The organism is Pantoea sp. B_9, assembly GCF_008632015.1.
Classification (GTDB): domain Bacteria; phylum Pseudomonadota; class Gammaproteobacteria; order Enterobacterales; family Enterobacteriaceae; genus Pantoea; species Pantoea dispersa.
Map to the genome: position 1 here is coordinate 1 of NZ_VWVL01000001.1, position 919,081 is coordinate 919,081.

870 protein-coding genes, 11 tRNA genes, 2 other RNA genes, 3 pseudogenes and 2 other annotated features (1 of these 888 cut by a window edge) are annotated in these 919,081 nt (G+C 57.7%); of the genes and pseudogenes, 439 read left to right on the top strand and 447 right to left on the bottom strand.

Annotated features, from left to right (window positions below):
* The 3 genes from F3I21_RS00005 to F3I21_RS00015 all read left to right on the top strand — a co-directional run.
* Positions 1-143, top strand: a 143-nt coding sequence (locus F3I21_RS00005) for a flagellin (protein ID WP_255467564.1), incomplete at its 5' end; no start/stop codon positions are given.
* Positions 144-313: 170 nt separating this feature from the next.
* Positions 314-3,826 (top strand): glycosyltransferase, encoded by a 3,513-nt coding sequence (locus F3I21_RS00010; protein ID WP_150057834.1) that lies wholly within the window; start codon positions 314-316, stop codon positions 3,824-3,826.
* Positions 3,827-4,010: 184 nt separating this feature from the next.
* On the top strand, positions 4,011-5,162 hold the full coding sequence (locus F3I21_RS00015) for a DegT/DnrJ/EryC1/StrS aminotransferase family protein (protein ID WP_058757416.1): 1,152 nt from the start codon (positions 4,011-4,013) through the stop codon (positions 5,160-5,162).
* A gap of 32 nt (positions 5,163-5,194) precedes the next feature.
* Here the strand turns inward: F3I21_RS00015 and rfbD are convergent, their stop codons facing one another.
* From rfbD to rfbA, 3 genes are read right to left on the bottom strand one after another with little or no spacing between them, the layout of a single operon-like run.
* Complete coding sequence (gene rfbD, locus F3I21_RS00020; protein WP_088517719.1) at positions 5,195-6,076, bottom strand: dTDP-4-dehydrorhamnose reductase; 882 nt, start codon at positions 6,074-6,076, stop codon at positions 5,195-5,197.
* A complete protein-coding gene (gene rfbC / locus F3I21_RS00025) occupies positions 6,061-6,609 on the bottom strand; it encodes a dTDP-4-dehydrorhamnose 3,5-epimerase (protein ID WP_021509897.1) in 549 nt (182 codons plus the stop codon). The genes rfbD and rfbC overlap by 16 nt, the downstream gene beginning before the upstream one ends.
* A 1-nt stretch (position 6,610) precedes the next feature.
* Positions 6,611-7,477, bottom strand: a complete 867-nt coding sequence (gene rfbA, locus F3I21_RS00030) for a glucose-1-phosphate thymidylyltransferase RfbA (protein WP_150058548.1) — start codon at positions 7,475-7,477, stop codon at positions 6,611-6,613.
* 320 nt (positions 7,478-7,797) lie between these two features.
* Here rfbA and F3I21_RS00035 point away from each other — a divergent pair, with 320 nt between their 5' ends.
* The 8 genes from F3I21_RS00035 to F3I21_RS00070 all read left to right on the top strand — a co-directional run bounded on the left by F3I21_RS00035 (position 7,798) and on the right by F3I21_RS00070 (position 15,166).
* Entirely contained in the window at positions 7,798-8,766 is a 969-nt protein-coding gene (locus tag F3I21_RS00035) for an HNH endonuclease signature motif containing protein (protein WP_150057836.1), read from the top strand.
* A gap of 143 nt (positions 8,767-8,909) precedes the next feature.
* Positions 8,910-9,632, top strand: coding sequence for an RNA polymerase sigma factor FliA (locus tag F3I21_RS00040; protein ID WP_021509900.1), 723 nt, complete (start codon positions 8,910-8,912; stop codon positions 9,630-9,632).
* Between the two features lie 49 nt (positions 9,633-9,681).
* Positions 9,682-10,185 carry a flagella biosynthesis regulatory protein FliZ gene (fliZ, locus tag F3I21_RS00045; protein ID WP_031280184.1) on the top strand — a complete coding sequence of 168 codons (504 nt, stop codon included), beginning with the start codon at positions 9,682-9,684 and terminating at the stop codon, positions 10,183-10,185.
* Between the two features lie 131 nt (positions 10,186-10,316).
* A complete protein-coding gene (locus F3I21_RS00050) occupies positions 10,317-11,303 on the top strand; it encodes a D-cysteine desulfhydrase (protein WP_150057838.1) in 987 nt (328 codons plus the stop codon).
* Positions 11,304-11,453: 150 nt separating this feature from the next.
* Positions 11,454-12,254 (top strand): cystine ABC transporter substrate-binding protein, encoded by an 801-nt coding sequence (gene tcyJ / locus F3I21_RS00055; protein WP_021509903.1) that lies wholly within the window; start codon positions 11,454-11,456, stop codon positions 12,252-12,254.
* The gene (tcyL, locus tag F3I21_RS00060) at positions 12,254-12,922 is read left to right on the top strand and encodes a cystine ABC transporter permease (RefSeq protein WP_058757420.1); all 669 of its coding nucleotides are present in this window, start codon (positions 12,254-12,256) and stop codon (positions 12,920-12,922) included. The genes tcyJ and tcyL overlap by 1 nt, the downstream gene beginning before the upstream one ends.
* Entirely contained in the window at positions 12,919-13,671 is a 753-nt protein-coding gene (gene tcyN, locus F3I21_RS00065) for an L-cystine ABC transporter ATP-binding protein TcyN (protein WP_021509905.1), read from the top strand. Before tcyL ends, tcyN begins: the two co-directional genes overlap by 4 nt.
* A 412-nt stretch (positions 13,672-14,083) precedes the next feature.
* Complete coding sequence (locus F3I21_RS00070) at positions 14,084-15,166, top strand: acyltransferase family protein (protein WP_150057840.1); 1,083 nt, start codon at positions 14,084-14,086, stop codon at positions 15,164-15,166.
* A 155-nt stretch (positions 15,167-15,321) separates the two neighbouring features.
* Here F3I21_RS00070 and putA read toward each other — a convergent pair whose 3' ends face one another.
* Positions 15,322-19,266, bottom strand: coding sequence for a trifunctional transcriptional regulator/proline dehydrogenase/L-glutamate gamma-semialdehyde dehydrogenase (gene putA, locus F3I21_RS00075; RefSeq protein WP_150058549.1), 3,945 nt, complete (start codon positions 19,264-19,266; stop codon positions 15,322-15,324).
* 446 nt (positions 19,267-19,712) lie between these two features.
* Between putA and putP the strand changes: the two genes are divergently transcribed.
* The 7 genes from putP (at position 19,713) to F3I21_RS23105 (ending at position 27,542) form a co-directional block, all read left to right on the top strand.
* Entirely contained in the window at positions 19,713-21,197 is a 1,485-nt protein-coding gene (gene putP, locus F3I21_RS00080; protein WP_150057841.1) for a sodium/proline symporter PutP, read from the top strand.
* Between the two features lie 256 nt (positions 21,198-21,453).
* On the top strand, positions 21,454-22,287 hold the full coding sequence (gene efeU, locus F3I21_RS00085; RefSeq protein WP_058757424.1) for an iron uptake transporter permease EfeU: 834 nt from the start codon (positions 21,454-21,456) through the stop codon (positions 22,285-22,287).
* Positions 22,288-22,338: 51 nt separating this feature from the next.
* Positions 22,339-23,457, top strand: coding sequence for an iron uptake system protein EfeO (efeO, locus tag F3I21_RS00090; protein ID WP_132462272.1), 1,119 nt, complete (start codon positions 22,339-22,341; stop codon positions 23,455-23,457).
* A gap of 2 nt (positions 23,458-23,459) precedes the next feature.
* Positions 23,460-24,740: an iron uptake transporter deferrochelatase/peroxidase subunit gene (efeB, locus tag F3I21_RS00095; RefSeq protein WP_132462274.1), complete on the top strand. Its 1,281-nt coding sequence runs from the start codon at positions 23,460-23,462 to the stop codon at positions 24,738-24,740.
* A gap of 574 nt (positions 24,741-25,314) precedes the next feature.
* On the top strand, positions 25,315-26,103 hold the full coding sequence (gene phoH, locus F3I21_RS00105; RefSeq protein ID WP_021509913.1) for a phosphate starvation-inducible protein PhoH: 789 nt from the start codon (positions 25,315-25,317) through the stop codon (positions 26,101-26,103).
* 97 nt (positions 26,104-26,200) lie between these two features.
* On the top strand, positions 26,201-27,205 hold the full coding sequence (locus F3I21_RS00110) for an XdhC family protein (protein WP_170264767.1): 1,005 nt from the start codon (positions 26,201-26,203) through the stop codon (positions 27,203-27,205).
* A gap of 199 nt (positions 27,206-27,404) precedes the next feature.
* Complete coding sequence (locus F3I21_RS23105; protein WP_021509915.1) at positions 27,405-27,542, top strand: hypothetical protein; 138 nt, start codon at positions 27,405-27,407, stop codon at positions 27,540-27,542.
* Positions 27,543-27,703: 161 nt separating this feature from the next.
* On the opposite strand, the gene hxlB is transcribed toward F3I21_RS23105, so the two are convergent.
* Both hxlB and F3I21_RS00120 read right to left on the bottom strand, forming a co-directional pair.
* A complete protein-coding gene (gene hxlB / locus F3I21_RS00115) occupies positions 27,704-28,264 on the bottom strand; it encodes a 6-phospho-3-hexuloisomerase (RefSeq protein ID WP_125310822.1) in 561 nt (186 codons plus the stop codon).
* 664 nt (positions 28,265-28,928) lie between these two features.
* Positions 28,929-29,016: transfer RNA gene (locus F3I21_RS00120), tRNA-Ser, on the bottom strand.
* 245 nt (positions 29,017-29,261) lie between these two features.
* Here F3I21_RS00120 and phoA point away from each other — a divergent pair.
* Complete coding sequence (gene phoA / locus F3I21_RS00125; RefSeq protein ID WP_058771178.1) at positions 29,262-30,668, top strand: alkaline phosphatase; 1,407 nt, start codon at positions 29,262-29,264, stop codon at positions 30,666-30,668.
* A gap of 5 nt (positions 30,669-30,673) precedes the next feature.
* Here phoA and F3I21_RS00130 read toward each other — a convergent pair whose 3' ends face one another.
* Positions 30,674-31,849: a YbfB/YjiJ family MFS transporter gene (locus F3I21_RS00130; RefSeq protein ID WP_150057845.1), complete on the bottom strand. Its 1,176-nt coding sequence runs from the start codon at positions 31,847-31,849 to the stop codon at positions 30,674-30,676.
* Between the two features lie 86 nt (positions 31,850-31,935).
* On the opposite strand from F3I21_RS00130, the gene F3I21_RS00135 reads away from it, so the two are divergent.
* Positions 31,936-32,730, top strand: a complete 795-nt coding sequence (locus F3I21_RS00135; RefSeq protein ID WP_150057847.1) for a helix-turn-helix transcriptional regulator — start codon at positions 31,936-31,938, stop codon at positions 32,728-32,730.
* Positions 32,731-32,768: 38 nt separating this feature from the next.
* Here F3I21_RS00135 and gap read toward each other — a convergent pair whose 3' ends face one another.
* The 5 genes from gap to F3I21_RS00160 all read right to left on the bottom strand — a co-directional run bounded on the left by gap (position 32,769) and on the right by F3I21_RS00160 (position 39,594).
* Entirely contained in the window at positions 32,769-33,779 is a 1,011-nt protein-coding gene (gap, locus tag F3I21_RS00140) for a type I glyceraldehyde-3-phosphate dehydrogenase (protein ID WP_127834258.1), read from the bottom strand.
* 77 nt (positions 33,780-33,856) lie between these two features.
* Positions 33,857-34,837, bottom strand: a complete 981-nt coding sequence (locus F3I21_RS00145; protein WP_058757529.1) for a GlxA family transcriptional regulator — start codon at positions 34,835-34,837, stop codon at positions 33,857-33,859.
* 378 nt (positions 34,838-35,215) lie between these two features.
* Positions 35,216-35,467: a hypothetical protein gene (locus F3I21_RS00150; protein ID WP_150057849.1), complete on the bottom strand. Its 252-nt coding sequence runs from the start codon at positions 35,465-35,467 to the stop codon at positions 35,216-35,218.
* Positions 35,468-35,887: 420 nt separating this feature from the next.
* Complete coding sequence (locus F3I21_RS00155; protein WP_150057851.1) at positions 35,888-38,281, bottom strand: TIM-barrel domain-containing protein; 2,394 nt, start codon at positions 38,279-38,281, stop codon at positions 35,888-35,890.
* An 11-nt stretch (positions 38,282-38,292) separates the two neighbouring features.
* Entirely contained in the window at positions 38,293-39,594 is a 1,302-nt protein-coding gene (locus tag F3I21_RS00160; RefSeq protein ID WP_021509925.1) for an MFS transporter, read from the bottom strand.
* 364 nt (positions 39,595-39,958) lie between these two features.
* On the opposite strand from F3I21_RS00160, the gene uxuA reads away from it, so the two are divergent.
* The 4 genes from uxuA (at position 39,959) to uxuR (ending at position 44,949) form a co-directional block, all read left to right on the top strand.
* Positions 39,959-41,137 carry a mannonate dehydratase gene (uxuA, locus tag F3I21_RS00165; RefSeq protein WP_150057853.1) on the top strand — a complete coding sequence of 393 codons (1,179 nt, stop codon included), beginning with the start codon at positions 39,959-39,961 and terminating at the stop codon, positions 41,135-41,137.
* 64 nt (positions 41,138-41,201) lie between these two features.
* Entirely contained in the window at positions 41,202-42,683 is a 1,482-nt protein-coding gene (locus tag F3I21_RS00170) for a fructuronate reductase (RefSeq protein WP_150057855.1), read from the top strand.
* Positions 42,680-44,098, top strand: coding sequence for a glucuronate isomerase (uxaC, locus tag F3I21_RS00175; protein ID WP_150057857.1), 1,419 nt, complete (start codon positions 42,680-42,682; stop codon positions 44,096-44,098). Before F3I21_RS00170 ends, uxaC begins: the two co-directional genes overlap by 4 nt.
* A 74-nt stretch (positions 44,099-44,172) precedes the next feature.
* Complete coding sequence (gene uxuR / locus F3I21_RS00180) at positions 44,173-44,949, top strand: Uxu operon transcriptional regulator (protein WP_031280188.1); 777 nt, start codon at positions 44,173-44,175, stop codon at positions 44,947-44,949.
* A 103-nt stretch (positions 44,950-45,052) separates the two neighbouring features.
* On the opposite strand, the gene ychF is transcribed toward uxuR, so the two are convergent.
* Together ychF and pth are read right to left on the bottom strand one after the other, a co-directional pair.
* Positions 45,053-46,144 carry a redox-regulated ATPase YchF gene (gene ychF / locus F3I21_RS00185; RefSeq protein ID WP_021509931.1) on the bottom strand — a complete coding sequence of 364 codons (1,092 nt, stop codon included), beginning with the start codon at positions 46,142-46,144 and terminating at the stop codon, positions 45,053-45,055.
* A gap of 107 nt (positions 46,145-46,251) precedes the next feature.
* Positions 46,252-46,839, bottom strand: a complete 588-nt coding sequence (pth, locus tag F3I21_RS00190) for an aminoacyl-tRNA hydrolase (RefSeq protein WP_021509932.1) — start codon at positions 46,837-46,839, stop codon at positions 46,252-46,254.
* A 261-nt stretch (positions 46,840-47,100) separates the two neighbouring features.
* Here pth and ychH point away from each other — a divergent pair, with 261 nt between their 5' ends.
* The gene (ychH, locus tag F3I21_RS00195) at positions 47,101-47,379 is read left to right on the top strand and encodes a stress-induced protein YchH (RefSeq protein WP_021509933.1); all 279 of its coding nucleotides are present in this window, start codon (positions 47,101-47,103) and stop codon (positions 47,377-47,379) included.
* Here the strand turns inward: ychH and F3I21_RS00200 are convergent.
* The 4 genes from F3I21_RS00200 to lolB all read right to left on the bottom strand — a co-directional run bounded on the left by F3I21_RS00200 (position 47,376) and on the right by lolB (position 51,336).
* A complete protein-coding gene (locus F3I21_RS00200; protein WP_058757486.1) occupies positions 47,376-48,545 on the bottom strand; it encodes a GGDEF domain-containing protein in 1,170 nt (389 codons plus the stop codon). The two genes, ychH and F3I21_RS00200, sit on opposite strands and share 4 nt — an antisense overlap.
* Before the next feature lie 225 nt (positions 48,546-48,770).
* Positions 48,771-49,718, bottom strand: a complete 948-nt coding sequence (gene prs / locus F3I21_RS00205) for a ribose-phosphate diphosphokinase (protein WP_006118899.1) — start codon at positions 49,716-49,718, stop codon at positions 48,771-48,773.
* 137 nt (positions 49,719-49,855) lie between these two features.
* Positions 49,856-50,713 (bottom strand): 4-(cytidine 5'-diphospho)-2-C-methyl-D-erythritol kinase, encoded by an 858-nt coding sequence (ispE, locus tag F3I21_RS00210; RefSeq protein ID WP_150057859.1) that lies wholly within the window; start codon positions 50,711-50,713, stop codon positions 49,856-49,858.
* A complete protein-coding gene (gene lolB / locus F3I21_RS00215) occupies positions 50,710-51,336 on the bottom strand; it encodes a lipoprotein insertase outer membrane protein LolB (RefSeq protein WP_021509937.1) in 627 nt (208 codons plus the stop codon). Before lolB ends, ispE begins: the two co-directional genes overlap by 4 nt.
* A 216-nt stretch (positions 51,337-51,552) precedes the next feature.
* Between lolB and hemA the strand changes: the two genes are divergently transcribed.
* The 6 genes from hemA to kdsA are packed head-to-tail and all read left to right on the top strand — an operon-like array spanning position 51,553 to position 56,859.
* The gene (hemA, locus tag F3I21_RS00220; RefSeq protein WP_021509939.1) at positions 51,553-52,809 is read left to right on the top strand and encodes a glutamyl-tRNA reductase; all 1,257 of its coding nucleotides are present in this window, start codon (positions 51,553-51,555) and stop codon (positions 52,807-52,809) included.
* A gap of 41 nt (positions 52,810-52,850) precedes the next feature.
* On the top strand, positions 52,851-53,933 hold the full coding sequence (gene prfA, locus F3I21_RS00225; protein ID WP_021509940.1) for a peptide chain release factor 1: 1,083 nt from the start codon (positions 52,851-52,853) through the stop codon (positions 53,931-53,933).
* A complete protein-coding gene (gene prmC / locus F3I21_RS00230; protein WP_150057861.1) occupies positions 53,933-54,763 on the top strand; it encodes a peptide chain release factor N(5)-glutamine methyltransferase in 831 nt (276 codons plus the stop codon). The genes prfA and prmC overlap by 1 nt, the downstream gene beginning before the upstream one ends.
* A gap of 9 nt (positions 54,764-54,772) precedes the next feature.
* Positions 54,773-55,171: a SirB2 family protein gene (locus F3I21_RS00235; protein WP_058757490.1), complete on the top strand. Its 399-nt coding sequence runs from the start codon at positions 54,773-54,775 to the stop codon at positions 55,169-55,171.
* A complete protein-coding gene (sirB1, locus tag F3I21_RS00240; protein ID WP_021509943.1) occupies positions 55,168-55,977 on the top strand; it encodes an invasion regulator SirB1 in 810 nt (269 codons plus the stop codon). Before F3I21_RS00235 ends, sirB1 begins: the two co-directional genes overlap by 4 nt.
* Positions 55,978-56,004: 27 nt before the next feature.
* Positions 56,005-56,859 carry a 3-deoxy-8-phosphooctulonate synthase gene (kdsA, locus tag F3I21_RS00245; RefSeq protein WP_021509944.1) on the top strand — a complete coding sequence of 285 codons (855 nt, stop codon included), beginning with the start codon at positions 56,005-56,007 and terminating at the stop codon, positions 56,857-56,859.
* 299 nt (positions 56,860-57,158) lie between these two features.
* Here kdsA and F3I21_RS00255 read toward each other — a convergent pair whose 3' ends face one another.
* Together F3I21_RS00255 and chaA are read right to left on the bottom strand one after the other, a co-directional pair.
* Positions 57,159-57,848, bottom strand: a complete 690-nt coding sequence (locus F3I21_RS00255; RefSeq protein WP_021312832.1) for a hypothetical protein — start codon at positions 57,846-57,848, stop codon at positions 57,159-57,161.
* Positions 57,849-58,530: 682 nt separating this feature from the next.
* A complete protein-coding gene (gene chaA, locus F3I21_RS00265) occupies positions 58,531-59,622 on the bottom strand; it encodes a sodium-potassium/proton antiporter ChaA (protein WP_021508693.1) in 1,092 nt (363 codons plus the stop codon).
* 369 nt (positions 59,623-59,991) lie between these two features.
* Between chaA and chaB the strand changes: the two genes are divergently transcribed.
* Together chaB and F3I21_RS00275 are read left to right on the top strand one after the other, a co-directional pair.
* Positions 59,992-60,222: a putative cation transport regulator ChaB gene (gene chaB / locus F3I21_RS00270; protein ID WP_021313035.1), complete on the top strand. Its 231-nt coding sequence runs from the start codon at positions 59,992-59,994 to the stop codon at positions 60,220-60,222.
* A 238-nt stretch (positions 60,223-60,460) separates the two neighbouring features.
* Positions 60,461-61,132 (top strand): gamma-glutamylcyclotransferase, encoded by a 672-nt coding sequence (locus tag F3I21_RS00275; protein ID WP_021508695.1) that lies wholly within the window; start codon positions 60,461-60,463, stop codon positions 61,130-61,132.
* A gap of 2 nt (positions 61,133-61,134) precedes the next feature.
* Here the strand turns inward: F3I21_RS00275 and F3I21_RS00280 are convergent, their stop codons facing one another.
* The 9 genes from F3I21_RS00280 to F3I21_RS00320 all read right to left on the bottom strand — a co-directional run bounded on the left by F3I21_RS00280 (position 61,135) and on the right by F3I21_RS00320 (position 70,603).
* Positions 61,135-62,544 carry a serine/threonine-protein kinase gene (locus F3I21_RS00280; RefSeq protein ID WP_150057863.1) on the bottom strand — a complete coding sequence of 470 codons (1,410 nt, stop codon included), beginning with the start codon at positions 62,542-62,544 and terminating at the stop codon, positions 61,135-61,137.
* A gap of 66 nt (positions 62,545-62,610) precedes the next feature.
* Entirely contained in the window at positions 62,611-63,561 is a 951-nt protein-coding gene (locus tag F3I21_RS00285; RefSeq protein ID WP_058757494.1) for a hypothetical protein, read from the bottom strand.
* Positions 63,562-63,575: 14 nt separating this feature from the next.
* Complete coding sequence (locus F3I21_RS00290) at positions 63,576-64,352, bottom strand: PP2C family serine/threonine-protein phosphatase (RefSeq protein WP_058771213.1); 777 nt, start codon at positions 64,350-64,352, stop codon at positions 63,576-63,578.
* The gene (gene tagH, locus F3I21_RS00295) at positions 64,349-65,479 is read right to left on the bottom strand and encodes a type VI secretion system-associated FHA domain protein TagH (protein WP_125310408.1); all 1,131 of its coding nucleotides are present in this window, start codon (positions 65,477-65,479) and stop codon (positions 64,349-64,351) included. The genes F3I21_RS00290 and tagH overlap by 4 nt, the downstream gene beginning before the upstream one ends.
* Positions 65,480-65,512: 33 nt before the next feature.
* On the bottom strand, positions 65,513-66,211 hold the full coding sequence (tagF, locus tag F3I21_RS00300; protein ID WP_058771215.1) for a type VI secretion system-associated protein TagF: 699 nt from the start codon (positions 66,209-66,211) through the stop codon (positions 65,513-65,515).
* 13 nt (positions 66,212-66,224) lie between these two features.
* Positions 66,225-68,339: a type VI secretion system membrane subunit TssM gene (tssM, locus tag F3I21_RS00305; protein ID WP_150057865.1), complete on the bottom strand. Its 2,115-nt coding sequence runs from the start codon at positions 68,337-68,339 to the stop codon at positions 66,225-66,227.
* Positions 68,339-69,550 (bottom strand): type IVB secretion system protein IcmH/DotU, encoded by a 1,212-nt coding sequence (gene icmH / locus F3I21_RS00310; RefSeq protein WP_058780675.1) that lies wholly within the window; start codon positions 69,548-69,550, stop codon positions 68,339-68,341. Before icmH ends, tssM begins: the two co-directional genes overlap by 1 nt.
* An 85-nt stretch (positions 69,551-69,635) precedes the next feature.
* Positions 69,636-70,127 (bottom strand): hypothetical protein, encoded by a 492-nt coding sequence (locus F3I21_RS00315; RefSeq protein ID WP_021509952.1) that lies wholly within the window; start codon positions 70,125-70,127, stop codon positions 69,636-69,638.
* Positions 70,128-70,306: 179 nt separating this feature from the next.
* Complete coding sequence (locus F3I21_RS00320; RefSeq protein WP_150057867.1) at positions 70,307-70,603, bottom strand: hypothetical protein; 297 nt, start codon at positions 70,601-70,603, stop codon at positions 70,307-70,309.
* Between the two features lie 163 nt (positions 70,604-70,766).
* On the opposite strand from F3I21_RS00320, the gene flhB reads away from it, so the two are divergent.
* Genes flhB through F3I21_RS00335 form a run of 3 tightly spaced genes read left to right on the top strand, consistent with a single transcriptional unit; the run spans position 70,767 to position 74,405 of the window.
* The gene (gene flhB, locus F3I21_RS00325; RefSeq protein WP_021509953.1) at positions 70,767-71,918 is read left to right on the top strand and encodes a flagellar biosynthesis protein FlhB; all 1,152 of its coding nucleotides are present in this window, start codon (positions 70,767-70,769) and stop codon (positions 71,916-71,918) included.
* The gene (gene flhA, locus F3I21_RS00330) at positions 71,911-73,998 is read left to right on the top strand and encodes a flagellar biosynthesis protein FlhA (protein WP_021509954.1); all 2,088 of its coding nucleotides are present in this window, start codon (positions 71,911-71,913) and stop codon (positions 73,996-73,998) included. Before flhB ends, flhA begins: the two co-directional genes overlap by 8 nt.
* Complete coding sequence (locus tag F3I21_RS00335) at positions 73,998-74,405, top strand: flagellar protein FlhE (RefSeq protein ID WP_104188954.1); 408 nt, start codon at positions 73,998-74,000, stop codon at positions 74,403-74,405. Before flhA ends, F3I21_RS00335 begins: the two co-directional genes overlap by 1 nt.
* Positions 74,406-74,455: 50 nt before the next feature.
* On the opposite strand, the gene argS is transcribed toward F3I21_RS00335, so the two are convergent.
* Positions 74,456-76,186 carry an arginine--tRNA ligase gene (gene argS, locus F3I21_RS00340; protein WP_150057869.1) on the bottom strand — a complete coding sequence of 577 codons (1,731 nt, stop codon included), beginning with the start codon at positions 76,184-76,186 and terminating at the stop codon, positions 74,456-74,458.
* A 166-nt stretch (positions 76,187-76,352) separates the two neighbouring features.
* Entirely contained in the window at positions 76,353-76,475 is a 123-nt protein-coding gene (locus F3I21_RS23485; RefSeq protein WP_007889544.1) for a hypothetical protein, read from the bottom strand.
* Positions 76,476-76,788: 313 nt separating this feature from the next.
* On the opposite strand from F3I21_RS23485, the gene F3I21_RS00345 reads away from it, so the two are divergent.
* Positions 76,789-77,349 carry a VOC family protein gene (locus tag F3I21_RS00345; protein ID WP_058774574.1) on the top strand — a complete coding sequence of 187 codons (561 nt, stop codon included), beginning with the start codon at positions 76,789-76,791 and terminating at the stop codon, positions 77,347-77,349.
* Here F3I21_RS00345 and F3I21_RS00350 read toward each other — a convergent pair.
* Positions 77,346-78,485 (bottom strand): MalY/PatB family protein, encoded by a 1,140-nt coding sequence (locus tag F3I21_RS00350; protein WP_150057871.1) that lies wholly within the window; start codon positions 78,483-78,485, stop codon positions 77,346-77,348. The two genes, F3I21_RS00345 and F3I21_RS00350, sit on opposite strands and share 4 nt — an antisense overlap.
* Before the next feature lie 85 nt (positions 78,486-78,570).
* On the opposite strand from F3I21_RS00350, the gene cutC reads away from it, so the two are divergent.
* The 3 genes from cutC (at position 78,571) to F3I21_RS00365 (ending at position 81,006) form a co-directional block, all read left to right on the top strand.
* Positions 78,571-79,323 (top strand): copper homeostasis protein CutC, encoded by a 753-nt coding sequence (cutC, locus tag F3I21_RS00355; protein WP_021509959.1) that lies wholly within the window; start codon positions 78,571-78,573, stop codon positions 79,321-79,323.
* A gap of 168 nt (positions 79,324-79,491) precedes the next feature.
* On the top strand, positions 79,492-80,340 hold the full coding sequence (locus F3I21_RS00360) for a hypothetical protein (protein WP_150057873.1): 849 nt from the start codon (positions 79,492-79,494) through the stop codon (positions 80,338-80,340).
* Positions 80,341-80,385: 45 nt separating this feature from the next.
* Positions 80,386-81,006, top strand: coding sequence for a LysE family translocator (locus tag F3I21_RS00365; RefSeq protein ID WP_150057875.1), 621 nt, complete (start codon positions 80,386-80,388; stop codon positions 81,004-81,006).
* A gap of 3 nt (positions 81,007-81,009) precedes the next feature.
* Here F3I21_RS00365 and cmoB read toward each other — a convergent pair whose 3' ends face one another.
* The 3 genes from cmoB to F3I21_RS00380 form a co-directional block, all read right to left on the bottom strand.
* Positions 81,010-81,978, bottom strand: a complete 969-nt coding sequence (cmoB, locus tag F3I21_RS00370; RefSeq protein WP_150057877.1) for a tRNA 5-methoxyuridine(34)/uridine 5-oxyacetic acid(34) synthase CmoB — start codon at positions 81,976-81,978, stop codon at positions 81,010-81,012.
* The gene (gene cmoA / locus F3I21_RS00375; protein WP_058757507.1) at positions 81,975-82,703 is read right to left on the bottom strand and encodes a carboxy-S-adenosyl-L-methionine synthase CmoA; all 729 of its coding nucleotides are present in this window, start codon (positions 82,701-82,703) and stop codon (positions 81,975-81,977) included. Before cmoA ends, cmoB begins: the two co-directional genes overlap by 4 nt.
* Positions 82,704-82,781: 78 nt before the next feature.
* Positions 82,782-83,603 carry a DUF72 domain-containing protein gene (locus F3I21_RS00380; protein ID WP_150057879.1) on the bottom strand — a complete coding sequence of 274 codons (822 nt, stop codon included), beginning with the start codon at positions 83,601-83,603 and terminating at the stop codon, positions 82,782-82,784.
* A 230-nt stretch (positions 83,604-83,833) separates the two neighbouring features.
* Between F3I21_RS00380 and aspS the strand changes: the two genes are divergently transcribed.
* From aspS to ruvB, 6 genes are all read left to right on the top strand, one after another.
* Positions 83,834-85,615 carry an aspartate--tRNA ligase gene (aspS, locus tag F3I21_RS00385; protein ID WP_058757509.1) on the top strand — a complete coding sequence of 594 codons (1,782 nt, stop codon included), beginning with the start codon at positions 83,834-83,836 and terminating at the stop codon, positions 85,613-85,615.
* Entirely contained in the window at positions 85,615-86,046 is a 432-nt protein-coding gene (nudB, locus tag F3I21_RS00390; protein WP_058771222.1) for a dihydroneopterin triphosphate diphosphatase, read from the top strand. The genes aspS and nudB overlap by 1 nt, the downstream gene beginning before the upstream one ends.
* A 241-nt stretch (positions 86,047-86,287) precedes the next feature.
* Positions 86,288-87,031 (top strand): YebC/PmpR family DNA-binding transcriptional regulator, encoded by a 744-nt coding sequence (locus F3I21_RS00395; RefSeq protein WP_021509967.1) that lies wholly within the window; start codon positions 86,288-86,290, stop codon positions 87,029-87,031.
* Between the two features lie 37 nt (positions 87,032-87,068).
* Positions 87,069-87,596, top strand: a complete 528-nt coding sequence (gene ruvC, locus F3I21_RS00400; protein ID WP_021509968.1) for a crossover junction endodeoxyribonuclease RuvC — start codon at positions 87,069-87,071, stop codon at positions 87,594-87,596.
* Positions 87,597-87,750: 154 nt separating this feature from the next.
* Positions 87,751-88,365: a Holliday junction branch migration protein RuvA gene (ruvA, locus tag F3I21_RS00405; RefSeq protein WP_021509969.1), complete on the top strand. Its 615-nt coding sequence runs from the start codon at positions 87,751-87,753 to the stop codon at positions 88,363-88,365.
* 8 nt (positions 88,366-88,373) lie between these two features.
* Complete coding sequence (gene ruvB, locus F3I21_RS00410; protein ID WP_021509970.1) at positions 88,374-89,378, top strand: Holliday junction branch migration DNA helicase RuvB; 1,005 nt, start codon at positions 88,374-88,376, stop codon at positions 89,376-89,378.
* 6 nt (positions 89,379-89,384) lie between these two features.
* Here ruvB and znuB read toward each other — a convergent pair whose 3' ends face one another.
* Entirely contained in the window at positions 89,385-90,170 is a 786-nt protein-coding gene (gene znuB / locus F3I21_RS00415) for a zinc ABC transporter permease subunit ZnuB (RefSeq protein ID WP_104093220.1), read from the bottom strand.
* On the bottom strand, positions 90,167-90,922 hold the full coding sequence (gene znuC, locus F3I21_RS00420; RefSeq protein ID WP_150057881.1) for a zinc ABC transporter ATP-binding protein ZnuC: 756 nt from the start codon (positions 90,920-90,922) through the stop codon (positions 90,167-90,169). The genes znuB and znuC overlap by 4 nt, the downstream gene beginning before the upstream one ends.
* Before the next feature lie 77 nt (positions 90,923-90,999).
* On the opposite strand from znuC, the gene znuA reads away from it, so the two are divergent.
* The 3 genes from znuA to lpxM all read left to right on the top strand — a co-directional run bounded on the left by znuA (position 91,000) and on the right by lpxM (position 94,416).
* On the top strand, positions 91,000-91,971 hold the full coding sequence (gene znuA, locus F3I21_RS00425; RefSeq protein ID WP_150057883.1) for a zinc ABC transporter substrate-binding protein ZnuA: 972 nt from the start codon (positions 91,000-91,002) through the stop codon (positions 91,969-91,971).
* Between the two features lie 14 nt (positions 91,972-91,985).
* Positions 91,986-93,314, top strand: coding sequence for a murein DD-endopeptidase MepM (gene mepM, locus F3I21_RS00430; protein ID WP_031280193.1), 1,329 nt, complete (start codon positions 91,986-91,988; stop codon positions 93,312-93,314).
* A 127-nt stretch (positions 93,315-93,441) separates the two neighbouring features.
* Entirely contained in the window at positions 93,442-94,416 is a 975-nt protein-coding gene (lpxM, locus tag F3I21_RS00435; RefSeq protein ID WP_058757512.1) for a lauroyl-Kdo(2)-lipid IV(A) myristoyltransferase, read from the top strand.
* Positions 94,417-94,460: 44 nt separating this feature from the next.
* Here lpxM and F3I21_RS00440 read toward each other — a convergent pair whose 3' ends face one another.
* The 3 genes from F3I21_RS00440 to F3I21_RS00450 all read right to left on the bottom strand — a co-directional run bounded on the left by F3I21_RS00440 (position 94,461) and on the right by F3I21_RS00450 (position 98,208).
* Complete coding sequence (locus F3I21_RS00440; protein ID WP_058757513.1) at positions 94,461-95,696, bottom strand: MFS transporter; 1,236 nt, start codon at positions 95,694-95,696, stop codon at positions 94,461-94,463.
* Between the two features lie 92 nt (positions 95,697-95,788).
* Positions 95,789-97,231 carry a pyruvate kinase gene (pyk, locus tag F3I21_RS00445; RefSeq protein ID WP_021509977.1) on the bottom strand — a complete coding sequence of 481 codons (1,443 nt, stop codon included), beginning with the start codon at positions 97,229-97,231 and terminating at the stop codon, positions 95,789-95,791.
* Between the two features lie 107 nt (positions 97,232-97,338).
* A complete protein-coding gene (locus F3I21_RS00450; RefSeq protein WP_150057885.1) occupies positions 97,339-98,208 on the bottom strand; it encodes a MurR/RpiR family transcriptional regulator in 870 nt (289 codons plus the stop codon).
* Between the two features lie 373 nt (positions 98,209-98,581).
* Here F3I21_RS00450 and zwf point away from each other — a divergent pair, with 373 nt between their 5' ends.
* Both zwf and F3I21_RS00460 read left to right on the top strand, forming a co-directional pair.
* Positions 98,582-100,057, top strand: a complete 1,476-nt coding sequence (gene zwf, locus F3I21_RS00455) for a glucose-6-phosphate dehydrogenase (RefSeq protein WP_150057887.1) — start codon at positions 98,582-98,584, stop codon at positions 100,055-100,057.
* Positions 100,058-100,335: 278 nt separating this feature from the next.
* Positions 100,336-100,983, top strand: a complete 648-nt coding sequence (locus F3I21_RS00460; protein ID WP_058757515.1) for a bifunctional 4-hydroxy-2-oxoglutarate aldolase/2-dehydro-3-deoxy-phosphogluconate aldolase — start codon at positions 100,336-100,338, stop codon at positions 100,981-100,983.
* 85 nt (positions 100,984-101,068) lie between these two features.
* Here the strand turns inward: F3I21_RS00460 and purT are convergent, their stop codons facing one another.
* Positions 101,069-102,247, bottom strand: a complete 1,179-nt coding sequence (gene purT / locus F3I21_RS00465) for a formate-dependent phosphoribosylglycinamide formyltransferase (RefSeq protein WP_150057889.1) — start codon at positions 102,245-102,247, stop codon at positions 101,069-101,071.
* A gap of 161 nt (positions 102,248-102,408) precedes the next feature.
* Between purT and F3I21_RS00470 the strand changes: the two genes are divergently transcribed.
* Positions 102,409-103,050 (top strand): tellurite resistance TerB family protein, encoded by a 642-nt coding sequence (locus F3I21_RS00470; protein ID WP_021509983.1) that lies wholly within the window; start codon positions 102,409-102,411, stop codon positions 103,048-103,050.
* A gap of 119 nt (positions 103,051-103,169) precedes the next feature.
* On the top strand, positions 103,170-105,233 hold the full coding sequence (locus F3I21_RS00475) for a prolyl oligopeptidase family serine peptidase (protein WP_150057891.1): 2,064 nt from the start codon (positions 103,170-103,172) through the stop codon (positions 105,231-105,233).
* On the opposite strand, the gene exoX is transcribed toward F3I21_RS00475, so the two are convergent.
* Together exoX and F3I21_RS00485 are read right to left on the bottom strand one after the other, a co-directional pair.
* Positions 105,227-105,895, bottom strand: a complete 669-nt coding sequence (gene exoX, locus F3I21_RS00480; protein ID WP_021509985.1) for an exodeoxyribonuclease X — start codon at positions 105,893-105,895, stop codon at positions 105,227-105,229. The genes F3I21_RS00475 and exoX overlap by 7 nt on opposite strands.
* A gap of 3 nt (positions 105,896-105,898) precedes the next feature.
* Positions 105,899-106,129, bottom strand: coding sequence for a DNA polymerase III subunit theta (locus F3I21_RS00485; protein WP_010616356.1), 231 nt, complete (start codon positions 106,127-106,129; stop codon positions 105,899-105,901).
* Positions 106,130-106,282: 153 nt separating this feature from the next.
* Here F3I21_RS00485 and copC point away from each other — a divergent pair, with 153 nt between their 5' ends.
* From copC to F3I21_RS00500, 3 genes are read left to right on the top strand one after another with little or no spacing between them, the layout of a single operon-like run.
* Positions 106,283-106,660 (top strand): copper homeostasis periplasmic binding protein CopC, encoded by a 378-nt coding sequence (gene copC / locus F3I21_RS00490; RefSeq protein WP_150057894.1) that lies wholly within the window; start codon positions 106,283-106,285, stop codon positions 106,658-106,660.
* Positions 106,660-107,541, top strand: coding sequence for a copper homeostasis membrane protein CopD (gene copD / locus F3I21_RS00495; RefSeq protein ID WP_150057896.1), 882 nt, complete (start codon positions 106,660-106,662; stop codon positions 107,539-107,541). Before copC ends, copD begins: the two co-directional genes overlap by 1 nt.
* 28 nt (positions 107,542-107,569) lie before the next feature.
* Complete coding sequence (locus tag F3I21_RS00500) at positions 107,570-107,917, top strand: YebY family protein (protein ID WP_059009741.1); 348 nt, start codon at positions 107,570-107,572, stop codon at positions 107,915-107,917.
* A gap of 469 nt (positions 107,918-108,386) precedes the next feature.
* Here the strand turns inward: F3I21_RS00500 and F3I21_RS23295 are convergent, their stop codons facing one another.
* Complete coding sequence (locus tag F3I21_RS23295; RefSeq protein ID WP_150057898.1) at positions 108,387-108,611, bottom strand: hypothetical protein; 225 nt, start codon at positions 108,609-108,611, stop codon at positions 108,387-108,389.
* A gap of 324 nt (positions 108,612-108,935) precedes the next feature.
* Here F3I21_RS23295 and F3I21_RS00510 point away from each other — a divergent pair, with 324 nt between their 5' ends.
* The 4 genes from F3I21_RS00510 (at position 108,936) to F3I21_RS23490 (ending at position 110,238) form a co-directional block, all read left to right on the top strand.
* Positions 108,936-109,094, top strand: coding sequence for a hypothetical protein (locus tag F3I21_RS00510; RefSeq protein ID WP_223815598.1), 159 nt, complete (start codon positions 108,936-108,938; stop codon positions 109,092-109,094).
* Between the two features lie 379 nt (positions 109,095-109,473).
* A complete protein-coding gene (locus F3I21_RS00515) occupies positions 109,474-109,686 on the top strand; it encodes a cold shock domain-containing protein (protein ID WP_150057903.1) in 213 nt (70 codons plus the stop codon).
* 20 nt (positions 109,687-109,706) lie between these two features.
* Entirely contained in the window at positions 109,707-109,856 is a 150-nt protein-coding gene (locus F3I21_RS23300; RefSeq protein ID WP_223815600.1) for a hypothetical protein, read from the top strand.
* Positions 109,857-110,109: 253 nt separating this feature from the next.
* Positions 110,110-110,238: a hypothetical protein gene (locus F3I21_RS23490; protein WP_021510004.1), complete on the top strand. Its 129-nt coding sequence runs from the start codon at positions 110,110-110,112 to the stop codon at positions 110,236-110,238.
* A gap of 110 nt (positions 110,239-110,348) precedes the next feature.
* Here F3I21_RS23490 and F3I21_RS00520 read toward each other — a convergent pair whose 3' ends face one another.
* The 4 genes from F3I21_RS00520 to F3I21_RS00530 form a co-directional block, all read right to left on the bottom strand.
* On the bottom strand, positions 110,349-110,909 hold the full coding sequence (locus F3I21_RS00520) for a diguanylate cyclase (protein WP_223815606.1): 561 nt from the start codon (positions 110,907-110,909) through the stop codon (positions 110,349-110,351).
* Positions 110,910-111,086: 177 nt separating this feature from the next.
* Complete coding sequence (locus F3I21_RS23110; RefSeq protein WP_058774586.1) at positions 111,087-111,257, bottom strand: hypothetical protein; 171 nt, start codon at positions 111,255-111,257, stop codon at positions 111,087-111,089.
* Between the two features lie 69 nt (positions 111,258-111,326).
* Complete coding sequence (locus tag F3I21_RS00525) at positions 111,327-111,719, bottom strand: YgiW/YdeI family stress tolerance OB fold protein (protein WP_058757753.1); 393 nt, start codon at positions 111,717-111,719, stop codon at positions 111,327-111,329.
* 75 nt (positions 111,720-111,794) lie between these two features.
* A complete protein-coding gene (locus F3I21_RS00530; protein ID WP_021510007.1) occupies positions 111,795-112,025 on the bottom strand; it encodes a hypothetical protein in 231 nt (76 codons plus the stop codon).
* A 386-nt stretch (positions 112,026-112,411) separates the two neighbouring features.
* Between F3I21_RS00530 and F3I21_RS23115 the strand changes: the two genes are divergently transcribed.
* Positions 112,412-112,582 carry a hypothetical protein gene (locus tag F3I21_RS23115; RefSeq protein ID WP_165899336.1) on the top strand — a complete coding sequence of 57 codons (171 nt, stop codon included), beginning with the start codon at positions 112,412-112,414 and terminating at the stop codon, positions 112,580-112,582.
* Positions 112,583-112,816: 234 nt separating this feature from the next.
* Here the strand turns inward: F3I21_RS23115 and F3I21_RS00535 are convergent, their stop codons facing one another.
* On the bottom strand, positions 112,817-113,548 hold the full coding sequence (locus F3I21_RS00535) for a trans-aconitate 2-methyltransferase (protein WP_058757750.1): 732 nt from the start codon (positions 113,546-113,548) through the stop codon (positions 112,817-112,819).
* 251 nt (positions 113,549-113,799) lie between these two features.
* Here F3I21_RS00535 and F3I21_RS00540 point away from each other — a divergent pair, with 251 nt between their 5' ends.
* On the top strand, positions 113,800-114,447 hold the full coding sequence (locus F3I21_RS00540; RefSeq protein ID WP_127834766.1) for a metallophosphoesterase: 648 nt from the start codon (positions 113,800-113,802) through the stop codon (positions 114,445-114,447).
* A 6-nt stretch (positions 114,448-114,453) separates the two neighbouring features.
* Here F3I21_RS00540 and rsmF read toward each other — a convergent pair whose 3' ends face one another.
* The 3 genes from rsmF to yebS form a co-directional block, all read right to left on the bottom strand.
* Positions 114,454-115,878 carry a 16S rRNA (cytosine(1407)-C(5))-methyltransferase RsmF gene (rsmF, locus tag F3I21_RS00545; protein ID WP_150057905.1) on the bottom strand — a complete coding sequence of 475 codons (1,425 nt, stop codon included), beginning with the start codon at positions 115,876-115,878 and terminating at the stop codon, positions 114,454-114,456.
* A 113-nt stretch (positions 115,879-115,991) separates the two neighbouring features.
* A complete protein-coding gene (locus F3I21_RS00550; protein WP_058757747.1) occupies positions 115,992-118,625 on the bottom strand; it encodes a PqiB family protein in 2,634 nt (877 codons plus the stop codon).
* Complete coding sequence (yebS, locus tag F3I21_RS00555; RefSeq protein ID WP_058771236.1) at positions 118,594-119,838, bottom strand: membrane integrity lipid transport subunit YebS; 1,245 nt, start codon at positions 119,836-119,838, stop codon at positions 118,594-118,596. Before yebS ends, F3I21_RS00550 begins: the two co-directional genes overlap by 32 nt.
* Positions 119,839-120,056: 218 nt before the next feature.
* Between yebS and F3I21_RS00560 the strand changes: the two genes are divergently transcribed.
* The 4 genes from F3I21_RS00560 to htpX all read left to right on the top strand — a co-directional run bounded on the left by F3I21_RS00560 (position 120,057) and on the right by htpX (position 124,486).
* A complete protein-coding gene (locus F3I21_RS00560; protein ID WP_150057907.1) occupies positions 120,057-120,557 on the top strand; it encodes a GAF domain-containing protein in 501 nt (166 codons plus the stop codon).
* A gap of 96 nt (positions 120,558-120,653) precedes the next feature.
* Positions 120,654-121,334 (top strand): RNA chaperone ProQ, encoded by a 681-nt coding sequence (gene proQ, locus F3I21_RS00565; RefSeq protein WP_010616374.1) that lies wholly within the window; start codon positions 120,654-120,656, stop codon positions 121,332-121,334.
* Positions 121,335-121,354: 20 nt separating this feature from the next.
* Positions 121,355-123,394 (top strand): carboxy terminal-processing peptidase, encoded by a 2,040-nt coding sequence (gene prc / locus F3I21_RS00570; protein WP_021510017.1) that lies wholly within the window; start codon positions 121,355-121,357, stop codon positions 123,392-123,394.
* 210 nt (positions 123,395-123,604) lie between these two features.
* A complete protein-coding gene (htpX, locus tag F3I21_RS00575) occupies positions 123,605-124,486 on the top strand; it encodes a protease HtpX (protein ID WP_021510018.1) in 882 nt (293 codons plus the stop codon).
* Between the two features lie 42 nt (positions 124,487-124,528).
* Here the strand turns inward: htpX and F3I21_RS00580 are convergent, their stop codons facing one another.
* Positions 124,529-125,911, bottom strand: coding sequence for an MFS transporter (locus F3I21_RS00580; RefSeq protein ID WP_150057909.1), 1,383 nt, complete (start codon positions 125,909-125,911; stop codon positions 124,529-124,531).
* A gap of 162 nt (positions 125,912-126,073) precedes the next feature.
* Between F3I21_RS00580 and kdgR the strand changes: the two genes are divergently transcribed.
* On the top strand, positions 126,074-126,865 hold the full coding sequence (kdgR, locus tag F3I21_RS00585; RefSeq protein ID WP_150057911.1) for a DNA-binding transcriptional regulator KdgR: 792 nt from the start codon (positions 126,074-126,076) through the stop codon (positions 126,863-126,865).
* A 40-nt stretch (positions 126,866-126,905) separates the two neighbouring features.
* Here kdgR and F3I21_RS00590 read toward each other — a convergent pair whose 3' ends face one another.
* Entirely contained in the window at positions 126,906-127,142 is a 237-nt protein-coding gene (locus F3I21_RS00590; protein ID WP_021510021.1) for a YobH family protein, read from the bottom strand.
* Between the two features lie 218 nt (positions 127,143-127,360).
* Between F3I21_RS00590 and F3I21_RS00595 the strand changes: the two genes are divergently transcribed.
* The 5 genes from F3I21_RS00595 to rlmA all read left to right on the top strand — a co-directional run bounded on the left by F3I21_RS00595 (position 127,361) and on the right by rlmA (position 130,507).
* A complete protein-coding gene (locus tag F3I21_RS00595) occupies positions 127,361-127,636 on the top strand; it encodes a YebO family protein (protein WP_021510022.1) in 276 nt (91 codons plus the stop codon).
* 18 nt (positions 127,637-127,654) lie between these two features.
* Positions 127,655-128,653 (top strand): MBL fold metallo-hydrolase, encoded by a 999-nt coding sequence (locus F3I21_RS00600; RefSeq protein ID WP_150057913.1) that lies wholly within the window; start codon positions 127,655-127,657, stop codon positions 128,651-128,653.
* Between the two features lie 539 nt (positions 128,654-129,192).
* Positions 129,193-129,267 carry a DUF2627 domain-containing protein gene (locus F3I21_RS00605; protein WP_110866451.1) on the top strand — a complete coding sequence of 25 codons (75 nt, stop codon included), beginning with the start codon at positions 129,193-129,195 and terminating at the stop codon, positions 129,265-129,267.
* Positions 129,268-129,350: 83 nt separating this feature from the next.
* Positions 129,351-129,560: a transcription antiterminator/RNA stability regulator CspE gene (gene cspE / locus F3I21_RS00610; RefSeq protein ID WP_021510024.1), complete on the top strand. Its 210-nt coding sequence runs from the start codon at positions 129,351-129,353 to the stop codon at positions 129,558-129,560.
* A gap of 140 nt (positions 129,561-129,700) precedes the next feature.
* Positions 129,701-130,507, top strand: coding sequence for a 23S rRNA (guanine(745)-N(1))-methyltransferase (gene rlmA / locus F3I21_RS00615; protein ID WP_150057915.1), 807 nt, complete (start codon positions 129,701-129,703; stop codon positions 130,505-130,507).
* Here the strand turns inward: rlmA and F3I21_RS00620 are convergent.
* From F3I21_RS00620 to manX, 4 genes are all read right to left on the bottom strand, one after another.
* Entirely contained in the window at positions 130,504-130,962 is a 459-nt protein-coding gene (locus F3I21_RS00620; RefSeq protein WP_058757740.1) for a DUF986 family protein, read from the bottom strand. The two genes, rlmA and F3I21_RS00620, sit on opposite strands and share 4 nt — an antisense overlap.
* Positions 130,963-131,054: 92 nt before the next feature.
* Positions 131,055-131,900: a PTS mannose transporter subunit IID gene (locus F3I21_RS00625; protein ID WP_021510027.1), complete on the bottom strand. Its 846-nt coding sequence runs from the start codon at positions 131,898-131,900 to the stop codon at positions 131,055-131,057.
* Between the two features lie 14 nt (positions 131,901-131,914).
* Complete coding sequence (locus F3I21_RS00630) at positions 131,915-132,715, bottom strand: PTS mannose/fructose/sorbose transporter subunit IIC (protein ID WP_031280203.1); 801 nt, start codon at positions 132,713-132,715, stop codon at positions 131,915-131,917.
* 57 nt (positions 132,716-132,772) lie between these two features.
* A complete protein-coding gene (gene manX / locus F3I21_RS00635; RefSeq protein WP_058757739.1) occupies positions 132,773-133,735 on the bottom strand; it encodes a PTS mannose transporter subunit IIAB in 963 nt (320 codons plus the stop codon).
* Between the two features lie 92 nt (positions 133,736-133,827).
* On the opposite strand from manX, the gene F3I21_RS23120 reads away from it, so the two are divergent.
* Positions 133,828-134,001: a hypothetical protein gene (locus tag F3I21_RS23120; RefSeq protein ID WP_190286063.1), complete on the top strand. Its 174-nt coding sequence runs from the start codon at positions 133,828-133,830 to the stop codon at positions 133,999-134,001.
* Positions 134,002-134,245: 244 nt separating this feature from the next.
* Positions 134,246-135,814 (top strand): TerC family protein, encoded by a 1,569-nt coding sequence (locus F3I21_RS00640; protein WP_021510030.1) that lies wholly within the window; start codon positions 134,246-134,248, stop codon positions 135,812-135,814.
* A gap of 12 nt (positions 135,815-135,826) precedes the next feature.
* Here F3I21_RS00640 and F3I21_RS00645 read toward each other — a convergent pair whose 3' ends face one another.
* The 4 genes from F3I21_RS00645 to pabB all read right to left on the bottom strand — a co-directional run bounded on the left by F3I21_RS00645 (position 135,827) and on the right by pabB (position 141,103).
* Complete coding sequence (locus tag F3I21_RS00645) at positions 135,827-137,389, bottom strand: EAL domain-containing protein (RefSeq protein ID WP_150057918.1); 1,563 nt, start codon at positions 137,387-137,389, stop codon at positions 135,827-135,829.
* Positions 137,390-137,623: 234 nt separating this feature from the next.
* Positions 137,624-138,988 (bottom strand): L-serine ammonia-lyase, encoded by a 1,365-nt coding sequence (locus F3I21_RS00650; protein WP_150057920.1) that lies wholly within the window; start codon positions 138,986-138,988, stop codon positions 137,624-137,626.
* 191 nt (positions 138,989-139,179) lie between these two features.
* Positions 139,180-139,749, bottom strand: coding sequence for a CoA pyrophosphatase (locus F3I21_RS00655; RefSeq protein WP_150057922.1), 570 nt, complete (start codon positions 139,747-139,749; stop codon positions 139,180-139,182).
* A gap of 1 nt (position 139,750) precedes the next feature.
* Entirely contained in the window at positions 139,751-141,103 is a 1,353-nt protein-coding gene (gene pabB / locus F3I21_RS00660; RefSeq protein WP_150057924.1) for an aminodeoxychorismate synthase component 1, read from the bottom strand.
* 115 nt (positions 141,104-141,218) lie between these two features.
* On the opposite strand from pabB, the gene F3I21_RS00665 reads away from it, so the two are divergent.
* Entirely contained in the window at positions 141,219-141,404 is a 186-nt protein-coding gene (locus tag F3I21_RS00665; protein ID WP_021510035.1) for a YoaH family protein, read from the top strand.
* Positions 141,405-141,417: 13 nt separating this feature from the next.
* Here the strand turns inward: F3I21_RS00665 and F3I21_RS00670 are convergent, their stop codons facing one another.
* Positions 141,418-141,762 (bottom strand): RidA family protein, encoded by a 345-nt coding sequence (locus tag F3I21_RS00670; RefSeq protein WP_058757734.1) that lies wholly within the window; start codon positions 141,760-141,762, stop codon positions 141,418-141,420.
* Between the two features lie 125 nt (positions 141,763-141,887).
* Here F3I21_RS00670 and F3I21_RS00675 point away from each other — a divergent pair, with 125 nt between their 5' ends.
* The 5 genes from F3I21_RS00675 to rnd all read left to right on the top strand — a co-directional run bounded on the left by F3I21_RS00675 (position 141,888) and on the right by rnd (position 148,315).
* A complete protein-coding gene (locus F3I21_RS00675) occupies positions 141,888-143,798 on the top strand; it encodes an ATP-dependent DNA helicase (RefSeq protein WP_058771245.1) in 1,911 nt (636 codons plus the stop codon).
* A gap of 52 nt (positions 143,799-143,850) precedes the next feature.
* Positions 143,851-144,552: a tRNA (adenosine(37)-N6)-threonylcarbamoyltransferase complex dimerization subunit type 1 TsaB gene (gene tsaB, locus F3I21_RS00680; protein ID WP_058781824.1), complete on the top strand. Its 702-nt coding sequence runs from the start codon at positions 143,851-143,853 to the stop codon at positions 144,550-144,552.
* A 60-nt stretch (positions 144,553-144,612) separates the two neighbouring features.
* Positions 144,613-145,206 carry a Slp family lipoprotein gene (locus F3I21_RS00685; RefSeq protein WP_010616392.1) on the top strand — a complete coding sequence of 198 codons (594 nt, stop codon included), beginning with the start codon at positions 144,613-144,615 and terminating at the stop codon, positions 145,204-145,206.
* Between the two features lie 208 nt (positions 145,207-145,414).
* Entirely contained in the window at positions 145,415-147,088 is a 1,674-nt protein-coding gene (gene fadD, locus F3I21_RS00690; protein WP_132462411.1) for a long-chain-fatty-acid--CoA ligase FadD, read from the top strand.
* A gap of 105 nt (positions 147,089-147,193) precedes the next feature.
* Positions 147,194-148,315, top strand: a complete 1,122-nt coding sequence (gene rnd, locus F3I21_RS00695; RefSeq protein ID WP_150057926.1) for a ribonuclease D — start codon at positions 147,194-147,196, stop codon at positions 148,313-148,315.
* A gap of 55 nt (positions 148,316-148,370) precedes the next feature.
* Here rnd and minE read toward each other — a convergent pair whose 3' ends face one another.
* Genes minE through minC form a run of 3 tightly spaced genes read right to left on the bottom strand, consistent with a single transcriptional unit; the run spans position 148,371 to position 150,197 of the window.
* The gene (gene minE, locus F3I21_RS00700; protein WP_010616394.1) at positions 148,371-148,640 is read right to left on the bottom strand and encodes a cell division topological specificity factor MinE; all 270 of its coding nucleotides are present in this window, start codon (positions 148,638-148,640) and stop codon (positions 148,371-148,373) included.
* Positions 148,641-148,643: 3 nt separating this feature from the next.
* A complete protein-coding gene (minD, locus tag F3I21_RS00705; protein WP_021510042.1) occupies positions 148,644-149,456 on the bottom strand; it encodes a septum site-determining protein MinD in 813 nt (270 codons plus the stop codon).
* A 33-nt stretch (positions 149,457-149,489) separates the two neighbouring features.
* Positions 149,490-150,197, bottom strand: a complete 708-nt coding sequence (gene minC, locus F3I21_RS00710) for a septum site-determining protein MinC (RefSeq protein ID WP_021510043.1) — start codon at positions 150,195-150,197, stop codon at positions 149,490-149,492.
* A 153-nt stretch (positions 150,198-150,350) separates the two neighbouring features.
* On the opposite strand from minC, the gene F3I21_RS00715 reads away from it, so the two are divergent.
* From F3I21_RS00715 to F3I21_RS00725, 3 genes are all read left to right on the top strand, one after another.
* Positions 150,351-150,626, top strand: a complete 276-nt coding sequence (locus F3I21_RS00715; protein ID WP_021510044.1) for a YcgL domain-containing protein — start codon at positions 150,351-150,353, stop codon at positions 150,624-150,626.
* 270 nt (positions 150,627-150,896) lie between these two features.
* Complete coding sequence (locus tag F3I21_RS00720) at positions 150,897-151,556, top strand: fumarylacetoacetate hydrolase family protein (protein WP_021510045.1); 660 nt, start codon at positions 150,897-150,899, stop codon at positions 151,554-151,556.
* Between the two features lie 65 nt (positions 151,557-151,621).
* Positions 151,622-152,068: a YcgN family cysteine cluster protein gene (locus F3I21_RS00725; RefSeq protein ID WP_021510046.1), complete on the top strand. Its 447-nt coding sequence runs from the start codon at positions 151,622-151,624 to the stop codon at positions 152,066-152,068.
* A 57-nt stretch (positions 152,069-152,125) separates the two neighbouring features.
* Here F3I21_RS00725 and dsbB read toward each other — a convergent pair whose 3' ends face one another.
* On the bottom strand, positions 152,126-152,656 hold the full coding sequence (dsbB, locus tag F3I21_RS00730; protein ID WP_141495374.1) for a disulfide bond formation protein DsbB: 531 nt from the start codon (positions 152,654-152,656) through the stop codon (positions 152,126-152,128).
* 309 nt (positions 152,657-152,965) lie between these two features.
* On the opposite strand from dsbB, the gene fadR reads away from it, so the two are divergent.
* Positions 152,966-153,685: a fatty acid metabolism transcriptional regulator FadR gene (gene fadR / locus F3I21_RS00735; RefSeq protein ID WP_058757728.1), complete on the top strand. Its 720-nt coding sequence runs from the start codon at positions 152,966-152,968 to the stop codon at positions 153,683-153,685.
* Positions 153,686-153,962: 277 nt separating this feature from the next.
* Here the strand turns inward: fadR and F3I21_RS00740 are convergent, their stop codons facing one another.
* The gene (locus tag F3I21_RS00740) at positions 153,963-155,498 is read right to left on the bottom strand and encodes a SpoVR family protein (protein ID WP_031280208.1); all 1,536 of its coding nucleotides are present in this window, start codon (positions 155,496-155,498) and stop codon (positions 153,963-153,965) included.
* A gap of 499 nt (positions 155,499-155,997) precedes the next feature.
* On the opposite strand from F3I21_RS00740, the gene F3I21_RS00745 reads away from it, so the two are divergent.
* Together F3I21_RS00745 and dadX are read left to right on the top strand one after the other, a co-directional pair.
* Positions 155,998-157,299: a D-amino acid dehydrogenase gene (locus F3I21_RS00745; RefSeq protein ID WP_104093243.1), complete on the top strand. Its 1,302-nt coding sequence runs from the start codon at positions 155,998-156,000 to the stop codon at positions 157,297-157,299.
* 21 nt (positions 157,300-157,320) lie between these two features.
* Positions 157,321-158,391: a catabolic alanine racemase DadX gene (gene dadX / locus F3I21_RS00750; RefSeq protein ID WP_150057928.1), complete on the top strand. Its 1,071-nt coding sequence runs from the start codon at positions 157,321-157,323 to the stop codon at positions 158,389-158,391.
* Here the strand turns inward: dadX and F3I21_RS00755 are convergent.
* From F3I21_RS00755 to yeaG, 6 genes are all read right to left on the bottom strand, one after another.
* Complete coding sequence (locus tag F3I21_RS00755) at positions 158,384-159,577, bottom strand: multidrug effflux MFS transporter (protein WP_150057930.1); 1,194 nt, start codon at positions 159,575-159,577, stop codon at positions 158,384-158,386. The two genes, dadX and F3I21_RS00755, sit on opposite strands and share 8 nt — an antisense overlap.
* Before the next feature lie 120 nt (positions 159,578-159,697).
* On the bottom strand, positions 159,698-161,164 hold the full coding sequence (gene wbaP / locus F3I21_RS00760; RefSeq protein WP_058757724.1) for an undecaprenyl-phosphate galactose phosphotransferase WbaP: 1,467 nt from the start codon (positions 161,162-161,164) through the stop codon (positions 159,698-159,700).
* Positions 161,165-161,542: 378 nt separating this feature from the next.
* A complete protein-coding gene (locus tag F3I21_RS00765; RefSeq protein WP_021510054.1) occupies positions 161,543-161,776 on the bottom strand; it encodes a DUF1480 family protein in 234 nt (77 codons plus the stop codon).
* A 75-nt stretch (positions 161,777-161,851) separates the two neighbouring features.
* Positions 161,852-163,579 (bottom strand): potassium/proton antiporter, encoded by a 1,728-nt coding sequence (locus F3I21_RS00770; protein ID WP_021510055.1) that lies wholly within the window; start codon positions 163,577-163,579, stop codon positions 161,852-161,854.
* 231 nt (positions 163,580-163,810) lie between these two features.
* Positions 163,811-165,085 carry a YeaH/YhbH family protein gene (locus tag F3I21_RS00775; RefSeq protein ID WP_058757723.1) on the bottom strand — a complete coding sequence of 425 codons (1,275 nt, stop codon included), beginning with the start codon at positions 165,083-165,085 and terminating at the stop codon, positions 163,811-163,813.
* A gap of 90 nt (positions 165,086-165,175) precedes the next feature.
* Positions 165,176-167,110, bottom strand: coding sequence for a protein kinase YeaG (yeaG, locus tag F3I21_RS00780; RefSeq protein WP_021510057.1), 1,935 nt, complete (start codon positions 167,108-167,110; stop codon positions 165,176-165,178).
* A gap of 409 nt (positions 167,111-167,519) precedes the next feature.
* Between yeaG and F3I21_RS00785 the strand changes: the two genes are divergently transcribed.
* The gene (locus F3I21_RS00785; RefSeq protein ID WP_150057931.1) at positions 167,520-168,269 is read left to right on the top strand and encodes a MipA/OmpV family protein; all 750 of its coding nucleotides are present in this window, start codon (positions 167,520-167,522) and stop codon (positions 168,267-168,269) included.
* Positions 168,270-168,352: 83 nt separating this feature from the next.
* Positions 168,353-169,201: an aldo/keto reductase gene (locus F3I21_RS00790; protein WP_150057933.1), complete on the top strand. Its 849-nt coding sequence runs from the start codon at positions 168,353-168,355 to the stop codon at positions 169,199-169,201.
* A gap of 24 nt (positions 169,202-169,225) precedes the next feature.
* Here F3I21_RS00790 and F3I21_RS00795 read toward each other — a convergent pair whose 3' ends face one another.
* Together F3I21_RS00795 and gapA are read right to left on the bottom strand one after the other, a co-directional pair.
* The gene (locus F3I21_RS00795) at positions 169,226-170,101 is read right to left on the bottom strand and encodes a D-hexose-6-phosphate mutarotase (RefSeq protein WP_150057935.1); all 876 of its coding nucleotides are present in this window, start codon (positions 170,099-170,101) and stop codon (positions 169,226-169,228) included.
* A 74-nt stretch (positions 170,102-170,175) separates the two neighbouring features.
* The gene (gene gapA, locus F3I21_RS00800; protein WP_021510061.1) at positions 170,176-171,174 is read right to left on the bottom strand and encodes a glyceraldehyde-3-phosphate dehydrogenase; all 999 of its coding nucleotides are present in this window, start codon (positions 171,172-171,174) and stop codon (positions 170,176-170,178) included.
* 338 nt (positions 171,175-171,512) lie between these two features.
* On the opposite strand from gapA, the gene msrB reads away from it, so the two are divergent.
* Together msrB and F3I21_RS00810 are read left to right on the top strand one after the other, a co-directional pair.
* A complete protein-coding gene (gene msrB, locus F3I21_RS00805) occupies positions 171,513-171,923 on the top strand; it encodes a peptide-methionine (R)-S-oxide reductase MsrB (RefSeq protein WP_021510062.1) in 411 nt (136 codons plus the stop codon).
* 2 nt (positions 171,924-171,925) lie between these two features.
* On the top strand, positions 171,926-172,207 hold the full coding sequence (locus F3I21_RS00810) for a YeaC family protein (protein ID WP_058774606.1): 282 nt from the start codon (positions 171,926-171,928) through the stop codon (positions 172,205-172,207).
* Positions 172,208-172,242: 35 nt separating this feature from the next.
* On the opposite strand, the gene pncA is transcribed toward F3I21_RS00810, so the two are convergent.
* From pncA to sppA, 3 genes are all read right to left on the bottom strand, one after another.
* Positions 172,243-172,851 carry a bifunctional nicotinamidase/pyrazinamidase gene (gene pncA, locus F3I21_RS00815; protein WP_031280213.1) on the bottom strand — a complete coding sequence of 203 codons (609 nt, stop codon included), beginning with the start codon at positions 172,849-172,851 and terminating at the stop codon, positions 172,243-172,245.
* 16 nt (positions 172,852-172,867) lie between these two features.
* A complete protein-coding gene (ansA, locus tag F3I21_RS00820) occupies positions 172,868-173,881 on the bottom strand; it encodes an asparaginase (protein ID WP_058757717.1) in 1,014 nt (337 codons plus the stop codon).
* An 85-nt stretch (positions 173,882-173,966) separates the two neighbouring features.
* Complete coding sequence (gene sppA / locus F3I21_RS00825) at positions 173,967-175,823, bottom strand: signal peptide peptidase SppA (RefSeq protein ID WP_150057937.1); 1,857 nt, start codon at positions 175,821-175,823, stop codon at positions 173,967-173,969.
* A gap of 171 nt (positions 175,824-175,994) precedes the next feature.
* On the opposite strand from sppA, the gene F3I21_RS00830 reads away from it, so the two are divergent.
* From F3I21_RS00830 to F3I21_RS00845, 4 genes are all read left to right on the top strand, one after another.
* Positions 175,995-176,546, top strand: coding sequence for an NAD(P)H nitroreductase (locus tag F3I21_RS00830; RefSeq protein WP_058774609.1), 552 nt, complete (start codon positions 175,995-175,997; stop codon positions 176,544-176,546).
* Positions 176,547-176,699: 153 nt separating this feature from the next.
* Positions 176,700-177,743 (top strand): selenide, water dikinase SelD, encoded by a 1,044-nt coding sequence (gene selD / locus F3I21_RS00835; RefSeq protein WP_125310134.1) that lies wholly within the window; start codon positions 176,700-176,702, stop codon positions 177,741-177,743.
* Positions 177,744-177,764: 21 nt separating this feature from the next.
* Positions 177,765-179,687, top strand: coding sequence for a DNA topoisomerase III (locus F3I21_RS00840; RefSeq protein ID WP_150057939.1), 1,923 nt, complete (start codon positions 177,765-177,767; stop codon positions 179,685-179,687).
* Positions 179,687-179,983: a YnjH family protein gene (locus F3I21_RS00845; protein ID WP_150057941.1), complete on the top strand. Its 297-nt coding sequence runs from the start codon at positions 179,687-179,689 to the stop codon at positions 179,981-179,983. Before F3I21_RS00840 ends, F3I21_RS00845 begins: the two co-directional genes overlap by 1 nt.
* Before the next feature lie 33 nt (positions 179,984-180,016).
* Here the strand turns inward: F3I21_RS00845 and xthA are convergent, their stop codons facing one another.
* From xthA to F3I21_RS00875, 6 genes are all read right to left on the bottom strand, one after another.
* Positions 180,017-180,823, bottom strand: a complete 807-nt coding sequence (gene xthA / locus F3I21_RS00850) for an exodeoxyribonuclease III (RefSeq protein WP_104189042.1) — start codon at positions 180,821-180,823, stop codon at positions 180,017-180,019.
* A 418-nt stretch (positions 180,824-181,241) separates the two neighbouring features.
* Positions 181,242-181,368, bottom strand: a non-coding RNA gene (locus F3I21_RS00855) — RtT sRNA.
* A 40-nt stretch (positions 181,369-181,408) separates the two neighbouring features.
* Positions 181,409-181,493: transfer RNA gene (locus F3I21_RS00860), tRNA-Tyr, on the bottom strand.
* 44 nt (positions 181,494-181,537) lie between these two features.
* Positions 181,538-181,622, bottom strand: a tRNA-Tyr gene (locus tag F3I21_RS00865).
* Positions 181,623-181,766: 144 nt separating this feature from the next.
* Entirely contained in the window at positions 181,767-182,615 is an 849-nt protein-coding gene (purU, locus tag F3I21_RS00870; protein WP_150057943.1) for a formyltetrahydrofolate deformylase, read from the bottom strand.
* Positions 182,616-182,672: 57 nt separating this feature from the next.
* Entirely contained in the window at positions 182,673-183,128 is a 456-nt protein-coding gene (locus F3I21_RS00875) for a YchJ family protein (protein ID WP_040679954.1), read from the bottom strand.
* A 96-nt stretch (positions 183,129-183,224) separates the two neighbouring features.
* On the opposite strand from F3I21_RS00875, the gene rssA reads away from it, so the two are divergent.
* The 5 genes from rssA to F3I21_RS00900 all read left to right on the top strand — a co-directional run bounded on the left by rssA (position 183,225) and on the right by F3I21_RS00900 (position 188,735).
* On the top strand, positions 183,225-184,130 hold the full coding sequence (gene rssA / locus F3I21_RS00880) for a patatin-like phospholipase RssA (protein WP_021510074.1): 906 nt from the start codon (positions 183,225-183,227) through the stop codon (positions 184,128-184,130).
* A gap of 101 nt (positions 184,131-184,231) precedes the next feature.
* A complete protein-coding gene (gene rssB, locus F3I21_RS00885; protein ID WP_021510075.1) occupies positions 184,232-185,248 on the top strand; it encodes a two-component system response regulator RssB in 1,017 nt (338 codons plus the stop codon).
* 192 nt (positions 185,249-185,440) lie between these two features.
* Positions 185,441-186,349, top strand: a complete 909-nt coding sequence (gene galU, locus F3I21_RS00890; RefSeq protein WP_021510076.1) for a UTP--glucose-1-phosphate uridylyltransferase GalU — start codon at positions 185,441-185,443, stop codon at positions 186,347-186,349.
* Positions 186,350-186,372: 23 nt separating this feature from the next.
* Positions 186,373-187,713, top strand: a complete 1,341-nt coding sequence (locus F3I21_RS00895; RefSeq protein ID WP_058757711.1) for a UDP-glucose/GDP-mannose dehydrogenase family protein — start codon at positions 186,373-186,375, stop codon at positions 187,711-187,713.
* 14 nt (positions 187,714-187,727) lie between these two features.
* On the top strand, positions 187,728-188,735 hold the full coding sequence (locus tag F3I21_RS00900; RefSeq protein ID WP_058757710.1) for an NAD-dependent epimerase: 1,008 nt from the start codon (positions 187,728-187,730) through the stop codon (positions 188,733-188,735).
* Positions 188,736-188,833: 98 nt separating this feature from the next.
* Here the strand turns inward: F3I21_RS00900 and hns are convergent, their stop codons facing one another.
* Together hns and F3I21_RS00910 are read right to left on the bottom strand one after the other, a co-directional pair.
* On the bottom strand, positions 188,834-189,241 hold the full coding sequence (gene hns / locus F3I21_RS00905) for a histone-like nucleoid-structuring protein H-NS (RefSeq protein WP_031280215.1): 408 nt from the start codon (positions 189,239-189,241) through the stop codon (positions 188,834-188,836).
* An 82-nt stretch (positions 189,242-189,323) separates the two neighbouring features.
* Positions 189,324-189,635, bottom strand: a complete 312-nt coding sequence (locus F3I21_RS00910; RefSeq protein WP_150057945.1) for a hypothetical protein — start codon at positions 189,633-189,635, stop codon at positions 189,324-189,326.
* 10 nt (positions 189,636-189,645) lie between these two features.
* On the opposite strand from F3I21_RS00910, the gene tdk reads away from it, so the two are divergent.
* Complete coding sequence (tdk, locus tag F3I21_RS00915; RefSeq protein ID WP_058757709.1) at positions 189,646-190,266, top strand: thymidine kinase; 621 nt, start codon at positions 189,646-189,648, stop codon at positions 190,264-190,266.
* Between the two features lie 54 nt (positions 190,267-190,320).
* On the opposite strand, the gene adhE is transcribed toward tdk, so the two are convergent.
* The gene (adhE, locus tag F3I21_RS00920; RefSeq protein WP_150057947.1) at positions 190,321-192,999 is read right to left on the bottom strand and encodes a bifunctional acetaldehyde-CoA/alcohol dehydrogenase; all 2,679 of its coding nucleotides are present in this window, start codon (positions 192,997-192,999) and stop codon (positions 190,321-190,323) included.
* Between the two features lie 444 nt (positions 193,000-193,443).
* Between adhE and F3I21_RS00925 the strand changes: the two genes are divergently transcribed.
* The 7 genes from F3I21_RS00925 (at position 193,444) to oppF (ending at position 202,054) form a co-directional block, all read left to right on the top strand.
* Entirely contained in the window at positions 193,444-194,091 is a 648-nt protein-coding gene (locus tag F3I21_RS00925) for a YchE family NAAT transporter (RefSeq protein ID WP_031280216.1), read from the top strand.
* A gap of 571 nt (positions 194,092-194,662) precedes the next feature.
* Positions 194,663-196,297, top strand: coding sequence for an ABC transporter substrate-binding protein (locus tag F3I21_RS00930; RefSeq protein ID WP_058758641.1), 1,635 nt, complete (start codon positions 194,663-194,665; stop codon positions 196,295-196,297).
* Between the two features lie 158 nt (positions 196,298-196,455).
* Positions 196,456-198,096 carry an oligopeptide ABC transporter substrate-binding protein OppA gene (gene oppA / locus F3I21_RS00935; protein ID WP_021510084.1) on the top strand — a complete coding sequence of 547 codons (1,641 nt, stop codon included), beginning with the start codon at positions 196,456-196,458 and terminating at the stop codon, positions 198,094-198,096.
* An 81-nt stretch (positions 198,097-198,177) separates the two neighbouring features.
* Positions 198,178-199,098, top strand: a complete 921-nt coding sequence (gene oppB, locus F3I21_RS00940) for an oligopeptide ABC transporter permease OppB (protein ID WP_021510085.1) — start codon at positions 198,178-198,180, stop codon at positions 199,096-199,098.
* Positions 199,099-199,113: 15 nt separating this feature from the next.
* On the top strand, positions 199,114-200,022 hold the full coding sequence (gene oppC, locus F3I21_RS00945; protein ID WP_021510086.1) for an oligopeptide ABC transporter permease OppC: 909 nt from the start codon (positions 199,114-199,116) through the stop codon (positions 200,020-200,022).
* A gap of 11 nt (positions 200,023-200,033) precedes the next feature.
* Complete coding sequence (locus tag F3I21_RS00950; protein ID WP_021510087.1) at positions 200,034-201,053, top strand: ABC transporter ATP-binding protein; 1,020 nt, start codon at positions 200,034-200,036, stop codon at positions 201,051-201,053.
* Entirely contained in the window at positions 201,050-202,054 is a 1,005-nt protein-coding gene (gene oppF / locus F3I21_RS00955; RefSeq protein ID WP_021510088.1) for a murein tripeptide/oligopeptide ABC transporter ATP binding protein OppF, read from the top strand. Before F3I21_RS00950 ends, oppF begins: the two co-directional genes overlap by 4 nt.
* A gap of 59 nt (positions 202,055-202,113) precedes the next feature.
* Here the strand turns inward: oppF and F3I21_RS00960 are convergent, their stop codons facing one another.
* Positions 202,114-202,443 carry an HI1450 family dsDNA-mimic protein gene (locus tag F3I21_RS00960; RefSeq protein ID WP_013509338.1) on the bottom strand — a complete coding sequence of 110 codons (330 nt, stop codon included), beginning with the start codon at positions 202,441-202,443 and terminating at the stop codon, positions 202,114-202,116.
* A 37-nt stretch (positions 202,444-202,480) separates the two neighbouring features.
* Complete coding sequence (gene cls / locus F3I21_RS00965) at positions 202,481-203,941, bottom strand: cardiolipin synthase (RefSeq protein ID WP_021510090.1); 1,461 nt, start codon at positions 203,939-203,941, stop codon at positions 202,481-202,483.
* A 162-nt stretch (positions 203,942-204,103) separates the two neighbouring features.
* Between cls and F3I21_RS00970 the strand changes: the two genes are divergently transcribed.
* Positions 204,104-204,277, top strand: a complete 174-nt coding sequence (locus F3I21_RS00970) for a YciY family protein (RefSeq protein WP_088517180.1) — start codon at positions 204,104-204,106, stop codon at positions 204,275-204,277.
* A 16-nt stretch (positions 204,278-204,293) separates the two neighbouring features.
* On the opposite strand, the gene F3I21_RS23125 is transcribed toward F3I21_RS00970, so the two are convergent.
* Positions 204,294-204,467, bottom strand: coding sequence for a hypothetical protein (locus F3I21_RS23125; RefSeq protein ID WP_021510092.1), 174 nt, complete (start codon positions 204,465-204,467; stop codon positions 204,294-204,296).
* The gene (locus tag F3I21_RS00975; protein WP_010617723.1) at positions 204,467-204,763 is read right to left on the bottom strand and encodes a YciI family protein; all 297 of its coding nucleotides are present in this window, start codon (positions 204,761-204,763) and stop codon (positions 204,467-204,469) included. The genes F3I21_RS23125 and F3I21_RS00975 overlap by 1 nt, the downstream gene beginning before the upstream one ends.
* A gap of 205 nt (positions 204,764-204,968) precedes the next feature.
* Here F3I21_RS00975 and tonB point away from each other — a divergent pair, with 205 nt between their 5' ends.
* Entirely contained in the window at positions 204,969-205,700 is a 732-nt protein-coding gene (tonB, locus tag F3I21_RS00980; RefSeq protein ID WP_190286064.1) for a TonB system transport protein TonB, read from the top strand.
* Between the two features lie 52 nt (positions 205,701-205,752).
* Here the strand turns inward: tonB and yciA are convergent, their stop codons facing one another.
* From yciA to F3I21_RS01000, 4 genes are read right to left on the bottom strand one after another with little or no spacing between them, the layout of a single operon-like run.
* A complete protein-coding gene (gene yciA, locus F3I21_RS00985; protein ID WP_058758638.1) occupies positions 205,753-206,169 on the bottom strand; it encodes an acyl-CoA thioester hydrolase YciA in 417 nt (138 codons plus the stop codon).
* Between the two features lie 54 nt (positions 206,170-206,223).
* A complete protein-coding gene (locus tag F3I21_RS00990; protein ID WP_058758637.1) occupies positions 206,224-206,763 on the bottom strand; it encodes a septation protein A in 540 nt (179 codons plus the stop codon).
* 60 nt (positions 206,764-206,823) lie between these two features.
* Positions 206,824-207,558, bottom strand: a complete 735-nt coding sequence (locus tag F3I21_RS00995) for a YciC family protein (RefSeq protein ID WP_058758636.1) — start codon at positions 207,556-207,558, stop codon at positions 206,824-206,826.
* Positions 207,559-207,585: 27 nt separating this feature from the next.
* Positions 207,586-208,002, bottom strand: coding sequence for a YkgJ family cysteine cluster protein (locus F3I21_RS01000; RefSeq protein ID WP_150057951.1), 417 nt, complete (start codon positions 208,000-208,002; stop codon positions 207,586-207,588).
* Positions 208,003-208,247: 245 nt separating this feature from the next.
* On the opposite strand from F3I21_RS01000, the gene ompW reads away from it, so the two are divergent.
* The gene (gene ompW, locus F3I21_RS01005; protein ID WP_058771265.1) at positions 208,248-208,880 is read left to right on the top strand and encodes an outer membrane protein OmpW; all 633 of its coding nucleotides are present in this window, start codon (positions 208,248-208,250) and stop codon (positions 208,878-208,880) included.
* A 47-nt stretch (positions 208,881-208,927) separates the two neighbouring features.
* Here the strand turns inward: ompW and F3I21_RS01010 are convergent, their stop codons facing one another.
* The 6 genes and pseudogenes from F3I21_RS01010 to F3I21_RS01040 form a co-directional block, all read right to left on the bottom strand.
* Positions 208,928-209,242, bottom strand: coding sequence for a BON domain-containing protein (locus tag F3I21_RS01010; RefSeq protein WP_021510099.1), 315 nt, complete (start codon positions 209,240-209,242; stop codon positions 208,928-208,930).
* 171 nt (positions 209,243-209,413) lie between these two features.
* Positions 209,414-210,217, bottom strand: a complete 804-nt coding sequence (trpA, locus tag F3I21_RS01015) for a tryptophan synthase subunit alpha (protein WP_058771266.1) — start codon at positions 210,215-210,217, stop codon at positions 209,414-209,416.
* On the bottom strand, positions 210,217-211,410 hold the full coding sequence (gene trpB, locus F3I21_RS01020; protein ID WP_058758632.1) for a tryptophan synthase subunit beta: 1,194 nt from the start codon (positions 211,408-211,410) through the stop codon (positions 210,217-210,219). Before trpB ends, trpA begins: the two co-directional genes overlap by 1 nt.
* Before the next feature lie 46 nt (positions 211,411-211,456).
* On the bottom strand, positions 211,457-212,824 hold the full coding sequence (gene trpCF, locus F3I21_RS01025) for a bifunctional indole-3-glycerol-phosphate synthase TrpC/phosphoribosylanthranilate isomerase TrpF (RefSeq protein WP_150057953.1): 1,368 nt from the start codon (positions 212,822-212,824) through the stop codon (positions 211,457-211,459).
* Between the two features lies 1 nt (position 212,825).
* A pseudogene (gene trpD / locus F3I21_RS23305) lies at positions 212,826-214,419 on the bottom strand (bifunctional anthranilate synthase glutamate amidotransferase component TrpG/anthranilate phosphoribosyltransferase TrpD).
* Positions 214,419-215,981, bottom strand: a complete 1,563-nt coding sequence (locus tag F3I21_RS01040) for an anthranilate synthase component 1 (protein WP_031280219.1) — start codon at positions 215,979-215,981, stop codon at positions 214,419-214,421. Before F3I21_RS01040 ends, trpD begins: the two are co-directional and overlap by 1 nt.
* Before the next feature lie 23 nt (positions 215,982-216,004).
* Positions 216,005-216,109, bottom strand: a sequence feature (Trp leader region).
* A 155-nt stretch (positions 216,110-216,264) separates the two neighbouring features.
* On the opposite strand from F3I21_RS01040, the gene F3I21_RS01045 reads away from it, so the two are divergent.
* Positions 216,265-217,149 (top strand): PHP domain-containing protein, encoded by an 885-nt coding sequence (locus F3I21_RS01045; protein ID WP_058758628.1) that lies wholly within the window; start codon positions 216,265-216,267, stop codon positions 217,147-217,149.
* Positions 217,150-217,161: 12 nt separating this feature from the next.
* Complete coding sequence (locus F3I21_RS01050; protein WP_021510107.1) at positions 217,162-217,782, top strand: L-threonylcarbamoyladenylate synthase; 621 nt, start codon at positions 217,162-217,164, stop codon at positions 217,780-217,782.
* Here F3I21_RS01050 and F3I21_RS01055 read toward each other — a convergent pair whose 3' ends face one another.
* Together F3I21_RS01055 and F3I21_RS01060 are read right to left on the bottom strand one after the other, a co-directional pair.
* Positions 217,783-218,439, bottom strand: a complete 657-nt coding sequence (locus tag F3I21_RS01055; RefSeq protein WP_181444749.1) for a serine protease — start codon at positions 218,437-218,439, stop codon at positions 217,783-217,785.
* Positions 218,440-218,642: 203 nt separating this feature from the next.
* Entirely contained in the window at positions 218,643-218,909 is a 267-nt protein-coding gene (locus tag F3I21_RS01060; RefSeq protein ID WP_150057955.1) for a hypothetical protein, read from the bottom strand.
* Between the two features lie 891 nt (positions 218,910-219,800).
* On the opposite strand from F3I21_RS01060, the gene F3I21_RS01070 reads away from it, so the two are divergent.
* Entirely contained in the window at positions 219,801-220,442 is a 642-nt protein-coding gene (locus F3I21_RS01070) for a DUF4145 domain-containing protein (RefSeq protein WP_150057959.1), read from the top strand.
* Between the two features lie 63 nt (positions 220,443-220,505).
* Here F3I21_RS01070 and F3I21_RS01075 read toward each other — a convergent pair whose 3' ends face one another.
* From F3I21_RS01075 to F3I21_RS01090, 4 genes are all read right to left on the bottom strand, one after another.
* Positions 220,506-220,766 (bottom strand): hypothetical protein, encoded by a 261-nt coding sequence (locus F3I21_RS01075; RefSeq protein WP_150057961.1) that lies wholly within the window; start codon positions 220,764-220,766, stop codon positions 220,506-220,508.
* Positions 220,767-220,878: 112 nt separating this feature from the next.
* Entirely contained in the window at positions 220,879-221,064 is a 186-nt protein-coding gene (locus F3I21_RS01080) for a hypothetical protein (protein ID WP_150057963.1), read from the bottom strand.
* Positions 221,065-221,155: 91 nt separating this feature from the next.
* Positions 221,156-222,169, bottom strand: coding sequence for a major capsid protein E (locus F3I21_RS01085; RefSeq protein WP_150057965.1), 1,014 nt, complete (start codon positions 222,167-222,169; stop codon positions 221,156-221,158).
* Between the two features lie 17 nt (positions 222,170-222,186).
* Positions 222,187-222,558, bottom strand: a complete 372-nt coding sequence (locus F3I21_RS01090; RefSeq protein WP_150057967.1) for a hypothetical protein — start codon at positions 222,556-222,558, stop codon at positions 222,187-222,189.
* Between the two features lie 2,194 nt (positions 222,559-224,752).
* On the opposite strand from F3I21_RS01090, the gene F3I21_RS01095 reads away from it, so the two are divergent.
* From F3I21_RS01095 to F3I21_RS01125, 7 genes are all read left to right on the top strand, one after another.
* Positions 224,753-225,193, top strand: a complete 441-nt coding sequence (locus F3I21_RS01095) for a hypothetical protein (RefSeq protein ID WP_150057969.1) — start codon at positions 224,753-224,755, stop codon at positions 225,191-225,193.
* Between the two features lie 12 nt (positions 225,194-225,205).
* The gene (locus F3I21_RS01100) at positions 225,206-225,403 is read left to right on the top strand and encodes a hypothetical protein (protein ID WP_150057971.1); all 198 of its coding nucleotides are present in this window, start codon (positions 225,206-225,208) and stop codon (positions 225,401-225,403) included.
* Positions 225,378-226,079, top strand: a complete 702-nt coding sequence (locus F3I21_RS01105; RefSeq protein ID WP_150057973.1) for a winged helix-turn-helix domain-containing protein — start codon at positions 225,378-225,380, stop codon at positions 226,077-226,079. The genes F3I21_RS01100 and F3I21_RS01105 overlap by 26 nt, the downstream gene beginning before the upstream one ends.
* Before the next feature lie 132 nt (positions 226,080-226,211).
* A complete protein-coding gene (locus F3I21_RS01110) occupies positions 226,212-226,895 on the top strand; it encodes a hypothetical protein (protein ID WP_150057975.1) in 684 nt (227 codons plus the stop codon).
* A gap of 140 nt (positions 226,896-227,035) precedes the next feature.
* A complete protein-coding gene (locus tag F3I21_RS23130) occupies positions 227,036-227,383 on the top strand; it encodes a hypothetical protein (protein ID WP_190286065.1) in 348 nt (115 codons plus the stop codon).
* Positions 227,383-229,491: a tape measure protein gene (locus tag F3I21_RS01120; RefSeq protein ID WP_223815607.1), complete on the top strand. Its 2,109-nt coding sequence runs from the start codon at positions 227,383-227,385 to the stop codon at positions 229,489-229,491. Before F3I21_RS23130 ends, F3I21_RS01120 begins: the two co-directional genes overlap by 1 nt.
* Before the next feature lie 1,194 nt (positions 229,492-230,685).
* Positions 230,686-230,874: a hypothetical protein gene (locus tag F3I21_RS01125; RefSeq protein WP_150057977.1), complete on the top strand. Its 189-nt coding sequence runs from the start codon at positions 230,686-230,688 to the stop codon at positions 230,872-230,874.
* 27 nt (positions 230,875-230,901) lie between these two features.
* Here F3I21_RS01125 and F3I21_RS01130 read toward each other — a convergent pair whose 3' ends face one another.
* Positions 230,902-232,581, bottom strand: coding sequence for a tyrosine-type recombinase/integrase (locus F3I21_RS01130; RefSeq protein WP_150057978.1), 1,680 nt, complete (start codon positions 232,579-232,581; stop codon positions 230,902-230,904).
* Between the two features lie 112 nt (positions 232,582-232,693).
* On the opposite strand from F3I21_RS01130, the gene rluB reads away from it, so the two are divergent.
* Positions 232,694-233,572: a 23S rRNA pseudouridine(2605) synthase RluB gene (rluB, locus tag F3I21_RS01135; protein WP_021510110.1), complete on the top strand. Its 879-nt coding sequence runs from the start codon at positions 232,694-232,696 to the stop codon at positions 233,570-233,572.
* A 33-nt stretch (positions 233,573-233,605) separates the two neighbouring features.
* Here the strand turns inward: rluB and cobO are convergent, their stop codons facing one another.
* Positions 233,606-234,193, bottom strand: coding sequence for a cob(I)yrinic acid a,c-diamide adenosyltransferase (gene cobO / locus F3I21_RS01140; protein ID WP_150057980.1), 588 nt, complete (start codon positions 234,191-234,193; stop codon positions 233,606-233,608).
* Positions 234,190-234,954 carry a YciK family oxidoreductase gene (locus tag F3I21_RS01145; RefSeq protein WP_021510112.1) on the bottom strand — a complete coding sequence of 255 codons (765 nt, stop codon included), beginning with the start codon at positions 234,952-234,954 and terminating at the stop codon, positions 234,190-234,192. The genes cobO and F3I21_RS01145 overlap by 4 nt, the downstream gene beginning before the upstream one ends.
* A 174-nt stretch (positions 234,955-235,128) precedes the next feature.
* On the opposite strand from F3I21_RS01145, the gene sohB reads away from it, so the two are divergent.
* Positions 235,129-236,175: a protease SohB gene (sohB, locus tag F3I21_RS01150; RefSeq protein WP_058758624.1), complete on the top strand. Its 1,047-nt coding sequence runs from the start codon at positions 235,129-235,131 to the stop codon at positions 236,173-236,175.
* A 27-nt stretch (positions 236,176-236,202) separates the two neighbouring features.
* Here sohB and F3I21_RS01155 read toward each other — a convergent pair whose 3' ends face one another.
* Complete coding sequence (locus F3I21_RS01155; RefSeq protein WP_150057982.1) at positions 236,203-236,451, bottom strand: YciN family protein; 249 nt, start codon at positions 236,449-236,451, stop codon at positions 236,203-236,205.
* A gap of 370 nt (positions 236,452-236,821) precedes the next feature.
* On the opposite strand from F3I21_RS01155, the gene topA reads away from it, so the two are divergent.
* The 5 genes from topA to acnA all read left to right on the top strand — a co-directional run bounded on the left by topA (position 236,822) and on the right by acnA (position 244,536).
* The gene (topA, locus tag F3I21_RS01160; RefSeq protein ID WP_058774627.1) at positions 236,822-239,419 is read left to right on the top strand and encodes a type I DNA topoisomerase; all 2,598 of its coding nucleotides are present in this window, start codon (positions 236,822-236,824) and stop codon (positions 239,417-239,419) included.
* 192 nt (positions 239,420-239,611) lie between these two features.
* Positions 239,612-240,586, top strand: a complete 975-nt coding sequence (cysB, locus tag F3I21_RS01165) for an HTH-type transcriptional regulator CysB (protein WP_021510116.1) — start codon at positions 239,612-239,614, stop codon at positions 240,584-240,586.
* A 492-nt stretch (positions 240,587-241,078) separates the two neighbouring features.
* On the top strand, positions 241,079-241,237 hold the full coding sequence (locus F3I21_RS01170; RefSeq protein ID WP_071813666.1) for a YmiA family putative membrane protein: 159 nt from the start codon (positions 241,079-241,081) through the stop codon (positions 241,235-241,237).
* Positions 241,238-241,240: 3 nt separating this feature from the next.
* A complete protein-coding gene (locus F3I21_RS23135; RefSeq protein ID WP_021314644.1) occupies positions 241,241-241,417 on the top strand; it encodes a hypothetical protein in 177 nt (58 codons plus the stop codon).
* A 437-nt stretch (positions 241,418-241,854) separates the two neighbouring features.
* Positions 241,855-244,536, top strand: coding sequence for an aconitate hydratase AcnA (acnA, locus tag F3I21_RS01175; protein ID WP_150057984.1), 2,682 nt, complete (start codon positions 241,855-241,857; stop codon positions 244,534-244,536).
* Positions 244,537-244,622: 86 nt separating this feature from the next.
* On the opposite strand, the gene ribA is transcribed toward acnA, so the two are convergent.
* Positions 244,623-245,216 carry a GTP cyclohydrolase II gene (ribA, locus tag F3I21_RS01180; RefSeq protein ID WP_058758620.1) on the bottom strand — a complete coding sequence of 198 codons (594 nt, stop codon included), beginning with the start codon at positions 245,214-245,216 and terminating at the stop codon, positions 244,623-244,625.
* A 230-nt stretch (positions 245,217-245,446) separates the two neighbouring features.
* Between ribA and pgpB the strand changes: the two genes are divergently transcribed.
* The 5 genes from pgpB (at position 245,447) to yciH (ending at position 249,055) form a co-directional block, all read left to right on the top strand.
* Complete coding sequence (pgpB, locus tag F3I21_RS01185; protein WP_058758619.1) at positions 245,447-246,211, top strand: phosphatidylglycerophosphatase B; 765 nt, start codon at positions 245,447-245,449, stop codon at positions 246,209-246,211.
* A 126-nt stretch (positions 246,212-246,337) separates the two neighbouring features.
* Positions 246,338-246,643: a LapA family protein gene (locus F3I21_RS01190; protein WP_058771279.1), complete on the top strand. Its 306-nt coding sequence runs from the start codon at positions 246,338-246,340 to the stop codon at positions 246,641-246,643.
* A 6-nt stretch (positions 246,644-246,649) separates the two neighbouring features.
* Positions 246,650-247,819: a lipopolysaccharide assembly protein LapB gene (gene lapB, locus F3I21_RS01195; RefSeq protein WP_021505949.1), complete on the top strand. Its 1,170-nt coding sequence runs from the start codon at positions 246,650-246,652 to the stop codon at positions 247,817-247,819.
* Between the two features lie 205 nt (positions 247,820-248,024).
* Positions 248,025-248,732 carry an orotidine-5'-phosphate decarboxylase gene (pyrF, locus tag F3I21_RS01200; protein ID WP_150057986.1) on the top strand — a complete coding sequence of 236 codons (708 nt, stop codon included), beginning with the start codon at positions 248,025-248,027 and terminating at the stop codon, positions 248,730-248,732.
* Complete coding sequence (yciH, locus tag F3I21_RS01205; RefSeq protein ID WP_021505951.1) at positions 248,732-249,055, top strand: stress response translation initiation inhibitor YciH; 324 nt, start codon at positions 248,732-248,734, stop codon at positions 249,053-249,055. Before pyrF ends, yciH begins: the two co-directional genes overlap by 1 nt.
* Positions 249,056-249,124: 69 nt before the next feature.
* Here yciH and osmB read toward each other — a convergent pair whose 3' ends face one another.
* Positions 249,125-249,340 carry an osmotically-inducible lipoprotein OsmB gene (gene osmB, locus F3I21_RS01210; RefSeq protein WP_150057988.1) on the bottom strand — a complete coding sequence of 72 codons (216 nt, stop codon included), beginning with the start codon at positions 249,338-249,340 and terminating at the stop codon, positions 249,125-249,127.
* Between the two features lie 480 nt (positions 249,341-249,820).
* On the opposite strand from osmB, the gene F3I21_RS01215 reads away from it, so the two are divergent.
* From F3I21_RS01215 to F3I21_RS01225, 3 genes are all read left to right on the top strand, one after another.
* Positions 249,821-251,899, top strand: a complete 2,079-nt coding sequence (locus tag F3I21_RS01215) for an Ig-like domain-containing protein (protein WP_150057990.1) — start codon at positions 249,821-249,823, stop codon at positions 251,897-251,899.
* Between the two features lie 221 nt (positions 251,900-252,120).
* Positions 252,121-252,819 carry an L-ribulose-5-phosphate 4-epimerase gene (araD, locus tag F3I21_RS01220; protein WP_150057992.1) on the top strand — a complete coding sequence of 233 codons (699 nt, stop codon included), beginning with the start codon at positions 252,121-252,123 and terminating at the stop codon, positions 252,817-252,819.
* A 292-nt stretch (positions 252,820-253,111) separates the two neighbouring features.
* Positions 253,112-253,978, top strand: coding sequence for a crotonase/enoyl-CoA hydratase family protein (locus F3I21_RS01225; protein ID WP_021505954.1), 867 nt, complete (start codon positions 253,112-253,114; stop codon positions 253,976-253,978).
* A 15-nt stretch (positions 253,979-253,993) separates the two neighbouring features.
* Here the strand turns inward: F3I21_RS01225 and pdeR are convergent, their stop codons facing one another.
* From pdeR to F3I21_RS01250, 5 genes are all read right to left on the bottom strand, one after another.
* Positions 253,994-255,979 carry a cyclic di-GMP phosphodiesterase gene (pdeR, locus tag F3I21_RS01230; protein ID WP_058758614.1) on the bottom strand — a complete coding sequence of 662 codons (1,986 nt, stop codon included), beginning with the start codon at positions 255,977-255,979 and terminating at the stop codon, positions 253,994-253,996.
* A 153-nt stretch (positions 255,980-256,132) separates the two neighbouring features.
* Positions 256,133-256,429 (bottom strand): YbdD/YjiX family protein, encoded by a 297-nt coding sequence (locus tag F3I21_RS01235; protein WP_058774631.1) that lies wholly within the window; start codon positions 256,427-256,429, stop codon positions 256,133-256,135.
* Positions 256,422-258,488, bottom strand: a complete 2,067-nt coding sequence (locus tag F3I21_RS01240) for a carbon starvation CstA family protein (protein WP_021505957.1) — start codon at positions 258,486-258,488, stop codon at positions 256,422-256,424. The genes F3I21_RS01235 and F3I21_RS01240 overlap by 8 nt, the downstream gene beginning before the upstream one ends.
* 184 nt (positions 258,489-258,672) lie before the next feature.
* The gene (locus F3I21_RS01245) at positions 258,673-260,607 is read right to left on the bottom strand and encodes an exoribonuclease II (protein WP_150057994.1); all 1,935 of its coding nucleotides are present in this window, start codon (positions 260,605-260,607) and stop codon (positions 258,673-258,675) included.
* 126 nt (positions 260,608-260,733) lie between these two features.
* Positions 260,734-263,043, bottom strand: coding sequence for an FdhF/YdeP family oxidoreductase (locus F3I21_RS01250; RefSeq protein ID WP_150057996.1), 2,310 nt, complete (start codon positions 263,041-263,043; stop codon positions 260,734-260,736).
* Positions 263,044-263,290: 247 nt separating this feature from the next.
* On the opposite strand from F3I21_RS01250, the gene F3I21_RS01255 reads away from it, so the two are divergent.
* Both F3I21_RS01255 and F3I21_RS01260 read left to right on the top strand, forming a co-directional pair.
* Positions 263,291-264,880, top strand: a complete 1,590-nt coding sequence (locus F3I21_RS01255) for a PTS transporter subunit EIIC (RefSeq protein ID WP_021505960.1) — start codon at positions 263,291-263,293, stop codon at positions 264,878-264,880.
* 188 nt (positions 264,881-265,068) lie between these two features.
* Positions 265,069-265,965 (top strand): LysR family transcriptional regulator, encoded by an 897-nt coding sequence (locus F3I21_RS01260; protein WP_058758655.1) that lies wholly within the window; start codon positions 265,069-265,071, stop codon positions 265,963-265,965.
* Here F3I21_RS01260 and F3I21_RS01265 read toward each other — a convergent pair.
* The 7 genes from F3I21_RS01265 to sapA form a co-directional block, all read right to left on the bottom strand.
* Positions 265,962-267,092: an oxidoreductase gene (locus tag F3I21_RS01265; protein ID WP_150057998.1), complete on the bottom strand. Its 1,131-nt coding sequence runs from the start codon at positions 267,090-267,092 to the stop codon at positions 265,962-265,964. The genes F3I21_RS01260 and F3I21_RS01265 overlap by 4 nt on opposite strands.
* Positions 267,093-267,286: 194 nt before the next feature.
* The gene (gene fabI / locus F3I21_RS01270; RefSeq protein ID WP_021505963.1) at positions 267,287-268,075 is read right to left on the bottom strand and encodes an enoyl-ACP reductase FabI; all 789 of its coding nucleotides are present in this window, start codon (positions 268,073-268,075) and stop codon (positions 267,287-267,289) included.
* 141 nt (positions 268,076-268,216) lie between these two features.
* Positions 268,217-269,020: a putrescine export ABC transporter ATP-binding protein SapF gene (gene sapF / locus F3I21_RS01275; RefSeq protein ID WP_058758607.1), complete on the bottom strand. Its 804-nt coding sequence runs from the start codon at positions 269,018-269,020 to the stop codon at positions 268,217-268,219.
* Positions 269,020-270,015: a putrescine export ABC transporter ATP-binding protein SapD gene (gene sapD, locus F3I21_RS01280; RefSeq protein WP_021505966.1), complete on the bottom strand. Its 996-nt coding sequence runs from the start codon at positions 270,013-270,015 to the stop codon at positions 269,020-269,022. Before sapD ends, sapF begins: the two co-directional genes overlap by 1 nt.
* Entirely contained in the window at positions 270,015-270,905 is an 891-nt protein-coding gene (sapC, locus tag F3I21_RS01285) for a putrescine export ABC transporter permease SapC (RefSeq protein ID WP_104092980.1), read from the bottom strand. Before sapC ends, sapD begins: the two co-directional genes overlap by 1 nt.
* A complete protein-coding gene (gene sapB / locus F3I21_RS01290; RefSeq protein WP_021505968.1) occupies positions 270,892-271,857 on the bottom strand; it encodes a putrescine export ABC transporter permease SapB in 966 nt (321 codons plus the stop codon). Before sapB ends, sapC begins: the two co-directional genes overlap by 14 nt.
* Before the next feature lie 2 nt (positions 271,858-271,859).
* Positions 271,860-273,482 carry an ABC transporter substrate-binding protein SapA gene (gene sapA / locus F3I21_RS01295; RefSeq protein WP_150058000.1) on the bottom strand — a complete coding sequence of 541 codons (1,623 nt, stop codon included), beginning with the start codon at positions 273,480-273,482 and terminating at the stop codon, positions 271,860-271,862.
* Between the two features lie 399 nt (positions 273,483-273,881).
* On the opposite strand from sapA, the gene F3I21_RS01300 reads away from it, so the two are divergent.
* The 8 genes from F3I21_RS01300 (at position 273,882) to pqqF (ending at position 281,602) form a co-directional block, all read left to right on the top strand.
* Entirely contained in the window at positions 273,882-274,811 is a 930-nt protein-coding gene (locus F3I21_RS01300) for an ABC transporter substrate-binding protein (RefSeq protein WP_150058002.1), read from the top strand.
* Between the two features lie 83 nt (positions 274,812-274,894).
* The gene (locus tag F3I21_RS01305; RefSeq protein WP_223815637.1) at positions 274,895-275,914 is read left to right on the top strand and encodes a dipeptidase; all 1,020 of its coding nucleotides are present in this window, start codon (positions 274,895-274,897) and stop codon (positions 275,912-275,914) included.
* A 149-nt stretch (positions 275,915-276,063) separates the two neighbouring features.
* A complete protein-coding gene (gene pqqA, locus F3I21_RS01310) occupies positions 276,064-276,135 on the top strand; it encodes a pyrroloquinoline quinone precursor peptide PqqA (RefSeq protein ID WP_010617686.1) in 72 nt (23 codons plus the stop codon).
* A 55-nt stretch (positions 276,136-276,190) separates the two neighbouring features.
* Positions 276,191-277,117, top strand: coding sequence for a pyrroloquinoline quinone biosynthesis protein PqqB (pqqB, locus tag F3I21_RS01315; RefSeq protein WP_021505973.1), 927 nt, complete (start codon positions 276,191-276,193; stop codon positions 277,115-277,117).
* Entirely contained in the window at positions 277,114-277,869 is a 756-nt protein-coding gene (gene pqqC, locus F3I21_RS01320; RefSeq protein WP_021505974.1) for a pyrroloquinoline-quinone synthase PqqC, read from the top strand. The genes pqqB and pqqC overlap by 4 nt, the downstream gene beginning before the upstream one ends.
* Before the next feature lie 4 nt (positions 277,870-277,873).
* Positions 277,874-278,152, top strand: coding sequence for a pyrroloquinoline quinone biosynthesis peptide chaperone PqqD (gene pqqD, locus F3I21_RS01325; RefSeq protein WP_021505975.1), 279 nt, complete (start codon positions 277,874-277,876; stop codon positions 278,150-278,152).
* A complete protein-coding gene (gene pqqE, locus F3I21_RS01330) occupies positions 278,139-279,281 on the top strand; it encodes a pyrroloquinoline quinone biosynthesis protein PqqE (RefSeq protein ID WP_058758602.1) in 1,143 nt (380 codons plus the stop codon). The genes pqqD and pqqE overlap by 14 nt, the downstream gene beginning before the upstream one ends.
* Positions 279,281-281,602, top strand: a complete 2,322-nt coding sequence (pqqF, locus tag F3I21_RS01335; protein ID WP_150058006.1) for a pyrroloquinoline quinone biosynthesis protein PqqF — start codon at positions 279,281-279,283, stop codon at positions 281,600-281,602. The genes pqqE and pqqF overlap by 1 nt, the downstream gene beginning before the upstream one ends.
* Here pqqF and F3I21_RS01340 read toward each other — a convergent pair.
* Both F3I21_RS01340 and F3I21_RS01345 read right to left on the bottom strand, forming a co-directional pair.
* Positions 281,593-281,892, bottom strand: coding sequence for a helix-turn-helix domain-containing protein (locus F3I21_RS01340; protein WP_021505978.1), 300 nt, complete (start codon positions 281,890-281,892; stop codon positions 281,593-281,595). The genes pqqF and F3I21_RS01340 overlap by 10 nt on opposite strands.
* The gene (locus F3I21_RS01345; RefSeq protein ID WP_059012286.1) at positions 281,892-282,242 is read right to left on the bottom strand and encodes a type II toxin-antitoxin system RelE/ParE family toxin; all 351 of its coding nucleotides are present in this window, start codon (positions 282,240-282,242) and stop codon (positions 281,892-281,894) included. Before F3I21_RS01345 ends, F3I21_RS01340 begins: the two co-directional genes overlap by 1 nt.
* 209 nt (positions 282,243-282,451) lie before the next feature.
* Between F3I21_RS01345 and F3I21_RS01350 the strand changes: the two genes are divergently transcribed.
* The 7 genes from F3I21_RS01350 (at position 282,452) to F3I21_RS01380 (ending at position 289,003) form a co-directional block, all read left to right on the top strand.
* Positions 282,452-282,802, top strand: a complete 351-nt coding sequence (locus F3I21_RS01350; protein ID WP_059012283.1) for a hypothetical protein — start codon at positions 282,452-282,454, stop codon at positions 282,800-282,802.
* Positions 282,803-282,851: 49 nt separating this feature from the next.
* The gene (locus F3I21_RS01355; protein WP_150058008.1) at positions 282,852-284,855 is read left to right on the top strand and encodes a protein-disulfide reductase DsbD; all 2,004 of its coding nucleotides are present in this window, start codon (positions 282,852-282,854) and stop codon (positions 284,853-284,855) included.
* Positions 284,855-285,577 (top strand): DsbA family protein, encoded by a 723-nt coding sequence (locus tag F3I21_RS01360; RefSeq protein ID WP_150058554.1) that lies wholly within the window; start codon positions 284,855-284,857, stop codon positions 285,575-285,577. Before F3I21_RS01355 ends, F3I21_RS01360 begins: the two co-directional genes overlap by 1 nt.
* The gene (locus tag F3I21_RS01365; RefSeq protein ID WP_150058010.1) at positions 285,574-286,077 is read left to right on the top strand and encodes a thioredoxin domain-containing protein; all 504 of its coding nucleotides are present in this window, start codon (positions 285,574-285,576) and stop codon (positions 286,075-286,077) included. Before F3I21_RS01360 ends, F3I21_RS01365 begins: the two co-directional genes overlap by 4 nt.
* Before the next feature lie 259 nt (positions 286,078-286,336).
* Positions 286,337-287,173: an MBL fold metallo-hydrolase gene (locus F3I21_RS01370; protein ID WP_150058012.1), complete on the top strand. Its 837-nt coding sequence runs from the start codon at positions 286,337-286,339 to the stop codon at positions 287,171-287,173.
* A gap of 115 nt (positions 287,174-287,288) precedes the next feature.
* Positions 287,289-287,711, top strand: a complete 423-nt coding sequence (locus tag F3I21_RS01375) for a DUF2231 domain-containing protein (protein ID WP_021505986.1) — start codon at positions 287,289-287,291, stop codon at positions 287,709-287,711.
* Positions 287,708-289,003 carry a sorbosone dehydrogenase family protein gene (locus F3I21_RS01380; protein WP_150058014.1) on the top strand — a complete coding sequence of 432 codons (1,296 nt, stop codon included), beginning with the start codon at positions 287,708-287,710 and terminating at the stop codon, positions 289,001-289,003. Before F3I21_RS01375 ends, F3I21_RS01380 begins: the two co-directional genes overlap by 4 nt.
* Positions 289,004-289,530: 527 nt before the next feature.
* Here the strand turns inward: F3I21_RS01380 and F3I21_RS01390 are convergent.
* On the bottom strand, positions 289,531-290,424 hold the full coding sequence (locus F3I21_RS01390) for a LysR family transcriptional regulator (protein ID WP_088517157.1): 894 nt from the start codon (positions 290,422-290,424) through the stop codon (positions 289,531-289,533).
* Between the two features lie 102 nt (positions 290,425-290,526).
* On the opposite strand from F3I21_RS01390, the gene F3I21_RS01395 reads away from it, so the two are divergent.
* Positions 290,527-291,621 (top strand): NADH:flavin oxidoreductase, encoded by a 1,095-nt coding sequence (locus F3I21_RS01395; RefSeq protein ID WP_150058016.1) that lies wholly within the window; start codon positions 290,527-290,529, stop codon positions 291,619-291,621.
* Positions 291,622-291,807: 186 nt separating this feature from the next.
* Here F3I21_RS01395 and F3I21_RS01400 read toward each other — a convergent pair whose 3' ends face one another.
* Positions 291,808-292,710 carry a ParB/Srx family N-terminal domain-containing protein gene (locus F3I21_RS01400; protein ID WP_150058018.1) on the bottom strand — a complete coding sequence of 301 codons (903 nt, stop codon included), beginning with the start codon at positions 292,708-292,710 and terminating at the stop codon, positions 291,808-291,810.
* Positions 292,711-292,847: 137 nt separating this feature from the next.
* Between F3I21_RS01400 and F3I21_RS01405 the strand changes: the two genes are divergently transcribed.
* Positions 292,848-293,480 carry a DapH/DapD/GlmU-related protein gene (locus F3I21_RS01405; protein WP_021505992.1) on the top strand — a complete coding sequence of 211 codons (633 nt, stop codon included), beginning with the start codon at positions 292,848-292,850 and terminating at the stop codon, positions 293,478-293,480.
* 3 nt (positions 293,481-293,483) lie between these two features.
* On the opposite strand, the gene F3I21_RS01410 is transcribed toward F3I21_RS01405, so the two are convergent.
* On the bottom strand, positions 293,484-294,803 hold the full coding sequence (locus tag F3I21_RS01410; protein WP_150058555.1) for an MFS transporter: 1,320 nt from the start codon (positions 294,801-294,803) through the stop codon (positions 293,484-293,486).
* Positions 294,804-295,004: 201 nt separating this feature from the next.
* Positions 295,005-295,973, bottom strand: coding sequence for a GT-D fold domain-containing glycosyltransferase (locus F3I21_RS01415; protein WP_150058020.1), 969 nt, complete (start codon positions 295,971-295,973; stop codon positions 295,005-295,007).
* A 571-nt stretch (positions 295,974-296,544) separates the two neighbouring features.
* Between F3I21_RS01415 and F3I21_RS01420 the strand changes: the two genes are divergently transcribed.
* The gene (locus tag F3I21_RS01420; protein WP_150058022.1) at positions 296,545-298,905 is read left to right on the top strand and encodes a membrane-bound PQQ-dependent dehydrogenase, glucose/quinate/shikimate family; all 2,361 of its coding nucleotides are present in this window, start codon (positions 296,545-296,547) and stop codon (positions 298,903-298,905) included.
* A 60-nt stretch (positions 298,906-298,965) separates the two neighbouring features.
* Here F3I21_RS01420 and F3I21_RS01425 read toward each other — a convergent pair whose 3' ends face one another.
* A complete protein-coding gene (locus F3I21_RS01425) occupies positions 298,966-300,432 on the bottom strand; it encodes a catalase (RefSeq protein WP_021505996.1) in 1,467 nt (488 codons plus the stop codon).
* 476 nt (positions 300,433-300,908) lie between these two features.
* Between F3I21_RS01425 and F3I21_RS01430 the strand changes: the two genes are divergently transcribed.
* From F3I21_RS01430 to F3I21_RS01440, 3 genes are all read left to right on the top strand, one after another.
* Positions 300,909-302,330: a carbohydrate porin gene (locus F3I21_RS01430; RefSeq protein WP_370515576.1), complete on the top strand. Its 1,422-nt coding sequence runs from the start codon at positions 300,909-300,911 to the stop codon at positions 302,328-302,330.
* 166 nt (positions 302,331-302,496) lie between these two features.
* Positions 302,497-303,174, top strand: coding sequence for a glutamate racemase (locus tag F3I21_RS01435; protein ID WP_150058026.1), 678 nt, complete (start codon positions 302,497-302,499; stop codon positions 303,172-303,174).
* Positions 303,175-303,254: 80 nt separating this feature from the next.
* Complete coding sequence (locus F3I21_RS01440) at positions 303,255-303,959, top strand: pirin family protein (RefSeq protein WP_150058028.1); 705 nt, start codon at positions 303,255-303,257, stop codon at positions 303,957-303,959.
* A 116-nt stretch (positions 303,960-304,075) separates the two neighbouring features.
* On the opposite strand, the gene F3I21_RS01445 is transcribed toward F3I21_RS01440, so the two are convergent.
* On the bottom strand, positions 304,076-304,534 hold the full coding sequence (locus tag F3I21_RS01445) for an RpiB/LacA/LacB family sugar-phosphate isomerase (RefSeq protein ID WP_141495417.1): 459 nt from the start codon (positions 304,532-304,534) through the stop codon (positions 304,076-304,078).
* A 433-nt stretch (positions 304,535-304,967) separates the two neighbouring features.
* Between F3I21_RS01445 and F3I21_RS01450 the strand changes: the two genes are divergently transcribed.
* The 11 genes from F3I21_RS01450 to F3I21_RS01500 all read left to right on the top strand — a co-directional run bounded on the left by F3I21_RS01450 (position 304,968) and on the right by F3I21_RS01500 (position 316,830).
* Positions 304,968-306,302 (top strand): MFS transporter, encoded by a 1,335-nt coding sequence (locus F3I21_RS01450; RefSeq protein WP_058769829.1) that lies wholly within the window; start codon positions 304,968-304,970, stop codon positions 306,300-306,302.
* Between the two features lies 1 nt (position 306,303).
* Positions 306,304-308,049, top strand: coding sequence for a dihydroxyacetone kinase family protein (locus tag F3I21_RS01455; RefSeq protein WP_150058030.1), 1,746 nt, complete (start codon positions 306,304-306,306; stop codon positions 308,047-308,049).
* Positions 308,050-308,051: 2 nt separating this feature from the next.
* Positions 308,052-308,828: a triose-phosphate isomerase family protein gene (locus F3I21_RS01460; protein WP_058758583.1), complete on the top strand. Its 777-nt coding sequence runs from the start codon at positions 308,052-308,054 to the stop codon at positions 308,826-308,828.
* On the top strand, positions 308,825-309,643 hold the full coding sequence (locus tag F3I21_RS01465) for a sugar phosphate isomerase/epimerase (protein WP_150058032.1): 819 nt from the start codon (positions 308,825-308,827) through the stop codon (positions 309,641-309,643). Before F3I21_RS01460 ends, F3I21_RS01465 begins: the two co-directional genes overlap by 4 nt.
* Positions 309,640-310,497: a phosphogluconate dehydrogenase C-terminal domain-containing protein gene (locus F3I21_RS01470; protein ID WP_150058034.1), complete on the top strand. Its 858-nt coding sequence runs from the start codon at positions 309,640-309,642 to the stop codon at positions 310,495-310,497. Before F3I21_RS01465 ends, F3I21_RS01470 begins: the two co-directional genes overlap by 4 nt.
* A gap of 108 nt (positions 310,498-310,605) precedes the next feature.
* The gene (locus F3I21_RS01475; protein WP_021506007.1) at positions 310,606-311,571 is read left to right on the top strand and encodes a sugar-binding transcriptional regulator; all 966 of its coding nucleotides are present in this window, start codon (positions 310,606-310,608) and stop codon (positions 311,569-311,571) included.
* Positions 311,572-311,727: 156 nt separating this feature from the next.
* On the top strand, positions 311,728-312,831 hold the full coding sequence (locus F3I21_RS01480) for an ABC transporter ATP-binding protein (protein ID WP_058758581.1): 1,104 nt from the start codon (positions 311,728-311,730) through the stop codon (positions 312,829-312,831).
* A 27-nt stretch (positions 312,832-312,858) separates the two neighbouring features.
* Positions 312,859-314,136, top strand: coding sequence for an ABC transporter substrate-binding protein (locus F3I21_RS01485; RefSeq protein WP_150058036.1), 1,278 nt, complete (start codon positions 312,859-312,861; stop codon positions 314,134-314,136).
* Between the two features lie 10 nt (positions 314,137-314,146).
* Positions 314,147-315,058 carry a carbohydrate ABC transporter permease gene (locus F3I21_RS01490; RefSeq protein WP_150058038.1) on the top strand — a complete coding sequence of 304 codons (912 nt, stop codon included), beginning with the start codon at positions 314,147-314,149 and terminating at the stop codon, positions 315,056-315,058.
* Complete coding sequence (locus F3I21_RS01495; protein ID WP_150058040.1) at positions 315,055-315,873, top strand: carbohydrate ABC transporter permease; 819 nt, start codon at positions 315,055-315,057, stop codon at positions 315,871-315,873. The genes F3I21_RS01490 and F3I21_RS01495 overlap by 4 nt, the downstream gene beginning before the upstream one ends.
* Before the next feature lie 12 nt (positions 315,874-315,885).
* Positions 315,886-316,830, top strand: coding sequence for a metallophosphoesterase (locus F3I21_RS01500; RefSeq protein ID WP_150058042.1), 945 nt, complete (start codon positions 315,886-315,888; stop codon positions 316,828-316,830).
* Here the strand turns inward: F3I21_RS01500 and F3I21_RS01505 are convergent.
* Positions 316,814-317,482 carry an MmcQ/YjbR family DNA-binding protein gene (locus tag F3I21_RS01505; protein ID WP_127834765.1) on the bottom strand — a complete coding sequence of 223 codons (669 nt, stop codon included), beginning with the start codon at positions 317,480-317,482 and terminating at the stop codon, positions 316,814-316,816. The genes F3I21_RS01500 and F3I21_RS01505 overlap by 17 nt on opposite strands.
* Before the next feature lie 228 nt (positions 317,483-317,710).
* Between F3I21_RS01505 and rluF the strand changes: the two genes are divergently transcribed.
* Complete coding sequence (rluF, locus tag F3I21_RS01510) at positions 317,711-318,592, top strand: 23S rRNA pseudouridine(2604) synthase RluF (protein ID WP_150058044.1); 882 nt, start codon at positions 317,711-317,713, stop codon at positions 318,590-318,592.
* A 46-nt stretch (positions 318,593-318,638) separates the two neighbouring features.
* Here the strand turns inward: rluF and F3I21_RS01515 are convergent, their stop codons facing one another.
* Entirely contained in the window at positions 318,639-319,664 is a 1,026-nt protein-coding gene (locus F3I21_RS01515) for an NADP-dependent oxidoreductase (RefSeq protein WP_150058046.1), read from the bottom strand.
* 305 nt (positions 319,665-319,969) lie between these two features.
* Between F3I21_RS01515 and F3I21_RS01520 the strand changes: the two genes are divergently transcribed.
* The 4 genes from F3I21_RS01520 to F3I21_RS01535 all read left to right on the top strand — a co-directional run bounded on the left by F3I21_RS01520 (position 319,970) and on the right by F3I21_RS01535 (position 326,144).
* Positions 319,970-321,040, top strand: coding sequence for an amidohydrolase (locus tag F3I21_RS01520; protein WP_150058048.1), 1,071 nt, complete (start codon positions 319,970-319,972; stop codon positions 321,038-321,040).
* Positions 321,015-322,289, top strand: a complete 1,275-nt coding sequence (locus tag F3I21_RS01525; RefSeq protein WP_132462505.1) for an MFS transporter — start codon at positions 321,015-321,017, stop codon at positions 322,287-322,289. Before F3I21_RS01520 ends, F3I21_RS01525 begins: the two co-directional genes overlap by 26 nt.
* Positions 322,290-322,609: 320 nt before the next feature.
* The gene (locus tag F3I21_RS01530; protein WP_150058050.1) at positions 322,610-323,725 is read left to right on the top strand and encodes a beta-propeller fold lactonase family protein; all 1,116 of its coding nucleotides are present in this window, start codon (positions 322,610-322,612) and stop codon (positions 323,723-323,725) included.
* Between the two features lie 322 nt (positions 323,726-324,047).
* Entirely contained in the window at positions 324,048-326,144 is a 2,097-nt protein-coding gene (locus F3I21_RS01535; RefSeq protein WP_150058052.1) for an FUSC family protein, read from the top strand.
* Here the strand turns inward: F3I21_RS01535 and F3I21_RS01540 are convergent.
* Positions 326,141-330,724 (bottom strand): ATP-dependent helicase, encoded by a 4,584-nt coding sequence (locus F3I21_RS01540; RefSeq protein ID WP_150058054.1) that lies wholly within the window; start codon positions 330,722-330,724, stop codon positions 326,141-326,143. The two genes, F3I21_RS01535 and F3I21_RS01540, sit on opposite strands and share 4 nt — an antisense overlap.
* A gap of 127 nt (positions 330,725-330,851) precedes the next feature.
* Positions 330,852-332,279, bottom strand: coding sequence for a cytosine permease (locus F3I21_RS01545; protein WP_088515770.1), 1,428 nt, complete (start codon positions 332,277-332,279; stop codon positions 330,852-330,854).
* A gap of 275 nt (positions 332,280-332,554) precedes the next feature.
* Here F3I21_RS01545 and F3I21_RS01550 point away from each other — a divergent pair, with 275 nt between their 5' ends.
* Positions 332,555-333,085 (top strand): GNAT family N-acetyltransferase, encoded by a 531-nt coding sequence (locus F3I21_RS01550; protein ID WP_058769804.1) that lies wholly within the window; start codon positions 332,555-332,557, stop codon positions 333,083-333,085.
* Between the two features lie 85 nt (positions 333,086-333,170).
* Here F3I21_RS01550 and F3I21_RS01555 read toward each other — a convergent pair whose 3' ends face one another.
* Positions 333,171-333,950 (bottom strand): alpha/beta hydrolase, encoded by a 780-nt coding sequence (locus F3I21_RS01555; RefSeq protein WP_150058056.1) that lies wholly within the window; start codon positions 333,948-333,950, stop codon positions 333,171-333,173.
* A 228-nt stretch (positions 333,951-334,178) separates the two neighbouring features.
* On the opposite strand from F3I21_RS01555, the gene F3I21_RS01560 reads away from it, so the two are divergent.
* The 4 genes from F3I21_RS01560 to F3I21_RS01575 all read left to right on the top strand — a co-directional run bounded on the left by F3I21_RS01560 (position 334,179) and on the right by F3I21_RS01575 (position 337,201).
* Positions 334,179-334,910: a YoaK family protein gene (locus tag F3I21_RS01560; protein ID WP_021506033.1), complete on the top strand. Its 732-nt coding sequence runs from the start codon at positions 334,179-334,181 to the stop codon at positions 334,908-334,910.
* Positions 334,911-335,056: 146 nt separating this feature from the next.
* Positions 335,057-335,611, top strand: coding sequence for a type IV toxin-antitoxin system AbiEi family antitoxin (abiEi, locus tag F3I21_RS01565; RefSeq protein WP_021506034.1), 555 nt, complete (start codon positions 335,057-335,059; stop codon positions 335,609-335,611).
* Positions 335,586-336,503, top strand: coding sequence for a nucleotidyl transferase AbiEii/AbiGii toxin family protein (locus F3I21_RS01570; RefSeq protein WP_058769802.1), 918 nt, complete (start codon positions 335,586-335,588; stop codon positions 336,501-336,503). The genes abiEi and F3I21_RS01570 overlap by 26 nt, the downstream gene beginning before the upstream one ends.
* Positions 336,504-336,685: 182 nt before the next feature.
* Positions 336,686-337,201: a phenolic acid decarboxylase gene (locus tag F3I21_RS01575; RefSeq protein ID WP_058758650.1), complete on the top strand. Its 516-nt coding sequence runs from the start codon at positions 336,686-336,688 to the stop codon at positions 337,199-337,201.
* 628 nt (positions 337,202-337,829) lie between these two features.
* On the opposite strand, the gene F3I21_RS01580 is transcribed toward F3I21_RS01575, so the two are convergent.
* Entirely contained in the window at positions 337,830-338,273 is a 444-nt protein-coding gene (locus F3I21_RS01580; RefSeq protein ID WP_150058058.1) for an NUDIX hydrolase, read from the bottom strand.
* Between the two features lie 322 nt (positions 338,274-338,595).
* Between F3I21_RS01580 and F3I21_RS01585 the strand changes: the two genes are divergently transcribed.
* Positions 338,596-339,174: an SDR family oxidoreductase gene (locus F3I21_RS01585; protein WP_223815610.1), complete on the top strand. Its 579-nt coding sequence runs from the start codon at positions 338,596-338,598 to the stop codon at positions 339,172-339,174.
* 21 nt (positions 339,175-339,195) lie between these two features.
* A complete protein-coding gene (locus F3I21_RS23310; RefSeq protein ID WP_223815612.1) occupies positions 339,196-339,351 on the top strand; it encodes a hypothetical protein in 156 nt (51 codons plus the stop codon).
* Between the two features lie 40 nt (positions 339,352-339,391).
* Here F3I21_RS23310 and F3I21_RS01590 read toward each other — a convergent pair whose 3' ends face one another.
* Positions 339,392-340,225 carry a LysR family transcriptional regulator gene (locus tag F3I21_RS01590; RefSeq protein ID WP_150058061.1) on the bottom strand — a complete coding sequence of 278 codons (834 nt, stop codon included), beginning with the start codon at positions 340,223-340,225 and terminating at the stop codon, positions 339,392-339,394.
* Between the two features lie 109 nt (positions 340,226-340,334).
* On the opposite strand from F3I21_RS01590, the gene F3I21_RS01595 reads away from it, so the two are divergent.
* A complete protein-coding gene (locus F3I21_RS01595; protein ID WP_150058063.1) occupies positions 340,335-341,069 on the top strand; it encodes an SDR family oxidoreductase in 735 nt (244 codons plus the stop codon).
* Between the two features lie 2 nt (positions 341,070-341,071).
* Here F3I21_RS01595 and yeiL read toward each other — a convergent pair whose 3' ends face one another.
* Positions 341,072-341,764: a transcriptional regulator YeiL gene (gene yeiL / locus F3I21_RS01600; protein ID WP_150058556.1), complete on the bottom strand. Its 693-nt coding sequence runs from the start codon at positions 341,762-341,764 to the stop codon at positions 341,072-341,074.
* A 136-nt stretch (positions 341,765-341,900) separates the two neighbouring features.
* On the opposite strand from yeiL, the gene rihB reads away from it, so the two are divergent.
* Together rihB and F3I21_RS01610 are read left to right on the top strand one after the other, a co-directional pair.
* On the top strand, positions 341,901-342,833 hold the full coding sequence (gene rihB / locus F3I21_RS01605) for a ribosylpyrimidine nucleosidase (protein ID WP_150058065.1): 933 nt from the start codon (positions 341,901-341,903) through the stop codon (positions 342,831-342,833).
* Positions 342,834-342,916: 83 nt separating this feature from the next.
* Positions 342,917-344,167: a NupC/NupG family nucleoside CNT transporter gene (locus tag F3I21_RS01610; RefSeq protein ID WP_150058557.1), complete on the top strand. Its 1,251-nt coding sequence runs from the start codon at positions 342,917-342,919 to the stop codon at positions 344,165-344,167.
* 15 nt (positions 344,168-344,182) lie between these two features.
* On the opposite strand, the gene F3I21_RS01615 is transcribed toward F3I21_RS01610, so the two are convergent.
* The 5 genes from F3I21_RS01615 to F3I21_RS01635 form a co-directional block, all read right to left on the bottom strand.
* The gene (locus tag F3I21_RS01615; protein ID WP_021506045.1) at positions 344,183-345,046 is read right to left on the bottom strand and encodes a DeoR/GlpR family DNA-binding transcription regulator; all 864 of its coding nucleotides are present in this window, start codon (positions 345,044-345,046) and stop codon (positions 344,183-344,185) included.
* A gap of 128 nt (positions 345,047-345,174) precedes the next feature.
* Positions 345,175-346,122 carry a D-ribose ABC transporter substrate-binding protein gene (locus tag F3I21_RS01620; RefSeq protein WP_058758551.1) on the bottom strand — a complete coding sequence of 316 codons (948 nt, stop codon included), beginning with the start codon at positions 346,120-346,122 and terminating at the stop codon, positions 345,175-345,177.
* Positions 346,123-346,196: 74 nt separating this feature from the next.
* Positions 346,197-347,252, bottom strand: a complete 1,056-nt coding sequence (locus F3I21_RS01625; protein ID WP_058758647.1) for an ABC transporter permease — start codon at positions 347,250-347,252, stop codon at positions 346,197-346,199.
* A 22-nt stretch (positions 347,253-347,274) separates the two neighbouring features.
* Positions 347,275-348,813: a sugar ABC transporter ATP-binding protein gene (locus F3I21_RS01630; protein ID WP_150058067.1), complete on the bottom strand. Its 1,539-nt coding sequence runs from the start codon at positions 348,811-348,813 to the stop codon at positions 347,275-347,277.
* Positions 348,810-349,463, bottom strand: coding sequence for a DUF2291 domain-containing protein (locus F3I21_RS01635; protein WP_021506049.1), 654 nt, complete (start codon positions 349,461-349,463; stop codon positions 348,810-348,812). Before F3I21_RS01635 ends, F3I21_RS01630 begins: the two co-directional genes overlap by 4 nt.
* A gap of 433 nt (positions 349,464-349,896) precedes the next feature.
* Between F3I21_RS01635 and F3I21_RS01640 the strand changes: the two genes are divergently transcribed.
* From F3I21_RS01640 to F3I21_RS01655, 4 genes are all read left to right on the top strand, one after another.
* Positions 349,897-351,453, top strand: coding sequence for an FGGY-family carbohydrate kinase (locus F3I21_RS01640; RefSeq protein ID WP_150058069.1), 1,557 nt, complete (start codon positions 349,897-349,899; stop codon positions 351,451-351,453).
* 3 nt (positions 351,454-351,456) lie between these two features.
* A complete protein-coding gene (locus F3I21_RS01645; RefSeq protein WP_058758547.1) occupies positions 351,457-352,986 on the top strand; it encodes a glycerol-3-phosphate dehydrogenase in 1,530 nt (509 codons plus the stop codon).
* Between the two features lie 10 nt (positions 352,987-352,996).
* On the top strand, positions 352,997-353,932 hold the full coding sequence (locus F3I21_RS01650; RefSeq protein WP_141495441.1) for a sugar phosphate isomerase/epimerase: 936 nt from the start codon (positions 352,997-352,999) through the stop codon (positions 353,930-353,932).
* 62 nt (positions 353,933-353,994) lie between these two features.
* Positions 353,995-354,951, top strand: coding sequence for a sugar-binding transcriptional regulator (locus F3I21_RS01655; RefSeq protein WP_058758545.1), 957 nt, complete (start codon positions 353,995-353,997; stop codon positions 354,949-354,951).
* Positions 354,952-354,982: 31 nt separating this feature from the next.
* Here the strand turns inward: F3I21_RS01655 and F3I21_RS01660 are convergent, their stop codons facing one another.
* From F3I21_RS01660 to ampC, 5 genes are all read right to left on the bottom strand, one after another.
* Positions 354,983-355,678, bottom strand: coding sequence for a class I SAM-dependent methyltransferase (locus F3I21_RS01660; protein WP_223815614.1), 696 nt, complete (start codon positions 355,676-355,678; stop codon positions 354,983-354,985).
* Positions 355,679-355,788: 110 nt separating this feature from the next.
* A complete protein-coding gene (locus tag F3I21_RS01665) occupies positions 355,789-356,529 on the bottom strand; it encodes a DNA-binding transcriptional regulator YciT (protein WP_058769793.1) in 741 nt (246 codons plus the stop codon).
* A gap of 41 nt (positions 356,530-356,570) precedes the next feature.
* Positions 356,571-357,833 carry a DUF1479 domain-containing protein gene (locus F3I21_RS01670; protein ID WP_150058071.1) on the bottom strand — a complete coding sequence of 421 codons (1,263 nt, stop codon included), beginning with the start codon at positions 357,831-357,833 and terminating at the stop codon, positions 356,571-356,573.
* Between the two features lie 234 nt (positions 357,834-358,067).
* On the bottom strand, positions 358,068-358,517 hold the full coding sequence (locus F3I21_RS01675) for a GNAT family N-acetyltransferase (RefSeq protein WP_021506057.1): 450 nt from the start codon (positions 358,515-358,517) through the stop codon (positions 358,068-358,070).
* On the bottom strand, positions 358,514-359,644 hold the full coding sequence (gene ampC, locus F3I21_RS01680) for a class C beta-lactamase (RefSeq protein WP_150058072.1): 1,131 nt from the start codon (positions 359,642-359,644) through the stop codon (positions 358,514-358,516). Before ampC ends, F3I21_RS01675 begins: the two co-directional genes overlap by 4 nt.
* Positions 359,645-359,828: 184 nt before the next feature.
* Between ampC and F3I21_RS01685 the strand changes: the two genes are divergently transcribed.
* The 5 genes from F3I21_RS01685 (at position 359,829) to F3I21_RS01705 (ending at position 365,036) form a co-directional block, all read left to right on the top strand.
* Entirely contained in the window at positions 359,829-361,583 is a 1,755-nt protein-coding gene (locus F3I21_RS01685; protein ID WP_150058074.1) for a glycerol-3-phosphate dehydrogenase/oxidase, read from the top strand.
* Complete coding sequence (locus F3I21_RS01690) at positions 361,567-362,406, top strand: class I fructose-bisphosphate aldolase (RefSeq protein WP_058769789.1); 840 nt, start codon at positions 361,567-361,569, stop codon at positions 362,404-362,406. Before F3I21_RS01685 ends, F3I21_RS01690 begins: the two co-directional genes overlap by 17 nt.
* A 58-nt stretch (positions 362,407-362,464) precedes the next feature.
* Positions 362,465-363,952 (top strand): FGGY-family carbohydrate kinase, encoded by a 1,488-nt coding sequence (locus tag F3I21_RS01695; protein ID WP_150058076.1) that lies wholly within the window; start codon positions 362,465-362,467, stop codon positions 363,950-363,952.
* Positions 363,953-364,047: 95 nt separating this feature from the next.
* Positions 364,048-364,530, top strand: coding sequence for an antitoxin Xre/MbcA/ParS toxin-binding domain-containing protein (locus F3I21_RS01700; RefSeq protein WP_021506062.1), 483 nt, complete (start codon positions 364,048-364,050; stop codon positions 364,528-364,530).
* Positions 364,530-365,036 (top strand): RES family NAD+ phosphorylase, encoded by a 507-nt coding sequence (locus tag F3I21_RS01705; protein WP_150058078.1) that lies wholly within the window; start codon positions 364,530-364,532, stop codon positions 365,034-365,036. Before F3I21_RS01700 ends, F3I21_RS01705 begins: the two co-directional genes overlap by 1 nt.
* A gap of 5 nt (positions 365,037-365,041) precedes the next feature.
* On the opposite strand, the gene F3I21_RS01710 is transcribed toward F3I21_RS01705, so the two are convergent.
* The gene (locus tag F3I21_RS01710; protein ID WP_370515530.1) at positions 365,042-365,284 is read right to left on the bottom strand and encodes a hypothetical protein; all 243 of its coding nucleotides are present in this window, start codon (positions 365,282-365,284) and stop codon (positions 365,042-365,044) included.
* Between the two features lie 248 nt (positions 365,285-365,532).
* On the opposite strand from F3I21_RS01710, the gene hpxO reads away from it, so the two are divergent.
* Positions 365,533-366,690: an FAD-dependent urate hydroxylase HpxO gene (gene hpxO / locus F3I21_RS01715; RefSeq protein ID WP_021506065.1), complete on the top strand. Its 1,158-nt coding sequence runs from the start codon at positions 365,533-365,535 to the stop codon at positions 366,688-366,690.
* 51 nt (positions 366,691-366,741) lie between these two features.
* Here the strand turns inward: hpxO and dcp are convergent, their stop codons facing one another.
* From dcp to F3I21_RS01730, 3 genes are all read right to left on the bottom strand, one after another.
* Positions 366,742-368,793 carry a peptidyl-dipeptidase Dcp gene (dcp, locus tag F3I21_RS01720; RefSeq protein WP_150058080.1) on the bottom strand — a complete coding sequence of 684 codons (2,052 nt, stop codon included), beginning with the start codon at positions 368,791-368,793 and terminating at the stop codon, positions 366,742-366,744.
* A gap of 50 nt (positions 368,794-368,843) precedes the next feature.
* Positions 368,844-370,202: a guanine deaminase gene (gene guaD, locus F3I21_RS01725; protein WP_150058082.1), complete on the bottom strand. Its 1,359-nt coding sequence runs from the start codon at positions 370,200-370,202 to the stop codon at positions 368,844-368,846.
* Positions 370,203-370,326: 124 nt separating this feature from the next.
* Complete coding sequence (locus F3I21_RS01730; RefSeq protein WP_150058084.1) at positions 370,327-370,509, bottom strand: hypothetical protein; 183 nt, start codon at positions 370,507-370,509, stop codon at positions 370,327-370,329.
* 66 nt (positions 370,510-370,575) lie between these two features.
* Between F3I21_RS01730 and ydfG the strand changes: the two genes are divergently transcribed.
* Positions 370,576-371,322, top strand: a complete 747-nt coding sequence (ydfG, locus tag F3I21_RS01735; RefSeq protein WP_010618462.1) for a bifunctional NADP-dependent 3-hydroxy acid dehydrogenase/3-hydroxypropionate dehydrogenase YdfG — start codon at positions 370,576-370,578, stop codon at positions 371,320-371,322.
* Between the two features lie 45 nt (positions 371,323-371,367).
* On the opposite strand, the gene F3I21_RS01740 is transcribed toward ydfG, so the two are convergent.
* A complete protein-coding gene (locus tag F3I21_RS01740) occupies positions 371,368-371,694 on the bottom strand; it encodes a YnfA family protein (RefSeq protein ID WP_031279118.1) in 327 nt (108 codons plus the stop codon).
* Between the two features lie 133 nt (positions 371,695-371,827).
* On the opposite strand from F3I21_RS01740, the gene F3I21_RS01745 reads away from it, so the two are divergent.
* Positions 371,828-372,163, top strand: coding sequence for a DUF1283 family protein (locus F3I21_RS01745; RefSeq protein ID WP_150058086.1), 336 nt, complete (start codon positions 371,828-371,830; stop codon positions 372,161-372,163).
* A gap of 52 nt (positions 372,164-372,215) precedes the next feature.
* Complete coding sequence (locus tag F3I21_RS01750) at positions 372,216-372,512, top strand: DUF1161 domain-containing protein (RefSeq protein ID WP_058769782.1); 297 nt, start codon at positions 372,216-372,218, stop codon at positions 372,510-372,512.
* A gap of 31 nt (positions 372,513-372,543) precedes the next feature.
* Here F3I21_RS01750 and F3I21_RS01755 read toward each other — a convergent pair whose 3' ends face one another.
* A complete protein-coding gene (locus F3I21_RS01755; protein ID WP_150058088.1) occupies positions 372,544-374,004 on the bottom strand; it encodes an MDR family MFS transporter in 1,461 nt (486 codons plus the stop codon).
* Between the two features lie 119 nt (positions 374,005-374,123).
* Positions 374,124-374,369: a hypothetical protein gene (locus tag F3I21_RS01760; RefSeq protein ID WP_141097281.1), complete on the bottom strand. Its 246-nt coding sequence runs from the start codon at positions 374,367-374,369 to the stop codon at positions 374,124-374,126.
* A 17-nt stretch (positions 374,370-374,386) separates the two neighbouring features.
* Between F3I21_RS01760 and F3I21_RS01765 the strand changes: the two genes are divergently transcribed.
* Genes F3I21_RS01765 through osmV form a run of 4 tightly spaced genes read left to right on the top strand, consistent with a single transcriptional unit; the run spans position 374,387 to position 377,839 of the window.
* Positions 374,387-375,103, top strand: coding sequence for an ABC transporter permease (locus tag F3I21_RS01765; protein ID WP_021506071.1), 717 nt, complete (start codon positions 374,387-374,389; stop codon positions 375,101-375,103).
* A 16-nt stretch (positions 375,104-375,119) separates the two neighbouring features.
* Positions 375,120-376,046, top strand: coding sequence for a glycine betaine ABC transporter substrate-binding protein (locus F3I21_RS01770; RefSeq protein ID WP_088515792.1), 927 nt, complete (start codon positions 375,120-375,122; stop codon positions 376,044-376,046).
* A 9-nt stretch (positions 376,047-376,055) separates the two neighbouring features.
* Positions 376,056-376,703, top strand: a complete 648-nt coding sequence (gene osmW, locus F3I21_RS01775) for an osmoprotectant ABC transporter permease OsmW (RefSeq protein ID WP_150058090.1) — start codon at positions 376,056-376,058, stop codon at positions 376,701-376,703.
* A complete protein-coding gene (osmV, locus tag F3I21_RS01780; protein WP_021506074.1) occupies positions 376,703-377,839 on the top strand; it encodes an osmoprotectant ABC transporter ATP-binding protein OsmV in 1,137 nt (378 codons plus the stop codon). The genes osmW and osmV overlap by 1 nt, the downstream gene beginning before the upstream one ends.
* A gap of 51 nt (positions 377,840-377,890) precedes the next feature.
* Here osmV and F3I21_RS01785 read toward each other — a convergent pair whose 3' ends face one another.
* From F3I21_RS01785 to F3I21_RS01800, 4 genes are all read right to left on the bottom strand, one after another.
* The gene (locus tag F3I21_RS01785) at positions 377,891-379,267 is read right to left on the bottom strand and encodes a nucleobase:cation symporter-2 family protein (RefSeq protein ID WP_150058092.1); all 1,377 of its coding nucleotides are present in this window, start codon (positions 379,265-379,267) and stop codon (positions 377,891-377,893) included.
* 179 nt (positions 379,268-379,446) lie between these two features.
* Positions 379,447-380,148 carry a dethiobiotin synthase gene (gene bioD / locus F3I21_RS01790; protein ID WP_150058094.1) on the bottom strand — a complete coding sequence of 234 codons (702 nt, stop codon included), beginning with the start codon at positions 380,146-380,148 and terminating at the stop codon, positions 379,447-379,449.
* Between the two features lie 105 nt (positions 380,149-380,253).
* On the bottom strand, positions 380,254-381,471 hold the full coding sequence (locus F3I21_RS01795; RefSeq protein ID WP_058758528.1) for an ROK family transcriptional regulator: 1,218 nt from the start codon (positions 381,469-381,471) through the stop codon (positions 380,254-380,256).
* 135 nt (positions 381,472-381,606) lie between these two features.
* Complete coding sequence (locus F3I21_RS01800) at positions 381,607-382,503, bottom strand: LysR family transcriptional regulator (RefSeq protein WP_150058096.1); 897 nt, start codon at positions 382,501-382,503, stop codon at positions 381,607-381,609.
* A gap of 94 nt (positions 382,504-382,597) precedes the next feature.
* Here F3I21_RS01800 and F3I21_RS01805 point away from each other — a divergent pair, with 94 nt between their 5' ends.
* The 3 genes from F3I21_RS01805 (at position 382,598) to F3I21_RS01815 (ending at position 385,785) form a co-directional block, all read left to right on the top strand.
* Positions 382,598-383,854, top strand: coding sequence for an MFS transporter (locus tag F3I21_RS01805; RefSeq protein WP_058780585.1), 1,257 nt, complete (start codon positions 382,598-382,600; stop codon positions 383,852-383,854).
* 168 nt (positions 383,855-384,022) lie between these two features.
* The gene (locus F3I21_RS01810; protein WP_021506080.1) at positions 384,023-384,274 is read left to right on the top strand and encodes a hypothetical protein; all 252 of its coding nucleotides are present in this window, start codon (positions 384,023-384,025) and stop codon (positions 384,272-384,274) included.
* 326 nt (positions 384,275-384,600) lie between these two features.
* Positions 384,601-385,785 carry a sugar transporter gene (locus F3I21_RS01815; protein ID WP_150058098.1) on the top strand — a complete coding sequence of 395 codons (1,185 nt, stop codon included), beginning with the start codon at positions 384,601-384,603 and terminating at the stop codon, positions 385,783-385,785.
* Positions 385,786-385,837: 52 nt separating this feature from the next.
* On the opposite strand, the gene rhaM is transcribed toward F3I21_RS01815, so the two are convergent.
* The 4 genes from rhaM to rhaB are packed head-to-tail and all read right to left on the bottom strand — an operon-like array spanning position 385,838 to position 389,717.
* Positions 385,838-386,152: an L-rhamnose mutarotase gene (rhaM, locus tag F3I21_RS01820; RefSeq protein WP_150058100.1), complete on the bottom strand. Its 315-nt coding sequence runs from the start codon at positions 386,150-386,152 to the stop codon at positions 385,838-385,840.
* Entirely contained in the window at positions 386,142-386,984 is an 843-nt protein-coding gene (rhaD, locus tag F3I21_RS01825; RefSeq protein ID WP_104092925.1) for a rhamnulose-1-phosphate aldolase, read from the bottom strand. Before rhaD ends, rhaM begins: the two co-directional genes overlap by 11 nt.
* Before the next feature lie 11 nt (positions 386,985-386,995).
* Positions 386,996-388,252, bottom strand: a complete 1,257-nt coding sequence (locus tag F3I21_RS01830) for an L-rhamnose isomerase (protein ID WP_150058102.1) — start codon at positions 388,250-388,252, stop codon at positions 386,996-386,998.
* On the bottom strand, positions 388,236-389,717 hold the full coding sequence (gene rhaB, locus F3I21_RS01835) for a rhamnulokinase (RefSeq protein ID WP_150058104.1): 1,482 nt from the start codon (positions 389,715-389,717) through the stop codon (positions 388,236-388,238). Before rhaB ends, F3I21_RS01830 begins: the two co-directional genes overlap by 17 nt.
* A 289-nt stretch (positions 389,718-390,006) precedes the next feature.
* Here rhaB and rhaS point away from each other — a divergent pair, with 289 nt between their 5' ends.
* Both rhaS and rhaR read left to right on the top strand, forming a co-directional pair.
* Positions 390,007-390,828, top strand: coding sequence for an HTH-type transcriptional activator RhaS (gene rhaS, locus F3I21_RS01840; protein ID WP_058769862.1), 822 nt, complete (start codon positions 390,007-390,009; stop codon positions 390,826-390,828).
* A gap of 13 nt (positions 390,829-390,841) precedes the next feature.
* The gene (gene rhaR, locus F3I21_RS01845) at positions 390,842-391,708 is read left to right on the top strand and encodes an HTH-type transcriptional activator RhaR (protein ID WP_150058106.1); all 867 of its coding nucleotides are present in this window, start codon (positions 390,842-390,844) and stop codon (positions 391,706-391,708) included.
* Between the two features lie 41 nt (positions 391,709-391,749).
* On the opposite strand, the gene rhaT is transcribed toward rhaR, so the two are convergent.
* Positions 391,750-392,784, bottom strand: a complete 1,035-nt coding sequence (gene rhaT / locus F3I21_RS01850; protein WP_150058108.1) for an L-rhamnose/proton symporter RhaT — start codon at positions 392,782-392,784, stop codon at positions 391,750-391,752.
* Positions 392,785-393,151: 367 nt separating this feature from the next.
* Here rhaT and F3I21_RS01855 point away from each other — a divergent pair, with 367 nt between their 5' ends.
* The 3 genes from F3I21_RS01855 (at position 393,152) to aldA (ending at position 395,184) form a co-directional block, all read left to right on the top strand.
* A complete protein-coding gene (locus F3I21_RS01855) occupies positions 393,152-393,475 on the top strand; it encodes a hypothetical protein (protein ID WP_150058111.1) in 324 nt (107 codons plus the stop codon).
* A gap of 14 nt (positions 393,476-393,489) precedes the next feature.
* On the top strand, positions 393,490-393,588 hold the full coding sequence (locus F3I21_RS01860; RefSeq protein ID WP_150058113.1) for a YoaK family small membrane protein: 99 nt from the start codon (positions 393,490-393,492) through the stop codon (positions 393,586-393,588).
* 159 nt (positions 393,589-393,747) lie between these two features.
* Complete coding sequence (gene aldA, locus F3I21_RS01865; protein ID WP_150058115.1) at positions 393,748-395,184, top strand: aldehyde dehydrogenase; 1,437 nt, start codon at positions 393,748-393,750, stop codon at positions 395,182-395,184.
* A 40-nt stretch (positions 395,185-395,224) separates the two neighbouring features.
* Here the strand turns inward: aldA and F3I21_RS01870 are convergent, their stop codons facing one another.
* Complete coding sequence (locus F3I21_RS01870; RefSeq protein ID WP_150058117.1) at positions 395,225-396,499, bottom strand: MFS transporter; 1,275 nt, start codon at positions 396,497-396,499, stop codon at positions 395,225-395,227.
* Positions 396,496-397,917 carry a M20 family metallopeptidase gene (locus F3I21_RS01875; RefSeq protein WP_150058119.1) on the bottom strand — a complete coding sequence of 474 codons (1,422 nt, stop codon included), beginning with the start codon at positions 397,915-397,917 and terminating at the stop codon, positions 396,496-396,498. Before F3I21_RS01875 ends, F3I21_RS01870 begins: the two co-directional genes overlap by 4 nt.
* A 147-nt stretch (positions 397,918-398,064) precedes the next feature.
* On the opposite strand from F3I21_RS01875, the gene F3I21_RS01880 reads away from it, so the two are divergent.
* On the top strand, positions 398,065-398,979 hold the full coding sequence (locus tag F3I21_RS01880) for a LysR family transcriptional regulator (RefSeq protein ID WP_021506093.1): 915 nt from the start codon (positions 398,065-398,067) through the stop codon (positions 398,977-398,979).
* Here the strand turns inward: F3I21_RS01880 and F3I21_RS01885 are convergent.
* Positions 398,969-400,564 (bottom strand): ABC transporter substrate-binding protein, encoded by a 1,596-nt coding sequence (locus F3I21_RS01885; protein ID WP_150058121.1) that lies wholly within the window; start codon positions 400,562-400,564, stop codon positions 398,969-398,971. The two genes, F3I21_RS01880 and F3I21_RS01885, sit on opposite strands and share 11 nt — an antisense overlap.
* Positions 400,565-400,678: 114 nt before the next feature.
* Between F3I21_RS01885 and pepT (F3I21_RS01890) the strand changes: the two genes are divergently transcribed.
* Positions 400,679-401,905, top strand: coding sequence for a peptidase T (pepT, locus tag F3I21_RS01890; protein ID WP_150058123.1), 1,227 nt, complete (start codon positions 400,679-400,681; stop codon positions 401,903-401,905).
* A gap of 63 nt (positions 401,906-401,968) precedes the next feature.
* On the opposite strand, the gene F3I21_RS01895 is transcribed toward pepT (F3I21_RS01890), so the two are convergent.
* Together F3I21_RS01895 and F3I21_RS01900 are read right to left on the bottom strand one after the other, a co-directional pair.
* Positions 401,969-402,748, bottom strand: a complete 780-nt coding sequence (locus F3I21_RS01895) for a transporter substrate-binding domain-containing protein (RefSeq protein WP_021506096.1) — start codon at positions 402,746-402,748, stop codon at positions 401,969-401,971.
* A 13-nt stretch (positions 402,749-402,761) separates the two neighbouring features.
* Positions 402,762-403,928, bottom strand: a complete 1,167-nt coding sequence (locus F3I21_RS01900; protein WP_058774709.1) for a methionine aminotransferase — start codon at positions 403,926-403,928, stop codon at positions 402,762-402,764.
* Between the two features lie 125 nt (positions 403,929-404,053).
* Between F3I21_RS01900 and F3I21_RS01905 the strand changes: the two genes are divergently transcribed.
* Complete coding sequence (locus tag F3I21_RS01905) at positions 404,054-404,935, top strand: LysR substrate-binding domain-containing protein (RefSeq protein ID WP_150058125.1); 882 nt, start codon at positions 404,054-404,056, stop codon at positions 404,933-404,935.
* Here the strand turns inward: F3I21_RS01905 and F3I21_RS01910 are convergent.
* Together F3I21_RS01910 and F3I21_RS01915 are read right to left on the bottom strand one after the other, a co-directional pair.
* Positions 404,893-406,569 (bottom strand): methyl-accepting chemotaxis protein, encoded by a 1,677-nt coding sequence (locus tag F3I21_RS01910; RefSeq protein WP_141495461.1) that lies wholly within the window; start codon positions 406,567-406,569, stop codon positions 404,893-404,895. The genes F3I21_RS01905 and F3I21_RS01910 overlap by 43 nt on opposite strands.
* Positions 406,570-406,781: 212 nt before the next feature.
* Entirely contained in the window at positions 406,782-408,305 is a 1,524-nt protein-coding gene (locus F3I21_RS01915; RefSeq protein ID WP_150058127.1) for a carboxylesterase/lipase family protein, read from the bottom strand.
* Between the two features lie 191 nt (positions 408,306-408,496).
* Between F3I21_RS01915 and F3I21_RS01920 the strand changes: the two genes are divergently transcribed.
* The gene (locus F3I21_RS01920; RefSeq protein ID WP_058769762.1) at positions 408,497-408,931 is read left to right on the top strand and encodes a DoxX family protein; all 435 of its coding nucleotides are present in this window, start codon (positions 408,497-408,499) and stop codon (positions 408,929-408,931) included.
* A 68-nt stretch (positions 408,932-408,999) separates the two neighbouring features.
* On the opposite strand, the gene F3I21_RS01925 is transcribed toward F3I21_RS01920, so the two are convergent.
* Together F3I21_RS01925 and F3I21_RS01930 are read right to left on the bottom strand one after the other, a co-directional pair.
* The gene (locus tag F3I21_RS01925) at positions 409,000-410,340 is read right to left on the bottom strand and encodes a VOC family protein (protein ID WP_150058129.1); all 1,341 of its coding nucleotides are present in this window, start codon (positions 410,338-410,340) and stop codon (positions 409,000-409,002) included.
* A gap of 88 nt (positions 410,341-410,428) precedes the next feature.
* A complete protein-coding gene (locus tag F3I21_RS01930; RefSeq protein ID WP_150058131.1) occupies positions 410,429-411,763 on the bottom strand; it encodes an aromatic acid/H+ symport family MFS transporter in 1,335 nt (444 codons plus the stop codon).
* 323 nt (positions 411,764-412,086) lie between these two features.
* On the opposite strand from F3I21_RS01930, the gene F3I21_RS01935 reads away from it, so the two are divergent.
* The gene (locus F3I21_RS01935; protein ID WP_021506104.1) at positions 412,087-413,007 is read left to right on the top strand and encodes a LysR substrate-binding domain-containing protein; all 921 of its coding nucleotides are present in this window, start codon (positions 412,087-412,089) and stop codon (positions 413,005-413,007) included.
* Here the strand turns inward: F3I21_RS01935 and smrA are convergent.
* Entirely contained in the window at positions 413,004-413,570 is a 567-nt protein-coding gene (gene smrA / locus F3I21_RS01940) for a DNA endonuclease SmrA (protein WP_021506105.1), read from the bottom strand. The genes F3I21_RS01935 and smrA overlap by 4 nt on opposite strands.
* 297 nt (positions 413,571-413,867) lie before the next feature.
* Between smrA and F3I21_RS01945 the strand changes: the two genes are divergently transcribed.
* Complete coding sequence (locus F3I21_RS01945; RefSeq protein WP_031279133.1) at positions 413,868-414,620, top strand: FNR family transcription factor; 753 nt, start codon at positions 413,868-413,870, stop codon at positions 414,618-414,620.
* 119 nt (positions 414,621-414,739) lie between these two features.
* A complete protein-coding gene (uspE, locus tag F3I21_RS01950; protein ID WP_058769760.1) occupies positions 414,740-415,696 on the top strand; it encodes a universal stress protein UspE in 957 nt (318 codons plus the stop codon).
* A 76-nt stretch (positions 415,697-415,772) separates the two neighbouring features.
* Here uspE and pntB read toward each other — a convergent pair whose 3' ends face one another.
* Positions 415,773-417,161 (bottom strand): Re/Si-specific NAD(P)(+) transhydrogenase subunit beta, encoded by a 1,389-nt coding sequence (gene pntB, locus F3I21_RS01955; RefSeq protein ID WP_150058133.1) that lies wholly within the window; start codon positions 417,159-417,161, stop codon positions 415,773-415,775.
* 11 nt (positions 417,162-417,172) lie between these two features.
* Positions 417,173-418,705, bottom strand: a complete 1,533-nt coding sequence (gene pntA / locus F3I21_RS01960; protein ID WP_150058135.1) for a Re/Si-specific NAD(P)(+) transhydrogenase subunit alpha — start codon at positions 418,703-418,705, stop codon at positions 417,173-417,175.
* A 538-nt stretch (positions 418,706-419,243) separates the two neighbouring features.
* Between pntA and ydgH the strand changes: the two genes are divergently transcribed.
* Together ydgH and F3I21_RS01970 are read left to right on the top strand one after the other, a co-directional pair.
* Positions 419,244-420,200, top strand: coding sequence for a DUF1471 family protein YdgH (gene ydgH, locus F3I21_RS01965; protein WP_021506110.1), 957 nt, complete (start codon positions 419,244-419,246; stop codon positions 420,198-420,200).
* 206 nt (positions 420,201-420,406) lie between these two features.
* Complete coding sequence (locus F3I21_RS01970; RefSeq protein ID WP_021506111.1) at positions 420,407-421,798, top strand: basic amino acid/polyamine antiporter; 1,392 nt, start codon at positions 420,407-420,409, stop codon at positions 421,796-421,798.
* Here the strand turns inward: F3I21_RS01970 and F3I21_RS01975 are convergent, their stop codons facing one another.
* Entirely contained in the window at positions 421,799-422,212 is a 414-nt protein-coding gene (locus tag F3I21_RS01975) for a hypothetical protein (RefSeq protein WP_021506112.1), read from the bottom strand.
* 175 nt (positions 422,213-422,387) lie between these two features.
* Between F3I21_RS01975 and rstA the strand changes: the two genes are divergently transcribed.
* From rstA to F3I21_RS02000, 5 genes are all read left to right on the top strand, one after another.
* A complete protein-coding gene (gene rstA, locus F3I21_RS01980; protein ID WP_021506113.1) occupies positions 422,388-423,110 on the top strand; it encodes a two-component system response regulator RstA in 723 nt (240 codons plus the stop codon).
* A complete protein-coding gene (gene rstB, locus F3I21_RS01985) occupies positions 423,110-424,420 on the top strand; it encodes a two-component system sensor histidine kinase RstB (protein WP_021506114.1) in 1,311 nt (436 codons plus the stop codon). The genes rstA and rstB overlap by 1 nt, the downstream gene beginning before the upstream one ends.
* A 12-nt stretch (positions 424,421-424,432) precedes the next feature.
* Positions 424,433-425,920 (top strand): carboxypeptidase M32, encoded by a 1,488-nt coding sequence (locus tag F3I21_RS01990; RefSeq protein WP_150058137.1) that lies wholly within the window; start codon positions 424,433-424,435, stop codon positions 425,918-425,920.
* A gap of 203 nt (positions 425,921-426,123) precedes the next feature.
* Positions 426,124-426,597, top strand: a complete 474-nt coding sequence (gene asr, locus F3I21_RS01995; protein WP_072209965.1) for an acid resistance repetitive basic protein Asr — start codon at positions 426,124-426,126, stop codon at positions 426,595-426,597.
* A 278-nt stretch (positions 426,598-426,875) separates the two neighbouring features.
* Positions 426,876-427,682, top strand: a complete 807-nt coding sequence (locus F3I21_RS02000) for a serine protease (protein WP_021506118.1) — start codon at positions 426,876-426,878, stop codon at positions 427,680-427,682.
* A 1-nt stretch (position 427,683) separates the two neighbouring features.
* Here F3I21_RS02000 and hrpA read toward each other — a convergent pair whose 3' ends face one another.
* On the bottom strand, positions 427,684-431,580 hold the full coding sequence (hrpA, locus tag F3I21_RS02005; RefSeq protein WP_150058139.1) for an ATP-dependent RNA helicase HrpA: 3,897 nt from the start codon (positions 431,578-431,580) through the stop codon (positions 427,684-427,686).
* A gap of 254 nt (positions 431,581-431,834) precedes the next feature.
* Between hrpA and azoR the strand changes: the two genes are divergently transcribed.
* Positions 431,835-432,434, top strand: coding sequence for an FMN-dependent NADH-azoreductase (gene azoR, locus F3I21_RS02010; RefSeq protein ID WP_021506120.1), 600 nt, complete (start codon positions 431,835-431,837; stop codon positions 432,432-432,434).
* 78 nt (positions 432,435-432,512) lie between these two features.
* Here azoR and F3I21_RS02015 read toward each other — a convergent pair whose 3' ends face one another.
* The 3 genes from F3I21_RS02015 to F3I21_RS02025 are packed head-to-tail and all read right to left on the bottom strand — an operon-like array spanning position 432,513 to position 435,648.
* On the bottom strand, positions 432,513-432,833 hold the full coding sequence (locus F3I21_RS02015) for a YdbL family protein (protein WP_021506121.1): 321 nt from the start codon (positions 432,831-432,833) through the stop codon (positions 432,513-432,515).
* An 11-nt stretch (positions 432,834-432,844) separates the two neighbouring features.
* Positions 432,845-433,033 (bottom strand): YnbE family lipoprotein, encoded by a 189-nt coding sequence (locus tag F3I21_RS02020; RefSeq protein WP_010618431.1) that lies wholly within the window; start codon positions 433,031-433,033, stop codon positions 432,845-432,847.
* Positions 433,030-435,648 (bottom strand): YdbH family protein, encoded by a 2,619-nt coding sequence (locus F3I21_RS02025; RefSeq protein ID WP_150058141.1) that lies wholly within the window; start codon positions 435,646-435,648, stop codon positions 433,030-433,032. Before F3I21_RS02025 ends, F3I21_RS02020 begins: the two co-directional genes overlap by 4 nt.
* A 165-nt stretch (positions 435,649-435,813) precedes the next feature.
* Here F3I21_RS02025 and F3I21_RS02030 point away from each other — a divergent pair, with 165 nt between their 5' ends.
* The gene (locus tag F3I21_RS02030; RefSeq protein ID WP_058758498.1) at positions 435,814-436,806 is read left to right on the top strand and encodes a 2-hydroxyacid dehydrogenase; all 993 of its coding nucleotides are present in this window, start codon (positions 435,814-435,816) and stop codon (positions 436,804-436,806) included.
* Between the two features lie 15 nt (positions 436,807-436,821).
* Here the strand turns inward: F3I21_RS02030 and F3I21_RS02035 are convergent, their stop codons facing one another.
* Positions 436,822-437,094, bottom strand: a complete 273-nt coding sequence (locus F3I21_RS02035) for a DUF333 domain-containing protein (RefSeq protein ID WP_021506124.1) — start codon at positions 437,092-437,094, stop codon at positions 436,822-436,824.
* Between the two features lie 188 nt (positions 437,095-437,282).
* Between F3I21_RS02035 and F3I21_RS02040 the strand changes: the two genes are divergently transcribed.
* The gene (locus tag F3I21_RS02040) at positions 437,283-437,939 is read left to right on the top strand and encodes an MgtC/SapB family protein (RefSeq protein ID WP_021506125.1); all 657 of its coding nucleotides are present in this window, start codon (positions 437,283-437,285) and stop codon (positions 437,937-437,939) included.
* Between the two features lie 71 nt (positions 437,940-438,010).
* Here F3I21_RS02040 and F3I21_RS02045 read toward each other — a convergent pair whose 3' ends face one another.
* Together F3I21_RS02045 and iraP are read right to left on the bottom strand one after the other, a co-directional pair.
* Positions 438,011-438,211: a DUF2767 family protein gene (locus F3I21_RS02045; protein ID WP_010618426.1), complete on the bottom strand. Its 201-nt coding sequence runs from the start codon at positions 438,209-438,211 to the stop codon at positions 438,011-438,013.
* A gap of 146 nt (positions 438,212-438,357) precedes the next feature.
* Positions 438,358-438,723, bottom strand: coding sequence for an anti-adapter protein IraP (iraP, locus tag F3I21_RS02050; RefSeq protein ID WP_010618425.1), 366 nt, complete (start codon positions 438,721-438,723; stop codon positions 438,358-438,360).
* A gap of 325 nt (positions 438,724-439,048) precedes the next feature.
* On the opposite strand from iraP, the gene ttcA reads away from it, so the two are divergent.
* The gene (gene ttcA, locus F3I21_RS02055; RefSeq protein ID WP_150058143.1) at positions 439,049-439,984 is read left to right on the top strand and encodes a tRNA 2-thiocytidine(32) synthetase TtcA; all 936 of its coding nucleotides are present in this window, start codon (positions 439,049-439,051) and stop codon (positions 439,982-439,984) included.
* A 53-nt stretch (positions 439,985-440,037) separates the two neighbouring features.
* On the opposite strand, the gene F3I21_RS23140 is transcribed toward ttcA, so the two are convergent.
* From F3I21_RS23140 to F3I21_RS02065, 3 genes are all read right to left on the bottom strand, one after another.
* Entirely contained in the window at positions 440,038-440,184 is a 147-nt protein-coding gene (locus tag F3I21_RS23140; protein WP_021506127.1) for a hypothetical protein, read from the bottom strand.
* Positions 440,185-440,491: 307 nt separating this feature from the next.
* Positions 440,492-441,475 carry a zinc transporter ZntB gene (gene zntB / locus F3I21_RS02060; RefSeq protein ID WP_021506128.1) on the bottom strand — a complete coding sequence of 328 codons (984 nt, stop codon included), beginning with the start codon at positions 441,473-441,475 and terminating at the stop codon, positions 440,492-440,494.
* A 128-nt stretch (positions 441,476-441,603) separates the two neighbouring features.
* Positions 441,604-443,223, bottom strand: a complete 1,620-nt coding sequence (locus F3I21_RS02065; RefSeq protein WP_021506129.1) for an ABC transporter substrate-binding protein — start codon at positions 443,221-443,223, stop codon at positions 441,604-441,606.
* Between the two features lie 188 nt (positions 443,224-443,411).
* On the opposite strand from F3I21_RS02065, the gene mpaA reads away from it, so the two are divergent.
* Positions 443,412-444,125 carry a murein tripeptide amidase MpaA gene (mpaA, locus tag F3I21_RS02070; protein WP_021506130.1) on the top strand — a complete coding sequence of 238 codons (714 nt, stop codon included), beginning with the start codon at positions 443,412-443,414 and terminating at the stop codon, positions 444,123-444,125.
* On the opposite strand, the gene ycjG is transcribed toward mpaA, so the two are convergent.
* Entirely contained in the window at positions 444,094-445,080 is a 987-nt protein-coding gene (gene ycjG / locus F3I21_RS02075) for an L-Ala-D/L-Glu epimerase (RefSeq protein ID WP_150058145.1), read from the bottom strand. The genes mpaA and ycjG overlap by 32 nt on opposite strands.
* Before the next feature lie 151 nt (positions 445,081-445,231).
* Between ycjG and tpx the strand changes: the two genes are divergently transcribed.
* On the top strand, positions 445,232-445,735 hold the full coding sequence (tpx, locus tag F3I21_RS02080; RefSeq protein ID WP_058780606.1) for a thiol peroxidase: 504 nt from the start codon (positions 445,232-445,234) through the stop codon (positions 445,733-445,735).
* Positions 445,736-445,793: 58 nt separating this feature from the next.
* Here the strand turns inward: tpx and tyrR are convergent, their stop codons facing one another.
* The 7 genes from tyrR to pspA form a co-directional block, all read right to left on the bottom strand.
* Complete coding sequence (gene tyrR / locus F3I21_RS02085) at positions 445,794-447,359, bottom strand: transcriptional regulator TyrR (RefSeq protein WP_150058147.1); 1,566 nt, start codon at positions 447,357-447,359, stop codon at positions 445,794-445,796.
* Positions 447,360-447,572: 213 nt separating this feature from the next.
* Positions 447,573-448,646, bottom strand: a complete 1,074-nt coding sequence (locus F3I21_RS02090; RefSeq protein ID WP_150058149.1) for a YcjF family protein — start codon at positions 448,644-448,646, stop codon at positions 447,573-447,575.
* Positions 448,643-450,040: a YcjX family protein gene (locus tag F3I21_RS02095; RefSeq protein ID WP_150058151.1), complete on the bottom strand. Its 1,398-nt coding sequence runs from the start codon at positions 450,038-450,040 to the stop codon at positions 448,643-448,645. The genes F3I21_RS02090 and F3I21_RS02095 overlap by 4 nt, the downstream gene beginning before the upstream one ends.
* Positions 450,021-450,269 (bottom strand): phage shock protein PspD, encoded by a 249-nt coding sequence (gene pspD, locus F3I21_RS02100; protein WP_021506136.1) that lies wholly within the window; start codon positions 450,267-450,269, stop codon positions 450,021-450,023. Before pspD ends, F3I21_RS02095 begins: the two co-directional genes overlap by 20 nt.
* Positions 450,270-450,317: 48 nt before the next feature.
* Positions 450,318-450,665 carry an envelope stress response membrane protein PspC gene (gene pspC / locus F3I21_RS02105; RefSeq protein WP_058758492.1) on the bottom strand — a complete coding sequence of 116 codons (348 nt, stop codon included), beginning with the start codon at positions 450,663-450,665 and terminating at the stop codon, positions 450,318-450,320.
* Entirely contained in the window at positions 450,662-450,886 is a 225-nt protein-coding gene (gene pspB, locus F3I21_RS02110) for an envelope stress response membrane protein PspB (protein WP_058769745.1), read from the bottom strand. The genes pspC and pspB overlap by 4 nt, the downstream gene beginning before the upstream one ends.
* Positions 450,887-450,943: 57 nt before the next feature.
* The gene (pspA, locus tag F3I21_RS02115; protein WP_058758491.1) at positions 450,944-451,609 is read right to left on the bottom strand and encodes a phage shock protein PspA; all 666 of its coding nucleotides are present in this window, start codon (positions 451,607-451,609) and stop codon (positions 450,944-450,946) included.
* 156 nt (positions 451,610-451,765) lie between these two features.
* On the opposite strand from pspA, the gene pspF reads away from it, so the two are divergent.
* Together pspF and leuA are read left to right on the top strand one after the other, a co-directional pair.
* Positions 451,766-452,761, top strand: a complete 996-nt coding sequence (gene pspF, locus F3I21_RS02120) for a phage shock protein operon transcriptional activator (protein WP_141495475.1) — start codon at positions 451,766-451,768, stop codon at positions 452,759-452,761.
* Positions 452,762-452,880: 119 nt separating this feature from the next.
* Entirely contained in the window at positions 452,881-454,566 is a 1,686-nt protein-coding gene (gene leuA, locus F3I21_RS02125) for a 2-isopropylmalate synthase (RefSeq protein ID WP_141495476.1), read from the top strand.
* Here the strand turns inward: leuA and F3I21_RS02130 are convergent.
* Together F3I21_RS02130 and F3I21_RS02135 are read right to left on the bottom strand one after the other, a co-directional pair.
* Positions 454,517-455,299 (bottom strand): helix-turn-helix transcriptional regulator, encoded by a 783-nt coding sequence (locus tag F3I21_RS02130; protein WP_150058153.1) that lies wholly within the window; start codon positions 455,297-455,299, stop codon positions 454,517-454,519. The two genes, leuA and F3I21_RS02130, sit on opposite strands and share 50 nt — an antisense overlap.
* Positions 455,300-456,163, bottom strand: coding sequence for an NAD(P)-dependent oxidoreductase (locus tag F3I21_RS02135; protein WP_150058155.1), 864 nt, complete (start codon positions 456,161-456,163; stop codon positions 455,300-455,302).
* Positions 456,164-456,378: 215 nt separating this feature from the next.
* Here F3I21_RS02135 and pqqU point away from each other — a divergent pair, with 215 nt between their 5' ends.
* Positions 456,379-458,502 carry a TonB-dependent receptor PqqU gene (pqqU, locus tag F3I21_RS02140; protein WP_190286067.1) on the top strand — a complete coding sequence of 708 codons (2,124 nt, stop codon included), beginning with the start codon at positions 456,379-456,381 and terminating at the stop codon, positions 458,500-458,502.
* Between the two features lie 35 nt (positions 458,503-458,537).
* Here pqqU and F3I21_RS02145 read toward each other — a convergent pair whose 3' ends face one another.
* Positions 458,538-459,017 carry a DM13 domain-containing protein gene (locus tag F3I21_RS02145; RefSeq protein ID WP_132462629.1) on the bottom strand — a complete coding sequence of 160 codons (480 nt, stop codon included), beginning with the start codon at positions 459,015-459,017 and terminating at the stop codon, positions 458,538-458,540.
* A 416-nt stretch (positions 459,018-459,433) separates the two neighbouring features.
* Between F3I21_RS02145 and F3I21_RS02150 the strand changes: the two genes are divergently transcribed.
* Together F3I21_RS02150 and F3I21_RS02155 are read left to right on the top strand one after the other, a co-directional pair.
* The gene (locus F3I21_RS02150) at positions 459,434-460,444 is read left to right on the top strand and encodes a hypothetical protein (RefSeq protein ID WP_150058159.1); all 1,011 of its coding nucleotides are present in this window, start codon (positions 459,434-459,436) and stop codon (positions 460,442-460,444) included.
* On the top strand, positions 460,445-460,843 hold the full coding sequence (locus F3I21_RS02155) for a hypothetical protein (protein ID WP_223815616.1): 399 nt from the start codon (positions 460,445-460,447) through the stop codon (positions 460,841-460,843).
* Positions 460,844-460,989: 146 nt separating this feature from the next.
* Here F3I21_RS02155 and F3I21_RS02160 read toward each other — a convergent pair whose 3' ends face one another.
* The 3 genes from F3I21_RS02160 to F3I21_RS02170 all read right to left on the bottom strand — a co-directional run bounded on the left by F3I21_RS02160 (position 460,990) and on the right by F3I21_RS02170 (position 462,629).
* Positions 460,990-461,544: an isochorismatase family protein gene (locus F3I21_RS02160; RefSeq protein ID WP_150058161.1), complete on the bottom strand. Its 555-nt coding sequence runs from the start codon at positions 461,542-461,544 to the stop codon at positions 460,990-460,992.
* A 16-nt stretch (positions 461,545-461,560) separates the two neighbouring features.
* Positions 461,561-461,986 (bottom strand): MarR family winged helix-turn-helix transcriptional regulator, encoded by a 426-nt coding sequence (locus F3I21_RS02165; protein ID WP_021506146.1) that lies wholly within the window; start codon positions 461,984-461,986, stop codon positions 461,561-461,563.
* Positions 461,987-462,083: 97 nt separating this feature from the next.
* Positions 462,084-462,629: a helix-turn-helix domain-containing protein gene (locus F3I21_RS02170; RefSeq protein ID WP_021506147.1), complete on the bottom strand. Its 546-nt coding sequence runs from the start codon at positions 462,627-462,629 to the stop codon at positions 462,084-462,086.
* A 97-nt stretch (positions 462,630-462,726) separates the two neighbouring features.
* Here F3I21_RS02170 and F3I21_RS02175 point away from each other — a divergent pair, with 97 nt between their 5' ends.
* The 4 genes from F3I21_RS02175 (at position 462,727) to F3I21_RS02190 (ending at position 470,719) form a co-directional block, all read left to right on the top strand.
* The gene (locus tag F3I21_RS02175) at positions 462,727-463,905 is read left to right on the top strand and encodes a benzoate/H(+) symporter BenE family transporter (RefSeq protein ID WP_021506148.1); all 1,179 of its coding nucleotides are present in this window, start codon (positions 462,727-462,729) and stop codon (positions 463,903-463,905) included.
* 153 nt (positions 463,906-464,058) lie between these two features.
* Complete coding sequence (locus F3I21_RS02180; protein ID WP_150058163.1) at positions 464,059-465,375, top strand: SrfA family protein; 1,317 nt, start codon at positions 464,059-464,061, stop codon at positions 465,373-465,375.
* Positions 465,376-465,377: 2 nt separating this feature from the next.
* Positions 465,378-468,350, top strand: coding sequence for a virulence factor SrfB (locus tag F3I21_RS02185; protein WP_021506150.1), 2,973 nt, complete (start codon positions 465,378-465,380; stop codon positions 468,348-468,350).
* Complete coding sequence (locus F3I21_RS02190; protein ID WP_150058165.1) at positions 468,347-470,719, top strand: virulence factor SrfC family protein; 2,373 nt, start codon at positions 468,347-468,349, stop codon at positions 470,717-470,719. Before F3I21_RS02185 ends, F3I21_RS02190 begins: the two co-directional genes overlap by 4 nt.
* Here the strand turns inward: F3I21_RS02190 and F3I21_RS02195 are convergent, their stop codons facing one another.
* The 3 genes from F3I21_RS02195 to F3I21_RS02205 form a co-directional block, all read right to left on the bottom strand.
* Positions 470,720-470,989, bottom strand: coding sequence for a barstar family protein (locus F3I21_RS02195; RefSeq protein ID WP_150058167.1), 270 nt, complete (start codon positions 470,987-470,989; stop codon positions 470,720-470,722).
* Positions 470,990-470,991: 2 nt separating this feature from the next.
* The gene (locus F3I21_RS02200) at positions 470,992-471,426 is read right to left on the bottom strand and encodes a ribonuclease domain-containing protein (protein WP_021506153.1); all 435 of its coding nucleotides are present in this window, start codon (positions 471,424-471,426) and stop codon (positions 470,992-470,994) included.
* Positions 471,427-471,513: 87 nt separating this feature from the next.
* Entirely contained in the window at positions 471,514-471,864 is a 351-nt protein-coding gene (locus F3I21_RS02205; protein WP_021506154.1) for a helix-turn-helix domain-containing protein, read from the bottom strand.
* Between the two features lie 292 nt (positions 471,865-472,156).
* Between F3I21_RS02205 and F3I21_RS02210 the strand changes: the two genes are divergently transcribed.
* A complete protein-coding gene (locus F3I21_RS02210) occupies positions 472,157-473,311 on the top strand; it encodes an efflux RND transporter periplasmic adaptor subunit (RefSeq protein ID WP_150058169.1) in 1,155 nt (384 codons plus the stop codon).
* A gap of 18 nt (positions 473,312-473,329) precedes the next feature.
* Positions 473,330-476,485, top strand: a complete 3,156-nt coding sequence (gene oqxB, locus F3I21_RS02215; protein ID WP_058758475.1) for a multidrug efflux RND transporter permease subunit OqxB — start codon at positions 473,330-473,332, stop codon at positions 476,483-476,485.
* A 191-nt stretch (positions 476,486-476,676) separates the two neighbouring features.
* Here the strand turns inward: oqxB and F3I21_RS02220 are convergent, their stop codons facing one another.
* A complete protein-coding gene (locus F3I21_RS02220) occupies positions 476,677-477,162 on the bottom strand; it encodes an Rrf2 family transcriptional regulator (protein ID WP_031279147.1) in 486 nt (161 codons plus the stop codon).
* A 520-nt stretch (positions 477,163-477,682) separates the two neighbouring features.
* Here F3I21_RS02220 and F3I21_RS02225 point away from each other — a divergent pair.
* Complete coding sequence (locus tag F3I21_RS02225) at positions 477,683-477,895, top strand: hypothetical protein (protein WP_150058171.1); 213 nt, start codon at positions 477,683-477,685, stop codon at positions 477,893-477,895.
* A 45-nt stretch (positions 477,896-477,940) separates the two neighbouring features.
* On the opposite strand, the gene F3I21_RS02230 is transcribed toward F3I21_RS02225, so the two are convergent.
* Entirely contained in the window at positions 477,941-479,128 is a 1,188-nt protein-coding gene (locus tag F3I21_RS02230) for an MFS transporter (RefSeq protein WP_150058173.1), read from the bottom strand.
* 210 nt (positions 479,129-479,338) lie between these two features.
* On the opposite strand from F3I21_RS02230, the gene tus reads away from it, so the two are divergent.
* Positions 479,339-480,265 carry a DNA replication terminus site-binding protein gene (gene tus / locus F3I21_RS02235; RefSeq protein ID WP_150058175.1) on the top strand — a complete coding sequence of 309 codons (927 nt, stop codon included), beginning with the start codon at positions 479,339-479,341 and terminating at the stop codon, positions 480,263-480,265.
* Between the two features lie 49 nt (positions 480,266-480,314).
* On the opposite strand, the gene fumC is transcribed toward tus, so the two are convergent.
* Positions 480,315-481,712 (bottom strand): class II fumarate hydratase, encoded by a 1,398-nt coding sequence (gene fumC, locus F3I21_RS02240; RefSeq protein ID WP_150058177.1) that lies wholly within the window; start codon positions 481,710-481,712, stop codon positions 480,315-480,317.
* A 197-nt stretch (positions 481,713-481,909) separates the two neighbouring features.
* On the opposite strand from fumC, the gene manA reads away from it, so the two are divergent.
* The 7 genes from manA to F3I21_RS02275 all read left to right on the top strand — a co-directional run bounded on the left by manA (position 481,910) and on the right by F3I21_RS02275 (position 488,790).
* Positions 481,910-483,085, top strand: a complete 1,176-nt coding sequence (gene manA / locus F3I21_RS02245) for a mannose-6-phosphate isomerase (RefSeq protein WP_150058179.1) — start codon at positions 481,910-481,912, stop codon at positions 483,083-483,085.
* A gap of 129 nt (positions 483,086-483,214) precedes the next feature.
* Positions 483,215-484,714, top strand: a complete 1,500-nt coding sequence (locus F3I21_RS02250; RefSeq protein ID WP_058769727.1) for a YdgA family protein — start codon at positions 483,215-483,217, stop codon at positions 484,712-484,714.
* A gap of 133 nt (positions 484,715-484,847) precedes the next feature.
* Positions 484,848-485,411: a fasciclin domain-containing protein gene (locus F3I21_RS02255; RefSeq protein ID WP_150058560.1), complete on the top strand. Its 564-nt coding sequence runs from the start codon at positions 484,848-484,850 to the stop codon at positions 485,409-485,411.
* A 43-nt stretch (positions 485,412-485,454) separates the two neighbouring features.
* The gene (locus F3I21_RS02260; protein ID WP_021506166.1) at positions 485,455-486,009 is read left to right on the top strand and encodes a sigma-70 family RNA polymerase sigma factor; all 555 of its coding nucleotides are present in this window, start codon (positions 485,455-485,457) and stop codon (positions 486,007-486,009) included.
* Positions 486,006-486,653 carry an anti-sigma factor domain-containing protein gene (locus tag F3I21_RS02265; RefSeq protein WP_058758468.1) on the top strand — a complete coding sequence of 216 codons (648 nt, stop codon included), beginning with the start codon at positions 486,006-486,008 and terminating at the stop codon, positions 486,651-486,653. Before F3I21_RS02260 ends, F3I21_RS02265 begins: the two co-directional genes overlap by 4 nt.
* A 392-nt stretch (positions 486,654-487,045) precedes the next feature.
* The gene (locus tag F3I21_RS02270; protein ID WP_223815618.1) at positions 487,046-488,500 is read left to right on the top strand and encodes a methyl-accepting chemotaxis protein; all 1,455 of its coding nucleotides are present in this window, start codon (positions 487,046-487,048) and stop codon (positions 488,498-488,500) included.
* 53 nt (positions 488,501-488,553) lie between these two features.
* Complete coding sequence (locus F3I21_RS02275; RefSeq protein WP_021506169.1) at positions 488,554-488,790, top strand: hypothetical protein; 237 nt, start codon at positions 488,554-488,556, stop codon at positions 488,788-488,790.
* An 80-nt stretch (positions 488,791-488,870) separates the two neighbouring features.
* Here F3I21_RS02275 and F3I21_RS02285 read toward each other — a convergent pair whose 3' ends face one another.
* Both F3I21_RS02285 and malI read right to left on the bottom strand, forming a co-directional pair.
* Positions 488,871-490,061 (bottom strand): glycosyltransferase, encoded by a 1,191-nt coding sequence (locus tag F3I21_RS02285; RefSeq protein WP_150058181.1) that lies wholly within the window; start codon positions 490,059-490,061, stop codon positions 488,871-488,873.
* Between the two features lie 402 nt (positions 490,062-490,463).
* Complete coding sequence (malI, locus tag F3I21_RS02290; RefSeq protein WP_031279152.1) at positions 490,464-491,489, bottom strand: Mal regulon transcriptional regulator MalI; 1,026 nt, start codon at positions 491,487-491,489, stop codon at positions 490,464-490,466.
* 177 nt (positions 491,490-491,666) lie between these two features.
* On the opposite strand from malI, the gene malX reads away from it, so the two are divergent.
* The 3 genes from malX (at position 491,667) to add (ending at position 495,548) form a co-directional block, all read left to right on the top strand.
* The gene (malX, locus tag F3I21_RS02295) at positions 491,667-493,253 is read left to right on the top strand and encodes a maltose/glucose-specific PTS transporter subunit IIBC (protein ID WP_031279154.1); all 1,587 of its coding nucleotides are present in this window, start codon (positions 491,667-491,669) and stop codon (positions 493,251-493,253) included.
* Positions 493,254-493,255: 2 nt separating this feature from the next.
* Complete coding sequence (locus F3I21_RS02300; protein WP_150058183.1) at positions 493,256-494,431, top strand: MalY/PatB family protein; 1,176 nt, start codon at positions 493,256-493,258, stop codon at positions 494,429-494,431.
* Positions 494,432-494,549: 118 nt separating this feature from the next.
* On the top strand, positions 494,550-495,548 hold the full coding sequence (add, locus tag F3I21_RS02305; RefSeq protein WP_127834039.1) for an adenosine deaminase: 999 nt from the start codon (positions 494,550-494,552) through the stop codon (positions 495,546-495,548).
* A gap of 62 nt (positions 495,549-495,610) precedes the next feature.
* On the opposite strand, the gene F3I21_RS02310 is transcribed toward add, so the two are convergent.
* From F3I21_RS02310 to F3I21_RS02330, 5 genes are all read right to left on the bottom strand, one after another.
* Entirely contained in the window at positions 495,611-496,651 is a 1,041-nt protein-coding gene (locus F3I21_RS02310; RefSeq protein ID WP_150058185.1) for an oxidoreductase, read from the bottom strand.
* Positions 496,652-496,728: 77 nt separating this feature from the next.
* Positions 496,729-497,646, bottom strand: a complete 918-nt coding sequence (gene araC, locus F3I21_RS02315) for an arabinose operon transcriptional regulator AraC (protein WP_021506176.1) — start codon at positions 497,644-497,646, stop codon at positions 496,729-496,731.
* Between the two features lie 57 nt (positions 497,647-497,703).
* A complete protein-coding gene (gene araH, locus F3I21_RS02320; protein ID WP_021506177.1) occupies positions 497,704-498,690 on the bottom strand; it encodes an L-arabinose ABC transporter permease AraH in 987 nt (328 codons plus the stop codon).
* A 17-nt stretch (positions 498,691-498,707) separates the two neighbouring features.
* The gene (gene araG / locus F3I21_RS02325; RefSeq protein WP_021506178.1) at positions 498,708-500,228 is read right to left on the bottom strand and encodes an L-arabinose ABC transporter ATP-binding protein AraG; all 1,521 of its coding nucleotides are present in this window, start codon (positions 500,226-500,228) and stop codon (positions 498,708-498,710) included.
* Between the two features lie 174 nt (positions 500,229-500,402).
* Positions 500,403-501,386, bottom strand: coding sequence for an arabinose ABC transporter substrate-binding protein (locus tag F3I21_RS02330; RefSeq protein ID WP_021506179.1), 984 nt, complete (start codon positions 501,384-501,386; stop codon positions 500,403-500,405).
* A gap of 366 nt (positions 501,387-501,752) precedes the next feature.
* On the opposite strand from F3I21_RS02330, the gene F3I21_RS02335 reads away from it, so the two are divergent.
* Both F3I21_RS02335 and araA read left to right on the top strand, forming a co-directional pair.
* Positions 501,753-503,438: a ribulokinase gene (locus tag F3I21_RS02335; protein ID WP_150058187.1), complete on the top strand. Its 1,686-nt coding sequence runs from the start codon at positions 501,753-501,755 to the stop codon at positions 503,436-503,438.
* A gap of 11 nt (positions 503,439-503,449) precedes the next feature.
* Complete coding sequence (gene araA / locus F3I21_RS02340) at positions 503,450-504,940, top strand: L-arabinose isomerase (RefSeq protein ID WP_150058189.1); 1,491 nt, start codon at positions 503,450-503,452, stop codon at positions 504,938-504,940.
* Between the two features lie 477 nt (positions 504,941-505,417).
* Here araA and yjfF read toward each other — a convergent pair whose 3' ends face one another.
* The 4 genes from yjfF to ytfQ are packed head-to-tail and all read right to left on the bottom strand — an operon-like array spanning position 505,418 to position 509,941.
* Positions 505,418-506,404, bottom strand: a complete 987-nt coding sequence (gene yjfF, locus F3I21_RS02345) for a galactofuranose ABC transporter, permease protein YjfF (protein WP_021506182.1) — start codon at positions 506,402-506,404, stop codon at positions 505,418-505,420.
* The gene (gene ytfT / locus F3I21_RS02350; RefSeq protein WP_058758461.1) at positions 506,401-507,417 is read right to left on the bottom strand and encodes a galactofuranose ABC transporter, ATP-binding protein YtfT; all 1,017 of its coding nucleotides are present in this window, start codon (positions 507,415-507,417) and stop codon (positions 506,401-506,403) included. The genes yjfF and ytfT overlap by 4 nt, the downstream gene beginning before the upstream one ends.
* Positions 507,410-508,930, bottom strand: a complete 1,521-nt coding sequence (locus F3I21_RS02355; protein ID WP_150058191.1) for a sugar ABC transporter ATP-binding protein — start codon at positions 508,928-508,930, stop codon at positions 507,410-507,412. Before F3I21_RS02355 ends, ytfT begins: the two co-directional genes overlap by 8 nt.
* A gap of 54 nt (positions 508,931-508,984) precedes the next feature.
* Complete coding sequence (ytfQ, locus tag F3I21_RS02360; RefSeq protein WP_150058193.1) at positions 508,985-509,941, bottom strand: galactofuranose ABC transporter, galactofuranose-binding protein YtfQ; 957 nt, start codon at positions 509,939-509,941, stop codon at positions 508,985-508,987.
* Positions 509,942-510,615: 674 nt separating this feature from the next.
* On the opposite strand from ytfQ, the gene ydgT reads away from it, so the two are divergent.
* The 9 genes from ydgT to nth all read left to right on the top strand — a co-directional run bounded on the left by ydgT (position 510,616) and on the right by nth (position 518,022).
* Positions 510,616-510,831, top strand: a complete 216-nt coding sequence (gene ydgT / locus F3I21_RS02365; RefSeq protein WP_010618950.1) for a transcription modulator YdgT — start codon at positions 510,616-510,618, stop codon at positions 510,829-510,831.
* Between the two features lie 109 nt (positions 510,832-510,940).
* The gene (locus F3I21_RS02370) at positions 510,941-511,384 is read left to right on the top strand and encodes a DUF2569 domain-containing protein (protein WP_058758460.1); all 444 of its coding nucleotides are present in this window, start codon (positions 510,941-510,943) and stop codon (positions 511,382-511,384) included.
* A 123-nt stretch (positions 511,385-511,507) separates the two neighbouring features.
* Positions 511,508-512,089 carry an electron transport complex subunit RsxA gene (rsxA, locus tag F3I21_RS02380; RefSeq protein ID WP_010618951.1) on the top strand — a complete coding sequence of 194 codons (582 nt, stop codon included), beginning with the start codon at positions 511,508-511,510 and terminating at the stop codon, positions 512,087-512,089.
* A gap of 1 nt (position 512,090) precedes the next feature.
* A complete protein-coding gene (rsxB, locus tag F3I21_RS02385; RefSeq protein ID WP_021506189.1) occupies positions 512,091-512,669 on the top strand; it encodes an electron transport complex subunit RsxB in 579 nt (192 codons plus the stop codon).
* Positions 512,662-515,001, top strand: coding sequence for an electron transport complex subunit RsxC (rsxC, locus tag F3I21_RS02390; protein WP_150058197.1), 2,340 nt, complete (start codon positions 512,662-512,664; stop codon positions 514,999-515,001). The genes rsxB and rsxC overlap by 8 nt, the downstream gene beginning before the upstream one ends.
* Positions 515,002-516,060, top strand: a complete 1,059-nt coding sequence (gene rsxD / locus F3I21_RS02395) for an electron transport complex subunit RsxD (RefSeq protein ID WP_058769716.1) — start codon at positions 515,002-515,004, stop codon at positions 516,058-516,060.
* 2 nt (positions 516,061-516,062) lie between these two features.
* Positions 516,063-516,695 carry an electron transport complex subunit RsxG gene (rsxG, locus tag F3I21_RS02400; RefSeq protein ID WP_031279157.1) on the top strand — a complete coding sequence of 211 codons (633 nt, stop codon included), beginning with the start codon at positions 516,063-516,065 and terminating at the stop codon, positions 516,693-516,695.
* Positions 516,692-517,393, top strand: a complete 702-nt coding sequence (locus F3I21_RS02405) for an electron transport complex subunit E (RefSeq protein ID WP_058757701.1) — start codon at positions 516,692-516,694, stop codon at positions 517,391-517,393. Before rsxG ends, F3I21_RS02405 begins: the two co-directional genes overlap by 4 nt.
* On the top strand, positions 517,390-518,022 hold the full coding sequence (nth, locus tag F3I21_RS02410) for an endonuclease III (protein WP_021506194.1): 633 nt from the start codon (positions 517,390-517,392) through the stop codon (positions 518,020-518,022). Before F3I21_RS02405 ends, nth begins: the two co-directional genes overlap by 4 nt.
* 45 nt (positions 518,023-518,067) lie before the next feature.
* On the opposite strand, the gene F3I21_RS02415 is transcribed toward nth, so the two are convergent.
* Positions 518,068-518,754 (bottom strand): CTP synthase, encoded by a 687-nt coding sequence (locus tag F3I21_RS02415; protein ID WP_150058199.1) that lies wholly within the window; start codon positions 518,752-518,754, stop codon positions 518,068-518,070.
* Positions 518,755-519,418: 664 nt separating this feature from the next.
* On the opposite strand from F3I21_RS02415, the gene dtpA reads away from it, so the two are divergent.
* From dtpA to gstA, 3 genes and pseudogenes are all read left to right on the top strand, one after another.
* Entirely contained in the window at positions 519,419-520,924 is a 1,506-nt protein-coding gene (dtpA, locus tag F3I21_RS02420; protein ID WP_058757699.1) for a dipeptide/tripeptide permease DtpA, read from the top strand.
* Positions 520,925-521,046: 122 nt separating this feature from the next.
* Positions 521,047-521,955: pseudogene (locus F3I21_RS02425) on the top strand (LysR family transcriptional regulator).
* A gap of 73 nt (positions 521,956-522,028) precedes the next feature.
* On the top strand, positions 522,029-522,634 hold the full coding sequence (gene gstA / locus F3I21_RS02430) for a glutathione transferase GstA (RefSeq protein ID WP_031279159.1): 606 nt from the start codon (positions 522,029-522,031) through the stop codon (positions 522,632-522,634).
* 43 nt (positions 522,635-522,677) lie between these two features.
* On the opposite strand, the gene pdxY is transcribed toward gstA, so the two are convergent.
* The 5 genes from pdxY to anmK all read right to left on the bottom strand — a co-directional run bounded on the left by pdxY (position 522,678) and on the right by anmK (position 527,143).
* Positions 522,678-523,538, bottom strand: a complete 861-nt coding sequence (pdxY, locus tag F3I21_RS02435) for a pyridoxal kinase PdxY (protein WP_150058201.1) — start codon at positions 523,536-523,538, stop codon at positions 522,678-522,680.
* A gap of 53 nt (positions 523,539-523,591) precedes the next feature.
* Positions 523,592-524,866 (bottom strand): tyrosine--tRNA ligase, encoded by a 1,275-nt coding sequence (tyrS, locus tag F3I21_RS02440; protein ID WP_150058203.1) that lies wholly within the window; start codon positions 524,864-524,866, stop codon positions 523,592-523,594.
* Positions 524,867-525,005: 139 nt separating this feature from the next.
* Complete coding sequence (gene pdxH / locus F3I21_RS02445; protein ID WP_021506201.1) at positions 525,006-525,662, bottom strand: pyridoxamine 5'-phosphate oxidase; 657 nt, start codon at positions 525,660-525,662, stop codon at positions 525,006-525,008.
* A 20-nt stretch (positions 525,663-525,682) separates the two neighbouring features.
* Complete coding sequence (locus F3I21_RS02450) at positions 525,683-526,012, bottom strand: MliC family protein (protein ID WP_021506202.1); 330 nt, start codon at positions 526,010-526,012, stop codon at positions 525,683-525,685.
* A 9-nt stretch (positions 526,013-526,021) separates the two neighbouring features.
* A complete protein-coding gene (gene anmK, locus F3I21_RS02455) occupies positions 526,022-527,143 on the bottom strand; it encodes an anhydro-N-acetylmuramic acid kinase (protein ID WP_104092879.1) in 1,122 nt (373 codons plus the stop codon).
* A 285-nt stretch (positions 527,144-527,428) separates the two neighbouring features.
* On the opposite strand from anmK, the gene slyB reads away from it, so the two are divergent.
* Positions 527,429-527,896, top strand: a complete 468-nt coding sequence (slyB, locus tag F3I21_RS02460; RefSeq protein WP_021506204.1) for an outer membrane lipoprotein SlyB — start codon at positions 527,429-527,431, stop codon at positions 527,894-527,896.
* Positions 527,897-527,937: 41 nt separating this feature from the next.
* On the opposite strand, the gene slyA is transcribed toward slyB, so the two are convergent.
* Positions 527,938-528,375 (bottom strand): transcriptional regulator SlyA, encoded by a 438-nt coding sequence (slyA, locus tag F3I21_RS02465; RefSeq protein WP_010618966.1) that lies wholly within the window; start codon positions 528,373-528,375, stop codon positions 527,938-527,940.
* Positions 528,376-528,525: 150 nt separating this feature from the next.
* On the opposite strand from slyA, the gene F3I21_RS02470 reads away from it, so the two are divergent.
* Genes F3I21_RS02470 through F3I21_RS02480 form a run of 3 tightly spaced genes read left to right on the top strand, consistent with a single transcriptional unit; the run spans position 528,526 to position 531,634 of the window.
* Positions 528,526-528,762 carry a DUF1656 domain-containing protein gene (locus F3I21_RS02470; RefSeq protein WP_021506205.1) on the top strand — a complete coding sequence of 79 codons (237 nt, stop codon included), beginning with the start codon at positions 528,526-528,528 and terminating at the stop codon, positions 528,760-528,762.
* Positions 528,763-528,768: 6 nt separating this feature from the next.
* Complete coding sequence (locus tag F3I21_RS02475) at positions 528,769-529,626, top strand: HlyD family secretion protein (RefSeq protein WP_141495501.1); 858 nt, start codon at positions 528,769-528,771, stop codon at positions 529,624-529,626.
* A 7-nt stretch (positions 529,627-529,633) separates the two neighbouring features.
* Entirely contained in the window at positions 529,634-531,634 is a 2,001-nt protein-coding gene (locus F3I21_RS02480; RefSeq protein ID WP_150058205.1) for an FUSC family protein, read from the top strand.
* Here F3I21_RS02480 and F3I21_RS02485 read toward each other — a convergent pair whose 3' ends face one another.
* The 4 genes from F3I21_RS02485 to F3I21_RS02500 form a co-directional block, all read right to left on the bottom strand.
* Positions 531,635-532,102 (bottom strand): hypothetical protein, encoded by a 468-nt coding sequence (locus F3I21_RS02485; RefSeq protein ID WP_150058207.1) that lies wholly within the window; start codon positions 532,100-532,102, stop codon positions 531,635-531,637.
* A 128-nt stretch (positions 532,103-532,230) separates the two neighbouring features.
* Positions 532,231-532,749 carry a superoxide dismutase family protein gene (sodC, locus tag F3I21_RS02490; RefSeq protein WP_150058209.1) on the bottom strand — a complete coding sequence of 173 codons (519 nt, stop codon included), beginning with the start codon at positions 532,747-532,749 and terminating at the stop codon, positions 532,231-532,233.
* An 81-nt stretch (positions 532,750-532,830) separates the two neighbouring features.
* The gene (locus F3I21_RS02495; RefSeq protein WP_021506210.1) at positions 532,831-533,727 is read right to left on the bottom strand and encodes an aldo/keto reductase family oxidoreductase; all 897 of its coding nucleotides are present in this window, start codon (positions 533,725-533,727) and stop codon (positions 532,831-532,833) included.
* Positions 533,728-533,792: 65 nt separating this feature from the next.
* Entirely contained in the window at positions 533,793-534,032 is a 240-nt protein-coding gene (locus tag F3I21_RS02500; protein ID WP_021506211.1) for a DUF1289 domain-containing protein, read from the bottom strand.
* Between the two features lie 220 nt (positions 534,033-534,252).
* On the opposite strand from F3I21_RS02500, the gene eptA reads away from it, so the two are divergent.
* The 5 genes from eptA to rnt all read left to right on the top strand — a co-directional run bounded on the left by eptA (position 534,253) and on the right by rnt (position 538,959).
* Positions 534,253-535,890 (top strand): phosphoethanolamine transferase EptA, encoded by a 1,638-nt coding sequence (gene eptA / locus F3I21_RS02505; RefSeq protein ID WP_150058211.1) that lies wholly within the window; start codon positions 534,253-534,255, stop codon positions 535,888-535,890.
* 39 nt (positions 535,891-535,929) lie between these two features.
* Positions 535,930-536,526, top strand: a complete 597-nt coding sequence (locus F3I21_RS02510) for a TetR/AcrR family transcriptional regulator (RefSeq protein ID WP_150058213.1) — start codon at positions 535,930-535,932, stop codon at positions 536,524-536,526.
* Between the two features lie 49 nt (positions 536,527-536,575).
* Positions 536,576-537,673 carry an alkene reductase gene (locus F3I21_RS02515; RefSeq protein ID WP_058776267.1) on the top strand — a complete coding sequence of 366 codons (1,098 nt, stop codon included), beginning with the start codon at positions 536,576-536,578 and terminating at the stop codon, positions 537,671-537,673.
* A 101-nt stretch (positions 537,674-537,774) separates the two neighbouring features.
* The gene (gloA, locus tag F3I21_RS02520) at positions 537,775-538,182 is read left to right on the top strand and encodes a lactoylglutathione lyase (protein ID WP_021314698.1); all 408 of its coding nucleotides are present in this window, start codon (positions 537,775-537,777) and stop codon (positions 538,180-538,182) included.
* Positions 538,183-538,290: 108 nt separating this feature from the next.
* Positions 538,291-538,959, top strand: a complete 669-nt coding sequence (gene rnt, locus F3I21_RS02525) for a ribonuclease T (protein WP_021506216.1) — start codon at positions 538,291-538,293, stop codon at positions 538,957-538,959.
* 53 nt (positions 538,960-539,012) lie between these two features.
* On the opposite strand, the gene F3I21_RS02530 is transcribed toward rnt, so the two are convergent.
* Positions 539,013-539,345 (bottom strand): Grx4 family monothiol glutaredoxin, encoded by a 333-nt coding sequence (locus F3I21_RS02530; protein WP_021506217.1) that lies wholly within the window; start codon positions 539,343-539,345, stop codon positions 539,013-539,015.
* 366 nt (positions 539,346-539,711) lie between these two features.
* On the opposite strand from F3I21_RS02530, the gene F3I21_RS02535 reads away from it, so the two are divergent.
* Positions 539,712-540,503 (top strand): C40 family peptidase, encoded by a 792-nt coding sequence (locus tag F3I21_RS02535; RefSeq protein ID WP_058757687.1) that lies wholly within the window; start codon positions 539,712-539,714, stop codon positions 540,501-540,503.
* A 56-nt stretch (positions 540,504-540,559) separates the two neighbouring features.
* Here F3I21_RS02535 and F3I21_RS02540 read toward each other — a convergent pair whose 3' ends face one another.
* Positions 540,560-540,649 (bottom strand): YnhF family membrane protein, encoded by a 90-nt coding sequence (locus tag F3I21_RS02540; RefSeq protein ID WP_021506219.1) that lies wholly within the window; start codon positions 540,647-540,649, stop codon positions 540,560-540,562.
* Positions 540,650-540,921: 272 nt separating this feature from the next.
* Here F3I21_RS02540 and purR point away from each other — a divergent pair, with 272 nt between their 5' ends.
* Entirely contained in the window at positions 540,922-541,947 is a 1,026-nt protein-coding gene (purR, locus tag F3I21_RS02545; RefSeq protein ID WP_021506220.1) for an HTH-type transcriptional repressor PurR, read from the top strand.
* Here purR and punR read toward each other — a convergent pair.
* A complete protein-coding gene (gene punR / locus F3I21_RS02550) occupies positions 541,944-542,855 on the bottom strand; it encodes a DNA-binding transcriptional activator PunR (RefSeq protein ID WP_059011034.1) in 912 nt (303 codons plus the stop codon). The genes purR and punR overlap by 4 nt on opposite strands.
* A 109-nt stretch (positions 542,856-542,964) precedes the next feature.
* Here punR and punC point away from each other — a divergent pair, with 109 nt between their 5' ends.
* Positions 542,965-544,167, top strand: coding sequence for a purine nucleoside transporter PunC (gene punC / locus F3I21_RS02555; protein WP_150058215.1), 1,203 nt, complete (start codon positions 542,965-542,967; stop codon positions 544,165-544,167).
* 310 nt (positions 544,168-544,477) lie between these two features.
* Positions 544,478-545,626: a cyclopropane fatty acyl phospholipid synthase gene (cfa, locus tag F3I21_RS02560; protein ID WP_150058217.1), complete on the top strand. Its 1,149-nt coding sequence runs from the start codon at positions 544,478-544,480 to the stop codon at positions 545,624-545,626.
* Positions 545,627-545,674: 48 nt separating this feature from the next.
* Here the strand turns inward: cfa and F3I21_RS02565 are convergent, their stop codons facing one another.
* Positions 545,675-546,328 carry a riboflavin synthase subunit alpha gene (locus F3I21_RS02565; protein WP_127833971.1) on the bottom strand — a complete coding sequence of 218 codons (654 nt, stop codon included), beginning with the start codon at positions 546,326-546,328 and terminating at the stop codon, positions 545,675-545,677.
* A 198-nt stretch (positions 546,329-546,526) separates the two neighbouring features.
* Between F3I21_RS02565 and F3I21_RS02570 the strand changes: the two genes are divergently transcribed.
* The 6 genes from F3I21_RS02570 (at position 546,527) to F3I21_RS02595 (ending at position 550,599) form a co-directional block, all read left to right on the top strand.
* The gene (locus tag F3I21_RS02570; protein ID WP_150058219.1) at positions 546,527-547,900 is read left to right on the top strand and encodes an MATE family efflux transporter; all 1,374 of its coding nucleotides are present in this window, start codon (positions 546,527-546,529) and stop codon (positions 547,898-547,900) included.
* Positions 547,901-548,053: 153 nt separating this feature from the next.
* Positions 548,054-548,130, top strand: a tRNA-Val gene (locus F3I21_RS02575).
* A 3-nt stretch (positions 548,131-548,133) separates the two neighbouring features.
* Positions 548,134-548,210 (top strand) — tRNA-Val (locus tag F3I21_RS02580).
* A 12-nt stretch (positions 548,211-548,222) separates the two neighbouring features.
* Positions 548,223-548,299: transfer RNA gene (locus F3I21_RS02585), tRNA-Val, on the top strand.
* Between the two features lie 344 nt (positions 548,300-548,643).
* A complete protein-coding gene (gene pykF / locus F3I21_RS02590; protein ID WP_021506226.1) occupies positions 548,644-550,056 on the top strand; it encodes a pyruvate kinase PykF in 1,413 nt (470 codons plus the stop codon).
* Positions 550,057-550,362: 306 nt separating this feature from the next.
* Positions 550,363-550,599, top strand: coding sequence for a major outer membrane lipoprotein (locus F3I21_RS02595; RefSeq protein WP_007374746.1), 237 nt, complete (start codon positions 550,363-550,365; stop codon positions 550,597-550,599).
* Positions 550,600-550,674: 75 nt separating this feature from the next.
* Here F3I21_RS02595 and F3I21_RS02600 read toward each other — a convergent pair whose 3' ends face one another.
* The 7 genes from F3I21_RS02600 to sufA form a co-directional block, all read right to left on the bottom strand.
* Positions 550,675-551,712, bottom strand: coding sequence for a L,D-transpeptidase family protein (locus F3I21_RS02600; RefSeq protein WP_150058221.1), 1,038 nt, complete (start codon positions 551,710-551,712; stop codon positions 550,675-550,677).
* Positions 551,713-551,774: 62 nt separating this feature from the next.
* Complete coding sequence (gene sufE, locus F3I21_RS02605; protein ID WP_021506228.1) at positions 551,775-552,191, bottom strand: cysteine desulfuration protein SufE; 417 nt, start codon at positions 552,189-552,191, stop codon at positions 551,775-551,777.
* Between the two features lie 20 nt (positions 552,192-552,211).
* Positions 552,212-553,435 carry a cysteine desulfurase SufS gene (sufS, locus tag F3I21_RS02610; protein WP_150058223.1) on the bottom strand — a complete coding sequence of 408 codons (1,224 nt, stop codon included), beginning with the start codon at positions 553,433-553,435 and terminating at the stop codon, positions 552,212-552,214.
* Positions 553,432-554,709, bottom strand: a complete 1,278-nt coding sequence (gene sufD, locus F3I21_RS02615) for a Fe-S cluster assembly protein SufD (RefSeq protein ID WP_150058225.1) — start codon at positions 554,707-554,709, stop codon at positions 553,432-553,434. The genes sufS and sufD overlap by 4 nt, the downstream gene beginning before the upstream one ends.
* Positions 554,684-555,430, bottom strand: coding sequence for a Fe-S cluster assembly ATPase SufC (sufC, locus tag F3I21_RS02620; RefSeq protein WP_021506231.1), 747 nt, complete (start codon positions 555,428-555,430; stop codon positions 554,684-554,686). Before sufC ends, sufD begins: the two co-directional genes overlap by 26 nt.
* A gap of 39 nt (positions 555,431-555,469) precedes the next feature.
* Entirely contained in the window at positions 555,470-556,963 is a 1,494-nt protein-coding gene (sufB, locus tag F3I21_RS02625) for a Fe-S cluster assembly protein SufB (RefSeq protein ID WP_021506232.1), read from the bottom strand.
* A 7-nt stretch (positions 556,964-556,970) separates the two neighbouring features.
* Positions 556,971-557,345, bottom strand: coding sequence for a Fe-S cluster assembly scaffold SufA (sufA, locus tag F3I21_RS02630; protein WP_150058227.1), 375 nt, complete (start codon positions 557,343-557,345; stop codon positions 556,971-556,973).
* A gap of 390 nt (positions 557,346-557,735) precedes the next feature.
* Between sufA and F3I21_RS02635 the strand changes: the two genes are divergently transcribed.
* Positions 557,736-558,140 (top strand): hypothetical protein, encoded by a 405-nt coding sequence (locus tag F3I21_RS02635; protein WP_021506233.1) that lies wholly within the window; start codon positions 557,736-557,738, stop codon positions 558,138-558,140.
* A 30-nt stretch (positions 558,141-558,170) separates the two neighbouring features.
* Here F3I21_RS02635 and F3I21_RS02640 read toward each other — a convergent pair whose 3' ends face one another.
* Positions 558,171-561,224: an FAD-binding and (Fe-S)-binding domain-containing protein gene (locus F3I21_RS02640; RefSeq protein WP_132462793.1), complete on the bottom strand. Its 3,054-nt coding sequence runs from the start codon at positions 561,222-561,224 to the stop codon at positions 558,171-558,173.
* A gap of 204 nt (positions 561,225-561,428) precedes the next feature.
* Here F3I21_RS02640 and ydiK point away from each other — a divergent pair, with 204 nt between their 5' ends.
* Together ydiK and rprA are read left to right on the top strand one after the other, a co-directional pair.
* On the top strand, positions 561,429-562,541 hold the full coding sequence (gene ydiK, locus F3I21_RS02645) for an AI-2E family transporter YdiK (protein ID WP_021506235.1): 1,113 nt from the start codon (positions 561,429-561,431) through the stop codon (positions 562,539-562,541).
* Positions 562,542-562,871: 330 nt separating this feature from the next.
* An RNA gene (gene rprA / locus F3I21_RS02650) (antisense sRNA RprA) lies at positions 562,872-562,979 on the top strand.
* A gap of 140 nt (positions 562,980-563,119) precedes the next feature.
* Here the strand turns inward: rprA and ppsA are convergent.
* Positions 563,120-565,507: a phosphoenolpyruvate synthase gene (ppsA, locus tag F3I21_RS02655; RefSeq protein ID WP_058757679.1), complete on the bottom strand. Its 2,388-nt coding sequence runs from the start codon at positions 565,505-565,507 to the stop codon at positions 563,120-563,122.
* A 447-nt stretch (positions 565,508-565,954) separates the two neighbouring features.
* Here ppsA and F3I21_RS02660 point away from each other — a divergent pair, with 447 nt between their 5' ends.
* Together F3I21_RS02660 and F3I21_RS02665 are read left to right on the top strand one after the other, a co-directional pair.
* Positions 565,955-566,782 carry a pyruvate, water dikinase regulatory protein gene (locus tag F3I21_RS02660; protein WP_021506237.1) on the top strand — a complete coding sequence of 276 codons (828 nt, stop codon included), beginning with the start codon at positions 565,955-565,957 and terminating at the stop codon, positions 566,780-566,782.
* A gap of 150 nt (positions 566,783-566,932) precedes the next feature.
* Positions 566,933-567,979 carry a 3-deoxy-7-phosphoheptulonate synthase gene (locus F3I21_RS02665; RefSeq protein WP_150058229.1) on the top strand — a complete coding sequence of 349 codons (1,047 nt, stop codon included), beginning with the start codon at positions 566,933-566,935 and terminating at the stop codon, positions 567,977-567,979.
* Between the two features lie 6 nt (positions 567,980-567,985).
* Here F3I21_RS02665 and F3I21_RS02670 read toward each other — a convergent pair whose 3' ends face one another.
* The 15 genes from F3I21_RS02670 to F3I21_RS02740 all read right to left on the bottom strand — a co-directional run bounded on the left by F3I21_RS02670 (position 567,986) and on the right by F3I21_RS02740 (position 581,863).
* Positions 567,986-569,425 (bottom strand): YdiU family protein, encoded by a 1,440-nt coding sequence (locus F3I21_RS02670; protein ID WP_150058231.1) that lies wholly within the window; start codon positions 569,423-569,425, stop codon positions 567,986-567,988.
* A gap of 97 nt (positions 569,426-569,522) precedes the next feature.
* On the bottom strand, positions 569,523-570,266 hold the full coding sequence (locus F3I21_RS02675) for an EAL domain-containing protein (RefSeq protein ID WP_150058233.1): 744 nt from the start codon (positions 570,264-570,266) through the stop codon (positions 569,523-569,525).
* Between the two features lie 315 nt (positions 570,267-570,581).
* Positions 570,582-571,040, bottom strand: coding sequence for an NlpC/P60 family protein (locus F3I21_RS02680; protein WP_021506241.1), 459 nt, complete (start codon positions 571,038-571,040; stop codon positions 570,582-570,584).
* 64 nt (positions 571,041-571,104) lie between these two features.
* Positions 571,105-571,851, bottom strand: coding sequence for a vitamin B12 ABC transporter ATP-binding protein BtuD (btuD, locus tag F3I21_RS02685; protein WP_150058235.1), 747 nt, complete (start codon positions 571,849-571,851; stop codon positions 571,105-571,107).
* A complete protein-coding gene (locus F3I21_RS02690) occupies positions 571,851-572,396 on the bottom strand; it encodes a glutathione peroxidase (protein WP_058769691.1) in 546 nt (181 codons plus the stop codon). The genes btuD and F3I21_RS02690 overlap by 1 nt, the downstream gene beginning before the upstream one ends.
* 39 nt (positions 572,397-572,435) lie before the next feature.
* Complete coding sequence (gene btuC, locus F3I21_RS02695; protein ID WP_150058237.1) at positions 572,436-573,419, bottom strand: vitamin B12 ABC transporter permease BtuC; 984 nt, start codon at positions 573,417-573,419, stop codon at positions 572,436-572,438.
* 133 nt (positions 573,420-573,552) lie between these two features.
* Entirely contained in the window at positions 573,553-573,855 is a 303-nt protein-coding gene (gene ihfA / locus F3I21_RS02700) for an integration host factor subunit alpha (RefSeq protein ID WP_021506246.1), read from the bottom strand.
* A 4-nt stretch (positions 573,856-573,859) separates the two neighbouring features.
* The gene (gene pheT / locus F3I21_RS02705) at positions 573,860-576,247 is read right to left on the bottom strand and encodes a phenylalanine--tRNA ligase subunit beta (RefSeq protein ID WP_150058239.1); all 2,388 of its coding nucleotides are present in this window, start codon (positions 576,245-576,247) and stop codon (positions 573,860-573,862) included.
* A 14-nt stretch (positions 576,248-576,261) separates the two neighbouring features.
* A complete protein-coding gene (gene pheS / locus F3I21_RS02710; protein ID WP_150058241.1) occupies positions 576,262-577,245 on the bottom strand; it encodes a phenylalanine--tRNA ligase subunit alpha in 984 nt (327 codons plus the stop codon).
* A gap of 71 nt (positions 577,246-577,316) precedes the next feature.
* Positions 577,317-577,442: a sequence feature (Phe leader region), on the bottom strand.
* On the bottom strand, positions 577,393-577,437 hold the full coding sequence (pheM, locus tag F3I21_RS02715; RefSeq protein WP_121626058.1) for a pheST operon leader peptide PheM: 45 nt from the start codon (positions 577,435-577,437) through the stop codon (positions 577,393-577,395). Its footprint overlaps the feature before it by 45 nt.
* Before the next feature lie 115 nt (positions 577,443-577,557).
* Positions 577,558-577,914, bottom strand: a complete 357-nt coding sequence (gene rplT / locus F3I21_RS02720) for a 50S ribosomal protein L20 (protein ID WP_010616241.1) — start codon at positions 577,912-577,914, stop codon at positions 577,558-577,560.
* Between the two features lie 168 nt (positions 577,915-578,082).
* The gene (rpmI, locus tag F3I21_RS02725; RefSeq protein WP_006118955.1) at positions 578,083-578,280 is read right to left on the bottom strand and encodes a 50S ribosomal protein L35; all 198 of its coding nucleotides are present in this window, start codon (positions 578,278-578,280) and stop codon (positions 578,083-578,085) included.
* Between the two features lie 99 nt (positions 578,281-578,379).
* On the bottom strand, positions 578,380-578,922 hold the full coding sequence (gene infC / locus F3I21_RS02730) for a translation initiation factor IF-3 (RefSeq protein WP_058757673.1): 543 nt from the start codon (positions 578,920-578,922) through the stop codon (positions 578,380-578,382).
* A 4-nt stretch (positions 578,923-578,926) separates the two neighbouring features.
* On the bottom strand, positions 578,927-580,855 hold the full coding sequence (thrS, locus tag F3I21_RS02735) for a threonine--tRNA ligase (RefSeq protein WP_150058243.1): 1,929 nt from the start codon (positions 580,853-580,855) through the stop codon (positions 578,927-578,929).
* Between the two features lie 246 nt (positions 580,856-581,101).
* Positions 581,102-581,863 carry a YdiY family protein gene (locus tag F3I21_RS02740; RefSeq protein WP_031279185.1) on the bottom strand — a complete coding sequence of 254 codons (762 nt, stop codon included), beginning with the start codon at positions 581,861-581,863 and terminating at the stop codon, positions 581,102-581,104.
* A 332-nt stretch (positions 581,864-582,195) separates the two neighbouring features.
* Here F3I21_RS02740 and ghoS point away from each other — a divergent pair, with 332 nt between their 5' ends.
* Together ghoS and F3I21_RS02750 are read left to right on the top strand one after the other, a co-directional pair.
* Positions 582,196-582,486, top strand: coding sequence for a type V toxin-antitoxin system endoribonuclease antitoxin GhoS (gene ghoS / locus F3I21_RS02745; RefSeq protein WP_058757672.1), 291 nt, complete (start codon positions 582,196-582,198; stop codon positions 582,484-582,486).
* Positions 582,487-582,576: 90 nt separating this feature from the next.
* Positions 582,577-583,470: a fructosamine kinase family protein gene (locus tag F3I21_RS02750; protein ID WP_058769688.1), complete on the top strand. Its 894-nt coding sequence runs from the start codon at positions 582,577-582,579 to the stop codon at positions 583,468-583,470.
* Positions 583,471-583,474: 4 nt separating this feature from the next.
* Here the strand turns inward: F3I21_RS02750 and F3I21_RS02755 are convergent, their stop codons facing one another.
* Entirely contained in the window at positions 583,475-584,011 is a 537-nt protein-coding gene (locus F3I21_RS02755; protein WP_058776249.1) for a YniB family protein, read from the bottom strand.
* A gap of 144 nt (positions 584,012-584,155) precedes the next feature.
* Between F3I21_RS02755 and hxpB the strand changes: the two genes are divergently transcribed.
* The 4 genes from hxpB to F3I21_RS02775 all read left to right on the top strand — a co-directional run bounded on the left by hxpB (position 584,156) and on the right by F3I21_RS02775 (position 587,775).
* Entirely contained in the window at positions 584,156-584,824 is a 669-nt protein-coding gene (gene hxpB / locus F3I21_RS02760; RefSeq protein ID WP_150058245.1) for a hexitol phosphatase HxpB, read from the top strand.
* A gap of 201 nt (positions 584,825-585,025) precedes the next feature.
* Positions 585,026-585,613 (top strand): metal-dependent hydrolase, encoded by a 588-nt coding sequence (locus F3I21_RS02765; RefSeq protein ID WP_021506256.1) that lies wholly within the window; start codon positions 585,026-585,028, stop codon positions 585,611-585,613.
* Positions 585,614-585,799: 186 nt separating this feature from the next.
* A complete protein-coding gene (locus tag F3I21_RS02770) occupies positions 585,800-587,191 on the top strand; it encodes an L-cystine transporter (protein ID WP_021506257.1) in 1,392 nt (463 codons plus the stop codon).
* A gap of 197 nt (positions 587,192-587,388) precedes the next feature.
* Positions 587,389-587,775 (top strand): DUF6515 family protein, encoded by a 387-nt coding sequence (locus F3I21_RS02775; protein WP_031279187.1) that lies wholly within the window; start codon positions 587,389-587,391, stop codon positions 587,773-587,775.
* 54 nt (positions 587,776-587,829) lie between these two features.
* On the opposite strand, the gene osmE is transcribed toward F3I21_RS02775, so the two are convergent.
* On the bottom strand, positions 587,830-588,165 hold the full coding sequence (gene osmE, locus F3I21_RS02780) for an osmotically-inducible lipoprotein OsmE (RefSeq protein ID WP_021506259.1): 336 nt from the start codon (positions 588,163-588,165) through the stop codon (positions 587,830-587,832).
* A 192-nt stretch (positions 588,166-588,357) separates the two neighbouring features.
* On the opposite strand from osmE, the gene F3I21_RS02785 reads away from it, so the two are divergent.
* The 3 genes from F3I21_RS02785 to cho all read left to right on the top strand — a co-directional run bounded on the left by F3I21_RS02785 (position 588,358) and on the right by cho (position 591,465).
* Positions 588,358-589,548 carry a multidrug effflux MFS transporter gene (locus F3I21_RS02785; RefSeq protein WP_058769686.1) on the top strand — a complete coding sequence of 397 codons (1,191 nt, stop codon included), beginning with the start codon at positions 588,358-588,360 and terminating at the stop codon, positions 589,546-589,548.
* 117 nt (positions 589,549-589,665) lie between these two features.
* Positions 589,666-590,493, top strand: coding sequence for an ammonia-dependent NAD(+) synthetase (gene nadE / locus F3I21_RS02790; RefSeq protein ID WP_021506261.1), 828 nt, complete (start codon positions 589,666-589,668; stop codon positions 590,491-590,493).
* 111 nt (positions 590,494-590,604) lie between these two features.
* Positions 590,605-591,465 carry an excinuclease Cho gene (gene cho / locus F3I21_RS02795; RefSeq protein ID WP_058757668.1) on the top strand — a complete coding sequence of 287 codons (861 nt, stop codon included), beginning with the start codon at positions 590,605-590,607 and terminating at the stop codon, positions 591,463-591,465.
* Between the two features lie 78 nt (positions 591,466-591,543).
* On the opposite strand, the gene spy is transcribed toward cho, so the two are convergent.
* The 6 genes from spy to F3I21_RS02825 all read right to left on the bottom strand — a co-directional run bounded on the left by spy (position 591,544) and on the right by F3I21_RS02825 (position 598,453).
* Entirely contained in the window at positions 591,544-592,038 is a 495-nt protein-coding gene (gene spy / locus F3I21_RS02800; RefSeq protein ID WP_021506263.1) for an ATP-independent periplasmic protein-refolding chaperone Spy, read from the bottom strand.
* A 334-nt stretch (positions 592,039-592,372) separates the two neighbouring features.
* Positions 592,373-593,368: a succinylglutamate desuccinylase gene (gene astE, locus F3I21_RS02805; protein ID WP_150058247.1), complete on the bottom strand. Its 996-nt coding sequence runs from the start codon at positions 593,366-593,368 to the stop codon at positions 592,373-592,375.
* Positions 593,369-593,413: 45 nt separating this feature from the next.
* Complete coding sequence (gene astB / locus F3I21_RS02810; protein ID WP_150058249.1) at positions 593,414-594,742, bottom strand: N-succinylarginine dihydrolase; 1,329 nt, start codon at positions 594,740-594,742, stop codon at positions 593,414-593,416.
* The gene (gene astD, locus F3I21_RS02815) at positions 594,739-596,208 is read right to left on the bottom strand and encodes a succinylglutamate-semialdehyde dehydrogenase (RefSeq protein ID WP_150058251.1); all 1,470 of its coding nucleotides are present in this window, start codon (positions 596,206-596,208) and stop codon (positions 594,739-594,741) included. Before astD ends, astB begins: the two co-directional genes overlap by 4 nt.
* Entirely contained in the window at positions 596,205-597,236 is a 1,032-nt protein-coding gene (astA, locus tag F3I21_RS02820; RefSeq protein WP_150058253.1) for an arginine N-succinyltransferase, read from the bottom strand. Before astA ends, astD begins: the two co-directional genes overlap by 4 nt.
* Positions 597,233-598,453, bottom strand: a complete 1,221-nt coding sequence (locus tag F3I21_RS02825; RefSeq protein WP_150058255.1) for an aspartate aminotransferase family protein — start codon at positions 598,451-598,453, stop codon at positions 597,233-597,235. The genes astA and F3I21_RS02825 overlap by 4 nt, the downstream gene beginning before the upstream one ends.
* Before the next feature lie 870 nt (positions 598,454-599,323).
* Here F3I21_RS02825 and F3I21_RS02830 point away from each other — a divergent pair.
* Positions 599,324-600,412 carry a porin gene (locus tag F3I21_RS02830; RefSeq protein WP_150058257.1) on the top strand — a complete coding sequence of 363 codons (1,089 nt, stop codon included), beginning with the start codon at positions 599,324-599,326 and terminating at the stop codon, positions 600,410-600,412.
* A gap of 93 nt (positions 600,413-600,505) precedes the next feature.
* Here F3I21_RS02830 and F3I21_RS02835 read toward each other — a convergent pair whose 3' ends face one another.
* From F3I21_RS02835 to otsB, 16 genes are all read right to left on the bottom strand, one after another.
* Positions 600,506-601,945: a YchO/YchP family invasin gene (locus tag F3I21_RS02835; RefSeq protein ID WP_082678686.1), complete on the bottom strand. Its 1,440-nt coding sequence runs from the start codon at positions 601,943-601,945 to the stop codon at positions 600,506-600,508.
* A 226-nt stretch (positions 601,946-602,171) separates the two neighbouring features.
* On the bottom strand, positions 602,172-602,813 hold the full coding sequence (gene cheZ / locus F3I21_RS02840; RefSeq protein ID WP_058757663.1) for a protein phosphatase CheZ: 642 nt from the start codon (positions 602,811-602,813) through the stop codon (positions 602,172-602,174).
* Positions 602,814-602,822: 9 nt separating this feature from the next.
* Complete coding sequence (gene cheY / locus F3I21_RS02845) at positions 602,823-603,212, bottom strand: chemotaxis response regulator CheY (RefSeq protein ID WP_021506272.1); 390 nt, start codon at positions 603,210-603,212, stop codon at positions 602,823-602,825.
* A 39-nt stretch (positions 603,213-603,251) separates the two neighbouring features.
* Entirely contained in the window at positions 603,252-604,301 is a 1,050-nt protein-coding gene (locus F3I21_RS02850; RefSeq protein WP_021506273.1) for a chemotaxis response regulator protein-glutamate methylesterase, read from the bottom strand.
* Positions 604,298-605,173, bottom strand: a complete 876-nt coding sequence (cheR, locus tag F3I21_RS02855) for a protein-glutamate O-methyltransferase CheR (RefSeq protein WP_031279190.1) — start codon at positions 605,171-605,173, stop codon at positions 604,298-604,300. Before cheR ends, F3I21_RS02850 begins: the two co-directional genes overlap by 4 nt.
* A gap of 104 nt (positions 605,174-605,277) precedes the next feature.
* Positions 605,278-606,957, bottom strand: coding sequence for a methyl-accepting chemotaxis protein (locus F3I21_RS02860; protein ID WP_058785637.1), 1,680 nt, complete (start codon positions 606,955-606,957; stop codon positions 605,278-605,280).
* A gap of 153 nt (positions 606,958-607,110) precedes the next feature.
* Positions 607,111-608,772 carry a methyl-accepting chemotaxis protein gene (locus F3I21_RS02865; protein WP_150058259.1) on the bottom strand — a complete coding sequence of 554 codons (1,662 nt, stop codon included), beginning with the start codon at positions 608,770-608,772 and terminating at the stop codon, positions 607,111-607,113.
* Between the two features lie 173 nt (positions 608,773-608,945).
* Entirely contained in the window at positions 608,946-610,619 is a 1,674-nt protein-coding gene (locus F3I21_RS02870) for a methyl-accepting chemotaxis protein (protein WP_141495524.1), read from the bottom strand.
* Positions 610,620-610,791: 172 nt separating this feature from the next.
* Positions 610,792-611,289: a chemotaxis protein CheW gene (cheW, locus tag F3I21_RS02875; RefSeq protein WP_021506278.1), complete on the bottom strand. Its 498-nt coding sequence runs from the start codon at positions 611,287-611,289 to the stop codon at positions 610,792-610,794.
* A 22-nt stretch (positions 611,290-611,311) separates the two neighbouring features.
* Entirely contained in the window at positions 611,312-613,303 is a 1,992-nt protein-coding gene (gene cheA / locus F3I21_RS02880) for a chemotaxis protein CheA (protein WP_190286075.1), read from the bottom strand.
* Positions 613,304-613,313: 10 nt separating this feature from the next.
* Positions 613,314-614,345 carry a flagellar motor protein MotB gene (gene motB, locus F3I21_RS02885; RefSeq protein WP_021506280.1) on the bottom strand — a complete coding sequence of 344 codons (1,032 nt, stop codon included), beginning with the start codon at positions 614,343-614,345 and terminating at the stop codon, positions 613,314-613,316.
* A complete protein-coding gene (gene motA / locus F3I21_RS02890; protein ID WP_021506281.1) occupies positions 614,342-615,229 on the bottom strand; it encodes a flagellar motor stator protein MotA in 888 nt (295 codons plus the stop codon). The genes motB and motA overlap by 4 nt, the downstream gene beginning before the upstream one ends.
* 133 nt (positions 615,230-615,362) lie before the next feature.
* Positions 615,363-615,941: a flagellar transcriptional regulator FlhC gene (gene flhC / locus F3I21_RS02895; RefSeq protein ID WP_021506282.1), complete on the bottom strand. Its 579-nt coding sequence runs from the start codon at positions 615,939-615,941 to the stop codon at positions 615,363-615,365.
* Entirely contained in the window at positions 615,941-616,291 is a 351-nt protein-coding gene (gene flhD, locus F3I21_RS02900) for a flagellar transcriptional regulator FlhD (RefSeq protein WP_021506283.1), read from the bottom strand. The genes flhC and flhD overlap by 1 nt, the downstream gene beginning before the upstream one ends.
* A gap of 1,028 nt (positions 616,292-617,319) precedes the next feature.
* A complete protein-coding gene (otsA, locus tag F3I21_RS02905; RefSeq protein ID WP_021506284.1) occupies positions 617,320-618,756 on the bottom strand; it encodes an alpha,alpha-trehalose-phosphate synthase in 1,437 nt (478 codons plus the stop codon).
* Positions 618,753-619,541, bottom strand: coding sequence for a trehalose-phosphatase (otsB, locus tag F3I21_RS02910; RefSeq protein ID WP_021506285.1), 789 nt, complete (start codon positions 619,539-619,541; stop codon positions 618,753-618,755). The genes otsA and otsB overlap by 4 nt, the downstream gene beginning before the upstream one ends.
* Positions 619,542-619,895: 354 nt before the next feature.
* Here otsB and umuD point away from each other — a divergent pair, with 354 nt between their 5' ends.
* On the top strand, positions 619,896-620,327 hold the full coding sequence (gene umuD / locus F3I21_RS02915) for a translesion error-prone DNA polymerase V autoproteolytic subunit (protein ID WP_058757656.1): 432 nt from the start codon (positions 619,896-619,898) through the stop codon (positions 620,325-620,327).
* Here the strand turns inward: umuD and F3I21_RS02920 are convergent.
* Positions 620,324-621,229, bottom strand: coding sequence for a LysR family transcriptional regulator (locus F3I21_RS02920; RefSeq protein WP_059010384.1), 906 nt, complete (start codon positions 621,227-621,229; stop codon positions 620,324-620,326). The two genes, umuD and F3I21_RS02920, sit on opposite strands and share 4 nt — an antisense overlap.
* Positions 621,230-621,364: 135 nt before the next feature.
* On the opposite strand from F3I21_RS02920, the gene F3I21_RS02925 reads away from it, so the two are divergent.
* Positions 621,365-622,138, top strand: a complete 774-nt coding sequence (locus F3I21_RS02925) for a DeoR/GlpR family DNA-binding transcription regulator (RefSeq protein ID WP_150058263.1) — start codon at positions 621,365-621,367, stop codon at positions 622,136-622,138.
* A gap of 105 nt (positions 622,139-622,243) precedes the next feature.
* Here the strand turns inward: F3I21_RS02925 and F3I21_RS02930 are convergent, their stop codons facing one another.
* Entirely contained in the window at positions 622,244-622,897 is a 654-nt protein-coding gene (locus tag F3I21_RS02930; protein ID WP_058769674.1) for a hypothetical protein, read from the bottom strand.
* Positions 622,898-623,271: 374 nt separating this feature from the next.
* Here F3I21_RS02930 and F3I21_RS02935 point away from each other — a divergent pair, with 374 nt between their 5' ends.
* The 4 genes and pseudogenes from F3I21_RS02935 (at position 623,272) to F3I21_RS02955 (ending at position 626,049) form a co-directional block, all read left to right on the top strand.
* Positions 623,272-623,562 (top strand): hypothetical protein, encoded by a 291-nt coding sequence (locus tag F3I21_RS02935; protein ID WP_031279201.1) that lies wholly within the window; start codon positions 623,272-623,274, stop codon positions 623,560-623,562.
* Positions 623,563-624,282: 720 nt separating this feature from the next.
* Complete coding sequence (gene blaOXA, locus F3I21_RS02940; RefSeq protein WP_150058265.1) at positions 624,283-625,086, top strand: class D beta-lactamase; 804 nt, start codon at positions 624,283-624,285, stop codon at positions 625,084-625,086.
* A 214-nt stretch (positions 625,087-625,300) separates the two neighbouring features.
* A pseudogene (locus tag F3I21_RS23315) lies at positions 625,301-625,396 on the top strand (glutathione transferase GstA); the annotation flags it as partial.
* Between the two features lie 176 nt (positions 625,397-625,572).
* A complete protein-coding gene (locus tag F3I21_RS02955; RefSeq protein ID WP_150058561.1) occupies positions 625,573-626,049 on the top strand; it encodes a glutathione peroxidase in 477 nt (158 codons plus the stop codon).
* An 87-nt stretch (positions 626,050-626,136) separates the two neighbouring features.
* Here the strand turns inward: F3I21_RS02955 and F3I21_RS02960 are convergent, their stop codons facing one another.
* Positions 626,137-626,667, bottom strand: a complete 531-nt coding sequence (locus F3I21_RS02960) for a GNAT family N-acetyltransferase (RefSeq protein WP_136547191.1) — start codon at positions 626,665-626,667, stop codon at positions 626,137-626,139.
* A gap of 192 nt (positions 626,668-626,859) precedes the next feature.
* Complete coding sequence (locus tag F3I21_RS02965) at positions 626,860-627,186, bottom strand: helix-turn-helix domain-containing protein (protein WP_150058562.1); 327 nt, start codon at positions 627,184-627,186, stop codon at positions 626,860-626,862.
* A gap of 205 nt (positions 627,187-627,391) precedes the next feature.
* On the opposite strand from F3I21_RS02965, the gene F3I21_RS02970 reads away from it, so the two are divergent.
* Positions 627,392-628,171: an SDR family oxidoreductase gene (locus F3I21_RS02970; protein ID WP_150058563.1), complete on the top strand. Its 780-nt coding sequence runs from the start codon at positions 627,392-627,394 to the stop codon at positions 628,169-628,171.
* A gap of 265 nt (positions 628,172-628,436) precedes the next feature.
* On the opposite strand, the gene F3I21_RS02975 is transcribed toward F3I21_RS02970, so the two are convergent.
* On the bottom strand, positions 628,437-629,039 hold the full coding sequence (locus F3I21_RS02975; protein WP_059010376.1) for a helix-turn-helix transcriptional regulator: 603 nt from the start codon (positions 629,037-629,039) through the stop codon (positions 628,437-628,439).
* 43 nt (positions 629,040-629,082) lie between these two features.
* Here F3I21_RS02975 and F3I21_RS02980 point away from each other — a divergent pair, with 43 nt between their 5' ends.
* On the top strand, positions 629,083-629,769 hold the full coding sequence (locus tag F3I21_RS02980) for a B3/4 domain-containing protein (RefSeq protein ID WP_141495616.1): 687 nt from the start codon (positions 629,083-629,085) through the stop codon (positions 629,767-629,769).
* A gap of 29 nt (positions 629,770-629,798) precedes the next feature.
* The gene (locus tag F3I21_RS02985; RefSeq protein ID WP_150058266.1) at positions 629,799-630,692 is read left to right on the top strand and encodes a dihydrodipicolinate synthase family protein; all 894 of its coding nucleotides are present in this window, start codon (positions 629,799-629,801) and stop codon (positions 630,690-630,692) included.
* 219 nt (positions 630,693-630,911) lie between these two features.
* Here the strand turns inward: F3I21_RS02985 and F3I21_RS02990 are convergent, their stop codons facing one another.
* Together F3I21_RS02990 and F3I21_RS02995 are read right to left on the bottom strand one after the other, a co-directional pair.
* On the bottom strand, positions 630,912-631,226 hold the full coding sequence (locus F3I21_RS02990; RefSeq protein WP_223815620.1) for a hypothetical protein: 315 nt from the start codon (positions 631,224-631,226) through the stop codon (positions 630,912-630,914).
* 175 nt (positions 631,227-631,401) lie between these two features.
* Positions 631,402-632,763, bottom strand: coding sequence for an esterase-like activity of phytase family protein (locus tag F3I21_RS02995; protein WP_150058268.1), 1,362 nt, complete (start codon positions 632,761-632,763; stop codon positions 631,402-631,404).
* A gap of 287 nt (positions 632,764-633,050) precedes the next feature.
* On the opposite strand from F3I21_RS02995, the gene F3I21_RS03000 reads away from it, so the two are divergent.
* The 6 genes from F3I21_RS03000 (at position 633,051) to F3I21_RS23495 (ending at position 636,185) form a co-directional block, all read left to right on the top strand.
* A complete protein-coding gene (locus F3I21_RS03000) occupies positions 633,051-633,632 on the top strand; it encodes a LuxR C-terminal-related transcriptional regulator (protein ID WP_150058270.1) in 582 nt (193 codons plus the stop codon).
* Between the two features lie 227 nt (positions 633,633-633,859).
* A complete protein-coding gene (locus F3I21_RS03005; protein WP_021506315.1) occupies positions 633,860-634,372 on the top strand; it encodes a GNAT family N-acetyltransferase in 513 nt (170 codons plus the stop codon).
* Between the two features lie 275 nt (positions 634,373-634,647).
* Entirely contained in the window at positions 634,648-634,815 is a 168-nt protein-coding gene (locus F3I21_RS03010; protein ID WP_021506316.1) for a general stress protein, read from the top strand.
* Positions 634,816-635,001: 186 nt separating this feature from the next.
* Positions 635,002-635,199, top strand: coding sequence for a hypothetical protein (locus tag F3I21_RS03015; RefSeq protein WP_031279223.1), 198 nt, complete (start codon positions 635,002-635,004; stop codon positions 635,197-635,199).
* Positions 635,199-635,984: a hypothetical protein gene (locus F3I21_RS03020; RefSeq protein ID WP_141495534.1), complete on the top strand. Its 786-nt coding sequence runs from the start codon at positions 635,199-635,201 to the stop codon at positions 635,982-635,984. The genes F3I21_RS03015 and F3I21_RS03020 overlap by 1 nt, the downstream gene beginning before the upstream one ends.
* 78 nt (positions 635,985-636,062) lie before the next feature.
* Positions 636,063-636,185 carry a hypothetical protein gene (locus F3I21_RS23495; RefSeq protein ID WP_255412066.1) on the top strand — a complete coding sequence of 41 codons (123 nt, stop codon included), beginning with the start codon at positions 636,063-636,065 and terminating at the stop codon, positions 636,183-636,185.
* Between the two features lie 47 nt (positions 636,186-636,232).
* Here F3I21_RS23495 and F3I21_RS03025 read toward each other — a convergent pair whose 3' ends face one another.
* The gene (locus F3I21_RS03025; protein WP_150058272.1) at positions 636,233-638,584 is read right to left on the bottom strand and encodes a phosphoketolase; all 2,352 of its coding nucleotides are present in this window, start codon (positions 638,582-638,584) and stop codon (positions 636,233-636,235) included.
* Between the two features lie 282 nt (positions 638,585-638,866).
* Between F3I21_RS03025 and F3I21_RS03030 the strand changes: the two genes are divergently transcribed.
* A complete protein-coding gene (locus F3I21_RS03030; protein ID WP_072208616.1) occupies positions 638,867-639,166 on the top strand; it encodes a hypothetical protein in 300 nt (99 codons plus the stop codon).
* A gap of 193 nt (positions 639,167-639,359) precedes the next feature.
* Positions 639,360-639,560: a hypothetical protein gene (locus tag F3I21_RS03035; protein WP_021506322.1), complete on the top strand. Its 201-nt coding sequence runs from the start codon at positions 639,360-639,362 to the stop codon at positions 639,558-639,560.
* 31 nt (positions 639,561-639,591) lie between these two features.
* Here the strand turns inward: F3I21_RS03035 and F3I21_RS03040 are convergent, their stop codons facing one another.
* The 6 genes from F3I21_RS03040 to F3I21_RS03065 form a co-directional block, all read right to left on the bottom strand.
* Positions 639,592-639,858 (bottom strand): biofilm development regulator YmgB/AriR family protein, encoded by a 267-nt coding sequence (locus F3I21_RS03040; protein WP_058757637.1) that lies wholly within the window; start codon positions 639,856-639,858, stop codon positions 639,592-639,594.
* 53 nt (positions 639,859-639,911) lie between these two features.
* Positions 639,912-640,202 carry a hypothetical protein gene (locus F3I21_RS03045; RefSeq protein ID WP_021506324.1) on the bottom strand — a complete coding sequence of 97 codons (291 nt, stop codon included), beginning with the start codon at positions 640,200-640,202 and terminating at the stop codon, positions 639,912-639,914.
* Positions 640,203-640,366: 164 nt separating this feature from the next.
* Complete coding sequence (gene ycgZ / locus F3I21_RS03050; protein WP_021506325.1) at positions 640,367-640,612, bottom strand: regulatory protein YcgZ; 246 nt, start codon at positions 640,610-640,612, stop codon at positions 640,367-640,369.
* Between the two features lie 476 nt (positions 640,613-641,088).
* Positions 641,089-641,274 carry a general stress protein gene (locus F3I21_RS03055; RefSeq protein WP_071813571.1) on the bottom strand — a complete coding sequence of 62 codons (186 nt, stop codon included), beginning with the start codon at positions 641,272-641,274 and terminating at the stop codon, positions 641,089-641,091.
* 276 nt (positions 641,275-641,550) lie between these two features.
* Complete coding sequence (locus F3I21_RS03060; RefSeq protein WP_021506327.1) at positions 641,551-642,012, bottom strand: DUF421 domain-containing protein; 462 nt, start codon at positions 642,010-642,012, stop codon at positions 641,551-641,553.
* A 12-nt stretch (positions 642,013-642,024) separates the two neighbouring features.
* The gene (locus F3I21_RS03065; protein WP_104186837.1) at positions 642,025-642,531 is read right to left on the bottom strand and encodes a hypothetical protein; all 507 of its coding nucleotides are present in this window, start codon (positions 642,529-642,531) and stop codon (positions 642,025-642,027) included.
* Between the two features lie 232 nt (positions 642,532-642,763).
* Between F3I21_RS03065 and F3I21_RS03070 the strand changes: the two genes are divergently transcribed.
* The 10 genes from F3I21_RS03070 (at position 642,764) to dcuR (ending at position 651,475) form a co-directional block, all read left to right on the top strand.
* Positions 642,764-643,255, top strand: coding sequence for a nicotinamide-nucleotide amidohydrolase family protein (locus F3I21_RS03070; RefSeq protein ID WP_150058274.1), 492 nt, complete (start codon positions 642,764-642,766; stop codon positions 643,253-643,255).
* A gap of 317 nt (positions 643,256-643,572) precedes the next feature.
* Positions 643,573-643,740 carry a general stress protein gene (locus F3I21_RS03075; protein ID WP_021506330.1) on the top strand — a complete coding sequence of 56 codons (168 nt, stop codon included), beginning with the start codon at positions 643,573-643,575 and terminating at the stop codon, positions 643,738-643,740.
* A 157-nt stretch (positions 643,741-643,897) separates the two neighbouring features.
* Positions 643,898-644,371, top strand: coding sequence for a ferritin-like domain-containing protein (locus F3I21_RS03080; protein WP_021506331.1), 474 nt, complete (start codon positions 643,898-643,900; stop codon positions 644,369-644,371).
* Between the two features lie 27 nt (positions 644,372-644,398).
* On the top strand, positions 644,399-644,914 hold the full coding sequence (locus F3I21_RS03085; RefSeq protein WP_021506332.1) for a ferritin-like domain-containing protein: 516 nt from the start codon (positions 644,399-644,401) through the stop codon (positions 644,912-644,914).
* A gap of 36 nt (positions 644,915-644,950) precedes the next feature.
* A complete protein-coding gene (locus F3I21_RS03090; protein WP_058757631.1) occupies positions 644,951-645,820 on the top strand; it encodes a manganese catalase family protein in 870 nt (289 codons plus the stop codon).
* Between the two features lie 227 nt (positions 645,821-646,047).
* On the top strand, positions 646,048-647,316 hold the full coding sequence (umuC, locus tag F3I21_RS03095; RefSeq protein ID WP_150058564.1) for a translesion error-prone DNA polymerase V subunit UmuC: 1,269 nt from the start codon (positions 646,048-646,050) through the stop codon (positions 647,314-647,316).
* Positions 647,317-647,704: 388 nt separating this feature from the next.
* Positions 647,705-648,130 carry a hypothetical protein gene (locus F3I21_RS03100; RefSeq protein ID WP_223815622.1) on the top strand — a complete coding sequence of 142 codons (426 nt, stop codon included), beginning with the start codon at positions 647,705-647,707 and terminating at the stop codon, positions 648,128-648,130.
* Between the two features lie 347 nt (positions 648,131-648,477).
* Positions 648,478-649,014, top strand: coding sequence for a peptide-methionine (S)-S-oxide reductase MsrA (gene msrA, locus F3I21_RS03105; RefSeq protein WP_059010355.1), 537 nt, complete (start codon positions 648,478-648,480; stop codon positions 649,012-649,014).
* Positions 649,015-649,128: 114 nt separating this feature from the next.
* Entirely contained in the window at positions 649,129-650,763 is a 1,635-nt protein-coding gene (locus tag F3I21_RS03110; protein WP_150058276.1) for a sensor histidine kinase, read from the top strand.
* Entirely contained in the window at positions 650,756-651,475 is a 720-nt protein-coding gene (dcuR, locus tag F3I21_RS03115) for a two-component system response regulator DcuR (RefSeq protein ID WP_021506339.1), read from the top strand. Before F3I21_RS03110 ends, dcuR begins: the two co-directional genes overlap by 8 nt.
* Here the strand turns inward: dcuR and F3I21_RS03120 are convergent.
* Together F3I21_RS03120 and F3I21_RS03125 are read right to left on the bottom strand one after the other, a co-directional pair.
* Entirely contained in the window at positions 651,469-652,434 is a 966-nt protein-coding gene (locus tag F3I21_RS03120; RefSeq protein WP_150058278.1) for an FAD:protein FMN transferase, read from the bottom strand. The two genes, dcuR and F3I21_RS03120, sit on opposite strands and share 7 nt — an antisense overlap.
* A 50-nt stretch (positions 652,435-652,484) precedes the next feature.
* Positions 652,485-655,265 carry a flavocytochrome c gene (locus F3I21_RS03125; protein WP_021506341.1) on the bottom strand — a complete coding sequence of 927 codons (2,781 nt, stop codon included), beginning with the start codon at positions 655,263-655,265 and terminating at the stop codon, positions 652,485-652,487.
* Positions 655,266-655,870: 605 nt separating this feature from the next.
* On the opposite strand from F3I21_RS03125, the gene F3I21_RS03130 reads away from it, so the two are divergent.
* Both F3I21_RS03130 and fumA read left to right on the top strand, forming a co-directional pair.
* The gene (locus tag F3I21_RS03130; RefSeq protein WP_058769656.1) at positions 655,871-657,382 is read left to right on the top strand and encodes an anion permease; all 1,512 of its coding nucleotides are present in this window, start codon (positions 655,871-655,873) and stop codon (positions 657,380-657,382) included.
* Positions 657,383-657,546: 164 nt separating this feature from the next.
* Positions 657,547-659,190 carry a class I fumarate hydratase FumA gene (gene fumA, locus F3I21_RS03135; protein ID WP_141495540.1) on the top strand — a complete coding sequence of 548 codons (1,644 nt, stop codon included), beginning with the start codon at positions 657,547-657,549 and terminating at the stop codon, positions 659,188-659,190.
* A gap of 70 nt (positions 659,191-659,260) precedes the next feature.
* Here the strand turns inward: fumA and F3I21_RS23145 are convergent, their stop codons facing one another.
* Together F3I21_RS23145 and F3I21_RS03140 are read right to left on the bottom strand one after the other, a co-directional pair.
* Positions 659,261-659,425, bottom strand: a complete 165-nt coding sequence (locus tag F3I21_RS23145) for a hypothetical protein (RefSeq protein WP_021506344.1) — start codon at positions 659,423-659,425, stop codon at positions 659,261-659,263.
* A 167-nt stretch (positions 659,426-659,592) separates the two neighbouring features.
* Positions 659,593-661,113, bottom strand: coding sequence for an aldehyde dehydrogenase family protein (locus tag F3I21_RS03140; RefSeq protein ID WP_150058280.1), 1,521 nt, complete (start codon positions 661,111-661,113; stop codon positions 659,593-659,595).
* Between the two features lie 272 nt (positions 661,114-661,385).
* Here F3I21_RS03140 and F3I21_RS03145 point away from each other — a divergent pair, with 272 nt between their 5' ends.
* A complete protein-coding gene (locus F3I21_RS03145) occupies positions 661,386-661,949 on the top strand; it encodes a class I SAM-dependent methyltransferase (RefSeq protein WP_150058282.1) in 564 nt (187 codons plus the stop codon).
* Here F3I21_RS03145 and F3I21_RS03150 read toward each other — a convergent pair.
* Positions 661,937-662,650 carry a glutamine amidotransferase gene (locus F3I21_RS03150; protein WP_150058284.1) on the bottom strand — a complete coding sequence of 238 codons (714 nt, stop codon included), beginning with the start codon at positions 662,648-662,650 and terminating at the stop codon, positions 661,937-661,939. The genes F3I21_RS03145 and F3I21_RS03150 overlap by 13 nt on opposite strands.
* Positions 662,651-662,836: 186 nt before the next feature.
* Here F3I21_RS03150 and F3I21_RS03155 point away from each other — a divergent pair, with 186 nt between their 5' ends.
* Together F3I21_RS03155 and F3I21_RS03160 are read left to right on the top strand one after the other, a co-directional pair.
* Positions 662,837-663,721, top strand: a complete 885-nt coding sequence (locus F3I21_RS03155) for a DMT family transporter (RefSeq protein ID WP_058757622.1) — start codon at positions 662,837-662,839, stop codon at positions 663,719-663,721.
* 46 nt (positions 663,722-663,767) lie between these two features.
* Positions 663,768-665,129, top strand: coding sequence for a CoA transferase (locus F3I21_RS03160; RefSeq protein WP_150058286.1), 1,362 nt, complete (start codon positions 663,768-663,770; stop codon positions 665,127-665,129).
* 4 nt (positions 665,130-665,133) lie between these two features.
* Here the strand turns inward: F3I21_RS03160 and F3I21_RS03165 are convergent, their stop codons facing one another.
* Genes F3I21_RS03165 through ghrA form a run of 3 tightly spaced genes read right to left on the bottom strand, consistent with a single transcriptional unit; the run spans position 665,134 to position 667,414 of the window.
* Positions 665,134-665,691, bottom strand: coding sequence for a molecular chaperone (locus F3I21_RS03165; protein WP_150058288.1), 558 nt, complete (start codon positions 665,689-665,691; stop codon positions 665,134-665,136).
* Between the two features lie 27 nt (positions 665,692-665,718).
* Complete coding sequence (locus F3I21_RS03170) at positions 665,719-666,456, bottom strand: phosphatase (protein WP_021506351.1); 738 nt, start codon at positions 666,454-666,456, stop codon at positions 665,719-665,721.
* Positions 666,457-666,475: 19 nt separating this feature from the next.
* Positions 666,476-667,414 (bottom strand): glyoxylate/hydroxypyruvate reductase GhrA, encoded by a 939-nt coding sequence (ghrA, locus tag F3I21_RS03175; RefSeq protein ID WP_150058290.1) that lies wholly within the window; start codon positions 667,412-667,414, stop codon positions 666,476-666,478.
* Between the two features lie 207 nt (positions 667,415-667,621).
* Between ghrA and treA the strand changes: the two genes are divergently transcribed.
* A complete protein-coding gene (treA, locus tag F3I21_RS03180) occupies positions 667,622-669,298 on the top strand; it encodes an alpha,alpha-trehalase TreA (RefSeq protein WP_150058292.1) in 1,677 nt (558 codons plus the stop codon).
* Between the two features lie 243 nt (positions 669,299-669,541).
* Entirely contained in the window at positions 669,542-671,638 is a 2,097-nt protein-coding gene (locus tag F3I21_RS03185) for a TonB-dependent siderophore receptor (RefSeq protein WP_150058294.1), read from the top strand.
* A gap of 62 nt (positions 671,639-671,700) precedes the next feature.
* On the opposite strand, the gene F3I21_RS03190 is transcribed toward F3I21_RS03185, so the two are convergent.
* Positions 671,701-671,949 (bottom strand): GlsB/YeaQ/YmgE family stress response membrane protein, encoded by a 249-nt coding sequence (locus F3I21_RS03190; RefSeq protein WP_021506355.1) that lies wholly within the window; start codon positions 671,947-671,949, stop codon positions 671,701-671,703.
* Between the two features lie 184 nt (positions 671,950-672,133).
* On the opposite strand from F3I21_RS03190, the gene F3I21_RS03195 reads away from it, so the two are divergent.
* On the top strand, positions 672,134-672,868 hold the full coding sequence (locus F3I21_RS03195) for a flagellar brake protein (protein WP_058757616.1): 735 nt from the start codon (positions 672,134-672,136) through the stop codon (positions 672,866-672,868).
* An 89-nt stretch (positions 672,869-672,957) separates the two neighbouring features.
* Positions 672,958-674,085: a mechanosensitive ion channel family protein gene (locus F3I21_RS03200; protein WP_127833936.1), complete on the top strand. Its 1,128-nt coding sequence runs from the start codon at positions 672,958-672,960 to the stop codon at positions 674,083-674,085.
* A gap of 15 nt (positions 674,086-674,100) precedes the next feature.
* Here the strand turns inward: F3I21_RS03200 and emtA are convergent, their stop codons facing one another.
* The gene (emtA, locus tag F3I21_RS03205) at positions 674,101-674,730 is read right to left on the bottom strand and encodes a membrane-bound lytic murein transglycosylase EmtA (RefSeq protein ID WP_072208977.1); all 630 of its coding nucleotides are present in this window, start codon (positions 674,728-674,730) and stop codon (positions 674,101-674,103) included.
* Positions 674,731-674,893: 163 nt separating this feature from the next.
* Between emtA and ldcA the strand changes: the two genes are divergently transcribed.
* Together ldcA and F3I21_RS03215 are read left to right on the top strand one after the other, a co-directional pair.
* Complete coding sequence (gene ldcA, locus F3I21_RS03210) at positions 674,894-675,817, top strand: muramoyltetrapeptide carboxypeptidase (RefSeq protein WP_058776494.1); 924 nt, start codon at positions 674,894-674,896, stop codon at positions 675,815-675,817.
* 23 nt (positions 675,818-675,840) lie between these two features.
* Positions 675,841-676,503: an MBL fold metallo-hydrolase gene (locus F3I21_RS03215; protein ID WP_021506360.1), complete on the top strand. Its 663-nt coding sequence runs from the start codon at positions 675,841-675,843 to the stop codon at positions 676,501-676,503.
* Here F3I21_RS03215 and F3I21_RS03220 read toward each other — a convergent pair whose 3' ends face one another.
* Together F3I21_RS03220 and F3I21_RS03225 are read right to left on the bottom strand one after the other, a co-directional pair.
* Positions 676,504-676,917, bottom strand: a complete 414-nt coding sequence (locus F3I21_RS03220; protein WP_150058296.1) for a GNAT family N-acetyltransferase — start codon at positions 676,915-676,917, stop codon at positions 676,504-676,506.
* A 21-nt stretch (positions 676,918-676,938) separates the two neighbouring features.
* Entirely contained in the window at positions 676,939-677,322 is a 384-nt protein-coding gene (locus tag F3I21_RS03225; RefSeq protein ID WP_150058298.1) for a hypothetical protein, read from the bottom strand.
* A gap of 218 nt (positions 677,323-677,540) precedes the next feature.
* On the opposite strand from F3I21_RS03225, the gene F3I21_RS03230 reads away from it, so the two are divergent.
* A complete protein-coding gene (locus F3I21_RS03230) occupies positions 677,541-677,897 on the top strand; it encodes a DUF4186 domain-containing protein (RefSeq protein ID WP_010617204.1) in 357 nt (118 codons plus the stop codon).
* An 18-nt stretch (positions 677,898-677,915) separates the two neighbouring features.
* On the opposite strand, the gene F3I21_RS03235 is transcribed toward F3I21_RS03230, so the two are convergent.
* The gene (locus F3I21_RS03235) at positions 677,916-678,095 is read right to left on the bottom strand and encodes a hypothetical protein (protein WP_031279245.1); all 180 of its coding nucleotides are present in this window, start codon (positions 678,093-678,095) and stop codon (positions 677,916-677,918) included.
* 203 nt (positions 678,096-678,298) lie between these two features.
* Here F3I21_RS03235 and F3I21_RS03240 point away from each other — a divergent pair, with 203 nt between their 5' ends.
* Together F3I21_RS03240 and F3I21_RS03245 are read left to right on the top strand one after the other, a co-directional pair.
* A complete protein-coding gene (locus tag F3I21_RS03240; RefSeq protein ID WP_150058300.1) occupies positions 678,299-678,628 on the top strand; it encodes a hypothetical protein in 330 nt (109 codons plus the stop codon).
* 61 nt (positions 678,629-678,689) lie between these two features.
* Positions 678,690-679,238: a hypothetical protein gene (locus F3I21_RS03245; protein WP_150058302.1), complete on the top strand. Its 549-nt coding sequence runs from the start codon at positions 678,690-678,692 to the stop codon at positions 679,236-679,238.
* Between the two features lie 24 nt (positions 679,239-679,262).
* Here F3I21_RS03245 and F3I21_RS03250 read toward each other — a convergent pair whose 3' ends face one another.
* Positions 679,263-679,469 carry a DUF2767 family protein gene (locus F3I21_RS03250; RefSeq protein ID WP_021506367.1) on the bottom strand — a complete coding sequence of 69 codons (207 nt, stop codon included), beginning with the start codon at positions 679,467-679,469 and terminating at the stop codon, positions 679,263-679,265.
* Positions 679,470-679,649: 180 nt separating this feature from the next.
* Between F3I21_RS03250 and F3I21_RS03255 the strand changes: the two genes are divergently transcribed.
* On the top strand, positions 679,650-679,898 hold the full coding sequence (locus F3I21_RS03255) for a DUF883 family protein (RefSeq protein WP_021506368.1): 249 nt from the start codon (positions 679,650-679,652) through the stop codon (positions 679,896-679,898).
* A 34-nt stretch (positions 679,899-679,932) separates the two neighbouring features.
* On the opposite strand, the gene F3I21_RS03260 is transcribed toward F3I21_RS03255, so the two are convergent.
* Together F3I21_RS03260 and F3I21_RS03265 are read right to left on the bottom strand one after the other, a co-directional pair.
* A complete protein-coding gene (locus F3I21_RS03260) occupies positions 679,933-680,130 on the bottom strand; it encodes a hypothetical protein (RefSeq protein ID WP_150058304.1) in 198 nt (65 codons plus the stop codon).
* A gap of 100 nt (positions 680,131-680,230) precedes the next feature.
* Positions 680,231-680,428 carry a DUF6404 family protein gene (locus tag F3I21_RS03265; protein ID WP_021506369.1) on the bottom strand — a complete coding sequence of 66 codons (198 nt, stop codon included), beginning with the start codon at positions 680,426-680,428 and terminating at the stop codon, positions 680,231-680,233.
* 268 nt (positions 680,429-680,696) lie between these two features.
* Between F3I21_RS03265 and F3I21_RS03270 the strand changes: the two genes are divergently transcribed.
* The 3 genes from F3I21_RS03270 (at position 680,697) to F3I21_RS03280 (ending at position 682,652) form a co-directional block, all read left to right on the top strand.
* Entirely contained in the window at positions 680,697-680,879 is a 183-nt protein-coding gene (locus tag F3I21_RS03270) for a type II toxin-antitoxin system HicA family toxin (protein ID WP_058757609.1), read from the top strand.
* A 39-nt stretch (positions 680,880-680,918) separates the two neighbouring features.
* Positions 680,919-681,311, top strand: a complete 393-nt coding sequence (locus F3I21_RS03275) for a type II toxin-antitoxin system HicB family antitoxin (RefSeq protein WP_058776512.1) — start codon at positions 680,919-680,921, stop codon at positions 681,309-681,311.
* 84 nt (positions 681,312-681,395) lie between these two features.
* On the top strand, positions 681,396-682,652 hold the full coding sequence (locus F3I21_RS03280) for a mechanosensitive ion channel family protein (protein ID WP_021506372.1): 1,257 nt from the start codon (positions 681,396-681,398) through the stop codon (positions 682,650-682,652).
* A gap of 122 nt (positions 682,653-682,774) precedes the next feature.
* Here F3I21_RS03280 and icd read toward each other — a convergent pair whose 3' ends face one another.
* On the bottom strand, positions 682,775-684,025 hold the full coding sequence (icd, locus tag F3I21_RS03285; RefSeq protein WP_010617214.1) for an NADP-dependent isocitrate dehydrogenase: 1,251 nt from the start codon (positions 684,023-684,025) through the stop codon (positions 682,775-682,777).
* A 101-nt stretch (positions 684,026-684,126) separates the two neighbouring features.
* Between icd and rluE the strand changes: the two genes are divergently transcribed.
* The 8 genes from rluE (at position 684,127) to F3I21_RS03325 (ending at position 692,043) form a co-directional block, all read left to right on the top strand.
* Entirely contained in the window at positions 684,127-684,795 is a 669-nt protein-coding gene (rluE, locus tag F3I21_RS03290; protein ID WP_150058306.1) for a 23S rRNA pseudouridine(2457) synthase RluE, read from the top strand.
* A gap of 44 nt (positions 684,796-684,839) precedes the next feature.
* Positions 684,840-685,313, top strand: a complete 474-nt coding sequence (locus tag F3I21_RS03295; protein ID WP_031279253.1) for an NUDIX domain-containing protein — start codon at positions 684,840-684,842, stop codon at positions 685,311-685,313.
* Between the two features lie 41 nt (positions 685,314-685,354).
* Complete coding sequence (gene mnmA / locus F3I21_RS03300; RefSeq protein WP_058780735.1) at positions 685,355-686,467, top strand: tRNA 2-thiouridine(34) synthase MnmA; 1,113 nt, start codon at positions 685,355-685,357, stop codon at positions 686,465-686,467.
* 34 nt (positions 686,468-686,501) lie between these two features.
* The gene (hflD, locus tag F3I21_RS03305) at positions 686,502-687,143 is read left to right on the top strand and encodes a high frequency lysogenization protein HflD (RefSeq protein ID WP_021506376.1); all 642 of its coding nucleotides are present in this window, start codon (positions 686,502-686,504) and stop codon (positions 687,141-687,143) included.
* Between the two features lie 44 nt (positions 687,144-687,187).
* Complete coding sequence (gene purB / locus F3I21_RS03310; RefSeq protein WP_150058307.1) at positions 687,188-688,558, top strand: adenylosuccinate lyase; 1,371 nt, start codon at positions 687,188-687,190, stop codon at positions 688,556-688,558.
* Between the two features lie 173 nt (positions 688,559-688,731).
* Positions 688,732-689,400, top strand: coding sequence for a two-component system response regulator PhoP (phoP, locus tag F3I21_RS03315; RefSeq protein ID WP_010617222.1), 669 nt, complete (start codon positions 688,732-688,734; stop codon positions 689,398-689,400).
* Positions 689,401-689,403: 3 nt separating this feature from the next.
* Entirely contained in the window at positions 689,404-690,864 is a 1,461-nt protein-coding gene (gene phoQ, locus F3I21_RS03320) for a two-component system sensor histidine kinase PhoQ (RefSeq protein WP_021506378.1), read from the top strand.
* A 57-nt stretch (positions 690,865-690,921) separates the two neighbouring features.
* Positions 690,922-692,043 (top strand): cupin domain-containing protein, encoded by a 1,122-nt coding sequence (locus tag F3I21_RS03325; protein ID WP_058776487.1) that lies wholly within the window; start codon positions 690,922-690,924, stop codon positions 692,041-692,043.
* A gap of 194 nt (positions 692,044-692,237) precedes the next feature.
* On the opposite strand, the gene pepT (F3I21_RS03330) is transcribed toward F3I21_RS03325, so the two are convergent.
* On the bottom strand, positions 692,238-693,464 hold the full coding sequence (gene pepT / locus F3I21_RS03330) for a peptidase T (RefSeq protein WP_021506380.1): 1,227 nt from the start codon (positions 693,462-693,464) through the stop codon (positions 692,238-692,240).
* A gap of 300 nt (positions 693,465-693,764) precedes the next feature.
* Between pepT (F3I21_RS03330) and potA the strand changes: the two genes are divergently transcribed.
* The 4 genes from potA to potD are packed head-to-tail and all read left to right on the top strand — an operon-like array spanning position 693,765 to position 697,548.
* A complete protein-coding gene (gene potA, locus F3I21_RS03335; protein WP_021506381.1) occupies positions 693,765-694,880 on the top strand; it encodes a spermidine/putrescine ABC transporter ATP-binding protein PotA in 1,116 nt (371 codons plus the stop codon).
* Positions 694,873-695,724, top strand: a complete 852-nt coding sequence (gene potB / locus F3I21_RS03340; RefSeq protein ID WP_150058565.1) for a spermidine/putrescine ABC transporter permease PotB — start codon at positions 694,873-694,875, stop codon at positions 695,722-695,724. Before potA ends, potB begins: the two co-directional genes overlap by 8 nt.
* On the top strand, positions 695,721-696,494 hold the full coding sequence (gene potC, locus F3I21_RS03345; protein WP_088517712.1) for a spermidine/putrescine ABC transporter permease PotC: 774 nt from the start codon (positions 695,721-695,723) through the stop codon (positions 696,492-696,494). Before potB ends, potC begins: the two co-directional genes overlap by 4 nt.
* Before the next feature lie 10 nt (positions 696,495-696,504).
* A complete protein-coding gene (gene potD / locus F3I21_RS03350) occupies positions 696,505-697,548 on the top strand; it encodes a spermidine/putrescine ABC transporter substrate-binding protein PotD (RefSeq protein ID WP_150058309.1) in 1,044 nt (347 codons plus the stop codon).
* 161 nt (positions 697,549-697,709) lie between these two features.
* Here the strand turns inward: potD and cobB are convergent, their stop codons facing one another.
* From cobB to lolC, 4 genes are all read right to left on the bottom strand, one after another.
* Positions 697,710-698,543 (bottom strand): Sir2 family NAD+-dependent deacetylase, encoded by an 834-nt coding sequence (gene cobB, locus F3I21_RS03355; protein WP_150058311.1) that lies wholly within the window; start codon positions 698,541-698,543, stop codon positions 697,710-697,712.
* Between the two features lie 147 nt (positions 698,544-698,690).
* On the bottom strand, positions 698,691-699,935 hold the full coding sequence (lolE, locus tag F3I21_RS03360) for a lipoprotein-releasing ABC transporter permease subunit LolE (RefSeq protein ID WP_150058313.1): 1,245 nt from the start codon (positions 699,933-699,935) through the stop codon (positions 698,691-698,693).
* Positions 699,935-700,636 carry a lipoprotein-releasing ABC transporter ATP-binding protein LolD gene (lolD, locus tag F3I21_RS03365; protein ID WP_021506386.1) on the bottom strand — a complete coding sequence of 234 codons (702 nt, stop codon included), beginning with the start codon at positions 700,634-700,636 and terminating at the stop codon, positions 699,935-699,937. The genes lolE and lolD overlap by 1 nt, the downstream gene beginning before the upstream one ends.
* On the bottom strand, positions 700,629-701,828 hold the full coding sequence (gene lolC, locus F3I21_RS03370; protein ID WP_021506387.1) for a lipoprotein-releasing ABC transporter permease subunit LolC: 1,200 nt from the start codon (positions 701,826-701,828) through the stop codon (positions 700,629-700,631). The genes lolD and lolC overlap by 8 nt, the downstream gene beginning before the upstream one ends.
* A gap of 248 nt (positions 701,829-702,076) precedes the next feature.
* Between lolC and F3I21_RS03375 the strand changes: the two genes are divergently transcribed.
* Positions 702,077-702,286, top strand: coding sequence for a hypothetical protein (locus tag F3I21_RS03375; RefSeq protein ID WP_021506388.1), 210 nt, complete (start codon positions 702,077-702,079; stop codon positions 702,284-702,286).
* Positions 702,287-702,472: 186 nt separating this feature from the next.
* The gene (mfd, locus tag F3I21_RS03380) at positions 702,473-705,916 is read left to right on the top strand and encodes a transcription-repair coupling factor (RefSeq protein ID WP_058759482.1); all 3,444 of its coding nucleotides are present in this window, start codon (positions 702,473-702,475) and stop codon (positions 705,914-705,916) included.
* Between the two features lie 125 nt (positions 705,917-706,041).
* On the opposite strand, the gene F3I21_RS03385 is transcribed toward mfd, so the two are convergent.
* The 22 genes from F3I21_RS03385 to yceD all read right to left on the bottom strand — a co-directional run bounded on the left by F3I21_RS03385 (position 706,042) and on the right by yceD (position 724,742).
* A complete protein-coding gene (locus F3I21_RS03385; RefSeq protein ID WP_031279257.1) occupies positions 706,042-706,584 on the bottom strand; it encodes a glycine zipper 2TM domain-containing protein in 543 nt (180 codons plus the stop codon).
* Positions 706,585-706,878: 294 nt separating this feature from the next.
* Complete coding sequence (locus F3I21_RS03390; protein WP_031279261.1) at positions 706,879-708,183, bottom strand: NAD(P)/FAD-dependent oxidoreductase; 1,305 nt, start codon at positions 708,181-708,183, stop codon at positions 706,879-706,881.
* Between the two features lie 212 nt (positions 708,184-708,395).
* A complete protein-coding gene (gene ycfP / locus F3I21_RS03395; RefSeq protein ID WP_150058315.1) occupies positions 708,396-708,938 on the bottom strand; it encodes an alpha/beta hydrolase YcfP in 543 nt (180 codons plus the stop codon).
* Between the two features lie 39 nt (positions 708,939-708,977).
* Complete coding sequence (gene nagZ, locus F3I21_RS03400) at positions 708,978-710,021, bottom strand: beta-N-acetylhexosaminidase (protein ID WP_150058317.1); 1,044 nt, start codon at positions 710,019-710,021, stop codon at positions 708,978-708,980.
* A gap of 15 nt (positions 710,022-710,036) precedes the next feature.
* A complete protein-coding gene (gene thiK / locus F3I21_RS03405) occupies positions 710,037-710,852 on the bottom strand; it encodes a thiamine kinase (RefSeq protein WP_058780745.1) in 816 nt (271 codons plus the stop codon).
* A complete protein-coding gene (gene lpoB / locus F3I21_RS03410; RefSeq protein ID WP_127833923.1) occupies positions 710,839-711,435 on the bottom strand; it encodes a penicillin-binding protein activator LpoB in 597 nt (198 codons plus the stop codon). The genes thiK and lpoB overlap by 14 nt, the downstream gene beginning before the upstream one ends.
* A gap of 10 nt (positions 711,436-711,445) precedes the next feature.
* Positions 711,446-711,811 (bottom strand): YcfL family protein, encoded by a 366-nt coding sequence (locus F3I21_RS03415; protein ID WP_021506396.1) that lies wholly within the window; start codon positions 711,809-711,811, stop codon positions 711,446-711,448.
* Between the two features lie 18 nt (positions 711,812-711,829).
* Positions 711,830-712,180: a purine nucleoside phosphoramidase gene (gene hinT, locus F3I21_RS03420; RefSeq protein ID WP_058759480.1), complete on the bottom strand. Its 351-nt coding sequence runs from the start codon at positions 712,178-712,180 to the stop codon at positions 711,830-711,832.
* A gap of 333 nt (positions 712,181-712,513) precedes the next feature.
* A complete protein-coding gene (gene ptsG, locus F3I21_RS03425; RefSeq protein WP_058759479.1) occupies positions 712,514-713,947 on the bottom strand; it encodes a PTS glucose transporter subunit IIBC in 1,434 nt (477 codons plus the stop codon).
* Between the two features lie 286 nt (positions 713,948-714,233).
* The gene (locus tag F3I21_RS03430) at positions 714,234-715,025 is read right to left on the bottom strand and encodes a metal-dependent hydrolase (RefSeq protein ID WP_150058319.1); all 792 of its coding nucleotides are present in this window, start codon (positions 715,023-715,025) and stop codon (positions 714,234-714,236) included.
* A 17-nt stretch (positions 715,026-715,042) separates the two neighbouring features.
* Positions 715,043-716,032: a DNA polymerase III subunit delta' gene (gene holB, locus F3I21_RS03435; RefSeq protein WP_150058321.1), complete on the bottom strand. Its 990-nt coding sequence runs from the start codon at positions 716,030-716,032 to the stop codon at positions 715,043-715,045.
* Positions 716,029-716,664 (bottom strand): dTMP kinase, encoded by a 636-nt coding sequence (gene tmk, locus F3I21_RS03440; protein WP_150058323.1) that lies wholly within the window; start codon positions 716,662-716,664, stop codon positions 716,029-716,031. The genes holB and tmk overlap by 4 nt, the downstream gene beginning before the upstream one ends.
* Positions 716,654-717,673: an endolytic transglycosylase MltG gene (gene mltG / locus F3I21_RS03445; protein ID WP_150058325.1), complete on the bottom strand. Its 1,020-nt coding sequence runs from the start codon at positions 717,671-717,673 to the stop codon at positions 716,654-716,656. Before mltG ends, tmk begins: the two co-directional genes overlap by 11 nt.
* Positions 717,670-718,479 (bottom strand): aminodeoxychorismate lyase, encoded by an 810-nt coding sequence (pabC, locus tag F3I21_RS03450; protein ID WP_150058327.1) that lies wholly within the window; start codon positions 718,477-718,479, stop codon positions 717,670-717,672. Before pabC ends, mltG begins: the two co-directional genes overlap by 4 nt.
* Positions 718,480-718,602: 123 nt before the next feature.
* Positions 718,603-719,844, bottom strand: a complete 1,242-nt coding sequence (gene fabF, locus F3I21_RS03455; protein WP_058759473.1) for a beta-ketoacyl-ACP synthase II — start codon at positions 719,842-719,844, stop codon at positions 718,603-718,605.
* 85 nt (positions 719,845-719,929) lie between these two features.
* A complete protein-coding gene (acpP, locus tag F3I21_RS03460; RefSeq protein WP_010617251.1) occupies positions 719,930-720,166 on the bottom strand; it encodes an acyl carrier protein in 237 nt (78 codons plus the stop codon).
* A gap of 153 nt (positions 720,167-720,319) precedes the next feature.
* A complete protein-coding gene (fabG, locus tag F3I21_RS03465; protein WP_021506405.1) occupies positions 720,320-721,054 on the bottom strand; it encodes a 3-oxoacyl-ACP reductase FabG in 735 nt (244 codons plus the stop codon).
* Positions 721,055-721,064: 10 nt separating this feature from the next.
* On the bottom strand, positions 721,065-721,997 hold the full coding sequence (fabD, locus tag F3I21_RS03470; RefSeq protein WP_058759472.1) for an ACP S-malonyltransferase: 933 nt from the start codon (positions 721,995-721,997) through the stop codon (positions 721,065-721,067).
* 16 nt (positions 721,998-722,013) lie between these two features.
* Positions 722,014-722,967 (bottom strand): beta-ketoacyl-ACP synthase III, encoded by a 954-nt coding sequence (locus tag F3I21_RS03475; RefSeq protein ID WP_021506407.1) that lies wholly within the window; start codon positions 722,965-722,967, stop codon positions 722,014-722,016.
* Complete coding sequence (plsX, locus tag F3I21_RS03480; RefSeq protein WP_058759470.1) at positions 722,968-724,008, bottom strand: phosphate acyltransferase PlsX; 1,041 nt, start codon at positions 724,006-724,008, stop codon at positions 722,968-722,970.
* A 27-nt stretch (positions 724,009-724,035) separates the two neighbouring features.
* On the bottom strand, positions 724,036-724,206 hold the full coding sequence (gene rpmF / locus F3I21_RS03485; RefSeq protein ID WP_016192161.1) for a 50S ribosomal protein L32: 171 nt from the start codon (positions 724,204-724,206) through the stop codon (positions 724,036-724,038).
* A 14-nt stretch (positions 724,207-724,220) separates the two neighbouring features.
* Positions 724,221-724,742 (bottom strand): 23S rRNA accumulation protein YceD, encoded by a 522-nt coding sequence (gene yceD / locus F3I21_RS03490; RefSeq protein WP_058759469.1) that lies wholly within the window; start codon positions 724,740-724,742, stop codon positions 724,221-724,223.
* A gap of 143 nt (positions 724,743-724,885) precedes the next feature.
* Here yceD and F3I21_RS03495 point away from each other — a divergent pair, with 143 nt between their 5' ends.
* Complete coding sequence (locus F3I21_RS03495) at positions 724,886-725,467, top strand: nucleoside triphosphate pyrophosphatase (RefSeq protein WP_190286076.1); 582 nt, start codon at positions 724,886-724,888, stop codon at positions 725,465-725,467.
* 10 nt (positions 725,468-725,477) lie between these two features.
* Here F3I21_RS03495 and rluC read toward each other — a convergent pair whose 3' ends face one another.
* Entirely contained in the window at positions 725,478-726,437 is a 960-nt protein-coding gene (rluC, locus tag F3I21_RS03500) for a 23S rRNA pseudouridine(955/2504/2580) synthase RluC (RefSeq protein WP_021506411.1), read from the bottom strand.
* Between the two features lie 573 nt (positions 726,438-727,010).
* On the opposite strand from rluC, the gene rne reads away from it, so the two are divergent.
* On the top strand, positions 727,011-730,289 hold the full coding sequence (gene rne, locus F3I21_RS03505) for a ribonuclease E (protein ID WP_150058328.1): 3,279 nt from the start codon (positions 727,011-727,013) through the stop codon (positions 730,287-730,289).
* Positions 730,290-730,470: 181 nt separating this feature from the next.
* On the opposite strand, the gene flgL is transcribed toward rne, so the two are convergent.
* From flgL to flgB, 11 genes are all read right to left on the bottom strand, one after another.
* Positions 730,471-731,436, bottom strand: a complete 966-nt coding sequence (gene flgL / locus F3I21_RS03510) for a flagellar hook-associated protein FlgL (RefSeq protein WP_031279278.1) — start codon at positions 731,434-731,436, stop codon at positions 730,471-730,473.
* Between the two features lie 17 nt (positions 731,437-731,453).
* Positions 731,454-733,097 carry a flagellar hook-associated protein FlgK gene (gene flgK / locus F3I21_RS03515; protein WP_150058329.1) on the bottom strand — a complete coding sequence of 548 codons (1,644 nt, stop codon included), beginning with the start codon at positions 733,095-733,097 and terminating at the stop codon, positions 731,454-731,456.
* A 116-nt stretch (positions 733,098-733,213) separates the two neighbouring features.
* Positions 733,214-734,155 carry a flagellar assembly peptidoglycan hydrolase FlgJ gene (gene flgJ, locus F3I21_RS03520; RefSeq protein ID WP_021506415.1) on the bottom strand — a complete coding sequence of 314 codons (942 nt, stop codon included), beginning with the start codon at positions 734,153-734,155 and terminating at the stop codon, positions 733,214-733,216.
* On the bottom strand, positions 734,155-735,204 hold the full coding sequence (locus F3I21_RS03525; RefSeq protein ID WP_230201060.1) for a flagellar basal body P-ring protein FlgI: 1,050 nt from the start codon (positions 735,202-735,204) through the stop codon (positions 734,155-734,157). Before F3I21_RS03525 ends, flgJ begins: the two co-directional genes overlap by 1 nt.
* A 69-nt stretch (positions 735,205-735,273) precedes the next feature.
* Entirely contained in the window at positions 735,274-735,984 is a 711-nt protein-coding gene (locus F3I21_RS03530) for a flagellar basal body L-ring protein FlgH (protein ID WP_021506417.1), read from the bottom strand.
* A 62-nt stretch (positions 735,985-736,046) separates the two neighbouring features.
* Positions 736,047-736,829 carry a flagellar basal-body rod protein FlgG gene (flgG, locus tag F3I21_RS03535; protein WP_021506418.1) on the bottom strand — a complete coding sequence of 261 codons (783 nt, stop codon included), beginning with the start codon at positions 736,827-736,829 and terminating at the stop codon, positions 736,047-736,049.
* A gap of 17 nt (positions 736,830-736,846) precedes the next feature.
* On the bottom strand, positions 736,847-737,605 hold the full coding sequence (locus F3I21_RS03540) for a flagellar basal body rod protein FlgF (RefSeq protein ID WP_058759464.1): 759 nt from the start codon (positions 737,603-737,605) through the stop codon (positions 736,847-736,849).
* Between the two features lie 20 nt (positions 737,606-737,625).
* Positions 737,626-738,828: a flagellar hook protein FlgE gene (gene flgE, locus F3I21_RS03545; RefSeq protein WP_150058330.1), complete on the bottom strand. Its 1,203-nt coding sequence runs from the start codon at positions 738,826-738,828 to the stop codon at positions 737,626-737,628.
* A gap of 25 nt (positions 738,829-738,853) precedes the next feature.
* On the bottom strand, positions 738,854-739,528 hold the full coding sequence (gene flgD, locus F3I21_RS03550) for a flagellar hook assembly protein FlgD (RefSeq protein WP_021506421.1): 675 nt from the start codon (positions 739,526-739,528) through the stop codon (positions 738,854-738,856).
* A gap of 12 nt (positions 739,529-739,540) precedes the next feature.
* A complete protein-coding gene (gene flgC / locus F3I21_RS03555) occupies positions 739,541-739,945 on the bottom strand; it encodes a flagellar basal body rod protein FlgC (protein WP_021506422.1) in 405 nt (134 codons plus the stop codon).
* Positions 739,946-739,947: 2 nt separating this feature from the next.
* Positions 739,948-740,361, bottom strand: a complete 414-nt coding sequence (gene flgB / locus F3I21_RS03560; RefSeq protein ID WP_021506423.1) for a flagellar basal body rod protein FlgB — start codon at positions 740,359-740,361, stop codon at positions 739,948-739,950.
* 154 nt (positions 740,362-740,515) lie between these two features.
* Between flgB and flgA the strand changes: the two genes are divergently transcribed.
* From flgA to flgN, 3 genes are all read left to right on the top strand, one after another.
* Positions 740,516-741,175, top strand: a complete 660-nt coding sequence (gene flgA / locus F3I21_RS03565; RefSeq protein WP_021506424.1) for a flagellar basal body P-ring formation chaperone FlgA — start codon at positions 740,516-740,518, stop codon at positions 741,173-741,175.
* A gap of 106 nt (positions 741,176-741,281) precedes the next feature.
* Positions 741,282-741,584 (top strand): flagellar biosynthesis anti-sigma factor FlgM, encoded by a 303-nt coding sequence (gene flgM / locus F3I21_RS03570; RefSeq protein ID WP_058775421.1) that lies wholly within the window; start codon positions 741,282-741,284, stop codon positions 741,582-741,584.
* Positions 741,585-741,589: 5 nt separating this feature from the next.
* Positions 741,590-742,021 (top strand): flagellar export chaperone FlgN, encoded by a 432-nt coding sequence (flgN, locus tag F3I21_RS03575; RefSeq protein WP_021506426.1) that lies wholly within the window; start codon positions 741,590-741,592, stop codon positions 742,019-742,021.
* A gap of 67 nt (positions 742,022-742,088) precedes the next feature.
* Here the strand turns inward: flgN and murJ are convergent, their stop codons facing one another.
* The 4 genes from murJ to rimJ all read right to left on the bottom strand — a co-directional run bounded on the left by murJ (position 742,089) and on the right by rimJ (position 745,924).
* Positions 742,089-743,627 (bottom strand): murein biosynthesis integral membrane protein MurJ, encoded by a 1,539-nt coding sequence (murJ, locus tag F3I21_RS03580; protein ID WP_058759461.1) that lies wholly within the window; start codon positions 743,625-743,627, stop codon positions 742,089-742,091.
* Between the two features lie 121 nt (positions 743,628-743,748).
* On the bottom strand, positions 743,749-744,669 hold the full coding sequence (locus tag F3I21_RS03585; RefSeq protein ID WP_150058331.1) for a Gfo/Idh/MocA family protein: 921 nt from the start codon (positions 744,667-744,669) through the stop codon (positions 743,749-743,751).
* Between the two features lies 1 nt (position 744,670).
* Positions 744,671-745,315, bottom strand: coding sequence for a DUF480 domain-containing protein (locus F3I21_RS03590; RefSeq protein WP_059010451.1), 645 nt, complete (start codon positions 745,313-745,315; stop codon positions 744,671-744,673).
* A 15-nt stretch (positions 745,316-745,330) separates the two neighbouring features.
* The gene (gene rimJ, locus F3I21_RS03595) at positions 745,331-745,924 is read right to left on the bottom strand and encodes a ribosomal protein S5-alanine N-acetyltransferase (protein ID WP_021506430.1); all 594 of its coding nucleotides are present in this window, start codon (positions 745,922-745,924) and stop codon (positions 745,331-745,333) included.
* A gap of 244 nt (positions 745,925-746,168) precedes the next feature.
* Here rimJ and mdtH point away from each other — a divergent pair, with 244 nt between their 5' ends.
* From mdtH to F3I21_RS03645, 10 genes are all read left to right on the top strand, one after another.
* Complete coding sequence (gene mdtH, locus F3I21_RS03600; protein ID WP_150058332.1) at positions 746,169-747,371, top strand: multidrug efflux MFS transporter MdtH; 1,203 nt, start codon at positions 746,169-746,171, stop codon at positions 747,369-747,371.
* 89 nt (positions 747,372-747,460) lie between these two features.
* Entirely contained in the window at positions 747,461-748,108 is a 648-nt protein-coding gene (gene grxB / locus F3I21_RS03605) for a glutaredoxin 2 (RefSeq protein WP_021506432.1), read from the top strand.
* A gap of 115 nt (positions 748,109-748,223) precedes the next feature.
* Complete coding sequence (locus F3I21_RS03610; RefSeq protein ID WP_021506433.1) at positions 748,224-748,787, top strand: lipoprotein; 564 nt, start codon at positions 748,224-748,226, stop codon at positions 748,785-748,787.
* A 218-nt stretch (positions 748,788-749,005) separates the two neighbouring features.
* Positions 749,006-750,052 carry a dihydroorotase gene (pyrC, locus tag F3I21_RS03615; protein ID WP_021506434.1) on the top strand — a complete coding sequence of 349 codons (1,047 nt, stop codon included), beginning with the start codon at positions 749,006-749,008 and terminating at the stop codon, positions 750,050-750,052.
* A gap of 68 nt (positions 750,053-750,120) precedes the next feature.
* Positions 750,121-750,366, top strand: a complete 246-nt coding sequence (gene dinI / locus F3I21_RS03620) for a DNA damage-inducible protein I (RefSeq protein ID WP_021506435.1) — start codon at positions 750,121-750,123, stop codon at positions 750,364-750,366.
* A gap of 144 nt (positions 750,367-750,510) precedes the next feature.
* Positions 750,511-750,780 (top strand): hypothetical protein, encoded by a 270-nt coding sequence (locus F3I21_RS03625; RefSeq protein ID WP_010617279.1) that lies wholly within the window; start codon positions 750,511-750,513, stop codon positions 750,778-750,780.
* A gap of 287 nt (positions 750,781-751,067) precedes the next feature.
* Entirely contained in the window at positions 751,068-751,322 is a 255-nt protein-coding gene (bssS, locus tag F3I21_RS03630) for a biofilm formation regulator BssS (protein WP_021506436.1), read from the top strand.
* A gap of 106 nt (positions 751,323-751,428) precedes the next feature.
* A complete protein-coding gene (solA, locus tag F3I21_RS03635; protein WP_150058333.1) occupies positions 751,429-752,544 on the top strand; it encodes an N-methyl-L-tryptophan oxidase in 1,116 nt (371 codons plus the stop codon).
* 284 nt (positions 752,545-752,828) lie between these two features.
* On the top strand, positions 752,829-753,401 hold the full coding sequence (locus F3I21_RS03640; RefSeq protein ID WP_150058335.1) for a cytochrome b: 573 nt from the start codon (positions 752,829-752,831) through the stop codon (positions 753,399-753,401).
* A 1-nt stretch (position 753,402) separates the two neighbouring features.
* Positions 753,403-753,978, top strand: a complete 576-nt coding sequence (locus tag F3I21_RS03645) for a YceI family protein (RefSeq protein ID WP_021506439.1) — start codon at positions 753,403-753,405, stop codon at positions 753,976-753,978.
* A gap of 43 nt (positions 753,979-754,021) precedes the next feature.
* Here F3I21_RS03645 and F3I21_RS03650 read toward each other — a convergent pair whose 3' ends face one another.
* Positions 754,022-755,077, bottom strand: coding sequence for a rhodanese-related sulfurtransferase (locus F3I21_RS03650; RefSeq protein ID WP_141495574.1), 1,056 nt, complete (start codon positions 755,075-755,077; stop codon positions 754,022-754,024).
* A 267-nt stretch (positions 755,078-755,344) separates the two neighbouring features.
* Between F3I21_RS03650 and F3I21_RS03655 the strand changes: the two genes are divergently transcribed.
* From F3I21_RS03655 to F3I21_RS03665, 3 genes are all read left to right on the top strand, one after another.
* Positions 755,345-756,268: a Kdo(2)-lipid IV(A) acyltransferase gene (locus tag F3I21_RS03655; RefSeq protein ID WP_021506441.1), complete on the top strand. Its 924-nt coding sequence runs from the start codon at positions 755,345-755,347 to the stop codon at positions 756,266-756,268.
* A gap of 557 nt (positions 756,269-756,825) precedes the next feature.
* Complete coding sequence (locus tag F3I21_RS03660) at positions 756,826-757,092, top strand: hypothetical protein (protein ID WP_021506442.1); 267 nt, start codon at positions 756,826-756,828, stop codon at positions 757,090-757,092.
* Between the two features lie 121 nt (positions 757,093-757,213).
* Entirely contained in the window at positions 757,214-757,612 is a 399-nt protein-coding gene (locus tag F3I21_RS03665; RefSeq protein WP_021506443.1) for a MysB family protein, read from the top strand.
* 1 nt (position 757,613) lies between these two features.
* Here F3I21_RS03665 and F3I21_RS03670 read toward each other — a convergent pair whose 3' ends face one another.
* The 3 genes from F3I21_RS03670 to F3I21_RS03680 form a co-directional block, all read right to left on the bottom strand.
* Positions 757,614-757,853: a YceK/YidQ family lipoprotein gene (locus tag F3I21_RS03670; RefSeq protein ID WP_021506444.1), complete on the bottom strand. Its 240-nt coding sequence runs from the start codon at positions 757,851-757,853 to the stop codon at positions 757,614-757,616.
* A gap of 227 nt (positions 757,854-758,080) precedes the next feature.
* The gene (gene mdoH / locus F3I21_RS03675; RefSeq protein WP_059010463.1) at positions 758,081-760,633 is read right to left on the bottom strand and encodes a glucans biosynthesis glucosyltransferase MdoH; all 2,553 of its coding nucleotides are present in this window, start codon (positions 760,631-760,633) and stop codon (positions 758,081-758,083) included.
* The gene (locus F3I21_RS03680; protein WP_182688977.1) at positions 760,626-762,161 is read right to left on the bottom strand and encodes a glucan biosynthesis protein G; all 1,536 of its coding nucleotides are present in this window, start codon (positions 762,159-762,161) and stop codon (positions 760,626-760,628) included. Before F3I21_RS03680 ends, mdoH begins: the two co-directional genes overlap by 8 nt.
* Before the next feature lie 278 nt (positions 762,162-762,439).
* On the opposite strand from F3I21_RS03680, the gene mdoC reads away from it, so the two are divergent.
* Entirely contained in the window at positions 762,440-763,585 is a 1,146-nt protein-coding gene (mdoC, locus tag F3I21_RS03685) for a glucans biosynthesis protein MdoC (RefSeq protein WP_021506447.1), read from the top strand.
* Positions 763,586-763,625: 40 nt separating this feature from the next.
* Here mdoC and F3I21_RS03690 read toward each other — a convergent pair whose 3' ends face one another.
* The gene (locus tag F3I21_RS03690; RefSeq protein ID WP_150058337.1) at positions 763,626-765,086 is read right to left on the bottom strand and encodes a phosphatidylserine/phosphatidylglycerophosphate/cardiolipin synthase family protein; all 1,461 of its coding nucleotides are present in this window, start codon (positions 765,084-765,086) and stop codon (positions 763,626-763,628) included.
* A gap of 152 nt (positions 765,087-765,238) precedes the next feature.
* On the opposite strand from F3I21_RS03690, the gene F3I21_RS03695 reads away from it, so the two are divergent.
* Entirely contained in the window at positions 765,239-766,378 is a 1,140-nt protein-coding gene (locus tag F3I21_RS03695) for a beta-glucosidase (protein ID WP_127833908.1), read from the top strand.
* Here F3I21_RS03695 and F3I21_RS23150 read toward each other — a convergent pair.
* From F3I21_RS23150 to F3I21_RS03720, 6 genes are all read right to left on the bottom strand, one after another.
* Positions 766,375-766,551 carry a hypothetical protein gene (locus F3I21_RS23150; protein WP_021506450.1) on the bottom strand — a complete coding sequence of 59 codons (177 nt, stop codon included), beginning with the start codon at positions 766,549-766,551 and terminating at the stop codon, positions 766,375-766,377. The genes F3I21_RS03695 and F3I21_RS23150 overlap by 4 nt on opposite strands.
* Positions 766,552-766,863: 312 nt before the next feature.
* The gene (locus F3I21_RS03700) at positions 766,864-769,065 is read right to left on the bottom strand and encodes a TonB-dependent siderophore receptor (RefSeq protein WP_150058339.1); all 2,202 of its coding nucleotides are present in this window, start codon (positions 769,063-769,065) and stop codon (positions 766,864-766,866) included.
* Positions 769,066-769,246: 181 nt separating this feature from the next.
* Positions 769,247-770,617 (bottom strand): efflux transporter outer membrane subunit, encoded by a 1,371-nt coding sequence (locus F3I21_RS03705; RefSeq protein WP_150058341.1) that lies wholly within the window; start codon positions 770,615-770,617, stop codon positions 769,247-769,249.
* Positions 770,614-771,705, bottom strand: coding sequence for an HlyD family secretion protein (locus F3I21_RS03710; RefSeq protein ID WP_021508268.1), 1,092 nt, complete (start codon positions 771,703-771,705; stop codon positions 770,614-770,616). Before F3I21_RS03710 ends, F3I21_RS03705 begins: the two co-directional genes overlap by 4 nt.
* Positions 771,702-773,387, bottom strand: coding sequence for an MFS transporter (locus F3I21_RS03715; RefSeq protein ID WP_150058343.1), 1,686 nt, complete (start codon positions 773,385-773,387; stop codon positions 771,702-771,704). The genes F3I21_RS03710 and F3I21_RS03715 overlap by 4 nt, the downstream gene beginning before the upstream one ends.
* Positions 773,388-773,389: 2 nt before the next feature.
* Positions 773,390-773,821, bottom strand: a complete 432-nt coding sequence (locus tag F3I21_RS03720; protein ID WP_058769594.1) for a MarR family winged helix-turn-helix transcriptional regulator — start codon at positions 773,819-773,821, stop codon at positions 773,390-773,392.
* Positions 773,822-774,299: 478 nt separating this feature from the next.
* Here F3I21_RS03720 and F3I21_RS03725 point away from each other — a divergent pair, with 478 nt between their 5' ends.
* Together F3I21_RS03725 and F3I21_RS03730 are read left to right on the top strand one after the other, a co-directional pair.
* The gene (locus tag F3I21_RS03725; RefSeq protein WP_058759735.1) at positions 774,300-774,557 is read left to right on the top strand and encodes a biofilm/acid-resistance regulator YmgB/AriR; all 258 of its coding nucleotides are present in this window, start codon (positions 774,300-774,302) and stop codon (positions 774,555-774,557) included.
* 151 nt (positions 774,558-774,708) lie between these two features.
* A complete protein-coding gene (locus F3I21_RS03730; protein WP_058759701.1) occupies positions 774,709-776,208 on the top strand; it encodes a SulP family inorganic anion transporter in 1,500 nt (499 codons plus the stop codon).
* A gap of 41 nt (positions 776,209-776,249) precedes the next feature.
* On the opposite strand, the gene rclA is transcribed toward F3I21_RS03730, so the two are convergent.
* On the bottom strand, positions 776,250-777,575 hold the full coding sequence (gene rclA, locus F3I21_RS03735; protein ID WP_150058345.1) for a reactive chlorine resistance oxidoreductase RclA: 1,326 nt from the start codon (positions 777,573-777,575) through the stop codon (positions 776,250-776,252).
* Between the two features lie 138 nt (positions 777,576-777,713).
* Between rclA and F3I21_RS03740 the strand changes: the two genes are divergently transcribed.
* Positions 777,714-778,577, top strand: coding sequence for a helix-turn-helix domain-containing protein (locus F3I21_RS03740; protein ID WP_150058347.1), 864 nt, complete (start codon positions 777,714-777,716; stop codon positions 778,575-778,577).
* Positions 778,578-778,687: 110 nt separating this feature from the next.
* The gene (locus F3I21_RS23155) at positions 778,688-778,858 is read left to right on the top strand and encodes a hypothetical protein (RefSeq protein ID WP_058769590.1); all 171 of its coding nucleotides are present in this window, start codon (positions 778,688-778,690) and stop codon (positions 778,856-778,858) included.
* Between the two features lie 207 nt (positions 778,859-779,065).
* On the opposite strand, the gene F3I21_RS03745 is transcribed toward F3I21_RS23155, so the two are convergent.
* From F3I21_RS03745 to uvrY, 8 genes are all read right to left on the bottom strand, one after another.
* Complete coding sequence (locus tag F3I21_RS03745) at positions 779,066-779,506, bottom strand: hypothetical protein (RefSeq protein ID WP_150058349.1); 441 nt, start codon at positions 779,504-779,506, stop codon at positions 779,066-779,068.
* A gap of 17 nt (positions 779,507-779,523) precedes the next feature.
* Positions 779,524-780,252, bottom strand: coding sequence for a hypothetical protein (locus F3I21_RS03750; RefSeq protein WP_223815625.1), 729 nt, complete (start codon positions 780,250-780,252; stop codon positions 779,524-779,526).
* A 381-nt stretch (positions 780,253-780,633) separates the two neighbouring features.
* Positions 780,634-780,719: transfer RNA gene (locus F3I21_RS03755), tRNA-Leu, on the bottom strand.
* Positions 780,720-780,730: 11 nt separating this feature from the next.
* Positions 780,731-780,804 (bottom strand) — tRNA-Cys (locus tag F3I21_RS03760).
* A 43-nt stretch (positions 780,805-780,847) separates the two neighbouring features.
* Positions 780,848-780,923 (bottom strand) — tRNA-Gly (locus F3I21_RS03765).
* 151 nt (positions 780,924-781,074) lie between these two features.
* The gene (pgsA, locus tag F3I21_RS03770) at positions 781,075-781,623 is read right to left on the bottom strand and encodes a CDP-diacylglycerol--glycerol-3-phosphate 3-phosphatidyltransferase (RefSeq protein ID WP_021508275.1); all 549 of its coding nucleotides are present in this window, start codon (positions 781,621-781,623) and stop codon (positions 781,075-781,077) included.
* Positions 781,624-781,691: 68 nt separating this feature from the next.
* Positions 781,692-783,524, bottom strand: coding sequence for an excinuclease ABC subunit UvrC (gene uvrC / locus F3I21_RS03775; RefSeq protein ID WP_150058351.1), 1,833 nt, complete (start codon positions 783,522-783,524; stop codon positions 781,692-781,694).
* The gene (gene uvrY, locus F3I21_RS03780; protein ID WP_021508277.1) at positions 783,517-784,176 is read right to left on the bottom strand and encodes a UvrY/SirA/GacA family response regulator transcription factor; all 660 of its coding nucleotides are present in this window, start codon (positions 784,174-784,176) and stop codon (positions 783,517-783,519) included. The genes uvrC and uvrY overlap by 8 nt, the downstream gene beginning before the upstream one ends.
* Before the next feature lie 433 nt (positions 784,177-784,609).
* On the opposite strand from uvrY, the gene F3I21_RS03785 reads away from it, so the two are divergent.
* A complete protein-coding gene (locus F3I21_RS03785; protein WP_010616664.1) occupies positions 784,610-784,837 on the top strand; it encodes a DUF2594 family protein in 228 nt (75 codons plus the stop codon).
* 31 nt (positions 784,838-784,868) lie between these two features.
* On the opposite strand, the gene F3I21_RS03790 is transcribed toward F3I21_RS03785, so the two are convergent.
* Both F3I21_RS03790 and sdiA read right to left on the bottom strand, forming a co-directional pair.
* The gene (locus tag F3I21_RS03790) at positions 784,869-785,480 is read right to left on the bottom strand and encodes an acyl-homoserine-lactone synthase (protein ID WP_031279842.1); all 612 of its coding nucleotides are present in this window, start codon (positions 785,478-785,480) and stop codon (positions 784,869-784,871) included.
* A gap of 124 nt (positions 785,481-785,604) precedes the next feature.
* Positions 785,605-786,327: a transcriptional regulator SdiA gene (gene sdiA / locus F3I21_RS03795; protein ID WP_021508278.1), complete on the bottom strand. Its 723-nt coding sequence runs from the start codon at positions 786,325-786,327 to the stop codon at positions 785,605-785,607.
* Between the two features lie 539 nt (positions 786,328-786,866).
* On the opposite strand from sdiA, the gene F3I21_RS03800 reads away from it, so the two are divergent.
* Positions 786,867-787,541 carry a DUF4396 domain-containing protein gene (locus F3I21_RS03800; protein ID WP_127833902.1) on the top strand — a complete coding sequence of 225 codons (675 nt, stop codon included), beginning with the start codon at positions 786,867-786,869 and terminating at the stop codon, positions 787,539-787,541.
* A 1-nt stretch (position 787,542) separates the two neighbouring features.
* Here F3I21_RS03800 and F3I21_RS03805 read toward each other — a convergent pair whose 3' ends face one another.
* Positions 787,543-788,241: an extensin family protein gene (locus F3I21_RS03805; RefSeq protein ID WP_058769587.1), complete on the bottom strand. Its 699-nt coding sequence runs from the start codon at positions 788,239-788,241 to the stop codon at positions 787,543-787,545.
* A 286-nt stretch (positions 788,242-788,527) separates the two neighbouring features.
* On the opposite strand from F3I21_RS03805, the gene cycA reads away from it, so the two are divergent.
* Positions 788,528-789,919 (top strand): D-serine/D-alanine/glycine transporter, encoded by a 1,392-nt coding sequence (gene cycA, locus F3I21_RS03810; protein ID WP_021508281.1) that lies wholly within the window; start codon positions 788,528-788,530, stop codon positions 789,917-789,919.
* A gap of 41 nt (positions 789,920-789,960) precedes the next feature.
* Here the strand turns inward: cycA and F3I21_RS03815 are convergent, their stop codons facing one another.
* Positions 789,961-790,935, bottom strand: coding sequence for a metal-dependent hydrolase (locus F3I21_RS03815; protein WP_150058353.1), 975 nt, complete (start codon positions 790,933-790,935; stop codon positions 789,961-789,963).
* Positions 790,936-790,960: 25 nt separating this feature from the next.
* Positions 790,961-791,596: an HTH-type transcriptional regulator RutR gene (rutR, locus tag F3I21_RS03820; protein ID WP_127833900.1), complete on the bottom strand. Its 636-nt coding sequence runs from the start codon at positions 791,594-791,596 to the stop codon at positions 790,961-790,963.
* Positions 791,597-791,904: 308 nt separating this feature from the next.
* Here rutR and rutA point away from each other — a divergent pair, with 308 nt between their 5' ends.
* From rutA to rutG, 6 genes are read left to right on the top strand one after another with little or no spacing between them, the layout of a single operon-like run.
* Positions 791,905-792,996: a pyrimidine utilization protein A gene (gene rutA / locus F3I21_RS03825; protein ID WP_150058355.1), complete on the top strand. Its 1,092-nt coding sequence runs from the start codon at positions 791,905-791,907 to the stop codon at positions 792,994-792,996.
* Complete coding sequence (gene rutB / locus F3I21_RS03830; protein WP_058769585.1) at positions 792,996-793,706, top strand: pyrimidine utilization protein B; 711 nt, start codon at positions 792,996-792,998, stop codon at positions 793,704-793,706. The genes rutA and rutB overlap by 1 nt, the downstream gene beginning before the upstream one ends.
* A 42-nt stretch (positions 793,707-793,748) precedes the next feature.
* Complete coding sequence (rutC, locus tag F3I21_RS03835) at positions 793,749-794,144, top strand: pyrimidine utilization protein C (protein ID WP_150058357.1); 396 nt, start codon at positions 793,749-793,751, stop codon at positions 794,142-794,144.
* Complete coding sequence (rutD, locus tag F3I21_RS03840; RefSeq protein ID WP_150058359.1) at positions 794,144-794,944, top strand: pyrimidine utilization protein D; 801 nt, start codon at positions 794,144-794,146, stop codon at positions 794,942-794,944. Before rutC ends, rutD begins: the two co-directional genes overlap by 1 nt.
* 14 nt (positions 794,945-794,958) lie before the next feature.
* Positions 794,959-795,480, top strand: a complete 522-nt coding sequence (gene rutF / locus F3I21_RS03845; RefSeq protein ID WP_058769583.1) for an NADH-dependent FMN reductase RutF — start codon at positions 794,959-794,961, stop codon at positions 795,478-795,480.
* Positions 795,481-795,525: 45 nt separating this feature from the next.
* Entirely contained in the window at positions 795,526-796,851 is a 1,326-nt protein-coding gene (gene rutG / locus F3I21_RS03850; RefSeq protein ID WP_150058361.1) for a pyrimidine utilization transport protein G, read from the top strand.
* On the opposite strand, the gene F3I21_RS03855 is transcribed toward rutG, so the two are convergent.
* Both F3I21_RS03855 and F3I21_RS03860 read right to left on the bottom strand, forming a co-directional pair.
* Positions 796,848-797,762, bottom strand: coding sequence for a DMT family transporter (locus F3I21_RS03855; RefSeq protein ID WP_150058363.1), 915 nt, complete (start codon positions 797,760-797,762; stop codon positions 796,848-796,850). The genes rutG and F3I21_RS03855 overlap by 4 nt on opposite strands.
* 110 nt (positions 797,763-797,872) lie before the next feature.
* Positions 797,873-798,037: a general stress protein gene (locus F3I21_RS03860; RefSeq protein ID WP_010616548.1), complete on the bottom strand. Its 165-nt coding sequence runs from the start codon at positions 798,035-798,037 to the stop codon at positions 797,873-797,875.
* 312 nt (positions 798,038-798,349) lie between these two features.
* Here F3I21_RS03860 and wrbA point away from each other — a divergent pair, with 312 nt between their 5' ends.
* From wrbA to F3I21_RS03875, 3 genes are read left to right on the top strand one after another with little or no spacing between them, the layout of a single operon-like run.
* A complete protein-coding gene (gene wrbA / locus F3I21_RS03865; RefSeq protein ID WP_150058365.1) occupies positions 798,350-798,949 on the top strand; it encodes an NAD(P)H:quinone oxidoreductase in 600 nt (199 codons plus the stop codon).
* Between the two features lie 20 nt (positions 798,950-798,969).
* Positions 798,970-799,200, top strand: a complete 231-nt coding sequence (locus tag F3I21_RS03870) for a YccJ family protein (RefSeq protein WP_021508292.1) — start codon at positions 798,970-798,972, stop codon at positions 799,198-799,200.
* A 52-nt stretch (positions 799,201-799,252) separates the two neighbouring features.
* Positions 799,253-800,626, top strand: coding sequence for an NAD-dependent succinate-semialdehyde dehydrogenase (locus F3I21_RS03875; protein ID WP_150058366.1), 1,374 nt, complete (start codon positions 799,253-799,255; stop codon positions 800,624-800,626).
* A gap of 119 nt (positions 800,627-800,745) precedes the next feature.
* On the opposite strand, the gene agp is transcribed toward F3I21_RS03875, so the two are convergent.
* The 3 genes from agp to F3I21_RS03890 all read right to left on the bottom strand — a co-directional run bounded on the left by agp (position 800,746) and on the right by F3I21_RS03890 (position 802,839).
* Positions 800,746-802,368: a bifunctional glucose-1-phosphatase/inositol phosphatase gene (gene agp / locus F3I21_RS03880; RefSeq protein ID WP_190286068.1), complete on the bottom strand. Its 1,623-nt coding sequence runs from the start codon at positions 802,366-802,368 to the stop codon at positions 800,746-800,748.
* 256 nt (positions 802,369-802,624) lie between these two features.
* A tRNA-Ser gene (locus F3I21_RS03885) sits at positions 802,625-802,712 on the bottom strand.
* A gap of 39 nt (positions 802,713-802,751) precedes the next feature.
* Positions 802,752-802,839, bottom strand: a tRNA-Ser gene (locus tag F3I21_RS03890).
* 223 nt (positions 802,840-803,062) lie between these two features.
* On the opposite strand from F3I21_RS03890, the gene yccA reads away from it, so the two are divergent.
* Positions 803,063-803,719: an FtsH protease modulator YccA gene (gene yccA, locus F3I21_RS03895; RefSeq protein WP_021508295.1), complete on the top strand. Its 657-nt coding sequence runs from the start codon at positions 803,063-803,065 to the stop codon at positions 803,717-803,719.
* 100 nt (positions 803,720-803,819) lie between these two features.
* A complete protein-coding gene (tusE, locus tag F3I21_RS03900; protein WP_010616552.1) occupies positions 803,820-804,146 on the top strand; it encodes a sulfurtransferase TusE in 327 nt (108 codons plus the stop codon).
* Here the strand turns inward: tusE and yccX are convergent, their stop codons facing one another.
* Positions 804,147-804,425, bottom strand: coding sequence for an acylphosphatase (gene yccX / locus F3I21_RS03905; RefSeq protein ID WP_058769579.1), 279 nt, complete (start codon positions 804,423-804,425; stop codon positions 804,147-804,149).
* A gap of 82 nt (positions 804,426-804,507) precedes the next feature.
* Between yccX and rlmI the strand changes: the two genes are divergently transcribed.
* Entirely contained in the window at positions 804,508-805,698 is a 1,191-nt protein-coding gene (rlmI, locus tag F3I21_RS03910) for a 23S rRNA (cytosine(1962)-C(5))-methyltransferase RlmI (RefSeq protein ID WP_031279846.1), read from the top strand.
* Between the two features lie 59 nt (positions 805,699-805,757).
* Entirely contained in the window at positions 805,758-806,075 is a 318-nt protein-coding gene (hspQ, locus tag F3I21_RS03915; RefSeq protein WP_021508298.1) for a heat shock protein HspQ, read from the top strand.
* 31 nt (positions 806,076-806,106) lie between these two features.
* Here hspQ and F3I21_RS03920 read toward each other — a convergent pair whose 3' ends face one another.
* Positions 806,107-806,520 (bottom strand): CoA-binding protein, encoded by a 414-nt coding sequence (locus F3I21_RS03920; RefSeq protein ID WP_150058368.1) that lies wholly within the window; start codon positions 806,518-806,520, stop codon positions 806,107-806,109.
* Positions 806,521-806,694: 174 nt separating this feature from the next.
* Here F3I21_RS03920 and F3I21_RS03925 point away from each other — a divergent pair, with 174 nt between their 5' ends.
* Together F3I21_RS03925 and F3I21_RS03930 are read left to right on the top strand one after the other, a co-directional pair.
* Positions 806,695-807,321, top strand: a complete 627-nt coding sequence (locus tag F3I21_RS03925) for a DUF2057 family protein (RefSeq protein ID WP_150058369.1) — start codon at positions 806,695-806,697, stop codon at positions 807,319-807,321.
* A gap of 68 nt (positions 807,322-807,389) precedes the next feature.
* On the top strand, positions 807,390-807,851 hold the full coding sequence (locus F3I21_RS03930; RefSeq protein ID WP_021508301.1) for a methylglyoxal synthase: 462 nt from the start codon (positions 807,390-807,392) through the stop codon (positions 807,849-807,851).
* Positions 807,852-807,855: 4 nt separating this feature from the next.
* Here the strand turns inward: F3I21_RS03930 and helD are convergent, their stop codons facing one another.
* Complete coding sequence (gene helD / locus F3I21_RS03935; RefSeq protein ID WP_150058370.1) at positions 807,856-809,910, bottom strand: DNA helicase IV; 2,055 nt, start codon at positions 809,908-809,910, stop codon at positions 807,856-807,858.
* A 123-nt stretch (positions 809,911-810,033) separates the two neighbouring features.
* Here helD and F3I21_RS03940 point away from each other — a divergent pair, with 123 nt between their 5' ends.
* Complete coding sequence (locus F3I21_RS03940; protein ID WP_059008932.1) at positions 810,034-810,477, top strand: YccF domain-containing protein; 444 nt, start codon at positions 810,034-810,036, stop codon at positions 810,475-810,477.
* 8 nt (positions 810,478-810,485) lie between these two features.
* Positions 810,486-812,624, top strand: a complete 2,139-nt coding sequence (gene yccS / locus F3I21_RS03945; RefSeq protein WP_150058371.1) for a YccS family putative transporter — start codon at positions 810,486-810,488, stop codon at positions 812,622-812,624.
* Here the strand turns inward: yccS and F3I21_RS03950 are convergent.
* On the bottom strand, positions 812,621-813,250 hold the full coding sequence (locus F3I21_RS03950; protein WP_058759726.1) for a TfoX/Sxy family DNA transformation protein: 630 nt from the start codon (positions 813,248-813,250) through the stop codon (positions 812,621-812,623). The two genes, yccS and F3I21_RS03950, sit on opposite strands and share 4 nt — an antisense overlap.
* A 224-nt stretch (positions 813,251-813,474) precedes the next feature.
* Between F3I21_RS03950 and sulA the strand changes: the two genes are divergently transcribed.
* On the top strand, positions 813,475-813,966 hold the full coding sequence (gene sulA, locus F3I21_RS03955) for an SOS-induced cell division inhibitor SulA (RefSeq protein ID WP_031279848.1): 492 nt from the start codon (positions 813,475-813,477) through the stop codon (positions 813,964-813,966).
* A 348-nt stretch (positions 813,967-814,314) separates the two neighbouring features.
* Complete coding sequence (ompA, locus tag F3I21_RS03960) at positions 814,315-815,385, top strand: porin OmpA (protein ID WP_058759727.1); 1,071 nt, start codon at positions 814,315-814,317, stop codon at positions 815,383-815,385.
* A 69-nt stretch (positions 815,386-815,454) separates the two neighbouring features.
* Here the strand turns inward: ompA and matP are convergent, their stop codons facing one another.
* Positions 815,455-815,922 (bottom strand): macrodomain Ter protein MatP, encoded by a 468-nt coding sequence (gene matP / locus F3I21_RS03965; protein ID WP_021508308.1) that lies wholly within the window; start codon positions 815,920-815,922, stop codon positions 815,455-815,457.
* 53 nt (positions 815,923-815,975) lie between these two features.
* On the opposite strand from matP, the gene F3I21_RS03970 reads away from it, so the two are divergent.
* The gene (locus tag F3I21_RS03970; protein ID WP_058759728.1) at positions 815,976-817,838 is read left to right on the top strand and encodes a Lon protease family protein; all 1,863 of its coding nucleotides are present in this window, start codon (positions 815,976-815,978) and stop codon (positions 817,836-817,838) included.
* Positions 817,839-817,905: 67 nt separating this feature from the next.
* Positions 817,906-818,424 carry a bifunctional 3-hydroxydecanoyl-ACP dehydratase/trans-2-decenoyl-ACP isomerase gene (fabA, locus tag F3I21_RS03975; protein ID WP_010616565.1) on the top strand — a complete coding sequence of 173 codons (519 nt, stop codon included), beginning with the start codon at positions 817,906-817,908 and terminating at the stop codon, positions 818,422-818,424.
* A gap of 65 nt (positions 818,425-818,489) precedes the next feature.
* Here the strand turns inward: fabA and rmf are convergent, their stop codons facing one another.
* From rmf to rlmKL, 6 genes are all read right to left on the bottom strand, one after another.
* Positions 818,490-818,657, bottom strand: a complete 168-nt coding sequence (gene rmf / locus F3I21_RS03980) for a ribosome modulation factor (RefSeq protein ID WP_013508548.1) — start codon at positions 818,655-818,657, stop codon at positions 818,490-818,492.
* A 267-nt stretch (positions 818,658-818,924) separates the two neighbouring features.
* On the bottom strand, positions 818,925-819,491 hold the full coding sequence (gene pqiC / locus F3I21_RS03985; RefSeq protein WP_150058372.1) for a membrane integrity-associated transporter subunit PqiC: 567 nt from the start codon (positions 819,489-819,491) through the stop codon (positions 818,925-818,927).
* The gene (pqiB, locus tag F3I21_RS03990) at positions 819,488-821,131 is read right to left on the bottom strand and encodes an intermembrane transport protein PqiB (RefSeq protein ID WP_021508311.1); all 1,644 of its coding nucleotides are present in this window, start codon (positions 821,129-821,131) and stop codon (positions 819,488-819,490) included. The genes pqiC and pqiB overlap by 4 nt, the downstream gene beginning before the upstream one ends.
* Complete coding sequence (pqiA, locus tag F3I21_RS03995; RefSeq protein WP_150058373.1) at positions 821,103-822,386, bottom strand: membrane integrity-associated transporter subunit PqiA; 1,284 nt, start codon at positions 822,384-822,386, stop codon at positions 821,103-821,105. The genes pqiB and pqiA overlap by 29 nt, the downstream gene beginning before the upstream one ends.
* 16 nt (positions 822,387-822,402) lie before the next feature.
* The gene (locus tag F3I21_RS04000) at positions 822,403-824,310 is read right to left on the bottom strand and encodes an ABC transporter ATP-binding protein (protein WP_021508313.1); all 1,908 of its coding nucleotides are present in this window, start codon (positions 824,308-824,310) and stop codon (positions 822,403-822,405) included.
* Between the two features lie 5 nt (positions 824,311-824,315).
* A complete protein-coding gene (gene rlmKL, locus F3I21_RS04005; RefSeq protein WP_150058374.1) occupies positions 824,316-826,433 on the bottom strand; it encodes a bifunctional 23S rRNA (guanine(2069)-N(7))-methyltransferase RlmK/23S rRNA (guanine(2445)-N(2))-methyltransferase RlmL in 2,118 nt (705 codons plus the stop codon).
* A gap of 96 nt (positions 826,434-826,529) precedes the next feature.
* Here rlmKL and F3I21_RS04010 point away from each other — a divergent pair, with 96 nt between their 5' ends.
* Positions 826,530-827,639: a YcbX family protein gene (locus F3I21_RS04010; RefSeq protein WP_150058375.1), complete on the top strand. Its 1,110-nt coding sequence runs from the start codon at positions 826,530-826,532 to the stop codon at positions 827,637-827,639.
* A gap of 3 nt (positions 827,640-827,642) precedes the next feature.
* Here the strand turns inward: F3I21_RS04010 and F3I21_RS04015 are convergent, their stop codons facing one another.
* From F3I21_RS04015 to F3I21_RS04035, 5 genes are all read right to left on the bottom strand, one after another.
* Positions 827,643-828,185, bottom strand: coding sequence for a cell division protein ZapC (locus F3I21_RS04015; protein ID WP_058759732.1), 543 nt, complete (start codon positions 828,183-828,185; stop codon positions 827,643-827,645).
* Between the two features lie 150 nt (positions 828,186-828,335).
* The gene (pyrD, locus tag F3I21_RS04020; RefSeq protein ID WP_021508317.1) at positions 828,336-829,346 is read right to left on the bottom strand and encodes a quinone-dependent dihydroorotate dehydrogenase; all 1,011 of its coding nucleotides are present in this window, start codon (positions 829,344-829,346) and stop codon (positions 828,336-828,338) included.
* Between the two features lie 120 nt (positions 829,347-829,466).
* Positions 829,467-830,471 carry a glycosyltransferase family A protein gene (locus tag F3I21_RS04025; RefSeq protein ID WP_058780800.1) on the bottom strand — a complete coding sequence of 335 codons (1,005 nt, stop codon included), beginning with the start codon at positions 830,469-830,471 and terminating at the stop codon, positions 829,467-829,469.
* Complete coding sequence (locus F3I21_RS04030) at positions 830,468-831,985, bottom strand: lipopolysaccharide biosynthesis protein (RefSeq protein ID WP_021508319.1); 1,518 nt, start codon at positions 831,983-831,985, stop codon at positions 830,468-830,470. Before F3I21_RS04030 ends, F3I21_RS04025 begins: the two co-directional genes overlap by 4 nt.
* Positions 831,986-832,087: 102 nt before the next feature.
* Positions 832,088-832,882 carry a hypothetical protein gene (locus F3I21_RS04035; RefSeq protein WP_150058376.1) on the bottom strand — a complete coding sequence of 265 codons (795 nt, stop codon included), beginning with the start codon at positions 832,880-832,882 and terminating at the stop codon, positions 832,088-832,090.
* A 732-nt stretch (positions 832,883-833,614) separates the two neighbouring features.
* Between F3I21_RS04035 and ssuE the strand changes: the two genes are divergently transcribed.
* From ssuE to ssuB, 5 genes are read left to right on the top strand one after another with little or no spacing between them, the layout of a single operon-like run.
* Positions 833,615-834,166 (top strand): NADPH-dependent FMN reductase, encoded by a 552-nt coding sequence (ssuE, locus tag F3I21_RS04040; protein ID WP_150058377.1) that lies wholly within the window; start codon positions 833,615-833,617, stop codon positions 834,164-834,166.
* Between the two features lie 10 nt (positions 834,167-834,176).
* Entirely contained in the window at positions 834,177-835,136 is a 960-nt protein-coding gene (locus tag F3I21_RS04045) for a sulfonate ABC transporter substrate-binding protein (protein WP_150058378.1), read from the top strand.
* 11 nt (positions 835,137-835,147) lie between these two features.
* Positions 835,148-836,293, top strand: coding sequence for an FMNH2-dependent alkanesulfonate monooxygenase (gene ssuD / locus F3I21_RS04050; protein ID WP_150058379.1), 1,146 nt, complete (start codon positions 835,148-835,150; stop codon positions 836,291-836,293).
* A gap of 10 nt (positions 836,294-836,303) precedes the next feature.
* A complete protein-coding gene (gene ssuC / locus F3I21_RS04055; protein WP_021508324.1) occupies positions 836,304-837,095 on the top strand; it encodes an aliphatic sulfonate ABC transporter permease SsuC in 792 nt (263 codons plus the stop codon).
* Positions 837,092-837,883: an aliphatic sulfonates ABC transporter ATP-binding protein gene (gene ssuB, locus F3I21_RS04060; protein ID WP_021508325.1), complete on the top strand. Its 792-nt coding sequence runs from the start codon at positions 837,092-837,094 to the stop codon at positions 837,881-837,883. Before ssuC ends, ssuB begins: the two co-directional genes overlap by 4 nt.
* Positions 837,884-838,093: 210 nt before the next feature.
* Here ssuB and pepN read toward each other — a convergent pair whose 3' ends face one another.
* Complete coding sequence (gene pepN / locus F3I21_RS04065) at positions 838,094-840,709, bottom strand: aminopeptidase N (RefSeq protein WP_150058380.1); 2,616 nt, start codon at positions 840,707-840,709, stop codon at positions 838,094-838,096.
* Positions 840,710-840,954: 245 nt separating this feature from the next.
* Here pepN and pncB point away from each other — a divergent pair, with 245 nt between their 5' ends.
* The 4 genes from pncB to F3I21_RS04085 all read left to right on the top strand — a co-directional run bounded on the left by pncB (position 840,955) and on the right by F3I21_RS04085 (position 846,508).
* Entirely contained in the window at positions 840,955-842,160 is a 1,206-nt protein-coding gene (gene pncB / locus F3I21_RS04070; RefSeq protein ID WP_190286069.1) for a nicotinate phosphoribosyltransferase, read from the top strand.
* 155 nt (positions 842,161-842,315) lie between these two features.
* Positions 842,316-843,716, top strand: a complete 1,401-nt coding sequence (gene asnS / locus F3I21_RS04075; protein WP_031279853.1) for an asparagine--tRNA ligase — start codon at positions 842,316-842,318, stop codon at positions 843,714-843,716.
* Between the two features lie 300 nt (positions 843,717-844,016).
* Positions 844,017-845,117 carry a porin OmpC gene (gene ompC, locus F3I21_RS04080; RefSeq protein ID WP_274526761.1) on the top strand — a complete coding sequence of 367 codons (1,101 nt, stop codon included), beginning with the start codon at positions 844,017-844,019 and terminating at the stop codon, positions 845,115-845,117.
* A 200-nt stretch (positions 845,118-845,317) separates the two neighbouring features.
* Positions 845,318-846,508, top strand: a complete 1,191-nt coding sequence (locus F3I21_RS04085) for an amino acid aminotransferase (RefSeq protein ID WP_150058382.1) — start codon at positions 845,318-845,320, stop codon at positions 846,506-846,508.
* A gap of 33 nt (positions 846,509-846,541) precedes the next feature.
* Here the strand turns inward: F3I21_RS04085 and F3I21_RS04090 are convergent, their stop codons facing one another.
* The 7 genes from F3I21_RS04090 to cmoM all read right to left on the bottom strand — a co-directional run bounded on the left by F3I21_RS04090 (position 846,542) and on the right by cmoM (position 857,183).
* Positions 846,542-847,171, bottom strand: a complete 630-nt coding sequence (locus F3I21_RS04090) for an MBL fold metallo-hydrolase (protein ID WP_150058383.1) — start codon at positions 847,169-847,171, stop codon at positions 846,542-846,544.
* Between the two features lie 36 nt (positions 847,172-847,207).
* Positions 847,208-847,759, bottom strand: coding sequence for a YcbK family protein (locus F3I21_RS04095; RefSeq protein WP_031279855.1), 552 nt, complete (start codon positions 847,757-847,759; stop codon positions 847,208-847,210).
* 188 nt (positions 847,760-847,947) lie between these two features.
* Positions 847,948-849,750, bottom strand: a complete 1,803-nt coding sequence (gene ldtD, locus F3I21_RS04100; RefSeq protein WP_058757755.1) for a L,D-transpeptidase — start codon at positions 849,748-849,750, stop codon at positions 847,948-847,950.
* A 156-nt stretch (positions 849,751-849,906) separates the two neighbouring features.
* Positions 849,907-854,373: a chromosome partition protein MukB gene (gene mukB / locus F3I21_RS04105; protein WP_150058384.1), complete on the bottom strand. Its 4,467-nt coding sequence runs from the start codon at positions 854,371-854,373 to the stop codon at positions 849,907-849,909.
* Positions 854,370-855,098: a chromosome partition protein MukE gene (gene mukE / locus F3I21_RS04110; protein ID WP_031279857.1), complete on the bottom strand. Its 729-nt coding sequence runs from the start codon at positions 855,096-855,098 to the stop codon at positions 854,370-854,372. The genes mukB and mukE overlap by 4 nt, the downstream gene beginning before the upstream one ends.
* Positions 855,079-856,401 (bottom strand): chromosome partition protein MukF, encoded by a 1,323-nt coding sequence (mukF, locus tag F3I21_RS04115; protein ID WP_058757757.1) that lies wholly within the window; start codon positions 856,399-856,401, stop codon positions 855,079-855,081. Before mukF ends, mukE begins: the two co-directional genes overlap by 20 nt.
* Positions 856,402-856,412: 11 nt before the next feature.
* Entirely contained in the window at positions 856,413-857,183 is a 771-nt protein-coding gene (gene cmoM, locus F3I21_RS04120; protein ID WP_058769552.1) for a tRNA uridine 5-oxyacetic acid(34) methyltransferase CmoM, read from the bottom strand.
* Positions 857,184-857,307: 124 nt separating this feature from the next.
* On the opposite strand from cmoM, the gene elyC reads away from it, so the two are divergent.
* On the top strand, positions 857,308-858,093 hold the full coding sequence (gene elyC, locus F3I21_RS04125; RefSeq protein ID WP_021508338.1) for an envelope biogenesis factor ElyC: 786 nt from the start codon (positions 857,308-857,310) through the stop codon (positions 858,091-858,093).
* On the opposite strand, the gene F3I21_RS04130 is transcribed toward elyC, so the two are convergent.
* The 12 genes from F3I21_RS04130 to serC all read right to left on the bottom strand — a co-directional run bounded on the left by F3I21_RS04130 (position 858,073) and on the right by serC (position 872,066).
* Positions 858,073-858,966 (bottom strand): YcbJ family phosphotransferase, encoded by an 894-nt coding sequence (locus F3I21_RS04130; protein ID WP_021508339.1) that lies wholly within the window; start codon positions 858,964-858,966, stop codon positions 858,073-858,075. The genes elyC and F3I21_RS04130 overlap by 21 nt on opposite strands.
* A gap of 109 nt (positions 858,967-859,075) precedes the next feature.
* Entirely contained in the window at positions 859,076-859,825 is a 750-nt protein-coding gene (gene kdsB, locus F3I21_RS04135) for a 3-deoxy-manno-octulosonate cytidylyltransferase (protein ID WP_058757760.1), read from the bottom strand.
* Complete coding sequence (locus F3I21_RS04140; RefSeq protein ID WP_010618270.1) at positions 859,822-860,004, bottom strand: Trm112 family protein; 183 nt, start codon at positions 860,002-860,004, stop codon at positions 859,822-859,824. The genes kdsB and F3I21_RS04140 overlap by 4 nt, the downstream gene beginning before the upstream one ends.
* 78 nt (positions 860,005-860,082) lie before the next feature.
* Positions 860,083-861,300, bottom strand: a complete 1,218-nt coding sequence (locus F3I21_RS04145) for a winged helix-turn-helix domain-containing protein (RefSeq protein WP_150058385.1) — start codon at positions 861,298-861,300, stop codon at positions 860,083-860,085.
* A 20-nt stretch (positions 861,301-861,320) separates the two neighbouring features.
* Complete coding sequence (lpxK, locus tag F3I21_RS04150; protein WP_150058386.1) at positions 861,321-862,322, bottom strand: tetraacyldisaccharide 4'-kinase; 1,002 nt, start codon at positions 862,320-862,322, stop codon at positions 861,321-861,323.
* Positions 862,319-864,067, bottom strand: coding sequence for a lipid A ABC transporter ATP-binding protein/permease MsbA (gene msbA, locus F3I21_RS04155; protein WP_021508343.1), 1,749 nt, complete (start codon positions 864,065-864,067; stop codon positions 862,319-862,321). Before msbA ends, lpxK begins: the two co-directional genes overlap by 4 nt.
* 34 nt (positions 864,068-864,101) lie before the next feature.
* Positions 864,102-866,330, bottom strand: coding sequence for a DNA internalization-related competence protein ComEC/Rec2 (locus F3I21_RS04160; protein WP_223815627.1), 2,229 nt, complete (start codon positions 866,328-866,330; stop codon positions 864,102-864,104).
* Between the two features lie 232 nt (positions 866,331-866,562).
* Positions 866,563-866,847, bottom strand: a complete 285-nt coding sequence (gene ihfB / locus F3I21_RS04165) for an integration host factor subunit beta (protein WP_010618275.1) — start codon at positions 866,845-866,847, stop codon at positions 866,563-866,565.
* An 86-nt stretch (positions 866,848-866,933) separates the two neighbouring features.
* A complete protein-coding gene (gene rpsA / locus F3I21_RS04170) occupies positions 866,934-868,607 on the bottom strand; it encodes a 30S ribosomal protein S1 (protein WP_021508345.1) in 1,674 nt (557 codons plus the stop codon).
* 122 nt (positions 868,608-868,729) lie between these two features.
* Positions 868,730-869,410, bottom strand: coding sequence for a (d)CMP kinase (gene cmk / locus F3I21_RS04175; RefSeq protein WP_021508346.1), 681 nt, complete (start codon positions 869,408-869,410; stop codon positions 868,730-868,732).
* A 198-nt stretch (positions 869,411-869,608) separates the two neighbouring features.
* Complete coding sequence (gene aroA / locus F3I21_RS04180) at positions 869,609-870,895, bottom strand: 3-phosphoshikimate 1-carboxyvinyltransferase (protein ID WP_150058388.1); 1,287 nt, start codon at positions 870,893-870,895, stop codon at positions 869,609-869,611.
* An 85-nt stretch (positions 870,896-870,980) separates the two neighbouring features.
* Positions 870,981-872,066 carry a 3-phosphoserine/phosphohydroxythreonine transaminase gene (serC, locus tag F3I21_RS04185; protein ID WP_021508348.1) on the bottom strand — a complete coding sequence of 362 codons (1,086 nt, stop codon included), beginning with the start codon at positions 872,064-872,066 and terminating at the stop codon, positions 870,981-870,983.
* Positions 872,067-872,377: 311 nt separating this feature from the next.
* On the opposite strand from serC, the gene ycaO reads away from it, so the two are divergent.
* The 4 genes from ycaO to pflA all read left to right on the top strand — a co-directional run bounded on the left by ycaO (position 872,378) and on the right by pflA (position 878,610).
* Positions 872,378-874,141 carry a 30S ribosomal protein S12 methylthiotransferase accessory factor YcaO gene (gene ycaO, locus F3I21_RS04190; protein WP_150058389.1) on the top strand — a complete coding sequence of 588 codons (1,764 nt, stop codon included), beginning with the start codon at positions 872,378-872,380 and terminating at the stop codon, positions 874,139-874,141.
* A 352-nt stretch (positions 874,142-874,493) separates the two neighbouring features.
* Complete coding sequence (gene focA / locus F3I21_RS04195) at positions 874,494-875,354, top strand: formate transporter FocA (protein WP_021508350.1); 861 nt, start codon at positions 874,494-874,496, stop codon at positions 875,352-875,354.
* Between the two features lie 69 nt (positions 875,355-875,423).
* The gene (pflB, locus tag F3I21_RS04200) at positions 875,424-877,706 is read left to right on the top strand and encodes a formate C-acetyltransferase (protein WP_058769544.1); all 2,283 of its coding nucleotides are present in this window, start codon (positions 875,424-875,426) and stop codon (positions 877,704-877,706) included.
* A gap of 163 nt (positions 877,707-877,869) precedes the next feature.
* On the top strand, positions 877,870-878,610 hold the full coding sequence (gene pflA, locus F3I21_RS04205; protein WP_058769543.1) for a pyruvate formate lyase 1-activating protein: 741 nt from the start codon (positions 877,870-877,872) through the stop codon (positions 878,608-878,610).
* Positions 878,611-878,709: 99 nt separating this feature from the next.
* Here pflA and F3I21_RS04210 read toward each other — a convergent pair whose 3' ends face one another.
* The 6 genes from F3I21_RS04210 to lrp form a co-directional block, all read right to left on the bottom strand.
* Complete coding sequence (locus tag F3I21_RS04210; RefSeq protein WP_058769542.1) at positions 878,710-879,861, bottom strand: MFS transporter; 1,152 nt, start codon at positions 879,859-879,861, stop codon at positions 878,710-878,712.
* A 313-nt stretch (positions 879,862-880,174) separates the two neighbouring features.
* Complete coding sequence (gene serS / locus F3I21_RS04215) at positions 880,175-881,467, bottom strand: serine--tRNA ligase (RefSeq protein WP_150058390.1); 1,293 nt, start codon at positions 881,465-881,467, stop codon at positions 880,175-880,177.
* 97 nt (positions 881,468-881,564) lie between these two features.
* On the bottom strand, positions 881,565-882,911 hold the full coding sequence (locus F3I21_RS04220) for a replication-associated recombination protein A (RefSeq protein WP_058757769.1): 1,347 nt from the start codon (positions 882,909-882,911) through the stop codon (positions 881,565-881,567).
* Positions 882,912-882,918: 7 nt separating this feature from the next.
* Positions 882,919-883,530, bottom strand: a complete 612-nt coding sequence (gene lolA / locus F3I21_RS04225) for an outer membrane lipoprotein chaperone LolA (RefSeq protein ID WP_058758036.1) — start codon at positions 883,528-883,530, stop codon at positions 882,919-882,921.
* Between the two features lie 173 nt (positions 883,531-883,703).
* Positions 883,704-887,123 carry a DNA translocase FtsK 4TM domain-containing protein gene (locus F3I21_RS04230; protein WP_150058391.1) on the bottom strand — a complete coding sequence of 1,140 codons (3,420 nt, stop codon included), beginning with the start codon at positions 887,121-887,123 and terminating at the stop codon, positions 883,704-883,706.
* A gap of 119 nt (positions 887,124-887,242) precedes the next feature.
* Positions 887,243-887,737, bottom strand: coding sequence for a leucine-responsive transcriptional regulator Lrp (lrp, locus tag F3I21_RS04235; RefSeq protein WP_006118610.1), 495 nt, complete (start codon positions 887,735-887,737; stop codon positions 887,243-887,245).
* 521 nt (positions 887,738-888,258) lie between these two features.
* On the opposite strand from lrp, the gene trxB reads away from it, so the two are divergent.
* The 5 genes from trxB to infA all read left to right on the top strand — a co-directional run bounded on the left by trxB (position 888,259) and on the right by infA (position 894,162).
* Positions 888,259-889,224 carry a thioredoxin-disulfide reductase gene (gene trxB, locus F3I21_RS04240; protein ID WP_021508358.1) on the top strand — a complete coding sequence of 322 codons (966 nt, stop codon included), beginning with the start codon at positions 888,259-888,261 and terminating at the stop codon, positions 889,222-889,224.
* 145 nt (positions 889,225-889,369) lie between these two features.
* Positions 889,370-891,142 carry a cysteine/glutathione ABC transporter permease/ATP-binding protein CydD gene (cydD, locus tag F3I21_RS04245; protein WP_150058392.1) on the top strand — a complete coding sequence of 591 codons (1,773 nt, stop codon included), beginning with the start codon at positions 889,370-889,372 and terminating at the stop codon, positions 891,140-891,142.
* Positions 891,142-892,872, top strand: coding sequence for a cysteine/glutathione ABC transporter ATP-binding protein/permease CydC (gene cydC, locus F3I21_RS04250; protein WP_150058393.1), 1,731 nt, complete (start codon positions 891,142-891,144; stop codon positions 892,870-892,872). Before cydD ends, cydC begins: the two co-directional genes overlap by 1 nt.
* A 32-nt stretch (positions 892,873-892,904) precedes the next feature.
* Complete coding sequence (aat, locus tag F3I21_RS04255; RefSeq protein ID WP_150058394.1) at positions 892,905-893,597, top strand: leucyl/phenylalanyl-tRNA--protein transferase; 693 nt, start codon at positions 892,905-892,907, stop codon at positions 893,595-893,597.
* Positions 893,598-893,943: 346 nt separating this feature from the next.
* Positions 893,944-894,162, top strand: a complete 219-nt coding sequence (gene infA, locus F3I21_RS04260; RefSeq protein WP_002211347.1) for a translation initiation factor IF-1 — start codon at positions 893,944-893,946, stop codon at positions 894,160-894,162.
* Between the two features lie 93 nt (positions 894,163-894,255).
* On the opposite strand, the gene clpA is transcribed toward infA, so the two are convergent.
* Both clpA and clpS read right to left on the bottom strand, forming a co-directional pair.
* Positions 894,256-896,535 carry an ATP-dependent Clp protease ATP-binding subunit ClpA gene (clpA, locus tag F3I21_RS04265; RefSeq protein WP_150058395.1) on the bottom strand — a complete coding sequence of 760 codons (2,280 nt, stop codon included), beginning with the start codon at positions 896,533-896,535 and terminating at the stop codon, positions 894,256-894,258.
* A 55-nt stretch (positions 896,536-896,590) separates the two neighbouring features.
* Positions 896,591-896,911: an ATP-dependent Clp protease adapter ClpS gene (clpS, locus tag F3I21_RS04270; RefSeq protein WP_021508363.1), complete on the bottom strand. Its 321-nt coding sequence runs from the start codon at positions 896,909-896,911 to the stop codon at positions 896,591-896,593.
* Positions 896,912-897,234: 323 nt separating this feature from the next.
* Between clpS and cspD the strand changes: the two genes are divergently transcribed.
* On the top strand, positions 897,235-897,456 hold the full coding sequence (gene cspD, locus F3I21_RS04275) for a cold shock-like protein CspD (protein ID WP_058757774.1): 222 nt from the start codon (positions 897,235-897,237) through the stop codon (positions 897,454-897,456).
* Between the two features lie 90 nt (positions 897,457-897,546).
* Here cspD and F3I21_RS04280 read toward each other — a convergent pair whose 3' ends face one another.
* Positions 897,547-899,187, bottom strand: a complete 1,641-nt coding sequence (locus F3I21_RS04280) for an ATP-dependent endonuclease (protein ID WP_150058396.1) — start codon at positions 899,185-899,187, stop codon at positions 897,547-897,549.
* Between the two features lie 134 nt (positions 899,188-899,321).
* Between F3I21_RS04280 and F3I21_RS04285 the strand changes: the two genes are divergently transcribed.
* The 3 genes from F3I21_RS04285 to ltaE all read left to right on the top strand — a co-directional run bounded on the left by F3I21_RS04285 (position 899,322) and on the right by ltaE (position 903,123).
* The gene (locus tag F3I21_RS04285; protein ID WP_021508365.1) at positions 899,322-900,221 is read left to right on the top strand and encodes a lysine exporter LysO family protein; all 900 of its coding nucleotides are present in this window, start codon (positions 899,322-899,324) and stop codon (positions 900,219-900,221) included.
* A 109-nt stretch (positions 900,222-900,330) separates the two neighbouring features.
* Entirely contained in the window at positions 900,331-902,052 is a 1,722-nt protein-coding gene (gene poxB / locus F3I21_RS04290) for a ubiquinone-dependent pyruvate dehydrogenase (RefSeq protein ID WP_021508366.1), read from the top strand.
* Between the two features lie 69 nt (positions 902,053-902,121).
* Entirely contained in the window at positions 902,122-903,123 is a 1,002-nt protein-coding gene (ltaE, locus tag F3I21_RS04295; RefSeq protein ID WP_059008976.1) for a low-specificity L-threonine aldolase, read from the top strand.
* 15 nt (positions 903,124-903,138) lie between these two features.
* Here ltaE and F3I21_RS04300 read toward each other — a convergent pair whose 3' ends face one another.
* Both F3I21_RS04300 and F3I21_RS04305 read right to left on the bottom strand, forming a co-directional pair.
* The gene (locus F3I21_RS04300; protein WP_104187007.1) at positions 903,139-903,963 is read right to left on the bottom strand and encodes an N-acetylmuramoyl-L-alanine amidase; all 825 of its coding nucleotides are present in this window, start codon (positions 903,961-903,963) and stop codon (positions 903,139-903,141) included.
* Positions 903,963-904,283, bottom strand: coding sequence for a heavy metal-binding domain-containing protein (locus tag F3I21_RS04305; protein ID WP_058757780.1), 321 nt, complete (start codon positions 904,281-904,283; stop codon positions 903,963-903,965). The genes F3I21_RS04300 and F3I21_RS04305 overlap by 1 nt, the downstream gene beginning before the upstream one ends.
* A 108-nt stretch (positions 904,284-904,391) precedes the next feature.
* Here F3I21_RS04305 and F3I21_RS04310 point away from each other — a divergent pair, with 108 nt between their 5' ends.
* From F3I21_RS04310 to F3I21_RS04335, 6 genes are all read left to right on the top strand, one after another.
* Positions 904,392-904,931, top strand: coding sequence for a lipoprotein (locus F3I21_RS04310; RefSeq protein ID WP_021508370.1), 540 nt, complete (start codon positions 904,392-904,394; stop codon positions 904,929-904,931).
* Positions 904,932-905,170: 239 nt separating this feature from the next.
* Positions 905,171-905,899, top strand: coding sequence for an arginine ABC transporter ATP-binding protein ArtP (gene artP / locus F3I21_RS04315; RefSeq protein ID WP_058775358.1), 729 nt, complete (start codon positions 905,171-905,173; stop codon positions 905,897-905,899).
* A 15-nt stretch (positions 905,900-905,914) separates the two neighbouring features.
* Positions 905,915-906,646, top strand: a complete 732-nt coding sequence (gene artJ, locus F3I21_RS04320; protein ID WP_059008980.1) for an arginine ABC transporter substrate-binding protein — start codon at positions 905,915-905,917, stop codon at positions 906,644-906,646.
* A 6-nt stretch (positions 906,647-906,652) separates the two neighbouring features.
* On the top strand, positions 906,653-907,366 hold the full coding sequence (gene artQ / locus F3I21_RS04325; RefSeq protein WP_021508373.1) for an arginine ABC transporter permease ArtQ: 714 nt from the start codon (positions 906,653-906,655) through the stop codon (positions 907,364-907,366).
* 3 nt (positions 907,367-907,369) lie between these two features.
* The gene (artM, locus tag F3I21_RS04330) at positions 907,370-908,038 is read left to right on the top strand and encodes an arginine ABC transporter permease ArtM (RefSeq protein WP_059008982.1); all 669 of its coding nucleotides are present in this window, start codon (positions 907,370-907,372) and stop codon (positions 908,036-908,038) included.
* 154 nt (positions 908,039-908,192) lie between these two features.
* A complete protein-coding gene (locus F3I21_RS04335) occupies positions 908,193-908,924 on the top strand; it encodes an arginine ABC transporter substrate-binding protein (protein WP_104092759.1) in 732 nt (243 codons plus the stop codon).
* Between the two features lie 63 nt (positions 908,925-908,987).
* On the opposite strand, the gene rlmC is transcribed toward F3I21_RS04335, so the two are convergent.
* The 10 genes from rlmC to F3I21_RS04385 form a co-directional block, all read right to left on the bottom strand.
* Positions 908,988-910,124 (bottom strand): 23S rRNA (uracil(747)-C(5))-methyltransferase RlmC, encoded by a 1,137-nt coding sequence (gene rlmC, locus F3I21_RS04340; protein WP_150058397.1) that lies wholly within the window; start codon positions 910,122-910,124, stop codon positions 908,988-908,990.
* A 48-nt stretch (positions 910,125-910,172) separates the two neighbouring features.
* On the bottom strand, positions 910,173-910,637 hold the full coding sequence (locus F3I21_RS04345) for a YbjO family protein (RefSeq protein ID WP_021508377.1): 465 nt from the start codon (positions 910,635-910,637) through the stop codon (positions 910,173-910,175).
* Between the two features lie 66 nt (positions 910,638-910,703).
* Positions 910,704-911,549 carry a putrescine ABC transporter permease PotI gene (potI, locus tag F3I21_RS04350; protein ID WP_058757786.1) on the bottom strand — a complete coding sequence of 282 codons (846 nt, stop codon included), beginning with the start codon at positions 911,547-911,549 and terminating at the stop codon, positions 910,704-910,706.
* Positions 911,546-912,502, bottom strand: a complete 957-nt coding sequence (gene potH, locus F3I21_RS04355) for a putrescine ABC transporter permease PotH (RefSeq protein ID WP_021508379.1) — start codon at positions 912,500-912,502, stop codon at positions 911,546-911,548. The genes potI and potH overlap by 4 nt, the downstream gene beginning before the upstream one ends.
* 9 nt (positions 912,503-912,511) lie before the next feature.
* Complete coding sequence (gene potG / locus F3I21_RS04360) at positions 912,512-913,645, bottom strand: putrescine ABC transporter ATP-binding subunit PotG (protein WP_021508380.1); 1,134 nt, start codon at positions 913,643-913,645, stop codon at positions 912,512-912,514.
* A gap of 119 nt (positions 913,646-913,764) precedes the next feature.
* The gene (gene potF / locus F3I21_RS04365; protein WP_021508381.1) at positions 913,765-914,874 is read right to left on the bottom strand and encodes a spermidine/putrescine ABC transporter substrate-binding protein PotF; all 1,110 of its coding nucleotides are present in this window, start codon (positions 914,872-914,874) and stop codon (positions 913,765-913,767) included.
* Positions 914,875-915,245: 371 nt separating this feature from the next.
* Positions 915,246-915,725 (bottom strand): YbjN domain-containing protein, encoded by a 480-nt coding sequence (locus F3I21_RS04370; RefSeq protein ID WP_058769529.1) that lies wholly within the window; start codon positions 915,723-915,725, stop codon positions 915,246-915,248.
* Positions 915,726-915,812: 87 nt separating this feature from the next.
* Positions 915,813-916,715, bottom strand: coding sequence for a 30S ribosomal protein S6--L-glutamate ligase (rimK, locus tag F3I21_RS04375; protein WP_021508383.1), 903 nt, complete (start codon positions 916,713-916,715; stop codon positions 915,813-915,815).
* A gap of 17 nt (positions 916,716-916,732) precedes the next feature.
* Positions 916,733-917,455 carry an oxygen-insensitive NADPH nitroreductase gene (gene nfsA, locus F3I21_RS04380; RefSeq protein WP_058757789.1) on the bottom strand — a complete coding sequence of 241 codons (723 nt, stop codon included), beginning with the start codon at positions 917,453-917,455 and terminating at the stop codon, positions 916,733-916,735.
* Positions 917,456-917,467: 12 nt separating this feature from the next.
* Positions 917,468-917,719 carry a DUF1418 family protein gene (locus F3I21_RS04385; protein WP_058775352.1) on the bottom strand — a complete coding sequence of 84 codons (252 nt, stop codon included), beginning with the start codon at positions 917,717-917,719 and terminating at the stop codon, positions 917,468-917,470.
* Positions 917,720-917,927: 208 nt separating this feature from the next.
* Here F3I21_RS04385 and F3I21_RS04390 point away from each other — a divergent pair, with 208 nt between their 5' ends.
* Positions 917,928-918,191: a GrxA family glutaredoxin gene (locus tag F3I21_RS04390; RefSeq protein WP_010618314.1), complete on the top strand. Its 264-nt coding sequence runs from the start codon at positions 917,928-917,930 to the stop codon at positions 918,189-918,191.
* A gap of 33 nt (positions 918,192-918,224) precedes the next feature.
* On the opposite strand, the gene ybjM is transcribed toward F3I21_RS04390, so the two are convergent.
* Positions 918,225-918,596 (bottom strand): inner membrane protein YbjM, encoded by a 372-nt coding sequence (gene ybjM, locus F3I21_RS04395; protein ID WP_058757791.1) that lies wholly within the window; start codon positions 918,594-918,596, stop codon positions 918,225-918,227.
* 260 nt (positions 918,597-918,856) lie between these two features.
* Between ybjM and F3I21_RS04400 the strand changes: the two genes are divergently transcribed.
* Positions 918,857-919,081: the beginning of an aspartate:alanine antiporter gene (locus F3I21_RS04400; RefSeq protein ID WP_021508387.1), read on the top strand. Its footprint extends 1,464 nt past the window's final position; 225 of the gene's 1,689 nt are visible here — the first part of the coding sequence; the start codon lies at positions 918,857-918,859; the stop codon falls past the right edge of the window.

Consider the following 919,081-nt stretch of genomic DNA (forward strand, 5'->3'; position numbering starts at 1 on the left):
CTGCGCGCAGCCGTATTCAGGATTCTGACTACGCGACAGAAGTGTCGAACATGTCGCGCGCGCAGATCCTGCAGCAGGCAGGTTCTTCGGTGCTGGCGCAGGCCAACCAGGTGCCACAGACCATGCTATCTCTGCTGCGTTAATTCTTTCTTACGCAGATCAGGCCCCCAACTGGGGGCCTTTTTTATGGGCGGGATTAACCGCTTTTTTACTGGATAATGGCGCGATTGTTTCCAGGCGCGCCGCGTATTCTGAGCTGAAAGAGACGTCACACAGACGTGAGTTATCGCCGAGGCTGAGGATACAACCGACAATGAACGCGAACGCACTGGTAAGCATAATCATCCCTGCTTATAAAGCCACCTGGTTTGAACTGGCGCTGAAAAGTGCATTAGCACAGGATTACCCTCATTGTGAAATCATCATTGGCGATGATTGCCCTGATGCAAAAATCGAGGATATTGTTAGTGCGTATCAGGTAAACAGTAAATTTCCCATCTATTACCAGCATCATCATCCCGCATTAGGCGAAATCGCCAACCTCAGTCAGGCAATACGTCGCGCCAAAGGCGAATACGTAAAATTCCTTTATGATGATGATGTACTTCTGCCGCAGGCCGTGTCGCAATTAGTCGCGGCGCTGTCGCAGGTGCCGCAAGCGGTGATGGCGACAGCCAGACGTAATCGCATTGATTCCGTCGGTAAAGCGATGGCAGACGAGATTTACAGCGTATCGCCGGTATTAGAAGACACGATTTTTCATGGTCAGGATATGGCCCGCTGGCAGGCTGATTTCCTGAACAACTTTATCGGTGAACCCAGTGCCGTTTTAGTGCGCAGCGCGGCGCTGCGCAAGCTGGTGGACGAACCGCGCGAGCTGCATGCGTTGATCGATGAAGGGCTACCGTTCATTGCCGATCTGGTGATTTACCTGCGCTTGCTACGTCATGGTCATCTGGTCTATTTACCGCAGGTGCTGGCGCAGATTCGTATCTCGCGTGAGCAAACCAGTCAGGAAGCGCGCCTCGATGGCAATATAGCCAGTCAGTCTCACCAGCGCTTTCCGGAAGAGATCAAAAAACTGGGCTGGTATGATGAGCAGCTGCCGCAGGGCTGGATTCGTCACGCCACGCTGCGCAGCCAGCAGGACTTCCAGCCGTTTGACCTGACAACGGCGCTGCAGAATGCGCGGGTAGAGAGCCATTTTGCCGAGTGGTTCCGTCAACGCACACTGCGGCCCATCGAACAACAGCTGATTGCACAGCATCTTGCCAGTCAGACGGTCGCACGTATTGCCGTGGTGATTGATGTGCGCGACGCGACTGAGACCGAGTGGCTGCTGACACAGGCCAGCCTGGATGTCTCTGTGGCCGGCCTGAGCCTGCAGCCGGTGGTGCTGGCGGCACCGTATCAATCGTTTATTCCGGCCTCTGTGCAGCGTATTGATGTGCGCGACAATCAGGTAGTTGCTGCGCTCAACACGCTGACCGAAGAGGGACATTTCGACTGGCTGATAGTATTACGGGCCGGCAGTCAGCTGTATACCTCAGGTTTGCAGGCGCTGGGAACGGTGCTGCCGGAGGTCGGTCATTGCCAGTTGATTTATGCCGATGAGGTGTATCCGGTCAATGGCCGTCCGGTTGGCGCATCCTTCCGCCCTGACTTTAATCTTGACCTGCTGCTCAGTAACCCATCGAGAATGGCCTGCCACTGGCTGTTCCGCCGCGAATTTTTGCAACAGACTGGCGGGTTTGCCACGCACTGGCCGGGCTGTTTTGAACTGGACGTGATTCTGCGCACCATCGAAAGCCAGCCTTTTAATGTGATTGGGCATCTGGCTGAGCCGTTAGTGCAGACCGCCTCATTACGACAGCCGGTGGATGAAGAGCGCGCCCTCATCCGCACCCACCTGCAGCACCGCGGCTACGCACAGGCCGATGTCAGCCTGAGCCCACATAATGTTTATCAGCTGCATTATGGTCACCCGCAGTCGGCCCCGGTTTCCATCATCGTTCTGGTGAGTAATCACCTCCCGAACCTGGTGAGTTGCGTCACCTCACTGATGGAAAAAACCGCCTCACAGAATTATGAATTGCTCCTGGTTTCTGCTCAGGGCGGAAGTGCCGCCCAGGACGAATGGCTGCGCGGTATCGCTGAGATCGACCCGGCACGCATTCGCACATTGCAGATTGAGGGCGGTTTTCATCGCGCCAGAATGGTCAATGCCGCCGCCGCTGTGGCCAGAGGCGATTACCTGCTGCTGCTGAGTAGCGATTTGGCCATGCTTGATAACAGCTGGCTGGAAAACCTGCTTAACCATGCACAACGTCCGGAAGTCGCTATTGTTGGCGCCCGGCAAATCTACGCAAATGGTCAGGTACGCCACGCCGGTTATGTGCTGGGGATTAACGGCCTGGTAGGTGAGCCGTTCTATGGTGAGAGCCATGAAACCGCAGGACACATGGCGCGTTTGCAAGCCGACCAGAACTACAGCGCGGTGTCAGGCGATCTGATGATGGTGCGTACCGAGGTGTTTCGCGCCGTTGAGGGTCTGGATGAGACGCTGCAGCATTTCGACGATGTCGACTTCTGTCTGCGCGTGCGCGAAGCCGGGTTGATGACGGTCTGGACACCGTACGTGCGTATGCTGCGGCAGGTTAATCCTGAACTGACGATCGACACGCAGAGTCGAAGCCAGGAGGAAGATCGTCAGCTGCAGAAATGGCAGGCCATCGTGACCCAGGATCCGGCGTATAACCCCAACCTGACGCTCAATAACATCAACTTTAGCGTGTCCTCCGACAGCGAACTGACATGGCGTCCGCTTTCGTGGCGGCCATTGCCGGTGGTGATGCCTTTCATGGCTGATTTTGCCGGTTGTGGTTACTATCGCATCATCAAGCCCTATGAGGCGATGCGCGATGCCGGCCTGGTGGATGGCAAACTCTCCTCCACGCTGATTAATGTTGCCGAGCTCAATCGCTTCGCGCCTGATAGCCTGATTTTCCAGCGCCGGATTGACGCGGAGTTCCATGAATGGCTGGAGAAAGTCAGTAAGCATACGCAGGCGTTCAAAATTTATGAGCTCGACGACTACCTGCCCAATATTCCGCTCAAAAATCATCATCGCTCACAGTTTGGCAACGATGTTAAAAAACTGATGCGGCGCAGCCTGAGTTATATGGATCGCTTTGTCGTATCCACCGAACCCCTAGCCGAAGCGTTCGCGGATATGCACCACGATATTGTGGTGCGTAAAAACCGTCTTTCGCATGACTGGTGGGGCAAGCTGCAGTCGCTGCGCAATCAGGGAAAAAAACCACGCGTTGGCTGGGCCGGGGGCTCCAGTCATACCGGCGATCTGGAAATGATTGTCGATGTGGTGCGCCATTTTGCTAATGACGTTGAATGGGTGTTTTTTGGCATGTGCCCGCCAAAGCTGCGGCCTTTTATTCATGAATATCACCACGGTGTAGAAATTGAGCGTTATCCGGCCAAACTGGCTTCGCTTAATCTCGACCTCGCGTTAGCGCCTGTCGAAGATAACTTTTTCAACACCTGTAAAAGTAATCTGCGCCTGATGGAATATGGTGCCTGCGGCATTCCGGTGATTTGCAGTGATGTGGCGTGTTATCGCGGTGATTTAACCGTCACGCGCGTGAAGAACCGCCACAAAGACTGGGTGGACGCCATCAATATGCATCTGCTGGACCCCGCAGCGAGTGCCCAAATGGGCGCCAGGCTGCAGCAGGAAATTCGCCAGGACTGGATGCTGGAAGGCGAGAACCTGCAAAGCTGGTCACAAGCCTGGACGCTGAAGCGTTAATTTTTGACCTGCTGCACCGCAGCAGGTCAATGCAGTTTCAATCTATCTGGATAACACCACACTCTGCGGTCATGCACCGCCTCATCGCTGGCTGAGGCGAATACCTGTTCTGCAGGGAATGACCCGGCTATCAACCTTCAAAGGTGAGTTGGTGTGAAAAGGCACTCTGCTGAGGTGAACGATTATGAATAATAAACCTGTGTATGTAACCAGCCCGCTTATGCCACCGCTGGAAGAGTTCATGCCTTACCTTGAACAGATCTGGCAGAATAAAGTCCTGACCAACGGCGGGCCCTTCCATCAGCAACTTGAACAGGAACTGGCACGCTATTTAGGTGTTGAGCATCTCTGCTTATTTACCAATGGCACGCTGGCATTGCTGACGGCGCTGCAGGCGTTGCGTATTACCGGTGAAGTCATCACCACACCTTATTCTTTTGTCGCCACCTCGCATTCTCTGTTGTGGAATGGGTTAACCCCGGTGTTTGTCGATATCGACCCGATAAGCTGTAATATTGATGCCTCCAAAATAGAGCAGGCCATTACACCGCAAACCACAGCCATTATGCCGGTGCACTGCTACGGCAATCCGTGCGACGTGGAGAATATTCAGCGCATCGCTGACCTGTACGGGCTGAAAGTCATTTACGATGCTGCTCACGCCTTTGGTGTACGTAAAAACGGCAACAGCATATTGAATTATGGTGACTTGTCGATTTTAAGTTTTCACGCAACGAAGGTTTTCAATACAATTGAAGGTGGCGCAATTATCTGCCCGGATGCTAAAACCAAAAAGCGCATCGATTACCTGAAGAATTTTGGCTTTGCAGATGAAACCACCATTGTGGCGACCGGCATTAACGGCAAAATGAACGAGGTGCAATCGGCCTTTGGCCTGCTGCAGTTAAAGCACATCGACCAGGCATTAGCGGAGCGGGCGCGTATTCAGGCGCACTATTATGATTTGCTCGCGGAAATCGATGGCATTACGCTGCCGCATATTCCGGCTGATGTTGAATGGAACTACTCTTATCTGCCGGTGATGGTAACGGAAGATTTTCCGCTGAGTCGTGATGAGCTTTATGCTCATCTGCGTGAGCACAACATTATTGCCCGTCGTTATTTCTATCCGCTGATCACCAGTTTCCCGATGTATCGTGGATTACCCAGTGCTGATGAAGCGGCCTTACCGATTGCACAACAAATGTCTCAGCGCGTGTTATGTTTGCCGGTCTATCCTGGCTTAGCATTGACCGAAGTTGACAATATTGTGCAAATCATTCACCGCCTGGCTGAGCAAAAGCTAACAAGCCGCGCGTTACCTCTGGTGGGATAATAACAAGGCGTCTGAGACGCCTTGTTTTATATTTATTGCAGGGCGGTGATGTCAGGAACGGGCTGAACGGTGGCTGAATCACCGGCTAAGCAGGCGGATTGCACGCGATTTTGCCAGTCCGATGCCTCAACCCCCAGCGCCGCTATCCGCGCAGTATTCAGTACGCTGTTTGCCGGCCTTGCCGCCGCCATCGGATATTGCGCACTGCCAATCCCTTTCACCAGCACATCCCGCTGCGCGGCCACAAAAATCGCCTGGGCGAATTCGCACCAGCTGACCGCCACATCGCCACAGTAGTGATAAACGCCGGCGGCTTCCGCGCGGGATGCCAGGGTAATAATCGCCTGTGCCAGATCGCCGGCATAGGTCGGGCAGCCGAACTGATCGTTCACCACGCTGATTTCGCTGCGGGTTTCTGCCAGCCGCAGCATGGTTTTGACAAAATTTGCACCGTACTCACTGAACACCCACGAGGTGCGAATCACTACGGCGTCCGGCAGCACGGAGAATACGCGTTTCTCACCCTCCCATTTGCTCAGGCCGTAGAAATTAATCGGGCAGGGCAGATCGTTTTCGGTATAAGGCGTTTTTTTACTGCCATCAAACACGTAATCGGTGGAGAGATGAATCAAGCGGGCGCCCTGCTGGTGAGCGGCGATGGCGAGATTTTCCGGGCCGATGGCGTTGACCTTCATGGCGCGGATACGGTCGGTTTCTGCCTTATCGACCGCGGTATACGCGGCGGCATTGATGATCACATCGGGACGGAATTTCTTCACCACCCGTTCGACCGCCGGGCGGTCGGTAATATCTAACTCGGCAGAGCCACAGGCCAGCAGGATCCACTCTGCCGGCACCCGATCCAGTAAACAACGGCCAAGCTGGCCATAAGCACCGGTTAACAAAACGCGCATTGCACTAACTCCTGCAGCGAGAGTCCTTGTTGATCTTTTACCGATAGCAGAGGCGTCGCTACCGGCCATTGCACCGCAATTTCAGCGTCATTCCACATCAGGCAGGCTTCATCCTGTGGGTTGTAGTAATCAGTACATTTGTATTCGAAGTCAGCGACCTCGGAGAGCACCACAAAACCGTGTGCCAGACCCGGCGGGATCCACAACTGGGTTTTGTTCTCTTCAGACAGCTCCAGCCCGGTCCATTGGCCAAAGGTGGGCGAATCCGCACGGATATCGACGGCAACGTCAAATACCGCGCCGCGTACCACGCGCACCAGTTTGCCTTGCGGCTGGGTTTTCTGAAAATGCAGCCCGCGCAGCACGTTACGCGCCGAACGGGAGTAGTTGTCCTGCACAAAATCCAGGTCAATATCCAGCAGTTGCTGATAACGCCGCTTCTCAAAGGTTTCGAGGAAGAAGCCGCGGGCATCGCCAAACACTTTAGGCTGGATAATTTTGACATCAGCAATTTTCGTGGTGATGACCTCCATCTCACTCCTCCACCAGCATCTTCAGATAGTGACCATACTGCGTTTTGCCGAGATAGGCGGCGCGCTGCAGCAGCGACTCGCTGCCGATCCAGCGCTTGCGCCAGGCGATCTCTTCCAGACAGGCAATTTTGAAGCCCTGGCGCTTTTCAATGGTATGAATGAAGTGTGACGCTTCGAGTAAGCTCTCGTGGGTACCGGTGTCGAGCCAGGCAAAGCCACGTCCCAGCACTTCGACGTTGAGCAACCCATCGTCGAGATACATCTGATTGAGGGTGGTAATTTCCAGCTCGCCGCGGGGAGAAGGGCGAACTTCCCGCGCCATGGCGCAGACGTTTTTATCGTAAAAATAGAGGCCGGTGACGGCATAGTTCGATTTTGGCTGTGGCGGTTTTTCTTCAATGGACAGCGCGCGGAACTGCTTATCAAACTCCACCACGCCGAAGCGCTCGGGGTCCATCACCTGATAGCCAAATACCGTAGCGCCCTGAGGGCGCGCAACCACGTCTTCGAGCTTTTTACCAAAGCTTTGCCCAAAGAAAATGTTATCGCCCAGCACTAATGCGCAGCACTCACCGGCAATAAAAGACTCACCGATGATAAAGGCCTGCGCCAGGCCATCGGGCGATGGCTGCACCGCGAACTGCAGATTGACGCCGAAATGGCTGCCGTCGCCCAGCAAACGCTGGAATCCCGCCAGATCTTCAGCGGTAGTAATCACCAGGATGTCACGAATGCCTGCCAGCATCAGCACCGAAAGTGGATAGTAAATCATCGGTTTGTCATAAACCGGTAACAGCTGCTTCGATACGCCGCAGGTTACAGGATGCAGGCGGGAACCTGTCCCGCCCGCCAGCACTATACCTTTCATCATTGCCTTCCTTATTACGCGTCTCTGCTCTCCACAGAGTCATGCTGTGAGCATACGAGCGCGCAGGAATAATTGATGGCGCGAATAACCGATAAAAAAGCGGGCATTGCCGAGGATAAGCGGAAGGAGAGAAAAGCAGCGCGTGGGCATTCCTGCTGAGCTAAATCAAATTGGGCTGTTGTGCGGCAGACGATTTCCCCTTGCGCATCATAACCTCAAAAAAGTAACCATCCTGTTACAGCCTGGGTCAGAACTGCCGATAACCCTCTTCAGAATCATTCCAATTTTTACGCTCTATTTTTCCTGTTTCTGGGGTGTCTATGCGCTTCAATTATGACTTGTTACCGGGTGAGCAACTGACCTTCGATGAGATCGCGCTGCGCTATGCGCAGCAGCATCCTGATGAGAAGGAGCTCACCGCCCGCGGGTTGCTCAGCCCGTCAACCAGCTACCGCAACCTGGTGATCCGCGCGCTGTTTGCGCAGGAGGAGCTGAACAGTCCGCTGGAGGATCTGCTGTTCGTCTCCGACGATAACGAGCGCAAAAACTACCTGCGCCGCTTCGAGCATTACCTTAAAAACCAGCAGGCGTTTCTCTATTTTCGTCGTAACGATGAAGCGCGTAAAAGCGGACGCTGGAAAGTGATCGGCGAAACCCGGGTGTACGCGATGCTCGATCCCCGCTCGGCGGAAGCGCAAAACCTGCTCAACAGCCGCGGTTTCAAGCTGGTGCTGATGCGTCAGACCGAAGAGGATGAGTACTGGCAGCTGTTCGATCCGCAGGCGCATCCCTGTTTCCCGCTGTCGCGCAAGATCCAGTTTTTAGTGGTGCTCAGCACGCCGCAGCAGAAAATGCCCAGCGCGGTGATGCCGGGTACCGAAGTGGGGCGGCGCGTCAAGGCGAAAGTGTTCCAGCGCGCCAGCCAGGCGGAGTTCAGCGCGGCGGTGAAAGCGCGCTATGGTGGCTGCATTATTACCGGCACGCGCTTAACCGAGCGCCACAGCTGGCCGTGGGTGGAAGCCTGCCATATCGACACCCAGGAGAATGAAGAGGGCTTCCTGGCGGATAACAGCGTCGACAACGGCCTGTTCCTGCGCAGCGACCTGCAGCGGCTGTTTATCAACAAAATGATTAGCATTGACGCAGAAACCGGTCAGGTGCTGTTTAATTCCGCGCTGGAATGCGACGAGTCCATTAGCCCTTTTTATCAGGCGCTTGAGGGCAAAACCTGTGCGCTGTGGGACGCCGTCCCGCCTGGCACAAGGCAGCGGCTGCGTAATCTGCGCTGAACCTGCGCACAATGGCGGTGCGATCCACCGCCATCCATAACAAATTTGAAATAACCTCGCTTTTGCCTGCCTATTCTGCCAATCGAAACCGCTACAGAATTGGATAATCATGCCGATAACTTTATTAACGCAGGGTAGTCAACGTGAACGATCTCTATACCGCCGATGGCGTGATGGATAAACATTCGCTCTGGCAGCGCTACGTTCCTCTGGTGCGGCATGAAGCGCTGCGCCTGCAGGTGCGTTTGCCAGCCAGCGTTGAGCTTGACGATCTGCTGCAGGCCGGTGGTATTGGCTTACTGAATGCCGTGGAGCGCTATGACGCGCTGCAGGGCACCGCCTTTACCACCTACGCCGTGCAGCGTATCCGGGGTGCAATGCTGGATGAGCTGCGCAGCCGCGACTGGGCACCACGCAGCGTACGTCGTAATGCGCGCGAGGTGGCCGGCGCCATGCATCAGGTAGAGCAAGCGTTGGGGCGCGCGGCTACCGAGCAGGAAGTGGCTGAGCGGTTGAATGTTTCGCTGGAAGAGTACCGGCAGATTCTGCTGGATACCAATAACAGCCAGCTTTTCTCGTACGACGAGTATCGGGAAGAACACGGCGACAGTGCGGAACTGGTCACGGAGGGGCATGAGGAAGCCAACCCGTTGCATCAGTTAATGGAAGGAAACCTGCGTGAACGCGTGATTGAAGCGATTGAGGCGTTGCCTGAACGCGAAAAATTGGTGCTCACACTGTACTACCAGGAAGAACTGAACCTGAAAGAGATTGGCGCGGTGCTGGAAGTGGGGGAATCCCGCGTCAGCCAGTTGCACAGTCAGGCGATCAAACGCCTGCGGGCCCGTCTGACGGGAGCGCGCTAACAGACTCAGTTCCTGGGGAACCAAAAATAAAAAAACCGGGGACTCAGCAATGGGAGCCAAAGTTAAAGCCAGACCGTTAAGTCGCTACCTTAAAGACTACAAACACAGCCAAAGCAACTGTTCACACTGTGGCAAAGTTTTAGACCGTATGGCGTTAGTGTTCCGCGGCCAGATCATCAATAAAGAGGCCATCGCACGCATGGACCAGATGATTGACGATCAGGTATGGATGAAACTCCAGCCGGAACTGACGGCGCTGTGCCGTTTCTGCAGCGATATTTTTTGTAATACCCATCCGAATTACTTCGATATCATGGCGTTCAAACAATATCTGTTTGAGCAGACCGAGATGAGTCACAGTACCATTCGTGAATATGTGGTGCGTCTGCGTCGTCTTGATGACATGCTGAAAGCGAAAAATTTCCCGGCAGAAAGGTTACGGGGCAACAGCTGGCATGAGTGTCTGCAAAACGATCTGCCCGATGCGGGCAACAATAACTACCGTATTGCACTGCGCAAATATGACCAGTTCTTAGGCTGGCAGCGCGGCTAAGGGTGATTCAACCCCGGTTACTGGTGAGCATGCCAGCAACCGGGGCGCGTCGCGATCAATTCCGGATGCGACTTTTCTCATCTTCTGCAACACTGTAGGGATAACTGCACATTGCCCGAATGGAGGCTGCATTGTCCTTACATCTTTTGCACCAGTTTCCCCGTCTTGAACTGCTTGGCGCACCGACGCCGTTAGAGCATTTGCCACGCCTGTCTGATTACCTCGGACGCGATATCTTTATTAAACGTGATGACGTCACGCCGGTGGCGCTGGGCGGTAACAAGCTGCGTAAACTGGAGTTTCTCGCGGCCGATGCGCTGCGTGAAGGCGCCGATGTGCTGCTGACCGCCGGCGCGATCCAGTCCAACCACGTGCGCCAGACGGCAGCCGTGGCGGCGCGTCTGGGCCTTAAATGCGTGGCGCTGCTGGAGAACCCGATTGGCACCGACGCCGCCAACTACCTGAGCAACGGCAACCGCCTGCTGCTGGACCTGATGGATGTCGAGGTCGTGATGGTTGATGCGCTGCACAATCCGCCGCAGCAGCTGGCAGAGCAGGCAGAACGGCTGGAAGCGCAGGGCTTCCGGCCTTACATTGTGCCGGTGGGCGGCTCGAATGCGCTTGGCGCACTCGGCTACGTCGAATGCGCGCAGGAGATCGCCCATCAAAGCGAAGGCGTGGTGGATTTCGCTGCGGTGGTGGTGGCGTCGGGCAGTGCCGGGACGCATGCCGGGCTGGCGGTCGGTCTGGAACAGCTGCTGCCGAATAGCGAGTTGGTGGGCGTGACGGTGTCGCGCAAGGTCGAGGCGCAGCTGCCGGTGGTTGAGCGCATTCGCAGCGCGCTGGCACAGCAGCTGGAGCTGGAAGCACGTGCGCCGATAACCCTGTGGGATGACTATTTTGCGCCGCGCTACGGCGAACCCAATGACGAAGGCATGGAAGCAGTGCGCCTGCTGGCGCGGCTGGAGGGCATTATGCTCGACCCGGTCTACACCGGCAAAGCGATGGCGGGTCTGATCGATGGCATCAGCCAGAACCGTTTCCGCCGGGAAGGGCCGTTGCTGTTTGTGCATACCGGCGGCGCACCGGCGTTATTTGCTTATCATCCTTCGGTATGAGACAGCAGCAAAAAAAGGTTTATAATCCAGCGGTTATTACAAAGAGCACATGCCGGAGCGGCACCCTTTATTGCGAGATAAAGCACGCCGCGCCCAAAATGTGCGTTAATTAACCATAAGCACACAACACATCACAATAATGGGGTAAACATGGCTTTCTCTCCGATTCGTCGCCAGCTGGTGATGGGAATGATGGCGGTCGCACTGGTGGCGGGCGTGAACGTAAAAAGCTTTGCGGCAGAAGATTTGCTGGCGCAGGTCAAGAGCAAAGGTGAGCTGCGCGTCGGGCTGGAAGGCACCTATCCGCCGTTCAGCTTCCAGGATGAAAACGGCAAGCTGACCGGTTTTGAAGTCGAGTTTGCCCAGGAGCTGGCAAAACACCTCGGCGTGAAAGCGGATCTCAAACCGACCAAATGGGACGGCATGCTGGCCTCGCTGGATTCCAAACGTATCGACGTGGTGATCAACCAGGTGACCATCTCCGACGAGCGCAAGAAGAAGTATGATTTCTCCACGCCGTACACCATCTCCGGCGTGCAGGCGCTGACGCTGAAGAAAAACGCGGGCTCCATCACCAAACCGGAAGATCTGTCCGGCAAGAAAGTCGGCGTGGGTCTCGGTTCTAACTATGAGCAGTGGCTGCGCGACAACGTCAAAGGCGTCGATATCCGTACCTATGACGATGACCCGACCAAATATCAGGATCTGCGTTCAGGCCGCGTGGATGCCATTCTGGTCGACCGCTTAGCCGCGCTGGATCTGGTGAAGAAAACCGGCAATACCATGGCGGTGGCGGGCCCGGCCTTCTCCCGTCTGGAAGCGGGCGTGGCACTGCGTAAAGGCAATGAATCGCTGCTGAAAGCGATTGATGGTGCCATTGCCGACATGCAGAAGGATGGCTCGCTGAGCAAGCTGTCTGAGAAGTGGTTCGGCGCGGACGTCACGAAATAATGCAGGAAAGTTTACAGCTGGTGCTGGATTCAGCACCTTTTCTGCTGAAGGGCGCGCTGTTCACGCTGCAGCTGAGTATCGGCGGGATGTTCTTCGGCCTGATACTCGGCTTCGTGCTGGCGCTGATGCGCCTGTCACGCTTCTGGCCGGTTAACTGGCTGGCGCGTTTTTATGTGTCGATCTTTCGCGGCACGCCGCTGATTGCCCAGCTGTTTATGATCTACTACGGTCTGCCGCAGTTTGGCATTGAGCTCGACCCGATTCCATCGGCGATGATTGGTTTGTCACTTAACACCGCGGCCTATGCCTCGGAATCGCTGCGTGGCGCGATTGCGGCTATTGAGCGCGGTCAGTGGGAAGCTGCGGCCAGTATCGGCATGACGCCGTGGCAGACGCTGCGTCGCGTTATTCTGCCGCAGGCGGCGCGCACCGCGCTGCCGCCGCTCGGTAACAGCTTTATCAGCCTGGTGAAAGATACCTCGCTGGCGGCCACCATTCAGGTGCCGGAGCTGTTCCGGCAGGCGCAGCTGATCACCTCGCGCACGCTGGAAGTGTTCACCATGTATCTGGCGGCCTCGCTGATTTACTGGGTGATGGCCACGGTGCTGTCGGCGCTGCAAAACCGGCTGGAAGCGCACGTCAATCGTCAGGATCGGGAGGCAAGATGAGTGCAATTGAAGTCCGTCAGCTGGTGAAACAGTTTCACGGCCAGACGGTGCTGCACGGTATCGACCTCGATGTCGCGCCCGGCGAAGTGGTGGCGATCATCGGTCCGAGCGGCTCAGGCAAAACCACGCTGCTGCGCAGTATTAATCTGCTGGAAGTTCCGGAAAGCGGCCAGGTCAAAGTCGGTGACATCAGCATCGACGCCAGCCTCGGCCTGCATAAGCAGAAGGATAAAGTGCGGCAGCTGCGCCAGCAGGTCGGCTTTGTGTTCCAGAACTTCAACCTGTTCCCGCACCGTTCGGTGCTGGAGAACATCATTGAAGGGCCGGTGATCGTCAAAGGCGAAGCGAAGGCGGAAGCCATTGCGCGCGCGCGCACGCTGCTGGAGAAGGTTGGTCTGCACGGTAAGGAAGAGAGTTTTCCACGCCGGCTTTCCGGCGGTCAGCAGCAGCGCGTCGCAATTGCCCGGGCGCTGGCGATGCGTCCGCAGGTGATTCTGTTCGATGAGCCAACCTCGGCGCTGGATCCTGAACTGGTGGGCGAGGTGCTCAGCACCATCCGCGCGCTGGCGCAGGAGAAACGCACCATGGTGATCGTCACGCATGAGATGAGCTTCGCGCGCGACGTCGCCGATCGCGCCATCTTTATGGATCAGGGGCGTATCGTGGAGCAGGGCCCGGCTAAAGCGCTGTTCAGCAATCCGCAGCAGGCACGCACCCGGCAATTTCTCGACAAGTTTCTCAATCAATAATCTCTCCGGGCCGGTTCGCTGGCCCGAATTATTTTTCCTCTAGCAAAATATTAAATACCGCGCTTACCTTTTTGACGCATTAATAAATTTTTTTCCCGGCGATATAATTAATGCTGGTTTACTCCGCTGCGGAATGTTCTTAATTTCCACGCGGCATTACGTGCGCGGCGCACCGTCAATTTATGCCATGAAGGCTTAAATAACAGCTATTCACGGCTAACCTGCCGGGCGGTCAATTTATCTCTGGTACTGTAAAGTATTGTTATATCAGGACCAGCGAAAAAGTTTTAGGAGTTTCGCTAGAGTCAGTCCCTGCTGCTTGTTGAATAATCGTTGAATAACCATAAAGGCTTCACTGCCTGATTCTTCATTCTTCTCCTTTAAGACCTACACCGCAGCAGGAGTCAAAAATATGAATAACGCCAGGAAAGAAGATATTGCATGGGTGAATACCCTGAAAGGGGTGTGCATATTGCTGGTGGTGCTGTATCACACCGTATTACCGGGCTTTGAAGGCACGGTTAAATATCTCAGCGCCGGCTGGATCCCGGCGGAAATATGGGTGCAGTTTAATACGGTGTTATCACCGCTGCGTATGCCCGCCTTTTTCTTCGTCTCCGGCCTGCTTGCCACCAACGGCATTCTCAACCGGCCGTGGAAACAGGTATTTACCAGCCGCATTACCAATCTGTTCTATCTCTACGTGCTGTGGGGCTTTATTCAGTGGTGGTCGATTGTCGGCATTTCGACTGAAATCACCGGCCAGCGTATCTCGCAGAACCTCAACGCGGCTTACGCCGGTTCGCTGCTGGAGTTCCTTAAGCTGACCTTCCTGGCGATGAGCACCTCGTGGTACCTGTACGGTCTGGCGATCTACTTCCTGTGCGCCAAAATCTTCCGTCAGCACAAAGTGGCGCTGCTGGTGGCGGCGGTGGTGCTGAATTATCTGGCGGTGGAGAAGATCATTCCCTACTGGGGACCGCAGAGCGTGGCACAGTATTTCCTGTTCTTCCTGCTGGGCGCGTTCTGGAGCCCGCTGATGTTGCGCCTGAGTCAGCTGCGCCGCGAGAACCTTGTGCCGTGGGCCGCGCTGGCGGCGCTGTCCGGTATGCACGTGATTTTTGGCCTCGATAAGAGCCTGTTCATGTGCATCATCGCGGTGCTGGTGAGCGTGGCGGCGTGCCGCTGGCTCAACGCGCATTTCAGCATGCGTTACTTCAACTGGATTGGCCGCAACACGCTGCAGATCTACGTTATCCACCGCATTTTTATTGAGTTCTTCGGCATGTCAGCGATTCTGTTTGCGCAGCGCCATCATCTGTTTGAGCAGGCGTGGTTTGCACTACTGTGGGCGTGCTTCTATCCGCTGGCGATTGTTGGCATCTGTTCGCTGTGTTCGGTGGCGGTGTGGTCACTGACCAACCGCGGGCTGGGGCAGTCGCTGTTTGTGTTCCCGACGCTGATTGGTTTGAAACGCAGTAAGTCGGTGGCGTGATGTGCGCAGGTAAGTTTTAAAGTGGTACAAAAACGACGGAACGTTTCGTAGCGGCGCGATTCATCGCACAATGAATAGCGCCGCTACGGCCTTATTGCAACCTGCGGTGTCCTTCACCGATCTCCATTACGCCATCCATGGCGATCCTGCTTTATTTAACCAATGGTCATCAGGCTGGCGTTGCCGCCGGCGGCCGCGGTATTGACGCTCAGCGAGCGCTCAATCAGCAGACGTTCCAGCAGCAGATTGGTCTCGCCGCGGGCAAAGCCCTGCACTGACACAATCGCACCTTCGCGGGCGGCAATCTGTTCGCACAGGCTGCGCAGCTGATCGGCATCGCCGTGATAGATCACCGCATCAAACTCCGCCGCCAGCACATCTTTCGCCAGCGTGATGCGCGCCTGCACCGCGGCCGGCAGCGACTGGCGCAGCGTCCGGTGCAGCTCGTCATCCTGCCACAGTGCCTGGCTACCGACGCTGGTGACCGCCGCCAGCTGAATCAGTGCATCCTGCTGGTTATCAGCGATACACAGCACCCGATCGCGCGGCAGCAGCGTAAAGGTGTTGCGCTCACCGGTCGGGCCTGGCAGCAGTCGCACGGTTCCGGCCTGGCTCAGCGCATCGTAACGCTGACACAGCGCCAGCAGTTCCGGCTTATCCTGTGCCCAGCTCTGCAATGCCTGATGCGCGCTCAGCAGCGTGGTGCGCACGCTGCTGTCCACCGGCCGTTCGGCATCCTGACGATCAAAGGTAATGCGCAGGGCGCCGTCCGGACGATGGGCCAGCAGGCGGTAGAGATAGAGCGGGCCGCCGGCTTTCGGACCGGTGCCCGACAGCCCTTCGCCGCCGAACGGCTGCACGCCGACCACCGCGCCCACCATGTTACGGTTAACGTACAGGTTGCCGACTTTCGCCCCGGCTGTTACCTGCGCAATGGTTTCATCGATTCGGGTATGCACGCCGAGCGTCAGGCCATAGCCCGAGGCGTTGATCTGCTCAATCAGCTGCGGCAGGTTGTTGCGCGCATAGCGCACTACGTGCAGCACCGGACCGAACACCTCTTTATCCAGATCGCTGACCTGATCGAGCTCAATCAGCGTCGGTTTGATAAAGGTGCCGCTGTGCCACTCTTTGCTGTCCTGCGGATGCTCCTGCACCGCCTGATACACGGTAAAGCCTTTATTGCGCATCGCCTGGATATGGCGCTCGATGTTGGCTTTGGCTTCAGCGTCGATCACCGGACCGACGTCGGTCGACAGACGCTCCGGATTGCCCATGCGGCATTCGGCCATGGCACCACGCAGCATCTTCAGCGTGTGGTCCGCCACATCGTCCTGGATGCACAGCAGACGCAGCGCCGAGCAGCGCTGGCCGGCGCTGTCAAACGCGGACGCCACGATATCCACCACCACCTGTTCGGTGAGCGCTGAAGAGTCGACGATCATGGCGTTCATGCCGCCGGTTTCGGCGATCAGCGGCGTCGGGCGACCCTGCGGATCGAGGCGGCCAGCCAGGTTGCGCTGCAGCAGGGTGGCGACTGCGGTTGAGCCGGTGAACATCACGCCGCGCACCCGCTCGTCGCCGGTCAGCTGCGCACCCACCGTTTCGCCCTGACCGGGCAGCAGTTGCAGCACACCGGCCGGTACGCCGGCATCCAGCATAATCTGCACCGCCTGCGCGGCAATCAGCGGCGTCTGCTCGGCGGGTTTCGCCAGCACGCTGTTGCCGGCCGCCAGGGCGGCGGCAATCTGGCCGGTAAAGATCGCCAGCGGGAAGTTCCACGGGCTGATGCACACTACCGGACCGAGCGGGCGATGGGTTTCGTTATCGAAATCGTCACGCACCATGCCGGCGTAGTAGTAGAGGAAGTCCACCGCTTCGCGCACTTCGGCAATGGCGTTGTTGTAGGTTTTGCCTGCCTCACGCACCAGCAAACCAATCAGCTGCTGCATCTGGTCTTCCATCGTCTGGGCGGCACGTTCGAGGATCGCGGCGCGCTCCTGCGGCGGCGTGGCGAACCAGATCGGTCCGGCATTCACCGCGGCATCCAGCGCACAGGAGACCTCTTCAGGGGTGGCTTCCCGCACGCTGCCGACGATATCCGCCGGCGTGGCCGGGTTGATCACCGCGCGGCTGCTGCCGCTACCCAGCTCGCCATCAATGATCGGCTGAGCCTGCCACGGCTGGCTGGCGCTGGAGAGCAGGGCGCTGGAGAGCGACGCCAGGCGGTGTTCATTGGCCAGATCCAGACCGGCAGAGTTAACACGCTTGTCGCCATACAGATCGCGCGGCAGCGGAATCTTCGGATGCGGCAGGCCAATGGCGCCTTCTGCGACACCCATTTTTTCCACTGCAGCCACCGGATCGGCCACCAGCTCGTCAATCGGCAGCGTGTTGTCAGCGATGCGGTTGACGAACGAGGTATTGGCGCCGTTTTCCAGCAGGCGACGCACCAGGTAGGCCAGCAGCGTTTCGTGGGTACCGACTGGCGCATAAATCCGGCACGGCCGGTTCAGCTTGCCATCGGCCACTTTGCCCACCACCTGCTCGTACAGCGGTTCGCCCATGCCGTGCAGGCACTGGAACTCGTACTGGCCAGGATAGTAGTTGTTGCCCGCCAGCTGGTAGATCGCCGCCAGCGTGTGGGCGTTGTGGGTGGCAAACTGCGGATAAATCAGGTTAGGCACCGCCAGCAGTTTACGCGCGCAGGCGAGGTAGGAGATGTCGGTGTACACCTTGCGGGTATAAACCGGATAGCCTTCGAGGCCTTCCATCTGCGCGCGTTTGATTTCGCTATCCCAGTAAGCGCCTTTCACCAGACGGATCATCAGACGACGGCGGCTGCGCTGCGCCAGATCCACCAGCGCATCAATCACAAACGGACAGCGCTTCTGATAAGCCTGAATCACGAAGCCGATGCCGTTCCAGCCTTCCAGCTCCGGCTCAAAACAGAGTTTTTCCAGCAGATCGAGCGACAACTCCAGGCGATCGGCCTCTTCAGCATCGATGTTGATGCCGATGTCATACGAGCGCGCCAGCAGCGTCAGCGATTTCAGGATCGGATAAAGCTCTTCCATCACCCGCTCATACTGCGCGCGGCTGTAGCGCGGATGCAGCGCCGACAACTTGATGGAAATGCCCGGACCTTCATAAATGCCGCGCCCGTTGGAGGCTTTACCAATAGCGTGGATCGCCTGCTGATAGGAGATCAGATAGGCTTTGGCATCGCTGGCGGTGAGTGCCGCTTCGCCCAGCATGTCATACGAGTAGCGGAAGCCTTTCTCTTCCAGCTTGCGCGCGTTGGCCAGCGCCTCGGCGATGGTTTCGCCGGTGACGAACTGTTCGCCCATCAGGCGCATCGCCATATCCACGCCTTTGCGGATCAGCGGTTCGCCGCTCTTGCCGATGATGCGGTTCAGCGATTTAGACAGGTTGGCTTCATTGTGGGTGGAGACCAGACGCCCGGTAAACAGCAGGCCCCAGGTGGCGGCGTTGACGAACATCGACGGGCTGCGGCCCAGATGGGACTGCCAGTTGCCGTTGCTGATTTTATCGCGGATCAGCGCATCGCGGGTGGGCTTGTCAGGAATACGCAGCAGCGCTTCCGCCAGGCACATCAGCGCTACGCCTTCCTGCGACGAGAGCGAGAACTCCTGCAGCAGGCTTTGCACCATACCGGCGCGTCCGGTTGCCCCTTTTTGGTGCCGTAGCTTGTCCGCCAGGCTGTATGCCAGCTGGTGGGTTTTCTCTGCCAGCGGGGCAGGGAGACGCGCCTGCTCCAGCAGCATCGGCACCGCATCGGTCTCCGGACGACGCCACGCGGCGGTGATGGCCGAGCGGCTGACCGACTGCGGCAAAATGTGTTCGGCGAAGTCGAGGAAAGGCTGGAAACTCTCTTCCGGCACGCGCTCATCGTCTGCGGCATCATTCAGCTGCAGCGGGATCTCCGCCAGCGTTTCTCCCGCTTCCAGCTGGCCGAGATAGTTAAAAATTGCCTGCTTGATCAGCCAGTGTGGCGTGCGGTCAATCTTTTGCGCCGCCAGTTTAATGCGATCGCGGGTGGCTTCATCCAGCTTCACCCCCATGGTGGTGGTTCCCATGATTTCCTCGTCCTCAAAGTGTGAATCAACTTCAGCGTGGGCTGCACTATCACTCATGTTGCAACTTTGTGCAACCGTGTTAAATGTGACCTCGGTTGCACGTTTTTAACCGGCTTTTTTGTTAACGCAGCAAAAGCGGCACAGAACTTGCTGCAAGAATCTCGCCAGAGTTGCAACCCACCGCAACAAAACGCATCCTGGCTGATATCAGGTGCAACTTAAAATGTGAACAGGCGCAACCTGTGAGCATGAAAAATGCAAAGTCAGGTGAAACCCAGGTAACAGCTGTGTTAAATGCATTGTGCGCGTCGCACCTTTGCGGCAGGATACCGCGCCTTATGAGAAATCGCTTTCTCTGGATGCGGTAAAGCCCTGACGTTATCCCGTTCCGGTAACGCAGGAAAAAAGATTTCTCTTAAGAGATCAAATAATAAGTGGAGAGACAGATGACAGTAAGTACACCGATGCTGGTGACATTTATCATTTACATCCTCGGGATGGTGTTGATTGGTTTTATCGCGTACCGCTCAACCAAAAACTTTGACGACTATATTCTGGGCGGTCGCAGCCTGGGCAGCGTGGTAACCGCGCTGTCGGCCGGGGCCTCGGACATGAGCGGCTGGCTGCTGATGGGACTGCCGGGCGCGATTTTTCTCTCCGGGATCTCTGAGAGCTGGATTGCCATCGGCCTGACGATTGGCGCGTGGCTGAACTGGAAAATTGTTGCGGGTCGCCTGCGCGTGCAGACCGAGCATCACAATAATGCTTTAACCCTGCCAGACTTTTTCACCAGCCGCTTCGAAGACCACAGCAAAATTCTGCGCGTCATCTCGGCACTGGTAATCCTGATCTTCTTCACCATTTACTGTGCCTCGGGCGTCGTTGCGGGTGCGCGCCTGTTTGAAAGCACCTTCGGCATGAGTTATGAAACCGCACTGTGGGCTGGCGCGGCAGCAACCATTCTTTATACGCTGGTGGGCGGCTTCCTTGCGGTGAGCTGGACCGATACCGTACAGGCCAGCCTGATGATTTTTGCCCTGATTCTGACGCCGGTGATTGTGATTATCGCCGTCGGCGGACTGGATGATTCGCTGGCCGTGATTGAAGCGAAAAGCCTGGAAAACCTCGATATGCTGAAGGGCCTGAACTTCGTGGCGGTGATTTCACTGCTCGGCTGGGGGCTCGGCTACTTCGGCCAGCCGCATATTCTGGCGCGCTTCATGGCCGCAGACTCGCACCGTTCAATTCGTACCGCACGCCGCATCGGCATGGCCTGGATGATCCTGTGCCTGGCCGGCGCCGTCGCAGTGGGCTTCTTCGGCATCGCCTATTTCCAGAACCATCCGGATCAGGCGGCGGGCGTGAGCGAAAACGGCGAGCGCGTGTTTATCGAGCTGGCACGTATTCTGTTCAATCCGTGGATCGCCGGTATTCTGCTGTCAGCTATTCTGGCGGCGGTGATGTCGACCCTGAGCTGTCAGCTGCTGGTGTGCTCGAGCGCACTGACCGAAGACCTGTATAAAGGTTTCCTGCGTAAAAATGCCAGCCAGAAAGAGCTGGTATGGGTTGGCCGTTTAATGGTGCTGGTGATCGCGCTGGTGTCGATTGCGCTGGCCTCCAACCCGGAGAACCGCGTGCTCGGCCTGGTGAGCTACGCCTGGGCAGGCTTTGGTGCCGCATTCGGTCCGGTGGTGCTGTTCGGCGTGTGCTGGAAGCGCATGACGCGCAACGGCGCGCTGGCCGGCATGATTATCGGTGCCGCCACGGTGCTGATCTGGAAGCAGTACGCCTGGCTCAATCTGTATGAAATCATCCCGGGCTTCCTGTTTGCCAGCATCGCGATTGTCGTGGTGAGCCTGGCCGGTCGCGAACCGTCGGCTGAAGCGCAGCAGCGTTTCGATGCTGCCGAAGCGGAATACAACACCAAATAACGGTGATGGCCTGAGTAAAGCGGGGAGCGCGAGTGCCGTGCTCCCCGCACTGTTAGTGTCACGTCCTCTGCGCGCGATTCATCGCCTAATCTGTCACTCCGCTCTGACTTTCCCGCATCGCACCCTGACCCGCAAAAGCAAAATTAATTTCGCGCGGTGACTTGTATTTTCATCCGCGATAATGATAATCGATATCGTTCGCACTTTACGTATTTTTACCTAAGGTTTACCCTCCTTAACATTCAAGAGGTTGGTGATGTTCGTTCCCTTTCTCATTATGCTGCGCGAAGGTCTCGAGGCAGCGCTCATCGTCAGCCTGATTGCCAGCTATCTCAAACGCACCCAGCGCAGCCAGTGGTTCCCCGCGATGTGGGCCGGTGTGTTTATCGCTGCGGTGTTGTGCCTCGCGCTGGGTATTTTCATCAACGAAACCACCGGTGAGTTCCCACAGAAACAGCAGGAGCTGTTCGAGGGCATCGTGGCGGTGATTGCCGTGGTGATCCTCACCTCGATGGTGTTCTGGATGCGCAAGGTTTCGCGCAATATCAAAGCCACGCTGGAAAAATCCGTCGATCAGGCGCTGCAGAAGCCGGGCGGCAGCGGGTTGCCGCTGGTGCTGATGGTGTTTCTCGCCGTAGCGCGTGAAGGGCTGGAGTCGGTGTTCTTTCTGCTGGCGGCCTTCACCCAGGATGTCGGTTATGCGCCGCCGATTGGCGCAGTGCTGGGTCTGGCGACCGCCATCGTGCTGGGCATGCTGATTTACTACGGCGGCGTGCGTCTTAACATGGCGCACTTCTTCCGCTGGACCAGCCTGTTCATCCTGCTGGTGGCGGCCGGACTGGCGGCGGGGGCGATCCGCGCCTTCCACGAGGCGGGACTGTGGAACCACTTCCAGGCGACCGCGTTTGACTTCAGCAACACGCTCTCGACCCATTCGATCTTCGGCACGCTGCTGGAAGGCATTCTGGGTTATCAGGAAGCGCCGAGCGTCAGCGAAGTCGCGGTATGGCTGATTTACCTGATCCCGGCGCTGCTGCTGTTTTTCTTCCCGGCGCGTCCGGCACCCAGCGCCGCACGGTCGGTGCGCTAACTTTTCGCAGGCGCGCGTGCGCCTGTACCTTCATGTAACAGGGATATGACTATGACGATTCGCTTCCGCCGTAAGGCGCTGTTGCTCTCCATGCTGGCGCTGTCCGGTGCCGCTTCTGCCGCTGCCGTACCGCAGGTCACGGTGACGGTCACTGACAAGCAGTGCGAGCCGATGTCGCTCAACGTGCAGGCCGGTAAAACCCAGTTCATCATCAAAAATAACAGCCAGAAAGCGCTGGAGTGGGAAATCCTCAAAGGCGTGATGGTGGTGGAAGAGCGCGAAAACATCGCGCCCGGCTTCAGCCAGAAGCTCACCGCCAACCTGGAAGCGGGTGAATATGACATGACCTGCGGCCTGCTCACCAATCCGAAAGGCAAGCTGGTGGTCAGCGGTGACAGCCAAACCGCCAGCAGCGGCAAGCCAGACGTGCTGCAGCTGGTCGGGCCGATTGCCGATTACAAAGTCTACGTGATGGCCGAAGTGAGCGGGCTGGTGGCCGGCACCAAAGCCTTTACCGACGCGGTAAAAGCCGGTGACGTGGAAAAAGCCAAAGCGTTGTATGCGCCGACGCGCGTGCACTATGAGCGCATCGAGCCAATTGCCGAACTGTTCTCTGACCTCGACGGCAGTATTGACGCACGTGAAGATGACTTCGAGAAAAAAGCGGAAGATCCGAAATTTACCGGCTTCCACCGGCTGGAAAAACTGCTGTTCGCCGACAACACCACCAAAGGCGCGGACGCTTTCGCTGACCAGCTGTATAAGGATGTGCAGGATCTGCAAACCCGCGTCAGCGAGCTGGCCTTCCCGCCGGCGAAAGTGGTCGGTGGCGCGGCAGGCCTGATTGAAGAGGTGGCGTCCAGCAAAATCTCTGGTGAGGAAGATCGCTACAGCCGTACCGATCTGTCCGATTTTCAGGCCAACATCGACGGCGCACAGAAAATCGTTGATCTGCTGCGTCCTCTGCTGCAAAAAGCCAATCCGCAGCTGCTGGCGAAAGTGGACGCGAACTTTAAGAAGGTGGATGGCATTCTCAGCAAATACCGCACCAAAGACGGTTTTGCTTCCTATGAAAAGCTGACCACCAGCGACCGTAATGCGCTGAAAGGGCCCATCACCACGCTGGCGGAAGATCTCTCCCTGCTGCGCGGCACTTTAGGTCTTGATTAATCATGAGTAAAAAAAATGACGCGGCGCAACCGTCGCGTCGTCGTCTGTTACAGGGATTGGGCATGCTGGGTGGCGCGGCGGCACTGGGCGGCGGCTGTCCGTTCCATGCCGCCAGCGCGGCAGAGAGTTTCTCACCTGGCACGGTTGCACCCGACGCGCGCCAGCAGGCGCAACCGTTTTACGGCGCTCATCAGGCCGGCATCCTGACGCCGCAGCAGGCATCTATGATGCTGGTGGCGTTTGATGTGCTGGCCAGTGATAAAGCCGAACTGGAACGCCTGATGCGGCTGCTGACGCAGCGCTTTGCCTTTCTCACCCAGGGCGGACCGGCGCCGGCGGTGCCCAATCCGCAGCTGCCGCCGCTCGACTCCGGCATCCTGGGTGCTGACATTGCGCCCGATAACCTGACCCTGACGCTGTCGGTGGGTGATTCACTGTTCGACGAGCGCTTCGGGCTGGCCGCGCATAAGCCCAGCCAGCTGCAGACGATGACACGCTTTCCCAACGATTCGCTCGACGCCGCACAGTGTCATGGCGACCTGCTGATTCAGATCTGTGCCAATACCCAGGATACGGTGATTCACGCGCTGCGCGATATCATTAAGCACTCGCCGGATCTGCTGGCGGTGCGCTGGCGGCGCGACGGCTTTATCGCCGATCACGCTGCACGCAGCAAAGGGCGCGAAACGCCGATCAACCTGCTGGGTTTCAAGGATGGCACCGCCAATCCGGATACCCACAATACTCAGTTGATGGACCAGCTGCTGTGGGTGACACCAGAACAGCAGGAACCGGCGTGGACGCACGGCGGCAGCTATCAGGCGGTACGCATCATCCGTTTTCACGTTGAAATGTGGGACCGCACGCCGCTGGGCGAGCAGCAAACCATTTTTGGTCGTGAGAAGTTGTCCGGCGCGCCGCTGGGGATGCAGCACGAGCACGACGTGCCGGATTACGCCCGCGATCCGGACGGCGAGATTATCGCGCTGGATGCGCATATCCGGCTCGCCAATCCGCGCACGCCGCAAACCGACAGCAGCCTGATGCTGCGGCGCGGCTACAGCTATTCCTCGGGGATTACCGGGGCAGGGCAGCTGGATATGGGGCTGCTGTTCGTCTGTTATCAGCACGATTTAAGCAAAGGCTTTATTACCGTGCAGAAACGGCTGAACGGCGAAGCGCTGGAAGAATATATTCGTCCCATCGGCGGCGGATACTTTTTTGTTTTGCCCGGCGTGGCGGACAAAAATCATTATCTGGGGCAGCCGTTGCTCGAAGCCTGATTAATTAATGTACAGCGCTTGTTCGCCGTTCGCGGTGCCAGGCGCTGCTGTTAAGCCCGCCTTAAATTTCTCTTGTCTCGCTGTGATGTCCGAATTTTCTGAAACAGTTTGTTAAGTGCTGAATTACCTATCTTACTGAATATTAGTATTAATTTAATTTAAGCGCACCGGGCTAAGGCAGCGCCGCGCGGGTTTTCTTTGCCATAAAGTAAAAATAGTGTTGCAAATCGGCGGAAATATGATGAACTTTAGTCATAGCGTCGTCAGTTGTGTGGCTAAGTCCACTGGAGTTCGCGCATGGCCCGGTCCTTATACGGACAGTTAAATACACTTCAGCTAGCGCAGTACGCTGCGGGGGATTGCCTCCCGCGTGAGAATCCTCTTCACTTTTCTTTTATCGCCTTCAAATTCTTTTCCGATGTTTACCGGTGCGCGGCAGCGTTTCGGCGTTGTTGCACACTTTTCTCACTGGCTCGATACGGCTTACAAGGAAGCCAACAAAACCTCTAAAGCGTTCAAATCATCGCCGCGGGTGATCCGCCGCGATAAATGAAACCAACTGTAAGGTGCCACTATGGGAAGACAGAAAGCAGTGATCAAAGCGCGTCGTGAAGCCCGCCGAGTGCTTCGCAGTGACTCTCGCAGTCATCGTCAGCGTGAAGAAGAATCGGTCACTTCGCTGGTGCAGATGGGTGGGCTGGATGCAATTGGCATGGCGCGCGATGTGCGTGACCGGTCACCAATTGAGGCCAGAAACGATGCTCAGGCGCACTATCTTAACGCCATAGAAACGAAACAGCTGATATTCGCGACCGGTGAAGCCGGCTGCGGTAAAACCTGGATCAGCGCTGCGAAAGCAGCCGAGGCCCTGATCAATAAGGACATCGAAAGGATCATTGTGACGCGCCCGGTTTTACAGGCGGATGAAGATCTCGGTTTCCTGCCAGGAGACATCTCCGAGAAATTCGCTCCCTATTTCCGACCGGTTTACGACGTTCTGGTTAAACGTCTCGGCGCTTCCTTTATGCAGTACTGCCTGCGACCCGAAATCGCCAAGGTAGAGATCGCGCCCTTCGCTTATATGCGCGGACGTACCTTTGAGAATGCGGTGGTGATTCTGGATGAGGCGCAAAACGTCACCGCTGCGCAGATGAAGATGTTCCTGACCCGCCTGGGCGAAAACGTCACCGTCATTGTCAACGGTGATGTCACCCAGTGCGACCTGCCCGCCAGCGTCAAATCTGGCCTTGCCGATGCGCTGGCGCGCTTCGAAGAGGATGAGATGATTGGCGTGGTGCGTTTCGGTAAAGACGACTGCGTTCGCTCGGCACTGTGTCAGCGTACGCTGCATGCTTACAGTTAACCTTGAAAAAATAGCTAATCTCAACCCGGCTGCGGCCGGGTTTTTCATTGCTATGCTTACGGGACGAAAAGGGCGGAAACGATGAGCGGAGAAAGTCATGCACTCTCTTGATGTGCAGGTGGTAAGGATGGCGCAGCAGTGGGCGGAAGCGCAGCCGGTGTGGCTGTGTACCGTGCTCAGTACGTACGGCTCATCGCCGCGCCCGCCTGGCGCGATGATGGTGATTCGCGTCGATGGGCGCTACAGCGGTTCCCTTTCCGGCGGCTGCGTCGAGGAGAATTTTATCACCCGCGTTCAGCAGCAGGCGTTCTCTGCCGCCAGTCAACTGGTGCGCTACGGTGAGGGGGGCGACACGCCTGATCGCGCGCTGCCGTGCGGCGGCGTACTGGATATTCTGGTCGAACGGTTGCCTGCCGGTGCCGCCACGCTGCGCTATTTACAGCAGCTGGAGGATGCGCTGACCGGCGCGCGTGCTATCACCAAACGCCTGACGCTGCCGCAGCCGTGTCACGCGCTCGAACCGGCGCCATATACCCGCCGCACCCGCACCCAGGTCACTGACGGTGAAATCGTTCTGACCCTGAGTGCCGCGCCGCGCCTGATCCTTGCCGGACTCTCCAGCGTCGCCGTGTACTGTGCCAACTTCGCGCTGGCGCTGGGATTCGAAACCATCGTCTGTGAACACCGTGAAGAGGTGCTGAGCAATATGGCGGCCGAACTGGCGCCGGACGTCAAACTGGTGCAGCAGTTTCCGGCGGTGTATCTGGAACGCGAGGGCTGCCATGCCGCCACGGCGATCCTCTCGCTGACCCATGATGCGCGTATTGACGATCTCACCATGATGGAAGCGGTCAATCTGCCGGCATTTTATCTCGGTGCGATGGGCTCGCAGCGCAACAGCGCAAAACGCAAAGCGCGCCTGAGCGCGATTGCGGAGCTGACGCCGGCGCAGTTGCAGCGCATTCACGCACCGGTTGGGCTGGATATCGGCAGCAAAACCCCGGCGGAGATCGCGCTGGCAATCATGGCGGATATTGTGCGTCACAAAAATGGGTTAGCGGCAACGGATGCGCTTAGCCCTGTGCACGCAGCGTCTGAATGATCACATCACTCATCCCACGAAAAACCCGGATGCACCAGGACGCCAGCAGACGGGCAAACGGCTATGCCAAATTTTCGCGCCGCAAATAATCAATAAGCTGTGCTTTATGTTTCATGATGTGATCAACGCTTGCGCTTTACCGGTAACATCTTATCTTCAGAGAAGCGTGTACAAACACCTGAACTGAGAAGGGGTATTTATGGCTAAGCGTCATTGGATTAAATCAATTGAAATTACAGCAATTATTGTCTTCGCGCTGGTGATCGCCTGGCTGGCCGTCACGGGCATCCTGTCATCAACCGGCCTCGATCATGCGTGGCCTTATCCACATCAATAACTGAGTCCGACACCAGGGAAATCAATTACGCTTAAATATAAACAGAATAAATTATCTAACCTGCACACCCGTGTCAGCGGCGATACCGTATCACCACACAGGGTTTCGGTGTCAGATTTGCCGCGTATAAATCAGCGACGTTCGGGAAACACGTTATGCTGTTATTCGAAGTCCGCATGGCGGCTGAACATGCTCTCGCTGGTTTCACCGCACTGATGCATGATTTCAAGCACCATGGCGTCACAGGTGATGAAGCAAAGCTGCTCAAAGGCCGAGCCCATTGGCTGCGAGAATCGTCCGGCGCTGCGTGCGTTATCGGTTTTAACGTTGCCGGGTAACACCAACACGCATTTGGCCAGTCTGCCGATGCCTGAATCTGCTTTCAGGGTAATCAGCGCCACATCGACACCGCGCTCAACGGCGTTCAGCGCCAGTGCTTTCAGGCTCGCGGTTTCGCCACTGCCAGAACCAATAATCAATAAATCGCCAGGTCTGGAGTGGGGTGACGAGATTTCACCCACCATGCTGACAGAGAAACCCAGATGCAACAGACGGTTAGCGAACGCGCGGATAGCAATGCCGCTGCGCCCGGCACCCTGCAGGAAAATGTGTTTCGCGCTGCGAATTTGTGCGATCAATGCCTGCGCCTGGCTCTCGTCTATCTGCCGGGCGTTGTGCGCGAGTTCGTTAAGAATATGGGATACGTTTGACTGAACGGCCATGTTAACGCTCTCCCGTCAGGCGATCGTTCGTCCGTCTCATTAAACAGCGAAGAGAGTGGCCGGAACATGGCCGGTGCTTTTTCAGTCTGGTCATCGCGCATTCCCTCTTAATTCAAAGACATCATCAGTGGATGAAAAGGATACCCTGCAGAATTTCCGGTAAGAGTACACGGTCCGCTGCCCACGCGATATTGCAGCGAAAGGGGATCTTTCGATTATGCGTCCTGTGGCACAAAAGCGGTGAGTGTGCAGAGTTGTTGGGCAGATTTGTGATGGATTGTGGCATCAAATGAGGTAGCGGGGTCGCCAGATCGCGGGGTCGGTGCTGCAAGGAGAATAAAAAATGAAAAAGCTCCTGTCGATAGTCAGAGGCTTTCATGGCATCAAAGTGCACGTGCACTTCACGTGCATTTTTTTGCTGATTTTGTAGAACTGTGTCTCTGTAATCAATTCACAAGCGGTTTCGTCCGCCTGAAGTCTTGTTACAAATGGTAGAGGGGATTGATGAGCTTCGCTCACCCTGCGGGCAGCGTCGCAGGCTCCGCTGTCCAACTGGCATGCGCCAGTTGTCGAACCCCCATCGGGGATTCTCATCCCCCCCCAGGTCGGGAGAATATACAAATAAAAATGCCCAGCTATTAACTGGGCACTTTTATATAAATGATGGCGGTGAGGGGGGGATTCGAACCCCCGATACGTTGCCGTATACACACTTTCCAGGCGTGCTCCTTCAGCCACTCGGACACCTCACCACATTTTGTTTGCTGACCACACTGGGTCAACGGGGCGCTACTATAGGGAGTTCAGCGATAAGGGTCAAGGGCTATTTTCTCCTTTTTTTCTATTCGCTTAACCTCTGCGCAGATTGCCTTAAGCCTCTCCACTTTGCCGCTTTTGTCATCAAAACATTCCTTAACTGACACAAAAGTGTCACCGCACTGTCGCAGACTTGTCGGCGGAAACATTTGGTTATATCTACGGATAAGGATGCTGATAAATGAAACGCTTACCTCTTTTCACGCTCTCTCTGCTGGCTTCACTCACCACCACGTCCGCGCTGGCAGAGAGCACCAGCTATCAACGCGCAGCCACTGGCGATATTACCCAGCACGGCGGCGCGCGTCGCCTGAGCGGCGACCAGACCGAAGCGCTGAAAGCCTCATTGAGCAATAGCACGGCGAAGAATGTCATCCTGCTGATTGGCGATGGCATGGGCGATTCCGAAATCACCGCGGCGCGCAATCAGGCAATGGGGGCCGGCGGTTTCTTTCCCGGTATTGATGCGCTGCCGCTCACCGGCCAGTACACCCATTACTCGCTGGACAAGAAAACGCATAAGCCAAACTATGTAACGGATTCTGCCGCGTCGGCCACCGCCTGGGCCACCGGCACGAAAACTTATAACGGCGCGATAGGTGTCGATGTCAACGGCACAGATCAGGTCACGCTGCTTGAACTGGCCAAAGCAGCCGGTAAAGCCACCGGCAACGTCTCGACCGCAGAACTGCAGGATGCCACGCCGGCCGCGCTGATGGCGCACGTTACCTCGCGTAAATGCTACGGCCCGGAAAAAACCAGCGAGCTGTGTCCGGGTAACGCGCTGGAGCAGGGCGGGAAAGGATCGATCAGCGAGCAGCTGCTGCAAACCCGTCCCGACGTCACGCTGGGCGGCGGTGCCAAATCTTTCGCTGAGCGGGCTAAAGCGGGCGACTATCAGGGCAAAACCCTGCGCGAGCAGGCCGAAATACGGGGGTTCCAGCTGGTCGATAATCTCGCCGCGCTGAACGCGGTACAGCAGGCGAATCAACAGACGCCACTGCTGGGGCTGTTCTCGGAGGGCAACATGCCGGTGCGCTGGCAGGGGCCGAAAGCCAGCTATCACGGTAATCTGGATAAACCGGTGGTGACCTGTGAGGTCAACAAAGATCGTCCGGCATCAATGCCAACCCTGGCGCAGATGACGCAAAAAGCCATCGACCTGCTCAGCCACAACGACAACGGCTTTTTCCTGCAGGTGGAGGGCGCGTCGATTGACAAGCAGGATCACGCCGCCAACCCGTGCGGTCAGATTGGTGAAACCGTCGATTTAGATGAGGCGGTGCAGGTGGCGCTGGCGTATGCGCGCGAGCACGGCGATACGCTGGTAGTGGTCACCGCCGATCACGCGCACAGCAGCCAGATCGTCGAAAACGGCACTAAAGCGCCGGGTCTGACTCAGGCGCTCAACACCAAAGATGGCGCGGTGATGACCATCAGCTACGGTAACTCGGAAGAGGATTCCCAGGAGCACACCGGTACCCAACTGCGCATCGCGGCCTACGGTCCGCACGCGGCGAATGTGGTCGGCCTGACCGATCAGACCGACCTGTTCTTCACGCTAAAGCAGGCGATGGCATTGAAGTAAGCGCGTCAGTGCGGGCGGATGCGCAGCACCAGCAGTCCGCCCAGCACCAGTCCGCCAGCGGCCAGCAGCAGCGCGGGGTGCAGGGAAGCAAAAATCTGCACGCTGGCGGCAGAGATCAGCGGCCCGATTAGCTGGCCAGTGGCATAGCCTGACGTCAATATCGCCACGGTTTTTGCCACGCTGATATTGGAGACGGCGCGCGCCAGCTGCATCGACAGCTGCATAATCGAAAGAAACCCCAGCCCGACCATCACCGTCGAGATCAGCAGCCCGCTCACGCCCGGGATGAGCACGCCGCTGGCCACGCCCAACCCCTGCAGGATCATAACCCACGCCAGGCTGAGGCGCGTATTCAGGCGCGCAGAAAACAGCATGATCAGCACCACACCAGCCACTGCGCAAAGTCCAAACAGCGGCCAGAAAAGCGTTGCCAGCTGACCCTGCGCAAACAGGCTGTGCGCCATTTGTGACAGAAACGTCGCGGGCAAAATGTAGCCGAAACCGGCCAGCGTATAGGCCAGCCATAGCCGTTTTACCGCACTACCCGGTGCCGCCGGCGCACTTTCCCGCTGCCGGGCGGGGAGCGACGCGGGCAGCGCGCGCCACAGCAGCAGCACGCCAGCCAGCGCTACCACGCCATAGCATTGCCAGGCGCGATCGTCATTCAGGTGTAACCGGGTGATAAGCCACGCCAGCACGCCGCTCAGGGTGATGCCGGCTCCCGGGCCGGCAAATACCGCGGCGGACATGCGCGGGGCTTGCTGCTGTGCCAGCACCATCTGCGTCCAGGAGGTGACGATAATCAGGGCCCAGGCACCACCAACACCCGCCACCACACGGAACAGGCACTGCAGTACCCAGGCATGACTAAAGCCGGAGAGCAGGGTCACCAGCGCGGTGGCCAGCAAACCGGCCTTCAGGTAGCGCGCGTGATGGGCGGTGATGCGGCTCACGTGCAGTGCGCCCAGCAGGTAGCCGATGTAATTCATCGCCGCCAGCACGCCAGCGCTGGAGAGCGTCAGGTGACCGTTGGCGATCATCAGCGGGATCTGCGGCGTGAGTGAAAAGCGGCCGATACCCATTACCACAATCAGGGTCACCATGCCGGTGAGCATGGTGATCAGGCTCACCCGGGTGTGCCGGACTGCTTGCCGTCCGGCGGAAACTGAATCTGCTGACATACTTTGCTTTACTCCGCTGAGATACCTTACTCTGTCCGGTGATAGTAAATGTCAATCAGTCAGTGAAAAATGGGGTGGTTTATCCTATGACTACAGGTCATACCCAGGCCGTCAAATCGCGTGGTGAAGATGTAAAAAACTTCCTTACCCGCCAGCGCGCGCGTATTGATCCGCAGATCTATGGCTTCAGCCGGCAAAACCGGCGCGTTAGCGGACTGCGGCGCGAAGAAGTGGCACAGCTGGCGGCGGTTAGCGTCAGCTGGTACACCTGGCTCGAGCAGGGTCGCGACATCAGTATTTCGCCCGCCGCGCTGCAGCGCATCGGCAAAGTGTTACAGCTCTCGGTCATCGAGCAGGAGTATCTTGAAGCGCTGGTGTTTGGTAACGCACATTCGCAACCCTTCAGCCATGAATTGCCGCCTGAGGTGAGGGCGATGGTGGATGCGCTGAACCCGCACCCGGCGTTTGTGCGCCGCGCCAACATGGATATTGTCTACTGGAATCCGGCGGCGCAGTCGCTGATTGTCGACTGGGCGGCCCTGCCACCGGCGGATCGCAACTCGCTCAAGCTGATGTTCATCAGTGAAGCCTACCAGCAGCGCATTCATGGCTGGGAAGAGGCGGCGCGCCATACGCTGTCGGCGTTTCGCGCAGGTTATGCCGCCAGCAATCAGGCGCAGGAATTCGAAGTGGTGATCGAGGATTTGCTGGCGCGCAGCGCCGGGTTTCGCACGCTGTGGAATGACCATGATGTGGGGAAAATCGGCGCGGGCAATAAAACCCTGATTGATGTCGAGGGCAGGATGCAGACATATACCTTTACCTCGCTGCAAATTGAGCAGGCACCGGGTATGCATCTGATCTTCTATCTGGCGCATTAGCGCGGCGTGCGCAGGTCGGGCGCACGCCGCCGGGGAGATTACAGACCGCGCTGTGCCATCAGGCGCGCGAGGTCAACCAGACGGTTGGAGAAGCCCCATTCGTTATCGTACCAGGCAAGGATCTTCACCAGGTTGCCACCAATCACCAGCGTCGATAAGCCGTCGATGATCGATGAACGCGCATCGCCCTGATAATCGCTGGAGACCAGCGGCTCATCGCTGTAGCCGAGGATACCCTGTAGCGGACCCGCAGCAGCAGCGGCTTTAAAGGCGTCATTCACCTCTTCGGCCGTCACGTCGCGTTTCAGCGTCACCGTCAGATCCACTACCGAGACCACCGGCACCGGCACGCGCAGCGAGTAACCGGTTAAGCGGCCTTCCAGTTCCGGAATCACCCGGCCAAGCGCTTTAGCTGCGCCGCTGGAGTACGGCACAATCGACAGCGCCGCCGCACGCGCGCCGCGCAGATCTTTCTCTGGCTGGTCATGCAGCGCCTGGCTGTTGGTATAGGCATGGGTGGTGTTCATCAGACCGTGCTCAATACCAAACGCCTGATGCAGCACCTGCGCGGCGGGCGCCAGGCCGTTAGTGGTACAGCTGCCGTTGCTCACCACATAGTGCTGCTGCGGATCGTAGCGCTGGTCGTTGACGCCCATCACAATCGTCAAATCATCATTTTTGCCCGGCGCAGAGATGATGACGCGTTTGGCGCCGCCGTGCGTGATATGCACCGCGGCCTTGTCACGCTCGGTAAAAAAGCCGGTGGCTTCGATGACGATATCCACGCCCACGTCACGCCAGCGAATATTGGCCGGATCGCGCTCGCTGAACACCCGCACTGGTTTGCCATCAATGCGCAGCTCGCCGTCGCCAGCGCTGACTTCTGCCGGCAGTCGACCCAGCAGAGAGTCGTGCTTCAGCAGATGCGCCAGCGTTTTGCTGTCGGTGAGATCGTTAATCGCCACAATATCGATGTCGCTGCTGCCCAGCGCGGCGCGGAATACGTTACGTCCGATACGGCCAAAACCGTTAATGCCTACCTTGATCATGACTGACTCCTTAGTGAAGTTACTGCAGTCACTGTAGGCCTGGCGTGCACTGGCGTAAACGACAAAAAAGGATCACTTTACGCCATTTTGCGGCTGTGAAAGCGCTGGCGATATTCGTTGGGCGTGAGATGCAACTGGCGCTCGAAGCTGCGCCGCAGGTTGATGCTGCTGCCAAAGCCGGTGGCGGTGGCGATGCGTTCCAGCGTCTCGCGCGTCTGCTCCAGCCGCTCGCGCGCCGCCGCCAGCCGCGCTTCTGCCACATAGCGCGCCGGTGAAACGCCGGTTTCGCGGCTGAACACGCGGGTAAAGTTACGCGGGCTCATCGCCACCTGGGCCGCCAGTTTCTCCACCGACAGGTCTTCCGCCAGATGGGCGGCGATCCAGCTCTGCAACTGAGCAATCGGCCCCGACTCGCTGACGGACTGCAGGTGAAAGCGGCTGAACTGCATCTGGCCGCCGGGACGACGCAGATACATCACCATATCCTGTGCGATGTCGCGCGCCACGCTGAAACCAAAATCTTCCTCTACCAGCGCCAGTGTCAGATCGAAGCCGGAGCTGACGCCGCCAGAGGTCCAGATTGGGCCATCCTGGATATACAGCGGGCCGCCTTCAACCTGCACGCGCGGATAGCTGGCCTGCAGCGTGTCCAGCAAACGCCAGTGGCTGGTGGCGCGCCGGCCATCCAGCAATCCCGCCTCCGCCAGCAGCATCGCCGCCCCGCAAATCGACACCACGCGGCGCGCCTGCGGGGCAGCCAGCTTAATCCAGTCCACCACCATGTTGCGTTCTTCGGGGTTATCACCGCGCCCGGTAATCATGATGGTGTCCCAGCGTTCACGCGGATCGAGTTCAGCCAGTTTGAGGTCGGCGAGCAGATTGAGGCCAGACTGGCCGTGGATCACCTGGTGCGGCTGCGTGGTCGCGATGCTGATGCGATAGCGTGCGCCAGCAACGCCCACCGGCAGGTGCAGGTTGGCGTGCATGAGGATGTCGGCGATACCCGCCGCTTCGAACAGCATGCCGCCGTCCGGGACAATAATCAGAAAGGTTTTCATGGCGTAAAATGTACCTGCGCCACGAAAGAAGTCAATGTGCGATGGGCGATCAGGCGCGCGAGCTGAACACCCGGCCGCGGCCATCAGACGGGGCATTTCCGGCGGCACCGTACAGGCGCTGATCGGCTCGGGCCTGTTGGTTCAGGCGCTATATTTATATAAAATCATGATGTCGCAAATGATGCTTATTTCCCTCATCGTGCAGTTAAAAATATCTGCAGACTGAAGCGTTGGATGCCAGATTAATCAGGTGCCTGTTATTTTGGAAGTGAAATGCCAGGATAGGTTAAGAGAAACACTGTTTTATAAAGCATTCCTTTGCCATGCAGTGATAATGACTACGATAATGAGCAGCTGAGTAAATCAGGCTTAAAACCATCAATTATATTCTACCTGCAGAAAAGTCAAACCACGCTCACGGATAATGCGCGCGGTGCCCAGCGCGTAAGGTAATTCACGCGCGGCACCATTAACCTGCAGGGTTTCGCTCTTTTTAATCCCTTCGCGCGTGCAGTTCAGCGAGACGCTGCGCGTCACGGCATAATCACAGGAGGGTTCAACGATCGCGCCGACGAACGTGATTTGACCGTCGGCGGCAAGGGTGGCGTGGCTGGCAGGTAAAGCTATCATCGGTAACAGCAATCTTTTCATCACAGAGGCCCTTTAAGAAGTCGGGAATTACCCGATTAATGTCGTCTTAATGACTAATAGCGCGCCACAGTTGAATATTGCTTAAACCGCGGCGTTTCCGTGTTGAGGCATATTATTGCGATGGCTTAGCCAGTGCGTCGTCATGTTTTACGCAATCGCCTCAGCAGTAAACGCTTATGCCTGCATTAAGCGCAGCTATTATATTAGTAAGCAACCAGGATTAATCGGGTGAGCAGGGTGGTGAAATAAGCGTATTAAACCGGATAGATTTATTCGCGGGATAACGTCGGGACAGAAAACGGGCAGATAGCGTGTTGGTGTAAGCCGTCGAGGGAGAGAAGAAGGGGCTGTGATGAAGGTAATCAGGCGCACCCGACATCGGTGCGCTCTTGTGATTTATCAGCTGCGGGAAATTTGCGCCAGCGTCACGTCGGCTGACGCAGCGTCTGCGGCAACACCGTCGATAAACAGCGCACGCTGTTCACCGGCGGGCAGGGCAATCTGCAACGTTTGCCATGCCGGCTGATAGTCACCCTTGCGCCGTAACGTAAGGTGAATGGCTGTGGCTTCGCAGCGCATTTCCCACTGCAGCCACAGCGCATTGCCCTGCTGATAACCCCAGGACTCGCCATCATCTTCGAACAGTTCGCCGTGGCTAACGCCTTTGCCCTGCAACGGGTAGAGCTGCAGCGTGCGACGATCGTCTGCGGCGGCGTCGACGTGAGCAATACGCTCGCTGAGTGGCAGTGCCGCACCTGCGCGCACCAGCAGCGGCTGCGTTTCCAGGGGCGCAGGTAAGGTGATCCACTGACCCCCGCTGTACCACTGCTGCGTGGCGAAATCATACCAGCCTGTGTGGTTGTCGGGCAGCCACAGGCGGCGTTCACGCTGGCCAGGTTCCACCACGCTGGCGACCAGCAGATCGCGGCCGAGCAGGAATTCATCACACTCAGCAAAGGTCTGGGCATCGTGTTCATGATCGAGGAACGTCGGGCGCAGCATCGGTTCATTGTCCGCATGCGCCTGCCACAGCAGCGTGTAGAGATACGGCAGCAGGCGATAGCGCAGCGCGATGGCCGCCCGAATCGCGGGTGTGACCGAAGGATACATCCACGGCTCATTCACGGTGTGATCGTCATTCCACGAATGAATGGTGAAGCGCGGATGCATGACGCCATTCTGCACCCAGCGCACAAACAGCTCCGCGTCGGGTTTATCGCCCGAGAAGCCGCCGACGTCGTGACCGACGTTATACAAGCCGGACAGGCTCATGCCAAGGCCCATGCGAATGTTGTAGCGCAGCGAGGTCCAGTTGGTGCGGTTATCGCCGCTCCACGTTTGCACGTAGCGCTGCATCCCGGCGCAGCCGGAGCGCGAAATCAGGAACGGTCGCTGTTCGGGGGCAAAGCGCTGTTGCGCTTCCATCGAGGCGCGCATCATCAGCAGCGGCATCACCGGGCGAATGTGCTTGATGGCAATCGGCGTACCGAAGCCGTGGCAGCGCGCTTCACCGTCCCAGACTTCATACTCGTTGTTATCATTCCAGGTGGCGTCGATGCCTTTTTCCAGCAGCTGACGGGTGACGTTCTCCTGCCACCAGGCCACCGTTTGCGGATGGGTGAAATCGAGATGCGATCCTTCATCATCCCAGAACACCGAGCGCTCTGGCACATCCTCTTCCGAATCGCGGATAAACAGTCCCTGAGCTGCGACTTCTTCATAGCGCGGGTGATCCTGCAGCAGGCAGGGTTTGATGTTGGCCGCCAGGCGCAGCCCGGCATCGTGAAACGCCTCGCTCATCGCTTCCGGCTGCGGCACTTTGTCGTAGTTCCAGTTGAACACATAACGCTTGTTATTGATTGAGGTATAACCCGAAGAGAGCTGGAATGAGTCGCACGGAATAGCGTGCTCTTCGCACAGGCGGATGAAGTTCGTCAGCTGATTTTGCGCATCCGGCGCATCGGTATAGTGCATGGTCGAACCGCTGTAGCCCAGACTCCATTTGGGGCCAAACAGCGTTTTGCCGGTCAGGCGTACGAAGGTTTTGGTGATATCCAGCACCCGCTTACCGACAAACAGGTAGTAGTCGATGTCGCCACTCTCCGCCTGCCAGCGGCGATACGGCTGGTGATAGTTATCCAGCTCGTTACCCAGATCGAACCAGCTGGTGCTGAGATTATCGTAGAACAGGCCAAAGCTGACGTCGTTACGCCGCGTGAGGGTGAAGGGCACATGTTTGTACAGCGGATCGGTGGAGGAGGCGTTGTAACCCATGGCATCCAGATTACGCATCTCATAGCGTTTGCCGTTGCGTTGCAGATCGCCGGTTTTTTCGCCCAGACCATAGTAGCGGTCGTCCGCCATGCGGCGCTGATAGTGCGCCACGCCGTCGCCGTGTGCGTTGATCTGATAGGCGCTGGTGGGGCGATCGCCGGTCAGCAGTTGCCAGTGGCCTGCGGCATCACGGTACTGCCACTCCAGCGCCAGCGGCTGACGCACCATCACGCGCAGCGTGTCGGTACTCATGGTCAGACAATTGGCTTCTTCCTCCAGCGTAAAGCCGGGCAGGCTAAACCCGGCCAGGTTGTCGCGCAGACGCCCTTCCCACGGAACATCCTGTTCCGGCGCAATGCTCCAGGTGCGGTCCAGATTGTAGTTGCCGTGGCGCTTGATCACCACGCGGAACAGACCTTTTTCCAGCACGTACAGGCACAGATGGTGTTTGCCATCGACGTTAAGCACCACATGGTGACGATCAGAATGGGCTAAAGACCAGTTTTTTAAGGTTTTCATCGTTACCTACTTCATTGGGTCGCTGAACGACGCTCAGCAATAAACGCAATCAGGAAGACTGCACCGATCAGGTCAAAGAAGCCCATGGCGACAAACAGCGGGTTAAAGCCGATTTTGTCAGCCGTCACGCCAATCACCAGCGAAAACAGGAAGCTGGAGATCCACGCAAACGAGCCGCGCATGCCATTCACCGTGGCCATCTGGCCCTTATCAAATTTTTCCACCACCAGTGCACTTAACATGCAGGAGATGATCTGATGACCAAAACCGCCAATTGAGATCAGGGCAATCGCGACATAGGGGTCTTTGGTCATCGCCACCAGTGCCAGCGACAGCATCAGAAAGGCGCCGGTGACCGAGCTGGCAACAACGGAATTCACCTGCCTGAAGCCAAACAGCCGGGTATAGATGCGCGTCAGGTAGCCGCTGGCTGCACTGCCGAGATCCGCCGCGAGGAACGGCAGCCAGGCGAACATGGCAATCTGTTTCAGGTCCATTCCCAGGTCTTTTGCCAGATAGAGCGGTACCCAGAAGCTCAGCACGCCCCATGCCGGTTCAGCCATAAAAGCGGGAATGGCGATACCGTAAAAACGCTTGTTTCTGGAGACGGTTTTCAGGGCTTTGAAAAAGGGCAGTTTGACCGCCGGTGGCTCATTATCCTGACGAATAAAGGCCAGCTCATCGCTGCTGAGATTCGGGTTACGTTCCGGATCGCGATACAACAGCCACCACAGCACCACCCAGCCCAGAGCCAGACAGCCGGTAAACAGGAATGCGCCCTGCCAGCCGAACGAGGCGTGGGCAAAGTAGATGATGGGAGGTGCGAGCATGGCGCCAATCGAGAAGCCGACGCCGGCCCAGCCGGCCGCGATCGGACGCTCTTTTTTCGGGAACCATTCACCAATCACTTTGGCGTTAGCCGGCGTGGCGGCCGCTTCAGCTCCGCCCATGACAAAGCGCAAAATGGCCAGGTGCAACCAGCTGGCGGCGCCGGCATGGAACAGACAGGCCAGCGCCCAGATGGTGGCGCAGATGAAGAAGCCAAGTTTGAGGCCAATGACGTCAATCAGCCAGCCGCAGATCGGTTGAAAGAAGGTATAAGCCAGCTGAAAAGCGCCGACTATCCATGAATATTGTTCTGTGGTGATGCCGAGACTGGTTTTCAGCTCGGGGGCCAGAATGCCTAACGAGTTACGGGTAATGTAGTTGACGGTGACGCCGGCGAGAAACAGCACCAGCACCCACCAGCGCAGATGACGGATGACGCGTTTCGTGCCGGTTGCGGCAATCCCTGGATTCAAACTGCGGTTCATCGGATTCTCCATTCATTATTAACAGCATGTGTGAGCAACGTCTGTGACTGCCTGGCCGGAGGTGGAGTCCATACCTGCCAGCGCATAACCCCTGGCCCTTGATTGCCGGGCGTGGCGTGATGCGTCCTGTTTTACCTATCCGCCGGGAGTGAACCACAGTTAGGCCAGGTGGTCGCCAGCCTGATGCGGTATTTGTGATCTGGTTAACCAAAATCATTTATCAGGTTGACTTCCGCCGGTGAAAAGCTGAATTTGACGCTGCGCAGGCACTTTTTACGACTCAGAAAGCGCTTCGCTTGTAAAATTGGTCAACCAAAATGGAAGGGCTTTGAGAGTGATGCTCAGGCCCGCAGGAGAGAACGACATGAAGCAGACCTGGCGCTGGTATGGCCCTGACGATCCCGTTTCACTCGCCGATGCCCGACAGGCGGGCGCTACCGGCATTGTGACTGCCCTGCATCACATTCCTAACGGCGAGGTGTGGCCGGTGGAGCAGATTTTGCAGCGCAAAGCGATGATTGAGGCGGCCGGGCTGGTCTGGTCGGTGGTGGAGAGTGTGCCGATCCATGAGGAGATCAAAACTGGCAGCGGGCAGTGCCAGAAGTGGATCAGCAACTATCAGCAGTCGCTGCGCAATCTGGCGCAGTGCGGCATCCACACCGTGTGCTACAACTTCATGCCGATTCTGGACTGGACGCGCACCGACCTGGCGTTCGAGCTGCCGGATGGCGCGAAAGCGCTGCGCTTCGATCAGATTGAATTTGCGGTATTTGAGCTGCATATCCTGCAGCGTCAGGGCGCAGAAAATGATTACAGCGCTGACGAGATAGCCCAGGCCGCTGCGCGCTTCGCCAGCATGAGCAAAGAGCACAAGCTGCGGCTGACGCGTAACATCATCGCCGGATTACCTGGCGCGGAAGAGGGCTACACGCTGGCGCAGTTCCGTGCTCAGCTGGCGCGCTATGACGGCATCGACAAAGCCCGGCTGCGCGAAAACTTCGCCACGTTTCTGCGCGGCATTATCCCGGTCGCTGAAGAGGTCGGTATTCGCATGGCGGTACATCCTGACGATCCGCCGCGCCCGATCCTCGGCCTGCCGCGTATCGTCTCCAATGCCGACGATCTGCAGTGGATGATCGACACCATCGACAGTCCGGCCAACGGCTTCACGATGTGTACCGGCTCCTACGGCGTGCTGGCGGAAAATGATTTAGCCGGCATGGTGAAACGTTTTGGGCCGCGCATCTATTTTGCCCATCTGCGCTCAACCCGGCGTGAAGCCAACCCCAAAACTTTCCACGAAGCCGCGCACCTTGGCGGTGATGTCGATATGTTTGCGGTGATCAAAGCGATTGCCGAAGAGGAGCAGCGCCGTCGTAATGCGGGGCAGGAAGACCTGATCCCGATGCGGCCCGACCACGGGCATCAGATGCTGGACGATCTGCATAAGAAAACTAACCCGGGTTATTCCGCGATTGGCCGGCTGAAAGGTCTGGCTGAGATTCGTGGCGTTGAGCTGGCGATACACCGCGCCTTTTTCTGACGCCGGTCGTCCTGTACCGCTTGCCCGGCGGACGCGCAGTCGCGCCGGACACTGAGGAGTTCACATGCAACACAACCTTGCCGACGCCAGCATTAAGGTGGCGCGGCCCGCATGGCAGCAGCAGCGGCTGGTGCCGCGCATCGTGCACATCGGCTGCGGTGCGTTTCATCGCGCGCATCAGGCGCTCTATCAGCACCATCTGCTGGAGATAAGCGACAGCGACTGGGGCATTTGCGAGGTCAACCTGATGTCGGCCAGCGGCAGACAGCTGGTGGAGCAACTGCGCGCGCAGAATTTGCTCTACAGCGTCACTGAGCAAGGCGCGACGCGTCATGACGTCAAAATCATTGGTTCCGTGCATTCAGCGCTGCACCCGGCGCTGGACGGTTGTGACGGCATTCTTAACGCGCTTGCCCGCGCGGAAACCGCCATCGTCTCGCTGACGGTAACCGAAAAAGGCTATTGCACTCATGGCGCAACCGGGGAACTGGACAGTACCCATCCGCTGATCGTGCACGATCTGGCCCATCCCCGGCAGCCGAAATCCGCCATTGGCTTTATCGTTGAGGCGCTGCGCTTGCGGCGTGAAGCCGGGTTAGCGCCTTTTACCGTGCTGTCATGCGACAATCTGCGTGATAACGGCCACGTCGCGCGGGCTGCGGTCATCGGTCTGGCACAACGGCAGGATGCGGCGCTGGCGGCATGGATTGAGCAACAGGTCACGTTTCCCTGCACCATGGTTGACCGCATCGTGCCGGCCGTGACGGAAGAGACGCAGCGCGAGATTACCGGGCTGCTGGGCATCGCCGATCCCTGCGGTGTCGCCTGTGAGCCGTTTCGTCAGTGGGTGATCGAAGATAACTTCGTGGCGGGACGTCCCGACTGGCAGCGCGTTGGTGCGCAATTTGTTCCGGATGTCGCCCCCTACGAGTTGATGAAACTGCGTCTGCTGAATGGCACACACTCGTTTCTGGCGTATCTCGGCTACCTTGGGGGTTGTGAAACTATCGCTGATACCATGCAGCTGCCCGCTTACCGTCAGGCCGCGCTGTCGCTGATGCTGACTGAACAGCGTGCCACGCTGACGATGCCGGCAGGCAGCGATCTGAACGCATATGCACATCAACTGCTTGAGCGCTTCAGTAATCCGTCGCTGCGCCATCGCACGGCGCAAATTGCCAGCGATGGCAGTCAGAAACTGCCACAGCGCATGCTGGATTCGCTGCGTTATCATCTGCACCACGGCAGTGACTGCCGGCATCTGCTGCTCGGCATCGCGGGCTGGATGCGTTATATCCTCGGCGAAGACGAAAAGGGCGAGCGTTACCCGGTGGCTGATCCGCTGGTCGCTAAGTTTGAGCGGATTAATCAGCAGTTCCCTTCAGGTCCCGCCCGCGTGCAGGCGCTGCTGGGCATTAACGAGATCTTCGCGGATGACTTACCCGCCAATCCGGCCTTTGTTGCCGCCCTGCAACAAACCTATGACCGCCTGTGCCAGCAGGGTGCCAGAGCCGCGGTTGCATCCCTCAATCCGGAGGCCAAATGAAGCGTTTTATGGATGACGATTTTCTGTTGCACAGCGAGGTGGCGCGTCGCCTGTATCATGACGTGGCGGCGGGGATGCCGATCTATGATTATCATTGCCACCTCAATCCGCAGGAGATTGCAGAAGACCGACAGTTTGCCAACCTCGGGCAAATCTGGCTGGAGGGCGATCACTACAAATGGCGCGCACTGCGCGCGGCGGGTGTAGAGGAATCACTGATCACCGGTAACACCACCAGCGATTACGATAAATATCTGGCCTGGGCGCAGACCGTGCCAAAAACGCTCGGCAATCCGCTCTATCACTGGACGCATCTGGAACTGCGCCGGCCGTTCGGTATCACTGACACGCTGTTTGGACCGGAAACCGCACCGCGCATCTGGCATGAGTGTGCGGAGAAGCTGGCCACGCCTGAGTTTTCCGCGCGCGGCATCATGCGCCAGATGAACGTTCGCATGGTGGGCACCACCGACGACCCGGTTGACTCCCTGCAGTACCATCGTCAGATAGCTGAAGACAGCAGCTTTGATATTGAGGTGGCACCGAGCTGGCGTCCGGACCGGGTGTTCAAGATTGAGCTGGAAGGATTCAGCGATTACCTGACCCGGCTGGAAGCCGCCGCGGATGTCAGTATCGACAGCTTTGATGCGCTGCGTGTGGCGTTACTGCGCCGTCTGAACCACTTTTCCGCCCATGGCTGCCGCGCCGCCGACCACGGCATTGAAACGCTGCGCTATGCTGCGGTGCCTGCCGACAGCGTGCTGGATGGCATTCTCGTAAGACGCCGCAGCGGTACGGCGCTGAGCGAGCTGGAGATTGCGCAGTTCAGCACTGCCGTGCTGGTGTGGCTGGGCGCGGAATATGCCCGTCGTGGCTGGGCGATGCAGTTACATATCGGTGCAATCCGCAATAACAGCACGCGCATGTTCCGTCAGCTCGGCCCGGACAGCGGTTTCGACTCCATCGGCGATCATCCTGTTGCCTGGCCGCTGGCGCGCCTGCTGGACGCGATGGACACCAATGACCAGCTGCCAAAAACCATTCTTTACTGCCTCAATCCGCGTGATAACGAAGTGCTGGCTACCATGGCGGGTAACTTTCAGGGTGCAGGCATGGCGGGCAAGATGCAGTTCGGCTCTGGCTGGTGGTTCAACGATCAGCGTGACGGCATGCTGCGGCAACTGGAGCAGCTGGCGCAGATGGGGCTGCTCAGTCAGTTCGTTGGCATGCTGACCGACTCGCGCAGTTTTCTCTCTTATACGCGGCACGAATACTTCCGCCGCATTCTGTGCAATCTGTTTGGCGAGTGGGTGCGTGACGGCATTGTGCCGCACGATGAAGCCGCGCTGGGCGCGATGTTGCAGGATATCTGCTTCCATAACGCCCGACGCTACTTCACCCTTAACCCACGGTGAAAATCACGCCCTGTGTTATAGTGCAGGGTAGAAAATTTGGCGGCCTAATGTCTGAACCAGCAGAAAAGAGCGTTATGAAACCACAAGCTTCAGCACAGCGACCCTATCAGGAAGTGGGCGAGATGCTTCGCAATATGATTACGCAGAAACAGTACGCGATTGGCGAGCGGTTGCCGCCGGAGCGTGAACTGGCGATGCTGCTGAACGTCACGCGCACGCTGGTGCGTGAGGCGCTGATTATGCTGGAGCTGGAAGGGTTGATTGAAGTGCGGCGTGGTGCAGGCATTTACGTGATCAACGACACGCCGGCACCGCGTGCCGCTGCGCAAACCGCCTGCAATGCGGCCGGTCCGTTTGAGATGCTGCAGGCCCGTCAGCTGCTGGAGAGCAATATCGCCGAATTCGCTGCGTTACAGGCGACGCGTGAAGACATCATCAAAATGCGCCAGGCGCTGGCGCTGGAAGAGCGTGAGCTGGCGTCAGGCGCAGTGAACGACAGCGAAAACGGCGACCGCAATTTCCATCTGGCGATAGCCGAAGCCACGCACAACAGCATGCTGGTGGAGCTGTTCAAACAATCCTGGCAGTGGCGCGAAGACAACGTGATGTGGAGCCAGCTGCACCGGCATCTGATCAATACCAACTACCGCAAAAAGTGGCTCGACGATCATAAAAAGATCCTCGCCGCCTTAATCAAGAAAGACGCGCGCGCCGCGAAACAGGCGATGTGGCAGCACCTGGAAAACGTCAAGCAGCTGCTGCTGGAGTTTTCTGATGTGGACGACATTGATTTCGACGGCTACCTGTTTGAGTCATGGCCGCTGTATGCCACTAACGGATCGGATAATTAGCCTGCCGACAGGGCTTCAGCCATAAAAAATCCACGCAAATGCGTGGATTTTATTTTTGCGGGTTCATGAGATAAGTGGAACCTCATGACACCCTGGAAGCCAATCAGACGTTAAACAGGAAGTTCATCACATCGCCATCTTTCACGATGTACTCTTTACCTTCTGAACGCATTTTGCCGGCTTCTTTCGCACCCTGTTCACCTTTGTATGTGATGAAATCTTCGAACGCGATGGTCTGAGCGCGGATAAAGCCTTTTTCGAAGTCGGTGTGGATTTTACCGGCTGCCTGCGGTGCGGTGGCGCCAACCGGGATGGTCCAGGCACGCACTTCTTTCACGCCTGCGGTGAAGTAAGTCTGCAGGTTGAGCAGGGCATAACCGGCGCGGATCACGCGGTTGAGGCCCGGCTCTTCCAGGCCCAGCTCGGCCATGAACTCGTCACGCTCTTCATCTTCCAGCTCGGCGATGTCCGATTCCACTGCCGCACAGACCGGCACCACCACTGAGCCTTCGGCTTCAGCAATCGCGCGCACCTGGTCGAGATACGGGTTGTTCTCGAAACCGTCTTCATTGACATTGGCAATGTACATGGTCGGCTTCAGCGTCAGGAAGCTGAGATAGCGAATCGCCGCTTTCTCATCGGCGTCCAGCGCCAGCGAGCGCAGCATACCGGCGTTTTCGAGATGCGGCAGGCACTTCTCCAGCGCGGCCAGTTCCGCCTTAGCATCTTTGTCGCCGCCTTTGGCTTTCTTCTGGCAGCGCTGAATGGCACGTTCGCAGGTGTCGAGATCCGACAGTGCCAGCTCGGTGTTGATGACATCAATATCTTCCGCCGGGTTTACTTTACCGGAGACGTGGATGATGTTGTCGTTTTCAAAGCAGCGTACCACGTGGCCGATGGCTTCAGTTTCGCGGATGTTGGTCAGGAACTGGTTGCCCAGGCCTTCACCTTTGGACGCGCCTTTTACCAGACCGGCGATGTCCACGAACTCCATGGTGGTTGGCACCACGCGCTGTGGCTTAACAATCTCGCTCAGCTGATCGAGGCGCAGGTCAGGCATCGGCACCACGCCGGTGTTGGGCTCGATGGTGCAGAACGGAAAGTTGGCTGCTTCGATACCCGCTTTGGTCAGCGCGTTGAACAGGGTGGATTTACCGACGTTCGGCAGGCCCACAATACCGCATTTAAATCCCATGATCTTACCTTTCTCACTGAGTGTGCAGCGCTGGCAGACAGCGCCGACTGATTCAAAAATTTTCGCGCATTATACACAGAATTCCCTGCGGCGGCGCGGGAATTGGCTTAGCTGGCTTTGAAGGCGTGCAGGCGGTTCATCGCCTTGATCTTGTCCTCTTTCAGCCACAGCTCGGTGCAGCGCACCGCTTCGTCGACCGCCTCGTCAATCAGCTTCTGCTCGCTGGCCGGTGCCTTGCCGAGCACAAATCCGGTGACCTTGTTACGATCGCCCGGATGGCCGATACCGACGCGCAGGCGATGAAAATTGTTGTTATTACCGAGCTTGCTGATGATGTCTTTCAGGCCGTTATGACCGCCATGGCCGCCGCCCTGTTTGAATTTTGCCACGCCTGGCGGCAGGTCCATTTCATCGTGTGCCACCAAAATCTCTTCCGGCGTAATGCGATAGAACGTTGCCATCGCCGCCACCGCTTTGCCGCTCAGGTTCATAAAGGTGGTGGGCACCAGCAGGCGCACATCCTCGCCGGCCAGCGACAGGCGCGCGGTGTAGCCGAAAAATTTCGGCTCCTCTTTGAGGGACTGATTATGGCGCGAGCAAAGTAAATCCACATACCAGGCGCCAGCGTTATGGCGCGTTGCCGCGTATTCAGCGCCGGGATTGGCCAGCCCCACAATCAGTTTAATGCTGCTCACGATGTTTATCCTGTCTCGCTGCGAAAGGGCGATAGTTTACTGCCTGCCGGCGGGGATGACAAAGGGCGTAATGGCAGATTAATGACCTGAGGTGACTAATCAATTTCTATCGAAATCAAGGTACTGGCGGTAAAGTTTTGTCAGACATTGTGAAGGATGTGTGATCCTGTACGCATCTTAACCGCCAGCCATTGCCTAAACTTATGGCCAGTTAACCAAACGTGCTGTTTTCTGCGTTGCTGAAAAGGATGGAGGTGAATCATGAAACGTCAACACTGCCGCACCGTCGGTAATGGTTTGATGTGTCTCGGCTTGTTAACCATGGTGCTCGGGGTGGGTTATTCCATCATTAACCAGCTGCCGTCGGTCAACCTGCCGCAGTTCCTCGCGCATGGAGCGATGTTCAGTATTTTCGTGGGTGCGCTACTGTGGCTGGTCGGCGCACGTGTCAGCGGGCGGGAGAGGGTGGAAGACCGCTATTACTGGCTGCGTCACTACGGTGATAAACGCTGCCGTCGCGATCACCACTCAACGCACTAACCGGCTTCCGCCATTGCCGCCTGCGGCGTCTGATAACCTTCGACGCGGTTACGTCCGGCGGCTTTAGCGCGATACAAGGCTTCATCAGCCAGCGCCAGCAGGGCGGGAAACGCCTGATGCCGCTGGCTGGCAGTGGCAAAGCCAATGCTCACTGTATAACCGATGTCGTTGGGTAGCGACAGCTGTGTCGCCAGCCGGATACGCTCACAGATGCGCTGCGCCTGCTCACTGTCGCCAGGAAGCAACGCGGCAAATTCCTCACCGCCCAGCCGGGCAAACTGACCCTCAACCGGCATTAACGCTTTTACCACCTGACAAAAATCCACCAGCACCCGATCCCCCTGCTGATGGCCATAGCGATCGTTAATGCTTTTGAAATGATCGAGGTCGAACAGCACTGCACTGTAAATATAGGGCTGCGGCAAACGTGCGTGGCGCAGCAGCAGTTTTTCTGCGGCCTCAAACAATGCGCGCCGGTTCCAGACGCCGGTAAGCGGATCGTGCAGCGACGCCAGCTTATGGGCGATCTGCGTACGCTCATTGACCATCGCCAGGATAGTGAATGTCAGGCCGATGACGAAGAGGATCGACTCCAGAATCACATACACCGAAAAGCCGGACCCGCCAATGGCGCCCGGTACGGGGGTGGCTACCGCATCGTCAAGGAAAATGCGCGCCAGATGGAACAGTAAGTGGATCCACAGCAGTATCTGCGCGGGCCAGAAAGTGACGGTCAGCGAGGCGCGTGCCTGCCACAGCAGACGAATCAGCGCGGCGGTAAAGATGATGCACAGCAGGCACATGACCAGCACGCGTTTCGGCTGGCCGTGATAGAACTGCGGAAAGGCGCAAAGCAGGGCCCACAGCAGCGCGCCAGTGATCCAGCAAAAACCGAGCGGAAGGCGGCAAAAAGTACGAAAGGCGTTGAGCAGGGTGCCGTAGGCCAGCAGCATAATGACATTCCCGACCGCCACCGGCAAAAAGTGCAAACCGGCGCTGCGCAGGCTGCTGAGCAGCACGGCGGCAAGCGTCAGTATTAGCGTCAGGGTGGTAAAACCCAGCACCCGGTCGTACTGCGCCCCGACCCAGGCAAAAATCAAAATAATGCTCAGAAACCCCAGCACGTAGAGCTCGCAAATAAACAACGTATAAATGTCGAGTGGCATGGTGGTCGGAGTTCTCAGCAAAAGTGTGGTGAAAAATATCACTAATCACTGGACCGCTAAAGCCCGGATGCGCTTGTCTGATAAAAAGAGTGGAAGGCGGGGAGATTGGCGTATTTTGAGGCCATTTATCGCGCAAATAGTGGCGGCGGAAGCGGCTTTATCGGGATGTTACTCTGCGCACAGGCAATAAAAAACCGGGCAGGGCGCCCGGTTTTTCGCGAACAATTAATGTTCGAACATCGCCGAAATCGATTCTTCGTTGCTGATACGACGAATGGCTTCGGCCAGCATGCCAGACAGCGTCAGCGTACGCACGTTAGGCAGTGACTTCATCTCTTCCGACAGCGGAATGGTGTCGCAAACAATCACCTGATCAATCACTGATTTGCGCAGATTTTCCACCGCGTTGCCAGAGAAGATTGGGTGGGTGGCGTAAGCGAACACGCGTTTCGCGCCGCGCTCTTTCAGTGCTTCAGCCGCTTTGCACAGCGTACCGCCGGTGTCGATCATATCGTCGACCAGTACGCAGTCACGACCGGCAACGTCACCGATGATGTGCATCACCTGCGACACGTTCGCACGCGGGCGACGTTTGTCGATGATGGCCATGTCGGTGTCGTTGAGCAGTTTGGCGATAGCGCGAGCGCGCACTACGCCACCGATGTCCGGCGAAACCACAATCGGGTTTTCCAGACCAATCTGCAGCATATCTTCCAGCAGAATCGGGCTACCGAACACGTTATCCACCGGGACATCAAAGAAGCCCTGGATCTGTTCAGCGTGCAGGTCAACCGTCAGTACACGGTCCACGCCGACGCTGGAGAGGAAATCAGCCACAACTTTGGCGGTAATTGGCACGCGGGCAGAACGCACGCGGCGGTCCTGACGGGCATAGCCAAAGTAAGGGATTACAGCAGTAATACGACCAGCAGAAGCCCGACGCAGTGCGTCGACCATCACAACCAGCTCCATCAAGTTATCATTGGTGGGGGCACAGGTGGACTGGATGATGAAAATATCACCACCGCGTACATTTTCATTAATCTGTACACTTACTTCGCCATCGCTGAAACGGCCGACAGCGGCGTCTCCGAGGCTGGTGTAAAGGCGGTTGGCAATACGTTGTGCTAGTTCCGGGGTGGCGTTACCAGCAAATAGCTTCATATCAGGCACGAGAAGAACCTCAGGCTTGGCGTCCAGAGAATGAACCGCTCAAAAATAACCGGCGAATACATTTGAGCCTGTTCATACGGGTGTGTTAATGCGTCACGTGCAGTGTCTGGAACAGGGTGACACTGTCACGTTTACGCTTAGAGCCCGGAAAGGGTACGCTGTAACGGCGAGAGATTAAGCCCACGCGCCACAAATCCGCACATCCATTTCGGGGCAAGCTCCAGCACCTGACGAGCAGCGGACTCGGTGTCAAATTCAGCAAACACGCAAGCGCCGGTCCCTGTCAGGCGCGACGGCGCGTATTCTAGCAGCCAGGAAAGCAGCGCATCAACCTCACGAAAACGTTTTCTTGCTACCGCTTCACAATCATTGTGAAAAGGACGCTGCAACAGTTCATCTAATGTGCGTATTGGTGAATCGCGCGTCAGTTCAGGATCGCGAAACAGATCCGGGGTGGCGATGCTGACGCCAGGATGGGCCACCAGATACCATTTTTCCGCCGGAAACGCGGGCTGCAATTGCTCGCCGACCCCTTCGGCAAACGCCGCATGGCCGCGCACGAATACCGGCACATCGGCACCGAGGCGCACGCCAAGCGTAGCCAGCTCATCCACGCTGAGCTGGGTGCGCCACAGATGGTTCAGCGCCACCAGCACCGTCGCGGCATCAGACGAGCCACCGCCCAGACCACCGCCCATCGGCAGGCGCTTCTCCAGCGCGATCCGGGCACCGGCCTGCGGCGGCAGGGTGCCTTTGTCCGCCGCTGCGGCACGCAGCGCCAGCGCCGCCCGCACGATCAGGTTGTCTTCATCGGCCACGCCGTCGAGCGGCGTCAGCAGGGTGATATTGCCGCTGTTATCCGGGGTAATCTCCAGGGTGTCGCCAACATCGAGAAACTGAAACAGCGTCTGCAAATTGTGGTAGCCGTCTGCACGACGGCCGGTAATGTAGAGAAACAGGTTGAGCTTTGCCGGCGCGGGCCAGGTGGTGATCATTGTGTGGTCCAGCTATCCATGCGCAGTTTGATGCGCTGACCGCCTTCGGTCAGTTCGAGGTTGGCCGGCAGCGGCGGGTTCACCTTGCTGTCGTAATCGCTGATATTCACCTTCCACTGCTGGCCGTTGCGGCTGTAGGTCAGGCTTTGCAGCTGATAATTGTTGTTCAGCTGATAGTCGCTGGCGTCGCCAGGCAGACCCATCATCCACTGACGCAGGTTCGCCAGCGGAATATCCATGCCGGTGAGCTGGGAAATCATCTTCTCCGCGTCGTTGCTGACGTAGCGTTTGCCTTTGTTATCGACAATCTGCACCACCGAACCCTGCGCGTCGAGCTGCAGTTCTGTGCTGCCGAGCGGGTTAGTCAGCAGCAGACGGTAACGGTCTGCAGCAGTTTGCTGCCAGTTGAAGCGGGCATAAACCTTCTGCTTATCCGACAGATAGGCAAACGCGCCGCGCGTCTGGTACTGGGTAATTTTCGCTACCGCCTGCTGATGTTGCTGCCACTGCGGCGATGTCGTGCTGGGACCGGGACCTTGCTGGGGTTTGTTGATGCTACAGGCAGCCAGCAACACGCTGGCAAGGGGCAAAAGGCGCAACAGCTGGCGCGGGGGCAAATGCATCACGTGGTCGTCTCCTCAGACACGTTTTTACGTCGTAACCGGTAACGCTAACCATCCGTCTCTGTGCCGTCAATGGCGATGTCAGGATAATTGCGCACGATCAGTTTAATCTTATTACAGTCATAGGCTTTGTATGGCTTTTCTTGATCTGTTGCATCTTGTAGAATGCGCAGCACAAAACCTGACAATTATTGGGACTTCCCAACCCGAATCACCATGACGCTGCTTGCTCTCGGAATCAACCACAAAACCGCACCTGTTGCGCTGCGCGAACGTGTTTCGTTCACGCCAGACACGCTGGACCAGGCGCTGAACAGCTTGCTGTCTCAGCCGATGGTGCAGAGCGGGGTGGTGCTTTCTACCTGTAACCGGACGGAACTCTACCTCAGCGTAGAGCAGCAGACCGATCTGCAGGAGCAGCTGGTGCGCTGGTTGTGCGAGTATCACGACTTACGTGAAGAGGACGTGCGCAACAGCCTGTACTGGCATCAGGACAACGCGGCAGTCAGCCACCTGATGCGCGTGGCCAGCGGGCTCGACTCGCTGGTGCTGGGCGAGCCACAGATTCTCGGTCAGGTCAAAAAAGCCCATGCTGACTCCTCGCGCGACCATGCGCTGAGCAGCGAGCTGGAACGCATGTTCCAGAAAACCTTCTCGGTGGCCAAGCGCGTGCGCACCGAAACCGAAATCGGCGCCAGCGCGGTGTCGGTCGCCTTCGCTGCCTGCTCCTTAGCCCGTCAGATTTTCGAATCACTCAGCAGCGTTAACGTGCTGCTGGTCGGTGCCGGTGAAACCATCGAACTGGTGGCGCGTCACCTGCGCGAACACAGCGTGCGCAAACTGATGATCGCCAACCGCACGCGCGAACGCGCACAGCTGCTGGCGGACGAAGTGGGCGCCGAAGTGATCGGTCTCGCCGATATTGAAACCCGCCTGGCCGATGCCGATATCATTATCTCCTCCACCGCCAGTCCGCTGCCGATTATTGGCAAAGGCATGGTGGAACGGGCGCTGAAGGCGCGCCGCAACCAGCCTATGCTGCTGGTGGATATCGCCGTGCCGCGTGATGTTGAGCCGGAAGTGGGCAAGCTGGCCAACGCCTACCTGTACAGCGTGGATGATCTGCAGGCGATCATCGAGCAGAACATGGCGCAGCGCAAAGCGGCGGCGGTGCAGGCGGAAAGCATTGTGGTGCAGGAGAGCGGTGAATTCATGGCCTGGCTGCGCGCGCAAAGCGCCGGTGAGACCATCCGCGAATACCGCGCGCAGGCTGACGACGTGCGCGCCGAGCTGCAGGATCGTGCGCTGGCGGCATTGCGTCAGGGTGCTGATGCCGAAAAAGTCTTGCAGGAGCTGGCACACAAGCTCACCAACCGTTTAATTCATGCACCAACCAAATCACTGCAGCAGGCCGCGCGCGACGGCGACAGCGAACGCCTGCAGATCTTACGTGACAGCCTCGGTTTAGAGTAATCTGGTCTGTCACGACCTATCACTGGGATACCCTCTATTAGATGAAGAGCTCGATTGTTGCCAAGCTGGAAGCGCTGCAGGAACGCCATGAAGAAGTTGAAGCGTTACTGGGCGATGCCGGCGTAATTGGCGATCAGGACCGTTTCCGCGCGTTATCACGTGAATATGCCCAGCTGAGCGACGTCACCCGTTGTTTCCGCGAATGGCAGCAGGTGCAGGAAGATGTCGAAACGGCTGAAATGCTGCTCGACGATGCGGAAATGCGCGACATGGCGCAGGAAGAGTTGAAACTATCGCGCGAAAAGCGCGAGGTGCTGGAACAGCAGCTTCAGGTGCTGCTGCTGCCGAAAGATCCCGACGATGAACGTCCGTGCTTTATCGAAGTGCGCGCCGGCACCGGTGGCGACGAAGCGGCGATTTTCGCCGGCGATCTGTTCCGCATGTACAGCCGCTATGCCGAAGCGCGCCGCTGGCAGGTGGAGATCATGAGCGCCAACGATGGCGAGCATGGCGGCTACAAAGAAGTCATTGCGCGTATCACCGGTGACGGGGCTTACGGTCGCATGAAGTTTGAATCCGGCGGTCATCGCGTGCAGCGCGTGCCGGAAACCGAATCGCAGGGGCGCATTCACACTTCCGCCTGTACCGTGGCGGTGATGCCGGAGCTGCCGGAAGCCGAACTACCGGACATCAATCCGGGCGATCTGAAAATTGATACCTTCCGCTCTTCTGGCGCGGGCGGTCAGCACGTTAACACCACCGATTCGGCGATCCGTATCACCCACCTGCCAACCGGCATCGTGGTGGAGTGCCAGGATGAGCGCTCGCAGCACAAAAACAAAGCCAAAGCGCTGGCGGTGCTGGGTGCACGCATTCACGCAGCGGAAATGGCGAAGCGCCAGGCGGCGGAAGCCTCAACGCGGCGTAACCTGCTGGGCAGCGGCGACCGTTCCGACAGAATCCGTACCTATAACTTCCCGCAGGGTCGCGTCACCGATCACCGCATCAACCTGACACTCTACCGCCTCGACGAAACCATGGAAGGCAAGCTGGATACGCTGATCGAGCCGATTGTGCAGGAGTATCAGGCTGACCAGCTGGCCGCACTGGCCGGGCAGGAGTGATGAACGTCCGGCGCTGGCTGCAACAGGCGCAGGCTGCGTTGTGCGGAGGCGATAGCCCGAAGCGCGATGCGGAGATTCTGCTGGGTTTTGTCACCGGCAAGTCGCGCAGCTGGCTGATAGCGTTTGACGACAGCCCGCTCGATGATGCGCAACTGGCACAGCTGGAGACGTTACTGGCACGCCGCGTGCGCGGTGAGCCGATTGCGCATCTGGTGGGCGAACGCGAGTTCTGGTCGCTGCCGCTGCGCGTCAGTGATGCCACGCTGATTCCACGTCCGGATACCGAAGTGCTGGTGGAGCAGGCGCTGCTGCGGCTGCCCGCGACGCCCTCCGCGGTGCTCGATCTCGGTACCGGCACCGGCGCCATTGCGCTGGCGCTGGCCAGCGAGCGGCCCGATTGTCAGATTACCGGCTGCGACCGCATCGCCGCCGCGGTTGCGCTGGCGCAGGACAACGCCCAGCGCCTGCACCTCACCAACGCCGGATTTGTGCGCAGCCACTGGTTCGACGATCTGCCCGCCCAACGTTTCGATCTGATTGTCAGCAATCCGCCTTACATTGATGCCGCCGATGAACATCTGCAGCAGGGCGACGTGCGTTTTGAGCCGCTCAGCGCGCTGGTAGCGGAAGAGGCCGGGCTGGCCGATTTACGATTAATTATTGAACGCGCGCCGCACTGGTTGCAGCCGCAGGGTTGGCTGCTGCTGGAACACGGCTGGCAGCAGGGCGCGGCTGTACGCGCGCTGTTAACCCGTAATGGCTTTCAGGCGGTCACCACCGTTGAGGATTACGGCGGCAATCCGCGCGTCACGCTTGGACAACTTACTTAAGGAAGCACTATGGCCAGCTGGTATCCGCTGATTAAAAATTTCCATCTGCTGACAGTCGCGATCACCATCACGCTGTTTCTGCTGCGTTTTTACTGGCTGACCACCGGATCTGCCCTGCTGCAGCGCCGCTGGGTGCGCATTGCGCCGCACATCAACGATACATTCCTGCTGCTCAGCGGTGCACTGCTGGTGCTGATTACCCACTTTTATCCGTTTACCCCACAAGGAAGCTGGCTGACGGAGAAGCTGTTAGCGGTTATCATCTACATCGCCTTAGGTTCCGTGGCATTGAGTCGTCGCCCGCGCAGCATGGCGACCCGCTGGGTCGCCTGTTTAGTCGCCGTGGTCGCATTATTACTGGTGATTAAACTGGCGATGACCAAAATGCCGTTATTGGGGATAGTATGACCTCGCCAGTGCAACTTGATTACAGTGAAACACCGTTAAGTGAAGCGGTGATTGGCGCGACCTGCGCCATACGCAATGATTTTTCCGCGCCTTCCGTCCAGCAGCAGCTGGCTGACCTGGTTGAAGAGGCGCGGCGCTATGTCAGTAGCGAACAGGATGCGGATCTGCAGCTGGAGAAGCTGCTCGATCTGTTTTACCAGCAGTGGGGCTTTGGCGGTGCCAGCGGCGTGTACAATCTGTCAGACGCGCTGTGGATCGATAAAGTGCTGAAGAGCCGGCAGGGAACGGCGGTGTCGCTCGGCGTGATTTTGCTGCACATTGCGGATGAGCTTGAGCTGCCGCTGATGCCGGTGATTTTCCCGACGCAGCTGATACTGCGTGCCGACTGGCTCGACGGTGAAATGTGGCTGATCAATCCGTTCAACGGTGAAACGCTCGACACCCATACGCTGGAAGTGTGGCTGAAGGGCAATATCAGCCCGACGGCAAAGCTCTATTCTGACGACCTCGATGAAGCGAAAACCGTCAGCGTGATGCGCAAAATGCTCGACACGCTGAAAGCGGCGCTGATGGATGAGAAGCAGATGGAGCTGGCGCTCAACGTCAGCCAGGTACTGTTGCAAATCGACCCGGACGATCCCTATGAGATTCGCGACCGCGGTTTGATTTACGCCCAGCTGGAGTGCGAGCATATCGCACTGACCGATTTGACCTATTTCGTTGAACAGTGTCCTGAAGACCCGGTCAGCGAGATGATTAAAGTGCAGATCCACGCAATTGAACAGAAACAGGTGACGCTGCACTAAGCGTCCCCCGACATTTAAGGAAAGGGCATGACACAGAAAGTAGTGAGTATCGGCGATATCAAGGTCGCAAACGATCTGCCATTTGTTCTCTTTGGCGGCATGAACGTGCTGGAATCCCAGGATCTCGCCATGCGCATCTGCGAACATTACGTGAAGGTTACCGACAAGCTCGGCATTCCGTATGTGTTCAAAGCCTCTTTTGACAAAGCCAACCGCTCTTCCATCAAGTCTTACCGTGGCCCTGGCCTCGACGAAGGCATGAAAATTTTCCAGGCGCTGAAGCAGGCGTTCGGCGTGAAAATTATCACTGACGTGCACGAAAGTTGGCAGGCGCAGCCGGTCGCCGACGTGGTGGACGTGATTCAGCTGCCGGCCTTCCTGGCGCGTCAGACCGATCTGGTGGAAGCGATGGCGAAAACCGGTGCCGTGATCAACGTGAAGAAGCCGCAGTTCGTCAGCCCAGGCCAGATGGGCAATATCGTCGATAAGTTTGCCGAAGGCGGCAACGACAAGGTGATTCTGTGCGACCGCGGCAGTAACTTCGGGTATGACAACCTGGTGGTTGATATGCTCGGTTTCAACGTGATGAAGAAAGTCACTAACAACAGCCCGGTGATTTTTGACGTTACCCATGCGCTGCAGACGCGCGATCCGTTTGGCGCGGCTTCCGGTGGTCGTCGTGCGCAGGTTGCCGAACTGGCGCGTGCGGGCATGGCGGTAGGCATCGCCGGTCTGTTCATCGAAGCGCACCCGGAACCGAACAGCGCCAAATGCGATGGCCCGTCCGCGCTGCCGCTCGATAAGCTGGAACCGTTCCTGGCGCAGATGAAAGCGATTGACGATCTGGTTAAAAGCTTCCCGGAGCTGGATACCAGTAACTGATTTGTCATAGCAACAGCAAAGGCACCCGCGGGTGCCTTTGTAATAGAATGGTAAATTCTGTCGCAGGCGCTTAACAACGAAGGGATTACATAAAGTATCAACTGAAATTGACCGTCAAAACCATCTAAAATATTTCACGTAGATAGCACCCATGGCAATGACCCAGAGCAGAGTCAATAACAGCCCATAATGAGGGAAAAGCGCTGTCAAAAGTATTCCACCTGCTACCGCCGCAATCACCGGTATTAGTGAAAAAAAAGACTGACTTAACCATGCATAGAACCAGGAAAAGATTCGTTTCATTTTGTCAGTAACCGTTCTACTAATGCCAATATTTGCTCATCATTTGTTGAGCCGGATTTGTTTAAGTAAATAATTTTAGACATTTCAGGTTCTATGAGATAATAAAGCATTTCTAATTTCTGTTGATACAGATCGAAATAATACTCCGGATCCGCAAATTTCAAATGCTGAGCTGCTGTTGCAGCGATTTGTATTTTCCCGTAAAATTTTAAAACTGTGACACTATAAAGCGATGTCCGGTCAATCACATCAACCAGCGAGCTCTTAAAAACTTTAGATTCGGTAACTATGCGCGCGATAAGAAATGAAATGGTGAGTTTTGAAGCTTTACCGCTTGTATAATTAGCCGCCTTTTCAGCAAGTTGGCGCACCAGATTTTGAACATTATGTTCACTGAGACGCGCAAGTTTTTTTCTAAAGTAGATTTCAACCATATCAAGGATGACATCATGTCGTGAAAAAACCTGTGGCAGAGCTGAAAACATACGAACATCTTCACTTCTCAGTCGTTTACATACATCTTTGTAATCATCAAAAACGCAGGAACTATACCAGCTAGCTCTTTCAATTCCCGAGGCAACCGTAGTACTGGCGGTTCGCGTTTCTTCACGCAGTTGCGCCAGTGCTTTTTCAAAATTGAGTGCAATTGTACGATCAGCCTGAAGCTTCAATTTCAGATACGACATGGTTAATCATCCCTTACTGTAGAAATCCTTAAGAAACGATTATATACTCATCACATCTTGTTGCAAGGAGCATGCATGGAAATGAAACGGATACTATTACTCATTGTCTTAACATTAGGCTACGCAATTGTTATTCCTGAGATCATGTTCAGGTTCCTTTCCGAATCATCGTATATGCTGTTAGGTAAATTAGTGAACCCTTTTCATGTTTTTTTATCGACCATTGATGCGTTGATTATCGCAACTATTTTATTATCTGCTTTTCTCTCATGGTTGACATTAAAGCTGATAGCGTCCATCGCTAAGCGGTAAGGTTTTAACGTACAAGCAGCATTTTGATACGGTGTCGGGGCTGAAAAGAATGTAAGTCAATTGACGTATGGGTTATTTACAAGCAATCATAAATAATGACTGGCAGCCAGAGTGCATGCAGGGAACATTTTAACTTCTTCGGGTAAACAGAAAATTTGCAATAAACTATTCGATTTAAGGCTTAATTTTTAGCAAATAGCTGGCAGGGCCAGATGTGCTAACGGCTGTTATTAAGCCGTAAAGATATCTTTATCCAGGTGCGCATAAATGCGCACCCTACATTGTACGGTCGCCGCTCATGGCGACCGATTCACCTGATGCGCACCCTGCGTTGTAGGGTCGCCATTCATGGCGACCACTTCATTTAACATCACAGCATAATTGTCAGCAGATAACCGGCAAACAGGGCCAGATGCGCTGCGCCGTTGAGCACGTTGGTGCGGCCCGTGGAGAACGAGATGTGGCACAAAATCAGCACCGCGCTCATCACCACCATATGCGGCGGCTCAAGCCCGAAAATCAACTGCTGACCGGTCAGGGTGGCAATAATGGTCACCGTCGGCACCGTCAATGAAATGGTGGCCAGCACCGAACCGAAAAACAGGTTCATCGCGCGCTGCACCTGATTCATCAGCACCGCCTTGATTGCGCCCAGACCTTCCGGCGACAGAATCAGCAGCGCGACGAGGAAACCGGTAAACTGCTCCGGCGCGTTCATTTCAGTGAGCAGCATTTCCAGCGAGTTGGCGTTCATCTTGGTCACGCTGATCACCGCAATCAGATGCACAATCAGCCACGCGGTGTGCCACAGCGAGCTGTGCGCGGAAGGCTTACCGTGATGCGGGTCGCCATCATCGCTCTCGTCTTCATGCTCGTAAACAAACAGGCTCTGGTGGGTTTTGGTCTGAATCAGCAGGAACACGCCGTACATCGCCGCAGAGATCGCCGCAATGATCAGCGCCTGCGCGGTAGTGAAATTGCCGCCGGGCAGGGCATTGGGAAACACCAGCACCAGAATCGCCAGCGGGAAAATGGCGATCATGTACTGCTTCACGCCGGCCAGGTTAACGTACTGGGTGGCAAATTTACGCCCGCCAAGCAGCAGGGCACAGCCCACCAGTCCGGCGGTAACGATCATGATGATGGAGTAGAGCGTATCGCGCATCAGCGCGGGCGCTGCATCGCCGGTCGCCATCAGCGCCGAAATCAGGCTCACTTCCAGAATTACCACGGACAGGCTGAGGATCAGCGAGCCGTAGGGTTCACCTAACCGGTGCGCCAGAACGTCGGCGTGACGTACTACGCTGAAGGCGCTGCTTAAAATCGCTACCAGCGCCAGCAGATTGATGCCGATTACCGGCAGAAGCGCTGTCTGGCCGCCAAAAAAGCTCAGCACCGCCAGCGCCAGAATCGGGAAAATCAGCGAATACTCGCTGTGTCGGGTCTTCTCATGTCCAGCCATGCGCCATCCTCTTCGGCAAAAAGAACAAAAACAGGCAATTGCTGCCTGATAAATATAGTGACTCATCTGACGAAGCGCAGTGTAACTTTTCACCACTGCTCACGCAGATTTTTTACGCGTTTTTACTTTTTGTCATTTTTCTCTGAACGAAGAGAAATTCGCGTTAATCAGCAAATTAGCCCTTTTCATCAGCAGGTTAATAGTGCGTGTTTCTCATCTATCCTGCGTGAAAGGAGGAAGAACAGAACTGAATCATCTGGCCTTATCCTCACTACCCGCCTTTTTTGCTGGCAGAAGTATGAAATAGCAGGTTTGCGTTTTTGCCGTTCTCTTCCAGACTTATACAGGGAACCTGAAACAGGAGGAACTATGCCTTATTCATCGAACCGGGAACTGCCAGACAGCGTGCGCCACGTGCTGCCGGGTCATGCGCAAACCATCTACCAAAAGGCGTTTAACAGCGCCTGGGATCAGTATAAAGATGAAGACGATCGTCGCGGTGATGAATCGCGCGAGCAGGTGGCACACAAAGTCGCCTGGGCGGCGGTCAAAAAAGAGTACGCCAAAGGCGAGGACGACAAGTGGCATCCTAAACACTAGCTCCCGCGCGGGCCACTGCGGCCCGCTTCACACTTCTCCGCGCTTCGTTCAAGAATCCTGCCAGGCAGCCGATGCTATTTACAGATAATTTCCCCTTTGTGATCGGGGTCAATCTTGAAACGTTTATGGCAAATGCATTACTGTCTTGTCTTAAGTCGACGCCGCGGGCGCCGCCTGTAAAATCGCAGATTCAGGGAGCCATAACGACAGGAAGGTCAGCGCAGTAGAGGAGATCGCAGTGTTAACCCGGGAATTCTTACTAAAAGCGGATTGCAAAACTTCATTTGGTGATATTGACGAAGCGCTGCTGTGGAGCTGTGAGAAGCGCGCGGCGTCGCTCTGCGCCACGCTTGCCTGTCGTCCCGATCAAAGCCCGGTGTGGATCTTCGGCTACGGTTCCCTGATGTGGAACCCGGTCTTTGAAGCGGAAGAGGTGGCGACCGGACGGCTTGAGGGCTGGCATCGTGCTTTTTGCCTGCGGCTGACCGCCGGACGCGGCACCGTTGCCGCACCGGGACGGATGCTGGCGCTGAAAGAGGGCGGTTCTACCAGTGGTCTGGCGTTTCGCCTGCCGGAAGCGCGCCTGCATGAAGAACTTGAGCTGCTGTGGAAACGGGAAATGATCACCGGCTGCTATCTGCCCACCTGGTGTGAACTGACGCTGGAGGATGGCCGTACGGTTACGGCGCTGGTGTTTATCATGGATCCGCGTCATCCGCTGTATGAAGCCGACTCCTGCCGCAGCACCATTGCTCCGCTGATCGCTCAGGCCAGCGGCCCGCTCGGCAGCAACGCGCAGTATCTGTTCTCACTGGAACAGGAACTGGGCAAACGCGGCATGCAGGAAGAGGCGTTAACGCGCCTTGCGGCCGAAGTGCGCGCGCTGCAGCAGAGCGCCGCGCGCGGCTAACCTCAATTACCGGGATTAATCAGCCAGGTGCCCGGCTGGTTAATCGTCAGCATCTGGCTGCGCACCTGGCTGCCGTGATGCACTTCAATACGATAGCTGCCTGCCGCCAGATTCAGCGAGGCGAAACCGCTGCTGGCGGGTTTCACATCCTTCGCTTCACCGTTCAGCACGATATTTTCCCCTGCCTGCAACTGCAGATAAACCGTCGCCATGGTTGGCGCGCTGCTGGCGGGTGCGCTGCCCGCTGATGGGGTCGCTGCCGGGGCGCTGCTGGCCGCCACCGGCGGTGCGTCGCTCGGGCGATTGGCTTTCCACACTACGACCACCACGGCAAGCAACGCCACGGCAGCGGCGGCGAGCAGGGCAGGCGACAAACGGCGCACATTGCGCGGCGTCACCGGTTCAATCGCGGCGGCAGCATGATTAACCGCCATTACCTGCGGTTCGGGCACGGCCGCTACCGGCTCCGGCGCGGACTGGCTCTCCACCGGGAAGGTCGTCACCAGCGCTTCGACATCGCTCACCGGCAGATCGATCAGCCGGGCAAAAGCATCAATACTCTGTGGCCGGTCTTCCGGCTTCATCGCCAGCGCGCAGTCGATCGCGTGCAGCAGCGGCAGCGAATACCCCTCAGGCTTGCGCTCCACCAGCGGCTGGTAGTTATCTTCAATGCAGCGCACCACGCTGACCGGCGGCGCGTGGCCGGTGATCAGCGTATGCAGCACCGCGCCCAGCGCGTAGATATCGGTCCATGGTCCCTGTTCGACTTCTCCCTCTTCGCTGTACTGCTCAATCGGCGCGAAGCCCGGCTTGAGCATGATTTCGGTTTCATCCGACAGGTTGCCAATCTCTTTGCGCGCCGAGCCAAAGTCGAGCAGCACCGGCAGCTGGTTTTCCTGAATCTGAATGTTATCGAGCGAAATATCACGATGCAGGTAACCGGCGGTGTGAATGGTGTTGATGGCACCAAACAGCGGCGGTAACAGACGGCGAATCCACGCTTCGTCAATGCTGTCCGGGCTTGTGAGCTGCCACTCTTTCAGCGTCATGCCGCTGTAGTAGAGCGTGCCCATGTAAGCCGTGCCGTTCTCTTCCCAGAAGCGCAGGACGTGTAGCAGACCGGGATGATTGAAGCGCGCCAGCAGCCGTGCCTCCTGAATAAAGCTGTTGCGTCCGGCATTAAACAGTTTCTGGAAGCGCTCGCCGCGCAGTTCCAGCGCCAGATCCGCACCGCGTACTGCCAGTGACACCGGCATGTACTCTTTGATGGCGATAGTGCGTTCCAGCTGATGATCCCAGGCGCGATAGACAATGCCAAAGCCGCCGCCGCCGATCACTTCCTTGATTTCAAACTCGTTAAACCGGTAGCCCGCAGGCAGGGCATTGGGGGTATGATTTTCGTTTGCCGACATAGTGAGCTCTCTGAACACGTCCTGTAGCGCCCCGTCACGCCGGTGACGGCGGGCAACAACCGCTAATTAATTAATGTTACGCCAGGCACCAATTGCCGGATCGGCCAGATCGGCGTGCAGGGTGTCAATCAGTAACACAGTCACTTTTTGCTGTGGCATAAACTGCGGCGACCAGATGCCGCGTAAGCTATCAACTCGCGATTTCACCGCTTCGCTATCCGTGCCGGTGTTTTTATCCATTTTAATCAGCAGCGTGCCGCTGAAGCGCCAGACGTGCTGCTGAGCATCAAACGGCAGCACCAGCCAGCTATCGCTGGCATCGGGCCGCGTGACAATCATGCGCTGTTTGTTCACCGCTACCACCTCCAGTGGCGTGCGGGTCAGCGTAAGATCGGCGATGGGATAACCCTGCAGGAAGGTTACCGTCTGGCTGCGCGTTTTGCCGTCACTCAGCAGCGTCATCGCCGCCGGACCTTCCAGCCAGCCCTCGGTTGAGCAATGCTGCTGCGGGTTCTCAGGGATAAACAGCGAACCGCCGTTTTCATCCCACCAGGTACGGAAATGGCAGCCGCCGGGCAGGGCGAAGTGCTGCAGCGGCGTGCTGTCGGCCGGACGCGATAAATCCAGCGGCGCTGCGGTATTGGCGCTGGCGCTGGCGGTCGCGTCGTTGAGGATGATCGGCCGCCAGTTCTGCAGTTTTGCCGCGCTGCCGTTAGCCAGCACGCTGCCCTCTTTGCTGGTCATCTGCCAGGGGATCTCATCCAGCAGGCCGCACTGGTTCGCCAGCAGCGTACCGACGCGCGGCAGGAAGCTGGTAAGAATGCTGGTGTCGCTGCTTTTACCGGACACGATGCGCAGCGGCAGCGTCTCTTTACACCAGTCGTCGGGCGCATTACTGGCAACGTTATCGATATAGACTTCCAGCGAAAGGCTGGGCGAGTAGACCACCCGGTAATCTTCCGCCTGCGCATTCAGGGCCAGTAACAGGGCGGCAACGCCCGGCAACCACAGTTTCATAATGATCCTTGCAATCAATAACGTGACGGCAGAAAACGTGCCGCATCAGCCTGGGAATAAAGCAGCGTCGCGTCCTGCGGTTCGCCAATCCAGATTGCCAGAGCGCTGAGATTGTCGCTTTTAACACTGCGGTTTACGGCCTGTTCCATCAATGCCAGCCACTCTTCGCAGGCGTTCACCATGCGCAGTGCCTGTTCCATTTCGTCGGTGGTGAGGTTGAGCCAGAAACCGTCGGTACAGACCAGAAATGCATCACCATCGGTCAGCTCAATCACCTCGCTAAAGGTGGCCGGTCGGGCCGGCTCAATACCCAGCGCATTATAAAGTAAATTACTGTTAATGCCGGTATTTTCATAGCCGGCTTCGCGCAGCTGCTGCGCCAGACTGTGGTCACGCGTCACCTGATGCAGCACCCCGTGGCGGAAGTGATAAACCCGGCTATCACCGGCGTGCGCCCACCATGCGCGCTGCGTTGTGCGGTCAATAAACAGGGCAGCAAGGGTGGTACTCATGCGCGAAAAATTCGGATTGTTCCCCTGGGCGCTGACCAGCGTTTGCTGACACTTTTCTATCGCCGCGCGCGTACTCTCCGGCGTGAACGTGTCGCTTTGCTGCAGCTGCGTCAGCAGGGTATCGCGCACCAGCTGGGCGGCATAATCGCCGCCGGGCAGACCGGCCACGCCGTCGCACACCAGAAAACAGGCTTTCTGTTCGTCGACTTCGGCACCGGTGCGATCCTGGTTTTCGTCACGCATACCCTGCTGGCAGCGGCTGGCAAACTTCATCTTCATGCGTCTTCGGTCCGCGTCTGGGAATCTTTGTACTGATTCACTTCCATGTCGTAGGCATGCAGAAAGGCTTCACCAAACAAGGTGTGGAAGTCATCTTCAATCTCGCCCGCGGTGCGCTGATAGTGGCGGAGAAAATAGTCCCACAGCGCCGCTTTGCGTCCGCCGCTGAACGGCATCTTAGGCAGCACGCCGTCTTTGCGCGCTTCCTCTTCCAGACGCTGCGGATTAAACGACTGCAGCATCGCGGCAATGATGGCGCGAATGCCGGCAATCATCCCCAGCTGATGCGCCTGTAAATCCACCAGCGCATCGCGCACCGCTGCTTCCGGTGGCATAAAGCCAGGCATCTGGCTCTGGTACATCTGCATCAGCACGGTTTTGCCGGAAGGCAGAATTTTAAACGGGTTGTTGGCTTCGTTAAGGATCATCGTCATGTCGGCTTTCACGCCGCGCTTGAGGATGGAGCGCGAAGAGAGCAGGGCAACCGTACCCTGCGAAAACAGGCTTAGCATGCGGCCAGTGACGCGCATCTGCTCTTCGGTGATCGGCGTCTGGTGACCATTATTCAGGCCCATGCCTTCCAGCAGCGCGGCGATCAGTTTGTCCTGATCGGCGCCCGGCAGCACGGCTGGCACTACGGGCGCATCGCTTTGCGGATCGATCGCCAGGCGCGCGTCCGGGCGGCGTTCGTGACGCGGACTGTCGCTCTGCGGCAGCACTTCCGGTTCCGGCACGTTTTCGTCCTGCTGCATACCCAGCGGATCGGCGGCGCTGTCAGCAAAAAACGCCAGCGGATCATCCTGCGGTGCGTTCTGACACGCCGGGTCGCGCACTTCCAGGCCATATTCGCCAATCTGCAGCGTATCGCCGTGGCGCAGCCGCACCTGCGAGCCGCGCTGTAGCGCCACGCCGTTCAGCACCACTGAAGTGACGCTGCCCTGGTTGGTCAGGCGGCACTCGCCGTCTGGCGACAGGTGCACCAGCGCCTGCAGGCGCGAGATGGCGCGCGATTCGTCAGGCAGCACCAGGTCGTTATCCTGGCTGCGGCCGATGGTCCCGCCGGGCGGGCTAAACGCGACGGTTTTGGCGGGCACATCCGTATTGCACTGCACAATGGTAAATTGCATGAGTCATCCCGTTAACAAGGCAAGCGCACTGGCCTATTCAAACATCGGTGGATAGAGGCCATTACGTCCCGGCTGGGCACCCGCCGCCGGGTTAAACAATAACGAAAAAAGTTGCGCGGTGAGCGGGCCACTGTGTTTATGCGTGGCGTGGGCAAAGCCGTCACTGCGATTACTCCACCAGTAGCTAATGTGCTGTTGGGGATCAAAACGATCGGCCACTTCACGCCAGCTCAGGGTGCAGGGCAAATCGTCAAAACCAATCACATCCATGATGTCGCTGCGCTGCTTATCCGGCAGCAGCAGCGGAGCCAGCTGCTGAATCTGCGTCTCCAGCGCGTCCGGGCTGTGGCGATCGCGCACCGCCTGCCACAGCAGCGCGCCGAGTTCCTGATACCAGTCGCCGGAGATCGCCAGTTGTGAAGCATGCCACGCGCTGAGCGGAATGCTGTGCAGCGCCAGCAGCGGCCACGCACGGCCGACGCGATCGCACGAGGGCAGCAGACAGCCCAACTGCACCTGCTGGCGCAGCGGCGATAGCGGCAGGACAAAATTCCATACCGGCGCGCGTAAAAACTGTTGCGTACTGGCCTCTTCCTGCTGATGCCAGTGGATTAAGCCTTGTTGAAACCAGTGGCTCCACGGCGTCACCGTGGCTTCACTGAGCCGCTGGCGCAGAAAATCACCGGTGGCCGGTAATTTGCCATACCAGCCCGGCGCGGTGTAACTCGCCATGGTTACCTCACCATTACTCACTGTGTCCGGTCAATCGCTGCGATACGGTGTGTGGCGCAACCGCCAGCATACGGCCATTCTGACCGGCATTTTTCAGATTTTCCGCAAGCTTACGCATCATCAGCGCATTGTCGCGCGCATAAGGCGAAGACTGAATCTGCTGATCGAGCAGCTGGCTAAGGTGCCAGTCAAGCTGCTGCAGATCGCGCGCGCTGACGTTGTCCGGCAGCGTGCGCTGCAGATTTTGCATCAGCCAGCCGCGCAGAAATTCGCCGTCGTAGTTACGCGGCTGATACAGCATCTGATAAGCGCGCAGCGCATTGCGGCTGTAGTCATTGTCGGTGCCGGGATCGTCACGCAGCAGGTTGGTAATTTGCTGGGCCACGCGCGGCAGCAGTAAAGACTTAAGCGCATTTTGATAAAGCACCCATGCGGCATCGCTCACCTGGTTACCGCGATACAGTCCAGCGCGCATGGTAAGCGGTGGATTGTCGAGAGAAAAATGCGCCGACAGCGGCAGTTTCACCAGGTTATTTAAGAAGGGTAGCAGATCAAAAATATTATCGGCTGGCTGATGAATAACCTGCTGACTTTGCGCGGTAATCGGCCCGATACGCGCCGCGACCTGATCGAGATAACGCTGATTCTGCACGTAGCTGGTGAGCCACAAACCGGAGAGCAGCACCAGCGCGCCGGTGAGCGCGCCGTAACCGATCCAGTGCAGCAGCCGGTTACGATACTCCCAGTGACGGTTGCTGCCGGCGAGGCCGCTTTCGCGGAACACCAGGTCGCTTAACAGGTCGCGAATAAAGAAGCTCTGGCCTTTGGTACCCGGAATCGGATTGCTGCGGTTAACGCTGTCCCACGCGGCAAGGCTCGACTCGCCGGTGTGTGGCAGCTGTAGCTTACGGTTGAGTTCGCCCATGATGCGGTCAAACGGCAGGCCTTCCTGGGTACCGCTGGTGAAGAACAGGCCGCGCGCCGACCAGGCAATCTCATCCTCATGGCGGGAAAACACCACGTCGAGATATTCGTTGAGTAACGGACGCAGCGAACTGAACTCCTGCGGGAACAGGAAGCTGTCGGCGCGCTGGGTGAGATCGCGCTCGCCGGCCATCACGTCGGCCAGCTGCTGCTGCAGACGCTGCTCCAGCTGCTGAAAGCGCTCGCTAAAGCTGCGGTGCCAGTCATCTTTATGCGGCTTGCCCGGTTCCCACGGGAAGGTGAAGCCCCAGATGGCATCGCGCTGTGGCTTACTCAGGTTGCCGTAAAAGCTCATAAACCCTTTCAGCAGGTCGGTTTTGGTGACCATCACATACACCGGGAAGTGAATGCCGGTTTGCTGATGCAGCTCAACCATGCGGCTGCGCAGCGCGCTGGCCTGGGCGTGACGTGCCTCAGCGGAATCGGTCAGCAGGTCGGCCACGCTGATGGTCATGATCACGCCGTTGATCGGCTGGCGCGTGCGGTAGCGCTTTAGCAATTTAATGAAGTTATGCCACTCGGCACCGTCGCGCGCGCGCTGGCTCTCCTGCAGTGCGTAACGGCCCGCGGTGTCGATTAAGACTGCGCTGTCGGTGAACCACCAGTCGCAGTGACGCGTGCCGCCGACGCCGCGTACCGACTCTTTGCCGAGGCTGTCGGTTAACGGAAACTCCAGGCCAGCATTCAGCAGCGCGGTGGTTTTACCGGCGCCGGGCGCGCCTATCATCACGTACCACGGCAACTGATACAGATAGTGACTCTGAAAACGCGCCAGCCAGCTTTTCTGATGCCGGCGACCAAACTGGGTGCGTTTCAGCCGCAGCGCCGCTTCACTGAAGCGCTGGGTCAGCAGCGTCTCGGTCGCCTGGCGATCGGACGCTTCTTCGTGACTCATCTCCTGCAGGCGATTGAGCAGCTTGCTGTTAAACCAGCCGCGCCAGATGGCGGGAATAAACTGGAACAGCACCCAGCAGAAATAGAGCAGGCCGACCGCCAGCTGGCGCGGGAATACCGGCTCCAGTGGACGGGTGTCACCCCAGCTCCACAGCGGACCGAGCATCCACAGCACGCAGCTCAGTGCCGTGACGCCAATCAGGCCCCACAGCAGGCGATGGGTTAACAGATGTTGGAGTGATGCGCGCATCACTGGCCTCCCTGATGGTTGCCGAGGGTTTCCGGTGCCGCAAACAGGGTGATCTCCACCCGGCGATTGCGGGCGCGGTTTTCATTGCTGTCATTGGGTAACAGCGGATTGCTGTCACCGCGGCCTTCGGCTTTAACGCTGTGACCGTCCGCCAGCTGCGTATTCAGCAGTTGCGTAACGGCACGGGCGCGGGCGAAGGAGAATTCATAGCTGGAGGCGAAACGGCCATCCACCGGACGATTATCGGTATAGACCGATACCAGCACCGTGCCTTTTACCGTCTTCATCGCGCTGGCCACATGCGCCAGCAGCGCGCGGCCAACCTGGTTTACCACCGTACCGTCCGGCGCAAACAGCTTGTCCGCAGGGATGATCACTTTGCTGCCAAAGGCACCATCGCTCACTTCCAGCTGGCCTGCGGCAATCACGTCGTTAAGACGCTGATGCAGATCGAGCAGCGCCTGCGGTGAGGTGGGGCGGCGGCCCGGCATGATTTGCGGCAGCGGGGTTTGATAGATGGCGCGCAGCAGCGGTTCGGCCGCATTGCCCAGCCGCCAGTTGAGCCCGCTGTAGATCAGACAGGCAATGAGCGTAGCCAGCGTGACGCAGGCCCACAGTGGCACCATTGGCCGCGTCAGGGTGCTGACCAGCGGATGTACTTCCACCAGCGGCGCGCGCGGTGGTGTCGCCGGGCGGGTTTCCGTAATCAGCTGCGCCAGCCGTTTACGGATGCCTTCACACTGTGCGCGTCCGCTGTCGCTGCCGCGATAGCGCCCTTCGTAGCCCAGCAGCAGGCAGTAGTGAATCACTTCCAGCAGCCATAAATGCTGCTGCGGGCTTTGCGACACGCGCGACAGCAGCTGGAACACTTTTTCGCCGCCCCAGCTTTCGTTATGAAAGGTCACCAGCATGCCGTTGCCGGACCAGACGCCGCGCGTGCCCCAGGGGGTTTGCGCCGCCGCTTCGTCCAGCACGCTACACAGGCAGTAGCGTGCACCGATGATCATCTCAAATGGCAAACCCGCCTGCTTGCAGCGTTGCTCGAACTGGCGGATCTCTTCAATTAGCAGCTGACGCAGGCCGGCGGGATCGTCGTGCGTCGCCGCCTGCCGTATACGCACGACGGCATTCAGAATCGGTGCTGCGGCATTCAGCAAAAGGTTATCGTTGCCCGCGACAATGCCATCGCGGGCAAGGGAGTCCTGAGTCATTAAATCTCGATTATCCTGGCAATAACGGAACGGTTAGCCCGCAAAGCAGCGGTGTGCTGCGGGCAATATGCGCCGGATTGCATCATCAGTCTAAGATCCAGGTCGCGGTATCATTGGTGCGGCATGCTTTACTGGCGCCGCCCACGGCCACGCAGACCTGTTTAGTACGACGGGGACGCGGCCGGTCGCTGCGCAGCGTGGCATCATAGCGGCTGCTCTCCACGCCAGCTTTGGGGGGCACGTAGCCAATCAGCTGACCGCTGGGTTCTTCTGCAATCGCCAGCCAGTTGTGCTCGACGCGACCCAGCACCTCAAAGGTTTGGGCGTTATCCAGATAACGGACCACTTTGCCGCCGTAATCCGGCAGGGTCATCACAGAGGCGGCATACAGCGCGCGAAAGCTCTCATTCACCGGGGTAAATTCACCGGGTGCTGCCACTGCATGACGATGAACCAGTTTTACGCCGTTCACTTCGCTGGTGACCAGGGTGTCATCCGTCACGGGCGGTGGAGGCGCTTTACATCCCGCCAGCGTTAAAGCCGCCAGCAGCGTTAGCAAGAGACTCTTATTCACCATGATCCTCAAATTTTCATCAGTGTCGCTGCAGAGTTGTATCCGGCACGCACTCAGCGGGCGGGCAGATTATGCAGTGAGAAGGCCACTAAAAAACAGTCAAATTACAGAAAGATAGTGCTGACTTAAGTCTACCTAAGACTTTTGAGAATTCAAACCATTGCACCGCGGCAAATCCCGTGCTACCGGGCGAAAAAACGCCTTAACGGCACGCCGCGATAGTTCTGGCTGGGACGATAGATAAGCTGCATTAATTTATTTGCGTAAGCAAGCGCGGCTGGTGTGCGGCGCGACATTTGCCCCCTGATGGTGCTTAAGGGAATTGGTAAATAAGATTTATCTATTTTTTCAGATAAAAAAAGATTGCGCGGCGAAACAATTTTATGATTTTCGGAATTTCCGGGCGCAGCCACGTCTTTAACCCAGCCAGTCCGGCACGGCTTTTGCTTGCTCCACCACTTAACCGTATTACGCAGCAAAGGTCGCGGAACCGTTCGCTGGTGATTGGCCCGCACCAGGTTAGCGCAGGTCCTGATTTCACTAATGGCTAAATAAACCCATCTTTTTCTCGCTTAATCCGCGCTTTAGACCCGAAGGGTTTTGGCATCCTATGCTCAGAATTCCTGCCAGCTGAGGTATGTCGTGGCTGAAGAGAGCAACGAGGACAAAACAGAATCGCCCACCCCCCACCGACTTGAGAAAGCACGGCAGGAGGGGCAGATTCCGCGTTCGCGCGAGCTGACTTCGGTACTGATGCTGCTGGCCGGGCTGCTGATCATCTGGCTGGGCGGCCACAATATGGCGCAACGGCTGGCCAGCATGGTGGCCACCGGCTTCCGCTTCGACCACGGCATGGTCAACGACGATAAAATTATCGTCTCGCACATCGGCAACCTGGTGATGCAGGCGGTGATCGCGCTGCTGCCGCTGATGGCCGGGCTGGTGATCGTTGCCATCGCCGCGCCGATGATTCTGGGCGGAATCAACATCAGCGGAAAATCCATCAAATTCGATTTCAAAAAGCTCAACCCGTTACCGGGCATTGCGCGCATGTTCTCCGGTCAGACGTGGGCGGAACTGGTGAAGGCGATCCTCAAAGCGGTGCTGGTGGCGCTGGTGGCTGGCTGGTATCTGTGGAGTCACTGGCAGGAGATGCTGCGCCTGATGAGCGAATCGCCTGTGAATGCGCTGCAGCATGGCCTGTCGATGACCGCCATCAGCTGCGCGCTGGTGATGCTGGGTCTGATCCCGATGGTTGGCTTTGATGTGTTCTGGCAGCTCTACAGCTACTTCAAAAAGCTGCGCATGACGCGCCAGGAAATTCGCGATGAACACAAGCAGAACGAAGGCGACCCGCACGTTAAAGGGCGTATCCGCCAGGCGATGCGTGCCGCCGCCCGCCGCCGCATGATGGCCGACGTACCGAAGGCGGACGTTATCGTGACTAACCCGACGCACTACTCGGTGGCGCTGCAGTATCAGGAAGGCAAGATGAGCGCGCCGAAAGTGATTGCCAAAGGCGCCGGTGACATTGCCCTGCGCATTCGTGAAATCGCAAAAGAGCACCGCGTACCGATTCTGGAAGCGCCGCCGCTGGCGCGTGCGCTCTATCGTCATACGGAAATTGGCCAGTTTATTCCCGGCGCGCTCTATGCCGCCGTGGCAGAAGTGCTGGCGTGGGTCTGGCAGCTGCGACGCTGGAAGCGTGAAGGCGGCCTGATTCCAAACAAACCAAAACATCTGCCGGTCCCGGCAGAGATGGACTTTGCAGGAGAGAACACCAACCATGGCTAATCTGGCCGAAAAGCTGCGTTTACCGGGCAATTTTAAAGACACGCAATGGCAGGTGCTGGCTGGTCCGGTGCTGATCATGCTGATCCTGTCAATGATGGTATTGCCGCTGCCGGCGTTCATCCTTGACCTGCTGTTTACCTTCAACATTGCGCTGTCCATCATGGTGCTGCTGGTGGCGATGTTCACCCAGCGCACGCTGGAATTCGCTGCCTTCCCGACCATTTTGCTGTTCTCAACGCTGCTGCGTCTGGCGCTGAACGTCGCCTCAACGCGTATCATCCTGCTGGAAGGGCATACGGGGGCTGATGCCGCCGGGCGTGTGGTTGAAGCCTTTGGTCACTTCCTCGTCGGCGGTAATTTCGCCATTGGTATCGTGGTGTTCATCATCCTGGTAATCATCAACTTCATGGTCATCACCAAAGGTGCCGGACGTATCGCCGAAGTGGGCGCGCGTTTCGTGCTGGATGGTATGCCCGGCAAGCAGATGGCGATCGATGCCGATTTGAACGCCGGCCTGATTGGTGAAGACGAAGCCAAACGCCGGCGCACCGAGGTGACCCAGGAAGCAGATTTTTACGGCTCAATGGATGGTGCCAGTAAGTTTGTGCGCGGCGACGCCATCGCCGGCATCCTGATCATGGTGATCAACGTGATCGGCGGCCTGCTGGTGGGCGTGGTGCAGCACGGTATGGATCTCGGCCACGCCGGGGAAACCTATACGCTGCTGACCATCGGTGACGGCCTGGTGGCGCAGATTCCGGCGCTGGTGATCTCGACCGCTGCCGGTGTCATCGTTACCCGCGTCAGCACCGATCAGGACGTCGGCGAACAGATGGTGGGCCAGCTGTTTAACAATCCGCGCGTGCTGATGCTGAGCGCCGGCGTGATTGGCCTGCTGGGCCTGGTGCCCGGCATGCCGAACTTTGTGTTCCTGCTGTTCACCGCAGCGCTGCTCGGCCTGGCCTGGTGGCTGCGCGGCCGCGAAATGCAGCCGAAGAAGCAAAGTGAAGCCTCCAGCGTGGTGAAAACGCAGGAGACGCCGGCCACGGTCGAAGCCTCGTGGACCGACGTCCAGCTGGAAGATTCGCTTGGCATGGAAGTGGGCTATCGCCTGATTCCGATGGTCGATCATCTGCAAAACGGCGAGCTGCTCGGGCGTATCCGCAGTATCCGTAAAAAGGTGGCGCAGGAGGTTGGCTTCCTGCCACCGGTGGTGCACATTCGTGACAACATGGAGCTGCCGCCGGCGCGCTATCGCATCCTGATGAAGGGCGTGGAGATTGGCAGCGGCGATGCTTATCCGGGACGCTGGATGGCGATCAACCCGGGCACGGCGGCGGGCACGCTGCCGGGTGAAGCGACGGTGGACCCGGCGTTTGGCCTTGCGGCCATCTGGATCGACAGCGCGCTGAAAGAGCAGGCACAGATTCAGGGCTACACTGTAGTGGAAGCCAGTACCGTGGTGGCGACCCACCTTAATCACCTGATCGGCCAGTACGCCAGCGAGCTGTTTGGGCGTCAGGAAGCGCAGCAGCTGCTGGACCGCGTCACCCAGGAGATGCCAAAGCTGACGGAAGATCTGGTGCCGGGCGTGATTACCCTGACCACGCTGCACAAAGTGCTGCAAAATCTGCTGACCGAGCGCGTCTCGATCCGCGACATGCGCACCATTATCGAAACGCTGGCCGAACATGCGCCGGTGCAGAACGATCCGCAGGAACTGACCAGCGTGGTACGCGTCGCGCTGGGCCGCGCGATTACCCAGCAGTGGTTCCCGGGCAACGGCGAAGTGCAGGTGATTGGACTGGATGCCACACTGGAACGTCTTCTATTGCAGGCGCTGCAGGGTGGTGGCGGTCTGGAACCGGGTCTTGCCGATCGACTGCTGATGCAGGCGCAGGCCGCGCTGCAGCAGCAGGAGATGACCGGTGCGCCGCCGGTGCTGCTGGTTAACCATCCGCTGCGGGCGCTGCTGGCGCGCTTCCTGCGCCGCAACCTGCCGCAGCTGGTGGTGCTGTCCAATATGGAGCTGACCGATAACCGGCAGATCCGCATGACTGCTACCATAGGCGGCAAATAATGCGCGGCGTGACGCTCTCATGGCTGCTGGCAGCGCTGCTGGCGCTGCCGCTAACGGGCAAAGCCGCCAGCGGTGCGTGGCAGGCCAGCGCCAGCGGCCCGAGCCTTGGCGTGCGCGGCAACTGGCTGCTGTCGCCGGCGCTCAAAGCGCCCTCGGCGGCTCCAGGGACTATTTCGCTGGTGAACTGGCGCTACACGCTGAGCCGCCCGGCGCCATCTGGTCTGGTGGTGCGGCTGTGCGCCAGCCAGCGCTGCGTGGAGCTCGACGGCGCCAGCGGCAGCACACGCGGTCTCGCCAACGTGGCAGCCGATGAAACGCTGCATCTGGCTTTCGGCTTTCAGGGGCAGGGCGCGTTGCCGCCCGGCCTGCGGGTGGTGAGCAGTGAAGTGATGGTCAATTACCAATAGCAAATAGCCAATAGCCAATAAAAAACCCGCCGCAGCGGGTTTTTTTAAGCTTACATTCGCTCGACGGTTTTGATGCCCAGCGTATCCAGCCCCTGCTTCAGGGTTTTCGCCGTCAGCGCCGCCAGCTGCAGACGGCTATTGCGTACGTTTTCCTCTTCGGCGGAGAGAATCGGGCAGTGCTCATAGAAGCCCGAGAACAGACCGGCCAGATCGTACAGATAAGCACACATCACGTGCGGCGTGCCGTCGCGCGCGACCTGGGTGATGGTCTCTTCAAACTGCAGCAGACGGGTCGCCAGCAGCGCTTCGCGCTCGTCAGTCAGGATGATATCACCGTGCAGGCTGTCTGCCTCAATGCCCGCTTTACGGAATACCGAGAGCACACGCGTGTAGGCATACTGCATGTACGGCGCGGTGTTGCCTTCAAACGCCAGCATGTTGTCCCAGTCAAAGATGTAATCGGTGGTGCGGCTTTTCGACAGGTCGGCGTATTTCACCGCGCCAATGCCGACCACTTCCGCCAGCTCTTTCAGCTCTGCCGCGCTCATCTCCGGATTCTTCTCGCTCACCAGCGCATGGGCGCGCTCAACGGCTTCATCCAGCAGATCGGAGAGTTTGATGGTGCCACCGCTGCGTGTCTTAAACGGACGGCCATCTTTACCCAGCATCATGCCGAACGCATGGTGCTCCAGCGGCACTGACTCCGGCACGTAGCCCGCTTTGCGCACGATGGTCCACGCCTGCTGCAGATGCTGATGCTGGCGGGAATCGATGTAGTACAGCACGCGATCGGCATGCAGCGTTTCGTAACGATATTTGGCGCAGGCGATATCGGTGGTGGTGTAGAGATAGCCGCCATCCTTCTTCTGGATGATCACGCCCATCGGTTCACCTTCCTTGTTTTTGAACTCATCAAGGAAGACCACGGTGGCGCCTTCGCTGGTCACTGCCAGCCCTTTTTCGCGCAGATCGGCGACGATGCCCGGCAGCATGTCGTTATACAGGCTTTCACCCATCACATCCTTACGCGTCAGGGTAACGTTGAGGCGGTCATACACCTGCTGGTTCTGACTCATGGTGATATCCACCAGCTTTTTCCACATGGCGCGGCAATATTCGTCGCCACCCTGCAGTTTCACCACGTAACCGCGGGCGCGCTCGGCGAAGGCTTCGTCTTCGTCATAGGTGCGTTTCGCTTCGCGGTAGAAGGCTTCAAGGTCGGCCAGCGCGATATCTTCATGGTGCTCGTTCTGCTGCTTCTCCAGATAGGCGATCAGCATGCCAAACTGTGTGCCCCAGTCACCGACGTGGTTAGCGCGGATGACGTGATGACCGAGAAACTCCTGGGTGCGCACTGCGGCATCACCGATGATGGTGGATCGCACGTGACCGACGTGCATCTCTTTCGCCACGTTAGGCGCCGAGTAGTCAATCACGATAGTCTGAGGTGTCACTTCGCTGACGCCCATGCGTGGCAGCTGCAGCGCCTGCGCGGCCTGCTGTGCCAGCCACTGGCGGTCGAGGAAGATGTTGATAAAGCCGGGACCGGCGATGTCGACTTTGCTGGCGATACCAGCCAGATCCAGATGCTGAACTACCTGTTCAGCCAGCTGGCGCGGCACCTGACCGAGCTTTTTCGCCACGGCCATGATACCGTTCGCCTGGTAATCGCCGAACTGCACTTTTGCAGACTGACGAACCTGCGGTTCGCAATCGGCCGGTGCGCCTGCCGCCACCATCGCCTGACTGACTTTATCGGAAAGAAGAGCCTGAATATTCACCGCGTTACCTTCATATGCTGAAAAGGCCCGCCAGCTGAGGGCGAGCCGATGTCGTCATCCCGCGTGCGTGTCGGGACGGAAAAAATAAGAGGGGAAGTATACGTGAAATGTTGAGGTGCGTCAGCAATCGGTTATGGCTGCCAGTGGACGCAGGCCCGCGCGCCGGTTAACGGCGGCGCGGGTGGCGACGGGGATTTTTAACGCTTTTGTCTTCACGCACCTTCCAGTGGCGGGAAATTGCAAATCCCATCAAGGCTATCAGGACCGCGACAACAATGAGCATAGACATAGGGCCATTCCTTGTAGTTGTGAAACCCAAATTTATAAGAAAGGGTCAGCTACTGCAATTGATTGACGGGTAAATAAGAGTTATCTCATTGTATTAACTATTGTTAATAATAACAGTTGGTTAAGGCACTTTTATAAAGTAACGTGTGGACCTGATTACGCGATTAATCCGAAAGAGAGGGGCGATTTATGCGGTTTTTGAAGGTTTTTGGCGTGAAATCGGATGAATCCGAGCATTTTGTCAAGCGAAAGCTGCGGCAGCCCTGTTTTTTTATTGATTAAAAGATCTGAACTGAGTTTGAGGTATTTAACGTATGAATCTGGATTTTCCTTCAGAACTGAGTGATTTAAAACAAGACCTGTCCCGATTTGAACAGGCTTTGCAACACTTTGCGGCACGCCTCGGCCTTGACCTCACGCAGCATGAGGCGGACCACGTGGCGGTGCGCTGTCACCAGTTCGCCACGGCAGAACGCTGGAAAGCCGGGTTACTGCAAATCGGCGATCAGTTTTCCGAAGCGATGATCAACGGACGGCCGATCTGCCTTTTTAAGCTGCATCAGCCGCTGCGCATCGCGGGCTGGCAGGTGGATGTGATCGAGCTGCCTTGGCCCGGTGAGAAGCTGTATCGCCATGAGGGCTGGGAGCATGTGGAAATTGTGTTGCGCGGCGAGCCGGAAACGCTGGGCATGCGTGCGATGGCGTTGCTGGCAGATGAGGCGCTGACGCAGCCGGGCATCGCGTTTAAAACCAGCACGCCGCAGGGCGAAAATGAACGTCTGCCCAATCCGACCTTAGCGGTGACGGACGGGCAAACTACCATCAAGTTTCATCCGTGGCGGCTGGAGGAGATCGTTGCCAGCGAACAGGCTTAGCGCCGCGCTGCCACTGCCTGCTGCAGGCGCGATACCGCCTGCTGCAGGGTGGCGTGCGTGCAGCCAAAGTTGAAGCGCACGAAGCGATCGTCGCCGAAATCACGGCCCGGCGAGAAACCGAGACCGTGTTTTTCGAAATACAGCGCCGGGCTGGCGACATCCAGCTGGCTGGCGTCAATCCAGCCGAGGTAGCTGGCCTCTGGCGCGACCATGCTGAGTTCCGGCAGCGCATTCACCTGCTGCACCAGCCAGTCACGATTGGTGCGCAGGTAAACCAGCTGGTCCGCCAGCCATGCATCACCGCCGCGCCATGCGGCTTCCGCCGCTACCAGCGCCAGAATATCCACACCCGGTACAATGCCTTCACGCACCTGCTTAAAGCGTTTCCGCAGTTCGGGATGAGGGATAATGGCCATGGACGCACCCAGCCCGGCGATGTTGAAGGTTTTAGACGGCGAAATCAGGGTAATGCTGCGCTGGGCGGCGTCTTCGCTCAGCGAGGCAAACGGAATGTGCTGTACGCCAGGCGTTAACAGCAGGTCACAATGGATTTCATCGGAGCACACCAGCAAATCGTGGCGTTGGGCAAAGGCCAGCTGCGCCTCCAGCTCATCACGGCGGTAGACGGTGCCGCCCGGATTCTGCGGATTGCACAGCATGAGCAGTCGCTCGTTGCCCTGCATCTGGCTGTCATCCAGCTGCATCACCCAGCGATCCTGCTGTAACTGCAATGGCAGATTGACCTGAGCGCGCTGCGCCAGCCGCGCCGCCGCGCGAAACGGCGGATAAATCGGCGTCGGTGCCACGGTGCTCTGCGACGACTCGGTAAATGCCCGGACCGATAAATTCAGTCCGCTCACCACGCCCGGCAGCAACACAATCCATTCCGGCTCAATCTGCCAGCCATAGCGCTGGGCTAAGCGGGAAATAGTGATATCAATCAAACCGTGCGGCGTCGCGCCATAGCCGAAAACACCGTGGTCGGCACGCTGTTTAATGGCCTCAATGATGCACGGCGGCGAGCGAAAATCGGTGTCGGCAACCCACAAAGGCAACACATCGCGATCACCATATTTGTGCCATTTCAAACTATCGCTGTGACGACGGTCTATCCCTTGATCAAAATCGAATGCCATAGTGCGCTTTCCACGTAAACTGTCTGAATGAGCAGACTAACTGATGCACTCCTCCCGAGCCAGCAGTCATGAAAAGGAGCAAGGTATGACGAAACTGGAAATTTGTTGCTATGGCATCGACTGCGCAATGACTGCGCAGGCGTCCGGTGCCGATCGCGTGGAGCTGTGCAGTGCTCCGCGTGAAGGCGGACTGACACCTTCGGCGGGTATGCTGGAAGCCGCACAACGTGAACTGACCATTCCGGTCCACCCGATCGTGCGGCCGCGCGGCGGCGATTTTTGTTACACCGCACGCGAATTTGAGGTGATGAAATCGGACGTGGCGCGTATTCGCGAGCTGGGTTTTCCTGGCCTGGTGATTGGCATGCTGGACGAAGATGCGCACGTCGACACGGTACGCATGCAGCAGATTATGGCGCTGTGCGACGGCATGGCGGTGACTTTCCATCGCGCCTTTGATTTGTGCCACAGCCCGAAGCGTTCGCTGGAGGTGCTGACTGATTTAGGGATCGCCCGCATTCTGACTTCCGGTCAGCAGCAGAGCGCTGAAACCGGAATTGCATTATTACGGGAACTAAATGAATACAGCACCGGTCCAATCATTATGGCAGGGGCAGGCGTGCGCCTCAGCAATCTGCAAAAGTTCCTCGACAGCGGATTGCAGGAAGTCCACAGCTCCGCCAGCCGTGCCGTCGCGTCACCGATGCGCTACCGTAAAGCCGGTGTCTCGATGTGTTCTGAAGCGGAAACCGATGAATTCAGCCGCTCCTGTGTCGATGGCGATGTCGTCGAAGCCATGAAGAGCATGATGCAGATGAGCGTTGACCGGGTCGCCTGACCCGTACCAATTTTGCCGCGCAGCACGCCGAAAACCTGACGTGATGTTTGCAAGTACCAAACCCCAGTTCCTTGCTGGGGTTCTTTTTGTCTGCCGCTTCGCCATGAATAGCGCATTGGTGAAAAAGATGCTTTGATTACTCTATGGCTTAACGCGCGGATAACGCTGATGAAATCCCTCCCTTATGCTGTTGTGATTCTGCTGTTCCCCGTTGCCGGCGCGGCGCTGGCCGCCAGCAGCACCTGCCCGCCGCTGAGCAAAAATATCACCAGCAGCAACAACTGGATTATGCTGGGCGGCGACGCCAAAGGCGCGGTGCGCCAGGTGGTGGCCGGGGAGTTTGGTAAAGACGTCAACTCGCAGAAGCGCGTGCTCGGGCAGTTTGACCAGTGCGGCGATCTGATGGTGGCTGACATCACCTATGACAAAAGCGAAGGCAACGTGGTGCTGAGCATGGAGCAGCATATCGCGCGCGTGCAGCGCGGCTGGGTGGCTGACTATGCTTATCTGGTTAAAGTGACCCGCGCGGGCAAAGAGGAAGTGGTGGATAACCGGCAGGGCACTATCAGCTGGCAGATGGGGCAACACGGCAACATCATCAGCGCCTCGGACAAATTCACCAGCATGGGGAAAGAGGGCTTTACTGATACCACTTATCGCTACGATAAACACTTCCGGCTGGAAAAAAGTATTGCGCGCGGCAGCGATGCGCTGACTAACGGCGAGAATACCTGGCGCTGGAATCCGCAGGGGCTGGTGGTGGCATCCACCAGCGCGCGCAGTAAAGATACTTACAGCTACGATAATCAGTGGCGCGAACTGCGGCTGCACGGCACCTCGAGCACGCCGGTCAGCACTTTGCGCTCGGTGGATGAGTGCCAGTTGTGGGACGAGGTGGGCAATTGCACGCTGAGCTATTTGCATGAGACCGAAGTGTTTGCCAAAGGCACCATTGAGCGGCATCTGAGTTCGGCCTACAAATATCAGTACTGGGATCTTCCGGCGACGGACAATTGATGCGCCGTCGCGTATGCTGTTCTGTGCACAACCCGGGATCCCATCATGACACTGATCATTTCATTCCTTTTCGCCATTACCCTGCTTACGCTAACGCCCGGCTTCGATACCGCGCTGGTGCTGCGTTCAGCGGCTGCGCAGGGCTGGCAGCGTGCCTCAGTGACGGCATTGGGCGTTACGCTCGGCTGTCTGGTGTGGGGCGTGGCGGTCGGGCTGGGCTTAGGCGCGCTGCTGCTGGCTTCGGAAATGGCTTATAACCTGCTGAAAGGCATCGGTGCCGTGTACCTGCTGTATCTCGGCGTCAGACTACTGCTCAACCCGCGCAGTACGGTGGCCAGCGGGCAGGAGGGGCAAAAGCGGGAAGAGCGCTATCTTACCTGCTTCGCGCGTGGCCTGACCGGTAACCTGCTCAATCCCAAAGTCGGGGTTTTTTACGTCACTTTTCTGCCGCAGTTTATCCCGGCCGGCGGATCGGTGGCGCTGTGGTGCACGCTGATGGCGCTCACCCACATGGTGATTGGCTTAGTGTGGAACGCGGTATTGATTAGCGGCAGCCAGTACTTTGCCGGTCATCTGCGCCGTCCGGCAGTGTTAAAAGTGATGGATCGCCTGACCGGCTGCGTGTTTATTGGTTTCGCCGCGAAGCTGGAGCTGTCGCGGCATTAAGCGTCACGGTTTGCGCGCCACCAGCACGGCACGCAACGGGGCGGGATAGCCTTCAATCGTTTTGCTGCGGTCGTGCGGATCGAGGAACTCCGCCAGCGATTCGCTGGTCATCCAGTCGGTGCGACGCTGCTCTTCCACCGAGGTGATGGCGTAATCGGCGATGCGCACATCGACAAAACCGCACTTCTCCAGCCAGTTTTTCAGCGCCGCCGCAGACGGAATAAAGTAAACGTTGCGCATCTGCGCATAGCGTTCACCCGGTACCAGCACCGCGTTTTCATCGCCTTCAATCACCAGCGTCTCCAGCACCAGTTCGCCGTCGCTGACCAGCTGATTTTTCAGCTGCAGCAGATGGTCGAGCGGCGAACGCCGGTGATAGAGCACGCCCATGGAGAACACGGTATCGAACGCCTGCAGCGCCGGCAGCTGCTCAATGCCCAGTGGCAGCAGATGCGCACGGCGATCGTCACCCAGCAGCTTACGCACCGCTTCGAACTGGCACAGGAACAGCTGCATCGGATCGATACCGACCACCAGCTGCGCGCCGGCACCAATCATGCGCCACATGTGATAACCGCTGCCGCAGCCCACATCCAGCACGGTTCGACCCGCCAGCGAAGAGATATGCGGCAGCACGCGGTCCCACTTCCAGTCGGAGCGCCATTCGGTGTCGATGTCGCAGCCGTAGAGCGAAAACGGCCCTTTGCGCCACGGCATCAGGTTACGCAGCAGCTTTTCGATGCCGGCGCGCTGGCGATCGGTTAACGCGTCATGCTGCGCGCTGACGCTGTGCAGCAGATCGAGCTGCTGCGGCACCAGCAGCGGCAGATTGTCGACCGACTTCTCCCAGTTGCGAAAATGTCCGTGCAGGTTTTCACGCTGCCAGGCGGCGACCTGCGCCGGCAACACTTCCAGCCAGCTGGCGAGCGGTCCGGTAGCGATTTGCTGATAAAAACGGCCAAAATCAATCATTTCAACGCCACCAGTGAGCCAAAGTTAAAGCACTGGAACCATAGCTCGGCGTGGGCAAAGCCAGCGCTTTTCAGGCGGGCTTTATGCGTTTCCACGCTGTCCGTCAGCATCACGTTCTCCAGCATGCTGCGCTTCTGGCTGATCTCCAGCTCGCTGTAGCCGTTGGCGCGCTTAAAGTCGTGGTGCATGTTGAACAGCAGTTCGCCGACGTCGGCATCCTCAAAGCTGAACTTTTCCGACAGCACCAGCGCACCGCCCGGATTGAGGCCGGCAGCGATTTTTTGCAGCAGCGTCAGGCGCGCGTCCGGCTCGAGGAACTGCAGGGTAAAGTTGAGCACCACCAGTGAGGCGTTTTCGATGTGGATATCGCGGATATCCGCTTCCAGCACCTGCACCGGCGTAGCAGCGCGGAAGGCGTCGATGTGACGGCGGCAGCGTTCCACCATCGCCGGCGAATTATCGACGGCAATAATCTGGCAACCCGGTGCCTGAATATTGCGGCGCACCGCCAGCGTGGCCGCGCCCAGCGAGCAGCCGAGATCGTAAACCTGGCTGTTGGGCTGTACAAAGCGTTCTGCCAGCATGCCAATCATCGAAATGATGTTGGAGTAACCCGGCACCGAGCGCTGAATCATATCGGGAAAGACTTCAGCCACGCGCTCGTCAAAGGTCCAGTCGCCCAGTTTATCGATGGGCGCGGAGAATAGCGTATCGCGGTCAGACATAATGAATTATCCGGAGAGAAAACGGAAAGGGCGCTATTCTGGCAGAAACTGCCGCAGGCTGCACCCGTTTCCCTGCGTTTAGAACAGGCTGGATTGCTGTGGCCAGGCGGGCAGCGGGCGCAGCATCGGCTCCAGCTGTTGCAGCTGCGGCCAGAGCGCCTGCAGCAGCGGAAACACCGCGCCCATATCCGGCGTGTGGATGAACAGCAGCGGGTCGCTGTCGTGCTGCCAGTCCGCCAGTTTTTGCTGCCAGACATCAAACAGCGGCAGGCTCTCCTCCACGCTGTCGCTGCCGATAAAGCGCACCATCGGCTGACCGGCAGTGCGCACCGCGTGCGTCGGCACGCGCGGCTTTTGCGCGCGCGCATGCACGGCGGCCGGGCTGAGCGAGGCAGAGGCGTGCACCGGACGGCTGTCGAGAATCACCCGATTTACCCCGCGCTGATGCAGGCCGCGATTCAGCGCGCGCTCGGCTTCGCCTTTAGCAAAAAAGGCCGCATGGCGCACTTCCACGCCATAGTGAAAGCTGCGCGGCAGGCGATCGAGAAACGCCCATAAATCTGTCAGCTGCGCCGGTGAAAAAGCGGCGGGCAGCTGCAGCCAGTACTGGCCGATGCGCTGGCTGAGCGGATCCAGCAGGCGCAGAAATTCATTCACCAGCTCATCGCAGTTCTTCAGCGCCGCTTTGTGGCTGATGGTGTCAGGAAATTTAAAGCAGAAGCGAAAGGCGTCGTCAGTCATGTCATACCAGCGCTGCACCACTTCCGGTTTGGGCAGCGCGTAAAGCGTGGTGTTGCCTTCGACGCAGCCGAACAGCCGGGCGTAATCCGCCAGGGTTTCGATACCCAATACTCTCCAGTTGGCGTGCTGCCATTGCGGTAATCCAATACGAAGTGTCAAAACTGCTCCTGCCTGCTGTGGCGCGGAAAATGCGCCGTACGTTACCTGGTTTTGCCACGGGCAGGAACCGATCGCGCGGCAAACGCTGACGATTTGTCCGCTTTGCGCGGGATCTGCTTATCCTGCCTGCCATTTTCCATTATAATAGCCGCCTTTTTTGCGGCAGCATCTCAGAAGGTTACGCGGCCTGATGCTGTCTGGCAGCAGCGGCGAAGTTAAAAGGATACGTTATGCGTACAGAATATTGCGGACAGCTCAATCTGTCTCATGTGGGTCAGCAAGTTACTCTCTGCGGCTGGGTCAATCGCCGTCGCGATCTCGGCAGCCTGATTTTTATCGATATGCGTGACCGCGAAGGCATTGCGCAGGTGTTTTTCGATGCCGATCATCAGCAGGCTTTCCAGCTGGCGTCTGAACTGCGTAATGAATTCTGTATCCAGATCACCGGTACCGTGCGTGCGCGTGAAGAGAAAAACCGCAACAGCGACATGGCCACCGGTGACATCGAAGTGTTTGCCCATGAGCTGAATATTATCAACCGCGCAGAACCGCTGCCGCTGGACTCTAACCAGACCAACAGCGAAGAAGCGCGTCTGACCTATCGCTACCTCGACCTGCGTCGTCCGGAAATGGCACAGCGTCTGAAAACCCGTGCCAGAATTACCAGCTTCGTGCGCCGCTTTATGGACGGTGAAGGTTTCCTCGACATCGAAACCCCGATGCTGACCAAAGCCACGCCGGAAGGCGCGCGTGACTACCTGGTGCCGAGCCGGGTGCACAAAGGTAAATTCTACGCGCTGCCGCAGTCACCGCAGCTGTTCAAACAGCTGCTGATGATGTCTGGTTTTGACCGCTACTATCAGATCGTCAAATGCTTCCGTGACGAAGACCTGCGTGCAGACCGTCAGCCGGAGTTCACCCAGATCGACGTGGAAACCTCATTCATGAGCGCCGAGCAGGTGCGCAGCGTGATGGAACAGATGATCCGTGAACTGTGGCTGGACATCAAAGGCGTCGACCTTGGTGACTTCCCGCAAATGACCTTCGCCGAAGCGATGAACCGCTATGGTTCGGATAAGCCAGACCTGCGTAACCCGATGGAGCTGGTGGACGTTGCTGACCTGCTGAAAAGCGTTGAATTCCAGGTGTTCGCCGGTCCGGCAAACGACCCGAAAGGTCGCGTCGCGGCGCTGCGCGTGCCGGGCGGTGCCGCCCTGACGCGTAAGCAAATCGACGAATACGGCAGCTTTGTCGGCATTTACGGTGCCAAAGGTCTGGCGTGGATGAAGATCAATGCGCGCGCAAGCGGTTTCGACGGCGTGCAGAGCCCGGTGGCCAAATTCCTGACGCCAGAGATCGTTGAAGCTATTCTGCAGCGTACCGACGCGCAGGACGGCGACCTGATCTTCTTCGGCGCCGACCGTGCCAAAGTGGTGGCGGATGCGCTGGGTGCACTGCGCCTGAAAGTGGGCCGTGACCTGCAAATCACCAATGATAAAGCCTGGGCCCCGCTGTGGGTTGTCGACTTCCCAATGTTCGAAGAGGACGACGAGGGCGGCCTGGCGGCGATGCACCATCCGTTCACCTCGCCAAAAGCGTTGACGGCGGAACAGCTGGCGGCCGATCCGACGCAGGCGGTGGCTAACGCCTACGATATGGTGATCAACGGTTACGAAGTAGGCGGCGGTTCGGTGCGTATCCACAGCGGCAATATGCAGCAGACAGTGTTTAGCATTCTGGGCATCAGCGAAGAAGAGCAGCGTGAGAAGTTTGGCTTCCTGCTGGATGCGCTGAAGTTCGGTACCCCGCCGCACGCAGGTCTGGCATTCGGCCTTGACCGTCTGACCATGCTGCTGACCGGCACCGACAATATCCGCGATGTGATTGCGTTCCCGAAAACCACCGCGGCGGCCTGTCTGATGACTGAAGCGCCAAGCGAAGCCAATCCGGCGGCGCTGGCGGACCTCGGTATCCAGATCGCGCCGAAGAAAGTCACTCCAGAGACGAAATAATGGGCTATAAACACCCGGTATCGGTGCTGGTGGTGATTTTTGCGCAAGATACCGGCCGGGTGTTAATGCTGCAGCGGCGCGATGACCCCAGCTTCTGGCAGTCGGTTACCGGCAGCCTGGAGCCGGGCGAAACGCCGGCGCAAACGGCGCAGCGCGAAGTGGCTGAAGAGCTGGCGATTGATATCGCCGCAGAGGGGCTGGTGCTGGAAGATTGCCACAAACAGATTGAGTTTGAGATCTTTCCGCACTATCGCCATCGCTATGCGCCGGGCATCACGCATAACCGGGAACACTGGTTCCGGCTGGCGCTGCCCGCCGAACGCCAGCCACTGCTGAGCGAGCACCTCGCCGCACAGTGGCTGACACCGGCCGCCGCCGCCGCACTAACCCGCTCGTGGAGTAATCGTCAGGCAATCGACGAATTTATCTGAATGCCCGCCACCGCGCGTTTTTCCGGTGGTTTTATCGTTAAATTACAGACATACGGTGTAAATCGAAAGATTTGCACCGCTAAAATAGAACAGTCAGGCGTCATCAGCGCAGCAAGGTTGTTTACCGCCAGCGCACAGCAACCGGAGCGTACATGAGTACGTGAGGATTGCGCGCACTGCCGGGGGACAAGATTGCCAGCAAGATAGCCTGCACCCTGTTAAAGATCGGAGAATATGTAAGATGGCAGGACATAGTAAATGGGCGAATACAAAGCACCGCAAAGCGGCTCAGGACGCCAAGCGAGGTAAAATCTTCACCAAAATCATTCGCGAGCTGGTGACAGCGGCCAAGCTGGGCGGTGGCGATGCCGGCTCCAACCCGCGTCTGCGCGCAGCGATGGACAAAGCCCTGTCCAACAACATGACGCGTGACACCATGAACCGTGCTATCGCGCGCGGCGTCGGCGGTGAAGATGACAGCAACATGGAAACCATCATCTATGAAGGTTACGGTCCGGGTGGCTCTGCAGTCATGGTGGAGTGTCTGAGTGATAACCGTAACCGTACCGTGGGCGAAGTGCGTCACGCCTTCAGTAAAACCGGCGGTAACCTCGGCACCGACGGTTCGGTATCTTACCTGTTCAGCAAGAAAGGCGTGATCTCCTTCGCGCCAGGCCAGGACGAAGATGCCGTGATGGAAGCGGCGCTGGAAGCCGGTGCAGAAGATGTCGTGAGCTATGACGATGGCGCGATTGACGTCTTTACCGCGTGGGAAGAGCTGGGCAGCGTGCGCGATGCACTGGAAGCCACCGGTCTGAAAGCCGACAGTGCTGAAGTGTCGATGATTCCATCAACCAAAGCGGAACTGGATGCCGAGACGGCACCTAAACTGCTGCGTCTGATCGACATGCTGGAAGATTGTGATGATGTGCAGGAAGTTTACCATAACGGTGAAATTTCTGATGAGGTAGCGGAAACGCTGTAATGGCGTTACGCAAATCCCTGCAATACGGAGACGCGCTATGGCGATAATACTCGGGATTGACCCCGGCTCGCGCGTCACCGGCTACGGTGTCATCCGCCAGACCGGCCGCCAGCTCAGCTATCTGGGCAGCGGCTGTATCCGCACTAACGTCACCGATCTGCCTTCCCGCCTCAAACTGATTTACGCTGGCGTCAGCGAAATCATCACCCAGTTCGCGCCGGATTACTTCGCCATTGAGCAGGTGTTTATGGCGAAGAACGCGGATTCGGCGCTCAAGCTGGGGCAGGCGCGTGGCGCGGCAATTGTCGCAGCAGTCAACCTTGATCTGCCGGTGTTTGAGTATGCGGCCCGTCAGGTGAAGCAGACGGTAACCGGCATCGGCAGCGCGGAAAAAAGCCAGGTGCAGCACATGGTGCGCACGCTGCTCAAACTGCCGGCCAATCCGCAGGCGGATGCCGCCGATGCGCTGGCCATCGCCATCACCCATTGCCACGTCAGCCAGAATGCGGCGCGCATGAGCGACAGCAAACTGGTGCTGACGCGCGGACGTTTGCGATCCGGTTAGCAAAAGCGTGGCCATTCAATAGGCTGGATATGCATCCAGCCTTTTTTATGATATACATAGCCGACATTTTACCTCCAGCAGACGCGCGGTTTAGCGCGCTGTGGCAGGAGGCCGATGATTCAGACGCTTACACATACACTAAGGAATTGCTCAGGTGATTGGTCGTTTACGAGGCATTATTCTGGAAAAACAGCCGCCGCTGGTGCTGATTGAGGCGCACGGTGTGGGTTACGAAGTGCACCTGCCAATGACCTGCTTTTACGAGCTGCCGGACATCAACCAGGAAGCGATTATCTTCACCCAGTTTGTGGTTCGGGAAGATGCGCAGCTGCTGTTCGGGTTTAACAGTAAGCAGGAGCGGGCGCTGTTCCGGGAGCTGATCAAAGTCAACGGCGTCGGGCCCAAACTGGCGCTGGCGATTCTTTCCGGCATGTCAGCGCAGCAGTTTGTCACGGCGGTGGAGCGCGAAGAGATCGCCTCGCTGGTGAAGCTGCCGGGCGTGGGCAAGAAAACCGCTGAGCGTCTGGTGGTTGAGATGAAAGATCGCTTCAAAGGCATGCACGGCGACCTGTTTGGCGGCGACTCGGCGTTTACCCTGACCACGCCGTCGGCACAGCAGGATAACAACGACGCCGAGGCTGAAGCAGTTGCGGCGCTGGTAGCGCTGGGTTATAAACCGCAGGAAGCCAGCCGTATGGTCAGCAAGGTTGGCAAACCAGATGCGGATTGTGAAACCCTGATTCGCGAAGCCCTGCGCGCTGCTATTTGAGGTAATGCATGATTGAAGCCGACCGCCTGGTCTCGGGCAGTTCTTTCACTGAAGAAGAGAGCCTCGACCGCGCTATTCGCCCCAAACTGCTGACGGAATATGTCGGGCAGCCGCAGGTGCGCGAGCAGATGGAGATTTTCATCCAGGCCGCCAAACTGCGCGGCGATGCGCTGGACCACCTGCTGATCTTTGGTCCGCCCGGGCTGGGCAAAACCACGCTGGCCAACATCGTGGCTAATGAGATGGGCGTCAATCTGCGCACCACCTCCGGTCCGGTGCTGGAAAAGGCCGGTGACCTGGCGGCGATGCTCACCAACCTTGAACCGCACGACGTCCTGTTTATCGATGAAATTCATCGCCTGTCGCCGGTAGTGGAAGAGGTGCTGTATCCGGCGATGGAAGATTATCAGCTGGATATCATGATCGGTGACGGGCCTGCAGCGCGCTCGATCAAACTGGATTTGCCGCCGTTCACCCTGATTGGCGCTACCACCCGCGCAGGCTCGCTCACCTCACCGCTGCGCGATCGCTTTGGGATTGTGCAGCGCCTGGAGTTCTACAATGTGCCGGATCTGCAGCACATTGTCGGACGCAGTGCCGCCTGCCTGGGCCTGACGCTGAGCGAAGAGGGCGCGCTGGAAGTGGCGCGTCGCGCACGCGGTACACCGCGTATCGCCAACCGCCTGCTGCGCCGTGTACGTGACTTCGCCGAAGTGCGCGCCAGCGGCAACATGAGCGGCGAAGTGGCCGCCAGCGCGCTGGATATGCTCAATGTGGACAATCAGGGCTTCGACTATATGGACCGCAAGCTGCTGCTGGCGATCATCGACAAGTTCATGGGCGGTCCGGTGGGGCTGGATAATCTGGCGGCGGCGATTGGTGAGGAGCGTGAAACCATCGAGGACGTTATCGAACCCTTCCTGATCCAGCAGGGCTTTATTCAGCGCACGCCGCGCGGCCGGATGGCCACGCAGCACGCCTATAAGCATTTCGGCATCAGCCGCGAAGAGTAACCGGCGTCACGCCGCCGGTTTTTTTGCCATGCTGATAATGAACAGTACCGCAGCACACAGCACCACCGACGGACCGGCCGGAGTGTCGTAGCTGGCAGAAAAGGTCAGGCCACCGGTGACGGCAATGATGCCGATGAGCACCGCAAAGCCGGCCATCTGTTCTGGCGAACGCGAGAAGCGTCGCGCCGTGGCGGCCGGGATGATCAGCAGTGAAGTAATGATCAGCGCGCCAACAAATTTCATCGCCACACCAATGGTCAGCGCGGTTACCAGCATCAGCATCAGGCGGGTACGCTGAATGTTTACGCCGTCCACCTGCGCCAGCTCCGGACTGATGGTCATCGACAGTAGCGAACGCCATTGCCACGCCATCACCACCAGCACGATTGCCACGCCGCCCGCCATCAGCGACAAATCATCCGGGGTGATCGCCAGCAAATCGCCAAACAGATAGGCCATCAAATCAACGCGCACGCCCTGCATCAAACTGACCACCACCAGACCCAGCGACAGCGCGCTGTGCGCCATAATCCCTAACAGCGTGTCGATCGCCAGATGCGGGCGTCGCTCCAGCCACACCAGCCCGAGCGCCAGACAGATGGTGACCAGAATCACCGCATAATAGGGGTTCACATTCAGCAACAGACCAAACGCCACGCCGAGCAATGACGCGTGGGCGAGGGTATCGCCAAAATAGGACATGCGGCGCCAGACGACAAAAGAGCCGAGCGGACCGGCCGCCAGGGCCAGCAATACGCCGCCCAGCCAGCCGGGTAATAACAGTTCAATCATGACGGGCCGTTTCCTTTGCGCAGAACAATGCGTCCCTGTAAATCGTGACGGTGATTATGGTGATGGCGATAAATCGCCAGCTGCTGTGCGCCGCGCGGACCAAACATGGCGATAAATTCCGGATGCTGCGAGACGGCTTCCGGCGTGCCGGAACAGCAGATGTGATGGTTGAGGCACAGCACTTCGTCGGTCTTTGCCATCACCAGATGCAGGTCGTGCGACACCATCAGCACGCCGCAGTTGAGCTCGCGTCGCAGTTGATCGATCAAGTCGTAGAGCGCCACCTGGCCGTTCACATCCACGCCCTGCGTCGGTTCGTCCAGTACCAGCAGCTGCGGCTGGTTGAGCAGGGCGCGCGCCAGTAGCACGCGCTGCGTTTCGCCACCAGACAGTTTTTGCAGCGGTGACTGCAGCAGATGGCCGGCCTGCACCCGCTTCAGCGCCGGCAAAATATCATCACGGCGACTGCCGCGCGTCAGACGCATAAAGCGCTCAACGCTGATCGGCAGCGTCGGATCGATGTGCAGCTTTTGCGGCACATAGCCAATACGCAGCCACGGCGCGCGGCGGACGCTGCCGCTGTCTGGCGTGAGCAGGCCGAGTACCGTGCGCACCAGCGTGGACTTGCCGGCTCCGTTGGGACCCAGCAGGGTGAGAATTTTGCCCGGCTGCAGCGACAGGCTGATGCCTGCCAGCACCGCGCGCTGGCCAAACTTCACCGAAATGTTTTCGAGTGTAACAAGTGACGACATGATATTTACGGGTTGCATTGAATTTCGAATGTTATAATATCACATTCCATCACCTGGTCACGATGGAATGACGCATTATGTTACACAATAAAAAGCGCCTGGCTTTTACCCTTTCTGCGGCGGCGATCGGCCTCGCTACTACGTTTTCCGCGCAGTCTGCGGTGGTGGCTTCAATCAAGCCTCTCGGATTTATCGCAGCCGCCATTGCCGATGGCATTACGCCGGTTGAAGTATTGCTGCCGGACGGTGCCTCAGAGCACGATTATGCCTTACGGCCATCCGATGTAAAACGTATTAAAAACGCTGACTTAGTAGTATGGACCGGTCCGGAGATGGAAGCCTTTCTGACGAAGTCCGCCGGGGAGTTACCGGCCAGTAAAAACCTTGAAATTGCCGCCTTGCCTGGCGTAAAACCGCTATTGATTAGCGGTGGTGAAGATGAGGACGAACATGAGCACGGTCACGATCACGACCATGACTCAGACAATTCTGAGAACCAGGACCCGTCTCATACTCATCATCACCACGGCGAGTTTAATATGCACCTGTGGATGTCGCCGGAGATTGCGAAACAATCTGCTGTTGCAATCCACGGAAAATTATTGGAACTTATACCGCAAAGCAAAGCCAAACTTGACGCCAACCTGCAGCAGTTTGAGGCACAATTGGCGGACACAGACAAACGGATTGGCGCACAACTCGCGCCGGTACGGAACAAGGGTTATTTCGTTTTTCACGACGCTTACAGCTACTTTGAGAAACATTACGGTTTATCACCATTAGGTCATTTTACCGTCAATCCTGAGATCCAGCCGGGCGCCCAGCGTTTACATCAAATACGAACACAGTTGGTTGAGCAGAAAGCAGTCTGCGTTTTTGCTGAACCACAATTCAGGCCGGCGGTCATCGATGCCGTGTCTCGCGGAACCAGCGTGCGTAAAGGCACCCTCGACCCGTTAGGCATGGGAATCAGCTTAACCAAAGACAGCTACGTGAAATTCCTCTCACAGCTGTCAAGCCAGTATGCGAGCTGCCTGAATGGAGCATAGAGGAATAGGTAAAAGTGCAGCAGATAGCCCGCTCTGTCGCCCTCGCATTTAATAATTTGCCGCGCCCCCACCGCGTTATGCTGGGGTCACTCACCGTTGTTACACTGGCCGTCGCTGTCTGGCGGCCTTACGTCTATCATCCCCGCGATGTTGCGCCCATCGTGAAAGACATCACGCTGGACAAAAACGAGCTGCGCACGCTGCTGCCGGAAGCCAGTGAACCGATCGATCAAACCACGGCGGAACCGGAAGACGAGATCCCGTCGGATGACATCGATAAAGACGTGCCGGTCAATCCCGATCAGCATGATTACACCGTATCCTCAGGCGATACGCTGAGCAGCGCGCTTAATCAGTACGGTATCGATCTCGGTGACATCAACGCGCTGGTCAGCAGCGACAAGAGTTTGCGTAATCTGCGCGTGGGGCAGCAGCTGAGCTGGACGCTGGATGCCGATGGCGCGCTGCAGGACTTCACCTGGGAGATCGATCGGCGTGAAACCCGCACCTATGCGCGTCAGCCGAACGGCAGCTTTAAGATGCAGCAGGAGATGCAGAAGGGTGAATGGCAGAACAGCGTTCTGAAAGGCGAAGTGCGCGGCAGTTTCGCCGCCAGCGCCCAGCGCGCCGGCCTGACCAGCGCCGAAACCAGCAGCGTGATTAAAGCGATGCAGTGGCAGATGGATTTCCGCAAACTGCGCGCCGGCGATGACTTTAGCGTACTGATGTCGCGCGAGATGCTGGACGGCAAGAGTGCGCAGAGCCAGCTGCTCGGCGTGCGGCTGCGCACCGGCGGTAAAGATTATTACGCGTTCCGCGCGGAAGACGGCAAGTTCTACGACCGCAACGGCTCCGGTCTTGCGCGGGGCTTCATGCGCTTCCCGACGGTCAAGCAGTACCGTGTCTCGTCAAACTTCAATCCGCGCCGTCTCAATCCGGTGACCGGACGCATCGCGCCGCACAAAGGCGTCGATTTTGCGCTGCCGATTGGTACGCCTGTGCTGGCCGTCGGCGATGGCGAAGTGGTGATCGCGAAAAACGGCGGAGCCGCCGGTAACTACGTCGCGATCCGTCACGGTCGTCAGTACATGACCCGCTACATGCATCTCAGCAAAGCGCTGGTGAAACCGGGACAGAAAGTGAAACGCGGCGATCGCATCGCGCTTTCCGGTAACACCGGTCGCTCCACCGGACCGCATCTGCATTATGAAGTGTGGATCAACAACCAGGCGGTCAACCCGCTGACGGCGAAATTGCCGCGCATGGAAGGGCTGACCGGTAAAGATCGCAGCACCTATCTGGCGCAGGTGAAGAGTTATCTGCCACAGCTGACGCTGAAATAACGTTAATTTCCGGGCAAACGCGCAAAAACCGACGGATTCTTCGTCGGTTTTTTGCTATCTGGCCTGTGAAGATTGCAAAATTACCTGCCGTCACTATTATTGAGCCGTCATTGTCAGAGGCGAGTGCATGGAAACCCGAAAAAAAAATAACAGTGAGTTTATTCCCGTTTTTCAACGTTCTTTTTTAAAGCCGAAATACTGGGGCAGCTGGCTGGCGATTGGTGCGCTGGCCGGTATGGCGATGCTGCCGGCCAGGGTGCGCGATCCGGTGCTGGGCGGGCTGGGTAAGTTTGCCGGCAAGCTGGCGAAAAGTGCGCGCCGCCGTGCGCTGATCAATCTCTATTATTGCCTGCCGGAGCTCAGCGAAGCGCAGCGCGAAGAGATTGCTGATCGTATGTTTGCCACCGCGCCGCAGGCGATGGTGATGATGGCCGAGCTGGGGATGCGTAATCCTGAACGCGTGCGCCAGCGCGTTGAGTGGCACGGCCGCGAGATCATCACGGCGCTGCAGGAGAATCATGAGAACGTGATTTTCCTCGTGCCGCACGGCTGGGGCGTGGATATTCCGGCGATGCTGCTGGCCTCGGAAGGTCAGATGATGGCGGCGATGTTCCACAATCAAAGCGATCCGCTGATGGATTATATCTGGAACACCGTGCGTCGCCGTTTCGGCGGCCGCATGCACGCGCGCAACGACGGCATCAAACCGTTTATCGCCTCGGTGCGTCAGGGCTATTACGGCTACTATCTGCCGGACCAGGACCACGGTGCTGAGCACAGCGAGTTTGTCGATTTCTTTGCTACCTATAAAGCGACATTGCCGGCGGTCGGGCGTCTAATGAAAGTATGCCGCGCGCGCGTCGTGCCGCTGTTCCCGGTGTATAACAGCGCGACGCACAAGCTGGAGATTTATGTGCGCCCGCCGATGGACGATTTGCTCGATGCCGATGACACCACGCTGGCGCGGCGCATGAACGAAGAGGTGGAAATCTTCGTGCGCCCGCATCCGGAGCAGTACACATGGATTCTCAAACTGCTGAAGACGCGTAAAGAAGGGGATATTGAGCCTTACGCGCGGAAGGATTTGTACCCGCGTAAATAGCTAACGCGTGCTGAACCGTGCCGCCCGGCACGGTTCGTCATCACTCATTCGACGCTTGTCAGGCGACTGCGCCGCTTACGCTCGCGCAGGAACAGCGTCACCAGGCCAAACCACAACACGCCGGCGACGAAGTTGATTGCGCTGAACCACGGCGTACCGCCGCTGAAATAACCGCTTTTTGCCACTTCAATCCCTGCCGCCAGCGTCAGAATGCTGATCATCCCCAGCATGGCGGCGATGCTGCCTTTACCTTCGCTGCTGGAATAGAGCGTCAGCCGGTACAGCCCGGCGTTGACCATCCCGGCACCAAACGCATACAGGCTAAGGCCGGCGGTGAGCAGCAGGTAACTGTGGCTGTTGAGCAGGTTCGCCACCAGCGCGATGCTCAGGCCGAGCAGAATCGGCCAGGCGGCAAATTTAACCGGTTGCTCGATGGCCACGCGTCCCGCCAGTTTGCCCAGCGTCAGGTTACCGGCAATCATCGCCAGAAACACCGGTAATTGCAGCAATGCATACTGCAGGCGGGATAAGCCCTCTTCATGCATCAGAATCACCGGCGACAATGCCACCCAGGTAAGAATCGGGATGAACACCAGGCCGATAGCGAAGGAGCCGTACATCACCTGCTTATCGCGCGCCAGCCGTCCGTAGCCGCGCGCCAGGTTCGGTAACGCAATGGAGTGGCTGCGATCGCCGGCGGTTTCCGGCATGATGCGCCACAGCACCACAAACGCCAGCAAGCTGCAAACCGCAAACAGCCAGAACATGCTGCGCCATTCGCCCACCGTGAGCCAGGCGGCACCGGCCAGCGGACCCGCCAGCGGTGCCAGCAGCGCCACGTTAGCCATCAGCGCCATCATGCGTACAGCTAACGCCTCGTCAAACGCCTCCTGTACTGCGGCATAGCTTACTGCGCCAATGAAGCACAGGCTGATACCCTGAATAAAACGCAGCGTAACGAACTGCTCGATGTTGCTCACCCAGGTGGTGAGAACACAGGCGGCGGCAAAGAACAGAATGCCGAACAGCAATACCGGACGCCGGCCATATTTATCCGACAGCGGACCGAGCAGCCACTGCAGCACCACGCCGCCCATCAGATAGGCAGTGAGTGAGGTGGATACCCATTCCGGGCCGACGTTAAACTCGGCGGTGACCAGCAGCATGCCGGGCTGAATCATGTCATGGGCGATGTAGGTCGCGAACTCAAACAACACCAGCGCGAGCGGAAACAGCAGCACGCGCCCGGTGAGTTGACTGATGGGTTGATAGCGGGCCATCTGGCCTCCTTGTCAGTGAAAAATAAAACGCGACTGCCAGGCAGTCGCGTTTGTCCATGTTGTTACAGCCGCTGTCAGGAGGTGCGTAAAACTCAGTCTACGCGCAGGACACGGCTGGTGTTGGTGGTGCCGGTGGTCGCCATCACGTCGCCCTGGGTGACAATCACCAGATCGCCGGAGACGAGGAACCCTTTGTCGCGCAGCAGATTAACCGCATCGTGCGCGGCGGCGACACCATCGTTGTTGCTGTCAAAGAACACCGGCGTCACGCCACGGTACAGCGCGGTCAGGTTCAGGGTACGTTCATGACGTGACATTGCGAAGATCGGCAGACCGGAAGTGATGCGCGACGTCATCAGTGCGGTACGGCCAGATTCGGTCATGGTAATGATGGCCGACACGCCCTGCAAATGGTTAGCGGCGTACATCGCCGACATGGCAATCGCTTCTTCGATGTTGTCGAACTGCACGTCCAGGCGGTGTTTGGATACGTTCACGCTTGGAATTTTTTCCGCGCCGAGACACACTTTCGCCATCGCCGACACGGTTTCCGCCGGATACTGACCGGCCGCCGTTTCCGCCGACAGCATCACCGCATCGGTGCCGTCCAGCACGGCGTTTGCCACATCCATCACTTCCGCGCGGGTCGGCATCGGATTGGTGATCATCGACTCCATCATCTGGGTAGCAGTAATGATGGTGCGGTTCAGCTGACGCGCACGACGAATCAATGCTTTCTGAATGCCCACCAGCTCCGGATCGCCAATTTCCACGCCGAGATCGCCACGGGCCACCATCACCACGTCGGAGGCGAGGATGATGTCGTCCATCGCTTCCTGCGTTGCCACCGCTTCAGCACGCTCCACTTTCGCCACCAGTTTAGCGTCGCAGCCGGCATCGCGTGCCAGACGACGCGCGTAGTTCATGTCTTCGCCGTTACGCGGGAACGAGACCGCCAGATAGTCGACGCCAATTTTCGCCGCGGTAATGATATCCAGCTTATCTTTTTCGGTTAGCGCTTCAGCCGACAGGCCGCCGCCGAGCTTGTTGATGCCTTTATTGTTGGAGAGCGGGCCGCCGACGGTCACTTCGGTGAAGACTTTCACCCCCTGAACTTCCAGCACCTTCAGCTGCACACGACCGTCATCCAGCAGCAGGATATCGCCCGGCACCACATCTTCCGGCAGGCCTTTATAGTCGATACCGACTTTCTCTTTGTCGCCTTCGCCTTTGCTCAGGTTGGCATCCAGCAGGAAGCGGTCACCGACATTGAGGAAAACTTTGCCTTCTTTGAAGGTTGATACGCGAATTTTAGGGCCTTGCAGATCGCCAAGAATGGCGACGTGGCGACCGAGTTTGGCCGCAATCTGCCGCACTTTATCGGCGCGCAGTTGATGATCTTCCGGGGTGCCGTGGGAGAAATTGAGTCGCACAACGTTAGCGCCCGCCGCGATGATTTTTTCGAGGTTGTTGTCGCGATCGGTGGCTGGGCCGAGGGTTGTAACGATCTTGGTTCTTCTGAGACGTCTGGACATGAAGGACTCCGTTGACAAAGTATCGTGTCGATCACAAGTGACACGCAATGGTCACTCATTCTATATGATCGAGGGGCTGTGATTCGACTCACATTGTGAATGTGATGTTAATTATTTTGCTGTGCACGTGATTCCGGTGCCGGCTTTTCGAGGCGCGACGCTTTCAGCGCCTCTTTTACCCGCTTCAGATTCTCGCGGAAAGCGGTACCGCGCTCCAGGGTAAAACCGGTTGCCAGTACGTCAACCACGGTGAGCTGCGCCAGGCGGGAAACCATCGGCAGATAGATGTCGGTATCTTCCGGTACATCCAGCGTCAGCGCCAGCGTGGCTTCATCTGCCAGCGGCGATCCGGGCGAGGTGATAGCCAGCACGGTGGAAGCGTTTACACGCGCCAGGCGAGCCAGTTCTATCATATTTTTGGTGCGGCCAGTATGCGATATCAGAACAAACACGTCATTTGGTCCACTATTTATGCAACTCATGCGCTGGATCACAATATCATCAGACCAGATGACGGGCAGATTAAAACGCAGAAATTTATTGGTGGCATCATGCGCCACCACCGCCGAGGCGCCAAGACCAAAGAAGGCCACTTTATGCGCCTGCGACAATGCCTGCACCGCCTGAGCCACCACTTGCATATCCAGCTGCTGACGCACGCGGCTGAGTCCCGCCAGCGCGGAATCAAAAATCTTGTGGCTGTAGCGTTCTACGCTGTCATTTTCTTCGACATCGCGACTGACCCAGCTCGGTCCTTTGGCCAGACTCTGTGCCAGCTGCAGCTTGAAATCGGGAAAGCCGCGCGTGCCCATGCGGTGACAGAAGCGGTTCACCGTCGGTTCGCTGACCTGCGCCGCCTGTGCCAGCGTGGCAATGCTCGAGTGCATCGCCTGCTGCGGCGCGGCCAGAATCTGTTCTGCCACTTTGCGTTCTGATTTGCTCAGCGCGGCCAGCTGCGCCTGTATTTGATCCAGCATGTTGTTAACCCGATGACCATCAATCACTTTTTTGCGTTCACCCGTGCGTGAAATCGCTGCCAATTATGCGGAATATACCGTGTAATAGCCTGACGTACGCAGCGGCGGACAAATGTAACCGCGCTTTTTTTGTCATACTTTGATCGCTGCCGGGTTTTCGCCCGACAAACATCGAAACAGAAAAAGGCGCGTTAGCGCACTTCGCAACACGTTAAATGCGACCCGGCGGTGCAGGATTATCACCTGTAACCGACCGCAGCCGGGTTGTCCTGGCGCGGTGAAAAAAGTACATTGTGCTGTAAGAAAATTACAATAAGGACCCGGCAGGATGAGGACGCTCAGGCCGGGTATATCCTGCAACGAGGAGAGGAAAATGGCGGTAACACAAACAGCCCAGGCATGCGATCTGGTGATTTTCGGTGCCAAAGGCGATCTTGCACGCCGGAAACTGTTGCCTTCACTGTATCAGCTGGAGAAAGCCGGTCAGATTCACGATACCACACGCATTATTGGCGTGGGTCGCGCGGAGTGGGACAAAGAGGCCTACACCAAAGTGGTGCGTGAAGCGCTGGAAACCTTCATGAAGGAGAAGATTGACGAAGCGCTGTGGGGCAAACTCAGCGGCCGTCTCGACTTCTGCAACCTCGACGTTAACGACACCTCGCACTTCTCGAAACTGGGCAAGATGCTGGATCAGAAAAACCGCGTCACCATCAACTACTTTGCCATGCCGCCGAGCACCTTTGGCGCCATCTGTGAAGGCCTGGGCGCCGCTAAACTCAACGCCAAACCGGCGCGCGTGGTGATGGAGAAGCCGCTCGGCACCTCGCTGGAGACCTCGCAGGAGATCAACGACAGCGTCGGTAAATTCTTCGATGAAAGCCAGGTGTTCCGTATCGACCATTACCTTGGTAAAGAGACGGTGCTCAACCTGCTGGCGCTGCGTTTTGCCAACTCGATTTTCGTCAATAACTGGGACAACCGCACCATCGACCACGTGCAGATCACCGTGGCGGAAGAGGTGGGTATCGAAGGCCGCTGGGGTTACTTCGATAAAGCCGGCCAGATGCGTGACATGATCCAGAACCACCTGCTGCAGATCCTGACCATGATCGCCATGTCGCCGCCGTCCGATCTCAGTGCTGACGCGATTCGTGATGAGAAGGTGAAAGTGCTGCGCTCGCTGCGTCGCATCGACCAGACCAACGTGCGCGAGAAAACCGTACGCGGTCAGTACACTGCCGGTTTTGTGCAGGGCAAAAAAGTGCCGGGCTACCTGGAAGAAGAGGGAGCTAACAAGCAGAGCAGCACCGAAACCTTCGTCGCCATCCGCGTGGATATCGATAACTGGCGCTGGGCGGGCGTGCCTTTCTACCTGCGCACCGGTAAGCGTCTGCCGACCAAGTGCTCAGAAGTGGTGGTGTACTTCAAAAACCCGGAAATGAACCTGTTTAAGGACTCTTACGCCGAGCTGCCGCAGAACAAGCTGACAATTCGTCTGCAGCCGGACGAGGGCGTGGATATTGAGATCCTCAACAAGGTGCCGGGTCTCGATCACAAGCACAAGCTGCAGACCACCAAGCTGGATCTGAGCTACTCCGAAACCTTCAATCAGTCGCATCTGGCAGATGCCTACGAGCGTCTGCTGCTGGAAACCATGCGCGGCATTCAGGCACTGTTTGTGCGCCGCGATGAAGTTGAAGCGGCGTGGACCTATGTCGATTCGATTATTGAAGCGTGGAATGCGGATGGCGACGCCTCCAAACCGTATCAGGCCGGCACCTGGGGCCCGGTCGCCTCGGTGGCGATGATCACCCGCGACGGCCGTTCGTGGAACGAGTTTGAATAACCGCTCCTGCATCGCTGACTGAGAAGTTTATATTTACGCCCCTGCGCTGTTCGCCAGGGGCGTTTTGTTTTCAGTCAGCAGGGTTTATCCTGGTCGCCATGAATGGCGACTCTGCAGACGGATGCGGAATGATGCGCACCAGGCAATCATTCAAAAATGAACCGCAGTTTCAAAAATTGATGATATCCAATAGACGTCCGTCCGGCCGATCTTGTATGGTAGGGCTCTCTTTCTGACAGCGTGACCGCGCGTCGGGCTGTCTCTCCTGAGGAAACGTAATGAAGAACTGGAAAACGAGTGCGGAACAGATTCTGACTACCGGCCCGGTTGTGCCGGTGATTGTCGTCAACAAGCTGGAACATGCGGTGCCGATGGCCAAAGCGCTGGTCGCAGGTGGCGTGCGCGTGCTGGAAGTGACGCTGCGCACGCCGGTGGCGATGGATGCGCTGCGGGCAATGATCAAAGAAGTTCCGGAAGCGATTGTGGGTGCCGGCACGGTGATCAATACCCAGCAGCTGAAAGAAGTGACCGACGCCGGCGCGCAGTTTGTCATTAGCCCGGGGCTCACTGAACCACTGCTCAAGGCGGCGGTGGAAGGTCCGGTGCCGCTGATTCCAGGCATCAGCACCGTGTCGGAACTGATGGTCGGCATGGATTATGGTTTGCGCGAGTTCAAGTTCTTCCCGGCAGAGGCTAACGGTGGCGTCAAAGCGCTGGCGGCGATTGGTGGTCCATTCCCGCAGGTGCGTTTCTGCCCGACCGGCGGCATTTCACCGGCCAACTATCGAGACTATCTGGCGCTGAAAAGCGTGCTGTGTATTGGCGGTTCGTGGCTGGTGCCAAACGATGCGCTGGAGAGCGGCGACTGGGATCGCATTACGCAGCTGGCGCGTGAGGCTGTGGCAGGTGCGGCTTCACCCCGCTGATCGCGAATAGCGCTGCCGCGTAACTGCAACGCGGCAGCGGTCAATTTTTGCGGGTGGTGATGGCGCTGCGTCACCACCCGGTCAATCAGCCCTGAACCTGCACGGCTGCGGCGCTGGCAATGGCGCGGGCCACGGCATCATCGGTGCTGTCACCGGTCGCCAGCGCGACACCCAGACGGCGCTGCCCCGCAATTTCCGGCTTGCCAAACAGACGCAGCTGCAAACCGGCGCCAAGTGCGGCTTCCACATTCACAAACTGCACGTTGTGGCTATCGAGCTGTGGCAGGATCACCGCCGAAGCAGCCGGACCGTACTGGCGAATGCCGCCAATCGGCAGGCCGAGGAAGGCGCGCACGTGCAGCGCGAACTCAGAGAGATCCTGCGAAATCAGCGTCACCATACCTGTATCGTGCGGACGTGGAGAGACTTCGCTGAACACCACCTCGTCGCCGCACACAAACAGCTCCACGCCAAACAGGCCGTAACCGCCGAGCGCTTTCACCACGTTAGCGGCGATGTCCTGTGCGCGCCGCAGGGCCAGTTCGCTCATCTGCTGCGGCTGCCAGGATTCACGATAATCACCGTCTTCCTGACGATGACCAATTGGCGCGCAGAAGTGGATGCCGTCCACCGCGCTGATGGTCAGCAGGGTGATTTCAAAATCGAACTTCACGACGCCCTCGACGATCACCCGGCCCGCGCCCGCGCGTCCGCCTTGCTGCGCGTAATCCCAGGCGTGATCCAGCTGGCTGGCTTCGCGAATGAAGCTCTGGCCTTTACCGGAGGAGCTCATTACCGGTTTTACGATGCAGGGGAAACCGATCTCGTGCGCGGCCGCGACGAAACGCTCTTTGCTATCCGCAAACTGATAGGTTGAGGTCGGTAACGCCAGCTCTTCTGCCGCCAGACGGCGAATGCCTTCGCGGTTCATGGTCAGACGTGCAGCACGGGCCGTCGGCACCACTTTTTGCCCCTGCGCTTCCAGCTCCAGCAGTTTTTCGGTGGCGATGGCTTCGATTTCCGGCACCACAAAGTGGGGCTGCTCCTGCGCAATCAGCGCCGCCAGTGCGTCACCGTCCAGCATGTTGATGACGTGGCTGCGATGCGCAACGTGCATCGCCGGGGCATCGGCATAGCGATCGACGGCGATCACTTCCACCCCGAGACGCTGACACTCCAGCGCCACCTCTTTACCTAATTCACCTGAACCTAACAGCATGACACGCGTTGCGGCAGGACGCAGCGCGGTTCCAAGAGTCGTCATAATTTCACCTTAGCAGTCAAAATGCGCGCGCAGTATAAACGAAAACGTTTGCGCACTCACGCATTGCGCACGTCCGGCTTTGCCATACTTTGCCGGCTCTGACGTTAACTGACACAGCGTGCGGCAGCATAGTGAGCGGAAACTTAAACAGGAGTTAAACGATGAGTAACTGGCTGCAGCAAATTCAATCGGTTCTGGCAAAGAAGGGCGGTGACGGCAAATCAGGCGGCCTGAGCGATATGCTGGCACCCGGCGCGCTGGGTGGCCTGGCGGGTTTACTGGTTGCCAGCAAATCGTCGCGCAAGCTGTTAACCAAATACGGTGGCACCGCGCTGCTGGTCGGTGGCGGGGCGGCGGCAGGCGCGGTGCTGTGGAATAAATACAAGCAGCGCGTGCGGGAAACCCATCAGGGTGAGCCTGCGTTTGGCCAGCTGCAGACGCCGCTCGACCAGCGCGCGGAGCGACTGGTCACCGCGCTGGTGTTTGCTGCGAAAAGCGACGGGCACATTGACGATCGCGAGCGCACGGCCATCGAGCAGAATATCCATCAGGCCGGTTACGGGGCGCAGGCGGAAGCGCTGATTCAGCAGGCAATGAACCGTCCGCTCGATCCGCAGTGGCTGGCCGCCGACGTGAAAAACGAAGAGGAAGCGCTGGAGCTCTATTTCCTCAGCTGTGCGGCGATCGATGTCGATCATTTCATGGAGCGCAGTTATCTCTCCGCGCTCGGTGATGCGTTGAAAATCCCGCAGGACGTGCGCGACGGTATTCAGCGCGACATCGCGGCGGAAAAAGCGGCCTGAGTCACGCCGGAGGCGGTTGCGGCGGCCTCCGGTTACACTTCGCGTGCGTTTCCGGCTTGGCTTCCTCAGCCAGAAGTGCCACGCTTGCAGGATGTCGTCTTTCAGGGAGAAACTCTGTAATGAATCAGCCGCAAGCGAAAAAAATCCCCCACCACATGACGTTACACGGCGAAACGCGCACCGATAACTATTTCTGGCTGCGTGATGATGACCGGCAAAACCCCGAGGTACTGGCTTATCTGGAGGCGGAAAACCGCTACGGTAAAGCGATGATGGCTTCTCAGGATGCGCTGCAGGATCGGGTGCTGAAGGAGATCATCGATCGGCTACCGGCGCAGGACCACTCGGTACCGTACGTTAAACGCGGCTACCGCTATCAAAGCCGTTACGAAGTCGGCAATGAGTACGCGGCCTATTTCCGCCAGCCGGTGGATGCGCCCGCCGACCAGCCGTGGCAGCTGCTATTAGATGGCAACCAGCGCGCCGCGCACAGTGATTTTTACACCATGGGCACGCTGGATATCAGCCCGGATAACCAGGTGATGGCGCTGGCGGAAGATTTTCTGTCGCGCCGCCAGTACGGCATCCGCTTTCGTAACCTCAACAGCGGCAGCTGGTATCCGGAGGTGCTGCGCGACGCGTCCTCCAGCGTGGCGTGGGCCAACGACTCACGCACCCTCTACTACGTACGCAAGCATCCGAAAACGCTGCTGGCTTATCAGGTGTGGCGTCACGAACTGGGGCATCCGCAGTCGGAAGATCAGCTGGTGTATGAAGAGCAGGATGAGTCTTTCCACCTCAGCGTGCATAAAACCACCTCGGAACACTTCATCCTGATCGCGCTGTTCAGCACAACTACCAGTGAAATTCTGCTGATTGACGCGGAATATCCGGACGCACAGCCGCAGGTGTTTTGTCCGCGGCGGCGCGATCATGAATACAGCATCGATCACTATGATCACCAATTCTTCATTCGCTCCAACCGCGACGGCAAAAATTTCGGCCTGTACCGCAGCGCGTGGCTGGCAGAAGATCGCTGGCAAACCCTGATTCCGCCGCGCGACCACGTGGTGATGGAAGATTTCCAGCTGTTTCGTAACTGGCTGGTGGTAGAAGAGCGTCAGCGCGGGGTTAACACGCTGCGACAGATTAACTGGGCGAGCGGTGAAAGTTACGGTATTGCCTTTGACGATCCGGCCTATGTCACCTGGCTGGCCTACAACCCCACGCCGGAAAGTGACTCGCTGCGCTACGGCTACTCGTCGATGACGACGCCGACTACACTGTTCGAACTGAACATGGAGACCGGCGAGCGGCGCATTCTCAAGCAAACCCCGGTGCCGGGCTTTGACTCTGCCGACTACAAAAGTGAACACCTGTGGATCACGGTGCGCGACGGCACGGAAGTGCCTGTCTCGCTGGTTTATCACCGCAAACACTTTCAGCGCGGCGCCAATCCGCTGCTGGCGTACGGCTACGGCGCGTATGGCAGCAGCATGGAGGCCAGCTTCGGCACCAGCCGCATCAGTTTGCTGGAGCGCGGTTTCATCTACGCGATTATCCACGTGCGCGGCGGCGGCGAGCTGGGCCAGCAGTGGTATGACGATGGCCGGCTGCAACATAAAATGAACAGCTTCACCGACTTCATTGATGTCACTGAAGCGCTGGTAGCGAAAGGCTACGGCAACCCGCAGCAGCTCTACGCGATGGGCGGCAGTGCCGGAGGCTTACTGATGGGCGGCGTGCTGAATATGGCACCGCAGCTGTTTCACGGCGTAATCGCTCAGGTGCCGTTTGTCGATGTGGTCACCACCATGCTCGATCCGTCGATTCCGCTGACCACCGGTGAATATGATGAGTGGGGCAATCCGGAGCAGGCGGAATTCTATCGCTACATCCGCCAGTACAGCCCGTATGACAACGTGACGGCGCAGGCGTATCCGCACCTGCTGGTGACCACCGGGCTGCACGATTCGCAGGTACAGTACTGGGAGCCGGCGAAGTGGGTGGCAAAGCTGCGTGAGCTGCGCACCAACGATGCGCTGCTGTTACTCTGCACCGATATGGATTCCGGCCACGGCGGCAAGTCAGGACGTTATAAATCCTATGAAGGCGTGGCGCAGGAGTTCACTTTCCTGATCGCTCTGGCGCAGGGCACGCTGCCGCCACGCAGCGATTACTGAGTGTCCTTAACGTATTTGCGCAGCGTCTGCCGCAGCGGCGCGCGCAAATCACGTACGTTTTCCAGTACCCAGCGCAAATAGCCCGGATCTTTACGCGCGATGCTGCCGATGCTCTGACCGCGATACTTACCAAACGGGAACACCTCGTCGCTGACCGGCGCCGGCTGGCAGCGACTCACCATCTCGCTGGCGCTCCAGCCGGAGGTTTCCATAATGCGGATCAGCAGCGCGGCGGTGACGTAGCAATCGTACAGCGCGCGGTGCGCGTGCAGATCATCCGGCGGCGACACCTCAAGTTTGAGGCTGTGGCGCAGCGCCTGATTACCGTATTTAATGCCCGGCCACAGCTGGCGCGCCAGCGTCATGGTGCAGATCCATTCGCCCGGCATCGTCGGCAGCATGCGTCGGTCAAAGCTGGCGTTATGCGCCACATAGTGCGGGCTACCGTGATAGCGGCCAATCGCCTCTTCGATGGTCGGTTTGCCTACCACCATGGCTTCAGTGATGCGGTGCACCGCCATCGCCTGACGACTGATGGGCCGATCCGGGCAGATCAGATCGCTCATCGGATTGACGATCTGGCCGTCAATGACATCCACCGACGCCACTTCCACCACGCCGCCCTGCAGGCCACAGGTTTCCGTATCGATTACGCGTAACATAAATTATTTCTGCTTAGGTTCGTAGGGCAGGCGGGAGAGACTGAGCGATGCCTGGCGATAGGCCATCAGGCGCTGACGGAACCAGTCGCGCAGCGCTTCCGGCTGCTCGCGCTCCACCATCTCGGCGATCACCGGCATGTTATAGCGCTCTTTAAACGCCACGCCAGCGGCGGCGAGATCGACGTTTACTTTGTCTTTCTCTTCCTGCGACAGCAGGGCAAGGTTTTGGCTCATGCTTTTCTCCTGATAAACAGGGGCAAAAATAATGGTTTCGCCCTGCTGGATCAAGGGAATTGGATCGCACCGCAAGTCTCGACAGCCTAAAAGCAGCGGCGTATCCTGCTGCCACATTTGCGGCGCAGTGCCGCAGTTAAAAGGGAATACGTGATGATGAAAACTGCATCCAGGCGCGTTATCGCGCTACTGCTGGCGGGCGCGACGCTGGGCTTCAGCCAGCTGGCTCTGGCACATGCCCACCTGAAAGCCCCGGTGCCGGCGGACAACGCCGTGGTGGAGCGCGCGCCGCAGCAACTCACCCTGACATTCACCGAAGATATTGAACCGGCATTCAGCGGCGTGGAAATGATCAACGCGCAGCAACAACCGGTGGCGCTGGAGAAAGCCCAGCTGAATCCGCAGCAGCACGATCAGCTGATTGTGCCGATCGCCCAGCCACTGGCGTCGTGCCAGTATCAGGTCAACTGGCACGTGCTGTCAGTGGACGGCCACAAAACGAAAGGTAGTTACAGCTTCAGCGTGAAGTAATGAGTCTTAGCGCGTTATGGATCGGCCTGCGGGCGCTGCATTTTCTGGCGCTGTTTCTGCTGACCGGCAGTGCATTTTATACCGCGCTGCTGGCGCCGGCGCGCTACCGACCGGTGCTGGCACAGCGCTGGCGGCGGCTGATGGGATACAGCGCCGTGCTGAGTTTACTCAGTGCGCTGTTGATGCTGGCGGCGCAGACCGGGCTGATGAGCGGCGACTGGCGCAGTATCGCCAGCATCGACGTCTGGCTGGCGGTGCTGGGCACGCGCTTCGGCGCGGTGTGGCGCTGGGTTATCCTGTTTGCCCTGCTCAGCACGCTGGCGCTGCGCCTGCGTGGTAATTTGCGCCAGCAGGCGTTACTGGCGACTGCGCTGTTGCAGCTGGTGGCACTGGCGGGCGTCGGCCATGCGGCGATGCGCGACGGCATGGCGGGACTGCTGCAGCAGGGGAATCATGCGCTGCACTTGATCGCGGCCGCCTTCTGGGCCGGTGGTCTGCTGCCGCTGCTGCTATTAATGCGCGAGGCGCGTAACATTGCCTGGCGCACCGATGCCATTCGCAGCATGATGCGCTTTTCACGCTATGGTCATCTGGCCGTGGCGCTGGCGATTGTTACCGGCACGGTCAACAGCCTGCTAATTGCCGGTACGCCGCTCAACTGGACCGCCACGCTGTGGAGCGAGCTGCTGGTGAGCAAAGCGTTGCTGGTGGCACTGATGGTGCTGATTGCGCTGCTTAATCGCTATCTGCTGGTGCCGCGTTTTCGCCTGGCCGCCAGCCGGGCACCGAAACTTTTTATCCGTCTGACGCAGCTCGAGCTGCTGCTGGCGTTGATTGTTATCGGGCTGGTGAGCGTGTTTGCTACGCTTTCGCCGGCCTGAATCTGTTAAAAGATGAGATGAGGTCGAGATTTTGCTGAAGAAACTGATTCCAGCTGGGTTATTGATGGCGTTGTGCAGCCAGGCGTTCGCCGGGCAGATTATCACCGTCAGCCGTTTTGAAATGGGCAAAGATAAGTGGCCGTTCACCCGCGAAGAGGTGATGCTGACCTGCGAGAAAGATGGCGCGCTGTTTGCCATTAACCCCAGCACGCTGCTGCAGTATCCGCTGAATGATAAAGCGCTGGCGCGCGGCAATGCCGGGCAGGGCACATTGCAGTCCATCGATACCATCCTTGCCGCCGATAAAGCGCATCCCGGACAAAAGATGAGCCTGCAGCCGATCGTCGATCGCGCCCAGCAGCTGTGCGGTAAATAATCCCTGCATTTTCAGGCGTAGCGCACATTTTTGCCGCTGCGCCTGCCAGCCGTTAGTGCCAGCCCGATCACAGAGTTGGCAGCTTTTGCCGGCGGCGAAGCCCGCTGGCTGGAAAATCACCGATGCTGGTCTACTTTTAAAAGGCAAGGCGTCCTCGCCTGCAAAAATGCCAACTTTTAGCGCACGGCTCTCAACGAGCCATTTCCCTGGACCCGATACAGGAATCGTATTGGGTCTTTTTTTATATCTATGTTATTAAAGGATATTTTTCAGGTTTGTGCTAAGATGTCCGAAATTTTCCGAAATATTCATACACGGGTTAAATCATCACGTATTCCTGACCGCGTCAATCCCGATACTTTTTGGTCCTGGACATGTTCTTGTAGCCTGGCAACCTTTGCGCAAATTTTCCCTAATTCTCCGCTGCGTATAAGCGGCATGTATTTCACTGACACCAGACTCTTAGACGCTACTTATCGCTCCTGAATGCCAACCACTCTGCCCAGCAATTTTCAGGGTCTATATCCCGGTAGCCGCGGCTCTCCGCCATCGCCAAAGCAGTTTCACTATCCAGACTGATAGCTGTCGCATCGTCTCTGATGCTATTTACTTCATCCTCAGTCAGTGGGCTGCCTTTCTCACTCTCCCTGCTAAGTAGAAGCGTGATAAGCGGGGGAACAAAAATTATGCTCATTTATCCGCATCCTTATGACAAATCGGGTTGGTGTGCAGATTCTGGGTTTTTCTGGGCTTCATAATTTCGTCGTATATTTATTATCATGATGTAAAAGTCGTACAGATCCTACGCGTCTTCCGCTTCATTTCATAAGGTAACGGTACCTGCAACTTAAAGATAAAACGGGTCAATGCCGCGCGGACACTGCAGCGCGATACTTCTGTAATGCTCCGGGTAAAGCATGGCATGAAAGATTGCATTTAAGTAAGTTTTTTATTGCCTCAAACTACATTATTTCTGCGCTAAGCGATTGTTGCAATTCATAATTGCTTTCAGCAAGTGGTGAAACGCGACGTTGCCGGTCGCTATATCATCAGCACCTTCGACCTCATCAAAGAACTTGACCGCCTGAGCTGGCATCAAACACTGCGGGTGGCCAATCAGTGGATCGAGATGCACACCACGGTGCTCCGAGACATCATGACCACAGCAAAACTCTAAATGCCATGTACATCTACTCTTTATCAGACAAAATGGCAGTCGTGGCCGCAGCAAAATAATTATTTTAAATGCCTGAGGCTTTCAGAGATTAAAATAGTGACTGATTCTATCCACTTAAGACTTTAAACGCGGTGCGTTGACCGTTTCGTTACACCTTTAATTGGCCATTAAATTTTATTAGCGCTTGTGTTTACCCGCCAGACGTGCGTTAATGCGTCTCCGGTCTGATAAGCAGACAGTCCCATAGTTAGTTCGTTTTGTATCTCTCATCTGTGTTAGTGCCTTTCCTGTGCCTTTCTCTTTGAGTTTTATCTCAGGTTCTGATGTGTCGCTGCGGTTCAGCCTCTAATGCCATATGGCTCATTATCAAGGTATAAACATGTCAAATAAAATGCTCGGTACAGTAAAATGGTTCAACGCTGAGAAAGGTTTCGGCTTCATTTCTCCGGAAGACGGCAGCAAAGACGTTTTCGTCCATTTCTCTGCCATTCAGGGAACTGACTACCGTTCACTCGATGACGGTCAGAAAGTTGAATTCTCTGTGGAAAACGGCCCTAAAGGTCCGTCAGCTGTTAACGTTACAGGTCTCTGATTATTACAGTAATTAATGCTATGAGATGCCCACAATGTCAGGGCTCTCAATATCGCCAGTCCGTTTTTGACAGGAACAGGCAAAATCCACTCGGCGCAAAATGTATTTTTTGTAAGTCGATTATGATTGCCATTGCCTCGTCGTTGTATGTGATGAAAGAAGCGAATTAATTCAGTTGTGTTATTCATGTGGCGAAATAAATTAATAACCACACCTGATGACTAACGCAGCGAGTACCCTATTATTGGTCACCTTCGGGTGGCCTTTTTTATGGTTACTAGCTGAAGCCTGGCGATAAGCAAAGCGTAAATCGCTGACTAATTTACTTCTTACGCTTAATTCACAGATGCGTGATAAACCCGCCGGGCTGAAGGATAACGCTACTAAACTAGTTATTACCCAATGTGGGGTATGGAGGTGCTTATGTCAGAACGACCCGATGATGTCACTCCGCTGCCTGATGATGCGCAGGTGCCCGGCGAAGAGCCGCTTGATGACGATGATGATACCGGCACCGGATTGCCTGAAGACGATGGGCAAAAACCGATCTAATCGATAAACCTCCCGCGGGAGGTTTTTTTATCATGTGGGTATTGGCTGTGGTGGAATCAATAGCTTCCCCAATCATCCACATTTCCATTCAGCGCGGTGGTTTATGCTGTTCACGTTGAGGCGTTTTTCTTCGCGCGCCGGGTACGCAGATATTCTTCCAGATAAGGCAGCAGTTCAAACACCACGATTGCGCACAGTACGCCAATAATATAACCCTGCGGCAGCGGATCGGCACGTAGCGTAAGAGTAAACCGGGGCGCTTCATTGCCGACCCCAATTAGCGCGAGAAATTGCGGCCAGTGACGGGAGATCACCAGTAGCAGCGCCATCAGCGGCACCATTTCGAGAAAACTGTGGATGTGTTGTTCGACCGGCGTCACTTTTCTGCTTTTCACCGCATAGCTGACGTCCCACAACGCAGTGGCTTCATGACAAAAAAACAGCACGATCATTAGCGCAATAATCAGCGCATTCACCTCAAGAAATAATGCCAGCAGCAGCGGAGTGCCCATCTCCAGAAACATTAAAATATGTATCCACGTTTCTTTAACGCCGGAGGTATGCTCTATTTCTGTTGCACGATGACAAAGCCAGTCGGCAAAGCCAGCAATAAGCCAAACCGGTAGGGCAAAATAGAGTAACAGCAAAATTTGTGGATCAAGACTGTGCATCAGCATATCCTTTATTTCAGCGTAATAACCAAGCATAGCCATGAAAATTTAATCAGGGTAATGGTGGTGGGCGTTAATTAAGCCAGACGTAAAAATGCCGCCGGTAATAATACCCGGCGGCAATAAGGACAATAAATTTTCAGGGCAGGGCGCGGTAAGTACTGATGCCGCTAACGGTCAGGCCTGCGGTTGGCCTACCGGTCCCTTACTCATTGGACCGCCGGGCACCGGTTGTTCTGCAGGGACATTAGGACGTCCGTCCGGACCAATTGGCCGTTCAGGTTGCTGACAGCCAGCCAGCGCGGTCAGGGTGGAGAGGATTAACAGACTGGCAAACAGGCTCTTCATGCAATGATTTCCTGCGAAGGGGATGATAATGTCCGCCGCACACGCGACGGCGGACCGGAGAATAATGCATTAAGGTTCTTCGATACGTGCAACATCCACACGGGTATTCTCGCCCCGGCCATAGACTTTGCCGCTTACCCGTACCTGATCCTCGGCGTTATAGGTTTTGCCTTTGAAGGTATCGGCTGCAGCCTTAATGGTCACGGTGCCGGTGCTGTCGCGAAACTGATAATTATCACCGCTTAGCTTTTTAACGATATAACCTTCCAGCGTGACATAGCCGCCCTGACGAAAATCCCGAATCTGTTCGATATGCGTCTGGCCAGTGTCTTCAGAACCTTTATAACCGGCGTCCTGTTGTTTCTGCGGCGGCGGGGTTTTACCGCCCTCAAAGCCGCCCTGTTCAGCGATAGCGCCCAGACTAAACACCATCAGCAGTGACGCCAGTACCGTTTTTTTCATCATAATCATTCCCTCTTGATTGCAACATTCCACAATGACTTAAGCCTGGCACAGGATCGCGCATCGCGGGAGCCGTTACGCTGAATCGTTATTTAGCACGCTGGCCGGAATGTCGATGCGATCGCCCAGCGACCAGCGTTTCTGCCCTAGCACGCGCTGCGGCGTGGTGTCCGGTACGTTGAAATAGTAACCGGCGGCGCCGTTATCGTCGGGCTGCGCTTCGAACAGCGTGTCCGGACGGATGCCCATCTCATTGAGGTCGTCGTCGCTTAACGCAAGGTAGGTGGCTAATGCAGACTGGCTCATGGCTTTCCTCCTGTCTTATGGGTACGTATTCAGTTAAGCATCGATTGGTATTTATGCCATCGGCTGCGCTTAATGCAGGCGGTGATGATTTGACGAACGGCAGATGCTGTTCTTGACTGAGTCGTACAGGCATTAAATTGAGGTCGCTACCATGACTGAGCTATTCCATATTATTTCCGTCGGTACCCTTGTTGCCGGACTTTATTTGCTCAATTAGCGCATTTATTAAGCGCAATAACATTGCGTGAGATAATACGCAAGTGACGTTGTCACATACGATGCATTGGCATGCTGAGCGCAACGCAGCGGATATTTGCAGCAGCCAGCCACAGCGAAAAATGGTATAACAGGGCGCATTGATTGATGGCCGCTTAACAGGATTTCGCATGGCAGCAAATACACACTATCTTCTCTGGGTAATGATTGGCACGCTCACCATTCTGAGCATTTTTATCGGCGCGATTGTCGGTCAGGCCAAAACGCCGCGCACCGGTTTGCTGACCTTTGCCGGTTTGTTTGTCGGTTTTATGCTGGCGATCTTTTTAATCACGCGTTAGGCATAGATTGGCCATAGCAGTAGTGTGATTGTGATATGCACCGTTGACTCAGCCAGACAGCGTGCCAGATCAATAGTTGAGAATGATAGTTAATATCATTTAACTTGTTCGGAATAATCTTAAGCGTTACAGTAGGTGCCGTCCCTTACAGAGCTAACACCTTGATTGAGTGCCGGAGATAAGCGCCGGGGGGAATTTTCACAGGGCTGCAGGATGCAGCCACTGCTGAAAACCTTACAGCGGCCTGCGCGCCGCCAGCAAAAACAGCATCGGACGCTCGCGCTCCTCGTCCAGCGCCGGATTCTCCGCTACCTGCTGTACATCCGGACCCCACTCATCCAGCCGTTCAATCACCAGACCGGCGGCAATCAGCGCATTGATCCACGTTGCCAGCTTGCGGTGCTGCTTCTTCACGCCAGCGGCAAACCAGTTGCTGATCCTTTCCCCTTCCTGCTGATACTGATTGACTGGCCAGCTGCGCTGCCCGGCATCATCAATGAACCACTCCTGCTGACGCGGAGCGGTATAGATCGGGTGCTCGCATGAAAACACCAGCGCGCCGCCGGGACGTAACGCATGAAAAATTGTGGCAAACAGGGCGTCGATATGACTGAGATAGTGCAGTGCCAGCGAACTGTACACCACGTCAAAAGTGCTGCTGAGCTGCAGGGTTTCGAGATCAGCGCGCTGATAAGTGATGCCGGGCCGATCGGTCATGGCAGCGGCCTGCGCCAGCATTTTTTCTGACACATCCAGCCCCACAACTTCACGCGCGCCTTGCTGCTGCGCGTAACGACAAAACCAGCCGTAGCCGCAGCCCAAATCCAGCACGCGCTGGTCACGCAGCTCAGGCAGCATTGCCCGCAGCGCGGGCCACTCGGGCGCGCCGTCCAGTCCGTTGACCGAACGCGGCAGGGTGGCGTAGCCAGCAAAAAATTCGGGGTTATCGTAGATATTCTGACTCATGGCGACTCCTTTCAGTAAGATGCAAAGGAGTGTAAGCGTTTAGCGCGGCATGAAACACCGCTCAGCCAACAAAAAGCAGATGCACCAGGCGCGCGAGCGACTCCAGCAGCAGCAGGCTGCCAATAAAAATCATCACGAGGATGCCAACAAACTGTTTCCGACTGCTCACGCTGATGCCTCCGCGGCTACCCCTCACCGGACTATACTTTATGCCGGGTTTACTAAACTTCCAGTCAACCGGGGCAGATTACATGTTTTATCAGACGCTGCGTGCAAATAACTGGCGCAATATTTGGGTGGTCGGTGATTTGCACGGCTGCCGCGCGCAGCTTGATGCGCAGCTGCTGCGGCAGGGCTTTGATCGGCAACAGGATCTGCTGCTATCGGTCGGGGATTTAATCGACCGCGGGCCGGACAGCCTCGGCTGTCTGCAACTGCTTGAAGAGCCGTGGTTCCGCTGCGTGCGCGGTAATCACGAGCAGATGGCGCTCGATGCGCTGCAGGGCGACGATCCGATGCTGTGGATGATGAACGGCGGGGACTGGTTCTGGCAGCTGAGCGGTGCGCGGCTGATTGCCGCGCGTCATGCGCTGAAGCGCTGTGCCGAACTGCCGCTGATATTACATCTGCAATTCGAGGAGCGCGTCATCGTCATTGCTCATGCCGACTATCCTGCCAGTGCCTATGCACTGGGACAGGATGTCGACTGGCATCAGGTCGTCTGGAGCCGCGACCGGCTCGCTCGCCATCAGCGCGGCCGCTCGCAGCCGATCGCCGGCGCCAGTGCGTTCTACTTTGGCCATACGCCGCTGGAGCAGCCGCTTAACGCCGCGAATCAGCATTACATTGATACCGGCGCGGTATTTGGCAACCGGCTGACGCTGGTGCAATTGCAGTAATGGTTGTTAACGGAACAGCCGGCCGTCGCGCACCAGTTCACGCGGATAGCTGTTTTTGATGCGGCTTCCGACGCGTTTCGCCAGGCCCAGCGGCTGCTGCTGGTAAGTGACAATCACCTCATCGCGCACGGGCGGCGTGTCGGGATGGATATCCTGACCGCGATACCAGCTTTCCGCCTGCGCTTCGTCCAGTTCGAACGCCAGCGCGCTGTCCGGTTGCGCCAGCGCCACCACCGCTTCATGCTGCCAGCGAAAGCCTTTCGGGAAGGTTTCCGCCAGTTTGAGACCGATACGTGAGAAACGCACTTTGCTGAGCCAGCTCTCCAGCGCCGCCGGGAACAGCCACAGCTCTTTGTCGCGCTGCCACAGCGTCAGGCTCTCATCCCAGTGCAGTCCCACCTTGTGCGCGGCCTGCGCCACCTCCGCCACCAGCTTGCGGCTGGCAGGCGAGAAGGGCAGCTTGCCGAGTTTGTAGGTCGGCGCCGGCAATGGCGGCACGCTGGCAGTTTTGCGCAGCCGCGCGACGAAAAAGCCTTCGCTGTCGAAGATATGCGGAAACACGTGCAGGAAGCCTTCCGGCGTCAGCGCGCGTTCGGCGCCAGCGAACAAATCGTTGAGCGGCACAATTTCCAGCGCCTGCGGATAGCGCTGCTGCAGCCAGGCAATCACCTGCTGGTTTTCGATAGTATTGAGCGTACAGGTCGAGTAAATCAGCGTGCCGCCCGGTTGCAGCGCGTGAAAAGCGCTGTCAATTAAATCGCGCTGGGTGGCGGCGATGGCCTCGGTGCTGGCCAGCGTCCAGTTGCGCAGCGCGTCAGCATCTTTGCGCACCACACCCTCGCCGGAGCAGGGCGCATCCAGCAGAATGGCATCGAACTGTTCCGGCAGCGCGGCACCAAAGACGCGCCCGTCAAAATGGGTCAGCGCCACATTGCTGACGCCGCAGCGGCTGATATTGGCATGCAGCACTTTCACCCGGCTGGCGGAGTATTCATTGGCGAGGATCGCGCCCTGATTGCGCATCAGCGCGGCCATCTGCGTGGTTTTAGAGCCCGGCGCAGCGGCCACATCCATCACCTGGCGGACATCCGGCGCGGCGTCAAACAGCGCGCTGACCGGCAGCATTGAGCTGGCTTCCTGAATATAGAACAGACCGCTGAGGTGTTCCGCGACGCTGCCGAGCGGCAGCGATTCGTCATCACGCGCAATCCAGAAGCCTTCCCGACACCACGGAATCGGCGTCAGCTGCCAGCCGTAGCCCGCCACGCGCGTGAGAAAATCCTCCACGCTGATTTTCAGCGTATTGACGCGCAGACTGCGGCGCAGCGGCTGCTGACTGATGGCGAGAAAGCGTTCGAGTTCGGCCTCGTCGGCCAGGCTGGTGCGCATCAGCGCGAGAAAATCTTCAGGAAAACGATCGGACACGGATATCTACCGGACTAACAAAGTGAGGGCGAAGTGTAACGCCGAGCCCGGCTCAGGTACAGCCGTGCGCAATATCCCCGGCGCAAATAAGTCGGGCAGCCCGCAGGCTGCCCGTTGTCTTAGTTTGGCGACGGAATCGCCGTGCCCCAGTTGCGCCACTCTTTTGGCGCTTCATCCTGCAGCAGGAAGTGCTTGTCGGCACCGGCCTGTGGCGCCAGCGGCACCGTCGGTGGTGTGGCAAACTGGATGCCGCCGCGAATGAACTGCTGGAAGGTGCCGGTTTTCACCACGCCGCCAATCAGGCCAAAGTCGAGGTTATAACCGGAGGCCAGCCAGAACACCGAATTGTTGCGCACCAGATGCTGATACTTTTTGCTGATGCGCAGCGCGATTTGCACGCGGTCGGCCATGTTACCCAGCGAAGTGCCGGTTACCGTGCCGACTTCTACACCGCGGAACAGCACCGGCGTGCCAATCGACAGCGATCCGGCTTCGGTAGTATCCACATAGATGTTCAGCCCGTTAAGGTAACGCGAGTCGGTAATGGTGCTTTCCTGCAGCTCAAAGCTGCGCGCCAGCGCGCCTTTGCCCGGGTCCACGTTCACATACGGCTGCAGCAGCGTTTCCAGGTGATTAACGCCGGCGGGCGAAATCTCCGGCGAGACAACAGAGAAGCGGCTGCCGATGCGCGCGAAGTCCTGCACATACTCCGGATAGAGCACCGCTTTCGCCACCACCTGGTTGTTATCCTGGCTCAGCGCCAGCGACTCCACCTGACCGACGTTGATGCCGAGGTAGCGGATTGGCATGCCTGCCGACAGTTTGCTGGCATCAAAGGTGTGCAGGGTAATCTGGCTGCCCACCGCACGCGCGGCGGTTTCAGACGGATAGAGCACGCGCTTAGCGCCTTTCGCCGCCTGCGCGCCCGTCAGGTTATCAAAGCTGATTGCGCCTTTCAGCGCGCGGTTCAGCGGTGAAGCCTGCACGGTCAGACCGCTGCCGTTAAGCTGGACTTTGGCACCACCTTCGGCCCAGAACACGCTTTCGCTGGTCAGCAGCTTGCGATACTGCGGCTGGATATGGACCGAAATCTCAAACGCATCGGCGCGCGGCACCACATCCACCACTTCACCGACCTGGAACTTGCGGTACAGCACCACCGAGCCGGCCTGTACATCCGGCAGGCTGTTGGCGGTCAGTTTGAGCGTGGTCGGCGGCTGATCGCCGGTAATGCCTTCCGCCGCGCGCTCTGAGTCGGCGTACAGCGGATAGCGGCTGGACGGCTGACCTTTCGCACCCGGCACCAGCCGGATACCGCCGTCGACCCATTCGCGCGCGCTGGCACCCAGCACCTGCATGCCGTCGAGGCCAAATTTAACGTCGAGACGGCTGTTAACGATGAACTTACTGTCGGCGTGTACCAGCTGGCGGTGCTCCGGATTGATGGCCGCCACAAAGCTGATGCCGTTTTCATCCAGCCGGCGCGAAATTACCTGGCCGATCTTCACGCCATACAGCATTACCGGCTGTCCGGCGTCGATACCGTAGGTTTCCGGCGCGCTGAGCTGAACGGTGAGCACATCCGGCTTCTGCAGCAGCGTTTCGCTGGCCGGCAGCACGCTGAAGTGATCCTGCGGCTCACCCTCGCCCGGGACCAGTTCCAGCGTATTACCGGTCAGCAGGCTGCTCAGGCTGGTGTCGGTCAGGCTGAGTTTCGGCGCGCGCATCTCAATCCGCGTGCCGCTGCGCATCAGGCCGGTGACGGAGGGATCGATCGTCAGCTCGCCGGACACTTTGCCGCCCGGCAGCAGCGTCAGTTTGGTCAGGGTGCCCACTTCCAGCCCCTGATACATCAGCGGCGTGCTGTCGGCTTTCAGGTTGTCGCCGTTGGGCAGATCGAGCGAAATCAGCACGCCGCGCTGGCTGTGTGCCAGATCCGAATAGAGCTGATAGTTTTGATCGCTGTTGGCCTGTTCGCCGCTGTCCGGCGAGTCAAAGGCAATCGCGCCATTCACCAGCGCGGCCAGGCTCTCCAGCTTCACTTTGGCGCCGCTCAGGCTGACATCGGCGTCAACGCCCGAGACATTCCAGAAGCGGCTCTGTTTTTTCACCAGGTTGGTAAAGCGCCGCTCAATCAGCACATCGATGGTCACGCCATCGGTATTACCGTTGATGCTGTAGTCATAGACGCGGCCGACCGGAATTTTACGATAATAGACCAGCGAACCGGTGTTGAGCGAGCCGAGATCGGGCGCGTGCAGGTGAATCAGCAGTTCGCCGGTGTTTACCCGGTATTTCGGCTGGGTATCCAGCGCGGTGAAGTGATCGCGCTCTTTGCCGTCGCCGGGCATCATGCCGATGTAGTTACCGCCCACCAGCGCATCCAGCCCGGAGACGCCCGCCAGCGAGGCTTTTGGCGTCACCAGCCAGAACTGGGTGTTCTCCCGTAGCGCATCGCGCATGTCGCTCTTGATGCTGGCTTTGATCTGAATGCTGCGATAGTCATCGCTCAGCACAATGCCCTGCACGGTGCCCACTTCCACGCCCTGATAGCGAATCGGCGTGCGGCCCGGCACGATGCCGTCCGCGGTCTGGAAGTTGATGGTGATGGTGGTGCCGCGCTCCTGATAATTGGTCCATAACAGCCAGCCGGCAATCAGCAGGGCGATAATGGGCAAAAGCCAGAACGGCGAAATCTTGCGTTTATTACGCAGATTAGCGCTAGTCGGTGTAGTCGGCGTTTCCTGTTGCATGTGCATCCCAGATCAGGCGGCTATCGAGCCACTCAACGGCCATAATGGTCAGGATGACTGCCGCGCCAAAGTAGAAGGCGGCAGGTCCCATGGTAAAAGCCAGCAGCTGGTCACGATTGACCAGCGACATGGTTAAAGCAATGACGAACAGATCCAGCATCGACCAGCGGCCCACCCAGGTGACGGCACGCAGCAGACGGATGCGGGTTTTCAAACCCTGTTCACACTTAAAATGGATGCTAAGCAACAGTGTCAGCATCACTAACACCTTGGTAAACGGCACCAGAATACTGGCGATAAACACCACTGCCGCCACCGGCACGTTACCGGAGGCGAGGCCAAGAATCCCGGAGAAAATGGTGTCTTCGCGCCGCGCACCGTTGACGTACACCACCGAAATCGGCAGCAGGTTAGCCGGGATCAGCAGCACAATCGAGGCGATCAGCGCCGCCCAGGATTTTTGCAGGCTGTGGCGGCGGCGAAAATCGAGCGGCGTATGGCAGCGCGTGCAGCGTCCGCGTTCATCGGGCATACCGGTATGGTGGCAGTTCAGGCAAACCTGCCACCGCTCGGGCGGTTCGTGCGGCACCGACTGCGGGTAATAATGTTCCCACAGCTCCTCCACGTTGAGATGAATCAGCGTCAGGAGGCTCATGATGGTCAGCGCGATATAGGCGACCAGCCCGTAGCCGACTTCCAGCGCGGCATAATCCTGCACCTTAATCGATGCCACCGCCACGCCGACCAGATAGATATCCAGCATCACCCACTCTTTGAGCTTCTCCAGCATCAGCAGGACCGGGCGCAGGTTCATGCCGAGCGCGTGGCCAATCCACAAATAGCAAATGCCAGCCACCAGCGTCACCGGCGCGCCAATCGTGCAAAACGCCACCATGGCGGCTGTAAGCACGTTGCCCTGTTGCGCCATCTGCAGCACGCCCTCCAGCAGGCTGGCGTTGATGCGCATGCCAAGCAGGCGGATATCCACCAGCGGCAGGCTGAAGGCGAACGGCATTAGTACGATCATCGTGACGGCCATGGCGGTGAGCCGCGTCATTGACCAGTCGCGACCGTTCTGAATACGGGCATGACAGCGCGGGCAATAAGCCGACTGATGCGATTTCACATCCGGTAAGGAAAAAAGGGTATCGCATTGCGGGCAACGCTGATAACGTGCGTGGGGCAACGTCTGGCTGATGGCGTGAATTTTCATAAATGACGCAAGGGGCCCATTGTTCGTTACAGTTACCGGCATGCGGAGCAGAGCTCGTCTGTCTGCATCAATCTATGGTACGAGAATAGTCTCAAGCATAGCGTGCTAAGGGTATAGTAACTAACACAATGATTCACCTTGTGGGGTTGGATTATTAGTGCTTATTTTAACAACTGAGTGACAACAAGGTCACGCCAGTGATGAGTTATGGTTAAACAATGAACAAAAAAGCCTTTTACGAGGATTTAAATCGCGATGTCCGCGCACTGTTAGCGGGCGAAACTTCTTTCCTGGCGGCGCTGGGCAACTGCAGTGCGCTGCTGTTTGAACGCCTGGAAGGGGTTAACTGGGCAGGCTTCTATCTGCTGACCGAGCCGGAGACGCTGGTGCTGGGTCCGTTCCAGGGCAAAATCGCCTGCGTACGCATTCCGGTGGGTAAAGGCGTATGTGGCACCGCGGTTGCGGAGGATCGCGTGCAGCGGGTTGAAGACGTGCACGCTTTCCCGGGGCACATTGCCTGCGACGCCGCCAGCAACGCGGAAATCGTGATTCCTCTGAAAGTGAATGGCACGATGGTCGGTGTTCTCGACATCGACAGTACGGTTTATTCTCGCTTCGATAGCGAGGATGAAGCGGGGCTGGTAGCCCTTACCGACGGGCTTTGTGCAGTGCTGGCGAACAGCGACATTGAAAAATTTCTTCAGCTGACGCGCAGCTAATCGACTGGATCACATAGCATTTGGCGATGTTGTCATTATAATGTCGCCTGTTCATGCCTGCTCTGGTCGGCAAACCCGTTGTAATCAGGAAATTTCATGGAAAATCAACCTAAGTTGAACAGCAGTAAAGAAGTCATCGCCTTTCTGGCGCAGCGTTTTCCGCACTGCTTTAGCGCCGAAGGTGAAGCGCGTCCGCTCAAAATCGGTATCTTTCAGGATCTGGTGGAGCGCGTTCAGGGCGAAAACAGCCTGAGCAAGACGCAACTGCGTTCGGCCTTACGCCTTTATACCTCAAGCTGGCGTTATCTTTACGGCATTAAAGCCGGTGCCACCCGTGTCGATCTCGACGGCAACGCCTGTGGCGTGCTGGATGAGCAGCACGTAGAACATGCGCGCAAGCAGCTGGAAGAAGCCAAAGCGCGCGTGCAGGCGCAGCGCGAGCAGCAAAAAGCGAAAAAACGTGAAGCCGGTGAAGAGACCGCTGAGCGTCGTCCGCGCAAGCCTGCTGCCCGTAAAGCGGCGGAGGGTGACGCACCGCGTAAGCCACGTCCACAGGCACCGCGTGCTGCGGCCGGTGAGCGTCAGGCTGCTCCGCGTCCACCGCGGGCAAAACCCGTCACTGACACTTCAACGTTGCAAGCGGGTCAAAACATCAAAGTCAAAGCAGGCAAAAGTGCAATGGACGCTACCATCCTGGAAATTACCAAAGATGGCGTCCGGGTCCAGCTCGCTTCCGGCCTGGCAATGATTGTGCGCGCAGAACACTTGCAGTTCTGAAACGGAGGCCCGACCCTGGCATGAACAGCATTTTTAAGATCGGTATGATCGCGGGCCTGCTGCTGGCAGGCCCCACCTTTGGCGCGGACAACATTACCCGCGCCGACCAGATTCCCCAGTTACACGAAGAAGCACAGCATCCTACCGTCAGTGAACGCGTCACTTCGCGTTTCACCCGCTCTCACTATCGTCAGTTCGATCTGAATCAGGATTTTTCGGCGAAAATTTTTGACCGCTACCTGAATCTGCTCGATTACAGCCATAACGTGCTGCTGGCGTCGGACGTGGCACAATTCGCCGACAAGAAAACCACGCTCGGTGATGAGCTGCGCAGCGGCAAGCTGGATGTGTTTTACGATCTCTATAATCTGGCGCAGAAGCGCCGCTTCGAGCGCTATCAGTATGCGCTCAGCGTGCTGAACCGCCCGATGAACTTCACCGGCAATGACACCATCGATATCGATCGTGCCAAAGCACCGTGGCCGAAAAGCACAGATGAGCTAAACGCGCTGTGGGATGCCAAGGTGAAGTATGACGAGCTGAGCCTGAAGCTGGCCGGGAAAGATGATAAAGAGATTCGCGAGACGCTGACCAAGCGCTACAACTTTGCCATCCGTCGTCTGGCACAAAGCAACAGCGAAGATGTGTTCCAGCTGGCAATGACCGCGTTCGCGCATGAAATCGACCCGCATACGAACTATCTGTCACCGCGCAACACCGAGCAGTTCAACACCGAAATGAGCCTGTCGCTGGAAGGTATCGGTGCCGTGCTGCAGATGGATGACGACTACACGGTGATCAACTCGATGGTGGCCGGTGGTCCGGCGGCCAAGAGCAAATCCATCAGCGTGGGCGACCGCATTGTGGGCGTCGGCCAGCCGGGCAAGCCCATGGAAGATGTGATTGGCTGGCGTCTGGATGATGTGGTGTCCAAAATCAAAGGGCCGAAGGGCAGCAAAGTGCGCCTCGAGATCCTGCCAGCCGGCAAGGGCACCAAAACCCGTACCGTGACGCTGACGCGTGAGAAAATCCGTCTGGAAGATCGCGCGGTGAAGGGCACCGTGCACAACGTCGGCAAAGAGAAAGTCGGCGTGCTGGATATCCCGGGCTTCTACGTTGGCCTGACCGATGATGTGAAAGTACAGCTGCAGAAACTGCAGAAGCAGAACGTCGACAGCATCGTCATCGATCTGCGTACCAACGGCGGCGGCGCGCTGACCGAAGCGGTATCGCTCTCCGGCCTGTTTATTCCGAGTGGTCCGGTGGTGCAGGTGCGTGACAATAATGGTCGCGTGCGTGAGGACAGCGACAACGACGGCATCGTTTACTACAAAGGTCCGCTGGTGGTGCTGGTCGATCGCTTTAGCGCCTCGGCGTCGGAAATCTTTGCCGCGGCGATGCAGGATTACGGCCGCGCGCTGATTGTCGGCGAACCGACTTTCGGTAAGGGCACGGTGCAGCAGTATCGCTCACTCAACCGCATCTACGATCAGATGCTGCGTCCGGAATGGCCGGCGCTGGGCTCAGTCCAGTACACCATTCAGAAGTTCTACCGCATCAACGGTGGCAGTACTCAGCGGAAAGGCGTCACGCCAGACCTGCTGATGCCGACCGGTGTGGAAGCGGCAGAGACCGGCGAGAAGTTTGAGGATAACGCGTTGCCGTGGGACAGCATCAACGCGGCGACCTACACCAAAACCGGCGATATCACGCCGCTGGTGCCGCAGCTGACCAAAGAGCACGCCGATCGCATCGCCAAAGATCGCGAGTTCCAGTACATCATGAAAGACATCGCGCGTTTCAACGCGATGAAGGACAAGCGTAACATCGTGTCGCTCAATCTGGCTCAGCGCGAGAAAGAGAACCACGAAGAAGATGCGCTGCGTCTGGAACGTATCAATGCGCGCTACCAGGCGGAAGGCAAAGCGCCGCTGAAGAGCCTGGACGATCTGCCAAAAGACTACAAAGAGCCGGATCCGTATCTGGATGAAACGGTGAAAATCGCTAACGATTTGGCCCAGCTGGAAAAAGATCAGCCAGCGCCGGCGGCAGCGAAGTAACCCTTCGGCCTGAAATCACAGCACCGCTGCGGCGGTGCTTTTTTTTGCCTGCAAATCGCCGCCCGGCAGGCTGCAGCCGCTACCATTACCAAATGTAAAGTTATGTCTTTTTAGGCACTTAAAGATTAAGGTCGCTTGAAAAGCGCCACAATGGACATAGGATGTATATCCGCGCATGAGCGCGAGCACAACTGAGGAAGATTAACGTTTATGATGCGTATTGCGCTTTTCCTGGTCACCAACCTGGCGGTGATGTTGGTATTCGGACTGATTCTGAGTCTGACAGGAATCCAGTCAAGCAGTGTTCAGGGTCTGATGATTATGGCAGGTCTGTTTGGCTTTGGCGGTGCGTTTGTTTCACTGCTGATGTCCAAATGGATGGCGTTACGCTCGGTCGGCGGTGAAGTGATTGAACAACCCCGTAACGAGACGGAACGCTGGCTGATGGAAACCGTCGGCCGCCAGGCTCAGCAGGTCGGCATTGCGATGCCGCAGGTGGCGATTTACCACGCGCCCGATATCAACGCCTTTGCCACCGGCGCACGCCGTGACGCCTCGCTGGTGGCGGTCTCCACCGGTTTGCTGCAGAACATGAGCCGCGACGAAGCGGAGGCGGTGCTGGCGCACGAGATCGCCCACATCGCGAACGGTGACATGGTCACCATGACGCTGATTCAGGGTATCGTGAACACCTTCGTGATCTTCATTTCGCGTATCATTGCGCAGGTGGCGTCTGGCTTCCTGTCCGGCAACCGCGACGGTGAAGAGAGCAGCAACGGCAATCCGCTGGTCTATTTTGCCGTGGCGACGGTGCTGGAACTGGTGTTTGGTATTCTCGCCAGCATCATTACCATGTGGTTCTCGCGCCATCGCGAATTCCACGCCGACGCCGGCTCTGCGAAGCTGGTGGGTCGTGAAAAGATGATTGCCGCGCTGCAGCGCCTGAAAACCAGCTACGAACCGCAGGAACCCAGCAGCATGATGGCGTTCTGTATTAACGGTAAAGGTAAGTCGCTGAGTGAGCTGTTTATGTCGCACCCGCCGCTCGACAAGCGTATCGAAGCGCTGCGCAGCGGTGCCTACCTTAAGTAAGCTACATAGAAAATGAACAGGGCGCCTGCGGGCGCCCTTTTTTTATGACTCTGCCGGCTGACGGCTTTGCGTCATGCGCAGCATACTGACGATCGCCGCCACGCTGGCAAAGGTCCCGGCCAGCAGCAGCGAGGCATGGGTGCCGCTGTCGTTGAACAGGTTAAACATCAGCGCCACCAGCGCGGCACCGGTGCTTTGCCCGACCAATCGCGCGGTGCCGAGCATGCCGCTGGCACCGCCGCTGCGCTGGCGCGGAGCCGACGAGATGATGGTGTGATTGTTGGGTGACTGGAACAGCCCGAAGCCGGCACCGCACAGCATCATGCGCCAGATAATATCGGCATCCGTGGGTTGTGCAGGCAGCAGCGCCAGCAGAAACAGCCCGGCGGCAAACAGCGCCAGCCCCAGCCCACCCAGCAGACCGGCATGAAACTTCTCGATCAGGCGGCCGGCAATCGGTGCCATCACCATGGTAGCCAGCGGCCACGGCGTCAGCAGCAGGCCGGTTGCGACCTCATCCCGGCCCAGTACGTTTTGCAGGAAAAACGGCAGCGACACCATCGCCAGCATTTGTGCACAGAACGAACAGATCGAAGTGCCGATCGACAACGAAAACACCGGAATGCGCAGCAAATCTACTGGCAGCAGCGGCACCGGCAGCGCCAACTGACGCCGCACAAACACCACGCCGATCAGCAGCAGCGCCAGCAGCATACCCGCAATCAGCCAGCCATTTTCTCCCTGCGCGAAGCCGGTCAGCGCTGAAATCAGCAGGCCAAAAAACAGCGCATTCATGATGGCGCTTGGCACATCAAATTTCTGCTGCTTCGCTTTCTGCGTGTTATCCGGCAGGAAGCGCAGCGCCAGCCACAGCGCCACCACACCGAGCGGCACGTTGATCAGGAACAGCCATTTCCAGCTGGCGATGGAGAGAATCGCGGCCGCCACCGTGGGACCGGCGGCACTGGAGACGGCCACGATCAGCGAGTTGATGGCCATGCCGCGTCCCAGGAAGCGCTGCGGGTAAATAATACGGATTAGCGCCGTGTTGACGCTCATCAGCGCCGCACCGCCGAAGCCCTGCAGCACGCGCGCCACGGTGAGCATATTCAGCGACGAGGAGAGGGCGCAGAACAGCGAGGTGAACACAAACAGCACCAGCCCGACCTGATAGACGCGCCGGTAGCCGAACATATCGCCAAGAAACGACAGCGACAGCAGCGAAATCACGATAGCGATTTGATAGGCGTTGACGATCCAGATCGATTCCGCCGGGCTGGCGTTCAGCTCACGCGCAATGGTCGGCAGCGCCACGTTGGCAATCGCGCCGTCCAGCACCGCCATCATGATGCCAAGCGCTATGGTAATTATCGCGCCGTAGCGCTGTGGAACGGGTAATCCATCCTGAGACACGGTAGGAGACATAAACAGAGAGAAGTGAAGTAAGTGAATATCATCATGCTAATCAATTTTCTGCCTGAAATCACCGCATTAATGGACAAAAATTACAAGTGGATGTGTCGTTGCCGCCGTCCGGCTGTAACCTCTATACTGGCTTTTTTTGCAAAAGCGTTAAGGAAGTCCCGCATGGCGAGCCGCGATAACGATAAACAGCCGGATGCCGTATCATCAGTGATGAAAGTGTTTGGCATTCTGCAGGCGCTGGGCGAAGAGCGCGATCACGGCATTACCGAGCTTTCGCAGCGGGTTATGATGTCGAAAAGCACGGTCTACCGCTTTCTGCAGACCATGAAATCGCTCGGCTACGTGGCGCAGGAGGGCGAGAGCGAAAAATATTCACTCACGCTCAAGCTGTTTGAACTTGGCGCGCACGCGCTGCAGAACGTGGATTTAATTCGCAGCGCCGATGTGGAGATGCGCGAACTGTCGCGCCAGACCAAAGAGACCATTCATCTCGGTGCGCTGGAAGAAGACAGCATCGTCTATATCCACAAGATTGACTCGCTGTATAACCTGCGCATGTATTCGCGCATCGGCCGGCGTAATCCGCTGCACAGTACCGCCATCGGCAAAGTGCTGCTGGCGTGGCGTGAGCGCGCGGAGGTGAACGACATTCTGCGTGAAGTGGAATTTCGTCGCAGCACCGCTAACACTATCGTCAGCGCGCAGGCGCTACTGCCGGTGCTGGAGCAGGTCAGGCAACAGGGCTTTGGTGAGGATAATGAAGAGCAGGAAGCGGGAATTCGCTGTCTGGCGGTACCGGTGTTTGATCGCTTCGGCATGGTGATTGCCGGCATGAGCCTCTCTTTTCCGACGGTGCGCTTCTCCGAACCGGCAAAAAAAGAGTATGTGGCGATGCTGCACCGTGCTGCGCGCAAGGTGTCGGAGCAAATGGGCTATTACGACTATCCGTTCTGAATCCTGCCGGGCTGACGTGCAGCCCGGCAGGCGGCTTAACTTAGTTGTCGACCACTTCGCCGCTTTTCTTCAGCAGCGGACAATCGGTAACGCCAACAATGCCGCTGTCGGTGTGCAGATACTGTGCGGTAATCATGCCGCGCGCGGTCAGGTAGCTACACTGTAAGCCCAGTCCGGCTGCGTTTTTATTGCTGCCGGTTAACACGCCGTAGCCGGTAAACAGCATCGCCAGCCACAAGACAGCCAGCACCATCACCGCACGAATCAGTAGTTTCATTTTTATCTCCTTGTGTTACATAACGCAGCTGTTCCCGCATTGCTGCGAACTCTATAGTAGCAGCATGCCTCGCTTTTCTCGCCGGATCGATCAGAGATAACTGAAAGCGGCACGCAGGCGGGATAATCTGCTTTATCTCCGCCACCATATCTTTTCCGCACGCAACGAGTAGAATCAGCGGCGATGTACCTGAATGATGATTGAGGATTGATGCAGTTATGAACGAATTAGCCGCCAGTACCGGTCCGCTGTTTAACTATGGCGTGCTGGCCATCATTGTGGTTGTGGCCTTTATTGCCTGGTTTTTTGTTAACCGGGCCAGCGTGCGCGCCAGTGAACAGCTTCAGCTGCTGGAAGCGCTGCTGGAAGAGCAAAAGAAACAGAACGCGCTACTGCGCCGTATCGCTGAGGCGCAGCCGGTGGCCGAAAAAGCGCAGGATGAGCAGGATACCGGGGACAAGCGCGACTTTATTCGCCTGATCCCGGAACGTTAAGCCCACAACGGAGAGGCCATGGCCTGGCAAAATCCCTGGTATGACGCTTCGCTGGCCCATCATACGCCGCATGGCTTTCGTAACCCGGAAGAGGAGTTGCGTCAGCCTGGCGATTTACAGCGCTGGCGGCGCGAGCGTAAGCAGCAGAATCTGCCGCTGCCACCGCAGTCCGGCTATGCGGCCTTTACCGCTAGCTGGTGCCAGCAGGCCGACCTGAGCGGTGAAGATGACCGTGTCTGGTGGCTGGGCCATGCCGCGCTGCTGCTGCGTCTCAATCAGCGCTATATTCTGATCGACCCGGCGCTGTCGACACGCGCTTCGCCGCTGCCGTTTGCCGGGCCGCAGCGTAAAACCCCGGCGCCGATCAGCGTGGCGCAGCTGCCGCATCTTGATTATGTGCTGATCTCGCATAACCATTACGACCACCTTGATCGGCCTACGGTGAAACGCATCGCCCGCCGCTTTCCTGCGGCGCACTTTCTGGTGCCGCTGGGGATGGCCGACTGGTGTCGCCGCCGTGGCGTGCGCACCGTCACCGAACTGGACTGGTGGCAGCAGGTGCAGCTTGACGACATCAGCTTCACAGCGGTTCCCGCGCGCCACTGGAGCATGCGTACCTTCTGGGATCGCAACCGGTCGCTGTGGTGCGGCTGGGTAGTGCGTAATGCGCAGCTCAATTTCTGGTTCTCCGGCGATAGCGGCTACAGCGATAATCTCTCTGCCATCGCGCAGCGTCTGGGGCCGTTTAATCTGGCTGCGTTACCGATAGGTGCCTATGCACCAAAATGGTTCATGCGCGGCCAGCACATGGACCCGGATCAGGCGGTACAGCTCTGGCAGCAGATAGGGCGACCGCTGGCGATTCCCATTCACTGGGTCGTATTTGAGCTGGCGGACGAGTCGCTTGACGATCCGCCGACGGTACTGGCGCAAGCACTGCTGCAGGCGGGCGAGGTCGATGCGCCTTTTGCCGCATGGCGAATTGGCGAGAGCCGCAGCCTGATGAATTACGATTAAGATTTATCCTAAGCCCTTTTTGTTAAATGCCAGCGGCTTCCGCGCTTTTTTAACATTTAATTGTTGGGTGTTTAGAAAAAAATGAGATAAATGCCAGCGTGCAGTCTGCCTATATTTGGGGCAACGGCGATTATATTTTCCTGATTTTGGTGCAAAACTATTTTTAACTTGTACTGCCAGGCATTTATTGTACAAGATTTGAGCGCTGCGCAGTTATGTCGCTTATTGCACAACGGCCAGTGAAATAGCTTATCTGTGCCATATTAATGCAATATTTTTTGCCTAAACTTATTCGGTTTAAATGTGAAAAGGCAGCGTTTACCGCTGCGCTTGACGAAACGCGAGTCTGGCGCTAACTATACTGACGCATAGACTTTTTTGCACACGTTGAGGCGTTGCTGTCAATAACGTTATCCACCTTTCGCTGCCGGTTTCAGGCAATTATGTGCGGCATGTCGATCACTGTTTAAAAATGGCTTGCCATTAATTAGCGGATATGTGATAACGAATCGTGGGTCAAACGAGGTACAGTTCTGTTTATGTATGGCATCTTCAGTAAAGAAGTTACGAGTAAAGACGTTGACGTTGAATACCGCTTCCTTGCCGAACCTTAAATTAGTGCCTCATTCAGTAATGTCTCTGGTTTCTCTGTAAGACTGCCTGCGGGCAATATAAACACTCTAAGGAATTTGCAAAAATGGCAAAGATTAAAGGTCAGGTTAAGTGGTTCAACGAGTCTAAAGGTTTTGGTTTTATTACTCCTGCTGACGGCAGCAAAGACGTGTTCGTTCACTTCTCTGCTATCCAGGGCAACGGTTTTAAAACCCTGGCCGAAGGTCAACAAGTTGAGTTTGAAATTCAGGACGGCCAGAAAGGCCCGGCAGCAGTTAACGTTACTGCTATCTGATTTCGCACTCAGGCTCGGTGTCATGCACCGCTGAATCGAATCTTAAAAGCCCTGCTCAATGAGCGGGGCTTTTCTTTATCCTTTCTGTTACCGGATGATCAGGGTAAACTGCGCCGCGAATCGCTAACCCGGAGTTATCTATGTCGTTGATTTGTCCACTTTGCCACCTCGCTTTGCACCTGCACGCCAGCAGTTATCGCTGTGCGTCCGGTCATCAGTTCGATCGGGCGAAAGAGGGGTACGTCAACCTGCTGCCGGTGCAGCACAAAGGTTCACGGGAACCGGGCGACAGCGCAGAGATGCTTCAGGCGCGCCGGGCCTTTCTGGATGCCGGACACTATCAGCCGCTGCGCGATCGGGTGGCGCAGCGTCTGGCTCAGCCGCTCACGAACCGGCCCACGCAGCTGCTGGATATCGGCTGTGGCGAAGGCTATTACACCGCCGCCCTGGCTGCCGCGTTGCCCGACAGCCAGCTGTACGGTCTGGATGTGGCCAAAGCCGCGGTGCGCATGGCGGCAAAGCGCTATCGCGCGGTTAACTTTTGTGTCGCCTCCAGCCAGCGCCTGCCGTTTGCTGATGGTTCACTGGACGCCATCGTGCGCATTTACGCGCCCTGTAACGAGCAGGAGCTGAGCCGCGTTATCAGGCCCGGCGGCTATTTGCTGACGGTGACGCCGGGGCCGCACCATCTGCAGCAGTTTAAAGCCTTGATCTATCGCGAAGTGCAGTTGCATACGGCGGAAGAGAAAAACTATGCGGGATTTGAGCAGATCGATCAGCAAAACCTTCACTACACGATGACGCTGAACGGGGCGGAAGCGGTGAGCCTGCTGCAGATGACCCCCTTTGCCTGGCGTGCGCGTGAAGCGGTGTGGCAGCAGCTGGCCTCCAGCGCCACCTTCAGCTGTGACGCGGATTTCATCCTGACGCTGTGGCAGCGCGTTTAACGCGCCTCCACCAGCGTATGATAGATTTTCTCCAGGTCGTCGAGCTGTTTCACCGCAATCAGCAGGCGACGCTGCTCCAGCTGCATCACCAGAATGCCATCCTCTGACAGGTTCATACTCTGAATACGCCGGTAATCGATCCACACGCTGGCGAAAAACAGGCCGTCATTTTTCATCAGCAGCCGCGGGCTGCGGATCCAGAACAGCCAGATAGCCATAAAGCACAGCACCATCAGCAAAGTGGTGGTGAGCTGCGGGCCATGATGGCTGACGTTGTTCCACAGCAGAATCAGTAGCAGCACGATAAAGATGCCGCTGTCGATTTTATGGCGGCGGCGCAGGTTGACGCGCAGTCGGGTCGGTCCATTGCGGCGGGGCAGGATGACATCGTCGTAAATCGCAAACAGGGCGAGAGCGGCGATCAGCAGGGCAATCAGGGCGTCAGTCAGTGACATACAGGCTTCTTCCTCAACCGAAGTGACCTCAGCGTTGGCGCTCAGGTCACGCCGTTCAAAAAACGCCGGGAGTCTGACTCCCGGCGGTGAGATTACAGACCGAGCAGGCCGATCCAGTAACCAAAGATACCGATGGCAAAGAAGCCAACGATGATCCACAGCGCGTTAACTTTACGGCGCAGCAGCCACATACAGCCAAAGGTCAGCAGCAGTGGAATCAGGCCGGGCATCAGCTGGTCGAGAATCGACTGCACGGTGGTGACCGTGGTCTTGCCAGTCTGGTCGGTGATGCGGGATACCACCAGCGGCACGTTGACGTGCGTCCACTTGTTGACCAGCGCTCCCATGACAAACAGGCCGAGTATCGATGCCCCCTCGGTCAGTTTTTGCAGGAAGCCGCCGCCCATATCGCTGACGATATCCACCCCTTTGCGATAGCCATAAGCCACGCCGTAATAACGGGTCAGCATGCGCGCAATGTTAAACAGGAAGAAGAACAGCAGCGGACCAAGCAGGCTGCCGCTCATCGCGATACCGGCACCCAGCGCGGCGAACACCGGACGCACGGTCCCCCAGAAAATCGGGTCGCCCACGCCAGCCAGCGGCCCCATCAGGCCCACTTTGATCCCGTTAATGGCACCGTCATCGATCGCCGCACCGTTGGCGCGCTGCTCTTCCATGGCCATGGTCACGCCGAGCACTGGCGCGGCCACGTATGGATGGGTGTTGAAGAACTCAAGGTGACGCTTAATCGCCTGCTTGCGCTCGTCGTTGTTTTCCGGATACAGGCGACGGATCACCGGCACCATTGAGAAGCAGAAGCCCAGCGCCTGCATGCGTTCAAAGTTCCACGAACCCTGAAACAGGTTAGAGCGCAGGAACACACCGCGCACGTCACCGGGGGTGAGTTTCTTTGGAGTATTGGTTGTATCTACCATGATGTCACCTGTTCCTAGTCGAGTTCGTTGTCGAGGTCGTTGTTAGCCGGGCCCGCCGAGGCAGCGCCTGCGACGCGGTTGTATTTTGGCGCCAGCTGGATGTACAGCACCGCCATTACCACGCCAATCACGCCCAGCGCCACCAGGTTGAAGTTGGTGAACGCGGCGGTGACAAAGCCAAGATAGAAGAACGGCATCAGGTAACCGGCACGCATCATGTTGATGACCATCGCGTAACCGACCACCACGATCATGCCGCCGGCGATGTTCAGACCATTGGTGACCACTTCCGGAATCGAACTCAGCAGGCTGTGCACCGCGCTGGTACCGACCGAGACCGCCACAATCAGCGCCGGGATAGCGATACGCATCGCCTGCAGCAGCAGGGCAGAGACGTGGATCCATGAAATCGCCGTCAGATTGCCTTTCTCCGCAGCTTTATCCGCGGCGTGCTGGAAGGCGACAGTGATGGTACGCACGATGATGGTCAGCACCTGACCGGCTGCGGCCAGTGGGATGGCCAGCGCAATACCGGCACCGACGCTTTGACCGCCAGCAATGACCAGAATCGTAGAGATGATGGAAGCCAGCGCCGCATCTGGCGCCACAGCCGCACCGATGTTCATCCAGCCCAGCGCGATCATCTCCAGCGTACCGCCGATGATGATGCCGGTTTTCATATCACCCAGCACTGCACCAATCAGGGTACAGGCCACCAGCGGCCGGTGGAACTGGAACTCATCGAGAATCGATCCCATCCCGGCAATACAGGCCACAATAAATATCAACACTATTTGTAGCGAGGTTATTTCCATTGCATTTTTCCTCAGCAAGATCAGAACTTTTTGCCCACGCGCGCAGGCACAGGCGAATCAGGCATTGACCTTCGCAATCAGGTCCATCATTTTCAGTTTCGGGTCGTTGGAGACTTTACGCACTTCCAGTTCGATACCGCGCTCATTCAGCTTGCGGAAGGCAGCGATGTCCTTCTCATCCACCGACACCGCGTTATTAACCTGCGTTTTCCCCTGACGGAAGGCCATGCCGCCGATATTCACCGACTTGATATCCACGCCTTGCTCCACCACGCGCTCAACATCGGTCGGATTGGTAAACAGCAGCATCACGCGATCGGAACCGTACTTCGGGTTGTTCCACACGCGGATCATCTTGGCGATATCCACCACGTGGGCGGTCACGCCCGGCGGCGCCACCTGAGTCAGCAGGGTTTTGCGAACGTGATCGTTGGCCACTTCATCACTGACGACGATGATGCGCGTCACGTTGGTCTCTTTGGTCCATCGCGTGGCCACCTGGCCGTGGATCAGACGGTCATCGATACGGGCCAGGCCAATTTTCATGTGCTCGCCCGGTGCCAGCGGCTTCTGCGGCTGGGCAGGGGCTTTCGGGGCCGGTGCGGCCGCTGCCGGCGCGGCGGATTCGGTTTTGAGCGCTTTCACCCCCTCGCGGCCGGCCTCGACGGCGATGTGGATCAGCTCTTCCAGCGATGGATCGTCATCGCGCCCCATCAGGGTTTCCACCAGCATGGGAATGTTGACGCCGGCAATAACGTCATAGCCCGGTTTATCCACCACGATGCGGCTGGCGGCGTTAAACGGGCTGCCGCCCCAGGTGTCCACCAGAAACAGCACGCCTTTCGACGTGTCGAGTCGGGCGAGCTGTGCCTGATATTTTTCGATTAGCGTTTCTGCATTTTCGCCGGGTACGAAATCAATCCATCCGACATTTTCCTGCTCGCCCAACAGCATTTCTGCTGTTTTAAGCAGCTGTTCTGCCGCCCAGCCATGTGTACCAATTACAAGCGCAATGGTCACTTGCTACCTCCGTTCGCATGAGAGTTCCCGACCTTGGCCGGGAATCATTGAGAATTACCGTTGTTATTTTCTGTGGATCGCCCGGGACTAAAATGAAGAAAGTCATCAGGAAAAGGCCCAAAACATTCCGCGATACAGCAGTAAGGTCGCGATTTATTTTAGTGAGCGAAAAAATAAAATATGTGACGTTGCTCTGCTATTCAGAGCGTACCGGCGGCAACGGGCATTTTTATGGCAGTTTCTTGCGCTGGCGCAGTTATTTGTAAATGTAAGAAAATTTTTTGACGTTGTGGATGTAACTGATACATTAGCTTTCTGTTTATTACTCAGGAGTACCGGGCTTTAGCTCACCTATATGGACCGTCACCGACGTCGCTTCACTTGTTCCCCGCGCTGCTCAGCGCGCACCCTGACACCTGCCGGTGTTGCCTCATCCGTTAACGCTCTCTCGTCTCGCCTTCCGGCGCAGGCTCAGTCGCGTTCGCCCTTACGTTTAGCAAGGAGTCATTGATGGAATTTCTCTTCGACCCCTCAATCTGGGCGGGTTTACTGACGCTGATCGTGCTGGAGATTGTGCTCGGCATCGACAACCTGGTGTTTATCGCCATTCTTGCCGACAAGCTGCCACCGAAACAGCGCGATAAAGCGCGCCTGATTGGTCTGTCGCTGGCGCTGGTGATGCGCCTCGGCCTGCTGTCGCTGATCTCCTGGATGGTGACGCTGACGCGACCCCTATTCAGCGTAGGCGATTTCAGCTTTTCCGGACGAGATTTAATTCTGTTGATTGGTGGTTTGTTCCTGTTGTTTAAGGCCACCATGGAACTGCACGAGCGGTTGGAAAACCGCGGCATGGAGCATCAGGGCAATAAAGCCTATGCCAGCTTCTGGGCGGTCGTGACGCAGATTGTGGTGCTGGACGCGGTGTTCTCCCTGGATGCGGTGATTACCGCCGTCGGTATGGTGAACCATCTGCCGGTGATGATGACGGCGGTGGTGATTGCCATGGGCGTGATGCTGCTGGCCTCAAAACCGCTGACCCGCTTCGTCAACGCGCACCCAACGGTGGTGGTGCTGTGTCTGAGCTTCCTGCTGATGATCGGTCTGTCGCTGGTGGCGGAAGGCTTTGGTTTCCATATTCCGAAAGGCTATCTGTACGCGGCAATTGGCTTCTCGATTCTGATCGAGCTGTTCAACCAGATTGCGCGCCGGAACTTTATCCGTCATCAGGCGCACCGTCCGATGCGTGAACGTACCGCCGAAGCGATTCTGCGTCTGATGGGCGGGCGCCAGCGTAACCAGCCGGCGCACACCGAAGAAGCGTCACTGACGGAAGCGATGCCGCAGGAAGCGTTTAAAGACGAAGAGCGTTACATGATTAACGGTGTGCTGACGCTGTCACAGCGTTCGATTCGCAGCATCATGACGCCGCGCGGCGATATCTCGTGGGTTGACGTCTCGCGTCCGCTGGATGAGATCCGCATTCAGCTGCTGGATACGCCACACAGTCTGTTCCCGGTGTGTCGTGGCGAGCTGGATGAGATCATCGGTGTGGTGCGCGCGAAAGAGCTGCTGGTGGCGCTGGAGCACGGTATGGATGTCGCGACCTTCGCGGCCAACACGCCGCCGATTGTGGTGCCGGAAACACTGGATCCGATCAACCTGCTGGGCGTATTGCGTCGCGCTAAAGGGAGCTTCGTCATCGTTACCAACGAATTTGGTGTGGTGCAGGGCCTGATTACGCCGCTGGACGTGCTGGAAGCGATTGCCGGTGAGTTCCCGGACGAAGACGAAACGCCGGATGTGGTGGCGGATGGCGACGGCTGGCTGGTGAAGGGCGGTACCGATCTGCACTCGCTGCAGCAGTTGCTCGACCACCATGAGCTGGTCGATCCGGATGAAGATCACGCGTCGCTGGCCGGCCTGCTGATTGAGCAGAAGGGACAGCTGCCGCTGCCGGGCGAGATTATCGATTTGCCACCGCTGCACTTCCAGATTATCGAAGCCACGGATTACCGTATCGATCTGGTGCGCGTCACCAAAGACAAGCCGCACCACGACGAGGAAGAGGGCGACGCCTGATGTCGTCCGGCATCAGGCGCCCAGCTGCGCCTGATGCTGCGCCAGCCATTGCGGGAAGTCCTCAATCGGCATCGGGCGCGCATAGTAGTAAGCCTGCAGATGATCCACGCCGCGCTCGCGCAGATAATGCGCCTGCTCGGCGGTTTCCACGCCCTCCGCGACCAGCGCGATATTCAGCCGCTGCGCCAGTGAAATCACCATATCGGTCACCGTGGCGTTGATCGCGTCAGTACCAATCGCGGCGGTAAAAATTTTATCGATTTTCAGTACGTCCGGCTTCAGGTCCTTCAGATAGGCCAGCGAACTGTGGCCGGTGCCGAAATCGTCAATCGCCAGCCGCACGCCAATTTCATGCAGCTGCGCCACGACCGTCTGGTCGATAACTGGCAGCGCATCGCGCTCGGTCAGCTCCACCACCAGTTTCGGCAGGGGATTGGCGGGCCACCAGTAGCGCTGTAAATCCTCAACAATCAGGCGATCGCGGAAGTGGCTGGCCGCGACGTTAATCGCGATATGAAATGCCGGGCACTGTGGCAGATTAGGCAACTCCGCGACGACTCTGGCAATCACAAAGCGCGTCAGCGGTGCAATCAGGTTCTGGCGTTCGGCCAGCGGAATAAATACGTCCGGGGCAATCCAGCCCTGACGCGGATTGTGCCAGCGCAGCAGCAGTTCGATACCATCGCAGTCGCCGCTGCGGGCATTAATCAGCGGCTGGCAGTAGACCATAAATTCGTTGGCGGTAATGCCATAGCTGATTTGCCAGCTCAGGCTCATGCGATTGGCGGTGGCCAGCCAGACGATATAGCCCAGCAGCAGGCTCAGCAGTACCGCCAGCGGCAGCTGAGACGGCAGAGTGTTGAGCGCCAGTCGCGCCGGAGAGGGGCCGTACAGCGTAATGCTGTAGGGATAACGCAGCGAGGCCTGATCGTACGCCACTTCGTCATCGGACGGCACGGTATGCTCGATCAGCGGATTACCGTACTCGAGGCTCTGTCCGCCTACGTTAAATATCGCGCGCTCCACCCACGGCAGCTGCGGCTCCAGCAGATAGTTGGTCATCAGTTCAATGTTGATGATCTGCAGCAGGCCGTCCTGGTTATCCAGCGACTTTGGCGTCCACAGCAGCAGCACCGGCGAACCTTTCAGCAGGTAGTCGTCGGTGGACAGCATCATGCGCTGGTTGTTGATCGCCAGCTCGGGATAGGTCTGGCTGAACGAGATGTGGCGCGGACCATAAATACTCGAACAGTAGATGGTATCGTCCTGCACCAGCAGCACGGTACGCACGGTTTGCAGCGCCGCGATCTTCTCAATCAGCGGATAGCGCACCTGCGTGCAGGGCACGCCCACCAGCCCCAGCGTGTTGTTGGCGGAGACGTCCAGCGGCGAAAACATGCGGTCAAAGCGCTCAATCGCGCGGGTGGCAAAGTTGAGGGACTGCTGCTCAATGCGTGACTTCTCTTCGATGTAGCGAAAAGTCAGCGTAAGAATGAGAACCAGCGACGCGATCACCAACGCAATAAGCAGGCGCTTACGGCGAAATTGACCCACAAATTGCTGGGGAAGGAGCATCAGTAACCACCTTGCTAAGACAAAGAATGAGGCCAAATTAACGTGAAGGTTATCGGCATGGCGGCGGCCAAATTTAGCGCGGCTGGAGAAAAAAAGCGGCACTAAAAAATCGCGCGACCGGTAGAGGTCGCGCGCAAAAATAATGTATCTGGTTTGATAACGCGGAGGTAGAGGCCATTGCAGAAATAATGGCCGATCGCTGCAATTGTCAGCAGCGAAACGCGACGTTGCCGGTCAGTCGCACTGCACCTTGATCGCCAGACCGCCGCGCGAGGTCTCACGATATTTAGCATTCATGTCTTTGCCGGTCTCGTACATCGTCTCGATCACCTTATCCAGCGATACACGCGGCTCGCTGGTGCGGCGCAGCGCCATTCGCGCGGCGTTGATCGCTTTCACCGAAGCAATGGCGTTACGCTCAATGCATGGCACCTGTACCTGACCGGCGACCGGATCGCAGGTCAGTCCGAGGTTGTGTTCCATGCCGATTTCAGCGGCAACGCACACCTGTTCCGGGCTGGCTCCCAGCAGTTCAGCGAGGCCGGCGGCGGCCATTGAGCAGGCCACGCCCACTTCTCCCTGGCAGCCGACTTCGGCACCGGAAATCGAGGCGTTCATTTTATACAGTACGCCAATCGCGCCCGAGGCGAGGAAGTAGCGGATAAAGATATCCGGCGTGACCGTTTCGATGAAGTGATCGTAATATGCCAGCACCGCCGGCACGATGCCGCAGGCACCGTTGGTCGGTGCGGTGACCACACGACCACCGGCCGCATTCTCTTCATTCACCGCCAGCGCAAACATATTGACCCAGTCGATGACGTTCATCGGATCGTTGGAGTGTTTGGTCGAGGAGACCAGCAGACGTCGCAGCGACGCCGCCCGACGCGGCACGCGCAGCGGCCCCGGCAGCACGCCTTCGGTATTCAGGCCACGATCGATACACGCCTGCATGGTTTGCCAGATGTTGCCAAAATAGGCGTAAATCTCGTCACGGCTGTGCAGCGCCAGTTCGTTTTTCAGCACCAGCCCGGAAAGCGACATGCCGGTATCGCGGCAGTGGCTGAGTAACTCTTTGGCTGAATGGAACGGGTAGGGCACGGCGACCTCATCCAGCACTGACTGACCAAAGTGCGCTTCGTCGACAATAAAGCCGCCGCCAATCGAGTAATAGGTTTTGCGCTCAAGCAGACGATCGCCGGCAAAAGCGTACAGGGTCATGCCGTTTTCATGCAGCGACAGGTTTTCGCTACGGAAGACCATGCCGCCCTCACGCGGGAAGTCGACCTCGCGCGCGCCCTGTGCCAGCAGCAGCCGCTCACGCGTTTCGACATCTTTGATAAACGCCGGAATGCTGTCGATGTCGACGCTGGCAGGCTCAAAGCCGGCCAGACCCATAATGATGGCAATGTCGGTGTGGTGTCCTTTCCCGGTGAGCGACAGTGAGCCGTAGACGTCCACCGCCACGCGCGTCACGTCCTGCAGCTTGCCCTGTTCGATCAGCAGATCAACAAACTGCTTGCCCGCTTTCATCGGGCCAACGGTATGCGAACTGGACGGGCCGATACCCACTTTGAACATGTCAAAAACACTTATCACCGGTGACGCTCCTCACAAATCTTCTTTTCTACGGCGCAGGCCGTTAATGCGGCTAATAGTAATCGCCAGCGGGCGGCAGCGAGCAGCTTTTCGCATGAAATAAACTAATTATAAACCACAGAAATAGTTATCCGTATCCCCGGATGTGAACGGGATCAATTTTTTCGGCCAGGGTGAAACGGGACGGGGGATCAGGGCAGGGCGATCTGCTGGCCGAGCGCGCGCAGAATACCGGCGGTCATGCCCCAGATAAAATAATCTTCATACCACGACAGCCACACCTGGTGCTGGCGATGACCGCGGCGCAGCGTCAGTCCGCTGTAGCGCCCCAGCCGCAGCGCCTCTGCGAGCGGCATGGAAAAGGCGCTTTCAACTTCATCCGGGTTGAGACGCAGCGGCAGGTGCGGCGCAATGATGCCGACCACGGGCGTAACGGCGAAACCGGTACTGCTGGTGACCGGCGGTAACACGCCGACCACCCGCACCTGCTGCGGCGCGATGCCCACTTCTTCCTGTGCTTCACGCAGCGCGGTGGCGATCAGCGAATCGTCAGTGGCATCCATCATGCCGCCGGGGAACGCCACCTGCCCGGCGTGTTTGCGCAGCAGCGCGGAGCGGCGGGTCAGCAGCAGTTCGGGCTGGTCGCCATCAATCACCGGTACCAGCACCGCGGCACGGCGTCCGCTGATCACGCTGTGCGCGCTCGCCAGCGGCGGCTGCAGCACAAAGCGACTGAGAAACTGCGCCAGCGTCAGCTCCATATCACGCCTCATCACGCAGACAGGGCAGAATACGGTTGAGCTTGTGCAGCGTCTCCTGATATTCCGCCTCAGCATCGCTGTCAGCCACCAGACCGCCGCCCGCCGCGCAGTACAGCTGCTGATTTTCGGCAATCAGCGTGCGGATGGTAATGCTGCTGTCCATACGCCCGCACAGGCTGATGTAGCCGATACTGCCGCACCACGCATTGCGCCGCTGCGGTTCGAGTTCTTCGATGATCTCCATGGCGCGGATCTTGGGCGCGCCGGTAATGGAGCCACCGGGGAAACAGGCGCGCAGCAAATCGGTAGCGGAGAGCGCGTCTGGCAGCCTGGCCCGCACCGTGCTCACCAGGTGATGCACCGCCGGGAACGGCTCCACCACAAACAGCTCCGGCACGCTGACGCTGCCCGGCTCGGCGACGCGGCCAATATCATTACGCAGCAGGTCCACAATCATCAGGTTTTCCGCCCGATCTTTTTCAGCGCTGGCCAGTTTCTCCGCCTGCAGCCGATCGGCCTGCGGATCGGCCAGGCGCGGCAGCGTGCCTTTAATCGGCCGGGTTTCAATCTGCTGTTGCTGCAGCGAGAGAAAACGCTCCGGCGACAGGCTCAGCACGGCACTGTGCGGCAGACGAAGGAAGGCGCTGAACGGCGCGCGGTTGGCGCGGTTGAGACGTAAAAACGCCTGCCACTCATCGCCGCGATAGCTGGCCTGGAAACGCTGCGCCAGATTAACCTGGTAGCAATCGCCCGCCTGAATGTAGGCCTGCACCGCCTGGAAACGCGCGGCGTACTGCGCATAGCTCATATTGGCCTGCCAGTCGCTGGTCAGGGCAAAGGGTTTGGGCTGCGGCACCGCCAGCGCCTGTAGCCACTGCCAGCGCTGTTCCGCGTCGTGCAGGGCAATCAGCGTCAGCGTCTGGCGATGGTGATCGGCAATCAGCGCCCAGTCATAAATGCCCACCGCCATATCCGGCGTGTGTAAATCCTGTTGCGCCCGCTGCGGCAGCGTTTCGAAACGGCGACCGAGGTCATAACCAAACAGACCCAGCGCGCCGCCCTGAAACGGCAGATTTGCATCAAACGCCGGCCGGATGCCCAGCGCGTCCAGCTGCTGCTGCACCAGCTGCAGCGGATCGGTGGTGGAGTGGCTGATGCCGGTGCCGTCGTCGATGGCGGTGCTGTCACCGCGCGTCGTCAGGGTCACCCGCGGGTCGGCGGTGAGAATATCGAAACGGTTATCCGCGTGCTCGGCGTGACCAGAGGTCAGCAGCATCGCCCACGGGCGGTGCGCCAGCGTGGAAAAACGGTGTAAAAGTGTATCGGGCGTATACTGTAGCGAGAGGGTTTTCACGTTCGTTTGGCTAAATCAGTTCAGCAGGCAGGCGCGTAGCCTGGCATATTTTTTTGCTGCTGGCACCTGTTTGTTCAGCGTGGAATAATGCGTCCCCCCATTACAGGAGTGCATCATGTTTTCAGGTCTTCCGGCTTTATCGCACGAACAGCAGCAGCAGGCAGTGGAACGTATTCAGGAACTGATGGCCGGCGGCATGTCCAGCGGGCAGGCGATTGCGCAGGTGGCGCAGGAAATTCGCCAGAACCATCAGGGCGAAGCGATTCGGGCGCGCTTCGAAGAGGACGAAGACGACGAATAGCGCCCGGCGAGCGTTATAGCGCGGCGATGATTTTGATTTCCACTTTGTAGCGCGGATTCATCAGGCCGGCCTGCACCGTGCAGCGTACCGGCGCATTACCCGGCGAGACCCACGCATCCCAGGCGCGGTTCATCGCGGCAAAGTCCTCTTTGTCCACCAGGAAAATGGTGGCGTCGAGAATTTTGCTTTTATCCGAACCCACGCGCGTCAGGATGCGGTCAATCACCGCCAGCGCGTTGGCGGTCTGCGCTTCCGCATCGTCATCCAGATTCTCCGGCACGCTGGTGTAATACACGGTCTGGTCATGTACAACCGCTTCGGACATGCGGTGCTCGGCATCAATACGCGTAATGGTCATGCTGTTCTCCTTTATTTTTGCTGCGTTAGCCTGCCATATCCCATGGCCGGCTGTCATCTGTTGTGGTCGCCTGCGGTGAATCCTGACATAATTACAGGTGTTTTAAGAGCAATCGGTGAGGATGTGTGGCAGACGATTTTGCAGCGGATGGCGCGTTAGCGCAGGCGATTCCCGGCTTTAAGCCGCGCGCGGCACAGCGCGAAATGGCGCAGGCAGTGAGCGAAGCGGTGCAGCAGGCAGGCGAGCTGGTGGTCGAGGCCGGCACCGGCACCGGTAAAACTTATGCGTATCTGGCACCGGCGTTGCGGGCGAAGAAAAAAGTCATTGTATCGACCGGTTCCAAAGCGTTGCAGGATCAGCTCTACAACCGCGATCTGCCGACCATTGCCCGCGCCCTGGCGTTCAGCGGCAAAACCGCGCTGCTGAAAGGGCGCTCCAACTATCTGTGCCTGGAACGGCTGGAGCAGCAAAATCAGACTGGCGGCGATCTCAGCGTGCAGGCGCTCGGCGATCTGATTAACGTGCGCAGCTGGTCTTCGGAGACCGTTGATGGCGACGTCAGCAGCTGCGCCGGCGTCGCGGAAGACAGTCCGATCTGGCCTTACGTCACCAGCACCAACGATAACTGCCTCGGCAGCGATTGCCCGCTGTATAAAGATTGCTTCGTGGTGAAGGCGCGCAAAAAAGCGATGGATGCGGATGTGGTGGTGGTGAACCATCACCTGTTTCTCGCCGACCTTGTGGTCAAAGAGGGGGGATTTGGCGAGCTGATCCCGGAAGCTGACGTGATGATCTTCGACGAAGCGCACCAGCTGCCGGATATTGCCAGCCAGTATTTTGGTCAGCAGCTGTCGAGCCGGCAACTGCAGGATCTCGCCAAAGACATTATCCTTGCCTACCGCACCGAGGTGCGCGATGTGCAGCAGCTGCAGAAATCCGCCGACCGGCTGGCGCAGTGCGCACAGGATTTTCGGCTGACGCTGGGCGAGCCCGGTTTTCGCGGCAATTTGCGCGATCTGCTGAGCGACAACAACATCATGCGCATGTTTACGCTGCTGGATGATGCGCTCGAGCTGTGTTACGACGTGATTAAGCTGTCGCTGGGCCGTTCCGCGCTGCTGGACGCTGCCTTCGAGCGTGCCGCGCTGTATCGCACCCGGCTCAAGCGTTTACGCGCGATTGATGAACCGGGCTTCAGCTACTGGTACGAATGCAGCAGCCGGCACTTTACGCTGGCGCTGACGCCGCTGTCGGTCGCGGAGCGCTTCCGCGAAGTGATGGACGGACGCAAAGCGGCGTGGGTGTTTACCTCGGCGACGCTGGCGGTCAACGAACAGATGAGCCACTTCGCCAGCCGGCTCGGTGTGGATAATGCCCGCACCCTGATTCTCGAAAGTCCGTTTGATTATGCGCAGCAGGCCTTGCTGTGCGTGCCGCGCAACATGCCGGAACCCAACTATCCTGGCGGTGCGCGTCAGCTGGCACGCATGATGAAACCGCTGATTGAAGCCAACAAAGGGCGCTGCTTCTTCCTGTGCACCTCGCACAAAATGATGCGTGAGCTGGCGGCGGAGTTCCGCGCCTCCATGACCTTACCAGTGCTGTTACAGGGCGAAACCAGCAAAGGGCAGCTGCTCAAACAGTTTCTTGATGCCGGCAACGCACTGCTGGTGGCCACCAGCAGCTTCTGGGAAGGCGTTGACGTGCGCGGTGATGCGCTGTCGCTGGTGATCATCGACAAGCTGCCGTTTACCTCGCCGGAAGATCCGCTGCTGAAGGCGCGCATGGAGGATTGCCGTCTGCGCGGCGGCGATCCGTTCAACGATGTGCAGCTGCCGGACGCGGTGATCACCCTCAAGCAGGGCGTGGGCCGTCTGATTCGTGATACCGACGATCGCGGCGTGCTGGTGATTTGTGACCAGCGGCTGGTGTCGCGTCCGTATGGCGGTCTGTTCCTTAATAGCCTGCCGCCGACACCGCGCACCCGCGATTTACAGCGTGCGATTGACTTTGTGCGTCCGCCAGAGCAGCACTAATTTGTGCCAGGTTGTGGTAAGATGCGCGCCATTTTGATTCTCTGAGGTTGTTATGTCCGCCCGAATTTTAGCCCTGGACACCGCGACAGAAGCCTGTTCTGCCGCGCTGCTGAATCAGCAGCAGATCGATGCCCGCTTCGAAATCGCGCCCCGCGATCATACTCAACGTATTCTGCCGCTGGTGCAGGAATTGCTGCAGGCGCAGTCGCTGGCGCTGAGCGCGCTGGACGCGCTGGCGTTTGGCCGCGGGCCCGGCAGTTTTACCGGCGTGCGCATCGGCATTGGCATCGCGCAGGGCCTGGCGCTGGGCGCAAATCTGCCGATGATTGGCGTATCCTCGCTGGCCACCATGGCGCAGGGCGCCTGGCGTTTGACCGGGGCAACGCGCGTGCTGGCGGCGATTGATGCGCGCATGGGTGAAGTCTACTGGGCAGAGTATCAGCGTGATGAGCAGGGCGAGTGGCAGGGCGCTGAGAGCGAAGCCGTACTGAAGCCGGAAGCGGCACAGGCGCGCATCGCGCAGCTGAGCGGCGAGTGGGCCACCGTCGGCACCGGCTGGCAGGCTTATCCGCAGCTGCTGGCTGGCACGACCGGGGCACAACTGCTGACCACCACGGTCACGCTGCCTGCTGCAGAAGATATGCTGCCGCTGGCGCTCAGCGCCTGGCAGCGCGGCGACAGCGTGGCAGTGGAAAATGCTGAGCCGGTTTATCTGCGCAATGAAGTGGCATGGAAAAAATTGCCGGGACGCTAGGCGCCCACGCAACTTATTTTTGCGCCTTCAGTCTAACGGAGAAATAACAGGAGAAGTGCTATGCCAATTAGTCGTAAAGGGATGTCTGGCGCTCTGTTAGCCTGTGCGCTGTTGCTCAGCGGCTGCGTGTCAGTGCCGGATGCCATTAAAGGGAGTTCTCAGCTTCCACAGCAGGATTTATTACGCGTGATGAATGCGCCGCAGCTGTATGTCGGCCAGGAGTCGCGCTTCGGCGGCAAAGTCGTAAAGGTGACCAACCTCAACGGCCTGACCCGGCTGGAAATTGCTACTCAGCCGCTGGATGACAGCGCGCGACCGCGCCTCGGTGCTGCCTCCATTGGCCGCATTTATGCGGACATTCATGGTTTTGTTGATCCGATCGACGTCAATAATCAGTACGTCACGGTGTTGGGCAACATCAAAGGCACCGAGAAAGGGGAAATTGGCAAAGCCAGTTACAACTTTGTGGTGATTGATGTGCGCGGTTATCAGCGCTGGCATCTGACTCAGCAGGTGATGACGCCGCCGCAGCCGATCGATCCGTGGATTTGGTACGGGCCGACGCGTCGCCATCCCGGCTATTGGGGGCCTAACCCCTACTGGGGCATGAACACCGGCGGTCCGGCGCAGGTTGAGACCATTCTTACCGAATAGCGCTAAACAGGTTTTTTTACGGCCCGGTCGCGGTGCTCGCGAACGGGCCTTTTTATTGGGCGCGCAACCGATGCGCGAAATTTAGTGATGCGCCTCGCAACCTGAAAATGCCGGAACAGGCAAACTGGTACAATCAGTTAAAATATTGTTAACAACACTGATTGCAGAGGCGGCGATGGCTACGCAACAAGAATATCGGGGTGAATCTTTGAACAAGGTTTGGCTGAAACGCTATCCGCCAGATGTACCAGCGGAAATTAACGCAGACCGTTATCCCTCTTTGGTCGATCTTTTCGAACACGCAGCGCAACGTTATGCCGATCAGGTGGCTTTCATTAACATGGGCCAGCCAATGACTTACCGCCAGCTGGAGCAGCAGAGCCGTGCTTTTGCGGCCTGGCTGCAACAGGGATTAGGCTTGCAGCAGGGCGATCGCGTCGCGCTGATGATGCCAAATCTGCTGCAGTATCCGGTGGCGCTGTTTGGCGTCCTGCGTGCCGGTATGGTGGTGGTGAATGTTAACCCGTTGTACACGCCGCGTGAGCTGAAGCACCAGCTTAATGACAGCGGTGCCAGTGCGATTGTCATTGTCTCCAACTTCGCCCATACGCTGGAAAAAGTGGTCGCGGAAACCCCGGTTAAGCACGTGATGCTGACGCGCATGGGCGATCAGCTGGCGCCGGTGAAAGCCACGCTGGTGAACTTCGTCGTCAAATATGTGAAAAAGCTGGTACCGAAATACCATCTGCCAGGGGCGGTACCGTTCCGTCATGCGCTGCAGCAGGGCGAGCAGATGAGCTATCATCGTCCTGTGATCAATAATCAGGATCTGGCATTTCTGCAATACACCGGTGGCACTACCGGCGTGGCGAAAGGCGCTATGCTGACCCACGGCAACATGCAGGCTAATCTGGAGCAGACCAAAGCCACCTACGGTAAACTGCTGCGCGCCGGTCAGGAGCAGGTGGTTACCGCGCTGCCGCTTTATCACATCTTTGCCCTGACGGTGAACTGTCTGCTGTTCCTCGACCTGGGCGGCACCAACCTGCTGATTACCAACCCGCGTGATATTCCCGGCTTCGTTAAAGAGCTGAGCAAATTTCCCTTTACCGCCATCACCGGTGTTAATACGTTGTTCAACGCCCTGCTGAACGATGCCAATTTTAACCAGCTGGACTTCTCCACACTGCGTCTGTCTGCCGGGGGCGGCATGGCGGTGCAGAAAGCGGTGGCCGAGCGCTGGGAGAAACTCACCGGGCACTATCTGCTGGAGGGCTACGGACTCACCGAATGCTCACCGCTGGTGTCGGTTAATCCTTATGATATTACCTGCCACACCGGCAGCATCGGTTTGCCGGTTCCGTCGACGGACGTGCGTATTGTCGATGATGAAGATCGCGACGTGCCGCCGGGCGAACCGGGCGAACTGTGTATTCGCGGGCCGCAGGTCATGATTGGCTACTGGCAGCGACCGGATGCCAGCGAGGAAGTGCTGAAAAATGGCTGGCTGCACACCGGTGATATTGTTACCGTGGACGCGGAAGGGTTTATCCGCATCGTCGATCGTAAAAAAGACATGATACTGGTGTCCGGCTTTAACGTGTATCCTAACGAAATCGAAGATGTGCTGATGCAGCACGCCAAGGTGCGCGAAGCGGCGGCCATTGGCGTGCCGAGCGATCTCTCCGGCGAAGCAGTGAAAGTGTGCATCGTGAAAAAAGATCCGTCGCTGACGAAAGAGGAAGTGCTGGATCATTGTCGCCGTCAGCTCACCGGCTATAAAGTGCCGAAGATTATCGAGTTTCGTGATGAGCTGCCGAAGACCAACGTCGGTAAAATTTTACGTCGCGAATTGCGCGACGAGGCGAAGCGCGAAGCGTAGTACTGGCTTCCGCTGAATGCTCAGGTTAACGCCGGCACCGTCCGGCGTTTTTATTGCTTTTAACATGGAGCGCTGTGCGAGGTTTGTCGCAGCGAGAAAGACAACGTGAATTACACCCTGATCGACCACAATGACCAGCTGGCCGCCGTATGCCAGCAGGCCCATCAGCATCGCGCCGTGGCGCTGGATACCGAATTCGTGCGCACCCGCACGTACTATCCGCAGCTTGGCCTGATCCAGCTCTTCGATGGCGAGCAACTGGTTCTGATCGATCCGTTAACCATCAGCGACTGGGCGCCGTTTGTTGCGCTGCTGCAGGATCGTCAGCTGACCAAGTTCCTGCACGCCGGCGGGGAAGACCTCGAAGTCTTCCTGCATCGTTTCGGCTGCCTGCCGGAGCCGATGATCGATACGCAGATTCTGGCCGCTTTCGCCGGGCAGCCGCTGTCGTGGGGCTTTGCCGCGATGGTCAATCATTTCAACCAGATTGAGCTGGATAAGAGCGAAGCGCGCACCGACTGGCTGGCGCGTCCGCTTACCGAGCGGCAGTGCCAGTACGCTGCGGCCGATGTGGCTTATCTGCTGCCGATCGCCCATCAGCTGGTGGCGCAAACCGAAGCGGCAGGCAACATGGCGGCGGCGCTGAGTGAGTGCGCTACGCTGTGTCAGCGCCGTCTGGACGTGCTGCAGCCGGAAGAGGCGTGGCGCGATATCACTAATGCGTGGCAGCTGCGTCCGCGCCAGCTGGCGGTGCTGCAGCGCCTGGCCGCGTGGCGTCTCAACCTCGCCCGGCAGAAAGACATGGCGGTGAATTTTGTGGTGCGCGAAGAGAACCTGTGGAAAGTCGCGCGCTTTATGCCCGGCAGCCTTGGCGAGCTGGATCATCTCGGCCTGAACGGTCACGAAATCCGCTTCCACGGTAAGGCGCTGGTGGCGATGGTGGCAGAGGCGCAGGCGCTGGATGAGGCCGCGTTACCGCCGCCGTTGCCTAATCTGATTGACCACGCGCATTACAAGCAGGCGTTTAAAGCGATTAAAGCGCTGGTACAGCAGGTGAGTGAGCAGACCGGTTACAGTCAGGAGCTGTTAGCATCACGGCGCCAGATTAACCAGGTGCTGAGCGTGCACTGGGGGCTGAAAAGCGCCACGCGTCCGCCGGAACTGCTGGCAGGCTGGCGGGGTGAGGTGTTGAAAGCCGGGATCGACGAGATTTTACATACGCTGTAAGCGGTGCGTTTTCCCCTGCGCAACCACGCAGGGGAAAATCAGGAACCCGCTACAATCATTTAGGAACGTCTTCCGTCTCCGGCAGCGTCACGTTGAGCTCGAGGATAGAGATGTCATCCCCTTTCTGATCCAGCTGCACCGTGACCATGTCCGGGTCAATTTTCACGTATTTACAGATCACTTCCAGGATATCGCGCTTCAGCTGCGGCAGATAGTGGGGCTCACTGTCGCCCCTTCTGCGTTCGGCCACGATAATCTGAAGCCTTTCCTTGGCTATGTTGGCTGTGTTCTTCTTACGGGATAAAAAGAAATCAAGTAATGCCATTGGTTATCCCCCGAACAGGCGTTTCAGGAAACCCTTCTTCTCTTCTTCGATAAAGCGGAAGGGGCGTTCTTCGCCAAGCAGGCGATCTACGGTATCAGCGTAAGCTTTACCGGCGTCAGAGTTTGCATCGAGGATCACGGGCTCACCCTGGTTAGACGCGCGCAGCACCGACTGATCTTCCGGAATCACGCCGACCAGAGGAATGCGCAGGATTTCCAGCACGTCTTCCATGCTCAGCATGTCGCCACGCGTTACGCGTCCCGGGTTATAGCGGGTCAGTAACAGGTGCTCTTTTACCGGCTCCTCGCTGTTTTCAGCGCGACGCGATTTCGACGAGATGATGCCGAGAATACGGTCGGAGTCACGCACGGAAGAGACTTCCGGGTTGGTGGTAATGATCGCTTCATCCGCGAAGTACAGCGCCATCAGCGCACCGGTTTCGATACCGGCCGGCGAGTCGCAGACGATAAAATCGAAGTCCATTGCCGCCAGGTCGTTCAGCACTTTTTCCACGCCTTCGCGGGTCAGGGCATCTTTATCACGGGTTTGTGAGGCGGGCAGAATGTAAAGCTGCTCGGTGCGCTTGTCGCGAATTAGTGCCTGATTCAGCGTCGCATCGCCCTGGATAACGTTGACAAAGTCATACACCACGCGGCGTTCACAGCCCATGATCAGGTCGAGGTTACGCAGACCGATATCGAAATCGATCACCACGGTTTTTTTGCCTTTCTGCGCTAACCCTGTGGCGATGGCCGCGCTTGACGTGGTCTTGCCAACGCCCCCTTTACCCGATGTAACTACAATGATGCGTGCCATAAATGTTGATTTCCTTAACAAAAGAAAAGGGGCCTAATTAAGTGTCTGGATGGTGAGCGCGCCCTCTTTAAGGCACAGGCGCGCGGCTTTACCAAAGAATTCCGCCGGGATCTGGTCCATGATCCAGTATTCGCCGGCAATGGAGACCAACTCTGCTGACAGGTTGGTGCAAAAAATCTGGCAGTCGCGATCGCCGCTGGCACCGGCCAGCGCGCGGCCGCGCATCATGCCGTAAATATGAATGTTGCCGTCTGCCACCAGTTCGGCACCGGCGCTGACGCTGCTGGTGACGATCAAATCGGCGTTGCGCGCGTAAATCTGCTGACCGGAACGCACTGGCGTATTGATGATACGCGTTTTGCTGGCCGGTTCGCTGACCGGCGGCGCGACCGCTTCCGGCTCCGGCGCGGGCGCATCAGCGCGTTTGCGGTTCTCTTTACCCTCTGACAGCACCGGCAGGCCAGCGCGGGCAATCATCTTTTTCAGGGCTTCATCTTTGCAGCCGCTCACGCCCACAATGCGTAAGCCGGTGGCGCTGACGGCCTGCTGCATCTGCTTCCAGTTGATGTCACCGTTCAGGGCTGACACGTTCAGCACCACCGGCGCGTTGTGCAGAAAAGCCGGGGCCTGGTCGATTTTGTCCTGCAGCGCCTGACGAATCACCTCGGGTTGCGAATGGTGCAGATGAACAACTGACAGGGTAAAACTGCTGCCCTTGAATTCGATTGGCGATTGCGACATCTGTCCTGACTCAGTCCTGTTTTACGACCCTGAAGTAAACGCCGATAAAATCGTCATTAACACCCGCGGGTCAATATTCGAAGTTCTGCAAGCATGTTATAGTTACTGCTATATTCAGGCAAGTGACGCCCTTAGTTAATTCGAGTAAAAAATATGTTTTGTGTGATCTATAGAAGCCCGCAACGTGACCAGACTTATCTGTATGTAGAAAAAAAAGACGATTTTTCGCGCGTCCCGGAAGAACTGCTGCGCGGCTTTGGCAAACCGCAGCTGGCGATGGTGCTGTCCCTCGACCAGCGCGACAGGCTGGCCAACGCTGACATCAATAAAGTGAAGCAGGGTTTAAGCGAACAAGGTTATTATTTGCAGATCCCACCACCGGTTGAAAGTCTGCTCAACATTCATCTTGAACAGGGTAAAAAAGTTTAATTCAGATTCATCTGTAAAAATATATCCTGTAAATATAATCAGTGCTTCGGCATTAATTTAATTGCTCACCTTAACCCATTATTGTGGGCAATAATCGTTGTCTTAAGCGGCGGACCTGATGAACAGGGGAACGGCTTTTGCCGCTTTCCGTCACGTGCGCCGCGATAAACCCGCTAATATAGTGCTCAGCAGCCTGCCACGTTCCGGCGGCTGATGAGACATCTTCGCCAGCGCGGCTGGCACCAAACACAACTCAAGCAGGGGATTAGCATGTATCAGCATCGTAACTGGCAGGGCGCGCTGTTGGATTATCCGGTCAGCAAAGTGGTGTGCGTCGGCAGCAACTATGCAAAGCATATTAAAGAGATGGGCAGCGCCACCCCAAGTGAGCCGGTGGTGTTTATCAAACCGGAAACCGCGGTGTGCGATTTGCGGCAGCCACTGTCGATCCCGGCCAGCTTTGGTGAGGTGCATCATGAAGTGGAGCTGGCGGTACTGATTGGCGCCACCCTGAAGCAGGCCAGTGAAGAGCACGTGGCGAAAGCGATTGCCGGTTATGGCGTCGCGCTGGATTTGACGCTGCGCGATCTGCAGGCCGGGTTTAAGAAAGCCGGTCAGCCATGGGAGCGCGCCAAGAGTTTCGATAACTCCTGTCCGCTGTCCGGGTTTATCCCGGCAGCTGAATTCAGCGTCGATCCGCAGGATGCCGAACTCAAGCTGGTTATTAATGGCGAGGTGCGCCAGCACGGCACCACGGCAGATATGATCCACAAAATTCTGCCGCTGATTGCTTACATGAGCCAGTACTTCACGCTGCGCGCCGGTGACGTGGTGCTGACCGGCACGCCTGAAGGCGTGGGCCCGCTGCGCTCCGGCGATAAGCTGGAAGTGTCGCTGGCCGGTCACGGTATCAGCACCCGCGTACTGTAATACTTGCATCACCGCACCTGAAGCTTTATAAGGTGCGGTCTTGTTGCTCAACCCGGACCGCTATCATGACCGACCAACCTTTCTGGCAGACCAAACGCCTGGACCAAATGAACGACGCAGAGTGGGAATCGCTGTGCGACGGCTGTGGACAGTGCTGTCTGAACAAGTTGCAGGATGCGGATACCGATGAGATTTACTTCACTAACGTCGCCTGCAATCAGCTCAACATCAAGACCTGTCAGTGCCGCAATTATGAGCGTCGCTTCGAGTACGAAGAAGATTGCATCAAGCTGACGCGCGAGAATCTCACCACCTTTAACTGGCTGCCGCGCACTTGCGCTTATCGGCTGTTAGGGGAGGGCAAAACGCTGCCGGCGTGGCACCCGCTGATTGCCGGGTCGAAGAAGGCGATGCATGCTCAGCGTATTTCGGTGCGATACATCGCGGTGCGCGAGAGTGAAGTGCGCGACTGGGAAGAACACATTATAGACCGGCCGGATCGGAACGGCTGATAACGCAACAGGCAGCCGCGGCTGCCTGTTTTGTCTGAGACGTAGTTTGACTGGGACTCAGCGACCAAACAGATCGCGACGTTTCGCTTTAAACGGTTGCGCAATCAGCACCAGAATGCCCACCAGCAGATAAGCGGCAAAAATCACGATCATCCACTGCGGCATGCTCCAGGTCAGGAAAGTCCATCCGCGTTCGGCGCAGTCACCGCTGGCGACAAATACCGCCGGCAGCCATTTATCCAGCGGCAGCCAGCTCGGGAAGCGAGCAGCAAAATCGCAGGTCACAAACGGGTTGGGATGCAGCTGAATCATGGTGTGCTCATAAGAGAGGCGTACCCCTTCATAAGCGCTGTAGAGCCAGATGGCGATGGCTGCCCAGCGCAGCGGCGTTTTAGGCGCAATTGTACCCACCAGGCCGGCGCCCATGACGCCAAACAGCGCACAACGCTCATAGATACACATTACGCAGGGTTGCAGTCCCATCACGTGCTGAAAGAACAGCGCAACCAGTTCAAAAACCAGGGCGGTCAGGGCCATTAATAACCAGGCACCGCGTCCGCGTGAGCATTGATTCAAGTATCGCAACATATTGCTTTTCCCGTAGCCGTTAATGCATCGCAGTGTAAACCAAAAGCGTACCCGTGCCAGCCAGGCAGGCGGAAAAAATCATGTATAAAAATGACTTATCCCTGATCCACGCCAAAAAATCGTGGCTTTTAGCACACGGCATCAAAAGCGCCCACGCAAGCGCAGCGTAACCCACGGCTTTTTTCGCTGCGCAGCTGCTGAATTTTGCGCCAGCGCGCGCTTTTAATCCGCTGGCAGGCTATTTCCGCTATGACCCCTCTGGTATGATGAGTGCTATTACGACAAAGAAAGCAACGAGAAATAAATGCTATGGTGATTAAGGCACAGAGCCCTGCAGGATTCGCTGAAGAGTACATAATTGAAAGCATCTGGAACAGCCGTTTTCCGCCGGGATCGATTCTTCCTGCTGAACGTGAGCTTTCTGAACTGATCGGCGTGACCCGCACCACTCTGCGTGAAGTGCTGCAGCGGCTGGCTCGTGATGGCTGGCTGACCATTCAGCATGGTAAACCCACCCGCGTCAATGATTTCTGGGAAACGTCTGGTCTTAATATCCTCGAAACGCTCGCCCGTCTTGACCACGACAGTGTGCCGCAGTTAATTGATAACCTGCTGTCAGTGCGCACCAATATCGCGTCGATCTTTATCAGCCGCGCGCTGCGCCATCATCCGGATAAGGCGCGTGAAGTGCTGGAGAGTGCGCTGAGCGAGGAAGATCAGGCTGAAGCCTATACCGAGCTGGATTACCGCGTGTTTCGCGGCCTGGCCTTTGCTTCCGGCAACCCGATTTACGGCCTGATTCTCAACGGTCTGAAAGGGCTGTACACCCGCGTTGGCCGCCATTACTTCTCAAATCCGGAAGCGCGTGAACTGGCGCGTAACTTTTATCGTCAGCTGGCGGATCTGTGTGGCAAACAGCCGACGCAGGATCAGATCGTCGACAGCGTGCGTAACTACGGCCGCCGCAGCGGTGAAATCTGGCACAGTATGCAGAAAAGCATGCCGGATGATTTGAGCAGTAAGCGCTAAGTTTGCCCTGCCAGGTATGGTTTTAGCCGGGCACAATTTTGACTGACCTGACGCGTCGGCTGATGCAAGGGCAATCCGCAGCGCTGAGGCTTTTACGTTGCGCCAGGAGATTCCCGTGGGAAGCGGGAATCAGGCCGGGCCGGTCAGGATGACCGATACCGGCCGGTCCGTAAGGCGTAACGTAAACGCCGCAGGTACCGCGTAGCGGCGCGAGGACCTGGCCCGGCAGCAGCCGATGCGGCAGGTCCAGCGCAACCCTGCGCGTTTTATCTTCCTCTCAAAGCGCTGGTCCGCGCGCCGGGCAGCGATCCAGCAGCTCCACGCTGCCATCTTCGTTCTGCTGTTCCAGATTGACATCAAAACCCCACAGCCGATGCACATGCTTCAGCACATCGCGACGGCTCTTATCGAGCGGGGCGCGCTGCTGCGGCACATAGCGTAGCGTCAGAGAACGGTCACCGCGCAGGTCAACGTTGTACACCTGAATATTCGGCTCCAGATTGCTCAGATTGTACTGCGCTGACAGCTGCTGACGAATCGCGCGATATCCCGCCTCATCATGAATGGCGGCAATCTCAAGATAATTATTGCGATCGTCGTCCATCACCGTAAACAGACGGAAATCCCGCATCACTTTCGGCGACAGGAACTGGCTGATAAAACTCTCGTCTTTAAACTCGCGCATGGCGAAATGCAGCGTCTTAAGCCAGTCGGAGCCGGCGATGTCCGGGAACCAGTAGCGATCTTCCTCAGTTGGCGACTGACAGATGCGCTTGATGTCCTGGAACATGGCAAAGCCCAGCGCATACGGGTTGATACCGTTATACCACTGGCTGTTATACGGCGGCTGATACACCACGTTGGTATGGCTGTGCAGGAACTCCATCATAAAGCGCTCCGACACTTTGCCCTCATCGTACAGGTGATTCAGGATGGTGTAGTGCCAGAAGGTCGCCCAGCCTTCATTCATCACCTGGGTCTGTTTCTGCGGGTAAAAATACTGGCTGACTTTACGCACAATGCGCAGCACTTCACGCTGCCACGACTCCAGCAGTGGCGCGTTCTTTTCCATAAAGTACAGCAGGTTTTCCTGCGGCTCAGAGGGATAGCGCGCCGCCTCGACCTGAGTAAACTCTTTCTCTTTGCGTGGCAGGGTGCGCCACAGCGTATTGACCTGGCTCTGCAGATACTCTTCCCGGCTTTTCTGCCGCGCTTTCTCTTCCTGCAGCGAAATCTTTTGCGGGCGTTTATAGCGATCGACGCCATAGTTCATCAGCGCATGACAGGAGTCCAGCAGCCGCTCGACCTCTTCCACGCCATAACGCTCTTCGCAATCAGAGATGTAGTTACGCGCGAACAGCAGATAATCGACAATCGAGCTGGCATCGGTCCAGCTGCGGAACAGGTAGTTGTTTTTGAAGAAAGAGTTGTGGCCATAGCAGGCGTGCGCCATCACCAGCGCCTGCATGGTCATGGTGTTCTCTTCCATCAGGTAAGCGATACAGGGATTCGAGTTAATGACGATCTCATACGCCAGTCCCTGCTGGCCATGTTTATAGCGCTGCTCGGTTTCGATGAACTTCTTGCCGAACGACCAGTGGGCATAATTGATGGGCATCCCCACGCTGGAGTACGCATCCATCATCTGCTCGGAGGTGATCACTTCGATTTGGTGCGGGTAGGTATCGAGCCCATAGCTTTTGGCCACGCGGTCGATCTCCGCCAGGTAGACATCAAGCAGCTCAAAGGTCCAGTCGGGACCGTCACTAAGTCGTTTGCTGTTGCGGGTTGGCTCGTCAAACATTGTCGTCATAGCGCACCTCTGTTTTGCAAGCGGCAGGCAACAGAGTGTCACCTGTCACGATCGTTTAAGGCTTCATCCTGAGAAAGACAGCCCAAAAAAACTGAGCGAACACTTCAATGATAGTCCACTGTCGCTTATCCGATGCGGGAACTCAATCGAATTCTTTTGGTACAAAATCATCATAATAGGCGTGCTTTGGTAGCTAATAAGGTGATGTGTTATCTGAGTTATAAATTGCAGCATTAAATCCTGTTTATAAGCGCGCGATATGACTGCGGCGCTTTCTCCTGAAAAAAGTGAGATGCTCTGCCTTTCGCATAATAATTCGCTGGTTAACGCTTTTAAGGCACAAAAAACTCTGATTTTGGCGCGACCGCATGATTTCAGTGTGCAGTTAAGTGAAAAACATGTGAAATGAAAGGGTCGAATGTAATATCAGTTCAGCCATCGGGTTATGCTAAACCCGATGGTGATACCAGTTAATTATGCTTTTCGCGATGAGGGGCTTATGCGCGTAGTCATTCTGGGTAGTGGTGTCGTAGGGGTAGCCAGTGCGTGGTATCTGGCGCAGGCGGGGCATGACGTCACCGTAATCGATCGCCAGCCCGGCGCGGCGCTGGAAACCAGTGCCGGCAATGCCGGGCAGATTTCGCCCGGCTATGCGGCACCCTGGGCGGCGCCCGGTGTGCCGCTCAAGGCGGTAAAGTGGATGTTTCAGAAACACGCACCGCTGGCGGTGCGACTTGACGGCAGCAAGTTCCAGCTGGAGTGGATGTGGAATATGCTGCGCAACTGCGACATGCGTCACTACCAGGAAAACAAAGGCCGTATGGTGCGCATCGCCGAATACAGCCGCGACTGCCTGAAGGCACTGCGCAGCAGCACTGGCATCGCCTATGAAGGGCGCCAGGGCGGCACTTTGCAGCTGTTCCGCACGCAGCAACAGTTTGACAGCGCCAGCAAAGACATCGCGGTACTGCGTGAAGCGGGTGTGCCTTACGAGCTGCTGGAAGCGCATCAGCTGCACAGCGTGGAGCCGGCGCTGGCGGGTACCGCGCACAAGCTGACCGGCGGCCTGCGCCTGCCGAATGACGAAACCGGTGACTGCCAGCTGTTTACCCAGCGGCTGGCGGCGATGGCAGCCGCAGCCGGCGTCACTTTCCGTTATGACACGTCGGTGGATCAGCTGTTGCGCGAAGGCAACCGCATCTATGGCGTGAAGTGCGGCGATGAGGTCATCAAAGCCGATGCTTACGTCGTGGCGTTTGGCTCTTACTCCACGGCGCTGCTGAAAGACATCGTGTCGATTCCGGTCTATCCGCTGAAAGGCTATTCCCTGACTATTCCGATCAAAGATCCGCAGGGCGCGCCGGTCTCCACCATTCTGGATGAAACCTATAAAGTGGCGGTGACACGCTTCGATGACCGCATTCGCGTCGGTGGCATGGCCGAAATCGTTGGTTTTAACACCAAACTGTTGCCGGCACGACGTGAAACGCTGGAGATGGTGGTCCGCGATCTCTATCCTGAAGGCGGGTATGTTGAACAGGCTACGTTCTGGACCGGACTGCGCCCGATGACGCCGGATGGCACGCCAATTGTCGGGCGCACGCCGCTGACCAATCTCTGGCTGAACACCGGGCACGGTACGCTGGGCTGGACGATGGCCTGTGGTTCCGGCCAGTTGCTGGCCGATCTGATTTCGGGACGTAAACCGGCCATCGCCGCCGACGACTTGTCGGTGCTGCGTTATCTGCCGGGCTTTGTGGCCCCGGCATCGCCGCTGCGTAATGCCAGCGCGACGCGCTGATACTTCAGGGAGAGTAAAAACATGTCACGTCCTACGGGTGCCACCATTAATCAACAGGCGCTGCGCCACAATCTGGCGATTGTGCGTCAGGCGGCACCGCACGCGCGCGTCTGGTCGGTGGTGAAGGCCAATGCCTACGGCCACGGCATTGCCCGCGTATGGCAGAGTCTGGCGGAGACCGACGGTTTCGCGCTGCTGAATATGGAAGAGGCGATCCTGCTGCGCGAGCAGGGCTGGAAAAAGCCAATTCTGCTGCTGGAAGGCTTCTTTCACGCCGATGACCTGACGCTGATCGATCGCTATCGCCTGACCACAAGCGTACACAGTAACTGGCAGATCCAGGCGCTGGCGAAGGCGCAGCTGTCGGCGCCAGTCGATGTTTATCTGAAGATCAACAGCGGCATGAACCGTCTCGGTTTTCGTCCGGAACAGGCACAGGCGGCCTGGCACAAGCTGCGTGCGTTGCCCAACGTGGGGGAAATGACGCTGATGGCGCACTTTGCCGATGCGGAAAACCCGCAGGGGCTGGTGGAACCGATGAAACGCGTGGAACAGGCGGCGGAAGGGCTGAACTGTCCGCGTTCGCTTGCCAACTCAGCGACCACGCTGTGGCATCCGCAGGCGCATTTTGACTGGGTGCGGCCCGGCATTATTCTCTACGGCGCGTCACCGAGCGGCGACTGGCAGGATATCGCCAGTACCGGTCTGCAGCCGGTAATGACGCTCAGCAGTGAAATTATTGGCGTACAGCAGATCGGTGCCGGCGAGGGCGTTGGCTACGGTTATCGCTACCACGCGGCCGCGCCGCAGCGTATCGGTATTGTGGCCTGTGGCTATGCTGACGGCTATCCGCGCCATGCGCCGACCGGTACGCCGGTCAGCGTTGATGGCATCCGCACGCGAACGCTCGGGGCGATCTCGATGGATATGATGATGATTGACCTCGAACCCTGCCCGCAGGCGGGTATCGGTTCGCGCGTGGAGCTGTGGGGCAACGAGGTGAAAATTGATGAGGTAGCGAAAGCCGCCGGAACGGTAGGCTACGAGCTGATGTGCGCACTCGCGCCGCGCGTCCCGGTCACGCTTAGTTAAGCGCCGTAACTGTACCACGCATGTTCTTACTGCAGCGCCAGGCGATCAGCGCCAGCGCTGCACCCACCAGCATCATCAGCGCTAACGCTGATTTCTCCGCCACCGGCAGCGCCACCATCGCCAGGCTGCCACCTGCACCGCCCGCCATCTGGATAAATCCCTGCAGCGCCGCTGCCACACCCGCCTGCTGCTGATACGGCTCCAGCGCATAACTGGTGGCCGGACCGACGGTGAAGGCCAGGCCGGCCACCGAGATCGCCACCGGAATCATGTATAGCGACCAGTGGGTTTGCCAGGCCGCAGGAAACAGCGTCATCCCCGCCACCAGCAGCAGCGCACCGAGCAGCATGGTGACAAACCCCATGGCGAGACAAAACGGGCGGCCCGCTTTACGAATGGTTTTATTGACGAAGGCACTCACCAGCATGATCCAGAAACCGTTGGCGCCAAAGGCAAAGGAGAATTGCAGCGGCGTCAGGCCACCTTCGGTCATCAACACGTGCGGTGCCAGCGAAACGTAGGTCAGCACCATGCCGAGCGCGCCCGCGTTGGCAAAGGCGAAAGCGAGAAAGCGCGGCTGCCGGGCGATGGCAGCATACTGCGCCAGCGGCAGCCCTTTAACGCGCAGCGTGTCCGCCGGACGCGTTTCCGGCAGTGCGACCACCACAATAACGGCAATCACCAGCGCATAGCCGCACAGGAACCAGAAGGGCGCACGCCAGCCATAGGCTTCCGCCAGAATACCGCCGAGCAGCGGTGCCAGCGCTGGCACGATGTTCAGCGCGCCATTGAGGAAACCATAAGCCCGCGCCGCGGCATCGCCGCTCAGCCGATCGCGCACGCCGCTAAATGCCACCACCGCACTACAGCATACCGCACAGCCCTGAATCAGGCGCGCCAGGAAGAACACCGGCCAGACGGTGGCGGTTGCGGCCACTGCGCTACCGATGATGTAGAGCGCGAGGCCGATCAGCGCGATCGGCTTACGGCCAAAATTATCCACCAGCGGACCAGTAACCAGCTGACCGATACCCATCACCAGCAAAAACAGCGGAATGGTGGTCTGGATCAGACTGACCGGGCTGTTAAGACCTTCGGCAATCTGCGGCAGCGTGGGGAGGTAGAGATCGATGCCCAGCGGTGCCAGCAGCACCAGGCTCAAAAGAAGTAGGGTAAACTTTTGCATTACGAACCAGTAACGTCCTGTTAAACAGGCGAGAAGGGTAATGAGTCTGCGGCCAAAAAGAAAGGGCTAAAACCAAAAGGCGATGTCTGCCGGGACGGCGCAGACATCGCGTCGAGGGTATCAGTAAGCACCGTCGCGGCGCAGCACCACGCCAGCGGTTTTGAACAGAATGGCGATGTCGGTCCACAACGCCCAGTTCTTCACGTACCAGGAGTCAAAATAGACGCGCGTGTCGTAGTCGATATCGTTACGCCCGCTGACCTGCCACAGACCGGTCATGCCCGGTTTGGCCATCAGATAGTAGTCGACATCGCCGGCGTAGCGTTCCAGCTCAGCTTCAATCACCGGACGCGGTCCCACCAGACTCATTTCGCCACGAATCACGTTCCACAGCTGGGGCAGTTCATCCAGGCTGGTTTTACGCAGGAAGCCACCGATTTTGGTGATGCGCGGGTCGTTCTTCAGTTTGAAATCACGATCCCACTCAGCGCGCGCTTCGGCACTGGTGGCCAGCAGATTCTGCAGCACTTCCTGCGAGTTAGTCACCATTGAACGGAACTTCAGGCACTTAAACTTCACGCCATCCTGACCGACGCGTTCGTGGCCGTAAATAGCGTTACCGCCATCGCGCTTCACCATCCAGCACAGCAGACCGAACACCGGAGCAAGAAACAGCAGCAGAAGAGAGGCAACCACCACGTCGAAGGTACGCTTGAGGAAACGCGAGGAGCGTTTCGCCAGGTTGTTACTGACGCGCAGGATCATCACTTCATGGCTAAAGATAAACGACATATCGGTGCCATACAGCGGCACACCGCGCAGCGTAGGGATAACCGAAATTGAGCGGCATTTCATCTTGGACAGAAACTTCAGCCATTTATCGCGCACCACCTGCTGTTCAAATTCAGTGGCGACGATAAATTGCGTGTTGTCACGGTCCATGGTTTGCCAGTTGATGTCTTTCCAGGTAATAACCGGCACGCCGTTAACACTTTCCTGGTGAGGCTCATCATCCAGCGAGATAAACGCCTGGACGTTGTAGCCCAGAATCTCCTCGCTCTGCAGCGCTGCGTAGGCTTCCATGGCGTTTTTACCGGAGCCGATGATAATGGTCTCTTTTTGCCACTGGCCCGCGCGGTTAATGGCACGCTTCACGCCAGCGCGCATCAGCGGCAGCAGCAGCAGGGCATAGGTCCAGCTAAATACCCACACCATGCGCGAGAAGTCCCATTTGGAAAAGGCAATCAGCGCCAGATCCAGCAGCGAAAACACAAACAGCGTTTTGACGATTTCTTTCAGCTCAAACCAGAACGGTTTGCGGTAGGTGTAGTGGCGCATACGCACCCAGAACCAGGCTGTGCACAGCACTGACAGGCCTAACTGTGCGACAAAGCGGTATTCAATTTGCTGCGGCGGAATAAAACTATCCAGTTCTCCCCAAATACCCTGGACGGTGGCCGCGGATAAAAATAATGCCAGGTTCAGTGCAATTAAATCCGAAAAGCTGAGTGCCACTTTCGCGATGAGATTTTTGCGCAGTCCGCTCCACGAGCGGGTTGCATCGTTCATTACCAATGTACTTGCCATAAAACCTGCTCTCTTTTCTTAAGTAAAAGATGGCCTGACCAGAATCAAGTACGCGCTCAGGAGTCGTCCGCTGAAAGCAGAAATAAAATAATATTCAGCGAGATATGAGTCAGTGCTGCCATAAGCGCTGCATGGAAAGGGCCGTTTGAGACGTGATTTACGTCACGAAAAGCTGCAGCAACGTTTAAGAGTATGCAGGAGTTATTTGACAGAGTTAATATGGAAAGAGTCTGAAAAAACAATATTTGATTAAAGTACGGATTACCTAATCTCTTGAAAAATAATAATAAAAGTAAAAGGTGCCGTGAAATAACAGACTGTTTTAAGACTACTTTTCGGAATGACCGCCAGTCAAAGTGAATGGCGGTGAGAAAAATATCAGGCCGGTTTTTTCAATACCCAGCGGTCTTGCTGCTTGTCATAGTGGCCGATTTGCAGATCAACCGGTTCGCCATCAATCCACGCCGGTACGCTGGTTTCATGATCCCAGCCGTCGAGCTGATAACTCAGGCCGGGGTTGGTATGGCAGGGGATGCCGACGGTATCCAGCTTCTCCACATCCATTACTGCATCGACGATCTCGTAACGACCAATCTTCACCACGTGTCCCATCATCTTCTCCCGTTTGCTGGGTGGAATAGTGATCATAGACGCTGACACGCAGTTTACGAGCGATACGGCCTCGGATTATTCCTTCTCTTCCCGCACGCGCACCCCGATTTTGACGATTTGGTTATCTTCTTTTTCCGCCACCGTCCACGTCAGTTGGTTCCACTCGACCTGATCTCCCACCACCGGCGTGCTGCCGAGCAGACCCATAATCAACTGGCCGAGCGACTGCTGATCGTTAGTCTCTTCATCAAGCTCGAGGCCATAGATCTGCGCGACATCGCGCAGGCGCGCCTCGGCATCAAGGATAAAGTCACCAAAGAAGCGCTGATCCAGCGCCACCGGCGGCGTCTGGCTGAACATTTTGCCCAGCGCCGGCAGGTCGCGCTCGCGGCCAATAACGCACAGCACGTCACCCTCTTTCAGACGCGTATTGCCGTTGGGGTGCATCAGCGCGTTATCGCGGAACAGGGCGGCAATGCGCGTTTCGCGCGGCATTTGCAAATCGCGCAGCGCGGCGCCGACGCACCATTTGTCGGCGCTGAGCTGATAAACAAACTGCTCCCACGGATTTTCCGGATGGATATCCAGCCCGACGCGGCTGATGGGCGATGCGGTCGGCGGTACCACCACCTTAGCCCGTTTAGCGGCATAGCCCAGCGACGTGCCCTGCAGCATCAGAGATACCAGAACCACGAAGAAGGCGATATTGAAGTAGAGTTTTGAATTCTCCAGCCCGGCCATCATCGGGAACACCGCGAGGATGATCGGCACCGCACCGCGCAGGCCTACCCAACTGATAAAGATACGTTCACGTCCGGTAAAGCCTTTAAACGGCAGCAGCCCGACCAGAATCGATAGCGGACGTGCCACCAGAATCAGCCACAGCGAGAGAATCATCGCCGGCAGCGCGATATGCCACAGATCAGACGGCGTCACCAGCAGGCCAAGCACGATAAACATACCAATCTGGCTCAGCCAGGCCATGCCGTCGAAAGTCTGCAGAATGCCGTGGCGGTTACGAATCGGGCTGTTGCCCAGCAGAAAACCACACAGATACACCGCCAGAATGCCGCTGCCTTCCATCACTGTGGTCAGAGCAAACACAATGATGCCGCCGCTCAGTGCCAGCAGCGGATAGAGCCCTTGTGCCAGGCTGATGCGGTTGATCAGTTGCTGCAGCGCCCAGCCGCCGCCCAGTCCGAGCACAATGCCCAGGCCGAACTGCTGCACCAGATGCACCACAAACATCCAGCTCAGGCCGCTCTGCCCCTGCTGGATCATGTCGATTAGCGTAATGGTAAGAAACACCGCCATCGGATCGTTGCTGCCTGATTCAATCTCCAGCGTGGAACTGACACGCTCGTTGAGCCCTTTGTCGCCCAGCAGTGAAAACACCGCTGCGGCGTCGGTCGAGCCGATAATGGCGCCAATCAGAAAGCCCTGCATCAGATCGAGCTTAAACAGCCAGGCCGCAGCCAGACCGGTGAGGCCGGCGGTAATCATCACGCCAACGGTGGCCAGCGACAGCGCCGGACCAAGCGCTACCTTGAACGAGCTGGCCTTGGTGCGCATGCCGCCGTCGAGCAGAATGATGGCCAGCGCCAGGTTGGACACCAGATAGGCCACCGGGTAGTTATCAAAAGCAATGCCGCCGATGCCGTCCACGCCGGTCAGCATCCCCAGCGCCAGGAAGATCACCAGAATTGGGATACCGAGACGCGACGAGAAGGAACTCAGCAGAATACTTGCTGCGACCAGCACGGAACCAATAATGAACAAACTGTAAATCATGCTGGCATTCAACGGCGTTCTCCTGCGGCGGGGCATAAAAAAGCAAATTGCGGGCAATTCACACAGACAAGGTGAAAAGATAATGCCTTATCAATAGCTTGTCAGCGGTTAATTGCACATTTTTTCATTCTGTGGCGCGCTATCCCATAGAAGGTTAAATCCGCACAGAAAAACAGCAGGGTTTTCAGAGGGGTTAAGCCGGGCGGGGGAAAGAAAAAGCCGGTCGGTGACCGGCTGGTAAACTCAGGCTTCAGCGACCTGTTTATGGAAAAGCTCACGAAATACCGGGTAGATGTCTTCCGGCTCGCGGATGTGCTGAATGGCAAAGTTATCAAACATCGCCTGCAGATGCTCATACTCGCGCCACAGGGTTTGGTGCGCCCGTCGGGTAATCTCAATGTAGCTGTAGTAGCGCACCACCGGCAGAATATGCTTCGCCAGAATTTCATGACACAACGGTGAGTCATCCGCCCAGTTATCGCCGTCCGAGGCCTGCGCCGCATAAATATTCCACTGCGACGGGTCATAACGCTCTTTCACTACTTCATCCATCAGCTTAAGCGCGCTGGAGACGATAGTGCCGCCGGTCTCCTGCGAGTAGAAGAACTCCTGTTCATCGACTTCTTTCGCCTGAGTATGGTGACGGATATACACCACATCGACGTTTTTGTAAGTCCGGCTGAGGAACAGATAGAGCAGGATATAAAAGCGTTTCGCCATATCCTTGGTTGCCTGGTCCATCGAGCCGGAAACGTCCATTAAGCAGAACATTACCGCCTGGCTGGACGGTTCAGGCCGCTTCTCGAAATTCTTGTAACGCAGGTCAAAGGTGTCGATAAACGGCACGCGCTCAATGCGCGCCCGCAGTTCCGCAATCTCTTTACGCAGCCGCTCCTCTTCCAGCAGTTGCGCCGGCTCGCTGTTTTCGACTTCGCTCAGTGTGGCTTCAAGTTCGTGCAGCATACGACGTTTGCCTGCGGTCATGGCGGTTCGTCGCGCCAGCGAGTTTTGCAGCGAGCGCACCACGCTGATATTGGCCGGCACGCCATTCGAGGTGAAGCCCGCGCGGTGAGTTTTGTACTCATTGAGCTGGCGATGCTGATTTTTGCGCAGGTTAGGCAGCGCTAAGTCTTCAAACAGCAGATCGAGGTACTCATCCTTGGAAATCTGAAACACGAACTCGTCCTGACCTTCTCCGTCCTGGCTGGCATTGCCCTGACCGCTGCCGCCACCACCGCCGCCCTGCGGCCGCTCAATGCGGTCGTTTTGCACAAAGTGGTCGTTCCCCGGATGCACGCGATGACGACTGCCGCCGCGCCCCTGATGGAAAATCGGCTCGTTGATGTCGTCGATAGGAATCGACACCGATTCGCCACTCTCCACGTCGGTGACCGAACGCTTGTTGATGGCCTCGGAGATCGACTGTTTGATTTGCGACTTATAACGGCGCAAAAAGCGCTGCCGGTTGACCGCACTTTTATTCTTGCCGTTAAGACGCCGATCGATGAAATAGGCCATAAATTCCCCCAAACTACGCTGTAAGCCAGGCCGGAACGGGTCCGGCCTCCTCAGGCGGCATGTGGATGCCGCGTAGCTTACCGCTGTCGATTATGACGATTTGCGCACGCGCAGATACCATTCACACAGCAGACGCACCTGCTTGCGGGTATAGCCTTTTTCCATCATGCGATCGACAAAATCGTCGTGTTTTTTCTGTTCGTCCGTGGATGTTTTGGTGTTGAACGAAATCACCGGCAACAACTCCTCGGTGTTGGAGAACATTTTCTTCTCGATCACCGTGCGCAGTTTTTCGTAGCTGGTCCAGTTTGGATTGCGTCCGTTATTCTGTGCCCGTGCGCGCAGCACAAAGTTGACAATCTCGTTGCGGAAATCTTTCGGGTTACTGATCCCGGCAGGTTTCTCAATCTTTTCCAGCTCGGCGTTGAGTGATTCACGATCGAACAGCTGGCCGGTATCCGGATCGCGGTACTCCTGATCCTGAATCCAGAAATCTGCATAAGTGACGTAGCGGTCGAAGATATTCTGACCATACTCCGAATAGGATTCGAGGTAAGCGGTCTGAATCTCTTTGCCAATGAACTCCGCATATTTCGGAATCAGATAGCCCTTCAGGTGTTCCAGATATTTCTCCGCCTGATCCTGCGGGAACTGCTCGCGCTCGATCTGCTGTTCCAGCACGTAAAACAGGTGCACCGGGTTAGCCGCTACTTCGGCATGGTCGAAGTTAAACACGCGTGACAGAATCTTAAACGCGAAGCGGGTCGACAGGCCGTTCATGCCTTCATCCACACCGGCGTAATCGTGATACTCCTGCCACGATTTCGCTTTCGGATCGGTGTCTTTCAGGCTTTCACCGTCATAGACGCGCATCTTTGAGTAGATGCTGGAGTTTTCCGGCTCTTTCAGGCGCGACAGAATCGAGAAACGTGCCAGCGTTTCCAGCGTGCCGGGTGCGCAAGGCGCGGTGGTCAGCTCACTGTGGTTGAGCAGTTTTTCATAAATTTTGATCTCCTCGGACACGCGTAGGCAGTATGGCACCTTCACGATGTAGACGCGGTCAAGGAAAGCTTCGTTGTTTTTGTTGTTACGGAATGTCACCCACTCTGATTCGTTGGAGTGCGCCAGAATGATGCCGTTAAACGGCAGGGCGGAAATCCCTTCGGTACCGTTATAGTTACCTTCCTGAGTGGCGGTCAGCAGCGGGTGCAGCACTTTAATGGGTGCTTTGAACATCTCCACGAATTCCATGATGCCCTGGTTGGCGCGGCAAAGAGCACCTGAATAGCCGTAGGCATCCGGATCGTTCTGCGCGTGGTTTTCCAGCTTACGGATATCCACTTTACCCACCAGCGCTGAAATATCCTGGTTGTTCTCATCACCCGGTTCGGTTTTGGCGATAGCCAGCTGTTCCAGAATCGACGGCCACACTTTCACCACTTTGAAACGGGTGATGTCGCCGCCAAAGTCATGCAACCGTTTTGCCGCCCACGGCGACATAATGGTGCCAAGGTAACGCCGCGGCACGCCGTACTCTTTTTCCAGAATATTGGCGTCTTCCTGCGGATTAAACAGGCACAGCGGATGGTCATTGACCGGGCTGCGTTCACCGTCGGCACTCAGCACATAGATTGGCACGCGCTGCATCAGCGCTTTAAGCCGTTCGGCCAGCGAGGATTTACCGCCGCCCACCGGGCCGAGCAGGTACAGAATCTGTTTCTTCTCCTCCAGCCCCTGCGCGGCGTGTTTCAGGTAGGAGACGATCTGCTCAATCGCTTCCTCCATACCGTAAAACTCTTCAAAGGCCGGGTAGCGTCCGATGACGCGGTTCGAGAAGATACGGGAAAGGCGAGGCTCCTGGGCAGTATCGACCATCACAGGCTCACCGATGGCCATCAATAGTCGTTCTGCCGCGTTGGCGTATGCACTGCGATCCTGCTTACAGATGGTGAGGAATTCCTGCAGTGTGAACTCTTCGTCCTTGGCAGCTTCATAACGCTGACGATAGTGATCGAATATATTCATAGCGATGCCCGTCCTTTCGTTTTTAGCACAGGTAAAGGAGCGTAATAAGATGCTCTTGCAGCTCCCGGAAGATATTCTTTATTGAGTACAGCAACCCTTATGCCAACCTGACGATTTTTTATCGGGATTCACAATTCTTATGGTTACTCTGCTCGTACAAAAAATTCTCGTCTTACTTTTACTGTAGAAGGCAATCAGAAAAATTGCTCCGTCTTTTCTCCTTATTTAGCGATATATCAATAACAAAGTCTCATAAGCGCTAAGGCCGTCACGCCCTTGCGGCAACAGGTGCGCTGCGTCTCAGACGCTTCTGACAGGATAAAAAGGAAATCAACATTAAAAGTTAAACCAGTGGCAAAATTTGGTTAGACTCTGCGTGTGATTGTTATATTAATGGAATGAATAAATTGTGAACCATTTCAAACTTAAAGCGCTTGCTCTGATGTGTCCTTGCTATTTTGCGGCGTTCAGCACTTACGCTGAACCCGTGTCACTTGGGGCTTCGGTTATTTATGCCCAGTCGCCGTACCGCGGCGGCCAGGAACGTTATCTGCCGATCCCGGTCATCAATTATGAGGGGGAAAACTTTTGGTTCCGCAGCCTGCAGGGCGGTTATTACCTGTGGAAAGACCCGCAGAATCAGCTGTCGTTAACGCTGCTGGGCTCGCCGCAGCAGTATGACCCGAAAGATAACGATCTGGGCGACATGAAAGGGCTGGACAAGCGTCGTATGACGCTGATGGCCGGCGCGACTTATCGTCACGTTGCTGACTGGGGGATTGTGCGCACCGCGCTGCTGGGCGATGTGCTGAATAACAGCAACGGCATGATTTGGGACCTGACCTACCTGTACCGCTTTGATTTCGGCGCGTTCACCCTGACACCGGGCATTGGCGCAATGTGGAACAGTGCCAACCAAAACCGCTATTACTACGGCGTTTCCGGCCACGAAAGCGCGCGTACCGGCATTGATCGCTATCACCCCGACGATAGCTGGTCGCCTTACGTCGAGATGAACGCCAGCTATCAGATTAGCGAGAGCTGGAACGCCAGCCTGTCAGGCCGTTACACCCGCTTCGCCAGTGAAATTAAAGACAGTCCAATGGTAGATAAAGACGGTCAGTTTACGCTGTGGACCGGCGTTAGCTACAGCTTCTGATGACCGTACGAACGCCTCATAATGAGGCGTTTTTGTTACCTTGCACCAATATTGCGCCCCGTGATGGCGCAACGGGAGGTGGGATGAAGACAATTCAGTTTAATGACGATACGCCGTTAGCGGCTATCGGCCAGGGCACCTGGTATATGGGCGAAAATCCGGCACAGCGGGCGCAGGAAATCGCTGCGCTGCAGGCTGGACTGGACGCCGGACTGAAACTGATCGATACCGCTGAGATGTATGCCGAAGGCGGCGCGGAAGAGGTGGTCGGCGCAGCGCTGCGCGGACGGCGCGATCAAGCCTGGCTGGTATCAAAAGTTTACCCGTGGAACGCCGGTGAGGTCGATGCGATTGACGCCTGTGAGCGCAGTCTGCGCCGTCTGCAGACGGACTATCTCGATCTTTATCTGTTGCACTGGCGCGGTAATGTACCGCTGGAAGAGACCGTGCGCGCCATGCAAACGCTGCAGCAGCAGGGCAAAATCCGCCACTGGGGCGTCTCCAATTTTGATAGCGACGATCTGCAGGAGTTGTGGAGTGAAGCCGGAGGGATGGGCTGCGCGACTAATCAGGTGCTGTACCATCTGGCTTCACGCGGTATTGAATTCGATTTACTGCCGCTCTGTCAGCAGCACCATACGCCCGTCATGGCTTACTGTCCGCTGGCGCAGGCCGGACGGCTGCGTCAGGCGCTGTTTGACGATGCGACTCTGCGGCAGATTGCACAACAGAAGGGCATCAGCATCGCTCAGTTGCTGTTGAGCTGGGTGATTTGCCAGCCGGGTGTAATGGCCATTCCCAAGGCGGGCAGCGTGGCGCACGTGCAGGAGAATGCGGCGGCCCTGAATATCACCCTGACCAGCGATGAGCTGGCGCTGCTGGATCGTGCTTTTCCGCCGCCGCAGCACAAACTGGCGCTGGATGTGGTGTAAACGGCGCGCACGCGCCGTTCAGCATTACTTATTGCGGATTCTCAGCGTGACGCCAAGGCGGGCAGGGGTTTCTCCGGCACTTTTCATCGGCTTGTTAATCCGCGCCGTCTCCACGCACACCATGGTTTTATAACCATCATTAGGCATATCGGCCATGCTGCAGGATAGTTCCGGGCCAGGATTCCAGGTGACAACGTCACTTTTATAATGGTGGTAGACTTCAATCTGTCGCTTACCGGCGCGATCGTGGATCACGCTGCAGTCTTCCGCTGCGGTATGAATGCGATCAACCCGATCGGGATAGATTTGTTTACCGTCCGCTGCGCTACCGATGGCATTGTCCTGCACCTTATCGATGTAGCTGTTGCCGAGCCCGCTGACTTCAACCTGCGCAATGTCCGCCACCTGAAAATAGCTGTGCAGCGCGGCAGTGGCTTCATAATCGCCCCAGGCTTCCAGCTCAATCTCACAGTGTTCAGCAATGCGGAAGCGCGCCAGCAGCGTGAAATCGTGCGGCCACAGTTTTTTCGTTTGTGCATTACTTTCCAGCGTGAACGTCAGCATGACCGCATCTTCGTTCTCATCATGCGCCGTCAGCGTCCACGGCTGATTACGGGCAAAGCCATGCGCAGGTTCACCTGCCGGACCAAACCACGGCCAGCAGACCGGCACGCCGCCGCGAATGGCTTTGCCGCTGACGAACCGCGTCTTGTCGCTGAGCCAGATGGCGGGCTGCTGACCGGCCGGCTGCCATGCCAGCAGGTGCGCACCCTGCAGGGCAATGGCGGCGCGTACTTTCGGATGGCTGATCACCAGAATCGGCAATTCACCCATCTGACGCTGCGACAGGTAAGGGGTGATCTGCGTCACCACGGGCAAGTTAAAGAGCGAATTGTGCATTGTCAGACCTTCTCTCATCCAATCGAAAAAAAAGGGGCGACCGAAGTCACCCCTTGTCTGTTTAGCTGGTTAGCTTACTTAGCAGCAACCAGTGCAATCAGATCCAGAACCTTGTTGGAGTAACCGGTTTCGTTATCGTACCAGGAAACCAGTTTCACAAAGTTGTCGTTCAGAGCGATACCAGCTTTCGCGTCGAACACGGAAGTCAGGGTTTCGCCGTTGAAGTCGGTAGAAACCACGTCGTCTTCGATGTAGCCCAGCACGTCTTTCATGTCACCTTCAGCAGCGGCTTTGATGGCTGCACAGATGTCTTTGTAAGACGCTGGTTTTTCCAGACGAACGGTCAGGTCAACCACAGACACGTTTGGCGTTGGTACGCGGAACGCCATACCGGTCAGTTTACCGTTCAGCTCTGGCAGAACTTTGCCAACTGCTTTCGCTGCACCAGTAGAAGATGGAATGATGTTCTGCGCTGCACCGCGGCCGCCGCGCCAGTCTTTGTGAGACGGGCCATCAACGGTTTTCTGGGTGGCGGTGGTGGCGTGAACAGTGGTCATCAGACCTTCAACGATACCGAACTTGTCGTTGATTACTTTAGCCAGCGGTGCCAGGCAGTTGGTGGTGCAGGAAGCGTTAGACACGATGTCCTGGCCGGCATATTTGTCGAAGTTGGCACCACGAACGAACATTGGGGTGTCATCTTTAGACGGGCCAGTCAGAACCACTTTCTTCGCGCCGGCAGTGATGTGTTTACGTGCGGTTTCGTCGGTCAGGAAGATACCGGTTGCTTCAGCAACAACGTCAACGCCCACTTCGTCCCATTTCAGGTTAGCCGGGTCTTTCTCAGCGGTAACACGGATTTTTTTACCGTTAACGATCAGCGCGCCATCTTTCACTTCTACGGTGCCGTCGAAACGACCGTGTGTAGAGTCATACTTCAGCATGTAAGCCATGTAATCGGCGTCGAGCAGGTCGTTGATCGCGACGATTTCGATGTCAGAACGCTGCTGAGCAGCACGGAAAACGATGCGACCGATACGGCCAAAACCGTTGATACCTACTTTGATAGTCATATATTCCACCAGCTATTTGTTAGTGAATAAAAGGTTGGCTGTAAAATTACAAAAACCTTACCAGGCGTCAAGCGGAATCGTGTCAATTGTTGCGACAGGTCAATTCCAGCGCCAGGAATAATTGGGTGCGCAAACGCTTGCGCAGCGCCCTTATTGCGCACCTATCTTACGCCGAATGCAGACTAAAAAGGGATGACTGTTGCAAAGAGTGATCGTCATCACAAAATTGCGCAGTGCTGGTCGGGGCAAAAGCATCCGCACGAAAAAAGACCCGGAAGATGTTGTTCGTTTGTTAGAATACTAGACGATTTTTACAGAATGACACTCCGGAACTCAAAATGGCTAAAGACACCGCACCCGAGGCAAAAATTGCCCAGCTGTCGGAAATGCAGCGCTACGTCACTCAGCATCGTGGAACCGAACCGCCTTTCACCGGCGCGCTGTTGCACAACAAGCAGGAGGGCATCTATCACTGCCTGGTCTGCAACGCACCGCTGTTTCTCTCCGAAACCAAGTATGACTCCGGCTGCGGCTGGCCGAGCTTTTACCAGCCGTATAACGATGAAGCTATCCGCTATCTGGAAGATGACTCGCACGGTATGCACCGCGTCGAAATCCGCTGCGGTAACTGTGACGCCCATCTTGGCCACGTCTTCCCGGATGGCCCGCAGCCAACCGGTGAGCGCTATTGTGTCAACTCAGCGTCGCTGAACTTTACCGACGAGCAGGGCAATCAGCACGAGGGCTGAGCATGAAGCAGGAACTGGAAGCAATGCTGGCGGCGATGACGCCGGAAGTCTACGAGCGCCTCGCCAGCGCGGTGGAAACCGGCAAGTGGCCAGACGGCGTGGCGCTGACGCAGGATCAGAAAGATAACTGTCTGCAGCTGGTGATGCTGTGGCAGGCGCGCCATAACGACGAACCGCAGCACATGACCATTGGTAAAGGCGGTGAGATGGTGATGAAGTCGAAAAAACAGCTGAAGGAAGAGTGGGGAATCGAGTCCGACGTGACGCGCATCAACCTGCATTAACCGGCTACAGGGCTGGAGAGTTCCAGCCCTGATTTTCAGATAATGACCGCACCCTGCGCCTGCATCTGCGCGATCGCGATCTCGCTGTCGTCCGGATTGAGATTGACGCCCCGGCAGCCTTCCTGCACCACCTCAACGTGATATCCCAGTTCCAGCGCATCCAGCACGCTGTACTTGACGCAGTAATCGGTCGCCAGGCCCAGCATCACCAGGTGAGTAATGCCGCGTTCGCGCAGCCAGCTGTCGAGTTCGGTTTTGCGGCGGTGCCCGTTATCGAAAAAGGCGCTGTAGCTATCCACATCCACATCGCCGCCTTTATGGAACACCGCATCAATCAGACTGCGATCGAGATCCGGATGGAAATCCGCGCCCTGTGAGTGCTGCACGCCGTGATCCGGCCACCAGATCTGCGCCAGACCATTCAGTTCACCGAGCGTATACACCGGCTCGCCAGAGACCGAGGCAAAGCTGCCGTGATTGGCCGGATGCCAGTCCTGCAACGCCACCACGCATTCACCGCGCGCGCGGAATTCGCGTGCATAGCGATTAGCAACGGCAACCGTCTGGTCACCTTCACGCACGGCCATCGGGCCGCCGGGGCAAAAATCGTTCTGAATATCGATGATTATCAATGCCCGCTTCATGGGATTTTGCTCCGTATCAGTCTTCGGTCAGTTCGCCACGTAAATTCTGCTGCATTTTGGCACGAATTTCAGCGCTGGTGAGGTTCTGGCTTAACAAAAAGTGCAGTTTAGTCAGGGTGGCCTCGACGGTCAGATCAAAACCACTGATCACGCCGGCGTGTTCCAGTGCGTTGCCGGTGGCGTAACCGCCCATATTGACCTTACCGGACATGCACTGCGTCAGGTTCACCACCACAATGCCGCGCTCGCTGGCCTGCTGCAGTTCGGCAAGAAACTCGGCGTTTTGTGGCGCGTTGCCCACACCGTAAGAGCGCAGAATCAGCGCTTTGACCGGCTGACGCAGGAAATTGCGCACCACGTCGGCAGAGATGCCCGGATAAATCGTCACCACGCCAATCGGCTGAGGCGTGATCGGATGGACGATCAGCTCACCGCTGCCGCGCGGTGCCGGCGGCGTATTGAGACGGCGAATATGGATGCCCGCTTCCAGCAGCGGCGACAGGTTAGGTGACGCAAACGCATTAAAGCCGTCGGCGTGGGCTTTGGTGGTGCGGTTACCGCGGAACAGCGTGTTGTTGAAGAACAGCGCCACTTCATTAATCGGATAGTTGGCCGCGACGTACAGCGAGTTCAGCAGGTTCTGCTGACCGTCTGAGCGCAGCTCGGCCAGCGGGATCTGCGACCCGGTGACGATCACCGGCTTGGCCAGGTTCTCCAGCATGAACGACAGCGCCGACGCGGTGAACGCCATGGTATCGGTGCCATGCAGAATGACGAAACCGTCATAGCGATCGTAGTTCAGCTGGATGTCGTCAGCGATTGACTGCCAGTCCTGCGGCGTCATATCCGAGGAGTCAATCAGCGGGTGGTATTCGTGGATGGTAAAATCCGGCATTTCCGGACGGTGAAACTCTGGCATCATCGCCAGCTGCTGCTGCAGATGGCCAGAGACCGGAATGTAACCCTGCGCGGAGCGTTGCATACCGATGGTCCCGCCCGTGTAGGCTACATAGATATTTTTCTTTTGCATGAATGGACTCAGACTTGCCGTAAAACGCGCAGTATAAGGGGATTAGCGGGGAAAAGCAGCCCGACCAGCGGCCGGGCTGTAAAGATTAGCGTACGTTGCCGCAGGTCAGGCAGAACGCGTAACGGTTTTGCGGATCGTTGAGATTATTCATCAGGCCCGGCTGCGCCTGCAGCGCGCCCATCACTTCGCTGACCGGTGCCGGCAGCCACACTTTCAGCGCGGCCGGCAGCACGGCCTGCGCCGACGCATTCATCTGGTTAAGCAGCAGGTCGATCATCCCCGGATCGTCCTGATACCAGCTCAGTTCAGGTTTCGCGACCTTCGCCAGCTCGGCGGCTTTGGCTACCGCATCGTCGAAGTCGCCCAGCGCATCCACCAGCCCGTTGGCTTTGGCATCGCTACCGGTCCAGACGTGACCCTGCGCAATGGCATCAATCTGCTGTGGCGTTTTATGGCGTGACGCCGCCACCAGACCGACAAAGTTGCGATAACCATTTTCAATGGTCAGCTGCATCAGCTGCTGCACTTCAGTCGGCAGCGCTTTGGTGGTAGACACATCCGCCAGCGGCGAGGTGGCAACGCCATCGCTGTGCACGCCGATGCTGCTCAGGCTGTTCTCCACCGTATTGATCACGCCGAAGATGCCGATCGACCCGGTCAGGGTGCTCGGCGCAGCAACGATGTAGTCGGCCGGCGTGGAGATCCAGTAGCCGCCCGATGCCGCCATGCCGCCCATCGACACCACCACCGGCTTGCCGGCATCGTGCGCCGCCGCCAGCTCTTCGCGGATGGCCTCAGAGGCCGTTACGCTTCCGCCCGGGCTGTTGACGCGCAGCACAATGGCTTTGATTTTGTCGTCGAGGCGGGCGTCGCGGATTTGTGCTGCGGTGGTGTCGCCACCGACGTTGCCGGCGCTCTCTTCGCCGTCCATGATGGCGCCGCTGGCGAGAATCACCGCAATGTTGCCATCCTGCTGCGGCGGTTGTTTGACGTTGTAGTCATAGATGCTGACGTTGCGGTAGTCGTTGCTGGCTTTATCCCAGCCAAAGGTTTTCACCAGCTCGCGATCGGCGGCAGCGCGCGAATCCAGCACATCCACCAGTTTGTTATCCAGGGCATATTTAGCGGTATCGCCCTGAACGGCCTGCAGACCGCTGATGATGCCCGCCGCCCCCGGGAACAGCTGCTGCGGCGTGATTTGCCGGTTGGCGGACACCGTGTTGAGGTAGTTCTGCCACAGCTGGCCGACCCAGCGGCCATCAGCATCGCGCGCTTCCGGCGACATATCATCACGCAGGAAAGGTTCAACTGCGGACTTATAGGTGCCGACACGGAACACGTGTGAGCTGACTTTCAGCTTATCCAGCAGGGATTTGTAATACAGGCCGTTGGTGGCGAAACCGTGCAGATCTACCGTGCCCTGCGGCGACAGATAGACCTTCGTGGCGTAGCTGGCGAGATAGTATTGCGCCTGGCTATAGCTGTCGCCGAGGGCAAAAATGGGTTTGCCCGCGTCGCGGAATTCGCGCAGCGCCTTACCCACGTACTGCAGCGAAGGCTGATCGCCGCCGGCAAAATCGCGCAGATCCAGCACCATGCCGGTGATATTTTTATCGCTCTTTGCCTGACGAATGGCATCGACCACATCAAACAACGAGTTTTCCTGCAAACGATCGCTGCTGGCACCCAGCAGCTGGCGGCTGATGCGGCTCAGACGATTGCTGACCGACGGTTTGTCCACCAGCACGCCGCTCAGATCGACTTTCAGCGCACCCTGCTGCACTGGTTCACTGCTGCTGGCGCTGGATAGCTGCAGCCAGATGCCGACGCCGGCCAGAATTAACACAATCAGGAACAGATTCAGGATAAATTCCCGGATAAAATTCAGCACCCGCCAGCTCCAGCGGAACAGGCCAGCAATAATTCGCCACAATGTGCGCATAAACTCTCCATATTCACGTAGCCAGGGCAGCCGGTATGCGGTCTGCCCCGATGTCGGGTTCATCCTAAAGAGCAGCGTGCGAAAAGTCAGCAGGAAATCGCGCCAGACTGTTACAAAAGATCGCGCTGTGCCAGGATTAGCCCACGCTTTGTTAATCACGGGAGAATCAAGATGGATGCACTCGAATTACTGGTAAACCGTCGTTCAGCGTCGCGTCTGACCGAGCCGGCACCGGCCGGTGAGGTGCTGCAGAATATTCTGCACGCGGGTATGCGCGCACCGGATCACGGCACGCTGCAGCCGTGGCGCTTCATCATTATTGAAAATGAGGGGCGCGAACGCTTCAGCCATCTGCTGGAGCAGGCCGCACGCGACAGCCAGCTGGATGACAAAGCCATTGAGAAGGCCCGGACGTCGCCGTTCCGCGCGCCGATGATTATTACCGTTGTCGCGCACTGCGAAGCCTCCGCCAAAGTGCCGCGCTGGGAGCAGGTCGTGTCCGCTGGCTGCGCGGTGATGGCGATGCAAATGGCGGCCGTCGCGCAGGGCTTTAACGGCATCTGGCGCAGCGGGCCATGGACCGATCATCCGCAGGTACGCGCCGCCTTTGGCTGCCGCGAACAGGATGCGATTGTGGGTTTCCTCTACCTCGGTACGCCGCAGCTGAAAGCCAATACCACCGTGGTTGCGCCCGACAGCGAGGCGTTTGTCAGTTATTTCTGACAGACAGCAGCGGGTTTCTGCGGCAAGGTGCATGCAACGACACTGATTGCACAGTCGCTGTGCGAAAGATCGCGCTTAGCGGCGACAGCGCTTACCAGCAGCGGGCAGCCAGGCTAACATAGCCCTCTCTGTTCAGCGCACAAGGAACCCGCCATGAGCGAACCGCTTCGTTTGACGCAATACAGCCACGGCGCTGGCTGCGGCTGTAAAATTTCACCTCAGGTGCTTGAGACCATTCTGCACAGCGAACTGGCTGCCTTTCACGATCCGCGACTGCTGGTCGGCAATGAAACCCGTGACGATGCTGCCGTGTACGATCTTGGCAACGGCACGGCGGTGGTCAGCACCACTGACTTCTTTATGCCCATCGTTGACGATCCGCACACCTTTGGCCGTATCGCGGCCACTAACGCCATCAGTGATATTTACGCCATGGGCGGCAAACCGATCATGGCTATCGCTATTCTCGGCTGGCCGGTTAATGTGCTGGACGCGAAAGTGGCACAGCAGGTGATTGAAGGCGGTCGCGCGGCCTGCCAGGCGGCCGGCATCACGCTGGCGGGTGGCCACTCAATCGATGCGCCGGAGCCGATTTTTGGCCTTGCCGTTACCGGCATCGTTGACGTGGCGCGCGTAAAAAAGAACAGCGCCGCGCAGGCGGGCTGCGAGCTGTTTCTCACCAAACCGCTCGGCATCGGTATTCTGACTACCGCAGAGAAAAAAGGGCTGCTGCGTGCGGAGCATCAGACGCTGGCGGCGCAGGTGATGTGCCAGCTCAATAGCGCAGGGGCGGAATTTGCTAAACTGCCCGGCGTCAGCGCCATGACCGATGTCACCGGCTTTGGTCTGCTGGGGCATCTGAGTGAAATCTGTCTGGGCTCCGGCCTGCGCGCACATGTGCAGGCCGCACAGGTACCGCGTCTGCCCGGCGTGGACCAGTACATTGCGGCCGGCGCGGTGCCGGGCGGCACCAGCCGCAACTTCGCCAGCTACGGCGAGCACATTTCTGCCATGGATGAGGCCACGCGCGCACTGCTGTGCGATCCGCAAACTTCCGGCGGGCTGCTGGTGGCGGTACAGCCTGACGCTATTGCGGCGTTTCACGCGTGCGCCGTGCAGGCTGGCGTCGAGGCCACGGCGATTGGCTCGCTGCTGCCGGCCGACCGCGCCCATCCACTGATTACTGTAGTCACCTGACGTAAAGGAACGACGCCATTCATGCGTTTGTTTATTGCTGAAAAACCCAGTCTGGCGCGCGCCATCGCCGATGTGCTACCCAAACCGCATCGACGTGGCGACGGCTATATTGCCTGTGGTAATGACCAGGTTGTGACCTGGTGTGTCGGGCATCTGCTGGAGCAGGCGCAGCCTGACAGCTATGGCAGCCGCTATGCGCGCTGGAATCTGGCGGATTTACCTATCATCCCGGATAAATGGCGCCTGCAGCCGCGCCCGTCGGTAGCGAAGCAGCTCAAAGTGATCGAGGGCTTACTGCAGCAAGCCAGCGTGGTGGTGCACGCCGGTGACCCGGATCGCGAAGGACAACTGCTGGTCGACGAAGTGCTCGATTATCTGCAGCTGCCGGCTGAAAAGCGCCAGCAGGTGCAGCGCTGCCTGATTAACGACCTCAACCCTGCGGCGGTCGAGCGCGCGGTGAGCCGTTTGCGCGAGAACCGTGAATTCATTCCGCTGTGCGTCTCGGCGCTGGCCCGGGCGCGCGCCGACTGGCTGTATGGCATCAACATGACCCGCGCCTGGACGCTGCTGGGCCGCAACGCCGGTTACGACGGCGTGCTCTCGGTGGGACGCGTTCAGACGCCGGTGCTGGGACTGGTGGTGAGGCGCGATGAAGAGATCGAAAACTTTGTGCCGAAGGATTACTTCGAAGTTAAAGCGCACATCGTCACCCCAAAAGAGGAGCGCTTCGTTGCCAGCTGGATCCCCAGCGATGCCTGTGAACCGTGGCAGGATGACGAGGGCCGTTTACTGCATCGTCCTCTCGCTGACCACGTGCTTGAACGTATCAACGGCAAACCGGCGTGGGTTACCGGCTACAACGATAAGCGGGAGTCAGAAACGGCGCCGCTGCCATTTTCCCTCTCCAGCCTGCAAATCGAGGCGGCGAAGCGTTTTGGCCTCAGTGCCCAGACGGTACTGGACTGCTGTCAGCGTTTGTATGAAACCCATAAACTAATTACGTATCCGCGTTCGGACAGCCGCTATCTGCCGGATGAACATTTTGCCGGACGTCATGCGGTGCTGAACGCCATTCAGGCGCATCAGCCGGACGTGTCGCTGCCAGCGGATTTCAATGCGGATCAGAAAAATCGCTGCTGGGACGATAAAAAAGTGGATGCGCACCATGCCATCGTTCCTACGGCGCGCGCCAGCAAGGTGGACCTGAGCGACAATGAAGCCAATATTTACGGTCTGATTGCGCGCCAGTATCTGATGCAGTTTTGTCCCGACGCGGTATTTCGCAAATGCGTCATCGACCTCGATATCGGCGGTGGCAGGTTCGTCGCCAAAGCACGTTTTCTTGCCGAAGCCGGCTGGCGTGCGCTGCTGGGCAGTAAAGAGCGCGATGAAGAGAATGATGGCACGCCGCTGCCGGTGGTGAGTAAAGGCGATGAGCTGTTGTGTGAGCGTGGTGAGGTGCTGGCGAAGCAGACTCAGCCGCCGCGGCCGTTCACCGACGCCACGCTGCTGTCGGCCATGACCGGTATTGCCCGCTTTGTGCAGGATAAAGAATTAAAGAAAGTGCTGCGTGCGACCGATGGTTTAGGAACGGAAGCGACGCGTGCCGGCATCATAGAATTGCTGTTCCGCCGTACATTTCTGGTGAAAAAAGGTCGCTATATTCACTCAACCGAGGCGGGCAGGGCGCTGATTCATGCGTTACCTGAGATGGCCGCGCGGCCGGATATGACGGCGCACTGGGAGTCAACGCTTACCCGCATCAGTGAAAAAGCCTGTCGCTATGATGAGTTTATGCAGCCGCTGGTCAGTACCTTAATTGGTTTGATCGGTGAGGCGCGCCAGAGGCCGTCACTGCAGGCTTTTCGTGGATTAGCCGCGACCGGAGCGAAGACGCGCAGTAAAGGCAAAACGCCCCGGCGCAAAACGAAGGAGACGGAATAATGCGTTACGCAACGATGTTGCTGAGTGGGCTGCTGCTATGCAGCCATGCCGCGCTGGCTAATCGCCAGCCGGAGCCCGCGCGAATGGGCAATACTGATGTGGTGGTGGATATGCCGCCGGAGGTGTGGACGCAGGGGCAGAATCGTCAGCAGAACAACTGCCTGCAGTGCTGTATCTATGAAAACCGCAGCTATTCTGAAGGTGCGGTTGTAAAAGCGGAAGGCGTACTGCTGCAGTGTGCGCGTGACGAAAAAGTGCTGGGCACCAATCCGCTGATTTGGAAAATCATTAAATAAGCGGGCGTGGCGCGCAGGCGCCACGCTGTTCAGTTACAGCTTGAAACTGGACCACACTGGCGCGTGATCGGACGGTTTGTCCATACTGCGAATGTCGTAGTCGATACCGCTATCGATGCAGCGTGATGCCAGCGGTGGGCTGGCCAGCAGCAGATCGATGCGCAGACCGCGGTTGTCATCAAATCCTTTTGAGCGATAGTCGAACCACGAGAAGCGATCTGCGGTCTCCGGGTTTTTCTCACGCCACGTATCGACCAGTCCCCACTGCAGCAAACGGTCCATCCACTCGCGCTCTTCCGGCAGGAAAGAGCATTTGCCGGTGCGCAGCCAGCGCTTGCGGTTCTCTTCACCAATACCAATGTCCAGGTCAGTACTGCTGATGTTCATATCGCCCATGATCAGCACCGGCTTGTCGGCCGCCAGTTGCTGCTCGAGATAGCTTTGCAGGTCGCGATAAAACTTCTCTTTGGCCGGGAACTTGATGGGATGGTCACGGCTTTCCCCCTGCGGGAAGTAACCGTTAATGACGGTGATATCGCCAATCGGGCTGGGAATTTCTGCCATGATCAGACGTCGCTGGGAATCTTCGCCGTCATCGGGAAAACCGCGTCGAACTGCCACCGGCTGCGTTTTGGTCAGCAGCGCCACGCCGTAATGGCCTTTCTGGCCGTGATAAAACACGTTGTAACCGAGCTTGCTGACCTCTTCCAGCGGGAACATGTCATCGTGCACTTTGGTTTCCTGCAGGCCGATGACATCCGGTTGATGCTGTTCAACCAGCGCCGCCAGCTGATGAGGGCGTGCGCGCAAGCCGTTGATGTTAAAAGAGACAAATTTCATTTCGCTGCCATTTTTCGTCGCAAAAGGTTGCGGCGATGGTAACCAGGTTTGCGGCAAAAGTCATGGCTTGCGTCATAAGAGCGTGACGATAAGAGCAAGAGGCAGAACGCAGGTGATTTGTAGTGGGAGACGCAGGAGAGCGGGGTAAGACAGGCGATGCCGTTCAGCTGGGGGCGTTGATGTGAATATCCAGGTGCGCATTAATGCGCACCCTACAATCCGGGCGACAACTGGGACGATGAGAATAGAAACCGGTCACATGGGTAACATTTCAGGCCGTATCACTGCAGGGGTGGCATGTGGGTACAAACCGGTCACATGGGTAACACTTGAGTCCGTATCACTGTAGGGTCGCCATTGATGGCGACCTGCATCGCGTAAATTCAGATGTCGGTCTGGTGAAAAGTGCAGCATAGAATGGTGGCGGGAGAAGGATTATTCGCCGCAAGCGGCTCACCCTGCGGGCCGCGCTGCGCGCGTTGTCTCACTGCGTTCGACCCGAACCTTCGGTCGAAGCTTCTCATCCTTCTCCAGGTGTTATTAACTGGCTTTGTTGACTGGCTGGAAGAAGAGTGCAGCATAGAATGGTGGCGGGAGAAGGATTCGAACCTTCGAAGTCGATGACGGCAGATTTACAGTCTGCTCCCTTTGGCCGCTCGGGAATCCCGCCAGGGATATGAAGCTCAGAAGATTCAGGCGCAGAATGGATTCAGATGGTGGCGGGAGAAGGATTCGAACCTTCGAAGTCGATGACGGCAGATTTACAGTCTGCTCCCTTTGGCCGCTCGGGAATCCCGCCACTGGCCTGAATCTTTATGCCTGAAAGCGGGGCGCATCATACCAAATGCGTTCAGTCTGTAAAGCGCCCGCAGTAAAAAACTCAATCGTTTGCCCACTTTTTACGCGTGGCGCTGAAGAGTTGCGCAAATCAGCGCCGCAGTGGTTAAAGAATGATCGTGCGGTTACCGTAAACAAACACGCGCTGGCCCAGCACTTTATACAGCGCGCGGCTTAGTACATTCTTTTCCACGTCGCGTCCGGCACGCATCATCTCTTCAGCGGTATAGCTGTGATCGACGTTAATCACGTCCTGCATGATGATCGGGCCTTCATCCAGGTTGTCGTTCACGTAGTGCGCTGTGGCACCGATGATCTTCACGCCGCGCTCATAGGCCTGATGATAAGGACGGGCGCCAATAAAGGCTGGCAGGAACGAGTGGTGAATATTGATGATCTGGTTGGGATAACGCTGCACAAACGCCGGCGTCAGCACGCGCATGTATTTCGCCAGCACCACGTAATCCGGCTGATAGCGATCGATCTCATCCGTCATGCGGTTATCGTGCTCTTCGCGCGTCAGGCCTTCATGGCTGACCAGCACGAACGGGATGTCAAAACGCTCGACCAGCGAACGCAGCGTTTCATGGTTACCAATGACGGCGGCGATTTCCATGTCCAGACCACCAAAAGCGCTCTTCATCAGCAGATCGCCCAGGCAATGCGCCTCTTTGGTGACCAGAATCACCACGCGGCGACGTCCGGCGCTGTGCAGCTCACGTACCGAACCGGTCGGCAGCGCGCTGTCGAGGTCAGCCAGCAGCGTGTTGTCGTTGAAAATGCCTTCCAGCTCTGTGCGCATGAAAAAGCGCCCGGTACGGTGATCGACGAACTCATTGTTCTGCACAATGTTCAGTTCGTGCTTGTAGCAAATGTTGGTGATCTTGGCGATCAGACCTTTGGCATCGGGGCAAATGGTCCGTAAAACTTTTCGTTGCATGGTTTGCGCTTGCATCTCGATCAGAGTCCTGTCAAAGCGATGAATGGTGAAGCTGTTGGGCATCTGTCCAGATTAGCCACAACATTTTTTGTATTTTTTATCGGAGCCACAAGGACAGCGATCGTTACGCCCTAACTCCGGCGTTGTTCCGTCGACATAGTACCAGCGTTGATCCTCGCGAAGAAAGCGTGAACATTCATACAGGCTGCAGGTACGGCCTTTTTCGAGATAACGCGCAAAAAAAGTCACGAAGGCTTCATTCTCATGGCTTCCGTGATTACAACGGGTTACATTCAGGCCAAGCCATTCTGTGGTGGCGAAACTTTCGGATAATAGCGTCTCCAGTCCGGCCACGCGCTGGCTGGGATGCCAGGTTTCTACCAGCCAGGCGGCGTTTTGCTTAACGTAAGCGCTGTAACGCGAGCGCATTAACTGTTCAGCGCGCTGTGGCGTTTGTTGACCGTTCAGAAAGGGCTGACAACATAGGCTATACTGCTCTCCGCTGCAGCAGGGGCACTTTTCGGACACATCATCTCCTGAGAGTGATTAAAGTTAATGAAAGTGTGCGCTATGTTAGCCGACTGGCCAGCGTGAAGCTACGCATCAGGTTGATCACGAGGTGAGATGAGAAAAGTCAGGATTGGGCTGGCCCTGGGATCGGGCGCTGCCAAAGGCTGGGCGCATATCGGTGTCATCAACGCGCTGGAGCGCGCCGGTATTGAGGTGGATGTTGTCGCCGGCTGTTCCGTCGGCGCACTGGTGGGTTCTGCTTACGTCAACGGCCGTCTGGCGTTGATGGAGAAGTGGGTCAGCGCATTTCGCTACTGGGATGTTATCCGTCTGATGGATCTCTCATGGCAGCGTGGCGGCCTGCTACGCGGCGACCGGGTGTTTAGCCATATCCGTCAGCTGATCCCTAACGAGCTCATCGAAGACGCGGACAAGCGCTTTGGCGTGGTGGCAACCAACCTCAGCACCGGACGCGAGCTGTGGCTGACCGAAGGGGATTTGCACCAGGCGGTGCGTGCATCGTGTAGTATGCCAGGTTTATTGCCTCCGGTTGGCTACAATGGTTATTGGCTGGTGGATGGTGCGGTGGTCAATCCGGTGCCGATTTCGCTGACCCGCGCGCTGGGCGCTGACATTGTGATTGCCGTTGACCTGCAACATGATGCGCACCTGATGCAGCAGGATCTGCTGTCGGTCACGCCGCAGAGCGGTGAAGAAGCGGCAGCGGCAGAAGCACTGAGCTGGGGCAAAAAACTGCGCCAGCGTCTGATGGGGTTGACCCATCGACGCGCCAGCCAGTCTCCAGGCGCGATGGAAATTATGTCAACGTCAATCCAGGTATTGGAAAATCGCCTGAAACGTAACCGTATGGCAGGCGATCCGCCGGATGTGCTGATTCAGCCTTTTTGTCCGCAGATTTCAACGCTGGACTTTCATCGGGCTGAAGAGGCCATTGCGGCAGGCAAGGCCGCCGTGGAGAAAAAAATGGATGAACTATTACCGCTGGTCCGTAGCAGATAATCAGTTGTTCATTCACGGGGGTTGTGACTTCAGCCAATTCTGAAAGGCGCAACGGCGTTTTATGAACCACTATTGAAATATCTGGTACGCAGGGGGAGAGAATGGAAAAACCGCTAATCGGCAAAAAGATACTCATTGTCGAAGATGAGGTCGTTTTCCGTTCATTGCTGGACACATTGTTAACTGGCCTCGGAGCCAGCACGTTCGAAGCGGGCGACGGACTCGACGGCCTGAATTTACTCGCCGCGCAGTCGGTGGACCTGGTCATTTGCGATCTGGAAATGCCGCGCATGGGCGGTATTGAGTTTGTCGAGCGAATTCGTACTCGCGGTAATAGCGTGCCCATCCTGATCATCTCCGCCACGCAGAACATGGCCGATATTGCCCACGTGCTGCGCCTTGGCGTGCAGGACGTGCTGCTCAAGCCACTAAAAAACCTGGAACGTTTCCGTGAAGCGGTGTTTGAGTGCCTCTATCCTTCGATGTTCACCTCGAAAGTGGAAGAAGATGAACAGCTGTTTCAGGACTGGGATGCCCTGGTCCGCGATCCGCTCGCTGCCGCCAAGCTGCTCAAACAGCTGCAACCGCCTGTCCAGCAAACCATCGCCAGCTGCCGCATAAACTACCGTCAACTCACCATGGCGGAACAGCCGGGGCTGGTGCTGGATATTGCCGCGCTGTCGGACAAAGATCTGGCGTTTTATTGCCTGGACGTGACGCGTGCCGGCGACAACGGCGTGCTGGCTGCACTATTGCTCAGAGCACTGTTTAACGGTTTATTGCAGGAGCAACTGTCCGGGCAAAAGCAGCGTCTGCCGGAACTCAATGGTCTGCTGCGTCAGGTGAATATGCTGTTGCGTCAGGCCAACCTGAACGGTCAGTTCCCGCTGCTGGTGGGCTACTATCATCGTCAGTTGAAAAATCTGATTCTGGTTTCAGCCGGTCTGAATGCCACGCTGCACATCAATACTCAGCAAATCCAGCTCAGTAACGGCGTGCCGCTTGGCACTATGGGCAGCACCCATCTTAATCAAATCAGCCAGCGCGCCGATGCCTGGCAATGTCACGTCTGGGGAGCCGGCGGCCGGCTTCGCCTGATGTTATCGTCCGAAGAATAGCCACTCAGATTTATATTTTCCGCGGGTTAAAGACAGGGCCAAAGCTTAGCTTTACACTTGGGTAATAGTCTTAAATTCCGCGGATTAACTCCATCCAGGATAAATCCGTCTGACACTAACTGATATACTCATTTCGTTTTTAAACCGACATATCAAGTATTAACTTGAACGGCCTATTAAGAGAGGTATTTGATGTCTGCCTATAAGTCTAAAGTAAAAAAAGCGGTAATCCCGGTTGCAGGTCTGGGTACGCGTATGCTGCCTGCCACCAAAGCTATTCCAAAAGAGATGTTACCGCTGGTCGATAAGCCGTTGATCCAGTATGTCGTGAACGAGTGTATTGCTGCGGGTATTAATGAGATCGTGCTGGTTACGCACTCCTCTAAAAACTCCATCGAAAACCATTTTGATACCAGTTTCGAACTGGAAGCGATGCTGGAAAAACGCGTGAAGCGTCAGCTGCTGGATGAAATCCAGTCCATCTGCCCGCCACACGTCACCATCATGCAGGTACGTCAGGGTATCGCCAAGGGCCTCGGTCACGCCGTGATGTGTGCTCATCCGCTGGTCGGTGATGAGCCAGTCGCGGTGATTCTGCCAGACGTGATTATTGATGAGTACGAATCTAACCCAACCAAAGATAACCTGGCAGAAATGCTGACGCGCTTTGAAGAGAGCGGTCGCAGCCAGATCATGGTTGAGCCAGTTGCCGATGTCACCGCTTACGGCGTGGTTGACTGCCAGGGCGCAGAGCTGGCACCGGGCCAGAGCGCACCGATGGTGGGCGTGGTTGAGAAGCCAAAAGCCTCGGAAGCCCCATCTAACCTGGCGGTAGTGGGGCGTTACGTGCTGTCTGCGGACATCTGGCCTCTGCTGGCGAAGACCCCTCCGGGTGCCGGCGGCGAAGTGCAGCTGACCGACTCCATCGCCATGCTGATGGAAAAAGAGACCGTAGAAGCTTACCACCTGACCGGCGTGAGCCACGACTGCGGTAACAAACTGGGTTATATGCAAGCTTTTGTTGAGTATGGCGTGCGTCATCCGGTACTGGGCAAAGATTTCGCTCAGTGGCTCGACGGCGTTGCAGGCAACAAAAAGTAATTCATTAAGCACAGGATAATTCAATGAAAGTCACTGTATTTGGTATCGGCTATGTCGGTCTGGTTCAGGCTGCGGTGTTGGCCGAAGTCGGACATGACGTTCTCTGTATTGATGTCGACGAAAAGAAAGTCGAAAGCCTGAAAAAGGGCATCATCCCAATTTTTGAACCGGGCCTGACGCCGCTGGTTATGTCGAACTATGAAGCGGGGCGTCTGAAATTCAGCACCAACGCAGAAGAGGGCGTAAACCATGGCGTAATGCAGTTTATTGCTGTGGGCACGCCGCCGGATGAGGATGGTTCCGCCGACCTGAAATATGTGACTGCGGTTGCGCGTACTATTGCGCAGCACATGAACGATCACAAAGTCGTCATCGACAAATCTACCGTACCGGTAGGCACCGCTGACCGCGTGCGCGCGGTGATGAGCGAAACGCTGAAGCAGCGTGACGCCAATATTGCGTTCGATGTGGTCTCCAACCCGGAGTTCCTGAAAGAGGGCGCCGCAGTTAACGATTGCATGCGTCCGGAACGTATCGTGGTGGGCACTGACAATGATGAAGTGGTCGAACTGCTGCGTGAACTGTACGAGCCGTTTAACCGTAATCACGATCGCATGATTCTGATGGATATCCGCAGTGCAGAGCTGACCAAATATGCAGCTAACTGCATGCTGGCGACCAAAATCAGCTTCATGAACGAGATTTCCAACCTTGCGGAACGCCTGGGTGCTGACGTGGAAAAAGTACGTCAGGGCATCGGTTCTGATTCACGCATCGGTTATCACTTTATTTATCCGGGCTGTGGTTACGGCGGTTCCTGCTTCCCGAAAGACGTGCAGGCGCTGATTCGCACTGCAGAGTCAATCGGCTACACCCCGCGCCTGTTGCAGGCGGTAGAAGACGTCAACGATTCGCAGAAGAACAAGCTGCCGACGTTTATTAAACGTCACTTTGGCGACGATCTGCGTGGCAAGACGTTTGCACTGTGGGGTCTGGCGTTCAAACCGAACACCGACGATATGCGTGAAGCCTCAAGCCGCGTGCTGATGGAAGCACTGTGGCAGGCGGGCGCAACGGTGCAGGCGTTTGATCCGGAAGCGATGGAAGAAGCCCAGCGCATCTACGGCCATCGTGACGATCTGAAGCTGTGCGGCACTAAAGAAGCTGCGCTGCAGGGCGCCGATGGTCTGGTGATCTGCACCGAGTGGCAGAACTTCCGTGCTCCGGATTTCGACGTGATTAAATCCTCGTTAAAACAACCCGTGATTTTTGATGGTCGTAACCTGTATGATCCGGAGCGTATCAGCAAACGCGGTTTCGTTTATTATGCAATCGGCCGCGGAGCGTCTATTCAAATTGTGTAATAAATGAGGGATGTATGAATTTTCTGGTCACCGGCGCGGCAGGATTTATTGGTTTTCACGTTAGTCAGCGTTTGCTGGCTGCCGGTCACCAGGTTGTTGGTATCGATAACCTGAATGATTACTACGATGTCAGCCTGAAACAGGCGCGCCTCGACCAGATTACCGCACATCCCGCGTTTACTTTCCTTAAAATGGACCTGGCGGATCGCCAGGCCATTTCTTCCCTGTTTGAACAGCATGCTTTTGCGCGCGTGATCCATTTAGGCGCACAGGCAGGGGTTCGCTATTCCATCGAGAATCCGCACGCCTACGCTGATGCCAACCTGATTGGTCACTTAAATATTCTGGAAGGTTGCCGTCATCATAAGATTGGCCACCTGCTGTATGCTTCATCGAGTTCGGTTTATGGCCTGAACCGTAAAATGCCGTTCTCCACGGATGATTCGGTTGATCATCCGGTATCACTTTATGCTGCGACGAAAAAAGCCAACGAATTAATGTCGCATACCTATTCACACCTTTACCAATTACCTACCACCGGATTGCGCTTCTTTACCGTTTATGGTCCGTGGGGCCGTCCGGATATGGCGCTGTTTAAGTTCACCCGCGCGATGCTGGCCGGTGACGCGATTGATGTGTATAACCGCGGCCAGATGACACGTGACTTCACCTATATTGATGATATTGCCGAAGCGATTGTGCGTTTGCAGGACGTGATTCCGCAGGCAGATGAAAACTGGACGGTGGAAAACGGCTCGCCTGCCACCAGTTCGGCGCCGTATCGCGTGTACAATATTGGCAATAGTCAGCCTACCAGCCTGATGACTTACATTGAGTCGCTGGAAAAAGCGCTGGGGATTGAGGCGAAGAAAAATATGCTGCCGATGCAGCCCGGCGATGTATTAGGCACCAGTGCAGACACCCAGCCGCTGTATGACGCGATAAATTTCCGCCCGCAGACCAGCGTAGAGCAGGGCGTGCAGCGTTTTGTTGACTGGTACCGCGACTTCTATCAGCAGTAAATCGCGATAAAAAAAGGAAGCCAGCGGCTTCCTTTTTTCTTACCCGGTGTAAAACAGAGCATAGCGCCAGGGCTGGCATGCTGCGAAGCACTGGTTCCTTACAGCAGGAAATCGTCCAGTTGTTTACCTTGTTCTTCAATCGCTTTTTTAATCACGGCTGGCGTACGTCCCTGGCCGGTCCAGGTACGGTTCTCACCGTTTTCATCGACGTAACCATACTTCGCCGGGCGAGCCGCGCGTTTGGCTTTACCTGGCGCTTTGGTTTCCGCTAATGCCTGCAGCAGTTCGTTTGGATCAATACCGTCTGCCATCAGCATTTCACGATATTGTTCCAGCTTACGGCTGCGCTCGGCATTTTCCGCCTGGGCAAGAGATTCTTCTTCACGACGTTCATTCACCACAACCTCAAGTTTTTCCAGCATCTCTTCCAGTGTTTCCAGAGAGCATTCCCGAGCCTGCGCGCGCAATGTACGGATATTATTAAGAATTTTAAGTGCTTCGCTCATTGTCCTAATCTCAAAATATAATAAATGGAGTTGTTCTGCCGCCTCATAATAGTGGCGGTGAAAAATAACTGCAATAGCCAGATTAAAAAGCAAAACGTAAAGTTAATGTTGTTAAGCTTTTTAAGGCGCTATTTATTATTCTTTTTATAGATTTGATAGCACAGGTTTTGCAGGGATAAATACCGCTGTGCCCCTTTCGCCCGGGCATCAGCGCTAATAATGCTGAATAAAATTGCTGCATGATGACGGCTTTGACATAACGTGCGAAATGTTGATAACGATGCTGCTGATCTATGATGATGGCGTTAATTTGAGCAGTTGATAAAAATAATGCATCGCAACAGTGCAGCAGCTTTATGATAGACTCACGCGCAACAGTTTCAGGCAGTGACAAGAGACATTTTATGGCGCAACTCTATTTTTATTACTCAGCGATGAACGCGGGAAAATCCACCGCACTGCTGCAGTCTTCCTACAATTACCATGAGCGCGGCATGCGTACGCTGGTGTATACCGCGGAAATTGACGACCGCTTCGGCGCCGGAAAAGTCAGCTCGCGTATTGGTCTTTCGTCTCCGGCTTTTTTATATAACGCGCAGACCAACCTGGAAAGTGAAATAGCGGAACAGCACGCGAAGCAGACGGTTCACTGTGTACTGGTGGATGAGAGCCAGTTTCTGACGCGTGAGCAGGTGAAAGCCCTGTCGGACGTGGTAGATAATCTGGATATTCCGGTGCTGTGTTATGGTCTGCGTACCGACTTTCGCGGTGAGTTATTTACCGGCAGTCAGTATTTACTGGCCTGGGCCGATAAGCTGGTGGAATTGAAAACCGTGTGTCACTGTGGACGCAAAGCCAGCATGGTGTTACGGCTGGATGCGCAGGGTAAACCGTTCAGCGAAGGGGAGCAGGTGGTGATCGGTGGTAATGAGCGCTATATCTCTGTGTGCCGCAAGCACTATAAACAGGCGATTAATGACGGCTCGCTAAACGCCATTTACGGTTCACAACTGCCTCACGCCTGAATAGCCGCAGCATAAAAAAAACCCGCCGCAGCGGGTTTTTTTGTATCAGGCCAATCAGGCCTTTTTGGTTTTCTTCTCACTCTTTACGGTTTTAGCTTCACCCTCAGCGGCAACACTGTTATCTGCTTCTGAGAACTCACGGCCATAGAAGGTATCCAGCATGATTTGTTTCAGTTCAGCAATCAGCGGATAGCGTGGGTTAGCGCCGGTACACTGGTCATCGAACGCATCATCCGCCAGCTTGTCGACTTTCGCCAGGAAGTCAGCTTCCTGCACGCCCGCTTCGCGGATAGAAGTTGGGATGCCCAGCTGAGTTTTCATCTCTTCCAGCCATGCCAGCAGTTTTTCAATTTTCTGCGCGGTACGGTCACCGGCAGCGCTCAGACCGAGATGGTCAGCAATCTCAGCATAGCGGCGGCGTGCCTGCGGACGGTCGTACTGGCTGAAGGCGGTCTGCTTGGTTGGATTGTCATTCGCGTTGTAGCGAATCACGTTACAAATCAGCAGGGCGTTGGCCAGACCGTGTGGAATATGGAACTCAGAGCCCAGTTTATGCGCCATGGAGTGACACACGCCGAGGAAGGCGTTGGCGAAAGCGATACCGGCAATGGTCGCCGCATTATGAACACGCTCACGCGCCACAGGATTTTTCGCGCCGTCACGGTAGCTGGCAGGCAGATTCTCTTTCAGCAGCTTCAGTGCCTGCAGCGCCTGACCGTCAGAGTATTCGTTGGCCAGTACCGATACGTAGGCTTCCAGCGCATGGGTGACGGCATCCAGACCCCCAAAGGCGCACAGCGAACGCGGCATCTCCATCACCAGATTGGCATCGACAATCGCCATATCCGGCGTCAGGGCATAGTCTGCCAGCGGATATTTCTGGCCGGTGGCATCGTCAGTCACTACCGCAAACGGCGTAACTTCTGAACCGGTACCGGAAGTGGTGGTGATGGCCACCATGCGCGCTTTGACACCCATTTTCGGGAACTTGTAGATACGTTTACGGATGTCCATAAAGCGCAGCGCCAGTTCTTCAAAGTGGGTTTCCGGATGCTCGTACATCACCCACATAATCTTGGCCGCATCCATCGGTGAACCCCCACCCAGGGCGATGATCACGTCAGGTTTGAAGCTGTTCATCTGCTCGGCACCTTTACGCACGATGCTCAGCGTTGGGTCTGCTTCTACTTCAAAGAACACTTTGGTTTCAATCCCGTGCGACTTCAGCACGCGGGTGACCTGGTCAGCATAACCGTTGTTGAACAGGAAGCGGTCGGTGACGATAAAGGCGCGTTTTGCACCGTCAGTCGCCACTTCTTCCAGCGCGATTGGCAGAGAACCGCGGCGGAAGTAGATAGACTTCGGAAGTTTATGCCACAACATATTTTCAGCTCGCTTGGCCACGGTTTTCTTGTTGATCAGGTGTTTTGGACCCACGTTTTCAGAGATAGAGTTACCACCCCATGAACCGCAGCCCAGCGTGAGTGAAGGGGCCAGCTTGAAGTTATACAGGTCACCGATCCCGCCTTGTGAAGCCGGGGTGTTAATCAGGATGCGCGCGGTTTTCATTTTGTCGCCGAAGAAGTTAACGCGCTCGCGCTGGTTATCCTGGTCGGTATAAAGACATGAGGTGTGGCCGATACCGCCCATTGCCACCAGTTTTTCTGCTTTATCCACCGCATCGTAATAATCTTTCGCGCGGTACATGGCCAGCGTTGGCGAGAGCTTCTCATGGGCGAATGGCTCAGACTCATCCACCAGTTTCACTTCACCAATCAGAATTTTGGTGCTCACCGGCACGCTAATCCCTGCCAGTTCAGCAATTTTGTAAGCCGGCTGACCGACAATCGCCGCGTTCAGCGCGCCATTTTTCAGGATGATATCCTGCACCGCTTTCAGCTCTTTACCCTGCAGCAGGTAGCCACCGTGGCTGGCGAAGCGCTCACGCACGGCGTCATAGACAGAATCCACCACAATCACTGACTGTTCAGACGCGCAAATCACGCCGTTGTCGAAGGTTTTTGACATCAGGATCGAGGCAACCGCGCGTTTGATATCGGCCGTTTCGTCAATCACTACCGGAGTGTTACCCGCGCCCACACCAATCGCTGGTTTGCCGGAGCTGTAAGCCGCTTTCACCATGCCCGGACCACCGGTGGCGAGAATCAGGTTGATATCCGGGTGATGCATCAGCTGGTTAGAGAGCTCAACCGATGGCGCATCAATCCAGCCAATAATGTCTTTTGGCGCGCCGGCCGCGATAGCAGCCTGCAGTACGATGTCAGCCGCTTTGTTGGTGGCATCTTTGGCACGTGGATGAGGAGAGAAGATGATACCGTTACGGGTTTTCAGGCTAATCAGAGCCTTGAAGATGGCGGTAGAGGTCGGGTTGGTGGTGGGCACGATGCCACAAATCAGGCCAATCGGCTCAGCGATGGTGATGGTGCCAAAGGTATCATCGGTGTCCAGCACGCCACAGGTTTTTTCGTCTTTGTAAGCGTTGTAGATATATTCGGAAGCGAAGTGGTTTTTGATGACTTTATCTTCAACGATACCCATGCCGGATTCGGCAACGGCCATTTTGGCGAGAGGGATACGGGCATCGGCAGCGGCGAGGGCGGCCGCACGGAAAATGGTATCAACTTGTTCCTGACTAAAATTGGCGTATTCGCGCTGTGCCTTTTTAACACGTTCTACCAGTGCGTTAAGCTCGGCAACATTAGTAACGGCCATAATACTCTCCTAAGGAAGTTAAACTTTTTTAGTAAACAAGCCTGAATCCAGAAGTATAGTCTCGTTACGCTTATGGATAGCTAAGGATGGCGATGCCCGTGCCGTTGCTTACTAAAAAGGTTTTTCCGCCAGGATGACCTGTGTCACAGGGTTGAGTTCCGATGGGCTAAGATTACCCCTGATGGGGTAGGCGATTTATGATGCAGATCAATTTAACTATCAGCTGACACCTTTCAGCGCTCACTTTTGCAAGTAAAGTTAGCGTCGACAGCTACAAAAGCCGATCTGACCCGCTGCAGGCCAATAACATCGCGCTAACAGTAGCGGAATAAACTGGGATAGTGCTTTAAGTGCAGCATTTATTTCTGCGTTAGCCTCTGGTGTTTCGCCAGGCTTTTGCACTACATTAAGCGCGATTTTTTTCGCCATCACCTGGAGCCCACCGTGACCCCTGCGCTACTCGATCTTTCTGGCTACATTAAATTTTTTGTGGGTTTGTTCGCGCTGGTTAACCCGGTCGGCATTATTCCGGTATTTATCAGCATGACCAGCTACCAGGCGGTGGCGGAGCGCAATAAAACTAACCTGACCGCGAACCTGGCGGTGGCGATTATCCTCTGGACCTCGCTGTTTCTTGGCGACGGTATCCTGCATCTGTTTGGTATCTCGATTGACTCTTTCCGCATCGCCGGTGGCATTCTGGTGGTCACCATCGCCATGTCGATGATTAGCGGCAAGCTGGGTGAAGACAAACAGAACAAGCAGGAGAAGTCAGAAACGGCGATTCGTGAAAGCATCGGCGTGGTGCCGCTGGCGCTGCCACTGATGGCAGGGCCGGGCGCGATCAGCTCGACCATTGTCTGGAGCTCGCGTTATCACAGCTGGCCAAATCTGCTGGGCTTTACCCTGGCGATTGCGATATTTGCCTTCTGCTGCTGGTTATTGTTCCGGGCCGCACCGCTGATGGTGCGCGTATTGGGACAAACCGGTATCAACGTCATTACGCGTATCATGGGGCTGCTGCTCATGGCGCTGGGCATTGAATTTGTCGTGACCGGAATGAAAGCCCTGTTTCCAGGATTACTGAATTAACGGCGGTTATTTTTTATCGCTAAGCGCTTTGTGAACCAGAATGGTGCAAATAAATGAAATATTGCACCATTATAGTGATTTTATTTGTCGCGCTTAATATCGGCCCGACCGCATCAGTTTTACTACTGGTGTTATCCCGCACACAGCCTGAGTCTCAAAATACTGTGATAATCGTCACAGTATATCCCTCTGCTCTGCAAATCATCCGCAGTATCATTCTATAGCTTGTGCTGTAAATCTGAATAAATATCCGGGCTTCAGCATTAAAAGCAGCAATATTCGTAAATATTATAAAGTTAGTTGATTAACGAATAATTAACGTGCAAATCAGGCTGAAATTAATTATTTATCAGTGGGTTAATCGATAATTCTGCTCAAGAATTAACACTTTTCCTGTGCGCGGCAACGTGATAAAAGAGAATCAGCTAACATTTTTGTGGTTTAGCTTTGGCGTGCGGGCAACGCTTCTGATAATTTTCGGCTCACCGCAAAATTTTTTATCTGCTAGCAACAAATGTGTACGCTTCTTGCTTACTGCTATCAGGTTTATGTTGAAGGTTGATATTGGTTGATGAAAAGCATGGTAGCGAAAACGGCAGCGCGCACGTTTCTGGCGCTTTGCCTCTCCAGTGCGCTGGCGCAAAGTCAGGCCGCTGAGATCCCAGCCGGGACGTCATTAGCGGATACGCAACGCATCGTTATTAACAACGGCAGCGAAGTGTCCTCACTTGATCCGCAAAAAGTCGAGGGCGTGCCGGAATCCAATGTGATTCGCAATCTGCTGGAAGGACTGGTTGAGACCGACAACAACGGTCAACTGGTGCCCGGCGTGGCGCAGCAGTGGCAAAATCAGCAGGGCCGCATCTGGACATTCACGCTGCGTAAAGATGCCCGCTGGAGCAATGGTGAACCGGTCACCGCGCAGGATTTTGTCTACAGCTGGCAGCGTCTGGCCGATCCGCGCACCGCCTCGCCGTACGCCAGCTATTTGCAGGCTGCGCACATCAGCAACATTGATGCCATTCTGGCTGGTAAAGCTGCGCCTTCCCAGCTGGGCGTGAAAGCGCTGGACGACCATCATTTGCAGGTTACGCTCTCCGAACCGGTACCGTATTTTGTTGATATGCTGGCTCATACTTCGATGAAACCGGTGTATCGTCCGGCGGTAGAGCAGTGGGGCGATGCCTGGACACAGCCGCGGCATTACGTGGGTAATGGCGCTTACACGCTGGCGGACTGGGTGGTGAATGAGCAGATCGTGGTGAAGCGTAATCCGCACTACTGGGACAATGCCCATACCACGCTGGACGAAGGCGTATTTCTGGCACTCACCTCTGAGAATAGCGATATAAACCGCTATCGCAGTGGCGGCACCGACATGACCAACAGCGTGGTGCCGCCCGATATGTTCAAAAAGCTGCAGCAGGCGCTTGGAGATGAAGTAAAAGTCAGCCCGCTGCTGTGCACCTTCTATTACGAAATCAATAACAAGAAAGCGCCGTTTGACGACGTCCGCGTACGCAACGCGCTGAAGTTAACGCTCGACCGCGACATCATCGCGCAGAAAATTATGGGGCAGGGACAGATCCCGGCCTACGGCCTGACGCCGCCCTTTATTCACGGTATTGCTCTCAATACGCCTGCGTGGGCGCAGCAGACGCAGGCGCAACGTAACGCGGCAGCGAAGCAGTTGCTGGCGGAAGCTGGCTTCAATGCCCAGCATCCGCTGCGTTTTACCCTGCTGTATAACACCTCAGAACAGAACAAGCGTCAGGCGATCGCGGCTGCCTCGATGTGGCAAAAGAATCTCGGTGCGCAGGTCACGCTGCAAAATCAGGAGTGGAAAACGCTACTGGAGACCCGTCATCAGGCACAGTTTGATGTGGTGCGCGCCACCTGGTGTGCGGATTACAACGAGCCATCCAGCTTCCTCAATCTGCTGCTGAGTGGCTCCTCCATCAATACCGCGTTTTATCACAGCGCCGCATTTGATGCGCTGATGGCGCAAACGCTCAACACCGCTGATGACGCGCAGCGCGCGCAGCTCTATCAGCAGGCGGAACAACAGCTGGATCAGGATTCACCGATCATCCCGGTTTACTACCGCGTTAGCGTGCGGCTGGTGAAGCCGTGGGTGGGCGGTTTCAGCGGCAAAGATCCGCAGGATATGCTGGCGCTGAAATACTATTACATAAAGAAACATTGAGTAATGTGACGATCCGGCGCTACAGTCGGGCGTCACGTTGCCGTGGTAACCCTGCAGGGTGGTAGTGATCTTCGCGCAGACAGGCGGAGATCTCCCGGAAACGGGGTACGCCGGGCGGTCAGCCGACCCGGTGACGATAATAAAACTGGAGCGTAATAATGAACAACATCACGAAAAAAAGCCTGATCGCCGCAGGCGTACTGGCGGCCATCGGCGCGCTGGCAGGGAATGCTGCACTGGCGGCCAACGTACCGGCGGGTACCGAATTGGCAGCGAAACAGGAACTGGTGCGCGGCAATGGCGATGAAGTGCAGTCGCTGGATCCGCACAAAATCGAAGGCGTGCCGGAAGATAATATCGCCCGTGACCTGTATGAAGGTCTGATCGTGAGCGACAGCAACGGCAAGCCGGTTCCGGGCGTCGCGGAAAGCTGGGAAAACAAAGACTACAAAGTCTGGACCTTCCATCTGCGTAAAAATGCCAAATGGTCAAACGGCGAGCCGGTCACCGCGCAGGACTTCGTCTACAGCTGGCAGCGTCTGGTCGATCCAAAAACCGCCTCGCCTTATGCGAGCTACCCGCAGTATGGCCACATCCTCAACGTGGATGACATCATCGCCGGTAAAAAACCGACCTCCGATCTTGGCGTGAAAGCACTGGATGACCACACGCTGGAAGTGACGCTGAGCGAGCCGGTACCGTACTTCGATAAGCTGCTGATTAACGCGGTGATGTCACCGGTGTATAAGCCCGCCATTGAGAAGTTTGGCGACCAGTGGACGCAGCCGCAGAACTGGGTCGGCAACGGTGCATTTAAACTGGAATCTCACGTGATCAACGAACGCGTGACGCTGGTGCGTAACCCGGAATACTGGGACAACGAACATACCGTACTGAATAAAGTCACCTTCCTGCCAATCAACTCCGAAGTCAGCGATGTGAACCGTTATTTCTCCGAGAACGGCAGCGACATCACTTACAACAACATGCCGATCGAGCTGTTTAAAAAACTGCAGCGTGATAACGGTAAAGAGCTGATGGTGAAACCGTATCTGTGCACCTACTACTATGAAATCAACAACCAGAAAGCACCGTTTACCGATGTTCGCGTGCGTACCGCGCTGAAGCTGGGTCTGGATCGCGACATCATGGTGAACAAAGTGCTGGCGCAGGGTCAACAGCCGGCCTACAGCTTCACACCGCCAGCCACTGACGGCATGGAACTGCTGCCGCCGGACTGGTACAAGTGGGATCAGAACAAGCGTAACGAAGAAGCGAAGAAACTGCTGGCCGAAGCCGGTTATACCGCCGACAAACCGCTGACCTTCAACCTGCTGTATAACACCTCCGATCTGCACAAAAAACTGGCGATTGCCGCTTCGTCTATCTGGAAAAAGAACATCGGCGTGAACATCAAGCTGGAAAACCAGGAGTGGAAAACCTTCCTGGATACCCGTCATCAGGGCAACTTCGATGTCTCCCGCGCAGCATGGTGTGCCGACTATAACGAACCGACTTCCTTCCTGAACATCATGCTGTCGGACAGCAGCAGTAACACCTCGCACTATAAGAGCGCGGACTTCGACAAAGTGATTCACGATGCGGTGAAAGCGGCGGATGACAAAGCGCGCGTGGCCGATTATCAGAAAGCAGAGCAGATCCTGGATAAAGACAGCACCATCGTGCCGGTTTACTACTACGTGAACGCGCGTCTGGTGAAACCGTACGTTGGCGGCTACACCGGCAACGATCCGCTGGATAAAACCCTGGATAAGAACCTGTACATCATTAAGCATTAATAGCACTCAGGCTATCGACAGTGGCGGTGCTGCGGCGCCGCCTTTTTGACTTTGTGAAGCAACAGCCTGGTAGGTACGGCAATGTTAAAATTCATCCTGCGTCGGCTCCTTGAAGCCATCCCGACGCTATTCATTCTGATCACCATCTCCTTCTTTATGATGCGACTGGCACCCGGCAGTCCGTTCACCGGCGAGCGTGCGCTGGCGCCGGAAGTCATGGCCAACATTGAGGCCAAATATCATCTCAACGACCCGATCGGCAAACAGTATCTCAGCTACCTGGTGCAGCTGGCACACGGCGATTTCGGGCCGTCGTTTAAATATAAAGACTACTCGGTTAACTACCTGGTCGGTCATGCGTTTCCGGTATCGGCCAAACTGGGGCTGGCAGCCTTCTTCCTTGCGGTGGTGCTGGGCGTCACGGCGGGGGTTATCGCCGCGCTGAAGCAAAACAGTTTGTGGGATTATGCGGTCATGGGGGTGGCGATGACCGGGGTGGTCATTCCCAGCTTCGTGGTGGCACCGCTGCTGGTACTGATCTTTGCCATCACCCTGCGCTGGCTGCCGGGTGGCGGCTGGAATGGCGGGCAGTGGAACTACATGCTGCTGCCGATGGTGGCGCTGTCACTGGCTTACATCGCCAGTATCGCCCGTATCACCCGCGGCTCGATGATTGAAGTGATGCACTCTAACTTCATCCGCACCGCGCGTGCGAAAGGTCTGCCGCTGCGCCGTATTGTGCTGCGCCACGCGCTGAAGCCGGCGCTGCTGCCGGTGCTCTCCTATATGGGGCCGGCGTTTGTTGGCATCATCACCGGTTCGATGGTAATCGAATCAATCTACGGTCTGCCGGGCATCGGTCAGCTGTTCGTCAACGGCGCACTAAACCGTGACTACTCACTGGTGATGAGCCTGACCATTCTGGTCGGCGTGCTGACCATCCTGTTCAACGCGATCGTTGACGTGCTGTACGCCGTTATCGATCCGAAAATTCGTTACTGATGGTGGAGCTCGCTCATGATGTTAAGTAAGAAAAATAGCGAAGCTCTGGACGCGTTCAGCGAAAAGCTGGAAGTGGAAGGGCGCAGCCTGTGGCAGGACGCACGTCGCCGCTTTATTCATAACCGTGCGGCCCTTATCAGCCTGCTGGTGCTGCTGGTAATTGCGCTGTTCGTGGTGTTCGCCCCGATGCTGGCGCAGTTCAAATATGATGATACCGACTGGGCGATGATGTCTGCACCGCCGGACACCACCTCAGGGCACTGGTTTGGCACCGACTCCTCGGGACGTGACCTGCTGGTGCGCGTGGCGATTGGCGGCCGTATCTCACTAATGGTTGGCATCGCTTCAGCGCTGATCGCGGTGTTGGTGGGCACGCTGTACGGTTCGCTGGCCGGCTACCTTGGCGGGAAGATTGACTCGGTGATGATGCGTATCCTGGAAATCCTCAACTCGTTCCCGTTTATGTTCTTCGTCATCCTGCTGGTGACCTTCTTTGGCCGCAATATCCTGCTGATCTTTGTTGCCATTGGCATGGTGTCATGGCTGGATATGGCGCGTATCGTGCGCGGCCAGACGCTGGGACTGAAGCGCAAAGAGTTCATCGAAGCGGCGCAGGTCGGCGGCGTTTCTACCGGCAATATCGTGCTGCGCCACATCGTGCCGAACGTGCTGGGCGTGGTGGTGGTGTATGCCTCGCTGCTGGTGCCAAGCATGATCCTGTTTGAATCCTTCCTGAGCTTCCTTGGCCTCGGTACCCAGGAGCCACTGAGCAGCTGGGGCGCGCTGTTGAGCGACGGCGCCAACTCGATGGAAGTATCACCGTGGCTGCTGATGTTCCCGGCGGGATTCCTGGTGGTGACGTTGTTCTGTTTCAACTTTATCGGCGATGGCCTGCGTGACGCCCTCGACCCGAAAGATCGTTAAGGAGTTTCCCGATGACCCATCATGATACTCAGCAGCCGCTGGCGGCTGCACCTGCGGGAAACGCTAACCTGCTGCTGGACGTTAAAGATCTGCGCGTCACCTTCAGTACTCACGACGGCGACGTGACCGCTGTGAACGACCTCAACTTTTCCCTGCGCGCCGGTGAAACGCTGGGCATTGTCGGTGAATCCGGCTCCGGAAAATCGCAAACCGCGTTTGCGCTGATGGGACTGCTGGCGAAAAATGGTCGCATTGGTGGCTCGGCGCAGTTTAACGGCAGCGAAATCCTCAATCTGCCGGAAAGCAAGCTGAACAAGCTGCGCGCGGAACAGATTGCGATGATTTTCCAGGACCCGATGACATCGCTCAATCCGTACATGCGCGTCGGCGAACAGCTGATGGAGGTGCTGAAACTGCACAAAGGCATGAGCAGCGCCCAGGCGTTTGAAGAGTCGGTGCGCATGCTGGATGCGGTAAAAATGCCGGAAGCGCGCAAGCGCATGAAAATGTTCCCGCACGAGTTTTCCGGTGGCATGCGTCAGCGCGTAATGATCGCCATGGCGCTGCTGTGTCGGCCAAAGCTGCTGATTGCCGATGAGCCAACCACCGCGCTGGATGTCACCGTGCAGGCGCAGATCATGACGCTGCTGAATGAGCTGAAGCGTGAATTTAACACCGCCATCATCATGATCACTCACGATCTCGGCGTTGTTGCCGGGATCTGTGACAAGGTACTGGTGATGTATGCCGGGCGCACCATGGAGTATGGCCGTGCGCGTGATGTGTTCTACCAGCCGGCCCATCCGTACTCGATCGGTTTGCTGAGCGCGGTGCCGCGTCTTGACGCGGAGGGGGAGTCGCTGACCACCATTCCCGGCAACCCGCCCAATCTGTTGCGTCTGCCGCAGGGCTGTCCGTTCCAGCCGCGCTGCGCTTATGCCATGGATATTTGTGCCAAATCACCGCCGCTTGAACCGTTTGCCGAAGGGCGCCTGCGCGCCTGCTTCAAACCGGTGGAGGAGTTAGTATGAGCACCGTAATTGAAGAGAAAAAAGTGTTGCTGGAAATCGCCGATCTCAAGGTGCATTTCGATATCAAAGACGGCAAGCAGTGGTTCTGGCAGCCGCCGAAAACCCTGAAAGCGGTGGATGGTGTCAGTCTGCGTCTGTATGAAGGCGAAACTCTCGGCGTGGTCGGTGAGTCCGGCTGCGGCAAATCCACGCTGGCGCGCGCCATTATCGGTCTGGTGAAAGCCACCGACGGGCGCGTGGCGTGGCTGGGGCGCGATCTGCTGGGCCAAAGCCAGGAAGAGTGGCGTCAGGCGCGCAGTGACATTCAGATGATCTTCCAGGACCCGCTGGCCTCGCTCAACCCGCGTATGACCATTGGTGACATCATCGCCGAACCGCTGCGCACCTACTATCCAAAGATGCCGCGTCAGGAAGTGAAGGATAAGGTTAAAACCATGATGATGAAGGTCGGTCTGCTGCCGAACCTCATCAACCGCTATCCGCACGAGTTCTCCGGTGGCCAGTGCCAGCGTATCGGTATCGCCCGTGCACTGATTCTTGAGCCGAAGCTGATTATCTGTGATGAGCCGGTGTCGGCGCTCGACGTGTCGATTCAGGCGCAGGTGGTCAACCTGCTGCAGAAACTGCAGCGTGAAATGGGGCTGTCGCTGATCTTCATCGCGCATGACCTGGCGGTGGTGAAGCACATCTCTGATCGCGTACTGGTGATGTATCTCGGCCACGCGGTTGAGCTGGGGACCTATGATGCGGTATATAACGATCCGCAGCATCCGTATACCAAAGCGCTGATGTCGGCGGTGCCGATTCCTGATCCGGACCTGGAGAAGAATAAGCAGATTCAGCTGCTGGAAGGGGAACTGCCGTCGCCGATCAATCCGCCATCAGGCTGCGTATTCCGTACCCGCTGCCCGATTGCCGGCCCGGAGTGCGCCAAAACCCGACCGCTACTCGAAGGCAGTTTCCGCCATGCGGTGTCCTGTCTGAAGGTTGATCCGCTATAAGAGCGGTGCCATAAACAACAACGCCGGGCAGTGCCCGGCGTTTTTTTATGCGCTGCGGCTTATTCACGCCACAGAATATGACATAGCTTGTGGTCTTTTTCACGGCACAGCAGGATGCGCGCGAACACATCGGTAATCGGTTCGCCGTCCGCTTCACCAAGGCCGATCACCACTTCTGAGAAGAAGTCAGGGTTGAGATCGAAATCCACATGTTCCTGCCAGTCTTCGGATGGATCAAACAGCTCGGCGCCGCCGCGCTCTTCAAATTGCAGATTGAACAGAATGATGTCTGCCGGATCGAGGTTATCGCCTGCCAGCTCAAGAAAAATATCGTAAGCCTGTTCCAGCGTTTCATCTTCAGTAAGGCGATTATTTAAATCCATGGTCATTCCTGCTTGCCCTGAGGCGGTAATATTTTCGCTCGTTTTACAGTAAAGGGCTAAAGAAGTAAAACAGTCGTTCGACGATGCGCTGCCACCAGGCACGTTTTGCCCAGCGCGCGCCGTCCAGCAGACGCGAACGGGCGATATAATCATCCTGGACGGTGGCGAGATCGCTACCAAAGCCGTCATCATCCACCACCAGCGTGATCTCGAAGTTGAGCCACAGGCTGCGCATATCCAGGTTCACCGTGCCCACCAGGCTGAGCTGACCGTCCACCAGCACACTCTTGGTGTGCAACAGGCCATCTTCAAACTGATAGATTTTCACCCCGGCTTCCAGCAGTTCAGTGAAGAAGGCGCGGCTGGCCCAGCCGACCAGCAGCGAGTCATTGTGGCGCGGTACAACAATGCTCACCTCAACGCCACGCAGCGCGGCGGTACAGATGGCGTGCAGTAAGTCGTCGCTCGGCACGAAGTAGGGCGTGGTCATGATCAGCTGCTCGCGCGCAGAATATACCGCCGTCAGCAGCGCCTGATGAATCATGTCCTCCGGGAAGCCCGGACCTGAGGCGATCACCTGAATGGTGTGACCGCTCTCCTGCTCAAACGGCATCACATTGCCGTCCGGGGCCGGCGGCAGAATACGTTTGCCGGTTTCGATTTCCCAGTCGCAGGCGTAGACGATGCCCATGGTGGTGGCCACCGGGCCCTCCATGCGCGCCATCAGATCAATCCATTGACCCACGCCAGCATCCTGTTTAAAGAAGCGCGGATCCACCAGATTCATGCTGCCGGTATAGGCAATGTAGTTATCGATCAGCACCACTTTGCGGTGCTGACGCAAATCCATGCGGCGCAGGAACACACGCCACAGGCTGACCTGCAATGCCTCGACCACATCAATACCGGCGTTGCGCATCATGCCCACCCACGGACTGCGGAAGAACGCTACGCTGCCGGCGGAGTCCAGCATCAGGCGGCAGTGCACGCCGCGCCGTGAGGCAGCCATCAGTGATTCCGCCACATCATCAGCCAGACCACCCGGCTGCCAGATGTAGAACACCATCTCAATATTATGGCGCGCCAGCTGAATATCGCGGATCAGCGCCTGCATCACGTCATCGGCGCTGGTCAGCAGCTGCAGCTGATTGCCTTTAACGCCGGCAATACCCTGACGATGACGGCACAGCTCGAACAGGGAGCGCGCCACGTCGCTGTGTTCAGTCGCGAAAATGTGACGACACTGTTTCAGGTCGTTGAGCCATTTGGCGGTCGAGGGCCACATGGTGCGGGCGCGTTCTGCGCGACGTTTACCTAAATGCAGTTCGCCAAACGACAGATAGGCGATAATACCCACCAGCGGCAGAATGTAGATGATCAGCAGCCAGGCCATCGCCGAGGTCACCGCACGCCGCTTCATCAGGATGCGCAGCGTAACCCCGGCAATCAGCAGCCAGTAGCCAAACAGCAGCAACCAGCTGATAAGGGTATAAAATGTGGTCATAAAGTGGACGTCCCGTTCGCGCTTTGATGGGCAAAGTTTACGTGTTGATCTGCGCCAGCGAAACCTTTAATCGTTGATGACGTTTCGATGAAGGTTTCGATTTGGCATTTTTAGCCAGATCACTATAATGCGTCGCGGGTTTAGCCAGTCAGAGAGGATGTGATGAGACGCAGCAGAAATGAAGTGGCCCGCTGGAGAATGTTACGCCAGGCGCATCGCCGTCGTGCCCGCTGGCTGGAAGGGCAGTCACGTCGTTATAAGCGCATCCATGCGATTCGTCATCAGGTAGCGCAGCAGCAGCGCCGCTCCATCCTGTTTATCACGCAGAATACCTGAGCAATGAACGCGGTCGTCAGTGGCCGCGTAATACCAGTGAAACATTCACTATCTGCAGGGCCGCCGCCAGTACCACCAGCATGACGATGTGCTGGCGCGCCTGACGCCAGCCCTGACGGCGCCACAGCCACAGCGCACGACCAATCAGCAGCAGCACCAGCACTAACAACAGAAGGGGCTGCCACTGCATCAGAACACCCGTTTAAACGGTTTAACCGTGACTTTATCGTACACGCCAGCGGCGATATATGGATCGTCATTGGCCCACGACTGGGCCGTTTCCAGCGATGAGAACTCGGCAACAATCACAGAACCGGTGAAACCAGCCGGGCCCGGCTCATTACTGTCGACGGCAGGCAGAGGACCGGCGACAATCAGACGCCCCTCATCCTGCAGCAGCTGCAGACGCGCCAGGTGTGCCGGGCGCACAGAGTTACGTTTTTCCAGTGAATCTGCGGTATCTTCCGCATAAATGACGTAAAGCACGATGGGATACTCCCGTTAGACTTGCCGAATTTGCGAGACACGTTAAGTGATCGCTAAACAGAGTGCAAACGAAAGATAATGGGCGCGCGCTGCAGCGCAGGCAGGGTTAAAAAGCGCCTTTCTTTTGGCCTTCAGTAGCGTGCTTATTGAAACTGATTGCTATTTGCATTTAAAATCAGCGCTTCACTCAATGAACATGACTGATATGACGACGTTGACTACGCCTTTTCCAACCCGAACGCCTGTGTCCGTGATTTTATCCGTGCTCCTTCACGGTTCGGTAATCGCCGGCATTCTTTATGCTTCATTTCATCAGACCATTGAGGTTCCTAAAGCGTCTCAGCCTATCAGCATTAGCATGGTGGCACCGGAAGTGCAGCCTGAACCGGCACCGGCAGCCGTAACCCCGCCGCCGCCGCCCGAGCCGGAACCCGAGCCGGAAGTCGCGCCAGAGCCACCAAAAGCCGAGCCGGTGCCGATCCCTAAGCCGGAACCTAAACCGAAGCCAAAGCCGAAACCGAAGCCAAAGGTGGAGAAAAAGGCAGAGCCGAAGCCGCGCCAGCAGGTGAAGCCGCAGGAGAATCCGTTTAAACAGGACGCGCCAGCCACGCAAACGCGCCCCTCGACGGCACCGAAGAATAACCCGGCCCCGACGCAGACGGTGTCGGATGGACCGAAAGCGATGAGCGTCAGCAAGCCGGCGTATCCGGCGCGTGCGTTCGCGCTGCGCGTTGAAGGGCGGGTGCGGGTGAAGTTTGACGTGGACAGCGATGGGCGCGTCGATAACGTCGAGATTTTGTCCGCCGAGCCGCGCAACATGTTTGAGCGCGAAGTGAAGCAGGCGATGAAGAAGTGGCGCTATCAGCCAGGGCGGCCGGGCAAGGGGCTGACGATGAACATCGTGTTCCGCATTAACGGCGGCGCGAACATCGAGTAAAGCCAGACAGGCAAAGAAAAAGCGGCCATTCCGGGCCGCTTTTTTTATACGCTTAATTGCTCAGATTGGCCTGGCCTTCCGGCAGCGGACGGGATTTCCCGCTGTTATCGACCGCTACGTAAACAAACACCGCTTCGGTGGCGCAGTAAGTCTGGCCGATCGGTTCGGACGACACTTTTTTAATCCACACTTCCACGTTAATGGTCATCGAGCTATTGCCGGTGCGGATGCAGCGCGCGTAGCAGCTCACCACATCGCCGACGGCGACGGGCTTGAGGAAGGTCATACCATCCACGCGCACCGTTACCACGCGGCCTTTGGCAATCTCTTTAGCCAGTATCGCGCCGCCCATATCCATCTGCGACATCAGCCAGCCGCCGAAGATATCACCGTTGGCATTGGTATCTGCCGGCATCGCCAGGGTACGCGAGACCATCTCGCCTTGCGGCAACTTATGTTTTTCGTCCATTGCTCAGTTCTTCTGCAGGTGAAGACAAGCCCGGCGGAGACCGGGCTGCATCGATTATTTTTGTTCTTGTTGCGGCATCTGTCGCCAGATGTACAGGCCGCTTAACAGCGTAAACAGCAGGGTCAGGCCGGTAAGACCGAACACCTTAAAGTTAACCCAAAACGCCTGGGATAACCAAAACGCGACATAAATATTCGCCAGGCCGCAGGCCAGGAAGAACAGGGCCCAGGCGATATTCAGCCGACGCCATACCGCACCCGGCAGCTGCAGCTCTTTGCCAAGCATGGTCTGGATCAGCGGTTGCTGCATAAACCACTGGCTGTACAGCAGTGCCAGCGCAAACAGCGAGTAAATCACCGTGACTTTCCACTTGATGAACTCATCGTTGTGGAACACATAGGTCAGGGTGCCGAACACCGCAACCAGCACAAAGGTGAAAATGGTCATCTTTTCCAGCTTGCGGTACAGCACCCAGCTGACCACCAGCGCGATACCGGTCGCCACCACCAGCGCGCCGGAGGCGACGAAAATGTCGTACAGCTTGTAGAAGATAAAGAAAACTACCAGGGGAAGAAAATCGAGTAACTGCTTCATAGCGTTTCCAGTCAGGGGCAGGAGCGTTGAGTTACGGCGCCGCCGCGGGCGCCGTAACGCTTAACGTAACAGCATATACAGCCGGTACAAATAGATAATCAGAATGGCTGATACCAGGTTGCCCAGCGCGTTGAGCACCACTGAAGCGATATTGGCAGGCAGCACGGTCAGCGAGGAGAAGAAGAACATCAGCGCAATTTTCGCCAGCAGCCACAGAATAATTGCCGGGGCGATCACCTTAACGTTCTTCCAGGCCAGACGCATACTGGCGCGCATCGCACTGAAAATGCCCATTTTTTCACTTGCCAGCATCACCGGCGCCAGCGACAGCAGAATCGCCAGAATCACACCCGGCACCATCAGTACCATAAAGCCCAGCTGCACCAGCAGGGTGATCAGGAAGGTCTGCACCAGCAGTTTCGGCAGCAGCGGCGCAGAGGCGCCAATCGCGCGCAGCGCGCTGACGCGCTGTCCACTGGATACCATCGGCAGCAGGCACAGCATGCCGCCCAATAGCAGCGTGTTGCCAATCAGGGCAGCGAAAGTGCCGGCGGCAGAGGCGCGCAGCAGAATGCGTTGCTGATCCGGTGACATGTTCTGGACGATTTCAAACAGCGAAGAGGCGCTGCTGTCGGTCTGGCTGAGCAGGGATAACTGATCCTCGCCCGGCGTCAGGGCGTGGCCAACAATCACGGTAATAAACGAGGTCAGCAACGCCATCAGCACGATGGTGACCAGCTGATGGCGCAGAAAATTTCCTGTGTCACGGTATAACGAGCTTGCCGTGATAGACATGTACACTCCTTGAAGGAACCGGGTTAATTAACCCGGCGATTGTACATGTTCTGCAGGCAGGCTGGCACCCGGAATCCCATAACTTTCTGTCATCTCAGGTAAAGAAGGGTGAAAAAGCGGGGGTAAACCATAGCGCGCCCGGGCGCGATCGCAGGCGTCATTCGGCACGCCATTTTCGCCGGACATGGCAAACTCCCGGCACGGTGACGGCCGCTGCGCATAAATACCACAGGAAACACAGCCGCCAATTTCACCCTGCAGCGCCACGCAGCGCGGGGCACGATCGTTGGTGCCGCGCATGTTGCGCATCAGCAGGCTCAGGGGTTCCGTCAGTTCAACCGGCACCGTGCCACCACCGTCGTCGGCTTCGGCCCAGTAAAATGAAACGCGAAAATGGGCGCAGCAGGCGCCACAGGTCATACAGGGGTTAAGTAAATCGCTCATCTGATCGCCCGCCACTCCTGAGGCTTCGAACCAAAATCACAAAAGGGGAATAGCAACATAATCACGCCGCGTGATGGCGGCAACAGGATTTTTATGTCCGCTTGTAAAGGCAAAATTGATCTGAATCAAATCATTGTTTTATAAGTGATTAATTTGAATTGATGCTGATGATCTTTTCGCAAAAAAGGGGTAAATCTTGTGCCGCGATTAACCTCAATACCCTGTTTTCCGGCAAAGGAGTGATTATGAAACTGGCTAAATGCGCGCTGCTGCTGGCGCTGGCGATCCCGCAACTGGCACTGGCTCACCAGGCCGGTGATTTTTTTGTGCGCGCCGGTAGCGCGACCGTTCGTCCGACCGAAGGCTCTGATAATGTGCTGGGTATGGGCGGCTTCAGCGTCAGTAATGATACCCAGCTGGGTCTGACGTTTACCTGGATGGCGACCGACAATATCGGCGTTGAGCTGCTGGCGGCCACGCCGTTCCGCCACAAAGTGGGACTTGGCCCGACCGGCAACCTCGCTACCGTGCGTCAGCTGCCGCCCACCCTGATGGCGCAGTACTACTTTTTCGACAGCCAAAGCGCGCTGCGCCCTTACGTTGGCGTCGGGATCAACTACACCACCTTCTACGATGCGAAGTTCAACCAGACCGGGCAGGATGCGCAGCTGAGCGATTTGAGCGTGAAAGACTCCTGGGGCGTGGCGGGTCAGGTCGGGCTGGATTATCAGATCAACCGCGACTGGATGCTCAACGCATCATTGTGGTACATGGACATCGATACCGAAGTGAAATTCAAAGCGGCGGGCGAACAGCAGAATATCAATACCCGCATCGATCCGTGGGTGTTCTTCTTTGGCGCGGGCTACCGTTTCTGATTTTTACACCAGAAAGAAAAAGGGCGACCCGCAGGTCGCCCGTTTAGTTACTTAATCTGCATATTGTTGACGACGGATTTTACCCCCGCCACGTTACGCGTTACCGCAACCGCACGGTTGGCCATCTGCGGCGAGCTGACAAAGCCGCTCAGCTGTACTTTCCCTTTAAAGGTCTCAACGTTAATTTCTGTCGATTTCAGCGCCTCGTCATTCAGCAGCTGTGCCTTCACTTTGGTGGTAATGACCGTGTCATCGATGTAACCGCCGGTCCCTTCCTTTGTTGCTGTTGGTGCACAGGCACTTAAGGTGAGCGCCATCACTGCAGCCACTAAAAAACCCGCAACGACTTTGAACAATTTCATTGGTTATCTCCCTGTCATAGATGGTGGTGCACCGTAACGTGACGGCACGCTTAAGTGTGGGCCGTGCCTCGCATTTCGGCAACTCAGGCGCGATGAAAAAGTTTGTCGCAGGGGAGAAAAAAGGGGTAAGAAGTAAGAAGGGCCCCGCAGCCAGTGCAGGGCCGTGCCAACTTAGCGGGTAGCCGCTTTGAGATCGCTGACGAACGTTTGCAGTTCGCTGAGCAGCGCCGTTGGGTCGTTCTGATTACGCTCGATGATTTTCACGATGGCCGAGCCGGAGATGGCTCCGGCGGCTCCGGCGGCAACGGCCTCTTTCACCTGACCCGGCTCAGAAATGCCGAAGCCCTGCAGCGGCGGCGCAGCATGATATTCGCGCAGCTTCTCGATCAGATGGTGCAGCGGCAGGCTGGCGCGATTTTCCGCACCGGTAACGCCGGCGCGTGACAGCAGATAGGTGTAGCCACGGCCGTGCGAGGCGATTTCGCGCAGCAGATCGTCATCCGCGTTGGGCGGACAGATAAAGATCGGCGCAATGTTGTGACGCATCGCCGCCTGGCGGAACGGGGCCGACTCTTCCACCGGCACGTCAGCCACCAGCACCGAGTCAACGCCCACCGCAGCGCACTGCGCGTAGAAGTTGTCGATACCTCTGCTGAACACCAGGTTGGCGTACATCAGCAGGCCAATCGGCAGATCGGGGTATTTCTGGCGCACGGTGGCGAGCATTTCAAAACACTGCGCTACGGTGGTGCCGGCGGCAAAGGCGCGCAGCGTAGCGCCCTGAATCGTCGGTCCATCGGCCAGCGGATCAGAGAACGGAATGCCCAGCTCCAGCGCATCCGCACCGCCCGCGACCAGCGCATCAATGATTTTCAGCGACAGCGCCGGCGACGGATCGCCAAGGGTGACGAAGGGCACAAACGCGCCTTCCTGTTTCGCGGACAGACGTTGAAACAGCTGATTATAACGCTCCATCAGATCTCTCCCTTAGCTTTCAGAATATCGTGAACGGTAAAGATGTCTTTGTCGCCGCGGCCGGAAAGGTTCACCACCAGCAGCTGCTCTTTGTCCGGGTTTTCGCGGATCATTTTCAGCGCATACGCCAGCGCGTGCGATGACTCCAGTGCCGGAATGATGCCTTCTGCACGACACAGCGTCTTAAAGGCCTCCAGCGCTTCATCATCCGTGATTGACACGTAGTCAGCGCGGCCGGTGCTGTTCAGGTGCGCATGCTGCGGACCGACCGACGGGAAATCGAGACCGGCAGAGATGGAGTAGGACTCTTCGATCTGTCCCTCTTCGGTCTGCATCATCGGCGCCTTCATGCCGAAATAGATGCCAACGCGACCGTGCTTGAGCGGCGCACCGTGCTCACCGGTGTCAATACCGTGACCCGCAGGCTCCACGCCGATCAGGCGCACGCTGCTCTCTTCGATGAAATCCGCAAACATGCCGATGGCGTTAGAACCGCCGCCGACGCACGCCAGTACCGCATCCGGCAGGCGACCCTCTTTTTCCAGAATCTGCGCTTTAGTCTCTTCGCCAATCATGCGCTGGAATTCACGCACAATGGTCGGGAACGGATGCGGGCCTGCGGCAGTGCCGAGCATGTAGTGCGCGGTTTCGTAGCTGCCGGACCAGTCGCGCAGCGCCTCGTTACAGGCATCTTTCAGCGTGGCCGAGCCGCTGTGTACCGGAATCACCTCTGCGCCCATCAGCCGCATACGGAACACGTTGGGTGACTGACGCTCAACGTCTTTTGCGCCCATGTAAATACGGCATTTCATGCCGAGCAGGGCACACGCCAGCGCCGACGCCACGCCGTGCTGACCGGCGCCGGTCTCCGCGATGATCTCGTTTTTGCCCATACGTTTTGCCAGCAGCGCCTGGCCCAGCACCTGGTTAGTTTTGTGTGCGCCGCCGTGCAGCAGGTCTTCGCGCTTAAGGTACAGGCGGGTTTTGCTGCCTTTGGTCAGGTTGCTGCACAGCGTCAGGGCCGTCGGGCGACCGGCGTAGTTTTTCAGCAGGTCAGTAAATTCTGCCTGAAACGCCGGATCGCGCTGTGCTTCAACAAAGGCCGTTTCCAGCTGACGCAGTGCTGGCATCAAAATCTGCGGCACATACTGGCCGCCGAATTCGCCAAAGTAGGGATTAAGTAATGTCGTCATCGTGTCCTCTTCCTTATCCGGCCCGCCCGCAGGCGGGCAGACGCAATTAATAGGCGCGCAGCGTGCGGAATACCGCCGCGACTTTGCTGGCATCTTTGATGCCCGGCGCGGATTCCACGCCGGAGTTGAAGTCGAGGCCGGCACAGCCGAGCTGAGCGGCTTCGACGCAGTTATCGGCGCTCAGGCCACCTGCCAGCAGCACATCAGCCAGGTCTTCACCCTGCAGCAGCGACCAGTCAAAGCGCTGACCGCTGCCACCCTGGCCATTATCCAGCACGTAGCGATCAACGTGCGCCCAGTCGCGTGGCGGCAACCGATCTTTAATGCTCAGTGCTTTCCAGATGCGCACGCTGGCCGGCAGCGCCTGGCGCAGTTCCGCGACGTAGGCTTTGTCTTCATCGCCGTGCAGCTGGACGGCCGCCAGCGATAAGTGCGTGGCTAACGTGACAACGTCACTGATAGTCTGATTGCGGAACACGCCGACATACTTCAGCGGCGCAGCGGCGATCACCGCCTGCGCCTGCGCCTCGTTAACCTGGCGCGGCGAACCGGCGGCAAAGATCACGCCGCCATACAGCGCGCCAGCCTGATGCGCGGCCTGCGCATCTTCCGGGCGGGTCAGGCCGCACACCTTGTTATCGCCCAGCAGCACGCGGCGCACACCGGCGTCGAGGTCGTGCTCTTCCATCAGCGCCGAGCCAATTAAAAAGCCGTTGGCAAAATGGCTCAGCTCGCGCACCTGGGCGTAATTATGGATGCCGGACTCGCTGATCACGGTGACGCCATGGCTGAGACGCGGGGCCAGCTGACGCGTGCGATTCAGGTCAATCGACAAATCACGCAGATCGCGGTTGTTGATGCCGACCACTTTAGCTTCCAGCGCGATAGCCCGCTCCAGCTCTTCTTCATTACTGACTTCGGTCAGCACGCCCATTTTCAGACTGTGCGCCACCGCAGCCAGCTGACGGTACTGCTCATCATCCAGTACGGACAGCATCAGCAGAATGGCATCGGCCTGATAATGGCGCGCCAGGTAAATCTGGTAGGGATCAATAATAAAGTCTTTGCACAGCACCGGCTGCGTGATGGCGGCGCTGACCACCGGCAGGAAATCAAAGCTGCCCTGGAAATATTTCTCATCGGTCAGCACTGACACCGCAGAGGCGTAATGGCGGTAGATCCCGGCGATAGTCGCGGGATCAAAATCGGCGCGAATCAGCCCTTTCGACGGGGAGGCTTTTTTACACTCCAGAATGAAGACGGTGCGCGTGCCACGCAGCGCCTCGTAAAAATGACGCTCCGCCGGCTGCAGATCGTTCTGGAAGGAGGCCAGCGTCTGCTGCGATTTCCGTGCTTCAACCCACAGGGCTTTATCCTGCACAATTTTCTCTAATACGGTGCCCTTGATACTCATTTCATCCTCTCGCTGCCAGTGCCACAACGCGCTCGTACGCCTGACCGCTGCGAATGGCAGCCATGGCGCGCTCAGCGTTATCGCGCAAATCTTCATTTCCGAATACTTTCAGCAACATTGCGACATTTACCGCAACGGCCTGCTCGTGGGCGGGCTGGCCTTTACCCTGGAGCAAACGCGTCAGAATGTCACGGTTTTCTTCCGGTGTGCCGCCGGCCAGCGCCTCTTTCGGCTGGAAGCTGAAGCCAAAGTCTTCCGGCGTCAGCTGGTAACTGGTGATCTCACCGTCACGCAGCTCAGCGACCTGGGTTGCACTGTGCAGCGCCACTTCATCCATGCCGCCACCGTGCACCACGGCAGCACGCTGGTAGCCCAGCACTTTCAGCGTCTGGGCGATGGGCAGCACCAGTTCCGGACTGTAGACGCCAATCACCGCCAGCGGTGGGCGCGCCGGGTTGATCAGCGGACCCAGCACGTTAAATAGCGTGCGGGTTTTCAGCTGCTGGCGCACCGGCATCGCGTGGCGGAAACCGCTGTGATACTGCGGCGCAAACAGGAAGCAGACGTTGAGATCGTCCAGCGCCTGCCGTGCCTGCTGCGCCGGCATGTCGAGATTGATACCGAAAGCGGCCAGCAGATCGGAAGATCCGGATTTGCTGGAGACGCTGCGGTTGCCGTGCTTGGCCACTTTCAGCCCGCAGGTGGCGGCGACAAAGGCGCTGGCCGTTGAAATATTAATGCTGTTGCTGCCGTCACCGCCGGTGCCAACGATATCGGCAAAGGTATAGTCCGGACGCGGGAACGGTCTGGCATCGGCCAGCAGCGCGGAGGCGGCACCGGCGATCTCTTCCGGGCGCTCGCCACGCACTTTCATGGCGATCAGCGCCGCTGCCAGCTGCGTCGGCTCCAGCTGTCCGGTAATAATCGCGCTGAACAGCTGGTGGCTCTCGGCCTGGCTCAGCGTTTGCGCCTGATACAGTTTTTCCAGAATAGTTTGCATCATCATCTCCCTGTTATTTCGCCAGCGCCCAGGCCAGTGTTTGCTCCAGCAGACGTGCGCCCTGCGTGGTGAGAATCGACTCGGGATGGAACTGGAAGCCGCACACGCGGTCCGTTTCGTGACGCACCGCCATCACCATGCCGTTGTAGCTGGCGTTAACCGTCAGTTCCGCCGGCGTATTGCTGCCCACCAGCGAGTGGTAACGCGCCACCGGCAGCGGGTTGCTGAGGCCGGTAAACATCGCCTCGCCATCATGGGTAATGGCGGAGGCTTTGCCGTGCAGAATTTCGCCCGCCTGGCCGACGTGCCCGCCGTAAGCTTCGACGATAGCCTGATGGCCGAGACAGATACCAATGATCGGCAGCTGACCGCGCAGCGCCTGTAACAGCTGCGGCATGCAGCCGGCATCTTTCGGTGCGCCAGGGCCGGGTGAGAGCATCAGCACCGGGTTTTCCATCTGCTGCAGGCGGTCGATCAGCACTTTTGCCGGGACGTTGTTGCGGTAAATCACCACGTTGTGGCCAAAGGTACGCAGCTGATCAACGAGGTTGTAGGTAAAGGAGTCGATATTATCGAGCAGCAGGATATCGGCCATCAGAAAATCTCCTTGCAGTGATGGGCAGTAGCGATGGCGCGCAATACCGCGCGGGCTTTGTTGCGGCTCTCATCCGCTTCAGCCTGAGGCTGAGAATCCAGCACCACGCCGGCACCGGCCTGCACCGTGGCAACGCCACCTTCCACCCAGGCGGAGCGGATGACGATGCAGGTATCAAGGTCGCCGCTGGCGGTGAAGTAGCCGACCGCGCCGCCGTAGCTGCCGCGCCGCGTGCCTTCTTTTTCCGCAATCAGCTGCATCGCACGCACTTTCGGTGCGCCACTCAGCGTGCCCATGTTCATGCAGGCGCGATAGGCGTGCAGCACATCAAGATCGTTGCGCAGCGTGCCTACCACGCGGGATACCAGGTGCATTACAAACGAGTAGCGGTCCACTTTGGTTAAATCCGCCACGTAACGGCTGCCGGGCACACAGATACGCGCCAGGTCGTTGCGCGCCAGATCTACCAGCATCAGGTGCTCAGCCAGCTCTTTATGATCGGTGCGCATTTCCAGTTCAATACGGCTGTCCAGGTCGCGATCCAGCGAGCCATCCGCATGGCGACCGCGCGGACGCGTACCGGCAATCGGATAGATTTCGATCTGGCGCGAGCTGGCGTCATACTTCAGCGAGCTCTCCGGCGAAGCGCCGAACAGCGCAAAGTCCTGATCCTGCATAAAGAACATGTACGGGCTGGGGTTGCTGTTTTTCAGCGTATCGTAAGCCGCCAGCGGTGACGGGCACGGCAGTGAGAAGCGGCGCGACGGTACCACCTGAAAGATTTCGCCGATGCGAATGGCCTGCTGCAGTTCGCTTACCACGTTGCAGTAAGCTTCATCGCTCTGGCTGGTGCTCAGCGTCATCTGCTCGACGCGCTGCACCGGCAGCGCAGGTGCTGGCTGCGTCATCTGACCGTGCAGCTGTTCAATACGGCTCTGCAGACGCTGAAACTCGCTGGTGGACGGCGCAAACAGGCTGGCCTGCAGACGGGCGCTGCGCTGCTGGTGATCGATCACCAGTAACGTTTCGGCGAGGTAGAAACAGTAGTCCGGGCAGCTTTGGTCATTGCGCAGCGGCGGCAGATCTTCAAATCCCGCCACCAGATCGTAGGCAAACAGGCCGCCCAGCAGCATGGCTTCACGTTCTTCGGCTGGGCTGTTAACCAGATGCGGAATCAGACGCAGCGCATCAAACACCGACAGCGCTTTCAGGCGGGAGTCTTCATCGTGCAGACCCTCAACCGGCGTGAAATGCAGCTCACGTCCGTCCGGGCGCACGGCGATGCGCACCTCGGGGGGCAGTGCTTCGTCCAGCAGCGGCAGCAGCGCGCGGCCGTTTTCCGACAGCGCCTGCAGGGTAACAACATTGCCCAGGGCGCTGATGCGCAGCGCGCTGTCGACAATCAGCAGGCTTTTCAGGTTCTGCTTGCTGTCGATATCGGCAGATTCAAGCAGCAGAGTTGCCGGACGTGCGCCGCATAATTGATGAAACACTGCGGCCGGATCTTCGCGGTAGGGCGCGGTACCGGTAATCAACTTCAATGTAGGTTTCGCATTAGCCATAATGGATTCTCTGAATTTCGCTCAAAAAAAAGCCCGCTCGGTGGCGGGCTCAGGTATCTGCACTGCGGTTACGCAAAATGTGCATGACGACGTCGCCCGTGAAAGGGATCATCGCGCCACCAACCATTAACATGCGTACCGATAAGAGCCATGATTAAATACCCGTTACGTGTGAACTTGTGTACTAGTTAACTGGTTCGGGTGAAAAAAGTCAATACCCTTTTTCAGTTACGGGCAAAATCGTTATCATGCCAGCCGGTTTAATGCAGTCGCTGGAGTGACCTTGTCAGATATCGCCCGTTTTCCACTTTATGATTTACACAGCCATACCCAGGCTTCTGACGGTTTGCTGACGCCGACCGCGCTGGTGCAGCGCGCCGTTGAGATGCACGTCGGCGTGCTGGCGATTACCGATCACGACAGCGTGGCGGGCGTGGCCGAAGCGCAGGCGGCGGTGCAGCAGCTTCAGCTACCGCTGCGGGTACTGGCCGGTGTGGAAGCGTCGACGCTGTGGGAAAACCACGAAATTCATATTGTCGGACTCAACGTTGATACGCAGCATCCGGCGTTAACCGCTTTTCTGGCGCAGCAGCACCAGTGCCGTATGGCACGTGCAGAACTGATTGCCGAACGGCTGGAGCGCGCGCGCATTCCTGACGCACTGGCCGGCGCTCAGCGTCTGGCGCACGGCGGGGTGATCACCCGCGGGCATTTTGCCCGCTATCTGGTAGAGCTGGGCAAAGCCGATAACATGGCGCAGGTATTTAAAAACTATCTGGCGCGCGGCAAAACCGGCTACGTGCCACCACAATGGTGTACAATTAAACAAGCCATTGATGCTATTCATCATTCTGGCGGCGTGGCGGTGCTGGCCCATCCTGCGCGCTACGGGCTGTCGGCCAAATGGCTGAAGCGACTGATTGCGCATTTTGCCGCAGAAGGCGGCGATGCGATGGAAGTGGCACAGTGTCAGCAGGCACCGAATGAACGTACCCAGCTGGCGAGCTATGCGCGCGATAATCAGCTGGCGGCCTCGCAGGGGTCCGATTTTCACCAACCCTGTCCGTGGATTGAACTGGGGCGCAAGCTATGGCTGCCGGGCGGCGTGGAGCCGGTCTGGGAGCGTTTTCCCGCTTTAGCGCCGGTCAAATCGCACGTTGATGGGTGATATGAGGTTTTTATGAGTCAACTTTTTCACATTCATCCGGAAAATCCGCAGCCGCGTCTGGTTAATCAGGCGGTGGATTATCTCAACAAAGGCAGCGTTATTGTCTATCCAACCGATTCCGGCTACGCGCTGGGATGCCGTCTGGAAGAGAAGAATGCCATGGAACGCATCTGCCGCATTCGTCAGCTCGATGGTAACCATAACTTTACCCTGATGTGCCGCGATCTCTCTGAGCTGTCGACCTATTCGCAGGTGGATAACAGTGCGTTTCGCATTCTTAAAAACAACACGCCAGGCAATTACACCTTCATTCTGAAGGCCACTAAAGAAGTGCCGCGTCGTCTGATGAACGACAAACGTAAAACCATCGGCCTGCGCGTACCGTCAAATCCGGTGGCGCTGGCGCTGCTGGAACGCCTTAATGAGCCGATGATGTCGACCTCCCTGATGCTGCCTGGCAATGATTTCACTGAATCCGATCCGGAAGAGATCCAGCACAGCATCGGCAAGCTGGTGGATTTAATTATCGATGGCGGCACGCTGGGCCAGCAGCCAACCACCGTGATCGATCTCACCAGCGATGCGCCCGTCATCGTGCGTGAAGGGGCAGGCGATACCCGCCCGTTCCTGTGATTACGCCGGGCCAGGCGCTGTTTGTGGCGTCTGGCCGATATTGGCTTCCAGCCAGCGTTTGAAATCGCCGTACGGAATGTACAGCGAGACATCTTTTAAGATGACTTTTTTGCTGCGTACGTTAGCAATTTCATGGCTGTAACCCACAATCACTCCGCTGATTGTCTGGTCGGCATTATAGACAGCGCCGCCTGACATCCCCTGAACGACACCGGCATCGGAAGCCATCGCCATACAGGGTTTTTTATTCCAGCGATTATTAATGGCGGTGCGCGCCAGATTAACGCCGCTCGACTCGACCGGCATCGCGGAAATAAAACTGTAGCCATACATTTTAATTGGCTCGCCCACCGCGCTGCTGCGGAATTTCGCCAGCGTATCCGGACTGTTTTTATGATAAATAATTGCGACGTCGCAATAGGGATGATAAGCCTTCACGCGCTGCACGGCGGTTTTGGCCACGTGCGCGGCAGTCAGACTGTATTCCGGCGTTAACGGAATGGTTGTACCGAGGATGCCCAAACCCAGTACCGTCGGGATGCCGGTCACGCTCATATCCACGTGCTGCAGCGCCGTACGACTGTACTCAGTATGGCCCACGGAACAGCCGCTCAGTGCCAGCGCTGCAAGCGCCGGCCAAAGCAGGGAGGTTCTCATGATGGCGGTCTTCATTTAATGTCCGTCAGCAAAATCCCTGGTGAAGACTTTCGACAGACAAATTAAATTCAATCCGTGAAACGATTAGCGCGCCATTTCCCGAGCGCGCCGGATTATATTATCAGGCCAGCTGTACCATTATTTGTTAATGCCTTGTTGTTTGAAAGCTTATAAAAAGTAATTAAAATAATTTCTGATACTGCTTAGCCGAATTCAGGATTAAATTTTACACAGTTTTCGCGGCAGAACAATTCATCATATTTAATCTTTATCAAATAAAAGCGAAAATACAGACTTAATCCAACCTGCAGCGCCAATCCGCTGTATGGCTGGCTCTGCTGGCTGCAATAAGCTTTACTAACACCATTATTCAGTTCTTTATGCTGATTTTGGTGTTTTGCGCCGATTTTCTGTTTGCTCAACTGCAGCTGTGCCGGGAACGCTGCGGGTAACAGACTGGTGAGTCTCATTAATCTATTGCGGCACTAATTGGCGCGCTATTAAATAAATAAACGGTCTCAGGCAAAACGACGTAATTTCAGCGGGTTGCGCAGGCTATCCCAACGCTCGTTACGCAAATCAATCAGAAATCTGAATCAATGACTGTGCTGCCGGCTTCAGCCTCCGGATCGCTGGCGCTTTATTATCGGCAGATAAGGAAAAGGTGTTAACGAAACTGTAGCTGGTGTAAAATCTCCGGCCGTCCGCGCTGGCACCTGGCGCGAAGCGGTCACAGATTCTGATACGGGACCTGGTAACGCCGGTATCTTACCTCTTCATTACCACGACGCCTGGGAAGGCGGTCAACTCAAATAAAATTTCTCGATAAAACAATAAGTTGAAATTATTTCCACTCTAATGATCATCAGTCTGTATCACATGCTTTAGGTACTTTCTGTATCCCTTCTTGTGTTACAACTTTGATTGCTCCTTCATGAAGCGCCCACCCCGGGATCTTCTCCTACAGCAATTTCGATCATTTACCATATTTTGGAGTTGGAAGAACTCTAAAAGGAGTTAGAATAGACATCCTCGTTGGTCACTTTGATAATCGTTAATTTCGCTTGCCCCTACTTTTAATCAGAGACTACACATATGCCTAACTGTAAAGATCAGCATCGTTATTGGGAGTTTTTGGAAAGCCTGCCAGATGATCAGGGTGGATTAGGTCGCCACAAGTGTTGCGGGTGTGCTTATGAGAATGGCTATAAGGCTGGTTTTAATAGGTCGGAAAGAATCGACATTGATTTAGATTCTATACCGGAGAGTCAGGCGGGGACTGGAAGGCATAAAAGCCCCCATGCTGCTTTTGCGCAAGGTTACTTAGATGGAGTTAGTGCTTTTTATCAAGGTGAAAAGTGATGAATAAATATATTGCTCCTTATTATAATGAAAGCTGGGGAAAAGGTAATCGCACGAGCTTTCACTGTCCACATTGTCAGGTATATGCGCAACAGTATTGGAGTTCTTTGCTAAGGATGAATGCTAATGTCATTTTGACTAATTTCACATCTTCGACTTGTGCTCACTGTGGAAATTCAGCGATTTGGCTTAACGATAAGATGATTTATCCGCTTGTCTCATTATCGCCCGTTGCCAATGAAGACCTCCCTGCGGATTGTTTAGAGATATATAATGAAGCAAGGGGCATCGCTTCATTATCCCCGAAAGGCGCTGCGGCATTGTTACGCCTTTGCATTCAAATGCTAATGCCACATTTGGGGCAGAAAGGTAAAAATATCAATGATGACATAGGTGCGCTTGTTAAGGCTGGCCTACCCGTGCAGGTCCAACAGGCATTAGATGTTTGTCGTGTGATAGGTAATAATGCAGTTCATCCTGGTGAAATAATTTTTGATGAAGACAATAAAATTGTTAACACATTGTTTGGATTAGTTAATTTTATAGTTGATAATCAGATAACCCAGCCTAAACAGTTAGATGCGATGTACGGCTCCTTGCCAGAGGGTGCAAGAGCAGGAATACAAAAAAGAGATTCATGAAAATTTTGCCTATTAAAAATTAAAGGCTAGCCAATAAAGCTAGCCTTATAAATATTTAATTAATTAATCATCTAAGAGGTGTGAGTAGTAAGTTTTTTCAAATGCTTCTTTTAGAACTTCTAACATTGAGCGCTCTTTCACAACAATGTCGAACTCACCATTAGGTGAAGAAATATGCATTGGGTCGCTGCTTGTTACGGTCAGGTTTGCACCTACACATGATGAAAACTCCAGTACGCCCTCGGAAACGCTGCGGATTTCTTTATTAGCTAGAATGGCGTAAGCCATATCTTCAGACAGCTTTTGTATAATTTTTTTATTCATTTTTATGCACCAAATGTTTGAATGATACTGACATAATATCTCATTTTTTGGCTTGTGTCATTTGTAAAAAAAAGGCTAGCCTGTGGAGGCTAGCCCTGATATGGATTCAAAGTCACTTTATCTTTTTCTTTTCGAGAAGCCGCTTGATAGCGCGTTCAAATCCGATTTCTTTTTCAATCCTCGATAGTGTTACATTATCCAGATTGAGGATTGAACACAGCTTTTTTCGGTTGATCACAGAATCCCCATGATCACGGAAAATCAGTTTCCCGGTTGAATCAGTAATTTCAATTTTCATGTTTCGCCCCAAAAGGTAAAAATATAAATGACTGGTCCAAATGAACAGGGGGCCGTAAAGCCCCCTCCTGAACTATCTCAGGTAATACCCATTATTTTAGGGTAATATTCATGGTGTAATTTGGACGCAGGTTCAATGGAATATGACTGCTTTCCTGATGGATAGTCACCATGCCGTAGCGGTCAGTCATCACTTTCTGATAGTAAGGACTAACCACGCCTTTAGCGGCGATATCCTGGTTGCGTGATGCTGGACCCTGAACCAATTTAAATGGATTACGCTCAGGAGCAATGAATTTTGGCACAACCAGGCCTGAGTCAGCGGCGATTTCATAGCGATCATCATCGGCCAGGATAAACGTGAGGTTGCCAATGCTAAAGGAGTCGTAACCTGCGGATGGCACCGGGATCAGAACACCTTTAGCAGCTTCACTGACCTTATTGGTGATCAAACTCATCACTTCGACGTTTGAAGCAAGAGCATCATAGAGGTCTGGAGAGGCGAAGCAGTAAAAGCGATCCAGATAACTACGGCTGGCCCCGTATTCTTTCACCAGTGCGCGGCGGATCTTAGCCAGTTGTGCATAAACCGGTAAGGCTGCATCGAGTTCAAAGCTCATGGGCTGAGTGTCGAACACAGCGTTAAAATCTACGTTACCGTCATCAGTTTTAGCGGCCTTTGCGGACTGTTGGAAGAGAGCACGGGCTAATGTGCTTTCCACCGTTTCCAGATGGTAGTTACGCAGACGGATCGCCTTGTCGGCGATCACTTGAGTGAGCGCAGCTTCCTGATCCGGCTTTGTTGGGCTTACAAGACTCTGCCAGTCTGCGGTTTTGACGTCTGCTTCAGTCGCGTAGTGTGGGATTTCCTGATTACGCAGAACAGTTTTATCCATCTTAATGGCGTTTACTTCAGTGCCATAACGCGATACCTGTTCAAGTTCTGAAACCTGAGATTCCACAATATCCACAACCTGAGCATTTGGAGTGGTGGAGTTTACCGGGGTGAAAATACCCAGATCAGAGATCAGATAGTTACCGGCTGGTACATCTTTGATACTGGCGACTGTGTCCAGCTTTTCAAATTTAGAGAAATCAATAGCCATGTTTTGATGTCCTTATCTTATGCGTTATAGAAGTCAGCGTTAACTGCAAGACGGATTGAGCCGTCAGTAGTCAGCCGGGTTAATGCGGCAGTTTTGCTCGCTGCGTCTTTAGCACGTAGAGCAAAATCAGTAATCACAACATGGCGATCCACGATAACCAGAGTTTTAGGCTTGCCATCGGCGCTCATGTTAGAAAGGTTGATGAATGGCACACCAGGATCAGCGGCTGCTGCGTCGAATAAGGCAAAAGATTTGCTGTCCAGAATATCGCCGCAGTACACATCAGCCGGGAGGCTCGGAGCGGTGATCTCGGTACGGTCAAACAGGCTTGAAGCGTAATTAACGATTACGTCACCCTGTGTGATTGGATAGCGTTCAGAGGTTTTCATTAGAATTTTCCTTGAGGGGTAATTATGTGGGAGAGCCACAATTGAGGGAGCCACATTGCACGGCTTTATCTGACAGCCACTGAGACGGGCTTATCTGAATGTTGGGAAGGGGGAGGGGAAGAAATTAGAAGGATAGAAGGGGCGGCAATGATGCCACCCCTTGCTGATCCGGCTCTCTCGCCCTCTGGCACGGTTATTCCATCATGGGGGTTAATTGTTCCCACACTGGATGAATCTTTTGAAAGCTGTACTAAAATTCGTACTGAATAAATATTTCTTTCTTGAATTCCCTCAATGGAAATAACTCCACGGGGGTAGATGTCAGTAAACCAGAGAGGAAACTCAAAAAGAACCCGCAAGGAGTCACGGGGTGAGTCTAAGAGGAGTTACATATATTTTTTGTCTGCGGATTGTAGAAATCCCTAATGGTCTAAGGCCATTTTCTATATTCCCTGAGTGACTATGCAATTTGCGCTTGCAGTTCACCAGACAGGGAATATAGAAAACGGTACATAATCACGCACCGGAAAGCACAGGCAGAAATAGTTTCCTATATCACTACCTACACTTTATCCCTCAACAAGGTAACTAGCCTGTTGAAGTGTCCCCGCTTTGCACGGAGAAAGAAGAAATTGAAGGAAAAATTTGAACGACAGTGTTATTTGGTGAATAGACCGTTTATATTTAAACACCCTCTAGGATAGGCCCGATGCGAGGCAGACCTATAATTAGAAGGAGATTAACAATGCGTAATAGTAATCGTAATGGCAGTAACTTCACTAACGCCAGAAGGATTCTATTTATGGAAAACCCTTTTGGCGGGAGTGAGTGGGTAAGTTATTGAGTAAGCTAGTTAGTGATTGAAATAATTATTTCAGGGGTTGTTAAAGATGTAATCAAGCTAATTAAAGATGAGGGCCGGGGTGGAGATCCCCCGGTTATTCCCTCTATGGCTAGTCCACACATCTCAGGCCTATACCCCGGGAGGTGGTAGAGTGTTGAGGTTGCGTAATGGCTTTTTAATCCATCCCAACACACTATACATATAGTTTATCATGCACTTATGTAATTATCAATAAAAATTGTCAAAATAAATTGCATTCCATTTCTTTCTGTGATATGCATGTTATCATTGATAATTATTAGGCTGCTAAGTACCATGTCTTTCCAGAAAGACACAAGACTTATATTAAGATCTAACACAAAACCTCACGCTACTCGCTTACCGGTTTTAAAACATATATTTTATGATCTCACGTTCGATACTCTCACTTACCGATCATAAAACAATAAAATTATGATCTCACACTCATTCTTCGTTTACCGATCATAAAACAATTATTTATAATCGGCTCTCATTTCATTCGCACAGCGCCGATTATGATCTTATGATGATCCACAAAAGTTTTACACACAGTGAAGGGCAGGGAGGTAGATATACAGATAGATTGAAATTTTGATTGATTGGATATCCCCAGGATAAGTCTTCCACAGAGTGAGACTGGCCAGGTGAGGGGTATGTGTACCAGCGTGGTACATGTAAGGTAATAGATAAAGTTATGCAGAATTTGCACAACCTACCACACCTAAGTTATGCAGAATTTGCACAACCTATTATCAAAGTCATGCAAAATTTGCACACTATAAGAATAATAAAAGACCATAAGACTAACAGCCACACCATAAGAGGGCTTACGCCCTTAGGCACAGCAAAAGATCTTTAAAGAGTATTAGACGATTAATCGTAGATTGATTGGAAGAGACTGATCTATTTAAAGCGTCTTAACAGACGCGTCTCTTTGGGAGCGCTCGCACAGCGAGCAAGACCCCCTTTGGAAACTGTCACGAAATCGTAGATTGAGAGTCTATGGGGCCGCGAGTGTGTGTGGGGGGGCAGAGAAGACTACAAAGCTAATCACTCAAGCAATTCAAACCTACTACAATAAAACCTCATCAGGCTTCACCAGCACGATTCTCAAACACTTTCTCAGATAAGATGAGTCAATCTACTGCTTTCCTACCAAACACGCTCAGAATCGATTGTAGGCGAGTTTTGTGATGGGATGGCCATTTATACTATTTTTATCTTGTTGTCAACTACCACTATACAAAGTAAACGCATCATGATAAAATAATTAACATGATGCTCAAAGTTATCCAAATATACTCTAACAAGCTTTCCGGGAGGATGCAAATGTTTTCTAAATCTGCTACTGACAACCGTTATGGATCAGTCGATGACGTTATTGCCCGCTATGACCAGGGGTTAATTTCGCGCCAGTCACTCCACCAATTACGCTGGAGATTCAAGAAGGAAGGTAAGCAAGATCGCGTTTCCGTAATCAGTAAGGTGCTGGAAATTACGAAATCCCCACTGTCTCGGGCTGTTTATCAGCAAGAAAAACTAGAGGCCCGCGCCTCGAAAATCGACGCTGAGCAGGGGCTTAAGCTCAAAGTCGCAGTGAATCAGTTCGCAAGTAGGCCAGATTTTCAGGCCAGCGTGGTTTTAGCTTACCAGCACTTTTTCAGTGCAATGGGGATCTTTATGGAATATGACGAAATCATGGCTTTTATTCTTCTGGAAAGTGCTGATCGATTTCAGCAGTTAACCGGCGAATACCCTGTAGTCATTTAATGGAGGTAGGATATGAACAATAAGCAAACTAACCGCCAGATGGGAATTAGTTTTGAACCCCACGTTATGGATCAACTTTTTGAGTTGGCAGCTACCAGACAGCACGGGAGCGTTAAAACTATTATCGAAAAGTCTGTTAAGCATTACCTGAAAACTCTTAATTCCAATATGCAGGAAACAAACAATGATCGAAGCAACCCAATTAAATAACTTCTATGATCGCGACTTTGTAAAATCCTCCCGTACCTTACGCCGTATCAAGAGTTATAACGGTGTAAAGATGACTCTTGAAATGGCACTGACATACGATCTTATTGCCTCATTTAACCGTGATCAAAAAATGACAAACGGTCATATTAAAAAAGGTCAGCCCTCTCAGGTAGGACAATCTGAATTAGCCGATTATCTGATGTCGTCACGCCGTACAGCCGCAACAGTAATTGCCAACATGAAAAAAGCCGGGTTAATCGAATGTGTTGGACGTGGTGCTTATGATGTTGATTTATTAATTGTCCTTCCGATCAAGGAAGAGTTAACAGAAATCTTATCACCGGCAGTTAAGCCAGCTAAAACACGTCGCCAACGTGGAAAATTAACCAAAACCGTTTTACCAAATGGCGTAACTATGGAGAAAGAAGAAGATGCAGGATCTATTAATAGCACAAGTGGACATCAGAACAAGCCTGTGGAAAGCAAAGCGATTATCAGTAATCTGGATTTGGTCACTGGCTGGACTGATATTCAGTTATCTGATCCTATTGAATTAACAGAGGTGGAAGGAAAAAACAGATTCAACGGTGAATATCTAAAGGTTGATGGGCAACTAATAAGGGCCTATAATCCAGAACCCAAACCAAATGGATGGGAATTGGATCCACCATTTTAAAACCTTCCTGATTGCCCCTGAACCGATTATCTCTGTATTTCCCTAATATTAAAACAGTGTCTAATACTTAATTACTTCCCTGCCAGATTTACATACCGACCTACCGCTTTAGCTTATTGTGGAGAATCCCCTATGCCCGGCATTTATGAAAAAACCATTATAACAACTAAATCCCCGCCGCCTGCCAATCTCAACAATCTGACAGAACAAGAAGAAGAAAAGATAGCCCAGATGGCCCTCAAACTCAAAAGCAAGTCTAAGGATAAACAGAATCTTAAGCCTAAATATAAGCAAGGGGTATCTACATTGACGCCTGAACAACTGGTTAAAATTAGGCGTGCCTGTGTGCTGGGTCATTCTGCTAGGGCTATCTCAGATGCTTTCAAAGTTCCTGTCTCCTTTGTGCTGGAGGAAAAGAAGATCTTCGACCCTAAAAAATATCAAAAAGAACCACTCTGTTTGGTGCATAAAGGTTTGATGAGTCAACAGATGGCGAAAGAAGGTTATGGCATTTCTGAGATATCTCAGGAGATGGGTTTGCATTCCAGAATGATTGAAAAGCTATTAAGAATTAAATTGCCTGAATATCTGGAGCAACAGATGCTAACTTGGGATGTGGTTTTACGTAATCTTAGAAGTTCCCGATATGTGGAAAACCCCATTTGGAAAGATGACACTGTAAAATCGAAAATTCCGGGGCTTATTGCACAGGGAAGAAGTGCAATAGCTATTCACATCGGCAATTCGAAAAGAAAATGGCGCAATATGAACATTACCCGAAAGAAAGAAAAAATATTTGAGACAACAATTAATTAAAACCTTCTCACGGGTAATTCTTTTTCTCCTGTGGTTAATTCTCTCTCTTATAACCAAACCCCTCTTTATTTATGTGGTGTTCCATGTGGCGATCCTCACTATGGAACATCTAAACAAGTTATTTCATTAAGGACTTTTCTATGTCACAGACAGCTTATAATAACCTAATGGCTCAGATTAAGCAGGCGAAGGCTGAAGCCGAAATTCAGAAGAAAAAAGAAACAGCAAGAGAGTTTGTTCAGAAATCAGAAATTGCATTAAATAATCTTAATAAGCTCATTGAGCAATTTGAGGATGGAATTCTAAAAGCTTCCTCTAAGGGTAAGAAAATAAAGAGCCGGGGCATTGCTCTTTGCCATAAAGAGCAGGGCTACAGTGCAAATAATCGCCCAATCAGTCTTCTGACTAAATCGGCAGACGGAAAAATCAAAGTGGAAATTAATAAAGCACTACGTCCGATTAAAGGCTTTGTCGAGGGAGCTAAATAATGGCAGATGCTAATAATATAGTCGTTAAGACGATCAACCGAACAACATTCGAAGTTGATAAAGGGTCTTATTCGAATACCATCAAGAAAATTCGCTCTGTTAAGTCTGAGTGGGAAAAAGCCGGAAAATCCATCAAGCCATTAAAGCTCGATTCAGACCTTAATCAGTCTACGAAAATGCTGAGGCAGGCTCAACAGGCGTCTAAAGCCACGCAGGCGCAGGATAAAGCAGCTAAAGCAGCCGCTAAAGCAGAAAAAGAAGCGGCAGCGGCAAGGGTTGCCGCTGAGAGGAAGCTCAATCAGATCCGAGCAAAAAGCATCCGGTTCAATACTTCTATTGCTAACGCAAATCTTGGCGGCAGACAGCGAACAGAGGCTCTCAGCTCGTTTGGTGATCTTACACGCCAGTATCACGGCAATAAGCTGAGTCTCCAGGAGTACAACGCTAGAGTAGCCGCTTTGCAAAGCCAGGTAAGACAGCAGGGTAAGGTAGGGATGAAAGGTGCCACATTGCCTGTTACCGCGAAGGTAGAAAAAATCGACACAACACTGTTAGATCGCGCTGGCGGCGCTTTAACAATCGGGGCCACCATCGCATTAAGCGGTAAAGTGCTGGAAGCCGGACGCAACTTTGACAGTGCGTTAGCTGGTCTTACTGCTATCACCGGGTCAGCAGAAAGGGCTAATCAGGAGTTCGCTTTCTTACAGGATCAGGCTAATCGCTTAGGGCTGGATTTGACATCCACAGCGAAGGATTACACCCAGTTTGCAGCAAGTATCGGCCAGAAGCTACCAACTGACCAAATTCATCAGATTTTTTCCGCTGTGAGTGAGTACGGAACAGTTCTGGGAACAACTGCCGATGAACAGAGCCGTGCTTTCACTGCTCTCCAGCAGATGGCAAGCAAAGGCACTATCATGTCTGAGGAATTGAAAGGTCAGCTTGCTGAGGCGTTACCGGGTGCCGTTGGGATCTTTGTTAAAGCTCTTAACGATATGAAAGGTAAAACCAACCTGACAGAAAAGGATTTGTTTGCACTGATGCAATCTGGTCAGTTATTCGCTAAAGACATCTTACCCTTTGTGGGTAAGGAGATGGCGAAGACAGCACGCCAGGGCGGAGCGCTTGATAAGGCTATAAACAGCAACCGCGCCAGTTGGCAACGCTTACAGACCGCGATGCAGTCATCAATGAATGAGTTTTACAAATCCGGTTTTGGTGAAGCTACAACCGACTTGTTCAATACCCTGACAGCTTTTCTTAATAATAATGCTGATACTTTTCGTTGGTGGGGCCACATTGCGGGTCAGGTTGTAGACGGTGCCACCGACGCGTTTACAGGCCTACATAATGCTGTTGTCTTCACTGCAAGGATCACTGAATTCTATCTGAAGAAGATCGGGGTTACCGGTGAACAGATGGCCTCATGGGGTGAACTATCCGCCTATGCCATTGGTGTCACAGCCTTCGCTGCATCTGTGTGGAAATTAGGCGGTGCACTGAAGTACATCATCGGATTTATGAACCCGCTAACGAGGCTGTTAGGTGTGCTGGAAGGGATCAGTAAGTTAAGGGGGTTGCAGACCGATGTCCCATCAGGCAACACAGCAACTCCTAAAGCGACAGATGCGCCTAAGCCAACCGGTGGGGCTACCAAATGGGGCACTGCTGGCAGACTGGCTAAAATTGGCCTCTTGGGTGATATTATGATGGCGGGGAATGTCTTCTACGATAACGTCCTCCAGCGGGGTGACGAGAAGATAGCTGAGAACGGCAACCAACCAATCCCCGCGAATATGCCTAAGCCTGTAGGGCTGTTAGACGTGTTAGATGAATGGAGAAACGCCAACCAGGTTTCTAAGGCTGTTGACCTTAACTCACTGGCTACCAGCAGCAATCAGCCAAACGTGACATTTACACCTCCTGGTTTGAGCGCCAACCCGGTAGGGAATCCGTTCATGACACCACCGGCGTGGCTTAATCAGCCCCTTAAAATCGATATCACTACAAAGGTTGATGATGGCAAGGTCAGGGGGCTTGTGCAGCAGGAAATCAAAGCCTCCGACCAGATGAATTTCAACCTACTGATGCAGGGCGGCCCGGGTTAAGTGTACGGACTTAATCCCACCAACTCCTTTCATCAATACAGCCCCGGCCTCAGTGCCGGGGTTTTTGTTTATTGCTAAAAGTAAGTTTAAATAGGATGAATAAATCAATTTAAATACCCGTTAAATGCTCATTTATGACCTCACTCATGGCTGAAAAGGACTTAAAAAGGCCCTATGCCCTGTGCAAATAATAAACGATGGCGAGTGGTGACCAGTACAGACAGGACTCCCCGGCTCTGTTGATGTGTGTAAGCTATTGGGAAATAAGGATTCAATTTTTATTTCATGAGAATGGAAAAACTGGGGTGCTTGTCAACTTTCACAGAAAACACCCTGATCACCTCAAAGTAAAAATTCCCCAAATGATAATCAATATCAAATGCAAGTGATAATCAATATTATTACCATCCACCCCCTCCGGGGCTGGCCTGATATCGCGCCACAGGCGCAATATTGTCTTTTCGCCCACAAATGGAGGCGTCCAGCCTCTGAAAGGCCCTGAAGGTCAAAAGAGCGTAAACAGGCAAATCAGCCTGAAGTTATCCACAGGAGGATTTCGTTATTCACAGGCTAACCGTGAATACAGTTATCTCTCGATGATGTGCTCAAGGCGGGGGAGAAGAGTGCGGAAAGTGGTGCTCTTATGCCTTCATTGATATGTAATCACTAAAAGAAAAGAGGTCTGGCCTGTTTCTTAGTTGTTAAATAAGGGCGCATTACAGGTAATATGTTAAATACGCACTGTATAAACCCCTGTATAATCACGCATGACCCTTTGTCGTATCAACAATCTTTTATATCCTCACTATAAGCCCCTCAGAGAGTCTTTAACCCAATGGTAATGGGGTAGGGCGGGCGTAAGTAAGAACGCCTAACAGAGGTTCGCACAGAGTTAATACGGGATAGACACTCTCGATATTTGAGAATAACAATCATTATCATTTTAGGGGTGAGTTTCTGTGCCTAACAGCTATATCGAAACACAGTGATATTTTGTCTTACTCACATATCTTTCCCCTTTGATGCACGAATGCAGGGTAAATAGTGTGAGAAATGACACGATACCATCTAGCCACAATCCTAAAGAGTAACACTCAAAGAAAAACAAACATAACCTATTGAAAATGATCATTTTATGATCAATCATCAGATCGTTTTCGGGGGCATATCCCCGTGTTGATCGGGTGAATGATAATGCTTAAAGATGATGAGTCTCATCCTGTGACATTCGCTTTCATGGGCCATACAGTTACGGCCTTTCCAACTTTTATCTTGGTGGATGGAATTAAGATCAGCCGTTCCCAACTGACATTCAGCTTTCAATTAGCTTTAGCAAAAGCGATGCGGGAGAGTGAGGAAAAGGGACGTGCAGAAGGCCAATAGAAAACCCCGCGCTGTGGCGGGGCATATTTATGGTAGGGAGTCCACAACCGGCAGTAGGTCTTTTAGTGGCGGTGTATGAGTGTAACGGGCTGTTATGCCCAACCCTTGTGACTGGCTATGTCCCACTACGAATTGGACCAGTGAATAGTTCCCAACTGTGGCGATAGCATTAGTGATGAACGTATGCCTTAATGAGTGAACCCGCCTCTTTAGACCGAACTCATTCAGATCAGGGATCTGTAGCTCCTTCATCATATCTACCCAATCAAGCGTAATGCTGGTGTAGTTGGGGAGGTTGCCAAATACAAGGTCTGAATCCTTGATCGAGGCGATTTGCTTCAATAGCCCGGTCTCAATACTTTTGTGGATTGGCACCTTACGCCGCGAATGTTCAGTTTTCCCACCATCTATAAAGATATACCAGCGTCCTGTTTCATCATCCTGTCTGATGTGTTCCTTTTTCAAATCGGCTATTTCAGAACGCCTGGCACCGGTATAAATGAGCGTCAGGAAATACCACTTACGCCAATTGTGTTCATCCATACCAAAGAATTTGTCTTTCAGGCGCTTAAGCTCGCTGGCTGTATAGTGCCCGCCACGGTTAGGTTTCACCTCATATGTGATCCCTTCAGTAGGAGATTTTTCAAGAATATCTTTCTGATCAACAAGGTAAGTTTTCAGGATAGAGCGCCATAGCTTCAGGTGCTTGTGTACATGCTCAGAGGTAATCAGATCATCCTCTGGTGCGTCATACTCGATGCACTCCGATAAACTCATTCTGGAATATGGTAATTTTGTTCTGGTGGGTAAGTTTGCCGTTATCTCAATCGATTCTCTAATTTGCTGTTTGGTGATCTGGTTCACCGGGATATCACCAACAACATGATTCAAAACCTCATAGAACCGCTGATTCTCGTTAGCCGTTTGTTTACGCCATTTCTGCCCCTTATCCCTCACATACCCATTCCAGGCCTCAGATAAGGTCATACAGGAGGTAGTAGGGGCCTCTGAGAGGGAATCTTTAGCTTGTTCCTTAATCTTCTTAGCTTTTGTGGGGGCTGGTGGCTCCCGTGCCTGTTCTGCTTCCTGTAGTTGCGCTTTCATGGCATCCACTAACTGACGATAGCGTGCAAGCTCACCGGAATAAAACGCATGATAAGCCTGTGACATCAGAGCCTGACTCATATCTACCTGACTTGCTACGGCGTCTAGCTGGTCAAGGTCAGCTTCCCCTACCTCCAACTGCTTCAGTTTGAGGGCGGCAAGCATGGATCTGGCGGTCATATCATTACCACTGTACATATTCCCTGTGTAGTGGTCAGCGTATCCTTTGGCCTCTGTGGCTGTCTCCTGTGGGGATAACGGCTGGCCTGTGAGTTGCTTGCGCATTCTTCCCAGCTCAGGAAGCCTTTGAGCCTCTTCAACACCGCCACGTAGCCAGTTAAGAAGGTATTCATCAAAATCCTTTTTGGTGGCAGTTCTGAAGCCCTGTAAGCGGCGTTTGAACTCATCCACGCCCATAGAACCATTTTGAACCAGAGGGATGAAAGGGCGCACCTGATTCATGAGGATTTCGGCTTGTTTATAGCTGTCTGTGCCTAGAGAAATACGAACTAAACTAGTTGAATCATTTAGCCTAAAGTTCGTGTAGTATGTGCGGCCACGAATCATCGTGTGTGACAGTTTGTGTGACACATTGTTTGCCATGCTGTGTACCGTAAAATGGTTACATATCATATGGTTAGCCATGAATCATCGCTAAACCATTGTTTTATAGAAGTATATCTGACGTCTGGGAAGGCGACAACGAGGCAGCTCCATGAGCGAGAAATTACAAAAAGTATTAGCGCGCGCCGGACACGGTTCGCGCCGTGAAATCGAAGCAATGATTTCAGCCGGACGCATCAGCGTCGATGGCAAACTGGCGACGCTGGGCGATCGCATCGAAAATGACAAAACCCTGAAAATCCGTATTGATGGCCATCTGGTATCGATTGCTGAATCGGCCACCGAGGTGTGTCGCGTACTGGCGTATTACAAACCGGAAGGTGAGCTGTGCACGCGCAACGATCCGGAAGGGCGCCCAACGGTATTTGATCGTCTGCCGCGCCTGCGCGGTTCACGCTGGATTGCCGTCGGCCGTCTGGATGTGAACACCTGCGGTCTGATGTTGTTCACCACCGACGGTGAGCTGGCCAACCGCCTGATGCACCCAAGCCGCGAAGTTGAGCGTGAATACGCGGTGCGCGTATTTGGTGAAGTGGATGACGAAAAAGTGCGTCAGCTGAGCAAGGGCGTGCAGCTGGAAGACGGTCCGGCAGCGTTCAAAACCATCAAATTTGCTGGCGGCGAAGGCATTAACCAGTGGTACAACGTCACCCTGACGGAAGGGCGTAACCGTGAGGTGCGTCGTCTGTGGGAAGCGGTTGGCGTGCAGGTAAGCCGTCTGATGCGCGTGCGCTACGGCGATATTCAGCTGCCAAAAGGGCTGCCACGCGGCGGCTGGATGGAGATGGAACTGCCGGCGGTCAACTACCTGCGTAAGCTGGTGGGACTGCCGGAAGAGACGGTGACCAAAGTGGCGGTCGAGAAAGATCGTCGCCGCACCAAAGCGAACCAAATCCGCCGGGCGGTGAAACGCCATAGCGCGGTAAGCAATAACAGCCCGCGTCGCAACAACACCAAACGCGGTGCCTGATGCTCCCCGACGCCGCGCCTGCGGCGTCCGTTTTTACCAGTCGATTCCCTGCTGTGCCTGAATGCCAGCGTCAAACGCGTGTTTGACCGGACGCATTTCGCTGACGGTATCCGCCATCTCCAGTAACATGCGGTGACAGCCGCGCCCGGTAATGATCACACTTTGCTGCGGCGGACGCTGCTGCAGTGCAGCGATCAGCTCATCCAGATCGAGATAATCCATACTCACCATGTAGGTGATTTCATCGAGTATCACCAGATCCAGCGACGCGTCTTGCAGCATGCGTCTGGCGTGTTGCCACACCTGCTGGCAGGCGGCCGTATCGCTGGCACGGTTTTGCGTCTCCCAGGTAAAGCCGGTGGCCATCACCTGAAACTCCACGCCGTGCTGCGCCAGCAGATTGCGTTCGCCGTTAGGCCATTCACCCTTAATAAACTGCACGGCAGCCACGTTTTTACCGTGGCCACAGGCGCGCAGCGCGGTGCCAAAAGCGGCGGTGGTTTTACCTTTGCCGTTGCCGGTAAACACCATCAGGATGCCGCGCGTTTCGGTGGCGGCGGCGATGCGGGCGTCAACCTGTTCTTTCAGCCGCTGCTGGCGTTGCTGGTGACGACCGCTCATGCGCTGGCCGGTCCCGGCTTGCGCCCCGGTTGTGCATCGTAGCTGATGCCGGTTTTACGGCGGCTGTCATCGCCCATCAGATAGAGGTAGAGCGGCATCAGGTCGGCCGGGGTTTTCAGCAGGCTGGCATTCTCCTCCGGGAAGGCGCTGGCGCGCATTTTGGTGCGCGTGCCGCCCGGATTGATGCAGTTCACCCGCAGATGGCGGTTTTTATACTCATCGGCCAGCACCTGCATCATGCCTTCGGTGGCGAATTTCGACACGGCATACGCGCCCCAGCCCGCGCGGCCGGTGCGGCCCACGCTGGAGGTGGTGAACACCAGCGAACCGGCGTCGGATTTTAGCAGCAGCGGCAGCAGCGCCTGCGTTAAATAGAAGGTGGCGTCGAGGTTGATTTGCATCACCTGCTGCCAGACCGCCGGATCGAGTTCCGCCAGCGGCACGATCTCACCGAGAATGCCAGCGTTATGCAGCACGCCATCCAGCCGCGGCACCAGCGCGGCAACCTGTTGCGCCAGCTGCTGGCAGCTTTCCGGTGTGGCGTGCGCCAGATCCAGCAGCAGCGTAGCGGCGGGCTGTTTATTGAGCTGATTAATCGCCTCAGCGGTTTGCTGTAGCGTAGTGGCATTGCGGCCGAGCAGAATCACGCGCGCACCGTAGCGCGCATAGGTCAGGGCGGCTTCGCGGCCGATGCCGTCGGAAGCGCCGGTCACGAGAATGATGCGATTGTCCAGCAGGTCGCTTTTCGGTTGATAATGCACAGCGATGTCCTTTGCAGGTCAGAGGGTTTTTTGGCTTTATGCCTCAATTTGGCGCAAGGTGCAATCGCCGCAACGCGCATTCTGTGCCGCCTGCCGGCATTTCAGGCGACGAATGACATCAAAGCGGGTAAACTCAGGGTTTGACTGTAATTCACTGTTTAATAAGGCGGCAGAATGGATTTACTCTCCAGCTATGGATTATTTCTGGCCAAGGCCGTCACCGTCGTGGTGGCGATCGCAGCTATTGTACTGATTGTGCTCAATGCCGCGCTGCGTAAACGTCACAGCGGCGGTCAGCTGCGCTTAACCCATCTTGACGAAGCCTATCGCGAGATGAAAGAGGACCTGCAGCTGGCGAAGATGAAGCCGCAGGCGCAGAAAGTGTGGCTGAAGCAGCATAAGAAAGAAGAGAAACAGAAAGCTAAAGCCGAAAAGCGCAATGCCAAAGCCGGTGTGACTGAAGCGGCGAAGCCGACTCTCTATGTGCTGGAGTTCAAAGGCAGTATGGACGCCGGTGAAGTCAGCTCGCTGCGCGAAGAGATCTCCGCAGTGCTGGCGGTGGCTCAGCCGGGTGATGAAGTGCTGCTGCGGCTGGAAAGTCCCGGTGGCGTGGTGCACGGCTATGGCCTGGCCGCGTCGCAGCTACAACGTCTGCGTGATGCGGGGCTGCAGCTGACCGCGGTAGTGGATAAAGTTGCCGCCAGCGGTGGCTACATGATGGCCTGCGTTGCGGATCGCATCGTGGCGGCGCCGTTCTCCATCATTGGTTCCATCGGCGTGGTGGCGCAAATCCCTAACTTTAATCGTCTGCTGAAGCGCAACGACATTGATGTGGAGCTGCACACTGCCGGCCAGTACAAGCGTACGCTGACGCTGTTTGGTGAGAATACCGAGGAAGGGCGGGAGAAGTTTCAGGAAGACCTGAATGAAACCCATCAGCTGTTTAAAGATTTTGTGCATCAGATGCGTCCGGCGCTGGATCTGGACAAAGTGGCGACGGGCGAACACTGGTATGGCCGTCAGGCGCTGGATCTGGGGCTGATTGATGAGATTGGTACCAGCGATGCGCTGATCATTGCGCGCATGGACCGTTTTAGCGTGCTGGGCGTGCACTTCGCGCGCAAGAAAAAGATGATTGATCGCGTGACCCACAGTGCCAGCGTGGCAGCCGAGCGGCTGATTCTGAAAATCTGGCAGCGCGGTGATAAACCGCTGTTGTGAACCAACCCGGCGCAGGCCGGGTTTTTTTTATGCCAGGTGATACTGCGCGGAGAGCACCACGGCAAGGTGCTTAAACACGTTAAACACCGCTGTGGTTTTGGCGGTCGGCAACCCTTCATCGTCGAGGAACCACGGGCCGCGAAACACCAGAACCTCGCCCTGCTGAATCACCTCAGTGGCTTCCATCCCAGCAAAATATTCATCGTGCTGCTGAATGCGCTGATTAGCGATTTCCAGTAGCGCCTGGCGTGAAATGGATTCCGTTGCTGCTGACATTTTTCACCTCTTTTTTGACAGCGAATTTTCTCCTTCTATATTACTTGCCTGTCGGTGCGTTCAGCAAATCAGCGTTCGGTCAGAAAACTGGCGAGAAATTAAACAGAATGCTAATTAAGTTGCGTAACAGATTTTATCAGGTAGAGTGTGGGCGATTCAGCTTTCAGGGAGATCACACCAGGATGTGTGATACCGTCAGACGGAAAACTCGCTCTTAATCATCAAGTTGCAAATGCCGATGCAATCTGACCAGAGATTGTCCCCGCTGGCTTGAAAAGCAAAAAGTCAGCAGCAATATTGAACCCATTGGGTTTTGGGGCTGCCAATCCTCTCCCGTTTATCAGGACGTTTCAATTAGGTAAAGGTACATATGGGTAAAGCACTCGTCATCGTTGAGTCCCCGGCAAAGGCCAAAACAATCAATAAATACCTCGGTAATGACTACGTGGTGAAATCCAGCGTCGGTCATATCCGTGATTTGCCGACCAGTGGTTCAACGGCCCGTAAAAGTGCCGACGGGGAAAAGGCGAAAACCGGCAAGAAAGTAAAGAAAGATGAAAAGGCCGCGCTGGTCAATCGCATGGGTGTTGACCCGTGGCACGGCTGGGAAGCGGACTACCAGATTCTGCCCGGCAAGGAAAAAGTCGTCTCCGAACTGAAGAACCTGGCTGCCGATGCCGACCACATCTATCTCGCAACCGACCTTGACCGCGAAGGGGAAGCCATTGCCTGGCACCTGCGGGAAGTGATCGGTGGCGATGACAAACGCTTCAGCCGCGTGGTGTTTAACGAAATCACCAAAAATGCGATTCGTCAGGCGTTCGAGAAGCCAGGCGAACTGAATATTGAGCGCGTCAATGCGCAGCAGGCGCGTCGTTTTATGGACCGTGTGGTGGGCTATATGGTCTCGCCGCTGCTGTGGAAAAAAATTGCCCGTGGCCTGTCGGCCGGACGCGTGCAGTCGGTTGCCGTGCGCCTGGTGGTGGAGCGCGAGCGCGAAATCAAAGCCTTCGTACCGGAAGAGTACTGGGAAATTGACGCCGATCTGTCGACGCCGAAAGGCGATGCACTGGCGGTCAGGGTGACGCATCAGGGCGATAAAGCGTTCCGCCCGGTTAACCGCGAGCAAACCGAAGCGGCCGTGGCCATCCTGGAAAAGGCGCGTTACGCGGTTCTGGATCGTGAAGACAAGCCGACCAGCAGCAAACCGTCGGCACCGTTTATCACCTCGACGCTGCAGCAGGCGGCGAGCACCCGCCTTGGTTTTGGCGTGAAGAAAACCATGATGATGGCACAGCGTCTGTATGAAGCCGGTCACATCACCTATATGCGTACCGATTCCACCAACCTGAGTCAGGATGCGGTGGCGATGGCGCGTGGCTACGTGGAGAAAAAATTCGGTAAGAACTACCTGCCGGATGCGCCCAACACCTACGCCAGCAAAGAGAATTCTCAGGAAGCGCACGAAGCGATTCGTCCTTCTGATGTCAACGTTGCCGCCGAGCAGTTGAAGGATATGGAAGCGGATGCGCAGAAGCTGTATCAGCTGATCTGGCGCCAGTTCGTGGCCTGCCAGATGGTGCCTGCGCAATATGATTCCACCACGCTGACCGTCGGCGCGGCAGATTTCAAACTGAAAGCGAAAGGGCGTACGCTACGTTTCGACGGCTGGACCAAAGTGATGCCGGCGCTGCGTAAAAATGATGAAGATTTGACGCTGCCGCCGGTGAACGTGGGCGACACGCTGGATCTGAAATCCCTGCTGCCGGGCCAGCACTTTACCAAGCCGCCGGCGCGCTTCAGCGAAGCTTCGCTGGTACGCGAGCTGGAGAAGCGTGGCATTGGCCGCCCGTCTACCTATGCTTCGATCATTTCCACCATTCAGGATCGCGGTTACGTGCGGGTGGAAAACCGCCGTTTCTACGCCGAGAAGATGGGTGAGATTGTTACCGATCGTTTGGAAGAGAACTTCCGTGAGCTGATGAATTATGATTTCACCGCGCACATGGAAGACAGTCTCGACCAGGTTGCGAATAACGAAGCGCAATGGAAAGCGGTGCTGGATTCATTCTTCAGTGATTTCAGCCAGCAGCTGGAGCAGGCGGAGAAAGATCCGGAAGAGGGCGGCATGCAGCCGAACCAGATGGTGCTGACCTCCATCGACTGCCCAACCTGCGGACGCAAAATGGGGATTCGTACCGCCAGCACCGGCGTGTTCCTGGGCTGTTCCGGTTATGCACTGCCGCCGAAAGAGCGCTGCAAGCAGACCATTAACCTGATCCCGGAAAACGAAGTGCTTAACGTGCTGGAAGGCGATGATGCCGAAACCAACGCGCTGCGCGCCCGTCGTCGCTGCCAGAAGTGCGGCACCGCGATGGACAGCTACCTGATCGACAACGGCCGTAAACTGCACGTCTGTGGTAATAACCCGGAGTGTGACGGTTATGAAATCGAACAGGGTGAATTCCGTATTAAAGGTTATGACGGTCCGATTGTTGAGTGCGAAAAATGTGGCTCTGAAATGCACCTGAAGATGGGGCGTTTTGGTAAGTACATGGCCTGTACTAACGACGAGTGTAAAAATACCCGTAAGATTCTGCGCAACGGCGAAGTCGCGCCGCCGAAAGAAGATCCGGTACCGCTGCCGGAGCTGCCGTGCGAGAAATCGGATGCGTATTTTGTGCTGCGTGACGGAGCTGCGGGCGTGTTCCTGGCCGCTAACACCTTCCCGAAATCGCGTGAAACCCGTGCGCCGCTGGTGGAAGAGCTGCAGCGCTTTGCTGACCGTCTGCCGGAGAAACTGAAATATCTGGCCGAAGCGCCGGCAGTGGATCCGGAAGGCAATAAAACGCTGGTGCGTTTTAGCCGTAAGACTAAACAGCAGTATGTTGCCTCAGAAAAAGAGGGCAAAGCGACTGGCTGGTCAGTTTTCTATATCGACGGTAAGTGGCAGGAAGCGAAGAAGTAATCCCCCTGGAGGCCAGCTTTCGCTGGCCTTTTTCCCATCCTTATAGCTAATCGTTCTACATTCTTACGTTAACTGATATAGTAGTTATAGCTTATTGCATTTTGCTGACTCGCTTTCCCTCATTATTACGCCATCAGGGCGGATACACGCCTGCAGGGAATGCACCTCTGTCGCTATCGGGAAGATATAACTATGAAATTGCAGCAGTTGCGTTACATCGTTGAAGTCGTTAACCACAACCTCAATGTCTCCTCCACGGCAGAGGGGCTGTATACCTCGCAACCGGGCATCAGTAAGCAGGTGCGCATGCTGGAAGATGAGCTGGGCGTGCAGATTTTTGCCCGCAGCGGCAAACATCTGACGCAGGTGACGCCAGCGGGTGAAGAGATTATCCGTATTGCCCGCGAAGTTTTGTCCAAAGTGGATGCGATCAAATCGGTTGCCGGTGAACACACCTGGCCAGATAAAGGATCGCTGTACGTGGCCACGACCCACACTCAGGCGCGTTATGCACTGCCTGGTGTAATCAAAGGCTTTATCGAACGCTATCCGCGCGTTTCCCTGCATATGCATCAGGGCTCGCCCACACAAATTGCTGAGGCGGTCTCCAAAGGCAATGCCGATTTCGCCATTGCCACCGAAGCGCTGCACCTGTACGACGACTTGATTATGCTGCCGTGCTATCACTGGAACCGCGCCATTGTGGTCACACCGGATCATCCGCTGGCGGGGAAATCCAATGTGTCGATTGAGGAGCTGGCTGATTTCCCGCTGGTGACTTACACCTTTGGTTTTACCGGCCGCTCAGAACTGGATACTGCGTTTAACCGTGCCGGTTTAACGCCGCGTATTGTTTTTACCGCAACCGATGCCGACGTGATCAAAACCTATGTGCGTTTAGGCCTGGGGGTTGGGGTGATTGCCAGCATGGCGGTGGACCCGGTTTCCGATCCGGATTTGGTGCGCATTGAAGCTTCAGAAATCTTCACCAATAGCACCACCAAGATTGGTTTCCGGCGCAGCACCTTCCTGCGCAGCTATATGTATGATTTCATTCAGCGCTTCGCACCGCATCTGACGCGAGACGTGGTGGACGCCGCTGTGGCGCTGCGCTCAAACGAAGATATCGAAGCGATGTTCCGCGATATCAAGCTTCCTTTCAGGTAATCACGTAACTCATTATTTTTGCGGGATGTCCAGCGACTTCCCGCACACCTCCCGCCGCTTAGCACCAGCAGAACCTCAAAAAATTCCATTATTTTTTTGTAAATGAAACATGCGTCACATGTTTTTTCATTGTTATTTATTAAATGCGAATCAGTACACAATTTTTACTTTGCCGCTTTGCGGACTGCCAGGAATATTCCCATACTCCAGTTAAAAGCTGATGAGAAAGGGCTTTTTAACTGGCTCGTTAAATTAAACTCAAATTTAGAGTGGATCTAATTTTGGTTTAAGCCAAATTTACAATGTAACTATTAAATTAATAGTTTGCAGCGTGCTTAAATTTATCTCATCAGTTTTGGCGGTTTTGATAAATAGCGTTAATCGTTGTGCTCAATAAAAATAACTGGATTTTTGGACTTAACAAGTTTAGGATTCGTCCTAAATCTTCATCGTTGTTATCAATCGTTTTATTGAGAGTGATTATCAAAAACTATGACTACGAGATTAACTGTACAACCGGACTTCCGGGCTAAAAGCACCAAGGTAGAGCGTTCAGGTAACATCCGTCGCAAAGCCTGGTTGACTGTCTTCGCTGCTTCAGCACTGTTCTGGGTAGTGGTGGCGTTAATGATTTGGCGTATGTGGGGTTAAGCCATGTGGGCAAATACACTCAGTCGTAAATATCCGGTCGCTGCGCGTCAGCCCAAAGCACCGGTGTGCAAAGCCAAAGAAGCGCCTGCTGAACCGCAAGTGGCAATCCCGGCTTCCTGGGAACTGAGTGAACAGCAGCGCAGCTTTATTGAATCATTCATGGATCCGAAGTCTAAATAACGCAGTCTGCGTCCAATTCTTATTAAGACATACTGTCGCGCATTTTTACCGGACTCTCCGGTGGGCACGTTAAAAGCCCGTCCTTTAACACTCAGCATCTAAAAAAACGGTGTCATCAGTACAACGCTGAAGACGATGGCTTTTTGTTGCCCGCGATCCGGGAGGAGTGACAGATGAATACCACAACTTTTTCATGGCTCAGCGTTTATGCCTTCTCAATGGCCTTTTGGGCTGCGGCCGTCTGGGCCGTCCTGTAATTCGCTAATCCTGCCAGTTAACGCTTTCTGAATGCCCTGACTTTTGTCAGGGCATTTTTCGTTGCGGTTTTGTGTGTCAATTCGTGTTGTTATCAAAACGTTAACGAAAATGTGGTCTATCTTTAAGCTAAACCTTGCACTCTCTGAGGTTTAGCAGAAGAGCCCATAAAAGGAGGAGTTATGTCGTTAACGTTACGTGAGCAGAGTCAGGATGCGCTGGAAGTAGGGGCAAAAAAATATCATTACTACAGCTTGCCGAAAGCCGCTCAGCAGGTCGGTGATATCGATCGCTTACCAAAATCCCTCAAGGTTCTGCTGGAAAACCTGCTGCGCTGGCAGGATGAAGATTCCGTAACGGCAGCAGATATTCAGGCGCTGGTGGCGTGGCAGCAAACTGCACATGCCGATCGCGAAATTGCTTATCGTCCGGCGCGCGTATTAATGCAGGATTTCACCGGCGTACCGGCCGTGGTTGACCTGGCGGCGATGCGTGAAGCCGTTAAGCGGCTGGGCGGTGATGTGGCGAAAGTTAACCCGCTGTCACCGGTCGATCTGGTGATTGACCACTCGGTCACGGTCGACCATTTTGGCGATGACGATGCGTTTGAAGAAAACGTGCGCCTGGAGATGGAACGCAACCACGAACGCTACGTTTTCCTGCGCTGGGGGCAAAAAGCCTTTAACCGTTTCCGCGTCGTGCCGCCGGGCACCGGTATCTGTCATCAGGTCAATCTGGAGTACCTCGGTAAAGCCATCTGGCATGAAACGCTGGACGGCAAAGAAGTGGCTTATCCGGATACGCTGGTCGGCACCGATTCCCATACCACCATGATTAACGCCCTGGGCGTGCTTGGCTGGGGCGTGGGCGGCATTGAAGCTGAAGCCGCCATGCTGGGCCAGCCGGTTTCGATGCTGATTCCCGATGTGGTGGGTTTCAAGCTGACCGGCAAACTGCGCCCCGGTATCACCGCCACCGACCTGGTATTAACCGTGACGCAGATGCTGCGCAAGCATGGGGTGGTCGGTAAGTTTGTCGAATTCTATGGTGACGGACTGGCCGATCTGCCGCTGGCGGATCGCGCAACCATCGCCAACATGGCACCAGAATATGGCGCAACCTGCGGTTTCTTCCCGATTGATGAAGTAACGCTCAGCTACATGACGCTCACCGGGCGCGATGCGCAGCAGGTTGAGCTGGTGGAAGCCTATGCAAAACAGCAGGGGCTGTGGCGTAACCCGGGCGATGAGCCCATCTTTACCAGCACGCTGGCGCTGGATATGGCCGAGGTTGAGTCGAGCCTCGCCGGTCCGAAACGTCCGCAGGACCGCGTCTCCCTCGGCGACGTACCGGCGGCCTTTGACGCCAGTAACGAGCTGGAAGTGAATCACGCGCAGAAGCCGCATAAAACGGTCAGCTATCTGGACAGTGAAACCGGCGACCGCATCCAGCTGGATGATGGCGCCGTGGTGATCTCCGCGATTACGTCCTGTACTAACACCTCCAACCCCAGCGTCTTAATGGCGGCTGGCCTGCTGGCGAAAAAAGCCGTCGAGCGCGGGCTGATGCGTAAACCCTGGGTTAAAGCCTCGCTGGCACCAGGATCAAAAGTGGTGTCCGACTATCTCGCCGTGGCGCAACTGACCCCGTATCTTGATGAGCTGGGCTTTAACCTGGTGGGTTACGGTTGCACCACCTGCATCGGTAACTCCGGCCCGCTGCCGGATGAGATCGAAAGCGCGATCAAAGAGGGCGATTTGACGGTGGGTGCCGTGTTGTCCGGCAACCGCAACTTCGAAGGGCGCATCCATCCGCTGGTGAAAACCAACTGGCTGGCGTCTCCGCCGCTGGTGGTGGCGTATGCGCTGGCGGGCAACATGAAGATCAACCTGCAGACTGATCCGATCGGTCAGGATCAGCAGGGCAATGACGTCTATCTGAAGGACATCTGGCCATCGCCGGAAGAGATTGCCGCATCGGTGCAGAAAGTTACCAGCGACATGTTCCATAAAGAGTACGCCGAGGTGTTCGACGGCACGCCCGAGTGGCAGCAGATCAAAGTCAGCGAAGCCGCCACCTATGACTGGGACGAAGGCTCCACCTATATTCGTCTGTCTCCGTTCTTTGACGATATGGAAAAAACACCCCAGCCGGTGCAGGACATTCACGGCGCGCGCATCCTGGCGATGCTCGGTGATTCGGTGACGACCGACCATATCTCCCCGGCTGGCAGCATTAAAGCGGAAAGTCCGGCGGGGCGTTATCTGCTGGCGCACGGCGTTGAGCGTAACGACTTCAACTCGTATGGTTCTCGACGCGGCAACCACGAAGTCATGATGCGCGGTACTTTCGCTAACATCCGTATTCGCAACGAAATGGTGCCTGGTGTCGAGGGCGGTTATACCCGGCACTATCCGAGCCAGGAACAGCTGGCTATCTACGATGCGGCGATGAAGTATCAGGAGGAGGGCGTGCCGCTGGCAGTGATCGCCGGGAAAGAGTACGGCTCCGGATCCAGCCGCGACTGGGCGGCGAAAGGTCCGCGTCTGCAGGGCGTGCGCGTGGTGATTGCCGAATCGTTCGAGCGTATTCACCGCTCTAACCTTATCGGCATGGGTATTTTACCGCTGGAATTCCCGGCGGGCGTAACGCGTAAGACGCTGCAGCTGACCGGGGAAGAGCGTATCGACGTGGCAAATCTGGCGCAGCTGCAGCCCGGTTGCAGCGTCCCGGTAACGCTGACGCGGGCTGACGGCAGTCAGCAGACGCTGGATACTCGTTGTCGTATCGATACCGGTAATGAGCTGACCTATTACCAGAACGACGGCATCCTGCATTACGTGATACGCAATATGCTCAACTAAAAAACAAAGCCGGGCATGCCCGGCTTTATTAATTGACGCTGAATATGCATGACGCGAGGGCGCTATGGCGTGCGCGCACCGCCGCGTTACGATTTCGGCAGCAGATGTCCCATCTTCTCGGCTTTCGTATCGAGATAGTGCGCATTTTTCGGGTTACGGCCAACGATCAGCGGCACGCGCTCAACGATATTGATACCCGCTTCTGACAGGATCTCCACTTTGCGCGGATTGTTGGTCAGCAAACGCACTTCATTAATGCCCAGCAGTTTAAACATGTCGGCGCACAGGGTGAAATCACGCTCATCGGCGGCAAAGCCCAACTGATGGTTTGCTTCCACCGTGTCGTAGCCTTTGTCCTGCAACGCATAGGCGCGAATTTTGTTCAGCAGCCCGATGTTACGGCCTTCCTGACGATGGTACAGCAGCACGCCGCGTCCTTCTTCCGCAATGGCGGTCAGCGCCGCTTCCAGCTGGAAGCCGCAGTCGCAGCGCAGGCTGAACAGCGCATCGCCGGTAAGACATTCGGAGTGGACGCGCGCCAGCACCGGATTGTGATCGCTAATATCACCATAAACCAGCGCGACGTGGTCGTGGCCGGTTGCCAGTTCTTCAAAACCAACCATCAGGAAATCTCCCCATGGCGTGGGCAGTTTGGCTTCTGCTACCCGTTTCAGCTGCATGTGACTCTCCAGAACCTTCAGAGGATGCGCTATCATCATGATAACGCACGGGCCCGACTGGCCCGACGAAACTGCCGATATTGTGCCACAACCTGAACCAGGGCCGCTAATCAGTCAGAGTGATTGTAGTGATAAAGCACAATTATCTAAGCCGCAACGGGTATGTTATTCTTTTTTCAACTAAAGTTATGCAATACGCCTGTCAGGTCGGGAAACAATAAAGGGACAAGATGTTAAAAATTGTGCAACGCACCACGCTGGGCGCGTTTTTATTACTGCTGATGCCACTGGGCGTATGGCTTTCCGGCTGGCAGTGGCAACCGGGGGAGAGCGGGCATCTGTTGCGCGTGCTGTTCTGGATCACCGAAACCGTCACCAGTCCGTGGGGCACGCTGACCAGCCTGATTCTGAGCGGCTGGGTATTGTGGTGCCTGCGCTTTCGCCTCCGGCCGGCCATTCTGTTATTGATTATCATGAACGGCGCGATTCTTGCTGGTCAGTCGACCAAAACCTTTATTAAAGAGCAGGTGCAGGAGCCGCGGCCGTATGTGGTCTGGCTTGAGCACAGCCACGGCGTCAACGAACAGCAGTTTTATCAGCTGAAACGGCAGCAGCGCGGCGAAATGGTGTCCGCCTTGCTCGCCAATGATACAAAGCTGCCCGCCTGGTTAAAAAATCACTGGGCGTTTGAAACGGGCTTTGCTTTTCCGTCTGGCCACACCATGTTTGCCGCCAGCTGGGCGCTGCTGGTGATTGGCCTGTTATGGCCGCGCCGGCATATTGTTACGGTGGTGGTGCTGTTTGTCTGGGCTACGCTGGTCATGGGCAGCCGGCTGGTACTGGGCATGCACTGGCCGCGCGATCTGGTGGTCGCGACGCTAATCTCGTGGCTGCTGGTGACGCTGGCAACCTGGCTGGCGCAGCGCTTTTGTGGCCCGCTCAGCGTGCCGCCGGAAGAGCAGCGTGAGATTGCCGGGCGCGATGACGGATTGTAATTTCTCCCTTTGCCCCCATATGATTGATTGTACTTGCAGAAAGGGCACTAACTGCTGCGCGGATAAGCAGCAACGGCGGCACTTTTTTGGCATACTCTACCGGATAACCTCACGACAGGACGCATTGTGAAATATTTGCTGATTTTTCTCGTGGTTTTGGTCATTTTCATCATCTCCGTCACGCTCGGAGCGCATAATGACCAGATTGTCACCTTCAACTATCTGCTGGCGCAGGGCGAATTCCGCATTTCAACCTTGCTGGCCTGCCTGTTTGGTGCCGGATTTTTGCTGGGCTGGGCGATCTGTGGCCTGTTCTGGCTGCGCATTCGTGTTTCGCTGGCGCATGCACAGCGCAAACTGAAACGTATGCAGGCGCAAAATGAACAATCTGCTGCGGTAAATAGCACCTCCACTGCAGTGCGTCGGGATTAATGTTCGATGCTTGAATTGCTGTTTCTGCTTCTTCCTGTCGCGGCGGCGTACGGCTGGTATATGGGCCGCCGCAGTGCGCAACAGGATAAGCAACAGGAAGCTAACCGTCTGTCACGCGAATACGTGGCAGGGGTCAACTTTCTCCTTTCTAATCAGCAGGATAAAGCGGTCGATCTGTTCCTCGATATGTTGAAAGAGGACAGCGGCACCGTTGAAGCCCACCTGACGCTCGGTAACCTGTTCCGTTCGCGCGGCGAAGTCGACCGCGCCATCCGCATCCACCAGTCGTTAATGGAAAGCGCGTCGCTTACCTACGATCAGCGTTTGCTGGCTATCCAGCAGCTGGGACGCGACTACATGGCCGCCGGCTTGTACGATCGCGCCGAAGACATGTTCAGTCAGCTGATCGATGAAACCGATTTTCGTATCAGCGCGCTGCAGCAACTGCTGCTGATTCATCAGGCGACCAGCGACTGGCAGAAAGCCATCGAAGTGGCGGAACGGCTGGTAAAACTCGGCAAAGATAAGCAAAAGGGCGAAATCGCCCATTTCTACTGCGAGCTGGCGCTGCAGGCGCTGAGCAGTGACGACCTCGATCGTGCCATGAACCTGTTGAAAAAGGGTGAAGCGGCCGACCACCAAAGCGCGCGCGTTTCCATCATGATGGGACGTATCCTGATGGAGCAGGGCGAATACGCGAAAGCGGCGCAGCGGCTGCAGCGCGTGCTGGAGCAGGACAAAGAACTGGTGAGCGAAACGCTGCCGATGCTGGAAACCTGCTATCAGCGACTGGAGCAGCCTGACAGCTGGGCGCAGTTCCTGCAACGCTGCGTTGAAGAGAACACCGGTGCTGCGGCGGAACTCTATCTGGCGGACATTCTGGAGCAGCAGCAGGGGCCGGAAGCGGCACAGCTCTACATTAACCGTCAGCTGCAGCGTCATCCCACCATGCGCGTGTTCCATCGTCTGATGGATTTCCACCTGCATGAGGCAGAAGATGGCCGCGCCAAAGAGAGTCTGATGGTGCTGCGCGACATGGTTGGCGAACAGATTCGTACTAAACCGCGCTACCGCTGCCAGAAGTGCGGCTTCACCGCGCACGCGCTCTACTGGCACTGCCCATCGTGTCGCGCCTGGTCTTCCGTTAAACCGATTCGCGGACTCGACGGCCAGTAAGCTGGCCGCGTTCGGTAATTATTTACAACGCATAATAGTTACAACATACTAATAGAGTAATTATCATCGACGCTTCAGCACTGTGCACCACCTCGTCGATCAGCACGGCAATCGCCGTCGCAACGTTGTCGTGGCCGGGTTGCACGGGTAGAATGCTTGCCGTTTGTCCATCGCGCCTGCGGGTGCCAGCCTCTGAGGAAACGTTATGCCTGTTACTCAATCACCGATTCTGGTGGCACTCGACTATCATGATCTCAATAGCGCACTGCAGTTCGTTGACCGTATCGATCCGGGCCAGTGCCGTCTGAAAGTGGGTAAAGAGATGTTTACCCTGTTTGGACCGTCGCTGGTGAAGACGTTGCAGGCGCGCGGTTTTGAGGTATTCCTCGATCTCAAATTTCATGACATCCCGAACACGACGGCGCATGCGGTCGCGGCGGCAGCAGATCTCGGCGTGTGGATGGTCAACGTGCATGCCAGCGGCGGGGCGCGGATGATGAATGCGGCACGCGAAGCGCTGCTGCCGTTTGGCAGTGATGCGCCGTTGCTGATTGCGGTGACGGTGCTGACCAGCATGGATGAAGACGATCTCAAAGGTCTTGGCATCACTTTATCGCCGGCGCAGCAGGCTGAACGTCTGGCACGACTGACGCGCGAATGTGGCCTTGATGGCGTGGTGTGCTCGGCGCAGGAAGCCGCGCACTTTAAACAGGTTATCGGGCAGGATTTCGCGCTGGTTACGCCGGGTATTCGCCCGGCGGGTAGCGAGGCCGGCGATCAGCGTCGCATCATGACGCCGCAGCAGGCACAACAGGCCGGCGTGGATTACATGGTGATTGGGCGACCGATCACCCAATCTGCCGATCCGGCGCAGACGCTGCAGCAAATCCTGCACAGTTTACAGGAGGGCTAATGGCTCAGGACAATCCGCTGGTTTACTCCACCGAAACCGGCCGTATTACGCATAGCGAAGAGAAACCGCAGCGACCGAAAGGCGATGGCATCGTGCGCATTCAGCGCCAGACCAGCGGGCGTAAAGGTAAAGGCGTGTGCCTGATTACCGGTATCGATCTCGATGATGACGCGCTGGCAAAGCTGGCGGCCGAGCTTAAGAAGAAGTGCGGCTGCGGCGGGGCGCTGAAAGAGGGCGTGATTGAGATTCAGGGCGATAAGCGCGATTTGCTTAAAACGCTGCTGGAAGCCAAAGGCATGAAGGTTAAACTGGCGGGCGGTTAATGAAAGCGGGCCACGCAAGGTGGCCCGATGTGACGTAGATGCGCTGCGTAGCCTGCTACAATATTATTATTAATCAACCTGATGGCCAATAATGCCGCCCACCGCAGCGCCACCGACGGTACCCAGCGCGCTGCCGTTGGTGAGCACCGATCCACCAATAGCACCGGCACCGGCGCCAATCGCCGTGTTGCGGTCACGTTTTGACCAGTTGGAACAGCCGCTCAGGGCCACCACTAACGTCGTTGCCAGCACGGCAACCGTCACGCGTTTCATTGTTTTAGTCATGGACATCTCCTTGATGGTTTGCTCAGAGGCAACTCGTTAAGTATAGATGTTACGCCCTGAAGTTGTTCGCCCGATGCACTCAGGCGATGCTTTTCCTTCAGCCTGCACGCTGGCGCGCAACCCTTTACGCGCGTTGTTCACGCTGCTGGCAAAGACCATTTTGGTACCGCCGCAGGCTTGAGATAATTCTAGGCGTAAGCGGATGTGTATGCAGAAAGAAAACTCTGAAATCCCGACTCAACTCTGGGGGGTTGATATCAGGATTTCTGGATAAGTCATTGATATATAAGTGATTGACTGATAATCTTTATACGCTGAAATATTCATTTTCCCTTCGCCGGGCCTGCTATCGACGACATCATTTAGAAAGATAATTTATTAGTTGGGAATTTTCTTATTTAGAGACAATTCTGATAAGCCGAAAATTCTTCTATGGTCAAAATGCCTCTTTCTCATTGATGTGACTTAAGAGGCTTAACCATGGAAATATTAAAATTCGAAGAGGTTGAATATCTGGAGCGAGATACAAATCATCCTGTTTTTTCTGGGGAGGTCCCTTCGGAAATTGGCAAGGGTGGTTTAATGTTCATTACAATAGGCAATAAGACCTATACTACAGAAATTAACCCTGCCACTGGGAAATGGAGTTGGGAACCTCCAGAGCCTATAGAAGATGGTAATTATAATATGGCTTTTCAAACCATGGATAAAGCGGGTAATCCTAGTATACCCACCTTGCGCACGTTGATTGTAGATACCACGCCCCCCCTGGTGCCTGAATTAATTTTAATGTATGACGATCAGGGACAGGAAACAGGCATGTTGAAATCTGGAGATATTACGGATGATCGACGACCAACACTGACCGGATTTGCACAAAAAAACACGATTGTTTACCTCAAAGATGGCGACAGGATAATTGGTAGTACAAAAGTGGATGATAATGGTGTCTGGACGCTTGAACCTATGAAGGATTTAAGCAACGGCAAACACAATCTGACACTGCAAGCAAAAGAGCTCTTCGCTAAAAAGGAACGTATCAGTGAAATATCAACGCCATTTGAACTCATTATTGAAGGCAACCCTGTCAGCTCCCCAATTATTTCAGGCATAACGGATAATGTGGGCACGTTACAGGGGGCCATAGATAATGGAGGTGTCACTGATGATCAGCATCCAACTGTAAATGGTACTGCTGAACCTGGAAATATTATTACTTTATATATTGATGGCAAAGGCGTTGGTAGCACACGCGCTGATGCTAATGGTTTATGGTCTATTACCACAGCCAGTTCTTTGCTGGACGGCGTTCATAACATCCACGCTGTTGCCAGTAATGATGAAGGAGAAAATAGTGAGGCGTCATCTGACTGGAGTATTCTGGTGGATACAATAATCAGTAAACCAGTCATTAATTCAGTTTATGATGATGCTGGTCAAAATCACGGCAATATTGCAAACGGTGGAAAGACTGACGATGTGAGGCCCACCCTGTCCGGAACCGCCGAAAAGGGCAGTGTGGTGGTAATTTATGACGGTCAAAATGTAGTAGGTTCTGTAATTTCTGATATCAATAACAACTGGATTTTTACACCATCAATCGATTTGAAAAATGGTGAGCATCAATTTCATGTTATTGCCACTGATGAAGCGGGAAATATCAGTCAACCCTCAGATAAGTGGAGCGTGAACGTAACGCCAGATACCATTATTAAGACACTCAATGAAGACTTTGAAAGTAAGAGTGAGGGTACTGTTGCAATAGGTACGCATTTCAATGGTTTTAAACTCATTAGTGATTCAGGCTTTGGTACGCCTCATATTAGTACTTTATATGGCAGTAAAACATTGACACTAAACAGAAGTTATTCGAATGATAATGGGTGGACTGCTTCCAGAACCAAATTTGAGTTTGATAATGAAGTGACTGAGTTTTCGATGGATGTGTTGTCGGTTAATGGAGCAAATGCAGTGGTTGTAAGGTATCTGGATGCCGCAGGGAAAGTTCTTTATAGCGAATATTTTTCCGGGCCCAATGTCGGGACAAGCTATAACACTTCTCGTTATTCTGGTGCGCCTGTCAAATTTTTTGAAGTTGAGGCGATCAGAGAAAACGGTGGTATTTGTTTAGATAATATCAAAATGACAGCTGCAATTCCTGCGAATGATATCCATGTAAATAACCAGATGCTGGATTTTGATGATTCTATTGTTAATTTGGCTGGTGAGTTTATTTCAGAAAAAATCGACGCTGATTTTTCTCACAATGAGGTTCGGCAGTTTGATTTACGTGTCAATATCGATGATGTGCTCACCAGGGGAACGGTGAGTAAGTTTATAGACGATGGGAAAAATCAGGTTCTCATTTCCGGCAATGAAACGCAAAAAATAGAATTATCAAACCTGTTGAAGGATGGGACTGATTTAAATGACTGGACGAAAGCAGCCGGAACCATCACTATCGCTGGAGAACAATATGAAGTTTATCAGCATAGCGGCAATGTCGATACTGAAGTCATTGTACAACAGGGGATAATTGTTGAGCTTAACAATTACTAACGGTTGATCGGTCCGATGTTTAGCCGTGATAAGGCAGACATCGGCACTGTCATCAACGAGGCGTTTTATCAATTCAGATCCACAATACATGGCTAATGCGCTAAACCCCACACTTTGCCCGCTTTAGCCACTTTCCGCTGCTAATCCAGCCATTCCCTCCATAACGTTTTTACCGGTGGCTCCGCACAATTCAGTAATGACTGTATGGCGGAGAAAACACAATGCTGGAAGCGCTGAAACAGCAGGTTCTGGAGGCCAATCTCGACCTGCCGCGTTACAACCTGGTGACCTTTACGTGGGGCAATGTCAGTGCGGTAGACCGCGAGCTCGGGCTGCTGGTGATCAAACCCTCGGGCGTTAAATATGAGCAGATGCAGCGCGACGACATGGTGGTGGTCGAACTGGAAAGCGGCAATGTCGTGGAGGGCCAGCTGCGGCCATCCTCGGATACCGCGACACACCGCGCACTGTATCAGGCGTGGCCGGAGATTGGCGGCATCGTGCATACCCATTCACGCCACGCCACCATCTGGGCGCAGGCGGGCAGGGACATCCCGGCGTGGGGCACCACGCACGCTGACGATTTCTATGGCACCATTCCCTGCACCCGCGCGATGCAACGGGCAGAGATTGAGCAGGAATATGAATGGCACACCGGCCAGGTCATCATTGAAACCTTTGCGCAGCGCGGCATCGAGCCCGGCGCGATTCCTGCTGCGCTGGTGAACTCCCACGGGCCTTTTGCCTGGGGTAAAGACGCACATAGCGCGGTGCACAGTGCGGTGGTGCTGGAAGAGGTGGCCTACATGGCGCTGCACACCGAGCAGCTGCGTGCCGAGTTGCCGCCTATCGCCCAGACCCTGCTTGACCTGCACTATCTGCGCAAGCACGGGAAGAACGCCTGGTACGGGCAAGGCTGAGCGCGTGATAATTTCTCAAGGCACCGGCGGGTGCCTTTTTTATTTAAGGGGATTGCGTGCCCGGACGAGACGAGGACTGTGAATGCTTCGTTTATTCACCATGCGTTAAGCGTTTTTATGCGCTTGCCGGCTGCTGCGCCGTCATTAAGTAAGCCCGCTAATCTTTCCTCAGGCAGGGGCTCGGGGATCTCTCTGGATTTTACGTTATAAATCAAACTCTCATTTGGTCTGGCCTCACTCTGCATTACGCTGATGTGGCGTTTAACGCATCACATAAATAGAGGATGAGACGATGACAGTAATTAACCAACCAACCTGCCGCCTGTTTACCGAAGTCGGCCAAACCACACAGCTCGCCGCCTATTATGAGGAAGGTCGACATACCATGTGGATGATGCTGCGCGCGCAGCCGCGCCCCAGTTTCAACCACGAATTAATCGAGGAGATCATGAACCTGAGCTACGCCGCCCAGCGTTCCGGTCTGCCGATTGATTTCTGGGTGACCGGATCGCTGGTGCCGCAGATGTTTAACGCCGGGGGCGATTTGCGTTTCTTTGTCGAATGCATTCGCAACAACCGGCGTGAAGCACTGCGCGCCTACGCCCGCGCCTGTGTTGACTGCATCCATTCAGCGGCCCGCGGGTTTGACACCGGCGCAGTGACGCTGGCGATGATTGAGGGCAGTGCCTTGGGCGGCGGTTTTGAAGCGGCGCTGGCGCACCACTTCATTCTGGCGCAGAACAGTGCGCGTATGGGCTTCCCGGAAATTGCCTTCAACCTGTTCCCCGGCATGGGCGGCTACTCATTGGTGGCACGCCGCTCCGGGATGAAGCTGGCCGAAGAGCTGATCTGTGAAGGGGAGTCGCACAGCGCAGAGTGGTATGAAACCCGTGGTCTGGTCGACAAAGTGTTCCAGCCTGGTGACAGCTACCGCACCACGCGCACCTTCATCGATACGCTGCGGCCAAAACTGAATGGAGTCCGTGCCATGCTGAAAGCGCGACAGCGCGTGCTGCAGCTGTCACGGGCAGAACTGATGGATATTACTGAGGATTGGGTCGACTATGCTTTCACGCTGGAACCGAAAGATATTGCCTACATGGAACGTCTGGTACAGCTGCAAAATCGTCACAGCGCATCACTGCGCAAAGCCGGTTAGCAGTACGCTAAGACGTTAAACGCGGGCAGGATGCTTAGCCAGCCAATGCCCGAGCTGCTCTGCGGGCATTGGTTTCGCATAATAATAACCCTGACGCCCATCGACACCGTTGGTCAGCACAAACTTCTCTTCGGCTTTGGTTTCGATGCCTTCGGCAATGACCTGTAAATCCAGGGCTTTCGCCACGGCAACGATCGCGCGCACCAGCGACTGCGATACCGGTTGCTTGTTGATATTGCGCACAAAACTTTGATCCAGCTTAATCGCATCGATCGGCACGCGCGCCAGCTGGGAGAGCGAGGAGTAGCCCGTGCCGAAATCATCCAGATGCACCTGTGCGCCTAACTCCTGAAACTGTTTCATCAGCTTCAGCGCACCGGCCTCATTCTCGATCAGGCAGCTTTCCGTTAGCTCGATGTCTATCGGACACTCACTGATGCCCGCTTCGCTCAGCGCCTGTTTCAGGTCGCTGTAGATGCTCTGGTCGATCAGCTGTTTGGCGGAAACGTTCACTGCGACACGCAGGTAAATGCCTTCGCTGCGCCATTTAACGATTTGCTGCAGCACGTTCAGCATCACCCAGCGCCCGAGCGGCACAATCAGTCCGGACTCTTCCGCGTAAGAGATGAAATCGCCAGGCGGCACCAGACCGCGTTCAGGTGAATTCCAGCGCACCAGCGCCTCGGCACTGCGCACTTCGCCGTCGCGATCGATCTTCGGCTGATAGTGCACCACCAGATGATCCTGCTCCAGCGCTTTGCGCAGATTGGTATCCAGCCACAGATATTCAAATACGCGCTGGTTCATCTCGCTGGCGAACACGCAGAATTTGCCGCGCCCGTTCTCTTTAGCGTGGTACATCGCGGTATCGGCGTTACGAATCAGACTTTCGCGATCTTCACCATGCAGCGGGGCGAGGGCGATACCAATCGAGCAGCCGCTGTAGACTTCGATCAGCCCGATACGGAACGGCTGACGCAGCCGCTCCAGAATGCGTGAGGCCATCGCCTCCAGCGCCGCCTGACTGGTGTGCTCAGCCAGCACCACAAATTCATCACCGCCGAGGCGCGCCAGCGTCTGGTCCTTGCCGAGACAGCTGAGGATCGCCAGCGACACCGCCTGCAGCAGCTGGTCGCCAAACATATGGCCGTAGGCATCGTTTACCTTCTTGAAATTGTCGAGATCGAGGTAAACCACGCCGGTCTGGCTGCCGTTAGCCAGCTCCAGTGCCAGGCTAATTTGCTGATGGATAGCGTTGCGATTCGGCAGGCCGGTCACCGTGTCGGTATTGGCCATAACGCGTAAGCGCTCCTGCGCCCGACGCTCTTCGGTGATGTCGGTTCCGGAACAGATGAGGAAAATTTCATTTTTCCCGCTACCGCTGTGGACGAACTTATTACGAAACAGAAACAGTCGCTGACCTTTTCGGGTTTTAACCCAGCGCTCCACTTCGTAGGAGTTGCCGTCGCGAAAGAAGCCGGCGATATTGCGGCGCGACGCCTGCGCTTCCTGCTTGGTCATAAACAGCTGAAACACATTGCGGCCAATCACTTCCTGCTCTTTCAGGCCGGTGTACTCTTCGCTCAGGCGGTTAAAACGCTGAATGTTGCCGCGCTGATCGAGGATGACGATCACCGAATTCGCTTCAGACACCACCTGTTCGGCGAAGGAGAGACCAAGGGTTAAATCGCGCGCCACCGACGAGGTATCGCCCCAGGCGGATGCGGTACCGGCCCAGGTGGACTGATTGACTTTACGGCCGACAAAGTGCATCGGCACTGGCGAGCCGTGCAGTGAAAGGGTCAGGTTAATGCTGGAGGTAATTACCGTCATGGCACGCAGCAGACTGGCCTGAGCCGGCGTCAGGGGCACCGCCATATTGGTATTGGCATTTTCATCTTCGGCAAAATGCAACGCATCGCTATCTGAAGTTAAACGCCAATGAGGGCTGGTTGTGCCAAACAAGGTATATAGCAACGTTTGCCCTTGTTCATCGGTCATGGAAACTTCCTCCGGAGGAATGCGCAGCAGGGGTATCTCATTATTTTAGCAACAGTATTCAACCTCCTGCGCCAGCACAAGATGCAAACTGAATATATTTTTGTTTTTATTAAAGAATGGCACGAAAAAGCCCCGGATTCCGGGGCTGAAAGGTTAGCACGGGCACTTGCCGAGTTTGCCCGCCTGGCTGGGAAAACGCGCCTCCAGGCAGTAACGATGGAAGGCGCGCTCATCCATGGGGGTCTGTTCCGGATGTTTTTCGCGCATATGCTTCAGATAAGTTTGATAGTCGTGCACGCCCACCATTAACCGGAAGCTCTGCTGTAATCCCTGCCACAGACGCTGCCAGCGTGAGCGCGGCGCGGCAGGGGCGCGGGCAGCGAGCGGTAAGCACTGCTGAATTTGCCAGCCCGCGTGCGGCTTTTTCCAGCGTAAAATGGCCTCAGACATTTCGCACCTCCTGACGCAGTGACACGTCCGACTCATGGGTGGTCGGCACTGCACTGCGCAGCGCGCGCCGGATCACGAAGAACGCCGCAATCAGCATGGTTACCGCGACCAGCATGAAAAAGCCGCACAGCGCCGCGTTGATCTGGTTGCTGAACACGATGGTTTGCATGTCGGCCACGGTTTTCGCCGGTGCGATAATCACGCCCTCATCGAGACCTTTACGGAACTTACTGGCCTGCGCGAGGAAACCAATTGACGGTTTTTCATGGAAAATTTTCTGCCAGCCAGCGGTCATGGAGGTGATAAACAGCCAGGCGGTGGGCACAATCGTCACCCAGGCGTAACGCTGCTTTTTCATTTTGAACAGCACCACGGTACCGAGGATCAGCGCCATCGACGCCAGCATCTGGTTACCGATGCCGAACAGCGGCCACAGGGTGTTGATGCCGCCGAGCGGATCGACCACGCCCTGATACACGAAGAACCCCCAGCCGGCCACCGCTACGGTGGTACCGGCCATGTTCCCGAGCCACGAGCGGTTGTTAGCCAGTGAAGGTACCACGGTCCCGACCAGATCCTGCACCATAAAACGGCAGGCGCGTGTACCGGCATCCACGGCGGTGAGGATAAACAGCGCTTCAAACAGAATGGCGAAGTGATACCAGAACGCCATCATTGCACGGCTGTTAAACACCTCGGTGATGATATGCGCCATCCCGACGGCAAACGTCGGTGCGCCACCGGCGCGGGAGAGAATGGTGCTTTCGCCCACTTCGCCGGCGATACCGCTCAGCATCTCCGGCGTCACCACAAAGCCCCAGCCGTTAATTACCTGAGACGCGTTCTCCACCGTGGTGCCAATCAGCGCCGCCGGTGAGTTCATAGCAAAGTAGACGCCTGGATCGAGCACCGAGGCACAAATCAGCGCCATGATCGCCACAAAGGACTCCATCAGCATGGCGCCATAGCCGATGAAGCGAATATGGCTTTCGCGCTCCACCAGTTTTGGCGTGGTACCGCTCGACACCAGCGCGTGGAAGCCGGAGATCGCGCCGCAGGCAATGGTGATAAACAGGAACGGGAACAGCGCGCCGGAGAACACCGGCCCCGTGCCGTCGATAAAGCGCGTCACCGCCGGCATCTTCAGTTCTGGCATGGCGAACAGAATGCCCACCGCCAGCCCGATGATCACGCCGATTTTCAGGAAGGTGGAGAGGTAATCACGCGGCGCCAGCAGCAGCCACACCGGCAGCGACGAGGCAACAAAACCGTAGATCACCAGCACCCACGTCAGCTCGGTGCCTTTCAGGGTAAAAATCGGTCCCCAGTATGGATCGGCCGCCACGTCACCGCCGTAAATGATCGCCGCCATCATCAGCACAAAGCCGATGATCGACACTTCGGCGATTTTACCCGGACGCAGAAAGCGCATATACACGCCCATGAACAGGGCAATCGGAATGGTGGCGGCGATGGTAAACAGCCCCCACGGACTGTTAGCCAGCGCTTTCACCACCACCAGCGCCAGTGCGGAGAGAATAATGATCATCACACCGAGCGCACCGAGCATGGTGACCACGCCAGCGAACGAGCCCAGTTCCTGGCGCGCCATCTCACCCAGCGAACGACCGTCGCGGCGCGTGGAGATAAACAGCACCAGAAAATCCTGCACCGCGCCGGCCAGCATCACGCCGACCAGAATCCAGATGGTGCCGGGCAGAAAACCCATCTGCGCCGCCAGGATCGGCCCGACCAGCGGACCGGCACCGGCGATGGCGGCAAAGTGGTGGCCAAATAGCACCCATTTGTTGGTAGGAACATAGTCCAGCCCGTCATTGAAGCGCTCTGCCGGCGTGCGGCGCCGGTCGTCCAGCTCAAAAATGCGCCTGGCGATAAACAGGCTGTAGAAGCGATACGCGATGCTATAGCAGGCGACGGAGGCGATCACCAGCCAGACGGCATTAACGTGCTCGCCGCGACTGAGCGCCAGCATGGCGAACGCAGCCGCACCAATTAACGCCACCGCTAACCAGATCAATCCGGTTCTGACGTTGTTCATGAGTTAACTCCTTGTAGGGACCGGGAAAAAGGCGATCGGAATACAACAAGTTAAAAGTAATGTAATGAATTGTTAACGACAGGGAATCGGATCAGAAGTGTGAAGCGGGAAACAAATTTAACAACTGTTCAGGCGGGCGGGGAAAAATGCGGGATAACGGCTGTTATCCCGCACGATTTCATGCTCAGGCGGCCGGACGGGCCACCACGCTGCGTGTTTCCATGCGCACTTCGGCGATGGTTACATCAATCACATCGGTCACGCGGTAGGCCACTTCACCTTTGATCTGCACGGTGCCGCTCTCCTGCGAGCACACCAGTTCTTCACGCACGGCGTGAATGAACGGGGCAGGGATAAAGGCGACCGCACCGTTCTCCAGCAGGCGCACGCGCATGCCGCCGCGCGAAACGTCGATGATCTCCGCGCTGAATTTGCGGTCAGTGCCGGCAAACGGCGCGAGGAAGCGCGCGTACAGCCAGTCACCGACATCGCGCTCGGCCATGCGGTTGAGACGGCGACGCTCACTCATGATCAGGGTCACGTCATCCTGTGGCCGTGCAATGCTTTCGCCGCGCACGATAGCCTTCAGCAGACGATGGTTGATCATGTCGCCGAATTTACGAATAGGAGACGTCCAGGTCGCGTAGGCGTCGAGACCGAGGCCAAAGTGCGGGCCCGGTTCGGTGCTGATTTCGGCGAAACTCTGGAAACGACGAATGCGGCTGTCGAGATACTGGGTTGGCTGCGCATCAAGCTGACGACGCAGCTGACGGAAGCCTTCCAGCGTGGTAATGGCCTGCGGATCAACCGTGATACCGTGCCCGGCCAGTACGCCAGCCGCCTGTTCCGCGTTCGCCTGGTCGAAACCGGTGTGCAGGTTGTAGATACCGAAGCCAAGCTTCTCCTGCAGCACTTTAGCGGCGCAAACGTTGGCGAGGATCATCGCTTCTTCCACGATGCGGTTAGCGATGCGGCGCGGTTCCGCAATAATATCCAGCACTTCGCCTTTCTCACCCAGCACGAAGCGGTAGTCAGGGCGATCTTTGAACACCAGCGCGTGCGTCTGACGCCACTCGCCGCGCGCCAGGCACAGGCGATGCAGCAGGCGAATCTGCTGCGCGATGGTGTCATTTTCCGGCTGCCAGCTGCCGCTGTTCTCCAGCCAGTCCGACACTTCGTCGTACACCAGCTTGGCTTTGGATTCGATCCACGCGGCAAAGAAGTGGGCATCGTCAGCCAGGCTGCCATCCGGCAGCACAGTGACGCGACACACCAGCGCCGGACGCCTGACGTTAGGGCGCAGCGAGCAGACATCATCCGACAGTTCGCGCGGCAGCATCGGGATGTTAAAGCCCGGCAGATAGTTAGTGAAAGCGCGTCTGGAGGCCATCTTGTCGAGTTCGCTGCCGGCGGCAACGTAAGCGGTCGGGTCGGCAATGGCGATGGTCAGCGCCAGCTTGCCTTCTGCCAGCTCTTCAACATACAGCGCATCGTCCATATCTTCGGTGCTGGCGCTGTCGATGGTGACAAAGTTCAGCGCGGTGAGATCTTCACGCTGCAACTGTTCGTCCAGCATCTCGCCAAAGCCCACTTCCGGCGCTTCGCGCTCCAGATTGTGGCGCGACAGCGTGACCCACCACGGCGCAAGGTGATCGTCCGCGGTGACAACAAATTCGGTCAGTTCGGCATAGAAACCGCGATCGCCTTTCAGCGGATGGCGGCGCATCTCTGCCACGGCCCAGTCACCGTTCTGGAAATCGTGGGTCAGGCCACGCACCGCACGGCACTGAATCGCGTCTTTCAGCAGCGGATGATCCGGCACGATAGACAGGCGGTCATCTTTTTTCTGCACGCGGCCGACAAAGCGCGTCAGGAACGGCTCAATCAGGGTTTCCGGCTCCGCGCTCTCGCGGTCTTTATCAGTGTGGATCACGGCGGAAATGCGGTCGCCGTGCATCACTTTCTTCATCTGCGGAGGGGGAATGAAGTAGCTTTTCTGAGCGTCAACTTCGAGGAAGCCAAAGCCTTTTTCCGTGCCTTTCACAACACCTTCGGCGCGCGGGGTCTGCGCGTGAAGCTTCTCTTTCAGCTGCGCGAGCAGCGGGTTATCCTGGAACATAATATATTTAGTTTCGTGGCCTAAGAGCGGTGGACAGTTTTACGCGAATCAGGTCCGCGCGGCAAGGCTAAAACAGGCGAAAAAGCCGCTTTACGCGGCTTTTTACTTTCTGGTAACGCACAGAACTCAGGCGATACGCTGGGTGGGCGCGGCGGCGGTCAGCGCCAGCTTCACCGGTACCGATTTGGAGGTGGGCGTGCCGCTGCCGTCACCGTAGCTGGAGAGCGGTACCAGCGGATTGGTCTCCGGATAGTAGGCGGCGAGGTTACCGCGCGGAATATTATACGGCACCAGCTTAAAGCCGCTGACGCGACGCGTCAGACCGTCATTCCACAGGGTTTCAATGTCAACCAGCTGCCCTTCGCTGAAACCGAGCGACGCCATGTCGTCCGGATGGATAAACACCACTTCACGCTGACCGTACACGCCGCGATAGCGGTCATCCAGGCCATAAATAGTGGTGTTGTACTGGTCATGCGAGCGCAGCGTCTGCAACGTGAACGGCACTTCAACGTCATTGCCCAGCTGCGGGAACAGCGAGGTCGGCAGTGCCGCCGCGCTGAATTCTGCCTGACGCGATGGCGTATTGAAACGCAGTTCCGCGGCAGCGTTACCGAGGTAAAAGCCGCCGGGAATATCACACTGACGGTTAAAATCAGCGAAGCCGGGGATGGTCGCCGCAATGTGATCGCGAATGATGTTGTAATTAGCGGCCATGCCGAGCCAGTCGATGTGGTCGCTGCCCAGCGTTGCGTGCGCGATACCGGCCACAATGGCTGTTTCTGAGCGCTGCGTCTCCGCCAGCGGAATGCCGACACCTTCTGAGGCGTGCACCATGCTGAACGAATCTTCCACGGTGATGAACTGGTTGCCGCTGGCCTGGCGATCGCGCTCGGTACGGCCCAGCGTCGGCAGAATCAGGCCTTCGTGGCCCGGTACCAGATGGCTGCGGTTCAGCTTGGTGCTGATATGCACCGTCAGGCCACAGTGCTGCAGCGCTTCTTCGGTAACCGGTGAGTCCGGCGCCGCCGCGGCAAGGTTACCGCCCAGCGCAATCAGCACTTTGACCTCATCACGCAGCATGGCGTTGAGCGCTTCAACCGTGTTATGACCGTGTTCGCGCGGCGGTTCAAAAGCAAAATGTGCCCCCAGCGCATCGAGGAACGCTTTCGACGGTTTCTCGTCGATGCCCATGGTGCGGTTACCCTGCACGTTACTGTGGCCGCGCACCGGGCACAGGCCCGCGCCTTGTTTGCCGAGCTGGCCAAACAGCAGCTGCAGGTTAACGATTTCCCGTACCGTATCGACCGAGTGTTTGTGCTGAGTAATGCCCATCGCCCAGGTGATGATCACCCGTTCGGCGCTCTGGTAAATGGCGGCGGCTTCGCGAATCTGGGCTTCGCTCAGGCCCGACTGCTGCACGATCTGCTCCCAGCGGGTCTCGTCGACAGCCGCCAGATACTGCTCAACGCCCTGGGTGTTGGCGTCAATAAAGGCTTGATCGAAAATGCCTTTTTCACCGGCGGCCAGCCGTTTACGCTGCTCTTCCAGTAGCGCTTTAACCATGCCGCGCACCGCCGCCATATCGCCGCCGAGGTTGGGCTGATAATAGGCGGAGCTGATGTTGCCGGCCATCGACGTCACCACTTCCAGCGGCTTCTGCGGATCGGCAAAACGTTCCAGGCCGCGCTCACGCAGGGTATTAAAGGTGACGATTCTGGCGCCGTGATCGGCGGCGTGACGCAGGCTGTGCAGCATGCGCGGATGGTTGGTGCCGGGGTTCTGGCCAAAGACAAAAATCGCATCAGCGTGGTCGAAATCGTCCAGGCGAATGGTGCCTTTACCGACGCCAATGCTACGTTTCAGTCCGGTGCCGCTGGCTTCGTGGCACATGTTGGAGCAGTCAGGGAAATTGTTGGTGCCCAGCACGCGGCCAAACAGCTGGTACAGCCACGAGGCTTCATTGCTGGCGCGACCGGAGGTGTAAAGCTCCAGCTGATCCGGATGATCCATTGCCTGCAAATGCTGCGCGATCAGCGCAAAGGCGTCATCCCAGCTAATCGGTTCATAGTGATCGGTCGCGCTGTTGTAGCGCATCGGGTGGGTCAGACGGCCCTGATACTCAAGGAAATAGTCGCTTTGCTGATACAGAGTGCTGACGCTGTGCTGGGCAAAAAATTCTGGCTCGACGACGCGGCGTGTCGCTTCCCAGGTCACGGCTTTCGCGCCGTTTTCACAGAAGCTGAAGGTGCTCTTGTTATCATCGCCCCAGGCACAGCCCGGGCAGTCAAAGCCGCGCGCTTTGTTCATGCGCATCAGGTTACGCATGTTTTTCAGGGCGGCTTTACTGTCAAGGACAAAACGGGTGGTGGCTTCCAGCGAGCCCCAGCCGCCCGCAGCGGCGCGATAGGGCTGAATCTTACGTTTAAATTTCATGATAGTCGCAGGCTTATTGTTTATGAATTGTTATCAGAATATGACTTCTGTTGGTGAGAAGTGTGCGACTGACGGCAAAAGTTGTCTAATTGATTGACTTAATGGTGCGATAGTTAACGTTTATCGCGCGCCAGGGGTGAAAGCGTGATCGGCATCATAAATTATCCGCTACCGCGCGCCGGCGGGTAAGTGTGCGGCCAAATAGTGGCTAATAATTGCTCTTTCCGTTAGCAAAAGGGCGCGCTCCATGAAGCAACTTGCCAGTCAGGTTCACGCATTCGGCAAAGCCTTAATGATGCCGATCTCCGTCATTGCTGCCGCCGGTATCTTTCTCGGTCTGGCCGCCGCGTTGCAGAATCCGGCGATCACCGGTGAAGCATTTGCCAGTTTGCAGGTGCCGCAGTTGATCATCGGTTTTATTCGTAAAGTGGCGGGTGCGCTGTTTGCCAACCTGCCGGTATTTTTTGCCGTCGCCAGCGCAATTGGGCTGGCCAAAGCGGAGAAACCCACCGCCGCGTTTGCGGCAGTGATTGGCTATATCGCCATGAATGTGGGGATCAGCGCCACGCTGGCGGCGAAAGGGCTGACGGCGGCCACCACCACGCCCGAGGCGCTGCAGCAGGCGGGCATGGACCAGACCAGCGCCATGATGACGTCAGCCGAGTACATCGACATGCTCGGCATTTTTACCTACAACATGAGCGTGCTGGGCGGGGTGATTGCCGGCCTGCTCACTGTGATGCTGCACAACCGCTTCTATACCCAGCAGTTGCCCACGGCGATCAGCTTTTTTGGCGGGCGTCGCTTTGTGCCCATCGTGACGGTGGTGGTGCTGCCGCTGACGGGCGTGCTGCTGGCGCTTATCTGGCCAACCATCGGCCAGGGCATTGCGTGGGTCGGCCAGATGATCGGTAAAAGCGGTCAGTACGGTGCCTTTTTGCTCGGCGCCTGCGAGCGCCTGCTGATCCCGACCGGCCTGCATCACATCCTCAATGAAACCGTGCGCTTTACGCCGATTGGCGGCATGGCGACGGTGGACGGCCAGACCATCGTCGGCGCGCTGAATATTTTCAACACCTCGCTGACCCATCCCGGCGCGATTCCGGACGACACCGTGCGTACCGCCACGCAGTTTCTCGCCCAGGGCAAAATCCCGGTGATGATGTTCGGTCTGCCCGCCGCCGCGCTGGCCATCTATCACACCGCCAAACCTGAACATAAGCAGCGGGTCAAAGCGCTGGTGCTGGCCGGTGCGCTGACCTCGTTTACCACCGGCATCACCGAACCGCTGGAGTTCTGCTTCATCTTCGTCTCGCCGGTGTTGTACGTGATGCACGCGCTGCTGACCGGCCTGTCGTTTATGCTGATGTCGATGCTGCACCTGATGATCGGTAACGTGCAGGGCGGCGCGATTGATCTGCTGGTGTTTGGCATTCTCGGCGGCAGCAAAACCCACTGGTGGTGGACGCTGGTGCTGGGCGCCATTTACGCGCCGGTTTATTACTGGGGCTTTCGCCTGGTGATTACCCGGATGCAGGTCGAAACGCCGGGGCGTGAATCCGAAGAGGAAGCCAAACCGCAGCAGGTGGCGGCGGATGAACGCACCCGCGTGATCATCAGCGGGCTAGGCGGAGAGGCCAATATAGAGGACGTCGATTGCTGCTTCACTCGCCTGCGCGTGCGGGTCAAAGAGATGAAAGAAGTGGTGGATCAAACGCTGCTGTCGACCGGCGCTAACGGGGTTAATCGCGTCAGCGAGCACGATGTGCAGGTGATTTACGGGCCGCAGGTCGAGAAGATCGCTAACGAGGTGAAAAGTGCGCTCGGCGTCGCCTGATGCCGGGCGGTACCGTTAATCATGCGGGTCGCGACCGGTGGCGACCCGCCGCGTCTCCTTGTATATATCACCCGCTATCCGCCTGAGCAATCCGCCTGACAACGCAGAAATTTCTTCGCTGAGTGCGCGTTGGGGCGCGACGAGTTTTGCTACCATAACGCGATAAAAATTCGACGGTGGATAAGAAAATCGACATCAAGCAATTGATTTATCTGTGCAATCTGGAGCGCGAGCGCCATTTTGGCCGCGCGGCTGAGGCCAGCTTCGTCAGCCAGCCCACGCTCTCGATGCGGCTTAAAAACCTTGAGCGTGAGCTGGGGCTGTCGCTGATCAATCGCAGCAACAACTTTGACGGCTTCACGCCGGAAGGGGAACGCGTGCTGACGTGGGCGCGCGAAATTGTTTCGGTGTATCAGGGACTGAAGCTGGAAGTGGAGTCGCTCAAACACGGCGTCAACGGCACGCTGCGGCTGGGCGTGATGCCGCAGTGCAGCGTGGCGCTGCCGGCGTTACTGAAAGCGGTGGAAGCGCGCTATCCGCAGCTCGACTATCGCGTTTCTGCCATGAGCGCCGATCAACTGCTGGAAGCGCTTAACAGCCACACCGTGGACGGCGGTATCGGCTTTTTTGAGCTGACGTCACTGCGGGAACTGCATTTCCAGACCGCGCTGCTCAACGATCGCGGTGTCGAAGCCATTTTCCATCCCGATCACTTCCCGGCGCTGCTGCAGCATGAGCGGCTATCGCTGCACACGCTGGCGAGCCAACCGCTGTGCCTGGCCGAGCCCACGCGCTATTTCCGGCGTTACCTCGACGGACAGTTGCGTGAAACCGGCGTGCTGCCGCGGGTAATTGTGGAAAGCGCCTCGGTAATGCAGCTGATTCAGAGTGCGCAGGTTGGCCTGGGCGTCATGGTGTCGCCCTGCGGCCATCTGCTACCGGAAATGTTGCACCATCTGGCGCGCCGGCCGATTGATATCGCGCCGATGGGACGTCAGGCGGCGCTGGTGATTGCCGAGCCGGGCAGGGCGTCGCCGCTGTCGCAGCACTTCTTTGACGAAGCACGACGCCACCTGGCGGATTAGCGCGCTTCGCCCAGCGCCATCAGCAGTCGATCCTGCCAGCTGGCAAATGCCACCGCCTGCATCAGTGTGAACAGGCGCTCGCTGCCCCAGCCCGCATTTAACAGCGGCTGCAGATGGGCGGCACTGAAGCGCTCCGGCAGCCGGGTAAGCTGGGCGCTCAGCGCGATCACCTGCTGCGTCAGGCTGTCATCGCTGGCCTGATCCACATCGTGTAGCAAACGCGTGCGCCAGCCGTTCGCCAGCTGCGCGAACTGGCGTCGGCAGCCCAGTACGCGCGCGCTGACTGCCTGCGCCAGCTGTTCCTCTTCCCCACCATAAGCCTCAAGCCGCTGACGCAGCGTCGCCCAGCCATACAGCGCCTGGGCATCGTGCACCAGCAGCCAGACAGCGTCGTCGAGTCCGGCCATACCCTGACAAAAGGTCACCGCCGCCAGCTGGTCAGCGCTGGCATAGCGCAGCTCAACCGGCTTGAGGGCGTGCTGCCAGGCAGCAGCCTGACTGAACAGCACCGCATCGGCGTCGGTGGGCGGCGTGACGCCAGGGATCCAGCGCACCGGCAGGCCCATCATCGCCTGAAGCGCGGCGACCACGCGCGCCTGATAGCTGACGTAGCCTACTAGCTGGTTGAGCGTAACGATATCGGGTTCAGTCAGGCCTACCGCATCCAGCGCGCTGATGCTGCTGGCGGTAATCAGCTCCGGCTGCATCGCCAGCTGGCGCGCATACTGGGTGATTTGCGTCAGGCGATTATTGCTTTCGCGCGAAGAATCCGGTCCCGGCAGCGGATTAAGCCGCGCCGAGTAGTGATTGCACAGCCGCTGCACGCCAGCCACCTGTGCCACCGTGAGTGCGGTGCTGAGACGATCGTACAGCGTTAGCGTGTGGGTCAGCGAGGTGCTGACCACATCAGGCAGCAGGGTATGGCTCAGGTCGCGTGCCGCCTGTAGCACTGGCTGAAAGCGCTGCAGCAGCGGCTGCAGTGCGCTGGCTTCCTGCTGCAGGCCGAGCAGAAAACGGTCATCAATATGAGCGGCTTCGGGAACCAGGGGAGCAGCAGCGGACGTATGCGGGCGAGTCTGGCTTTCATAAAACCAGTGGTCATGGCCGGGAGAACGGCGGTGTTCCATGGTCATTCCTTTCGCAAAAAACGGACTGAGTGCACAACGGGCAAATCTGAAAAGCGCATCGCCACTCAAGGGCTAGCTTATCGTCGCTGAACGGCTGTCCACGGCAAAAGAATGATGGGGAATAATTAATAGCGTGTGGCTATAAGGCGGGGAGAGAAAAGAAAAAGGGCGAGCACCTGGCTCGCCCGCAGAACTTATTTCAGTTCCAGCTCGTTCATCGCGGCAATGCTGAAGCCGCCATCCACGTGCACTACTTCACCGGTGATACCACCCGCCAGGTCTGAACACAGGAAGGCCGCAGAGTTACCCACGTCTTCGATGGTGACGGTACGGCGAATCGGGGTAACCGCTTCGCAGTGTGCCAGCATCTTACGGAAATCTTTGATGCCTGATGCAGCCAGGGTACGGATTGGACCGGCAGACACGGCGTTAACACGCACGCCTTCCGGACCCATCGCGTTCGCCATGTAACGCACGTTGGCTTCCAGCGACGCTTTCGCCAGACCCATCACGTTGTAGTTCGGGATAGCGCGCTCTGCACCCAGGTAAGAGAGGGTCAGCAGTGCTGCGTTCGGGTTCAGCATCGCGCGGCACTCTTTGGCCATCGCCACAAAGCTGTAGGCGCTGATGTCGTGCGCGATTTTGAAGCCTTCACGGGTAACGGCGTTCACGTAGTCGCCATCCAGCTGGTCGCCCGGGGCGAAGCCGATGGAGTGAACAAAGCCGTCAAATTTCGGCCAGGTTTTTGCCAGTTCAGTGAACAGGGCAGTGATGCTCTCGTCTTCTGCCACATCGCACGGCAGAACAATGTCTGAACCCAGTTCTTTAGCGAACTCTTCCACGCGACCTTTCAGTTTGTCGTTCTGGTAGGTGAAAGCCAGTTCTGCGCCCTGTTTGTGCATCGCCTGCGCAATACCGTAGGCGATGGAAAGTTTACTGGCAACGCCAGTAATCAGAATGCGCTTACCGGAAAGAAAACCCATAGCTGTAATCCTTATGGTCATTGTTGTTGGCGGTCGCGATGATTAAAAATTGTGCGACCGACGTTAATCGACGTGCGGATTCTAGCACGTCTGTATCAAATGGGGTAAATCGCACCGCGTTTTCCGCTACGGCCGTAGCACTCAACGCTCGCGCCGCCACGCCTCGGCGGTTAACGCTTCGCCAAAATGGCTGGCAATCAGCCGCTTGGTTAAGTCGTGCAGCGGCGAGGCCAGCACGTCAGCGGTGCCGCCGCGCTCCACCACTTCACCCTGATGCATCACAAGCACCTGGTCGCTGATGTGCTTCATCATGCCAAGATGCTGAGTGACATAAATATAGGCGATGCCGTGTTTCTCCTGCAGCTCCAGCATCAGGTTCACCAGCTGCGAACGCATGGTCATGTCCAGCGAGGCGAGGGCTTCATCGGCGACAATCACCTTCGGCTGCAGAATCAGCGCGCGCGCCAGCGCCAGACGCTGCTTCTGGCCGGGGGCCAGCATGTGCGGATAATAGCCGGCGTGGTCGCGCAGCAGCCCGACCTGACGCAGCGTGGCAATGATGCGCTTTTCGCGTGCTTCATCATCAAGATCGGTATTCAGCCGCAGCGGAAAATCAAGGATCTGGCTGACGCGCTGGCGCGGATTGAGCGACGTCGACGGATCCTGAAAAATCATGCGAATCCGCTGGCTGCGGTAGCCGTAATCGCCATAAGAGAGCGGGTGATCGTCGATCAGCATCTCGCCTTCACTTGGCGCCACCATGCCGCTCAGCATCTTCGCCAGCGTGGATTTGCCCGAACCGTTCTCGCCGATAATGGCCAGCGTCTGCTTTTCGCGCAGGGTAAAACTGACGTTTTTCACCGCTTCAACATGCTGGCGCCGGAACAGCCCGGTGCGGTAGCGGTAGGTTTTGCTCAGGTTGCGCACTTCCAGCAGGGTTTCCATTATTGGCTCTCCATATTCAGCGGGAAGTGACAGGCATAAAGATGCGCTTTAGTGCCGCTCAGGCGCGGCGTTTCGATGCATTTACGCTGCGCGTAAGGGCAGCGCGGACCGAGACGGCAGCCAATCGGCAGATGTTCCAGCGACGGTATCGCGCCGGACAGCGTATTCAGGCGGCTTTTATGCGGCAGCGCGCGGCCAAAGTCGGGCATGGCGCGGATCAGCGCCTGCGTATACGGATGGTGCGGCGTTTCCATCAGATCGTCACTCTGCGCCGTTTCCACCGTTTGTCCGCAATACATCACGTTGATGCGGTCCGCCCACTGACTCATGGTGCGCAGGTCATGGCTGATCAGCAAAATCGTGGTGTTGTTATTCTGATTGAGGCGGCTCAGCAGACGGAAAATCTGCGCCTGCGTGGTGGGTTCCATGGCATTGGTCGGCTCATCGGCAATCAGCAGGCGCGGCTGATTGGCCAGCGCGATGGCGATCATCACCTTCTGACATTCGCCTTCGGTCAGCTCATACGGGAAGCTGCGCATAATGTCTTTGTGATCTTTAATGCCGACGCGGTGCAGCAGCTCAATGGCGCGCTCTTTGCGCCAGAACCACAGGCGCTGATACCAGCGGCCTTTAAAGGTCCAGCGTGGAATGGCCTGCATCAGCTGGCGGCCGACACTTTCAGAAGGATCGAGACAGGATTGCGGCTCCTGAAAAATCATCGACACGTTATGGCCAACGATACGCCGCCGTTCGCGCGGCGACAGGCGCAGCAGATCGATATCATCGAACACCATGCGGTCGGCGGTGACGCGCCAGTTATCTTTGGTCACGCCGCAGATGGCTTTCGCCACCAGACTTTTCCCCGAGCCGGATTCGCCCACCAGGCCACGCACTTCGCCCTCGTTTAGCGTCAGATTGATGCGATCGACCGCTTTCACCGGACCTTCAGCGGTCATGAATTCAATGGTCAGATTTCGGATGTCCAGTAACGGCATTATTCCACTCCCGCAGCGACGGCGCGACGGATGCCATCGCCCAGCAGGTTAACAATCAATACGCTTATCATCAGCGCGGCACCCGGCAGCATCACCGTCCACGGCGCCACGTAAATCAGCTCCAGCGCGTCACCCAGCATCGCACCCCATTCGGGCGAGGGCAGCTGCGCGCCGAGGTCAAGAAAGCCGAGCGCGGCGATGTCGAGGATGGCCATCGACAGCGAGCGGGTAAATTCACTGACCAGCAGCGGCAGAACGTTTGGCAGCACCGCATTCCACAGAATATTCAGGTTGCGCGCGCCATCCAGCCGCAGCGCCACAACATACTCTTTTTCCATCTCGTCATGCACTGCCGTGTAGATTTCGCGCACCAGACGCGGGATCAGCGCCAGCAGTACCGCCAGCATCGCATGCTCCAGCCGCGGGCCAAGAAAGGCCACCACGATAATCGCCAGCAGCAGAGAGGGAATCGACAGCAGCGTATCCAGCACGTGATTCATCACTGCCGAGCGCAAACCGTGGGTAATCCCCGCCAGCACGCCCAGCAGCAGCGCGCAGATTGCTGCCAGCACCGTAACCAGCAGCGCAGAGCCAACCGTCGGTGCCACGCCGCTCAGTAAACGGCTTAGCACATCGCGCCCGAGATCGTCAGTGCCGAGAAAGAAGGAGACATCGCCGTAGCGCGACCACGACGGGGGCAACAACTGATAGCCGAGAAACTGCTGGTCGATGCCGTAAGGGGACAGCAGCCCGCCGAACAGGCAGAGAAACAGCAGGATGCCGAAGCCGTACAGGCCAATCATGGCGCTGGTATCGCGATAAAAGCGCTGCCAGCTGAGGCGAAACGCACTCGGCAGCCGCTTCTCGGCGTAGATGTTATCTGAGGGCATACCACTCCTTGTGTTTCAGCGGATTGAGCGCCGCACCGATAATATCCGACAGTACGCTGACCAGAATTACCAGCCCGCCAACCACCATCACGCCTGCGGAGATCGCCGCGTAATCCTGCTGACGGATAGCGTTAATCAGCCAGCGCCCCAGTCCAGGCCAGTTGAACACCACTTCGGTGATCATCGCCAGCGTCAGCATGGTGGAGAATTGCAGGCCAAGACGCGGGATCACCGGCGGCAGTGCGTTGTGCAACACGTGACGGCGAATCACGGTGAAGCGCGACAAGCCGCGCGTTGCCGCTGCCTTGACGTAATTTTTATCCATCACGTCGCTGGTGCTGTTGCGCAGCAGGCGAATCACTTCGGTAGTCGGTGCCACAGCCAGCACGATCACCGGCAGGATCAGGTGCGTCAGCGCGCTGACCAGCATCTCATGCCGCCACGGTGAAGGGCTAAGCCAGGCGTCAATCAGGGCAAAACCAGTAATGTTCTGCACCGGATAGAGCAGGTCGAAACGGCCGGAAACCGGCAGCCAGCCCAGCGTCAGCGAAAACAGCAGGGTAAACAGCAGCGCCAGCCAGAACACCGGCATTGAGAAGCCAAGCAGCGCCAGCGCGCTGATGGCTTTATCCTGCCATTTATTGCGCATCACGCCGGCGCAGATACCGAGCGGAATACCGACCAGCAGTGCCAGCATAAACGCCAGCACGCACAGTTCCAGCGTGGCGGGAAACACCTCGCGCAGCTGTATATCAATTGCCTGACCGTTGGTGCTGGAGACACCGAAATCAAACTGCAGCAGCCCTTTAAACCAGAACCACCAGGCATCGAACAGCGAGGCGCCTTCCAGCGGCGCGTTGGGCGTGAAATAGCTCAGGCTGAAACTCACCAGCGAGAGTAAGAACAGGGTGATGATCAACAACAGCAGGCGACGCAACAGATAGATAATCATGCTTACTCCTCGCCGTGCTCATCGCGGTAAACCCCGGCGAACGAGGCATTACCGAAGGGACTCAGCACCAGGCCTTTAATATCGTGCCGGTAAGCCTGCAGGCGCAGCGACGACGCCAGCGGCAGCACCGGCAGCGCCTGCGCCAGCATCTGCTGGGCGCGATCGTAGCTATCGATACGCGCCGACAGCTGCTGCGACAGCAGCGCGCGCTGCAGCGCCTCATCAAACGCCGGCGAACACCAGTGCGCGTAATTGGTCTGCGAACGAATCGCCGCACAGCTCAGCAACGGGCGGAAGAAACTGTCCGGATCGTTACTGTCGGTGGCCCAGCCGGTCAGGGTTAAATCGTGGTTCATGGCCATCAGCTGTGCTTCCTGAAAACGTCCCTCGACCGGCGCGATGGTGACGCGCACGCCCACCTGCGCCAGATCCGCCTGCAACAGCTCGGCGGTTTTGAGCGGGCTGGGGTTCCACGACATCGAGGTGGTCGGCACCACCAGACGCAGATGCAAATCCTCAATGCCCAGCGCTTTTAGTGCCTCACGCGCTTTTGCCGGATTGTATTCCGTCACGCGCGCATCATTATCGTAAGCCCACGAGGCGCGCGGCAGAATCGAGGCTGCGGTTTCCGCCGTGCCGTAATAAATCGACTCCATCAGCCGCTCGTTGTTGATCGCCAGCGCCAGCGCATGGCGCACTTCCGGACGGTCGAGCGGCGGTTTGCGGGTGTTAAACGCCAGATAGGCGATGTTCATGCCAGGACGCAGCATCATGCGCAGGCGCGGATCGTCGCGCAGAATCGACAGCTGGCTGGCGGCCGGGTAGGCCAGTACGTCACACTCGCCGGTCAGCAATTTCGACAGGCGGCCAGTGCCGCCTACGCCGAGGTCGATCACCACCTGTTGCAGACGCGGCACGCCTTTCCAGTAGTGCGGATTGCGCGCCAGACGCAGATATTGCCCGGTGCGGTACTCACTCAGCTGGAACGGGCCGGTGCCCACCGGCTGGCGATCCAGCTGTTCCTGCTGGCCTGCCGCGCTCAGCTGGCTGGCGTACTCCTGCGACAGCACCGGCGCGTAATGGGTGGCGATATGCCACAGGAACGAGGCGTCCGGGCTGTTGAGGCGGATCTCTACCGTATCGTTATCCAGCTTCTTCACGCTCTGCACCGAGTCGGCAAACTGCAGGCTGTCGAAGTAGGGATAACTGCCGCCGTTGACGTTATGCCACGGATGCTGGCGATCGAACATGCGGGCAAAGCTAAAGACCACATCGTCGGCGTTCATTTTGCGCGTCGGCGTAAACCAGTTGGTGTGCTGGAACGAAACATCTTTGCGCAAGTGGAAGCGGTAAGTCGCGCCGTTATCGCGCACTTCCCAGCTCTGCGCCAGGTCGGGGATCAGGCGATAAGTATAAGGGTCGACGTCGAGCAGGCGGTCATACAACTGTGCCGCCAGCGTATCGACCACCAGCCCGCTGCTGACCATCTGCGGGTTGAAGGTGTTAACCGTGCCGTTCACGCAATAGACAAAGCCGCTGTGGCGGATAGAGTCCGCGGGCGCGGCGAGCGCAGAGGCACTCAGGACGCTGAGACCAAGCAGCAGCGCGGGGAATAATTTTGGCATAGAACTCAACGATTCTCGGGCAATAGCGAGAGTGTATCGCAAAGCACGCGCACTCCCCAAATCCGCCGCGCATCTGCGCTTTTTTTACCCAATGGGCGACGGGGGTAAGCACAAGCTTAGTGTGGAAATGAGAAAAATTCTCAATTAGAGCTTTACAGATGATAATAGGAATGATTATTATTCTTCTGCGCTTCGACGGTGGCTCTACCGAAGAAGAGCACGACATTGCTCACATTGCTTCCAGTATTACGTTGCCCGCACCTCGTGTTGCGGGCTTTTTTTTGCGCCATCGTCAGCCGCGCATCGTTATGTTCCTTCCGGCAATCCTCATGCGAAATCGGCATCGGTCATTTGTTACGCGCAGGGTAGTCTGGGCTTTTCATCTGCAGAGAAATGATAATGAAAAGAGTGACTTTAACGATGCTGTTACTGGCCAGCGGCAGCGTCGCGGCGCACGGTGTTACCCTGCGCATTGCCGATCAAAAGGGCAACATGCGCGCCGAGCTGGAAGCAGCGCAGCAGCTCAACGATCTCTCCTACCGTATCGAATGGGCGGAATTTCCGGCCGCCGCTCCGCTGGCCGAAGCCCTGAATGCCGGGGCGGTTGATGCCGGTATTATTGGTGATGCGCCGCTGCTGTTCTCGATGGCCGCAGGTTCGCAGGTTAAAGCGGTGGCCGTCAGCAAATCCACCCCGGCCGGGCTGGCGGTTCTGGTTGCGCCGGACTCACCCATCAAAACGCCGCGGGATCTGCGCGGTAAACGCATCGCTACCGGGCGCGGGTCGATCGGTCATTTTATCGCGCTGAAAGCGCTGGAAAGTGCCGGGCTGAGCGATAAAGCGGTCAGCTGGCGCTTTCTCACGCCTGCCGATGCGCGCATTGCGCTGGCGAGTGGTTCCGTCGATGCGTGGGCAACCTGGGATCCTTACACCGCGCTGGCAGAAGTAACGCATACCGGGCGCGTGCTAATCAACGGCGCGGGGCTCTCCAGCGGCAACAGCTTTCTCGCCGCCACCGATGCGGCACTGAGTGACGCCAGTAAACGTGCGGCGCTGCAGGATTATATTAACCGGCTGGCGGCCGCTGACCGCTGGGCCAATCGCCACGTTGAGGCGTATTCCGCCAGGCTGGCGAAAATCATCGGTTTTCCTCAGGAGGCTGCCGCCAAATCTTTTGCCCGACGTCAGTCACACTGGCAGAGTATTGACGACCACACCGTACAACAGCAGCAGGAAACCGCCGACTTTTATCAAAAGTACGGCCTGATTGCTCAGCCACTCGATGTCAAGCCGACCTTTTATCGCGGTCTGCAGGTGGCACAGCAGTAACCCTTTGTGCGTCGGCATTTGGCGAACAGGCGGGATGCGCGTAGCATGGCGGCATCAAATCCGTGGCGGATAACCCAATGTTAATCAAAACCTTTGATGGTCATAATGACCTGTTGCTCAACCTGTGGTTGCATCATCGCGACGATCCGGCCGCTGCCTTCTTTACCGGTATCGAAAAAGGACACCTCGATTTTCCGCGCATGCAGCAGGGCGGCTTTGCCGGTGGATTGTTTGCGTTGTTTGTGCCGCCGCAGCGCTACGTCAGCGAAGTGGCGCCGCACCTGGCCGGTGAAGCCTGGCAGCCGTTGGAGATCCTGTGGCAGCAGCTGGAGATTCTGAAAACGCTGGTTGCCCGTTCTGACGGCCGGGCGCGCCTGTGCCTCAGCACCGCCGATATCGCCGCCTGCCGGCGCGACGGCGTGCTGGCGATGGTGGCGCACATTGAGGGCGCGGACGGTTTTGACGGCGACGGCGCCGACCTTGCCGCCTTCTGGCAGGCGGGCGTGCGCAGCATCGGTCCGTTCTGGAATCTGGAAAATCGCTTTGGCGCTGGCGTCACTGGCGCATTTCCCGGTTCGCCGGATAGCGGTCCGGGACTAACCGCCGACGGCGAGCGGCTGATCGCGCTGGCGAATCAGCAACGCATGATGATCGACGTGTCGCACATGAATGAAAAAGCGTTCTGGGACACAGCCCGGCTCTCATCCGCGCCGCTGGTCGCCAGCCACTCGAATGCGCACACGCTGTGCGCACAGCCGCGCAACCTCACCGACGACCAGCTGCGGGCGATACGCGATAGCGGTGGCGTGGTCGGCATTAATTTCGGCAACGCCTTTCTGCGCGCCGACGGTAAGCGCGACGATGATGGCGGCTTGATCGAAATTGTTAAACACTGTGAGCATCTGATGACTATTATGGGAAGCGATCACGTCGCGCTGGGGTCGGATTTTGACGGCATCAGCGTGCCCGCAGAGCTTAAAGATGTCACCGGTTTGCCGCGGCTGTATGCGCTGATGCGCAGTCTCAACTATGATCAGGCATTGCTGGAACAACTTGCCTGGGGCAACTGGCAGCGGGTATTGCACCAAATCTGGCAGGCGTAAGTGTATTTCCTTACGCAATCAGGGTTGATCTGCTCGCTACATTGGCGCAACATCGCCCCGCGTTATCCATTGCTGGCGGAAGCTTTGTTTTTGTCGCAATGTTTTTAGCAGAGCCTGCTCTGCGTTTTAAGACTATGAGGAAGAATATTATGTGGAAAAAACCTGAGTTTGTTGACCTGCGTCTGGGCCTGGAAGTAACGCTGTACATCTCCAACCGCTAAGACGTCCTGCCCGCCGTTCGTGCGGGCATTTTCTTTTCCTGCTTCGGTCCTTCACATGTTTATTAAAGTCCTCGGTTCGGCGGCTGGCGGTGGCTTTCCGCAGTGGAACTGTAACTGCGCCAACTGCAGCGGGCTGCGTAACGGCACGCTCCAGGCGCAGGCGCGCACCCAATCCTCAATCATTGTCAGCGATAACGGTACCGACTGGGTGCTGTGCAACGCTTCGCCGGACATCAGCCAGCAAATTGCCCGGACACCGGAACTGGTGAAACACGGCGTGCTGCGCGGAACGGCAATTGGCAGCATTATTTTGACCGACAGCCAGATCGATCACACCACCGGTCTGCTGAGCCTGCGTGAGGGCTGTCCGCATCAGGTATGGTGCACGCCGGAAGTGCATGCCGACCTCACCAGCGGCTTCCCAATTTTTACGATGCTGCAGCACTGGAACGGCGGCCTGCAGCATCGTGCGCTCACGCCGCTTGAGCCGTTTCGCGTTGACGTCTGCGCCAGCCTGCAATTCACCGCCATTCCGATTCTCAGCAATGCGCCACCGTATTCGCCGTATCGCGATCGTCCGCTGCCGGGACATAACGTGGCGCTGTTTATCGAAAACACCGCCAGCGGGCAGACGCTGCTGTATGCGCCAGGCCTCGGCGAACCGGATGCGGTGATTATGCCTTGGCTGCAAAAAGCCGACTGCCTGCTGATCGACGGCACCGTGTGGCAGGATGATGAGCTGCTGACCACCGGCGTCGGCAAAAATACCGGCAAAGCCATGGGCCATCTGGCGCTGGCGGAAGAGCAGGGGCTGATGGCGCTGCTGGCCGCGCTGCCGGCCAGACGCAAAATTCTGATTCACATTAACAACACCAATCCGATCCTCAACGAGCATTCGCCGCAGCGCCAGTTCCTGACGCAGCAGGGCATTGAAGTGAGCTGGGACGGCATGGCGATTCATTTGCAGGAGTCCGCATCGTGATCATTACCGAGGCGTTGTCACCCGAAGCCTTTGAACAGGCGCTGCGTGCCAAAGGCGCGTATTACCATATTCATCATCCTTACCACATCGCGATGCACAACGGTGCCGCGACGCGCGAGCAGATTCAGGGCTGGGTGGCGAACCGTTTTTACTATCAGACCAATATTCCGCTGAAAGATGCGGCGATCATGGCCAACTGTCCGGATCCGGCAACGCGCCGTAAATGGGTTCAGCGTATCCTCGATCACGACGGCCGTAACGGTGAGGAAGGCGGCATTGAAGCCTGGCTGCAGCTGGGAGAAGCGGTTGGTCTCGATCGCAAAGTCTTGCTGTCAGAGAAGCTGGTGTTGCCGGGCGTACGGTTTGCCGTTGATGCCTATGTCAACTTTGCGCGTCGCGCCAACTGGCAGGAAGCAGCGTGCAGCTCGCTCACCGAGCTGTTTGCCCCGCAGATTCATCAGTCGCGCCTCGACAGCTGGCCGCAGCACTATCCGTGGATCAAAGAGGAAGGCTATTTCTACTTCCGCAGCCGCCTGAGCCAGGCGAACCGCGATGTGGAACATGGCCTGGCGCTGGCGCTGGAAGTCTTTACCAGCGCTGAGCAGCAGAATCGTATGCTGGAGATCCTGCAGTTTAAACTCGACATTCTCTGGACCATGCTGGATGCCATGACCATGGCATACGCGCTGCAGCGTCCGCCGTACCACACGGTGACCGATCAGGTCGCCTGGCACAGTACAAGACTGGTGTAATCACATGAAAGAGACTCTGATTCCGGCGTTTCGCCGCGGCTATCGTCTGCAGTGGGAAGCCGCGCAGGACAGCCACGTGGTGCTTTACCCGGAAGGGATGGCGAAGCTGAATGAAACCGCTGCCGCCATTCTGGAACTGGTGACCGGCAAGCAGGATGTGGCGGCCATTATCGCCACGCTCAATGCGCGTTTTCCGGAGGCGGGCGGCGTCGATGATGACGTCAAAGACTTCCTGCAATCGGCCATTGAACAGAAGTGGATCCAGTGTCGTGAACCCGAATAAACCTGGCGTGAATGCGCCGCTTTGGCTGCTGGCGGAGCTGACTTATCGCTGCCCGCTGCAGTGCCCTTACTGCTCGAACCCGCTGGATTTTTCTCAGCAGGAACAGGAGCTGAGCACCGAACAGTGGATCGAGGTGTTCCGTCAGGCACGCGCCATGGGCAGCGTGCAGCTGGGCTTTTCCGGTGGTGAACCGCTGACGCGCAAAGATCTGCCGGAGCTGATTCGCGCCGCGCGCGATCTGGGCTTTTACACCAACCTGATCACCTCCGGCATTGGCCTGACGGAGAAAAAGCTTGATGCCTTCGCCGACGCCGGGCTGGATCACATCCAGATCAGTTTCCAGGCGAGCGATGAAACGCTGAACGCCGCGCTGGCCGGTTCGCAGAAGGCGTTTCAGCAGAAGCTGGCGATGGCAAAAGCGGTGAAAAAGCATGGCTATCCGATGGTGCTGAACTTCGTGCTGCACCGCCATAACATCGACCAGATCGATAAAATCATCGATCTGTGTATTGAGCTGGAGGCGGACGATGTCGAACTGGCCACCTGTCAGTTCTACGGCTGGGCGCATCTTAACCGTCAGGGATTACTGCCAACGCGCGAGCAGATTGCCCGCGCCGAAGCGGTGGTTGCGCGCTACCGTGAGCGCATGGGCAGCAGCGGTAATCTCACCAATCTGCTGTTCGTCACGCCAGATTACTACGAAGAGCGGCCCAAACCCTGTATGGGCGGCTGGGGATCGATATTTCTCAGCGTGACGCCGGAAGGTACGGCGTTACCCTGTCACAGCGCGCGCCAGCTGCCAGTGCAGTTCCCTTCAGTGCTGGAGCAGAGCCTGGAGGATATCTGGTACAACTCGTTTGGCTTCAATCGCTATCGCGGCTTCGACTGGATGCCGGAACCGTGCCGCTCATGCGATGAGAAAGAGAAAGATTTCGGCGGTTGCCGCTGCCAGGCATACATGCTGACCGGCGATGCCGACAACACCGACCCGGTGTGCAGCAAGTCGCCGCATCATGGAAAAATTCTTGAGGCACGCCGCGAAGCCAGCTGCAGCGATATCAAAATCGCCCAGCTGCAGTTCCGCAACCGCAGCAACTCTGAGCTGATTTTTAAACAGCGGGTCACCTGATGTGCGAACGCAGCCTGACGCTGGCTAACGGTCTGCGCTGTCATCTGTCGCACCAGCCCGACGCGCGGGAAAGCGCGGCGCTGGTGCGCGTCGGCGCGGGCAGCCTGCACGAACCCGATCGCTGGCCCGGCCTGGCGCATCTGCTGGAACATCTGCTGTTTTGCGGCAGCGCGGGCTTTACCGGCGATGAGCGCCTGATGCCGTGGCTGCAGCAACAGGGTGGTCAGGTGAATGCCACCACACAACTCAGCCGCAGCGCCTGGTTCTTCCAGCTGCCGGCGCAGGCGCTGGCGGCGGGCGTGGCAAGGCTGGCAGATATGCTGGCTGCGCCACTGCTGACCGGTACGGCGATTACGCAGGAAGCGGCGGTCATTGAGGCAGAATTTCAGCTGCTGCGGCATCATGCCGAAACACTGAGTGAAGCAGCGCTGCTCGACGCGGCCGGTGGCGCACTGCGCCGCTTTCGCGTCGGGAGTGCGGCGACTTTTGGTGACAACGTAACGGAGCTGCAGCAGGCGCTACGGCTATTTCATCAGCAGCATTTCGTCGCCGCCAACCAGCGGCTGTGGCTGAGCGGACCGCAATCGCTGGATGAATTACAGCAGCTGGCCGAGGCGTTTGCTGTTCGCCAGCCAGGCGGTGCGGCGCACGCCTCATTACCAGCCATTTCCGCGCCGGAGCCAGTTGAAACGCTCATCCAGCTTCCCGATGAAGAGTCATTCTGGCTTAGCCTGTTTATCACCGGCGAAGAAAACGCTTTGCGTGACAATGTCACATTACTGGAGGCTTTCTGGCAGGATGAAGCCCCTGGCAGCCTGATGGCGCAGCTGCGCAGCGAGCAACTGTGCGCTTCGCTGCAGTGTGAATGGCTGTGGCAGAGCGCCGATCATAGCTGGCTGGCGTTGCGCTTCTGTGCGCCAGCGCTGTCAGCGTCGGCAGCAAGACGCATTGAACAGCTCTTCTGGCAGCATCTGCGTGCGGTGCGCGCCGCCACGCCAGCGCAGCATCGTCACTATTTGCAACTGGCACAGCAGGATTTCGCTGCGCTGTCGCCGCTGACGCAGTTGCGTGGACGGGCGCTGGGATCGGCGCCGTCAGCTGACGTTCCCGCAGATTTCACCGGTTTCATCGCCGCGCTGCCACAGGCTTCGTGCACGCGGCTGCTGACGCAGCGACAGTTGTCCGCCGTGCCTTATACCACGCAGGGATTCTGCCTGCAGCGCGCACCATGGCTACAGACCGCGGCTGGCCCGGTTGCGCCGGTTAACTGGTCATTTTATTCGTGCGCTGACGTCCTGCATTTGCCGGAACTCCCGGTAAATTGCGCGCCGTTGCTGCGCGCAAACCCGGTGCAGCCGCAGGAAACGCTGCTGGTGCGCCCGGCGTTTTATCACACCCTGAGTGACGAGGCGGCGCTAAGCTGGCAGCAGCAGCTGCGCCCACGGCTGGCCGCACTGCGCCATGCCGGTGGCAGCGGACGCTGGCAACAGCAGCAGGGCGTCTGGCAACTGGTGATTAATCTGCCTGACGATGCAATGCCCGCGCTGCAGCAGCTGCCTGGCGTGCTGGCGGCGCTGAATGCGCCGGTGCTGCCGCAACCGCACCGTGCTGCACAAAGTATTGTGATTCGTCAGTTGCTGGAAGCGCTACCGCAGCAGTTGCTGGCCCCGGCTGCGCATCCTGCATGGCAGGCCGCCTGGTGCGGCCACAGCGAAAGCGTCAGTCAGCACGCCGCGCACGGGCTGAGCGAAGTGGTCCGGACGCAGCCTGCGCCGGCGCGCGCGGCTGCGCTGCAGCACGGCGTCAGCGCGCTGCGTTGTGCGGCCAACGATCAGGCCTTGTTGCTGTTTATTCCGCTGCCCGCTGCCGATGATGCCAGCCTCGCGGCGCTGCGTGCGCTGGCGCTGATGTTTGAACCACGCTTCTTTCAGCGCCTGCGGGTTGAGCAACAGATTGGCTACGTGGTGTCAGCGCGCTACCAGCGCGTGGCGGATGTGGATGGACTCCAGCTGGCGCTGCAATCACCGTCCATTGGCTGGCGCACGCTGCTGCAACACTGCAAAGCGTTTTTGCGCGACATGGTGAGTGAACTTGCCGCCATCAACGATGAAACGCTGCGGGGCTGGCAGGCGACTCTGCTGACGCAGTGCCAGCCACACCAGAACGCCGACGCCGCCACTGAGGCACTGCGAAAACAGCAGGGACTGCCGGTGCTTACGCCAGAAGCGGTCGCCGCGCTCACGTTACCCCAGCTGCAGCGGCTGCATCAGCGCCTGTTGCGCGAACGCCGCCGCTGGCGTTTACTGATTAATCACAGCTGAAAAGCAAAATGTTTGCCGTTTGGCAGTTTAACATCAATACGAAGTTCCCCACCAAGCGCGGCGACGTAGCGTTTTAGCGTGGACAGGCGCGGATCGTTTTCCGGATTTTCCATCTTTGCCAGCGTTGGTTGTGATACACCGATGGTGCGCGCCAGTTCAGTTTGCGAAAGGTTTAGCTCTTCACGCAATTGGCTCAGGGCTATTTCCTGACGCAGCTTTTCCACCTTTTCAGCGATGCGCTGCTGACTTTCAGGTGATTGTTTTGCCAGTAGTTGCTTGTAGGTCCCCATTATCCCTCCATATGCACTAAATGCTTGCGGTATTCCGCTTCAGCCAGGCGAATCATCGTGCGGTAAAATTGTTTCTGCTGACAGCCAGCCTTATTTCCTGCGCAAAGTACAATCGAACGGCGCACCGGATCGAAGGCGAAAAAGGCTCTGACAGGCATGCCTGCATGCTGTACACGCAGTTCTTTTAGATTGGGAAACTGACACCCCTTCAAGGTATCAACATAGGGACGACCGGGTTTTGGTCCAATCTCTGCCAGGATTTGCATCACTGCTAACACGTCCTCACGTAAACCTTCATTTTGCGCAAGAAACCAGTCATCAAAAACATCCGTTGTTAATATTTCCCACATAGCGCTATCCCATAGCTTTTTTGCTATAAATGAGTTTATAGCCTTTAGGCTATGACCACAAGGGCGGAGAGGTTAATCAAAGTGAATAATTTCTCCCTCTCTGCAGTCAGCACGATCCCGCTGGCATAAAGACAAAAGTTTACACAGCAGGGGTTGGTGTTTCTGCTGCTTTTGCATAAACTGGTCGCACTTTTCTCTGAGGCTGTGGCATGACGATATCGCCCCAACGCGCAAAATGGATTCTGGCACTGGTTTGTCTGGTGCTGGCATTTTGTCTCGTCCAGCGCAGCTTCAATCTCCCGACCCAGCCTGTCGTTAGCATTACTGCTCACAGCGCCGCCGTTGATGACGGTGCCAGCAGTGATAAACCCTGTGCGCTGGGCGCTAAGTCACTCAGCGGCAGCGCGCCGCTGCTCGATACCGCGCTGCCATTCCTCGTACTGCTGCTGGCGTTGATCGCTACGCTCTTCCAGACCTCGTCTGCCACTGTCTGTCGACGTGAACCGCTGTTTGTGCCGCTGCGACGGCGCCATCTCACGCTCTGCGTCTTCCGGGAATAACACCACGCGATCCACCGCGTAAACCCTGTTATTCACCGGAGAAACGATTATGACATTCCTGATCAGGAGCCTGCTGCTCCTCGTGGCGAGCTGCGCGCTGACCGTGCAAGCCGCCGATACCGGCTGGCTGCGCAATGCGCAAAACAGCCACGCCGAAGTGCGCCTGCGCGCCGCGCCGCAGGGCGATCACCTGCAACTGCTGCTGGATATTCGCCTGCAGCCGGGCTGGAAAACCTACTGGCGCTCGCCGGGCGAAGGCGGCGTCGCGCCGGAAATCCGCTGGCAAACGCCGGATGTCAACGCCCGCTGGTCGTGGCCAGTGCCAGCGCGCTTTGACGTCAGCGGCCTCACCACGCAGGGCTACAAAGGCAACGTTACGCTGCCCATCGTGCTCGAATCTGCCCCGCAGGGCACGCTGGCCGGCACGCTGACGCTGTCCACCTGTAGCGACGTCTGCATCCTGACGGATTTTCCGTTCCAGCTCGATCTCTCGCAGCCCGCCAGTCCGGATTTTGCACGTGACTTCGCCCAGGCGATGGGGCAGATCCCGGCTGACAGCGGGCTGACCGATCAGCTTGATGCCAGTTTCGTTGATGGCACGCTGCAAATCCGGGCGCAGCGTCAGCAGGGCTGGCAGCAGCCGGAACTGTTCTTTGATTATCCGCAGGGCAGCATGCTGGCTGCGCCGCAAATCAGCGTGCAGGGCGAGACGCTGACCGCTCGCGTGGCGGTAACCGACGAATGGGGCGAAGCCGCGCCGGACCTGCGCGGCAAAGCGCTGTCACTGGTCATCGCTGACGCCGGTATCGCTCAGCAAAGCCAGCTGACCCTGGGTCAACAGCCACTGTTTTCTCCCTTCGCCGGGAACGCCACGCTGTGGTCGGTAGTGCTGCTGGCGCTGCTCGGCGGGCTGATTCTCAACCTGATGCCCTGCGTGCTGCCGGTGCTGGCGATAAAACTGAGCAGCCTGGTGCAGCAGCAGGGACAGACGCAACGCCAGACGCGTCAGCAGTTTCTCGCGTCCAGCGCCGGCATTCTGTTCTCTTTCCTGCTGCTGGCGCTGCTTATGACCGTGCTACGGCTCAGCGGTCAGGCGCTGGGCTGGGGCATTCAGTTTCAGAGCAGCGGCTTTCTGCTGGTAATGGTGCTGGTGATGTTCCTGTTCAGCGCCAGTCTGTTCGATCTGCTGCATTTCCGCCTGCCTTCCGGCCTGACCACCCGGCTGGCGACGCACGGCGGTGCCGGTCTGGCAGGGCATTTTGGCCAGGGGGCCTTTGCCACGCTGCTGGCGACGCCGTGCAGCGCACCGTTTCTTGGCACCGCCGTCGCCTATGCGCTGACCGCGCCGCTGCCGCAGCTGTGGCTGCTGTTTGTCGCGCTCGGCGTCGGCATGAGTCTGCCGTGGCTGCTGGTTGCGGCGCTGCCGGGTATGGCGCGCTGCCTGCCGCGTCCGGGGCGCTGGATGCTGCATCTGCGCACGCTGCTGGGGCTGCTGATGCTGCTGGCAACGCTGTGGCTGGTGACGCTGCTGATTCCTCACTGGGGCAGCACCGTCGCCATTCTGCTGGCGGCCATCCTTATGCTGGCGCTGACGGGCTGGCTAATCGCACGCCGCGCGCTGCCGCAGGCAGGTCTGGTGTTCATTACCGTGACGCTGGCGGGCGCGCTGTTACTGCTGACGCGCCTCTCCCCGGAAGAAGAATCGCTGGTATGGCAACCGCTGACCGAAGCCGCCATCAATCAGGCGCTGGAGCAGGATAAGCGCGTCTTCGTCGATGTCACCGCTGACTGGTGCATCACCTGCAAAGTGAATAAATCACGGGTGCTGAATCAGCCTGACGTGCGTGCCGCCCTCGGCGCAGAGGATGTGGTGCTGCTGCGCGGTGACTGGACACAACCGGATCCGGCCATCGGCGAGTTCCTGCGCCGCCGCGATCGCGTAGCGATTCCCTTTAACCAGATTTACGGCCCGGCACTGCCGCAAGGCCAGATTTTATCGCCGTTATTAAGTCGTGATGCGGTGATTTCAACACTCTCTGAGGCAAAAAAATGATGAAAAAATCCCTGTTACTTTCGCTGATGTTACTGGCGGCACCCGCCCTGGCCGCCGCGCCATTTACCCCCGAGCAGGAGACGCGCATCAAACAGCTGATTCGCGAAACCCTGGTGCAAAATCCGGCGATTCTGGCAGAAGCTGCCGACGCATTTGATAAAGAAGCCGCGCGCCAGCAGCAAAACGTGGTCGCGCAGATGGTAGAAAAAAACCGCGCGGCGCTGTTTAACGATGCCGGCTCACCGCGCATCGGTGCCAAAAAACCGGCACTGACGCTGGTCTATTTCACCGACTACAACTGCGTCTTTTGCAAAAAGTTTGAGGCGGATATCGAAAAACTGCTGCACAACTATCCGCAGGTGGCCGTGGTACTGAAGCCGCTGCCTTACCGCGCTGAAAGCTCGCTCAGTTCGGCGCGTCTGGCGCTGACGGTGTGGGAGCAGCAGCCGAATAACTTTCTTAAGCTGCATGAACGGCTGATGGCAAAGAAAGGCAACCATGATGAAGCCAGCATCGCCGCCGCGCTGGACAAAAGTGGCATCAGCCTGTCGGCGCCGAGCACCGCCAGCCTCGATACCATCAACCTCAACCTGACGCTGGCGCAGCAGCTGGGTGTGCAGGGTACGCCCGCCACGCTGGTGGGCAATCAGCTGATCAGCGGGGCAGTGCCTTATGCACAGCTGGAAGCCGCGGTGAAAGGTGCGCTGCAGGCTAAGCCATGAGCCGGGTAACGCGCTGGCTGCGCGAAGGCGTGCTGTTGTTGCTGATGGCAGCGGCGCTGCTGCTGGCCATGGACTGGCTGCGTGCACCGCAGCTGCCCGCGGATGTGGCCCGGCAGCCGCTCAGCGCGCTGCAGGGCGAGGTGAACCTGGCGACGCTGAGCCAGCAGCGGCCGGTGCTGGTTTACGTCTGGGCCAGCTGGTGTGGCGTGTGCAAACTCACCACACCGACGGTGGCCGCGCTCAGTCAGCACGGCACGCAGGTGGTCAGTGTGGCTCTGCGATCCGGCAGCGATGCGCGCGTCGCCACCTGGCTGGATAAAAAAGGAGTGCGGGGACTCGCCGTCAATGATGAAAGCGGGGCGCTGGGACAGCGCTGGCAAATCAGCGCCACGCCGACGTTCATCGTGCTGCATCAGGGCAAGGTGGTCAGCACCAGCAGCGGCTGGACCAGCAGCTGGGGGCTGAAGCTGCGCCTGTGGTGGGCGGCGCGCGCTGCCTGATTAATCATTAACGGTTAACCGACCGCGTTAAATAACCGTAGCGTGAATAACCTTGCGCTGCGGTTATTTTTTTACTCGTTAAAAATCCGCATTCAATATTTCAATGTATTGAAATTAAATGAGTAATAAATAAAGCGATAAATGAATGGTTCTGGATTATTTGCAATTGCCATCATCATGGCACATATATGTTTAATCACTTTTTTATTTATTGATTTAATGGCAGCGCGCTCGCGCCATTTTATTTTGGGGGAGAACAATGCGAATTCATCACCTCAACTGTGGCTGCATGTGCCCGCTCGGTGGCGCACTATTCGATGGTTTCAGCAAAGGTCCGTTCGCTGAACTGGTGTGCCACTGCTTATTGCTGGAAACTGACCGTCACGGTTTAATCCTTGTGGATACCGGTCTGGGCACGCAGGACATGCGCCATCCCGACCGCCGCCTGTCGGGCTTTTTCCGCACGCTGAATAATATTCGCTATAACGAGCAGCTCAGCGCGCTGGCACAGATTCAGCTGCTGGGGTTTCGCCCGGAGGATGTGCGCCACATTATTCTGACCCACCTCGATTTTGACCACGCCGGCGGCATCAGTGATTTTCCGGCCGCCCGCATTCATCTGCTGCAGCGTGAACTGGATACCGTAACCCAGGCGGGCGACAGCAGCTGGCTGGCGCGTCAGCGGTTTCGCCCGCAGCAGTGGACTGCGCATGATGGCTGGCGCGGTTACACCAGCGGCGGCGAGCGCTGGTATGGCTTTGATGCGGTGAAGGCGGTCGACGATCTCAGCGATGAGATTCTGCTGGTGCCGCTGCCGGGACATACGCTGGGCCATGCGGGCGTGGCGATTCGTCACCAGGGCGGCTGGCTGCTGCATGGCGGCGACGCCTGGTTTTATCGCGGTGAAATGTACCACAGCCAGCGGCACTGTACGCCTGGCCTGCGCGCCTATCAGCGCCTGATGTGCAGTGACCGCGCCGCCTGGCACAGCAATCAGCAGCGGCTGCGTGAACTGTCACTGCACCACCCGCAAGAGGTGCAACTGTTCTGCAGCCACGACGCACAGGAACTGAACCAGTTCCGTCGGCACGGTTAACTTTTTGTGCGGGCTCTGCGCATGACTCTTTATCTTTACTAATATTTCTCAGGCGTGCGAAGCGATGCCTGGCCGGATCGCTCTCGCCTGGAAAAACTGTGATAGGGAGAGTGCGATGTACCATACCTCGGGACGCTCGGTTGTTGGCGTGACGCTGTTTACCCTGCTTGAGCCGTTGCCGCTGGGCTTTTTCTTTGCTGCCTGGCTGTTTGATATTATCTATCTGCAAACCTTCATCGTCATGTGGACCAAAGCCGCCAGCTGGCTGATAGCCATCGGGCTGGTGCTGGCGATTGTGCCGCGACTAATCAGCCTGATTCATTTATTCCGTGGCGCACCTGCCGCAGAGAAAACCCATTTCTGGCTGTCGCTGCTGGCAATCGTGCTGGCCATCGTCAACGCATTCATTCACAGCCGCGATGCCTATGCAGTGGTGCCGATGGGCGTGACGCTCTCCACCCTAGTGGTGGTGGTGTTGCTGATAGCGAATCTGCAGCTGGCGCTGCGCGAGCGTCGTTTACAGGGAGGTCGCCCATGAAATTTCGTGTTATGAGTGCGATGGGAATTGCAGTACTGCTGAGCGCCTGCGACAGCGGATCGGACCTCGATCCGCAACGGCAAATCGGCCCTGATCCGCAGCTGCCGCAGGCTAAAAACTTCTTTATGCCGCCGATGCAGGTGCCGGAAGGCACAGCGTGGAAAGAGGGCGAGACACCAAAAGTGGCCGACGGCCTGAAGATCGAGAAAATCCCGGCCAGCCTGATGCACCCGCGTCAGCTGTATGTGCTGCCGAATGGCGACGTGCTGGTGGCAGAAGCCAACGGGGTGAAAAACCCGGTCACGGCACCGAAAGAATTGATCATGAGCCTGGTGCAGAAATCTTCCGGCAAAGGTGGCCCGGGCGGCAACCGCATCACGCTGCTGCGCAACGTAAACGGCAAGTGGGAACAGCACCGGTTTATCGAAAACCTCAATGCGCCGTTTGGCATGCAGCTGATTGGCAATACGCTGTATGTGGCTAACGCCGACAGCCTGGTGAAATTCCCTTACCAGACCGGCGAAACCGAAATCCGTACGCCGCCGGAAGAGGTGACGTCGCTGCCGGGCGGTGAGCTGAATCACCACTGGACCAAAGCGCTGCTCGCCAGTCCGGACGGCAGCAAACTGTACGTCGGTGTCGGCTCCAACAGTAACATCACCGAGAACGGTATCGGCGCAGAGTATGGCCGCGCGGCGGTGTGGGAAGTGGACGCCGCAACCGGTGCCAGCCGCATTTATGCCAGCGGCATCCGCAATCCTACCGGCCTGCAGTGGGAGCCGCAAAGTGGCAAGCTGTGGGCCATCGCCAACGAGCGTGACGAAATCGGGTCGGATCTGGTGCCGGATTACCTGACCTCCGTGCAGGACAAAGGTTTCTACGGCTGGCCGTACAGCTACTTTGGTCAGCACGTCGACGAGCGCGCGCAGCCGCAGCGGCCGGATCTGGTGGCGAAAGCCATCAAGCCGGACTATGCGCTGAGCTCACACGTGGCACCGCTCGGCCTGCTGTTCTATGGTGCGGAGAATATGCCGCAGTACCGCGGCGGCGCGTTCATTAGTGAACACGGTAGCTGGAACCGCACGCCGCTCAACGGCTATAAAGTGATTTGGGTGAAATTTGAAAACGGCAAACCGGTCGGGCAACCGCAGACGGTGGTGTCAGGATTCCTCACCGACGATCAGAAGCAGGTACGCGGTTTGCCGGTAGGGCTGGCGACGGATAATCAGGGCGGGGTGTTGATTGCCGACGATGCCGGCAACGCGATCTGGCGTATCAGCGCCGCACAGTAGGGTCATCGCAGGCAATAAAAAAGGATTTGGCCAGGTCGCCAAATCCTTTTTTTATGTTCGTCACCCGGCTGGTAACCGCGCTCGGAACGGGGTGCTCAGCACTCCTCACACAAGGAATGATAAAATGTGCAGCGAAAGATTTCAAGTTTCGCTAAAATACTGTATGGTTATACAGGTGTTGAGCGCGGCGGATGCTTATTGTTTTCTGATGACTCCAGGGGCGCGGATAGTCAAACCCCGGCAGGTTTCAGGTGGTGCTGGCCTGTGGCTTTCACAATGAGTGCCGCTCAGCGCTCCTCACAGATGTGCTTAGGCGGTCGGCGGGTAGAGTCAGGGCCCCGAAAGCTGAACAGCGCGCTCCTGTCAGAGGAGAAGGAAAGTGATGGAACTTGTTCGATTACTCCTGGACCTGGTCCGGGTGATCCTGCAAATCATCGTTGCCCTTTTGCAACTGACCGGTCAGGCGCACTGACCGGAACTTGAAACAAGGCGGAGCTCACCCCTCCGCCTTTTTTCGTACGCCCGCGTTACTCGCCTGGCCGGCTTTGCTGTTGCATCGCCTGTCTGAGCGCCGCAACAAACACGCTAACGCGCGCCGGCAGGTGGCGCGTGGTGGGAAACAGCGCCCACACGCCCAGCATCTGCGGCTGCGCGTCCTCCAGCTCCAGCGCCACCAGTTCGCCGGATGCCAGCTCTTCCCGCACATCCCATTCAGAAAGCTGCGCGATGCCGCTGCCGGCCACGCACAGCGCACGCACCCCTTCGACATTGCTGCCGCTGAAGCGGCCGTCAACGCTCAGGCTGGAGAGATGACCGTCCACCATAAAACTCCACTGGACCACATTCGACAGGCGCAGACAGTGGTGTTGATGCAGATCCGCCAGATGACGCGGCGTGCCGAAGCGCTGCAGATAGCCTGGAGCCGCACACAGCCGGCGCGGGTTGTCGGCCAGACGGTGTGCCACCAGGCGGGAATCGCGTAGCGGGGCGATGCGAATCGCGACATCAAAGCCCAGCCCGACAATGTCCGTGACATCGTCGCTGAGCTGAAACTCAACGCGGAGACCGGGGTTTTGCTCCATCAGTGACGGCAGCAGCGGAATGATGGTGCGGCGGCCAAACCCCGTAGGCGCGGTGATACGCAGCTGGCCGGTGGCGCCCTGTTTATCGGGCGCGAACAGGTTGCGTGCGCTCTGTTCGGTCTCTGCCAGCGTTCTGGCATAGGGAAGAAACTCTTCGCCTTCATCGGTAAGGGCAATGGCGCGCGTGGTGCGATGCAGCAGCCGTACGCCGAGATCTTCCTCCAGTGAGGCCAGCCGGCGCGACACGGTCATAGTGGTGGTGCCGAGCCGCCGCGCCGCCTGCGTCAGGCTGCGGGTTTGTGACACCATCAGAAAAACATCAATATCCCGGGAATTCATTGTAACGGTTTCCGTTAAGCAGACGTATCATAATCGGTCATTTTTGCCACAATGGCGACTCACTATAATGGCTCCTGATGATAATTTATTTCAGAGCGCCAAATGTCCGACAAACACCTGTTTCAGAGCAGTACGCTTAACCACCTCGATTTAACCAATCGCCTGATGGTGGCACCGATGACGCGCATCTCCGCCAGCGTAGACGGTGTCCCGGGCGAGCGTATGCAGCAGTACTACACGCGTTTTGCCCGCGGTGGCTTTGGCGCGATAATCACCGAAGGTCTCTACATCGATGAAGCCTGGTCACAGACTTACGCTTTTCAGGCCGGGCTGGTCAATCGCCAGCAGATCGCCGGCTGGCGGGCCATCACCGACAGCGTGCACCAGCACGGCAGCAGAATCATTGCACAGCTGATGCACGCCGGTGCGATATCGCAGGGCAATATTTACCGGCGCGATACGCTGGCGCCTTCGGCGATCCCGCCACGTGGCGAACAACTGCGGTTTTACCATGGCCACGGCGCTTATCCGTTGCCGCGCGCCATGAGCGATGCGCAGATTGAGCAGGTGATTGACGCCTTTGCTGACAGCGCGGCGCGCGCCATTGAGGCAGCCGGTTTTGACGGCATTGAAATTCACGCGGCCAACGGTTATCTGCTCGATCAGTTCTTTACCGATTACACCAACCAGCGCAGCGACCGCTGGGGCGGCGATATTATCGCAAGACTGACGCTGACGCGGGAGGTGATCGCCGCGGTGCGGCAGCGCATCGGTGCCAACGTCACGCTGGGCGTGCGGATTTCTCAGGGGAAAGTGAATGATTTTACGCATAAATGGCAGGAGGGCGCTGCCGGAGCGCGCCAGGTGTTTGCGCTGCTGGCCGACTCAGGTATCGATTATCTGCACCTGACCGAGCATGATGCGTTGCAGCCAGCGTTCGCGGACGCGACGGAGTCGCTGCTACAGCTGGCGCGCCAGGCTGCGCCACAGTTGCCGGTGGTGATCAACGGATCGTTGTCAGATGCCGAACGTGCCGGCATGGCGTTGTATCAGGGCGCAGATTATGTGGCGCTGGGCAAAAGCGCGCTGGCCAATCCGGACTGGCCACAGCGCGTTCGCCACGGCCAGCCGCTGCGCGCCTTCGATCAAAACCTGCTGGCACCCTCCGCGGATGTTAAAAACAGCGAGCTGATATAACCGCCGTTTTCGGTCGCCATCCATGGCGACCCTGCCACAACGGTGTAAAACGCATGACCGCGCACCAGCAACAATGGTGTGGGGTTTTGTCGGGTGCGCATTGCTGCGCACCAGCAGCAATAGTGTGTAATTTTGTAGGGTGCGCATTGATGCGCACCTGGATAAACCCAGCACTACCCAGCCCGCTTATTGCTTAAACGCCCAGCTCAGCTTACCGTTATCGGCGCTTAACTTGTTCAGCGCCTTCTGGTTCACCGCGTCTCTGGCACCGAGCGCCTGCGCCGTCAGCGGACCGCTATCACTCTGCGCAATCACCGTATCCTTCGGCACGCTCACCATCTTCTCCGCCACCTTTTTCACCGCTGCGGCGTAGCCGTCGCGGTCGCGCAGGTTGAACGCTTTCAGCGGCAGTTCCCGGCTCAGCCACTGTCCCCAGAAGAATTCAAGGAACGGCGGCGGGTTGTCTGGCTTATCGAAGCCGATATCGCGCACAAAGTAGATCAGCGAACGATACTCATCATCCTGCATATGCTGGCGACCCAGCTCCTGCGGCAGTGCTTCGGGGGCGATCTTACCGTTTGGCGTCTCCAGCCACACCAGATGTGCCGCCGCCATTTTCTGCCAGAAAGCAGCCTGGCTTTTCAGCGGGCGGAAATCATCGGTAATGCGCACCTGCACCGGCGTTGACAGGCCGGCCATGTCAGCAAAGTTGCTGAACGTATGGTGGCCATCAGTCAGGTACAGTTGATTATCCGGGCCGATCACCGCGGTTTTCATCGGGCCGGGTTCGCTGCCGACCGGCGCCTTACAGCTGAAACTGGCCGGATCGCGCAGGGTGGAGCGCGGCGTGAAACTTTTCACCCCTTTTTGTCCCATGCTTTCGCAATAGTCATCGAACAGCTTTTCCGGATCGGCCTGATAACGATGCTGCTTGTAATCCAGCTGGCGATAACCAATGGCGGCCTGAGTGGGATGCAGCTGCGCCAGTTCGACCTGCACAATTTCTCCGGCTTTGATGTCGGGCGGCAGGGCGGCAAAGGCGGGGGCGGTACTGAATAGCAAGGCTAATAACGGCAGGGACGCTTTCATTCCATTTTCTCCTGAAGATCTCCCGGTGGAGCAACACGATAGCATTCCTGTCATCTTCCCGCTCTAGTGTTGTGGCTCGCGGTTGCGTTGAGGCAACCACTTATCCAGACATCTGACCACAACGGAGCACCTGCTTTATGATTTCTGCCACCCAGCATCCCGCTAAACTGCAACACACCGCGATCGATCCCAGCGTCCGTCTGCGCGACACGCAGATTGGCCAGCAGTGTGAAATTCTGGCGCACAGTTATCTGGAATACAGCGAACTGGGTGATTTTTCCTACCTTGGGGAACACTGCTGCGTGGCGGATGCGCAGATTGGCCGCTTCACGGCCATCGCCAATCAGGTGCGTATCGGGGCACCGAATCATCCGATGGATCGCGCCTCACAGCATCGCTTCACCTACTGCCCGGAGTATTACGACAGCCACGCGCAGCGCGATGCCGGTTTCTTCGCCGGACGCCGTGCCGATCGGGTGATCATTGGTCACGATGTGTGGATCGGTCACGGCGTGATTGTCCTGCCTGGCGTGACGGTCGGTGACGGCGCCGTGCTGGCGGCCGGGGCGGTGGTGAGTAAAGATGTGCCGCCTTACACCATCGTCGGAGGTGTGCCGGCGAAACCGATTCGCGCCCGTTTCAGCGCCGACATCGCGGCGCAGCTGCAGGCGATTGCCTGGTGGAACTGGCCGCTGGAGAAGCTGATGGCGCACCTGGCGGATTTTCAGTCGCCGGATATCGCCGCCTTCTGCCAGCGGCACGGGCGATAACGCTTACAAAGCCTGCTGCGCGGCGGCTGGCGGCGCATCGGCTTGCAGGCGTTTCTCCGGCTGCAGCAGCGTCATGGCCAGCATGCTGCCAAAGGCGATACAGGCGGTGACGGTAAACATGGCGTTATAACCGTAGTACTGCGCCAGCCAGCCGCACAGCATCGGTGAAATGATCGACGCGAGGTTGGCGATGGCCAGCGTCATGCCGCTGAAGGTACCAACCGATGCCTTTGGCGTCACGTCAATCACGACCGACCAGTAGACGTTATTCACCAGCGCATTGAGCGCGTTGCCAAGCGTCATCAGCGCGATAATGCCGGCAGCAGATCCGACCCAGGGAATAGCCATAAAGCAGCAGGCGGTGGCGCACAGCGTCACGGCCGCAAACAGGTTGCGCGCCAGCCGCAGATTGTGAAAGCGTGCCAGCAGGCGATCGGCGATGCGTCCGCCCAGCAGCACCGTCAGGCAGGCACCGCTCCACGGGATCATCGCCACATACCACAGCGAGTGCAGGTCATAGTGGAAATTATCCTGCAGATATTTCGGCAGCCAGGTCACCAGGGTAAAGGTGATGTAGAGGAAACTGAAATAGCCCAGCGCGTTGCACACCAGCGTGCGGCTGGTGAAGAAGCGCCACCACGGCAGCGCGCCTTCGTCCTGCGGCTGCTGGCGTTGCCCGGCAATGATCAGCTGACGCTCGACGGCATTGGCACGGGGATGTTGCTGTGGCGTATCAGTAAAGTGGCGCGCAAACAGCAGCATCGCCAGCAGTGAAAACGCGCCGAGCAGCATAAACATCATGCGCCAGTCGTTGGTGAGCAGCAGCAGTCCGACGGCAATCGGTGCGGTCAGCAGCGAGCCCACCTGGGTGCTCAGCAGGCCAATTCCCAGCGCAAAACCGCGTTCGTTATCCGGTGCCCAGTGGGCGATGGTTTTGTTCATCAACGCGTAGGCTGGCCCTTCGCTGAAGCCAAACAGCACGCGCAGTGCAGCAAACCCCATGATCGCCGAGCCGCTAAACAGCGCCATGCCCAGCTCTCCGGCCCACGCGGTGGCGATCTCCAGCAGCGACCACAGAATGCCAGCCATCAGCCAGACCTTTTTGGTGCCCAGCCGATCGGCAAGGAAGCCGCCGCACAGCGACCCGAACAGATAGCCAAAGCCAAAGTAGCCCAGCACGGCACCGAGTTGCACTTTACTGAAGTGAAATTCCTGCGAGATGGCGTTGGCGGCGAACGACAGCGCACCGCGGTCGATGTAGTTAATCAGTGCGATGAGAAACAGCAGCGAGAAAATGGTGTAGCGGGTTGAGGACGCTTTCATCATACGACTCCTGAAAATGAACACAGGAATCATTAAGCAAAGGTAATGCCAGATTGCTAAGGCTGCTAACTAATTAGTGTCCGCCATGCCATAATGCCCGCGCCGTCGCAGTCAGAACCATCGCGCTGGCTAATAAATACCCGCTATCTGAGCGTACTGCACCAAACCGATCGCCGGCACGATCGGTTACGGTGCGCTGCATCACACTATCGGCTGCGTGACCACCGCGGCACTGCGCAGTGGCTCCTGACCTAAACCGACGTGCAGCAGAATCTGGCTGCGGTAATGCGCATCCGCTTCCTGCTGTTCGTCACTCTGTAATAAACCGACCTCATTCACATTTTTTCCCGCGACCTGCACCTTGGTGCGTGCCGCGCTGCGCATCCACTCATACTCAATATCGATATGGCCGGTATCAATGCAGCGAATACCGTGCTGACTGAGGTCGTAAGCCAGCACGGTTGCCGTCGGGCCAAGGGAGATTAATACCATGTCGAACTCGCGCGCGTGCGCCAGCACATTACTGTATAGCTCGTTATAAACCGAAAAGGCGTTACGGTTGAGGGTGGTAATGCGCCGGATCTGCCGCGCGCCACCCAGCAGATCGTTCCCGAGACCAAGGCGCGTGCCGCTACCCTCAACAATCAGAATTTTTTTATCGTGAAACAGCTGTTTAAATTTGGCAAAAATACGTGCCGCCGGCTGTTTATCTTTATAATCATGATAAGGTCGCGTTACCGACGTATTACCATAGCGATAGCCTTTCTTTAATAAATGCTCATAGTGGCGAAAGAAAAAGGCTTTATGAAAAAACCAGAAAAGCGCTGAGCCAAAACGCATATTCCCGGTGCCGCGAAAGGCATCAGGCATACACAGCAGACAGCGATTATCGCTCTGCGTGCCACGGCGCATGATCTCTTTCAGGCGAATGGAAAGGCGTTCATCAAAAGACTGAAAGCCTATATTCTTAAATAGCGTCATTTCCAGTTCCCCATCCCCATAGCGGCACACTGAGAGCCGGTCATCGCTGAGCAGCAGATCGATGGTCTGTTCTGCTGACAAGACCTGATATTGCCGGGCGTGCGCATTGGCCACGGGAAATTTAATGGCAGCATGTGTGAGTTTAAATGGAAAACGTAATTTGCGATAAAAAGCGTCTGCGCTGATCATAATAACCTTCTTTTTATAAGCGGCTTTGCCGCAGAGCAGTCAGATAATGTATATCACCGATTAATTTGGCAGACAGGCTAAGGAAACTCTCAAAATAATAAATACGCTATTTCATTTATCAATGTCACCGTGCCGGAAAGACGCTATTTATAGGGCAAAGCGCAGCGTTGCCTGCTTTTTTAGCATCAGGTTCTGACATGACCAGGACAAATCGCATTTGTACGCCACTAATCAATTAAATAATTTCACCAGAAATACATGCGCCGACAAATTGCAGGCTGCCCGGCAGCACGCCTGTCGCGCCCTTAGTCATATCGCACGCTGCGTTATCAAAAAATGCGGATTTTCCTGATGATTGATTAATTTCCTCCAACAAAATTGAAACGTGATTTCACTCACACTACGAGCGAAGCGGGGCGCAGCATGAAGGAGCAGAGCTACATTGATAAGCGGCACTAACGACACGCCGCCAGGCAGATTTTTAACTGACGGTTACGTAAGTTAAGATTTTGTTGAGTTTATGTGTCTTTAGTTTGGGGTGGTTAATAATGATGAGCGTTGAGGGATTCGCATGATAAACAAACTGACCAGTCTCGTGCTGGCGATTCTGGGTGTTGCGCTGCTCTATATGGGCGGCAAGCTGCTGATGATGGGCGGCAGCGCATTTTACGCATTGATGGCGGTGGGATTACTGATCACCGCCATTTTACTGTTCCGCAATCAGCGCAGCGCGCTGAGCCTGTATGCGGTGCTGATGTGGATCACGCTGGCATGGATGATCTGGGAAGTCGGCTTCGACAAGTGGCAGTGGATCCCGCGCGGCGATCTGTTTGGCGTGATCGGCCTGTGGCTGGCGATGCCGTGGGTGGTCAAACCGCTGTATCAGGGACAGCGTCGCTTCCACGGCCTGCTCGGCAGCACGGTGGCCATCATGATTGTACTGGTGATTGGATTGTGCTTTTACGATCCGCTGCCGCAGGCCGGCACCATCACCAATGCGCGTGAACAAAACAGCGAGCAGGGCGCGAACGCTGACTGGACCGCCTACGGCGGCACCGCCGACGGCCTGCGTTTCTCCGCCCTGAATCAGATCACCAAAGAGAACGTGCGCAATCTCGAAGTGGCCTGGACCTATCACACCGGCGATCTGCGTCAGGATAACGATGCCACCGAATACACCTTCGAAGCCACGCCGCTGAAAGCCAACGGCATGCTCTATTTCTGTACGCCGCACAATGAAGTCCACGCGCTTGATCCGCAGAGTGGTGCGGTGAAGTGGAAATACACGCCGGCGAAAGATCGTTCTTATCTGCAGCAGCATCAGACCTGCCGTGGCGTCAGCTATTACGCGGGCGCACCGGTTGCCGCACAGGACACGGCCGCGACGCCGGCGATGTGCCGCAAGCGCATCTTTAACGCCACCACTGACGCCCGGCTGATTGCGCTGGATGCCGACAGCGGCAAACCATGCGCCGATTTTGGCAACAACGGTGTAGTGGATCTGCATGCCAATATGGGTGAGGTTCGTCCACACGCGCTGATGCAGACCGCCGCGCCGCTGGTCGCGGGCAATCTGGTGATTGTCGGCGGCTCGGTTATGGATAACGGCTTCAACAGCGGTAACCCCTCTGGCGTAATTCGCGCCTATGATGTGCAAAGTGGTCGTCTGGTGTGGAACTTTGATCCGGCTAATCCACAGAATACCGCGCCGATAGCTGCTGGGCAGACCTATCCGCAGGATACGCCGGTGGCCTGGGGTACGCTGAGCGCTGACCTGAAAAACGGCCTGGTGTATGTGCCGTTTGGCAACGCCTCGCCGGATGAACTGGGCATCGAGCGCGATGCCAATAGCAATACAGAGAAATTCCGTGATGCGTTAGTGGCGCTCGATCTGCAGACCGGTGCATTCAAATGGCGCTATCAGAGCTCCCATCACGATCTGTGGGACCGCGATAACCCGTCACAGCCGTCGCTGGTCGATATCGATTATCAGGGCCAGAAACAGCCGGTGGTGATCCTGCCGACCAAAACCGGCAACCTGTTTGTGCTCAATCGCCTGACCGGCCAGCCGGTTTATCCGGTTAACGACGTGAAGGTTTCGACGGAAGGCGGCGTGCCGGGCGAGAAATTCGCCGCCACCCAGCCGGTATCCAGTCTGAACTTTATTCCGCAGCCGCTGACTGAGAAGTCAATGTGGGGCATCACACCGTTTGATCAAATGGCCTGCCGTATGGATTTCCGTAGCCTGCGCTATGACGGCAATCCGTGGACGCCAGCCACAGAAGGCGGCTCGCTGGTGTTCCCGGGCAATATCGGGGTGTTTAACTGGGGATCGGTGGCGGTTGATCCGCAGCGTCAGATGCTGATTGCCGCACCGGTTCGCCTCGCCTACAAATACAACCTGATCAAGCGTACGCCCGCCACGGCGACGGAGCGCCTGTTCACCAAAGATGGCCAGCCTTACTGGAACGAAAACTTCCACGGTGATTACGCCATCCACATCCAGCAGCTGGCCTCCGGTCTCGGCATTCCGTGCATTGCACCGCCGTGGGGCCGCATGGTCGGCGTGGATTTGAAAACCGGCAAAACCGAATGGCTGCGTCGCGTTGGCACCACGAAAAACCTGAAAACCAGCTTCCTGCCGGGCCGCTTCCCGATTGGCTTCCCGATGGGCATGGTGGCGCACGGCGGGCCACTGCTGACGGCCGGCGATCTGGTGTTCCACGGTGCGACCGCAGATAACTTCATTCGCGCCTATGACAGCACCACCGGCGAACTGCTGTGGCAGCAGGAGCTTAGCGCCGGCGCACAGGCGACACCATCCACTTACATGGGCAGCGACGGTAAGCAGTACGTGGTGATTGCCGCAGGCGGTCACGGTTCGCTCGGCACCAAAGCTGGCGACAGCGTGGTGGCGTTCCGTCTGAAATAATCCTGTCGATGCAATAAAGGCGCCCGCGGGCGCCTTTTTTATTGCTCTGATATCAGCGCATTAACGCTTGGCGCGCTCGGTTTGTACCCGCTGGGCAATGCGATCGCCAATCGTCTGGTCGATGTTGCGCCAGTACTCAAACGCGCGCGACAGCACTGGCTCCTCCACGCCGTTGAGCAGATGACCGCTGACGTTATTTACCAGGCGATCACGTGCCGCCTCATCCAGCACTTTATTGACCAGCGTATTGGCCTGGCCAAAGTCATCATCATCCTGACGCAGCGTGTAGGGCGCGCGCACCATGTTGCCGTGCGCTTCCCAGGTGGAATCCGTCGGGTAGCGCTCGCCGTCCGCCGCCGGACCGCCTTTCGAATTCGGCGCGTAAACCGGATCGCTGACCGGATTGATGCGCATCGCGCCATCCTTGCTGTAGCTGTGCACCGGTGCCTGCGGGGCGTTGACCGGAATCTGCTTGTAGTTAACGCCAAGACGGGCGCGGTGGGCATCGGCATAGGCAAACACCCGGCCAATCAGCATCTTATCCGGACTCAGGCCGATGCCGGGCACCAGGTTGTTTGGTTCAAACGCCGCCTGTTCAATCTGCGCATGGTTGTCGGTCGGGTTGCGGTTCAGCATCAGTTTGCCGACTTTAATCAGCGGATAATCGCTGTGTGGCCAGACCTTGGTCAGATCAAACGGGTTGAAGCGGTAGGTTTCCGCCTCGGCGAACGGCATGATCTGCATGTACAGCGTCCAGCTGGGGAAATCACCATTTTTGATGGCGGTAAACAGATCGCGCGTATGGTAATCGCCGTCCTGGCCGGCCAGCAGATCGGCGTTATCCTGCGTCAGGAACTCCACACCCTGATCGGTTTTGAAGTGGTATTTAACCCAGAATTTCTCCCCGGCGGCGTTAACCCACATATAGGTATGGCTGGAGTAACCGTTCATGTGGCGCCAGCTTTTCGGAATGCCGCGGTCGCCCATCAGCCAGGTCACCTGGTGCGCCGACTCTGGCGACAGCGTCCAGAAATCCCACTGCATATCGTTATCACGCAGATTGTTGTCGGCACGGCGCTTCTGCGAACGGATAAAGTGCTGGAACTTCATCGGGTCACGAATAAAGAACACCGGCGTGTTATTGCCCACCATGTCGTAGTTGCCTTCGCTGGTGTAAAACTTGATCGCGAAGCCGCGCGGATCGCGCCAGGTGTCCGGGCTGCCACGCTCGCCGGCCACGGTGGAGAAGCGCATCACCACATCGGTTTTGGTGCCGGGCTGAAATACCGCCGCTTTGGTGTAGCGGCTGACATCTTCTGTCACCTGAAAATAGCCAAATGCACCGCTGCCTTTGGCGTGCGGCTGACGCTCTGGAATACGTTCGCGGTTGAAGTTAGCCATCTGCTCAATCAGGTAGTGATCGTGCAGCATCAGCGGGCCGTCAGGACCGACGGACAAAGAATGTTCGTCGCTGGCTACCGGAATGCCAGCATCCGTGGTGGTCGGCTTGCGATCGTCATTGCTCATAATATCTCCAGCTTTTGTAAGGATAATCCAACCACTAAGCGTAGCAGCGAGGCGCAGGCTTGCCCGAATAATTGCGCCGTCTCATCTGGTTGCCGCATTAAGCGATGCGGCACAGCTCGCAAATTTGTTTTTATTTCTGCTGCTGGCTAAGCAGATTTTCCGTGCCGGAAAAAGCGCCATTCTGCGAATGGGATCGGAAAAGAAAAATTAATTCGCCCGTCTTTTAAGACAGGTCGCAAAGGATTTTTCCATATAAGTAAAAACAGACCTCGAATTAATCAATCATCTTATAACTTCATGTAAAATATCACTTTTTAATTTAATGATATTGATCAAAAAGAACCGCAACCCGCTTATTTATGCTCTCGCTGCGTCAAAGGCAATCCCGTTGTAATTAATGAATGGACATAATAAGAGAGATAAATATGGTGATGCATAAGGCTAAAACCGCGCGCCTGGCGCTGGCTATCGCGGGGATGATGGTGGGTGGCAGTGCAGCGGCACAGTCATTAACGCTGGAGCAGCGTCTGGCCCAGCTGGAAGAGAAAATCGCGCGCGATGAGCAGCAGCAAAAGGAGGCGAGCGCCGGAACAACCAACACGTTCCGTTTTTCCGGCTACGCCCGTTCCGGCCTGCTGATCAATGATAAAGGGCGCGGCGGACGTGCCGGACCTGCTATTTCGCCTGCCAGTTCGATCGGCGGTGATGCGCATATTGGCCGGTTAGGTAATGAAAAAGATCACTACATCGAGCTGGGCTTTCATAATCAAACCCGGTTCAGTAATGGTTCGTGGGCCAATTTCAAAGCGCTGCTGGCAGATGGCTCATCCAGTCCGGACCCGTGGGTGCAGAATAAAGACAATAATCTGAATATCCGCCAGGTGTATGTCGAAATGGGGGATTTCCCCAGCTTCAGCGGTGCTGCCCGGCATGCCTCGCTGTGGGCAGGTAAACGCTTTGACGGCGACAATTTTGATCTGCACTTCACCGATACCGATATCGTCTTTCTTGGCGGCACCGGCGGCGGCATCAGCAACCTGCAATGGAACGAGCAATGGCGCAGCGATTTCTCCATTTATGGCCGCAGTTTTGGCGACCTGGGCAGCAGCCGCTACGACGATAACAACGTGCAAAACCTGTTGCTGACCTCGAACCAGTTTTACGGTAACTGGCAGTGGATGCTGACCGGCATGAGCGCAAACGGCAACGACGAGCTGAAAGGGCGCGCATCGACCACCGGCAGCTATGCGCTGCGCAGTGACGATACGGCAAAGCACGGCGTGTTTACCATGCTGGCCTGGCACGATAAAAACCGCTTCTACGGACTGGCACCGGGCAGCAGCACTCACGCCATTCAGTGGGGGAAAGGCCTGGGCGCAGAAACCCGGCAGATTGGTGGCGACGGCGACTTAACGCGCAACGCCAGCGCGCTGCGACTGGCCACTTTTGGCGTGATGCCATTGAGCGATCGCTGGTCAGTGGCCCCGTCGCTGCTGGCGCAGCACAGCGAGAATCGCTACCGCAAAGGCGATCGCTATGACTGGGCAACCATCAACCTGCGCGCCTCCCAGGCGATTACGGAAAACTTTGCGCTGCAGTATGAAGCATCGTGGCTGTATATGGACCTCAAGCCCAATGGCCGCAGCTATCAGGATGGCGGCAGCATCGCGACGTACAACGCGGTGAAGGGCGACGTGTATAAGCTGACCTTTGCGCCAACATTTAAAGTCGGCAACATCAACGACATGCTGGTGCGGCCGGAGATTCGCCTGTTCGCGACCTGGATGAACTGGTCTAAAGCGCTGGACAACTATGCGCTGAACGATGATTTCGGCAGCGCGGGCTTTACCGCTGGCGGTAGCTGGAACTTTGGCGTACAGGCAGAAGTGTGGTTCTGAGATCGCACTTCGCGCTGACCGGCTGAAGGAGGATTGCTCGGTGCGAGGCGTTGAAACGGCCTCGCACCGCATCCGGCGAAGCCTGCCAGTCAGCGGTAAAGCTGCATTCCGTCACCGATTATGGCTATAGTGCAACGTACTGAACCTGAAGCGATAAGGAATCGTTGTGACCATTGCCTGCCTGCATACCGCCGCCAGTAATATTGCTATTTTTGATGACGCCGCGCAGTCGCTCGGCATTCCGCCTCAGCAAATCAGCCATCTGGTGATGCCACATCTGCTGGCAGAAGCAGAGCTCAGCGGTGGCATGACGCCGGCCCAGCAGCAGCGTCTGGAGCAGCTGTTACTCAGCCTGACGCCGTGGTTCGACGCGATACTGATTACCTGCTCTACCTTAGGTGCCGCCGCGGACAGCCTGCGCGATGCACAACAGCGCTGTGCGGTTTATCGCACTGACCGTATGCTGGCGGACGAAGTGCATCGCCGTGGCGCACCTGCGCTGGTGCTGTGTGCCGCGGAGTCTACGCTGCACAGTACGCGCCAGCTGTTTTGCCCTGAGAGTCTGACACCCGACCAGCGTCCGCAAGTCAGGCTTATCCCTGATGCCTGGGCCGCATTCAAAGCTGGCCGGCTGGACGACTATTACACGCTGATCGCCGATGCCGTCGCTCAGGGACAGCAGCAGGGCGCGGTTCAGGTGGCGTTAGCGCAGGTGTCAATGGCCGGCGCCGCGTCGCGTTTTCCTGTGCCACAGCGGCCACTCACCAGCCCGCACCTGGCGCTCAGCTTCGTACTGCAGCGGACTAAAGGCGCGGACGAAGGTCATTCAAAACCACTGATTTAAGCCAACAAAAAGCCCTACTGTTACGCAATTTTGCAGCCTTTATGATGGTCATCAGAACCTGATTTTTGAGGAAGCCACTGATGAACGTGATTAAAGCGCAGCGTGACCAGCTGTTTGAATACGGTCCCTTTACCATTCGCCGGCAGCGGCCGGGAGAACAACTGGGCGCGCTGGCGATTGTCGACCAGATGACGCTGAAGCCCGGCGCGGTGGTACCGATGCGCCGTCATCAGGATGATGAAATTTTCAGCTATGTCTGGCGCGGCTCGGTGCAGTACCGGCGCGAGGAGGGAGAGACTCTCGCCCTCAACGGCAAACGCGCACTGCTGGTGAACGCGGGCAGTGGGGTACGTCATGAAGAGTCAGCACCGCTGATTGAAAGCGAAATGCTGCAGGCGTACATCCGCCCGGCATCCGGTGGCGGTGAAGGGCAGGTGCAGAGCGTGTACCGGGCAGAAGGGGCGGCACTTAACCAGTGGACGCTGCTGGCCGGTCCGCAGCACAGTGAGGCGCCGCTGACGCTGCGTCAGGCCGTTTACATCTATGACGTCAGGCTGGATCGTGGCGCTCAGATCGAGGTGCCGCATTTGCCGGGTTATGCCAGCTGGGTCACGGTGCTGGAGGGTATTGCACGCACCGGGGATGTGCGACTGCAAAAGGGCGATGCGGTAAGCGATAGCGCTGCCTTGCCGGCTATCCACGGTGAACGCGACGCCCTGCTGGTCGCCTTTCTGGTGCAGCAGGATGCGCCTGCGGTGCTCAGCGGTACGCTAAGCGGCAGTTAAAACACCGGGTATGACACGGCTGGCATGCACCAAAGTGGCCAGTCGTGTCAGCGTGCCGCTGGCGATGTCACCCACTCAGGCGCTGCCGGCTTTGCAACTCAGCGCCCGATGACACATTATTTCGCGTGTGACACCTGTTCGTAGTAACCGATCTTCTCCACTTTGGCGGTCGAACCGCCCCCTTCAAACTCGGATGCCAGCCAGGCGTTAACGATGTTTTTCGCCAGTTCCGGCCCGATTACGCGTGAGCCCATGGTCATGATCTGCGCATTATTACTTTTGCGCGCGCGCTCGGCGGAGAAGGTGTCATGACACTGCGCGGCGCGCACGCCCTCCACTTTATTGGCAACAATCGCGACGCCGATGCCGGTGCCACACAGCAAAATGCCGCGCTCAAACTGCTTTTGCTGCACTGCCGTCGCCAGCGCAAACGCCACGTCCGGATACATCGGGCGGTCATTGTGCGCGTCGTTACTGTAATCAGTTACCTGATAGTCCTGCTCTTCCAGCAGTTTTTTAATGATGTTTTTCAAATCGATAGCCGCATCATCGGCACCAATAGCGATAGTTTTCATCACGTCTCTCCAGTGATACAGGGTCTGACACCTGCACATATGTTCGTCAGGTGATTAGATGTTCACTGACAGCCTGCCACAAAATCAAACATATGTTCAATATGTGTTCATATGATTTAGCGATCGACCACGCAAAATCTCGTGCCAACGCTGCCGCCATGGTCGCGAAATGCCGCTCTGCTGCGAAAAATCCTGAAAATGTCGCTGAAATCAAATCTCATGCGCATTGTCACACTTTCGCCAACTGCGCTTGAGGATTGATCAAATATACGTGTAGTGTTCATTTGTTCGCATGACCCTATCCATGTACAAGAAGACCCACTGAGGACTCGAACATGTGTCATTTGCTTCTTACCTCGCATTCTGTCTGTCGCCAGCGCCGGTTTTGCGCCTGGCCAACACCGTCTCACTGCGCACGTTCCGGAGGTGCGTTATGAATCAGTCTGCTGTCAGCGCGGTTGAGCAGACCGCAATCCGCAAAATCTCCTGGCGCCTGGTACCGTTTGTGGCGCTGATGTTCTTTATCAACTTCCTCGATCGCACCGCCATTTCCTTTGCCGGCCCAAACGGCATGACGCAGGACCTCGGCCTCAGTGCGCTGCAGTTTGGTCTCGCCTCCGGCATCTTCTTTATTGGTTACATCCTGCTGGAAGTGCCCAGCAACCTGGCGCTGCATAAGTTCGGCGCGCGGCGCTGGCTGGCGCGCATCATGATCAGCTGGGGCATCGTCTCGCTGCTGTTTACCTGGGTCAGCAGTGTCGAAGGGCTGTACACGCTGCGCCTGCTGCTGGGGATTGCCGAGGCCGGTTTCTTCCCGGGCGCCATCCTGTATCTCAGCCTGTGGGTGCCGGCGCGCCACCGCAGCAAAATTCTCTCGCTGTTCTACCTGGCACAACCGCTGACGGTGGTATTTGGCGCACCGCTGGCTGCCTCGCTGATTGAGCAGCACGGGCTGTTTGGCCTGGAGGGCTGGCGCGTAATGTTTATGGGCGTATCGCTGCCGGCGATCCTCATCGGGATTGTGGCGCTGTTCTGGCTGGTGGACTCGCCGCGTCAGGCGAAGTGGCTGAATGACGACGAGAAAAACTGGTTGATAGCCGAACTGGAAGCGGAACATCAGCACAAGCAGGGCCAGCACCCGCACAGCGTGCGTTCGGTGATGGGCAACAGCCGCGTGTGGATGCTGTGCCTGATCTACTTCGGCTTTATTTACGGCCTGTACGCGCTGGCGTTCTTCCTGCCGACCATTATCGCCGGCTTCCAGCAGCAGTTTGGCACCACCTTCAACGTGATGCAGAAAGGGCTGATCACCGGCGTGCCGTACCTGATCGCCGCCGTCGTGATGTTTTTCTGGTCGCGGGATGCCGCGCGGCGTGGCTGTAAAACCTGGCACATCGCGATTCCTGCGGTCGCGGGCGGCGTCAGCGTACCGCTGGCGCTGTACATGGATTCACCGTTTACCACCATCCTGGTGATCGCCGTAACGGCCAGCGCCATCTTCGCCGCGTTACCCAATTTCTGGACGCTGCCAACGCAGTTCCTGACCGGCGCATCGGCCGCGGCGGCGATTGCGCTGATTAACACCCTGGGCAACGTGGCGGGTTTCTCCGCCGGTTACATCACCGGCGCACTGCATGATGCCACTCACAGTTATGTGTTACCGATGTTCGTGGTCGGCGGTTTTATGCTGCTCTCCGCTGTATTGATGCTGTTCCTCAATCGCCGTCGCGCGCAGCCTCTGCCAGCCTCATTTGTACAGGAGCAATAACATGACGTACCTGTTTAACCAGCCATCCGCGTTTGCCGCGGAACTGATCGAAGGCTTTGTGGCCGCCAACGCCGATAAAGTACGCCAGGTGAGCGGTGGCGTGGTGCGCAGCACGCGCAGCCAGCCGGATACCGTGGCGGTGATTGTCGGTGGCGGTTCCGGTCACTATCCCGCCTTTGCCGGATTGGTCGGCCAGGGCCTGGCGCACGGGGCGGCAATGGGCAACCTGTTCGCTTCGCCGTCGGCGCAGCAAATCTATAACGTCGCGCGCGCGGCGCATAACGGCGCGGGTGTGCTGTTGCTGTTTGGAAACTATGCCGGTGACGTGCTGCATTTTGGTCAGGCGTGCGAGCGGCTGCGCGCTGAAGGTATTGCCTGTGAGGTGCTGGCGGTAACGGATGATGTGTCCAGCGCCAGCCACGATGAGCGTCTGAAGCGACGCGGCGTCGCTGGCGATCTGTGTGTGTTTAAAGTGGCGGCGGCCGCGGCAGAAGCGGGTGACGATCTGGCTACGGTGCTGAAAAAAGCGCAGCACGCCAACGATCGCACCCGCACCTTTGGCGTGGCATTTTCCGGCTGTACGCTGCCGGGCGCTTCGCATCCGCTGTTTGAGGTAGAGAAAGGGCGCATGGCGCTCGGGCTGGGCATCCACGGTGAGCCGGGCATCAGCGAAACAGCGGTGCCGCGCGCCGACGAGCTGGCAGAAATCTTTGTCGACCGGCTGCTGAGTGAGCGGCCAGCGGATGTGGCGCAGGTGGCGGGACAGCGCGTGGCGGTAATCCTCAATGGTCTCGGTTCAGTCAAGTATGAAGAGCTGTTTGTGGTGTATCGCCGCATCGCCCAGCTGCTGTCGGCGGCGCAGTTGCAGGTGGTGGAGCCGGATGTCGGCGAATTCGTTACCAGTTTTAACATGGCGGGCGTCTCGCTGACGCTGATGTGGCTCGATGATGAGCTGGAAACGCTGTGGCGCGCGCCGGCCAATACGCCAGCCTACCGCAAAGGCAGCGTCCTGATTGCCGAACCGCTCAGCGCCGCCGAGTGCGAAGAGATCCGTGAAGAGACGTTACCGCAGGCCAGCACCGCATCACAACACAGCGCCCGGCGCGTTCTTGAGCTGCTGGAAGCGGTGGCAGTGATGATTCAGCGTCATGCCGGCCAGCTGGGCGACATTGATGCGGTAGCGGGCGACGGCGATCACGGCATTGGTATGGAGCGCGGCGTACTCGGCGCAGTGGAAAAGGCGCGTGAGGTGGCCGCGCGTGGCGCCGGCGCTGGCAGTCTGCTGTGTCGCGCCGCCGATGCCTGGGCGGATAAAGCGGGCGGCACGTCCGGAGCCCTGTGGGGCGTGGCACTGACCGCGCTCGGCACCGCGCTGGGCGACAGCGCGGCAGCGGATGCACCACGCGTCGCTGCCGGCGTCCGGGATGCCAAAGAGGGCATTATGCACTTCGGCAAAGCGCGCGTCGGTGATAAAACCATGGTTGACGTGCTGGTTCCGTTTAGCGACACGCTGAGCGCTGCGGTCGCGCAGGGCGCATCACTCACCGAAGCCTGGTTACGTGCGGCAGTGGTGGCGGAGCAGGCCGCGCAGGCCACCGCACAGCTGGTACCGAAAGTGGGGCGTGCACGGCCGCTGGCAGAAAAAAGCGTTGGCACGCCGGACGCCGGTGCGGTTTCACTGGCGATGATCGTCAACACCGTTGGCAATCTGTTAAAAGAACACAGTGCATCTGAACAGGGAGCGTAATTATGGCTCAGCCTAAAATCTGGCTTGGCGTCAGCCTGAAAATGTATTTCGGTTATCAGCAAACGCTGGCGTGGTGTCGCGAGGTTGCGACGCTGGCGCAGCATCCGGCGGTGCAGCGCGGTGATGTCGGGCTGTTTGTGCTGCCCGCTTATCCGGCCATCCCGGCGGTAACGGAGATCTTTGCCGGCACGCCGGTGCGCGTCGGCGCGCAGGACGTGTGTCAGGCGGAAAACGGTGCCTGGACCGGTGAGGTCAGCGCCAGCATGCTGCAGGAGCTGGGGTGCTCACTGGCAGAGATCGGTCACGCTGAACGCCGTCGCCATTTTCATGAAGATAAAACGCAGATTGCCGCCAAAGTGGCGATGGCGTTGCGTTATCGCCTGACCCCGGTGCTGTGCATCGGTGAACCGCAGCAGGGCACGCCCGAGCAGGCGATTGCGCTGTGCCAGCAGCAGCTGCAGGAGGCGCTGGCGGAGGCCGCGCAACATGCGCTCAGCGGTGAGGTGTTGTTTGCTTACGAACCGCAGTGGGCCATCGGTGCGCCGCAGCCGGCGCCGGACAGCTACATCCGCGCGGTGTGCAGCGGGCTACAGCAGCTGACGACGCCAGACGGCATCACGCTGCGGGTGATTTACGGCGGCAGCGCCGGTCCGGGCCTGATTCAGCGCCTCGGCGGTGATGTCAACGGCCTGTTCCTCGGCCGCTTTGCCCACGATCCGCAGGCGCTGGCGCAAATCGTGCAGGAAGCCAGTGCGCTGGCTGAGGAGCTGCCGTCATGAGCCGCATTGGACTCAGTACCTACGCCTTTTTCTGGCGTATGTCGCCCCAGGTGCCACAGCCGCTCACGCTGGCGCAGATGTTGCAGCACACCGCCGATCTCGACGTGTCGGTATTTCAGATTTGCGACTACCCGGCAATTGAGCAGTGGTCAGATGAACAGCTGCTGGCGCTGCGTCAGCAGGCGGATGCGCTTGGCATCACGCTGGAGCTGGGTACGCGCGGTCTCGGCAGCGCGCACCTGCGCCGCTATCTGCACATCGCCGCCATTCTCGACGCGCGCGTGGTGCGCTCAATGTTCAACACCGCCGATCACCGGCCATCGCTGGATGAAGCGGCCAATCTGATTGCTGCCGTGCTGCCGGATTTTGCTCGCCAGCAGGTGCGGCTGTGCCTGGAAACCTACGAACAGGTCAGCAGCGCGGCGATGATGTCGGTGATCAACCGCTTTCTCTCGCCGTGGCTGTGCGTCTGTCTCGATCCGGCCAACTGCGTCGCCGGACTGGAACTGCAGGAGCAGGTGATCGCCAATACCGCTGCACGCGTCGGCAATCTGCACATCAAAGATTTCGCCTTTACCCGCCGTGCCGGCTGGGTCGGTTTTACCCTGGCCGGCTGTCCGATGGGCGAAGGGAAGCTGGATTATGACCGGCTGATCGCCAGCGTGCGGCCGGCCGATCGCGACATCAACCAAATCATCGAACACTGGTTGCCGTGGCAGGACAATGCCGCGCAGACCTGCGCGCGGGAAGCCGAATGGACCCGCCGCGCCGTTGAATTCCTACGCAGTAAACAAGATCAGGAGTCGTTAACATGAGCAAGGCATTGAAAACCATCACCGTGATCGGCGCAGGCGGCAAAATGGGCATGCGTATTTCCGCTAATTTGCAGCACAGCGCTTATCAGGTGTTTTACTGCGAGAATTCACCGCAGGCGCAGCAGCAGGTGACTGCACAGAGACGCGAGCTGTCGGATGCCGCGTCGGTGGTGCCGCTGAGTGACGTGGTGATCCTCGCCGTGCCGGATATCGTACTGGGCAAAGTCTCGCAAAGCGTGGTGCCACAGATGCAAAGCGGTGCGGTGCTGCTGACGCTCGATCCGGCCGCGGCCTACGCCAACCTGATCGCCCAGCGTGACGGCATCGAGTATGCGGTCGCGCACCCGTGCCATCCGTCGGTATTTCTGGCCCGCTACACCAAAGAGGAGCACGCCGATGCGTTTGGTGGCGTCGCTGCCGTTCAGCACGTCGCGGCAGCCTGGGAAAGCGGCAGCGCTGAACAGAAGGCAGAGCTGAGTAAGGTGATTAGCGTGATGTACGGCCCGGTTGATCAGGTGCACTGGGTCACGGTGACGCAACTGGCGTATCTGGAACCGACGCTGGTCGAAACCGTCGCCTGCATGGTCGGTGCCTTCATGAAAGAGGCGCTGGATGAAACGGTAAAACACAGCGGCGTCCCGGAAGAGGCAGCGAAGGCCATGCTGTACGGCCATATTCAGATTGCGCTGGCGGTGGCTTTCCGCGCCACTAACCCGTTCTCGGATGCCTGCATGATCGCCATGGAGTATGGCCGCGAGAAGATCATCAAACCGGACTGGAAACAGATCTTCGACCAGCAAGAGCTGGATAAGGTTATTGCCCGCATGCTGAAAATTGACGCCATTCAGCGTTAAGCGTGACAGCCGCGGCGACTCGCGGCGTTGCTGGCTGGCGAAGCGAGTCGCATCAATGATATAACTCCCTGCTGAGTACTCCGCACGACGATACAAGACAGGTAACGGATGGAAAAAAACACGCTTTCTCAGGACTCCGAGCTGCTGACGGAAATTGCCGTCGCCTACTATCAGGACGAAATCACCCAGGAGGAGATTGCGCGTAAGTTTGGGATTTCCCGTATCAAGGTGGGACGACTGCTGAAACGCGCGCGTGAAGAGGGCATCGTCGAGATCAATGTGCGCTACCATCCGGTGTTCAGTACGCGGCTGGAACAGCAGTTGCAGACGCGCTTTCCTCATCTGCAGCGCGCGCTGATTGCCCTCGATTCGCCAGACAGCGACGAACAGCGGCGTCAGGTGGCGGCGCTGGTGTCGGCGCATCTCGCGCAGTCGCTGAAAGACAACGCCATTGTCGCCGTGGGCCAGGGGCGCAACGTGGCGGCCGTCGCCGATTATCCCGGTCAGGTGCCGACGCGCAACTGCCTGTTTATCAGCGGCATCGGCGGCACCCATCGTCCGGGGGATGCCATCAACGCGGACCACATCAGTCGCCGGCTGGCCAAAAAGTTTGGCGGCATCAGCGAAACCCTGTACGCCCCGGCTTACGTCGAAAACCGGGCGCTGCGTGACGCTTTCATGCAAAACGGCACCATCAAAGAGACGCTCGACCGCGCGCGCAAAGCGGATGTGGCACTGGTGGGCATCGGCGACATGAACGAAAACAGCTATATGGTGAAGCTCGGCTGGTTCACACCGCATGAGATCATTGATGCCAGCGTCAATCAGGGCGTGACCGGTGATGTGGCCGGCTATGATTTTTTTAATGCTCAGGGCCAGCACGTGGATACGGTGATGAACGACCGGGTAATTGGCCTGAGTATCGACGAGCTGCGTAAAATTCCCTGCGTGATTGCCATTGCCGCTGAAAACACCAAAGCCATGGCGATCCTCGGCGCGCTGCGTACCGGCGCTATCGACATCATTGCCACCACGGCGCAGAACATCCGCACCATTCTGAGCATGTCGCAGTAACGCATAAACGCCTGCCCGGCGCGGCCTGCGGGCGTGCCGGGTGAGGGGGATTCTGCGGCAGGTCGCTGTCCATCACCCAACCGTCACGTCAGCGCCATAAATCTTTCATCCGCCTCAGCTAGCTTACCGCCATTCTGATTTCAGGACTGCGGATGCATGAGCCATCTCTCGCTGCAACACATCACCAAAACCTGGGGCGATAAAATCGCGCTGCAGGATATCAGCTTCGACGTGGCGCAAGGCAGTTTCGTCGCACTGCTGGGGCCTTCAGGCTGCGGTAAATCGACGCTGTTGCGCACCCTCGCCGGGCTGGAAACGGCCGACAGCGGCCGCATTTATTTCAATCACACCGACGTCACGCCTCTGCCACCGGCGCAGCGCAAGCTGTCGATGGTGTTTCAGTCTTACGCGCTGTTTCCTCACCTGAGCGTGCGGGAGAATCTGCTGTTTGGCCTGAAGGCGCGCGGTGAAGATAAGCAACAGTTTGCCGCCCGGCTGGCGCAGGTCAGCGCACTGCTTGAACTGGAACCGCTGCTGGCGCGCCTTCCTTCACAGCTCTCCGGCGGGCAGCAGCAGCGCGTGGCGCTGGGCAGGGCGGTGATCGCCAACAATACGCTGTGCCTGATGGATGAGCCATTATCCAACCTGGATGCCAAACTGCGTCAGAGCATGCGGCGCGAAATCCGCGCGCTGCAAAAGCAGCTCGGGCTGACCATGTTATACGTCACCCACGATCAGACCGAAGCGATGAGCATGGCCGATCACATCATTCTGCTCAACGATGGCCGCATTGAGCAGCACGGCACGCCAGACCAGCTCTACAACCAGCCGGCGAGCTGTTTTGCCGCGCAGTTTATTGGCGCACCGCCAATGAATATCCTGCCACTGCACAGCAAAGGCGCGCATCACTACCTCAGCCATCTCAGCACACCGCTGCTGAGCTATGCCGGCGAAACGGCGCTGAGTCTGGGCCTGCGCGCGGAGGATATCCAGCTGGTCGCCCCGCAGCAGGCCGCGCTGAGTGCGCGGGTAGTGAGCTACGAATACATGGGCGCGGATACGCTGCTGGTCTGTCGGTTGCCCGGCATAACGGAATCACTGACCGTCAAAGTGCCCGGCCTGCAGCGCTTCACGGATGACAGCCTGGTCGGCCTGCAGTGGTCCACCAGCCGGCAATACCTGTTTTCCACCACCAGCGGCCAGCGCTGTGTCGCTGCTGAACACCCGATGTTGCTGGCTGAGAAAAAATACGCTGTTTAACCGTTGTCGTTTATTCAAGGGAAAATCATGTCTGCGCTCCGTTTCTCGCCTCTGGCTTGTGTCGTTATGCTGTGTGCCTCCGCGTCGGTGTTTGCTGCTGAGCCGGTGAAGTTACAGATGTACTATCCGATTGCGGTCGGCGGTAAAGTCAGCCACACCGTGGAAGCCCTGGTGGCGGATTTTGAAAAACAGCACCCTGAGATCAGCATTCAGCCGGTCTACACCGGCGATTACGCCACCACCGTGACCAAAGCGCTGACGGCGTTTCGCGGCGGTAACGCACCGCAGCTGGCGGTAATGGGCGATATTGAAGCCTGGTCGCTGATGGATGCCGGTGCCATCGTCGCCGCCAGCGATTTAGCCCCGGGTGAAGAGGGCAAACAGTGGATCGACAGCTTCTATCCGGCCTTTTTGCGTCGCATTGAGGGCAAAGTGTGGGGCGTGCCTTTTCAGCGCTCAACCGTGGTGATGTACTGGAACAAACAGGCATTTGAGAAAGCCGGCCTCGATCCGAATACGCCGCCCGCCACCTGGCAGCAGGTGGTGGCATTCAGCAAAAAACTGACGCTGAAACAGGCCAGCGGCGTCAGCCAGTGGGGCATTGAGATCCCTTCCACGCCGAATGGCTACTGGAATTTCCAGGGGCTGGCTGCCACCAATGGCGGACGGCTGGATAACGGCAAGGGCAACGCCGTGTATTTCAACACACCGGGCAACGTGGAAACCCTGCAGTGGCTGACCGACCTCGGCCAGAAAGAGGAAGTCTCGCCGAAGGGTGCGATTGCCTGGGGCACCACGCCGCAGGACTTTATCAGCGGCAAAACGGCCATGATGGTCACTACCACCGGTAACCTGACCAACGTGCACGATAACGCGACCTTCCCGTTTGGTGTCGCCATGCTGCCGGAGAAAACCCAGCGCGGCAGCCCGACCGGTGGCGGCAACCTGTACGTGTTCAAAAGCGCCTCACCGGCGCAGCAGCAGGCGGCGATGCGCTTCATCCGCTGGGTCACCGCACCGGAACAGGCCGCGCGCTGGAGTATCGCTACCGGCTATGTCGCCACCTCGCCGGCAGCGTGGGACACGGCGGCAATGAAAGCCTATGTGCAGCAGGTGCCTCAGGCACTGGTGGCGCGTGAGCAGCTGAAGTATGCCCAGCCGGAACTCTCGACCTACAACAGCGTGCAGATTCAGGACGCGCTCAATCACGCCATTGAAGCGGCGGTAACGCAGAGCAAAACCCCGGCCCAGGCGCTGGCCGATGCGCAGAAACAGGCTGACCGCCTGCTGAAAAACTATCAGTGACGGCCGCGTGATGAGCTCATTCTCTGGCAGCGCCGCCACGCTGCGCCCGCGCGGGTGGTCATTGCAGCTCAGCGGCTATTTGCTGCTGCTGCCCGCGCTCAGCTTCCTGCTGCTGTTTACCCATTATCCGGCGCTGGCCACGCTGTGGCAGAGCCTGTTCAGCACCGCGCGCGCTTCGCATCCGGCCCATTTTGTCGGGCTGGATAACTATCGCGCGCTGCTGGATGACGACATTTTTATGCAGTCGCTGTGGAATAACCTGCTGTATGCGCTGATCACCATTCCGCTGGCGGTGACGCTGGCGCTGCTGATGGCGCTGGCGGTCAATCGTCGGCTGCGCGGCAACGCGCTGGTGCGTGCGGCCTTCTTCATTCCGTCGCTGCTGCCGATGATCGCCATCGCCAACCTGTGGCTGTTTTTCTACACGCCGCAGCTTGGCATCCTGAATAGCCTGCTGGCATGGTTTTCGCTACCGGCGGTTAACTGGCTCGGCGAGCCGGATACCACGCTGTACTGCCTGATGGCGGTTTCGGTATGGCGCGAGGCGGGCTTTTTCATGATCTTTTATCTCGCCGCGCTGCAGCAGATCGATCCGCGCCTCAGCGAAGCCGCCGCCATTGAAGGCGCATCGCGCGGTTACTTTTTCCGTCGCGTGCAGTGGCCGCTGCTGCTGCCAACCACGTTGTTTGTGCTGATCAACGCCTCGATGAACGCCTTCCGCATTGTCGATCAGGTGATTGCCATGACCAATGGCGGCCCAAACAACAGCAGTAGCCTGCTGCTGTTTTATATCTATCGTACCGCGTTCAGTTTCTGGGACATGCCAGCCGCGTCGGCCATGACGGTAGTGCTGCTGGTGATCCTCGGATCGATTGCGTTGATCAAATTTCATCTGCTGGATAAGCGAGCCCATTATCAATGAAAGCTGTATCCTCTCCGGGCGGTTTTGCGCTCAACCTGCTGATTTGGCTGGCCGCACTGCTGTGGAGCTTGCCGATGCTGGTGGCGCTGTGGATTGCCATTCATCCGGCTGCCGGCCAGGGGCACTTTTCGCTGCTGGCGCCGCTGACGCTGGCGAACTTCATCAATGCCTGGCACGCGGCACCGTTTGCCCGCTACTTCCTCAATACCACGCTGCTGGTGCTGATGATTGTGGTGGTCCAGCTGGTGCTGGCCACGCTGGCCGCTTATGCACTGGTGCGGTTCCGCCTGAAATTTTCCGGTTTCCTCTTCGCGCTGATTCTGCTGCAGCTGATGATCAGCCCGGATGTGCTGATTCTGAATAATTACCGCACCATCAGCGCGCTCGGGCTGCGCGATACCCTGACCGGCATTGCGCTGCCGTACTTTGCCTCGGCGTTCGCCATCTTTCTGCTGCGGCAGACGTTCAAAAGCATTCCGCTGGTGCTGGAAGAGGCGGCAACCGTTGAAGGAGCCAGCCGGTTTTACATTCTGCGCCACATCTACATTCCGCTGGCAAAGCCAATCTATGCGGCATTCGCGCTGGTCTCGATCAGCTTCCACTGGAACGATTTTCTCTGGCCGCTGGTGATCACCGACTCGGTTCAGGTGCGTCCGTTAACCGTCGGGCTGCAGCTGTTTTCCGCGCCGGAGCAGGGCGTGCAGTGGGCGCTGATTGGGGCAGCAACGCTGATGACCACCTTGCCGTTGCTGCTGCTGTTTTTGCTGTTCCAGCGACAGTTTATTCATTCATTCATGCGTGCCGGTATTCGCTAAGGAGAGCCAGAGATGGGATATGCCCATGCGCTAACCGCAGCGCAACGCCAGCGGCTGGGTGATGTCGCTGAGCTGTATCAGTTACCGGATTTACGCGCGGCACCGCTCGACGGCACGCTGCGCTTCGGGCTGCTGGCCGATCCGCAATATGCTGACGTTGAGGCGGATGTCGCGGCGAATCTCTACTATCGTCATGCGCTGCATAAGCTGCCGCAGGCGATAACCGCGCTCAATCAGCAGCCGCTGGATTTTGTCGTTACGCTCGGCGATCTGGTGGATCGCCACTGGGCCAGCTATGCCACGCTGCTGCCGCTCTACGATCGGCTACTCCATCCGCATGCCGTGGTGCTGGGGAATCACGACGCCCAGACCATCGCGCAGCACCTCGATGACGCGCTGCCGCTGCCAAAAAGTTACTATGCCTTTCAGCTGCCGGGCTGGCGCTTTATTGTCTACGACGGCAACGATATCAGCCTGTACTGCAATCAACACAACGGCGACGATCGCCAGCGCGCGGCCGCACTGCTGGTTGATTTACAGGCGCGCCAGCAACCGCAGGCGCAGCCGTGGAATGGCGCAGTCGGTGCGACGCAGCTGGCGTGGCTGGAAACGCAGCTTATTGAGGCCCGCACCTGCGGCCAGCAGGTGGTGGTGTTCGGGCATTATCCGCTGGCACCGGGCTACAGCCACAGTCTGCTCAACGGTGCGCAGCTGGCAGAGCTGTTCTGCCGCTATGACGTGCGCGCCTGTTTTGCCGGCCACGATCACCGTGGCGGCTATCACCGCCGTGCGGATACCGTGTTTATAACCCTGCAGGGGATGCTGGATGGCCCGTCGCGCGTGCCCTTTGCGGTGGTGGAACTGACGGGCGAGACGTTGCGGCTGAGCGGATGGGGCGGCGAAATCAGCCGCGAAGAGGTATACGGTGCCGCGCCGATGGCTAGCCGGCCAGGTTAAAACTGTTGTCAATGCGCAACAAAACCTCGGCCGTCGGGACTGATCCATCCAGACAAAGGGTGACCCAATGCTTTTTGTTCATATGGTAGCCCGGGAAATATACCTCGCCATCGACCAGCGAAGCGATCGCCTGCGGCGAGACTTTAATATTGACGATTTCAATCAGGCTATCATCCGGTCGGCCCAGCTTGCTGCTGTGAATCGTCAACAGCGCGCCGAACCACTTTTGATTATCTTTGCGGCGAAAGATGGCGTTTTCAGGAAAGCGCGGCCATAAGAATTCCAGCTCAGTCTGATACTGCTGTTTCAGGTGCTGAACGATCGCATCGGCCTGCGTTGTTTTGAAATGCTTTTGCGGGAAACATTTTTCTGCGATATCCAGCAAGATAGCATCATGTTCTTCACGAACCTGTCCCACAAAGGCACCGGTGGCAGAAGTAATACGGTGAAGAATGTAATCTTCTCCTGTGACTTTATCGATAATGGTGGCGGCAATGTCACCCTGGGTGGTGATGTTTACCTGCAGGGTGAACTGTTTATTCATCACATCACAGCGGTAGCCGTAATCCTGCCCATCCTTGCGGAAACCGTAAGCCAGCAGCTTTTTCACATTCATTTCCCGGCTGACGAAAAGATGATTTACGTTGTACATTTTCATGCCTGGTTAACGGTGAGATGTTCACAATACCCGGAGTTTACTCAGGGGCGTGCGGGCTATTTTAATCGACAGGAGGGATTTTTATGTGCCATAAATCGCTATGACACCCGGCACCGCTTTTTCGCCCTATCACACCGCCAAGAACAACCGCCACCGGACGCTTAACCCAGCCTTACGCAACGCGCGCACATGCTGTATAGTCCGTTTTTTTTCGGAGGAACCATGCTGCCCAACTCATCCACGCGCCTGAATAAATACATCAGCGAGAGCGGAATCTGCTCGCGCCGTGACGCCGATCGTTACATCGAACAAGGCAACGTTTTCATTAACGGCAAACGCGCCAGCGTCGGTGCGCAGGTGTTCGCCGGGGATGAGGTCAAAGTCAACGGACGGCTGATTGAACCGCGCAACGAAGACGATCTGGTATTAATCGCCCTCAACAAGCCGGTGGGCATTGTCACCACCATGGAAGAGGGCGAGCGTGACAACATTGGTGACTTCGTCAACCACAGCAAACGCGTGTTCCCGATTGGCCGGCTGGATAAAGACTCGCAGGGGCTGATTTTCCTCACCAATCACGGCGATCTGGTGAATAAAATCCTGCGCGCCGGTAACAATCACGAAAAAGAGTACGTGGTCACGGTGGATAAGCCGATCACCGACGAGTTTATTGCTGGTATGGCGGCGGGCGTACCGATGCTCGGCACAGTGACGAAAAAATGCAAAGTGAAGCGGGAGTCGACCTTTGTATTTCGTATTATCCTGGTGCAGGGACTGAACCGGCAGATTCGCCGCATGGCCAAACACTTTGGCTATGAAGTGACGAAGCTGGAGCGCACGCGGATCATGAACGTGAGCCTGAAAGGTATCCCGCTCGGTGAGTGGCGCGATCTGACGGACGATGAACTGATCGACCTGTTTAAGCTGATTGAGGATTCGTCGTCAGAAGATCAAAAAACGCAGCAGGCACAGGCGAAGAAGAAAGCGGCAACGCCCGCCGCGAAAAAACCAGCCGTCAGCGCACCGAAACAGAGTGACAAAACGGGTCAGGGCGCTAACCGCAAGCGCTTTACTCAGCCGGGACGCAAGAAAAAAGGGCGCTGATCGCCCTGACTTGCCGCCGCACCTGAAATGCGGCGGCACAGTGACATTACGCCACTTTCACCACGGTTTTGCCGAAGTTTTTGCCTTTCAGCATATCAATGAACGCCTGCGGCGCATGCTCCAGCCCTTCTACCCTGTGTTCGCGGTACAACACTTTTTGTTGCTCGACCAGCGGCGTCATCGCCTGCAGGAATTCCGGATAGCGATCGCCATAGTCCTGGAAGATGATGAAGCCCTGCATACGGATGCGGCGTTTCAGAATCCCGCCCATGATCAGCGGCGTGCGATCGGGGCCGGGCGGCAGTTCACGACTGCTGTAGCCCGACACCAGGCCACACACCGGCACGCGCGCGGCGGTGTTGAGCAGCGGGAAGACGGCATCGAATACTTTGCCGCCGACGTTTTCAAAATAGATGTCGATACCGTCCGGGCAGGCGGCCGCCAGCTGTTCTGCGAAATCGTCACGATGATGATCGATACAGGCGGAAAAACCGAGGGTGTCAATCGCGTAGCGGCACTTCTCCTCACCGCCGGCCACGCCGACGACGCGACAGCCCTTCAGCTTACCGAGCTGACCGACCGTGGCACCCACCGGTCCGGTGGCGGCGGCGACAACCAGCGTTTCACCGGCTTTGGGCTGACCGATATCCATCAGGCCCATGTAGGCGGTAAAGCCCGGCATACCCAGAATGCCCAGCGCCCAGGATGGATGGGGCAGATGACCGATTTTAGTCACGCCAGTGCCATCGGACAGGGCATAGCTCTGCCAGCCGCTGGCCGCCAGTACCCAGTCACCGGCGCTGAAATCCGGATGCTGCGATTCCGCCACCTGACACACGGTACCGCCGACCATCGGCTGGTCGAGTTGCGCCGGCGGCGCGTAGGATTTGCTGTCATCCATGCGGCCACGCATATACGGGTCGAGCGACAGATAGTGGGTGCGCAGCAGCATCTGTCCCGCCTGCACCTGCGGCAGCGGTTGTTCGACAAAGCGGAAGTTCTCTTTCACCGGCTCGCCGTCCGGGCGTGACGCCAGCAGCCAGGCGTGATTGAGTGAAGCGTGTTGAGTCATAGCATTTCCTTGTTTCTGCGCGGGTAAAACAGCAAGTGTAGCCAATGATCGGTCAGGAAATGGATGATTGATGCGGGGCCGGATGTGCTATCGCGCCATAAGAAGGTGTAGCAGGACATTTGTGATTAACATCTTATTTACATCATTAACATCCCCTTTTTGCTGGCTATCGGTTATGCGGTGAATCTATAGTCAATTTACTATGTAAAACTGTATTTTATCTGGTGCAACTCATGACTTTGGCGATGAGGCACGCCAGCAGCGTTTCAGACCTGATTTAAATCAGGCAGTTAAGAGGGGATACTATGGAGATTGTTAACGCACCGCATCTGCCTGTCAGAGAACACTGGCTGGCACTGCATTGTGAACCCGCTTTGATGCCCGACCTGCCGATGGTCGATGCGCATCATCACTTATGGGACCGCCAGTCAGGGCGTTATCTGGCGCCTGAATTCAGCCACGATATCGAAACATCCGGCCACCGGATCCTCTCCACCGTCTACATTCAGTGCCGTTCAATGCTGCGCCGCAACGGACCGGAGGCCTTCAAACCCGTCGGTGAGGTGGAGTTTGCCAGCGGCGTCGCGTCAATGTTTGACAGCGGCCATTACGGCGCGGCGGCAGGCTGTGAAGCGATTGTCGGCGGTGCCAGCCTGTTGGCTGGCGATGACCTGCTGCCGGTGATTGAAAGCATGACGGAACGTTCAGGCGGACGATTACGCGGGATGCGTAATCCGCTGGCCTGGCACGATGACCCACGCGTGGTATCCAGTCCCGTGACGCCGCCCGCCGGTCTGGCGGCCAGTGCCGCATTCCGGCGCGGTGCCGCATGCCTGGCCTGCAAAGGACTGTCGCTGGATGTCTGGGTTTATCACACTCAACTCCATGAAATCGCTGAGCTGGCACGGGCGCTACCCGATCTGCACATTATTGTGGACCATTGCGGCGGGCCGATCGGTAGCGGGCCGTATGCCGACAAACGGGATGCCACCTTCCATGAATGGAAAAGGGCCATCATTACGCTGGCGGCGTTGCCAAACGTGAGCATCAAAATCAGCGGTTTCGGCATGACCGTCATGGGCTACTCCTTTGCTCAGCATGCCATACCGCCGGACTCTCAGACGCTTTCGCAGGCCTGGCGGCCGCAGTTTGAAACCCTGGTTGACGCATTTGGCGTCGGGCGCTGTATGTTTGCCAGCAACTTCCCCGTCGACAAAGGGATGTTCAGCTACGGCGTATTCTGGAATGCCTGTAAAAGGCTGGCTGAGCACGCTTCGCCGACCGAAAGAGAACAGCTGTTCTGGCGCACCGCGGCTGCATGCTATCGCTTATCCTCCCTGGAGAATATGGATGAATATCAAATCAAGATTGCATGAAGCGCCTCCCCTGGCGCAGGATGAGTCCGCTGCAGCGATCTCGTATACATCGGCAGAAAAAAGGACGCTGGCGCTGGGCGGGTTAGGGTGGACGTTTGAAAGCTATGACTCGTTTTTGCTCTCGCTGTTACTACCGGTACTGGGTGTGGTATTTGATGTCAGCAAAACGGAACTTGGCGTGTTTATCAGCACAACAGCAGGCGGGCAGATTATTGGTGGCATTCTGTTTGGGCTGGTTGCCGATAAAATCGGACGCGTCAGAACGGCCTTCATCTGTATCGCCATCTATTCACTCTTCTCCGGACTGCTGGCGTTCTCCCACAATCCTCAGGCGTTTGCTGCGCTGCGATTCTGCGGTGCGCTGGGTATGGGCGGCATGTGGACGTCAGGAGCGGCACTGATCGCCGAAACATGGCGTCCGGAACGTCGTGCACGCGGTGGCGCGCTGATGCAAATGGGGTTACCGGTGGGGGCGATTCTGGCGATTGGCCTGACGGCGCTGGTGACGGCCCTGACCGGCGGGCTGGAAAACGGCGGCTGGCGCTACCTTTTCATGATTGGTGCACTGCCGGTGTTTATCATGATGGTTATTGCTTATATCACGCCTGAATCACCTGTCTGGCTGGCGCGCCAGCAGGAACGCGCTCACCGCCAGAGCAAAACAGCAGGTACCGGCAAAATCAACCTCAAAGGATTGCTACTGGCATTTACCTTTATCTTTTTCATTCAGTACCTGTTCTGGGGCGTATTTACCTGGACGCCAACCTATCTTCGTGAAGTTAAGCATCTTGATTTTCTTCACAGCCTGAAATTTGTGCTGGCCCTGCAAACCGGTGCCATTGCTGGCTTCCTGGTGTTCTCACTGCTGGCCGATAAGTGGGGGCGCAGGCCGATGTTTCTGCTCTACCTGTTTATCGGTGCGGTGGCGGTCGGCATGTATCTGGCGACCACTCAGCCGCTGATTCTGATGGTCGCCATCTTCATGGCAGGGTTTGGCGTAAACGGAATTTTTGCCGGCTCCGGTCCTTTTCTCGCCGAGATCATTGGCGACACGCAGTCACGCGGCTTTTTAATGGGGCTGGCGTATAACGGCGGGCGCCTGGGCGGCTTTATCGCACCGCTACTGATTGGCTTTGTGGCCAGCGTTGGAGGATTCACCGCCGGGCTGGCCACCACGGTGATCGCCTTTCTTGCCGCGATGGTGGTGGTCTGGTTAGCGCCAGAAACCAAAGGCGTGAAGTTGCAGTAAGCTTTGCACCTGTCGCGCAATCGGCAGGTTAAAACCTGTGACACGGTTGAACACCTGACGCGCTGTCAGGTGTTCAGCCAGTTGTGTGGTATACCCACCGTAGCCAGAATCATCACCGCAAAATCCTGCACCACATCGCGGCCACGCCAGGTGAGCGCGCGCACAAACCCGGACAAAACATCAGGTTCGCCGGCGCGCTAATTGCCTGATTAGCCTGGCTTGCTGGAGAAGTGCCCAGGTGACGTCGGGCAAACTCACATAACAGGCGCATGCTTTACTGCGTATAACCGGGTCTGATTACCCTCATCAAGGAGAACACCATGATAAACAGCCTGCGCACCGTTACGCTGCTGGCGGCAATGACGGTGAGCGCGCCACTGCTGGCGCAGACCTTTGTGTACGTATCCGCCGCCGACGACGGCACCATCGCGCGCTATACGCTGGACGCACGCAGCGGCGCTTTGCAGCTGCTTGGCGACACTGAGGCCGGGGGCAAAGTGATGCCGATGGCGCTCAGTGCGGATCACAAAACGCTGTACGCGGCGATTCGCAGTAAACCACTGCAGCTGGCGAGCTGGCAGATTGACCCGCAGAGCGGCGAGCTTAACAACCGGCACACCGTGCCGGCTGCGGCCAGTTACCCCTACATCAGCACTGACCGTCAGGGACGCTTTCTGCTGGGGGCCTCTTATGACGGCGACGTGGTGCAGGTTTACCGCCTGACGGCCAGCGGCACCATCGCTACGCCGCCGGTCGGCAGCTATAAAACCGGTCATGCGGCGCATTCGGTGATTGTCGATGCCAGCGGTCGGCACGCTTATGTGGGTAATCTTGGCACCGATCGCGTGCTGCAGCTCCGGCTGGGCGCAAACGGCACGCTCAGCGCCCTTGGTAAGGGCGGGGTAGCAACCGCCGCCGATAACGGTCCGCGTCACTCGGTGTTGTCGCCGGATAATCGCTATCTGTACAACATTGGTGAAATGGGCGGCATCATTACCCAGTTCCGACGCGAAACCAGCGGCGAGCTGGTGAAAGTGGCGGAAACGCCCAACGCGGTGGCGGCGCAGTATCATCTGCAACATGGGCGTGAACGGCCGCCGGGTTACAGCGACAGCACGCCGCGCATCTGGTCAGCTGATATCCAGCTGACGCCGGACGGGCGTTTTCTGTATGTCAGCGAGCGCACCAGCAGTACCGTGAGCGGTTATCGTGTTAACCAGCAGGATGGCAAACTGACGCTGATTGGCAGCTGGCCGGTGGAGAAACAGCCGCGCGGCATGGCGATCAGCCCCGATGGTCGCTGGCTGGTGGTGAGCGGTGAGAAGAGTGCGGTTATTGGCAGCTACGCGATTGAGGCGCGCAGCGGGGCGTTGCAGCGGGTGGGCGAGGCGCCAGCCGGCCGGGACGCGAACTGGGTGACCATCGTCAGCTATTAAAATGATCGGGCGCAGGAAACTGCGCCTTATTGCGCGAAATTATTTTATGGATAGCATCGTCTGGCAGCAAAGTGTGATCTGCGACACATTTCTGCCGCTGAAGGCAGATTGCTGCTTTCTGCGGCAGTGACAGCGCAGATATCCCGCCGGCGACCCGCCGATTGCTGCGTTCGATTAGTTTCCTTAAAGCATTCTGTGCCTGATGTCAGGCGCGTATGAACACCGTTTTCGATTACGAAACAATTTGTCGTAGTTATCGGGATGAGCGCCCGCCAGATTCTGGCAGGATACGCCGCACTTAGCGCCTTCTGGTCTCCGTGACATGCAGTGGTTTTCGAAAAACGCCGTTTTTTTTGCTGTAAAAACCTGTCTGGCCGCCTTTCTGGCATTGTATCTGGCTCTTGAACTGAATGTTGATCGTCCCGCCTGGGCGCTGACCACGGTGTTTGTGGCATCGCAGCTTTATTCGGCCTCCACCATCTCCAAATCGCTGTTCCGCCTGCTTGGCACGCTGCTCGGTGGCGTCTTCATCTTTTTTATCTTTCCGCTCACCGTGGCGCATCCGCTGCTGTTCAGCCTGTGTATCTCACTGTGGGTGAGCCTGTGTCTCTATCTGTCGCTGCACGATCGCACGCCCAAAAGCTATGTCTTTATGCTGGCGGGCTACAGCGCCGCGATTATGGGTTTCCCGGAAGTGACGACGCCGCTCGGTATCACCAGCACCGTGCTGTCGCGCATTGAGGAAATTACTTTAGGCATTGTGTGTAGCAGCCTGGTGCACGCGCTGTTGTTTCCGGTATCGATGCGCAGTCTGCTCGAGCAGAGCGTCAGCCAGTGGTATCTCAACGGGCGCAAGCTGTGCCGCGATTTACTCTCTGGCATTTCCGCAGACCGATCGCCAGAACGCGACGAAATCCTGACCCGCATGGCCACTAATCCGCAGCAGGTCGAGATCCTGATTACCCATTGCGTGTACGAGGGCGACGCGGCCCGGCGTCTGATTCGCCTGGTCAGCACGCAGTATCAGCATCTTTCATACTTAATCCCCACGCTGACGGCGATTGAGATGCGGCTGCAGCGGCTGGCAGCGCGCCAGATTGCCTTTCCTGCCTGGGTTGAGCAGACCCTGCAGCAGTTCCTGCTGTGGCTGAATGACGGCGAAGCGGTGGGCGATGTCATTGGCATTCAGCTGGAGCTGAGCCTTTGTCAGGATCGGCTGAATGCGGCGTGGCGCGACGGCGAATTGTCTACCGAACACTGTCTGCTGTTTACCGGCCTGCTGGAGCGGCTGGTGGATTTTGTGCGTATCGCCGGGGCGTATCAGAGCGTGGGCGGGCTGGTAAGCGATCTGTCAGGCGACACCACGCTGGCGCGCGGCAAACGCACGCATCGCTTTTTCGACAAAGGGCTGATTCGGCTGTCGGCGCTGACGGCATTTTGCGCCACCTTTGGCTCCTGTCTGTTGTGGATGGCGACCGGCTGGCGCGACGGGGCATCAGCGCCAGTGATGGCCGCGATTCTCAGCTCCTTCTTCGCCAGCCTCGATACGCCGCTGACCTCAATGAAGCTGTTTATTCGTGGGGTGATCGTGGCGATTTTTATCAGCGTGATTTATGTCGCGCTGCTGCTGCCGCAGGCAACCTCGTTCGAGGCGCTGATCCTCTGTCTGGCTCCGGGTTTGCTGCTACTCGGGCTGATGATTGCGCGACCGGCCAGCAACATGATCGGTCTGAGCGTGGCGATTCAGATCCCCGGCTTTATCGGGCTCGGGCATCATCTGAAACCCGATCTGGTGCTGCTGGTGAATAACGCGATTGCTTCAATGGCCGGCGTGCTGTTTGCGGTGATCCTGACCGCGCTGATGCGCAACAAGCGGCCATCGTGGACCGCGCGCCGTGCCGTGCGTCACGGCCTGCGTGAACTGCTGCGCTTTATCAAGGAGATTGAGCGCAACGGCTCATCGCTGCTGGGACGCCAGCGTTTTATTGGCCTGATGCTGGATAAGGTCAACGTGGTGCTGCCACGCCTGCACCTTGATCCGCAGTCCGATATGGCGCCGGCAGGAATGCTGCTGACCGAGGTGTGGCTGGGGGTTAATAGCTTTGACTACTACGCGCGCCATCAGGCGCTGCTGAGCCGTTATCAGCTGGACAGCGGGCAGATGTTTCACGAGCTGGGACTGTTTCTTAAACGCAGGCTGAAGTCGCTGCAGACGCCGCCGCATGAGGATTTGCAGGAGGAGCTCGATGTGCTGCTGATGCAGCTGGAACAGCTGGCGCAGCGTGACGAGGCGCTGCTGCTGCCGCTGTTTCATCTGTTCAGCATCCGGTTATACCTGTTTCCGCAACTTAGCTGGCCGGTGGCCACGCCGCGTCAGGCCGAACGCCTGCAGCAGCATCGTTACCGCCTGCAGGCTTAGCCATACCAGCTGTAACCTTTCGGCACGCGGGAAAAGCCGATGGCTTTCAGGGCCGGTAGCAGTGATGACTGGCTGGCCGGCTGATCGTCCACCCGTTCGAGAATGAAGCTGTGGGTCTTCTCCCGGCGTAAGGCCTGGCCCAGCGCCACGATGGCGGCCTGGCGTTGCTCCTCACTAATGTCGCCAAAAGTTAACAGCTCTTTACCACCCGGCGGCAGCCACAGCATAACGCGCCCATTGCCAATCACCACCAGTGCGCCGCTGCGGCGGGTAGGCCGCACGCCACCGACGCTGAGCGGCCACGCCAGCTGCACGCCAAAGGGATTGGCGGGATCCAGCACCGTCAGCGCCACCGGCGGATGTGTGGCCTGCGCGCTGCCGAGCTGGCGCAGCCGGTCGATGGCCGGATTTTCAGCAAACTGCGCGCCGCCCATGCTGGCAACAAAGCGGCCGCGCAGCAGCCGTCCGGCATCCTCCATACCGCGCAAGAGCGGCTGCAGCGCCGGAAAGCCACCGGGAATCTGCTCTGCCACGGCGGCACCGCGCGTGATCACGCCAAAGCGGTCGAGCATATTTTCAGTCAGCGCCAGGGCGCGCTCGGTATCGGCCAGCGGCTGCCGCACAATCAGCGACCAGCGTCCGGCCATGCTGTTGAGCGAGGGCTGCGCAGCAGCACTGCGGCTGGCCGCGAAACTGGCCCGACTGTGGCGACTGCGCGCAGGACGGGCCGGGCGTGGACGCGGCGTGTGGCTGGTGGTGCTGAGCTGGCGCAGCGCGGCCCAGGTATCCATGGTCAGATAGCCGCGCCATACCAGTTCCCACATCGCGGCAAAGACTTCGCCGGGATCGACAGATTGTTCAGGCTGCGCCATCACGCGCGGCAGCAGCTCGCGGGCGAACCAGCCGCCGCCGTCCTGTAACTGCGCCAGAATCGCGTGCTGCAAAGGTGACAATGTCACATTATTACCCTCATCAGGCAACGGTAACGTTTCACTGGCAAACTCGCTCAGGTGCAGGGAGACCAGTCCCTCCTGTGCGCCAGGTGCCCGCTGGCCACTCCAGATGACTTCACCGGAAGAGAGCAGCTCATCCAGCATCGCTGGCTGATAATCACGCACCCGCGCCGGCAAAATCTGGCTTTCCCACAGCGAAACCGGCAGCGCCACGCCAGCCAGCTGTTCGATCACCCGCACCACGCCGTTGATACCGGCAAAGGCGCCCTGTGCCGCGGATGCTGCGACGTCGCTCAGTAATCCCTGACGCTCAAGCAGAAAAGCCACGTACGCCGGCGCTTCGACCGGTCGGGTGGCCTCACGCGCCGCCTGCAGCGATCGCACGCGCAAACGACGAAATACGCTTTCCGCTACCCACTGCGTTGACGCATCGACTGCAGGCGAGAGGAAATCGCCTTTCAGCACGCGTTGCTGCTGACGCAGCTCTTCCAGCGTGTCGTCGACCACGACCCGGCCCAGGCCAAAGCGGGCAGCGATTTGCAGACTGGTGGCGACAGCGTGGGTGCGCAGATAGCGATTAAGTAAGTCATGCAGCGGACGGGCCACCGGCGCGAGCAGCCCGGCGGGCAGATCAGCTGGCAGCGCCGTGCCCAGCGCGTCGCGCAGCCGCACGCCATCTTCGGCGACAGCCCAGCGCGCTTCTGCCGCAATCGTAACCTGAATGATGCGCTGCGCCTGTTGCAGCGCGGTTAGCAGCGGCATCAGCGCCGCCTCGCCGTTGTAGCGCGCCGTGATTTCCGGCACAGTGAGCGGCCCCAGCTCGCGCAGCAGATCAACCACGGCTTCCAGAGTGCTGGCCTGATAATCGGGAACGGTGCGCTGAAGCTCCTGCTCAACGCGTGCCACCACCTCGGGTGCCAGCAGCTCGTGCATCTCAACCTGGCCCAACAGATCGCTCAGCAGCGTGCTGTCGAGCGCCAGCATTGAGGCGCGCCGTTCCGCCTGCGGCGCATCGCTGGCATACATGAATTCGGCGACATAGCCAAACAGCAGCGGCGCAGCAAACGGCGAGGGCGTATCGGTGGTAACTTCAGTCAGCTTAACCTCGCCCTGTTGTATCCGCGCCATCAGCTGATGCAGCGCCGGCAGGTCATACACGTCCTGCAGACATTCACGCGCGGTTTCGATCAAAATCGGGAAATCGTCGAACTGCCGCGCCACTTCCAGCAGCTGCCCGGCACGCAGCCGCTGCTGCCACAGCGGAGAACGTTTGCCGGGATTGCGGCGCGGCAGCAGCAGGGCGCGCGCGGCGCATTCGCGGAAGCGGGCGGCAAACAGCGCAGAATGTCCCACCGCAGCCGTCACCTGTCGCTGGAGTTCGTCCGGCGCAAACAAAAACAGTTCAGCGCCTGGCACGCGGCCTTCGCTGTCAGGGAAGCGCGCGACAATCCCATCATCGCTGGCGACCACGGCCGGATCGAGGCCCATCTGACGGCCAATCCGCTCAGCGATGGCCAGCGCCCATGGCGCATGCACGCGCTGACCATAAGGGGAATGCAAAATCACGCGCCAGTCGCCGGTTTCATCGCGACAGCGCTCAATCAGCAAATTGCGATCGTCAGGCACCAGGCCTGTGGCGGCGATCTGTTCGTCGATGAGCGCACGAATGTTGTGTCGGGCATTGGCGTCAAGGTTGTCGCTGCGGGGCAACACCCCGCTGGCGGCATGTCGCAAATAGCGGCCAATGGCTTCGCCGAGTGTCGCCGAACGCCCGAGACTGTCGCCGTGCCAGAAGGGCAGGCGCGCCGAGCGACCGGGTGCCGGCACCACTACCACCTGATCGTGCGTAATTTGCTGGATGCGCCACGAGGTGGCGCCAAGCGTGATGATGTCGTTAATCCGCGACTCATACACCATCTCCTCATCGAGTTCACCGACCCGGCGTGCACCGGACTGTTCTTCGCCCTCCGGTAGCATCACGCTGAACATCCCGCGGTCCGGAATGGTGCCTCCGCTGGTGACGGCCAGATGCTGCGCGCCCGGGCGACCGCTTAAGGTTTGCTGTTGTCGATCCCAGATAATGCGCGGGCGCAGGTTAGCAAACTCGTCCGAAGGGTAGCGGCCAGACAGCATATCCAGCACCGCATCGAAGGCGTTACGCGGTAACGTTTTGAACGGATCGGTACGGCGCACCTGTTGATACCACGCCTCGACGGACAGGGTGTCCATGGCCGCCGCCGCCACCGTATGCTGGGCGAGAATATCGAGCGGATTGTGTGGCAAAGCGATAGCATCCAGTTCGCCTGCCAGCATCGCGTCTACCGTCACGGCCGCATCAACCAGATCGCGACGCGTGCGTGGCCAGATAATGCCTTTCGGCGTACCGCCGACCTGGTGACCGGCCCGGCCAATACGCTGCAGCGCGCTGGCCACCGAAGGCGGTGCCCCGACCTGAATCACCAGGTCGATATCGCCCATGTCAATTCCCAGTTCAAGACTGGATGTCGCCACCACGCAGCGCAGTTCGCCGGCTTTCAGGGCGTTCTCAATTTCCAGCCGCTGCTCTTTCGAGACTGAGCCATGATGCGAACGGGCAATATACGCTTCAGCAGGCGTGGCGCGTTTTTCGGTTCCACCGCTAAAAGAGCCATAGGCGAGGGCGGGCTCTGTTACGCCCTGTTCCGGCGCGGCTCGTCGCGCATACAGTTCGTTGAGTCGTGCGGTGAGTTTCTCCGCCAGCCCACGCGAATTGGTAAACACCAAAGTCGCGCGATGGCGCAATACCTCATCCAGAATGCCGGCTTCAATATGCGGCCAGATGGAACCGGCGGCGAGGCTGCTCTCCTGCGCGGCGCGCGCATCGGGACGCTGCTGGATGTCCGTCATGTCCTCTACCGGCACGGTAATTGTCAGCTGCAGCGGCCGCTGCGCCGGCGGGTTGACGATGCGCGTAGCGCCCGCGCCACCGAGAAAAGCTGCCACCGCTTCTGGCGGTCGCACAGTGGCCGACAGGCCAATGCGCTGAGCAGGCTGCGCCAGCAATACATCGAGCCGTTCCAGGCTGAGCGCCAGGTGGGCGCCGCGTTTACTTCCGGCCACCGCGTGTACTTCGTCAATAATCACGGTCGAGATGCCACGCAGCGTTTCGCGGGCTTTTGACGTCAGCAGCAGGAAAAGCGATTCCGGGGTAGTAATCAGGATGTCCGGCGGCCGGCGCTGCAGCTTTGCCCGTTCGGCGCTGAGCGTGTCGCCTGAGCGCATGCCGACCTCCAGCGTGATATCCGCCTCACCCAATTCCGCGCGCTGAGCGGCAACGCCCGCCAGCGGTAGCGCCAGGTTACGCTGCACGTCAGCCGCAAGCGCTTTAACCGGTGAAATATACAGAATGCGCGTCTTATGACTGCGCGCTACGGGTTCGTCACGGCTGCGCTCGCGATACAGCGCGTCGATCGCATGCAGAAATGCCGCCAGCGTTTTGCCGGAGCCGGTTGGGGCAATCACCAGGCAGTGTTGTCCGCTGGCGATGGCGCGCCAGGCTTCCTGTTGTACGGGGGTCGCTGCCGTGAAAGTGCGGCGAAACCACTGTTGCGTGGCCGGGGTGAACAGTGAAAGCGCTGAGGCTGGCATCCATGACTCCTGCATTCTCGAAAGGGCGATCAGCAGTGTAGCGTGCCGCAGCGTTTACGGCATTATCAGAATATTGCCGATGAGGGCGGCGCGAAAACACGCGCCGCAGCATTGATATGTGACAACGTCACTGAGGGTAAACAGAGTCGGCCAGTTTCCCGCGGCGATCAAAGCGACGTGCGGCCAGCCACAGCAGCGCGGTAACAAACCAGCCGATGATCCATGACACATCGTTGCCAGCAAAAATCCACGTCAGGGAACCATGATGCAGCGGGTTATCAATGAACGGCAGCTGTACCAGCACTCCGAGGAAGTAAATAATAATGCCGGCCCAGTTCCAGCGACCGTAGCGGCCATCCGGTTGCGACAGCGCGGGCACATCGACTTTCCCTTTGGTAATCAGATAAAAATCCGTCAGGCTGATGGCGCTCCACGGCACAAAAAAGGCCAGCAGGAACAGCAGGAAGTGGGTAAATGATTTGAGAAACGCCGGTTCGCTGAGCAGCGCAATGATGCAGGAGATCGTGACCATCAGCACCACAAACAGGATACGTCCGCCACGGCTGATCGCGGTTTGCTGGCGAAAACCGGAGACAATGGTGGTCAGCGACATAAAGCTGCCGTAGGCATTGAGCGTGGTGAAGGTGATTTTGCCAAAGCAGATGGCGAAGTAGATAACCATCGCCATGGTGGCGCTGCTGCCCAGCCCGACGATGTAGCCCACTTCATTACCGGAGAACGCTTTACCCGCAATTGCAGCCACAATGACGCCCAGCGTCATGGATGCCTGCGTGCCCAGCACGGTGCCAAAAAACACCGAACTGAACAGCTTTTTCGCGGAGACATCCACCGGCAGATAGCGCGAGTAGTCCGACACATACGGGCAAAACGCAATCTGCCATGACGAGGAGAGCGATACCGCCAGCAGAAAACTGGCAACGCTGAAGTGCTGATTTTGCCAGACGGCCGCTAAATCGTGGCTGGAGAGTAGGGTGATGAACAGGTAAACAAACGCCAGCACGCCGATGACGCTGGCCACTTTGCCGAGTTTATGAATCACCCGATAGCCGAGCACCGCAATCACGATGATGATGGCGCTGAAGATGATCATGCCGGCTGCATTGCTGACGTTGACCAGCTTCGCCAGCGCCTGGCCGGCCAGTACCGTGCCGCTGGCCGAGAAGCCCACATACATAATGCACACCAGCACCAGCGGGATCACCGCGCCAAACACGCCAAACTGCATACGGCTGGTGATCATCTGCGGCAGGCCAAGGCGCGGGCCCTGAATCGCGTGCAGCGACATGATGGCCGCGCCGACGATCTGTCCCACCAGTAAACCGACAATCGACCACACCACATCGCCGCCCAGCACCACCGCCAGCGCACCGGTAACAATGGCGGTGATCTGCAAATTGCCGCCAAACCACAACGTGAACTGGCTAAACGGATGCCCGTGACGCTCGCTGAGCGGGATGTAATCAATGGAACGTGTTTCTGACAGGCGCTGTTTCTCTGCACCTGAATAATCTGCGGCAGGTATCTGAGCGGACATAGTTTCCTCGCTGGAACGGCTAAAGGTGGTTAGTCATTGATTTTTCTTGTTAGTCAGTAGTAAATGTCACGAAACATACATGTATATACATGTAGCGATATTGTCACGAGGTTGATAAGGTTACAAGCTGACCGGTCATTGGAAATTGTGATGACGCTGGCAATGTTGTCCGTTAATGTCAGGAGCCTGGCCGGTAACGGACGCGCACAAAGGCGATGATGCGCTAACTACAGACCCACTAACTGTGGCGATCAGGACAACCCGGGGAGGGAATCATGCAGGCAGTGATTGAAACAGAACGCTTACGACTGGAACCTTTTGCGCTAAGCCACCTCGCCGGCTTGCGCGCGATGGATGATGACCCGGAAATCATGCGTTATATCAATGAGGGACAGGTGAAGAGCGAGGACGAGACGCTGGCGACCATTGAGCGCGTGCAGCAACGCTGGCAGCGCTATGGTTTTTCCTGGTGGGCACTGCGCGAGAAGAGCAGCGATGACATCGTCGGGGCGGCTTGTCTGCAGCATCTGGCCCATCAGGAACAGGCGCCGCTGGAAATTGGCTGGCGACTGTTGCGCAGCAGTCAGGGGAAAGGGTATGCCACCGAAGCCGCCACGGCGATTGTGCAGTTTGCTACCGGGCAGATTGGCGTGGATTATCTGGTGGCGGTGGCACATCCGGAAAATCTTGCTTCCCACCGGGTGATGCAGCGGCTGGGTATGCGCTATCGCGGTATCGAGCAGCATTACGACCAGCCCTGTGTGGTTTATGAACTGGATATGAAGAGTGCCCCAGCGCATTCGTGAGGCAGGGCGCGCACCCATTCTAGCGGCGCGATTTATCACGCAATAAATTGCGCCGCTATCAAACATGCACCCGGTAAGGGTGCGCTCAATACCCCGGCACGTGCGCGGCTTTCATAATCAGATTTGCCACCGCCTGCGGCTGGGAAATCAGCGACACATGGCTGGCCTTGAGTTCGATGGTCTGCGCATGCATGCGTTTCGCCATAAAGCGCTGCAGATCCGGATTGATAGTGTGATCCTCTGTCGACACCGCATACCAGCTCGGTTTGCTATGCCAGGCCGCCACGCTGGTTTTCGCCTGGGTAATGGCTTTACCCATCGGCTGCTGAACGGCGTAATAAGCCCGCGCTTCGCTTTCCGGCAGATCGCCGGCAAAGTCGTGGATAAACGCCTGTTCACTGAGCGCCCCAAAACCGTCGTCACGCCACTTCAGGCCAGCGGCAACCGGTGCTGCAGGGAACTTTTTGGTGAGCGCCGGATAATCTTCACCGGCCTCCGGCGCGCGCGCTGCGATGTACACCAGCCCCTTCACTTCAGGTTCATCGCCCGCCTGGCTGATAACCATGCCGCCATAAGAGTGCGCAACCAGAATCACCGGTCCGTTCTGCTGTGCCAGCGCGCGTTTCACCGCCGCCACGTCATCATTCAGCGACGTCGTTGGGTTTTGTACCGCGGTGACGTGCAGACCTTTCGCCTGCAACAGTGGGATGACTTTGCCCCAGCTGGATCCATCAGCGTACAGGCCATGGACCAGCACAATATTTTTTACTTCCTGCGGCGCGGCAGCGCTCTCGGCACGCGCCAGTCCGGCACTCAGGGCAGAGATTACCAGCGCCGTCAGCGCCGTGATTTTGCGTAATGTCATGATCGGTCCTCATAATTAATCGGGGTTCATGCACCACTGTAAGCGCCGGGGACCAACATTCCGCTGACGTGGAAATGACAAAAAAATGACAGCGACACGATGTGGCAGCAGAGGATTTAAAAGTAATAAAAGCAGAGGATTAGCCGTGAGTCGGAGCATAGCCGCTATGCTTGATAAGGATGAGACCCGACCAACCCGAGAATCTCTCAAAGGAGTGCTGAATAGATTATGCTGTTGCGCAAGAAGAAAATCCGCTCTCACAGCGAAGATCGCCTGCTGGCGTTAACGCTGGCCACCACGGCCGGTATCCTCAACGCCATGGCGTTTGGCGCATTCGGTTTTTTCCCTTCCCATATGACCGGCAATACCTCGCAAATTTCGGCAGAGGTGAATGGTTCTGACCTGCACGATCTGCTGTTTCTGGCCGTGCTGATTTTTGCTTTTGTCTGTGGTGCCATGCTGGCGCGTTTGACGGTAGCTTACGGCCTGAAGCGGAATCTGCGCACCATTTACTGTCTGGTGCTGCTGGCAGAGGGTATTTTCCTGCTGCTGACCTCCCTGGTAGAAATCCTGTGGTATTCCGAACGAAACAACGGCGAAATACTGGTTACGCTGAGTTTGCTGATGGGCATCCATAACTCAACCTCGACCCAGCTTTCCTCCGGTCGCGTTCGCTCCACGCACGTGACCGGCACACTGACCGACGCCGGCATCGCGTTAGGCTCCTGGCTGCGCGCATCGTTCAGTCAAAGCGAGGCTGCCGATCGCGATGGCCACCGAACCGTGCTTTTTACTCACCTGGTTACGATCTTCTCATTTCTATCCGGCTGCGTTGTCGGTTATCTGCTATTCAGGCACCTTGGATTTGAGGCGATGGCGGGGTTGGGCATTGTGTTGGCGCTGATCGCCGTCGGTGGTATCGCCAGAACCCTGCATTTAACCGGCATGCGATTTTGGTAACACCGACGAAGATTTGTCCGATTTGAAGCAGGTGGGTTAAGTGCACATGAATACCACTTTTTGCTGGGATTCATGTGCACTTGAAAGTGCAGGGCAAATTATGTACACATGAATACTCTATAAATGTGGTTTTCCCGTAGACTTATATGAACAAAATGACGGCAATCGAGCGGCTTAACGCGTTTGACAGGCAGGGGCGCTATGTCTTTGCTGTTCGTGATTTAGCCAAAGTCTTTTATGACGACAGTGACAAGGCTTTCAATGCTGGCCTGAACCGTCTGGTGAAGGACGGCATCCTGCAGCGCGCCAGCCGTGGCGTCTATGTTTACGCCTATGCGAGAAGTAAAGACGCTTACACGCTGGAAAGAATCGTACAGACGTTGCGCAGAGGAGAATACAGCTACCTGAGCCTGGAATCGGCGTTATCGGCTTACGGGGTAATTTCACAAATCCCGATGGGGCGTCTTACCGTTATGACCACGGGCCGTTCTGAAGAACACATTACGCCTTATGGCGTGATCGAATTCACGCATACCAAACGATCGCCTGAACAAATTTTGCAGGACACCATTTTGGGCGAGTCACCTTTGCGCCTGGCAACTAAAAAAGCCGCACTGCGCGATTTACGTCGGGTGGGGCGTAATACGCATCTGATTGATGAGGCGGAAACGAACGATGAATCAGAAAGTCAGTTTCACTGAACTGGTCGCTAAGGCCATGGCTTCAGCGCAACTCGAGGGTATGCGTAACGTAGTGGAAAAAGAGCTTTTACACTACGATATCCTTTACTGTCTGGATAAAGCGGGTCTGCTGCAAAATCTGACGTTTCAGGGCGGTACCTCTTTGCGGCTATGTTATGACGGCAATCGATTTAGCGAGGACCTGGATTTCGCCGGCGGCATCAACTTTTCCGGTGCAGATTTAAAAAACATGAAGGTCTGTATCGAAGACTATCTCGGCACGCGTTACGGTTTAGAAGTTACGGTCAAAGAGCCGGCAGAACTTCGCCGCCAGCCCGGCTATGAAGAGATTAGGGTCGATAAATGGCAGGTCTCCGTGACGACAGCACCCGAAAAACGCGATATGCCTAAGCAACCCATCAAAGTCGAAGTTGCTAATATTCCCGCTTACAGTCGCAAACCGTTGCCGCTGAGCCGCAATTATCCGGTGTTGCCGGATGGCTACAGCGATACGCTGGTGATGTGTGAAAGTCTCGACGAAATCATGAGTGATAAGCTTATTTCTCTGGTTGCGACCACCAAATATCTTCGTTATCGCGATGTCTGGGATTTACCGTGGCTGATGCAGCAAGGCGCTGCGTATGATGTGGGCTGGATTCGGCAAAAAATCGAGGATTACCGGATTCCTGACTATGAAAAGTTATTAAAACAACGACTGGCTGGTATCGAAAACATCGTCAAAGACGGACGTTTTTACAACGAGATGCGCCGTTTCATACCCCAGCAGGTATTTGCCAGAACGCTGGGACGTGCAGAATTTACCGATTACATCGCCGAACGTTTGACCTCGCTGTTGCAAAGATTGCAGCGAGATTTAGCAGGAAAACGACCAGACGACGCCTTCAGAATGTAACAGCGACAGCTGGCCCGGCGTGCAGAGGAGATAAAAGAGCAGGGGACGGGCGCTGTCAAGCCGGCAGCACGCTCAGGAAGCGGATTTTTTTGTTAATTTGCCGTCTGGTTTTCTCACAGGCGCTATAACTTACTATTCCTGCTTCAACAAACTGCTGATGAGGTAAAATAATGGATAACACCATGATAACGGATGAATTTTCCAAAGATTTGTCTGCGTTTGTCGGGACACATTTCGTTTATACCTATGATAATGGCTGGAAATATGAGTGGTACGCGCGCAACGCGACGACCTGTGATTATCGTATCCATCAGGGATTGGTTGGTGGCCGTTGGGTGACCAATCAAAGCATGAATGCGGTGCAGTTTGCACCGGGCATTTATAAAGTCGACTGGCACGAGCCGACCGGCACCTGCGTCAGTCTGCTGTTTGATATCAACCGCAAGGTGATTCACGGCACCATCTTTTTCCCGCAGTGGATTGCCGGCGAAGGACAGCATCCGGAAAAAACCATCTGCTATCAGAATGAATTTATCGAAGATATGCATCGTTTCCGTGATGAAGGGCCAGCGTATCCGTACGTAGTGATTCCTGAGTTTGCCAAAGTGACCTACATGAAGAATGAAGGTCCGGATAATGATGCCGTAATCAACATGCCGCCGGGACAAATGCCGGAAGATTATTTTAAAGATAAATGAGGGTGGCAATCCGCTGACGGCGCCGGGTTCGGTCGCCATGAATGGCGACCCTGCGATTGTGCAGTGCGGAGTGGCATTGCAGGGTTCGCATTGATGCGCACCAGAGTTACTCGTGAGTGGTATCCAGCAAACAGACCGATCGCGCTACGTGAAATCTGACAAAAGCGCTGAGGGATAACCGGGAAGTCTTCGCGTAGCGTTGTCGTTTTGGATGAGCTAAAGACATGATTAAAGCGACGAAGCGCGAAGCTGACTTGTAGGGTGCGCATTGATGCGCACCAGGATAACACAGTAGTGTCAATCAAACAGACCGGTGGGATAGGTAAGAGGCGTGAAGGGCGAAACTGAAGGATTGAGATACCTGATCAGACACCTTATTTAACATAATATACATTATGCGCCATTTGATCACAGGGGCAAAGCTGACCAGGCCGCCTTAGGCTACCTGCTGAAAATCCTGAAATACCTGTATAAATTCTGCAAGCATTGCCGTGAGTTCATGCTTCAAACTTTGCTTTCCTGAGCTTGCGTCTGCTCTACTGAACATGCTCTTATCATCTGCAATAAGATTCCATTTGAAAGCGGCAATGATAGATTCATACGCTCAACGCTATGACACGTCGCGTAATTAATCCGGCAATGCGCAGAGATCAGCAATATTTGTTGGATAAACGACGTCGCGAGTGTTTCGCAGCTCAGTAAGATCCCACCAGTGATAACTATCAATGACTGACTTTTCATTTTCAGTCCAACCACTGGTACGGATATCTTCATCTCCAACTTTAATTAAATAAAATCGTTCATTTGCCAAAACCACCTCACCGCTGGGAAGCGTCATTTCAAAAATGCGCTCAGTTAACGGCTGACCCACATCATCGACATAAAAGCCTGTTTCTTCTCTGAGCTCTCTGATAGCTGCCTGTTCAAAAGTCTCTCCCGGTTCAACGCCTCCGCCGGGTGTGGCCCAGTATTCTCTGCCTGACAGGGCATTATTTTTATGCTTAAACCAGAATAATAAAACCTGATTAAGAGGATTTATAATAAGCAAACGAGCCGAATCGCGGGTGCGCACTTTATAATTCCTTTATGATTTTTAATACAAATCAGCATAACTGATCATGGTCAGAAAACGAAACGCCACAGTCTACAGGAACAGGACGATAGGATAGACATCCCTCCCCGGCTCGCTATATAGTAAGCGCGCATCTCACTTCTGACTTGCCGTAGGCGTTACCGTCATCCAACGCGCCCTGAACCGGAATGGGCCTCTGCGCAGAGGAAAACCGGAACAGCGCCACGGCATCGTTCACGCTTTCTACGCATCCTGTCTCTCGGGATCGCTAGCAGTGCATCACCGCACGTGGCCTTTCATTCTCTGACTGACAAGGCACACTATGAAACTGACCAACAACACCCTGCTCATCACCGGCGCAACCAGCGGCATTGGCCGCCGGCTGGCCGAAGTTTTCCACGATCGCGGAAACCGCGTCATTATCACTGGCAGACGTCAGGCGCTGCTCGATGAGATCACCGCCCAGCGCCCGGCCATTACCGGCTTTGCTCTGGACGTTAATGACACCACCGCCCTCGCCCGCTGTTCTGCGGCGATTCACGCGCAGTTCCCGCATATCAACCTGCTGATCGCCAACGCCGGTATCTCGCAGCCGGAAACGGTGACGGCGGACGAATGGACCAGTGATATTGCTGAGCAAATCGTGATGACCAACATCCTCGGTGTGATTCGCGTCACCGCCGCGTTTTTGCCGCTGCTGCGCCGTCAGCCGCAGGCCACGCTGATGGCAACCAGTTCCGCGCTGGCCTTCCTGCCGCTGGCCAGTTTTCCCACCTACTGCGCCAGCAAAGCCTTTCTGCATTCCTGGCTGGTTTCGCTGCGTCATCAGCTGCGTAATACATCGGTAGAAGTGCTGGAAATGCTGCCGCCGTATTTACAGACGGCGCTGACCGGTGATTAACAGCTCAGCGATCCCCGCGCCATGCCGCTGGACGACTATATCGCGCAGATTCTGCAGATGCTGGAAAATGGTCCGGTCGCGCGCGGCGAACTGCTGCTGGAGCGCGACTATACGCGGCGCTGGGCCGAACGCGACGGCAATTTTGACGCCATATTTGACATGATGAACCCGCGCTAATCTGCTTTGAACCGGTGCGCCCGGCAGCGCACCGGATCTATCACGAAGTACGCAAAGGCGCGCCGTGGCTGAAGTGCGCCAGCAGCCGTTCTACCGCCGGATTGGCCTGCGCCTGAACCGCATAGCAAATGCCGACACGCCGCATCAGCGGCTGACCGGGTAAAGCGCGCCAGGCCAGGCGATGCCGCGCGGCAACCAGCGGCGCCGGCGCAATGGTGACGCCAAAGCCGGCTTCCGCCAGATCCAGCGCCAGCGCGTAGCTGCCGGCGTTGGCCGCGGCCGCACCCGCACCGTAAAACGGCAGCAGCCGCTGATGCGACTCATCAGTCGGCACCATCACCCAAGGCAGCGGATGCAACTGGTCATGGGTCAGCGTTTCCAGCTGATTTAGCGCATGACTGGCGGGATACGCCAGCACGTAGTGCTCTTCAAACAGCGGCATAAACAGCTCGTCTTCGCAGCGCAGGCTTTCACACGCCAGCCGGATATCGCCCACGCAACCGGGCTCGACGTTAAGCAGCACCGTGGGAAAATGTTGCCGGATGGCCGTCAGCAATTGCGCCAGCTGGGCGGGCGCGACATCCCCTTCGACGCCAATCTTTAGTGGCAGGCAATCCGACGGCTGCCGAAAGCGTGTGACCAGCGCCTGCATATCGCTGAGCATCTTGCGCGCCTGCGGATAAAGGACGCGAGCGTCCTCCGTGACCTCCACGCCGCGCGGCCTGCGGATAAACAGCGTGGTGGCCAGCTCCTCTTCCAGTAGTTTGATCGTGGCCGAGAGCGCGGGCTGCGTCAGATTGAGTAATTGTGCGGCGCGCGTGATGTTGCGCTCCTCAAACACGCAGATAAAAGCTTTTAGCTGTCGCTTATCCATAGAAAATCATTATATCGGCGAAAGAAATAAACCATTTTTCACCAATTGCCCCGCGATTTAAAGTGCATGCCTCAGCTTCGCCATTAATTTTATCTATGAGGAAGTCATTATGACGCAGAATGTTAAACCCTTAATCGTTATCACCGGCGCCAGCTCCGGTATCGGTCTTGCCACGGCGAAACTGCTTTCGGCGCGTGGACATGCCCTGCTGCTGCTGGCTCGCCGTATCGATCGTATGACGGCACTGAACCTGCCCAACGCCCTGTGCCGCGCAGTTGATGTGACCGATCGCCACGCATTTTCCGCCGCAGTGCATGATGCTGAGCAGCAGTTTGGTCCGGTCGATGCGCTGATCAACAATGCGGGCGTGATGCTGCTCGGCGCGATTGAACAACAGGATGCCGGCGAATGGGATAAGATGTTCGACGTCAACGTGAAAGGCCTGCTCAATGGCGTGCAGGCGGTCACCGCAGGCATGATTGACCGTAAAAGTGGCACGATCATTAATATCAGCTCAGTGGCCGGACGGAAGACGTTTCCTAACCACGCAGTGTATGTTGGCACTAAATTCGCTGTACATGGCATGTCAGAGAATTTGCGCGAAGAGCTGTCGCCGCACAATGTACGCGTGATCGTTATCGCGCCGGGCGCAGTTGAAACCGAGCTGTTGAGTCACACCACCAGCGAAGCAATTAAGGACGGTTATCACGCTTGGAAAGCTGAAATGGGCGGCAAGGTGCTCAGCGCAGACGACGTGGCCAGCGCCATCGATTACGCCTATTCGCAGCCGCAGTCGGTCTGCGTGCGGGAGATCGTGCTGGCGGCCACCCGCCAGGGCGCATAAACTTAGTGACCCGGCAGCGCTGCGCCGGGCTCCATCTCTTCGGCTAAGGCCGTCAGCGCCGCGCGGTTACCGATCGCATAACCCCCCTGCTGCTTACGCAGCACCCCTTCTGCGCTGAACTGCGCAAACACATACAGCAGGTGGCGATAGGTCACGCCAAGGTACTCCGCCACCTGCGTATGCTTCTCTTTATACACACCATCATGCTGGGTCAGCAGGATAAAGGCCGCCAGCCGGTTAACCAGCGGAAACGCCTGATTACGCGTTGAGGTGACAATATTGCGGAAATTCTTTTTCACTAAACCGAGACAGGCGTGGCGCAGGAACTGCGCATCATTTAACAATAGCGTGCGGCAGGTTTTCACCGGCAGCGCCAGGCACCAGCAGGCTTCAATCGCCTGCACCGCGAGTGAAGCATGCGTTTCATCCAGCACTTCAATCTCGCCAATAAAACAGGGCGCATTAAAGAAATCCACCAGCGAAATACGGCCATTGGCCAGTGTGACATACAGTTTGGTGCGACCGCGCGCCAGATAAAACATATACGCCGGCAGAGTCCCCTCGCGCACAATATAGTCCCCGGCAAGAATATGAAATAAATGTGTGTGCGGGATCACATCGGCTGAAAATTTATCGCAATAGCCGGACGCCATTATTAACTGCTGCTTCAGCGCGTCATTATTTATTTCTTTCATCATTCGATGTCCACTATGAGATTTCTCATACTCTGGCGTGTCACGCCGCTGCTAAGGTGAAGGCCTCTACCCTACCGCACCGGAAAATTTCTGCAATGAAATTAAGGTGATAAATAAAGAAGCTGAGGAGGAAACCATGACAGCACGTAAAATTATTCTGGACTGTGATCCCGGTCATGATGATGCCATCGCCATCATGCTGGCCGCAAAACATCCGGCGATTGAATTACTCGGCATCAGTATCGTGGCGGGCAATCAAATTCTGGACAAAACGCTGGTTAATGGCCTGAACGTTTGCCAGACGCTGAATATTGACACGCCAGTTTATGCCGGCATGCCACAGCCGATTATGCGCCAGCAGATCGTCGCCGATAATATTCACGGCGAAACCGGTCTTGACGGCCCGGTGTTCGGCCCGCTGACGCGTAAAGCGGAAACAAAGCACGCTGTGAACTTTATTATCGATACGCTGATGAACAGCGACGGGGATATCACGCTGGTGCCGGTCGGCCCGCTCACTAATATTGCGGTAGCGATGCGCATGCAGCCGAAAATCATTCCCAAAATCCGTGAAATCGTGCTGATGGGCGGCGCTTACGGCACCGGTAATTTTACCCCGTCGGCGGAGTTCAATATTTTCGCCGACCCGGAAGCCGCGCGCGCGGTATTTACCGCCGGCGCCCCGCTGGTGATGATGGGCCTCGACTTAACGCACCAGACGGTGTGCACGCCGGACATCATTAGCCGCATGGAAAAGGCTGGCGGCCCTGCCGGCAAGCTGTTCAGCGATATGATGAATTTTACGCTGAAAACCCAGCACGACAATTACGGTCTGGCGGGCGGCCCGGTGCATGACGCCACCTGTGTCGCCTATCTGATCAATCCGGATGCCTTCAACGTTCAGCCGATGTTTGTCGAAATCGATGTCAACAGCGGTCCCTGCTATGGCCGCACGGTGTGTGATGCGCTGGGCGTGCTGGGGAAACCGGCAAACACCAAAGTGGGCATCACGCTGGATACCGCCTGGTTCTGGGATTTGGTCGAAGACTGCGTGCGCAGGTACCGCTAATCCTTAAACCCCACAATATGGGCAGAAAGTGGTCGCCCATACCGCTATGCAACCTCACCAGGCTGACATCAGGAAATATCATGATGGATATAATGAGAAGTGTTCTGGGTATGGTGGTATTACTGGCGATCGCGTTTCTGCTGTCAGTAAATAAAAAGCATATCAGTCTGCGCACCACCGGCGCCGCGTTACTGATTCAGATTGCCCTCGGCGGCGCGATCCTCTATTTGCCGCCGGGCAAATGGCTGGCGGAAAAAGTCGCCAGCGGCGTGCATCAGGCGCTGGCTTACAGTGATGCGGGCAGCGCGTTTCTGTTTGGCGCGCTGGCCGGACCGCAAATGGACAAGGTGTTTAACGGCGCCGGCTTTGTGTTTGCTTTTCACGTTCTGCCGGCCATCATCTTTATCACCGCGCTGGTTAGCGTGCTCTACTATCTTGGCGTGATGGGTGCCATCATTCGCCTGCTGGGCGGGATCTTTCAGCGCGCGCTCAATATCAGTAAAATCGAATCCTTTGTGGCAGTCACCACCATTTTCCTCGGCCAGAACGAGATCCCGGCCATCGTCAAACCCTTCGTCAACCACCTCAATCGCAACGAACTGTTCACCGCCATCTGCAGCGGCATGGCTTCGATAGCCGGTTCCACTATGCTCGGCTATGCCGGGCTGGGGGTACCGATTGAATACCTGCTGGCCGCCTCGCTGATGGCCATTCCCGGCGGCATTCTGTTCGCCCGGCTGCTCAGTCCGGCAACGGAAGCGTCGCAGGTGACTTTTACCCACCTGTCGTTTAGCGACACGCCGGCACGCAGCCTGATTGAAGCCGCCGCCAGCGGAGCGATTACCGGGATGAAAATAGCCGCCGGTCTGGCGACGGTGGTGATGGCGTTTGTCGGTATCATCGCGATGCTCAACGGCATACTCGGCGGTATCGGCGGCTGGTTGGGTCACGGCGACATCAGCCTGCAGGGAATACTCGGCTTCGCGCTGGCCCCGCTGGCGTGGCTGATGGGCGTGGCGTGGCACGATGCGGCGCTGGCGGGCAGTCTGATAGGTCAGAAACTGGTGGTGAACGAGTTTGTCGCCTACATCAGCTTTTCACCTTATCTGCATCAGGCGGGCGCGCTCGACGGCAAAACCATCGCCATCGTCTCGTTCGCCCTGTGCGGCTTTGCTAACTTTGGTTCGATTGGCGTGGTGGTCGGCGCCTTTTCTGCCGTCGCACCGGAGCGCACCCCGGAAATCGCGCGGCTGGGCCTGCGCGCGCTGATCGCCGCAACGCTCTCCAATCTGATGAGCGCCACCATTGCCGGCTTCTTCATCGGCCTTGGCTAACGCGCAAACCGGGCATTACGCCTCAGTGCGTCCCTGCCCGGTTTTCATCGGTGCCACCACCACATTCACCCCCAGCTCCTGCAGGCGACGCAGCACTGGCACCGGCGTGCCCTGATTAACGATCACCACATCAAACTCGCTCAGGTGAGCAAAGCGATGCAGCGCGCGCCGCTCAAACTTGGTGTTATCCATCATCAGGATGCGCTTCTGCGCCGCCTCGAACATGGCACGCTTGGTCTCCACCGTCTCGGCCGACTGGTGAAACACCGCATCATCAATAATCGCCGACATGCTGACAAAAAACACATCGGCGCGCAGGCTGGCGATTTCGTCTCGCGTCATGCGCCCCATAAAGGCGTTACACCAGTGATGAAACTGGCCGCCGAGCCCCATCAGAGTAATATCGCGACCGTTGCGTAATTCATTCATTAACGTCAGCGAATTGGTGATCACCGTGAGCGGCGCTTTGGCCGGCAGCAGCCGCGCCATCTGCAGCACGGTGGTGGAATCATCCAGAAACAGCGCCTGGCCGGGTTCAAGGTAGCCAGCGGCCACTTCGGCAATCGCCTGTTTCTCTTCCAGCTGGCGCGTGGCACGGTAGAGATCGCTGGATTCCACCAGGCTGGTTGGTGTGGCAGAGACCACGCCGCGTGATTTATGCAGCAGCCCGCGCTCAACCATCTCATCAATATCGCGATGGGCGGTCATCAGGCTGATCCCGAAGCGCTCAGTAATATCTTCGATACGCACCGCGCCTTCGGCCATCACGGCTTCGGCTATGAGCTGGCGTCGTGCCAGCTGACGCGCCTGACGGCTGTCGCCCGGTAAGGTTTCATTCAGGAAGTGACCAGCGGAGGTCTCTTGCGGGTTATGCGCCATGTTTCGTCCGGAAAGTGAAGCGGAAATGCAGTTTCGGCTTTGATTACAGCGCGTAAACGTTTCTTTTGCAAATCAGGCGCGCAGCAGGCAACCGATGACGGCCAGAATGCCGCCATCGGTGATCTGACTTACTGCTTCAGGACAAACGGCGAAACGAAATCACCAGCGTTGTCTTTGGTGATCAGAATACAGTCAAACAGCTGCTTCTCCTGTGCTACCCCGGTTTTGCCGGTTTTGAGGAAGGTGTCCGCCTGCTCTACCGCCTTCTGCGCAAACTGCGCTACCGGCTGCATCACGGTATAGGCCAGCGTACCGGCTTTAACCGCGTCGACCGCATCCGGTGAACCGTCAAACCCACCCACTTTCACCTGGCTGAGTTTGCCAGCTTCCTTCAGGGCGGCGATAGCACCCAGCGCCATCTCATCGTTACCGCTGATCACCCCTTTGATGTTCGGATTAGCCTGCAGCAGCGACTGCATTTTATTGAAGCCCTGGGTGCGATCCCAGTTCGCCACTTCCTGGCCGACTTTCTTCAGCGTCGGGTACTGAGACAACACGGTATCGAAACCGTTGGCGCGCGTGGCGGCGTTGTTATCCGACGGCGGTCCCACCAGCTCGACATAGCTGGCGCTGTCACCCACCTGCTTCACCCACTCCATCGCGCCTACTGCCGCGCCTTGTGCGTTATTCGACACCAGCTGCGCTTTAGCCAGCCCGCTCTGGTTCAGTTCGGCATTGATCACGAACACCGGAATATTGGCGGCGATGGCTTTCTTTACCGAGCCAATCGAGCCGTCGGCGTTAGCCGGATCGAGAATGATCGCCTTGGATTTATTGGTGATCGCCGTATCAATCAGCTGACTTTCGGTGTTGGTATCCCCTTTGTGCGCGCTGACTTTGGCACTGTAGCCCAGCTTCTCCGCCGCCTTCTGCGCGACCTGGCCCTCAGTCAGCCAGTATGGATTGGAGGGATCGTTGACGATGATGGTCATCAGGCCGTTGTTGGCCCAGCTGGGTAAGGCAAAGGTGGAGATGGCCATCGCGGCGGCGGCGATAAACAGACGTTTAGTGAACATAGGTGCTCCGTTATTATTAGGGTACAGGTTTGTTTTACGGTTACTCGCGCGCCAGCCGGCCAGCGCGCACAGGGTTAGCGACCGCGCCGGCCGTATTGCAGGGTGTTGAGCAATACCGCCAGCACAATCACGGCGCCAGTGAACACCGTCTGCCAGTAAGCAGAAACGCCGATAATCACTAAGCCATCAGAGAGAAAGCCAATCACGAACGCGCCCAGCAGCGTGCCGCGCACGTTACCGCGTCCTCCGGTCAGCGCCGCACCGCCAATCACCACCGCAGCAATGGCGGTCAGCTCGTAGGTGGTGCCCGCGGTCGGACCGGCGGAGGTCAGCTGCGAAGAGAGCACCAGCCCGGCCATCGCCGCGCAGATACCCGACAGCACGTAGACGCTGATTTTGATGCGTTTTACCGGCACGCCGGAGAGATCGGCGGCGCGCTCGTTACCGCCCGAGGCATACAGCCAGCGGCCAAACGCCGAGCGACTCAACAGGAAACCGCAGGCCAGCGCCACTGCGCCGAGCACCAGCACGCCGACCGGGATGTTGAACAGGCGGTTGAAACCGAGCCAGTCGAAACCGGTATTGCCCAGGGCTTCGCTGCCGGAGAGTTTGTTGTAGGTCAGACCGTTGGTGATCAGCAGCGCGATACCGCGCGCCACATACATGGTGCCGAGCGTGGCAACAAACGCCGGGACGCGAAAAATCGCAATCAGCACGCCGTTGACCAGCCCCACCAGCGCGCCCAGCACCAGCGTCAGAATTGCCACCGCCCACACCGGCAGATAGAGCACCACGCCGAGCGCTTCAAGGTTGATGCCCTGCATCATAAAGCCGGCCATCACGCCAGCCAGTCCCAGCGTCGAGCCGACTGACAAATCAATCCCGCCGTTGAGGATCACCAGCAGCATGCCGATCGCCGGCAAACCGAAGATGGCCACATGCGACGCCATGGTGAGGAAGTTCGCGCCGGTAAAGTAGTTGGGCGATAACAGGGAGAACGTGGCGATAATCACCAGCAGCGCGATAAAGGCACGCCCTTCCAGCAGCAGCCGCGCCAGATTGAGGCGCTTGCCGCTGGCCGGTTTCGCCACCCGCGGTGCGCTATCCAGCGTTTGGGTTCTGTCAGTCATACCGTTTGCTCCGTTTTTCATGTCATGCCACCAGAGACTCGCCCGAAGCGGCCATAATGCGTTCTTTACTCACGCTGGCGTCGAAGATGGCCGAGATGCGCCCTTTGCTCATCACCACGATGCGGTGCGCGATACTCAGGCACTCGCCCACTTCCGAGGTGGTGTAAACCACCGCCAGCCCTTTGCTGGCATTCTCCGCCAGCAGACGAAACACTTCGGCTTTGGCACCGATATCGATGCCGCGGCTCGGTTCATCCAGCAGAATCACTTTGGGTCGGGTGGCGAGCATTTTGCCGATCACCACCTTTTGCTGATTGCCGCCGGACAGGGAACCGATAGCCGCCTCACCGCCGGCAGTCTTGACCGTCACGTTACGGATGCTGTCATCAATCAGCAGTTTCTCCCGTCGCGTTGACAGCACCAGCCCGCGCACAAACTCGCTGATGCTGGCCAGCGACAGGTTTTCGCCCACCGTCATGGTCTGCACCAGCCCGTCGCGCTGACGATCCTCCGGGACCAGCGCCAGTCCCATTTTGATGCGCTGCGACAGCGACAGCGCGGAGATCTCGGTATCCTGCAGCAGGATGTGCCCGCTGCTCTGCTTCAGCCGTCCGGCGAGACACTCCAGCAGCTCGGTGCGCCCCGCGCCCATCAGGCCATAAATGCAGACAATCTCGCCGGCCTGCACCGTCAGCGACAGCTGATCCACCAGCCGGATGCCGGTTTTGCTTTTCACGGTTAACGCCTGCACCGTCAGCGCGTCACCGCCGAAGGCATAGCCGCCGGGCGGTGAACCGAGGTCGAAGTGCTCTCCCACCATGTTGCGCACGATCCATTCGAGGTCGATCTCGTCGCGCCGGGCATAAGCGGTCATCACGCCGTCACGCAGCACCACAGCGCGATCGGTGATCTCCAGTGCTTCCTCCAGATGGTGTGAGATATACACAATCGCCACGCCCTGACTGGTCAGATCGCGGATGACCTGAAACAGCACAGCCACTTCCGCCGCGCTGAGCGCCGAGGTCGGTTCATCCATGATCAGGATTTGTGAATTCACCGACAGCGCGCGGGCGATTTCCACAATCTGCTGCTGCCCGAGACGCAGGTTCTCCACCGGCGTCAGCGGATCAATATCCTCCTCCAGCGCCGCCATCAGATGGCGGGTCAGCCGCGCCTCTTCGGCGTAATCCACCCCGCCGGGCCGCATGATTTCGCGCCCCATAAAAATGTTGTCGCGCACATTCATGTTGGGCGCGAGATTCAGCTCCTGATGAATAATCGAGATACCACAGTCGCGCGCCTCGGTGGCCGAACGGAACACCTTTGCTTCGCCGTTTAACAGAATTTCCCCGGATGTTGGCGTAATCACGCCAGAAAGAATTTTCATCAGCGTCGATTTACCGGCGCCGTTTTCACCAAACAGCGTGGTAACTTCGCCGCGGCGGATTTCAAAATTGACGCCTTTCAGCGCATGGGTGGAGCCATATACTTTGCTGACGTTGCGCGCCTGCAGAATCACTTCTCCTTTCAGCAGCGCCGGATTGACGTTGAACGGTTTCATTGCACCTCCACGCGCACCGGCGTAATCAGCCAGTTGGTCGGACTGAGCAGGCGGAACACGCCGACCACCTGCACGGTTTTGCCCGGCAGCGCGTCGCGGTCCAGTTTCTCCAGCACCGCCGCTTTCATGGCGCGGTTAATCGCCGCCCCGGCGTTCTGGTATTCGATCTGATTAGTAAAATCACCAAACTGAATTTTGCCGCTGGCATCACGCAGATCGGTGCCGGTAATCGCCGGGCCGGTTTGCAACCGCAGCTGCGTGCCCGCCGGCAGACCGGCGACCTGTAACGGGAAAACACCCATCTGCCCCGGCTGCACCACGCCCTGCAGTTTGACCGGCAGCACCGGCAGCGGCGAGCCGACACCGTATCTGGCCACCGCCTGCTGCCGATCGCTGTTCAGTGCGGCCGCAAGCGTGGCGGCATCCACCGCGCGCGCTTCAACATCCTGCTGGATGCCGGGAAAGGTTTTTTGCCCGTAGCTGTCTGCGGAGAAGCCCTGCTGACGCGCGTCGTCTGCCGAACCGATGCGCACTACTTTGGTATCCAGCGCCATGGCGGCTACCAGCGCCACGATCACCACGCCGCTGAGCGTGTAGCGCCGCCGACGTTTGCGTGCCAGCTGCTGCGTTAAGATTGAGACCTCGGACATAACGTGACCTCTCAGGATGCACAGCGACGATGTTCATCGTCGTGCAATGTTATAAATGTGATAACTTGTGTGATGAGAATTGTGCTGTTGTGACTAAATTGTCAACAGGTGGCGCGCAATTTTTCGCACAGCGCGATCTGGATCGCTTATTTGCCTGTAATCACCCCCAATCCGTTTAAAAACCCCCTTTAATACAATCATTAAAAACCTTTCACAGTGTTTAATCACATCCGCAACCCCCGCTGATTTTGTGATCGGACTCGCCATCCGGAGTGAAATTTATTCTTTTTTGAGAAAAATAATACATCAGATATGTTATCTCCATGAGAAGTGGTGTAAGACAGTATTTAGCAAAATCATCACAGCTCATTAACAAGGCTGCGGATAAACCAAACAGGGGTTCCCGCACCGGGAGCAGCGAACGGAGGTGTATGTGGAGAGTGGCGATATCATTCTGGGTCTGGATTCCGGCACCTCGGTGGTTAAAGCGGTGGCGTTTGATCTGGAAGGTAACCAGCTGGCGTGCGCGTCGGCGCGCAATCGCTATTACCGCAGCGCAGGCGGTGCCGCCCAGCAGTCAATGACGCAAACCTGGCAGGATGCGGTCAGCGCGATTCACAAGCTCGGCGATCGGGTGGAGAATCTGGCGGCGCGCGTGGTGGCCGTGGCGGTGACCGCCCAGGGCGACGGCAGCTGGCTGGTCGGTGCTGATAATCAGCCGGTGGACGATGCGTGGATCTGGCTGGATGCCCGCGCCGCCGCCACGGTGGAAAAACTCAATCAGCAGCCGCTGGCCGCCGCACGCTTTCAGGCCACCGGCACCGGTCTTAACACCTGCCAGCAGGGTGCGCAGCTGGCGCACATGGACCAGCACTATCCCGAACTGCTGGCGCGCACCGAAGTGGCATTGCACTGCAAGGACTGGCTCTATCTCAATCTGACCGGTGTGCGCGCCACCGACCCGTCTGAAGCCAGCTTTACCTTTGGCAACTATCGCCACCAGCGCTACGACGATACGGTGATTGACGCGCTGGGGCTTAACCACCGGCGCCACCTGCTGCCGGAGATTATCGACGGCACGCAAATCACCCATGGCCTGACCGCTGACGCCGCCCGGCAAACCGGCCTGCTGGCTGGCACGCCGGTGTGTCTCGGCTATGTCGATATGGCGATGACCGCGCTCGGTGCCGGGGTGCACACCGGTGAAGCCAATACCGCCTGTTCGATTGTCGGCTCAACCGGCGTGCATCTGCGCAGCGTCACTATTGACGAGGTATGGCTCAACCCGGCGCAAACCGGCTACGTGATCCCGCTGCCGTGGCCAGGTTATGTCACTCAGGTGCAAACCAACATGGCTTCCACGCTCAATCTCGACTGGCTGCTGAACGTGGCCAGCGATTTGCTGAGCAGCTTTGGCTGTGAAACCGATCATGCGCGGCTGGTGCAGCAGATCGATCGCTGGCTCAACGACGCGCAGCCGGGCACCCTGCTGTTCCATCCTTACATTTCGCTGGCCGGTGAACGCGGACCGTTCGTCAACGCCGACGCGCGCGCCAGTTTCACCGGCCTCAACTACCAGCACAACTTTGGCGACCTGGTGCGCGGCGTGATTGAAGGCATCGGCATGGCAGCTCGCGACTGTTATCAGGCGATGGGCGCCACGCTGCCGGGAGAAATTCGCCTTACCGGCGGTGCGGTGCGATCGCAGCCGCTCAGGCAGATTCTTGCCGCCTGCATCGGCGCGCCGGTGCGCATCAGCCAGCGCGAGGAAGCCGGCGCAGCGGGTGCGGCCATGATGGCGGCGGTGGCGATTGGCGCGTATCCGGACATGGCGCAGTGCGTTGAACGCTGGGTGCGCCCGCTGCTGGACGACGCCGAAGCGCCGTTGCCTGCGCTGATGCAGCGCTACCAGCAGCTGTTCCCTCAGTATCAGCAGATCCGCCGCGATCTTCCTGCCGCCTGGCAGGCATTAAACAGTTTTAAGGAGTAACGCATGAGTGACAACACGTTGGATCTGTTTGTGATCGGCGGTGGCATTAACGGTGCCGGTATCGCGCGCGATGCCGCCGGGCGCGGGCTGTCGGTGATGATGTGTGAAAAAGACGATCTTGCCGCAGGCACCTCCTCGCGCTCCGGTAAACTGGTGCACGGCGGCCTGCGCTATCTGGAGTACTACGAATTCCGCCTGGTGCGCGAGGCGCTGATTGAACGCGAGGTGCTGCTGAACGCGGCGCCGCACATTATCTGGCCGATGCGCTTTGTGCTGCCGCACAGCCCGTCCGATCGCCCGGCGTGGCTGGTGCGGCTGGGGCTGTTTCTGTATGACCACCTTGGCGGACGCAAAAAACTGCCGGGCACGCGCGTGCTCGATCTGACGCGCGATCCTGAAGGCGCACCGCTGCTGGACAGCTACCAGAAAGGCTTTGAGTACTCCGATTGCTGGGTGGACGATGCCCGGCTGGTGACGCTCAATGCGCTGGATGCCGCCGAGCGCGGCGCCACCATTCTGCCGCGCACCCGCTGCGTGGCAGCGCAGCGTCTGCCGGGCAAATGGCAGATTACCCTGCAGGATCAGGCCAGCGGCGCGCAGCGCACGGTGTTCGCCCGTGCGCTGGTGAATGCCGCCGGGCCGTGGGTGCTGGATATCGTCAATCAGGTTAGCCACACGCAAAGCCAGCGCAGCGTGCGGCTGGTGAAAGGCTCGCACCTCATCGTGCCGAAATTCTGGGAGGGCCAGCAGGCCTATCTGGTGCAAAACACCGACAAGCGGGTGATTTTTATCAATCCCTATGAGGGTGATAAAGCGTTAATCGGCACCACCGACATTCCCTGGCAGGGCAAAGCGGAAGATGTCAGTGCGGATGATAGCGAGCAGCAGTACCTGATCGACGTGGTGAATCGCTACTTCAAGGTTAAGCTGCGCGCCAGCGATGTGATTACCCGCTTCTCCGGCGTACGGCCGCTGTTTGACGACGGCAAAGGTAATCCCTCGGCGGTGACGCGGGATTATGTGTTCGACCTCGATAATCAACAGGATGCACCGCTGCTGCACGTGTTCGGCGGCAAAATTACCACGTTCCGCAAGCTGGCCGAGCATGCGCTGCAACAGCTGGCGCCGTTTTTCCCCAACATGGGCGCGGACTGGACGCGCAGCGCCACGCTGCCGGGCGGCGAGATCGCCCATGCCGATTTTGACAGCTTCCTGGAGGAGATCAAAGCGCGCTGGCCGTGGCTGCCGCAGCCGCTGCGCAAGCACTATGCACGACTGTACGGTGCGCGTATGAGCACGCTGCTGGGAACCGCCGGTTCGCTGAGCGATCTCGGTGAGCATTTTGGCGGCCAGCTGTACGAGGCCGAGGTGCGTTATCTGGTGCAGTACGAATGGGCGCAGCAGCCGGAAGACATTCTCTGGCGTCGCACCAAACATCAGCTGCACCTGAGCGCTGCACAGCGCACCGCGTTCAGCCAGTGGTTCGAACAGACTTTCCACCCTGCCGCGCCGCTGCGCGCCCACGCTGGCTGAGAGGTGCCGCATGCCATTAACGCTTTCGCTGAATACCAATCCGCTGGTGAACCGCTTCGCCGATCCCGGCGATTTAATTCACACCGTGGCTCAGCAGATCCGCATCCGCGATCTGCAGCTGACGCATGAGTTTATCAATCCCGGCTGGCCTGCTGCCACGCTCACCCACATGACGCGCCGCATGCAGCAGGCGCTGCGTGCCACCGGCGTGCGCGTCACCTCCGGCATGACCGGGCCGTATGGCCGCCTCAACCATTTTGGTCATCCGGATGCGGCGGTACGTCGCTACTACATTGACTGGTTCAAAACCTTTGCCGACATCACCGCGGAACTGGGCGGCGTCGCGGTGGGCTCGCAGTTTGCCATCTTCACCCAGCGGGATTTTAACGATGCGGCGCGGCGTGAAGCGCTGATTGCCATCGCCATTGACTGCTGGGCGGAAGTGGCGGAACACGCCAAAGCGGCCGGTCTGCGTTACCTGTTCTGGGAACCGATGAGCGTCGGACGCGAATTTGGCGAAACCATTCCCGCCTGTATGGCGCTGCAACAGCGGCTGAGCGCGGCACAGTTTGCCCTGCCGATGTGGATGATGGCGGATATCGATCATGGCGATGTCACCTCTGCCGATCCGCGTGACTACGACCCTTACGCGTGGGCTGAAGCGGTGCCGCGCTTTTCGCCCATCATCCATATAAAGCAGAGCATGATGGATAAAGGCGGGCACAGGCCCTTTACATTGCAGTACAATGCCGGCGGTCGCATTCAGCCGCAGCCGCTGCTTGAGGCGCTGGCGCGCGGCGGCGCGCAGGATAACGAGATTTGCCTCGAGCTAAGCTTCAAAGAGCGCGAACCCACCGACAGCAATGTGGTGGCGGAGATTGCCGAAAGCGTGGCGTTCTGGGCCGACCATATTGATACCGGGGTGCAGGATTTGCATCTCGCGTGAGCATGCCGTGCTGAGGGCTTTCGTCAGCCCGCAGCACCCCTCAACCAGACAGGGACAACCCGATGAAATCCGCACCGACTTCCGCTGAACGCGATGACTCTCTGGCCCTGCGGGCGGCCTGGCTGCACTATGTCGGCGGCCTGACGCAGGCTGAAGTGGCCAAACGGCTCGGCCTGCCGTCGGTGAAAACCCATCGGCTGATTGCGCGCATGGTGGCCGAAGGCGCGGTGAAAGTCACCATCGACGGCGCGATTGTCGCCTGCGTGACGCTGGAAGAGCAGTTGCGCAGCCGCTACGGCCTGAACTTTTGTCAGGTGGCACCCGATCTCGGCGAAGAAGGCCTGCCGGTGCGCGCGCTGGGCATGGCCGGTGCCGACTATTTACGTAATCTGCTGGCCTCCACGCCGGCGATCACGCTGGGTCTCGGCCACGGCCGGACGCTGTCGGCAGCAATTCACCAGCTGGCACGTATCGACGCGCCGCACCTGCGCTTTGTCTCCCTGCTCGGCTGCCTGACGCGCAACTACGCGCTCAATCCGCATGACGTCATGCATCGCATCGCCGAAAAAACCGGTGCGCAGGCCTACATGATGCCGGTACCGTTTTTTGCCAACACCGAAGAGGATCGCGATGTGCTGCTGGCGCAGCGTGGTGTTAGCGAAGTGTTCAGCATGGCCGCGCACAGTGAAGTGAAGCTGGTGGGCATTGGCACCGTGGAACCAGCCGCCCAGCTGGTGGAAGCCGGAATGATCGATGCAGCCGAGATCCGTGCCCTGTCGGAAGCCGGCGCGGTGGGCGAACTGCTGGGGCACTTTTTTGCCGCCGATGGGCAGATGATTCACAATTCGCTGACGGCACGCACGCTGTCGGTGCCGCTGGATCTGGCGCAGCGCGCAGAGATCGTGGCGCTGACCGGCGGACCGAGCAAAGTGGCGGCGATCCGCGCGGTGCTGGCCAGCGGACTCGTCACCGGTTTGATCACCGACGAGCTGACGGCGCAGGCGCTGCTAACTTCATGAATCGTCAGCTCACTCAACCTTGTTCAGCGGTTTAGCGCTTGCGCGCCGTCCAGCCATGTATCAGCAGCGACTGAAAGAAGCGCTGCGGCGGCGTGAAACCGGCCTGCGCCATCAGCGCTTCGGTCTGGGCAGCAGGCAGCAACAGCAGCCGCTGCGTCAGCATCTGCTTCATCTCATCCAGATTTTGCGCCCTGCCGCTGGCGCTCTCATGCATGGTTTTCCAGAACAGCAGTTGTTCATCAAAGCCGGTATCCTGCACATCGCCAGCAATTTCTGCCGTCACTAAGCGTCCGCCCGGTTTGAGCTGCTGCTGCATCTGCTGATAAATACCCGCCCGCTGCGGATGCTGGATAAAATGCGTCACCAGCAGGCAAAGCACCACATCGTAATCGGCGGTAACCGGCACGTCGTTAAGGTAGCCCTGATGCAGCTGGCAGCGCGCCCGTATCCCGGCGGCGCTGAGTTTCTCTGTGCAGACCGCCAGCATGTCCGGTGAAGGATCGACACCGGTAAACTGCCATTCCGGGTGCTGCTGCGCCAGCCGGATAATTTCGCTGCCGGTCCCGACGCCCACACACAGCACCCGCGCCTGCGGCGGCGCGTTGTCCAGCACCAGTGAAATCAGCAGATGCAGATTATCGGCGATTGGCTGATGTTTGCCGTTATACGCGTCGTACTGCCGCGCAAACTCTTCGTTGAAGATATCGTTGGTATTTTGCGTCATCATTGTCCCGATCGGTTGTCATCATGTAACTTTATTTATTACATGAATAGTGCGTCGATGCAATCAATGGCTGATCACGCTAAGCCTGAGGGAGAGATTGAACGCAATAAAGGTTAAACCAGACTGAGCTGCAGCGACTGCGCGCGCAGCTGCTGCTGCCAGCCTGCGGCGAGTTCCGCGTCGGTAATCACCTGCTTAAACGGCTGTAGCGGCGCCAGCGCATAGGGATGAATCTGACCAAATTTGGAGGAGTCGGTGAGCGCGACGGTGTGGGTAGGCTTTTCCATGATGGCGTTTACCACATCGCAGCGCAGCATGTCGCGGCTGGTGAAACCGGTCGCCTCATCCCAGCCGTCAATGCCAATAAACGCTTTATGGAAGTTGAGATGCTGAATGCACAGCCGCGTTAACGGCCCGACCACTGACTCACTGCTTTTCTGAAACAGCCCGCCGAGGATAATCACATCGCCGCCCTGCTCACGCAGCAGTCCGGCGATGTAATGGCTGACGGTGATGATGGTGATGTCCTGCCGATGGCTGAGCTCTCGCGCCAGCAGCGCATTGGTGCTGCCGCCTTCAATAAACACCGTTTCGCCGGGATTAACCAGCCCGGCGGCGTACTCCGCCAGGCGTTTTTTCACCGCAAAGCGGGTTTGCATGCGCGCGCCTACGTCATCACTTTCCGGCGCCACGGCGGAACCGTGCACGCGGCGCAGAAAGCCGCCCTTCTCCAGCAGGTTCAAATCCTGGCGCACCGTCACCTCCGAAACGCCGGTGGTTTGCGCCAGTTCATTGACGCTGACGCTGCCGCGCTCGCTGACCAGTTGAATGATGTGCTGATGACGTGCGTTCATAGAGCCTGCTGTAAAAAAGTTTTTGCCCAGCTTAGCAGAAATCACGCTAATCCCAGACTGCGCCGGCCGTTTTCATTCAGATCCTGCGGCGTAAAACGGCCGCGCCAGCTGGCTTCGTAATCCTCTTTAGGGAAATCGCCCGGTGAGACACCGGTCACCAGCGCCTGCGCCACCTGCTGCGCATAGTCGGCGTTTTTATCGCACATCGGCGCGGCGGGAATGTACATCACGTTGCCCCAGCCCTGCTGATTTTCTACCGGCGCCACCGCATGAATCACGTCGCAGTGCCACCACACCGAATCGCCCGCCTGCAGCGCCGGGATCGAACACAGGCCGGCAATTAATTCCGGATGCCAGCGCTCTGATACCGGCAGCACTTTGCCCGGCGCCACGCCGCACAGCTCCTCTTCCGGCACATCCTTCAGTAACGGACGCAGCAGCAGATAGGCCATGGCTTCCGGCACCGGCACCACGTGCAGCAGTCCCTGACCGGGCTGCATATCAGAGAGTGCGGTCCAGCCCTGGAAAGTGCGGAACACCGAACATTTGGTGGTGGTGCCAGACTGATACTCCTGCACGGCCGTGCGGTGCGCCGCATCCCACGGATCGTACTGATCGAACTGGTTAGAAAAGATCTTGCTGAACACCTGCTGATAGGCCGGCAACAGCCAGCGCTCCAGCGCGCCGGAATCGGTGTGCGCGCCCAGCCCTTTTGAGGTGGTACCCGGCAGCCGGCGCCGGATGCGATCCGGATAGATGATGCTCACGTCTGGATCAAACCAGCGCGTACCGGCGGATTCGAATTTCCACAGGCGATTGAGGAACGCCTGGGTTTGCGCCATGGCCTCGCTCTGGCGTGCTGACATCTGCGCATCGCTCCAGTAGATGGGGTAGATCTCCGGCCGCGAGGCGTCGAGGTTGCCAAAGAAGTTGTCGCCCGGCCCCTGATAGACACGGTCGAAATCATTGTCGTCGAGGTAGTTGAGCATGTCAGCATCCCACGCCAGCGCCTGCTCGCGGCTGAAGGTTTGCTTTACCACCACGCAGCCGCGGCGGCGGATATGATCTTTGGTCTGTTCGCTGATGCGGCCAGCGGCCAGATCCGCGAAGCTGACCTGCGGCCACGCCGTACCGTGCTGCTTCTCTTCGGCGCGCGCGGCCGCGATTTCACTAACAATCTTACTTCTGACCTGCTCAAACAGGCCTTCGACATCGCCAATCTGTGCTCTGAGCACCTGCTTCATCAGGCGCACATGCTGTTTAAAATCGTCGGGTTGTTGTTCTGAGGTAAAAGTGGTGTTCATCTCGCACTCCGTCTGTTTACGCTTAAGTTTCATTCGAAACACATTACATATTCATTCATAACATCGTGCGAACAAAAAGACAGCACACAGGCAAAAAATAGCGAGCATGGTCACAGTTATTTATCTGAGGGATTTTCGCTTGAAAGGGATCATGGAGCGAAACGGTGGGATGAATAACGCAAGCGCGCCTTGATCAGGCACGCGGGGGCCGCCCTCCATGGCAGCCCGGGAAAATTACGGCTGATCGAATAAATGACGGTACTGCACAAAGTCGGTTTGTTGCGCCAGCCGATCGTACAGCGCCCGCGCGTGGCTATTAGACGCCTGCGTCAGCCAGTAAACGCGTGAACAGCCGAGCTTCTCTGCCTGTTCATAGACCGCCAGAATCAGCGCCTTGCCGGCACCCAGACCGCGCGCGGCTTCGCTGACGTAGAGGTCCTGCAAATAGCAGTAGTCGCCCTGAGTCCAGGTTGAGCGATGGGTAAGAAAATGCACCAGCCCGACCATCGCGCCGTCCTGCTCGGCCACCAGACAGTGCATGGGTTCCGCGCGGGACAGCAAGCGGCGAAAGCTCTCGCCGGTGGTGTTATCGTCAATGGTAGTCTGATAAAAGCGCTGATAGCCCTGCCACAGCGCCAGCCACGGCATGAAATCTTCGGCGCGCAGCGCTCTGATGGTTATCATTCGTCCTTCCCGATGTTGCTGATGATTTTTTCCGCAGCCACCACCCGATCGTCATTCGGGAACCACTTATTTGCCAGCATAATCAGCGCAACCCGCTGCGACGGAATAAAGACCGCATAGGTGGCGTATCCGTTGGTGGAGCCGGTTTTGTTGTACCACGCCTGCTGCGGCGCAGCCTGCGGCGGCGTAATCCGCGTGGCTTTCATGCCCTTCATGATGCGCGCGCCGCTGTTGCCGTCCACCAGTTGCTGCGTAGTGACCGGCAGCGGGTAATATTCCCACATCATCGCCTGAGTAAAAGCGGCCTCGGTGTGATAATAGCCCTGATGCGTCGCGGCCACCGCCTGTTGCCATGCGGGCGCGACCGGCTGTTGCTGCAGCTGAATGGCCAGCCAGCGAATCAGATCGGCAGAGGTGGATTTCAGGCCATAGGATTCCGCATCCAGCGGGCCTGGCGTGACCCGCACCGGGCGATCCTGCTTGTTATAACCCTGGGCGTAGCGCCCCATCTGCGATGCAGGCACCTGCACATAGCTGTGCGTCATGCCCATCGCCGGCAGCAGCTGCTTTTCCATCGCACTGATGAACGGCTGGTGCAGACTCTTAGCCGCAATCATGCCGAGCATACCGATACCGAGGTTGGAATAAACCCGCACCGTGCCCGGCTGGGCCTCTGGCTGCCACTGTTTGTACCAGTGCATCAGCTCGCGGGTATTGGTCACATCATCCGGTACGAACAGCGGCGTGCCGCTGGTGTGCGTCGCCAGATTCAGCAGCGAGACGCGATCAAAAGCGCTGCCTTTCAGTTCCGGCAGCCACTGGCTGGCCGCGTCGCTGAAATTCAGTTTGTTCTGCTGCGCCGCATAGCTGGCTAAGGTGGCGGTAAACGTTTTACTCAGCGAGCCGATTTCAAACAGCGTCTGCTCGTTGATCGGCTGTCCGCTCTCTTTCGATGCCACGCCGTAGTTATAAAATTCGGTTTTGCCGTCGTGCAGAATCGCCACCGCCATACCGGGGATTTGATACTGCTGCATCAGCGGTTTGATGATGCTGTCTGGTGATGTCGTTGCCAGCGCACTGCCGCTGACCAGCAGCGCGAGTGCGCTTAATCGGGCCCATGAAAACATGAAAATTCCTTTTCCTGCAGGTTAACCATGATGTCTGACCGGCAGTATATCGTTACCCCCGCCAGGCTTCCCGACAATTCTCATTGGTAGTGAACAAAATCACATCCTTTATGACCTGATTTGCCGTTTGCTGCGCCCGCTCCTATACCTTTGACAAGTAAGCGTTCATCGCAAGGAGCTGACAATGGAACAGGTTTTGACCCGCGAACAACGGCTTAGCCGCCTGCGCGCGCGCAGTTCGCTGCCGGTGCTGATCGTCGGCGGCGGCATCAACGGCATCAGTACTTTTCGTGAGCTGGCATTACAGGGCATTCCTGCGGTGCTGGTGGAGAAAGGTGACTGGTGCCAGGCGGCCAGCGGCGCGCTGTCGCGCATGATTCACGGCGGCCTGCGCTATCTGGAGACCGGCGAGTTTGGCCTGGTGAAGGAGTCGGTGATGGAGCGCGATCGCCTGCTGAAAAACGCCGCGCACTATGTGTTTCCGCTGCGCACCACCGTACCGATCGATAATCTCGGCGGTGGACTGGTTAACGCCACGCGACGTTTCCTGCGCCTGAGTGATAAGCCCACCCGGCGCGGCGCGCTGCTGATCAAAACCGGTCTGAGCCTGTACGACCTCTACACGCGACAGTACGGCGCTATGCCGCGCCACCAGCTGCGTAACGAAGCCGCCACGCGCGATCGCTGGCCTGGCTTCGCGCCCTGGGTGAAATACAGCGCCAGCTACTACGATGCGTGGATCAGCGCGCCGGAGCGACTCGGGTTTGAGCTGATTGAAGATGCGGAACGCGCCTGCCCGGAGGCGCTGGCGCTCAATTATCTGCGGGTGGTCAGCGCCAGCGACGAGACGGTGCTGCTGGAAGATACGCTGAGCGGTGAGCGCTTTAGCCTGCAGCCGCACGTGCTGGTGAATGCCGGCGGCGCGTGGATCGACCAGCTGAATCAGCAGCTGGCCGTGCATTCGCAGCCGACCAGACTGATAGGCGGCACCAAAGGGTCGCATCTGATCCTCGATCATCCCCAGCTGTTACAGATGCTGGACGGTGAAATGGTCTATTTCGAAAATCAGGAAGGCCGGGTGTGCATCATGTTTCCCTGGTTCGGCAAAGTGCTGGTGGGCTCCACCGATATCCGCGTTGATGACCCTGAGGGCGTGGTGTGCGAAGCCGAAGAGCAGGCTTACATTCTTGAGTCGCTGCGCTTTGTATTTCCTGACATTGTGGTGCCAGCTTCCGCAGTGGTTTACACCTTCTGCGGCGTGCGCCCGCTGCCGGCCAGCGAGGCCAAAGTGAATGGCCAGATTTCACGTAACCATTCGCTGGTGCTGCTGCCGCCTGACCACGCGCGTGCCTGGAGCACGCTGTGTCTGGTCGGCGGTAAATGGACCACCTTCCGCCGCTTCGGGGAAGAGGCCGCCGACCGCGTGTTGCGCCTGCTGGGAGAAAAGCGTCGCGTCTCCAGCAGCGACCTGCCGATTGGCGGCGGCCGGGATTTTCCGGCGCCGTCCGCCCAGCCCGCCTGGCTCAGTGCGCTGGCGCAGCACTATGACCTTCCGCTGGCACGCGTGACGCAACTGGCGAAACGCTACGGCAGCCGGGCCCTGCCGCTGCTGCAGCAGATTCAGCAGCACGGCGAACAGCCGCTGCAGCATCATGCCGGTTACAGCGCCACCGAACTGCGCTATCTGATTGAGCATGAACAGGTGTGCCAGCTGGAAGATGTGCTGGTGCGCCGCACGTCACTGGCTATCTGCGGTGAATTAACGCCGCCGCTCATGCAGGAAATTTCGCAGCTGCTGGCCGACTCGCTCGGCTGGCAGGACAGTCAGCGCGCTGAACATCTGCAGCACACCGCAATCAGCCTGGCGCAGCGCCATGGGCTGCACGCGCTCGCATCCGCGTTTTCACAGGAGGAAGTTCAGGATGTCACTCACCCCTAAAGTTCGCCTCAACCGGTTATTTCACCACGGCAAGTGCCTGGATGTGGCGATCGATCACGGCATCGCCAACGAGCCCGATTTTCTGCTGGGGCTGGAAGATATTGAAAGCGTGATGCGCAACCTGATTGCCGCACAGCCGGATGCGATCCAGGTCAATTATGGTCAGGCCGATCTGCTGCAGCGCGTTGCCGGACGCAAACCGGCGCTGGTGATGCGCACCGACGTCGGCAATGCCTATAACGCGGCGCGCCACCGCGAGATGTGGGCGGTGCTGCACAATCCGGAGGCACCGATTCTTGCCGCGCTGCAGATGGATGCCGCCGCGGTGGTGGTCAATCTCTACCAGATCCCGGATGAACCGGGCATTTTTCGCATGTGCGTGGAGAACATTGGCCGCCTGCGCCAGGCCTGCGATCGCTATGCCATGCCGCTGATGGTGGAGCCGCTGGTGATGGCCCCCGCCGGCCAGGGCGCGGCGTACGGCTCGCTCGGTGACGTCAGACAAATCGTGCCGCTGGTGCGGCTGGCGCGGGAGCTGGGTGCCGACATCATTAAAGCCGACCCCACGGACAACGTAGAGGATTTCCATCGCGTGGTGGAGGCGGCGCGCTGTCCGACGCTGGTGCGCGGCGGCGGCAAAGGGGAACTGGGCGCGGTGCTGGCGAAAAGCGCCGCGCTGATGGCGCAGGGTGCCAGCGGCATGGTGTATGGCCGCAACGTTTATCAACATGATAATCCGTCACGCGTGGTCAGCGCGCTGATGGCGATTATTCATCAGGGTGTCAGCGGCGCGGATGCGCTGGACATCTACCAGCAGGGTTAAGCGTGACCTGCACCGGCGCTTAAGCGGTGCGCCGTCTTCGCCTGAAACGGAGTCGGATATGAGCCAGATTCTCGGCATCGATGCCGGAAACACCATGATCAAAGCGGTACTGTTTGACCTGAGTGGCCGCGTGCTGTCGGTAGCGGAGTGCGCCGGCGAAACGCATCAGCCGCAGGAAGGCTATGCTGAACGGCCAGTTGAAGATATCTGGCGCGGCGTCAGCAGCGCGGTAAGTCGCTGCCTGCAGCAAGCCGGCACGCGCGGCAGCGAAGTGATTGCCGTCGGGGCCGCCGGACACGGCAACGGGTTGTATGCGCTGGATCGTCAGCAGCGCCCGCTGTTTGGCATCCAGTCGATTGATCATCGCGCCAGCGCCACGGTACAGGCGCTGGAATCCAGCGGTGCGGCGCAGCAGATTTACGCGCTGTCGTTGCAAAAACCGTGGCCCGCCGCAACACCGGTGCTGATCGGCTGGATACGTCAGCATCAGCCGGAACGCTGGGCGCAGATCGGCCATCTGCTGTGTGCCAAAGATGTCATCGCCCATTTTCTGTGCGGCAACGTCAGCGCGGACTATTCGGATGCCGCCGGTGCCGGGCTGATTGATTATCGCCAGCGCAGCTACAGTCGTGAATTGCTGGCGTTATATGGCATTGAAGAGGCGCTCGCCCTGCTACCACCGCTGCGTGAATCCTGCGAGGTTACCGGCGTGGTCTCGGCCCGGACGGCACAGCTCACCGGTTTACCGGCCGGCATCCCGGTGGTGGCCGGCATGTTTGACGTGGTTGCCAGCGCGGTCGGCTCGGGCGTAGTGAACTGCGGTGAGGCCTCCATTGTCGCCGGTACCTGGAGCATCAATCAGGTGGTGGTCGACAAACCTGACTATCTGCGCCCGGTGTTTATGAATTCGATCATCGAACGCGACCGCTACATGGCGATCGAGGCCAGCGCCACTTCTGCCGCCAATCTTGACTGGTTCCTGCGTGAATTTGATGATGGCCGCGCCGGCCAGGGCGCGGCGCGCAGCAGCGACAGCGTGGCACAGGTCAGGCCTGACGCGCAGCTGCCGCTGTATCACCCTTACCTCTATTCAGGGCGGAAAGCCGAACCCGCCAAAGCCGGCTTTTACGGCCTCGGCGGCTGGCATACGCGCGCTGACATGCTGTTTGCCCTGTTTGAAGGCGTGACCTTTGCCCACCGGGCGCACATTGACCGGCTGCGCGCGGCCGGCATTACGGTCAACCAGGCCACGCTCTCCGGCGGCGCGACGCGCAGCAGTGTCTGGCCGCAAATGTTTGCCGACGTACTGGGGATGCCGATTCGCGTCGCAACCTGCCACGAAACCGGGGCGCTGGGTGCCGCGCTGTGTGCGGGCGTGGGCGTGGGTCAGTGGCCGAATCTGGCTGCCGCCGTGCAGCAGGCGGTTACCCTTGCGCCGGAGGCGCTGCAGCCCCGCGCGGCGCGCTTCGCGTTCCATGACACCCGCTACCGGCTGTTTAAAAAACTTGAACTGGCGATGAGCGACATCTGGCGCACCGCCAGTTAATGGCGGTGCGGCGTGAACAAACCATGACACCGGCGGGCAAATGCTGTACACTTGATGCATAAAAATGTTCACATGAACATCATCAGGAGGTTGTGATGTCCACCGCATCGGCTTTTAATCCCACCAGCGGATCGCGCATCTTTGATCCGTCGCTGATTCAGCACGCCCGCCCCTCTTTTATGGATCAGATGGGGCTGCCGCGTAACCGGCTTAAGGCGCATAAGTTGATCACCGACGGCATGGATGTCGGCATTGTCGAACGCGCCGCCACGATTCTGAAAGCGACGCCGATCGACATCGCGCAAATGGTCTCGATTGACCGCAACACCTACCGGCGCCGCGAGAAGTCCGGATCGCAGCTTTCGGTCGAACAGGGCGCACGCATCTATCAGGTGTTTGAAGTGCTGGATGCGGTGATTCAGCTGTTCGCTGGCGATCCGGAAGTGGCGATGCACTGGATGTATCAGCCCGCGCTGGCGCTCGACAACGCGCAGCCGATTAACATGCTCAGTACGCCCGCCGGCTGCGATGCGGTGCTGACGCTGATTGGCCGCCTGGAGCACGGAGTGATTGTCTGATGACACGACGGAAGGATCCGGCCGCACCCGTCAGGGTGTTCTATCGAATTGTCAAAGCGGAGTACGCCAGCCAGGCGTTTAACGGCGCTGGCGCAGAAAAATGGGGTGGCCGCTGGAATCCGCCCGGGATGAAAGCGGTTTACCTCAGCAGCTCTAAAGCGCTGGCGACGCTGGAACTGGTGGTGCACGCCGGGAAAACGCTGCTGGAGCAAAGCCGCTTTGTGGTGTTTACCGTGGCGGTACCGGAGTCCGACATCATCGCCCTCGACAGCAGTAAACTGCCGGCCGGCTGGGAAAAATATCAGCAGCAGGAGGAGACGCAGGCCATCGGCGCGGCGTTTCTCAATCCGCACAACGGCTTTCCCCTGCTGATGACGGTACCCAGCATCCTCACCGGCGAAGATAATGCGCTGTTTAACCCCGATCATCCGGGCGCGGCCGCGCTGATTGCCACAGCGACCTCCGCACCCTTCGCCATCGATCGCCGTATCAAAGACGATCCGTAAACGCTCTAGCGGCACTGGCTGGCACAGTTTTGTACGCAAATCTGCGCCAGCGAGCCACAGCCGCCGCCGTTGTCATTCTTGCACTGCGATTGCTGCACATAACAATTCTGCTGACAGGAAGAGACATCACACTTCGCTGCTACCGGCGTGAGCTGCGGCAAATCCCCTTTTCTCTCCGGCTGCCACGGCGTTTGCGCCCCTGCGCTCAGGCAGCCCAGCAGCCATAACATCATTATCCACTTCATCATTCAGTCCTCGCAGGATGGATGTAGAGAGTATGAACGCTGGCCGGATGATTGCCAGCGTGAAACCTTTGGTTCACCTTCCGCCTGATGATGCCCTGTTAAGGTGCAGACTCTGCGCCCATTACTGAAGCAGCGCCTGACCCAGCCAGAACATAAATCATTATTTTCAACACTTTAACCCACTATCACCCTGACCCTGCAAAATGGTACAAAAGTTGCAGGGCTTAGGGTGCACAGTAAAGGAGACGGTAATGAAAGCGATTGTGATTGGAGCGGGCATCGGCGGCATGAGCGCGGCGCTGGCGCTGGAAAAAGCGGGTTTCAGCACCGCGGTATATGAAGCGGTGAAAGAGATGAAACCGGTCGGCGCGGCCATCTCTATCTGGCCTAACGGCGTGAAGTGTCTCAATGCGCTGGGTCTCAAGGCACAGCTGCGCGCGCTCGGCGGCAATATGGCGTTTATGGCTTACAACGATGGCCACAGCGGCAGCACCCTGACCCGCTTCAGTTTGTCACCGCTGGTGCAGCAGGTTGGCGAATACCCTTATCCGGTCGCACGCGCAGAGTTACAGGCGCTGCTGATCGACAGCTACGGCCGCGAACGCATCCGCTTTGGCAAACGCGTTGAACGGGTGGAGCAGCATGCCAGCGGCGTGACCGCCTGGTTTGATGACGGCAGCCAGGCTGAAGGGGATTTTATGGTGGCCGCCGACGGCACCCACTCGGTGATTCGCCATCACGTGCTGGGCGAACACGTCGAGCGCCGCTACGCAGGCTACGTTAACTGGAATGGCCTGGTCACCATCGATGAGAGCATCGCGCCCGCCGATCAGTGGACCACGTTTGTCGGCGAGGGCAAGCGCGTCTCGCTGATGCCGGTGAGCGGTAACCGCTTCTACTTTTTCTTTGATGTCCCGCTGCCAAAAGGGCTGGCGCAGGATCGCGCAACGGTGAAAGACGATCTGCGCGGCTATTTTGCCGGCTGGGCCGAGCCGGTTCAGCGGCTGATCGCCAGCATTGACGCACAAACCACCAATCGCGTGGAGATTCATGATATCGAACCCTTCAGCCGCTTTGTCAGAGGACGTGTGGCGCTGCTGGGGGATGCGGCACACAGCACCACGCCGGATATCGGTCAGGGCGGCTGTGCGGCCATGGAAGATGCGGTGGTACTGGCGCAAACCCTGACCGCCCACTCGCTGGGCATTGAGGACGGGCTGCTGCGCTATGAAGCGCGCCGCGTCGAGCGCACCCGTGATTTGGTGCTGAAAGCGCGCAAGCGTTGTGATGTCACCCACGCCAAAGATGCGGCGGTCACCGCGGAATGGTATGCCGGACTGAAAGAGGAAACCGGCGAGCGCGTGCTGGCCGGCATGTGTGACACCATTGAAGGCGGTCCGCTGGGATAAGCGTGCAGGCCAGCCAGCTGCACCGCTGGCTGGCCCTTCGGTTACGGCGCGTTACGCCTCGTCGAGGCCGCGGTGTTTCAGCATCGGCCCGATGTCCGGCGCTTTACCGCGCCAGGCCAGCCACAGATGCTGCAGATCGCTGCTGTTACCGCGCGACAGAATCTGCTCACGGAAGCGCTGACCATTTTCCCGCGTCAGACCGCCCCGCTCGACAAACGCCTGATAACCATCGTCGGCCAGCATCTGCGTCCAGATATAGGCGTAATACCCGGCCGCATAGCCGCCACCCCAGATATGACGGAAGTAGCTGGAGCGATAGCGCGGCGGCACGGCACTCAGAGCAATATTCTCCGCCGCCAGCGCCTGCTGCTCAAAATGGCTGACATCCTGCGGATTATCGTGCGGTGACAGCGAGTGCCACTGCAAATCAAGCAGTGCCGCCGCCAGCAGTTCGGTCATGTCATAGCCTTTGTTGAATTTCGCGGCGCGCACCATTTTGTCGCGCAGCGCAGCGGGCATCGCTTCACCGGTCTGATAATGACGCGCATAGTGGGAAAACACCTGATCCTGACTGGCCCAGTGTTCGTTGATTTGCGACGGAAACTCGACAAAATCACGCGGTGTGGCGGTGCCGGACAGGCTGGCATAGCGCTGGGTGGCGAACAGGCCGTGCAGCGTGTGGCCAAACTCATGGAACAGCGTGATCACCTCATCCCAGCTGAGCAGTGCCGGCTGACCGGGCTGCGGCTTGCTGTAATTGCAGACGTTGTAAATCACCGGCCGGCCTTCCAGCAGCGTCGACTGGTCGACGAAATTGCCCATCCATGCGCCACCGCTCTTGTTATCCCGCGTGAAGAAATCGGTGTAGAACAGCGCTAACGGTGCACCGTCGGCATCGAAAATCTCATAAACGTTGACGTCCGGATGGTAGACCGGCAGATCGTGGCGCTGTTCAAATCGAATGCCATACAGCTGGCTGGCACACCAGAACACGCCCTTTTCCAGTACAGTGTTGAGCTCAAAATAGGGGCGGATTTGCCCTTCGTCCAGCGCGTATTGCGCGGTGCGTACCTGCTCAGCGTAGTAATTCCAGTCCCAGGCGCGCAGCGGGAAGCTGTGGTTTTGATCGGCGATCAGCTGCTGAATATCCGCCGCTTCACGCCCGGCGCGCGCCGTCGCGGCGGGCACGATGTTGCGCATAAAGGACTGGGCGGCTTCCGGCGTTTTCGCCATCTGATCCTGCAGGCTCCATGCTGCGAAGCTATCGAAGCCCAGCAGACTGGCCTGCTGCGCACGCAGTTGCGCCATACGCGAGACGATGGCGCGCGTGTCGTTGTCGTCACCCTGCTCGCTGCGCGTCAGCGCCTGCTGAAACAGCGCTTCGCGCGTGGCGCGCACCGTCAGCGACTGCAGCACCGGCTGCTGGGTGGTATTTTGCAGAGGGATTAGCCATGCATCGTGCAGCCCGCGCGCCCCGGCGGCGTCCTTCGCCTGTGCCAGCGCCGCCGGCGACAGGCCGTCCAGCGCCGCCGCGCTGCTGACGGTATAAGCGGCGGCGTTAGTTGCCGCCAGCAGCCGGTTACCGAAACGCGTGCCCAGACTGGCCAGCTCCTGATTACAGGCGCGCAGTTGCGCTTTATCGCTCTCACTCAGGCTGGCGCCGGCCAGCTGAAAGCGCTGCCAGGTGACTTCCACCAGACGCATCGCTTCGGCATCCGGGCACTGCGAACCGCGCTGCTGATACACGCTGTCGAGCCGCGCAAACAGCGCCGGGTTAAGGTAGATTTCGTCATTGAGCGCCGTCAGCTGCGGGGTGATCAGCTCGTCAACCTGCTGGAGCCGCTCGCTGGTATTGGCTGAGGTCATCGCGGCAAAAACGGGGTACACGCGATTTAGCAGGCTACCGCTGCGCTCCAGCGCTTCATAGGTATTAGCAAAGGTTGCCGGCTCGGGGTTGCTGGCGATGGCCGCCACTTCCTGGCGCTTTTCGGCGATTCCGGCTTCCAGCGCCGGCAGGAAATGCGCTTCGTCGATCAGATCAAACGGCGGTGTCTGGTACGGCAACGGGCTGACGTTAAAAAACGGATTGGCACGTGAAGTCATTATCGCTCCTGATAATCAGCAACGCCGCAGCCACCTGCGGCGGGATGCTTTTATCCTGGCAGTTTCGTCGCCTGGCAACAACCTTGCGCGTGCGTATGGCTTTCGCGCTGCCACACGCACTTACCGTTGACCCAGGTTTGCGCGATGTTACGGTCATCACCCAGCGTCATCAGGACAAACAAACGCTGATGGATATCGTCGCTGTTGGCCATGCGCAGCTGCTGCAGCGGTGATACGGCAGGATCGATCACCACAAAATCTGCCTCTTTACCGGGGTTGAAGTTGCCGATTTTGTCATCAAGATCCAGCGCATGGGCGCCGCCCAGCGTGGCGTGATAAATCGCTTCTGCGGCACTGAGTTTGTACTGCTGCAGCTGCCCCACCTTATAGGCTTCACCCAGCGTCTGCAGCATATTGAAGGTGGTGCCGGCGCCGACATCGGTGCCCATGCCCATGCGCACGCGCTGCTGCCAGCGGCGTTTAAGATTGAACAGTCCGCTGCCGAGGAACAGGTTGGAGGTCGGACAGAAGGCCATCGCCGAGTCGGTGTCGTGCAGGCACTGCCATTCGCGATCCTCAAGATGCAGGCAGTGAGCAAATACGCTGCGTTTGCCGGTGAGCTGATGCTGGTGATACACATCAAGATAGCCATCATGGGCGGGAAACAGCGTTTTTACCCAGGCGATCTCCTGCTGATTTTCGCTGAGATGGGTATGCAGCCAGGTGTCGGGAAACTCGTTTTTCAGCTGCTGCACTTTTTCCAGCAGCTGCGGCGATGAGGTCGGCGCAAAGCGCGGCGTCAGCGCATAACCGAGACGCCCGCGCTGGTGCCAGCGCTGAATCAGCTCACGCGTCTGCTGATAACTTTGCGCCGGCGTTTCGGTCAGTTCCGGCGGTGCGTGGCGGTCCATCATTACCTTGCCGGCAATCAGCCGCATCTCCAGCTGTTCGGCGGCGCTGAACAGCGCATCTACCGATTGCGGATGCACCGTACCAAACACCAGCGCAGTCGTGGTGCCATTGGCGAGCAGCTGTTGCAGGAAAAACGCTGACATGCGCGCCGCGTGCGCCGCACAGTGGTACTGGCTCTCGACCGGAAAAGTGTACTGATTGAGCCACTCCAGCAGCTGTTCACCGAACGCGCCGATCATTTCGGTCTGCGGATAGTGAATATGGGTATCCACAAACCCCGGCAGGATCAGCTTGCCGCGCAGATCGATCACCTGCGTTGATTCCAGGTGTTGATGTGCCGGCTGCCAGCGCTCCAGACTCACCACTTTGCCGTCGCGCAGCGTCAGCAGACCGTCTTCGAGGTAGCGTGCCTGGTCGGTGAGGCCATCGGGCTTGTCAGCCAGCGCGGGGAAATCAAAAAAACTGGCGCGCAGGCGGGTTACAACAGAGTCAGACATGACGCTTCCTTCAGGGTGTAATGCAGGTTTCAGATAGATATAGCAAAGATATTGCAAACCGCATGCCAGGCAAGCGAACCCGATAATCACTTTAAATTCAGATAAATACACAGTTTCAGCGCGACTATCGTCGCAAAAATTGCAGGCAATCGTATGCGTAATCGATTGCCTGTCCGTGGTATTGCCCTTGCGCATTGCGCTGGCGTTTGACGCCGGGAAAATGAGCCTGATCGGGCACGCTCATGGTGCAGGGCTGCACCGCAAACGTGCAGGAAAGATTCTGCAACACGCCGCTCACGCTTTTCATGAGCGCCGCTGCGGGGTTAATGCTAAGGTGTGGCAGAGAACCTGAAATCGTATAAGGAACAGTGAGATGATTATTTTTGTTACCGGTGCGACCGCCGGTTTTGGTCAAAGTATCACCCGCCGCTTCATTGCTACAGGTCACAAAGTGATCGCCAGCGGACGCCGTGCTGAGCGTTTGCAGGAATTAAAACAGGAACTGGGCGACAACCTGTACACCGTGCAGCTGGATGTGCGTAACCGCGCGGCTATCGAAGAAGCCATCGCCGCCCTGCCCGCCGAATGGCGTGATATCGATGTGCTGGTTAACAATGCCGGGCTGGCGCTGGGCGTCGAACCGGCGCATAAAGCCAGTGTTGAAGACTGGGAAAATATGATCGACACCAACAACAAAGGGCTGGTGTATATGACGCGCGCCGTGCTGCCTGCCATGGTAGAGCGCAACGTCGGTCACATCGTCAACATTGGCTCGATAGCCGGCAGTTGGCCGTACGCCGGCGGCAACGTGTACGGGGCAACCAAGGCGTTTGTGCGCCAGTTCAGCCTCAACCTGCGCACCGACCTGCACGGCACCGCGCTGCGCGTCACCGATATCGAGCCTGGCCTGGTGGGCGGTACCGAGTTTTCGAACGTGCGCTTCAAAGGTGACGATGGCCGCGCGGATGCGGTGTATGAAGGCACCACCGCGCTGACGGCGGAAGACGTGACGGAAGCGGTCTATTGGGTGACCACGCTGCCGAAGCACGTCAACATCAACACGCTGGAAATCATGCCGGTGACGCAAACCACCGCCGGACTGAAAGTGTTTAAAGGATAAGCAAGCTGCGCGTGGCGGCCCGTCGGGTCGCCACGCGCGCCCGGTTCAGGCCTTGCCCCAGCCGATAACGATAATCAGCATGCCGCTGAACGCCACCAGCGCACCGACCCAATCCCACGCACTCAGTTTGACGCCATCGACCAGCCGCAGCCAGATCAGCGCCGTTAACACATACACGCCGCCATAAGCCGCATAAACCCGACCGCTGGCTGCCGGATGCAGGGTTAGCAGCCAGACAAACAGCGCCAGGCTGGCTGCGGCCGGTAACAATAGCCAGGCGCTCATGCCGCGCTTCAGCCACAGCCACGGCAGAAAACAGCCTGTGATCTCGGCAATCGCAGTGATAAAAAACAGCAGCGCGGTTTTCACCAGCATACAAAGTCTCTCTGATCGTTAAACAAACCGCTCACCGCTGGTGAGCAAAGAAGCAGCGATGATATACTGGCAGACAGTGTTGTGACAGCCGCCCTGCGCGCTGTGCTGGAGTTAACGAAAGGAAATGACGATGAAAAAAATGTTTTCCGCCCTGCTGGCTACTACGCTCACCGCCAGCGTATTGCTGACTGCGCCGCTGGCTGTCGCTAAGACGGATCGCCTGATTATTGAAGATGGCAACAACGCGGCCAGCAACGAGGCGGCGCGTCAGAGCAAAGAGCAGTGGAACGATACGCGCAACCTGCGTAATAAGGTGAATACCCGCGTGGAGAAAGAGTTCGACAAGGCAGACCGGGCCTTTGATACCCGCGACGCCTGCGAAAAAAGCTACAACGTTAATGCGTACTGGGAACCGAACACCCTGCGCTGCCTCGATCGCCGCACCGGCCGTCCGCTGGCGCCGTAATGCGCGCCAGCTGCTATAGTTTTTACGGGAATGACGCAACAAGGAGTGAGTGATGAAAAAACGTAATGCAGTTGTGTTGCTAATGGCGCTGGCGTTACCGCTGGCGGTGCAGGCGTCCTGCGAAAGCGTGCGCGCCGACATCAGCAAAAAGATCATCAACAATGGCGTGGCGGAATCGGATTTTACGCTGGATATCGTGCCGAACGATCAGGTTGATCAGGCAGGCGGTCAGGTTGTTGGCCACTGTGAAAACGACACGCAGAAAATCGTTTACAAGAAAAACGGTCGCGATGCGGACAGCAGCGTGCCGGACAGCGCGGGCAGTTCGCAGGATGCTCCCGCACAGTAATCTCTTCGGGCGGCTGGTCGGCCGCCCTGCTTTATTCCGCCTCCGGCCGCTGACGCGGCATCAGCCACGCAATCCACAACGTCAGCAGCGCAATCAGCAATGCCACCACAAATACCCAGTGCAGCGAACTGGCAATCTGCCCGGTCCAGAAGTGTAACTGTTCCTGCGGCAGCGCCTGACGGCTCTCCGGTGCCATAATTTTCTGCATCGGATCGCTGGCCTGCGGCAGCCGCAGCGACAGGTTAAGATTGAGCACCGCGCCCATTATCGCCGTGCCGATGGCTGAACCCAGCATGCGGCTGAACATGATTGAGGCGGTGCAGATGCCGCGAATTTCATAGTGCGCATGATTTTGTACCGACACCAGAAAGGTGGTGCTGGTCATGCCCATCCCGGTGCCAATAACAAACGCCGTCAGCCCGGCCTGCATGATGCTGCTGTCGGCGCGCAGCAGCAGTAACAGCGCGCTGCCGGCAATCAGTAAAAACGCGCCGAGCTGCGCGGTAAAACGATACGAGGTGATCAGCATCAGGCGCCCGCTGAGCGTACTGGCCAGCGGCCAGCCAATTGACATCATCGCCAGCGCGCTGCCCGCCTGCAGCGGTGTGCCGCCAGTAATGCCCTGAATCCACGTCGGCAGAAACGCGCTGATGCCCATCATGGTGGCCCCGATAATCAGGTTCCCGGCATTACCGGCCACAATCAGGCGGCTGCGCCACAGCGCCAGCGGAAACAGCGGCGCATCGGCCCGCTGCTCGTGATGTTTCAGCCGCCAGCCGGCCAGCAGCGCCAGCGCCAGGAACGGCACCAGCCAGAAACCCAGCGCTTCCGCCTGTAACAGCGCCACCAACAGTGCGGTGACGCTGATCATCAACCAGCAGCTGCCGGTCAGATTCAGCGTTGCGCCCTGATGCTGTTCGCGCGCCGGCAGAAAACGCGCCAGCAGCAGCATGGAGAGCAGACCAATCGGCACGTTTACCCAGAAAATCACCGACCAGTTAAAGTGCTGAACCAGCCAGGCACCGCTGAGCGGACCGATGACGGCCGCGACGCCCCAGACGCTGGAGAGCCAGCCCTGCACGCTGGCGCGCTCGCGCGGCGAGTAAATGTCCGCCACGATGGTGGTGGTCAGCGGCATAATCGCCCCGGCCCCCAGCCCCTGAAAGGCACGAAACACAATCAGCCACGTCATACTATGAGCAAAACCGCACAGCACCGAGCCCAGCAAAAACAGCGTTACGCCGACGAAAAATAATCGTTTGCGACCCCAGATATCCGCCAGTCTGCCGTACAACGGGACGCTTACCGCCTGCGTCAGAAGATAAATGGAAAACACCCAGCCAAACTGCGCGAAACCGCCAAGATCGGCAATGATGGTTGGCATGGCCGTGGCCACAATGGTGACCTCAATGGCAGCCATAAACATCGCCAGCATGCAGGCAATCAGAATCCAGTGGCGATGTTCCGTTTGTAATTGTGCGCTTTCAGTCATACGTCTCCCTTTTTCTTACAAGGCTAGTCGAAATTTCGCCGACTCAGTTTCCTCTGCGTGCGCCTGCTTGTGACAATGTCACCTATATTGATGAAAATTTTTTATTGTCGAGCGACACCTTATTTCATGCGGGTTTCGCTTAGTTTTACCACTTTTGTATCTACCTGATTTTGCCGTGAAAACTGGCAATGATCATCAAGCGTTGCTATAGCTCTAAAGGCAGTTTCTGGTTTTTCACTGTGAAAAAGCCGGGAAACAGTCATTTTAACTGCAATTTGACAGCGTGCTGGATTTTCGTCTGTGTATTGCACCGCATAACGCCGGTACGCTGAAAATAACGTCATAAAATCAATCGATTTTTTCAATCAGGGAGACGCACGCTATGCACAATGCATCGCTCGCCCGACGTGCCGGGCTGGCACTGCTCGCCATCGTGGTGGTGATAGCCCTGCTGGTGTGGGGATTAGGGCTGGATACGCTGCGCGACCGCAAGGTGGATTTACTTTACCTTGGGCAGCAACACCTGTACTTAGTGTTCTGGTCGATGTTATGCGCTTTACTGGTTGGCATCCCGAGCGGGATTTTGCTCAGCCGTCCCTTCGCCCGTCGCTGGGCTGAATATGTGATGCAAATCTTCAACGTCGGTAACACGCTGCCGCCGCTGGCCGTGCTGGCGCTGGCGATGGTGATTGTCGGCATTGGCGATCGACCGGCGCTGATCGCCTTGTTCCTCGCCTCGCTGCTGCCGATTGTGCGCAACACCTATGCCGGTCTGAGCGCGGTGCCGCCGTCGCTGATTGAAGCCGCCAACGGTATTGGCATGACCAAACTGCAGCGGCTGCGCCGGGTTGAACTGCCGAATGCGCTGCCGGTGATCCTCGCCGGGGTACGCATCGCGACCGCGATCAACGTCGGCACCGCGCCGCTGGCCTTTTTAATTGGTGCCAGCAGCTACGGCGAGCTGATCTTCCCTGGTATTTATCTCAACGACTTCCCGACGCTGATTCTCGGCGCAGTGGCCACCGCCCTGTTTGCCCTGATCCTCGACATGCTGCTGGCAGCATTGGGACGCGTCCTCAGCCCGCACTCTGCGGCTTAACCCGGAGCATGTAATCATGGCCACTGCTAATCTGCTGGCGCGCTGGGTCAAACGCACCGCGCTGGCCCTGACCGCCACCTTAACCCTCAGTCACGGCGCGCTCGCCGCCACGCCCATCGTAATGGCGACTAAAAGCTTTACCGAGCAACATATCCTGTCTGCGATGACGGTGATGTGGCTGCAAAAGAAAGGTTTTCAGGTCATCCCGAAAACCAATATCGCCACCACCATCGGGCGCAACGCGATGATCAACAAGCAGATTGATATGACGTGGGAATATACCGGCACCTCGCTGATTATTTTTAACCATATCAACAAGCCGATGTCGTCTGAAGAGGCGTACAAAACCGTTAAACAGCTGGACGCGAAGCTGGGACTGGTGTGGCTCAATCCTGCCCCGATGAACAACACCTACGCGTTTGCCATGCAGCGCCAGCGCGCTGAGGCGGAAGGCATCAGCACCATGTCGCAGCTGGTGGCGAAGCTGGAACAGGTGCGCAACACCGATCCGGATCACAACTGGAAACTCGGTCTCGATCTGGAGTTTGCCGGCCGCTCGGATGGTCTGAAACCGCTGCAGAAAGCCTACAACATGCCACTGGATCGCCCGCAGATACGTCAGATGGACCCCGGCCTGGTGTATAACGCGGTGCGCGACGGCTTTGTCGACGCCGGACTGATCTACACCACCGATGGCCGGGTAAAAGGCTTTGATTTGAAAGTGCTGGAGGATGATAAGCACTTCTTCCCAAGTTACAACGTCACGCCGGTAGTGCGTCAGGATGTGCTGGAAAGCCACCCCGGCCTCGAGGCCGCGCTGAATGCGCTGTCGCCGCTGATCACCGATGAAGCCATCACCGAGATGAACAAGCGCGTCGATATCGATCACCAGTCGCCGCAGCAGGTGGCGCGTGATTTCCTCAAATCCAAAAACATGCTGTAAGGAGGCGCAATGGATACCCTGCATTACATCATGGATAACTGGAACACGCTGCTGGCGCTCACCTGGCAGCACACCTGGCTGGTGCTGCTGGCGGTAGGTTTTGCCATCCTCGTCGGCGTGCCGCTGGGCATTCTGATTGTCCGCTTCAAATGGCTGGCAACACCGGTGCTGGGCATCGCCACCATCGTGCTGACCATCCCGACCATTGCGCTATTTGGCCTGATGATTCCGCTGTTTTCACTGATCGGTCAGGGGATTGGCGCCCTGCCGGCGATTACTGCGGTGTTTCTCTATTCACTGCTGCCGATTGTGCGTAATACCCATACCGCGCTGGAAAATCTGCCGCCCGGGCTGCGCGAAGCCGGTCGCGGTATCGGCATGACCTTCTGGCAGCGCCTGCGCTGGGTGGAAATTCCGATGGCGCTGCCGGTGATTTTTGGCGGTATCCGTACCGCCGTGGTGATGAACGTCGGCGTGATGGCGATTGCGGCGGTGATCGGTGCCGGCGGCCTGGGCCTGCAACTGCTGGACGGCATCAGCGGCAGCGATGTGCGTATGCTGATAGCCGGCGCACTGATGATCTGTTTACTGGCGATTATTCTTGACTGGCTGCTGCACCGTCTGCAGTCAGCGCTGACTCCTAAGGGGATTCGATAATGATAAAACTGGAAAACCTGACGAAAACCTTTACGCAAAAAAACGGCACCACGTTCAATGCCGTCGATAACGTCAGCCTGGAAGTGCCTGCCGGGGAGATGTGTGTGCTGCTGGGCCCGTCCGGCTGCGGCAAAACCACCACACTGAAGATGATTAACCGTCTGATCCCCGCCAGCAGCGGGCGGATTTTAATTAATGGCGAAGACACCAGCGGCCAGGATACCGTCACGCTGCGCCGCAATATCGGCTATGTGATTCAGCAGATTGGTCTGTTCCCGAACATGACCATTGAAGAGAACATTACCGTGGTGCCGCGCATGCTGGGCTGGGACAAAAAACGCTGCCGGGAACGGGCGACGGAGCTGATGAGCATGGTGGCGCTTGACCCGACGAAGTTTCTGCATCGCTACCCGCGTGAGATGTCGGGCGGCCAGCAGCAGCGCATCGGCGTGATCCGCGCGCTGGCGGCGGATCCACCGGTACTGCTGATGGATGAACCGTTCGGTGCCGTCGACCCGATCAACCGCGAGGTGATTCAGAACGAGTTCCTCGATATGCAGCGCCAGCTGAAGAAAACTGTGATGCTGGTGAGCCACGATATTGATGAGGCGCTCAAGCTCGGTGACCGCATCGCGGTGTTTGGCCAGGGCAAAATCGTGCAGTGTGCCAGCCCGGACGAACTGCTGGCGCAGCCGGCCAACGAATTTGTCGGCTCGTTCGTCGGTCAGGACCGTACGCTGAAACGTCTGCTGCTGGTGCAGGCGGGCGACGTCACCGATCAGCAGCCGACCATCACCGTGCAGCGCAGTACCCCGCTGCAGGAGGCGTTCGCGACCATGGACGACAATGACATGCGTTCGGTCACGGTGGTCGACGAAGATGGCAAACCGCTGGGCTTTGTCAAACGTCGTGAAGCGCGCGGCGCCACCGGCCGCTGCGAGGAGATGCTGCACACCTTTAAGGTCACCGGCAAAGCGGAGGAGAACTTGCGCGTGGTGCTGTCGAAGTTGTATGAACACAACACGGTATGGATGCCGATTGTCGATGAGGAAGGTCGCTACAGCGGCGAAATTTCGCAGGATTACATCGCGGATTACCTCAGCTCCGGTCGCACGCGCCGTCGTCTCAACCCGTAATCCCGACCGAACCGCGCCACGGAGGGCGCGATTCTCCAGGTAAATTGTGCGTCAGTTGCTCTCTTCAACCGCGCCGACCGCCGCAACCGTTTTAGCTTCATTCGGCAGCACCACGTTCAGCAGCATGGCGAGAATCCCGCCGGTGGTGACCGCATGACCAAACAGGTTGCTGACCAGCGGCGGAAACTGTTTCAGCACGTCCGGAACCGCTTCCACCCCGAGGCCAATGCCAAACGACACCGCCACAATCAGCATCTCACGCCGCCCCAGTGGGGCCTGCGTCATCACGCGAATACCGGCGGCGACCACACTGCCAAACATCACCAGCGTTGCCCCGCCCAGCACCGGCGGCGGAATCTGCTGTAGCAGGTTGCCGACCAGCGGGAAGATGCCCAGCAGCACCAGCATCAGGCCAATCACCATCCCCACGTAGCGACTGGCGACGCCGGTCATCTGAATCACCCCGTTGTTCTGCGCAAAGGTGGTATTGGGAAACGCCGAGAACAGCGCCGCCAGCAGGCAGCTGAGACCATCGGCCAGAATTCCGCCCTGCAGCCGGCGCTGAAACCCGTCGCCTTCCAGCGGCTGGCGTGAAATCAGACAGTTGGCGGTCAGGTCGCCCACCGCCTCAATCACGCAGATCACCGAGACCAGCGCGATCGGCACAAACAGCGTCCAGCTAAAATCAAAGCCAAAATGCAGCAGCGAAGGCAGCACCAGCCAGTGCGTCTCCGCCATCGGCTTCAGCGGCAGATGACCGCTCAGCGCCGCCGCGATGCAGCCCGCACCAATGCCGGCGACCACCGCCACCAGCCGCGCCCAGCGCGAGTGGGAACGGTTAAGCACGATAATCACCAGCAGGGTCAGCGCCCCCAGCGCCAGATTACCCGGCGCACCAAAATCGCGGGCGTTATGCCCGCCCGCCCAGTCGGTAATACTGACTTTTATCAGGCTGATACCAATCAGGGTGATCACCGTACCGGTCACCACCGGGGTCAGTACTTTACGCAGTGGTGTGATGCAGCGGCTAATCAGCATCGGGATCAGTGCCGCCACCAGGTTGCAGCCAAAGATCATGGCGAGGATCGCCTGCGGTGAACCGCCCTGCGCTTTCACCGTCATCCCCGCAGAGAGAATGACGCCGAGAAAGGCGAAGCTGGTGCCCTGCAGACAGATCATGCCTGCGCCAATGCCGCAGAAACGGCGCGCCTGCAGAAAGGTGCCGAGTCCGGAAACCAGCAGCGACATGCTGATGAGATACGGGATCCAGGCCTGTAACCCCAGCACGGAACCGATAATCAGCGGCGGTGTGATGATACCGACCACGCTGGCCAGCACGTGCTGCAGGGCGGCAAAGAACGCCGGTGCAGGACCGATGCGGGCATCCAGCCCGTACAACAAACCTTTCTCTTCTTCTGGGTGCAACATAGCAGGGCTCCGGCAAACGATTTATCAGTTTGCCTGATGCATGAAACGCGCCAGGGCGACAGCGGGCAGAAAAAATTCAGGACAGATGATTGAATATAAAAAGGTTTACGGCATAAAAAAAAGCAGCTGCTCCTGAAACTTCGGATTCAGCTGCGTGCTATATGCCGCATTTTGTTTCATCAGGCGGCGGGCTTTGCACTCTCGCAGTGCAGCGCATCACCCCCGAGTAACGTTATATCCAGATAACCACTCAAATCACGCTGTTCGGCGCGCGGCAGATAAGGCAGTTCACCCAACAGCGGCGCGTTCAGCTTATCGCGCAGAACATCAATGATTTCAGCATAGTGCGCCAGACCGGGATTGATACGATTGGCGACCCAGCCCGCCAGCGTCAGGCCATCGGCGGCAATCGCTTCGGCGGTCAGTAAAGCGTGGCTAATGCAACCCTCTTTAATGCCCACCACCAGCACGACGGGCAGTTGCGCCTGTTGCACCCACTGCGACAGCGGCCGTAAGTCGTTCATCAGGCTGCGCCAGCCGCCCGTGCCTTCCACCACCACGCGTGCAGCGCGATCCTGCAAGCCAGCCAGCCCGCGATTGAGTAACGGATAATCGATGCGCTGCGCCGGGCTGGTGCTGATTTCATCCTCTTCCAGCGTCACGGGATTGACGTCGCTGTAGTTCAGCGTGAGGCCGGATGCCTGCTGCAGCAGTACGGCATCTTTATTACGGAGCCCTTCCGGCGTGTGCTGCGCGCTTTTGGCAACCGGCTTGTAGCCAGCGGCACACAGATTCGCTTTGGCAAAGCACTGTAACAGTGCGCGGGAAACCACGGTCTTACCCACCGCGGTGTCGGTACCGGTGACAAAAATCGTTTTCACCTTTCTCCTCCTTCATTAAAGCGATGTGTAACCTGCAAAGGAGGCAGTTTAAGGATTTGTCCCAGGCGAGAGCTTGCGTTAGCGCAAACTTAAGGCGGGCTGGCGTTAGCCCTGCAACAGTTTTATCAGTAAATGGCCGCTATAGAGCGCGTCTTTGATCAGCGCCGCGCCGCCCAGCGTGCCGGGATCGTTAAAGGCAGCGGGCGTCAGCTGAATAGCGTGACTGTACGCCGGCAGGGCCTGCTGGCGAATAGTGCTGCTGACTGCCGGGAACAGCACGTCCGCCGCCTGGTTAAGCGGTGAACCGATAAGAATTTGTTGAGGATTAAAGATGTTGACCATCATCGCCAGCATGCGCCCGATATGATGACCGACGCCGGCAATGACGTCCCGCGCCAGCCGGTCGCCCTGCTGCGCAGCGGCACACAGCGAGGCCAGCGTCAGCGGCTGCTGGTGCAGCTGGCTGTCCGGCTGCGACGATAAACGCTGTGCAGCCAGCTGCAGCAGGCTGCCGGTGCTGGCCACCGTTTCCAGACAGCCATGGTTGCCGCAGTAACACTGCTGACCGTAAGGATCGATCTGCGTATGACCGATCTCCACCAGCGCGCGTCCGCTTTTGTGCAGCAGCTGGCCACCGCTGATCACCCCGGCGCCCACCGTTTCGTCAATAACAATCTGAATCACGTCCTGCGCACCCCGTGAGGCACCAAACAGTGCCTCTGCCAGCGTCCATGCGGAGATATCGTGCTGGACGAATACCGGCAGCCCGGTGCGCTGCGCCAGGGTTTCGCCCAGCGGCATATCCTGTACCTCATAGCCCGGCATACGGTGCACCACGCCGGAGGCGGCGTTGATCAGTCCCGGCAGGGTAATGGCGATAGCGGTGAGACGCTCAAGTTTTTGCTGATGGCGAATGAAAAAGGCGTTGACCAGCTCCTGCAGCGTCTGCAGTAGCGGCGTGTCGGCGCTGGCGGGCAGCGGCAGGCGATCTTCCTGTAGCGCGCGGCTGCTGAGATCGCGCAGCGTCAGGGTGATGAACCCCGGCTGAAGGCGAACAGCCAGATAGTGCCAGGCAAGGGTATCGAGGATCAGCCCTATCGCCGGCCGTCCGCGACTGCCTGGCTCCTGAAACTCGGTCTCCTGCACCAGATGCGCATCCAGCATTTCGCGCACAATTTTGGTGATGCTGGCCGGGGCCAGCTGGGCACGTTTCGACAGCTCAATCCGCGAAATCGGACCGTAATGGTCAATCAGACGATACACTGCACCGGCATTGGTCTGTTTTATTTGGTCAATATGGCCAGGCTGACTGTCCAGATTCACGCCCTGCTCCCGGATATTTTCGCGCTTCTAAATAAACATCAGCTATGGTGATGCAGATTGGCGCGCAGCGTCAAATATTTGATTAGAAATGTGATTTATCGCACACAATGGACGCGCTTTTCTGTACCCGCGGGTTCATTCCTCGGCATGGTGCAGCAGCAGCGCCATCATATTGCTCATCTGCGCACTCGGCTGGCGCAGCGCTGACCACACCAGCCACACCTCAGAAATGGCATCACTTTCCTGTAGCGGAATCCAGGCGACTTCCGCCAGTCGCGCGCGGGCAAACGAGGCGGGTAAAATCGACACGCCCAGCCCGGTTGCCACCAGGCCGAGAATCGTCATGGCTTCACCCACTTCCTGGGTAATGTAAGGTTTGATTTGGTAGCGATGCAGCAGCGCCAGAATTTCACCGTACAGGGCTGTGCCACCCTGCGCATCAAAGAAAACAAAAGGTTCGCTGGCTAACGCCCGGATGCTAATTGACGTGGCCTGTGCCAGCGGATGCGCGTGATGCACCACCGCGCACAGTGGTTCACGCAGCAACAGGCGGTGCTGAAGATCCTCCGGCAGCGGCGTATTGCGCATGACGCCCAGGTCGAGTCGCCCTTCGTGCAGCGGCGCCAGCTGCTGGCGCGTGTTGTACTCCTGCATCTGAATATGCACGTCCGGCCAGCGCTGCCGATAGTGATACAGCGCATCCGACACCAGTCCGGTAAACGGCGCCGAGGAGGTAAAGCCGATGCGCAGCTCTCCCTGCTGACCGTGATGAATGCGCGCCGCGCGCCCGGCCGCCTGTTCCACCTGCAATAAAACCGCGCGCGCATCCTGTAAAAACGACTGGCCGGCCGGCGTGAGCTGTACGCTGCGATTAGTGCGGGTCAGCAGCTGCGCGTCCAGCGCCTGTTCCAGTTGCAAAATCTGCTGACTGAGCGGCGGCTGAGAAATGTGTAGCCGCTGCGCGGCGCGGCCAAAGTGCAGCTCTTCCGCAACGGCAATAAAGTAGCGCAGATGGCGCAGCTCAATCATCATATCTTAAACGTCTCATTTGAGATTATTAATATATTGTACAACCTATTTAGCCTTTCCTACAGTATTCAGACATTTGCTGAATTGAGGATGTACTGTGAGTCGCTCTTCCCAGGCTGTGACGCTTGATGAGGACAGCTTGTCCACGAAGCCTGTCACCGCCGATACCGCTACTGAATGGATTGAACGTGGATCGCCGCAGTTTATGCGCGTGACGCTGGCGCTGTTCTCTGCCGGTCTTGCCACTTTCGCCCTGCTCTATTGCGTACAACCGATCCTGCCGGTGCTGTCACAGCAGTTTGGCGTGACACCTGCCGAAAGCAGTATTTCGCTATCGCTCTCCACCGGGCTGATGGCGCTGGGCCTGCTGTTCACCGGCCCGCTGTCAGATGCGATTGGACGTAAATCGGTAATGGTGACCGCGCTGATGCTGGCGGCGATTTGTACGCTGATCTCCGCCACCATGAGCAGCTGGCAGGGGATTCTGCTGATGCGCGCGCTGACCGGTCTGTCGCTCAGTGGCGTCGCGGCGGTGGGCATGACTTACCTGAGCGAAGAGATGCATCCGCGGGTCATCGCCTTCTCCATGGGGCTGTACATCAGCGGCAACTCGATTGGCGGCATGAGCGGTCGTTTACTCTCCGGTGTGCTGACCGACTTTTTCTCGTGGCGTATTGCCATTGGCGTCATTGGCTGCTGCGCGCTGGCTGGCGCGCTGATGTTCTGGAAAATTCTGCCCGCGTCGCGCCATTTTCGCCCTGCCTCGCTGCGGCCACGCAGTCTGCTGATCAACTTCCGTCTGCACTGGCGCGACAAAGGGTTGCCGCTGCTGTTTGCCGAAGGCTTTCTGCTGATGGGCGCGTTTGTCACGCTGTTTAACTACATCGGCTACCGTTTACTGAGCGCGCCGTGGTCACTGAGCCAGGCGGTGGTCGGGCTGCTGTCCGTGGTGTATCTCACCGGTTCGTGGAGTTCGCCGAAAGCCGGCGCGATGACCAGCCGCTTTGGTCGCGGTCCGGTGATGACGGGCGCCACGGCGATCATGCTGGCCGGTCTGCTGCTGACCGCCTTTAATTCGCTGTGGCTGATTCTGCCGGGCATGATGTTGTTCACTGCCGGCTTCTTTGCCGCCCATTCGGTGGCCAGCGGCTGGATTGGACCGCGCGCGCGCCGGGCGAAAGGCCAGGCATCATCACTTTACCTGTTCAGCTACTACGTGGGCTCCAGCGTGGCCGGCACCCTCGGCGGTGTGTTCTGGCACCGCTACGGCTGGCCGGGCGTGACCCTGTTTATCAGCGCCCTGCTGGTGCTGGCACTGCTGGTTGGCCTGCGTTTACAGGGCCGCAAACTGTAATACCCTTCATCGTTAGCGCGGGACCTCAGCGTCCCGCCTGCTCCGCTGGATTCGAATAATCAGGCATTCGCGCCGTACCACTTAAAACAAAATAGCAATTCATCGCTATAATTCGTTCTATTCCAATAATACATAGACTTATTTTTTACACAGCAATGAGGTAGTCAGATGGAGCTTTACTATTATGTCGATAAGCATGCCGGTTATAACGACAATCATGTGGTGCATGCGAAGGGCTGTCCGTTCCTGCCATCCGACGGCGGTCGCCGTTTTCTCGGGACTTTTTACACGCCCGGGGCCGCAATCCAGCAGGCGCGTAAATTTTACGCCACTGCGTTGGGCTGCGAACACTGCTGCCCGGTGGGCGTAAAAAAAAATCCGACCCACAACTTTAGCGTGGCACTAAAGCATATGGCGTGACTCTGATAATCCTGGTCTGAACCGCACCCGTCTACACGGTACCCGCACTCAGCACGGCTAAGCGATTTTTCTATTACAGAAACACCTGACTTAGCCTGTGCTGGTACGGCAGACTCGCGGGCCGGCAGCACGCTGGCGCAGCAGCTCCCCATAACCGCAGGCTATTTACCACGCTCAGCGCGATAAGAAATATTCAGTGATAAAACCCGGGTTAACGGTTTTCATCGGCTGACTAATGCTCCACAATAGCGGAAATTTGTGATCGAGGTCACTTTACCGGGTGCGTTCCTGCCCCCCTCACTCGTCGTTTAGCCGATTTGAATTCAATGCAATCAACAACCGTTTCCCGTAAAACAGCCTGGCTGCGCGTGGTGCTGCTGGCTATCGCTGCTTTTGTCTTCAATACCACCGAATTTGTGCCGGTTGGCCTGCTGTCGGACATCGCCAGCAGCTTTGCAATGAAAACCGCTGATGTCGGTATCATGCTGACCATCTATGCCTGGGTCGTGGCGCTGTTATCGCTGCCGTTAATGCTGCTGACGCGCAACGTCGAGCGCCGCCTGCTGCTGGCCATCCTGTTTATTCTGTTTGTTGCCAGCCACCTGTTATCGGCCGTGGCGTGGGATTTCACGTCGCTGGTGCTGTCGCGCATTGGTATTGCGCTGGCGCATGCGGTGTTCTGGTCGATCACCGCCTCGCTGGCGATTCGCGTTGCGCCGGCCGGCAAGAAAACCCAGGCGTTGAGTATGCTGGCAACGGGCACGGCGCTGGCGATGGTGCTGGGTGTACCGATTGGTCGTATTGTGGGTCAGTATCTGGGCTGGCGCACCACCTTTGGTATGATCGGCCTGTCAGCGCTGGTACTGCTGATTATGCTGGTGCGGATACTGCCGCGCCTGCCGAGTGAGCACACCGGTTCACTCAGCAGCGTGCCGATGCTGTTTCGCCGCCCGGCGCTGGTGGCGATGTACATTCTGGTCACCGTCGTGGTGACCGCGCACTACACTGCTTACAGCTATATCGAGCCGTTTATGCAGGTGGTAGCCAGCGCTGATGAGAACTTCACCACCCTGTTACTGCTGCTGTTCGGCTCAGCCGGCATTCTGGGCAGCATTCTGTTCAGTACCCTGGGCAATAAATTCCCGTCCGCGCTGCTGATCGCCGCCATTGCGCTGATTACGCTGTGTATGGGTCTGCTGGTGTTTGCTGCGATACGTCCGGCAGCGATTACCGTGCTGTGTATTATCTGGGGAATGGCAATGATGATGATCGGCCTGGCGATGCAGGTGCGCGTGCTATCGCTGGCACCGGACGCCACCGACGTCGCCATGTCGCTGTTTTCCGGTATTTATAACATCGGCATCGGCGCAGGCGCGCTACTCGGTAACCAGGTCAGTCTGCATCTGCAGATGGCAGACGTGGGCAACGTGGGCGCAATCATTGGCCTGGCAGGACTGTTCTGGTGCATCGCTATTTTCCGCCGTTATCCGCAGCTGCGCTCCAACGGCTAGTGCGTTTCACAGGCAGCGGCGCCCCTGGCGGCACCGCTGCTGACATGGCCGGCTAAGGCAGGACAAACATCGGCTGTAGTGCTTTGCTCACCGGGCTGTTGTCGGGATTTGATGGCATCAGGTCACGCATTGACGCCCACCAGCGCTGACACACCTCAGTTTGCGCTACAGCCTGCCAGCGCGCTTCGGATTCAATTTCGACGCTGGCAAACAGCAGGTTGCGTTCAGCATCCAGCCAGATCGCGTAGTTGTGCGCGCCATGCGCTTTCAGCGTCCGTTCCAGCTCCGGCCAGATTGGCGTGTGACGGCGCTGATACTCCGCATGGCAGTGCGCATAGACCTGCATGACGAACGCTTTACGCAACATCACTGCGCTCCGCCTGCAGCGCCGCCGGCCACGGCTTCACGTTAAAGCGTTCGCCCAGCGCGATCAGCTGTTCGGTGGTGATGCTCTGACGAATGCCGCCCATCGACAGCGCCATAACCACCACCTGCGATGACTTCTCAGCGGTATCAATCAGACCAAAGGTTTCGTCGAGCGTCGGTCCGGCGCCAAAGATTCCGTGGAAAGGCCACATCACCAGGCTATGGCTGGCCATCGCTTCTGCCGTCGCCTGACCAATGCCATCGGTACCCGGTACCATCCAGGGCAAAATGCCGACGCCATCGGGGAACACCACCAGGCACTCGGTGCTGCCCTCCCACAGCAGGCGGGTAAAGCGCGCCGCATCCAGATCCACCACATAGCTGAGCGCCATGAAGTGGGTGGCGTGACAGTGCATAATCACCCGGTCCGCGCCGTGGCTCAGTGCCTTGCGTACGCTGTGTGACTGAAAGTGCGCCGCCAGCTCGGACGTTGGCAGCCCTCCGTTGCTGAGCCCCCAGTGAATTTTGTACGACAGCCCTTTGTCATCCACCTGCAGCAGCACTAGACTGTCTGACGGATCGAGCTGCACGTTGCGAAAGAACTTCCCGGAGCCGGTCACCAGGAACCAGTCGTTGGCCAGCGCGGGCGCCGGCTTGCTCAGTTCAATACAGCGCGGTGCCGGATAAAAATCGCTGGCATACGCGCTGACCTCTTCCGGCAACAGACGCAGACTGACGTTGCCGCCGTTACGTTCATCCCAGCCTTTCAGCCACATGTCACTGGTGGCTTTAACCATGTCGCGCACAAACCACGCGGAGAGAATTGTTTGCATGAATTGATTCCTTAACGTTGACGCAGCACGTGTTGTTCGTAGTGACGGACTTCGCTCAGCCAGCTGGCATCGGCTGGCACATCGTGGCGCAGGCACCACGCTTCCCATACCGCCTGCCACGGCAGCGACTTCTGCTCTTCAAGCAGCGCCAGCCGGGCGGTGAAATCCCCATCACGCTCCCGCTGACGCAGCTGTTCGCCCGGCTCCAGCAGCGCCCGCAACAGGGCTTTTTGGGTATTGCGCGTGCCGATCACCCAGGCGGCAATGCGGTTGATCGAGGCATCGAAGAAGTCGAGACCGATGTGCACCCTGTCGAACAACTTTTGACGGGCGATCTCACTGGCAATCGCCTGGGTTTCATCATCCAGCAGCACCACGTGATCGCTGTCCCAGCGGACCGGACGGCTGACGTGCAACAGCAGGCGCGGCACAAACAGCATGGCGCTGGAGATTTTGTCGGAGATCACTTCGGTAGGATGGAAGTGGCCGGCATCCAGCGTCAGCGCGGTCTGGCGGCTGGTGGCGTAACCGAGGCAGAACTCACTGGAACCCACGGTGTAACTCTCCGCGCCAATGCCAAACAGTTTGCTTTCCACCGCATCAATGTGGTGCTGCGGATTCAGCGGTTCGCGGATGATCTCATCCAGCGCGCTGGCGAGACGCTGGCGCGGCGCGAGGCGATCGACGGTGAGATCTTTCATGCCGTCCGGCACCCAGATATTCATGACTGACGGCGTGCCCAGCTGCTCGCCAAACCAGGCGGAAATACGGCGGCTGGCGGTGCAGTGGTCGATCCAGAACTGGCGAATGCCCGGATCGGCATGCGACAGCGTAAACCCGTCTGCACTGAGCGCATGAGAAAAACAGGTTGGGTTAAAATCCAGCCCCAGTTGCCTGCTTTTCGCCCACTCCAGCCAGTTGCTGAAGTGCTGCGGCTCAATCGCATTACGTTCTACCGGGCGGTCGCTCTCAAGGTAGATGGCATGCAGGTTGAGGCGTTTCGCACCGGGAATCAGCGACATCGCTTTGTCGAGATCGCCACGCAGTTCAACCGCGTTGCGCGCCCGCCCCGGATAGTTGCCGGTCGCCTGAATACCGCCGGTGAGCGCCCCCTGCGGATTCTCAAACCCGCGCACATCGTCGCCCTGCCAGCAGTGCATTGAGACCGGAATGGTATCCAGTTGTGCCATCACCTGTTCCACATCCACCCCGATGGCGGCGTAGCGTTGTCTGGCCAGTTCAAAGGCCTGTTCAATCAGCTTTGTCATATGCAAGTTCCTTAGCAGGTAGGCTCAGCGCCGCAAAGCGAGCCTGATGGGCCGCAAAGACGCTGTGATTCAGCGGGATAAATTTTTCTAACGGGAAATTGTGGCGAATGCAGCGGCGTAAATCGGCCACGTCGCGCAACTCACCCAGCGCGATCAGCTGGCAGCCGATGTTGCCCAGCGTCGAGGCTTCCACCGGGCCGGCAAACACCGGCAGCTGGCAGGCATCGGCGCACAGCTGGTTAAGCAGCGGATTCTGGCAGCCGCCACCGACGATATGTAACTGACGCAGCGCAGTGCCGCGCAGGTGGCTAAGCTCCTGCAGCGTCTGCGAATAGAGCAGCGCCAGGCTGTCAAAGATGGTGCGCGCCAGCGCCGCCGGGCTGTGCGGCACGGGCATCGCCTGTTCGGCGCAGGCGTTCTGGATCTCCTGCACCATACTGGCCGGATTAATGAAACGGTGATGATTAGGGTGAATCAGGGCGCGGCAGGCCGGTTCCCGCGCGGCGTCGGCAATCAGCGCAGTGAGATCGCTGATGTGCAGTTCGCTGCACACCCGCTGCAACAGCCACAGGCCCATGATGTTTTTCAGCACCCGATAGCCTTCCGCACCGCCTTCATTGGTCAGATTAGCCTGCAGCGCCGCCTCGCTGACGCAGGGCTGCAGGCTTTCGATGCCGATCAGCGACCAGGTGCCGGAGCTGAGATAGGCAGCATCGTCCTGCTCCAGCGGCGTGGCCAGCACCGCACTGGCGGTATCATGGGTGGCGACGGCGATCACCGGAATGCGCTGGCCGCTGGCGTTGCGCCAGTAACCGACGGTATTGCCCGGTGCACGCGGCGTGCCGAACCAGCTGGCGTCTGCGCCCGCCCAGGCCAGCAGTTCGCGATCCCATTCACCGCTGTGAATATTGAGCAACTGGGTGGTGGTGGCGTTGGTGTATTCCCAGTTGAGTTCACCGGTCAGGCGATAGTGCAGATAATCCGGAATCATCAGCGCGTGCTTCACCTGCGCCTGCCAGTCCGGCTGCTGCAGATGCAGCGCGCGCAGCTGATACAGCGTGTTGAACGGCAGAAACTGAATGCCGGTGCGCTGATAGAGCGCCGGTTTCCCGAGTTCACGCATCGCCTGGGCCATCAGGCCGTCGGTGCGTTTATCACGGTAGCTGACCGCTTCGCCTACCCGCTCGCCGTGCGCGTCCAGCAGCACCAGATCCACGCCCCAGGTATCAATGCCGAGGCTGTCCGGCACAATGCCCTCCTCATCCAGCTGCTGCAACCCGGCGCGGATCTCCTGTTCCAGCCGGTCCAAATCCCAGCAGTCATAATCGCCGCGCTGCACGCGCGGGTTGGCGAAACGCCGCACTTCGCGCAGGCTGAGCTGCTGATGGTCAGCCTGCCAGCTGGCCAGCATGACGCGGCCACTGGATGCGCCTAAATCAATGGCAACAATATTACGCAGACTCATAGCGAGTACTCCCTGTGAAGACATGGCGACAGAGTAGAAATCCTGCGCCGCAGACACCTTCCCGCGAGTGCCAGCGGGTCATCACCGCTGGCAGGTTTGCAAAGGTGTTCGTGAGAGAGCTCACAGAACCGCATAACGGCAGAGTTGTGAGCCTTGCCGCAATTCCATCAATCACTTAGGCGATCTTGAATAATTGGCGATTTTCCTGCGCTGCCCGGTGCAAAATTCAAGGTAAGGTGGCAGGTGGCTGCGTAGACTCGGTTACGGTTTTGTTAACTGAGGGCGCATGATGACGGTATTACACAGTGCTGATTTCTTTCCGGCCGGCGATTACACGATAGCCATTGAGCCACGTGTGCCGCAGTCGGCGTTTCCGGAGCATCACCATGATTTTCACGAAATTGTGCTGGTGGAACAGGGCTCGGGCATCCACGTATTTAATGGTCAGCCGCAGGCGCTCAGCGCCGGCTGCGTCTGTTTTGTGCGCGATCACGATCGCCATCTGTACGAGCAAACCGACAATCTGTGCCTGACGAATGTGTTGTATCGCAGTCCGGCGGCGTTCCGCTTTCTGTCCGGCCTGCAGGCGCTGCTGCCGCGCGAACAGGACGGCCAGTATGTTTCACACTGGCGGATCAACCATAAAGTGATGGCGCAGGCGCTGCAGCTGGTGACGCAGATGAAGCAGCCGGCCAGCTGGTCGCTGGAACGTCAGGCGCAGCAGGAACAGCACTTTTTGCAGCTGCTGGTGCTGCTGCGCGAGGCGGCGCACAACGATCAGGCGCAGGACCAGGATGCCCGCCTGCACCGCTTGCTGGACTGGCTGAATGCGCACTACAGTGAGGAGATTGCGTGGGAAGCGCTGGCCGATCGCTTCTGTTTGTCGCTGCGTACCCTGCATCGCCAGATGAAGCAGCAGACCGGCAGCACGCCGCAGCGCTATCTCAATCGGCTGCGTTTATTGCAGGCGCGGCACCTGTTGCGCCACAGCGAGATGCGCATCACGGACATCGCCTATCAGTGTGGGTTTGGTGACAGTAATCACTTCTCCACCCTGTTCCGGCGGGAATTTGGCTGCGCGCCGCGCATGGCGCGCCAGCAGATGGGGTAACCGGAGGGCTGACATGCCGCTGTTACTGACGCGCGAGGATTACTTCCCGGCCAGCAATTTGCCCATAGCCGTGGCAGAACGCATGCCGCAGCCCTCTTTTCCACCGCACCGGCATGAGTTCAGCGAGATTGTGATTGTCTGGCGCGGTAATGGCCTGCATATCCTCAACGAGCGGCCGTGGCTGATCACCTGCGGCGATGTGTTTTACATCCGCGACAGTGATTGCCACAGTTTTGATAGCGTCAACGATCTGGCGCTCGACAATATTCTCTACTGCCGCGATCGCTTCAGCCTGGCGCTCGACTGGCAGCAGCTGCTGCCGCCACAGGATGAAGAGACACCCGCCAGCTGGCGTCTGACCACGCGCGGCATGGCGCTGGCGCGCGGCGTCATCAGCCAGCTGGAGCGCGAAAGTCGCAAAAGTGATTCGCTATCGATTCAGCTGTCGGAAGCACTGTTTTTGCAGCTGGCACTGATATTGCGCCGTCACGGCTACGCCGCCGATCGCCCGTGGGTGCTGCCGGAGGGCGAACAGCTCGATCTGCTGATGTCGGCGCTGCTCGGCGATATCAGCCGCCCCTTCGATCTGCCCCATTTCTGCCAGCAAAATCAGCTCAGCGAACGGTCGCTGAAACAGCTGTTCCGTCAGCAAACCGGCATGACCATCGGCCACTACCTGCGTCAGCTGCAGCTGTGTCAGGCAAAATATCTGTTGCGCACGCAGGCATGTCTGATTAGCGAAGTGGCGGCACGCTGCGGGTTTGATGACAGCAACTACTTTTCCGTGGTGTTTACGCGCGAAACCGGGTTAACACCCAGCGCGTGGCGTCAGCGTTTTTTGTCGCCGCGCGAACCGATGGCAGACAAAGAAAAAGCCTGACGCGCGCAGAGACGCGTCAGGCGGTGCGGTGTTAAGCGTTATCAGGCGGCCATACCGAGACCGACAATGTTTGCCGCGATAATGATTACCACGCAGCCAATCGACAACACGCTCACCGGTCGACGCCCCACCGATTTCCACTCCTTCAGCACCAGTCCTACCAGGCCGCCGCACAGCACGTACAGGCTCATGTGCAGCATCCAGCTTACGAAGTCGTACTGCGGGGGAATTTTTGCGTGGCCCCAGGCATAGAAGAAGAACTGCAGATACCACATGGTTCCCCCCAGCACGGCGAAGGCGATATTGGCGATCAGCAGCGGTTTTGCCACGGAAAAATCGCCGCGCAGCGAAAGCTCCGGCTTCACCGCCAGGCGGATAAAGCAGTACGCGAGGTTGATCAGCGCGCCACCGCCCATGATCACCACGTAGCTCGGCAATGCCACATACAGCGGATTGATGCCCAGACTGGCAGCGACTTCATGCATCGGCTTTGCCGCATCCATGGCAAATGACATGCCGGCAGAGAAGATGCCGCACAGCACCGCCAGCACCAGGCCTTTCTTCAGGTTGAAATCTTCGGCGTTGATCCCCAGCGCCCGCTCCTTTAGCAGCCCGGCACGCGACACAATCGCCACACCCAGCAGCGCAACCAGTACGCCCAGCAGCGTCATCCGGCCGCCGGCGGAGCTGAACAGTTCAACAAATCGGCCCTGTAACAGCGGCGTCATCAGCGTCCCCACCACCAGCGTAATGCCAATGGCGATACCAATCCCCATCGACATCCCCAGATAGCGCATGGTGAGGCCGTAGTTGATGTTGCCGATGCCCCACATGGCACCAAACAGAAACACCGGCAGCAGCTGCGATAAACTGAAACTGCTGTAGTACGCCCAGAAGTTCGGTAACAGCGCGGCACTGACTGCCCAGGGCAGAATCAGCCACGACATCACGCCGCCGACCGACCACATGGTTTCCCATGACCACTTTTTAACCTGTTTAAACGGAGCATAAAAACAGGCGGCGCTGGCGGCACCCACCAGATGCCAGAAGATACCTGCAAGAATGGCACTGTTCATTGTTATTCCTTCGTAAGGTTGAGGCCAGACGGAAACACCTGCGGTTTCCGATTAGTGGCAGTCTATGGCGCACTGCGTGGACTCAGCCTTTGGATGGTTGCCGTAAAGCCAGGCTGACTGGCAAAATCGGGGGGGTATGCAACATAAGGATCACAAATTCGCATTTGCTGCCGTTATGCCGGATGAGTTCTTTAAGTTGCTTATTATTCGGCATATTTTTGATTTATGTTGTGTTGATCGGCACAGTTTTTCCTCTGTTGCCAGCGCGGCGCTTAACATGGCACTCACACAAAGCTGCGCGAAGCACTTCCCCCGACGAGGTTAAATCCGTATAACGTGGGAAAAATCATCGGAACCAGGGATTGAGATGAAGAGCAAACGGTTAACGCTGGTGCTGTCGCAGGCGGTGAGCCGCGTGATGCTGGATGACATCCGCGCCATCGTGCCGCCCGAGGCGCTGAATGTGTTCATTAATGGCTTAGATACTACTCACTACACCACGCTGGACTGCGTGCAGAGTGAAGAGAACTGCGCGCTGCTGGCGTCAGCCATTGTGGTGTGGCGTCAGCTCGGCCATGTGCATCAGATTCAGTATCAGAAAGGAGAACACCTGCGTCAGGTCGATGACGCGACACAATTTCAGCTATTCAGTATGATGAAAACCCACCGCGCGCTAATCCAGCTCGCTTAACGCTCAGGATGCATATGAAAATCGGTCTGCTGTTCCCCATCGCGATTATTTTTGCCGGTGTCAGTTTTCTGGTCTGGTTTATTGCCAGCGGCGCCATGATGCCCGGTTCCTGAAACGGTCCACTGACGCAGAATGCTGCGTCGGTCGCGTAATTCTTGCCGCTATTGCCAGCGCCCTGCCGGTGCTGGCAGTGATAAAAAGGTCGCCAGCGTTCATCTGCTTCACTCTTCCTTCACATCAGTTTAACAAAACCGAGCGTGGAGCCCCTGCACATGACCCTTCATCATCAACACTACATTAATGGCGCGTTTGTCGAGGCGCATAACGATAGCTGGATTGAAGTGATTAACCCGGCGACGGAGACCCTGCTGTCACGCGTGCCCCAGGGCAGCAAACAGCAGGCGGCGGCAGCCATTGCCGCCGCAGAAGCCGCTCAGCCCGGCTGGGAAGCGTTACCGGCGGTGGCGCGCGGCGACTGGCTGCACCGCATCGCCACGGCAATTCGCCAGCGCGAGCCTGAGCTGAGCGCCACCCTCGTCGCGGAGGGCGGCAAAACCCAGGCGCTGGCGCAAACCGAAGTGCTGTTTACCGCTGATTACCTCGACTACATGGCGGAATGGGCGCGACGCTACGAAGGGGAAATCGTCAACAGCGATCGCCCAAACGAAAACATCTTTGTGTTTAAGAAAGCGATTGGCGTGACCACCGGCATTCTGCCGTGGAATTTTCCCTTCTTCCTGATTGCGCGCAAAGCGGCACCGGCGCTGATCACCGGCAACACCATCGTGCTGAAGCCGAGTGAGATCACCCCGAACAACGCCGCCCTGTTCGCCGCCATTATCGACGACATCGGCCTGCCGCCCGGGGTAATTAACATCGTTTACGGCTATGGCCCGGAGGTGGGACAGGAACTGGCCGCCAATCCTAAAGTCGGGTTAGTGAGCCTGACCGGCAGCGTCAACGCCGGCATCGCCACCATGGCCGCTGCGGCGCCGAATGTGACCAAAGTGTCGCTGGAGTTGGGCGGTAAAGCGCCGGCAATTGTTATGAACGACGCCGACCTCGATCTGGCCGTCAGGGCTATCGTCAGTTCGCGCATTATTAACAGCGGCCAGGTGTGTAACTGCGCCGAGCGCGTGTATGTGCAAGACGGCATTTACGATCGCTTTATCAGCGCCCTGACCGTGGCGATGCAGCAGGTGGAATTTGGCGATCCGGCGCAGCAGGCCGATGTAGATATGGGGCCGCTGATTAGCGCAGCCGCGTGCGACCGCGTCGGGCAAAAGGTCGCCAGCGCCGTCGCGCAGGGCGGCAAGGTGGTGCTGGGCGGCAAACGCGCCGGTGAACGCGGCTTTTATTTTGAACCAACCATCATCACCGGGGTACGTCAGGAGATGGCGATCATGCGTGAGGAGATATTTGGCCCGGTGCTGCCAGTGATGCGCTTTAACACGCTGGATGAAGCCATCGCGCTGGCTAACGACTGCGACTATGGCCTGACCTCATCGCTGTATACCCGCGATCTGAACACCGCGATGATCGCGCTGCGCCGGCTGAAATTCGGTGAAACCTACATTAACCGCGAAAATTTTGAAGCGATGCAGGGATTCCATGCCGGCTGGCGCAAATCCGGCATCGGCGGTGCCGATGGCCTCCACGGGCTGGAGGAGTATCTGCAAACGCACGTCGCCTATCTGCAGTTTGCCTGATGCGTAAACACCGGTGCGCAGTGCGCGCACCGGTTGCCACTTAGCGTATCCGTTTCTGACTGCGCAGCAGCGCTATCCCGCTTAAGAGCGACATCGCCATCAGGTAGTAGCCCGGCGCCAGACTGGTGCCGGCGGCACTGATCAGCAGCGTGCAAATCAGCGGCGCAAAACCGCCAAACACCGTAACCGCAATGTTATAGCTGATGGCCATGCCGCTGGCGCGCGTACCAATCGGGAACAGATCCGCCATCACCGAGGGTACGGTAGAAAAATAGATCGATTTCAGCAGCGCCATCCAGCATACCAGCACAATCAGCGTGGTCGGCGTGGTGTGATTGACCACCAGCCGAAAGGCCGGATAGATGGTGACCATCAGCAGTATGAGCGAGCCCCACATCAGCGGCAGGCGGCCAATGCGTTCCGCCCACAATCCCATCAGCGGCGTCACCACCGTCAGAATCACCCCGGCCAGCAGCGTGGCAGTAAAGGCCACCGAGCCCGGCAGATGCAGGTTTTTGGTTGCGTAGGTCGGCACGTAGTTGAGCATGTAGTTGACCGCCGTGGAGATCACCATCAGGCCAATCGCCAGCAGCATCAGCGCTTTTTGCCGGCCAAACAGCCGTTTCAGCGGGGCCGCTTCCGGCGTCTGTGCGGCAAAGCTGGCGGGCTCATGCACGTGGCGGCGGATATACAGCCCGAGCGGGCCAATCAGCAGGCCGAAGGCAAACGGAATACGCCAGCCCCACGCCTGAATCTGGCTTTCGCTCAGGATCTGCGTCAGGCCGAGACCAAACGCCGAAGCCATTAGCGTGCTGGCGCCCTGGGTGGCGAACTGCCAGCTGGCGATAAAGGCTTTGCGCTCGGGAAAATGCTCGACCAGAAACGCCGTGGAGCTGCCAAACTCGCCACCGGCAGAAAAGCCCTGTATCAGGCGCGCCAGCAGGATCAGCAGCGGTGCGAGCAGGCCGATGCTGTCGTAGCCCGGCATAAACGTGATGATGGCTCCGCCAAGCATCATCAGGTTGATGGAGAGCAGCAGCGCTTTTTTACGCCCGTGGCGATCGGCATAGTTGCCCAGCACCACCGCACCCAGCGGGCGAATCAGGAACGAGACGCCGAAGCTGCCAAAGGTCAGCAGCAGCGAGACCGACGCATCGCTGGTGGGAAAGAAGGCGTGGGCGATATAGCTGGCGAAGAAGCCATATACCGCAATGTCGAACCACTCCAGCGCATTACCAATGCAGGTCGCAAACAGCGTTTTGTGCAGGTTTGGCTTCACGCCGCTCAGCGGCGCGCTATGGCTGAGGCTGCTCATGCGCCACCTCCGGCATAGGCGCGGTGTTGCGCCAGCCATTCCGTGCCCTGCTCGCCCAGCTCCCACAGCAGCTGCGTCATGATCTGCAGCCCTTCGCGGGCAATCGATTTCAGCATGTGCTCATTCACGCCATGTTGACCGCAGGCGGGATACGAATGTGGCACCCACAGCGTTGGCAGGCCCAGAATCTCCGCGAACACCTCATTTGGCAGCGATCCACCAAGGTTGGGCAGCAGCGCCGGTTTTTTGCCGCTGGTTGCCGCCATGCTGTTCAGCACCCAGTGCACCAGCGGATCGTCAGGATCGAGACGCGTGGCGGGTGAACCACGCAAAAATTCAACCTCAACATCATGGAAGCCATGCTGCGCCAGATGCGCGCTGACGTGCTGCGCCAGCAGCTGCCAGTCGGTACCGACCACAAAACGCAGCTGGCACACCGCTGTCGCGCTGCCGGGAATGGCATTCATCGGGCGCGCCGGGTTACCGGTAAGAAACGACAGCACTTCCAGCGTGTTCCAGCCGTACAGGCGTTCGGCAGGCGTCAGGCCTGGCTCGCCCCAGTTGGTGTCAATCGCGGGATCGCCTGGCATGCCCCCCACTTCGATATCGCTGAGAATGGCGCGCACCTGCGGCGTTAACGAATCAGGTCGCAGCGCCTCAACCTGCAGCACGCCCTGGGCGTCCACCAGCGTGGCGATGGCGCTGGCCAGCCGGGTGCCGGGATTGCTCAGCAGTCCGCCCCAGTTGCCGGAGTGATAAGCATTGTCACGCGCGTTGATGGTCAGGCGGAAATTTATCGCACCGCGCGAACCGAGGAACAGCGTCGGCCGCACGGCGTTGAGCCGCGGCCCGTCGGAGGCAATGAACAGGTCAGCCTGCAACAGTTCCGCCTGCTGCTGACACAGCTGCGCCAGCCCCGGTGAGCTGATCTCTTCGCCCATCTCAAACAGCCATTTGCAGTTAAAGCCGAGACGGCCGCCGCGCGCCTGGTACACCTGCTCCAGCGCCGCAAGATTGACGCAGTGCTGACCTTTGTTGTCAGCGCTGCCGCGCCCGTACCAGCGATCGCCCTCTTCGGTCAGCTGCCACGGCGACAGCCCGCTGCGCCAGTTTTCGTCATCGCCGAATACCACATCACCGTGCCCGTAGCTCAGCAAGGTCGGTAAGGCGGGATCTTCCATGCGCACCGCCACGAGGAATGGCCGGCCGGCGGCGTGCGGGTTATCGATGAGCTGTAGCGTGAAGCCCAGCGCCTGCAGTTGCGGCGCAATCTCCTGCTGCAAATAGTCCTGTAGCGCCGCATCGCGATCGTCGCGCTGGCTCTCGGTGCGCCACGCCACGCGGCGCGCCAGGATACGTTGAAATTCCCCGCTGTCGAAATATGCGGTGGCCTGCTGAACCGCCTGTTGTGCTGTCATGTTTGCCCTGCCTGTTATAGGTCTGCTGTTTTTTCATCTTTGCGGAAAGGCAGCTTTGCCACAATTATCAATTTATCGAGTAAGATTTGCCTTTAAAGCAAAGCTGCGTTGCCCGATTTCGAGGCAGGCACAGACGGAGGCCATGGCATGTTAAGCACGGAAATGCGTTATTTTCTCGCGGTAGCCGATTGCGGTTCGCTCAGCGCGGCCAGCGCCCAGCTGTTTGTGGCGGTCTCTGCCATCAGCCGCCAGATCCAGCGGCTGGAGCAGCAGCTGGGCGTGACGCTGTTTGCGCGTCATGCGCGCGGCATGGTGCTGACCGAGGCCGGCGAGATTTTTGCCCATCACGTGCGCAAAAATCTGCTGGATATGGAGTATGCGCTGGCGGAGATCAAAGGCCTGAAGGCGGTGCGGCGCACGCTGATTCGTGTCGCCTGTACCGACGGGCTGGCGTTTACCCTGCTGCCCCGGCTGATTGCCGCCTTTCGCCGCGATCATCCCGGCGTGCTGTTTGACGTCCGGGTGGCTAGCGCGCAGGGCGTGGCTGAACTGCTGCGCAGCGGCGAGTGCGACGTGGCATTGCAGTTTAGCCTGCACGCGGAACGTGCGGTTGAGGTGGTGGGCTCATGGCCGGCGCCGGTGTTGCTGGTGATGCATGACAGCCATCCGCTGGCGGGCGTGCCGCAGGTGGCGCTGGCCGATCTCAGCCACTATCCGCTGGCGCTACCGCAGCAAAACACCACGGTACGCCAGCTGTTTGAGCTGGCCAGCCACATGAGTGGCCACCTGATTGAACCGGTGCTGACCTGCGACAACTTCTCCACCCTGTTTCATTTTCTACTGCGCACGCCGCTGGCGGTGACCATTTGCAGCAGTTTTACCCTGGCGGAGGAAGCGCAGCAGCAGGGTCTGGTGATGCGCGCGGTCAATATCGATCAGCTGAGCCAGCGTACGCTGCAGCTGCAGACGCAGTCAGGGCGACCCCGCAGCGCCGCCCTGACTCTGTTTCTGACCTTTCTGCAACAGCAGCTCAGCGCGCTGTCCGCTGCGATTAAGGCGTGATATCCACCGGATAGAAGATGTGCTTGCCGAACGGATCCACCTGGTAGCCGCTGACCGATTTACGCACCGGCTCGAAAATCGTTGAGTGCGCAATCATTACCGCCGGCATTTGGTCATGCATCATCTGCTGCGCCTCGCGGTACAACGCCACGCGCTTGTCGTGATTTTGCTCGGCGCGCGCCTCGGTGATGATCTTCTCAAACGGCGCATAGCACCATTTGGACGAGTTGGAGCCGCCGTTCGCCGAGGTGCAGCTGTACAATGGCCCGAAGAAGTTATCCGGATCGCCGGTGGCGGTGGTCCAGCCCATCAGCGCCGCCTGATGCTCGCCGCCCTTGACGCGCTTCAGGTATTCGCCCCACTCATAGCTGACGATGTTGGCTTTGATGCCCACTTTTGCCCAGTCGGCCTGAATCATCTCAGCCATGCGGCGGGCGTTGGGGTTATACGGCCGCTGGACCGGCATCGCCCACAGCGAAATTTCGGTGCCCGGCTGAATGCCGGCCTGCTGCAGCAGCGCTTTGGCCTGTTGCGGATCGTAGGCGTAATCCAGCAGATCTTTATCAGCACTCCACACATCCGGCGGCAGAATATTTTTCGCCACCGTGCCGGTACCTTTGAAGATGGCATCAATGATCGCCTGCTTATTGATGGCCATCGCCAGCGCCTGACGCACTTTCACGTTATCCAGCGGGGCTTTGGTGGTGTTGAACGACAGGAAACCGGTGTTGAGGCCAGATTTCTGTTCCAGCGTGATGTTCGGGTTGTGGCGCATGTTGTCGAGATCGGCCGGATTAGGGAACGGCATTACCTGGCACTCGTTTTTCTCCAGTTTGGCATAGCGCACCGAGGCGTCCGGGGTGATGGAAAACACCAGCCGATCGATTTTGGCTTTGCCCTGCCAGTACTGCGGGAAGGCTTTGTAGAGAATGCGGGAATCTTTTTGATACTGCACCAGCTCAAACGGTCCGGTGCCAATCGGCTGCATGTCCACTTTTTCTGGCGTACCGGCTTTCAGCATCTGGTCGGCATATTCCGCCGAGTGAATCGAGGCGAAATACCACGCCAGATCGGCGAGAAACGGCGCTTCGGCATGGGCCAGCGTAATCCGCACTGTCAGATCATCCACCTTATCGATACGGGTGATCAGTTTTGCCAGCTCGAGGCTTTCAAAGTTGGCATAGTTACCGCCCGAAACGGTGTGATACGGGTTTTTCGTATCCAGCTGGCGCATAAACGAGAAGATCACGTCGTCGGCGTTGAGATCGCGCGACGGCGTAAACAGTTTATTGCTCTGGAACTTAACCCCTTTGCGCAGATGGAAGGTATAGACCTTACCGTCCGGGCTGATCTCCCAGCGCTCCGCCAGGCTGGGCACCAGCTCGGTGGTGCCCGGTTTGAAATCCACCAGGCGGTTAAAAATCGGCACGGCGCTGGCGTCCACGCTGGTACCGGAGGTATAGAGCTGCGGATTGAAGTTCTCCGGCGAGCCTTCAGAACAGTAAACCAGCGTCTTCGCCGAGACGCCGCCTGCAACCGCTAACCCCAGTGCGCTAAGCACCAGTTTTCCTATCATCTTTTTCATCGTCTTCTCGCTTTTTATTGACTTCCATGAGCCAGCATCGGTATTTATTTCATAAATAACATGATTTAGCCGTCTGGCGTATCTCCAGTGGCGCAAAGCTAATAAGGAATTGTGATGACAGACCAACTTGCCCGTCAGCTGACCCAGCGTTTTTACCGTTATCTGGCGGTCTCCAGCCAGAGCGATGCCAAATCCAGCACGCTGCCCAGTACGCCGTCGCAACACGCTATGGCGGAACTGCTGGCGCAGGAGCTGCGCGATCTCGGTCTGCACGATGTGGTGATTGATCAGCATGCCACGGTGACCGCCGTGAAACCGGGCAACCGGCCTGGCGCGCCGCGCGTGGGCTTTATCACCCATATTGATACCGTCGATGTCGGGCTATCGCCGGATATCCATCCGCAAACCCTGCGCTTTGAGGGCGCGGATCTGTGTCTGAATGCGCAGCAGGACATCTGGTTGCGGGTGGCGGAGCATCCGGAAATCCTGCCGTATGTCGGTCAGGAGATTGTGTTCAGCGACGGCACCAGCGTGCTGGGGGCCGACAACAAAGCGGCAGTCAGCGTGGTGATGACGCTGGTGGAGAACCTGCGTGGCGAGCACGGTGATGTGGTGGTGGCGTTTGTGCCGGACGAAGAGATCGGCCTGCGCGGCGCCAAAGCGCTGGACCTGGAGACGCGCTTTAACGTCGATTTCGCCTGGACCATCGACTGCTGCGAGCTGGGCGAAGTGGTGTATGAATGCTTCAACGGCGCCTCCGCTGAAATTACCTTCACCGGCGTACCGGCGCATCCCATGTCGGGCAAAGGCGTGCTGGTGAATCCGCTGCTAATGGCGCACGACTTCATCGCCCGCTTCGACCGGCTTGCCACGCCCGAGCATACCGCCGGGCGCGAAGGCTATATCTGGTTCAATGATATGCAGGCCAATGCCAGCCAGGCGGTATTGAAAGCGTCGATTCGCGATTTCGATTTAAAAGGTTTTGATGCGAAGAAGCAGCAGCTGGTGGAAGTCGCCGATCAAATCGCCGCGCACTATCCGACCGGTCACGTCGCGCTGAAGATCAATGATATCTATAGCAACATCAGTAACGCGATTGGTGAGGACCGGCGGGCAATCGATCTGATTTTTGCTGCGCTGCAGCAGGTGGGCGTGGAACCTAAAGTGATTCCGATGCGCGGCGGCACCGATGGGTCTGCGCTGTCGGCCAAAGGGTTACTGACGCCGAATTTCTTCACCGGCGCGCACAATTTCCATTCGCGCTTTGAATTCCTGCCGATCCCGTCATTTGTGAAGTCGTATCAGGTGGCGGAAGCACTCTGTTATCTGGCAGCCCGATAAGCGCGGTTGCAGAGAAATGTTGAAACTGCCTGACCGGCGACTGCCGGTCAGGCTGACACCCGCTTATTTGCTGACGCTGACGTCAATGCCCGGGAAGAATTTCGCCGCCAGTTTAGTGACGGTGCCGTCGGCCTGGACTTTGGCGATGGCCGCATCCAGTTCACCTTTCAGCTTGCTATCGCCTTTGCGCAGACCGAAACCAATGCCGGAACCGAGAATGGTGTCGTCTTCCACCGGCTTACCGGCGAAGGCGAAACCTTTGCCCTGCGGCTTATCGAGGAAACCAGACTGACCGGCGGCGGACATCACCAGCGTACCGTCAAGACGGCCAGCGACCATGTCGTTGTACACCTGGTTCTGATCCTGATAAGACGTCACCGTCACGCCCTGGGATTCCCAGTGCTTTTTAGCGTAGGTTTCCTGGATTGAGCCCTGCAGCACGCCAATATTTTTACCTTTCAGCGACGCCGCCGTCGGCTCGAGTTTCTCGCCCTGCTTCACAATCAGCATGGTAGGAATACGGTAGATCGGGTTAGTGAAATCGATACTTTTCGCCCGCGCCTCGGTGATGTTCATCGCCGAGTTAATCGCATCAAATTTTTTCGCCTGCAGCGCCGGGATCAGCGCATCAAAGCTGCTCTCAACCCATTTGCAGTCAAAATGGCCGACCTGGCAGATGGCTTTGCCCAGTTCGATGTCAAAACCCTCCAGCTCGCCCTGCGCGTTGCGGCTTTCAAACGGTGGATATTGTGATTCCAGACCGTAGCGCAGGCTCTCCTGCGCCAGCGCCTGCACGGAGGTGATCATGCCCAGTGCGATAAACAGTGCGTTCAGTTTTTTCATTATTTTCCCCTAATTACCCTTTAACCCGGCACAGCGCCTGCGCGCCGGCTTCGAGCGTTGCGTCGTCTTTAGCAAAAGAAAGGCGGATTAATTTATTGTCAGTGCCATCCATATAAAACGCCGACAGCGGAATGGTAGCCACACCGTGATCGACGATGAGACGTTTTACCATTTCACTGTCGCTTTCGTCACTGAAATGTCCGTAGCTGGCCAACATAAAGAACGAACCGGCGCTCGGTAACAGCCTGAACGGTGAATCCTGCAGCAGCGTCTGCAGCCGGTCGCGCTTCGCCTGATAAAACGACGACAGCTGCAGATAGTTTTGCGGGTTCTGCAGATACTGCGCGAAGCCAACCTGCATCGGCGTATCGGCGGCGTACATCATGAACTGATGCACCTTGACGATCTCCGCCATCAGCGCAGCAGGCGCCAGCGCATAGCCGACGCGCCAGCCGGTGACGTGGAAGGTTTTGCCGAAGGAGGACACCACCACGCTACGCTGTGCCAGTTCCGCGTGCGTGGCCATGCCGCAGTGCGTCTGGCCGTCAAACACGATGTGTTCGTAGACTTCATCAGACAATACCACGATGTCGGTATTACGCGTCAGGGCCGCCAGCTGGTCGAGATCGGCGGCATTCAGTACCTGTCCGCTCGGGTTATGTGGCGTATTGATGATAATCATGCGCGTACGCGGCGTGATCGCGGCACGCAGTTCGTCCCAGTCAATCGCAAAATCCGGCACCTGCAGCTTGAGGCCGATCGGCGTCGCGCCCTGCAACCGCACCACCGGCGCGTAGCTGTCAAAGGCCGGCTCAAAGAAGATCACTTCATCACCCGGATGCACCAGCGCCGAAATCGCCATGTAGATGCCCTGACTGGCACTGCCGGTGATCAGGACTTCGCTGGCGGCATCGTACGGCTGGCCATACAGGCGGTGCACCTTCTCCGCCAGCGCTTCGCGCAGCGCCGGTAAACCGGTCATCGCGGCATACTGATTATGGCCGTCGCGCATCGCCTGGCTGACCAGCTCAACCAGCTGCGGGTCACACGGAAAATTGGGCGCGCCCTGAGAGAGATTAACGGCCTGATGCTGTGCGGACAGCTGGCCGATCACGCTAAAAATGGTGGTGCCGACGTCCGGCTGTTTGGAGGAGAGCTTCACGCTGCTGTTCAGGGTCATCATTGCTCCACAGGTTGCATAACCACGTATCGTAAGTAGATTTCTATTCAACGGCGCGACGCTTGAGTCGACAAGCGAATTGTTGTCATAATTGCCATGATAAAAAATCATAGCTTGAGGCCGTTATGTCCCGCTCTGCTCTGCCGCTCAACGCCATTCATGCCTTTCTGGTCACCGCCCGTCATCTCAACCTGACGCGCGCCGCCAGCGAACTGTGCATCACTCAGGGCGCGGTGAGCCGCAAAATTGCGGCGCTGGAGAGCTGGCTGGGGTTTGCCCTGTTTGAACGCCACGCGCGCGGTCTGCATCTCACCGATCAGGGCACGGCGCTGCTGCCGGAGCTGCAGCAGGGGTTCAATCTGCTGGTTAATGCCACTGAGAAAGCCAGCCGCAGCAATGCCTCGATTCGGCTGAAAGCCCCGACCTGCGCCATGCGCTGGCTGGTGCCGCGCCTGGTGGCGCTGGAGCAGCAGCGGCCAGACATTCACGTGGCGCTGACCACCACGCTCGATCACGCGTCGCAGCTGGAAAACTTTGATGCGGCAATTGTATTCGGCACGCCGCCTGCCGGAGCCATTCCGCTGTTTGCCGAGCGCCTGACGCCGGTGCTGGCCAGCAGCGTGCCGGCGCCGCGCCATGTCAGCGAACTGGCCAGATTCACCTTCCTGCATCCGACCGGCGATACGCGCGACTGGCAGCTGTGGCTGTCCGCCCAGGCGGAGCAACTGCCGATGGCGCGCAATCAGCACTTCGCCACCATGGATTTGGCGATCAGCGCGGCGATTCAGGGATTTGGCGTGACGGTGGCGGATATTACGCTGGTGGAGAATGATTTGGCGAATGGGCGGTTAATCGCCCCGTTTGCCGCGAGTGTGGCAACCGGGGCGAGCTACAGCCTGTTACAGCGGGCGGAAAAAGATGCGCCACCGTTTTTGCCGCAGCTGGTGGCGTGGTTGTGTCAGCCTCAGAATGAAACCCACTCTTCACTGCTGGCGGGTTTACCCTGAGCGCCTGCGGCGGCAGATAACACCGGCCGGCGCAGCGCAGGCGCGGCAGCGGATGCTACGGCCTGCGCGCGCGGCGCGCTTTCGGACAGACGGAACTTCGCCACCGACGCCTGCAGCTCTTCGGTCTGACGCTCCAGCGCGCTGGCCGCCGCCGACACCTGCTCCACCAGCGATGCGTTCTGCTGGGTGACGCTGTCCATTTCGGTGACGGCAGTGCCGACCTGCGAAATCCCTTTGCTCTGCTCTTCCGACGCGGCAGCGATGTGCTTCATGATCTCATTCACATCCTGTACCGACTTCAGAATGTCATGCATGGTGCTGCCGGCGCTGCTGACCAGCTCCGAGCCCTTTTCAACGCGTGACACGGAATCTTCAATCAGCGTGGCGATCTCTTTTGCGGCGCCGGCGCTGCGTTGCGCCAGGTTGCGCACTTCGCTGGCCACCACGGCAAAGCCGCGCCCCTGCTCACCGGCACGCGCCGCTTCGACTGCCGCGTTGAGCGCCAGGATGTTGGTCTGGAAAGCGATGCCGTTGATCACGCTGGTGATTTCGGCAATCTTTTTCGAACTGCCGGAAATGCCCTGCATGGTGGTCACCACTTCGCCAACCAGACGGCCGCCCTGCTGCGCGGTGCCGGTGGCGGTCTCCGCCAGCGCGCTGGCCTGACGTGCGTTGTCGGCGTTGAATTTCACCGTGGCGGTCAGTTGCTCCATGCTGGCCGCGGTCTGTTCCAGCGCGGCCGCCTGCTCTTCGGTGCGCGATGAAAGATCGTTATTGCCGGCTGAAATTTCTGCCGCGCCGCGATAGATGTTCTCCGTGCCGCTGCGGATGGCGCTGACGGCTTCACGCAGGCTGTCCTGCATCGCCCGCAGCAGTGGCACCAGTTTGCCGACGCAGTTGCGGCCAAATTCTTCCACCGGCTGGCTGAGATCGCCCTGCGCAATCACGGTAAAATGGTTACGAATGCGATCCAGCGGTTTCACCAGCATCGTCACCAGGTAACGGTCAGTGAACAGCAGAATCAATAAGCCGAACACCACCGCCGACACAATAATCACTTTGGTCATGCTGGTAAGCGTGTCCACGGTCACGCGGGTCTCATCCAGCTTGCTGCTGGCGGCCTGATTGAACGCTTCTGCGCTGGCACCAAACGCCCGGCTCAGCGGCGGCGTGACATTGTTGGCCTGCGCGCGCCATGCATCCAGTGAAGCCTGCTGCGCCAGCGCCACCTGTGGCGCGATACCCTCATCCAGCAGTTTCTGCCAGCTGCTGATCACATTGTTCACCGTCTCGCTGTCCATCGGCCCCGGCGCCATGGCTTTGAACTGGGTTAACTGCTGTTTCATGTTATCCAGTGCCTGCTGCACCGGCGCGAACGCTTCCGCGGTCGGCGCGTTACCGGCGGTGCGGCCTTCCATTACCCGCGACAGACGCGTGACCACGCGGAAATACTGATCGTTGCCTTTGCTGAGCGCCGTCATCTGGTTTACCAGCTGACGATCAATCTCGTTACCCTCGCCGAGCGCATTCAGCGAGTGGACGCTGAACAGCCCTACGCCACACCATAACAGGCAGAAAAGCCCGAGAATGGTCAGCATAACGGCGCGAATCGTGAAGTTTTTTAACATACCCATACATAATCCCCTGGTGTGAACGCTGGCAGCCCGGATAAAACAGGGCTTAGGGTATTTATCGGCAGCGAACCGGGAAAAGATAAATGTTTTGTAAGCTAATTAATTGCAGGATGAGGTGCCGCGCGGAGCGGCTGAGCGGTCGTAAAATCAGGCAGATAGCGGCCAATTTGCCTTAAAAAAACATTGATGTTTTTACATGATTAGCAGGCTTATTAAAGTTTAACGTGGCTGCGCATCATCAGGCGAAACAGACGCAGACGGCCGCGCATAAATCGCGCCTTCAGCACCGATTCCGCTTTACCGTCGTGGCCAAAGGCGAGAGTCAAATCTTCACCCGGCCGCCATACCGGCCAGTCGGGTTCCCCGTCGAGCCGCAGCCGATGGCTGAACTCACTGGCATCCCGTGCAAAGGCCACCCACCAGGCGCTGACGCGGCCGGCAAAGGCGATATCGCTGGCGCTGTAATGCCAGTCACCCGGCGGCGGCAGCGTCGCGAGCGTATTGAAGACATAAGGAATTTCGTTGCCGTGCCAGGTGCCGTGCGGGTAGAGATGACGCGCGTTTTCTGACACATAATCAAACCAGTAACGCCACGCAGGCATGCCGATGCTGTGCTGTGACTGTGCCACCAGCAGCGGCATGACGGTAAACGCCATGTCGCGCGCCACCGCGCGTCCCAGCAGGCTGTCATCATGGATATCGTACAGCCACTTAAGCAGGCGATAACTCAGGCGACTTTTGCTGCGCAGCTGCTGTAACACGCTGCGGGCATCCACGCCGAAGTAGTCCAGCACGCTGGCTTCGTCGCTGTTGCTGCCAATCATCAACGGCACGCGATGCTGCTTACCCGCCATAAAGGTGTCGAGCATCGGTCTGGGTAGCACCGCATCGCCGTTGATGGCCACCGGCCCCAGCGCCAGCGGTCGCTCCAGCGGCCAGAAACTGTCGGCCGGCAGTGCGCGCAGCTGCTCCGCACTGGCATCCGCGGCCAGATTGAAATGCGCTGCCACCTGCAGGCCTGTTTGCTGCGCCTGCTTATGCGGCACGTCCGGCAGGCTGTAGGCACTTTGCACGATGCCCTTATGAAACAGCCCTTCGGCCAGCGGCGAGCAGCACAGCGACAATACGCTGCGCGCGCCGGACGATTCGCCAAACAGCGTGACGTTATGGCGATCGCCGCCAAATGCCGGGATGTTACGCTGAATCCACTGCAGCGCGGCAATCTGATCCAGCAGCGCAAAATTATTGACCACCTTGCCCGGCGGATACTGGGCGTCGAGCGCAGGATGCGCAAAAAAGCCGAAATGGCCAAGGCGGTAATTGAGTGTCACCACCACCACGCCCTGCGCTGCCAGCGCTTTGCCGCGATAGGGATCAAGGCTGCCGGCGCCGATGCTGAAGCCGCCGCCGTGCAGCCATACCATCACCGGTAACGGCGTAGCGGGTTCGACATCAGGCGTCCAGACATTCAGATAGAGGCAATCTTCGCTGAAGCGGCCCGGATCGCCGCCGCCGGCCGCCACGCAGTAGTCACGATTTTGCCAGCTGGCATCGCCCCACGCGGTAGCATCGCGCAGCGTTTGCCACGGTGCTACCGGCTGCGGCGGACGCCAGCGCAGTGCGCCAACCGGCGGCGCTGCATAAGGTATTCCTTTAAAGGTAAACAGTTCATCATCCATCAGGCCTCTGAGTTCACCTTCTGCCGTCATGATCCTCAGACGTCGTTCATTTTTCATTGCGGGTTCCTGGTAAAGCCTGATTCCATTATTTGCAGGCCTCAGTGGAATGTCTATGTTCTGCAAGCATTTGCAGATTAAGCCGAATAAGCGACCGATTCATTGAACAACTTCATCAAATTTTTTGGTTAACTGCAGCGACGCATTCTGTTTTATGGTTGCAAGTTAACCTGGCGTGACGGAGAGACGCGATGTTTGCTGGCATCAATCAGCTGTTCACCCGGATGAGCGATCACCCGGATTTCGGTAAATTGCTGTTACGCTTAACCTTCGGCGGGCTATTGCTGTTTCATGGCGAGTTTAAGGCGATTCATGGCGTCGGCTGGATCGCCCATCTGCTCAGCGTCAAAGGCATGCCAGGTTTCATCGCTTACGGTGCTTACATCGGGGAAATTGTGGCACCCATTATGGTCATCGTTGGCCTGCTGACGCGCCCGGCGGCCTTTATCATTGCCGTTAACATGGTAGTCGCAACGCTGCTGGTGAAAATGGGCGCACTCTGGCATCGCACCGATGTCGGCGCCTGGTCGCTGGAAACGGAAGCGCTTTACCTGCTGGGCGCGCTGGCCATCCTGTTCCTGGGTGCCGGAAAATATACGCTGGTGCGCGACGCACGCCTGCAATAATCATTAGAAAGAAAACCAGCCGGCCTGTAAAAGTGATCCTGTCACTTTTCAGGCCGCTTTTTTACGCCCTACTCCTGCACGCCGCAGCGTGCCAGACTGCGCTGTTGCGTCTGCTGATACAGCACCATCTCATCCTGCACGGCGGCACCGAGCGCGGCTTCAAAATCTGCACGACTGGCATTGCCGGCGCTGCGGGCCTGAGTCTGGTTGCCCAGATTAGACTGGAAGATGCCGGCCGCGCTCACCGGCAGAAAATCTTCGTAGACAATCGGTTCCGCCTGTAAACGGCCGGCGGCCAGCAGCTGCGCCACGGTTTCCCCGGCGCGCGGCGGCTGATGCTCACCCTGCGGCGTCAGACGGTAACGGAACCACGCCAGCTCCTGCTCGCGCAGCGTCTGTTCATCATCAGGAAAATCACGAAACACCGCGCTGAGGTGCTGCTGATGCTGCTGGTTATCGCTGCCGGTACCGGCCTGCGCAAGCAGCCGGTCATACAGCGCGCGGCCTTTAGGCGTAAGCGCCGCGCCGCGCTGCTCAATTTCACCAAAGCGCGCGGTATGGGTGCCAGGCGTGCCATCATTAAAATGCACCGCCTCTTCCAGCGCTTTGAAGCTGGTCTGGCGCAGCAGAATCGGCACCGCGCGCGGCGGCGGCCCTTCAATCAGGATTTTCGGTTCGATGCCGCGCGAAGGCATCAGCGCCTGCACGCGATCGATGTCCAGCGTACGTGGCGTCAGGTGATTGATGTGGCAGCCGCGGAAGCAGACTACGTCGGCGATTAGGCGATGCTGCTGGCTCAGCGCGCGGTAGGTGGCGCTGTCCACCGTGGTGTGCGCATGCCAGCGAAAGGTTTCCAGCGCCTCCTGAACAAAGCGGGCCGCATCAGCAGCATTGAGACCGCCCTGCTGCTGATGCTGCGCGATCAGTGCCCGGCAGCCAGGCGTGAAGATGTCGCGCGCCGCCAGGATAGCCGCGGCTTTGTCGCGCAGTGCGGCATCGTCGATCAGATCCAGCCGCAGCAGCGAGGTGAAAACGCGGAAGGGATTGCGCCGCAGCGCGCTGTCGCTGACCGGGCGAAAGGCAGTAGAGTGCACCGGCACGCCCGCCTGTGACAGATCGTAATAGCCCACCGGCTCCATCCCCATCACAGCAAACATCTGCCGCAGCGTGCTGAGCTCTGCGGCAGTGCCGACGCGAATGGCACCGTGACGCTCCACGCCGAGCCGGCTCAGCTCATCGGCAGCGGCCAGACGGTTTTTCAGCGCCGGCTGCGCTTCTAAGGTGCGTTCGTTAACGGCGGTAACCAGCTGCGTCAGGGTGCCATATTGCGGCACCTCCTGCTGGTACATGGCCGACATGGCCTGAGAGAACAGCGTGCGGATGGCATCGCGGGTGAGAAAGTTATCCATGGTCATCACCTTGGGCTAAAGGGTTGCTGCTACTGTAGATCAACCCTTTAGCGGCGGGTAACATTTTCGCGGAACTGTGATCGCCCTGTCACTCGGTGGCGCGCGGCCGGTCACCAAAGCGGCATTTCAGTACCAGCATCAGCGTGGTCAGCGCCGCCGGCAACGCCAGCAGCAGAAAGATCTGGCTAAACGACCAGCCGAGGGACAGCAGCTCAGCGCCGACGAAGGCGCTGATGATCGCGCCGATGCGGCCGACGCCGTGCATCCAGCTGGAGCCGGTCGCGCGGGCATGAGTGGGATAGTAACTGGCCGAGAGTGCATTCATGCCGGTGTTGGCACCGTTAAAACAGAAGCCGCTGCAGAAGGCGATGCCGCTCATCAACCCGACCTGCGCCGGAGAAAACCCGAGCGCCACGATGGCGATGCCGCCGCAAAAGTAAATGATGGCCAGCGCCAGATTGGCGTTGATGCGGTCCATCAGCCAGCCGGCAAACAGTGAGCCAACGGTGCCGCCCGCCTGATACATGGCGGTGACGATGGCCGCTTCCGTGACAGACATGCCCAGCGTGTTAATCAGCGATGGCAGCCAGCTGCCGATCAGATAGACCAGAAACAGCCCCATAAAGTAGCCGCCCCACAGCATCAGGCTGCCAAACAGGTAGCGGGGTGAGACGACGGTGGCCACTGCACCGTGACGCGCGGCCAGCGGTTCACTGCTTTGAAAATGGCTGTCAGGCCGGACGCTGCCCGGCAGCATGCGCGCCAGAATGGCGTGAATGCGCGCAGCGGGCGCGCGCTGGCTGATGAGAAAGCGCACCGACTCCGGCAGGCCGCGCAGCAGAAACGGCAGCACCAGCAGCGGCAGCACGCCGCCCATCAGCATCACTGAATGCCAGTCATAGCGCGGCAGCAGCCACGAGGCGGCAAAACCGCCGGAGGCCGCGCCAAAGGTGAAGCCGCAGAACACCACGGTGATAATAAACGAGCGACGCCGCTCGGGCGCGTATTCGGCCACCAGCGTGCCGACGTTGGGCATCGCCGCTCCCAGCCCCAGACCGGTGAGGAAGCGGAACAGCATCATCTGTTCGATGTTTTGCGCCATGGCGGTCGCCAGCGTCCAGAGGCCAAAAAACAGCACGCTGAGCAGAATCATCACGCGGCGGCCGTAGCGATCGGCCAGCGGTCCAGCCACCATGGCACCCAGCGCCAGGCCAATCAGCGCCGCGCTAATCACCATCCCCAACTGATGATTGGTCACGCCCCAGCTGGCTTTCAGCGTCGGCGCGATAAAGCCCATTAGCGCGATATCCATGCCATCCAGCGCTACCACGACAAAGCACAGCGCAATTAAACGCTTCTGCCAGCTGCTTAACGCGCTCTGGTTGATGAGCTGGCGGACGTCAATGGCTTCAGCGCTGGTCACGGTACCACTCCTGCAGGATTATCACGAATAGGTCATCAGTTTTGGTAAAAAAAACGGCGCTTATGATAGCGCATCGTTAACAATAACGGGCAGGATTTTTAAGTGAAATTGAGAATTATTCAACATTTTTCCCGCTAAGCTACTGATAACGCTGAATGCATAGATGCGCCCGGACGCCCGGTTATTTATAAAGCCAACCAATACAGCCACTTACTAAAACTTCTCACGCTGACCGTTTTTGTTAATATAATTTTGCAGGTAAGTTAACAGAATCTCGGTCAGCCACTTGCCGCTGACCGCTCTGACTCATTACGCTGGCGTTTATGGACAAAAATCATCTCTTTAATCAGCGCATTCGTCTGCGCCATTTACACACCTTTGTGGCAGTCGCGCAACAGGGCACGCTGGGCCGCGCGGCGGAAACCCTCAATCTGAGTCAGCCGGCGCTGTCTAAAACGCTGAATGAGCTGGAGGAACTGGCGGGCGCCCGTCTGTTTGAGCGCGGTCGCCTCGGTGCTCAGCTGACGACACTGGGAGAACAGTTCCTGACCCACGCGGTGAAAGTACTGGATGCGCTTAACCACGCCGGACAAAGTTTCAACTCGCCGGTTTCCGGACGCCCGATCGTGATCCGCCTTGGCGCCCTCACCACCGCCGCCATGGGGATGCTGCCGCAGATCCTGGATCGCTTCCACGAACAGCAGCCGAACACCACGGTACAGGTGGCCACGCTGCACAATAATGTGCTGCTGGCTGGCCTGCGCGCCGGGGAGTTTGATATTGGCATTGGCCGTATGGCGGACAGCGAAATGATGACCGGCCTGACCTACGAATTGCTGTTTCTCGAATCGCTCAAGCTGGTGGTGCGACCGGAGCATCCGCTCTTAAGTGACAACGTCACACTTTCCCGCGCCATGCAGTGGCCAGTGGTGATTTCGCCTGAAGGCACCGCGCCGCGGCGTATTGCCCAGCACATGCTGGATGAACAAGGCTGCTCGCTGCCGGGCAACTGTGTCGAAACCTCGTCCACCTCGCTGGCCCGCCAGCTGGCGCTGCGTTATGACTATGTGTGGTTTGTGCCATCCGGCGCGGTGAAGGAAGATTTAAGTCACAATGCGCTCAGCGCGCTACCCATCGCATCGCCCGGCCCCGGCGAGCCGGTGGGCATTATTACCCGCAGCGGCCACTCGCTCTCGCTAAGCGCGGAAGTGCTGATGGCCACCATCCGCAAATTTCACAGTTAACGGCTGCGTTTGGCGTGGCGTTCGCGATTATCGAGGCGCGCGCGATCGGTTTTGCGCAGCCCGACATAGACTGCGCCGCTGCCGCCGTGTTGCGGTTGCGCACTGCAGAAAGTTTGAACGTCGTCAAATTGTCGCAGCCAGCGTGCCACGTAGCTGCGGACAATATTGGCGTGCGCTTCATCATCCCGCCCTTTGCCATGAATAATCAGCAGATTGCGCAGGCCCTGTTTACGCGCTTCCAGCATAAAGCTGAACAGCGATTGCCGGCAGGTCTCCACCGGCTGGCGTAACAGATTAAGACTGGCGTCCAGCGTATATTTGCCCAGCCGCAGCTTGTCGAGCACGCCCTGCTGAATGCCATCGGCTTTATATTCCAGCGGCGTGTCGCGCGGGATAATCTCAAGGAAGCCGCGCGTCAGGAAGTTTTCCGGTGCGTCGTCATGCGGCTGCTGGCGCGGCGCTTTAGTAGACGGCGCGCGCAGCCACTGGGTGTTGGCGCAATCTTTTAACGGGGTTACATCACCCATGGCATCGCGGAAAAGGTCTTCATCATCAAGGTTCATGGTGTTTTCCTCACGCCTGGTGGTGAATCGGGCGCAACATGCCACCCGAAAGCAAAATAGTAGCAAAGGTTATCGGCTATCACATCTGTCACTTTCTGCGCGGGATCAGGTTGTGTCCGGATGTAAATATGGAAAGAAAACGTTCCAGATCAAAAACCGGCTGGTAATTTGCAGACATCAAAGCCGCGAATACCCAGCATTTGTGCGGTTTTGATCATTATTACTGCTCGGATGAGTTCACATGACAGAGAAAAATGTTAAAATTGACGACAGTCAATAATCATCGAGCGTACCTATATGATCCCGGAAAAACGCAGCATTCGACGTATTCAGTCTGGCGGTTGTGCCATCCACTGTCAGGATTGCAGTATCAGCCAGTTGTGTATTCCCTTCACGCTGAACGAACATGAACTGGATCAGCTGGACAATATTATTGAACGCAAAAAGCCGATTCAGAAAGGCCAGACGCTGTTCAAAGCCGGTGATGAACTGAAATCCCTTTATGCCATCCGCTCCGGCACCATCAAAAGTTACACCATTACCGAACAGGGTGATGAACAGATCACCGGTTTCCATCTGGCGGGCGATCTGGTGGGCTTTGACGCCATCGTCAGCGCGCATCATCCGAGCTTCGCTCAGGCGCTGGAAACGGCCATGGTATGTGAAATTCCGTTTGAAACCCTCGACGATCTGTCCGGTAAAATGCCGGCGCTGCGTCAGCAGATGATGCGTCTGATGAGCGGCGAGATCAAAGGCGATCAGGATATGATCCTGCTGTTATCGAAAAAGAACGCGGAAGAGCGTCTGGCGGCGTTTATCTGGAACCTGTCGCGCCGCTTCGGCCAGCGCGGTTTCTCACAGCGTGAATTCCGCCTGACCATGACGCGCGGCGACATCGGTAACTATCTGGGACTCACCGTCGAAACCATCAGCCGTCTGCTGGGACGTTTCCAGAAAAGCGGCATGCTGGCGGTGAAAGGCAAATATATCACCATCGAAAACCATGCGCTGCTGGCTGAACTGGCCGGCCAGACCGATCAGGCAGCGTAACCGCCTGCCGGGTCGATAAATGTTATTTTATTGATCCGGCAACAACTTTTCCGCTTCTGCCCTGCGCCATCTTAGGCTATCTTTAATCCAACTTCGCTTTGGTTTGAGGAGAGTGCCTTATGTCCCGGTATCAGCATATTCTGGTGGCGATTGATGCTCAGCAGGACGACCAGCCGGCGCTGCGGCGTGCGGTGTATCTCAATCAACGTATCGGCGGAAAAATCAAAGCCTTCCTGCCTATCTACGACTTCTCCTACGAAATGACCACCCTGCTGTCGCCCGACGAGCGCGTCAACATGCGCAAAGGGGTGATTAGCCAGCGTACCGAATGGATCCGCGAACAGGCGCAGGCCTATCTGGAAGCCGGCGTGGATATCGAGATCAAAGTGGTGTGGCATAACCGGCCGTACGAAGCCATCATTCAGGAAGTGCTGGCGCATCAGCATGATTTGGTCCTGAAGATGGCGCACCAGCACGATCGTCTGGAAGCAGTGATTTTCACCCCCACCGACTGGCACCTGCTGCGTAAGTGCCCATGCCCGGTATGGATGGTCAAAGACCAGCCGTGGCCGGAAGGCGGCAAAGCGGTGGTGGCGGTAAATCTTGCCAGCGAGGAACCGCATCATGATGAGCTTAATCAAAAACTGATCCGCGAGACCACGCAGCTGGCCGAAATGGTGAATCACACCGAGGTGCATCTGGTGGGCGCTTATCCTGTCACGCCGATTAACATTGCCATCGAACTGCCGGATTTTGATCCCAGCGTCTATAACGATGCGATTCGCGGCCAGCACCTGGTGGCGATGAAAGCGCTGCGCCAGAAATTCTCCATCGGCGAGGAGTTCACTCACGTGGCGAAGGGCCTGCCGGAAGAAGTCATCCCGGATATCGCGTCGCATCTCGACGCCGGGATTGTGGTGCTGGGCACTATCGGTCGTACCGGTCTGTCAGCTGCGTTTCTCGGCAATACCGCTGAACAGGTGATCGATCACCTGCGCTGTGATTTGCTGGCGATCAAGCCGGATGATTTTAAATCGCCGATTGACCTCGACGATGAGGAAGATGAAGAGGATTAAATAACGCAGGGCGGCCATCCTGCGCCGCCCCGGTTTGAGCTTTTCAGGGCGGTGACATCACCGCCCTTTTCGTTTCCTACAGCGCGCGCAGAATGCCTTCGACGCTGGCTTTGGCATCGCCAAACAGCATCTGGGTGTTCTCTTTAAAGAACAGCGGGTTCTGCACCCCGGCATAGCCGGTGTTCATCGAGCGTTTGAACACGATGACGTTTTGCGCTTTCCACACTTCCAGCACCGGCATACCGGCAATCGGGCTGCGCGGATCGTCCTGGGCCGCCGGGTTGACGGTGTCGTTGGCACCGATAACCAGCACGGTGTCGGTATCGCTGAAATCATCGTTGATCTCATCCATCTCCAGCACCACATCGTACGGCACTTTGGCTTCCGCCAGCAGCACGTTCATGTGCCCCGGCAAACGACCGGCTACCGGGTGAATACCGAAACGCACCTTAATACCGCGTGCGCGCAGCTTCTCGGTGATCTCTGCCACCGGATACTGCGCCTGGGCGACCGCCATCCCGTAGCCCGGCGTGATGATCACTGAGGTCGAGTTTTTCAGCAGTTCTGCCGTCTCTTCCGCGCTGATTTCACGGTGTTCACCCGCTTCTTCTCCCGCGTCTGCACCGCTCACGTCAGTGCCGAACCCGCCGGCAATCACGCTGATAAAGGAACGGTTCATCGCTTTACACATAATGTACGACAGGATGGCACCGGAAGAGCCCACCAGCGCACCGGTGACGATCAGCAGGTCGTTGCTCAGCATAAAGCCCGCCGCCGCCGCCGCCCAGCCCGAATAGGAGTTGAGCATCGAGACCACCACCGGCATATCCGCACCGCCAATCGACGCCACGAGATGCCAGCCGAACACCAGCGCAATCACCGTCATCAGCAGCAGCGCAACGACCTGTGCAGCGGTGCTGTCGGTACGCACAAACCACAGCATCAGCAGGAATGAGACCACCAGCGCCGCCAGATTCATTTTATGGCGATGCGGCAGCATCAGCGCTTTTGAAGAAATCTTGCCGCGCAGTTTGCCAAACGCCACCACCGAACCGGTGAAGGTCACCGCGCCGATAAAGATGCCGAGGAACACTTCGGTCAGATGGATATTTTCCATCACCGCTGACAGTCCTGGCGCGTGGTCAAGGTAGCTGTTGAACCCGACCAGCACCGCCGCCAGACCGACAAAGCTGTGCAAAATCGCCACCAGCTCCGGCATTTCGGTCATTTCGACTTTCTTCGCCAGACGCACGCCAATAGCACCGCCGATCACCATCGCCAGCAGAATCCACGCCACGTTGCTGCTGTGCGGACCAAAAATGGTGGCGAGCAGCGCCAGCGCCATGCCGCTGATACCAAAGATATTGCCCTGCTTTGAGGTCTCATGCTTCGAGAGCCCGGCCAGGCTGAAAATAAACAGAATTGCGGCAACAATGTATGCTGCAGTCACTAATCCGCCAGACATGTTGTTACCCCTTAATTCTTACGAAACATTTTCAGCATGCGCTGGGTGACGGTGAAACCACCGAAGATATTGATGCTGGCAATCAGGACGGCGATAAACGCCAGGAAGGTGACCCAACCGCCATGGCCCATCTGCAGCACCGCGCCCACCACAATAATGCCGGAGATGGCGTTGGTGACGGACATTAACGGCGTATGCAGCGCGTGACTGACGTTCCACACCACGTAATACCCGACGACGCAGGCAAGCGCGAACACGGTAAAGTGCGACAGGAATTCCGCTGGCGCGACGTTGGCCAGGCAGCCGAACAGCACTACCGCCAGCGCCAGCAGCAGATATTTGCGCCACGGCGCAGCGGGCTTCTCTGCCGCTTTCGCCTGCGGCTGTGCGGCAGGTTTTGCGGCCTGTGGCGCAGCAGAGACCTGAATCGGTGGCGCAGGCCAGGTCACTTCTCCGTCACGAATCACTGTGACGCCGCGCACCACGACATCGTCAAAATCAACCACGATCTCGCCGTTTTTCTCTTTACACAGCAGCTTCAGCAGGTTCACCAGGTTGGTGCCGTACAGCTGCGAGGACTGCGTTGGCAGCCGGCTCGGCAGATCGGTGTAGCCGATGATTTTGACGCCGTTGTCGCTCAGCGTGACGCGGTCGGCGACGGTCAGATCACAGTTACCGCCGGTGGCTGCCGCCAGATCAATAATCACGCTGCCCGGCTTCATGCTGGCCACCATCTCTGCGGTGATCAGCTTGGGTGCCGGTTTGCCCGGGATTAGCGCGGTGGTGACGATAATGTCCACTTCCTGCGCCTGCGCCGCGAACAGCGCCATCTCCGCCTTGATAAAGGCCTCGGACATCACTTTGGCGTAACCGTCGCCGCTGCCCGCTTCCTCTTCGAAGTCGAGTTCAAGGAACTCGGCGCCCATACTCTGCACCTGCTCCTTCACTTCCGGACGGGTGTCGAAGGCGCGCACGATAGCGCCGAGGCTGCCCGCCGCGCCAATCGCCGCCAGACCGGCCACGCCAGCCCCGATGACCATCACTTTTGCCGGTGGCACTTTACCGGCGGCGGTGATTTGCCCGGTGAAGAAGCGGCCAAACTCATGGGCTGCTTCGACGATGGCCCGGTAACCGGCGATGTTCGCCATCGAGCTGAGCGCATCGAGCGACTGCGCGCGTGAAATACGCGGTACGGAATCCATCGCCATCACGGTGATGTTGCGTGCGGCTAATTTCTCCAGCAGCGCCGGGTTCTGCGCTGGCCAGATAAAGCTCACCAGCGTGCTGCCCGCGCGCATCAGGGCGATCTCGCTGTCGTCTGGCGCGTTCACCTTCAGCACGATGTCGGACTGCCAGACATCCTGCGGATGACTGATGCTGGCACCGGCAGCGATAAAACTGTCATCATCAAAGCTGGCGCGCAAACCGGCGCCCTGCTCAACGGTGACGCTGAATCCCAGCTTAATGAGCTGCTCAACGGTCTTTGGCGTCGCTGCGACGCGGGACTCATTGGCTAACCGCTCTTTGGGTATCCCAATTAACATACTGTTTCCTTTCCATGATTAAAGGATGAGGTTCTGTAAGGGGCACATGCTTAAAAGCCGAAACGCTGTTTCAGCTTTTTATGAGCGAAATGCACTATGTAACAAAGTCTTTATAACCTACTGAAAATGCCCAGGACGATCTAGCGCCATAACGCACACTTATGACATTCCCACAGATATTCAGATGCCAGCGATGAATACCGCGGGATGCGACCAGGTTTGCGGCATTATGGAAAATAATCTGCTGCGCCTAATCGTGTCATGACGAATTAACTGTTTTTAAAAACCTATATTTAACAATGCGTTAACTATTATGGTACTAAGCGATACCGGTTAAAGCGGTAAGCTGACCAAAAAAAAGCCATAACAGCGAAAGATGACAGGCCGATGAATAAAATGCTGGGATTGTCAATGTTATGCGCATAAATTGGCTGAGACAGGCCGATTATTACATGCAATAATCAGCGGCTAATCTGTTATACATCAAGAGTCCAGCACGTTTTCGTACTCAATTTGCGTAAGGCGAAGGATCATTTTTATGAAGCTGAAGAACACCATTCTGGCGTCGACCCTGTTATCACTGCTGGCAGCCAATGCGTTTGCTGCCAAAGAGTTAACGCCAGAACAAGCGGCCGCGTTAAAACCATTCGAACGCATCAATATTAGCGGCCGTTTTAATGCAATTGGCGATGCAACAGACGCCGTATCTAAAGCCGCCGACGCCAAAGGCGCGGACTCTTTCTACGTGCAGGGCATCAACGACAGCAACGGTAACGGTGGCAACTGGCGCGTTACCGCCGATCTGTACAAAGCCAACGCGGCTAAAGTGGAGCAAAGCACGCAATACCGGATGTTCAACGGCGTGAAAGAGCTGCCAAAAGCCGAAGCCTATCGTCTGGAACCGTTTGATACCGTGTCCGTTAGCGGCTTCTTCTCCAGCCAGCCGGACGTGAACGAAGCCATCGCCAAAGCGGCGAAAAACAAAGGTGCGGCCTCCTTCTTTATTGTGCGTCAGGTGGATGCTAACAACGGTGGCAACCAGTACGTGACCGCCTACGTGTATAAAGCCGATGCCAAAGCGCGCGTGGTGCAGGATACGTCTGACTCGATTCCGGCTGATTCTGAAGCCGGCAAAGCAGCCCTGGCTGCGGGCGGCGCAGCGGCGAAGAAAGTGGCAATCCCTGGCGTTGCTTCCTCAGATACGCCAAGCACCAGCGTGGGTCGTTTCTTTGAAACCCAAAGCTCTACCGGTCAGCGTTATACTGTGACGCAGCCGGATGGTCGCAGCGTGCAGGAAGTTAATGCGATCACGGCCGCACAGATGCAGCCGTTTGACACCATCTCCTTCTCCGATCACTTCGGCACGCCAACCGAGATCTCAGAAGCCGTGGGCAAACGCGCCATCGCCAAAGGCGCGAAGTATTATCACATTACGCGCCAGTGGCAGAACCAGAGCGGCGGCAACCTGACCGTCACTGCTGACCTGTTTAAATAATCCCCGCGCAGGGCGGCGCCCGTCGCCCTGCCGTTTGCATAATCCGTGTGCAAATCTGCATAGTCTTGCATTGCCTTCACCGTTCGCTCTCCGTAAAATCTGCCGCCTGTTTTCAGGGTATTCCGTTTTAAACGGGACTGATTGCCACGTTACACTCTGGCTGAACAACTACTACCCAGCACACTCTGCTGCTCAGGAATGGCGTTTTGGATAAAAAATTAGGTCTTAGCGCGCTCACTGCGCTGGTGCTCAGCTCGATGCTCGGCGCGGGCGTCTTTAGCCTGCCACAAAATATGGCGGCGGTTGCCGGTCCGGCCGCGCTGCTGATCGGCTGGCTGATCACCGGTGTCGGTATCCTCTTTCTGTCGCTGGCCATGTTGCTGCTGACGCGCCTGCGGCCGGAACTGGATGGCGGCATCTTCACCTACGCGCGCGCCGGCTTCGGCGAGCTGACCGGCTTCTGCTCGGCATGGGGCTACTGGCTGTGCGCGGTGATTGCCAACGTCTCGTATCTGGTAATTGTGTTTTCAGCGCTGAGCTTCTTTACCGATACGCCGGATCGCATCGTGTTTGGCGATGGCAACACCTGGCAGGCGATGCTTGGCGCTTCCGTGCTGCTGTGGCTGGTGCACTGGCTGGTGCTGCGCGGTGTACAGACCGCGGCCAGCATCAACCTGCTGGCGACGCTGGGCAAACTGGTGCCGCTGCTGCTGTTCGTGGTGCTGGCGCTGCTGGCGTTTAATTACGATCGCTTCCGTTTTGACTTTGACGGCGCAGCGCTCGGCCAGCCGCTGTGGCAGCAGGTTAAACAGACCATGCTGATCACCCTGTGGGTATTTATTGGCGTGGAAGGCGCAGTGGTGGTCTCTGCCCGCGCGCGCCACAAGAAAGATGTCGGGCGCGCCACGCTGCTGGCGGTGCTGGCCGCGCTGCTGGTCTACCTGCTGGTGACGTTGCTGTCGCTTGGCGTGGTGCCGCGTGCGGAACTGGCGCAGATGCGCAATCCGTCGATGGCCGGTCTGATGGAACGGCTGCTCGGTCACTGGGGCGATGCGGTGATTGCGGTTGGCCTGATTATCTCGGTGTGCGGGGCCTATCTCAGCTGGACCATTATGGCGGCGGAAGTCCCGTTCCTCGCCGCGCAGCAGGGTGCGTTTCCGCGCAGCATTGCCCGGCAGAACCGCCATAACGCGCCGGCGGCGTCACTGTGGCTGACTAACGGCAGCGTGCAGGTGTGCCTGATTCTGATTGCGGTTACCGGCGCGGATTACAACACGCTGCTGACTATCGCCTCAGAAATGATCCTCGTGCCCTATTTGCTGGTCGGTCTGTATCTGGTCAAAGTGGTACGTGGTCAGCACAAACCGCTGGCCCTGTTGACCGGTCTCGGTGCCAGCGCCTATGGGCTGTGGCTGCTGTACGCCTCGGGGCCGCTGCATCTGCTGTTGTCGGTGGTGCTTTACGCGCCGGGCCTGCTGCTGTTCCTGTATGCACGACGCGGTGGCCGCGGCGATCAACCACTGTTTGCGCTGGAGCGCATCGCCATCGTGCTGTTGATTGCCGCCTCACTGCCCGCGCTGTGGCAGCTGACGCGCTAATCAGTGCGGTTGTAAGGGAATAGAAACGCACAGCAGATCATTCTGCTGTGTCAGATTGAGTGGCTTGCGGTATTCCAGATGGATGGCGTCAAGCTGCTCAGCGGACAGCGGATAAGGCAGCTGAATATCGAAGCGGCTGATGTGCTGCTGTTCGGCCAGGGTAATCAGTCGGGCAATGTTAATTTCGTCGCTGACCTGGGTTGAAATGATTTGTAATGCTAATTCTTTCAGATGGTCGTCGCTGGCCTGTAAACTGTGCCCGGACTTGCGCGTCACCATGCCAAAAATTGGCATCACGCCGTAAATGGCATCGACAAAGCTCCAGCGTTTTTTGCAGGAAGCGGAAAGGAAGTCACTGTAGTTGAAGCAGATGCGATCACTGTATCCGGCTGAAGCCAGCTCTTTATCAGACACCCTCGCACTCCTCCTGTTTTCAGTACGATTCCGAACCTTGCGCCAGAACGCGCCGGTAATAATGGCACATTTCACGGTGTACATACCAGTAAGACAAGGATAATTCGTGCGGTAGCGTAGAGCTCAGGACCAGGAAAAGCTATGCTGCTGACATTCTCAGCCATGACAGAGCATTATGAACAAAATTGTCTATGTGGAAGATGAGCCGGAAGTCGGCGAACTGATTGCGGCTTATCTTGGCCGCCACGATATTGAGGTGCTGGTTGAGACGCGCGGCGATCGCGCGGAAGCGACCATTCTCGCCGCCGATCCGGATCTGGTGTTACTGGATATCATGCTGCCGGGCAAAGATGGCATGACGCTGTGCCGCGATTTGCGTGCGCACTGGCAGGGACCGATTGTGTTGCTGACCTCGCTCGACAGCGACATGAACCACATTCTGGCGCTGGAGATGGGCGCCAATGACTATATTCTGAAAACCACGCCACCGGCGGTGCTGCTGGCGCGTCTGCGGCTGCATCTGCGCCAGGCGCACGTGGCCAAACCGGAAGCCGCCCCCGCCGTGCAGAGCTCGCAAAAGGTGCTGCGGTTTGGTTCGCTCACCATTGATGCGCTCAACCGCCAGGTGATCCTGTTCGACGAACCCATCACCCTTTCGACCGCCGATTTTGATCTGCTGTGGGAGCTGGCGAGCCACGCCGGAGAAATTCTCGACCGTGACGCGTTGCTGAAAACCCTGCGCGGCGTGAGCTATGACGGCATGGATCGCAGCATCGACGTCGCCATTTCACGCCTGCGCAAGAAACTGTACGACAGCGCCACCGAGCCGTTCCGCATCAAAACCATCCGTAACAAAGGCTATCTGTTCGCGCCGCAGGCCTGGGATACCCGCTCCTGATGAGAAAGCTCTTCATTCAGTTCTATCTGCTGCTGTTCGTCTGCTTCCTGGTGATGACGCTGCTGGTGGGTCTGGTGTACAAATTCACCGCCGAGCGCGCCGGACGCCAGTCGATGAACGACCTGATGGCCAGCTCGCTGTTTCTGATGCGCAGCGAACTGCGTGAGATCCCGCCGCGCGACTGGAACAAAACCATCCGCAATCTCGATCTCGATTTATCCTTTGAGCTGCACATCGAACCGATGAGCAAGTATCAGCTGGACGAAGCCGACATGAAGCGGCTGCGCGCCGGTGAAATCGTCGCCCTCGACGATCAGTACACCTTCCTGCAGCACATCCCGCGCAGCCACTATGTGCTGTCGGTCGGACCGATTCCTTACCTGTTTTATCTGCACCAGATGCGCATCCTTGATATCGCCCTGCTGGCGTTTATTGGTATGTCGCTGGCGCTGCCGGTGTTCATCTGGCTGCGCCCGCACTGGCAGGAGATGCAGCGGCTGGAGAAAGCGGCTCAGCGCTTTGGTCGCGGCGAGCTTGACGTGCGCACCCATTTTGAAAATACCTCCAGCCTGCACAGCCTTGGCGTGGCGTTCAACCAGATGGCGGACAACATCAATACGCTGGTGGCGAGTAAAAAACAGCTGATTGACGGTATCGCGCACGAGCTGCGCACGCCGCTGGTCCGGTTGCGATACCGGCTGGAGATGAGTGAAAACCTCAGTGCGGCAGAGTCGGCGGCGCTGAACCGTGACGTCGGCCAGCTGGAGAGCCTGATTGAGGAGCTGCTGACCTATGCGCGCCTCGACCGGCCGCGCGTTGACCTCAATCTGCAATCTTTCGATCTGGCCCAGTGGCTGCGCGTGCACATCGCTGACGTGCAGACCATGAATCCGCAAACGCACATTACGCTGGATATTCCGCAGCTGGAAAACATTGGCGCGGCAGATACGCGCCTGATGGAGCGCGTGCTGGATAACCTCGTGAATAACGCCCTGCGCTATGCGCAGCAGCGGCTGCGCGTCAGCCTGTGGTTTGACGGCGCCATCGGCAATCTGCAGGTTGAAGATGATGGTCCGGGCATTCCGCCGGATGAACGCCAGCGGGTATTCGAGCCTTTCGTACGGCTCGATCCCAGCCGCGATCGCGCCACCGGCGGCTGCGGCCTCGGTCTGGCGATTGTGCACTCTATTGCGCAGGCGCTGCAGGGCCAGGTCTCGATTGAGAGCAGTCCGCTGGGCGGCGCCTGCGTGCGCTTCTGCTGGCCGGTTGATCTCCCCCTGCGCGACGTGACGCCGCGCTTACCTTCATAAGGAGCTTGTTACATGACTGCAGCTTATCAGGAACTTAGCCGCACTTTTCAGCGCCTGGCGCGTTTTGGCCATCTGGGCGCGATTGCCGGCGTGGATATGCAAACCACCATGCCGCCGGGCGGCAGCCAGGCGCGTGGAGAAGCGATGGCAGAGCTGAGCGTATTTATGCACGAGCTGCTGACCGACAAGCGCCTCGGCGGGCTGTTTGACGCCGCCGCGCAGGAGTCGCTGAACGATGTGGAGCAGGCCAACCTGGGCGAAATGCAGCGCGCGTGGCGCCAGGCAACGCTGCTGCCGGCCTCGCTGGTGGAAGCCAAATCGCTGGCCGGCTCGCGCTGTGAACACGCGTGGCGCAGTCAGCGTCCGGCCAACGACTGGCAGGGCTTCAGCGCTAACCTGAAAGAAGTGGTGAAGCTGAGCCGCGAAGAGGCACAGCTGCGCGCCGATGCGCTCGGCGTATCACGCTACGATGCGCTGCTGGATGTGTTTGAACCAGGCATGACCAGCGCGCAGCTCGACAGCACCTTTGGCGATCTGAAAAGCTGGCTGCCGGATCTGCTGCAAAAAGCGGTAGCCCGCCAGCAGGCAACGCCGATTGCCCAGCCGGTCGGCCCCTTCGCCATTGAATCGCAGAAGCAGCTCGGACTGAGCGTGATGGCGACGTTAGGGTTTGATTTTAATCACGGCCGGCTGGACGTGAGCGCGCACCCGTTCTGCGGCGGCGTACCGGAAGATGTGCGTATCACCACACGCTACAACGAAAACGATTTTCTCAGCGCGCTGATGGGCGTGATCCACGAAACCGGCCATGCGCGCTATGAACAGAATCTGCCACAGCAGTGGCGCGGACAGCCGGTGGCGCTGGCGCGCTCGACCGCGATGCATGAATCGCAGAGCCTGTTTATGGAGATGCAGCTGGGTCGCAGTCACGCCTTCCTGCAGCATATTCATCCCCAGGTGGTGGCGCTGATGGGCGACCAGCCGGCACTGGAGCGCAACAACTTTATTCGGCTGACCCAGCGCGTGAAGCCGGGCTTTATTCGCGTCGATGCCGATGAGCTGAGCTATCCGGCCCATGTGATTTTACGTTACGAAATCGAGCGAGCGCTGATTGAAGGCGAGATTGAAGTCGAGGATATTCCGGCGCTGTGGAATGAAAAAATGCAGCAGTCGCTGGGGATCGATACGCGCGGCAACTACCGCGACGGCTGTATGCAGGATATTCACTGGACCGACGGCGCCTTCGGCTACTTCCCGACCTACACGCTGGGCGCGATGTACGCTGCTCAGCTGTTCCAGGCGGTAAAACGCGCCATTCCGCAGGTGGACGAATTGATTCAGCAGGGCGAACTGCAACCGGTGTTTGACTGGCTGCAGCAGAACATCTGGCAGCACGGCAGCCGCTTCCCGACGCAGCAGCTGCTGATCAATGCCACTGGCGAAGCGCTCAATCCACACTATTGCCGTCAGTATCTGGAACAGCGTTATCTCTCTGCCTGATCCGTGCGGCGGCCTGCCCGGCCGCCGTTTTTTGCGCGGAGAGTGATCCGCACTTATCCCCGTCCTGCCCGGTTTTCCTGCTTTGTACAATCCGTTACACGCCGATACCATTCCCTCACTGAAGGCGCGAATTGTTTTACATATAGTGCATTCACCGGCCCCGCAGTGGGCTACACATGAAAAAATAGTTCGAGGGTTTTGCAATGAAAAAATTATTTGCGCTGGTGATCGCCGCTGCTATGGGTCTGTCTTCTGTAGCCTTCGCTGCTGAGACAACAACTGCTGCTCCTGCTGCTGCAACTACCGCTGCACCGGCTAAGCACAAAGCTGTTCACCACAAAAAAGCCGCTGCTCAGAAAGCGCAGGCTGCCAAAAAGCACAAGAAAGTAGAGAAGAAAGCACCAGCGGCTCAGAAAGCGCAGGCGGCTAAAAAGCACCACAAGAAAGCCACCAAACCAGCTGCTCAGAAAGCCCAGGCCGCTAAAAAGCACCACAAGAAAGCCACCAAGCCAGCTGCTCAGAAAGCCCAGGCTGCTAAAAAACACCACAAAGCCACCAAGCCAGCTGCACAGAAAGCTCAGGCGGCTAAAAAGCACCACAAAAAAGTAACCAAACCTGCTGCTCAGAAAGCTCAGGCTGCTAAAAAGCACCACAAAGCGAAAAAAGCTGCTAAATAAGGTTGCCTTGCGCGCCAACACCGCATTAATGATTGAAAACACCCGGTTCTGCCGGGTGTTTATTTACTGGAGTAGCGAAAAATGGTGCGTCGCTATCGCTTCGAAATTATCCTGATTGTCATGATTCTGTGCGGCATTATTGCGGCCAGCTTTTTTATCTAGTCGTTGTAGCGTGCTGATTACTCCAATATTTCTCCCTTTTTTACCGCTCACCGACTATAGTTATCGCTCAAGCGTGATGACCATAACCTCTATTTATTCTCGCCATTGAGAGAACTATGCGCCTGGCTATCCTGTTATTTGTAGGTCTTTTTAGCTTTAACCTCACAGCCCATGCCGATGATGAAGACGGCCCCAGCCCGGAAGAGATTAAGACCCTGTTCTTCGGCAAAGATCATCGTAAAGCCATTACCGACGTCAGTGCGGCGCCGTGGGATGCCATTGGTCAGTTAGAGACGGAAAGCGGCAATCTGTGCAGTGCCACGTTGATTTCGGCCCATCTGGCGCTGACGGCCGGACACTGCTTACTGACGCCCCCGGGCAAATTCGACAAGCCGGTCGCGCTGCGCTTTATGGCGGGTGCCAAAGGCTGGCGCTACGAAATTCATGATATTGACGCGCGCGTAGAGCCTTCGCTGGCGCGGCGTCTGCAGGCGGATGGTGAAGGCTGGATCGTGCCGCCAGACGCGGCACCTTACGATTACGGCCTGGTGATTCTGCACAATCCGCCGTCCGGTATCGTGCCGATTCCGCTGTTTGACGGTTCGCGCAGCGATTTAACCGCCGCGCTGAAAACCACCGACCGCAAAGTGACACAGGCCGGTTATCCCGCTGACCATCTGGATACACTCTACTCGCACAGCGATTGCCTGATCACCGGCTGGGCGCAGCGTGCCGTGCTGTCGCACCAGTGCGACACCCTGCCCGGCGACAGCGGTTCACCGCTGCTGCTGAAGCGCGACGGCGAGTGGCAGCTGATTGCGGTACAGAGCTCGGCGCCGGCACCGGCCGATCGCTATCGCGCCGATAACCGCGCCATCGCCGTTACATCCTTTAAAGACAAGCTGGAAGCGCTGGCGCAATAAGTCAGCTCAGCTGCTCCATCGCCTGCAGAATACGTTTGTCGGAGATGGGATACGGCGTGCCCAGCTGCTGCGCAAAATAACTGATGCGCAGCTCTTCCAGCATCCAGCGGATCGCCTGTACCTCTTCATCGTCCTGACGCTGCGGCGGCAGCTTGTTACGCCAGCTTTGCCACGCCTGCTCTACCGCCTGCACTTTCAGCATCCGCGCCCGATCGCTGTGCGGATCAACCGGCAGCTTCTCCAGCCGGCGCTCAATACCGTGCAGATAGCGCAGTGTGTCGCCCAGCCGCTGATAGCCGTTGCCGGTGACAAAACCGCGATACACCAGGCCGCTCAGCTGCGTTTTGATATCCGCCAGCGCCAGTGCCAGTGTCATGTCCACCCGTCCCTTAAGGAACTTGTTGATGTTGAACACGCTGGTGAGAATCTGCTCGACCTGGCTGGCGATGGTCACCACCGTGTCGTTCAGTTCGGCGCGTACTTTATCGCGCAGCTGCTCGAAGTTTTCCTGCTGCCACGCCGGCCCACCGGCGTCCGCCATCAGCTTATCCACGCCGCAGGCGATACAGTCATCTATCAGCTCCAGCACTTTGCCGTACGGATTAAAATAGAGCCCGAGCTTGGCTTTGTTTGGCAGCTTCTCGTGCAGATACTTGATCGGCGAAGGGATGTTCAGCAGCAATAACCGCCGCTGGCCGCGCCACATCATCTTCTGCTGCTCGCGTTCACTGTCAAACAGGCGAATCGCGACGCTGTCTTTTTCATCCACCAGCGCCGGCCAGGCTTTGACCTGATAGTTCCCGCGCTTCTGCTCGTAGCTTTGCGGCAGATCGCCGAAGCTCCACAGATGCAGCCCGCGCTGTTCCAGCCCGTCATCCGCCACGTTGGACAGCGTCTCCTGCACCTTGCCTTTCAGCACCTGCTTCAGCTGATGCAGATCTTTGCCTTCCTGCAGCTTCCGGTTGTGCTCATCCACCACGCGGAAGGTCATTTTCAGGTGATCGGGCACCTGATCCCATTGCCAGGCGTCGCGCTCAATGGTAACGCCAGACATGCGGCGAAACTCACGCTCCAGCGCATCCAGCAGCGGCTGCTCCAGCGCCGTCACGCGGCCAAGGAAGGCTTCGGCGTAGTTAGGTGCCGGCACAAAGTTGCGTCGCACCGGCTTGGGCAGCGACTTGATTAGCGCGATGATCAGCTCGCGGCGCACGCCGGGGATCTGCCACTCGAAGCCGGCTTCGTCGACCTGGTTGAGCAGCGGCAGCGGGATGTGCACCGTCACACCATCCGCATCGGCCCCCGGTTCGAACTGGTAGCTGAGCTTCAGTTTCAGGTTGCCCTGATGCCAGAAATTCGGGTAATCCAGCTGGCTGACCTTCTCCGCGCCGTCTTTGATCAGCATCTGCTTATCAAAGCTCAGCAGATCCGGATTGTCCTTACTGGCCTGTTTCCACCAGCTGTCAAAGTGCCGTGCTGAGACCACCTCGCTGCCAATGCGGCGATCGTAAAACGCAAACAGCGTCTCGTCATCGACTAAAATGTCGCGCCGCCGCGATTTGTGCTCCAGATCCTCGATTTCACTGCGCAGTTTCAGGTTGTTGCGGAAGAAAGCGTGACGCGTCTGCCAGTCGCCCTCCACCAGCGCATGACGAATAAACAGCTCCCGGCTGAGTTGCGGATCGATGCGGCTGTAATTGACCTTACGCGCCTGCACAATCGGCAGCCCGTACAGCGTAACTTTCTCGGTGGCCATGACTGCGCCCTGCGCTTTCTCCCAGTGCGGTTCACTGTAGCTGCGCTTCAGCAGATGCTGGGCCAGCGGTTCGATCCACTCCGGGTCGATGCGCGCCGCAACGCGGCCCCACAGGCGACTGGTTTCCACCAGTTCCGCCACCACGGTCCATTTAGGCGGCTTCTTAAACAGGCCGGAACCGGGGAAAATAGCAAACCGCGCATTGCGTGCGCCGGTAAACTCCTGCTTTTCCGCATCTTTCTGACCGATGTGTGACAGCAAACCGGTGAGCAGCGCGCAGTGCACTTCGCGGTACGGTGCCGGCTCGCTGTTGAGCGGCATGCCCAGTTCCCGCACCACCTGACGCAGCTGGGTGTAGATGTCCTGCCATTCGCGCACGCGCAGGTAATTGAGATAATCGCTTTTACACTGGCGGCGGAACTGGTTGCCGAACAGTGCTTTCTGCTGTTCCTGCAGGTAGTTCCACAGATTAACAAAGGCGAGAAAGTCCGACTCTTTGTCGGCAAAACGCCGGTGTTTCTCGTCAGATGCCTGCTGTTTCTCCACCGGACGCTCGCGCGGATCCTGAATCGAAAGCGCAGCGGCAATAATCATCACTTCGCGCACGCAGCCAAATTTCTGCGCTTCCAGCACCATGCGCGCCAGCCGCGGATCGACCGGCAACTGTGCCAGGCTACGCCCGGACGGCGTCAGTTTGTACGCACCTTCCTCGCTCAGGGTAATCGCGCCGAGCTCCTCCAGCAGGCGCACGCCGTCCTGAATGTTGCGCTTATCCGGCGCTTCGACAAACGGGAATGCGGCGATGTCGCCCAGTCCAAGCGCCGTCATCTGCAAAATCACCGACGCCAGGTTGGTACGCAGAATTTCCGGGTCAGTAAACGCCGGGCGGCTGAGGAAATCATCCTCCGAATAGAGACGGATACAGATCCCTTCCGACACGCGGCCGCAGCGCCCTTTGCGCTGGTTAGCCGACGCCTGCGAGATCGGCTCGATCGGCAGACGCTGCACTTTGGTACGGTAGCTGTAACGGCTGATGCGCGCGGTGCCGGGATCGATGACATATTTAATGCCCGGCACGGTGAGCGAGGTCTCAGCGACGTTAGTCGCCAGCACAATGCGGCGGCCACTGTGCGGCTGGAACACCCGGTTCTGTTCGGCGTTGGACAGGCGCGCATAGAGCGGCAGAATCTCGGTGTGCGGTAGATCGCGCTTCATCAGTGCATCGGCGGTATCGCGAATTTCGCGCTCGCCGCTCATGAAGATCAGGATATCGCCGCGCCCTTCGCTGCTCAGTTCGTCAACCGCATCGAAAATTGCCTGCAGCTGATCGCGTTCGGTGTCTTCGGCATCTTCTACCACCGGACGATAGCGTACATCGACCGGATACGTGCGGCCCGAAACCTCGATCACCGGGGCATTATTGAAGTGGCGCGAGAAGCGCTGCGGATCGATGGTTGCTGAGGTGATGATCACTTTCAGATCGGGACGACGCGGCAGCAGTTCGCGCAGGTAACCCAGCAGGAAATCGATGTTCAGACTGCGTTCGTGCGCTTCATCAATGATGATGGTGTCATACTGCAGCAGCAGACGATCCTGCTGAATTTCCGCCAGCAGAATACCGTCGGTCATCAGTTTGACCTGGGTGGTTTCGCTGACCTGATCGTTAAACCGCACCTTGTAACCGACGGTGCCGCCGGGCGTGGTTTCCAGCTCTTCGGCAATGCGGTTCGCCACGGTGCGTGCCGCCAGGCGACGCGGCTGCGTATGCCCAATCAGCCCTTTCACACCGCGCCCGAGCGCCAGACAGATCTTTGGCAGCTGGGTGGTTTTACCTGAGCCGGTCTCACCGGCGACAATCACTACCTGATGATCGCGAATCGCGTCGGCGATGTCCTGCTGCTTCTGGCTGACCGGCAGATTGTCCGGAAACGTAATGCGCGGCGTCGCGGCAGCGCGCTGCGCCACGCGCTGTTCTGCCGCGGCGAACACCGGCTCCAGCTCGGCCATAATTTCCTGCTGCGCAGCGGGATTTTTCACCTTTGCCGCACCGTGCAGACGACGCTGCAGCGCTTTGCGGTCGCGCAGCATCAGGTTATCGAGCCGCGACCAGAGTGGGGCCAGAGGTGACGTAACGGATGATGACATAGTGATGAATTACCTGTTGTTGCAGTGAGCCGGCACTTGCGGCTCGGCGCCGGGCAGAATTTTCCGGCGGATTCAATCGATTAATGCCCGCCATCTTAGCACAGATTGGAACATCTCACCTGACCGGACGTGCCACCTTATTCAATAATTTCGAACATAGGCCTCGAAATATTGCGCTTTTACCTGCGGGATGAACTCCGTAGAGTGTAACGCATTGAGCGGTAAGCCAACCGCGTAACGTACAGGAAAATACCATGAGCAAAGTTTTAGTTCTGAAATCAAGCATCCTTGCCGGTTACTCACAGTCTAACCAGCTGGCAGACTTCTACGCTGATGAAGCCCGCGCCAAAGGCGACGAAGTCACGGTACGCGATCTGGCTGCCCAGCCGATTCCGGTACTGGACGGTGAACTGGTTGGCGCCCTGCGTCCTTCAGACGCGCCGCTGTCGCCACGTCAGCAGGACGCGCTGGCCCTGTCCGATGAACTGATTGCTGAACTGCAGGCGCACGATACCGTGGTTATCGCCGCTCCGATGTACAACTTCAACATTCCTACTCAGCTGAAAAACTACTTTGACCTGATCGCCCGTGCCGGCGTCACCTTCCGCTACACCGAAGCAGGCCCGGAAGGTCTGGTGAAAGGCAAACGTGCGGTGATCCTCTCCAGCCGTGGCGGCATTCACAAAGACACCCCGACTGATCTGCTGACCCCGTACGTGAAACTGTTCCTCGGCTTCATCGGCATCACCGACGTTGACTTCGTGTTTGCCGAAGGCATTGCCTACGGTCCGGAAGTGGCAACCAAAGCCGCCAGCGATGCCAAAGACGCCATCAAACAGATTGTTGCTGCGTAATCATCATTAAAACAATGCTATCTGTCTTGCCGGGCCTGAGTGCCCGGCTTTTTTATGCCTGCGCTGTCGTGGAAGCAGCTATTTCTGCACCCACTGACCATTAATCCCGCGCACATATTCGCCGCTGCCGGCACGGTTAACCAGCTTCTCGCCGGCGATGCGCGCCACCTCGGCGGTGGTGAGATTGTTCTGCTGCGCCACGCGCTGATACTGCTGGCTGCGGCCGTCATTGATGCGCTTAACCAGCGCCAGCGTCTCGTCATCCTGCTGACGGGCGGCGATGTAACCGCTCAGCGTTTCGCCCACGCGCCCCTGCTGGCGCGCCTGATCCAGCGTCAGCGCCCAGGCCGACGGCACCAGCAAAAACGCCAGCAACAGCGCTATCCCCTTGCGTTTCATCGAGCCTCTCCTCAAAACAGTCCGCTCTGATTCTTCAGCAGCGCTTCGACGTCTTTATCCACCTTGATGTGGATTTCATGTTCGATTTTTACGTTCATGTTGATGGTGATTGGCTCTTTGGGTGCGGCGACTTCGATGCGCGGCACACAGCCCAGCAGCGGCAGTCCCGCTGTCAGCACCAGTAATGCCCTCAGGCTCATGGTTTCGGGTCCTTGTTGGATGGCAGGGTGGCGTTTTGCTCCACCCAGGATTGCAAATTATCGCCAAAGCGCAGGCTGCGCCACAGCTGGAACAGGTTTTCCTGATGACGGTAATTAAGATTGACGGACTGGCGGCGGTTACTGAACTGGCTGGTGCCTTTCACCTCGCTTTGCAGAATCAGGTTACCGAAGTTATCCAGATCCAGCGTCGCCCACGAACGGGCAATCTCCATGTAGCGCAGCCAGTCCATCGCCGCCCCGGCGGCCACGTTATTGCTGACAATCGCATCCGCCATGTCTTTATCCATGCGGAACGTCAGCGGGCCGCTGTTGGCGATCCAGCCCTTTTCAATCAGCCAGTGCGGATTGTTCACCCACAGCGGCAATTCGCCATTTACTTTACCGGACATGGCAAACTGCTTCGGTTTAAGCGCCGTCACCAGCCGGCTGAGATCAATGTCACGCAGCGAAATCCGCGCCGGCTGATGCTGCGGTAAACGCAATGCTGGCATGCTGACGTGCCCGCCGAGCAGATCGAGATTGACGTTGCTGAGCGTCAGCGGCTGGCGCTCCTGCCACGGATAGTGGCCCTGCAGATCCGCGGTAATGTTCTGCAGCGCAAACTGGTTTTTCACTTCGGCGATGCGCAGCGACACCGGCCCGCGGCGCCCCAGCTGCCACTGATGATCTTTCAGGCGGAACGGCAGGGTAAAATCGATGCCGTTAATTTCACTGTCCGGCATCCACACGCTGCCCTGTTTCACCGCCCAGAAACCGCCCGCCTCAAACCCCTGGCCGCTGGCGGCGGAGAAGGCCATCTGCGCGCGCAGCTCGCCAGTCTGAATGCGCATCTTCAGGTCGCTGCTCAGCAGCGGCTGAAAGACGCTGAGCGACTGCGCCGGCCACCAGGCTTCGCCGCGCAGCCGCTCGCCGTCCCAGCGGCCATGCACGCGCAGCGGTCCGATGTCTTCAGCGGTGAGCTGACCGCGCCACAGAAAATGCCCCGGGTCGCGCCCTTTGGCATCGAAACGCAGTTCGGACGGCGGCAGCCAGCCACCGTAGCTGAAGCGGGTCTGGCCGGAACGCAGCGCAAACCCGCCGTTAAACGCCGGCTGTGCCACATCGCGCTGCCAGCGCACCGGCGCGGTCAGCGTCAGGCGCGGCTTATCCACCTGCACCATGCCGTACGCCAGCTGATCGAACCCGGTGTTCAGCGTATCGAGACTGATCAGGGTGTCGTTCCAGCTGCCGGTGCCCTTCACATCCCATTTAGCGCTAAGCGGCGCCATCACGCCTTCGCCCCAGTAGCGCCAGTTCCAGCGACCGCTGTCTGGCCAGAAGTCGCTGGCGCGCCCGTCGAGGTGCAGCCTGAAGCGGCCGAAACTGGGGTCGTGCGCGTTGAGAATCGCCTGTAACCGGCCGTTGATGCCGCGCGAGGCCACGCTGACGCCGGCCAGCGGCCAGCGCGCTTCATCCACTTCCAGCGTCGAGAGTAAGCGTCCGCGCAGGCGCAGCAGTGCGCCCGGCTGCAGGCTGAGCTGCGGATCGCTGAGCATGCCATGTAATTGTCCGGGAATGGAGCCGTACAGCTGCAGGTCGGCAAACTTGCTTTCGCCGGTTAACTGGAACGGCAGTGCGCTGTCAGTCAGGCTCAGCTTGCCCGGCCCAACGCTCAGTACCAGGTTGCCTTTCCCGCCGCGTCCGGCGGTCAGTAAATTGAAGCGGCCGCGGATCTGCGTCTGTTCCAGCCCCTGCTGCCAGTCATCCAGCGTCAGCGCCACGCCGCCCGACAGCGGCTGCGACCCGAACGGCCAGCGCCAGTGACCGGCAGTGATGCGGATTTGCTGTGCATCGGCCTGCCACGGCAGCTGTAACAACGGCTGTGGTTCCTGTTGCTGGCGCACCACCAGTTCGCCCTGCTGCTGCTGCCAGTTGAGCGTCAGCGCCAGCGGCTGCGGCCACTGCGTCAGGTTAAGCGCACCGCTGAGCTCACCCGCCACCGGCAGGCCATCGGCAAAAGTCGGCAGCGTCAGATTGCCATGCAGTTCGACCGGTTGCGGCAGTAAAGGATGGCTGAGCTGCAGCTGATCAATGTGAAGCTGCTGCCCCTGCAGGCGCGCGGCGACGCGCAGGTTGTCGCCCTGATAACGCAGCTGCTGAAGGTCTTTGTCTAAAGTCAGATCGAAGCGGCCGGCATATTGCTGCCATGGCAAAATACTGAGCTGTTGCAGATGGATATCCGCGCCGGGCAGCATCTGCTGCCACTCTGCGAGGCTGCGCGGCGCATCGCGCGTGGCACTGTGCGGCAGCGCCTGCAGACAATTGCTGTTGAGCGCCACCTCGCGCGCATCAAGCTGCCAGCGCTGTTGCGTCCGGCCAAGTCCCACGTCGGCGACCTGCGCCAGCAGGCAGTCGCCGGCCAGATAGCGCACATCAGGAAACACCAGCCGGCCCTGCTGCCAGTGCGGCGCGCCGTGTAGCTCGACGCGGGTATTTTCCGGCAGCCAGATACCTGCCAGCCGCGGCAGCCAGTGCGTCAGCGTCAGCAGCAATCCCAGCAGCAGCAGTATCAGCGCCAGTAGCGCAGCAAGTAGTCGACGGAGGCCCCGCGTCATGGCTGTTAACGTTCCTGTTCTTTACCCAATCCTGACAGTGATGATGGCATGTTATGCCCGGCAAATGAAGGCGTTACCGCTTTAGTCTGGCTGAAGAACAGCAAAATGACGCGGAAAACGTTATCCTGATGTGATACCGACGTAACATTTTTCAGGAGCGAAACAATGAAAGTTGCGGTTTACAGCACCAAGCATTACGACCAGAAATACCTCGAGCACGTTAACGAAGGCTACGGATTTGAGCTGCAGTTTTTTGACTTCCTGCTGAGCGAAACCACGGCGAAAAACGCCGCTGGCTGTGATGCGGTCTGTATCTTCGTTAACGATGACGGGAGCAAAGCGGTGCTGGCGGAGCTGGCGGCGCTGGGCGTGAAATATATCGCGCTGCGCTGTGCCGGTTTCAACAACGTCGACCTCGACGCCGCCGCCGCGCTGGGACTGCAGGTGGTGCGCGTGCCCGCTTACTCGCCGGAAGCGGTAGCGGAACACGCGGTAGGTCTGATGATGACGCTCAACCGCCGCATTCACCGCGCTTACCAGCGCACGCGCGATGCCAACTTCTCGCTGGACGGCCTGACCGGTTTCAACATGCACAATAAAACCGCTGGCGTGGTCGGCACCGGCAAGATTGGTGTGGCGACGATGCGCATCCTGAAAGGTTTTGGCATGCGTCTGCTGGCGTACGATCCGTACCCCAGTGACGCCGCGCTGGCGCTCGGGGCGGAATATGTTGATTTGAAAACGCTGCTGGCGGAGTCCGATGTCATCACCCTGCACTGTCCGCTGACGCCGGAAAACCACCATCTGCTCAACGCGCAGGCGTTCAGCCAGATGAAAGATGGCGTGATGATTATCAATACCAGCCGCGGTGGGCTGATTGATTCACAGGCGGCGATTGAGGCGCTGAAACAGCAGAAAATCGGCTCGCTCGGCATGGACGTGTATGAGAACGAACGCGACCTGTTTTTTGAAGACAAGTCGAATGACGTGATTCAGGACGACGTGTTCCGCCGCCTGTCGGCCTGTCACAACGTGTTGTTTACCGGCCATCAGGCCTTTCTCACCGCCGAAGCGCTGACGGCGATTTCAGAAACCACGCTCAGCAATTTACAGCAGCTGGCGCGCGGGGAAACCTGTGCAAATCAGGTTAAGGCGTAAGGTTCTGCGCCTGCGTTAGCGGGCGCAGGCACCGCCGATCAGCGCCTGTTCGTCGCAGCGACGACCGTTAGCCAGCTGACACATCCCGATGCGTGAACCGTCTAACTGACGCGAGAACGCCAGCGTGCCGCCTGCGCTGTTGCAGTTGGCTTCTGCCATGGACGACATCACGACGTGCGGCTGCACGTGCGCGGCGGTGGCCTGTTGCGGCGGTTCATTGTCGCTGTTGCTGCTGCAGGCAGAGAGTAACAGCGCTGCGCCGGCCAGCAGTAAAGTTGCGGCTTTCATCGGTCGGGCTCCGGGAGTGTGAGCGGAAAAGTCGCACCAGCATATGTCAGCAGCGGTGCGCGATCGATAGGCGACACAGCTTTTTACAAAATTTAATATCGTCGTTGGCAAGCAGAATTATCCTGATTGCAGCGTTTTCCCTCTTTCTCTGCCAGTTCATACGAAACATCAATCAATAAGGAGGAAGGATGTTAGCCGACATGCTCATCCGCATCGCATTAGCCGGAATACTGGGCGGACTGATTGGCCTGGAGCGCCAGATGCGCGCTAAAGAAGCGGGCCTGCGTACCCACATTCTGGTCGGCATTGGCAGCGCCATGTTCATGCTGGTGTCAAAATATGGCTTTGCCGATATGCTGACTAACGATCATGTGGCGCTGGATCCCAGCCGTATTGCGGCGCAGGTGGTCAGCGGCATGGGCTTCCTTGGCGCTGGCACCATCATCATACAAAAGCAGATTGTGAAAGGCCTGACGACCGCCGCTGGCCTGTGGGTGACCGCCGCGATTGGCCTGGTGATCGGTAGCGGCATGTACGAAATCGGTATTTACGGCACGGTGCTGGCGCTGGTGGTACTGGAAACGTTCCGCCGTATCAGCCACTGGCTGATTGGCCGCCATCACACCCTCATCGTCCATCTCAAAGCCAAAAGCGTACCGCTGGTGTTGCTGGTACTGCAGCGTGAAAATTTGCGCTATGGCCACATCGCTGTGGTCAATCGTAACGAAGAGAGCGGCCTGTGCGAGCTGAGCGTTGAGGTGACATTGTCACGCAGATTTCCTATGCACAGCATTTATGACAAAGTAATGGAAATCAAAGGCGTGCAGTCGCTGGAAATGGTTTGACTGCGCTGGCGGGTTAATCGCTGCGGTCGATGGAAGATAAAAAGCCCGGCGCTGAAGGCCGGGCGGCTGGGTTAGCAGGGTTTGAGTTGTCCAATCGCCATTTCAACGGCGCGGTTAGGCGCGCCGGTTAATTCCCGATAACGCAGTTGCAGGTTACGCAACTCGCTGGCCAGCACCTCTTTTTCGGTAGCGGCACCGCGCTGCGCCAGTTCCAGATAGCATTGCCCCACCAGCCGGCACGCCTCCTCAAACACCATATCGTACGTTTGCATTGTTCCTCTCCTCACCTTTAAAAACTAAAAAAAGCGCTGAATCCATCCTGTCAGCGCAGTGAGAAGAAATCTTTACCCAGATCAATAAATATGCAGTTACCGCTGGCAAAATGTGCGCAATGGTAGCCGACTGCGGCGCTGCGCGATTAGGACGGATCCTTTTTGTCGTCATCGCTGGCGCTGCTCACACCAGTAATACCTTCCAGCGCCTGCTGGTTGATGACATCATCGGCGCTGTCAACCGCACGCGAAATCGTCAACAGATCCTGAAACTCGCTCAGCAGAATAGCGGCGTCCGACTTAAGCATATCGTCAGCCTCGGCTGACTCAATCACCATGTTGATGGCTTTGTTGGCGCTTTCAATAACTTCAGTGACGCCGCCTTTCTTACTGACGGCCAGTACCAGCGCACCGATCAGCAGCGACTGAGCCTCAACGCGCGCGGTCAACTGCTTGGTGGTGGCATCAATTTGTGAAATCTTCGCCAGCATGCTTAACACAACATTTTTCATCGCTTATTCCTCCCCGGGGAAGCAGGCAGTGTACCGCTTGCAAAATCCGCGACAAACTAAAAATTGTGAATAGCGCAACAGGTCTCTGACCGCGATCGCGCGGCGCACAGAGCGCATCACCGGCAAACCCATAAATCGTGCTGGAATTTGGCGCTGTAATCCGTACCATACGCCACAGACTTTTCCTGCTGACTGCGGTCAGCCGGCACCCATAAAGGCCAGCGCAGCGACCCGCAGCGTGCGCGGACACGGTTAATGCAGGCCTGGCGAGGGCCTCGTTAACGCGACATCCGCAGCTGACCAGCGATCACCGAGACCGAAATTCATGTCTGAACATCAAGAAGTTAATAAAAAAGAGCAGTACAACCTGAACAAACTGCAGAAGCGCCTGCGCCGTAACGTCGGTGAAGCGATTGCGGATTTCAACATGATTGAGGAAGGCGATCGCATCATGGTGTGCCTGTCCGGCGGTAAAGACAGCTACACCATGCTGGAAATTCTGCGTAACCTGCAGCAGAGCGCGCCGGTCAAATTTTCGCTGGTGGCGGTGAATCTTGACCAGAAACAGCCGGGATTCCCGGCACACGTGCTGCCGGCTTACCTCGACACGCTGGGCGTGGAGTATCAGATCGTCAACGAAGACACTTACTCCATCGTTAAAGAGAAGATCCCGGAAGGCAAAACCACCTGCTCGCTCTGTTCACGCCTGCGTCGCGGTATTCTTTATCGCACCGCCACTGAACTGGGCTGCACTAAGATTGCCTTAGGTCACCACCGCGATGACATCCTGCAGACGCTGTTCCTCAACATGTTTTACGGCGGCAAGATGAAAGGCATGCCGCCAAAACTGATGAGCGACGACGGTAAACATATCGTGATTCGCCCGCTGGCCTACTGCCGCGAAAAAGATATCGTGCGGTTCGCCGAAGCGCGCCAGTACCCTATCATTCCGTGCAACCTGTGTGGTTCACAGCCGAACCTGCAGCGCCAGGTGGTTGCCGATATGCTGCGTGACTGGGACAAGCGCTATCCGGGCCGCATTGAAACCATGTTCAGCGCCATGCAGAACATCGTGCCCTCGCATATGGCTGATATTAATCTGTTTGATTTCAAAGGCATTAAGCATGGTGATGCGGTGGTTGACGGCGGGGACATTGGTTTCGATCGCGAATCGCTGCCAGCGCAGCCGGTCGGCTGGCAGGCTGACGAGGACGATCAGCCGGACCTGAGTGCTCGCCTCGACGTGCTGGAAATTAAATAACGCGGTGACTTTGCAGCATAAAGGCGCGTCGCTCCGGGAACGCGCCTTTTTTATTAGCGGTGCGGCGGAGGATCGCTAATCGGCGGAAATTCAGGATCGTGCGGCGGCTCAGGCTCGGGGATCGGCTGCGGTTGCGGCACGGGTTCGGGAATCGGTGGCGGATCGGTCGGGATAGGTTCGCTGGCGTGAATCATGCGCATGCCGTTCTCCTGTTCGCTGAATGTCTGTTAAGCATAGGAAAGGATGCGGCAGCAAGCCAAACGGCAAAAAAAAGCCGGCGGATAAGCCGGCGTCGTACGAATCAAATGTGCTATGCAGTAATTCAAAAAAAGGAAGTAAGACAATATGGAGCGCAACGCCCATCGCTTGACGTTGCATTCACCTGCGGGAGAGAGTTTGCCCCGGTTGGGCTATGCGCTTATTGATGTCGATCAGGTTTTTTCCGCTTTTCTCCCCTGCACCGCCACAATTACCCGTTCATGACCTGCAGATAACTCCGTAGTAACATCACAGCCAGTTGCGGCGTTTCAGCCACAGCGCGACCCCCAGCACCATCACCAGTAACAACCCGCAGAACATGGTAAAGCCGTGCGGCCAGCTGCCACCGGGAATGCCTCCGAGATTGACGCCAAACAGCCCGGTGAGAAACGTGGCAGGCAGGAAAATCATCGCCATCAGCGACATGGTGTAAGTGCGCCGGTTCATGGATTCCGCCAGCAGCGACGCCACTTCATCCGCCAGAATACCGGTACGCGCCACACCCGCATTGAGGTCATCCAGCCCGCGCCCCAGCCGGTCCGCGACATCCTGCATGCGGCGGCGATCGTCATCGCTCATCCACGGCAGTTTCTCGCTTGCCAGCCGCGCATAGACATCGCGCTGCGGCGCCATATAGCGGCGCATCACGATCAGCTGTTTACGCAGCAGCGCCAGCTCTCCACGCGCCGGGACCTGCTGATCCATCAGCGCATCTTCCAGCGCGATAATTTTATCGTGCATCTCTTCAATGAATTCGCTGGCGTGATCGGTGAGCGCATCGCAGACGTCCACCAGCCAGCTGCCGCCGTCCACCGGGCCGTTGCCGTTTTGCAGATCGGTCAGCACTTCATCGATGGCATACACTTTGCGACGGCGGGTAGAAACAATCAGCTTGTCATTGATAAATACCCGCATCGCCACCAGCTGGTCTGGGCGCGAATCGGCGTTATGATTCACGCTGCGCAGTACGATCATAAAGCCGTCACCGAGGCGCGTCACGCGCGGTCGCATGCTGTCACCGGCCAGCGCATCCCGCACCGCATCGGGGATCAGCGGCGTGTGCTGCAACCAGTCGGCGCTTTGCCGCTGGGTATAGTTCAGATGCAGCCAGCAGTGACGCTCGCAGTTGATGACATCTTTATCTTCAATGGCGATAACGCCACCCTTGCCGTCGAACTGGCAGGCGACAATCGCATCCGACACCTGCAGCGCTTTTCCTTCAATGACGTTCACGTACTCGCCTCACTAGCAAAAACAATACGATACAGTCTAGCGCGGCGCGGGACAGTTGCAATTATCAGGGTGTGAGTAAAAATGACAGCGCAACCGGGTCGTTCACCGCCCTCCGTGGCGGTTCAGCGTCAGTGCTTCTCAATCCACAATTCCCGGCTGTAGGCAACGTCTTCCGGATTGGTGATGGGATAGCCCTTAACCCACGGCTTGATCAGACGCCCGTTGGTGTACTGGTAGATCGGCGCAATCGGCGCCTGGTCAGCGATGATCTGCTCGGCTTTGTTGTAATCGGCATTACGCGCCGCCACGCTGGTTTCATTGCTGGCCTTACTCAACACCGCATCATATTCCGCGTTGCTGAAGCGGGAAATATTGCCGCTGTGGCTGGCGGTCAGCAGGCTGAGGAAGGTCGACGGCTCATTGTAATCGCCCACCCAGGAAGCGCGGATCACATCGAAATTACCGCTGTTGCGGCTGTCGATATAGGTTTTCCACTCCTGGTTCTGCAATGTCACGTCAACGCCGAGATTCTTTTTCCACATCGAGGCCACCGCAATCGCAATCTTCTGGTGACTTTCAGAGGTGTTATACAGCAGCGTCAGGTGCAACGGTTTAGCCGGGCCGTAACCGGCGGCGGTCAGCAGGGCTTTGGCCTGCGCATTCAGTTCCTGCTGGCTGTGCTGCTGCAGATAGCTCTGCTGCGGTGTGAAGCCGGCGGTGACGTCCGGTGTGAAGTGCCATGCCGGTTTCTCGCCGGTGCCCAGCACTTTTTCCGCGATAATGCGGCGGTCAATGCTCCATGACAGCGCCTTACGCACCCGCACATCCGCCGTCGGCCCTTTCTGCGTATTAAACGCGTAATAATAGGTGCCAAGCTGATCCGGCGTATACACCTGCCCCGGCAGCTCTTTTTTCAGCAGGCCGTACATATTTTTCGGGAAGGATTCCGTGATATCGATATCCCCGGCGCGGTAACGCTTGGTGGCGCTGGATTCTTCATTGATGGGAATAAAGGTCACTTTCGTCAGTACCGAATGGGCGTTATCCCAGTAGTGCGGGTTACGCACCAGCACAATCTTTTCGTTAACTACGCGCTCCTGCAATTGATAAGCGCCGTTGCCCACCAGTTTACCCGGCGCAGTCCAGCCATCGCCGTTTTGCGCGATGACCTTTTGCGGCACCGGGAACATCGCCACGTTAGCCACCATGCTGGGGAACCACGGCAGTGGACGTGACAATGTCACCTTCAGATGCGTCTCATCGGTCGCCACCACGCCCAGCTTGTCCGGGCTCATCTGACCTTTGGTGATGGCTTCAGCATTCTCAATGCCGCTCAGCGCGGCAAACCAGGCGAAAGGCGAGCTATTTTTGGGATCGACCAGACGTTGCCAGCTGTAGACAAAATCCTGTGCGGTCACCGGTTCACCGCTGGACCAGCGCGCATCTTTGCGCAGCGTGAACAGCCAGGTTTTGTTGTCATTGCTGCTCCAGCTCTGCGCAACGCCCGGCACGATTTTGCCCTGCGCGTCCTGGTTGGTCAGCCCTTCAAACAGATCGCGCAGCACCTGAATCTCCGGCAGACCGACTGCTTTGAGCGGATCAAGCGAGGCCGGTTCATCTTTGATATGGCGGACGATTTCCTGGCTGCTGGCCAGTTGCGCGCCGGCTGGCACACTGGCGGCATAGGCGGATGAGAGAGCGCTGCTGATGATGAGCGCGGCCAGCGTGGTGCGGAAAGTTAATTTCATCACGACTCCTTGACCCGAAAAAAGGGCGACGGCCAAACCAATGCGTCGCCAGCAACTTTTCGCACTTTATCGCAAATCGCTGATTGATAAATAGCTATTTCCCCGTCTGCTGTTTACCGTTATGTTGAGGCTGGATTGCAGCTCACAATTTTTGCGGCTGAACGCGATGCATGACAGAGAGGAAGGTTATGTCGACACACCACCCGCGCCCGCTGCGCGGTAAGCTGGACGCCGTCTGGCAACAATATGGACATTCGGTGCTGGGTGCGCCGCTGCTGTGGTTTCCGGCACCGGCGGCCGACGAGGACAGCGGACTGATTATCGCGGGCACCCACGGCGATGAAAACGCGGCGGTGGCCACGCTCTCCGCCGCCATGCGCACGCTGCCGGACACGCTGCGGCGTCATCATGTGATTCTGGCGGTCAATCCGGACGGCTGCCAACTCGGGCTGCGCGCCAATGTCAACGGTGTCGATCTCAACCGCAACTTCCCTGCCGCCAACTGGCAAGCGGGCGATACCGTCTATCGCTGGAACAGCGTGGCCGACGCGCGCGATGTGCTGCTCTCAACCGGAAACGCGCCGGCGTCAGAGCCGGAAACCGCCGCACTATGCCAGCTGATTCATCGTATCCGGCCGCGCTGGGTCGTCTCCTGGCACGAACCGCTGGCCTGTATTGATGATCCGCACCACAGCCCGCTGGCCAGCTGGCTGGCGGAACAAACCGGTCTGCCGGTGGTGAGCAGTGTCGGCTACGCCACGCCGGGCTCGTTTGGCAGCTGGTGCGCCGATCTCAGTCTGCCCTGCATCACCGCCGAAATGCCCGCCATCTCGGTGGACGAAGCCACCGAGGTGTATCTTGATGCGATGATCAACCTGCTGCGCTGGCAGCCGTCGTCTTAAGCACGCCGTGCGAGAAGTGCAGCGACGGTTCCACATCGGCCGCCAGCCACGTCGGACCGTCGAGGTCAGCAAACCTGGCCTGCGGCGTTAACGGTAGCGCGGCGCGAATGGCGCGTGAGGTACACAACATACAGCCCAGCATGATGGCAAATCCCTGCGCGCGCGCGGCCGTGGCCAGCGCCAGCGCTTCGGTCAGCCCACCGGTTTTATCCAGTTTGATATTCACCATGTCGTAGCGCCCGTGCAGGGCTGCCAGGCTGTCGCGCGTGTGGCAGCTCTCATCCGCACAGATCGGTAGCGGATGGATAAAATGGGCCAGCGCCGCATCCTGCGCGGCAGGCAGCGGCTGCTCCAGCATCGCCACCTGTAAATCCGCCAGCAGCTGGCAGCGTGCCGCCAGCCCTTCTGCCTGCCAGGACTCATTGGCATCGACGATCAGCGTGGCGTCCGGCACCGCACTGCGAATCGCCACCAGCCGTTCGCTGATCAGATGGTTATCCAGCTTAATTTTCAGCAGGCGCGCGCCGTGCTGCCACAGCGCCAGCGCGCTGCTGGCCATCGCTTCTGGCGTATCAATGCTGACGGTATGCGCCGTGACGATCTCCTGTGCCGGCACCGCCTCACACAGCGCCGCCAGGCTGGTGCGCTGCTGCTGGCGCTCCAGATCCCACAGCGCGCAATCAATCGCGTTGCGCGCGGCACCGGCCGGCAACGCCTGTTGCAGCGCTGCCCGCGTCATGCCGTTTTGTAACGCACCGAGCTGTGAAGCAATCTGCTGCAGCACCGAAGCCTCACTTTCGCCATAGCGCGCATAGGGCGTGGCCTCGCCAATGCCTTTGAGGCCATCCTGCTCAATCTCCACCACCACCACGTGCGCCTCGGTGCGGCTGCCGCGCGAAATCACAAACGGCGAGTGCAGCGGCCAGGCTTCCGGATAACTTTTCACTGTTCTCATACTGACTCCTCAAATCCATGACGTCATAACGTGCTGGTGCAGCTCCACGTTGAATTAGGCTCGTAAACCCTTAAAATTTATGTCATAAACAAACGCTATACCTGTTCTGGTGGGGTTAACACCAGATTTTTTATCGTTAAAAGGAAATTGTATGTCGCAGAATGTTCACTTTCAGGGCAATCCGGTGCCGGTTGCCGGCCACTTCCCGCAGGCTGGCGAGCAGGCAAAACCGTTCAACCTGGTAGCGAAAGATCTCAGTGATGTGTCCCTTTCTCAGTATGCAGGCAAACGCAAAGTTCTGAACATTTTCCCAAGCATTGATACCGGCGTGTGCGCCGCGTCGGTGCGCAAATTCAACGAGCGTTCTGGCGAAGCTGACAACACCGTGGTGCTGTGCATCTCTGCCGATCTGCCTTTTGCGCAATCGCGCTTCTGCGGCGCCGAGAACGTCAATAACGTAGTGACGCTGTCTACGCTGCGCGGTGCAGAATTTATTGAAAATTACGGCGTCGCGATCGCCGATGGCCCGCTGAAAGGCCTGACCGCCCGCGCCGTGGTGGTGCTGGATGAGAACGATAAGGTGCTGTACAGCGAGCTGGTGAATGAAATCACCGAAGAGCCGAACTATGAAGCGGCACTGGCAGCGCTGAAGTAAGGTTACTGCTGATAAAAAAGCCGTCTGTCACAGACGGCTTGTTGATGCAGAACGCGGATTATTCGCCTTCGCTGCGTTTCTGACCGAGGCCATATTCGCGCAGCTTGTTGGCGATCGCGGTGTGTGACACCCCAAGACGTTTCGCCAGTTTACGCGTGCTGGGATACGACAGATAGAGACGAGTCAGCACTGAACGCTCGAAACGGCTGGTAATTTCATCCAGCGACCCTTCCATTGCCTCTTCGCCCAGCGACACATCCAGCGCCTGCTCCGGCAGCACGATATCCTGCGGGCGCAGTTCATAACCTTCCAGCTGCGTGAGCGCGCGATACAGCGCATTTTTCAACTGGCGCACGTTGCCCGGCCAGTTATAGCGCGTCAGGAACGGCGTCAGCTGCGGTGACAAACGTGGGCGCGGCAGCCCCTGCTCATCGGCGAAGCGCGCCACAAACATTTCGGTGAGCGGCAGAATATCCAGCGGACGTTCGCGCAGCGGCGGCAGATTCAGCGTCAGCACGTTCAGACGATAGAACAGGTCTTCGCGGAACTCGCCGCGCTGCACCAGCTCAATCAGGTTCTTTTGCGTGGCGCAGATCACGCGCACATCCACATGCACTTCATGATCCTCGCCGACGCGGCGGAAGGTGCCATCGTTCAGGAAGCGCAGCAGTTTGGTCTGCATGCGCGACGACATCTCGCCGATTTCATCCAGCAGCACCGAGCCGCCGTTCGCCTGCTCAAAGAAGCCCTTCTTCCCTTCCAGCGCGTTGGGATACGCGCCCGCCGCGTGACCAAACAGCTCGCTCTCAGCGACGTCATCCGGAATCGAGCCGCAGTTGAGCGCAAGGAACGGTTTTTTACCGCGTGCGCTGCGCAGATGGCAGGCGCGCGCCAGCATATCTTTACCGGTGCCGGTGTCGCCGACAATCAGCAGCGGCGCATCGTGCATCGCCAGCTTGCGCGCCTGGTCGATCACCTGACGCATTTTCGGCGTCACCGCCACGATGTGATCGAATTCGGAGTCATCGGTGACGCTGAGATTCTGCAACTGCCGCCCCATGCGTGCGGTGGATTTCAGAGTGATCATCGCGCCTACCGGCTGGTCGTTCTGCTCATCTTCCTGCGCCAGATAGATCGGGCGCGCTTCCATGAGAAAATCACGCCCCTGGATCACCACATGCTGCGCCTGCGCGTCAACACGTTCACTCTCCAGCCAGCGCTGGAAATTAAAGCCGGCAATCAGCGTGCCGGCGTTCTGATTACGGATCTTCTGTTCGTCGAGGTTAAACAGGTTTTGCGCCGCCGGATTCGCCAGTTCGACTTTACCTTTCAGGTCGAGGGAGAACACCGGCTCGGGCATCGCCACCAGCAGCGCGCTCAACGCGCGATGTTCACGCTCAGACGGCATGAAAGACACGGTGCGAACGTCTGTCACGCCCGGTGTGCGGCGAATCTCCGCCATCAGGTTACTGAATGCGTCAAATTCCAGCGCAGAAAAGTTGAGGTAGATGCGGCCCAGCGAGGCAATTTCAATGCCGCGCAGGTCAATATTACGGGCAACCAGCAGGTCGAGTAGCTCGCGCGCCAGACCGATACGGTCCTGGCAGAAAACTTCCAAACGCATTGCGATGAGCCTTAGTCAGGTTTTGATTTTAGAGATAATACGCTAACTTGCAGCGCCTCAGAAGGGTTCTGTCATGAAAAGTTGACACTCTGAGGCAGGTGACGAAGAGAAGTGTAGCGGAACAACCAACAATAATCCCGCCAGAAATCACCCTGAGCACAGATAATTTCACCTTTCACGCCATCGGTAGCGTGAAAGGCAGACAAGGTGAGATTATTTAGCAGCCTGACCTGCTTTCTCACCGCTTTTGGCCAGCGATTCTTTAAGCTGTCCCACCAGTTCACGGCGGAAATCGCCGAGCCGCGGTTTGTCCTCCGCCAGCCACGGCAGCGGACGGCATAATTCCATCGCTTTGATACCCAGCCGGGCGGTGAGCAGCCCGGCACCGATGCCCTGCGCCGCACGCGCCGAGAGACGGGCGGCGATATCCTGCGACATCCAGTCCATACCGACTTCGCGCACCAGCTCTGACGCCCCGGCAAACGCCATATTCAGTAATACCAGCCGGAACAGCCGGATGCGACTGAAGTAGCCAAGTTCAATGCCGTAGATGGCCGCGATGCGGTTCACCAGCCGCAGGTTGCGCCAGGCGATAAACGCCATGTCCACCAGCGCCAGCGGGCTGACGGCAATCATCAGCGTCGATTCTGCCGCGTGGCGGCTGATTTCGCGCCGCGCCTGACGGTCCAGTACCGGCTGCACCAGCTGGGCATACAGCGTGACAATTTCGCGGTCGTTATGGGTTTCGTGCAGTGCCGCGTGCCAGCGCTGCAGTGCCGGATGCGCCTGATCCAGCTGCGCCTGGCGCGCCAGCTTTTCACAGAACGCCCGGCCTTTGCCGATGCCGTGGCTGGCCAGCAGCTCACGGCCAACGTCCCGCTCTTCCGCCCGCTGACGCAGACGATACAGCCGACGCCATTCGCCAATCAGCGCGCCCGCGCCGGCGGCGACAATCAGCCCACCGGCCACGCCGCTGCCCAGTGCAAACCAGTCGCGCGTCAGCCAGGCATCGTGCAGCCACTGGGCGCCCTGCGCCACCACGCTGATACCAAAGATACCCAGCCCGACGCCCACCATTTTGCGCCACAGGCTGCGCTTTGGCCGCAGCGCGGCTTCCACCACTTTCTCGCCGGCGCCCTCTTCCAGCGGCTCCGCGTCAGGCGTCACCAGAAACCCCTGTTGCGCGTCGCTGCTAAAGGTGTGCGCCGCGCGCAGGGTCGGCTCCACAGGCTCCTGCAACGGGCGGGCAAAATCTATCCGTGGTTTGAGTGGCGTTTCATCGCTCATCGCAATTTATCTCCCAGTAAAAATTCCAGCGCAGCATCCATGCGGATATGCGGCAACGGCCGATCGACATCCAGCTGCTGCGGCCGGAACTGTTCAAACTGAAACCCCTGCTGCTGCCAGAAGCTGTTGCCCGGCAGGCGCGGCGGTACTTCGCCCGGGTAAAAGGTCAGCGGTTCACCGTCGGCTAGGCGATGACCGCGCAGCGCCGGTAATTTTTCTCCGCGATGATCCACCAGCCCGCTCTCGGTCGCCTGCACCGACGCCAGCCCCAGACAATCCATGCTGATGCCTTCAAACGCGGCGTTCTGCCACGCGTCCTGTACCAGCTGCTGCAGCAGCGACACCATATTGGCGTGCTGATCGGCGGTGATGTGATCGGCCTTGGTGGCGGCAAACAGCAACTTATCGATGACCGGCGAGAACAGACGGCGGAACAGCGTGCGCTGGCCATAGTGAAAACTTTGCATCAGCTGGGTCAGCGCCAGCCGCATATCATTGAACGCCTGCGGTCCACTGTTGAGCGGCTGCAGGCAATCGACCAGTACGATCTGACGATCGAAGCGCAGGAAGTGATTTTTATAAAACCCTTTCACCACATGCTGACAGTAGTAGTGGAAACGCTGCTGCAGCATGGCGAAATTGCTGCCGGCCGGTGCCTGCAGCAGCTTACCGGCCTGCTGATCATCGACGTTGGGCCACGGGAAAAACTGCAGTGCCGGCGCGCCAGCCATGTCACCCGGCAACACAAAACGTCCCGGCTGGATGAAGTGCAATCCTTCGGTTTTGCACTTATGCAGGTAGTCGGTCCAGGCCGCGGCGATCTCCGCCAGGCGGTTTTCATCGGCGGGCGCGAACGGGTCGAGATCGGCGCTCAGGCTGTGCCAGCGCGCGGCCCACTGCTGACGATCGCCCTGCAGCAGGCCGACCATCTGGCGTGACCAGCTGAGATAATCCTGCGCCAGCATCGGCAGATCGAGCAGCCACTCGCCGGGATAATCGACAATTTCGAGGTAAAGGGTGGCGGTATCTTTGAAATGACGCAGCAGAGACTGATCCGGCCGGTAGCGCAGCGCAAGGCGCATCTCGCTGACGCCGCGCGTCGGGGTCGGCCACATCGGCGGCGTGCCGTACAGCTGGGCCAGCCCTTCGTCATAGGTAAAGCGCGGCGTACCCAGCTCACGCTGGGGCACGCGCTTCACGCCCAGCAGCCGCTCTTCGCGTACCACGGAAAACAGCGGCAGACGCGCGCCGCTGTGGACATTGAGCAGCTGGTTAACCAGCGAGGTGATAAAGGCGGTTTTGCCGCTGCGGCTCAGGCCGGTGACGGCGAGGCGCAGATGACGATCCACGCCGCGGTTCATCAGCCCCATCAACTCATTTTGCAGTCTTTTCATCGCTCTCCCTGATGAAACGTGCTGACAGGCGGTTAAACGCCTTGCTCAGCAACGGTTCCAGGGCGGCCGCCAGCAACAGGCGCAGCGGACGGCGCGCCACCGATTTCACTGCCCAGCCGGCCAGGCCGCCGGGCGCATAGGTTACTGCACTGATGATGATGAATTTTCCCGCCGACTTCAACGCAGGCGTTGCGCGGCGGCGCAGAGCAGTTAAACGTTGCGTATGCATAGCGCCTCTCTTAGAGCAGCGGACCCGCTGACGGGCCCGCAACAGGGATTAAATCTGGCGGAAACGGCTGCGTACGCTGAAGGTTTCTGAGGTCACGTAACGCTCGATATCGCGTACGTTACGCTCATCGGCGGTGAGCGTGTTCTCCAGCTCATCCAGCAGTTCGCGCGCCGTTGGTGTGCGCTCAGAGGGTGCGTCCAGCGGTTTTTCATCCAGCACGTAGCCAAGGATAAAATAGGCGGTCACGGTGATCATAAACAGACCGAAAAACAGTGACAGCACTACAATCACACGCAGCAGCCGCACCGGAATATCCAGGTACTCGGCCAGCCCGGCACACACGCCGCGCACTTTGCCCTGCTGCGGAATACGCCACAGTTTGCGTCCGTTCATCATGGCTGCCTCCAGTTCGGGTGTTCGGCATCGAGGATCGCTTCCAGCGCCTCGACCCGATCACGCATGCGGCGCGCTTCCTGCGTCAGCTGCTGCAGGCGCTGCAGGTCACCGGACGAAAGCGCCCCGCCGTTGCGTTTGTTGCTGTAGTGCAGCCATAACCAGATCGGTGCCACAAACAGCACGAAGATCGTTAACGGTATGGCCAGAAATAGTGCGCTCATTGACTCTCCTTTTTCAGTACACCCGGCAATCCGGGCCCGTTAGCAGGCCCGGGGCGATCACTCGCTGCGGTTCATTTTGGCTTTCAGCGCAGCCAGCTGCTGGCTGATTTCGTCATCGGCTTTCAGATCGGCAAACTGCTGGTCCAGCGTTTTGCTTTTACCGAAGCGCTGGCTTTCCGCTTCTGCTTCCATGTGATCGATGCGGCGCTCAAAAGATTCGAAGCGTGCCATCGCCTCATCCAGCTTGCCGCTGTCGAGCTGACGACGCACATCGCGTGACGATGAAGCCGCCTGGTGACGCAGCGTCAGGGCCTGCTGACGGGCGCGGGTTTCGCTGAGTTTTTTCTCCAGCTCGCCAATCTCGCCTTTCATGCGATCCAGCGTCTCTTCAACGTGGCTGGCTTCCTGCTGCAGCGCAGCGATCAAATCGGTCAGCTTCTGTTTCTCAATCAGCGCCGAACGGGCTAAATCTTCTTTCTCTTTACTCAGCGCCAGCTCAGCTTTTTCCTGCCATTCGGCCTGCTGAATTTCGGCCTGCTCAATACGGCGCAGCAGCTGTTTCTTTTCTGCCAGCGCGCGGGCCGAGGTGGAACGTACTTCCACCAGCGTGTCTTCCATTTCCTGAATCATCAGGCGTACCAGTTTCTGCGGATCTTCGGCACGCTCCAGCAGCGAGTTGATGTTAGCGTTCACGATATCGGCGAAACGAGAAAAAATACCCATAATGATGTTCCTCTGGTTGTCATGTCTTTACGCCCATAACTAATACAAGATGCGTGCCAGTTTTTAACGTATTGATTTTAATGAATTTGAGTATTTTACACGCGCCGCGCAATCCGTTAAGGTAGTGAAATTAATTAATCAGTGGTGAATTTCATCATGGCAAACGGTAAAGACAATCTGCTGGGCGAGTCGAATAACTTTTTAGAGGTGCTGGAACAGGTATCGAAACTGGCACCGCTTGAGAAACCGGTGCTGGTGACTGGCGAACGCGGTACCGGTAAAGAGCTGATTGCCAGCCGCCTGCACTACCTCTCCGACCGCTGGCAGGGGCCGTTTATTTCGCTCAACTGCGCCGCGCTGAATGAAAATCTGCTGGATTCCGAGCTGTTCGGCCATGAAGCCGGTGCCTTTACCGGCGCCCAGAAGCGCCACCTTGGCCGCTTTGAGCGCGCCGATGGCGGCACGCTGTTTCTGGATGAGCTTGCCACTGCGCCGATGCTGGTGCAGGAGAAACTGCTGCGCGTGATTGAGTATGGCCAGCTGGAACGCGTTGGCGGCAATCAGTCGCTGCAGGTTAACGTGCGGCTGGTGTGCGCCACCAACGAGGATCTGCCAGCATTGGCCGCCGCCGGCCGTTTTCGCGCCGACCTGCTCGATCGCCTGGCGTTCGATGTTGTCCAGCTGCCGCCGCTGCGCGAGCGCCGCAGCGATATCCTGGTGATGGCCGAGCATTTTGCCATTCAGATGTGCCGCGAGCTGGGCCTGGCGCTGTTTCCCGGCTTTAGCGAGCGCGCTCAGCTCACCCTGTTGCAGCACAGCTGGCCGGGCAACGTGCGTGAACTGAAAAACGTGGTGGAGCGCTCGGTGTACCGTCATCACAGCACCGAACAGACGCTCGACACCATCATCATCAATCCGTTTGCGCCACGCAGTGCTCCTGCGGTAACCGAAGCGGAAGCAGAACAGCGTGAAAATGCCCTGCCGGCGCTGCCGCTGGATTTACGCCAGTGGCAAAACCAGCAGGAGTGCGCCCTGGTCGAAGCCAGTCTGCAACAGGCGCGATACAACCAGCGCCGCGCCGCTGAACTGTTGCGCGTCACTTATCATCAGCTGCGCGCGATGATGAAAAAACACGGGATCGAAGCACAGTAGGGTTTAACTGACGGGTATTGCTGCGGCAGCTGTCAGTTTTGCACGCCGGGTTGTCAGCTATGCGTGAGCCGCTTCCGGCAGGTTACTGCAGACTACAGGCAGACCTCAAGGAGACCCTCATGCTGACTCAACCTGCTGAAAAATATCGCCCGTGGCCTGTCATCAATCTGGCGGATCGCCAGTGGCCGTCACGCCAGATCACCCGCACGCCACGCTGGCTCTCAACCGATTTGCGCGATGGCAATCAGGCGCTGGCTACGCCGATGGACAGCGCGCGCAAATTAGCATTCTGGCAACTGCTGCTGCGCTGCGGCTTTAAAGAGATTGAAGTGGCGTTTCCCGCCGCCTCGCAAACCGATTTTGACTTTGTGCGCCTGCTGATTGAACAGCAGCACATCCCTCACGACGTCACTATTCAGGTATTAACCCAGGCGCGCGGCGATTTAATCGATCGCACCTTTGCAGCGCTGCGTGATGCGCCGCAGGCGATTATCCATCTGTATAACGCCACCGCCCCGCTGTTCCGTGAGCGCGTATTTCGTCAGAGCAAAGCTGAGATCGTCGAGCTGGCCTGCGCCGCCGCGCGGCAAATCCGCGCACGCTGTGCGGCGCAGCCCGCCACGCGCTGGACCTTTCAGTACTCGCCGGAAACCTTCTGCTTTACCGAGCCGGTGTTTGCGCTGGAAATCTGTGAAGCGGTCGCCGCCATCTGGCAGCCGGGACCGCAGCGGCCGATGATCATCAACCTGCCCGCCACGGTGGAAGTCAATACGCCTAACGTGTATGCCGACCAGATCGAGTATTTCTGTCGCCACTTCAGCCAGCGCTCGCAGGTGGCCATCAGCGTCCATCCGCATAACGATCGCGGCACCGGCATCGCCTGCGCCGAGCTGGCGCTGCTGGCCGGGGCCGATCGCGTTGAAGGCTGTCTGTTTGGTAACGGCGAGCGCACCGGTAACGTCGATCTGGTGACGCTGGCGCTGAATCTCTATACCCAGGGCGTGACGCCTGAGCTGGACTTTAGCGATATGCGCGAGGTGCTGGAAGTGGTGACGCGCTGTAACCAGCTGCCAGTCCATCCGCGCCATCCTTACGCCGGCGAACTGGTGTTTACCGCCTTCTCCGGCTCGCATCAGGATGCCATTCGCAAAGGCTTTGCCGAACGCAGCGCGCGTAATGAAGTGGTATGGCAAATGCCCTACCTGCCACTCGACCCGCTGGACATCGGCTGCAGCTATGAAGCGGTGATCCGCGTGAATAGCCAGTCCGGTAAAGGCGGTGCCGCCTGGCTGCTGGAACAAAATCACGGCCTGCAACTGCCGCGCGGCCTGCAGCAGGATTTCAGCCGCTGCGTGCAGCAGCAGACCGATGCTCACGGCCAGGAGATGACGCACCACGCGCTGTGGCAGCTGTTCTGTCAGCAGTACGGCCTGCAACAGCCGCGGTGTCGCCTGCTGCAGGCGGAGAGCCATAGCGATGATCAGGGCGAGACGCGGATTAAAGCGCGCCTGCAGCAGGGTCCGCAGCAGCTAACCCTGGAAGGGCGCGGCAACGGTCTGCTGTCAGCGGCGGTCGCCGCGCTGCGTCAGCGCTTCGATCTGGCCGTAACCATTGAGGATTATCATGAACACACACTGGGCAAACGCAGCGACAGTCGTTCGGTGTGCTATATCAGCTGCATCACGCCGCGTGGCGAGCGTGCGTGGGGGGTGGGTATTGATAATGACGTAACGCGCGCTTCGCTGCAGGCATTGCTTAACGCGGCGGGCGCTTTTCTGCCGCCGGAAAGTAGTTCGCTGGCGTAACGCCCAGCACGCGACGAAACATGGCGCTGAAGGCGCTCGGGCTGTCGTAGCCGAGATCGAGCGCCACGGCCAACACCGTATCGCCCTGTGCCAGCCGGGTCAGCGCCACGCTCAGCCGGGCACGCCGCAGCCAGTCGCTAAACTGCAAACCGGTTTCGCGACTGAAATGGCGCGCCAGCGTGCGTTCCGCCACACACAGCTGCGCCGCCGCGCGCGCCAGCGTCCAGCTCTCGCCCGGTGCCTGCTGAATCTGCTGGCACAGCGCCAGCAGCCGGTCGCTGTACGGCAGTAGCAGGCCAAACGGCAGCACGTCCATCACGCGAATTTCATCGAGAATCAGCTCGTAAATTCGCTCGGCGCGACTGCCAGACGCGTAATGCTCCGGCAGCGTGAGCGCGCTGACAATCAGCTCCCGCAGCAGCGGCGATATCTGCACCACCTGACAGCTGGCAGGCAGATCTGCGCGCGCCAGCGGGTCGACAAACAGCGTGCGCGCCGCCACGCTGCCAACGATGTGCAGCGCATGACGCGTGCCGGCCGGCAGCCACACGCCGCGGCTGGGCGGCACAATCCAGCTGCCGTGTTGCGTTTCCACTTTGACCACGCCGCTCAAAGTATGTATCAGCTGCGCGCAGTGGTGATAGTGCCACGGCTCCGCATCGCCGTGCGCGTAATCATGCGCATACGGCACCAGCGGACGCTGAGAGAAGTCAAAGTCGAGCCGCTGACTCATTTAGCGTTTCAGGTACTGATAAACCGCCGCCAGATCCTGCTCGCCGTAACCGGCATCGACCGCCTGCTGCCAGACATCGACGATGTTTTCCAGCGCCGGCAGAGAAGCGTCGCCGGCGGCGTCCAGCGCCAGCCGCGCATCCTTCAGCGCCCAGATCAGATGCATCTGCGGGGTAAAGTCGCCGCTGGCAATCATGCCGAGTTTCATTTTGGCGTACGGCGCTGCCAGCGGACCGCCTTCCAGCACCTGCCAGAGATCGTCGGTAGTGAAACCGAATTGCTCTGCCAGCCGGGTGCTTTCGGCAAGACTCTGCATCAGGCCAATCAGCCAGCTATTCACCACCAGCTTCATGCGCGAGCTGGCACCGGCGGCACCCAGCCACTGCGTCCCTTTACCAATTGCGGCAAACACCTGCTCCGCCGCCTGGGCGCGCTGCCGGTCGCCGCTGGCCATCACCAGAATCTGCGCGTTTTCAGCCGGCGCTTTGGTACCGGAGACCGGCGCATCAATAAACACCACGTCCGGCCGTGCGGCCGCCAGCCCGGCGATCAGCGCGTCGGTCGCTTCAACACCGATGGTGCCCATCTGCGCCACGGTAGCCCCCTGCTGCAGTGCGTTCTGCACCTGGTTTAGCGTGGTGCGCGTGGTAGCGCCGTCCGCCAGCATGGCAATCACCACGTCTGCGCCTTCCACAGCCTGCGCGGCGCTGTCGCTCAGCGTCAGGCCTGCGGCCACCAGATCTTCGCCTTTGGCACGCGTGCGGTTCCAGCCGCGCACGGTAAAGCCCTTCTTCAACAAATTGGCGGCAAATGCGTGTCCCATCGCGCCTAATCCCAGTACCGCCACTACGGGTTGCTGACTCATGTTTTCTCCTTCTTCTTACCACAGGCAAAACGATCACACTGACAGAAATTGGGGCTGACAGCCAGGCCAGAGGTGCGGTGAAAGGACATTTTTCATGCCACACTCAACAGGGTACCGCCCTACTATTAACGCTTTTCAAACCCGCGCTAAAACGATTAACATACGCGCGATAAATGTCCCGATTGGTTCATTTCACGTCTTTTACGGTTATTAAAATGAAAATTGCTCTTTTGCGACAGGCGCCGTTGCTGATGCTGCCTGCACTCCTGCCGCTGCCGCTCCTGGCGGCGGACAATGCCAGCAATACCCTGGTGGTGAGCGCCGCGCCTGCGGCCAGTGGACTCTCTGAGCTGGATACTCCGGCGGCGGTCAGCGTTGTCAGCGGCGACGATATGCGCCACGCCGCACCGCGCGTTAACCTGTCTGAAAACCTCACCAGCGTGCCCGGTCTGCAAATCCAGAACAGACAAAATTATGCACAGGATCTGCAGATTTCAGTGCGCGGCTTTGGTTCGCGTTCCACCTTCGGCCTGCGCGGCATTCGCCTGTACGTTGACGGCATTCCGGCCAGCATGCCGGATGGCCAGGGGCAAACCTCGAATATCGATATCGGTTCCATCGATCGCGTGGAAGTGCTGCGCGGCCCGTTCTCCGCGCTGTACGGCAACGCATCGGGCGGCGTGATCAATGTGGAAACCCAGCGCGGCCAGCAGCCGACTACGCTGGAAGCCAGCAGCTGGTACGGCAGCTACGGTAGCTGGCGCAACAGCGTGAAAGCGAGCGGTGCCACCGGTGATGGCAGCCATGCCGGCGATGTTAACTATACGGTGTCGGCTTCGCGCTTCACCACGCACGGCTATCGCGACCACAGCGCCGCGCAGAAGAACCTCGGCAATGCCAGACTGGGCGTGCGCATTGACGATGTCAGCACCCTGACACTGCTGTTCAACAGCGTTCACGTCGAGGCGCAGGATCCGGGCGGCCTGACGCCGGATCAGTGGCATGATAATCCGCGCCAGGTGGCCAGCAACGTCACGCTGTACAACGCGCGCAAAACCGTTGATCAGACCCAGGCGGGTCTGCACTACCAGCGCCAGATGAGCGACAACGACGATCTCAGCGTGATGCTCTATGCCGGTGAGCGCGAAACCACCCAGTATCAGTCCATCCCGCTGGCGACCCAGCTGAAAGCCGGCTATCCCGGTGGTGTCATTTCACTGGCGCGCCACTACCAGGGCATTGATACGCGCTGGACGCACCGCGCGACGCTGTTGACGCTGCCGGTGACCCTGACCGGCGGCCTCGACTATGAGACCATGAGCGAGAAGCGCAAAGGCTATCAGAACTTCACCCGCCGTGACGGCGCCACCGACTACGGCGTGCAGGGTGATCTGCGCCGCAACGAGCGCAACCTGATGTGGAACCTCGATCCCTATCTGCAGACCGCGTGGCAGCTGAGCGATCGCTGGTCGCTGGACGCCGGCGTGCGCTTCAGCACGGTCAATTTCGATGCTAACGACTATTACGTGACCGCCAGCGATCCGGATGACAGCGGTAATCGCCGCTACCACCGCTGGCTGCCTGCGGCTTCGCTCAAATACGCGATTGATGATGGCTGGAACGCCTATGTTTCCGCCGGTCGCGGCTTTGAAACGCCAACGCTCAATGAACTCTCCTACCGCGCGTCGGATCAGGCCGGGCTCAATCTCAACCTGCAGCCGGCCACCAGCAATACCGTGGAGCTCGGCAGCAAAAAACGCCTCGGCAACGGACTGCTGACCGCCGCGCTGTTTCAGACCGATACCAAAAACGAGATCGTGTCAGACAGCAGTTACGAAGGCCGCACCAGCTACAAAAACGCCGGTGAGACGCGCCGCCGTGGCCTGGAACTCGGACTCGATCAGCAGTTTGGCTATGACTGGCACCTGAAAGCCGCGTGGACGCTGCTTGACGCGCGCTACCGCAGTAACGCCTGCGGCAGTGACAGCTGTGACGGCAAGCGCATCCCCGGTATTGCACGCAATATGGCCTACGCCGGACTGGCTTACGCGCCGGAGCAAGGCTGGTATGCCGGCGGCGACCTGCGCTACCTGAGCGACATTACGGCCAACGACCAGAATGATGTCAAAGCGCCGGCGTATACGGTGGTGGGACTGAACAGCGGCTATAAATGGCTGGTGCAGAACTGGACGCTGGATCTGTTTGGCCGCGTGGATAATCTGCTCGATCGCCACTATATCGGCTCGGTCATCGTTAATGAGAGCAATGGGCGGTATTACGAACCCGCACCGGGGCGTAATTACAGCGTCGGCCTGACGCTGAGTTACGCTTTCCAGTAATCTAAAGCGGGCACCGGCGCACGTCGGTGCCTTATTCAGGTGCGATAACGTGCTGAACCGACAAATTTCGAAAATTGCTCACTCCAGATTTGTACGGCACAATATTCCTGCGGATCGATGCCCTCGGGCAGCGATTTAATAAAATCACCAAAGTTATTTAAATCGCCAATTAACGCCGACTGATGCTTTATTTGCAAAAATGAATGCTGATCAAACGCCTGAGTTTTGGTGAGGTAAATTTTATAGTGTGGCCCGGGGGCAATCTCCCCCTCAAAGGCGATAACATTTTCATTGAGATAGACCTTGCCGCTGGCCCAGTACAGCGCATCACTGCCCGGCTGATGGCGATCAAACTCACCGCTATATAGCGCCCGCTGTTTCGCCAGATCAACCTCCTTTTGCGTGGCATTCACTTCCGCGGTAATTAACGGTGACAGCACCAGACCTAAGGTAATACCGGTGCCCAGAAAAAACAGGCTGGCGATGAGATAAAGCACGTTTAATTTTTTTAGCATCCCTACCTCCCTGCAGCAGAATAGCGCTGTACTGCTCTGCCCGATCCTGCTGCTCACTGGTGTTAATAAAATCGTAAAGTCAGGCTAAATATTGGTTATCGTGTTGCTGTGCATACTGTGACAGTAACCAGCGCTGTTACAACCAATTCTCAACGGCAGCAGCGAAAGCGAGGCGCAGCAGAATAACCAGTGTCAGGGAGCCGCAAAGATAAGGGCCGGCAGCACCAGCCCTGGAGGGAAAAGATCAGTTCAGCAGCGCGAGGATTTCGTCAGTGGTGCCGGTTTCGCGTTTACGCATCTGAGCGCTCACACCACATTTGTTAGCCAACACATTTTGCGCCGAGCAATAGAATTACTTATATTGTTTGCTGCAGTCAGGCGTGCAGGATGTTAGTCAGGTAAGGGAGAAAGGATTCATGACACGTAACATCGCCCCGGGATATTGTGTTGTCGAACGCGCTGGATCACTGGAGTACCAGGCCAGAGAATTGTTTCGCGACACCCGTGCTCCAGCTGTATCTGTGTTTGTGCAGTTGAACGCTGACACGCCCTGGTTAAGGCCGGGACAGATATTAATCGTCGCCGATCCTGAAACTCAGGCTCCTCTGACGCTTCATGCCTTAACAGCATTGAGACAGGCTAAGCACAGAATTAACAATGCATTAATTGGCGTCAGTGTTAATGAAGCGGATTTTATGCAAAAACATTATGGCACTATTGCTGCATTAACGAGTGCCGGCAATCAGATTTTTGGTATCACAGGGGATGCCGGAGCAAAATATTTCAGTGCAATAGAGCAGACGTTGATAAAAATAGAGGCCAGTTATCAGAATCAGTTTCGCGCGCAGGGAACCCTCATTAGCCAGCAGTTCTTTGTTGAGCGCAATCAATTGCTGAATCAATTAAAAGAACTAGTCAATAAGCCTGTACTCAAAAACCTCTCTCGCTATACCATTAAATTCCAGCAGTACGAAAATATGAAACGAGCGCTAAACCTTTCAAGCCGCTCAATAGTACATGAGTGGTCGACTGTGGGTTTGGGAGGCATACCAGGCTATTCAACCTATGTCGGTAATGCCGCCAAAGCGGCACGTTTTCTTAAGATGGGCGGCTATGTGGGTATTGCGTTTTCTTTTGCCGGGGCGACGAATGATGTTATGAAGGCCTGTACGGTTGGACGTGAGGGTGAGTGCAGTAGATCTGCGTTTAGAGAGTATTCGAAATTTGGACTCTCAACCGCTGCGGGTATTGGTGCTGGCGCTGCAGGATCGGCGATTGGCCTGGGTTTTTGCACGGCTATCGGGATAGCCACGGCAGGAGTGGGAGGCGTTGCCTGCGCAGCGGTCGGTTCAGTTGCTGCTGGTTATGCAGCCGGGGAGTTTATGAACTGGGGTGTCGACGCTTTTTATAATCATATGGGCTTATAAATGACAATAAAATTTCTTGGCATATTTATCATTGGGCTATGTTTAGCCAGCTTCTTATTATCCATATTGATTTATGCTTATAACAGAAAGAAATATTACACGCTTTTGGAAGAGTTTCAAAAAAAACACGTATTCCCGGCCCCCTACTCATTTCATTGCCTTGTGGGTTTTTTTGGCGCTGCGCCCATGTCATATTTCTTTATGGGCATCATGAAAAAAAAGAAAGTTTTTTTCCTTAACCACGATAGTAGCGCATATGATTTTTTTGATAATAACAAGGGCAAATCTATCGGCTGGATATCTGCGCTTTATTACGCACATATCACCAGTTTCATCTGTGTTGTATTGATAGCCCTCCTGGGTGTTGCACTTGAGTTAAAAGCGAGGTTTTTTCCATAACAGGACCGATTTCTGATTCAGAACTGACGCAGCATTCCCGTAACAGGAGAATGCTTAACAGCAGGATGACATCTGCCAGAAGACGGTTGGCTGCGGCAGGAAAATATTGAGGACAGGGCCGGCAGCACCAGCCCTGAGGGAAAAGATCAGTTCAGCAGCGCGAGGATTTCGTCAGTGGTGCCGGTTTCGCCGAGGCGCGGGAAGATGCGCTCAATGCTGTTGTGGTGGGTTTCGGCGTTCAGGCAGCTCATCGCATCGGTCGCCAGCGTAACGTTGTAGCCCAGCTCGTATGCCTGACGCGCCGTGGATTCCACGCCGATACTGGTGGCAATCCCGCACACCACCACCTGCGTCACGCCACGCTGCTGCAGCTGCTGGTGCAGATCGGTATTGTGGAACGCGCCCCAGGTTTTTTTCGTTACGCTGATATCGCCCGGCTGCGGTGTCATTTGCGGCACCAGCATCGCCCAGTCTGCCGGCAGAGCAGCATCGTGACGCGGCTGCTGATTGCGGCCCGGCGCGCCGCCCGCCACGTTCACCAGCACCACCGGCAGCTGTTTCGCGCGAAACGCCTGCGTCAGCTGCGTGGCGCGTGCAATCACTTCATCCGGATGGCGCGGCGTAACCGGCAGGCGGACGATGCCGTGCTGCAGGTCGATGACAATCAGGGCGGTTTGGGCATCTAACGTGGTGACAGCCATGGTGAGTCCTCTCAAATTAGTGGTCAGCGAGTCGTTGCAGTAAGGGAATGGCGGCCAGCAGCGTTTGCTGCTCCTGCGGGCTGAGCAGGCTGCTGATGCTGTGCAGCAGCCAGTCGTCACGCTGGGCGCGATTGCTGGCGATGAGCTGCAGGCAGGCAGCGGTAGGCTGATAACGGGTTTTGCGGCCATCCTGCGCATCGGCCACGCCCTGTACCAGGCCCAGCGTCTGCAGGCTGGCGACCGTGGCACTCATTGACTGGCTGCGCACCCCTTCGCGCGCGGCCAGCTCGGTCACCGTCATTGCGCCGTCGCGCACCAGATACCCCAGCACGGAAACCTGCGGCCAGGTGAGATCGCCCGGCGGGGCCGATTCACGCAGGCGGCGCATCAGTTTGCCATTGATGCTGCGTAACGCGGCAGCGGCGCTAATCAGCTCGCTCATCGCCCTTCTCCTTTACTGATGAGACCGCAGTATATAAATACGCAGGTAAACTGTGTAGTTTGCCTTCGTATCAATTTGTAATTGCACATCCCGCCGCTCAGCTGCGCTGCAAATAGTGAATCAGGCTATGAAAGCGCAACGGGCTGGCCAGCGGATTGCGGTAGCTGTGCGGCTGATCGGCGGCGAACTGGCTGGCCTCGCCGGCCTGCAGGCGACGCCAGCTGCCCGCCATGCCCAGCAACAACTCACCTTCCAGCACCACCACCTGCTCAATCACCCCGCTTTCGTGCGCTGACGAATCGCTTTGCGCGCCCGCCGCCAGCGTCACTTCCAGTAGATCGAAGCGCAAACGCGCGTCATACGGCAGCAGCGGCTTCACCTGCATTTGTGCATTGGGCTGGCTGAAGGTCGCCACATCGCCCGACGGCTGCGCCCCGCTCTGCACAAAAAAGGAGAACGGCACATTAAAGCCGGTGGCGATTTTCCATAGCGTGGCGATCGTTGGACTCGACTCGCCGCGCTCAATCTGACCGAGCATAGCTTTACTCACGCCGGTGCGCGCCGCCGCCAGCGTCAGGCTCCAGCCATTGGCCTGACGCAGCTGCTTCAGCGCCTGGCTGAGATGTTGATGCAGATTTTCCATGAATTCTCCTGAAAAGCGGGCGCGCAGTCTACCACTTGTGCGCGCCATACCGCGCGTGCCACAATGTGCGTTATAACGCACAACAGGATGTGATTCCATGACCACTGCGACTGTTCGTCCGGCTTTTTCCTTTCCGATGTTGATTTCCGGCCTGATCGCCGTGCTGGTCGGCTACAGCAGCACCGCGGCGCTGATCTTCCAGGCGGCGCAGGCCGCAGGCGCCTCACCGGCGCAGATTGGCGGCTGGCTGTCGATGCTGGGCGTGGGCATGGGACTGGCGTCACTCGGCCTGTCGCTGTGGACGCGGATGCCGGTGCTCGCCGCCTGGTCGACGCCGGGTGCCGCGCTGCTGGCCACCAGCGTGCACGGCCTGACGCTGAATGAAGTGGTCGGGGTGTTTGTCGCGACCAATCTGCTAATTGTGCTGAGCGGCGTGACCGGCCTGTTTGCCCGGCTGATGAACCACATTCCCCAGTCGCTGGCGGCCGCGATGCTGGCGGGGATTCTGCTGCGTTTTGGCATCGGCACCTTCAGCGGCTTACAGGATCATTTTGCCCTGTGCGGCAGCATGTGTCTGGTGTGGCTGCTGGGCCGCCGCTGGCTGCCGCGTTATGCCATTCTGCTGGCGCTGGTGACGGGCGTGCTGGTGGCGCTGGGTCAGCGCGCCATCCACTTTCCGCCTCATGCGCTAACGCTGAGCGTGCCGGAATTTATCATGCCGCACTTTAATCCTGCCGCGCTGATTGGCGTCGGCTTGCCCTACTTCCTGGTGACCATGGCGTCGCAGAATGCGCCCGGTATTGCCACGCTGCAGGCGCATGGTTACCGGCCGCCGGTCTCCGCGCTCACCGGCTGGACCGGCCTGATCGCGCTACTGCTGTCGCCGTTCGGCGGCTTTTCGGTGTGTATTGCCGCCATCACCGCCGCGATCTGCATGGGCGATGATGTCGATCCGGACCCGGCGCGCCGCTGGGTGGCTTCCGCGCTGGCGGGCGTGTTCTATTTGCTGACCGGCTTTACCGGCGCGCTGATCGCCGTGATGCTCAGCGCATTGCCGCCGGTGCTGATCGCTACGCTGGCCGGTCTGGCACTGCTGGCCACGCTGGCGGGCAGCCTGCAGCGCGCGCTGGCGGAACCCGCGCAGCGCGACAGCGCCATCGTGGCATTTCTAATCACCGCCAGCGGCATCTCCCTGCTCGGCGTCGGCTCGGCGTTCTGGGGCCTGATCGGGGGCGTCCTCACCCATTTGCTGCTCAGCCCGCGCCGGAACGGTTAACATTTCATCACCCCGCGTACCGTGGGGGGAATAACGCCCTGTTTTCCCCCCTTTTTCCCCCGTTTGATTGCGGCGCATTTGGCTTAAGATCACTACCATCGCCCATCACACCCGATGTTTGGCTTCAGATAACCACCGATAAGGGCCCAACGAGTGGCAAAAACTTTTCTGCGCAGCGGCAATCTCGACGCGTTACTGGCACTGGGGGAGAACGGCCAGCCGGTCTGGGCTTCTGCCCTGCAAATTCGCGAAACGTTACGTTTGCGCCGCCAGACGACACTGGCCAACTGCCTCGCGATCCCGCAGGCCAACGAGCGCGGTGACCGCCTTGACTGGTACGCGCCATTCAGCGGCAAAGTGAAATCCTGGCTGGCGGCCAGCGATCGCGAAAAGCGTCAGGCTCTGGATCAGCTCACCCTTAATCAGCAGGATTTGCAGGCGCTCAGCCTGCGCGCCCGGGATGCCGACAATCCGGCGATGCGCCTGTTTGGGGCGCTGCTGGCGAAGACGCTGCAGTTTCCCGATCAGCAATACGTCTATCTGGTGGATGGCAAGCCGGTGATCACCTTCTGGGGCTTTGTCGACCCGCAGGCGCGCACGCGTGATGATGCGCTGGCCTGCCTGCGCGACAGCCTTGATGAAGAACTGCCGCCGCTGGTGGTGCCCGCGCCGGAGCCAGAAAGGGCTGCCGCGCCTGAACCGGTTGCGGCCCCCGTTGTGGCGGAGCCCGAGCCGGAACGGCTGGCGGAACCCGAACCACAGCCCGAACCCGCACCGCTGAGCGTTGTCGCCGACACGCCCGCGCGGAAGAAATCCGCACTGCGCCCGCTGCTGCTGGTGCTGCCTCTGGCCGCTGTCGCCGCAGCGGGCGTGGCCTTCTGGTTACACGACGCGCCGGTCCAGCCGGCAGAAACCGAAACCGCGCCTGTGGTCAGCGCCGCGCCCACGCTGGCCCCGGCGATGCTGGCGAAAGCACAGACGCTGGCCACCACGCTGCCGCACAGCAGTGCGACGGTGACGCCTGCGCCGGCACCGGCTGCCCCACCGGCACCGCCGGAGGTCGAAGCGGAACATACCGAACCGGCCAAAGCGGACGATCTGGTGATGACCGCCGATGACGCGCGCCTCGGCTCGGTGAAATTTATCAATGGTACCTGGCGCGTGACGCTGCGTCAGACCAATCTGCCGACCGGCAAGCCGCCGAGCCTGCGCTATCAGATCCGCAACGGTAAAGGCAGCGCAGTGATTACCCAGGGCGACAATATTCGCTGTAAAGCCGATGTCACCGCCGCCATGACCAGCGCCGGCACCATGGTAGTGCGCAGCCGCTATACTGCCAGCTGCAGCGATAAATCACGCTATCGCATGCCGGAGCTGGTGTGCAAAGCCGGTGATGGCATTGCCAGCTGTACGGCGCAGTATGGCGCCGATCAGGTGTTCCCGTTGACGATTAAGCGTGAGAGTAAGTAACCATGTTGGCTCCCCTGATTGATGACAAACAGAAAATCACGCTGATCGAAGACAGCGGTGTGCAGTTTCTTGATTTTGGTCTGCGCCTGCCCGCGCTACAGGCGCGGCGGCAGTTTGTGCGCCAGACCGCCAACGGCCCGCTGCTGCGTCTCAACGTTGATGGCAACAGCGGCAAGTTTCTGCTCTATCCGCAGGATGGCGGTGCCGCTGAGGTGGTGCGTCCGGAAACCGATATCGCGCTGGCCGATTCCCTGACGCTGCTGGCCGGGCAGTGGCTGCCGCTGCCGGTGCTGCGCTGTTCCAGTGGCCGTCGTTTCATCGGTGGCCCGGATAACTGGGCGCGTCTGCGCCTTGCGCCGCTCAGCCAGCCCGACGCGGCGGGCAATACCCATCGCATCACCCTCGCCTTCGATACGCGCCTGGTGGCCGACACGGACGGCGGTGAGCAGCTGGGGTTGAGCAAAGCCGATGCGCAGAACGGCGTCAGCTTTGCGCTGGCGTGGCACAACTATGAACTGGGCGAGTTCCTCGACCTCACCTGGGTTGACGGCTGGCTGCGCGAGACGTTCAGCCAGCAGGTGTATGCGCTGGAATCACGCCGCGAGCAGGAAGTAAACCAGGCGCTGCGCGAATTTGAATATCAGGCGCACTATCTCAACGTGCTGGAACTGCTGGGCGAACAGCTCGATCTGGCAGAAATCACTATCCAGGCGGCCTCACCGCAAACGCCGGCGGTCAACGTGGATATCATTCTCGACGTCGGCAACTCACACACCTGCGGCATTCTGGTGGAAGATCACCCCGAAGAGAGCAACGGCCTGCGCCAGACCTATGAGCTGCAGCTGCGCGATCTGTCGCAGCCGCACCAGGTCTACAACGAGCTGTTCGACAGCCGACTGGAGTTTGCCGAAACGCACTTTGGCAAAGCCAACTTCTCGCTGGAGAGCGGTCGTGAAAACGCGTTTATGTGGCCCTCACTGACCCGCGTCGGTCGCGAAGCCAGCCGCCTGGCGCTGCAGCGCGCCGGCACTGAGGGCAGCACCGGCCTCTCCAGCCCGCGCCGCTACTTATGGGACGAAGCGCGTTATCAGCCAGGCTGGCGCTTCAACGCCAGCGGCGGCAGCGACGAGCCGCAGGCCACCGCGCTGCCGTTTACCCTGTTGCTCAACGATGAGGGGCAGCCGCTGCATGCCCTGCCGGAAGATGACCGCCTGCCGGTGTTTTCTGCCAGCTACAGCCGCAGCTCGCTGATGACCTTTATGCTGTGTGAACTGCTGGCGCAGGCCATGATGCAGATGAACAGCGTGGCCCAGCGCCAGCGTATGCCGCAAAGCCAGGCGCCGCGCCAGCTGCGTCATGTGATCCTGACGCTGCCGTCGGCCATGCCGAAGCCGGAGCGGGAAATTTTCCGTCGCCGCATGCAGGAAGCCATCGCGCTGGTGTGGAAAGCCGAAGGCTGGCATCCGGCCGACGCCGCGTTTGACGCCGCCAGCCAGGCACACAGCCTGCGGCCGGTGCCGGATGTGCAGATGGAGTGGGATGAAGCCACCTGCGGTCAGATGGTGTGGCTGTTTAACGAAACCCAGGTGAATTTTGCCGGTCGCGCGGAAGATTTCTTCAGCAGCATGGCGCGCCCGGATCGCCCGCGCGAAGCGGATGAGCTGCCGGGCAAAAGCCTGCGCATCGCCTCGATTGATATCGGCGGCGGCACCACCGACCTCGCCATCACCCAGTATCGTCTGGATGATGGTCAGGGCAACAACGTGAAAATCACCCCGCGTCTGCTGTTCCGGGAAGGGTTTAAAGTGGCCGGCGATGACATTCTGCTGGACGTGATTCAGCTGTGGATCCTGCCGGCGCTACAGCAGAGCCTGCAAAAAGCCGGCCTGGCGCTGGCGGAACCACTGATGAACAAGCTGTTTGGGCACGACAGCCGTATGGACGGTCAGGCCACGTTGCGCCAGCAGGTCACCCTGCAGCTGTTTATTCCGCTGGCGCAGGCGGTGCTGGAACGCTATGAAAACTGGAATCCACTCGACAGCCACAGCGAAATTAACGCGCTGTTTGGCGAGCTGGTGCCGCAGAAGCCAGCCAGTAGCGTGCTGGCGTTTGTCAACGGAGAGATTCAGCGCACGCTCGGCGGCGACAGCCGTTTCGATCTGCTTGACGTGCCGCTGGTGGTGAGCATGGCGCAGCTGCATGCTGAGTTCCTGCAGCACCGGATGGCGATCATCCCGGCGCTGCGCGCCATGTGCGAAGTGGTTTCCCTCTATCAGTGCGATGTGCTGCTGCTGACCGGTCGCCCGTCGCGCTTCCCGGGCATTCAGGCGCTGGTGCGTCATTTGCAGCCGCTGCCAGGCAGCCGCATTTTGTCGCTGGAGGGGTATCACACCAGCGACTGGTATCCGTTCAACAAACAGGGACGCATTGATAACCCGAAATCCACCGCGGCGGTCGGTGCCATGCTGTGTCTGCTGGCACTCGATCTGCGTCTCAGCAGCTTCTGGTTCCGCGCCGGCGATTTTGAACCCTACTCGACCATTCGCTATCTTGGCGTACTGGATGAAAACGCCACGCTGAGCGATGACAATCTGTGCTACAGCGAGATTGATCTCGACAGCCACAGCTTCGCGCTGGACCGTAAAAGCAGCTTCCGCATTCGCGGTAACGTCTGCCTCGGTTTCCGCCAGCTGGAGAACGACCGCTGGCCGGCGACACCGCTCTACAGCCTGAGCATTACCGATCCGCAACTGGCGCGCCAGGTAGCGGGCGAAAGCGTGCTGCGCATCAGGCTGGCGGTACAACCGGGACCGGATAACCTCGGCCCGGAGCGGCTGGTACTGAGCGAGGCGCGCATGGACGATGGCACGCGCGTGCCGCTGGAGCAACTGAGTCTGAAACTGAATACGCTGTCGGCCACCGGCAACGCCAATGCGCAATACTGGATCGACAGCGGGAGCGTGTGTAAACGATGAGAACTGCCAAAAAAGCCACGCCGGCGACGCCTGCTAAACGCCTGGGCCTGCTGCAGGAGACGGTTGACGGCGCGCTGAACTGGGTGGAGAGCCACCAGGCGCACTCGCCGCGTCTGGCGCTGGAAGCCGATACGCTGCGGCTCCAGCTGCGGCGCGCCCGCGTTGAAAGCCACGCGCTGGCGCGACAGCTGGCGCGGCCGGTCACCCTGGCGCTGTTTGGTCAGTCGCAGGCGGGTAAAGCCTGGCTGCTGAGTGAAATGGTCGGCGACGCGCAGGGCCAGCTGATCGCCCGTCTCGGCGACAAAACCCTGAACTATTTTCAGCACATCAATCCCGGCAATCTCGATTTTGCCATCGCCACCCGTTTCAGCCATCAGCGTGAAGCGCAGTCAGGCGCGTGGCCGCTGGAGATGACGCTGCTGAGCGAAGCCGAGCTGATTCGTCTGATGCTGGCCGGTGCCAGCGCGGACACCCAGCCGGACAGCGCGGCGATTGATGCCGCGCTGCAGCGCCTGCAGCGCCATCGCCAGAGCGAGATGCAGCCCGGCCTCGACAGCGACGCGCTGGTGACGCTGTGGGCGTGGCATCGCCGCCAGCCCGACCACGCCGAGGTGCTGGACCGTCATTTCTGGCCGCAGGCGATTGAGCTGGCACCGTGGCTCAACGTAGACGACCGCGTGCAGCTGTTTGCGCTGCTGTGGCCGCAGCGTCCGGCGCTGAATGAAACCCTGCGCAGCCTGCTGCATCTGCGCCATCAGCTGCGGCACGCGCCGCGTGTGCTGGCACCGCTCAGCCTGCTGGTGGATGACGCCTCGCTGCCCGCTGAAAAGCTCATCGGCCATGACGCCGACCTGAACGAATTGATTGAAGTGTGTCCGGTTGTCGCCAACCGCGTGGGCAAACCGCAGTCAGTACCGCTCGGCTGGCTGGCGCTGCTGACGCTGGAAATCACCCTCCCGCTCAGTTCGACGCCGCGTCAGGCGCTGTATGACGACGCCGATATGCTGGAACTGCCCGCACCGGGCACGCCCGCCGACCGCGATCAGCAGGACGAGCGCGCAAGGTTGCAGGCGCGTGATGCGCTGCGCGCCACTCTGCTGGAACAGAAACGTGCCCTGCTGCCGGGCTTCTATGCCGCGCGTCAGGGCATCGATTTAATGCTGATTTGTACCGCCGCCAGCCAGCGTCAGGATGCGGATCTCGCCGCCAGCGCGCTGCGCGAGTGGCAACTGCAGCAGAGCGCGACGGCCAGCGCAGACAAGCCGCGCCTGATTTGGGCGATTACGCCGCACGATGCGCGCTATCAGCAGTCGCAAATCAACGTCGATGAAGCGGTACAGCGGCAGATTGGTCAGCCTGGCCAGAGCTGGGGCTCCATGCTGGCGCGCGATCGCGCCGGTGTCGACCGCATGAGTAGCTGGCTGCAGGATGAGATGCAGCCGGAGGCACGGCGCGACCGGCTGGCGCTGCAGCTCAGCACGCTGCAGCAGAAACTGGTGGAGCGTCTGCAGCCGTGGACCGAAGCCAGCGCCACGCCGGAACAGGCCGCGCGGAAACAGGCCATCGCCGATACGCTGCTGAAGTGTTTACAGCATCGCACCGGCCTGCACGGCGAGCTGCTTGAGCGTCTGCAGCCGTCGCGCGAGGCGGTGCGCCAGCTGTGGCTGAGTCAGAGCCACGGCAGCACGCCGTCCACCGGCGGCCAGCCAGCCGCGGTGGAGCAGAGCTATTTTGGTATTGGTTTTGAGTTTGACCTGTTTAACGATGAGCCGGTAACCACCGCCGAACCGCGCAGCAGCAGCGGCCAGCGCGATCAGCAGTTTCCCCAGCAGGTGTTCGCGCTGTGGCTGGCGCACCTGCGTCAGCTGCCGGAGAGCCAGAGCCTGCTGGCGCTGCTCAACGTTGATAAGCCAACGCTGGAACTGCTGGTGGAGGAGCTCATCACTGCCAGCTTCCGTCTGCAGGTGCTGAGCAAACTGCAAAGCGCGCTCAACGAAACAGAGACGCAGGCCAGTGCCCATGAAGCGCGCACCGATCGCCAGGTGTCGCGTGCCATGACGGTGCTGGGTGACTTTGTCGCCTGGCTTGGCTTCCTGCAGCGGGATGAACGTGAACGGCCGCAGAGTCGCGTCAATCGCGGCAGCCCGATTTTCGCCCGCCCGCCGGCGCCCAGCGTCAGCTTTTCGTCAGGCCAGCGTCTGACGCGGCTGTCTGCCGCACCGGCTAACCACACCGCCTATTACATTTATGACTGGCTGGTGGGGTTAAATTCGCTGATCGTCGAGAATAACGGCTACACCGGCGGCGGCGATTTGCCGGCCAGCGCACGCCAGACGCTGGCGATTATGCTGCTGCCGCTGCACGCGTAGTCAGTGTGTAATCAGGCGCAGCTCGCCCGCCAGCTGCTGCGCCGCCTCTTCCAGCAGCGCCAGCACCGGGGCAAACTCCGCGCTGGTGCTGACCTCGGCGACATGCTGCAAATGCAGCGTTGCCGGCAGCGCCATACCGCCGGTCAGCCAGTCCCACAGCGCATCCAGATTGTAGCCAAAGCGTTCACCGCAGCCGCTCTGTTCGACCAGCGCCTGATAAAAGGCCTGGCGCGTACCCAGCGTGCGAAAATCAAAATGGAGTGTCAGCATAGTCAGGGTACCGGCGTGAAGCTGCGATAGTGATCGGTGGTGAGAAAGATCAGTCCATCAGAAGAGTAAAGCAGACGATCGGCATCGCGGTGGCCGCAGTCGTAATTGACGTCCGCTTCATACCACTGCCGTCCCGCCTGCATCGGCAGCCGCCGTTCGCGGTTACTGAAGCGGTCGCCGCCAATCGCGCGCCCCGGCAACACCTCACACAGGTTCCCCTGCGCCGGGTTCCAGCCCTGACGACGTGCCGCACTTTTGGTGAGATAAAAATCAGGCAAACGGTGATGCTGCTGCAGCCAGCGCGCCACGCGATGTGCATCGGTCAGTTGCGCAATATCCGTCTGTTTTTCTGGCGCAGTACCGCTCAGATGGGGCTTCAGCCCGATCCAGCAAACCACCAGCGCAAACAGTAATCCAATCCAGAGTTTTTTCGACATAGTGACATCCTGAAAAGCAGGACGCCGATAATAGCAGGTTTCAGGCGGGGAAAAACGCGGGCCAGCATGGCTGGCCCTGGCGGAGGTTTACTGCTGCATCGCGCTCGGGGTGTGCGCGGCGTGACGACGCCATGCGCCCGGTGCCACGCCATACTGGCGCTTGAAGCTGCGGTTAAACGACTGCTGTGAATCGAAGCCCAGCGAAATCGCCACGTTGAGGATCGGTTCGTTGGTGGTGGTCAGGCGGTCGGCCGATTTTTTCAGCTTCTTAGCCCGGATGTACTCACCAAGCGGATAGCCGGTGTGCTCTTTGAACATACGCTGCAGGTGCCACTTCGAATAGCCGGCGCGCCCCGCTACGGTGTCCAGATCCAGACGTGCTTCAATGTTGTTATCAATCCAGTCGATCAGATCGTGAATAAAAGCGTCGCTCATCATCCCATTCTCTCCCGTCGCCATGGCGAACAGTATCAGTATCAGTTGCAATTACACTTTAAGGGTGACTGACTATCGCACTTAATGCAAGTTTTATTATTGCATTAAATGCCGCACTCGCCGTAGGGGCTTTCGCTACCTGTTACGAATTGATCAAAACCGCACATAAAGTGTATCAGATATTCTTGCAGATGCAGTTCGCCCAAGCCTACACTCCTGTGGTTTTAATGCAATCTTAAAAGTTGCAGATTTTTCGTACGTCTCCTTTCTTTTTCACCAACGCGGAATAACAACAATGCATCTGCAAACATATGGGGTTCGTCGGGCCGTAAGCCTGTCAGGAGTGATGTTGCTGGGAAGCCTGCTGACCGGTTGTGATCGCGGTGTGGCGCAAAATGCGCCGCCGCCTCCGCCCGAAGTGAGTGTCGCGCAGGTGGTGCAACAAAAAGTCAGCCAGTGGGATAGCTTCAATGGCCGCATTGAAGCGGTGCAAAGCGTGCAGCTGCGTCCGCGCGTTTCGGGCTACATCGATCAGGTTAACTATCGCGAAGGCGATGAGGTGAAGAAAGGTCAGGTGCTGTTTACCATTGATGACCGCACCTACCGCGCCACGCTGGAGCAGGCGCAGGCCGAACTGGCCAGCGCGCGTAGCCAGGCGGCGCTGGCCCGCAGCGAGTCGGCCCGTACCGACAAGCTGATCGGCACCCAGGTAGTGTCGCGCGAAGAGTGGGAACAGCGGCGTTCGACCGCCAGTCAGGCGCAGGCCAGCGTGCTGGCCGCCCAGGCGGCAGTCGATATGGCGCAGCTGAACCTCGACTTTACCCGCGTCACCGCGCCGATTGATGGTCGCGCCAGCCGGGCGATGATCACCACCGGTAACCTGGTGACCGCCGGCGACAGCGCCAGCGTTCTCACCACGCTGGTTTCGCAGGACCGCATGTATGTCTACTTTGACGTCGACGAAGCGATTTATCTGCAGTACCAGGCGATGGCGCGTCAGGGCCAGAACCGCGGTTCGCTGCCGGTAGAGATTGCGCTGACCGGCGAACAGGGCTATCCGCACCGCGGCACTGTCGATTTTCTCGATAACCAGCTGACCGCCAGCACCGGCACCATTCGCATGCGCGCCACGCTCGACAATCAGCAGCGTCAGTTTACCCCAGGCCTGTTTGCCCGCGTGCGGCTGCCGGGCAGCGCAGAATTCAACGCGCTGCTGGTCGACGACCGCGCGGTACTGACCGACCAGGATCGTAAATATGTTTACGTGGTTGATGCGCAGGGCAAAGCCGAACGCCGCGATGTTCAGCTGGGCGATCTGGCTAACGGCCTGCGTATTGTGCAGCAGGGTCTGAAGCCAGGTGACAAGGTGATTGTCAACGGTCTGCAGAAAGTGTTCATGCCCGGTATGCCGGTAAAAGCGCAGCCGGTGGCCATGCGCTCCGCTCAATAATAATCGAGACTGCCCGTTATGGATTTCTCCCGCTTTTTTATCGACCGACCGATTTTCGCCGCGGTGCTGTCGATTTTGATATTTACCACCGGACTGATCGCCATTCCGCTGTTGCCGATCAGTGAATACCCCAACGTGGTACCACCCAGCGTGCAGGTGCGCGCAGAATATCCCGGTGCCAACCCCAAAGTGATTGCTGATTCGGTGGCAACGCCGCTGGAAGAAGCGATCAACGGGGTGGAAAACATGATGTACATGAAGTCGGTGGCCGGCTCAGATGGCGTGCTGGTTACCACCGTGACCTTCCGCCCGGGGACCGATCCCGATCAGGCGCAGGTCCAGGTGCAAAACCGCGTGGCGCAGGCTGAAGCGCGTCTGCCGGAAGAGGTGCGTCAGCTCGGCCTGACCACCCAGAAGCAGTCACCTACCCTGACGCTGGTAGTGCATCTGTTCTCGCCCCACGGCAAGTACGATTCGCTCTATCTGCGTAACTACGCCACGCTGAAGGTGAAAGATGAGCTGGCGCGCCTGCCGGGCGTCGGCCAGATTCAGATCTTCGGTGCCGGTGACTACGCGATGCGCGTCTGGCTCGACCCGAACAAAGTGGCGGCGCGCGGCATGACCGCCGGCGACGTGGTCAGCGCCATGCAGGAGCAGAACGTGCAGGTTTCTGCCGGGCAGCTGGGCGCTGAGCCGACGAAGAAAGAGAGCGATTTCCTGCTGTCGATCAACACCCAGGGGCGGCTGGAAGATGAGGCGCAGTTTGGCAACATCATCCTGAAAACCGCCGACGACGGCACGCTGGTGCGCCTGCGTGACGTAGCGCGCATCGAGATGGGCTCCGGCAGCTATGCCCTGCGTTCGCAGTTGAACAACAAGGATGCGGTCGGTATCGGTATCTTCCAGTCGCCGGGCGCAAACGCCATCGACCTGTCGAATGCGGTACGCGCCAAGATGGCTGAGCTGGCAACGCGCTTCCCGGATGACGTGCAGTGGGCCGCGCCTTATGACCCGACGGTGTTCGTGCGTGACTCGATCCGCGCCGTGGTCCAGACGCTGTTCGAAGCCATCGTGCTGGTGGTGCTGGTGGTGATTCTGTTCCTGCAGACGTGGCGCGCCTCGATCATCCCGCTGCTGGCCGTGCCGGTGTCGGTGGTCGGTACGTTCAGCGTGCTCTACCTGCTGGGCTTTTCGCTCAATACCCTGAGTCTGTTCGGGCTGGTGCTGGCGATTGGTATCGTGGTCGATGACGCCATCGTGGTGGTGGAGAACGTCGAGCGTAACATTGAACAGGGCTTAACACCGGTGGCGGCGGCTCACCAGGCGATGCGCGAGGTCTCCGGGCCGATTATCGCGATCGCGCTGGTGCTGTGTGCAGTATTTGTGCCGATGGCCTTCCTCTCCGGCGTAACCGGTCAGTTCTATAAGCAGTTTGCCGTGACCATTGCGATTTCGACGGTGATTTCGGCAATTAACTCGCTGACGCTCTCTCCGGCGCTGGCGGCGAAACTGCTGAAGGCGCACGGTGCGCCGAAGGACCTGCCGACGCGCCTGATCGATCGCCTGCTGGGCTGGGTGTTCCGGCCGTTTAACCGCTTCTTCCAGCGCAGCTCAGACGGCTATGAATCGATGGTCGGCAAAACCCTGCGCCGGCGCGGTGCGGTGTTTGGCGTGTACGTGCTGCTGCTGGCCGGTGCCGGCTTCATGTTCCATACCGTGCCAGGTGGGTTTATTCCGACGCAGGATAAGCTGTACCTGATTGGTGGCGTGAAGATGCCGGAAGGCTCATCGCTGGCGCGTACCGATGAAGTGATTCGTAAGATGAGCGAAATCGGCATGAACACCGAAGGCGTGGCCTACTCCGTCGCCTTCCCCGGCCTGAATGCGCTGCAGTTCACCAATACGCCGAATACCGGCACGGTGTTCTTCGGTCTGAAACCATTCAGCGAGCGCAGCCGCACTGCGGCGGAAATTAATGCTGAGATCAACGCGAAAATTTCCAAAATTCAGCAGGGCTTCGGTTTCTCCATCATGCCACCGCCGATCCTCGGTCTGGGCCAGGGATCGGGCTATTCGCTGTATGTGCAGGACCGTGCGGGCCTGGGCTATGGTGCACTGCAAACCGCGATTAATACCCTGTCCGGTGCGGTGATGCAGACGCCTGGCATGATGTTCCCGATCTCCTCCTATCAGGCCAACGTGCCGCAGCTGGATGTGCAGGTCGATCGCGACAAAGCCAAAGCACAGGGGGTATCGCTGACCGATCTGTTCACGACGCTGCAGGTGTATCTGGGTTCGTCTTACGTCAACGACTTCAACAAGTTTGGTCGTACCTGGCGCGTGATGGCGCAGGCTGACGGGGATTTCCGCGACAGCGTGCAGGATATCGCGAACCTGCGTACCCGCAACGATCGTGGTGAGATGGTACCGATTGGCAGCATGGTGAACATCACCACCACCTACGGTCCGGACCCGGTGATTCGCTATAACGGCTATCCGGCGGCCGACCTGATTGGCGATGCCGATCCGCGCGTGCTCTCTTCTGCGCAGGCGATGGAAAAACTTGAGGCGATGTCCAGCCAGGTGCTGCCGAACGGCATGAATATTGAATGGACCGACCTGAGCTATCAGCAGGCAACCCAGGGCAACACCGCGTTTATCGTGTTCCCGGTGGCGGTGCTGCTGGCGTTCCTGGTACTGGCGGCGCTGTATGAGAGCTGGACGCTGCCGCTGGCGGTGATCCTGATCGTACCGGTGACGATGCTCTCCGCACTGGTGGGCGTGTGGCTGACCGGCGGCGATAACAACGTGTTTGTCCAGGTCGGTCTGGTGGTGCTAATGGGGCTGGCATGTAAGAACGCCATCCTGATCGTCGAATTCGCCCGTGAACTGGAGATGCAGGGCAAAGGGATTGTGGAGTCGGCGCTGGAAGCCTGTCGCCTGCGTCTGCGCCCTATCGTTATGACCTCCATCGCCTTTATCGCCGGCACCGTGCCGCTGATTCTGGGCGAAGGTGCGGGTGCCGAAGTGCGTGGCGTCACCGGTATCACCGTGTTCTCGGGCATGCTGGGGGTTACGCTGTTTGGCCTGTTCCTGACGCCGGTGTTCTACGTGACGCTGCGTAAGCTGGTGACGCGCAAGCAGCAGCCGGCGGTGGAAACGCAGACGGTATAAACGCTAAGGAGTAAAACCCATCCGGGCCATCGTGCCCGGATTTTTTTGCCTGACGCAACATGACGATGTTACACAGCAACAGCGCGCCTCTGCGCCAGAGCACAGCAGCGTGATTTCACAGGATTTACAGGGGTAGATTGTGCGTACAGAAGCGGAATGGAAAGGTGCGCATCAGCGATGCGCACGGGAGGTTAGCGGTCTTTTTTGCAGAGTTCGGCGATTTCGAGGTCGGGCAGCGGTTCGCAGTTGCTGGTATCGTGCTTTTTCAGCTCGTTAAGGGCATCGGCGACGGTGCGGGTTTCCAGCACTTTAAGCGACGCCTCTTCCGCTTGCTCCGCGATCGATTTGAAGTACCAGCACAGGTTGGCGCTGACCAGGCAGCGCGGTGCGACATCGGGGCGCGACGCCCACAGTTTTTTGTCTTCAATCACTGAAGTGTAGATATCGCGCAGCGTGATCTCAGCGGCCGGACGACCCAGATGGATCGAGCCGGTACGGCCAAGCGTCGAGACAATGATGCCATCGCGCGTTAACGGAACCATGAGTTTCCGAATGAAACTGGGGTTCGCTTCAAGACCATACGCCAGAATGGCACTGGTCGAGCGTTTACCCAATTGCTCCGCCATCGCTACGCTCAAAACCATCTGCAAAGCTGTCGGGAAGCGGTAATCTAGCATTTCTGTTTCCTGAGTTGCGGCCTATCTTCTTGTTTTCATACCGCGGCAGTGAATAATCAATGAGCAATAAATATAACAAACACTGTTGCTTTTTAGAATACCGAAAATGCTTTCCACCCGTGACTAACCTGCGCTAATACTCGCTTTGATATCGATTTAAGTTATTGAATTTATATGAAAATATTCCAGTATGACATGCCACTGACCGCTTTAGCACTCTGAGCCTTGCGCAACAATATGCGCGACGTGTCACTTTTTTGCCCCCACCGCTGTAGCTGCGGGCTGGTGAAGGACGTTGTAACAAAGGGACGATTATTTCTGCACGGGTGTCGCGCCGTGTGCGCAACCGACCTTCAGACAAGCCATTGTTTCTGTGTAAGAAACAAAAACACACCGGCGAAGGGGCTGCGTCAGGGTCGATTAACCGGTTTCTGAAAGGAATAATATTGATCAGGGTCATGATTCCCTTGCTATTTTTTGCACAAAATGCGCGCCGTTACTATTTTCGAGGCGCGAAATAATGTCTGTATTATCCCCGGTCGTCGGCGCGTTATTGCTGACCGTTCTCCCGCTGATGGTGGGCATCATCACGGCGGCAACCAGCTGCCTGAACGCGCCAACCTTATGGCAATGCGTACGAATGGCACCGCTGCCTTTCGTTGTCTCGGCTGGCTGCACTCTGCTGTTAAGCGCGTTGTGTTGCCTGCTGCAATATCTGACGGATCGCCACTAAAGCGCAGCAGCGGCCATCTCTGCCCGTTAGCCGTCAGTCGCGATTTCAACCTGCGGATTCCGGAGCGCCTGCCGGCAATTTCCGCTTCAGCACCACCACCAAAAGCACGTTGATGAGCGCCAGCCCGCATAACAGCCACAGCGTAGCCTGCGCGCCGGAATGCTGGAAAATATAGCCGCCAATCAGCGGCGTGAGCGCCTGACCAATCAGCGCCGGTCGCGCCATGCGGCCAACCACAATGGCGTACTCTTCCGGTTTTACCATCGCCAGCGGCAACGTACCGCGCACGATAGCCCGCAAGCCATTTCCTGCACCGTACAGCACCATACTTACCAGCGCCCACGCGGGATAACAGGCCAGCAGCAGTAATCCCAGCGCCACCAGCCCGACTGAGAAGAAAGTGGTCCAGATGGGATGGCCGCGCTTAAACGCCATATCGACAATGCGCGACGCCACCTGGCACGGCCCCAGCAGCGTGCTGATCGCCAGCGCGGCGCTCAGCGAATGCCCGCTCGCCTGCAGCAGAGTAATCAGCTGCACCGATATCGCCGTCATGATCACCGACGCAAGGGTAAAAATGCTGCACAGCAGCCAGAACAGCGTGGGAGCCAGTGAATTCTGTGCGGTATGCTGTTGCCTGGTTTTTGGCATCGATGGTGTGCGCGGCGCCGGCAGCGCATACAGGTAAGCCGGCAGCACCGCCAGACACAGCAGCGCGGCAATAGTCAGACAGGCGCCGCGCCACTCCAGCCAGTGGATCAGCAGCGCGATGCCGGGCCACACCAGCGAGGTGCAGAATCCTGAAATCAGCGTAATACCGGTAATCGCGCCACGCGCCTGGCCGCCATATAAGGTGCCCAGCGTGGCGAACAGCGCGTCATACAGGCCCATCGCCATGCCCGCGCCGATAATCAGCCAGGCGAACAGAAACAGCGGCAAATTGTGGCTCAGCGCCATGATCACCAGCCCGAGCGCCATCACCGCCCCGCTCGCCGCCAGCAGCCGGCGACCCTGTGCGCGGGCAATCAGCCGGCCGCACAGCGGTGCCAGCAGGCCGGAGACCAGAATGCCAAGCGAAAGTGCGCCATACATCCACTGCTGCGACCAGCCGGTTTCCGCGATGATCGGGTTAGCCATCACGGCCATCAGATAAAACGATCCGCCCCACGACAGGATCTGCACGGCGCCGAGCGTGACGATAGCGGGCGCGCCCGGTTTTGGCTGATACTCCACAGCTAATATCCGTTAACAGGTAAATCACGGTTATAACATGTTCATCCGGCAGGAAAAATGCCCGCACGCCCTGTCGAGCCAAATTCCACGCCGGGGTTTCAGTGATCGGATGGATAAATTTTGTTATAGTATGTTGTAACTAGTATACCTGCTTGCTCGCCGCGTCATTCAGTGCCACCCTTTGGTATGTTGTAACTATGGAGAACTGTAATGGCTCGCTACGATTTGGTGGCTGATTTACACGAATGCGTGAATACGCTGGAGCGCGAACTTACTGCACTGCGCGCGTCGGTTGAACAGCAGCCGCTGTTGCTGGCGCGCGTATTCAGCCTGCCGGAGATCGAGAAAGGCAAAGAGCATGATGAAATCAACCGCATCGCGGTAACCCAGCATCTCGGTAAACGCGCGCGCGAACTGGCCCTCGCCCACTATTGTCGCCTGTTTATGCAGCATCAGTCAGAAAAACTCAGCACCAAAGCGGCGGTGCGTCTGCCTGGTGCCCTCTGCATTGAGGCGGATGAGGCGGCCAGCCAGCGACTGGAGCAGCAGGTCACGACCATCAACACCCTTAAACAGCGGCTGGAGCAATTGATCACCGTCGACTCCGGCCTGCCGAGCGAGGCGCGTTTTGAGTTTGTGCACCAGCATCTGCGTGGCCTGCTCACGCTCAACGCCTACCGCAGCGTCACGCTACTGCAGGCGCCGGATACGCTGCGTTTTGGCTGGGCGAATAAAAACATCATCAAGAAGGTGACGCGCGAGGCCATCGTCGAGCAACTGGAGCGCAGCCTGAAGGCGAACCGCGCGCAGGCGCCGTGGACGCGCGAACAGTGGGCAGAGAAAGTGCAGCAGGAGCTGGAGCGGGTGCGGTCATTGCCGGACGGCGCGCAGCTGAAGATCAAGCGACCGGTTAAAGTGCAACCTATCGCGCGGCTGTGGCGCGCCAGCGAGAAAAAACAGCTGCAGCTGGCCTGCCCTTCGCCGCTGCTGGTGTTGTGCCGCGATCGTACGCAGGTGCCGACGCTGGGTGAACTGCTGGATTACGATGCTGAAAACATCACGCACCGTTACAAGCCGCTGGCGCAGCCGCTGCATCTGATCATCCCGCGGCTGCATTTATGGAGTGACCGTCTGTAAGGCAAAAAAAACAGCGCGACAGGTCGCGCTGTAGTGTCCGGCAGTAAAGCTATTGCTTCATGCTGCCAACCATCTCTTCCGGCCGCACCCATTCGTCAAACTGCGCTTCGGTCAGGTAGCCGAGCTTCAGCGCCGAGGCTTTCAGCGTCAGCCCCTGTTTGTGCGCCTGCTTGGCAATTTCCGCCGCTTTGTCATAGCCGATATGGGTATTCAGCGCGGTAACCAGCATCAGCGACTCGTTGAGCAGCTGATCGATGCGCTCGCGGTTGGGCTCAATGCCCACCGCGCAATGGTGATTGAAGCTGTCCATGCCGTCGGCCAGCAGCCGTACCGACTGCAGGAAGTTGTGGATCACCATTGGCCGGTAGACGTTGAGTTCGAAGTTACCGGATGCACCGCCCATGTTCACCGCCACGTCATTGCCCATCACCTGGCAGCACAGCATGGTCAGCGCTTCACACTGCGTTGGGTTGACTTTGCCTGGCATGATCGAGCTACCGGGCTCATTTTCCGGAATGCTGATTTCACCGATGCCGCAGCGCGGACCGGATGACAGCCAGCGCACGTCGTTAGCGATTTTCATCAGCGACGCGGCCAGTCCTTTCAGCGCGCCGTGCGCATGCACCAGCGCATCGCAGGTCGCCAGCGCTTCAAACTTGTTGGGCGCAGTGACAAAGGGTTGCTGCGTCAGGTCGGCCAGCGCTTTCGCCACGCGCACCGCATATTCCGGATGGGTATTCAGGCCGGTACCGACCGCCGTGCCGCCCAGCGCCAGCTCGGCGACGTGCGGAATACTGTGTTCGATGTGCTTCAGATTGTGCTCCAGCATGGCAACCCAGCCGGAAATCTCCTGGCCGAGCGTCAGCGGTGTGGCGTCCTGCAGGTGGGTACGACCAATTTTAACGATGTCTTTAAACGCGGCGGATTTCTCGCTCAGGGTATTTTTCAGCACCTCAATTTGCGGAATCAGCTGTTCGCGCAGCGCAATCACCGCGGCAACGTGCATCGCCGTCGGGAACACATCGTTGGAGCTCTGGCTCTTGTTAACATCATCATTCGGATGCACTTTGCGCGACATGCCGCGCTCGCCGCCCAGCAGTTCGCTGGCGCGGTTAGCCAGCACTTCATTCATGTTCATGTTGGTCTGGGTGCCAGAGCCGGTCTGCCAGATGGCCAGCGGGAACTCGTCGCTGTGCTGGTCGGCCAGCACCTCGTCAGCGGCGTCGATAATCGCCCCGGCCCGTTCAGCCGGCAGCAGCCCCAGATCGCGGTTAACATGGGCGGCGGCGCGCTTGGTCAGCGCCAGCGCATGCACCAGCGCCACGGGCATCTTCTCGGTGGAGATACGGAAGTGCTCCAGCGAACGCTGCGTTTGTGCGCCCCACAACTTATCTGCCGGAACTTCGATCGGACCCATTGAATCTTTTTCAATGCGGTTGGCTGCCATGACTACGTCTCCTTAGCTCAGATTTTGAGGTTTCCGCCTAAGTCGTCTTCCCGCGACGCCTTAGAGCGAGCAAGATTGTCACATACAAGAAATTAACATTATGCGAGCCCATCGCGTTTATTGCACTTGTTCGTGTATTTTCTATGGCACTTTCTGCTTTAATACGCTTATTTACTTACCGTTATTAAGGGTAAACGATGCAAAAATTGAACAATTCGCTGCAAAATTATGCATGGGGCAGCAAAACCGCGCTGACCGAACTCTACGGCATCGAAAACCCGCAGGGATTGCCGATGGCGGAATTATGGATGGGCGCGCACCCCAAAAGCCCCTCTACCGTTGAAGTGAATGGCATCACCCGTTCGCTGCGTGACGTGATTAATGACGATCAGGTCGCGACGCTGGGTGCCGCGGTAGCGCAGCGTTTCGGTGAGCTGCCGTTTCTGTTTAAAGTGCTGTGCGCCGATCAGCCGTTATCGATTCAGGTGCATCCCAGTAAAACCGCCGCAGAAGCCGGTTTCGCGCGTGAAAACGCGGCGGGCATTCCGCTCAGCGCCGCCGAGCGCAACTATAAAGATGCTAACCACAAGCCCGAACTGGTGTATGCCCTGACGCCGTTCCAGGCGATGAACGGCTTTCGCGAACTGCCTGAGATTGTCTCGCTGCTGGAGCCGGTCGCGGGCGCGCATCCGCAGATCGCCCATTTCCTCGAAAACGCCAGCGAAGCCGCACTGGCTAAACTGTTCGCTACCCTGCTGTCGCTGAAAGACGAAAGCAAAACCCGCGCGCTCGGCGTGCTGAAATCCGCGCTGAACGCGCGCGAAGGCGAGCCGTGGCAGACCGTCAAAACCATCGCCAGCGACTACCCGGACGATAATGGCCTGTTCTCACCGCTGCTGCTGAATGTCATCACCCTGCAACCGGGTGAGGCGATGTTCCTGTTCGCCGAAACGCCGCATGCCTATCTGAAAGGCGTGGCGCTGGAAGTGATGGCCAATTCGGATAACGTGCTGCGCGCCGGCCTGACGCCAAAATTCATTGATATTCCGGAACTGCTGGCCAACCTGAAGTTCGAGGCCAAACCGGCGGCAACGCTGCTCACGCAGCCGCAGACACAGGGTGACAGCCTGAACTTCCCGATTCCGGTAGAGGATTTTGCCTTCGCCATCCATACGCTTTCGGCCACGCCGCAAACGCTGGCACAGCACAGTGCCGCCCTGCTGTTCTGCATCGAAGGCCAGGCGGTGATTGAAAAGGCCGGGCAGCAGCTGGTACTGCAACCGGGCGAATCCTGCTTTGTCGCAGCCAGCGAGTCGCCGGTGAGCGCGGCGGGGACCGGGCGTCTGGCGCGGGTGTACAACGCGCTGACGTGAGGCGGCTGACGCCTGCAGCATTAACTGCTATTATTTCAAACTATTAATTAAAAAACGCCTGCGGGCGTTTTTCTTCACCCGTCGCGCGGCCCAACGGTATGCGCACGCAAGGATAAGGACGACTCAGCGATGAAAAAGACCAAGGTTGCCGTAGGTGTGATTGTGGCGCTCGGCGTAATCTGGACTGGCGCAGCGTGGTTTACCGGTAAACAGCTGGAAAGCCACATGGATGAGATGCTGCAAAATGCCAACAGCCAGATCAACGCGTACGCGCCGAATAGCCGTCTGACGCTCAGCTATCAGGATTACCAGCGTGGCGTATTCAGCAGCAAAACCAAACTGGTGATTCAGGCCAGTTCGCAGACTGAAGACAATCCGTTGCTGAAGCCGGGTCAAAGCATCGTGCTCAATGAAACCATCGATCACGGTCCTTTCCCGTTTGCTCAGCTGAAACGCGGCAACCTGATCCCCAGCATGGCCTCGGTGCACACCGAACTGGAAAACACCGATGCGGTGAAGAAACTGTTTGAACTGACTCAGGGCAAATCGCTGGTTAATGCCGATACCCGCGTCGGGTACAGCGGCGCGACCGATACCGCGCTGCACCTGCTGCCGGTGGATTACAGCAATGCGCAGACCGGTGATCGCCTCGCCACTAACGGCGGCACGCTCAACGTCAGCGCGGACAGCAAAGGCGACAAAGTGAGTCTGCAGGGCGACTTCTCCAGCATCGCCGTCACCAGCAAAAACCAGCTGCAGCAACCGGTGCTGTTTACCCTTAACGGTCTGAAGCTGGGCGGTGACACCCACCTGAGTCCGGAAGGCGTGCGCGTCGGCGACCAGACCATCACGCTGGATAAGCTCGACGCCAGCATCAACGGTCAGGAAGGCCTGACGCTGGAGAAGCTGGACGGGAAGTCCTCGTTCGACAACAAAGACGGTAAGATTGGCGGCCAGATTGATTATCAGGTTGATAGCATCAGCCTGCAAAAACAGCCGTTCGGCGAAGCCAAACTGGCGATGAAATTTGCGCAGTTTGATGCTCAGGCGGTGAAAACCTTCTCTGACCAGTACAACGCGCAGATGCAGGATCTGCTGAACCAGCCTGGCGTGGTGGACGATCCTATCCGCTACCAGGCCAGCGTGCAGACCATTTTGAGAAATAACCTGCCGACCCTGCTGAAAGGCTCGCCGACCGTAAGCGTGGCGCCGCTGAGCTGGAAAAATGACAAAGGCGAGAGCACGTTCAACCTTAACGTCGGTTTTAACGATCCGGCGACCGTCACCGGTGAACCGCAGAGTCTGGGTGCCGCCGTGGATCGCGTGCTGAAAACGCTCGACGGCAAGCTGAGCATCAATATGCCGATGGCGACGGAAGTGATGCGTCACGTCGGGCTGGCGGAAGGTTATCAGGGTGATGATGCGCAGAAGCTGGCCGATCAGCAGGTGAAAGGTCTGGCGGCGATGGGCCAGATGTTCCGTCTGACCCAGCAGCAGGACGATAACATCACCACCAGCCTGCAATACGCTAACGGTCAGGTCACCATGAATGGCGACAAAATGACGCTGGAGCAGTTCCTGTCGCGCTACATGTTAGGCGCACCAACCAGCGAAGGCATGCCAGAGTAATCCCCGCGGCAGCCCGCTCCGGGCTGCCGTTTTTCCCCGGCAAATAAATTTCACCCTTTTCTGCATCCGTTCAGCCGCACCGTACGTATATCCCTTTGTGAGCACCCTTCTGCTCCTTCAATGAGGATATATGATGAAAAAGTTAATCAGTTATGCCGTCCTGTCTGCCGCCCTGCTTGGCGCGAACGCTGCGATGGCGGCCATGCACGCCAATTCGGTGATGGTAGGCGGCGCGGCAATGTATCCACAAAAAAACATTATTGAAAATGCCCTGAACTCGAAGGATCACACTACGCTGGTCGCCGCCGTTAAAGCCGCGGGTCTGGTCGATACCTTACAGGGCAAAGGCCCGTTTACGGTGTTTGCGCCGACTAACGCCGCCTTTGCCAAACTGCCTGCCGGCACCGTTGATGCACTACTCAAACCAGAAAACAAAGCCAAACTCACCAGCGTGCTGACCTACCATGTGGTCGCCGGTAAATATGATATGAAAGCGCTGGAGCAAAAAATTAAACAGGGTGGCGGTAAAGCCCAATTGAAAACGGTTAACGGTCAGCCGCTGTGGATTATGAGCAATGGGCCACATAATATTCAGCTGAAAGATGGTCAGGGTAATGTGGCAAATATCAGCACTTATGATGTAAACCAGAAAAATGGCGTCATTGACGTTATTGATACCGTCTTAATGCCTGAATAACTGTCTATACTCGGTAAGGTTAAACAAACCGGCCAGGAGTATTATGGACGCCTCTCAGGCTGAGCAACAAATAGCCTTAATACAGGCGGTCGCGAAGCGCGATCGCCTGGCTTTTGAACAGCTGTACCGGCTGACTTCCCCGCATCTGTTTGCGGTAGCGCTGCGCATGTTACGCCAGCGGGCGTGGGCGGAAGAGATTCTGCACGAATGCTACATCACGGTCTGGCACAACGCCGCGTCATTTAACAGCGCGCTCAGTTCTCCCCTGACCTGGATGACGCACATTGTACGCAACCGCTGTATTGACTGGCTGCGCAGCGGCTATGCCAGACAATTCCATGCCGATGAAGCCTGGCTCGACGATTTAAGCAGCACGCCGGGTGACGTCAGTCTGGATGAGCAGCACGATCGCGAGGTTGCCCGCCTGCACCACTGTCTGCAGCATTTGAGCAGTGAACAACGCCAGTCGATCGCGCTGGCCTATTATCAGGGCTTATCACATAGCGACATTGCCGGGTGGCTGCAGCAGCCGGTCGGCTCGGTAAAAAGCTGGATTCGACGTGGCCTGGACCATCTGCGGGAGTGTGTAGGACGATGAGTGACAAGGTGCAGCGGGATGACGCCCTGGCGGCGGAGTACGCCCTCGGCACGCTGCGCGGCAGCGCGCGATTGCGCTTTCAGCGCAGACTGCAGGCCGAGCCGGCGCTGGCGGCGCAGGTCGCCCGCTGGCAGACGCTGCTGGCGGGTCTCGACCAGGTTCAGCCGCCCGTCACGCCGCCGGAAACGCTGTGGAAAAAAATTGCCCTTTCCCTGCCGCCCGACAAGCGCGTCGCGCCCGCACGCCGGACGCTGCCGTGGCTGGCTGCCGCCTGCGTCGCGCTGGGCTTCGCGCTGTCGGCTTACTGGCTGCGCGAGCCGGTAATGACGCCGCTGGCGGTGCTGACCGATGCGCAACACAGTCAGCAATGGGTGGTGAGCGCCAGCCGCCGACAGGACGTGATCAGTCTGGCGCCGCTGCAGGTCAGCGCGGTCAGGGCGGATCAGAGTCTGGAACTGTGGCTGATTCCGCCTGGCCGGGCGCCCGTTTCACTCGGTCTGGTCACCGGAAGTGCGCCGCAGCAGTATCCGATTGAGAAACAGCAGTCGCTGGTTAAGGCGACGCTGGCGATCAGTCTCGAGCCGCACGGCGGTTCGCCAACCGGACGTCCAACGGGTCCGGTGCTTTACAGTGTGAATTTATAATCGGTGATGGTCACGGGTGAAATTAGCGTTAACGCGGCAGCGTTTATTATCTGTTGACGCCCAGCGTGTTGCAGGCGGAGTGCTGTTAATCATTACGGCGTGACTTAAGCTAAATTAACGGGCACTGAACGCTCAATTTCAGCAAACGGCAAAAACAATGAATGTTTATTTATCCGCCGGCGAGCCTGACTGCCGCGGCCCGGCGAAATAACCCTTTTATAAATTAATCTGGCGTGTCTTCGGGAAAGAAATATTTTATCGACGATTCATTTTCTTTTTCAGAATTCCCTGCCATGCTTAAAACGCCAAACCATAGTACGCGATATTATCGCGAACAATAAATAATAACGCTCGACACCATTGTGTCTTAAACGACACCGGGGAAACTCACCATGCAATTTCTTAAAAACTTCACCATTCGCCGGGTTGTGCAGTGCATCCTGGTCGCGGCGCTGCTGATTGTGGCGCTGGCCGGGATCTATGGCAGCACGGTGCTGCGCGACATGCATCAGCGCGAACTGCATAACGCCACCCTGACCAGCCAGCTGCTGTTTCTCAATCGCGCAAGTTTAGTGATGGCATCGGGAACCACGGCGGCGAAAGCGGCTGTAGCGGCCGATGCCCCGGCCGATAGCGACTGGGCGCCGCTGCGTACCGCCCTCACCGCATCGCCGGCTGACTTTGCGGTGCCTGCGGCTGAGCGCCTGCATTTCCTGCAGCGCGACATCGCAGCGAATAACCATGCCGACCAGTCCGATCGCCAGCGTCTGCAAATGGCCTTTGGCATTGCTGCACTGCTGATGCTCGCGCTGCTGCTGTTCTGTGACCGTTTTCTGGTCACGCATCTGGTACGGCCGCTGGGGGCGCTGCGGGAACATTTCCGCGGCATCGCCGCTGGCGATCTTACGCGGGAACCGCAGGATTTTGGCCGCAACTGTGTGGGTCAGCTGATTCCGCTGGTCAGGCTGATGCAGCAGAGCCTGCTGACCACGGTGCGTGCCGTGCATGACAACACCGACGTGCTACGCAAGGAGTCTGCGGATATCGCCAGCGGCAATGCCGATCTGTCCGACCGCACCACCCGCCAGGCGGCTGCGCTCGAGCAGACCTCGGCCAGCATGGAGCAGCTTAGCGCCACCGTAGAGAAAAATGCCCACAGCGCGGGCGAAGCGCGCGAGCTGGCTGAGGATGCGGCGCGCACCACGCGCGACGGCGAAGCGCTGGTCAAAAGCGTGTCAGCGATGATGGCCGATATCGCCGCCGAAGCCGATAAAATCCGTCAGTTTACCGCCACGGTTAACAGCATCGCGTTTCAGACCAATATTCTGGCACTGAACGCGGCTGTTGAAGCCGCCCGCGCCGGCGAGCAGGGACGCGGCTTCGCCGTGGTGGCCGCTGAAGTGCGCACGCTGGCACAACGCAGCGCCAGCGCCGCGAAGGAGATCGAAGGGCTGATTAATGGCACCGTGACGCGCGTTGGCGAGGGCGCGCAGACCGCGCAGCGCGCCGGCGCCATCATGGACAGCGCCACGCAAAGCGTTTCCGCCGTCACGTCGCTGATTGGCCAGATTGCGCTGGCGTCAGACGAACAGAGCAAAGGCATTGCCCAGGTTACGCTGGCCGTGACCGATCTGGATCGCGTCACCCAGCAGAATGCCGCCCTGGTGAAAGAGATTGCCGCCTCGGCCGGCAGCCTGAATGGCCGTACCGGAACGCTGGCTGCGGTGATCAGTCATTTTAACTTTTCTGACAGCCCGCTGGACAGCGCTCAGCCCGCCGGCCAGCGCCCCGTTTCAGCCACCGGCAGCTTCGCGACAGAAAAGCTTGCCGTCTCTGACCCGGCATAGCTCGCAGCCGATAACCATACCGCCAGGGACAGGCCACAGAAAGAGAAGAACTTATGAGCCATCAATCATTGCAGCACATCGTTCCGGTTCAGACTGATGTGCGTGACTTACGCATCGCCACGGGCATGACCCAACTGCACGCGGCTGAACGCTTCGACCTTAGCCTGCGGGTCTGGCAGATGAAGGAGTCCGCAGCAAAACCGTCGCCGCTCAGTCAGGGAGAATATGAGTTTTTGCTGCTGCTGGCAGGAAAACATCCCTATTTTAGTCTGACGGCCAGAGCCCGTTAATACCGTGCGCGCTGGCCATTGCGTCAGCGCCGCCGGCGATCACCGGGGATCCGCTTCCTCCACCCGGCGTGATTCATGGGTCAAATCTCTTTAGCGCTGACGCCCGGGGCACGATTCACCTGTGCTGTCTGCTGATAAAAGGCGTCGAGACGGGCGCGAAAGCGCGCCGGATCGTGCTGGTCTTTAATTCTTTGCAGCGCCCGCGCCGAGCGGGTGCTGATCGCCTCGCGCTGCGCCATTATCTGCGTGATGATCTGTTTGAGCTGCGCAATAATTCTGGCCCTGATCGCCTGTTTCTCCTGCGCTGAAGCGATGGTGATTTCAAACATATCATTCAGCGGACAGTCAATAAGCCAGCCGGCCGAAGCCGGGTTTATTTCCGGCAGTGCGCGCACATTAGTGGTAATGACCGGACAGCCGCACGCCTGCATTTCCAGCACTGAAAAGCCGTAGGTATCCTGCCAGGTCGGTAATAATCCCACATCGGTCTGTTCGAGCATTTTCATCAGCCGATCATTTTGCAAAAATGTTTCATGCCTGAAGATTGCCTGCTGATTAATCAGGTCTTCAATCCGCTGATGAAATTGCGCGTCATCCTGCTGCGCGCCGTGCGCGATATTATAGCGATGCTTCAGGTTGCCCGTTAAATTCACCTGCACGCTGTCGGGATGAATGATGCCTTCTGCCAGCAACTCGCTAAAGGCCAGCACCACTTCCGCCCCACCTTTACGATAAAACTCATTGCCGACAAAGCTGAACGTCAGCTTCGCCTGATTCACCGGCCTGACCCGATCACAGATAATTGCCTGTGGCGGATGCAGCGTATGCAGTTTGGGCAAAATGGCTGCAGCCTGCTGCGGAAACGCCTGTAACAGCTTGATTTGAATCTTTTTCGTCGCGTCGGAAATAGCCAGCAGCGCCGTACACTGCGGTGCCGCGATCAGTTTGAGTTGTTTCTGCAATTGTGGATTATGCAGTTTGGCCATGCCCGCCACCGGCAGCACGCGCGGAATTTCGGTTTCAAATGTCGCCATCCAGCGTTTTTTCGTGCAGGCCACTTCATTAAAAAGATGGATGATTTGCGCATCGTCCGGCACCGAGAACGGTAGCGGCGCGAAAATAAACAACTTATTGGCTTTGCGGATTTTCTGCCTGACGGCGTTACGATAAAACCAGATATTTTTATATTTCAGATTGAGATAATGGTGTGAATCGTTGACGATGATATTTCTCTTTTCCGGATAACCTTTCCCATTTACGATTATTTTCATACGTGCCCCGGCACAGGAAAAATAAGCATAGCTGGCAGTATATTCCTCGCCAGTCACAAATCCAGCGAGCAAGTAAACCCGCGCTAAACAATAAGAAAATACACATTTTGTGACAGGTAATAACATCAGCCAGCCTGAATAAAATACAGGCGCGTCCGGTAAAGAATATTAATCAATACAAAATTCGCGGAATTTATAAAAGTGGCTAACGCGTTGATTTTCATTTAACGCTGGCCATATTATGACAATTTCGTGTCAATATTTTATGTTGAAGCTTAATCTTTATTTTCTGCTGGCCCGCCATGCATAAGCAGAACGACGATCACAGGCCGGCTGAAAATCGGTAAGCAGCGGTAACAGAAACGTGGCGAGTAATGATCTGACGCCGGGCGGGCGACAGGCTTAGCGGCCCTGCACCAGCTGCGGCGGCACGATTAACGTCTGCACATCGGCCTGTGGCTGCGCCAGGCGCTGTAATATGCGTTCTGCCGCGCGCCGCCCGACGATGCGCGCTTCACTGCTGACAAACGTCAATGCCGGATCGTTCAGCTCAGGCTGCGGATCGTCGTTGAAGCCGACCAGCGCCAGCTGCTGGGTGTAGTAACTGTCCACGGCATCTTCCCCGAGGGTGCGGCCGCTGCGCAGCGCGCCGAAATAGCAGCCGAGCGTGGTGCTGGCATTGTGGGCCAGAATAGCGGTAATACGCGGATGCTGATGCAGCAGCGCCTGCGTCAGCGCGGAGACGCTCTGCTGGCGATCGTCACATTCGATAATCCAGTCCGGGCGAAACGGCAAACCGTACTGTAGCAGCGTGGCGCAATAGCCGCCGATACGTTCGGCGCGCGTCAGTGAGGACCCCAGACCGCCCACCCAGGCGATGCGCTGATGTCCCTGTTTGATCAGATACTCGGTGGCCATCCGCGCCGCCTGGCTGTTATCCGGACGCAGCGAATCGACTTTCTCCAGACTGCTGGCGCGCGCGGCGCAGATCAGCGCAATATTTTGCTCCTGCGCCTGCAGCCGCAGCGATTCCGCCTGCGCCACCGCGCCGCCCAGCACAATGCCATCGGCACCCTGCGCCGCCAGTGAATCAAAACAGCGCTGCAGATGCTGGCCGTGCTGACCACTCTGCGTCAGCACCAGCACTTTGCCCTGCTGCTCCAGCACCTCACTCAGTCCCGCCGTCATTGCTGCATAAAAGGGCTGGCTGAGATCGCGCACGATCAGGCCAATCACCCCGCTCTCACCGCCGCGCAGCATGGAGGCCGAGCGGTTACGCACATAGCCGAGTTGCTCAATCGCCTGATTCACCCGCGCGGCGGTGGCAGGTGAAATGCGCCCTTTGCCGGACAGCACCAGCGATACCGTGCTGACCGATACGCCAGCGGCCTGCGCGACATCATGGATGGTGATTTTCTGCTGGGACATAGTGTGACGCTTTTCGTTGCCGGAAAATTCAAAGAGGTAAAACGTTACACTGATTCGCATAAAAATAAAGCCTGATGCTCGTCACGCTTTGTGATTATCACCACAAAAAGCCGTGATAAAACGTTTTATCATCCCCCACCACTTTACCCGCTTGTTACTTTTTAGCCAGGAGAGACTATGCCTCACAGCCAACCCAAAATGTCGCTCTGGGAATTTTTCCAGAGCCTGGGGAAAACCTTCATGCTACCCGTGGCGCTGCTGTCGTTTTGCGGCATCATGCTGGGGATCGGCAGTTCACTCAGCAGCCATGATGTGCTAACGCTGATTCCGCTGCTCGACCAGCCGTTCCTGCAATACCTGTTTATCTGGATGGCAAAAATCGGCTCCTTTGCCTTTAGCTATTTGCCGGTGATGTTTGCCATCGCCATCCCGCTGGGCATGGCGCGGGAAAACAAAGGCGTAGCGGCGTTTGCCGGCTTCGTCGGCTTTGCGGTGCTCAATCTCAGCGTTAACTTCTGGCTGAACATCAACGGGATTCTGCCGACTACCGATGCGGCGGTGCTGAAAGCCAATAACGTGCAGAACATTCTCGGCATTCAGTCCATCGACACCGGTATTCTCGGCGCGGTGATTGTCGGCATTGTAGTGTTCTGGCTGCACGAGCGTTTTCACAATATTCGCCTGCCGGATGCGCTGGCATTCTTCGGCGGCACGCGCTTTGTGCCGATTATCACCACCGTGGTGATGGGCCTGCTGGGGCTGGTGGTACCGCTGATCTGGCCTTTCTTTGCGCGCGCGATCACCGGTCTTGGCTGGATGATCAACAGCGCGGGCGAATTCGGCCCGATGATCTTCGGCACCGGAGAACGTCTGCTGCTGCCGTTTGGCCTGCAGCATATTCTGGTGGCGATTATTCGCTTCACCGATGCCGGTGGCACCATGGAGGTGTGTGGTCACAGCGTCAGCGGCGCGCTGACCATCTTCCAGGCGCAGCTGGCGTGTCCGGAAACTCACGGCTTCGCGGAAAGCGCTACCCGCTTCCTGTCGCAGGGTAAAATGCCGGCATTCCTTGGCGGCCTGCCGGGGGCAGCGCTGGCGATTTATCACTGCGCGCGCCCGGAAAACCGACACAAAATTAAAGGCCTGCTGATTTCGGGCGTGGTTGCCTGCGTGGTCGGCGGCACCACCGAACCGATCGAGTTCCTGTTCCTGTTTGTCGCACCGGTACTGTATCTGATCCACGCGCTGCTGACCGGTCTCGGCTTCACCGTGATGGCGATGCTTGGCGTGACCATCGGTAATACCGACGGTAACGTGATCGACTTCTTCGTGTTTGGCGTGCTGCACGGCCTTTCGACCAAATGGTACTGGGTGCCGGTGATTGCCGCCGTGTGGTTTGTGGGTTACTACGCCATCTTCCGTTTCGCCATCACCCGCTTCAACATCAAAACACCTGGCCGCGAAGCAGAAACCAGCCGCGTTGAGCAGCAGGTCAGCCGCGCCGGCGTGGGCAAATCCGGCTACAACACGCCAGCGATTCTCGCGGCGCTGGGTGGCGTTGACAACATCACCTCGCTGGATAACTGCCTGACGCGCCTGCGCCTGTCGGTGGCCGACATGAGCAAGGTCGACGATGCCGCGCTAAAAGCCAACGGCGCCATCGGCGTGGTGCACCTCAATCAGACCAATCTGCAGGTAGTCATTGGCCCGCAGGTGCAGTCGGTCAAAGATGAAATGGCCCATCTGATGAGCGCGACGGTGTAAACATGCAGGCGTTTAATTTTGATCGGGTAGTGGATCGCCATGGCAGCTGGTGCACGCAGTGGGACTTTGTCGCCGACCGCTTTGGCGTGCCAGATCTGCTGCCCTTCACCATCTCGGACATGGATTTCGCCACCGCTCCCTGCATCATTGACGTGTTGCAGCAGCGGCTGAATCACGGCGTGCTGGGCTACAGCCGCTGGCAGCACGAGGATTTCCTTTCCGCCCTGCAGCACTGGATGCGCAGCCGCTTTGCCAGCGAGATCGCGGCAGAGTCGCTGGTGTATGGCCCGTCGGTGATTTATATGGTGGCGCAGCTGCTGCGCCACTGGACGCAGGCGGAGGATGAGATGCTGATTCACACGCCCGCCTATGATGCGTTTTACCAGACAATCATCGGTAATCAGCGCAGGGTGCTGGAACTGCCGTTGCAGCGCGCTGGCGACACATGGCGCTGTGATATGGCTGAGCTGGAAACCCTGCTGGCGCGGCCGCGCTGTAAGGTGATGCTGCTGTGCAGCCCGCACAATCCCACCGGCAAAGTGTGGCAGCGCGCAGAGCTGCAGCAGATGGCGGCACTGTGCGAACGGCATGGCGTGAGCGTGATCAGCGACGAAATCCATATGGATATGGTGCTGAGCGCGGCGCGCCACACGCCGTGGTGCGAGGTGGCACAAGGCCGCTGGGCGCTGTTTACCTCGGCCTCGAAGAGCTTCAATATTCCGGCGCTGACCGGCGCCTGGGGCATTATTCCGGACGCGGACGATCGCCGGGCGTGGTTTCACGCGCTGAAGCAGCAGGACGGGCTGTCGTCACCGGCGGTGATGGCGCTGGCTGCGACTATTGCCGCCTACCGTCACGGCGCACCCTGGCTCGACGCGCTGCGCGATTATCTGCGCGCCAATATGCAGCACATTGCGCAACGGCTCAACGCGGCGTTTGCCGGGCTCAACTGGCAACCGCCGCAGGCCACTTATCTGGCGTGGATTGACACCGCGCCGCTGGCCATTGATGACGTCGCGCTGCAGCAGCGGCTGATCCAGCAGCATAAGGTGGCGATTATGCCAGGCAGCACTTACGGCAGCGCCAGCCGCAGCTATCTGCGTCTCAACGCTGGCTGCCCGCGCAGCAAGCTGGATGACGGGCTGGACCGGCTGATTGCCGCACTGCAATCGTTCTGACCTGCAGCGGATGCTGATTAATTCAGCATCCGCTGCCCGCTTTGCGCAAATCACTGGCGCGGTTGCGCAAGATGTTTTTATAATGGTCTGCACTTTACGTTAATTCAGCGAGTGCGACATGATTGATGCGAAACTTCCCCTCACCGACCTTCACCGCCACCTCGATGGCAATATCCGCGCCCAGACCATCCTTGATTTAGGTCGTCAGTTCAATCTTGCGCTGCCCGCCGATACGCTGGATACGCTGCGTCCGCACGTGCAGGTGACCGCCAACCAGCCGGACCTGGTGAGCTTCCTGCAGAAGCTTGACTGGGGCGTCAAAGTGCTGGGCGATCTCGACGCCTGCCGCCGCATTGCGCTGGAAAACGTCGCTGACGCCGCGCAGGCCGGTATCCATTACGCTGAGCTGCGCTTCTCACCGGGCTACATGGCAATGAACCATCAGCTGCCGATTGCTGGCGTGGTGGAAGCGGTGATTGATGGCGTGCGCGCGGGCGTGCAGCAGTACGGCGTTGATGTGAAGCTGATTGGCATCATGAGCCGCACCTTCGGCGAAGAAGCCTGCCTGCGCGAGCTGGAAGGTCTGCTGGCGCACCGCGATGGCATCACCGCGGTCGATCTGGCCGGCGATGAACTGGGCTTCCCGGGCAGCGAATTCCTCAGCCACTTTAACCGCGCCCGCGATGCCGGATTCCGCATCACCGTGCATGCCGGTGAAGCCGCCGGACCGGAGAGCATCTGGCAGGCGATCCGCGAGCTGGGCGCTGAGCGCATCGGTCACGGTGTCAAAGCGATTGAAGACCGCGCGCTGATGGATTTCCTCGCCGAACAGCGCATTGGCATTGAATCCTGCCTGACGTCGAACATTCAGACCAGTACCGTAGCCTCGCTGGCCAGCCATCCGCTGAAGGCGTTCCTGCAGCACGGTATTCTGGCAACCATCAACACTGACGATCCGGCGGTACAGGGCATTGAGCTGGCGCATGAATATGAGGTGGCTGCGCCACAGGCGGGCCTGAGCGCCGCTGAGATTCGCCAGGCGCAGGAGAACGGTATTGCCATCGCCTTTTTAACCGAGGCAGAGAAAGCCGCGCTGCGCCAGCGCGTGGCGGCATAAGCCATAAAAAAGGAGCGCAGATTGCGCTCCTTGTTGATCGGCTGGCGATAACGCCGTCCGGTTTATTTCAGGCTCAGGGTCTGGCGTTTCTCCGCCGACTGCAGGCCAAGCTCAATCAGCTCCATCACCTGAATCGCCTCTTCCGCCGTAACCGGGTTGGCGCCGTTGCCGGCAATGGCGTCGCGGATCGCCGCATAATAGGCCGGATAGTTGCCCGGCAGTGTCAGCAGCTCTTTTTCCACCATCACGTCGCCCTCGGCCAGCGTCAGCGTGCCGTTGCGCATATCGTAGCCCCACTCTTCACGCGGCGGACGCTCACCGGCTTTCAGACGGTCCTCCTGCGGATCGAGCCCATACTTAACGTAGCTGCCGCGCGTGCCGTGCACCACAAAACGCGCCGATTCCGCGGCCACCAGCATGCTGGCATGCAGCACCACGCGCCGGGAGGGATAAGTCAGCACCGCGTGGAAGTAATCGGTGGTTTGCGCGCCGGGACGCAGTTCAGCCATGTCGACGTTGATCGCCACCGGCGGTCCAAACAGCTGCAACGCCTGGTCCAGCACGTGCGGTCCAAGATCGAACCAGATCCCGCTGCCCGGGCCTTTCATTTCGCGCCAGCGCTGACGCACTTCCGGACGGAAACGGTCAAAGTGCGACTCCAGATAGCGCACCTCGCCCAGCGTGCCGTCGTTCAGCAGCGTTTTCAGCGTCAGGAAATCGCTGTCCCAGCGGCGGTTGTGGAACACCGACAGCAGCAGCCCTTTGGCTTTGGCCAGCTGATCGAGCTCGCGCGCCTGTGACAGTGTCACGGTAAACGGTTTATCGACCACCACATGCTTGCCGGCATTGAGTGCCGCTTTGGCGAGCGGGAAATGGGTGTCGTTAGGGGTAGGAATTACAATCAGGTGCAGCGTCGGGTCATCCAGCAGCGCCTGAGGATCGGCCACCACCTGCACCGACGGCCAGTCAGCGTGCACTTTACTGGCATCGCTGCTGGAGATCGCCGCCAGCTCAACGTCTGGCGTACCGGCGATCAGCGGCGCATGGAAGGTTTTGCTGGCAAATCCGTAGCCGATCAGGCCGACACGTAGTTTATCGCTCATTCTCATTCCTCTTGTTCGTGACCTGACTGATTTAAGACGAATCAGTCAGTAAGAACAAGGCGGAATCACCTGAAAGCTCAGGAGATCGCACTCCGTGCCGGTTGCCAGCTCTCCTGGGCCACCAGCGCGTCGTGCGCATCCTGACTGCGGCGGCGGAAATCGCTCGGACTGACGCCCACCCGCTTGCGGAACACGCGCGAGAAGTAGAGCTGGTCGTCGTAGCCGACCTCGCGCCCCACCGAGGCGATCGGTTCCTGAGTGGTTTGCAGCAGCAGCTTGGCGCGGATCACCCGCTGATCTTCGCGCCAGCGCAACAGGTTGATCCCCATCTGCTCGCGGAACAGGTGGGCCAGACGCGACGGCGACAGGCAGACGTGGCGCGCCACTTCCTCGATTTTCACCTCGCTGGCCAGATGATTGGTGACGTACTGGCAGGCTTCAATCACGCGCGGATCGCGAATTTGCTGATGGCTGCGCGGATCCTCTTCTACCGCACGCAGCAGCAGGCGTTCCAGCAGATTCATCGCCAGCTCTTCGGCGAAGCGGCGTCCGGAATTATGCGTCTGTTCGATGCTGGCAAACAGGCGGTCAAATTCGGCGCGCAGCGCATCCGGCAACCGCAGCCGGCCAACGCCCTGGTTCTGATCCTGCCACTGCAGCCAGTCGGTCCAGTAGGCGCGCGGACGGAAATAGACCCAGCGATGGTGCCAGCACGGACTGTCCGGCGCACGGCCATAGTAGTGCGGCGTTTTCGGCTGAAACAGCAACAGGTCGCCTGGCTCGCAGTCAAACGCTGACGCCCCGTCAAACACCCGTCCCTGGCCTTTAATGGTCAGATTGAGGATGTAACCTTTCATGCCGTGCGGGCGATCGATAAAAAAATCGAGCTGATCGCCGGCGTTGATCGGCGTCAGTCCGGCTACCAGCCAGGCGTTAAACGGATAGCCCGGCAGTAACGGATTTTGCTGTTCACTCGGCGCTTCGCGGTGGTACATAAGGATCTCCCGGTTCGCGTGACGTTGGGGCGCAGCGTTGCGGCTGCGCCCGCGGGATCAGGCGGTTCTGCTTTTTTGTTTGTAACGGTCAAAGATCACCGCCGCTAACAGTATCAAACCGCGCACCACATACTGTGAGAATGGCGAGATATTCAATAAATTCATCGCATTCTCGACGGTACCCAGAATCAACACCCCGGCGACCACGTAGGAAATCTTGCCGATACCGCCCTTCAGCGACACGCCGCCCAGCACGCAGGCGGAGATAACGATCAGCTCATAGCCGAGCGAGGTCATCGGCTGACCGCTGGTCATGCGCGAAGCCAGGATAATGCCGGCGGCTGCTGATACCAGCCCGGAAAGGATAAAGATGATGATGCGCGTGCGCACCACCGGCACCCCGGCCAGCCGCGCCGCTTCCTCGTTGCCACCAATCGCCAGCGTGTTGCGGCCAAAGGTGGTTTTGTTCAGCAGGAAACCGAACACGATCATGGTGGCGATGGTCAGCCAGATCGGTGCCGGCACGCCCAGCCAGTTGGCGTAGCCGAGGGTGAAAAAGCGCTCATCCTCAATCCCCACCGCTTTACCGTCGGAGAAGATATAGGCCAGGCCGCGCACAATCTGCATGGTCGCCAGCGTGGTGATCAGCGCGTTAATTTTGAGACGCGCAATCACGAAGCCGTTAACGAAGCCGGTGGCCATACCGAGCAGCAGGCCGGCGGCGACGCCGATCCACAGGCTTTCGGTCATGTTGATCACCACGGCGGTGACGACGCCAGCGCAGGCAATCACCGACGCCACCGACAGGTCGAAATCGCCGGAGGCGAGGCAGAACAGCATGCCGCACGCCACCATGCCGGACATCGACATCGCCAGGCCCAGCCCTTTCATGTTGATAAAGGTGCCAAAATTAGGCACGAAGATGGCGCAGACGATAAACAGCAGCGCAAACACCACCAGCATGCCGAAGTTGTCCCAGATGCGCCCGAGCTGCAGGCCACTGCGCTGCACCGGTGGCGTATTGGACGTGGTAGATGAAGCCATTTTTACTCTCCTTTACCTCAGGCCACGGCGGCCGCTTGAGTGGTTTTCGGCATGGCCAGGCTCAGCGTCAGCTGCTCCGTGGCGGCGTCGTGGGGCAGTTCACCGGCAATCTCACCTTCGCGCATCACCACGATGCGGTCGGCCAGTCCCATCACTTCGGGCAGATCGCTGGAGGCAAACAGCACCGCGATCCCTTTGTTCGCCAGCTGATAAATCAGGTTATAGATTTCATGTTTGGCGCCGACATCAATGCCGCGCGTCGGTTCGTCGAGCAGGATCACGTTCATCTCCTCCGACAGCCAGCGGCCCAGAATTGCCTTCTGCTGGTTGCCACCGGACAGATTCATGATCAGCTGATGCGCACCCGGCGTTTTGATGTTCAGCGAGCGAATGTGGTGGTCCGCGTTTTTCGCTTCCCAGCCCGGCTTGATCAGACAGCCGGCACTCAGGTTGTGGCGGCGCGCGCTGATATTGATGTTTTCGCGCACCGAGTGCACCGGGATGATGCCTTCGGCTTTGCGATCTTCCGGGCACAGCATGATACCGGCGCGGATGGCATCAATCGGTTCGCGGATGTTGAGCTGCTTACCGTCCAGCGTGACCGTGCCTGCGCGCAGCCGGGTGGCACCAAACAGCCCTTTCATCAGTTCGCTGCGGCCGGCACCGACCAGTCCAAACAGACCGACAATTTCTCCGGCGCGCACCGTCAGCGATATCGGCATCCGCACGCCTTTCGCTTCCACCTGGTCCAGCTGCAGACGCACGGGCCCCAGCTCACGTGGCGCGTAGCCATAGATATCTCCGAGATTGCGTCCGACCATCGCCTCCACCAGATCGTCATGGTGGGTATTGGCCATATCCGTGAAGGTACGCACGTAGCGCCCATCCTTAAACACGGTGATGGCATCGCTCAGCGCGAAAATTTCTTCCATGCGATGCGACACGTACAGCACCACCCGGCCCTGTTCGCGCAGCTGGCGAATCACGCGGAACAGATGCTCAATTTCGCGCGCCGACAGCGAACTGGTCGGCTCATCAAAGGCGATGATGCGCGCGTTGCGCGCCAGCGCTTTGGCGATTTCGACCATCTGCCACTGGCCGAGCGACAGGTATTTCAGCGGCATGTCGGGGTCGATATCCATGCCAAGATTTTTCAGCTGCAGACCGGCTTCGTAGCGCAGCAGCTTACGGTTAACCAGCCCGCGCTTGTGCGGCAGCTGGCCAAGATAGATGTTCTCCGCCACGCTCATTTCCGGTACCAGATGCAGCTCCTGGTAAATGATCGCCACGCCGGCATCCAGCGCATCAACGGTATTGCTGAAGCTTTTCGCTGTGCCTTTGATGCGGATTTCGCCGCCGCTGGGCTGATAGCTGCCGCTGAGGATTTTCAGCAGCGTGGATTTGCCCGCGCCGTTTTCTCCCATCAGCGCGTGCACTTCCCCGGCGCGGCACTGAAAAGAGATATCCTGCAGCGCTTTCACACCAGGGAAGGTTTTGCTGATGCCATGAAATGACAGAAATGCTGGATCCGTGTTCATGGGAACTCCTGAGCCTCTATATTTCGCACCGTAGCGGCGTTGGCTGCGCACATTTACCCCGGTCACTGACTTCAGTAAGCTCCCGGGGATTAACATGTTTGCCGCCTTGCTACAGCACGAACTATGCCGGCTGCCTGTTAATTAACATCACATTGAGAACGGCTTAAAACCGACTTACATCAGCCCTTTCTTCGCCAGCTCGGTTTTGAAATTGTCGCGGGTGATCAGCACCACGTCGGTCACCTCGGTGAATTTCGCTGGCTCCTGCCCTTTGGTCACCCAGTTGTAAAGCATTTCGCTGCTCTTATAGCCGTGCACGTCCGGGCTCGGCAGCAGGGAACCGTAGAAGCCGGTTGGCGCGCCTTTTGACAGCTCGCTTACCGCGTCCACGCCGTTGATACCGATGCCGATCACGTCCGGTGCCTTGAAGCCCTGGCCTTCGGTGGCGCGCACGCCGCCCAGCACGGTGTTATCGTTCATGCCGACAATCAGCCAGTGCTTCACTTCCGGATGCTGCACCAGCAGCGAGTTACCGGCGTCAAACGCGCCCGGGATATCGTTAGATTTGGTCGGCACCTGATAAATCTGCTTCTCCGGGAAGCCGGCGGCTTTCAGCGCGGCCATCGAACCACCGGTGCGGCGGCGTGCGGTATCCAGTTCGTTAGCAGTAATCGCCATCACGGCGGTTTGCTTCACATCCCAGCCGCGTTTCTGCATCTCTTTGTACAGCTCCTGGCCCTGACGCTCGCCGATTTTGGTCGCCGCCATCATCACCAGCGGTACGGTATCCATCGGCTTGCCTTTGGCGGTGACAAACTGGTCGTCCACGGCAATCACTTTCAGGTCATAGCTGCGTGCTTTGGCGACGATGGCCGAGCCCAGCTTGGGATCCGGGGTACAGATGACAAAGCCTTTGGCGCCGCTCGCCGCCAGGCTATCGATAGCGTTCAGGGTTTTTTCACCGTCCGGCACGGCAATTTTGATCACTTCAAAGCCGAGATCTTTGCCGGCCTTATCGGCGAATTTCCACTCGGTCTGGAACCAGGGTTCCTCCGGCTGTTTGACGAGAAAACCGAGCTTCATGGTCTCGGCGATAGCGGATTGTGACATAAGCGCGGCGAGGCCTGCGGCCGCCAGTGCTTTAGTGAATTTATGCATGATGCTCTCCGGCACAATGGTGTTTTATCGCTGTTATCAACGAATCGGTGTAAACGCTACCAATCAGATTTCACGTTCGGGTACAGCGCAAAATCAGCGCGTTAGCTCAAAGGTTGTACAAAGGCTGTGCAAACGCTGGGCTAGTTGTAGCGGGAAAAGCGCGGAAAAATGTAGAGCGGTATCACATCCCAAAACGATGACTAAATCCTCCATATATTCAGCAAAATTAACCGGACATTAACTTTTGCTGTCGATCACACAACCCCGCCGATGACAGAAAAGTGCATATTCTCAGCCGCTGATGACTAACCGCCGCCCGCGCCCCATTCCAGGATAGAGCGAGACAACTCACACAGGAGAATCCCGATGAGCGCGGGTGCCATAACAATTGGGCTGGATTTCGGCAGTGACTCGGTACGGGCGCTGGCCGTGGAGTGCCACAGCGGTAAAGAGCTGGAAAAGGCGGTGGTCAACTATCCGCGCTGGGCAAAGGGTGACTTCTGCGATGCCCACGCCAACCGCTTTCGTCATCATCCTCAGGATTATATTGATGCGCTGGAGCAGGCCATCGTCAGCGTGGTGCAGGCGTTAAGTCCGGCGCAGCGCGCCGCGGTGGTGGGTATTGGCGTCGATTCTACCGGCTCGACGCCGGCCCCCATCGATCGCGACGGCAACGTCCTCGCGCTGCGTCCGGAATTCGCCAGCAATCCCAACGCCATGTTTGTGCTGTGGAAAGATCACACCGCCATAGAAGAAGCCGAAGAGATCAACCGCCTGTGCCGCAGCGGCCAGTTCACCGACTATACCCGCTACATCGGCGGCGTTTACTCCTCCGAATGGTTCTGGGCCAAAATTTTGCACGTGTCGCGTGCCGATGCCGCAGTGCGTGAGGCGGCGGTGTCGTGGGTAGAGCTGTGCGACTGGGTGCCCGCGCTGCTGAGCGGTACCACCGCACCGGCCGATCTGCGGCGCGGACGCTGTGCCGCCGGGCACAAATCATTGTGGCATCCGGAGTGGCAGGGTTTACCGCCGGCGGCGTTCTTTCGCGCGCTCGACCCCATGCTGGTGGAACAGCTCGATTCGCCGCTGTTCAGCGATACCTTTACCGCCGATGTGCCGGTCGGCACGCTGTCGGGCGAATGGGCGCAGCGTCTTGGCCTGTCAGAACAGGTGGTGCTGTCCGGTGGCGCCTTTGACTGCCACATGGGCGCGGTTGGCGCGGGCGCACAGCCGTACACGCTGGTGAAAGTGATCGGCACCTCGACCTGCGACATCCTGATCGCCGACAGCGAACAGGTTGGCGATCGCGCGATCAAAGGCATCTGCGGTCAGGTCGACGGCAGCGTGATGCCGGGCGCCATCGGCTGTGAAGCCGGACAATCGGCGTTCGGCGACATCTATGCCTGGTTCAGTCGCCTGCTCGGCTGGCCTTTGCAGCAGGCGGCGCAGCGCCATCCTGAATTACAGCCGCAGCTGGCCGCGCTGCAGCAGGATTTGATCCGCCAGCTGACCGACGCCTGGGCGGCAAATCCGCAACTCGATCACCTGCCGGTGGTGCTGGACTGGTTTAACGGTCGCCGCACGCCGGACGCCAACCAGCGCCTGAAAGGCGTGATTACCGACCTCAACCTCGGCACCGATGCGCCGGCGCTGTTCGGTGGCCTGATTGCCGCCACCGCCTTTGGCGCACGCGCCATCATGGAGTGCTTCGAGCAGCAGCAGATTCCGGTGCAGAACATCCTGACGCTCGGCGGCATTGCGCGCAAATCCCCTGCCATCATGCAGGCCTGCTGCGATGTGATGAACCGGCCGCTGGACATTGTCGCTTCCGATGAGTGCTGCGCGCTGGGCGCGGCGATTTTTGCCGCCGTTGCCGCCGGCGTTTACCCCGATGTGCCGGCGGCGCAGCAGGTGATGGCCAGTCCGATTGCCGTCACCCTGCAGCCGGACAGCCAGCGCGTGGCGACTTATCAGCAGCTTTATCAACGTTATCAACACTGGTGCCAGGCGGCTGAACCGCAGTACGCCGCGCGCGCCGCATCCGCTAAGTAAAGGAGCGATGAATGGAACAGAAAGTCTGGTTTGTGATTGGTACACAGCATCTCTACGGAGCGGAAACCCTGCGCCAGGTTGAGCAGCATGCGCGCCTGGTGATGGACGGCCTGAACCAGGCCGGTACGCTGCCGGTGCCGCTTGAGCTGAAGCCGCTGGTAAAATCACCGGATGAAGCGCTGGCGCTGTGCCGCGAGGCCAATCACGACAGCCAGTGCGTCGGTATCATTACCTGGCTGCATACCTTTTCGCCGGCAAAAATGTGGATTGGCGGACTGAGTATTTTGCATAAGCCGCTGCTGCAGTTTCACACCCAGTTCAATGCGGAAATTCCATGGGACAGCATGGATATGGACTTTATGAACCTGAACCAGACCGCGCACGGCGGCCGTGAGTTCGGCTTCATTGGCGCGCGCATGGGTCTGCAGCACAGCGTGGTGACCGGTCACTGGCAGGATAAAACCAGCCAGCAGCGTATCGCGCGCTGGATCAATGCCGCCCTGGCGAAGCAGGCCAGCCAGCAGCTGAAAGTGGCGCGCTTCGGTGACAATATGCGCGAAGTGGCGGTCACCGAAGGCGATAAAGTGGCAGCGCAGATTCAGTTTGGCTATGCGGTTAACGGCTGGGGCGTCGGCGATCTGGTTGAGGTGGTAAACAGCGTCAGCGACGGTGATGTCAACGCGCTGGTCGACGAGTACGAGAGCCAGTATCTGTTCAGCGCAGTGGCGTCTGTACACGGCGACAAGCGGCAGAATGTGCTGGATGCCGCACGCATCGAACTGGGCCTGAAGCGCTTCCTCGATAGCGAAGGCTGTAAAGCCTTTACCACCAATTTCCAGACGCTGCACGGTATGACCCAACTGCCCGGTCTGGCGGTTCAGCGCCTGATGGCTCAGGGCTACGGTTTCGCTGGTGAAGGCGACTGGAAAACCGCCGCGCTGCTGCACATCCTGAAAGTGCAGGCCGGCACGCGCGCCGGTGGCACCTCGTTTATGGAGGATTACACCTACCACTTCGCGCCGGGCAATGAGCTGGTGCTGGGATCGCACATGCTGGAAGTGTGCCCGTCGATCGCCAAAGAGGAGAAGCCGCTGATTGATGTGCAGTTCCTCGGCATTGGCGGTAAAGCCGATCCGGCACGTCTGATTTTCTCGACGCCGGCGGGTCGCGCGGTGAACGCCAGCGTCATCGACATGGGCGACCGCTTCCGTCTGCTGGTCAACGTGGTCGATACCATTGAACAGCCGCAGGCGCTGCCGAAGCTGCCGGTGGCACGCGCGCTGTGGCGCGCACAGCCGTCGCTGGCCACCGCTTCTGAAGCGTGGATCCTGGCGGGCGGCGCGCACCATACGGTGTTCAGCCAGGCGCTGGATGTTGAGGATATGTACCTGTACGGCGAACTGCACGGCATCGAAGTGCTGGTGATTGATGACGAGACGCGCCTGCCGGCCTTCAAAGATGCGCTGCGCTGGAACGACGCGTACTACCGCCTGAAACGTTAATTACCTGAAATATTGAAGCAAGCCGCGAGTGTATCGCGGCTTTTTTTATGGCTTAAAACGTGCGCGCCAGTCAACAAAGGCAGGCGTTACGTAAAGCCGGCGTGAATACCTCCCTGTCGCCCCGGCCGCCCTGGTTTCCTTAATGCAGGTTGGTTGCGCTTTTACCGGAGCCGAATTTGCATCGACCATCAAGCGTTGTACTGACGACAGCAATGACAGTCTCACTTGCCCCATCAAGGCCAGCCCGAATAGCAAAGCGTCCGCGCCAGGGATGGCGCGGCCGATCGGCATGGATGCGGGGTTTCTTTGCGGTTGGGCTGGCCTTGATGGGGCCGGGCACCCGATTAACAGCAACCCCACCAAACTTTCACGACTCTGAGCGCTAAAACTGCAAACCCCACCAAACATCCACGAATCAGAGCATAAAAAAAAGGTGCGCCAGTTTGCGCACCTTCTAACACACACATGCGATCACGACTAAGAGGTTAAACGCTTAACCGGCGCGTTCTGCTGGCGGTCCCACATCACCGTCAGCAGACGCTGAAGCGCAATAAAGGCAAACAGCAGGATACCGATGGCGATTTTGGTCCACCACGAACTCAGCGTGCCGTCGAAGTTAATCCATGTCTGAATCAACCCCTGAATCAGCACCCCAAACAGCGTGCCCAGCACCGTACCGACGCCACCCGACAGCAGCGTGCCGCCAATCACCACCGAAGCGATGGCATCCAGCTCGACGCCCAGCCCGGCCAGCGCGTAGCCGGCCGAGGTGTAAATGGAAAATACGATGCCTGCCAGCGTCGCCAGCGTGGTCGACAGCATATAAATCTTAATCGTGGTGGCGCGCGTCGACACGCCCATCAGCTGAGCCGACGTCAGATTGCCGCCAATGGCGTACACCTGATTACCAAAGCGCGTACGGTGCGCCAGCAGAATGCCCCCCGCCACCACCACCAGCATAATCACCGCCAGCAGGCTGAGACGTCCGCCGCCGGGAATTTTCCACGCCAGGCTCGACAGCGTGGTATACAGCGGATGATCGATAGGAATCGAGTTCTCCGACACCAGATAGCTGCAGCCGCGCAGGAAAAACATCCCGGCGAGCGTAATGATAAAGGCCGGGATTTTTAATGCATCAATCAGCCAGCCCATCATGGCACCAAACAGCGCGCCTGCCGCCAGAATCAATGCAAAGGCCAGCAGCGGATCGACATGGTAGTCGCCGATGATGCGCGCCAGGAACACGCCGGTGAAGGCGATCACCGCGCCAACGGACAGATCGATGCCGCCGGACAAAATCACAAACGTCATGCCGACGGCGATGATGCCGAGAAACGCATTATCCGTGAGGATGTTGCAAATCACCCGCGTTGAGGCAAAGCCGGGAAACTGGCTGAGGCAGAACAGGTAACCCGCGACAAACACCAGCAGGGTAATCATTAACGGTAAATGACGCTTGATCATGGTTTACGTCTCCCCTTCAGCATGGCGATAAAGCGCGGCGACTGCAGCAGCAGAACGCACATCACCACCACCGCTTTCACCACCTGGTTCAGCTCCGGCGGAAAACCTGACAGCAGGATGCCGGTATTCATTGACTGGATTATCAGCGCGCCAACCAGCGACAGCACCAGGTTAAAACGCCCGCCCATCAGCGAGGCGCCACCAATCACCACCGCCAGAATGGCGTCCAGCTCCAGCCACAACCCGGCATTATTGGCATCGGCACCGCGAATATCGGCGGCGACAATCAGCCCGGCTACCGCCGCACACACGCCGCTGATGGCGTAGGTGGACATCACCACCAGCCAGCCGGTCACCCCGGCATTGCGCGCCGCACGCAGGTTGATGCCTACCGCTTCGATGAACAGGCCAAGCGCGGTTTTGCGCGTCAGCAGCCACACCGCCACGGCCACCAGCAGGGTAATCCACACCGGTACCGGCAGCAGCCACAGCGAACCGCTGCCAAACCACGCGAGGCTGTCACTGTTAAAGGTGACGATCTGTCCCTGGGTGATCAGCTGCGCGATGCCGCGCCCGGCCACCATCAGAATCAGCGTGGCGACAAACGGCTGAATCTTCAGCAGAGCCACCAGCACGCCGTTCCACAGGCCGCACAGCAGCCCGGTACCGAGCGTGGCCAGAATAATAAAACTCAGGCTGTGCCCCGCCACCGTCAGCGTCGCCGCCGTCGCGCCGGCAATTGCCATCACCGCACCCACCGACAGATCGATCCCGCCGGTGGCGATCACCAGCGTCATACCAATCGCCAGCAGCGCCACCGGTGCGGCGCGGTTGAGAATATCAATCGGGCTGCCGAACAGCCGGCCATCCTGAATGTGAATAGCAAAAAAGTTATTCGCCACCAGGCTGTCGATCAGCAGCACCAGAATCAGCGCGACGATCTGCGGCATGCCCGGCGGCAGCTTCGGCTTCCGCCGTTCCGGTTTTTCGTGTGTCATAGGCGATTCAAGCATGTTGTGCTCCTCCGTCCGCGATGGCGTTGACGATCGACGCCACCGACAGCTGCTCCAGCGGAATTTCGGCGACCTGCTTCAGATCGCGCATGATCAGCACGCGATCGGCATAGCCCACCAGCTCTTCAAGTTCAGAGGAGATGACCAGCAGCGCCAGTCCGTCGGCGCACAGGGATTCAATCAGCCGAATGATCTCGGCGTGGGCGCCCACGTCGATACCGCGCGTCGGCTCATCCAGAATCAGAAACTGTGGTTTAGTCACCAGCCAGCGTGACAGCAGCACCTTCTGCTGGTTACCACCCGACAGCAGCTCCACCGGCTGGTCGGCGTGCGGCGTGCGAATACCCAGGCTCTTGATAAAACGCTCGGCTATCGCCTGCTGCTCACGGCGTTTGATCGGCCGCAGCCAGCCACGCTGCGCCTGCAGCGCCAGAATGATGTTTTCCCGCACCGAGGCCGCGCCGATGATGCCGTCAGTTTTACGATCTTCCGGGCAGAAGCCCATGCCGAGACGCGAGGCTTTGGCCGGCGTGCGGATATGCTGCACTTTGCCTTTGATGGTGGCGATACCGCGATCGGCGCGGCGGATGCCAAACAGCACCTCGGCGGTCTCGGTGCGCCCGGAGCCGAGCAGTCCGGCCAGCCCCACCACTTCACCCGGCCGTACCTGCAGGCTAAACGGTTCAATGGTGCCTTTCTTGCCGTAATCCTCAAATGACACCACCGGCTGATTGCTGCGTAACGTACTGCCCTGGCGCTGCAGTGCGGTTTCCAGCAGCTCTCGCCCCAGCATCAGCTTAATCAGCTCAATCTGCGGCAGCGAGGCGGTGTCCCGCGTGGCGATAAACTGGCCGTTGCGCAGTACGGTAATCCGGTCGGTAATGCGGTACACCTGGTCGAGAAAGTGGGTGACGAAAATCAGGCTCATGCCTTTGGCTTTCAGCTGCGCCATCAGGGTAAACAGCATCTCCACTTCACTGGCATCGAGGCTGGCAGTTGGTTCATCCAGAATCAGTACCTGCGCGGAGAGATCGACTGCGCGGCAGATCGCAATAATCTGCTGCATCGCCACCGAGTAGTGGCCGAGCGGACGCGTCACATCCAGCGCGAAGCCGTAGTTGCGCATCAGCGCATCGGCGTCGCGCACCATGCGCTTGCGATCGATCATGCCGAAGCGGCGCGGCTCGCGGCCAATGTAGAGGTTATCCGCCACCGACATATTCGGCAGCAGATTCACTTCCTGATAAACGGTGCCAATGCCCATCTGCTGCGCATCGGCGGTACTGTGCGGCGCAATTACCGCGCCGTTGAGGGTAATGGTGCCGGCATCCCGCGTGTAGACGCCGGTCAGCACTTTAATCAGGGTCGATTTCCCCGCGCCGTTCTCACCCAGCAGCGCCATAATTTCGCCCTTGCGGATACTGAACGACACGTTATCCAGCGCTTTGACGCCGGGAAAGCCTTTGCTGATGCCGTTGAGGCTCAGCAGGGGTGTTTCATCGTAGCTGCTCATCAGATTCTGCCTCGCTTACGTCATAAAAACCGCCCCGAAGGGCGGTTGCGGGGATCAGTAACCCATGCCTTTTTTCTTATCCAGCTCCGCCTGAGCGTCAGCCGGTAAGAACAGTTTTGATTCGGTTTTGATAATCTTCGGCGGCAGCGTGCCGTCTTTTTTGAATTTCTCCAGCGCGTCAAACGCCGGGCCGGCCATGTCTGGCGTCAGCTCAACGTTGGCGTTGGCCTCGCCGGCCAGCATCGCTTTATAGATATCCGGCACGCCATCAATCGAACCGGTGAGAATGTCTTTGCCCGGTTTCAGGCCGGCTTCTTTAATCGCCTGGATGGCGCCGATCGCCATGTCGTCGTTATGCGCATACACCATGCAGATGTTTTTGCCGTTGTTCTCGGCTTTAATGAAGCTTTCCATCACCTCTTTACCCTTACTGCGGGTAAAGTCTCCGGACTGCGAGCGAATCACTTTGATGTTGTTGTGGCCGGCGATGGCTTCGGCAAAGCCTTTCTTACGGTCGATCGCTACGCTGGCACCAACGGTACCCTGCAGTTCCACCACGTTACACTGCTTGTCACCGACGGTTTTCACCAGCCAGTCACCAATCAGTTTGCCTTCCAGCACGTTGTCGGCCGTCACCACCGCCATGTACAGCGATTTATCTTTCACCACGATGGCGCGGTCCAGCAGGAACACCGGAATTTTGGCGTCTTTGGCCTCTTCCAGCACCGGTTCCCAGCCAGTCTGTACCACTGGCGCGATAAAAATGGCGTCAACGCCCTGAGCGATAAACGAGCGCACCGCTTTGATCTGGTTCTCCTGCTTCTGCTGACCATCGGCAATTTTCAGGGTGATACCGCGCTTTTGCGCTTCACTTTTTGCCACGTTGGTTTCGGCTGAGCGCCAGCCGGATTCAGAACCGACCTGCGAGAAGCCCACCGTCATGTCGGCAGCCAGAACCGATGTGCTGAGTGCGGCGCTGACCATGGCGGTCAAGAGTAAACGTTTCCACATAATTTTCATTCCTCTGAAGGGAGTGTGCTGTAGGGGTACAAACGCGCTTCAAGCCTGGCGCAATTGCGCTAAAACAAGCGCGACACACCTCACAAAACAGAATGAATTAAAGGGGTTACGCGTATCAGCGTGTCAGACAGCTGACTCAGCTTATGGACAAAACGCCTGTACTTTATGTCAGCGGAGGTTAAATAACTGTAATAAACAGAAGCGGTTATGACCGCAGGCACTGGAAACGATTACAACGGACGCGTAAAGAATGGTTATTCATACGCGCGGCAGGCAATGTTCTGTTTTGTGATAGTTCGCACACTTGCGATTTGACGTTTCATCACAGCTGCACCCTTGTGCGTCACCCGTTACCGATAAATCGCTTTTTCGCGCCTGCTGTGTTTCAAAATAAGCGTAACAAAAGTGTGAAAAATAGCGTCTGGAATACCGTTTAAGGCAGCTGTTAAATTTTCTCACCAGCCCCCGGTTAACGGGGCCAAAAACGCGCCTGACGCGCAGGAAAATGCGCGTTAAAAAAGATAAAAGCGTAAAAAAGTCCCTTTTGATGAGCGAATTAGCGCACGTTGTCTGAATTTTGAATTTTTTTAACCGCGGTGTCTGGACTCTGGCCGCGTGCTCCCTATACTTGAGCACTTCCCCGTTCTCTATCTTTTATGGCAATCATGACTGCGCTCGATTACCTGCTGAAATTTCGTAAAGTGAATAATCTTGAGAGTCTGGAAAAACTCTACGATCACCTCAATTATTCGCTCACTGATGATAACGAGATCATTAATATGTACCGCGCCGCCGATCACCGCCGTGCTGAACTCGCCTCAGGTGGCCGTCTGTATGACCTCGGCTGTGTGCCGAAATCCGTCTGGCGCTACGTGGTGTAAAGCGCGCTTATCTCTGTTTCTGCCCCTGGTGCGCTGTCCGAATCGGGCGTGACCCGTTTGGACATGGTACGCTCTGCCTCGTCTTTTTTCTTACATCAGGATGAACAACATGTCCGAATCGGTAAACCCGCCGCGTATTGCCGGCTGGCTGCTGCTGCCGCTGGCCTGGCTGATTATGACGATGCTGACCAGCGCGCTGGTGGTGGCGCTCTATCTGCGGCCGCTGTTTGACACGGAACTGCGCACCACGCTGTTTTCTCACGCCAGTATTTTAATGACGCAGTGGCTGGTGTCCTTACTCACCGCCGCCGCGGTGTGGCTGTACAGCATCTGGGTGTGCTGGATCTTTTGTCAGCGTTCGCGCCGTCTGCCACGTCACTACATTCTCTGGCTGCTGATGACCGTATTGCTGGCGCTGAAAACCTTCGCTTTTACGCCGGTGGCCGATGGGAAAGCGATCCAGACGCTGCTGCTGGCCCTGCTCTCGGCGGCGGTCTTTGTGCCCTACTTCAAACGCTCACAGCGGGTCAAACAGACCTTTATTCAGCCCTGATGACGCTCTTTTCGTCAGGAATTTAATTCTGAGTGCTCTCAGCCAGCGCACGAATCGCGCAAAGGTTGAGATGCACCTCTCAATTCCGGATAATAAACGCCTTTCGGCTTACCAGGTTAAAAAATGACCGATTACTTACTGCTCTTTATTGGCACAGTGCTGGTGAACAACTTCGTGTTGGTCAAATTCCTCGGCCTTTGCCCTTTTATGGGCGTGTCAAAAAAACTGGAAACGGCCATTGGCATGGGACTTGCCACCACGTTCGTCATTACGCTGGCGTCGATTTGCGCCTGGCTGGTGAATCACCTGATTCTGCTGCCGCTTGATCTGGTGTACCTGCGTACCATGGCCTATATCCTGGTGATTGCGGTAGTGGTGCAGTTCACCGAAATGGTGGTGCGTAAAACCAGCCCGTCGCTGTATCGCCTGCTCGGTATCTTTTTGCCGCTGATCACCACCAACTGCGCAGTGCTGGGCGTGCCGCTGCTGAGCGTCAACCTCAACCACACGTTCCTGCAGGCGGCGCTGTACGGCTTCAGTGCGTCACTCGGCTTTTCGCTGGTGATGGTGCTGTTCGCTGGCATGCGTGAACGTCTGGTGCTGGCCAACGTGCCGGCACCGTTCAAAGGAAACTCCATTGCCCTGATCACCGCTGGCCTGATGGCGCTGGCGTTCATGGGCTTTACCGGTCTGGTGAAATTCTGATATGACCGCGATTTGGATTGCTATTGCTGTTCTGGCGGCGCTGGCACTGGTGTTTGGTGCCCTGCTGGGCTACGCCTCGCGCCGCTTTGAAGTAGAAGAAGACCCGATTGTTGAGCAGATCGATGCGATTCTGCCGCAGAGTCAGTGCGGCCAGTGTGGCTATCCCGGCTGCCGTCCGTACGCCGATGCGGTGGGCAATAACGGTGAAGCCATTAACAAATGTGCGCCGGGCGGCGAACAGACCATGCTGAAGCTGGCCGAACTGCTCAACGTTGAACCGCAGCCGCTGGACGGCGGCGCGGAAGTGCTGACGCCGGTTCGCACCGTGGCGTGGATTGACGAAGCCAACTGCATTGGCTGCACCAAATGTATTCAGGCCTGCCCGGTTGACGCCATCGTCGGTGCGACGCGCGCCATGCACACCGTGCTGAGCGATGTCTGCACCGGCTGCGACCTGTGCGTCGCGCCCTGTCCCACCGACTGTATTGAGATGCGCCCGGTTGCCACCACCACCGCCAACTGGAAGTGGGATCTCGACACCATACCTGTACGGGTGATCCCGGTAGAACATCATGCTTAATCTGTTATCGCTGCTGCGCAAAGAGAAGCTATGGGATTTCGAAGGCGGCATTCACCCGCCGGAAATGAAAACCCAGTCCAGCGGCACGCCGCTCAGCCAGCTCCCGCTGCCTGAACAGTTCATTATTCCGTTGAAACAGCATATCGGCCACGAAGGCGAAATCTGTGTGGCGCCGGGCGATAAGGTGCTGCGCGGCCAGCCGCTGACCTTTGGCAGCGGCCGGATGCTGCCGGTGCACGCGCCCACTTCCGGCACCATTGAAGCCATCGCGCCACACATGACGGCGCACCCTTCCGGCCTGTCCGAGCTGTGCGTTTTCCTGCGCGCCGATGGCGAAGACCGCTGGATGCCGCTCGATCCGCAGCCGGACTATCGCGCGCTGGGTCGGGACGCGGTAGTGAAACGCATCCACGAAGCCGGTATTGCAGGCCTCGGCGGCGCGGGCTTCCCGACCGCCACCAAACTGCGCGGCGGACTGCGCGGCGTCAACACGCTGATCATCAACGCCGCCGAGTGCGAACCTTACATCACGGCGGACGATCGCCTGATGCAGGATTGTGCGGCGGAAGTGCTGGAAGGCTGCCGCATCCTCGCCTGGGTGTTGCAGGCGGAGCGCGTGCTGATTGGCATCGAAGACAATAAGCCGGAGGCGATTGCCGCGCTGAAACAGGCGCTGGCCGGTGACCGCGAGCTGCAGCTGCGGGTGATCCCAACCAAATACCCTTCCGGCGGTGCCAAACAGCTGACCAAAATTCTCACCGGGCGGGAAGTGCCGCACGGCGGACGCTCCACCGACATTGGCGTGCTGATGCAGAACGTCGGCACCGCCTGGGCGGTGAAGCGCGCCATTATCGATGGCGAACCGATTACGGAGCGCGTAGTGACGCTGACCGGCGAGGCCATTGCCAGGCCGCGTAACGTCTGGGGCCGTCTCGGTACCCCGGTAAGCCATCTGTTGCAACAGGTCGGTTTCACGCCGGGTGCGCGCCAGATGGTGATCATGGGCGGGCCGCTGATGGGCTTTACCCTGCCGTCCCTCAACGTGCCGGTGGTGAAGATCACCAACTGTATTCTGGCACCGTCGGCCAGCGAGATGGGGCAACCACAGGAAGAACAGTCCTGCATCCGTTGCAGCGCCTGCGCTGACGCCTGCCCGGCAAAACTGCTGCCGCAGCAGCTGTACTGGTACAGTCAGGGTGGCGATCATGACAAAGCGCGCGCCCATCACATTGATGACTGCATTGAGTGCGGTGCCTGTGCGTATGTCTGTCCCAGCAATATTCCGCTGGTGCAGTATTACCGCCAGGAAAAAGCCGAACTGCGCGCCATCGATCTGGAGGCCAAACGCACCGCCGAAGCCAAAGCACGCTTTGAAGCGCGTCAGGCACGCCTTGAGCGGGAAAAACTGGCGCGGGAAGCGCGCCACGAGCAGGCCAAACAGCGGGTTGCGCGCAGCGATAAAGCCGAGCTGGAAGCGGCAACCGGGCGCGTGAAAGCGCGTCAGGCCAAAACGCCGGAACAGGAAGCGGCAGAACGCGAAGCGCGCCATGCCCAGGCGCTGGCGCAGCAGGCCGAGAAGCAGGCTGAAACCGAACCGCTAAGCCGCCAGGCCATTGACCCGCGCAAGGCCGCCGTGGAAGCCGCCATTGCGCGTGCTAAAGCGAAAAAAGTGGCCGCGCCGGCACAGCCAGCCGCTGACACCACGACCGCAGAAAGCGATCCGCGCAAAGCGGCGGTTGAAGCCGCTATCGCCCGCGCCAAAGCGAAGAAAGCGGCGGCGGCGCAGACGCCGGCCGACGCTGAGCCGGCAGCGAAAACGCCAGCGGCTGAGGTCGATCCGCGCAAAGCGGCGGTCGAAGCCGCTATCGCCCGTGCCAAAGCGAAGAAAGCGGCGGTCGAAGCCGCTATCGCCCGAGCCAAAGCGAAGAAAGCTGCGGCCGCGCAGACGCCGACGGACGCTGAGCCGGTAGCGGAAACGCCAGCGGCTGAGGTCGATCCGCGCAAAGCCGCAGTCGAAGCCGCTATCGCCCGTGCCAAAGCGAAGAAAGCTGCGGCGGCACAGGTGCCGACGGACGCTGAGCCGGCAGCGGAAACGCCAGCGGCTGAAGTCGATCCGCGCAAAGCAGCGGTTGAAGCAGCGATTGCGCGTGCCAAAGCGAAGAAAGCCGCGGCCGCAGCGCAGCAGACTGCCGACGCACCCGCCGCATCTTCTGAGGTGGAGGCTGCTGCCTCTCCTGACTCCGCCGACCCACGCAAAGCGGCGATTGCCGCAGCGGTCGCCCGTGCCAAAGCGCGTAAAGCGCAGCAGCAGCCTTCGACGACTGAGGACTAAATGGCTTTTCGTATTGCAAGTTCGCCTTATACCCATAACCGCCGCAGCACCGGCAACATCATGCTGCTGGTGGTGCTGGCCGCCCTGCCCGGTATGGCGGCACAGTGGTATTTCTTTGGCATCGGCTTCCTGATTCAGGTGCTGCTGGCGGTCGCTACCGCATGGATCACCGAAGGCGCGATTCTGCGCCTGCGTCACGCGCCGGTAGTGCCGACGCTGGCGGATAACTCTGCCCTGCTGACGGCGCTGCTGCTGGGCATCAGCCTGCCGCCGCTGGCGCCGTGGTGGCTGGTGGTGCTCGGTACCGTATTTGCCGTGGTTATCGCCAAACAACTGTACGGCGGTCTCGGCCAGAATCCGTTCAATCCGGCCATGGTCGGTTATGTGGTACTGCTGATCTCCTTCCCGGTGCAGATGACCAGCTGGCTGCCGCCGGATGTGCTGCAGGCCATTAAGCCTGGCCTGATGGACTCACTCAGTATGATCTTTACCGGCCACACGCTGGCCGGTGACACCATGCAGCAGTTGCAGCTGGGAGTGGATGGCGTGAGCCAGGCCACGCCGCTCGATACCTTTAAAACCGGCCTGCGCGCCGGGCACAGCGCCGAACAGCTGCTGGCCCAGCCGATTTACGGCGGCGTACTGGCCGGCCTCGGCTGGCAGTGGGTCAATCTCGGCTATCTGCTCGGCGGCATGCTGCTGCTGGCGAAGAACGCCATTCGCTGGCATATCCCGTTCAGCTTCCTGCTGTCGCTGGCGCTGTGCGCCACGCTCGGCTGGCTGTTCGCGCCGCAGTCGCTGAACTCGCCGCTGGTGCATCTGTTCTCCGGGGCGACCATGCTCGGTGCGTTCTTTATTGCCACCGATCCGGTCACCGCGTCCACCACCAACCGTGGCCGGCTGATTTACGGTGCGCTGATTGGCCTGCTGGTGTGGCTGATTCGCAGCTTCGGTGGCTATCCGGATGGCGTCGCCTTCGCGGTGCTGCTCGCCAACATCTGCGTGCCGCTGATTGACTACTACACGCAGCCGCGCGTGTATGGACATCGCAGGGACTGATGATGATCGAAACCATTCGTAAAAACGCGTTCACGCTGGGCATGTTTGCCGTGATCACCACCGGCGTGACGGCGGTGGTCAACTATGTCACCAAACCGACGGTCGATCACCAGACCGCGCTGCAGCAGAAAAACCTGCTCGACCAGGTGGTGCCCACCGATTTGTACGACAACAATATTCAGCAGGAGTGTCTGCTGGTGACCGATGCCCGCGCGCTCGGCAACGACAAACCGCATCATCTGTATGTGGCGCGCAAAGGGGATCAACCGGTGGCCGCCGCACTTGAGACCACCGCCCCTGACGGCTATTCTGGCGCGATACAGATGCTGGTCGGCGCCGATTTTCACGGCAAAGTGCTGGGCGTACGCGTAATTGAACATCATGAGACGCCGGGTCTGGGTGATAAAATCGAGCTGCGAATTTCCGACTGGATCAACAGTTTTAACGGCAAAGTGGTGCACGGTGCCGACGATAAAGCCTTTGCCGTGAAAAAAGACGGTGGCGAATTTGACCAGTTTACCGGCGCGACCATCACGCCGCGCGCGGTGGTCAACGCCACCAAACGCACGGCGCTGCTGATTGAAACGCTGCCAGCGAAGCTCGCTTCGCTGCCTGAATGTGGAGATGCACCATGAGTGAAGCGAAAAATTTACTGATTGGCGGATTGTGGAAGAACAACTCGGCGCTGGTGCAGCTGCTGGGGCTCTGTCCGCTGCTGGCGGTGACCTCAACCGCCACTAACGCACTGGGCCTTGGACTGGCGACCACGCTGGTACTGACCATCACCAACAGTGCGATTTCCGCTTCGCGCCGCTGGGTGCCGGGTGAAATTCGTATTCCGATCTACGTGATGATCATCGCCTCGGTGGTGAGCTGCGTGCAGATGCTGATCAACGCCTATGCCTATGGCCTGTATCAGTCGCTGGGCATCTTTATCCCGCTGATCGTCACCAACTGCATTGTGGTGGGACGTGCGGAAGCGGTGGCATCGAAAAGCAGTATTCCCCTCTCCGCGCTGGATGGCTTTGCCATCGGTATGGGCGCTACCTGCGCGATGGTGACGCTGGGTTCGATTCGTGAACTGATTGGTAACGGCACGCTGTTCAACGGTGCTGATCAGCTGCTGGGGCCATGGGCTAAAGCGCTGCGTATTGAAGTGGTGCATTTTGATTCACCGATGCTGCTGGCGATGCTGCCGCCGGGTGCGTTTATCGGCCTCGGTATGCTGCTGGCCGGCAAATACCTGATCGATCAGAAAATGAAGCAGCGCGCCGCACGTCAGCTGGACGCTGCTGCTGCCGCGCCGCAGGGCGAAACCGGGAAGGCTGTGTGAATAAGGATAAACGCCTGCAGATCCTCACGCGGCTGCGTGACGCCAATCCCCATCCGACCACCGAACTGAATTTCAGCTCACCGTTTGAGCTGCTGATCGCTGTGCTGTTGTCGGCACAGGCAACCGATGTCAGCGTCAATAAAGCCACCGCCCGACTCTATCCGGTGGCCAATACGCCAGCGGCAATGCTGGCGCTCGGCGTGGAAGGCGTTAAAGAGTACATCAAGACCATTGGCCTGTTTAACAGCAAAGCAGAAAACGTCATCAAAACCTGCCGCATTCTGCTGGAGCAGCACGGCGGTGTGGTGCCGGAAGACCGCGCGGCACTGGAAGCCCTGCCCGGCGTCGGGCGCAAAACCGCCAACGTGGTGCTTAATACCGCCTTTGGCTGGCCCACCATTGCCGTGGATACCCACATTTTCCGCGTCAGCAATCGCACCCGCTTTGCGCCGGGTAAAAACGTTGAGGAAGTAGAACAGAAGCTACTCAAGGTGGTGCCTGCCGACTTTAAGGTTGACTGCCATCACTGGCTGATTCTGCACGGTCGCTACACCTGCGTGGCGCGTAAACCGCGCTGTGGCTCCTGCCTGATTGAAGATTTGTGTGAGTTCACGGAAAAGACAGACTGATCGGTAACGGCGCGACGCTGCGCGCCGTAGATCGCTTATTAACCGTTATTGCGCCGCCTGCAGCCACGCCACGACCAGCGGTGACAGCCGGTTTTGTAACGCGGCGCGTTCAGACTGGAACAGCGTGGCGACAAAGAACGGATGATCGGTCAGCTCTACCCCGCGCACATCCCCCTCCAGATCCCATGAGGTAATACGCAGATTGCGCGTGGCCAGCGTCTCGCTGAACTCAGCGTTAACGCCAAAGTTGCAGTGATAGCCTTCGTTACTCTGCAGCGCGCCGTAGGCCTGAGCAATACGCGAACCCGGCTCAAACGTGACCTCACCGCGCTGCTCGACCAGCGAGCAGGCCAGTGGCGCAATCACCCAGCGCGCCTCAGGGTCGGTCTCGGCATGACCAGCATCCTCCCAGCCCAGCACGTTGCGCGCGTACTCCACCACCGCATACTGAAAGCCGGCGCACGAGCCTAAAAAGGGTTTACCGCTTTCGCGCGCCCAGCGAATGACGTCGAACACGCCGGCATCATTCAGGAAGGGACTGCCAGGCACTACCCAGACGGCATCATAGTCGTGCAGACGCGGCAGATCGATTTCCGGCGTCGCGATCCAGTCGGCGGTTACGTTAAGTGAGAGAGAGGTTGCGGCAAGCTGAACAGCGGGAGGAATAGCCTGGTGCGCAACGGCACTGGCACGGTAATCGCCCACGAGAGCGACACGAACGGACTGCTTCATGATGAGTTCCTTGCAGGGAAAAAACGAGGTTACAGCAATTTCTTCAGGCTGTCTAAGGGCTGGCGATCGGCTATCCCTCCTCCCCCTGCCTGGCGCAACAGGTCACTGCCACCGGGGGTGCTGCAGAGCTTATACGATGAAAGCCGCGATTAAGTGGTGAAATTGTCGGCAAACGGGAGAGCGGCAATCGTTTTCTTTTTTTACATTTCTAATTAATTGATAATTTTGTGCGCAGGATCAACAAATTAGCCTGCGGCGAACTGTCAGCCGCGTATTGTGCTCAACAATCAGACAATTGCGCTTACTTCTTCGGCAAAAATCAGGGGATTCATCCATCTGAATGGGCTGGATAATATTATGTCCTGCCCGGAGCAGGAAAAGCAGTTTATCTCAGGAAAATCCATCAACCGATCTGCAACAAGAACAATTATCCTGCTATAATGTCACGCAGTGATATTTAACACTGATTTACAAGTTATTATCCTGGTTATAACCCTGCCTGTAACAAGTATTTCAGCGTGCAGAAAATGCTTGCCCTGTTGGCCTGATTCAGCCAAATTAGGCGCCGTTTTTCCTTTCTAATAACAATGTTGCGCGGGATTACCCAGCCCGACGCAGACTTAATTCCTGTTGTAAAACAGGCGATGTATAAACTGAGGTATACGTGTCAACTGCAAACAAACACACTGATGAGGCGGTAAGCCTTAACGCCTTCCGTCAGCCGAAAGCGTTCTATTTGATCTTCTCCATCGAACTGTGGGAGCGTTTTGGCTACTACGGTCTGCAAGCCATCATGGCGGTCTATCTGGTGAAACAGCTGGGGATGTCCGAAGCGGACTCCATCACCCTGTTCACCTCGTTCAGCGCACTGGTTTACGGCCTGGTTGCCATTGGCGGCTGGCTGGGCGACAAAGTGCTCGGCACCAAACGCGTGATTATTCTCGGCGTCATTGTGCTGGCGCTGGGCTATGCGATGATTGCCTTCTCCGGTCATGACACCACCATGGTGTATGTCGGCATGGCGACCATCGCCGTGGGTAGCGGGCTGTTCAAGGCTAACCCTTCTTCACTGCTGTCGACCTGCTACGAGAAAGACGATCCGCGCATCGACGGTGCCTTCACCATGTTCTACATGTCGATCAACATCGGTTCGCTGTTCTCGATGATGCTGACTCCGTGGCTGGCGGCCAAATATGGCTGGGGCGCGGCGTTTTCGCTGTCGGTGGTGGGCCTGGTGATCACCCTGCTGAACTTCCTGTTCTGCCAGCGCCTGGTGAAGAATTACGGCTCTAAACCAGACTTTGCGCCGCTGCAGGTCGGTAAGCTGCTGATGACCCTTGTCGGCGTGGTTGCGCTGATCGCGCTGGCCACCTGGCTGCTGCATCATCAGAGCATTGCCCGCATGACGCTGGGCGTGATCGCGATCGGTATCGTGCTGGTGTTTGCCAAAGAAGCCTTTGCGCTGCACGGCGCGGCACGCCGCAAAATGATCGTTGCATTCCTGCTGATGGTCGAAGCCATTGTGTTCTTCGTGTTGTACATGCAGATGCCAACCTCGCTGAACTTCTTCGCCATCCGTAACGTCGAGCACGCGATTCTCGGTATTACCTTTGAGCCGGAACAGTTCCAGGCGCTCAATCCATTCTGGATCATGGTGGCCAGCCCGATTCTGGCGGCAGTCTATAACAAGCTTGGCGATAAGCTGCCGATGCCGCACAAGTTTGCCATTGGCATGGTGCTGTGCTCTGCAGCGTTCCTGGTGCTGCCGTTTGGCGCGAAATTCGCGAACCAGGCAGGTATCGTTTCGGTGAACTGGCTGATTCTGAGCTATGCGCTGCAAAGTATCGGTGAGCTGATGATCTCTGGTCTCGGCCTGGCGATGGTGGCGCAGCTGGTGCCGCAGCGTCTGATGGGCTTTATTATGGGCTCCTGGTTCCTCACCACCGCTGGCGCCGCGATGATTGCCGGTAAGGTAGCGAACCTGATGGCGGTGCCGGAAAACGTCACCGATCCTCACGCCTCACTGGCCGTGTATAGCCAGGTGTTCCAGCAGATTGGTATCGCCACTGGCGTAATCGCCCTGCTGATGCTGATTACCGCCCCGCTGCTCAACCGCATGACGCAGGATGACGCGCAGGCAGAACTGAAGCGCGCCAGCGCTAACCAGTAATCGTTTCTGAGCCGGGCTAAGCCCGGCTTTTTTTATCCCCCTTCACAACCCCCGCTTTCCGCTGTAGTTTAAGCAACACGCTTTTTATGCTCGCCTTGCACGGCTGAGATCGGGAATGGCTCATGGACAGATTTGACGAGCTGCAGGTGTTTGTTGCGGTGATTCAGCAGGGCAGCCTGGCTGGCGCGGCGCGCGTATTGCAGCGTTCGCCGCCGGTCATTACCCGCACGCTGAATGCGCTGGAAGCACGTTTTGGCACCACCCTGATTGAACGCACCACGCGCCAGCTGGCTCCAACCGAGAGCGGCTGGCAGCTGTTTGAGCAGGCGCAGCGCTTGCTTAACGATTACCAGAGCGCGCTCGACAGCGCCCACCACAGCGGACTGCACGGCCTGCTGCGCATCACCGCCCCGGTGATGTGTGGCCGTCGCCACGTGATGCCGCTGGTCAATGCCTTTCTGCAACAGCATCCGGAAATGCAAATCGAACTGATTCTAAGCGACAGCTATCAGGACCTGATTGAAAACGGGCTGGATATTGCAGTGCGCATTGGCGAGCTGCAGGATTCGTCGATGGTGGCGCGCAACGTCGGCAGCGTACGCTCGATGCTGGTCGCCAGCCCGGATTACCTCCGCCAGGCCGGAATCCCGGCCCATCCGGCTGAGCTCAGCATGCATGCGCTGGTGGCAGGCGTGCGCCATACCCGTGAGTGGCGCTTCGCGCACGACCTGCGCGTGCGTATCACCCCACGCCTGCGCGTCAATGATATCGCCAGCCAGCTGGATGCATTGCGCAGTGGCTAGGGCATTGGCCGTCTGTTGTCTTATCAGGTAGTAGATGAACTGCAGGCAGGCACGCTGATCCGCCTGCTGAGCGAGTGGGAGCCGGCACCGCTGCCGGTGCATCTGGTGGCGCAGCGGGTGAAAAACATGGCGCCCAAGGTACGCTGTTTCTGGGATTTCGCGCTCACGGCACTGCCGCCGCGACTGCAGGCGGCCGCTGAATTTCCCGCGCCCGCCCGCAATTCCTGATCGCTGTCACTGGTAAAAATTTCTGGCAGTTTTATGCTGCTGTCATCACAACAACTCATCAGGAGAGGCCATGATGAAACTCTATTGTAAGCCCGGTGCCTGTTCGCTCTCGCCGCATATCGTTGCGCGCGAATGCGGGCTGGATTTTACGCAGGTCAATGTCGATCTGCAGAAGAAAGTCACCGAGCGCGGAGAAGATTACTGGCAGATAAACCCCAAAGGACAGGTTCCCGCGCTGCAGTTTGATGACGGCAGCATACTGACGGAAGGCGTGGCGATTGTGCAGTATCTGGCGGATCTCAAGCCGGATCGCAACCTGCTGGCACCGACCGGCAGCCTGACGCGCTATCACACGCTGGAATGGCTGAGCTACATCAGCAGCGAATTGCACAAAACCTTTTCCCCGCTGTTCCGTCCGGATACGCCGGAAGAGTACAAAGCCATAGTGCGTGCACAGCTGGAGCAAAAATTTCAGCGCGTTAACGATGCGCTGCAGGATAAACAGTGGCTGATGGGGTTACGCTTCACCGTCGCCGATGTCTATCTGTTTGTGGTTACGCGCTGGGCAAAAGCCATCAAACTGAATCTCGAAGGTTTAAGCGCGCTGGAGGCATGGTTTGCGCGGGTGGCCGCGCGGCCGGCGGTTCAGGCCGCACTGAAGGCTGAAGGTCTGGTCTGACGCTACAGGCCGGCGTGCTGGCCGGCCTGTTGATTAGCAGCGATTACAGCTGTTCTGCCGCAAAGTGCTGCGTGGGTTGCGCAATCGCATCCTGCGCCGCCACCAGTTGCAGTTCATACTCGCCCATCTCGTGGGTTTTCAGCATCACTTCATATACTGCCGCCGTGACATGTTCCAGCGCATCCTGCAGCGATTTGCCGTGCAGCAGGTCAACCAGCAACAGGCCACTGGTCAGATCGCCAACCCCCACCGGCTGACGCACACCAAAATCCACCAGCGGACGGCTGATGTGCCAGCACTGATCGGCGGTGACCAGCAGCATTTCAAAGCGGTCGCTACGGCGTCCGGCGCGCGCCAGGTGTTTCACCAGCACCACGCGCGGCCCCTGCGCAATCAATGTGCGAGCGGCAACCACCGCCTGTTCCACGTTTGCGACCGTCTGGCCACTGAGCATCTCCAGCTCCAGCAGGTTCGGCGCGATAAGATCGCTGGCCGGCATCGCCTGCTTGCAGTGAAACTCCGCCACGCCGGGCGCGACGATGCAGCCTTTTTCCGGATGGCCCATCACCGGGTCACAGAAATACCAGGCGTCAGGATTCGCCGCCTTCACCATACGCACGATTTCCAGGATCTGTTCGCCCTGCTCCGCCGAGCCGAGATAGCCGCTCAGCACCGCATCGCAGGTTTTCAGACGATCGATGGCGGCGATCCCGCTGACGATATCGGTCAGATGGGTGGCGGGCATCACAGTGCCGGTCCAGTGACCATACTGGGTGTGATTGGAAAACTGCACGGTGTTTAACGGCCAGACGTTGGCGCCCATGCGTCGCATCGGGAATTCGGCCGCGCTGTTACCGGCGTGGCCATAAACCACGTGAGACTGGATTGCGAGGATATTTTTCATTATTGCCCTGTACTGCTTGCCATAAAAAAGGGCCGGAGACCGGCCCTTGCACCTTACTGCCAGCTAATCAGGCAGTAGTGTTTTTTGCCGCGACGCAGCAGCGTGTAACGACCAAACAGTTTGTCGCTGTCGCTGAAACGATACTCGGCATCAGACTGTTTCTCACCGTTGACAGACACCGCGTTGGAGCCAATCATGGTGCGCGCCTGGCCGCGTGACGGCACCAGTTCCGCCGCCACCAGCGCCTGTTGCAGATCGTCGTCCGCCTTCAGGCTAATGGTCGGCATGCCATCCTGTGCCAGCTGCTCAAAGTCCGCTTCGGTCATGTCGCTCAGGCTGCCGGAGAACAGGCTGTCGGTGATGCGCTTCGCCCCGCTCAGACCGCTTTCGCCGTGCACCAGACGCGTCACCTGCTCCGCCAGCACATACTGCGCGCGCGGCGCTTTGCCACTGTTTTTGTCTTCTTCTTCCAGTGCATTGATCTCTTCAATGCTCATGAAGGTGAAGAACTTCAGGAAGCGATAGACGTCGGCGTCGGCGGTGTTGATCCAGAACTGGTAGAACTTGTACGGACTGGTTTTCTTCGCATCCAGCCATACCGCGCCACCTTCGGTTTTACCAAATTTGGTGCCGTCCGACTTGGTGATCAGCGGCACCGTCAGTCCCCACGCCTGCTGCTGATGCAGACGACGCGTCAGATCGATACCGGAGGTGATGTTCCCCCACTGGTCGGAGCCGCCAATCTGCAGCACCACGTCGTAGCGCTTGTTCAGTTCGGCAAAGTCGTAACCCTGCAGCAGGTTGTAGGAAAACTCGGTGTAGGAGATGCCCTGATCTTCACGGTTCAGGCGCATCTTCACCGCTTCACGGTTGATCATCTGGTTGACCGAGAAGTGCTTACCGATATCGCGCAGGAAGGTCAGCACGTTCATGCCGCCAAACCAGTCATAGTTGTTGGCCGCGATAGCGCTGTTGTCGCCGCAGTCAAAATCGAGGAAAGGCGCAACCTGTTTGCGGATCTTCTCTACCCACTCGTTGACTGTTTCCGTGGTATTGAGTTTACGTTCGGCCGCTTTAAAGCTGGGATCGCCGATCAGGCCGGTGGCACCGCCGACCAGGGCCACCGGCTTGTGGCCGGCATCCTGGAAACGTTTCAGGCACAGCAGCGGCACCAGATGGCCCAAGTGCAAGCTATCAGCGGTGGGATCAAAGCCGCAATAGAGTGCAATTGGCCCTTGCGCCAGCCGCTCTGCTAACGCTTCCTCGTCCGTTACCTGGGCTACTAAGCCTCTCTCTTGCAATTGTTGTATCAGGTTACTGCTGGTCATCACTGACTCCAAATTGATCAGACTGCACCTATGCTGGTACACAGCTGTCCGCTGACGTGCGGATACGAAAAAAATGAGGGCTATAGCATAAAGCGCTGACGAGCCGTGCGCCAGCGCTGAAAGGGGATAAAACGCAGTTTTACGGTGCTAAACGGTCGATTGTCCAGCCGCTGCCATCACGCTGATAAAGGAAGCGGTCATGCAGGCGATGTTCGCCGCCTTGCCAGAACTCCATGGTGTGGAATCTGACGCGGAATCCGCCCCAGAAACTCGGCAGCGGCACTTCCCCCTGCTGAAACTTCTGCTTCAGCTCAAGGAATTTGCCCTCGAGCACGCCGCGCGCGGAAATCCGGCTCGACTGTTTCGATACCCAGGCGCCAATCTGGCTGTCTCGCGGACGGCTGTGGAAGTACTTCAGCACTTCCAGCGGCGATAGTTTCTCCACTTCGCCCAGCACCATTACCTGACGCTCAAGGAAGTGCCAGGGGAAATGCAGGGAAATGCGCGGATTGTCCGCCAGCTGCAGCGCTTTACGGCTGCCGAGGTTGGTGTAAAACACCATGCCCTGCTCATCGTAGTGTTTAAGCAGGACGATGCGCTGATAGGGCTGGCCGCTGCTGTCCACCGTCGCCACCGTCATGGCGGTGGGATCGGGCAGCTGCGCGGCGCACGCCTGCTGCAGCCACTGTTCAAACAGCGCCAGAGGCGTATCTGGCAAATCTTTGCGCCGCAGCCCGCCGCGCGTGTACTCCCGACGCAGGTGGGCAATGTGTTGCAAGCTGTCACTGTCGCTCATGCTGGTATCCCGGTTCTCTCTTACTGTGCGGAGGCATCCGCGTTCTGCAGTTCACAATCATTAATCACGATTTTATCGTTGCGTTCAACAAAGGCGCCATTGCCTTTTGACCAGAAAACGTAGGTCCCATCGCTGTAGCGCGCGCCGGAGGCAGACACCGTCTGGGTCAGCGTGAGCGGTTTGCCGTCCAGAATAAAGCTAACCTGCTGCTTCGCGTTGTCCAGAGTGACCGTCAGCGGCAGCGTGCCGCACTGGTAATGTAACGTCTCTGGCGCGGGTGCGGGTTTATGCCAGATACCACAGCCGCTGAGTAAGGTCAGGGTGCCGGCCAGCACGATCATCTTTTTCATGTTTGCTCCTTAACGTATTGCGTGGGGATTGGCGGGATAGATGGCGCCCAGCACGCTCATTTCGCGCGCGCCGGTTACCGCCGGCAGATTGCCCGGCAGCCCGGACAGGGTGCGGAACGCCAGCCAGGCAAAGGCCAGCGCCTCCATATCATCACCGCTGATACCGGCCTGATCGGTGGTGCCCACTTCAGTGCCAGACAAATGCGCGGCCAGCCGCGCCATCAGCAGCGGATTGCGACTGCCGCCGCCGCACACCAGCAGACGATCGCAGCCATCGTTGAGCTGTACCTGATGGGCGATAGTCAGCGCGGTCAGCTCGCACAGCGTTGCCTGCACATCCTGCGGGGCCAGCGCCGGGAAGCGCTGCAGCTGCTGTTCCACCCAGCCCAGGTTAAAGTATTCCCGACCGGTGCTTTTGGGTGGCGGCAGCGCAAACCACGGATCGCCGAGCATCTGCTCCAGCAGCGCGGGCACGACCTGGCCACTGCGCGCCCAGCCGGCATCTTTATCAAACGGCAGGCCTTTGTGGCGCCAGATCCACGCATCCATCAGCATATTACCTGGTCCGGTATCAAAGCCGCGCACCGGCTGACCGGGGATCAGCAGCGACAGATTGGCGATGCCGCCAATATTCAGCACCATGCGCCGTTCAACGCTGTCCATCAGCAACGCCTGGTGAAAAGCCGGTACCAGCGGTGCGCCCTGGCCGCCCAGCGCCATGTCGCGGCGGCGAAAATCGCCCACCACCGTGACGCCGGTCGCGGCAGCGATCTGGTTATTGTCGCCAATTTGCAGCGTATTCGGTGCCGCCGACTGCGGCTCGTGCCACACCGTCTGGCCGTGGCAGCCAATCGCCATGATATCGCTGGCCTCCAGCGCCTGCTGCTGCATCAGCGTCAGTACGGCTTCCGCAAACAGCTGGCCGAGCCGGGTATCAAGCTGACCGAGCTGCGACAGCGTCAGCGTCTGTCCCTGACAAATCGCCAGCACCTGCTGACGCAGCGCCAGCGGGATGGGATGGCAGTAGCTGGCCTGTTGCGCCACCATATGCTGGTCGATCGCGGCCAGCACGACGTCTACGCCGTCCAGGCTGGTGCCGGACATCACGCCGATATAGCGTCCTGATTTCATAGCGCTTCCTTACCCGTTTGCGGGCCTGCAATGCATCTGTGTTTAGCCTGGCAAATTACCGGGGCTAATTCTATGATAAATTTCCGCTTTTCAACTGCGCTGCGACACGCATTCCGGCAGCAAACTATTTTCATCCGGCAATTGAATTTTTGTTGATGGGCGGTGGTCTATGCTTCGGCCCAGCCGCATATTGTTCGGACATCGCGTCAATTGACCATTTTCTGACTTATACTGTTGCAGTACAGGACGAGAATATGGCGTTTTTTTGCATTAAGGAGCTTTCTCATGATTAAGCGTTTCGTAGCCGTAGCCCTGGCGGGTATCACGCTGGCTGGCTGTGTTAATAACGATACCCTTTCCGGCGATGTTTACAGCGCCAGCGAAGCCAAGCAGGTTCAAAGCGTCTCATACGGTACGCTGGTATCCGTGCGTCCGGTAAAAATTCAGGGCGGCGATGACAGTAATGTGATCGGTGCCATTGGCGGTGCGGTGCTGGGTGGTTTCCTCGGTAACACCATCGGCGGCGGCGCAGGGCGCAGTCTGGCAACGGCCGGGGGTGCGGTACTGGGCGGCGTAGCCGGTCAGGGCGTGCAGGGTGCGCTCAACAAATCTGACGGCGTAGAGCTGGAGATCCGTAAGGATGACGGCAATACCATTATGGTGGTGCAGAAGCAGTCCGCCAGCCGTTACTCGGTCGGCCAGCGCGTGGTGATGGCCTCCAACGGCAGCCAGGTCACCGTCTCTCCGCGCTAAGCGCAAAGATAAAAAAAACCGACGCCAGTGCGTCGGTTGTTTTATTTCTCGCGGTTCTGCAACTCGAGAATGTTTTTTTCCAGCCGGGCAATCAGCGTCACCATCTGATTGATCTCTTCGAGGCTGATGCCGGAGAGGATGTCGTCACGCGTCGCGTCTATCACGTTTTCGACCTGCTCAATGATCGGCTCAGCCTGACGGGTCAGCTTGATGCGCTTGGCGCGGCGATCGTTAGCGCAGGTGGCGCGGGTGATGAGCCCCTTCTCTTCCAGCTGATCCAGCGTACGCACCAGCGACGGCTGCTCAATACCGATGGCTTTCGCCAGCTGAATCTGCGACTGCTCTGGCGGGAGTTGATGAATATTGTGCAACGTCACCCAGTGGGTTTGTGTCAACTCAAGCGGCTTCAGACGCTGGTCGATCAACGCGCGCCAGATGCGCACCAGGCGAGACAGATCTGTTCCAAGCGGCGTATCCATTTCATCTCCTTATAATTAGCTTGCTAGCTATCAAGCCAGATTTTACACTATTCTGCGAGTTTACAGGACAAATTACAAATCCCGGGCCAGACGGCACGCCCGCTGTCTACACTTGATTTAACCGTGCCCGGGTAAAAAGGATGATGCCACGTGTCAATCTTCGCGCTCACCGCGACGGCGCCGCTGACCGATCTGGTGTTCGGTGCCTCACTGTTCTTCCCGCCGCTGTTCAAAGCGGTGCTGCTGGGCTTCTTTTTCTGGCTGCTGATTCATCCGCTGCTGCGCGGCTGGATCTACTCCGGCGATGTCTGGCACCCCACCTTAATGGATCTCTCACTGTTTGTTCTGTGCGTGAGCGGCGCACTGTGGATACTGAGCCTCGGATAAATCACCATGAAATTCAACCCCTTTAAGTACTTTTCTACCCTTGTGGTGTTTGCCCTGGCGCTGCTCGCAGGCTGGTGGATGTGGAACTACTACATGCAGGCCCCGTGGACGCGCGATGGCAAAGTGCGCGCTGAACTGGTGGACGTGACGCCCGAGGTCTCCGGCCGTATTAGCACGCTGGCCGTGCGCGACAATCAGTTCGTGCATAAAGGCGAGGTGCTGCTGACGCTGGATCCGGTGCCGTGGCAGATTGCGCTGGCCAATGCGCAGGCCCAGTTGGCGAAGGCGCAGGCCGACCTCGCCAAAGCGCAGCATGAGGCGGATCGCCGTGCCAGCCTGCCGCGTAACGTGATCTCCGCTGAAGATATGGACGCGGCGCGCCTCAACGCGAATGCGGCGGCCGCCACAGCGAAAGCCGCACAGGCGATGCTCGATCAGGCGCGCTGGAACCTGCAGCAAACCACGGTGACGGCACCGACCGACGGCTGGGTCAGTAACCTGACGCTGCGTGCCGGCAATTACGCGACCGCCGGTACGCCACTGTTCGCGCTGGTCGACAGCCACTCTTACTATGTGATGGGCTATTTCGAAGAGACCAAACTGCGCCATATCCAGCCCGGCGCGGCGGCGCAAATCGTGCTGTATAGCAACGGCGCACGACTGCAGGGCCAGGTGGAGAGTATCGGGCGCGCCATTTACGATCAAAGCATCGCCAGCGACGGCGGTCTGGTGCCCGATATCAAACCCAACGTGCCCTGGGTCAGGCTGGCGCAGCGCGTTCCGGTGCGTATCCGGCTAAACGCGGTACCGGATAATGTGCCGCTGGTGGCCGGTACCACCTGCACCATCTCTGTCGCGCACTGAGGCCGGTATGAATCTGCAGTGGCTGGCCTGGCACAATCTGCCGTGGATAAAGGCAACCGGCGGCGAGTGGCGCTATGCGTTACGTAACGCAATCGCGATGTGTCTGGCGCTCACCCTGGCGTATGCGCTGCAGCTGGATCAGCCTTACTGGGCCATGACGTCCGCCGCGGTGGTGAGTTTTCCCACCGTCGGCGGCGCCATCAGCAAAAGCCCGGGCCGCATCGTCGGCAGCCTGCTCGGTGCCAGCGCCGCGCTGCTGATTGCCGGTCATACGCTCAACGAACCGTGGCTGTTTGCCTTTTTCATGGCCGGCTGGCTGGCGCTCTGCACCTGGGTCGCCAGCCATTTTCAGAACAATGTGGCCTACGCCTTTTCACTGGCCGGTTACACCGCCGCGATTATCGCCTTCAGCAGCGTTAACGTTAGCGACGTCAGCCAGCTGTGGGACATCACCCAGGCGCGCGTGTGCGAAGTGATCGTCGGGATTCTCTGTGCTGGGCTGATGATGATGATCCTGCCCAGCACCTCGGACGGCAGCGCACTGATGCTATCGCTGCGCCAGATGCACACCCGCCTGCTTGACCACGCGGTGCTGCTGTTGCAGCAGAGCAACACGGAAAATGTGCGCACCGCCCACGAAACGGTGATCAGCCAAATCCTCACCATGAATCTGCTGCGCATTCAGGCCTTCTGGAGCCACTATCGCTTCCGCCGGCAAAATAACGTGCTTAACTACGTGCTGCATCAGCAGCTGCGCCTGACCAGCGTGCTCTCCAGCCTGCGGCGCATGCTGCTTAACTGGCCCGACGCGCCGCCGGCGCTTTACAGCGCAATGCAACAGCTGCTGCACGAACTGGCGCAGCCGCAGTGTGATAAATACCGGCTGGCGCAGATTCTGCGCAGCATCACGCCGGACGTGCACGGTGATTTCCGCCAACGTGCTTTTGTCCAGCGGCTGCGCTACTTCTGCTGGGTGTGGCTGAATGTGGAGCGCTGGATTCGCCTGATCGAGCGCGCCGACGCTGACACCCGTTTCCAGCCACCGTACGCGCCAGCACTGGCACGTGCCAGCGACAGTGCCGAAGCTGGCTGGAGTGCGCTGCGCACGTTTAGCGTGATCATGCTGGGCTGCGCGTTCTGGATCGGGACCCAGTGGGACGCTGGCGCCGCCGCGCTGACGCTTACCGCTATTGCCTGCGTGCTCTACTCGTCATCGCCTTCGCCCGGCGGCAGCGTGTCGCTGCTGCTGAAAACGCTGCTGTGGCTGTCGCTGTTCAGCTTTGTGCTGCAGTTTGGTCTGATGGTGCAAATCAGCGCGCTGTGGCAGTTTTTGCTGCTGCTGTTCCCGCTGCTGCTGACGCTGCAACTGTTTAAGCTGCAACAGAAGCAACGCGCCGCGCTGTGGGGCCAGTTTATTGTGTTTATGGGATCGTTTATCGCGGTAAGTAATCCGCCAGACTGGGATTTCCAGAGCTTCCTTAACGATAACCTGGCAAAAGTGTGTGGCGTCCTGCTGGCGTGGCTGGCGTTTCAGGTGTTACAGCCGGGTTCTGATGCGCGCCGCAGCCGACGCCATATCCGGGCGCTGCGCCACGCTTTTCTCGATCAGCTACGTCGCCAGCCGCGCCTGAGTGAAAGCCGGTTTGAATCGCAGATTTATCATCACATCAGCCAGCTGAGCCACAGCCGTGATGAGCAGGCGCGCCTGTGGCTGCTGCGCTGGGGCGTGGTGCTACTGAACTGTTCGCACATTGTCTGGCAGCTGCGCGCCTGGCAACCCCGCTCACCGGCGCTGGCGCAGCTGCGCAACAGCAGTCTGCAGGATTTGCAGCGCATTATGAGTTTGCGCGGTGTGCGTCACGACTCGCTGCAGACCGCGCTGGATACGCTGCAGCAGGCCATTGATCAGCTTCAGGGGCAGCCGGAGAGCGACGCGAATACCCTGGCGGGTATTTTGTGGCGCCTGCGCTGTTCGCTGGCGCAGCTGCGTCAGGCGGTGCCGGATTGATCATTCACAGTACTGGGTAAACTGCCGATTAAAGTCATCGTGCAGCTGTTGCAGGGTCTTCTGCCCTTCAAAGCGGGTTTTATCCTGCTCGGACATCGGTTCGATCACCAGCGCTTTCTCGTCCGACGAGTAGATAAAGCGCCGTGCCAGCGTGCTGCCGGTAAAACTGGTGCCCTGAATGCCGCCGCACACCACGGTGATGCTGTGACGGCGGATTTCGGTATGGGTGAAATTGGTTTCGGTGGCGCTGCGCAGGACATTCTGACAGCCTTTGGCTTGCAGCCGCTGCAGGGTATGCTGCGTCAGCCATTCACGGCCGCGGGCAATATTTTCACAACTGGCGCGCAGCGGATTGGTATCTATATCTCGCTGCAGCTGACGGCTGGCCTCCAGTCGCAGCTGGGTATCATTCGGGCGATCGCAGCCCACCAGCGCTAAACACAACAGCAAAATCCCACGCGTTTTCATGCCTGCCCCTGAGCGGTTCCGTTCCTGAATCAACATCATAGGATGGAATGTTGCCGCTGAGTAGCAGGAAAATGGGTCAGAATTTTTCTGCGCGGCGGCGGCGGGTCAGGCCCGTCGCCGCCCGGTGGTCAGATCACGCCGCAGGCCAGACGTGCCCCGCCACCGCCAAGCGGTTGCGGATGGTCAGCATGGTTATCGCCGCCGACGTGCACCATCAACGCTTTGCCTTTGATCTCGCTCAGCGATTTCAGACGGGGCGCCACCACGGGATAGCTGGCTTTACCGTCGTCGGTGACATACAGCGCGGGCAAATCGCCGAGGTGACCGTCAGCGTACGGACCGAGGTGCTTGCCGCTGTTGTGCGGATCGAGGTGACCGCCCGCCGCGCCCGCCGCCACGATTTTGCCGGCGGATTCGCCGGGCTCACAGCTGCCTTTAGCGTGGACGTGAAAGCCGTGAATGCCGGGTTTCAGCCCGCTCAGCGCCGGCGCGAACTGCAGGCCATACGGGGTTTCGCTGATGGTCACCTTACCGATCGACTCACCGATACCCTGCGCCGTCACCTGATGCAGCGTCACGTCTTCTGACGCCGCGTGTGCACCGGCAGCACACACCAGCGTCAGCACGGCCATAATGGTTTTTTTCATAACGTCTCCTTACGGTTCAGATTCCCTCTAAGCCTGGACCGCTTTTGCCCAGGCTGCCGTAGTTTGACGCAGATTTACGCTTCAGGGCACATCGTAGCCGAGTGCCGCCTTGCGAATACGGAACCACTGCTGGCGATCCAGCGTCAGTTCACAGGCTTTCACCGCGTCGCTGACGCGCGCGGTTTTACCGGAACCGATAATCGGCAGCGGACGACTGGGCAGCTTCATTACCCAGGCATAGACCACCTGCTCGATATTGCTGGCACCGATCTCCTGACGCACCTGTTCCAGCTCATCGCGCAGCGGCTGGTAGTGCGGATCGTTAAACAGGCGGCCGCCACCGAGGCACGACCACGCCATCGGGCGCATACGCGTCTGCTGGCACTGGTCGAGCGTGCCGTCGAGCAGCGCCGACTGCTCCAGCGGTGAGATTTCCAGCTGATTGGTGACCAGGCTAAACGGCAGACGGGATTGCAGCAGCGTGAACTGCGCAGCGGTAAAGTTGGACACGCCAAAATAACGCACCTTGCCACTCTGATGCAGCTGCAGGAAGGCGTCGGCGATTTCATCCGCATCCATTAACGGATCCGGACGGTGAATCAACAGCAGATCGAGATAATCGGTGGCAAAGTGGCGCAGCGAATTTTCCGCACTGTGCAGGATGTGGCTGGCTTCGGTGATGTAGTGACCGATTTTATGTTCCGGTTTCGCGCGGGTGGCAATGCCGCACTTGGTGACGATTTGCAGTTGCTGACGCAGCTGCGGTGCAAGGCGCAGCGCTTCGCCGAACGCGGCTTCACAGCGATAGTCGCCATAGATGTCGGCGTGGTCAACGGTGGTGATGCCCAATGCCAGATGATGCTCAATAAACTGCACCAGCTGTTGTGGCGTCATGCCCCACTCCATCAGCCGCCAGTAACCGGCAATCAGCGGCGAAAAAGCGGGTCCCTGCGGGGCAATAGCGTGCGGTTGTAACATGGTTAAACTCCCTTCTGCGCAATAGCGAAAGCGCGAGTATAACCAAATGCGCACGGCGCGTTTTCTTAAAACAGCTCCGGTTGCTGTGGATCAGGATTTTCATCCACTTTTTGCTGACGCTGCAGGCGCAACAGGCGCTGGCGACACAGGCGCAGCACCTCGCGTTTTTGCGCATCGCTGAATTTCATCCAGTTGAAGCGCTCCTCCCGGCTGCGCAGACAGCCACGGCAATAGCCGCGCGCATCGCTCTGGCAGATACCGCGACAGGGGCTCGGAACCGGAAAAAACTCTAATTGCTCAGCCACATCACCTCCGCAATGAACCTATCCACTCTTATTGATAACAGCTTAGTGACATAGTGCAAGGCATAAACCGTTATTACTGGTACTGTACACGGCGACAACCACGCCAGCTTCCGACACCGTGGCAATAGTCAGGGAATCAATCAGGTAAGGAGACGCGGTTAAGGTTTTCCTCATCTTCAATTCATACGATTGTCATATTCCGTTATTCCGATGAGTCTCCATGAAACTGATCTCTAAGTTACAGTGTCACGATAACAGTTTTAATTTACTGGCCGCGTTGTTCTTTGCCTTTGTCCTCAATGCCCTGTTTTTACTGCGCGCGTGGGAAATTATCCCCTACACCCGCGTGCATGATTATCTGTTCGCCGCCAGCATGCCGGTGGTGCTGGTCGCGGCGTTTTATCTGCTCTTCTCGCTACTGGCCTGGCCGTGGATACGCAAACCACTGCTGATTGTGCTGATTCTCGCCAGCGCCGCCGCCAACTACTTTATGCACAGCTTTGGTACGGTCATCGACACCAACATGATCGAAAACGTGTTTGAGTCGAATGCGCAGGAAACCGGCGCGCTGATGAGCCGCAACTATGTCATCTGGATGCTGCTGATGGGCATTCTTCCGGTCGCGCTGGTGTGCAGCGTCCGCATCAGCAATCGCCAGCGCTGGTGGTGGAACCTGCTGCAGCGCCTCGCCAGTGCGCTCGGTGCCGTACTGGTGATTCTGCTGATGGCTGTGCTGTTCTACAAAGACTATGCTTCGCTGATCCGCAATAACAAAGGCCTGGTGAAGATGATCACCCCAGCCAATATTGTCAGCGGCACCGGCCATTATGTCGATCAGCGTTATCTGCAGGGCAGCCAGGCGCTGGTAAAGATTGGCGAAGATGCGAAGAAAGGACCGCTAATCACCGCCGAGCCGAAGAAGATGCTGGTGGTGCTGGTGGTGGGCGAAACTGCGCGCGCGGAGAACTTCTCCCTCGGCGGCTATGCGCGCGACACCAACCCACAGCTGAAAAAGCAGCAGGTGATTTATTATCCCAACGCCAGCTCCTGCGGCACGGAAACCGCCATTTCGGTGCCGTGCATGTTCTCGAATATGCCACGCGAGCACTATGACGCGAACCTCGCCCATCATCAGGAAGGCGTGCTGGATGTGCTGGCCCATGCCGGAGTCAGTGTGTTGTGGCGCGAAAACGACGGCGGCTGCAAGGGTGCCTGTGACCGCGTGCCGCATACCGATATGACGCAGTGGCAGCTGCCACAATACTGCCACGATGGCTTCTGCCTCGATGACGTCTTACTGCATCGCTTTGATAACTATGTCGACAGCCTGCACAATGACGGCATCATTGTACTGCACCAGATGGGCAGCCACGGTCCGGCTTACTTTAAGCGCTACCCGGCCGCGTTCCAGCGCTTTACGCCGACCTGCGACAGCAATCAGATACAGGATTGCGATCACCAGGCGCTGGTCAACACCTACGATAACTCGCTGCTGTATACCGACGATATGCTGAGTCGCACCATCGATAAGCTGAAGGGTCTGAGCGATCGCTTTAACGTGGCGCTGGTGTACCTGTCCGACCATGGCGAATCGCTGGGCGAACACGGCATGTACCTGCACGGTGCGCCGTACCTGTTTGCGCCGTCGCAGCAGACGCACATCCCGCTGCTGCTGTGGATGTCGCCGGGCTACGCCGCGGCGTATCACATTGATCAGGCCTGTCTGCGCCAGCAGGCGGCAGAGACAGCGGTGTCGCAGGATAATCTGTTCCACACGGTGCTCGGCCTGTTCAACATCCAGACGCAGCAGTATCAGCCGCAGCTGGATATGATCAAATCGTGCCAGAATCGCGCCTGAGGATTGCATTAGACCGACTGGTCTAATACTCTGCCTGCCATGAACAAGACAGTGCAACGCAACGAAACCCGTGAACATCTGCTCGCCACCGGCGAGCAGGTCTGCCTGCAGCGCGGTTTCACCGGCATGGGGTTGAGCGAAATGCTGGCGCTGGCGGAAGTGCCGAAAGGCTCGTTTTACCACTACTTCCGCTCGAAAGAAGCGTTCGGTGTGGCGCTGCTGGAGCGCTATTTCGTCAACTATCAGCAGCAGGTTGAACAGCAGCTGACCCAGCCCGGCGTTACTGCACGCGAACGCTTATTGCAGCATTTTCGCTACGCGGAACGGCTGTTTATTGAGCAGGGTCACATCGTCGGCTGTCTGGGCGTTAAGCTTTCCGGCGAAGTGTGCGATCTGTCAGAGCCGATGCGCGATGCGCTGCAGCGCGGTGCTGCGGCCATCACGGCGGCTTACGCACGCTGTCTGACGGAGGTCGCAGCCGAACAGCCGCTGCCCTATGGGCAAAGCCCGCAGCAGCTGGCGCAACGCTGTTATCTGCTGTGGCTGGGTGCCAGCCTGCAGAGCAAGATTTCACGTGAGCCCGGGCCGATTAGCCTGGCGCTCGACACCATCGAACAGTGGCTTAATCACCGCTGATTTTTAAAAACGGCAATTTCTAGACGACCGGTCTATTACAGGAGTCATCATGGCGAGTAAACAGCTGTTCACCCCGCTGAAAGTGGGCGCGATTACCGTACCTAACCGTGTCTTTATGGCGCCGCTGACGCGTCTGCGCAGCATTGAACCGGGCGATATTCCTACCCCGCTGATGGCGGAGTATTATCAGCAGCGCGCCAGCGCGGGTCTGATCATTACCGAAGCCACCCAGGTTTCGTTCCAGGCGAAAGGCTACGCCGGTGCGCCGGGTTTACACACCGCAGAGCAAATTGCTGCGTGGAAAATGATTAACGAAGGCATTCACGCCGCGCACGGTCACAGCGCCGTTCAGCTGTGGCACACCGGCCGCATCTCGCATAATAGCGTGCAGCCGGATGGCAAAGCGCCGGTCGCACCGTCCGCGATCGCCGCTGGCACCCGCACCTCGCTGCGCGCCGCCGACGGCAGCGTATATCGCGAAGATACCTCCATGCCGCGTGAACTGAGCGTGGCAGAAATTCAGCAGATCGTTAAAGACTTCGGTCAGGCGGCAGCCAATGCGCGCGACGCCGATTTTGATCTGCTGGAACTGCACTCTGCGCACGGCTATCTGATGCATCAGTTCCTCGCACCGGGTTCTAACCAGCGTACCGATGAATACGGCGGTTCGATTGAGAAGCGCGGCCGTTTCGCGCTGGAAGTGGTCGATGCGGCAATTGCTAACTGGTCAGCCGATCGCATCGGTATCCGTATCTCGCCCATCGGCGCCTTCCAGAATCTGGAAAACGGTCCGGATGAAGAAGAAGCGGCACTGTGGTACATCAGCGAACTGGGCAAGCGCGGCCTCGCCTACCTGCACCTGTCTGAGCCAGACTGGGCGGGCGGTAAGCCTTACACCGATGAGTTCCGCCAGAAAGTGCGCGCCGCCTTCCCGGGCGTGATTATCGGTGCCGGTGCCTACACCGTGGAAAAAGCGGACGATCTGATTGCGCGTGGCCTGATTGACGCGGTGGCCTTTGGCCGTGACTTCATCGCCAACCCGGATCTGGTGGCGCGCCTGCAGCAGGATGCACCGCTTAACCCGCAGCGTCCGGAGAGCTTCTACGGCGGCGGCGCGGAAGGTTACACCGACTACCCGACACTGTAAGTCAAACGCGGCCGCAGCGGATGTGCGGCCGCGTGCTTTCTTCAGGGCATTCCCTCGCTATACTAAGCGGGTTCCCTGATGACTTTTAAAAAGAGGATGTTATGCGTTTACTTCACACTATGTTACGCGTTGGCGATCTGCAGCGCTCCATCGATTTTTACACCCGCGTGCTGGGCATGCGCGTGCTGCGTCAGAGCGAAAACACCGAATATAAATACACCCTGGCTTTCGTGGGTTATACCGAAGAGAGCGAAGGTGCGGTCATTGAGCTGACCTACAACTGGGGCGTGGATAAATACGACCTCGGCAATGCCTACGGCCACATCGCGCTGGGCGTAGATGATGTCGCGGCGACTTGCGACCGCATCCGTCAGGCGGGCGGTAACGTCACGCGTGAAGCCGGCCCGGTCAAAGGCGGCAGCACCATCATCGCTTTCGTGGAAGATCCGGACGGCTACAAAATCGAGCTGATCGAAAACAAACACGCCGGTCACGGCCTCGGCAACTAATGCCGTTAGTCAGCCTGCTAATTTGCGGGCTGACTTCCCTCTCCTGCTGCACCCTGCGCCGATTTTTGCCATAATGCGCGCTGCCCCATTTCCTGCAATGAGATCCTGATGTCTGAATCGAACGCCTTAAACGCTCTCCATCAACGCTTCCGTGGTTTTTATCCTGTGGTGATTGACGTTGAAACCGCCGGTTTCAATGCGCAAACCGATGCGCTGCTGGAAATCGCCGCCACCACGTTAAAAATGGATGAGGATGGCTGGCTGCACCGCGATGAAACCCTGCATTTCCACGTGGAGCCGTTCGAAGGGGCGATTCTCAATCCCGAAGCGCTGGCGTTTACCGGCATCGACCCCAGCAATCCGCTGCGCGGCGCGGTGAGTGAATATGAGGCGCTGCACGCCATTTTCAAAATGGTGCGTAAAGGCACCAAAGACAGCGGCTGTAACCGGGCGATTATCGTGGCGCACAATGCCACCTTTGATCATAATTTTCTGATGGCGGCAGCAGAGCGCACCGGCATGAAGCGTAACCCGTTCCACCCGTTCGCCACCTTTGACACCGCCGCACTGAGCGGGCTGGTGCTGGGACAAACGGTACTGGCGAAGGCCTGTAAAGCGGCGGGGATAGATTTTGACAGCACTCAGGCGCACTCGGCGCTGTACGATACCGAACAGACCGCCACGCTGTTTTGCGAACTGGTGAATCGCTGGAAACGCCTCGGCGGCTGGCCGCTGGCGGTGAGTGAAGAGCCGGCCGAAGACGATGCCTCGGCCTGAGGCCCGTCAGACCGCAGCCAAAAAAAAGGCCGACACTGCTGTCGGCCTTTTTCTTATTCTGCTTCTTTGTGCTTCTCAGCGGTCTCTTTGATCAGCGGTTGCAGTTCGCCGCGCTGGAACATCTCAACGATGATGTCACAGCCGCCGACCAGCTCGCCATCCACCCACAGCTGCGGGAAAGTTGGCCAGTTGGCGTATTTCGGTAACTCAGCGCGGATATCCGGATTTTGCAGAATGTCTACGTACGCAAAGCGCTCACCACAGGCAGACAGCGCCTGTACCGCCTGCGCAGAGAAACCGCAGCTTGGCAGTTTCGGCGAACCTTTCATGTACAGCAGGATCGGGTTTTCTGCGATCTGGCGCTGAATTTTTTCAACAGTACTCATTTTTGCCTTCCTTAATCCTTCACTTCGTGTTTGTTTATTGTAGCGACTTCGCCCCGCGACTGAAAACGGGATTTTGCCTTAGCCGGCCCATATCGCCATGTTTGTTAAGTTCGCGCGCAACGAATAACATTTTCATATCATTAATAAGCATTAATCAATTAATAATTAGCAATAATTCCGCTGGGTTAAGCAGCTGAAATCGCTCATTTTTGCCCCACTTTCAGTACCGTGACAGATTAATGGAAAAAGACCTTACCTTTTGCAAAAAAAGTGGATTAGAATTGCCCCGGTGCTGATCGTCGATCAGATTTTTCTAACTTTACCGCGGTCTGGCTTCCTGCCGACGGCTTAACCTGTAACCGGACTATGCGTTTACTGATTACGCTTTTCATACTGGCTTTTGCCCAACTGTTCTTTAATGTGGCGGCGGCTTCTCCGCATGCGCCGGTTAATGCCAGTTTGCAGAAAGCGGAGAAAAAGAACGCGCGTGAAGATGAGCGTCGCAAACGACGCCCGGTGAAAACCACCAGCAAAAAGTCACGCCTGACGTCAGTACAGAAGTTCAGGCTGAAAAAACAGCAGAAAAGCGAAACGGTACTTCAGCACACCACGCAGCGCAAATCCTCACTTAAGCTCAGTGCGAAAAAATATGGTCATCAGCGGCTGGCGAAAAAATCGCGTGACGTTGCCGTTGATGATGAAGTGCAGCAGTTGAGCGGCATTAAAATGAGCAAAGCCCACCGCCTGCGCTATCAAAAAGCACGTGAAACCGCGATGACGAAACTGATGGGCCAGCTGGGTAAACCGTATCAGTGGGGAGGCACCTCACCGCATACCGGTTTCGACTGCAGTGGTTTAGTGTGGTACGCCTACAAAGACCTGGTGAAGTTTAAATTTCCCCGCACCGCCAATGAGATGTATCACCTGCGCGACGCCGCGCCGATTAAGCGCGAGATGCTGGAGAAAGGCGATCTGGTGTTCTTCCGCATCAACAACCGCGGCACCGCCGACCATGTCGGGGTTTATCTGGGCAATGGTAAATTCATTCAGTCTCCGCGCACCGGGAAGGATATTCAGATTAGCGCGCTGGGCGAGGATTACTGGCAGAAGCATTACGTTGGCGCACGCCGTATGATGACGCCGAAAACCGTGCGCTAACCTCAGCGTTGCGCAACAAAAAAGCCGGTGGCTGTTCAGCAGCACCGGCTTTTTTATTAATGCAGAATGGCGGTAAAGCTAAAGGCAATAATCATCAGCAGAGCAGCGGCGGTGGTGGTCAATGCCAGTTTTAAATCGGTACTCATCACAACTCCTTAGTCACACAGTTTGCATGGTTAAATAATTTTCGCACAGTGATGGGCAAAAATCTCGTGTTATCCGCCCCGGCTTGCTAGAATCGCCGCCTTTCGTTGCGCAACAGATTTAGCGCATGCTGCATTGACAGCCTGCTGAAGGATGTTTCCCTGCCCGATTAAGCAGATTAGCCCTGATATTCAGGGCGCAAAACCATTAGCAGACGCAAACGTTTAACAATATACTTATCAGTAAGTTGCGATAAGCCCAGGAGTACCATTTCATGGCAACCATTAAAGATGTGGCGAAACGCGCCGGGGTCTCAACCACCACGGTTTCGCATGTCATCAACAAAACGCGTTTTGTCGCGGAAGAGACGCGTAACGCCGTATGGGAAGCGATTAAAGCGCTGCATTACTCACCGAGCGCGGTGGCCCGCAGCCTGAAGGTGAATCACACCAAGACGCTGGGCCTGCTGGCGACCTCCAGCGAAGCGCCCTACTTCGCCGAAATTATTGAAGCCGTGGAGAATCACTGCTTTGAGCGTGGCTACACGCTGATTCTCGGCAACGCGCACAACGATCTGCAAAAACAGCGTGCCTATTTGTCGATGATGGCGCAAAAGCGCGTCGATGGCCTGCTGGTCATGTGCTCCGAATATCCCGACGATCTGCTGCAGATGCTGGAAGAGAACCGCAATATCCCGATGGTGGTCATGGACTGGGGCGAATCGCGCGGGGACTTTACCGATACCGTGCAGGACAATGCGTTCCACGGCGGTTACCTCGCCGGACGATACCTGATTGAGCGCGGCCATCGCGATATCGGTGCTATCCCTGGCCAGATGGAGCGCAACACCGGTGGCGGTCGTCATGCGGGTTTTCTGCAGGCGATGCAGGAAGCGGGCATCAGCGTCCGTCCCGAGTGGATTGTGCAGGGTGACTTCGAACCGGAGTCAGGTTATCAGGCAATGCAGCAGATTCTGAACCAGAAACAGCGCCCGACGGCGGTATTCTGCGGCGGCGATATCATGGCGATGGGCGCGATTTGCGCAGCCGACGAGATGGGACTGCGCGTGCCGCAGGATATTTCGGTGATTGGCTATGACAATGTGCGCAATGCGCGCTACTTTACCCCGGCGCTGACAACCGTGCACCAGCCGAAAGCCCAGCTGGGGGAAAAGGCACTGGAGATGCTGCTGGACCGCATCACCAGCAAACGCGAAGAACCGCAGACCATTGAAGTGCAGCCCACGCTGATTGAGCGCCGCTCCGTGGCCGATGGCCCGTTCCGCGATTACCGCCGTTAAGCCGCCTTCTCGCTGAGCCACTCGTGGTTCAGCGTCTCCGCATCGCCCAGATATTCCAGCAACCACGCCAGCGCCGGTGACGCGCGCTGCTCAGACCAGCTGACGCAACACGGGCTGTCCGGAAACGGCTGCGGCAACGCCAGCTCCACCAGCGCGCCGCTGTCCAGCAGCGGGCGCGCCAGGTGCCCCGGCACCATGCCCACGCACAATCCGGCCTGCAGGCAATCCAGCCCGGTTTCCCACTCCGGCACCACCAGCCGCCGCTGGTTATCCAGCGTCCACGTCATGCGGCGCGGCAGCGCGCGCGACGTATCTTCCAGCACCAGCGACGGCCAGGCGCGCAGGGTTTCGTCATCCAGCTGCGGACTGTGGGCCAGCGCATGCTGCGGACTCACCACGCAGCGCCAGTTGAGCGCGCCCATATCCTGAAAGGCGAAGCGGCCGCCGACCGGAATGGCCTGGGTGGCGCCAATCGCCACATCGACACGACCATCAGCCAGCGCGTCCCACACGCCGTTAAATACTTCGTAGCTGATGATCAGCTCCATATCGGGGAAATGGCGGTAAAAATCCTTTACCAGCTGGCGGGTGCGCTGCGGTTTGACGATGCAATCTACCGCGATGCTGAGCTGACCGCGCCAGCCGTTAGCCAGCTGCTGACATTGACGGCGCGTGGCCAGCATTTTTTTGATAACAGAACGCCCTTCACGCACAAAATGCTCGCCTGCTGCCGTCAGCACCACTTCGCGATGCTGCCGCTCAAACAGCGGTACCGCCAGCCAGCCTTCCAGCTGGCGCACGGTATAGCTGATGGCAGAGGGCACGCGGTGCAGCTCCTGCGCCGCCGCGCTAAAACTGCCGGTGCGCGCTACCGCGTCCACCACTTCAAGCGCATATTCTGACCACATAATTTTCCCTTCAAAAATTTTAACAGCACCCTGCAAATATTAGCGTTTCACAAAGCCCGCCGCACCCTTTTACACTCCCCGCCGTTCAACCTGCCGAATGAGAAAAACCATGCTGTCATCCAAAGGATTTCTGCCTTACCTTGCCGTGCTGAGCATGCTCGGCTTCCTGGCCACCGATATGTATTTACCCGCCTTCGGCGCCATGCAGCGCGACTTTGCTTCCGCACCGGGCACCATCAGCGCCAGCCTGAGCTTGTTTCTGGGCGGCTTTGCCTTTGCGCAGGTGCTGTGGGGTGTGCTGTCGGACCGCTTCGGCCGTAAGCCGATTTTACTGGCGGGCCTGAGCCTGTTTGCGCTGAGCTGTCTTGCCATGCTGTGGGTGACTAACGTCTGGCTGATGCTGGTGCTGCGCTTTGTGCAGGCGGTAGGCGTGTGCGCCGCAGCAGTGAGCTGGCAGGCGCTGGTGGTTGACCGCTATCCGCAGGCCAAAGCCAACAAAGTATTTGCCACGATTATGCCGCTGGTGGCGCTGTCACCGGCGCTGGCACCGCTGCTGGGTGCCTGGCTGATGGCCCATTTTCACTGGCGCGCCATCTTCCTCGCGCTCACGCTGGTGACGCTGGTGCTGCTGTTCGGCACGCTGAAACTGGCCAGCGCGCCGCGTGCGCGCCACGATAGCACGCCGCAGCCGGGCTGGCTGACGCTGCTGGCGACGCGTATTTACAGCGGTAACGTACTGATTTATGCCGCCTGCTCCGCCAGTTTCTTCGCCTGGCTGACCGGCTCGCCGTTTATCCTCGCCGCCGCGGGTCTGAGCCCGGCGGACATTGGTCTGAGCTATATTCCGCAGACCATCGCCTTCCTGCTGGGCGGATTTGGCTGTCGCGCCCTGCTGAACCGTTTTCAGGGTGCGCAGCTGCTGCCGTGGCTGCTGATGATTTACAGTCTGAGCATTCTGGGCCTGTTTGCGGTGGCGCTGATCACCACGCCGCCACTGGTGGCTCTGCTGCTGCCGTTCTGCAGTATGGCGCTGGCCAATGGCGCGATTTACCCGATTGTGGTGTCCAGTGCCCTTGCCCCGTTCCCGCAGGCCACCGGCAAAGCGGCCGGCCTGCAGAATCTGCTTCAGCTGGGCTTATGCTTCCTCGCCAGCCTGATTGTTTCCGCCGGTCTGCAGCAGGCGCTGTTACATACCACGCTGGTCATGGTGGCCACGGTGATCCTCGCGTGGGCTGGTTTCCTGTGGCAGCGCAGCGCCAGCGCACAAAGTGATATTGCTCACGCTTCCCGTCCCTGCGAAGATAATTGTTAAGGCAACGATTATCGTTAGCAAACTAACGATAAGCCATTGAATACTGACCTGCGTGAGCATATACTCAGTGGGTCAGCATTTCTGTAACAAATCAATAACATAATGAGCGTATTTTTTAGCGACACTGTCGCTGGGATGGCGTCTGCACGATATTCACCTCCGGAGTTGTGGCAGACATCTCTATTCAGATTCATACCTCTGTAATACGTCGGCTATCTGGCGCACGGATTTTCCGTGAGTTCTCTCACAGGCCTGAGGAATTTGACTATTCTTTTTCTCAGGTTCAAATCGGAAAGGTGATGGAGAAGCTATGAGTTCATCGTGTATAGAAGAAGTGAGCCTTGAAGAAAACCAATGGTTTCGTATCGCCCATGAATTACTGGAGCGGGCGGACATTCACATCAACGGCACACGCCCCTGGGATATTCAGGTCAGACATGCGGATTTTTTCAAACGGGTCCTGCAGGAGGGATCGCTGGGCCTCGGTGAAAGCTACATGGACGGCTGGTGGGACTGTGAACGTCTGGATATGTTCTTCCACCGCGTGCTGAAACATCATCTGGATAAGCAGTTACCGCACCATTTTAAAGATACGCTGCGCATTGCCGCGGCACGCCTCACCAATCTGCAGTCAAAGAAACGCGCCTGGATTGTTGGTAAAGAGCACTACGATCTTGGCAACGACCTGTTTTCACTGATGCTCGATCCGTTTATGCAGTACTCCTGCGGCTACTGGAAAAGCGCGGAAACGCTGGAGCAGGCACAGCAGGACAAGCTGGATATGATCTGCCGCAAGCTGCAGCTTGAGCCGGGCATGACGCTACTGGATATCGGCTGCGGCTGGGGCGGGCTGGCGGAATTCGCCGCGCGTCATTACGGGGTGAAAGTGCATGGCGTGACTATCTCTGCCGAGCAGCAGAAAATGGCGCAGCAGCGCTGTGCCGGTCTGGATGTGACCATTCTGCTGCAGGATTACCGTGATTTGAACCAGCAGTTTGACCGCATCGTATCGGTGGGCATGTTCGAACACGTCGGGCCGAAAAACTATGCCACCTACTTCGATGTGGTTGATCGTAACCTGAAACCGGAAGGCCTGTTTTTGCTGCACACCATTGGGGCGATCAGAACCGACATGAACGTCGACCCGTGGATCGATAAATACATTTTCCCCAACGGCTGTTTACCGTCGGTACGGCAGATCGCCGATGCCAGCGAATCTCACTTCATCATGGAAGACTGGCATAACTTTGGCGCGGATTATGACACTACGCTGATGGCCTGGTACGAGCGATTCCAGGCGGCATGGCCGCAGCTGGCGGAGAAGTATGGCGAGCGTTTCGAACGGATGTTCAGCTATTACCTCAACGCCTGCGCCGGTGCGTTTCGCGCGCGGGATATTCAGCTGTGGCAGGTAGTTTTCAGCCGCGGCGCCGAAGGCGGTTTGCGCGTGGCGCGTTAATTTCCGAGCCAGGATAAAAGGCGCTTACCGCGCCTTTTTTATTCGCGATTACTCCGCGTCCGGCAGCGTTTGTGCCGCCAGCGCGGCCGCGGCATCACGCTGCGCCAGCACACGTTCGACGGTGTCGACAATCGCCTGGGTATGCGGATCGATTTCGATATTGACCCGATGCCCCAGCTTCTTCGCGCCCAGCGTGGTGCGCTCCAGCGTTTCCGGGATCAGATGCACGCAGAACTTACTTTTGGTGACATCACCGACTGTCAGGCTGATACCATCGATGCCGACGAATCCTTTATGCAGAATATATTTGATCTGCTCAGCGTCCTGTAATTTAAACCACACTTCGCGGTTATTCTCTGACTGGATAATTTTACAGATTTCGGCGGTGGTCATAATATGGCCGGACATCAGGTGTCCGCCAATTTCATCGCTGAATTTCGCGGCGCGCTCAATATTCACGATGTCACCAACCTGTAATTCACCGAGGTTGGTGATGCGCAGCGTCTCTTTGATGAGATCGAAGCTGACGCGATCGCCGTCAATGGCGGTCACCGTCAGGCAGCACCCGTTGTGCGCTACCGAGGCGCCCAGCGCCAGGCCGGGCAGCAGCTCAGCAGGCAAGCGCACGGTGTGGGTGCGGAACAACTCTTTTTCTTCAATGGCGACAATTTCTGCCGTGCCCTGCACAATTCCGGTAAACATAATTTCAGCCTCTGCGAAGTTTGTGGCAGTTTATCACAGCTTGCGCCGCAAGGTTTAATTTGCCGGCGCGCAAACTTTACACAAATGGCGCAACCAAATGCGATCAATGTTTGGCGGAAGTGCGGGCTACCGCTACACTAGGTCGCGCATTCTTTGGGGATTTCACCCCGCTCTCTTCTTAAATTACGCAGGTGATACGTGCAGAAGTATTTAACAGAAGCGCGTCAATTGCTGGCCCTCGCGATCCCGGTCATCCTTGCTCAGGTGGCACAGACCGCGATGGGATTTGTGGATACCATAATGGCCGGTGCGGTGAGCGCCACGGATATGGCCGCCGTTGCTGTCGGCACCTCTATCTGGCTTCCCGCCATTTTGTTTGGTCATGGTCTGCTGCTGGCATTGACGCCAACCGTTGCGCAACTCAACGGATCCGGGCGACGCGAACGCATCGCAGAACAGGTGCGCCAGGGGTACTGGCTGGCGGCGGGCGTGGCGCTGCTGATTATGGTGGTGCTGTGGAACGCCGGCTACCTGATTCACACCATGCATGACATTGATCCTCAGCTGGCGGCCAAAGCAGAAGGTTATCTGCACGCGCTGCTGTGGGGCGCACCGGGCTACCTGTTTTTCCAAGTGGCACGTAATCAGTGTGAAGGGCTATCGAAGACTAAGCCGGCGATGCTGCTGGGTTTCCTCGGCCTGCTGACCAACATTCCGCTGAACTATGTTTTTATTTACGGCCATTTCGGTATGCCTGCGCTGGGCGGCGTGGGCTGTGGCGTCGCCACCGCGTCGGTTTACTGGGTGATGTATCTGGTGATGCGCTTCTGGCTGAAGCGCATGCCGGCCATGCGCGATATCCGCATGCATAACCGCTGGTCGCCACCGTCGCGCGCCATTCTGACGCGCCTGTTCACGCTGGGATTACCGGTCGCGCTGGCGCTGTTTTTCGAGGTCACGCTGTTTGCCGTGGTGGCGCTGCTGGTGTCGCCGCTCGGCATTGTGAAAGTCGCTGGTCATCAGATCGCGCTCAACTTTAGCTCGCTGATGTTTGTGCTGCCGCTGTCGCTCGGCGTCGCCACCACCATTCGCGTCGGCTACCGTCTGGGCCAGGGCTCGGCCGAACAGGCCCGCATCGCCGCGTGGACCGGTCAGGGCGTGGGTATCACCATGGCGGCGATCACCGCGCTGTTTACCGTGACCTTCCGCCACGATATTGCCGCGCTCTATACCGCGAATCCGGAAGTGATTACCCTGGCGGCGCAGCTGATGCTGCTGGCGGCCATCTACCAGTTCTCGGATTCGATTCAGGTGATCGGCAGCGGTATCCTGCGCGGCTATAAGGACACGCGCTCGATCTTCTTTATTACCCTGATCGCCTACTGGGTGCTGGGGCTGCCGGTGGGTTACGTGCTGGCGCTGACCGACTGGGTGGTGGCACCGCTGGGGCCGGCCGGTTTCTGGTGCGGATTTATCGTCGGTCTGACGTCGGCGGCGGTGATGATGATCTGGCGCATCCGCCGTCTGCAGCGTTTACCGGCGCAGGTGATTCTGGCGCGCGCCGCGCGCTAAGTGGCTGAGCGGGCGTTTATTTGGCCCGCAATGGCGAAAAAAACGACGCATAGCACAGTTGCTGGTCAGTCGTCAGGAAAAATCACTTTTCCGCTTGCCAGCATCACGGCCTGCCGTTAATATTCGTCCCCGCTGTCGCCCTGACAGCGTGTTGCGCTCTTAGCTCAGTTGGTTAGAGCACCACCTTGACATGGTGGGGGTCGATGGTTCGAGTCCATTAGAGCGCACCAAGTGCGTCCGTAGCTCAGTTGGTTAGAGCACCACCTTGACATGGTGGGGGTCGGTGGTTCGAGTCCACTCGGACGCACCAGATTTCTGAAATGCGCTCTTAGCTCAGTTGGTTAGAGCACCACCTTGACATGGTGGGGGTCGATGGTTCGAGTCCATTAGAGCGCACCACTTTTGCTGTTATTTCCCTTGCGCAACTCGCCTTTCCTTGATCTGAGTCGGTTTTCTCCCTCTGCTTTTATATTGGTTTTCGCATACTTAGCGACTATACTATGCCGCGTTGTTCCACCTGAAAGGTTTCAGCGCTAACGTGCCTATGCCAGCCACTTACATCATTTGCGCAACGCCGTCGCTACGGTCTCTCCGCCCGGCGCATAACTTCTCTGCACGCTTAGCCGTCGTCACCTATTCTTACTTCTGTGGCAAAGGTACCAACACCAAACAGATTTTTACTTCGGTGCCAGGCGCATCGAACCCCGACCTTTATCATCCATCACAACTTACAGAAATCTGACATGAAAAAGACCAAGATCGTTTGTACTATCGGTCCGAAAACCGAATCCGAAGAGATGCTGACTCAACTGCTGGAAGCGGGCATGAACGTCATGCGCCTGAACTTCTCTCACGGGGATTATGCCGAACATGGTCAGCGCATCACCAACATGCGTGCCGTCATGGAAAAAACCGGTCGCCAGGCCGCGATTCTGCTGGACACCAAAGGCCCGGAAATCCGTACCATGAAACTGGACGGTGGCAACGATGTGTCCCTGAAAGCTGGCCAGACCTTCACCTTCACCACCGATCAGTCAGTGATTGGTAACAGCGAGCGCGTTGCCGTTACTTACGCCGGCTTCACCGAAGACCTGAAAATTGGTAACACCGTGCTGGTCGACGATGGTCTGATCGGGATGGAAGTCACCGAAGTCACGGAAAACACCGTGGTGTGTAAAGTGCTGAACAATGGCGACCTTGGCGAAAACAAAGGCGTCAACCTGCCGGGCGTGTCCATTCAGCTGCCGGCGCTGGCGGAAAAAGACAAACGTGATCTGATCTTCGGCTGCGAGCAAGGCGTGGATTTCGTTGCGGCTTCCTTCATCCGTAAACGTTCTGACGTGCTGGAAATCCGTGAGCACCTGAAAGCCCACGGCGGTGAGCACATTCAGATCATCTCCAAGATCGAAAACCAGGAAGGCCTGAACAACTTCGACGAGATCCTGGAAGCCTCTGACGGCATCATGGTCGCGCGTGGTGACCTCGGTGTGGAAATCCCGGTTGAAGAAGTGATCTTCGCGCAGAAGATGATGATCAAGAAGTGTAATAAAGCGCGCAAAGTGGTAATCACCGCGACGCAGATGCTGGATTCCATGATCAAGAACCCGCGCCCTACCCGTGCTGAAGCCGGCGACGTGGCCAACGCCATCCTCGACGGCACCGACGCGGTGATGCTGTCCGGTGAGAGCGCCAAGGGTAAATACCCGCTGGAGTCGGTCACCATCATGGCGACCATCTGCGAGCGTACCGATCGCGTGATGAAATCGCGCATTGATTCCCTGCAGGATTCGCGCAAGCTGCGTATCACTGAAGCAGTGTGCCGTGGCGCCGTTGAGACCGCTGAGAAACTGGAAGCGCCGGTGATTGTGGTGGCGACCGAAGGCGGTAAGTCAGCTAAATCCGTGCGTAAATACTTCCCGGATGCCACCATTCTGGCCCTGACCACTAACCAGACCACTGCGCGTCAGCTGATCCTCAGCAAAGGGATTGAAACGCGTCTGGTGAGCGAAATCGCCTCGACCGATGATTTCTACCGCATCGGCAAAGAGATGGCGCTGCAGAGCGGCTACGCGCAGAAAGGCGATGTCGTGGTGATGGTTTCGGGTGCGCTGGTACCGAGCGGAACCACCAACACCGCGTCGGTGCACGTACTCTGATCGAGCCGGTGATGTTTATTTAAAAGAGCGCCTTTCGGGGCGCTTTTTTTTATTCCGCGCCTAAGACAGAAAGCGGAAAATTCCAATCGATAATAACTATTCAATATCCCGCAGAATTAAGGTTAATCCGATTAAATCTCTCTGTTTTCGCTAAATATTTTCATCATGTTCTGCGAAACGCTGCTTCTTTGAGCGAACGATCAAATTTAAGCATGTTCTCATCAAAAATTTATTCTCAACTTAAAAAGCTTTGTGTAATACTTGTAACGCTACATGGAGATTAACTCAATCTAGAGGGTATAAATAATGAATCGTACTAAACTGGTACTGGGCGCGGTAATCCTGGGTTCAACTCTGCTGGCTGGTTGCTCAAGCAACGCTAAAATCGACCAGCTGTCTTCAGACGTTCAGACTCTGAACGCTAAAGTTGACCAGCTGAGCAACGACGTGAACGCAATCCGTTCTGACGTTCAGGCTGCTAAAGACGACGCAGCTCGCGCTAACCAGCGTCTGGACAACCAGGCTCACTCTTACCGTAAGTAAGAGTTCTGGTTTGAAAAATGGTGCCCTTGTGGCACCATTTTTTTTGTCCGGATTCTGCCGTCAGCTGGCCCTGAATCACGGTGTCGCAGCGGCTTCGCCCTGCGCCTGACTGATGGTGGCTTGCGCACCGCCTGTTGCCCCCTGCTGCGTCTGCAGCACTGCCGGCAGCGGCGTCGCCTCATTCACCGGTTCCCCACTGCTCACCAGTACCGGCATGCCTGAACGACGTTCAATCGCCGCCTTAATCAGCGCACTGTCGCTCTTCGCACTCTTTATAAAGGCTTTCAGCGGCGCGCTCAGCGCAATTGGCATGGTCTGCGGATCGTCATGTTCATTACGCGACAGCGGCTGGTGTACCTCGATGTAGCGTTTGCCGTCGGGTTCGATGGCATATTTGATCGGCTGGTTAATCACCTGTACGCGTGTACCCTGCGGCACGCTGTTAAACAGCGCTTCGATATCGTCCGGGCGCAAACGAATACAGCCGGAGCTGACGCGCATCCCGATGCCGAAGTCGGCGTTGGTGCCGTGAATCAGATACTGGCCGCTGCCGCGCGCCAGACGCAGCGCAAACAGCCCCATCGGGTTATCCGGCCCGGCAGGCACCATCGCGGGCAGCGTGATGCCCTCTTTGGCGTAGCGTTTGCGGATATTGACGGTGGGCGTCCAGGTGGGGTTAGGGATTTTCTGGCTGATACTTGTCACCATGCTCGGTGTGGCGGCACCCAACTGGCCGATGCCGATCGGATAAACCACGACGCGATTTTCCCCTTTGGGATAGTAGTAGAGACGCAGTTCGGCCAGGTTGATCACGATGCCTTCACGCGGCGCATCCGGCAGCAGCATCTGCAGCGGCACGGTAAGCTGCGTTCCGGCTTTCGGCAGCCAGGGGTCGACGCCCGGGTTGGCTTCCAGCATGCCAAGCATGCCTATCTTATAACGCGCGGCAATGCTCTCCAGCGGCCGTTTGTCATCCGGGACGGTGGTCAGGGTGTTTTCGCCAATCAAACGGCTATCAGCGGCTGGCAGGGGGTATTCCGTAGCAAACGCAGGTGCAGACAGTCCGAAACAGGACAACAGCAATGCACCGGCTAAACGAAGCGCAGGTTTCATGCAATTTTCTCTTTGTCGGATGGAACAGACCCCGGTCATGGCCGGGGTCTGGAGAGTGTAACTTAGCTGAGAGACTGTGCGTTATGCCGGATCGCGCGAATCATCGCTTCCAGCCCCTGCGAACGCGAAGGGGTGAGGTGTTGCGTCAGGGCCAGTTCGCCAAACCAGTGGGCGACATCCAGTGCCAGAATCTCTGGCGCTTTCAGACCCTGATACAGGCTAAATACCACGGCAATCAAGCCCTTAACGATGGCGGCATCGCTGTCACCTTCAAAAGCAATGGTGCCGTCAGCCTGTGGGGTCATGCGAATCCATACCTGACTCTGACAGCCGGAAATGACGTACTGCGGCTGATGCAAGCTTTCAGAGGATTCTGGTAATTTTGCCCCGAGTTCAATGATGTAGAGGTACTTCTCTTCCCAGTTGGCGCAACGATTGAAGTTGCGCACCAGTTTCTCTTTTTCTGGCAGGTTTGCCATGCATAACTCCTGAAATCTGCTCAACCGCCCAGCAGACGATGAATGCGCGTCAGGCCAGCCGCCAGGCGATCGGCTTCCTCTTCGCTGTTGTAGAGCGCGAAAGAGGCGCGACACATCGCGGGCACCGCATAATGATGCATCAGCGGCATGGCACAGTGGTGGCCGGTGCGGATGGCAATGCCGTACTGGTCGAGGAAGCTGCCAACGTCAAACGCGTGGTGCTTACCGAGGTTAAACGCCACCACGCCGCTGCGCTCGGCCGGGCCGTAAATAACCAGGTCCGGCACCGACGCCAGCTTGTCCAGCGCGTAACGCATCAGCTGGCTCTCGCGCTGATGGATCGTCTCCAGACCGAGTTCGCTGATCCACGTCAGCGCTGCGCCAAGGCCAATGATGCCGCCGGTGTTCGGCGTGCCGGCTTCAAAACGCCACGGTGCGCCATTCCAGGTGGTGCCGGTGGGCAGCATGACCTGATCGATCATCGAACCGCCGCCTTCCCACGGTGGCATGATCTCCTGCAGCGCTTTACGCGCGTACAGCACGCCAATCCCGGTCGGCCCATAGATTTTATGGCCGGAGAACACGTAGAAATCGCAGCCGATATCCTGCACGTCAACGGGATGGTGCATCACAGCCTGGGCTCCGTCCACCAGCGTCACCACGCCCGCGGCTTTCGCCTGCGCCACGATGGCTTTCACCGGGTTAACCGTGCCGAGCACGTTGGAAACGTGCGTCACGGCCAGCAGGCGCGTACGGCTGTCGATCAGCCCCGCCAGCTGCTCCAGCGCCAGCTCGCCGTTGTCGTTAAGTGGCAGCACACGGATTTCCGCACCGGTACGCTGCGCCACCATTTGCCACGGCACGATATTGGCGTGGTGCTCCATCTCAGTGACGATCAGGTTATCGCCCGGCTGCAGCTGACTGCCGCCCCAGCTGTTGGCCACCAGATTGATGCCTTCGGTGGTGCCTTTCACGAAAATAATCTCTTCCGGCGCGGCAGCATGCAGAAAACGCGCCGCCTGGGCGCGCACGTTTTCCATATCGCTGGTCGCCTGCGCGCTCAGCGAGTGAATACCACGGTGCACGGCCGCATAGCCGTGCTGATAGAAGTGACTTTCCGCGTTGATCACCGCGAGCGGGCGCTGTGCGCTGGCCGCGCTGTCAAGGTAGGCCAGCGGATGTCCGTTGACCTCACGACTCAGAATCGGAAACTCCGCTCTGACTCGTTCGAGATCGAAACTCATGACTCAACTCCCGGGAAACGGTCGGTAATACGTTGCAGTACCACCTGGCGCAGCGCGTCATCTTCCAGCGCTTCCGTCAGTTCAGCGGCGAAAGCATGGATGATCATCTGCTGCGCCGCGTCTTCGGCGATGCCGCGCGAGCGCAGGTAGAACATCTGCTCATCGTCGATGCGACCGATAGTCGCGCCGTGGCTGCACTTGACGTCATCGGCGTAGATTTCCAGCTGCGGCTTGGTGTCCACTTCCGCCAGGCGACCGAGCAACAGGTTGTTGTTGGTCATCTGGCCATCAGTTTTCATCGCGTGCTGTGCCACTTTGATGTGGCCGTTAAACACCGAGCGCCCTTTGTCACGCGAAATGGTTTTGTGCAGCTGGCGACTCAGGCAGTGGCCTTTGTTGTGCTCCAGATAGCTGCGCGTATCCGCCACTTCGCTGCCTACCGGCAGCACCAGGCTATTCAGCGACAGCTGGGTGTTCTCACCGTTCAGCTGCACGCTGGTGTTGTGACGCGACAAACCGGCACCCAGCAGGAAGCTGGTGCTGCTCACCTGCGCGTCACGGCCAATCACGATGTCGTTGTGCGCAAAGTGGTAGCTGCTGCTCTCTTCAAACGCCAGCTTGGTGTGCTTCAGCTGCGCATTGTCGCCCACCGCGAAGGTAAAGCGCGCGCCGGTGAAGTGGGCGCGGGCGTTCAGCGTCACGTAATGCTCGATCACCTGCGCTTCCGCGCCGGACTCCAGCTCCAGATGGTGACGATGATGCACCGTGTTGAGCGCATCCGCCTGGCCGCTGGTAATGTGCAGCAGATAGAGCGGCTGCGCTGCAGCTTTGCCGCGCGGCAGACGAATCGAGGTCACCTCTTCCGCCAGACTTTCCGTCAGGTGCAGGAACACCTCCGGCTGTACCGCGGCCGGTAACGGACGTCGCTCAGCGGCACGGCTGTGCTGCACGTCAAACAGACCGGTGTCACGCGCGCTCAGCTCAGGCTGGAAGCGACCGTCGACGAACACCAGGCAAATCGCGTCCAGCGGCAGCGCCAGCGCAGCCACCTGCTCAGCGCTCACGCCTGGCGCGTCCGCCTGCACGAACTGCTGTGCCAGCAGGCTGTCCAGCGCGGTGTATTTCCAGTTTTCATGCTTGCGCGTCGGCAGGCCGACACGCATCAGTTGCTGCCAGTGCTGTTGTGCCTGCAGCGAACGCTGCTCGCCGCGTGACTCAAACAGGTGATGCCACTGCTGCAGCGCGTTATCACTCCTGGTCGGTAAGCCAGCCATAGCCTTGCTCCTCCAGCTGTTTCACCAGCGTAAAGTCGCCAGACTTCACGATTTTGCCCTGATAAAGCACGTGCACGTGATCTGGCTTGATGTAATCCAGGATGCGCTGGTAGTGCGTTACGATGATGAATGAGCGCTTGCCGTCGCGCAGGCTGTTCACGCCTTCTGCAACAATTTTCAGCGCATCGATATCCAGACCGGAGTCGGTTTCATCGAGGATGCACAGCTCAGGCTCCAGCGCCGCCATCTGCAGGATGTCATTACGCTTCTTCTCACCGCCGGAGAAGCCGACGTTGACGGAACGGGTCAGCAGATCTTCCGGCATCTTCAGCAGCTTGATCTTGTCTTCGATGAAGTCCTGGAAGTCGAAACGGTCCAGCTCTTCCTGCTCACGGTATTTACGTACCGCATTGACCGAAGTCTGCAGGAAGAACTGGTTGCTGACGCCCGGGATCTCGACCGGGTACTGAAACGCCATGAAGATGCCTTCACCGGCACGCTCTTCCGGCTCCAGCTCCAGCAGGTCTTTGCCTTTAAAGGTCACGGAACCGCCGGTGATTTCATAATCTTCACGACCGGCCAGCGTGGCAGACAGGGTGCTCTTGCCGGAGCCGTTCGGGCCCATGATGGCATGCACTTCGCCCGGCTTAACCTCGAGGTTCAGACCGCGCAAAATCTCTTTGTCTTCAACGCTAACCTGTAAATCTTTAATGCTTAACATACTCTTTCCTTCACATTGCTTCCGGCAACGCGTGTGGCATCAGCCGACACTGTGCTCAAGGCTGATCGCTAACAATTTTTGCGCTTCCACGGCGAATTCCAGTGGCAGCTCGGAGAAAACGTCTTTACAGAAGCCGTTGACGATCATCGAGATCGCATCTTCTTCGCTAATGCCGCGCTGCAGGCAGTAGAACATCTGATCTTCACCGATGCGCGACGTCGTGGCTTCGTGCTCAAGCTGCGCGCTGTTGTTGCGCGTTTCCACGTACGGGAAGGTGTGCGCACCGCAGTCCGGCCCAATCAGCATCGAGTCACACTGGGTGAAGTTACGCGCGTTAGTCGCGGTCGGCATGATTTTCACCAGGCCGCGGTAGGTGTTCTGGCTCTTACCGGCGGAGATACCTTTCGAGATGATGGTCGATTTGGTGTTTTTACCAATGTGAATCATCTTGGTACCGGTATCGGCCTGCTGGCGACCGCTGGTCAGCGCGACGGAGTAGAATTCGCCCACTGAGTAATCACCGCGCAGGATGCAGCTCGGGTATTTCCAGGTGATGGCTGAGCCGGTCTCGGACTGCGTCCACGACATCTTGCTGTGCTCGCCTTCACACAGCGCACGCTTGGTCACGAAGTTGAGGATACCGCCCTCGCCTTCACCGCCCGGGAACCAGTTCTGCACCGTGGAGTATTTCACTTCGGCGTTTTTGTGGATAATCACTTCGACGACCGCTGCGTGCAGCTGGTAGGTGTCGCGCACCGGCGCTGAACAGCCTTCGATGTAGCTGACGTAGCTGTCTTCATCAGCAATCAGAATGGTACGTTCGAACTGGCCGGTTTTCGCTGCGTTGATGCGGAAATAGGTCGACAGCTCCATCGGGCAACGCACGCCTTTCGGGATGTAGACGAAGGTACCGTCGGACGCCACCGCCGAGTTAAGCGCAGCAAAGAAGTTATCGTTGTGCGGCACCACGGTGCCAAGATACTTCTGTACCAGCTCCGGATGATCGTGGATCGCTTCACCGAAGGAGCAGAAAATAATGCCCTGCTCAGCCAGCTTGTCACGATAAGTGGTCGACACGGACACCGAGTCGAAAATGGCGTCCACCGCCACTTCTCTGCCTTCACGCACCGGCACGCCCAGCTGGTTAAACGCGTCTTCCACTTCTTTGGTCAGGTAATCGCTGGAGGCGACGCTGCCGGACGTCTGGGTGGCACCCGGTTCAGAGGCACAGCTGTCATCGCAATTGCCGCAGGACGGCGCGGAATAGTAGCTGTAATCCTGATAATCGAGTTTGTCGTAGTGCGCTTTCAGCCAGTGTGGCTCTTCCATCTCCAGCCAGGCGCGAAACGCCTTGAGACGGAACTCCAGCATCCACTCGGGTTCGTTACGTTTGGCCGAAATGGCACGCACCACATCTTCATTGATGCCGTGTGCCAGTTCGTCGGTTTGCAGCTGGGTGAAGAAGCCTTCTTTATAGTTCAGGCTGCCTTCCCAGGTTTGTACATCGTCAGATGCTTCGCTGTGTCGTGACATATTTCACTTACTCGACGCCAAAGCTTTCACCGCACCCGCAGGCGTGCTGAGCTTTAGGGTTGTTGAATTTAAAAATCTGGTTCAGGCCTTCGCGGACATAATCCAGCTCGGTACCGTCAACAAACGGCATCGCCCGAAGCGGCACAAACAGTTTTGCGCCATATTGCTCGAACTGCAGGTCGTCATCGGCAGGCGCTTTCACCAGGTCCATAACGTACCCAAAACCGGCACAGCCGGACTGTTTCACACCCAGTTTCAGGCCCTTAACTTCCGGGTCCTGTTCCACCAGGCTGAGAATCTGTTTCGCTGCCGACTCGGTCAGCGTGAGCCCTTTCCAGACGAATTCGTCAGGTGAAAAAGACGCTGCATTTACTGATGACATAGTGCTACCTCGTAAGTCTGGGCCTTTTCAGGCTATCCCCCTATGGTAGTGATATCAGATATCACTTCAACCTCTTGTTTTGCAGGGATAATCATCTCGTGCTGTTTTTTACTGCTGCTTTATTAAGCATAGTCCCTTCCCATCAGCTTGTGCGCGCCTTTCCCACGCGCGCTGTCAGAACGTAACCTGTTCATAAGCCGTAAATTTTCCAGTTCGCTTTTTACGTTTATGCTCTGATTGATAGGTTACGCCTTTGCTGAATGTAAAGAGATTGTTATTGCCGATTTTTGTAACAGGCAAAGGAAATCAATAAAATTTCACGGCGGGAATTGCATTCCTGGCGCGGTTTAATATGATAATGATTATCATTAACCTACTTTGGGTGGCGACATGACGCTTTCCGTCTCAGCCTGGTTACAACACAAAATCGACGAATATAAGTTTTCGGTCCGCGATATCACCGTCGACTTCTATCTGGCTCAGGCAAAGCTCAACCGCACCGATTGTTCCATTGAACAACTGCGTCGTTTTAACGATACCTGTCTCGACATGGCCGAAATCTGCCAGCTGAACGGCGACGATCACAGCTACCTGCACGCGATGGGCAAGCTGCACCACCGCTTAGTACAGGAGATGGGCAATGCCGATCGCGATCGCCTGTTCCGTATTCAGGCTTACCAGCTGGCGCGCCTGTCGCTGACCCGTTTGTGTCATCAACTGGCGCTCAGCGGCGACTGGGACCAGGCGACCCGCCTGCAAAGTGATTTCGTCCGCCACGCAGGCTGGATATTCTAATCCAGCTTTGTGACGGCTCCTACAATTTGTTTACATCAATTCCAGCAAAGCCTGTAGCGGATGGCGCATACCGTTGCCCTCGGCGCGTTTCACCTGGCTGCGGCAGGAGAAGCCGGTCGCCAGACAGCGCTGACGCGGCAGCTTCTGCAGTTGCGGATGCCACGACAGTTCATAAATGCCCAGCGAGTTCGCCAGGTTTTTACTCTCGTGACCATAAGTGCCGGCCATGCCACAGCAGCCCACGTTGATGTTCTCCAGCTTCGCGCCAAAACGGGCAAAAATAGCCTGCCACTGATTGGGCGTTGACGGCAGCGCCGTGACCTCGGTGCAGTGGGCAAACAGATACCAGGCTTCGCCGCTGGCGATCTGCTCCTCGCGCCCGGCCAGCACGCCGTGCAGCCATTCATGCACCAGCTGCACACTGAACGTGCCGCGCTGCTCGCCCAGCACCTGCTGATATTCGTCGCGATAGCACAATACCGTGGCCGGATCGACACCGACCATCGGCACACCGAGCTGCGCCACCCGGTTGAGGAACTCAGCGGTTTTGCCGGCGGTGCGGGCAAAGCGCTGCAGAAAACCTTTCACGTGCTGCGCTTTCCCGTTAGGTGAGAACGGCAGCAGCACCGGCCGGTAGCCGAGTTTTTCAATCAGCCGGATGAAATCGGTCACCAGCTGCGCTTCGTAATAGCTGGTAAACGGATCCTGCACCACCAGCACGTGCTGTTCGCGCTGGGCCGCATCCATGGCTTCCAGTTGCTCCAGCGTGACCCGCATCGCCGGGTGGCCGCTCAGCTGCTGCTTCAGGCTCGGCGAGGAGAGCAGCGGCAGATCCACCATGCCGATGTGGCGCTGGCTGAGGTCGCGCATCCACGGCTGTTTCAGGAAGAAGTTGAACACCCGCGGAGCTTTCGCCATCAGCGGCGCATAGCTTTCAACCGATGCCACCAGATGGTCGCTGACCGGGCGCAGATAGCGGGTGTGATAAAGCTGCAGGAAGCGCGATCGGAAGTTTGGCACATCGATTTTAATCGGACACTGGGTCGAACAGGCTTTACACGCCAGGCAGCCGGACATCGCCTCTTTCACTTCATGCGAGAAGTCATATTCGCCCTGCTTCGCATGCCACGAATTGCGCGTGCGCTGAATCAGACTGCGCAGGCTGGCGCCCTGTGCTGGCAAGGCCTGCTCCAGCTTAAGCGGGTCGACGCCCTGCTCCGCCAGCAGGCGCAGCCACTCACGCGTTAGCGTGGCGCGTCCTTTTGGCGAATGGATACGATTGCGGGTGATTTTCATCGACGGGCACATCGGGCTGCGCACGTCAAAGTTAAAGCACAGTCCGTTGCCGTTACACTCCATCGCGCCGCGCCAGTCATTGCGTACCGTCAGCGGAATCTGGCGATCCCAGCTGCCGCGCGTGGCCGCATCGACCTGCATCATGGGTTCGTCGTTACCCAGCGGCGTACAGATTTTGCCGGGGTTGAGACGGTTATCCGGATCGAACGCCGCTTTGATGCGACGCAGCTCATTAAACAGCGTTTCGCCAAAGAACGCCGGACTGTACTGGGCGCGAAAGCCTTTGCCGTGCTCGCCCCACAGCAGACCGCCGTAGCGCGCGGTAAGTGCCACCACTTCGTCCGAGATCTGCTTCATCAGCCTCTCCTGCTGCGGATCGCACATGTCCAGCGCCGGACGCACGTGCAGCACGCCGGCATCCACGTGACCAAACATGCCGTAGCTCAGGCCGTGGCTGTCGAGCAGCGCACGAAAATCCACAATGTAATCCGCCAGATGCTCCGGCGGCACGGCGGTGTCTTCCACGAACGGAATCGGTTTGGCGCGCCCTTTGGCGTTGCCAAGCAGACCTACCGCTTTTTTACGCATGTTATAGATGCGCTCAATGCCCGCCAGATCATCACACAGCTGATAGCCCATCACGCCACCCTGCTGCTGCGCCATCAGCTCATCCAGCCGCGCGCACAGCGTGGTCACCTGCTGCGCAATCAGCGCCGCATCGTCGCCGGCAAACTCGACAATATTCAGGCCGAGCATCTCTTTGCCTGGCACATCGGTGATCAGCTCGCTGACTGAATGCCAGACGATATCCTCGCGCGCCAGGTTCAGCACTTTCGAATCCACCGTCTCCACCGACAGGGCCTGCGCCTCGACCATAAAAGGCGCATTGCGCAGTGCGGAATCGAACGAATCGTACTTAATGTTCACCAGCCGGCGCACTTTGGGAATAGGTGTGATATCCAGCCGGGCTTCGGTGATAAAGGCCAGCGTGCCTTCGGCACCGCACAACAGGCGCGTCAGGTCGAAAGTTTGCAAATCATCACTGAACACATGGCGCAGGTCATAACCGGTGAGGAAGCGATTCAGTTTGGGGAATTTTGCCAGAATCAGTTCACGCTGCTCGCGGCAGCGGTTAAGCACTGCTTTATAGATGCGCCCTTCAGCGGTCGGCGTCGTGGCCAGCTGTTCCGCCAGCGCGGTGGGCATGGCGCGCGTATCAAGAATTTCGCCGCCCAGCAGAACGGCACGCAGGCCTTCGACGTGATCGGAGGTTTTGCCATACACCAGCGATCCCTGACCGGAGGCATCGGTATTGATCATGCCGCCCAGCGTGGCGCGGTTACTGGTCGACAGCTCCGGAGAGAAGAAAAAGCCGTACGGCCTGAGCCAGGCGTTGAGCTGGTCCTTCACCACGCCGGCTTCTACCCGCACCCAGCCCTGCTCGGTGTTGATCTCGAGGATGCGGTTCATGTAGCGCGACATGTCGACCACAATGCCCTGATTGAGCGACTGCCCGTTAGTACCGGTGCCGCCGCCGCGCGGGGTAAACACCAGGCTGTTAAAACGCGGCTCACCAGCCAGTCGGGCGATCAGCGCCACGTCCGCCGTTGAACGCGGAAACAGCGCCGCATCGGGCAGGAGCTGATAGATGCTGTTATCGGTGGAGAGCGTGAGGCGGTCGGCATAGCTGGTCGCGGTGTCGCCGGTAAAACCTTGTTCTTTCAGCGACTGCAGGAATGTCAGCACCAGTTGAACGAGGCCTGGCGCCTGAGAAATCTGTGGGATCATTATTTCGTGACCGGGATGTTGTAAACGTTTGCGTGGTTAATTTTTTTCAGCTCTTGGTTGTATCACATTTTTTTGCCGCCCGCTGTTTTTTCAGGAAAACGGCCGCGTCGCGCTGCTTTTTCTGTTTAATTTTCAGGAAATAGATCATCATTGTGAAGGCGCCGCGGAGCGCCCTCCTGAAGGATTACTGAGGTCTGTGTTGTGATGAAAAGCCTGCAACGCGGTGTGGATCTACCGCAAATGTTGTTCTCGCTGATGTTTATTTTGCTGATGATCATTGCCTGTCTGTGGGTGGTGCAGCCGTTCATTCTCGGCTTCGCCTGGGCCAGCATGGTGGTGATTGCCACCTGGCCGCTGATGATTCGTCTGCAGCAACTGCTGTGGGGTCGCCGTTCGCTGGCGGTGATTGCCATGACGATTCTGCTGTTGCTGCTGTTTATTATTCCTATCGCGCTGCTGGTCAGCAGCCTGATTGATAACAGCGCGCCGGTCATCGCCTGGGCGACCCAGCGCCATCTGGTGCTGCCGGATCTCGCCTGGCTGCGCGATATTCCCTATGCCGGACGCAAACTCTATTCCAGCTACCATAAACTGATCGACGGCGGCGGCGCGGCGATCATGAGCCAGGTTCAGCCTTATATTGGTCGCACCACCGGCTTCTTTGTCGCCCAGGCCGGACACTTTGGCCGTTTCATGCTGCACCTTGCCCTGATGCTGCTGTTCAGCGTGCTGCTGTACTGGCGCGGTGAGCAGGTTGGTCTTGGCATCCGTCACTTTGCCTACCGCATGGGCGGACGGCGCGGTGACGCCGCCGTGCTGCTGGCCGGTCAGGCGATCCGCGCCGTGGCGCTCGGCGTGGTGGTGACCGCGCTGGTGCAGGGCGTGCTGGGCGGCATCGGTCTGGCGATTTCCGGCATTCCGTATGCCACGCTGCTGACCGTATTAATGATTCTTACCTGCCTGGTGCAGCTTGGACCGTTGATTGTGCTGGTGCCGGCAATTATCTGGCTCTACTGGAGCGGCGACACCACCTGGGGCACGGTGCTGCTGGTGTGGAGCTGCGTGGTCGGCACGCTGGATAACGTGCTGCGTCCGATGCTGATTCGCATGGGCGCCGATTTACCGATGATTCTGATACTTTCCGGCGTCATCGGCGGGCTGATCGCCTTCGGTATGATTGGACTGTTTATCGGTCCGGTCGTGCTGGCGGTCTCTTACCGGCTGGTTTCGGTGTGGATGCATGAAGCGCCGGCACCAGATGACGATCCGGAAACGGCCATCGAAGCACTGGCCGAACACGAAGAGCCGCAGCCGTAACGCGCTTCCGGCGCATAACCGGGCGCTCAGCCCGGTTTGCTTATCCGCTTTTCCCTCACATCACCCAACGCGATTTGCATTAGTCAGCCGTGGTTAACACTCATTAATCCGTACCACTTAATTTCGCGGCACAATAATTTTTTCCATTAGTGATTTTTAAGAAAAAACGCACTTTTCAGCGTTTAAGCCCGATCGCACCGATAAAATGATTATTTTTCGCACTGAATCCTGTGCCGGATGGGTCATAAAACGTAATGAAAGATTATCAGCTTTAAACTAATAAGAGGATTCTTAAAGACGCCAGCGGCGGCGGTGAATAACATGTTCACTATGTTTTAAATCAAGCCACTGATTTTTAAACAACCTTTTTCCCCTGAGTAAAGTGAAGAATTGCTGTGTGTAGTCTTTGCCCATCCCCTGTGATGGGCTTTTTTTTGCCTGCAATTCAGCGATAAACAGAGCGGCCCGGCGGCGAACGCCGTCAGCGCTGGGTTTATGGCAATCTTATGTTTTGAAAAGTGGGATGGGATAAGGGACAGGTGCCCGACGGTTGCCGGGCACCAGGCAGGTGTAACAGATTACGCTTTGGCCGCGTCCAGCTCAGCCAGGCTCAGCCAGGTTTCCACCACGGTATCCGGGTTGAGCGACAGGCTGTCGATGCCCTGCTCCATCAGCCAGGCAGCAAAGTCCTGATGATCGGAAGGCCCCTGGCCGCAGATACCGACGTATTTGCCTTGCTTCTTCGCTGCCTGAATCGACATCGACAGCAGCGCCTTCACCGCATCGTTACGCTCATCAAACAGCGCCGACACCACGCCGGAGTCGCGATCCAGCCCCAGCGCCAGCTGCGTCATGTCGTTGGAGCCGATAGAGAAGCCGTCAAAGTGCTGCAGGAACTGCTCTGCCAGCAGCGCGTTGGACGGGATCTCACACATCATGATCACCTTCAGTCCGTTCTCGCCGCGTTTCAGGCCCTGCTTCGCCAGCTCGGCCACCACGGCCTCGGCCTGATCGACGGTGCGTACAAACGGCACCATGATCTCAACGTTGGTCAGCCCCATGTCGTTGCGCACGCGCTTCACAGCTTCGCACTCCAGCGCAAAGCAGTCGCGGAAGCTGTCGGCCACGTAGCGTCCGGCGCCGCGGAAGCCCAGCATCGGGTTTTCCTCTTCCGGCTCGTAACGCTCGCCGCCGACCAGGTTGGCATACTCGTTGGTTTTGAAATCCGACAACCGCACAATGACGCGCTTCGGCGCGAAGGCCGCGCCCAGCGTGGCGATCCCTTCGGTCAGCCGCGCGATGTAGAATTCCACCGGATCGTCAAAGCCTTTCATCATCTGACCAATCTGCGCCTGCAGTTCCGGCGTCTGCTGATCAAACTCCAGCAGGGCTTTCGGGTGCACGCCAATCATGCGGTTGATGATGAACTCCAGCCGCGCCAGACCAACGCCTTCATTTGGCAGGCAGGCAAAATCAAACGCGCGATCCGGGTTACCGACGTTCATCATAATTTTCAGCGGCAGATCCGGCATGGTATCAACCTGCGAACTGGTAACTTCAAAGTCCAGCAGATCGTTATACACATAGCCGGTATCGCCTTCAGCGCATGACACCGTGACCTTATGACCGTCCTTCAGGTGCTCAGTGGCGTCACCACAGCCCACCACCGCCGGAATGCCCAGCTCGCGCGCAATGATTGCCGCGTGACAGGTCCGACCGCCACGGTTGGTGACGATTGCCGACGCCTTCTTCATGATCGGTTCCCAGTCCGGGTCGGTCATGTCGGTGACCAGCACATCGCCTTTTTCGATGCGGTGCATCTCGCTGATGTCGTGAATCACCTTCACTTCACCCGCACCGATGCGATGGCCGATGGCCCGGCCTTCCACCAGCACGCTGCCTTTGCCCTGCAGGCTGTAGCGTTCCATCACCTGTCCGTTGGAACGCACCGTTTCCGGCCGCGCCTGCACGATGAACAGTTTGCCGGTGTGGCCATCTTTGGCCCACTCAATATCCATCGGACGCTTATAGTGCTGCTCAATCAGCACCGCCTGGCGCGCCAGCGCCTGCACTTCGTCATCGGTCAGGCTAAAGCGGTCTCGCTGTTCCTGTTCCACGTCCTCAATGCGCACCTGTTCGCCGTGCTCCTGCGAATCGGCATACACCATGCGGATCTTCTTCGAGCCCAGGGTACGGCGCACAATCGCCGGGCGATTAGCGGCCAGCGTCGGTTTGTGCACGTAAAACTCATCCGGGTTGACCGCGCCCTGCACCACCATTTCGCCAAGACCGAACGCCGAGGTGATGAACACCACCTGGTCGAAGCCGGATTCGGTATCAATGGTGAACATCACGCCGGAGGAGGCGAGATCGGAACGTACCATGCGCTGTACACCGGCCGAGAGTGCCACGCCACGGTGGTCGTAGCCCTGATGCACGCGGTATGAAATGGCGCGATCGTTAAACAGCGAGGCGAATACGTGCTTCACGGCCACCAGCACCGCGTCGAAGCCCTGCACGTTAAGGAACGTTTCCTGCTGGCCGGCAAACGAGGCATCGGGCATATCCTCGGCGGTGGCCGAAGAGCGCACCGCAAAGGAGGCTTCGGCGTCATCAGCAGAAAGTTGTTCATAGGCGCTGCGGATCGCCGCTTCCAGCTCTGGCTGGAAAGGCGTATCCACCACCCATTGACGAATCTGTTTGCCGGCCTGCGCCAGCGCTGCAACATCATCAATATCCGTGTTGTCCAGCAATGCATAAATACGCTGGTTCAGTCCGCTTTGGTCGAGAAACTGATTAAAAGCGTAAGATGTCGTCGCGTAGCCGTTTGGCACGGATACCCCGAGCGACGACAAATTGGTAATCATTTCTCCCAGGGAAGCATTCTTGCCCCCTACCCGATCAACATCATGCATGCCAAGCTGGTTGTACCAGAGCACTAGCGACTGTTGGTCTTGATTGGACATTGAGATTATCCTTTTAAATGATTGGAGCACATGGAACATTTTGCTATTCGCCAAATCAGCCTGGCACAATCAATTAATAAAGACTAAGTGTTGAATCGTTAAAGCAGAAAATCAGCGTTAAAATCGGATTACTCCCCGAAAAGCGCCTTGTTGCGCAACGTAGCTATTTTTGCCAACCTATTGGCAATGCGATATTTTTCACTTTTTCATGAGGTTAGCCGCGTTTTTTGTTGCGCAACGCTTGCCGTTTTTATTTTGCGCCCGCGCGGGCAAAAGCGAGAAATTAGCGCTGAACAACCCGGCTTTTCATCTATGATGGGTAATCAGCGCAGCGTAAAAATAGATTATTCGCCGGCCAGATATGGATATTTCATTTTACCCTTAGTGAAAATGAAATATTTTAGGTGATAATGTTACGCAAAAGTAAACAAAAGCATGAGGTCAACCATGAGCACTGAACGCAGCGTATTCTATATCTCTGACGGCACCGCCATCACTGCGGAAGTGCTGGGCCACGCGGTGCTGTCGCAGTTTCCGGTGAATACCAACAGCGTGACGCTGCCGTTCGTGGAGAATGTGCAGCGCGCCCAGGCGGTGAAAGCCCAGATCAATGCGCTCTACCAGCAGAGCGGCGTGCGTCCGCTGGTGTTTTTCTCGATTGTCACACCAGAGGTGCGCGACATCATTCTGGAGAGCGAAGGCTTCTGCCAGGACATCGTGCAGGCGCTGGTGGCACCGCTGCAGAGCGAACTGGGCGTGGCCTCGATGCCGGTGGCGCACCGTACCCACGGCCTGACCGCCAGTAACTTAGGCAAATACGATGCCCGCATCGCCGCGATTGATTACACCCTGGCGCACGATGACGGTATTTCGCTGCGCGGGCTGGAAGATGCGCAGGTGATTCTGCTGGGGGTATCGCGCTGCGGCAAAACCCCGACCAGCCTGTACCTGGCGATGCAGTTTGGTGTACGCGCGGCTAACTATCCGTTCATCGCTGATGACATGGATAACCTAAAGCTGCCGCCTGCGCTGCGCGCCCATCAGCACAAGCTGTTTGGCCTGACCATCGATCCGGAACGGCTGGCGGCGATTCGTCAGGAGCGCGCTGAAAATACCCGTTATGCGTCGATGCGTCAGTGCCGGCTGGAGGTCGGTGAAGTGGAGGCGCTGTTCCGCACCCATCAGATTCGCTATCTCAACAGCACCAATTACTCTGTCGAAGAGATCGCCACCAAAATCCTCGACATCATGGGCCTGCGCCGCAGCATGTACTGACCTCACCTGCCAGGTTGTAAAGCCTGGCTGCCGTCAGTAATGAATAGCCTTTTGATTTAGCTGGTTGAATTCACGGGCTAATGGTTTATTGTGATCATCATCACTTCCCGGTATTTCACCGCTGCGAAGAACAGATTTTTGAGAATCCCAATGAACAAAACTGATGAACTGCGCACCGCGCGCATCGGCACGCTGCTGACGCCGGCCGCGCTGGCGCAACAACACCCCATTTCGGCGGCGATTGCCGCTAACGTTACCGCCGCGCGTCAGCGCATCGCGCGCATCCTGACCGGTGAAGATCCACGCCTGCTGGTGATTATCGGCCCCTGCTCGCTGCACGACCCAAAGGCCGCGCTGGAGTACGCAGAGCGTCTCAATCTGCTGCGTGAACAGCACAAGGACCGGCTGGAAATTGTGATGCGTGCCTACTTTGAGAAGCCGCGCACCGTAGTCGGCTGGAAAGGTCTGATTTCCGATCCGGATCTCGATGGCAGCTTCGACGTCAACCGCGGCATCGCTATCGCGCGCCAGCTGCTGCTGGATATCAACGCCATCGGCATGCCAACCGCCACGGAATTCCTCGATATGGTGATCGGCCAGTTTATTGCCGACCTGATCAGCTGGGGCGCGATTGGCGCGCGCACCACCGAGAGCCAGATTCACCGTGAAATGGCCTCGGCGCTCTCCTGCCCGGTGGGCTTCAAGAATGGCACCGACGGCAATGTGCAGATCGCGGTTGATGCGATTCGCGCCGCGCGCGTCAGCCATATGTTCCTGTCACCTGACAAAACCGGGCAGATGACGATTTATCAGACCAGCGGCAACCCGCACGGTCACGTGATCCTGCGCGGCGGGCGTCAGCCGAACTATCACGCTGAAGATGTCGCCGCTGCGGCCGCCAACCTGCGCGACTTCAACCTGCCGGAACAGCTGGTGATCGACTTCAGCCACGGCAACTGCCTGAAGCAGCATCGCCGCCAGCGCGATGTGGCGCAGGACGTGGCGGCGCAGATCCGGGCCGGTTCGCGGGCAGTGGCGGGAGTGATGATTGAGAGTTTCCTGCAGGAGGGGAATCAGAAAGTGGTGAGCGGCCAGCCGCTGACCTACGGCCAGTCGATTACCGATCCGTGCCTCGGCTGGGATGACAGCGCGGAGGTGCTGGCGCTGCTGGCGGCTGCCGTGGACAGCCGCTTATGATGCCTGCTAGCTGGAGCAGCTTACCTCCAGCGTTTTTCCCCACTCCGGCGGCCGCTGGCGCAGTTCCGGACTGATGGCCGCCTCGTTAAACGGCTGCTGCAGCGCCAGATGTAATCTGGCCAGCGCCGCCGTTTCCCCCTGCTCAACCTCATCGATCACCTGCTGGGCCAGATAGTTGCGCAACACCAGCGCCGGGTTAGCCGCTTTCATGACTGCCTGACGCTGCGCATCGCTGACGCCATCCTGCAGCAGGCGCTGGCGATAGCCGTGATACCAGCGGTCAAAGGCGTCACGGTCGATAAACTCATCGCGCAGCGGTGAACGCGTCTCTGCCTGCTGCGTCTCGCTCAGCAGGCGGAACGTCAGGGTGTAATCGCTGTGCTCTGCCGTCATCAGCGCCAGCAGGTCAGTGAGGATGGCGTTATCCCCCGCATCGGCGGTCAGCAACCCGAGCTTCGCGCGCATTTTCTCGCCCCACACCCGCATCAGCTCGCTCTCGTAATGGCTGAGCGCCTGTTTCAACTGTTCCGTGCTCAGCAAACCGGACAGCGCATGCGCCAGGCGGTTGAGATTCCACAAGCCGATCATCGGCTGGTTGCTGAAGGCGTAGCGCCCCTGATAATCGCTGTGATTACAGATGAAATCCGCATCGTAGTCATCAAGGAAACCGTATGGCCCGTAATCGAGCGTCAGGCCGAGGATCGACATATTGTCGGTATTCATCACTCCATGCGCGAAGCCGACGCTCTGCCACTGGGCAATCAGGCTGGCGGTGCGTTTGACGATATCGGTAAACCACAACAGATAACGATCGGCCTCCTGCTCCAGCTGCGGCCAGTGATGATGAATCGCGTAATCCGCCAGCTGGCGCACTTTCTCCGGCTCACCGCCGTAATAGAAATGCTCGAAGTGACCAAAACGCAGATGGCTGTCGGCGATGCGCATCAGCATCGCGCCGCGCTCGCGGGTTTCACGCTGGACCGGTTCGTCGCCAATGGCCAGCGCCAGCGCGCGCGTGGTCGGGATGCCAAGATGGTGCAGCGCTTCCGAGGCGAGAAACTCGCGCACGCTGGAACGGATCACCGCGCGGCCATCACCCATGCGTGAATAGGGGGTCAGGCCCGCGCCTTTCAGATGCCAGTCAAGTTTGCGGCCGTCGGCCAGTTGCTGTTCGCCCAGCAGCAGACCGCGTCCGTCACCCAGCTGACCGGCCCACACGCCAAACTGGTGCCCGCTGTAGACCTGCGCCAGCGGCGACATGCCGGGAAGCAACGCTGCGCCATACCACACGCCGTGGCCCTGGCCAGCAAACAGCGCGGCATCCAGGCCCATCTCCTGCGCCAGCGCGTCATTGTGATAACACAACCGCCCGCCGGCAAGCGGCGTTGGGTCCAGCGCGGTGTAGAATCCCGGCAACGTCTGCTGCCAGCTATTAATAAATTGCATCGACACTCCGGAAGGTGCGCAACGGTGCGCCACCCGCATTGCGTTTAAAGATAAAGCGTAGTCTACCGTCGGGGTGACGGAGAAGACAGATGAAAGGTTATTGCTGTGAAGGCGTGGTGAGCGTGACGTGCGGATAGATGAGATCGCTTAACCGTTCCGCTTTAACCACCGGGAACAGACTGCCCTGCAGCTGCGCGCCGCTCAGGGAACTGACTTTCTCCAGCAGGGCATTATCGTCAACGCCACAAATAATTATTTGCGGGGCGTAAGCGGAAAAATTATCGATAACAGTCTGAATAAATGGCGTAAATGAGGCACGTTTCGCCAGCGCATGAATAAACGCTTTGTCCATTTTTAACACGCTAAACAGATTTTCGTATACTGCCGTAGCCGGTGCTTTTCCTGCCCCAAATTGAGAAAGCGATAAGCGAAATTCCTGATGCAGGCGTGCTAACAGCGGCTGCTTTTTACCAGCCGATAATTGCGGAAACGTTTCACTGATATCCAAAACAATAAAGGGAAGTTGTTTAAATTTCCTTAAGAGAAACTCACTGGCCAATAGCGTTGTGGCCATAGATTCATCAATACGAACCAACGCGATAATTTGATGTAACTCAAAAAAGTCACGGTACTTTTCCAGCAGCACTAACTGGCTCTGCAGCAAACGTAATTGCTGGGCATCGTCAAGCTGCGGCAACAGCAAGTCCTGCGGCAGCGTAATCGGCGCACTGTCATGAACAAACTGGGTGACCAGCTCAACCGCAGTCAGCTGGCCCGCCAGAGAATAGGCAGGATAAAACCAGGTTTCCGACTGATAGTCGGCAGATAAATGGACTTTCATTTTTTACAGCCAGATGCAGTGGCAATTGGCGCATCGTATATCAATGAAAACGGTCAGGCAATAGGACCAAACGTTAGAAGAGACGCCGTTTTCTGTCTAATTACCGACTTTTCTGCATCAAATAATACTTAAGCCAAATGATCCAGGTTAATGTCCATACTGATTAAATTCACTGACGTCTATTTTTAGTCACAAACCCGATTGCGGTAAAGTGCCATTTTAAATGAGAGTTATATTTGGCGGAAAAAACAAATAAATCGGATCAAAACCCATCTGTTTATTACGCCTTTTTTTAACACTAATGGGTTAAGCGGATTAGATGCGACGCGCCTGCCAGAATACTTTGCGCCAGTAAACATTATCCAGCGAGGAGCGGATCACGCCCTGGCTGGTGGAGGCGTGAATGAAGGTATTGTCGGTGTCATAGATGCCCACGTGCAGGCCATTTTCACCGCTGCCGGTTTTGAAAAATACCAGATCACCGGGCAGCAGATCACTTTTATCGATGCGCGTGCCGATATCAGTCTGATCAATCGTTGAGCGCGGCAGCTGCAGGTCAAAGCGGTCACGAAAGGTCAGGTAGACAAAACCCGAGCAATCCACGCCACCGCGGCTTAACCCGCCATAGCGATAAGGTGTACCGCGCCAGCGGCTGAGCTGATCGTTAAGTTGCGCAATCACGGTGATGGAGTCAGACAGACGGCCATTGGGCGGCGGCGCATGATGGCTACAGCCCGCCAGCAGCAACACGAGGAGAAACAGGGTCAGCCGCATCAGAATAGTCCTTAAAAACGTCGTCCGGCTGACACTGTAGCGACAAAGCGGCGCGGCGCGCAAGTCAGGGAAGATAAAGCAGCGGCCCCTGTGGCGTCTCCAGCTGCACGAATTCGGCCTGATAAAGCGGTGCCAGTCGCTCGGCGGTCAGCACCTCGCGCGCACCGCCCTGACTGACTACGCGGCCCTGATGCATCAGCCAGACGCGATCGGCATGGCGCAGGCTGTGGTTGAGATCGTGTCCGCTGGCGACAATGGCGATGCCGGCCTCGCTGAGCTGCAACAGCAGCTTATCCACCGCGCGCTGCTGTGCGATGTCAAGCGCGGTGAGCGGCTCATCCAGAATCAGTAACGCACCGCGCGGATTAATTGCCGGATGGATCTGCAGCACCACCGCCGCCAGGCGCACCCGCTGCCACTCACCGCCGGAGAGCTGCGCCAGCGGACGCGTCAGCTTATCCTGCAAGCCAAGCTGCTGCAGCAGGTCAGTGAGCGTCGCCTGCGCGTTATCGCCGCCCGGCGGGCTGTGCAGCCGCAGATAGTGCCACACCGGCAGCGCCGCAGGCGCCGGCTGCTGCTGCGGGAGCCAGGCGCGCTGCTGTGCCAGTGCGGCACCCGACCAGCTTTGCAGCGGCTGTCCGGCCAGCGTCAACTGCCCTTCGGCGTCGAGCAGGCCAGCGAGCGCAGTCAGCAGCGTGCTCTTGCCGGCGCCGTTAGGGCCGACCACGTGCACGCGCTCACCGCGGCAGAGCGTCAGGTTCCCCGCGCTCAGCCGTCCAGGCACGCGCAGGTCGTGGCACTGCAGCAGCATTACGCCGCCAGCGCCTGCTCAATGCGCTTCAGAATGATCGGATCGTCCGGCGTCATGTCCGGCGAGAAGCGCGCAATCACCTCACCCTGTTTGTTGATGAGGAACTTTTCGAAATTCCACAGGATATCGCCCGGCGCTTTCGGCGCGCGGCCTTTGCTCTCCATGCGCTCAAGGAAACCGCTGCCTGCCGGGCGTTCGGCTTCCGGCTGCGCGGCGACCAGCTGACGGTACAGCGGATGACGCTGCTCGCCGTTAACCTCCGTTTTGTCGAACAGCGGGAAGGTTACGCCGTATGTGGTGCTGCAGAAGGTTTTGATCTCTTCGTTGCTGCCCGGTTCCTGCTCAAGAAACTGATTACAGGGGAAGCCCAGCACGCTGAAATCTTTGTCCTGCCAGGCCTTCTGCAGCGACTCCAGCTGTTCATACTGCGGCGTCAGGCCGCATTTTGATGCTACGTTAACCACCAGCAGCACCTTGCCCTGATACTGTGCCAGCGTGGTTTTTTCACCGTCCAGCGTAACCAGTTCTGTCTGATAAAGGCTCATCGTCGATTCCCGTTGTTGATTGCACTGTGCCAGCCGCAGCTAGCGCGAAGACTTTACTAATAACATGATAAACAGCGGCGCGCCGAGCGTGGCAGTGACCACCCCAATCGGCAGCTCGGCCGAGGTCAGCACCAGCCGTGCCAGAATGTCCGCCGCCAGCAGTACCGCCGCGCCCGCCAGCGCCGCGGCCGGCAGCAGGGAGCGATGATCGCTCAGGCCGCTGAGGCGCAGCAGATGGGGGATAACCAGTCCGACAAATCCAATCGCACCGGCCATCGCCACGCTGACGCCCACCAGCCAGCCCATCGCCAGCACCAGCAGATTGCGCCACAGCAGCAGTGGCAGGCCGAGCTGCCGCGCCGACACCTCCCCCAGCGCCAGCAGATTAAGCGTCCGGGCGCTGGCCAGCAGCGCCAGCGTCACCGGCAGCAACGCCAGCATCATCCAGCCGTAGCGCCAGTCGATGCCGCTAAAGCCCCCCATCATCCAGTACATCAGCTGGCGCAGATCGAGGCTGGTGCTAAAGTACACCGCCCACGTCATGATGGCGCTACAGATAATGCCGAGCGCCACGCCGGTCAGCAGCAGACGGCTGACCGACAGCTGACGATGGGCAAAATGCAGCAGGATCAGCGTGATCAGCAGCGCGCCCGCCATCGCTGCCAGCGCCAGGCTCCACAGTGCGCCGTTACCCAGCAGCACTGCCAGCACCAGGCCAATGCCGGCACCGTTCGATACGCCCAGCAGCCCGGGCTCCGCCAGCGGATTGTTGAACAGCGCCTGCATCACCACGCCGCAGACTGCCAGCGCCGCGCCCACCAGCAGCACCGCCAGAGTGCGCGGCAGGCGCAGCTGCCAGACGAACAGATCGCCGCTGGCAGAAAACCATTGCAGCGGAGAAATCCAGCTGTCGCCCGTGCACAGACTGAGCACCAGCAGCAGCAGCACTGCGGCAGTAAGCGCGCCGAGCCAGCGCCGGCTGCGACGGTCGGCCTGTTGGGCCAGCTGATCCAGCAGAGTCATAAGTAAGATTGGCTGAGAAAACAGAGATTTGATTGTAGAGAGATTACGCTAAAAAGAAAGCCGCGCCTGCAGCGTGCTGCCGGGATTGCGCGCATAAAAAAGGCCGCTGAGCGGCCTTTTTGTCATACTGAAATCAGTCAGCATCCTTGGGTGACGCGTTCTCCACGCGACTTTTCAACTTCTGCCCCGGACGGAATGTCACCACGCGGCGGGCGGTGATTGGAATATCTTCCCCCGTCTTCGGGTTACGGCCCGGACGCTGGTTTTTGTCACGCAGATCAAAATTACCAAATCCGGACAGTTTTACCTGTTCTCCGTTTTCCAACGCGCGGCGAACTTCTTCGAAAAAAAGCTCTACCAACTCTTTGGCATCGCGTTTGCTCAACCCGAGTTTTTCAAACAGGTACTCTGACATTTCAGCTTTTGTAAGCGCCATAGGTTCAATCCCTCAAGGTTGCCTGGAATCGCTCTTTTAATGCTGCAACGCATTTGGCAACGGTCGCAGCAATCTCCTCTTCTTCGAGTGTCCGGCTGGTATCCTGCAAAATCAGGCTAATCGCGAGGCTCTTTTCACCCTCGTTTACGCCCTTACCACGGTACACGTCAAACAAGTTTACGCCAACTACCTGATTTACGCCAACTTTCTTACACTCCGCGATGATATCTGCTGCGGGCACATTTTCAGCCACTACCACAGCGATGTCACGGCGGTTTGCCGGGAAGCGTGAGATCTCGCGCGCGTCAGGCAGGACGCGGTCTGCGACCTTATTCCAAAGCAGTTCAAACACTAAGGTGCGGCCGTTAAGATCCAGCTTACGTTCCAGCTCCGGATGAACCACCCCGATAAATCCGATTCGTTCGCCGGCTAAATAAATGCCTGCACTCTGTCCCGGATGCAGCGCCGGATTGGCTTCTGCACGGAACGAAATCGCGTCGAGTTTACCGGTCAAATCCAGCAGCGACTCTAAATCGCCTTTCAAATCATAGAAGTCAACCGTCTGGCGCGCCAGATCCCAGTGCTCTTCGTAGCGGTTACCGCTCAGCACGCCCGCCAGCATAAGATCCTGACGGATACCGAGATCGGCCTGCGTATCAGGCACAAAGCGTAAACCGCTCTCAAACAGGCGCACGCGGCTCTGCTGACGGTTCTGGTTATACACCACGGCGCCGAGCAGACCGGTCCACAGCGACAGGCGCATCGCCGACATATCGCTGGAAATCGGGCTGGGCAGAATCAGCGCTTCTTCGCCCGGATGCAGCAGCTGCTGCACTTTCGGATCGACAAAGCTGTAGGTAATCGCTTCCTGGTAGCCTTTATCCACCAGCAGGTTTTTGGCACGCTTCAGCGACAGATCGGCTTCACGGTGCTGGGTCATCAGCAGGCTGGCTTTCACCGGCACATCCGGAATGTTGTTGTAGCCGTATACGCGCGCCACTTCTTCGACCAGGTCTTCTTCGATGGCCATATCGAAGCGCCAGCTCGGGGCGATGGCCTGCCATTCGCCGTTGCCGACGGTGACGTCACAGCCGAGACGGGTCAGGATATCGGTCACCTGCTCATCCGCAATGACGTGGCCAATCAGGCGGTCCAGCTTCTCACGGCGCAGCGTAATGGTAGCGCGTGCCGGCAGTTTGCTGGCATCGGTCTGATCGATAACCGGGCCGGCTTCGCCGCCGCAAATCGCCAGCAGCAGCTGAGTGGCGCGCTCCAGCGCCTTATGCTGCAGCGCCGGATCGACACCGCGCTCGTAGCGGTGGGAAGCATCAGTATGCAGACCATGACGACGCGCACGCCCGGTGATCGCCAGCGGATCGAAGAACGCGCACTCAAACAGCACGTTCTGCGTCGCTTCGTTGACGCCGGAGTGCTCACCGCCGAAGATGCCACCCATCGCCAGCGCTTTGTGGTGATCAGCAATCACCAGCGTATCGCTGTGGAGGGTCGCTTCGCTGCCGTCAAGCAGCGTCAGGGGTTCCCCCTCTTTCGCCATGCGCACCACGATACCGCCGTCAATGCGGTCAAGATCGAAGGCGTGCATCGGCTGGCCGAGCTCCAGCAGCACGTAGTTAGTGATATCCACCACCGGATCGATCGAGCGGATACCGCAGCGGCGCAGCTTTTCGCGCATCCACAGCGGCGTTTCTGCTTTCACGTTTACGCCTTTTACCACGCGGCCCAGGTAGCGCGGGCAGGCATCGGTGGCGTCAACGCGAATCGGGAAGGTGTCGCTAATGGTGGCTTTAACCGGCTCGATGACCGGCGCCTGCAGCGGCAGGCCATTGATCACCGCCACGTCACGCGCGATACCGATGATACCCAGGCAGTCGGCACGGTTTGGCGTCACGCTGATTTCGATGGTGTTGTCATCCAGCTGCAGGTACTGGCGAATATCGGTGCCCACCGGCGCATCGGCTGGCAGCTCGATAATACCGTTGTGATCGTCAGAAATCCCCAGCTCGGAGAACGAGCACAGCATGCCTTCTGACGGCTCACCGCGCAGTTTTGCCGCTTTGATTTTGAAATCGCCCGGCAGCACCGCACCAACGGTCGCCACCGCCACTTTCAGCCCCTGACGGCAGTTTGGCGCGCCGCAGACGATATCCAGCAGGCGATCGCCACCGACGTTGATTTTGGTGACGCGCAGTTTGTCGGCGTTCGGGTGCTGGCCGCACTCCACCACTTCACCCACCACGACGCCATGAAACGCCCCTGCCGCCGGGTCGACGCCGTCGACTTCCAGACCGGCCATGGTGATTTGCTCAGACAGCGCGGCGCTGTCCAGGGCTGGATTTACCCATTCGCGTAACCAGAGTTCACTGAATTTCATTGGATAACCTGCCCTTATTTAAATTGTTTGAGGAAACGTAAATCGTTTTCGAAGAAGGCGCGCAGATCGGTCACACCGTAGCGCAGCATGGTCAGACGCTCCATGCCCATCCCGAAGGCGAAGCCGGAGTAGATTTCCGGATCGATGCCCACGTTGCGCAGTACGTTCGGATGCACCATGCCGCAGCCCAGCACTTCCAGCCATTTGCCGTTTTTACCCATCACGTCCACTTCAGCTGACGGTTCGGTGAACGGGAAATAGGACGGGCGGAAGCGAATCTGCAGGTTCTCTTCGAAGAAGTTGTTCAGGAAGTCATGCAGCGTGCCTTTCAGATTGGTGAAACTGATGTCTTTATCGACAATCAGACCTTCCATCTGATGGAACATCGGGGTGTGCGTCTGATCGTAATCGTTACGGTAAACGCGGCCCGGCGCGATGATACGAATCGGCGGCTGCTGATTTTTCATGGTGCGGATCTGCACGCCGGAAGTCTGGGTGCGCAGCAGGCGCGTGGCATCGAACCAGAAGGTGTCGTGATCGGCGCGCGCCGGGTGATGCCCCGGAATATTCAGCGCATCAAAGTTGTGATAATCGTCTTCAATTTCCGGACCGGTCGCCACCGCGAAACCCAACTCGCCGAAAAAGGTTTCGATACGATCGATGGTGCGGGTCACCGGATGCAGACCGCCATTCTCAGTACGGCGTCCCGGCAGCGACACGTCGATAGTCTCTGCCGCCAGGCGGGCATTCAGCGCCGCGCTTTCCAGCGTATCTTTACGCGCGTTGAGACGGTCCTGTACCTGCTGTTTGGCGTCGTTGATGACCGCACCGGCCGCCGGACGCTCTTCCGCCGGCAGTTCACGCAGGGTGGTCATTTGCAGCGTCAGGTGCCCTTTTTTACCCAGAAATTCGACGCGCACGGCGTCCAGGGCGGCGATATCCGACGCCTCGTCGATGGCGGCCGTGGCACGGGCCACCAGGTCTGCGAGTTGGGACATGATTTCCTCTTCTTCCAGCCGGGCTGGTCAGTTCTCGTTGGGATCGTGCGATCCGATTAAGTGTCGCCGGAAACAAAAAAGCCTCCACGAGGGAGGCTTTCAGCGCGATTTTTCGTTTCTTTTCTTATGCGCAAAAGCCCCTGACGATCAGGCGCTAAAGTAAAAAAAGAAACGGAAAATAGCAGCGTGCATGCTTGCGTTACCTTGTCTTGATAGAAACCGCACTATTGAAATGCCCTGCGGCTAAAATGTCAATCATTTGCGTGGGTTGCAGGCAATAAAAAAGGGAGCAAGCTCCCTTTTTTACCTGACTTACGCCAGAGCTGATTTTGCTTTTTCAACCAGTGCAGTGAATGCCACTTTGTCGAATACAGCGATGTCAGCGAGGATTTTACGGTCGATTTCAATGGACGCTTTTTTCAGGCCATTGATGAAACGGCTGTAAGAGATACCGTTCTGACGCGCCGCAGCGTTGATACGTGCGATCCACAGCTGACGGAACTGACGCTTACGCTGACGACGGTCGCGGTAAGCATACTGACCAGCTTTGATAACAGCCTGGAAGGCAACGCGGTAAACACGTGAACGTGCACCATAGTAGCCTTTAGCTTGTTTTAAGATTTTCTTGTGACGTGCGCGAGCAATTACACCACGTTTTACGCGAGCCATGTGAGCTCTCCTATATCATATTCTGTGATTTCCCCATCATCTCTCGTGCCGCAGTGGCGTTGGCTGCCTTCATTCATCCCGGTCACTTACTGATGTAAGCTTCGGGATTCATTCCGTTGCCGCCTGACTGCAACCCGAAATCTATCGGGGAATTAAAAAAGGGTTAACTTATGCGTACGGCAGGCAGGCAACAACCAGACCCAGATCGCCTTTAGACACCATGCCTTTTGGACGCAGGTGACGTTTACGCTTAGTAGACTTTTTAGTCAGAATATGACGCAGGTTTGCGTGCTTACGCTTGAAGCCGCCAGAAGCGGTCTTCTTGAAGCGCTTTGCGGCGCCACGTACAGTTTTAATCTTTGGCATTTTTACAAATATCCACTTCGCATTGTTAATAAAATGAACCAGACAGGCGAATAAAAATCCGCGCAGCGCGAACGCTACGCGGCATTATTACTTGAAAGCCTACTGTTTCTTCTTAGGTGCGAGCACCATAATCATCTGGCGGCCTTCGATCTTCGTCGGGAAGGATTCGACCACTGCCAGTTCATTCAGATCTTCTTTCACGCGGTTAAGCACTTCCATACCGATCTGTTGGTGCGCCATCTCACGACCACGGAAACGCAGCGTGATTTTGGCTTTATCGCCCTCTTCCAGAAAACGAATCAGGCTGCGGAGTTTTACCTGATAGTCGCCTTCATCGGTACCAGGACGGAATTTGATTTCCTTGACCTGGATAACTTTTTGCTTCTTCTTCTGTTCCTTAGAAGATTTGCTCTTTTCATAAAGGAACTTGCCGTAATCCATAATGCGGCAAACCGGCGGTTCGGCGTTCGGGCTAATTTCAACTAAATCTACGCCAGCTTCTTCTGCTTTCTCAATCGCTTCGCGCAGTGAGACAATGCCAAGTTGCTCGCCGTCTACGCCAGTTAAGCGCACTTCGGTGGCACGGATTTCGCCGTTGATACGGTTCGGACGCGTCGGTTGTACTCGTTTTCCGCCTTTAATAACCTTATTCCTCTAATTGGTGAAGATGTCGGCTGCGAATCTCTTGTTGCAGCTTCTCAACAAACACATCTACGTCCATGCTCCCGAGGTCTTTACCACGGCGGGTGCGCACGGCAACTTTGCCTGCTTCCACCTCTTTCTCACCGCAGACCAGCATGTAAGGGACGCGACGTAATGTGTGCTCGCGGATTTTAAAGCCTATCTTCTCGTTTCTCAAGTCTGCTTTGACACGAATGCCAGCATTCTGCAATTTCTTCGTCAATTCACTGACATATTCTGCCTGGCCGTCGGTGATATTCATCACCACTGCCTGTACCGGCGCCAGCCAGCTCGGGAAGAAACCGGCGAACTCTTCGGTCAGAATCCCGATGAAGCGCTCCATCGAACCCAGAATCGCACGGTGAATCATCACTGGCGTCTGACGATCGTTGGTTTCGCCCACGTAGGTGGCCTCCAGACGTTTCGGCAGGGAGAAGTCTAGCTGAACGGTGCCGCACTGCCAGGCGCGGTCGAGACAATCGTGCAGCGTAAACTCAATTTTCGGGCCGTAGAAGGCGCCTTCACCCGGCTGATATTCGAACGGAATGTTGTTCTCTTTCAGCGCTTCGGCGAGGTCCACTTCGGCACGATCCCACATCTCATCGCTGCCAATGCGCTTCTCAGGGCGCGTCGACAGTTTCACCACGATTTTTTCAAAACCGAAGGTGCTGTACATGTCATAGACCATGCGGATGCAGCTGTTCACTTCATCACGCACCTGATCTTCAGTACAGAAGATGTGGGCGTCATCCTGGGTAAAGCCGCGCACGCGCATCAGACCGTGCAACGCACCTGACGGTTCGTTACGGTGACAGCTACCGAACTCCGCCATACGCAGCGGCAGGTCGCGGTACGATTTCAGACCCTGGTTAAAGATCTGCACGTGACCCGGACAGTTCATCGGTTTGATGCAGTATTCACGGTTCTCTGAAGAGGTGGTGAACATCGCTTCTTTGTAGTTGTCCCAGTGCCCGGTTTTTTCCCACAGCACGCGGTCCATCATGAACGGACCTTTCACTTCCTGGTAGTCGTACTCTTTCAGCTTGGTGCGCACAAACACTTCCAGCTCGCGGAAGATGGTCCAGCCGTCATTGTGCCAGAATACCATACCCGGTGCTTCTTCCTGCATATGGTAGAGATCGAGCTGCTTACCGATTTTACGGTGATCGCGCTTCGCGGCCTCTTCCAGGCGCTGCAGATACGCCGCCAGCTGTTTCTTGTCTGCCCAGGCCGTACCGTAAATACGCTGCAGCATTTTGTTGTCGCTGTTGCCGCGCCAGTAGGCTCCGGAGATTTTCTGCAGTTTAAAATGATGGCAGAAACGCATATTCGGCACGTGCGGACCGCGGCACATGTCAATGTATTCTTCATGGTGATACAGGCCAGGACGATCGTCATGGCTGATGTTTTCGTCGAGAATAGTGGTTTTGTAGCTTTCGCCCCGCGCGGCAAACACGTCACGCGCTTCCTGCCAGCTCACCTTCTTCTTCACAACGTCGTAATTGGTCTCAGCCAGCTGGTGCATGCGCTTTTCCAGCAGCTCAAGATCTTCCTGGGTCAGCGTATGGTCGAGATCGACATCATAATAGAAGCCGTTATCGATAACCGGACCGATGGCCATTTTGGTATTCGGCCACAGCTGTTTGATCGCATGCCCTAACAGGTGCGCACAGGAGTGACGAATAATTTCCAGACCGGCTTCATCTTTCGCGGTGATGATAGCGACCTGCGCATCGCTGGTGATCGGATCAACCGCATCCACCAGTTCGCCATTGACGCGACCGGCAATGCAGGCTTTCGCCAGACCCGGACCGATATCCAGCGCAATGTCCATCACGCTGACCGGACGGTCAAATACGCGCTGGCTGCCATCAGGAAGAGTAATTACTGGCATTTCATATCCTTAATTGCAGTGGTAAGCCACACGAAAGCCTACATGCAACACTGAGTTTTGTTTGGTTAACCTGGCGCGATGTCAGACCCACACTGTCGGAATGACGCCAGGCGCGTAAAGCGGCAACGATGATAACAGCTTTCCGCAGTGAGCAAAACCCGCGAAGAAATGCGCTAAGCCAAAGAGAGATAAAAAAAAACCGCCGCGCGGCACAGGCCGGGCGACGGTGTAACAATGCGCTCTGGTTTACATCGCGTAAGAGAGCTGGACCGTGGTTTTGGTGTCGGTACGGTCTGGCGCAGATTCTGGCGGATTGTTATTCCAGGTGACGTTGTAGCCCAGTTTCAGCGCGAAGTGGTCGTTGATCGCCACCTGCAGTGCGGTTTCGGAGTTCAGCGTGGTGTCTTCACCAAAGCTGCTCAGCACCGACACACCCTGGATGAATTTGGTGGTGTCAGTCAGCTGCCACTGATAGCTCAGCGCGCCGTAGCCCAGGGCTTTGGTTTCGTGGCCGCCATCGTGGAAGTCATCGTAACGTACACCCGGACCGAATTCAGCACGCAGCGAGTGCACCGGACCGTTGAGGATCTGACGACCGTAACCGGCGGTCAGAACATCGCGTGAATCATAACCGTTCAGGCGGTCGCTCAGCCAGCTCGCCTGACCGAACAGGTAGTCAGCGCTGTTGAGGTTGTAACGGCTACGGCCACCGATGTTATAGGTTTCCGACGAGCGCTCATCGTTGGATGAGGTATTCGCGGCGTTACCCCACAGGCTGTACGCCGTTGAGGTCTGATACCAGGTCATGCTGGTTGACGCGGTCAGCGATGAGCTGGTGGTGTTACCGGTCTGTGCCAGGTAACCGGCTGACGCGGTGCCTTCAAACGGTTTTTTTGCCGTAGAAGGGTCATCCATTGAGGTGAAGACAGCGTTATCTGCAAAGGCCTGGTGACAAAATGCTCCGGCGGAGAGCAACAAAACAGCGGACAGCTTATTGAAGGCTTTCATTAAAAGGTAACCCGTACGACAGTTGAAAAAGAGATGAGTCTGGAGAATTTTCCCGGGCAATCAATGCAATTTACGGTAAGTTTTGTAAAAAAGTATGAAAGCACCAGAATCGCCAGGTTTTGCGCTGGCACCGCGTGTGGATTGGGAATCTTCCCATTTCCGGCGCGCATTATAGGCGGCAAATAACCAAATAACAGCTTAAATGCTACAAGAATTTTCTGCCGACCCTGACAGGACTTTACGCTGTGCGCCGCCGGGCGATTGTGCAGAATTCGCTCTATCGCAGGCGCTGGTCTACGCTGAAATCTGTTCGATAACAATGAGGTGAAAAGATGAGCGATCATGATCTCAAGCGTTACGTTGTCACCTTCCGTTATCAGGAAAGGGGTCTTGGCGATCTGCAGGCGCTGAATAGCGCGATGGTTAACGGTGGTTACAGCACCACGTTACACGATGCGGACGGCCATCCGCACGAGCTGGGCACCAACAGCTTTGGCATTGTGAGTGCGCTGGAGGAGCAGGCGCTGGCGGAACACGCCGCCGGGCTGGCGGCAGTGGCACTCGATCAGCAGCCGGACGCTGATGTCACCACGCTGGAAGCGTTTCTTAAAGCGCAAGCCTGACGCAATCCGCAATTTGCGCATTGCCGCTGGAGTTGTGCAAGTTTTGCGCGTTACAATCGACCTTACGCAGCGAATAAAGAGGATTACCCGATGTGGTCAGCCATTAGTCGTCTGTTAAGCGAGTACGCCGGCGATGCCGAAATCACCGAACGTCATGAGTTGCCCGGTGGCGATATTCATCCGGCGTGGCGCCTGCGCTACGGTGAGCTGGAAGTGTTCGTCAAATGCAACACGCGCGACATGCTGACGCTGTTCAGCTGGGAAGCCGACCAGCTTGATCTGCTGGCGCGTACCCACACGGTGCGCGTGCCGAAGGTCTACGGCGTCGGTAACGATCGTGACACCAGCTTTCTGCTACTGGAATACATTCCCCCGCAGCCACTCAACGCCCAAAGCGCATTCCAGCTCGGCCAGCAGCTGGCCCATCTGCACCAGTGGAGCGAGCAACCGCAGTTTGGTCTCGACTTCGACAACAACATTACCACCACGCCGCAACCCAACAGCTGGTTACGCAAATGGTCGGTGTTTTTCGCCGAACAGCGCATCGGCTGGCAGCTGCAGCTGGCGGCGGAGAAAGGCGTGCATTACGGTGACATGGAGTTGATCGTGGATTGCGTGCAGCGCAGCCTCGCTAATCACCATCCGCAACCGTCGTTACTGCATGGTGATTTGTGGCCAGCCAACTGCGCCGGCAGCGCAAGCGGCCCGTGGCTGTTCGATCCCGCCTGCTACTGGGGCGATCGCGAATGCGACCTGGCGATGCTCAGCTACTACGCCGATCTGCCGCGCCAGATTTACGAAGGGTATCATGCGGTGTGGCCGCTGCCGGAAGGCTTCTCGCAGCGTCAGCCGGTGTATCAGCTCTACTATCTGCTCAACCGCGCCAACGTCTTTGGCGGCAACTGGGCCGGCGAAGCGCAGTTCGCTATCGGCCAGTTGCTGGAGGAGGATGCGCTGGGCCAGCGCCAGGTCAGACCGGCCTGACGCCTTACAGCATGCCGAGCAGTTTCAACACGAAGTAACCGGCCACAGCGATGATCACCGGCAGAATATACAGCGGAAAAATCTGCAGCAAAATGGTGTGGCGCGGCACATGGATTTTCTCTTCCAGCTGCGCCCGCGTGCGCCCTTCGCTGCCCTTTGCCTGTTCCAGAATCATCTGGTCTTCAATGCCTTCTTTAATATGGCGCGCCTGACGCCCCATGCGTGCGCCCGAGGCCTGCAAAGCGATGCCCACGAATATCAGGATATAGATCAGCCAGAAGCCAATATTGGCCCCGCCGTTAAATTCCGGCACCGGCGAATTGTTCCAGAACACATTGAGAAACGGCGTGTTGAATTTAATCATATCCACCATCACATGCACGAAGTCGAGCATCACGGCGTCGATGCCGGGCTGCTTTTCGCTGTGTTTAAACATGAAGCCTAAGATGGAGATAAGGGTGGATAACAGCGCCGGAATAAAAATCACCCAGCCAGCCACTCGCTTGAGGATGGCGATGCGGCCAGCCTGTTGATACGTCATGGTGTCTTCCCTTCACAAACAGTAGTTTTGCCCTAAGTCTACCTGCACTACAGCAAATTTTCCTGAAAAATGCGTAACCTGCCATAAGTCGGTTTTCGCCGCCGCCCATGTTAAGGTAGGGCAAACTGTCAATGGAGCTGTTGTATGACCTATCGTCGCCCTGTGCTGGCCGCTATTTTTGATATGGATGGCTTACTGATTGATTCTGAACCGCTATGGGATCGCGCCGAGCTGGAGGTGTTTGCCAGCCTGAATGTGGATATTAGCCGCCGCCACGAGCTGCCGGATACGCTCGGCCTGCGCATCGATCAAACCGTACGCATGTGGTACGAGGCGCTGCTGTGGAACGGACCGGATCAGGCCGAAGTCACTCAGCGTATTATTGCCCGTGCGCTGGCGCTGGTCGAAGAGACGCGGCCGCTATTGCCCGGCGTAGAGCAGGCGCTGCAGCTGTGTCAGCAACAGGGCCTGGCGATTGCGCTGGCCTCGGCGTCTCCGCTGGCGATGCTGGAACGCGTGCTGGAGATGTTCAATCTGCGTCACTACTTTAGCGCCCTCGCCTCGGCTGAAGCGCTGCCTTACAGCAAACCGCATCCGCAGGTGTATCTGGATGCTGCGGCAAAGCTGGGGGTTGATCCGCTCAACTGCGTGGCGCTGGAAGACTCGTTCAACGGCATGATCGCCAGCAAAGCCGCGCGCATGCGTTCCATTGTGGTGCCTGCCGCCGAACATCGCCACGATGCGCGCTGGGCACTGGCCAATGTGCAACTGGAAAACCTGACGCAGCTGCAGGCGGAACATCTGTTTAACTGATCGGTGTGCATGGCGCGTTACGCCTGGCTGAGGTTTCGCCCGGTTGCCAGGCGCAAAAGTAAGCCAGACCGTTAATTTCCCGTGCTTTTTTCAGGCGCGGGTCAGCAAAAAATTCACTCTTCGTTACAGCGTCACCGTTCTCATTTACTGGATAAATCCCTATACTGGATGCATCGACAGTTTTTGCAGCTAGGTTCCATCATGACGGCCGAAGGCCATATCATTTTTGCCATCGCCAGTGCGATATTTGCCAAACGCGCCGAACTGACGCCGGTGATGGCCAGCGCCGACTGGTGGCATCTGGTGCCGGCTGCGCTGCTGACCTGCCTGCTGCCGGATATCGATCACCCTAAATCGGTGCTGGGCCAGCGGCTAAAATGGCTGTCGCAGCCGATAGCCCGCGCTTTTGGCCATCGCGGCTTTACCCATAGCCTGCTGGCGGTGGCGGTCAGCCTGTGGCTGTTTCAGATTAACGTGCCGGCTGACTGGTTCCTGCCAGCGGATGTCCTGCAGGGCATGACGCTCGGCTATCTGAGCCACATTGTCGCCGATATGCTGACGCCCGCCGGCGTGCCGCTGCTGTGGCCGTGCCGCTGGCGCTTTCGCCTGCCTATCCTCAACAGCCAGCAAGGCAACCAGCTGGAGCGCGCGCTGTGCCTCGCACTTGTAGGTTATGCGCTGTGGTTTCCGCCCGGTATGCCGTCGTTTGGCGCTAACGGCTGGCCGGAGCAGCTGTTCAACAACCTGCAGAACGGCATTGGCCGGCTGGTGAACGGCAGTACGCGCTGAAGTGTTTTTCCTTCTGCCAGCGATTGCTGAAATAATCGCCTTAAATTCCATTTAGTTATAACCCAGACGATTTAGATATATTGTTCCCGCAGGGCCAACTGGTACCATGCCGCGACAGTTACAGAGGATCCCTCTGCTATTTACGGTTACGCGGCGCGATCGCGTGGCGACCTTCAGGAGTTAACAATGAATATTCCTCTGATCATCAATATCGTGGCATTTGTCGCGCTGCTGATTGCGTTAAACCGCGTCGGCAACCAGAGCTGGAGCCTGTCGAAGCGTGTGCTGACCGGCCTGGTGCTGGGGGTGATCTTTGGCCTGGCACTGCAGGCCATTTATGGCGAAAACAGCCCGGTGGTGAAAGAGTCGATTGGCTGGTTTAACATCGTCGGCAACGGTTATGTTCAGCTGCTGCAGATGATTGTCATGCCACTGGTGTTTGCCTCAATCCTTAGTGCGGTGGCGCGGCTGCATAACGCCTCGTCGCTGGGCAAAATCAGCGTGCTGACCATCGGCGTGCTGCTGTTTACCACCGCCATTTCCGCACTGGTAGGCGTGCTGGTGACCGGCCTGTTCCACCTCAGCGCCGAGGGACTGGTACAGGGCGCGCAGGAAACCGCGCGTCTGAGCGCCATCCAGAGCAACTACGTTGGTAAAGTCGCGGATCTCAGTACGCCGCAGCTGCTGCTCTCCTTTATCCCGAAAAACCCGTTTGCCGATCTGGCCGGTGCCAATCCAACGTCGATCATCAGCGTAGTGATTTTCGCCGCTTTCCTCGGTGTGGCGGCGCTGCAGCTGCTGAAAGATGACAAAGCCAAAGGCGAGCGCGTGCTGGTGGCGATTGATACCCTGCAATCCTGGGTGATGAAGCTGGTCCGTCTGATCATGAAGCTGACGCCGTACGGCGTGCTGGCGCTGATGACCAAAGTGGTTGCCGGTTCCAACCTGCAGGACATCATCAAACTGGGCGGCTTTGTGGTGGCCTCGTATCTCGGCCTCGCGATCATGTTTGGCGTTCACGCGCTGCTGCTGTCAATCAACGGTATCAACCCGCTGCGCTTCTTCCGTAAAGTCTGGCCGGTGATTACCTTTGCCTTCACCAGCCGTTCCAGCGCCGCCAGTATTCCGCTGAACGTGGAGACACAGACGCGTCGTCTGGGCGTACCGGAATCCATCGCCAGCTTCTCGGCCTCGTTTGGCGCGACTATCGGCCAGAACGGCTGTGCCGGCCTCTATCCCACCATGCTGGCGGTGATGGTAGCGCCGACCGTGGGTATCAACCCGTTTGACCCGGTATGGATCGCCACGCTGGTCGGTATTGTCACGCTGAGTTCAGCCGGTGTGGCGGGCGTCGGTGGCGGCGCGACCTTTGCCGCGCTGATCGTCCTGCCGGCGATGGGACTGCCGGTCACGCTGGTGGCATTGCTGATCTCCATCGAACCGCTGATTGATATGGGCCGTACCGCGCTCAACGTTAACGGCTCGATGACCGCCGGTTCACTGACCAGCCGCTGGCTGGGTATGACCGACAAAAAAGTGCTGGAGAGCGACGAACACGCGGAACTGGCGCACCGCTAATTAACCCGTTTTCCCGTAACGGCAGGCCGCAAAGCCTGCCGTTTTTTTTTGCCGTTTTCTGCACTTTTTTCCGCAATCGTGGCGCTAACGTCAGGAAAGCGTTAAGCATGGTAAACGGAGGCAAAATCGACGGTTTTTTGCTTGAGTTTGCGCGCTGAAAGGCGAATGCTGCGGGGAGTTACCGCAGGAGAACCCTCATGAGAAACGTTATCGCCTCAATGCTGGCGTTAACCCTGATAGCGCCAACTGTAAGTTTTGCTCATCCGTATGGCTGGGGTCCGGGACCCGGCCCGCACTGGGGTGGTCCGGGACCCCGCTGGGGACATCCCGGACCGCTGCGTTTTCTGCCGGAGGCCGCGACCGCCGTGCTGATTGGCGGACTGACCTACTACCTGCTGAACGGTAGCTACTACCAGCGGCAGGGCGACACCTACGTGGTGGTCCAGCCACCGGATGGCCCACCGGCCAGCGCCATGCGCGTTCTGGATTACAACGGCAAACGCTATTACGTGCAGGATGGTCACTACTATCAGCGCGAGATCAGCGGCAGCTACATTGAGGTGCCGCGGCCGTATGGGCTGTAAGCGCACAAAGAAAAACGGCCCGTCTGAGACGGGCCGTTTGTTATTCTGCTGCCGTTACTGCGCGGCTTGCGGATCGGTATCGTAATCCTTACAGCTCTGGAAGCCGTAGTTCATGACGCGACCGGTGTCGTTATAGCTCACAAAGTAAGTCTGCTGTTTGCCATCACGCTCACCAATAACGTAGGTCTGGCAGGTACCCCGTGCGTGAACCATGGTAATCTCGGTTGACGCCGGTCCGGCAATCTGGCGCACCTGTTCACGCGTCATGCCTTTTTTCACATCCTTCACCACAGGCTTAGTCACGTAGCTTTCCGCACGATCGTAAGTTGTACAACCAGACAGGGCTGCCAGCGTCATAGCGGCAGCGATACATCCCAGCACTTTATTCATCTTGTTGTTCCTCATACTTTGTCCATGTCCCACTAAGCCTGGAACATAATTCCAGATTTATCAACTCAATGGCGGTGCTTTCGGTCAGTTCTGAAGCGTCAGGATTACGTAAAGATGCTGTGTTGCCGTCACCGGCTCCGTATAATCGCGGCGCAAGATACATCTTAAAGCCAAAAATAACACAGAGGATCAATGACACCTGCACACCCTAACCGGCTGGTTTATGCCATTACGCTCGGCCTGCTCGCCGCGCTCGGGCCGCTTTGTATCGATCTCTATCTGCCTGCCCTGCCTGAACTGGCGCGCGACCTCGGTAGCGAAACCGCCACCGCCCAGCTAAGTCTGACCGCCGGTCTGCTGGGGCTGGGCGCCGGACAGCTGCTGTTTGGTCCGATGAGTGATAAGTTTGGTCGTATTCGTCCGCTGCTGCTGTCGCTGGCGCTGCTGTTCATCGCCTCGATTGGCTGTGCGCTGGCGAAGGATATTCACGCTCTGCTGGTGGCGCGCCTGTTTGAAGGGCTGGCCGGTGCCGGCGGCGCGGTGCTGTCGCGTGCCATTGCCCGCGATATGTATAGCGGCCATGAGCTGACGCGTTTTTTTGCCCTGCTGATGCTGGTGAATGGCCTGGCGCCGATTGGTGCGCCGGTGCTGGGCGGTGCGCTGATGACGGTGCTGAACTGGCGCGGCATCTTTGTAGTGCTGGGCGCGATTGCCGTGCTGCTGATTCTGCTGGCGCGCTGGAAGCTGCGCGAAACCCTGCCGGCCGAACGCCGTAGCCAGGGATCGATCCTCTCCGCCTGGGCGGCGCTCGGCCAGGTCATCACCCACCGGCCGTTTATGGGCTTCTGCCTGACGCAGGGCTTCATGATGTCCGGCATGTTTGCTTATATCGGCGCCTCGCCGTTTGTGCTGCAGCAGATTTACGGCCTGTCACCGCAGGCGTTCAGCTTGTGCTTTGCGGCGAACGGTATTGGCCTGGTGATTGCTTCCCAGACCAGCGCCCGGCTCTGTCCGCTGTGGGGCGAATATCGCGTGCTGAAGGGCGGCCTGACGCTGGCGTTTGTCGCCTCCAGCTGCCTGCTGCTGGCCGGCGTGAGCGGCGCGCCGCTGCCGCTGGTGCTGGTGGCGCTGTTCTTCACCATCGCCAGTAACGGCGTGATCGCCACCACCGCGTCATCGCTGGCGATGCAGAGCCAGGGCCACCGCGCCGGCAGCGCCTCGGCGGTAATCGGTGTTGCGATGTTCTCGCTCGGCGCGCTCAGCGTACCGATCACCGGCCTTGGCGGCACCTCGGTAATCAGCATGACGGCCACCATCTTTGGCTGCTTTATGCTGGCCATCGTGATGTTCATGCTGCTGGCGCAGAAACCAAAAAGCGCCTGAATTGCCAACAGAAACACCGGACAACAAGCCGTTCGGCTTGTTGTTTTTCTGCGGAGGCGTTAGCTTTAGCACATGATTCGCATTGTGCCGTCAGGCTACCGACTTGAGGAGAGGTTCATGTCACTGCAGCAGGAAATCATTCAGGCCCTGGGTGTTAAACCGGTTATCGACCCGCAGCAGGAGATCCGCGTCAGCGTCGATTTTCTGAAGTCCTATCTGAAAGCCCATCCGTTTATCAAAACCCTTGTGCTCGGCATCAGCGGCGGTCAGGACTCAACGCTGACCGGCAAGCTGGCGCAGACTGCTATCACTGAACTGCGTGAAGAGACCGGCGATCACGACTACAGCTTTATCGCCGTGCGCCTGCCGTATGGCGTGCAGGCTGACGAGCAGGATTGTCAGGATGCGCTGGCATTTATCCAGCCGGATCGCACGCTGGTGGTCAACATCAAAGAAGCGGTACTGGCCAGCGAGCGCGCGCTGCAGGAGGCGGGCATTGCCCTGTCGGATTTTGTGCGCGGCAACGAGAAAGCGCGCGAACGCATGAAAGCCCAGTACAGCATTGCCGGCATGACCAAAGGCGTCGTGGTCGGCACCGATCACGCCGCAGAAGCAGTGACCGGCTTCTTTACCAAGTACGGCGACGGCGGCAGCGACATCAACCCGATTTTCCGCCTCAACAAAGGCCAGGGCAAACAGCTGCTGAAAGCGCTCGGCTGCCCGGAACACCTCTATCTCAAACACCCCACCGCCGATCTGGAGGACGATCGTCCCGGTCTGCAGGATGAAGTGGCGCTGGGCGTAACCTATCAGCAGATTGATGATTTCCTTGAAGGCAAAACCATCGACGCCGACGCGGCGAAAATCATTGAAGGCTGGTACACCAAAACCGAGCATAAACGTCGTCCGCCGATCACCGTGTTCGACGACTTCTGGAAGAAGTAATCCCTGCGGCTTCCCGCTCCCCCGGCGGGAAGCCAGCCTCTTCACGTCCCCGCTGGCGAGAAAACGCGCACGCTGATATACTGTATGCACAACCAGTAAGCGGAGCGTTCTTTGGTCAGACGAGCAAACCGCCATCGCCTCGAATTTGATGCGGCGGCTATCTATCAATATCCCGAACATCTGCGTCAGTGGCTGGAAGGCTTGCCTAATCAGCCGGGCGTTTACACTTTCCACGGTGATAACGACAACCTGCCGCTGTACATCGGCAAGAGTATCAACCTGCGCAGCCGGGTGATGGCCCATTTTCGCACGGCGGATGAAGCCAGTATGCTGCGCCAGGCGCGACGCGTCAGCTGGATCCCCACCGCCGGGGACGTAGGCGCACAGCTGCTCGAAGCGCAGATGATCAAAACACAGCAGCCGCTGTTCAATAAGCGCCTGCGCAAAAACCGCCAGCTGTGCTCGCTGCAGCTGGGCGACGGCGCACCGCAGGTGGTGTACGCGCGCGATCTCGATTTCTCCTCCTCGCCTGACCTGTACGGGCTATTCCGCAGCCGCTTTGCCGCGTTAGAGAAGCTGAAAAGCCTCGCCGATGAGCTGCGCCTGTGTCACGGCCTGCTGGGATTAGAGCGCCTGCAACCGGGGCGCGGCTGTTTCCGCGCGGCGCTTAAACGCTGTGCCGGTGCCTGCTGCGGGGCGGAACCGCTGGCGGCGCATCAGCAGCGCCTGCTGGCCGGGCTGGAGCAGCTGCGCGTGGTATGCTGGCCGTGGCAGGGCCCGGTGGGTATGGTGGAGCGCGGGACGGAGATGACGCAGATTCACGTCATCGATCACTGGTTCTGGCTGGGATCGGTCAGCAGTGAGCAGGAAGCGCGTCAGTTGCAGCGTGCGCGTCACGGCTTCGACCATGACGGCTACAAAATTCTCTGCCGACCGCTGCTGTCCGGCGTTTATCCGCTGATTGAGCTGTAACGCAAAACCGCCGACGCTGCCCAAAGCACAGTGTGCCATGGACAACGTCGGCGGTCTCAAACCGGTGAGCTAAACGGCTTATTCGCCATCAGCCGGCGGTGGCGGCATTTTACCGTCATGCGGGCCTTTTTCTGTCAGACGTTTCTCAAAGTTGGCGTTGTACTGCTTCTTCTGGTCTGGCGTCAGCACGTTATAGATCTTGTTCTGGGTTTCCAGCATCTTCAGCGCATGCTCTTTCGCATTGGCGCTCATTTTGTCTGCCTGCGCTTCTGCTTTGGCACGGTCAAAGGTGTCGGATGCGATGATGCTGTGGTTAGCACGACGCTCTTCCAGCGATGGACGCTTCATGTCTTTGTGGCTGTCACGCAGGATGTCGCGAATCTGGGTTTTCTGCGCGTCGGTCAGGTTGAGGTCTTTGAACATCATGTCCATGCCGTGGTGGCGCATCGGCTTGTGCATCGGTTTTTCACTGCCCGCTGGCGGCGGCGTCAGGTTGTCAGCCGCAGCATGGACGATATTGGCGGCACCGAAAGCCATTGCGGTAGCCAGAAACAGGGAGGTCAGTTTACGCATAATATTGTCCTTACTTTTCAGTTTAATGACGACAGCCTGTGTCGCGTCTTCGGAAACAAGCATACGACGCTGAACGTCAACTACTCAGAGGCTGAGTAAAGCCCTGCAAGCATAAAAGACAGTTATCGGGCAATCATGGAGAGATTGCGAAGAAATGCGTGAGGAATTGCAAAAGAGTATGACGATCAAGGGGAAAGCGCAGGAATTAAGGAGGAGTGTAATGGCTTTGTCGGTTTTGCGGAAGGGAAAATGTCGTTAATTTGCGCACGTTCTCTGCTCACCCGTGACCTCTCCCGTCACAGGGAGAGGAGGGATTGCCGGGTAAAGCTTTCGATTACAACTCCAGCGCCTGGGTCTGCTCACTCTCCTCCACCAGCATCAGCCCGGCGCGCAGGCCCGGTGCCACGTTGGGATTGGGGAACAGCACATATTCACGCGCCTGCTGCACGTAATAGCGCCGCTCACCCTCTTCCGCCAGCAGCGTGCCCTGCGGGAAAGCCGTGAAGTTGAGAGTTTCCGGGCCCATGTGCAGAACAAACTGCTCGCCGTGCCGGGTGATTTGCTGTGTTACGCGATAATGGCGCGGCGTCTCGCGCACCGGCGGCAGCGCCTCACCGTACAGCAGCGCCGCCAGCGCACGCTGCACGCCGCTGAACTGAGTGAGATCGTTCTCGCCAAACGGCAGCGCCTTTCCCAGCTCCAGCGTACAGCTGGCTGCCGCGTAGTGTTCACAGCTGAAGTGGGTGAAGGTGCCGCCCGGCGCACGGTGAAACACCAGCGCCTCCAGCTCGGCCGCTGCCAGCCAGTGTAAAAAATCCGCTGGCCATGGCTGGCTGTTGAGCGGCATCACGCCAAAGCGCGTATGCCACGAACCGCGAATCGCGGTGTGCAAATCGAGATGCCAGCGAATTTCGTGATCGAGACACTCGCACCAGAAGTTCTCCAGCGCCTGCTCCAGCTGGAGCGCGCGCTGCGCCTCCGGCACGTCGGCCACCTGTTGCCAGCGGCCACCGAACAGCCGATTGATATCATAATGCTGGTAGCGTTTGCCGCTGCGCAGCGCCGCCGGGTTGCCGAGGATCACCAGCAGGCGCACGGCCAGCGGTTTTTCCCCCTGCAGCAGCGGCGTCAGCAACAGGTTGAGGATCTCCACCGGGGCGGTCTCGTTGCCGTGAATCCCGGCAGAGAGAACCAGCGCCTGCTGCGTGGGCGTATGCGGTGTCAGGGATAGTATGCCCTCATCATGCCACTGCCAGTGCAGGTGGGCGTTACTGCCCTGCCGCTGCGCGGGCGGGCGGCCTGACAGGGTTTGCTGTAAAAAGTCCTGCATGTTCACTCCTTTCTGACACAGGGGGCAACACATTTGCCCCCGGCGTTAACGCTGAAACGCGTAGACACTGCCTAAGTCTAGCAGCTGTGTCAGCTCGTCCAGCGCGCTTCGCCCTTCGCTCAGCAGCTGCGGATCGGCCAGATCGGCCTGCGTCAGGCGGTCGCGATAGTGACGATCCACCCAGTCATTCAGACGCGTAAACAGGCGATCGTTCATCAGCACGGCCGGATTGACGGCCTGACGCTCCGCCTCGGTTAACACCACGCGCAGACGCAGACAAGCCGGTCCGCCACCGTTGCACATGCTCTCACGCAGATCGAACACCTGCAGCGCGCGAATCGGGCCGCCGCTCTCCACCAGCTCGCTCAGGTAGCGCCACACGCCGGGATGCTGGCGCGACTCTTCCGGCAGCACCAGCCGCATGCCGCCGTCCGGATGCAGCAGCAGCTGGCTGTTAAACAAGTAGGTGTTCACCGCATCGGCCACTGACACCCGATCGCGCGGCACCACAATCGGCTGGAAGCCCGGCACCTGATCCGCCAGCTGTTGCAGCAGCTGGGGCTGGTCGACAAACGCCTCTTCATGGCAGAAAAACACCTGCTGATTGCTGACGGCGATTACGTCGTTGTGGAACACCCCCTGATCGATCACCGCCGGATTTTGCTGAGCAAACAGCGTGCGCGCGTCATCCAGCTGATGCAATCTCGCCACCGCCGCGCTGGCTTCACGCGTCTGGCGCGCCGGATAGCGCGCCGGTGCGCTGCCCTGCTGCTGGCCGTCGCGACCGTAGACAAACAGCTGAACGCCGGGCGCGCCATAGTCAGCGCCGAAGCGGTTATGGTTGGCTGCGCCTTCGTCACCAAACAGCGCCACCTGCGGCAGCGCGTCGTGTACGCTGAAGTGGCGGCCATCGCGGAAAATGGCGCGCAGCAGGTCGGCGGTTTCCGGCGCTTCAATCGCCCGGTGGAACTTATTGTTGAGGTTGGCAACGGTAAAATGCACTTTGCCGTCGGCGCTGTCGGCCGATGGCGAAACCGTGGCCGCATTGGCCACCCACATCGCCGACGCCGAACTGGCCGCTGACAGCAGCTGCGGTGCCTGCCGGGCTGCTTTGGCCAGCACCTGCGCATCGCTGCCGCTGAATCCCAGCTGGCGCAGCAGCGGCAGATTAGGCCGCTCGTGCGGAGGGATAACGCCCTGCACATAGCCCATGTCGGCCAGCGCCTTCATTTTCAGCAGCCCCTGTTTAGCCGCCAGCCGCGGATTGGAGGGCTGCAGCTGATTGCGCGTGGAGGCTTCGTTGCCAAACGACAGGCCAGCGTAGTGGTGCGTCAGGCCGACCAGACCATCAAAGTTTGCTTCAAACGCCTTCATGATGTCGCTCCTGAAGCAGCAAAATCGAGCCCTGGCGACAGGCTGCCCGGCAGCGCTAAGCTGCTGCTCTCCAGCGAGGCCATCGGCCAGGCGCAGTAATCCGCCGCGTACCAGGCGCTGGCACGGTGATTACCGGAGGCGCCCACGCCGCCAAACGGTGCCGAACTGGCGGCGCCGGTCAGCGGTTTATTCCAGTTCACGATGCCGGCGCGCGCTTCCAGCAGCAGCTGATCAAACTGGTCACGCTGCGGTGACACCAGCCCGCACGACAATCCGTAGCGCGTGTCGTTGGCGAGGCCAATCGCCTGCGCGTAATGGTCGTAGCGGATGACCTGCAGCAGCGGTCCGAACACCTCTTCGTCAGGCAGTCCGGCGACGCCGGTCATGTCGATGATGCCGGGCGTAATAATCGCGCTGTCGCGATCCGGCCAGCGCATCGCCAGCAGCACCTTGCCACCCAACTCAACCCGCTGCTGCCAGGCGGCGAAGATCTGCCCGGCGGCGGCGGGCGAAATCACGCTGCCCATAAACGGCTGCGGTTCGGCGTCCCACGCTGCGGGTTTGAGGCGCGCACTCACCTCGACCAGGCGCTGCAGGAAGGCATCGCCTGCCGCACCGCGTTTCACCAGCAAACGACGCGCGCAGGTGCAGCGCTGGCCGGCGGTAATGAACGCCGACTGAATAGCGATATGCACCGCGCCATCAATGTCGGCCGGATCTTCCACAATCAGCGCATTGTTGCCGCCCATCTCCAGCGCCAGCATTTTCTCCGGCTGTCCAGCGAACTGGCGATGCAGGTGATAGCCGGTGGCCGCGCTACCGGTAAACAGCAGGCCGTCAATCTGCTCCGCCTGCGCCAGCGCCTGGCCGGTATCACGTCCGCCCTGTAACAGCGCCAGCGTACCCGCCGGCAGGCCCGCTTCCTGCCACAGCTGCACGGTTTTCTCTGCGGTGGCGGGGGTCAGTTCACTCGGTTTAAACAACACGCAGTTGCCCGCCAGCAGCGCCGGCACGATATGTCCGTTCGGCAGATGGCCGGGGAAGTTATACGGCCCAAACACCGCCAGCACGCCGTGCGGCCGGTGGCGCAGTGAACTCTCACCTTCGGCCTGTTCGCCGGTGCGGGTGTGATAAGCCTTAATCGAAATGGCCACTTTATTGATCATCGCCTGCACTTCGGTCAGCGTTTCCCAGCGCGGTTTGCCGGTCTCACGTGCGATGATCGCCGCCAGCTCGGTTTTATCCCGCTCCAGCAGACGGGCAAAGTCCTCTACCCGCGCCTGGCGGGCAGCAAACGGCAGACGTGCCCATGCCGGGAACGCTGCGCGAGCCGCTTCACAGGCCGCCGCCACCTGCGCCGCAGAGGCTGCATTGCCCTGCCATAAGATCTCGCCGCTCACCGGATTGTGTTTACTCAGCGTATCCGCGCTGCCCGGCTGCCATTCACCGTTGATAAAATGCGTCATGCGTTATTCTCCTCGCGACCCAGGGTAACCACCCGCAGCGAATCGCCATAGTCGCAGCGCAGCGCGGTGCGCTGCTGCTGATTAATCAGAACCTGACCGGATGCGACATCGACCGGCAGCAGCGCCACGCGAAACTGCTGATAGTCGCAGTTCGCCACCAGACACAGCGGCCAGTGCGCCTCGGCTTCGCCTTCGCTGGCGGTCAGCACTTTGCTCTTGCGGATGGCGCGGATGCGGTCGATCTCACACTCCAGCGTCGGGCCGCCGTCAAAGATGTCGATATAGTTGAGATAGCGGAAACCCTCGGCTTCCAGCACCGCGCGCGCCGGCGCGGTTTTCGGGTGGACTTCGCCAATCACCTGTTGTGCCGCTTCCGACAGATAGTGGATATACAGCGGATGCTTGGGCATCAGTTCTGCGATAAAAGCTTTTTGCCCGGTGCCGCTGAGAAAATCGGCCTGGCGAAACTCCATGGAGAAGAAACGGCTGCCCACACTGTCCCAGAATGGAGAATGTCCCCGCTCGTCGCTGACGCCGCGCATCTCCGCAACCACGTGCTTCATGAAGCGCTCGCGGAAATTCGCCATAAACAGAAAGCGCGACTTGGACAGTAGATGGCCGTTTTTACCGTCGCGGTAGTCAGGATCGAGGAACAGCGTGCACAGTTCGCTGCTGCCGGTGTGATCGTTACTCAGCGACAGCGTCGGCAAACTGGCGTAAACGTTCAGCTCTTTCGAGGCGTGTACCTGGGTACCGACGCGGAAGTTGTACCAGGGATCCTGCAAACCCACCGCCACTTCAATGGCGCAGATGCCGACGGCGCGATTGTCACTGCTATCCGCCAGCACAAACACGTAGCCCTGTTCAGCGCGCGGCAGCGCGTCCTGCCAGGTTTGCAGCGAGCGCTCAATGCGCGCCTTCAGCGTCTCGCTGTCAGCGGGCAGCGAGGTCAGACCGCCGCCGGTTTTCCCCGCCAGCGCCAGCAACTGCGGCAGATCGTCACGTTCGACGGGGCGAATCACCATCATGATGTGGCTCCTTTGAGCACGCGTGCGCAGGCGCGTTCGAAGCGCGCCAGCCCTTCTTTTACTTCATGCTCGCTGATGTTCAGCGCCGGGGCAAAGCGCACCACGCTGGCACCGGCGATCAGAACCATCACGCCCTCTTCCGCCGCCGTCAGGTTGAACTGTTTGGCTTTACCGGCAAAATCGTCATTCAGTACCGCGCCAATCAGCAGGCCCAGGCCGCGAATCTCTTTAAACACCGGCAGCCGCTGGTTGATCTCCTGCAGCGCCGTGACAAACCACTGGTGCCGCTCGGCGACGCCAGCCATAAACTCAGGCTGATTGATCAGCTCCAGCACTTTACCGGCCACCGCACCGGCCAGCGGGTTGCCGCCGTAAGTGGTGCCGTGCGTGCCGACGCCCATCACCTGCGCCAGATCTTCACGCGTCAGCATCGCACCGATGGGGAAGCCGCCGCCCAGCGCCTTGGCGGTGCTCAGCACATCAGGCGTGACGCCGTAATGCATATAGGCATACAGCGAGCCGGTACGGCCGACGCCGCTCTGCACTTCATCAAAAATCAGCAGCGCCTGATGGCGGTCGCACAATTCGCGCAGTCCGCGCAGGAACGCCGGATCGGCCGGTAATACACCGCCCTCGCCCTGAATCGGCTCGACGATGACCGCGCAGGTCTGGTCATTAATTAAGGCCGCCGCCGAGGCCAGATCGTTAAAGGTGGCATGCTGAATGGCTGGCGGTAACGGGGCGAAATCGCGCGAATAGGCGGGCTGTCCGCCGGCTGAAACGGTGAACAGGGTACGGCCGTGGAAGGCATTGGTGAAGGCGACGATACCGTTTTTTTCGGCACCGAAACGGTCGTGTGCCACTTTACGCGCCAGCTTCAGCGCAGCCTCGTTGGCTTCCGCCCCGGAGTTACAGAAGAACACGCGGTCGGCAAAGGTGGCATCAATCAGCTGCTTCGCCAGGCGCAGAATCGGTTCGTTGGTGTAGCCGTTGCCGGTGTGCCACAGTTTACCGGCCTGCTCGGTCAGTGCCTGCTGCAGCGCGGGATGAGCATGGCCAAGCGCGTTCACCGCGATGCCACCGGCAAAATCGATGTACTCTTTGCCCTGCTGATCCCACAGCGTAGAACCCTCGGCACGCACCGGCACAAAAGCCGCAGGGGCATAAACCGGCATCATCCATTGATCGAAATCGTGACGTGAAACCTGCAGTGACATAGCCATTTCTCCTGCCTCACTTCGGGTGAAGCTTTTGTTTTAAAATTGTTAAAAGTTGCTGAGTTGCAGCTCGACTATAGAGTGCAGTTAACGTGCCAGCCAGTGGAAAAAATGCATAAATCAGGTTCAGCAACGAAATATCAATGGCTTACACCCTTTCGCTATGCACATTTAATGCATAAAAAGTGAATAACCATCCGATGACAGCGGCACCGCAGTAATTTGTTTAGCGGATTTATGCATTCGCAAAATGAAATATTGCTTTTGTGATCGCACAGCAGATATTTCGCCAAAATGAGGCGTCTGCTGCGCCATTTTGGGGCGTGCTGCGCTTAGCGGGTGCAAGTGACAGCCCGGTTCTGGCATCGGCGTGGTGCATGTTGACCGCTTATTAGTAACAACTGATTAACTTATTTTGGCTACCCTGTGCCAGGCTGGCCGGTAATTAAACGCATTAAAGATCGGGATATTATTTAGCCTGAAATAAACCGACACAGTGCGTCAATGCGGATAATTTACGGGGTGACTATCAGCCTGCTTTGATTCATAAGTATTGAACTTTAAGGCATAGGCTTGTGCTATTTAAGGCAATAAAACGCTATTTTTATTAAGTGATACCCCTCTTAACTTAATCATTACATATCAAAAAGATAAATATTAATCGTCGATTAAACGCTCACTTAATCATGATAAGTAAAAGCGATTCCCATTTCCGAATAATGGAATTGGCGTATAAAAATCGCACAAATAGCCAATTAGAAATTATTTGTTACAACTATTGCACTACTGATCTTTATCCTTTTGTGTCATTTTCTTGTCACCCCACCAGGGGCTTAAAAAATTAAAAAATAACACAGGGTAAAAATATAAATGATGAAGCGCACTTTACTGGCAGCAGTCATGCCATTGCTGCTGGGACTTTCTGTGGCTCAGGCCGCTGAAATCTATAATAAGGATGGTAACAAGCTGGATCTGGTCGGCAAAATTAACGTGTCGCACCTGTTCTCCGATGACACCACCAATGATGGTGATACCTCATCGTATGTCCGTATCGGTTTTAAGGGCGAAACCAAAATTACCGATCAGCTGACCGGCTACGGTTTCTGGCAATCGCAGTTCAGCCTGCGTAACACGGAAGGCGCCGATGCGCAGGCCGGTAATAAAACCCGCCTCGGCTATGCGGGTCTGAAGTTTGCGCAGTTTGGTTCGATCGACTATGGCCGTAACTATGGTCTGATTTATGACGTGCTGGGCTATACCGATATGCTGCCTTTCTTCGGCGGTGATTCCGGTTATGTCGATGCTTTCCTGTCCGGTCGCTCCACCGGCGTGCTGACCTGGCGTAACAAAGATTTCTTCGGTCTGGTTAAAGGCTGGAACGTCGCAGCGCAGTACGAAGGCAAGAACGAGCGCAGCGACAGCGCGGCAACGCCAAACCTGGCGGTACGCCGCTCCAACGGTGATGGTTTCGCCCTTTCCACCTCGTATGACACCGACTTTGGCCTGAGCGCGGTTGCCGCCTATGCCAGCCTCAATCGCGTCAGCGCGCAAAACCTTGCCACTTACGGCAGAGGTGAGAAAGCCGAACACTGGGAAACCGGGGTGAAATATGATGCTAACCAGCTCTATCTGGCGACCATCTACGGCGAATCCCACAACGCTACGCCAATCGGTAACATCGGGTTCGCCAACAAAGCGGTGAATTTTGAAGCCGTGGCGCAGTATCAGTTCCTGAACGGTTTCCGTCCGTCGCTGGGCTACGTGAGCTCAAAGGGCAAAAATATTGAAAACGTCGGCGACGCCTGGCTGTTCAAATACGCGTCCGTGGGTGCCACTTACTACTTTAACAAGAACATGTCGGTCTACAGCGAATACCGCATCAACCTGCTGAAAGATGACAACGCGCTGCGCCTGAAAACCGACGATATTACCGCGGTCGGTCTGGTGTACCAGTTCTGATGATGATTTACCCTCATGGCATCCCGGCAAGTGTCGGCTGAGGATGCAGCAAAGGGCAGCTCCGGCTGCCCTTTTTCTCTGGTGCCGCGCTGATTATGGCGCCAGCAGGTCGAAGCGGTTTTCGCCCCCCTGCTCCAGCATCACCGGCGGCTGCACCTGCAGCGTAATCCAGTTGGAAGTCACGCGATTTTGCTTGCTGTCCTCCAGTGTCACTGACAGGCGATAACTGTTGTTCGCCTCAGGCGACGCATCCCACGCCGGCATAATAATACTCCAGCCCTGCGGGTCGTTGGGATCGGCACCCGGCGTCAGGCTCAGCGCCTGCGTATCGCCCTGCCAGCTGACTTTACTGATTGGATGCGCACTGCGGATCTGCAGTTTCAGCGGCAAACTCTCGCCCGCATTAAGCTGCCACGGCGGCGTGGCGAGGAATACCGACAGGGTTTTACGCTGGCGAAACTCCAGCACCGGCGTATTGCTGCGCGTGACCAAATCATAGCGGCTACCGCGCAGCGAACGCGCGGCGGCGACGTTATCCGGATTGAGCTGCTGACTGAGCGCCACGCCAAAGCGGTAATTAAGACGTAAGCCGAGCTGATCCTGGCTCTCGCCTTCATTACTGGTTTTGTGGCTGGCCGATACGGTGACCAGCGGCACTGGCGTGTAGGAGACGCCCAGCGTCAGCGCTGAAGGATTGTGGTAGCTGTTGCCGGAATTAAACAGATCGACATTGTTGCCGAGATACTGCTGCCAGCTGACCGACACGCCCAGCTGGCGGTAAAACGGCAGATAGCCCTGGGTGGTAACATCATACCCGCGCGCCAGCCGCTGCTGCTGGAACGGGTTGCGATTGCGCCAGCCGGACAGCGGCGTGTAGTAGTTGGCGGATAAGCGCAGGTAATCGCTCCAGGCCTCGGTGCCCAGCGAAGCGCGCTGCAAGCCGCTGTCGAACAGCCGATCAACGAAGCCGTTATAGCCCAGCAGCCAGCTGCCGGCCACCCAGCGCTGTCCCAGCCCGGCATTGCCCACCAGCCCGTCATCGGTCTGGTGCACGCCCAGCTGGCTGAACGTGAGGTAATTGTAGCGATCGGCCCATGGCGTCAGCAGCGAAGCCCCGCTGCCGCTGAAGTTGCCCTCCATATCGACGTTAAGATCGATCTGTGCCTGGCCATAAGGCGACAGCAACGACTGCCCTTCATCCGCAACCCGGGTAGCAACCTCATCACGAAAATGGTTAAACGCCCAGATTCCGGCCTGCTGACCCAGCGTGGTATCGCTGTCGCTGTTCTGGCTGGCCTCACCGATGCTTTTGGCAATACCCGCCAGCTTTTTACTGAACGCCGACGTATCGTCCTGATAGCCCAGCGCCGGTAATTCATCAGCAATTTTCTGGAAACGTGCCGGATCGGCAAACGGTGTTGCGGAGACGTCGCTGTTGTCGGTGAAGGCCTGCGCAGGCGCAACGGCCGCCAGTACAGGGGCCCCTAAAGTTACAGCAGCGAAAATTTTGCGGGTCAGAACCAATGGCAGCATAGCAAAAGAGTAGTCGTTTCAGTTTAGAATTTGAAGTAGCTCACAAAACTGTACGAGGTTACCTTAACATATCCTTGCGCCAACGTAGGACTTGTCTTGCTATGTTTCAGAATTTACGCCACCCGCGGGCATGCAGGGCGATCAGACGGGAAAACACGTCGTGCGTTCCCCTCTCCCGGGCGGGAGAGGGTTCGGGTTCGGATGCGGGTTGAACACCCGATCAGCATTAAAAACCTAAACTGTCCAGCAGGTCGTCAACCTGATCCTGGCTGGATACCACACCTGGCGCGTTAGCATGGATCTGCGGACCGTTCAGCAGGCTGTTGCCCTCTTTACGTGCCGCCGCATTGGCTTCCGGCATGTTCTCCAGCAGTACCATCAGCAGCTGACGTTCAATCTCCTGGATCACATCCATCATGCGCTTGATTACCTGACCGGTCAGGTCCTGGAAATCCTGCGCCATCATGATTTCCAGCAGCTGCTTGTTGGTGTACGCCGTGTGAGACGGAACGTCGTCAAGGAACTGGCGCGTATCCGAAACCAACTCGCGTGCATCCGCCAGCTCGATCGGGTTTTCAAACCAGGCATCCCAGCGGCCTTTCAGCTGGGTGGCGCCGGCTTCCATCTGGTCCTGGTGTGGCTGCGCCGCTTCCACACAGTTCAGCGCACGTTCCGCTGCCTGTGCGGTCATCTGCACCACATAATCCAGACGGTCACGCGCGTCCGGAATCGCTTCTGCCGCTTCGGCAATGGCCTGATCCAGCCCCAGTTCGCGCAGGCTGTCACGCAGCATACGTGTCAGAGAGCCAATCCGGGCAATAATCTCGTGTGCCGAAGCTTCTTCAGTTGGTTTCGGAAGGTCGCTCATCACATCTCCTTACATACCCAGTTTTTCGAAGATTTTGCCCAACTTCTCTTCCAGCGTGGCGGCGGTGAAAGGCTTCACCACGTAACCGCTGGCACCGGCCTGCGCGGCGGCGATGATGTTCTCTTTCTTGGCTTCGGCAGTGACCATCAGCACCGGCAGTTTGCCCAGCGTGGCGTCGGCACGAATGGTCTGCAGCAGTTCCAGACCGTCCATGTTCGGCATGTTCCAGTCAGAGATAACGAAATCGAAGCCGCCTGCACGCAGTTTGGTCAGGGCGTCGACGCCATCCTCGGCCTCTTCCACGTTATTGAATCCCAGCTCTTTCAGCAGGTTACGGACGATACGACGCATCGTGTTGAAGTCGTCCACTACCAAAAAGCGCATGTTTTTATCAGCCATATCTACTCCTGTGTTGTCTTGTCCGGCAGGACCGGCTCGTTAAATTCGCAATGCCTGTCCGGCGCTAATTTTGGCCAGCATATGCTGGCTGATGTGGCCCAGATCGACCACTTCACTGGTGCCGCCCATCGCTATCGCTTCGCGCGGCATACCAAATACCACACAGCTGGCTTCATCCTGGGCGATGGTCCACGCGCCGGCGCGGTGCATTTCCAGCATCCCGGCCGCGCCGTCGTTGCCCATGCCGGTCAGAATGACCCCCACTGCATTTCGCCCGGCGTTGACCGCAACCGAGCGGAACAGGACGTCCACCGACGGTTTATGGCGGTTCACCGGCGGTCCGTCGTTCAGTTTCACCACGTAGTTGGCACCGCTGCGCGCCAGCTCCATGTGCATCGCGCCCGGCGCGATATAGGCGTGACCGGGCAAAATACGCTCGCCGTCTTCCGCCTCTTTCACGGTAATCTGGCACAGCTTGTTCAGCCGCTCGGCAAACGAGCGGGTAAAACCGGGCGGCATATGCTGCGTAATCAGCAGCGCCGGGCTGGTGGCCGGCAGCGGCTGCAGCACATGGCGAATCGCCTCGGTGCCGCCGGTTGAAGAGCCGATAGCAATCAGCTTTTCACTGCTCAGCAGCGGTCCCGCTTTCAGCATTACCGGCTGCGGCGTGGCGGCACGCGCATGCAGTTTGGCGCGCGCGGCGGCGCGAATCTTGTCGGCGATCATCTGGCTGTAGGCCAGCATGCCTTCACGGATGCCGAGCTGCGGCTTGGTGACGAAATCCACCGCGCCTAACTCCAGCGCACGCAGCGTCACTTCCGATCCTTTACCGGTCAGCGACGAAACCATCACCACCGGCATCGGCCGCAGGCGCATCAGTTTTTCGAGGAAGTCGAGGCCATCCATGCGTGGCATTTCGACATCCAGCGTCAGCACCTGCGGGTTGTACTGTTTGATCAAATCCCGCGCTACCAGCGGGTCCGGCGCCGTCGCGACCATCTCCATATCGGGATGGCTGTTGATGATCTCCGTCATCAACTGGCGCATCAGCGCGGAATCATCCACGCACATCACGGTGATTTTGCTCATCGTCTTTCCTTGGTCAGTCCATAGACAGTCTGTCCACGCAGCCAGAACTCTTTACTGATCTGACTGAAGTTTTCCGAATGCCCGGCAAACAGCAGACCGCCCGGCTTCAGCAGGGGGACAAAACGGCGCAGAATTTGTTCCTGCGTCTCTTTATCGAAATAGATCATCACGTTACGACAGAAAATCGCGTCGAACGGCCCCGGCAACGCCCAGTCGTGCGCCAGTAAATTGAGCTGCGCGTAGTTCACCATGTTGGCCAGCTCGCTGCGCACGCGCACCATGCCGGCGTGCGGACCGGTGCCGCGCAGGAAGAAGCGCTGCAGCTGCGACTGCGATAAGGTGCGCAGCTCCTCCTGGCGATAAACGCCCGCTACCGCTTTCTCCAGCACCTGGGTATCAATATCACTGGCGTGGACGGAAAATTTCCCCGGTCCGGTGCCCAGCGTTTCCGCCAGCGTCATGGCAATCGAGTACGGCTCTTCACCGGTTGAAGCGGCGGTGCTCCACACGCTGTAGTTGCCGCTGCGTTTGCGCGCATGCTCTGCCAGAATCGGGAAGTGGTGCGCCTCACGGAAAAATGAGGTCAGGTTGGTGGTCAGTGCGTTAATAAACGCCTGCCACTCGGCACTGTTCGGGTCCTGCTCCAGCAGCGCCAGATAGCGACCAAAATCATCAATATTCAGCATGCGCAGCCGACGTACCAGACGGTTGTAAACCATCTCGCGTTTGTGGTCGGCCAGCACGATGCCCGCACGCTGATAGATCAGCTGGCTGATACGACGAAAATGTGTATCGGAAAGCGGCAGGCGCTGCACCATTTGTGAGAGCAGCGTCGTGGCTTCATTTTGATCCAATAACGTCGATTTCTTCATTTCGGGTCACCCGGCAACAAACTGATTAAATTGTGATACTGCGGTTGCTACTGTGCTGCCAGTGCACACCATTCACACGGGCCGCCCTGCGGCGGCCACAAGGGTTAAAAGGTTTCCCAGTTATCGTCAGCGCCACGAGCTCCTGCCGCTGGCGCCAGCGCCTGCGGTGCAGACGGACGCGCAATTTTTGGCGCTGTAGTTACGTTAACGGCCTGGGCGACAAATTCTTTACCAATATTGAACACCGCCACCGACTGTTTCAGTCGGCTGGCCTGATCTTCCAGCGCCGCTGCCGCCGTCGCGGACTCTTCCACCAGCGCGGCGTTCTGCTGGGTGACGCGGTCCATCTCGTTCACCGCCAGGCCAACCTGGTCGATACCGCGGCTCTGCTCATCGGAAGCCGAGGCGATTTCGCCCATGATGTCGGTCACGCGCGTCACCGCGTTGACGATCTCGCTCATGGTTTCGCCCGCGCTCTCTACCAGCACCGAGCCGGTATTGACGCGGCTGACCGAATCTTCAATCAGGCCTTTGATCTCCTTCGCCGCCTGCGCGCTGCGCTGGGCCAGACTGCGCACCTCGCCCGCGACCACGGCGAAACCACGCCCCTGCTCACCGGCGCGTGCCGCTTCCACCGCAGCGTTCAGCGCGAGGATATTGGTCTGGAAGGCGATACCGTCAATCACGCTGGTGATATCGGCAATCTTCTTCGAGCTGCCGGCGATGTCCTTCATGGTGCTGACCACGCCATCGACCACTTTGCCGCCCTGCTGCGCCGTTTCGGACGCGTTCAGCGCCAGCTGCGACGCCTGACGGGCGTTTTCCGCGTTCTGCTTCACGGTAGCGGTCAACTGCTCCATGCTGGCCGCGGTCTGCTCCAGCGATGCGGCCTGCTGTTCGGTACGCGAAGAGAGATCGTTGTTGCCCATGGCGATTTCGCTGGCGCCGGTGTAGATGGCGTCGGAACCGTCGCGCACGATGCGTACGGTGCGCGCCAGCTCCTGCTGCATGTGCTGCAGCGAACTGAGCAGGTCGCCCATTTCGTTGCGCACGCTGAGATCGACCGGCTGCGTCAGATCGCCGCGCGCAATATGGCGGATGTGCTCAATGCTCTGCTGCAGCGGACGGATCAGCGCCGTACGCATGCCGCTCCACACCAGCGCAATCACCAGCAACGTCACCAGCAGCGTACCGACCACCAGCATAATCGCGTGTTGGTAAGCGCTCTCGTTGGCGTCAATGCCCTGTTTTGCCAGCACGATGTTGTAGGCGAGCCAGGCGTTGTAATCCTTTTCAAATTTGTCCTGAAAACCCTGCGTTGGCTGATCGACGAAGCCTTTAAAGTTACCGGCACTGAGAAAATCAATCAGCTCGGCCAGCGCCCCGCGAAACGCGTTGTAGTTGGCCTGCAGCGTCAGCACGTTCTCCGCGCTTTTGCCCTTTTCCGACAGGTTAGCGTTGAACTCGGCAAAGCTCTGATCGGCGGTTTTCAGCTCCGTATTGGCCAGCGCCACCAGATCTTTTACCGTGGCACCGGAGCCGGCCTGCTGACTGTCCAGCAGATAGCGGATACCGGCACGGTTCAGCGTGTTACGCGCCTGTACCAGCGAAACCCATGAGGTGCCCATCGCCCGCTGCAGGGTGCTAAGACGTTGGTTGTACGCAAAATTATCTTTATCGGCTTTCACCGTTGAAAAAAACATTCCTCCGGAAAACAGCTGCAGTAAGGCAAATAACGCCAGCACGCACAGCAGGCCGGATACCACTCGAACACGACTAAACATAAACACCTCATTAATTGGCGGATCGCTGGTGTTATCGGCGCGCAGGCGCGGATCTTTATGTGAGGTGAAAGGGGTAAGACCAGCAGCAAACCGGAGAAGGGCCAGCCACGCGACCCTCTCCCGCAGCGGGAGAGGGGACGATTCAGGCAATGATTAAAACGTTTCCCAGTTTCCGTCACTCACCGGGGCCGCAGCGGCTTTGCGCACCGCCGGCGGTGTCGTGGCTACCGGGGGACGCACGGCGACCGCTGCCGACGCGCGCGGAATGCGGAACACCGCCACCGACTGGCTCAGGCGGCTGGCCTGCTCCTCCAGCGAGGCCGCAGCGGCGGCCGACTCTTCTACCAGCGAGGCGTTCTGCTGCGTGACGCGGTCCATTTCGGTCACCGCCTGGCCCACCTGGTCGATGCCACGGCTCTGCTCATCCGAGGCCGAAGCGATTTCGCCCATGATGTCAGTCACGCGCGTCACCGCACCGACGATATCCTGCATGGTGTCACCTGCGGTGCCGACCAGCTGCGAACCGGCGTTAACCCGGCTGACCGAATCGTCAATCAGTCCTTTGATCTCCTTCGCCGCCTGCGCGCTGCGCTGCGCCAGGTTACGCACCTCGCCCGCTACCACGGCAAAACCACGGCCCTGCTCACCGGCGCGCGCGGCTTCGACCGCCGCGTTAAGCGCGAGGATATTGGTCTGGAAGGCAATGCCGTCGATCACGCTGGTGATATCCGCGATCTTCTTCGAACTGCCGGCGATGTCATGCATGGTGCGCACCACGCCCTCAACCACGTCACCACCTTTGCGTGCGGTCTCCGACGCGCTGAGCGCCAGCTGCGAGGCCTGCCGGGCGTTCTCGGCGTTCTGCTTCACCGTGGCGGTGAGCTGCTCCATGCTGGCCGCGGTCTGCTCCAGCGACGCCGCCTGCTGCTCGGTGCGCGCCGAGAGATCGTTGTTGCCGGCGGAGATTTCGCTGGCGCCGGTAAAGATGGCGTCCGAGCCGTCGCGTACGTTGCCGACGGTGTGCACCAGCGACTGCTGCATCTCATGCAGACTGCTGGCCAGCTGGCTCATTTCGTTACGCCCTTCAACGGTGATGGTCTGCGTCAGATCGCCTGCGGCGATATGACGAATGTGACCGAGCAACTGATGCAGCGGCTGAATCAGCACCGTGCGCAGGCCAAACCAGCAGGCGACGATTACCGCGATCACCATCACTGCGACGATCGCCAGCAGCCACATCATGGTGTGGAAGGCACGCTGGTTCTGCGCCACGCCCTCAGCGGCTAAAGCACTCTGCGCGCTGCGCCACTCTTCATAGGTGGCTTTCATTTTGACCTGCTTGGCTTCGATGTTCTGATCAAACATGCCCTGCAGATCGTTGGCTTTCAGCCGGGCCAGCATCGCCTTCAGGCCGTTATTGAACGCGGCATAATCTGCTTCCAGCCGGTCGCGCAGCGCATCAGACAGTCCTGGCGTCGCGGGCAAATCGTAATAGCGCTGATAGTGGCCGGCCGCGGTGTCGAGCTGTTTCTCCGTCTGCGCGATAAGTGCGTTAAGCTGGCCGCCGTTGGTCTGTGACGCCATGCTGCCCTGCATGCGCAGCATGGCGCGGTTGAGCACGGTACGGGTTTGATTGAGTTCAATCCAGGCATCGGACATGGCAGCGACGTTATTACTTGACGTTTGTGCCACAGCAAACGCCTCTTTATCTTTTTGTAATGCCGACCAGAACAGCCCGCCGGACAGTAATTGCATAGCACCGAACACCAGCAGGACGGCGATCAGGCTGGTGACGACGTTGATTCGTTTTAACATGGTGTCTCCAAAAAGGGGGGTTACGCCCTGTTTATCGACCGCTGCGCTGAATATTTGAGAGGGTTTACCGGACTTTACGAGGGATAATGCTGAATAAAAGCTTTTTTACAGCGTTTTATAAGTAAAGAAAGCAGGCGATGAGGGAGCGGCGCGTTGTCCGCTCCCGTTTCAGCTTAGAACGTTTCCCAGTTGGCGTCGCTGACCGGCGCGGTCAGCGCTTTGCGTGGCGCACTGGCCTGCGGGGGAGCGATCTGCGGATGGCGCACACCCGTACTGCTGGCAGGCTGAGCGCCACGTGGAATGCGGAACACCGCCACCGACTGGCTGAGACGGCTGGCCTGCTCCTCCAGCGAGGCCGCCGCCGCCGCCGACTCTTCCACCAGCGAGGCGTTCTGCTGCGTGACGCGGTCCATCTCGGTCACCGCCTGGCCGACCTGATCGATACCGCGACTCTGCTCGTCCGATGCCGAAGCGATCTCGCCCATGATGTCGGTGACGCGCGTCACCGCATTGACGATTTCGCCCATGGTATCGCCCGCCGTGCCGACCAGCTGTGAGCCGCTGTCAACGCGACGCACCGAGTCTTCAATCAGCCCTTTGATCTCCTTCGCCGCCTGCGCGCTGCGCTGGGCAAGGTTGCGCACTTCACCGGCCACCACCGCGAAGCCACGGCCCTGTTCCCCGGCGCGCGCCGCTTCGACTGCGGCGTTGAGCGCGAGGATGTTGGTCTGGAAAGCGATACCGTCAATCACGCTGGTAATGTCGGCAATCTTCTTCGAACTGCCAGCGATATCGTGCATGGTGCGCACCACGCCTTCGACCACTTCTCCGCCTTTCTGCGCGGTTTCCGATGCGCTGAGCGCCAGCTGCGAGGCCTGCCGCGCGTTCTCGGCGTTCTGCTTCACCGTGGCGGTGAGCTGCTCCATGCTGGCCGCAGTCTGTTCCAGCGACGCCGCCTGCTGTTCGGTACGCGCCGAGAGATCGTTATTGCCGGCGGAGATTTCGCTGGCCCCGGTAAAAATGGCGTCCGATCCGTCGCGCACGTTGCTGACGGTGCGCACCAGCGCCTGCTGCATCTCCTGCAGCTTGCTCGCCAGTTGGCTCATTTCATTGCGTCCTTCGACGGTGATGGTCTGGGTTAAATCGCCCTGCGCAATGTGTTCAATGTGCTGGATGCTGTCGTTGAGCGGCTTAATCAGCACCTTACGCAGGCCGAACCAGCACAGCACGATCACGCCCACCACCAGCGCCAATACCAGCCCCAGCAGCCACATCATGTGCTCGTAAGCGGCGCTGTTCGCCGCCACGCCGGCCGCCGTCAGACGATCCTGATCGGCGCGCCACTGGGTGTAGTTTTCCAGAAAGGCACTTTGCGTCGGAGCCACCGGTACTTTGCCGGCTGCGGCGGTATCGTTGTGCTGCAGTACCTGCTGCATCTCAGCCAGCGCACTGGCGTAAGCTTTATAGGTCTGTTCCAGCTGCTGGTTGAGCTGCAGGTTCTGGCCCGGCGTGTCCGGCGTGTTTTTAAACAGCGTGAATTTGTCCTGCGCCGTCTGCTGGAACGTGCTGCTCTGCCCGAACAGCGTACTGATGTCAGCTTCGGTGCCGGTCAGTTTACTGGTGGCAATACGCAGCTGGATACGCGTCAGGATCACGCGGCTTTGGTTAAGGCTCATGTAAGCATCATTGATGGCGGCAATGTTTTTGCTCGCCAGCTGAGAGGTATTGAAACTTTTTTTGTCGTCACTCAGCGCTTTGAAAAACAGCGAGCCGGAAGCCAGCTGCAGTACGCCAAACACCAACAACACCAGCAACAGGCTGGTCACAACGCGGATTTTCGTAAACATAGTTTGCCCTGGGAAATGAAGAAAAATCGTGCAATACAGTTATCGACCTGGCGGCGGGAATATTGAGCGAGGGCAGGAAATATTTGTGGGCTTTGCTATTGATTTATAACGGTTTAATAAAGGATGTAATAGTCACGGGCCGCATCAGCGACCCGTGTCTCTCTGCGAACGATTATGCGCTACGCAGCGTATCCACCAGCGCCATCTCTTCACTGCTCAGCAGTTTTTCGATGTCGACCAGAATCAGCATACGCTCGCCCAGCGCACCGAGGCCGGTGAGGTACTCGGTCGACATGGTGACAGCAAATTCCGGTGCCGGACGGATCTGATCCTGCGTCAGCGACAGCACGTCAGACACGCCATCCACCACGATGCCGACCACGCGATGCTCAAGATTCAGCACGATCACCACGGTGTTTTCGTTGTACTCCACGTCCGGCTGCGAGAACTTCACGCGCAGATCGATAATCGGCACAATCACGCCACGCAGGTTAGTCACGCCCTTGATGAACTCCGGCGTGTTAGCGATACGCGTTACCTGATCGTAACCACGAATCTCCTGCACTTTAAGGATATCGATGCCGTACTCTTCGTCACCGAGGGTGAAAACCAGGAACTCCTGGCCGACGGTTTCGCCGGCGATTTTCGTCACGGTTGCCATGTCAGTCATTTTTTTACCCTTTCGTTATCTGTTACGCTGCGGCACCGGCCACACGCTTCTCACGGTTCAATGATTGCAGTGCCGATACGTCGACAATCAGCGCAACGCTGCCATCGCCGAGGATGGTGGCGGCGGAAATGCCCGGCACTTTGCGGTAGTTGCTTTCCAGGTTCTTCACCACCACCTGATGCTGACCAATCAGCTGATCGACCAGCAGCGCATAGCGACGACCTGCGCTCTGCAGGATCACCACGATGCCCTGCGTGGCGTCGGTTTTGGCGTTCTGCACGTCAAACACGTTCCACAGTTCAACCAGCGGCAGGTACTCGCCGCGCACTTCCAGTACGCGCTCGCCACCGGCCAGCGGTTTCAGCTCTTCAGCCGTGGGCTGCAGTGACTCCATCACCGCGTTCAGCGGCAGAATGAACACTTCGTCTGCCACGCGCACCGACATCCCGTCGAGGATCGCCAGCGTCAGCGGCAGCAGAATGCGAATGGTGGTGCCTTTGCCCTGCTTCGAGGAGATTTCGACGTGACCGCCCATCTCCTGGATATTACGTTTCACCACGTCCATGCCGACGCCGCGGCCTGATACGTCGGTCACCTGTTCGGCGGTCGAGAAGCCTGGCGCGAAGATCAGCATGCCGACTTCTTCATCGCTCATGCTGTCGCTGACCGGCAGGCCGGATGAGAGCGCTTTCGCCAGGATACGTTCACGGTTCAGGCCGGCACCGTCATCGATCACTTCGATACAGATGTTGCCGCCCTGGTGTTCCGCGGACAGCGTCAGATTGCCGACCGCCGTTTTGCTGGCGGCCAGCCGTTTTTCCGGGGTTTCGATGCCGTGGTCGAGGCTGTTACGCACCAGGTGCGTTAACGGATCGATAATGCGTTCAATCAGGCTCTTATCCAGTTCAGTTGAGCTGCCGAGCAGCGTCAGTTCAACCTCTTTGCCCAGCTTGCTGGCCAGATCGCGCACCAGACGCGGGAAGCGGCTGAACACGTACTCCATCGGCATCATACGAATCGACATCACCGATTCCTGCAGGTCGCGGGCGTTACGCTCCAGCTGACCCATACTGTTAAGCAGGTCACCATGTGCCACCGGATCCAGCGCACCGGAGCGCTGCGCCAGCATTGACTGGGTAATCACCAGCTCGCCGACCAGGTTGATCAGCTGGTCAACTTTTTCCACCGCCACGCGAATACTGCTGGATTCGCTGCTTTTGGCGGGCGCGGCGGCACGCTTGCTCTCACGCTTCACCGCCGGAGTAATGTCGGTGACGGTCGCCGTTTGCTGCACCGGCGCTTCGGCTTCGGCCTCTGCGACGGGCGCGGCGGCAATGGCGGCGGGTGCGGCGTCCTGCGGGAACTGAATCTGCGCTTCATCAATCACGAAACACAGCACCGCCACGATATCGTCTTTGCCGACACCGTCGATGGTGGCTTCCAGCGAGCTGGCGCCTTTCACCACATCGGTCAGGGTGCCGAGGTTGCCCAGCTCTTCCAGCAGCAGATCCGGCTCTTTCTCTTTCAGATTGATCAGCTGCAGGCGCAGGCCGCTGCTGGCAGGTGCGGCAGGTGCTGCCACGTCGGCGAGCGCCACCACCGGTGCGGCGGCTTGCGGGGCTATTCCTTTGGCTTCCAGCGCCAGCTGGCGCAGGGCTTCACAGATGTAGTTAAAGCTTTCTGCGTTTGGCTCCTGCGCGGTTTTATAGGCATCGAGCTGTTCCTGCATAATATCTTTGGTTTCCAAAAACAGGTTGATGATGTCGGTGCTGAGCTGCATTTCGCCACGGCGCGCACCATCCAGAATGTTTTCCAGGATGTGGGTGGTTTCCTGTAAAACCGTAAAGCCAAACGTACCGGCTCCGCCCTTAATGGAGTGGGCGGCGCGGAAGATGGCATTCAACTGCTCGGAATCGGGCTCCTGGGGATCCAGTCCCAACAGGTGTTGCTCCATATCCGCTAACAGCTCATCGGCTTCATCAAAAAACGTCTGGTAAAAATCGCTGATGTCCATGCTCACGGGATCACCTCGGCTGTGAGGGTTGGTCTGGTGTCACCGCGCTGGCGGCGGGCGGTGCCGCTGCCGGCGGATTCGCCGCGGCTGCCGGTGTGGCCGGTGCTGCGGTAGAACCCGTGGGGGCAGTTGGCGCCGCCGGACCAGCCGGTGCGGTAATGCTAGGTAAAATCTGCGCCGGGTCACTCACCTGAACGGCATCGCTCTCGGCATTCTCTTTTTCAATCGCCGCTTCGGTGTCATGGTTCAACACCAGCAGGCTGATACGACGGTTCACCGCGTCGTTGGCGCCGCGGTTTTTCAGTTTCATGGTGTCGGCCATGCCGACCACGCGCAGCATTTTGCCGCCGTCCAGCCCGCCCGCCACCAGCTCACGGCGTGAGGCATTGGCACGATCCGCCGACAGTTCCCAGTTGCTGTAGCCGCGATCGCCGCTGGCGTACTGGAAGTCATCGGTATGACCGGACAAACTGATTTTGTTAGGAATATCATTCAGCAGCGGCGCAATGGCGCGCAGGATATCGCGCATGTACGGCTCCACTTCAGCGCTGCCGGTTTTAAACATCGGGCGGTTCTGGCTATCGATAATCTGAATGCGCAGCCCCTCTTCCACCATGTTGATGATCAGATGCGGACGCAGCGCTTTCAGGCGCGGATCGGCCTCAATCAGCTGGTCGAGTTTTTCACGCAGCCGGTTCAGGCGAATGTCATCCAGCTGGCGCTTTTGCGCATCCATATCGACCTGTTTTTGCACTTCGCCTTTCTTCTGCGTCGGATCATCGCCGCCGCCGGGAATCGGACTTTCGCTGTCGCTGCTACGCTGACCGCCGGTCAGGGCGACCTTGAGCGGCGTTTTAAAATATTCGGCAATCTGCACCAGCTCCTGCGGATTGGCGATCGAGATCAGCCACATCACCATGAAGAACGCCATCATCGCCGTCATAAAGTCGGCATAGGCAATCTTCCATGAGCCATGGCTGCCTTCATGCTTTTTATGTTTGCGCCGTTTGACCAGCACAATCGGGCGATTACCGTGCTTCATGAAGGCGTATCCGAAGTCTGCTTAGCCGGGTTTTTCGCGTTGCGCACGTGCTCTTCCAGCTCGGTAAAGGACGGACGCTCGGTGGAATACAGGGTTTTACGACCAAACTCGACGGCGATCTGCGGCGCATAACCGTTCAGGCTGGAGAGCAGCGTGACTTTGACGCACTGCATCATCTTGGTGGTTTCCGCGCACTTCTGGCGCAGCACGGATGCCAGCGGCGAAATGAAGCCGTAAGCCAGCAGAATACCGAGGAACGTTCCCACCATGGCGTGCGCAATCAGCGCGCCCAGTTCTGCCGCCGGGCGGTCCGCGGAGGCCAGCGCGTGCACCACGCCCATTACCGCGGCGACGATACCAAACGCCGGCAGGCCATCACCGACTGCCGCTAAGCTTTGTGCTGGTACTTCGCACTCGTGTTCATAGGTTTCGATCTCTTCATCCATCAGGGCTTCGATCTCGAAAGCATTCATATTTCCGCTCACCATCAGCCGTAAATAGTCGGTAATAAAATCCACTAAAGGTTTATCGGACAAAATACGCGGATAGTTAGCGAAAATTTCGCTCTGGCTGGGATCTTCAATATCGCGTTCCAGCGACAGCATGCCCTGCTGACGTGATTTCGCCATCAGGCGATACAGCAGCGCCATTAAATCCATGTATACGGCTTTGTTATATTTTGAGCCGCGCATTAACAAGGGCAGCGCTTTTAGCGTCTTTTTAATCGATTTGCCGTTGTTGCCCACCAGAAACGCACCAATGCCGGCGCCGCCAATAATCAGCAACTCCGACGGCTGGTAAAGCGCGCCCAGATGGCCGCCTACCATCATGTAACCGCCCAGCACGGAACCGAGGACTACGATATAACCCACAATAATCAGCACAAAAACATCCTTACGTCCGTAACGTGTTGGTGGAAGTTAAGCCAGAGAGCCGCAGGTGTTATTCGCAGGGTGTGGGCAAAAAAAAAGCAGCGGTATTAACCGCTGCTGGATGCTTTCCACGATGCGAACAAACTTAAACGGCGCGTTTAACCTGTTCATCCAGCAGTTGTGGAAAGGTATCGGCAGAATCTGCAGAAAGTTTACGTCTTTTTACGGCACGTGATGGCGGCTGGCACAGGCTGCAAACAAAGCTGCCCGGCGGCTGATGCGCGTGGTTGATGAAGCTTCCGCCACAGCATTTACAGTCAGACAATTCCAGCATGCCACTTTCAACAAATCGCACCAAGGTCCAGGCGCGGGTCAGCGCCAACAGCGGGCCCTCGTCCGATTGCGGACACTGCTCAAGATACAGGCGATACGCTTTGATAACCGCCTCTACGCCACTGCTCAGCCGGGTTTTCAGCAGAAACTGCCAGGCGTTGCAGAACATCGACGCATGAATATTTTGTTCCCAGGTCATGAACCAGTCGGTAGAGAATGGCAGCATGCCTTTCGGTGGTGGGGCACCACGCAGTTCTTTGTACAGTTTAATCAGGCGACCGCGGCTCAGCTGGGTTTCACTTTCCAGCATCTGCAGTCGTGCGCCCAATGTAATCAGCTCCATTGCCAGCTGAATATCACGCGCTTCCTGAACGATACTTTTTTCGGTCATTACACCGCCCTCTTTTTAGCAGAGACATCATCTTTCGATGCGCTGCGCAATAAACGGCTGGATAATAAAATACCGGTGTGGATTTGCTGCAAATCATCCACACGTGATTCCTGCGTTAAACGGTTAATAAGATTGTGATCGGTAAAGCGGAACTGGCAAACCAGTTGATTGGTTTCCGCTAATTTTACCATCTCAGGTAAAGTCAATTGCTGCAATGCATCCGCCATTGGCTCATCGATACCTAAACGAAACATTGCTGAAGCTTTTTCCTGGTTTATCAAACGCTGTGCAAGCAATAAATATGACAGATTGATGTCATATATGTGTTTTAGTAATTCTGATGTACCCATTTTTTTCCATCCTGATAGACGCGACATATATACGGCCACAGAATTAAGTGTTCTATGGTTCGGGTTGCTGGTTGGTAAATCTAAAGATGGCAAAAAATAATCAGGCATAAGCCAACGCGTACTGAACTGTTTCACTTCCCACCGGGATATTGATCAGTAGTAGTCAAAACTCCAGGCCAATCTTTTCTTGAGTTGTAACCATCTTCCGTGACGTCTGCTTACAGTTTTTTAAGACTAATCCGAAAACAAGGCAAATCTATATCGTCTGATTTCGACATACAACGTGATTGGTATGAAATTTTAGATAAAGTGTGATCTGCGTCACACTTTTAAGGCAAATTTTTCAAGTGAAGCTTCAGTAATGCTTTTCTGTTGTTCTTTTTTTAAGCAATTTTGAAACGTTTCGCTAATATTTCACAGGAAAAGTCTGAATTTTGAAGTGTGTCGCAGATCGCCGCCATGGGACGATCTTTTATCTGCTACGTTGGCTTTAGGCAAAGACAAGACCCCGAAATAAACCAAAAATGCAGCATAAAACACCAAAAATCGCCGTAATTATTCGCTTTTAAATTAATCACTTACAGGGAATATTGCCAAGCAGGACTAATGGCGCTGTGCTAGCGAAGCGTGAAGAGTGGATGCAGCGCGCTTGTGGTGTGTAAAGAGTTTGTAGGGAGGGTTTAGCGAGTCACAAGGGATGTAACAGCACGTTACATTAGCGATATGAATGAATTGACTAACTAACACACTGATGTATTAGAACTATCGGCCTGGCCAGCCAAATCTTTAGGGTCGGAAGGAAAAATTCAGCGTTTCAGTGCTTAACTGGCTTAATTTTAACCAATTCGTGCGTTTTTTGGTGCCGGGTCAGCGGGTTAGCGCTTAACAAAATGAAATCGATTTCATTCGGTGAGGATATCGCGTGAAAACGCTGCGCAGCACGGTCCTGCCTGCGTCGTCTGACGGATACCTCTCCCGCGTACGGGAGAGGCATTGCCTGAGGGGAAAATCGCGCCTTGCGGAGCTAATTACGCCAGCTTCTGAAACGTCGCGACCTTGTTATCGCTACCGTGGCTGGCGCTGCGTGCCGGCAGCGTGTTCAGATCGTTCAGGAAGCTTTCGCGCCAGTGCGAAATGTCCTGCTTACGCAGCACGGCCATCATGTCGTTATAGCGCGAGATACGCTCGGTGCGCGGCATGGTCAGCGCGCGGTCCAGCGCCGCCGCCACATCATCACGATCGTACGGGTTAACGATTAGCGCAGAAGTTAGCTCGTTAGCCGCTCCGGCAAAGCGCGACAGCACCAGCACGCCCGGATCGTCCGGATCCTGCGCCGCGACATACTCTTTCGCCACCAGGTTCATGCCGTCACGCAGCGGCGTAACCAGCCCCACGTCGGTCAGGCGGAAAATCTTCATCAGCAGACGGCGGTCAAAATGCTGGTTGAGATAATAGAGCGGCGTCCAGCCCAGCGTGCCGTATTTACCGTTAATGCGCCCCGCTTCCGTCTCCAGCTGGTGACGAATATCCTGATAGGCCTGCACGTCGCCGCGCGAGGTCGGCGCAATCTGTGAGTAACGGATTTTGCCGCGATGCTGCGGGAAGTTTTCCAGCAGCGCTTCATAGGCAAGGAAACGCTCCGGCAAGCCTTTGGAATAGTCGAGACGCTCACAGGCGATAATATTCTGCAAATCGCCCAGCTCACGCTTCATCGCGGCCATCTTCGGTGGCAGCGGCCCTTCCGCCATCTCTTTAATGCTGTCCGGCTCGATACCGATAGGGTAAACCTCGGTCATAAAGGTATTGCCAAAGGCGCGATGCTTCTTCTCGCCTTTATTCTGCAGCTGCGTCAGCTGGCTCAGGCTGTCGAGAAACGCCACGCGATCGGATTCTGTCTGGAAACCCAGCAGATCGTATTCACACAGCATTTCCAGCAGTTCCTGATGCGGCGGCAGCGCATTGAAAATTTCCGGCGTCGGGAACGGGATATGCAGAAAGAATCCGATTCGGTTATTAATGCCCTGTTTACGCAGTTCAGCGGCAAACGGCAGCAGGTGGTAATCGTGGATCCACAGGATATCGTCCGGCTTGATCAGCGGTTTCAGCCGCTGCGCCAGCAGGGTATTCACGCGGCAGTAGCCTTCCCAGGCTTCACGCTGATACTGCACCAGATCGAGGCGATAGTGGAACGCGGGCCAGATCACCGTATTCGAAAACTGGCAGTAGTACTGATCGTAATCGTTTTGATTGAGGGGGAATGAGGCATAGGTAATGCCGTCTTGTTCGATCTGGGTAAGTTCCTCATCTTCTTCACCGGAAAACTCACTGATCTCTCCGTTCCAGCCAAACCACAATCCTCCGGTGGTCTGCAGCGCATCCAGAATGCCGACGGCGAGACCGCCTGCGTTGGTTTTGCTTCCATCAGGAATAGCGATACGGTTAGATACGACGACTAAACGACTCATAACCTAAACTCCTTACCGACGTTGTCATGTTCTAGTTGTAATAATAGTTGTTCCAGCCAGTGCCAGACCGCTGCCACATCGGGCAGACGATAGCGCGCCTGGCTTGGACCTTCACCGACCTTGACCGAGATGCCGTGCATGGCATTGACTGCAAGAAAGCCTTTCTCATCGGTCAGATCGTCGCCCACAAATACCGGAATGCGACCGGTAAATGGCGCTTCCTGCATAAATTCGCGTACCGCAGCACCTTTATCGATGCCCTGCGGTTTCAGTTCCACCACGCATTTACCTGGCTGCAGCGCCAGCGCCGGAAAGCGGGTTACCGCCTCTTCGGCCAGCTGCATGATGGCGTTTTCATACTCTGGCGCGTTGCGGTAGTGCAGCGCAAAGGCCATGCCTTTCACTTCCAGCAGCGTACCGGGCCACTGGTCAAGGGTCTGCTGCAGTTCAACCTGCAGCGTTTGCGCCACCTCATCGGGCAGCGACTGACGATGCAGATGTCCGCTGGCATCGCGGCGCTCAGCGCCGTGCACGCCCGCCGCCGGGGCTTCCAGCGGCGCGACCAGCTCATCCAGCTGGCTGATCGGACGGCCGGAAACCAGCGCCAGCGCGCCGTGACTTAAATTAGAAATTTGTTGCAGATGCTGGCGCACCGATGCGGGGATGGAAACCGACTCGGGCTGCGACTGAAGCGCGGCCAGCGTGCCGTCAACATCAAAAAAGAAGGCGTAAAGTCCGCCACTTAGCGACGGCAGGGTGCTGTTCTCATTAACCGCAGGGGTCACGTCTCCTCCTGTATCTGAACGTAAACGGGCAGTCTGTTCGCAGGCAGGAAGTGAGGAGGTTTTTCCGTAAACACGGGAATCGAAAGGGTAACGCTCCAGAACTAAACGAAATTTTCATCAACACTGCAACCGCACTACGAACATCGGCAACATTAAGTGTAGACAACAATTGAAGTTTCGCCAGACGGGCGCACAGAGTGCTTAGCGAAGAGTGCACTTTTCAGCGGTTTGCGCGGCAAAAAACTGAATTCTGCTGTTTTTCATACGCTTCGCTTTTTTTACCGCGGGCAGACTTGATCATAGCAAAAATCGCCTGATACTGTATATAAAAACAGTATCTATGGAATATTCGCTATGACGCGTTTCTTTTTGCCACAGCTTTCACCGCCTTCGCGCTCCCGCCCGCTATTCCTTGACGCGGTGCACGGCGGTTTCCCCTCGCCCGCTCAGGACTACATCGAGCGCCAGATTGATCTCAATGAGCTGCTGGTGACCCGCCCGAGCGCCACCTATTTTGTGCGCGTCGAAGGCGACTCGATGCGCGATGCCAATATCCGCGAAGGCGACCTGCTGGTGGTCGACAGCTCACTCAATGCCCGGCACGACGACATCGTGATCGCCGCCATTAACGGCGAGTTCACCGTCAAGCGGCTGCAGACGCATCCCTGCGTACAGCTGATGCCGATGAATCCGCGCTATCAGCCCATCCGGCTGCGTGAAGAGGAGGAGCTGGAAATTTTTGGCGTGGTGACGTTTATTATTTACGCCGCACGCATCCAGCGTTAGCGCATCGTTTCGGCGCGGATCATCTCAATCAGCCGGCGTAAACCCGGGTGCAGCTGGCGACGGTCGGGGTAATACATCACCAGCGGTTCGTCTTCGCTGCACCAGTCCGTCAGCACGCGCACCAGCTGCCCGCTCGCCAGCTGCGCCTGTACGTAGCGCTCCGGGCAGTAGCCGAGACCGTAACCGCCGGCGACCGCATCAATAATCATGTCGCTCTCATTGAGCGTCAGCGTACCCGGCACATCGACCTCATACGCCACCTCGCCCTGCGCCAGCGGCCACTTATACAGCGTGCCATTGCCAAGACGCATGCGAATACAGCGATGGTTGCGCAGATCGTCCGGATGCTGCAGCGGCGGCGCGTCGCGCAGGTAATCGGGGGACGCCACCACAATCCAGCGCAGTTTGGGCGTCAGCGGCATGGCGATCATATCTTTCGGTACGCTGGCGCCGTAGCGGATCCCGGCGTCATAGCCGCTGCCGATGATATCCACCAGATTGTTATCCACCGTAATTTCCAGACTGAGCTCCGGATAGGTCGCCATAAAGCGCGCCAGGATCGGCCGAAACAGCAGCTGCCCGGCATCACGCGGGATGTTCAGCCGCAGGCGGCCGCTGGGTGATTCGCGGTACAGGTGCAGATCGTTCAGCGCCAGCTCAATCTGCGCAAAGCCGGTTTCCAGATGGCGCAAAAAAGCGGCACCGGCGTCCGTCGGCACCACCGCCCGGCTGGTGCGGTTGAGCAGGCGCACGCCAAGACGCGCTTCAAGACTGCGCAACGTGTGGCTGATGGCCGACGTGGTGACCCCCAGTTCCAGCGCGGCGAGGCGGAAACTCTTGCGCCGGCAAATCAGCAGAAAAACATTCAGATCGGCCAGTTCATTACGTTGCAGGGCGGGCATTTTCGTATCTCCTGACTCATTGCCACGTTGAATCTGATTCAACTTCAGATGAGCTATCATAGCGAAGCTGCCGTACCGGACGCTATGCGCGCGTGGCATGGCAGGCAAAACGTCACTTTTAACCCCGAGCTCATCATGCTGCCCGAAGACCGAAAAGACGCTATTTATCGCTACCTGTTTGCGAAACGATCGGCCACCATTCACGAACTGGCCACGCTGATGGCGGTGTCGGCGATGACCATCCGCCGCGATATTAAATTCCTGCAGGACGCCGGCCTGGTGGTCGGCATACACGGCGGCGCCAGGTTGCCTGCCGTGGTCCATCAGGCATTGCCGTATGTGGATAAGGCACAGCTGAACGTGCACGCCAAACAAAGCCTTGGCCGTTATGCCGCATCGCTGGTACAGGATGGCCAGGTGGTCTACCTCGATGCCGGTACCACCAGCTATGAAATTGCGCGTGCGTTAGGCGATCAGGCAAGTCTCACCGTGCTGACTAACGACTTTACGATTGCCGCCTGGCTGATGCGTCACAGCCACATCACGCTATTTCATACGGGTGGCAAAGTCGATAAACGGCATATTGCCAGCGTGGGTGCCATGGCGGCGACCGCCCTTGCCGCGTTCAATATTGATCTGGCTTTCCTCAACGCCAGCGCGTGGGATGTCACGCACGGCCTCTCGACACCCGACGAAGACACCTTGCTGGTGAATCAGGCGGTGCTGGCCGCCTCAGCGCAGCGTTATCTGGTGGCTGACAGCAGCAAATATGGTCGTTACAGCGTGTATTCCGTGTGTAAGCTGCAGCAGCTGGACGGCGTGATCACCGATGACGATTGCCCCTGTGCTGCCGTTGAGGAGATGAAACAGCGTGGTATTCGTCTGCACCGGGTAAATCGCCGCGGCTGAGCGGCTCTCTGCGCATCCCGGTAAAGGCCATTAATTAAAAAGGAGGCGCGAACGCCTCCGGTGGCTACAGGGAAATCACATCGACTATCTCTCGCAGGGCACGGTTTACGGCGTAGGGGCGACTTTAGGATTGGAGCTGAACCAGCCACGGCGATCCTGCCAGTTGCCATATTCATCCACAATCGCCCCTTTACTGTTGGCCATCAGGAAATGATAGCTTTCCAGTTTTTTCAGCGACAGCGTTTCGCCCTGATGCTGAATGACGACATTGTGGCTTTGCACCGGACCAAAACTTTTCGGCGTCGGCGGAATATCCGCTGATGCGGCGCCAATTTCTGAGAAGTTATATACCCAGCCATCGAGGACGCGCCATGATTCATGTTTTGCCGGACGTGCCGGCGGCGCGCTAATCGGCATGTGTCGATGCTCCGGAATCATCTGGTTCGGCAGCAGATACATGGTCATAGCGTAATAACCGTAATCCAGATTATTGACCCAGGTGATGCTGGCCAGGCCAACATGCTGATAATCGCCCAGCCCGAAATCATTGACCCACAGCTGCTGGCGCATGGCCGGCGTCAGCGTATGACCATAAGAGGCGAGCAGTTGCGCTATTGCATCTTTCGCTACCTCTTTCTGGAAGACGCCATTTTTATAGAAATCTTTATTGGTATAAACGTGATGCGGCTGAGCCGCAACGGATGCGGTGGCATTGAGCGCCAGTAAGGCCGCAGCGAACGCCAGAGCAGGTTTTGTCATAATTCACCTCCTGTTTATGACAGCCATGTTGATGCAAATAAAAATTTCACCGGCCGGTAAAACGCAAGGGTGGCCAGCGCGGAGAACAGAGTTGCAGATGGCGATGCAGAGGGGAAATTCATTTAGAGAATCGGATCTATCTAATTATCAGATACGGCTGTGCTTTTTTGTGATTATTAACAAATAATCACAGGCTATTCTGCCCGGTAAAGCATCCAGCTGCTGACGGGCACAATTTATCTGCTGCTAAAGAAATTCTTAAAATGTTGGTTGCGCTCGCAATTGTGACAGGCGCGCGGCCAATTGTGTTTGACCTGCTTTTCACATCAATGCACACTGGCGGGCGTGAAAAACGGCAGATGAAGAGCCAAGAGATGTTGCAGAATTATAGTCAGCGCGTCCATTTCTATTACTGCATTCTGGTTGCGTTAAAACTCTATGTGAACAGCAAGAAATCCGGCGGCGTACGCGGGAAAAATAACTTTTTGCTGAAGTGGTTACGCAACGCGCAAAACAACACCATCTTTCATCCTGATATCACCAGTGAAATTGAATGGCTGCGCGGCAAAATTATCAGCGCCGGACCGGATGCCGATTTAGAACCGATGCTGCAATACGTTTACGAGACAGCAAAACGCGCCGAAACGCTGCGTCTCGGGCCGTAATCGCACGGGCTGCGCATTGCATTACCCCTGTCTGCAGGCAAAAAAAGGGGGCAACGCGCCCCCAACCACTACAATAATTTCATCCCTGACGCCCTGGTGCGGACTCCCTTCCGGCTGGCGCTAATTCTCTTCGCACTGGCTACGCGTTACAGGGTTAGCACCAGCACGCTGATCAATAACCAGCAGCCCGCGCAAAATGCGCCCGCCGCCACCCAGGTTAACGCCCGGGTATTTAAATGACAGACATCGCGTTGCCAACGTTTAACCGGCTGCATAACCACTCCTGAAAATACATTCTCATTATGCCTGGCAGAGGATTGCCGTGAACTGAGGATAAGTTTGTCACGTATTAATATCCCTGACCATCGGATGTGCTTACCGATTGTGTAGGCGCAGGACTACAATCCATTAATTACCGCTTATATCGCCGTCGAGGCGAAAAATGCCGCAGGTGTGCAGATCGCAATAGCGTCTTTTTCGCGCCGTTTGTCATCCGGAAATACGGTTTCGCATCGTTTAGTTTTCCTAAAAAACAGGCGCAGATTAAATCGTTTTTATTTACCCCCGCTCAGGGTTATTAATAAGCACACCGGACGCGATAATTTGCAGATGATAAAGGGATGTGGCGTGACCAGTCTCTTTATGCACGGCCTGACCGCGCTCAGTGCCCTTTCTCAGGGTGTAAATTACGTTAGCATTTAACTTTGGATTCAATCATCAATGAAAACCCGCCTAGCCGTTATGGCCTCTTTTGCTGCGATATTATTTTCACAGCAGGCATTCGCCAAAAACCTGTGTACCCTGATTGTTGACGCTGAATCAGGCAAAGTCTTGCTGGAGAGTGGCAACGACTGCAGTAGAGAAGTCACACCCGCATCCACCTTTAAAATAGCCATCAGCCTGATGGGATTTGATGCCGGCGTGCTGAAAAATGAAAAGGAACCCGCCTGGGATTACCAACAAGGATACCCGGACTGGGGCGGTAAAAACTGGATGAATAAAATCGATCCTACGGCGTGGCTAAAATATTCGGTCTTCTGGTATTCGCAGCAGGTTGTTAAAAAAATCGGGCAACATCGCTTTGAAGACTATGTAAAGGCGTTTGCTTACGGAAACGAAGATGTTTCCGTCGTTGACGTCAGCGCCCCCGGTCAGAATGGGGTGTGGGTTATGTCATCCCTGCAGATCTCACCGGTTCAGCAGATTGGCTTTTTAAGGAAAGTCGTTAACCGTGAGCTGCGCGTAAACAAGCATGCCTATGACATGACAGATAATATTACCCGCTACGACGTCAGCGTTAAAGGCTGGACGGTGCACGGCAAAACAGGAACCGGCTCACCGGGGAAAAATAATCAATACGATCCGCACCATGCCTATGGCTGGTATGTCGGCTGGGCGACCAAAGGCAGGAAAAAAATTGTTTTTGCCAAACTGATTCAGGATGAACAGGTGTTAACACCGAACGCCGGCCTGAGAGCACGTGACGAAGTATTGAAGCAGATGTCGGCGGTCATTGCGCCCTGATGGCATAACACATGGATGCCACGGATTTTTATTAACCTCCCGGTTTTCATGCGGCTGACAGATTGCGCCGAGGCCCTTCATTATGAAACTGACGGTTAGCCAGCCGATGAAGTGACCTCCGGACCGTGGTTTATCTTTCTTTACGCAGCGTCGTCAGCAGTGACTGCGCGGCAACAGAAGACTGACCGGATGGCGAACACACCAGTCCAAACTGACGGTGAATCGCTGGCCTGCGCTACTGGCGTATATGGTACGGATCAATGCGCGCCCTGCTGTGCAGGCGGCACTGATGGCAGAGGCGTCTGAGTGAGACTGGCAGACAGAGTTTTGTGCCGGCGATCAGGCTCTGTCTGCAAGGTTAGATGTCAGTGTTATTGTGACAACGGCGCGCAGAAAGTTATGCTGTGCGCACCAGGCTATGAACCCCGCTATTGGGCCCGCGTGGCAACATCAACATCGAACCTGTGCTGTTTTGAGGACACTGACATGACCCCTTTTTATCAGTTTTCGGCCACCAGCCTGACCGGTCAACCTATCTCTATGGCCGATTATGAAGGCAAGGTGGTTCTGGTGGTGAATACCGCCAGTCATTGCGGCTTCACGCCCCAGTACGCCGGCCTTGAAGCGCTCTATCAGAAATATGCCGCGCAGGGTCTGGTGGTGCTTGGCTATCCCTGCAATCAATTCGGTAAGCAGGAACCGGGAAACGCTGATGACATCTCACAAACCTGTCATGTTAATTACGGGGTGAGCTTCCCGATGTTCGGCAAAGTCGAGGTTAACGGCAGCGCAGCGCATCCGCTATTTCGCTATCTGAAAGCGGAACTCCCCGGCATGCTGGGCGGACGGATTAAATGGAATTTCACCAAGTTTCTCATCGGACGCGACGGCAAACCGCTGAAACGCTTTGCACCGATCACGCCCCCGGAGAAAATGGAAGCCGCGATACTCGCTGCACTTTAAGGTAGAGCGTTACCGGATTCGCAGCATTAATTTTAGAGCACAGCGGAAATTGATGTTATCCGGCGGGAGACAGTGTGCCCCGCATATTTATTTTTTATTCCACTTGTCCTGAGTCAAGGTGAAAAGCAAGCTTGGGGGCGCACTTTTCACATCATGAATTTCTCGTAAGTACTGCAATCCTGCCCTGGTCAGAACTTTTTGCGAGGCCAGATGATTTGCCCGTACTACAGCAGATATTTCAGCCAACTTTATTTCACCAAAACCATAGTCGACCGTATACTTAGCAAACTCTGTCGCCAGCCCTTTTCCCCATGCCTCTGTAGAGAAGCGATATCCAAGGTTATTGATTGATAAATCGGCATAGCTCCTGATGCTGAGTCCGCCAAAACCAATGACTCTCCCCGGATTGTCCGTCAGCGCGATAGCCCAATTACCGAAACCGTACGTTTCCCAGTGCTGAAGCCAGCGAGCCAACACCTGACGTGCATAATCAATATCGGGATACGGACCTGCGGGGTTGAAGGTATTTGTAGCAGGGTCGCCATAAATTCTGAAAAGATCATCAGCGTCAGATTCAATTACCGTTCGTAGATGAAGTCGTGTCGTATCTGCCTGCAAAGAAACCTCCTGAACTTACCGTTTATAAACCACGTTTTCTTACTATTTTATCGCGGGGCAATCACGGGTTCATAACAGGGACGTTAAATTTAATTTTATGAAATTCTCAGTCACTACGAATAAAAGCACGCTTTATACCCTAAACACCAGCCTGAACAGGTTAAATTTGATCAGGCTCAGCGTCCTGGCCGGTTAAGTCGGGCGTTTTTCCGCCCATTTCAGCATGGCATCAAGAGCAGGACAAAGTGCCTGTCCCCATTCAGTGAGTCGATATTCCACTTTCGGTGGCACCTGAGGATACACCATCCGCGACACTATACCGTCGGCTTCCAGCTGTCTCAGTTGTTGCGCCAGCATCTTCTGCGAAATACCGGGAATTAATTTTTCAAAATCTGAATAGCGCTGTACTTTGCCGTCGAACAGATGAAAAAGGATGATTAATTTCCAGCGCCCTTCCAGCAGTTGAACAACCTGCTCCACTCCGCTTGCGGCTGATTCCGGACTGTATAACTTACTCATCATTCAGTAACTCACTTTTTTGTGCGTACTTGTCAATTTAACAGTCTATGTGGAATATGACCGTACTGTAAACAAAGGGAGTACAGGTCTATGCCATTCATATTACCGCTCGCTATTTATGACGACTTCGCGCTCAGCAAGGGTGGCGATATTGCCAGCATTACTGATTATTGTACTGCCACTTCAACAGACCGGAGATTCTCCAATGCCATGTGATCTCGATTTCCACGGTAAACGCATATTGGTCACTGCGGGTACCAAAGGTGTGGGTAAAGCGGTAGTTGGGCTATTCAAACAGCTGGGTGCAACAGTATTAACAACCGCACGCCACGCATCCGCAGAATGTAGGGCAGACGCTTTCGTAACGGCAGACCTGACCACGGTTACAGGGTGTAACTCAGTCGCGGAAGCCGTTCAGACACATCTGGGAGGCGTCGACATCATTGTTCATGTGGCCGGCGGTTCTACCGCACCCGGTGGTGGCTTTGCAGCATTGGGTGAAGAGGAGTGGCAACAGGAGCTCAATCTTAATCTGTTGCCCGCGGTACGTTTAGATCGTGCGTTGTTGCCTGCCATGCTGCAGCAGGGGGACGGAGTGATCATCCATGTCACTTCTATCCAGCGAGAACTGCCCTTACCAGAATCAACCACGGGTTATGCAGCAGCGAAAGCGGCGCTGTCAGCCTACAGTAAAAGCCTGTCGAAAGAGGTTGCGTCGCAGGGGGTTCGGGTGGTTCGCGTGGCACCCGGCTGGATCGAAACCGAAGCTTCAGTGGCCATGGCGGAACGGCTGGCGCAGCAGGCAGGAACAGATTACGAAGGTGGTAAGCAGATCATCATGAAGGCACTTGGCGGTATTCCGCTGGGACGCCCTTCTCAACCCATTGAGGTAGCTAATCTCATTGTCTTCCTCGCATCTTCTTATGCTGCCGCGATCACCGGTACTGAATTTGTCATCGATGGCGGTACTATTCCAACGGTGTAGTCAGATATCCTCATCGACCCATTCGGGTAGCGATCCGGATATTTTATATACCTTAATAAGGCGCCAGCGGCTATGAGATCAAGCCATGTGCGATATCGACCTGGCCGCTGTGTGATATTCCCCGACTCTTTGTCGCTAATATCCGCTCCTCGCTCATGGCGAATACACAGTCCGCGTGGTGGCAGAAACGGACATGAATAGCGAAAACAAAGGATGATTATTGGCGCACAAATCAGGGCTTCTTTGGCCGTCCATTGAAAAACGTTTATGACGCTTTTTCATTTACCGTCATGATAAAGTTCAGCGTGTTTTCTCCCTGGTTTGCGTAGAAGTGTGGAACATCAGTTTTGGCTGTAACGGAAAATCCCGCCGTTACCTGAAATACGCTCTCTTTCACGCCAAGCGTGAGGGTTCCGGATTTTACGTGCAGTAGCTCCAGCGTGCCTGAGGTATGCCCGGGTGATTCAAACTTTTCGCCTGGCCGCATTTCCCACAGCCACAGCTCAAGCATATCGGGTCCACCCGAGCCGGCCAGCAGCCTGGCGCTTCCCCCTTTGTCTCCTGTCCAGAGTTCGGGGATGTCCGTATCAGCGATGATGTGCACATCAGGCCTGGCGCTGACATCAACAAAATCCGCCACGGACACGCCCATGGCAGCAGCAAGCCGGCATAGCAGCGCAATGCTGGGATTAGCCTTGCACCCTTCTATCTCAACCAGCATCCCCTTACTGACACTGGCTTTGCGGGATAACTCATCGAGAGAAATTTTTCTTTGTTTACGAAACTGCTTAATCCGCAGGGATACGGCTTCGTTAACCGTGTTGACATCTGCGCCGGCGAAGGTCACTAAATTGACTTTTTTGGTCATTGGTCGATATTATGAGATAAAATGGTCATTACAGGATTATCGCGTGTTAATCGTATCTGCGTCAATTTCCCCTGAAGTCTATCAAATCGCCCCCGGTTTTCGGGCACTCAGCATCAGTGTACAGGCAGCGCCTGTCGTGAATCCGCACGTCGGGGTAACGGCACTGAAGGCGGCCTGTGAGGCGGTGCTGTCAGATTCCCCCGCCTGGGCTGAATCCCATCTGGCCGCATGGGCCGATGTGTTTCAGAGATTTGGTGCCAAACCCAAACGCACGCCCTGTTCTGCTGATGCGCTACGCAAACGCGTGCTTCGCGATGGCACCCTGCCCGCGCTCGATCCGGTCGTTGATCTTTATAACGCTGTCAGTCTGCGTTATGCCGTGCCCGTAGGGGGAGAAAATATTGCCGCGTACCAGGGCGCACCTCGCCTGACGGTGGCAACAGGCACGGAACCCTTTGATACCATGAAAGAAGGGGTTATGGCGGTGGAATATCCTGCGCCTGGCGAAGTCGTCTGGTGTGATGATGCCGGCGTAACCTGCCGTCGCTGGAACTGGCGGCAGGGAATCAGGACTCGCTTAAGCGTTGAAGCGCAACACATGTGGTTTATTCTGGAAAGTCTGCCGCAGATGCCGCTCGATCAGCTGCATGAAGCAGGAAAGATGCTGACCAACGGCCTGGAAGAAATGATGCCCGGACGGCAGTGTAACGTCACCCTCATCGGCGAGTAACGCCTTTAACTCAGTTCTGGAGACTCTGCATGTTCACCGGCTTGTCTGCTTTCCCGTTAACGCCTGTCACCGCGCGTGGTGTCGATGAACAGGGATTCACGAAGATCCTGGCTCGCCTGACGGCAGCCCGTGTCGATTCTTTGGGTGTTCTGGGTTCAACCGGCAGCTATGCTTATCTGAGCAGGGAACAGCGCAAACGCAGCGCAACGCTGGCGTGTCAGGTTGCCGGGGAGATTCCCGTGATGGTTTGCGTGGGTGCTATCAGCACCGATGCCGTACTGCATCTGGTTGAAGATGCGCAGTCCGCAGGCGCTGCTGCGCTGCTGCTGCCGGCGATGAGTTACCAGCCGCTGCGTGATGAAGAGGTGTATGCCCTCTTTGAGACGGTTACCCGCCATGCTTCAGTACCGGTTTGTGTTTATGACAACCCCCGCACCACGCATTTCCGCTTTACCGACGAACTGCTTGGGCAGCTGTCGTCACTAAAAGGGATTCGCTCAATTAAAATTCCGGGAGTACCGGATACCCCCATCGCTGCAGCTGAACGCGTCGCTGCATTACGACAACATCTTCGTCCTGACGTGACCCTGGGTATTAGTGGTGACGCCAGTGCCGGGCTGGGGCTGAATGCCGGTTGCGAAGTCTGGTATTCCGTTTGCGGCGGTATCTTCCCGGAAACCGCTAAACAAATTACGCAGGCCGCAGCCATTAACGATGCTGAACGCGTTACTGCCCTAACTCACCGCCTGCAACCTTTATGGGATCTGTTCCGTAAGCATGGCGGAAGTATCCGCGTGATCGCAGCGGCAGCAGGCATACTGGGGCTGACCGATGCCGACTGTCTGCCTCGTCCCCTGTTACCCTTATCGGCCGCAGAGGTGGCAGAAGTAGCAGCAGTGATGGCCGCTTTGGACCTGAAGTAACGCGCCGGCGGAATCGGTTCTGCGCCGGGCAGTTGAATATCTGGCAGGGCCAAAACCTTGATGATGGTCTTTGATCATTAAGGCCACTGACCGGGTGGGTTTACTCACCCGCGCAACGCGTGAGGTTGTTATGGCTGCTTGTCGCAGAGCGTTTTAACCAATGTGTTGCATCCATCGGTTGAACTCACAGCACAAAGCGGGACTTTCCTTAAAATCTCTTTAATCTTTCTTCAGGCCAATTTCTGCAAAGAGCCATTGTTTTAAAATTTGTAATTTAAATGAATCACGATTATGCGGGCGATAAACTAAATCGTATCCCCGCTCAGCCTTGAGTTTGTATTGCGGAAACGGAACAACCAGCCTGCCCGCTGCGACATCATCTGCAATCAGCACACTGCGTCCAAGAGCTACCCCTTCGCCCCGTATGGCAGCCTCCGTCGCCATACTGCCCAGGGTCCATAAAGGGCCCTGATAGTACCAACGCGTGCCGGTCGATGTCACGACAGCGTCCGGGCAGACGGTAACATCATGCATCTATAGGCTCAAAGCCTAAACCATGGCCCTGCTATGAGGGGCCATATAAAGGCTAAAGCATGTACCTCATCTTAAACTTGTGACCACGATGACCTCCCCGATGACACAACGGGGGGTCATTCAGCCTTTGGCATTTTCGTGCTGGCACCGGTGTTCTGCGCCAGCACGGCAGCCTCTAGGGTTGCAGCGGTTCCGCCAGCGTTATGATAAACAACTCACTGTCCGAGCTGGCTTTATCCAGCGGCTTCACGCTGATGGTGGTGGCAACCGGCTTATCATCTACCGTCAGCTTCCCCTGATCGTTGACCCGATAATCCTTGCGCTTCTTACCTTCCACCGGATTTTGCAGCACCATTTTCACGCCGAAGTCATTGTCATTGATGACCGCCAGCGTGTTGCTGTCGATCAGCGCCAGCCCTTCGGCCTTCTCCTGCTGCCAGCCGAGTTGACGCAGATCCACCACCCGCGTTTTCGTTGCCAGCACGATGCCGCGCTGCGCCAGCGTTTTTGCGTCGTCAAACTCCGGGTAGTCACCGGCCTTATCGAATGTGGCCAGATCGGTGGCCTGACTGAGATCCACCTTATAGATAAGGTTACGCATCGCGTCGTCTTTGTCGCTGCCCTGCTCAATCAGCAGGATGTGCTGATTATCGATCGCCACGATATCGCCAATTTTCGCGTCGCTGTTTTTACTGTACGCCTCACTGTCGATAGGGTAACCATACATCGCGGTTTTCCCGGTGGCCGGATCGAAGCTCACCAGGCGGGTAAAGCGTGCCTGCTTTTTACTTTTCCCGTTGATATCCAGCGTACTCTGCACCGCGGCGATGATGCGTCCATCCGGCATGCGCGTGATCCCTTCAAAGCCACGATTTGGCTGGCGCCATTTAAGAACGTTCGGCAGACCACCCGCGATCGATTTTTCCCCTTCCATGGCCTGCGGCCCGTGAATCGCCAGAATCCTGCCCTGCTTATCAACGTTAATCAGGAACGGACCATACTCATCGCACAGCCAGTATCCGCCCTTCCCGTCCAGCGTAATGCCTTCCGTATCCAGACCCCGGTTATCGCCCTGCAGCACGTGCAACTTATCGCTTAGCGCGATCTCATTGGTTGACCCGATGACGTCATTCTGCAGCGGCAGGCCGTTAATATTGCCCTTTGCGTCGTGCAGCGGTCGGGCGTCCGTCGCCTGCGCTTTGCCGTTCTTCACCTGGATATTCATCAGCAGCGGCGCGAAGTCCGGCGTGACGAAAATTTTCGATTCCTGTTTACCCATGTCAGGCGAGTCGGCGTTCGGTCCGCGATCGGTGACGGTCACAAAGTTGAGCGTATCCCCCTGCCTGCCGGTAAACAGCAAACCGGAACCGATGCCTACCGGCAAACCCTCCGGAAACGCGCTGGCGAACGCACCGCTGTAGCTGACGCGCGTCCCCTGAGGAAAAGTGACGCTATAGTGTTCGGTTGGCGGCTGCGCCGCCAGCGTGGATAACGAGAGGGTACAACCGAGAATCAGGGAAAGCGTTTTTCTTTTCATATTATTCATGTCCATACAGAGGAGCTGACACCCTAAAGACTAAAAATGACAGGAAAATGAAATGGCAGAGCAACAGTGGCGGCTGACATCATCCCGGGCGATCTCCCCGGTTCGCCACCGCACCGCTTTTGCTTCATTCATCAGAAACCAGCTTGCCTGTTGTCCCCCTGCAGCTCAGCCATCCCAGACATTTCTCAGCCTTTTCCTACAACCTGACGCAGGCCGTCTGATATCGGCTCTGCGCGGTTTCCGTTCAAATGGGTTAACCGCGAGCACAGGAGGAAACAATGCTGAACATCTTCACTATGGATAGCGACCGCTGGATTACGGAAGGTCTGCGCCTCTACTTTTCCGGGCAGATGATAAGCTGCCTGACGCTCACCTCGCCGGATGACCCGCTCCCTACCGGACGCGGGCGTAACGTGGTGATCAGCGAACTGCATTTTGCCAGTAAAAACCTGGAAGAGACGCTGCGTAGTCTGCTGCTGATGCAGCTCAAAACACCGGGCGTCGAGCTGGTGATTCTCACCGACATCAGCGATGAAGCCGTACTGAATTACGTGGCTCGCCACCTGAAGAAAGCGCGGATCCTGAGTAAAAAATGCCCGCTGGCGACGCTGGTCAGTGCGGTGCTGACGCCGGAAAACGTTGCCGCCGTCGCCGCACCGCACGGCAACGCCGATGTGCTGACCGAGCGCGAGTTCACGCTGCTGCGCTGGCTGGCGGGTCCGCGCCGCATGACGGAGATCGGGCATGCGCTGCACCTCAGCAATAAGACCATCAGCCACTACAAGAACACCATCTCACGCAAGCTGGGGTGTAAAAACCACATGGATTTTTACCATCGCCTCACCAGCTACGGCTTTTAATTCGCGCCACCCGCCTCAACCAGGATGTTCAGCCCGCTGGACATCCTGCGCCTGCCTTCTTTCCTGTTAAAAAATCAAGACATTCAGCCATCATCCTTACCGTAAAAGGGATGACACCCGGTTTGATTCGCGCATAATGACGGGTCACCTGTACGGGCAGGATGCCCGCTGACACCCCCACTCTGCCGTAACGCAGGATAAAACATAAAAACTGAAGGAAGACTGGCATGGAATTCACCATACGCAACGCGCAGCCTGATGATGCCGAACTGCTGCATCAGCTGGGGCGCATGACCTACAGCGCCCACTTCAAACATATGTGGGTATCCGAAGCCGAGCTGGATGAATTCATCGATAAAGAGTACGGCCTGGCCGAACTGCGCAGCAGCCTGGTGGCGCCCAACGAAAGCTGGCTGATTGCCGAAACCAACAAACCCATCGGCTTTGCCAAAGTGACCTGGAACACGCCGGTACCGGACTCCGGCATGAGCGGTGCCCAGCTGAATAAGCTCTACCTCAATCCGCAGGAAACCGGTAAAAACTATGGCCGGCGCATGTTCGAAAGCATTATCCACGCCGCGCGCGATAAGCAGGAAGGCTATCTGTGGCTGGAAGTGATGGGCGAGAACGTGCGCGCACGCAAATTCTATGAAGCCTTTGGCATGCAGCACATCAAAGACATTCCTTTTATTACTGCTTCGCAGCAGAGCATCCTGCAGATTTTAGGCATGGTTATTTAGCGTGGCTCACGGCGCCGGGTCAACTGTCTGGCCCGGCCGATTGGGTGCACTGGAGTGTTTCATTTTATTACTTCACCGCCGCAAAAGTTTTAAATAAGCGCAGCGACAGCGCAGAATTATCGTTATTTCAACAAACTAAGATAAAGAATAAAAACGCCCTTTTTATGCGCCGTCACGCTTGCAGAAATAGCACCAGCGATTAGTATTAAATACGCAACACGCACATGACAGCGCAACAACGTCATGTTATTTATTACTCATGAAGAGGATATATTATGACTCAGCATCGAGGCGGTTCAGGTAATTTCGCAGAAGATAAACAGAAAGCATCAGAAGCCGGTAAAAAAGGCGGACAGCACAGCGGCGGCAACTTTAAAAACGACCGCGAAAAAGCGTCCGAAGCCGGTAAAAAAGGCGGTCAGAGCAGCAATCGCGGCTCGTGATTAGCCGGCCAGCACAGGATGAGGCGGCCATGGCGCAGGGAGCGCGCCGTTACCCACCGGATTATTGTCTTACCCTGCGCTGACTTTCCTCACGTTTAACAGATAACTCTGAAACCGCCTGAATCTGGCAGAAAACGTTATATGATCAATTAACTATTTATTGCCTTACAGGAACAGCCTGACGTGATATTGCGCTATTTTACCTCTCTTTTTTCCAGTCCGGAATCATTACTGCAGGTGATGAGCCGCCAGGATATTCGTGAATCCATTCAGGAAGGTGACCGGATTATTATTGACGAAGACGGTAACGCTTCGGTTAATCCCCTCAGTCCACAGGTACAGCAGGACTTCGCCGATCATATTAAGCGCTTAAAGGATATCTGATGGGAACCGCGATATTTATGGTGCTGATGGTCTGCGGCTACTGGTACACCAGTCGCGATATGTCCAGCCGCCTGAAAATAAAACGATCCTTTGGCTGGGACGTCTATTTTCTCATTGCGCTGTACGGCTGCATTTTTGTCGTTCAGGGCGTGGTCGCCACCGGCCTGGTCTGGCTGCTACTGCTGGCGGCCTCGGCCATCAATAACAGCCTGGCGCTGTCTGCCGATCTCCATGCGCGCTGGCACGTCGATTTCATGACATGGAGTTTTCTCGGCATTCAGGCACCGGTGGTGATCATGCTGGCGTTTGCCGTGCTGTTTTGTGTGTATCGTTCCAATGCCGGCAGCGCGCGGCTGACCGCCGGCAGTCGCAAAGAGCTATATCAGCGCCTGTCCCGCTCTAACGGTATTGAACAACTGCTGCTGCACTGCATGGAAGAAGGCGAACTGGCATGGGTCACGCTGAAATCGCGCCGTATCTACATCGGCATGATTCACGCTGCCACCTTTGAATATCCCAGCACCGCCAATATCGTGCTGATTCCGATGCTCAGCGGCTACCGCGATTCGCGCACGCTGAATCTGGCGATTGAGCATAACTACAGTCGCTGGTATCACCAGCACGAGATTAGCTTTGTCTCCAAACCCAAAAGCGCGCTGGAGTTCCGTAAGGTGCTGATGGTCGACCAGATTGAAAGCCTGTCGCTGTTCGATCCGGCCAGCGCCAGCGCACTGGCTATGGGGAAACCTCAGCACACAGAGAAGCGGCAGAATGTTCCGGGCTGAGCCGCGCAGCCACCCTTTACATCCGCGCAGCTGGCAACGGTGGCGCGGGTTCACATGGTAACCGTTAAGGAGTATACAATGACCGATCGTCCCGTTCACGGCGACCAGCCGGATTACGATCCGCGTAAAAACAGCCCCGACCAGAAGCCGAAAGATGACGAAACCAGCGCGCCTGAATCCGGGGATAAACAGGCCGAATAAACCATAAACCGCCTTTTCAGGCGGTTTTTTTTTGCGCCCGGGTCGGGTTAGCCCGGCCACAGCCAGTTACGTACTTCCGGCACGTCTTCACCGTATTCGCGCACATAGCGATGGTGCTCCGCGATGCGCTGCTGCAGGTCGTCGAGCAGTTCAGGATGGCGATCGGCCAGGCCCGGCACGTGCAAAATTGCCGCCTGCGCCAGATGATAGCGGTCGAGCTCGTTGAGCACCGTCATATCAAACGGCGTGGTGGTGGTGCCCTCTTCGTTGAATCCGTGCACGTGGAAATTGGCGTGATTGCTGCGCTGATAGGTCAGACGATGAATCAGGCTGGGATAGCCATGAAAGGCGAAAATTACCGGTTTGTCGCGGGTAAACAGCGCATCGAAATCCTCTTCCGACTTGCCGTGCGGGTGCTGCTGCTGCGTCTGCAGCGCCAGCAGATCCACCACGTTGACTACGCGAATGCGCAGCGTGGGCAGATAGTTTCGCAGCAGATCCACCGCCGCCAGCGTCTCCATGGTGGGCACATCGCCGGCGCAGGCCATCACCACGTCCGGCTCGCCGTCATCGCTCGCCCAGCGCCATTCGCCCATACCCGCCTCACAGTGGGCAATGGCGCTGTCGATGTCCAGCCACTGCGGTGACGGCTGCTTGCCAGCGACAATCACGTTGATGCGATCCCAGGTGCGTAGACAGTGATCACCCACCCACAGCAGGGTGTTCGCGTCCGGTGGCAGATAGATGCGCACGATATCCGCCTTTTTGTTCGCCACGTGATCGATAAAACCGGGATCCTGATGGCTGTATCCGTTGTGATCCTGGCGCCAGACGTGTGAAGACAACAGATAGTTGAGCGAGGAGATCGGCTGGCGCCAGCCCAGTTTGCGCGTCACCTTTAGCCATTTGGCGTGCTGGTTAAACATCGAGTCGACAATATGGATAAAGGCTTCATAACAGTTAAACAGCCCGTGTCGTCCGGTCAGCAGATAGCCCTCCAGCCAGCCCTGACACTGGTGCTCGCTGAGAATTTCCATCACCCGGCCGTCACGCGCCAGCTGCTCATCATACGGTTCGATGTCCGCCATCCAGCTGCGGCTGGTGACGTCAAAGACCGGCGTCAGGCGATTCGAGGCGGTCTCATCTGGCCCGAACAGCCGGAAGTTATCGGCGTTGCGCTGAAAAATCGCGCTGAGGTAGTGGCCGAACTGTTTAGTGGCTTCGCCGCGCTGGCTGCCCGGCGCGCCGGTGTCGAGCGCAAACTCGCGGATGTCCGGCGTGTTGAGCGTGCGGCGCAGCCGTCCGCCGTTGGCATAGGGTGAGGCGCTCATGCGTTTATCCCCCTGCGGCGCCAGCGCACGCAGTTCCGGCCTGAGTTTACCCGCCTCGTCAAACAGATCTTCCGGCTGATAGCTGCGCAGCCACTGCTCTAACACCTGCCGATGCGACGCGTCTTCGCGACATGCCGCCACCGGCACCTGATGCGCACGCCAGAAATCTTCCACCTTTTTACCGTCCACCTCTTTCGGGCCGGTCCAGCCCTTCGGGCTGCGCAGTACAATCATCGGCCAGCGCGGGATCGCCTGCTCTGTCTGCCCGCTGCGCGCCTGCTGCTGATAAGCGGCAATCTTATCAAACGCGTTATCCAGCGCTGCCGCCATCTGCTGGTGCATGTCGGCCGGCTCGTGCCCGCAGACAAACAGCGGCTCATAACCGTAACCGCTGAACAGCTGCTGCAGATCGTCATCACTGCTGCGCCCCAGCAGCGTCGGGTTGGCAATTTTGTAGCCGTTCAGATGCAGAATGGGTAGCACTGCACCATCACGCTGCGGATTGAGGAATTTGATGCCGTGCCAGCTGGCGGCAAGCGGCCCGGTTTCGGCTTCGCCGTCACCAATCACGCAGGGTACGATCAGCTGCGGATGATCGAAAACCGCGCCAAACGCATGCGACAGCGAATAGCCCAGCTCGCCGCCTTCGTTAATCGAGCCCGGCGTTTCTGGTGCCGCATGGCTGGGAATGCCGCCAGGAAATGAAAACTGCTTAAACAGGCGCTGCATGCCTGCAGCATCTTCACTGACGTGCGGATAGATTTCGCTGTAACTGCCTTCGAGCCAGCTATTCGCCACCATGCCCGGTCCGCCGTGCCCCGGACCGCAGACGTACAGCAGATCCACCTCGCGCTGGCGGATGATGCGGTTGAGGTGCGCATAGATAAAGTTCAGGCCGGGCGTCGTGCCCCAGTGGCCAAGCAGTCGCGGCTTGATATGCCCGGGCTGCAGTGGTTCGCGTAACAGCGGGTTGGCCATCAGGTAGATTTGCCCGACGGACAGATAATTGGCGGCGCGCCAGTAGCGATCGATCAGCGCCAGTTCATCGGCGGCACTCGGATTGGTCATGCCCTCTTCTCCTTTGGTTAGCCATCAGTTAACCCTAATAGAGGATAGGCGATGCTGCGAGCCAGACGGTATTTCTGCACTGTCGCTATTAGCCGCTGCGCTTATTCAATCTTTCACGCAAATATAAGCGCAGCGGTAAAAGCTGTACACGTAAATATTTTTTTCATTTTGTGCACTATTTAATGGGTCGTGACCCGCAAAACTGGCGCTTTTTCACTTTTGGTCTATTGTGCCTTTTACAGGTAATACCAGTAGAAAATAGAAAAATAAAAGGATCCTAAAATGGACTATAAAATGTTCGCTAACCGACTGCAGCAGTGGCCGCAGTTACATTTTACGGCGATTGAACTGCAGCAACGCGAGATGACCTGCGAGATCTACGCCACGGCGGCTGAGCACCAGACCATGAGCCAGCTGTTTATTTGTCGCGCCAGTGACGAAAAAAATGCACAGGAATTAATCAGACAGTACCGCAGCTGGCTGCATAAATTTAACCTCGGTCGCAGCAGGCGCGATAATTCCCGCCCGCCGCGCAGCGTGTCGGTGAATGTACCGGGCGCAATAAGCGCAGCGCTAAAATAGAGTTATCGGCACGCTCAACCATTTTTTAGTTGCATGAATCTGCTACAGCAGCGTATTACTATTCGCGCAGCGTGATAACGCCTGGCAATCTGTCTGACGAATAACCTGTGCCATTTTCACTGACAGCAGAAAAAGGTGTTGGGTTGTTATCACCTGTGCAACACTGTACGGATATACAAGTCCCGGAGGTGACGTGAAACAAGTTAACCGTCCTGCACCGGATCTGTATGCGCTGATAGGCATCGCGGTGACGGAATTTATCAGGGAAGGTAGCGTGTTCAGGATACATGACGTGACGCAGGTGCTGCACACGATGAAAGCTGACGCGCGTGATGAGGATTTCCGGCATCGCTGCGATGCCGCAATAAGGCTACTGGCAGATCTTATGCACTGAACCGATCCCCGCCTGCGCGGGGACCTCTGCGTCAGGCGTCGTCTGGCGTATAACCCACTACAATTTCCAGCGTTCTGCGCAGCACACTTGCCTGCGCTTCATCCTGTGTCGCTTCCAGCGCCATAATCAGACAAAGAATGATGGATTTGTTACTGACGCGGCCTTCACTGGCCAGTACGCTACGAATGATATCATTCAGTACCGCGGCTTCTTCACTCAATGCCACTCCGGCATCGCGAAAATGCGCCGCCAGTTCCGTGTCCGGCAGCGCAGAATAGAGAGAGTGATTCTCCGACATCGTTCTTTTCCCGTACTGTGAGCAATACAGTCAGATCATAATTTAACGGTCAGTTAATGCTTGCGGCTGCCGCCAGCCTGACCGTTGTGGCCAAAAAGCGGATGCACGTTATCGCGATCCGGTTGTTCGCCACGCCGCTTTTGTCCAGCCGTCATGCTCGACCGGACTTCATCGATTGCCGTGCGAATCGCAGCCGCCTGCGCATCATCGCTGGCCTGTTGCTGCATAATGTGGAGCTCATCCAGCAACGCCTGGGTGGTGACCGGCCCGGAGCGCTGCAGCAGCGTTAACGCCGCTTCGCCGATGATCTCATCAATAAGAGTCTGGTGTTCGCTTCTGTTCATATCATAATAAATCTCTGCATGCTGCCTGCCCCAACCGGGAACGCGACAGAAAAACAGCGCCGCTATGCCGCGGCGCGATACAGCCCGTCACAAGTCATACATGCAGTGATACGTTATCAGAATGGCGTTTTCGTGTGTACAACCTGGACGCTTTCGCTTCGCTCTCAGCTTTCACGCTCAAACAGCAGGCCAATCAGCTGGTGATAGTGGTGCTCTTCTTCCGTAGTAGAAGCGAGCTCCAGACGACGCAACAGCTTAGTACACAGCGATTTACGGTTCAGATTACGGCCTTCACGCAGGATTTCGACCACGACCTGGCCCAGCGTCTCCTGCTGCGAAGGCAGCGTGGCTTTGCTAAAATAGTTGGCAATCGCCTCGACTGAGTTCGGAGTGTATCCGTTCTGGCGCATAAGTGACTCCCGTTAACATTAAGTTGTCAGAAAAATGTTCTGGCTAAGTTGTACAAGTTTTTCAAAATCTGTACAAGAGGATAAACAACTGAATGAGGGATTTTTGTTGCAAAAAGTGCTACCGAAAAGTTATTAAACCGAGCATAAAGTGAAATTTTTTAACATCGCCGCTGCCCGATCAGGTCCACACAAATAATGAGTCGCTGGCGTATCGCGTCATTATCAGTGCTATCAAATCTGCCTGTCGCTTATTTCCTCTCGCGCTAATAACCGTTACTGCTGGTTGCAGCCGTTGCGCTTAATGTGCACTGCCGCATCTCATTCTTTAGTACCCTGCGGCGCGGCCGCTGATAATATAAAATGCGTGCGGCGCAATGGTTCACTCCCTGAATTGCGCCGCTGCGTTAGCGATATTAAGACTGCCTGCATGGCAGCTTAAGGATTACGCTGACTGCATTTACCTTAAAGAAGGCAGTTTAAGCTTCCGCCGCTGCGGTTTTGCCGCGGCGACTCACTTTTCCACCGCGCCTGCCCGCTTCTACTGCCCTTTCCGGACAGTTTTTAAAATTCCCGCTGCTGACGCTGCCGCCTTTTTTACCCGCTTCGCGAGCACGCTCGGTATTTTCTGCAAAATTACCTGCACCACCACGTCGTTGTGTCATATGTCACCCCATTGATTAAAATAATTAAGCAGTTAAACGACAGAATATCTCCACACAGAAACAATATGGATGGGATTGGAGATAAAACAACATTTAATATGCATATTTGCGCTGACAAAAAGCCATGCGCAAATGGTTATTTTCACCGCTGCGCTTATAGCGGGTTGCTTGTAAAGATTTTTTTCTCAAACTTGTACAAAATAATTTTAGTGGTATAAAATCAATTAATTAACAAAAATGTGATCCACATCACAAACAACTATTGAGAGATTCTTGCTATTTTTCAGTTTTATCTGAATTTTCCGGGATGATGGAAATATGACCGCTGACTTCCAGCACCGCGTATTTAATTTGATCGATGCGTTCCAGCCCCTGCCCTGAACGGGCGGCTTCGAGGATATCTTCCCGACTGATGCCCGACATTTTTAGCCGCTGCGTTAATATCCGGCCATGTTCCACCAGAATCAGCGGCCCTCCCTCCGCCATTTGTTCGAATAGCGGAAAGCGCGCTTTGAGTTTGCCCAGCACAATATCAATGGTGATTAAGGTAATGATGGTGAGGCTGGCACCGGTAACGGAAAAGTCATCACCCAGCAACGCCTGCTGTGTGGCTTCGCTAATAATCAGCAGCAGAATCAAATCGAATGAGGTCATTTGCAGCAGCGTGCGTCGACCGGCAATTTTAAATACCACCATTAACAACAGATAAATGGCGGCTGCGCGTAATACCGTTTCCATAACGTTCTCCTTTTACGGGTAAATCCACTGCGATACCTTTACCGGTACCTGATGATTGACGTGCACACTCAGCGCCACCCGCCCCGCCGCCTGCGGCTGAATCCCCAGCCAGATCACATGACCTTCTGCCGCCTCGCCGGCGTAAGTCAGCTGCAGCGTGTTATCCCGCGTAATGGCCTGTTGTGGCTGTGGCTGTAGCGTCTGGATCTGCAAATCGTCTAACGCGCCGCTGCCCAGCGTGACGGTGAAACGTTCGCCGCTCTGCGGTGCCACGCGAATCCGCAGGTTCATATTGCTGTCGATGCGACCAAAACGTTCATAGCGCAGGCTGACGGAACCATCAGCCGACTGCGCCTGCCCGTCACTTAATATGCCTTTGGAAAACAGCCCGCAGGCACCCAGGATCACAATCACTATCAGCACGTATTCACCGATACGCTGTATAACGCTCTCCCTGCGTTGCCAGCGCATATCCTCCTGTACCGGATAATCACGGCTGGCTAACTCATCTTTCTTCATGGCGTTATTCCTCTTACAGTTAATTAGCTGACATCTTATCGCTACGGTTATTTCCTCTTCGTCCTGAATTTTAAGCTTAGCGGTAAACGCCGGGATCCTCGGTAACAGTTTAATTCGGCTAAGCAGCGGTGCAGCAATTACGCCTATAATTCGGATGCATATCACTGGCAATGCCTGTGAGCAGCGCCAGAGACGGCGTTTATTAATTTTACTCTGACAAGGAATAAAGAATATGGATGAAGAACTGGTTAACTTAGCGACCGAAGTGGGTAATAAATTACTGGCCGCCGGCCTGAGCGTCACCACCGCCGAATCCTGCACCTCTGGCTGGGTCGGTTCCGCGCTGGCGGCGGCCAGCGACAGTAGCCGCTTTTACAGCAGCGGCTTTATTACTTACACCAATCAGGCGAAGCAGCGCGTGCTGGGCGTCAGCGCGGAGACGCTGGCGCATGATACTGCCGTCAGTGAAGCCGCGGTACGGGAGATGGCCTGCGGCGCGAAAAAGCTCTCCGGGGATACGCTGGCTATTGCCGTCAGTGGCTATGCCGGCCCGGACGGCGGTGAGGACGGCACGCCAGCCGGCACCGTGTGGTTTGCATGGTGTCTGGCAGATGGCAGCGTGCACACCAGCCGGCAATGGTTTTCAGGTGAAGGTGAAGAAGTGGTGCGCAAAGCAACCCTTTTTAGTCTGGCGGAATTGAACCGTCTGCTCGACGCTATTTAGCGCCGCTTCGCCGTTCAATGATTAAACGTAAATAAATAAGCCGGGCGGATAAAATTCCCACCGGAGGAAAATGTGTTGAGCATAAATAATCATCAGGCAGGTTAAAAGCGAGACCGTAATATGGACCGGCTCGCTAAAAATAGCGTGGTTATTTTACACCACAATCTCCAGCCTTCTCATTAATATAGCGTTAGCGAGGCGTGAAAAATATAACCGTCCCGCTTGTGAGTGGCCTAAGGTGCATTAGTATTAAGTGTGCAAAACATGCATGGCGGCAGATGCGTCATGTTATTTATTACTCATCACGAGGTAATAGTATGACAGAGCATAGAGGCGGTTCAGGTAATTTCGCAGAAGACAAAGAGAAAGCATCTGAAGCGGGTAAAAAAGGCGGACAAAACAGCGGCGGTAATTTCAAAAACGACCGTGAGAAAGCGTCCGAAGCCGGCAAAAAAGGCGGACAGAATAGCCATCGCGATTCCTGATGCGCTGTAACGCAGAGTAAGGAATGTCTCGGAGCAGGGAATGCTCCGTCATCAACAGGATGACAGGGATTTATTGCTTCGTTTCATTCCCTCTCTTAATCGCGTTATCACTTAATGGCTTCAGCCTCCCGTTAATCACCGATTCGGAGAATATTCCATGAAAGTTAAATCGCTACTCGATCTTTTTATTCACGATCTTTCGGACGTTTACAGCGCGGAGAAACAGATCACCCGTGCGTTACCCAAACTGGTCCGGGCAGCCTCCGATGAAAGTTTAAAAAACGCTTTTCAGCAACATCTGGAAGAGACCCAGGGACAAATTGAGCGCCTCGATCAGGTCGTAGAGAGCCACGATGAGCTGCGCATCATGCGTATGAAGTGCCACGCGCTGGAAGGCCTGGTCGAAGAAGCGCAGGAGCTGATTGAATCCACCGAAGCCGGCCCGGTGCGCGATGCTGGCCTGATCGGCGCAGCGCAGAAGGTTGAGCACTACGAAATTGCCACTTACGGCACGCTGGTGGCCATGGCGAAAAAGCTGGAGCTGAACCAGGCCGCAGAGTTGCTGGCTGCCACGCTGGCAGAAGAAAAATCCACCGATGAAAAACTCACGGATATCGCGGAAAAACAGTAACGCGACTGCCGTACAACGGAGGTAGATATGACGACCACATCCGCACTTTCGCATTATCACGACTGGCTGCGCGACGCTCACGCCATGGAAAAACAGGCCGAAACCATGCTCGAGCAGATGGCAAAACGCCTGGAAAACTACCCGCAGCTGCGGGCCCGCATTGAGCAGCATATCGAAGAAACCCGTCAGCAGCAGTCTCTGCTGGAATCCATTCTCGACCGCCACGGTATTTCCCACTCCAGTGTAAAAGACGTGATGGGGAAAATGGCCGCCATGGGCCAGGCGTTTGGCGGTACCTTCGCGGAAGACGAAGTGGTGAAAGGCGCTATCAGCGGCTACGTGTTCGAGAATGCCGAGATTGGCAGTTACACCAGCCTGATCAGCGCCGCCACGCGTGCCGGGGATCAGGAGAGCGTGGCCATTCTCAAACAGATCTGTGAACAGGAGATCGCGATGGCGGACTGGATGTTAACGCACATGCCTGAACTGACCGATCAGTTCCTGCTGCGCAGCGAAGACCCGGACGCGAAAGCGAAACGCTGATTTTCTCTTTTCGTAAGAGACTTTTTGAGGTGAGCTATGTTTCGACACGTTAAGAAACTGCAGTACACGGTGCGCGTCAGTGCGCCGAACCCGGGCCTGGCCAATCTGCTGTTAGAGCAGTTTGGCGGTCCGCAGGGCGAACTGGCTGCGGCCATGCGCTATTTTACCCAGGGCCTCGGCGATGAGGATTTAGGACGCCGCGACCTGCTGATGGATATCGCTACCGAAGAGCTCAGCCATCTTGAGATTATCGGCTCGCTGGTTGGCATGCTTAATAAAGGTGCCAAAGGCAAGCTGGCCGAAGGCACTGAAGAGGAAGGCGAACTGTATCGCTCAATCACGGGTGCCGGTAACGATAGCCATCTGACTTCGATTCTTTACGGCGGTGGCCCACCGCTGACCAACTCCGGCGGCGTGCCGTGGACCGCGGCTTACGTGGATACTATCGGGGAAGTGACGGCCGATCTGCGTTCAAATATCGCCGCCGAAGCGCGCGCCAAAATCATCTATGAACGCCTGATCAACGTCACTGACGATGTCGGCGTTAAGGATGCGTTAGGCTTCCTGATGACGCGTGAAGCCGCGCACCAGCTTTCGTTTGAGAAAGCGCTGTACTCCATTCGCGACAACTTCCCACCGGGCAAGCTGCCGCCAATTGAGCAGTATGCGCACAACTACTACAACATGTCAGAAGGTGATGACGTGCGTGGTAGCTGGAACTCCGATGACAACTTCGATTATGTGGCCGATCCGCAACCGGCGGTGGATGGCGGCGATGGTCTGCCTTCTGTGACGCTGTCGCCGGATGAGCAGCGCGACATTGACGCGCTGGCCGCACGCACCGCGTCCGATCCGCTGATCGATCCGATTACCGGAGCAGAAGCGGGCAGCAAGAAGGCGCCCTGACGTTCAGTCAGACCAGGCAGTGACACGTTTTTTTCTCGCGCAGTAACTGGCCCCTGGCCCACGGCGTTTCCCCTGACGGGAACGCCGTTTTTTTCGTCCTGATGTCTGTACCCACCCTGTTCTTTTCCCCCACCAGCAACCTGGCCGGACAGATCGATTTCTGCTTCTCATTTTTACTGCATCTGACCTATACTGTTTTTATATACAGTATTTTCAGGATGCCGATGATGTATGCATTGGTCGACGTAAACTCTTTCTACGCCAGCTGCGAAACCGTGTTTCGCCCGGATCTGCGCGGCAGGCCGATCGTGGTGCTGTCAAACAACGATGGCTGTATTATCTCGCTGAGCCGCGAAGCGAAGGCGCTCGGCATCAAAATGGGTGCGCCCTGGTTTAAACATCGCGACGAGCTGATGCGTCATCAGGTGGTGGTGTTTTCATCTAACTATGCGCTGTACGGCAACATGTCGGCGCGCGTGATGGAGACGCTCGACCGGCTGGCGCCGCGCGTAGACGTCTATTCGATTGATGAGGCCTTTCTTGATGTCAGCGGAATTGAAGGCTACACCTCGCTGACGCGCTTTGGACAGCAGGTACGTGACTGCCTGTGGAAAGAGACGCACCTGAAAGTGGGCGTCGGCATCGCGCCAACGAAAACCCTCGCCAAGCTGGCTAACTGGGCGGCCAAACGCTGGACCAAAGCCGAAAACGTCATGGACCTCTCTGATCCGGCACGCCAGCGCGGCCTGATGCAGCGGGTGGGCGTAGAGGAAGTGTGGGGCGTCGGCCGCCGTTTATCCAGCAAGCTGAACCTGATGGGCATTCAAACCGCTCTGCAGCTGGCGGAGACCCCCACTGCGCTGATCCGCAAGCATTTCGGCGTGGTGCTGGAGCGCACCGTGCGCGAGTTGCGCGGCGAACCCTGCCTGGCGTTTGAAGAGGTGATTCCGCACCGGCAAAATATCCTCTGCTCGCGCTCGTTTGGCGATCGCATTACCGATTATCAGGATATGCGCGAAGCCATCGCCAGCTATGCGGCACGCGCAGCGGAGAAACTGCGCAGCGAGCGCCAGTATTGCCGCTACATCGGCACCTTTATCCGCACCAGCCCGCACGATCCGCATCAGCCCTACTATGCCAACGCCGCCAGCCAGACGCTAATTACCCCTACCGCCGACAGCCGCGACATTATTCAGGCCACGCTCAACTGCCTGGATCGCATCTGGATCCCCGGCAAACGCTACCTGAAAGGCGGCGTGATGCTGGGCGACTTCTTCAGCGACGGGGTGGCACAGTTTGATCTGTTTGCTGACTATCAGCCGCGCCGTAACAGCGATCAGCTGATGGCGCTGATGGATAAGATCAACGCCCACCAGCGCGGTGCCTTGTGGTTTGCCGGTCAGGGCATCCAGAAACCCTGGGCGATGAAACGCGACATGCTGTCTCCGGCTTACACCACGCGTATTAGTGACGTGCCGCGCGTGAAGGCAAAGTGACTTAACCTCTCTCCCGCGGCGACCCTGAACCTGTCACGCTACTCGGAATAATCGCAAGGCGGCGGGAGAGGAAATTGATAATTCACACCAATCGATACGCGATTAATGATGAAATTAATTTACAGATAATTGATCAATATCGGGTGCTGACGAATACAGCACTTAATGCTTAAACTTCACTGCCCTAAATGGCCGACGCTATTTTAAAATCAATGAAAATTTATTGCCGGCGCATCACAACAAAAACAAATCCATATCAAAAGGTTAGCCATAATTAAAATTACCGCATCAGCAAAATGAGATAAAGCGCACCATTATAATATTGCGCAACCATTAAGGCCGTGATATTTAAATCTGGACTTTACAATAAACTTACAAAGAGGGAAAAATGAAAATTAACCTTATGGGTTTGATGGTGATGCTCGTTATCCTGTTAAGTGGATGTTCGTCGACGGGGGGTGAGGATAAATACAGCGCGACCTACGTTCAGTCACACATTAAAGAAGGGAAAACCACCAAGGCGGAAGTGCAGCAGCTTTATGGTGTCCCGGATGATAATCAAAAATCCTCTCAGGGCACTACCTGGATTTACGAGAAAAATGCGGATTACAGCAGCGCCTCTTCGCTGCTGGGCTACATCCCGGGAGCGGGAGCCGTATCCGGCGCGTTAGGTATGGCAAACTCAGCAAGTGAAGTATCCTCTACGGCAGGCAAAATGGCAGATAAACGTAGTGGGAATACTGAAATACACGGTAATAGACTCTATATCACTTTTAATAATAGCGATATTGTAGATTACTGGAGTATCCGTTAATCCACACCGACAGAAAGTCATTTACCTGATGCGGCTCAGCTGAGCCGCGTTATTCTATTCAAACAAGAATATTATCTGCTTCGGATCCGCCGGGCTATTACACGCAAAATAAACCACGACATCTCACCGCTGAATAACGTTTTATCGCGCAGGTAAAAGTGCCGCTGGCAGATCGGCTGGCGTTTGCATCAATGCTGCACCCGTGCGGCGCAGATCGTCTGCGCGCAATGGCAAGACGCTACGGGCCAAGCCGCGCAAGGTTGTGCCAGAAATGTTAACAGAAAGCGGCTTGAATTCAGCGTGCTGAACCCCCACTCTAACGCTTTCGCCCTGACAGGAGTAAAACAATGGCAACCGAATATGCGATTATCGCGGGTGGCTGTTTCTGGTGCACCGAAGCAGTATTCAAAGATGTGATTGGCGTCGAGTCAGTCGAAAGTGGTTACACCGGCGGTGAACGTCCTAATCCCACCTACGAGCAGGTGTGCAGCGGCGCGACCGGCCACGCCGAAGCGATTCGCGTAGGCTTCGATCCGGAGAAGGTGAGCTACGGCGATCTGCTGGACATCAGCTTTGCCACCCACGATCCCACCCAGCTGAACCGTCAGGGTAATGATGTCGGCACCCAGTACCGTTCGGCGATTTTCCCGGCTAACGCGGAGCAGGAAGCCGAAGCGATTGCGGCGATTGCCCGCGCGCAGGAAGATCACAGCGAGCCGGTGGTGACCACTATCGAGCCGCTGAAAGCCTGGTATCCGGCAGAAGATTATCATCAGGATTACTGGGATGGCGCGGGTCAGCGCAACGGTTACTGCCTGGCGGTGATCCCGCCGAAGCTGCAGAAACTGCGTAAAAGCTTCGCGAACCGGGTGAAACAGGCCTAACCCGCCCGCTCTCCCCCACGGAAGGTCGTCATCGCTGACGGCCTTCCTGCATTTAGCGCGACCCGCTGCGGATTATCCGTCATAATAGCCCCCCGTTTTCCGCAGAGCACGACCATGATCTCACCACAGCAAGCCACGCCGGTGCGCAGGCGACCGATGAAGCTCAACACCCTGGTAACGCTGATGCTCAGCGCGGTGATTGTGCTGGTGCTGCTGAGCGTACACATGTTTTATTTCTTCCAGATTGGCGCCGCGACGCGCAGCCAGCTGGAGGATAAAGCCATGGCGGTGGCGCGCACGCTGGCGAAATCCCCCGAAATTCAGCAGGCGCTGCGCCTGCCGCCCGACCGGGCCGCTATCCAGCCCATCGCCAAAGCGGTGGAAGAGAGCAACCATCTGCTGTTTATCAGCATCACCAACATGGATGGCATCCGCTACTCACACCGGAATCCGGAGCTGGTGGGCAAACACTTTATCGGCCCGGACATCGAACCGGCGCTGCGCGGCAACGAGAATGTCTCCGTGAATCAGGGCTCGCTGGCCAAATCGCTGCGCGTGTTTACCCCGGTGTATGACGCCCAGCAGCGGCAGATTGGCGTGGTGGCTATCGGCATCTCGCTGGAGGCGGTCACCGACCAGATCAACCAGAGTCGCTGGAGCATTCTGTGGACCATTCTGATCGGCACTTTTGCCGGCGCGGTTGGCACCTTTATTCTGGTGCGCGTGCTGAAGCGCATCCTGTTCGGCCTCGAGCCATACGAAATTTCCACCCTGTTTGAGCAGCGCCAGGCGATCCTTAACTCCGTCAAGGAAGGCGTGGTGGCGATGGACGATCGGGGCGAGGTGACGCTGGTCAATCAGGCGGCGCGCCAGCTGCTGAGCGATAAAATGGGCAGCAGCGTAGTGAGTACCGCGCGCATTTATGATGCCTCGGTGATCGACCAGCATCTGCAGGAAGTGCTCAACGGCGGTCGCGCACGGCGTGATGAGGAGCTCAACGTCAATGGCCGTCTACTGCTGAGCAACACCGTGCCGGTGCGCAGTCAGGGACGCATTATCGGCGCGGTCTGCACCTTCAGGGACAAGACCGAAATCAGCCAGCTGATGCAGCGTCTGACCGGCATGGTAAACTATGTTGATGCCCTGCGTGAGCGCTCGCACGAGTTCATGAATAAGCTGCACGTGATCCTCGGCCTGCTGCATATGAAAAATTATGCGCAGGTAGAAGCCTATATTCTGAAGACCGCTAATAACTATCAGACGGAAATCGGCTTCCTGCTGGAGAAGATCAAATCACCGGTGATTGCCGGTTTTCTGCTCAGCAAAATTAACCGCGCCTCTGATTGCGGCCATCGCCTGACCATCAGCGATGCCAGTTACCTGCCGGACAGCGGCAACGAGCAGCAAATGGCGGCGCTGATCACCGTGGTCGGCAACCTGGTGGAGAATGCGCTGGATGCGATGAGCGAGCAGACCGAGGGCGAAATCCACGTCATGCTGCACTACCAGAACGGCTGGCTGACCTGTGAAGTGAGCGATGACGGACCGGGCATTGCGCCGCAGCATCTGGCAACCGTGTTCGACAAGGGCTTCTCCACCAAAGGCGAGGATCGCGGGGTCGGCCTGTTCCTGCTGAAACAGCAGACGGAGCACCTCGGCGGCAGCGTCAGCGTGGAGTCCGAGCCCGGCGTGTTCACCCAATTTTTAGTCCAACTTCCGTGGGATGGAGGAACCAAACCGCATGATTAACGTGTTAGTGGTCGACGATGACGCCATGGTGGCCGAGCTGAACCGCAGCTTTATCGGCCAGGTGCCGGGCTTTCACTGCGTGGGTACCGCCGCAACGCTGCAGCAGGCGCGCGAGTTCCTGTTTAATAGCGAAACGCCTATCGACCTGGTGCTGCTGGATATCTATATGCAGCAGGAGAACGGGCTCGATCTGCTGCCGGAGCTGCGCCAGGCGCAGAGTTCAGTAGAAGTGATCATCATTTCGTCAGCGGCCGACGCGGAGAACATTAAAACCTCGCTGCACTACGGCGTAGTCGACTACCTGATCAAACCGTTCCAGTTCCCGCGTTTTGAAGAGGCGCTGACCGGCTGGCGGCAGAAAAAATCGCTGATGGACAACCAGCACTATTATCAGCAGTCGGACCTCGATCTGCTGATGCACGGCAGCCCGGCCACCCAGCACGACAACAAACGGCTGCCGAAAGGCTTAACGCCGCAGACGCTGCGCACGCTGTGTCAGTGGATTGACGCCCATCCCGGCCATGAGTTTTCCACCGACGAGCTGGCGGCAGAGGTGAACATTTCGCGCGTTTCGTGTCGCAAATACCTGATCTGGCTGGCGCAGATTAATATCCTGTTCACCAGCATTCACTACGGTGCCACCGGCCGCCCGGTGTATCGCTATCGCCTGCAGCCGGAGTACCATTCGCTGCTGCAGCAGTACTGTCAGTGACGCAGCTGCCAGCTGAAATCCAGCTGGCTGAAGCGGAAATGGCGCGCCGGCGAGCAGATAATCTGCCGATCGCGGGTGACAAACACCGCGTCGATGTCAGGCTGGCCGGCGAGATACGCCAGCCCCTGCTCTACGCCCATGCCGTACAGCAGCGTGGTATAGATATCGCCATCCAGCGAGCGATCGCCAATCACCGTCACGCTCAATAACTCATTGTCCAGCGGATAGCCGGTGCGCGGATCAAAGATGTGATGCCAGCAGCGGCCGTCGCGTTCAAAGTAGCGCTCATAAATCCCGGACGTCACCACCGATTTGCCCTGCACCTGCAGCGTACCCAGCAGTTCATCGTCCCGGCCAAACGGTTTTTTGAGCCCGATACCCCAGCCCTGCGGCTGATGCGGCGGGCTGCCCAGCGTCTGCACATTGCCACCGAGATTAATCAGCGCCTGCGCAACACCCTGCTGACGCAGAAATGCCTGCACCACATCGGCGATGTAGCCTTTCGCGATGGCGCCCAGATCGATCTCCATGCCCGGCAGCGGCAGAAACACCGAGTGCTGTTCAGCATCCAGCACCACCTGATGCGGATCGGTCAGGCGCAGCAGCGTCTCAATCTCCGCTGCGGGCGGTACTTCACGCCCCTGAAAACCAATCTTCCAGCGTTTCACCACCGGACCGATGGTGAAATTAAACGCGCTGTCCGGCAGGATGCTCACCGCGTGCGCCACGCTAATCAGCGCAAAAACCGGCGCGCTCACCACCACCGGACGGCGTCCGGCTGCCTGATTAATGGCCATCACTTCAGATTCGGCGCGGTTGACGGTAAACAGGTTTTCCTGCTGTTTGATCAGGCGAAAGACCTGGCTGGCCAGCGTGGGATTGTCTTCGAACAGTTTAAGCAGAATGGGCGAACCCATGAGGACGGCAGAATAGGAATGGACGCCAGCGTCGCTTGTCATTGTGGCCCCGCAAGAGAACGATGCCCGCAGGGCGCGGGCATCGTGATAGCTTAGTTACCTAACGCCAGTTTAGCGGCATTACGACCCGCTTTGATACCAAAGATAATGATATCGGCGACGGCGTTACCGCCGATGCGGTTCGCACCGTGGATGCCGCCGACCACTTCACCCGCCGCCCAGGCACCAGGAATCACCTGTTTCTGCGCGTCAAGCACCGCGGTCTCGGTGTTGATGGTCACGCCGCCCATGGTGTGATGCACGCCCGGTGCGATACGAATCGCGAAGAACGGCCCCTGATTGAGCGGATGACGCAGCGCGGTGGCACGGCCAAAGTCTTCGTCTTTCTGGTTAATCACAAACTCATTGTAACGGCCCAGCGTGCTTTGCAGCGTTTCCTGATCCATGTTGAGTTTCACCGCCAGCTCGTGAGGTGTTGGCGCGCTAATCACAAAGCCTTTGGCGATGTATTCGTCCGCCGCTTTGTTGTTGGCACGTACCTGCTCATCGAACACGATCCACGCGCTTTTTTCCGGCAGCGCGATAATCTCGGCAGAAACTTTGTCACGGGTTTCCATTTCATTGTAGAAACGCTTACCGGCCTGGCTGACCAGAATCGCCCCGCCGCCGCGCATCGCTTCGGAAATCAGGTACGAGGTGGTCTGCTCAACCGTTGGGTGAATCTGGATTTCGCCCATGTCGACGGTCTCGGCGCCAATTTTCTGCAGCATGGCGATACCGCTGCCGGTGGCGCCTTTGTGGTTGGTGGTGACGAAACCATCCAGCTCCGGACGGTATTTCACCACCATCTCGCGGTTGGCACTGAAGCCACCGGTGGCCACAATCACGCTTTTCGCATTCAGGATGCGGCTGTCGTTGTACTCATCGACCACTTTCACGCCGGTCACCGCACCGTTTTCAAACAGGATCTCGGCCACTGAGGTTTCCAGCAGCACTTCGATGTTGCGCTGGTTAACGTTTTTCACCAGGCCGCTAATCAGGAAGCCGCCCACTGCCGAGCGATCTTCCGGACGGTGCGTACGGTCAATGCTCATGCCGCCGGTGATGGTGATATCGCTCAGCTCAATGTCTTTCGCCGCCAGCCACTCAATGGCTTCTGGCGCACGCTCAACGAATTCACGCAGCAGCACCGGGTTGTTTTTGAATTTGCCGCCTTTCAGCGTTTCCTCGTAGAACAGCTCTTTGCTGTCTTCGATGCCTTTCAGTTTCTGATAACGGGTTTCCGCCGCGTTCATCCCCACCGACGCTTTGATGGTGTTACCACCAATGGTGGGCATCTTCTCAATGATCACCACGCGCGCGCCGTCATCGTGCGCCTGAATCGCCGCCGCCAGACCGGCCCCGCCGGTACCAACCACCACCACATCGTAATTGACCGGCGCATTCGGGTTACCGCCCTCTTCAATCACATACTCTTTGCTGGAGGTAGTGAGCGCGCGCGATACTGCTTTCTTCAGCGCCTCACTCTGCGTGGTAGCACCGGTGATGGCATCGACGTGCGGACTGTTCGCCACCAGAATACGTTCACGCAGGCTTTCAAAGGTGCTGGTGAAATCGACGTCGAGGTTAGGATCCGGCACCAGCGAAATGTCGGTGATACGGTCGGTGTCGAGCGTTACGTTGATTTTCAGCTTCAGCGCTTCGGCTTCCACTTTCGCCTGGTAAACGCCGGCTTTGTACTTGCGATGGCCATCGCTGACGTCACGGATCATCGCATCCACCAGCGAGAAGCGCCACAGCGGTTCCGGAATGGTCAGCGCTTCGCGTTTGGTGCTGTCGATGTACAGATCCATGTGCTCGTTTTTGATGATGCGATCGGCCCAGTCCGGATAGGCAATACAGGCTTTACCAATCGCCACCAGATCGAAGCCCGAGGCCAGCGCCAGTTCGGCATCCTCTTTATTCACCACGCCGCCAACGCCAATCACCGGCACTTTCGCCAGCGTTGCCGAGCGCTGTTCAATGTATTTGCTGATTAACGGCGTCGGATCCTGGGTGTCGACAATCGACGGACGCAGCAGCTGGCCGACAGAGAAGTGCACGTAATCCAGCCCGCGCGCCGCCAGTTTTTCCAGCAGGTACAGCGTGTCGTCCCAGCGGATACCGGGCACTTCCAGCTCTTCCGGCGAGAAGCGATAGCCGATGATGAAATCCGCTGCGGCGAAGCGCTCCGCCATTTTGTGGGTAATTTCCAGCACTTCCAGCGGGAAGCGCGCGCGGTTGTCGCGGCTGCCGCCCCATTTGTCGTCGCGCTGGTTAGAGTTAGGCGAGTAGAACTGCTGAATCAGGTAGGTGTTAGCGCCGTGGATCTCCACGCCGTCGAAGCCGGCTTTGATGGCGCGGTTCACCGCATCACCAAACTTGGTGATCATCACCTCCACTTCTTCCGCCGTCAGCGCCTGCGGGGTGCTGGCACCTTCACGCGGTGCGGCGATAGCGCTGGGCGCGACCGGGGTTTTCCCGCCGATCAGCGCCGGCTCAACCATGCGGCCGCCGTGGTAAATCTGCAGAATGGCTTTGGAACCCTGGGACTTGATGGCGTGCGCGATTCTGGCCAGGCCAGGGATTTTGTTGTCGCTGTCGATGCCGATAGCGCCCGGGAACGCCGGACCGCGGTTATCGATAAAGGCGCACTCGACGATCACGGTGCCGATGCTGCCGGCACGCACGCGATAATACTCAACGAGATCGCTGGTCACGCCGCCGTCGTAATAGCCGGTACAGGTGGTCATCGGGGCCATCACCAGGCGGTTTTTCAGCACCGCCCCTTTCGGTAATGTCAGCGGATTAAGAATCGGGGTGAGCGTATTCATGATGAGCAACTCCAGAATTAAGAAATCGTGTATTCAATTCTTTGGCAGTTCGGAGGTCTTTATAATTAATTTAAGTGGTCCGACTTCATGGTATAAATATACCATTTTATTTAGTTACATAACCCAGAATGTTAGTTATATAAGTTTTACGCGTGAAAATACTTTTTATTGCTCATTGCTGAAATCCGCGCTCCGCTAAGTTTTAACCAATACTTGACAAAAATCAACTTTTTCCTTACATTTAAAACAAATAAAGTAATATCAAAGAGATAAAAAGCACCTTTCGCCCGATTCTGGCGGTATTTTTGCCGTTCCGTTCACTTTTAACACATATTTTACACCTGTTGGTTCATTTATTACGGCGTAAAACGTTAAAACAAAAAACCCGCTAATAAATTTATTGATCCAGATCAAAATAGATATTTTAATTAATCGCATCATAGCGTCATTCAATTGATAATTCGCGAAGCAAAATTGCAATAACGAAGATTCATGTAAAAGACACTTTAAAACGTCCCGGTTGATCTGCTACAAGCGTTTCGTAACTAAAAAAATCAACCCGACCGGGCCGTCAATCGCATTCCCATAACTTGCAGACCAAAACTATGAATACACAAACAACCCAGAGTGAACCCCTAAAGGCGCCACCTGCCGCACCGGGGAAAAAGAACCGGCTCGTCATGTTGTGCCTGCCGATCGTGGTTGCCGTGCTGTTGCTGCTGGTACCTACCCCTGCCGGGCTGGAGCCGTATGCATGGCACTTCTTCGCCATCTTCGTCGGGGTGATTGTCGGCCTGATCTTCGAACCGCTGCCGGGCGCGGTCATCGGCCTGACCGGCGTGGTGATCATCGCGCTGTTCAGCCAGTACGTGCTGTTCAGCCCGGCAGAACTGGCCGATCCGAAGTTCAAAACGGCCGGACAGGCGTTTAAATGGGCGGTGAGCGGCTTCGGCAACTCCACCGTGTGGCTGATTTTCGGCGCCTTCATGTTTGCCGCCGGCTACGACAAAACCCAGTTCGGTCGCCGCCTGGCGCTGATTCTGGTGAAATATCTCGGCCGTCGCAGCCTGACGCTCGGCTATGCCATCACCTTTGCCGACCTGCTGCTGGCACCGTTTACGCCGTCCAACACCGCGCGCAGCGGCGGGACGATCTATCCCATCATTGCCAACCTGCCGCCGCTGTACGGTTCTAAACCTAACGACCCAAGCGCACGCAAAATTGGTTCTTACCTGATGTGGGTTGCTATCACCGCCGCCTGTATCACCAGTTCAATGTTCCTCTCCGCGCTGGCCCCTAACCTGCTGGCGCTGGCGCTGGTAAAAAGCGTGGTTGGCTTTGATATCTCGTGGGGCATGTGGTTCCTCGCCTTCCTGCCGCTGGGTATCCTGCTGATTCTCACCATGCCGCTGCTGGCTTACTGGCTCTATCCACCAGAAGTAAAAGTGAATGACGAAGTGCCACGCTGGGCTAAAGCCGAGCTGGAGAAACTGGGTCCGCTGTCGCGCAATGAAATTCTGCTGCTGGTGTTCGTGGTCGCTGCGCTGATGATGTGGATCTTCGCCACTGCGTGGATTGAACCGGCGATGGCCGCCCTGCTGGTTATCGTGCTGATGCTGTGGACCGGCGTGCTGAACTGGAACGACATCACCAGCAACAAAGCCGCCTGGAACACCTTCGCCTGGTTTGCCACGCTGGTCGCACTGGCTGATGGACTGGCGCGCGTGGGCTTCATCGCCTGGCTGGGTAAAGAGGGTGCGCTGCTGCTGCACGGCTACGACCCGCAGGTTTCCGCAGTGGTACTGCTGGTCGCCTTCTACCTGCTGCACTATCTGTTCGCCAGCACCACGGCGCACACCACCGCCCTGCTGCCTGCCATGCTGACCATTGCCGCCTCGATTCCGGGCATCAACATGCCGGTGTTCTGCCTGATGATGTGTACCTCACTGGGTGTGATGGGCATTATCACCCCGTACGGCACAGGCCCAAGCCCGATTTACTACGGTAGCGGCTACCTGCCAACCAAAGACTACTGGCGTCTCGGTACCATCTTTGGTGCCCTGTTCCTGGTGGCGCTGATGGTCATTGCCTATCCGTGGATGGTGATGATGTTCTGATGATGTTGCTTTGATGTTAAAAACGCAGCCGCGTGACAACGTTAAAGTGGTATGATACTCGCCAGTCAGCTCTTGCCGCGGACTGGCGAGAGAAAATCGAATAACAGATCGCCTAATTTGTCGCCCGTCATGCTGGCGGGCAACACGAAGCTAAGTGAGCCAACATGTCGAACAAACCCTTCTACTACCAGAATCCCTTTCCTCTCGCCAAAGATGATACCGAGTACTATCTGCTGAGCCGCGACTATGTTTCGGTGGCCAACTTTGACGGTGAAGAAGTCCTGAAAGTCGACCCGAAAGCGCTGACGCTGCTGGCGCAGCAGGCGTTCCACGATGCCTCTTTTATGCTGCGCGCGTCACATCAGCAGCAGGTGGCGTCGATTCTGGCGGACGATGAAGCCAGCCAGAACGACAAATACGTGGCGCTGCAGTTTCTGCGCAACTCGGAAATCGCCGCCAAAGGCGTGCTGCCGACCTGCCAGGACACCGGTACCGCCATCATCATGGGTAAAAAAGGCCAGCGCGTCTGGACCGGCGGCGGCGATGAAGCCGCGCTGTCTCAGGGCGTTTACAACACCTTTATCGAAGATAACCTGCGCTACTCGCAGAATGCGCCGCTCGATATGTACAAAGAGGTCAACACCGGCACCAACCTGCCGGCGCAGATCGATCTCTACAGCGTTGACGGCGACGAATACAAATTCCTGTGCATCGCCAAAGGTGGCGGTTCTGCTAACAAAACCTATCTGTATCAGGAAACCAAAGCGCTGATCACACCAGCGAAGCTGAAAAACTACCTGATCGATAAAATGATGTCGCTCGGCACGGCGGCCTGTCCGCCGTACCACATTGCGTTTGTCATCGGCGGCACTTCCGCTGAGAGCACGCTGAAAACCGTGAAACTGGCGTCAACCCACTATTACGATTCGCTGCCGACCGAAGGCAACGAACACGGTCAGGCGTTCCGTGACGTGCAGCTGGAACAGGAACTGCTGGAAGCCTCGCAGAAACTCGGCCTCGGCGCGCAGTTTGGCGGTAAATATTTTGCTCACGATATCCGCGTGGTGCGTCTGCCGCGTCACGGCGCATCCTGCCCGGTAGGCATGGGCGTTTCCTGCTCGGCTGACCGCAACATCAAAGCCAAAATTAACCGCGAAGGCATCTGGATCGAGAAGCTGGAAGACAATCCAGGCCGCTATATCCCGGAAGCGCTGCGTCAGCAGGGTGAAGGCGAAGTGGTCAGCGTCGATCTCAATCGCCCGATGAGCGAGATCCTCGCCCAGCTCTCCGCTTACCCGGTGGCAACGCGTCTGTCGCTGAACGGCACCATCATCGTGGCGCGTGATATTGCGCACGCCAAACTGAAAGAGCGCATCGACAACGGCGAAGGTCTGCCGCAGTACATCAAAGATCACCCGGTGTACTATGCGGGCCCGGCGAAAACGCCGGAAGGTTACGCGTCCGGTTCACTCGGTCCGACCACCGCCGGCCGCATGGACTCCTACGTCGATCTGCTGCAGGCTAACGGCGGCAGCATGGTGATGCTGGCCAAAGGTAACCGCAGCCAGCAGGTCACGGATGCCTGCCATAAACACGGCGGCTTCTATCTGGGCAGTATTGGCGGCCCGGCGGCGGTGCTGGCGCAGCAAAGCATTAAGAGTCTGGAGTGCGTGGAGTATGCCGAACTGGGCATGGAAGCGATCTGGAAAATTGAAGTGGAGAACTTCCCGGCGTTCATCCTGGTGGATGACAAAGGCAATGACTTCTTCCAGCAGATCCACAACCAGTGTGCTGCCTGCGTGAAATAAGCCGGCCAGCAATAAAAAAATCCGCGGCGTAAAAGCTGCGGATTTTTTTGTCTGCCAGCCCCTGCGGCGCTCACACACCGCGCAGCTGCACGTCCAGCAACAGATCGGCATCGTCGTCGTTCTGGCCAATCACGTAGATCGCCTGGCGGCCCGGCAGATTTACGGTAATGATATTCTCTTCGACCGCATCCAGCACTTCGTCGTGCTGCTCCTGAAAGTGGTACAGGGTGTTCATCTTCTCTCCTTAAAAACGGTGCGTTACTGTATAAACTCACGCCTCTTAATATCGACAAGACGCGTCTTAATAACAGGGGGAATAATCTGTTTTTTCTGTCAGCACTGTGACAGAGCTGTGTGACGTTGCCATGAAGGCGGCAGCGGCGCGCACCGCTGCCGGTTAAATCAGAAAAAGCCGAGAGGTTGCGTGCTGTAGCTGACCAGCAAATTTTTGGTCTGCTGATAGTGATCGAGCATCATTTTGTGGGTTTCACGGCCAATACCGGATTTTTTATAGCCGCCAAACGCGGCGTGCGCCGGATAGAGGTGATAGCAGTTGGTCCAGACGCGACCGGCCTTAATCGCGCGACCTACGCGGTAAGCACGGTTAATATCGCGCGTCCACACGCCCGCACCGAGGCCGTAAATCGAATCGTTGGCGATGGCAATCGCTTCCGCTTCGTCTTTAAAGGTCAGCACGCCGACCACCGGTCCGAAAATCTCCTCCTGGAAGACGCGCATGCTGTTATCGCCTTTCAGCAGCGTCGGCTGAATGTAGTAACCGCTGGCAAACGCCTCACCGATTTTCTCCACCCCGCCGCCGTGCAGCACCTGCGCGCCCTCCTGCTGAGCAATCTCCAGGTAAGAGAGAATTTTGTCGAACTGCTGCTGCGACGCCTGCGCGCCGATCATGGTCTCGGTATCGAGCGGATCGCCACGTTTAATGGTCTGGATGCGCTTCATCACCGCCGCCATAAACGGCTCAAAAATCGACTCCTGCACCAGCGCGCGTGACGGACAGGTACAGACTTCGCCCTGATTGAGGAAGCCCAGCACCACGCCTTCGGCCGCTTTTTCGATGAAGCTCTCCTCCGCCTGTATGATGTCTTCGAAGAAAATGTTGGGCGACTTGCCACCCAGCTCGACGGTGGACGGGATCAGGCTTTTTGCCGCCAGCTCAAGAATGTGGCCGCCGGTGGCAGTCGATCCGGTAAAGGCGATCTTGGCAATACCCGGATGCGAAGCCAGCGCCTCGCCGGCCTCTTTGCCGTAGCCGTGCACCACGTTAATCACGCCCGGCGGCACCAGGTCTTTAATCAGATCCATCAACAGGGTGATGGAGAGCGGCGTCTGTTCGGCGGGCTTCAGCACCACGCAGTTACCGGCACCCAGCGCCGGCGCCAGTTTCCACGCCGCCATCAGCAGCGGGAAGTTCCACGGGATAATTTGTCCGACAACCCCAAGCGGCTCATGAAAGTGGTAGGCGGCGGTGAACTCGTCGATTTCTGCCGCGGTGCCTTCCTGGGCGCGCACGCAGCCGGCAAAGTAGCGGAAGTGGTCAACCGCCAGCGGCAAATCAGCCGCCAGGGTTTCACGTACCGGCTTACCGTTATCCCAGGTTTCATTGACCGCGATGGCTTCCAGATTGGCTTCCAGCCGGTCGGCAATTTTCAGCAGCAGCAGCGAACGCGCCTGCGGCGAGGTTTTACCCCATGCGTCCGCAGCGGCCTGTGCGGCGGCCACGGCGTTGTCGATATCCTGTTTATCCGAGCGCGGAAATTCGCCGATGGTCGAGCCGTTGATCGGCGTGGTGTTAACAAAATAGTTACCGTTCACCGGCGGAACAAATTCGCCGTTGATGAAGTTGCCATAACGCGATTGCAGGTGGATGAGAGAACCGGTTTCTCCCGGAGCAGCATAACGCATGGTGTTTCTCCTTGCGGGACAGAGTGGCGATTAACAACATTTAAACTTGTTATTAACATTGAGCGAACAATGCCAGCCTGTCAGATCGCTCAGCGGGAAACTGTGACCGCATCGAAGGAAAAGAGGGCATTAAGAAACGGCCCGGCCGTCACGCCTTAGCCTGCGCCTGTCGCAGACAGATAATTCCGAGTTTGGCCATAAGCGTGATGAAAAGCGGAACATGTGCGATTTGTGCGGTCAATATGAAGCAGACCCGTGAACAGGAGAACAAGATGCTGGCTTCAGCCCTGATGGTAATGCGCGCCAAAGCGAACTTCGTTCAGCAATTTATCCGCAATCCGCGCAAAATGGGCAGCATCACGCCCTCTTCAGCCGCCCTGTGTCGCGCCATGTGTGAAACGGTCAACTGGGAGCACAGCCTGCGCATTGCCGAGCTGGGCGCCGGCGACGGCGTGCTGACCCGTCATCTGCTGGCACATATGGCAACGCAGGCGCAGCTGGATGTGTTTGAAATCAGTCCCGAGCTGGTGAAAGGGTTACGTCGCTGGAACGATGCGCGCATGCAGGTGCGCGCCTGCTCCGCAGAGTATCTGTCCGGGGAGTACGACGTGATTTTTTCCGGCCTGCCGCTGCTGTCGCTGCCGCCCGCAACGCGCGACGCCATTCTTAGCGCGGTGCATGAAGGACTGGGGCCGCGCGGCGTGTTTGTCCAGTTTCAGTACACCTCGCTAACGCAGCCCAGCCTGTCACGCTACTTCACGTGGCAGCGCCAGCGGGTGCTGAAGAATATGCCACCCGCCTGGGTTTATCGCTGTACGCGGCATTACGCGCCCTGAGCCTGCGCCTGCGGGCGCGTCTGCTGCCAGAAACGCTGCAGCAGCTCGCGCGCCCAGTCTTCGCCAGACAGCTGCGCGCCATCATCGCTGACGCCGGAAGGCAGACAGGCGGTCATGATGTTATGGTCGAATTCCGGATGGAACTGCACCGACAGCGCCTGCGGCGAGTAGCGCAGGATCTGACAACCATCCAGCGCTGAACGCGCCAGCACCTGTGCCTGCGGCGGCGGTACCAGCACCGACTGGCGGTGCGACAACCACGCCGGGAAGGTCTCTGGCAACTGTGCCAGCAACGGATCGCGGTGCGGAGTGCGCGTCAGGGTTTTCAGCCCGCGCTCCCAGCCGTTCGGGTTATCACCCACTTTCCCGCCCAGCGCATAGGCCATCAGCTGATGACCATAGCAAACGCCGAGCAGCGGCAGTTGCGCGTCGATGGCCGCACGAATCCAGGCGGCGGTGCGCTCGCTCCAGTCGGCGTGATCGGTCACCATCGCCCAAGAACCACTGAAAATCGCGCCGCTGATGCCAGAGAAAGCCGGCAGCTCTTCCCCGAGATGCGGCCGCACAATGACATAATCATCCGGCTGTAGCGCGAGGGCTTCAATAAACCACTGCGGTTGTTCACCAATTTTTGCCACCACCTGCGGCGGCGGCGTTTCGAGTTGAATCAGAGCAAGGGGTAAGGTGCGGGTCTGTGTCATGCCGAATACGGTCCTCAAATGATCGTGTTTCGGACATCCACTCTGACAGTAAATTTGCCCTCTGTCCTGGATTTTTCGGCATAAGCTAATGCCATTACGAAAAAAAGCGTCGCCCGCGTGCGCCAACCGATCGCCTTCGTGCCATCATTAGACGGTGACAACATCGATAAAACAAAGGACAGCAGCGTGGCGGTGCGGCATTTTTTTCTGGTTCTGATGGTGGTGTGCATCTGGGCGTTCAATAACGTGGCGATAAAGTGGGGATTGCTGGAGCTTCCGCCGCTGTTTCTGACCTGGATGCGCTTTGTGGTGGTGGCAATTGTGCTGGTGCCGTTTTGCCGCATCACGCGCGCCCAGCTGCCGTGGCTGCTGACGCTGGCGTTTACCTTTGGCTTCATGCACTTTTCGCTGCTGTTTGTCGGCATGCGCTATACCGATGCCGGCACCGGCGCCATTGTGGTCCAGCTGGGCACGCCGATTGCCATGCTGCTGGCGATGGTGGTGCTGAAGGAGAAACTGCGACTGGTGCAGCTGTGCGGTATCGCCATCTCGCTGGCCGGGGTGGTGGTGCTCTCCGGCAGCCCGACAATTCCGGCGTGGTGGGTGCTGTGTATTCTGCTGTGCAGCGCCACCGGCTGGGCGGTGAGCAACATGATTGTGAAAAAGTCACCGCCGATTAAACCGCTGACGCTTACCGGCTGGATCTCCTTCCTTGCGGTGCCGATTGTCGGCGCGGCCTCGTGGCTGACTGAATCGCAGCAGTTTACCGCGCTGAGCCACGCCGGCTGGCGCGGCTGGTTTGGCATCCTGTACAGCGCCCTCGCCTCATCGATTGTCGCCTATACGCTGTGGTACGCGCTGCTGAAAAAATATAACGTCAACCTGATCATGCCCTACTCGCTGCTGACGCCGGTGCTGGCGGTACTGATGGGCGTGCTGGTGCTGGGCGACAGCATGAACAGCTTCAAAATTCTGGGTGCGTCGCTGGTGGTGCTGGGGACGGCGATTGCGGTGATTAACCTGCGTAACCTGCGCATGCATGCCCGCTTTCCGCGCCTGCGCCGCCGCTGATCCACTCTGCTATGCTTGAAGCTTGCGTGTTTTCCGGAGGTTTAGCATGGATTCTCAACGCGCTGCCGCATTGTGGCAGCAACTGTGGCAGGGATTGCGGGGTGCGGAACACGCGCCGACGATCCACTTTCTTCAGACCGACAGCTTCCCCTCGGCTTTTGCCGTTAGCGAACTCGCCGCCACCAGCATCGGCCTCGCCAGCCAGGCGCTGAGCGATCTGCTGGGGCGTCCGGCCCCGGTCAGCGTCAACGTCCGCCTGGCCTCGCGCTGGTTTCAGCACAGCCTGACGCCGCTGAACCGTCCGCCAGCCGCCCAGTGGGATGCGCTGGCCGGTGACTATCCGTGCGAGGATGGCTGGATCCGCCTGCACACCAACGCACCACACCATCGCGCCGCCATGGCGCGCGTGCTGGGCGAGCACGCCGATCGGTCATCGCTGGCGGCGGTGGTGGCACGCTGGCAGGGACACGCGCTGGAGCAGGCCGTGGTCGACGCCGGCGGCTGTGCCGCCTGGATGCGCAGCGCAAAGCAGTGGCAGCAGCACGCGCAGGGACTGGCGGTAAGCGAAGAAGCGCTGATTGCCCAACGGGCAACCGGCGAAGCGCCCACGCCGGGCTGGGCGCTGCTGCCGGCGCGGCCGCTGCTGGGCGTGCGGGTGCTGGATCTGACGCGCATCATTGCCGGACCGGTAGCGACCCGCTTTCTGGCCAGCCTCGGCGCGCAGGTACTGCGCATCGATCCGCCCGGCTGGCGTGAACCGACGCTGGAAGAGGAGATCAACTGCGGCAAACGCTGCGCGCAGCTGGATATCAAAACCCGCGCCGGGCGCGATCGGCTGATTACGCTGCTACAGCATGCGGATGTGCTGGTGCACGGCTACCGCGCAGACGCACTGGAAAAGCTGGGGCTGGATGCGGAGAGCCGTCAGCGGCTGGCGCCGGGGCTGGTGGATGTCAGCCTCAACGCCTGGGGCTGGCACGGGCCGTGGCGCAACCGGCGCGGTTTTGACAGCCTGGTGCAGATGGCCTGCGGCATCGCCGAACAGGGTATGCGCTGGCAGGCAGGCGTTAAACCGACGCCGCTGCCGGTGCAGGCGCTGGATCACGCCACCGGCTATATGATGGCGGCCGCGGTGCTGGAAGGATTACGCCAGCGCCGCGTTAACGGCACCGGCTGGCAGGCGCGTTTGTCGCTGGCGCGTACCGCGCTGCTGCTTCAGCAGCACGGCGCAGCGCCACAAGGCGAACAGCGCGGCATCACGCCGCAGCCGCACGATGCGCTGAGCGCGCTGGAGATCAATCGCTGGGGGATTGGCGAGCGCCTGCGCGCCGCGGCTTATCTGCCCGGTACGCCGATGCTGTGCGCGGCACCGGCGCAGCTGCCCGGCAGCAGCCATCCCTGCTGGTGACGACTCAGGCGTCGTCGCCCTCTTCACGCAGTTCGTCATACATCGCCTGAATCGCCTCACGGCTCAGCGCCGCCAGCGTGCGATAAAACGCGGTGGTGGCGTGGGCTTCCACTTTACCGAGGAAGGCACCGCACCACGGCAGCAGGTAGTCATCGAACAGCGCCAGCTGGGCTGCCGCCTCATCTTCCGCAGACTGATCTTCCAGCCAGGAGGCCGCCAGCAGCAGCACGCCAAAGTGATCGGCCGGCGACTCGCTCAGTGGCATACCGCGTGAGGTTAAAAACGCCCGCACCCCGGCTTCCTGCGGTCCGTTCGCCCACTGTGAGGCGTACGGCGGTACGCTGCAGTCGCTGCCGACGAACAGCGCATTGTAATCCGCCGCCAGCGCCTGTGGATCGCTATTCTGCTGCAGCCGGGTCAGCAGTTCATCCTGCTCCAGCGGCCACTGATCTTTCAGTTTGCCTTCGCGCAGCAGGGTGAACAGCGGCACCAGCAGCGGGTCCTGCGGCTGGCGATTAAACAGCGAGCCGATGACGCGGCAGAGAATGGAAAACTCATTCATGCAACAGAATTCCTTGAGGCAAAAAAGTTAAAAGTCGGCAAATTCCGCAATGTGTTTGCCGGTGCGCTGTTCGAGAAAGTCGAGCAGGCGACGCGGCGTGACATTTAACACGCGATCCTGCGGAAAATCCACTTCGCGCGTAATACGCAGGCAGTGTTCGAAATCACCGAGCGTAAAGGCGGTGTGCGAATCGGAGCCAAACGCCAGCCGGCCACCGGCGTCACGCACCGCTTCCGCAATCGCGCGGCAGTTAGGTTCACTGCCCGGACGCGAATGGGTGAACGACGAGTTGTTGATCTCCAGCGCCACATCGTAGTGCGCGGCGGCTTCCGCGATGGCGCGAATATCCACCGGGAATTTTGGGTTGCCCGGATGGCTGATGATGTGCACCAGTCCGCTGGCCATGGTGGCGATCATCGCTTCGGTGTGGTGAGCCTTGTCGCGCGGCGCATAGACCGGCTCGTGGAAGCCAGCGACGATCAGATCCAGCGCATCCAGCATCGGCCCGCTGCAATCAATCTCACCCTGCTGATTTTTGATGTTGGCTTCAATGCCGCGCAGCACGCCGACGCCGTCAATCACGCGCGGCCAGATGCGCATATTCACAAAATGCCAGTAGTGCGGCGCATCGGCCATGTCCGGACCGTGATCGGTAATGGCGAACAGCTTCAGGCCGTTCTGTTTCGCCTGCGCGACGTAATCGTGCAGCGTGCTGTAAGCATGGGTGCTGGCCACGGTGTGCATATGTAAATCGACGGGATACATCCTCTTCTCCTCTGCTGAATTAATAGCCGCGCTGGCGATCGACCAGACCGCGCGGCTGTTGGCCCTGCTCCAGTGCCGTGATGGCACCGGCGATATAGTCCATCGCCTCATGCGGCAAGGTGGTGGCGGCATTATGCGGGGTAATCATGACACGCGGATGAGACCACAGCGGACTCGCGGCTGGCAGCGGTTCCACCTGGAATACGTCCAGCGCGGCGGCGGCCAGCTGACCGCTCTCCAGCGCCGCCAGCAGATCGGCCTCCACCACGTGCGCACCGCGCGCGAGGTTGAGGAAACAGGCGCCGCGCGGCAGCGCGCTAAGAAACGCGCCATCGATCAGATTGCTGGTTTCCGGCGTGGCGGGCAGCAAATCAATCAGTATCTGCGTGCCGGCCAGGAATTGCGTTAGCTGGTCGCGGCCATGAAAGGTGCTGACACCGGCAATCTGCTTCGGCGAACGGCTCCAGCAGCGCAGCGGAAAGCCCCACTGCTGCAGGCTCTCCAGCACGCTGCGGCCGAGCACGCCCGCCCCCAGCACGCCAACAGTAAAATTAGCACGTTCGCGGTCCGGCAGCGGCTGCCAGCGCGCATGTTGTTGCTGCTGCTGATAGTCGGCGAAGCGGCGAAACCAGCCCAGCACGCACCAGTTCGCATACTCCTGCATCTGGCGTGCCATGCCGGTGTCTTCCAGCCGGTAGAGCGGCACCGCATCAGACAGCATCTCAGGGTGCGTGCGCAGCTGCCGCAAAATTTCGTCCACGCCGGCCCCCATGGCGAATACGCCACGCAGCGCCCGTCCCGCCAGCATCTCCACCGGCGGCGATCGCACAATGGCGTAGTCGGCAGGCGCACTGTCGCCCGGCTGCCAGTGGCGGATGCGCACCGCCGGCAGTCGCTGGCGCATGCCGTCCAGCCACGGCTGCGGATTCAGTGACGGGTGATACCAGATGATCTCCATACTGCTCTCCTTTTTTTTCTTTCAGCCTCAGTCAAATAGCGGCGCAGGGCAAGTAAAAACCCGCACCGCACCGCAATTTTCCGGCGATTAATCGCGAAGGCTTCACATTTCCGCCGCTGCAAAAGGCTAAGCGGCGCGTTAACGTCTAAAGTTGTTCGGGTGGTCAATGCGTTAGCGCACCACCTTTTCGGACAAGGAGAAAAACCGATGATAAAAAATGTAGTGTTTACGCCTGCGCGTCTTACCCTGTTGCTCAGCGCGGCGCTGCTGAGCGCGTCTGCTGTGCACGCTGAGGATAACAGCCGCATGCTCAGCGCCCAGCCGCAGCCGCCGGATGTGCGACTCGGCCCACTATTCAGTGCCGTGCAGCAGGCCAGATTTTATCCGGACCAGAAAACCTTTGCCGATGCGGTCCCCAAATATGACCCGGCGTCGATTCTCGCCGACTGGCAGATGCAGAAAAATCAGCGTAATTTCGATCTCAGGCGCTTCGTGGATACCAACTTCACCCTGCCCAAAGCGCAGGATAAATACGTGCCGCCCGCCGGCCAGAGCCTGCGCGCGCACATCAATGGCCTGTGGCCGGTGCTGACGCGCAGCACGCCAACGGCCAGCCAGTACGATTCGCTGCTGCCACTGCCGAAACCGTACGTGGTGCCAGGCGGGCGTTTCCGCGAAGTCTATTACTGGGACAGCTACTTCACCATGCTCGGGCTGGCAGAGAGCGGCCACTGGGATCGGGTGCAGGATATGGTGGACAACTTCGCCAGCGAGCTGGACAAGTACGGCCACATCCCTAACGGTAACCGCAGCTATTATCTCAGCCGCTCGCAGCCGCCGTTCTTCAGCCTGATGGTGGATTTGCTGGCCAGTCACAAGGGAGACGACGTCTACCGCCAGTATCAGCCGCAGCTGCAAAAAGAGTATGACTACTGGATGGCGGACAGCGACAAGGTGGCTGCCGGCCAGGCGAGCAAGCGCGTGGTGAAGCTGAGCGACGGCACCCTGCTCAATCGCTACTGGGATGACCGTGACGTGCCGCGCACCGAATCCTGGCTGGACGATGTCAACACCGCGAAAAAAGCGCCTGAGCGCAATAAACAGCAGGTGTATCGCGATCTGCGCGCGGGCGCCGCCTCGGGCTGGGACTTCAGCTCACGCTGGTTCACCGATGCGCACAATCTGGCCTCGATTCGCACCACCCAGCTGGCCCCGGTTGACCTCAACAGCCTGCTGTTCCACCTGGAGCAGACGCTGGCGAAAGCCGCGAAGCTGGCAAAGCAGAATGACAAAGCGCAGCAGTTTGCGGCGGATGCAGAGAAGCGCCAGGCGGCGATCAATCGTTACCTGTGGGATGACAAACAGGGCTGGTATGCCGACTACGATGTCCAGAAAAAGCAGGTGCACAATCAGCTCACCGCCGCCACGCTGTTCCCGCTGTATATGCAGCTGGCGGGCGACAAACAGGCGGAACGCACCGCTGCCGCAGTGGAAAAACAGCTGCTGAAACCAGGCGGGCTGGTCACCACGACGGTAAACAACGGCCAGCAGTGGGATGCGCCTAACGGCTGGGCCCCGCTGCAGTGGGTAGCGGTCGAAGGTCTGGAGCACTACAAGCAGAACCAGCTGGCACAGCAGATCGGTCAGCGCTTCCTGCAAAATGTGCAGCAAACTTACGATCGCGAGCACAAGCTGGTCGAGAAGTATGTGGTCGACGGCGCCCAGCTGGGCGGTGGTGGCGGCGGCGAGTATCCGCTGCAGGACGGCTTTGGCTGGACCAACGGCGTAACGCTGAAGCTGCTGGATAAGTATTGTCCGAAAGATAAAACCTGTAACAGCACGCGCGACATCCCCTCAATGCCGACGCTAAACGCGGCGAAATAACCCTGACGTCAGGTGCGCCGCCTTGCGCACCTGCTTCTCAGGCCCGATGCCACAGCCAGGCGATGACCACGCCCGGCGCTGCAGCATCCCCTGCGCATCACACTTTTCCATTACTTATCTTTTACATCTTGAAACACCCCTTACTAAAAGATAATAATTCTCAATCTTAAAATGACTCTTTTTCTCATCGTTAACCGCCGCGCTGGTGTGGTGCGGCTTTTATTCTCTGCCAAAGGAATCATTATGACCGCGCTGTTCCCCCTTAACCGTGGCCGGCTGCTGTGCGCGCTGGCGCTGGCGTTTCCGGCACTCGGCGTAGCCGAACCCTCTCTGGTGGTCACCGCACAGCCGCAGGAGAGCGCCACCTCGCCCACGGCGGGCTATCTCGCCACCCGCAGCGGCGCCACGAAAAGCGATCGTCCACTCCTCACCACGCCGCAGTCCATTTCCGTGGTGACGCGTCAGCAGATTGACGATCAGGGCGCGCAGGATCTGAACCAGGCGCTGGGCTATACCCCGGGGGTTTTCACCAACTTTGGTGGCGCGGCCACGCGTTACGACACCATTTCGCTGCGCGGTTTCCACGGCGGTGACGTCGACAACACCTTCCTTGACGGTCTGCGCGTGATGAGCGACGGCGGCAGCTTCAACATCCTGCAGGTGGATAACTGGTTCCTTGACCGCATCGACGTAATTAAAGGCCCCTCTTCTGCCCTTTATGGTCAGACGGTGCCAGGCGGGCTGGTGAACATGGTCACGAAGCGGCCGCAGTTTGCTTCACAGGGCCATTTACGCTTCGCCACCGGCAGCAATGCCAGTAACAGCGCCGCCTTTGATTACACCGACGCGATTAACGATCAATGGGCGTACCGCCTGACCGGCATCACGCGCAACAGCGATACCCAGTACGACCACACGCGCGAAGAGAAATACGCGCTGTCACCCCAGCTGCTGTGGCAGCCGGATGAAGACACCAGCCTGCTGCTGCGTGCTTATCTGCAAAAAGATCCCTCAGGCGGCTATCACGGCTCGGTGCCGGCGGAAGGCACGCTGTACAGCCACAATGGCCGCTGGCTGAGCGACGACTTTTATGAGGGCGACAGCGCGCTGGATCAGTTCAAACGTCATGAGCAGATTTACGGCTACGACTTTTCGCACCGTTTCGATGAGGTATGGTCGGTGCACAGCACCGGCAGCTACAGCCATTCCAACGTGGCGCTCGACCAGGTGTACCAGATTGGCTGGAACAGCGACAATCCGGACCTGCTCAATCGCTACTACTCCGGTGAGCGCTCTTCGCTCAGCGCGTGGGCGACTGATAACCAGCTGCAGGCGGAGTTTGCCAGCGGTGCGCTGCAGCATCGCGTCACGCTCGGCGCGGAGTATCACCGCTACAAAAATGATCTGAGCGACGCCAGCGGCGCTGCCTCACCGCTGAATGCCTGGAGCGGCGAGGCCATCGGCAGCCAGCCGGATTACCTCTGGACAGCACAGACGCGCCGCTACTATCAGAGCGGCCTCTATCTGCAGGATGAGATGGCGTGGCAGCGCTGGCATCTGGATTTGTCTGGTCGCTATGACCGCATCGTGTCAGAGAATGGCAATAGTCGTCGTCAGGACGATCACGTCAGCGGCCGCGCCGCGCTGCTGTACGCCTTTGACAACGGCGTGTCGCCGTACGTCAGCTGGAGCCAGGCGATTACCCCGGCTTCGCTGACCGATCCCGACGGGAATCAGCTGAAACCGACCACCTCAGAGCAGTATGAAGCCGGGGTGAAATACCAGCCGAACGGCACGCGCGATCTCTACAGCGTGGCCCTGTACGATCTGACACAGAACGATGTGGCCAACCGTAACGTGCAGGACGGCACCTACACCCCGTCCGGCAAAGTGCATGCACAGGGCATTGAACTGGAGGCGCGCAGCCAGCTGACCGAACGGTTCAGCACCATTGCCGGTTATACGCTCAACCATCTGCGCTTTAAGGATTCCGTGGACGGCAACGATGGCCATACGCCGTACGTCACGCCAAATAGCATGGCGTCGCTGTGGGGGCATTATCAGTTTGATTACGGCCTGAGCGCGGGTGCCGGTGTGCGCTACATTGGCCGCCAGTGGGCCGATAACGAAAACACCACCCGTTTGCCGTCGGTGACGCTGTTTGACGCCTCGCTGCGCGCCGATCTGGGCGCGTGGCAGTCGAGTTTGAAAGGTGCATGGCTGCAGCTGAATGCCCGCAATCTGACGGATAAAAAGTATCTGGCAGCCTGCTACGGCACCGGTTACTGCTATCGCGGCGCGGAGCGGACGCTGACCGCCACAATCGGCTACGATTTCTGACGACATAAAAAAATCCGCAGCCCCGGACGGGACTGCGGATCTTGTTGAATCGTGATTTGGCGTCAGCTGCGGACTTTACGGTAGATCCACAGCACCACAATGGCACCGATCACCGCGACCACGAAGCTGCCAAAGTTGAAGCCGTCGACCCGGCCAAAGCCGAACAGGGTACTGATCCAGCCGCCCACCACCGCACCGACAATCCCGAGTACCACGGTCAAAATAAATCCGCCGCCATCTTTACCTGGCATGATCCATTTAGCGATAATCCCGGCAATCAGACCAAAAATAATCCATGAAAGAATACCCATTTGCTGCTCCTTACGTTATGAATCAAGGTGTTCATCGCGCTAAGTATAGCCGGGAATTTTTTCTCTGCTACATCAACATCATGATGAATTCGTTCACGCCGGCTAAAGCTTTTACCGCCCCGGTCGATAACCGACGAAGAGCAGTGGCACTCGTAAAATAGCAATCGGACAGGTGGAGCAGGACGTGAAAGACGCCGATAAAGAACAATATCTCAAGCGCGGTACGCTAGCGGTGTTGAACGTGATGAAGGATTTGTTGCGTTATCAAACCCTGCTGATGGTCAATTTCTCCCGTGGTCAGTTCATCAGCCGGCTGCTGGCCGCGGATGAAGATCGGGTGATTTTTGATCTCGGCAGCAACGCGCTGGACAATGATTTGGCACTGCAGGGTGGCGAAGTGAATATTGCGGCCGAAACCCACGGTGCCAAAGTGGAGTTTGGGCTGCAGGGATTAACCCGCATCGATTATGACGGCCTGCCCGCCTTTGCCGCCGCGCTGCCCGACCTGGTGTGGCAGATTCAGCGCCGGGAGTTCTTTCGCGTCAACGCGCCGCTCGAACCAGTATTCTACTGCCACAGCCAGTGGCCGGACGGCAGCACCGCGCGCTTTCGCCTGCAGGATCTGTCGCTTGGCGGCGTCGGCGTGCTGCTGGATGAGGCGCTGCCGGAAGGTCTTAACCGTGGCGATACCTTCAAAAAGCTGCGCGTTGAGCTGGGCGAATATGGCCAGTTCGAAGTGACCGCACAGCTGCTGCACATCGGCGAGCGCAGCACCGTGACCAGCAAGAACGAAACCCGCATCACGCCGCGGCTTAGCTTCCGTTTTACCGCCATCGAACCGGTGCAGGAGCGTCAGCTGCAGCAGGTGATTTTTGCGCTGGAACGGCTGGCGCGCGACAAGGCCAATCGCTTCCAGTAAACCGCCGGCGTCCCGCGCGGCGCCAGCGTAGTCTATGCTTTCTCCTTGCACATTCTTTTCACCGGCTCCCAGCAAGGAGATTCTCCCCAATGGAAAACTGGCTTTCTGCCCATCGTTTACAACTTATCTTTCTCAATCAAAACTTCTGGATTAATAGCGCCATCATTGTGTTCGGCACGCTGATTGTTTACTGGCTGCTGCGCACCGTCATTCGTTTTGTCTCTAACCGTATCGCCCACTACAGCGAACAGCGCCACGTGCGCTTCACCGGCATTCTGGTGGAGATTCTGCGCAGCACCAGTCAGCTGCTGCTGCTGATCTTCTCGCTGCTGATCGCGCTGAAATTTGTCGACCTGCCGGACAGCTGGAGCGTCGCCATCGCCCACGGCTGGTTCCTGGCGCTGATTCTGCAGCTCACGCTGTGGATTGACGGCGGCATTCGCCTGTGGCTGCACTCGTTGCTGCGCGATCCGCTGCACGTGCGCAATCCGGTCACCACGGTGATCCTCGGTATTCTGCTGCGTGTCGTGGTGTGGGTGATGATGCTGCTGGCGATCCTCTCCAATATGGGGATCAATATCACCGCGCTGGTGGCCAGCCTCGGCGTCGGCGGTATCGCCATCGCGCTGGCGATTCAGACGGTGCTGAGCGATGTGTTCGCTTCGCTGGCGATTGGCTTCGATAAGCCCTTTGAGCACGGCGACTTTATTGTGTTCGGCGACATCGCTGGCTCCATTGAGCACATTGGCCTGAAAACCACCCGGCTGCGCAGTCTCGGCGGCGAACAGATTGTCTGCTCCAACACTATTCTGCTGCAGCAAACCATCCACAACTACAAACGCATGCAGCAGCGACGCATCGTGTTTAAGTTCGGGATTAATTACGGCACGCCGGCGGAGAAAGTGCGGCAGATTGGCGGCATGGTGCAACGCATCATTGAAGGCGTGCCGGACACGCGTTTTGATCGCGCCCATTTCCTGTCGTTTGACGAATCGCAGCTGACGTTTGAGGTGGTCTATTTCGTGCTGAGCGCCGATTACAACAAATACATGGACATTCAGCAGGAGATTAACCTGCAACTGATGGCGCAGCTGGAGCAGAAACAGATTCGTTTCGCCTTCCCGATGCGCCGCGTGGAGTTCACCGGCGGCGTGCTGCCGCGCATTAACCTCAGCGATGCCTCAAATGAGGCTGCGGCAGAGCGCGCACAGCACTGAGTCCCGCCAGCGGCATTAGCCGATGGTGCGATAGGCGGTGGTGACTTTCCACAGGTAGCGCGGCGCCTGGGCGGCCGGATGCTTGTTCTGCACGTGCTGGTAGAACTCATCCGGCGTCATGGCGTTGATCATTGCAATGGCGCGATCGCGGTCGCGCGAGAAGGTGCGTAGCAGCGCGCCGGCGCCGTTGGCATAGGAAACAATGGTGGCATAGCGCAGCGTCAGCGGATCGCGAATGCCCGCCAGCGCGGAATCCTGCAGAATCCGGATATAGGCCGCGCCGATATCAATATTTTTCGCCGGGTCGCGCAGCTCGGAGTTACTCGGCTGGCCGTGGCGTCCCTGTGCGCGATACACCTCGCGTCCGGCGGTGGCGGCTTTGATCTGCATCAGCCCGACCGCGTTAGAACGGCTTACCACGGTTGGGTTGCCCCCGGATTCGACACTAATAATGGCGCTGATCAGCTTCTCATCAACGCCATAATGACTGGCGGCATCTTCGGTAAACAGTGACCATGCATCATTCACTTTCGACGGCGGCGCCTGGGTTAATGGCGTATTCTTCTCCGGCGTCACCGGTTTTTCCGGCTCGCTGGCACAGCCAGCCAGCAGCAAAGCAGACAGCATAAGTAGTCGAATTTTCACTGATTTTCGGTTCCGCTATAAGATTGGCGCAAGCTATCATAACCATGACGGTAAAAGGTAAAATTACCGTTTATCCTAAATACGTAAAAAACCTTGTGCTACCGTGACTTCGGTAACGCATTTCGTCATCATCGGCAGGCCAACACACAGCAGGATGGAAGTTATGCTCGCCCCTCGTTCAATACGCCTCATCGCCCCTTCCGGTTATTGCCACAATCAGGACGCCGCCCGGCGCGCGGTGGAGCGCCTGCAGGCGGAGGGCCATCAACTGCAAAACCCGGAAGCCATTACGCGCCGCTGGCAGCGTTTTGCCGGTGATGACGCGCAGCGCCTGCAGGATGTGAATGCGCTGGCGTCGCTGGCGTCGCTGCCGGATATCGTACTGGCGGTGCGCGGCGGCTATGGTGCCTCACGCCTGCTCGATCACCTCGACTATGTGGCGCTGCAGCGTCGCCTGCTTAATCAGCCTGTCGCGTTGTGCGGCCACAGTGATTTCACCGCTATTCAGCTGGCGCTGCTGGCGCAAACCGGGCTGATCACCTTCAGCGGACCGATGCTGGCCGGCAATTTTGGCGCGGAGGCTTTATCTGAATTTACCGTCAGCCACTTTTGGCAGGCGCTAACATCTCCTACAGTCAATCTGGCGTGGCACAGCGCCAGTCCGGATCGCGGCCGCTGGCAGGGCACGCTGTGGGGCGGCAATCTGGCGATGATCTGCTCCCTGATTGGCACGCCGTGGCTGCCGCAGATTGAAGACGGCATTCTGGTGATCGAGGATGTGAATGAGCATCCGTTCCGCATTGAGCGTATGCTGATTCAGCTGCAGCAGAGCGGTATTCTGGCGCGCCAGCGAGCCATTGTCACCGGCAGCTTCACCAGCACCGCCCTGTCCGATTACGACAATGGCTTTGATTTCGCCACGGTGTGGCAGCGGTTGCGTGATGAGTACCAGATTGCGGTAATCAGCGATCTGCCGTTTGGCCATGATGCCGATACCGTGACGCTGCCGCTCGGCGCCAGCGCCACGCTTGAGATTGACCAGGGCGCCGCGCGGTTAGCCTTTACCGGCCATCCGACGTTGCGCTGACGTGTTGCCGCAGGAGACCGCTATTGAAGCCGCTGTACGAAGACTTGTGGATCTCCACGCCGGAATTTCCCGCCGAAGAGACGGCTAATGATTTAATGATGCACGGGTTTATGCTGCGCCATCCGCGCGGCAACCTGTTGATTGGCCGCGTTGAGCAGCTGCTGGATCATGAAGTGCTCGCGGACGCGGGCGGCGTGATTCGCCACTATTTTACCCACTGGCACGAAGCCGCGCCGGGCGCGCGGGCCATTCAGCAGCGCTTCAATAGTGCGCTGTATTGCCACAGTCGCTCGCTCGGCCCGGTGAGCCTGGTGATTGAGCCGGACGAAACCTTCACGCATCAGGACGTGCACTTTGGCGACTTTCACCTGCTGCCCACGCCGGGCCACACGCCGGGCAGCTGCAGCTACCTGTATCACTCACCGCTCGGCCAGACCTACCTGTTTGTCGGCGACACCCTGACGCGGGATTACCATCGCTGGATTAGCGTGCTGGTGCCGGACAGTAATCCTGCGGAGCTGCAGCAGTCGCTGGAGCTGTACCGCTCGCTGCGTCCGGATGTGGTGCTGATGAGCACCACGCGCGGGCATCTCTCCTGGGCGAAGGTCGATTTACAGAGCTGGCTGGCCGCGATTGATGAAGCGGAACAGTCGCCGCTGGACCTGCGCCAGCAGCCACTGCTGTGATTACAGCGTCTTGCTCATATAGTGACGCTGATGTTCGCGCGGATAGTGATCAAGGCTAAAACGTAGCGTATAGCCAAGCTTTTCATAAAACGGCCGCGCCTGAAAGCTGGCGGTATCCACCTGCGCGTAACGGCAGCCGCGTGCGCGGGCTTCCTGTTCGGCTGCCTGAATCAGCTGGCTGCCGGCGCCCTGCCCGCGTAACCCATCGCTGACCCACAGCATATCAATGCGTAACCAGTTGCCATAGGTTGAGCCCGTCAGTCCCGCCAGCTTTTTCCCGGCGCCGTCTTTAATGAACACACCGATGGCTTTCATCTCATTGACGTCAATAAAGCGGCTGTTGAAGGCGTTCAGGCCGAGGCGCATTTCATCCAGATCCTGATGCGTGACGCTATCCGTAACGTTTAATTGCATGGTCGGTTCCTTGTGGCGGCATTATGAAGAGGGGTGCTGGCGGTCGTCGTAGCGCTCCAGCGACAGAATATCAGCATCGCGTTTTTCCGTGCGGTTGCAGGGCAACAGCTTATCGCTGTCGGCGTAGACGAAAAAGGTTTCGCCGCTGTTTTTATTCACGATCAGCTGATCGCCATTGCGGAAACGGGTAATGGCGACCTTATCGCCGTCCTGCAGATGCGTGCGCTGCTGCCCGGCGGCAATCTGGAAATGCCGGGTTGGCCACATCAGCGTGCTGAGACCGTAAGCGGCACGCGATACCGTCATGGTAGGGCGGCCCGGGCAGGTGATCTGGAATTCGCTTTCGCTCCACGCGGGGGCAATCTGGCAGGCCATCAGGAACGCGGCAAGGGTTATCGCCTTCATGGGTGTTCTCCACTGAGGTTAGATCATGATTTTACAGGAATTTAATTGACCAGAGAGTAACATACAACCGTCGCCGGTGCGGTAATCTGCGACCGCAGGTCAGCCAGTGCGGGCAGTAAGAACGCCTCCACGACACTGATTTTGTGAGGTTTTATGCGATCGGGATATCTTTGTAACGAGTTAAGTAAAATGCGTTAAGATCGCGTCAGGAGGATGTTATGCGAGACGAACAGGCATTATTCGCGCGGCTGGCGCAATCGCCGTTTCGCCGCCGCTTCCATTTAGGCGCGAAAGAGCGACAGTACTGTATTGAGAAAGGCCCGGCGGTGATCGATCAACACGCGGCCGATTTTATCCAGCAAAGACTGGCCGCAGCCGAACCAAAGAATGATGGCAAACAGACGCCAATGCGCGGCCATCCGGTGTTTATCGCCCAGCACGCCACGGCAACCTGCTGCCGCGGCTGTCTGGCAAAATGGCATGGCATTGCTGCGCATCAGCCGTTAACGGCAGAGCAGCAGCAATATATGGTGCGGGTGATCCACCGCTGGCTGGTGGGTGAAATAAATGGTTAAGACCGGGATGGGATGGAGCTACTCTGCCGCGACCTGCGCGGCCACCAGCATCAGCGCCAGTCCGGCATCGTCTGGATCGAAACGCTGCATAACTTCATGGATCGCCGTCACGCAGTTCATCACCTGCTGTTTTTTGTCGGCGTCTAACTTATCAATCGCGTGCTGAAGAATCATTAAACTGGCTTCTTCTTCTCTCATGGATTTACCCTTGTTTTGCTTACCTGGTGCGCAACGCTGGCAAGAATAACGTTTATCTGCTAGCAAAGTCACCCCTTTACATGCTTACCGCTTAACGATTAAACAAATGGCAAATGGGCAGTGGCGTCAGACATGCTATGATCGGATCAGTGGCGCGCATCGTCAGGCCAGCATAAATCAGGGAATGCACCAGGAACAGGACCATGTTAAGACTCAGTTTTCTACTCACACTTATCCTGCTGGCTGGCTGCAGCTCCACGCCGAAAGGCGTCGATTGCCCCGGCGAGGTCGCAACGCTCTATGGTCAGTCGCTGGGCCACACCGAAGGGCGCATTTTCGATTTGGTGAATTCGTTTTCGGTGGCGCGCGATGGCGTAACGCTGAGCAGCGGCGCACTGCACTCCACCGACCGTTTCCGCTATGTCCCTTCTGCCGTGACGCCGGAAGGCTTTTATGCACAGCGGCTGAGCGACAAGCAGTTCCGCCTGATCAACCCGACGCGTAACACCATGATTACCTGGACGTGTCCATAAGCCGTGCGTGGCGCGCGCAGATAGTTTATTGTCAGCGTTTGTCATGCTGCGGACCTGCATTATGGAAAAGAGTCTGGACAATAACGGTTATATTGATTTCCCCTTTCCGGCCACCCGAGACGCGGATGGCTCGGTCAACCCGTGCGGTTTTGACCTGACGCTGGAAACCAATCGCATTGATGAGATCGCCGCCGGTAAACATTCTGAAAATTTGCGTCGTCTGCTGGAAGAGGTCAATCTGCAGGATGGCCTGTTTATGACGCTGGCTTGTGACTGGCAGCAGCGCGCAGACGGCGTGTGCGGCTTTCTCGATGTGGCGTTCCGCCCCACGCTGGACTGTAGCAGCGAAGAGACACAGAGCCTCGATCAGTTCTTTGAGATGTATCTGCGCCGCCAGGAGCAGCAGCACAGCATGCCGCGTGACGCGCTGGTCAACTATGCGCGCGCGGTGCTGGACTGGAGCTGGTCGCCGCTGCAGCAGCGCCATCGTCGCTATGAGAAGGTCACCATTCGCTATTACTGCCAGCAGGCGGACGATGCCGAATGGTGTTTTGATCATCTGCGCCACTTCCTGGTGAGCTGGTACCCGGCGTATCGCGACCAGCAGTGAGGGCGTCCGCGTGACGCCCTGCGCCTACGGTCGTACCAGACGAATCGCGTGCTCCAGCATACGCTGTTCATCGCGTTCGTCGTGGGCGCGATCGTGGCGCGTACGCTGCAGCAAACGGGCAATCTCCTCCCGTCTGGTTTCATGACCGCACTCGGAAAGGACAATCACCGCATCGCCAATCACCCGGCAAACTTCATCGTAATCGTCTTCATTTAGGATATCGCGTTTCATTTCTCCTCCGTTCAGTGAGCGCTGCGTGAGGTTGGTGCAGCTTAACGTGGTCCTTACCAGGTATGGACAGCAATGCCGATTCCTGCAAACCACTGTTACATCCTGAAAAGCCACCAGGTTGCCGGTCTGCACTTCTCTGTCTACGCTGAAAGAGACATTCACCACTCTCAGGGAGTCAATATGACCGATAAAGCGGAAGCAAAATTGAATGAAGCGGCGGGTGCCGTACAGGAAAAATTTGGCGAGTTCACCGGTTCACGCCGCCATCAGGCACGCGGTGCCGCGCGACGCTATCCGGCGCAGGCCAGTTATGCAGTGCAGGATGCAGCAGACTGCGTGGTGAGATCGGTACGCGACAACCCGGCGACCGGACTGGCCGTTGCCGCCAGCATCGGCGTGATTGTCGGTTTCCTGCTGGGCCGTAAATAATCCCCGGCGATCGGGGCCCGTGCGGCCCCGATACTCAATGCCGCTGCGGCACGCCGTCCCGTCGTTCCTGAATATGTTCATCCGGCGTCTCGGCGACATCAGCCGTACTGCTGTGCCCGGCAAGGTGGCGCCCATGCTGCCCCGCTATCACCACAGGACCCACCGGTAATTGTGCACTGGCCGCCAGTGATAGCAGCAATAAAAACCATCCCGTCAGTAACGTTCTTCCCATCCTGCCCGCCTTACACGCTGATTAGTGAGCGCTCAGCTTGCCGGATGTCATGCAAATTAGCGTCAGCACGACGCAAAGCTATGTCGGCAGTTGTGAATAATCAGGCCTGTGCGCGCCGCGCTTTGTAACGCGCCACCATGGTCATTAATGCCTGATAAATCAAACCAGCATACAGGCTCATGACAATCATCATGCCCGGCGTTTTGCCCTGTGCCTGCCAGGATACAAACCACATGAAAATGCCCCACAGCAGGGAAAAAATCAGCCAGCCTTTTACAAACTTGATCACACCTTGCATAGCACCTCCGGATTGATGAAGGCTGAAGATAGCGGTTCAGCCAGCAAATGGCACGCGCGCCGGTGCCGGGATGTTAACTGTTTCAAAGTTTTACGCAAACCACTATCGCAGCGGAAAAAAACCGTGGAAAACAGCGCGCAGAACACAGCATCAACGGGTGCCTGTCATGGCCGTCCCGGTTAGTTTGGCCATGACCCGCCGATGTGATGGCAGAGACCGCCTTGCATCAGTGTGTATTATGTGTATAGTTTCACCTGCAGGAAGTCCGATGAAGAGCGCGACGCTGATTAAACTGCTGCAAAAGAATGGCTGGAAGCTGGAGCGCATACGTGGCAGTCATCATCAGTTTTCGCACCCGGATTTTGCTCATCTGATCACCGTGCCGCATCCGCAGAAGGATATGAAGACAGGCACGCTGATGCAGATTCTGAAAGACGCCAGGCTGGATTGATCCATGCTGGTTTTGTACCACTTACTCAGAGGTGACATGATGCTGTTTCCCGCTTTGGTAGAGATTGACGCTGACGGCTCGGCCAGTGGTTATTTTCCGGATGTCACCGGCTGTTATTTTGCCGGTGATACGCCCGAGCAAACGCTGCAGGATGCGCAATCTGCGCTACATGCCCAATTTGAACTTATGGCGGAGAAAGGCTTGTTGATTCCGGAGCCGGCGCAGCACTGGCAGCAGGAATTTAGCCAGCCCGGCGTGTGGATCTACGTTGATATTGATGTCACCCGCTATTTGGGCAAATCCGAGCGCATCAATATCACTATGCCGCATCTTCTGATTGAGAAGATCGATAAGATGGTCAGTAATAACGCGCGCTATAGCAGCCGCAGCCATTTTCTTGCCGAGGCGGCGCGCAAAGCGCTGGTCTCGTAGCAACACTAATGCGCACGCGTCGCTTATCGTCCGTGGCCGCTTTATGTTTGAATTCCCGCCTCAACCGGCCGGCATGTGGTTAAAATGAATTACTTACGCGACATACAAACGTTTATTGAAGGCAATACGGTGCTCTCCGCCACCTTCAGCCTGCTGCTGTTACTGGTTGCCGGCATGGTCACCCATTTGATCTGCAAGTTCTTCGTGGTAAAAGTGGTGCGCCGTGTGTTCTTTAGCACGCATAAAAACCAGGTGCCGCTGGATAAAGACGTCCGGCTCTCAGAAAAGCTGTCGAATTTTATTCCGGTAATCACCGTCTATTACCTGCTGCAGTTTATGCCGGACCTGCCCGAGCATCTGCTGATCGCGGTGAAAACCATCTGCGGCATTCTGTTTTTTGTTTATCTGTCGCTGTTCTTTAACGAAGTGCTGGAGATCGTTAATAACTCCTATTCGCGTAAGTCGAAGCGTAAGAACCACTCGATAAAAGGCTATATCCAGATCGGTAAGATCCTGGTGCACATCATTTCCGCCATCATGATTCTGGCTATCATGTCGAACAAATCGCCGGTGATCATCATCTCCAGTCTGGGTGCGGTCGCGGCGGTATTGATGTTAGTGTTTCAGCACACCCTGCTGTCGCTGGTGGCCAATATTCAGGTGTCATCGAACGATGTGCTGCAGCTTGGCGACTGGATTGAAATGCCGGATAACGGCATCAGCGGTGAAGTGATTGATATCGCTCTGCATACCATTACCATCCGCAACTGGGACAATACGCTGTCGCGGATCCCGACCAAAAATTTCCTGACTGAAACCTACACCAACTGGCAGGCGATGTTCTCCTCCGGTGCGCGGCGTATCATGCGCAGCTTTCATCTCGACCAGACCTCGATTCGCTTTCTCGATCAGCAAATGGTGCAGCAGATGAGCCAGATTCGCGGCGTCAGTGAGCAGCTTTCAATCCTGATGGATGGCCGCGATAGCAGCGTGGTCGGTGACCGTTGGTTTGCGGAAAACGGCATTACCAATCTCACGGTGTTCCGTCACTATCTCACCGCCTGGCTGGCGCAGCGCGACGATATTAAAAAAGATATGTATATCGTGGTGCGCGCGATGAAACCCTCTCCCGAGGGATTGCCGGTAGAGGTTTATTGCTTTACCTCCTCGGTACTGTGGGTTGATTACGAGAATTCCCAGTCGGCGATATTTGAATTCATCTACGCCATTGTCGGTCAGTTTTCGCTGCGGATTTACCAGCATCCGGCCGGCAATGATTTCTGGCGTTTATCGCAGGCGCGTGATAGCCAGATCGGTCAGTTACAGCCTCCGGCGGAATAAAGCCACGCAGCGCACGGTCGTCATGCATGGCAAACCGGCGGTGACATGAAGTCCTTCCCGCTGCCAGCATAAAAAAAGGGAGCCCTGCGACTCCCTTTCATGTTGCATTTGCTCAGGGCAAATTACATGTTCGCGATGATCGCGTCACCAAACTCTGAACATTTCAGCAGCTTAGCGCCGTCCATCAGACGCTCAAAGTCGTAGGTCACGGTTTTGGCAGCGATTGCGCCTTCCATGCCTTTAACGATCAGGTCAGCCGCCTCGAACCACTCCAGGTGACGCAGCATCATTTCTGCAGACAGGATCACGGAACCTGGGTTCACTTTATCCTGGCCCGCATACTTCGGTGCCGTACCGTGGGTAGCTTCGAACAGTGCGCACTCGTCACCGATGTTGGCGCCCGGTGCGATACCAATGCCGCCTACCTGTGCCGCCAGGGCATCAGAAATGTAGTCACCGTTCAGGTTCATACAGGCGATAACGTCATACTCGGCTGGACGCAGCAGGATCTGCTGCAGGAAGGCGTCGGCGATCACATCTTTAACGATGATCTCTTTACCGGTGTTCGGATTTTTGAACTTCATCCACGGACCGCCATCGATCAGCTCGCCGCCGAACTCTTCTTTCACCAGCTGGTAGCCCCAGTCTTTGAAAGAGCCTTCGGTGAACTTCATGATGTTGCCTTTGTGCACCAGCGTCAGGGAATCACGGTCATTGGTGATGGTGTATTCAACCGCGGCACGCACCAAACGTTTCGTGCCCTCTTCTGAACATGGCTTCACGCCAATACCACACTGCTGCGGGAAGCGAATTTTCTTCACGCCCATCTCTTCACGCAGGAATTTGATCACTTTGTCCGCTTCCGGCGTACCGGCTTTCCACTCGATACCGGCATAGATATCTTCGGAGTTTTCGCGGAAGATCACCATGTCGGTATCTTCAGGACGTTTAACCGGGCTTGGCGTGCCTTTGTAGTAACGTACCGGACGCAGACACACGTACAGATCCAGTTCCTGGCGCAGTGCCACGTTCAGGGAACGAATACCGCCACCTACCGGGGTAGTCAGTGGGCCTTTAATGGCCACGCGGTACTCTTTGATTAAATCGAGGGTTTCCTGCGGCAGCCAGACATCCTGGCCATAGAGTTCGACGGATTTTTCGCCGGTGTAAATTTCCATCCAGGAAATTTTTCGCTCGCCGTTGTAGGCTTTCTTCACAGCGGCATCAACCACTTTCAGCATCACCGGGGAAACGTCAACCCCAATACCGTCACCTTCAATGTAGGGGATGATCGGGTTATTCGGGACATTCAGTTTGCCCTGATCCAGGGTGATTTTTTGACCTTCCGCCGGAACAACTACTTTGCTTTCCATTAACCTCTCCTTCGAGCGATTTTTTGTTAATGATTTGTAAGATGCGCGTCAATACTACTTGAATATTTCCGCCACGCCAATCACCGCAGTTTCGCGCTATAATGCGCCGATTGTTACCAACTGCAAAGCCCATGCGAAAAACTTCTCAACGAATTCACCAGCATAAGCGCCCTGCTGCCCCGGCGCGCCAGCCCGCGCGGCGTGACACGCGGCCAAAAGGTCCGCGTCGCGTCATACTCTTTAACAAACCTTTCGATGTTCTGCCGCAGTTCAGCGATGAGGCTGGCCGCCGCACGCTGAAAGATTTTGTGCCGGTGAGCGAGGTGTATGCCGCAGGCCGTCTCGACCGCGACAGCGAAGGGTTGATGATTCTGACCAACGATGGCGCATTGCAGGCGCAGCTGACGCAGCCGGGCAAGCGCACCGGCAAAATCTATTACGTTCAGGTGGAAGGCGTGCCGCAGGAATCAGATTTATCCCGCCTGCGCAGTGGCATCACCCTCAACGATGGTCCAGCGTTGCCGGCGGGCGCAGAAGTGGTGCCTGAACCCGCGTGGCTGTGGCCGCGCACCCCGCCGATTCGCGAGCGCAAAGCTATCCCCACCTGCTGGCTGAAAATCACGCTGTATGAAGGGCGCAATCGCCAGGTCCGAAGGATGACGGCGCACATTGGCTTTCCAACGTTACGCCTGATCCGTTTTGCCATGGGTGATTACCAGCTGCAGGATTTGGCACCGGGCGAATGGCGCGACATCAGCGACCGGACGTAGTTTATACATTTCGATAACGTCAGGTTAACTATTTGGGAGGAACGATGTTTAAACCTCATGTAACCGTCGCCTGTATGGTGCACGCGCAGGGCAAATTACTGGTGGTGGAAGAGCGCGTTGACGGCCGCGTTACCTGGAATCAGCCGGCCGGCCATCTTGAGGCCGATGAAACGCTGCTGGAAGCCGCGCAACGTGAGCTGTACGAAGAGACCGGCATCAGCGCGCAGCCCGACTATTTTCTCGGCGTGCAGCAGTGGATCGCCCCGGACCATACACCTTTTGTGCGTTTTCTGTTTGGCCTCGATCTGCCCGCCACCGTGACCACCACGCCACACGACAGCGATATTGACTGCTGCTGGTGGCTTTCGCCCGCGCAGATTCTCAGCGCAGAGACGCTGCGTTCGCCGCTGGTGGCCGAAAGCGTGCGGCTGTGGCAGCAGGGGGCCCGCTATCCGCTGCAGCTGATAGCGCCGTATCAGTGGCCGTTTCATGAGGGTGCGCACAACGCTTCCGCGTGATAGAATGCGCCGCCTGTTTTTATCGTAATCAAGAGTGCGTCATGTCTGACAACAGCCAGAAAAAAGTGATCGTCGGGATGTCCGGCGGCGTCGATTCTTCCGTTTCCGCCTGGTTACTGCAGCAGCAGGGCTATCAGGTTGAAGGCCTGTTCATGAAGAACTGGGAGGAAGACGATGGCGAGGAGTATTGCACCGCCGCTGACGATCTGGCTGACGCACAGGCCGTGTGTGACAAGCTCGGCATCAAACTGCACAAAATCAATTTTGCCGCTGAGTACTGGGACAACGTGTTCGAGCACTTTCTGGAAGAGTACAAGGCCGGACGCACGCCAAACCCGGATATTCTGTGTAACAAAGAGATCAAGTTCAAAGCGTTTCTCGAATTCGCTGCAGACGATCTCGGCGCAGACTACATTGCCACCGGCCACTATGTGCGCCGTGCCGATGTCGATGGCACCAGCCAGCTGCTGCGCGGTCTCGACGGCAACAAAGATCAGAGCTATTTCCTTTACACGCTCAGCCACCAGCAGATTGCACAGAGCCTGTTCCCGGTCGGCGAACTGGAGAAGCCTGAGGTGCGCCGCATCGCCGAACAGCTCGATCTGATTACGGCGAAGAAAAAAGATTCCACCGGTATTTGCTTTATCGGCGAGCGTAAATTCCGCGACTTCCTGGGTCGTTACCTGCCGGCCCAGCCGGGCGTCATCGAAACCGTTGACGGTGAAGTTGTCGGTGAACACCAGGGGCTGATGTATCACACCCTGGGTCAGCGTAAAGGGCTGGGCATCGGCGGACGCAAAGAGAGCAATGACGATCCATGGTATGTGGTCGACAAAGATGTCGCGCGCAATACGCTGATTGTCGCACAGGGCGGCGATCATCCGCGCCTGATGTCGGTGGGGCTGATAGCACAGCAGCTGCACTGGGTCGATCGCCAGCCAGTGACCGCTGCGCTACGCTGCACGGTGAAAACCCGCTATCGTCAGAGCGACATTCCCTGCGAGATCATTCCGCACGGCGACGATCGCATTGAAGTGCGTTTCGATGAGCCGGTCGCGGCCGTCACCCCGGGTCAGTCCGCGGTATTTTACCTCGGTGACGTGTGCCTTGGTGGCGGTATTATTGAACAGCGCCTGCCGCTGACAGAAGCCTGAGTCGGCACTGCCGACGCGTCTACAGGAGTGAAGCGTGGCTAAAAACTATTATGAGATAACGCTGGCGCTGGCCGGCGTTTGCCAGGCAGCCCATCTGGTGCAGCAGCTGGCACACCAGGGGCACTGCAACAACGCGGCGCTGCAGGTGTCGCTGCGCAGCCTGCTGGATTTGAACCCAGGTTCAACGCTGGCGGTGTTTGGCAATGATGAAGCCAACCTGCGCCCCGGGCTGGAAGCGCTGATGGCGGTGCTGAACAGCGGCAGCCGGCAGGGTGCCAGCGCCGATTTGACGCGTTATACCCTGAGCCTGATGGTGCTGGAGCGTAAACTGCACGGTAACAAAACCGCGCTAAACACCCTGGCGCAGCGCATCGGCCAGCTTGATCGTCAGCTGGCGCATTACGAACTGGAATCAGACACCATTACCAGCGCTATGGCCGGCATTTACGTTGATGTGATCAGCCCGCTCGGCCCGCGCATTCAGGTGACCGGCTCACCGCAGGTGCTGCAGAATTCGCAGGTGCAGAGCAAAGTTCGCGCTGCGCTGCTGGCCGGTATCCGCGCGGCGGTGCTGTGGCAGCAGGTCGGCGGCGGTCGTCTGCAGCTGATGTTTGCGCGCCAGCGTCTGCTGCGCGAAGCGAAAACCCTTTTATCCCGGCTGGGTCCGGCGTATTAAGCGCCGCCCTGCCCTATATTGTTAACGATTCAGGAGTTGCACTGATGGAATTATCCTCTCTGACCGCCGTCTCACCTGTCGATGGTCGTTACGGCGATAAAGTCAGCCCGCTGCGTGCGATTTTCAGCGAGTTCGGTTTGCTGAAATTCCGCGTTGAGGTTGAAGTTCGCTGGTTACAGAAACTGGCCGCGACTGCAGAGATCAAGGAAGTTCCTGCATTTGATGCCGACGCAAACGCTTTCCTTGATGCGATTGTCGCCGGTTTCAGCGAAGAAGATGCGGCGCGCATCAAAACCATTGAGCGCACCACCAACCATGACGTGAAAGCCGTCGAGTACTTTCTGAAAGAGAAAGTAGCCAACGTGCCGGCGCTGCACGCGGTGTCTGAGTTTATCCATTTCGCCTGCACCTCCGAAGATATCAATAACCTGTCACACGCGCTGATGCTGGAAACCGCACGACGCGACGTGATCGTGCCGTTCTGGAACCAGATCATCACCGCCGTGAAGGGCCTGGCGCAGGAGTATCGCGACATTCCGCTGCTGTCGCGCACCCACGGTCAGCCGGCAACGCCGTCCACCATGGGCAAAGAGATGGCCAACGTGGCCTACCGCATGGAACGCCAGCTGCGTCAGCTGAGCAAGATAGAAGTGCTGGGTAAAATCAACGGCGCGGTGGGCAACTACAATGCGCACATCGCCGCGTATCCGGAAGTGGACTGGCATCAGCTGAGCGAGCAGTTTGTGACCTCGCTGGGCATTAGCTGGAACCCGTACACCACGCAGATCGAGCCGCATGACTACATCGCCGAGCTGTTCGACTGCATCGCGCGCTTCAATACCATCCTGATTGATTTTGACCGCGACATTTGGGGTTACATCGCTCTGAACCATTTCAAACAGAAAACCATTGCTGGCGAAATTGGCTCTTCAACCATGCCGCACAAGGTTAACCCTATCGACTTCGAAAACTCCGAAGGGAATCTGGGGCTGGCCAATGCGGTGATGCAGCACCTGGCCAGCAAACTGCCGGTATCACGCTGGCAGCGCGATCTGACCGATTCTACCGTGCTGCGTAACCTCGGCGTCGGCGTCGGCTATGCCTTGATCGCCTATCAGGCCACGCTGAAAGGTATCTCCAAGCTGGAAGTGAACCGCGATCGCCTGCTGGATGAGCTGGATCACAACTGGGAAGTCCTGGCTGAGCCGATCCAGACCGTGATGCGCCGCTACGGCATTGAAAAGCCGTACGAGAAGCTGAAAGAGCTGACGCGCGGCAAGCGCGTGGACGCAGCCGGTATGCAGGCATTTATCGACAGCCTGGAGCTGCCGGAAGCAGAGAAAGTGCGCCTGAAGCAGATGACGCCAGCCAACTACCTCGGCCGCGCGATTCAGATGGTTGATGACCTGAAGTAATTCCTTGCTCTGAAAACTCAGGCTATGGCAAGTTGGTGTTACCTCAGTCACGCACGTCACGTGGTGGCTGAGGTTCCCCTGCCAGTGCATCACAGCAGAGTGTTAATCTGCGGTTTAGCTGGCGTAGCGTATACTTTTCGCCATCATCACTGAGTTGAAGGTAAGGAAATTCTATGCGTGTTCTGGTTGTGGAAGATAATGCCCTGCTGCGCCATCACCTCGCAGTCCAGTTACGTGACATGGGTCATCAGGTGGATGCCGCCGAAGACGCCAAAGAAGCCGACTATTTCCTGCAGGAACACATTCCCGATATCGCGCTGGTCGATCTCGGCCTGCCCGACGAAGACGGCATGTCGCTGATTCGCCGCTGGCGTGGCGATGCCATTCGTCAGCCGATTCTGGTGCTGACCGCGCGCGAAGGCTGGCAGGCGAAAGTTGAAGCGCTGGAAGCCGGTGCCGATGACTACGTGACCAAGCCGTTCCACATTGAAGAGGTCGCCGCCCGCTTACAGGCGCTGATGCGTCGCAACAGCGGACACGCCTCGCAAATTATCTCCATGCCGCCGTTCCAGGTTGACCTGTCGCGCCGCGAGCTTACGGTGAACGACGCGCCGGTCAAGCTGACCGCGTTTGAGTACACCATTGTTGAAACGCTGATCCGCAATGCCGGTAAAGTGGTCAGCAAAGACTCGCTGATGCTGCAGCTGTATCCCGATGCGGAACTGCGCGAAAGCCACACCATTGATGTACTGATGGGCCGGCTGCGTAAAAAAATTCTCGCGCTGCACCCGACCGAAGTGATCAACACCGTGCGTGGCCAGGGATACCGCTTTGATCTCTGATTTATGAAGCTGCTCCGCCGTCAGCGCCCTTTCTCTTTACGCGCGCGTTTTCTGCTTGCGACGGCGGCGATCGTGCTGTTTTTGTCGCTGTCGTATGGCATGGTGGCGGTCATTGGCTACGTCGTCAGCTTTGATAAAAATACCTATCGCGTGATGCGCGGCGAGAGCAATCTGTTCTTTACCCTCGCGCAGTGGAAAGACAACAAGCTCACCATCGCCCAGCCGGAACGCATGACGCTCAATTTCCCGACGCTGGTGTTCATCTATGACGAGCGCGGTAAGCTGCTGTGGCAGCAGCGCGACGTGCCGGAAATCCGCAAAAACATTCGCCGCGACTGGCTGATGAAGCCAGACTTTTACGAGATCGATACCAGCAATCGCACCAGTATGGCGGCGATGGGTAACAATCCGCAGGCACAGCAGCGGCTGCACGCGCTGGACAGTGACAGCAACGACACCTTCACCCACTCGGTGGCGGTCAACCGCTACGACGCGACCACCAATTTGCCGGCGCTGACCATTGTGGTGGTGGACTCGATCCCGCAGGAGCTGCAGCACTCAGACGTGGTGTGGTCGTGGTTTAGCTATGTGCTGGCAGCCAATCTGCTGCTGGTGATTCCGCTGCTGTGGCTGGCGGCACACTGGAGCCTGCGCCCGATTGGCCACCTGACTTCGCAGGTGCGCGAGCTGGAAACCGGTCACCGGGAAAATCTCGATGACAACCCGCCGCAGGAGCTGCGCAGCCTGGTGCGCAATCTCAATCTGTTGCTCACCAACGAACGGCAGCGCTACACGCGCTATCGCACCACGCTGTCGGATTTGACGCACAGCCTGAAAACGCCGCTGGCGGTGCTGCAAAGCACGCTGCGCTCGCTGCGCGGTGGCAAAGAGCTGACCATCGAACAGGCTGAGCCGGTCATGCTCGAGCAGATCAGCCGCATCTCGCAGCAGATTGGCTACTACCTGCATCGCGCCAGTATGCAGGCGGATCACAACCCGCTACAGCGCGATCTGCACTCTGTCTCGGCCCTGCTGGATAGCCTGTGTTCCGCGCTCAATAAGGTGTATCAGCGCAAGGGCGTTGAGATCACGCTGGATATTTCACCGGAGCTGACCTTTATCGGCGATCAAAATGACTTTATGGAAGTGTTGGGCAACGTGCTGGATAACGCCTGCAAATACTGCCTCGAATTTATTGAGGTCAGCGCGCGCCAGACGGAAAACGCGCTGCATCTGTTCATTGACGACGACGGCCCCGGCATTCCCGAAAGCAAGCGCGATCTGATCTTTGTGCGCGGCCAGCGTGCCGATACGCTGCGTCCCGGTCAGGGACTGGGACTGGCGGTAGTGCGTGATATTCTCGAGCAGTATGCCGGTCAGGTAATCGCCACGACCAGCCCACTCGGCGGCGCACGCATGGAGGTGATTTTTCAGCGGCAGGAAGTTGAACATCACCGCGAGTAGAACCGGGCGCGGGCTGTTATACTTGGCAGCAATTATGGCCCTAACCGGAATCCTCGCATGGACTATCAGCTCGACATCAACTGGCCCGACTTTATTCAGCGCTACTGGCAAAAACGCCCGGTGGTGCTGAAACGGGGTTTCAAAAACTTCATTGATCCGATTTCTCCGGATGAGCTGGCCGGTCTGGCAATGGAAAACGAGGTGGACAGCCGCCTCGTCAGCCACAACAACGGCAAGTGGCAGGTCAGCCATGGTCCGTTTGAAAGCTACGATCACCTGGGTGAAAGCAACTGGTCGCTGCTGGTACAGGCGGTGAACCACTGGCATGAACCTTCTGCTGCGCTGATGCGCCCGTTCCGCTTTCTGCCCGACTGGCGTATCGACGACCTGATGATCTCGTTCGCAGTGCCGGGCGGCGGCGTAGGCCCGCACTTTGATCAATACGACGTGTTTATTATTCAGGGCACTGGCCGCCGTCGCTGGCGCGTAGGCGAAAAAGTGCCGATGAAACAGCACTGCCCACATCCGGATCTGCTGCAGGTTGAACCGTTCGACGCCATCATCGATGAAGAGCTGGAACCAGGCGACATTCTGTATATTCCACCGGGTTTCCCGCATGAAGGCTATTCGCTGGAGAACGCGCTCAACTATTCAGTCGGCTTCCGCGCACCTAACGGACGCGAGCTAATCAGCGGCTTTGCGGACTACATGCTGGCGCATGAACTGGGCAGCTACCGCTTTAGCGATCCGGATGTGCCGGCGCGCGATTGTCCTTCGCAGATTCTGCCGTCGGAAGTGGAAGGGATCCGCAAGGTGATGCTGGATGTGATTAATCAGCCGGAGCAGTTCAACCAGTGGTTTGGCGAATTTATTTCCCAGTCGCGTCACGAGCTTGATGTGGCACCGCCGGAACCGCCGTATCAGCCGGATGAGATTTATGACGCGCTGCAGCAGGGTGATGCGCTGACGCGCCTCGGCGGCCTGCGCGTGCTGACGCTGGGCGACGCGGTGTACGTCAACGGTGAACGCGTCGAGTGCGCGCATCCGTCGGTTCTGGCTGCGCTGGCACACAAACACGTATTGACGCTGGAAGATTTCGGCGATGCGCTGGACGATCCTTCGCTGCTGGCTCAGCTGGCGGCACTGGTGAACAGCGGGTACTGGTTTTTTGCTGATTGAGTTGATCAGGTCCTCTGCGCCCGTTTCCCTCACCCCGGCCCTCTCCCGCCCGCGGGAGAGGGAGAAAACCGCGCGACGATTGCAGTAAAGCGCCGGCGACGGCATGGGCAAATGAAGAGCCTGATTCTCGCTCGATCGGTCCCCTCTCCCGCAGGCGGGAGAGGGTTAGGGTGAGGGCAAGCCCCGCTCCGCCCTTACTTCTTCTCCGCCGCGAGCGCGGCCAGACGCACGATCACCTCAACCGACTTCGCCATCACATTCAGCGACGCAAACTCATGTTTACCGTGGTAATTGTAGCCGCCGGTAAACAGATTCGGACATGGCAGTCCTTTCCATGAGAGCGCCGATCCGTCGGTGCCGCCGCGAATGGGCTTCACGTTCGGTTCGATACCGCAGTCGCGCATCGCCTGCAGCGCCAGCTCAATGATGTGCGGATGCGGTTCCACCTTCTCCCGCATATTGCGATAGCTGTCGCTGATCTCCACCTTGATGGAGCACTCAGCCTGCAGACCTTTACTGACGCGGCGACCAATCTCCTGCAGCAGCTGCTTACGCTGTTCGTAGCTGTCGGCATCAAAATCGCGAATCAGGTACATCAGCTCGGCGTGCTCAACCGATCCCTTAATAGTGTGCAGGTGGAAAAAGCCTTCATAGCCGTCGGTAAACTGCGGCTTCTCTTTGGCCGGCAGCTCGGCGTGGAAACGCATTGCCAGGTCCAGCGCGTTCACCATCACGTTTTTCGCACTGCCGGGATGCACGTTGTTACCGGTGATTTTGACCAGCGCCGTCGCGGCATTAAAGTTTTCGAACTCAAACTCGCCGAGATCGCTGCCGTCAACGGTATAAGCCCAGTCAGCCGCAAACCCCTCAACGTCGAAGTGCGACGTGCCGCGACCGATCTCTTCATCCGGGGTAAAGGCCACGCGAATGGCGCCGTGCGGCACATCCCCTTTGGCCAGCTCGGCCATCGCCGTCATGATCTCAGCGATACCGGCTTTATCATCAGCGCCCAGCAGCGTTTTACCGTCGGTGGTGATCAGCGTATGCCCGGTCAGCTTGTGCAGCACCGGGAACATCACCGGCGAGAGCACTTCATCTCCGTTGCCCAGCGCGATGTCACCGCCACGATAGTTTTCAATGATCTGCGGATTGACATTTTTCGCGGTGAAATCCGGCGAGGTATCCATGTGGGAAATAAAACCGATCACCGGCGTCGGCCAGTCGACGTTTGCCGGCAGAGTGCCCATCACACAGCAATGATCGCTTAAGGTGACGTCCACAAAACCCAGCGCAATAAGCTCTTCCTGTAACTGACGCGCCAGCGTCCACTGCCCTTCGCTGCTCGGCACCTGCCGCGCCTGAGGTTTTGCCTGGGTTTCTACTGCCACATAACTGAGAAAACGCTCAAGTAATTGATCCATCTGTCATCCCTCTAAAGAACCTGCATTATTATCATGGGGCCTGATTATCGCCATGTTGCGTCAAATCATTATCCTTCAGGTTAGCCCTCTCAGCCCAATCGTGCGCTGAAATTCGCCCTGCCAGCCACCCGTCCGGCTGGCCCGATGAGCATACTCCAGCAATTTGCAGACTTTTCAAGGTTATTCCGTGTCTGAACATGGCAATGGCGCATTTTTCAGGTATTATCGCGCCCTTCATCACGGCAAGCTGTCGCCGGCGGCTATGCTGTAACCTGATTCTCATCAGACTGAGTGACTAAAATGACGCAAACACGCGCGCAGCAGGCGCTGGTTACGCTTTCTGGCATCAGTAAAGCTTTCGATGGCAAAACCATCATCCCGGATTTTGACCTGACCATCGGTCATGGCGAATTTATCACCCTGCTTGGCCCCTCCGGCTGCGGTAAGACCACAATTCTGCGCCTGATCGCCGGGCTGGAAAACGCCGACAGCGGACGTATCCATCTGGATGAGAGCGACATCACTGAAACGCCCGCCGAGCATCGCCATATCAATACCGTGTTTCAGAGCTACGCGCTGTTTCCGCACATGTCGGTGTTTGAAAACGTCGCGTTTGGCCTGCGCATGCAGAAAACCCCGGCGGCAGAGCTGACGCAGCGCGTCAACGAGGCGCTGGCGATGGTGCAGCTGGAAAGCTTTGCCGCGCGCCGGCCGCACCAGCTCTCCGGCGGCCAGCAGCAGCGCGTGGCGATTGCGCGGGCGGTGGTCAACCGGCCCAAAGTGCTGCTGCTTGATGAGTCGCTCTCCGCGCTGGATTACAAACTGCGCCGCCAGATGCAAAACGAGCTGAAAGCGCTGCAGCGCAAGCTGGGCATCACGTTTGTGTTTGTCACGCACGATCAGGAAGAAGCGCTGACCATGTCCGATCGCATCGTGGTGATGCGCGACGGGCGCATCGAGCAGGACGGCACGCCGCGCGAGATCTACGAAGAGCCCGCGAACCTGTTTGTGGCGCGCTTCATTGGCGAAATCAACGTGTTTGATGCGGAAGTGATCGGCAGCGCGCACGCGCCGCAGGTACGGGCTCGCCTCGAAGGCCGCGAGTGTGATATTCACTGCCCGTTCCCGGTCAAACCCGGCGATCGGCTGCATGTGCTGCTGCGACCGGAAGATTTGCGCGTCGAGGAGATCGATCACGACAGCCGCAGCGAAAACCTGATCGGCTATGTGCGCGAACGCAACTATAAAGGCATGACGCTGGAATCCACCGTCGAACTGGAGAACGGCAAGCTGCTCACCGTCAGCGAGTTCTTTAATGAGGACGATCCGGATTTTGACCACTCGCTGAACCAGAAAATGGCGGTCAGCTGGGTGCCAAACTGGGAGGTGGTGCTGCCGTATGAAACGGATGCGTAATCGTCTGCAGAAAGCCATTGTGGCGCTGATCGTCGGCTGGCTGACGCTGTTCGTGTTGCTGCCGAATCTGATGATCTTCGCCACCAGCTTTCTGACGCGCGACGACGCGCACTTTGTCAGCATGGTGTTCACCCTGAACAACTACGGCCGGCTCCTCGATCCGCTGTATGCCGACGTGCTGCTGCACTCGCTCAACATGGCCTGCATCGCCACGCTGTGCTGCCTGCTGCTCGGCTACCCTTTTGCCTGGTGCCTGACCAGACTGCCGGCGCGTCTGCGTCCGCTGATGCTGTTTCTGCTGATTGTGCCGTTCTGGACCAACTCGCTGATCCGCATTTATGGTCTGAAAATTTTTCTCAGCACGCGCGGCTGGCTCAATGAATTTCTGCTGTGGCTCGGCGTCATCGACAAGCCGTTTCGCATCATGTTTACCCCGGAAGCGGTGATCCTCGGGCTGATCTATATTCTGCTGCCGTTTATGGTACTGCCGCTCTACTCCAGTCTTGAGAAGCTGGATAAATCCTGCCTGGAAGCGGCGCGCGATCTTGGCGCCAGCAGGCTACAGACCTTCATCCATATCATTTTGCCGCTGACCCTGCCCGGTATCGTTGCCGGCGCGCTACTGGTATTTATCCCGGCGATGGGGTTGTTCTACGTAGCGGATTTAATGGGTGGAGCAAAGAACCTGTTGATCGGTAACGTAATCAAAAGCCAGTTCCTTAATATTCGTGACTGGCCGTTTGGTGCCGCCACCAGCATTGTCATGACGCTGCTGATGGGGCTGATGCTGCTGGTTTACTGGCGCGCAGCGCGTCTGCTGAATCACAAGGCGGCGTTGCAATGATGGCGCGCGGATTACGCTACGGCTTCATGGCCGTGATTTATGCCTGGTTCTACATTCCGATCATCATCCTGATCGTCAACTCCTTCAATGCCTCGCGCTTCGGCATCAACTGGCAGGGCTTCAGCACCCAGTGGTATCGCCTGCTGGTCAATAACGACAGCCTGATTCAGGCGGCGCAGCATTCGCTGATCATGGGCGTGCTGTCGGCCAGCTGCGCGACGCTGATCGGCTCGCTCACCGCCGTGGCGCTGTACCGCTACCGTTTTCGCGGCAAGCCGTTTGTCAGCGGTATGCTATTTGTGGTGATGATGTCGCCGGATATCGTGATGGCGATTTCGCTACTGGTGCTGTTTATGCTGCTGGGGATTTCGCTCGGCTTCTGGTCGCTGCTGTTTTCCCATATCACCTTCTGCCTGCCGTTTGTGGTGATTACCGTCTATTCGCGCCTGAAAGGCTTTGACGTGCGCATGCTGGAGGCGGCAAAAGATCTCGGTGCCAGCGAAGTGACTATTCTGCGTAAGATTTTGCTGCCGCTGGCGCTACCGGCAGTGGCCGCGGGCTGGCTGCTGAGTTTCACCCTGTCGATGGATGATGTGGTAGTGTCGTCATTTGTCACCGGTCCCGGCTTCGAAATTTTGCCGCTGAAAATTTATTCCATGGTGAAAGTGGGCGTGTCGCCGGAGGTGAACGCGCTGGCTACCATTTTGATGCTGCTGTCGCTGCTGCTGGTGGCAGCCAGTCAGCTGTTGCTGCGTGATAAAACCAAATAGAGGATAACTGATGAAAAAGTGGTCTCACTGGCTGGCGGCTGGGGCGCTGGCACTGGGTATGCAAAGCGCTCAGGCGGATGACAACAACACGCTTTACTTCTATAACTGGACCGAATATGTGCCGCCCGGGCTGCTGGAGCAGTTCACCAAAGAGACCGGCATCAGGGTGATTTATTCCACCTATGAATCCAATGAAAGCATGTACGCCAAGCTGAAAACCTGGAAAGCGGGCGCTTACGATCTGGTGGTGCCGTCGACCTACTTCATCGCCAAAATGCGCAACGAGGGCATGCTGCAGAAGATCGACAAGTCACAGCTGAGCAACTTCCGCAACCTCGATCCCGACCTGCTGAACAAGCCGTTTGATCCGAACAACGACTATTCCATTCCCTATATCTGGGGCGCAACCGCCATTGGCGTGAATACCGACGAGGTGGATCCAAAAACCCTGACCCAATGGGCCGATCTGTGGAAACCTCAGTATAAGCAGAGCCTGCTGCTGACCGATGACGCGCGTGAAGTGTTCCAGATGGCGCTGCGCAAGCTCGGCTACTCCGGTAATACGCAGGATCCAAAACAGATTGAAGCCGCCTATGAAGAGCTGAAAAAGCTGATGCCAAACGTACTGGCGTTCAACTCGGATAATCCCGGTAATCCGTTTATGGAAGGCGAAGTCAACGTCGGCATGATCTGGAATGGCTCCGCCTGGGTGGCGCGCCAGGCTGGCACGCCGCTGCAGATTATCTGGCCGAAAGAGGGCGGGATTTTCTGGATGGATAACCTGGCGATCCCGGCGAATGCGAAAAATAAAGCGGGCGCGCTGAAGCTGATTAACTTCCTGCTGCGCCCGGATGTGGCGGCTAAAGTGGCGGAAACCATCGGTTATCCGACGCCCAACCTGGCGGCAAGAAAGCTGCTGCCGCCCGAGGTGGCCAGCGATCCGTCACTCTATCCGCCGGCTGAAGTGATCAAAAACGGCGAGTGGCAGAACGATGTCGGTGCCGCCAGCGTGCAGTACGAAACGCTGTTCCAGAAGCTGAAAGCGGGACGGTGAGGTTCTGAGGTGGAGGTTGTGCGGCCTGGCCCTCATCCTGCCCTCTCCCAGAGGGAGAGGGTTCATTTGTGCCGGATTCAGCCTGAACTTAAATCCTGCGCGTTTTTCCCCTTCTCCCGCCGGGAGAAGGCCGGGATGAGGGGAAACGCGCAGTACGCTGACTATTTATACAAGCCGCGCAAAAAAGTATGCACGAATTCGGGCACCACTTCGCTGGCTAAGCCGTAATGCGCTTCAGCGAATTCGTTACCGACCTGACTGGGGGCCAGATTCAGCTCCACGGTATGCGCACCCTGCAGTTTCGCCTCGTGCACAAATCCTGCCGCCGGATAGACGTGGCCTGAGGTACCGATGGCAATAAACAGATCGGCCTGTTCCAGTGACTGATAAATCTCCTCCATACCGAGCGGCATTTCACCAAACCACACCACGTGCGGACGCAGCCGCGACGGGAACTGGCAGCAGGTACAGCGATCGTCCGGACCGACGTCCTCTGTCCACGCCAGCACCTGACCGCTGTGCTCACAGCGCACCTTCAGTAACTCACCGTGCATATGCAGCACGCGCTGGCTGCCGGCGCGCTCGTGCAGGTTATCGATATTCTGTGTCACCAGCAGGAAATTATCGCCCAGCACCTGCTCCAGTTCGGCCAGCGCTTTGTGCGCCGCGTTAGGCTGGATTTCTGGCTGCTGCAGCTGACGCCGGCGCGCATTGTAGAACCCCTGCACCAGCGCCGGATCGCGGCGAAAGCCTTCGGGCGTCGCCACATCTTCCACGCGATGCTCTTCCCACAGGCCATCTTCCGCGCGGAAGGTGCGGATGCCGGATTCTGCCGAAATTCCGGCACCGGTCAGCACCACCACGTGCGGCTGCGGATGGGCGGCAAGTTCGACCTGACGATCGCGCTCAAAGATGCGCTGGCGAAAGCGCTGATGCACTTTGCGGCGGTTCTTTTTGTAGCGGGCAAGTCGAAGGCGGCGGCGCGGTTGGCGCATAAAGGCTCCTTAATCTGCGGCGCTGAACGCCGCGCTGCGGGTGTTTTCCGGGTTACTCAGACCCGATAATAGCGGCTGGGTATGACGGCTGCATGCCGCAGACGCTGAAAATGTGCGCAGCCGCGAAGGCGGCTGCGTGTTTTGTCTTTACTGACCGCTCAGCACGCGGGCAGGATCGATGCGGCTGGCGCGCCGCGCCGGATACCAGCTGGCAATCAGGCTCAGGCCAATCGCCGTCGCCAGCACGATGGCCACATCCAGCCAGTGCAGCTCAGACGGCAGGAAGTCGATAAAGTAGATATCGCCCGCCAGCAGCTGATGCCCGGTAAGGTGCTCCACTACGCGCATCACCGGCGTCAGATTGAGCGCCACCAGCACGCCGACCACCACACCGCTGACGCTGCCCAGCAGCCCGGCCAGCAGGCCATACCAGATAAAGATGGCACGAATCAGGCCGTCTTTCGCCCCCAGCGTGCGCAGCACGGCGATATCGCTGCTCTTGTCTTTCACCGCCATCACCAGCGTCGACACGATATTAAAGCAGGCCACGCCAATCACCAGCACCATCGCCAGATACATAATGGCGCGAATCATCTGGATGTCACGATACATGTAGCCGTAAGTGCCAATCCAGCTGCGGATGGTGACATAGGAGTGGGTGGCTTCGCCGGCATCGCGCACCAGCTTCTGTGCCTGGAACGGATCGCTCATCTTCAGCGCAATGCCGCTGACGCTGTCGCCCAGATCCAGATACTTTTGCGCATCGGCCAGCGGCACCAGCGCCAGACTGTGATCCAGCATGCCGCTCAGCTGCAGAATACCGCTCACCTGCAGACGAATGCGTTTTGGCTGCAGCAGTTTGTTCTCGCCATCATTATTCGGGATCATGATGGTGATCCAGTCGCCCTGCTGCACGTTGAGCGATTTGGCGATACCGCCGCCAAGAATGATCTGCTGCCTGCCGGCGCTGAACTGCGACCAGGCATCACCGCTGACAAAACGCGGCAGCGCGCTGAGCCGCGGCTCCTGTTGCGGATCAACGCCCTTCACCTGCAGCGCCTGCAGCTTCGCACCGCTCTCAATCAATCCGGTAAAGTTAACGTAAGGCGCCGCCGCGGCGATGCCCGGTACCTGTTCGATGGGCGCAATCATCGGCTGCCAGTTGCGAAATGGCTGGTTAACCGCCTCAATTTCGCCGTGCGGTACCACGGCCAGAATGCGATTGTTGAGCTCCCGCTCGAAACCGTTCATCGCGCTCAGCCCGATGATCAGCACCGCCACGCCAAGCGCAATGCCGATGGTCGAGATAATGGAGATCAGCGACACCATGCCGCCGCGCCGCCGGCCGCGGCTGAAGCGCAGCCCGAGCAGCAGGGATAAAGAGGACGCCATCAGATCGCTCCCAGCGTCAGGTGATCGCTCAGCTGGCCGTCGCGCATTTCCATCTGACGGCTCAGGCGCTTCGCCAGGTTGAGGTCGTGCGTCACCACCAGAAACGCGGTGCCCTGCTGCACGTTGAGCTCGCCGAGCAGTTCAAAAATGGCATCCGCGTTGCGCGCATCAAGGTTACCGGTGGGCTCATCGGCCATCACCAGCCGCGGCCGGTTCACCAGCGCCCTGGCAATCGCCACGCGCTGACGTTCACCGCCCGACAGCTCAGAAGGCCGGTGCGCCGCGCGCTTTTCCAGGCCAACCGCCGCCAGCATCTCGCGTGCGCGCGCTTCCGCTTCGGCTTTGCCGGTTTTGCCAATCAACAGCGGCATCGCTACGTTCTCCAGCGCGCTGAAGTCCGGCAGCAAATGGTGAAACTGATAAATGAAGCCGAGTTCCCGGTTGCGCAACTCTGCTTTGGCCGCCGACGACATGGCGTTAAGCGATTTCCCGTCAAACACCACGTCACCGGAGGTCGGTGCATCCAGCCCGCCCAGCAGGTGCAGTAAGGTACTTTTGCCGGAGCCGGAGCTGCCGACGATGGCCGTCAGTTCGCCCGGCTGCAGGCTAAAAGCCACATTGCGCAGCACATCGGTCTGCACGCTGCCTTCCTGATAGCGTTTGCACAGGTCACGACACTGCAACAAAGGGGTATTACTCATAACGTAAAGCCTCAGCGGGTTGAACGGCGGCAGCGCGCCATGACGGATAGAGGGTAGACAGCAGCGCCACGGCCATCGAGACCAGCGCAATAGTGATCACCTGCCAGACATTGATATCCACCGGCAGCGCCGCGCCATCAAGGAACAGACCGATCACCGGCATTAAATTGTTGAGCTGGCTGGCCAGCAGCACGCCCAGCAGCGTACCGAGCAGCGCACCGATAATACCGGCGCTGGCGCCCTGCACCATAAATACCGCGACGATTTGCCGCCGCGTTAAGCCCTGGGTTTGCAGGATCGCCACTTCCGCCTGCTTCTCCATGATCAGCAGGCCCAGCGAAGTAATGATATTGAAGGCGGCCACGGCAATGATCAGGCTGAGCAGCAGCCCCATCATGTTTTTCTCCATGCGCACCGCCTGAAACAGGTCGCCCTTGCGTTCGCGCCAGTCTTTCCACGTCAGCCCCTGCGGCAGCGGCTGCTGGCTCAGCGCATCGACATTCAGCGGCTTATCCAGCCACAGGCGCCAGCCGGTAATGTTGCCGAGCGGATAGCGCATCACGCGCGAGGCGTCCTGCTGGTTAACCAGAATCTGATAGCCGTCGACTTCGCTATTGGCCGCGTAGGTACCGGCAACGGTAAAGATGCGCTGGCTCGGCACGCGCCCCACTGGGGTAAACTGACTGACCGATGGCACCATCAGGCGCAGCTGATCGCCGCGCTTCACGCCCAGCTGCGAGGCCAGCAGTTCACCGAGAATGACTTTATACTGGCCCGGCTGCAGCACGCTCTGCTGGGTGTTGACCAGATAAGGCGTCAGCGGATCCGGCTCGTCAGGATTGATGCCCAGCATCACGCCCACCGACACGTTGCGCGCACTCTGCAACACCACATCGGCGGTGGTCAGCGGCGCGATCCGCGTCACGCCCTGCAGTTTGAGATCCTGCGCGCGCATCTGCTGCGGATTGATGCTGCCGGTGTCGCTGGTGACCAGCGCCTGCGGCATCAGGCCGAGAATGTTGCCTTCCAGCTCGCGCTCAAAGCCGTTCATCACCGACAGCACTGTCACCAGTGCCAGCACGCCGAGCGTGATACCAATAGTCGAGAGCCAGGAGACGAAACGACCGAAACGGTCTGAAGCACGTCCACGCATGTAGCGCAAACCGATGAATAACGCGACTGGTTGATACATGAGATCCGTCTTGGCCGTTGCCCAAAATTAAGTAGAGCGATGATAAAGGAGCCGTCTGCTTTATGAAACCTCTAACCCGCTGAGTCAGTTGCAAAGTTGCGTCAAAATGCGTCCTCTTGCGCGACAATGCACAAAATTACGACAAAATAGTGACGCTATTAGTACGATTATTCGTCAGCAGGTGGGTTAGACTTAGCTTGCAGTACCGGTTTTCGCATCACAGTAAGCGCAGTACGGAGGTTCTTACCATGAGCAGGTTTCCTAAAGGCAGTATCGTTAAACATAAATCTGGCGAGATCAAAGGCGAAGTGGTCAATGTCTTTGAGCAGGGAGACGCGCTAACCGGTTATTATGTGAAGTGGGACGATGGCAACAACAGCTACCATGTCGAGCGCGAGCTGTCATGGGCCAATGTGGATCGTCCTCGCATGCACTACACACAGCAATCCAGTAAATAACGTGACGTTGCCAGGTCGCCATCAATGACGACCTGGCAACCGGCCATACTGGCGGCCCTTCAGGGTGCCGCTGAGGTAAGGTGCGCATTCATGCACCCTGACATAAACTCAGAAAGGAGAGATGATCCTCACGGCGGAATGTGGAATGATGACGCCCTGGAAACTGAGGAGAGAATGTCGGACCTTATGTCGGAACAGCGTCGTTATACCCTGCCTGCTAAAGCAGGCGACCATCGTCAGCTCGGTCAGCTGGTCGGCGCCGCGCAGGCGGTTGAGTGTGCCAGCATCACCGAACGCCACAGCGGTCCGGTGTTAATGATCACCCCGGATATGCAATCGGCCCTGCGGCTGCAGGAGGAGATCAGGCAATTTACCGATCTGCCGGTCACCAATCTTGCTGACTGGGAAACACTGCCCTACGACAGCTTCTCGCCCCATCAGGACATTATTTCCGCCCGTCTTTCTACGCTGTACCAGCTGCCCACCCTGACGCGCGGCATGCTGATTCTGCCGGTCAATACGCTGATGCAGCGCGTTTGCCCGCACAGCTTCCTGCACGGCCATGCGCTGGTGATGCAGCAGGGCCAGAAACTGTCGCGCGATGCCCTGCGCGACCAGCTGGAGCAGGCCGGTTATCGCCATGTCGATCAGGTGATGGAGCATGGCGAGTACGCGACGCGCGGCGCGCTGCTCGACCTGTTCCCGATGGGCAGCGATCAGCCTTACCGCATCGATTTCTTTGATGATGAGATCGACAGCCTGCGCCTGTTTGACGTCGACTCACAGCGCACGCTGGAGGCGGTGAGCGCCATCAACCTGCTGCCGGCGCATGAATTTCCCACCGACAAAGCGGCCATTGAGCTGTTCCGCAGCCGCTGGCGTGAAACCTTCGACGTGCGGCGCGAACCCGAGCACGTCTATCAGCAGGTGAGCAAAGGCACGCTGCCGGCCGGGATTGAGTACTGGCAGCCGCTGTTTTTCGAGCAGGAACTGCCTACCCTGTTTAGCTATCTGCCCGCCAGTACGCTGGTGCTGAACAGCGGCGATCTGCACGCCAGCGCTGAGCGTTTCTGGCAGGATGCTAACGCACGCTATGAAAATCGCCGCATCGATCCTATGCGCCCGCTGCTGGAGCCGGCCACGCTGTGGCTGCGCCCGGATGCGCTGCTCAGCGAGCTGAAAAACTGGCCGCGCATGCAGCTCAGCGCTGAGACGCTGCCGGAAAAAGCCGCGAACAGTAATCTGGGCTATCAGCCATTGCCGGAGCTGACGGTGCAGGCGCAGGCCAAAGCGCCGCTCGATCTGCTGCGCCAGTTCCTCGAGCAGTTTACCGGTCAGGTGATTTTCTCAGTAGAAAGCGAAGGTCGCCGCGAGAGCCTGCAGGAGCTGCTGTCCCGCATCAAACTGCGCCCGCAGCCGATCGATCGCTTCGAGCAGGCTGATGAGCAGCCGTACAGCCTGATGATTGGTGCCAGCGAGCGCGGTTTTATCGACACCCAGCGCCAGCGCGCGCTGATTTGCGAAAGCGATCTGCTGGGTGAGCGCGTCAGCCGCCGCCGTCAGGACAATCGCCGCACCATCAATCCGGACGTACTGATTCGCAACCTCGCCGAGCTGCACCCGGGCCAGCCTGTGGTGCATCTTGAACACGGTGTGGGGCGCTACATCGGCCTGACCACGCTGGAAGCCGGCGGTATCGTGGCCGAGTATCTGATGCTCTCCTATGCCGGCGATGCCAAACTTTACGTTCCGGTGTCATCGCTGCATCTGATCAGCCGTTACGCCGGCGGCGCCGATGAAAATGCGCCGCTGCACAAACTGGGCAGCGATGCCTGGTCACGCGCGCGCCAGAAAGCGGCGGAGAAAGTGCGCGACGTGGCCGCTGAGCTGCTGGATATCTATGCCCAGCGCGCGGCCAAGGCTGGCTTTGCCTTTAAGCACGACCGCGAGCAGTATCAGCTGTTCTGCGAAGGTTTTCCGTTTGAAACCACGCCGGATCAGGCGCAGGCAATTAACGCCGTGCTCAGCGATATGTGCCAGCCGCTGGCCATGGACCGCCTGGTGTGCGGCGATGTTGGCTTTGGTAAAACCGAAGTGGCGATGCGCGCTGCCTTCCTTGCGGTGGAGAATGGCAAACAGGTGGCGGTGCTGGTGCCAACCACCCTGCTGGCGCAGCAGCATTACGACAACTTCCGCGACCGCTTCGCCAACTGGCCGGTGCGCATTGAGATGCTGTCGCGCTTCCGCAGCGCCAAAGAGCAGGCGCAGGTGCTGGAGCAGGCCAGCGAGGGCAAAATTGATATTCTGATCGGCACCCACAAGCTGCTGATGAGCGATCTGAAGTGGCGCGATCTCGGTTTGCTGATCGTCGATGAGGAGCATCGTTTCGGCGTGCGTCACAAAGAGCGCATCAAAGCGATGCGCGCTGACGTCGATATTCTGACGCTCACCGCCACGCCGATTCCGCGCACCCTGAACATGGCGATGAGCGGCATGCGCGATCTGTCGATTATCGCCACGCCACCGGCGCGCCGTCTGGCGGTGAAAACCTTCGTGCGCGAGTATGACAGCCTGGTGGTGCGCGAAGCGATCCTGCGTGAAGTGCTGCGCGGCGGCCAGGTTTACTATCTCTACAACGACGTCGAGAACATCGAGAAAGCAGCGCAGCGGCTGGCCGAGCTGGTGCCGGAAGCGCGCATCGCCATCGGGCACGGTCAGATGCGCGAGCGCGATCTGGAACGGGTAATGAACGATTTCCACCACCAGCGTTTCAACGTGCTGGTGTGCACCACCATCATCGAAACCGGGATCGATGTACCCAGCGCCAATACCATCATCATTGAGCGCGCCGACCATTTCGGTCTGGCGCAGCTGCATCAGCTGCGTGGCCGCGTCGGCCGTTCGCATCATCAGGCCTATGCCTGGCTGCTGACGCCGCATCCGAAGGCGATGACCACCGATGCCCAGAAGCGACTGGAAGCGATTGCCTCGCTGGAGGATCTGGGCGCTGGCTTTGCGCTGGCGACGCACGATCTGGAGATTCGCGGTGCCGGTGAGCTGCTGGGTGAAGATCAGAGCGGTCAGATGGAGACCATCGGTTTCACGCTCTACATGGAGCTGCTGGAAAACGCGGTGGATGCACTCAAGGCCGGACGTGAGCCGTCGCTGGAAGATCTCACCAGCAATCAGACCGAGATTGAGCTGCGCATGCCTGCCCTGCTGCCGGATGATTTTATTCCGGACGTCAATACGCGCCTGTCGCTGTATAAACGCATCGCCAGTGCGGCCGATGAACAGGAGCTGGCCGAGCTGAAAATTGAGATGATTGACCGCTTCGGCAAGCTGCCCGACGCCGCGCGCAACCTGCTGGACATCGCCGCGCTGCGCCTGGTGGCGCGTCAGCTGGGGCTGCGTAAAATCGAAGCCAGCGAAAAAGGCGGCTTCTTTGAGTTCGCGCCGCAGAATCAGGTCGATCCCGGCTGGCTGATCGGCCTGCTGCAGAAAGATGCGAAGCAGTGGAAGCTGGATGGCCCGACGCGACTGAAATTCACCCGCGATCTGAGCGAACGCAAAACGCGCATGGAATGGGTGCAGAATTTCGTCGCCGAACTGGCGAAGAACCAGGTTTGATCGCCCTGCCGTCACGCAGCAGCGCTATGTGACGCGCTGCTGCGTACGGTGCGGTAGCCTGAGTATAAAAAAAGCGCCTTGCGGCGCTTTTTTTGTTACTGCTGCTGTGAAGTAGCTTTGCCCAATCAGGCCTGATTCGAATTCAGGATCAGCTGACCATTACGGTCGAGCGGGATGCGGGTGCCAGGGTCATTCTCCATGCGGATTTTGCCCTGCTGGTCGCCTATTTTATAGGTCACGTCATAACCCAGCATTTTTTCCTGTTTATCGTACACGGTTTTGCAGCGCTGCTCGCTGGTGGTGTAAGTGTCACGATCCTGCAGCGCACCCTGCACCTGGTTACCGCCGTAACCGCCTGCCAGCGCACCAGCTACGGTCGCGATATCCCGGCCGCGGCCACCGCCGAACTGGTGACCAATCACCCCACCGGCCACGGCACCCAGTACGGAACCGGCGATGCGGTTCTCATCCTGCACCGGACGACGGTGCGTGAGGGTAACGTTGCGGCACTCCTGACGAGGTTGCTTAATGCTCTCTTTGATTGGCGTTGCCGAAAGCACCTGAGCATACTGCGGGCCACGATCAAACACATCCATGCTGGCGACGGCGGCCACGCCCAACGCTGCTGCTACGCCGATTCCAATACCCGCTAACATTGATTTATTCACAGGAATGTCCTCCTGAAGTTGTTACCGCGCATTCCTGCCGCAACCCGATCCCGGGTTACCGAGGCATAACCGGCGTGCGCGCCGCGCCGTGTTCGTTGGCATAAGTTTTACAGATGGTCCGAAAATGCAACATCAGATTAATGGAGGAAACGCAGCGGAAAGCCAGCAGGACCAGCTTTTAGGAGAGTTCTGAGCGGCAGTGTCATTGCGCCGTAATCTGGCGCTGATTGAACGGCAATCAGCAGGTTACGGCAGCCGGGCGCGCAGCGGGCGGGGATGACCGCCCGCCAGCCATCAATGCAGTTTGAGACGCGGACGCAGCACGCGGTTGAGGCTGCCGACCAGCATCATCAGACCGGTCTTGAAGTATCCATGGAGCGCAATCTGGTGCATACGGTACAAGGAGATGTAGACAAAACGCGCAATGCGCCCTTCCACCATCATCGAACCGCGCATCAGGTTCCCCATCAGGCTGCCGACGGTACTGAAGCGGGACAGCGACACCAGCGAGCCGTGATCTTTATACACGTAGGCTTTGAGCGGCTTGCCTTTGCGCTGGGCAAGGATGTTTTCCAGCGCACGCGACGCCATCTGGTGCGCCGACTGCGCGCGCGGCGGCACGAATCCGCCGCCCGGCAGCGCGCAGGAGGCGCAGTCGCCGATGGCGTAAATATCGTCGTCCAGCGTAGTCTGCAGCGTCTCTTTGACCACCAGCTGATTAATGCGGTTGGTCTCCAGCCCGCCAATCTCTTTCATGAAGTCTGGCGCTTTAATACCGGCCGCCCACACCATCAGATCAGCTTCGATGAATTCGCCCCCTTTGGTATTCAGACCGTTAGCTGCTGCGCTGGTGACCATGGTTTGCGTCAGTACGCGCACGCCAAGCTTGCTCAGTTCCTGATGCGCCGCTGCGGAGATGCGCGGTGGCAACGCAGGCAAAATACGCTCGCCGGCTTCCACCAGCGTAACGTTGAGCGCGCTGCTATCGAGACCTTTATAGCCGTAGCTGTGCAGCTGTTTCACTGCGTTATACAGTTCTGCCGACAGCTCGACGCCGGTCGCGCCGCCGCCGACAATGGCGATATTGACTTTCTGCAGCTGCCCTTCGCTGGCAGAGAAGCGCAGGAACAGGTTGAGCATCTCATTATGGAACCGACGCGCCTGATGCGGGTTGTCGAGGAAGATGCAGTGATCTTTCACGCCTGGCGTGCCGAAATCGTTCGAGGTGCTGCCCAGCGCCATTACCAGACGGTCATACGCCAGCTCGCGCTGCGGTACCAGCAGCCCACCCTCCGCATCGCGGATCTCCGCCAGTTCAATGGTTTTAGTGTCGCGATTAATTTGCGTCAGCGAACCCAGCTGGAACTGGAAACCGTGGTTGCGCGCATGCGCCAGATAGCTGAGCGCATCAATACCTTCATCCATCGAACCGGTCGCCACTTCATGCAGCAGCGGTTTCCACAGATGGCTGTGGTTACGATCGACCAGGATGATCTCCGCCTTTTTTTTGCGGCCGAGTTTATGGCCGAGCTGTGTTGCCAGCTCCAGCCCTCCGGCACCGCCACCGACGATGACGATTTTTTCCATGCTTGTAGTCAATGAAGACCCCCTCAAAGTTGTAAACCAAAAGTTAATTAATGGTTATATAAAACCTTAATAAACATAGGGTTGGCGACATTTAATCGCGAGCTGAGGGCAGAATAGCACGGCATAATCATCCGGACATAAGAAAATTGATGTACATCAATCTTTGCACAGCATTATCAGAATGTTACACGTTTTGTGCGCCGCATCACACGGCGCAGCAGCACTCAGGCAAGGGTTTTGAATGCTTTGATGCGTTGCAGATGCGGGGCAATATTTTTGAATTTGTGGCTGGCCTCCTCGTCCCACACGATTTCGTAGTACGGGTGCAATTCGGCCGCGCTGCGCTGATTATCCAGCGCTTCATCGTGACGTGACAAAATGGTCAGGCAGCGGTCGCGGTTCTTTTCACGGAAGTTACTGACGCATTTGGTGGCGATATCAAGATACTCTTCCGGCCGGTCGATCTTGCCTTCCATGTTTTCATCGGGAAACAGGTTGGGATTGAATATCGCCTGGCGCATGCCGCAAAGGAAGCCGATGCGTTCCGCCCAGTAGCCGCCCAGGCCGACGCCACAAATCAACGGATGCGCATCGCTGCCCTGCTGGAGCAGTTTGTCGCACTCTTTGAGCAGAAACTGCATATCGTGTTTCGGATGGCGGGTGCTGTAGCTGATAAGTCTGACGTCCGGGTCAATAAACTGCAGCTGCAGCACCTTTTCATGGTTGCCCGGACTGTTGGAATCAAAACCGTGCAGATAGATGATCATGATTATCCTCAGCGTGGAGTGAGATCCGGGCAGCGGCGATTATCTGCCCGACGCTTTGTGCGCCAGCCAGCGATCCTGCAGGTCACTGAGCTGACGCTGATTTTGCCGCCAGCGCTCGCTGGCCTGCAAACTCTGACGGTCAAAACGTCCCTGATGGTATAACTGCGTGACGCGCGTCGCCTGGATCGGCGTCAAATTATCCAGCACGCTCACCGCGCCAGCACGCTGATTGCACACCAGGATCATATCGCAGCCGGCATTCAGCGACTGCTGAGCCCGTTCCGCATAGCTGCCCATCACCGCCGCGCCCTCCATCGACAGATCGTCTGAGAAGATCACCCCGTTGAAGCCCAGCTCCTGCCGCAGCACCGTTTGCAGCCAGTAAGCCGAACCACTGGCTGGCAGCGGGTCCACTTCAGTATAGATAACATGCGCGGGCATCACCGCATCCAGCAGCTGCTCATCAATCAGCTGCTGGAAGATTGCCATGTCGTGCTGGCGCAGCGTGGCCGCATCGCGCGTGTCGCGCGGTGTCTCTTTGTGCGAATCCGCGCTGACCGCGCCGTGGCCCGGGAAGTGCTTGCCGGTGGTTTTCATGCCGGCTTCGTGCATGCCGTGGATAAACTGGCGCGCCATCTGCAGCGCAATCGCCGGATCGGCGTGGAAAGCGCGATCGCCGATGGCCGCACTGATGTGGCCGATATCCAGCACCGGCGCAAAGCTGATATCGATGTCCATGGCGATCATCTCCGCCGCCATTTGCCAGCCGGCCTGCTGCGCCAGCTCGCCAGCACGCGCCATGTCGTGCAGCGCGGCGAACGATTGCATCGCCGGCAGCTGGGTAAAACCGTCGCGGAAGCGCTGCACGCGCCCGCCTTCCTGATCGACCGCCACCAGCAGCCGGTTGCGCGACGCCGCGCGAATCTGGCGCACCAGCTCCGCCAGCTGCGCAACATCATGGAAGTTGCGGGCGAACAGGATCAGTCCGCCTGTCAGCGGATGTTGCAGAATTTCGCGCTCTTCGGCGTCCAGCTCGTAGCCTTCGACGTCCAGCATCAGCGGTCCGGGCGTTGTCATCGTCATGTTTCGGTTCCTGAATTAAAGATCCTGCCAGCTGGCCTGCGCCAGCCGTTGCAATGTTTGGTCATGGCTCTGCTCGGCGCGCAGCTGATACCAGCTGGCCATCAGCAGCTGCAGCCACGGCTGCCAGCGCCGGCTTTGACGCCGCAGCGCCGTTGCCGACAGACGCGCCTCGGCGGCATAGTCGGTTATCCAGTAATCGTGTTCAGCGCCATCCACCGCGCCGATAGCGGCCAGCTCCAGCGCCACGTCGCCATCCGCAGCATATTCCCAGTCAATTAAACGCAGGCCATCCGGCGTGGCAATCAGATTGCCAGGGTGGACGTCCATGTGCAGCGGTGCCAGCCGCAGCGGCGACGGTTCGCCGCGCTGCAGCAACTGGTTTAAGCGCCGCTGCCAGCGCCAGTGCCGCTGCTGACACAGCTGCCAGTAGCGCTGCAGCAGCGGTGCCAGCCGTAAGCGATAACCGGTCAGCGGCTGGTGATGCAGGCGCAGCAGCAGCGTCAGCACCGCTGCGCGCTGCGCGCTGAACTGATCCGGCGACAGCACCTCGCCCGGCAGCCAGCGCTGCAGCAGCCACGGCGCCTGCCACGTCAGCGGCTGCGGCGCCAGCGCCGTAGTACGCAGCTGACGCAGGATGCGGTATTCGCGCTGACGATCGACAAACGGGATGGGCTGCGACGGTGTCCGGCGCGCCAGCAGATCGCCCTGCTCGCTGCGTACCTGCACGCTGTTACCGCTCAGTCCTGGCAGCGCGAAAAAATGACCGGCAGCTTGCGCCGTCGGCCATTGTTGCTGAACCAGATGCTGCAGCCGGGGATCAGGGTTGTGCAACGCCGTTGCCCGACCAGATGATTTCGCCGGTCTGCACCAGCATCAGCTGCATTTGCAGCGTAGGAGCTTTCACATCGCCCTGCGCGTTGCTATACAGCACATACTGCGCGTTGACGATGCGCGCCAGGCCAATCGCTTTGCTGCGCGAGTTGAGGCTATCCTCTGGCGACAGGCCGAGCGTTTGCTTCGCCTGATTAAGCTGATCGTTTGAGACCAGGCTGAACTTGCCGTTATTCGCCAGCGCGTTCTCAATCGCTGCCGTGGCTTTTTCCGTTTGCAGCGAGCCGTTGGTGCTGTTTTTGATGCGATCCACCAGCAGCACGCTGCCCGGATTGACGCCCGCCGACTGCACCATATTGGCGACTAACGGCTGGACGCTGGCGTTCCAGTTGATGGTTTTCAGCTTCGGCGGCTGCGGCACAGTTTGCGGCGGCGGCACCGGCTGCGCGGGTGGTTGCTCTGGCTGGGTTGGCGTGGTCGGCTGCGTCGGTTCAACCGGCGCCGGGGTTTGTTGTTTCACCACACAACCGGTGAGCATCAGCGCAAACAGTAGCGCGCCGGAACGTTGTACACTGCGAATCACAGGTTACTCCTCAAAGATAAAGATAGAGACGCACCTTGCTGGCGGTCGGGTTACCCATTTGCGAGGCCACTTCTACGCTGCCGTGCGCCGGTACGGTTTGAGTCTGCGCCGGCTCCTGCGGCTCAATCTCCAGCCCTTTGTCATCGTACCAGTAGAAACGATAGTGGACGGTGACCGGCGTTTCACGCAGATTTTGCAGCACGCTGGCGGCGCGCTGCTGGCCGTCACGGCTGGTCAGCGCGGGCTCATCGGTGATGATGCCCGCCGACAGTACGGCAGACTCCATCACCAGCGACTGGGAGGTGTTGATCATCGGCTTATCGCTGCTGCAGCCCACCAGGGTCAGCAACAGCAAGCCGCTCAGCCATTGACGCATCACAAGGTCCGCCTGAGGTTAGATGGCCAGCATCGGGCCCAGCGGCTGTCCGCCGACCAGGTGCATATGAATGTGGTAAACCTCCTGCCCACCGTGACGGTTGCAGTTGATGATCAGGCGATAGCCATCCCCGGCGATGCCTTCATCGCGGGCAATTTTTGCGGCGGCGGTAACCATGCGGCCCAGCGCCTGCTCATGCGCCGCCTGCACATCGTTGGCAGTCGGAATCAGTACGTTGGGGACAATTAGTATATGGGTAGGCGCTTTGGGCGCGATATCGCGGAAGGCGGTGACCAGTTCGTCCTGATAAACCACGTCGGCGGGAATTTCGCGACGAATGATTTTACTGAAAATGGTTTCTTCAGCCATGGTGCAGTTCCTTAAGCCTGAGTTCAGTCAGGCAGTATGCGTGAGGAATTCCGTTTCTTTCAACCTCAGGACCACTTTTCTTCATTAAATGGCTGCCTTTGCATCACTTTTTCACGCTGGCGCGGCACGGCGGGTGGTGTCTGGCGGCACTAAAATAAAAAACCCCTCGGATGAGGGGTTTTGTCGCACCGAAGTTGCAGTGCGGTGAAGCGGCGGCAGAGGAGTAAAGCGTCCCGCGACAGGGATGTCGCGGGCCGAGCCCCAGGGATGGTGTTGGCGTCTTTACGATCTGACGCCGCTTCACCGCACCGGCCCGGCCTGCCGTCATGTCACTTACATACTGCGGATATAGTCATCCATCTCGGTTTTCAGGTTATCGGACTTGGTGCCGAAAATCGCCTGCACACCGGAACCCGCCACCACAACACCACGCGCGCCGAGGTTTTTCAGTTCAGCCTGATCCACCTTCGCTACGTCCGCCACGCTGACGCGCAGACGGGTAATACAGGCATCAAGGTTAGTGATGTTCTCTTTGCCACCGAACGCCGTGACCAGCTTGCCCGCCATTTCACTGCCGGTCGCGCTGCTCTGCTCAATCGCCGTATCTTCACGACCCGGGGTTTTCAGATTCAGTTTTGCGATCAGCACGCGGAACACGGTGTAGTACACCAGACCGTAGATGATACCGACAATCGGGAACAGCCAGATTTTGCTGCTGTTGCCGCTCAGCACGATGAAGTCGATCAGACCGTGTGAGAAGCTGGTGCCATCACGCATGCCCAGCAGAATACAGATTGGGAACGCCAGGCCCGCCAGGATGGCATGGATCACGTACAGGATCGGTGCCACGAACATGAAAGAGAACTCGATCGGCTCGGTGATACCGGTCAGGAACGAGGTCAGCGCGGCGGAGATCATGATGCCGCCCACTTTGGCGCGGTTCTCAGGTTTAGCAGAATGCCAGATGGCGATAGCCGCAGCCGGCAGACCGTACATCTTGAACAGGAAGCCGCCAGACAGTTTACCGGCAGTCGGGTCACCCGCCATGTAGCGCGGAATGTCACCATGGAAGACCTGACCAGCCGCGTTGGTGAATTCACCGATCTGCATCTGGAAAGGAACGTTCCAGATGTGATGCAGACCAAACGGCACCAGCGCACGCTCAACCACACCGTAAATACCGAACGCCACCACCGGGTTCTGATAGGCCGCCCACTGGGAGAAGTCCTGAATTGCGGTACCAATAGGTGGCCAGATGAAGGACAGTACCACACCGGTGAAAATCGCGGTCAGACCGGAAATGATCGGCACAAAGCGCTTACCGGCGAAGAAGCCGAGGTATTCCGGCAGCTTGATGCGGTAGAAACGGTTGAACATATAGGCTGCAATCGAACCGGCAATAATGCCGCCCAGCACCCCGGTATCGGCGAGGTGTTTGGCTTCGATCTCGGCCGCCGGCAGATGCAGCACCAGCGGCGCGACCACAGCCAGGGTTTTCACCATAATGCCGTAGGCGACCACGGCGGCCAGTGCCGACACGCCGTCGTTATTGGTAAAGCCCAGTGCCACACCAATCGCAAAGATCAGCGGCATGTTAGCAAACACCGAACCACCCGCTTCGGCCATCACGTGGGAAACCACTTCCGGCAGCCAGCTGAAGTTAGCAGAACCAACACCTAACAAAATACCGGCAATCGGCAGAACCGATACCGGCAACATCAGCGATTTACCTACCTTTTGCAGGTTCGCAAATGCGTTCTTGAACATAGAAGCTCCTGAGTATGAGTGCATTTTTTAGCGCAGTGCGCATGGCAAAGGGGGAGGATCCTTAGCCGGGGTGACGCTGAGCGTCTTTTGATTTATTACGAAGGGTAAAATAAATGACGACACGTTACTTTGACGGCTATCACGTTTCACCAAACACAGCGCTGAAATTTCAGTCATTTCTTACTGACTTGCTGCTATAAACAGCAATAAATCACTGCCTGCGCCGCGAAACACGCAGCGCAGATGAGTAATTTCAGATTAATTACAGAGTTTGAAATAAAGCGCGTTAGCCGCCGAGTCGGCTCATCGGCACCTTAAACAGGCGGGAGAAGTTTTCCGTGGTGGCGGCCGCCAGGCTAGCAAGATCGACGCCTTTCACCACGGCCATATACTCAGCTACGTCACGGGTGAAGGCAGGCTGGTTTTCTTTGCCGCGATGCGGTACTGGTGCCAGATAGGGTGAATCGGTTTCAACCAGAATGCGATCCAGCGGTACATAGCGCGCTGCTTCGCGAATCTGTTCGGCGTTGCGGAAGGTCACAATGCCGGAGAAGGAGATGTAGAACCCGAGATCCAGCAGCTGCGCCGCCGTCTCTTTGTCTTCCGTGAAACAGTGCAGCACGCCGCCGCACCGCTCTACCTGCTCTTCGCGCAGAATGGCCAGCGTGTCTTCGCGTGCATCGCGGGTGTGCACAATAATCGGCTTGTTCAGCGCAATGCCGGTGCGGATGTGCTCACGGAACGAGGCCTGCTGCTGCGCTTTGGTCTCCTGCTGGTAAAAATAATCCAGCCCGGTTTCGCCCAGCGCAATCACCTGCTCTTCCGCCGCCAGACGGCGAAACTCTTCCACGTCATACGGCGTTTCCTGATTGAGCGGATGCACGCCGCAGGCCAGCGCGATGTTGTCGCGATCGCCGACCAGCTGTTTGATTTTGTAGTAATCCGGCAGCGTGGTGGCAATCGCCAGCATGAATTTCACATCCCGCGCCGCCGCTTTGGCAATCACGTCATCCAGATCGCGGTGCTGGTTTTCATAATCAAGGCCATCAAGATGGCAGTGCGAATCAACAATAAACATAGATTTCTCTTTTACCCTTAGCCGACCGTAACGGGAGACAGCAAACGTCCCCAGGCAAGCAGACCGTCGGTCAGAATCAGTTCACGATTAAGCGCCGCCACGTGCAGCAGCTGCTCGCGACACTGCAGCCACTGCTGCACGCTCGCATTCAGCGCGCTGCTGCTGAACTGCTGCGCCAGCTGCGTCACCACGTCCGGGCGATCGCCATTACTCAGCCAGTTGCTGGCGCCCTGCTGCACTTTCATCGCATCCACCAGCAGCGAAAGCAGCCAGCCGAGGCGAACCGCCACATCGTCGCTGTTGAGCGCCGGCAACAGCTGCAGAATATCGCCGCTCAGTGCGCTGTTCAGGCTGTCGCACAGCGTTTGCCGTGCCTGCCAGCGGTCCGGCTGTAACAAGGCCAGCGCCGCAGCAGGTGCACCGTTGCTCAGACGCAGCGCCGCGCGCAATATCGCTTCCGGCTGCGGCTGCTGTTTCTGCAGCCATTGCAGGCTGTGCGTCTCTTCCGGCGGCGACAGATGCCACGTCATACAGCGGCTGCGCAACGTGGCCAGCAGTCGCGACGGCTCGCGCACGCTGAGGAAAAACCAGCAGTTAGCGGGCGGCTCTTCCAGCGTTTTCAGTAGCGCGTTGGCGGCGGCTTCGGTCAGTTGCGTCGCATCCGGCAGCCAGACAATTTTCGCGCCACCCTGCTGGGCAAAATGGTACAGCTTCTCACTGACGTCGCGAACCGCATCAATGCCGAGCGAGGCTTTTCCCTTTTCCGCTTCCAGCCGATACCAGTCCGGATGGGTGTGCGCCTGCATCAGCTGGCAGCCGTGACACTGGCCGCAGCTTTTCAGTCCCTGCGGCTGCTGACACATCAGCCAGCGGCTGACGCCCCATACCAGCGCATCGTCGCCCATGCCGTCGATGGCCTGAATCAGCAGCGCATGATGTGCCTGTCCACTCTGATGGCGGGCAATGATCTGTCGGTACGGCTGGTTCAGCCACGGATACCAGTTCATGCCGCCTGACCTGCCAGCCACTGACGCAGCACGGCTTTAAGTGACGCTGTCACACCTGCAATTGGCTGTGTCGCATCGATGGTTTTGATAGTCGGATCGGCAGCGGCCAGCGCCTGATAGCGTTCGCGTGTGCGGGTAAAAAAGTTCAGCGACTCCTGCTCAATACGATCCAGTTCGCCGCGCGCCCGGGCACGTTGCAGGCCAATCTCCGGCGTGACGTCGAGATAGAGCGTCAGGTCGGGACGAAAATCGCCCAGCACCGCATCGCGCAGCGTGGTCATCAGCTGGGCGTCGAGCCCGCGACCACCGCCCTGATACGCCTGCGACGAAAGATCGTGACGGTCGCCCACCACCCAGGCACCGCGTGCCAGCGCCGGTTTGATGACGTTTTCTACCAGCTGCACCCGCGCCGCATACAGCATCAGCAGCTCGGCTTTATCACTCACCTGTTCGCCATCAATGCCCTGTTTTACCAGCACGCGCAGCTGTTCGGCCAAAGGCGTGCCGCCTGGCTCACGGGTAAAGACCACGTCTTCAATGCCCTGCTCATGCAGGACCGCAACCACCGCCTCACGCGCAGTGGTTTTGCCCGCGCCTTCCAGCCCTTCGATGACGATAAACTTACTTTTCATTTTTTTCCTTCATCGCCAGCCGGTAAACCTGCACGGCTTTATTATGACTGGCCAGATTGGTGGTAAAGGTGTGACCGCCTTTGCCATCCGCGACGAAATAGAGGTAATTGGTCTTCTCCGGATGGGCCGCCGCTTCCAGCGAGGCGCGCCCAGGCATGGCAATCGGTCCCGGCGGCAGGCCGCTGATGGTATAGGTATTGTACGCGGTCGGGGTCTCAAGATCCTTGCGCGTCAGCGTACCGGTATAACTGTCGCCCATGCCGTAGATCACCGTGGGATCGGTCTGCAGTTTCATACCGGTGCGCAGGCGATTGATGAATACCGAGGCAACGCGCGCGCGCTCTTCGCTGACGCCGGTCTCTTTTTCGATAATCGACGCCATGGTAACCATCTGCTGCGGCGTTTTATACGGCAGACTGGCCATCCGCCCCTGCCAGATCTCATCCACCAGCTTGTTCATGCGCGCGTGCGCCCGCTCCAGCAGTGCCACATCGCTGGTGTTGGCAGTATACAGATAGGTATCCGGATAGAAACCGCCTTCCAGCTGGCTGACATCAAGCTTAAGCGCGGCCGCAACACTGGCAAATTCATCATCCGGCAGCGTGTGTTTAAGGTATGGCGCTTTACGCAGCTCAGCCAGCCACTCTTTCAGCCGCGAACCCTCGACAAAGCGCAGCGGAAATTGCGCCTCTTTGCCGCTGGCCAGCAGTTGCAGTAGCTGGCGCACCGTCATGCCGGTCTCAAGGCGATACGTCCCGGCTTTGAAGTTAGCCAGATCGGGCTCCAGCTTCAGCAACGGGCCAAACCAGATGTTTTGCGGAATGATGTGCTGGCTCTCCAGCTGCGCTTCCAGCACCACGCGACCGCTGCCGGCCGGCAGGGTATACAGGGTTTCCTGGTGAATGGTTAATGGCGTCGCGGCAAAGCGTTTAATCTGCCAGTAGCTAAATGCGGCAGCCAGGCCAGCGATGACTACGGCGCCGGCAACTATTTTTTTCATTCGGGTCATGATGCTTCCATCGTCTGGCAACTGGCGAGCAGTTGCTGGTACAGCGTGCGTGCGGAAAAGGTGACGTCGTCAATTTGCCGCACGGGTAATACTGGCATCAGCGCGTTACAGATTACCACTTCATCGGCGCTTAACACTGCCGACCGGCTGGCCTCCACCTGCTGGCAGTCGTAACCGGCCTGTGCCAGCTGCGCCAGCAGATAACGACGCATGATGCCATCAACGCCGGCCTGCGCGAGGCGCGGCGTGAAAATGGCCTCACCGCTGCGCCAGAATAAATTGGCCGCACAGCATTCCACTACCGTCCCGGCGGTGTCAAGCACCAGCGCTTCGTCAGCGTCGCACGCGTCCAGCTGCTGGCGAATCAGCACCTGCTCCAGCCGGTTAAGATGTTTGATGCCGGCCAGCAGCGGGTTCTGCGCCAGCCGCACCGGGCTGGTCACCAGCCGCGCGCCCTGCTGCAGCGTGGCGTAGTGCTGTGGCCAGGGTGCGAGCGCGATGATACGCGTGGGTTGCGTGCAGCCGGCGCGACTGTAGCCGCGTCCGCCCGCGCCGGGCGTCAGGATCACTTTGAGCACTGCTTCGCGCTGGCCCGCCGCAGCGCGACGCATCTCTTCCGCCAGTAAGGCGCGGTCCGGCGCGGCCATCAGCAAACGCTGGCAGCCGTCATGCAGACGCTGCAGATGCGCCTCCAGCAGCTGGATACGGCCCTCTCTGACTGCTGCGGTGGTAAAACAGCCGTCACCGAACTGCACCGCGCGGTCGCGGGCAGAAAGGGTGTCCTGTGCCACTCCGTTAATCCACATGCGCTTCTCCTCTGCCGCTGGCGTCAGCGTTGAATAGCACTGTGGCGCGTAACATTCCACGCCACTGCGTGACAAAATATAAAAAAGGCCCGCATTGCGGGCCTCTGTTCGGCTGGATAGCGCTTATACCTTGCGGAAGATCAGCGAGCCGTTGGTGCCGCCGAATCCAAAGGAGTTACACAGCGTGTACTCCAGTCCGCTGACCTGGCGCGCCGTGTGCGGCACGAAGTCCAGATCACAACCTTCGTCAGGATTGTCGAGGTTGATGGTTGGCGGAACCGCCTGGTCGCGCAGCGCCAGAATCGAGTAAATCGCTTCTACCGCGCCCGCCGCACCCAGCAGGTGACCGGTCATCGACTTGGTCGAGCTGACCATCACACTGTGCGCTGACGCACCAAACACTGACTTCACCGCCTGCGCTTCTGCTTTGTCACCGGCCGGCGTTGAGGTGCCGTGCGCGTTAACATAGCCAATTTGCGCCGGATCCAGCTGCGCGTCACGCAGCGCGTTGACCATCGCTGCGGCTGCACCTGAACCGTCTTCCGGTGGTGATGTCATGTGGTAAGCGTCGCTGCTCATGCCGAAACCAACGATTTCCGCATAAATCTTCGCACCGCGTTTTTTCGCGTGTTCGTACTCTTCCAGCACCACGATACCGGCACCGTCACCCAGCACGAAACCGTCACGATCTTTATCCCACGGACGGCTCGCCGCCTGCGGATTGTCGTTACGGGTAGAGAGCGCACGCGCCGCACCGAAACCGCCCACGCCCAGTGGCGTACTGGCTTTCTCAGCACCGCCGGCCAGCATCACATCTGCGTCGTTATACGCGATGATGCGCGCCGCATGACCAATATTGTGCACGCCGGAAGTACAGGCGGTCGCAATCGAGATGCTCGGACCTTTCAGGCCGTACATGATGGTCAGGTGGCCAGCGACCATGTTAACGATGGTTGAAGGCACGAAGAATGGACTGATTTTGCGCGGACCGCCATTGACCAGCGAGGTATGGTTATCTTCGATCAAACCCAGACCGCCGATGCCGGAACCGATAGCCGCACCGATACGTCCGGCATTCTCATCAGTTACGACCAGACCGGAGTCCGCCATAGCCTGAATACCGGCCACAACGCCGTACTGGATGAAATCATCCATCTTGCGTTGATCTTTGCGCGAGATGTATTCATCGCAATTAAAATCTTTGACCAGACCCGCAAAACGCGTTGCGTAGGCACTGGTATCAAAATGGTCGATCAGGTTAATGCCGCTCTGACCGGCAAGGAGAGCACGCCAGGTAGACTCTACGGTATTGCCGACAGGAGACAACATGCCAAGACCGGTCACAACTACACGACGCTTAGACACGTTCGTCCTCCAGGGAGGGAAATAATGACGCTATGTGGGGCAAACATAAAACTCAGGCGGTCGAATGACCGCCTGAAGATATTCATTAACCTTTATGGTTATTGATATAGTCGATCGCTGCCTGAACGGTAGTGATTTTCTCAGCTTCTTCGTCTGGAATTTCAGTATCAAACTCTTCTTCCAGAGCCATTACCAGCTCAACGGTGTCAAGAGAATCTGCACCCAGGTCTTCAACGAAAGAAGCGCCGTTAACCACTTCGTCTTCTTTAACGCCCAGCTGCTCAGCTACGATTTTCTTAACGCGTTGTTCGATATCGCTCATACTATTTAATTTCCTATCAAAACTCGCTTTCGCGATGGTTTTCGTAGTGTATAAAATGTTGAAAAAGATGCAACAAAATCCCGGCTGGTCGAACCACGATTTTGCGTTATTCTGCGGTGTTTACCGCAGATAATGCAAATGATTTCGTGATTATCAGACCATGTACATTCCGCCATTGACGTGCAGCGTCTCACCCGTGATGTAGGCGGCTTCGTCAGAGGCTAAGAATGCAACAGCATTGGCAATCTCCTGCGGGTCGCCTAAACGACCTGCCGGCACTTCTGCCAGAATGCCCGAGCGCTGATCTTCGTTCAGTGCACGCGTCATGTCCGTCTCAATAAAGCCCGGAGCCACGACGTTTACGGTAATGCCACGTGACGCAACTTCTCGCGCCAGTGATTTGCTAAAGCCAATCAAACCTGCTTTTGCTGCCGCATAGTTTGCCTGACCCGCGTTACCCATGGTTCCAACTACCGAACCGATGGTAATGATACGGCCCACGCGCTTTTTCATCATGGCACGCATGACCGCCTTCGACAGGCGGAACACCGATGTCAGGTTGGTATCGAGGATATCCGCCCACTCATCGTCTTTCATGCGCATCAGCAGATTGTCACGCGTAATGCCTGCATTATTGACCAAAATGTCAACTTCGCCAAATTCGGCGCGAACTTTCTCGAGCACGCTCTCAATAGAGGCCGCATCGGTCACGTTCAGCAGCAGACCTTTGCCCTTGTCGCCGAGGTAAGCACTGATGGCTTCCGCGCCGCTTTCGCTGGTGGCAGTACCCACCACTTTTGCACCGCGTGCCGCCAGCGTTTCCGCGATGGCACGTCCGATACCGCGGCTGGCGCCGGTCACCAGCGCTACTTTACCTTCAAAGCTCATGATTTTCCTCTTATTCCTGGCCAAGCGCCGCAGCCAGTGACGACGGATCGTTCACCGCTGCAGCCGTCAGGCTGTCCACAATTCGTTTGGTCAGGCCGGTCAGCACTTTACCCGGACCGATTTCCAGCAGTTCAGTCACGCCCTGTGCAGCAATAAATTCAACCGCCTCAGTCCAGCGCACCGGGCTGTACAGCTGACGCACCAGCGCGCTGCGAATCGCCGCGGCGTCGCTTTCGCACTTAACGTCAACGTTATTGACCACCGGTACCGACGGCGCATTGAAGGTCACGCTTTCCAGCGCCACCGCCAGCTTATCCGCCGCAGGTTTCATCAGTGCGCAGTGTGACGGCACGCTGACCGGCAGCGGCAGCGCGCGCTTGGCGCCGGCCGCTTTACAGGCGGCACCGGCACGTTCAACCGCTTCTTTATTGCCGGCGATAACCACCTGACCCGGCGAGTTGAAGTTGACCGGCGAAACCACCTGGCCCTGCGCGCTCTCTTCACAGGCTTTGCGAATTGCCGCGTCGTCGAGACCGATAATCGCCTGCATGGCGCCCGTACCTTCCGGCACCGCTTCCTGCATCAGTTTACCGCGCAGTTCAACCAGCTTGATGGCGTCAGCAAAATTCAGTACGCCCGCACACACCAGCGCAGAGTATTCACCGAGGCTGTGTCCGGCCATCAGCGCGGGCTGGGCGCCATTTTTGCTCTGCCAGACGCGATAAATCGCGACCGAGGCTGCCAGCAGCGCCGGCTGGGTCTGCCAGGTTTTATTCAGCTCTTCAGCCGGACCCTGCTGGACCAGCTGCCATAAGTCGTAACCCAGCGCGTCAGAAGCTTCACGGAAAGTGGCTTCAACCTGTGGATTTTCCGCTGCCAGATCGGCCAGCATGCCGACGGTCTGCGATCCCTGTCCCGGGAAAACAAAAGCAATTTGCGTCATCTTGCGTTCCTGTCAATCAAAAGCGAACCAGCGCCGAGCCCCAGGTGAAACCGCCACCAAAGGCCTCGAGCAAAATCAGGTGTCCGGGCTTGATGCGGCCATCACGTACCGCTTCGTCCAGCGCGCTTGGCACCGACGCTGCCGAGGTGTTGCCGTGTCGATCCAGCGTCACCACCACTTTATCCATGCCCATGCCGAGCTTTTTGGCGGTGGCGCTGATGATGCGCAGGTTAGCCTGATGCGGCACCAGCCAGTCAAGCTGTTCACGATCGAGATTATTCGCCTGCAGCGTTTCATCGACGATATGCGCCAGCTCAGTGACCGCGACCTTAAACACTTCGTTGCCGGCCATGGTGAGGTAAGCCGGCTCATCCTGATGCGCGCGATCCTGGTACGGCAGCGTCAGCAGCTTACCGTAGCGGCCATCGGCATGCAGATGCGTGGAGAGGATGCCCGCTTCTTCGCTTGCGCCGAGCACCACGGCACCCGCGCCATCACCAAACAGAATGATGGTGCCGCGATCGTCAGGATCGAGGGTGCGAGCCAGCACATCCGCGCCGATCACCAGCGCGTGCTTCACCGCACCGTTTTTGATGTATTGATCGGCCACGCTCAGTGCATAGGTAAAACCGGCACAGGCGGCGGCGAGATCGAAGGCGGCGCAGTCGTTGATTTCCAGCATCTGCTGAATCATGCACGCTGAGCTCGGGAAGGCGTGGCTGGACGAGGTGGTTGCCACGATGATCAGGCCAACGTCGCTGGCTGCCACGCCCGCCATCTCCAGCGCACGCTGGGCAGCGGTGAAGCCCATGCTGGCTACCGTTTCATCCGGTGCCGCAATGCGACGTTCACGAATACCGGTCCGGGTGACAATCCACTCGTCCGAAGTCTCCACCATTTTTTCCAGATCCGCGTTGCTGCGAACCTGCTCAGGCAAATAGCTGCCCGTACCGATAATTTTGGTAAACATCTACGCTTTGTCACTCCTGGCTAATACAGCGTCAAGGCGCGCGGCAATTCTCTCGGGAACTTGCTTGCGCACCGCCTGCTCTGCCTGTTCTATCGCCACGGCAAACGCGCGTTGATTCGCCGCGCCGTGGCTCTTGATCACTGTCCCGCGCAATCCTAACAGACAAGCGCCATTGTACTGGTCGGGGTTGAGATGACCGAAACGTTTAGCCAGACGCTTTTGGATCCAGCGTCCCAGCCATTTCAGCCACCAGGCCCGTTTTTTTCCTTCACCTGACGATTTGAGCAGAGAAAGAAACATTCTTACCACGCCTTCCATGGTCTTCAACGTGACATTACCCACGAAGCCATCACAGACCAGCACATCCGTCTTGCCGGTGAGGAGATCGTTCCCCTCAAGGTAACCAATATAGTTGATCTGCGGCGAGGCCCGCAGCACCGCCGATGCGGCGCGAATCGTCTCCAGCCCCTTCGTCTCTTCCTGACCAATGTTGAGCAGCGCGACGCGCGGCTGGCTGATTTCCAGCACTTCTTCCGCCATCACCGCACCCATCACTGCAAACTGCACCAGCATTTCACTGTCGGAATCGACGTTAGCGCCCAGATCCAGCACCACCGTCTTGCCGTGCTGCTGATGCGGCAGCACGGTCATCAAGGCCGGACGCTCAATGCCATCCAGCGGCTTCAGTAATAATTTTGCCAGGCCCATCAGCGCACCGGTATTGCCGGCACTGACGCACGCCTGCGCTTTCCCCTCTTTCACCAGCTCTAACGCCACGCGCATGGAGCTGCCGCGGCTGTTACGAATAGCCTGCGAGGGTTTGGCATCACTTGCAATAACCGATTCGGCAGGGATTACCTGCACACGCCCCAGTAACGAGGAATCCGCTTTGGCAAGAAATGACGAGATGATGTCGGGATCGCCGACCAGAAGAAGAACCAGCTGCGAATGAGAGGCCAGTGCCTGCAAGGCTGCAGGCACTGTCACGCAGGGACCGAAGTCCCCGCCCATGGCATCAACTGCCAGGGTCAAACGTGTCAAGGTATCGCCTTGCGTAACCGCAAAGAATTACTTGGTGATAACCTTGCGACCGCGGTAGTAACCATCCGCAGTGATATGGTGACGCAGATGAGTTTCACCAGAAACTTTATCTACTGACAGAGTGGTAGTGGTCAGCGCATCGTGCGAACGACGCATACCACGCTTAGAACGGGTTGGTTTATTCTGTTGTACGGCCATGGACCTTACTCCTATTACTTACGCTTTAAACTGGCTAATACGGCAAATGGGTTTGGTTTTTCCGCCTCTTCAGGCAGCTGGCCAAAGACCATGTCCGCGTCGGACACTTCACAGTGTTCAGAATCATGCACCGGAACGACCGGCAGCGCGAGGATGAGTTCATCTTCGATCACCGCCAGCAGGTCGATTTCACCGAAATCGTTGACATCGACCGGCTCGTAGGCTTCCGGCAGTGCCTCGGCCTGCTCATCAGAAGAGACAGGACTGAAGCAATAGCTTACGTGCACAGCATGCGGGAACGGTTGGTTGCAGCGTTGACATAACAACGTTACCTGCACATCGGCTGTTCCTTGCAGAACCGCGAGGCGCTGGTTGTCAACCGCAAACGACATGGCACATTCCACATCACTGTCCACACTCACGACCGTTTCGGCCAGGCGCGCCACCAATTCAGGTGCGTAAACACCGTGATAATCCAGGCGTTTTTGCGCGGCGCGGACCGGATCGAGCGTCAGGGGTAATTTTACCTTTTGCATAGGGCGCGCATATTAACTTTGTAACGTCATAGAGTCAAAGAAAAAGGCCGGTTTACAGCATCTTTCACCCGTTAGTCGCATCCAGTGCGGCGCATAGTTTAAAATGCCTGTCATCTTTACGCTATCACTTCTGCAAAAAAATGATGACACCGCTGGTTTTAGCCTCAACCTCTCCGTTCCGTCAGGCGCTGCTGCGCAAGCTCGGCCTGCCGTTTATCACTGCCGCCCCTGAAAGCGATGAAACGCCGCTGCCAGGAGAAGCCGCGCCGCAGCTGGTGCAGCGGCTGGCCATTGCCAAAGCGCAGGCGCTGGCCGCGCGCTATCCTGCGCACTGGATCATTGGGTCCGATCAGGTCTGTGTACTGGACGGACAAATCGCCGGCAAGCCGCATACTGCAGAGAACGCCTGCCAGCAGCTGGCGCTGGCGAGCGGTAAAGCCATTACCTTTTATACCGGCCTGGCGCTGATTCACCCCGCCAGCGCGCAGCAGCATGTGCTGTGTGAACCCTTTACCGTGCATTTTCGGCAACTGAGCGCGGCAGAGATCGCGCGCTACGTCGAGCTGGAGCAGCCGCTGCAGTGCGCCGGCAGTTTCAAAAGTGAGGGACTGGGGATTTGTCTGTTCGAACGGCTGGAGGGGCGCGATCCCAATAGCCTGATTGGCTTACCGCTGATCGCGCTGAATGGCCTGCTAAGGCAGGCGGGCATCAACCCGCTGGGCTGATGCCACGCTGTCAGGCTTTTTTCTGCTGGCGCAGCTGGGACAGGCAGTGCTTCAGTGCCTTATCCAGCGGCGCTTCCATACGCAGGCTTTCGCCGGTGTTGGGATGGGTAAACGTCAGCGCGGCAGCATGCAGGAACAGCCGCGCCAGACCGGTTGGTGCCAGCTGGCGATCGAATTCGCGATCGCCATAGCGATCGTCAAAGGCAATCGGGTGCCCGCCATGCAGGGTATGCACGCGAATCTGATGCGTACGTCCGGTCACCGGACTGGCTTTAACTAATGTCGCCAGGCCAAAACGTTCTTCAACTTTAAAACGTGTTTCTGACGGCTTGCCCTCGGCGCTGACCCGCACCACGCGCTCGCCGCTTTGCAGAATGTTTTTCAGCAGCGGTGCCTGCACCACTTTCAGATGCGATGGCCAGTCGCCGCGCACCAGCGCCAGATAATCCTTCTGCATACCCTTCTCACGCAGCTGCTCGTGCAGCGAACGCAGCGCCGAGCGCTTCTTCGCTACCAGCAAAATGCCGGACGTGTCACGATCGAGACGGTGCACCAGTTCAAGGAAACGCGCCTCCGGGCGCAGCGCGCGCAGCCCTTCAATCACGCCGAAGCTCAGCCCGCTGCCGCCGTGCACCGCGGTGCCGGACGGTTTGTTGAGCACCAGCAGATAATCGTCTTCATACAGAATGCATGACTCCAGCGCCGCCACTTTATCCAGTTTGGGCGACACCGCCTGCTCTTCACGCTCGGCCACGCGCACCGGCGGCACGCGCACTTCGTCGCCGTCTTCCAGCTTATATTCAGGTTTTACGCGCTTCTTATTCACCCGCACCTCGCCTTTACGCAGAATGCGGTAAATCATGCTTTTCGGTACCCCTTTCAGCTGGGTGCGCAAAAAGTTATCAATGCGTTGACCGGCATTTTCAGCCGTGATGGCGACAAACTGTACGCCGGGATTCTCTGTTTTCATGGCGGCGATTCTAAATAGTGTCCCCGGATAGCGCCACCCCTTTTTCTGTGCTTAACTCTGACTTTATCGCCGCGTTACGCGGCCAGAATGCTGGCTTTTTCAACGATGCGATGATTACCTCTGCAAATGAACAGGTTAAGGATGAACAAACTTCACAGCTCGGTAAAAGTCGCCTTGCTATAAGTTGCTAAGCAATGGAATAATGCAGAGGTTTCTGTCCTGGAAAGAGTCAGGCAGGAAAAAGAGCGAAATTAAGGTATTTTGCCGGATGAAACGGACACGCAGCAATGGCGTAAGACGTGATGTTTGATTAGGCACTTAGCGGGCTGCGGGTTGCGGCCTGGACGACAGACTGGGATGTGTGGATTTTTGAATACTCTGTAGCACTTCCACCTTCAGGCGCTGGTTTTCCTTATGAAAAACAGGCCACCGACAAGATTTGCGCCCCTTTAGCCGCCGACAACCGTGAGGTTGACGTCAGTGCATGCAGACACGGGGCCATCGGTTGATTCTCGTCCAGGGTAACGATGCCCGCAGCTTTATCACTCATGTGAGAATAACGAGTAAGTCACGATGAAAAGAATGTTAATCAACGCAACTCAGCAGGAGGAGTTGCGCGTTGCCCTTGTTGACGGACAACGTCTGTACGATCTGGATATCGAAAGCCCCGGACACGAGCAGAAAAAAGCCAACATCTACAAAGGTAAAATCACCCGTATTGAACCCAGCCTCGAAGCTGCGTTTGTTGATTACGGTGCCGAGCGTCACGGTTTCCTCCCTCTGAAAGAAATTTCCCGCGAATACTTCCCTGCTAATTACAACGCGCATGGCCGTCCGAACATCAAAGATGTGCTGCGTGAAGGCCAGGAAGTGATCGTACAAATCGATAAAGAGGAGCGCGGTAATAAAGGGGCAGCACTGACCACCTTTATTTCGCTGGCCGGTAGCTATCTGGTGCTGATGCCCAACAACCCGCGCGCTGGCGGCATTTCCCGCCGTATCGAAGGTGATGACCGTACCGAGCTGAAAGAGGCGCTCTCAGCGCTGGAGCTGCCGGACGGCATGGGCCTGATCGTGCGTACCGCTGGCGTCGGCAAATCTGCCGAATCGCTGCAGTGGGACCTCAGCTTCCGTCTGAAGCACTGGGAAGCCATCAAAAAAGCCGCAGACAGCCGCCCGGCACCGTTCCTGATTCATCAGGAAAGTAACGTGATTGTGCGCGCCTTCCGCGACTACCTGCGTCAGGATATCGGTGAAATCCTTATCGATAACCCGAAAGTGCTGGAGCTGGCGCGTCAGCACATCGCCGCGCTCGGTCGTCCTGACTTCAGCAGCAAAATCAAACTGTACACCGGTGAAATTCCGCTGTTCAGCCATTACCAGATCGAATCGCAGATTGAATCGGCGTTCCAGCGCGAAGTGCGCCTGCCGTCCGGCGGTTCTATCGTTATCGACAGCACCGAAGCGCTGACCGCCATTGATATCAACTCCGCCCGCGCTACACGCGGTGGTGATATCGAAGAGACCGCCTTCAACACTAACCTGGAAGCCGCCGACGAGATTGCCCGTCAGCTGCGTCTGCGCGACCTCGGTGGTCTGATTGTTATCGACTTCATCGATATGACGCCTGTGCGCCATCAGCGCGCCGTGGAAAACCGTCTGCGTGAAGCGGTACGTCAGGATCGGGCGCGTATCCAGATCAGCCACATTTCGCGCTTTGGTCTGCTGGAGATGTCGCGTCAGCGCCTCAGCCCGTCACTGGGTGAGTCCAGCCATCACGTCTGCCCGCGCTGTAGCGGCACCGGCACCATTCGTGATAACGAATCGCTGTCGCTGTCGATCCTGCGTCTGATTGAAGAAGAAGCGCTGAAAGACAACACCAAAGAAGTGCACGCCATTGTGCCGGTTCAGGTGGCCTCTTACCTGCTGAACGAAAAACGTGAAGCGGTCAGTGCGATTGAGAAACGTCAGGGCGGCGTGCGTGCCATCATCGTGCCAAACGATCAGATGGAAACGCCGCACTACTCGGTGCTGCGCGTGCGCAAAGGTGAAGAGACGCAGACCCTCTCCTATCACCTGCCGAAACTGCATGAAGCTGAGATGGCGCTGCCTTCGGAAGAAGAGCACGCTGAGCGTCGTCGTCCGGAGCAGCCAGCACTGGCCGCCTTCGTGATGCCGGATGCACCACCGGCTCCGGTTGAAGTGAGCGAAGAGAGCCAGCCGGCAGCGGTTGACGTCAAAACCAAACCGGCGGTCGCAGCACCCGCGACGGTCAGCACCGGTTTTGTTGCGCGCCTGCTGGGTGGCCTGAAAAAACTGTTTGCCGGTGATGCGCCCGCCGCAGCCCCTGCTGAAGAGAAGACCGAAGCGAAAACCGCGGAAGGTGACAGCACCCAGCAGCGTGGTGAGCGTCGTAACAACCGTCGCAACAACAACAATCGCCGCGAGCGCACACCGCGCAACGGTGAGCATGCGCAGAGCCGTGAAGGCCGTGAGCCACGTGAAGCGCGCGAGCCGCGTGAACCCCGTGAGCCTCGTGAAGCTCGCGAGCCACGCGATCAGGATAACCGCCGTAACAAGCGTCAGAATGACGCGCGCGGCGAGCGTCCGGCGCTGACTGAAGAGCAACTGCAGCAGCGTGATGAGCAGCAGCAACAGCGTCGCGAACAGCGTGCTGAGCGCCAGCGTCGTCGTCAGGAAGAGAAGCGTGCGCAGCAGGAACCACAAGTTGCTGAGCAGGTGCCTGTTGTTGATAGCATTGATGACAGCGTTGCGCAGGAAGACGAACGCGTTCAGGTTATGCCGCGTCGCAAACAGCGCCAGCTCAGTCAGCGCGTGCGCGTAGGTGACAACGCTGAGGCGATCCCTGCTGAGCTGCCTGCCGCCGCCGTTACTGAAGCGGTGCAGGAAAACAGCCAGCGCGCCCAGCTGAAAGAGCAAGCCGAAACCGCTCAGGATGAGCAGGATGACAGCGAGAACCGTGACGGAGCCAACATGCCGCGCCGTTCACGTCGCTCACCGCGTCATCTGCGCGTCAGCGGTCAGCGTCGTCGTCGCTATCGTGACGAGCGTTACCCTACGCAGTCTGCGATGCCGCTGGAAACAGCAGCTGCCTCACCAGAGATGGCGTCAGGCAAAGTGTGGATCACTTATCCGGTCACGCAGACTCACGAGCACTTCACTTCTAACCAGGCGCTGAACGAAATGCCAGACTATGGCTATCAGGATGCCGCGCCGGCGGAAGAACTGCCTGTGGCTGTCGAAGCCACAGCCGTGGCACAGCCCGAAACGCCAGCGCCAGAAGTGGTGCATCAGGCTGAACCGCAGACGCACACTGAGGTGCCGGTGGTGAATACTGATGACCTGACGCCAGTGGCGGCACCGGTTGATCACCAGCCAGCAGTGATTTCCGCAGCCGATGAAGCAGTTGCACAGGAAACCGCAGCAGAAGCGCAACCGGCTGTTACGTCTGCCGAAGAGACGCCGCCAGTGGTTAGCGAAGCGGTTAGCGCAGCGGAACAGGCTCCGATCGAGGTGTCACCCGCGATTGAAGCGCAGGTAGAAGAAGTGCTGTCCGCGCCGGTAGCGGCCGAAGAGCCTGTCGCGCCGGTGACCGAACCGCACGCACCGGTTGCCGCCCGTGATACCGGAGTCAGCCATGCTGAGACCCGCTTCAAGCATCACGCTACGGCGCCGATGACCAAAGCACCGGCACCGGCATGGGAACCTGAGCCCGAGCGCCACAGTGACTGGGTTCGTCCGGCCTTCAACTTCGAAGGACGCGGTTCAGCCGGTGGTCACAGCGCCACGCATCAGGCTACCGCACCGGCTACCCGTCCGGAAAGCGCGTAAGTCTCTGCTGTAGAGCACTACCGTCTCCAAACCCCGGCTGGTCCGGGGTTTTTTATTGCCCGCATTCTCCCCTTCCACCTGACTGAACACTCTGAATAAAAGCCAAAAAAAATCCCACGGCCCTCGCAGGCAGTGGGAAAAACTAAGCGTACCCGGTTTAAGTACGCTCAAACAGTCAGGTTTATTTATTCATCTGGAACAGCGACATCTTCGACATATCGCTAAAGGTGGTGTACGACGCCTGCAGCAGCTGCTGCTGCATGGTGTAGGTAGAAATGGCTTCGGTGTAATCGACGTTAACCAGCGTACTCATCTGATCTTTCAGCGTCACCTTGCGGTCGTCACCTTTTGCATCCAGCGTATCCAGTTCGTCCAGCTGGGTACCAATCTCAGAACGCACCGCCAGCACATTGTTCAGCGAGTTGCTGAAGCCACGGTTGGCCTTGTCCATCGCCGCGCTGAAGGTCTGTTTAGTGGCATCGTCAGCGTCATTCTGCGGCACTTTCAGCGCTGCAATGGCGTCATCCAGCATATCGAACAGGTTAGTCTGGCTGGCGCTGCCATCCGGCTCCGGCTTGGCGTTGCTGGTCAGCTGGTCAAAAATCGAATTACCGGTATGGCCCACCGTCATGGTGCGTTCGCTGTCAACTTTCTGGGTGATCGCGTCGCTGCCACCGCTATAGATAATTTTACCGCTGGCATCTTCGGTGAACGGCGGCTTGTCGGACTCATAGCCGGCAAACAGGTAGCGGCCGTTGCCGTCTTTGCTGTTGGCCAGGTTGAGCAACTGCGAGCGAATGCCCTCCAGTTGGGTAGCATAAGACGCGCGGTCATCGTCACTCAGCGAGCCGTTACCGGCGCTGATCAGCGTGGATTGCGCCGACTGAATCGCCGTCGTGACATCACTCAGCGTGCTCTCTTCCAGCGACAGGCCCTGATTCGCGAACGAACGCGCCAGCGCGAACTGGCTGTCGCGCGCCTGCGTCTGCGACAGCACCACGGCGCGCGAAGCGGCGATCGGATCGTCAGACGGATTGGTCACGCGGCGACCGGTTGACAGTTGTTCACCCGCTTTCAGCCAGGAGGATTGCGCGTCAGTGACGCCGCGCACCTGCTGGTCGAAAATCATATTGGTACTGAGTCTCATCGGTCAGGCCTCCCGTATTAACCGCGAATGCTCATCAGAGCATCGAAAATGGTATTGGCGGTTTGCAGTACCTGCGCGTTCGCCATGTAAAATTGCTGATATTTGCTCAGGTTGGCGTACTCTTCGTCGAGGTTTACGCCAGAAACCGACTGCTGACGTTCAGTCAGCTGCGTCACCACGCCCTTCTGGGTGGTGGCGGCGGTTTCGAGGTTTTTGGTTTTGTTGCCGACGGTGCTCACCAGGCTGGCATAACCCTGCGCCAGCGTGGCGTTACCGTTAATCAGTTTGGCATCCTGCAGGTCCAGCAGCTTTTGCGCGTTACGGTTATCGCTGGCGCCACCCGCAGCCGAAGCTGCCGCGATCTGCGATTCACTGGTGATAGCCACTGACATGCCGCTAATCACATCCTGCACCGGTTTGACCAGGAAGCTGTCTTTGGCGTTAGCCGTTCCATTTACCGTTAATGACAGTCCGTCAAAGCTCATGGTGGTATTGCCGGCACCGTCGCTGCCCATGGTCGGCGTCACTTTCACGTTGTCCGAAAGACGCGTCACCGACCAGTTGCTGCCGTCATAGCTGACGCTGTAGTTAGAGGCTTTCATCGCCCCGGTGTCGGTCCAGCTGGCACTGACGGTAGCGGCAGAGGTGTTTTTGCTGTTGGTCACCACTGTCGGGCTACCAATATCGAAGAAGTTGATGCCGGTGTTGCCTTTGCTGTCATAGCCCTGGCTGTGCACCTGGTTGAAGCTGGTGGTGAATGCCGCTGCCAGCTGCCCGAGCTGGTTCTGCGCGTTATCCAGATCCTGGGTACGGAATGCCAGCAGGCCCCCGAGCGAACCGGTGGTCAGCGTTTTTTCCGGGATCTCAACGTTACCGGCCTGCTTATCGACATAGCCCACGGTAATGCGCGACGCATCGCTGCTGGAAGGCATGGCGATCAGCGAGGTGGTTTTGCTGCCGTTGACCAGCGTGGTGTTACCCATCGAGACGATGTAGTTACCGTCCTGCTGCGACACATTCACGCCGACCAGGCCATTCAGGTTATTGACCAGCTGATCGCGCTGATCGAGCAGATCGTTGGGCGCAGAGCCGCCGCCGGTGGTCAGCTTGGCGATCTGCGTGTTGAGATCGGCAATCTGGCTGGAGTAGGTGTTGATCTGCTCGACGCTGGCTTTGATGTCCGTATTGACGCTGTTTTGCATGCTGGTCAGATACTGTGCGGTAGTCTGGAACTGGTTTACCAGTCCCTGCGCATAGCTCAGCATAGACTGACGCGCAGAAGGATCGTCCGCGTTACTCACCACGTTCTGCACGTTAGTGAAAAAGCTCTGAATCGAGTCAGACAGGCTGGTGGTCGACGTCGACAGCAGATCATCAATATTCGAAATCTGGTTGTACTGTGAATTGACCGCGCTGTAGTTGGCGCTGTTACCGCGCAACTGGGCGGTAATAAACTCATCGTATTCACGCTGCACGCCGGTCACGTTGACGCCGTTGCCATAATAGTTGCTGCCCTGCAGCGTACTGTTGGCCTGCGACAGCAAAATCGTCTGGCGCGAATAACCGGCCACGGTGTAATTACTGATGTTGTTACTGGTGGTGCTTAATGCGGCCTGTGCGGCGCTCAGCCCGCTCATCGCGGAGTTAATTATGCTGGACATCTCGGTTCCTTTTTCCCGTTAACCGGGCTGGCAGTCATCAGTGCAATTGCGCGGGCCACAACGCCCGCGGCATGTGAAGGTTATCGGCGTGCTTAAGCGAAACTTGAGCGGAAAAATCAGAACAGGTCGGTGAAATCCTGGCTGTAAGCCTTAACCACTTTTTCGCCCATGTTTTTGAATTGCTGGATCATTCCTACCAGTTTCTGCGCATATTTCGGGTCAGTCGCGTAGCCGGCCGCCTGCAGCGCGCGCGCGCCCTGCTCGGCGCTCGGTGCATTCGCCACCGCCGCATAGCGCGGGTTACTGGAAATCAACCGCACGTAGTCGCTGAGCGCTTCGAAATAGGAGCCATAAACGCGGAAGGTGGCGCGCACTTTCTTCGCTTCACCGCCCTCGTATTCCGTGGTCATGATGTCGGTGGTTTCGCCCTTCCAGTCGCCGCTGGCTTTGATCCCGAACACGTTGTAGCTCGGCTTGCCGTCGCGCGTCAGGATCTGCCGCTGGCCCCAGCCGGACTCCAGTGCCGCCTGCGCCAGAATCAGATGGTGAGGAATGCCGCTCTGCTGGCTGGCCACTTTCGCCGGCTGCGCCAGCTGGGCGATAAACTCATTGCTGTCACCCGGCAGGCTGGCCGGCGAGACCGGCAGACGCGGCACCGCTTTGCGCACCATCTGCTCCAGCTGCGTGGGCGCCATGCTGCTATAGATGAAGCTGTTATCCAGTTTCATCGGCACGGTACCGGCGCTTTCGTCCGGTGCCTGCGCCGGCTGCATCTGTTTGACAATGGTGTCGGCCAGACCCAGTCCGCGCTTGCCGATTTCCTGTGCAATCTGCTGATCGTAAAGCGAGGTGTAAAGCCGCGTCTGATCGTTGCTCAGCATGCCATCCTGCGGCAGCGCTTCACGCATGCTCTTCAGCATCATCTGCACGAACATCCCTTCGACCTGCTTCGCCACCTGCAGCGCTTTGCCTTTCGGGTCCACGGCAGCCTGGCGTTTCAATTCGTTCAGCGAGCGGCTGTCATACGCCGCGTTCATCAGCGATTGCGTATCGGTCATCAGATAATTTCCAGCTTCGCGCGCAGGCAGCCCGCGCTCTCCATCGATTGCAGAATCGACATCAGCTCAATCGGTGTCGCACCCAGCGCATTCAGCGCCCGCACTACGTTGTTCAGGTTGGCACTGGCGTTAACCCGCTGCAGCGCGCCACCGCTCTGACGCAGATCGATCTGCGTTTGCGTGGTGGCAACCGTCTGACCACCGGCAAACGGCGTATCCGGCTGGCTGACGTTCTGCTGCTGATTAACCGTGACCGACAGGTTGCCCTGCGCCACCGCACAGGTGTTGAGCGTCACTTCGCGATTCATCACCACCGAACCGGTGCGCGAGTTAATGATCACTTTGGCGTCTTCCAGCGGCACCGACACGTCGATGTTCTGGATCTCCGCCAGCAGACGTACCTGCGAGCTGTTATTTGGCGACACGCGGATTTGCACGGTACGGGCGTCCAGCGGCAGCGCTGACCCCACGCCACGGCTGTTGATGGCATCAGCAATGCGCTGCGCCATGGTGAAATCTTCGTTGTTAAGCTGCAGGTTGATGGTGTTCTGGCTGCCGAAGTTGCTCTGCAGCTCACGTTCCACGGTGGCGCCACCGGTAATGCGGCCGCCGTTGAGCTGGTTAACCTGCACGCTGCTGCCGCCGGCCGAGGCTCCCGCCCCGCCGACCAGAATGTTACCCTGCGCCAGCGCGTAAACCTGGTTATCGACGCCCTTCAGCGGCGTCATCAGCAGCGTACCGCCGCGCAAGCTTTTGGCGTTACCCAGAGAGGACACCACCACGTCAACCGTCTGTCCCTGACGGGCAAACGACGGCAGTTTGGCGGTGACCATCACCGCCGCCACGTTTTTCAGCTGCATGTTGGTGCCGGCAGGCACGGTGATGCCCAGCTGCGACAGCATGTTACTCACCGTTTGCGTGGTGAACGGCGTCTGGGTGGTCTGGTCACCGGTGCCGTCAAGGCCAACCACCAGACCGTAACCAATCAGCTGGTTATCGCGTACGCCCTGCACGCTGGTGAGATCGCGGATGCGGTCGGCCTGCGCCATCAGGCTGCTGATGCCGAGCAACAGGCCCAGGCCCAAACGCAGCAGTGTAGTGTTTTTCATCATGACCTCTTACATCGGCGAGACGTTCAGGAAGAAGCGCTGGAACCAGCCCATGGTCTGCGCCTCATTGATATAACCGTTACCGACGTACTCAATACGTGCATCGGCGACCTGCGTTGACAACACCGCGTTGCTGGCGCTGATGGTGCGCGGGTTCACTACGCCAGAGAAGCGAATAAATTCGGTGCCCTGGTTGATTTCAATCTGTTTCTCGCCGACCACGCGCAGGTTGCCGTTCGACAGCACCTGGTTAACGGTGACGGTGATGGTGCCGGTAAAGGTGTTGTTGGCGGTCGCGCCACCTTTGCCAGCGAAATCGTTTTTGCCGTTGGCATCGAGCGCGGCTTTTTCGCCGCCGGCGCCCACCAGTCCGGCCAGGCCGGTTGGGATGGCGCTCAGGCCAAAGCTGTTGCTGCCGTCGCGGCTGGCATTGGCTGAAGAGCTTTTGCTGGCGCTGACGTTTTCCTGCAGCGTGATGGTCAGGGTGTCACCAATGTTACGTGGACGACGATCCTCGAATAGCGGCTGATAGCCGTAGTTGAGCGGCGCCACGCCCTGAAAAATGGAACCGTTCACCACCGGCGGTGCGGATGGCGTCGGCTCAGCCGTCGTCGCACCCTGTACCAGTGGCGTGCGCGGCACCAGCGCACAACCGTTAAGGGTCAGTAGCAGCGTGGCTACTAACCAATGCCCAGGCTTGAGAATCACTTGCTTCGCCACGGAGTTCTGACCTTTTTCATGTTCTTAATCGGGCCAGACGCGCTGGCCCAACGATCCCGGCATTACAGCTGGGTTAACTTCTGCAGCATCTGATCGGAGGTGCTGATCGCTTTGCTGTTGATCTCATAAGCGCGCTGCGTCTGGATCATGGTCACCAGCTCTTCCGCCACGTTGACGTTGGAGGTTTCCACGTAACCCTGATACAGCAGACCGGCCCCGTTCTGGCCCGGCGTGCTTTCGGTTGGTGCGCCAGAAGCCTGGGTTTCCTGATAGAGGTTTTCCCCGACGCTATCCAGTCCGGCATCGTTCATGAAGGTGCTGAGCGTCAGCTGGCCAACCTGCGCCGGCTGCGTCTGCCCCTGCTGTGTCACCGTCACCACGCCGTCACGCGCAATGGTGATGCTGGTGGCGTTCGCCGGAATAGTGATGCCTGGTTGCACCGGGAAACCGGCGTTGGTCACCAGCTGGCCGTTCTGATCCACCTGGAACGAGCCGTCGCGGGTATACGCCGACGTACCGTCCGGCATCTGCACCTGGAAATAGCCCTGACCATTAATCGCCACATCTTTTGAGTTGCTGGTCTGCGACAGGTTGCCCTGGTTGTGCAGACGTTCGGTGGTCACCGGACGCACACCGGTGCCGATCTGCAGGCCCGACGGCAGCGTGGTCTGTTCTGACGACTGCGCACCCGGCTGACGCAGGGTCTGGTACATCAGGTCTTCGAACACCGCGCGTGAACGCTTAAAGCCGTTGGTGCTGACGTTCGCCAGGTTGTTGGCGATGACGTCCATGTTGGTCTGCTGTGCGTCAAGACCGGTTTTCGCGATCCATAAAGAACGAATCATTGTGTTTTCCTTAAGCCTTAGCTGCTCATATTGAGTAGCTGATTAGCCCGCTGTTCGTTTTCATCGACGTTGGAGATCACTTTCATCTGCATCTCAAAACGTCGGGCGTTGGCGATCATGTCGACCATGGTTTCCACGGGCTTCACGTTGCTGCCCTCCAGCACGCCCGGCATCACCTGCACGGTCGCGTCATTCGGCAGCGCCGCGCCGCGCTGTGCCTGAGTGGCGGCGCTGGGACGGAACATGCCGTCATCACCGCGCGTCAGTTCCTGGCCTGTGGCACGTACCAGCTTCAGCCGTCCAAGCTGCACCGTGGCGTTCGGCGCGTCACCGGCGTTAAGCGCGGTGATGGAGCCGTCGGCGGCAATGGTCAGTTGCGCGCCCTGCGGCACGGCAATCGGACCGCCATCGCCCATCACGGGATTGCCCTGAATGGTCAACTGGCCGGTCGGGCTGATCTGCATGTTACCGTTGCGGGTATAAGCTTCGCTGCCGTCAGCGGTACGCACCGCCAGCCAGCCATCCTGCTGCACCGCCACATCGAGCGGACGCTCGGTATAATCGAGCGAGCCCTGCGACATATCGGCCCCCGGTGTGGAAGCGGCCACCAGCGTACGTGTTGGCAGCGACCAGCCGTTGACCGGCACCGCGCGCAGCGCATTGAGCTGAGCGCGAAAGCCCGGCGTCGAGGCGTTGGCGAGGTTGCTGGCGGTGACAGACTGTTGCTCCATCGTCTGACTGGCCGCGCCCATCGCGGTATATATTGCGTGATCCATAAAGCAATCCCGTTAGCGTATTAACGAAGGTTGACCAGGGTGTTAAGAATCTGGTCCTGCGTTTTGATGGTCTGGCTGTTGGCCTGATAGTTACGCTGGGCAACGATCATATTCACCAGCTCTTTACTCAGGTCGACGTTGGACGCTTCCAGCGCGCCGGAGGTCAGGTTGCCGTAGGTACCGGTGCCTGCCAGACCGACTGCCGCCTGGCCCGAAGAGTTGGTTGCCGACCAGACGTTATCACCCTCGGACTTCAGCCCTTCCGGGTTAGAGAAACTCGCCAGCACAATCTGACCCAGCAGCTGGGTTTTCTGGTTGGAGTAAGTCCCGGTGATGGTGCCGTCATCGTTGATGGTGTAGCTGGTCAGATCGCCCGGTGCATAGCCATCCTGGGTTGGGTTACCGAAGTTGGTTTTGCCGGTGTTCTGCTGCAGGCTGCCGAGCACGCTGAGGCTGACCGCCTGGTTGGCCGCAGCACCGTTCGCACCCTGAATGGTCAGCGCCACTGTGCTGGCCGAGGTCAGGTTACCGCTGGTATCGAATACCATGTTGAAGTTACCGGCAGCCTGACCGGTGGTGGAATCAATCGCGTGCACCGTCCAGTTGTTGTCGGCCGTTTTGACGTAGTACAGATCCAGCGCGTGGTCGTTACCCTGCGAGTCGTACACGGTCACGGTGCTTTTGGCGTTGTAAGTATCCACGTTGGTTGCCGTGAACGCACCGCCGGTTGGCACCGCATCGGTTGAGTTCAGGTTGGATACCATGGTGGCGGTAGTGGTGGCGCGCGCCGACATCTGGGTGGTCGGAATGCTCAGCGCCACCGGGTTGGCACCGGCCTGAATGGTTGGCGGAGTGCCGTTAGCCGGATAGCCGGTTACGGTCAGGCCCTGGGTGTTCACCAGGTTACGGTTTTCGTCCAGTGTGAACTGGCCGTTGCGCGAATAGAACACGCCGCCGCTGGCGTCGGTCAGACGGAAGAAACCGTTGCCGCTCAGCGCCAAGTCCAGCCCACGGCTGGTGGAAGTGGTGGTGCCGTCGTTAAAGTTCTGAATCACCGCTGCGACTTTGGTACCCATACCCACGTTCGAACCGGCGAACATATCGGCAAACGCGATGGTGCTGGATTTAAAGCCGGCCGTCGCCGAGTTGGCGATGTTGTTACCAATAACGTCGAGGTTGCTGGAGGCAGCGCCCAGGCCGCTCACCGCTTGTGAAAATGACATGCTATTTCTCCTGCTAAGAGGTTAGTCAGAGAATCTGACGAATTTCATCGAGGGTCGCGGAGCCCATGGTGCCGAGATCCAGTTTTGCGGTGTTATTCACGGTGCTGACGCCGTTGACATAGGCGTAGTTCAGCGGCTGTGCCACCAGTTGGGTGCTGCCATTGCTGGCGGCGAGTGAAACCGTATATTTGCCGTCCGGTGCGGCGCTGCCATCGTCCATCTTGCCGTCCCACGAGAAGGTGTGAACGCCGGCGCTGAGACCGCCGAGATCGATGGAACGCACTACGCTGCCGTTGCCATCTTTAATGGTGACGCTGGTGGCGGTCGACGCGGTACCCAGCTCCACGCCAAACGGCGTGCTGGTGCCGCTGCCGACCAGCACCTGGCTGCCCTTCACCATCACGCCATGGCCGATCAGCGTTGAGCTCTGCAGCGACTGGCTGGTGCTGATCTGACCGGAGATCGATCCCAGCGTGGTATTGAGTTTTTCAATGCCGCTCAGGGTGTTGATCTGCGTCAGCTGGGTTGTCAGCTGACTGTTGTCCATCGGGTTAGTCGGGTCCTGATTTTTCAGCTGCGTCACCAGCATGTTCAGGAACTGGTTTTGCAGATCCTGCGCGCTGTTGCCGCTGCCGGTACTGCTGCTGGAGCTGAGGACCGTGGGGTCGAGGTTGTCTTTAATCCCTACTGCAAGGCTCATAATGCGTCTCCGTTACTGACCCATGGTGAGGGTTTTCATCATCATTGACTTCACCGTGTTCAGCACTTCGACGTTGGCCTGATAGCTGCGCGACGCGGACATGGTGTTAACGGTTTCGGCGACCACGTCGACGTTAGGCATTTTGACGTAGCCTTTCTGGTCAGCCAGCGGATTACCCGGGTCATAGACCAGTTTGGCGGGCGTCGGGTCGTTCACGACACCGGCCACTTTGACGCCGCCGGTGGCCGCGCCCTGAGCGGCATCGGTCTGGAAAATCACCTGCTTCGCCACGTACGGCTGGCCGTCCGGCCCGGTGACGCTGTCGGCGTTGGCCAGGTTACTGGCGCTGACGTTGAGCCGCTGTGACTGTGCGGTCATCGCAGAACCGGCGATATCAAAGATATTCAGCAATGCCATGATTATTGCCCCTGCAGAACGCTCATCATGCCTTTGATCTGGCTACTGATGAGGGTGAGATCGGTTTGGTATTTCAGGCTGTTATCCGCAAACTGCGTACGCTCGCGATCCATATCCACGGTGTTACCATCCGCGGCAGGCTGATCGGGAATGCGGTACAGCAGATCCAGTGCGGGCTGTGAGTTGGTCTGCGCTTCAATGTGACGTGATGACGTGACATTGAGCGCCAGGCTGCTGCCTTCGGCACGGCCGTTCTGCATCACCTTGCTCAGCTGGCTGGCAAAGTCGATATCCCGCGCCTGGTAGCCCGGGGTATCGGCGTTGGCAATGTTAGACGCCAGAATCTCCTGGCGCTGCGCCCGCAGGTTTAATGCTTCTGTACCAAATCGCAGCGCGGCATCGAGTTTGTCGAGCATGCTTCCTCCGCGAATGAGAATTTCGAGCTGACAGCTTAATGGGACAAAAGCAAGGGCTATCGTCTGAATAGCAGCAAAAATCGTGGCTATTTTTCACCTTGAATTTTTGGTGCGCGGAGTAGACTCAGTGCCATCTTTTCGACAGGAGGCGTTGATGCGTACAACTTCTTCCCTGCTGGCCCTGCTGTGGCTGGCCTTCGCGACGCCCGGCTATGCCGCCGATCTCAGCGCGCAGCTGACTCAGTTCTTTCAGGCACGCGATCCGCAGCACGCCGCCGGTATGACCGTGGTGGTCCGCACGCCGCAGACGCAGTGGCCCGCCTGCGACACACCGCAGCTGCTGCTGCCGGGTAACAGTCGCCAGTGGGGCAATCTGAGCATTGCCGCCAGCTGCGGCCAGAATCGTCGCTATCTGCAGGTACAGGTGCAGGTGACCGGTGAGTATCTGGTGGCCAATCGTCAGCTGGCGCGCGGCAGCAACGTCAGCGCCAGTGATTTCCGCCTGGAAAGTGGCCGGCTGGACACGCTGCCGGCGCGCGCGCTGCTTAGCAGCAGCAATCTGGCGGACGCCATTGCCCTGCGTGACATTGCGCCAGGCCAGCCGGTGACGGCCACCATGCTGCGCCAGCCGTGGCGGGTGAAAGCCGGTCAGAATGTGATGGTAATTGCCAGCGGCAACGGCTTTAATGCCAGCAGTGAAGGTCGTGCGTTAAACAACGCCAGCGCGGCGCAGACGGTGCGCGTGCGCATGAGCAATGGCCAGGTGGTAAGCGGTCGTGTCAGCGAGGATGGGAATATTCTGATATCGCTATAAAGCGTTAAAGAACGCTGTTGTTCTGCCGATAGAGATATCAACAATGATATTACCCTATGCTGACTCAGTTGGCTGATCCCCAACTGACCCTAACAGGAGCCACACCATGAGTATCGACAGAACGCAGCCTTTAAAACCGGTGAGCACTGTACAAACCCGTGACAGCAGCGACAACCAGGCAAAAGTGCGTCAGAACAGCGCACCGGCCGCCAGCACCAGCCAGAATGGTGCAGAAGTGACGCTGAGTCCCGCTCAGGCGCAGCTGATGCAGCCGGGCAGCAAAGATATTAACACAGCGCGCGTAGAGCAGCTGAAGACCGCCATTCGTAATGGTGAACTGAAAATGGATACCGGTAAGATCGCCGATGCGCTGATCGCCGATACCAGGGCGTTTTTAGAGGGTAAATAGTCCCGATGGATAATCTGCTGACCACCTTAGATAAAATGCAGGATGTGCTGAGTTCGCTTAACGTCGTGATGGATGAAGAGCAGCAGCAACTTTCTGCCGGACGGATCAATGGCAACCTGCTGCAGCGCATTACAGAAGATAAAAGCGCGCTGCTGACGACGTTGAATTATCTGGACGAGATGCGCCGCAAAACCGAGCTGTCGCTGGGTACCAAAGCGCCTTATCGTGGTCACAGTGATATCGCACGCCGCTGGCACAGCATTCAGCAACATACCCAGCGTCTGCGCGACGCCAATCAGCACAATGGCATGCTGTTGCAGCATCAGATGACCTTTACTGAACAGGCGCTGTCGGTGCTGAAACCGCATCAGACCCAGTCGTTCTATGGTCCGGACGGTCGTGGTTTAGGCCAGGCCACGCTGAGCCGCAAAGGCTAAACGCAGCCGTGCTGCGGGTCCGCTGAATCAGGGTCGCCACGCCGGGCGACCCTTTTTTATTGTGCGTTCACACCGCCGTGCGGCGGGCAAAATCGCGCGGGCGGAAACCCAGTAAACCGAGCATCACGAAGTAAGCGCCGCCGCCAATGGCGCACACCGCCGCCAGCCGCAGTAGCCGCCACCACATCTGCCCCTCTTCCCACGCCGGCATCACCTGCAGAATGCCCAGCAGCGCAGCAGCCATCACCGCCACGGCGACCAGCAGACGCAGCAGGAAACCGTGCCAGCCCGGCTGCGGCTGAAAGATTTGCTGTTTGCGCAGTTGCCAGTAGAGCAGCGCCGCATTCAGGCAGGCCGCCAGACCAATCGACAGCGACAGACCGGCGTGCTTCAGCGGGCCAATAAACGCCAGGTTCATCAGCTGGGTCATGATCAAGGTGGCGATAGCAATCTTTACCGGCGTTTTGATGTCCTGCCGCGAATAGAAGCCCGGCGCCAGCACTTTCACCACGATCAGCCCCATCAGCCCAACCGAATAGGCAATCAGCGCGCGCTGGGTCATCGCCGCATCAAAAGCGGTAAATTTGCCGTACTGGAACAGCGCCACGGTGAGCGGACCGGAAAGAATGCCCAGCGCAACCGCGCTCGGCAGCGCCAGCAGGAAGCACAGACGCAGGCCCCAGTCCATCAGACGGGAATATTCATCGTGGTTGCCGCTGGCAAAACTCTTCGCCAGCGACGGCAGCAGGATGGTGCCGAGCGCCACGCCCAGCACGCCAGAGGGAAACTCCATCAGACGATCGGCGTAGTACATCCACGACACCGAGCCGGAGACCAGAAACGAGGCGAAAATGGTATTGATGATCAGCGAGATCTGGCTCACCGACACGCCGAGAATCGCCGGGCCCATCTGGCGCATCACCCGCCACACGCCAGCATCGCGCAGGTTGACGCGCGGCAGTACCAGCATGCCAATCTTTTTCAGGTGCGGCAGTTGATAAAACAGCTGCAGCAGCCCGCCCACGACCACTGCCCACGCCAGCGCCATCACCGGCGGATGGAAGTGCGGCGCGGCAAACAGCGCAAAGCCGATCATGCTGATATTCAGCAGCGTGGGCGCGAACGCCGGGACGGAGAAGCGGTTCCAGGTATTAAGAATCGCCCCGGCCAGCGACGCCAGCGAGATCAGCAGAATATAAGGAAAGGTGACGCGCAGCAGCGAACTGGTTAAGGCGAACTTGTCGGCGGTATCGGCAAAACCCGGCGCCGTTACCACGATTACCCAGGGAGCTGCGACCATGCCCAGCACCGTCACCACCGCCAGCACCAGCGTCAGCAGGCCTGATACATAGGCAACAAACACCCGCGTGGCGTCTTCGCCCTGCTTGCTTTTATATTCGGCAAGAATTGGCACGAAGGCCTGTGAAAAGGCGCCTTCGGCGAAAATACGGCGCAGCAGATTGGGCAGTTTGAACGCCACGAAAAAGGCATCGGTGGCCATGCCAGCCCCGAAAACGCGCGCCACGATGGCGTCGCGGGCAAAGCCCAGCACGCGGGAAAACAGGGTCATCGAACTGACCGCAGCCAGCGATTTCAGCAAATTCATAATGAGTGGCGCATCCTGAAAAGTGTCGGATAAATGAGCAACTTAGCGCGGACATCCTGCGATGTCCGGCGATAGTCTACTGCTGCGGTGGGAAATGACCAGCATTGAGTGTTACAAGGGATTATTCCTGTACGGCGTCGCGCCACAGTTTTTCCACCAGACGCTGCGCCGCCAGCGCCTGTTCACCGCTGGTTTCAGGCATCGTCTGATTTTCCACGCACTGGATAAAATGGTGTGCCGCACCGCTGAAGCCACGCTGGGTCAGATGACTTTGCCACGCCGGCGGGACATCACTGCGCAGCCCGCTAAGCGTCTCTTCACGCCAGTCGCGCATCTCATTAATCTCGATGTAACGCCCGTCGCAGATGGCGCTGACCACTTCACGCTGCGTGCCCGCGCGGCGATGCATACTGGTGGTAATTTGCAGCGATCCGGCCGAGAAATGGTGCTCGCCGTAGAGCATTGCGCCGTCATCATGGGTGTCGATATGGCCGAACTCCAGCCTGAGCTTGCCGCCGGCCAGCCACAGCGCGGTATCGACCACGTGCAGATAGTCATCCAGCAGGGTAAAGCGCAGGTCGTGCGGGCCGACGCTGTCTGCCCGGTGTTTCTCAATGCGCAGCGAGGACGCGCCCGGCAGCTGCGCTTTCAGCTGCTGGTAGCGCGGTGCAAAGCGCCGGTTGAAGGCCACCATCAGTTTGCGTTTGCGCTTTTCCGCCAGCGCCACCAGCGTCTCCGCCTGCTGCAGCGTTTCGGCCAGCGGCTTATCGACACAAACATCTTTACCGGCCAGCAGCAGCGCCTGCACTACCTCAAAATGGCTGGCGGTGCTGCTGTGTACAAACACCGCATCGCTGGCCGCCGCCAGCGCATCCAGCTGACTAAAATAAGGAATACGGTAACTGTCGCAGATCGGCTGCGCCCGCGCCTGGCTGGGCGAGAACGCGCCGACCAGCTGCCAGCCGCTGGCCTGCGCCAGCACCGGCAGCCAGGCTTTCTGCGCGATACCGCCAAGCCCGACCACACCAATACGCAGCGTCATTTCACGCCTCCCGCTGCAGCAGTTGCTGCAGCTGAGCATCAAGGCGCGCCACCTGCGCTTCCAGCTGAGCAACGCGCACGGCCAGATCGTCAGACTCAGGCGACGCTGTGTGGCTCGCGGATAGCTCGTCCGCCACCTCGCCGCCAAACAGATGCATATAGCGGCTTTCTCGCTTGCCCGGCTCGCGTGCCAGACGCACCACCATGGGGCCGTCATCGCGCGTCGTCAGCCCCTCCAGCGTGCGTTCCACTTCGGCCATGTCCTGAAACTCATGCAGACGACCACTGCGGGTACGCAGTTCGCCCGGCGTCTGCGCGCCGCGCAGGAACAGTAGCGTCAGCACCGCCACTTCGGCGGCATTCAGCTGCAGATTGCCAAACGCCGAGTTGCAGAAACGCTGTTCATATTTGCTGACGCGCTGACCGAAACCGCTGTTAGCGGTGACCAGATGCTTTTTCACCAGCTCATCGAGCTGAGCCTGCACCTCGCTTTCGCTCAGGTTCATCACCGGCTCGCGGTTAGATTTCTGATTACAGGCGGTGACCACGCCATTGAGGGATAACGGATATTGATCCGGCGTGGTGACCTGCTTCTCCAGCAGGCAGCCGATCACGCGCAATGCCTGCGCGGAGAGAGCCATCTTCAATACGTGTTCCTTTTATTATTGTCCGCGACGATCCGGGTTCCATTCGCGCCAGGTAAGCGCCGTCAGCACATGATCCTGCCAGCGACCATCAATCAGTAAATAGTCTTTGGCGTAGCCCTCTTTTTCAAAGCCGAGGCGCGCCAGCAAATCACCGCTGCGCTGATTGTGCGGCATATAGTTGGCCATGATGCGATGAATGCGCTGCTGGCGCTGCATATAGCGAATCGCCGCCTGCAGCGCCTCAAACATCATGCCCTGCCCCTGCCACTTCTCTCCCAGCGAGTAGCCGAGATAGCAGGCATGAAACGATCCGCGCAGCACATTACTGAAGTTGGCGACGCCGCGCACTTCATGCTCTTCCGGGTCCATCAGCACAAAATAGAACGCGGAGCCCTGTTTATGCATGTCGGCAATTAAACCCAGGCGCGCCTGCCAGCCGGAAGGATAACAGTGGCTCTCATCGCGCACCGGTTCCCAGGGTTTAAGAAAGGCGCGGTTTTCGGCGTAGTAATCCGCCAGACGCCAGGCATCGCGTTCATGTACTAAACGCACCACCAGACGATCGGTGGTAAGCCGCACGCGCGGGCCAGCAGAGCGATAGCCAAACATCATGACTCCTGAAATCCATAACGAAAGAAAGATGTACGCCAGCGGCGTTACTTCTCACTATAACCGTCACCCCGGCTGCGGTAAAACCCCGCGCATCGCTCATGGCAATTGATTCCGATTAAGGATTAATTTCTCTTCAGACTGGATAAAAAAATATCATCCTGAAAACGCTATTTTTCCCGCCGGGGCAGGCGGAAAATAGATCAACTGGTCACTTTTCCCTCTCACTTGCTCAGGATTCAGCATGTCACGGGTAGCGCGGGCACGACGCCTTGGAAAAACATTTCTGTTAGTCGATAACATGCTGGTGGTGATGGGATTCTTTGTGGTGTTTCCCCTGATCTCTATTCACTTCGTTGAACAGCTTGGCTGGGCCGCGCTGCTGGTCGGCATTGCGCTTGGCCTGCGTCAGCTGGTGCAGCAGGGGCTCGGCATCTTTGGCGGGGCGATTGCCGACCGCTTTGGCGCGCGGCCGCTGATCGTCACCGGCATGCTGATGCGCGCCGCCGGTTTCGCCTGCATGGCGCTGGCGCATCAGCCGTGGCTGTTGTGGCTCGCCTGCCTGCTGTCCGGACTGGGCGGCACGCTGTTCGATCCGCCACGCAGCGCGCTGGTGGTGAAACTGGTGCGGGCACGCGAGCGCGGGCGCTTCTTTTCGCTGCTGATGATGCAGGACAGCGCCGGCGCGGTGCTGGGCGCGCTGATTGGCAGCTGGCTGCTGGCGTGGGATTTCCGTCTGGTGTGCTGGGTCGGTGCGGCGGTGTTTGTCGTCGCCGCCATCTTTAACGCCGTGTGGCTGCCAGCATGGCGCATCTCTACGGAGCGTATCGCCATGCGCGAGGGAATGCAGCGCGTGTGGCGCGACCGCCGTTTCCGCCTGTATGTCTTTACCCTGACCGGCTATTACATTCTCGCCGTGCAGGTGATGCTGATGCTGCCGGTCATGGTCAATCAGGTGGCGGGCGCACCGGCAGCGGTGAAGTGGATGTACGCGATTGAGGCGCTGCTGTCGCTCACGCTGCTCTACCCGCTGGCGCGCTGGAGTGAAAAGCGCTTCCGCCTGGAAACACGCCTGATGGCCGGACTGTTTCTGATGACCTTCAGTCTGCTGCCGGTTGGCATGACCGATTCGCTGCCGTCGCTGTTTTTGCTGATCGCCGTCTTCTATCTCGGATCGATCATCGCTGAACCGGCGCGTGAAACCCTGAGTGCGTCCCTGGCCAGCGCCCGGGCACGCGGCAGCTACATGGGTTTCAGCCGGCTCGGCCTGGCGATTGGCGGGCTGATTGGCTACTCCGGTGGCGGCTGGATGTTCGATATGGGCCAGCAGCTGGCCCTGCCGGAGCTGCCGTGGATGCTGCTCAGCACCGTCGGCATGATCACGCTACTGGCGCTGTGGTGGCAGTTCCAGCCGCGCCAGGTGGCACCGGCGATCTTCAGCAGCTAGTTTGCCGGTTCAGGCGTTCTCTTCCATACTTCCCGCACGTCCGGAAAAAGGGTGACCTCCGTCACCCTGAGAATCACAGGAGAAACGGGATGAAACTTTACATCTACGATCACTGCCCTTTCTGCGTCAAAGCACGCATGATATTTGGCCTGAAAAACCTGCCGGTTGAGCTGATTGTGATGCTCAATGATGATGAAGCAACGCCGAAAAAGCTGATTGGCCAGAAAATGGCGCCGATTCTGCAAAAAGCCGATGGCAGTGCGATGCCAGAGAGCATGGATATCGTGCGCTTTGTCGATAATCAGGATCGCCAGCCGCTGCTGACCGGCAAGCAAAATCCCGCCATCGCCGACTGGCTGCGACGGGTCAATGGCTACATCAACAAGCTGCTGCTGCCGCGCATCGCCGAGGCCGCCTTTGCTGAATTCGCCACCCCCGAAGCACGTGATTACTTCCGCGAAAAGAAACAGGCCAGCCTCGGTGACTTTGCCGAACTGCGTAAGCATGCCCCGGGTTTCATCAAAAATATCAGCGATGATTTGCGCCAGCTGGATAAATTGATTGTTAAACCCAATGCGGTAAACGGCGAGTTGTCTGAGGATGACATTCATCTGTTTCCGCTGCTGCGCTCGCTGACGCTGGTTTCCGGTATCGAATGGCCGAGCCGCGTCGCCGACTACCGCGATAATATGGCGAAACAGACGCAGGTGAATCTTCTGTCGTCGATTGCGGCCTGATGGCGCTGTGATGAGAAGCGCGCGGCTGCGTTTCTCATCTCTCTCCTGGTGACACCTGGCCCTGAATCAGGCAGGCTTAAGGCTGTTTGGCCGTATCAACCAGGAAGAAGAAATGATGAAGAAGGCGTTTCCCGGGCTGTTTGCCCTGTTTTTTGCCGTGCTGCTCAGCGGCTGTAACCAATTGACGCAATACACCATCAGCGAGCAGGAAGTGAATCAGGCGCTGCAAAAGCGCAACAACTACGAGAAAGACATCGGCGTGTCCGGGCTGGTGAATGCCCATATTGTACTGACCGATCTGAGCAGCCAGATTGGCCGTGAAGAACCCGGCAAAGTGACGCTGTCTGGTAAAGCCAACATCAACGTCAGCTCGCTGTTTGGTCCGCAGCAGGCCGAAATGCAGCTGAAGATGAAAGCGCAACCGGTGTACAACGCGCAGCAGGGCGCAATCTATCTGCAGGACCTCGAAATCGTCGACGCGCAGGTACAACCTGAGAAGATGGCGTCGATCATGAAAACCCTTACGCCGTATCTGAACGAATCCCTCAAGCGCTATTTCAATGAAAAACCCGCCTACGTGCTGAGTGCCGACCGTAGCAAAGGCGAGGCGCTGGCGAAGAAACTGGCTAAAGGGCTGGAAGTGAAGCCTGGACAGCTGGTGATTCCGTTTACCGATTAACGTTGCAAGGGGCCGTTCTCAGTGGCGGCCCTGCATAGCGTGGCAGGATGCCGACATGATTCTGCCCGCGCCTGCCACGCTGCTACGCAATTTGCCGCGCCTGCGGTTATTTCTCTCCCGCACTGCAAAATCCCGTGCAAACGGTTGCCCGCCCCCTTATGATTAGTCCCCGGCCTAAACGAGCCATTTCGTTTTCACCTCAGCCGGAGCCTTTTTCAATGACAGCCCAACCCCAGCAAATCACGATTCGCCGCCCTGACGACTGGCACATCCACCTGCGCGATGGCGCGATGCTCAATGCAGTGCTGCCCTATACCAGCGCGGTGAATGGTCGTGCGATTGTCATGCCAAATCTGGTTCCGCCGGTCACCAGCGTTGCGGCTGCCGAAGCGTATCGCGCACGCATCATGGCGGCGCTGCCTGCTGAGCATCACTTCACGCCGCTGATGACCTGTTACCTCACCGATTCGCTTGATGCGGATGAAATCGAACGCGGCTTCCGCAGCGGTATTTTTACGGCGGCTAAACTCTATCCGGCACACGCCACCACTAACTCCAGCCATGGCGTCACCAACATTGCCTCCATTGCCAGCGTGCTGGAGCGCATGCAGGAAATCGGCATGCCGATGCTGGTGCACGGCGAAGTCACCGATGCGCACATTGATATCTTTGATCGTGAAGCGCGTTTCATCGAAACCGTGCTGCAACCGCTGCGTCAGCAGTTCCCGGGCCTGAAAGTGGTGATGGAACACATCACCACGAAGGAAGCTGCGGAGTATGTAGCCGCCGGCAATGAACTGCTTGGCGCGACCATTACGCCACAGCATCTGATGTTCAACCGCAACCATATGCTGGTGGGCGGCGTGCGCCCGCATCTCTACTGTCTGCCCATTCTGAAGCGCAACATTCATCAGGAAGCGCTGCGTAACCTGGTGGCAAGCGGCAACCGTCGCGTCTTCCTGGGCACCGACACGGCACCGCACCTGCGCCACCTGAAAGAAGCCAGCTGTGGCTGTGCCGGCGTATTTAATGCGCCGACGTCGCTGCCCGCTTATCTGACCGTGTTTGAAGAGCTTGGCGCACTGGAGCATTTTGAAGCCTTCTGCTCTGAGAACGGCCCCAGGTTCTACGGCCTGCCGCTCAACGACGGTACCCTGACGCTGGTACGTGAGCCGTGGACGGTGCAGGAGAGCATCACGGTCGCTGACGATACGCTGGTTCCGTTCCTTGCCGGTGAAACCCTTAACTGGCGCATCAAAGAATAATCATCTGCCGCTTGCCTTCGGGAATTTTATACTGTACAAATAACCAGTATATTATCCCGGAGGCGTTTATGCGTGTTGAAATTACCGTAGCAAAGACTCAGCCCCTTCCCGCCGGTGCACTGGATGCACTGAGCGCTGAACTCACTCGCCGTATCTCCCGCGATTTTCCCGACGACAATCATCACGTCAAAGTGCGCTATGCCGGTGGTAACCAGCTCAGCGTGTTTGGCGGCTGTAAAGAATCACGCGACCGCATCAGCGATATTTTGCAGGAAACCTGGGAAAGCGCTGACGACTGGTTTATTACCGATTAACCGCCACTGTGCCGTTTTTGCCGGGCCCGCCGCCCGGCTTTTTTGTTTTTATTTCCCGCTCGCCAGAAAAACCCGCGCCAGCTAAACTCTGATTAAACGATGTCCTATTCTTGCCTCGTCGTGCTTACAGGAGGTGTGTTGCACATGACTACTGAAAAACCAGAAGAGGCGATGACGTTTGGAGAATTACTGGCCTTCATTGCTGAACAGCAACGCCGTTTGACCGTGCTGGAAAATGCCTTTGCTACGCTGACCTTCTGTCTGGACGATCGCGCCAGCCAGCTGCTGGCTCACAATCTGACGCTCGAAGCGCAAAACCAGAATCATGACGCTCAGTTACAGCAGCATTTTGCCCGGCTGGCGGACGAGATCCATCGACGCAAAGGGCAGTTGCCTGCCGAGTCGCAGGGATAATTTCAGATTTTTACCCTGGCGTTCAGCCCGTTAAAGTTTTAATGCTGAGATGCCGATAATCGGTATGACGACACGTTGCGCTGCGACAATAAATACCCAGCTGCGTAAGGCGTTTATTTATTCGTTGAAAACCGGCTTTTGGCTGCTTTTATTTTGCTGTGTTTTTAGTCACCACACTTTTTAACTACTGTACTGTTAATTCCATGTTATAATTATCTCGCTAGTGCAAGATACAGACGCATTGAACCTCGAAAGCACTTCGTTTAACGAGTAATAAGGAGGTTATAATGGACAGAAGTAAAGACGTCATCCAGACCCATCCGCTGGTGGGATGGGATATCAGCACCGTTGACAGCTATGACGCCATGATGATCCGCCTGCACTCGCTATCATCGCAGGACCAGAAAGAAGAAGAAGCTGACGTGGGCCCAACATACTGGCTGACAACTGACGTAGCCAGACAGTTTATCTCTATCCTCGAAGCTGGCATTGCAAAGATCGAGTCCACTGAGCAATACCTACGCGATAATCGCAAGCACTAATCATCACCATCGCGTGAAAAGGCACCCTACAGGGTGCCTTTTTCATGGGCGCACTCTTTTGATATGCTATTGAAAAAAATCGCCGTTTTGCAGGAGTGATGTCGTCATGGTTTATGATCTGATTGTGGTGGGAAGTGGTTCCGTCGGAGCTGCCGCGGGTTTCTACGCAACCCAGGCGGGCCTGTCGGTGCTGATGATCGACAGCGCGCACCCGCCCCACAGCCAGGGGACGCATCACGGCGAAACCCGCCTGATTCGTCATGCTTACGGCGAAGGTGAACGCTACGTGCCGCTGGTGCTGCGCGCCCAGACGTTGTGGGATGAGCTGGAGCGCCAGAGCGGCGAACGCATTATGCACCGCAGTGGCATTCTTAATCTGGCGCCAGCCAGCTCGGATTTCATTCACAACGTGATCGACAGCGCTAACCGCTGGCAGTTAGCGGTGCAGGTGTTACAGGCCGATGAGGTGCGTAAACGCTGGCCGCAGCTTAGCGTACCGGACGGCTACGTAGGCGTATTTGAGCCTAACTCTGGCTTCCTGAAATGCGAACAGGCGGTGCGCAGCTGGGTGCAGCTGGCGGAACAGGCTGGCTGCGCGCAGCTGTTTAACTGCCCGGTCAGCGCGATTGGCCGCGAGGGCGATCTGCAGCAGGTCACCACCAGCGATGGCGTATTCCGCGCGCGCAAGCTACTGATCAGCGCCGGCACCTGGGTCAGTCAGCTGGTGGACAATCTGCCCGTTACGCCGGTGCGCAAGGTGTTTGCCTGGTATCAGGCCGATGGGCGCTACAGCGAAAATAACCAGTTCCCCGGCTTTACGGTAGAGATGCCGGATGGCAGCCATTTCTACGGCTTCCCGGCAGACAATAATGCCCTGAAAGTGGGACGCCACGATGGCGGTCAGCCGATGCAGACGCCAGCGGACCGCAAACCGTTCGGCAGCATCGCCGCTGACGGTAACGAAGCCTTAAGCTTCCTGCGCCAGTTTCTGCCAGGCGTAGGCGTGTGCCTGCATGGTGAAGCCTGCAGCTATGACAACACGCCGGATGAAGATTTTATTATCGATACCCTGCCCGGTGAGCCTGACCGACTGATCATCACCGGCCTGAGCGGCCACGGGTTTAAATTCGCCAGCGTGCTGGGTGAACTGGCCAGCGAATTTGCGCAGAATAAACCGTTCTCCTTTGACCTCACGCCCTTCTCACTTTCGCGTTTTGCCTGATTTTGTTGCTGCCGGTGCGGATCGCACTGGCAGTTATTGACCTTTCCTGACACAAATTTACTTTTCGCCCGCGTTTATGGCGCATTTGGTGTAGCAATACCCATTGCCGCCAGGACTAAAACGGCTATTTGCTTATCTATTCAGAATTATTGAATTGCACCGCCAGCCTTTCGCCATATATATCGAACCCCTAAATTCAAAGTTATAGAAAAGTAAGGACGATTGATTTTCTATTTCAGGTTGTAGATTCTCATTACCACTTATTTCCTGATAACGGCTTAACTATGTGGCGTAATTCTCCACGGCATTACGGTGCGTTAACCATTGCGTTGCACTGGCTGATGGCGCTGACGATTTACGGTATGTTCGCGCTGGGTTTATGGATGGTCGGACTTGGCTATTACGACGGCTGGTATCACAGCGCCCCTGAGATTCACAAAGGCATCGGCATCTTACTGTTTGCTGCTCTGCTGCTGCGCCTGTGCTGGCGCGTCATAACGCCCCCGCCGGCACCGCTCACCAGTTACTCGCCGCACGTACGCCGTGCCGCCCATGCGGCGCACTGGCTGCTGTATGGCCTGCTGCTGGTGTTGCTGATCAGCGGCTATCTGATCTCTACCGCAGACGGCAAGCCGGTCTCAGTGTTTGGCTGGTTTGAGGTACCGGCACTGTTTACCGGCGCGGGTGAGCAGGCCGATGTCGCCGGTGAGGTCCATTTATGGCTGGCGTGGGCTCTGGTGCTGTTGTCTGCCCTGCACGCCCTGGCCGCACTGAAACACCATTTTGTCGATCGCGACATGACGCTGAAACGGATGCTCGGTTACCGCATCCCCTTAACCTCTGAAAAGGAAAAGTAATATGATCAGGAAAACCCTGCTGGCGCTCAGCGCCGCTGCCCTCTTTTCGACCAGCCTGAGTGCCAGCGCGGCTGAGTATAAGTTTGATAAAGAGGGTCAGCACGCGTTTGTCCAGTTCCGCATTCAGCATCTTGGCTACAGCTGGCTGTACGGCAGCTTTAAAGATTTTGATGGCAGCTTTACCTTTGATGAAGCCAATCCGGCCGCGGACAAGGTCAACGTGACCATCAATACCAACAGCCTCGATACCAACCATGCCGAGCGCGACAAGCATTTGCGCAGCGCGGATTTCCTCAATACCGGCAAATTCCCGCAGGCCAGCTTCAGCTCGACTGAGGTTAAAAAACAGGGCAAGGATTATAAGATCACCGGCAACCTTACGCTCAACGGCGTAACGAAGCCGATCACGCTGGATGCGCAGCTGATTGGGGAAGGCAAGGATCCGTGGGGCGGTTATCGCGCCGGCTTTGCCGCCAGCGGCGAAATTGTGCTGAAAGAGTTCAACATCAGCAAAGATCTCGGTCCGGCCTCACAAAAAGCCGAGCTGATCATTTCAGTGGAAGGTGTGCGTCAGTAATGGGCAGTACAGCCTGGCGGCAATACGCCAGGCTGTTAAGCCGTTACTTTTTGTCCGGCACGGGGATCGCCATGGTCATGTTGAGTAAACCGCGCGATTTATTGAACACTTTGTTGCCATTTTCACGGCCAGCGCGGCGCGCGCGCTGCTCTTCCGGCGCCAGTTTCGACTCTTCCATGCACAGCGGGCTGCAGCAGTTCTGATATTTTTCCGCACAGCTCGGGCACTGAATAAACAGCAGATGGCAGCCGTCATTGACGCAGTTGGTGTGGCTGTCGCACGGCGCACCACACTGGTGGCAGCTGGAGAGAATATCGTCAGAAATACGCTCGCCCATACGCTCGTCAAACACGAAGTTTTTGCCTTTGAAGCGCACCGGTAAACCCTGCTCGCGCGCGCGACGGGTATATTCGATGATGCCCCCTTCAATGTGGTAAACATCATCAAAACCGTTGTGCTTCATCCACGCACTGGCTTTTTCACAGCGGATGCCGCCAGTACAGTACATGACGATTTTTTTGTCTTTCTGCGCCTGCAGCATATCCACCGCCATCGGCAGCTGATCGCGGAACGTATCGGCTGGCACTTCCAGCGCGTTGTCGAAGTGGCCCACTTCGTATTCGTAGTGGTTACGCATATCCACAAACACCGCATCCGGATCGTCGAGCATGGCGTTGACTTCGGCCGCTTTGAGATAGTTACCGACGTTACTGGCGTCGAAGCTACCGTCTTCAATACCGTCAGCCACGATGCGATCGCGCACTTTCAGGCGCAGCACCCAGAACGATTTGCCGTCGTCATCCAGCGCGATGTTCATGCGCAGATTGTCGAGCGCCGGGTCAAAGGCATAGAGCATCGCCTTCATCGCCTCATAGCGACTGGCCGGCACGCTGATTTGCGCATTAATCCCTTCCTGCGCCACGTAGACGCGGCCGAATACCTTCAGCTGGGTTAAGGCAACATAGAGACGGTCGCGGAATGCCTGTGGATCGGCGATCTGGAAGTATTTATAAAAAGAGACTGTGGTACGCGGCTCGGTTTCGGCCAGCATACGTTCTTTCAGCTCTTTATTGGAAACGAGGTTGTGTAACACTGGCATGGTGAACACCTGTTAGCAATCAAAGAAATTTAGCGCGCATATGATACCTGAATTGAGCGTGATGCAAAGCCTCTGGTGCAATTCTCCTGCCATCAGCCACAATCGACGGGGTTCTGCGTTGTGCTCGCCAATATCTGCGCAGAAATGCTGTTCGTCGTGCGCTGACGCACGGATGGTTGATTTCAGTCAGAGAGAAAAAATGGCATAATCCCGGCCAATTACAGAAACCGGACTCTCTGGTACACGACGCAGGACATTGATATTTCCATGACGCAACTTCCGCAATTTACCCGCGAACTCCTTCATCCACGCTACTGGCTGACCTGGCTGGGCATCGGTTTCCTCTATGTGCTGGTGCTGTTGCCCTACCCGCTGCTGTACGTGACTGGCTGCGGGCTGGGACGCCTTGCCATGCGTTTTATGAAGCGTCGTGTTCAGGTCGCGCAACGCAATCTGGCGCTGTGCTTCCCCGATATGCCGACCAGCGAACGTGAAGCCATGGTGAAGCACAATTTCGAATCGGTGGGAATGGGGCTGATTGAGACCGGCATGGCGTGGTTCTGGCCGGACTGGCGTATTCGTAAATGGGTCAGCACCAGCGGCCTGGAACACGTTACCGAGGCGCTGGCACAAAAGCGCGGCATCCTGCTGATTGGCATGCACTTCCTGACGCTGGAGCTGGGTGCGCGCGTGTTTGGCATGTACAACCCGGGCATTGGCGTGTATCGCCCTAACGACAACAAGTTACTGGACTGGCTGCAAACCTGGGGACGCATGCGTTCCAATAAAAGCATGCTGGACCGCAAAGATCTGAAAGGCATGATCCGCGCCATGAAGAACAACGACATCATCTGGTATGCGCCCGATCACGACTACGGCCCGCGCAGCAGTGTATTCGCCCCGTTCTTTGCCGTTCAGGAAGCCGCGACCACCACCGGCACGCATATGCTGATTCGTCTGGCTAATCCGAGCGTGGTGCCGTTTCTGGCACGCCGCCTGCCGCACGGCCGCGGCTACGAACTGAAAATGATGCCGGATATCCGCCACAAATTCTCACTGGAGAGTGAGCTGGATACCGCTATCGTGATGAATAAAGTGGTGGAAGAGACGGTGCTGCTGGCGCCTGAGCAGTATATGTGGCTGCATCGCCGCTTTAAAACCCGGCCCGAAGGGCAGCCTTCACGCTATTAATCGGTTGCGGGGTATTATCAATGCCCCGCGTTATTAACCGCGCATTTGCCTTAATTCACGTGATTGTCTGCGCAGTGGCGCGCTAAAAAAGGCCCAGCCAGAACTGCTATGCCTTCCACACGGCGACACTTACATCAACGACACCCTTTACGCCGCATGCTGCTATCTTGCGCATTAATCACGGTTTTTCGCTGCTACGCCGACGCTTTCTCCCTCGCCCGCCGCTGCTTTTCAGTGCCTGAGTTTGTACGGCAATATGCGTAAATATGACGGGTGCGGATCTGATTTTGATGACTTCCAGGCCTTTTCCTATTTAATTTTACTCAGGCTTGCCGTCTTGTTTACTTATCTAATAAATTTTACTGATTAAACAAGTATTTGTCTGAAAGTTAACCGCCATATTCTTTTTTGATTAAAAATTCATCTTTAATATATCTTTATGGAATTGGTTAGCCCGATCGAATCCAGTTAGTTTCGACCCTGACAGTTAGCTCGTTAACTGCGCGTTTAAAAATATAAAAAGATTACACACAGCAAATATATTCAGGACACATAATATGAATAAAGGTATCTACTACTACGTGACGATCAGTACCGATCAGGAGGGTTACCATCTGCTGCATCGGAAAGAGTGTAAACGTCTGCCGGTTAAGGAGGATATGGTGTTCATCGGTACGCTCTATAATTTAAATCAGGCTTTGGCCACCGCACGAATTAATTTTAAAAAGGTGAAACCCTGTATTAAATGCTGCATCCGTTATTCTGCACCCGTGTTACGCGAGTCGGTACGACCGGTTCTGCACTTTCCGCAAAAAATGATGTAACCGGCGCGGGTGGATGACTTTTTACCCATCCACCCCGTCATTGTTCTCTCCCGCCCTGACAGCCGCCAATTTTCGTCTATTCTTCTGTGAAATCCCTTTTTGCACTGACAAGGAGTTGCAGATGAGCCTGTATAGTACGTTAGAAGAAGCCATTGAAGCCGCACGCGAAGAGTTTCTCGCCAGCCAGCCTGAGCTGGAGCAGGATGACGCCAGTGTCAGCCAGTTTGCGCTGCAGAAGTACGTAATGCAGGATGGCGACATTATGTGGCAGGCGGAGTTTTTCGCTGATGAAGACGGCCAGGGCGAATGCCTGCCAATTTGCAGCGGTGAAGCGGCGCAGGCGGTGTTCGACGGTAATTTCGATGAAATTGAGCTGCGCCAGGAGTGGCAGTCGGAAAATACCCTGCACGAATGGGACGAAGGCGAATTTCAGCTGGAGCCGCCACGCGACCTGGAAGAAGGCGAAGCAGCGGCCGAAGAGTGGGAAGACGACGACAGTCCGTCAGACAACTGGGCGTAAGTTACTCGTACGGGCCGTGCTGTGCGTCAACCGGCAGTAGCAGCGTGTCCATCACCAGCGACAGCGGCAGATCGAGAATGGTCAGCACGCGCCACGGCCCGTCACGCACATCCCACTGCACGCCCGGATAATACTGGTTACCGTGCCCCTGTCCGGGTACGGTCCGGCTGATAATGCTGCCACAGCCCGTGAGCAGTAAAATGGCGGCGCACAGCGCAATTAATTTCAGGCAATATTTCACTGCATTTACTCACCCTGAACTGACACCCCTGATTCTGATGTGCGTCAGTGACTGTTTAAATGTGCTCAGGAACGCTGGCACGTGTCATCGCGCCATTTTAGCTGCGGGTACAGCTAAACCGCTATGTCTTTATGCGTAAAGATTGTGTGAGGTGCGTTAAGCACTTCGCTGAAGCGCAGGCATAAAAAAAGCGGCATCGCTGCCGCTTTTTCATCACCGTTAGCCTGTCAGGCGCGCTGAGGCAGCGCCTGCGGGTTAAGCGTGAGTTTCTGATAACTCTCAACCCACTGATGATATTTATCCGCACTTTCCCACAAGCGCGTGTGCACGCGCGCCAGCACCACCGGATCGCTGATCAGCTGCAGACGCTGTTCGCGATTCAGTTTTTCCGGCGCATCGCTCAATGCCTGATCGACGCGGCGATCGCGTGCGTGATCCAGCAGTGCACTCTGCTTATGGCGCGATGTCGCCATCGCCGTCGCCAGCGCGTTGAACGCCGGATTGAACAGCGCATGCATGAAGCCATGCTTCAGCGCACGTTCACGGTTCAGCTGCAGATAGTGATCGGTGTCGACCAGCTCTTTCGGTGGCTCATACTCTTCCGGGATCAGGAACAGCCTGGCACGCTTACTCTTCAGCCCGACCGTGGCGCGACTCGACATCACCGAGACAAACGGCGACAGAATCAGCGAGAAGACGATTGGCGCCAGCCACCACAGGAAGTTGAGATCGAGCACGCCCATCCCGACGGCCCAGACAATGCCCAGCAGCATCTGTGAACCATGGCGACGGAACGCTTCGCTCCACGGCGTGGCGTCATCGTCACGCTGCGGCGAGTTCCACACCACTTCCCAGCCGAGGAACGCGCTGACCACAAACACGGTGTGGAACAGCATGCGCACCGGTGCCAGCAGCACCGAGAACAGCATCTCCAGCAGCAGCGAGAGGAAAAGGCGGAATGCGCCACCGTACGGTTTCGCCCCTTTAAACCAGATCAGCACCACGCTGAGCAGTTTTGGCAGGAACAGCAGCACCAGCGTGGTGGAGAACAGCGCGATGGCCAAATCCGGACGCCACTGCGGCCACACCGGGAACAGCTGACGCGGCTGCAGGAAGTAGGTCGGTTCCATCAGCGTATGCACCACCTGCAGGGCGGTCGACAACGCAAGGAACATAAACCACAGCGGCGCCGACAGGTAGGACATCACGCCGGTCAGGAACACCGCGCGGTGCACCGGGTGCATGCCTTTTACCAGGAACAGGCGGAAGTTCATCAGGTTGCCGTGGCACCAGCGACGGTCACGCTTCAGCTCATCAAGCAGGTTCGGCGGCAGCTCTTCATAAGAACCCGGCAGATCGTAGGCGATCCACACGCCCCAGCCGGCACGACGCATCAGCGCCGCTTCCACGAAGTCATGTGACAGAATCGAACCGGCGAAGGAGCCTTCACCCGGCAGCGGCGCCAGCGCACAGTGTTCAATAAACGGCTGCACGCGAATGATGGCGTTGTGCCCCCAATAGTGCGATTCGCCCAGCTGCCAGAAGTGCAGACCGGCGGTAAACAGCGGCCCGTAAACGCGGGTGGCGAACTGCTGACAGCGCGCATACAGCGTATCCATGCCTGACGCTTTTGGCGAGGACTGGATAATACCGGCGTTCGGGTTCGCTTCCATCATGCGCACCAGACCGGTAAGACACTCACCGCTCATCACGCTGTCGGCGTCCAGCACCACCATGTAGCTGTAGTTGCTGCCCCAGCGACGGCAGAAGTCATCGATGTTGCCGCTTTTACGCTTCACGCGGCGGCGACGACGGCGATAGAAGATCTTGCCTGCCCCACCGACATCCCGCACCAGCTCCATCCACGCTTTTTGCTCGGCGATGGCGATGTCGGCATCGTAGCTGTCGCTCAGGATGTAAACGTCGAAATGCTCCGCGTTACCGGTGCGTTTCACCGACTCCCAGGTGGCGCGCAGACCGGCGAACACGCGTTCCACGTCTTCGTTACAGATTGGCATGATCAGCGCGGTGCGATGTTCCGGATTGAGCGGCTCATCCCCGGTGGTCGAGTACGAGATGCTGTACTTATCGCGGCCGATCAGCAGCTGCAGGAAGCCCATCAGCGCGGTCCAGAAACCGGCCGATACCCAGCAGAACAGGATGGCAAACAGGAACAGGATGCCGGTCTGCAGAATATACGGCAGGATCAGCTCCACTGACTGCAACCAGTTCTGGTTAAACAGCTCGACCGGATCGAGCAGCGTCCAGCCCTGATACGGCAGAATGGTTTTCATGTACCAGGTGGCGACCACGGTCTGCAGAATGGTCAGAATCAGCAGCACGTAGCGACGCATGGAACCCACGTGGCGCCATTTGTCTTCCGCTTTCTGCTCTTCCACCGTGGCATAGCGTGGATTGCCTTTCTGCCCGCGCAGGGAATCCCAGGCGCGCGCAATCGGGTTAGTACGCCAGGCTTCCGGGAACATCAGCGAACGCTTCACTGGCGGCATCGCCTTCAGCGTGGTGCGGTCGAGATAATCTTTACTGAGCTGCTGGCCACCGGCGAGCGAATCCGGCCACGCCATGGATACGCGCGATGAGACCGATTTCAGCGGCGCATCGTCCGGCCGTTCGCTGGCGGCGATATCCTGCCCCAGCGCGCTGTGAATGGCATGAAACGCCTGCGCATTCTGCAGCGAGGCGCTGAGCGTGGCGCGTGCTGCCGCATCAAGCGGCAGCGCCTCCACGTAAGATTGAGGTAAATAAGTCGATTTATTCATTGGCAGGTAACTGATAGCTCCAGGTTTCCGTCAATGTCTTGTCGCCGCTCACCAGCGCCGCACGCATTTCGGTCGGCTGCTTGTTGTCTTTGACGCGCAGACGCAGCACCAGACGCCAGCCTTTGGTGACCGGGTTGTAGCGTACGCTCTGCTCGACCACGTCGGCGTTGTTACCGACGCTGACCTGCGGCGCCACCTGGGTATTTTCCGGCAGCTTGCTCATCGCTTTACCGACAAAGTCCACGGTAAAGGCGATGGAACCATCCGGCTGACGCACCAGGTTAGACTGCTTCACATCGCCCGCAGAACGCAGCGTGTCTTTCACCCAGGCCACATCGTCCTGGTGCAGCTGGTTTTCATCGCGCGTAAAGTGCAGACGATATTTGAAGTTCATCTCTTTGCCTGGCTCTGGCAGGCTCTCCGGCGTCCAGAAGGCCACGATATTATCGTTGGTTTCATCTGCCGTCGGGATCTCCACCAGCTCTACGCGGCCTTTGCCCCAGTCGCCCTGCGGCTCAACCCAGCCGCTTGGACGCAGATCATAGCGGTCGTCCAGGTCCTGGTAATGGCTGAAGTCACGGCCACGCTGCAGCAGACCGAAGCCTTTCGGGTTTTCGATGGTAAAGGTGCTGACCGCCAGGTGTTTCGGGTTATTGAGCGGACGCCAGATCCACTCGCCATTTCCGGCGTGAATCGACAGGCCGTTCGAATCATGCAGCTCCTGACGGAAGTTGCTGACCGGCGACGGCTGGTTAGCGCCAAACAGGAACATACTGGTGAGTGGGGCTACGCCGAGTTTGCCGACGTTGTCACGCAGATACACTTTAGACTGCACGTCCACGGTGGACTCTTTGCCTGGCTGGATCACAAAGCGATAGGCGCCGGCGGCGCGCGGAGAATCCAGCAGCGCATAAATCACCAGCTGTTTATCCTGCGGCTTCGGCCGCTCGATCCAGAACTCTTTAAAGCGCGGGAACTCCTCACCGGAAGGCAGCGCGGTATCAATCGCCAGACCACGCGCCGACAGGCCATACACCTGGCCTTCGCCAATCACGCGGAAATAGCTGGCACCCAGGAAGCTGGTGATCTCATCGTCTTTACCCTTTTTATTTAAAGGATACAGCACTTTGAAACCGGCAAAACCGAGGTTTTTCACCGCATCGGCATCGTGTTTCACGTTGCCGAAATTGAAGTAGTCAGGGTTATATTTGATTTCACGTACCGAAGACGCGGTGACTTCATTGATTTTCACCGGCGTGTCGAAATACATGCCCTGATGATAGAACTCGAGCTTAAACGGCGTGCGCAGTTTGCCCCAGTATGCTTTGTCGTGGTTAAACTGGATCTGCTGATAGTCAGCAAACTTCATTTCACGAAACTGAGAGGGTAAATTGCTTTTTGGCGCTTCAAAACCTTTCCCTGCCAGCGCCTTAGCTTGCTTTGCCACATCATCAATGTTGAACGCCCAGCTATTGTTGGCGTACAACGCCAGCAGAACTGCTGCGCCTACCCAGCGCATCTTCACCAGCCCGCCATTATTCTTCACTTTAGTCAGCACATCCCCCCCTTTCGTGTGCTTAGATCAAACCCATTTATCTTAAAGGATTATTCGGTTTTCCGACAGCTTATGTAAAAGATTGTTCCCCTGATTCGTAAGCCGAAAGTGTACTTTTCGGATAATTAAACCCGGAAGATTAAGAAACAGATTCACCTGATAGTATACGCTGTTTACAGCCGGTAGAATTTCGTCCGGCATAATCCGGTTTCAGGGTGAAACCGGCAAGTAAACTGACAAACCGGAAGCTTATGAGTTCAGCAAAACCCGAACGTGAATATTTCCTCGACTCGATTCGAGCGTATTTAATGCTGCTGGGCGTGCCTTTCCACGTCTCGCTGATTTACTCGACCCAACGCTGGTCGGTTAACAGCCAGGACGCCTCACTGTGGCTGACGGTGCTGAATGATTTTATTCACGCCTTCCGCATGCAGGTGTTCTTTGTTATTTCAGGTTATTTCTCGTATATGCTCTATCTGCGCTATCAGCCCAACCGCTGGCTGAAGGTGCGGCTGGAGCGCGTCGGCATTCCGCTGTTAACCGCGGTGCCGCTCATTACCCTGCCGCAGTTTTTTATGCTGAAAAATCTCACCAGCAAAGTCGGCGACTGGGCAAACTTCTCGCTGTATGACAAGTACAACGCGCTGATGTGGGATCTGATTTCGCACCTGTGGTTTTTACTGGTACTGGTGATTCTCACCGCGTTTGGCATGCTGAGCTTCCGCTGGCTGCGCGATCAGCAGCGCCGCATCGATTATCAGCAGGTTGGCTGGGGCAAGCTGACGCTGGCCCTGCTGGCCTATGCGCTGGTGTGGTGCGCCTTCCGCCGGCTGATTTTCCACTTTGCTCCCGCGCTGTTAATGGATGGCCTGTTCAGCATTGCGGTTATGCAGTCGCTGTTCTTCCTGCCGTTCTTTATGCTGGGTGCGCTGAGCTGGAAACATCAGGCGCTGAAAGCGCTGTTTGTGCGTTTTAATCCGGTGATGTGCTTTGGTGCCATTGCGGTGTTTATCGCGTACAGCCTGAATCAGCGCTACAGCAGCGGTGAAGGCTGGCTGTACGAGCTTGATGCCATCATTTCTACGCTGATGGGCTTGTGTATGCTGAACGTCTGCTTCAGCTTCGGCCACAAGCTGCTGAACAGCCACTCGCCGCGCATTATGTATCTGGTGAACGCGTCGCTGTTTATTTATCTGGTGCACCATCCGCTGACCATCCTGTACGGCATCTACGTTACGCCACACATCAGCAGTAATACGCTGGGCTTCTTTGTCGGCCTGCTGATGGTGTTTGGCGTTGCCTTTGCCCTGTACGAGATTCATCTGCGTATCCCGCTGCTGCGCTTTTTATTCTCCGGCAAGCCGCAGCGCAAACCAGAGACCTCCGCGCAGACGTAACGGCGTACTTACCCGCCGGGCTGCGCGCGTTGCAGCCCGGCTATAGCAGCCACTCCACCGGCAGACGCCATACCAGCCGCACCAGCAAACGCTGCAATAGCGTGCACTGCGGCTCGTGCTTATGTACCACTTCCCGCGCTTCGCCGCTGTACTCTACCCAGTTAACGCGGCCCCACTTATCCAGTCGCAGTGCCCAGGCGCGGTCGCGCATGCCGCTGCTGAAGCGCTGATGGGTCTGCTGCGCCAGCGCTTCGCTCTCAATCACCAGCCCCATCTCCGTATTCAGCACCGCCGAACGCGGATCGAAATTAAACGAGCCAATAAACACTTTGCGGTCATCGACGGTGAAAGTCTTGGCGTGCAGGCTGGAGCCGGAATTCCCGGTCAGGCCGCGATCGTGCGGGGCATCCGCGGCATTGGCCTGCGGCTTCAGTTCGTAGAGCGCAATACCGTGACGCAGCAGCTTCTTGCGCCAGCGCGCATAGCCGGCGTGAACCACGGTGACATCATTGGCGGCCAGCGAGTTAGTTAAGATGGCGATCTTAACGCCCCGCCGCTTCAGCGCCAGCAGCTGCGCCACGCCGGCCCGGGTCGGGACAAAATAGGCCGAGATGATATCGAACTGCTGCTGCGGCGTGCCGATCACCTCCAGCATGCGCTGCGGCAGCAAAGAGGAGCGCTTCGCTTTGCCCAGCCCTTTGCGCGGATCGTCACTTAACAGCCGCGTGTGTGCCCAGGTCATGCTCAGCGAGCCCTGCTCCAGCTGGCTGACAAACGAGGATTTCTCCAGCCGCGCCAGATAGCGCTGCACCGCCTCGCTCTGCTGCCACTCCGGCGGTAAACGCACCGCTTCATGCGGCGGTGCGCCGGTGTCCACGACGCTGCGCAATGGCGATACCGCTTTGCTGTGCCAGTAGCGGGCGAAATCTTCCGCCACTTCATCTACCGCCGGCCCCAGCGCAAGCACGTCGAGATCGGTAAACAGCGGCTCATTGCCGGTGCCAAAATATTCGTCGCCGATGTTACGGCCACCCACCAGCGTTACCGCGCCGTCCACGGTCAGGCTTTTGTTGTGCATCCGGCGATTCAGGCGGGCGAAGTCGGTCAGATAGCCCAGCGCGCGCAGGGTTCGAAACGAAAAGGGATTAAACAGCCGCACGGCGATATTCGGATGCCGATCGAGTTCAGCCAGCGTTTCATCCAGCCCGGGCGTATTGTTGTCATCCAGCAGCAGGCGCACCTGCACGCCGCGCTCCGCCGCATCCAGCAGCGCGCTGAACAGCAGGCGTCCGGACATGTCGTTGTGCCAGATGTAATACTGAACGTCGATGGTGTGCTGCGCCATGCCCATCAGCAGATAGCGTGCCGCAAATGCATCCAGCCCATCGTTCAGCGGATGAATGCCGCTCAGTCCCGGATGACGGGCACATTGCTGTTGCGCATGTTCTCTCAGCCCGTCGCCCGGCCGTTCGCGTGAGGAACGCAGTGCCGCTTCGCTCATACTCAATCCCTGCTTACCCTGAAGCTGTTATTGTTGGTATCACCGCACGTAAAGGCAATCAGAGCCGTCTACTTCCGCGTCAGGTGCGGCGTTAATTTAGTCTAGACTTAGCCAGGCGTTCTGCATCCGGCGTTCTTCGTGAGGAGAAGATCATGACTCAGCTATCCCCGCGCCATCAGCCCCGGCTATTTCGCAGCTTTTTTCAGGGCAGCTTCCCCTGCTCTACCGCCTGCCGCAGCGGCGGGCGACGACTGGATATGGTCATCAGCAGCGGCCACGACATGCTGCTGGAGAAAGATTACGCCGCGCTGGCGCAGGAAGGATTGCGCACCGCGCGCGACGGCGCCCGCTGGCACCTGATTGAGGCCACGCCAGGTGAATACGACTGGCGCACCTTTCTGCCGATGATTCACGCGGCGGCGCGCCATGATTTACAAATCATCTGGGAGCTGGCGCACTTTGGCTACCCCGATCATCTCGATATCTGGAAGCCGGCGTTTGTGGAGCACTTTGGCCGCTTCGCGCGCGCCATGGCTCAGCTGATGCGGGATGAGGGCGTGGAGCAGCCGTTCTTTACGCCCATCAATCAGATATCCTTCTGGTCCTGGGCCGGCGCCGATGTCTCGTGGCTCGATCCCTACGCCAGCGCGCGCGGTCGCGAACTGAAACGTCAGCTGGTGCGCGCCTCGCTGACGGCCATGCACGCCATTCGCGACGTCTATCCGGACGCCCGCTTCGTGCTGACCGACCCGCTGGTGCAGATCGCCGCCGATCCGCATAACCCCGACAGTAAACCCTATGCCGACAGCCAGCATCAGGCGCAGTTTGAAGCCTGGGACTGGCTGGCAGGACGCGATGCGCCGGAGCTGGGTGGTCAGCCCGATTTTCTCGACATCCTGGGGCTGAACTATTATCCCGACAACCACTGGTTCTTCTCCGGCGACACCATTCCGCCCGACCACCCGCAGCGTCAGCCGCTGCACCGGCTGCTGATGCAGTGCTGGCAGCGTTATCAGCGCCCGCTGTTGCTGGCAGAAACCGGCGCGGAAGGCGACGCGCGCGCGCCCTGGCTGCGGCATGTCAGTGATGAAGCGCGGCTGGCCTTAGCGCAGGGCGTGGCGCTGGAAGGCATTTCGCTCTATCCGGTGGTGGAGTATCCGGCGTGGGCCGACGATCGGCGCTCGCCTGGCGCGCTGTTTGGTCTGGGCGATCCCAATGGCAATCGCACCCTGCACGAAGCGCTGGCGCTGGAGTTACGCAGTCAGCAGATTAAATGGCGCACTCAGGATTAAGAGTGCTGCACCGGGCTGGCGGTTTTGGGCGGGCAGGTTTGTACATCCAGTGACGGATCGGCTGGATGGCGCACGTCCGTCAGCCAGGTCATAGTGAAAAGGAACACTACGCCGATCAGGCAGGCGGAAAGCAGTCCAATGATGGCGATCAGTTTGTCATCCCGGGATTCCATCGACATCTCCTTGCGGGCGTCCGTAGTCGGTTGCTGGCCTCAGCTCATCCATAATGTAAGCATCAGGACGAAGATTATAAGGGTAACCGAGGTCACTGCAAGTACCACAATGGCGAAGTGCGCATCATCCAGCGGTTGCCGTAAAGGTTCGTCGTGATCGTCAGGTGGCGCGGGTGAACTCATGATGACTCAACAGGAAAGAGGCGTTTTCAGCGGGATTGCCGCACAGAGTGTAATGGAATAGCGGCCAACGTACAGCACTATTTCTGTCGGAAAAGACCACGGAGCGTCACTACGCCCCGTGGTGGCCGCTTAGAAATCGTAGCTCATGCTGATTTTCAGCGTGCGCGGGTCGCCCTGCGCGAGATAGGTGCCGGTGTCATCAACGTTTGACCAGTACTTCTCATTGGTGACGTTTTCGACCGCCACGCGCCACACCAGATCGTTCTGATTCACCTTCATGCGGTAACGCATACCAAGATCCAGCGTGGTATAGCTGTCCAGCTTGAGGGTGTTGGCCGAGTTGGCATACTGAGAGCCGCTGTGGTTGAGCAGCGCCGTCGCCGTCAGACCCTCCACCGGCTTGATGTCATACTCCGCGCCCAGCACGTAGGTGTAGCGCGGCACGCCGATCGCCTGTTTGCCATCGTAAGTGCCGCCGGCGGTTTTCTTCATCACCGGATCGATCCAGGTGGCGCTGGCGTTGAGGCGCAGGCCCAGCACCGGCTCACCAAACACGTTGGCTTCCACGCCGCGATGGCGCTGCTCGCCATCCATGACGTAGACATTGTCACTGTTGATCAGGCCGGATGGTTTCTGGATTTCGAACAGCCCCAGCGAGCCGCCGATGCGGCCGAAATCCGTTTTCACACCGATCTCATTCTGCTTCGAGTGCGCCACGCCAGTCACGGTGCCATAGTTGACGGCGTCTTTAGGGGCTACTTCACCAGGCTGCAGCGCTTCCGTATGGTTCGCGTACAGCGCCACTTCTTTCCATGGCTTGTAAACCACGCCGTAGGTTGGCATCCAGCGGTCGTTGGTGAAGCGCGAATCAACGCTTTCCGCGCCGGTGTTGTAGTTATAGCTGCGCACCACCACTTTCTGATGGCGAGCACCGACGGTCACCAGCAGCGTATCGTCCAGTAATCCGAGCGTATCGCTCAGCAGATAGCCCTGGGTGCGGGTACGTGACGTGGTAAGCGGATCGGAGAACTTGCCGCCGGCGAAGGTGGCCGCCGGTTCCGCCACGTCACCGCTGTGGTAGATATTAAACGGCGTGCCCACCAGCGACATGTCGTAGGCATTTTTCGCATTGGTGGTCAGCGCCGAGTAACCCACGTTGACTTTATGACTGACGAAACCGGTGTGGAACTCACCGCGCAGCCCCACCATGCCGCTCATGTTGTCCTGAATGCGGTTGGAGTAGAAGCTACTGATGGTGCCGTCACCGTTGCTGTTGGTAATGGTCGGCGCGCCGTAGTTGCCGGTTTCATGGGCGTGCTGTGCGCCGAGGCCGGCATACGCCGTCCAGCTGTCGGTAATATCGTATTCTGCTTTGGCGATACCGAATTCAGATTCCATATCGCTGTACACCCATTTCTGGCTGTAATTATGCGAATTTGACGGCACCGCCGGGATCACGCCGGCGCTGGCGAATTTCACGCCCTGTAAGCCGTCATGGAAGGTTTTCTTTTGATAGCCAACGTCCAGCGAGGTGCGCAGCCGGTCGCCGCGATAATCAAGACCGACCGAAGCCGCCGTGGTGCGTTTTTTCTCGCCGTCAACGCCGGTTTCGCCTTCGCGATGCACGGCGTTAACCCGCACGCCAAACTGATTGTTATCGCCAAAGCGACGCCCCACGTCCAGCGTTCCGCCAACCTGAGACGAGGAGGTGTAATCGAGGCCCACGCGATTGATCGGCGTATCTTCGGCATGTTTCGGCTCGAGGTTGATCATACCGCCGACGCCGGAACTGGCTGCGCCGTTAACCAGACTGTTGGCGCCTTTGAAGATCTCCACGCGATCGATCAGCGAAGCGTCCATCACCTGGCGCGGCACCACGCCCGGCAGACCGCCGAAAGTCATATCATCGCCGTCGAGAGTGAAACCCCGAATGCGGTAAGTTTCAGCGAAATTGCCGTAACCTTTGACGTTCTGCACGCCCGCATCGTTGCGCACCACATCGGCGATGGTTTGCGCTTGCTGGTCCTGAATCATTTTTGCCGTATAGCCGATGACGTTGAACGGCACGTCCATGGCGTTTTGCTCGCCCAGCATGCCGAGGCGACCGCCGTGGGCAATCTGGCCGTCGAGAAAGGCCGGTACTAAGTCGTTGCCGCCGGGTTTGAATTCACTCTGCGGCGTGGCGGTAACGGTCAGCGTCTGCTGTTCGTTAGCGCCCTGAGGAGCATTACTGGTGTTAGTGGTAGCAGCCATCACTGGCAAACAACCGACGCTGACCAGCATGGCCAGCAGCGTCGGTTTCATTCCGGGATTGAAAGGCGTTCTGCGCATGGTTATCCCCTGATGTAAATTATACTGAGAATCATTATTATTGCGGTTTGCGATTATGCGCAGCGTACAGCTAAATGCAAGCAATTTGCTAAAAGTGATGTTCAGTGAGAGGAGAGGCAAGAACCGCCGCTAAACAAGGAAAGCGTTGCAGCAGTCACGTACCAACGTAACTGCCGCAGTGTTACCCCTGCCAGCCGCCACCAAGGGCGCGGTAGAGATCGATTTGCGCCAGCAGCAGCGTGTTTTTCACCGCCACAATATTCAGCTGGGTGCTGAACAGCGTGCGCTGCGCATCAAGCTCATCGAGATAGGACGCATAGCCATTCTGATAACGGTTGCGCGCAATCCGCCACGCCTCGGCAACGTAGCGCTCCTGCGCCTGCAGTTCCGTCAGCTGCTGCTGGCTGCGCGTGATGGCATCCAGTGCGTTATCCACCTCGGCAAAGGCGTTGCGCACCACCCTTTCGTAGCCGTACAGCGCCTGGTTGCGCGACGCCATCGCCACATCCACCTGCGCGGTCAGCGCTTCGCGGTTGAGCAGCGGTGCCAGCACGCTACCACCTATGCTCCACAGGCGGAACGGATTATCCAGCAGATCGTGTAGCTGGCTGCTCTGCAGCGTGCCGGATGCCGTCAGGTTGAGCGATGGCAGCAGCTGTGCCTGTGCCGCCGCCAGCGACGCGTCGCTTGCCAGCAGCAGGCGCTGCGCCTGGACAATGTCAGGCCGGCGATTCAGCAGCTGCGACGGCAGCAGCGCCGGCAGTGCGTGTGGTCGCAGCTGGTCGAACTGGCTGCTGCGCGCAATCTGGCGCGGATTCATGCCGACCAGAATGCTGAGCGCGTTCTCCTGCTGGGCGATCTGATGCTGCAGCTGGGGAATTTGCGCTTTCGCCGTCTGATACTCCGATGCCGCCTGCATCCATTCCAGCCGCGAAGTATAGCCAGTTTCGAACTGACGCTGCGCCAGGTTCAGCGAGTTCTGCCGCGTTTCCAGCGTGGCCTCGGTGACGCGCAGCTGCTCGTCGAGCGCGCACAGGCTGAGGTAACCGGACGCGACCGAACTGGCCACCGTCAGCTCGGCTGCCGAGGCCGCCGCACGCTGCGCCGCCAGCGTGGCTTCCGCCGCGCGGATGCTGTTGCTGCGGCTGCCCCATAAGTCGACCTCATAATTCGCCTGCAGCAGTCCCTGAAATACCGCACTTTCGTACGGCTGACCGGTCGCCGCTGACAGCGCACGCTGATGGGTTGCCGCCACGCCCGCCGACAGCGTGGGGAAGTTGTCGCCCTGCGCAGCGCGCAGCTCGGCGCGATACTGATCGACGCGCGACCGGGCAATGAGAATATCGCTGTTGTGCTGCAGCGCCTGGTTTACCAGCCAGTTGAGGCGATCATCACCAAAGCTGCGCCACCACTGCGCTTCCGGCGCGGCGGCGGGCCCGACCTGCTGACGCCAGTCGGGCGGAATCGGCAGCGACGACGGCGCCTGCTCCACGTCGCGGGCGCAGCCGGTCAGCAGCATCGCGATGAGCACCGCGAGTAACGGCCGCTTCATAACGCATCCCGGTGTGGTTCGGCGGCGGTATCAATGTCGACTTCCACTGACATCCCGGGCCGCAGCTGCTGCAGTTCATCACCAAGAATTTTGATGCGCACCGGAATCCGCTGGGCGATTTTCACGAAGTTACCGGTGGCGTTATCTGGCGAGATAGCGCTGAACTCAGATCCGGCCGCGGGCGAGATAAACTCAACGCGGCCGTCAAAGCGCTTGCCGTCCAGCGCATCAACGCGGATCGACACCGGCAGACCGGGGCGCACGCGCGCCAGCTGGGTTTCCTTCAGGTTGGCGATCACCCATTTATTATCCGGCACCACCGAGGTCAGCCGCGTGCCGGCAGTAACGTACGTGCCTTTGCGCACCGACAGCTGACCGAGCTGGCCGCTGTCCGGCGCGATAATGCGCGTATTGTCCAGATCGATATTGGCCAGCTCCAGTGCCGCCTGCGCGCTGGCTACGTCGCCGGCCAGCGCCGCGCGGTTGACGATGGTGGTTTGCAGATTCTGCTGCGAGACCGCCACCTGCGCCGCCGCCTGGCGCAGCTGGGCCTGAGCCTGCGCATTGGCTGCGCGCGCGGCGTCACGCTCGCGTACCGACAGCGAGCCATCCGCCGCCAGATTTTCCACCCGCTTCAAATCGAGACTGCTTTTTAGCGCCTGCGCTTTGGCATTCTCCAGCGCGGCTTTATTGCTGGCGATAGTGGCCTCCGCACTCTTCTGCTGCTGCTGGTTGTTATTCTGCGCGGCAATCTTCATCGCCAGCTGTGCCTGCGCCTGATGCACGCGCTGGCGATAGATACGATCGTCAATGGTCATCAGCAGCTGTCCTTTGCGCACCGGCTGCAGATCCACCACCTCAACGTTCGTCAGGTAGCCGCTGACCTGCGGGCTGATAAAGGTCACCTGGCCGCGCACGTAGGCGTTTTCCGTTGACTGGATGGTGCTGGTAAAGGGCCACAGCTGCCAGGCGTATAAGATCACCAGCACGCCCACGATGGCGATACCGCTCCCGGCGGCGATAGAGAGAATGCGTCGGCGGTTGGTGCGCTCGCGCTCCGCAGCCTGTAGATCGTCCTGTTGACTCATGGGGTCTCCGTTCGGTTTGCTGGCGCAGCCTGCTGCTGTTGCTCAGTCAGATTATGTCGCGCCTGGCGCCAGTTAAGATAACGCAGCCGCGTCAGGCGCCACAGCACCCACATCAGCGTTATCATTGCCAGCGCGGCGGTCAGTAAATAGGTATCGTTATAAGCCAGCACGTTGGCCTGCAGCGTGGCCACGGTTTGCAGCTGACTGCTGCTCTGCGCGCTGAGCAGGCCGCTGTCCGCCAGCTGGCTGCGAAACAGCGCGCTGTACTGGCTGAGGCGATCCACCACATTGGGATCGAGCAGCGACAGCTGATCGCCCAGCAGGCTGGAGTGATATTTTTCGCGCCACGTCTGGAAGGTGCCGAGAATGGCGGAGCCAATCAGGCCGCCAAGATTCTGGCTCATGCCAAACAGCACGACAAAACTCACCAGATTTTTCGGCTGAGTCACCACGCCGCCGATGCCAAGCAGCATCGCTGGCCCAAGGAAAAAGGCACTGCTGAAGCCGAGCAGAAACTGGCTGAAGTAGAGATTGCTGGCGCGCGTCAGCGGGCTGGATTGCGCATCCATCAGCGAGGCGACAATCATTACGGCCAGCGAGACCACGATTGGCCAGCTCAGATGGTTGGGTTTGATGGTCAGCGCGCTGGCAATCATGCCGCAGATCACGCCTGCAATGATCGACAGCGCCAGCCCGCGCATCTGATCGTTGAGCAGGCCCAGCTGCTGCAGAAAACCCACCGCGCCGGTATTCTGCTCGGCCAGCACGATGCGCATCATGATCATCACGATGCCGAGCCGCACGATCATGCCATTGCTCAGCCAGCGGGTGTTAATCAGCGGGTTAGCGCGGTTATGCTCCAGCACCACCGCCGCGACAATCAGTACCAGCGCCAGCGCCAGACAGACGCCGAGCCATGGTGTGCTGAACCACCACTCAATGCGGCCGAGCGACAGCACGCCGCACAATAACGCCATGCCCGGTGCCAGCAGCATAAAGGTGACGAAATCGAGCTTTTCGAACGCTTTGATACGGTCGCCCGGCGGCAGCTTGACCACCAGCACGCAGCCCAGCGCAATCATCGCCAGGCCCAGCTCAAACAGATAGAGGCCGCGCCACTCCTCCAGCTGCAGCAGCTCGCTGGAGAACAGCCGCGCCAGCGGAATCGCCAGCTGTGAAGCGGTGATGCCAATCACCAGCGCTTTGAGACGGTGCTTCGCCGGCCAGGCCTGGATCTGATAATAGATGCCCAGCGAGCTGAGCGCCGCGCCCACCATGCCGTGCGCGGTACGCACGATAATCGCCGAGCTGAGATCGTTCGCGAGGATGTGAAAAAACGCCACGATGACGTACAGCACCAGAAAGGCTTCGGTAAACAGCCGCAAACCAAACTGCTGGCGGAACTTCACCAGCAAGAGATTAATGGAGATATTGCCCATCACGTAGACCGCCGGCAGCCAGGCGATTTCGTTGCTGTACGCGGCGAAGGTGCCCTGCAGATTGGTGAGGTTGGCGGTCACCAGCGCATTACTCAGCGCGCCGGTAATGGAGATCAGCAGGCCGATCAGGCCAAACGCGATGCGTTTCGATGGCGCATGCAGCGGTGTCGAGGGCGATCCCGGCAGCATCGGCTTTTCGTGCGGCAGCCATTCGCGAGGGGCATACGGGTTACGTTTCGCCACGGCTATACGTTTCCTAAGCGTTCAAGCAGCTGCTGCAACACGTTTTCGGTCACTGCCAGCGCGGCGGGATCGATATCGGCCAGCAGCTGGGCGCGCAGCGCATCCGCCTGCGTTTTTACCGTAGCGAACGCCTCGCCGCCCTGCTCGGTTAACACCAGCAGGCGCTTGCGACGATCTTCCTTTGGCTGCACCCGTGCCAGCAGCTGCTGTTTCACCAGCCGATCGACCAGCGGCACCACACTGGCTTCCTCCAGCCCCAATAGCTGTGCCAGCGCCTTTTGCGTCGGCGGTTCACTGGCGGTCGCTACGCTGGCAATTGCCAGCCAGCTACTCATACTCAAACCGCTCTCTTTCAGGCGACGATCAACCGCCAGCCGCCACGCATGGGCAGTAAGATGCAACAGACGGGAAAACGGTTGTGGATGGTCAGTCAAAGCGTAGCGGCCTAATGGTTAGAGTTCTAACTAAATGGGAGGGTTATTATAAGCTAAGCGACGTACGAATGAAAAGTTTGCTTACATCAGCAAATTTAGTCGTGCTGCACGCAGATTACCAGTTTCACTTAAGTCGCAAAAAGGCCCGATCAGGCCGTGTGTACAGCTTGCCTGTATAACTTTTTTCGGCAAAATACCCTATAATATTGAGTAAATTAGCCTGATAAGCACGAAATGCACAAGCCGCCGCTTGTACAGATTAGGGGTTACTGTATAACTTTAGCCGCCATGAATCGGTTAACGATTCGGTAACGAATGATGCAGTTGCGTCGCCTCTGAAGGTGTTGTGGATTTCCACCTTCAGAGGTGTCTTTTTGTGTTGGGTGGTGAGTCAGGTTTTTCGCGCCTGTCCGCGCGGAAATATTTCATCCTGGTTGTGCTGGCCGCTGGGCCATCAGCCAATCTTAAGGGCTTACACATGCAAAATGCCGTCAACAGCAGCGATGTCCTCGCTGACAATTTCAAACAGGCCGTCAACAGTGAAACCAATGAGATGGAAGTCTTAGGCCATCTGATTGCTGAAATCCTGCACAGCGGTATGCCGGTGACCAATAAGGCGATTATTGCCGCCCTGATTGGCCGGCTGGAGCAGGAAGCCGATGTCGTCCAGCTGGATGTGTATCGTCACCTGCTGGAACTGGTGGTTCACCAGACTCCGGATGATTTTTCGCTGTAGCCGCAGCGGATTCCAGGGATGGAATCAACCTTATCGCCCCGTTTTACTGGCGCCTCGCGTCATCACCCGGTAACATCGCCCGCGTTAACTTTTCCACTAAATATTGCTATGCCGTGACGGCATGCGCATCCAATAAAAGAGCCTGCAACAGATGAGTCAAACTGCCGATCGCCCCGCTGCCACAGCGAGCGACATCACGGTCGCACGTGTGCTGCGTTCACCCTCTCTTTTCACCCGCGAGTGCCTGGCCGGGGTGATTACCGCCCTGGCGCTTATACCGGAAGTGATTTCGTTTTCCGTGATTGCCGGCGTCGACCCTAAAGTCAGTCTTGTCGCTTCGGTGGTGCTGTGCCTGACGCTGTCGATTCTGGGAGGACGGCCAGCGATGGTCACCGCGGCGGCCGGTTCCGTCGCGCTGGTGATCGGACCGATGGTGCACGCGCATGGCGTGGAGTACATTCTGCCAGCGGTGATCCTCGGCGGTCTTATTCAGATCATTTTCGGCCTTGCCGGGCTGTCGCGCATGATGCGCTATATTCCGCGCTCGGTGATGATCGGCTTCGTTAACGCGCTGGGTATACTGATTTTCTTTGCACAGGTGCCGCACGTCTGGGGCGAGTCGGGTCTGGTGTGGCTGCTGTTCGCCGCCACGCTGGCCATCGTGCTGCTGCTGCCCAAAGTGCTTAAAAGCGTGCCTTCGCCGCTGGTGGCTATCGTGGCTGTCACCGCTGTCGCGCTGCTGCTGGGCTATCGCGTGCCCAACGTCGGCGATGAAGGGCCAATGCGCGCCGGCCTGCCGGATTTCAATACCCTGCTGGTGCCGCTTAATTTGCAGACGCTGCAGATTGTCTGGCCCACCGCGCTGTCGGTCGCCTTCGTCGGCCTGATGGAATCCCTGCTGACCGCCAAACTGGTGGATGACATGACCGATACGCCTTCCGGTAAGCGGCGTGAATCCTGGGCGCTGGGCGTCGGCAATATTCTGGCAGGCTTTTACGGCGGTATCGCCGGCTGCGCGATGATCGGCCAGACCATTGTTAACGTTGAGCTGGGCAAGGCGCGTACCCGGGTGTCCACCGTGGCCGCAGCGCTGGTGCTGCTGTTGCTGGTCACCGGTCTGAGCCAAATCATGGCGCAAATTCCGATGGTGGTGCTGGCGGGCATTATGATGGTGGTCGCGGTAAAAACCGTGAACTGGCACAGCCTGCAGCCGGCCACGCTGAAACGCATGCCGTGGTCGGAAACGCTGGTGATGGTGCTGACCGTCGCCGTCACGGTGTGGACCGGTAACCTCGCGCTTGGCGTGCTGGTGGGCGTGATGCTCGCCATGATGCTGTTTGCCCGCCGCATCGCTCACGTGATCCACGCCGAACGTCAGCTGAGTGACGATGGCCAGCAGGTGCACTACACGGTGCGCGGACCGCTGTTTTTCGCCAGCAGCAACGATCTGTTTGAGCATTTTGACTACGGCCACGATCCGCAGCGCGTCACCATCGATTTGACCCACGCGCAGATTTGGGATGCCTCCAGCGTGGCGGCGCTCGACGCCATTGAGTACCGCTACCAGCGGCACGGCGCCAGCGTCACCTTCACCGGTCTGGATAACCGCAGCAGCGATTTCCGCGATCGCCTGAGCGGTAATCTCGGCTAAATCTGCAATCGGGACGCCCGGTGCGGGCGTCCTTTTCGGCATTATTTCACCAGGGCAAACAGATCATTGAGCGATTCGCTCATGGTTGGGTGGGTAAAAATCTGGTCACGCAGCACGCTATACGGCAGCCCGGCATCCATTACCGTTTTCACGATGTTAATGACTTCATGCGAGTCCGCTGCCAGCAGCGCCACGCCGAGAATCTGCTGGCTGCCATTATCAACCACGGCTTTCAGCATGCCACGGGTGTCGTCAACAACGCGCGCACGCGGAATCGCGGCGACCGGCAGTGTCACCACCTGAATATCCCGCCCCTGCGCGCGCGCCTGCGCTTCAGTCAAACCAATCCGTGATAACACAGGCGTCATAAACACGGAATACGGGATGTTAACGCGATCTTCGGTGGTGCGCGTGCCCTTACCCAGCAACTGATCGTAAACGATGCGGAAATCATCAAGCGAAATATAGGTAAACTGTGGCCCGCCGGTAACATCGCCCAGCGCCCAGATATGATCAACAGAGGTTTTAAGCTGTTTATCGACACGCACCGCGCCGCGCGCATCGGTCACCACTCCCGCGTTTTCCAGTTTCAGTGCCTTCGTCGCCGGGCGACGGCCCGTGGCGACCAGCAGCACATCGACTTCACGATCGCCCTGTGCGGTATGCAGCGTCACGCTGTCGCGACCGCTGGTTACACGCTGTAATGCAGTGTTGAGCTCGAGCTTAACGCCCTGCTCCTGCAGGATCCCGGCTATCGCCGCACCGATATCATCATCTTCCCGCGCCAGAAATTGCGGTGCACTTTCAAACAACGTCACTTCGCTGCCAAAACCGGCAAACATGGAAGCAAACTCAACGCCAATATAACCGCCGCCAAGGATCCCCAGCCGCTGCGGCAGTTGCGTTAATTTCAGGATCCCGCTGCTGTCAACCACGCGCGGTCCGGCAACTAAGCCTTCCAGTGCGGGAAACACCGCTTCGGCACCGCTATTGATAAAAATTCGCTCAGCATGAATCTGGCTGACCTGCTGTGAGGAGGTGATTTTCAGCGTGTGGGCATCCACAAATTCCGCCTCGCCATCAATAACATCGACCTGCGCAATAGCGGCCAGGTTGAGGTAATTCTTCTCACGCAACAATTCTACTACTGCCGCTTTGCGCTGCATGGCATCGCTGAAACTGGCATGATGTTGCACATCGTGGACCAGTGCTTTCGTTGGGATACAGCCAACATTAATGCAGGTGCCACCATACATTACGCGGGATTTTTCGATGATCGCGACACGCCATCCGGCGCGCCCCAGAGCCGCCGCCAGCGTTTTACCTGCTTTACCAAAGCCGATGATTGCTGCCTGATAATGGTTCATGATGTTCTCCATAAGCGTCAAAAATAGTCATCACCCAAAGCTTACGGTTTGCTGCCGCGCCGTATTTCGCCGCAACGCTGATATTTTTGTCTTTGCGTCTGAATCAAGCGGGCAGCTCAGGGAAAAGGGAAAAAACAGATGGATCCATTGAGTCAACTGCTGCTGCTGCATAACCCGCAGGGCAGCATAGATAAGAACTGCGTGCTGAGCGGTGAGTGGCAACTGCCGCACAGCGCCGGGCACCTGTGCGCAGTGCGCTGGCATACGGTCACAGGTGGCCCGGTCATGCTGGATATGCCCGTCACTGCGGGTGTCGAACTCAATGCTGGCAGCGTCATATTTCTGCCGCAAAACGCCGCGCATCGTATTTATCAGCGCCATACGCAGCCAACCCAACTGGTATGCGGCCTGCTGGAACTGCCCGCGTCGGCGCATGCTTTCCTCACCGCCCTGCCCGAAGTGCTAATGCTGGCCCCCGAACCCACAAGCAGCGATGGTCGCTGGCTGGCTGCGGTGCTGCCGTTCATCACCCAGAGTGCTGACGCACTGCCAACTGCTGGTGATGCCGCACTTCGCAGCCAGCAGATTGGCAGCCTGTTCACACTGGCGGTGCGCCATGGGCTCTCAACTCACGCAGCGCACCCTGGCTTACTCTCCCTGGCTCTGCATCCACGGCTTGGTCCTTTAATCACCCAACTGTGCGCCGCGCCGGAAAGGCCGTGGACGGTAGAAGCCATGGCTCAGCAAGTGTTTATGTCCCGCGCTTCCTTCGCGCTGCTGTTCCGCCAGATCAGCGCTACCACGCCGCTGGCCGTGCTCACCGCCCTTCGTCTGCAGCTGGCCGCTCAGCGACTGGCGCGCGAAACAGCCCCGTTAATCAACATCGCTCTGGCCGTCGGCTACGCCAGCGAATCCTCCTTTCACAAAGCGTTTGTCCGTGAGTTTGGCTGCACACCGGGAGAATACCGACGTCGTGTTGAAACGCTGGCGCAGGACCGCTAAGAGTAAAGAAGAAAACTGTACGCGCTTCGCTTGCGTAAAGGCGTATTCGTGGCTTTGCTTATTTCTCAGTGCGTTAACGATTACGCGGTTCGTAACAGGAGGAGAGCAGGATGAGTGGTTTGATGAAGGCAGCCTTAGCGGCACTGACATTGGTTACCCTGGCCGGCTGTATGCAACACAGCGACGCGGTGGGCAGTGACGGACGTCCACACGCGCCCAGCAAGCAGTCAGTGCCTGGTGCCAGCGAAGGCGAAGGCCCGGTCGGGCAGCCACAGGATTGAGATTAGCGGGACAGACATTATGTCCCGTTTTTATTTGACTGCCAGGCGTCGGCCCCATGAATTCCGGCATAAGTGAAGTCATGGTTAACGAGCTGGATCGTCTGTTAATCGATGTAAAAGCCCTTAACTTCCCCAGTAATCTCGCTGCTAATTGGCAAATCCCGATTGCGATTGCCCACTTCAAGAGATGGCGGATAAATCAGAATTTTATTCCGGCCAGCTGATCATCTCCTCCAGCTGCCTGAGAATGTCCGGGAAGTAACTCTCATTGATAGCCAGTTCGCCCTTTATCTGAATGCTATCAGCATGGTGTTCCGGACGAAGAACATATTCAATAATCACGATATCATCACCCGTGATCTTACTCAGAACCATATTGAGCTGGTTGAGTTGGCTGCGAAAACTAAAAGATTCAATTTCATGGCGGGCCATTACCGCCTTGTAGTATCGAGAAAATGTTGCGCGCAGTTCCTTCAGTTCGCCGACGGTAAACTCAGTCTGAAACTGCACCTTTACTCCGCTGACGGAAAACTCCACATAAGACTTAACCCAGTCCCAGAGGTGATTAACCGGATCGGTTTCGTTATCAACAACACGCTCAAAGGGTGAGATGGTGAAGACGAATCCTTCATTTCTGAAATCAAACATGCGTGCTTTCCTGCCGGTTAATCAAAATATTTAAAATGGGTGATCGTCCAGTCTGACTCTCGCACCACAATCTCAAGAGTGTATTTTTTATACTCGGTTATGTTTAGCTTGCGATTGAGTTTATACATCTCAGTTTCGTAACGAAACATCCCTTCCCCTTTACGGGGATCCGCCATACGTCTGCCGTAACGGATAGCTTTTTCCTGGATATGTAATGGAACATAGCGCCCCGGTTCATACATATGCCGGGCTGCTGTTTCTGTCATTTTAAGGTTACCAGCAGATAAACCGGTTTTTAACCGCGCACGAAGAAACATGATAGTCGCCTGACTAAGTTTCACCCTGACAGCCGCGCGCGTAGCGGTTTCAAAAAGTACGCGGCCCGCGCGAAAAATACGGAAAACGCCAAAAGCGATAAGCGCAATATCGGTGGGATCAATCAGGGGGGCTTCAAGAGGAGCCTCTTCCAGGCGCAGAAAATGGCCCTGTGTATCATATATCTGCCACAGTCCCGGGGCCTGTGCGACTGAATAACCAATACACATGCCACTGGTTTCATCCAGTATGGGTTGTGCGTTATGCGGCAGTGTCCGGGGCCGGAGTTCAAAAAATACATCAGCCGGTAATGGCGACTGGAAGGTGTAATATCTACCCGGTTCTTTCGTTGCGGTTTCTGCAATCATCATCGTTCCCTCGTTTTTTACAAACTTGCGGTAGTACCACTGAATTTCAGAGCGACGACTCAAGATTACTCCCCGTTGCGTCATCAGCAAACCCAAATCATGTGCCCCCACCTCATCTTCGCCCCGGAGCATAACTTTGAGCGGGTAAGAGATAGGTGGCAGAAAATTTCTGGACGTCCTTGTCGTAAAGGCGAGCGGGGACAAGTGCCCACCTCCCCACTATCAATTGCGATCTCTATCATCATTTTCAGCATCAAAATGTTGAACACCTGGCTGCGCATGATCGAAAGAACGTGATGGTTCCAATGGTTGTGGTTGGCGGGCAGAGGAAAACCGTTTGATATTATGAAGTGATATTAGGCAAAATTTTCAGGCACAAAAAAACCGCCCTTGGGCGGTCACGACATTGCTACTTATTGCTTTGATTTTATTCGGTATTAAATATGGTGCCCGGGGCGGGACTTGAACCCGCACGACCATAAGCCGAGGGATTTTAAATCCCTTGTGTCTACCGATTTCACCACCCGGGCAGGGTGTAAACTGGAGGCGCGTCCCGGAGTCGAACCGAGGTGGACGGATTTGCAATCCGCTGCATGGCCACTCTGCCAACGCGCCTTTTAATCTGAGGTGCAAGCCGTCTGCGACGTATTGCAATATCTGGAGCGGGAAACGAGACTCGAACTCGCGACCCCGACCTTGGCAAGGTCGTGCTCTACCAACTGAGCTATTCCCGCATGTGCTTATGGTTCACCGAACTTGCTGATTTTACTCAGCTTCTTGCAGCCTTGCTGCCGTTCGATGCGATGCATTCTACTTATCTGACGCAACGAGTCAATAGAATTATCCACACACTGCGTCCGTTTGCTGCTTTTTAAATCGCATCGATCAGCTATCGAGCAAATCGCCGCGTGCCGCGCTTAAATACTGGAACATTGACCAGAAAGTCAGCACCGCTGCGATGTACAACGCCACCACGCCAACGCCGACTACGGTCGCGTCCGGACGCCACAGCAGCGCCACCAGCGACAGCATCTGCGCCGTGGTCTTCACTTTGCCAATCCACGACACCGCCACGCTACTGCGCTTGCCAATCTCCGCCATCCACTCACGTAAGGCCGAGATAATGATTTCACGCGCGATCATGGTGGCGGCCGGCAGCGTGATCCACCAGGCGTGGAAATACTCGGCGACCAGCACCAGCGCCATCGCCACCATCACTTTGTCAGCGACCGGATCGAGAAAGGCACCAAAACGTGTTGTCTGCTTCCAGCGACGCGCGAGGAAGCCATCAAACCAGTCAGTGACCGCAGCAATGACAAACAGCAGCGCCGTCGCGAAGGGAGCCCAGTGAAATGGCAGATAGAACGCCAGCACGAAGAACGGGATCAGAACAACTCGAAACAGGGTAAGACACGTCGGAATGTTAAATTGCATATGCCAGTAACTGTCTGGTGTGAGTAGGATTTAACGTATGTTCCTACATTGCCCACCCTGTTTCAATGTTAGTGTTTCAGCGAGTAGTAGATTTTTTCCGCCAGGGCGAAGGAGATACCCGGTACTTTAGCGATCTCATCGACGCTGGCATTCATCAGCGGTTGCAGGCCGCCCATGTACTTCAGCAGCTGCTGACGCCGTTTGGGTCCGACGCCTTCAATGCTCTCAAGCGCGCTGGTGTTCTTCACTTTAGCGCGTTTTTTCCGGTGGCCCGAAATTGCATGATTGTGAGCGTCGTCACGAATGTGCTGGATAACATGCAGCGCCGGCGAGTCCGGCGGCAGCGAAACGCCCTCGCCTTCCGCCGCAAAGAACAGGGTTTCCAGGCCAGCTTTACGGTCGCTGCCTTTTGCCACGCCGAGCAGAATCGGCCGGTTTTTATCCCACGGCACATCCAGTTCCGCAAACACCTGCTGCGCCTGCGCCAGCTGCCCTTTACCGCCATCGATCAGGATCACATCCGGGATCTTTTCCGGTTCCAGCGCCTTACCGTAACGACGGCGCAGCACCTGATTCATCGCCGCGTAGTCATCACCGGGAGTAATTCCTTCAATGTTGTAGCGGCGATAGTCAGCGCGCAGCGGGCCGTCACGGTTGAACACCACGCAGGACGCGATGGTCTGTTCGCCCATGGTGTGGCTGATGTCGAAACACTCCATGCGGTTAATCTGCTCCAGTTTGAGGAACGCCGCCAGCGCCGCCAGACGCTGCTGGATAGTCGAGTGCTGCGCCAGCCGCGTCGTCAGCGCCGTAGCGGCATTGGTGCGCGCCAGCTTCAGGTAGCGCGCGCGGTCGCCGCGCGGTTTGCTCTGAATGCTGACCTTGCGCCCGGCCAGTTCGCTCAGCGATGCGGCCAGCAGTTCCCGCTCAGGCAGAGTGAAGTCCAGCAGGATGTCCGCCGGTAAGGTGCGCGCTTCGCTGCCCTGCAGATAGAACTGTCCGACAAACGTCTGCACCACTTCGGTGAGTTCCGTGTCTGCGGGCACCTTCGGGAAATAGCTGCGGCTGCCCAGCACTTTGCCCTGCCGGATAAACAGCACGTGCAGACAGGCCATGCCGGCGTCATAGGCCACGCCCATCACGTCGAGATCATCGCCCTGATTGGAGACGAACTGTTTCTCCGTAATCCGCCGCACCGCCTGAATCTGGTCCCGCAGGCGCGCCGCCTCTTCGAAGCGCAGGCCCACGCTGGCCTGCTCCATACGCTGCACCAGCTGATTAATTACCTGATCGTCTTTACCGGCCAGAAACAGCCGCACATAGTCGGTTTGCTGCGCATATTCTTCTTCGCTCACCAGGCCGGCGACGCAGGGGCCGAGGCAACGGCCAATCTGATACTGCAGGCACGGGCGCGAGCGGTTGCGGTAGACGCTGTTCTCGCACTGGCGAATCGGAAACACCTTTTGCAGCAGCGCCAAAGTTTCACGCACCGCATAGCCGTTGGGAAACGGACCAAAGTATTCACCTTTGGCGTGTTTGGCACCGCGGTGCATCGCCAGGCGCGGATGCGGATCGCCGCTAAGGAAAATATAGGGGTACGACTTATCGTCGCGCAGCAGCACGTTGTAGCGCGGCTGATACAACTTGATGTAGTTGTGCTCCAGCAGCAGCGCTTCGGTCTCCGTATGGGTGACCGTGACATCAATATTATGGATGTTGCTGACCAGCACTTCGGTCTTGCGACTCCCCACCTGCGTGCGGAAATAGCTGCTCAGGCGTTTTTTAAGGTCTTTGGCTTTACCAACATAGATCACCGTGCCTGTCGCGTCATACATGCGGTAGACGCCGGGCTGACTGGTCACGGTGCTGAGAAAGGCTTTGGAATTGAAAACGTCACTCACTACTGATTAACGGCTCCGCATTGAACAGGCCATGGCGTATGGCCAGATGCGTTAACTCTACGTCACCACTGATGTTCAACTTGCTGAACATGCGATAGCGATAGCTATTAACGGTTTTCGGGCTCAGGTTAAGCTGCTCGGAAATCTCCGTCACCTTTTGCCCTCGGGTAATCATCAGCATAATCTGCAATTCCCTTTCCGACAAACAACTGAACGGTGATTCGGCGCGCTGCGGCTCAATCTGGCTCAGCGCCATCTGCTGAGCGATATCAGAGGCGATGTAACGCTGACCAGCGTGCACCGAGCGAATGGCGCTGACCACTTCCTGCGGCGCCGCCCCTTTGCTGAGATAACCTGCCGCACCGGCCTGCATGACTTTCGCTGGCAGGGGATTTTCGGTGTGGATAGTCAGCATGATGATGCGGATATCCGGATTGAAGCGCACGATTTTGCGCGTCGCCTCCAGTCCGCCAATACCGGGCATGTTCATGTCCATCAGCACCACATCCACAGGATGAGTGCGGCACCATTTTACCGCATCTTCACCACAGGCCACTTCCCCGGCAATCACCAGTCCCTTCATATCTTCCAGTATGCGACGAATACCGGCGCGTACCAGTTCATGGTCATCAACAAGAAGCAGGCTGATCAACGGGACGTACTCCGCAGGTTAGTGGGGGAAAATATATTTCAGGGGCGTTATCTTACCGGGTTTCGCGTGGAAAGAACATCAGGGGCGCCAGATAAATCTCAAAACCAATGACCCATGTCAAATAGCAGGCAGCAGTGATTGTTTTTTTTAGCTGATGCAATACCATACTGGAATAAAATTGTTAAAATGTGACTAATATCATTAAGTTATAATTTATAACCCGCCTTCGCTTCTTCCCGCCGGCAGCACAAAAAAATAATCTTTCCCTGGAAGTTTTTTGCGCACAAAAAATAGCGAACGGCGCAATTAATTAACTCTCTGCGCGCGGGTCGATGATGTGGCCTAAATTCTTCCATCAAGCGTATGATATACTCTGTTTTTTATGCACGGGAAGAATGTGTGCGCACAAGGTCATTCCACAAAGGAGATAATGATGAGTGATGAAGATTTCGTAACATCGCGCGATACCCAGGCGCTGGCGGATGAAGTCGCCTGCCTGAAAATGATGGTGACGCTGATCCTTAAAGGCATGGGCCAGGCTGATGCCGGTAAGGTGATCATCAATATGGAGCGCTACGTCCAGTCCGCGCTGGCGGATAAACCGCAGGCCGAGGTGTTCAGCAACACTATCCGCCAGATTAAAACCGCCTACCGTCAGTAAGCGGCGTGCCCTGCGCATCCTGCGCGGGGCGTTAGCTGTGTGACTGCCAGTTGACCGACACGCCCAGCGAGGGCAGCACTTCTTCCGGACTGAAGCGACGCGTGCCGCGATACTTCTCCGCCAGCGCCGGCTGCTGCACCGGAATACGAATGGCAAACAGATTGTCTTCTGACTGGATCAGTCCCGGCGAGAGCGGCTCGTACACAACCTGATGCTGCTCAAACATCTTCTCCAGCATCGGCGTGGCTGAACTGATCAAATACTCCATCCCGCTCAGCTCTGCCAGCTGTACCGAATGCCATAAGATGTTCAGCGGCAGCTCGGCATCGACTTCAAGGCGGGCCGAATAGCGCGACATTTCCCACACTTTTTGCTGATCAAAAGGCAGCACCATGCCTTCCGGCACTTCCGGCTCGTGCCACGGTAGCAGACGTGCGCAGCCACAAATGCCCTGACGCGCAGTCCAGGCAATCAGCCAGGTGACATCGGAACGATCGAAGCGATCGTATTCCTGTCCCGGCGTGCTGAGTCGCGGCGGAATTGACCAGCCCTCGCCACGCGCAAAGACGCTGTAACGATAGGTGCCCAACTCGGCCAGCAAAGAGGACGGCATATCCTTTAGCTGTGTTTGAATTATTTTCATCATGCGCCCCTGACATCCCCATGTTTGCAATGATTTATTAAGCGCCAGCCTGGCGGAGTTTCCGGCGCAGGGTAGACAACTGACTGCGGCTTAGGAACTACTAAAATTAGTAGTTGCCTTTTCGCTATATCAGGCCGATGGCTGCGGCATAACAGGCAATCTGCGTTTTATTGGAAACATTAAAACGCTTTTGCATATTCTTTTGGTGAAAATTTACCGTGTGTTCAGAAATAGCCAGAATGAGGGAAATTTCGGCTGAGGTTTTTCCCTCCGCTGTCCATTTCAATATTTCCAGCTCGCGCTGACTAAAATCATTCGATAACACCACCATTGAGCCGTCATTCAGACGGTCCAGCACACGCAAACTCAGCTCCGCCAGGAAGTGCAGTTGCACCTCCAGCTCAACGCGTCTGTGCTGGGTCTGGCTGGGTTGTTGCGATGCTATAGATAATATACCAATGGCACGATTTAGCGCCATTGCCGAGCATGAAAAGCCACTTACCAGCCCTGCGGCATTGGCTTCTGCCCATAAATTGCCTGCGCCGGTAAATAAATCACGCGTCCACTCCACGCCGCGACCGGGCTGCTGGCAGAGCATTAACACCGGATCCACCGCATAGTAATTTTCACTCTCGTAGCGTTTCACCCAGCTCTGCGGATAGGTGCTAAAGAGAAAAATACGCGGTCGGGTAAAAGGCACCGGATGCTGTACCAAAAAGGCAAAAGCATCAAATCCAAGGGCCTCAACATGTTTTTGCAGCAGCGATTTCAATTGCAGCACTTCGGAAAGCGCCTGAAATTCTTTTTCAGTTTCGCCTCGCCAGACGAAATAATTATCGATGGTCATTATTGCCCTGGCGCTGTTTCACGCCTTATTCATAACAGGATATCTGTGCCGATTAATGTAAAAAATAAATTAACCAGAGAAAAAATATTGATTGAAACCAGAGCGGCATTGCGGGCAAAAAGTGATAACTACCTTGTTGTCAATATGTTACCCAAATGAGAAATTAAACTATGATGCGTTTGCCAGCGGCACCATCAGGATGATAAGTCGTGCGAATCAGAATAAGATTTTTCTGAAGAATTTTCAATCGTCCTGTTGATTAAAGGCCAGACTTCGCAGATAAAACATTCGCCTCATCATTAATCGCTATTATCTTTGCCATTCCCCTTTTTTATACCGCCCGTCATAATCTTCCTGCTGATTAAGTCCGCAGCGCGGCTTAATTCCAGTTATTTCTGCAGTGTTTCCCTGCCGTGCCCGTGTGGCAGACATTTCCGGCACCGTCTTTTCCAGCTACGCTTTAGCAGAGGCGCAAGGTGGCAGGCACCAGCATAGCTCCGCAGGCTGGCGCGATTTCAGCAAACTGAGTGGGACTGACTATGTTAAACCAGCTGGCATTACCTTTTCTGGTCGTGGGCGTGTGTACCGCCCTGATGATCGCTAAAGATCTGTTGCGTCACCCGCATCCGCTGGCGGTCATGAATATCATCTGGCCGCTCACCGGGCTGTACATGCCGTTTTTCGGCTGGCTGGCATGGTGGTATCTCGGGCGTAAACCGTCACGTCAGCGAAAACTGGCGCTGCTGCTGCCATCCGGATTAACCGGTTATGCCAGCTGGCAAACCATTTTTATTTCCACTTCGCTCTCTGCCGCCGCCTGTATATTCGGCGACATCATCACCCTGCCAATAGTCACTCTGCTCAAGCATTTTGCAATTAGCCCCGCGCTGTGGTTACAGGCGGTTATTTGCGTGATGATTTCGTTACTGGCGGGATTATTTTTTCAGTTTCTGGCCATTCGCCAGCGGGAACAACTTTCTATTGTCCGTACGTTATTATTAGCGCTGAAAACAGAAACTTTTCCGCTGCTGATTTATCAAACGGGGATCTTTATCTTCATGACGCTGGCCCTAAAATATGTGCTTAATCAACAGCTCAATCCCCTGCTCAGCGCCTTCTGGTTTATGTTACAGCTGGCGATGATCACCGGATTTATTTTCTCCTGGCCGGCAAATCATTTCCTCATCAAACGCGGATTAAACCCGGCGGTGTAGTTTAGCGACAAAAGCCTGCGCCGCGCATGCCAAGGTGGAAATGGCTGGCATGCGCCGCATTGTAATCCGGCCCTAGCGCATTACCGAAGCTGGCACAGCCGTTGCGCCATAACGCGTGCAAACCGGCAGCGGCCTGCGGCGGTTGCTGCCAGTTTTTGCCTACCTGTAGCCAGCGCCCGTCCGCCAGCTGAAACCCCGTGATGTCCCACGCCTCCGCCGTCGCGTGTTCACTGCGGCGTCCTTCCTGGCGGTGATAAATATTGCGGCAGGCGTAACTGCCAACGTGCGCGATGCGGCGCAGCGGCGAGGTAATGCCGGCCTGCTGCAGCGCCGCATTGCTGCGCGTAACATACAGCGTGCTGGCCACCGCCATTGGACAGCTGGCAAGAAAACTGCTGCTCAGCGTGACCTCACCGAAGCGGCTGATGCGCAGCGGTTGATCAATCGGACAATCGCCCTGCAGCGGCGGCACCTCACGGAAACTGACTCTGCCCTGCGCGCTGGCCGCGCGCATCACCGCCAGACACGCGGCCGGATCGCTGCTCAGCCGCTGCAGCTTATAGCGCGTCATCCAGCCTGGCGGATCGGTAACCTGGAGCGGTATAAACGGATTCCACTGTGGCGGCAGATGCGTTTTCAGCCAGGGTAAACTCCACCAGCCGCACAGGGCCAGCAGCACTATCGCGAGCAATGCGCGCACGCTGCCTCACTTTTTCCGGGTTCATCGAAATGACAAGTGTAGAACCCTGCGCAGCGCTGCGTGGTGCAAGCGGCTCATTTGCAGAACATTTACGCAAAATGACGGCACGGCGCGCCATGTAAATATTTACTGACACGGTAAAGCACGCAAAAGGGCACAAAGGTTTAAAAACCATTACCGAGAGTGGCCGCCTTTCCTCTATCTTATGCCCTCTTGCCCTGTGCAACAGCACGTTATTCAACAGCCAGCAGAGCTGACACAACATCAAGACAGGAAAGATATTTTTATGGTTGATCAATCTAAAGCGGCGCCCATTGAGGCCGAACAGCCGGAAAAACTCCGGCGCAACCTGCATAACCGTCACATCCAGCTTATCGCCATCGGCGGTGCCATTGGCACCGGTCTGTTCATGGGCTCCGGTAAAACCATCAGCCTGGCGGGTCCGTCGATCATCTTCGTTTATATGATCATCGGTTTTATGCTGTTCTTTGTGATGCGCGCCATGGGTGAGCTGCTGCTCTCCAACCTTGAGTACAAATCCTTCAGCGACTTTGCCGCCGATCTGCTCGGGCCGTGGGCCGGTTATTTCACCGGCTGGACTTACTGGTTCTGCTGGGTGGTGACCGGCATCGCCGACGTGGTGGCGATCAGCGCTTATTTCCAGCTGTGGTTCCCGGACTTCTCGATCTGGATGAGCGCGCTGCTGTGCGTGTTTGTTTTCCTTGCCCTGAACATCGCCACGGTAAAACTGTTTGGCGAGATGGAGTTCTGGTTCGCCATTATCAAAATTGTCGCCATCGTGGCGTTAATCATCACCGGGATTGTGCTGGTCAGCCTGCACTACCCTTCGCCGAACGGGAGCCACGCGGCGCTGAGCAATATCTGGGATCACGGCGGCATGTTCCCGAAAGGGCTGAGCGGTTTCTTTGCCGGCTTCCAGATTGCGGTGTTTGCCTTTGTCGGCATTGAACTGGTGGGCACGGCGGCGGCGGAGACCAAAGATCCGCATAAAGTTCTGCCGCGCGCCATCAACGCGATCCCGCTGCGCATCATCATGTTCTACGTGCTGGCGCTGCTGGTGATCATGGCGGTGACGCCGTGGAACCAGGTCATGCCGGATCGCAGTCCGTTCGTTGAAATGTTTGTGCTGATTGGCCTGCCGGCCGCTGCCAGCATCGTTAACTTTGTGGTGCTGACCTCCGCAGCCTCCTCAGCCAACAGCGGCATCTTCTCCACCAGCCGCATGCTGTATGGCCTGGCGGAACAGGGCGTGGCGCATAAAGCGTTTGGCCGCCTTTCAGCGCGCGCGGTGCCGACCACCGGCCTGTTCTTCTCCTGCCTGTGTCTGCTGGCTGGCGTGGCGTTGATCTATCTGATTCCGGATGTGATGACGGTCTTCACCATGGTGACCACGGTCTCGGCGATTCTGTTTATGTTTGTCTGGACCATTATCCTGTGCAGCTACCTGGCCTACCGCAAACAGCATCCGCAGCGTCATGCGGCGTCACGCTTCAAAATGCCACTCGGCAAGCTGATGTGCTGGGTGTGCATGGCTTTCTTTGCCTTTGTGCTGGTGCTGCTGACACTGCAGGAAGATACGCGCCAGGCGCTGATGGTGACGCCACTGTGGTTTGTGGTGCTGACCATGGGCTGGCTGCTACGCCGGCGTAAAGCCTGATCCACCTAAACGAAAAGGCCCGGTTATCCGGGCCTTTTTCGTTATAAGCGTTCTGTGAATTTGTGCCACGCCTGCGCCAGCGACGGCCGCAGCGAATCTTCCCGCTGTGGTGCTGCTGCCGGCGCTGCGGCGGAACCGAGATTAAAGGTAAAGGTGTAATCCGGCTCTTCCCCCATGCGCAAATCCACAATCAGCGTATCGTTGCCCTGCTGGCGCATGGCATAAAATCCATGGCTGAACCACGCAACGCGTTCCGCGTGCCACTGGCCTTTAAACGGCGCAAAAAGCGCGGGATGGCGATCGTACCAGCGGATCTGTAAGGGACGATCGGGCGACAGTAGCGACCACCAGGCTTCCCCGTAGCGCTGCGGCGTGATAATCACCGTGCGCCACACCAGCGTATTAAACGCGGTGGGCGTCACCAGCAGTTGCTGCGGCTGCACGTCCTGCTGCGTCAGCTGGTGCTCAATATGCCGGGTAGCAATACTTTGCGCCACCATACTCCAGCCCAGGTACAGTGTGCTGATGAGCAATCCGGCCTGATTCCAGCGTAGCCCGCACGCATCCCGCCGCCACAGTGCGACGATCAGGGCGAACAGCAGCGGCAGCGTATAGAGCGGATCGATGATGAACATGCTGCCGATGGCGAACGGGTAATCGGTCAGCGGCAGCCCGAGCTGCGTGCCGTACACCGTGGTCAGGTCCAGCAGCGGATGCGTGATCAATGCCAGCCAGATGGCGAGGCACCAGGCTCGCCAGTGCTGCCGGCTGCGCGTCGCGCCAGCCACCAGCCAGCCAAATAACGGTGCCACCAGCGTCAGCCACAGCAGCGCGTGGCTCTCGGTGCGGTGCAGCGTCATGTTGCGGATGGCATCGCCGTGGTCGATAAACACGTCGAGGTCCGGCAGCGTGCCCGCGATCGCCCCCGCCAGCGCCGCCTGCCACAGCGGCACGCGTTTGCCCATTACGGCCACGGTCACCGCCGCGCCCAGCGTTAGTTGTGATAGCGAATCCATGCACTCTCCTGGTCAGCCTTCGGGATCAGCGCACGCGGATCCCTTCAATGATCATGCGCTGAACGTTATCCAGCGTCCGGGCAAAAAATTCCGCATCGTTTAGCGTCTGGCCGGTGATGGCTTCCACCTGAGACGCGAAATCAGCGTAGTGCTGCGTGGTCGCCCATAGCAGAAAGAACAGATGCTGCGGCTGCACGCCGGCAATACGCCCTTCGGCGATCCACTGTTCGATAATCGCCGCTTTGTCATCCACCAGCGCTTTTAAATCCCCCGCCAGCTCGCCCTTCAGCAGCGGCGCGCCCTGCAGCATCTCCAGACAGAACAGGCGCGATGCCTGCGGGTGGTCACGCGACACTTCCAGCTTGAGACGAATATAGTTGCGGATGGCCACCAGCGGATCCTGGTCATGACGCAGCGCACGCAGCGGCGCCAGCCACACATCAAGAATCTCTTTCAGTACCGCCACATACAGCACTTCTTTTGACGGATAGTAGTAAAGCAGGTTGGTTTTTGAGACGTCCGCGCGCTCAGCCACTTTATCCAGACTGGTGCCGTGAATGCCAAACTGCGAGAAGAAGGCCAATGCCGCTTCCAGAATAGCTGCCCGTTTCGCCGCAACGGCCCGCGATCGGCGTCCTGGCTTTTTTTCATCGCTTTTCACACTGTTACCTCTTCCATCCTGCGAAATCGCATCATAACAAACGCCCTGTTTCCTGCCTAATGCTGTGCCCTGCACCTTTTTCGCTCAGGTGACGCATGAAAAACGTGCAATTTGTTTTGACCAGATGGTCTGTTTTGGACCAGTCACTCAGGATTCACCACATCGCTAATTTTAACTGATTGTTATGTATCACTTTTAAAATTGTGGCACAGGCTTTGCAATTTTGTGATCGAGCGCCGCCCGCAGGATGCGTGCAGGAAGCAACGCAGCGCGTGAAGCAATCCATGTTCAATGCAGAGAGGTTTCACATGAAAATTGGCGTTTTCGTTCCGATTGGCAACAATGGCTGGCTCATCTCCACGCATGCCCCGCAATACAAGCCGACCTTTGAGCTCAACAAAGCGATTGTGCTCAAGGCTGAGCACTATCACTTCGACTTTGCCCTGTCGATGATTAAGCTGCGCGGCTTCGGCGGCAAAACCGAATTCTGGGACCACAACCTGGAGTCCTTCACCCTGATGGCCGGGCTGGCCGCGGTGACCTCACGCATTGAAATCTACGCCACCGCCGCCACCCTGACGCTGCCGCCTGCCATCGTGGCGCGCATGGCCGCCACCATCGACTCCATCTCGGGCGGCCGCTTCGGCGTCAATCTGGTGACCGGCTGGCAGAAGCCGGAGTATGAGCAGATGGGGCTGTGGCCGGGCGATGAATATTTTGCCAGCCGCTACAACTACCTGACGGAGTACGTCACGGTGCTGCGCGACCTGTGGGGCACTGGCCAGAGCGACTTCAAAGGTGAGTTCTTCACCATGAACGACTGTCGCGTCAGTCCGCAGCCGCAGAAGCCGATGAAGGTGATTTGCGCCGGGCAAAGTGATGCCGGCATGGCCTTTTCGGCGCAATACGCTGATTACAACTTCTGCTTCGGCAAGGGCGTCAATACCCCGACCGCCTTTGCACCCACCGCCGCACGCATGAAACAGGCCGCGGACAAAACCGCGCGCGACGTCGGTTCCTACGTGCTGTTTATGATTATCGCCGCCGAAAGCGACGAAGCCGCGCGCGCGAAATGGGAACACTACAAAGCCGGCGCAGACGAGGAAGCCCTCGCCTGGCTCACCACGCAGAGCCAGCAGGACACCAAATCCGGCAGCGACACCAATGTGCGCCAGATGGCCGATCCGACCTCTGCCGTCAACATCAATATGGGCACGCTGGTCGGCTCCTATGCCAGCGTGGCACGCATGCTGGATGAAGTGGCGCTGGTGGAGGGCACCGAAGGCGTGCTGCTGACCTTTGATGATTTCCTGCAGGGCATTGAAGATTTTGGTGAACGTATCCAGCCGCTGATGGCGTGTCGCCGCGCGCTGATTGACGCCCACAAGGAGGTTGCATAATGAATACCGTCGTTTGTGCCCACAGCACCAGCCAGCCTGCAGTGACTCTGCCGGCGCGCCCGGAAGCCATCGCCCTGCCACCGGCGCAAAGCGCGCTGATTGTGGTGGATATGCAGAACGCCTACGCCAGCCAGGGCGGCTATCTCGATCTGGCCGGGTTTGATGTCTCCGCCACGCAGCCGGTTATCGCCCGGATTCATCAGGCGGTCACCGCCGCCCGCGCGGCAGGGATGCAGATTATCTGGTTCCAGAACGGCTGGGATAATCAGTATGTCGAAGCCGGTGACGCCGGTTCGCCCAATTTCCATAAATCCAACGCGCTGAAAACCATGCGCCAGCGGCCGGAGCTGCACGGCACGCTGCTGGCAAAAGGCGGCTGGGATTATGCGCTGGTGGATGAGCTGGTACCGCAAGCGGGCGATATCGTGCTGCCCAAACCGCGCTACAGCGGCTTTTTCAACACGCCGCTCGACAGCATGCTGCGCAGCCGCGGTATTCGTCATCTGGTGTTTACCGGCATTGCCACCAACGTCTGTGTGGAATCGACGCTGCGCGACGGCTTTTTCCTCGAGTATTTCGGCGTGGTGCTGGCCGATGCCACCCATCAGGCCGGACCGTCGTTTGCTCAGCAGGCGGCGCTGTTCAACATTGAAACCTTTTTTGGCTGGGTCAGCGATACCGACACCTTCTGCGAGGCGCTGAAGTCGTAACCGCCGTTTCACTTGCACGCTTAATAATAAGGACTCTGAGTCATGCCTAAAACAGTGATTATTCCTCCCGGCACCACGACGCCGATCGCTCCGTTTGTACCCGGCACCTTAGCCGATGGCGTGGTGTACGTTTCCGGTACGCTGCCGTTCGATGCCGACAACAACGTGGTGCACGTCGGGGATGCGGCGGCGCAAACCCGCCACGTGCTGGAAACCATCCAAAAAGTGATCGAGACCGCCGGTGGCAGCCTGCAGGACGTCACTTTCAACTCGATTTTCATCACCGACTGGAGCAACTACGCGGCGGTAAACCAGGTATATGCCGACTATTTCCCCGGCGACAAACCGGCGCGCTTCTGTATTCAGTGCGGTCTGGTGAAACCCGATGCGCTGATTGAAATCGCCAGCGTGGCACACATTGGCCGGCAGGAGGCGTAATGCATCTGGACATTCAGGGATTAAGCGCGCCCGACGCGCCGACGCTGGTACTGTCGTCCGGGCTGGGCGGCGTGGCCGCTTTCTGGCAACCGCAGCTGGCGGCACTGACGCCGCACTATCGCGTGGTGACCTACGATCAGCGCGGCACCGGTCGCAGCCCCGATACGCTGCCGGAAGGTTACAGCATGGCGATGATGGCAGCGGAACTGGCCGACGCGCTGGCGGAGCACGGCATCGAACAGTATGACATCGTGGGCCATGCGCTTGGCGGGCTGATTGGCCTGCAGCTGGCACTCGATTATCCGCAGCGCGTGGGACGCGTGGTGGTGATTAACGGCTGGCTGGCGCTGGATGCCCACACCGAGCGCTGCTTCCAGGTGCGCCAGGATCTGCTGCTCAACGTTGGTGTTGAAGCGTTTGTGCGCGCGCAGCCGCTGTTTCTTTATCCGGCCGAATGGCTGGCACGCCATCAGTCGCGCATCAGCGCGGAGGATGTGCATCACGTGGCGCATTTCCAGGGCATGGAGAACCTGCTGCGGCGTCTGCACGCGCTGAAATCGGCCGATTTCCGTCCGCACGCCTCGCGAATCACCCAGCCGGTGCTGGCGATATGCAGTCAGGATGACCTGCTGGTGCCGTGGAGCTGCTCGCCGCAGCTGGCGCAGGCGCTGCCCAACGGCAGCCTGATTGAGATGCCGTGGGGCGGCCATGCCATGAGCGTGACCGATGCCGACAACTTTAATGCGCTGCTGCTGCGCTGGCTGGCGGACACCACCACGCCGGCTCGCCGCGCCAGCTAATCACGGAGCCGATGATGAGCGTACATGAACTGCCCCTGCTGCCCGAAGTGAGCCAGCAGGCTTTCCGCGATGCCATGTCCGGCCTGGGCGCGGCGGTCAATATCATCACAACCGACGGTCCAGCCGGACGCGCCGGTTTTACCGCCACCGCGGTGTGCAGCGTCAGTGATACGCCGCCGACGCTGCTGGTTTGCCTCAATCGCAACGCGTCGGTGTGGCCCCTCTTCCGCGATAACGGCGTGCTGTGCGTGAACACGCTGGCCGCCGGGCAGGAGTCATTGTCGACGCTGTTTGGCGGCAAAACCCCGATGACCGAACGTTTCGCCGCCGCCCGCTGGCACACGCAGCGCAGCGGCGCACCGCTGCTGCAGGGGGCGCTGATGGCGTTCGACTGCACCATCACGCAGGTCGTCAGCGTGGCGACACACGACATTCTGTTTTGCAACGTGATGGCGCTGGAGCGCCATGATGCCCAGCCCGGTCTGATGTGGTTTGACCGTCGCTACCATGCCCTTTCACGGCAGGACGCCCGCTAACGCCGCACCGTGCGGCCCGGTTCGACCACTACCCTGGAGAAGACGATGGCGAGTTCCTGGTTCCCCCGCTGGCAGAAAAAGTCAGCCATGAGCGATAACGGGCTGATTGCCCCCGACGAAACCCTGCCGCTCGGGCAGACGTTCGTGCTGGGCCTGCAGCATGCGGTAGCAATGTTTGGCGCAACGGTGCTGATGCCGCTGCTGATGGGGCTGGATCCCAACCTGGCGATTCTGGTTTCCGGTATCGGCACCCTGCTGTTCTTTGTCATTACCGGTGGTCGCGTGCCGAGTTATCTCGGATCGAGCGCCGCGTTTGTCGGCGTGGTGATCGCCATTACCGGCTTCAACGGTCAGGGGCTCAATCCCAACCTGGCGCTGGCGCTGGGCGGCGTTATTGCCTGCGGCGCGCTCTACACGCTGATTGGGCTGGTGGTGATGAAAGTGGGTACCGGCTGGATTGAACGGCTGATGCCACCGGTGGTAACCGGCGCGGTAGTGATGGCCATCGGCCTTAACCTGGCACCGATTGCGGTGCACAGCGTCTCCGCCTCGATGTTTGATAGCTGGATGGCGGTGATGACGGTGCTGTGCATCGGGCTGGTGGCGGTATTTACCCGCGGCATGGTGCAGCGGCTGCTGATTCTGGTCGGACTGATTGTCGCCTGGGCGCTGTACGCTCTGCTGACCAACGTGATGGGCTTCGGCAAGCCGGTGGATTTCAGCCGCGTGGCCAGCGCCGCGTGGTTTGGTCTGCCGCACACCACCGCGCCGGTATTTGATATGCAGGCAATCGTGATGATCGCACCGGTGGCGATTATTCTGGTGGCAGAGAACCTCGGCCATATTAAAGCGGTGGCGGGCATGACCGGGCGCAATCTCGATCCGTGGATGGGACGCGCGTTCGTCGGTGACGGCCTGGCAACCATGCTGTCCGGCTCCATCGGCGGCAGCGGCGTCACCACCTATGCCGAAAACATTGGCGTGATGGCGGTGACCAAAGTCTACTCCACGCTGGCGTTTGTCGCTGCGGCGCTGATTGCGCTGGTGCTGGGCTTTTCGCCTAAGTTCGGCGCGCTCATCCACACCATTCCCGGCCCGGTGATTGGCGGCGCTTCAATTGTGGTGTTTGGCTTAATCGCTGTGGCCGGCGCACGTATCTGGGTGCAAAACCGTGTCGATTTTAGCCAGAACAGCAATCTGATTATGGTGGCCACCACGCTGGTGCTCGGCGCCGGGGATTTTGCGCTGAAGATTGGCAGCTTTACCCTCGGCGGCATCGGCACGGCCACCTTCGGTGCCATCATCCTCAACGCAATTCTGCAGCGACGCGGTGCCGCGCTGACCCAGCCGGCGGCGCGCCCGCAGCCTTAAGGCTTCTGCGGTGCCTGCTCCGGCACCGCTTTTTTGCGCCGCAGGCGCAGTTCACTGACAATCACCCCGCAGACAATCAGTGCGCCGCCCAGCAGCGCCGCCGCCGGTAACCGTTCGCCGGCAATGCGTCCGACCACACCGGCCCACACCGGCTCGCCGGCATAAATCACCGTGGCGCGCGTCGGCGAGACGCTGCGCTGCGCCCAGTTCATGGTGACCTGAATCAGCGCGCTGGCCGCGCCGAGGCCCAGCGCGCTGAAAAGCAGCGGCGCCGATAGCGTGGGTAAAGATTCGCCGTTGGGCAGCATCAGCACGAAGGCGCAGGCCGAAGCCACCAGCAGCTGTACCAGCGTCACGCGGCGCACATCGACCTGTCCGGCGTAGCGACTGATAAGAATGATCTCGGCGGCAATGGCGAGGGTGCTGAGCAGCGTGGCGATCTCGCCGGCATTCAGCGTCAGGCTGCCATCCTGCGGACCCGCCACCAGCACCAGACCGGTGAACGCCAGCAAAATTCCCAGCCACGCCATCAGGCCCGGCGGCCGGCGCAGAAACAGCCACTGCAACAGCGGCACTACCGGCACGTAAAGTGCCGTCAGAAACGCCGACTGGCTGCTGGAAATGGTTTGCATACCCCAGGTTTGCAATCCGTAACCACCGGCAATCGCCACGCCAATCAGCGTACCAGCTTTGATTTCCAGCCAGGTAATGTGGCGCAAAGAGCGGCGAAAGAAAAAGGCCAGCAGCAGCGAGGCGGTAGCGAAACGCAGCCCGACAAAAAAGAACGGCCCCGAGTGCGCCATGGCGCGATGCACCACCAGAAAGGTGCCACCCCAGACCATAGTGATAAAAATAAGTACCAGCTCCTGACGCGTAATACGCAGGCTGAGGCGGGAAGTGGAAGCAGACATAACGCACCAGAATAGAGGACTGGCGCACATTTTTGCTGATTAGCCGGGCAAATTGCAATCATTGTAACCGCCGGGCGTACCCGGCGGCCGGGGATACCGTCACAGACGCACTATTTTTTCGCGCGGCTGCGTCCCCCCTTTTCACCTGCTTCGGCAGCACGCTGCGGATCATTTCTGAAATTCCCGCCGCTGTTTTTACCGCCTTTCCGACCCGCTTCCGCGGCCCTTTCGCGATCTTCCGCGAAGTTGCCTGATCCTCCACGATGTTGAGCCATCATTTCCTCCAGGTATTGAGCATAGGTGGTGAAGACATTTCACTGCGCTAACAGTGTCAGGTCAGGTGCGCACTATCTCGCCACACCCGCTTAAAGCATAGCCAATGGATGCGCACAATCAGGCACATATTCATACTTTGCAACAGATAAACCGCTTAGCATCGTTTTTATGGTGAGATATTCAGCTGAAAAACAAGCGGTTAGCGGCAGAAGTCGCAGCGCGATCTCCGTGACTGTTCAACGGCTGACCAGCATAGCGCGCAGCCTCTTCTATACTTCTTTCTGTTCCTTACACCACAGGATGAAAACACGATGGCAAAAATTCTGGTGCTTTATTACTCCATGTACGGACATATCGAAACCATGGCTAACGCGGTGGCGGACGGTGCGAAGAGCGTGAGCGGTGCCGAAGTCACCATTCTGCGCGTGCCGGAAAGTATGGATGCCGAACGGTTTGCTCAGGTCGGCGGGAAGGTTAATCAGCTGGCGGCGGAAGCCAAACCGGACGATCTGCCGCAGTACGATGCCATCATCGTCGGCACTCCGACGCGCTTCGGCAACATGTCCGGTCAGATGCGTAATTTCTGGGACCGCACCGGCGGCCTGTGGGCCTCTGGCGCGCTGTACGGCAAGATTGCCAGCGTGTTTGCGTCTACCGGCACTGGCGGCGGTCAGGAGCAGACTATCACCTCGGTGTGGACCACCCTGGCACATCACGGCATGGTGATTGTGCCCATCGGCTACGGCACCAAAGAGTTGTTTGATATTTCGCAGGTGCGTGGCGGTACGCCGTATGGCGCAACCACGCTGGCGGGCGGTGATGGATCGCGCCAGCCCTCGGCGGAAGAACTGGAAATTGCCCGTTATCAGGGCCAATACGTCGCCGGTCTGGCGGTAAAACTGAAAGGATAAATTCCCAACAGGAGAGAGTTATGGCAACAGAACAGTTTAAAGCTCACCACGTGGGCGAATGGGCGACCTTACGTCACACCTCACCGGAAATCGCTGAAGCAATTTTCGAAGTGGCGAATTATGACGAACGGCTTGCCGAAGAGATCTGGCGCCAGCAAGGCAGCGATGAGGTGTTATTCCGCGCGTTTGAGAAAACCGACCAGGACGTCCTGACGTGGGACGATAAGCCGGTCGAACGCAAAAACATCTGAAGCACAGGCGGGCATGTCCCGCCTTCTCATTTTTAGCCGTCAGGGAGCCTTTATGTCAGCCTATCAAAGCATTAATCCGGCCAATAATCAGCTGCTGAAAACCTGGCCATCACACGATGACAGCTACGCGCAGCAGGCGCTGCATACCGCCGATGCGCTCTACCATTCGCCGTGGAGCAAAGGCGATATTCAGCCGCGTCTGCAGGTGCTGCAGCGTCTGGCAGAGTTGATCGACCAGCGCAGCGAAGAGCTGGCCACCATCGCCAGCAAAGAGATGGGTAAGCTGATTGGCCAGAGTCGCGGCGAAGTGAAAATCTGCGCCAGCATCGCGCGCTATTATGCCGAACACGCGGCAAGGCTGTTGCAGGCACAGCCCTATCCCAGCGATGTCGGTGACGCATGGCTCGAATACCATCCGATTGGCGTAGTGGTGGCCGTCGAGCCGTGGAATTTTCCCTATTATCAGCTGATGCGCGTGCTGGCACCGAATCTGGCACTGGGCAATCCGGTGCTGGCGAAACATGCCAACATTGTGCCGCACTGCGCCGACGTGTTTGAAAAGCTGGTGCTGGAAGCCGGTGCGCCGCAGGGCGCGTGGACCAATCTGTTTATCTCTAACCAGCAGGTGGCCGATCTGATTGCCGATCCGCGCGTGCAGGGTGTGGCGCTCACCGGTTCAGAGCGCGCTGGCAGCGCGGTGGCTGAGCAGGCCGGTAAGCACCTGAAAAAATCCACGCTGGAGCTGGGTGGTAACGATGTGTTTGTGGTGCTGGACGATGCCGACATTGATGAAGCGGTGCGCCAGGGGGCGCAGGCCCGGCTCAGCAACTGCGGTCAGGTGTGTACCGCGGCCAAGCGCTTTATTCTGCATGAAAAGATTGCCGAAAGCTTTATGGCTAAGTTTAGCGCGGCGCTGCAATCCGCTACGCCCGGCGATCCGTTAGATGAAAAAACCACGCTGGGGCCGCTGTCGTCACAGGATGCACGTGACCGGCTGGTGAAACAGGTGGACGAGGCGGTGGCGCATGGCGCACGCGTGGAGTGCGGTGGACGCGTAATCGACGGCGTCGGCTGCTACTACCAGCCAACCATCCTGACCGGCCTGACGCCGGATAACCCGGCTTATTATCAGGAGTTTTTCGGCCCGGTGGCGCAGGTGTATGTGGTGGCGGACGACCGTGCTGCCGTGGCGCTGGCCAACGACTCACACTACGGTTTGGGCGGTTCCGTGTGGACGCGGGACATTGCGCGCGGGCGCAACATGGCTTCGCAGATTGAGACCGGCATGGTGTTTATCAATTCGCAGAGCGATACCGCGGCTGAGCTGCCGTTCGGCGGCGTGAAGCGTTCCGGCTATGGCCGTGAACTGTCCGATCTCGGGCTGAAGGAGTTTGCTAACCAGAAACTGGTCGTGGTAGCCGGTTAAACGGCATGAAACCACCGTTGAACTGAACGGTGGTTTTATTCGATTGACTGCGGTGCGCGTCAATGCGCAGCCGGTAACAACACAGCAGGGTCGCCGTGCATGGCGACCCTGCTGGCGTTTTAGTTGCTGGCTGCTGCCTGCTGTTGCGCGGGTTTAGCGTCCGCCTCCGGCTTCGCCGGCGCTGCCTCAGCCTGCGCTTTCTGCGCCGCTGCAGCATCGGCTTTCGCCTTCTCCTCTGCGGCCTTCTGAGCGCTGGCCTTCTCAGCTTTGGCTTTGTCGTCCGCCGCTTTTTGCGCCGCGGCCTTGTCCGCCTTCACTTTTTCCTCGGCGGCTTTGGCGTCAGCAGCTTTCTGCGCTGCAGCTTTATCAGCCGCGGCTTTGTCAGCTGCCGCTTTATCCGCGCTGGCCTGATCCGCTTTGGCCTGTGCGTCATCGCTGGCTGCCGGCGCGGCAGCAGGCTGTGCGGCCGGTGCCGGTGCGGCTGGCTGCAGCGGTGTACCCTGCAGCGCGTTGTTCAGCGCGCTGGTGAACTGATCCCAGCTGCAGTAGCCGTTGGCGTCAGTGTCACACCCCGCCAGTTGCAGCGTAACGCGCTTCGGTGGGTTCTTCAGGCTCAGCACATCGGCATTACGCAGCTGATCCGCCGTCTGATAGACATACTCCACTTTCAGCAGGTCTTTATTGCTCTTTGCATCGTGCCAGCGTTCAAACACCACCTGGCCGCCAATCGGGGTTTTCTCGTCGTTACCCGGCAGCTCGTACGGCTTAACCTGCAGCGCGCTCAGCAATGACGCGATATTCGAATCGTGTCCGACCATCAGCGTGACTTTTGGCGCGGTGGCTTTATCCTGATCGACCAATTGACTGCGGATGTAATCCACCAGCGGGGCGGCAACGTCACGCGCCACTTCCGGCGCGGTAAACAGCGCATCCTGATAGCCATTCTTGATCGCCGCCAGCTCTTTCCACTGCTCAGGCGTTTTGATTTGTCCCCAGGCAACCTGATCCGCCGGGAAACCTTCGTAATATTGCAGCGTAAAGGCGTCGACCAGCGAGTTACCCACTTTCAGCGGGCCATTGACGCCGGGCTCTTTGCCGTTTTCCGCGCTAAAGGTGTTGTCGCCGCTGCTCAGGTCGCACTGTTTCTTGCCGTTACAGGCCGGGGCTGATTTGTAATCGACGATTTTTTCCAGCCGCTGGAAGGCCGGCTTCAGCGCCAGCTTCTCATTAGCTGCGGTCATCGCCGCCAGCGCTTTCTTGTTAAACGCTTCGCTGCCATCGGTGATTACCGGATTGAAGATCGGGTCCATAGTGCCCATCGCATCCTGATGGGTGACAGCGATATCGCAGCCCGGGAAAGCACCGGTGACGAAATACTGCGCCGTCGCGACGGTGCGCTGCAGGCTGTTGGCATAGACAAAAATGTTGCTGCTGTCCGGACAGGTGCCGTTCTGTACCAGCCCCTGCTGAGCCAGCCACTGACGGATGTAGTTACCCATGTAGACTTCCAGCACGCCGCCTTTGGTGGTCAGCTCACCGCCGGGCACATCCCATTGCGGCCAGCTTTTTTTCGTCGCCTGCTCCAGCACGCTGCCGTTGTTGGCCAGCGGGGCACGCAGGTTGTGACGACTCAGCATCAGGACCTGCTGCAGTTGCATGTCGCCATCCGCGGCGTAAGCGCTCATACCCATCGGCAGCGCCGCGATCACTGACAGCGCGCAAAGACTCAGTTTCTTGATCATTGTGCCTATTCCATAATTCATCAGGGAAACACTCTGGCATTCAAGCGATTAGCTCGCCAAAGAGCGAATTACCGCACAGTGTAACCCAGCTTGCCTGAGAAAATCGCCAGATGTTTGCAAAAACCGTGCATCGACTATAGCAGTAAACGCGCTGGCCGTCGGGTTACGGCAGCAGATTGAAAAGCTTCAGGATGTTTTTCAGAAGGATGGAAAGCAGAAAAGCGAAAAGCCCGCATCGCTGCGGGCTTCTCTTATATGGCGGAGGAACAGAGATTCGAACTCTGGGATGGTTTCCCATCGGCGGTTTTCAAGACCGCTGCCTTAAGCCACTCGGCCATCCCTCCTGAAATCTTTTTGTCACCTCACACTGCGAGAGTGTGAAGTGGCGGAGGAGGAGAGATTCGAACTCTCGGATGGTTTCCCATCGGCGGTTTTCAAGACCGCTGCCTTAAGCCGCTCGGCCACCCCTCCGCAATGAGGCGCACTATAAACATCCCCCCGAACGATGTAAAGCATCCAGTGATTCGTTCGCCTGAAAAACAGTCAAAAATGATTTTTTTGCCGTCTTAATCGTCATTCTGCTCAGGGAAACAGCAATTTATCGCGTAAAGATGGGTAAAACGCCTTTTCTGTCCTCTGACCGTTGCGTATTCTCAGGCCATATTTGGTGTTCTCTCTCTAACAGGAGCGCATGATGGACAGAATAATTAGCTCGTCACAGCAGCAGTCGCTACTCAGCACCCATAAAGTGCTGCGCAATACTTATTTCTTACTTGGCCTGACGCTGGCGTTTTCCGCCGTCACCGCCACGCTCAGCACCGTCTACGCCCTGCCCTCGCCGGGACTGATTCTGATGCTGGTGGGCTTTTACGGGCTGATGTTTCTGACCTATCGCCTGGCGAACAGCCCGGCGGGTATTCTGGCCGCGTTTGCCTTTACCGGCTTCCTCGGTTACTGCCTCGGTCCGATTCTCAGCTCGTTCCTCACCGCCGGTATGGGTGATGTTATCGCCATGGCGCTGGGCGGTACCGCGCTGGTGTTCTTCTGCTGTTCCGCCTATGTCCTGACCACGCGTCGCGACATGTCTTTCCTCGGCGGCATGATGATGGCCGGCTTTGTGGTGCTGCTGGTGGCCGTGGTTGCCAATATCTTCCTGCAGCTGCCCGCGCTGCACCTGGCGATCAGCGCCCTGTTTATTCTGTTCTCTGCCGGTGCCATTTTGTGGGAAACCAGCAACATCATTCAGGGCGGTGAAACCAACTACATTCGCGCCACCGTCAGCCTGTATGTCTCGCTGTACAACATCTTTGTCAGCCTGCTGAGCCTGCTGGGCTTTGCCAACCGCGACTAAGACGTAAAGCACGCACCGTTAAACCCCGCTCCGGCGGGGTTTTTGCTTTTTATCCGCCGCCGCCTTTACAATGGGCGCGCTGACGATATGAGGAAACAACGTGATTTTTGCCGGTAAAGAGATTGCCACTGACGCGGAAGGCTATCTGAAAAATAGCGCCGACTGGAGTGAAGCGCTGGCGCAGGCCATCGCCCAGCAGGAAGCGATTGAGATGAGTGAAGCGCACTGGGAAGTGGTGCACTTTGTGCGTGATTTTTATCAGCAGTTTAATACGTCGCCGGCGGTGCGCATGCTGGTCAAAGCCATGGCGCAAAAATATGGCGAAGAGAAAGGCAACAGCCGCTATCTGTTTCGCCTGTTCCCGGAAGGTCCGGCCAAACAGGCCACAAAAATCGCCGGCCTGCCAAAACCGGCGAAGTGTCTGTGATCACCCGGTAGTAAACCGCGTCGGCCGCTCCGCCAGCTGATGCGGCTCCACCAGCACCTTATCGACCCGGGCACTGGGCGGTCCGCCCGCCTTCAGCCATGCAATCAGTGACTCCACCTGCTGTGCTTCTCCCGCCGCCAGCACCTCCACGCTGCCATCGGCCAGATTATGCGCATAGCCGGTGACGCCCAGCGCGTTCGCCTGCGCCTGGGTGTAATAACGGAAGCCCACGCCCTGCACCCTGCCGTGTACCCAGATTTTATAACCTGTCGTCGCCATGGCGATCTCCCCTTTGTGCGTTGCATTTTGCCGCCATCCACCGGAAAATGGCGCCTCATTTTTTCAGGTAAGCATAGCAAACATGACCGTTCGATTGATTCTCGCTAAGGGACGTGAAAAATCCCTGCTCCGCCGCCATCCGTGGGTGTTCTCCGGGGCCGTTGCCCGTATGGAAGGTAAAGCCCAGTCGGGTGAAACCATTGATATCTGTGACAGCAACGGCAAATGGCTGGCCCGCGCCGCCTACTCTCCTCAGTCACAAATTCGCGCGCGCGTCTGGAGCTGGCAACAGGATGAGTCAATCGACATCGCCTTCTTTGTGCGCACGCTGCAAAAAGCCCAGCAGTGGCGCGACTGGCTGGCACAGCGCGACGGGCTGGACAGCTATCGCCTGATTGCCGGCGAGTCCGATGGATTGCCGGGCGTCACGATTGATCGCTTCGGTAATTTCCTGGTGCTGCAACTGCTGTCGGCCGGGGCGGAGTATCAGCGCCCGGCTCTCGTCTCGGCGCTGCAGCAGTGCTATCCCGACTGTGCCATCTACGACCGTTCTGACGTGGCAGTGCGCAAGAAAGAGGGACTGGAGCTGGCGCAGGGTCCGGTAAGCGGTGAACTGCCGCCTGCGCTGCTGCCGATAACCGAGCACGGCATGCAGCTGCTGGTGGATATTCAGGGCGGTCACAAAACCGGTTATTACCTCGATCAGCGCGACAGCCGTTTTGCCACCCGTCGTTATGCGGAAAATGCCCGCGTGCTTAACTGCTTCTCCTACACCGGCGGCTTTGCGGTCTCTGCTCTGCTCGGCGGCTGCCGGGAAGTGATCAGCGTGGATACCTCGCAGGATGCGCTTGACGTGGCAAAACAGAACGTGGCGCTTAACGGGCTGGATGTCTCACGCGCGCAGTTCCTGCGTGACGATGTGTTCAAACTGCTGCGTCGCTACCGCGACAGCGGCGAGAAGTTCGACATGATCGTTATGGATCCGCCGAAATTCGTCGAAAATAAAAACCAGCTGATGGGCGCCTGCCGCGGCTATAAAGACATCAACATGCTGGCGATGCAGCTGCTGAATCCGGGCGGCATTCTGCTGACTTTCTCCTGTTCCGGGCTGATGGCCACCGAGCTGTTCCAGAAAATTATCGCCGATGCCGCTGTTGATGCCGGTCGTGATGTACAATTTATAGAGCAGTTCCGTCAGGCAGCCGACCATCCGGTGATCGCCAGCTATCCTGAAGGGCTTTATCTGAAAGGCTTTGCCTGTCGCGTGCTGTGACTTGAAAACGCTGTCCCTGCCCCCATATCGGTGGCAGGGCAAAGTTTTGGGAGGTCACAATGATTGCCAGTAAATTTGGAATTGGACAGCAGGTCCGGCACCGTCTCTCCGGGGTGCTCGGCGTGATTGTGGATGTCGACCCGGAGTATTCGCTGGACGATCCGCAACTGGATGAGGTCGGCGCGACGGAATCGCTGCGTGCGGCCCCCTGGTATCACGTAGTGATGGAAGATGAGGAAGGCGAACAGGTGCATACCTATATCGCTGAGATTCAGCTGGCCGGCGAAACCTCGTTCGAACATCCGGAACAGCCCTCCATGGATGAGCTGGCCGCTTCGATCCGCCAGCAGCTGCAGGCACCCAGCCTGCGGCATTAACGGTACGGCGACGCCGCGTCGCCGTTTGTCTTTACCGCGTTACGCCCAGCCGCGGGATTTCTATCTTCGGGCAGCGATCCATCACCACCGTCAGCCCGGCATCACGCGCCAGCACCGCCGCCTGCTCATTAATCACGCCCAGCTGCAGCCACAGAGTTTTGGCGCCGATAGCAATCGCTTCCTGCGCCACGCCCCATGCCGCTTCGGAATTGCGGAACACATCCACCATGTCGATCTTGCCCGGGATCTCCGTCAGCGTGCCATACACGGTCTGGCCCAGCAGCTGCTGTCCCGCCAGCTTCGGGCTCACCGGCACCACGTCATAACCCTGATCGAGCAGGTATTTCATTACGCCATAGCTGGCACGCTCAGTGCGATCGCTGGCACCGACCAGCGCGATGCGTTTGGTTTGCGTCAGGACATCGCGAATCGTTTGATCGTTCATGTTTTTCTCCTTGTTCACTCGCCTGAGTGTAGATGCCATTGCGCGCTAAAGTGCAAGCGCAGCGCACGAAAAGTTTGCGCGGCGACACGAATAAATATGTTAAAATGTAAATTAACTGCCATAATGTAATAATTTGCTACACATCGCCCTTTTTCCCCTGTTCCGGGAGTTGAAATGAAGCTGTCTCTGGCTGTTACGGGTTTGCTGTTGCTGCTCGTATCGGCAACCTGCCATGCCATCACCCTGAAGCTCGATCCGCAGATCGACCTGCTGGTGCTGGATGGGCGCAAAATCTCAGGTTCGCTGCTGAAAGGCGCGGACAGCCTTGAGCTGGAGCGCGGTCAGCATCAGTTTCTGTTTCGCGTGGATAAACCCTGCGCCGATGCCACTCACTTCCGCTCAGAACTGATGATCGTCACCTTCACCGCCGACGCCCATTCCGTAGCGATTCGCCTGCCGGCGCTGAATAACCGCCGCGAACGCAGCCTGTTTGATAAATCGTTAAATTTTCAGCTGATTGATGAGCGTGGTAATGAAATAGCCAGCATTCGCGATCGGTTGCCGGGTGAGAGCAGCGGCAATGTTGAACAGGCGATGCTCAATTACAACCGTACGGCGCAGGCGGCCAGCGTGCCGCGCTTTGCGCTGCAGGCGGCCAGCGTACCGGACGCCAGTCTCAGTCTGGATATGGTATGGCAGGACGCCAGTAATTTGCCCGCGCTGCAACGCTGGCTGCAGCGTGTTGATGCCGCCACGCGGCAGCGTTTTATCAGTTGGGTGAAAACCCTACGCGCAAGTTGATAGCAGCTGAACGCCAGGGGTAAACTCGTGCCTTCACTACGTTTGCACGCGCCGAAACAGGAAGCCCCATGGAGCAGACCGTTCGTACCCTGAAAGTTCAGAAACACATCGCCCTCGTTGCCCACGACCACTGTAAAGCCTCGCTGCTGGACTGGGTGAAAATCAATCAAAATGCGCTGCAACCTCACGTGCTATACGCCACCGGCACCACCGGCAACCTGATCAATCGTCACACCGGACTGGATGTGAATGCCATGCTCAGCGGGCCGATGGGCGGCGATCAGCAGGTCGGCGCGCTGATTGCTGAAGGTAAAATTGATGTGCTGTTCTTCTTCTGGGATCCGCTCAATGCAGTACCCCACGATCCGGACGTCAAAGCGCTGCTGCGCCTCGCCACCGTATGGAATATCCCGGTGGCGACCAACCGCGCCACCGCGGATTTCATTATCCATTCGCCGATGTTTGCCAGCGAAGTGACCATCCAGATCCCCGATTATCAGCGCTACCTGACGGAACGCCTGAAAGCCTGATGGCTCAGGCCTTCCGGCTCTGCGCAACGCCCAGTTCGCGCAGGTGTTCGACAAACACGGAAGGCCGCTCTTTATCAAACATCAGCCACACCTGCTGACGCGCGCGCGTGATGGCCACGTAGGCCAGGCGCCGCTCTTCGGCATGCGGAAAATCCTCCGGCTGCGGTAGCAGTCCCTCTTCCATGATCGACTCGCGCGCCTGCGCCGGGAAACCGTCACGCCCTTCGTGCAGCCCCAGCACGATGACAAAACCCGCCTGCTGACCTTTACTGGCGTGGATGGTCATGAAGTCGATACGCAGTTTCGGCCAGCGGGTTTTGGCTTTATCCAGCATGGCCGGACGCAGATGATGGTAACGCGCCAGCAGCAGTACGCGCTCGTCCGGCTTCGCGTAACCGCTCAGCTTGTCGAGCAGCGCTTCCAGTTGCTCCTGCGGCAGCAGCGTAATGGATTTCTTGTTCCCTTTGCTCAGGCTGTTGAGCGGCTTGCGCAGCTGATGCGGATTCTGCTGCACAAAGCGGTTGGCAACGTCACCGATGCGATCGTTGAAGCGGTAGGTGGTATCCAGCACGCAGCGGTCGCCTTCGCCAAAATAGTGATGAAACGCGGTGGTCAGGCTCATCTCCGCGCCGCTAAAGCGATAGATCGCCTGCCAGTCATCGCCGACCGCAAACAAACTGGTGCGCTTATTTTGCTGCCGCAGCGCGCTGAGCAGCGCCGCCCGCTGCGGAGAAATATCCTGGAATTCATCCACCAGAATGTGCTTCCACGGGCTGATAAAGCGGCCCTTCTCCAGTACAGCGATTGCCTGGTGGATCAGCCCGGAGAAATCCACCGCGCCCTCGGCTTTCAGTGCGCTTTTCCATGCTTTCAGCAGCGGCGCCATCAGCCTGACGCGCTTCGTGAAATTGTCGCGCAGCGGCTCTGGCACATCAGCAATCATCGCCGCCTGCGCGCCGCCGTGCATGCGCATCAGGCCGAGCCAGCGCTCCAGCCGCACGGCAAGACGCTGCGCCAGTTTGTCATCCTGCCAGAACGGACCTTCCGGCACGTCCCACGCCAGCTCTTCCTGCAACCACTGTCGCCAGCCGCTGGCCTGCGCTTTTTTGCTGTTGCACTGCTCGCGCCAGTTTTCGATCAGCAACTGACGTCGCGCGCTGCTGTCACTTTCCAGCCGGCTAATGACCGGCTGCTTATTGCTGCCTTCACGAATGATGTGCAGCGCCAGCGCGTGGAACGTACGCGCCTGAATCGCGCTCTCACCCAGCCGCGTCTGGATCCGATCGTTCATCTCTTCCGCCGCCTGGCGACCAAAAGCCAGCAGCAGAATTTGCTCCGGCTGCGCCAGTTTGCGCTGTAACAGCCAGCCGGCGCGCGCCACCAGCACCGAGGTTTTACCGCTGCCCGCGCCAGCCAGCACCAGCAGCGCGTCTTCACCGTTGACCACCGCCTCACACTGCGATGGATTGAGCGGCGTGGTTTCAACGGTGGAGAAGAAGGCGTGATTATCGCTGATCACCCGCGCGCTCCACTCGCGGTTGCGCTGCCGAATTGCGCTCTCGCCCTGCTCAAGCCACTGCTGGCAAAAGCGCCACAGCGTGCGGCAGTTATCAAACTCCTCAAGCCGTGCCAGCGGCAGCGGTAAGGCGGAAAACTGGCGCGTGATGGTCTCTTTTACCGCAGCCAGCTCGCTGCGCTTCAGCCAGCGATCCTGGCCGGTAAACGCGACGATCTCCTGCTGCAGCGCACTCAGCACCTGCGCGCTGATTTCGCTCATCTCGAGGCTCCACTGCTGCCACGCCTGCTGCAGGTAATGGTAAAAACGCTGGGTTTCCTGCCACTCGGTGCCGTGCAACCGCACCACTTTCTCTTCCGGTAACAAGAACTCCAGCTCGCCCCACACCAGGCCGCGTTTACAGGTGATACCAATTAGCTGATTAAACGGGATCAGGTACTCGTGGCGATCGCCGCTGACTTCCACACCGGCAGCCAGCAGTCGCACCCGGTTATAGGGATGCTGTGCCAGCCGTTTGCCCATGGATGTTGCTTTTAGTTCCATCTCCGCACCGTCATGTGGAATTCAATTATCGCGCAGTTTACCTGTCAGACCCTTAGCGCTCCAGCCTTAAAACACGCTAAACTGGGCGACACATATTGCGGATTGCAAAAGGAAAATCGCGTTATGCGCACCGTGCTTAATATTCTGAATTTTGTTCTTGGCGGCTTTATCACCACCCTCGGCTGGCTGCTGGCCACGCTGATCAGCATCGTGCTGATCTTTACCCTGCCGCTGACCCGCTCCTGCTGGGAGATCACCAAACTGTCCCTGCTGCCGTTTGGCAACGAAGCGGTTCACGTTGACGTGCTGCGCCCGGAGAGTAAAAGCCACGTGCTGAACGCTGGCGGCACCTTCCTCAACCTGTTCTGGCTGATTTTCTTTGGCTGGTGGCTGTGCCTGATGCACATTTCGACCGGCATCCTGCAGTGTCTGAGCATCATCGGTATTCCGACCGGCATTGCCCACTTCAAAATCGCCGCTATCGCGCTGTGGCCGGTAGGTCGTCGCGTGGTGTCAGTGGAAGAAGCGCAGGCGGCGCGTGACGCCAACGCGCGGCGCCGCTACTGAGGCTGAAGATGATGCCTGACGCTATGCCCGGCTGGCGCCGTTATCTGTTCAACAGCAGCCTGCGCTACCTGCTGCGCATCTTCTTCGCGCTGGCCGGCTGTGCCGCCGTTCCCTGGTGGCTGCAGCAGATTGAGTGGACCATCCCGCTGACGCTCGGCGTCGTGGCGGCGGCGCTGGCCGATCTTGACGATCGCTGGACCGGCCGCGTGCGCAACCTGCTCATCACGCTGGTGTGCTTCTGCATTGCCTCGGTCTCGGTCGAGCTGCTGTTTCCGCACCCGTGGCTATTTGCTATCGGTCTGGCGCTCTCCAGCTGGGGATTTATTCTACTGGGCGCGCTGGGGCAGCGCTACGCCACCATTGCGTTTGGTGCCCTGCTGATCGCGGTGTACACCATGCTGGGCATTGGCCTGTTTCCGCAGTGGTGGATGCAGCCGGCGCTGCTGCTGATTGGCGCGCTGTGGTACAACCTGCTGACCTTTATCGGCCACCTGATGTTCCCGGTGCGCCCGGTGCAGGAGCAGCTGGCCGCCAGCTTTTCCCAGCTGGCGCGCTATCTGGAAGCCAAGGCCAATCTGTTTGATCCCGACGGCGGTGAGCAGGATGACGCGGCGCTGATCGCCACCGCGATGGTCAATAGCCAGCTGGTGGCGCAGCTCAACCTGACAAAAACCACCATTCAGAGCCGTTTACGCGGCGACCGCGGCTCGCGCAGCACGCGGCGCAGCCTGCATTACTATTTTGTGGCGCAGGATATTCACGAGCGCGCCAGCTCGTCGCATCTGCAATATCACCTGCTGCGCGATGACTGGCGCTACAACGAGGTGCTGTTTCGCTTTCAGCGACTGCTGAACATGCAGGCGCAGGCCTGTCGCCAGCTGGCAGAGAATATCGTGCTGCGCCAGCCGTGGCACCACGATAGCCATTTTGCGCGCAGCTTTGAACGGCTTGAGACCGCCCTGCAGCGCCTGCAACATAACGATCCGCAGGCGACGCACATTCGTCCGCTGTTCTGGTTGCTGCGCAACTTACGCGCCATTGATGCGCAGCTGGCGTCGATCGAATCAGAGCAGCGGCTGGCAGAACCGCTGACGCAGAGCGATCACCATCTGTCGCGCGAAGACTTGAGTGGCTGGGCGGATATCCGTCTGCGCCTCAGTCGCCATCTGAGTCCGACCTCGGCGTTGTTCCGCCACGCGGTGCGCATGTCGCTGGTGCTGTGCGTGGGGTACGCCTTCATTCAGCTTACCGGCCTGCATCGCGGCTACTGGATCCTGCTGACCAGCCTGTTTGTCTGCCAGCCTAACTACAACGCCACACGGCGGCGGCTGGCGCTGCGTATTGGCGGAACCCTGGCCGGTATTGCGATTGGCCTGCCGGTGCTGTGGCTGGTGCCCTCTATTGAGGGCCAGTTAGTTTTGATTGTGCTGAGCGGCGTGCTGTTTTTTGCCTTCCGCCAGATTCAGTACGCGCAGGCGACGCTGTTCATCACCCTGCTGGTGCTGCTGTGCTTCAATCTGCTGGGTGAAGGCTTTGATGTCGCCCTGCCACGCGTGGTGGATACCTTACTCGGCTGTGGTCTGGCCTGGCTGGCGGTGGCGTTTGTCTGGCCTGACTGGCGTTTCCGTCAGCTGACGACGGTTGCCGATCGCACGCTGAATGCCAACTGTCGTTATCTTGATGCCATCCTGGAACAGTATCATCAGGGTAAAGATAACCGTCTCGCCTACCGCGTGGCGCGCCGTGACGCGCATAACGCCGATGCGGAACTGGCGTCCGTGGTGTCCAATATCAGCGGCGAACTGAAGCAACAGCCGCCGCTGCGCGAGAATGCGTTCCGTCTGATGTGCCTCAACCACTCGTTTCTCAGCTACATCTCGGCGCTGGGCGCGCACCGGGAGCGGCTGACGCAGGGCGAACTGCTGACGCTTTTAGATGACGCGGTATGCTTCGTCGAGGATGTGCTGCAGATTGATCGCGTCAGCGAAGCGCAGGCGGAAACGATGCAGCAGACACTGATGCAGCGCCTGAGCGCGCTGAAAACCAGTGAGGAGGCGCAGGCACCGCTGGTGTTGCAGCAGCTGGGGCTACTGATTGCGCTGCTGCCGGAAATTGCCCGCCTGCGCCGCACCCTCGCTGCCGCTTAAGGCAACAGGCGCTCTGCCGCGGCGTGCTGGCGGAGCGTTTCCTGATACCAGGCGCTCAACTCTTCACGTACCGCCGCCGGCAAAGCGGCCTGGTGATGGCCGGAAATGGCGCCTTCCAGTGCCAGCAGCGTTTTCAGGCCGATATCTTTATTCACCGCCCGCAGCTTCAGCCAGCTCTGACGCGAGCCCATTTCATACAGCAAGCGAACAGAATTGATCCCGACTTTGTGCAGCATCAGCTCCATGCGCAGGCTGAGATTGGGCAGATCTTTCAGCCTGAGCAAGACAAGTCTGTTCGCCGCCTCGGCGCGCGCCGCAGACAGCGAACTGGCCGATAAGCGCAGCAGCTGATCGGCGTCCTGCCAGAGCTGTTTATCCACTTTGTAGTAGCTGAGCGTCACCGGCATGCCGCGCTTGCGGTATATCAACGGTTCCAGCGGGCGCTGTGCGGCATAGTGCTGTAGCGCCTCGCTGGCGCGCAGATAGAGCGCATCCTCATTGATGTAAGCAAACACCACCTTTTCGACCGCCAGCGCGTAACCACCAAACTGGGTGCGCGATTCAATTTTTCCCAATGCCGCTAACTGGGCTTTGGACTGCTCAACCACCGGATTATTTTTCTTCATAACGTCCCCTTTTCCTCATTCCTTGCGCGGGAAATTTCCTATAAAAAGCTCAGAGATTCATCTGGTTAGAAGATAGAAAAAACGATTTAGCTGTTCAATGAATAAAAGCGGCAACGCGCCGATCTTGTGCGGAATTTGCGAGGCATTTTCAGAAATTGAGGTTGATCTTTATCCAGGAACTCATTACTGTATATTCATACAGTTCATTACTGAGTGATTAAAATATGCGTACTCAATACTCTGGCCCTGCTGATCGTGCTCACCGTTTCGCTGCGACGGGCTTAACGCAACCTTCTCTGGGTGGTATTACTGAACTGCGTTATAGCGAGCAGCCCGGCATCATGCCGCTGCTGTTACTGCCGGTCCTCAAGCAGCTGAGCACCCAGTCACGCTGGCAACTGTGGCTGACGCCAGCGCACAAACTGAACCGCAGCTGGATGCAGCAGTCAGGATTACCGCTGGAAAAGAGTATGCATATCACGGAATCCGAGCGTTTAAGCACGGTTGAGAGCATGGTGAAAGCGTTGCGCACCGGCAACTACAGCGTGGTACTCGCCTGGATTCCTTATGAATTGAGCAATGAAGAGCGCCTGGAACTTGAGCAGGCAGCCGCCGAAGGCGAAGCGCTGGGGTTGATTATGCGTCCTCAGGGGCGGGATCTTGCTCTGTCCAGACAGCCAAACAGCGCAAAAATTCCCTCTGATTTGTTTCATTAAGTAAAACTAAGATTTTTCTCACGCTATTTTTTCACAAAGTTGCGGCTAAGCCACTGATTCTTTTCCCGCCAGCTATGACAATGGCTTAGCCGCATTTTTCTTTTCTGGTAGCGAAAATTTTGCCATGTCATTTGTTAAAATGTGTGTATAAATCCCTGTTTTTTTATCCGCTGACGTCACATCATACTTGTAAGTTTCCAATCTCGTTGTAGACTTTACCTCGCCAGGGTGCTCAATAACCTCCGTTTTTTCGGTAGAGTCATAAGCGAGCGTTTAGACCCGGCGAAGGATTACAACCAAGAGCAACCTTTTTGCTCATTGCCTATTTGGATGATAACGAGGCGCAAAATGAAAAAGACAGCTATCGCAATTGCAGTGGCACTGGCTGGCTTCGCTACCGTAGCGCAGGCCGCTCCTAAAGATGACACCTGGTACACCGGTGCTAAACTGGGCTGGTCTCAGTATCACGATACTGGTTACTACGGTAACGGTTACGAAAACAACGACGGTCCAACTCACGAATCTCAGCTGGGCGCAGGTGCTTTCCTGGGCTACCAGGCTAACCCATACCTGGGCTTCGAGCTGGGCTACGACTGGCTGGGCCGTATGCCGAACAAAGGCAACGTGACCAATGGCGCATTCAAAGCACAGGGCGTTCAGCTGGCAGCTAAACTGAGCTACCCAATTGCTGACGATCTGGACGTTTACACCCGTCTGGGCGGCATGGTATGGCGTGCTGATTCAACTCAGACCAACCCAGACAACGGCCGCATCAGCAACCACGACACCGGCGTTTCTCCGCTGGCTGCTGTTGGTGTTGAATACGCACTGACCAAAAACTGGGCGACTCGCCTGGACTACCAGTGGGTTAACAACATCGGTGACGCAGGTACCGTTGGTGCGCGTCCAGACAACAGCATGCTGAGCGTCGGCGTTTCTTACCGTTTCGGTCAGGACGAAGCTGCAGCTCCAGTTGTTGCTCCAGCGCCAGCTCCGGCTCCGGTTGTTGAAACCAAGCGTTTCACTCTGAAGTCTGACGTGCTGTTCACCTTCAACAAATCTACCCTGAAGCCAGAAGGCCAGCAGGCTCTGGATCAGCTGTACAGCCAGCTGAGCTCAATGGATCCGAAAGACGGTTCTGTTGTGGTTCTGGGCTTCACCGACCGCATCGGTTCAGACCAGTACAACCAGAAACTGTCTGAGAAACGTGCTCAGTCTGTTGTCGACTACCTGGTATCTAAAGGTATCCCGGCTAACAAGATCTCTGCACGTGGCATGGGTGAATCTAACCCAGTTACTGGCAACACCTGTGACAGCGTGAAAGGCCGCAATGCCCTGATCGACTGCCTGGCGCCAGACCGTCGCGTAGAAATCGACGTGAAAGGTATCAAAGACGTTGTAACTCAGCCACAGGCTTAAGTTATCGCGCAATAAAAAACCCCGCTTCGGCGGGGTTTTTTTTGGCTTTTTATCACACGCAATTTTTTGCTATTCGTTATCCGCGCCGCCTTTACCCAGAATCGCCTGCAGATCCTGCTTCAGCGTCGACATCTGACTGGCATACTTCTCTTTGCGTTCTGCATCTTCGATTAGCTGAACAATGGTCTCTGACAGGGTGCTGTTACGACGCTGCGCCAGACCGGCCAGACGCTGCCACACCAGATACTCCAGATCGATCGATTTTTTCCGCGTGTGCTGATGCTCTGCGTTGAAATGGCGTTTGCGCCGCGCGCGTATGGTCTGCTTCAGACGGTTTTCCAGCTCCGGATGGATATGCTTTGCGATCCAGTCACCGACCTCAACCGGGTTATTCTCCATCGCCAGCAACGTCTCTACCGCCGCCTGCGCAGCGCTCAGCTCAATATGCCGGGTGATCAACTCACCTTCCCGATGCTTTTTCACCAGGTATTTCCACTTCCATCCACTTTCAAGATTTTCGAGTTGCTGGTATTTCATCGGAATCTCATCGTGATCACGTAACAAACTAAGAATAACAGCTTTTTTCCCGGATGCAGCAAGGAAAAACATGTTGCGGCCATCACAGTTCAGGCCGGAAGTGCGCCGTGCTTAACCGGGTTGAATCCTGTATAATCGCGCTTTTCCTGAACCAGACTAATGCGAATATTTTGACCAGCACTCAACTTACGTGGCAAGCCCTGCAGCCGGATAGCTCACGCTACCAATCACTTTTCTCTACCGTCTCTCTGGAAGATAGCGATACGCTTGCCGCGGTTCAGCCGCGTCTGCTGAATGCGCTGGCGCATTTACATCATCAAACGCTGGGCTTTCCGCTGCTGCTGTTACGCAGCCAGGAAAACAGTGATTATCTGGCGTGGATTGCCGAAGCAGCGCAGCGCTTTCAGCCTGACGAGGACGCGCTGTACGGCGGTGATTACCATGTGATGGGCGACAACGTCAGCCTGCAACCGCCTGTCGACGCCAGCCGTCCCTTCACCAGCACCGGCGGCGTGCATTACGCCGACTGGATTGAGTCCGAGCAGCTGTTTGGCTGCGTGCGTCAGTATAAAGATCGCGTACAGCTGGAGCCCGGTCTGCTGCATCAGGCTAACGGTGGCACGTTGATACTGTCGATCAATACCCTGCTGGCGCAGCCGCTGCTGTGGCTACGCCTGCGCAAAGTGATCGAGCTGGGTCGCTTCGACTGGTACTCACCGGACGAGCGTCGTCCCCTGCCGGTGACCATTCCCCCGCTGCCGCTGCAGCTGCGTCTGATTTTATGTGGCGATCGCGAGGCGCTGGCCAGCTTCCAGGAACTGGACGTTGAAGTGCACGAAATGGCGCTCTACAGCGAGTTCGAAGAGAATCTCCAGCTGGTCGATGATGATGACATGGCCAACTGGTGCCGCTGGACGCTATGCCAGGCGGAGCTGGCCGGCCTGACGCCACCCGAAGCTGATTTCTGGCCGCTGCTGATCCAGGAAGCGGTGCGTCTGACCGGCGATCAGGACACGCTGCCGCTGTGCCCGCGCTGGCTGCGCCGTCAGCTGCAGGAAGCCGCGCTGCACGGTGAGACACTGAATGGTGAGGCGCTGAAAGAGGCGCTGGAAGCACGCCAGTGGCGCGAGAGTTTCCTTGCCGACCGGATGCGCGATGAGATCCTGTTAAATCAGATCATGATCGAAACGGAAGGCGAAGTGGTTGGTCAGATCAACGGCCTGTCGGTGATTGAATTCCCTGGTCATCCACGTCCGTGGGGCGAGCCATCACGCATCACCTGTGTTGTGCACCCGGGCGATGGCGAATTTACCGACGTGGAGCGCAAAGCGGAGCTTGGCGGCAACATCCACGCCAAAGGCATGATGATCATGCAGGCATATCTGATTTCGGAGCTGGAGCTGGAACAGCAGCTGCCCTTCTCGGCATCGCTGGTGTTTGAGCAGTCCTACTCCGAAGTCGACGGTGACAGCGCCTCGCTGGCCGAACTGTGTGTGCTGATCAGCGCGCTGGCAAACCAGCCGCTGAACCAGCAGATTGCCGTTACCGGTTCGGTGGACCAGTTTGGTAACGTGCAGCCGGTGGGTGGTCTGAATGAGAAAATCGAAGGCTTCTTCCATATCTGCCAGTCGCGTGAGCTGACCGGCAAACAAGGCGTCATTCTGCCTGCCAGCAACGTCCGCCATCTCAGCCTCAGCGACGACGTGGTAGAAGCGGTGCAGCAGGGCCAGTTCCATATCTGGGCGATTGAGCGCGTTGACGAAGCGCTGCCGCTGTTAACCGGTATTGCCTGGCAAAGCGAAAGCGGCGACTCGCTGCTGAGCACCATTCAGGAGCGCATTACTCAGCTCAATCAGCAGGAAAACCGACCGCGGCCCTGGCCATTACGCTGGCTCAACTGGTTCAACCACAGCTGATTACATTGCCCAGCGTACAACTGTTCGCTAATATTCGGGCTTCACTAAAAGAAGGCATATTGAGAACATGGTAGATAAACGCGAATCCTATAGCAAAGAAGACCTGATTGCCTCTGGTCGCGGCGAACTGTTTGGCGAGAATGGCCCGCCGCTTCCGTCTGACAACATGTTGATGATGGACCGCGTGGTCAAAATGACCGAAGACGGCGGCAAATTTGATAAAGGTTATGTGGAAGCCGAACTGGATATCCGCCCTGACCTGTGGTTCTTTGATTGCCACTTTAAAGGCGATCCGGTGATGCCAGGCTGTCTGGGTCTGGATGCTATGTGGCAGCTGGTTGGCTTCTATCTCGGCTGGCTGGGTGCGGAAGGTAAAGGCCGTGCGCTGGGTGTGGGTGAAGTGAAATTCACCGGCCAGGTTCTGCCGACGGCGAAGCTGGTTACTTACAAAATTCACTTCAAACGCGTCATCAACCGCAAGCTGGTGATGGGCGTGGCCGATGGCGAAGTGTTCGTCGACGGCAACCTGATTTACACCGCGACTGACCTGAAAGTGGGCCTGTTTAAAGACACTTCAGCGTTCTGATCCGCCAACAAAAACCTCCGCACGCAGCGGAGGTTTTTTTCCTGTTTACAGACATCCGACGGTGCCTAAGCCACCGCCGACCTGTCTTCCATGGCTTGTCGCCAACCTCCCAACCAGTGAGACCGGGCATCGATCATTTGATAAGGGCATATCTCTTTTGAGCGGCCGGTAATGCCTGCCTGATAGCCTCGTGAATGTGCTCGTTCCAGGCGGTCTCTCTTCTGTCTCTTCATACCTCGTTTCCCTCATTTCAGGTCTGGTGGAATCTGGTGGAAAGAAAGAGTGGTGAATTAATGTTCAACCACAGTAATGTTCTAACCTGTGGTGGGTGAAAGGTCAATGCGCAAAATTCACGCCAATGTCATCAATTTGCCGTGAAATCGACACAAATCCCTCAGTGCCGCCGCCATATCTGGCTGATTCCGCAATAAAAAAGTCCCTGATTTGCGCGCCGTCACATAACGGCAAATCAGGGACTTAGCATAAGCATCGAACAAATCCTAATTTAGCGTCACCACGCTGTTAGCGATCTGCTGTGCCGTTTGCTGCCAGCCGAGCGCCAGCGTGCGCACCAGCGCATCGTAGCCATCTTCGGTCTGCGGCAGCGTCAGATTAAAGCCATGTTTGATAAGCCGGCCTTGATGTTGCAACAGCCATTCACCGCTTACGACCACCTTGCCGTCATAGCGACCGTGGAAGCCGGTGACATGCACGCTGAGCGTATCGTGCGTGTCACCCAGCGGCTGACTGGCCACCAGCCGGCCGGGCAACGCCTGGCCGAGGTTACTCACCAGTGTCTGCTGCAGCTGCTGGTCGAGCGGACTGGCCCACAGATTGTTGGCGGCAATCACGTACTTCACATCGCTGGTTTGATAAACCAGCCCGTTGCCGGCGAGATAATCCGGCACGCTCACCTGTTCAACCCAAATCATCGGCTGGCTGGCGGAGGCGTCACTGCTGACGCGCGCCATAGTGCTGCCCGCAGGCAGCTGGTAATAAGTGGTGTCGATGGTGCTGCTGCAGCCCGCCAGCAGCAGCACAGCACCGATAATCAGCCCTTTTTTCACTGTTTCGCCCTCTTTGGCTGCGGATCCTGACCCGGTTTGGCTTCAAATACCAGCGCGTTGCTCTTGCTGTTGAGCGTTTTTAGCACCGGCTGCAATTCGCGCAGCACCTGGTCAAGGCGCTGCATATCGCCCACCAGTTTGTTATAGGCTGGCGATCCCGGCTGCAGCCCCTTCATGCTGCGATTAAGCTCGCGCAGGGTTTGCTGCATATCGGCCGGCAGCGTTTTCATCGCCGGGTTGGCGGTGATCTGATTGAGGTTATCCAGCGTTTTCTGCAGCTGCTGCAGGGTGCGCTGGCTCTCTTTCAGCGTGCCGGTGGCCTGGTTGATCATCGGGTTGAGCGGCAGCGCGTTGATCTTATCCAGCGCCGCCATCAGTTTCTGCTGAATCTGGCTCAGGCCGCCGCTCACGGTCGGAATCACTTCCAGCCCCGCCACTTCGTTTGGTCCTTTGTAAGCCGGTGCATTGTCATAGAAGTCGAGATCGACAAACAGCGCACCGGACAGCAGGTTGCCGGTTTTCAGCGTGGCGCGCAGGCCGCGTTTCTTACCATCCTGCAGATGCTGTTCAAGATTGAAGTCGCCACCCAGACGGCTGATAAAGCGGTCCGGCTCGATGCGGATCAGCACCGGCACGCGGTAATCAGTGTTCAGCGCCTGATTCACGCCCGGGATCATGTAAGGCACCTGAGCCACGGTACCAAGACGAATGCCGCGGAACTCTACCGGAGCGCCGACCTGCAGACCACGAATCGAGTCGCTGAAGAACATCAGGAAATCAGTGTGCTTGGTGTAAAGCGAATCCTGAATGCTGCGCTGGTCGTCATACAGGTGGTAGTCGTCCTGATTTTTGGCCAGCTCGCCGAGTTCCCAGCCGTCCGGCACGTCAAAGCTCACACCACCGCTAAACAGGGTCGTCAGCGAGCCCATTTCGACGCGCATGCCGGAAGCGGACATATCCACCGCAATGCCGCTGTCTTTCCAGAAGCGCACATTGGTGGTAATCAGGCGATCGTAAGGCGCGGCGATGAACAGCTGATAGGTCATCATGCGCTTGTCGGTATCAAAGGTGCTGGTTTCCACCGTGCCGACGCGATAGCCGCGGAACAGCACCGGATCGCCCGGATTAAGCTGGCCGGCTTTTTTGCTGTCGAGGATGACGCGAATACCTTTGGCATCCGGCGGTGCCAGCGGCGGCGCATCGAGCAGCTGATAGTGCTCTGGCTTATCCCCTTTGGCGCCGGGCTGCAGTTCAATGTAGGCGCCGGAGAGCAGCGTACCGAGGCCCGTCACCCCTTCCCGGCCAATCTGCGGCTTCACCACCCAAAACACGCTGTCTTTATGCAGCAGTTTTTCCATGCCGGCATTCAGGCGCGCGGTGATCTCCACATGGTGCAGATCGTCCGTCAGCACCGCGCTTTCGACGGTGCCCACGTCGACGCTGCGGCTTTTAATGGTGGTTTTACCGGCAACAATGCCTTCGGCGTTTTCGGTGATCAGCGTGACCTGCGGTCCCTGATGGCTGAAGTGATAAAACAGAATCCATCCGCCGATTAACAGCGTGACGATAGGTACGATCCACACCGGCGACCAGCGTTTAATCTGGTCGACGTTAGCAATGCCGTGTTGGTTGTCCGTCAAGACGCGGCTCCTTACGTTCAGTTTCCTGTAGGCGATCCCAAATCAGGCGCGGATCAAACGTCATGGCGGCGAACATAGTCAGAATCACCACCAGCGCAAACAATAGCGCGCCTGGCGCAGGGTAAACACTCATCAGCTGGCCCATGCGCACCAGCGCAGAAAGCACAGCGATCACAAACACATCAATCATTGACCAGCGGCCAACAAACTCCACCACCTCATAAATCAGGTGCATCTTCTCGCTGTCGCGCCGGCCGCGGCCGCTGGCGTGCCAGCACAGCCAGCCAATCGCCACCATCTTCAGCGAAGGCACCATAATACTGGCGATAAAAATCACCAGCGCGACCGGCCAGGAGCCATCGCTCCACAGCAAAATGACGCCGGCCATAATGTTGGACGGATACTGCGAGCCGAGCGTTTCGGTCACCATGATCGGCATAATATTCGACGGGATATACAGCATCACCGAGGTGATAAGCAGCGCCAGCGTCCACTGCAGGCTGTGCTGCCTGCGCGGCGCAGCGCTCACGCCGCAGCGCGGACAGGTTCTCTGCGCGGCCGGCAGAATCGCGGTGCAGCACGGACAGCTGCGCAACCCCTGCTTCAGTCCGCTGATGCCCGCCTGCGGCGTTTGCGCCAGCGGCGGCAGCGGATCGATGCGCTGCCAGACCCAGCGGCGATCGACGCACTGAAACGCACGCAGCTGCAGCAGACAAAACAGGCACCACGGCCAGAAGCTGCTGCCAAGGCCAATTTCACCGTACGCCATCAGTTTGACGAAGCTGACCAGCACGCCGGCCATGAAAATTTCTGCCATACCCCAGCTGCGCAATTGAAACAGAATGCGTGCCAGCCCGAGTCGCAGGCTGTGCGGCAGGCGCACCGGATTCACCAGCAGCAGAATGGCGATCATGCAGAAAGCCGGAATGCCCTGCACAAACAGCAGGAACAGCGTGGCGAGGCTGCGATAATCCTCGCGATCCATCACCTGCGGAATGGCCATCAGCGAGATCTGGCTGCTGAGACCGGCCACATGCATGCTGATAAACGGAAACAGATTGGCCAGCAGCAACATAAACAGCGCCGCCAGCGCATAGCCGGTGGGACGCTTACGCGGTTCGTGCCAGTTAGCCACCAGCGTGGTGTGACAGCGCGGACAGCGCGCACGGCTGCCCACCGGTACGGCGGGCAGTTTTACGGTTAAATCACACTGCGGACAGAGCATCCAGTGCTGCGTCTGATGCGTGGCACACATGCTGACTCCCTCTGCGTTATGCGCCGTTTTTCAGCGCTTCCAGCTCTTCCCACCGTTCAAAGGTGGTTTCCAGCTCCTGCTCCGCCTGCGCCAGCGCATCCAGCACCGGCTGCGTTTTGTCGTGCGGCTGGCTGAAGAAGTCCGGATGACTCATCTGCGCCTGCAGCTCACCGATACGCGTCTCCAGCTGCTCCAGCTTTTGCGGCAGCTGTTCCAGTTCACGCGTCAGGTTATAGCTTAGCTTGCCTGCGCTGCGTTTGGGGGCGTCGGCTTTTTCTGCCGGTTTAGCCGCTGCGCTTTTGACCGGTGCGGCTTTGGTCTGTTTGTAGGCGGCGCGCTGCTGCTGCGCATCATGGTAGCCACCGACGAAGGTACCGATCTCGCCGTTGCCTTCAAAGATCCAGCATTCGGTCACGGTGTTATCCACAAACTGACGATCGTGGCTCACCAGCAGCACGGTGCCCTGATAGCCATCCACCAGCTCTTCCAGCAGCTCAAGCGTTTCGACGTCGAGGTCGTTGGTCGGTTCGTCAAGAATCAGCAAGTTGCTGGGCTTGAGGAACAGACGCGCCAGCAGCAGGCGGTTACGCTCGCCGCCGGACAGCGCACGCACCGGCGTCATGGCGCGTTTCGGGTGGAACAGGAAGTCCTGCAGATAGCCGAGCACGTGACGCGGCTTGCCGTTGACCATCACTTCCTGTTTGCCTTCCGCCAGGTTATCCATCACGGTTTTATCCGGATCGAGCTCCGCGCGATGCTGATCGAAGTAGGCAATTTCCAGTTTGGTGCCGCAGTGCACGCGACCGGCATCCGCCTTCAGCTGGCCGAGCATCAGGCGCAGCAGCGTGGTTTTACCGCAGCCGTTCGGGCCAATCAGGGCGATTTTGTCGCCGCGCTGCACCTGGGTGGAGAAATCCTTCACCAGCGTTTTGCCGTCAACGCCGTAATCCACGTTTTCCAGCTCAAAGACGATTTTGCCGGAACGCGCCGCTTCACCGACCTGCATGTTGGCTTTGCCCATCACGTCACGTCGTTCAGAGCGTTCACGACGCAGCGCTTTCAGCGCGCGCACGCGGCCTTCGTTACGGGTGCGACGCGCTTTGATGCCCTGGCGAATCCACACTTCTTCCTGCGCCAGCTTGCGGTCGAATTCGGCGTTTTGCATCTCTTCAACGCGCAGCGCTTCCTCTTTGCCCAGCAGGAACTGATCGTAATCGCCCGGCCACGACACCAGTTTGCCGCGATCGAGGTCGACGATGCGCGTCGCCATATTGCGGATAAACGAGCGGTCGTGCGAAATAAACACGATGCTGCCGTTGAAGGTTTTCAGGAAGCTTTCCAGCCAGTCGATGGTTTCAATATCGAGGTGGTTAGTCGGTTCGTCGAGCATCAGCACGCGCGGGTTACTGACCAGCGCTCGGCCCAGCGCGGCTTTACGCAGCCAGCCACCGGAGAGTGACGACAGTTCGGTGTCCGGCTGCAGCCCGATTTGCTGCAGCACATCGTTGATGCGGCTGTCGAGCTGCCACAGGTTGTGATGGTCGAGAATCGTCTGCAGTCGCCCCATTTCGTTGAGGTTTTTCTCGCTCGGATCTTCCATCACCAGGTGCGATATGGCGTGATACGCCTTAAGGTGCTCAGCCTGTTCGGCCACGCCTTCGGCAACGAAGTCGTACACCGAACCGGTGATATTGCGTGGCGGGTCCTGTTGCAGCCGCGCGACCACCAAATCCTGCTCATAAATAATGCGGCCGTCATCCAGCGGCTGTTCGCCGTTGATGATTTTCATCAGCGTCGATTTACCGGCGCCGTTGCGCCCAACCAGACAGACGCGCTCGCCCTCTTCGATATGCAGTTCGGTGTTATCCAACAGCGGCGCATCGCTGAACGACAGGTAAGCGCCATGGATACTGATCAGTGACATAAAACTTATTCCTTACCGGCGTGGCTTACCAGCCAGCAGTTGTGAATTTGACGGTTGCGCGCAAAGTCCTGCGACAGCGTTTTTTGCGTAATTTCCTGCGCCTGCAGACCCAGACGCTGCAAGCCGTCCAGATCCATTTTGAAGCCGCGCTTGTTGTTGGAGAACATAATGGTGCCGCCGCGACGCAGCATGCGCTTCAGGTTCTGCAGCAGCATCAGGTGGTCGCGCTGCACATCGAAGTCATCTTCCATGCGTTTGGAGTTGGAGAAGGTCGGCGGATCGATAAAGATCAGATCGAACTGCTCATCGCTTTCGCGCAGCCAGCTCAGGCAGTCCGCCTGCATCAGGCGATGCTGGCGCCCGGTTAATCCGTTCAGGCGCAGGTTACGTTCGGCCCACTCCAGATAGGTGCGCGACATATCGACCGTGGTGGTGGATTTGGCGCCGCCCAGCCCGGCGTGCACGCTGGCGCTACCGGTATAGGAGAACAGGTTAAGGAAATCTTTCCCCTGGCTCATCTGGCCCAGCATCTGGCGCGCGATACGGTGGTCGAGGAACAGGCCGGTATCGAGATAATCCGTCAGGTTCACCAGCAGCCGCGCGTTAAACTCCTGCACTTCAAAGAATTCGCCCTTCTCGCTCAGCTTTTGGTACTGGTTTTTGCCCTTCTGCCGTTCGCGGGTTTTCAGCACCAGGCGATTGGCCGGTATCTCCAGTACGCTCAGCGTGGCACCGATCACGTCAAACAGGCGCTGGCGCGCTTTGGTCGCATCCACGGTTTTCGGCGGAGCGTACTCCTGAACCACCACCCAGTCGGCGTAGCGATCGACCGCCACGTTATACTCCGGCAGATCGGCGTCATACAGGCGGTAGCAGTCAATATTCGACTGGCGCGTCCACTTGTCCAGTTTTTTGCTGTTCTTACGCAGGCGGTTAGCAAAGTCTTCGGCAATCTGTGCGCCGCCTTCGGCGCTGTTCTCCGCCAGCTGGTAGTTCTTCTGTACGCACTCCAGCGGACCGTTTTTCGCTTTAAACTGGCGATCGGCGCGCAGCTGCAGGCAGCTGAGCAGCTCTGGTGAGGCGCTGAACAGCGACAAATTCCAGCCACCAAACTGCTGTTTCATGATGCGGCCCAGCTGGCTGTGCAGCGCAATCAGCGCCGGCTCGCTCTCCAGACGCTCACCGTACGGCGGGTTACTCAGCACCGTACCGCGCATCGCTTCGCCCGCCAGCGGATTTTTCAGCTGCAGCACATCCTGCTGCGCAAAGGTGAACAGATCGAACACGCCGGCGCGGCGCGCGTTGGCACGTGCCCACTCCAGCACGCGACCATCATTATCATAGCCAAAGAAGCGTGACGTGGTGGCGGCTGTGCCGGCGCGCGCACGCTGCAGCGCGTCGCTGCGCACCTCCTGCCACAGCGCGCTGTTATGGCGTTTCCAGCGGCTGAAGCCCCAGTGCGAACGCAGCAGGCCCGGCGCGCGATCGCAGGCGATCAGCGCCGCTTCAATCAGCAGCGTGCCGGAGCCGCACATCGGTTCGACCAGCGGCGTGCCGTTCTGCCAGCCGGAGCGCATCACAATCGCCGCCGCCAGGTTCTCTTTCAGCGGTGCCTGGCCGGTTTGCTGACGATAGCCGCGCTGGTGCAGTGCAGTGCCGCTGAGATCCAGCGCGATGCTAACGCGATCTTTGTTCAGCCACGCGTTAATGCGGATGCCCGGCTGCTCGCGATCGACACTCGGACGCTCCAGATTCTGCCGGGTAAAGCTATCGACAATCGCATCTTTGATGCGCAGCGCACCAAACTGGCTGTTACGAATCACCTCATTGGTGCCGCTGAAGTGGATGGCGAACGTGGTGTTGCTGTCAAACAGCTCGCTCCACGGGATGCTTTGCGCGCCGACGTAGAGATCGAGATCGCTCCAGACGCCGAATTCTCCCAGCGGCAGCAAAATACGTGAAGCCAGACGGCTCCACAGCAGGCTTTGGTACATTACGCGGTCGTCGGCTCGGAAGTGGACGCCGCCCTGCACCACCTGCAAATCCTGCGCACCCAGCGCGTCCAGCTCAGTTTTCAACAGCTCTTCGAGCCCACGCGCCGTACTGGCAAACAGAGAATTCATATCGTCACTTTTACTCTTGCTAAAATTGTTGCGCATTATAGCGAATCAGCGTCCTATGTCATAAAGTTAGCTTCTTTTTGTCTGTACGGAGTTGTGATGATTACCCTGTCTCGCCTGTATATTCACCCGGTTAAATCGATGCGTGGTTTGCAGCTGTCACACGCGCAGGTGCTGGAAAGCGGTCTGGCCTTCGATCGCATCTTTATGGTGACCGAAGCGGACGGGACCTTTATTACCGCCCGCCAGTTTCCGGAGATGGTGCGTTTTACGCCCGCCCTGCTGCCCGACGGGCTATTCATCACCGCGCCGGACGGCAGCCAGGCGCTGATCCGCTTCAGCGATTTCAGCGCCCAGCCGGCACCGACGGAAGTGTGGGGCAACCAGTTCACTGCGCGCATTGCGCCTGACACCATTAACCAGTGGCTGAGCGGCTTTTTCCCGCGCCCGGTGCAGCTACGCTGGGTCGGCACTGAGCCGTCTCGCCGGGTAAAACGCTTCGACCAGGTCCCGCTGGGGTTCGCCGACGGCTTCCCTTACCTGCTGGTCAACATGGCGTCGCTGCAGGATCTGCAGCAGCGCTGTCCGGCCAGCGTGCGGCTGGAGCAGTTCCGCCCCAATCTGATCGTCAGCGGCGCCAGCGCCTGGGACGAGGACAGCTGGAAACGTATTAAGATCGGCGAGATCACTTTCGAGATGCCGAAGCCGTGCAGCCGCTGCGTGTTTACCACCATCGGCACCGAAAGCGGTCGCAAGCACCCGCAGGGCGAACCGCTCGCCACGCTGCAGCGCTTTCGCAGCGCGCAGGACGGCAGCGGAGATATCGATTTCGGCCTGAATCTGATTGCGCTTAACAGCGGCATCGTGCGCGTCGGCGATACGGTTGAAGTGCTGGAACGGCAGACGCCGCGCGCTTACGGTGTCGGTGAGGTGGTGGAAACGCTGCAGGCCGCCAGCAGCGCACCGGCCGCCGTGACCATTGGCTATCAGGGTCAGCAGTTTGCCGGCGATAATCAGCAGGTATTACTGGAACAGCTGGAGATGCAGGGCTTTCGCATTCCCTATTCGTGTCGGGCCGGAATCTGCGGCAGCTGCAAAATGACGCTGGTGTCGGGTGACGTGAAGGCGCTGAAGCAGAGCGCGGTGCGCGGCGACGGCACCATTCTCAGCTGCAGCTGTATTCCGAACGGAGATATCGAACTGGCGTAAGTGCTACACCGCGCGGGCGAAGGGCGCGCTGCTCTCCTGCAACTGTGGCTGCAGGCGATCGTTCATGATCTTGATGGCATCGCCGAGCTGCATCCCTTTGCCCGCCACCGTCAGCGCACTCTGCGCCAGCAGACAGAGCGCGGCATTCTCGCCGCTCTCGACCACCAGCAGCTGTGCCTGTTCGCCGCTGTCGGCCAGCGTTACCGCCACCATATCGCCCGCGACGGGCTGCCAGCTGTGCGCATGGCTGGTGAAGTGCCAGCTTTTCGGCATCAGCGGCTTAAGGAAACGGCTGGCCACCAGCGCATTCAGCACCAGCTCGGCGCGCTGATCGCTTTTTAAACCGCTCTGGCGACAGCGCTCCTCAAAAGTAAAATAAAGCGCAGCGTCATCAACGCAAAAACCGCTGTCATTAAAGGCATCGGGCGTCAGCATTTTGCGCGAGAAGCGCGAGCGAAATAACATTCCATCGGCCAGATCCAGCATCATCCGGTCATGCTCTGCGTCAAAATACCAACGCCAGTTGTCATCGGGTTTGATTTTCATGGGGTGCCCTGTGGATTTACGCTGCGCTAAACGGCGCTCAAATTTAAAATATTGCTTTAAGGAAAAAGCTGAAAATTGTACGAACAGGACAAAATATAAACGAGCCGGAGGGAGAAATAAACCCCCCGGCCAGGGAAAGTGAGAAATGTCTTAGAGATGGGTCACGATATCTTTAATTAAACCCGGACCTTTATAAATAAAGCCAGAGTATATCTGTACCAGCGTTGCGCCAGCCGCCATTTTTTCCCGTGCCGCGACCAGCGAATCAATGCCACCGACGCCAATAATAGGCAGACGTCCCTGCAGCTCCTGCGCCAGACGGCGAATCACCTCGGTGCTGCGCGACTGAACCGGACGGCCACTTAATCCCCCCGCTTCGTCGGCATATTTCAGCCCGCTCACCAGCGAACGATCGAGCGTGGTATTGGTGGCGATCACGCCGTCTATTTCGTGGCGCACTAAACTGTCGGCAACCTGGATCAATTCTTCTTCAGAAAGATCCGGCGCGATCTTCACCGCCACCGGCACATATTTCAGATGGCTTTCCTGCAGCGCCCGCTGTTTTAATTTAATCGCCGACAGCAGATCGTCCAGCGCTTCGCCATATTGCAGCGAACGTAATCCGGGGGTATTCGGTGAGGAAATATTGATGGCAATATAACCGGCGTGCGCATACACCTTTTCCATGCAGGTGAGATAATCGTCTTTGCCCTGCTCTACCGGCGTGTCTTTATTTTTACCAATATTGATGCCGAGCACGCCTTTAAAGCGCGCCTTTTTCACATTCTCTACCAGGTGATCAACGCCGAGATTATTAAACCCCATGCGGTTAATGATACCCTCCGCCGCCACCAGCCGGAACATGCGGGGTTTGTCATTGCCCGGCTGTGCGCGTGGCGTCACCGTGCCCACTTCGACAAAGCCAAAGCCCATGGCGCCAAAGGCATCAATGCACTCCGCGTTCTTATCCAGCCCCGCAGCCAGACCCAGTGCGTTCGGAAAGGTCAGCCCCATACAGGTCACCGGGCGTGACGGCAGCGACTGACGAATCAGCCCTTCCAGCGGCGTGCCGCTGATGAAGCGTAACTGTTGAAAGGTGAGTTCGTGCGCGCGCTCTGGATCGAGCTTAAACAGCGCCGGCCGGACGATAGGATATAGCATGCACTCTCCTGAATGGCGGAAGCTTCGTGAAAGTCGGGTGCACGGGAATTTGTGCGCCAGAATGGTAAGGTGCTCTGGCGCAAAAGTAAATTACTCTGGGATGCAACAATTTGATCGGTATCAGCGTCGGGCGGAATAGCGTCCCAGACGATCGCGGCAGGCCTGTAAGCCGCTGTAAATCGCCGGGCAATACCACAGCAGTTTCAGTCGCGCGTTGTGCTGTAACACTTTACGCACCAGCTGATTCACCTGCGGCTGCCACTCGGCGGGCACCGTCATGTGATTTTTGCGGATTTGCGTCAGGCAGCCGTGCATCACCGTCTGGTAATAATCGTCCAGCAGCGCCTCATCGTGCGGCAGTTGCTGCTGCTGCAGGAACTGCTCACTGCCAGCGCGGGCGATAAAGTAATTTTTCACCCATGAGAAGTCGCGCGTGCTCTGCGACAGTGAACTCAGCATAAAGCGTTTGTAGTAGTAGCTCTGGCTGGTGCAGTACAGCGCGCGCGCCTGCAGGTAGAGGGCGAACATAAAGGGCGCGTCTTCATGGTTCTGGATCGGCAGAAACTGCAGATCGAGCTGGTCAATCAGGCGACGCGAGATGATGCTGCTCCAGATCACCCGATGCGCCGACTGATGCTGAATCAGCGTGCGCAGCGTGGCGCTGCCGCCCGGCAGCAGGCCGCTGACGTGGCGCTGATGGATGGTCTGATAATGGCGCTGCGGCGCTGGCAGGTCGAAAAACATCTTCGCGCCAAAGCAGAACAGATCAATCTCCGGATGACGCGCCTGCACGCGGCGGAAATCGGCGAACAGTTCGGTCGAGACGAAGTCGTCAGCATCCATAAAATAGACGAAATCGCCGCTGGCTGCGGCCAGCCCCTTCATGCGCGCGGCACTGACGCCGCCGCGTCCGCCACTCAGCAGCGTCACCTGCGGATGCTGCGCAGCAAACGCCGTCAGCCAGGCCACGCTGTCATCGCTTGAGCCATCATCAATAATGATGATCTCTTCCGGCGGCGATGACTGGCGAAGCAGCGACCCCAGGGTTTCCGGCAGCCAGGGCGCGCAGTTCCAGTTAGGGATAATTACCGAAACCGTCGGCGTGCGGCGTGATGTCATGCTCATCCTCTTTCCTCTGCGTTAACAAGCGGCGCGCGCAGGCGTTTTAGCACCAGGCTGTGTAACAGACAGCACACGCCAAGGTTAAAGGCCCCGATCAGCCCCAGCCACAGCAGGTTGATCCAGCGATTCTGGTTCCACTCAATGGGCAACAGCGTGCTGAGCCAGGCAATCAGTGCCGACACCGCCCAAATCAGCGCTACGTCGCGCGTCAGCCAGCTGAAATGGATGCCCGGCGCAAAGCGGCGATGCACCAGCCACGCCCAGCCAACTAAATAGAAGATGTTTTGCCCCAGCCACAGCCAGCCGGTGCCCAGCGCCCCGTAATGGACGGCACACCAGATGTTGAGCGGCACCAGCACGACGGCAAAACAGGTGAATCCCTGCATGTGCAGTTTCAGATTTCCGTTGACGTATTGCAGGTGATACAGCAGGCCGCAGATCGCCTGGATGCCGCTGCCGAGCGCATACAGGCTAAGCACGAACGCCATCTCTTCGACAATTTGCGGTTTCTGCGTCCACGCCCACAGCAGCGGTCCGGCATAGCAGGCAATGGTGATGCTGAGCGGGGCCATAAAAATTGCCACCGCCTGGGTGGTATAGCGATAGAGCTTCAGCGATTCGGCATCGCCCTGCTGACGGGTTTTCATGCCGGTCATGCGCGGCACAATCGCCTGCATAATCGGACTGCTCAGCAGCAGGATCCCGGTCGCAGCCGTGGCGACCACGGTGAACGAGCCGTATTCGCTCAGCGGCAGGGTTTTGGACAGCACCAGCCGGTCAATCTGCGAAATAAAGGTCCACACGGCGCTGGAGAAGGCGGCGCTCAGCGCAAAGCGAATAAAGGGTTTGAGCACGCCTTTCAGATCGTCGCGCTTCTCTTTGCGCGCTGCGCGGGGCACCAGCTGACAGGATTTCCAGATACAGCAGGCGGCTTCGGCAATCGACACCAGCAATTGCCAGATAAAGAAGGTCAGCAGCGGATTCGGGAACAGCTGGATCACCAGTACCGCGCCAAAAGTACGCAGCGTGGTAATGATCAGGTTCACGCCGTTGAGCCAGACCTGATGCTCAAAACCGACAATCACACTGCGATACGGGCTGGTACGCCAGCGAATCGCGGCGGTGATCACCATGATCGCCACGGCCACCACCACATCGCTGGCGGGTAAGTGCTGCGCATCCAGCCAGTGCGTGGCAATCCATGGCGTTGCCAGCCAGCCGAGCACCACCAGCACCAGGGTGGAGAACAGGAAGAAGCGGGTCAGCGTGGCAAACAGCGCCGGAAACCAGACAAATTCTGCCTGATTTGCCCGGTAGCGTGCCGCCTCGCGCATCAGCGTGGTTGAAACGCCCGCGTCGAGCAGCTGCAGCCAGGTCAGCAATATAGAAAAGAAGCCCACGAGACCGTAAGCTTCCATACCTAAATGCTGAATATACAGGGGAACTACTAAAATACCTGACAGCGTCAGATAGATCTGGCCAACATAGTTGGCAATCGCGTTACGTTTGATAGACATAAAAACTCTGGCGTCTGGGTATTTTTCTCAGTGTTAACAGCGTGACACAAAAATACCTCAGCGCCCACGGGAGTAATTCTTAAAATTAACGCTGGCGCTATCTCAGCGGCTTTTTCTCATTTTCATCAGTGAGAAATAGAGGTCGGGCTGTTTCAGTAACAGTTTTTCCATTGTGCTCTGCGGTGAAAACTGATCGGCAAAGTAGCGCACCGCGTGCCGCACATTATTAGAGAACTGCGTTTCAGCGTTTAATTCCTGCTGTACCAGCTGTAATAACCCGCTGCGTAAATAACTCTGGCGATAGCGGTTTCGCTCCGGAATAAAGTGTGACAAACGGGTGACCTTTTCATACTCCGTCATAAATTGCTGATAGCTGGGCGGCGGATTAACCGTGGTGACCTGATGCTCCGCGCGGGCATCCAGCAGCCATACCGTTTGCGTATTTAACAGGCCGGCCAGCATCACATCCTGAATGCGCACCAGCGGAGCGGCATTTTTCACCAGCGCGGCGCGCAGGATGACCGCATAGTTATTCTGCTGCCACAGGCGCTGCGCCTGCAGCTGCTGAAACAGCTGCAGCGACGGCTGCAGGCCGCTGCTCAGTGCGCGCGGTGCCAGTGAAACCAGCATGCAGTTGAGCTCCGGGCGCTGATGGCTGAGCGTTGCCACTTCCTGCAACAGTGCAGCAGAGGGCGCAAAGCCGTCGGCGGCAAACAGTAAGAACGCGTCGTCGCTGACGCTCTCCGCCGCTGGCTGTGGCACAGCGGTAAACTGGCTGTGCGCGGCATCCGGCTGCAGCAGATAGCACAACAGCGGATTAACGTTATCAGCCGCGACGCGCGCAGGCTGAGCGGCGACCGGCTCAGCCGGATGCACTAACAGAGCAGACCTTCCCATATTCCTCTCCCTAAAAATAATACTGAATAATGGCCAGATAAAAATCCGCCCAATTAAGGCGCAAATAAGGCAGTGACTTTTTTTTAGCGTAAGAAAACTCAATCGATTATAAACAGCCCGCCGACGGCATGACTATTGGCCCTTGCCAGGCTGGCTGTTTATTTGCCTTTTATTGTTAAGCGTCACTAAAGAAAGCCCCACTTAAGCGCAGAGGAAATTAGCAATACTCGTAACAGGAAACGTTGAGACATGGCTCAATTTTAATAAAAGGCTACGTTTTGACACACTTCCTCTTCAATTTAAGGCCAACTTAAAATGGAGCAGCGAAAACAGCAGGTGAGAAAAATCCTGGTGATAATTTTTAACTTAGGCCGCCATTTCTTCGCTACAGCTTAAATTACCTCATCTATTTCTTCTTAAGCCTGACGACAATGGCGCGCCCGGCGATATGTGTCGACGGTTACACCTCTGATTTAACCAGGCAACAGCGCTTTTAATCATTCTCACCTTGCCCGTGACGGAAGTCGCTAATGAAAACCCGGCAATCTGCGGGTGCAATTCAGATTAACCTTAGAGGCGCTTTTCCCTTCCTTTATAAGAGCGGGCTATTCCCGCCTGACGGCTATCCATTGCCGGATAAATCATTTACGCCTCGCCGCCTGCTCTGTCAGGATTGAACGCATCAGTTCTCAATAATTGCTAATCAATAACTTTCAGTTATAAGGAGTGACCATGCGGGTTATTACGCTGGCGGGGAGTCCGCGTTTTCCTTCACGTTCTACGGCGCTGCTGAGTGTGTGTCATCGGGCGCTGGAAGCGCGTGGCGTTGAGGTGATTCCGTGGAACATTCACAACTTTCAGCCGGAAGATTTGCTATATGCGCGCTTTGACTCACCGGCACTGACCGCGCTGAAAGCGGATTTAGCGCTCGCGGAGGGGCTGATCGTCGCCACGCCGATTTATAAAGCCTCTTTCTCTGGTGCGCTGAAAACCCTGCTCGACCTGCTGCCAGAGCGCGCGCTGGAACATAAAGTGGTGCTGCCGCTGGCGAGCGGCGGCAGCGTGGCGCACATGCTGGCCGTTGACTACGCGCTGAAACCGGTGCTGAACGCGCTGAAAGCGCAGGAAGTTCTGCACGGCGTGTTCGCCAGTGATACGCAAATCACCCATTACGACCGCCAGCCTGAGCTGGATGCGCTGCTGAGCGAGCGCATTGATGAGGCGCTGGAAACCTTCTGGCAGGCGCTGCACCGTCGTCATCAACCCTATGCTCAGGCTGTATAAAGGAACCGCGATGAAAAGGATGTTAACCCGCTGGCTGCTGCCAACCGTTACCGCGCTGTTTGCCCTGACCCTCGCGGCTCAGGCTGCCGAAGCGCCGGCACAATTCCGTATCGGCTATCAGAAAGGATCGGTCAGCATGGTGCTGGCCAAATCGCATCGGCTGCTGGAGCAGCGCTTCCCGGCCACCAACATTCAGTGGATCGAGTTTCCGGCCGGTCCGCAAATGCTTGAGGCGCTGAACGTGGGCAGCATTGACCTGGGCAGCACCGGTGATATCCCGCCGCTGTTTGCTCAGGCCGCCGGGGCGGATTTGCTGTATGTCGGCTCGGAGCCACCGAAGCCGCAGGCTGAAGTGATTCTGGTGCCGAAGGACAGTCCCATCCACAGCGTGGCGCAACTGAAAGGTCATAAAGTGGCGTTCCAGAAAGGCTCCAGTTCGCACAATCTGCTGCTGCGCGCGCTGGAACAGGCTGGCCTGAGCTTTAACGATATTCAGCCGACTTATCTGACGCCAGCCGATGCGCGCGCCGCGTTTCAGCAGGGTGATGTTGACGCCTGGGCGATCTGGGATCCCTACTATTCCGCTGCGCTGCTGCAGGGCAACGTCCGTGTGCTGGTGGACGGCAGTAAGCTGAACCAGACCGGTTCGTTCTACCTCGCCACGCGCAGCTTTGCTACCGAGCACGGTGACTTCGTGCAGCAGGTGCTGCACACCTTTAGCGAAGCCGACGCGCTGACGCGCAGCCAGCGCCAGCAAAGTATCGATCTGCTGGCACAGGCGATGGGCCTGCCGAAGCCGGTGATCGCCAGCTACCTTGACCATCGTCCGCCGACCACTATTACGCCGGTCAGCGCCCACACGGCGCAGGCCCAACAGCAAACTGCCGATCTGTTTTATGCCAACCATTTAATGCCGGTCAAAGTCACCATTGCCGATCGCATCTGGCAGCCACTGCCGGCCCGGCCATAAGGAAATTTATCATGAGCGTATCCGTATTCTGGTTTCTTCCCACTCACGGCGACGGCCACTATCTCGGTACCGCCGAAGGCGCGCGCCCGGTGGACCACGGTTATCTGCAACAGGTGGCGCAGGCCGCCGATCGCCTCGGTTTTGGTGGCGTGCTGATCCCCACCGGCCGGTCGTGTGAAGATGCATGGCTGGTGGCCGCATCCCTGATTCCGGTGACGCAGCGCCTGCGTTTCCTGGTGGCGCTGCGCCCGGGAGTGATTTCCCCGACGCAGGCCGCACGGCAGGCCGCCACGCTCGATCGTCTCTCCAACGGACGCGCGCTGTTTAACCTCGTCACCGGCGGCGATCCGGAAGAGCTGGCGGGCGACGGCGTTTTCCTCGATCACCGCGAGCGTTATGCCGAATCTGCGGAGTTTACCCGCGTCTGGCGCCGGGTGAGTGAAGGCGAAACGGTCGATTACGAAGGCAAGTACGTCAAAGTGCGCGGTGCACGATTAATGTTTAAAGCGGTGCAGCAGCCACGTCCACCGCTGTGGTTTGGCGGCTCATCGGATGCCGCGCAGGATCTGGCCGCGGAGCAGGTGGATGTCTATCTGACCTGGGGCGAACCCCCCGCGCTGGTCAAAGAGAAGATTGAACAGGTGCGCGCCAAAGCGGCGGCGCAGGGGCGCACGGTGCGCTTCGGCATTCGTCTGCACGTGATTGTGCGTGAAACCAATGAGGAAGCATGGCAGGCGGCAGAACGGCTCATTGCCCATCTTGACGATGCCACCATTGCTAAAGCGCAGGCGGCTTTTGCCCGCACCGATTCAGTCGGTCAGCAGCGCATGGCCGCGCTGCACGGCGGACGCCGCGATCGGCTGGAGATCAGCCCGAACCTGTGGGCCGGCGTCGGTCTGGTACGCGGCGGTGCCGGGACTGCACTAGTGGGCGACGGTCCGACGGTCGCGGCGCGTATGCAGGAGTATCAGGATCTCGGCATCGAGACCTTTATTCTGTCTGGCTATCCGCATCTGGAAGAGGCCTATCGCGTGGGCGAGCTGCTGTTCCCGCATCTCGACCTGGCCGTGCCGGAAATCCCGCAACCCCGCGTAGTGCAGGCGCACGGTGAAGCGGTCGCCAATGATTTCACCCCGCAAAAAGTCGCGCAGAGTTAAGGAGTTGCATATGGCAAAGGTCAAGAAACAGCTGAGCAATGCCCTGCTGCCGTGGGCGCTGCCGGTGCTGCTGGTGGTGGTGTGGCAGATTGCCTCACAGGCCGGCTGGCTGTCGACGCGCATCCTGCCCTCGCCGGAGAATATTGTCATCACCTTCTGGCATCTCGCGGCCAGCGGTGAGTTGTGGCAACACCTCGCCATCAGCGGCTGGCGAGCGGCAATCGGCTTTGCCATTGGCGGTTCGATTGGCCTGATTCTCGGGCTGATTACCGGCACGTCGCGCACCGGGGAACGGTTGCTGGATACCTCGGTGCAGATGCTGCGTAACGTGCCGCACCTGGCGCTGATCCCGCTGGTGATTCTGTGGTTCGGCATCGACGAGTCAGCCAAAATTTTTCTTGTGGCGCTCGGCACGCTGTTCCCTATCTACCTCAATACCTATCACGGCATACGGAATATTGACCGCGGCCTGGTGGAGATGGCGCGCAGCTATGGTCTCTCCGGCTGGAGCCTGTTTATTCAGGTGATTTTGCCGGGCGCGCTGCCGTCAATCATGGTTGGCGTGCGCTTTGCCCTCGGTCTGATGTGGCTGACGCTGATCGTGGCCGAAACCATCTCGGCCAACTCCGGTATTGGCTATCTGGCAATGAACGCCCGTGAGTTTCTGCAAACCGATGTGGTGGTGGTCGCCATCATTCTCTATGCCCTGCTGGGCAAACTGGCCGACGTGACGGCACAGCTGCTGGAGCGTGTCTGGCTGCGCTGGCATCCGGCTTACCAATTGAAGGAGGAGAACGCATGAGCAACGCAACGCTAAGCCCGGCGCGTCTGAACCGCGGTACCCCGGTGGGCGTCAATGGCGTCACCAAGCAGTATGGCAATCGCACCATCCTGAATCATATCGATTTACATATTCCAGCCGGCCAGTTTGTCGCGGTGGTCGGCCGCAGCGGCTGCGGTAAAAGTACCCTGCTGCGCCTGCTGGCCGGGCTGGAATCCACCACGCACGGTGAACTGCTGGCGGGCAACGCGCCGCTGGCCGAGGCGCGCGAAGATACCCGCCTGATGTTTCAGGATGCGCGTCTGCTGCCGTGGAAGAAAGTGATCGATAACGTTGGCCTCGGTCTGAAAGGCCGCGAGTGGCGCAGCGCCGCGCTTGAGGCGCTGGCGGCGGTCGGTCTGGCCGATCGTGCACATGAATGGCCGGCAGCGCTTTCCGGCGGACAGAAACAGCGGGTGGCCCTGGCGCGGGCGCTGATTCATCGTCCCGGCCTGCTGCTGCTCGATGAACCGCTCGGCGCACTTGATGCGCTGACGCGCATTGAAATGCAGGGCCTGATTGAGTCGCTGTGGCAGCAGCATAATTTTACCGTGTTGCTGGTGACGCACGATGTCAGCGAAGCGGTGGCGATGGCCGATCGCGTATTGCTGATTGAAGAGGGTCAGATCGGGCTGGATTTGGCGGTGGATTTACCGCGTCCGCGCCGCAAAGGATCGGCGCGCCTCGCCGAGCTGGAAGCCGAGGTACTGGATCGGGTGATGAAGCGGGGAACCTCAGAGCAGCCCCTGCAGTTCGCGCAGCAGCGCTGAAGGAACAGGTGCGCATAAATGCGCACCCTACGGGATCGTGCATCGTTGCCATTAATGGTAATTAAACACGTACCGTGCGAAATCCGTGTAGGGTCGCCATTTATGGCGACCTGGGGATTACTACGGGAGTCGTGTAGGGTCGCCATTCATGGCGACCTGGGGATTACTACGCGAGTCGTACAGGGTCGCCATTCCGGGCGACCTGAGTGATTACGCGTTCAGCGCTTTGGTGATCTTCTCGTACAGATCGCCGGACAGATTCTCCAGCCCTTTCAGCGTCTCCAGCGCCTGACGCATCAGCGCCTGACGGTCGGCATCATAACGCTTCAGACGAATCAGCGGCTCAATCATACGCGCTGCCACCTGCGGGTTGCGGCGGTTGAGATCGGTCAGCATCTCCACCAGGAACTGGTAGCCGCTGCCATCTTTGGCGTGGAAGGCTGCCGGGTTGGCCGAGGCAAACGCGCCAATCAATGAACGGATGCGGTTCGGGTTACCCATGGTGAACGAACGATGCGTCAGCAAGCTACGAACCTTGCTCAGCACGTCTGCCGCCGGGCTGGTGGCCTGCAACATAAACCACTTATCCATCACCAGACCATCCTGATGCCAGCGCTCGTCGTACGCCGCCAGCAGCGCATCACGGCACGGCAACTGCGCCGCCACCGCCGCAGACAGCGCGGCCAGCGCGTCGGTCATGTTGCTGGCTTTGTCGTACTGCGCCTGCACCAGTTTGCTGGCCTGCTCCGGGTCCGCAAACGCCAGATAGCTCAGGCAGACATTCTTCAGCGAGCGCTTGCCGATCTCGGCATGCTCGACTTTGTAGTCGCTGCTCTGGTTGGCGAGATACACCGCATAGAATTCATCGCTCAGCTCATTCGCCAGCGTGCGCACCAGCGCCGCGCGGACTGCGGCAATCGCCTGCGGGTCGATCACCTCGAACAACTCGGCGATCTCATTCTCTGACGGCAGCGACAGGATCAGCGCCATCAGCGCCGGATCGCCCTGCTCATCCAGCAGCACCGCGCGGAAAGCATCGGCGACGTGCAGCGGCAGCGACAGCGGCTGGCCCTGCTGATGGCGCGCCACGTTGAGGCGGATATACGTCGCCAGCAGGCTTTGCGCGGCATCCCAGCGCGAGAAGTCGTTGCGCGCGTGGCGCATCAGGAAAGTCAGCTGCGCATCGCTCCATTTATAGTCGAGCTTCACCGGTGCGGAGAATTCCCGCAGCAGCGACGGCACCGGCTGGAAATAGACGTTGTCGAAAATGAAGGTCTGGAACTCGTCGGTAACGTTCAGCACGTGATGAACCGGATGACCGTTGTGCTGCAACGGAATGACCTTGCCTTCACCGTCATACAGTTCGATATCCAGCGGAATGTGCAGCGGCAGCTTCTCTTTTTGATCGGCGGTCGGGGGCGTGTGCTGCGTGACGTGCAGCGTGTACTGCTCCAGCTCCGGGTTGTAGTCATCACGCACCGTCAACACCGGCGTGCCCGACTGACTGTACCAGCGGCGGAACTGTGACAAATCGACGTTGGAGGCATCTTCCATCGCCTGCACGAAATCATCACAGGTGGCGGCGCTGCCATCGTGACGCTCGAAATAGAGCTGCATCCCCTGCTGGAACTGCTCTTCACCCAGCAGCGTGTGCAGCATGCGAATCACTTCAGAACCCTTCTCATACACCGTCAGGGTGTAGAAGTTGTTCATTTCGATCACCTGATCCGGGCGGATCGGATGGGCCATCGGGCTGGCATCTTCGGCAAACTGCGCGCCGCGCATCACGCGCACATTATCAATACGGTTGACCGCGCGCGAGCCGAGATCGGAGCTGAACTCCTGATCGCGGAAGACCGTCAGCCCCTCTTTCAGGCTGAGCTGGAACCAGTCGCGGCAGGTCACGCGGTTGCCGGTCCAGTTGTGGAAATATTCGTGACCGATCACGGCTTCAATGCCGAGATAATCCTTGTCGGTGGCGGTTTCCGCTTTGGCCAGCACGTATTTGGAGTTGAAGACGTTGAGGCCTTTATTCTCCATCGCGCCCATGTTGAAGAAATCCACCGCGACGATCATAAAGATATCGAGGTCATATTCGAGGCCGAACCGCTCTTCGTCCCACTTCATGCTGGCTTTGAGCGAGGTCATCGCCCAGTCCGCACGGTCGAGGTTGCCGCGATCGACAAAAATTTCCAGCGCCACGTTACGGCCGGAACGGGTGGTAAAGCTATCGCGCAGCACATCGAAATCGCCGGCGACCAGCGCAAACAGGTAGCAGGGTTTCGGGAACGGATCCTGCCATTTCACCCAGTGACGCCCATCCTCGTGCTGACCGCTCTCCAGCTTGTTACCGTTGGACAGCAGGTACGGATAGCTAGCCGCGTCGGCGATCAGGGTAGTGGTGAAACGCGCCAGCACGTCCGGGCGATCGAGATACCAGGTGATATGCCGGAAGCCTTCGGCTTCACACTGGGTGCAGAGCGCCTCGCCGGATTTATACAGCCCTTCCAGCGCGGTGTTTTTATCCGGATGGATTTCATTAATGATGGTCAGGGTAAAGTTGTCCGGCAGCTGGCTGATGATCAGTGCGCCCTGCTCTTCGCGGTAGTGCGGCCACGGATTGCCATCCACCGCCAGCGACAGCAGCGTCAGCGCCTCACCGTCCAGACGCAGTTCAGCCTGCTGCGCGCCAAGGCGTTTTACCTGACTGACGGCGGTGACGCGCGTGGTCGCCGCATCAAGATCAAACGTCAGGTCGATATCGGTGATGGTGTAATCCGGCGCCCGGTAGTCGTGGCGATATTTAATTTGCGGCTGTTGCGTCATAAATCCTTCTCGCATCGTTAATATAGTCAACCCTCAGAGTCTAAGCGGGTTGCGCCCGGGTTGCCACGCACAATGCGTGCGTTGCGCCAAAAGTCTACAATTCATTAACAATGGCACAAATGACCCTCGACCTGTCACCTGCAATTATGGTGTGATCGCGGTGATTACTGTTTTATACTCCTGCGTCTTTATGACTTTGTTGAATACCGGGCTCTGCTCCGCGGAAGAGGATGCTGAAACGCACCATGACTGGACACGCTTCCCCGATTTTGACCACGCTGCTTGATACCGATGCCTATAAGCTTCACATGCAGCAGGCCGTTTATCATCGTTACTACGATGTCCCGGTAACGGCAGAATTTCGCTGCCGCAGCGATGAGCAGCTCGGCCAGTATGCCGACGCCATCCGCACGCACATTACTGCCATGCAATCTCTGGCGCTGAGCGATGACGAATATCGTTACCTCAGCAGCTTACCGTTTTTCCAGCAGGATTATCTCGACTGGCTGCGCCAGTTCCGCTTCGATGCCTCGCAGGTTGAGGTGCGCGACGATCACGGGCATCTGCGCATTCAGATTCGCGGCCCGTGGCGTGAAGTGATTCTGTGGGAAGTACCGCTGCTGGCGCTGATCAGCGAAGTGGTACACCGTCACCGGACGCCAGAAAGCGGCGCGGAACAGGCTGTGGCGCATCTGCAGCAGAAGCTGGTGCACTTCCGTGAGCAGGTAGGCGATCTCGATATGTCGCGCTTCCAGCTAATGGACTTTGGCACACGCCGTCGTTATTCGCGCGCGGTGCAGGAAGCGATTGTCAGCACGCTGAAAAACGAATTCCCGTGGCTGCTGGGCACCAGTAACTACGATCTGGCGCGCCGGTTGCAGCTTAACCCGGTCGGAACCCAGGCACATGAATGGTTCCAGGCGCATCAGCAGATCAGCCCGGTACTGGCCAACAGCCAGCGCGCGGCGCTGCAATCGTGGCTGGATGAGTACGATAACCAGCTCGGCATTGCCCTGACCGACTGCATCACGATGGACGCCTTCCTGCGTGATTTCGGCCCCGGTTTTGCCCATCGCTATCAGGGCCTGCGCCATGATTCGGGCGATCCGGTGGAGTGGGGAGAAAAAGCCATTGCGCATTATCAGCGGCTGAATATCGATCCGCTCAGCAAAACGCTGGTGTTCTCCGACAATCTCAATCTCAATAAAGCACTGGCGCTGTATCGGCATTTCGGTCAGCGCGCGAACGTGGTATTTGGCATCGGCACCCGCCTCACCTGCGATATTCCCGGCGTCACGCCTTTGAATATCGTGATCAAACTGGTGAGCTGCAACGGCAAACCGGTGGCCAAACTCTCCGACAGTCCCGGTAAAACCATCTGCCAGGATAAAGCCTTCGTGCGCGCCCTGCGCAAAGCCTTCGACCTGCCGCTGGTCAAACGCGCCAGCTAATTGGCCTGAGCAGGGTGCCTGCGCCCTGCTCTGCGCCAGAAAATCTCTTTATTCCCCGGCAATTTTGCTTGTTTCCTGGTGGCTCGCAAGTAACATAGCTAAACCCCGGAATGGGGCTTATTTCACTCCATCTTCATTTATATAGAGAGATTTTTATGAGCGTAGTGCCTGTAGCGGATGTACTGCACGGCCGTGTCGCGGTTGACAGTGAAGTCACCGTACGTGGTTGGGTACGTACCCGAAGAGATTCCAAAGCCGGTCTTTCCTTCATCGCCGTTTATGACGGTTCCTGCTTTAATCCCGTTCAGGCCGTCGTCAATAATTCTCTGAATAATTATCAGGATGAAGTGCTGCGTCTGACCACCGGCTGTTCGGTGATCGTCACCGGTAAAGTGGTGGAGTCGCCGGGTGAAGGCCAGGCATTCGAACTGCAGGCGACCCAGGTTGAAGTCACCGGCTGGGTGGACGATCCGGATACCTATCCGATGGCGGCTAAACGTCACAGCATCGAATACCTGCGCGAAGTGGCGCACCTGCGTCCGCGCACCAACATTGTCGGTGCCGTGGCACGCGTACGTCATACGCTGGCGCAGGCGCTGCATCGCTTCTTCCATGAAAACGGCTATTTCTGGGTCTCCACGCCGCTGATCACCGCCTCTGACACCGAAGGTGCCGGCGAGATGTTCCGCGTCTCAACGCTGGATCTGGAGAACCTGCCGCGCGACCCGCAGGGCAAAGTCGATTTCGATAAAGACTTCTTTGGTAAAGAGGCTTTCCTGACCGTTTCCGGCCAGCTGAACGCCGAGACCTATGCCTGTGCGCTGTCCAAAGTGTATACCTTTGGCCCGACGTTCCGTGCCGAAAACTCGAATACCAGCCGTCACTTAGCGGAATTCTGGATGCTGGAACCGGAAGTGGCGTTCGCTACGCTGGACGATGCGGCTGCCCTGGCGGAAGCGATGCTGAAGTACGTGTTTAAAGCGGTACTGGAAGAGCGCGCTGATGATATGGCGTTCTTCGCCGAGCGCGTCGATAAAGAGGCCATCGCCCGTCTGGAGCGCTTCATCACCACGGATTTCGCCCAGGTAGACTACACCGACGCCGTCGACATTCTGCTGAAAAGCGGCCAGAGCTTCGAGAACCCAGTGTCATGGGGCGTCGATCTCTCTTCCGAACACGAGCGTTATCTGGCGGAGAAACACTTTAAAGCGCCGGTGGTGGTGAAGAACTACCCGAAAGATATCAAAGCGTTCTACATGCGTATGAACGACGACGGCAAAACCGTGGCGGCGATGGACGTGCTGGCGCCGGGCATCGGTGAAATCATCGGCGGTTCCCAGCGTGAAGAGCGTCTTGATGTGCTGGATGCGCGCCTCGCTGAAATGGGCCTGAATAAGGAAGATTACTGGTGGTATCGTGACCTGCGTCGCTATGGCACCGTGCCGCATGCCGGCTTCGGTTTAGGTTTCGAACGTTTGATCGCCTATGTCACCGGCGTACAAAATGTAAGAGACGTTATCCCGTTCCCACGCACGCCACGTAACGCGAATTTCTAGGATTTAAGATTAAATATAAGAAATTCATATATATATTGAGGTCGGCCCTGCCGGCCTTTTTTTATTTTTGTAAATTTTGAGTTCTCTCACAAAGTTCCCGATATTTTACAAATTGTAATACAATTTTGCTTTTTGATACGTAATTACGAGAATTGAATCATTTTCGGGCTAGAATTAGCAACCCCGTGATGGAAAGATGCGTGCAGACACAGGAGACATCAAACTTCTTTCAAGGTTCCCGTAAAGGTTTCTTGACGGCAGTGGCAGATGTCCAAATAACTCCAATGAGGGTAATAAATAATGATGAAGCGCAACATTCTTGCAGTGGTTATCCCTGCTCTGTTAGCTGCCGGCGCAGCAAACGCAGCAGAAATTTATAATAAAGACGGCAACAAACTGGACCTCTACGGTAAAGTTGATGCGCGTCATCAGTTCTCTGACAACGCTGGTGATGACGGCGACAAATCTTATGTTCGTTTTGGCTTTAAGGGTGAAACTCAGATTACCGACCAGCTGACCGGTTACGGCCAGTGGGAATACAACATTCAGGCTAACGTGACTGAGAACCAGGGCACCGAAGGCTCTAAAACTCGTCTGGGCTTTGCCGGTCTGAAATTTGGTGATGCAGGCTCCTTCGACTACGGCCGTAACTACGGTGTTCTGTACGACGCAATGTCTTACACTGACCAGCTGCCAGTATTCGGTGACGATACCCTGTATCAGGACAACGACAACTTCATGGTTGGTCGTTCAAACGGTCTGGCTACCTACCGTAACAGCAACTTCTTCGGTCTGGTTGATGGTCTGAGCTTTGCCGTGCAGTATCAGGGCAAAAACGAAGGCCGTGACGTCCTGAACCAGAATGGCGACGGCTGGGGTTCTTCTGTAGCGTATGACACCGGTATGGGCATCAGCGCTGTAGGTGCATACTTCTCTTCTGACCGTACCGATGCACAGGTTCTTGATGGCAACGGCGACAAAGCTGACGCTTACGGTTTCGGTCTGAAATATGACGCGAACAACGTATACCTGGCTGCATTCTACGGTGAATCACGTAACACCACTCCTTACGGTGGCACCAACACCCAGACTGCTAACAAAGTTCAGGCTTTCGAAGTGGTTGCTCAGTACCAGTTCGACTTCGGTCTGCGTCCATCCATCGCTTACCTGCAGTCTAAAGGTAAGGACCTGAGCGGCGCGACTGGCAACGGTTCAACCTTCGCTGGCGGCGATGCTGACCTGGTTAAATACATCGAAGTGGGTACCTATTACTACTTCAACAAAAACATGTCCACCTATGTTGACTACAAAATCAACCTGCTGGACGACAACGACTTTACCCGTGCGAAGGGCATCAGCACCGACGACGTGGTTGGCGTTGGCCTGGTTTACCAGTTCTAATCTGCCGATTCGAACTGCGTAACACCTCAGAAACGGAGCCTTCGGGCTCCGTTTTGCATTTCAGTGATCGGGCTCCCGATTAGCGCCATTACTTTATACGCCACAGTTATTTCTTTTTTATGTCAGCGGTTGGCAAGCGTTGCGTCTGACGTTAACCTGATAGCTCATTTTGCTAAAGTTCACCCTAACGGAACTGACTCATGTTTGAATCAATCTTTGCCGCACCAGCCGATCCTATTCTGGGACTGGCTGACCTGTTTCGCGCCGACGACCGCCCGAATAAAATCAATCTTGGCATTGGTGTTTATAAAGATGAAACCGGCAAAACGCCGGTGCTGACCAGTGTGAAAAAAGCTGAGCAGTATCTGCTGGAGAACGAGACCACCAAAAACTACCTCAGCATTGATGGTCTGGCTGATTTCGCGCGCTGCACGCAGGAACTGCTGTTTGGCAAAGAGAACGCGCTGATTAGCGCTGGCCGCGCCTGCACCGCGCAGACGCCGGGCGGCACCGGTGCGCTGCGCGTCGCCGCGGATTTCCTCGCTACGCAAACCAACGTCAAACGCGTCTGGGTGAGCAATCCCAGCTGGCCGAACCACAAAAACGTGTTCAACGCCGCCGGTCTGGAAGTGTGTGATTACCAGTATTACGATGCGGCGACCCACAGCCTCGACTTCGACGGCATGCTGGCCTCGCTGCAGGAAGCGCAGGCGGGCGACGTGGTGCTGTTCCACGGCTGCTGCCATAACCCGACCGGTATCGATCCTACCGCTGACCAGTGGCAACAGCTGGCGCAGCTGTCGCTGGAGAAAGGCTGGCTGCCACTGTTCGATTTCGCCTACCAGGGCTTCGCACGCGGTCTGGATGAAGATGCTGAAGGCCTGCGCATTTTCGCCGCATCCCATCAGGAACTGATCGTCGCCAGCTCCTACTCGAAAAACTTTGGTCTGTACAACGAGCGTGTCGGTGCGCTGACGCTGGTAGCGGCAACTGCCGACGTGGCGAAGACAGCATTCAGCCAGGTGAAATACAGCATCCGCGCCAACTACTCTAACCCGCCTTCGCACGGTGCTGCCGTGGTCGCCACCATTCTCGGTAACGACGCGCTGCGTACCATCTGGGTGCAGGAGCTGACCGACATGCGCCAGCGCATTCAGCGCATGCGCCAGCTGTTTGTGAATACCCTGGCGGAGAAAGGCGCACAGCGCGATTTCAGCTTCATCATCAAACAGAACGGCATGTTCTCGTTCAGCGGTCTGACCAAAGATCAGGTGGTGCGTCTGCGTGAAGAGTTTGGCGTGTATGCGGTGAATTCCGGTCGCGTTAACGTGGCAGGCATGACGCCGGATAATATGTCGGCACTGTGCGAAGCGATAGTCGCCGTGCTGTGACCAACGAAAAATGGGCCTGATGGCCCATTTTTTTTATTGCAGGAAAGGATTACTGACGCGCTCGTGGCCGAGGGTGGAAATCGGGCCATGGCCGGGGACAAACGTCACATCATCACCCAGCGGCAGAAGTTTATCCCGGATGGCCGCGATCAGATCGCTGTGGCTGCCCTGCGGAAAATCGGTGCGTCCGACGCCACCGTTAAAAATCACATCACCTGAGATCAGCAGACGGCCAGCACGATCAAAGAACACGATATGGCCAGGCGTATGCCCTGGACAATGCAGCACTTCCAGCGTCACGTTGCCCAGCTGTACCGTTTCGCCCTCTTCCAGCCAGCGATCTGGCATCAGCGGCGCGCACTCCGGCAAACCAAACATCCGACTTTGAGTGGGCAGGTTATCCAGCCAGAAGGCATCGGCTGGCTGCGGCCCGACGATCGGCACCTGATAGTGCTGCGCCAGTTCGGCAGCAGCACCGACGTGATCGAGATGGCCGTGGGTCAGCAGGATTTGCGACGGCGTTAAGCCTCGCTCCGCCAGCACAGCAATAATGGTTTCGGCATCGCCGCCGGGATCAACCAGCGCAGCCTGTTGCGTCTCGTCATCCCAGATAACGGAACAGTTCTGTGAAAAGGCGGTGACCGGAATAATCAGGTAATTCATAGCGCTCCATGACCGACACACGCAGCGCTGCCGGTATCAGGACCAGTGCCTTGCAGGCCCGGTATCAATGTGTACGAAGTTGCTGCGCGGGTAATATCCTACACCACCGGCGCGCATAGATAACGCCGCTTTGCGAACATTGCTCAGAGAAATGCCCTCAATGTGGAAATCCATCGCCTGCCCTTTGGTGTGATAGCTGTGTTTAGCCACGCCAGGGCCCGATTCACGCAGCATATTATTGGTCGCCAGCGTACGGTAGCCGGAGATCAGCTGCACCGGTTTGCGCGTGTTGAGCAGCGTCTGCAAACGATACAGCTGGTCAAACAGATGTGGATCGATGTGTTTAACCTGATTGGCGCGGTAATCACGGAAGAAGTGGTTTAAGCGAGCTAACTCATCCTTGTCATAACTCTTACCGTTAAAAAACTCAGTTTTGAGGGTTTCACCGGTATGCATGTTACTGAGCGTTAATACCCGGGGGCGGGAGGTGGAAACTGACGCCAGCGCTGCACCCGGCAGCAGTGACAATCCAGCCGCTGCGCCACCCAGCAGCAATAAACGACGACGTTGAGAATCAAAATTAGCCATGAAGCGGGGTTACCTAATCTAAAACGATAAAAATATGTGCAAAAAGTACACAAGGCCGAACAGTAACCGCAGCCTGGAGAGCAGTCAACCCGCAATCTGTCACAGAATGCGCAAAACCGGTCTGAAATCAATTTTCCAGACCGGTCTTGCCATTTTCTTTGAGGGAAGGATAACAGGGAAATCAACGCTTAGAGCAGCAGCTGCCCCGCTTTGGTCAGCACCTGGCTGCCGGAGCGCGCCGGGTTATCATAATTGTAAATATCTGTACGATACTGCGGCTGGCCATCATCCGCCACCCAGGCCGTAAGATAGTAGAGATTAACCGGAATGCGATGGCGAATCGGCACGTAGCGCGTATCGCCCTGCTTCAGCGTGTCAGAGATACGGCTGTCGTTCCAGCCCGCATCCTGCAATAGCAGATCGGCCAGTTCAGAAGCTTTGTTAACGCGCACGCAGCCGGAGCTGAGCGCACGGATATCACGCTGGAACAGGCCATGGTTCGGCGTGTCGTGCAGATAAATCGCGTCTGAACTCGGCATGTTGAATTTATAGCGGCCCAGCGAGTTGCTGGCACCCGGCGCCTGACGAATGCGATACGGGAAACTGGCGGCGGACACCATGTGCCAGTCAATCATCGACGGATCAATCACTTCCGCATCGGCGCTCCAGCCCGATAGCAGCGTGTAGCCGTGCTTATACAGATAGCTCGGATCCTGCTTCACCTTCGGCACGATATCCTGGCGCACCAGCGTGGTGGGCACGTTCCACGGTGGATTGAGCACCACATTATTGAGCGCGCTGCGCATCAGCGGCGTTTTGCGGTCCGGACGACCGACAATCACCCGCGAGGACAGAATGGTATTGCCGTTGTTGTAGTAGGTCAGGGAATAGTTGGGAATATTCACCATGATGCCGTTGTGCATGTCATCCGGCAGCAAACGCAGACGCTGGATATTCAGCGCCAGCAGCGCCGCACGCATCTGCGGGGAAACATTCAGCCACTCGCGGGTACGCGGGCCGATGGCACCGTCGTCGGCCAGTCCCTGCCAGTGCTGGAAGCGTTTTACCCCCTCCACCAGCGTGTTGTCGTAAACATTATTGCTGGCAGCCGGGGTGACCGTGCTGATGTTGCCGCTGGCCTGCGGAACCTGCGCCGGCAGATCGCTGACGCTGGTGGCCGACGGACTGACGGCCACGGGCTGATCGCTCTGACTCACCGGCTGCGGCGCCGTCGGGACGGCATCGTCGGCTGGCGTGGGCGTCGCGCTGTGCGTGCCGGTCAGCATCCCGGTGCGCTGCAGAATCTCACGCAGCGCCGGCACATCATCGCTGATCTGCCCCGGGCGCAGCGTGCCCTTATCGCGCAGCTGCGGCCACGGCCGGTTATCGGTCAGCAACGCTTTTAACGCACTGTGCATCGGTGCGTACTGCGGATGCTGCGGCTGCAGCGACACCACAAAGGCGCGGCTGCCGCCGCCGTTCACCGCGTTCTGCCACTGATTAATGGCGGAGAGTGACGGCATGGTCAGTTTGTACGGCACATTGCTGTACAGCCAGGTTTCGCCCTGGGTTGGTACGTTAGCGACAAACTGCAGATAGCCAAGCATGGCGTCGCTTAGCACCACGTCCCGCGCGAAGCCTTTAATATCCGGATTGGTGAGCAACTCTACCCAGCGGGTAAACTGCGGCTGTACGCCGGAGAGCGCCACTTCTGCCAGCTGCTGCTGGAAAGCCTGCACGGCGTCGCGATCCTGCCACAGCGGCGCCATGTTGCGTGCCGCATAGATGCCGGCGAGGCCGGGCAGATAAAAGGGTCGTTCGCTGGGGCTAAATGCCTGCTGAATTTGCTGCTGGCTGGCAGCCACTGACAGCGTGCTGTGCGGCAGCGCGCCGACGTCTGCCGCCTGGCTGATAGCCAGTGGTGCCGCCATCAGTGACAAACTGAGTGCTATTGCAGCACGATTAACTCTGCTCTTCTTGTTCAGCAACATCCCTGCCCCCTTCTTACCAAAGACACAGCATCCTGAAAACGCCGTGTACCGCCTGTACTCTTATGATTGAGTATAAAATAAAAAACGGCATCCGCCTCGCAGGGCCGATGCCGTTTACAGATTAACCGCAGCCTGAATTTTTAACCAGATTTGCTGCTAGCTATTTTCAGTGGCCACGCCTGCGCCGGGATTTTCCTGTTTCACCGGCGTCGGATCGGCGGAGAAACCGCGCAGTCCGACCACGTGCACATGCTCCGTATTGTTAAAGACTTTACGTACCAGCTTATAAGTGGTGCCTTTTTCCGGACTGATATTCTCCGGCGCGGCGATCACCAGCTGCATTTCCAGACGCTCGCACAGTTCGAACAGCGTGGCGATGGAGCGCGCATCAAGACGCGCGGCTTCATCGAGGAACAGCAGGCGACACGGTGAAATATCTTTACCGCGCAGACGCCGTGACTCCTCTTCCCAGCTCTGCACCACCATCACCAGAATCGACATACCGGTACCGATCGCTTCACCGGTCGACAGCGCCCCGCTTTCGGCACGCAGCCAGCCGTCTGAGCCGCGGTTCACTTCCACTTCCATCTCAAGGTAGTTGCGGTAGTCGAGCAGCTCTTCACCGATGGTCTGCGCCGTGCGCTGGCCCATATCAATCTGCGGATTGAGACGCTGATACAGCTTCGCCAGCGCTTCCGAGAACGTGAGGCGATTGCTGGTAAACAGATCCTGATGCTGTTCATGCTCTTCCGACAGCGTATCCAGCAGCATGGAGTGCGTTTCGCGTACGTTGACGTTCAGCCGCACGCTGCGCACCTGGCCAAAGCTCACCGCCTGCAAGCCCTGGTTCAGCTGACGGATGCGGTTCTGCTCGCGCTGAATGGTTTTGCGGATGATATTGGCCGCACTGCGCGAGCTGATCGCCAGCGTCTGCTCACGCGCCGTCAGCTCTTCGGTCAGGCGGTTCAGCTCAATCTCCATCTGCTCGATGGCTTCAACCGGATCGTCGGTACGAATAATGTCCTGACGGATACGTTCACGCAGATGCTGATAGACGGCGATAAAGAACTGAATCTTGCGCTCCGGCCGTTTTGGATCTTCCGACATGCGCAGCACATCGCGCAGGTGTTCATTATCCGCAACCGCCAGGCGCAGCGCACCGAGCGCCTTATCCGACATCGAGCGCAGCTCGTCACCGCTCAGGTAAGCCAGTTCGCGGCGATGCAGACGGCGCTCGACGCCGTTCTCTTTCACCAGACGCAGTACGGTGCACCAGCCCGCTTTGGCGCTGACCACCTGCTCACGCATCAGATGATAATCGCGCTCCAGCTTGCGCAGTTTCTTCTGCAGGCTATCCATTTCGGCTTCGCAGAAGGTGAGCTGTTTCTCCAGCTGATTGCGACGCGCACGGTTGTGGCTGAGCGCCGTGTAGAGTTCGTCACGCCGGCTGCGCGCACGCTCCTCGGCGCTGGCATCGGCGTGCACGCCAATATCCTGCATCTCCTGCTGCAACTCTTTCAGCATGTCGCGCTTGGCGTCGTACGAACTCTTCAGCGATGCCAGCACCTGGGAATACTGCGTCAGCTGCGCCTGATGTTCGCGCAGGCGTTCGCGCGCGCGGCTGCGTTCGCCTTCCGCCTGCTCCAGACGCTGGCGCAGTTTTTCGTTGAGATCGCTGTTACCGGTCAGCATGCCGGCCGAATCTTCATAGCTGAAGTGCGCGCGGCGCTGCACCACTTCGGTCAGGGCAAATGCCTGCTGACGCGCTTCGCGCTGCTGCTGCTGCGCCTGCTGATAGTCACGCGTCAGCTGTTCGTGCTGCTGCGGATCGCTCTGCAGCACCGCCACCAGCGGCTCCAGTTTGCTGAGTTTCGCGCCGTGCTGATGCAGGAAGCGCGCGGCTTCCTGGGCTTCTTCCACCCGCTCACGAATCTCTTCGCAGCGGTCGGCCAGCGAGTCGTCAAGCAACAGGTTAACGCGCGGCAGCAGGCGGTTGAGCTGCGCCACACCCTCTTTTGCCTGCTCGAACTGAGCACGCTGCTGCTGATTGTCATTCTCGTGCTGCGCCAGCGCACGCTCCAGCTCGCCACGACGGCTGTTAAGCTGCCGCATCTGCGCTTCCGGATCTTCGTCGAAAGCCACCGCCAGGTGGCTGCCGATAAAGCGGCTAAACGACTGATGCAGACGCTGGGTTTTCTGCACGTCAAATGACAGCGTGGCAAAACGTTCGGCCAGCTGATCGCGCTCATTGTTCAACAGCTCCAGCTGATTTTCCCGCGCCGCGCGACCAAACAGCGGCACTTTCGGGAAGCGCGAATAACGCCACTGGCGCTCCGCCACTTTAACGACGACCGCATTTTCCAGCTCGTCAACGCTAAAGACGCTGTCATCAAACGACTGCGGATCGCCTTCGATCAGATAGAGATCTTCCGGACACTCTTCAAGGCCGTCGAGCATCTCGCGCACCAGCGACAGGTCCGGTACCACAATGGCGTGACGCGATGGGCCATACAGCGCGGAGAAGTACGGCGCATCATCCAGCGTCACATCATCGTAAATTTCTGACAGCAGCACGCCGCCAAACCGCTCCGCCAGCTGGGTCAGGCGCGCATCTTCCGCGCCGCCCGGCTGGCTGAGTCGCGCAATCTGCTGCTCGACTTCACGCTTGCGCGCCGCCACTTCATCACGCTCGACGGTGGTTTCACGCTCGCGCTCCAGCAGCTGCTGCATATATTCGGTGATCTGCTGGCTGCTGCTCAGCGTCTGGCCGGTCTGCTCGCTCAGCTGGGTGAGAATCTCCTGCGCCGCCAGCCAGTGCGGCGCCCGCGCGGTCAGCGTAGTGATGCGCTCGCGCAGCTGCTCCAGCTCCTGGCGCATCAGCATGCGGCGTTCACCGGCGTCGGCCACGCTTTCGTTCAGCTGCTCTATCTGCGCTTCCAGTTCACGCTGCAGGCCTTCCAGCGCGTCAGCGTCATAATGCTGGCCCTGACGTTTACAGAAGTCGGCCAGCAGACGTTCGGCGTCATGCTGCTCGCGCAGGCGGGTTTCCAGTTCGTTGAGACGCAGACGCAGCGAAGAGAGCTGTTCGGCATGATGGCGCTGGTTAGCGGCATCGCGCAGCAATTCGCGCCCGACCAGCCACGCATCCTGCCGGCTTACCTCGCCGGCAATGCTGGTGACCAGCGCCAGCGCCTGTTCAAACTGGCTGTGCGCCGCTTCCGCCACGCTCAGCTTCTGCTCCAGGCGCAGCAGCCGTTCGGTGGCCTCTTCTTCGCGCGCCTGGAAGGTTTCCTGCCACTCTGCGGCGTTGTCGATGGTGAGGTCCGGCAGTTGGCACTGCGCCCGCGCTTTTTCCAGCGCCTGCAACGCCTGCTGATACTGGATGGCGCGGGTTTGCTGCACATCAAGCGCCTGCTGAAAATCGGCCAGCTGGCTTTTCAGCTCGTCGACTTCAATTTCCGCCGCTTCAGCGCGCGCTTCGTTCTCTTCCTGCACCTCACGCGCTTCGGCCACCACTTCATTCTGCTCTTCGAGACGATAAGTCAGCTCTTCCAGATCGGCGTCGTAACGCGCGATCTTCTCCTGCTGACGCATCGCCGTCTGGACCAGATTAAGGTGATCGCTCGCCGCCTGATAATCGGTTTCCAGATCGCTCTCTGCGCCGTTGTGCTCAGAGAGTTCGCGCGCCATTTCGATGTGACGATACTGTTCCGATGCCAGCTGATTGCGACTGGTGAACAGCTCGTTACGCAGCTGCAGCGCACCGTCAAGATGGATGCGACGCTCGTTGGCGTGGCGCATGTAGTCGGCAGAAACGTAGCTGGTGGCTTCAGAGATCAGATGCTTAAACAGATCGCGGTCCGACTGCGTGACGCGAATTGCTTCCAGCGTCATGCGGTTTTCGCGCAGCGCCGCTTCCATATCCTGGAACGCTTTACGCACGCCGCCGTTTTCCGGCAGCAGGTAATCGCGCAGCGAGCGGGTAATGGCGCTGGAGATACCGCCATACAGCGAGGCTTCGATCAGACGGTAGAATTTGCTGCGATCGCCGGCGGTGCGCAGGCGACGCGGCACTACGCCGAGCTCAAACATCATGGCGTGGTAGTCCGTGACCGAGCTGAACTGGCGGAACTGCACGCCCTCCTGCGCTTCCACCCGTTCCTTCACTTCTGCCAGCGGCAGCACGCGCGCCTGACGGCTACCGAGAATTTCGGTCAGCATATCGGTTGGTAGCGTATCGGTCGGCAGCCCGTGAATACTGAACGGCTTGATGTCGACTTTCTTATCGCGTCCGGCTACCTGCTGCAGGCGCACGCCAGCCACCACGCGCTGATGGCGCGAGTTGACCACGTCCAGCACCGCATAGCAGACGCCCGCGCGCAGTTTGCCGTGCAGGCCCTTATCGCGCGAGCCGGACGTGGCACCGGCTTCGGTGGTGTTACGGAAATGCAGCAGGGTTAAGTCCGGGATCAGTGCCGTAACAAACGCCGCCATGGTGGTCGATTTACCGGCACCGTTACCGCCGGACAGCGTGGTGACCAGCTCATCCAGATCAAAGGTGCGGGCAAAGAAACCGTTCCAGTTGATCAGCGTGAGCGATCGAAATTTACCGCGTTCAATCATGCCTGTTCATCCTCCGCGCGCTCGCTCGCGTCGTGTTCGCTGTCATTTTCTGCCTCGTCGCTCTCACTGGCGACCGGTGCGTTCTCCAGCGTCATCGCTTCACCGTCACGAATCAGGCGCAGCTGCGCTTCACGTGCGTCGTCACCGCTGCGCACATCCGCACCAAAGCGGAAAACGGACTCCATGATGCGGAACTTGCTGCTGTCGTTGCCCATAAACCACACCATGCCGAGACGGCGCAGACGGCTGAGCGACGCACGCATCTTCTCCTGCAGTTTGGCGCGATCCAGGTCCGATCCGGTGGAGCGCTGGTTAACCAGCTTCAGCAACCTGCTTTCATCCGCCAGCGACAGCAGCTCGTCGTACAGCTCCTGCTGGGTGAAAATGCCCTCGTTGGCCAGCCGCTCCGGGCTCAGGTAGAGATAACAGAGAATTTTACCCACCATCATGTCGAGCTCGGACAGCACCGAGCGCGGGATCAGCGTGGTTGAACGCGGACGCAGATAGAAAAACCCTTCCGGTGCGCGGATCAGCTCAACGTTGTAGCGCGCATAGAACTCTTCCAGAAACGGCTGGTAATCCATCAGAAAAGCGTGATTATCCAGCTCTTCAATACCAATGTGGCGGCCGGCGCGTAACTGGCTATCGAGCGCGGGAAAAATCGGGTTTGCCAGTGCCAGCGCCAGTTTGACCGGCATCACTTGTTCAATATTTGTCGATGACATGTGCCTGCACCTTGGCTCCGTAATCATTAATGGTCTGCCATTCCGCAGGCAGACCGGCTAAATCGGCTTCGGCCACGCCGAGTCGCACCGCCTGATCGATGACGATGCGTGCGAGGTCGAAGTGGCGCGCGCGGGGATACTGCGCCAGATAGTCACGCATCACCGTGGCGAGATGCAGCGGCTTCTGCTGCTGCTTGTAAATCTGCAGCGCTTCTTCAATCATCGCCGCCAGCTGCTCGCGGATTTCGTTAAACTCTTCGTACTCCATCTCCGGCGGCAGTTCGCCCATCACCTCGTCGTTACGCAGCGTCATCTCTTCATCGCGCATGTCATACAGACGGTCGGCATTGGCGTAGGTCAGCGCCCACGGCTGATCGAAATAGTTCTGCACCGACTGGCGTAAACGCTGCGCGAACACGCGGTTTTTATCCATGTCGATGGCGGTACGAATAAATTTGTGCACGTGGCGGTCGTAACCGATCCACAGATCGATGGCCTGCTGGCCCCAGCTGATAATGCGATCGAGCTTGTTTTGCAGGTCAAACACCAGCTTGTCGACGAAACCCAGATCCGGGCTGCTCAGCGTGGCGTCCTGAATTCGCAGCAGGTTAGCCTGCAGCTTGTCGCCTGCCGCTTCCAGCGTATCCTGCAGTTCGCGCAGCGTGCCGGAGGTCTCCGACAGCAGCAGCTCACAGCTGGAGATGGCCGCGCGCCAGTCTTTATTCAGCAGATCGGCGATATCGCTTTTTACCGCCTGCTGCTGTTCGTCCATCAGGCGCTGCGTCATGTCGATGCTGTCGAAGATTTCCGCGACCGAATATTTCAGCGGCGCAAAGACGTTGCGGTGCCAGTGAAATTCGTCGCCATCTTCCTCGGCGGCGTCGGCGGCGCGCTTCAGCTCCTGCGCAACAATCGACAGCTGCATCGACAGGCGCAGCGTGGAAAATTCGCGCTGGCGGATATAATAGTCGGTGATGCCGATCGCCAGTGGCGTCAGACGATAGATGGCGTGACCTTCGGTCAGCTCGCTGGTAAAACGGTTAAGCAGGCGCTGACGCACCATGTCGTTGATGGCGTTGTTGGCACGGACCTGAACGGTTTCGTGGGTTTGTTCAAACGCTTTGCTGACGTGACGAAAGGCGTCAATCAGCTCACCTTCACTCATCTCGCCGTCCATGCGCTCCCCGTTGAGGGTGGCGATGGCCAGCAAAAACGCCAGACGTTCTACCGGCAGCGCAAGGGAAAAGTCATTCTTGCGCGCCCATGCCACCAGTTCGGGGACCGTCTGGGAAAATTCGCTCATAGTTGATCCTTCTACCTGGGTTTGCGCGCAGTCACGTGGATATAGCGCCCTAAGCTCAAAAAGGGCTCCTGACGACAGTAGCGCCGTTCCATCTCAATAATTTCCTCAACGCTCTTCCCGGCGCCGGGCTGCGGCTTCATGTAGTCACTGAACACGCGGATACCGGCACGCTGCTCGGTGATAAATCCGCACTGCGTCAGCCAGCGCTGTACATCGTCAGGATCGCGGGGGAAATCCGGCGACAGCGTGCGTTTTTTGCGCTTGTTCATGTTGGCGCGCAGATAGCCGAAATTGCCGAGCGTCAGGGTGCGGAACGTCAGGCCGTGCGCGTTATAAAACATCAGCGACAGCACACCACCGGGTTTCAGCGTATGCCACAGCGCCTGCAGCACCGCCAGCGGATCCGCCACCCACTCAAGCACAGCGTGAAACAATACCAGATCCACCGGCTTATCCAAATGTTCGCCAACCTGCTGCGCGCTAATTTGTTTGAATTGCATGTTGTGGCTCACACCTGCGCTGTGCGCATGGGCGGCGGCCAGCTTGAGCATCTCGCCCGACAGGTCGCACAGCAGTACCTGATGCCCCTGCGCAGCAAGACCGCTGGAGATCTGACCGACGCCACCACCGGCATCCAGCACCGTCAGCGGGCCGGCGGGCAGCGTCGGCAGAATGGCGTTCAGCTCATCCCAGATGATCGCCTGACGCACCTGGCCTTTACGGGTGCCATAAATATTTTGCGAGAATTTATCCGCCAGATCGTCAAAGTTACGATCCTGCATGGTGATGGCTCCGCTTTGCTGCATTCAACTTGTGCTATTTTGTCACAGGCTCGACAAGAATGAACCTTTCATGCCGCAGTAACTGTCTGGCTGCTGTTTTTTCGGACAAAAGGAGACGTTTTCGATGTTTTTTGCCTTAAAAAAATGGATTGGCGCGATGCTACTGCCTTTGCCATTGCTGTTAACGCTTATGGCGGCAGGACTTTTACTGCTCTGGTTTAGCCGCTGGCAAAAAAGCGGCAAAATCCTTATCTCATTGAGCTGGCTGATGCTGTTACTGCTGAGCCTGCAACCGGTGGCCGATCGGCTGCTGGCCCCGCTGGAAAACCAGTATGCCACGTGGAATGGCAGCGAGCCGGTGGACTATATCGTGGTGCTGGGCGGGGGTTACACCTATAACCGGCAGTGGGCACCAAGCTCCAACCTGCTGAACAACAGCCTGCCGCGCGTGACCGAAGGCGTTCGCCAGTGGCGACGCTATCCTCAGGCCAAAATGATCTTCACCGGTGCCGCTGCGGGCTACAATCCGCGCAGCAACGCCAGCGTTGCTGCTGACGTGGCGCGCAGCCTTGGCGTGCCCGACGATGCCATTATCGTGCTGGATCAGCCGCATGACACCGGCGAAGAAGCGCTGGCGGTGAAGCAGACCATCGGGCAGCATCCGTTTCTGCTGGTGACGTCTGCCAACCATCTGCCACGCGCCATGCATTTTTTCCAGAGCGCCGGCCTTAATCCGCTACCGGCACCGGCTAACCAGCTGGCGATCACCTCACCGATCAGCGTCTGGGATCGCACGCTGCCCTCGCCGCTGTGGCTCAGCCATAGCCAGCGCGCGGTGTACGAAACGCTGGGGCTGATCTGGCAGCGGCTGCGCGGCAGTGGCGAACCTTCAGCCGAGCCAGGGGAGTAGCTGCGCGCGGGCATGGTCAAAGCGCGGGCGGTCAAACTGGCCGCTGCTGACCAGCGTGTCAACGCAATCCCACAGCTGATAGAGCCAGCGGCGCCAGACGAAACCGTCATCCACCGGCGCACGCTGTAAATAGTGCTGCAGCAGCGATGCTTCAGCACCGTTTTCCGCCAGGCGCATCAGCTCATACTCACGCGGGGCCCACAAAATGGTGCCCGGCTGGGTCATCGCCACCAGCTGATCGCTGTGCGGGTCTTTCAGCATACTGGCGAGACGCAGATTGCCGTGCATTAGCACGCACGGGTCGTCAAAGCCGGCAAACAGCTGCGCCAGTTGTTCGCGGCTGCGGAACAGAATCTGACGATCGGCGTGGGTAAATCCGGGGGGCGACAGATAGCCCAGCGTGGACCACAGCACCTCCACCCGCTGGCGATACCATGCCGGCCAGCGATTTTCCTGCACGCTGTCAACGCTGCCGACCAGGCCATGGCTGTCAATGCGGTGCCACGCCAGCAGCCCTTCGACAATCTGTTCACACAGCTGCTCCCAGCGCGCTGCCGTGCGCGCCGGCGCTTCGGCCGATACGCCATTTAAGCGCGCCAGCAGCAGCATTTCATGCGCCGGCGGTTGCTGACTCAAAACCAGGCCGTACACCGTGGGCAACGTAATCAGCCCTTCATGCGCCAGCATGGTGAGTTTTTTCGCTTCGAGCGCGGCGCGTCCCTGATGACGAAAATATTTGGCCACCAGCGGCATCGGCTTGCCGTGGTCATCATAGAGGGCGTAAAGCCGCGATTGTGCCTGTTCGCTGATGGTTTCCAGCCGGCTGACGCCTTCGCCCAGCACCAGCGCCAGTTCTGCACGGAGTTGTTCCATGGAAGAGTCCTCCGGAGTTAACTCATTGCACCATCCTGGAGGTCATGACGGCGCGAAACTTAGCGCCAGATCAAACTTTGCGGCCAGCCGGGTCGCTGGCCGCTGACGATTATGCCTGCATCGCTTCACGCACGCGCAGCAGATCGTCCGGCGTATCCACACCGACGCTCGGCACGGTGGCCGCTACCGCCACGTGGATCTTTTCGCCGTACCACAGCACGCGCAGCTGCTCCAGCAACTCGATCTGCTCCAGCGCACAGGGTTGCCATGCCACATAGCGACGGATGAAACCGGCGCGATAGGCATAGATACCGATGTGGCGCAGCAGCGTGTCGCCAATCTGCTCACGCGACTGCGCGTAACGTTCGCGATCCCACGGAATGGTCGCACGTGAAAAATAGAGTGCATAGCCGCTGGCATCGGTGACCACTTTTACCGCGTTGGGATTGAACGCCTCTTCTGCCTCGTGAATCGGTACCGCCAGTGTGGCCATGCCGGCATCCGCCTGGGCCAGATTGTCCGCGACCTGACGCACAATCTCCGCCGGAATCATCGGCTCGTCGCCCTGCACGTTCACGATGATGGTATCGTCAGCAAACTGATACTTTTCAATCACCTCGGCCAGGCGCTCGGTACCAGATTGGTGGTCGGCGCGCGTCATGCAGACTTCCCCGCCGGCAGCGGTCACTGCCGCCGCCACGTCAGGATGATCGGTGGCCACAATCACCCGCTCGGCGCCGGACTCGCGTGCACGCTCCATCACGTGCACCACCATCGGTTTACCGTGAATATCCAGCAGCGGTTTGCCCGGCAGGCGCGTGGAGGCGTAGCGTGCCGGAATAATCGCCACGAAACTCATGGATGAATCTCTTCAACGGACAGGGTGCGCGCTTCTACTTCCAGCAATACCGGAATACCGTCACGCACCGGGAACGCCAGGCCGTCGGGTTTGCAGATCAACTCCTGCTGCTCTTTGTTGTAATACAGTTTTCCGTTGCAGACCGGACAGGCCACAATCTCAAGTAAACGGTGATCCATACTTTTCTCCTTTCAGGACCGATACGTCAGAGGATTAGCATACCATAGCGCAATCAGGGACGACGCGCCGCCATCGGCTTATATGCTGACGTGCCAGTGCGTGGACCAGGCGGCCCGCAGCGCATCAGGCGCGTTTTCCAGCACCACTTCGCTGGCGCCCTGCCAGGCGGCGAAGCGGTTAATGGCTTTATGCACATCGGCGAGAAACTGCTGGCTCACGCGCACGCCGGGCTCCAGCCAGAAGGCCCGCAGAATCAGGCGCTGCGCCTGGCGATCCATTTTGGCATCGACGCGCCCTTTCAGTGCGCCGCGGTGCAGCAGCGGCAGGACAAAATAGCCGTATTTGCGTTTGTGCTCTGGCGTGTAGCACTCGATGCGGTAGTCAAAATTAAACAACTCAAGCGCGCGGCGGCGATCCCATACCACTGGATCAAACGGTGACAGCAGCGCGCTGTGCGTGGCGGCCTGTGGCTGCGCCAGCTGCGGCAGCAGCGTATGGTGCAGCCACATCTCGCCCAGTTGCTCAACCTCAACGCGCTGAATCACTCCCTGCTCAGCGGCCTGCGCCAGCCAGAGTGCGATAGGTGCGCGTTTCAGCCGGTAGTAATCCGCCAGCCAGCTGGCGCGGAAAATGCCGAGACTGCGCGCGCTGTGATCCAGCATCTGCATCACCGCCTCGTTCTCGCTCAGCGCATGCTGCTCGTCGCGCCAGTGCGGCATCACCCGGCTACGCAGATCGTAGACGCGCTGGAAGTTACGGCGCCCGACAACCATCAGCTCACCGGCGCTAAACAGGTTCTCCAGATGTCGCTTGTGCGGCTTCCACGCCCACCAGCCGGGTTTGGTGTGCTTGTCGCTGGCAAAATCAGCGGCGCGTACCGGACCGGTGGCGGCGATATGTTGCAGCAGATCGGCGATCTCCTGCTGATGCTGATCCACCCATTGCTGATTGTATTTCCAGCCCAGGCGCTGCGGAGCCAGCATGCGGTGACGCAGCAGCGGATAATCTTCAAAAGGGATAAAACAGGCTTCATGCGCCCAGTATTCAAACAGCGCGCCCGCCGCCAGCGTTTGCTCCAGCCACTCAGCAGGAAAAGCGCCCAGCCGGCTGAACAGCACCAGATACGGACTGCGCGCAACCACATTAATGGTATCGATTTGCAGCAACGACATCTGCCGCACGCAGGCGTGAATATCGGCAAAACGCGCCTGACGGCGCGGCGGACGTAGCAGGCCCTGGGCAGAGAGGTGCAGGTTGCGGGCGGTTTGCAGAGAGAGGGAATGCGTGCTGGTCATTACGTCGTCCCTTTAGATGGTTAGCGCGACCGGGCGTCGCGCGCAGCTGTACAGAGTTGCGTCAGATTGGCCAGTAATGCGGCCAGTGGCGCGCCCGCCAGATGCGCATCCACCGGCAGATACCACCAGTTAGTGCGGGCAAAATGGCGGCATTTGACCGCATCTTTTTCCGTCATCAGCAGGCACTGTGCATCCTGGGTCAGGCTGCGTAACTCTTCTTCGCTATAAGCGTGGTGATCGGCAAAGGCTATCTCTGCCACCGGCTGCACGCCCTGCTGCTGCAGCGTAGTGAAGAAACGCGGCGGATGACCGATGCCGGCCATCGCGACAATTGGCGGCAGCTGCGTCAGCGCAGCCTGTTCGCCAGTCAGCAAATTGACCGCCAGACCCGGCTGCAGCGTCATGGCGATCTCGCCAGCCTGCGCGCTGCCCCCATTGACCACCACGGCATCTACCTGCGCCAGTCGCGATGCGCGTTCACGCATCGGTCCGGCCGGTAACCACCAGCCGTTGCCAAAGCGACGCACGCCATCCACCACCACGATTTCGCGATCGCGCTCTAGCGCGTAGTGCTGCAGGCCATCATCCGTCACAATTACATCCAGCGGATGCGCCGCCAGCAGGGCCTCGATTGCCAGCCGGCGCTGCGGTGCTACTGCGACCGGCACCTGAGTGCGCTGGGCGATCAGCACCGGTTCATCACCAGCCTGTTCCGTCGCGCTATCCTGATTGACCAGCAGCGGATAGCGTTCCGCCTTACCGCCGTAACCGCGCGACACCACACCCGGACGCAGCCCCTGCTGTTGCAGCGCCTGCACCAGCCAAATCACCAGCGGTGTTTTACCGTTGCCGCCTGCGGTCAGGTTGCCAACGACAATGACCGGACAGGGCGCGCGCCAGCGGGTACGCCAGCCGCGCTGATAGCTCAGGCGAATCAGCCAGGTGATAGCGCCATACAGCAGACTCAGCGGCCACAACAGCAGCCACAGCGGCGAGCGTCCGCTCCAGATACGTTCAATCATTGACCAAACTGCAGTTTGTGCAGCTGCGCGTAAGCGCCTTTCTGCGCCAGCAGCACCTCATGGGTGCCGCGTTCCACGATTCGCCCATCCTCGACCACCACGATTTCGTCGGCCTTTTCAATGGTGGAGAGACGGTGCGCAATCACCAGCGACGTGCGGTTCTTCTGCAACTCGTCCAGCGCCGACTGGATGGCGCGTTCGGATTCGGTATCCAGCGCCGAAGTGGCTTCGTCGAGAATCAAAATCGGGCAGTCACGCAGCAGCGCACGGGCAATGGCGATACGCTGACGCTGGCCACCAGACAGCAGCACGCCGTTTTCGCCAATGACCGTATCGAGACCGTTATCCATCTTGTTGATGAAGTCCATGGCGTGCGCCATGGTCGCCGCCTGCTCGATTTGCTCGCGGGTGTATTCACCGTTGCGCGCATAAGCGATGTTATTGGCGATGGTGTCGTTGAACAGATGGACATTCTGCGAGACCAGCGCCACCTGATTACGCAGCGAGCGCAGGGTGTATTCCCGCAGGTCGTGGCCATCCAGCAGAATCTCGCCCTCGTTGATATCGTAAAAACGCGTCAGCAGGCTGGCCATGGTGGATTTACCCGAGCCGGAACGGCCCACCAGCGCCACGGTTTTACCCGCGGGCAGCGTGAGATTAATATCACGCAGCGCCGGAATGTCGCGGCCCGGATAGGTAAAGGTCACGTTGCGGAATTCAACATCCCCTTTCGCACGCGTAATTTCGCGCTTGCCGTTGTCGATCTCCTGCTCACTATCCAGAATGGTGAACAGAGTCTGACAGGCCGCCATGCCGCGCTGGAACTGGGCGTTGACGTTGGTCAGCGATTTCAGCGGACGCATCAGGGCGATCATCGACGAGAACACCACGGTAATGGTACCGGCAGTCAGGGTATCCATCACGCTCGGGAAGCTGGCCGCATACAGCACAAACGCCAGCGCCAGCGATGCGATCAGCTGGATCACCGGATCGGAAATCGAAGAGGCTGAGACCAGTTTCATGCCCTGCTGGCGCATTTTGTTGCTCACCTGCGAGAAACGCTCGGCTTCCACTTCCTGTCCGCCAAAAATCAGCACTTCTTTGTGCCCTTTCAGCATCTGCTCAGCACTGGTGGTTACCTGCCCCATGGTGTTCTGCATATTTTTACTGATGCTGCGGAAACGCTTGGATACGGTGCGGATGGCAAAAGAGACCAGCGGCGCCAGCAGGATCAAAATCAGTGACAGCTGCCAGCTGTAGTAAAACATCATGATGAACAGGCCAATGATCGATGCGCCTTCGCGTACCACCGTCACCAGCGCGCTGGAGGAGGAAGAGGCCACCTGTTCAGAATCGTAGGTAATCCGCGACAGCAGCGTACCGGTAGACTGCTGGTCAAAGAATGCAACCGGCATGCCCATCATGTGGCCGAACAGGCGACGGCGCATGTTCATCACCACATTGCCGGAGACCCATGAGATGCAGTAACTGGAGATATAACTGGTTACGCCGCGGATCAGCATCAGGCCGATGACTGCCAGCGGCATCCACAGCAGAACGGATTTGTCGGCTTTGCCAAAACCATCATCCAGTAAAGGTTTCAACAGGGAGAGCATTAGGGTGTCGCCTGCCGCATTGAGTATCAGCGCCACGGCGGACACAATCAGGCCAGCCTTGTGCGGTGCAATCATCGGCCAGAGTCGGCGAAATGTCTGCCACGTTGAGAGGTCTTTGTCTTGATGCATTATTTATTCACGCTGTTTGAAATAGCCGCTCATTCTACCTGGAATCGCGTTTGACGCCAAACCACTGATGATACCAGCGGGGGATTATTTGCTCTCTTAACCCCTTAATCTGCCAGCGACCCTGCCGTATCGCGATGTGAATCTGGCCTGATTGCGCAGTGTCATACCAGCGATAGCCCTGCTCACGGTAACGCTGGACCACGGCGACGGCGGGCATACGCCAGGCGTTATAGCGCGCCAGCGAAGCCAGCGCCGCCTGTCCGGCAACACTCCGTAACAGTAAAGAGCCGGAGGAGCTCCGGCTGCCATGATGGGGCACCTGGATAACCGTAGACTGTAAGCCGCCCTTTTCCAGGGCGACCAGCTTGCGCTCCGCCTCCAGCTCGATGTCCCCGGTCAGTAACAGGCTGAACTGACCATCGTCCACGCGCACCACGCATGAGTCGTTATTTTGCCCGGCGGTCTGCACGCGCGGCGGCCATAGCGCGTGAAAGTGCAAACGCCCCCACTGCCACTGCTGGCCGCGATAGCATGGCAGATGCCCGGGCTCGCCGAGTGCGCTGCGAACCCGCAGACCAGGCTGCGCCTGTTGCAGCGCGGCTAATCCACCACGGTGATCGAGATGCCTGTGGCTCAGGATCACCCCTTGCAGTTGGCGCCCGGTGTAGTGCAGCCAGGGTAACAAAACCCGCCCGCCTGCATTGTCCTCTGCCCAGCCGGGTCCGCTGTCATACAGCATCACCTCATTTCCCTGGCTGATCGCCACCGCCAGACCATGTCCGACATCGATCATGTCAATCTGCCAGTCGTCCTGCTGGGCATTGCTGCGCCAGAGCCACAGCAAGAGCAACAGCGCGCAGCAGGGCATCAGCGCCTTCGCGAGCAAGCCGCTGCGCCACAGCGCCAGCCCGGCCCAGAGCAGCAGCACCGCCGGCAGCGTATCGCTCCAGCGCCACCAGCCGGCGGGCAGCCACGCCACCCCCTGCATCACCAGGCTGACCGACAGGTCGGCCAGCTGCCATAGCGGAATGGCGATTGCAGGCAGCGGCAACAGCATCGCCAGCAGAATCAACGGCACGGTAATCAGCGACACCACCGGCACTGCCAGCAGGTTGGCCACTAGCGCGCTCAGGCTGAGCCCGTGGAACAGAAAGATCTGCAGCGGCGCCATCAGAATCATCATGCCCAATTGCAGGTGCAGCAGTCGCAGCATGAGCCAGCGACGCGGCTGGCGGAAACGTGGCGGCAGAGGAAACCACTGAAACCACAGTATCAGCATCGCCACGGCCAGCGCCGACAGCCAGAAGCTCTCTGACAGCACCGTCAGCGGATCAAGCCATAACAAACTCCCCACGCAGAGCGTCCACGCCTGCCAGTTGCTCAGCTGCCAGCCAGCTATACGCGTCGCCAGCCACAGCGTTAACGCCAGCATCGCGCGCTGTGCCGGAGGATGACTGCCTGAGATCCAGCAATAGGCTGCCGCTGTTAACCCGCTGATCAGCAGCGGCATCAGATAGCCGATTTGCCTGGCAGGTAACACTAACTGGATGACGCGCGCCAGTAGCCAGCCTACGCTGGCCGCCAGCGCGATATGCATGCCTGAGATGGCCATCAGGTGCGCGGTACCGGTTTCGCGCAGCAAGGCTCGCTGGGCCGGGGTCATCGCGTCACGCACGCCAAAGGCCAGTGCCTGTATTATTGCGGGCTGCGTTAACCCGGTGAAACGCGCCTGGTGATGATCGATAAAACGCGTCCGCCAGCTGCAGCGCAGAGACTCAGCCTGCTGGCTGACAATACGCCCCTGCAACGCGCTGTGGTTAGCAATGGCAAAACGCTGCAGATCAAATTCGCCCTCGTTGAGCCGGGCGTGCACCGCGCGTAGCCGCAGCTGCATCTGCCAGCGCTGTCCGGCACACCAGGCGACCTCATCGCTGACATTACGCAGCGTGACAAACAACGGTGGAAAGACGTAGCGGTCACCTGTCCGGATTATCTGCGCCGTGAGCTGGTTCTTCGCGGGATTCACTGCAGTTATCTGAAGCGTGGCCGCCACCGGTGCCACGGTCAGTTGCTCGAGGGTATCGACCGTCTGACGCGCCTCGATCAGTGCCCAGCTCAACAGCAGCAAGCCCAGTCCGGCGTAGCGCAAAAGCATTACTGATGTACATGCCAGCAACAGTGCGCTTATTAACAGCAGCACAATGGTGCTGTAAGCGGGGGTGTGCGGCAGCATACCCAGCGGCAGCGCCGCGAGGAGCATCATTCTGGCTACCACTGTTATTGTCACGCGCACGCCCTCTTCTGTCATTGCCGCGGATTGTGCGCGCTGGCAGAGGCAAAAGCATGCGGCTAAATGTCGATTTCAGAGAGGGATTACGCGCAATTTATGGTGGTTGCAGGGGATCAACAGCAACATGGAAGCAGGATCGCAAACCTGAATGCGAGGCAAAAAAAAACGACACCTGCAGGTGTCGTTTTTATCGTTCGGTAACGGCTTAGCCGTAGATATTTGCACGGTCACGCAATTCTTTGCCTGGCTTGAAGTGGGGAACGTATTTACCTTCCAGTTCCACTTTGTCACCCGTTTTCGGGTTACGACCAGTGCGCGGTGCGCGGTAGTGCAAAGAAAAGCTGCCGAATCCCCGGATTTCAATGCGCTCACCCTGGGCCAGCGTAGTGGCCATGTGCTCGAGCATCTCTTTGACCGCATCCTCAACGACTTTCGCCGGGATATGAGTATGCTGGCCAGCAAGTCTTTCAATCAGTTCTGACTTGGTCATGTAACCTCCGGTTAATCCCTGTTTGGAAAGGTATGACAGCTTTTACCGAAACCGGACGATTTTCACCGTCCGGTGCTTCGGGTCGATTACTCGCCTTTAGCCGCTTTGAACGCTTCAGCCATTGCGTTAGAGAAGTTGCCATCTTCCTGTTTGGTGTTAACAGTGTTGATAGCTTCTTTCTCGTCAGCCTGGTCTTTAGCACGAACAGACAGGCTCACAACGCGGTTCTTACGGTCAACGCCGGTGAATTTCGCTTCAACGTCGTCGCCTACGCTCAGAACCTGAGTGGCGTCTTCGATGCGGTCCAGAGAAGCTTCAGAAGCGCGCAGGTAACCTTCTACGCCGTCAGCTAATTCTACTGTAGCACCTTTAGCGTCAACTGCAGTGACTTTACCCGTCACGATTGCGCCTTTCTTGTTCAGGGTGATGTAGTTGTTGAATGGATCTTCAGCCAGCTGCTTCACGCCCAGAGAAATACGCTCACGCTCTGCGTCAACCTGCAGTACAACGGCAGCGATTTCGTCGCCTTTCTTGTACTCACGAACGGCTTCTTCGCCAGTCGCGTTCCAGGAGATGTCAGACAGGTGAACCAGACCGTCGATGCCACCGTCCAGGCCGATGAAGATACCGAAGTCAGTGATTGACTTGATTTTACCTTCAACGCGATCGCCTTTGTTGTGGGTCTCTGCGAACTGCTGCCATGGGTTAGATTTGCACTGCTTCAGACCCAGGGAGATACGACGACGCTCTTCGTCGATGTCCAGAACCATGACTTCAACCACATCACCTACGTTGACAACTTTAGATGGGTGGATGTTTTTGTTGGTCCAGTCCATTTCAGACACGTGTACCAAGCCTTCAACGCCTTCTTCGATTTCAACGAAGCAGCCGTAGTCAGTCAGGTTGGTCACGCGACCGGTCAGTTTGGTACCTTCCGGATAACGCTTAGCGATAGCAACCCATGGATCTTCGCCCAGCTGTTTCAGGCCCAGAGATACACGAGTACGCTCGCGGTCGAACTTCAGCACTTTAACAGTGATTTCGTCGCCCACGTTGACGATTTCGCTTGGATGCTTAACGCGCTTCCACGCCATATCGGTGATGTGCAGCAGACCGTCAACGCCACCCAGGTCAACGAATGCGCCGTAGTCAGTGAGGTTCTTAACGATACCTTTGACTTCCATGCCTTCCTGCAGGTTTTCCAGCAGCTGATCGCGCTCAGCGCTGTTTTCAGATTCGATAACCGCGCGGCGAGAAACCACGACGTTGTTACGCTTCTGATCAAGCTTGATTACTTTGAATTCAAGCTCTTTGCCTTCCAGGTGCAGAGTGTCGCGGACCGGACGAACGTCAACCAGTGAACCTGGCAGGAACGCACGAATACCGTTCAGCTCAACTGTGAAGCCACCTTTAACTTTGCCGTTGATAACACCGGTAACAGTTTCAGCGTCTTCGTAAGCTTTTTCCAGCGTGATCCAAGCTTCGTGACGTTTAGCTTTCTCACGGGACAGCAGGGTTTCACCGAAGCCGTCTTCTACTGCATCCAGAGCAACGTCAACTTCGTCGCCCACCTGGATTTCCAGTTCGCCAGCTGCGTTCTTGAACTGTTCTGCAGGGATAGCAGATTCAGATTTCAGACCCGCATCAACCAGCACGACGTCTTTGTCGATAGCAACAACGACGCCACGAACGATGGAACCCGGACGGGTTTCGATTTCTTTCAGGGACTCTTCAAAGAGTTGAGCAAAAGATTCAGTCATATTGATAATCTTAGGATTCTTCAATTTAACGTCCACCTGACGTCATTGTCGGATGGGGTTGTTTCACATGCCCTGCACCGCTTCCCTGGCACAGGGTTACTACAATTCGGTCGCCGAAAAGATTAAATGCCCAGCTTCTGGCGGGCATAATCTAGTGCCTTTTCAATCACTTGCTCAATGGTCATGCTGGTTGAATCCAGCACCAGAGCATCAGCGGCTGGCACTAAAGGCGCGATGGCGCGGTTACGATCGCGGTCGTCGCGTTCCTTTATCTCGGATAAAAGGCGATCAAAGTTAACACTAAAGCCCTTTTCCTGCAACTGTAGCATACGGCGATGCGCACGCTCTTCGGAGCTGGCATCGAGGAAAATTTTAACGGGCGCGTCCGGGAAAACCACGGTGCCCATATCACGTCCATCGGCGATTAAACCCGGCTCCTCGCGGAAAGCACGCTGTCGGCGCAGCAAGGCTTCACGCACACGCGGAAATGCCGCCACGCGCGACGCCGTATTGCTCACTTCCTGGGTGCGGATTTCGCCGGTGACATCCTCACCTTCCAGCACTACCTGCATTTCACCGTCTACCGACAGAAAGCGCACGTCAAGGTGCGCTGCCATTGGCACCAGCGCTTCTTCCGACTCGATATCCACCTGATGATGCAGCGCGGCCAGAGCCAGTACGCGATAAATAGCCCCTGAATCCAGCAGGTGCCACTGCAACGACTCCGCCATCGCTTTACATAAAGTCCCTTTACCCGCGCCGCTTGGGCCATCAATGGTAATTACCGGGGCGATTGCCGTCATTGTTCTCTCCTGTTGCTGCGTGCTGATGATCAGCCTTCTTGGCTGTCTGGATTGCGCGGCATTATACGCTGCCCGCGTCCGCTTGGTTACCCTTTAGCGTAGACAGCGCCAGAAATTTCGACAGTTTCAGAACAATTTCCCGCCAGTGAGGCCAGCAGAGGGTTCAGAAGCCCGGCACGGCGGTGCCGGGCGGGCGGATTAGGATGCGTGGCTGATTTTTGCCAACTGCTGGAAGTAATCCGGGAAGGTTTTTGCCGTACAGCCGGGATCGAGAATGGTTACCGTTGTGTCGGACAGCGCAACCAGCGAGAAACACATCGCCATACGGTGATCGTTGTACGTGCCGATATCGGCGTGCTGTAACTGCGCAGGCGGTGTGACGCGAATAAAATCGAGCCCCTCTTCCACTTCCGCACCAACTTTACGCAACTCGGTCGCCATGGCCGCCAGGCGATCGGTCTCCTTTACGCGCCAGTTATAGATGTTGCGCATCAGCGTGGTGCCTTCGGCAAATAGCGCGGTGGTAGCGATTGTCATTGCCGCATCCGGAATATGGTTCATGTCCATATCAATGGCGTTCAGCGCACCGCGCGTGCAGGCAATATAATCGTCGCCCCACTCAATCACTGCTCCCATCTTCTCCAGCACATCGGCAAAACGGATGTCGCCCTGCACACTGTTGCGGCCAATGCCGGTAACCCGCACCGTACCGCCGCGAATTGCCGCAGCGGCAAGGAAATAGGACGCTGACGACGCATCGCCTTCCACCAGATAATCACCCGGCGACTGATACTGCTGCTGACCTTTCACCACAAAGCGCTGGTAGTGCTGATTCTCAACGTCCACGCCAAAGCAACGCATCAGGTGCAGAGTGATATCAATGTAGGGTTTGGAAACCAGCTCGCCTTTAATAGTGATCGTGGTGTCGTTTTGTGCCAGCGGCGCGGTCATCAGCAGCGCCGTCAGGAACTGGCTGGAAACGCTGCCATCGACACTGACTTCGCCGCCGGTAAATCCGCCGTTCAAACGCAGCGGCGGATAGTCGGTTTGTTCGAGGTAATCAATGCGCGCCCCGCCCTGCCGTAACGCATCGACCAGATGGCCGATCGGACGCTCTTTCATGCGCGGTTCGCCGGTCAGTACTACCGACTGCTCACCGAGGCACAGTGCGGCCGCCAGCGGACGCATCGCGGTTCCGGCATTGCCCAGGAACAATTCCAGCGGCTGTTCGGCACGCAGCGGTCCACCATTGCCGACCACTTCACACACGGTGCGATCGGCTGACAGGGTATAGCTGACACCCAGCGCCTGCAGCGCATTAAGCATGTGTTTAACATCATCGCTGTCGAGCAGGTTGGTCAGGCGCGTGGTGCCGTTCGCCAGTGCAGCCAGTAACAGGGCGCGGTTTGATACGCTTTTTGAGCCCGGTAAGTTTACCGTGCCGTCAACGCGGGCAATCGGCTGTAAAGTCAGGGAGTCCTGCATGTGAAACCAAATCTCCAGAAATACGAGACCCTGTCCAGTGACAGGGTCTGATGCCAGCCGGGCAGGCTGGCACTAAAGTAGATAATTAACCGTGACGACGTTCGAAGTCGACCATGAATTCGGTCAGCGCTTTAACGCCTTCCAGCGGCATCGCATTGTAGATCGAGGCACGCATACCGCCAACCACACGGTGCCCCTTCAGCGCATGCAGGCCCGCCTTCAGTGATTCTTCAAGAAACACCTTATCCAGCGCAGCATCGGCCAGCTGGAAAGGCACATTCATCCGGGAACGGTTTTCACTGGCGACGTCGTTACGGTAGAAGCTGCTGCTATCAATCACGCCGTACAGCAGATCGGCTTTCGCCTGATTAACCTTGTCCATCTCCGCTACACCGCCCTTCTCTTTCAGCCATTTGAACACCAGGCCGGAGAGATACCAGGCAAACGTCGGCGGCGTGTTAAACATCGAATCGTTTTCGGCCAGCACTTTGTAGTCGAGAATGGAGGGCACCCAGCGCTGCGCTTTGCCCAGCAGGTCATCACGCACTACCACCAGCGTCAGGCCAGCGGGACCGATGTTCTTCTGCGCGCCGGCATAAATCACGCCGTAGCGGCTGATGTCGAGCGGGCGGGACAGGATGGTCGAAGAGAGATCGGCCACCACCACTTTATCGCCGAAGTCTGGCTCTTCATCGATGGCAATACCATCAATGGTTTCATTCGGACAGAAGTGCACATAAGCCGCATCATCGCTGAGCTGCCATTCACGCATCGGTAACAGTGCGCGTTTACCCTCACGGGTGGTTTTGATGTCAATGGCGTTCGGCGAGCAGAATTTTTCTGCTTCTTTAATAGCACTGTGCGCCCAGTAGCCGCCGTCGATGTAATCCGCGCGGCTGGCATCGCCCAGTAGATTGCCCGGGATTGCCGCGAACTGCGCACGCGCGCCGCCATGGCAGAATAATACTTTGTAGTTGGCCGGGATTTTCAGCAGATCGCGAAAATCCTGCTCCGCCGCTTCCGCGACTTCAATAAACTCTTTGCTGCGGTGACTGATTTCCATCACCGAGGTGCCTAAGCCATGCCAGTTTGTCAGTTCTTGTTCTGCACGACGAAGCACTTCCACCGGCAGCATTGCCGGTCCGGAGCTAAAATTATAAACCTGCGCCATTTCCCCTCACCATTGTCATATCGAACGGTTATGAATACCCCATCGGTTTTATCATTGCCTCCGGATGGCTGCAATCATTTATCCGGCAGCGATCACATTTCCAGAGCCCGCTCCACCGCAGCTTATGTCACAAATGTAATAAGCCACGGAATTTTGTGAGGCAGTGCGGTGAAGTAAAATCAGACAGCTGCCAGAGCGCGAAAAAGCCGTAACAATGCGTTGAGAAATTTGGCGGAGCAATAGCGAAGCAGGCGCAAAACCCGTATTATTGCGCGCTTTACGCCCAACCATCGACTTGAGAGAGCGCCACCATGACGCAAACGTTTATTCCAGGTAAAGACGCCGCACTGGAAGACTCCATCGCACGCTTCCAGCAGAAACTGCAGGATCTGGGTTTCAACATTGAAGAAGCTTCCTGGCTGAACCCGGTGCCGCACGTCTGGTCAGTGCACATTCGCGACCGCGACTGCCCGCTCTGTTTTACTAACGGTAAAGGCGCCAGTAAAAAAGCGGCGCTGGCCTCAGCGCTGGGCGAATATTTTGAGCGCCTCTCAACCAACTACTTCTTTGCCGATTTCTGGCTGGGCGAAACCATCGCTAACGGCGACTTCGTGCACTACCCGAACGAGAAATGGTTCCCGCTGACCGACGATGACCGCCTGCCGGAAGGCATTCTGGATGCACGCCTGCGTAAGTTTTACGATCCGGAACAGAGCCTGAGCGCGTCCGACCTGGTGGATCTGCAGTCTGGTAATGCCGATCGCGGTATCTGCGGCCTGCCATTTACCCGCCAGTCCGATCAGCAAACCGTTTATATTCCGATGAACATCATCGGCAACCTGTATGTGTCTAACGGCATGTCCGCTGGCAACACCGCCAATGAAGCGCGCGTACAGGGCTTATCCGAAGTGTTTGAGCGCCATATTAAAAACCGCATTATCGCGGAATCCATCAGCCTGCCGGAAATTCCTGAAGCGGTGATGCAGCGCTATCCTGGCGTGGTGGAGGCTATCAATCGTCTTGAAGCAGAAGGTTTCCCGATTTTCTCCTACGACGCTTCGCTGGGCGGCAATTATCCGGTGATCTGTGTGGTGCTGTTCAACCCGGCTAACGGCACCTGTTTTGCCTCGTTTGGCGCCCATCCGGACTTTGGTGTCGCGCTGGAACGTACCGTCACCGAACTGCTGCAGGGCCGCGGCCTGAAAGATCTCGACGTGTTTACCCCGCCCACCTTCGATGATGAAGAAGTGGCTGAACACGCTAACCTTGAAACCCACTTCATTGATTCCAGCGGTCTGATCTCCTGGGATATGTTCAAAGACGATGCCGACTATCCCTTTGTCGACTGGAGCTTCGCCGGCACCACCCATGAAGAGTTCGATACGCTGATGGCGATCTTCCGTGCGGAAGATAAAGAAGTGTATATCGCCGACTACGAACATCTGGGCGTTTACGCCTGCCGCATTATCGTACCGGGCATGTCTGATATTTACCCAGCCGAAGACCTGCTGCTGGCGAATAACAACATGGGTGCATCACTGCGTGAAACGCTGTTGTCCCTGCCGGCAACCCAGTGGCAACCCGAGGAGTATCTGGCTCTGATCGAACAGCTGGATGAAGAAGGTCATGATGACTTCACCCGCGTGCGTGAACTGCTGGGGCTGGCGACCGGCAAAGACAACGGCTGGTTCACGCTGCGTATTGGCGAGCTGAAAGCGATGCTGGCGCTGGCCGGTGGCGATCTGGATCAGGCGCTGATCTGGACGGAATGGACCATGGAGTTCAACCAGTCGATCTTCAGCCCTGAGCGTGCCAATTACTACCGCTGCCTGCAGACTCTGCTGCTGCTGGCGATGGAAGAAGATCGCGATCCGCTGCAGTATCATCGCGCGTTTGTGCGCATGTATGGCGAAGCCGCCGTCGACGCCGCTTCGGCTGCCATCAGCGGTGAGGCACCGTTCTACGGTCTGCAGGTGGTTGACCGCGATCTGCACGCGTTCCCGGCGCATCAGGCACTGCTGGCCGCGTATGAAAAATTACAGGCGGCAAAACGTCGTTACTGGTCTGCGAAATAAATCGGCGCATTTTGTCTGTGTCGAATTAGACTGAAAATTAACGGGCACTGGCAGTATCCAGTGCCTTTTTTTATGCCGATGAAAATTCATCGGGCGCAGAAAATAATAAATAACAATTCACTATCATTGATAAACAGCATTTAACAAAATAGCTCTTAAGCCAGCCGCGCCTTCAACTTATTTTGCATAAATTAAAAATTATTTATTTATTAACTTTCAATGCCTTAATTGATTTTTTGCTCGTTTTGCCGCTTTGCTTAACCCTGCCGTTTCGGCAAATATGATCCACATCAACTCCTGACCTATACTCCTTTGTTAGTATCTTTACAGACAATTTCTGGAGAGCGTTAGTGTGAAAGCTGACAACCCTTTTAATTCATTATTACCGGCGGCGATGGCAAAAGTCGCAGAAGATGCCGGTGTCTATAAAGCGACGAAACATCCCTTAACCACCTTCTTTCTGGCTATCACTGCTGGCGTCTTTATTTCCATTGCCTTTGTGTTTTATATCACCGCCACCACCGGCAGCGGCACTATGCCGTACGGCATGGCCAAATTGATCGGTGGCATCTGCTTCTCACTGGGTTTGATGCTGGTTGTGGTCTGCGGCGCTGATTTGTTTACTTCAACGGTGCTGATCGTGGTGGCAAAAGCCAGCGGACGCATTACCTGGCTGCAACTGGGTCGTCACTGGCTCAATGTCTACGTTGGCAACCTGTGCGGCGCGCTGTTTTTTGTGGCGCTGATTTGGCTGGCCGGTGAGCATATGGTTGCTAATGGCGCATGGGGATTGAATGTCTTACAGACCGCCGACCACAAAATGCATCATACGTTTATCGAAGCGGTAAGCCTCGGTACACTGGCTAACCTGATGGTGTGTCTGGCGGTGTGGATGAGCTACTCCGGCCGTAGCCTGCTCGACAAAATGGTAGCGATGATTTTACCGGTTGCGATGTTTGTAGCCAGCGGCTTTGAGCACAGCATCGCCAATATGTTCCTGATCCCGATGGCCATTATGATTCGCGATTTTGCCAGCCCGGAATTCTGGCAGATGACCGGTGCCAGCGCGGCGCAATTTCCTGCACTGGGCATTGGCGATTTTATTGTTAATAACCTGATTCCCGTGACCATCGGCAACATCATTGGCGGCGGTCTGTTAGTCGGGTTGACCTATTGGGTTATCTATCTGCGCGACGGTGAGTCCGCGCACTGAGTCATTAAGTACGGGCGTGCTGAGCAGCGCGCCATACGTTACAGTCTCCCTAAATAAGGCAGGTATATCATGTCCGAACTGAATGAAAAAATGGCGTCAGCCTGGGAAGGATTTAGCGCCGGTGAATGGCAGAACAGCGTCAACGTCCGTGACTTCATCCAAAAAAACTACACGCCGTATGAAGGTGACGAAGCATTCCTCGCCGGCGCGACGCCAGCCACCACCAAACTGTGGGACAGCGTGCTGGAAGGCATCAAAATTGAAAACCGTACTCATGCACCGGTTGATTTCGACACTGATTTAGCGTCAACCATCACCTCACACGATGCGGGCTATATTAACAAATCGCTGGAAACCATCGTTGGTCTGCAGACTGAAGCCCCGCTGAAACGCGCCATTATCCCGTTTGGCGGCATCAAAATGGTGGAAGGCTCCTGTAAAGTTTACGGCCGCGAGTTGGATCCGGCGCTGAAGAAAGTTTTCACCGATTACCGCAAAACTCACAACCAGGGCGTGTTTGACGTTTACACCCCAGATATCCTGCGCTGCCGTAAATCCGGCGTGCTGACCGGTCTGCCAGATGCGTATGGCCGCGGTCGTATTATCGGTGACTACCGTCGCGTCGCGCTGTACGGCATCGACTTTCTGATGAAAGACAAAGTGGCTCAGTTCAACTCACTGCAGAGTGACATGGAAAATGGCGTTGATCTCGAAGCCACCATTCGCCTGCGTGAAGAGATTTCTGAACAGCACCGCGCACTGGGCCAGATCAAAGAGATGGCCGCCAAATATGGCTTTGATATCTCCCTGCCAGCCACCACCGCGCAGGAAGCAGTACAGTGGACCTACTTCGGTTACCTCGCAGCAGTGAAATCACAGAATGGTGCCGCGATGTCGTTTGGTCGCGTGTCCACCTTCCTCGACGTTTACATCGAGCGCGATATCAAAGCCGGTAAACTGAGCGAAGAGCAGGCGCAGGAACTGATTGACCATCTGGTGATGAAACTGCGTATGGTGCGCTTCCTGCGTACGCCGGAATACGATGAGCTGTTCTCTGGCGACCCAATCTGGGCCACTGAATCACTGGCTGGTATGGGCGTTGACGGTCGTACGCTGGTGACGAAAAGCACCTTCCGCTTCCTGAACACGCTGTACACCATGGGTCCATCACCGGAACCAAACATGACCATCCTGTGGTCTGAGAAACTGCCGGTTAACTTCAAAAAATATGCGGCAAAAGTCTCCATCGACACCTCATCGCTGCAGTATGAGAACGATGACCTGATGCGTCCGGACTTTGACAATGATGACTACGCCATCGCCTGCTGCGTGAGCCCGATGATTGTCGGTAAACAAATGCAGTTCTTCGGCGCACGAGCCAACCTGGCTAAAACACTGCTGTACGCAATCAACGGCGGTGTGGATGAGAAGCTGAAAATGCAGGTCGGCCCGAAAGAAGCGCCAATCACTGATGATGTGCTGGATTATGACACGGTGATGGCGCGTCTGGACCACTTCATGGACTGGCTGGCAAAACAGTACGTCACGTCACTCAACATTATCCACTACATGCATGATAAGTACAGTTATGAAGCCGCGCTGATGGCACTGCACGACCGTGACGTTTACCGTACCATGGCGTGTGGTATCGCAGGCCTGTCTGTCGCCGCGGACTCACTTTCAGCGATTAAATATGCCAAAGTGAAACCCGTACGTGACGCCGATGGTCTGGCAGTGGACTTCGAAATTGAAGGTGAATATCCGCAGTTCGGTAACAACGACCCGCGCGTGGATGATCTGGCCTGTGACCTGGTTGAACGTTTCATGAAGAAAATTCAGAAACTGCAGACCTACCGTAATGCGGTGCCAACGCAGTCGGTACTGACCATCACCTCCAACGTGGTATACGGTAAGAAAACCGGTAACACCCCGGATGGTCGCCGCTCCGGTGCGCCATTTGGACCAGGTGCCAACCCAATGCATGGCCGTGACCAGAAAGGTGCTGTCGCTTCACTGACTTCCGTGGCCAAACTGCCATTTGCCTACGCCAAAGACGGTATCTCTTATACCTTCTCTATCGTACCGAATGCGCTGGGCAAAGATGATAACGTGCGTAAAACCAACCTTGCTGGCCTGATGGATGGTTACTTCCATCACGAAGCCAGTATCGAGGGCGGCCAGCACCTGAACGTTAACGTCATGAACCGTGAAATGCTGCTGGATGCCATGGAGCACCCTGAGAAATATCCACAGCTGACCATCCGCGTTTCCGGTTATGCCGTACGTTTCAACTCGCTGACGAAAGAGCAGCAGCAGGATGTGATTACCCGTACCTTTACTCAGTCGCTGTAATCCTCCTCACTGTAATCGAAAGGCTCCTGCGGGAGCCTTTTCTCCAGAAGCCAGTTTCGCCAGTCTGCTTTTGCAGGCAGTCTGGCAAAACCGACTTACATCCTCAGAGCACAACACAGATTGTGCCGCCTGCGCGCCAGGCTGAACCGGAGAATACATCGCAATGTCAACCATCGGTCGTATCCACTCGTTTGAATCCTGCGGCACCGTTGACGGTCCCGGCATCCGTTTTATCACCTTCTTCCAGGGCTGCCTGATGCGCTGCCTGTACTGCCACAACCGCGATACCTGGGACACTCACGGCGGTAAGGAAATTACCGTCGATGAGCTGATGAGGGATGTGCTGTCGTATCGCCACTTTATGAATGCGTCTGGTGGCGGCGTGACGGCCTCCGGCGGTGAAGCCATTCTGCAGGCTGAATTTGTGCGCGACTGGTTTCGCGCCTGCCAGGCCGAGGGCATCCATACCTGCCTCGACACCAACGGCTTTGTGCGCCGTTACGATCCGGTTATCGATGAACTGCTCGATGCGACCGATCTGGTGATGCTCGACCTCAAGCAAATCAATGATGATATCCATGAAATTCTGGTCGGCGTGTCAAACCACCGCACGCTGGATTTCGCCCGCTATCTGCAAAAGCGCGGTAAAAGGACCTGGATTCGCTATGTGGTAGTGCCGGGTTATTCGGACGATGACGATTCGGTGCATCGCCTCGGTGAATTTACTAAAGACATGAGTAACATTGAGAAGATTGAGCTGCTGCCTTATCACGAACTCGGCAAGCATAAATGGATTGCGATGGGTGAAGAGTACAAGCTGGAAGGCGTGAAGCCGCCAACGAAAGAGACCATGGAGCGGGTGAAGAATATTCTTACCGGTTACGGCCATAACGTCATGTATTAAGACGGTTGGACTGTAGCTAAAGCCTCGCCGGCAAGAAACAGAGGCGTTACCGCCGGGACATTTGCGACAGGTTGCGAATGTCCCGTTTAAGCACTGCCATCAGGCATGCGCCACCGGTGTTGCATGCTGATCGGCTTTACGCAACAGCATCACCAGATAGACCAGCGCCACCACCGCAATCATCACAAACAGCAGGCGATCGGAATAGTTCTGCATCAGCATCGCGGTCATCCCCGGCCCGACCAGACTGCCAACGGTATAACTGAACAGCAGCGCCTGATTCATCGCCACCAGTTCATGATGCGCCACCGTTTCACACGCCCAGGACATGGCCACCGGATAAAGCGTAAAGCCAGCCAGCCCCAGCACAAACAGTGCCGGTGCCATTGCCGTTCCGCTCAGCATAGCAATCGCACCCAGAATCACCACGAATACCTGCACGCGCAGCACCATCAGGCGACCAAAGCGGTCGGCAAGACGCCCTACCGGCCACTGACCGACAATCCCGGCACTGACCAGCAGCGCCATCCAGTAGCCTACGGTGGCATCGCTCATGCCCTGATGCGAAAGATAAAGCGGCATCAGACCGTAGAGCGAACCGAGCACGATACCGGAGATAATGCAGCCGTTGATACCCAACCGCGAGCTGCGGCGGCGCAGCATACTCCAGATACGCCCGGTTGAAGCTTCTTCAGTAGCCGCACCGGCGTTGACCTGCACAAACACCACGGGCAGTACGGCACAGACGATCAGCGCGCTCACCCAGGGAATGACGTGCAGCAGCTCTGTCGAGACACGGCTCACCAGCAGCTGACCGGCAACGGTGCCGAGGTAGTAGATGATCATGTAAGCAGCCAGCAGCTGACCGCGATTGCGCACGGTACCGCTGCACAATAGTGCACTCTCAACTACCACCCAAATCAGTGCACAGCCTACGCCCGCGGTGAAGCGCAGCAGCGTCCAGCTGTAAAAGCCGTCCAGCAGCACCATGCCCATGGTTGCCAGCGCAAACAGTACGCTGGCAAGGTAAAAGCAGCGGTTAAAGCCATAGCGATTAATCAACCAGCCCGCCAGCAAGGTGCCCAGTAAGTTACCGGTGTAATAAGCAGAACTCGCCATGCCCACCTGCCAGGTCGGCAGTTGATCGTGGGTGAGCCACAGCGGCACCAGCGTATTAAGCACAGCAATAGACACCGTCATCAGCATTAAGCCGCAAAGCAGCAGCAGGACGGGGCGCGACCAGGTTGACATAGGGAATAAAACCAAAAGAAATGAACAGATTTGCGCGCAGTTTGCCATTGGCGATGGCAAAGTCAATGTGCAAAAAAACAGCGCCGCACATTTTGCTGCTGAACAATTTATTATTTTTATCTTCAGCGGGTTACAGGACTTGAGAAAGGTCTTATGTCTGAATCTATCTACATGAATTTATACATTTTTGATGGTTTGACGCGCAGCGATGACGATAACGTTTATTTCTGATTAATTCCGGTTAAAAAATAATGGCTGAGGCGCTTAAGAAATAAAAAACCCGGCCTGAGCCGGGTTTGTGCATGAGTGCCAGTTAGCCGATATATTCCAGCCCACCCATATACGGGCGCAGCACGTCCGGCACTGTAATGCGACCATCCGCCTGCTGATAGTTTTCCAGCACGGCTACCAGCGTACGCCCCACCGCCAGGCCTGAACCATTCAGCGTATGCACCAGACGCGGTTTTTTGTCCGTTTTGCTGCGGCAGCGAGCCTGCATGCGGCGCGCCTGGAAATCCCACATATTCGAGCAGGAGGAGATTTCACGGTAGGTGTCCTGCGCCGGCAGCCAGACTTCCAGATCATAGGTTTTGGCAGAGCCAAAGCCCATGTCACCGGTGCACAGCAGCACTTTACGGTACGGCAGGTTCAGCAGCTGCAGCACTTTCTCCGCATGACCGACCAGCTCTTCCAGCGCGTCCATGGAGGTTTCCGGTGCGACGATCTGCACCATCTCCACTTTGTCGAACTGGTGCATACGGATCAAACCGCGCGTGTCGCGTCCGTAAGAACCGGCTTCGGAACGGAAGCAAGGCGTGTGGGCAGTGAGTTTGATCGGCAGAGATTCCTCTTCAACGATCTCATCGCGCACCAGGTTTGTCAGCGGCACTTCGGCGGTCGGGATCAGCGCATAGTTACTGCTGCCTGCTTCTTCGCCCAGCGGTTTGGTATGGAACAGATCCTCACCAAATTTTGGTAACTGACCGGTACCGTACAGCGTCTCGTGGTTCACCAGATATGGCACGTAAGTTTCCAGATAACCGTGCTGCTGGCTGTGCAGATCGATCATGAACTGGCTCAGCGCGCGATGCAGACGGGCAATCTGGCCCTGCATCACGATAAAGCGCGAACCGGTCAGTTTCACCGCCGAGGCGAAATCCAGCCCTTTGACCGCTTCACCCAGCTCAACATGGTCTTTCACCGGGAAATCAAACTGGCGCGGCTGGCCCCAGCGGCTCACTTCCTGGTTTTCGCTGTCATCTTTACCCAGCGGCACTTCGTCGGCCGGCAGGTTCGGCAGCGCAAGCGCAAAGCCACGAATTTCGTTCTGCAGGGTATCCAGCTCTGCTTTCGCCGCATCCAGGCGTTCGCCCAGCGCGTTCACTTCCTGACGCAGCGGCTCGATATCTTCCCCACGTGCTTTGGCCTGACCGATGGATTTGGAGCGGGAGTTACGCTCAGCCTGCAGGTTTTCAGTTTCTACCTGCAACACCTTACGACGCTCTTCGAGGGAGCGCAGCGTATCCACATCCAGTTTAAATCCCCGGCGTGCCAGTTTTTCTGCGACTGCGTCTGGCTCATTACGCAGCAGATTGGGATCGAGCATGCTTATCCTGTGTAATAAAAGGTTGATTGAACGAATGGAGGGATGCATTCCACTGGAATGCATTGAAATCCTTGCTCACCTTACCGTAACGCGTTTATCAGCGGTAGCGTTTTATCGGGCTATTTTGATCCTGTTCAGCAAGCCAGGCGAGTTTTTCACCGATCTTGCTTTCAAGACCACGATTGGTGGGTTGATAGTAGCGCGTCTGCGCCATTTCCGGCGGGAAAAACACCTCGCCGGCCGCATAGGCATTGGGTTCGTCATGCGCATAACGGTACTCTTTGCCGAGGCCCATCTCTTTCATCAGCTTCGTCGGTGCATTGCGCAGATGTTCCGGCACATCGTAATCCGGGAACTCACGCGCATCACGCATCGCCGCTTTGAAGGCGGTATAAACAGCATTGCTTTTTGGCGCGCAGGCCAGATAAACAATTGCCTGGGCAATTGCACGTTCCCCTTCCGCAGGCCCGACGCGGGTAAAACAATCCCACGCGGCAATTGCTACCTGCATCGCGCGCGGATCGGCATTACCGACATCCTCCGAAGCAATGGCCAGCAGTCGCCGCGCCACGTACAGCGGATCGCCACCGGCAGTGATGATGCGCGCATACCAGTAAAGCGCCGCATCCGGGGCTGAACCGCGAACCGATTTGTGCAGTGCCGAGATGAGATCGTAAAAGCGGTCGCCTTTGTTATCGAAACGCGCCGAGCGTTCACCCGACACTTCATTCAGCAACTGTGGCGTTAGCTCCCGCTGTCCCTGCGCATTTAGCTCAGCCATATCAGCCATCATTTCCAGCGTATTTAGTGCGCGTCGTGCATCACCATTGACCAGTTCAGCGATCATGCGCCGGGTATTGTCCGGTAACAAAATATCGCTGTCGCCGTAACCGCGCGTTTTATCCTGCATCGCCTGGTCCAGCACCTGTTCAATATCCGCGCTGGTCAGCGATTTAAGCAGATAAACGCGCGCACGCGACAGCAGTGCCGAATTCAGTTCAAAGGAGGGATTTTCCGTGGTTGCGCCAATGAAGGTAATGGTGCCGTCTTCAATGTGTGGCAGAAATGCATCCTGCTGGCTCTTGTTGAAGCGATGCACCTCATCAACAAACAGAATAGTGCGACGCCCCACCTGGCGGTTCTGCCGCGCGCGCTCAATGGCCTCGCGGATCTCTTTAACGCCGGAAGTCACCGCTGAAATGCGTTCGACATCAGCTTTGCCGTAATGCGCAATAATCTCCGCCAGCGTGGTTTTACCGGTACCCGGCGGTCCCCATAAGATCATGGAGTGCAGCTGACCTGCCTCAATAGCGCGCGGCAACGGCTTACCGGCCGCGAGCAGATGCTGCTGACCAATATATTGCTGCAGCGTCGCTGGCCGCATACGCGCAGCCAGCGGTCTGAACTCATTTGACGGTGCAAAATCCAGCGACAGGTTACTCACCCTCACCTCACTGACGTTGATCGTCCACCGTTACCCCTTTTGGCGGCGTAAAGGTGAATTTATCCGGGCTGATAGCGCCGTTTTTCTGGCTCTTCAGCTGATAGCTGCTGCGCTGTCCATCCTGCTCAATCGCGCTGAACTGATTGATGGTGCCTGCGGAAGTAACATTGATGGTGAACTGTTTCAGGTTGCCATCGCTGCTTTTTGGCGTCAGCTCAAAATTATCCCCCTGCTGCTTAATGTTGTACTGCTGCCAGTCAGAGGGCTGGTTACGCGCAATCAGCATAAACGGCGTATTGCTGGTGGCATTCTGCAGCAGGCTTACGCTCGCCTGTTCCACAAAAGGATTATAGAACCACAGATTTTTACCGTCGGAGATAATCACGCTTTCGTCCGGCGCGGTCATGTGCCAGTTAAACAGGCTCGGACGTTTCACCCACAGTTCGCCTTCGCCGTCCTGCACATTTGCACCGTTACCATCAGTTACCTTCTGACTGAAGCTGGCATGGAAGCTGTTCACTTTATTAAGGCGCTGCTGCAGATCGCTGGAAGCATCCGCCAGGGCAGAAGAAGCAACAAAACCGGCCAGCAGGCCACAGGCAATAACGCGAAATTTCATCTGATACGATTCCTTATTCATGGTTTCCTGACACTTACTGCATTAACCGTAGTCGCCGCTCCGTCAGTTCGACAGGAGAAAAAGCCGAAAGCTCCCAATGATATGGGGATCGGACCACAGATAAACAACGGGCCAGTTTACACTGGCCCGGTATAACACTGCGGAGAAAAGTCTTACATTTCGTGAGGTGGCGGTGACAGCACTTCACGGTTACCGTTGTGGCCCGGCTCCGAGACAATGCCCTGCGCCTCCATCTGTTCGATAATCCGCGCCGCGCGGTTGTAGCCGATACGGAACTGGCGCTGCACGCCGGAGATCGACGCGCGGCGTTTCTCCACCACAAACGCCACCGCCTGGTCAAACAGCGGATCCAGCTCTTCATCGCCGTCCAGGCCGCCACCACCGCTTTCACTCTCTTCACCGGCGGTAATGCTGTCGATGTACTGTGGTCGCCCACGCGCTTTCCAGTCCTGCACGACCGCATGCACTTCCTGGTCACGCACAAAGGCGCCGTGAACACGTACCGGCATGGAGGAGTTAGGTGGCATATAGAGCATGTCACCCATACCCAGCAGGGATTCCGCACCGCCCTGATCGAGAATGGTGCGCGAATCAATTTTACTGGACACAGTAAAGGCGATGCGCGTCGGAATGTTGGCCTTAATCAGGCCGGTAATCACATCCACCGACGGACGCTGGGTAGCCAGCACCAGGTGAATACCTGCGGCACGGGCTTTCTGTGCCAGGCGCGCGATCAGCTCTTCGACCTTTTTGCCCACCGCCATCATCAGGTCGGCGAACTCATCAACCAGCACCACAATGTAGGGCAGTTTTTCCAGCACCGGCGGCGTGGTGTCCATGCTGTCACCCGGTTTCCAGAACGGGTCCGGAATTGGCCGGCCCATTGCGGCTGCCTGCTCGATCTTCTCGTTATAGCCGGCCAGATTACGTACGCCCAGCGCAGACATCAGCTTATAGCGGCGCTCCATTTCGACCACACTCCACCGCAGCGCGTTGGCCGCGTCTTTCATGTCGGTTACCACTTCCGTCAGCAGATGGGGAATGCCCTCATACACTGACAGCTCGAGCATTTTCGGGTCGATCATGATAAAGCGCACTTCTTCCGGCGTGGCTTTATACAGCATGCTGATGATCATGGTGTTGACGCCAACCGACTTACCGGAACCGGTGGTACCGGCCACCAGCAGGTGAGGCATCTTCGCCAGATCGGCCACCACGGGCTGACCAGAGATATCTTTACCCAGCACCACCGATAGTGGCGAAGGGTTGTCGCGGAACTTATCGCAGTCCAGCACCTCACGCAGATAGACGGTCTGACGATGTTTATTGGGGAGTTCAAGGCCGACATAAGGCTTGCCCGGAATCACCTCAACCACACGCACCGCAACGGCAGAGAGCGAACGTGCCAGGTCACGCGACAGGTTAGAAATACGTGCCGCCTTGACGCCCGGTGCCAGATCCAGTTCAAAGCGGGTGATTACCGGCCCTGGAGAGATGCCCACCACTTCGGCTTTCACGCGGTAATCCGCCAGACGCGCTTCAACCAGACGCGCGGTCTGTTCCAGTGCGAACATATCCACCGGTTCCTCTTCGGCCGGCGGCGACGTCAGCAGATCCAGCGTCGGCAGCGGCGTGGAAGGTTTCTCCAGCGGCTGTTCGTGACGCACCAGGAAGGGGTGGAACAGACTGTCCTGCGCAGGGGCGACAGGCTTCGGCGTTTCAGCCGGCGCGGCGTAAACCTCGTCGTCTGGCGTTGACCACGGGCTGGTTTCCTCGCTCAGCGATGCGGGTACCGCCGGCTCAGGTGCCGCTGGCTGCTGCCACTGGGCCGGAGCGTCCGGCTCTGGCGTGGCGGCAATGGTAAACAGCGGTTCGCTCGGCGTGTCATCAACCAGATCTTTCATCGGAGAGAAATCAAAGGCTGCTGAGGTATCCAGATTAAATACCGGCGCGCTCTCCTGCTCAGGCTGGCTGTAACGCTGTTGCTGCTGCTGGGCAAACTGCTGCGCCAGCTGGGCCTGCTGCAGCGCCTCTTCATCTTCTTCCTCTGCCGGCTGCTGCTGCCAGCTGTCGCCGTACCGCTGCTGCTGCTGCGAATGGAACGCTTCGCGCAGCTGGGCTTCCTGCAGCGCAGCGTTATCATCATCGTGCGGCTGTGGCACTTGCCAGCTGGCGCTGATTTCCGGCTGCTGCTGGTCGGCCTCTTCACGGGCCTTCTCTTCTGCCATGCGTTGCGATGGCAGTTTGATACCGTATGAGGCCAGCTCACGCCGGGTTGGCAGCTTAACTTTGTTAGGACGCGGTAGTTCCGGGCCGATGCCCTGTTTCACCTGCGGGTTGTAATCGCGCTCCGGCACCACATCAAAGGCTGGCGTGTAAGCCGCAGAGCGGGCAGCAGCGGCGGCCGTCGCTGAACCGAGTGCGGCAGCGGCTGCCGTATTCAGCGGTGTGGCGGCCTGATCGGCACTCTGCCAGTTACCCATGCGCGGGCCATCATCTTCTTCAGCGAGCGAGAAGGCGTCGGCGGCCGGTGATGCAGGCACTTCGAAGCGGTATAACGGAGGAGCCGCTGGCGCAGGTTCTGCTGGCGGAATAGCTGGCGCCGCAGGCGCACTGGCAACGGATGCCGATGCCGGAGCAGCCGCAGCCAGCTGTGACGGCGCAGGTTGTGGAGCCACGTTTACCGCCGGTGCGGATGGCTCAGGTGCAGCGACGGACGGCACCTGACGTGCGGCGTTACTGGTGGCAGCCAGCGCAGCCGCGGTAGCCGCACTGGCTTTCGCCAGCAGGGGATCGTCGCTGGCGACTTCAGCCACAGGTTCCGCTACCTGTCGGGGCTTAGCCAGCAGTACGTCATCTTCGTCGTCCTGAGCCGGCGCAGCGCGCAGTGGCGGAACCGCGTCGTCGGGGTGCGCCTCGTCGTAGTCGTCTTCTTCCTGCCAGGGTTCATCATGGCGCGAGCGGTTGCTGGCAAAGGTCAGCACGCCCATCACCACGCTGCCGATCTTCTCGGCAATCGCCAGCCAGGACCAGCCGGTATAAAGCGTGATACCCGCCGCCCAGACGCACAGCAGCGTCAGCGTGCCACCGGCACCGCTGAACCACGGCGCCATCGCATTGCTCACCAGGCTGCCAATTACGCCGCCAGAGGCAAAATACCAGATATCGTCCACGTTCAGCGCAGCCAGTCCGCAGGTGGTCACCACCAGCGCCAGCACGCCAATCAGCCGCAGGCCCACCGCAAAATAGTCGATGTAATCCTGGCGATCGCGCTGACGGAAGGTGATCCAGCACAGACCAATAATCACTGGCGGAATGGCATAGGCCATCACACCAAAAATAAACAGCAGGGTATCGGCCAGCCATGCGCCCACGCTGCCGCCCAGATTGTGGATCGGCTCGTGCCAGGCGGTTTGTGACCAGCTGGGATCGGAGGGATTAAAGCTAACCAGCGACACCATCAGATAGATGGCAAACAAGGCCACCAAAATGAGCAACGCTTCCAGCAGCCGACGTCCGCTGCTCAGTGGTTGTAATGAAACGTCTTTGTCTTCTGTATATTCCTGGCTCAAGAGAACTCTCCAGGTGCCTGTAAATTAAGAAGGCAACAGCGCCAGGCTTGCCTGACGCTGGTCCTGTATGAATTCACAGGAGTGTACCGAAATCCTGCAAGCTTTGCACCTGCCCTGCGTTACCGGGTCTTAATCACCAGACGATTGCTCTGTTTGACCTCTTCCATCACCACGTAGGTACGGGTGTCGTTGACGCCCGGCAGGCGCAGCAAGGTCTCACCCAGCAGTTTACGATAGGCGGACATATCCGGCACGCGGGTTTTCAACAGGTAGTCAAAGTCACCGGAAACGAGGTGACATTCTTGAGTTTCCTCAAGTTTTTGTACGGCGGCGTTAAATTGTTCAAACACATCCGGCGCGCCGCGATTCAGAGTAATCTCAACGAATACCAGCAGTGAAGCATCGAGATAGTGCGGGTTCAGCTGCGCGGTGTAGCCCAGAATGAAACCCTGGCGTTCCAGGCGACGTACGCGTTCAAGACAAGGTGTTGGCGAGAGGCCTACACGTTTTGAAAGCTCAACGTTGGAAATACGACCGTCTTTCTGCAGTTCATTCAGAATATTTCTGTCGATCCGATCCAGATCTTTTCCGGGGCGTTTCTTGTTGTCTACCATTATTATTGTCTCTCTTAATTCCTTCCCTTTACCTGCCAAACCCTGAAAACGTTCAATGTTCAGGGCCTTACTGAAGTGAAGTCTTTAAGCCTGTGCAGTAACGCGACCATCCGTATGACGCATGCTGTCTGTCCACATCATGCGTCATTACCAATGTCAGGCTGAGTTTATTTGGCGAAATTGCGCAAAACAGAGCTGAAATTCTGTTTCGAACCGCTAAATTTTCTCTGCTTCTGACAATGTTTTCGCAAAAGCGCAGGCGATTGTCAAAGTAAAACATCCAAATTCAGTACAAGATGCCAGACAGCGTACTGGGTTGCTGTTTTTAAATGAGAATTTTTATACAGCTGCACCACAAATTGCCGAGCAATGCCCCCTTTTGGCGCAGCGCGCGTGCAGAAATGCCATTCATCGTCTACGCCGCTTGCAGTGATTGTTAACAAAATTGCTGAAACCTTTTTTTGCGACAGTAATTTCCCTACAATCGAAAACTATGTTGTCAGACACACACTGAGGAACGCATGAGTACGGCCAAACACAGTAAGCTGCTCATTCTGGGCTCCGGCCCTGCCGGTTACACCGCAGCGGTTTATGCCGCCCGCGCTAACCTGAACCCGGTTTTGATTACCGGACTGGAAAAAGGCGGCCAGCTCACCACCACGACTGAAGTCGAAAACTGGCCGGGCGACCCGCACGATCTGACCGGCCCTGCGCTGATGGAACGCATGCAGGAGCATGCTGAGAAGTTCAACACCGAAATCATCTTTGATCATATTCACACGGTTGATTTGCAGAACCGTCCGTTCCGCCTGACCGGCGACAGCGGCGAATACACGGCGGATGCGCTGATCATCGCGACCGGTGCTTCAGCGCGCTATCTTGGCCTGCCGTCAGAAGAGGCATTCAAAGGCAAAGGGGTTTCCGCCTGCGCCACCTGTGATGGTTTCTTCTATCGCAACCAAAAAGTCGCGGTTATCGGCGGCGGTAATACGGCCGTTGAAGAGGCGCTCTATCTGGCAAACATCGCTTCCGAAGTGCACCTGATTCACCGTCGTGACAGCTTCCGCGCTGAGAAAATCCTGATCGACCGCCTGATGGAGAAAGTGCGTAACGGCAATATCGTGCTGCACACTGACCGCGCGCTTGATGAGGTGGTAGGCGATCAGATGGGTGTCACCGGGTTGAAACTCTCGTCAACCAAAGGTGAAGCCCCGGTCTCGCTGGAAGTGGCGGGCCTGTTTGTCGCCATCGGTCATAGTCCGAACACGGCGATTTTCGATGGCCAGCTGGATCTGGAAAACGGCTATATCAAAGTGCAGTCCGGCCTGCAGGGCAACGCGACGCAGACCAGCGTGCCGGGTGTGTTCGCTGCCGGTGACGTAATGGACCACATCTATCGTCAGGCCATTACCTCTGCCGGTACCGGCTGTATGGCCGCGCTGGATGCGGAACGTTATCTGGATGGTCTGGTTAAAAACGATAAGTAAGTTGTTAATTATCTGATCATAATTGCACTGAGGCGGCCACTTTTGGTCGCCTTTTTTATCGCCTGCGTGCTACAGTTCTGCCACCCGTCTGTCCGGCATTTAGCGTCGGATTTTGCCTCTCGTCACGGTGATCAAACGGCTTCGCATGAACAAATCACGGCAACACGAACTGCTGCGCTGGTTACGCCAGCAACGTCATCATGGCGCACGCAGCCTGCGACTGGCTTCGCTGGCAGGTTTTGCTGCGGCGTTAATTCTCATCGCCCAGGCCTGGCTACTGGCCTCCCTGCTGCAAAAACTGCTGGTGGAACAGCAACCCCGCGCTGAACTGGTGAGTGATTTCCTGTTACTACTGCTGTGCTTCGCACTGCGCGCCGCGCTGCACTACGGTCGTGAGATGGCCGGCTTCAGGGCCGGCGTGGCGATTCGCCGTGCACTGCGGCAACAGGTGCTGGACCGGCTGAACGCGCTCGGTCCGGCCTGGATTCAGGGCAAACCGGCCGGGAGCTGGGCGACGCTGCTGCTGGAACAGATTGAAGAGATGCAGGAGTATTACGCGCGCTATCTGCCGCAGATGTCGCTGGCGGTTTTTGTGCCCTGCGCCATCCTGATCGCCATTTTCCCGATTAACTGGGCTGCCGGACTGATTCTGCTGGCGACCGCACCGCTAATTCCGCTGTTTATGGCGCTGGTCGGCATGGGTGCGGCCGATGCCAACCGGCGTAATTTCCTTGCGCTGGCGCGTCTGAGCGGCAATTTCTATGACCGGCTGCGCGGACGCGAAACGCTGCGCCTGTTTCACCGCGCGGACGCTGAGCAGCAGGCGATTGCCGCCACTACGCAGGATTTTCGTCAGCGCACCATGGAAGTGCTGCGCCTCGCCTTTCTCTCCTCTGCGGTGCTGGAGTTTTTCGCCTCGCTGGCGATTGCCGTGGTCGCGGTCTATTTCGGCTTCTCGTACCTGGGTGAACTCAATTTTGGCCACTACGGCACTGGCGTGACGCTGTTTGCCGGTTTCCTCGCGCTGATTCTTGCCCCCGAATTTTTCCAGCCGCTGCGCGATCTCGGCACCTTTTACCATGCCAAAGCGCAGGCGGTGGGCGGCGCAGACGCGCTGGATACCTTCCTGCGCGAAACGCCCCAGCGCGCGCCGCAGGCGGCCACACAAACGCTGGATGCTGACGCGCCACTCTCCCTCCGGGCGCAGGATCTGGTGATCATGACCGCCACCGGCGAGGCGCTGTCACAGCCGCTGAATTTCAGCCTTACTCCCGGTCAGCGCGTGGCGCTGGTCGGACAAAGCGGGGCCGGAAAAAGTGCGCTGATGAATGTCCTGCTCGGTTTTCTGCCCTATCAGGGTTCACTGTGCATTAACGGCCAGGAACTGCGCGACATCAGCCGCAGCAGCTGGCAGCAGCAGCTGGCCTGGGTAGGACAAAATCCGCAACTGCCGGCGGCGACGCTGCGTGACAATCTCCAGCTTACTGACACGCCGGTGGACGAGGCCACGCTGACCGCCGTGCTGCAGCGCGCTGGCGTTAGCGAATTTTTGTCGCGTCTGCCGCAGGGGCTGGATACGCCAGTTGGCGATGGCGACATCGGCCTGTCCGTTGGGCAGGCACAGCGCATCGCCGTTGCGCGGGCGCTGCTGAAACCGGCCCGCCTGCTGCTGCTGGACGAACCGGGATCCGGGCTCGACAGCCAGAGCGAGCAGCACGTGATGGGCGCGCTACAGCAGGCCGCACAGCAGCAAACCACCTTAATGATTACCCATCAGCTGCACGCTCTCGACCAGTGGGATGAAGTGTGGGTGATGCAGGCTGGACAACTGGTGCAGCAGGGCCACTGGCAACAGCTGATCGCTGAAGCCGGCCCGCTGCGCGAGCTGGCGCAGCATCGTCAGAAGGAGATTGCCTGATGCGCACGTTACTGCCTTTCCTGCGCCTGTATCGCCGCCATCCGTGGCGTTTAGGTCTTGGCGTGGTGCTGGCGATTGTCACGCTGCTCGCCAGCATCGGCTTGCTGACGCTGTCCGGCTGGTTTCTTGCTGCCTCTTCGCTGGCTGGCGTCGCCGGCCTGTACAGCTTCAATTACATGTTGCCCGCAGCTGGTGTGCGTGGCGCGGCAATCACCCGCACCGCCGCGCGCTATTTTGAACGGCTGGTGAGCCACGACGCCACTTTCCGCGTGCTGCAACATCTGCGCGTCTTTACCTTCAGCCGGCTGATGGCGCTGGCACCGGCGCAGCTGGCGCGCTTTCGCAACGGTGAACTGCTGAACCGCTTTGTCAGCGATGTCGATACCCTCGACCATCTCTATTTACGTGTTATTTCTCCGCTGCTGGGTGCGGCGGTGGTGATTGTGGTGGTGACCTGTGGCCTGGCGCTACTCGATATGCGACTGGCGCTGCTGCTCGGGGCGATTATGTTGCTGACGCTGCTGCTGATGCCGCCGCTATTCTGGCGACTCGGCGCGCGCACCGGGGCGCAGATTGCCCGTTACCAGGCTCGCTGGCGCCTGCAACTGACGCACTGGCTCAGTGGACTGGCCGAGCTGCAGATTTACGGCGCGGCGGCGCTGTGGCGACAGCGGCTGGATCAGGAAGAACGTGCGTGGCAACAGGCGCAGCAGCAGCAACACCGGCTGCAGGCGCTGGCGCAGAGCCTGCTCACGTTGATCGCCGGCAGTACCGTTACGCTGCTGCTGTGGCTGGCCGCCAGCGGCGTCGGCACCAATAGCACACCGGGTGCACTGATTGCCCTGTTTGTGTTTTGTGCGCTGGCCGCGTTCGAAGCGCTGGCACCGGTGGCCGGCGCATTTCTGCCACTGGCCCAGGTGACGCACGCGGCGCAGCGCGTGCAGGAGATCATCGATCAACCGCCAGCCATTCACTTCCCGACACAACCGGTTGCGACGCAGTGCGGCCTCAGCCTGACGCTGGAACAGATCGATTTCAGCTATCCGCAGCGGCCAGAAGCGGTGCTGCACAACTTCTCCCTGACGTTAGCAGCCGGTGAACATCTGGCGCTGCTGGGCCCGACCGGCTGCGGGAAATCCAGCCTGCTGGCGCTGATCACGCGCGGCTGGGAAGCGCAGCGCGGCACGATTCGCCTGAACGGGATTGATCTGGCGGCGTGGGACGAAGCCAGCCTGCGTCAGCGTATCAGCGTTGTCACGCAGCGCGTCCATCTGTTCAGCCAGACGCTGCGCGCTAACCTGCTGCTGGCAGCACCACAGGCCAGCGATGCACAGCTGATTGACGTACTGCAGCGGGTTGGGCTGGCGCATCTGACGCAGCACAGCGAAGGACTGAATGCGTGGATGGGTGAAGGTGGCCGACCGCTGTCTGGCGGTGAACTGCGCCGGCTGGCGATTGCCCGTGCGCTGCTGCACGATGGCGATCTGTGGCTGCTGGATGAGCCGACCGAAGGTCTGGATGCTGCGACCGAGCAGCAGATTCTCACGTTGCTACAGCAGGTTAGCAAGGGAAAAACGCTGATCATGGTGACGCATCGCCTGAGCGGACTGGAAAAAATGGATCGCATCTGTGTGCTTGACGGTGGCCAGATTATCGAATCCGGCAGCCATGACGAATTAATCTCAAAAGCGGGACGCTACTGGCGTTTCCAGCAGCGCTTTGCGCTATAGTCTATGCGTTTAGCCTGAGGGTGACCGACGCCATGAGACTGGTACAACTTTCCCGGGATTCGCTCAATTTCCCGCCGCCGGAGATGGCGCTGCGTGAGCCAAACGGCCTGCTGGCCATGGGTGGCGATCTCTCCCCTGCCCGCCTGATGAATGCCTATCAGCGCGGTATTTTTCCGTGGTTTTCGCCCGGCGATCCGATTTTATGGTGGTCGCCAGATCCACGCGCGGTCCTGCTGCCGGAGTCGTTTCATCTCAGCCGCAGCATGGCGCGCTTCCATCGCCGTTCGCCCTATCGCGTCACCATGAATCACGCCTTTGCTCAGGTGGTGGAAGGTTGCGCCAGCGGGCGTCAGGAAGGCACCTGGATCACCTTTGAAGTGAAACGCGCCTGGCTGCGCCTGTATGAGCTGGGCCATGCGCACTCAATCGAAGTCTGGCAGGATCAACGCCTGGTTGGCGGCATGTATGGCCTGGCGCTCGGACAGATTTTTTGCGGCGAGTCGATGTTCAGCCGGGCGGAAAATGCCTCTAAAACCGCGCTATGGGTTTTCTCACAGCACTTTATTGCCCATCAGGGACGGCTGATTGATTGTCAGGTGCTGAATCCGCATACCGCCTCGCTGGGCTCAGTTGAAATTCCGCGTGTCGACTATCTGCAATACGTGCAAACGCTGGCGTGGCAACCGGTGCAGGCCGGCTGCTGGCAAACACAAACCCTTTTTTGACCGACCCCGCAGATGTTTTGCACACAATTCCCGACAAAAGTGATACAATAAGCGAGTTTGGTATGTCGTCCGCGCTTCGCTGTGGCGAGCCGGAATTGCCAGGCTGGGAATCTCACCCTGTTCCCGAAGCTGTTTCAGTTGCGCACCCGATGCCGATTGCTGCAGATTCTTAGCCCGCTAATCCCCCGCAGACGTCAAAAACACCCGAATTTATCCGTAATGCACGCGCAGCGGCGCGACGCACGGCGAAGCGTTGGCAAAAACAGCCAACGTTTCTTTACATAAATCATGGAATTCGGCATTATCTTGCCGGTTCAACAGTTTGGTAGTTCACCCAGAGGATTCGATGGCCAAAGAAGACAATATTGAAATGCAAGGTACCGTACTGGATACGTTACCTAACACCATGTTCCGCGTAGAGCTTGAAAACGGGCACGTGGTTACCGCTCATATCTCCGGTAAAATGCGTAAAAACTACATCCGCATCCTGACGGGCGACAAAGTGACTGTCGAGTTGACCCCGTACGACCTGAGCAAAGGCCGCATTGTCTTCCGTAGTCGCTAAGTTGTTGCACTCGCCTCGCGTTTGCTGATGTAAACTAAGCGCGAAAAAAAAGGCCGGATTTTAATCCGGCCTTTTTCTTATCTGCGCACCGGCTTAATGCACGGTGCCCTCGGTTTTGCGTTTTTCCGCACTCATGAAGTGGTAGGTGAGCTGGTTTTTCTCTTTATCCAGTCCAACCGACACCGATCCGCCATCTACCAGCGAGCCAAACAGCAGCTCGTTAGCCAGCGGTTTCTTCAGGTTTTCCTGCACGGTACGCGCCATCGGACGCGCGCCCATCGCTTTGTCGTAACCTTTTTCGGCCAGCCAGTCGCGCGCATCATCGCTGACTTCCAGCGACACACCTTTCGCATCCAGCTGTGCCTGCAGCTCAACAATAAATTTATCCACCACCTGATGGATCACCTGAGTATCGAGGTGACGGAACCAGATAATGTTGTCGAGACGGTTACGGAACTCCGGCGTAAAGATCTTTTTGATCTCTTCCATCGCGTCGGTGCTGTTGTCCTGCTGAATCAGGCCGATAGATTTACGCTCGGTCTCGCGCACCCCGGCGTTGGTGGTCATCACCAGCACCACGTTGCGGAAGTCCGCTTTGCGGCCGTTGTTATCGGTCAGCATTCCGTTATCCATCACCTGCAGCAGCAGGTTGAAGACATCCGGATGGGCTTTCTCGATCTCATCCAGCAGCACCACCGCGTGCGGATGCTTGATCACCGCATCGGTCAGCAGACCGCCCTGATCAAAGCCGACGTAGCCCGGAGGCGCACCAATCAAACGACTGACGGTGTGACGCTCCATATACTCGGACATATCAAAGCGCAGCAGTTCAATGCCCAGCGCCTTCGCCAGCTGCACGGTGACCTCGGTTTTACCGACCCCGGTCGGACCCGCAAACAGGAACGACCCGACTGGCTTACGCTCCTGCCCCAGACCCGCGCGGCTCATCTTGATGGCTTCAGTCAGCGCTTCAATCGCGTTGTCCTGACCAAACACCAGCATTTTCAGACGGTCGCCGAGATTTTTCAGCGTATCGCGATCGGTGGCCGAAACGCTCTGCTCCGGAATACGCGCGATGCGCGCCACCACGGATTCGATGTCCGACACGTTGACGGTTTTCTTGCGCTTGCTGACCGGCACCAGACGCGCACGCGCGCCAGCCTCATCGATCACGTCAATCGCCTTGTCCGGCAGATGACGGTCATTGATGTATTTCACCGCCAGCTCAACCGCCGCACGTACCGCTTTGGCGGTGTAGCGCACATCGTGATGCGCTTCGTACTTCGGCTTCAGCCCGTTAAGAATTTGTACCGTCTCTTCAACCGATGGCTCAGTGATATCAATTTTCTGGAAACGGCGCGCCAGCGCACGATCCTTCTCAAAGATATTGCTGAACTCCTGATAGGTCGTGGAACCCATCACGCGGATTTTACCGCTGGAAAGCAGCGGCTTGATCAGGTTCGCCGCATCCACCTGGCCGCCCGATGCCGCACCGGCACCGATAATGGTGTGGATCTCGTCGATGAACAGAATGCTGTTGTTATCCTGTTCCAGTTGTTTCAGCAGCGCTTTAAAACGTTTTTCAAAATCACCGCGGTATTTGGTACCGGCCAGCAGCGAACCGATATCCAGCGAGTAGATGGTGCACTCTTTCATCACTTCCGGCACGTCGCCCTGCACAATGCGCCAGGCGAGCCCTTCCGCAATCGCAGTTTTACCGACGCCCGATTCGCCCACCAGCAGCGGGTTATTCTTACGACGACGGCACAGCACCTGAATGGCCCGTTCCAGCTCTTTATCGCGGCCGATCAGCGGGTCAATTCCGCCGACGCGAGCAAGCTGATTAAGATTGGTGGTGAAGTTTTCCATACGTTCCTCCCCGCCTGCTTGCTCTTCGTTAACCGGATTTTCCGCGCTGTTCTGCGGCTGGCCCAGTTCGTCTTTACGCGTACCATGGGAGATGAAGTTCACCACATCAAGGCGGCTCACTTCGTGTTTGCGCAACAGGTAAGCCGCTTGCGACTCCTGCTCGCTGAAAATGGCGACCAGCACGTTCGCACCGGAAACTTCACTGCGACCGGATGACTGGACATGGAAGACCGCACGCTGCAGCACACGCTGGAAGCTGAGCGTCGGCTGAGTGTCGCGCTCCTCTTCGCTGGCAGGCAGCACCGGCGTGGTTTGTTCGATGAAGGCTTCGAGTTCCTGACGCAGAGCCGCAATATCCACCGTACAGGCTTCCAGTGCCTCTCTGGCCGACGGGTTGCTGAGCAGCGCCAGCAACAGATGTTCGACGGTCATAAACTCGTGACGGTGCTCGCGCGCTCTGGCGAAAGCCATGTTTAAACTGAGTTCCAGTTCTTGATTGAGCATTTGGCACCTCCCCCAATTATCGCTCTGACGGACTGAATCCTATATGGAGACAGCTTCAGGCTTTTTCCAGCGTACACAGCAACGGATGTTGATTTTCCCGCGCGTAATTGTTCACCTGGGCGACTTTGGTCTCCGCCACTTCTGCAGTGAATACACCACAGATTGCCTTTCCATGGTAGTGAACTTTCAGCATCAGTTGCGTTGCACGTTCAACATCATAAGAAAAGAACTTTTGCAGAACGTCAATAACAAATTCCATAGGTGTATAATCGTCATTATTCAGAATGACTTTATACATTGAAGGCGGCTTTAACCCTTCGCGTACTTTGTCTTCGGCCAGATGTTCAAAGTTAAGCCAGTCGTTTGTGTTTGCCATAATGTTCCGTTGAAATTCTGCGTTACGGTAGCGCACATTTCTGTGCTCTCACCTCAAGTTTAACACGCCTGTCAAGCCGCTTTTCCTGTGGCAAAAATCGGTCCTGAAAGCGCATGCGCGACCTGTATCACAAAATTTGCAATAGCGTTAACTGCCTCAAATTTTGATGAATTTCTCCCCGTGCGCTAGGGCCGTTTGCTTGACGATAAGGTCCGTTTCTCTACATTCTACTTACACAAGCTGATTGAGTTTTAAACAAACTCGACTCACAGCTTCAATGACCTCACCTACTTATCAAAATGTCTTGCGAGGGAAGTAAAAGCATGGAGACGGGTACTGTTAAATGGTTCAACAACGCCAAAGGCTTCGGCTTTATCTGTCCGATTGGCGGCGGCGACGATATCTTCGCACACTACTCCACGATTCAGATGGAGGGATACAGAACGCTGAAAGCGGGCCAGCACGTTCAGTTCGATGTCCATGAAGGGCCGAAAGGCAACCATGCCAGTCTGATTGTGCCCTGTGAAGCATCGTCACTCTCCTGACGGGCGCGCGTCTGCTCTCATTCTGACCACTCCCGAAAAAAAATGCCAGCCGCAGACGCTGGCATTTTTCTTTGGCGTCCCGCGGCAGTGTTACTCTGCCCGACCGCGCGCCAGCCACATCACGCGGCCAAACAGCTGATCGAGCAACGGCGGAATCGCCTGCGGCCCGCGTTCGGCCGCTGCCATCGCCACCGCAATCGCCAGTTCCGGCTTCGAGCTGTGATGAATGGCTTTGGTAATAATACGCCGCGCGTTCATCGGCACGTTTAACGGCAGGTGCGCCATCTGATGATAGACATCACTAAAGCCCTGCTTATAAAGGAAGTGTTCGATGTCGGGCGCCGGGAACTGCGTGAGATGGTCGCTCTCCTGCTCATGCGGCTGTAGCTGGCTGCGCGCGGTGGCGGCATATTTTTTTCCGGCCTCGTCGCCGTCAGTCAGCACGTGCCAGGCAATGCCCATGCGGCGCGCATATTTCAGCAGCGGCTTAAGCCCGGACTGCGCAAACTCAATCACCTTCACGCCTTCCGCGGCAAAATGGTAGCCGCGCTGCCGCGCCAGCTCATTGATGATCCACACTTCGGTTTCACCCTCAACCAGCAACCAGCAGCGGGCAAACAGCGCCGACGGACGGTTGACGCGGATATGAAAGCCGATACGGCGCGCCTCTTCGGCACTTAATCCTTCCGGACCGATACGCCACGCCGCCACGCGATCGGGTTCACGCACCAGTCGGCAGATTTGCTCCAGCGCTACCTGTGACAGCAGCTCACCGGAGTTCGTGGTGGCGATTTTTTGCAGCGGCATCAGCGCCAGCAGATTCCACGCCACCGACAGCATGATGGGATGCAGCCGCGTTTCCGGATCCTCCACCAGCAGCAAGGGGCGCGCGCCCGCTGGCAGCGCATCGCTGCCGTGCGCCTGCAGCAGGAGCGAGAACATGCGCAGTAGAATCACCTGGCGACTGCGCGATTCGGTACCGGCGATCAGCTGATTGAGCTGATCGAGCGAACGCCAGCCCTGACTGCCGTCACGCAGCTCCGGCGCAACCCGCGCGGCGCCCGTGTCCGGTTGCTGGACCAGAAAATAGTGCGCCATCAGCTGCTGCATGGTATGCAATCCCTGGCGCAACAGCTCGTCGCTCAGGGTTTGCGGCCGCGCCACCAGATCGCGCGTCAGGCTATGCATCTCCTGCGCCAGCGCGCTCAGCGTATCAGCGCGCCGCTGCGTGTCATTGTCACTATGGCGCGACCGCCGGCCAAAGCGCGCATCACGCAGGCGCAGCACCGGATAGTACGCGCGTAACTGCGCCAGCGCGGCGTCGGTACCCGCCAGCGGCAGTACCTCGCCACGCGCGTCAATAAAGCGCCAGCGGGTTTTGACTTCGCTGCCCTGGCGCGTCGCCAGCGTACTGAAGCGCAGGTAGCGCCCCGCGTCATCCTGCTGCCAGAACGGCGCAAACAGCGCTTCATGCTCATCGCCCTGCGCGCGAAAGCGAAACACCAGCTGCAACTTATGCCGCCGGGCTTCCACCTCACCGGGCGGAAAATGGAAGTCCTGTTCGGTGAACATATAGGGCTCAGCGGCCGGTGCCAGCAGCAGCGTTAGCGCATCCAGCAAACTGGATTTACCCCACGCGTTTTCCCCAATCAGCAGATTGGTGTCGGTCAGCGGCAGCGACAACCGGTTAATGCCGCGAAAGCCGTGTATATCGATATGTTCCAGAATCATCGCGCAGTCCCTCCGTGCTTTGCCAGAGCATGGTCCGCCGCGCTGCGTTGGTCAAGTCGGCAGCGGGAGAAAAGGTTTACACTTCAGGCATTTTCCATTAGCGTGGCGTCTCGTAAAAAAGGACGTCATTTTTCATGTATACCGGACTGCTTATCATTCTGGTGCCGCTGATGGTGGGCTATTTGCTGCCGTGGCATCAGCCTGCGCTGTTGCAGCGCGTTAACCGCCTGTTGAGTTTGCTGATTTACGCCATTCTGTTTTTTATGGGTACCAGCCTCGCCTTTCTCGACAATCTCGGCACCAATTTGCTGATCGTGTTTAAAACCGCGCTGATTGCCGCGGGTGCCATTCTGAGCTGCTCGCTGCTGGCGCTGTGGCTGCTGGATCGCCGCTGGCCGTGGCGGCAGCAGCATCGCCAGCAGAATCTGCCGTCGCGCTGGCACATGGTGCTGGAGTCACTCAAGCTCTGTGTGGCGGTGCTGGCCGGTTTCCTGCTGGGATTAACCCAATGGGCGCCGCTGCGTCATGCCTCCACCCTGAGCGAGATCGCGCTGGTGGTGCTGCTGTTCCTGGTGGGCGTGCAGCTGCGCGGCAGCGGCATGACGCTGCGCCAGATCACCCTGAACCGGCGCGGCATGACGGTAGCGCTGGTATCCCTGTGCGGCTCGCTGGGCGGCGGCGTGCTGGCGGCGTGGCTGCTCGGCGTTTCGCTGTCAACCGGACTGGCGCTGGCCAGCGGCTTCGGCTGGTATTCGCTGTCCGGCATTCTGATGACCGAAGCGTACGGCCCGGTGATCGGCAGCGCCGCCTTCTTTAACGATCTGCTGCGCGAGCTGGCTGCGGTGCTGCTGATTCCGGTGCTGGTCAACCGCTACCGCAGTATGGCACTTGGGCTGAGCGGTGCCACGTCGATGGATTTCACCCTGCCGATTCTGCAGCGTGCCGGCGGAATGGAGATTGTGCCTGCGGCCATCGTGCACGGTTTTATCATGAACCTGCTGGCACCGATCCTCATCGCCCTGTTTTCCGCCTGACGCGCAGCGCATTTTTTCACGCCCGCTGCGCAGCGGCTTCGTCTACGCTTTCTCTCTGACACGTTTTTTGCCATCCGACTGGATGGCCAACACCAGAAAGGAGCGAACGATGAAGCAAACTGTGGCGGCCCTGCTGGCCAAAACGCTGGAGAGCGCCGGCGTAAAACGCATCTGGGGCGTAACCGGTGACTCCCTCAACGGACTGAACGACAGCCTCAACCGCATGGGCACCATCGAATGGATGCCAACGCGCCATGAAGAAGTGGCCGCTTTTGCCGCCGGGGCGGAAGCACAAATCAGCGGTGAGCTGGCGGTGTGCGCCGGCTCCTGCGGCCCTGGCAACCTGCACCTGATCAACGGCCTGTTTGACTGCCATCGCAACCATGTTCCGGTGCTGGCAATTGCCGCGCACATTCCTTCCAGCGAAATCGGCAGCGGCTATTTTCAGGAAACCCATCCGCAGGAGTTATTCCGCGAGTGCAGCCATTACTGCGAGCTGGTCTCCAATCCGGAACAGCTGCCGCAGGTGCTCGGCATTGCGATGCGTAAAGCCATCCTCAATCGCGGCGTGTCGGTGATTGTGCTGCCGGGTGACGTGGCGCTGCAGGCGGCGCCGGAGAACGCGCGCAGCGAATGGTATCCGCCGCAGCTGCCGCAGGTGGTGCCGTCGGTCAGTGAACTGACGCGCCTCGCAGAGACGCTCAATGAAGCGAAAAATATCACCCTGATGTGCGGCAGCGGTTGCGCCGGTGCCCATGCGGAAGTGGTAAAGCTGGCCGAAACGCTGAAAGCACCGGTGGTGCACGCCATGCGCGGCAAAGAGCACCTCGAGTACGACAACCCGTATGATGTCGGCATGACCGGGCTGATCGGCTTCTCATCCGGCTATCACGCCATGATGAACGCCGACACGCTGGTGCTGCTCGGCACCCAGTTCCCATATCGCCCGTTCTACCCGGCGGACGCGCGCATTATTCAGATTGATATCAATCCGGCCAGCCTCGGCGCGCACAGTCACGTCGACATGGCGCTGGTGGGCGACATCAAAGCCACGCTGCAGGCGCTGCAGCCGCAGCTCACCAGCCACAGCGACCGTCATCACCTCGATCGCGCACTGGAGCACTACGCGGATGCACGCAAAGGACTGGACGATCTGGCGACCGCCAACGATAAGCAGGCGATTCACCCGCAGTATCTGGCCCAGCAGATCAGCCACTACGCGGCTGATGACGCCATCTTTACCTGTGATGTCGGCACGCCAACGGTGTGGGCGGCGCGCTATCTGAAAATGAACGGCAAGCGCCGTCTGCTCGGCTCGTTTAACCACGGTTCGATGGCCAACGCCATGCCGCAGGCGCTGGGCGCACAGGCCATCGATAAACAGCGTCAGGTGGTCGCGCTGTGCGGCGATGGCGGCTTCAGCATGCTGATGGGCGATTTCATCTCGCTGGCGCAGCTTAAGCTGCCGGTGAAGCTGGTGATCTTCAATAACAGCGTGCTGGGCTTTGTGGCGATGGAGATGAAAGCCGGCGGCTATCTCACCGACGGCACCGATCTGGAGAACCCGGACTTCGCCGCCATCGCCACCGCCTGCGGCATCAAAGGCATCCGCGTGGAAAAAGCCTCGGAGCTGGATGGCGCGCTGCAACAGGCGTTCGCCCACGACGGTCCGGTGCTGGTGGACGTGATCACCGCCAAGGAAGAACTGTCGATGCCACCGCAAATCAAAGCCGAGCAGGCTAAAGGTTTCAGCCTGTACATGCTGCGCGCGATCCTGAATGGCCGCGGTGATGAAATCGTCGAGCTGGCGAAAACCAACTGGCTGCGGTAAAACGAAGAGACTTGCCGGATTACTCATCATGCGGGCGTTTAGCCCGCTTTTTTATGTCAGGAGAACAACGTGATCGATTTACGCAGTGATACCGTGACCCGCCCGAGTGCCGCGATGCTGGATGCGATGATGGCGGCCGAAACCGGCGATGATGTCTATCGCGATGATCCCACCGTCAATGCGCTGGAGGCTGAAGCGGCGCGCCTGAGCGGTAAAGCGGCTGCGCTGTTCTTCCCTACCGGCACCCAGGCCAACCTGGTGGCGCTGCTGTGCCACTGCCAGCGCGGCGATGAGTACATCGTCGGCCAGCAGGCGCACAACTACAAATATGAGGCTGGCGGTGCCGCGGTGCTCGGCAGCATCCAGCCGCAGCCGATCCTCGCGGCTGCCGACGGCACGCTGCCGCTGCACGACGTGGCGGCCGCCATCAAGCCGGACGACATGCATTTTGCCCGCACCCGCCTGCTGAGCCTGGAAAATACCCATCACGGCAAAGTACTGCCGCTGAGCTACCTTGAACAGGCGTGGCAATTTACCCGCGAGCGCCAGCTGGCGCTGCACATTGACGGCGCGCGCATCTTTAATGCCGTGGTGGCGCAGGGTGTGCAGCTGATCGATATCGCCCGCTACTGCGATAGCCTGACCATCTGCCTGTCGAAAGGACTGGGCACGCCGGTCGGCTCCCTGCTGTGTGGTGATGAAGCTTATATCGAGCAGGCGCGGCGCTGGCGCAAAATGACCGGTGGCGGCATGCGCCAGGCCGGCATTCTGGCGGCTGCCGGTCTCTACGCGCTGCAGCACAACGTGGCGCGTCTGCAGGAGGATCATGACAATGCCGCGTGGCTCGGCGCACAGCTCAGCGCTCTTGGTGTGGAAGTGGTGAGCCAGCACACTAACATGCTGTTCGTGAAAGTGCCGGCGGAGCAGGTCGCACCGCTACAGCGCTGGATGCAGGCGGGCGACGTGCTGCTCAGCGTAGGTCCGCAGACCCGCATCGTTACCCATCTGGATGTCAGCCGCCAGCAATTACAGCAGCTGGTGGCGCGCTGGCAGGCCTTTCTCCAGCCGTAACGCCGCAACGCGCGGCTACTGTGCCGCGCCGTATTTCGCCAGCAGCGCACGGGCGATGGCCAGCGTCTCGGCATCGGCTTCGCCACGGTAATCACGCGGGCGGAAATGCATCTGGAACGCCGCAATCAGTTTGCGCTGCATCTGCGGCGTTTGCGCAGCGGCAACGTCATAACCATAGCGCTGCAGCGCAGTCAGCAGCGCTGCGCACTCCACCGGCGCATCCGGCGGCTGGTTAGCCAGATAGCGCTGTACCGTGGCGGCATCCGGCCACGCTCCCAGCCCCTGCCGGGCCAGCTGTTGCCACGGAAACAGCGGACCGGGATCCTGCTTGCGCTGCGGCGCGATATCACTGTGCCCGACAATATTTTCCGGACTGATGCCGTAACGCTGGCTGATATCGCGCACCAGTGCGATCAGGGCCGTGATTTGCGCGGCGGTGAACGGCTGCCACTGCCGGCCGGTCAGCGTGCGGCGATAGCCGTCATTGACGATTTCGATGCCAATTGAGGTGTCATTAATGCGCGTTGCACCGCGCCAGAAGCTCGGTCCGGCATGCCACGCCAGCTGGTTTTCAGGCACCAGCTGCCAGATCACCCCGGCGCCGTTTTTCTGCGGCGGCTGCTGCGGAATCAGATAGTGCGCGCTGACGTTGCGGTCCGTCAGGGTCGCCAGCGACGAGGGAAAATCCTCCGCCGTGTAGTGGATTACTACCACTTTGATGCGCGGTCTGGCCCCCTGCGCCGGGTGCGCGCTATCGACCCAATAGCCGTTGCGCGCTTCCAGCGTCGACTGGCAGGCGCTGAGCAGCAGCGCCATCGCCAGCAGTAACACCGCACGCATTAGCGCACGATCACCGCAGTACCGGTAACGCTCACCATCAGCATGCTGCTGTCTTTGCCCACGGTTTCGTAGTCAATATCAATGCCAACCACTGCATTGGCGCCCAGCGCTTTCGCCTGTTCTTCCAGCTCTTCAAAGGCGATCTGCCGCGCTTTGCGCAGCTCTTTCTCATAGGCACCGGAGCGGCCGCCGACGATATCGCGGATGCCGGCAAAGAAGTCGCGGAAAATGTTGGCACCGAGAATCGCTTCGCCGGTCACAACGCCGCAATATTCAGTGATGCTGTGCCCTTCCAGGGTTGGCGTAGTCGAAAATTTCATCGTTCTCTCCTGTGGTGATTCATGAGGCGATAGCTCGTACGGCGTAAAAGCACGGCTATACTCTATGCTAAAAATGGCGCTTTGCCAGTGAACAATAAGGAAATCGAGATGAGAAACAAAGCCTTTGCGCTGCTTGTTCCCGCTGCATTGCTGCTGAGTGCCTGTACCACCGTTGAGCCGGTGATCAAGGACAACGGGCCGCGTACCGCACCCTGCGTTGACGGCGGTCCGGACAGCGTGGCGCAGCAGTTCTACGATTTACGTGTCAGCCAGCCAACCCAGGGATTGCCGGACAGCACCACGCTGGCAAAATATCGCCCGTACCTGAGCGACAACCTGTATCAGAAACTGCTGCATGCCAGCAGCCAGAGCAACCCACCGGCAGCGTGGCGGCAGGGCGATCTGTTCTCCAGCCTGGCACAGGGACCCACCGCCGCTGACGTGGCCAGCGCCTCCAGCATTCCTAACCGCGACGCGCGTAACATCCCGCTGCGCGTGACGCTGAGCCGCGGCGATAAAAGCTGGCGCGATGAAGTGCTGATGATCCACGAAGGCACCTGCTGGGTGGTGGATGATGTGCGCTACGTCGGCGACTGGCCACACGCCGGTGGCGGCTCGCTCAGCCAGCTGCTGGAAGAGAAAAAATAGTCGCGCATTTTTTCCGCACTCAGCCGCAACCATTAGCGCGCCGCACCATTGCGGCGCCGCTAAGCTTCCGCGCAACAGCCGACGCTTACCCGTCAGCCCCTTTCCCCGCTGCCCTGCCCGATTTTGTGCTACGCTTTTGCTGTTTAATTGCTCTTTAATAAATTTTAACCCACCTCAATTGCATAACTATTCTGGTGACGTTAAGATTTGCGACACTAATTGCTATTCATTTTTTGCGCATGAGTATTCAACTAAACGCCATCAACTGTTTTTACGGCGCCCATCAGGCGCTGTTCGATATCAACCTTGCCTGCCCGCAGGGCGAAACGCTGGTGTTGCTCGGCCCGAGTGGCGCGGGTAAAAGTTCACTCCTGCGCGTGCTCAACCTGCTGGAGCTACCGCGTTCCGGTAGCCTGCAGATTGCCGGCAACCACTTCGATTTCAGCCAGACGCCGTCCGACAACGCGATTCGCGAACTGCGCCAGAATGTCGGCATGGTGTTCCAGCAGTACAACCTGTGGCCGCACCTCAGCGTGATGCAGAACCTGATTGAAGCACCCTGTCGTGTGCTCGGGCTCAGCAAAGATGCGGCACGCGCGCGCGCCGATAAACTGCTGGAACGCCTGCGCCTGACGCCGTATGCCGATCGCTTTCCGCTGCACCTTTCCGGTGGCCAGCAGCAGCGCGTGGCAATTGCGCGCGCGCTGATGATGGAGCCGCAGGTGTTGCTGTTTGATGAACCGACCGCGGCGCTTGACCCGGAGATCACGGCGCAGATCGTCAGCATCATTCGTGAGCTGGCGCAGACGCAGATCACGCAGGTGATTGTCACCCACGAAGTTGAGGTGGCGCGCAAAACCGCCAGCCGCGTGGTGTACATGGAGAACGGTCGCATCATTGAACAGGGCGATGCCAGCCATTTTACACAGCCGCAAACCGACGCGTTTGCTCATTATCTTTCGCACTAAGTCAGGATGCTTCTAATGAAAAAAGTTGTACTTGCTGCACTGCTTGCCAGCCTGAGCCTGAGCGCTTCTGCCGCGCAAACCCTGCGTTTCGCGACCGAGGCGTCTTATCCGCCGTTTGAATTTGTCGACTCCGACAACAAAATCCAGGGCTTTGACGTCGATCTGGCCAATGCGCTGTGCAAAGAGATCGATGCGACCTGCACCTTTACCAACCAGGCCTTCGACAGCCTGATCCCCAGCCTGAAATTCCGCCGTTTTGACGCGGTGATGGCCGGCATGGATATCACGCCAGAGCGTGAAAAGCAGGTGCTGTTCACCAAACCTTACTACGACAACTCTGCGACCTTCATCGCGCAGAAAGGCAAGCTGGCGGACGTTGCGGCGCTGAAAGGCAAGCGTGTGGGCGTACAGAACGGCACCACGCACCAGAAATACCTCTCTGACAAGCACAGCGACATCACTATCGTGCCTTACGACAGCTACCAGAATGCGGTGCTCGACCTGAAGAATGGCCGTATTGATGCGGTGTTCGGGGATACCGCCGTGGTTAACGAGTGGCTGAAGCAGAACACCAACCTCGCCGCGCTGGGTGAGAAAGTGACCGACAAAGCCTACTTCGGCACCGGTCTCGGCATCGCCGTGCGTCAGGGCAACAGCGAACTGCAGCAGAAGTTCAACGGCGCGCTGGATAAGATCAAAGCCGACGGCACCTACAAAACCATCTACAACAAATGGTTTCAGCAGTAATTTCTGATGAATGAAATGATTCCACTCGCAAGCGCCGCCGGCATGACCGTCGGCCTTGCCGTTTGTGCCCTGATCGCCGGCCTCGCGCTGGCGATGATTTTTGCTGGCTGGGAATCGCTGCGCTGGAAACCGCTGGCGTGGATCGGTACCGGGCTGGTGACGCTGATTCGCGGCCTGCCGGAAATTCTGGTGGTGCTGTTTATCTATTTCGGTGCCTCGCAGCTGCTGCTGACGCTGTCGGACGGCTTCCAGCTCAATCTGGGCCTGTTCACCCTGCCGGTGCAGATGCAGATTGAGAACTTTGATGTCAGCCCGTTCCTGTGCGGCGTGATTGCGCTGGCGATGCTTTATTCGGCTTACGCCTCTCAGACGCTGCGCGGTGCGCTGAAAGCGGTGCCGTCCGGCCAGTGGGAATCAGGCCAGGCGCTGGGCATGAAAAAGTCAGCGATTTTCTTCCGCCTGATTATGCCGCAGATGTGGCGCCATGCGCTGCCCGGACTCGGCAATCAGTGGCTGGTGCTGCTCAAGGATACGGCGCTGGTGTCGCTGATTAGCGTCAACGATCTCATGCTGCAGACCAAAAGCATTGCGACGCGCACCCAGGAGCCGTTTACCTGGTATCTGGTGGCCGCCGCGATCTATTTAGTGATTACGCTATTCAGTCAGGCGGTGCTGCGCCGTATTGAATCACGTACCACGCGTTTTGAGCGGGGGGCCTGACGCATGCTGGCGTATTTACCTGAGCTACTGAAAGGCCTGCATACCAGCCTGACGCTGACGGCCGCCTCACTGGTCGCCGCGCTGCTGCTGGCGCTGCTGTGCACCATTGTGCTGGCGCTGAAGCTGCCGCTGCTCAACTGGCTGGTCAAAGGCTATATCACCCTGTTTACCGGCACGCCGCTGCTGGTGCAGATTTTCCTGATCTATTACGGTCCCGGCCAGTTCCCCAGCATTCAGAACGTGCCGTGGCTCTGGCATTTACTGTCGCAGCCGTGGCTGTGTGCCATGCTGGCGCTGTCGCTTAATAGCGCAGCCTACACCACACAGCTGTTCTACGGCGCGGTGCGCGCCATACCATCCGGGCAGTGGCAGTCCTGTGCCGCGCTGGGCATGCGCCGCCGCGATACGCTGCGTATTCTGCTGCCGTACGCGTTTAAGCGCGCCCTCTCCTCTTACTCCAACGAAGTGGTGCTGGTGTTCAAGAGTACTTCGCTGGCCTATACCATTACGCTGATGGAAGTGATGGGCCACGGCCAGCTGCTGTATGGCCGCACCTATGACGTCACCGTATATGCTGCCGCCGGTCTGATTTATCTGGTGGTTAACGGCCTGCTGACGCTGCTGATGCGCCTGGTCGAAAAGCGCGCGCTGGCGTTTGAGCGCCGCAACTGATCGTCTGACGCGGTGCGAAGGAAAGCGCCGCGCCCTTTCTCGCTATATTTGATTGCAGCGAAATAAATTTTTAATCATATTTATTGCATACAAATGCATTAACTGGCATCGTGTAAATCGTTTCGCCTCTGGCATGGTTTACAGGAGCCTTATAATGAAAAAATGGATTGTTGCGGCAGTGATGGCAACGCTGGCAATGAATGCTTATGCGGCAGAGAAAATTCGTTTTGCTGCCTCAGCCACCTATCCCCCGTTCGAATCACTCGATCAGAATAACCAGATTGTCGGTTTTGATATCGACCTCGCTAAAGCGCTGTGTCAGCAGATGCAGGCCGAGTGCACTTTCACCAATAACGCCTTTGATAGCCTGATTCCTTCGCTGAAATTCCGTCGCTATGACGCGGTCATTTCCGGCATGGATATCACCGCCGAGCGCAGTAAGCAGGTCGATTTTACTCAGCCCTACTACGCCAATTCGGCGATTGTCATCGCCCACAAAGGTGAATATAGCGACTTTAGCCAGCTGAAAGGCAAACGCATCGGCGTGGAAAACGGCACCACCCATCAGAAATACCTGCTGGAGAAGCATCCGGAAGTAATTGCGGTGGCCTACGACAGCTACCAGAACGCGATCCTCGATCTGAAAAATGGCCGGCTCAACGGCGTATTTGGTGACAGCGCAGTCGTCAATCAGTGGCTGAAGGCCAATGCGGATTTGAGCGCGGTCGGCGAGCATATTACCGACAGCGACTACTTCGGCACCGGGCTCGGCATTGCGGTGCGCAAGGGCAACAGCGCGCTGCTGCAACAGCTGAACAGCGCGCTGGCGGCGCTGAAAGCCAACGGTCGCTGGCAGCAGATCAATCAGAAGTGGTTCCCGGAATAAGCATTATGGAGTTGCGTGGCGCCGGGCCTGCCAGGTTCTGCACGTCCTCAGCGCAGCCGGGCGCTACGCGATTCCACCCTTACGACGCAGTAACGTCAGCACCTCGAAATGTGCGGTGTGCGGGAACATATCGAACAGCTGAACGCGGCTGATGTCATAGTCGGCCAGGCGGGCAATGTCCTGCGCCATGCTGGCGGGATTGCAGCTGGAATACAGGATGTAGTCCGGTGCCATGCGGCTCAGCCAGGCGCACAGTTCAGCACCAATACCGCGACGTGGCGGATTGACCAGCACCAGCTGCGGCACGCTCGTATGCCCGGTGGCAAACTGCGTGGAATCCAGCGCGGCAAAACTCACCTGCTCTAACCCCAGCTGCTGCGCCGACTGCTGCGCGCAGGCGATGGCTTCCGCACTGATTTCAATGCCGGTCAGCTGCATCTGCGGCGTGGCGCAGTGCAGGCCAAAGCCGCCAACGCCACAGAACAAATCCCACATGCTGTGCACCGGCAGTTCCGCCACCCAGTCGCGTGCCGTTGCGTACAGCGCAGCCGCCACCTGCGGGTTAGTCTGGAAGAAACTTTGCGGACGGATATACAGCGGCACGCCGTTGAAGCGTTCCGGCAGCGCCTGCTCAGGCGTCAGCGCCATCTCCTCCTCGCCCTCCAGTATCGCCATGTGCACCGGCTGAATATTGGCGGAGATCACCTGCAGCTGCGGCAGCTGCTGTTGCAGCCACGGCAGCGCGGCGCGCAGCTGCGCCAGTTTGCTGTGCGAGCGCAGGACAAAACGCAGCATCATGCCGCCCTGGGTACTCTCCGTCAGCAGCAAAAACTTCAGCTCGCCGCGTTTGCGCGCCACGTTGTACGGCGTCAGACCGGCACGGGCGATAAAGGGTTTCAGCACGTCGAATACCGCCGCGAAGCTGGCGGGATAGAGCGGACAGGCGCAGAGATCCACCGGCTCGCCGTCACGCGCCACCACGCCGAACAGCGGTTTTTCCACGCTGCCGCTCACCACCATCTTGGCTTTATTGCGAAACCCCTGCTGCGCCGAGGTAACCGGCGGCCGCCAGTCGGCGACCGGCATGCCGTCCAGCAGCTGCGTCAGCTGCGTCTGCTTGTCGCTCAGCTGTTGCGGATAGGGTTTTTCCAGCCACTGACATGAGCGACAGCGACCGGCCTGATAAAGCGCGCAATGCATGGAAAGGCCTGTATTGAGAATCTGGAGCAAAAACGGGGGCCGATTGTATCACCGGCTGCGGAAAAATGCGCGACTGCTGGCCGGCACAAACAGCAACAGCAGCACCAGCACATCCGGCAGTTTCTGCAGCAGCGTGTGGTGAATAATCTGCGCGTTATTCTCGCCGGGAATGCTGAAAATCTCCGGATAGATCCAGCCCACCGACGCCATTAGCATGTACAGCAGCACCACGATCTGCGTGGCCACATAGCCCCAGCGCCCGGCATTACTGCCGCGCATCAGGGTAAAGGCACAGCGCAGTTCAAACAGGAAAATCAGCTGGCTGGCGATAAAGATCAGCGTGGAGTCCCACGCCTGCGCGCTGCGGTGCACAAAATTGGCGATTTCGTCATAGCCCAGCTCATTGGCCAGCATCAGCACGCTGATACAGCGCGTGGCGATAATGGCGCTGCCGGCAATGGTCACCGGCACGGGCGTGGAGGTTAACACCAGGTTTTTCAACGTTTCCGACATTGCGCGCGCTCCATAAGAAAAGGCTGACAGAGTCAGCCTTGCTTATATTGGCAAATGTTGCGTCACTCAGCCACGTTTTGCTTTCTGAATATCGCGCAATCGCTGTTTTTCTTCGTGCGCCATAAAGCGCCAGGCGATAAAGCCGACCAGCCCGACCACAAACAGAATCAGCGAGGCCAGCGCGTTGATCTCCGGATTGACGCCGCGCCGCACCGTGGCAAAGATCGCCATCGGCAGCGTGGTAGCGCCCGGCCCGGTGACGAAGCTGGCGATCACCAGGTCGTCCAGCGACAGAGTAAACGCCAGCAGCCAGCCGGTAATGATTGCCGGGGCAATCATCGGCACGGTAATCACGAAGAACACCTTCAGCGGCGTGGCGCCGAGGTCCATCGCCGCTTCTTCAATTGAGCGATCCAGCTCGCGCAGCCGCGAGTTGATCACCACCGCCACATAGGCGGTACAGAACGTGACGTGCGCCAGCCAGATGGTCAGCATGCCGCGATCGCCCGGCCAGCCAAAGGTGTTGCCCATCGCCACGAACAGCAGCAGCAACGACAGACCGGTGATCACGTCGGGCATCACCAGCGGCGCGGTGAGCATGAAAGCAAAGCCGCTGTGGCCGCGAAAACGCCCGAAGCGCACGATAATCACCGCCGCCATGGTGCCGAGCACCACTGCCATGGTGGCCGACAGCGCCGCGATGGTCAGGCTCAGGCCAACCGCATCCAGCATCGCATCATCCTGGAACAGCACGCGATACCAGTGAAACGAGAAGCTCTCCCATACCGTCACCAGCTGCGAGCTGTTGAAGGAGTAAACCACCAGCAGCAGCATCGGCGCGTACAGGAACAGGAAGCACAGCGCCAGAATCGCGGTGCGCCACGGAGAGCGGATTACCGGTAGCTGATTCATCCCTTCTCCCCCATTTCACGGTTTTGATGTTTGTGGAACCAGACGATCGGCAGAATCAGGATTAGCAGGATGATCACCGCCAGCGCCGAGGCCACCGGCCAGTCGCGGTTGTTGAAGAACTCCTGCCACAAAATGCGCCCAATCATGATGCTGTCCGGTCCGCCGAGCAGTTCCGGGATCACGTACTCGCCCACCGCCGGGATAAATACCAGCATTGAACCAGCAATAATGCCGCCTTTGGTCAGCGGCACGATGACGCTGAAGAAGGTTTTCAGCGGGCGCGCGCCGAGGTCCAGCGACGCTTCCACCAGCGAATAATCAATACGCGTCAGCGCGGTGTAGATCGGCAGCACCATAAACGGCAGGTAGCAGTAAACGATACCGATATACACCGCCGTGTTGGTGTACAGGATGATAAGCGGATGATCGATCACGCCAAGCCACATCAGGAAGCGGTTGAGGATCCCGTTGTTGTTCAGCAGTCCCATCCACGCATAGACGCGCACCAGGAACGAGGTCCACGACGGCAGGATCACCAGCAGCAGCAGGATGGTGCGCATGGAGGGCTTGCTGTGCGCCACCGCCCACGCCAGCGGATAACCGATCAGCAGACAGATCACCGTTGAGATCGCCGCCACCTTCAGCGAGGTGAGATACGCTTCGGCGTACAGCGGGTCGTCGGTCAGCGTCAGGTAGTTGCCCAGATTGAGCACCAGGTTGAGCTGGTCGTCCGCCCAGGTCACCAAATCGGTGTACGGCGGAATGGCGCGCGCAATATCGGCGAAACTGATCTTCAGCACGATGAGGAACGGCAGCATAAACAGCAGGATTAGCCACAGATAAGGCAGCGCGATCACCAGCTTGCGACCGTGCTGCATTTTCATGCGCGTGCCCCAGCGCTGCAGCGGTGTGCCCGCCACCTCCGGCTCGCTGCGTTGAGAAATCTGGCTCATAGCGCCTCCTTAAACCGTCAGGACCACACAGCTGTCGGCATCCCAGCACAGGCGCACTTCATCGCCCCAGGTGGGCGCGCCTTTCCGGTAGCGATGCGCATTCTGCAGCTGGGCGCTGATCATCTGACCGCTGCGCAGCCGTACGTGGTAAATCGACAGATCGCCGAGATAAGCGATGTGCACCACTTCGCCGACGGCAAAGTTGCAGCCGTCGGCCGGCACCTCGTCGCACAGCATGACTTTTTCCGGCCGCAGCGCCACGTGCACCGGCACGTTGTCCACAATCGACACATCGGTCTGCACCTTGAGCGGATGCATCAGCCCCGGACTGTCGATCACCACGCCCTCGTCGCGGCGCTCGCGCAGCAGGCCATCAAACACATTCACCGAGCCGATAAACTCGGCGCTGTAGCGGCTGGTCGGGTGCTCGTAAATCTCTTCCGGCTCGCCGATCTGCACAAATTTACCGCGGTTCATGATGGCGATGCGGCCCGCCATGGTCATGGCTTCTTCCTGATCGTGGGTCACCATCACGCAGGTAGCGCCTACGCGCTCCAGAATATCCACCACTTCGTGCTGCATGCGGTCACGCAGTTTTTTATCCAGCGCGCCCATCGGTTCGTCGAGCAGCAGCAGCTTGGGACGTTTCGCCAGGCTACGCGCCAGCGCCACGCGCTGACGCTGGCCGCCAGAAAGCTGGTGCGGCTTACGTTTGGCGTACTCTTCCATATGCACCAGCGCCAGCATCTCTGCCACCCGGCTGCTGATTTCGCCTTTCGGCAGTTTGTCCTGCTTCAGGCCAAAAGCGATGTTCTGTTCCACCGTCATGTGCGGAAACAGCGCGTACGACTGGAACATCATGTTAATGGGCCGCTGATACGGCGGCACGTGGGACAGATCCTGACCATCCAGCACAATCTGGCCGCTGCTGGGAATTTCAAAGCCGGCCAGCATCCGCAGCAGCGTGGACTTGCCACAGCCGGAAGCGCCCAGCAGTGCGAAAATTTCGCCTTTGTAAATGGTCAGGCTGACATCATCCACGGCGTGCTGGCCGTCAAACGATTTCGTCAGGTTGCGGATTTCCAGCAGCGGCGTTAACGCCTTAGCCGTTTTATTTTGGGGGCGGGGAATCGCGTCGTTCACTCACATGTCTCCGGCGCTAAGCGGGATAGCGCGGCACAGCCAGCCGCTAAATGACACAACAGAGGCCAGCACCGCGCCTCTGTTGTCGTTTACCGATAAGGGAATCCGTTCAGAACGAATTACTTACCACTTTTTACTTTAGTCCATGCACGGGTACGCGCACGATCCAGTTTCGGATCCTGGACCTTGAGCACAAACAGTTTGGCCATCGCTTCCGGCGTCGGGAAGATACCCGGATTGTTGCGCACATCCGCATTGATCAGCGGCAGCGACGCTTTGTTGCCGTTGGCGTAGTTCATCTTGTTGGAGACGTCGGCAATCACTTTCGGATCCATGATGTAGTTCAGCCACTGATAAGCCGCATCCAGATTTTTCGCGTCTTTTGGAATGGCCATCATGTCGAAGAACGCCAGCGCGCCCTCTTTCGGTACGCTGTAACCGAGATGGACACCGTTGTTGGCTTTCACCGCGCGATCTTTCGCCTGCAGAATATCGCCAGACCAGCCGATGGCGACGCAAATGTTGCCGTTGGCGAGGTCATTGATGTACTGCGAAGAGTGGAAGTAGCGGATATTCGGCCGCAGCTTCAGCAGCAGATCGGTTGCCGCACCGGTGTAATCTTTCGCGTCAGAGCTGTTCGGATCTTTGCCGAGGTAGTTCAGCACGGTGGCAAAAATCTCTTCTGGCGCATCGAGGAACGAAACGCCGCAGCTCTTCAGTTTTTCCAGGTTTTCCGGCTTCAGCACCAAATCCCAGCTGTTCACCGGCGCATCGGCGCCCAGTGCCGCTTTGACTTTATCGATGTTATAGCCAATACCGGTGGTGCCCCACAGGTAAGGAATGGCGTATTTGTTACCCGGATCGTGCTGGGCCACTTTCGCCATCAGATCGGGATCGAGGTTTTTATAGTTAGGCAGCTTGCTCTTATCCAGCTCCTGGAACACACCCGACTGCAGCTGACGCGCGAGGAAGCTCGACGACGGTACCACCACGTCATAACCGGTGCTGCCGGCCATCAGTTTGCCTTCCAGCACTTCGTTGGAGTCAAACACGTCGTAGACCACTTTGATGCCGGTCTGCTTTTCAAAATTAGGCACGGTGTCGGCCGAAATATAATCGGACCAGTTATAAACGTGCAGCGTTTTATCCTCTGCCTGAGCGCCCACGGCCGCAGCCATCAGCACACCTGCAACCACACCTGGCAACCATTTTTTTGACTGGTTGATCATGTTTTCTTCCTCCTGAGCGGGTCATCACAACGCTGCATACACGCGATCCGGTCGTTGCGTTGTCTGTTAAATTACAGCCACACAATGAATCAATATTCAGCGGGAGTTTAATAGCAAAAACCTATAGCTGCGCCGTAGTTGCACGTATCAGACAGCCCCGCAAGAATAGCCCCCCTGATTCCTGCGTGCCAGATCCCAGCTTAAAAAACGCCTTTTTGCGATAAGTTATGCATGTTTCTGCTATGCACTCTGGCACTAGCGGCATAAAGCACGACTAATATCTGGCAATAAAGGGCAAAATGCAGAATAAAAAGTGGTGGGCCTGAAATGAAAACTGCCGCAAAAAGCGGCAGTTAGCAGGAGGGAAAAAATCAGTGCAGCATGCTGTGGCTGCTGACACTCGGCGGACGCTCCTCGTCTTCGCCCATCATCAGCAGATGATTAGCGAACGCTTCCATGATCACCATCGAAATTCCCTCTTCGCTCTGCTTCATGAAGTGGGTGAACTGACCCAAGGTGATGCCGGCGCTTACGCTGATTGACTGGCAGACAATCAGCTTCGGCAGGTTGTCATCCTGTATATCGATAAAGGCTTTCACCGTGAGCGAACTGGCATTGATTTGCGACAGTTCACCAACCAGCGGGATCAGCGCGGTGGGCTTTACTTCTGCCAGCGCCGAGAAGAGGATAACGTTATCCACCAGGTCGATTTTCGCGTCAAACACCCCGTCAAAATTCTGCATATGCGGCAGATGCAAAGCCTGACAGGCGTCGCATTCGAACCAGGTGATATTTTGTTGATCCAGCCAGCGACGCAGCATGTCGATGTCAGGAACGACCAGTGAATCCATCGTTGTATCCTGTGGGGTGAATAAATAAGCGCCTTAGCTTACGGAAAAATGGCTGCAGATGCCACGAAAACCGCGCAAAAGCGCGGTTCAGCCCCCGGTTTTCGGACGATAACCGGGACAGGCGTGCTGCTCAATCCAGCGGATCATCATGGCGGCAATGTCTAAACCGGTGCTGCCTTCGATGCCCTCCAGCCCCGGAGAAGCATTGACCTCCATCACCAGCGGACCCCGGTTGGCGCGCAGAATATCCACACCCGCCACGGCTAATCCCAGTGTCGTGGCCGCTTTGACCGCGATCTCGCGCTCCTGATCGGTAATGGTGACGGCGCGGGCGCTGCCGCCGCGGTGCAGATTAGAGCGGAAATCGCCCTCTTTCGCTTCCCGCTCAATCGCTGCCACCACTTCGTCGCCAATCACCAGGCAGCGGATGTCGCGCCCGCGCGCCTCTTTGATGAACTCCTGCACCAGAATATGCGCATTGAGACCGCGAAACGCATCGATCACGCTCTCTGCCGCCTGGCGGGTTTCCGCCAGCACCACGCCGATCCCCTGCGTCCCCTCCACCAGTTTCACCACCAGCGGCGCGCCGCCGACCATGGCGATCACATCCTGCGTATCATCCGGCGACGAGGCAAAGCCGGTAACCGGCATGTCGATGCCCTCGCGCGCCAGCAACTGCAGCGAGCGCAGCTTGTCGCGTGCACGGGTAATGGCCACCGACTCGTTGAGCGGATAGCTGCCGAGCATCTCGAACTGACGCAGCACCGCCGTACCGTAAAAGGTGGTGGCGGTGCCGATGCGCGGGATCACCGCGTCGAAATGGCCGAGCGCCTCACCGCGATAGTGCACCGCCGGCGAGTCGGAGTTGATGTTCATGTAGCAGGAGAGCGGATCGATCATCTGCACCTGATGGCCACGCGCTTCCGCGGCTTCACGCAGGCGTTTACAGGAGTAGAGCGCGCCGTCACGGGTGAGAATGGCCATCTTCATTACAGCGGTCCCTGTGCTTAGCGCGTTGCCCAGCCCTGCTGATGCAGGTAGTCCAGCATGAACGGTCGCGTTTCTTTAATAATCAAACGCTGAATCAGTTCACTCCAGGTTTCCGAGCGCTGATTGCTGTCGCGCTGCTGATAGTAAGCGGTGATCTGCTGGTCATATTGCGCCAGCACTGCTTTATCCAGCGGCTGGTAGCGGTTTTCATGCACCAGCATCGCCTGCGGCATGCGCGGCTTGACGTCCGGTGACGCGTCGGGATGGCCGATGCAGAAACCAAACAGCGGCAGCACAAACTTCGGCAGCCCCAGCAGCTCCGTCACCTGAGCGATGCTGTTGCGAATGCCGCCAATAAACACGCCGCCTAAACCGAGCGATTCCGCAGCGACCATGGCGTTCTGCGCCATCAGCGCGGTATCGACACAACCCAGCAGCAGCTGTTCGGCTCGGCCCAGCTGAGCCTCAGGGCAGATTTGCTGGTGGCGGTTGAAGTCGGCGCAGAACACCCAAAACTCCGCTGCGGCGCTGACCCACGGCTGGCCGCCGGTGAGCTGCACCAGCTGCTCGCGCAGGGCGCGGTCGGTGATACGGACAATGGAGGAACATTGTAAAAAACTGGAGGTCGAGGCCGCCTGCGCCGCAGCGATAATCGCGCTGCGCTGGGCGTCATCAATCCCCTGCTCAGTAAAGGCGCGAATGGAACGGTGGCTGCAAAGCAAATCAATAGTCGGCGTCATAATCCTCTCCGGTTACTTCTTTTTGTGGGTGTGATTGAACAACTGCGGTGCCATCGCCTTTGCGGTGCGCCACATCATCAGCCACGCTGCCGGCAGCATCAGCGCAATGCCGAAGAAAAACAGCAGCGTTGCCAGCGGTTTTTTCGCCATGAATGCCGGTGCCGCCAGCCAGTCGTTGACCAGCAGCAGCGCGCCAATCACTGCCAGCACGCCCAGCGCTTCCAGCAGTAGCACGGGTTTGGGCAACGTCGCCAGATTACGCATGGTTCAGGGCTCCTCAGTGTTCATCTGTTTCTGCTGCAGGTGATACCCGATTACTGTAGTACGGCATTGTGACCGGGTATAGACAGCGCGCATTAGAGTAACAGGCAATTTCTGCTTTTCTTAAGCAGGATGGGCGGGCATGATGTGACGCATTATTCACGCTGTGATGTGAGACAAGTCACAAAACAGCAGCGGAAGGAGAGAAGCAATGATTGCAGTGATTTTTGGCCGTTCCAGCTGCCCATACTGCGTACGAGCAAAAGAGTTAGCCACGAAGTTAACCAGCGAGCGCGACGATTTTAATTATCAGTACGTCGATATCCAGGCGACCGGCATCACTAAAGCCGACCTGGAAGCGCGTGCCGGCAAACCGGTTTCTACCGTGCCGCAGATCTTCCTCGACGACCAGCACATCGGTGGTTACACCGAATTTGCGGCGTGGACCAAAGAAAACCTCGGCATCGAAGCCTGACCTGACGGGCCTGCGGGCCCGCCTTCGCTTCACTCAACTGGTGCGCATCGCCAGCATAATGCGCAACAGGCGCACCAGCAGCGCACCGCACCCCGCCCAGAATAGAGCACTCAGGCTCCACGCCGTCACCAGCAGCAAGCTGTGCGTCATCGGCATCACCAGCCACACCCACGTCATGCCCAGCAGCGTTCCGCCCAGCGCGATCCACAGTGTGCCGATCAGCGGACTGTCCGGCTGCAGCAGCGCCATCACGATGCCCGGCAGCAGAAACAGCAGCAGTTCCGGCTGTCCACGCACCGCCTGCGTCGCGGCGGCGGACCAAAAATGATGTGCAAAAATAAACACCAGCGTATAAAGCATCACGCCCAGAACCGATGCTGGCCAGCGATTATTGCGCTGCAACATACCTCTCCTCAACTTTGACGTTAACAATATTGAAACTTTTAACTGCCCTGATGCGCTTACGTGGAAATAAAAAGAAACAGCTGAAGGCAGAAGGAATGAAAACTGCTGATAGCTGAGGGTGTTAATTATGATTAGAATGGCGCCGCTTTATGTGGGTCACAGATTAAGAACATTCGGTGACCGGGCCGTGCGCTGCCGTCACAAGATAGCGAAAAAATCCCCTTTCATCAACCCGTTACAGGTAAATAAGAAGTTAAACCGTGAACATTAACGTCGCAGAATTGTTAAGCGGAAATGACGTTCTGTTATTATTTGTCGTATTAGCCCTCGGCCTGTGCCTGGGTAAATTACGCCTTGGCTCCGTACAACTCGGTAATTCTATTGGTGTGCTGGTGGTTTCGCTGATTCTGGGTCAGCAACACTTCGCGATTAATACTGACGCCTTAAGTCTGGGCTTTATGCTGTTTATTTTTTGTGTCGGGGTG

Coding starts and splice junctions, on each gene's coding strand:
- F3I21_RS00010 (WP_150057834.1), top strand. CDS start 314: ATGAACGCGAACGCACTGGTAAGCATAATCATCCCTGCTTATAAAGCC.
- F3I21_RS00015 (WP_058757416.1), top strand. CDS start 4,011: ATGAATAATAAACCTGTGTATGTAACCAGCCCGCTTATGCCACCGCTG.
- rfbD (WP_088517719.1), bottom strand. CDS start 6,076: ATGCGCGTTTTGTTAACCGGTGCTTATGGCCAGCTTGGCCGTTGTTTA.
- rfbC (WP_021509897.1), bottom strand. CDS start 6,609: ATGGAGGTCATCACCACGAAAATTGCTGATGTCAAAATTATCCAGCCT.
- rfbA (WP_150058548.1), bottom strand. CDS start 7,477: ATGAAAGGTATAGTGCTGGCGGGCGGGACAGGTTCCCGCCTGCATCCT.
- F3I21_RS00035 (WP_150057836.1), top strand. CDS start 7,798: ATGCGCTTCAATTATGACTTGTTACCGGGTGAGCAACTGACCTTCGAT.
- fliZ (WP_031280184.1), top strand. CDS start 9,682: ATGGGAGCCAAAGTTAAAGCCAGACCGTTAAGTCGCTACCTTAAAGAC.
- tcyJ (WP_021509903.1), top strand. CDS start 11,454: ATGGCTTTCTCTCCGATTCGTCGCCAGCTGGTGATGGGAATGATGGCG.
- tcyL (WP_058757420.1), top strand. CDS start 12,254: ATGCAGGAAAGTTTACAGCTGGTGCTGGATTCAGCACCTTTTCTGCTG.
- tcyN (WP_021509905.1), top strand. CDS start 12,919: ATGAGTGCAATTGAAGTCCGTCAGCTGGTGAAACAGTTTCACGGCCAG.
- F3I21_RS00070 (WP_150057840.1), top strand. CDS start 14,084: ATGAATAACGCCAGGAAAGAAGATATTGCATGGGTGAATACCCTGAAA.
- putA (WP_150058549.1), bottom strand. CDS start 19,266: ATGGGAACCACCACCATGGGGGTGAAGCTGGATGAAGCCACCCGCGAT.
- putP (WP_150057841.1), top strand. CDS start 19,713: ATGACAGTAAGTACACCGATGCTGGTGACATTTATCATTTACATCCTC.
- efeU (WP_058757424.1), top strand. CDS start 21,454: ATGTTCGTTCCCTTTCTCATTATGCTGCGCGAAGGTCTCGAGGCAGCG.
- efeO (WP_132462272.1), top strand. CDS start 22,339: ATGACGATTCGCTTCCGCCGTAAGGCGCTGTTGCTCTCCATGCTGGCG.
- efeB (WP_132462274.1), top strand. CDS start 23,460: ATGAGTAAAAAAAATGACGCGGCGCAACCGTCGCGTCGTCGTCTGTTA.
- phoH (WP_021509913.1), top strand. CDS start 25,315: ATGGGAAGACAGAAAGCAGTGATCAAAGCGCGTCGTGAAGCCCGCCGA.
- F3I21_RS00110 (WP_170264767.1), top strand. CDS start 26,201: ATGCACTCTCTTGATGTGCAGGTGGTAAGGATGGCGCAGCAGTGGGCG.
- F3I21_RS23105 (WP_021509915.1), top strand. CDS start 27,405: ATGGCTAAGCGTCATTGGATTAAATCAATTGAAATTACAGCAATTATT.
- hxlB (WP_125310822.1), bottom strand. CDS start 28,264: ATGGCCGTTCAGTCAAACGTATCCCATATTCTTAACGAACTCGCGCAC.
- phoA (WP_058771178.1), top strand. CDS start 29,262: ATGAAACGCTTACCTCTTTTCACGCTCTCTCTGCTGGCTTCACTCACC.
- F3I21_RS00130 (WP_150057845.1), bottom strand. CDS start 31,849: ATGTCAGCAGATTCAGTTTCCGCCGGACGGCAAGCAGTCCGGCACACC.
- F3I21_RS00135 (WP_150057847.1), top strand. CDS start 31,936: ATGACTACAGGTCATACCCAGGCCGTCAAATCGCGTGGTGAAGATGTA.
- gap (WP_127834258.1), bottom strand. CDS start 33,779: ATGATCAAGGTAGGCATTAACGGTTTTGGCCGTATCGGACGTAACGTA.
- F3I21_RS00145 (WP_058757529.1), bottom strand. CDS start 34,837: ATGAAAACCTTTCTGATTATTGTCCCGGACGGCGGCATGCTGTTCGAA.
- F3I21_RS00150 (WP_150057849.1), bottom strand. CDS start 35,467: ATGATAGCTTTACCTGCCAGCCACGCCACCCTTGCCGCCGACGGTCAA.
- F3I21_RS00155 (WP_150057851.1), bottom strand. CDS start 38,281: ATGAAAACCTTAAAAAACTGGTCTTTAGCCCATTCTGATCGTCACCAT.
- F3I21_RS00160 (WP_021509925.1), bottom strand. CDS start 39,594: ATGAACCGCAGTTTGAATCCAGGGATTGCCGCAACCGGCACGAAACGC.
- uxuA (WP_150057853.1), top strand. CDS start 39,959: ATGAAGCAGACCTGGCGCTGGTATGGCCCTGACGATCCCGTTTCACTC.
- F3I21_RS00170 (WP_150057855.1), top strand. CDS start 41,202: ATGCAACACAACCTTGCCGACGCCAGCATTAAGGTGGCGCGGCCCGCA.
- uxaC (WP_150057857.1), top strand. CDS start 42,680: ATGAAGCGTTTTATGGATGACGATTTTCTGTTGCACAGCGAGGTGGCG.
- uxuR (WP_031280188.1), top strand. CDS start 44,173: ATGAAACCACAAGCTTCAGCACAGCGACCCTATCAGGAAGTGGGCGAG.
- ychF (WP_021509931.1), bottom strand. CDS start 46,144: ATGGGATTTAAATGCGGTATTGTGGGCCTGCCGAACGTCGGTAAATCC.
- ychH (WP_021509933.1), top strand. CDS start 47,101: ATGAAACGTCAACACTGCCGCACCGTCGGTAATGGTTTGATGTGTCTC.
- F3I21_RS00200 (WP_058757486.1), bottom strand. CDS start 48,545: ATGCCACTCGACATTTATACGTTGTTTATTTGCGAGCTCTACGTGCTG.
- ispE (WP_150057859.1), bottom strand. CDS start 50,713: ATGATCACCACCTGGCCCGCGCCGGCAAAGCTCAACCTGTTTCTCTAC.
- lolB (WP_021509937.1), bottom strand. CDS start 51,336: ATGCATTTGCCCCCGCGCCAGCTGTTGCGCCTTTTGCCCCTTGCCAGC.
- hemA (WP_021509939.1), top strand. CDS start 51,553: ATGACGCTGCTTGCTCTCGGAATCAACCACAAAACCGCACCTGTTGCG.
- prfA (WP_021509940.1), top strand. CDS start 52,851: ATGAAGAGCTCGATTGTTGCCAAGCTGGAAGCGCTGCAGGAACGCCAT.
- prmC (WP_150057861.1), top strand. CDS start 53,933: ATGAACGTCCGGCGCTGGCTGCAACAGGCGCAGGCTGCGTTGTGCGGA.
- F3I21_RS00235 (WP_058757490.1), top strand. CDS start 54,773: ATGGCCAGCTGGTATCCGCTGATTAAAAATTTCCATCTGCTGACAGTC.
- sirB1 (WP_021509943.1), top strand. CDS start 55,168: ATGACCTCGCCAGTGCAACTTGATTACAGTGAAACACCGTTAAGTGAA.
- kdsA (WP_021509944.1), top strand. CDS start 56,005: ATGACACAGAAAGTAGTGAGTATCGGCGATATCAAGGTCGCAAACGAT.
- F3I21_RS00255 (WP_021312832.1), bottom strand. CDS start 57,848: ATGTCGTATCTGAAATTGAAGCTTCAGGCTGATCGTACAATTGCACTC.
- chaA (WP_021508693.1), bottom strand. CDS start 59,622: ATGGCTGGACATGAGAAGACCCGACACAGCGAGTATTCGCTGATTTTC.
- chaB (WP_021313035.1), top strand. CDS start 59,992: ATGCCTTATTCATCGAACCGGGAACTGCCAGACAGCGTGCGCCACGTG.
- F3I21_RS00280 (WP_150057863.1), bottom strand. CDS start 62,544: ATGTCGGCAAACGAAAATCATACCCCCAATGCCCTGCCTGCGGGCTAC.
- F3I21_RS00285 (WP_058757494.1), bottom strand. CDS start 63,561: ATGAAACTGTGGTTGCCGGGCGTTGCCGCCCTGTTACTGGCCCTGAAT.
- F3I21_RS00290 (WP_058771213.1), bottom strand. CDS start 64,352: ATGAAGATGAAGTTTGCCAGCCGCTGCCAGCAGGGTATGCGTGACGAA.
- tagH (WP_125310408.1), bottom strand. CDS start 65,479: ATGCAATTTACCATTGTGCAGTGCAATACGGATGTGCCCGCCAAAACC.
- tagF (WP_058771215.1), bottom strand. CDS start 66,211: ATGGCGAGTTACACCGCGCCGGGCTGGTATGGCAAATTACCGGCCACC.
- tssM (WP_150057865.1), bottom strand. CDS start 68,339: ATGCGCGCATCACTCCAACATCTGTTAACCCATCGCCTGCTGTGGGGC.
- icmH (WP_058780675.1), bottom strand. CDS start 69,550: ATGACTCAGGACTCCCTTGCCCGCGATGGCATTGTCGCGGGCAACGAT.
- F3I21_RS00315 (WP_021509952.1), bottom strand. CDS start 70,127: ATGGTGAATAAGAGTCTCTTGCTAACGCTGCTGGCGGCTTTAACGCTG.
- flhA (WP_021509954.1), top strand. CDS start 71,911: ATGGCTAATCTGGCCGAAAAGCTGCGTTTACCGGGCAATTTTAAAGAC.
- F3I21_RS00335 (WP_104188954.1), top strand. CDS start 73,998: ATGCGCGGCGTGACGCTCTCATGGCTGCTGGCAGCGCTGCTGGCGCTG.
- F3I21_RS23485 (WP_007889544.1), bottom strand. CDS start 76,475: ATGTCTATGCTCATTGTTGTCGCGGTCCTGATAGCCTTGATGGGATTT.
- F3I21_RS00345 (WP_058774574.1), top strand. CDS start 76,789: ATGAATCTGGATTTTCCTTCAGAACTGAGTGATTTAAAACAAGACCTG.
- F3I21_RS00350 (WP_150057871.1), bottom strand. CDS start 78,485: ATGGCATTCGATTTTGATCAAGGGATAGACCGTCGTCACAGCGATAGT.
- cutC (WP_021509959.1), top strand. CDS start 78,571: ATGACGAAACTGGAAATTTGTTGCTATGGCATCGACTGCGCAATGACT.
- F3I21_RS00360 (WP_150057873.1), top strand. CDS start 79,492: ATGAAATCCCTCCCTTATGCTGTTGTGATTCTGCTGTTCCCCGTTGCC.
- F3I21_RS00365 (WP_150057875.1), top strand. CDS start 80,386: ATGACACTGATCATTTCATTCCTTTTCGCCATTACCCTGCTTACGCTA.
- cmoB (WP_150057877.1), bottom strand. CDS start 81,978: ATGATTGATTTTGGCCGTTTTTATCAGCAAATCGCTACCGGACCGCTC.
- cmoA (WP_058757507.1), bottom strand. CDS start 82,703: ATGTCTGACCGCGATACGCTATTCTCCGCGCCCATCGATAAACTGGGC.
- aspS (WP_058757509.1), top strand. CDS start 83,834: ATGCGTACAGAATATTGCGGACAGCTCAATCTGTCTCATGTGGGTCAG.
- nudB (WP_058771222.1), top strand. CDS start 85,615: ATGGGCTATAAACACCCGGTATCGGTGCTGGTGGTGATTTTTGCGCAA.
- F3I21_RS00395 (WP_021509967.1), top strand. CDS start 86,288: ATGGCAGGACATAGTAAATGGGCGAATACAAAGCACCGCAAAGCGGCT.
- ruvC (WP_021509968.1), top strand. CDS start 87,069: ATGGCGATAATACTCGGGATTGACCCCGGCTCGCGCGTCACCGGCTAC.
- ruvB (WP_021509970.1), top strand. CDS start 88,374: ATGATTGAAGCCGACCGCCTGGTCTCGGGCAGTTCTTTCACTGAAGAA.
- znuB (WP_104093220.1), bottom strand. CDS start 90,170: ATGATTGAACTGTTATTACCCGGCTGGCTGGGCGGCGTATTGCTGGCC.
- znuC (WP_150057881.1), bottom strand. CDS start 90,922: ATGTCGTCACTTGTTACACTCGAAAACATTTCGGTGAAGTTTGGCCAG.
- znuA (WP_150057883.1), top strand. CDS start 91,000: ATGTTACACAATAAAAAGCGCCTGGCTTTTACCCTTTCTGCGGCGGCG.
- lpxM (WP_058757512.1), top strand. CDS start 93,442: ATGGAAACCCGAAAAAAAAATAACAGTGAGTTTATTCCCGTTTTTCAA.
- F3I21_RS00440 (WP_058757513.1), bottom strand. CDS start 95,696: ATGGCCCGCTATCAACCCATCAGTCAACTCACCGGGCGCGTGCTGCTG.
- pyk (WP_021509977.1), bottom strand. CDS start 97,231: ATGTCCAGACGTCTCAGAAGAACCAAGATCGTTACAACCCTCGGCCCA.
- F3I21_RS00450 (WP_150057885.1), bottom strand. CDS start 98,208: ATGCTGGATCAAATACAGGCGCAGCTGGCCGCGCTGAGCAAATCAGAA.
- zwf (WP_150057887.1), top strand. CDS start 98,582: ATGGCGGTAACACAAACAGCCCAGGCATGCGATCTGGTGATTTTCGGT.
- F3I21_RS00460 (WP_058757515.1), top strand. CDS start 100,336: ATGAAGAACTGGAAAACGAGTGCGGAACAGATTCTGACTACCGGCCCG.
- purT (WP_150057889.1), bottom strand. CDS start 102,247: ATGACGACTCTTGGAACCGCGCTGCGTCCTGCCGCAACGCGTGTCATG.
- F3I21_RS00470 (WP_021509983.1), top strand. CDS start 102,409: ATGAGTAACTGGCTGCAGCAAATTCAATCGGTTCTGGCAAAGAAGGGC.
- F3I21_RS00475 (WP_150057891.1), top strand. CDS start 103,170: ATGAATCAGCCGCAAGCGAAAAAAATCCCCCACCACATGACGTTACAC.
- exoX (WP_021509985.1), bottom strand. CDS start 105,895: ATGTTACGCGTAATCGATACGGAAACCTGTGGCCTGCAGGGCGGCGTG.
- F3I21_RS00485 (WP_010616356.1), bottom strand. CDS start 106,129: ATGAGCCAAAACCTTGCCCTGCTGTCGCAGGAAGAGAAAGACAAAGTA.
- copC (WP_150057894.1), top strand. CDS start 106,283: ATGATGAAAACTGCATCCAGGCGCGTTATCGCGCTACTGCTGGCGGGC.
- copD (WP_150057896.1), top strand. CDS start 106,660: ATGAGTCTTAGCGCGTTATGGATCGGCCTGCGGGCGCTGCATTTTCTG.
- F3I21_RS23295 (WP_150057898.1), bottom strand. CDS start 108,611: ATGAGCATAATTTTTGTTCCCCCGCTTATCACGCTTCTACTTAGCAGG.
- F3I21_RS00515 (WP_150057903.1), top strand. CDS start 109,474: ATGTCAAATAAAATGCTCGGTACAGTAAAATGGTTCAACGCTGAGAAA.
- F3I21_RS23300 (WP_223815600.1), top strand. CDS start 109,707: ATGAGATGCCCACAATGTCAGGGCTCTCAATATCGCCAGTCCGTTTTT.
- F3I21_RS23490 (WP_021510004.1), top strand. CDS start 110,110: ATGTCAGAACGACCCGATGATGTCACTCCGCTGCCTGATGATGCGCAG.
- F3I21_RS00520 (WP_223815606.1), bottom strand. CDS start 110,909: ATGCACAGTCTTGATCCACAAATTTTGCTGTTACTCTATTTTGCCCTA.
- F3I21_RS23110 (WP_058774586.1), bottom strand. CDS start 111,257: ATGAAGAGCCTGTTTGCCAGTCTGTTAATCCTCTCCACCCTGACCGCG.
- F3I21_RS00525 (WP_058757753.1), bottom strand. CDS start 111,719: ATGAAAAAAACGGTACTGGCGTCACTGCTGATGGTGTTTAGTCTGGGC.
- F3I21_RS00530 (WP_021510007.1), bottom strand. CDS start 112,025: ATGAGCCAGTCTGCATTAGCCACCTACCTTGCGTTAAGCGACGACGAC.
- F3I21_RS23115 (WP_165899336.1), top strand. CDS start 112,412: ATGGCAGCAAATACACACTATCTTCTCTGGGTAATGATTGGCACGCTC.
- F3I21_RS00535 (WP_058757750.1), bottom strand. CDS start 113,548: ATGAGTCAGAATATCTACGATAACCCCGAATTTTTTGCTGGCTACGCC.
- F3I21_RS00540 (WP_127834766.1), top strand. CDS start 113,800: ATGTTTTATCAGACGCTGCGTGCAAATAACTGGCGCAATATTTGGGTG.
- F3I21_RS00550 (WP_058757747.1), bottom strand. CDS start 118,625: ATGCAACAGGAAACGCCGACTACACCGACTAGCGCTAATCTGCGTAAT.
- yebS (WP_058771236.1), bottom strand. CDS start 119,838: ATGAAAATTCACGCCATCAGCCAGACGTTGCCCCACGCACGTTATCAG.
- F3I21_RS00560 (WP_150057907.1), top strand. CDS start 120,057: ATGAACAAAAAAGCCTTTTACGAGGATTTAAATCGCGATGTCCGCGCA.
- proQ (WP_010616374.1), top strand. CDS start 120,654: ATGGAAAATCAACCTAAGTTGAACAGCAGTAAAGAAGTCATCGCCTTT.
- prc (WP_021510017.1), top strand. CDS start 121,355: ATGAACAGCATTTTTAAGATCGGTATGATCGCGGGCCTGCTGCTGGCA.
- htpX (WP_021510018.1), top strand. CDS start 123,605: ATGATGCGTATTGCGCTTTTCCTGGTCACCAACCTGGCGGTGATGTTG.
- F3I21_RS00580 (WP_150057909.1), bottom strand. CDS start 125,911: ATGTCTCCTACCGTGTCTCAGGATGGATTACCCGTTCCACAGCGCTAC.
- kdgR (WP_150057911.1), top strand. CDS start 126,074: ATGGCGAGCCGCGATAACGATAAACAGCCGGATGCCGTATCATCAGTG.
- F3I21_RS00590 (WP_021510021.1), bottom strand. CDS start 127,142: ATGAAACTACTGATTCGTGCGGTGATGGTGCTGGCTGTCTTGTGGCTG.
- F3I21_RS00595 (WP_021510022.1), top strand. CDS start 127,361: ATGAACGAATTAGCCGCCAGTACCGGTCCGCTGTTTAACTATGGCGTG.
- F3I21_RS00600 (WP_150057913.1), top strand. CDS start 127,655: ATGGCCTGGCAAAATCCCTGGTATGACGCTTCGCTGGCCCATCATACG.
- cspE (WP_021510024.1), top strand. CDS start 129,351: ATGGCAAAGATTAAAGGTCAGGTTAAGTGGTTCAACGAGTCTAAAGGT.
- rlmA (WP_150057915.1), top strand. CDS start 129,701: ATGTCGTTGATTTGTCCACTTTGCCACCTCGCTTTGCACCTGCACGCC.
- F3I21_RS00620 (WP_058757740.1), bottom strand. CDS start 130,962: ATGTCACTGACTGACGCCCTGATTGCCCTGCTGATCGCCGCTCTCGCC.
- F3I21_RS00625 (WP_021510027.1), bottom strand. CDS start 131,900: ATGGTAGATACAACCAATACTCCAAAGAAACTCACCCCCGGTGACGTG.
- F3I21_RS00630 (WP_031280203.1), bottom strand. CDS start 132,715: ATGGAAATAACCTCGCTACAAATAGTGTTGATATTTATTGTGGCCTGT.
- F3I21_RS23120 (WP_190286063.1), top strand. CDS start 133,828: ATGAAGAAAGTCATCAGGAAAAGGCCCAAAACATTCCGCGATACAGCA.
- F3I21_RS00640 (WP_021510030.1), top strand. CDS start 134,246: ATGGAATTTCTCTTCGACCCCTCAATCTGGGCGGGTTTACTGACGCTG.
- F3I21_RS00645 (WP_150057918.1), bottom strand. CDS start 137,389: ATGCTCCTTCCCCAGCAATTTGTGGGTCAATTTCGCCGTAAGCGCCTG.
- F3I21_RS00655 (WP_150057922.1), bottom strand. CDS start 139,749: ATGGAGCTGACGCTGGCGCAGTTTCTCAGTCGCTTTGTGCTGCAGCCG.
- F3I21_RS00665 (WP_021510035.1), top strand. CDS start 141,219: ATGTTTTCAGGTCTTCCGGCTTTATCGCACGAACAGCAGCAGCAGGCA.
- F3I21_RS00670 (WP_058757734.1), bottom strand. CDS start 141,762: ATGACCATTACGCGTATTGATGCCGAGCACCGCATGTCCGAAGCGGTT.
- tsaB (WP_058781824.1), top strand. CDS start 143,851: ATGTCCGCCCGAATTTTAGCCCTGGACACCGCGACAGAAGCCTGTTCT.
- F3I21_RS00685 (WP_010616392.1), top strand. CDS start 144,613: ATGCCAATTAGTCGTAAAGGGATGTCTGGCGCTCTGTTAGCCTGTGCG.
- minE (WP_010616394.1), bottom strand. CDS start 148,640: ATGGCATTACTTGATTTCTTTTTATCCCGTAAGAAGAACACAGCCAAC.
- minD (WP_021510042.1), bottom strand. CDS start 149,456: ATGGCACGCATCATTGTAGTTACATCGGGTAAAGGGGGCGTTGGCAAG.
- minC (WP_021510043.1), bottom strand. CDS start 150,197: ATGTCGCAATCGCCAATCGAATTCAAGGGCAGCAGTTTTACCCTGTCA.
- F3I21_RS00715 (WP_021510044.1), top strand. CDS start 150,351: ATGTTTTGTGTGATCTATAGAAGCCCGCAACGTGACCAGACTTATCTG.
- F3I21_RS00720 (WP_021510045.1), top strand. CDS start 150,897: ATGTATCAGCATCGTAACTGGCAGGGCGCGCTGTTGGATTATCCGGTC.
- F3I21_RS00725 (WP_021510046.1), top strand. CDS start 151,622: ATGACCGACCAACCTTTCTGGCAGACCAAACGCCTGGACCAAATGAAC.
- dsbB (WP_141495374.1), bottom strand. CDS start 152,656: ATGTTGCGATACTTGAATCAATGCTCACGCGGACGCGGTGCCTGGTTA.
- fadR (WP_058757728.1), top strand. CDS start 152,966: ATGGTGATTAAGGCACAGAGCCCTGCAGGATTCGCTGAAGAGTACATA.
- F3I21_RS00740 (WP_031280208.1), bottom strand. CDS start 155,498: ATGACGACAATGTTTGACGAGCCAACCCGCAACAGCAAACGACTTAGT.
- F3I21_RS00745 (WP_104093243.1), top strand. CDS start 155,998: ATGCGCGTAGTCATTCTGGGTAGTGGTGTCGTAGGGGTAGCCAGTGCG.
- dadX (WP_150057928.1), top strand. CDS start 157,321: ATGTCACGTCCTACGGGTGCCACCATTAATCAACAGGCGCTGCGCCAC.
- F3I21_RS00755 (WP_150057930.1), bottom strand. CDS start 159,577: ATGCAAAAGTTTACCCTACTTCTTTTGAGCCTGGTGCTGCTGGCACCG.
- wbaP (WP_058757724.1), bottom strand. CDS start 161,164: ATGGCAAGTACATTGGTAATGAACGATGCAACCCGCTCGTGGAGCGGA.
- F3I21_RS00765 (WP_021510054.1), bottom strand. CDS start 161,776: ATGGGACACGTGGTGAAGATTGGTCGTTACGAGATCGTCGATGCAGTA.
- F3I21_RS00775 (WP_058757723.1), bottom strand. CDS start 165,085: ATGGCCTATTTCATCGATCGGCGTCTTAACGGCAAGAATAAAAGTGCG.
- yeaG (WP_021510057.1), bottom strand. CDS start 167,110: ATGAATATATTCGATCACTATCGTCAGCGTTATGAAGCTGCCAAGGAC.
- F3I21_RS00790 (WP_150057933.1), top strand. CDS start 168,353: ATGAAGACAATTCAGTTTAATGACGATACGCCGTTAGCGGCTATCGGC.
- F3I21_RS00795 (WP_150057935.1), bottom strand. CDS start 170,101: ATGCACAATTCGCTCTTTAACTTGCCCGTGGTGACGCAGATCACCCCT.
- gapA (WP_021510061.1), bottom strand. CDS start 171,174: ATGACTATCAAAGTAGGTATCAACGGTTTTGGCCGTATCGGTCGCATC.
- msrB (WP_021510062.1), top strand. CDS start 171,513: ATGGCTAAAGACACCGCACCCGAGGCAAAAATTGCCCAGCTGTCGGAA.
- F3I21_RS00810 (WP_058774606.1), top strand. CDS start 171,926: ATGAAGCAGGAACTGGAAGCAATGCTGGCGGCGATGACGCCGGAAGTC.
- pncA (WP_031280213.1), bottom strand. CDS start 172,851: ATGAAGCGGGCATTGATAATCATCGATATTCAGAACGATTTTTGCCCC.
- ansA (WP_058757717.1), bottom strand. CDS start 173,881: ATGCAAAAGAAAAATATCTATGTAGCCTACACGGGCGGGACCATCGGT.
- sppA (WP_150057937.1), bottom strand. CDS start 175,823: ATGCGCACATTGTGGCGAATTATTGCTGGCCTGTTCCGCTGGAGCTGG.
- F3I21_RS00830 (WP_058774609.1), top strand. CDS start 175,995: ATGGATGCACTCGAATTACTGGTAAACCGTCGTTCAGCGTCGCGTCTG.
- selD (WP_125310134.1), top strand. CDS start 176,700: ATGAGCGAACCGCTTCGTTTGACGCAATACAGCCACGGCGCTGGCTGC.
- F3I21_RS00840 (WP_150057939.1), top strand. CDS start 177,765: ATGCGTTTGTTTATTGCTGAAAAACCCAGTCTGGCGCGCGCCATCGCC.
- F3I21_RS00845 (WP_150057941.1), top strand. CDS start 179,687: ATGCGTTACGCAACGATGTTGCTGAGTGGGCTGCTGCTATGCAGCCAT.
- xthA (WP_104189042.1), bottom strand. CDS start 180,823: ATGAAATTTGTCTCTTTTAACATCAACGGCTTGCGCGCACGCCCTCAT.
- purU (WP_150057943.1), bottom strand. CDS start 182,615: ATGCAAGCGCAAACCATGCAACGAAAAGTTTTACGGACCATTTGCCCC.
- rssA (WP_021510074.1), top strand. CDS start 183,225: ATGAGAAAAGTCAGGATTGGGCTGGCCCTGGGATCGGGCGCTGCCAAA.
- rssB (WP_021510075.1), top strand. CDS start 184,232: ATGGAAAAACCGCTAATCGGCAAAAAGATACTCATTGTCGAAGATGAG.
- galU (WP_021510076.1), top strand. CDS start 185,441: ATGTCTGCCTATAAGTCTAAAGTAAAAAAAGCGGTAATCCCGGTTGCA.
- F3I21_RS00895 (WP_058757711.1), top strand. CDS start 186,373: ATGAAAGTCACTGTATTTGGTATCGGCTATGTCGGTCTGGTTCAGGCT.
- F3I21_RS00900 (WP_058757710.1), top strand. CDS start 187,728: ATGAATTTTCTGGTCACCGGCGCGGCAGGATTTATTGGTTTTCACGTT.
- hns (WP_031280215.1), bottom strand. CDS start 189,241: ATGAGCGAAGCACTTAAAATTCTTAATAATATCCGTACATTGCGCGCG.
- tdk (WP_058757709.1), top strand. CDS start 189,646: ATGGCGCAACTCTATTTTTATTACTCAGCGATGAACGCGGGAAAATCC.
- adhE (WP_150057947.1), bottom strand. CDS start 192,999: ATGGCCGTTACTAATGTTGCCGAGCTTAACGCACTGGTAGAACGTGTT.
- F3I21_RS00930 (WP_058758641.1), top strand. CDS start 194,663: ATGAAAAGCATGGTAGCGAAAACGGCAGCGCGCACGTTTCTGGCGCTT.
- oppA (WP_021510084.1), top strand. CDS start 196,456: ATGAACAACATCACGAAAAAAAGCCTGATCGCCGCAGGCGTACTGGCG.
- oppB (WP_021510085.1), top strand. CDS start 198,178: ATGTTAAAATTCATCCTGCGTCGGCTCCTTGAAGCCATCCCGACGCTA.
- oppC (WP_021510086.1), top strand. CDS start 199,114: ATGATGTTAAGTAAGAAAAATAGCGAAGCTCTGGACGCGTTCAGCGAA.
- F3I21_RS00950 (WP_021510087.1), top strand. CDS start 200,034: ATGACCCATCATGATACTCAGCAGCCGCTGGCGGCTGCACCTGCGGGA.
- oppF (WP_021510088.1), top strand. CDS start 201,050: ATGAGCACCGTAATTGAAGAGAAAAAAGTGTTGCTGGAAATCGCCGAT.
- F3I21_RS00960 (WP_013509338.1), bottom strand. CDS start 202,443: ATGACCATGGATTTAAATAATCGCCTTACTGAAGATGAAACGCTGGAA.
- cls (WP_021510090.1), bottom strand. CDS start 203,941: ATGACCACATTTTATACCCTTATCAGCTGGTTGCTGCTGTTTGGCTAC.
- F3I21_RS00970 (WP_088517180.1), top strand. CDS start 204,104: ATGAGACGCAGCAGAAATGAAGTGGCCCGCTGGAGAATGTTACGCCAG.
- F3I21_RS23125 (WP_021510092.1), bottom strand. CDS start 204,467: ATGCAGTGGCAGCCCCTTCTGTTGTTAGTGCTGGTGCTGCTGCTGATT.
- tonB (WP_190286064.1), top strand. CDS start 204,969: ATGACGACGTTGACTACGCCTTTTCCAACCCGAACGCCTGTGTCCGTG.
- yciA (WP_058758638.1), bottom strand. CDS start 206,169: ATGGACGAAAAACATAAGTTGCCGCAAGGCGAGATGGTCTCGCGTACC.
- F3I21_RS00990 (WP_058758637.1), bottom strand. CDS start 206,763: ATGAAGCAGTTACTCGATTTTCTTCCCCTGGTAGTTTTCTTTATCTTC.
- F3I21_RS00995 (WP_058758636.1), bottom strand. CDS start 207,558: ATGTCTATCACGGCAAGCTCGTTATACCGTGACACAGGAAATTTTCTG.
- F3I21_RS01000 (WP_150057951.1), bottom strand. CDS start 208,002: ATGAGCGATTTACTTAACCCCTGTATGACCTGTGGCGCCTGCTGCGCC.
- ompW (WP_058771265.1), top strand. CDS start 208,248: ATGAAACTGGCTAAATGCGCGCTGCTGCTGGCGCTGGCGATCCCGCAA.
- F3I21_RS01010 (WP_021510099.1), bottom strand. CDS start 209,242: ATGAAATTGTTCAAAGTCGTTGCGGGTTTTTTAGTGGCTGCAGTGATG.
- trpA (WP_058771266.1), bottom strand. CDS start 210,217: ATGGAGCGTTATAATCAGCTGTTTCAACGTCTGTCCGCGAAACAGGAA.
- trpB (WP_058758632.1), bottom strand. CDS start 211,410: ATGACGACATTACTTAATCCCTACTTTGGCGAATTCGGCGGCCAGTAT.
- trpCF (WP_150057953.1), bottom strand. CDS start 212,824: ATGAGTATCAAGGGCACCGTATTAGAGAAAATTGTGCAGGATAAAGCC.
- F3I21_RS01040 (WP_031280219.1), bottom strand. CDS start 215,981: ATGGCTAATGCGAAACCTACATTGAAGTTGATTACCGGTACCGCGCCC.
- F3I21_RS01050 (WP_021510107.1), top strand. CDS start 217,162: ATGAGTCAACTTTTTCACATTCATCCGGAAAATCCGCAGCCGCGTCTG.
- F3I21_RS01055 (WP_181444749.1), bottom strand. CDS start 218,439: ATGAGAACCTCCCTGCTTTGGCCGGCGCTTGCAGCGCTGGCACTGAGC.
- F3I21_RS01060 (WP_150057955.1), bottom strand. CDS start 218,909: ATGAGACTCACCAGTCTGTTACCCGCAGCGTTCCCGGCACAGCTGCAG.
- F3I21_RS01070 (WP_150057959.1), top strand. CDS start 219,801: ATGAATAAATATATTGCTCCTTATTATAATGAAAGCTGGGGAAAAGGT.
- F3I21_RS01075 (WP_150057961.1), bottom strand. CDS start 220,766: ATGAATAAAAAAATTATACAAAAGCTGTCTGAAGATATGGCTTACGCC.
- F3I21_RS01080 (WP_150057963.1), bottom strand. CDS start 221,064: ATGAAAATTGAAATTACTGATTCAACCGGGAAACTGATTTTCCGTGAT.
- F3I21_RS01085 (WP_150057965.1), bottom strand. CDS start 222,169: ATGGCTATTGATTTCTCTAAATTTGAAAAGCTGGACACAGTCGCCAGT.
- F3I21_RS01090 (WP_150057967.1), bottom strand. CDS start 222,558: ATGAAAACCTCTGAACGCTATCCAATCACACAGGGTGACGTAATCGTT.
- F3I21_RS01095 (WP_150057969.1), top strand. CDS start 224,753: ATGTTTTCTAAATCTGCTACTGACAACCGTTATGGATCAGTCGATGAC.
- F3I21_RS01100 (WP_150057971.1), top strand. CDS start 225,206: ATGAACAATAAGCAAACTAACCGCCAGATGGGAATTAGTTTTGAACCC.
- F3I21_RS01105 (WP_150057973.1), top strand. CDS start 225,378: ATGATCGAAGCAACCCAATTAAATAACTTCTATGATCGCGACTTTGTA.
- F3I21_RS01110 (WP_150057975.1), top strand. CDS start 226,212: ATGCCCGGCATTTATGAAAAAACCATTATAACAACTAAATCCCCGCCG.
- F3I21_RS23130 (WP_190286065.1), top strand. CDS start 227,036: ATGTCACAGACAGCTTATAATAACCTAATGGCTCAGATTAAGCAGGCG.
- F3I21_RS01120 (WP_223815607.1), top strand. CDS start 227,383: ATGGCAGATGCTAATAATATAGTCGTTAAGACGATCAACCGAACAACA.
- F3I21_RS01125 (WP_150057977.1), top strand. CDS start 230,686: ATGCTTAAAGATGATGAGTCTCATCCTGTGACATTCGCTTTCATGGGC.
- F3I21_RS01130 (WP_150057978.1), bottom strand. CDS start 232,581: ATGGCAAACAATGTGTCACACAAACTGTCACACACGATGATTCGTGGC.
- rluB (WP_021510110.1), top strand. CDS start 232,694: ATGAGCGAGAAATTACAAAAAGTATTAGCGCGCGCCGGACACGGTTCG.
- cobO (WP_150057980.1), bottom strand. CDS start 234,193: ATGAGCGGTCGTCACCAGCAACGCCAGCAGCGGCTGAAAGAACAGGTT.
- sohB (WP_058758624.1), top strand. CDS start 235,129: ATGGATTTACTCTCCAGCTATGGATTATTTCTGGCCAAGGCCGTCACC.
- F3I21_RS01155 (WP_150057982.1), bottom strand. CDS start 236,451: ATGTCAGCAGCAACGGAATCCATTTCACGCCAGGCGCTACTGGAAATC.
- topA (WP_058774627.1), top strand. CDS start 236,822: ATGGGTAAAGCACTCGTCATCGTTGAGTCCCCGGCAAAGGCCAAAACA.
- cysB (WP_021510116.1), top strand. CDS start 239,612: ATGAAATTGCAGCAGTTGCGTTACATCGTTGAAGTCGTTAACCACAAC.
- F3I21_RS01170 (WP_071813666.1), top strand. CDS start 241,079: ATGACTACGAGATTAACTGTACAACCGGACTTCCGGGCTAAAAGCACC.
- F3I21_RS23135 (WP_021314644.1), top strand. CDS start 241,241: ATGTGGGCAAATACACTCAGTCGTAAATATCCGGTCGCTGCGCGTCAG.
- acnA (WP_150057984.1), top strand. CDS start 241,855: ATGTCGTTAACGTTACGTGAGCAGAGTCAGGATGCGCTGGAAGTAGGG.
- ribA (WP_058758620.1), bottom strand. CDS start 245,216: ATGCAGCTGAAACGGGTAGCAGAAGCCAAACTGCCCACGCCATGGGGA.
- pgpB (WP_058758619.1), top strand. CDS start 245,447: ATGTTAAAAATTGTGCAACGCACCACGCTGGGCGCGTTTTTATTACTG.
- lapB (WP_021505949.1), top strand. CDS start 246,650: ATGCTTGAATTGCTGTTTCTGCTTCTTCCTGTCGCGGCGGCGTACGGC.
- pyrF (WP_150057986.1), top strand. CDS start 248,025: ATGCCTGTTACTCAATCACCGATTCTGGTGGCACTCGACTATCATGAT.
- yciH (WP_021505951.1), top strand. CDS start 248,732: ATGGCTCAGGACAATCCGCTGGTTTACTCCACCGAAACCGGCCGTATT.
- osmB (WP_150057988.1), bottom strand. CDS start 249,340: ATGACTAAAACAATGAAACGCGTGACGGTTGCCGTGCTGGCAACGACG.
- F3I21_RS01215 (WP_150057990.1), top strand. CDS start 249,821: ATGGAAATATTAAAATTCGAAGAGGTTGAATATCTGGAGCGAGATACA.
- araD (WP_150057992.1), top strand. CDS start 252,121: ATGCTGGAAGCGCTGAAACAGCAGGTTCTGGAGGCCAATCTCGACCTG.
- F3I21_RS01225 (WP_021505954.1), top strand. CDS start 253,112: ATGACAGTAATTAACCAACCAACCTGCCGCCTGTTTACCGAAGTCGGC.
- pdeR (WP_058758614.1), bottom strand. CDS start 255,979: ATGACCGATGAACAAGGGCAAACGTTGCTATATACCTTGTTTGGCACA.
- F3I21_RS01235 (WP_058774631.1), bottom strand. CDS start 256,429: ATGTCTGAGGCCATTTTACGCTGGAAAAAGCCGCACGCGGGCTGGCAA.
- F3I21_RS01240 (WP_021505957.1), bottom strand. CDS start 258,488: ATGAACAACGTCAGAACCGGATTGATCTGGTTAGCGGTGGCGTTAATT.
- F3I21_RS01245 (WP_150057994.1), bottom strand. CDS start 260,607: ATGTTCCAGGATAACCCGCTGCTCGCGCAGCTGAAAGAGAAGCTTCAC.
- F3I21_RS01250 (WP_150057996.1), bottom strand. CDS start 263,043: ATGAAATTTAAACGTAAGATTCAGCCCTATCGCGCCGCTGCGGGCGGC.
- F3I21_RS01255 (WP_021505960.1), top strand. CDS start 263,291: ATGAAGCAACTTGCCAGTCAGGTTCACGCATTCGGCAAAGCCTTAATG.
- F3I21_RS01265 (WP_150057998.1), bottom strand. CDS start 267,092: ATGGAACACCGCCGTTCTCCCGGCCATGACCACTGGTTTTATGAAAGC.
- fabI (WP_021505963.1), bottom strand. CDS start 268,075: ATGGGTTTTCTTTCCGGTAAGCGCATTCTGATTACTGGCGTTGCCAGT.
- sapF (WP_058758607.1), bottom strand. CDS start 269,020: ATGGAAACCCTGCTGGAAGTGCGCAACCTGAGCAAAACCTACCGCTAC.
- sapD (WP_021505966.1), bottom strand. CDS start 270,015: ATGCCGTTACTGGACATCCGAAATCTGACCATTGAATTCATGACCGCT.
- sapC (WP_104092980.1), bottom strand. CDS start 270,905: ATGCCCTCAGATAACATCTACGCCGAGAAGCGGCTGCCGAGTGCGTTT.
- sapB (WP_021505968.1), bottom strand. CDS start 271,857: ATGATTATCTATCTGTTGCGTCGCCTGCTGTTGTTGATCATCACCCTG.
- sapA (WP_150058000.1), bottom strand. CDS start 273,482: ATGCCAAAATTATTCCCCGCGCTGCTGCTTGGTCTCAGCGTCCTGAGT.
- F3I21_RS01300 (WP_150058002.1), top strand. CDS start 273,882: ATGAAAAGAGTGACTTTAACGATGCTGTTACTGGCCAGCGGCAGCGTC.
- pqqB (WP_021505973.1), top strand. CDS start 276,191: ATGTTTATTAAAGTCCTCGGTTCGGCGGCTGGCGGTGGCTTTCCGCAG.
- pqqD (WP_021505975.1), top strand. CDS start 277,874: ATGAAAGAGACTCTGATTCCGGCGTTTCGCCGCGGCTATCGTCTGCAG.
- pqqF (WP_150058006.1), top strand. CDS start 279,281: ATGTGCGAACGCAGCCTGACGCTGGCTAACGGTCTGCGCTGTCATCTG.
- F3I21_RS01340 (WP_021505978.1), bottom strand. CDS start 281,892: ATGGGGACCTACAAGCAACTACTGGCAAAACAATCACCTGAAAGTCAG.
- F3I21_RS01345 (WP_059012286.1), bottom strand. CDS start 282,242: ATGTGGGAAATATTAACAACGGATGTTTTTGATGACTGGTTTCTTGCG.
- F3I21_RS01350 (WP_059012283.1), top strand. CDS start 282,452: ATGACGATATCGCCCCAACGCGCAAAATGGATTCTGGCACTGGTTTGT.
- F3I21_RS01355 (WP_150058008.1), top strand. CDS start 282,852: ATGACATTCCTGATCAGGAGCCTGCTGCTCCTCGTGGCGAGCTGCGCG.
- F3I21_RS01360 (WP_150058554.1), top strand. CDS start 284,855: ATGAAAAAATCCCTGTTACTTTCGCTGATGTTACTGGCGGCACCCGCC.
- F3I21_RS01365 (WP_150058010.1), top strand. CDS start 285,574: ATGAGCCGGGTAACGCGCTGGCTGCGCGAAGGCGTGCTGTTGTTGCTG.
- F3I21_RS01370 (WP_150058012.1), top strand. CDS start 286,337: ATGCGAATTCATCACCTCAACTGTGGCTGCATGTGCCCGCTCGGTGGC.
- F3I21_RS01375 (WP_021505986.1), top strand. CDS start 287,289: ATGTACCATACCTCGGGACGCTCGGTTGTTGGCGTGACGCTGTTTACC.
- F3I21_RS01380 (WP_150058014.1), top strand. CDS start 287,708: ATGAAATTTCGTGTTATGAGTGCGATGGGAATTGCAGTACTGCTGAGC.
- F3I21_RS01390 (WP_088517157.1), bottom strand. CDS start 290,424: ATGAATTCCCGGGATATTGATGTTTTTCTGATGGTGTCACAAACCCGC.
- F3I21_RS01395 (WP_150058016.1), top strand. CDS start 290,527: ATGTCCGACAAACACCTGTTTCAGAGCAGTACGCTTAACCACCTCGAT.
- F3I21_RS01400 (WP_150058018.1), bottom strand. CDS start 292,710: ATGAAAGCGTCCCTGCCGTTATTAGCCTTGCTATTCAGTACCGCCCCC.
- F3I21_RS01405 (WP_021505992.1), top strand. CDS start 292,848: ATGATTTCTGCCACCCAGCATCCCGCTAAACTGCAACACACCGCGATC.
- F3I21_RS01410 (WP_150058555.1), bottom strand. CDS start 294,803: ATGAAAGCGTCCTCAACCCGCTACACCATTTTCTCGCTGCTGTTTCTC.
- F3I21_RS01415 (WP_150058020.1), bottom strand. CDS start 295,973: ATGATCAGCGCAGACGCTTTTTATCGCAAATTACGTTTTCCATTTAAA.
- F3I21_RS01420 (WP_150058022.1), top strand. CDS start 296,545: ATGATAAACAAACTGACCAGTCTCGTGCTGGCGATTCTGGGTGTTGCG.
- F3I21_RS01425 (WP_021505996.1), bottom strand. CDS start 300,432: ATGAGCAATGACGATCGCAAGCCGACCACCACGGATGCTGGCATTCCG.
- F3I21_RS01430 (WP_370515576.1), top strand. CDS start 300,909: ATGATGGTGGGTGGCAGTGCAGCGGCACAGTCATTAACGCTGGAGCAG.
- F3I21_RS01440 (WP_150058028.1), top strand. CDS start 303,255: ATGAACGTGATTAAAGCGCAGCGTGACCAGCTGTTTGAATACGGTCCC.
- F3I21_RS01445 (WP_141495417.1), bottom strand. CDS start 304,534: ATGAAAACTATCGCTATTGGTGCCGATGATGCGGCTATCGATTTGAAA.
- F3I21_RS01450 (WP_058769829.1), top strand. CDS start 304,968: ATGAATCAGTCTGCTGTCAGCGCGGTTGAGCAGACCGCAATCCGCAAA.
- F3I21_RS01455 (WP_150058030.1), top strand. CDS start 306,304: ATGACGTACCTGTTTAACCAGCCATCCGCGTTTGCCGCGGAACTGATC.
- F3I21_RS01460 (WP_058758583.1), top strand. CDS start 308,052: ATGGCTCAGCCTAAAATCTGGCTTGGCGTCAGCCTGAAAATGTATTTC.
- F3I21_RS01465 (WP_150058032.1), top strand. CDS start 308,825: ATGAGCCGCATTGGACTCAGTACCTACGCCTTTTTCTGGCGTATGTCG.
- F3I21_RS01470 (WP_150058034.1), top strand. CDS start 309,640: ATGAGCAAGGCATTGAAAACCATCACCGTGATCGGCGCAGGCGGCAAA.
- F3I21_RS01475 (WP_021506007.1), top strand. CDS start 310,606: ATGGAAAAAAACACGCTTTCTCAGGACTCCGAGCTGCTGACGGAAATT.
- F3I21_RS01480 (WP_058758581.1), top strand. CDS start 311,728: ATGAGCCATCTCTCGCTGCAACACATCACCAAAACCTGGGGCGATAAA.
- F3I21_RS01485 (WP_150058036.1), top strand. CDS start 312,859: ATGTCTGCGCTCCGTTTCTCGCCTCTGGCTTGTGTCGTTATGCTGTGT.
- F3I21_RS01490 (WP_150058038.1), top strand. CDS start 314,147: ATGAGCTCATTCTCTGGCAGCGCCGCCACGCTGCGCCCGCGCGGGTGG.
- F3I21_RS01495 (WP_150058040.1), top strand. CDS start 315,055: ATGAAAGCTGTATCCTCTCCGGGCGGTTTTGCGCTCAACCTGCTGATT.
- F3I21_RS01500 (WP_150058042.1), top strand. CDS start 315,886: ATGGGATATGCCCATGCGCTAACCGCAGCGCAACGCCAGCGGCTGGGT.
- F3I21_RS01505 (WP_127834765.1), bottom strand. CDS start 317,482: ATGTACAACGTAAATCATCTTTTCGTCAGCCGGGAAATGAATGTGAAA.
- rluF (WP_150058044.1), top strand. CDS start 317,711: ATGCTGCCCAACTCATCCACGCGCCTGAATAAATACATCAGCGAGAGC.
- F3I21_RS01515 (WP_150058046.1), bottom strand. CDS start 319,664: ATGACTCAACACGCTTCACTCAATCACGCCTGGCTGCTGGCGTCACGC.
- F3I21_RS01520 (WP_150058048.1), top strand. CDS start 319,970: ATGGAGATTGTTAACGCACCGCATCTGCCTGTCAGAGAACACTGGCTG.
- F3I21_RS01525 (WP_132462505.1), top strand. CDS start 321,015: ATGAATATCAAATCAAGATTGCATGAAGCGCCTCCCCTGGCGCAGGAT.
- F3I21_RS01530 (WP_150058050.1), top strand. CDS start 322,610: ATGATAAACAGCCTGCGCACCGTTACGCTGCTGGCGGCAATGACGGTG.
- F3I21_RS01535 (WP_150058052.1), top strand. CDS start 324,048: ATGCAGTGGTTTTCGAAAAACGCCGTTTTTTTTGCTGTAAAAACCTGT.
- F3I21_RS01540 (WP_150058054.1), bottom strand. CDS start 330,724: ATGCCAGCCTCAGCGCTTTCACTGTTCACCCCGGCCACGCAACAGTGG.
- F3I21_RS01545 (WP_088515770.1), bottom strand. CDS start 332,279: ATGTCCGCTCAGATACCTGCCGCAGATTATTCAGGTGCAGAGAAACAG.
- F3I21_RS01550 (WP_058769804.1), top strand. CDS start 332,555: ATGCAGGCAGTGATTGAAACAGAACGCTTACGACTGGAACCTTTTGCG.
- F3I21_RS01555 (WP_150058056.1), bottom strand. CDS start 333,950: ATGACATTACGCAAAATCACGGCGCTGACGGCGCTGGTAATCTCTGCC.
- F3I21_RS01560 (WP_021506033.1), top strand. CDS start 334,179: ATGCTGTTGCGCAAGAAGAAAATCCGCTCTCACAGCGAAGATCGCCTG.
- abiEi (WP_021506034.1), top strand. CDS start 335,057: ATGAACAAAATGACGGCAATCGAGCGGCTTAACGCGTTTGACAGGCAG.
- F3I21_RS01570 (WP_058769802.1), top strand. CDS start 335,586: ATGAATCAGAAAGTCAGTTTCACTGAACTGGTCGCTAAGGCCATGGCT.
- F3I21_RS01575 (WP_058758650.1), top strand. CDS start 336,686: ATGATAACGGATGAATTTTCCAAAGATTTGTCTGCGTTTGTCGGGACA.
- F3I21_RS01585 (WP_223815610.1), top strand. CDS start 338,596: ATGAAACTGACCAACAACACCCTGCTCATCACCGGCGCAACCAGCGGC.
- F3I21_RS23310 (WP_223815612.1), top strand. CDS start 339,196: ATGCCGCTGGACGACTATATCGCGCAGATTCTGCAGATGCTGGAAAAT.
- F3I21_RS01590 (WP_150058061.1), bottom strand. CDS start 340,225: ATGGATAAGCGACAGCTAAAAGCTTTTATCTGCGTGTTTGAGGAGCGC.
- F3I21_RS01595 (WP_150058063.1), top strand. CDS start 340,335: ATGACGCAGAATGTTAAACCCTTAATCGTTATCACCGGCGCCAGCTCC.
- yeiL (WP_150058556.1), bottom strand. CDS start 341,764: ATGAAAGAAATAAATAATGACGCGCTGAAGCAGCAGTTAATAATGGCG.
- rihB (WP_150058065.1), top strand. CDS start 341,901: ATGACAGCACGTAAAATTATTCTGGACTGTGATCCCGGTCATGATGAT.
- F3I21_RS01610 (WP_150058557.1), top strand. CDS start 342,917: ATGGATATAATGAGAAGTGTTCTGGGTATGGTGGTATTACTGGCGATC.
- F3I21_RS01615 (WP_021506045.1), bottom strand. CDS start 345,046: ATGGCGCATAACCCGCAAGAGACCTCCGCTGGTCACTTCCTGAATGAA.
- F3I21_RS01620 (WP_058758551.1), bottom strand. CDS start 346,122: ATGTTCACTAAACGTCTGTTTATCGCCGCCGCCGCGATGGCCATCTCC.
- F3I21_RS01625 (WP_058758647.1), bottom strand. CDS start 347,252: ATGACTGACAGAACCCAAACGCTGGATAGCGCACCGCGGGTGGCGAAA.
- F3I21_RS01630 (WP_150058067.1), bottom strand. CDS start 348,813: ATGAAACCGTTCAACGTCAATCCGGCGCTGCTGAAAGGAGAAGTGATT.
- F3I21_RS01635 (WP_021506049.1), bottom strand. CDS start 349,463: ATGTCCGAGGTCTCAATCTTAACGCAGCAGCTGGCACGCAAACGTCGG.
- F3I21_RS01645 (WP_058758547.1), top strand. CDS start 351,457: ATGAGTGACAACACGTTGGATCTGTTTGTGATCGGCGGTGGCATTAAC.
- F3I21_RS01650 (WP_141495441.1), top strand. CDS start 352,997: ATGCCATTAACGCTTTCGCTGAATACCAATCCGCTGGTGAACCGCTTC.
- F3I21_RS01655 (WP_058758545.1), top strand. CDS start 353,995: ATGAAATCCGCACCGACTTCCGCTGAACGCGATGACTCTCTGGCCCTG.
- F3I21_RS01660 (WP_223815614.1), bottom strand. CDS start 355,678: ATGATGACGCAAAATACCAACGATATCTTCAACGAAGAGTTTGCGCGG.
- F3I21_RS01665 (WP_058769793.1), bottom strand. CDS start 356,529: ATGAACGCACGTCATCAGCACATCATTCAACTGGTCAGCGAGCGCGGC.
- F3I21_RS01670 (WP_150058071.1), bottom strand. CDS start 357,833: ATGAACACCACTTTTACCTCAGAACAACAACCCGACGATTTTAAACAG.
- F3I21_RS01675 (WP_021506057.1), bottom strand. CDS start 358,517: ATGATAACCATCAGAGCGCTGCGCGCCGAAGATTTCATGCCGTGGCTG.
- ampC (WP_150058072.1), bottom strand. CDS start 359,644: ATGTTTTCATGGGCCCGATTAAGCGCACTCGCGCTGCTGGTCAGCGGC.
- F3I21_RS01685 (WP_150058074.1), top strand. CDS start 359,829: ATGGAACAGGTTTTGACCCGCGAACAACGGCTTAGCCGCCTGCGCGCG.
- F3I21_RS01690 (WP_058769789.1), top strand. CDS start 361,567: ATGTCACTCACCCCTAAAGTTCGCCTCAACCGGTTATTTCACCACGGC.
- F3I21_RS01695 (WP_150058076.1), top strand. CDS start 362,465: ATGAGCCAGATTCTCGGCATCGATGCCGGAAACACCATGATCAAAGCG.
- F3I21_RS01700 (WP_021506062.1), top strand. CDS start 364,048: ATGTCCACCGCATCGGCTTTTAATCCCACCAGCGGATCGCGCATCTTT.
- F3I21_RS01705 (WP_150058078.1), top strand. CDS start 364,530: ATGACACGACGGAAGGATCCGGCCGCACCCGTCAGGGTGTTCTATCGA.
- F3I21_RS01710 (WP_370515530.1), bottom strand. CDS start 365,284: ATGATGAAGTGGATAATGATGTTATGGCTGCTGGGCTGCCTGAGCGCA.
- hpxO (WP_021506065.1), top strand. CDS start 365,533: ATGAAAGCGATTGTGATTGGAGCGGGCATCGGCGGCATGAGCGCGGCG.
- dcp (WP_150058080.1), bottom strand. CDS start 368,793: ATGACTTCACGTGCCAATCCGTTTTTTAACGTCAGCCCGTTGCCGTAC.
- guaD (WP_150058082.1), bottom strand. CDS start 370,202: ATGTCTGACTCTGTTGTAACCCGCCTGCGCGCCAGTTTTTTTGATTTC.
- F3I21_RS01730 (WP_150058084.1), bottom strand. CDS start 370,509: ATGAAAAGCGTGAGCGGCGTGTTGCAGAATCTTTCCTGCACGTTTGCG.
- ydfG (WP_010618462.1), top strand. CDS start 370,576: ATGATTATTTTTGTTACCGGTGCGACCGCCGGTTTTGGTCAAAGTATC.
- F3I21_RS01745 (WP_150058086.1), top strand. CDS start 371,828: ATGAAAAAAATGTTTTCCGCCCTGCTGGCTACTACGCTCACCGCCAGC.
- F3I21_RS01750 (WP_058769782.1), top strand. CDS start 372,216: ATGAAAAAACGTAATGCAGTTGTGTTGCTAATGGCGCTGGCGTTACCG.
- F3I21_RS01755 (WP_150058088.1), bottom strand. CDS start 374,004: ATGACTGAAAGCGCACAATTACAAACGGAACATCGCCACTGGATTCTG.
- F3I21_RS01765 (WP_021506071.1), top strand. CDS start 374,387: ATGCACAATGCATCGCTCGCCCGACGTGCCGGGCTGGCACTGCTCGCC.
- F3I21_RS01770 (WP_088515792.1), top strand. CDS start 375,120: ATGGCCACTGCTAATCTGCTGGCGCGCTGGGTCAAACGCACCGCGCTG.
- osmW (WP_150058090.1), top strand. CDS start 376,056: ATGGATACCCTGCATTACATCATGGATAACTGGAACACGCTGCTGGCG.
- osmV (WP_021506074.1), top strand. CDS start 376,703: ATGATAAAACTGGAAAACCTGACGAAAACCTTTACGCAAAAAAACGGC.
- F3I21_RS01785 (WP_150058092.1), bottom strand. CDS start 379,267: ATGTTGCACCCAGAAGAAGAGAAAGGTTTGTTGTACGGGCTGGATGCC.
- F3I21_RS01800 (WP_150058096.1), bottom strand. CDS start 382,503: ATGATGATTGAGCTGCGCCATCTGCGCTACTTTATTGCCGTTGCGGAA.
- F3I21_RS01810 (WP_021506080.1), top strand. CDS start 384,023: ATGGAGCTTTACTATTATGTCGATAAGCATGCCGGTTATAACGACAAT.
- F3I21_RS01815 (WP_150058098.1), top strand. CDS start 384,601: ATGCAATCAACAACCGTTTCCCGTAAAACAGCCTGGCTGCGCGTGGTG.
- rhaM (WP_150058100.1), bottom strand. CDS start 386,152: ATGTTGCGTAAAGCGTTCGTCATGCAGGTCTATGCGCACTGCCATGCG.
- rhaD (WP_104092925.1), bottom strand. CDS start 386,984: ATGCAAACAATTCTCTCCGCGTGGTTTGTGCGCGACATGGTTAAAGCC.
- F3I21_RS01830 (WP_150058102.1), bottom strand. CDS start 388,252: ATGACAAAGCTGATTGAACAGGCCTTTGAACTGGCCAGACAACGCTAC.
- rhaB (WP_150058104.1), bottom strand. CDS start 389,717: ATGAGTCTGCGTAATATTGTTGCCATTGATTTAGGCGCATCCAGTGGC.
- rhaS (WP_058769862.1), top strand. CDS start 390,007: ATGACGGTATTACACAGTGCTGATTTCTTTCCGGCCGGCGATTACACG.
- rhaR (WP_150058106.1), top strand. CDS start 390,842: ATGCCGCTGTTACTGACGCGCGAGGATTACTTCCCGGCCAGCAATTTG.
- rhaT (WP_150058108.1), bottom strand. CDS start 392,784: ATGAACAGTGCCATTCTTGCAGGTATCTTCTGGCATCTGGTGGGTGCC.
- F3I21_RS01855 (WP_150058111.1), top strand. CDS start 393,152: ATGAAGAGCAAACGGTTAACGCTGGTGCTGTCGCAGGCGGTGAGCCGC.
- F3I21_RS01860 (WP_150058113.1), top strand. CDS start 393,490: ATGAAAATCGGTCTGCTGTTCCCCATCGCGATTATTTTTGCCGGTGTC.
- aldA (WP_150058115.1), top strand. CDS start 393,748: ATGACCCTTCATCATCAACACTACATTAATGGCGCGTTTGTCGAGGCG.
- F3I21_RS01870 (WP_150058117.1), bottom strand. CDS start 396,499: ATGAGCAGCCTCAGCCATAGCGCGCCGCTGAGCGGCGTGAAGCCAAAC.
- F3I21_RS01875 (WP_150058119.1), bottom strand. CDS start 397,917: ATGACAGCACAACAGGCGGTTCAGCAGGCCACCGCATATTTCGACAGC.
- F3I21_RS01880 (WP_021506093.1), top strand. CDS start 398,065: ATGTTAAGCACGGAAATGCGTTATTTTCTCGCGGTAGCCGATTGCGGT.
- F3I21_RS01885 (WP_150058121.1), bottom strand. CDS start 400,564: ATGAAAAAGATGATAGGAAAACTGGTGCTTAGCGCACTGGGGTTAGCG.
- pepT (WP_150058123.1), top strand. CDS start 400,679: ATGACAGACCAACTTGCCCGTCAGCTGACCCAGCGTTTTTACCGTTAT.
- F3I21_RS01895 (WP_021506096.1), bottom strand. CDS start 402,748: ATGAAAAAACTGAACGCACTGTTTATCGCACTGGGCATGATCACCTCC.
- F3I21_RS01900 (WP_058774709.1), bottom strand. CDS start 403,928: ATGACCCTGAACAGCAGCGTGAAGCTCTCCTCCAAACAGCCGGACGTC.
- F3I21_RS01905 (WP_150058125.1), top strand. CDS start 404,054: ATGTCCCGCTCTGCTCTGCCGCTCAACGCCATTCATGCCTTTCTGGTC.
- F3I21_RS01910 (WP_141495461.1), bottom strand. CDS start 406,569: ATGGGTATGTTAAAAAACTTCACGATTCGCGCCGTTATGCTGACCATT.
- F3I21_RS01915 (WP_150058127.1), bottom strand. CDS start 408,305: ATGAAAAATGAACGACGTCTGAGGATCATGACGGCAGAAGGTGAACTC.
- F3I21_RS01920 (WP_058769762.1), top strand. CDS start 408,497: ATGTTTGCTGGCATCAATCAGCTGTTCACCCGGATGAGCGATCACCCG.
- F3I21_RS01925 (WP_150058129.1), bottom strand. CDS start 410,340: ATGGATAACTTTCTCACCCGCGATGCCATCCGCACGCTGTTCTCTCAG.
- F3I21_RS01935 (WP_021506104.1), top strand. CDS start 412,087: ATGGACAAAAATCATCTCTTTAATCAGCGCATTCGTCTGCGCCATTTA.
- smrA (WP_021506105.1), bottom strand. CDS start 413,570: ATGAACCTTGATGATGAAGACCTTTTCCGCGATGCCATGGGTGATGTA.
- F3I21_RS01945 (WP_031279133.1), top strand. CDS start 413,868: ATGATCCCGGAAAAACGCAGCATTCGACGTATTCAGTCTGGCGGTTGT.
- uspE (WP_058769760.1), top strand. CDS start 414,740: ATGTCCCGGTATCAGCATATTCTGGTGGCGATTGATGCTCAGCAGGAC.
- pntB (WP_150058133.1), bottom strand. CDS start 417,161: ATGTCTGGCGGATTAGTGACTGCAGCATACATTGTTGCCGCAATTCTG.
- pntA (WP_150058135.1), bottom strand. CDS start 418,705: ATGTTAATTGGGATACCCAAAGAGCGGTTAGCCAATGAGTCCCGCGTC.
- ydgH (WP_021506110.1), top strand. CDS start 419,244: ATGAAGCTGAAGAACACCATTCTGGCGTCGACCCTGTTATCACTGCTG.
- rstA (WP_021506113.1), top strand. CDS start 422,388: ATGAACAAAATTGTCTATGTGGAAGATGAGCCGGAAGTCGGCGAACTG.
- rstB (WP_021506114.1), top strand. CDS start 423,110: ATGAGAAAGCTCTTCATTCAGTTCTATCTGCTGCTGTTCGTCTGCTTC.
- F3I21_RS01990 (WP_150058137.1), top strand. CDS start 424,433: ATGACTGCAGCTTATCAGGAACTTAGCCGCACTTTTCAGCGCCTGGCG.
- asr (WP_072209965.1), top strand. CDS start 426,124: ATGAAAAAATTATTTGCGCTGGTGATCGCCGCTGCTATGGGTCTGTCT.
- F3I21_RS02000 (WP_021506118.1), top strand. CDS start 426,876: ATGCGCCTGGCTATCCTGTTATTTGTAGGTCTTTTTAGCTTTAACCTC.
- hrpA (WP_150058139.1), bottom strand. CDS start 431,580: ATGTCATCATCCGTTACGTCACCTCTGGCCCCACTCTGGTCGCGGCTC.
- azoR (WP_021506120.1), top strand. CDS start 431,835: ATGAGCAAAGTTTTAGTTCTGAAATCAAGCATCCTTGCCGGTTACTCA.
- F3I21_RS02015 (WP_021506121.1), bottom strand. CDS start 432,833: ATGAAACGCAAGGGGATAGCGCTGTTGCTGGCGTTTTTGCTGGTGCCG.
- F3I21_RS02020 (WP_010618431.1), bottom strand. CDS start 433,033: ATGAGCCTGAGGGCATTACTGGTGCTGACAGCGGGACTGCCGCTGCTG.
- F3I21_RS02025 (WP_150058141.1), bottom strand. CDS start 435,648: ATGACGCGGGGCCTCCGTCGACTACTTGCTGCGCTACTGGCGCTGATA.
- F3I21_RS02030 (WP_058758498.1), top strand. CDS start 435,814: ATGAAAGTTGCGGTTTACAGCACCAAGCATTACGACCAGAAATACCTC.
- F3I21_RS02035 (WP_021506124.1), bottom strand. CDS start 437,094: ATGAAAGCCGCAACTTTACTGCTGGCCGGCGCAGCGCTGTTACTCTCT.
- F3I21_RS02040 (WP_021506125.1), top strand. CDS start 437,283: ATGTTAGCCGACATGCTCATCCGCATCGCATTAGCCGGAATACTGGGC.
- F3I21_RS02045 (WP_010618426.1), bottom strand. CDS start 438,211: ATGCAAACGTACGATATGGTGTTTGAGGAGGCGTGCCGGCTGGTGGGG.
- iraP (WP_010618425.1), bottom strand. CDS start 438,723: ATGAAAAATGTTGTGTTAAGCATGCTGGCGAAGATTTCACAAATTGAT.
- ttcA (WP_150058143.1), top strand. CDS start 439,049: ATGTCTGAACATCAAGAAGTTAATAAAAAAGAGCAGTACAACCTGAAC.
- F3I21_RS23140 (WP_021506127.1), bottom strand. CDS start 440,184: ATGCGCATGATTCACGCCAGCGAACCTATCCCGACCGATCCGCCACCG.
- F3I21_RS02065 (WP_021506129.1), bottom strand. CDS start 443,223: ATGAAATTAACTTTCCGCACCACGCTGGCCGCGCTCATCATCAGCAGC.
- mpaA (WP_021506130.1), top strand. CDS start 443,412: ATGTCGACACACCACCCGCGCCCGCTGCGCGGTAAGCTGGACGCCGTC.
- ycjG (WP_150058145.1), bottom strand. CDS start 445,080: ATGAGAACAGTGAAAAGTTATCCGGAAGCCTGGCCGCTGCACTCGCCG.
- tpx (WP_058780606.1), top strand. CDS start 445,232: ATGTCGCAGAATGTTCACTTTCAGGGCAATCCGGTGCCGGTTGCCGGC.
- tyrR (WP_150058147.1), bottom strand. CDS start 447,359: ATGCGTTTGGAAGTTTTCTGCCAGGACCGTATCGGTCTGGCGCGCGAG.
- F3I21_RS02090 (WP_150058149.1), bottom strand. CDS start 448,646: ATGAGCGATGAAACGCCACTCAAACCACGGATAGATTTTGCCCGCCCG.
- F3I21_RS02095 (WP_150058151.1), bottom strand. CDS start 450,040: ATGAAAAGACTGCAAAATGAGTTGATGGGGCTGATGAACCGCGGCGTG.
- pspD (WP_021506136.1), bottom strand. CDS start 450,269: ATGCATACGCAACGTTTAACTGCTCTGCGCCGCCGCGCAACGCCTGCG.
- pspC (WP_058758492.1), bottom strand. CDS start 450,665: ATGATGAACGGACGCAAACTGTGGCGTATTCCGCAGCAGGGCAAAGTG.
- pspB (WP_058769745.1), bottom strand. CDS start 450,886: ATGAGCGCACTATTTCTGGCCATACCGTTAACGATCTTCGTGCTGTTT.
- pspA (WP_058758491.1), bottom strand. CDS start 451,609: ATGGGTATTTTTTCTCGTTTCGCCGATATCGTGAACGCTAACATCAAC.
- pspF (WP_141495475.1), top strand. CDS start 451,766: ATGGCAAACGGTAAAGACAATCTGCTGGGCGAGTCGAATAACTTTTTA.
- leuA (WP_141495476.1), top strand. CDS start 452,881: ATGCTGACTCAACCTGCTGAAAAATATCGCCCGTGGCCTGTCATCAAT.
- F3I21_RS02130 (WP_150058153.1), bottom strand. CDS start 455,299: ATGAGTCAGCGGCTCGACTTTGACTTCTCTCAGCGTCCGCTGGTGCCG.
- F3I21_RS02135 (WP_150058155.1), bottom strand. CDS start 456,163: ATGAGTCAGCAACCCGTAGTGGCGGTACTGGGATTAGGCGCGATGGGA.
- pqqU (WP_190286067.1), top strand. CDS start 456,379: ATGAAAATTGCTCTTTTGCGACAGGCGCCGTTGCTGATGCTGCCTGCA.
- F3I21_RS02145 (WP_132462629.1), bottom strand. CDS start 459,017: ATGCTAAAAAAATTAAACGTGCTTTATCTCATCGCCAGCCTGTTTTTT.
- F3I21_RS02150 (WP_150058159.1), top strand. CDS start 459,434: ATGACACGTAACATCGCCCCGGGATATTGTGTTGTCGAACGCGCTGGA.
- F3I21_RS02155 (WP_223815616.1), top strand. CDS start 460,445: ATGACAATAAAATTTCTTGGCATATTTATCATTGGGCTATGTTTAGCC.
- F3I21_RS02160 (WP_150058161.1), bottom strand. CDS start 461,544: ATGGCTGTCACCACGTTAGATGCCCAAACCGCCCTGATTGTCATCGAC.
- F3I21_RS02165 (WP_021506146.1), bottom strand. CDS start 461,986: ATGAGCGAGCTGATTAGCGCCGCTGCCGCGTTACGCAGCATCAATGGC.
- F3I21_RS02170 (WP_021506147.1), bottom strand. CDS start 462,629: ATGGAAAATCTGCATCAACATCTCAGCCAGGCGCTGAAGCAGCTGCGT.
- F3I21_RS02175 (WP_021506148.1), top strand. CDS start 462,727: ATGACCACTGCGACTGTTCGTCCGGCTTTTTCCTTTCCGATGTTGATT.
- F3I21_RS02185 (WP_021506150.1), top strand. CDS start 465,378: ATGTTGGCTCCCCTGATTGATGACAAACAGAAAATCACGCTGATCGAA.
- F3I21_RS02190 (WP_150058165.1), top strand. CDS start 468,347: ATGAGAACTGCCAAAAAAGCCACGCCGGCGACGCCTGCTAAACGCCTG.
- F3I21_RS02195 (WP_150058167.1), bottom strand. CDS start 470,989: ATGCTGACACTCCATTTTGATTTTCGCACGCTGGGTACGCGCCAGGCC.
- F3I21_RS02200 (WP_021506153.1), bottom strand. CDS start 471,426: ATGTCGAAAAAACTCTGGATTGGATTACTGTTTGCGCTGGTGGTTTGC.
- F3I21_RS02205 (WP_021506154.1), bottom strand. CDS start 471,864: ATGATGAGCGACGCTTTTATTCACGATCTGATCGACTGGATTGATAAC.
- F3I21_RS02210 (WP_150058169.1), top strand. CDS start 472,157: ATGCATCTGCAAACATATGGGGTTCGTCGGGCCGTAAGCCTGTCAGGA.
- oqxB (WP_058758475.1), top strand. CDS start 473,330: ATGGATTTCTCCCGCTTTTTTATCGACCGACCGATTTTCGCCGCGGTG.
- F3I21_RS02220 (WP_031279147.1), bottom strand. CDS start 477,162: ATGCTAGATTACCGCTTCCCGACAGCTTTGCAGATGGTTTTGAGCGTA.
- F3I21_RS02225 (WP_150058171.1), top strand. CDS start 477,683: ATGTCTGTATTATCCCCGGTCGTCGGCGCGTTATTGCTGACCGTTCTC.
- tus (WP_150058175.1), top strand. CDS start 479,339: ATGGCTCGCTACGATTTGGTGGCTGATTTACACGAATGCGTGAATACG.
- fumC (WP_150058177.1), bottom strand. CDS start 481,712: ATGGCAGCCAACCGCATTGAAAAAGATTCAATGGGTCCGATCGAAGTT.
- manA (WP_150058179.1), top strand. CDS start 481,910: ATGCAAAAATTGAACAATTCGCTGCAAAATTATGCATGGGGCAGCAAA.
- F3I21_RS02250 (WP_058769727.1), top strand. CDS start 483,215: ATGAAAAAGACCAAGGTTGCCGTAGGTGTGATTGTGGCGCTCGGCGTA.
- F3I21_RS02255 (WP_150058560.1), top strand. CDS start 484,848: ATGAAAAAGTTAATCAGTTATGCCGTCCTGTCTGCCGCCCTGCTTGGC.
- F3I21_RS02260 (WP_021506166.1), top strand. CDS start 485,455: ATGGACGCCTCTCAGGCTGAGCAACAAATAGCCTTAATACAGGCGGTC.
- F3I21_RS02265 (WP_058758468.1), top strand. CDS start 486,006: ATGAGTGACAAGGTGCAGCGGGATGACGCCCTGGCGGCGGAGTACGCC.
- F3I21_RS02270 (WP_223815618.1), top strand. CDS start 487,046: ATGCAATTTCTTAAAAACTTCACCATTCGCCGGGTTGTGCAGTGCATC.
- F3I21_RS02275 (WP_021506169.1), top strand. CDS start 488,554: ATGAGCCATCAATCATTGCAGCACATCGTTCCGGTTCAGACTGATGTG.
- F3I21_RS02285 (WP_150058181.1), bottom strand. CDS start 490,061: ATGAAAATAATCGTAAATGGGAAAGGTTATCCGGAAAAGAGAAATATC.
- malI (WP_031279152.1), bottom strand. CDS start 491,489: ATGTCCCAGCAGAAAATCACCATCCATGATGTCGCGCAGGCCGCTGGC.
- malX (WP_031279154.1), top strand. CDS start 491,667: ATGCCTCACAGCCAACCCAAAATGTCGCTCTGGGAATTTTTCCAGAGC.
- F3I21_RS02300 (WP_150058183.1), top strand. CDS start 493,256: ATGCAGGCGTTTAATTTTGATCGGGTAGTGGATCGCCATGGCAGCTGG.
- add (WP_127834039.1), top strand. CDS start 494,550: ATGATTGATGCGAAACTTCCCCTCACCGACCTTCACCGCCACCTCGAT.
- F3I21_RS02310 (WP_150058185.1), bottom strand. CDS start 496,651: ATGAGCGATAAACTACGTGTCGGCCTGATCGGCTACGGATTTGCCAGC.
- araC (WP_021506176.1), bottom strand. CDS start 497,646: ATGTACCACCGCGAAGCGCCGAGTGAACAGCAAAATCCGTTACTGCCG.
- araH (WP_021506177.1), bottom strand. CDS start 498,690: ATGGCTTCATCTACCACGTCCAATACGCCACCGGTGCAGCGCAGTGGC.
- araG (WP_021506178.1), bottom strand. CDS start 500,228: ATGAACACGGATCCAGCATTTCTGTCATTTCATGGCATCAGCAAAACC.
- F3I21_RS02330 (WP_021506179.1), bottom strand. CDS start 501,386: ATGCATAAATTCACTAAAGCACTGGCGGCCGCAGGCCTCGCCGCGCTT.
- F3I21_RS02335 (WP_150058187.1), top strand. CDS start 501,753: ATGAGCGCGGGTGCCATAACAATTGGGCTGGATTTCGGCAGTGACTCG.
- araA (WP_150058189.1), top strand. CDS start 503,450: ATGGAACAGAAAGTCTGGTTTGTGATTGGTACACAGCATCTCTACGGA.
- yjfF (WP_021506182.1), bottom strand. CDS start 506,404: ATGATCAAGCGTCATTTACCGTTAATGATTACCCTGCTGGTGTTTGTC.
- ytfT (WP_058758461.1), bottom strand. CDS start 507,417: ATGCTTGAATCGCCTATGACACACGAAAAACCGGAACGGCGGAAGCCG.
- F3I21_RS02355 (WP_150058191.1), bottom strand. CDS start 508,930: ATGAGCAGCTACGATGAAACACCCCTGCTGAGCCTCAACGGCATCAGC.
- ytfQ (WP_150058193.1), bottom strand. CDS start 509,941: ATGTGGAAACGTTTACTCTTGACCGCCATGGTCAGCGCCGCACTCAGC.
- ydgT (WP_010618950.1), top strand. CDS start 510,616: ATGACTGCGCTCGATTACCTGCTGAAATTTCGTAAAGTGAATAATCTT.
- F3I21_RS02370 (WP_058758460.1), top strand. CDS start 510,941: ATGTCCGAATCGGTAAACCCGCCGCGTATTGCCGGCTGGCTGCTGCTG.
- rsxA (WP_010618951.1), top strand. CDS start 511,508: ATGACCGATTACTTACTGCTCTTTATTGGCACAGTGCTGGTGAACAAC.
- rsxB (WP_021506189.1), top strand. CDS start 512,091: ATGACCGCGATTTGGATTGCTATTGCTGTTCTGGCGGCGCTGGCACTG.
- rsxC (WP_150058197.1), top strand. CDS start 512,662: ATGCTTAATCTGTTATCGCTGCTGCGCAAAGAGAAGCTATGGGATTTC.
- rsxD (WP_058769716.1), top strand. CDS start 515,002: ATGGCTTTTCGTATTGCAAGTTCGCCTTATACCCATAACCGCCGCAGC.
- rsxG (WP_031279157.1), top strand. CDS start 516,063: ATGATCGAAACCATTCGTAAAAACGCGTTCACGCTGGGCATGTTTGCC.
- F3I21_RS02405 (WP_058757701.1), top strand. CDS start 516,692: ATGAGTGAAGCGAAAAATTTACTGATTGGCGGATTGTGGAAGAACAAC.
- F3I21_RS02415 (WP_150058199.1), bottom strand. CDS start 518,754: ATGAAGCAGTCCGTTCGTGTCGCTCTCGTGGGCGATTACCGTGCCAGT.
- gstA (WP_031279159.1), top strand. CDS start 522,029: ATGAAACTCTATTGTAAGCCCGGTGCCTGTTCGCTCTCGCCGCATATC.
- pdxY (WP_150058201.1), bottom strand. CDS start 523,538: ATGAAAAATATCCTCGCAATCCAGTCTCACGTGGTTTATGGCCACGCC.
- tyrS (WP_150058203.1), bottom strand. CDS start 524,866: ATGACCAGCAGTAACCTGATACAACAATTGCAAGAGAGAGGCTTAGTA.
- pdxH (WP_021506201.1), bottom strand. CDS start 525,662: ATGAGCGACAGTGACAGCTTGCAACACATTGCCCACCTGCGTCGGGAG.
- F3I21_RS02450 (WP_021506202.1), bottom strand. CDS start 526,012: ATGAAAAAGATGATCGTGCTGGCCGGCACCCTGACCTTACTCAGCGGC.
- anmK (WP_104092879.1), bottom strand. CDS start 527,143: ATGAAATCAGGACGCTATATCGGCGTGATGTCCGGCACCAGCCTGGAC.
- slyB (WP_021506204.1), top strand. CDS start 527,429: ATGATTAAGCGTTTCGTAGCCGTAGCCCTGGCGGGTATCACGCTGGCT.
- slyA (WP_010618966.1), bottom strand. CDS start 528,375: ATGGATACGCCGCTTGGAACAGATCTGTCTCGCCTGGTGCGCATCTGG.
- F3I21_RS02475 (WP_141495501.1), top strand. CDS start 528,769: ATGAAATTCAACCCCTTTAAGTACTTTTCTACCCTTGTGGTGTTTGCC.
- F3I21_RS02480 (WP_150058205.1), top strand. CDS start 529,634: ATGAATCTGCAGTGGCTGGCCTGGCACAATCTGCCGTGGATAAAGGCA.
- F3I21_RS02485 (WP_150058207.1), bottom strand. CDS start 532,102: ATGAAAACGCGTGGGATTTTGCTGTTGTGTTTAGCGCTGGTGGGCTGC.
- sodC (WP_150058209.1), bottom strand. CDS start 532,749: ATGAAAAAAACCATTATGGCCGTGCTGACGCTGGTGTGTGCTGCCGGT.
- F3I21_RS02495 (WP_021506210.1), bottom strand. CDS start 533,727: ATGTTACAACCGCACGCTATTGCCCCGCAGGGACCCGCTTTTTCGCCG.
- eptA (WP_150058211.1), top strand. CDS start 534,253: ATGAAACTGATCTCTAAGTTACAGTGTCACGATAACAGTTTTAATTTA.
- F3I21_RS02510 (WP_150058213.1), top strand. CDS start 535,930: ATGAACAAGACAGTGCAACGCAACGAAACCCGTGAACATCTGCTCGCC.
- F3I21_RS02515 (WP_058776267.1), top strand. CDS start 536,576: ATGGCGAGTAAACAGCTGTTCACCCCGCTGAAAGTGGGCGCGATTACC.
- gloA (WP_021314698.1), top strand. CDS start 537,775: ATGCGTTTACTTCACACTATGTTACGCGTTGGCGATCTGCAGCGCTCC.
- rnt (WP_021506216.1), top strand. CDS start 538,291: ATGTCTGAATCGAACGCCTTAAACGCTCTCCATCAACGCTTCCGTGGT.
- F3I21_RS02530 (WP_021506217.1), bottom strand. CDS start 539,345: ATGAGTACTGTTGAAAAAATTCAGCGCCAGATCGCAGAAAACCCGATC.
- F3I21_RS02535 (WP_058757687.1), top strand. CDS start 539,712: ATGCGTTTACTGATTACGCTTTTCATACTGGCTTTTGCCCAACTGTTC.
- F3I21_RS02540 (WP_021506219.1), bottom strand. CDS start 540,649: ATGAGTACCGATTTAAAACTGGCATTGACCACCACCGCCGCTGCTCTG.
- purR (WP_021506220.1), top strand. CDS start 540,922: ATGGCAACCATTAAAGATGTGGCGAAACGCGCCGGGGTCTCAACCACC.
- punR (WP_059011034.1), bottom strand. CDS start 542,855: ATGTGGTCAGAATATGCGCTTGAAGTGGTGGACGCGGTAGCGCGCACC.
- punC (WP_150058215.1), top strand. CDS start 542,965: ATGCTGTCATCCAAAGGATTTCTGCCTTACCTTGCCGTGCTGAGCATG.
- cfa (WP_150058217.1), top strand. CDS start 544,478: ATGAGTTCATCGTGTATAGAAGAAGTGAGCCTTGAAGAAAACCAATGG.
- F3I21_RS02565 (WP_127833971.1), bottom strand. CDS start 546,328: ATGTTTACCGGAATTGTGCAGGGCACGGCAGAAATTGTCGCCATTGAA.
- pykF (WP_021506226.1), top strand. CDS start 548,644: ATGAAAAAGACCAAGATCGTTTGTACTATCGGTCCGAAAACCGAATCC.
- F3I21_RS02595 (WP_007374746.1), top strand. CDS start 550,363: ATGAATCGTACTAAACTGGTACTGGGCGCGGTAATCCTGGGTTCAACT.
- F3I21_RS02600 (WP_150058221.1), bottom strand. CDS start 551,712: ATGAAACCTGCGCTTCGTTTAGCCGGTGCATTGCTGTTGTCCTGTTTC.
- sufE (WP_021506228.1), bottom strand. CDS start 552,191: ATGGCAAACCTGCCAGAAAAAGAGAAACTGGTGCGCAACTTCAATCGT.
- sufS (WP_150058223.1), bottom strand. CDS start 553,435: ATGAGTTTCGATCTCGAACGAGTCAGAGCGGAGTTTCCGATTCTGAGT.
- sufD (WP_150058225.1), bottom strand. CDS start 554,709: ATGGCTGGCTTACCGACCAGGAGTGATAACGCGCTGCAGCAGTGGCAT.
- sufC (WP_021506231.1), bottom strand. CDS start 555,430: ATGTTAAGCATTAAAGATTTACAGGTTAGCGTTGAAGACAAAGAGATT.
- sufB (WP_021506232.1), bottom strand. CDS start 556,963: ATGTCACGACACAGCGAAGCATCTGACGATGTACAAACCTGGGAAGGC.
- sufA (WP_150058227.1), bottom strand. CDS start 557,345: ATGTCATCAGTAAATGCAGCGTCTTTTTCACCTGACGAATTCGTCTGG.
- F3I21_RS02635 (WP_021506233.1), top strand. CDS start 557,736: ATGACGCTTTCCGTCTCAGCCTGGTTACAACACAAAATCGACGAATAT.
- F3I21_RS02640 (WP_132462793.1), bottom strand. CDS start 561,224: ATGATCCCACAGATTTCTCAGGCGCCAGGCCTCGTTCAACTGGTGCTG.
- ydiK (WP_021506235.1), top strand. CDS start 561,429: ATGAAAAGCCTGCAACGCGGTGTGGATCTACCGCAAATGTTGTTCTCG.
- ppsA (WP_058757679.1), bottom strand. CDS start 565,507: ATGTCCAATCAAGACCAACAGTCGCTAGTGCTCTGGTACAACCAGCTT.
- F3I21_RS02660 (WP_021506237.1), top strand. CDS start 565,955: ATGAGCACTGAACGCAGCGTATTCTATATCTCTGACGGCACCGCCATC.
- F3I21_RS02665 (WP_150058229.1), top strand. CDS start 566,933: ATGAACAAAACTGATGAACTGCGCACCGCGCGCATCGGCACGCTGCTG.
- F3I21_RS02670 (WP_150058231.1), bottom strand. CDS start 569,425: ATGCAATTTATTAATAGCTGGCAGCAGACGTTGCCGGGATTCTACACC.
- F3I21_RS02675 (WP_150058233.1), bottom strand. CDS start 570,266: ATGAAAGTCCATTTATCTGCCGACTATCAGTCGGAAACCTGGTTTTAT.
- F3I21_RS02680 (WP_021506241.1), bottom strand. CDS start 571,040: ATGCGGCTGACCCTGTTTCTCCTCGTGTTGCTGCTGGCGGGCTGTAGC.
- btuD (WP_150058235.1), bottom strand. CDS start 571,851: ATGCTGCTGCAGTGCCACGACCTGCGCGTGCCTGGACGGCTGAGCGCG.
- F3I21_RS02690 (WP_058769691.1), bottom strand. CDS start 572,396: ATGAGCCTTTATCAGACAGAACTGGTTACGCTGGACGGTGAAAAAACC.
- btuC (WP_150058237.1), bottom strand. CDS start 573,419: ATGACTCTGCTGGATCAGCTGGCCCAACAGGCCGACCGTCGCAGCCGG.
- ihfA (WP_021506246.1), bottom strand. CDS start 573,855: ATGGCGCTTACAAAAGCTGAAATGTCAGAGTACCTGTTTGAAAAACTC.
- pheT (WP_150058239.1), bottom strand. CDS start 576,247: ATGAAATTCAGTGAACTCTGGTTACGCGAATGGGTAAATCCAGCCCTG.
- pheS (WP_150058241.1), bottom strand. CDS start 577,245: ATGTCCCAACTCGCAGACCTGGTGGCCCGTGCCACGGCCGCCATCGAC.
- rplT (WP_010616241.1), bottom strand. CDS start 577,914: ATGGCTCGCGTAAAACGTGGTGTAATTGCTCGCGCACGTCACAAGAAA.
- rpmI (WP_006118955.1), bottom strand. CDS start 578,280: ATGCCAAAGATTAAAACTGTACGTGGCGCCGCAAAGCGCTTCAAGAAG.
- thrS (WP_150058243.1), bottom strand. CDS start 580,855: ATGCCAGTAATTACTCTTCCTGATGGCAGCCAGCGCGTATTTGACCGT.
- F3I21_RS02740 (WP_031279185.1), bottom strand. CDS start 581,863: ATGAAAGCCTTCAATAAGCTGTCCGCTGTTTTGTTGCTCTCCGCCGGA.
- ghoS (WP_058757672.1), top strand. CDS start 582,196: ATGAGCGATCATGATCTCAAGCGTTACGTTGTCACCTTCCGTTATCAG.
- F3I21_RS02750 (WP_058769688.1), top strand. CDS start 582,577: ATGTGGTCAGCCATTAGTCGTCTGTTAAGCGAGTACGCCGGCGATGCC.
- F3I21_RS02755 (WP_058776249.1), bottom strand. CDS start 584,011: ATGACGTATCAACAGGCTGGCCGCATCGCCATCCTCAAGCGAGTGGCT.
- hxpB (WP_150058245.1), top strand. CDS start 584,156: ATGACCTATCGTCGCCCTGTGCTGGCCGCTATTTTTGATATGGATGGC.
- F3I21_RS02765 (WP_021506256.1), top strand. CDS start 585,026: ATGACGGCCGAAGGCCATATCATTTTTGCCATCGCCAGTGCGATATTT.
- F3I21_RS02770 (WP_021506257.1), top strand. CDS start 585,800: ATGAATATTCCTCTGATCATCAATATCGTGGCATTTGTCGCGCTGCTG.
- F3I21_RS02775 (WP_031279187.1), top strand. CDS start 587,389: ATGAGAAACGTTATCGCCTCAATGCTGGCGTTAACCCTGATAGCGCCA.
- osmE (WP_021506259.1), bottom strand. CDS start 588,165: ATGAATAAAGTGCTGGGATGTATCGCTGCCGCTATGACGCTGGCAGCC.
- F3I21_RS02785 (WP_058769686.1), top strand. CDS start 588,358: ATGACACCTGCACACCCTAACCGGCTGGTTTATGCCATTACGCTCGGC.
- nadE (WP_021506261.1), top strand. CDS start 589,666: ATGTCACTGCAGCAGGAAATCATTCAGGCCCTGGGTGTTAAACCGGTT.
- spy (WP_021506263.1), bottom strand. CDS start 592,038: ATGCGTAAACTGACCTCCCTGTTTCTGGCTACCGCAATGGCTTTCGGT.
- astE (WP_150058247.1), bottom strand. CDS start 593,368: ATGCAGGACTTTTTACAGCAAACCCTGTCAGGCCGCCCGCCCGCGCAG.
- astB (WP_150058249.1), bottom strand. CDS start 594,742: ATGAAGGCGTTTGAAGCAAACTTTGATGGTCTGGTCGGCCTGACGCAC.
- astD (WP_150058251.1), bottom strand. CDS start 596,208: ATGACGCATTTTATCAACGGTGAATGGCAGCCGGGCAGCGCGGATACG.
- astA (WP_150058253.1), bottom strand. CDS start 597,236: ATGATGGTGATTCGCCCCGTCGAACGTGACGATCTGCCGCAGTTGCTG.
- F3I21_RS02825 (WP_150058255.1), bottom strand. CDS start 598,453: ATGTCACTGCAGGTTTCACGTCACGATTTCGATCAATGGATGATGCCG.
- F3I21_RS02830 (WP_150058257.1), top strand. CDS start 599,324: ATGATGAAGCGCACTTTACTGGCAGCAGTCATGCCATTGCTGCTGGGA.
- F3I21_RS02835 (WP_082678686.1), bottom strand. CDS start 601,945: ATGCTGCCATTGGTTCTGACCCGCAAAATTTTCGCTGCTGTAACTTTA.
- cheZ (WP_058757663.1), bottom strand. CDS start 602,813: ATGAGCGACCTTCCGAAACCAACTGAAGAAGCTTCGGCACACGAGATT.
- cheY (WP_021506272.1), bottom strand. CDS start 603,212: ATGGCTGATAAAAACATGCGCTTTTTGGTAGTGGACGACTTCAACACG.
- F3I21_RS02850 (WP_021506273.1), bottom strand. CDS start 604,301: ATGAGCAAAATCACCGTGATGTGCGTGGATGATTCCGCGCTGATGCGC.
- cheR (WP_031279190.1), bottom strand. CDS start 605,173: ATGAAGAAATCGACGTTATTGGATCAAAATGAAGCCACGACGCTGCTC.
- F3I21_RS02860 (WP_058785637.1), bottom strand. CDS start 606,957: ATGTTTAGTCGTGTTCGAGTGGTATCCGGCCTGCTGTGCGTGCTGGCG.
- F3I21_RS02865 (WP_150058259.1), bottom strand. CDS start 608,772: ATGTTAAAACGAATCAACGTCGTCACCAGCCTGATCGCCGTCCTGCTG.
- F3I21_RS02870 (WP_141495524.1), bottom strand. CDS start 610,619: ATGTTTACGAAAATCCGCGTTGTGACCAGCCTGTTGCTGGTGTTGTTG.
- cheW (WP_021506278.1), bottom strand. CDS start 611,289: ATGACTGACATGGCAACCGTGACGAAAATCGCCGGCGAAACCGTCGGC.
- cheA (WP_190286075.1), bottom strand. CDS start 613,303: ATGGACATCAGCGATTTTTACCAGACGTTTTTTGATGAAGCCGATGAG.
- motB (WP_021506280.1), bottom strand. CDS start 614,345: ATGAAGCACGGTAATCGCCCGATTGTGCTGGTCAAACGGCGCAAACAT.
- flhC (WP_021506282.1), bottom strand. CDS start 615,941: ATGACCGAAAAAAGTATCGTTCAGGAAGCGCGTGATATTCAGCTGGCA.
- flhD (WP_021506283.1), bottom strand. CDS start 616,291: ATGGGTACATCAGAATTACTAAAACACATATATGACATCAATCTGTCA.
- otsA (WP_021506284.1), bottom strand. CDS start 618,756: ATGAGTCGTTTAGTCGTCGTATCTAACCGTATCGCTATTCCTGATGGA.
- umuD (WP_058757656.1), top strand. CDS start 619,896: ATGACGCGTTTCTTTTTGCCACAGCTTTCACCGCCTTCGCGCTCCCGC.
- F3I21_RS02920 (WP_059010384.1), bottom strand. CDS start 621,229: ATGCCCGCCCTGCAACGTAATGAACTGGCCGATCTGAATGTTTTTCTG.
- F3I21_RS02925 (WP_150058263.1), top strand. CDS start 621,365: ATGCTGCCCGAAGACCGAAAAGACGCTATTTATCGCTACCTGTTTGCG.
- F3I21_RS02930 (WP_058769674.1), bottom strand. CDS start 622,897: ATGACAAAACCTGCTCTGGCGTTCGCTGCGGCCTTACTGGCGCTCAAT.
- F3I21_RS02935 (WP_031279201.1), top strand. CDS start 623,272: ATGTTGCAGAATTATAGTCAGCGCGTCCATTTCTATTACTGCATTCTG.
- blaOXA (WP_150058265.1), top strand. CDS start 624,283: ATGAAAACCCGCCTAGCCGTTATGGCCTCTTTTGCTGCGATATTATTT.
- F3I21_RS02955 (WP_150058561.1), top strand. CDS start 625,573: ATGACCCCTTTTTATCAGTTTTCGGCCACCAGCCTGACCGGTCAACCT.
- F3I21_RS02965 (WP_150058562.1), bottom strand. CDS start 627,186: ATGAGTAAGTTATACAGTCCGGAATCAGCCGCAAGCGGAGTGGAGCAG.
- F3I21_RS02970 (WP_150058563.1), top strand. CDS start 627,392: ATGCCATGTGATCTCGATTTCCACGGTAAACGCATATTGGTCACTGCG.
- F3I21_RS02975 (WP_059010376.1), bottom strand. CDS start 629,039: ATGACCAAAAAAGTCAATTTAGTGACCTTCGCCGGCGCAGATGTCAAC.
- F3I21_RS02985 (WP_150058266.1), top strand. CDS start 629,799: ATGTTCACCGGCTTGTCTGCTTTCCCGTTAACGCCTGTCACCGCGCGT.
- F3I21_RS02990 (WP_223815620.1), bottom strand. CDS start 631,226: ATGCATGATGTTACCGTCTGCCCGGACGCTGTCGTGACATCGACCGGC.
- F3I21_RS02995 (WP_150058268.1), bottom strand. CDS start 632,763: ATGAAAAGAAAAACGCTTTCCCTGATTCTCGGTTGTACCCTCTCGTTA.
- F3I21_RS03000 (WP_150058270.1), top strand. CDS start 633,051: ATGCTGAACATCTTCACTATGGATAGCGACCGCTGGATTACGGAAGGT.
- F3I21_RS03005 (WP_021506315.1), top strand. CDS start 633,860: ATGGAATTCACCATACGCAACGCGCAGCCTGATGATGCCGAACTGCTG.
- F3I21_RS03010 (WP_021506316.1), top strand. CDS start 634,648: ATGACTCAGCATCGAGGCGGTTCAGGTAATTTCGCAGAAGATAAACAG.
- F3I21_RS03020 (WP_141495534.1), top strand. CDS start 635,199: ATGGGAACCGCGATATTTATGGTGCTGATGGTCTGCGGCTACTGGTAC.
- F3I21_RS23495 (WP_255412066.1), top strand. CDS start 636,063: ATGACCGATCGTCCCGTTCACGGCGACCAGCCGGATTACGATCCGCGT.
- F3I21_RS03025 (WP_150058272.1), bottom strand. CDS start 638,584: ATGACCAATCCGAGTGCCGCCGATGAACTGGCGCTGATCGATCGCTAC.
- F3I21_RS03030 (WP_072208616.1), top strand. CDS start 638,867: ATGGACTATAAAATGTTCGCTAACCGACTGCAGCAGTGGCCGCAGTTA.
- F3I21_RS03040 (WP_058757637.1), bottom strand. CDS start 639,858: ATGTCGGAGAATCACTCTCTCTATTCTGCGCTGCCGGACACGGAACTG.
- F3I21_RS03045 (WP_021506324.1), bottom strand. CDS start 640,202: ATGAACAGAAGCGAACACCAGACTCTTATTGATGAGATCATCGGCGAA.
- ycgZ (WP_021506325.1), bottom strand. CDS start 640,612: ATGCGCCAGAACGGATACACTCCGAACTCAGTCGAGGCGATTGCCAAC.
- F3I21_RS03055 (WP_071813571.1), bottom strand. CDS start 641,274: ATGACACAACGACGTGGTGGTGCAGGTAATTTTGCAGAAAATACCGAG.
- F3I21_RS03060 (WP_021506327.1), bottom strand. CDS start 642,012: ATGGAAACGGTATTACGCGCAGCCGCCATTTATCTGTTGTTAATGGTG.
- F3I21_RS03065 (WP_104186837.1), bottom strand. CDS start 642,531: ATGAAGAAAGATGAGTTAGCCAGCCGTGATTATCCGGTACAGGAGGAT.
- F3I21_RS03070 (WP_150058274.1), top strand. CDS start 642,764: ATGGATGAAGAACTGGTTAACTTAGCGACCGAAGTGGGTAATAAATTA.
- F3I21_RS03075 (WP_021506330.1), top strand. CDS start 643,573: ATGACAGAGCATAGAGGCGGTTCAGGTAATTTCGCAGAAGACAAAGAG.
- F3I21_RS03080 (WP_021506331.1), top strand. CDS start 643,898: ATGAAAGTTAAATCGCTACTCGATCTTTTTATTCACGATCTTTCGGAC.
- F3I21_RS03085 (WP_021506332.1), top strand. CDS start 644,399: ATGACGACCACATCCGCACTTTCGCATTATCACGACTGGCTGCGCGAC.
- F3I21_RS03090 (WP_058757631.1), top strand. CDS start 644,951: ATGTTTCGACACGTTAAGAAACTGCAGTACACGGTGCGCGTCAGTGCG.
- umuC (WP_150058564.1), top strand. CDS start 646,048: ATGTATGCATTGGTCGACGTAAACTCTTTCTACGCCAGCTGCGAAACC.
- F3I21_RS03100 (WP_223815622.1), top strand. CDS start 647,705: ATGAAAATTAACCTTATGGGTTTGATGGTGATGCTCGTTATCCTGTTA.
- msrA (WP_059010355.1), top strand. CDS start 648,478: ATGGCAACCGAATATGCGATTATCGCGGGTGGCTGTTTCTGGTGCACC.
- F3I21_RS03110 (WP_150058276.1), top strand. CDS start 649,129: ATGATCTCACCACAGCAAGCCACGCCGGTGCGCAGGCGACCGATGAAG.
- dcuR (WP_021506339.1), top strand. CDS start 650,756: ATGATTAACGTGTTAGTGGTCGACGATGACGCCATGGTGGCCGAGCTG.
- F3I21_RS03120 (WP_150058278.1), bottom strand. CDS start 652,434: ATGACAAGCGACGCTGGCGTCCATTCCTATTCTGCCGTCCTCATGGGT.
- F3I21_RS03125 (WP_021506341.1), bottom strand. CDS start 655,265: ATGAATACGCTCACCCCGATTCTTAATCCGCTGACATTACCGAAAGGG.
- F3I21_RS03130 (WP_058769656.1), top strand. CDS start 655,871: ATGAATACACAAACAACCCAGAGTGAACCCCTAAAGGCGCCACCTGCC.
- fumA (WP_141495540.1), top strand. CDS start 657,547: ATGTCGAACAAACCCTTCTACTACCAGAATCCCTTTCCTCTCGCCAAA.
- F3I21_RS23145 (WP_021506344.1), bottom strand. CDS start 659,425: ATGAACACCCTGTACCACTTTCAGGAGCAGCACGACGAAGTGCTGGAT.
- F3I21_RS03140 (WP_150058280.1), bottom strand. CDS start 661,113: ATGCGTTATGCTGCTCCGGGAGAAACCGGTTCTCTCATCCACCTGCAA.
- F3I21_RS03145 (WP_150058282.1), top strand. CDS start 661,386: ATGCTGGCTTCAGCCCTGATGGTAATGCGCGCCAAAGCGAACTTCGTT.
- F3I21_RS03150 (WP_150058284.1), bottom strand. CDS start 662,650: ATGACACAGACCCGCACCTTACCCCTTGCTCTGATTCAACTCGAAACG.
- F3I21_RS03160 (WP_150058286.1), top strand. CDS start 663,768: ATGGATTCTCAACGCGCTGCCGCATTGTGGCAGCAACTGTGGCAGGGA.
- F3I21_RS03165 (WP_150058288.1), bottom strand. CDS start 665,691: ATGAATGAGTTTTCCATTCTCTGCCGCGTCATCGGCTCGCTGTTTAAT.
- F3I21_RS03170 (WP_021506351.1), bottom strand. CDS start 666,456: ATGTATCCCGTCGATTTACATATGCACACCGTGGCCAGCACCCATGCT.
- ghrA (WP_150058290.1), bottom strand. CDS start 667,414: ATGGAGATCATCTGGTATCACCCGTCACTGAATCCGCAGCCGTGGCTG.
- treA (WP_150058292.1), top strand. CDS start 667,622: ATGATAAAAAATGTAGTGTTTACGCCTGCGCGTCTTACCCTGTTGCTC.
- F3I21_RS03185 (WP_150058294.1), top strand. CDS start 669,542: ATGACCGCGCTGTTCCCCCTTAACCGTGGCCGGCTGCTGTGCGCGCTG.
- F3I21_RS03190 (WP_021506355.1), bottom strand. CDS start 671,949: ATGGGTATTCTTTCATGGATTATTTTTGGTCTGATTGCCGGGATTATC.
- F3I21_RS03200 (WP_127833936.1), top strand. CDS start 672,958: ATGGAAAACTGGCTTTCTGCCCATCGTTTACAACTTATCTTTCTCAAT.
- ldcA (WP_058776494.1), top strand. CDS start 674,894: ATGCTCGCCCCTCGTTCAATACGCCTCATCGCCCCTTCCGGTTATTGC.
- F3I21_RS03220 (WP_150058296.1), bottom strand. CDS start 676,917: ATGCAATTAAACGTTACGGATAGCGTCACGCATCAGGATCTGGATGAA.
- F3I21_RS03225 (WP_150058298.1), bottom strand. CDS start 677,322: ATGAAGGCGATAACCCTTGCCGCGTTCCTGATGGCCTGCCAGATTGCC.
- F3I21_RS03230 (WP_010617204.1), top strand. CDS start 677,541: ATGCGAGACGAACAGGCATTATTCGCGCGGCTGGCGCAATCGCCGTTT.
- F3I21_RS03235 (WP_031279245.1), bottom strand. CDS start 678,095: ATGAGAGAAGAAGAAGCCAGTTTAATGATTCTTCAGCACGCGATTGAT.
- F3I21_RS03240 (WP_150058300.1), top strand. CDS start 678,299: ATGTTAAGACTCAGTTTTCTACTCACACTTATCCTGCTGGCTGGCTGC.
- F3I21_RS03245 (WP_150058302.1), top strand. CDS start 678,690: ATGGAAAAGAGTCTGGACAATAACGGTTATATTGATTTCCCCTTTCCG.
- F3I21_RS03250 (WP_021506367.1), bottom strand. CDS start 679,469: ATGAAACGCGATATCCTAAATGAAGACGATTACGATGAAGTTTGCCGG.
- F3I21_RS03255 (WP_021506368.1), top strand. CDS start 679,650: ATGACCGATAAAGCGGAAGCAAAATTGAATGAAGCGGCGGGTGCCGTA.
- F3I21_RS03260 (WP_150058304.1), bottom strand. CDS start 680,130: ATGGGAAGAACGTTACTGACGGGATGGTTTTTATTGCTGCTATCACTG.
- F3I21_RS03265 (WP_021506369.1), bottom strand. CDS start 680,428: ATGCAAGGTGTGATCAAGTTTGTAAAAGGCTGGCTGATTTTTTCCCTG.
- F3I21_RS03270 (WP_058757609.1), top strand. CDS start 680,697: ATGAAGAGCGCGACGCTGATTAAACTGCTGCAAAAGAATGGCTGGAAG.
- F3I21_RS03275 (WP_058776512.1), top strand. CDS start 680,919: ATGCTGTTTCCCGCTTTGGTAGAGATTGACGCTGACGGCTCGGCCAGT.
- F3I21_RS03280 (WP_021506372.1), top strand. CDS start 681,396: ATGAATTACTTACGCGACATACAAACGTTTATTGAAGGCAATACGGTG.
- icd (WP_010617214.1), bottom strand. CDS start 684,025: ATGGAAAGCAAAGTAGTTGTTCCGGCGGAAGGTCAAAAAATCACCCTG.
- rluE (WP_150058306.1), top strand. CDS start 684,127: ATGCGCCGATTGTTACCAACTGCAAAGCCCATGCGAAAAACTTCTCAA.
- F3I21_RS03295 (WP_031279253.1), top strand. CDS start 684,840: ATGTTTAAACCTCATGTAACCGTCGCCTGTATGGTGCACGCGCAGGGC.
- mnmA (WP_058780735.1), top strand. CDS start 685,355: ATGTCTGACAACAGCCAGAAAAAAGTGATCGTCGGGATGTCCGGCGGC.
- purB (WP_150058307.1), top strand. CDS start 687,188: ATGGAATTATCCTCTCTGACCGCCGTCTCACCTGTCGATGGTCGTTAC.
- phoP (WP_010617222.1), top strand. CDS start 688,732: ATGCGTGTTCTGGTTGTGGAAGATAATGCCCTGCTGCGCCATCACCTC.
- phoQ (WP_021506378.1), top strand. CDS start 689,404: ATGAAGCTGCTCCGCCGTCAGCGCCCTTTCTCTTTACGCGCGCGTTTT.
- F3I21_RS03325 (WP_058776487.1), top strand. CDS start 690,922: ATGGACTATCAGCTCGACATCAACTGGCCCGACTTTATTCAGCGCTAC.
- pepT (WP_021506380.1), bottom strand. CDS start 693,464: ATGGATCAATTACTTGAGCGTTTTCTCAGTTATGTGGCAGTAGAAACC.
- potA (WP_021506381.1), top strand. CDS start 693,765: ATGACGCAAACACGCGCGCAGCAGGCGCTGGTTACGCTTTCTGGCATC.
- potB (WP_150058565.1), top strand. CDS start 694,873: ATGCGTAATCGTCTGCAGAAAGCCATTGTGGCGCTGATCGTCGGCTGG.
- potC (WP_088517712.1), top strand. CDS start 695,721: ATGATGGCGCGCGGATTACGCTACGGCTTCATGGCCGTGATTTATGCC.
- potD (WP_150058309.1), top strand. CDS start 696,505: ATGAAAAAGTGGTCTCACTGGCTGGCGGCTGGGGCGCTGGCACTGGGT.
- cobB (WP_150058311.1), bottom strand. CDS start 698,543: ATGCGCCAACCGCGCCGCCGCCTTCGACTTGCCCGCTACAAAAAGAAC.
- lolE (WP_150058313.1), bottom strand. CDS start 699,935: ATGGCGTCCTCTTTATCCCTGCTGCTCGGGCTGCGCTTCAGCCGCGGC.
- lolD (WP_021506386.1), bottom strand. CDS start 700,636: ATGAGTAATACCCCTTTGTTGCAGTGTCGTGACCTGTGCAAACGCTAT.
- lolC (WP_021506387.1), bottom strand. CDS start 701,828: ATGTATCAACCAGTCGCGTTATTCATCGGTTTGCGCTACATGCGTGGA.
- F3I21_RS03375 (WP_021506388.1), top strand. CDS start 702,077: ATGAGCAGGTTTCCTAAAGGCAGTATCGTTAAACATAAATCTGGCGAG.
- mfd (WP_058759482.1), top strand. CDS start 702,473: ATGTCGGAACAGCGTCGTTATACCCTGCCTGCTAAAGCAGGCGACCAT.
- ycfP (WP_150058315.1), bottom strand. CDS start 708,938: ATGATCATCTATCTGCACGGTTTTGATTCCAACAGTCCGGGCAACCAT.
- nagZ (WP_150058317.1), bottom strand. CDS start 710,021: ATGACGATGACAACGCCCGGACCGCTGATGCTGGACGTCGAAGGCTAC.
- F3I21_RS03415 (WP_021506396.1), bottom strand. CDS start 711,811: ATGCGTCAATGGCTGAGCGGCTTGCTGTTGCTGACCCTGGTGGGCTGC.
- hinT (WP_058759480.1), bottom strand. CDS start 712,180: ATGGCTGAAGAAACCATTTTCAGTAAAATCATTCGTCGCGAAATTCCC.
- ptsG (WP_058759479.1), bottom strand. CDS start 713,947: ATGTTCAAGAACGCATTTGCGAACCTGCAAAAGGTAGGTAAATCGCTG.
- F3I21_RS03430 (WP_150058319.1), bottom strand. CDS start 715,025: ATGTTTATTGTTGATTCGCACTGCCATCTTGATGGCCTTGATTATGAA.
- holB (WP_150058321.1), bottom strand. CDS start 716,032: ATGAACTGGTATCCGTGGCTGAACCAGCCGTACCGACAGATCATTGCC.
- tmk (WP_150058323.1), bottom strand. CDS start 716,664: ATGAAAAGTAAGTTTATCGTCATCGAAGGGCTGGAAGGCGCGGGCAAA.
- mltG (WP_150058325.1), bottom strand. CDS start 717,673: ATGACCCGAATGAAAAAAATAGTTGCCGGCGCCGTAGTCATCGCTGGC.
- pabC (WP_150058327.1), bottom strand. CDS start 718,479: ATGTGGATTAACGGAGTGGCACAGGACACCCTTTCTGCCCGCGACCGC.
- acpP (WP_010617251.1), bottom strand. CDS start 720,166: ATGAGCGATATCGAACAACGCGTTAAGAAAATCGTAGCTGAGCAGCTG.
- fabG (WP_021506405.1), bottom strand. CDS start 721,054: ATGAGCTTTGAAGGTAAAGTAGCGCTGGTGACCGGCGCCAGCCGCGGT.
- fabD (WP_058759472.1), bottom strand. CDS start 721,997: ATGACGCAAATTGCTTTTGTTTTCCCGGGACAGGGATCGCAGACCGTC.
- F3I21_RS03475 (WP_021506407.1), bottom strand. CDS start 722,967: ATGTTTACCAAAATTATCGGTACGGGCAGCTATTTGCCTGAGCAGGTT.
- rpmF (WP_016192161.1), bottom strand. CDS start 724,206: ATGGCCGTACAACAGAATAAACCAACCCGTTCTAAGCGTGGTATGCGT.
- yceD (WP_058759469.1), bottom strand. CDS start 724,742: ATGCAAAAGGTAAAATTACCCCTGACGCTCGATCCGGTCCGCGCCGCG.
- F3I21_RS03495 (WP_190286076.1), top strand. CDS start 724,886: ATGACACCGCTGGTTTTAGCCTCAACCTCTCCGTTCCGTCAGGCGCTG.
- rluC (WP_021506411.1), bottom strand. CDS start 726,437: ATGAAAACAGAGAATCCCGGCGTACAGTTTGTCGCCATCACGGCTGAA.
- rne (WP_150058328.1), top strand. CDS start 727,011: ATGAAAAGAATGTTAATCAACGCAACTCAGCAGGAGGAGTTGCGCGTT.
- flgL (WP_031279278.1), bottom strand. CDS start 731,436: ATGAGACTCAGTACCAATATGATTTTCGACCAGCAGGTGCGCGGCGTC.
- flgK (WP_150058329.1), bottom strand. CDS start 733,097: ATGTCCAGCATAATTAACTCCGCGATGAGCGGGCTGAGCGCCGCACAG.
- flgJ (WP_021506415.1), bottom strand. CDS start 734,155: ATGACCGATACGCAATCGCTGATGAACGCGGCGTATGACAGCCGCTCG.
- F3I21_RS03525 (WP_230201060.1), bottom strand. CDS start 735,204: ATGGCGCAGGCCGACCGCATCCGCGATCTCACCAGCGTGCAGGGCGTA.
- flgG (WP_021506418.1), bottom strand. CDS start 736,829: ATGATTCGTTCTTTATGGATCGCGAAAACCGGTCTTGACGCACAGCAG.
- F3I21_RS03540 (WP_058759464.1), bottom strand. CDS start 737,605: ATGGATCACGCAATATATACCGCGATGGGCGCGGCCAGTCAGACGATG.
- flgE (WP_150058330.1), bottom strand. CDS start 738,828: ATGTCATTTTCACAAGCGGTGAGCGGCCTGGGCGCTGCCTCCAGCAAC.
- flgD (WP_021506421.1), bottom strand. CDS start 739,528: ATGAGCCTTGCAGTAGGGATTAAAGACAACCTCGACCCCACGGTCCTC.
- flgC (WP_021506422.1), bottom strand. CDS start 739,945: ATGGCATTGCTGAATATCTTTGATATCGCCGGTTCTGCGATGACCGCA.
- flgB (WP_021506423.1), bottom strand. CDS start 740,361: ATGCTCGACAAACTCGATGCCGCGCTGCGATTTGGTACAGAAGCATTA.
- flgA (WP_021506424.1), top strand. CDS start 740,516: ATGCGTACAACTTCTTCCCTGCTGGCCCTGCTGTGGCTGGCCTTCGCG.
- flgM (WP_058775421.1), top strand. CDS start 741,282: ATGAGTATCGACAGAACGCAGCCTTTAAAACCGGTGAGCACTGTACAA.
- flgN (WP_021506426.1), top strand. CDS start 741,590: ATGGATAATCTGCTGACCACCTTAGATAAAATGCAGGATGTGCTGAGT.
- murJ (WP_058759461.1), bottom strand. CDS start 743,627: ATGAATTTGCTGAAATCGCTGGCTGCGGTCAGTTCGATGACCCTGTTT.
- F3I21_RS03585 (WP_150058331.1), bottom strand. CDS start 744,669: ATGACGCTGCGTATTGGTGTGGTCGGGCTTGGCGGTATCGCGCAGAAA.
- rimJ (WP_021506430.1), bottom strand. CDS start 745,924: ATGTTTGGCTATCGCTCTGCTGGCCCGCGCGTGCGGCTTACCACCGAT.
- mdtH (WP_150058332.1), top strand. CDS start 746,169: ATGTCACGGGTAGCGCGGGCACGACGCCTTGGAAAAACATTTCTGTTA.
- grxB (WP_021506432.1), top strand. CDS start 747,461: ATGAAACTTTACATCTACGATCACTGCCCTTTCTGCGTCAAAGCACGC.
- F3I21_RS03610 (WP_021506433.1), top strand. CDS start 748,224: ATGAAGAAGGCGTTTCCCGGGCTGTTTGCCCTGTTTTTTGCCGTGCTG.
- pyrC (WP_021506434.1), top strand. CDS start 749,006: ATGACAGCCCAACCCCAGCAAATCACGATTCGCCGCCCTGACGACTGG.
- dinI (WP_021506435.1), top strand. CDS start 750,121: ATGCGTGTTGAAATTACCGTAGCAAAGACTCAGCCCCTTCCCGCCGGT.
- F3I21_RS03625 (WP_010617279.1), top strand. CDS start 750,511: ATGACTACTGAAAAACCAGAAGAGGCGATGACGTTTGGAGAATTACTG.
- bssS (WP_021506436.1), top strand. CDS start 751,068: ATGGACAGAAGTAAAGACGTCATCCAGACCCATCCGCTGGTGGGATGG.
- solA (WP_150058333.1), top strand. CDS start 751,429: ATGGTTTATGATCTGATTGTGGTGGGAAGTGGTTCCGTCGGAGCTGCC.
- F3I21_RS03640 (WP_150058335.1), top strand. CDS start 752,829: ATGTGGCGTAATTCTCCACGGCATTACGGTGCGTTAACCATTGCGTTG.
- F3I21_RS03645 (WP_021506439.1), top strand. CDS start 753,403: ATGATCAGGAAAACCCTGCTGGCGCTCAGCGCCGCTGCCCTCTTTTCG.
- F3I21_RS03650 (WP_141495574.1), bottom strand. CDS start 755,077: ATGCCAGTGTTACACAACCTCGTTTCCAATAAAGAGCTGAAAGAACGT.
- F3I21_RS03655 (WP_021506441.1), top strand. CDS start 755,345: ATGACGCAACTTCCGCAATTTACCCGCGAACTCCTTCATCCACGCTAC.
- F3I21_RS03660 (WP_021506442.1), top strand. CDS start 756,826: ATGAATAAAGGTATCTACTACTACGTGACGATCAGTACCGATCAGGAG.
- F3I21_RS03665 (WP_021506443.1), top strand. CDS start 757,214: ATGAGCCTGTATAGTACGTTAGAAGAAGCCATTGAAGCCGCACGCGAA.
- mdoH (WP_059010463.1), bottom strand. CDS start 760,633: ATGAATAAATCGACTTATTTACCTCAATCTTACGTGGAGGCGCTGCCG.
- mdoC (WP_021506447.1), top strand. CDS start 762,440: ATGAGTTCAGCAAAACCCGAACGTGAATATTTCCTCGACTCGATTCGA.
- F3I21_RS03690 (WP_150058337.1), bottom strand. CDS start 765,086: ATGAGCGAAGCGGCACTGCGTTCCTCACGCGAACGGCCGGGCGACGGG.
- F3I21_RS03695 (WP_127833908.1), top strand. CDS start 765,239: ATGACTCAGCTATCCCCGCGCCATCAGCCCCGGCTATTTCGCAGCTTT.
- F3I21_RS23150 (WP_021506450.1), bottom strand. CDS start 766,551: ATGGAATCCCGGGATGACAAACTGATCGCCATCATTGGACTGCTTTCC.
- F3I21_RS03700 (WP_150058339.1), bottom strand. CDS start 769,065: ATGCGCAGAACGCCTTTCAATCCCGGAATGAAACCGACGCTGCTGGCC.
- F3I21_RS03705 (WP_150058341.1), bottom strand. CDS start 770,617: ATGAAGCGGCCGTTACTCGCGGTGCTCATCGCGATGCTGCTGACCGGC.
- F3I21_RS03710 (WP_021508268.1), bottom strand. CDS start 771,705: ATGAGTCAACAGGACGATCTACAGGCTGCGGAGCGCGAGCGCACCAAC.
- F3I21_RS03725 (WP_058759735.1), top strand. CDS start 774,300: ATGCAAAATGCCGTCAACAGCAGCGATGTCCTCGCTGACAATTTCAAA.
- F3I21_RS03730 (WP_058759701.1), top strand. CDS start 774,709: ATGAGTCAAACTGCCGATCGCCCCGCTGCCACAGCGAGCGACATCACG.
- rclA (WP_150058345.1), bottom strand. CDS start 777,575: ATGAACCATTATCAGGCAGCAATCATCGGCTTTGGTAAAGCAGGTAAA.
- F3I21_RS03740 (WP_150058347.1), top strand. CDS start 777,714: ATGGATCCATTGAGTCAACTGCTGCTGCTGCATAACCCGCAGGGCAGC.
- F3I21_RS23155 (WP_058769590.1), top strand. CDS start 778,688: ATGAGTGGTTTGATGAAGGCAGCCTTAGCGGCACTGACATTGGTTACC.
- F3I21_RS03745 (WP_150058349.1), bottom strand. CDS start 779,506: ATGTTTGATTTCAGAAATGAAGGATTCGTCTTCACCATCTCACCCTTT.
- pgsA (WP_021508275.1), bottom strand. CDS start 781,623: ATGCAATTTAACATTCCGACGTGTCTTACCCTGTTTCGAGTTGTTCTG.
- F3I21_RS03785 (WP_010616664.1), top strand. CDS start 784,610: ATGAGTGATGAAGATTTCGTAACATCGCGCGATACCCAGGCGCTGGCG.
- F3I21_RS03790 (WP_031279842.1), bottom strand. CDS start 785,480: ATGAAAATAATTCAAACACAGCTAAAGGATATGCCGTCCTCTTTGCTG.
- sdiA (WP_021508278.1), bottom strand. CDS start 786,327: ATGACCATCGATAATTATTTCGTCTGGCGAGGCGAAACTGAAAAAGAA.
- F3I21_RS03800 (WP_127833902.1), top strand. CDS start 786,867: ATGTTAAACCAGCTGGCATTACCTTTTCTGGTCGTGGGCGTGTGTACC.
- cycA (WP_021508281.1), top strand. CDS start 788,528: ATGGTTGATCAATCTAAAGCGGCGCCCATTGAGGCCGAACAGCCGGAA.
- F3I21_RS03815 (WP_150058353.1), bottom strand. CDS start 790,935: ATGGATTCGCTATCACAACTAACGCTGGGCGCGGCGGTGACCGTGGCC.
- rutA (WP_150058355.1), top strand. CDS start 791,905: ATGAAAATTGGCGTTTTCGTTCCGATTGGCAACAATGGCTGGCTCATC.
- rutB (WP_058769585.1), top strand. CDS start 792,996: ATGAATACCGTCGTTTGTGCCCACAGCACCAGCCAGCCTGCAGTGACT.
- rutC (WP_150058357.1), top strand. CDS start 793,749: ATGCCTAAAACAGTGATTATTCCTCCCGGCACCACGACGCCGATCGCT.
- rutD (WP_150058359.1), top strand. CDS start 794,144: ATGCATCTGGACATTCAGGGATTAAGCGCGCCCGACGCGCCGACGCTG.
- rutF (WP_058769583.1), top strand. CDS start 794,959: ATGAGCGTACATGAACTGCCCCTGCTGCCCGAAGTGAGCCAGCAGGCT.
- rutG (WP_150058361.1), top strand. CDS start 795,526: ATGGCGAGTTCCTGGTTCCCCCGCTGGCAGAAAAAGTCAGCCATGAGC.
- F3I21_RS03855 (WP_150058363.1), bottom strand. CDS start 797,762: ATGTCTGCTTCCACTTCCCGCCTCAGCCTGCGTATTACGCGTCAGGAG.
- F3I21_RS03860 (WP_010616548.1), bottom strand. CDS start 798,037: ATGGCTCAACATCGTGGAGGATCAGGCAACTTCGCGGAAGATCGCGAA.
- wrbA (WP_150058365.1), top strand. CDS start 798,350: ATGGCAAAAATTCTGGTGCTTTATTACTCCATGTACGGACATATCGAA.
- F3I21_RS03870 (WP_021508292.1), top strand. CDS start 798,970: ATGGCAACAGAACAGTTTAAAGCTCACCACGTGGGCGAATGGGCGACC.
- F3I21_RS03875 (WP_150058366.1), top strand. CDS start 799,253: ATGTCAGCCTATCAAAGCATTAATCCGGCCAATAATCAGCTGCTGAAA.
- agp (WP_190286068.1), bottom strand. CDS start 802,368: ATGATCAAGAAACTGAGTCTTTGCGCGCTGTCAGTGATCGCGGCGCTG.
- yccA (WP_021508295.1), top strand. CDS start 803,063: ATGGACAGAATAATTAGCTCGTCACAGCAGCAGTCGCTACTCAGCACC.
- yccX (WP_058769579.1), bottom strand. CDS start 804,425: ATGGCGACGACAGGTTATAAAATCTGGGTACACGGCAGGGTGCAGGGC.
- rlmI (WP_031279846.1), top strand. CDS start 804,508: ATGACCGTTCGATTGATTCTCGCTAAGGGACGTGAAAAATCCCTGCTC.
- hspQ (WP_021508298.1), top strand. CDS start 805,758: ATGATTGCCAGTAAATTTGGAATTGGACAGCAGGTCCGGCACCGTCTC.
- F3I21_RS03920 (WP_150058368.1), bottom strand. CDS start 806,520: ATGAACGATCAAACGATTCGCGATGTCCTGACGCAAACCAAACGCATC.
- F3I21_RS03925 (WP_150058369.1), top strand. CDS start 806,695: ATGAAGCTGTCTCTGGCTGTTACGGGTTTGCTGTTGCTGCTCGTATCG.
- F3I21_RS03930 (WP_021508301.1), top strand. CDS start 807,390: ATGGAGCAGACCGTTCGTACCCTGAAAGTTCAGAAACACATCGCCCTC.
- helD (WP_150058370.1), bottom strand. CDS start 809,910: ATGGAACTAAAAGCAACATCCATGGGCAAACGGCTGGCACAGCATCCC.
- F3I21_RS03940 (WP_059008932.1), top strand. CDS start 810,034: ATGCGCACCGTGCTTAATATTCTGAATTTTGTTCTTGGCGGCTTTATC.
- yccS (WP_150058371.1), top strand. CDS start 810,486: ATGATGCCTGACGCTATGCCCGGCTGGCGCCGTTATCTGTTCAACAGC.
- F3I21_RS03950 (WP_058759726.1), bottom strand. CDS start 813,250: ATGAAGAAAAATAATCCGGTGGTTGAGCAGTCCAAAGCCCAGTTAGCG.
- sulA (WP_031279848.1), top strand. CDS start 813,475: ATGCGTACTCAATACTCTGGCCCTGCTGATCGTGCTCACCGTTTCGCT.
- ompA (WP_058759727.1), top strand. CDS start 814,315: ATGAAAAAGACAGCTATCGCAATTGCAGTGGCACTGGCTGGCTTCGCT.
- matP (WP_021508308.1), bottom strand. CDS start 815,922: ATGAAATACCAGCAACTCGAAAATCTTGAAAGTGGATGGAAGTGGAAA.
- F3I21_RS03970 (WP_058759728.1), top strand. CDS start 815,976: ATGCAGCAAGGAAAAACATGTTGCGGCCATCACAGTTCAGGCCGGAAG.
- fabA (WP_010616565.1), top strand. CDS start 817,906: ATGGTAGATAAACGCGAATCCTATAGCAAAGAAGACCTGATTGCCTCT.
- rmf (WP_013508548.1), bottom strand. CDS start 818,657: ATGAAGAGACAGAAGAGAGACCGCCTGGAACGAGCACATTCACGAGGC.
- pqiA (WP_150058373.1), bottom strand. CDS start 822,386: ATGTGTGCCACGCATCAGACGCAGCACTGGATGCTCTGTCCGCAGTGT.
- F3I21_RS04000 (WP_021508313.1), bottom strand. CDS start 824,310: ATGTCACTGATCAGTATCCATGGCGCTTACCTGTCGTTCAGCGATGCG.
- rlmKL (WP_150058374.1), bottom strand. CDS start 826,433: ATGAATTCTCTGTTTGCCAGTACGGCGCGTGGGCTCGAAGAGCTGTTG.
- F3I21_RS04010 (WP_150058375.1), top strand. CDS start 826,530: ATGATTACCCTGTCTCGCCTGTATATTCACCCGGTTAAATCGATGCGT.
- F3I21_RS04015 (WP_058759732.1), bottom strand. CDS start 828,185: ATGAAAATCAAACCCGATGACAACTGGCGTTGGTATTTTGACGCAGAG.
- pyrD (WP_021508317.1), bottom strand. CDS start 829,346: ATGCTATATCCTATCGTCCGGCCGGCGCTGTTTAAGCTCGATCCAGAG.
- F3I21_RS04025 (WP_058780800.1), bottom strand. CDS start 830,471: ATGAGCATGACATCACGCCGCACGCCGACGGTTTCGGTAATTATCCCT.
- F3I21_RS04030 (WP_021508319.1), bottom strand. CDS start 831,985: ATGTCTATCAAACGTAACGCGATTGCCAACTATGTTGGCCAGATCTAT.
- F3I21_RS04035 (WP_150058376.1), bottom strand. CDS start 832,882: ATGGGAAGGTCTGCTCTGTTAGTGCATCCGGCTGAGCCGGTCGCCGCT.
- ssuE (WP_150058377.1), top strand. CDS start 833,615: ATGCGGGTTATTACGCTGGCGGGGAGTCCGCGTTTTCCTTCACGTTCT.
- F3I21_RS04045 (WP_150058378.1), top strand. CDS start 834,177: ATGAAAAGGATGTTAACCCGCTGGCTGCTGCCAACCGTTACCGCGCTG.
- ssuD (WP_150058379.1), top strand. CDS start 835,148: ATGAGCGTATCCGTATTCTGGTTTCTTCCCACTCACGGCGACGGCCAC.
- ssuC (WP_021508324.1), top strand. CDS start 836,304: ATGGCAAAGGTCAAGAAACAGCTGAGCAATGCCCTGCTGCCGTGGGCG.
- ssuB (WP_021508325.1), top strand. CDS start 837,092: ATGAGCAACGCAACGCTAAGCCCGGCGCGTCTGAACCGCGGTACCCCG.
- pepN (WP_150058380.1), bottom strand. CDS start 840,709: ATGACGCAACAGCCGCAAATTAAATATCGCCACGACTACCGGGCGCCG.
- pncB (WP_190286069.1), top strand. CDS start 840,955: ATGACTGGACACGCTTCCCCGATTTTGACCACGCTGCTTGATACCGAT.
- asnS (WP_031279853.1), top strand. CDS start 842,316: ATGAGCGTAGTGCCTGTAGCGGATGTACTGCACGGCCGTGTCGCGGTT.
- ompC (WP_274526761.1), top strand. CDS start 844,017: ATGATGAAGCGCAACATTCTTGCAGTGGTTATCCCTGCTCTGTTAGCT.
- F3I21_RS04085 (WP_150058382.1), top strand. CDS start 845,318: ATGTTTGAATCAATCTTTGCCGCACCAGCCGATCCTATTCTGGGACTG.
- F3I21_RS04090 (WP_150058383.1), bottom strand. CDS start 847,171: ATGAATTACCTGATTATTCCGGTCACCGCCTTTTCACAGAACTGTTCC.
- F3I21_RS04095 (WP_031279855.1), bottom strand. CDS start 847,759: ATGGCTAATTTTGATTCTCAACGTCGTCGTTTATTGCTGCTGGGTGGC.
- ldtD (WP_058757755.1), bottom strand. CDS start 849,750: ATGTTGCTGAACAAGAAGAGCAGAGTTAATCGTGCTGCAATAGCACTC.
- mukB (WP_150058384.1), bottom strand. CDS start 854,373: ATGATTGAACGCGGTAAATTTCGATCGCTCACGCTGATCAACTGGAAC.
- mukE (WP_031279857.1), bottom strand. CDS start 855,098: ATGTCATCGACAAATATTGAACAAGTGATGCCGGTCAAACTGGCGCTG.
- mukF (WP_058757757.1), bottom strand. CDS start 856,401: ATGAGCGAATTTTCCCAGACGGTCCCCGAACTGGTGGCATGGGCGCGC.
- cmoM (WP_058769552.1), bottom strand. CDS start 857,183: ATGCAGGATCGTAACTTTGACGATCTGGCGGATAAATTCTCGCAAAAT.
- elyC (WP_021508338.1), top strand. CDS start 857,308: ATGTTTTTTGCCTTAAAAAAATGGATTGGCGCGATGCTACTGCCTTTG.
- F3I21_RS04130 (WP_021508339.1), bottom strand. CDS start 858,966: ATGGAACAACTCCGTGCAGAACTGGCGCTGGTGCTGGGCGAAGGCGTC.
- kdsB (WP_058757760.1), bottom strand. CDS start 859,825: ATGAGTTTCGTGGCGATTATTCCGGCACGCTACGCCTCCACGCGCCTG.
- F3I21_RS04140 (WP_010618270.1), bottom strand. CDS start 860,004: ATGGATCACCGTTTACTTGAGATTGTGGCCTGTCCGGTCTGCAACGGA.
- F3I21_RS04145 (WP_150058385.1), bottom strand. CDS start 861,300: ATGACCAGCACGCATTCCCTCTCTCTGCAAACCGCCCGCAACCTGCAC.
- lpxK (WP_150058386.1), bottom strand. CDS start 862,322: ATGATTGAACGTATCTGGAGCGGACGCTCGCCGCTGTGGCTGCTGTTG.
- msbA (WP_021508343.1), bottom strand. CDS start 864,067: ATGCATCAAGACAAAGACCTCTCAACGTGGCAGACATTTCGCCGACTC.
- F3I21_RS04160 (WP_223815627.1), bottom strand. CDS start 866,330: ATGATGCTCCTCGCGGCGCTGCCGCTGGGTATGCTGCCGCACACCCCC.
- ihfB (WP_010618275.1), bottom strand. CDS start 866,847: ATGACCAAGTCAGAACTGATTGAAAGACTTGCTGGCCAGCATACTCAT.
- rpsA (WP_021508345.1), bottom strand. CDS start 868,607: ATGACTGAATCTTTTGCTCAACTCTTTGAAGAGTCCCTGAAAGAAATC.
- cmk (WP_021508346.1), bottom strand. CDS start 869,410: ATGACGGCAATCGCCCCGGTAATTACCATTGATGGCCCAAGCGGCGCG.
- aroA (WP_150058388.1), bottom strand. CDS start 870,895: ATGCAGGACTCCCTGACTTTACAGCCGATTGCCCGCGTTGACGGCACG.
- serC (WP_021508348.1), bottom strand. CDS start 872,066: ATGGCGCAGGTTTATAATTTTAGCTCCGGACCGGCAATGCTGCCGGTG.
- ycaO (WP_150058389.1), top strand. CDS start 872,378: ATGACGCAAACGTTTATTCCAGGTAAAGACGCCGCACTGGAAGACTCC.
- pflB (WP_058769544.1), top strand. CDS start 875,424: ATGTCCGAACTGAATGAAAAAATGGCGTCAGCCTGGGAAGGATTTAGC.
- pflA (WP_058769543.1), top strand. CDS start 877,870: ATGTCAACCATCGGTCGTATCCACTCGTTTGAATCCTGCGGCACCGTT.
- F3I21_RS04210 (WP_058769542.1), bottom strand. CDS start 879,861: ATGTCAACCTGGTCGCGCCCCGTCCTGCTGCTGCTTTGCGGCTTAATG.
- serS (WP_150058390.1), bottom strand. CDS start 881,467: ATGCTCGATCCCAATCTGCTGCGTAATGAGCCAGACGCAGTCGCAGAA.
- lolA (WP_058758036.1), bottom strand. CDS start 883,530: ATGAAATTTCGCGTTATTGCCTGTGGCCTGCTGGCCGGTTTTGTTGCT.
- lrp (WP_006118610.1), bottom strand. CDS start 887,737: ATGGTAGACAACAAGAAACGCCCCGGAAAAGATCTGGATCGGATCGAC.
- trxB (WP_021508358.1), top strand. CDS start 888,259: ATGAGTACGGCCAAACACAGTAAGCTGCTCATTCTGGGCTCCGGCCCT.
- cydD (WP_150058392.1), top strand. CDS start 889,370: ATGAACAAATCACGGCAACACGAACTGCTGCGCTGGTTACGCCAGCAA.
- cydC (WP_150058393.1), top strand. CDS start 891,142: ATGCGCACGTTACTGCCTTTCCTGCGCCTGTATCGCCGCCATCCGTGG.
- aat (WP_150058394.1), top strand. CDS start 892,905: ATGAGACTGGTACAACTTTCCCGGGATTCGCTCAATTTCCCGCCGCCG.
- infA (WP_002211347.1), top strand. CDS start 893,944: ATGGCCAAAGAAGACAATATTGAAATGCAAGGTACCGTACTGGATACG.
- clpA (WP_150058395.1), bottom strand. CDS start 896,535: ATGCTCAATCAAGAACTGGAACTCAGTTTAAACATGGCTTTCGCCAGA.
- clpS (WP_021508363.1), bottom strand. CDS start 896,911: ATGGCAAACACAAACGACTGGCTTAACTTTGAACATCTGGCCGAAGAC.
- cspD (WP_058757774.1), top strand. CDS start 897,235: ATGGAGACGGGTACTGTTAAATGGTTCAACAACGCCAAAGGCTTCGGC.
- F3I21_RS04280 (WP_150058396.1), bottom strand. CDS start 899,187: ATGATTCTGGAACATATCGATATACACGGCTTTCGCGGCATTAACCGG.
- F3I21_RS04285 (WP_021508365.1), top strand. CDS start 899,322: ATGTATACCGGACTGCTTATCATTCTGGTGCCGCTGATGGTGGGCTAT.
- poxB (WP_021508366.1), top strand. CDS start 900,331: ATGAAGCAAACTGTGGCGGCCCTGCTGGCCAAAACGCTGGAGAGCGCC.
- F3I21_RS04300 (WP_104187007.1), bottom strand. CDS start 903,963: ATGCGTGCGGTGTTACTGCTGGCGATGGCGCTGCTGCTCAGCGCCTGC.
- F3I21_RS04305 (WP_058757780.1), bottom strand. CDS start 904,283: ATGAAATTTTCGACTACGCCAACCCTGGAAGGGCACAGCATCACTGAA.
- F3I21_RS04310 (WP_021508370.1), top strand. CDS start 904,392: ATGAGAAACAAAGCCTTTGCGCTGCTTGTTCCCGCTGCATTGCTGCTG.
- artP (WP_058775358.1), top strand. CDS start 905,171: ATGAGTATTCAACTAAACGCCATCAACTGTTTTTACGGCGCCCATCAG.
- artJ (WP_059008980.1), top strand. CDS start 905,915: ATGAAAAAAGTTGTACTTGCTGCACTGCTTGCCAGCCTGAGCCTGAGC.
- artQ (WP_021508373.1), top strand. CDS start 906,653: ATGAATGAAATGATTCCACTCGCAAGCGCCGCCGGCATGACCGTCGGC.
- artM (WP_059008982.1), top strand. CDS start 907,370: ATGCTGGCGTATTTACCTGAGCTACTGAAAGGCCTGCATACCAGCCTG.
- F3I21_RS04335 (WP_104092759.1), top strand. CDS start 908,193: ATGAAAAAATGGATTGTTGCGGCAGTGATGGCAACGCTGGCAATGAAT.
- rlmC (WP_150058397.1), bottom strand. CDS start 910,124: ATGCATTGCGCGCTTTATCAGGCCGGTCGCTGTCGCTCATGTCAGTGG.
- F3I21_RS04345 (WP_021508377.1), bottom strand. CDS start 910,637: ATGTCGGAAACGTTGAAAAACCTGGTGTTAACCTCCACGCCCGTGCCG.
- potI (WP_058757786.1), bottom strand. CDS start 911,549: ATGAATCAGCTACCGGTAATCCGCTCTCCGTGGCGCACCGCGATTCTG.
- potH (WP_021508379.1), bottom strand. CDS start 912,502: ATGAGCCAGATTTCTCAACGCAGCGAGCCGGAGGTGGCGGGCACACCG.
- potF (WP_021508381.1), bottom strand. CDS start 914,874: ATGATCAACCAGTCAAAAAAATGGTTGCCAGGTGTGGTTGCAGGTGTG.
- F3I21_RS04370 (WP_058769529.1), bottom strand. CDS start 915,725: ATGGATTCACTGGTCGTTCCTGACATCGACATGCTGCGTCGCTGGCTG.
- rimK (WP_021508383.1), bottom strand. CDS start 916,715: ATGAAGATGGCCATTCTCACCCGTGACGGCGCGCTCTACTCCTGTAAA.
- nfsA (WP_058757789.1), bottom strand. CDS start 917,455: ATGACGCCGACTATTGATTTGCTTTGCAGCCACCGTTCCATTCGCGCC.
- F3I21_RS04385 (WP_058775352.1), bottom strand. CDS start 917,719: ATGCGTAATCTGGCGACGTTGCCCAAACCCGTGCTACTGCTGGAAGCG.
- F3I21_RS04390 (WP_010618314.1), top strand. CDS start 917,928: ATGATTGCAGTGATTTTTGGCCGTTCCAGCTGCCCATACTGCGTACGA.
- ybjM (WP_058757791.1), bottom strand. CDS start 918,596: ATGTTGCAGCGCAATAATCGCTGGCCAGCATCGGTTCTGGGCGTGATG.